The organism is Pseudomonas sp. H3_E07 (genome assembly GCF_054668895.1).
The window spans coordinates 3,112,491-4,025,153 of record NZ_CP162795.1 but is presented as its reverse complement, the minus strand read 5'-3'; the positions used below and the strand labels follow the sequence as shown (position 1 = coordinate 4,025,153).

Sequence of the window (912,663 nt, the reverse complement as noted above, 5' to 3'; positions counted from 1 at the left end):
GCGATCGCAATCTGGTGTGTGCGTGCCCGTCGATCGAGAGCTACGCGTAACCTGAGGATGTACTCGGTGTAAATGTGGGAGCGGGCTTGCTCGCGAATGCGGTGGATCAGTCAGCAGGTGTATCAACTGAGAGACCGCTTTCGCGAGCAAGCCCGCTCCCACCTTTGGCCGAGTACACCTGATAAATAATAAGAAACCGGAGAACAACCATGTCTTTAAGCGTGTTCGACCTGTTCAAGATTGGCATCGGCCCCTCCAGCTCCCATACCGTCGGCCCGATGCGCGCCGCCGCTCGATTCGTCGAGGGCCTCAAGCGTGACAACCTGTTGGGCACCACCCTCAGCCTCAAGGTGGAACTCTACGGATCGCTGGGCGCCACCGGCAAAGGCCACGGCAGCGACAAAGCCGTGTTGCTGGGCCTGGAAGGTGAACACCCGGACACCGTAAATACCGAAACCGTGGCTACCCGCCTGGCGCAGATGCGCAAGGATGGCCGCTTGAACCTGCTCGGCGAACACAGCATTGCGTTCAACGAGAAAGAACACTTGGCGATGATTCGCAAACCCCTCGCCTACCACCCCAATGGCATGATTTTCCGTGCCTTCGACGCCGCCAATATCCAGATCCGCAGCCGCGAGTACTACTCGGTGGGGGGTGGATTTGTGGTGGATGAAGACGCCGCCGGCGCCGACCGGATTGTCGAGGACGCCACACCGCTGACCTTCCCCTTCAAGCATGCCAAAGACCTTCTCGGCCATTGCACCACCTACGGGCTGTCCATCAGCCAGGTGATGATGACCAATGAGAGTGCCTGGCGCCCTGAAGCGGAAACCCGCGCCGGGCTACTGAGAATCTGGCAGGTGATGCAGGACTGTGTGGACGCGGGCTGCCGCAACGAAGGGATTCTGCCTGGAGGTTTGAAGGTCAAGCGTCGCGCCGCCGCCCTGCATCGCCAGCTGTGCAAACACCCGGAGTCGGCGTTGCGCGACCCGCTGTCGGTACTCGATTGGGTCAACCTTTACGCCTTGGCGGTCAATGAAGAAAACGCCAACGGCGGCCGCGTGGTCACGGCGCCTACCAACGGAGCGGCGGGAATCGTGCCGGCGGTACTGCATTACTACATGCGCTTTATCCCCGGCGCTAACGAAGACGGTGTGGTGCGCTTTCTGCTCACCGCCGCCGCCATCGGCATTCTGTACAAGGAGAACGCATCGATCTCCGGCGCCGAAGTCGGCTGCCAGGGCGAAGTCGGCGTGGCCTGCTCCATGGCCGCCGGCGCACTGTGCGAAGTCTTGGGCGGCAGTGTTTCCCAGGTGGAAAACGCTGCCGAGATCGGTATGGAACACAACCTCGGCCTGACCTGCGACCCGATTGGCGGATTGGTCCAGGTGCCCTGCATCGAGCGCAATGCGATGGGCTCGGTCAAGGCGATCAACGCGGTGCGCATGGCCTTGCGCGGCGATGGGCAGCACTTCGTCTCGCTGGATAAAGTCATCCGCACCATGCGCCAGACCGGCGCCGACATGAAAAGCAAATACAAGGAAACCGCCCGTGGCGGTTTGGCGGTCAACATTATCGAGTGCTGACGCCTAACGGCGCGCCAGCACGTTTTTCAGGAGCTGAATATGTCCACCGAAACCCTGTTGAAAACCCCTCTGCATGCCCTGCACATCGAGCTGGGCGCGCGCATGGTGCCCTTCGCCGGCTACGACATGCCGGTGCAATACCCACTGGGCGTGATGAAGGAACACCTGCACACCCGTGATCAAGCCGGGCTGTTCGACGTGTCCCACATGGGCCAGATCCGCCTCACCGGCGCCAATGCCGCCAAGGCCCTGGAAACCCTGGTACCGGTCGACATCCTCGACCTGCCAGTCGGCATGCAGCGCTACGCGATGTTCACCAACGACCAGGGCGGCATCCTCGATGACCTGATGGTGGCCAACCTGGGTAACGACGAACTGTTCCTGGTGGTCAACGCCGCCTGCAAGGACCAGGACCTGGCGCACCTGCGCCAGCATATCGGCGACCAGTGCACCATCGAGCCGTTGTTCGAGGAGCGTGCATTGCTGGCCCTGCAGGGCCCGGCGGCGGTGAAAGTACTGGCGCGCCTGGCTCCTGAAGTCACCAAGATGACCTTCATGCAGTTCGCCACGCTGCGCCTGCTGGGCGTGGACTGCTATGTCAGCCGTTCGGGCTACACCGGTGAAGACGGCTTTGAAATTTCCGTACCCGCCGCCAATGCCGAAAGCCTCGCGCGAAGCCTGCTGGCCGAGACCGAAGTGCAGGCCATCGGCCTGGGCGCCCGCGATTCGTTGCGCCTGGAAGCCGGCCTGTGCCTGTACGGCCACGACATGAACTCCGATACCACCCCGATCGAAGCCAGCCTGCTGTGGGCGATCTCCAAGGCGCGCCGTGCCGACGGTGCTCGTGCCGGTGGTTTCCCGGGTGCCGACACGATCTTCACCCAACAGCAAGCCGGTGTGAGCCGCAAACGTGTAGGCCTGTTGCCACAAGAGCGCACGCCGGTGCGCGAAGGTGCACAAATCGTCGACGCAGACGGCACCGTGATCGGCAGCGTGTGCAGCGGCGGCTTCGGCCCGACCCTGGGCGGCCCGCTGGCCATGGGTTACCTGGACAGCGCCTTTATCGCACTGGATACCGAAGTCTCTGCGCTGGTGCGTGGGAAAAAGGTGCCACTTCGTGTAAGTAAAATGCCATTTGTGCCGCAGCGTTACTACCGGGGCTGACTGACTGTTTCCATAAGTAACGCGATTGCGTTAACACGCACTAATTTGTAACGCAATCGCCATAAAACAGTGCACTCCCGATAGTCTTTTTTATAGGGGTCAACCTATAACAAGTGATCAACTCTATCGAATAAGTGGAATTCACAATATTCAACCAAGTGTCATAAGCCCAAGCAAAACCTGGGCTTTTGGCAGGGCTTGTTTTTTCTCCATTAGTTGGCGTAGAGTTTGCCCACTGTGTTTGCATGGGTCGCTTGGAACCTGGACCTGGGCAGTAGCTGAAGTAGTTGTGCTACAACCCGTTCGACGTCTCTTACTTTCCTGCAACCCAGCCCAGTACTCTTTCATGCGAAAGGGGCTGTCATTAATTTTTAGCGTCAAGGAAATAAGAAAATGGCTGAACGTCAGAGCGGTACCGTCAAGTGGTTTAACGACGAGAAAGGGTTTGGTTTTATCACTCCAGAAAGCGGTCCGGATCTGTTCGTGCATTTCCGCGCTATTCAGGGCAACGGCTTCAAGAGCCTGAAAGAAGGCCAGAAAGTGACATTCGTTGCTGTGCAAGGCCAAAAAGGCATGCAGGCTGACGAAGTACAAGCAGAAGGCTGATCCCTGCTGCGACAAAAAGCCCCTGATGGTGACATCAGGGGCTTTTTTATGTGCGTTTGCTCGTAAAATGGCTTTTTTCAGAAGAGAGCCCTGCCATGTCGAAACCCCTGCTGAGCCCCCAAGGCGAGTTCCCCGCCGTTGGCCTGGGCCGTCGTCTGGCAGCGATGTTCTATGACTTCCTGTTGTGCACCGCCCTGCTGATCGTCACGGCGTTCATCTACAAGCTGATCTGGATCGCGTTTGTAGGCGAGGCGAAGATGCGCACACTCACAGAATCCGGCGCGCTGGACGGCGACCCGCTGCTGTCGACGATTCTGTTGTTTGTGCTGTTTGGCTTCTTCGCCAAGTTCTGGACCCATTCCGGGCAGACCCTGGGCATGCAGGTGTGGGGCGTGCGCGTACAGAATGCCGATGGCTCAAGGATCAGCCTGTGGCAGGCGCTGTTGCGCTTTGTGGTGTCGATTGCGTCGTGGTTGTGCGTAGGGCTGGGGTTTATCTGGTCGCTGGTTGATAAGCGCAAACGCAGCTGGCATGACATCTATTCGGATACGCAACTGGTGCGGATCCCCAAGCAGAAAAAGTAATTGCCGACGACACAGATCAACTGTGGGCGCTGGCTTGCCAACTCCCACAGTTTGACCGTGTTCACAACGGGGTCAGGCGTTGCCGGCGAGCTTGAGACGTGCGGCCTGGGTGAAATCGAGCATTCGTTTGAGCGGGCGCACTGCATGCGGGATTACCGACGGCTCGACGAAGATCTCATTACTACCCTCGCGCAGGCACTGCAGCGTGCGTTCCAGCGTGTTCATCGCCATCCATGGGCAATGCGCGCAACTGCGGCACGCCGCGCCATTGCCAGCAGTAGGCGCTTCGACAAAGACCTTGTCCGGGCACAGCTGCTGCATCTTGTAGAAAATGCCGCGGTCGGTGGCGACGATGAAAGTCTTGTTCGGCAGGCGCTGAGCGGCGGCAATCAATTGGCTGGTCGAACCTACAGCGTCTGCCAATTCGATCACCGATGTCGGCGACTCGGGGTGCACCAGGATCGCGGCATCCGGGTACAGCGCCTTCATGTCTTCAAGCTGCTTGGACTTGAACTCTTCGTGGACGATGCAGGCACCGTCCCACAGCAGCATATCGGCACCGGTCTGACGCTGGATGTAGGTCCCCAGGTGCTTGTCAGGGCCCCAGATAATCGTCTCGCCGTTGTCCATCAGGCTTTCGACGATTTCCAGCGCGCAACTCGACGTCACCACCCAATCCGCCCGGGCTTTGACCGCCGCCGAGGTGTTGGCATACACCACCACGGTGCGCTCGGGATGCTGGTCGCAGAACGCCGAAAACTCCTCCACCGGGCAACCCAGGTCCAGGGAACACGTGGCTTCCAGGGTGGGCATGAGGATGCGTTTTTCGGGGGTGAGGATCTTGGCGGTCTCGCCCATGAAACGCACGCCAGCGACCAGGACGGTCTTGGCCGGGTGAGCGGCGCCGAAACGGGCCATTTCCAGGGAGTCGGAAACGCAGCCGCCGGTTTCTTCGGCCAGGGCCTGAATCACCGGATCACAGTAGAAGTGGGCAACCAGCACCGCGTCTTGAGCCTTGAGCTCGGCGGCGATGGCGGTACGCAGGCTCGCCTCTTCCTCGGCGCTGAGGGCCTTGGGCTGCTTGGCGTCGAGATGGGCTTGAACCAGAAGGCGTTCGGAAATTTGCGTCATGTTCGCAAGACCTGCAGGCGCAGTTGCGCGAAAGTCGAGTGTACCACCGGCTCTGGAGCCCTTCGGGCGCCGCCGGACGAAGTGATGGTGTTCATCAAGCACGGGTTAAGGTGAAGCTGCGCAAGGCTACAGAATATCCAAGGGTTTCAAAAGCCTAATCTGGTATTCGCCCGCCTGTTTGCCGGGCAAAAAAAGGGAGACCCCGGGGCTGGGGTCTCCCTTTTTCGCTCCCGGTATCAGCGCACCAATGCGGACGGCTCTTGCTGAAGCATCACCGAATCATGCATGTTCGCCAACGCATCCTTCAACGTGGACTCTTCCAACGCGTCCTTGGACTTCTTGCTGGCGTTGGCCGCGTATTCAAGCAGCACCAGGTAGTCGCGCTTGACCGCAGCCTGCGTCGGCACGTAGGTCTCGTCCACCAGCTTGCCCATCACATACTTTTGCGTACGGGTGTTCTGGCTGGCCTCTTGCGATACCGAGGCATGGGTCAGCAGGCCATCCTTGTACGACAGATTGGCAGAACTGCTGGCCTTGTCCTGCACCTGCACGTAGAGATAGTTCTGTGACTCGGCGGTGCCGTCCAAAGCAGGCGCCTTACCGCCCTTGAGGCTCTTGTGGAAGCTCGCGGAGAGGCTCGACTGCTGGTCCTGGCTGACACTGCGGTCCAGCGCGGTACTTCCACCAACACGGGTCTTTTGCGACACCTCATAGGCAAAGCTGTCGACCTCGGAGGGGCGCATCGGGTTGGGCGAATCAGACGCCTGCTTGATCGACGCCTTGAAGTCAGCCAGGCCAGTGAGCAACCCCTGGTCGGTCGGGTTGCGCGTCAGCGCCTCTGGCAAAGAAACGCCCTGTGGATAATGACTGTTCATGGCGCTGAAGGCGTTCTTGAACATCGCCATCAACTCCGGCTTGGCGCTGCCGCGCGCCTGTGCCCGATCGAACTGGGTGAGGTAGCTTTGCAGGGCCTTGGCCTGCTGCTTGGCGTTGCCGAGGATAGCGGTGTTTTTCAGGTCGACCGCCAGGTTCAACTCACCGAGCGGACCACTCATGCGGGTGGTCCGGCTTTGACTGTCGGCGTGAAAGGCCAGGCTCAGGTCCTGACCGTCCAGGGATTTGAGCTTGGCGCTGAGGTCGACCGAGGCCAGCAACGTGGAATCAAACTGCGTCAGCTGACTCAGGTCGAGCTTCGGCGGCGTTGCGGTCAACCCATCCACGGCGGCCTGGAAAGCGCTGCCCAGCTTGCCAACAGCCGTGAGCTCCTCATCGCTCAAGGTGCCCCCCTCCACTGTCGCCTTCACCCCCAGGCCGTCGGTCTGGCTAGAGAGGCTGAAGGTCACGGTCTTGCCGCTGGCGGTCTTGATGCTGAGGCTGATCAGGTTGTCGGCCTTGGAGTGCAGCAGGCTCTGATCAACCTTGATTTCACCCGCGTTCGCCGCGCGGTCGGCACTCGCGAACATCACCGACTGGGAAATCCCTCCACCGCCCTTGGCGAACTGCGCAACCAGACCGGCGCCCAGGCCACTGAAACGGTTGGCCGTCGATTGCGAATTGAAGTTGGCGTTGAGGGACTTGCTGAGCGCATCCTGACGGTCGCTTTCCCAGGCGCGGACGGTCTCTTGACCCGGCAACTGCCCGCGACGGGAATAGGTGTCGGACAGCGTATCGGAGACGACGTTGCCCAGGCTGACGACTGAAGATGGCCTCTTCAGGCTGACTTCAACGTTGTGCGTCAGGGTTGCCGCCGGCGTTTCCGTCGGCCGGGCGATAAGCGTGTTGGCGGTGCTGATAGGCGAAAGCATAGTCATGACGATCCCTGTCTTGAACTGGATAATGTTCAATTTAACCAAGACTTCGATCGATTGACAGCACGCTGACAACAAAGAGCCATGCCAGAAGTTGCGTGGTGAGCCGATACCCCGCGCCGATGGCGGGGGGACCAGGTGTCATGCGAGTGCTGTTGCTCGGTGATCGAGCCCAGTCCACCACGTTGAGCGGTGAGATCGGACACGCCATCGTGGCGCCTGGCTATGGATCGGCTACAAAAAAGCCCCAGGCACTAGGTATGCCTGGGGCTTTCTCTGTATTCAAACAGGCAAAAAAAAACCCGGAAATCCTCACTTGCGTGGGCCTTCCGGATTTTCTAAACCGCCAAAAATGGTGGGTCGTGTGGGATTCGAACCTACGACCAATTGGTTAAAAGCCAACTGCTCTACCAACTGAGCTAACGACCCGCTGTGTGGTGGCGCGTATAATACTGATTTCTAAGGATTATTCAACACCTTATTTTAAATAAATCAGAAATAACGCGTTGGGTCAGTAATTCCGGCGGCTTGGAAGCCTTCTGCACGCAGTCGGCAGCTGTCGCATTTCCCACAAGCACGGCCGTCATCGTCTGCCTGATAGCAGGAAACAGTCAGCGAATAATCGACGCCAAGTCCTACACCAGCCTTCACGATATCGGCCTTGCTCAGGTTTTGCAGCGGCGCCAGGATGCGGAAGCCCTGCCCTTCTACACCGGCCTTGGTCGCCAGGTTGGCCATGCGTTCGAACGACTCGACGAACTCGGGGCGGCAGTCTGGGTAACCGGAGTAGTCCACCGCGTTGACGCCGATAAAGATGTCGCGAGCATTGAGCACTTCCGCCCAGCCCAGGGCCAGGGACAGGAACACCGTGTTACGGGCCGGCACGTAAGTCACCGGAATGCCTTCGCCGGGCGTTTCCGGTACATCGATGCTGCTGTCGGTCAGCGCGGAGCCGCCGATGCCGTTGAGGTTAAGGCCAATCACTTTATGCTCGACCACGCCCATCTCACGGGCGACACGGGCAGCGGCGTTCAGCTCGGCGCGGTGACGCTGGCCGTAGTCGAAGCTCATGGTGTAGCAGCTGTAGCCTTGCGCCTGGGCCATAGCCACCACGGTGGCGGAGTCGAGGCCGCCGGACAGCAGGATTACCGCGCGTTTTTGATCCAGTGTTTGTTCAGTCATGTCAGCGTCCTGGCTCGTCGTTCCAAAGGTATTTATGCAACTGCAATTGCAGGCGCACCGGTAGATTGTCCGCAACCACCCAATCGGCGAGGTCACGTGCGTTCAAGTCATGGTGACTTGGCGAGAACAGTACTTCGCCTGCGCGGCGGTCCAGCCCGTATTGAATCAGCTTGGAGTTCGCCCAGTCGTAGTCGTCGCGGGAACAGATGACGAACTTGACCTGGTCGTTGGCCGTGAGCAGCTCGATGTTCTCGTAGCGGTTACGATGCGCTTCCTTGGAGTCGGGGGTCTTGAGGTCGACCACGCGGCTTACGCGGGGGTCAACGGCAGAGATGTCCAGGGCGCCACTGGTCTCCAGGGAAACCTCGTAGCCGGCATCACACAGCTGCTTGAGCAACGGGATGGCATTGGGCTGGGCCAGCGGTTCGCCGCCGGTCACGCAGACGTAACGCGGCTTGTAGCCGGCAACCTGCTCCAGGATGTCATCGAGAGTACGCACCGTGCCGCCACTGAAGGCGTAGGCGCTGTCGCAGTATTGGCAACGCAGGGGGCAACCGGTCAGGCGCACAAAGACTGTGGGCAGGCCGGCCGTTCGCGTTTCACCCTGCAACGAGTAAAAGACTTCGGTAATACGTAATGTGTCTTGCATAGTCGCCACGGGCGTAACAGCTAAACAGGCTGTCCGCCTCCGTCAGGCACTTTAAGGGACCCCGCCAACGCGTAGACCCCGAAAAGCGTGTTTCATAAAAGGGCGTGGATTCTAACGAAAAAACCCGCGCCAGGCGCGGGTTTCTTCTCAACGGGCTGCATCGCTTACAAGCGCTGCAAATCCCGTTGGGCCAACTGGGCAGCGGAAGTCCCCGGATACTGGGCCACAACCTGCTGCAGAATGCCTTTGACCTTGTCGGTATGACCCAGGCGGCGTTCTACGTCAGCGAGTTTGTACAGCGAGTCCGGCACCTTGGCGTGCTTGGGATACAGCTGGCTGACCTTGGCAAATGCCTGGCCCGCGCCCTGCAGATCACCCTTGGCCAGGTTCACTTCGCCCAACCAGTATTGGGCGTTGCCCGCGTACTGGCTGTTTGGGTATTTGCGCAGGAAAGCGGTAAATGCCTGGCTGGCCTTATCGAAATCCTTGGCTTTGATCAGGTCGAAGGCTGCATCGTAATACAGCTTTTCTTTCGCCGGATCACCCGGTTCGCTGCTCGCGGCAGGGGCTTGGCTGGCAGCCGCCCCTGCTGCTGCACCACCGGCAGCAGCGCTTGGCACGCCACCGGCAGAAGAATTATCAGGAGTTGCGGCAGGTTGAACGCCGGCTCCAATGCGTCGATCAAGATCCTGGTAACGCTCCAGGCCTTCTTGCTTCAGCTGGTTCACTTGGTTCTGCAGTACTTCAATGGCGCCTTGTTGCTGCGCGATTTGATCCTGCATGCGTTGCAGCTGGTTGAACAGTTCGCCCTGTGCCGAGGGAGCGGACGTAGCCGCTCCCCCCGCATAGGCGCCGTTCGTGCCATAACCCGCTGGCGGATAACTGCTCCCGCTATTGTTATAGCCAGAGTTGCTATCTTCCACAGGAACCGCAGCCCACACCGCAAGCGGCGCGAGGCTGAGAGCCAATACAGTTAGAGCACGACGGCACGTTCGCATGACGAATTACTTACGCAGTTCGACGCGACGGTTTTGAGCCCAGGACTGCTCGTCGTGGCCAGTAGCAACTGGACGCTCTTTACCGTAGGAAACCAGTTCCAGTTGGCCTGGAGCAACACCTTGCAGTACCAGGTAGCGCTGAACGGCTTTCGCACGACGCTCGCCCAGTGCCATGTTGTACTCACGAGTACCACGTTCGTCAGTGTTACCTTCCAGAACAACGCGAGCGCCGTTAGCTTTCAGGTCCTTCGCGTGAACGTCCAGAGCGCGCATGGCTTCTGGCTTCAGGTCCGAACTGTCGTATTCGAAGTAGAAAGTGGTGATAGCGCGCAGAGCAGCTTCTTCGCTCAGGGAGCCGTCAACCGCACCAGTGTTAGCGCCGTAACCAGCGTTTGGATCAACAGCTGCGCCTTCACCGGCATTGTCGCCGCCTTTAGACGAGCAACCAACGGCTACGGACAGAGCCAGAGCCAGAGCAGCAAACTTACCAAACTTCAGCATTTCCATCGTGAAACTCCTAATGAACCCCAGTGTGTTAAGCAAATCTTTTTGTAGCGCCGCGTCAGTTCAGGTAAGGGGACCAGGATGGTTCTCTGACTTCGCCTTGTGCGGTAGGAAGTGGGAGCCTTACGCGTCCATTAATGGACACGAGCATCAAGACTCCCCGGCCCTGCTGGCGGGTGGCGTAGATTACCATGGTGCCGTTGGGCGCAACAGTGGCTGACTCATCAAGGTTGGTATCTGTGAGGATTTTTACGGTGCCACGCTGCAAATCCTGGGCCGCAACCCGGAAATTAGTGAAACCATCCTGACGGTGAATCATCACCAACGTCTTTTCATCTGCCGACAGTTTAGGGTTGGCGTTGTAGTTACCGATGAAAGTAACGCGCTCTGCACCACCACCATTCACATTCGCCTTGTAGACCTGAGGCTTGCCGCCCCGATCAGAGGTGAAGTAGATGGTCGAACCATCCTTGCCCCAGAACGGCTCGGTGTTGATGCCAGGGCCACTGGTTACGCGGGAGATCTGGCGCGAAGCCATGTTCATCACGTAGATGTCCGGGTTGCCATCCTTGGACAGCACGAATGCCAGGCGCGAGCCATCCGGCGACCAGGCCGGTGCACCGTTGAGGCCTTCGAAGTTGGTGATCTGCTCACGACGGCCAGTATCGATGTGCTGGACGAAGATACGCGGACGCTTCTGTTCGAAGGACACATAGGCAATACGCTTGCCGTCCGGCGCGAAGCGCGGCGACAGGATGGGCTCACGGGATTGCAGCAAGGTCACAGCCCGTGCACCGTCGTAGTCCGAACGCTGCAAAGTGTAACGAGTGTTGTCTACGGAGAAACGTTCAGCCGTTACGTACAGCAGACGCGTCGAGAAAGCACCCTTGATACCGGTGAGCTTCTCAAACGACTGGTCCGAAATGTAGTGGGCCATGTCGCGGATCTGCTCGGCAGTACCCGACACGCTACCGGTCAGCACTTGCTGCTCGGTCGCCACGTTGAACAAGGTGTAGGTGATTTGCAGACGACCACCGGCCGGCGTGATGTTGCCGACCATCAGGTACTGTGCGCCCACCGCTTTCCAGTCACGGAACACGACTTCGCTGGCCTGGTTCGGCTGGCTGATCATGTTGCCTTTTGGAATCGGTGCGTAGTAGCCGGAGTTGCGCAGGTCGTCGCTGACGATCTGGGCCATGTCGTCCGGCAGCACGCTGCCGCCCTGCCAGCCGAACGGTACTACCGCGATCGGGGTGGCCCGATCGCTACCGCTGGTAACCAGAATGTTCTTTTCATCCGCCGCCGCTATCCCTGCCATACAGCAAATAACGACAAGCATTCCTCGAAGAAGGTTTCTCACAAGGCTAGATCCTCAGGTGTGAATGTCATCTTGAATGAACGATAGGGAGCGAAGTCGCTTGGTTTCATTCCCTGCATCTCGGTCAACCGGCCAATGTTCTTGACCGCGGCAACCGCCGAACTGTCGAACGAACCGTCACCACTGGACTTGGACACGCTGACCGAAGTCACCGTACCGTCCGGCAACATGCCGATCTGCAGCACTACTGTCATGCCTTTGCGTGCCGAAGGTGGACGTGTCCAACCCTCTGCTGCGCGCGCCCGAATCAGGTCGTCGAAACTGCCCGCGACTTCATCGCCACGTTCATCGGCCAAGGCTTGCTGACGCTGCGGCGTGTCGGAGAGCAAGTCTGCCAAGGCCTGGGCCTTTTTCTCTTCGGCGGATTTGCGCGCTGCTTCCTGGGCCTTTTTCTTGCTGGCATCGGCGGCAGCTTTCTTCTTCGCGTCGTCGGCGACTTTTTTCTTCGCCTCGTCTGCTTCAGCTTTTTTCTTGGCGTCTTCGGCGGCTTTCTTCTTCGCGTCTTCGACTATTTTCTTCTTGGCGTCTTCAGCGGCCTTTTTCTTGGCCTCTTCTTCAGCCGCTTTTTTGGCTTCTTCTTCAGACTTCTTCTTGGCTATATCAGCCAATTGTTTCTCTTCGGCCTTTTTGGCTTCGGCAGCTTTCTCGGCTTTCTTGGCTTCATCGGCCTTTTTCGCCTCGTCCGCTTTCTTAGCTTCATCAGCCTTTTTCGATTCCTCGGCCTTTTGAGCCGCCTCTTCTTTCTTTTGTTCCGCAGCAGCCTTCACCGCTTCCTGCTCGACCTTCTTCTGTTCCATCTGTTCGACTTCAGTCTGGCGCGCGGCCGACTTCTGGGCCTCACCCGCAATCTTCTGATTGGTCTGGGTGGTGGCCTGACTTTTCGATTTCAGCTGATACAGGGTCGCCTGCACGATCGGCTTGGCTGGCGGCAGGTCCGGGGTCATGGCAAAGCTGACGAACAGCATGCCAAACACCAGGACGTGCAGGGCAATTGCCCAGACGCTAGGCCAGAAGTAGCTTTCCGAGGCGGACGGCTCTCGCTGTTGCTGCATCAGGGCGCCTCGGTAATCAAGCCAACGTTGCCCACGCCGGCCTTTTGCAGCCCGCCCATGGCGCCCATGACGGAGCCGTAGTCGACCGCCTTGTCACCGCGGATGAAGACCTGGGTGTGCTTGCCGCCTTCATTGCCGGAGCGAATGATCTTGGTCACCGCGTCGGTCATCGCCGGCAAGGTCAAGGCCTTGTCCTGTTGCTTCTGCGTGTCGACTTCGCTGCCAAGGTTCCAGTAATAGGTCTTGTCGGACTTGATCGAAATGGTCAGCACCTGGGTGTTGTTGTCCTGTGGCAAGGCTTCGCTGGAAACCTTGGGCAGGTCAACCTTCACACCCTGATTGAGCATCGGCGCGGTCACCATGAAGATAACCAGCAGCACCAGCATCACGTCGATGTAAGGCACTACGTTCATCTCGGCGACCGGCTTGCGCTTGGTTCGAGCTCGAGTGATTAAAGCCATCGTGAGATACCTGCTTATTCTTCGCTGGTGTGCACTTTACGGTGCAGGATCGCCTGGAATTCATCGGCGAAGGTGTAGTAACGGCCAATCAGGTTCTCGCCGCGAGCAGCAAAACGGTTGTAGGCGATGACGGCCGGGATCGCAGCGAACAGGCCGATCGCGGTGGCGATCAGGGCTTCGGCGATACCCGGGGCCACGGTGGCCAGCGTCGCTTGCTGGGCCTGGGCGAGGCCGCGGAAGGAGTTCATGATGCCCCATACGGTACCGAACAGGCCGATGTACGGGCTGACTGAACCCACGGTGGCGAGGAACGGCAAGCTTTGCTCAAGCTTCTCTTCTTCACGGGAAATGGCGACGCGCATGGCACGGGCCACGCCTTCCATCACGGCTTCCGGGTCAACGCCTGGCTGCTGGCGCAGACGGGAGAATTCCTTGAAGCCGGCGCGGAAGATCTGCTCGACGCCCGAATCCGGGTCCGGGTTGCTGCCCGCCTGACGGTACAGCTTGGACAGGTCGATACCCGACCAGAAGCGCTCTTCAAAGCTCTCCAGGGCACGTCGACCAGCACGCAGCAGGTTGCTGCGCTGAAAAATCATGACCCAAGAGGTAACCGATGCGGCTACCAGGGTCAGCATGACCAGTTGAACCACGACACTGGCATTGCTGACCAGGCTCCACATGGAGGAATGGTCGACGACGGTAGGTTCCACGCTAAATCTCCTGCTTTGATTGTTTACCCGCGCCGCTTACGTCGGCAAAGGCCGAACGTAAAGCTTCGGGAATGGCCCGGGGTTTCAAACTATTGGTGCGCACACAGGCCACCAGGAACTGCCCCTCACAGAGCAGCGTTGCATCCGTTGCCCGCCTGACCTGCTGCTTGAAACGCAGGCTGACACGGTTCAATTCGATTACTTCAGCGCTGACCAACAACTCGTCGTCCAGCCGCGCCGGCGCGTGATACCGCGCCTCGCTGGAATGCACGACGAATAACAGGTCCTCCCCTGCCAGCTGGGATTGGGCAAAGCCCAGCTCCCGTAGCCGCTCGGTTCGAGCCCGCTCCATGAACTTGAGGTAGTTGACGTAATACACGATGCCGCCGGCATCGGTGTCCTCGTAATAAACGCGACAGCGATGTGCGAACGACTGATCCCCGTTTTGCGCGCGCATACTCTAGTGCTTACTCCTCAGGTTGCCAATCCGGCTGGGCAACTGTTTTTTCGTTGTCTGAAACTTTTCTACTGACTGAATGACGACACCAGCCACTAGGACAGCACAAACCTAGGATAAATCGTCTGGCGTGAAGCTTTTAATCGTCCACTGCATCGAGGAATTCGTCTACTACAGGCATTTCGCCCAATCGTGACGGAATGTTTAACCCGAAGTGCAGATAGGCGTGGCGCGTGACGACTCGCCCCCTCGGGGTACGCATGATGTAACCCTGCTGGATCAGATACGGTTCCAGCACATCCTCGATGGTATGGCGCTCCTCACTGATGGCCGCCGCCAGGCTATCGACCCCCACCGGCCCTCCGTCGAACTTCTCGATCATGGTCAAGAGTAGACGCCGATCCTGGTGATCGAAGCCATGCTCATCCACATCCAAAAGGTTCAAGGCCAGGTCGGCCACGGCCTTGGTGATATGTCCCTTGGCCCGCACCTCGGCAAAGTCGCGCACGCGACGCAGCAAACGGTTGGCAATACGTGGCGTACCGCGGGCCCGGCGGGCGATTTCAAACGCGCCCTCAGGGTCCAGCGGCAAACCGAGAATACTGGCCGAACGGCTGACGATGGTCGCAAGGTCCGCAGTGCTATAGAACTCTAGACGTTGAACAATGCCGAAACGGTCTCGCAGCGGGTTGGTCAACATGCCCGCGCGGGTGGTGGCGCCCACCAGCGTGAACGGTGGCAGGTCGAGCTTGATAGACCGGGCCGCAGGCCCTTCACCGATCATGATGTCGAGCTGGAAGTCCTCCATTGCCGGGTACAACACTTCCTCGACGATCGGCGAGAGTCGGTGGATCTCGTCAATAAACAGCACATCGTGGGGTTCAAGGTTGGTCAGCAACGCCGCCAGATCACCCGGACGCTCCAGCACCGGGCCGGAGGTGGACTTGATCGACACGCCCATTTCCTGGGCGATGATATTGGCCAGTGTCGTTTTGCCCAAGCCCGGCGGACCGAAGATCAGCGTGTGGTCCAGGGACTCACTGCGCCCGCGCGCAGCCTGGATGAACAACTCCATCTGCTCGCGCACGGTGGGCTGGCCGATGTATTCGGCCAGGCTCAGGGGGCGGATAGCGCGGTCCTGGACCTCTTCACGGTCGCGCGGGCCAGTGGCTGCAATCAGACGATCAGCTTCAATCACTTAAATCATTCCCTTCAGGGCGCGGCGGATCATGTCTTCGGCACTCAGGTTCTTGTCCTTGATGGCCGACACCGCCTTGCTGGCTTCCTGCGGCTTGTAGCCCAAGGAAATCAGCGCGTTGACGGCATCGCTTTCGGCGCTGGCGACCTGCGCCGCCGGCATATCCGGCTGGTTTGGCACCAGGGCAAACATGCTCGGCACCACTTCCCAAGCCTTGAAGCGGTCCTTGAGCTCCACCAGCAGGCGCTCAGCGGTCTTCTTGCCGACGCCCGGCACCTTGGTCAGCGCGGAGGTGTCCTGGGCCGAAACGGCGCGCACCAGTTCATCCACTTCCAGGCTCGACATCAAGGCCAGGGCCAGTTTCGGGCCCACCCCGTTGAGGCGGATCAGTTCACGGAAGAAGTCGCGGTCGCGCTTGCCGATGAAACCATAGAGTAGTTGTGCGTCTTCGCGCACCACCAAGTGGGTGTGCAGGGTAATCGGCTCACCGACCGACGGTAGGCGATACAGGGTGGTCATGGGCACTTCCAGCTCATACCCCAGCCCATTCACATCCAGAATCAGGTGCGGCGGCTGTTTCTCAGCCAGGGTGCCGCGCAAGCGTCCAATCACGGTTCAGATCCTTAAAGCTTGGGGTCAGATCAAGGCCTGACCGGAAATTACGATTGCGCTGATGCTATCAGAGACGCAGGCGCCCGCCACGACTGCGTGCTGTACCCAGGCCATGGGGCAGCAGACTGGAGCGGGTGTGGGCATGGCAAATGGCGATGGCCAGGGCGTCGGAGGCGTCGATCTGCGGTTTTGAGGTGAGCTTGAGCATGTGCATGACCATCATCTGCACCTGCTCCTTATTGGCTGCGCCGGTACCGACAACCGCCTGTTTGACCTGGGTCGCGGTGTACTCGGCGATCTCCATGCCCTCCTCGGCACCCGCCACGATCGCAGCACCACGGGCCTGGCCAAGCTTCAATGCCGAGTCGGCATTCTTGGCCATGAACACCTTTTCGATGCCCATGGTAACCGGGCCATAGGTCTGGATGACTTCGCGTACGCCGCGATAGACGATCTGCAAGCGGTCGGCCAATTCACCCGCGCCGGTGCGGATGCAGCCCGAGGCGACGTAGACACAGCCGCGCGGGGTCTGTTGCACCACGCCAAAACCGGTAATGCGCGAACCGGGGTCGATACCTAGGATTAAAGTCATAACGCCTGCAGTTCTGTGGATACACATAGATCCAATGCGGGAGCGGGCTTGCTCGCGAATACGGTGTGTCAGTCACCTGATGCATCGACTGAAAGTCCGCTTTCGCGAGCAAGCCCGCTCCCACACTGGATTTTCATCGTTCTTAGGTGAGCTGTTCGGCCACTTCTTCCGGGATGTCGGCGTTGGAATACACGTTTTGCACATCATCCAGGTCTTCAAGCATATCCAGCATCTTCAGCACTTTCTGCGCACCGTCCAGGTCGAGTTCGGCACTGGTGGTCGGCAGCATCACGATTTCCGCGTCGGTGCCTTTGAAACCCGCCGCTTCCAGCGCGTTGCGCACGGCATAGAAACCAGCAAACGAAGTGAACACGTCAATGGAGCCATCTTCGTTAGTCACTACGTCGTCGGCATCCGCCTCCATGGCGGCTTCCATCAGCGCGTCTTCATCGGTGCCTGGGGCGAAGGTGATCTGCCCTTTGCGCTCGAACAGGTAAGCCACCGAACCGTCGGTGCCGAGGTTGCCACCGCACTTGCTGAACGCATGGCGCACGGCTGCCGCGGTGCGGTTGCGGTTGTCGGTCATGCACTCGACCATCACCGCCACGCCGCCCGGGCCGTAGCCTTCGTAGCTCAGCTCGACCATGTCGTCGGTATCGGCAGCACCGGCGCCACGGGCCACGGCGCGATCGATGATGTCGCGGCTCATGTTGGCGCCAAGGGCCTTGTCCAGCGCCAGACGCAGACGCGGGTTGGAGCCTGGATCACCCCCGCCCTGCCGGGCGGCGACGGTCAGCTCGCGGATCCACTTGGTGAAGATCTTGCCTTTCTTGGCATCCTGACGCTCTTTGCGGTGCTTGATGTTCGCCCACTTGGAATGGCCAGCCATAACACAACTCCGAAATTCTGTAGAAACCTTGATCAACCCCGCCCTGGGCGGGAGGTAGTCCTTTAACGCAAAGGCGCATCCGAAGATGCGCCTTTTTAGACTGCGTAAACCTCAGTGCGCTTTCACGCAGCAGCCTTACTCAGCCTTCGGCGTCTCGCGCAGGCGGATGTGCAGCTCGCGCAGTGCCTTGGCATCCACCACACCTGGAGCCTGGGTCATGACGTCCGCAGCGCTCTGGGTTTTCGGGAAGGCGATCACTTCACGGATCGACTGGGCGCCGGTCATCAGCATCACCAGACGGTCCAGGCCGAACGCCAGGCCACCGTGCGGCGGCGCGCCGTATTTCAGGGCGTCGAGCAGGAAGCCGAACTTCTCTTCCTGTTCCGCTTCGTTGATGCCCAACAGGCGGAATACCGCTTGTTGCATCTCCTTGCGGTGGATACGGATCGAACCGCCACCCAACTCGGTGCCGTTGAGCACCATGTCGTAGGCGCGGGACAGAGCGCCAGCCGGGTTGGCTTCCAGCTCAGCCGGGGAGCACTTCGGCGCGGTGAACGGGTGGTGCAAGGCGCTGAAGCTGCCGTCGTCGTTCTCTTCGAACATCGGGAAGTCAACGACCCACATCGGGGCCCACTCACAGGTCAGCAGGTTCAGGTCGTGACCCAGCTTGATCCGCAGCGCGCCCAGGGCCTCGCTGACGATCTTGGCCTTGTCGGCGCCGAAGAACACGATGTCGCCGTCGACTGCACCGACGCGGTCGAGGATCGCGTTCAGGTTGTCGAGTGGAATGTTTTTAACGATCGGTGATTGCAGGCCATCAACACCGTTGGCGCGCTCGTTGACCTTGATGTACGCCAGGCCTTTGGCACCGTAGATACCGACGAACTTGGTGTAGTCGTCGATCTGCTTGCGCGGCATGCTCGCGCCGCCAGGCACGCGCAGGGCGGCGATGCGGCATTTCGGATCGTTGGCCGGGCCGCTGAATACCTTGAAGTCGACTTCTTTGAGCTGGTCGGCCACGTCCACCAGTTCCAGCGGGTTACGCAGGTCGGGTTTGTCGGAACCGTAGCGGCGCATGGCTTCTTCGAAGGTCATGTGCGGGAAGTCGCCGAACTCCAGGTCCAGCACTTCCTTGAACAGGTTGCGGATCATCTGCTCGGTCAGGCCCATGATCTCTTTTTCATCGAGGAAGCTGGTCTCGATGTCGATCTGGGTGAATTCCGGCTGGCGGTCGGCGCGCAGGTCTTCGTCACGGAAGCATTTGGCGATCTGGTAGTAACGGTCGAAGCCGGCCACCATCAGCAGTTGCTTGAACAGCTGCGGCGATTGTGGCAGGGCGAAGAACGAACCGGCGTGGGTACGGCTCGGCACCAGGTAGTCACGCGCGCCTTCAGGGGTGGCCCGGGTCAGGATCGGCGTTTCAACGTCCAGGAAGCCGTTTTCGTCGAGGAAGCGGCGGATGCTGGTGGTCATGCGCGAGCGCAGGCGCAGCTTTTCGGCCATTTCCGGACGACGCAGGTCCAGAAAGCGGTAGCGCAGGCGGGTTTCTTCGCCCACGTCGGAGTATTCGTTGAGTGGGAACGGCGGGGTTTCCGATTCGTTCAGCACTTCCAACTCATAGCCCAGCACTTCGATGCCGCCGGACGCCATGTTCTTGTTCACGGCACCGGCCGGACGCAGGCGTACCTTGCCGGTGATCTTCACGACGTATTCGCTGCGCACGCGGTCGGCAGCGGCGAAGCTTTCGGCACGATCCGGGTCGAACACCACCTGGGCCAGACCATCACGATCACGGATGTCGAGGAAGATCACCCCGCCGTGGTCGCGGCGACGGTGAACCCATCCGCAAAGGGTGATTTCCTGACCTTCCAGGGTCTCGTTCAGTTGGCCGCAATAGTGGCTGCGCATCATGGTAGTGGTTTCACTTCTCGTAATTCGAAATTCGGTGGAGGCTTGCCTCGTCACCGTACATTAAAGCAGGGGACGGATAATGCAGGAGCCTGCGCGTAGAGTTCAACTCAGTCTGCTTTGTCGCCGCCCGCCAGGTTCTTCTTCGAGCCGGTCTTGAAATCGGTCTCGTACCAGCCGCTGCCGCTCAGGCGGAAGCCTGGCATGGACAACATTTTCTTGAGCTCCGGCGCTTGGCAGGCCGGGCAATCGACCAGCGGCGCGGCGCTGATCTTCTGAATGGCTTCCAACTGATGACCACAGGAAGCACATTGATAGTCGTACATGGGCATGGCGATGTCTCGGCGATCAGAACGTTACTGCGCCACGCCTGCTACGAGATAACCCCGGCACGCGCAGCAAAGCGCGGGATTATATCTGGTAAATCGAGGCAGCGCAGCCGGCTTTCTGCCCAGGGGCCACCCCCACCTTGAAGAAGGGCCGACCCCGAAGCCGGGTGATTACGACGCTTCAACACGCTCTTTCAGGGCGTGAACCACACACACCACCCTGACCAACCCACTGAAGTTCTTCACGCCGCCATGACGCAAGTGCACTTCCCGATCCACATAGGACAGCAACGCACTGACCGAGCAGGCGTTGATCCTGGCGATTTCCGTGAGGATATTCCAATAGATCTGCTCCAGCCGCAGGCACGTGGAAAACCCATTGAGCCTCACCGACCGGGACAGTGGCTTGGCCAATCCCATGTCGAACCCTTTTACAAAGGGGTCGACCTTTACCTTATGAAAACCACCGTTTTCCATGACTCCATTACCCACTCCGCGTGACATACACCTGACACTCCATTGCCAAACAGCCGCCCATGGGTTGTCCCATTGGGCAATGGCCTTATCAAACAGCAGGCAGAGTGCAGCAGCCAGAAGACGCGACGTTGATAGGCGTAGGACAACGCCAGGAAATGCGTGGAAACAAGCGAGCGGCGCCGGGAAGGCGCCGCCCAGGGCAGTGGTTTACTGACTTTCGAGGAGGGAACGCAGCATCCACGCCGTTTTCTCGTGAACCTGCATGCGCTGGGTCAACAGGTCGGCCGTCGGCTCGTCGCTGACCTTGTCGAGCAGCGGGAAGATGCCGCGCGCAGTCCGAGTGACCGCCTCCTGGCCTTCTACCAGTTGCTTGATCATGTCTTCAGCACTCGGCACGCCTTCTTCTTCCTTGATGGAAGAAAGACGGGCGTAGATGGAGTAGGCACCTGGTGCCGGGAAACCCAACGCACGGATACGCTCGGCAATGGAGTCCACAGCCAACGCCAGCTCGTTGTACTGCTCTTCGAACATCAAGTGCAGCGTGCGGAACATCGGCCCCGTGACGTTCCAATGGAAGTTATGGGTCTTCAGGTACAGTACATAGGTATCGGAAAGCAGTCGCGAAAGCCCATCGACGATGGATTTACGATCTTCTTCACTGATACCGATATCGATTGCCATGTTTATCCCCTTCAATTGACAAGCATTCATTGATCAGGTGCAGGACCACTCTAGCAAGTGTGCCGTGGATCCGCAGCCCGGCGCGGCAATTCGCCCCGCCTTGGCCTGCCAACACGACACAATCCAAGCCTTCGGTCCACGCGAAAAATGTCCGAACAGGCCGTTTGAAAAGCCCCCACGTGTCTAGGACAAGCGTTTGACGCAGAAATGCCGTCGTCCTTGCAACAGCCCGAAATGCTTGATTTGAGTAGGCACAGCCTTTGCTGTTAAATAGGCTGCGTGTCGTCGCCGTTACTTTCTGCGGCAGCGACATAGGCTGATACCCCGCGCACGTGCCCAACGCCTCCCATTGTTCAGAAGCGAACCGTGCCAGTCAGCTCTTCCTTGTGATCCGTCTTAACGTGAGTTAATCAAAATGTTGAAAATCGTCCACCTGCTAACGGGCGTTGCAGCTTTGCTGCTGTCCTTTATCCCGAGCCTGCAGCCTGAAAGCCTGCCGTATCTGGAACAAAACGACGCTCTGTACCTGGCCTTGTTCGGCCTTCTTAACCTGACGCTGGCACCGGTGATCCCTTACTGGAACAAAGGCACGCGTCATCAACTGCAAAACCTGGTCAGCGCGCTGCTGGTGCTGACTGTTGTCGTACAAACCCTCACCCTCCTGGCACCTATGCCTGAAGTCGGTGGCCACCCGGCCATCCTGCTCAGCCTGGTGATTGCTGTGGTCGCCATTGTTCTTCACCTGGCCATCAGCTTCTACCGTTCGTCCCCTGCGGCCTCGTCGCAAACCTACGACATGACCAATCGGGATACCGGTACCGTCAAGTGGTTCAACACGTCCAAAGGCTTCGGCTTTATTTCCCGCGATTCGGGCGACGATATCTTCGTCCACTTCCGGGCTATTCGCGGCGAAGGCCATCGTGTCCTGGTGGAAGGCCAGCGCGTGGAGTTCTCCGTCATGAATCGCGACAAAGGCCTGCAGGCTGAAGACGTGATCGCTGCACTGCCGCGTCGCTGATACCCGCCTTCGCAGCAAAAAAAACCGCGATCCAGCTCAGCTGGGTCGCGGTTTTTTTATGCATGCCTATTAATAGTGAGGCGGCGGCGCTTCTTCTTCGGACGTTTCGAACTGACCGCCCATTTCTTCCTGGCGCTTGAGCAGCGCGGTCATCTGCAGTTGCAGGCGCTCGACGGCCCGCTGCTGGGTGACAAGGATGTCATTGAGGGTCTCGATGGTGTCGTCCTGGAAAGCCAGGCGGCTTTCCAGATCGTTGACGCGGTCTAGCAGATCCATGATTCAACCCTGGGTAAAGACGAAGTCGGCGGGCAACAGCGCGCGCAGGCGAGCACGGACAGTTGCCACTTGCTCATCGGTATACGGCAGCGCCGGATGTTTGCCCCATACCGGCGCCGGCCAGGCGGCATCATCACGTTTGCGCACGATCACGTGCACGTGCAACTGGCTGACCACATTGCCCAGGGCACCGATGTTCATTTTGTCGGCGCAAAAGCCTTCATTCAGCATCTGGGCCAAGGTAGTGGTTTCTTGCCACAAGCGCTGCTGGTCCGCGACATCCAGTTGAAACACTTCACTGATACCGTTGATTCGCGGCACCAGAATGAACCAGGGGTAGTTCGAGTCATTGGACAGCAGCAGGCGGCACAGGGGGAAATCCCCGATGACCAGTGTGTCTTGTTGAAGGCGTTGATCTAAAGCGAACACTGCAGGCACTCCGTTCGGCAGGTCAGGTTCAAGGTCCCCAGCATACCCGCGAATCGCTATCGCTTCACGCCGACCAATGCGCCCCCAGCCAAGGCGTGGAGAAAAAAAGCGCACCATTTCGAGCCAAACGGATTTTTCGACTACGCTCAATCACCAATCCCGCGGCGATTGACCCACCGTTGAACAACGCTTTGCGACGAGAGCCCCCGATGCAGAGGCTTCACAAAACAAGGCATTGAGCCATCATCCAACAACTGAGGCATCAGAGGGCATGCACCAAAATGACCCAACCACGCCTCAAAGAGATCCGCCGACTACCCACTGATTGGGGTGAACGGGTAACGTTTTTCGCAGATACGGAATTTAGGCTCCCCTTGAGCAAGGCAGAGCACGCGCGTCAAGGCCAAACCATTCGGCGTAAAAACCCCGTGTTTATGCGGTTTTCACGAAGCGGTAACGTTTTTCACGAAAAAATGACATTCGATTTACGGTTTGGGCACGCTTGCTGCATTCATCCGCCTATCGTCGGCAACGGCACCGGAACGGAAGCAGGTGTTTCGCGATGAAAACAGCAGCGGTTCAATGCGCACCAAGGAAGATTCCAAACCCTGGAAAAAATCCTGGAAAGTAACGTTTTTTGCGTTCTTTTAACGGCTTGGAAACAGTATTGAAGTTGTCAGCCTCGTTACAGTGAGGCTGTGAATTTGCGACATGGATCTAGCAATCTACGACAAGCTCGTAAAGAAGCTGAAAGGAAAGTTGGGCAAGTATCGCCAATATTGTCAGCGTGATATAACTTTGCGCCGACACAAAAAGAAAGAGCCGCCCAGACAAAAATATAGGTGGGACGGCAGTACTCTTCCTAAAACCAAAGGAGCAAATCACGATGCGCGTGATGAAGTGGAGCATGATCGCCCTGGCTGTTTCAGCAGGCACTACGCAGTTCGCAATGGCGTCCGCCCAAAGCGATTCCAAAGGCTTTGTTGAAGACAGCACTTTCAGCATTAATACTCGCGCTCTGTACTTCAGCCGCGACTTCCGTAACAACCCGTCGGGCCCAGGCTCCCAGAGCCGTGCCGAAGAAACCGGCCTGGGCTTCAACGCCCTCTACCAATCGGGCTTCACCCAAGGCACCATCGGTGTCGGTGTTGACGTGATCGGCCTACTGGGCGTCAAGCTCGACAGTGGCAAGGGTCGTGCCGGTACCGGTCTGTTCCCAACCGGTTCCGACGGTCGTTCGCAAGATGACTACTCCAAAGGCGGCGGCGCGGTTAAATTCCGTATCTCCGATACTGTGCTGAAAGTGGGTGACCAATACACCACAGCCCCAGTATTCGCCTCCGACGACAGCCGTTTGCTGCCAGAGCTGCCGCAGGGTATCTCGATCACCAGCAACGAGATCAAGGGCCTGAAGCTCGAAGGCGGTCACTTCACTTCCAGCGTCGCGCAGAACCAGACCTACCATGACAGCCTGGGCCTGACCAAAACCGACTTCGTCGGCGGTGTCTACTCCTTCACCCCCGAGTTCACCGGTAGCCTGTACTACGCAAAAACTGAAGATTATTTCCGTAAGTACTACAGCAACCTGAACTGGACCCACGCGCTGAGTGACGACCAGTCGTTTGCCTTGGACTTCAACATCTACGACACCAAGAGCGACGGCGAAGGCCTGCAACGTGCTTACAAAGACAACGGTCTGCCGTTCGCAGAACGCACCAAGCTCGACAACCGTGCGTTCAGCTTGCAGGGTGCCTACACCATCGGCGCTCACACCTTCACCCTGGCAGCCCAGAAAGTTACCGGTGACGGCGACTACGGCTACGGCGTAGACGGCGGCGGCACAGTGTTCCTGGCCAACTCCATCGCCCGTTCCGACTTCAACGCCGAAGGCGAGAAGTCTTACCAGGCGCGTTATGACATCAACATGGCTACCTTCGGCATTCCTGGTCTGAGCTTCATGACTCGTTACGTGACCGGTAGCGGCGCCAACACCGCCACCACCTCGAACGGTAAAGAGTGGGAACGCGACATCGAAGCCAAGTACGTGATCCAGAGCGGCCCGGCTAAAGACCTGAGCCTGCGTATACGTCAAGCGACCTATCGTTCGTCTGATGGCGTGTACTACGGTTCTTCGTCCATCGACGAACTGCGTCTGATCGCGAACTACCCGCTGAACATCCTGTAATTGACAGTTTTATTACAGCGATGACTTAAGGCTACGGCCTTAAACAAAAAGCCGCTCCCTTGTTTAACAACGGAGCGGCTTTTTAATGGCTGTAATGTTTCAGCAGGAAATAACTAGCAAGCTAACTAACGAGATTAACGCTTGCGTCCTGAACCTGACCTAACGGCCAAGTTCACGACCAATACTTCACATTACTTGGCAACTGTTTCCTGCATCACACGAATAACCCGCTGCGGAAACGGAATATCAATCCCCGCCGCTTTCAAACGGTCACGTGCCAGTTCGTTCAGCATGAACACTACATCCCAATAATCCGCGGTCTTTGTCCAGCAACGCAGGGAAACAGTGATCGAACTGTCACCCAAGGTCGAAACCACCGCCACTGCGGCCGGGTCTGCCAACACACGTGGGTCTTTGGCCAGCTCCAACAGCACTTCACGGGCTTTCTGCAGGTCGGCTTCATAGTCGACACCCACATCAAACACCACCTTGCGGGTCGGCTGACGATTGGTGTTGGTGATGAGCCCGTTGGACAGGCTGCCATTAGGGATGATCACGGTCTTGTTGTCACCGGTGCGCAGCACGGTGTGGAAGATCTGGATGCTGTCGACGGTGCCGGATGTGCCCTGGGCTTCGATCCAGTCACCAATACGGAACGGGCGGAACAACAGAATCAGCACGCCGCCGGCGAAGTTCGCCAGGCTGCCTTGCAGTGCCAAGCCGATGGCCAGGGTGGCGGCACCGATCGCGGCCACGAACGAGGTGGTGGCTACGCCGATCATGGAGGCCACGTTGACCACCAGCATGACCTTGAGCGCAATGTTCGCCAGGCTGGTAATGAAGTGTTGCAGCGCCAGGTCGGCGTTACGCAGGGCCAGCAAACGTCCCACTCGGTGGGTCAATACGTTGATCAGCCACCAACCGATGGCCAGGGTGACCACTGCCAGCAAAAACCGGCTGCCGTATTCCATGATCATCGGCAACCACGATTCTGAGGTCTTGATCAGGTGATCCACTTCAGCGTTCAAATCCATCTACATTCTCCTGTTTACCGGATGCTCGGCGTATTGAATGGCCATAAATGCAATTGAGCCCCGTAGGGCTCAATAGTCGGCGCTGGTTCTGGGGCGTGGGACGTCAAAAACGCCCACAGGTTCCCCAATGTGCCATCAGTCGCGGAAGTTATTGAACTGCAGCGGCATGTCGAAGGTCTTGGCGCGCAGGGCCGCGATGGCCTCTTGCAGGTCGTCACGCTTCTTGCCGGTCACGCGAACCTGCTCACCCTGGATGGCAGCCTGGACTTTCAGCTTGGCGTCCTTGATGTGAGCAACGATCTTCTTTGCCAGCTCCTTGTCGATGCCTTCCTTGAGGATGGCTTCTTGCTTCATCAGCTTGCCGGAGGCGTAGGCGTCCTTGATTTCAAGGCATTGCGCGTCGATCTTGCGCTTGACCAGGGACAGCTTGAGGATCTCGATCATCGCTTCCAGTTGGAAATCGGCTTCAGCGGTCAGGTTGACGGTCAGCTCTTTTTCCTTGAATTCGAAGTTGCCCTTGCCTTTCAAGTCATAGCGACGGTCCAGCTCTTTGACGGCGTTCTCGACGGCGTTGGTGACTTCGTGTTTGTCCAGTTCGGATACCACGTCGAACGAAGGCATGTCATTTCTCCAATATAAGGGGCGGGCTCAGTAGAGATGGAGCGCGCCCAAGCTAAAATGCCGAGGCATTATAGCGGTTCTTTCGTCCCGTTCGCTGCGGGCGACCCTACGGAGCAAAAACTGATGTCGACCACCTGGCATATTCTCGGCGCCGGCAGCCTGGGTACACTCTGGGCCACACGTCTGGCGCGCGCGGGCGTGCCCGTCAGGTTGATCCTGCGTGATGAGGCGCGCCTGGCCAGCTATCAGGCAGCCCAGGGGCTGACCTTGGTGGAACATGGCGTAGAACACAGCTACCCAGTGATAGGCGAAACACCCGACAGCCCTGGGCCGATTCATCGCCTGCTGGTGGCATGCAAAGCCTATGACGCCCAAAGCGCAGTCGCCCAGCTGCACCATCGACTGGCGCCCGACGCCGAACTGATCCTGCTGCAAAACGGCCTGGGCAGCCAGGATGCTGTCGCCGCGCAGTTGCCCCAGGCGCGTTGCATCTTTGCCTCCAGTACCGAAGGCGCCTTTCGCGATGGCGACTGGCGCGTGGTGTTTGCCGGCCATGGATACACCTGGCTGGGCGACGCGAGCCACCCTACCCCGCCCGTGTGGCTGGACGACTTGCACGCCGCCGGTATCCCCCACGACTGGAGCACCGATATCCTCACCCGGCTATGGCGCAAGCTGGGGCTCAATTGCGCCATCAATCCGCTGACCGTGCTGTATCAGTGCCGCAATGGAGAACTGCAGGCCCATCAATGCGAAGTCGCCACCTTGTGCGCTGAACTCGTCGAACTGCTGGAATGCTGTGGCCAACCCGCTGCCGCGCTGGATCTGCAACACGAAGTGGAACGGGTGATCCAGGCCACTGCCGCGAATTACTCCTCCATGTACCAGGACGTGGCCGCCGGCCGTCGCACCGAAATCAGCTACCTATTGGGCTATGCTTGCCAGGCGGCCGCCCGTCACCAACTGAACCTGCCGCACCTTCAACAGTTGCAAGTGCGCCTGGTCGAGCAGTTGCTTGCACGCGGATTGCCCCGCGACTGAGCCACGCGCTACCCTGCCCGCCTGTCTATCTCCTGGGAAAACCCTGATGCCGCTGCGCCAGCGTCTTGAAAACCTACCGGTCGGGCAGAAACTGCTGGCCGCCTTGCTGGTGCTGTTGACCACGGTATTGCTGGTGGCCAACCTGACCTTTATCAGCGCCGCCTACTGGATCTCCCAGGAAAGCATGGCGCCCCAGGCCTTGCAGGCCATTGGCCGCCTGGTGTCCAACCCGGCGCTCGCCGCCGAAGCCCTCGAATCGCCTGCCAAGGCTGACGCGCTGCTCAACGAGCTGACCAGTTATTCGCCGTTGCGCGCCGCGGCCCTGTACGACGGCGACGGCAACCGCCTGGCTCAGATGCAACACGGCGACCGCCTGCACCTGCCAGACAACTATCGGCATATCGAAGCCTGGCGCGTGACCGAGTTTCGCAGTAACCAGATCATCACCCTGCCCCGGGCCGGCCAGCCGTCCGGGCATCTACTGCTGGTCGCCAGTAGCGAGCTGCCGGTGGCGTTTTATACCGGCACGTTGACGGCCAGCCTGGGCATCCTGATTTTCAGCGTGCTGCTGTGGCTGGTCATCGCCCGTCAGATCAAACGCCTGATCACCCGGCCGATCCACGAGCTGGAAGAACTCTCGCGTCAGGTCACCCGCGAAGAGAACTACGCCCTGCGCGCCGGCCGTGGCAATCACGATGAGATCGGCAGCCTGGCCGAAGCCTTCAACACCATGCTGTCGCGCATTGAAGCCCGTGAGCAGCAGCTCAAACGCGCGCGCGACGACTCCCAGGCGGCGTATGACCAGGCGCAAGGCTTGGCGGAAGAAACGCGCCACACCAACCGCAAGCTGGAACTGGAAGTGCAGGTTCGCAGCAAGATCGAGAAGAAACTCACCGGTTTCCAGAATTACCTGAACAGCATCATCGACTCGATGCCCTCGGCGCTGATCGCCCTGGATGAACAGCTTTACGTCACCCAATGGAACCAGGAGGCCAGCGCGCTCTCCGGCACACGCCTGGACGAAGCCTTGAACCAGCCGATCTACCTGGCGTTCCAACCGCTCAAGCCGTACCTGCCGCAGATTCGTGCAGCGGTAGAACAACACACCGTGGAACGCATCGAACGCGTCACCTGGTTCAAGGACGACGAAGCCAAGCATTACGCCCTGACCTTCTACCCGCTGATGGGTGGGGCCGGGCGCGGCGTGGTGATCCGTATCGATGACATCACTCAGCGTCTGTCTCTGGAAGAAATGATGGTGCAGTCGGAGAAAATGCTCTCCGTGGGTGGCCTGGCTGCCGGCATGGCCCATGAGATCAACAACCCGCTGGGAGCAATCCTGCACAACGTGCAGAACATCCGCCGCCGCCTGTCCCCCGACCTGCCCAAGAACCTGGAGCATGCGCAGCAGGCGGGCATCGAGCTGGAAACGGTCAACCGCTACCTGCAAAGCCGCGAAGTGCCGCAATTGCTTGATGGCATCCAGCAGGCTGGGGCGCGGGCGGCGAAGATCGTCACCCACATGCTCAGTTTCAGCCGTCGCAGCAATCGACAAATGGCGCCCTGCGACCTACCGGCGCTGATCGACCAGGCTGTGGAAATCGCCGGCAACGATTTCGACCTGGCCATCGGCTTCGACTTCAAGGGCCAGGCGATCATTCGCCAGTTCGACCCTCAACTCGGCCCGGTGCCCGGCACTGCCAACGAGTTGGAACAGGTGCTGCTCAACCTGCTTAAAAACGCGGCCCAGGCCATCCATCTGCGGGAAGACGACAGCGAACCGGGGCGCATCATCCTACGCACGCGCCTCAACCCGCCCTGGGCGGAAATCCAGGTGGAAGACAACGGCATCGGCATGAGCGAAAACGTGCGCAAGCGCACCTTCGAGCCGTTCTTCACCACCAAGGAAATCGGCCAGGGCACCGGGCTTGGGCTATCGGTGTCGTATTTCATCATCACCAACAACCATAAGGGCCAGATGGAAGTGCATTCAACCCTCGGCCAAGGTACGTGCTTCACGCTACGCCTGCCCTTGGCTGGCAGCCAACTGCCACCTCACGAACTCACCCAACTGGAGCAATGACCATGGGCTTTCGCCTGTCGAAGATCTACACACGCACCGGCGACAAGGGCGAAACCGGCCTGGGCGATGGCCGCCGTGTGCCCAAGGACCACCCACGGGTGGAAGCGATTGGTGAAGTTGATACGCTGAACAGCCAGCTGGGTTTATTGCTGGCCAGCCTGGAGGAACAGAGTGGCAAACATCCGGAACTTAAGGATGTGATCGAGGTGCTTACGCCATGCCAGCATCGTTTGTTCGACCTGGGGGGTGAATTGGCAATGCCGGTGTACAAAGCCTTGAACGCTGCGGAGGTCGACCGACTGGAAGCAGCGATTGACCGCTGGAATGAGGACGTGGGACCGCTGGAGAACTTCATCCTGCCAGGTGGCTCGGCGCTGATCGCCCAGGCCCATGTATGCCGCAGCCTGGCGCGCAGTGCGGAGCGGCGGTGTCAGCAGTTGAATGCGGTTGAGCCGTTGGAAGGCGAGGGGTTGGCGTACATCAATCGGTTGTCGGATTTGCTGTTCGTGGCGGCCAGGGTCATCGCCAAGCGCCAGGGTGTGGCCGAGGTGTTGTGGCAGGCGGCGGCCAAGCCACATTAATGATGAGGCGTCTGGCCTGACGCCTTCGCGAGCAAGCCCGCTCCCATATTTGACTGCATTCCAAAGGTGGAACTCCGTCAAATGTGGGAGCGGGCCTGCTCGCGAAGAGGCCTGTCAAAACAGCATCAAACTTCCGGCCAAAACGCCCTAATCCCAGCCACACCCTGAGCCCCAGCCTCCCAAGCTTTTTCCCGCTCGGCAGGCCCAACCCCACCCAACAGAAACACCGGCTTGCTGAACCCTCGGATCAACGCCACCGCCTCCTCCCAACCCAACGGCTGCGCATCAGGATGCGTCTGGGTCGGCTGCACCGGCGACAGCGTGACAAAATCCACGTCCATCATTTCCGCCAATGCCAGCTCTTCTGCGTTGTGGCACGACGCCGCCAGCCAGCGATCCTTCGGCAGCGGGCGACCCTTGCTGGCGTATTTACGCAGTTGCGCCGCCGTCATGTGCCAGCCGGCTGCAGGAAAATCGCCCAACCATTCAAACGGCCCCTTGAGCATCAGTTGAGCCTTACCCGCGCACAAGCCCACCGCATCCACCGCAAGGTCGCGGTATTTTGGGTCGTAGCCGTTGGGCGCACGCAGTTGCACCAGTTTGATACCGCCCGCAATGGCTTTCTGGATACCCCGCAGTAACGTCGGGGTTTCCAGTTCGCCTGGGGTGATCAGGTACTCGGCAGGCAAGCGCGCCGCCGCAACGATCGGCGCATTGGCGGCCGGAAACGCATAGTTGAGCAGGTCTCGGGGGGCCACCCACTCCAGCGGCTGCCCTTCAACACCATGAGGCTCGCCGGTAAAGGCCGAGACTTCCCAGACATCCAGCAACACCTGCTTGTCCGGGTAGTCGTGCTGCACCTTGATCAGCGGCCGCGCGGTAGTGACCTGAATGCCCAGCTCTTCCTGCAATTCGCGGGACAGCGCGTTGGCGACCGATTCATCGGCTTCCACCTTGCCGCCGGGGAATTCCCAGAGGCCGCCCTGGTGCTGGGTATCGGCGCGGCGCGCCAGCAGGATTTTGCCGTCGACACCGCGGATCACCGCTGCTGCTACATGCACTCGTTTCACCGCGCTTATCCTCTTAGGTCCGGTATTCCGCGTTGATCTTCACGTACTCGTGGGACAGGTCGGTGGTCCAGATGGTTTCGCTGCACTCGCCGCGACCCAGTTCGATGCGGATGGTGATTTCTTCCTGCTGCATCACCGCCGAGCCCTGGGCCTCGGTGTAGGTTTCGGCACGGGCGCCACGGCTGGCGATGCACACGTCGCCGAGGAACACGTCGATCTTGCTCACGTCCAGGTCCGGCACGCCGGCACGGCCCACAGCCGCCAGGATACGGCCCCAGTTCGGGTCAGAGGCGAACAGCGCCGTCTTGATCAGCGGCGAATGCGCGACGGTGTAGCCTACATCCAGGCATTCCTGGTGATTGCCGCCGCCATTCACTTCAACGGTGACGAACTTGGTCGCACCCTCGCCGTCACGCACGATGGCCTGTGCCACTTCCATGCACACTTCGAACACAGCCTGCTTCAACGCCGCGAACAACGGGCCGCTGGCCTCGGTGATTTCCGGCAGGTTGGCCTGGCCGGTGGCGATCAGCATGCAGCAGTCGTTGGTCGAGGTGTCGCCATCGATGGTGATGCGGTTGAATGACTTGTTGGCGCCATCGAGGATCAGCCTGTGCAACACGTCGCGGGAGACCTTGGCGTCGGTGGCGATGTAGCCGAGCATGGTGGCCATGTTCGGGCGGATCATGCCCGCGCCCTTGCTGATGCCGGTCACGGTGACGGTCACGCCGTCGTGCACGAACTGGCGGCTCGCGCCCTTCGGCAGGGTGTCGGTGGTCATGATGCCGGTCGCGGCGGCGGCCCAGTTATCCACAGACAGGTCGTCCAGCGCGGCTTGCAATGCACCTTCGATTTTCTCGACAGGCAGCGGTTCACCGATCACACCAGTGGAGTAAGGCAGCACTTGGCTGGCGTCCACGCCGGTCAACTGGGCCAGCTTGGCGCAGGTGCGCGCAGCTGCCACCAGGCCTGGCTCGCCGGTGCCGGCGTTGGCGTTGCCGGTGTTGGTCAGCAGGTAACGGATCGTGCCGGCAACGCGTTGCTTGGCCAGGATCACCGGCGCGGCGCAGAACGCGTTGAGGGTGAACACACCGGCGACGGTCGAGCCTTCGGCACAGCGCATCACCACCACATCCTTGCGCCCCGGGCGCTTGATGCCGGCCGAAGCGATACCGAGTTCAAAACCGGCAACCGGGTGCAATGTGGGCAAAGGACCAAGACCAACAGCCATGAATGCGCTCCTTAAAAATCAGATGATGTCTGTACCGTCGTGAGCAACGGCAAAATTAATGGCAAAACGCCGCGACGGCAGAGGCCGGTCGCGGCGCAGGATGTAGCAGCGTCAGGCAGAAAGCTTATTCGATCTGGCCGTGGCAGTGTTTGAACTTCTTGCCCGAACCGCAGTAGCACAGCTCGTTGCGGCCCAGCTTCTGGTCATTGCGAACCGGGGTTTGAGCCAGGGCCACGTCGACCTCTTCGCCCAATACCTCAGGCGCTTCCAGGCCCGGTGCTTCGTCATGCTGGAACTGCATGCGCGCAGCCAGCGCCTCGGCTTCCTGACGCAGGCGCGCTTCTTCCTCGATCGGGTCTTCACGACGCACCTGAACGTGGGAGAGCACACGAATCGAATCGCGCTTGATCGAATCCAGCAGTTCGGAGAACAGCGTGAACGACTCGCGCTTGTACTCCTGCTTCGGGTTCTTCTGGGCGTAACCACGCAGGTGGATGCCGTGACGCAGGTGGTCCATGGTCGACAGGTGGTCTTTCCACAGATCGTCAAGCACGCGCAGTACGATTTGTTTCTCGAAGGTGCGCAGTGCTTCGGCACTCGCCTGCTCTTCTTTCTCGTTGTACGCGGCCAACAGCTCGGCCATCAGTTTTTCGCGCAGGGTTTCTTCGTACAGGTGATCGTCTTCATCCAGCCACTGCTGAACCGGCAGGTCGACACCGAAATCGCTCTTCAACGCGGCTTCCAGACCGGCAACATCCCACTGCTCCGGCAGGGACTGTGGCGGGATGTGGGCGCTGACGGTGGCGTTGAGCACGTCCTGACGGAAGTCAGCGATGGTCTCGCCAATATTGTCGGCGGCCAGCAACGTGTTACGCATGTGATAAATCACTTTACGTTGTTCGTTGTTGACGTCATCGAACTCAAGCAGTTGCTTACGAATATCGAAGTTGCGACCTTCGACCTTGCGCTGGGCCTTCTCGATGGCATTGGTCACCATGCGGTGCTCAATCGCTTCGCCGGACTGCATACCCAGGGCCTTCATGAAGTTCTTCACGCGGTCCGAGGCGAAGATGCGCATCAGACTGTCTTCCAAGGACAGGTAGAAACGGCTGGAACCGGCGTCACCTTGGCGACCGGCACGACCACGCAGCTGGTTGTCGATACGGCGCGATTCATGACGCTCGGACGCGATCACCTGCAAGCCACCCGACTCCAGAACAGCCTGGTGGCGTTTCTGCCAGTCGGCCTTGATCTGGGCGATCTGCTCGGGACTCGGGTTTTCGAGCGCCGCAACTTCCACTTCCCAGTTACCGCCCAACAGGATGTCGGTACCGCGACCGGCCATGTTGGTCGCGATGGTCAGTGCGCCTGGGCGACCGGCCTGGGCGATGATCTCGGCTTCTTTTTCGTGGAACTTGGCGTTCAGGACCTTGTGCTCGATGCCTTCCTTATTGAGCAGGTTCGATACGTGCTCGGAAGTCTCGATGGTGGCGGTACCCACCAGGATCGGGCGACCCTGGGCCATGCCGTCCTTGATGTCGTTGATGATTGCCGCGTATTTCTCTTCGGCAGTCAGGAACACCAGGTCGTTGAAGTCTTTACGCGCCAACGGTTTGTTCGGCGGAATGACCATCACGGCCAGGTTGTAGATCTGGTGGAATTCGAACGCTTCGGTGTCTGCGGTACCGGTCATGCCGGACAGCTTGTTGTACAGACGGAAGTAGTTCTGGAACGTGGTGGACGCCAACGTCTGGCTTTCAGCCTGGATGTTGAGGTTTTCCTTGGCTTCGATGGCCTGGTGCAGGCCTTCGGACAGACGGCGACCCGGCATGGTGCGGCCGGTATGTTCGTCAACCAGCACGACCTGGCCGTCCTGCACGATGTATTCGACGTTGCGATGGAACAGCTTGTGGGCGCGCAGGCCGGCATACACGTGGGTCAACAGGCCCAGGTTATGTGCCGAGTACAGGCTTTCACCCTCGGCCAGCTCTCCGATCTGGGTCAGCATCTCTTCGACGAACTGGTGACCGGCTTCGTTGAGTTCGACCTGGCGGGTCTTCTCGTCGATGCTGAAGTGACCTTCTTTGGTCACCACGCCTTCCACTTCCTCGATGTGCTGCTCCAGACGCGGAATCAACTTGTTGATTTCGGTGTACAGGCGCGAGCTGTCTTCGGCCTGGCCGGAGATGATCAGAGGGGTACGGGCTTCGTCGATGAGGATGGAGTCGACTTCGTCGATGACGGCAAAATTGAGTTCGCGCTGGAATTTTTCTTCCATGCTGAACGCCATGTTGTCGCGCAGGTAGTCGAAACCGAATTCGTTGTTGGTGCCGTAGGTGATGTCGGCAGCGTAGGCGGCACGCTTCTCTTCCGGCGGCTGGAACGGCGTTACCACGCCGACGGTCAGGCCGAGGAATTCATACAGCGGGCGCATCCAGTTGGCGTCCCGGCGCGCCAGGTAGTCGTTCACCGTCACAACGTGCACGCCCTTGCCGGACAGCGCGTTGAGGTAAACGCCCAGGGTTGCTACCAGGGTCTTGCCTTCACCGGTACGCATTTCGGCAATCATGCCTTCATGCAAGGTCATGCCGCCGATCAACTGGACGTCGAAGTGGCGCATGCCCATGACACGCTTACCGGCTTCACGGGCGACCGCAAAGGCTTCGGGAAGCAGCTTGTCGAGGGTTTCACCTTTGGCTATGCGGGCCTTGAACTCTTGGGTCTTGGCGCGCAATTGCTCGTCCGAAAGGGCAACCATCTGCTCTTCGAAGGCATTGACCAGCTGCACCGTCTTGAGCATGCGTTTGACTTCGCGCTCATTCTTGCTTCCAAAAAGTTTCTTTAACAAAGGCGCAAACATATCGGCAGGTTCTTCCACACATAGGGATGGAGGGCGCACCGTGAGTGGCCCGAGCAGCCCTCACGGCCGCATGCGAACGCGCATTCTACCCGGATTCGTGGGTGAGGAAAGTGGCGTTGTTCCCCGAGGCTGGCATGGTGCTGTGAGAGGGCTTGTTTAAAATAAGGGCTTTTGCTGGAACTTCAACCCATGGAGCGCATAAGTTACCAATTGATTTCATGAATAAAACCTCGGAGATGCATTGCCTGGGGGCACACAGGCGGGTTCTGCTAAGATGGCGGCTCTGTTACTTAAGGTGTCCAATAATGGCATTTCGCCCCTTATCAGCCCGTGCTCCCGCCGTGTTGCTTCGCGATGCCAAGCCGCTGAAAGCCATCTTTGGCCATGCCCAACGCTTGGGCCGTCTGCAACGCCTGCTCGAAACCCAGCTGCAACCGGCCGCACGCGAACATTGCCGCGTGGCGTCCTGGCGTGAAGGCAACCTGCTGCTTATTGTCACAGATGGCCACTGGGCGACCCGTTTGCGCTATCAGCAAAAACGCCTGCAGCGTCAATTGATGGCCTTTGAGGAATTCGCTGGCCTGACGCGCATCCAGTTCAAGGTGCAACCCCCCACCACCCAACCTGGCGTGGTGGAGCATATTCATGATCTGTCGCCCAATGCCGCCGAAACCATCCAGGCAACGGCCGAAGGGATCAGCAACCCAGGCTTGCGCGCGGCGCTTGAGCGGCTGGCGGCCCACGCCAAGCCCAAGCCCTGAATCGCTACTTGCGCTTGCTGCCGCCCAACAACGACCCCAACAAGCCACGCACCAGTTGCCGCCCCATCTGATTGGCAGCTTGCTGCATCGCGGACTTCAGCGCCTTGCCTGCGGTTGTGCCGAGAAACGCCCCGGCCTTATCGGTGAAGCTGGGTTCCTCGGCAGCCGGCTTGGCCTCCTCGTTTGGCCCAAGCTCTTTGCGTGCCATCAACACTTCATAAGCCGATTCCCGATCAATCGGCTTGTCATACCGGCCTAGCAACGGCGAACTGGCGACCATTGCAGCACGCTCGGCTTCGCTGAGCGGCCCGATCCGTGACTGCGGCGGTGCGACCAGGACGCGCTGGACGACTTCCGGCGTACCCTTTTCCTGCAGTGTCCCCACCAAAGCCTCACCCGTGCCCAGCTCGGTCAATACCGAAAGCGCATCAAAGGCCGGGTTCGGCCGAAAACCGTCGGCGACGGCGCGCAAGGACTTCTGTTCCTTGGTAGTAAACGCACGCAGGCCGTGCTGAATGCGCAGGCCGAGCTGGGCCAGCACACTGTCCGGCAAGTCGCCCGGGGATTGGGTGACGAAATACACGCCCACCCCTTTGGAGCGGATCAACCGCACCACCTGCTCCAGACGTTCCTGCAACGCCTTCGGCGTGTCGGCGAACAGTAAATGCGCCTCATCGAAAAACAGTGCGAGCAGCGGTTTGTCGGCGTCTCCGCGCTCGGGCAGTTGCTCGAACAACTCCGCCAACAGCCACAGCAGGAAGGTCGCGTACACCTTTGGCGCCTCGTGCACCAACCGGCTGGCATCCAGCAGGTGGATGCGCCCACGACCGTCGCTGGTGGGTTGCAGGATATCTTCCAACTGCAGGGCCGGCTCGCCAAACAAGGCTTCGGCGCCCTGCTGCTCCAGCACCGCCAGACGTCGCAACAGTGCCTGGCTGGAACCGGTGGTCATCAGCGCCGCGTCTTCGCCCAGGAGTTCGGGGTGATAGCGCAGGTGGTTAAGCAGCGCCTTGAGATCCTTGAGGTCCAGCAACAACAGGCCTTCGCGGTCCGCAACCTTGAACGCGGCGTAAAGCGCCGACTGCTGGCTGTCGGTGAGTTCCAACAGGCTACCGAGCAGCAAGGGACCCATTTCGCTGATGGTGGTACGCAATGGATGACCGGACAGCCCGTGGATATCCCACAGCGTGACCGGATAAGCCTTGGCCGCGTAATTGAGGAACGGCATGCCGGCGATGCGCTCGGCGACCTTGCCCTGCGGGTTCGCCGCGGCGCCCAGGCCGCACAGGTCACCCTTGATATCCGCGGCAAACACCGCCACGCCGGCATCACTGAAGGCTTCGGCCAGGCGTTGCAGCGTGACGGTTTTGCCCGTGCCGGTAGCACCGGCGATCAACCCGTGACGGTTGGCCAGGCGCATGGCCTGGGCGATAGGCTGACCGTCGAGGCCGGCGCCGATTAGGAGTTGCGTGGAGTCAGGCATTTCGTCACCCATGGTTAATCTTTAGTGTCGCCAGGTCGATACAGATCAGTGTGAGACCCACAAAGTCTAAAAATAGGACAGATAGTTCCCACAGGGACCACCGGAACCATCACAAGAAGTATCACACCTTTTTTGACACTGCCATTTTGCGCCTCCCACGAGGACGCGCTTCGGATATTAAGACCTTAGCGGACCCTACAAGCCATGAATAAAAATCTGCGCTTCAGCCACAAAATCCTGCTTGCAGCCTCCCTTATCGTCATAGCCGCATTTGCGCTGTTTACCCTCTACAACGACTACCTGCAACGCAACGCAATTCGCGACGATCTCAACAATTACCTGCAGGAAATGGGCGATGTCACCGCCAGCAACATTCAAACCTGGCTTGGCGGGCGTATAGCCCTGGTGGAAAACGCCGCGCAAAACATCGCCATCAACCCCGAGCCGTCCGCGGTTGCCAGCCTGCTGGAACAGAAAACCCTGACGTCCTCATTCATGGCGACCTACGTCGGTGACAGCAAGGGCGCCTTCACCATCCGCCCCGACACCAAGATGCCGGACGGTTTCGACCCACGCGTCCGCCCGTGGTACAAGGGCGCCCAGAGCAGTAACGGCTCAACCCTGACCGAGCCTTATATCGATGCGGCCACTGGCAAGCTGATCATTTCCGTTGCCACGCCCAGCACTCAAGGCACCCAGAGCATCGGTGTAGTCGGTGGCGACCTGAGCCTGCAAACCCTGGTGGACAACATCGGCGCGCTGAACTTCGGCGGCATGGGCTACGCGTTTCTGGTCAGCGCCGACGGCAAAGTACTGGTACACCCGGACAAAAACCTGGTGATGAAGACCTTGGCCGACGTATATCCGAAAAATACGCCGAAGATCAGTGCGGACTTCAGCGAAGTCGAGGCCAACGGCAAAGACAATATCGTGACCTTTATACCGATCAAGGGCCTGCCCTCGGTGAACTGGTACCTCGGTATTTCAGTCGATAAAGACAAATCCTTCGCAATGCTCAGCGAATTTCGCACCTCGGCAGTCATCGCCACATTCATCGCCGTGGTGATTATCATCGCCCTGCTCGGCATGCTGATCCGTATCCTGTTGCAACCGCTGCATCTGATGACGCGCGCCATGCAGGACATCGCCGATGGCGAGGGAGATCTGACTCGACGCCTTACCATCCAGAATCACGATGAGTTCGGCATGCTGGGTAACGCCTTCAACCGCTTCGTGGAACGCATTCATACGTCGATTCGCGAAGTGTCCTCGGCCACCGAGCACGTCAATGAGGTGGCACTTCGGGTCGTCAGCGCCTCCAACTCATCGATGGTCAACTCCGATGAGCAAGCCAACCGCACCAACAGCGTCGCCGCTGCCATCAATCAGTTGGGCGCTGCCGCCCAGGAAATTGCACGCAATGCGGCGCAAGCCTCCCACCAAGCCAGCGATGCACGGCATTTGGCTGAGGATGGCCAACAGGTGGTGGAGCGCAACATCAAGGCGATGAATCAGTTGTCGTCGATGATCAGCGCTTCCAGCAGCAACATCGAAGCGCTCAATAGCAAGACGGTGAATATCGGGCAGATCCTCGAAGTGATCACCAGCATTTCCCAGCAAACCAACCTATTGGCATTGAACGCTGCCATCGAAGCGGCCCGTGCCGGGGAAGCCGGGCGTGGGTTTGCGGTCGTCGCGGACGAGGTGCGCAACCTGGCGCATCGCACTCAGGAGTCTGCGCAACAGGTGCAGAAGATGATCGAAGAACTGCAAGTCGGCGCCCGGGAATCGGTCAGCACCATGGGTGAAAGCCAGCGCCATAGCCTTGAAAGTGTCGACATCGCCAACCTGGCTGGCGAACGCCTGAACAGTGTGACCCAGCGCATCGGCGAAATTGATGGCATGAACCAGTCAGTCGCCACCGCCACTGAAGAACAGACCTCGGTGGTGGAGTCGATCAACATGGATATTACCGAGATCAACACCCTCAATCAGGAAGGTGTGGAAAACCTGCAATCCACGCTGCGAGCGTGTGCCGACCTTGAGCAACAAGCCGCTCGATTGAAGCAATTGGTGGGCAGTTTCCGGATCTGACTAATCGTCCTTGGGGTCGGACGTGTTTTGTTCCTGCTTCCACAACTCGGCGGCACCGGGAAATTCGGTGCCGTCCTCACTGCTCAGGTCATCCGGGTCATATCGACTCAAACACCCCTCCCCCAATGTGGCGGGGGCTTTTGACGTGGCTTTGTCCAGCGGATCACTCATTACTCAATCCTCGGCAGCGTACACAGAAAAAGGGCCTGGAACGATTTAACGCCCAGGCCCTTCATTCTTCAATCACAACAGATCGATCAGAACACTACGGTCTTGTTGCCATGCACCAGCACGCGGTCTTCCAGGTGGTAACGCAGGCCACGGGCCAGCACCATCTTCTCGACGTCACGGCCGAAACGCACCATGTCTTCAATGCTGTCGCTGTGGCTGACACGCACCACGTCCTGCTCGATGATCGGGCCGGCGTCCAGTTCCTCGGTGACGTAGTGGCAAGTCGCACCGATCAACTTCACGCCACGCAGGGACGCCTGGTGGTACGGCTTGGCACCGACGAACGAAGGCAGGAAGCTGTGGTGAATATTGATCACCTTGCCGGCATATTCGCGGCACAGTTCCGGCGGCAGGATCTGCATGTAGCGCGCCAGCACGACCACGTCGGCTTCGTGCTGCTTGACCAGGCGCGAGACCTCGGCAAACGCCGGCTCCTTGTCCTGCGGGTTGACCGGCACGTGGTAATACGGAATGCCATGCCACTCGACCATGCTGCGCAGGTCATCATGGTTGGAAATCACGCAGGCGATCTCGCAGTCCAATTCATCGCTGTGCCAGCGATGCAGCAAATCGGCCAGGCAGTGGGATTCACGGCTGGCCATCAACACCACGCGCTTTTTCTGCTCGGTGTCGGTGATATGCCAGGTCATCGAAAACTCTTCGGCGATCGGCGCAAACGCGTCGCGGAAGGCATCAAGACCAAAGGGCAGCGAATCGGCACGAATCTCGTGACGCATGAAGAACCAACCGCTGAGATTGTCCGAGTGATGACTCGCCTCGGTGATCCAACCGTTGTGGGAGGCCAGAAAGTTACTGACTTTGGCAACGATGCCGACCCGGTCCGGGCAAGCAATCACCAGCCGAAAAGTGCGCATTAGGGGGAAACTCCAGAACTTCGCAAAGGCCGCCATTCTAGCGATTGCGCAGGAAAACTGCAGTATTCGTTGACGCTTATTCTGATCGCCTGCCGACGCTTTGCCCCTTAATAGCCTATGGTTTTACCACCTTTATATGAGTCTAGTACGTGACCCTACGGCTGTTCCGCGTATTTCAAGGAGATTACTTTAAGGCCTACGCCCTAGTAATTAACTCAAATGCATAGCAAGGCTACAAACATTCAAAGTAATTCACATAAATACGAGCTTAAATGTTTACTTGGGCAAACTGCCTGACTATTATTGGGCCACTCGCCCTGTCAATCAGCGCTCTACATAAGGTAGTCCACATGTCTCTGATCAACGAATACCGTGCCACCGAAGAAGCTATCAAAGAGCTGCAAGCCCGTTTGAAGAATCTGTCTCAAGACGACAAACTGCAAACCGAGCTGGAATTCGAAGGCAAACTGCGCGCCCTGATGGGTGAATACTCCAAATCCCTGCGTGACATCATCGCGCTGCTGGATCCAGAGTCGAAAATTAAAGCACCGCGTGGCGCTGTGAAAACTACCGGCACCAAGCGTGCCCGCAAAGTCAAACAGTACAAAAACCCACACAACGGCGAAGTGATTGAAACCAAAGGTGGCAACCACAAAACCCTGAAAGAGTGGAAAGCCAAGTGGGGCGGTGACGTGGTTGAAGGCTGGGCTACCCTGCTGGGCTAAGCCTCGCCGGGCTTGCGCCTGATACGCGACACATTAAAAACGCCAGCCTGCTGGCGTTTTTTATTGCCTGTCTGTTGAGTGAAGACCGACTACAGATTTACCTTATGGGCCAGCGAGTCTGCATATTCCTGCCACCGCTCAAGCACCTCGGTCTGAAAAGGTGTCGCACTAACTGCAAATTCTTGTTTAGCCTGCTTAAATGCCGCAAGGGTATTCGGCGCGCCCCACTCCGGGTCCGACAAACGTTGCTGACAGAAAAGCTGCCAGCGTTGTTGCTCCTCACTGTTCAAGGTATCGGGGAAGTTGCGCGCGCGATAACGAAACAATAATTCAGGCAAGCGATGATCATCAAAAGGCCATTGCTGGCGAGCTAATTGCGCTGGCTCGGCCGTCCGGACTTGTTCACATAAACGTCGATCACGATCGCCGATAAAGCCATCGTAAAGCTGTTGCTCCGGGTCTGAACTCGACGCGAAACCTTCTTCGGCATAAATGGCCGCCAACTTGTCGCGCCAAACTTCCTGTGCGTCAGTTAGCCGCAGGGCGCGCTCCTGATAAATATTCATGTCCAAGTGCAGACGCTCACGATCTTCGGTCCGAAGCACGTTCAAGGGAGCAACCACAGGGCAACGATTGATGTACACCAGCTTGAGCGGGACCGGCAACTCGCCCTCGGCAAGATCTTCACGACGGGTGTAGAGGCGCTGGCGCAAGGTATCTGCATCCAGGTCCAGCAACCCTTGGGGATCGAGCCCGAGATCGCAGACGATCAGCGCATTGCGATTGCGGGGGTGCCACGCCAGCGGTAGCACGACCCCCAGGTAATGACGCTCGGCGGAAAAACGCCCAGAGATATGCACCATGGGTTGCAGTAAACGCACCTGGTCCATCACCCGCTGCTTGCTGCGTAGCTGAAACAGCCATTCGTACAGCTTGGGCTGTTTCTCACGTACCCGTCGCGCCAAGGCAATCGTGGCACGCACATCGGACAACGCATCGTGTGCCTGGCCATGGTCGATACCGTTGGCTTCGGTCAGGCGCTCCAACTTGAGCGTGACGCGCCCATCCTGTTGCGGCCACTCAATGCCTTCCGGGCGCAGCGCGTAGGCGGTGCGAATCACGTCGATCAGATCCCAACGACTGTTACCACCCTGCCACTCACGCGCGTAAGGGTCGAAAAAATTGCGATACAGGCTGTAGCGCGTCATCTCATCGTCAAATCGCAAGGTGTTGTAACCTGCGCCACACGTACCCGGAGCAGCCAGTTGGGCATGCACCCGGGTCATGAAGTCGGCCTCGGCCAGGCCTTTTTCCGCGAGGATTGCGGGAGTGATACCGGTAATCGCGCACGCAACGGGATGGGGCAGGATATCGTCGCTGGGCTGACAATAAAGATTGACCGGCTCGCCGATCTCATTGAGCTCTAAGTCCGTCCGAATTCCAGCTACCTGGAGCGGGCGATCGCTGCGCGGATTAATGCCGGTGGTTTCATAGTCGTACCAGAAAATGGAGGTCACGGGCTATTCCTGTACTGAAGAGCGACAAAGTCTAGGCGCTGGACGGCGTCCACGGCCAGCACCAAATAAACTGTACAAACATCCAGCAAAACCTTGAATGGTTGCTTCCACCGCCGACACTGCTAGCATCCGTGTCTCCCCAGCCACTCTGCACTGCCAAGGATCGCGATGCCGTCAGCCCCGTTGGACACCCGCTACCAGATCGAGACCCCGGAGGGCATTGACCTGCCGCTGCGCCCCGCCGGCCTGGTACCGCGCGTGCTGGCCTTTGCCTTCGACCTGGGGTTGCGCGCGGTGGTGATGGGCATTCTGCTGGTGCCATTGGCCTTGCTTGGCAACGTTGGCATCGGCCTGGGCTCACTGCTGCTGTTCCTGATCAGTTGGTGGTACATGGTGCTGTTCGAGGTACTCAACCAGGGGTGCTCGCCTGGCAAACAGGTCATGGGGCTGCGGGTGATACACGATGACGGCACGCCGATTGGCTGGTCCGCGTCACTGATCCGCAATTTACTGCGGTTTGTCGACATGCTGCCATTCGGTTACTTCCTCGGCGCAATCAGCTGCCTGCACCATCCTCACTTCAAGCGCCTGGGCGACCTGGCCGCCGGCACACTGGTGATCTACCGGGAGCAGCCGCTGGTGCGCCCCCGTATTCCTCAAGCTGCGGCCTTGCGCCTGCCCTTCGCCCTGAACCTGAACGAGCAACGGGCCATCCTCGGCTTCGCAGAGCGCCAAGGTGAGCTGTCCGCCGAACGCGTTCACGAGCTGGCCTCGATACTCGCCACCCCCTTGCAAGTATCCCCGGCTCGCGCCGTGGAACAACTCAACGGCGTGGCCCGTGGCCTGTTGGGGCCGACATGAAGCAGAGTCTTTTCGAAAGCCGTCACCAGCTTCAATGGCAAGCCTTCGCCAACCACCTGCAACAGTTGGAGCAAGGCAAGGCGACGGCCAGTGAGTTGGCCGGCTTCCCCCAGCAGTATCGACGTCTGTGCCAGCACCTGGCCCTGGCCCAGGAACGCGGCTACAGCAGCTATTTGGTAGACCCGTTGCAACAACTGGCCCTGCGCGGTCATCAACAGCTCTACCTTCATCGCAGCCAACTGACGGCAAATGTGCTGGGGTTCGTACTTGCCGATTTCCCTCGGTTGGTACGGGAACAGTGGCGTTTCGTACTGATCGCCAGCCTGCTGTTCTTTGGCAGCCTGGTGGGTATCGCGTTGTTGGTGTACCTGTTTCCCGACCTGATCTACAGCATCGTCAGTCCCCAGCAGGTTGCCGAGATGCAAGGTATGTATGACCCGGATGCCAGCCGCCTGGGCCGCACCGCCGAGCGTGCATCGAGCGAAAACTGGATGATGTTCGGCTACTACGTGATGCACAACATCGGTATCGCGTTCCAGACGTTTGCCGCCGGTTTGCTGTTCGGCCTGGGCAGCGTGTTCTTTCTGATATTCAACGGCCTGGTCATCGGTGCGGTCTCCGGCCACCTGACCGAAATCGGCTACGGCCAGACCTTCTGGTCATTCGTCATCGGACATGGCGCGTTCGAACTGACCGCAATCGCCCTCGCTGGCGCCGCCGGCTTGCAACTGGGCTGGGCGCTGATCGCTCCCGGGCAGTTGACCCGAGGCGAATCATTGCGGCTGGCGGCACGCAAGAGCGTGCAGATGTTGTGTGGTGTGATGATCTTCCTGTTGATCGCGGCCTTCATCGAGGCGTATTGGTCATCCACCACCCTGATAGCGCCCTGGGTCAAATACCTGGTTGGCGCGGCGCTGTGGATGCTGGTAACTGCTTACCTGGGCCTTGCCGGAAGGACTCGCCATGCGCCTGAGTGATGCCAGTGTGGTAATCCGCCCGCGTACTGCCTGGGAAGCGATGGATCTTGGCGTGTTGATGGCCCGTGAGCATTGCCTGCTCTTGATGGGCAGTTGGGCGTTGGTGACTCTGCCAGTGTTCGCCGTGCTCACGGCACTGCTGTGGAAGTACCCGACCACCGCGATACTCGTGTTCTGGTGGCTCAAACCAGCCTTTGATCGCTTGCCACTGTATATCCTGTCCAAGGCGTTATTTGGCGAAACGCCCAGCATCAAGCAGGCCGTTCGCCAGTGGCCACGGCTGCTAAAAGGCCAACTGTTGGCCAGCCTGACCTGGCGGCGACTCAGCCTGAGCCGCAGCTTTGTGATGCCGGTGAGCCAACTCGAAGGCCTGGATGGCCCCACCCGTCAAAAACGCCTGGGTGTGCTGCAGCAACGCAGTGCTGGCGCCGCACGCTGGTTGACCACCATCGGGGTGCATCTGGAGATCGGTTTGTGGTTCGGCTGCATGACTCTTTTCTATCTATTTATTCCCCAGAACATCGAGTTGGATTGGGATTGGCAGCGCCTGATACTGGCGACAAGTTCGGAAGGCTTGTGGCTGGAGCACTTGAGCAACGTCTTCTACGCCTTGATCCTGGTGTTTTGGGAACCTATCTATGTGGCCTGCGGTTTCAGCCTCTACCTGAATCGCCGCACTGTATTAGAGGCCTGGGACCTGGAGTTGGTCTTTCGCCGTCTTCGTCAGCGCCTGAGCAACGTGGCGCCGTTGCTAGTGCTGATGATCGGGCTGACGCTGCTCCCCTTCAGCCCGCCCGTCATGGCAGCGTCATCCCCCCCCAAAAAACCACTCACCACCCAGGGCGCGAGCCAATCCATCAAGTCGCTGCTGGAAAAGCCGCCCTTCAAAAATCCGGAAACCGTCACGCGCTATCGCTTTGGCGAAGACAAGCCGTCGGTTAAAAACAAGACTCACCGTGACGGTAAGCTTCCGGACTGGCTGAAGGCGTTGCTGGACAACCTCAACAGCAATACCTTCAAACACATCGCACAAGGGCTGGAGGTGCTGTTGTGGGGACTTATGGTCGGTGCATTGATCATGCTGGTGTGGCGTTATCGTGAGTGGTTGCGCACCTTTGTCAGCCGACGCGGGCCACGCAAGCCCCAAAACGTCAAACCGGCACCCACGCAATTGTTCGGCCTTGAACTGGGTTCCGAGACTTTGCCCGACGATATTGCCAGCGCCGCCGAGCGCCTGTGGCCCACCCAGCCAAGGGAAGCCCTTGGCCTGTTGTATCGCGGTCTGCTCAGCCGGCTGTTGCATGACTTCAATGTGCCGCTGAAAAGTGCTGACACCGAAGGGCAGATCCTGGAACGGGTCAACCAGTTGCAACAACCACGACTGCTGGCGTTCAGCAACGAATTGACCCACCACTGGCAGAACCTCGCCTACGGCCATTGCCTGCCTCCCCCTTCAGCACAGCAACAACTGTGCAGTGATTGGCGCACCCTGTTCAACGTGGGGAGCAACCCATGAACCGGCCTTTACTGTGGGTGGGATTATTGCTGGCGTGCCTGCTTGGAGCCGCTGGTTACTATGCATGGAGCAAGGCAATTCCCTACGACGAGGTAGTGGATCGTGGTCCGTCTCCAGAAGCCCTGGCCAACCCGTACTTGGCGGCGGAACACTTTCTACGCGAACAAGGCCTGGCCGTGGAGCAGGCCAATAGCCTGGAGCGGCTGACGACCTTGCCGGGCAAGGGCAACAGCCTGCTGCTGCTCGGCGAACGCAGCAACATGTCACCACGCCAGGTAGAGCAACTGCTGGACTGGACCCAATCCGGCGGCCATCTGTTGCTGGTGGCCGAGGCGTTATGGGATGAAGAGACCGGCAGAAGTGGCGACCTGCTGCTCGATCGCTTGCAGATCCACCAGGCATTGAGCGACGAGCCTGAGGAGCCTGCGCCTTCCAGCAAAAAGTCTCTGGAAAAGAAAGCGCCCGACCTCACCAAACTCTACGTCGACAATGAAAACCCATCGGCTTACTTCAGTTTCGACACAGACTTCAATCTTACCGACCCGAAGCACCTCGCCCAATTTTCTGCCAACAGCTCAAGGTCGAGCCACCTGATGCAACTCGACCTCGGGAAAGGCCACGTCACGGTGATCACCGACAGCGACCTGTGGAAAACGCCGAACATCGGCAAGCACGACAATGCCTGGCTGCTGTGGTACCTGAACCAGGGCACGGCCGTAACCTTGTTGTTCAACAGTGACTTCGACGACCTGCTCAGCTTGCTGATGCGGTACTTCCCCCAGGCCCTGGTCGCACTCATTTCGCTGATCGCCCTGGCATTGTGGCGGGCAGGCATGCGTCAAGGCCCAACCCGACCTCCAGCCTCCAACGCTCGCCGCCAATTGCAGGAACACCTGAAGGCCAGCGCCGATTTCCTGCTCCGCCGCAGTGGCCAGGGCACGCTGCTGCATGCCTTGCAGCGCGACATCCTGCGCGCGGTCCGGCATCGTCACCCCGGCTTTGAGCACCTCGACAACGCAGAACAGTGGCGGGTGCTCGAACACCTGACGCGCCAACCCTCTCACGTCATCAGCCAGGCCCTTGGCCCACTCCCGGCAAAACGGCTTTCCAGCGCCGATTTCAGCCGGCAGGTGGCATGCCTGCAAACCCTCAGGAATGCCCTATGAGTGAACTTCCAAGCGCCACTGCCTTGAACCGCGATACCTTGCAACGTGCCAGCGAACAGGCCCAAGCCCTGCGCACGGAATTGCGCAAAGCGGTGATTGGCCAGGATGCGGTGATCGACGATGTCCTGACCGCCCTGATCGCCGGTGGGCATGTGTTGCTCGAAGGTGTGCCGGGGCTGGGCAAGACCTTGCTGGTGCGTGCGCTGGCACGCTGCTTCGAGGGCGACTTCGCGCGCATCCAGTTCACCCCGGACCTGATGCCCAGCGATGTCACCGGCCACGCCGTATACGATCGGCACACCGAACAGTTCAAGCTGCGCAAGGGGCCTGTATTCACCCACTTGTTGCTGGCCGACGAAATCAACCGTGCTCCGGCCAAGACCCAGGCCGCGTTGCTCGAAGCCATGCAGGAACGGCAAGTCACCCTCGAAGGCGAGGCGCTGCCCATCGGCCAACCGTTCATGGTGCTGGCAACCCAGAACCCTATCGAACAGGAAGGTACTTACCTCCTGCCGGAAGCGGAGTTGGATCGCTTCATGCTCAAGGTGCGTATGGATTACCCCGATGCGCAGCAGGAAGTGGACATGGTGCGTGAGGTCACGCGCTCGTCTCGGGCCGACATGCTGGATGTACATCCCTTACACACGGTGCTGCAAGCCGAAGGTGTGCTGCAGCTTCAACAGATCGCCAGTGAACTGGCACTCGACGAACACGTGCTCGACTATGCCGTACGCCTGGCACGCGCTACGCGCAGTTGGCCGGGATTAGCCATCGGCGCCGGCCCACGGGCGTCCATTGACCTGGTACGCGGGGCGCGTGCCCGCGCCTTGTTGCGCGGGGGTGAGTTCGTCACCCCGGACGACATCAAGGGTTGCGCCCTGGCAGTACTGCGCCATCGGGTACGTATCGCGCCAGAGTTGGATATCGATGGGCTGGAGGTCGACCAGGTGCTCAAGCAATTGCTCGATCAGATCCCGGCACCTCGGCAATGAGTTACCCATGAAACCGACCCGTCTGTTGTTGAACTGGCTTGGCGTATTGCTGGGTGTGGGCATCCTGCTGGGTACTGCGTCAGCGTTGCAGTTCAAGGTGCCCGACACCTTGCACTCAATCGCGTGGGGGCTGCTACTGGCACTGTTACTGCTCGCCTTGCTGGATGCGATGCGCCTGCGTAGCCGCCCTTCCCCCCGCGTGCAACGGCAGATGCCTGGGAGCCTGGCACTGGGCCGCTGGGGAGACATACGCCTGGCTATCGAACATGACTTCCCACAGCCGCTGAGCGTACAGGTATTCGATCATGTCCCTGACGGGTTGTCCGTAGAACACATGCCCCAATCCATAGCGCTGCGGCCCGGTGAACGCAGTGAACTGGGTTATCGCCTTCGCCCCATGCGGCGTGGGCATTTCAGTTTCAGCCGCTGCGAACTTCACCTGCCCAGCCCCATGGGCCTATGGTCAGCACGACGACTGATCGAGGTGAGCGATACCACCCGCGTCTACCCGGATTTCGCCCGCCTATACGGCGCCCAACTTCTGGGGGTGGACAATTGGCTGAACCAACTGGGTGTGCGCCAACACCAGCGGCGCGGCTTGGGACTGGAATTTCATCAGTTGCGAGAGTTTCGCGAGGGAGACAGCCTGCGACAGATCGACTGGAAGGCCACCGCCCGACAACGCACACCCATCGCTCGTGAATATCAGGATGAGCGTGACCAGCAGATCGTGTTCATGCTCGATTGCGGCCGCCGCATGCGCAGCCAGGACGATGAGCTGTCCCACTTTGACCATGCCCTGAATGCCTGCCTGTTGCTCAGCTATGTCGCTTTGCGCCAGGGTGATGCGGTTGGGCTGTGCACCTTTGCCGCTGACCTTCCACGCTATCTGGCGCCCGTCAAAGGCAGTAGCCAGCTGAACCTGTTGCTCAACGCGGTATATGACCTCGATACCACCCGACGGGCTGCCGATTATCAGGCTGCGGCTAGCCAACTGCTGGCCCGGCAGAAACGGCGCGCATTGGTGATCGTGGTAACCAACCTGCGAGATGAGGATGATGAAACACTGCTGGCTGCCGTCAAGCGTATCAGTCGTCAACACAGGGTGCTCGTGGTCAGCCTGCGCGAGGAAGCCCTCGACCGACTGCGCCAAGCCCCCGTACAAACCTTGCCCGAAGCCTTGGCCTACAGCGGCACCATCGACTACCTGAATGCCCGCAACGAACTGCATGACCGCCTCAGCGCCCAAGGCCTGTCCCTATTGGACAGCTTGCCGTCTGAGCTCGGACCGGCGTTGGTCACCCGCTACCTGGGATGGAAGAAAGCCGGGGTGCTCTGAAGATGCCCGCCAACGCGCGTTACCTAAGCTGAAGCCTGCAAGGGATCAAAGCTGAAGTAATGCAACAAGACGTTGATCAACTGCCCATATTCCTCGGGTGCCTGGAGCACCCTGAACCCGGAGTCATACTGTTGCGGGTTGATATCCTCATGACTCCATAGGCAGCTCGCCGTGAGATCAATGGGATGGAAGGTGCCGTCAGCCGCCGGAATCTTCAAACGCAGCTCAAAGTCCACGTCGACCATCATGGGCAGTTGGCTGATTAACATCAGCCCATCTTCCGAGACATTGCCCAAAAACCCGATGGGCTTGTCGGTAAGACGATTAAACACTTGCAGAAAATAAGGTAACTGATGCCGCTCGATCCGCCGGTCAGTAAACATGGTGAGATCGCCATCCAATGGCCATGAGTGCGGCCGTGCCAGTGATTCGGAACGGGCAAGATCACCCGCTCTCCCTGAAATTCGGTGCGACAACAGTCAATCGCTTGCTGCTGGACAACCACCAAATCCGGGCCCCGCATGCGTTTGCACAGAAAGTTGTACAAACGAACACTCAAAGGATAGCCCATGACTGGCGATAGGCCAGTTATTAAATGACGAATACCATCACAATGAAGCCGGGCGCGGTTGCGCGATGCTTGCACCTGGGTAATGCCCCAGTTGTTGCAGGGTGTCGAGCCTCGCGCGGGCGCGGTAGGCGTACTCGCTCGACGGATACTGATTGATGATGAATTGATAGGTCTGTACCGCGTCGACGAAGAGTTTCTGCCGTTCCAGGCACTGCCCGCGCAACATCGAGACTTCCGGCTGCACATAACGTCGGCTGCGACTTTCACGGTCGACCTGGGACAACTCCAGGGTAACGCGCTCGCAGTCACCGACCTTGTAGGCGCGGTAGGCATTGTTCAGATGGTGGTCCATCGACCAACGAGTGCAGCCGACAACACTGACGGCCAGGGCAGCAATGAGCAAAATTCGCATGAGGGTTCTCCTGTCTTGTGCAGTGTATCGACCCCTCGTCGAAAATCTTCAAGGATGTTCGTATTCAGCCGCAACGAAAACAAGTCAATCATCGATAAGTAGTGCAAACGAACAATGACTACAACGAAAGAGCATAGTAGCCTTCCTCAGCGCTTGAACTCAGGAGTCTGTGCATGTCCGTCCGTCGTACCAAAATCGTCGCCACCCTTGGCCCGGCCAGCAACTCGCCGGAAGTCCTCGAACAGCTGATTCTGGCTGGTTTGGACGTTGCCCGTCTGAACTTCTCCCACGGCACCCCGGACGAGCACAAGGCTCGCGCCAAGTTGGTGCGTGACCTGGCCGCCAAGCACGGCCGCTTCGTCGCACTGCTGGGTGACCTGCAAGGCCCGAAGATCCGTATCGCCAAGTTCGCCAACAAGCGGATCGAGCTGAAGATCGGTGACCAATTCACCTTCTCCACCAGCCACCCGTTGACCGAAGGCAACCAGCAAGTCGTGGGTATCGACTACCCGGACCTGGTCAAGGACTGCGGCGTCGGTGACGAACTGTTGTTGGATGACGGTCGCGTGGTGATGCGCGTCGAAACCGCGACCCCGACTGAACTGCATTGCGTCGTACTGATCGGTGGTCCGCTGTCCGACCACAAAGGCATCAACCGTCGTGGTGGTGGCTTGACCGCACCGGCCCTGACGGAAAAAGACAAGGCCGACATCAAGCTCGCCGCCGAAATGGAAGTGGACTACCTCGCCGTGTCCTTCCCACGCGACGCCGCCGACATGGAATATGCCCGTAAACTGCGCGACGAAGCCGGCGGTACCGCCTGGCTGGTGGCGAAGATCGAACGCGCCGAAGCCGTAGCCGATGACGAAACCCTCGACGGCCTGATCAAGGCTTCCGACGCCGTGATGGTTGCCCGTGGCGACCTGGGCGTGGAAATCGGTGACGCCGAGCTGATCGGTATCCAGAAGAAGATCATCCTGCACGCACGCCGTCACAACAAAGCGGTGATCGTGGCGACCCAGATGATGGAGTCGATGATCCAGAACCCGATGCCGACTCGTGCCGAAGTGTCCGACGTGGCCAACGCCGTGCTCGACTACACCGATGCCGTGATGCTCTCGGCTGAAAGTGCCGCCGGCCCGTACCCGCTGGAAGCCGTGCAAGCCATGGCGCGTATCTGCCTCGGCGCTGAAAAGCACCCGACCAGCAAGACCTCCAGTCACCGCATCGGCAAAGAGTTCGAAAGCTGCGACCAGAGCATCGCCCTGGCGGCCATGTACACTGCGAACCACTTCCCCGGTGTGAAGGCGATCATCGCGCTGACCGAGAGTGGCTACACGCCGTTGATCATGTCGCGCATCCGTTCCTCGGTGCCGATCTACGCGTTCACCCCGCACCGTGAAGCCCAGGCGCGCACCGCGCTGTTCCGTGGCGTGTACACCGTTCCGTTCGATCCGGCTTCGCTGGCACCGAACGAAGTCAGCCAGAAAGCTATCGACGAGCTGGTCAAACGTGGCGTCGTAGAGAAAGGCGACTGGGTCATCCTGACCAAGGGCGACAGCTACCACACCACCGGTGGCACCAATGGCATGAAGATCCTGCACGTGGGCGACCCGCAGGTCTGAGTGACAGGCTGAAAAATCAAAGCCCCGCCCTTTAAATGGCGGGGCTTTTTGCTTTCTCAGGACCGGTTGATAAACCCCGACAACGCCGCAATCGCCTCCGGCGACCTCAACCGCTGGGTAAATAAAGCGCCCTCTTCCTCGATCACCTGGCGCAATTGCTCGCGGTCCACACTCTTCATAAGTTGCTTAGTCACTTGCACCGCGCCCGGCGCCAGGGTCTCAAAGCGCTCGGCCATTTCCCGCGCCATGGCCAGTGCCGCCTCGCCGCTGCCCAACGCCTCGGTAGCAATCCCCCACGCCGCCGCCTGTTCGCCGCTGAAGCCCTCGCCCAGCAGCAATAACTCAGCCGCCTTGGCGTGCCCCAACAGCCTCGGCAGGATCAGGCTCGAACCAAACTCCGGACACAGCCCCAGGTTGACGAACGGCATGCGCAGCCGCGCATCCCGACTGATGTACACCAGATCGCAGTGCAGCAACAGCGTTGTACCAATACCCACCGCAACGCCGGCCACGGCGGCAATCACCGGTTTGCGACAGTTGAGCAGGCTTTTCATGAAATAAAACGGTGGGCTGTCGAGCGTGCTGGGCGGTTGTTCGAGAAAATCGCCAATGTCGTTGCCGGCGGTAAAGCAGTCACTGCTGCCCTGGATCAGCACGCAGCGGATATCCACATCCGCATCGGCCTGCTCGAGCGCCTCGGCCAATTGGGTATACATGGCCCGAGTCAGCGCATTTTTCTTCTCGGGACGATTGAGCTGCAGGATCAGCAGCCCGCGTTCACGGTGCTGCAGGATGGCGTCAGTCATGGCAGATCTCGCGGCTGTAGAGTTCAGCGCTCAACCACGGGGCAGGAACACATCGGCCAGCAGTTGATTGCGCGGCAATCCCGCCAGGAACAGACGCTTGGAAAACGCCTCGACACTGGCCGGGTGCCCGCAGAGTAAAGCCAGAGTTTGCCGCGAAACAAGCCGCAGTTGCGCCAATGCCTGGGTCGCCTGCGCCGCTGTCCACAGCTCCACCGTCACATTGGGATGCTGTGCAGCGAGCTGCGCCAGGGGTTCGGCCAAGTAATGCCCGTCAGCATCATGGGCCAGGTGAATCACGCGGATGTCGCCCTGATGATCCTGGCGCAAAGCCTCACGCAACACCCCCCAGAGCGGCCCCAGGCCCGTGCCGGACGCCAGCAGCCACAGCGGTCGACGTTGCCAGTCGGGGTCGTACTGCAGCGCGCCGCCGCGCAGCTCGCCCAGGCGCAGACGGTCGCCCACCTGCAATTGACGGGCAAGATCACTGAATTCGCCGGGCAGACGGCAATCGAGATGAAACTCCAGGAACGCATCCTCCTGGGGCAAGCTCGCCAAGGAGTAGGGCCGCGCCACCTGACCTGCCCATAGCACCAGATGCTGCCCGGCCCGGTAGCGCAGGCCACGCTCGGGTTGCAGGCGTAGGCGCAGCACGTTCGGGCTCAACCAATCCACACCCACCACCTGGGCCGGCAACCCGTCACGTGTCGGATCAAAGGTTTCGACGCGCAAATCCCCGCGAACCTGGCACTGACATGCCAAGCGCCAGCCGTCCTGGCGTTGCGCCGGGCTCAAAGCCTCGGGTTGCTTGTCCTCGACCTCCCCCTCGCATCGCACCAGGCACGCATGGCAACTGCCGGCGCGGCAACTGTAAGGCACGGCCGCACCGGCCTGGTTCAAGGCATCCAGCAAGTTGCTGCCGGAAGAGACCGACCAATGGCGTTCGCCGACGTAGAGTTCAGGCATATAAGGACTCAATCACAAGGGAGCGCGCACAGGGAATCATGCCTGCGACAGTTTGACCATAGTCGGGTGTATCGGCCACCGAGCCGGGTTATACTGCCGCGCCTTTTTAGCGTCGCGCCTGCACCAGTGGCGTGCCTTGGAAAGGTGGTTTCAGCCGACCGATGCACCCCACTGAAGCCACCTTATTGAATGTTCCCTTATAGAGGAGCGCGACTCATGACCGTGATCAAGCAAGACGACCTGATTCAGAGCGTTGCCGACGCCCTGCAATTCATTTCCTACTACCACCCCGTTGATTTCATCCAGGCCATGCACGAAGCCTACCTGCGCGAAGAATCGCCAGCGGCCCGTGACTCCATTGCCCAGATCCTGATCAACTCGCGCATGTGCGCCACCGGCCATCGCCCGATCTGCCAGGACACCGGTATCGTCACCGTGTTCGTGCGCGTGGGCATGGACGTACGTTGGGATGGCGCCACCATGGGCCTGGACGACATGATCAACGAAGGCGTGCGTCGCGCCTACAACCTGCCGGAAAACGTCCTGCGTGCCTCTATCCTGGCCGACCCGGCCGGTGCGCGTAAGAACACCAAGGACAACACCCCTGCGGTCATCCACTACTCCATCGTCCCGGGCAACACCGTGGAAGTGGACGTGGCGGCCAAGGGCGGCGGTTCCGAGAACAAATCGAAAATGGCCATGCTCAACCCGTCCGACTCGATCGTCGACTGGGTGCTGAAGACCGTTCCGACCATGGGCGCCGGCTGGTGCCCACCGGGCATGCTCGGCATCGGCATCGGCGGCACCGCCGAGAAAGCCGCGGTGATGGCCAAGGAAGTGTTGATGGAATCCATCGACATCCACGAGCTGAAAAAGCGCGGCCCGCAAAACCGTATCGAAGAGATGCGCCTGGAGCTGTTCGAGAAGGTCAACCAACTGGGCATCGGCGCCCAGGGCCTGGGTGGCCTGACCACCGTGCTCGACGTGAAGATCATGGACTACCCGACCCACGCCGCGTCGCTGCCGGTGTGCATGATCCCCAACTGCGCCGCCACCCGTCACGCCCATTTCGTGCTCGACGGTTCGGGCCCAGCGTCGCTGGAAGCGCCACCGCTGGACGCCTACCCGGAAATCGTCTGGGAAGCCGGCCCGTCGGCCCGCCGCGTCAACCTCGACACCCTGACCCCGGAAGAAGTGCAGAGCTGGAAGCCGGGAGAAACCGTGTTGCTCAACGGCAAGATGCTCACCGGCCGCGACGCCGCGCACAAGCGCATGGTCGAGATGCTGAACAAGGGCGAAACCCTGCCGGTGGACCTCAAGGGTCGCTTCATCTACTACGTCGGTCCGGTTGATCCGGTGCGCGAAGAAGTGGTTGGCCCAGCGGGCCCGACCACCGCGACGCGGATGGACAAGTTCACCCGTCAGATCCTCGAACAAACGGGCCTGTTGGGCATGATCGGCAAATCCGAGCGCGGCCCGACCGCCATCGAAGCGATCAAGGACCACAAGGCCGTGTACCTGATGGCCGTGGGCGGCGCCGCTTACCTGGTGGCGCAAGCCATCAAGAAGTCGCGCGTTGTCGCGTTCGCCGAACTGGGTATGGAAGCGATCTACGAGTTCGACGTGAAAGACATGCCGGTGACCGTTGCTGTCGACAGCAAGGGCGAATCCGTGCACATCACCGGTCCTGCCATCTGGCAGAAAAAGATCAGTGAAAGCCTGGCGGTAGAAGTGCAGTAACTGCTTCTGTGGTGAGGGGCCAGCCCCCTCACCACAACTGCTTGCCCCTCATGGTATGGTGCACTCCCTTACCGTGCCTGCCCATCACCGTATGATCGTAATCCCTCGCCCCCTGCGCCTGACTTTCTACTCCCTGCTGATCATCGCCGGTGCGCTGCTGGCCGCGGCCTTGGCGACGCGCCATGCCGAACGCCAAGCCCTGGTAGACGATGCCGCTCGTGCCAATCAGCAACTTGCGCTGTATGCCAATTCGTTGCACACCCTGATTGAACGCTACCGAGCCCTGCCCGCCGTGCTGGCGCTGGACTCGGAGATGATCAATGCCTTGAAGGGCCCGCTGGATACCGCCACCCAGGACCTGCTCAACCGCAAACTGGAACGCATCAACGGCGCGGCGCAGTCGTCCACCCTGGAATTGATGGACCGCACTGGCCTGGCCGTGGCCGCCAGTAACTGGAACCTGCCCAGCAGTTATGTGGGACACAACTACGCGTTCCGCCCCTATTTCAGCCAAACCCTGAGCCAAGGCACCGGGCGTTTTTACGCGGTGGGCGTGACCACTGGCATTCCCGGTTACTTCCTCTCCAGCGCGGTGGTCGATGAACACGAACAGTTCCTCGGCGCCATGGTGGTCAAGCTGGAGTTCCCCGAACTTGAACGCGAATGGGCCCAAGGCAATGACCTGCTGCTGGTCAGCGACGCCCGTGGCATCGTGTTCATCGCCAACCAGCCCGGCTGGCGCTATCGCAACCTGCGGCCGTTAACGGCCAGCGACCTTGCCGAACTCAAGGCCACTCGCCAATACGACAAGAAACACCTGCAGGCGCTGGAAACCAGCACCCTGCAACGCTTCGACGAAAACAGCCATCTGATGCGCGTCAACGGTCCGGATGGCAGTGCCAATTACATTTGGGAATCGCTGCCGCTGAAGGCCGAAGGCTGGACCCTGCACTTGCTGCGCAAGCCGCAATTCGCGTTTGAAGATCAGCGCAACGCCGGGTTGGCCGCCGCCGGCTCCTGGCTGGCGCTGGTGTTCCTGGTGCTGTTCCTGACCCAACGCTGGCGCCTGGCCCGCTTGCGCCAGCGCAGCCGCGAGGAACTTGAGCAACTGGTGGAAGAACGCACCCAGGCGCTGCGCACCGCTCAGGATGGCCTGGTGCAGTCGGCCAAACTGGCGGCATTGGGGCAGATGTCCGCCGCCCTCGCCCATGAAATCAATCAGCCGCTGACCGCCCAACGCATGCAATTGGCCACCTTGCGCCTGCTGCTGGACCATGGCCGTGTCGACGACGCCTACCAGGCGCTCACCCCACTGGACGACATGCTCACGCGCATGGCCGCGCTCACCGGCCATCTCAAGACCTTCGCGCGCAAAAGCCCCAGTGGCCTGCGTGAACGCCTGGACTTGGCCACCGTGGTCGACCAATCCCTGCACTTGCTCGATGCGCGCCTGCGCGACGAATCCATCGGCGTGGTGCTGGACCTGACCCGCCCCGCCTGGGTGCGTGGCGATGCGATCCGCCTGGAACAGGTATTGATCAACCTGCTGCGCAACGCCCTTGACGCCATGGTCGACAAGCCACGCAAACGCCTGGAAATCCGCCTGCATGCCGATGAGCAGTTGTGGCAACTCACCGTCAGCGACAGCGGCGGCGGGATTGCCGAAGAACACCTGAACAGCGTGTTCGACCCGTTCTTCACCACCAAACCTGTGGGTGATGGCCTCGGCTTGGGGCTGGCGGTGTCCTACGCTATCGTGCACGAATTGGGTGGCCGCCTGATCGCCAGCAACCGTGGCGACGGCGCGGTTTTCACCCTGACCCTGCCTATCGCGCTGGAGACGCCCGACCTATGTTGAACGCGGTGATTGTGGTCGACGACGAAGCCAGCATCCGCACGGCCGTCGAGCAGTGGTTGAGCCTGTCGGGCTTTGAGGTACAGCTATTCAGCCGCGCCGAAGAATGCCTGACGCAATTGCCCAAGGATTTTCCCGGAGTGATCCTGAGCGACGTGCGCATGCCAGGTCTCAGCGGCCTGGAACTGTTGGCCGAAGTGCAGCGCCGTGATGGGGATTTGCCGGTGATATTGCTGACGGGCCACGGCGATGTGCCAATGGCCGTTGAAGCCATGCGCGACGGCGCCTACGACTTCCTGGAAAAACCCTTCAGCCCCGACGCCCTGCTCAACAGCCTGCGCCGCGCCTTGGACAAGCGTGGATTGATCCTGGAAAACCGTCGCCTGCATCAACAGGCCGATCATCGCGCACAGTTGGAGTCGACCCTTTTAGGCGTGTCTCGAGGTTTGCAGACCCTACGCCGCCAGGTGCTGGATTTGGCAAGCCTGCCGGTCAATGTGCTGATCCGTGGCGAGACCGGCAGTGGCAAGGAACTGGTTGCCCGTTGCCTGCATGACTTCGGCCCACGGGCGAAAAAACCCTTTGTGGCCCTCAACTGCGCGGCGATCCCCGAGCAGTTGTTCGAGGCCGAGCTGTTCGGCCACGAAAGCGGCGCGTTTACCGGCGCCCAGGGCAAGCGCATCGGCAAACTGGAATATGCCCACGGCGGCACGCTGTTCCTCGACGAAATCGAAAGCATGCCCCTGGCCCAACAAGTGAAACTGCTGCGCGTGTTGCAGGAACAGAAACTGGAACGCCTGGGCTCCAACCAAAGTATCCACGTGGACCTGCGCATCATCGCCGCCACCAAACCAGACCTGTTGGAAGAGGCCCGCGCCGGACGCTTTCGCGAAGACCTGGCTTATCGTTTGAACGTCGCGCAATTGCGCCTGCCGCCTTTGCGTGAACGCCGCGAAGATATTCCGCTGCTGTTCGACCACTTTGCACAGAGCGCCGCCGAGCGCCTGGGCCGTAGCGTCGAGCCGCTGAGCGGTGCGCAACTGGGGCGTCTGCTCAGCCATGACTGGCCAGGCAACGTGCGCGAATTGGCCAACGTCGCCGAACGCCAGGTGCTGGGGCTTGGCGAGCCGGAGCCGGAAGGCGTCGAGGCCGGGCAATCGTTGGCGGCGCAGCAGGAGGCGTTTGAAGCGCATTGCCTCAAAGCTGCACTGACGCGGCACAAGGGCGATATCAAGGCGGTGCTGGCCGAGCTGCAACTGCCTCGGCGAACCTTGAATGAAAAGATGCAGCGCCATGGGTTGGTGCGGGAGATGTTTCTCTAGCGACCTTCAGACCGCCATCGCAGGCAAGCCAGCGCCCACATTTTGAACTGTGAATACATTTCCAATGTGGGCGCTGGCTTGCCTGCGAAGAGGCCGGTGGCTATAAGCGGATTTCCGCTCATTACCTAAAAATCATCAGCGACTTTCCGCTCAAAAAAATCCTCTGACCCTTCTATTCCGGGCCTTCATCTACCTGGCACAGCTCCTGCTATAGCCCAAACCAGGCAGTGCTCAAGCACGCTCCACAAAAACAATTAGATGAAGGATCCTTCAATGGATAACTCCAACTCCCTGCCTCTGGGGTCGGCGGCTGCGCCGGCAAAAGCACGCACCACTTCCAGCCGGATCAAATCGATCTTCAGCGGATCGGTCGGCAACATGGTCGAGTGGTACGACTGGTACGTCTACGCCGCCTTCTCGCTGTACTTCGCCAAAGCCTTTTTCCCGAAAGGCGACACCACCGCCCAACTGCTCAACACCGCCGCGATCTTCGCTGTGGGTTTCCTGATGCGCCCGATCGGTGGCTGGTTGATGGGCCTGTACGCCGACAAAGTCGGGCGTAAAAAAGCCCTGATGGCCTCGGTCTACCTGATGTGCTTCGGCTCGCTGCTGATTGCCCTGAGCCCAGGCTATGAAATAATCGGTATCGGTGCACCGATCCTGCTGGTGTTCGCCCGTTTGCTGCAGGGACTGTCGGTCGGCGGCGAATACGGCACCTCCGCCACTTATCTCAGCGAGATGGCGACCAAGGAACGTCGTGGTTTCTACTCCAGCTTCCAGTATGTGACCCTGATCTCGGGCCAGCTCATCGCCCTGGCCGTACTGATCGTGCTGCAACAAGTGCTGACCACCGAGCAGCTGTATGCGTGGGGCTGGCGTATCCCATTCGCCATCGGCGCGCTGTGCGCAGTCGTCGCGCTGTACCTGCGTCGCGGCATGGAAGAAACCGAGTCGTTCACCAAGAAAGAAAAAGCCAAGGAAAGCGCGATGCGCACCTTGATGCGTCACCCCAAGGAACTGCTGACCGTAGTCGGCCTGACCATGGGCGGCACGCTGGCCTTCTACACCTACACCACCTACATGCAGAAATACCTGGTGAACACGGTCGGCATGAGCATTTCCGACTCCACCACCATTTCGGCGGCGACGCTGTTCCTGTTCATGTGCCTGCAACCCATCGTCGGCGGGCTGTCGGATAAAGTCGGCCGCCGGCCAATCCTGATTGCCTTCGGCATCCTCGGCACCCTGTTCACCGTGCCGATCCTCACCACCCTGCACACCATCCAAAGCTGGTGGGGCGCGTTCTTCCTGATCATGGCGGCGCTGATCATCGTCAGTGGCTACACCTCGATCAACGCGGTAGTGAAGGCCGAGCTGTTCCCGACCGAAATCCGCGCCCTCGGCGTGGGCCTGCCGTACGCCCTGACCGTATCGATCTTCGGCGGCACCGCTGAATACATCGCGCTGTGGTTCAAGAGCATCGGCATGGAGACCGGCTACTACTGGTACGTGACCGCGTGCATCGCGGTGTCGCTGGTGGTCTACGTGACCATGAAGGACACCCGTAAACACTCGCGCATTACCACGGACTAAAGGTCTGTCTCGGTAAAACATGTGGGAGCGGCGAAGCGACGATTCGACTTGCTCCCACATTGGGTATGATGCATGCCCCAGAACCGAGTAGGGAACAGGCCATGTCCGACGCTATCCATTTCTACGAACCCGCCAACGGCCACGGCCTGCCCCATGACCCGTTCAATGCCATCGTTGGTCCACGGCCGATCGGCTGGATTTCGTCACACGACCGTGAAGGTCGCCTGAACCTGGCGCCCTACAGCTTCTTCAATGCGTTCAACTACATTCCGCCGATCATTGGGTTTTCCAGTGTCGGGCGCAAAGACAGCCTGAACAACATCGAACAAACCGGCGAGTTTGTGTGGAACCTGGCGACCCGCCCGCTGGCCGAGCAGATGAACCAGAGTTGCGCCGCCGTTTCCCCCGAAGTCAACGAGTTCGAGTTGTCCGGCCTGACGCCGGTGGCGTCGAAGATTGTTGGCGTGCCACGGGTGGGCGAGAGCCCGGTGTCGTTCGAATGCAAGGTGACGCAAATCATCCAGCTGCAACGTGCGGACAAGGCGTTGGTGCCGAGCTGGCTGGTGCTAGGCGAGGTGGTCGCGGTGCACATTGCCAAGTGGCTGCTCAAGGACGGGGTCTACGACACCGCCGCCGCCGAGCCGATCTTGCGCGGTGGTGGCCCGGCGGATTACTTCCAGTTGGGGCCGGAGGCGCTGTTCAAGATGTACCGGCCTGGTGCCACAAAAGCCTGATTGGCATGCTGTCTAAATGTGGGAGCGGGCTTGCTCGCGAATGAGGTGGGGTCAGCCACTGAATTCGGTGACTGACACGCCGCATTCGCGAGCAAGCCCGCTCCCACATCATTCATCGACGGTGTGTCCTAGTTCCCGGCGCTGGCCCAGGCCAGTTGACCTTCTTCATCCACTCCGATCAACCGCTCAAGCTGCACGGTGGCGGCATCATCCGCATCAGAAGCCGTCTTGAACGTCTGTCCATCAAGGATCTTGTGAAACTGCGGTGCGCCCATGCCATCCAGTGCCTTGACGGCGACGGCGGCGCTGTAGCCACCCTCCCCCGGTACTACGGCGGAAACGGCTTCGTGGTGGGCAAATTGTTTACGTGCCATGTTGCAGGTCCTGGCCAATGGAAAAGTTGGCCATTCTAAACCTGATCAGCCGGCGAGTTGCAGGTACTCGCCGTAGGCGTGTGCAGCGGATGCATCGGTAAAGGTTTGGAAGTCCATGCTGCGCACGACCATGTCGTTCAACAGTTCGGTGAAGATCATCAGGGCCGGAGAGTTGAAGTAGGCGCTCATCGCCTGCTCGCTGCTCCAGAAACCGGAGATCAACCAGACATCGGGATCGACTTGGGAATGCTGCAACGAGAATTGCAGGCAACCCTGAGCCTGACGACCCGGTTCGATCAAACTGCTCAAGCGTGCACCGAGTTCGGTGCTGCACCCGGTGCGGGCGCGGATAAAGGCCATATGGCTCGCGGGAATGGGGGTGGACATGTTCGACTCTCCCGTTGAGAAGTGATGCTCGGCAAGCACTGTGAGGGCGTGTTGCCACAGGATCAAAGATAATGGCGCGGGTGCGGGCGCGGTTAGTCGATTCCTGCTGGCTTATTGCACAATCCTGCGAGAAGCGCAGATAGGACGTTTGGCGCCGGCAATTATTCCAAGGGCAACCGCCTTGTTTCAGGGAGATGACAGCCCCCACGATTGCCTGATTCACGATGCGTCGCAGGATCAGGCAAGGATTGTGCAGAATCGACGTAACACTTTTTAGAAAGCCGCCGCTAAGCTGAGCCCATCGAAGTAGCCAGTAGAGGACGCTCCATGTCGTCGCCCGAACATACAGCCATCCCCCTCGATGCCGAGATGGAAAAGCAGCGCGCCGAGCTGGCCAGCATCGTGCACCGGCATACCTGGGAGGACGGCTCCTACGGTACAGCCATCACAACCTTGTTCCTGAACCGCCACAACACGCCGCGCGACTTCATGCCGGTGCTGGTGGAGCCTGCCCTGTGCATCCTGGCCAGCGGCAGCAAGGAAGTGCGCCTGGCCGACGAGATCTTTGCCTACGACCCGCTCAACTACCTGGTGTTCTCGGTGGCGATGCCGGTGGCCGGACGGATCATCGATGCCACCCCGGAAGACCCGAACCTGTCGGTGCGCATCAATATCGACCCGGCGCAACTGACGGCCTTGATCGCAGAAGCAGGCCCGATGGGCGTGCCGTCGCGCCCGACGTCCCGCGGCATGTACGTCGACCGCATCGACAACCAGTTACTCGACGCAGTGCTGCGCCTGGCGCGGTTGCTGGATACACCCAAAGACATCGCCATGCTTGCGCCATTGATCAACCGGGAAATCCTCTACCGTCTGTTGCGGGGGCCGCAGGGTTATCGGCTGTATGAAATCGCCGTGGCCAACAGTCAGAGCCATCGGGTCAGCCAGGCGATCACCTGGTTGAACGGCAACTACGAGCAACCGCTGCGCATCGATGACCTGGCCAAGGCAGTGAACCTCAGCGTCTCGACCCTGCACCACCGCTTCAAGGCGATCACCGCCATGAGCCCGTTGCAGTATCAGAAGCAGTTGCGCTTGCAGGAAGCGCGACGGTTGATGATTGCCGAAGGGTTGGAAGCGTCGGCAGCGGGGTATCGCGTGGGGTATGAAAGCCCGTCGCAGTTCAGTCGGGAGTACAGCCGGTTGTTTGGGGCGCCGCCCCTTAGAGACTTGGCCCGACTGCGCCAAAGCATCTGACCTAATGAAGATCAACATGTGGGAGCTGGCTTGCCTGCGATAGCGGTCTGTCTGTGCCAGATGAGTTGGCTGATACACCGCTATCGCAGGCAAGCCAGCTCCCACATTGGGGCCGCATACATTCAGTCTAATCCGCGAGGGAGTTGCAAGGTCACGCGCAAGCCACCCTCGCGCAGATTCTGCAGACTCACTTCGCCGCCATGGCTGTGCGCAATGTTGCGCGCAATTCCCAGGCCCAGGCCGTAGCCCTGTTGCTGCCCAGCCAGGCGGAAGTGCGGTTCAAACACCTGCTCCAACCGCTGCTCCGGCACGCCGGGGCCTTCGTCATCCACGTGCAGAACGAACTCCGCGCCGTCGTCCTCGATGTACAGGTGGGCGTTCTGGCCATACTTCAACGCGTTGTCGATCAAGTTGCCGATGCAGCGCTTGAGCGCCAGCGGTTTGCCCGGATAAGTCGTCAACGCCCGGCCATGCTGGGTAACGCGGCCATTGCCGTTCGGCGCCAGGTACGGTTCCACCAGGCAGTCGAGCACGTGGTTCAGGTCGACCGGTTCGATGTTTTCGTGGATATCGGTGTCTTTCACGCATTGCAGCGCGCCTTTCACCAGCAACTCCAACTCATCCAGGTCGCGGCCGAACTTGGTTTGCAGGTTCTCGTCTTCAAGCAATTCCACGCGCAGGCGCAGGCGAGTAATCGGGGTGCGCAAGTCGTGGGAAATCGCGCTGAACAACTGGCTGCGCTCGGTCAGGTAACGGCTGATGCGCTCACGCATGGCGTTGAACGCACGGCCCACTTCCACCACTTCACTGCCGCCGCCTTCGGCCACCGGCTCTACGTCGGCCCCCAGGGACATGTCCCGCGCCGCCCGCGCCAGGCGCTTGAGAGGCCGGCTCTGCCAGTGCACCAGCAAGCCGATGAACAGCAGCAGGAAACCACTGGTCAGCACGATAAACCACACCTGCTGGGACGGCAGGCCCTGTTCTTCCAGGCTGGTGTAGGGCTCGGGCAACAGCGAGGCGATGTACAGCCATTCGCCGGGCGCGAGCTGGATCTGGGTAACCAGTACCGGTGGGTTAACCGGTTCCAGGGTCAACGCGTAATGGGCCCAGGAGCGTGGCAGTTCGTCGAGTTTCAGGCCGGCATTGAAGATACGCAGGTCTTCGGCGCTGACGAACTCCACGGAGATATGCACATCGGCGCCGAGGGTTTGTTTCAACACTTCGTTGACCGCTTCAAGCACTGCCTGCTTGCGCGGTGTCTGCGGCAGGATGGCCATGTCCAACGGGCGATCATTGAGGGTCACGACGAAACGGGTGCCGCCCATGCTGCGCAATTGGTCCAGCACCAACGGTCGATATGCCACCGGCAACGAACGGAAATAACTCACGCTGGCGGTCATCGAATGCGCCAGGCTGCGGGCGCTGGTGACCAGGCCTTCGAGCTGAGTGGCGCGTAATTGCGAGACCCAGATCACACTGGACAGCGCCTGGGCAAACAGCACCGCCAGCAGTGTCAGCAGCAGCATGCGCCCCAGCAACGAGCGTGGCACCGGGAAGCGGCGACGGCGCTCGGTCAAATGGTCAGTGGGCATTGCCGGCAACCACGCTGGCTGCCAGTTGATAACCGCTGCCGCGCACCGTGCGGATCAGCCTCGGGGGTTTTTCGGTATCGCGCAGGCGTTGGCGCAGACGGCTGACAGCCATGTCGACGATACGGTCCAGCGGCATCAGGTCGCGGCCACGGGTGGCGTTGCCAATGGTGTCACGGTCGAGGATCTGCTGCGGGTGGTCGAGAAACAATTTGAGCAGGGCAAAGTCGGCACCGGAGAGGATCACTTCTTCGCCGTCCACATGGAACAGGCGGTGGCTGATCATATCCAGGCGCCATTCATCAAACACCAACACCTCGCCACCACTGCTGCGTTCCTGGCCAAACTGGCAGCGACGCAACAGGGCTTTGATCCGCGCCTGCAACTCGCGGGGGCTGAAGGGTTTGCCGATGTAATCGTCGGCGCCCAGCTCCAGGCCGATCACGCGGTCGGCCTCGTCGGAGCTGGCGGTGAGCATGATGATCGGCACCTGCGCTTGGCGCGGGTGCTGGCGGATCCAGCGGCAAAGGCTGAAACCGTCTTCGTCTGGCAACATCACATCAAGGATGACCAGATCGCACGGCGCCTCGTTCATCGCTTGGCGGAACCCCGTGCCATCCGGCACGCCACGCACCTGAAAACCGGCGCGACTGAGGTAGGTCTGCAGCAATTCGCGGATTTCCTGGTCATCGTCGACGAGGAGAATCGATTTACTGATTACGCTCACGGGGTCCTCCTTGTTGTTATGGCCAAGCTTACGTCATTTGTTGCTCTTGAGGCCCTCATCGCAGGCACGCCAGCTCCCACAGGAGAATGCATTGCAAATGTGGGAGCTGGCTTGCCTGCGATGAGGCTATCACGACCTACGCAAACGCCTGCTCCAAAGCCACGCCAGCCCCGGTCAATCCAGAATACGGGGCGGTCACCAACCACACCGGAATGCCTTTGAAGTAGTCGCTCATGCAGCCTTTGTCAGCGAAGCTCTTGGCAAAACCACTGTTGATAAAGAAGTCGGCAAACCTCGGTATCACCCCACCCACGATGTACACACCACCGCGTCCACCGGTGGTCAACACATTGTTGCCTGCTACCCGGCCCAGCCAGATGCTGAACTGGTCCAATACTTCCATGGCCACCGGGTCGCCGGCCAGGCCTGCGGCCGTGATCGCCTCAGGGGTTTCCAGCACCGGCGTGTGGCCGTCGACCGCGCAAATGGCACGGTAAAGACGCGGCAAGCCACCACCGCTCAAGGCGGTTTCGGCGCTGACATGGCCGATCTCAGTATAAATGTGCTGCCACAGCTGGGTTTCACGCGGGCTGCTCAGGGGCAAGTCGACATGCCCGCCCTCCCCCGGCAACGCCGCAAAGCGGCCAGCGCCCAGATCCAGCAGCGTCCCGACACCCAGGCCAGTGCCCGGACCAATCACGACCGCCGGGCGCAACGGCTCCGGCGTGCCCTCGCAGACCACACGGAATTCGTCGGGCTTGAGTCGGGTCATGCCCAGGGCCATGGCCGAAAAATCATTGACCAGCAACAGTTCATCCACCTGCAAGGTTTTGCAGAAGGCAGTCTTGCTCAGGCGCCAGTGATTGTTGGTGAATTTAAATTCATCCCCGCTCACAGGCCCGGCGACCGACAGGCACACCGCACCGATGTCACCGATTTCCAGGCCTTCCTCTTTGAGGTAAACCTTGATCGCGTCTTCAGGGCTGGAGTGATCCGCCGTGGCATGCACGCGGATCGAATGCAACTCCTGATCGCGCCACAACGCGAAACGGGCGTTGGTGCCCCCGATATCACCGACCAGCGCAAGTTTCACTTAAGCGTCTCCAAGGCAGAGGTAAAGGCGCTGGCGCCCTGCTCTGCGGAGCTTGCGGCCAAGCGCATAAATGCAAACAGCTCGCGACCGGCCCCCACGTTATTGCCCAACAGACCCGTGGCAGGCGCGCGCGCTGCAAATTCTTCGGCGTCCACCTTAAGCTCCAGGGTGCCCTTCACGCCATCCACGCGAATGATATCGCCATCGCGCACCCGCGCCAGTGGCCCGCCGCTCTGGGCTTCGGGGTTGACGTGAATCGCGGCGGGGATCTTACCCGACGCGCCGGACATACGCCCGTCTGTTACCAGTGCGACCTTGAAGCCACGGTCCTGCAACACACCGAGGAACGGCGTCATCTTGTGCAATTCGGGCATGCCATTGGAGCGCGGGCCCTGGAAACGCATGACGGCGACGAAGTCTTTTTCCAGCTGGCCGGCCTTGAACGCATCGGCCAGATCTTGCTGGTCCTGGAACACCACCGCCGGAGCTTCAACAATCTGATGTTCAGGTGCTACGGCAGACACTTTCATCACACCACGACCGAGGTTGCCTTCCATCACGCGCAAGCCGCCTTCCGGCGAGAACGCGCGGGCCACGGGGCGCAGGATGGTTTCGTCGAGGCTTTCGATAGGGCCTTCGCGCCAGATCAGCTCGCCGTCGACCAGGAAGGGTTCCTGGGTGTAGCGGCTCAGGCCCTTGCCGGCCACGGTGTTGACGTCTTCGTGGAGCAGGCCGGCTTCCAGCAGTTCGCGGATCAGGAACGACATCCCGCCCGCCGCCTGGAAGTGGTTGATGTCGGCCTTGCCGTTTGGATACACGTGGGACAGGGTCGGCACCACCTCGGAGAGGTCGGCCATGTCGTCCCAGGTGAGGATGATGCCCGCCGACATGGCGATGGCGGGCATGTGCAGGGTGTGGTTGGTGGACCCGCCGGTGGCATTGAGGGCAATGATCGAGTTGACGATGGATTTCTCGTCGACGATCTCGCCGATCGGCATGAAGCTGCCGTTGGCCTTGGTCAGACGGGTGACCTGGTGTGCGGCTTCGCGGGTCAACGCATCGCGCAGCGGGGTGTAGGGGTTGACGAACGAGGCGCCCGGCAAGTGCAGGCCCATCACTTCCATCAGCAGCTGGTTGGTGTTGGCGGTGCCGTAGAAGGTGCAGGTGCCGGGGCTGTGGTAGGACTTCATCTCCGATTCCAGCAGCTCTTCGCGCGTGGCCTTGCCTTCGGCGTAGCGCTGGCGCACGTCGGCTTTCTGCTTGTTGGAGATGCCCGACGGCATCGGGCCGCCCGGCACGAAGATCATCGGCAGGTGGCCATAGCGCAGCGCGCCCATCATCAGGCCGGGGACGATTTTGTCGCAGATGCCCAACATCAGCGCGGCATCGAACATGTTGTGGGACAGCGCTACCGCCGTGGACATGGCAATGACTTCACGACTGAGCAGGCTCAGTTCCATGCCCGGCTCGCCCTGGGTCACGCCGTCGCACATCGCAGGGGTGCCGCCGGCGAACTGCCCGACCGAGCCGACTTCGCGCAGGGCCTTCTTGATCTGTTCAGGGAAGTGTTCGTACGGCTGGTGTGCCGAGAGCATGTCGTTATATGACGAAACAATTGCCACGTTGGCGGCATTCATCATGCGCAGACTATTTTTATCTTCAGTGCCGCAACCGGCCACGCCGTGGGCGAAGTTGGCGCATTGCAGCTTGCCGCGCATCGGACCTTCGATGGCTGCACCGCGAATGAGCGCAAGGTAGGCCTCGCGGGTGGCGCGGCTGCGGGCGATAAGCCGTTCGGTGACCTCAAGAACGCGGGGATGCATGTGTAGAACTCCAGGCTAACGGATGTGGCGACCTGAGTGTCTATGCTGATCAAACGCCCACAGCTCATGGGATGGCAGGGAGTCGTTTGGATCATCGGACCAGTTGATTCAGGTCACTCGTTGTAGATTGAACAAAATATTGCCACTAAAAAGGCTTGTTTTCTATTTTTATGCGAATAATCTTGTAATTCTTACAACAAATCGACGACAGGCACTTTCCAATGACTCTTCGTATCGCAATCAATGGTTTTGGCCGTATCGGCCGTAATGTCCTGCGCGCACTGTATACCCAAGGCTACCGCCAGGATTTGCAGATCGTCGCCATCAACGATCTGGGCGACAGTTCGATCAATGCCCACCTGCTCAAATACGACACCGTACATGGCACTTTCGAAGCAGAGGTCGCCCACGATCAGGAAAGCCTGACCGTCAATGGCGACCGGATTGCCGTCAGCGCCATTCGCAACCCGGCCGACCTGCCGTGGGCCGCGCACAAGATCGACGTCGTGTTCGAATGCACCGGCCTGTTCACCGACCGTGACAAGGCTGCCGCCCATATTACCGCCGGCGCGCGCAAGGTGATCATCTCTGCACCGGCCAAAGGGGCGGACGCTACCGTGGTCTACGGTGTAAACCATGACATTCTGCGTCAATCCCACCAGATCATCTCCAACGCGTCGTGCACCACCAACTGCCTGGCGCCGGTCGCCCAAGTGCTGCATCGCGAACTGGGTATCGAAAGCGGCCTGATGACCACGATTCACGCCTACACCAACGACCAGAACCTGACCGACGTCTACCACACCGACCCGTACCGCGCGCGTTCGGCTACCCAGAACATGATCCCGAGCAAGACCGGTGCCGCTGAAGCCGTCGGCCTGGTGCTGCCGGAACTGGCGGGCAAGCTGACCGGCATGGCGGTGCGTGTGCCGGTGATAAACGTATCGCTGGTGGACCTCACCGTGCAGTTGAAAAAAGACGCCACGGCGGAAGAAGTCAACGCACTCCTCAAGGAAGCCAGCCAGCACTCGAAGATCCTCGGCTATAACACCCTGCCGCTGGTTTCCAGTGACTTCAACCACAACCCGCTGTCGTCGATCTTCGATGCCAATCACACCAAGGTCAGCGGTAAGTTGCTGAAAGTTTTGGCTTGGTATGACAACGAGTGGGGCTTCTCCAACCGTATGCTGGATAACTGCCTGGCGCTCTGCAACGCCGAGTAATCCACACAGAGTGGGCTTGTGTGGGAGCGGGCTTGCTCGCGAATGCAAGCACCTCGGTTCGTCTGAATGACGAGGTGATGCATTCGCGAGCAAGCCCGCTCCCACATTTGGCCTGCGCAAACCCGCAGAAAGTGTTCCTTGCCATTTGAGTTGATGATAAGCATTATCATTAACTGCAAATCGGTCTGGTATCACTGTGAGCCAATCTCGCTTCAACCACGTCTTTCTCACCCAACGGGTAATGCTGCTTCGCACCTTGCAGCGGATGGTGAATAACCACAGCACCGCCGAGGACCTGTTGCAGGAAACCTACCTGCGCGTCACCCGGGCCCTGAGCGAGCGACCGATCGATCACCTTGAACCTTTCGTCTATCAGACGGCGCGCAACCTGGCGTTGGATCACCTGCGTGCGCGCAGGATCCAGGCCCGCACACTGCAGGAAAACGTCCCGCTGGATGTCCTGCAAAGCGTCGCCGCCCCCATCAGCACACCCGAAGATGCCACCCAGGCCGAGCAAATGCTTGAAGCCCTGAGCGTCAGCCTGGGCCAGTTGAGCGCCCGCCAACAGCGGATTTTCATCCTCAGCCGCTTGCATGGTTGCAGTTACCAGGAGATCGCCGATCAGTTGGGCGTGTCCTTGAGCACCGTGCAAAAGGAACTCAAATTGATCATGGCTATCTGCGTAGGTGTGGCCGAACGATTGGATCGGCCTTAAGCTCCATCCGACAGAAGCGTCGACCCAAGCTGTAGGAAAGTTGAATAGAACGTGGCGAAGACCCGAGGAACACCGTGACGGACCCGAATAAACTGCGCCCCCATGAGCTGGCTCATGAGGTGTTGCAAGACACGGCTATGGATCAAGCCCTCGACTGGCTGATCGCCTTGCAGTGCCCGCAAGCCGGACAGCAGGCCGAATTCGAAACCTGGTTGGCCAGCGATCCCGCCCACGTCCACGCCTTCGCCAAGGCCCAGGCCGCGTGGGGCGGTGCGCCGGTACACAGTGCTGCCGTCGCACTGGCCGCGCCGCGCAAGCCGAGCGCCTGGCGCCGGCTCAAGCCACATTGGAAACCGCTGGCCACCGCCGCCGTGCTGCTGATCGGCCTGTTCAGTTTCAGCAACCTGCCGGTACGCCTGCAGGCCGACCACCTCACCGTGGTAGGCGAACGCCAGCGCCTGCAACTGGACGACGGCTCCAAGGTATTGCTGAACACCAACTCGGCGTTTTCCAGCAGCATCAAGGACCACCAGCGCATCGCTCGCCTGTATCAGGGCGAGGCGTTTTTCGACATCGTGCCCAGTCACGGCTTGCCCTTGGAAATCGACGCCGGCCCCGTACGCGCCAGCGTGCGCGACACCGCCTTCGCCGTGCGTTACCTCAATGGCGAAGCCCAGGTGCAGGTGCAGCGTGGCGATGTCGACCTGAGCAACACCTTCGACGATGCCCGCGTGCGCCTGAGTGCCGGTGAAAGTATCCGCATCGGGCCCAAGGGGTTCGGCCAACCGGCCAAGCTGGATGCCAACAAGGACCTGGCCTGGGTGCAAGGTCGGCTGATCTTCGAAAACTGCCCGATGAGCGAAGTGCTCGCCGAGCTGCGCCGCTATTACCCGGGCTGGATCGTCAACACCAACGACCAACTGGCCAGCGTCGCCGTCACCGGCAATTACCGCCTCGACCAGCCCTTGGACGTGGTGCGCTCCCTGGCTCACATCACCTCGGCCAAGCTGTCGGAATACCCATCGCTGGTGATTTTGAACTAAATGAGAATTATTTTTACTCGATAGCTGAGGGTGGTACGTCTCGTCTTAGCCAATGCAACTGATTCCTATTTGTCTCAGTTCGCAACTATAAGATTCGTACTCCGGAGCGCTCTCGATGTCCTCTCGTTTCAACCGCCGGTCCTCTTCGCCCGCCCTGTCCTTGCTGACCGCGGCCATCCTGCTGGCCGCTGCGCCGGTGATGACCGCCACCGCCGCCGAACCTGCTGCGCGTAGCCACGGCAACTACAGCTTCAGCATTGAGCAGCAACCGCTGGTCTCGGCACTCAACGCCTTTACCGCCGTGACCGGCTGGCAAGTCGGCCTACCGGCCGAACTGGGCCAGGGCGTGTCGTCCCCAGGCGTACGCGGCCCGTTGTCGCCGGAAAAAGCCCTGGACCGGCTGTTGGTGGGGACCAACCTGAGCTACCGCAAACTGGGCAATAACAACATCGTGCTGGAAAAGCGCGCGCCGGGCGGCGCCCTCAACCTGCAACAGGTGACCATCAGCGCCACGCGTAACGAGCAGAACATCAGCAGCGTACCGAGCACCGTGACCGTGCAGGAACGCGAGGCGCTCGACCGCCAGAACGTGAATACCATTCGTGAACTGGTGCGTTACGAACCCAACGTCTCGGTCGGCGGTGCCGGTGGCCGCTCAAGCAATTCGGGCTACAACATTCGCGGCATCGACGGCGACCGCATCCTCACCCAGGTCGATGGCGTCGAAGTGCCGGACAACTTCTTCAACGGTCCCTACGCCAAGACCCGCCGCAACTATGTCGACCCGGAAATCGTCAAGCGCGTGGAGATCCTGCGCGGCCCGGCCTCGGCCCTGTACGGCAGCAGCGCGATTGGCGGCGCCGTGAGCTACTTCACCCTCGACCCGGATGACATCATCAAGCCCGGCCAGGACGTCGGCGCTCGCCTGAAGACCGGCTACAGCTCCGCCGACGAAAGCTGGCTGACCTCCGGCACCGTTGCCGGCCGTGTGCAGGATGTCGACGGCCTGTTGCACCTGAGCCAGCGCAACGGCCATGAAATGGAGTCCTACGATGGCAACAACGCCACGGGCCTGGCGCGCACCGGCGCCAACCCCGAGGATGCACGCACCACCAACGTGCTGGCCAAGCTGGGCTGGAACTATGGCGATGACAATCGACTGGGCCTGACCTACGAGAAATACAAGGATGATCGCGACGTCAACTTGAAAAACGCCGTGGGCGGACCGTTCACCGGCGGGCGCGGCTTCAACTTCTACCGTGCACGGTCGGGCAACGACACCATCACCCGTGAGCGTTTCGCTATCGAAAACCGCTTCGCCCTGGACTCGCCGATTGCCGATCAGATCAAGACCAGCCTCAACTATCAGATCGCCAAGACCGACCAGTCCACCGCCGAAATCTACCAGCCATCCCGCCGCGTATTGCGCACCCGCGAAACCCTCTACGAAGAAAAGCAGTGGGTGTTCGACGCACAGCTGGACAAGGCTTTCAGCTGGGGCGACACCGATCACCAGGTCACCTACGGCACCACCCTCAAACAACAGAAAGTCACCGGCTCCCGCGAAGGCGCCGCCACCTGCCTGGCGGTCGGCGGCGGTTGCACAGCCATCGGCGCACCCAGCCCGACAGCCAGCGACAGCGTGAAGAAGGCCAGTGATTTCCCGGACCCGACCATCAACACCTACTCGCTGTTCGCGCAGGACCAAATCACCTGGGACAAGTGGACCTTCCTGCCCGCCGTTCGCTACGACTACACCCAACTCAAGCCCAAGTTGACTGAAGAGTTCCTCAACACCGTCGACCCGACACGGATCTATGCCCACAGTGACAAGGAAAAAACCTGGCACCGCGTCACGCCGAAATTCGGCCTGACCTATGCGCTGACCGACCAGTACACTTGGTTCGGCCAATACGCCGAAGGCTTCCGCACACCGTCGGCCAAAGCCTTGTACGGCCGCTTTGAAAACCTGCAGCAGGGCTACACCGTCGAACCCAACCCGGACCTCAAGCCGGAAAGCAGCAAGGGCGTGGAAACCGGGATTCGCGGCCACTTCGACTCCGGTTCGTTTGATATCGCCGTGTTCTACAACAAATACCGCAACTTCATCGACGAGGACGCTTCCGTCGCCGGCGGTACCGCACAGCAATTCGAAGCCAACAACATCAAGCACGCCACCATCAAGGGGATCGAAGCCAAAGGGCGCCTGAACCTCGACGCGTTCGGCGCCCCCCAAGGCCTGTACACCCAGGGTTCGGTTGGCTACACCTACGGTCGCAACGACGACAATGGCGAGCCGCTCAACAGTGTCAACCCGCTCAAGGGCGTATTCGGCCTGGGCTACGACCAGGACAACTACGGTGGCCTGCTGAGCTGGACCCTGGTGAAAAAGCAGGATCGCGTCGACAGCACCACCTTCCACGCGCCTGATGGCAGCACCACGGCCCCCTTCAAGACCCCAGGCTTCGGCGTCCTCGACCTGACCGCCTTCTACAAGGTCACCAACGACGTGACCGTCAACGGCGGCCTCTACAACCTCACCGACAAGAAGTACTGGAACTGGGATGACGTGCGCAGCTACGACGGCGTCGGCGAAGCCGGTGTGACCTCCCCGGCCAACCTCGACCGCCTGACCCAGCCGGGTCGCAACGTTGCGATCAACGTGATCTGGGACATCTGATCACGACCTTTAACCGAGGCCCCACTCACCTCGTCGAAATTTTACCGACGAGGTGAGGATTTTTTACTGTGCCGCGTCTTCTTGTTCGTCTAGTTGATAACGGCTCTCTTTAGAGCACCCAGGCGCTCTTCTTCTCAAGGACTTTTTCATGACCGCTTCTCCTACCGCTGAACGCCCAAGCCTACGCTCCCAGCGCCTGAACCAGATTACCCACTCGCCGCACGCCAAGCTCGACGCCCTGGTCAAAGCCCACGCGCCGTTTGAAACCCAGGCCAACTTCGCGCGCTTCGTGGTGGCGCAGTACCTGTTCCAGTCGGAACTGGTGGCGCTGTACAACGATGCCGAGCTGATCAAGATCGTGCCGGACCTGCCCGAACGCTGCCGCGCCGAAGCGGCCAAGCTGGACCTGGGTGACCTGGACACCGAAGTGCCAGCCCCGGTTGCCGGCGCGGTGAACAACCCGAGCAAGGCTGAAGCGCTGGGCTGGCTGTTCGTTTCCGAAGGCTCCAAGCTGGGCGCCGCGTTCCTGATCAAGCGCGCCGTAGGCCTGGGCCTGAGCGAAACCTTCGGTGCCCGTCACCTGGGTGAGCCAGCCGGTGGCCGTGCCGAGGGTTGGAAGCGCTTCACCCGCACCCTGGACGCGCTGGAATTCAGCGCCGAAGAAGAAGCCGCGGTGGAAAAAGGTGCGATTGACGCCTTCGTACGCTTCACCGTATTGCTGGAACAGGCGTACGCTAGCGCCCCTGAACTGGCCTGATACCCACGATTGGAATGCGGTAGCACTGTGGGAGCGGGCTTGCTTGCGAATGCGGAGTATCAGTCACCTGATACTGGACTGACGCACCGCATTCGCGAGCAAGCCCGCTCCCACATTTAAACCCCATTCCAAGCTGATTTTTTATCGACTCTGCATGCTCCCATGACCGGCAAAACCCAATCCACCTCGAAAATCGCCCGGATCCTCTTCGGCTTGCTGGCCTACGTCAGCCTGGGCATCGGGCTGGTGGCGATTGTCGTGCCGGGCTTGCCTACCACCGAATTCATTCTGCTCGCCGCCTGGGCCGCCACCAAAAGCTCACCGCGCCTCAGCGCCTGGCTGGAAAACCACCGGCTGTTCGGGCCGATCCTGTTCAACTGGCGCAACGGCAAGATCATCGCCCGCCGGGCCAAAGTCAGTGCCACCGCGAGCATGCTGCTCTGCGCGATTCTGATGCTGGTGATGCTCGACCACGGCTGGCCGATCTACCTGGCCATTGCCGGGATGAGCCTGGGCAACCTGTGGATCTGGTCTCGACCGGAACGGCTTGCGGCGCCCGTATAACGCTGCGTGTAGGGTTTATCCTACCGCTCATCGCCTGTTTCTCATGAATTGATGTGTGACGCCGATGTTTCAGACATAGCGCTGAATGGACTTGGCCTGCACTACGTGCCTTCCAGCCCGTCCATTCGCGAGTGAACCTATGTTCGACACCCTCTCCATCCGCTTGAAAATAGTGCTGCTGTCGGGCCTTTGCCTCTTGGGGGTGATCGCGCTGATCATCAGCATCAACCTCTACGAAACCAATCAGAACGATCAGTTGATCAGCGATTCGAGCTCGCGAATGCTCACCAGCAGTGTGCAGAGCCTGCTGCAATCCAAAGCCGGCGAACAGGCCGTACTGTTGCAGAAAACCTTTGGCGAAAACCTGTTGGTAGTGACCGCCCTTGCCGATCAGGTCAAGGACCTGCGCGCCCTCGCGGCCAAGCGCGCGCTGGAACCCGGCGCCTTGCGTGAAGAACTCAACCAGAGCCTCAAGACCACGTTCGAGCGCAACAGCAAAGTGCTGGGTATCTGGCTCTCGTTCGAACCCAACGGACTGGATGGCAAGGACAGCGAGTTCGTCGACGACAAGGCTCGCGTGTCCAACGAGAAAGGCCGTTTCTCCAGCTACTGGAGCCGCGCCGGCGGCGAAGGCCTGAACACCATCATGGTCGAAGATGACCTGACCAAGACCACCCCCAACCTCAGCGGCACGCCCTACAACATTTGGTACACCTGCCCACGGGACACGCGCAAAGTGTGCCTGCTAGACCCCTACGCCGATGAAGTGGCTGGCAAGCAGATGCTGATGACCACCATCTCCCTGCCGCTGATGGTGGACGGCAACGTCATCGGCGTGGTCGGTATCGACATCGCCCTCAACACCCTGCAAGCCGTGACGGACGCGGCGCAAAAAGAACTGTTCAATGGCGCGGCGCACCTGGACATTCTTTCCAGCACCGGTCTGATTGCCGCCTCCAGCGGTCAGCCGGAGATAGTCGGCAAAACCCTCATGGATACCGTCGGCGCCGAAGGCAAGGAAATCGTGCAACTACTGGCCAGCGACTCGCCCATGATCCGCGAGCAGGACCACACCATCCGCGCCGTCTACCCGGTCAAGCCGATTGCAGACGCAAAATCCTGGGGCGTCGTGGTCACACTGCCCAGGAACGTGATGCTGGCTGACACCTTGAAGCTGCAGGACGTGCTCGACAAAGCCCAGGCCGCCGGTACGCTCAAGGCTTTGCTGGTCGGCGCCGCCGCCGCGCTGCTGGGCCTGCTGCTGATCTGGCTGACCGCCACCGGCGTGACCCGCCCGATCAACAACGTGGCCGCCATGCTCAAGGACATCGCCAGCGGCGACGGCGACCTGACTCAACGCCTGGCCTACGCCAAGAAGGACGAATTGGGCGAACTGGCCAACTGGTTCAACCGCTTCCTCGACAAGCTGCAACCGACCATCGCCCAGATCAAGCAAAGCATTACCGAAGCCCGTGGCACGGCCGATCAGTCATCGGCCATCGCGCGCCAGACCAGCGAAGGCATGCAGGTGCAGTTCCGCGAAATCGACCAGGTGGCCACCGCCTCCAATGAAATGAGCGCCACCGCCCACGATGTCGCCAACAGCGCGTCCAACGCCGCCAGCGCGGCGCGTGGGGCCGATCAGTCGGCGCGCGAAGGCATGTCGATCATCGAGCAGAGCACCCGAGATATCACCTCATTGGCCGAAGAAGTCAGCAAGGCCGTAGGCGAAGTCGAAGCCTTGGCGGTCAACAGCGAACAGATCGGTTCGGTGCTGGAAGTGATCCGCAGCATTGCTGAGCAGACCAACCTGCTGGCGCTGAACGCGGCAATCGAAGCGGCACGCGCCGGCGAAAGTGGCCGTGGCTTTGCGGTGGTGGCCGACGAAGTGCGCAATCTTGCCAAGCGCACCCAGGACTCCGTGGAGGAAATCCGCCTGGTGATCGAACGCATCCAGAGCGGCACCCGTGGCGTGGTGGCGACCATGCATTCGAGCCAGAGCCAGGCTCAAAGCAATGCCGGGCAGATCCATCAGGCGGCGCAGGCCTTGGGCAAGATCAGTGATGCCGTCACCGTGATCAGCGACATGAACCTGCAGATCGCCAGCGCCGCCGAACAACAGAGCGCCGTGGCCGAAGAGGTCAACCGCAACGTCTCGGCGATCCGCACTGTGACCGAAACCCTCACCGGCCAGGCCACCGAGTCGGCGGCCATCAGCAGCCAACTCAATGCGTTGGCCAGCCAGCAGATGAAGTTGATGGATCAGTTCAGGGTCTGACTCGGTTCCGCAACCACTGAGATCCATGTGGGAGCCGGGCTTGCCCGCGATGCAGGCAACTCGGTGTCCCTAAAGAACCGAGTCGATGCTATCGCAGGCAAGCCAGCTCCCACATAGAGCAGATCGGCGGTGGTTCAGAGACCGGTCCAGGCGCTGACAAACTGCGTCAGGTCTTCTTTAGCTGCGGTACGCGGCGGGTTCTGCGGTGTGCCCAGGTAGAGGAAGCCAATCACTTCCTCGTCTGCCGTGAGCCCCAGGCCTTTGGCGACGTGGGCCGAGTAGGACAATTCACCAGTGCGCCACACGGCACCAATCCCCTGGGCATACGCTGCCAGCAGGATGCCGTGGGCTGCACAGGCCGCCGCCAGCAATTGCTCGGATTTCGGCACCTTGAAGTGCTCCTGCAGACGGGCAATCACCACCACTACCAAGGGGGCGCGCAATGGGCCGTTCTGGGCCTTGTCGATGGCAGCTTGTGGCGCATCGGCGTCTTGCAGGCGGGCAGCTTCGGCCAGCAGCGTGCCCATCTGTTCGCGGGCGGCCCCTTCGACAGTGAGGAAACGCCACGGACGCAGTTGGCCGTGGTCGGGCGCGCGCATGGCGGCGGCGAACAGCACGTCGCGCTGCTCCTGGGTCGGTGCCGGTTCCAGCAAACGCGGCACGGAAACACGGTTGAGCAAAGCGTCGAGAGCCTGCATTGGCCACCTCCAGAGAAAAATGTGCGGCCATTCTAGCGGGAATGAATCGAATTCGACCAAACGATAATTGCTCTTATTCATTGCGCCCCGCCCTGTTAGACTTTGCGACCTTATTTTCTGCCTTGGTTCAGGAAACTCGATGCTCCGCTCGCTTTTTCGCCTGTCCGCAGCCTTGCTGGCCTTGAGCCTGACCGCCTGCGATGACTCGCCCAGGTTTACCAAGGCCGAGCCGGGTGAAGCACGGGCGGGCGGTGCGGCGACCGTGAACAAGCGCGACCAGAACGCGTTTTCGCTGCCATCGGCCAACCTGTCGCCCACTCGTCGGCTGGATTTCAGCGTCGGCAATAGCTTCTTTCGCAGCCCCTGGGTGATCGCGCCGTCCACCACCACCGCGCGTGATGGCCTGGGCCCGCTGTTCAACACCAATGCCTGCCAGAATTGCCATATCAAAGACGGTCGCGGGCATCCGCCGTTACCTGACGCACCTAATGCCGTGTCGATGCTGGTGCGCCTGTCCATTCCGGATGCAGCGCCGTATGCCAAGCTCATCGAACAGGTCGGTGTGGTGCCCGAGCCGGTCTACGGCGGGCAACTGCAGGACATGGCCGTGCCGGGGGTAACGCCGGAAGGCAAGGTGCGCGTCGACTACACACCGGTCAACGTGACATTCAAAGACGGCACAGTGGTCGAGTTGCGCAAGCCGGACCTGCAAATCACCCAGCTTGGCTACGGCCCGATGCATCCGGACACTCGTTTCTCCGCACGCATCGCCCCGCCGATGATTGGCCTGGGCCTGCTCGAAGCCATCAGCGACGCTGATATCTTGCGCAACACCGACCCGAAAACCGCCGACAAAGCAGCCATCATCGGCCGCGCCAACTGGGTCTGGGACGATGCCCAGCAAAAAACCGTGCTCGGGCGTTTTGGCTGGAAGGCCGGGCAACCCAACCTCAATCAACAAAATGTTCACGCGTTCTCTGGTGATATGGGCCTTACCACCACCCTGAGACCGTTCGATGACTGCACCGACGCCCAAGTCGCCTGCAAACAGGCCCCCAACGGCAATGGCCCCGATGGCGAGCCGGAAGTCAGTGACAATATCCTGCGCCTGGTGCTGTTCTACACCCGCAACCTCGCCGTGCCGGCACGCCGTGGCGTCAACACGCCGCAGGTGCTGGCCGGTAAAACCCTGTTCTATCAAGCGGGCTGCCAGGGTTGCCACACGCCAGCCTTCACCACGGCCGCGAATGCCGCCGAACCCGAGCTGGCCAACCAGGTGATCCGCCCCTACAGCGACCTGCTGTTGCACGACATGGGCGACGGCCTGGCCGACAACCGCAGCGAATTCAAGGCCGGTGGCCGCGACTGGCGCACGCCGCCGTTGTGGGGCATCGGCCTGACGCAGACCGTGAGTGGCCACACCCAGTTCTTGCATGACGGCCGCGCCCGCAACCTGCTGGAAGCCGTGCTGTGGCACGGCGGTGAAGCACAAGCGGCGCAGCAGCAGGTGTTGTCCTTTAATGCCGAGCAGCGCGCTGCGTTGCTGGCGTTCCTGAATTCTTTATAAGCTTCGCCCCAATTACAGAAGGGAGCTCGACATGTTCCGTCCCAAGTTGTTGTTCACCAGCCTGGCCGCCCTCGCACTCGGCGCCTGCTCGCCGCAAGACCCGCAAGCAGTGACCTCGGCGGCCATCGCCAAGCAAGTGATCCTGCCGACCTACAGCCGCTGGGTCGAAGCCGACCGCCAACTGGCCGTCAGCGCCCTGGCCTATTGCCAGGGCAAAGAGAGCCTGGACACCGCCCGTGCCGACTTCCTGCACGCGCAAAAGGCCTGGGCCGAGCTGCAACCGCTGTTGATCGGCCCGCTGGCGGAAGGCAACCGTTCGTGGCAGGTACAGTTCTGGCCAGACAAGAAGAACCTGGTCGGCCGGCAGGTCGAGCAACTGGTCGCCAGCCAGCCGCAGATCGACGGCGCCGCCCTCGCCAAGTCCAGTGTGGTGGTGCAAGGCCTGTCGGCCTACGAATACATCCTCTACGACACCAAGACCGACATCGCTGACGAAGCGCAAAAGGCCCGTTACTGCCCGCTGCTGGTGGCGATCGGCGACCGTCAGAAGGCGCTGGCCGAAGAGATCCTGGCCAGCTGGAACAGCACCGACGGCATGCTGGCGCAGATGACCAAGTTTCCGAACCAGCGCTACGCCGATTCCCACGAAGCCATCGCCGATCTACTGCGCGTCCAGGTGACCGCGCTGGACACCCTGAAAAAGAAACTCGGTACGCCGATGGGTCGCCAGACCAAAGGCATCCCGCAGCCCTTCCAGGCCGATGCCTGGCGCAGCCAGTCGTCCCTGCAAAGCCTCGAAGCCAGCCTCGCGGCGGCCCAGACCGTGTGGGTCGGCGTCGACAACAAGGGCCTGCGTGGCCTGCTGCCGTCCGAGCAGAAGCCGTTGGCCGACAAGATCGACGCCGCCTATGCTGCGTCGCTGAAACTGTTTGCCAGCAACCAGCGCACCCTCAATGAACTGCTGGCCGACGACGCCGGACGCCAGCAGCTTAACGATATCTACGACAGCCTCAACGTCGTCCACCGCCTGCACGAAGGCGAGTTGGCCAAGGCGCTGGGCATTCAACTGGGCTTTAACGCCAACGACGGTGACTGATGATGCTCAGGCGACAGGCTTTGGCGGTTGGCAGCGTATTGCTCAGTGCTCTCACGCTGGGTGGCTGGACGCTGTTCAAGGGGAAAGACAAGGGCCCGCTGCTGCTCTCGGCGCGGGATGATGCAGACGGCAAGCACTACGCCGTGGGCTATCGCCTGGACGGCAAGCCGGTGTTTACCACCCAGGTCGGCCAGCGTTGCCACGACATCATCAACCACCCGACGCTGCCGATTGCTCTGTTTGTCGCCCGTCGCCCGGGCACCGAGAGTTACCTGATTGACCTGCGTAATGGCGCGCTGCTGCAAACCATCACCTCGAAAGCCAATCGCCACTTCTACGGCCACGCGGTCATCCATCAGAGCGGCGACTGGCTGTACGCCACCGAAAACGACACAAGCGACCCCGGCCGTGGCCTGCTCGGTGTGTATAAGTTCGAAGGCGAACGGCTGGTGCATACCGGCGAGATCTCCACCCATGGCATCGGCCCGCATCAGGTGTCGTGGATGCCCGACGGTGAGACGCTGGTGGTGGCCAACGGCGGCATTCGTACCGAAGCCGAAAGTCGCGTGGAAATGAACCTCAACGCCATGGAGCCAAGCCTGGTGCTGATGCACCGCGACGGCCGCCTGATCAGCAAGGAAACCCTGGGCCAGCAGATGAACAGCGTGCGCCATATGGGGATCGCCAGCGATGGCACCATCCTCACCGGGCAGCAGTTCATGGGACCGTCCCAGGAGCGTTCCGAGCTGTTGGCAATCAAACGTCCGGGCCAGCCGTTCGTGGCGTTTCCGGTGGCCGATGAGCAGTTGCAGGCCATGGGGCACTACACCGCCAGCGTCGCCGTGCACAGCGAATTACGCCTGGTGGCGTTGACCGCGCCACGGGGCAATCGCTTCTTTATCTGGGACATGGACAGCGGCGAGCTGCGCCTGGATGGGCCGCTGCCCGACTGTGCCGGTGTGGGTGCAGTCGAGGATGGCTTTGTCGTGACCTCGGGCCAAGGCCGCTGCCGGTTCTACGATTGCCGCCAGAAACAGTTGGTAGCAAAACCGTTGGAATTACCGGCAGGGCTCTGGGATAACCATCTGCATCTGATCTGACCCCGCCGCGCTTAACAGGGCCCATCCTGGCCCTGTTACCTGTCAAAAATACCGTCTGAAATCCCCACTACACTTTGTAAGCGCGAGCTTGCTCGCGAAAAACCTCAACGATAATGCGTGAAGCCTGGATGAACGCGGTGCGTACACGTTCATTGCGAGCAAGCTCGCGCCTACAAAACGCTTACCTGCCTTCAAGGTTCTCCAAGGAATCGGAATATGCTGCGTCGTCGCATGCTGATCATGTTGGGTGTGGTCCTGTTAATCGTCCTGCTGCTGGCGGGCTATAAAGCCTTTTCCATCTATCAGCAGATCCAAGTCTTCTCCAAGCCCAAGCCGGCAGTGAGTGTGGCCGTGGCGACGGCGACCGAGCAGCCCTGGCAGCTGCGCGTATCCTCGGTGGGCACGCTCAAGGCGTTGCAAGGAGTCAACCTGAGCCTGGAGATTGCCGGCACCGTCAAGGACGTGCAGTTCGAGTCCGGACAGAAGGTCAAGACCGGGCAACCCTTGGTGCAACTCGACAGCGCGGTGGAAAGCGCGCTGCTGGAAACTGCCCAGGCCGACTTAGGCCTGGCGCAGCTGGATTACGGTCGCGGCAGCCAACTGGTGGGCAGCCAAGCCATCTCAAAAGGCGAGTTCGACCGCCTTTCCGCGCAACTGCAAAAGAACAAGGCCACCGTCAATCAGCTCAAGGCCTCCCTGGCGAAGAAGCACATCGTCGCGCCGTTCGGCGGCACCATCGGCATTCGCCAGGTGGACGTGGGCGACTACCTGGCCAGCGGCACGGTGATCGCTACCTTGCAAGACCTCAGCAGCCTCTACGTCGACTTCTATATCCCCGAACACGCCGTGCCCAAGGTCGCCCCCGGGCAGCCGGTGCAGGTGGAGGTCTCGGCTTATCCCGGCGAACAATTCCCCGGCAGCATCAGTGCGATCAACCCCAAGGTCGAGAACAGCACGCGCAACGTGCTGGTACGCGCCACCCTGGCCAACCCGGAGGGCAAGCTGCTGCCCGGTATGTTCACCCGCCTGGACGTGCTACTGCCCAATCCCGCCCCGCAGATTGTGGTGCCGGAAGGCGCGATCACCTACACCCTCTACGGCAATTCGGTGTACGCCGTGGCCGAGAAAAAAACCGAGGGCGGCGAGGTAGAAAAGGACGCCGATGGCAAGCCGCTGCTGATCGCCGAGCGACGCTTCGTCGAGACCGGTGAGCGACGCGGCGGCCTGGTGCTGGTGAGCAAGGGCCTCAAGGCCGGTGAACAGGTGGTCAGCGCCGGCCAGCTGAAACTGGACAACGGCACGCCCATTGCCATCAGCCCGGACAAAAACCTACCGGCAGGGCATTGAGCCATGAAGTTCACAGACGTCTTTATCCGCCGTCCGGTGCTGGCCATGGTGGTCAGCCTGCTGATCGTGCTGCTGGGTTTCCAGGCCTACAGCACGTTGCCGCTGCGCCAATACCCGAGCATGGAAAACGCCCTGATCACGGTGACCACCGCCTACCCCGGCGCGAATGCCGAGACCATTCAGGGCTACATCACCCAGCCCTTGCAGCAAAGCCTGGCCAGTGCCGAAGGCATCGACTACATGACCTCGGTGAGCCGCCAGAACTTTTCGGTGATCTCGATCTACGCACGCATCGGCTCCAACAGCGACCGCCTGTTTACCGAACTGCTGGCCAAGGCCAACGAGGTCAAGAACAAGCTGCCGCAAGACGCCGAAGACCCGGTGCTGAGCAAAGAGGCTGCCGATGCCTCGGCGCTGATGTACATCAGCTTTTCAAGCGGGCAGTTGAGCAACCCACAGATCACCGATTACTTGTCGCGGGTCATCCAACCCAAGCTCGCCACCCTGCCGGGCATGGCCGAAGCGGAGATCCTCGGCAACCAGGTGTTCGCCATGCGCATCTGGCTCGACCCGGTGAAATTGGCCGGTTTCGGCCTCAGTGCCAGCGACATCACCGACGCCGTGCGCCGCTACAACTTCCTCTCCGCTGCCGGCGAGGTGAAGGGCGAGTTCGTGGTGACCAGCATCAATGCCAACACCGACCTCAAGTCCGCCGAAGCGTTCGGCGCCATCAGCGTGAAAACCGACGGCGACAGCCGCGTGCTGCTGCGGGACGTGGCCCGGGTGGAAATGGGCGCGGAAAACTACAACGCCATCAGCTCGTTTGGCGGCACGCCGTCGGTGTACATCGGCATCAAGGCCACGCCCAGCGCCAACCCGCTGGATGTGATCAAGGAAGTGCGCAAGATCCTGCCGGAGCTGGAGTCCCAGCTGCCACCCAACCTCAAGGCGGAAATTGCCTACGACGCCACGCTGTTTATCCAGGCGTCCATCAACGAAGTGGTCAAGACGCTGTTTGAAGCCGTGCTGATCGTGATCGTGGTGGTGTTCCTGTTCCTTGGGGCCCTGCGTTCGGTGGTGATCCCGGTGATCACCATTCCGCTGTCGATGATCGGCGTGCTGTTTTTCATGCAGTTGATGGGCTACTCGATCAACCTGCTGACCTTGCTGGCGATGGTGCTGGCTATCGGCCTGGTGGTGGACGACGCCATCGTGGTGGTGGAAAACATCCACCGGCACATCGAGGAAGGCAAGACGCCGCTGGATGCGGCATTGGAAGGTGCACGGGAGATCGCCCTCCCGGTGGTGTCGATGACCATCACCTTGGCGGCGGTGTATGCGCCGATCGGCTTTCTCGAAGGACTTACCGGCGCCTTGTTCAAGGAGTTCGCCCTGACCCTGGCCGGGGCGGTGATCATTTCCGGCATTGTCGCCCTGACCCTGTCGCCGATGATGTGCGCGCTGCTGTTGCGCCATGATGAAAACCCGTCGGGTCTGGCCCACCGCCTCGACCGAATGTTCGATGGCCTCAAGCGCCGCTACCAACGCATGTTGCACGGCACCCTGAACACGCGGCCGGTGGTAATCGTGTTTGCCTTGATCGTGCTGTGCCTGATTCCGGTGTTCCTCAAGTTCACCCAGTCGCAACTGGCCCCCGACGAAGACCAAGGCATCATCTTCATGATTGCCAGCGCACCGCAGCCGACCAACCTGGAATACCTCAACACCTACACCGACGAGTTCATCAACATCTTCAAGGCGTTTCCGGAGTACTACTCGTCGTTCCAGATCAACGGTTTCAACGGCGTGCAATCAGGCATCGGCGGCTTCCTGCTCAAGCCGTGGAACGAGCGCGACCGCACCCAGATGCAGATCCTGCCCGAGGTGCAAAAACGCCTTGAGCAGATTCCCGGCCTGCAGGTGTTCGGCTTCAACCTGCCGTCCCTGCCGGGCACGGGCGAAGGGCTGCCGTTCGGCTTTGTGATCAACACGGCCAACGATTATGAGTCGTTGCTCGAAGTGGCCAATCGCGTGAAGAAGCGCGCGATGGAGTCGGGCAAGTTCGCCTTTGTCGATATCGACCTGGCGTTCGACAAACCCGAAGTGGTGGTGGACATCGACCGCGCCAAGGCGGCGCAGATGGGCGTATCGATGCAGGACCTCGGCGGTACCCTGGCGACCTTGCTGGCCGAGGCGGAAATCAACCGATTCACCCTGGACGGGCGCAGTTACAAGGTGATCGCCCAGGTCGAGCGCACCTACCGCGACAACCCCGAGTGGCTGAACAACTACTACGTGAAGAACGCCCAGGGTGAAGTGCTGCCACTCTCGACCCTGATCACCGTGACGGACCGCGCCCGCCCCCGGCAGTTGAACCAGTTCCAGCAACTCAACTCGGCGCTGATCTCAGGCTTCCCCATCGTCAGCATGGGCGAGGCCATCGACACCGTGCGCCAGATCGCTATTGAAGAGACTCCGCCCGGTTACGCGTTCGACTACAGCGGCGCGTCCCGGCAATTCATCCAGGAAGGCACGGCGCTGTGGGCGACCTTTGGCCTGGCCCTGGCGATCATCTTCCTGGTACTGGCGGCGCAGTTCGAGAGTTTCCGTGACCCCTTGGTGATCCTGGTAACGGTGCCGCTGTCGATCTGCGGGGCGCTGATTCCGCTGTTCCTTGGTTGGTCGAGCATGAACATCTACACCCAGGTTGGCCTGGTGACGCTGATCGGCCTGATCAGCAAACACGGGATCCTGATCGTCGAGTTCGCCAACCAATTGCGCAAAGACAAGGGCCTGACGCCCAGGCAGGCGGTGGAGGAAGCCGCGGCAATTCGCCTGCGACCGGTGTTGATGACCACCGCGGCAATGGTGTTCGGCATGGTGCCGCTGATCTTGGCGACGGGTGCCGGTGCGGTGAGCCGGTTTGATATCGGCATGGTGATTGCCACGGGGATGTCGATCGGTACGCTGTTTACCTTGTTTGTGCTGCCGTGCGTGTACACCTTGCTCGCCAAACCGGACAAGGCCTGACACACATCCCAAAAAAAGGGCCTCGCATCGCAAGGCCCTTTTCTGGGGGTTTGAATCGTTTCAACTCTGTGGCCTCATCCCTTGAGACATGCCGAACATGAACAGCAACAACTCATGATCAGGCTTGGCCGCCGTGCTCGCCTTGGCGACGCGCGGCAACAGGCATTGCGCGCCACCCTGCGTTGCACTGAGCACCTGTGTGCGAGGCTGTTCCCAGGCCGCCAGCGCCAAGGCTGCAACGCCCAACGCCCCGACCAAGAAAAAACCTCGTGCTATTTCTAGCTTCATCTGGTTAAACCCTTGATAGCGCTGCCAAACGCCGTCTCGTAAAAGTAGCTGAGTTTCTTCCAGTCGGTATCGTTCCACGACGAATGGCGGCGCAGTTGCAGCATGTCATGGGAAGCGGCCCGATAAGCGGTCAAGCGCTGGCGGCATTTTTCGAAATCCAACAATGCCACTTCGACGTTGGCCGAATCGCCTGCGCCCGTCACCCGCACGAAAATATGCTTGATGTACAGGCAGCCATGCTGCCAACGGCCCTTGTGCATACGCGCAAGCGTGCCAGCCAGTTCCTTGAGCACACGCTCATGCACCACCTCGCCGTACTGCTCACGACCACCCGCGGCGTACCAGTTTTCAATTTCGTCGAAGCCTTCGAGGGCTGCGGTCACCAACAGGGCCTTCCAGCCGTGCTCGGGGTCGCGGCGCGCCTCACAAAAGACCATTTCCGGCACGCGTACATCCAACAGGCGCAGGCCCTTGATCGCATCCCGCTCACGCAACACGGTGGGACGGCCAAACGGGTGCAGCCAACTGCGGTAGATATGCCCGGTCTGGCGCTTGCTGTAGAGCAGGCGGCCATTGGTGCTCATCACGCGTTGTACGCCACTTTCACCGCCACGCCGACGGTTGGGCTCCTCGACCCACTCACCCTGCTGACGCCAGAAATAATCGAATCGTTCTTCGGGCGCTACATGACTGCCTGCTACGCACTCAACTGCCATCCTGTTACCTCTTGCGCAATACATACACTCGCCACATGGCGTACAGCGGTATGAAGTCCAGGGATTCCTGGACCCGAAAACCGGCCTCCTCAAATTCTGCTTCAACAGTAGCAGCCGGTAACACAAACCGGTTTTGGTAACCGTCCTGCTCACCCTTCTTGCGACGTTTCACTTCGGCGCGCTTGCGCTTCCAGGCCTTGAAATTGCCGTCTACCCACAGCGAAAGGATCACGCTGTCACGCGTAACACGCTGAAACTCCCGCAGTATCGCCAACCGATGCGCGGGATCACCAATGTGGTGCATCAGGCGCATACAGAAAATACTGTCGACAGCGTTATCTGGCAGATCAATATCAAAGGCAGATGTCTGCAAAGGCCGTACCCGTTTCACGACGTCAGCGGGCTGAGCGACCGTTGCGACCTTCAACATGGAGGCCGAATTGTCCGCGCCGATGATCACGCGATTGGGTTTTTCCGCCAACAGTGGCCAGAAACGCCCCGCACCGCACGGCAGGTCCAACACCAGCCCCGGCTCGCCAGCCATCGCCAACGCGCCACGGGCCAACTGCTCGTCGCGTTTGTGTGACAGCCGACGGGCCAGATTGTCCTGATGTTTGAGCAAATAATTCTGGGCGTGCTCGTCGTCGTACTTTTCGGAAAATTCGAGCTTGATCGGGTTAGACATCAACGGATCTCCAGTGACTGATGCCTACAACCTTAAGCACCGAACTGTGATCAACAGGTCAACCCGTTGTGAAAAACTTGTCCTGTCCAATCCCATACATTTCAAGACTTTACAGATACAAGCAATAGCATGGGGCCATCTTCGCCGATTTACCGGGATGTCTGGCAGGATAACGGCAGGGGGGTGGAGTCAGGCGTTGACCTGACTCAATTGCACATGAAAGCGGCAACCGTTGGGCTCCATGGTGCTGAGGCTCACGGTCCAGCCCTGGTTCTCGCAGATGCGCTGCACCAGCGACAACCCCAGGCCCAGGCCTTCTCCGCGCTTCTCGCTGCCGCGTACAAACGGCTCGAACATCGCTTCACGCTTGTCTTCGGGAATGCCGACCCCGCTGTCTTCCACTACAAAGCCCGCGGGCTCCAGAGTCAGACGGATAAACCCTTTCTCGGTGTAATGCAGGGCGTTGCGCAGCAGGTTGCCCATGACGGCGTGCAGGAAGGTAGTGTTATAGCGCGTATCCAGGGGATGACCGGGTTGGTAGATCAGCTCCAGGCCTTTTTGCTCGATGGGCTCGCGCCAGATGCCGAGCAGATCCTCCGCCACCTGCCCAAGGCTCACCTGCAGCGACATGGCCGATTCATCGTGCTGGGCACGGGCCAGCATCAGGAAGGTCTGCACCAGTTCGCGCATTTCTTCGCAGGCCCTGGCGATACGCAGCACCTGGTTACGCCCACGCTGATCGATGGCCGGGTTTTCCAACAGCAGTTCGCAGGAGCTGGCCAGCACCATCAACGGCGTGCGCAATTCGTGGCTGACATCACTCGTGAACAACTGCTCGCGGGACAATGCCTGACGCAGACGCCCCAGGGTGGCATCGAAGGCTACCGCCAGCTCCCCCACTTCGTCGGCCGCGTAGTCCGGCGCCAGCGGCGGTGCCAGGCCCAGCAGTTGGTCACGGTGACGCACCTGGCGGGCCAGGCGCACGACCGGCGCCATCACTTTGCGCGCCAATACCCAACCCAGGAATACCGCCAGCGCCAGGCTGAGTACGAAGCCCACCAGCACCACGGCAAACAGCACGCGCTCGCGCTCTTCGAAATCGCTTTGGTCTTGCAGCAACACGTAGCGCCGGCCGTCGACCACTTCGACCATGGCGTGGTACGACAGCGCTTCGCGGAACACTTCATGGAAACCGGGTTCAAGGTGGCGTAAATCCTTAGGCAACTCGAAGTCGCCAGGGCCGCCGCTGAAGTAGAACAGCTGATCCGGCTCGGGCCGGTGCCGCCAGTCTTCGACCGTGTCCATCAACAACAAGCGTTGCAGGTCACCGCCCAGGCCCGCCGAGATCAGCTTCTCTTCCACCAGGTGCACCGTCGCGACGATACCCATGGCGAAGGCCCCCGCCACCAACGCACTCATCAAGGCAAAGGCGATGATGATCCGTTGGGCAAGGCTTTGCTTAAACTCCATCACGACCCTCAGCCAGGCGATAACCCACGCCGTGCACCGTTTGCAGCAACGGCTTGGCGAACGGTTTGTCGATCACTTGGCGCAATTGGTGAACGTGGCTGCGCAGGCTGTCGCTGTCCGGGCAATCATCACCCCACAGGGCTTCTTCAAGGATCTCGCGGCGCAGCACGTGCGGGCTCTTCTGCATCAGCACCGCCAGCAGTTTCAGGCCGACCGGGTTGAGCTTGAGCAGGCGCCCTTCGCGGGTCACTTCCAGGGTATCGAGGTCGTAGCTCAAGTCGCCTACCTGCAAGGCGCGGCGCCCGCCCCCCTGGGCGCGACGCAATACGGCTTCGATACGCGCGGCCAGTTCCGACAGGGCAAACGGCTTGAGCAGGTAGTCATCGGCGCCGGACTTGAAGCCCTGCAACCGGTCATCCAGCTGGTCGCGGGCAGTGAGCATGATCACTGGCGTGTCGCGGCGCGCATCTTCACGCAGGCGTTTGCACAGGGTGTAGCCATCAATGCCGGGCAGCATGATGTCGAGCACAATCAGGTCGTAATGCTCGGTCGCGGCCAGGTGCAGCCCCGACAAACCGTCCTGCGCACAGTCCACGGTATAACCTTTTAGCCCCAGGTAATCAGCCAGGTTGGCCAGAATATCGCGGTTGTCTTCAACCAATAGAATTCGCATGGGCAGTGTCTCCGTACGCGGTAACGGCCGTGTTGGCTCGCGCAGCTTAAGGCCAAGTGTGGCTCAGGGATAGAGCTGAAAGGCACGCAGATATAGGTTTTCAACTGATTGTAGTGTTGAACGAGATTTTCACTATAGCTTCACAAGCTGACTACAGTGTCGGGGCGAAAATCGCCGCGAACTGGTCTGCCTGGGCTTGTACTGCCTGCTGCTCTATCGTCCCTCAAAGGTTGAGGCGCAGGCGATAAGCACCTAGGCAGGCAAACGCGCTCAGCCACCGGCGCTTTCCACGCACGCATAAAAAAGCCCCGCTTGCATCACTGCAAGCGGGGCTTTTTCAGTACAGGGGTAAGGCTGGCTTACATCATGCCGCCCATGCCACCCATGCCGCCCATGTCTGGCATACCGCCGCCAGCCGAGCCTTCAGCCTTAGGCTTGTCAGCGATAGCCGCTTCGGTGGTCAGGATCAGGCCACCGATGGAGGCTGCGGCTTGCAGCGCGGAACGAGTCACCTTGGTAGGGTCCAGGATGCCCATTTCGATCATGTCGCCGTACACGCCAGTCGCAGCGTTGTAACCGTAGTTACCTTTGCCGTTCTTGACTTCGTTGACCACAACGCTTGGCTCGTCGCCGGAGTTGGCAGCGATCTGGCGCAGCGGCGCTTCAACAGCACGACGCAGCACAGCGATACCGACGTTCTGGTCAGCGTTATCGCCGGCCAGGTTGGTCAGGGCTTCCAGTGCACGGATCAGCGCAACGCCACCGCCAGGTACCACGCCTTCTTCAACGGCTGCGCGGGTAGCGTGCAGGGCGTCTTCAACGCGGGCTTTCTTCTCTTTCATTTCTACTTCGGAACCAGCGCCAACCTTGATCACTGCTACGCCGCCGGACAGCTTGGCCAGACGCTCTTGCAGTTTTTCACGGTCGTAGTCGGACGAAGTTTCGGCAACCTGGGCACGGATCTGAGTGATGCGAGCCTGAATGTCCTGCTCAACGCCAGCACCGTCAACGATGATGGTGTTTTCTTTGGAGATGGTCACGCGCTTGGCACTGCCCAGGTTTTCCAGGGTAGCGCTTTCCAGGCTCAGGCCGATCTCTTCGGAGATAACGGTACCGCCGGTCAGGACGGCGATGTCCTGCAGCATAGCCTTGCGACGGTCGCCGAAGCCTGGAGCCTTGACGGCTGCGACTTTGACGATGCCACGCATGTTGTTCACAACCAGAGTGGCCAGGGCTTCGCCTTCAACGTCTTCGGAAACGATCAGCAGTGGGCGGCCGGCTTTGGCAACGGCTTCCAGCACTGGCAGCATTTCGCGGATGTTGGAGATCTTTTTGTCGACCAGCAGGATCAGCGGGTTGTCCAGCTCGGCAACCATGGTTTCTGGCTTGTTGACGAAGTACGGGGACAGGTAGCCACGGTCGAACTGCATGCCTTCTACAACCGACAGTTCGTTTTCCAGGCCAGTGCCTTCTTCAACAGTGATCACGCCTTCTTTACCGACTTTTTCCATGGCTTCAGCGATGATGTCGCCGATGGAGCTGTCGGAGTTGGCGGAGATGGTGCCTACCTGAGCGATAGCCTTGGTGTCAGCGCATGGCTTGGACAGGTTTTTCAGCTCGGCGACGATGGCGATGGTCGCCTTGTCGATGCCGCGCTTCAGATCCATCGGGTTCATGCCGGCAGCGACGGCTTTGTAGCCTTCGTTGACGATCGCCTGGGCCAGGACGGTAGCGGTGGTGGTGCCGTCGCCTGCGTCATCGTTGGCACGGGAGGCAACGTCTTTGACCAGCTGCGCGCCCATGTTTTCGAAACGGTCTTCCAGTTCGATTTCTTTTGCTACGGAAACGCCGTCCTTGGTGATGGTCGGAGCGCCGAAGCTTTTCTCGATGATCACGTTACGGCCTTTCGGGCCCAGGGTCGCTTTTACTGCGTCAGCCAGGATGTTGACACCAGTGAGCATTTTCTTGCGGGCGGAATCGCCGAATTTAACTTCTTTAGCAGCCATGATCGATATTCCTTAAATACTGTGTAGTAACGGGAAAATGAGCGGGAAAATCAGTCTTCCAGAACAGCGAGAATCTCGTTCTCAGCCATAACCAGCAGGTCTTCGCCGTCGACTTTCACCGTGTTGCTGCCGGAGTAAGGGCCGAATACAACCTTGTCACCGACTTTAACGGCCAGCGCACGCACATCACCGTTTTCCAGGGTCTTGCCTGGGCCCGCAGCGACGATCACACCGTGGTTGGCTTTTTCAGCAGCCGAACCTGGCAGAACGATACCGCCAGCGGTTTTCTTTTCTTCTTCGCTGCGACGGATTACGACGCGGTCGTGCAGAGGACGAAGCTTGCTCATTGTCGATCTCTCCTAATTGTGTTTTTCATCGGCCGGTGTCTGTACCGGCGGGTTGTATTCCGGCAGTGCCGGTCGCGCCTCGCCAAGCAAGACGCGGAAGTCTGTCTGGTGTCGCCACCAGAAACCTTGCGGTGACCGTTACATAAGGGCGCATAAGCTGATTACAAGGGGCCGGGGATGAAATTTTTTGCGCGTGCCGGCCCGTAAATGCAACACGGCACCCGAAGGTGCCGTGCCGTGAAACGGTTATTTGCTGTCGCGGTGTTCGAACTCGCCTTCGATCACATCACCTTCACGCCCCAACGGCTGGCGCGGGGCCGGGCCGCCACGGGGTTGCAGGTCGTCGGCGAACGCACGCTGGCGAATCGCGGCTTCCTCGGCGCGCTGGCGCATCTTGCCGGCCAGCAACTTGCGGGTGAACGGCAGCAACATCACCAGGCCGACTACGTCGCTGATGAAACCCGGCAGGATCAACAAGCCGCCAGCCAGGGCCATCATCAGGCCTTCCAGCATGGTCTGGGCGGGCAGTTCGCCACGGTTCAGGCTTTCACGGGCACGCAGCGCGGTGGCCAGGCCAGCGACGCGCAGCACCAGAACGCCGAGCATGGAGCCTAGAATGATCAGCAACAGGGCCGGAAAAAACCCGATCGCACTGCTGACTTGAACGAATACGAACAGCTCCAACACCGGGAACAGCAGAAAGAGCAATAAAAAAGGGCGCATCAAATGGTTCCTCAACGCAAGAATGCCTTGCCAGTCCACCTTAGATGACGTCGCCACTTCGTGAATTCAAGCGTCGGCTGTGGCTTTTTTCGGCCAGACCTCGGCGTGGGCCAATGAAACCAGGGCTTCGCGTACTTGTGTCGGCGTATTGCAAGACTCCGCAAACGGCAACCAATATAAGGATTGGCCTATACGCAAGTGCAGGCCTTCGCTGTCGATACCGGCCAACTGTGCAGGCTCGGAGGTCGGCAAACCGGCCAGGTCGACGTAATGGGCAATGGCCTTGGTGTGATCGCTGTTCATGTGTTCGATCATGCTGCGTTCGGCTTTGCCCGCAAACGGGTTGGCCAGGGTCAACTGGTCGATCCAGTGAATTGCGCCAAAACCGCCGATGTAACGGTGACGTACGGGCTTGAGCACCCAGAAATCGAAGTCGTGGGCCTTGTGATAGTTGGCTGACTCGGGGAAGTAGCGGTAATAACGCTCGGCCGCCGCCTCAATGGCAGCGCCCTCCTCTAGTTTTTCGGCTTCAGCCAGGTAGGTCAGGCGCCCGACGGCTTGCACGTCATCCGCTTCGCGCTCACCCACCAGCAGCGAGCACTTGGGATCTTTCTGCAGGTTGTGGGTGTGCTGGGCAATGCGGCTGATCAGGATCAGCGGGCGGCCCAGCTCATCCAGGCAATAGGGCACGACCGAGCCGAAAGGAAAGCCGGGCATGGCCTTGGACAGTGTGGAGAGAGCCCCACGGTATTCCTTGAGCAACAGCTCTCGGGCGTTCTTGGCAACCTGTGCGCTCAACGTATGACTCCTCGGATAATCAGCCGCCCATGGCATATGGGAATGGATCTCAACGCAAGGTAATCATTATCGGCAAAGGTTGCCAAGCAGGTTTTGTTCGCCCGTGTTACCAGGCCACGCCGAAGCCTGCGGTGTAGCGGGTTTTGCTCAGGCTGCTGTCGGAATCGCCACTGATGATGTCGCGCTCGGCCTTGAGGTTGAGCGACGCCCACTCGGTGACTTTGTAGCGCAGGCCCATTTCTGCATCCAGCGAGTATTCCGCCGGACCGCCGATGGGCTTGCCCACTTCGCCGTTGGTGAAGAATTCGACGGTCTTGCCCACCAGGTAGCGGTTGTAGTTCCACTTCATGGCCAGGGAATAGAAGTTGTCCTTGCCGCCGTCGGCGTATTCATAGTCGGTGCGGTTGACCAGCGAGCCCAGGGAGAAGGCACCCAGCTCATCGTCCCAGAACTGATAGCCCGGGCCCGTGCCGACGGTGCGCTGGCGGGACAGGTCTTCAACCTTGTCGCGCTTGTAGGTCAGGCGACCCTGCCAGAACCAATGCTCGGTCAGGAAGCGGTCGAGGTCGTATTCCAAAGCCCAATTGTCGGTGGTGGTGACATCGTCCTGGAATTCGCGGTTGTACTCGCCCTCTCCGGTATGGCGCCATTGGCCGTGGCGGGCGGTGGTCTTGAAGTCGATGTCGTAGTCGTTGGTGTCTTTGTCGGCGCGCTTGTAGTCCAGCGCCATGTCCACATTACCCTTCCACACCAGATCCTCGACCACCGGCTTGGGCTTGATGATTTGTTGGATGCTGGCCAGTTCGACGGTCTTGGGCGCTTCGCCGTTGGCCAGCACTACCTTGCCGTCATCCGCCGCTTTCAGCGACTTGGCTTTCTCGCCGGTGTAGGCGTCCTGTTTGACCAGCAACTCCTGGTCGCTTTCCAGGGTCTTGACCTGTTTCCAGTCCACAGGGATGGCGCCTGCGTAGTCGGTTTGGATCAGCAGCTTGCCACCGTCGAAGACCTTGATCTTGCCGGTCAGGCGGTCACCGTTCTTCAACCAGACAGTATCGGCCAGCAAGGGCGTGGAGGCGCTGAAAACAGCGAGGCACAGCAGGGTTCTGGACAACATAAGCAGATTCGAGGCTCGGGCTTGGCGAAAAAAGGGCATTATCGTGTTAGATAAGTTCTTAGCAAGGACTGACTCAAGTATCTGGGTTCAGTTCAATGCTCATCGTCATGGTTACAGACGTTTCTTACAAAAATGCCGACGATTTCAACGGACAGCCTCACAGTGAATCAATCTGCCGAATCCCCCCAAAGCCCCGCCGAAATGCGCCGTACCGCGCTGTACCTGACCCTGGCCAAAGTGCCCGCAGGCTGCGTGGTGAGTTACGGCGAGCTGGCCCACCTGGCCGGTCTCGGTCGTGCGGCACGCTGGGTCGGCCGCACCCTGAGCCAGCTTCCCGAAGACACCAAGCTGCCCTGGCACCGCGTGTTGGGTGCCGGTGGTCGGATAAGTCTGCCGGTGGGCAGTGTCTCGGGTGACGAGCAACGCGCGCGTTTACGCGATGAAGGCGTTACGGTCCGCAACAATCGCGTGGATATTCAGCGCCATGGCTGGCGCCCGGTAGAGCACAGCGGTTAGAGTGCGCGCTTTGTTTCCGCAAATCTGAGGCAGACTCCAGCCCATGCCCCGTAAAACCTGGCGCGCCGCGCTCGCTGCCTATGCCAGCCCCTCGACGTTGGTCCTGTTGTTGCTCGGCTTTGCCGCCGGCCTGCCTTACATGTTGGTGTTCTCGACGCTTTCAGTGTGGTTGCGTGAAGCCGGTGTGGCGCGCGAGACCATCGGCTATGCGAGTCTGATCGGTTTGGCGTATGCCTTTAAGTGGGTATGGTCACCGCTGCTCGACCAATGGCGCCTGCCGTTGCTCGGCAAGCTCGGGCGCCGCCGTTCCTGGCTGGTGCTGGCCCAGTCGCTGGTGATTCTCGGCTTGATCGGCATGGGTTTTTGCGACCCGCAGAAGCATTTGTCTTGGCTGATCGCTATCGCTGTCATCGTCGCCTTTGCGTCCGCTACCCAGGACATCGCGGTCGACGCCTATCGCCTGGAAATCGCCGACGACAGCCGCCAGGCTGCGTTGGCCGCCAGCTACATGTCCGGTTATCGCATCGCCGCCCTGCTGGCCACGGCGGGCGCACTGTTTTTTGCCGAGGGTTTCGGTTCCACCGGTTTCAACTATAAACACTCGGCCTGGACCGGCACCTATGTGCTGTTCGGCGTGTTAATGGTCCCGGCGCTGCTGACCACCCTGTTCATGCGCGAACCCAATGTGCCACTGCGCACTCAACTGCAAGCCGGGCGCTACAGCTTCGCGCACCAACTGGTGTCCGTCTTTGTGCTGATCGTGTTGCTGGTGTCGGTACCGGCCATGTTCACCCAACTGTTCAACACCGATTTCGAAAGTGTGCTGTTCCAGGGCGTCAGCCTGTGGGACTTGTTGATGGAAGACCGCGCGTTCCTGCGCGCCATCCTCTATATCACCCTCACCTCCTTGTGCCTCTCGGCCATGGGGCGCCGTGGCCTGGCGCCGGTGCTGACGCCGGTCAACGACTTCATCCTGCGCTACCGCTGGCAGGCGCTACTGCTGCTTGGGCTGATCGCCACGTATCGCATGTCGGACACGGTGATGGGCGTGATGGCCAACGTGTTTTACATCGACCAGGGCTTCACCAAGGACCAGATCGCCGGGGTCAGCAAGATCTTCGGCTTGATCATGACCTTGCTCGGCGCCGGCATGGGCGGCTTGCTGATCGTGCGCTTCGGCATCCTGCCGATCCTGTTCATCGGCGGTGTGGCCTCGGCCGGTACCAACCTGCTGTTCGTGATGCTCGCCGACATGGGCCCGGACCTGCAGATGCTGATTTTCACCATTTCCCTGGACAACTTCAGCTCAGGGCTGGCGACCTCGGCATTCGTGGCCTACCTGTCGAGCCTGACCAACCTGAAGTTCTCCGCGACCCAATATGCCCTGCTCAGCTCGATCATGCTGTTGCTGCCGCGCCTGATCGGCGGCTATTCGGGGGTGATGGTGGAGAAGTTCGGCTATCACAATTTCTTCCTGATCACCTGCATGCTGGGTGTGCCGACGCTGGTGCTGATTGCGCTGCATTGGTTTCAGGAAAATCGGCGGGCGAAGTTGGCCCCCAAAACAGAAGACTGACCTGGGGGAGCGGGCTTGCCCGCGAATGCAGTGTGTCAGTCGCAGGATAGGTGGACTGATCCTGCGCATTCGCGAGCAAGCCCGCTCCCACAGACCCCTCTGCATTCTGATGCCTGTACTCCAGCAGCCGGCGCCCGTACAATCCAGAGTCATTTCAAGTCCAAGCAACCGACAACGGCCTACCATGCGTACCAGTCAATATTTGCTCGCCACACAGAAAGAAACGCCTTCCGACGCGGTCGTGATCAGCCACCAGCTGATGCTGCGTGCCGGCATGATCCGCAAACTGGCCTCCGGCCTGTACACCTGGCTGCCCATGGGCTTGAAGGTGATGCGCAAAGTCGAAGCCATCGTTCGTGACGAAATGAACGCTGCCGGCTCTCTGGAAGTGTTGATGCCGAGCACCCAACCGGCTGAACTGTGGCAGGAATCCGGGCGCTGGGAAGAGTACGGCCCTGAGTTGCTGCGCTTCAAGGACCGTCATGGCCGCGATTTCTGCGCCGGCCCGACCCACGAAGAAGTGATCACCGACCTGATGCGCAACGAGCTGAGCAGCTACAAGCAGCTGCCGCTGAACCTGTATCAGATCCAGACCAAATTCCGTGACGAAATCCGCCCACGCTTCGGTTTGATGCGCGGCCGCGAATTCATCATGAAGGATGCGTATTCGTTCCACGCCGACCAGGCGTCGCTGCAGGCCACCTATGACCGCATGCACACTGCCTACTGCAACGTGTTCACGCGCCTGGGCCTGAAGTTCCGCCCGGTTGAAGCGGACAACGGTTCCATCGGCGGTGCCGGCTCCCATGAGTTCCATGTGCTGGCCGAGTCCGGCGAAGACGATATCGTCTTCAGCAACGGTTCCGACTACGCGGCGAACATCGAGAAAGCCGAAGCGGTGCCGCGGGAAACCTCCCGCCCTGCGCCGACTGAAGAACTGCGCCTGGTGGACACGCCAGAGACCAAGACCATCGCGGCCCTGGTGGAAAAATTCAATCTGCCGATTGAAAAGACCATCAAGACCCTGATCGTGCGCGCCGAGGAAGAAGGCAAGCTGATCGCCCTGGTGATCCGTGGCGACCACGAACTCAACGAAATCAAGGCTGCCCAGCAACCTGGCGTGGCCAGCCCGCTGGTCATGGCCACCGACGCCGAACTGCGCGACGCCATTGGCGCCGGTGCCGGTTCGCTCGGCCCACTGAACCTGCCGCTGCCGATCATCATCGACCGTTCGGTCGAGCTGATGAGCGACTTCGGTATCGGTGCCAACATCGACGACAAGCACTACTTCGGCGTGAACTGGGAGCGTGACCTGCCCGTTCCGACCGTGGCCGACCTGCGTAACGTGGTCGCCGGTGACCCAAGCCCGGATGGCAAGGGCACCCTGGAAATCAAGCGCGGCATCGAAGTCGGGCACATCTTCCAGCTGGGCAACAAGTACAGCAAGGCGATGAAGTGCGAAGTGCTGGGCGAGAACGGCAAGCCGATCACCCTGGAAATGGGTTGCTACGGCATTGGCGTATCGCGCGTGGTTGCGGCTGCCATCGAGCAGAACAACGACGACAAAGGCATCATCTGGAGTGACGCCCTGGCGCCGTTCCAGGTCGCCCTGGTACCGCTGCGCTATGAAACCGAGCAAGTACGCGAAGCCACCGACAAGCTGTACGCCGAACTGACGGCTGCTGGTTTTGAAGTGCTGCTGGATGACCGGGACAAGAAAACCAGCCCGGGCATCAAGTTCGCCGACATGGAACTGATTGGCATCCCGCACCGGATCGTGGTCAGTGACCGCGGCCTGGCCGATGGCAATCTGGAATACAAGAGCCGGACCGAAGCCGAAGCCCAACCGTTGCCGGTGGCTGACGTGCTGTCTTTCCTTCAGGCGCGTATTCGTCGCTGAAAACCAGATCAAGAGAAGTCATGTTCAAGCGAAACACCAGAGCCCTGGGGGGCGCCGCCTTGTGCGGCGCCCTGCTGGTCAGCGGCTGCGCCAACCAAATGTCGCAACGCAGTGAGCACGAGGAGCGGGTCGAGCGTAAGTTGCTCGACCACAGCCTGCAGATCGATGTAGGCGAGCCCAAAGTGCTGGAGCTGCCGCAACGCCGGGTACGGATTCACGAACAGAAGACCTTCGAGGTCACCGAGTTCGAAGTCACCCGTCGTTACGACCGCTACACCCCCTACCAACCCTGGCGCAAACTCTATGAGATGCCTTTGGGTGCCGTAGCCCTGGTGGCCGGCGCGGGCGCCAATGTGGTGAACGTATTCGCCCTTGGCAACCTGCCGACCAGCGTGACGCGCGACTGGCTGACCTATGGCGTGGACGGCCTCAATCCGTTCATGAACGTGCAGTCCCACGGCCGTGCGCAACAGAACCTGGCGGGTATCGATGAAGTCCAGCGCGACAAGCGTGTGGAGTATTCGAGCCTGCCCTGGAGCGAACGACCGGTGCAAGTCACTGCCGGCAAGCAAGTCCATGAGCTGACCACCGACCGTAACGGCGTCTTGCGCCTGAACCTGTTGGACAGCCCGTTTGCCGAGCAAGACCTGAACCGCATCACCACGCTGAAGATCAGCGTGGAAGACGGCCAGGACGACGTGCATTCGGATTCCACGCTGGCTGTCAGCAGCACCTTGCGCAACAAGCTGCTGGAAGCCCACGGCCTGATCTACGACGACTTGGAAGACGACGAAGTCAGCCAGTGGGTACATCGGGTCAAACGCTTGTCTGAACTGGGCCTGGAAGAAGAAGCCAGCGAACTGGAACAAAGCCTGATCGAACTGACCCGCAATGATCCCGAGTTGCAGCAGGAATTCCTGCAGGCGCTGACCAAGGATGCGGGGCGTCTCGTTGCCGATCCAGGCGCTCGCTAGGGCTTCAAGAACGTTGTAGATCTACATGTGGGAGCGGGCTTGCTCGCGAATGCGGTGGGTCAGTCACGACAACATTGACTGACACGCCGTATTCGCGAGCAAGCCCGCTCCCACATTTGGTTTTCGGTTTTTACCAGGAGAATTCAAGTTGCTCGTTGCCGTTGCTTAAATCCAGCAACCGCACGCCAATACCCAGCAACCGCACCGGCTTCCCACCCCGGTTGAACGCCTGCGTCAGCAACTGTTGATAACTCTCCAAGTCCCGCCCCGCCCCCGCCTGTTCCAGTGTCGTCTGGGTAAAGTCATGAAACTTCACCTTCACGAACGGCTTGCCCGCACGATAACTGCTGTCGATACGCGCCATACGTCCAGCCAGGGTTTCCATCAGCTCAGGTAGCTTGGCCAGACAGCTTGAAAGATCTGGCAGGTCCACGTCGTAGGTATTCTCCACACTGATCGATTGCCGGCGACTGTCGTTCTGCACCACACGATCATCGATCCCACGGGCCAGACTCCACAACCGCTCGCCAAAACTGCCGAACTCGCGCACCAGCGCCAGCTTGTTCCACTCGCGCAACTGCAGGCAGTCTTCGATCCCCAGGCGCGCCAGTTTGTCAGCCGTCACCTTGCCCACACCGTGCAACTTACTCACACGCAATTGCGAGACGAAGTCTTCGACCTGGTCCGGAGTGATCACGAAGAGTCCGTTGGGCTTCTTCCAATCGCTGGCAATCTTGGCCAGGAATTTGTTCGGCGCCACGCCGGCGGACACGGTGATGTGCAATTGGTTGGAAACACGGCGGCGAATATCCTGGGCAATGCGCGTGGCACTGCCGCCGAAATGCGAACTGTCGGACACGTCCAGATAGGCTTCATCCAGCGACAACGGTTCGATCAGGTCGGTGTAGTCGCGAAAGATCGTCTGGATTTCCTTCGACGCTTCCTTATAAGCCTCCATGCGCGGCTTGACGATGGTCAGGTCCGGGCACAGCTTCAAGGCATGGCGTGACGACATGGCCGAGCGCACGCCATAGGCACGTGCCTCGTAGTTGCAGGTCGCGATCACCCCGCGCCGGTCCGCCGAACCGCCCACCGCCAGTGGCTTTTGCGCCAGGCTCGGGTCATCGCGCATCTCGATGGCGGCGTAGAAGCAATCACAGTCGACGTGGATGATTTTGCGCTGTGTCATATAAACGGGGTGTGTACCTACGGGTAGCCAGTATCGCATTCGCACCTGTATATAGCACCAGTAGTTTGAATCTTCCGCTTGAGCGGTAGGAAAACTCCCAGATGAATTTATTTTCTCAATCGAGTTTGGCCCGCTGATAGAGCTGAAACCCTCGGCCAGCCTGGGCCCGAGAGGTATCGAGGGGCCACTGTGGAGAGCTAACCGATTGAACCACAAGCGCTTTTCTTCAATTCACAGGTTGACACATCGGCGTTCCTCTGTAGAATGCCGACACACAGACGCGGGATGGAGCAGTCTGGTAGCTCGTCGGGCTCATAACCCGAAGGTCGTCGGTTCAAATCCGGCTCCCGCAACCAAACATCAAAAAAGGCTACTCGAAAGAGTGGCCTTTTTTGTGCGCGCCTGTTTTGTACCTGTACAAAAATTGTAAGACAAAAAACCTTTACCCATCGCGCACTTACCCTTCGCAGTCGACCTTCACCGCTCATTTCACACTTATTTGACCCATCGACTCATTAACGGTTGACACCCCGCCGCTGGGCTGTAGAATGCCGCCCACAGACGCGGGATGGAGCAGTCTGGTAGCTCGTCGGGCTCATAACCCGAAGGTCGTCGGTTCAAATCCGGCTCCCGCAACCAAACATCAAAAAAGGCTACTCGAAAGAGTGGCCTTTTTTGTATCCGGTGAAAAAGTTCTTCTGAAACAATGGCATGGCATCTTTCATGAAACCGCACGCGGTTTGTAGAGTCCATCTCATCGCACGCTATGCTGAATGTTCAGCGCTACCCTCTACGACCAATGGCCGCTGTCGCCGCCCCCGGTGATACGCGTTAATATTTGTAATTATTTTGTCCATAGGGATTGGTAACTTGGCTGGATACCTCCATCCTGTCGCGCACAATCCACGAGGTGATTGATGCGCGCCAACTCGTCTGAACCAAAAGACACTGTCACAGCAGAACAACCGATCACACCCACCCGTCTGCGCTGGCTGGATCTGGTGAGCAAATACCGGCAACCCATCGGGCTGGCGGTCACCCTATTGTTGTTCGCCATCGCTCTGATCGCCTGTCGACACCTTCTGTTGGAGCTGGACCTCTACGCTCTCCACGACTCGATCCTGGAAGTGCCCAAACCGGCCTTGCTCGGCGCGTTTGCGGCGGCCGTCGCCGGTTTCGTCATTCTATTGGGCTACGAATTTTCCGGGGCGCGCTACGCGGGCGTGAACTTGCCCGCCAAGACCCTCGCCCTGGGCGGCTTTACGGCGTTTGCCATCGGCAATGCGATTGGCCTGTCGATGCTCTCCGGCGGTTCGGTGCGTTACCGTTTATATGCACGCCATGGCATCGGGGCTTCGGAAGTCGCCCGCATGACGGTGTTCGCCAGTCTGGCTCTCGGCACCGCACTGCCGCCACTGGCTGCATTGGCGACACTGAGCAACCTGCCCGCCGCATCGACTTACCTGCATTTGCCGCAGGCTGTGCTGGGCGGTATTGCTGGCGCGGTGCTGTTGTTATCGGCCGCGTTGTGCATCGGCATTTATCGCCGTCGCCTACCGGAACAACCCTACCCGGATAACCTGCTGGTCAAAGCCGGCCGGCGCACCTTGCGCCTGCCGGGTCGCCGCCTGACGTTCCTGCAACTGATCATTACCGCGCTGGACGTGGCCGCCGCAGCGACCGTCCTATATATGTTGTTGCCGGAAGCGCCGCCGTTCGGTCCCTTCCTGCTGGTGTACCTGCTGGCCCTGGCCGCCGGCGTGCTCAGCCATGTGCCCGGCGGTGTGGGGGTATTCGAAGCGATCCTGCTGGCCGCCTTCGCCGACAAATTGGGCGCCGCGCCATTGGCCGCCGCCCTGCTGCTGTATCGCATGATTTACGTGGTGCTGCCGCTGCTGATCGCCTGCGTGTTCCTGTTGGTCAACGAAGCGCAGCGCCTGTTCCAGACCCAGCAAAGCCTGCGGGTCGCCTCGGGGCTGGCAGCGCCAGTACTGGCCGTCCTGGTTTTTTTGTCCGGCGTGGTCCTGCTGTTCTCTGGCGCCACGCCCGAAATCGACTCACGCCTGGAAAACATCGGCTTCCTGATTCCCCACCGCCTGATTGATGCTTCGCACTTTGGCGCCAGCCTGATCGGTGTGCTGTGCCTGTTGCTGGCCCAGGGTCTGCGCCGACGCTTGTCGGCTGCCTGGATGCTGACCATGGTGTTGCTGCTGGTGGGCGCCCTGCTCTCGCTGCTCAAGGGTTTCGACTGGGAAGAAGCCAGCCTGATGACCATGACCGCGATCCTGCTGGCCATCTTCCGGCGCTCTTTCTATCGTGCCAGCCGCCTCACCGAACTGCCCTTCTCGCCGCTGTACCTGGTGGCCAGTGTCTGCGTGCTGGGGGCATCGATCTGGTTGCTCCTGTTCGCTTATCAAGACGTGCCTTACAGCCATCAGCTGTGGTGGCAGTTCACCCTGGACGCCAACGCCCCACGCGGCCTGCGTTCGCTGCTGGGCGCCGCCGTGGTGCTGGTGATCGTGTCGCTGACCTGGCTGCTGCGTACCGCGCGGCCGGTGATCCACTTGCCGACACCGGACGAACTGGAGCGCGCCAGCAAGATCCTGATGGCCTCGTCCCAGCCCGACGGCGGCCTGGCGCTCACCGGCGACAAAGCGCTGCTGTTCCATCCCAATGATGAAGCTTTCCTCATGTACGCCCGTCGCGGCCGTAGCCTGGTAGCCTTGTACGACCCGATCGGCCCGACCCAGCAACGGGCGGAGATGATCTGGCAGTTCCGCGACCTGTGTGACATCCACCACGCGCGCCCGGTGTTCTATCAGGTACGAGCGGAAAACCTGCCCTACTATATGGACATCGGCCTCACCGCGATCAAGCTGGGCGAAGAAGCCCGCGTCGACCTGAAACGCTTTGACCTGGAAGCCAAGGGCAAAGAGATGAAGGACCTGCGTTACACCTGGAACCGTGGCTCGCGGGACGGCCTGTCCCTGGAGATCTGCGAACCGGGCACCGCGCCAATGGACGAGCTGAAGGTGATCTCCGACGCTTGGCTGACCGGCAAGAACGTACGAGAAAAGGGCTTTTCCCTGGGACGCTTCAGCGACGACTACCTCAAGCACTTTCGTATCGCGATCATTCGCTTCGAAGGGCGCCCGGTGGCCTTCGCCAACCTGCTCGAGACCTACAACCACGACCTGGCCAGTCTCGATCTGATGCGCGCTCACCCGGACGCGCCCAAGCTGACCATGGAATTCATGATGGTCGGCCTGATTCAACACTATAAGAGTCACGGCTACGCCCGCTTCAGCCTCGGCATGGTGCCGTTGTCGGGCCTGCAACCACGACGCGGCGCCCCACTGACCCAGCGCCTGGGTTCGATGGTGTTCCGTCGTGGCGAGCAACTGTATAACTTCCAAGGTTTGCGCCGCTTCAAAGACAAGTTCCAGCCTGACTGGGAACCCCGTTACATGGCCGTGCCCGCAGGACTTGATCCGCTGGTGGCACTGGCCGATACCGCCGCCCTGATCGCGGGCGGCTTGACTGGATTGGTGAAACGCTGATGATTCGACGCTCCTGGCGGTATGTATTGGCCTTCGTAGTGCTGCTCGCCCTGGTCCTGGGTGGCGGCTATTGGTACTGGAACCGTCCTGCCCCGCAGCCGACCCTGGAGCAACTGCCCCAGGCCGACGGTTCGGTGATGACCCGCGTCACCCCGTACGGCACGCCGAAAGCCCGCGTCGCGGTGGCCGTGATGCCTGATGAAATGCTGACCGACAGCCAACTGATTGCCTTGAGCCAAGGCGGCAAGGCGCAGATTGTCCAGGTGATCCTGCCCAAGGACGACTGCAAGCTGCAGGAACAAGCGCTGCAAGGCGCCCTGAGCCAACTCAAGGGCCCTGCCACCCTGGTCAGCGGCATCGGCCCTGGCGCCGCTCTCGCTTGGCGCTGGCTGGCCACCCAGAACGACGATAAGGCCAACGCCATCTCCGTTGGCTTCGCTCTGGTCCAGGAAGGCTGCAAAGACCCACTGCCAAAGACAGCCGCACACGGCAATTGGCTGGTGGCCTGGAACGACAACCCTGACGATGAAAGCGCCAGTTTCGTACGCGATACGCCGCGCGCCACCACCAGCATCAGCGACTACGACATTCACTACCCGCAAGTGCTGAACAACGAGCTGCGCAAGCAATTGGTAGGTTCGGACAACGGCGGCCTGGCGATTCCGGTGGTGGAAGTCCCGGCCGGCCAAGCGAAAGATACCGTCACCCTGTTCCTCTCCGGCGATGGCGGTTGGCGCGACCTGGACCGCGACGTGGCCGGCGAAATGGCCAAGATCGGCTACCCAGTGGTGGGTATCGATACCCTGCGCTACTACTGGCAGCACAAGACGCCGGAACAAAGCGCCAAGGACCTCACCGAACTGATGCAGCACTACCGTCAGAAATGGGGCACCAAGCGCTTCGTGCTGACCGGTTATTCGTTCGGTGCCGATGTGTTGCCAGCCATCTACAACCGTCTGCCGGAAAACGAGCAGCAGCGTGTCGATGCGATTATCTTGCTGGCCTTCGCGCGCACGGGCAGCTTCGAAATTGAAGTGGAAGGTTGGCTGGGTAACGCCGGCAAAGAAGCCGCCACGGGCCCGGAAATGGCCAAGCTGCCGCCCGAGAAAGTGGTGTGCATCTACGGGGCGGAAGAAGTCGACGAGAGCGGCTGCACGGACAAGACTGCGGTGGGTGAAGCGTTGAAGTTACCCGGTGGGCATCACTTTGATGAGAACTATCCGGCGCTGGCCAAGCGCTTGGTGGATATCATCGTGAAGCACCAAGCCAAGTAGTTTAAGACCGTACGCAGATAAAAATGTGGGAGCGGGCTTGCCCGCGAAAGCGGTGGATCAGTCACAGGAACATTGACTGACACGCCGTATTCGCGGGCAAGCCCGCTCCCACAGTTGTCTGGTGGTGCCGCTGAACGCTAGCGCGGTTCGATGTGGGCAATCATCAGTTGCACGGTTTCATTCCCACGAAACTCGTTCACATCCAGCTTGTACGCCAACTCCACCCACCGCACGGTCGGATTCGGCCAGACCTCTCGGTCCACCCCAAACGCAATGCCATCGAGCTTTACGGACCCGCATTCGCTCTTGAGCACCACCTTCAGGTGCCGCTCCCCCACCACGCGCTGTTCGACCAGTTGAAACACGCCGTGAAACAATGGCTCGGGGAAGTGCTGCCCCCACGGTCCGGCATGCCGCAACGCGCGGGCCAGCTCCAGATGAAACTCTTCCACCGCCAGGGTGCCGTCGGACAACAAGCGTCCGGTCAGGTCTTCTTCACGCAGTTGGCGACGCACTTCAGCATCAAAAGCTTCGGCAAAGAGTGGGAAGTTTTCCTCAGGCAACGTCAGCCCCGCCGCCATGGCGTGGCCGCCGTATTTGGTGATCAGGTTGGGATGCTGACTCGCGACCACCGCCAGGGCATCGCGGATATGAAACCCCTGCACAGAGCGCCCTGAGCCCTTGAGCAAGCCATCACCGGCGTCGGCGAAGGCGATGGTCGGGCGGAAGTAACGTTCTTTCATACGCGACGCGAGAATCCCGATCACGCCTTGATGCCATTCCGGATCGAACAGGCACAAGCCGTAAGGCATGGACTCCACCGGCAAGTCCTTGAGCTGGGCCAGGGCCTCGCGCTGCATACCCTGCTCGATCGACTTGCGGTCCTGGTTCATGCCGTCCAGTTGCGCGGCCATTTCCCGCGCTGCGGCGAAGTCGGTGGTGAGCAGGCATTCGATACCCAGGCTCATGTCATCCAGGCGCCCGGCGGCGTTCAAGCGCGGGCCAAGGATAAAACCCAGGTCGGTGGAGGTGATACGCGCAGCATCACGCTTGGCCACTTCCAAAATCGCCTTGATCCCCGGCCGCGCGCGACCGGCGCGGATACGCTCCAGGCCTTGATGCACCAGGATGCGGTTGTTGGCGTCCAGGGGCACTACGTCGGCGACGCTGCCCAGGGCAACCAGGTCGAGCAATTCACCGATGTTGGGTTGTGGCGTGTTGTCGTACCAGCCCAAGCTGCGCAGGCGCGCACGCAGCGCCATCAGCACATAGAAAATCACGCCCACGCCGGCCAAGGCTTTGCTCGGGAATTCACAGCCAGGCTGGTTCGGGTTGACGATGGCATCCGCCGCTGGCAACTCATCGCCGGGCAAGTGGTGGTCCGTCACCAGCACCTGCAACCCCGCCGCCTTCGCCGCCGCCACGCCTTCGACGCTGGAGATGCCGTTGTCCACCGTGATCAGCAACTGCGGCGCGCGCTGCAGCGCCACGGCGACGATTTCCGGGGTGAGGCCGTAGCCGTATTCGAAACGGTTGGGCACCAGGTAGTCGACATGGGCCGCACCGAGCAAACGCAAGCCCAGGGTGCCCACGGTGCTGGCGGTGGCGCCATCGGCGTCAAAGTCGCCGACGATAAGGATGCGCTGGCGCTGCTCCAACGCCGTCACCAGCAGGTCCACCGCCGCGTCGATGCCCTTGAGCTGCTGGTAGGGGATCAACCGCGCCAGGCTTTTGTCCAGCTCGGCTTCGGACTGCACTCCGCGTGCGGCGTAGAGACGGGTCAGCAGTGGCGGCAATTCACCGAGAAACGGCAGGACGGCGGGCAACGGGCGAGGATCGATACGCATGGGGTGACGGAGACTTCTCTTCTGAAACGGAAATAAAACAGGTGACCGGCGGCGATCCAATCAACCGCGGTCGCCGACCAACCACTGCAACTGCACTTCATGCTGGCCACGATCGTCAGTAACGAACAGGGTGCCTTCGCTGATCATTACGTCCCACTTGATGACGCGGGGCATGTCCTTGGCCAGGGTCTCCAAGACCTCCTGGGGCACGGCGGCGATGTGTACGTTTTTCAGGTTATTCGCCACCGGCACCACCTTGCCTTCCCACACGCGCAAGCTGCCGTAGGCCAGCAGGCTGGTACGTTCGGTGCGACGCGAGCACCAGGTGAGGCGGTCGGCATCAGGCTGGCCGACTTCGATCCAGTGCAGAACCCGGTCATCCAGGCTTTTTTCCCACAGGGCTGGCTCGTCTACATCTGACAGGCCACGGCCAAACGACAATTGCTCGTTGTACCAGAGGGCGTAGGCCAGCAGACGCACGGTCATGCGCTCTTCGGTTTCCGACGGGTGGCGGGCGATGGTCTGTTTGACACTCTCGTACACCGAGCGATCAAGGTCGGTGAGGTTGAGTTCGAATTTGTAGGTCGTGGACGGCTGGGCCATGAACGGGCTTCTAGAGACAGGGAAAGGCGGTCAGTCTAACCGATGGCGAGGCGATTCAACGAATCCTGCGCTGCCCTGGTCTACTCGCCTATGTTAAAAGGCATCACACCAACACCCTGCGCAGACAAGGATCCTCATGTCGTTCAACGCCAAACCGCTTGCCGGCCTCAAAGTCATCGAACTCGGTACCCTGATCGCCGGCCCGTTTGCCTCACGCATCTGTGCGGAATTCGGCGCCGAGGTGATCAAGGTCGAATCGCCTGACGGCGGCGACCCGCTGCGCAAATGGCGCAAGCTGTATGAAGGCACCTCGCTGTGGTGGTTCGTGCAGGCGCGCAACAAAAAGTCGCTGACCCTCAACCTCAAGCACCCGGACGGCCTGGCGATCCTCAAGCAGTTACTGGCGGACGCCGACATCCTCATCGAAAACTTCCGCCCTGGCGTACTGGAAAAGCTCGGCCTGAGCTGGGAGACCCTGCATGCCCTTAACCCCAAGCTGGTGATGGTACGTCTCTCTGGCTTTGGCCAAACCGGACCGATGAAAGATCAGCCGGGGTTCGGTGCGGTGGGTGAGTCCATGGGCGGGCTGCGCTATATCACCGGTTTTGAAGACCGCCCGCCAGTGCGTACCGGGATTTCCATCGGCGACTCGATTGCCGCGTTGTGGGCGGTGATCGGCGCACTGATGGCGCTGCGTCATCGCGAAGTCAACGGAGGCCAGGGCCAGGTGGTGGATGTGGCGCTGTATGAAGCCATATTCGCCATGATGGAAAGCATGATCCCGGAGTTTGACGTGTTCGGCTTTATTCGCGAACGCACCGGCAACATCATGCCCGGCATCACACCGTCATCGATCCACACCAGCGCCGACGGCAAGCATGTGCAGATCGGCGCCAATGGCGATGCGATCTTCAAGCGCTTCATGCTTGCCATCGGTCGTGAGGATTTGGCCAATGATCCAGAGCTTGCCAGCAATGACGGGCGTGATGGTCGCCGCGATGAGCTGTACGGGGTGATTGATCGATGGGTCAACTCGCTGTCGCTGGATCAGGTGGTCGAGCAGCTGAACCAGGCCGAGGTCCCCGCCAGCCGCATCTACAGCGCCGAGGACATGCTGGGAGACCCGCAATTTCTTGCGCGGGAGATGTTCCTCAAGGCCAAGCTGCCCGGTGGAAAGGATTTCAAGATGCCGGGCATCGTGCCCAAGCTGTCGGACACACCGGGCAGCTGCGAGTGGGTCGGGCCGCAACTGGGTGAGCACAACAACGTGCTGCTCAATGAGTTGGGCTACGACGAAGCAGCGATCACGCGCCTGCGTGAACAAGGCGCGATCTGATGGCGTGTCCACGCTAATGCTGCGTCGCTGGCTCCTGGGCCTGTGCGGCCCTTGCCTGGTGTGTTTGCCGCTGGCATCCCAGGCGGCCGAAACCTTGACCTGGCTGATCCGCGACCTGCCGCCGCTGACCATCTTCGACGGCCCGCAAAAAGGCCAGGGCGCCATCGACGAATTGCTGCCGATGCTGATGGAACGCCTGCCCGAGTACCGGCACAAGGTGCTGCACGTCAACCGCGCACGCGGCTTGCAGATGCTCCAGGCACCCGCCTTCACCTGCGACCCCACCATGCTGTGGACCGCAGAGCGGGCCAAGTGGGTGGTGTATTCGCGCCCGGCGTTTTCCATCGTCAGCAACGGCGTGGTGGTGCGCCAGGATCGCCGTGAGGTGCTGGCGCCGCTGGTCGCCCAGGAACGGGTCGACCTGACGGCGATCCTGCAGGATGACCACACCCGGCTGGGCGTTGTCGCCGAGCGCAGCTACGGTGCGTTCATCGATGGCGTGCTGGAACACACCGACGCCCACAAACGCGTGATGCACTACGGCAACGATGCGTTGGGCAGCCTGCTGCAAATGCAACGCCTGGGGCGGTTGGAGGCAGTGCTGGGCTATTGGACCGAAATCCGCTATCACGCCCTGCACCAGGGTATCGACCCGCAGGCCTTGGCGTTCTATCCGATTGCCGGTGCCACGCCCTATCAGCGTATCCATATCGGTTGCTCGGACACGCCCCAGGGTCACCAGGCGATCCAGCGCATCAACCAGGTAGTGGGTGAACTACCGCAGGCTCAGCTACTGCACGCCTACGCCGCCTGGCTGGATCCGGCACTGCGTGCGCAGTATTTGCACGACCATCCGCTGTTCTACCAGGACGCGCCTTGACAAATCCCGGGCAAAAAGAAACCCCGGAGCGTGGGGAGACACTTCGGGGTTAAACGTGATCAGTAAAGACCAGTACAACAAGCCACAAACACCGGAGCACAATGCTTGCTCTTGCTGTTACGAAATCTGACCGACCACAGTGTAGGAAGTTTCCACAGCTAAACAATTCTTCATGCGGCAGTGGCGCTGCGGGTCTGGGCTGCGTTGCGCAAGGCTGCAATGACCGAGGGTTCCAGACGCCCTTCAGCAATTTTGATGTCGCGCAGCAGGCAATCCACGACATCCACCAGCATGCGTTTGTCCATCAATTGGGCGCGGTCGACTTCACGCTCGACCACGATGGCGCCGGCAGGATTCTTCACGGATACCAGGCACTCGTCCTGCACACCAGAGGCGGTCAGCGTAACCTGATAGGGGCTCAGTGCTTCTTCGAGCAATAGGCTGATACTTTCCATCTCGATCACCACTCAATAGTTCGGGAACAATCGTTTCAACGGGAGCTGCATCTATCCTAAGTGACTGTTTGTGACGTAGGAAAGTTCGCTTTATCGTCTTTATGGGGCCGTCAGGGGGTGACGGATTCCAGCATGCGCTTGCAACATGACAGGGAAAAAACGGCTGCCCATAAACAAAAAACGCCGCGGCCCAAAGGAAGGGCAAGCGGCGTTTTTGTTTGCGCGATTCGCCTTACAAAGGCTTACCACGGTTGCCGTGCTGGCTCACAAACGCCTGCACCGCCTTCAAGTCGTTCGGCAACACCGTGCAACGCTCTTCACGCTCGAACAAGTCAGCCAGGTGCACCGGCAACTCCAGCGCCTTGCCAACGCCGGCCTTCTCCACCGCTTCCGGGAATTTGACCGGGTGTGCAGTACCGAGGACCACCATCGGGATGTCCAGGCTGCGACGGCACTCACGGGCGGCCTTTACGCCGATGGCGGTGTGTGGGTCAAGCAGCTCGCCGGTCTGGGCGTAGACTTCTGCGATGGTTTCGCAGGTCTGGGCGTCATCCACGGCCAGGGAGTCGAACAGCTTGCGGGTTTCGGTCCAGCGCTCTTCGTCAACGCTGAAACCGCCGCCGCTCTTGAAGTTATCCATCAGGCCGGCAATGGCCGCGCCGTTGCGACCGTGCATGTCGAACAGCAGGCGTTCGAAGTTCGACGAGACCATGATGTCCATGGACGGCGACAGGGTCGCGTGCAGGGTTTCCTTGACGTACTGGTTGCCACTCATGAAGCGGTGCAGGATGTCGTTGCGGTTGGTAGCAACGATCAACTGGTTGATCGGCAGGCCCATGTTGCGCGCCAGGTAACCGGCGAAGATGTCGCCGAAGTTGCCGGTCGGCACCGAGAACGATACCGAACGCGCCGGACCGCCCAACTGCAGGGACGCGTGGAAGTAGTAAACGATCTGGGCCATGATCCGCGCCCAGTTGATCGAGTTCACCGCCACCAGGCGCGTCCCCTTCAGGAAGCTCTGGTCAGCGAAGCTGTTCTTGACCATTTCCTGGCAGTCATCGAAATTGCCTTCGATCGCGATGTTGTGGATGTTTTCACCAAAGATGGTGGTCATCTGGCGACGCTGCACTTCCGACACGCGCTTGTGCGGGTGCAGGATGAAGATGTCGACGTTTTCGCAGTGCTTGCACCCTTCGATGGCCGCCGAGCCGGTGTCACCGGAGGTGGCGCCGATGATCACCACGCGCTCGCCGCGCTTCTCCAGCACGTAGTCGAGCAGGCGACCCAGCAGTTGCAGGGCAAAATCCTTGAACGCCAGGGTCGGGCCGTGGAACAGCTCCAGGACCCACTCATTGCCATTCAGTTGACGCAGCGGTGCGATGGCGTTGTGGGAAAACACGCCATAGGTTTCTTCCAGAATCTTTTTAAAGTCCGCATCCGGAATGCTACCGGTGACGAACGGGCGCATCACCCGGAACGCCAGTTCGTGGTACGGCAGGCCGGCCCACGAAGCGATTTCTTCCTGGGTGAAGCGTGGCAGGTTTTCCGGCACGTACAGGCCGCCGTCAGTGGCAAGGCCTGCCAGCAGAACGTCTTCGAAATTCAGGGCCGGTGCCTGGCCGCGGGTGCTGATATAACGCATGACTGGCTCCTCTAGAGCATTCTTGAACAAGGGCCGCCGAACCTGCGGGGCCCTTGCAGCAAAACCATTAGTTCAGGTGTTCGACGCGGATCCGCACCACCGGGCCGACCACGCCTTGCAGGGCTTCCAGGGCGGCGATGGCATCGTTGATGTGTTGCTCGAGCACGCGGTGGGTCAGCAGGATCATCGGCACCTGGCCGTTTTGCTCCTCGACTTCCTTCTGCATGATCGACTCGATGTTGATACCGCGCTCCGACAGGATGCTCGCCACCTGGGCCAACACGCCCGGGTGATCCTGGGCCTGGATGCGCAGGTAGTAAGCGCTTTCGCAGGCTTCGATCGGCAGGATCGGGTGGGCCGACAACGAATCCGGCTGGAAGGCCAGGTGCGGCACGCGGTTTTCCGGGTCGCTGGTCATGGCGCGAACCACGTCGACCAGGTCGGCGATCACCGACGAAGCGGTGGGCTCCATGCCGGCGCCGGCGCCGTAGAACAACGTCGAACCTGCCGCATCACCGTTGACCATCACGGCGTTCATCACGCCATTGACGTTGGCGATCAGGCGGTCGGCCGGGATCAGGGTCGGGTGCACACGCAGCTCGATACCCGCCGGGGTACTACGCGCCACGCCCAGGTGCTTGATGCGGTAGCCCAGGGCTTCGGCGTAGTTCACGTCGGCGGTGGTCAGCTTGGTGATGCCTTCGGTGTAGGCCTTGTCGAACTGCAGCGGGATACCAAAGGCAATGGACGCCAGGATGGTCAGCTTGTGCGCCGCGTCAATCCCTTCCACGTCGAAGGTCGGGTCGGCTTCGGCGTAACCCAGGGCCTGGGCTTCGGCCAGCACGTCTTCGAAGGTACGGCCCTTCTCGCGCATTTCGGTGAGGATGAAGTTGCCGGTGCCGTTGATGATGCCGGCCACCCAGTTGATGCGGTTGGCGGACAGGCCTTCACGGATCGCCTTGATCACCGGGATGCCACCGGCCACGGCGGCTTCGAACGCAACAATCACGCCCTTCTCACGCGCCTTGGCGAAGATCTCGTTGCCGTGCACGGCAATCAGCGCCTTGTTGGCGGTGACCACGTGCTTGCCGTTCTCGATGGCCTTGAGCACCAGCTCACGGGCCACGGTGTAACCGCCGACCAGTTCGATGACGATATCGATTTCAGGGTTGGTGGCAACGGCGAAGACATCGTTGGTAATCGCAATACCGGTCGTTTCGAACTGAGGCTTTGGCGAACGCGTGGCAATCTGCGCCACTTCAATCCCGCGACCTGCACGGCGGGAAATTTCCTCAGCGTTACGCTGAAGTACGTTGAAGGTGCCGCCACCGACGGTCCCTAACCCACAGATGCCTACTTTGACCGGTTTCACTGAAGAACTCCCCATGAAACGGCCGACGCTAGGTCGGCCGTGGAAAACAGCCGCACGACTGCGGCTTTCAATTAATGGCCCGCCGACTTATCCGCGAGCCATGATCGTCAAAGGTTCGACGATGCTGGTTTATTTGGCACTCAGCGCCAGTTTGGCAACTTGTGGCGCTGGCTGGTAGCCCGGAATCACTTGGCCGTCCGCCAAAACGATAGCCGGCGTACCGTTCACGCCGATGGACTGGCCCAGGGCGAACTGCTTGGAAACCGGGTTGGCACATTTGGCCGCCTTGATTTCCTTGCCGTCGACCATCTTGTCCATGGCCGCTTTCTTGTCGGCCGAGCACCACACCGCTTGCAACTGCTCGTCACCCGGCGAGCCCAGGCCCTGGCGCGGGAACGCGACGTAGCGGACTTCCACGCCCAGCTTGTTCAGCGCAGGCACTTCGGCGTGCAGCTTGTGGCAGTACGGGCAGGTGGTGTCGGTGAACACGGTGATATGGGTCTTGGTCTCGCCGATGGCCGGGTAAACCACGGTTTCCGCTACCGGAATGCCGTTGATCAGCTTGGACACGCCCAGGCGCTCGGCTTTCTCGGTCAGGTTGACCGGCTTGCCGTCCTTCAGCTGGAACAGGTAGCCCTGGACGATGTACTGGCCGTCGGCACTGGCGTACAGCACGCGGCTGCCCTTGAGCTTGACTTCATACAGGCCGGCCATCGGGCTGGCGCTGATGCTTTCGATCGGGGTATCGAGTTGCAGGTTGGCCAGGCTCTTGCGGATGGTCTGCTCGGCAGCGTCATCGGCGAACGCAAAGGTGGAAACCAACGCAATGGCTGCGGCGGCAATAATCTGGGTCAAGCGCATGGGAACTCCTGAAGGCAGATGCAGGGACGGGAAGGAATACTGTTTGGAAAAACACAGCGCTGGGCCGTCCCCTTTGCTAACCGGCAAAGCCTACCACAGTTGGGCCGCAGGGCAGCCCGTGGCGGGACAAATTGGCGGTTTTCAGCCTCGCGGGTGGTGCTTGGCGTGCATATCCTGCAAGCGTGCACGCGCCACGTGGGTGTAGATCTGGGTTGTGGATAAGTCGCTGTGCCCAAGCAGCATTTGCACCACGCGCAAATCCGCCCCGTGGTTGAGCAAATGCGTGGCGAACGCATGGCGCAACGTGTGGGGCGACAAGGCCTTGCCGATGCCGGCGACCTTGGCCTGGTGCTTGATGCGGTGCCAGAAGGTCTGCCGGGTCATCTGCTCGCCGCGCAGGCTGGGAAACAACACGTCGCTGGGGCGTCCGCCAAGCAGCTCACTGCGGGCATCACGCATGTAGCGCTCGACCCACACAATCGCCTCCTCGCCCATGGGCACCAGCCGCTCCTTGCTGCCCTTGCCCATCACCCGCAGCACGCCCTGACGCAGGTTGACTTGCTCCAGCGTCAGGCTGATCAACTCGGTCACCCGTAGGCCGCAGGCGTACAGCACTTCGAGCATCGCGCGGTCGCGCTGGCCGATGGCTTCGCTCAGGTCCGGGGCCGCCAACAAGGCTTCCACGTCGGCTTCTGACAGAGATTTAGGAAGAGGCCTACCTAGTTGAGGCATGTCGACTTGGAGAGTCGGATCGACTGCTATCAGTTTTTCACGCAACAGATAGCGATAAAAGCCACGCACCCCAGAGAGAAATCTTGCGGTGGAACGGGGCTTGTAGTTTTGAAGGCGCCAGGCCAGGTGGTCGAGAATCAGCTCGCGGCCAGCGTTGACCAACTCAAGGTTTTTTTCCTGCAGCCAACCGTTGAACAGGGCCAGGTCGCTGCGGTAAGCCTGACGCGTGTTGTCCGACAGGCCTTTTTCCAGCCACAGGGCGTCGAGGAAGCGGTCGATCAGGGGGTGGTCAATGGCGGGCATATGGGCTCAAGCTGATGACTGGAGTGTCGGGTAGATCCTATCGCAGGCACGCCAGCTCCCACATGGGTTTTGTGTCTTGCCTGATCGATTGAACAACACTGATTCAATGTGGGAGCTGGCTTGCCTTCGACAGCGGTTCAGGATCAGTCAACAAACCCAGGCAATACCGGGACAGGCCGCTTGTCGGCATCAATCGCGACAAAGCTGAACACGCCCTGGATCGCCTTTTCGCGACCATCAGCACTCATGCTCTCGACGAATACTTCCACCTCGACCTTGAGGCTGGTGTTACCGACTTTGATCACACGGCCAATCAGCTCAACGATGGAGCCTGCCGGGATCGCGTGATTGAAGTCGATACGGTCAGTAGACACCGTTACCAGCGGCAAGCGGCAAAAGCGCGTGGCGGTAATGAACGACACTTCATCCATCCACGCCAAGGCGGTGCCGCCAAACAAGGTGTTGTGGTGGTTGGTGGTCGGCGGAAAAACGGCCTTGGTCACGTGAGTCACGGAAAGGTCGGTACGGCGCTGGATTTCTTCGAAGCGGGTGGTCATGCATAAATACCGGTAAATAGACAAATTTCAGGCACAAAAAAGCAGCCCGTAGGCTGCTTTTTTCTGCATCGGGAAGCTGGACTTAAGCCAGTTTTTCCTTGATGCGAGCTGCTTTACCGGACAGGTCACGCAGGTAGTACAGCTTGGCTTTACGTACGTCACCGCGACGCTTGACGGCCATGCTGTCGATTTGCGGGCTGTAGGTCTGGAAAGTACGCTCTACGCCAACACCGTTGGAGATTTTACGAACAGTGAAAGCACTGTTCACACCACGGTTACGCTTGGCGATTACCACGCCTTCGAACGCTTGCAGACGCGAACGGTCGCCTTCCTTCACTTTCACCTGAACGACAATGGTGTCGCCCGGGGCAAAGGTAGGGATCTCTTTGGTCATCTGCTCTGCTTCGAGTGCAAGGATGATTTTGTTAGTCATGCTGTGCTCCTAAGGTAAGTCAATGGACCTACCATCGATACGTTGTTAACTATCGTCCCGCGCGAGGATGTATTCCTCGAGCAGCTTCTTCTCTTCTCCAGAAAGCGAGCGGCTTTCCAGAAGATCGGCGCGTCGTTCATAGGTCCGACCAAGGGACTGCTGTAAACGCCAACGCCGGATGTGTGCGTGATTGCCACTTAGCAATACGTCGGGAACACGCTGATCCGCATACACCTCCGGTCGGGTGTAGTGCGGGCAATCCAGCAAACCATCCGTGAAGGAGTCTTCCTCCGCGGAGTCCGCATGCCCTAAAGCTCCAGGCAGCAGTCGTGTAACCGCATCTATCAGGACCATCGCCGGCAGCTCGCCGCCAGACAGAACATAGTCCCCAATCGACCACTCTTCATCGACATGAGCTTCAATAAACCGCTCGTCAATGCCTTCATAGCGACCGGCAATCAGGATCAGTGCTTCCTCATTCGCCAGTTCGCGGACCCCAGCCTGTTTCAGCTGACGGCCTTGAGGGGACAGGTAAATTACCTTCGCCTTCTCCCCGGCGGCGGCCTTGGCCTGAACCAATGCGTCTTCCAGGGGCTTGATCTTCATCACCATGCCCGGGCCACCGCCAAATGGGCGATCGTCCACAGTGTGATGTCGATCCGTCGTGTAGTCTCGCGGGTTCCAACAGGTGAGCTGCAACAGCCCCTGTTTCACCGCCCGACTGGTGATGCCGTACTCGCTGATGGCGGAAAACATCTCGGGAAACAAACTGATCACTTCAATGCGCAAATTAGCCACGCTTAGAAGTCCGCGTCCCATTCCACCTTCATCTCGCCCGCGGCCAGGTCGACGGCCAACACGCATTGCGCCGTATAGGGCAACAGACGTTCGCGATCATCCAGGCTGCCAGCGCAAGGCTTGACCACCATTACATCATTGGCGCCGGTTTCCAGAAGATGATCGATTTTCCCGAACAATTGCCCGAGTTGATCAATAACCTTCAGACCTTCCAGCTGGTACCAGTAGTACTCGCCGTCGGTCAATTCAGGGAACAGGTTGCGCGGCACGCAGATCTCATAACCGGCCAGAAGACGAGCTTCCTCACGATCATCAAGACCCTTGAGCTTTGCGACCAGGAACTTATCGCTCCCGCGTCCACTGACCAGCTCAACCTGCTTCACACTACCCTCGCGCTTGAGCGTCCAGGTCTTGTACTGCAACAGGTTTTCAGTCGGATCAGTAAAGGAATACACCTTCACTTCGCCGCGAACGCCATGAACAGAGTAAATCTTGCCGATAACGATCAAATCATCAGCAACAGCTGGCGTCGCGTTCATATTGCTCAGGCTGCGGCCTTAGCCGAGTCCTTCAACAGTTTTGCTACGCGCTCGGATGGCTGTGCACCCACGCTCAGCCAGTAGGCTACGCGCTCTTGGTTCACGGACAGACGAACTTCTTGACCACGAGCAACAGGGTTGAAGAAACCAACCTGTTCCTTGTGCGAACCGTCGCGCGGGTTGCGGCTGTCGGTTACGGTCAAGTGGTAAAACGGGCGCTTTTTGGAGCCGCCAAGGGCAAGACGGATTGTTAGCATGTGAACATCGTTCCTGTAGTCGGTGCTGCAAATCTAAATGCACAGCGGGCATAGGTGCCCGAAAGGCCGCATATTCTAAGGAATATCCGGACTTTTGCAAATGTCTTTTTCTGGCGCCTATCAGCGTGCCACTCAGATCTGCTATAGAGCCGTCGGTTAAAACGGCGAGTCAGCGCCCGCCAACGGCGGGTTTGCTGGAGATCCCACGTCCCTGTGGGTCGGAGCGCAAGCGTGCTTGCGCGCGAATACTTTACATTTTCGGCATGCCACCGCCGGGCAACATACCGCCCATGCCGCGCATCATCTTGGCCATTCCGCCCTTGGCAGAGAATTTCTTCATCATCTTCTGCATCTGCTTGTGCTGCTTGATCAAGCGACCGATGTCCTGCACCTGGGTGCCGGAACCCATGGCGATCCGACGTTTGCGCGAACCGCTGATCAGCTCAGGGTCACGGCGCTCGGCCGGGGTCATGGAGTTGATGATGGCTTCCATCTGCTTGAATTGCTTCTCTGCCGCGCCCTGGGCATTGCCCATCTGCGCCAGGTTCACACCGCCGATGTTCGGCAGTTTGTCCATCAGGCCGCCGAGGCCGCCCATGTTCTTCATCTGCTGCAGCTGGTCGCGGAAGTCTTCGAGGTCGAAGCCCTTGCCCTTCTTCAGCTTCTTGGCCAGTTTGTCGGCCTTGTCCTTATCGAGCGTGGCTTCGGCCTGCTCGATCAGGCTGAGCACGTCGCCCATACCGAGGATGCGCGAAGCAATACGCTCAGGATGGAACGGTTCGAGCGCGTCGCTCTTCTCGCCCATACCGATGAACTTGATCGGTTTGCCGGTGATGGCACGCACCGACAGCGCAGCACCGCCACGGGCGTCACCGTCGACCTTGGTGAGGATCACACCGGTCAGCGGCAACGCGTCGCCGAAGGCCTTGGCGGTGTTGGCCGCATCCTGGCCGGTCATGGCGTCGACCACGAACAGCGTCTCGACCGGGTTGATCGCGGCATGCAACGCCTTGATCTCGCCCATCATCTCTTCGTCGATGTGCAGGCGACCGGCGGTATCGACGATGACCACGTCGATGAACTTGAGCTTGGCCTCTTTAATAGCCGCGTTGGCGATGTCGACCGGCTTCTGGCTCAGGTCGGACGGGAAGAAGGTCACCCCTACTTCGCCAGCGAGCATTTCCAGCTGTTTAATAGCAGCCGGACGGTATACGTCGGCCGACACCACCATCACGGACTTCTTCTTGCGCTCTTTAAGGAAGCGCGCCAGCTTGCCGGCGGTGGTGGTCTTACCCGCACCTTGCAGACCGGCCATCAGCACAACGGCAGGTGGCACGGCACTGAGGTTCAGGTCTTCGTTGGCCGCGCCCATCAGGCTTTCGAGTTCGGCCTGGACGATCTTCACAAACGCCTGGCCCGGGGTCAGGCTGCGGGACACTTCGGTGCCCACCGCGCGCTCTTTGACCGAGTTGACGAAGTCCTTCACCACCGGCAAGGCCACGTCGGCTTCCAGCAACGCCATGCGCACTTCACGCAGGGTGTCTTTAATATTGTCCTCGGTCAGCTTGGCCTTGCCGGTTACATGGCGCAGCGTCTGCGAGAGACGGTCAGTCAGATTTTCAAACATGCGCGATCCTTTCAGGCCCTATTCATAGACCGAGGTAATGGCGGCCCAGGCTGTGGTAAATCGCTATTAAAAACAGCGCTCGGCGAGCCTGCGGCGTGGGCAGGTCGCGGATTATAGCGAAGACTGCCGCCATGCACACCCGCTGTCTGGCCTGAGAGTCTTTCGTGTTACGCGGGGGTATGCCAAACTCAGCGCCTTTCGGGCTTGCCTAACAGGATTTATGCTCCCTTTGTCACCCAGTTTGCTACCCAGCCTCGCCGCCGCCATCTTGTATGCCGCTGCGACTCTCTATCAGGGCACTCGTCTGGCCCAAGGCGCCAAGGCGGACAAACGCCTGCTCGTAGGCCTTGGCGTTCTCGCCCTGCTGGCCCATGCTGCCAGCCTGTTTACCCATTTGATGACACCCGTCGGCCTGGGCCTGGATTTTTTCAGCGCCGCCAGCCTGATCGCGGCCGCTGTCATCGCGCTGACCTTGCTGGCCTGCTACCGGATTCCCGTCGAGAATCTGCTGGTGCTGTTATTCCCGCTGGGAATGCTGACCGTGTTGATGGCGCAATTCGCCCCTACCGGCACGGTGCAGGTCATTGATGAAGAGCCGGGCATCCTCGCGCACATCCTGCTGTCGATCCTGGCGTACGGCATGTTCACCATCGCGGTGTTCCAGGCCCTGCTCCTGCTGCTGCAGGACCACCAGCTCAAGCACAAGCATCCCTCGGGGCTGATCAAGAACTTCCCGCCGCTGCAAACCATGGAAAGCCTGCTGTTCGGCTTCCTGTGGGCGGGTTGGACCCTGCTGTCACTGTCGCTGATCTCCGGCTGGCTGTTCGTCGAAAACCTGTTCGCCCAGCACTTGGTGCATAAGACCCTGCTGGCGTGTCTGGCCTGGGTGGTGTTCAGTGTGTTGCTGTGGGGCCGCAACCGGCTCGGCTGGCGCGGGCACAAGGCAATTCGCTGGACCCTGGCGGGCTTCTGCCTGCTGATGCTGGCCTATTTCGGCAGCAAGCTGGTCCGCGAATATATCCTGCACATCTGACGGGCAGCGATCATGGACAACTTGCCCCTGGAGCCGATGCTCGCGGTAATCGCCCTGCTGGTCTTATGGGCCGCACTGTTCACCGCCATCGAAGCCGCGCAACAACACCTGCTGGCCCTGCGCCCCGGTACACGCCAGGGTGACAAGGCAGCCGCCCGGCTAAGCTTCCCACGCCACAGCCTGATCCTGTGCAACAGCCTGTGTCGCGCCGCCGTGGTGATCCTCTGCACGCTACTGGCGATCTACGCCTGGGCGCAGAACGGGCCCTGGCTCGGCTGGATGATTTCCTGCGCAATCCTGTTGATTCTGGCCGATTACCTGCCCCGTGCCCTCGCCGTCCGCCATCCGCAAGCCGTGCTGGGCTTTGGCAACACGCTGCTGGGCGTGCCGCTGAAAATCCTCTACCCGCTGGCCTGGCTGCTCAATGGCATCAGCCTGTTGCTGCTGCGCCCATTCGCACGTAAATCCGGCGTGGTGAAAAAGAGCGACGAACCGCTGCCCGACCATGACGATGAGCCAGAGCCCGAGTCCGACGAAAGCCGCACCCCAGGCATGCCCGGCATCCACGCCCTGGACAACATCACCGTCAACGACATCCTGGTGCCACGCAGTGAAGTGGACGGCATCAACCTGGATGACTCGATCGAAGAGATCATCGAGCAATTGCGCACCTCCCAACGTACGCGCCTGCCGGTGTTCCACAGCGACATCAACCAGGTCCAGGCGGTGCTCAACACCCGGCAGATCCAGCACCTGCTGCCCGACGCCAGCCTGACCAAGGAAGCGTTGCTCGCCGCCTGCCACGAACCCTACTTCGTCCCGGAAAGCACACCCCTGCAACTGCAGTTGCTGAACTTTCACAAGCAACAACGCCGCCTGGGCATGGTGGTGGATGAATACGGCGAAGTGCTGGGTATCGTGACCCTGGAAGACATCCTCGAAGAAATCGTCGGTGAATTCGAAAGCGAGCAGAGTGCTGACAACCCGCATATCGAGCCCCAGCCGGACGGCCGCTACATCATCGATGGCGCCGCCTCGATCCGCGAGCTGAACAAAAGCCTGAACTGGCACCTGCCCAGCGACGGCCCCAAGACCCTCAACGGCCTGGTCACCGAAGCACTGGAGACCATCCCGGATTGCGCGGTCTGCCTGAAAATCGGTCGCTACCGCCTGGAAATCCTCGAGACCGAGGACAACCGCGTGAGCAAGGTGCTGATCTGGCACACCAGCCGGATGCCGGTCGCTGCCTGAATCAACTCGGTCCATGTGGGAGATGGCTTGCCTGCGATGCAAACACCTCAGTCATGAAAGCGAGGTGATCTTATCGCAGGCAAGCCAGCTCCCACATACACCCCACTCCAAACCGTAGATCCTCGCCAGCCCCCCTTGTTGTATGTTCAACCCCCTTCCTATAATCGGGGCGGCTTACCAGAGCCGCGCCTGACCGCGTGCTACCCGCACCCCGCGTGTCCAAGCACCGCTTTATCGTGTCTGACCGGCGTTCGCTCCCATCCCGAGCCTTCCCGCGCACAACCCTGATCCATGGGTGATCGACCAATAATAATCCGCGTCCAAACGCGCAATGACCATCAGGGACACTACCATGAGCACCACCTACAACGAGGCCGCGCCCGCCGCCGCCCCGACCAACTCGACCGCACGGGTCGCCACGGCGAGCATCGTCGGCACCGCCATCGAGTTCTACGACTTCTATATCTACGCCACGGCAGCTGCGCTGGTGATCGGGCCGGTGTTCTTCCCGCAGACCTCCGGTACCGCGCAGATGCTGGCGTCGTTCCTGACCTTCGGTATCGCCTTCATCGCCCGTCCGCTGGGCTCGGCACTGTTCGGCCACTTTGGCGACCGCATCGGGCGTAAATCGACCCTGGTGGCTTCGCTGTTGCTGATGGGCATCTGTACGACGCTGATTGGCTTGCTGCCCGGCTATGACAGCATCGGGGCCTGGGCGCCGATCCTGTTGTGTGTGCTGCGCTTCGGCCAGGGCCTGGGCTTGGGCGGGGAATGGGGCGGCGCGGCGCTGCTGGCGACCGAGAACGCGCCCAAGGGCAAACGCGCCTGGTTCGGCATGTTTCCGCAACTGGGCCCATCGATCGGCTTCCTGGCAGCCAACGGCTTGTTCCTGATCCTGGCCATGAGCCTGAGCGACGAACAGTTCCGCAGCTGGGGCTGGCGCATCCCGTTCATCCTCAGCGCTGCGCTGGTGATGGTTGGCCTGTACGCGCGGCTGAAGCTGCATGAGACGCCGGTGTTCGCCAACGCCGTCGCCAAGGAAGCCCCGGTCAAGGTGCCGCTGGTGGAATTATTCAGCCAGCATTGGCTGCCGGTGTTGCTGGGCGCTGCGTCGATGGTGGTGTGTTATGCACTGTTCTACATCACCACTGCGTTTTCCCTGAGTTATGGCGTCTCCACCTTGGGCTACAGCCGTGAGACCTTCCTCGGCCTGTTGTGCTTTGCAGTCTTGTTCATGGGCCTGGCGACGCCGTTGGCAGCCTTGGCCAGTGACCGTTTCGGACGCAAGCCGGTGCTCATCGTCGGCGCGCTCCTGGCAATCCTGTCGGGCTTCACCATGGAGCCGCTGCTGACTCACGGTTCGACTTGGGCGGTGGCTTTGTTCCTGGCCTTGGAGCTGTTCCTGATGGGCGTGACCTTCGCGCCGATGGGCGCCATGCTGCCGGAACTGTTCCCGACCCGTGTGCGTTATACCGGTGCTTCGGCGGCGTATAACCTGGGTGGGATCGTGGGCGCGTCGGCCGCACCGTTCTTCGCGACCAAGCTGGTGGCGATGGGTGGGCTGAGTTATGTCGGTGGGTATGTATCGGCGGCAGCGTTGCTCAGCTTGATTGCTGTGCTGTGCCTGAAAGAGACGCGGGATAACGATTTGAACAAGGTTGCCTGATAGACCGCTTTCGCGAGCAAGCCCGCGCCCACATTGTGATCAGTGCCAGACTTGGCAATGCGATCGAATGTGGAGCGGGCTTGCTCGCGAAGGGCGCGACGCGGTTACAGCTCTACAACAACCGCCTTCGAAGCACGGGTCGCCTTCGCCCGAGCCGCTTCAATCGACTCATCCCGCGCCAACGCCACACCCATCCGACGCTGCCCATTCACTTCCGGTTTGCCAAACAGACGCAACGCCGTGTCCGGCTCGCTCAGCGCAGCGCCCAGGTTGGCGAACGCCGTCTGGGTCGACTGCCCTTCCACCAGGATCACCGCCGAGGCCGACGGCCCGAACTGACGGATCAACGGGATCGGCAAGCCCAGAATGGCGCGCGCATGCAGCGCAAACTGCGACAGGTCCTGAGAAATCAAGGTCACCAAACCGGTGTCATGCGGACGCGGCGAAACTTCGCTGAACCACACCTGATCACCCTTGATGAACAATTCCACACCAAACAGGCCACGACCACCCAGGGCCTCGGTCACGGCTTTGGCAACGCGCTCGGATTCTGCCAGGGCAATCGGGCTCATGGCTTGCGGCTGCCAGGATTCCTGATAGTCGCCCTTCTCCTGACGGTGACCCACCGGCGCACAGAACGTGGTGCCGCCGATGTGGCGCACGGTCAGCAGGGTGATTTCGTAGTCGAAGTCGATAAAGCCTTCGATGATCACGCGGCCTTTACCGGCACGGCCACCTTCCTGGGCGTAATCCCAGGCTTTCTGCACGTCGTCGGGGCTGCGCAGCAGGCTCTGGCCCTTGCCCGACGAACTCATCACCGGCTTGACCACGCACGGGAAGCCCAGGTCCTGGACGGCCTTGCTGTAATCTTCGAAGGTATCGGCGAAGTGGTACGGCGAGGTCGGCAGGTCCAGCTCTTCGGCGGCAAGACGGCGGATGCCTTCGCGGTTCATGGTCAGCGAGGTCGCGCGCGCGGTCGGAATCACAGTGAAGCCTTCGGCTTCCAGTTCCACCAGGGTGGCAGTGGCGATGGCTTCGATTTCCGGAACGATGAAATGCGGCTTCTCGGCCTCGATCACCGCACGCAGGGCGGCGCCGTCGAGCATGTTGATCACGTGGCTACGGTGCGCAACCTGCATGGCCGGCGCATTGGCGTAGCGATCCACGGCAATCACTTCAACGCCCAGGCGTTGCAGTTCGATTACCACTTCCTTGCCCAGCTCACCGCAGCCACACAACAAAACGCGGGTCGCGGTTGGCGACAATGGAGTTCCGATTCGGGTCATCTCAGGTCCTCAGGGGAGCGGATCATTGGGAGAAAGGCCGGCATTTTACATGAACTGCAGGAATTGGCCTCAGTTGACGACGGCCCGCTTGCGGATACGCCAGGCCATGATCAGCCACACGACCGTGACCCCGGCGAACTTCGACACCAGCGCGGTGCCCGCCACTGCCGGCGTGAGCGCGCCGATAAGGCCGAAGAAGATAAAGGTGTCGAGGGGAATGCTCAGCGCCGAACTTATCCACAGGCGATCGTGCAGCGGGCGTTTGGTGATGCTGAACACGAGCCAGTCGATGCACTCGGATACCGCAAACGCCGTGGCGCTGGCCAGGGCGATGGCCGGGTCGGACGTGACATACGACAGCACCAACGCCGCCAGCATGGCGATGATCGCTCCGTGACCGAAGCGGGTTTGCACCATGTCGCGCAGGATGAAGACCAGGCCACCCCAGGCCGACCAGATGACGTCCAGGTGCGGGGCGGTGGAAAAGGCAAAGTTGATCAGCACGACGCTGCTGATGTAGGCGATCAGGAAGAGCATGGGGCGAGGGACCTGTGAACAAGGGCCACAGGTTACTTCACATTCAGAAATATGTCGTCTGGGAGGGCCTCATCGCAGGCAAGCCGGCTCCCACATTTTGAATGCATTCATGTGGGAGCTGGCTTGCCTGCAATAGCGGTCTATCCGCCGCCAGTTTTCCCGGAAGCCATAAACACCAACCCACTCGCCACCGCCCGCTCATGGCACAACCCCAACACGACCCGGCGCTCGGCGTTGTCCATGCGGCTCCAGCGCGTAATTTCATCCACGGTACGCTGGCAGCCGGTGCAAATATCGTCATCGTCCAACGCGCAGATACTCACGCACGGCGAGGCGACGGGGCGTTCAATCGGGTTCATTCTTCCTGCTCTACCAAATCCCGCGCATAACGCTGAGAGTTATGCACATAGTGCGCAGCGCTGGCTTCGAGCATGCGTTTCTGCGCGTCGGTCAATTCACGCACCACTTTGCCCGGCGAGCCCATCACCAGTGAACCGTCGGGGATTTCCTTGCCTTCGCCGATCAGTGAATTGGCGCCGATGATGCAGTGCTTGCCGATCTTGGCGCCGTTGAGGATCACCGCGTTGATACCGATCAGGCTGTAATCATCCACCGTGCAACCATGCAGCATCGCGTTATGACCGATGGTCACACCGGTGCCCAGGGTCAGCGGGTAGCCCATGTCGGTGTGCATCACACTGCCATCCTGCACGTTGCTGTTCTTACCGATCAGGATCAGTTCGTTATCGCCACGCAACACCGCGTTGAACCAGACGTTGGCGCCCTCCTCCAGCTTGACCTTGCCCACCAGCGTGGCATTCGGTGCCACCCAGCTCTGAGGGTGAGTCTCGACGCGGGCGTCGCCCAGGCGGTATTTCATGGTGTTTCCTCACGGCATTGCCATTCAAGCGATGGCTTAGATGTTGATGAAACTCTTGGGGGGCTGGTGCAGGCTGATCTGGGCGTCGTCATAGAGCAGATTGATCAACTCGACGATCATGATCGCCGTCAGCCCCCAGATCTTGTATTCGCCGAACCGATAACTGGGCACGTACCAACTACGTCCCTGGTAATCGATCCTGTGGGTATGTTCGCGCGGGTCCTGTCGGAAGAAGTCCAACGGCACGCTGAAAACGGCGGCGATCTCGGCATCGTTGGCCAGGTATTCGACGTAGTCGGGGATGACGCCGACATACGGCGTAACCCGAATACCGTGCAGGGAGATCAACGGGCTCAACGGGCCAATGACCTCCACAAGGCCGGGTGGAAGGCCTATCTCTTCTTCGGCTTCACGTAGCGCGGTGAAAATCAGGTCCGGGTCTTCGGGGTCGCGGCGCCCGCCGGGAAAGGCCACTTCACCGCCGTGGGTCGACAGGCCGCTGGCACGCAGGGTCAGGATCAGCTCAGGTTCGTCACTGCGGGTAATCGGCACCAGCACCGCGGCCTCGGGGAAACGCCCATCGGTTTCCAGCGTGTGGGGGGTGTGATTGGTTACCCGGCGAAGTAGCTCGTCCAGCATGAGTCATCTCGGTCTGTTGGCTACCTTGCATCATGCACCAAAGCGTGCGGGTGCCCAACCCCAAAACCCGTGCGGTGTCGCTAAACGACAACTTGCAGCGCCTTGCCTGTCACGCCAAGATAGACGCACTTTCCAGGAACCCCAGCATGAATTTCTGCAGCCAGTGCGGTAAACCGGTTACCCAACGCATCCCCGAAGGCGACGGCCGCCTGCGCTTTGTGTGTGATCACTGCTCGACCATCCACTACCAGAACCCCAATATCGTCGCCGGCACCGTGCCGATGTGGGGTGACAAAGTGCTGCTGTGCCGCCGCGCCATCGAGCCGCGCCTGGGTTACTGGACCCTGCCCGCGGGCTTCATGGAAAACGGCGAGACGGTGGAACAGGCCGCCATGCGCGAAACCCTGGAAGAAGCCTGCGCCCGCGTGCATAACCTGAGCCTCTACACCCTGATCGACGTGCCGCATATCAACCAGGTGCATATCTTTTACCGCGCCGACCTGCTCGACCCGGACTTCGCCGCCGGCCCCGAAAGCCTGGAAGTGCAACTGTTCGACGAAGCCGACATCCCTTGGTCCGAGCTGGCTTTCCGCACGGTCGGGCGTACCCTGGAATACTTTTTCGCTGACCGCAGGCTGCAGTCGTTCCCGGTGCGCAGCGAGGCCGTGCCGCCAATGGGCAAGCCTGCGCCATGACACAAGGGATACCCGTTTTGATGCGTTGGCTGCTGGTGCTGCTCTGCCTTTCATTCGCCACACTGGCGCCAGCCTCCACGGTGCAAACCCTGGGCGGTAAAACCGTCGAAAAAGTCCTGGTGCTCAAGTCCGCGCACCAGTTGCAGTTGATCAACGACGGCAAGCCGTTCAAGACCTACCGTATTTCCCTGGGTAAAAACCCCAAGGGCCACAAGTTGATCGAGGGTGACCGCCGCACGCCAGAGGGGCTCTACTGGATCGACTGGCGCAAGACCAGCGACCGCTTCAACCTGGCCATGCACATCTCCTACCCGAACATCAGCGACGCCGCCCGCGCGCGCCGCGAAGGGGTCAAGCCCGGCAGCATGATCATGATCCACGGCACGCCCGACACCGAGGATTACCCGGAGCAGTGGTTCCACACCCTGGACTGGACCGACGGCTGCATCGGCATGCGCAATGTGGATATGCGCGAAGTCTGGAACCTGGTCAAGGACGGCACCCTCATCGAGATTCGGCCGTAGTCGCGTACCGTTCGTAAAATAATCTGAAAATAATTCCTGCCCCTGGCAGCGCTTGCCGGTGAATACCAGTTCACCCCCGCGCGCTGCACACTTCTGCGCGCAATAAAGACCTCTCTAATACCACTTGATACCAGGCACCAATAGAGCGCCCTAAAACCGGCACTTGCACCGTTTTGGCAGCATTGACATGGTATTTAAGTGGTATTAATTTCCGGCCCACACCGGGCGACAACACTCCAATAACCGCATCGGAAACCTCACAGATGAATCCCATCCTGACGCTGCGTCCCGACGACAAGCAATCCACGCCGCTGTACCTGCAATTGGCGCGCAACCTCGAAGCGGCCATCCACGCCGGCCAATGGAAATCCGAGCAGGCACTGCCCTCGGAACGCGCCCTCAGCGAGCAATTGAGTATTTCGCGAGTGACCGCGCGTAAAGCGCTGGAAGTGTTGTTTGCCCAAGGCCTGATCCGCCGCAGCCAGGGTTCCGGCACCTTTATCACGCCGCGCCTGGAACAACCGCTGTCGCGCCTGTCGGGCTTCAGCGAGATGCTGCGGCTGAAGGGGTTTGTCCCCACTTCCCAGTGGCTGGAACGCGACATCACCCCACCGACCCACGAAGAGCTGATCCGCCTGGGCCTGTCGCCCACCGACAAAGTGGCGCGCCTCAAACGCTTGCGCAAAGCCGATGACACCGTCATGGCGATTGAAATGACTGCCATGCCCGCCTCCGTGCTGCCGCACCCGCAAGCCATCGGCAATTCGCTGTACGAGTACCTGGAAGGCATCGGCAAACCCGTGGTGCGCGCCCTGCAGCATATCCAGGCAATCAACGCCTCGGACGAGTTCGCCAAGCTGGTGGGCATCGCCCCCGGCACCGCCATGCTGCTGATGACCCGGGTTGGCTACACCGCCGACAACACGCCCATCGAAATCACCGACACCTACTGCCGCAACGACTACTACGACTTCGTCGCAGAACTGCGCCGCCACGACTATTCCGCTGAACTGCGAATTTAGAGAACTGCCCATGTCCGAAGACAACATCCTCACGCCCGACGGCTGGATTCGCGGCCGCCTGGTGCACGAGCACGGTAAGGTGATTGCGATTGAAGGCACACCGTGCGACCCGGCTGAAAACGACTTGCCCTACCTGCTGCCGGGCTTTATCGACCTGCACGTGCATGGCGGTGGCGGCGCAGACATCATGGAAGGCGGCGCGGCTTTCGAAACCATCACCCGCACCCACGTGCGCTTTGGCACCACGTCGTTGCTGGCCACCACCATGACCGCACCGGTGGAGGAAATCTCCCGCGTGCTCGGTCAGCTCGGCACGTTCTGCGAGCGGCGCCCTGCAGGCAGCGCCCGTGTACTCGGCGTACACCTGGAAGGGCCCTACATCAATCCCGGAAAACTCGGCGCCCAACCTAACTTCGCCCACACCGCACTGATGGCCGAAGTCGAAGCCTACCTGCGCCTGGCACCGATCCGCGTGATCACCATCGCGCCGGAGATCGCCGGCCATGACGGTCTGATCCGCGCCCTCAGCGAACGCGGCGTGCGCATGCAGATCGGCCACACCCTGGGCAGCTACGAAGAAGGCGTCGCCGCCCTCGCCGCCGGCGCCACCAGCTTTACCCATTTGTATAACGCGATGAGCCCGTTGCATCACCGCGAACCGGGCATCGTCGGCGCCGCCCTGGCTCATGCCAAATTTGCCGAACTGATCCCGGATCTGCTCCACGTTCACCCCGGTGCCATGCGTGTGGCCCTGCGCTCGATCCCGTGCCTGTACTGCGTCACCGACTCCACTGCCGCCGCCGGCATGCCCGACGGCGAATACAAGCTGGGCAGCCACACCGTGACCAAATGCCTGGGCGGCGTACGCCTGGCCGACGGCACCCTGGCCGGCAGCACCCTGACCATGGACCAGGCGCTGCGCAACCTGGTGAAAATCGGCCTGCCCATCAGCGAAGCCTCACAACGCCTGTCGCAATTTCCTGCGGACTACCTGGGCCTGGAAGAACGCGGCCGCCTGCAACCCGGCAGCTTTGCCGACTGCGTGCGCTTGGACCGCTCCCTGACACTCACCGACGTAATGGTCGAAGGAGAAACCATTGACTTCAAAAATGCTTGAAGAGGCCCTGGCCTCCTGCGACGCCGTCGCCGCTCAACTGCAACGCCTGGACCCGCTGCTGGAAGAAGTCGCCGGCCGCCTGCGCCGCCAGCCGCCGCAAGTGGCGATGACCATCGCCCGTGGCAGCTCGGACCACGCCGCGAGTTACTTCGCCTACCTGGCCATGCAGCATGTAGGCATTCCGGTGGCGTCGTTGCCGATGTCGGTGGTGACCTTGTTGCAAGCGCCGATGAAAGTCAGCGGCCAAGTCGCGTTTGGCTTCTCCCAGTCGGGCCAGAGCCCGGACCTGGTCAACAGCCTGCGCCTGCTGCGCAAGCGCGGTGCCCTGAGCATTTCGCTGGTCAACGCCGAAGACTCGCCGCTGGAAGCCGCCTGCGAATTCCATGTGCCGCTGTGCGCCGGGCCGGAACAGAGCGTGGCCGCCACCAAAAGCTTTATCGCCACCCTCAGCGCCAGCGCGCAGTTGATCGGCCACTGGAATCAGGAAACCGAGTTGCTGCAAGCGTGCCGCGCCCTGCCCGATGACCTGCGTGCCGCTGCCAAGCAGGATTGGACGGTTGCCATCGAGGCCCTGCGCGACTGCCAGCAACTGATGGTCATCGGCCGTGGCGCCGGTTTTGCCATTGCCCAGGAAGCCGCACTCAAGCTCAAGGAAACCTCGGCGATCCAGGCCGAAGCCTTCAGCAGCGCCGAAGTGCGTCACGGCCCGATGGCCCTGATTGGCGACAACTACCCCCTGCTGGTCTTCGCCCCGCGCGGCGCCGAGCAAGCCGGCCTGCTGAGCCTGGCCGCCGACATGCGTCAACGCGGCGCCCGCGTGCTGCTCGCCGCACCGGATGATATCGCCGAGCGCGACCTGACCCTGAGCCGCGCCGAACACCCGACCCTGGACCCGATCCTGGCGATTCAGAGTTTCTACATCATGGCTGCAGGCCTGGCGGTCGCTCGGGGCATGGACCCTGACCAGCCGCGCCACCTGAGCAAAGTTACCCGCACTCACTGAGTGGCGTTTTCCTGATGAGTACCGTGCCCATGTCCTACAACAATAATGAATTGACCCTCAGCGCACCGTTAAGCGGGCCAGTGCTGACCCTGGGCAACGTTCCCGACGAAGTGTTCGCCAGCGGCGCGATGGGCGATGGTATTGCTATCGACCCCTTGAACGATTGCCTGTACGCGCCCTGTGACGGCGTGATCATCCATGTCGCGCGTACCGGGCACGCCCTGACGATTCGCGCCGAGAACGGTGCCGAGGTGCTGATGCATGTGGGCATCGACACGGTGGAACTGAATGGCGAAGGCTTTGCCTTGCTGGTCAAGGACGGCGCACGGGTGAGCAAGGGCCAGGCGTTGGTGCAGTTTGACCTGGACCGCATTGCGCGTCAGTGCAAGAGCCTGGTCAGCCTGATCATCCTGACCAATGGCGAGCGCTTTGAATTGCGTGCGGTGGCCGGGCAAAAGGTCAAGGTCGGCGAGCCGTTGTTGCAGGTCGTGGCGCGTTCGGCGGCAGCGGTTCAAACCGCTGTGGATAACTCGGAAGCTGACGTCAGCGCCAGCGTACGCATCACGCATCGTGGCGGTTTGCACGCGCGTCCGGCGGCGTTGATTCGCAAGACCGCCCAGGACTTCAGCAGCCAGGCACAGCTGCATTTCGGTGATAAATCGGCGTCCTGTGACAGCCTGATCGGCCTGATGGGCCTGGGTATTGGCGAAGGGGACGAAGTACGCGTGACCTGTCGCGGCAAAGACGCCGAAGCCGCATTGCAGGCATTGGTCGCGGCGTTGTCAGCCGTCATCAAGGAAGAACACCACGTCCCTGTCGTTGCCCCCCCACGCCGAGCGCATACCGAAGCCGGCGTGCTGCAAGGTGTGTGTGCTGCGCCGGGCCTGGTCTGCGGGCCGTTGTTCCGCCTGACCGGCATCGAATTGCCGGCAGACGTCGGCAACCACTCTGCCGACGAACAGCTGCAACACCTGGACACCGCCCTGGAGCAAGTACGCAGCGAAATTCGCAGTACTCTGGCGCATGCCCGCCAGCGCAAGAACGTCGAGGAAGAGGACATCTTCGCCGCCCACCTCGCTCTGTTGGAAGACCCGAATCTGCTGGAAGCCGCGACCCGTTCAATTGAACAAGGCAGCGCAGCCACCCATGCCTGGCGCGATGCAATCCAGGCGCAATGCGCGGTGTTGCTGGCCCTGGGCAAACCGTTGTTTGCCGAACGTGCCAACGATCTGCGGGATTTGCAGCAACGCGTATTGCGCGCGCTGCTCGGTGAAGCCTGGCATTTCGAATTGCCCGCCGGATCGATTGTCAGCGCCCATGAACTGACCCCGTCTGACCTGCTGCAACTGAGTGCGCAACACGCCGTCGGCATTTGCATGGCCGAAGGCGGCGCCACATCCCACGTGGCGATTCTGGCCCGCGGTAAAGGCTTGCCCTGTGTGGTGGCGTTGGGCGCCGAAGTTCTCGACGTGCCCCAAGGCCAACGCGTGGTACTCGACGCCGTCAACGGCCGTCTGGAATTGGAGCCCACCGAAGCGCGTCACGCCGAAGTGCACCAGATTCGCGACGCGCAGAAACTGCGGCGCCAGCAGCAACAGGCCCAAGCCCAGGAGCCGGCGCGCACAACGGATGGCGTGAGTATCGAGGTCGCCGCGAATGTCGCCTCCAGCGCCGAAGCCCAGGTGGCGTTTGAAAACGGTGCCGATGGGGTCGGCCTGCTGCGCACCGAGTTTCTCTTCGTCGACCGCCGCACCGCACCGGATGAGCACGAACAACGTCACGCCTACCAAGCCGTGCTGGATGCCATGGGCGACAAGTCAGTGATCATCCGCACCATCGACGTGGGCGGCGACAAGCAACTCGACTACCTGTCGCTGCCGGTCGAGGCCAACCCGGTGCTGGGCCTGCGCGGTATCCGCATGGCCCAGGTTCGCCCGGAGCTGCTAGACCAGCAACTGCGCGCACTGCTGCAAGTGTCTCCACTGGAGCGTTGCCGCATCCTATTGCCGATGGTCAGCGAAGTGGATGAGCTGCTGCAGATCCGCCAGCGCCTGGATGAGCTGTGCGTGGAGTTGGAGCTGACCCAGCGCCCCGAACTGGGGGTGATGATCGAAGTGCCCGCCGCTGCGCTGATGGCCGAACACTTGGCCAAGCATGCGGACTTCCTGTCCATCGGCACCAATGACCTGTCCCAGTACACCTTGGCCATGGACCGTGACCACGCCGGCCTCGCCGCTCGGGTCGATGCCCTGCACCCGGCGCTGCTGCGGCTGATCGCCCAGACCTGTGCAGGCGCGGCGAAACACGGGCGTTGGGTCGGCGTATGTGGCGCCCTCGCCTCCGACCCGTTGGCTACGCCGGTACTGGTGGGACTGGGGGTCAGCGAGCTGTCGGTGAGCCCGCCGCAGATCGCAGAAATCAAGGACCGCGTCCGCCACCTGGACGCGGCGCAATGCCGGCAACTGAGCCAAGGCCTGCTCGACCTGAGCAATGCCAAGGCCGTTCGCCAAGCCTGTCAACACCACTGGCCGCTGAGCTGACAACAACAAGAAAAAAGGAGTCTCGCCATGTACCAACATTTCATCGAAGGCCTGCAACGCCTGGGCCGTGCACTGATGCTGCCGATCGCGATCCTGCCGATCGCCGGCCTCCTGCTGCGCCTGGGCGACACCGATCTTTTGAACATCGCGGTGATGCACGACGCGGGGCAGGCGATCTTCGCCAACCTGGCGCTGATCTTCGCCATCGGCATCGCGGTGGGTTTTGCCCGTGACAACAACGGCACGGCCGGTTTGGCCGGTGCGATTGGTTACCTGGTGATGGTCTCCACGCTCAAGGTCATGGACACGTCCATCAACATGGGGATGCTCGCCGGTATCGCCAGCGGCCTGATGGCGGGTGGGCTGTACAACCGCTTCAAGGACATCAAGCTGCCGGAGTATCTGGCGTTCTTTGGCGGGCGACGGTTTGTGCCGATTGTCACCGGCTTTTCGGCAGTTGGGCTGGGCGTGATCTTTGGTTTGATCTGGCCGCCGATCCAGCACGGCATCAATAGCTTTGGCGTGTTGCTGATGGAAAGCGGCAGCCTGGGCGCCTTTGTGTTTGGCGTGTTCAACCGCCTGCTGATCGTTACCGGGCTGCACCATATCCTCAACAATATGGCCTGGTTTGTATTCGGCAGCTTCACAGACCCAGTGACCGGCGCGGTAGTGACCGGCGACCTGACCCGCTACTTCGCCGGCGACCCCAAAGGCGGCCAATTCATGACCGGCATGTTCCCGGTGATGCTGTTCGGCCTGCCCGCCGCGTGCCTGGCGATGTACCGCAACGCCTTGCCCGAGCGCCGTAAAGTGATGGGCGGGATTTTCCTGTCCATGGCGTTGACCTCGTTCTTGACCGGGGTGACCGAGCCGATTGAATTTGCGTTCATGTTCCTCGCACCGTTCCTGTACCTGATCCACGCGGTGCTGACGGGCCTGTCGATGGCAGTCACCAATATGTTGAATATCCACCTCGGGTTTACCTTCTCCGGTGGGTTTATCGACATGGTGCTGGGTTGGGGCAAGTCCACCAATGGCTGGCTGGTATTCCCGGTCGGCCTGGCCTATGCGCTGATCTACTACAGCGTGTTCAACTACTGCATCCGTCGTTTCAACCTGAAGACACCGGGCCGGGAAGATACCCAGGTGGTGCAGGCTGAAGCGATGAGTGATAACCAGCGGGCCACGGCTTACATTCAGGCGCTGGGTGGTGCGCAGAATCTGCTGAGCGTCGGCGCCTGCACCACGCGCCTACGGTTGGACATGGTTGATCGTAACAAAGCGGTGGATGCGGAGCTGAAAGCGCTGGGTGCCATGGCAGTCGTTCGACCAGGTAACGGCGGCAGCTTGCAGGTGGTGGTCGGGCCGATGGCGGACAGTATTGCTGATGAGATTCGCTTGGCGATGCCAGGGTTTGTTGCAGCAGCGCCTGTAGTGGTTGCGCCTGTGGAAAAGCCAGTTGCAGTGAATGTTCAGGAGGCCGAGAAATGGCTGAATGCGCTGGGTGGCCGAGAGAATGTGCGCCAGCTGGAAGCGGTGGCGATGACCCGGTTGCGGGTGGAGTTGGGAGATGATTCGGGGTTGTCTGAAGCTGATCTCACCGCACTGGGTTGCCAAGGTGTGAGCCAGCTGGAAAGCGGTGTTTGGCACTTGTTGGTTGGTGACAAGGCCTCTGGCTTGGGTGAGGCGTTGGAGCGGTTGGTCAGTGGCCGTGAGGTCGGCGCCAGGGTTTAGAGAGGTAGTGACTGTTCTGGCCTCATCGGGAGCAAGTCGAATCGTCGCACCACCCCTCCCACATTTTGAATTGTGAATACCTTCAAATGTGGGAGGGGGCTTGCTCCCGATTGGCCCTCACAGGCGCCTGATCACTTCTGCTCAGGCACCTCAACTAAATCCAGCACCCGATCCACCATCAACTGGATGCCCTCAACCATCCGATGAATCCCCAGCACGGCATCACGCTGGGGGCCATCGACATCAAAAGCCAGATTACCCGCCAGTGCCTGTACGGATGCCAGGTCTTGGGAAGCATTGGCGAGCAGGGTTTCGCTGTTCAGGTTGGTTAGGACGGTGAAGATTTGGTCGGTGGGCTGGGAATCAGATGGGGGATTGGGGCTGTCTTTGATCATGGTAAAACTCCTGAAAAATAGGAGCTGCCAGCATCACTTGCAGATGATGGGTGGCAGCTGTGCGGGGGCCTGCAAGACCGAGTCAGAAGCACCTCAGCAGACCCAAAGGTCTCCCGCGCACAGCCACCAGAAAACGATGACCATGAAAAGCGCCACGATTATAGCGGCGCTTCCGAGCTTCTAACACTATTTCGGCGGGCTTGCAGTCCCGGTCACTGAATTGGCAGCGACTCGAGAAGGTTAATTGTGCGAGTTCCGACAGACAACCTGAAAGGCTTGTCGGAAATCTCCGAGAGCTGTAGACATCGCTGACAGCAAAAACCCGGCTAAGCCGGACTCCCCCGATAGCTGTCGATACCTAGGCAGCCGCCGCCCGCTGTTCGGCTGCGTAGTAGCGGGTCTGAAACGGCATTAAGGTCTGAACCTTCAAACCCAGTCCCTCACTCAACCCCCAGGACATTGCCAGTTCGTCACGCCGACTACGCAACGCAACAGAACCTTGTGGTTTCACCTACTGCTTGGACGCTGAAAACAGTTCAAGCGCCTTCAACGCTTCCTTTACCCGACTATCTGTCGCACACGAAAAGCACGTGAATCGCTCAAGCAAATAGCCTGCTCGACGCACTTCCAATTCACTGGAGTACCCTTTCAGAAATATTTTCACTGCACCCACAAGATTCTCGTCGGAGTACCACACCGCTTTCGCCGCACTGATCAGGGCAATGTCGTCCGCATGGTCCAGGGGCTTTTTGACCAAAACCCTCAAGGCGGAGTGAAGGCAGGGAGAGCTATTGAGAAACTTCGCCATTGCCTTTCTCGACTTTAAGATGAGGCAACGAGACTATTGAACTGATTTCCTAACCGCAATCCCGCCATTTAGTCGGAAGACTCGGGAACGATCGCAATCGGACGACCGTGGGTAGGCCAGATTTGATTGATGGACTAGAATGCCAACCAGAACCAGTAGCCCATCGTCCAGACAGGGAAGGCGCTCCAATGGCTACGGCCCAACAAATCATTGCTCTGCTAAGCAGCCATAATCAAGGTGACGAGGAGCAATTCCTATCTATCGCTCTACAGGTTGCTGCTGCAGAGGCGCGCCGTGGACGAAAAGACGTCGCGGACGAGTTGAAAACACTTGTTGATACGGCTCGAAAGCGCAGCCCCGCTAAGGCTGCTCAGTCATTGCAAAACCAGAAGGTAGCGATTCCTATCTCCAAACCGAGGGGAGATCTGGAAAACTTACTGTCAGTAGCTTATCCCAAAGCACAAATTCAGGATTTGATTCTGGATGATCCGAAACGAGCACGCCTCGACCGGCTTATACACCAGCAGCGTCAACGGGACAAACTTCGAAGTCACGGCTTAGTCCCTAGTTCAAAACTACTGCTAGTTGGGCCTCCGGGCTCAGGTAAAACGCTTACTGCATCCGTTTTAGCGGGAGAGTTACGTTTACCATTGTTCACTATCAGATTAGAGTCGGTAATCACCCGATTCATGGGTGAAACCGCGTCAAAGCTTCGGTTGATCTTCGATCATATTGCAACAGTGCGTGCCGTTTACTTATTTGACGAATTTGATGCAATCGGCGGTCGTCGAAATGCTGATAACGATGTTGGAGAGATGCGCAGAGTACTAAACTCTTTTCTACAGTTTCTAGAAGAGTCAAATAGCACTGATAGTTTAGTATTAGCCACAACCAATCACCCAGAGCTACTCGACAAAGCTCTATTTCGTAGATTTGATGACATTATCGAGTATGCGCTACCCAATTCAGATGGTGTTAAAGCAGTTCTCGAAATGCGTATGCACGCTTTTCTACCAAAAAGAATATCATGGACAAAAATCGCATCCGCTGCAGCGGGGCTCAGTCAGGCTGAGTTAAGCCAAGCGGCAGCAGAAGTCATTAAAGATTTGGTTCTTCATGACGCTAAAAATGCGTCTACCGAACAAATATCGAACGCACTACAACAACGCCACACACTTAAGAATACTTTGTCAGGCTTGAGCTCTAGCTAGCAGAAGTAAGCGAGCAGAGCCATGGATTTATGGAAAATTCCAAATGGCGTCGTACGAGCTTCCGCATTTCCGATTTGAAAAATTCCAAAGTGGTCGTCCTTATCAGCGCCCACAGAAAGATATGAGTGGCCTATCTTCAGAGCGCGGGGAGGGTCATGGGAGCCGTCTCAGGGAAAAATTCGAATTAGCAATAACTGCGTTTTCTGGGCAGAACGGGTATTTCAGTTCCGAGATTTGTGAGGGCTCGCCTGGATTGTACCTTGAAGTTTTCTTTGAGTCGGGTAGCGTACCTTCAGACCTTAATTGGAAAACTCAAAACATTAGACTTTCCGCGCTAAGAGTTTCCGAAGATGGCGGCGCCATAGGTGCCTTATACGTCCCAATAGATGCAGTTGATTTCCTAGGTGAAAAACTAAGAGAATATGCAGAGGAAAAGACACCTAAAGGAAACGCAAAAAACGATAGCAAATTCTCATCAGTAAACGAATTTACCCTTGGAAATCTTGAAACTTTATGGACAGACTCGCGCCCCTTTCCAGCCGGGCTTTCTAAACAATTGTGGTGGGAGTGCTGGTGCATCCCTACAAGAGTCGACCAGTTGCGTCGCATCTGCCAAATTCTCAAATTACGCGTAAGTGAAAACCATCTCAGCTTTCCAGACACAGAAGTACTACTTATTTACGCAAACACATTAGAGATGTCACTTCTTACAAATAACTCTGATGGAGTTGAGGAGCTTAGAAGAGCTACTGACAACCCATATTTTTTTACTCGATTACCTCCCAAAGATAAATTTCATTGGACCTCCGATCTCTCAGAACGCATTAAACCTCCAGCAGCTAACAGTCCTTCTGTCTGCATTCTCGATAACGGAGTAAATCACGCACATCCTCTTTTACAACCAGCGATCTCACTTGAAGATTGTCAGTCTGTTAATCTTGACTGGGGCAGCGATGATCACCATGGTCATGGAACCAACATGGCAGGAGCGGTGCTATTTGGGGATCTGACTTACTCGCTTGCGGACCAGAGAAGCATTGACCTAAACGCAAAGATCGAGTCTGTTAAGTTTCTACCTCCACGAGGGTGGGAGCGAAATAGTCCCTCAAGCTACGGAGTGATTACCCAGTCCGCAGTAAGCCTTGCTGAAACCAGAGCACCGACACGGAATCGCGTTTACTGTATGGCAGTATCCAACGAGCATGTTTCAGGTATAAGGCCTACTACATGGAGCTCTTCAATCGACCAAATTTGCTCCGGTTCTATGGTTGGCGATTTTGATGATGATGGAGAATTGGGACCTAGGCGTCTGTTCATTCTCTCGGCAGGAAACATTCCTGACTCTTCAAATCCTGAGGATGTATCAGACCTATACGAATTTCCAATTGAAGATCCCGCGCAAGCTTGGAATGCTTTGGCTGTAGGCGGATTCACAGACAAGGTAGATTTGCAAAGCCAACCCGGATATGAAGATTGGCACCCAGTAGCTAACGTTGGCGACCACAGCCCATATAGCCGTGCCTCAATTGACTGGGAGCACTCCAAAACGCCAATCAAACCGGAAGTAGTTTTTGAAGCGGGAAACAAAGCTATAAGTCCAGATGGACGACAAATAATTTCAGGCATACCTTCCTTATCTATCCTTACTACAGGAAAGGATTTTACTAATAATCCTGTAGAAGAGTTTTGGGCGACTAGCTCAGCTACTGCCCAAGCAGCGGGTCTGGCTGCTGCCATAATGGCCCATCATCCAAAACTCTGGCCGGAGACTATACGAGCGCTAATTATTCACAGCGCTCAATGGACTCCTGTAATGCTTAGCCGACTGAAGGGAAAGAGCAAAAAGGATCGAGTGTTACTCGCCAGGCACTTTGGATACGGCGTTCCACAATTGCAACGCGCCCTTGCCTCTGCGCAAAATGATCTAGCACTAATTTCCGAAACATATATACAACCTTTTATCAGGGATTGTGATGATAATGGTCGAGAAAAGGGTGAGCCACACTTTAACGAAGTCCATTATTACGATCTTCCCTGGCCAAGGGCTGAACTGGAGCGTTTAGAGAATAATGAGGTTCAGCTTAAAATTACATTATCTTACTTTGTAGAGCCGAGCCCAGGAGAGATGGCGCAAGTTGTTCCTGCCAGATATCAATCGTTCGGGCTACGATTCGACTTAAAAAGAAAATCTGAAACCGAGGCAGCCTTCAGGCACCGCATAAATAAGCTGGAGCGCCTAGAGAAAAATCCTCCGCCTGCCGAATCAGACAATAATTGGACCTTTGGTTCAAAACATGTCGCTGCTGGATCGATACATAGCGACGTTTGGACTGGCCCGGCTATTGATTTAGCCGCACGAGACAAAATTGCTATATTTCCCGTAGCTGGCTGGTGGCGTTATAGACCTCATTTAGGGAGGTGTAACAGTCGTAGTCGCTATAGCCTTGTAGTTTCGATTTCATCAACTGAAGAAGACGTACAACTATATACAGAGATTGCCAATCTAATATCCCTCTCCGTCGAACCAGAGGTATCTATTAGTACGGACCAGTAAAAAATCTCACAAAATGAGGCATCTAGAAGCAACAAAAAACCCGCCGGCCAAACTGGCCCAGCGGGTTTCTTGTTTATGCAGCGAGCGAATTAAAAATCCGCCAACTGCCACACCTCATACGCCGGTGTCTCATACGGATGGCTAAGCTTGAGTGCAGCCACGACAGCCACGATCAACTCATCCGCCACCACCAGCTCAACCTTCCACTCTTCAACCCCTTCAACCTGGCCCACCTGCCCGATAAACGGCTGACTGCCGTCCAACGCGCGAAATTGGCCCTGACCCAGCACTTGCCAGGCGCAGCTGTCATAGTTGCCGATGCGCCCGCCGCCAGCGGCGAAGACGGCGGTTTTCACCGTCTCCACATGGCTGTCGGGCACGAAGAAGCTGAGCTTGTACACGGCCTTAGTTCACCCAGACGCGGGCGTTGCGGAACATGCGCATCCAGGCGCCGTCTTCGTTCCACTCTTCCGGACGCCACGAGTTCTGCACAGCGCGGAATACACGCTCCGGGTGCGGCATCATGATGGTCACGCGACCGTCGCGGCTGGTAAGGCCGGTGATCCCGCGCGGCGAGCCGTTCGGGTTGGCCGGGTAGGTCTCAGTGACCTTGCCGTGGTTGTCGACGAAGCGCAGGGCCACGGTGCCGGACAAGTCAGCTTCGAGCAGTGCTTCTTCGCTGGCGAACTCGGCATGGCCTTCGCCGTGGGCGATGGCGATTGGCATGCGCGAACCGGCCATGCCTTGCAGGAAGATCGAGTTGGACTCCTGCACCTGCACCATGGCGACACGGGCTTCGAACTGCTCGGACCGGTTGCGCACAAAGTGCGGCCAGAACTCGCTGCCCGGGATCAGTTCGCTGAGGTTGGACATCATCTGGCAACCGTTGCACACACCCAGGGTGAAGCTGTCGTTGCGCTCGAAGAAGCCCTGGAACGCGTCGCGGGCACGGCTGTTGAACAGGGCCGACTTGGCCCAGCCTTCGCCGGCACCCAGCACGTCGCCGTAGGAGAAACCACCGCAGGCCACCAGGCCTTTGAACGCATTGAGGTCAACGCGACCGGCGAGGATGTCGCTCATGTGCACGTCGATCGCATTGAAGCCGGCACGGTCGAACGCGGCCGCCATTTCCACCTGGCCGTTGACGCCCTGCTCACGCAGTACGGCAACCTGTGGACGAATGCCTTTCTTGATGTAAGGCGCGGCGATGTCCTGATTGACGTCGAAGCTGAGCTTGGTGCTCAGGCCCGGGTTGTCTTCTTCCAGGATCACGTCGAATTCCTGCTCGGCGCAGTCGGCGTTATCACGCAGGCGTTGGATCTGGTAGCTGGTCTCGGCCCACTGGCGTTGCAGCAAGCGGCGCTGGCCGGCAAACACGGTGTCGCCATTGAACGAGATGTTGATCTCGCCGTTGTTGATCGGCTGGCCGATCACCGCCACGCAGTCGTCCAGGCCAGCGGCGCTGAATTGGGCGAGTACGTCCGGGGTAGCGTCCTGGCGAACCTGGATCACGGCGCCCAACTCTTCGTTGAACAGGATACCGTTGATTTCGGAGGCATCCTCGGCAACGCTGTCGAGCACGATGTTCAGGCCGCAGTGACCGGCGAAGGCCATCTCGACAACGCTGGTCAGCAAGCCGCCATCGGAACGGTCGTGGTAAGCCAACAGGTGACCGTCGGCATTCAGGCCCTGGATCACGGCGAAGAAGGCTTTCAGGTCTTCGGCGTCATCGACGTCCGGTGCCTGCTTGCCGAGCTTGCCATGGGTCTGTGCCAGGATCGACGCGCCCATGCGGTTCTGGCCACGGCCCAGGTCGATCAGGATCAGATCGGTGGTGCCCTTGTCCATGCGCAATTGCGGGGTCAGGGTCTGACGGATGTCGGTGACCGGTGCGAAACCGGTGACGATCAGCGACAGCGGCGAAGTGACCGTCTTGTCGACGCCGTCTTCGTTCCAACGGGTGGCCATGGACATGGAGTCCTTGCCCACCGGAATGGTGATACCCAGCTCAGGGCACAGCTCCATGCCGACAGCCTTGACGGTGTCGTAGAGGCGCGCGTCTTCACCCGGGTGACCGGCAGCGGACATCCAGTTGGCCGACAGTTTGATGTCGGACAATTTACCGATGCGCGAAGCCGCGATGTTGGTGAGGGTTTCACCAATGGCCATGCGGCCCGACGCCGGAGCGTCGAGCAGGGCCAGCGGCGTACGCTCGCCCATGGCCATGGCTTCACCGGTGTAAACGTCGAAGCTGGTGGCGGTGACGGCAACGTCTGCCACCGGAACCTGCCAAGGGCCAACCATTTGGTCACGGGCCACCAGGCCGGTGATGGTGCGGTCGCCGATGGTGATCAGGAAGCTTTTGCTCGCCACAGCCGGGTGGTGCAGCACGCGTTCGATGCTGTCGGCCAGTTCCAGTTGGCTTGGGTCGAAATCATCGCCCAGCTCGGCTTCACGAACCGCGGAGCGGTGCATGCGCGGGGCTTTGCCCAGCAGCACTTCGAGCGGCATGTCCACTGGGCTGTTGCCGAAGTGGCTATCCGTCACAGTCAGCTGCGGCTCGGCAGTGGCTTCGCCAACCACGGCGAACGGGCAGCGCTCGCGCTCGCAGATGGCCTGGAAGCGCGCGAAGTCTTCTGCACCAACCGCCAGAACGTAACGCTCCTGGGATTCGTTGCTCCAGATTTCGTGCGGGGCCATGCCCGGCTCGTCGTTTGGAATGTTGCGCAGTTCGAAACGGCCACCCCGGTCGCCATCGTTGACCAGTTCCGGGAAGGCGTTGGACAAACCACCGGCACCGACGTCGTGGATGAAGCTGATCGGGTTCTTGTCACCCAACTGCCAGCAACGGTCGATGACTTCCTGGCAGCGGCGTTCCATTTCTGGGTTTTCGCGCTGTACGGAAGCGAAGTCCAGGTCCGCCGAGCTGGTACCCGTGGCCATGGAGGAAGCCGCGCCGCCGCCCAGGCCGATCAGCATCGCCGGGCCGCCGAGGACGATCAGCTTGGAGCCGACCAGGATCTCGCCTTTCTTGACGTGTTCTTCACGGATGTTGCCCATGCCGCCAGCCAACATGATTGGCTTGTGGTAACCGCGCACTTCATCGCCACGTGGGGTGGTGATCGATTGTTCGAAGGTACGGAAATAACCCGTCAGGGCAGGACGGCCGAATTCGTTGTTGAACGCAGCACCGCCCAGCGGGCCTTCGATCATGATGTCCAGCGCGGTGACGATGCGCTCGGGCTTGCCGTACGGCACTTCCCATGGCTGTTCGAAGCCTGGGATCTGCAGGTTGGACACGGTGAAACCGGTCAGGCCAGCTTTCGGCTTGGCGCCACGGCCGGTGGCACCTTCGTCGCGGATCTCGCCGCCGGAACCGGTGGCTGCACCCGGGAACGGAGCAATTGCGGTCGGGTGGTTGTGGGTTTCAACCTTCATGAGGATATGCACCGGCTCCTGCACCGCGCCGTATTGGCGGGTCTCAGGGTCCGGGAAGAAACGGCCGGCGACGGAGCCGACGATCACCGAAGCGTTGTCCTTATAAGCCGACAGAACGCCTTCGCTGTGCATCACGTAGGTGTTCTTGATCATGCCGAACAGGCTTTTTTCCTGGCTTTCGCCGTCGATGTCCCAACTGGCGTTGAAGATCTTGTGACGGCAGTGCTCGGAGTTGGCCTGGGCGAACATCATCAGTTCGATGTCGTGTGGGTTGCGCTTCAAGCCGTTGAAGGCGTTGACCAGGTAGTCGATCTCGTCTTCGGCCAGGGCCAGGCCCAGCTCGGTGTTGGCCTTCTCGAGGGCGGCGCGGCCACCGCCAAGCACGTCAATCGCGGTCAGCGGCTTGGGCTCGGCGTGGCTGAACAGACCGCCAGCCTGTTCCAGCTGGCTGACGATGATCTGGGTCATGCGGTCGTGCAGGCTGCTGGCGATCAGCTCGGCTTCGGCATCGCTGAATTGGCCGGCGACGTAGAAAGCGATACCCCGCTCCAGGCGCTGGATTTTCTCCAGGCCGCAGTTGCGGGCGATGTCGCTGGCCTTGCTCGACCAGGGCGAGATGGTGCCGAACCGCGGCAGAACCAGGAACAAGCGGCCGTTAGGCTCTTGAACCGGAACGCTTGGGCCGTACTTCAGAAGGCGTGCCAGCACTTGCTGTTCGTCGGCGGTCAATACGCCGGTAACGTCGGCGAAGTGAGCAAATTCAGCGTACAGGCCTGTAACAGCTGGAACCTTTTGGCTCAGTTGCTCAAGGAGTTTGCTGTGGCGAAAGGCAGAAAGGGCAGGAGCGCCGCGCAGGATCAACATCTTCGGGACAGCCTCGGGAAGGGGGTGTGCTTTGAGGCCGTGCATTCTAGCGTAAACCGCCGCCAACGGCACCCGAAACGCTACCGGTGGCTGCTGCCGGACGTCAGTTGGCTGGATTACACCCCTTTCGAGGGGCCAGGCCGGGCATTCGGCGCAGTTATTTTAACCGTCACAATCCCTCGCCAAGCCCCGTTTCTGCGGGCTGCAGCACAGTTTTGCCGGCGCTAGCAGACAAGACCCGCGCTGTCGAGATATGGCGCCGTGGGCCGTTTGCGTATACTGCGCAGATGTTCTCCCCAACTGCTTTGCGCCCGCGATGCGCCAAATGGCTCATCGCCACCGGACTCTTCCTGATGCTCAGCGCCTGTGTTGATAAACCCAGCACGCTCGAGCGAATCAAGGAGGATGGCGTATTGCGGGTGGTCACCCGGAACAGTCCGGCGACCTATTTCCAGGACCGCAACGGTGAAACCGGTTTCGAATACGAACTGGTCAAGCGCTTCGCCGATGACCTGGGCGTGAAACTGGAGATCGAGACCGCCGACAACCTCGACGACCTGTTCGGCCAACTGGGCAAACCCAATGGCCCGGTTCTCGCGGCGGCCGGCCTGGTCAGCAGCGAACAGCGCCAGACCCAGGTACGTTTCTCCCATCCTTACCTGGAAGTTACCCCGCAGATCATCTACCGCAACGGCCAGTCGCGCCCGACCAACGCGGCAGACCTGGTGGGCAAGAAGATCATGGTGCTCAAGGGCAGCACCCACGCCGAACAACTGGCAGAGCTTAAAAAACAGAACCCTGCGATTGAATACGAAGAATCCGACGCCGTTGAAGTCGTCGACCTGTTGCGCATGGTGGACGAAGGGCAAATCGACCTGACCCTGGTGGACTCCAACGAAGTGGCGATGAACCAGGTGTACTTCCCCAACGTGCGCGTGGCGTTCGACCTGGGCAACGCCAGCAACCAGAGCTGGGCCGTGGCCGCGGGGGAAGACAACAGCCTGCTCAACGAAATCAACAGCTACCTGGATAAAGTCGAAAAGAACGGCACGTTGCAGCGTCTGAAAGACCGCTACTACGGGCACGTCGATGTTCTCGGCTATGTGGGTGCCTACACCTTCGCCCAGCATCTGCAGCAGCGCTTGCCCAAATACGAGAAACACTTCCGCGCCTATGCCAAGGCAGAAAAGGTCGATTGGCGCCTGCTGGCCGCCATCGGTTATCAGGAATCGCTGTGGCAGCCGGCCGTCACCTCCAAGACCGGCGTACGCGGTTTGATGATGCTGACCCAGAACACCGCCCAGGCGATGGGCGTGTCCAACCGCCTGGACCCCAAGCAAAGCATTATGGGCGGCGCCAAGTACCTGGCCAAGATCAAGGACGAGCTGGACGACAGCATTGCCGAACCGGATCGCACCTGGTTCGCCCTTGCCGCCTACAACGTCGGCACCGGCCACCTGGAAGATGCCCGCACGCTGGCCAAGCGCGAAGGCTTGAACCCGAACAAGTGGCTGGACGTGAAGAAGATGCTGCCGCGCCTGTCGCAGAAGCAGTGGTACAGCAAGACCCGCTACGGTTATGCGCGCGGCGGTGAGCCGGTGCATTTTGTGGCGAACATCCGGCGGTATTACGACATTCTTACCTGGGTGACGCAGCCACAGTTAGAGGGTAACCAGGTGGTTGAGGGCAACCTGCACGTGCCGGGTGTGGATAAGACCAAGCCGCCGGAAGATAACCCGCAGTTGTAAGACGCACTCCCAAACACCCTAAGACTAATGTGGGAGCGGGCTTGCTCGCGAAAGCGGTGAGTCAGTCGCTACACAGGCTGACTGATACACCGCATTCGCGAGCAAGCCCGCTCCCACATTTGGATCTCCACTAGGCTTAGAGGCCGGTGATCAGATGCACCACCCCATCTGCCAACACCATACCCCCCGGAACACCCGCAGCCTTTAACGCCGCAGCATCCATCTTCGCCACATCCTGCAACTGCACCCTCACCCGCGTCAGCGCCACGCGCTGCTGCGACTTGAGGTTATCCGCCCCACCCAACGCGTTCAGCACCTCGGCCGACAACAGACTTTGCTTCGGCGCAGTGACGGTCTCGGCAATCAAATCCGGCGTCAGGGCTTTCCAGAATGCCCTCTGTAATTTCTCGAACATGTTCAGTGCTCCACGACAGGTGAGGATTCAACAGTAGCCGCGTGATATTGGCGCAGGGCCTCACGCACTTCGGCGGCTTCTTCCAAGCCCAACACCTGGCGGGCGATGATCTGGCAGTCAGCCAGATCCAGCTCGCGCACAGTGGCCTTGATGGTGGGGATCAACGGCACGCTGACTGACAACTCGTCGACGCCCAGCCCGATCAACACCGGCACGGCCAGCGCTTCGGAGGCCAATGCGCCGCATACGCCTACCCACTTGCCGTGGGCATGGGCGGCCTTGACCGTGGTGGCGATCAGGCGCAACACCGCCGGGTGGAAGCTGTCGGCCTGGTTGGCCAGGCGCGGGTGGTCGCGGTCCATGGCCAGGGTGTATTGGGTCAGGTCGTTGGTGCCGATGGAGAAGAAATCCACATGGGGCGCGAACACGTCCGCCATCAGCGCCGCCGAGGGCACTTCAATCATGATGCCCAGCTTCGGCAACTCAGTGAGCCCCAGTGCCAGCGCTTCCTCCTCCAGGATCTTGCGTGCCAGGTGCAGCTCCGACAGCAGGCTGACCATCGGCAACATGATGTGCAGCCGCGCAAAACCGGCACTGGCGAGGATCGCGCGGAATTGTTCGCGCAGCAGTTGCGGACGCTCCAGGCATAAACGGATACCGCGCAGGCCGAGAAAGGGGTTGGTCTCGGCGTCCATCGGCACATAGGCCAAAGGTTTGTCGCCACCGACGTCGAGGGTGCGCACCACCAGGTTGCGCTCGGTGCCCAGGGCACGGGCGATCGCGGTGTAGGTGCCGGCTTGCTCCTCGGGGCTTGGCGCGCGGTTGCGGTCCAGGTAGAGAAACTCCGAACGCAACAGGCCAACGCCTTCGCCGCCGAGGGTCAGGGCGTGCTCGACTTCCTGCAACGAGGCCACGTTGGCGGTCACTTCGACGTGATGGCCGTCGCGGGTGGTGGCCGGTAGAGATGCCTGCGCCACGTCGCGCTGATGGCGCAGCACCTGGTGTTTGCGGGCGGCCTCCAACTGTTCGATCTCGGCCAGGTTCGGCTCCAGGTGCAACTCGCCTTTGTCGGCGTCGAGCAGCACCTGCTTGCCATTGGCCAACGCCAACACCTGGGCCGGAACACCGCAAATAGCCGGCAGGCCCAGGGCGCGGGCGAGGATCGCGACGTGGCTGGTCGCACCACCCGCGACAGTGACAAAACCCAGCACCTTGCGTGTATCCAGGCTGGCCGTCTGCGAAGGCGTCAGTTGCTCGGCGATCAGGATCGCGCGCTCCGGCAAATCCCAGGCACTGTCCTGAATACCCAGGATCAGTTTAAGCACGCGCTGGCCGACGTCCGCCAGGTCTGCCGCACGCTCGGCGATCAGTGCATTGCCCACCCCCTGGAAGAGCGTGACGGTGGCGAGCGTTGCACTGTTCCAGGCAAAGGCGGCACTCTTGCCTTCCCCCAGCAGGCGGTGGGCGTGTTCCAGTAAGGTCGGGTCTTCGAGCAGCTCCTGATGTGCGCGAAAAATCTCTGCCTGGGCGCTGCCGGCAGCCTTGTCCTGCAACACCTGCAACGCTTTATTGGCGGCGAGCAGGCCACGCGTCAAAGCAGCACGTTCCGTTGCTCCGCCGGTGCCTTGCTCCGTGATGACCAGCTCCGGATCAGTCACTTGAACGACTTGCCCAAACGCCGAGCCCGGCGATGCACACACGCCCCGCAGCAAGGTCGCCGACGACTGCGTTGCGACCGGCTCGGCAACGTTCACCACCGCCTCGCCACACCCTTCAGCCAACAAGGCCACCAACGCCTTGATCGCCGCCTCGGCGTCCTCCCCCGCCGCGCTCACTTGCAAGGTATCGCCCTGCACGGTTTGCAACGCCATGATCGCCACCAGCGATTTAGCGTTGGCGCTCTGGGTTTGCTTGTGCAGGTAAATGCTTGCGTTGAACCCCTTCGCCGCCTGGGCGAACACCGCTGCCGGGCGCGCGTGCAGACCGTTGGCGTTGGGCAAGGTCAGCGGCTTGGAGAACAGCGCATCGCCCTCCTCCTCGTCCACTGCTTCGACGGCTCCACTTGGGGATAACTGCAACAGCGGCTGGCCCGTTTCCACCAGGCCGTCTGCCAACAGGCTGAATGGCTCGCCGCTGACCACCAGCATCAACGTCAGCAAACTGCGTGCATTGAGCGCCACGTAGTCGGCATCGAATTCGATCAGCGGCTGCCCGGCCTCCACCCGCTGGCCTTCCTGCACCAGCCGGGTGAAGCCTTGGCCCGCGAGGTTCACGGTGTCCAGGCCGATATGCATCAACACCTGGACGCCGTTGTCGTCAGTGACACTGACCGCATGCCCACTGTCCTGGATATTGCTGATCACCCCGGCCAGCGGCGCGCAAAGCGTCTGTGACGTAGGGTCGATGCACAGGCCATCGCCGATCAGGCGGCTGGAAAAAACCGGATCAGGCACTTTGTCCAGCGCCAGCAGTACACCCGATAAGGGCGCCAGCAATTCCAGGGGTTGAGTTGTGGTCATGACTTCACCTGCTGTTTTGTTCTGTAAAAATCATTGGGTGGATGTGAGTCCTGGGATGACGAAGATCAAATGTGGGAGCGGGCTTGCTCGCGAAAGCGGTGGGTCATCCAATACATGTGTCGCCTGATACACCGCATTCGCGAGCAAGCCCGCTCCCACATTTAGTCCGCGTACATTTACAGATTTACTTCCACCAGTATTCGACTTGCACGCCAACATTCGCCCCATGCCGCGCCGTGCCATAGGAACCGGTGTCGGACAACGCCGAGCCCGCCGCCAATTCATTCGCCGCGCGCTTGGCCGCTTTGTTCCAGGTGGCATAGGTGTAGTACAAACGCACTTCCGGCCTGGCCCAGAACTCCGGGCCTTTGGGCGACCAGGTCGGGGCGAAGGTAAATTTGCTCAGTTTGCGCGTGCCACCGGTGGCGTCGACTTGGTCATGCCCAAGTTCGGTGACCAGTTTGAACTGCTCGCTGATCGCGTAAGCCGGGCGCACACCGAGGGACATCCAGGTCTGATCCTGGCTGCCGGGACGAATATCCTTCTGGTACACCGCCTCGATCTGCCCACCAAAACGCGGGGTTACCTGCCAGTCGAAAAACTCCACGGCGCGGTAACTTTTGCTGCTCTTATCCAGGAAGGTATTGCCGGTATAGCCCAGGCCGGTGCCGGGGCCTTCGCCGTACTGCAGGGCGAACTTGTTCTTGCCACCGAGGAAAGGCTTTTGCACGTGCTGCGCGGTGAGCGCCCAACCACTGTTGGTGTCACGCCCGCCGGCTTTTTCGATGTAGCTTAGACCCAGCTCCAGCTCGCCGCCGGGGTTGGTCTTGAAGCCCGCGACGTTGAAGTCGTGACGGGTAGCGTATTCCTTCTGGTACAGGTTGTCCTTGCGCGAAATAGCGTAGCTGTATTTGAGATCACCGATCAGCACGTCCTCGATACCCCCGCCCGTGGCGCTCTGGTTCCAGTAGTAGAAGTCGGAGATATGGATGTCGTTACGTTTGTAGTAACGCCGGCCGGCCCACAGCGAACCGCCATTGAGGCTGGGCAGGTTGGACCACTGCGCATACATCTGCGGCATGCGCGCCGAGCCGTTGTTTTCGCCCTGGAACTTCAGCGCGCGGTCGTACTTGTTGTAGAGCGATGCCATGGCATCGACGCTGAGCACTGAGCCGTCATCGAGGGTGAGCAGGTCCTGGCGCAATTCCAGCTCGGCGTACTGTTCGCATTCGTTACCCAGACGGTACTTGGTTTGCGCCCCTGGCAGCTGGAAGCATTGCTGTGGGCCGCTGCCCGTCGAAGTACCCGCGCCGCTGCGCAGGTAACCGGCAAATTCCAGGGCTTGAGCGCCAAACGGCAGGCCCAGACAAGACGCAACAAGGCCCAGCTTTATTGTTGTTTTCATGAAGCACTCCGATATTTTTATTATGGTTTTTGAAGCGCCCCGTGCTCCCACACGGGGTTGCAGCGGGTCTCAATCCGTGAGGTGCAGCACAAACGATTCGTAAGGACGCAGCGTGACCGTGGCGGTACGTTGCGGGCAGTCGGGGTAGTTGCTGATCAGCACGCGCTGTTCGCGGGCCGGGTTGATCACGTTGTCCGGCAGTTGGATCTCGCAGGGCGTGCCGTAGAAGTTGTTCAGCACCAGCAGGCGCTCGCCATGGCCTTCACGCAGGTACGCCCAGACCCGCAAGTGGTCTTGCAGCAGTGGGCGGTAAACACCTTCCTGGATCAGCGGTTCGTGACGACGCAAGGCAATCAGCGCGCGGTAGTGATGCAGCACCGAGTCCGGGTCATCCAGTTGGCTTTCGACGTTGATCTGCGCCGCGTTGGCCGGAATGCCAATCCAGGGCTCACCGGTGCTGAAACCGGCGTTTTCCCCGGCATTCCACTGCATTGGCGTACGCCCGTTATCCCGCGACTTCTGCATGATCGCCGCCATGCTTGACGCCTCGGGCTCACCGGCATCGCGCTTGAGGCGGAAGATGTTCAGCGACTCCACGTCACGGTATTGCTCGATCCTGTCAAAGCCCGGATTGGTCATGCCCAGCTCTTCGCCCTGGTACACATACGGCGTGCCCTGGAGGAAGTGCAGCGCAGTCGCCAGCATCTTCGCCGAGACCACACGATGCTCGCCGTCATTGCCGAAACGCGAGACCACCCGTGGCTGGTCGTGGTTACACCAGAACAACGCGTTCCATCCACCGCCGGCCTGCATGCCCAGTTGCCAGTCGGTGAAGATCTGCTTGAGTTGCAGGAAGTCGAAATCCGCCTTCACCCACTTTTGCAGGTTCGGGTAGTCGACTTTCAGGTGATGAAAGTTGAAGGTCATCGACAGCTCTTTCGACTCCGGCCGCGAGTAGCGGATGCAGTGCTCCAGGCTGGTGGACGACATTTCGCCGACGTTGATCAGGTCATGCCCTTCGAAGACTTCGCGGTGCATTTCCTGCAGGTATTCGTGCACGTTCGGGCCGTCGGTGTAGAAACGGCGGCCGTCAGTGTTGTCCTCGGGAAAATCGGCGGGCTTGGAGATCAGGTTGATCACGTCCAGGCGGAAACCACCCACACCCTTGTCGCGCCAGAAGCGCATCAGCTTGAACACCTCGGCGCGCACCTTGGGGTTGTCCCAATTGAGGTCGGCCTGGGTGTGATCGAACAGGTGCAGGAAGTACTGGCCGGTCTGCGCCTCGTATTCCCAGGCCGAGCCGCCGAACTTGGATTCCCAGTTGTTCGGCTGGTCGCGCCAGATGTAGAAGTCGCGGTAGGGGTTGTCGAGGCTGCTGCGCGCCTGCTGGAACCACTCGTGCTCGATGGACGTGTGGTTGACCACGATGTCGAGCATCAGCTTGATGCCACGCTTGGCCGCTTCGCTGATCAGCAGATCGCAGTCAGCCATGGTCCCGTAGCTGGGGTCGATGGCGTAGTAGTCGCTGATGTCGTAGCCGTTATCCCGTTGCGGCGAGCGCAGGAATGGCGTGATCCAGAGGCAGTCGACACCGAGCCATTTGAGGTAGTCGAGTTTGTCCACGATGCCCAGCAGGTCACCGGTGGCGTTACCCGCGTGGCTGTGGAAGCTTTTGGGGTAGATCTGGTAGATCACCGAGTGTTGCCAGTCTTGCATGGTGGGTTCCTTCAGTAGAGTTGTGTGCTGGCCTTCAGGGCCCCTTCGCGAGCGAGTCGAGTCGTCGCACCGCCGCGCCCACAGGTTGGAATGCATTTCAAATGTGGGAGCTGGCTTGCCTGCGATAGCAATCGATCAAGCGACGCGATACCCCGGCCGAACAATTTTCATGCTCAACCCACAGGTCAAAACAAACGGCACCACCATCGCGATGACCATGCCGATCACAAACACCGCAATGGATTGCGGCACGATCGAGATAAACCCAGGCAAGCCCCCCACCCCAATGGCCGACGCCTGCACCTTGTTCAGCGCGAGGAAAATGCTGCCCAACGCCGAGCCCACGAGGGCCGCATAAAAGGGAAATTTGAAGCGCAGGTTCACCCCGAACATCGCCGGTTCAGTGATGCCGAAGTACGCGGAAATCGCTGAGGTGGACGCCATGCTTTTGTCCCGCGCATTGCGGGTGGTGTAGAACACCGCGAGCGCGGCGCTGCCCTGGGCCAGGTTGGACATGACGATCATCGGCCAGATGAAGGTGCCGCCCTGGGTGGAGATCAGTTGCAGGTCCACGGCGAGGAACATGTGGTGCATGCCGGTGATCACCAGCGGGGCGTACAGCAGGCCGAAAATCGCCCCGCCCACCATCGGCGCCAGGTCAAACAGGGTGACCACGCCTTCGGTGATCAGGATGCCGAGGTGACGGGTCACCGGACCGATAATGGCCAGGGCGAGCACGCCAGTGACGACGATGGTGGTAATCGGCACGACCAGCAGTTGAATCGCATTGGGCACTCGCGCCCGCAGCCATTTCTCAATCACGCTCATCACATAGGCGGCCATCAGGATCGGCAGGATCTGCCCCTGATAACCCACTTTCTCAATCTTGAACCAACCGAAAATATCGAAGTACGGCAGGCTCTGGCCGTCCAGCCCGGCGACCGCCTTGCCGTAGTTCCAGGCGTTGAGCAAATCCGGATGCACCAGCATCAGGCCAAGCACGATGCCGAGGATTTCACTGCCGCCAAAACGTTTGGCCGCCGACCAGCCCACCAGCGCCGGGAGGAACACGAACGAGGTGTTGGCCATCAGGTTGATCAGGCTCCACAGGCCATCCAGGTTCGGATAGGCCTCCAGCAGCGTCTTGCCCTCGATGAACATGCCCTGGGCGCCCATCAGGTTGTTCACACCCATCAACAGGCCGGCAATGATCAGCGCAGGCAGGATCGGCATGAACACGTCGGAGAACACCCGCACCAGACGCTGCATCGCGTTGGTCTTGTCGGCGCCCTTCTTCTTCACGTCGGCGATGGTGGCGGCGGCGAGGCCGGTCTGTTCGCGCAGGGCGGCGTAGACCTTCTCCACTTCGCCGGGGCCGATCACCACCTGGAACAACCCACCGGTGAAGAACGACCCCTTGACCAGGTCGACCTGGTTCAGTGCGCTGCTGTTGACCAGGCTCGGGTCCTTGAGTGCCAGGCGCAGGCGGGTAACACAATGGGCAGCTTGCTCAAGATTGTCGCTGCCCCCGAGGTTCTCGAGAATCTCGCGGGCGATGGTCGAATAGTCGTGGCTCATGCTTGGTTTCCACTTTGATTTTTTTATTGGGGGACAGTCATTGGCAGCACGCCGAGGCCAAAAGTACTCGTCTGTACGAGTTAAAGCAACAACTCGTCTGTACGAGTTACACTTTGTTTATTTTTTGTAGGACAGCGCATCGCTGCAAGCCGCATAAAGCCAAGGGTCTAATGGACAAACACCCTCTCTGCCACTAAGGTTCCTGCCTTGACCGCAACCCCGGCAAAGAGCCATCCCCATGAGCAAATACAACCAGATCTATACGGATCTGCTTGCCAGCATCACCACCGAACGCCTGCAGCGCGGCACACGCCTTCCCTCCGAAACCGAACTGATGGACAGCTACCAGGCCAGCCGAGGCACCGTGCGTCGGGCCATCGAGCAGTTGCAGGAGCGAGGGTTTGCGCAAAAGATCCACGGCAAGGGTACTTTCGTGTTGTCGCCCAACCCGATCGAGTTCCAACTGGGCGGTATCGTCAGCTTCCACGAAACCCACGCCGACCTGGGCGATGACGTGCACACAGAAGTGGTCGAATTCACTCAATTCCCGCTGGAAGGTTCACTGCTGCAACACATCGAAGCAGAACCCGGCACCCTGATCACCCGTATCAAACGGGTACGGCGCATCGGCGGCAAACGGGTGATCCTCGACATCAACCACTTCGTGGCCGACGTGATCCCCGGCCTGGACCGCTCGATTGCCGAACAGTCGATCTACGCCTTTATCGAACAGACATTGCAGCTGCAAATTGCCTACGCCCAACGCACCATCGAAGCCCTGCCACGCGGCAAGGACGACCAGACCCACCTGGACCTCGAAGGGCAGAGCCATGTGATCGTGGTGAGTAACCAGACGTTTTTGCAGGACGGGCGGCAGTTCGAGTACACCGAGTCGCGGCATACGTTGGATAAGTTTTATTTTTCGGACATTGCGCGTCGGTAAGCCGGAAACATCCATGAAAATTCCAAACAAATGGCGTGAACAATACCCTGATGCGCTCATTGAGCAGCAAGTCATCGGCGAATCGCGCGCAGATGTCTTTCGCCTGCGCCAGGACGACGGCCCGGACCTGTTCCTGAAGTCCGAACCCCTTGAGGAACACGGTGAGCTGGCAGACGAAATCGAGCGGCTTCGGTGGCTGCGGCAAGTTGATCTGCCTGCGCCTGGGGTCCTGGATGAAGTGAAAGAAGACCATCGCCATTGGCTGCTGATGACCACCGTGCCCGGACAGAACCTGGCCAGCGCCAACGAGCTTTCTGCCGCGCAGGTCATCCACATACTGGCGACAGCGCTGCGTACGTTGCATCAGCTTCCTGTCGCACTTTGCCCCTTCGATCACTCACTTGATCAACGTATCACCCGCGCCCGGGAACACGTCAGCGCGGGGCTGGTGGACGCGTCGGACTTTGACGACGAGCGACTGGGGCGAAGTGCCGAGGACGTGTTTGCCGAACTGTTGTCGACCCAGCCAAAGACCCATGATCGGGTCGTCACCCACGGCGACGCCTGCCTGCCGAACTTCATGACAGCCGATGGTCGCTTCAGCGGTTTCATCGACTGCGGTCGCCTGGGGATCAGTGACCGTTATCAAGACCTGGCCCTGGCAGCGCGAAGTATTGAACGCAACCTGGGCCAGGCATGGGTGAAGCCCTTTTTTCAGGTGTATGGTGTGGAGCCCGATGAGCAGCGTCTGAAGTTCTATTGTTTGCTGGACGAGTTTTTTTGACTTGGCCTGCAGCCTGAAACACAAAACCCCGGCACCTGGCCGGGGTTTTGTTATTCAACGCTCGCCTGAGTACTGCATCACTCTCGCGGCGTGGTCATCGACGGTAGCGCGTCGATAACACCCCATCACGCTCAGCCTTTGCCTCTCAAGGATCTCTGCGCAGTCAGTTTGCGCCGGCATCTTTTTTCGGAACGCCAATGGTCTTGCGCTCACCCGTTGCGGAGACTTCGTACACGTTCATGACCCACGTGTCGGCGATCACGGTTTCAACCACGTAATTTTTCTTCGCTTGCGGGGTGAATTGCTGCGCAACAGGCTGCTCTTTGTCGAACGGCGTAGGCATGGGAATACCGTTAAAGGTAAACGGTTTGTCCTTGACCTCCCCTTTCACGAACAACGTTTTGTCCGCCTCGACCAGCTTACTGACGCTGTCAGTACCACCGCCGATTTTCTTCAGATAAGCCGGTATGCGCTTGAAGTAAGCAGAGTCGTAAACCCGCTCCCCCACGCTCACAAATCCAGTATTGGCATACCCGTACGTGTAACTGACAGGACGATCACCCTCACCGCCTATGGTACGGAAAGTCACGCTGGCTTGATGGTCATTCATGGCCAGTGGAACGACCGGCTCTGAAGTAAGATCACCCGCCTGACGGCTGCTGCAGCCAGTCATGATAAGAGCGAAAGTGATCGCGAGCGGAAACGCCAAAGAAGTTTTCATTCGATCCCTGAATAGTCTAAAAGAAGGCCTTTGTAGAGCCATCTGCAGAGTGAAAGTTCCACATACGCCCGAGCTGACCGAGCCTACGGAATCCAGCCTGACGACGATGCAAAACGCCCTCAAGCTCGGTTTCGCTGGGTGACGTGGGCTTCGTCAGCGGCACTGAAAAAATCTCAGTCCCGATGAGCGGCGCAGCGGCTGCCAATGAGACAGCACATCTATATAAAAATGTGCCTTGAAGGAACCGGGCTGGCGCAGCTGGCGGAGATAATGTTTAACGCCTGTACCGACAAAAACAAAAGCCCGCTTTACGCGGGCCTTTGTGTAGTGCGATGAGGGATCACTCCCACTCAATCGTCGCCGGCGGCTTGCTCGACACGTCATAGGTCACGCGCGAAATGCCTTCGATTTCATTGATGATACGGCCGCTGACAGTTTCCAGCAGTTCGTACGGCAGGTGTGCCCAGCGGGCGGTCATGAAGTCGATGGTTTCCACGGCACGCAGGGCCACGACCCAGGCGTAACGACGGCCATCGCCGACAACGCCAACGGACTTGACCGGCTGGAACACCACGAAAGCCTGGCTGACTTTGTGGTACCAGTCGGCTTTGCGCAGTTCTTCGATGAAGATGTGGTCGGCGCGACGCAGCAGGTCGGCGTATTCCTTCTTCACTTCACCGAGGATCCGCACGCCCAGGCCTGGGCCTGGGAATGGGTGGCGGTAGACCATGTCGTACGGCAGGCCCAGCTCCAGGCCCAGACGGCGGACTTCGTCCTTGAACAGTTCGCGCAGCGGCTCTACCAGCTTGAGGTTCATTTCCTCAGGCAGGCCACCCACGTTGTGGTGGGACTTGATCACGTGGGCCTTGCCGCTCTTGGCGCCGGCCGACTCGATCACGTCGGGGTAGATGGTGCCTTGGGCGAGGTATTTGATGTTGTCCAGTTTGCTGGACTGGGCATCGAACACGTCAATGAAGGTACGGCCGATGATCTTGCGCTTCTTCTCCGGGTCGGACTCGCCGGCCAGGTTGTTGAGGAACTGGTCCTCGGCGTTGGCGCGGATCACCTTGACGCCCATGTTCTCGGCAAACATAGCCATCACTTGCTCGCCTTCGTGCAGGCGCAGCAGGCCGTTGTCGACGAACACGCAGGTCAGTTGATCGCCAATGGCTTTGTGCAGCAGGGCGGCTACCACGGAGGAGTCAACGCCGCCGGACAGGCCGAGCAATACGTTGTCGGTGCCGACCTGGGCGCGCACCTGGGCGATGGCGTCTTCAGCGATTTTCGACGGGGTCCACAGGGCTTCACACTCGCAGATGTCGAGGATGAAGCGCGACAGGATGCGGCCGCCTTGCTTGGTGTGGGTCACTTCCGGGTGGAACTGCACGCCGTAGTAACGACGTTCGTCGCTGAACATGCCGGCGATCGGGCAGCTTGGGGTGCTGGCCAGGATGTGGAAGTCTTCCGGCATCTTGGTGACTTTGTCACCGTGGCTCATCCACACGTCGAGGCCGAACAGGCCGTCGGCGTCGATGTGGTCTTCGATGCCGTCCAACAGACGGCTCTTGCCGACCACGTCCACACGGGCATAACCGAATTCACGCAGCTCGGAGCCTTCCACCTTGCCGCCCAGTTGCTCGGCCATGGTCTGCATGCCGTAGCAGATGCCGAACACCGGTACGCCCAGGTCGAAGACCGCTTGCGGGCAGCGCGGGCTGTTGGCTTCGTGCACGGATTCTGGACCACCGGCGAGGATGACGCCTTTCGGTGCGAATTCGCGGATCGCTTCGTCGTCCATGTCGAACGGATGCAGTTCGCAGTACACGCCGATTTCACGCACGCGGCGGGCGATCAGCTGGGTGTACTGGGAACCGAAATCGAGGATCAGGATGCGGTGGGCGTGAATGTCGAGGGCCATGAAGTCAGTCTCGTCTAATGAATCAGAAACAACTCGGGGCTGAAGAACAGCCCCGGTTACTTAACATTTTGCTGGAAGCTTCAACCTACGCGGTAGTTTGGCGCTTCCTTGGTGATCTGCACGTCGTGGACATGGGATTCAGCCATGCCGGCGCCGGTGATCCGTACGAACTCTGGCTTGGTGCGCATTTCTTCGATGTCGGCGCTGCCGGTGTAGCCCATCGAGGAACGCAGGCCGCCCATCAGTTGATGGATGATCGCGCTCAGGGTGCCTTTGTACGGCACACGGCCTTCGATGCCTTCCGGTACGAGCTTCTCGGCGCCTGCCGAGGAGTCCTGGAAGTAACGGTCGGAAGAACCTTGCGCCTGGGACATGGCGCCCAGCGAACCCATGCCACGGTAAGCCTTGTAGGAACGGCCCTGGAACAGTTCGATCTCGCCTGGCGCTTCTTCAGTACCGGCGAACATCGAGCCCATCATCACGCAGGAAGCGCCGGCCACGATGGCCTTGGACAGGTCACCGGAGAAACGGATGCCGCCGTCGGCGATCAACGGAACGCCAGTGCCTTCAAGGGCGGCGGCGACGTTGGCGATGGCGCTGATTTGCGGCACGCCCACACCCGCAACGATACGCGTGGTGCAGATCGACCCTGGGCCGATACCGACCTTGACGGCGTCCGCGCCCGCTTCGGCCAGGGCCTTGGCAGCAGCGCCGGTGGCGATGTTGCCGCCGATCACTTGCACTTCAGGGAAGTTCTGTTTGACCCAACGCACGCGGTCGATCACGCCTTTGGAGTGACCGTGGGCAGTGTCGACCACCACCACGTCAACACCGGCAGCGACCAGGGCCGAAACACGGTCACCGGTGTCTTTACCAGTGCCGACCGCCGCGCCGACGCGCAGACGACCTTGGTCATCCTTGCTGGCCAGTGGGTAAGCCTTGGCTTTTTCGATGTCGTTGACGGTCATCATGCCTTTGAGGGCGAACTTGTCGTCGACGATCAGCACGCGCTCGATGCGGTGCTTGTGCAGCAGTTCGCGCACATCGTTCTTGTCGGCGCCTTCCTTGACAGTGACCAGACGCTCTTTCGGCGTCATCACTTCACGGACAGTGACTTCAAGACGGTTCTCGAAACGCACGTCACGGGAAGTGACGATGCCGACCAGGTCCCCATCGTGCAGCACCGGAACGCCGGAGATGTTGTGCAGACGGGTCAGGTCGAACAGGTCACGCACGGTGGCGTCGGCTTCGATGGTGATTGGATCTTTCACCACACCGGCTTCGTAACGCTTGACCTTGCGCACTTCGGCAGCTTGCTGCTCGATGGTCATGTTCTTGTGGATGATGCCGATGCCGCCTTCCTGAGCCATGGCGATGGCCAGACGGGCTTCAGTGACGGTGTCCATGGCAGCGGAAACAAGAGGAATATTCAGCTCGATGCCACGGGTTAGGCGGGTCTTGAGACTGACTTCGTTAGGAAGCACCTCGGAATAACCGGGCACTAGGAGAATGTCGTCGAATGTCAGAGCTTCTTGGCTGATACGCAGCATCGCGGGGGCTCCCGAGCGGGAAAATGGAAGCGCGCCATTATATACATGCACCCTGTCGGGCTCAATGTAAAACTCTGACAAACTTGGTAATACTGATAGATGGAGAAAATCTACTGCCTTTCTGTCGGCGCGAGCTCGCACCTACAGACAGATTAAAGCTCGACTTTGACCCAACTCATCTTCTGGTCCAACCAATCGGCAAATTCGTCGATAAAGCTCTGCTTGAACCCCGCTTCTGCCCAGTTATTGAAGATGAATCCCAAGTTGGAAAACCCGCATTCCTGCAGGAAAAGAAACCCGTTGATGTCGTCTTCATGCCCACACAGCGGGCACGTGAAGTTGTCGGTGTGGCCGGGCATCCAGTCTTCCAGGCTTTCGAACAGCGCTTCGCCGACTTCCTTGCGGCATTCCGGGCAACCGGCTTCTTCGAGAAAGCCCTTGGCCGGCGTGTAGATGCAACGCTTGTAGATGATCTCCAGGCCGTTGATCGGCTCGTTGAACGGCAACGCCTCGGGGTACAACACCACAGCGCGGGCGCCGTCGGCCAAGGCATAGCCCATGCGGTTGCCGGTGCGGCCACAGGTGGTCAGCTCTTCCTTGATGATGTTCTTGCGCACCAGCCAGCGCACGATCGCCCGGGCGCGGGGTTCGTGGACGGGCAAGGTGGAGATTTTCGGAACAAGGATGCTTTGGGAATTCATGGGAGTCCTGCGGTGTGGCGTCTGACGCCATCGCGGGCAAGCCCGGCTCCCACGGTTGATCGCATTCCAGTGTGGGAGCCGGGCTTGCCCGCGATGGGGCCCTGAAGGCTGGCAGCTTAATCCCTGCTCCACACAGGTCAAGTACTCAAATACCGTCCAATCAATGCTATGCCACTGGCAAGCACCAGCCAGGTCACCAACCGCACAAACGCCTCGCGCGACATGCGCATCGTCAGCCTGCGCCCACACCACAGCCCCAGGGCCATCGCCGGCAACAGGCACAGCGCCAACATCAGCAGCGGCAGATCCGCATACACCCCGGCAACCAGGAACAGGCTCAGGCGCACCACCGTGCTGCAGCTGATCAGCGCGCTTTGCGTGGCACGCGCCGCGTCCTTGGGCAGGCGGCTGTTCAGGTAGATCGCATATAAAAAGCCACCACTGCCAAACAGTGCCCCAAACAACCCGCCAACCGTACCCATGGGAATCGACCAAGCGCTCGCGAGCTGCGTCGGTCGCGCTTTCACCGCCAAGCTGTAAATCGCGTAGGCACTGATAAACAGCCCCATCAATAGCAGCAATAGATCCGAGTGCAGATTGAGCAAAAACACCACGCCGAGTGTGCAACCGATAGCCATGCACGGCAGCAAGCGCAGCAATTCCGGTTTGTTCACATCCCGCCGCGATTGCAGCAGGTTGCCAAACGCCGCGACAAAATCCAGCAGCACCAGCAGTGGGATGATCTTCGACAGCGGCATAAACAGTATCAGGATCGGCCCCGCGACCAGTGCTGTGCCGAAACCGGCGATGCCAAACACGATGTAGGCCACCACCACACCCACGCCGATCACCAACCAATCCGCACCACCAAACGACCACTGACTCATCAGCTCAACCGGGCTCATGGGTAATTCCTTATTAGAGATGGCCTTCACTTTAGCCAGCGGCCAGGGATGCGACTAATATCTTCAAAGCCCTCCACCCATCTCGAAAAGGCATGACGCGTGATATCCACCCGCCAACTGCGTTACTTCGTCGAAATCGCCGACAGCGGCAGCTTCAGCGCCGCCGCCGAGCGCCTGTTTGTGGCGCAGTCAGCCTTGAGCCGGCAGATCAAAGAGCTGGAAACACAGTTGCAAACGCCACTGTTCGAGCGCACTGCACGCCAACCACGACTCACTGCGGCAGGTGAAGCGTTCTACCCGCGAGCACGCAATCTGCTGAGCGAACTGCTCAAGGCCAGCGAGATGGCGACGCAGGTAGGTAATGGCGAACGGGGGACGCTGCGCCTGAGCCATTCGAGCACGGTGCCGATGAGCGGTCCATTGCTGCAGGGTATCAGCACCTGGCTGGAACGCTGCCCAGGGGTGTCGATGGATATCGTCAAACTGTCCTCCGAAGCGCAGCTGGAACAGATCGCTGATGGTCGCATGGACGTTGGGCTGTTGCGCCTGCCCGTGTTGCGCCAGCGCGAAGGCGTACGCGTCGTGCCTTTATATAGCGAGCAGCTGTTGCTGGCGGTGCCGCCGAATCACGCACTCGCGCGCAGCCATTCGCCTATCGCACTGGAGCAGTTGAAGGACGAAGCGTTCATCTCGATTCCCCATCCCCAGCGCGGCGGCTTGAGTTATCTGTCAGCCGAATTGTGCATGCGTGCAGGATTCTTCCCCAAGGCCGCACGGGTGATGTCACGCAAGACCACCCAATTGCAGTTGATCCAGGCCGGCTTCGGTATTGCCTTGTTACCAAAATCCATGCAGAACATCGCCCCCACCAACCTGCACTTTTTGCCCCTGGCCGACCCGGACTGCCTCAGCACCGTGGCCCTGGCCTGCGTACAGACCCCAAGCGCGCTGGTGGAGCAATTCTGCCAAACCTTGCACGAATGCCTATAAACTGCCGCCCATGATTAAAGATCCTTTTGCCCGCCTGGGCCTGGACCGCGAAGTCCTGACTGTCAGCCAGCTCAACGGCCGTGCGCGGGTGTTGCTGGAAGACGTGTTCACCAATATCTGGGTCGAAGGCGAGATCTCCAACCTTGCCCGCCCGGCCTCTGGTCATGTGTATTTCACCCTCAAGGACAGCGGCGCGCAGGTGCGTTGCGCGCTGTTTCGCAACAACGCCGCGCGGGTGCGTCAGGCGTTGAAAGATGGCCTGGCAGTGAAGGTGCGCGGCAAGGTTTCGCTGTTCGAGGGCCGGGGTGATTACCAGCTGATCCTGGATACCGTGGAGCCCGCCGGTGATGGAGCATTGCGCCTGGCGTTCGATGCACTGAAGGAAAAACTCAGCGCCGAAGGCTTGTTCAGCGCCGAACGCAAAGTGCCGTTGCCGGCGCACCCTCGGCGCATTGGCATCATCAGTTCGCCGACTGGCGCGGTAATCCGCGACATCATCAGTGTGTTCCGGCGTCGCGCACCCAACATTGAACTGACGCTGATCCCGACCGCCGTGCAAGGCCGCGAAGCGATCCCGCAAATTGTGCGCGCATTGAAACTGGCAGATGCGCGTGGCTTCGATGCGCTGATCCTGGCCCGGGGCGGTGGTTCGCTGGAAGACCTCTGGTGTTTCAACGAAGAAGCTGTGGCCCGTGCGGTGGACGCTTGCGTCACGCCAATCGTCAGCGCTGTCGGGCATGAGACCGATGTGTCCATCAGCGATTTCGTGGCCGACGTCCGCGCCCCGACGCCCTCCGCTGCAGCGGAATTGCTCGCGCCGGACGCCAGCCATCTGGTGCGCCAGGTCGAGAACCTGCATCGCCGCCTGGTGATGCTGATGCGCAACCGCCTGAGCCACGACCGCCTGCGCCTGGAGGGCATGGCGCGACGTCTGCGTCACCCTGGCGAGCGCCTGCGCCAGCAAGCCCAGCGCCTGGATGATCTGGACATGCGCCTGCGCCGAGCTTTCGAGCGCAGCCTCAATACCCGCCGTGAGCGCCTGATCCGCCTGGAAACCCGCCTCGCCGGCCAACACCCTGGCAGGCAACTGGCGTTGCTGCGCCAACGCCTGGACAGCCTCGCCGAACGCCTGCCCCGCGCCATGCGCGAAGGCCTCAAGTCGCGGCGCCTGCAGCTGCAAAGCCAGATGCAGACGCTGCACGTGGTCAGCCCGCTGGCGACCCTGGGCCGTGGTTACAGCATCCTGCTGGACGAACGCGGCCAGGCCATTCGCAATGCCGCCCAAACCCACACCGGCCAGCGCCTCACCGCACGTCTCGGTGAGGGCCAATTGCAAGTGCGGGTGGAAGACAACCACCTGACACCCGTCACCCTTTCGTTATTGGACTAACTGATGCCACGTCTCTTTAGTGTGTTGATGCTGCTGTGCCTTGCCTTTAATGCTCATGCCGATAGCTACATCATCCGCACCTTGAACAAGCCGGTGCCGGGTGGGGTTGCCGTGGTCGAACTGGGCCCTTCCGCCGCTGCGCCCAAAGCCACGTACCAGGGCAAGCCGGTGTTGGTGGTGAAGGAGGCGGACAACTGGCTGGCGATTGTCGGCATTCCGTTGACGGTCAAGCCCGGCAATGAACGTATCACCAGCGGCGGGCGCAACCTGCCGTTTATCGTCGGCTACAAGAAGTACCCCGAACAGCGCATCACCCTGAAAAACAAAAGCCAGGTGAATCCCGACCCGGCGCAGCTCAAGCGCATCGAGGCGGAACTGGCGGTGCAGATCAAGGCTTACCGCAGTTTCAGCCCGAACTTGCCGAGCAACCTGGTGTTGGACAAACCCGTAAACGGGCCACTGTCGAGCAAGTTTGGCGTGCGGCGGTTCTTCAACGGTGAGGAGCGCAACCCCCATTCAGGCCTGGACTTTGCCGTGCCGGCCGGTACACCGATCAAGACGCCGGCCAACGGTAAAGTGATTCTGGTGGGCAACTACTTCTTCAACGGCAATACCGTGTTCGTCGACCACGGACAGGGCTTTATCAGCATGTTCTGCCACATGTCGAAGATCGACGTGAAAGTCGGTGATCAGCTCACGCGTGGCACGGTGGTTGGCAAAGTCGGCGCCACGGGCCGCGCGACCGGGCCGCATATGCACTGGAACATCAGCCTGAACGATGCACGGGTCGACCCGGCGATCTTTATCGGCGCGTTCCAGCCCTGAAATGCTCGATTGCGCGCCTGATAATGGGCGCGCAATTAAAACCAGCCCTCGACACATCCTCAGGCACAAAATCTCGTTTCCTACGTAGATAGCAGAACTTCTCTCAATTTTTCGCGACTGCTTGCCATCTTTCACCCCGGCGGTTAGGGTTGAGCTTATGAAAACCTCTCACACCCTCATTCAGCTCCGCCAGCACCGCAGTTTGTGCCTCGTCAGCGCACGACTGCCAGGCTGAATCGATCTGCCTCGCCTCTAAAAAGCATCCCAAAAACAGTTCCACGGCAGGCCGCCTTTTCTCGGCCCCTACAACAAAGGATTTCCCGATGAGCATGCTCAAAGACCCGTCTTCGAAGTACCGCGCGTTCCCGACCATCGACATCCCGGACCGCACCTGGCCGTCGAAGACCATCACTGAAGCGCCGATCTGGTGCAGCTCCGACCTGCGTGATGGCAACCAGTCACTGATCGAGCCAATGGATGCGGTGAAAAAGCTGCGTTTCTGGAAGACCCTGGTCGCCGTCGGCGTGAAGGAAATCGAAGCCTCGTTCCCGGCCGCCTCGCAAACCGACTTCGACTTCGTACGCACCCTGATCGAAGATAACCACATCCCCGAGGACACCACCATTCAGGTGCTGACCCAGGGCCGTGAAGACTTGATCGCACGTACCTTCGAATCCCTGCGCGGTGCCAAGAAAGCCATCGTGCACTTGTACAACGCCACGTCGCCGTCCTTCCGCCGCATCGTGTTCAACCAGGACAAGGAAGGCATCAAGGCCATCGCGGTCAACGCCGCCAAGCTGTTCGTCAAGTACGCCGCCCAGCAGCCGGAAACCCAGTGGACCTTCGAATACTCCCCGGAGACCTTCAGCGCTACCGAGCTGGAGTTCGCCAAGGAAGTGTGTGACGCGGTGATCGAGGTGTGGAACCCGACGCCTGAGCACAAGATGATCCTCAACCTGCCGGCCACCGTGGAATGCGCCACGCCGAACATCTATGCCGACCAGATCGAGTGGTTCGGTCGTCATATCAACCGTCGTGACAGCGTGATCATCAGCCTGCACACCCACAACGACCGTGGCACCGGCGTGGCCGCCACCGAGCTGGGCCTGATGGCCGGCGCCGACCGAGTCGAAGGCTGCCTGTTCGGCAACGGCGAGCGTACCGGTAACGTCGACCTGGTCACCGTGGCCCTGAACATGTACACCCAGGGCCTCGACCCGCAACTGGACTTCTCCGACATCGACGGCGTGCGCAAGGTCGTCGAGGAGTGCAATCAGATTCAGGTGCACCCACGTCACCCCTACGTCGGTGATCTGGTGCACACCGCCTTCTCCGGCTCTCACCAGGACGCGATCCGCAAGGGCTTCTCCCAGCAGAAAGACGATGCGCTGTGGGAAGTGCCGTACTTGCCGATCGACCCAGCCGACATTGGCCGCAGCTACGAGGCGGTGATTCGTGTGAACAGCCAGTCGGGCAAAGGCGGCATCGCCTACCTGCTGGAGCAGGAATACGACATCAGCTTGCCGCGTCGCATGCAGATCGAGTTCAGCCAAGTGGTACAGGCCGAAACCGACCGCGTGGGCCTGGAGATGACAGCGCCGCAGATCTACGCCTTGCTGCAGCGTGAGTACCTGCAAGCCAATACGCCGTACGCGCTGGTCAGCCATCGCCTGCAGGAAGAAAACGGCAACAGCTTTGTCGAGGTGGAAGTCTCCGGCAAGGGCCAGGGCGAAACCAACCTGCACTGGAAAGGCAAAGGCAATGGCGCGCTGGAAGCACTCGTGGCGGGCCTGCCGATTGGTGTGGAGATCATGGATTACAACGAACATGCGATCGGTGCGGGCACCAATGCTAAAGCGGCGGCCTACATCGAGCTGCGCGTGAACGGTGAGCGTCCGGTGCATGGTGTGGGTATTGATGAGAACATCACCACCGCCAGCTTCAAGGCGCTGTTCAGTGCGCTGAATCGCTCGTTGAGCCAGCAGGAAGCCAAGGCGGCGTAACTGGCTGCTGAAATATGAAAGGCCTCTGGGTGAGAATCCAGGGGCCTTTTTTGCTTTAGGTTGTGGGTGATGCTGATGGCCTCTTCGCGAGCAAGCCCGCTCCCACATTTTGACCGTATTCCTACAGGATAAACGCGGTCGAGTGTGGGAGCGGGCTTGCTCGCGAAGGCGGTGCTTCAGACAAACTGAAAAGTATCGGCGTCCAAGTTCGCGGGAAACCGCGTGCGGTAAGCCGCCAATTCCGCCGCATCCAGGTTCACTTGGAACACCCCGTCCGCCTCCCCCGCACTGAGCAAGGTCTCACCCTGGAAGTCGAGCACCTGACTGTCCCCGGTGTAGGCAAAGCCTTTGCCATCCGTGCCCACACGGTTCACCGCCGCCACGTAGCACAGGTTCTCGATGGCCCGCGCCGGCAGCAGCCGGTTCCAGTGTGAACGCCGCGCACCCGGCCAGTTGGCGGTGTACAGCAGCAGGTCAGTGTCCTGAGCGTCGCGACTCCACACCGGAAAGCGCAGGTCGTAGCAGATCAACGGGCGAATACGCCAGCCCTTCAATTCGAACTGCACCTGGCGTTCGCCGGGGGTGTAATGATTGTGTTCACCGGCCATGCGGAACAGATGGCGCTTGTCGTAATGCAGCACCTCGCCATCCGGACGCGCCCATAACAAGCGGTTGCGGTGGCTGCCGTCCGCGGCCTGGATGATCACACTGCCGGTGATCACCGCGTTGTACTTCGCCGCCTGGGCCTGGAGCCAATGATGGGTCGGGCCGTACTCAGGCTCCGCGAGGGTTTGTGACTCCATCGAGAAGCCGGTGGTGAACATCTCCGGCAGCACAATCAGGTCGGCGCCTTGGGCTTGTTCAAGCAGCAGCTCGAAGTGTTCAAGGTTGGCTTGGCGGTCATGCCAGGCCAGGTTGGTCTGGACCAGGGCGATGTTCAGGTTCGGCAGTGCACTCAGATCACGCATAGTTTTTCCGCCGCTTGGCGCAGCGTTTCCTCGCGTTTGGCAAAGCACAGGCGCACCAGGCGCTGGCCTTGGGGTGGGGTCTGGTATAACACCGAGACCGGGATCGTCGCCACGCCGTGTTCGCGGGTCATCCACAGGGACATGGCGACGTCATCCAGGTCCGGGCGGATCTGTGAGTAATCCACCAGTTGGAAGTAGGTTCCTGTCACTCGGGTAAAGCTGAAACGGGACGCTGCCAACAGGTCGCAGAACAGGTCACGCTTGGCCTGGTAGAAAGCCGGGAGTTCCTCGACATGTTCAGGGTGTTCAGCCATGAAGTCGGCCAGCGCGTATTGCAGGGGGGTCACACCGCAGAAATTGACGTATTGGTGCACCTTGCGCAGTTCGGCGGTGAGGGCTGGCGGCGCGACCACATAGCCGGTTTTCCAACCGGTGACGTGGTAAGTCTTGCCGAAAGAGCTGACCACGAACGCACGTGGGTAGAGTTCTTCGTGCGCCAACACGCTGACATGAGCCACGCCGTCAAATACCAGGTGTTCGTAGACTTCATCGCTGACCAGGTAGATGTCGCGGTCACGGATCAATTCGGCCAACTGGTCCAGCTCAGCGCGGCTGATCAAGGCACCTGTCGGGTTGTGAGGGGTATTGAGAATGATCATGCGCGTGCGCGGAGACAGCGCCGCCTTTATTTTCTCGAAGTCGAGGGCAAAGCCGCTCAGGCTCAGTTGCACATGCACGCAGCGACCACCGGCCAGCTCCACTGAAGGCTCATAGCTGTCGTAGCTGGGGTCGAACACGATCACTTCATCGCCATTACGAATCACCGCCTGGATCGCGCAGAAGATTGCCTCGGTGGCGCCAGGGGTGATGGTCACTTCACTGTCGGCATCGACCGTGGCCCCGTAACTGCGGGCGATCTTGGCGGCCACTTGCTGCCGCAGCACCGGCAGGCCGGTCATTGGCGCATATTGGTTATGCCCAAGGGCGATATGCTTGCCCACCGCGTCGAGCAAACCCTGGGGGCCATTGAAGTCCGGGAAGCCTTGGGACAGGTTGAGCGCGCCGGTTTCGGCAGCGAGTTGCGACATGGTGGTGAAAATGGTCGTGCCGACATTCGGCAGCTTGCTGGTGATCATCGGAAGCCCCTGCAGGTGAGCCCCAAGTTTTAAGCTGCCGACCGCATCGGGTCAAGGCACAAACCGTCGCGCACAAAAAAGGGCTCATCAAGAGCCCTTTTTGCGAGGTCGGAATCAGCGCTTGTCGCGGCGCTTCTTGTCGGCCTTTTTGTGGTGAGTCATCAAACGACGCTTCTTGTTCACCTGACGGTCAGTCAGTGTGTTCTTGTTGCCTTCGTATGGGTTCTCGCCACCCTTGAACTCGATACGGATCGGCGTACCGACCAGTTTCAAGACACGGCGGTAGGTGTTTTCCAGGTAACGCACATAGGACTTCGGCACCTTCTCGATCTGGTTACCGTGGATCACGATAATCGGCGGGTTGGCACCACCCAAGTGGGCGTAACGCAGTTTGATCCGGCGGTTGTTGACCATCGGCGGCGCGTGCTCGCCAACGGCATCTTCCAGGATCTGGGTCAGGCGGTTGGTCGGCCAGCGGGTGACGGCAGACTTGAACGAGTTCTGTACGGACGCGTAGAGGTTGCCCACACCGGTGCCATGCAGTGCCGAGATAAAGTGGATATCGGCGAACTCGACGAAGAACAACCGACGCTGCAGCTCAATCTTGACGAAATCGCGCTCGCTCGGCGTCATGCCGTCCCACTTGTTGATCGCGATCACCAGTGCCCGACCGGCCTCCAGGGCGAAGCCCAGCAGGTTGAGGTCGTGGTCCACCACGCCTTCGCGGGCGTCCATCACGAAGATCACCACGTTGGCGTCTTTGATCGCTTGCAGGGTTTTCACCACCGAGAACTTTTCAACTTCCTCGTGGATCTTGCCGCGCTTGCGCACACCGGCGGTGTCGATCAGCGTGTACTTTTCCTCGTTACGTTCGAACGGGATGTAGATGCTGTCGCGGGTGGTGCCGGGTTGGTCGTAGACGATGACCCGGTCTTCACCGAGCATACGGTTGACCAGCGTGGACTTACCAACGTTTGGACGGCCGATGATGGCGATCTTGATACCGTCTTTTTCACTCGGGCCTGGAATGCGCTTGGCTTCCTCACCTTCGGCGACGATCTCTTCCTCACCCTCTTCTTCCTCGGCGTTATCCTTCGGGAAGCTGCTGAGGGCAATTTCCAACATCTGGGTAATGCCACGACCGTGGGCACCGGCGATCGGGATCGCATCGCCCAGGCCCATCGGGCTGAATTCGGCACGGGCCAGTTCAGGATCGATGTTGTCGATCTTGTTGGCGACCACGTAGGAACGCTTGTTGCGCTTGCGCAGGTGCTCGCCAATCATCTGGTCGGCGGCGGTATAGCCTGCACGAGCGTCCACCAGGAACAACACGACATCGGCTTCTTCAATGGCCAGCAGCGACTGCTCGGCCATCTTCTCGTCCATGCCATGCTCATCACCGGAGATACCACCGGTGTCGACAATAATGTAGGAGCGCCCTTGCCACTTTGCCTCACCGTATTGGCGATCACGGGTCAGACCGGACAAGTCGCCGACGATGGCGTCGCGAGTCCTGGTCAGGCGGTTGAACAAGGTGGACTTGCCGACGTTAGGTCGGCCCACCAGGGCGATTACGGGAACCATGCGGCTCTCCACTTCGTTATTTCAGAAAATACAAAAGCCGCTGCAAGGCAGCGGCTGGTGCTCGGGGCAGCATCGTCAGATGCCGCATGCCCCGCCGAAGCGGGGCCGCCTGGGTGTTACCCCAAGCATAGTTCTTACTTGATGGTCAGGGCTTCCAGCTTGCCGCTGTTGCCATACACATAAAGCATGTTACCCACGACCAGCGGACGCGCACGCAGGCCGTCGCTGTCGATACGCTCGCGACCCACGAAGCGACCGTCTACCTGGCTCAACAGGTGCAGGTAGCCTTCAAAGTCACCCACGGCGACGTAGCTGGAGAACACTTCCGGTGCCGACAGTTGACGGCGGGCCAGGGAGTCGTTGCTCCACAGCGCGGTCGTGGAACGTTCGTCGACACTTTCAACGGTACCGGACGCCAGGCTGACGTAGACGCTGCCAAACCCTTGGGCGACACCGGCGTAGCTGGAAGCATCACGCTGCCAGTTCACACGGCCGCTCTGCAGGTCCAGTGCCGCAACACGGCCCTGGTAAGTGGCGACGTAGAGGGTTTCACCGGACAGCAGCAAGCCACCGTCGATGTCCACTACGCGGTCCAGTTCGGAACGGCCTTGCGGGATGGCCACACGGGTTTCCCAGGCCGGCACGCCGTTCTGGGTATCCAGCGCAACCACTTTACCGGTCGACAGGCCTGCAACGGCCAGATTGTTGGTCACAATCGGACCACTGGTACCGCGCAGCGTCAGCACCGCTGGGGTGCTGTCATACAACCAGCGCTGTTCGCCAGTGCTGGCGTCGAGGCCGATCACACGGTCGTCCTGTGTTTGCACCACGACGATATCGCCGTTGGTGGCAGGCGGTGCGAGTACTTCACTGGTCACGCGGGCGCGCCATTTCTCTTCACCGGTGCTGGAATCCAGGGCTACGACTTCGCCTTTCAGCGTGCCGAGCATGACCATGCCGTAACCCACGCCTACGGCGCCGGAAACTGGCAATTCGAGGTCTTTCTTCCACTTGACGTCGCCGTTCATGCGATCCATGGAGATCACCACGCCGGTGACATCAGCGGCCACAATGTTGTCACCGTCGATTGCCGGTACCAGCATGTTGTAGGTTTCGCCCTGACCGTCACCGATGGAGCGGCTCCACTGCTTTTGCAGGACCACTTCTTCCTTGAAGCTGGTCAGCTCCGCAGGCGGCAGTTCTTTTTTACTGTTGCTGCTGCAACCCGCGGCCAGAACGGCCAGAGCCAGCAATGCTGCATGTTTCCAACGGATCACGTCACGCATCCCCTTTGGCCAAGTCGTCCAGCTTGATTTGTAAGCCACCGACCGCCGCTTCATCAGACAGCGCCGCCTTGGCTTTTTGGTACGCAGCATTGGCTTCGTCGGTACGACCCAATTGGACCAACAGGTCGCCCTTGAGCTCTTCGCGAGTGGCTACAAATGCCTTGTCAGCATCGCCGTCGAGCAGTTTGAGTGCTTCGTCAGCCTTGTTCTGTGCCGCCAGGACCTGAGCCAGGCGCTGACGTGCGATTTCACCCAGGGTTGGGTTGGTCGGTTTGTCGGCGATGGCCTTCAGCTCTGCGGCGGCGTCATCCAGCTTGCCGGTGTCTACCGCGACTTTCGCGACGAACAGGCTGCCGTATTGGGCGTAGGTGCTACCGCCGAATTCGTTCTTCAGCTTGCCGGCCAGGTCTGCAACCTGCGCAGGATCAGGCTTGCCGTCCGGCGTCAGGGTGGTTTCCAGCAATTGCTGATAGACGATCGAGGCGCCTTGGGACTGGTTGGCCTGATACTTGGTCCAGGCTTGCCAGCCGAACACCACCACTAAAGCCAGCAGGCCGCCAGTAACCAGGGGCTTGCCGTTACGCTGCCACCAGTCCTTGAACTCGGCCAGTTGCTCATCATCAGTACTCGACACCCCAATACTCCTTAATCGCTAAATTCGGCTGTTCGACAGCTTCAACCCTGCACGACGCAGGTGGCCAAGTGCGCAGCGAGCGCATCAAAGGCAATGTTCTGTTGCTCGCCCTGGCCACGCAGGGGTTTGAAACCTATCACTTGCTGGGCCAGCTCGTCATCGCCAAGGATCAATGCATACAGCGCACCGCTCTTGTCGGCCTTCTTGAACTGGCTCTTGAAGCTGCCGGCGCCGGCATTGACTTGCAGGCGCAGGTTTGGCAGTTGGTCGCGGACCTTTTCGCTCAGGGCCAGGGCAGCCAGTTCGGCGGCCTCGCCAAAGGCGCACAGGTACACGTCCACCTGACGGGAGATCTCTTCCGGGACCTTCTCCAGGGTTTCCAGCAGCAGGATCAGCCGCTCGATGCCCATAGCGAAGCCCACACCGGTGGTCGGTTTGCCGCCCATCTGCTCGACCAGGCCGTCGTAACGACCACCGGCACACACGGTGCCCTGGGCGCCGAGTTTGTCGGTGACCCACTCGAACACGGTCTTGCTGTAATAATCGAGGCCGCGCACCAGTTTGGTGTTGATTTCGAACGGAATACCGGCCGCCTCCAGACGAGCCTTGAGGCCCTCGAAGTGGATACGGGACTCGTCGTCCAGGTAATCGGCCATTTTCGGCGCATTGACCAGCACGGCCTGGGTGTCGGCGTTCTTGGTATCGAGGACGCGCAACGGGTTGGTCTTCAGACGGCGCTGGCTGTCTTCGTCCAACTTGTCCAGGTGGGCCGACAGGTACTCGACCAGGGCCACTTTATAGCGGCCGCGGGATTCGCTGGTACCCAGGCTGTTGAGTTCAAGCTTGACCGCGTCGCGGATACCCAGCAGGCCCCACAGGCGCCAGGTCAGCACGATCAGCTCGGCGTCGATGTCCGGGCCGTCGATGTTGAACACTTCCAGGCCGATCTGGTGAAACTGGCGATAACGGCCTTTCTGGGGGCGTTCGTGACGAAACATCGGGCCGATGTACCACAACTTTTGCGGCTGGCCAGCACCGGTGAGGCCATGCTCAAGCACGGCGCGCACGCACGCGGCAGTGCCTTCCGGACGCAGGGTCAGGGAGTCGCCGTTGCGATCTTCAAAGGTGTACATCTCTTTTTCGACGATGTCAGTCACTTCACCGATGGAGCGTTTGAACAGCTCGGTGAACTCGACAATCGGCATGCGGATCTGCTTATAACCGTAGTTATCCAGCAGGCGCGCGACAGTGCCCTCGAAATAGCGCCACAGCGGCGTCTGTTCCGGCAGGATGTCGTTCATGCCACGAATGGCTTGCAAAGACTTGCTCACATCAAATCCTTAAATTCGTTCTTAGCCGCGCGCGATCAGCGCTGCGTCAGCCGCGACCTTCTCGGCCGCTTTCTCGCGGATCAGCTTTTCCAGCTCATCCACCAGATTGTCATTCGTCAACTTCTGCGACGGCTTGCCGTCGATGTAGATCAGGTTCGGCGTACCACCGGTCAGGCCCACATGGGCTTCTTTGGCTTCGCCCGGCCCGTTGACCACACAACCGATAACCGCAACATCCAGCGGCACCAGCAGGTCTTCAAGGCGCAACTCCAAGTCGTTCATGGTTTTCACCACGTCGAAGTTCTGCCGCGAGCAGCTCGGGCAGGCAATGAAATTGATGCCACGGGAACGCAAACGCAGGGACTTGAGGATGTCGTAACCGACTTTCACTTCCTCTACAGGGTCTGCCGCCAGCGAGATGCGGATAGTATCGCCAATTCCTTCGGCGAGCAGCATACCGAGACCCACCGCAGATTTCACTGTGCCTGAGCGTAAACCGCCCGCTTCAGTGATACCCAGGTGCAACGGCTGCACGATTTCCTTGGCCAGCAGGCGGTAGGCTTCTACTGCCATGAACACGTCGGAGGCCTTTACGCTAACCTTGAAGTCCTGGAAATTCAGGCGTTCAAGGTGTTCAACGTGGCGCAGCGCCGATTCAACCAGCGCTGCCGGCGTCGGCTCGCCGTATTTCTTTTGCAGGTCTTTTTCCAGCGAGCCGGCGTTGACGCCGATACGGATTGGAATGCCACGGTCGCGGGCCGCGTCCACCACCGCACGCACACGGTCTTCACGACCGATGTTGCCCGGGTTGATACGCAGGCAGTCCACACCCAGTTCGGCCACACGCAACGCGATCTTGTAGTCGAAGTGAATGTCGGCAACCAACGGCACCTTGACCAGTTGCTTGATGCGACCAAAAGCTTCGGCAGCGTCCATGTCCGGCACGGACACGCGCACGATGTCCACGCCCGCAGCTTCCAGACGGTTGATCTGGGCAACGGTGGCGGCCACGTCATTGGTGTCGCTGTTGGTCATGCTCTGGACCGCGATGGGGGCATCGCCACCCACCGGCACCGAGCCGACCCAGATCTTGCGCGATACGCGACGTTTGATTGGAGATTCGCCGTGCATGACTATTGTCCCAACTTCAGGCGAGCAGTTTCGCCGGTGGTGAACGGCGCTACGTCCACAGGCTGGCCGTTGTAGGCCACTTGCGCGCCACGGGCAAAACCCAGACGCAGCGTCAAAGGAGGCTTGCCGCCCTGGTCAAGCGTATCTCCCTTACGCTTCAGACCGCTAAACAGCACTTTGCCATTGCCATCGGTGACCTGCGTCCAGCAGTCAGCGATGAAGGTGATCTGTACACGACCATCACCGGCGATCAACGCTGGTGCGGTGGGCGGCGAAATAGCAGGCGCTACCGGAGCGGCGGGAGCCGGCGTCGCTGGCGTCTGCACGGGAGCTGCCGGTGTCTGGGCAACCGGAGCAGCCGGCGTCGCGGGAGTCGGTGCGGCAGCGGTCGCGGCTGGCGCGGTTTCCGGTGCTGCTGGCTGCTCGGTGGCAACCGGTGCTTCAGGCAAGGCCTGGCCTTCGGCAACGGCCTGGTCTTCCGGCTCGTCCAGCGGATGAATCTGAGTGGTGCCGTCGGCGCTTTCGACTTCGACGTGCTCCATGGCGTTGCTGGTCAGGTCCTTGGTACGTTGGGAGGCCTGGTCTTGCCACCAGACGAAACCGCCACCGATGACCGCGATCAGCAGCAACAGGCTGACAATACGCAAAATCGTGTGGGAAACCCGTACAGGCTCTTCGATGCGACCCAGGCCGTGCACGTTGCTGCCCTGGGAGTCGGTGCCGGTGAACTGGTCGAATTCCTGGACCAGTATGGCCTGGTCGATACCCAGCAATTTGGCATAGGCGCGGATATAGCCACGGGCAAAGGTGTGCCCAGGCAGCTTATCGAACGCGCCAGCTTCCAGATTGCCCAGGGACGTCGTGGTCAGATTGAGCTTGAGGGCCACTTCCGCCAGCGACCAACCATTGCTTTCACGGGCCTGACGCAAGGTGTCGCCTGGGTTTACGCGATTAGCTGCTACAACTTCCGGGTGCGCCGCTTTCATCATTGCTCCGACAGGTATTGCTGATATTCCGGCGTACCGGGATAGAGTCGTTCGAGTTGCTGGCCAAAACGTGCGGCCGTGTCGCGTTCTTCATGAACCGTCGCCAAGCGCACGCCGAGCAATAGACTACGTGCATTTTGCCCGCTGAGCAGGCTAAAGCGCTCGTAATAGTCACGTGCCGGCACATAATGCCTGTCTTCGTAGGACAACTCAGCCATTTCAAGCAATGCCCGAGGCTGGCGACCGTTCAAATGCAGGGCTTTTTCCAGGTGCTGGCGAGCGCTGTCACGCTGGCCGAGGCGCATCGAGGTAACCCCAAGGTTCTCGAACACCCTCGAACGCTCAGGATAGAGGGTATCAGTGCTGGCTTGCTGGAAATAAAGGGCGGCCTGGTCATAACGTGTCTGCTCGAACAGGAAGCTGCCGTAATTGTTCAGCAGCCGTGGGTCGGCAGGACGGGCAGCCAGGGCCTTATGGAAATACTGTTCGGCCAGTTCCGGCTCGGCCTGGGCCTGAAACACCAGGGCCAGTGCGCCATTGGCATCGGGATCGTCGCTGTCCAGCTCAAGCGCTTTCTTCAACGGCACCTTGGCGTGCTCGCTCATGCCTTGTTGCAGGTAACCCAAGCCCAGCTGCACATAGGCAACCCGCGCCTCCTCACGGCCTTTACCGGTTTGCAAAGGGCTCTCATGACCCGATGAAACACAACCGGCCGCGAGACCGGTAACAAGCAAAAGCAGCGCAAGGCGCAATGGCATAGAGATCCTCTCTCAGATTCGATTCACAGCGATCAGCGGTAAATCGTCGGCGGCGCTCACTTCGCGTCCGGCGATATAACGTTCGCTGCGGCGGGTACGGTCCATCACCTGCCCTACCAATTGGCCACAGGCGGCGTCGATGTCTTCACCACGGGTGGTGCGCACGGTCACGTTGTAGCCAGCCTGGTGCAGTTGATCCTGGAAACGGCGGATGGCGTTGTTGCTCGGCCGCTCGTAGCCAGAATGTGGAAACGGGTTAAACGGGATCAGGTTGATCTTGCACGGCGTGTCCTTGAGCAACTCGATCATCTCGACCGCGTGCTCGACCTTGTCGTTGATGTCCTTGAGCAAGGTGTACTCAATGGTCAACACACGTTTTTCGCCCAAGGTCGCCATGTAACGCTGGCAAGATTCGAGCAGCATCTTAAGCGGATACTTCTTGTTGATTGGCACCAATTGGTTACGCAATGCGTCATTGGGTGCGTGCAGCGACAACGCCAGGGAGACGTCGATATGCTTGGCCAGCTCATCGATCATCGGTACCACGCCGGAGGTCGACAGGGTCACGCGGCGCTTGGAAATGCCGTAGCCCAGGTCGTCCATCATCAGGTGCATGGCCGAAATGACGTTGTCGAAGTTCAGCAGCGGCTCACCCATGCCCATCATCACCACGTTGGTGATGGCACGGTCGACGGTCGCCGGGACGCTGCCAAAGGATTTGTTGGCAATCCACACCTGGCCGATCACTTCAGCGGCGGTGAGGTTGCTATTGAAGCCTTGCTTGCCGGTGGAGCAGAAACTGCAGTCCAGGGCACAGCCTGCCTGGGACGAAACGCACAAGGTACCGCGCTTGCCCTGGGGAATGTACACGGTCTCGACGCAGCTGCCGGACGCCACGCGCACCACCCATTTGCGGGTGCCGTCGCTGGAGATGTCCTCGCTGACCACTTCGGGACCACGGACCTCAGCAATGGCCTTGAGCTTGTCGCGCAGGGCCTTGCTGACGTTCGTCATGGCGTCGAAATCGTCGACGCCAAAGTGGTGAATCCATTTCATTACCTGACCGGCACGGAAACGCTTCTCCCCGATTGAGTCGAAGAATTTCTCCATTTCCGGCTGGGTCAGACCCAGCAGGTTGGTTTTTACAGTCGATGTCGTCATGGATTCACCCTCACTCTTTAAGCCGATGCTTAGCGAGCGGTTACTTCAGTAGCTGCGAAGAAGTACGAGATTTCGCGAGCAGCAGCGGCTTCGGAGTCCGAACCGTGTACAGCGTTGGCGTCGATGGACTCAGCGAAGTCAGCACGGATGGTGCCGGCAGCAGCTTCTTTAGGGTTGGTAGCGCCCATCAGCTCACGGTTCAGAGCGATAGCGTTTTCACCTTCCAGAACCTGAACAACAACAGGACCGGAGATCATGAAGGCAACCAGGTCGCCGAAGAAGCCACGAGCGCTGTGCTCAGCGTAGAAGCCTTCAGCTTCAGCCTTGGACAGTTGCTTGAGTTTCGAAGCTACAACCTTCAGGCCGGCTTTTTCGAAACGAGTGGTGATCTCGCCGATGACGTTTTTTGCAACAGCGTCAGGCTTGATGATGGAGAAAGTACGTTGAACAGCCATGGTGTAACTCCAGAAACGGTAATTTACGAAAAATTAAACCCGCGAATTATACGCGGGTTATTGGGTATTGCCTAACTGCGTAAAGGGAGGCGTCAGTCCTGTTCTTCTTTCCAGGCAGTCTGGATAGCTTCCAGAACCTTCTCACCGCCGCGATCACGCTCATCTTCGAACCCCGGCAGTGCCATGACCATGTCACGCAAAGCTACAAAGTTCAGGGAGTACGGATCCAGATCGGGGTTGGCATCGGCCAACAGGATAGCGATCTCTTGTACATCAACCCATTTAAGACTCATGACACTTCCTTGAATCAATGCGGCGCTTCGGCAGCATGGTTGAGGGAATACTTCGGAATTTCGACGGTGATGTCTTCAGTCCCGACGATAGCCTGGCAGGTCAGGCGCGAAGTCGCTTCCAGGCCCCAGGCTCTATCAAGATAGTCTTCTTCCAGCTCATCGGCTTCGTTGAGCGAGTTGAAGCCCTCACGAATCACGCAGTGGCACGTGGTGCAAGCGCACACACCGCCGCAGGCGCTTTCGATCTCGATATGGTTGTCATGGGCAACTTCGAGGATGGACTTGCCGGTCTCAGCCTCCACGACCATACCGTCCGGGCAGTGCTCGGCGTGTGGCAGAAAAATGACCTGCGGCATTGATTATTCCTCGATTTCATTCAGGTTGCGCCCGGCCAGTGCGGCTTTCACCGTCTGATCCATGCGGCGGGCGGCAAAGGCATCAGTCACCTGCGACAAGCGCTTGGTCTGTTGCTCGATGGCATAGCCATCATTGCCTTTCATCAGTTCGGCCAGTTCCTGCATCTGCAGGTCGATGACCATGCGCTCTTCGGCGTCCAGCAGGCGTTCGCCGTCAGCATCCAAGGCGCCCTGCACCGCTTCGAGCAGGCGCTGGGCATCCACTTGCTGCTCACGCAACACGCGGGCGACCTTGTCGTCACTGGCATACTGGAACGAGTCCTTGAGCATCTTGGCGATTTCGCCGTCGGTCAGCCCGTACGACGGCTTGACCTGGATGCTGGCTTCTACGCCGGACGCCAATTCACGGGCGGCCACGCTGAGCAGGCCATCGGCATCCACCTGGTACGTCACACGAATCTTCGCCGCACCCGCCACCATCGCCGGAATGCCGCGCAATTCGAAGCGCGCCAGGGAGCGGCAATCGCTGATCAGCTCACGCTCGCCTTGCAGCACATGAATCATCATGGCCGTCTGGCCATCTTTATACGTGGTGAAATCCTGGGCGCGGGCGACGGGGATGGTGGTGTTGCGTGGAATCACCTTCTCCATCAGGCCGCCCATGGTTTCCAGGCCCAGGGACAGTGGAATCACGTCGAGTAGCAGTAATTCGCCACCATCACGCTTGTTACCGGCCAGGGTATCGGCCTGGATCGCGGCGCCGATGGCAACCACCTGGTCCGGGTCGATTTCAGTCAGTGGCTGGCGGCCAAAGGCTTCGGCGACAGCCTCACGCACGCGTGGCACGCGAGTGGAACCACCGACCATGACCACGGCACCGACGTCTTCCAGCTCGATACCAGAATCACGCACGGCACGGCGGCAGGCTTTCAGGCTGCGGGCGACCATCGGTTCGATCAACGCATCGAAGGCTTCACGGGTCAGCTGAGCTGACCAGGTGCCGTAGGACACTTCAACAGTTGCAGCATCTGTCAGCGCCTCTTTGGCGGCGCACGCGGTTTGCAGCAGGTTGCGCTGCTCGCCCGGGTCCAGGTCGGCGGACAAACCGGCGCTGCTGATGATCCAGCCCGCAATGGCGTGATCGAAGTCATCGCCACCCAGGGCGCTGTCGCCACCGGTCGCGAGCACTTCAAAGACACCGCCAGTCAGGCGCAGTATCGAAATATCAAAGGTACCGCCGCCCAGGTCGTAAATAGCGACCAGGCCTTCTGCGTGCTGATCGAGGCCATAAGCCACGGCCGCCGCAGTGGGCTCGTTGAGCAGGCGCAGCACATTCAGGCCGGCGAGTTTCGCCGCGTCCTTGGTGGCCTGGCGCTGAGCGTCATCGAAATAAGCCGGAACGGTGATGACTGCACCCACCAGTTCGCCGCCCAGGGTTTTTTCCGCGCGCTGGCGCAGCACCTTGAGGATATCGGCCGACACTTCCACCGGGCTTTTCGGGCCCTGGACGGTGTCGATGAACGGCATATGGGACTCACCGCCGACGAAGCGGTACGGCAGTTGGTCGCCCAATTGCTTGACGTCGGACAAACCACGACCCATCAAGCGCTTGACCGACAGCACGGTGTTCAACGGATCGGTAGACGCCGCCAACTTGGCCGACTCACCGACTTCGGTGCGATCGGCGTGATAACGCACGGCAGACGGCAGGATGACCTGGCCATCGGCATCGGGCAACGGCTCGGACAGGCCGCTGCGCAAGGCAGCAACCAGGGAATTGGTGGTGCCCAGGTCAATCCCGACCGCCAGGCGACGCTGGTGCGGTTGAGGGCTTTGGCCGGGTTCGGCGATTTGCAGTAGGGCCATGGTAATCAGGTCTTATCTGTCTATCAGGCGTGCATCACGGGCAGCACACTGGGTTAATCGTCGAGGCGCTCTTCTAGCTGGCGCACTTCGTAGGTGAGCTTGTCGAGGAACTGCATGCGCCGCATCAGGCGTTCGGCCTGTTCACGTTGCGCTGCATCATCCCAACAGGCTGCGAAGCTTTCGTTGAGCTCATCCTGGGCCGTTTTCAGGCGACGCTTGAAGACAGCGACGCCCGCAAGATCAGCTTCGTCCTGCAACTCTTCAAGCTCTTCGCGCCACTGCATCTGCTGCATCAGGAAATCCGGGTCGTGCACCGTGACTTCAAGGGGCAGATCGCCACCGTTCATCGCGAGCAGGTAACGCGCGCGCTTCGGGGGACTTTTGAGGGTCTGATAGGCTTCGTTGAGGCTGGCCGATTGCTCCAGCGCCCGGCGTTGCTCACGCTCGGAAGCGTCAGCGAAGCGGTCTGGATGCACGCCACGCGCCAGTTCTCGGTAACGCGTGGCAAGCTGCTCAAGGTCCAGCCGAAAGCTCGGCTGCAGCTCGAATAAAGCGAAATGACAAGGAGTACCCACGAATAGCCTCAGATGTTGAAGCTTTCGCCGCAGCCACATTCACCGCGCACGTTGGGGTTGTTGAACTTGAAGCCTTCGTTCAACCCTTCCTTGACGAAATCGAGTTCGGTGCCGTCCAGGTAGGTCAGGCTCTTAGGGTCGATGATCACTTTCTCGCCGTGACTTTCGAACACCTGGTCTTCCGCAACCACCTCGTCGACAAACTCCAGCACGTAGGCAAGGCCGGAACAGCCTGTGGTGCGAACACCCAGACGAATCCCCTCACCTTTACCGCGCCCATTCAGGGAGCGGCGAATGTGCTGTGCAGCCGCTTCTGTCATGCTGATAGCCATCGTTGACTCCTTACTCGTCGCCAAATGCTTAGATCAAGCCTTTCTTCTGCTTGTAGTCGCGAACGGCCGCCTTGATGGCGTCTTCAGCGAGTACCGAGCAGTGGATTTTCACTGGCGGCAGGGCCAGCTCTTCGGCCAGCTGGGTGTTGCTGATGGTGACAGCCTCATCCAGGGTCTTGCCTTTCATCCATTCGGTCGCCAGGGAGCTGGAGGCGATAGCGGAACCGCAGCCGTAGGTCTTGAACTTGGCATCTTCGATAACGCCGTTGTCGTTGACCTTGATCTGCAGGCGCATCACATCGCCGCACGCCGGAGCGCCAACCATGCCGGTGCCGACATCTGGGTCTTCCGCGTCCATCTTGCCGACGTTACGCGGGTTTTCGTAGTGGTCGATGACCTTTTCGCTGTAAGCCATGGTACTGAATCCTCACTCATCAGGGCCGCTCTGGGACCCTGTAGAAACGCCTGCGTTTTCCGCCACGTTCCTACAGAGCTGGGGTGGCGGCTTCTATAGTTAGTGTGCCGCCCACTCGATCTTGGAAATATCGACGCCGTCTTTGTACATGTCCCACAGCGGCGACAGAACGCGCAGCTTGTTGACGGCTTCGCAGACTTTCTGCGCGGCGTAGTCGACTTGTTCTTCGGTGGTGAAGCGGCCGAACGTAAAGCGGATCGAGCTGTGTGCCAATTCGTCGTTGCGGCCCAGGGCGCGCAGCACATACGAAGGCTCAAGGGACGCCGAGGTACAGGCCGAACCGGACGAAACCGCCAGGTCCTTGAGTGCCATGATCAGCGACTCGCCTTCGACGTAGTTGAAGCTCAAATTAAGGTTGTGCGGTACACGGGCGGTCATGCTGCCGTTGATGTACAGCTCCTCAAGGTTCTCGACCTGCTTGTAGAAGCGATCACTCAGGGCCTTGATGCGCACGTTTTCGGCAGCCATGTCTTCCTTGGCTACACGGAAGGCTTCGCCCATGCCGACGATCTGGTGGGTCGCCAGGGTGCCCGAACGCATGCCGCGCTCGTGACCACCGCCGTGCATGGTGGCTTCGATGCGCACGCGTGGCTTGCGGCTCACGTACAGGGCGCCGATGCCTTTAGGGCCGTAGGTCTTGTGGGCAGAGAACGACATCAGGTCGACCTTCAGTTTCGACAGGTCGATATCGACCTTGCCGGTGGACTGAGCAGCGTCGACGTGCAGCAGGATACCCTTCGAGCGAGTCAGCTCGCCGATGGCCGCGATGTCGTTGATGGTGCCGATTTCGTTGTTCACGTGGATCACGGAAACCAGGATGGTGTCTTCACGCAGCGCGGCTTCGATCATGGCCGGGGTGACGATACCGTCGGTGGTTGGCTCGAGGTAGGTGACCTCGAAACCTTCACGCTCCAGTTGGCGCATGGTGTCGAGGACAGCCTTGTGCTCAATCTTGGTGGTGATCAGGTGTTTGCCTTTGGTCGCGTAGAAATGCGCCGCGCCCTTGATAGCCAGGTTGTCGGACTCGGTGGCACCGGAGGTCCAGACGATTTCACGCGGATCGGCATTGACCAGATCAGCGACTTGGCGACGCGCGTTCTCGACCGCTTCCTCGGCTTTCCAGCCGAATACGTGGGAACGGGAGGCTGGGTTGCCGAAGTTTCCGTCAACCAGCAGGCATTCGCTCATCTTTTGCGCGACACGCGGATCAACCGGGGTGGTCGCTGAGTAATCAAGGTAAATCGGCAATTTCATGGACTTTCTCCTAAATCAGGCTGGCTGGCGTGCCGTTAGCTCTGCGGCTGTTACTCGACGGCGGACGCTTCGATCTTGTCCAGACGCGGCGCCTTGGTATTGCAACGGCGCTGGTCCTGACGCTGGGCTACTTCTTGCACCTCACGGCGAGTCACAAGATCAGCCAAGCTGATACCACTCAAAAACTCATGGATCTGCAGGCTCAAGTCACACCACAGGTGGTGTGTCAGGCAGGTGTCGCCGGCGTGGCAATCACCCAGGCCCTGGCATTTGGTGGCGTCGACGGATTCGTTGACCGCGTCGATCACCTGAGCGACCTGGATACCCTGCATGTCGCGGGACAACTGGTAACCACCGCCTGGCCCGCGCACACTGGAAACCAGGTTGCTACGGCGCAATTTGGCGAACAGCTGTTCGAGGTAGGACAGGGAAATGCCTTGGCGCTCAGAGATATCGGCCAGGGACACCGGCCCAGTTTGCGCATGCAAAGCCAGGTCGAGCATGGCAGTCACCGCGTATCGGCCTTTTGTAGTCAGTCTCATGGACAAGTACCAAGGTGTTTCAGAATGGGAGCAAGTATGCGATTCCCGAGTATTTAAGTCAACTATAAGACCTAGTACTTTAGTCAGGATTACCCGTAAAAAGGGCGCGCGAATCATAGCAGGATGGGGTGAGCACGAACAGCAGGAACAGGGCCAGGCAGAAATCGAGAGCAAAATGTGGGAGGGGGCTTGCCCCCCCGATGACAGCAGGTCAGCCAACAAATCCATGGCTGACAGACCGCTATCGGGGGCAAGCCCCCTCCCACAGGGAATCTCGGGTGATCCTCAGACCTCAGCCAGCCTTGGTGGCAGTTTCGCTCTTGATCTCGGCGAAGTCTTCTTCGCGCAACTCAGGCAGATCTTTCGCACAGTAGCTGCTGCCCAGCTCCTTCAGCGCGCCGCACATGCCGTCCAACTTGCCATCCACCGCCTGCAGATGGTCGAGCAATTGGCCAATGGCGCGTGCCACAGGGTCGGGCATGTCTTCGCTGACGCCGTAGGCATCGAAGCCGATCTTCTCGGCCATGGCCTTGCGCTTGGCTTCCTGCTCATCGCCGACATCCGGCTTGACGATGATTCGGCCAGGAATACCCACCACAGTTGCGCCAGGCGGCACCGCCTTGGTCACCACGGCATTGGAGCCGACCTTGGCGCCCGCGCCGACGGTGAACGGGCCAAGCACCTTCGCGCCCGCCCCCACCACCACGCCATCACCCAAGGTTGGGTGGCGCTTACCTTTGTTCCAGCTGGTACCACCAAGCGTCACGCCCTGGTAGAGGGTCACGTCATCGCCGATTTCAGCGGTCTCGCCAATCACGATGCCCATACCATGATCAATGAAGAAGCGGCGCCCCACCTTGGCCCCCGGATGAATCTCGATCCCGGTCAGCCACCGACCAAAGTTCGACACCAACCGAGCCAGCCATTTCCAACCCATGCCCCACAAGGCACCGGACAGCCGGTGAATCCAGATGGCGTGCATGCCCGGGTAGCACGTCAGCACTTCAAAGGCGTTGCGCGCCGCCGGGTCACGGTGGAAAACACTCTGGATATCTTCTCGCAAACGCTCGAACATTTTTAATCCTTCCGCTTAAGAAGCTCGCCACGGGCCGCTTTCTGGGTCTCCGTGAGGATGCCACGCAATATATTCATTTCCGCCCGGCTGACCGAGCTGCGTCCGTAAAGGCGACGCAGGCGCGCCATCAAGTGCCGTGGCTTTTCCGGATCGAGGAATTCGATGGCCACCAGGGTTTGCTCCAGGTGCTCATAGAACCGCTCCAGCTCGTCCATGGTGGCCAACTCGCCACTTTTGGTCGACGCAACCTCTTCCTTCTCTACCTTGCTCGGCTGACCAGCAGCGGCCAGCCAGGCCATGCGCACTTCGTAAGTCAACACCTGCACCGCGGCCCCGAGGTTCAACGAACTGAACTCAGGGTCTGATGGGATGTGCACGTGGTAATGACATCGCTGCAGCTCTTCATTGGTAAGGCCGGAATCTTCACGGCCAAAGACCAAGGCGATTTCAGCGCCGCCCGCGGCCTCCTCGACCACTTTGGTTCCGCATTCACGCGGATCGAGCAGCGGCCAGGGGATGCGACGGTCGCGGGCGCTGGTGCCGAGCACCAGATTGCAGCCGACCAAGGCGTCCTCCAAGGTGGCGACGACCTGGGCCTTTTCGAGGAGGTCATTGGCGCCGGACGCACGGGCATCGGCCTCGTGGTGCGGGAACACGCGCGGTTCGACCAGCACCAGGCGCGTCAGCCCCATGTTTTTCATGGCTCGCGCCACCCCGCCGATGTTGCCGGGATGACTGGTATTGACCAAGACGACACGAATGTTTTGCAGCAAGGGAGGCGCTCTCGGACACGGGAAAGGGGAGCAAATCTTACAGAACAGCCTAAGGTTATGCCATGAAAGCTAACGTCGTCCTTCACCTGAAGAAAGTTTCTGCTAGAATGCCCGGCTTTCTTTAACAACCTTAGGTGACACATCCATGCAGCCCATGCTGAATATCGCGCTGCGCGCCGCCCGCAGCGCCAGTGAATTGATCTTCCGCTCCATCGAGCGCCTGGATACCATCAAGGTCGACGAAAAAGACGCCAAGGATTATGTATCCGAGGTGGATCGCGCCGCCGAACAGAAAATCATCGACGCTCTGCGCAAGGCCTACCCTACCCACGGCATCCTCGGCGAAGAAACCGGCCTGCACAAAGGCAGCGGCGAAGGCGAAGACTACCTGTGGATCATCGACCCACTGGATGGCACCACCAACTTCCTGCGCGGCATCCCGCACTTTGCCGTGAGCATCGCGTGCAAATACCGTGGTCGCCTGGAACACGCCGTTGTTCTCGACCCAGTCCGCCAGGAAGAATTCACCGCCAGCCGTGGCCGTGGCGCACAGCTCAATGGTCGTCGCCTGCGCGTAAGTGGCCGCACCAGCCTGGACGGCGCCCTGCTGGGTACTGGCTTCCCGTTCCGTGATGACCAGATGGACAACCTGGAAAACTACCTGGGCATGTTCCGCGCCCTGGTTGGCCAGACCGCCGGCATCCGCCGCGCTGGCGCAGCAAGCCTGGACCTGGCTTACGTTGCCGCCGGTCGCTTTGATGCCTTCTGGGAGTCGGGCCTGTCCGAGTGGGACATGGCTGCAGGCGCCCTGCTGATCCAGGAAGCAGGCGGCCTGGTGAGCGACTTCACCGGCGGTCACGACTTCCTTGAGAAAGGCCACGTGGTTGCCGGCAACACCAAATGCTTCAAGGCAGTCCTGACGGCGATCCAGCCGCACCTGCCGGCCTCGCTGAAGCGCTAAGCGGGCGAGCACAAAAAAAGCACCCCTCGGGGTGCTTTTTTTATGCCTGCAGAACCGGTTATTGCTGGTTCTGACCCAGGATCAGACGACCTTCTTTGTCGACTGGAATCTGGCTGCCAGGGTCGCGCTCCATACGCACGGAACCTTCCTTACCGTCCAGGTTGTAACGCACGTCGTACCCAACAACCTTGTCGCTGATGTCATTGACGGTGTTACAACGGGTTTGCGTAGTGGTGTAGGTATCGCGGTTCTGCATACCCTCTTGAACCTTGTTACCGGCGTAGCCACCACCGACCGCACCGGCCACGGTGGCCAATTTCTTACCATTACCACCACCGATCTGATTACCCAGCAAGCCACCCGCCAGGGCGCCTACAACGGTACCGGCGATTTGATGCTGATCCTGCACCGGACGCTGCCGGGTCACGGTGACGTCCTTGCAGACTTCACGGGGAGTCTTTATCTGGGTTTTAACCGGCTGCACCGCCAACACTTGCGCATACTCAGGGCCGCTTTTTACCAGGCTGTAGGTGGCAACAGCACCCCCGGCAGTTACACCGACAGCACCCAATACCGCACCAACCAGCAACGACTTGTTCACGTTGAACCTCCTGACCATCACAAGCGGACCGAAACGTCCGCGCTATACCCAGCCTTGGAGCAAAAAAAAGGCGCGAGTTCAATTCTCGCGCCTTTCTTGTCACAGCGATCAACAAGCGCCCATCAAGGGCGGTCGTCGACCTCCTTGCCAGTGCTGGCCGGAGGGATAAGGTCTTCGCTGTTGAGGTTCAGCCAGATCAGCACCACGTTGGCGATGTAGATCGACGAGTAGGTGCCTGCCAGAACGCCGATGAACAGCGCCAGGGAGAAGCCCCACAGGTTGTCGCCGCCGAAGATCATCAGCGCAGCGATCGCCAGCAAGGTGGAGATCGACGTCGCCATGGTCCGCAGCAGGGTCTGGGTGGTCGAAATGTTGATGTTCTCGATCAACGTCGCCTTGCGCAGCACGCGGAAGTTCTCACGAACCCGGTCGAATACCACGATGGTGTCGTTGAGGGAGTAACCAATGATCGCCAGCACCGCCGCCAACACCGTCAGGTCGAAGGTAATCTGGAAGTACGCCAGGATGCCTACGGTCACGATCACGTCGTGGATCAGCGACACAATGGCGCCGACACCGAACTTCCACTGAAAGCGGAACGCCAGGTAGATCATGATGCCGACCAGCGCCATCAGCATGCCGAGGCCGCCCTGGTCGCGCAGTTCTTCACCGACCTGCGGGCCTACGAACTCGACGCGCTTGACCGACGCAGGGTTGTCACCGCCGACCTTTTGCAAGGCCTCGGCTACCTGGTGACCCAGTTGCGGGTCTTCGCCCGGCATACGCACCAGCAGGTCGGTCGTTGCACCAAAGCTCTGCACGATGGCTTCGTGATAGCCGGCCTTGACCAGCTCGCTGCGCACCAGGGTGACGTCGGCCGGCTTCTCGTAGGTCAGCTCGATGAGCGTACCGCCGGTGAAGTCCAGACCGTAGTTCAGGCCCTTATGGAACCAGCTGAACAACGCCAGAACGGTAAGGAGCACGGTGACGCCGAACGCAACGTTGCGAACGCCCATGAAGTTGATTGTACGTAACATGGCAGCCCCTTAAATCCACAACTTCTTGAAGTCACGCCCGCCAAAGATCAGGTTGACCATTGCGCGGGTCACCATGATGGCCGTGAACATCGAGGTAAAGATACCGAGGGACATGGTCACCGCAAAACCTTTGACCGGGCCGGTACCCATGGCAAAGAGAATCCCGCCGACCAACAGAGTGGTCAGGTTGGAGTCGAGAATCGCGGTAAATGCCCGGCCGAAGCCTTCGTTGATTGCACGCTGCACGGTCATGCCCGCCGCGATCTCTTCACGAATCCGCGAGAAGATCAGTACGTTGGCGTCAACCGCCATACCCATGGTGAGTACGATACCGGCGATACCTGGCAGGGTCAGTGTAGCGCCCAGCAGCGACATCAAGGCCAGCAGCATCACCATGTTGCCCGCCAGGGCCACGGTGGCGATGACGCCGAAGAAGCGGTAGATGGCGATGATGAACAGCGACACGAACAACATGCCCCACAGCGCCGCATCGACGCCCTTGGTAATGTTGTCGGCACCCAGGCTCGGGCCGATGGTACGTTCTTCAGCGAAGTACATCGGTGCCGCCAGGCCACCGGCACGCAGCAGCAGCGCCAGTTCCGAGGACTCGCCCTGGCCATTCAGGCCAGTGATACGGAATTGCGCACCCAGTGGCGACTGAATGGTCGCCAGGCTGATGATTTTCTTCTCTTCCTTGAAGGTCTGAACCGGTACGTCTTTCTCGACGCCGTTGACCATCTGCTTGGTGTAGGTGGTGATCGGGCGTTGCTCGATGAAGATCACCGCCATGCTGCGACCGACGTTGCTGCGCGTGGCGCGGCTCATCAGTTCACCACCATGACCATCCAGGCGGATGTTCACTTCAGGGGTGCCGTGCTCACCAAAACCAGCCTTGGCATCCGTCACCTGGTCACCGGTGATGATCAAGCCACGCTCGATCAACGCTGGAGGACGGTTGCCTTCGCGGAATTCGAACTCTTCGGCGGTGGCGCGGGTAGCACCCGGCTCAGCCGCCAGGCGGAACTCCAGGTTGGCGGTCTTGCCCAGGATACGCTTGGCTTCAGCGGTGTCCTGCACACCCGGCAGCTCAACCACGATGCGGTTGGCGCCCTGGCGCTGCACGATAGGCTCGGCCACACCCAGCTCGTTGACGCGGTTACGCACCGTGGTCAGGTTCTGCTTGATCGAGTATTCGCGGATTTCCGCGATCTTGGCCGGGCTCATCGCCAGACGCAGCACAGCCTGACCATTCAAGTCGGCCGGTACGATATCGAAATCGTTGAAGTTTTTGCGGATCAGTGCACGGGCCTGTTCGCGGGACGCTTCGTCAGAGAAGCCCAGCTGGATGGCACCATTGAGCTGCGGCAGGCTGCGATAACGCAGGCGCTCTTTACGCAGCAGGCTCTTCACGTCGCCTTCGTAGACTTTAAGACGTGCATCGAGCGCCTTGTCCATGTCGACTTCCAGCAGGAAGTGCACACCACCGGACAAGTCCAGACCCAGCTTCATCGGGTGCGCGCCAATGCTGCGCAACCATTGCGGCGTGGTCTGTGCCAGGTTGAGTGCGACAACGTAGTCGTCACCCATGACCTTGCGCACGACGTCTTTGGCCGGCAATTGGTCTTCTTGCTTGGTCAGGCGTAACAAGCCGCCCTTCGCACCAGCTGCCAATGTTGCCGCTTTAACCTGGATGCCCGCGTCGTTGAGCGCTTTGCTCGCGCGTTCCAGATCAGCCTGATTGACCTGCAGCGTAGTGCTGGCGCCAGAGATCTGGATCGCCGGGTCATCAGGATAGAGATTGGGAGCGGAATAAATAAAACCGATCGCCAGCACCGCCAGGATCAGTACGTATTTCCACAGAGGGTATTTGTTCAGCATCACGCCGCCCGCTTATAACGCGGGGCGCCTTGCGCGCCCCGTCGATTGGTAAAGGTTGTTACTTAGATCGCTTTGAGCGTGCCTTTAGGCAGCGTGGCGGCGATGGCGCCCTTCTGGAACTTCATTTCTACGGTGTCGGACACTTCCAGAACCACGAAAGCGTCGGAAACCTTGGTGATCTTGCCAGCGATGCCGCCGGTGGTCACAACTTCGTCACCTTTCTGCAGGCTGCCCAGCAGGTTCTTCTGCTCTTTGGCGCGCTTGGCCTGTGGACGCCAGATCATCAGGTAGAAGATGACCAGGAAACCGACCAGGAAAATCCACTCGAAACCACCACCCATAGGGCCGGCAGCAGCAGGCGCAGCGGCATCCGCCATGGCGTTAGAGATAAAAAAGCTCATTTAGCACTCCAGTTGCAAATAGTGAATCTTAGGGTCGGAAAACTCAGTCCAAGGGCGGCACAGGGAGCCCGCGCTTGGCATAGAAGGCATCGACGAAGGCGGCCAATGTACCCTGTTGAATAGCCTCGCGCAAACCAGCCATCAGGACTTGGTAGTGACGCAAATTGTGGATGGTATTCAACATGCTACCCAGCATTTCCCCACACTTGTCCAGATGGTGCAGATAAGCACGGGAGAAGTTCTGGCAGGTATAGCAATCACAGGTGGGATCCAGCGGCGAATCATCATGGCGATGAAACGCGTTACGGATCTTCAGCACGCCTGTATCGATGAACAGATGCCCATTGCGGGCATTACGGGTTGGCATCACGCAATCGAACATGTCCACACCGCGGCGCACACCCTCTACGAGATCTTCGGGTTTGCCAACGCCCATAAGGTAACGAGGTTTGTCAGCAGGCATCAGGCCCGGTAGGTAATCCAGCACCTTGATCATTTCATGTTTGGGCTCGCCAACCGACAAACCGCCGATGGCCAGGCCGTCAAAACCGATCTTGTCCAAGCCTTCCAGCGAGCGTTTGCGCAGGCTTTCATGCATGCCGCCCTGAACGATACCGAACAGCGCAGCGGTGTTGTCACCGTGGGCATTCTTCGAGCGCTGGGCCCAACGCAGGGACAACTCCATGGAAATTCGCGCGACGTCTTCGTCAGCCGGGTACGGTGTGCACTCGTCAAAGATCATCACGATGTCGGAGCCCAGGTCACGCTGCACCTGCATTGACTCTTCCGGGCCCATGAACACTTTGGAACCGTCCACCGGCGAGGCGAAGGTCACGCCCTCTTCCTTGATCTTGCGCATGGCGCCCAAGCTGAACACCTGGAAACCGCCCGAGTCAGTCAGGATAGGGCCTTGCCATTTCATGAAGTCATGCAGGTCACCGTGCTTCTTGATCACTTCCGTGCCTGGGCGCAGCCACAGGTGGAAGGTGTTGCCGAGGATGATCTCGGCACCGGTGGCGACGATGTCACGCGGCAGCATGCCCTTGACGGTGCCGTAAGTGCCCACGGGCATGAACGCCGGGGTCTCGACGGTGCCGCGCGGGAAGGTCAGGCGACCGCGACGGGCCTTGCCGTCGGTGGCCAATAATTCAAACGACATACGACTCATAGTTATTCCTCTGGGCCGCGTGGCGCCGGATTACGGGTGATAAACATCGCATCACCGTAGCTGAAAAAACGGTACTCGTTGGCGATGGCGGCTTGATAAGCGGCCATGGTTTCCGGGTAACCGGCAAATGCCGACACCAGCATCAACAGTGTGGATTCCGGCAAATGGAAGTTAGTCACCAGGCAATCGACCACATGGAATGGCCGGCCTGGGTAGATAAAGATATCGGTGTCGCCACTGAACGGCTTGAGTACGCCATCACGGGCTGCACTTTCCAACGAGCGGACGCTGGTGGTCCCTACCGCCACGACTCGCCCGCCACGCGCCTTGCACGCCGCAACAGCGTCCACGACGTCCTGGCTGACTTCCAACCACTCGCTGTGCATATGGTGGTCTTCGATGTTATCCACACGCACCGGCTGAAACGTGCCGGCCCCCACGTGCAGGGTCACATAGGCGGTTTCGACGCCTTTGGCAGCAATCGCATCCAGCAGCGGCTGATCGAAATGCAGGCCCGCGGTCGGTGCGGCAACAGCGCCGAGGCGTTGGGAGTACACCGTCTGATAGCGCTCGCGGTCCGAATCTTCGTCGGGACGATCTATATAAGGAGGCAACGGCATATGGCCGACGCGCTCCAGCAGCGGCAATACTTCTTCGGCAAACCTGAGCTCGAACAACGCGTCGTGGCGCGCCACCATCTCGGCTTCGCCACCGCCATCGATCAGGATTGAGGAACCCGGTTTCGGCGACTTGCTGGAGCGCACATGGGCCAGTACGCGATGACTGTCCAGTACCCGCTCCACCAGAATTTCCAGCTTGCCGCCGGACGCTTTCTGGCCAAACAGCCGCGCCGGAATCACCCGGGTATTGTTGAATACCATCAGATCGCCAGGGCGCAAATGCTCAAGCAAATCAGTGAATTGACGGTGTGCGAGGGCACCACTCACCCCGTCCAGGGTCAGCAGTCGACTGGCGCGACGCTCCGCCAAAGGATGGCGAGCGATCAGCGAATCAGGGAGTTCAAAAGTAAAGTCAGCAACGCGCATGATGGGGTTCGTCTAGCAGGGCCGGGAAGTTTAGCGGAAATAGTGAAAATTGACCATGAAACGTGATTGACCAACGGTAATCTCATCTCTATACTTCGCCGCCATTGAGCCCTGATGGCGGAATTGGTAGACGCGGCGGATTCAAAATCCGTTTTCGAAAGGAGTGGGAGTTCGAGTCTCCCTCGGGGCACCATCTTAAAAAAAGACCTTGAAATTCAAGGTCTTTTTTTTCGCCCATAGAAAAGTGCATGACTCGCACAGTCATTCTTTTGAGAGCGACTCAGTGCTTCAAGCACCTCCTCCAGGCGCGCCTGCGACACGCCTGACCAGCACAATTCGCCCTACCACTCATCGCGCGCTCACAAGCCTCTGACAGGCACTGGAGAGCGCTCAGCGGCCGAATGCATTCGAGGCCACTACCAGAATGTCCAAACCGCGCTCAGCACTGACGCAGCGGGCGTGTCAGAAAGGTGCGCAGCTTCAGGCACCGATCGACGCGCAGCGCGAAACGGCGCTGACCCAGCGCGGGGTTCACACCGATGAAACGTTGGCACAGAGGGGCGCTCCAGGTGAAGGATACTTTCTCTATGTGGCGTGCGCTGTTAGCGTCGACCCCACCAAGAATTCGTTCGCGCGAACGATCAGGCTTAAATCGCCCAAGCCGCTCAAGGCTCTCGCGCATGGCCTGAATCCGGATGACTACCAGATCTTCCAGGTCGTTTTCGACCGCCCAAAACAAAACCCCATCTGCTTTCGCAGATGGGGTTTCGGAATTTAATCTTGACGATGACCTACTCTCACATGGGGAAACCCCACACTACCATCGGCGATGCATCGTTTCACTGCTGAGTTCGGGATGGGATCAGGTGGTTCCAATGCTCTATGGTCGTCAAGAAATTCGGGTACTGAGTCGTGACCTAATGGCCTCACTTCAGCAAATTGGGTATGTGACAGATCGGTGTTTTGTGAGATATCGAACTTTCGGTTCGTATCATCTTCACACACCGCAATCTGATGCTCGTTAGAGTAGTCAAATTGCTTGGGTGTTATATGGTCAAGCCTCACGGGCAATTAGTATTGGTTAGCTCAACGCCTCACAGCGCTTACACACCCAACCTATCAACGTCGTAGTCTTCGACGGCCCTTCAGGGAACTCAAGGTTCCAGTGAGATCTCATCTTGAGGCTAGTTTCCCGCTTAGATGCTTTCAGCGGTTATCTATTCCGAACATAGCTACCCGGCAATGCCACTGGCGTGACAACCGGAACACCAGAGGTTCGTCCACTCCGGTCCTCTCGTACTAGGAGCAGCCCCTCTCAAATCTCAAACGTCCACGGCAGATAGGGACCGAACTGTCTCACGACGTTCTAAACCCAGCTCGCGTACCACTTTAAATGGCGAACAGCCATACCCTTGGGACCGGCTTCAGCCCCAGGATGTGATGAGCCGACATCGAGGTGCCAAACACCGCCGTCGATATGAACTCTTGGGCGGTATCAGCCTGTTATCCCCGGAGTACCTTTTATCCGTTGAGCGATGGCCCTTCCATACAGAACCACCGGATCACTAAGACCTACTTTCGTACCTGCTCGACGTGTCTGTCTCGCAGTCAAGCGCGCTTTTGCCTTTATACTCTACGACCGATTTCCGACCGGTCTGAGCGCACCTTCGTACTCCTCCGTTACTCTTTAGGAGGAGACCGCCCCAGTCAAACTACCCACCATACACTGTCCTCGATCCGGATAACGGACCTGAGTTAGAACCTCAAAGTTGCCAGGGTGGTATTTCAAGGATGGCTCCACGCGAACTGGCGTCCACGCTTCAAAGCCTCCCACCTATCCTACACAAGCAAATTCAAAGTCCAGTGCAAAGCTATAGTAAAGGTTCACGGGGTCTTTCCGTCTAGCCGCGGATACACTGCATCTTCACAGCGATTTCAATTTCACTGAGTCTCGGGTGGAGACAGCGCCGCCATCGTTACGCCATTCGTGCAGGTCGGAACTTACCCGACAAGGAATTTCGCTACCTTAGGACCGTTATAGTTACGGCCGCCGTTTACCGGGGCTTCGATCAAGAGCTTCGCGTTAGCTAACCCCATCAATTAACCTTCCGGCACCGGGCAGGCGTCACACCCTATACGTCCACTTTCGTGTTTGCAGAGTGCTGTGTTTTTAATAAACAGTCGCAGCGGCCTGGTATCTTCGACCGGCATGAGCTTACGGAGCAAGTCCTTCACCCTCACCGGCGCACCTTCTCCCGAAGTTACGGTGCCATTTTGCCTAGTTCCTTCACCCGAGTTCTCTCAAGCGCCTTGGTATTCTCTACCCAACCACCTGTGTCGGTTTGGGGTACGGTTCCTGGTTACCTGAAGCTTAGAAGCTTTTCTTGGAAGCATGGCATCAACCACTTCGCTAACTAAAAGTTAGCTCGTCATCAGCTCTCGGCCTTAAGATCCCGGATTTACCTAAGATCTCAGCCTACCACCTTAAACTTGGACAACCAACGCCAAGCTGGCCTAGCCTTCTCCGTCCCTCCATCGCAATAACCAGAAGTACAGGAATATTAACCTGTTTTCCATCGACTACGCTTTTCAGCCTCGCCTTAGGGACCGACTAACCCTGCGTCGATTAACGTTGCGCAGGAAACCTTGGTCTTTCGGCGTGGGTGTTTTTCACACCCATTGTCGTTACTCATGTCAGCATTCGCACTTCTGATACCTCCAGCAAGCTTCTCAACTCACCTTCACAGGCTTACAGAACGCTCCTCTACCGCATCACTTACGTGATACCCGTAGCTTCGGTGTATGGTTTGAGCCCCGTTACATCTTCCGCGCAGGCCGACTCGACTAGTGAGCTATTACGCTTTCTTTAAAGGGTGGCTGCTTCTAAGCCAACCTCCTAGCTGTCTAAGCCTTCCCACATCGTTTCCCACTTAACCATAACTTTGGGACCTTAGCTGACGGTCTGGGTTGTTTCCCTTTTCACGACGGACGTTAGCACCCGCCGTGTGTCTCCCATGCTCGGCACTTGTAGGTATTCGGAGTTTGCATCGGTTTGGTAAGTCGGGATGACCCCCTAGCCGAAACAGTGCTCTACCCCCTACAGTGATACATGAGGCGCTACCTAAATAGCTTTCGAGGAGAACCAGCTATCTCCGAGCTTGATTAGCCTTTCACTCCGATCCACAGGTCATCCGCTAACTTTTCAACGGTAGTCGGTTCGGTCCTCCAGTTAGTGTTACCCAACCTTCAACCTGCCCATGGATAGATCGCCCGGTTTCGGGTCTATTCCCAGCGACTAGACGCCCTATTAAGACTCGCTTTCGCTACGCCTCCCCTATTCGGTTAAGCTCGCCACTGAAAATAAGTCGCTGACCCATTATACAAAAGGTACGCAGTCACCTAACAAAGTAGGCTCCCACTGCTTGTACGCATACGGTTTCAGGATCTATTTCACTCCCCTCTCCGGGGTTCTTTTCGCCTTTCCCTCACGGTACTAGTTCACTATCGGTCAGTCAGTAGTATTTAGCCTTGGAGGATGGTCCCCCCATATTCAGACAAAGTTTCTCGTGCTCCGTCCTACTCGATTTCATGACTAAGAGATTTTCGCGTACAGGGCTATCACCCACTATGGCCGCACTTTCCAGAGCGTTCCGCTAATCTCAAAGCCACTTAAGGGCTAGTCCCCGTTCGCTCGCCACTACTAAGGGAATCTCGGTTGATTTCTTTTCCTCAGGGTACTTAGATGTTTCAGTTCCCCTGGTTCGCCTCTTGCACCTATGTATTCAGTACAAGATAACCATCTTATGATGGCTGGGTTCCCCCATTCAGACATCTCCGGATCAAAGTCTGTTTGCCGACTCCCCGAAGCTTTTCGCAGGCTACCACGTCTTTCATCGCCTCTGACTGCCAAGGCATCCACCGTATGCGCTTCTTCACTTGACCATATAACCCCAAGCAATCTGGTTATACTGTGAAGACAACATTCGCCGAAAATTCGAATTTCTCAACTAAGAGAACTCACAAATTTTACCTTAGCCTGATCCGTTACCAGTGAAAGTAACGTTCAGTCTATCTTTCTATCACATACCCAAATTTTTAAAGAACGATCTAATCAAAGACTAGAAATCAACATTCACACTGGAATATTCATTTCTAAACTCTAACGAAACAGATCACCTGCAAGGTGGATCTCTCGTCTTCTTCAATGAATCAAGCAATTCGTGTGGGAACTTATGGAGCAGCTGATGTCGTCGATTAAGGAGGTGATCCAGCCGCAGGTTCCCCTACGGCTACCTTGTTACGACTTCACCCCAGTCATGAATCACACCGTGGTAACCGTCCCCCCGAAGGTTAGACTAGCTACTTCTGGTGCAACCCACTCCCATGGTGTGACGGGCGGTGTGTACAAGGCCCGGGAACGTATTCACCGCGACATTCTGATTCGCGATTACTAGCGATTCCGACTTCACGCAGTCGAGTTGCAGACTGCGATCCGGACTACGATCGGTTTTATGGGATTAGCTCCACCTCGCGGCTTGGCAACCCTCTGTACCGACCATTGTAGCACGTGTGTAGCCCAGGCCGTAAGGGCCATGATGACTTGACGTCATCCCCACCTTCCTCCGGTTTGTCACCGGCAGTCTCCTTAGAGTGCCCACCATTACGTGCTGGTAACTAAGGACAAGGGTTGCGCTCGTTACGGGACTTAACCCAACATCTCACGACACGAGCTGACGACAGCCATGCAGCACCTGTCTCAATGTTCCCGAAGGCACCAATCTATCTCTAGAAAGTTCATTGGATGTCAAGGCCTGGTAAGGTTCTTCGCGTTGCTTCGAATTAAACCACATGCTCCACCGCTTGTGCGGGCCCCCGTCAATTCATTTGAGTTTTAACCTTGCGGCCGTACTCCCCAGGCGGTCAACTTAATGCGTTAGCTGCGCCACTAAAAGCTCAAGGCTTCCAACGGCTAGTTGACATCGTTTACGGCGTGGACTACCAGGGTATCTAATCCTGTTTGCTCCCCACGCTTTCGCACCTCAGTGTCAGTATTAGTCCAGGTGGTCGCCTTCGCCACTGGTGTTCCTTCCTATATCTACGCATTTCACCGCTACACAGGAAATTCCACCACCCTCTACCATACTCTAGTCAGTCAGTTTTGAATGCAGTTCCCAGGTTGAGCCCGGGGATTTCACATCCAACTTAACAAACCACCTACGCGCGCTTTACGCCCAGTAATTCCGATTAACGCTTGCACCCTCTGTATTACCGCGGCTGCTGGCACAGAGTTAGCCGGTGCTTATTCTGTCGGTAACGTCAAAACAATCACGTATTAGGTAACTGCCCTTCCTCCCAACTTAAAGTGCTTTACAATCCGAAGACCTTCTTCACACACGCGGCATGGCTGGATCAGGCTTTCGCCCATTGTCCAATATTCCCCACTGCTGCCTCCCGTAGGAGTCTGGACCGTGTCTCAGTTCCAGTGTGACTGATCATCCTCTCAGACCAGTTACGGATCGTCGCCTTGGTGAGCCATTACCTCACCAACTAGCTAATCCGACCTAGGCTCATCTGATAGCGCAAGGCCCGAAGGTCCCCTGCTTTCTCCCGTAGGACGTATGCGGTATTAGCGTTCGTTTCCGAACGTTATCCCCCACTACCAGGCAGATTCCTAGGCATTACTCACCCGTCCGCCGCTCTCAAGAGAAGCAAGCTTCTCTCTACCGCTCGACTTGCATGTGTTAGGCCTGCCGCCAGCGTTCAATCTGAGCCATGATCAAACTCTTCAGTTCAAACATCTTTGGGTTTTTAAGAAACCCTAAACTTGGCTCAGCAATCGTTGGTTACATCTTTGATTTCTCGCGGAGTAACTTGTGATGCTGATAATCTTGTTGACTATCAGTCTGACTCCACAAGCACCCACACGAATTGCTTGATTCAGTTGTTAAAGAGCGGTTGGTTAAGATCTTTCGTCTCAACCGAGGCGTGCACTCTACAGCACATCTCTCAAGAAAAACACCCCTAAGGCTTATGATTTTACTAATAAAATCAACTACCTGAGCCAGATTCAGTATCGAACTGCTCGTTAGCGGGAGGCGAATAGTACAGCATTAAAATACGGGGTCAACCCCTGCATTGAAATTCTTTTTCCTTACCGAAGACCCCCTCCGAGCAGCATCACTGAGATTACCGAGCGTTCTGGCCAGCCAGCGTTGTGTCCAGCCGTGGTGGATCGAATACAGGCTGTCCACGCTTAAAGCGTACGGCGACACGCTCGGGAAGTAGAGGCGTCCTAAGCCCTGCGCATAAGAATTGCCCCCAACAGCCCTACTCCAACGCGCAAAAACGACCACACAGCAGCAGATGACGTGTCGCACCAGGTCTTTTTTTCCGCCAAAGAACAGGGATCATCGCCCTCCCCCCACCATCCCCAAAGACGCCGAGGAACCGAGAGCATGGAATTGACGCTGGAAGCGGTGGCGCTTTTTGCACTGAAGCTGGTGCACGAGACTGACGGCGGCAGCCCGGTTCTACGGGATGATCCGGTGATGGAGAGGTATGACCGCGAGGTGTTTGGGTTGTTGGTGCGGCAGGGGGATCTGGTGGGGATTCAGTCGAAGCTCGATGAATGCCTGACGCTGGCGCTCGACGCCCTGGGCGGCGCCGGCACTGTAATGGGGCGCGAGCTGCATCGGCTTGCGGTGGACGCGCACCAAGCGTCGACACTGGATGAACTCAATGCCCCGCTCGGCGCCCTCAAGGATTATCTGAAAGCCATCCTATAAGGAACGACTTAGCGCCGCCCCTCCACCGCCATCCGCACCGCCAACCCCATCAGTACCGACCCCATCAACCAACGCTGCACCACCTGCCATCCCGGCCGGGTGACGAAAAACACTGCGATGGAACCCGCCATCGTGGCAATCACTGCGTTAACGCTCACGCTGATCAAAATCTGCGTGAAGCCCAGCACCAGCGATTGCGCCAACACACTGCCGTGGCCATTCGGGTCGATGAACTGCGGCAACAACGACAAATACATCACCGCCACCTTGGGGTTCAGCAAATTGGTCACCAAGCCCATGGTGAACAGCTTGCGCGGGGTGTCCTTGGGCAGGTCCCGCACCTGGAACGGTGAACGCCCACCCGGCCGAATTGCCTGCCAAGCCATGTACGCCAGGTACAACGCCCCGCCGAAGCGCAGTGCGTCATAGGCAAACGGCACCGCCATCACCAAAGCGGTGATTCCCAACGCCGCGCAGAGCATATAAACCAGAAACCCCAACGCTACACCGCCCAGGGACACATACCCGGCAGTGCGGCCCTGGCAGATCGAGCGGGAAATGAGGTAAATCATGTTTGGGCCGGGCGTCAGCACCATGCCGAGGGAGATCAGCGCATAAGCCAGCCAGTTGGACAGTTCAGGCATGGTCGGGCTCCGTTTTTTGAAACATCTGGCCAAGGTTGTAAGGTTGGCCGCCATGGTAGGGCGTTCAAAATGCCCGCGTTAGATACAGATCCGCGAGCAAAACGGCATACACCCAGGAGGCAGGCCCATGATCGACTTCAGCAACAAAGGCTTTTTCAAACTCAAGCAGAACAACGAATACGCCGAACGCGTCGCCGACCTGCTGCTGGACGGTGAAGAAGTGGTGGATGCGTACAAGGCCATGCGTGATGGGGTGGTGTTTACCACCAAGCGGATTATTGCGGTGAATGTGCAGGGGATAACGGGTAGCAAGAAGGATTTCACATCGCTGCCGTACAAGAACATCGTGGCGTATTCAGTGGAGACGTCCGGGACGTTTGATCTGGATTCCGAGTTGGAAATCTACTTTTCGTCGTTGGGGAAGGTGAGGTTTGAATTCACCGGCAAGACCTCGATCGTCGAAATCTCCCGGCTCATTTCCCGGCATCTTCTGACCTGATCAACAGGCAAAAAAAGACCTTGGCGTCCCAGGGTCTTTTTACTGCCTACGCGGCTCAACAGGTGCAAAGCGAAACACACCAGAATCACCGACCGAAGCCTGGCTTGTGAATGGGGGTTGGTCATTCCGCCAGACTTCCACGACGCTGGCTTTCACTTCACTCACGAGAACGAAGAAGGAATCGTCTTCGAGTCAGGGCATTGGTACTTCGGCGAAGTCAGCGCGAACGATGAAGACCCTGGCGGAGAGCGCTGGAAATATCACGCTCTCAGGTCCTTCCCGGCGCAACAGTCACTTGGGCTGAAAGGTCTCAAGGTACGCCAGAATGTTGTCTATCTTCTCTTGATCGCTGATGCCCCAGAAGATCATCCGCGTGCCACTCACTACCTTCTTCGGTGCTTCGATGTAAGCGGCGAGCTTGTCCCGGGTCCAGACCACACCGGAGTTTTTCATCGCATCGGAATACTGATAGTCCGCGGTGGTCCCAGCAGGCCTGCCGATGATGCCATTGAGCTGCGGCCCGAACCCACCACGCGCACCTTCGCCGATGCTGTGGCAGCCGCCGCAGGTCTTAGTGAATAGCTTGCCGCCCGCCTCGGCGTCGCCGGCCGCGAAGGCAGGGCCCGCGGTGAATACCAGGGCGAGGGTGATCAAAGTACGGTACTTCACGGAGACTCCATTTCAAGCGTTGCTGCGACGAAAGCCGGAGCAATTATGCCGGTATAAACGACCTTTCCCCCAACCGTTCAACCAAGCGCACCAGGTAACCGTCCGGGTCTTGCACGATGAACTGCCGCTGCCCCGCCTCTACGTCGCCGGCACGATACCAGGCATCTTCAACCCCCTTGAACAGCGGCCAGCCAATAGAGGCCAAGCGTTGCAGGATGGGGGTAACGCCGGGTACGTCGATTTGCAGATTGATACCGCGCCCGAAGGGTTGGTCCAATGGTGCGGTCAGCCATTGCCCCGCGTCGGGATCGTATTGCTCCAGCATGATTTGCGCGCCCTCCAGATCGAGGTAAGCGAAACCGTCTTCGACGCGCTGGTAAGCGAGGGAAAAACCCAGCTGTTCAACCCAAAAATCCAGACTGTTGCCGAGGTTGGTCACTATGAGTTCTGGAACCAAGGGGTTATGGGCAAACATACAATTCCTTTTGCGATAGCGTTAAGAGCGCATGCCCATCCAGATCATGGTTTTTTGGTCCACGCAGAATACCGCGCGATGTCGTTGAGGTGGCGCAGTATCCTGCAACGACATTGTTATGACCACCCATCGCCTCGAACACATCCAATCGAACCTATCCAGACGAGTTCTACTCCACCTGTATGAACCCTGATGGTGGAGTAAGAATCATGGCTCAGCCATCGATTTTGGTGTTGGAAGACGACGAAATCATTCGGGCGTTGATGGTGGATGTGCTGGAAGAATTCGGCGCAGTGGTGACATCGTTTCCTTCTGCAGATGAAGGAATGATTTACCTGGAACAGGGCGATGAGCCCGTGGACTTGATTGTCAGCGATATTCAGATGCCAGGTCTGCTTAACGGCTATGACTTGAGCAAGGTGGTCGCGCATCGCTGGCCCACGGTGCCGGTGGTGTTGACGTCCGGCAATAGCAAGCTGGCCTCGCAATTGGGGGCGTCGGTGCGGTTCCTGCCCAAGCCGTGGAGTACCGGTCATTTGATTGAGTGTGTGCAGACGGCGCTGAATCAACAGGGTCTTTCCCTGCATTGATAGCGTCGCGATATCACTGAAGCCGAACTTCGCGCAATGCTCTGTGGTCATTAATGATGCAAGGAGCGACTTTTCTGATCCGTCGGTCAGCCTTCTCGCCTTGTGCGTATAGAATAAGGCTTTGAGATGTGTAGAATCGCCGCCCATTTCCACGCGTCATTCATGGCCGAGAGGCCCACAGTTCGAGCTTACTGAATGCATTCACAGGCCCATGACGTTGGTGCGCCCTCTTTGCTGGAAGCGTTGCGCACAGGCACGGCCCTGTTGCACGTGGCATTGGAAAAGCGCCTGCCGTTTTTCTCCGAGGGCCTGGATGCCGATTGGTATCAGCGCTTGCTCCAGGCGTATTACGGTTTTTATCGGCCGTTGGAATCAGCACTGTACGAAAGTGGCTTGATTCCTGATGGATACGACGCAGTCTTGCGTGTGAAAACACCGACGCTCGTCTGCGACCTCGCTGCCTTGGGTTTGGATGACCAAGCTGTCAGCACCCTGCCGCGCTGTCTCGAACTCCCAATCCTTGATACCCCCGCCGCTTGCCTTGGCGCCCTTTATGTCTTGGAAGGCGCGACGCTGGGCGGCCAAGTGCTGCGTCGGGAAATGACCCAGCGCCTGAACGTGAATGCCCACAACGGCGGTGCGTTCCTCAATATCTACGGCGTCGAAACCGGTCGGCGCTGGAAAGACTTTCTCGACTACCTCGGCGACCAACCACTGGACGCGCCGGCCAGACAGAGCGCGGTGAACGCTGCCCGTTCAACATTCAGCTGCTTTGAGCAATGGCTCGACAGCCAGGAGGTACTGCTGTGAAACCCGAAGACTTTGAAGAGCTGCTTGCCAACTGTGCCGACGAGCCCATCCGCTTTCCCGGAGCGATCCAACCCCACGGTGTGCTGCTGACGTTGTCGGAGCCGGACCTGAACATCATCCAGGTCAGTGCCAACGTCGGCAGCCTGTTCGGCCATGCTCCCGAGGCGCTGCTGGGCCAGCCGCTGCACACGCTGGTAGGCGCCGAACACGCCAAGGCGGTTGCCGTCATGGCCGATCACAATACGTTCTTCGATGCGCCACCTTTGCACGTCACGTTTAACGGCGCGGAATTCGAAGGCCTGCTGCATCGCCATCAGAATGTGCTGGTGCTCGAATTCGAACCGCTGCTCAAAGATTTCCGCCCCCGGGCGCTGAAGGGGCGCACCAGTGACTTGGGCAAAATGCTGCAGCGTTTGCAGTCGGCGAAAACCCTGCAAGCGCTGTACGAAATCAGCGTGAACGAAATCCAAGCCATGACCGGTTACGACCGTGTGCTCATCTACCGCTTCGAAGACGAAGGTCATGGCCAGGTGATTGCCGAAGCGTCGGCACCGTCCATGGAGCTGTTCAACGGGCTGTTCTTCCCCGCATCCGACATCCCCGAGCAAGCGCGCGAGCTGTATCGCACCAATTGGCTACGCATCATCCCAAATGCGGCCTACGAGCCCGTGCCACTGCTGCCCAAGCTGCGCCCAGACACTGGCCAGCCACTGGATTTGAGCTTCGCTACCCTGCGCAGCGTGTCGCCGATTCATTGCCAGTACATGCAGAACATGGGCGTGTTGTCGTCCATGAGCATCTCGCTGATGAAGGGCGACACGCTGTGGGGCCTGATCAGTTGCGGCAACCGTGAACCGTTGCTGGTGCCCAACGACCTGCGTACGGCCTGCCAGACCATCGGCCAGGTGCTGTCGTTGCAGATCAGCGCCATGGAAGCCCTGGACCTGAGCCGCCAGCGTGAAGAGAAAGTCGAGGCCCTGGCTTTGCTGGATCAAGCGATGAAGCGCTCGGAAGAGAACGTGTTCGACGGCCTGGCACAGCAGGGTCAGCTGCTGATGGACCTGACGCTGTCCGGCGGCGTGGCGATCATCGAAGACAAGCAACTGCACCGTTACGGCAACTGCCCGGAACCGGCGCAGATCCGTGCCTTGCACAAGTGGCTGCAAGAGGGCGGCGAGCCGGTGTTCTCCAGCCATAAACTGTCGTCGGTGTACCCGCCGGCGGCCGAGTTCCAGCAGGTGGCCAGTGGTGTGCTGGCAATGAGTCTGCCCAAGCCTGTGGATAACGGCGTGCTGTGGTTCCGCCCGGAAGTCAAAGAGAACATCAACTGGAGCGGCGACCCGAGAAAACCGCTGGACCTGGAAAACTCCGACTCAGGCTTGCGACTTCGCCCACGCACTTCGTTTGAAATCTGGAAGGTGGAAATGGCTGGCATCTCCACCAAGTGGAGCCATGGCGACCGCTTTGCTGCCAACGATCTGCGCCGCTCGGCTCTCGAAAACGACCTGGCCCGCCAGGTGCTGCGCGAACAACAAGCCGTGCGCGCCCGCGATGAGCTGGTGGCGGTGGTGTCCCACGACCTGCGCAACCCGATGACAGTGATCTCCATGCTGTGCGGCATGATGCAGCAAGCCTTCAGCTCCGATGGCCCCCACACTTCGCGGCGGATTTCCTCGGCCATCGACACCATGCAACAGGCCGCCGGACGCATGAATGTGCTGCTGGAGGACTTGCTCGACACCTCAAAAATCGAGGCTGGGCGTTACGTGGTGCGACCGGTGAGCCTGGATGTGAGCCAGATGTTCGATGAGGCCTACTCGTTGCTGGCCCCCCTGGCAATGGAGAAAGGCATCGACCTGTCGTTCAACGCCGAGCCGGGCCTGCAGATCAACGCCGACCCGGAGCGTCTGTTCCAGGTGTTGTCGAACTTGATTGGCAACGCCATCAAATTCACCCCGCGCCAAGGCAACATCGGTATCAGCGCCATGAGCAGTGGCGAAGAAATCGTGTTCTCGGTGCGCGATTCCGGCGAAGGTATTGCACCGGAACAACTGCCACACGTGTTCGATCGCTACTGGACCCAAACAGAAAACAACCCGACCGGCAGCGGGCTGGGGCTGTACATTACGCAAGGTATTGTCCAAGCCCATGGCGGCAAGATCGTTGCAGAGAGTGAAGTGGGTCGGGGCAGTGAATTCCGTTTCACGGTGCCGAAGGTGATTGACGATTCGCACACCTGAGTGCCCCTTGCTTGCCACGTTTTAAACAGGCAATACCCCCCGCCTCCAACCCTCGTGGTGGCGGGAAATCCCGTGGCGTTTGTGCGAAAGCGCAAGCAAGGCGCTACATCTCCTGGGCTAGAGAATTGCACGAACAGCCCCTCAGATGACGTCTGAAAGCGCCAACCCCCCTGGTCATATCTTGCAGCAGCGCGTTTATAGCTGACCCGTTTCGTCCCCTATAAGGTTGGCCTCACTTCGCCCCAACAGGCGAAGTAAGCCACTACTCAATAGAAGGAAACATCCATGCTTAGCGCTATCAATCACACACTGGGCAGCGTTCAATTCCCCCCCCTGCAGCAGGATGATGCAGAGCCCCAGCGCAGGAAGCGCAGCACTGATGCAACAGACCTGAACGCCGCCGACCCTAATCGTACGACGAACAACGGTCGCCGCAGAAGCGGCAGTGGACTGGACAGCCTCGGCCAAGGCCGATTGCTCTAACCGCTGCATACGAAGGGCAGTGCACGGCCCTTCGTACTCTTCCTTAACAAAACCATGACATTCACTGGATTAACCTTGCCGGTTCAAACCATCCTGGAAACCTCATCTGCATGCCGAACACCGACACACTGCCCGCCGTACTGGCTGGCCCACTGCTGCGACGCCTCGAACCACGGCGCCTGGTGTTGTGGTTGGTGGGGAGTCGCGCACTGGAATTGACGCTGACGTTGCCTGCACAAACACGGGTTATCTCGCCAGACCAATGCCAGGTCGTACGCGTGGGGCGCAATGCCTTTATCCACCTGATCGATGTGACGCTGGACGACGCGCTGCCCCTGGACGTGGCGATCAGCTACGACCTGTCGTTCGACAACACCGGCATCGCCGACTGGGCACCGCACCTGCTGTACGCCAACGCCTGCCTCCCAAGTTTCGTTTTGCACAGCCGCATCCATCAGTTGGTACACGGCTCATGCCGCAAACCCCATCACAGCGCCGACGAGGGTCTGCTGTGTGTCGACCGCCTGCTGGCCGATGCCCAAAGCCCGGCCGACCGCCCGGCGCTGCTGATGATGAGCGGCGACCAAGTCTACGCCGACGATGTAGCTGGGCCGATGCTACGGGCGATACATGCCTTGATTGCACGTCTGGGTTTGTTCGATGAATACCTGGAGGGCGCGGTGGTAGATGACAGCGCCAGCCTCTATGGACACAGCGCCAGCTATTACCATCGCGCCGACTTGCTGCCGGCGCTGGACAGCAACGAAACCCTGCGCGAACGCTTCTTCGGGGGCGTGAAAAAGCCGATCTTTACCAGCAGCACTGCCGACAATCACCTGGTGACCTTCGCCGAAGTCATCGCGATGTATTTGCTGGTGTGGTCGCCGACGCCCTGGACGCTGATCGCGCCTCAACCTCCGCAGCTCAATGCAGAACGACAGCAGCGTTACGCCCGTGAACAGGTCCAGATAGAACGATTCCGCGATGGCCTGCCAGGCGTCGCGCGGGTCTTCGCTCACCTGTCCACCCTGATGATCTTTGATGATCACGACATCACCGATGACTGGAACCTCAGCGCCCAATGGGAAGAGACTGCGTACGGCCACCCCTTTTCCAAGCGCATCATCGGCAACGCGCTGTTGGCCTACCTGCTGTGCCAAGGTTGGGGCAACCAACCGGATGTATTTGGCGAACTGATCAACCAGACCCAAGCGCTCACTGCTCAGCCGCACGCCAACCATCTGGACGCCACTGCACAGGATGAACTGCTCGAGGCACTGCTGAAATTTCAACGCTGGCACTACGTACTGCCCACCACCCCTGCCCTGGTGGTGCTCGATACTCGCACGCGCCGCTGGCGCAGCGAGTTCACCCTCAAGCAACCCTCCGGCCTGCTGGACTGGGAAGCCTTGAGCGAACTGCAACAGGAACTGCTGGACCACCCCTCGGCCATCATCGTCTCGCCCGCGCCAATCTTTGGCGTCAAGCTGATCGAGACCTTACAGAAAGTCTTCAGCTGGTGCGGCTACCCCTTGCTCGTCGATGCGGAAAACTGGATGGCCCATCGCGGCGCTGCCCAGGTGATCCTCAATATCTTCCGCCACTCGCGCACGCCGGGTAACTACGTGATCCTCTCCGGTGACGTGCACTACTCGTTTGTTTACGAAGTACTGATTCGTTATCGCAATGCTGGTCCCAGGATCTGGCAGATCACCAGCAGCGGTATCAAGAACGAATTCCCACCACGCTTACTGGAGTGGTTCGATCGCCTCAACCGTTGGCTCTACTCGCCGCGTTCGCCCCTCAATTGGTTCACGCGCCGACGCACCATGCAGGTGGTGCCGCATATTCCGGAGCATGCCGAAGCCGGCGAGCGGCTGTGGAATTCGGCGGGCATTGGCCAGGTGTTTTTCAATGAGCTGGGCCGGCCTGAGGCGATTTACCAGCACAACGCGGATGGGCGGGCGCAGACAAGGATGGTGGCGCCGAATAAATAGCCAATAGCCATCAATCGTAAGCCGCACATCTGCCCTATTCAAAGGCCTCCAGTCCCGTTGTACAGTAGCGCCAGCCACGGAGTATCGGCGTAAACATCGGCAGGCCTTATGCGCCTGCCCAGGCAAGGAATGCGCAGATGACCAATATCTCCGGCAATAATCCGTTAGAGCAAGATTTCTCTCACTTCAACGCCGACATGCTGCACACCGTTCTGGAACTGGTCAGCGACGGGATCTGGGATTGGAACGCCAACACCGGGTTCGTCTACCGCAACCCAGGCTGGTACGAAATGCTGGGCTATCACCGCCACGCGCTGGAGAACAACGTGTTCACGTGGGAAAACGTGATACACCCAGACGACTACTCCCAGGTGATGAAGCTGTTTGACGACTACATCCACCGCCGCGCGCCCCACTACCAAGCCGAATACCGTTGCCGCAAAAAAGATGGCAGCTACCTGTGGATTGAAGACCGCGGCTACGTGATTGCGCGCAATGCTGACGGCTCGGTGGCGCGTATGGTGGGTGCCCACCGCGATATAGACCTGCGCAAAAGCTCAGTCGAACAGCTGGAACGGCGCAACCAATCCCTTGAAGCACTGGTGGCCGAACGCACCCGCGAGCTGTCACGGGTCAATCAACAGTTGCAACTGCAGTTGGATGAAAATCGCTTCCTGGCCGAACGGGACGCCCTGACCCTCGTCGCCAATCGCTACCGTCTGGAAAAAGTGCTGCTGCAAGAGTGCGACCGCGCTCAGCGCTTTCGCCTGCCACTGGCACTGATTGCGATGGATATCGACGACTTCAAGTCGATCAATGACCGATGCGGTCACGGTGTGGGCGATCAGACGCTGGTGCAGGTGGCTGAATGCCTGCAACGCTGTATCCGCCCTGATGACCTGTTAGCCCGATGGGGTGGCGATGAGTTTGTGCTGATCCTGCCCAAAACCTCGTTGGAGATCGCAAAAACAATGGCGGCGAATATCCGTCTGAAGTTGAAGAACAGCCCGCACAGGGACGACTTCAAGGTCACCCTGAGCCTGGGTGTGGCCGAGCGTCAAACGGATGAGCCCCCCGCCGCCCTGATGGTGCGCGCCGACCAGGCTGTATCGCGCCAAGGCAGCGGGGAAGGATGGGGTGTCCGAATAACACCCCGGCGTGTCAGCGAACCGGCGGCGCGTACTGGATACCGCCGTTGTTCCACAGCGCATTAAGCCCGCGCTTGATCTTCAGCACGCTGCCCTGGCCGATGTTGCGCTCGAACACTTCGCCGTAGTTGCCCACCTGCTTGACGATCTGCACCACCCAATCCTTGCGCAGCTTCAGGTCCTTGCCGTATTCGCCGTCCGCCCCCAGTAATCGCGCGACATCCGGGTTCTTGGTGGTCTTGGCCTGCTCTTCGACGTTCTGCGAGGTGATGCCCATTTCCTCGGCATTGAGCATCGCGAACAAGGTCCATTTAACGATGCTGAACCATTCGTCATCACCCTTGCGCACCAACGGCCCCAGCGGTTCCTTGGAGATCACTTCCGGCAACACCACGAACTCGTCTGGCTGGGCCATCTTGATGCGCTGGGCGTACAGGCCCGACTGATCGGTGGTCAGCACGTCGCAACGCCCGGCTTCCAGCCCCTTGGCGCTTTCGTCGGCCGTGTCGAAGGTGATCGGCGTGTACTTCATGCCGTGGGTGCGGAAGTAGTCCGAGACGTTCAACTCAGTCGTGGTGCCGGCTTGGATGCACACGGTGGCGCCGTCCAGTTGCTTGGCAGCGGTGACGCCCAGCTTGTTGTTCACCAGGAAGCCGATACCGTCGTAATAAGTCACGCCGGTGAAGACCAAGCCCATGCCCGAATCACGGGAGCTGGTCCAGGTGGTGTTGCGCGAAATCAGGTCGATTTCACCGGACTGCAACGCAGTGAAACGTTCCTTGGCGGTCAACTGGGTGAACTTCACTTTCGACGCATCGCCGAAAACTGCCGCCGCCACCGCGTGGCACACGTCCACATCGATACCGGTCATCTTGCCCTTGCTGTCCGGTACGCCAAAGCCCGGCAGCCCGTCACTGACGCCGCATTGGATAAAGCCTTTTTTCTGGATGGCGTCCAGTGTCGTGCCTGCCTCGGCGGTGCTCGCCAGGCCCAGCACGGCGGTTGCCCCGATAGCGGCCAAGGTGGTTTTGAATGGGTTCATGCAAGGCTCTCCCTGTCATTCCTTATTATTCGGCGCCCCACAGCCCGCGCCGGTTTATAGTGCTGCCGGGCAGTATCAACGGCTTTGCGCTACTGCCACAAACGACCTTTAGGCAAAGGCTCCTTCCGATTTGGAATGAAGTGCATGATTTCTAAACGTTTGACCCCTTCGATGACAGCCCTGCAATGCTTCGAAGCTGCCGCTCGCCATTTGAGTTTCACTCGCGCTGCCGAAGAGCTGCACCTGACCCAAAGTGCGGTGAGCAAACAGGTGGCGCAGCTGGAAGAGATGCTTTGCCACAACTTGTTCGAACGGGTGCGCCAGCGTTTGTACCTGTCGCCGGCCGGGTCGTTGTACCTGGCCGAAGTGCATAAGATCCTCACCCAGGTGGACATCTCCAGCCGCTATATCCTCACCTACGGCGGCGAGACCGAAGTGCTGCGCATCGCCACCCAGCCAACCTTCGGCGACCGCTGGCTGGTGCCCAAGCTCAAGGACTTTGCAGCGCTACATCCAAACATCCACCTGGATGTGCGCAACGAGCTGGAGCCTTTCGACGTGTTGCAAGCCAAGGCCGATATCGCGTTTTTCTTCGGCCAGGGCTCGTGGCCGGGGGCGACCTGCATTGAGCTTTTCCGTGAGGCAGTGGTGCCGGTGTGCGCACCAGGTTTCGTCGCCGAAGGCAGCCATGCATCGTCGCGCCACACGTTGCTGCAATGCACCTCGCGCCCGGAAGCCTGGCACGAATGGTTCCTGGAACAGGGCCTGCACTCGCAGAACAGCTACCACGGCCCGCGCTTCGACACGTTCTACATGTGCATCCGCGCGGCACAATCGGGCTATGGCGTGGCGTTGGTGCCGCAGTATCTGGTGGCTGATGAACTCGCACAGGGCAGCCTGATGATTCCCTGGGACTATGCGATGCCCAGCAGCGGCGCGCACTTCATCGCCCACGCCGAACATGCCGGCGAGATTCCCAAAGTGAAAGCCTTCCTCAATTGGATGGTGGACTATGTCGGCGCACATCCCGACTTTCAGTCATGACCCGGCGACTTTATTTCGTTTGCGACAAGGGCGGGCGCCCGGCTTAGATAAAAACACGCCCGCCACTGCCGAGTCCCCGATTCATGAGCCACGAAACCATTAGCCAGTCGATTTCCATCGTTCACCCCATCAGCCTCAGCCACGGTAAAAACGCTGAGGTCTGGGACACCTCGGGCAAACGCTATATCGATTTTGTCGGCGGCATTGGTGTGCTCAACCTCGGCCACTGCCATCCCGGTGTGGTCGACGCGATTCGCGACCAGGCGACCAGGCTGACCCACTATGCGTTTAATGCCGCACCTCACGCGCCCTACGTCGAGCTGATGGATCGTCTTACCGCATTTATCCCTGTGGACTACCCGATCAGCGGCATGCTCACCAACAGCGGCGCGGAAGCGGCGGAAAATGCGCTGAAGATCGTGCGCGGCGCCACCGGCCGCACGGCAGTGATCGCGTTTGACGGCGCCTTCCACGGCCGTACCCTGGCCACGCTCAACCTCAACGGTAAGGTGGCGCCCTATAAGCAGAAGGTCGGTGTACTACCGGGGCCTGTGTATCACCTGCCCTACCCTAGCGCCGATAATGGCGTGACTTGCGCCGAGGCGCTGAAAGCCATGGACCGCCTGTTCAGCGTGGAAATCGACGTCAGCGATGTGGCCTGTTTCATCATCGAGCCGGTGCAAGGCGAAGGCGGGTTTCTCGCGCTGGATATCGAATTCGCCCAGGCGCTGCGACGCTTTTGCAACGAGAACAACATTCTGCTGATTGCCGATGAAATCCAATCGGGCTTTGGCCGTACCGGCGAGCGTTTTGCTTTCTCGCGCCTGGGAATCGAGCCCGACTTGATCCTGCTGGGTAAAAGCATCGCTGGCGGTGTGCCGCTGGGCGCAGTCGTAGGGCGCAAGGCGCTGATGGACAACCTGCCCAAAGGTGGCCTGGGCGGCACCTATTCCGGCAACCCCATTGCGTGCGCGGCAGCATTGGCCACCCTCGACGCCATGACCGATGAACACCTGAGCGCCTGGGGCTCACAACAGGAAGAAGCCATCGTCAGCCGTTATCAAACCTGGCGCGCACACGGCCTGACACCTTACCTCGGCCGCCTGACCGGCGTGGGCTCCATGCGCGGCATCGAACTGACCAACGCTGACGGCACACCCGCGCCGAAACAGCTCACCCAGTTGCTCGGCCTGGCGCGGGACGCCGGTTTGTTGCTGATGCCCAGCGGCAAGTCGCGGCATATCATCCGCCTGCTGGCACCGCTGACCATCGAGCCCGCGGTGCTGGAGGAAGGCCTGACTATGCTCGAAGCCTGCCTCAAGCAGTTGGATTAATCACGCGCATCGACCGGTTTCCACCGTGCCGGCGTTGAGATGGCAGTCGCTGCAGAACTGCATGTAACCCAGGCCACCATGGCGGGTGAACAGGTCGGCGGGCGGCGCGGCGGGGGCTCTGGACACAGCCGGCATGGTCAGGTCTGCAATTGTTTTTATGCGTCATCAGGCGAATCGCTGGGGCGGGCTAAGTCCCAGCGTTGTTGTAGCGAGTGTCCCCAAGGCGCCTGTTGATATGGATCAGCAGAACCTGAGGGCATTGTGCTGCCTTGACCTGACCTCCCTCCCCCCTGAAAATGCCCGACGCTTTTTTGTCCTCGTTTACTGAAGTAGTGAAATTTCAATGTCCGATTCTTACACCGAAAAATCCGCCCCCGAAGAATCCGTAGTCGCCTTGCCTTCCAAAGCCGAGTACGAAAACGCCATCAATCTTTCACAGCATCTGCCAGCGGCCAAGATCATCAGCGAGATGGTGCTGGACGCTTTTCACACGTCCAAGGAAAGCGATCAGATCCGCGAACTGCGCGTGGCCATCCGTCAGGCCCACGATGCTTTTGACGACGACAAGGCCTACGACCTGATGGGCCAGCTCAAGCAACTCAAGGACGCCGAAGCCGCCGATAACGCTGCGCTGGAAAACTTGAGCAGCCAGTTTTCGATCAGCCGCATTCTGTCCTGCTTCAAGGACGACCCCGAGTTCCAGGAGTTGGTCTACGGCCTGGCATTGAAAGTGCTGAACCAGAGCCACCAGGCCATCAGCAACCCGAGCGCCGGCAAGAGCAAGGCATCACGGCCGAAGAAAGAAGCCGAAGTGTTTGTGATCAGCAAGGATGGCATCAGCGTCACCCTGCCGCTGCGCACGCCGCGTTCGAAGCTGAACGTCGACCGCGAGGCGTTCGAATTCCTGGGTTTCAGCTTTGTGGGTGAAGGCGATGAAGCGGAGCTGGAGGTGGAGAGCTTTGTGGATAACGCAGGCGCTGAACAGCCGCTGAGCCGCAAGAGCGTGATTACTGCATTGCAGCAGCAGACGGCGTTTGAGGGTTACAGCATCGCGCAGCAGTAACCCGAAGCAAGCTGCACCGCAGAATCAAATGTGGGAGCTGGCTTGCCTGTGATGCAGCCCCTCGGTCAATCAGTGAAACCGAGGTGATGCGATCGCAGGCAAGCCAGCTCCTACATTTGTTTTGCAGGGGGTTAACCCGCGCGTTCGACCTGCGCTGCAAACACCTCGCGAAACCGCGCCATCTCCCGCTTATCGCCCACCGTCACCCGCACCCACTGCGGCCAGCTTTCAAACACCCGGCCGATCATCACGCCCTGCGTCGCCAGCTTCTCGATCACCTGCTCCGCCGGTTGTTTCACATCGATCATGAAACAGTTCGCCTGTGACGCCGTGCAAGTGAAACCACGCCCCTTCAACCACGCCACGGTCTCATCACGCAGTTGATTATTGAGGGCCTTGCGTTGCGGCAACAGCTTCACGTCTTCCAGGCTGGCAAGGCCGCCGAGCAAGCTGGTGCCCGCCGGCACGTTGTCGCCGCCAAACACGGCCAGCCGCTCCAGCAGCGCCGGGTGGCCGATCGCCAAACCCAGGCGGGCACCGGCCATGCCGTAGATTTTCGAGAACGTGCGCAGTACCAGCAGGTCGTCGTGGTCCTTCACCCAACTGACCACGCTGGGCACGTCGGCGAAGTCGATGTAAGCCTCGTCCACCACCAGCACGCTGCCTTTGGGCTTGTTCGCCAACGCGTGGCGGATGGCCTCGGTCGGTGTGATGGTGCCAGTAGGATTGTTGGGGTTGCACACGTAGAGCATGCCGGCCTGTGGATCGGCGGCAAGCATGGCCGGGATGTCGTGGGCGTGGTCGGCCCCCAGGCTGACTTCCTTCACAGGTGCCTTGTTCGACCGCGCCGCTTGGCGCGGCACCTCGTAGGACGGCATGGCCATCACCAGGCCGCGGCTCTCAGTGGTGAACGCCAGCACCGCATAGCGCAAGGCCGCCATCGAACCCGCAAAGACCGCCACCTGCTCTTCGGCAATCCCCTGCTGCTGGGCGAACAGTCCTGCCAACGCATACATAGAGTCGTAAGGATAAAACCCAGCGGTAGCGATACCCCGCTGCATCGCCTCACGCGCAGCGCCTGAGGGGCCGTAAGGGCTTTCGTTGTAATTGAGCCGCACCTTGTCAGGCTTTTCCGGCGGCGGCGCTGCAACCGCCCAATCGAGGCGCCCCAGCAATGGCAGGGCTGCACCCAGGGCGAGAAGGGACCGACGACTGACGCTGACCATAGGGCTAATCCTGGTAGATGGGTGATGGATTCGCACAACTCGTACAGAGGGGTATGACGAGAAAACCCTGCGCAGATTTAAAACCACACCCAAGAAAAAGCCCCGCGCGTCTCTCGACGGCGGGGCTTTTTCACTGCGGGACCACTCAGTGAGCGTAGGTCAGCAACAGCTCTTTCGGCACTTGGAAATCCAGGGACATCATCACGCTGAGCGCGGTGATGGTGAAGATCGAGAACACGAACAGCTTGCGTGCCCAGACGGTGTCATCCACCGCCTTGTAGCCGGTCCAGGCCATGTACAACCAGTACATGCCCATGGCGGCGGCGACGGCAAGGTAGCTCATGCCGGCGTAGCCACTGAAGGTCAACATCAAGGTCGCCACAAGGAAGGCCAGGATGTACAGCAGGATGTGTTTCTTGGCGACCTGGATGCCGCGTTTTACCGGCAAGACCGGAATCGAAGCAGCCAGGTAGTCATTGAAGCGGAAAATCGCGATGGCGTACGAATGCGGCATCTGCCACAGGCTGAACATCACCAGTAGCGTCAGCGCGGCCATGTCGAAGCTATTGGTCACAGCCACATAACCAATCACCGGCGGCATCGCCCCCGACAGACTGCCCACCAGCGTGCCGTGAACCGACTTGCGCTTGAGGTACAGGCTGTAGAGGCCGACGTAGATGACAAAGCCGATCACGGCAAACAGCGCCGCCAGCGGATTGGCCACCTTGTACAACAACGCCACACCGGCAACACCGAGGACGGTCGCGTAGATCAGTGCCAGCTTCAGGGAGATGAGGCCCTGGACCAGCACGCGATTCTTGGTGCGCTCCATCTTGATATCGATGTCACGGTCGATGCAGTTGTTGAACACACATCCGGAAGCTACCACCAGGGAAGTGCCGATCATTGCAGCCAGGAAGATGGCCAGATCGACATGTCCCTTGGAGGCCAGGAAGAAACCGCCCGCCACAGAAAGCACGTTACCGAAAATGATCCCCGGTTTGGTGATTTGGATAAAGTGCTTAAGCGACATCGGGTCTTACCTCACTTCGCCATCATGAACGTATGGATGCTGAACATGATCCATATCGACAGGCCAACCAGCAGCAGGATTACCAACCCTGCAAACACGAACGCAATCACGTTGTCGCGCTGCTCTTTGGAACGGTCCAGGTGCAGGAAGTACACCAGGTGAACCAGAACCTGAATCACCGCGAACGCCAGTACGATCATCAAAGTGATCGACTTCGGCAGAGTCGGGTACATCACCAGACCGAACGGGATGAGCGTCAGGATTACCGACAGGATGAAGCCGATGGCGTACGACTTAACGCTGCCGTGGCTCGCATCATGGCTGTCATGGTCATGGGAGTGTGCATTAGCCATTACAGAGTCCCCATCAGGTAAACAACGGTGAAGACGCAGATCCAGACCACGTCCAGGAAGTGCCAGAACAGGCTCAGGCAGCTCAGGCGAGTCTTGTTGGTGTTGGTCAGGCCGTGTTTATTGACCTGATACATCATCACCGCCATCCACAGCAGGCCGGCCGTTACGTGCAGACCGTGGGTGCCTACCAGCGTGAAGAACGCGGACAGGAAGCCGGAACGGTGCGGGCCGTAGCCTTCGGAGATCAGCAGGTGGAACTCGTTGATCTCCATGCCGATGAAGCCCAGACCGAACAGGAAGGTCAGGGCCAACCAGCTCAGTACGCCTTTCTTGTTGCCCTTGTAGAAGGCCAACATGGCGAAGCCGTAGGTGATCGAACTGAACAACAGCAAGGCGGTTTCGCCGAGCACGTAAGGCAGTTCGAAGATGTCGTGGCCCGACGGGCCACCCGCTACGTTGTTTACCAGTACCGCGTACACCGCGAAGATCGACGCAAACAAAATGCAGTCGGTCATCAGGTAGAGCCAGAAACCGAAAACGGTCATCGGCCCCGAGTCGTGGTGATGGTCATCGTGCCCATGGTCATCGACATGGGCGTGTCCAGCATTGGTCACTAAGTTCGACATGGTTTAAGCCTGTTCCAACGAGGTTTCTACACGGTTGGCCGGAATCTTCTTCTCGGCTACCAGGCGAGCGTGCTGCTCGGCTTCGATGCGTTCGATCGTTTCGACCGGCACCATGTAGCCTTGATCATCACGGGCAGCGTGAATGATGAAGTAACCGATAGTGCCCACCAGGCTCGCGATTGCCAGCCACCAGATGTGCCAGATCATCGCGAAACCAAACACGGTCAACAGCGCACCCATCACCACGCCAGTGGCGGTGTTGCTTGGCATGTGGATCGGTTCGTAGTGCTTAGGACGCTGGTACGCAGTACCGTCTTCCTTGGCTTCGGTGAACGCATCAATGGTGTTCGCAGTCGGGATCACGGCGAAGTTGTAGAACGGCGGTGGCGACGAAGTCGACCATTCCAGGGTGTGGCCATTCCATGGGTCACCCGATTCGCAAGCGTTCTGCTTACGGTCACGGACACTCACGTACAGCTGGATCAGCTGGCAAGCGATACCCACAGCGATCATCACCGCACCGAACATGGCGACGTACAGGTACGGCACCCACTCAGGGTTGGTAGTAGCGTTCAGACGACGGGTCATGCCCATGAAGCCCAGAGCATAGAGCGGCATGAACGCGACGAAGAAGCCCGAGATCCAGAACCAGAATGCAGCCTTGCCCCAACCTTCGTGCAGCTTGAAGCCGAACGCTTTCGGGAAGTAGAAGCTGAAGCCAGCGATGTAACCGAATACCGCACCACCGATGATCACGTTGTGGAAGTGAGCGATCACGAACAGGCTGTTGTGCAGGACGAAGTCAGCACCCGGGATGGCCAGCAGTACACCGGTCATGCCGCCGATGGCGAAGGTCACCATGAAGCCCAGGGTCCACAGGACCTGGCTGGTCATGCGCAGACGACCGTGGTAGATGGTGAACAGCCAGTTGAATAGCTTCACCCCCGTCGGGATGGAAATCAGCATCGTCGCCAGGCCGAAGAAGGCGTTGACGCTGGCGCCCGAACCCATGGTGAAGAAGTGGTGCAGCCAAACCATGAAGCCCAGTACGGAGATTGCGCCCGATGCATAGACCATCGAGTGGTGACCGAACAGGCGCTTGCCGGTAAAGGTCGAGATCACTTCGGAGAAGATACCGAACGCTGGCAGGATCAGGATGTACACCTCAGGGTGACCCCATGCCCAGAACAGGTTCACGTACATCATTGGATTGCCACCAAGTTCGTTGGTGAAAATGTGGAAATCCAGGTAACGGTCAAGCGACAGCAGCGCCATGGTAGCGGCCAGGATCGGGAACGAAGCCACGATCAGGACGTTGGCCCAGGTGCAGGTCCAGGTGAAGATCGGCATGTCCATCAGTTTCATGCCAGGGGCGCGCATTTTCAGGACGGTGGCCAGGAAGTTGACCCCCGTCAATGTCGTCCCGAGTCCTGATAACTGTAGCGCCCAGATGTAGTAGTCCACACCCACGCCAGGGCTGTATTGCAGGCCCGACAATGGCGGATACGCAACCCAACCGGTCTTGGCGAACTCGCCGACGCCCAGGGACACGTTGATCAGCACCACGCCGGAAACCAGCAGCCAGAAGCTCAGGGAGTTCAGGAACGGGTAGGCAACGTCACGGGCACCAATCTGCAGCGGCAAGGCAAGGTTCATCAGGCCGGTGAAGAATGGCATCGCCATGAAGATGATCATGATCACACCGTGAGCGGTGAAGATCTGGTCATAGTGTTCAGGTGGCAGGTAGCCAGGCGAACCCTCGGTGGCCATGGCCAACTGGGTACGCATCATGATGGCGTCGGCAAAACCACGCAGCAACATGACCATGGCAACGATGACGTACATGACGCCGATTTTCTTGTGGTCGACCGACGTCAACCACTCGGTCCACAGGTAGGTCCACTTCTTGAAGTACGTGATACCTGCAAACAGTGCCAGACCACCCAGCGCGATCATGGCGATGGTCACCATTACGATCGGCTCGTGGAACGGGACCGCATCCCAACTTAATTTACCAAACATCGTTTACTCCTCTGCCCCAGCAGTTGAATGCGAGCCCGTCTCAGAACCTTCAACCGCGGCCACTTCTTTCTTCTCGTGCTTGACCGGCTTGCCTGGCTTCATACCTTCGTACTTGTCGACGATTTTCTGAAACAGGTTCGGCTCATACGCGGAGTACAGAGCGACTGGGTTGTTCTGGCTCGGTTTGGTCAGGGCATCGTATTCAGCTTGATCAAGCTGTTTAGGTGCGGCCTTGACTTCGGCTACCCAGGCGTTGAAACCTTCCTGGCTCGTCGAGATCGCTTTGAATTTCATGCCGGTGAAGCCAGCGCCGCTGTAGTTTGCGGAGATGCCTTCCATTTCAGCTTTTTCGTTGGCGATCAGGTGCAGTCGGGTCTGCATGCCTGCCATCGCGTAGATCTGACCGCCCAGGGCTGGGATGAAGAACGAGTTCATCACGGCGTCGGAGGTGATCCGGAAATTAAGCGGAGTGTTCTCCGGGAACTGGATCTCGTTGACCGTGGCGATACCCAGGTCCGGGTAGATGAACAGCCACTTCCAGTCCAGCGCGACCACTTCGATATTGATCGGCTTGACGTCGGACTCCAGCGGACGGTACGGGTCCAGCTCATGGGTCGACTTATAGGTGATGTAACCCAGGGCGATGATGATGAGGATCGGTACCAGCCACACCGCGATTTCGATCTTGGTGGAGTGCGACCACTTCGGCGCGTAGGTCGCGTTGGTGTTCGACGCGCGGTATTTCCAGGCGAAGGCGAAGGTCATGATGATCACAGGCACCACGACCAACAGCATCAGCAGGGTGGCGGTGATGATCAGGTTTCGTTGATCCAGACCGATCTGTCCTTTTGGGTCCATCAAGGTCCACTTGCAGCCTCCCAGCATTAACATCATGCCAAGCAGCGGCAAAAAGCCTAGTAATCGGGGGTACCTGTTTTTACTCATCTCACGACCTCTAAAGCAGCTTGCGCAATGCAGTTGGGTTTTGATCGCCAACACTTCACCCTGCCAAGGGTTGGCATTTCTCTTCGATTGAATAAGAGCCTGCCCGGTACGCCATAAGGGGGCGTTTCACGGACCTGCGGTGAGTTCTTATTCGATTTCGTGGTTAAAGGCCTTGTTACAGACCAATTCCATTTGGTGCGGATAGTTGAAAGGCTGCCGGAACCTTGGGGTCGCACAGAGCCATCCATCTGCCCCTCGACCGCTCCTGTGCTCAAATATTGAACAGCGCAGGACATTCAGTGCGGGCGATTGTAGTTAGCTAGCGATGTATAAACCATGTCTTATAAAGAAATAATTTTTATCGATTACAGCAATAATCCTTCACCAATATTGCAAAGGTGCGCGATCTTATCGCGTTAGATTCTCAACAAAAACCACAAAAATTGCCGTGTTATAGGCCCATCCGCCGCAGCCCTTACGGGCTGTAAGGGCAAGCCAAACCGATGCAAGCCCCCATAAAACAAGGCATTCGGACATCACGCAATTGCTGGCGCGGCGTGAGGTTCGCGGCCCTGTCGCCACCACGAACTGACAGCACATCTTGGCGGTTTGATGCAAATTTTGGCGGCGGTTCGGCGGGTCAGAAACGTCCTGCGGACGCTTCCGTGTGACAACATGTCGCACACTGCGCACACCTAAAATTGTCCGGTGTCACGTTCTGTTCACAAATCCCTACAAGCAAAAACGCCCCGGTCTTCCCTCAAGAAGGACCGGGGCGTTTCAGGGACGGGCTCAGGCTTTGCGCTGGCGATTCCGGTAAATGCCCAACGGCACCAGGATCACGGTCAGCACGAACGCGACCAGCGCCCACTGCGCCAGGGACAGACCCAGCACCGGCGGATACGGGGTGCTGCAGAAGCCATCGACCTGGAAGCCCAGGGGGAACACCTTGGCGAGCGGCAGGTCGTCGACGATCGGTTGCAGCACATCAATGCCGCAGCTGACCTGCGGGAAGAACTGGGTGTACACGTGGTGACCGGCTGCGGCCACACCGCCGAGGGCGCTGAGTATCACCAGCCCTTCGAAAAACGTGAGAGCCCCTTTGGTGCGCATGGCCGCGCCAATGAACGCAAAAATCGCGATCAGCAATAAGGCGTAGCGCTGCAGGATGCACAGCGGGCATGGCGCCTCGCCCAACACCACCTGCATATAAAGCGCACCGCCAATCAGCGCCAGGCAGATGATGCCCAGCAACACCAGAAAGCGCCGCTCCCTGCCTAAACGCAATTCGTCACTCATATCCGCTTCCCTTTGTTTGGTTGTGCCAATGGCCGCAAGTTTACACACAGGGAGTGGTTTAAACAGAGAGGGGTTAACGGGGGATTAATCTGGAGAAATGTTGTGGCAGTACGGACGCCATCGCGGGCAAGCCCAGCGCCCACAGGGGGGGCGCATTTCCCCGTGGGAGCCGGGCTTGCCCGCGATGATGCCGACTCGGTTTAACGCCGAACCTTATTCCAGTGCCGCAGCCGGGCCGAAGAACTCGTAGCGGCTTTGTTTCTCGGGTACACCCAGGGCCTGGAGGTGGCGTTTGATCGTGGCCATGAAGCCTTTGGGGCCCAGGAAATAAGCGTCAATGTCACGCTGCTCTGGCAACCAGGCGGCCAGTTGGTCCTGGCTTAGCAGGCCGACCTTGTCCGCCGCGGGGCTTACACCGTCATCTTCGGCGTAGCAGTAGTAGCGCTTGAGCTGCGGGTGTTTGGCCGCCAGGGCATCCACCCAGTCACGGAACGCATGCACCCCGCCGTTACGTGCGCAGTGGATAAAGTGCACCGGACGCTCGGAGGCCAGGGCCGCTTCGAGCATCGGCAAGGTCGGCGTGATGCCCACCCCACCGCTGATCAACACCAGCGGTTTGTCGCTGGCCGCCAAGGTGAACTCACCCGAAGGCGGGAACAGGTCAATGGTCGCCCCCACCTGCATCTGGTCATGCAGGTAGTTGGACACCCGCCCGCCGGCTTCGCGCTTGACGCTGATGCGGTACACGCCGGCGTCGGTCAGGGCCGACAGGGAATAGTTGCGGCGCACTTCCTCACCATCGAGCAGCAGTTTCATGCCGATGTATTGGCCTGGCGCGGCAGCGAGGATCGGGCCGTTGTCAGCCGGGGCAAAGTAGAAGGAGATGATCTCGTCACTCTCCTCCACACGCTTGACCAACAGGAATGGCCGCGCCCCTCGCCAGCCACCGGGCGCCTGGGCTTTCTCTTCATAGATCGCCGCCTCGGCGCCGATCAGGATATCCGCCAGCTGGCCATAGGCCGCGCCCCAGGCACTCATGACCTCGGGGGTCGCAATCTCGCTGCCCAATACTTCGGAAATCGCGCGCAGCAGACAGGCACCGACGATCGGGTAATGCTCCGGCAGGATCTGCAAGGCCACGTGCTTGTTGATGATCTTGGCCACCAGGTCGCCCAGTTGGTCGAGCTGGTCGATGTGCCGCGCGTACATCAACACGCCGTTGGCCAGGGCACGGGGCTGGTCGCCGCTGGCCTGGTGGGCCTGGTTGAACAGCGGGCGAACTTGCGGGTACTCAGACAGCATCATGCGGTAGAAATGGGTGATCAGCGCTTCGCCGCCGCTTTCCAGCAGGGGCACGGTGGATTTGACGATGGCACGGTCTTGGGCACTAAGCATGAGAGCCTCCTGGGCTTTTTTACTGATTGCCTTTACCTACTCAGTATTCGTGCCAACTAATAAATCCAATTTTTTCAACAACTTAATTAATATGTAGTCAATATAACCTCCTAGACCTTATAGTCATAAGGACTACAAGGAGTCATTATGACTGCGCAATCGCTGCTCACCACCCTGCTGCCCCTGGTCGCCGACCTGTCCCGTGAACTGCCCGAAGGCGAGCGTTATCGCCGTCTATTACAGGCCATGCGCGCCCTGCTCCCTTGTGACGCCGCCGCGCTGTTGCGCCTGGACGGCGAATGGCTGGTGCCGCTGGCGGTCGACGGTTTAAGCGCCGACACCCTGGGCAGACGCTTCAAGGTCAGCGAACACCCGCGTTTTGCCGTGTTACTGAGCAGCCCAGGTCCCACGCGGTTCGACAGTGACAGCGAATTGCCCGACCCCTACGACGGCTTGGTCGATGGATTGCATGGACACCTGGAAGTCCACGATTGCATGGGTTGCCCACTGTTCGTCGACGATCAGCCCTGGGGTCTGCTGACATTGGACGCCCTCGACACCGAGCGCTTTGAACGCGTTGAACTGGATGCCCTGCAAGCCTTCGCCAGCCTCGCCGCCGCCACCGTCAACGTCGCCGAACGTATCGAGCGCCTGACCCTGCGCGCCGAAATCTACCGCGAGGCGAGCGGCCAGCAGCACAAGGAAATGATCGGCCAAAGCAAACCCCACAAGCGCCTGGTGGAGGAGATCAAGCTGGTGGGTGGCAGTGACCTCACCGTGCTGATCACCGGCGAAACCGGGGTGGGCAAAGAACTGGTGGCTCAGGCCATCCACGCCGCCTCGACGCGCGCCGATAAACCGCTGATCAGCCTGAACTGCGCCGCCCTGCCGGAAACCCTGGTGGAGAGCGAGCTGTTCGGCCATGTGCGCGGCGCCTTTACCGGCGCGTTGAACGAACGCCGCGGCAAGTTCGAACTGGCCAATGGCGGCACGCTGTTCCTCGATGAGGTGGGCGAGCTGTCACTCACCGTGCAAGCGAAGCTGCTGCGAGTGCTGCAAAGCGGCCAATTGCAACGCCTGGGCTCGGACAAGGAGCACCAGGTGGATGTGCGCCTGATCGCCGCCACCAACCGCGACCTCGCCGATGAAGTGCGCAATGGCCGCTACCGCGCCGACTTCTATCACCGCCTCAGCGTGTACCCGCTGCAAGTACCGGCGCTGCGTGAACGCGGGCGCGATGTGTTGCTGCTGGCCGGTTTCTTCCTCGAACAGAACCGCTCACGCATGGGCCTGGGCAGCCTGCGCCTGACCAGCGACGCCCAGGCGGCACTGCTGGCCTATAACTGGCCGGGCAACGTGAGGGAACTGGAGCATTTGATCGGACGTAGCGCGCTGAAAGCCCTGGGCAACTGTCGCGAGCGTCCGAAGATTCTCAGTTTGAATGCCCAGGACCTGGACCTGCCCGATGTCAGCGCACCGTTGATCGAAGAGCAAACCGGCAGCGCACCCGTCGTGACCGGCGACCTGCGCCAGGCCACCGAGCAGTATCAGCGCCAGGTGATCAGCGCCTGCCTGGAACGCCACCAGCACAACTGGGCCAGCGCCGCCCGCGAACTCGGCCTGGACCGCGCCAACCTCGGCCGAATGGCCAAACGCCTAGGCCTCAAATAACCCAAACAACCCTGGTCAAATGCAGGAGACAACACTATTCGAATGTGGGCGCTGGCTTGCCTGCTCCCACATTAAATTTGTTTTGCCTGGAGGACCGGATTCACAGCCTGAACCACCCTCACCCTCCGAAACACCAACACATTCCCCACCATCACCAACACCAACCCCGCCAATGCCGGCGCCGTCCACTGATACCCCTCGGCATACGCCGACACATTCAGCGCCACCACCGGGAACAGCACGGTGCAATAAGCGGCGCGCTCCGGTCCCATGCGCCCGACCAGGGTCAGGTACGCGGTAAAGCCGATGACCGAACCTGGGATCACCAGGTACCACAGCGCGCCGATGTAGCGTGCACTCCAGTCCATTTCGAAGGGAATCCCGCGTACCACACAATAGGTCGCAAGCATCGCCGCGCCATACGCCATACCCCAGGCATTGGTGGTCAGCGGCCTGAGCCCGGCCTTCTGTTGCAGGCTCGACAACAGGTTGCCCGCCGAGAAACACAGGGTCCCGAGCAACGCCAACCCCAAACCGAGCAAGGTCTGCGGGCTGGCGGCATGCCCCACCAGTTCCGGCCAGAACAGCAGGCCCAAGCCCATCAAGCCGAGCCCGCCGCCCATCAACACATTACGCGCCACCCGCTGGCCGAAAAACACCCGGGCATTCAGCGCGTTCCACAGCGTGGCCGTGGAAAACACCACCGCCACCAACCCACTGGGAATCCACTGGCTGGCCGTCAGAAAACATATGAAGTTGACGCAGAATAGGCACAGCCCCTGGGCCAGGCAGATCAAGTGCCCACGCCGGTTCATCACCTGCAACTTACGGCTGAGCAACAACAGCGCAAACAACACCAGCGCCGCCAAGCCAAAGCGATAAACGATGGACACGGGGATTGCCACCACGCCCAGTTGCCACTTGAGGGCAATCCAGGTGGTGCCCCAGATCAACACGGTGAGTAAATACAGGGAAAGGTTCATAGCGGGCTCCATCGATTGAGCCACAGTGTGGCCTGCGACCCATCGCGCGCTCTTGCACAATCTTGCGCTTTTGTCGGGCGGTGGGCGCACAGCGTCCGCCGCGCGGAGTAGGATGCAAGGCGTCGGAGAGTACGAACCATGCCTGATCTGGAATCCCTGCAAGTCTTTCAAGCCCTTAACCGCTCGCCCAATGCACGCCTTGAAGCCTGCGCCGAGCTCGGTGACGGCTTGTCTGCGGCCTTGTGGAGCAACCATCACGATGCCCAGGATTACCAGGCGCCCAGTCATCACACCTTGTCGTGCTACATCGGCGGCGGCACCGGCACGTTTCGGCGCGACCAGCCAGGCACCAAGGGCGGGCCGGACAAGTTGTGCATCCTGCCCGCCGAGCATCAGTCAGCCTGGGTGATCAACGGCGAAATCCGCCTGGCCCATGTGTACTTCAGCCCGGAGCAATTCGCCCTGGGCTGCGTCACCTTGCTCGACCGCGAACCGCGCACCCTGCAACTGCGCGAAAGCACCTTTCTGGAAGATGCCAGCCAGGCCCGGCGCTTTCACCAGTTGATCGCACTGAACTGGCACGAGCCCGCCGAGCGCCTGCTGACCAGCAGCCTGGCCCATGAAATGCTCAGCCACACCCTGCTCAGCCAGGTCGGCGCCCGCGAAGGGCTGAGGTTGAAAGGCGGGCTGGCGGCACATCAGCGACGGCGGTTGGCGGAGTACATTGACCAGCATCTGGAAGACCCGATCAGCCTGGGTCAATTGGCCGGGATGTGCGCGCTGTCGGAATACCATTTCGCACGGATGTTCCGCCAAAGCTTCGGCCTGCCGCCCCATCAATACCTGTTGGCGCGCCGCCTCACCCGCGCCCAGGCACTGCTGCGCAGTGGCGCCCTGCCCTTGGGTGAAATCGCCTTGATGTGCGGGTTCTCCAGCGCCAGCCACTTTACCCATCGCTTTCGCCAGGCCATGGGTGCCACCCCCGGCGAATACCGCCAGGCGTTCTGCGCCTAGGCCATCAACCCCAGGGTCTTGGCCTTGGCCACTGCTTGCGTGCGTCGCTCCACACCGAGCTTGCTGTGGATACGCCGCGCGTGGGTCTTGACCGTATGCAGGGAGATAAACAGGCGGTCGGCGATTTCCAGGTTGGAGTTGCCCAGCGCGATCAACTGCAGCACCTCCAGCTCGCGCTGACTGAGTGGACTCTCTACCGCACCCGAGACGGGCGCTTGCGGCTCCATGCCCAGTTCACTCAACAACCCCGGCGATCGCAACCGCAGTTCGCGAATCGCCTGTTGCACCTGGCAACGCGCGGCCAACTCCAGCCCGGTTTGCAGCGAGCGGCGCGCCAGCGCACAGTCGCCGACTTGCCAGGCCACTTCGCCCAGCACCAGGCGCAGTTCGGTTTCCAGGCAGAGCATGCCGCGCTGATGGGCGGTTTCCAGCAAGGCCGTGAGCCGTGCCACGGGTTGATCGGCACCCCCCAGCTTCACTTCAGCCAGCACCAGCAGATACTCCAGGCGCGGCACCAATTCCAGGGTGGCGGGCGGGGCCTGTTTGGCCTGGGGCCCACGAAAGTGGCGAAGCACGCGGCGCACCGCTTCCACCGTCAGTTCGGCACGGCCCTGCTGCAACCAGAAATGCCCACTGACCAGCAGCAACACCGCGCGATACACCGTGTCCGGCACCTGACGTTGTTGCATCAACCGTTCGGCGTCGCGCAGCTGCACAAAGGCCTGGGCGTAGTCACCGCGGTTGGCGGCCAGCAATGCCAGGCCGAGAAACCCATAGAGCACGCGCTTGTCCTGGCTGTGCAGGCACATCTTCAAGCCCGCCTCGAAACACTCGGCGGCCAGGCTGTCCTGCCCCTGGCGCAACGCCAGATGCCCCCGCCTCAAGGCGATGCGCCCGACCAAGGGCCCGGCCTTGAGGCGCTGCTTGAGCAACATCGCCTGCACATTTTCCAACAGGCTCTGGGCCCGGTAGGGGGCACCACGCTGTTCCAGCAGTTGCGCGTGGTCCAGCTCCAACAAGGCTTCGAGCAGCAACGAGCCATGGGCGCGGGCCAGGCACAAGGCTTCGCGGCTCAGGCCTTGGGCCACGTCCAGCTCACCGCGCAGCAAGGCTTGCTGGGTCAGGCCCGAGAGGCACATCAGCCGCGACGTCCAGGCGCTGTCGGGCAAGGCGTGTAGCGCTTCGAGGAAATGCTCCCGCGAGCGCTCGGCATCACCGCCCAGATGCAGCAACCAGCCCCACTGCGCCTGCCAGCGGGCCAGCAGATAACGCTGTTTCGCCGCCGTCGGCTGCGGCGCGAACCGCGCCAGTTGGTGGATGCATTGCGCGGCTTGCTCGAAGCGCCCGGCGAACAGCAACGCCGCCGTCAGCAACCCGACCAACTGCGCCGAGCCGAGCATCAGTTCATCGCCATGCTGTTCATGCAGGCGCAACAGCAGCATCGCGTTCTGCTGGCGGAACAGGTCCTCGAAACTGAAGTGCTGCAACAGGCTCACCGCCACTTCATATTCTTCGGCGAGCAGTGCGTGTTCAAACGCAGCCTGCCAGTCCTGTTCGGCGGTGAACCATTGGCAGGCGCGACGGTGCCATGAACGTTTGGCCGGCCAAGGCTCATCACGCAGCAAATCGGCGAGTGGTGGAAAGACCTGCAGCCACTCGGTGTCTTCCCAGGGCTGGATAAACGCGCCGAGGGCCTGCAGATCGTGCAGATATTGATTACCGTCGCCAAAGCCGAACAGGTGCTCGCACAATCCCGCATTGAAGCGCGGCAGATGGGCCAGTACGCGCCAGGCTTCGGCCAGTTCGGGTGGCAAGGTACTGAACAGTTCGTGTTGCAAGTAATCGAGCAAGGTCTTTTCCGGGTGGCCGTCACCCAGCAAGGCAATGCGTGCACCGGCACACCAGCCGGCGCTGAACTGCAGCACCTGGTCGACGGACTGCCCTGGCGCATGAGTGAGCAGCTGCTGGATCTCGACCGGGCTGAACGCCAGGTCTGCGCCGCACTCCAGCAATTCATCGTCAAGCAGCAGCCGTGGCCAGTTGCACAGCGGGCGCCGCCGCGTGCCCAGCCACCAAGTCAGCGCCGGGCTGCTGGCGGTGAACAGGCGATCGAGCAAGGCGTCGGTGTCCGGCGCGGGCAAACGGCAGAAGTCATCAAGGAACACCCACGCCGGGGCCTGCCAACGCGCAAGGTCCGACAGCAGTGTCGCTTCATCGATGAACGGCAGGTCGAGGTTCTGCGCCAGGCGCTGGCAAAGATCGAGGGGGCTCAGGGCAATACCGTTGAGCGGCAACCAGTGCACCGGGCAATCCTTGGGTGCCTGTAGCGCGCATTCGGCGAACAACGCACTTTTGCCACTGCCAGCGGGCGCGCACAACAACTTGACCCTCACCTGCGCCGCCAGCAAAGGCTCGGCCAAGCGTGGGCGCAACAGATGGTGGGCGGACAGCCGAGGCATGAATCCAGGACGGTCCAGGCAGCGGGTCATGGCGGTCATTGCTGCATCCTGCTTTTTATTGTTATGCAACCTGGCGCCTACCCTAGTCCTGTGGTCGGCGGTTGTTGAAGAAGTATTCAGCAGGGTGATTGGCGGGCATAAAATTCAAGGCATACACCCCCCACTGTGCGAACACGCTCGCACAGTGGGGGGGCATTTCACATCGGGATCAGCGCACGCCTTCGGCCCTCAATGCCGCTGGCGTGTAGTCCGCCGCCTTGGCATTGAAACCGAACACAAAACTGCTCTTCTCCTCGTTCTTCATGCCCAGCGCGATATAGCGCCCGGCGATGATGTCGTACAGCGTTTCCACGGTATACGCCGGGGTCTGGTGGTTGTAGTAGAACTGCGCATGCCCCTCGGCGACACGCCACAGTTGGCCACGGCCGTCGTAGTGATCCACCAGCGCCACCTGCCAGCTGTCTTCATCGATGTACATGTGGCGCTTGGCGTAGATATGCCGCTCACTCGGCTTGACCGTGCCCACCACCTCCCACACGCGGTGCAGCTCATAGCGAGTCAGGTCCTGATTGATGTGGCCGGCCTTGATGATGTCGTCGTACTTGAGTGTCGGCTGGTCGAGCTTGTAGCTGTTGTAGGGAATGTACATCTCCTTCTTGCCGACCAGCTTCCAGTCGTAGCGGTCCGGGGCACCGGAAAACATGTCGAAGTTGTCCGAGGTGCGCAGACCGTCGGAGGCCGTGCCCGGACCGTCATACGCCACTTGCGGTGCGCGGCGTACGCGACGCTGGCCGGCGTTGTAGATCCACGCCAGGCGCGGCTCCTTTACCTGGTCGAGGGTTTCATGCACCAGCAGCACGTTGCCCGCCAGGCGCGCCGGGGCCGTCACCGACTGCTTGAAGAAGGTCAGCACGTTGGCCGCCTTGGCCGGGTCCATGTCCGGGATCAACTGCGGCACCGCCACTTCCTCTTCGAAGCGGATCGGCGTGTAGCTGCCGTTGGTCTGCGGCGTGGCCTGGGTAATGATGCGCCGCAAGTTGCCGCCGTGGTAACGGGTGATGTGGTTCCACAGCACTTCCACGCCATTCTTGGGAATCGGGAAGGCGTAGTAGCGATTGCCGGTGAAGTTTTCCAGGCCGTTGCCATCGTTGATCGGCTTGACGTTCAGCGCACTGCGCTTGATCGACTCGTAAATCTCCGGCGGCAGGTTGACCGTGCGGTGACTTGGGTACACCGGGATCTTATAGGTCTCGGGATAGCGCTTGAACATCGCCACCTGGCCGTCGGAGAGTTTGTCCTTGTACTTGTCGACGGTGGCTGCGGTAATCACAAACAGCGGTTTTTCACTGGCGAACGGGTCGGCCAGGAAGCCCTTGCTGTCCACCGCACCGGCATTTTTCGGAATGCCGCCGGTCCACGCCGGAATCGAGCCGTCGGCGTTGCCGGCTTTTTCGGCGCCCACCGGGGTCAGGGTGGTGCCCAGCTTGGCCGCCTCTTCCGGCGACACCGCTGCCATCACGTTGGCGGCCAACAGGCTCAGGGCCAACACTGCAATTGTCTTACGCATGGATGTTTGTCCTTGTTTAAGCCAGATCAGAAGTTCACGCCGAAGCTGAGGGCGAGGAAGTCGCGGTCGGTCAGGGTGTTGTAGTCGCCGCCAAAGAAGTCGGTGTAACTGAGGCTGGCGGTGTAGGTGTTGCGGTAGTCCGCGTCGACCCCTGCGCTGATGGCCTTGGCGCCCTTGTTGAACAGGCCATTGGGGCCATAACCGGCGACGTCATGGGACCAAGACAGGTTGGGCTTGAGGTTGATCCCGGCAATCACGTTGTTGTAGTCGAGGATCGCCCGCGCGCGATAACCCCAGGAAGTGGAGGTGACAAAACCGTCGGTGTCACCCTGGAAACCGTAGGCGCCGTACACCGAGTCCCGGCCGTAACGCAGTTTGCTTTTATCTTCCAGGCCTGCGACGTGCACGATGGCCGCTTCACCGACCACCGTAAGGCGCTCGGCGCCCAGGACCTGGTCGAAGAACTGGGTCATGGAGCTTTGGATCTGGGTGATCTCTTTACGGCGATAGCCTTTGTTGTCGTCGCCGAAGTTGCTGCGGATGGGTGAGGCCAACTGGCCGGCGACGGGGTTGATCAGGGCCAGGGTCAGATCGGTAGTATTGAGTTGCACCGGGGCATTGGGCCGGTAGCTGATCTCACCGGTCCACGCGGTGCCGGTGGGCAAGGTGGTGGAGAAGCTGGCGCCGAACAAGCGGATGTCTTCCGGGTAATCCAAGTAGTACTGGCCACGGCCGAGCATGAGGCTCTGGACCAAGCCCGCGCCGGAGCCGGGCACGATGCCGTTGGCGGTGCCGGAAATAGCACCCAGGGTGGCCAGGCTGGTGTTGTTGGTGATGGTCCCCACCGTTGGCGTGCGGCTGTGGTAGTTCATGAAGTACAGGCCGTACTCGGTGTCGTCCCCCAGCCAGCGCAGGGCGGCGCCGAACTGGCCGGAATCCCGTGCATCACGGTCCCCGGCGCGACGTACGATGACCCCTTCACTGGTCGCGCCAAATCCTTGGCCGAACGCCGCCGCCACAGGCTGCAATGGCCTGATTGCCGGGTTCCCGACGGTGTAGTTGTTGGTGCAGCCGTCCGCTGCCACGTCGCCACCAAAGAAGGTGCCGCAGTTATCCAGCACCGTCTGGTCCCACTCCAACTGGTAGAAACCTTCGACCGTCAGCTGATTGGTCAGGCTCTGGGACGCGAACAGCATGTTGACCGGAATCAGCCCTTCCTTGATCTCGGCCCCCGGACGGCGGAACGCCGACACATCAATCGGGTTGATGCTGTTGATGGAGTTACCGATGAAGGTACTTTCGCCCCAGCTCACCACCTGCTTGCCCGCTCGCACGGTGCCCGGCAGATCACCCAGCGAATAGTTGTGATAGACGAAGGCATCCAGAATCTGCGCACCGCTGGACTTGGCGCCTTCCTTGCGGTTGTGGTCACTGATCGGTTTGAACTCGCGGTCTTCATCCTTCAGTTCAAAGTCGTACCAGTACTTGCCGCGCACGAATACACCCGTGTCGCCGTACTTCAACTCAAGGTCATGCAGGCCCTTGAAGATCTTGGAGAAGGTTTCGCCCTTCTTGAAGTTCAAGCGCCCGTCATCACCGGTAGACGCCTGGCCGGTACCGCCGTTGACGGTGCCCACCAGCTTTTTATCGGCGTCGCGCATGCCCCAGCTCGCACCCACCGACAGCGAAGAATCGAATTGCCCTTCGATCTCGCCAATGTTGAATGAAACAGCCTGTGCCTGAGCACAGCAACCCAACGCAACCGCAGCGGCCAGCGCCTGTGGCCTGAAGATGGCGCGCATTGTTGTTCTTGTCATGCGTCTTCCCCGGTGAGTGACAGAAGGCCCCACCCTACTGCCGCCCATCAGGAGCGATAAGCGCACCAAGGAGGGATTCGTGTTGTCACTCAAAAGGATGACTGAGCGCTCTGGCCGGGGCTCCGGGCGCAGGCATGCATTGGATGGATGGCGGGTTATCAGGGGAATGTATGGAGAACGTCGAAACTGTTGCTGATTCAGCAACAGTCCTTGTCACGAATCGGCATTACTCATTTTGTTACAAGCGGCTATTCTTACCGGGCTTTCAGGGCAAACGGCCCGCTTCCTCAACCGGAAGGAAAGCCAGATTTACATAGATTGATGACTGTTTTCAGTCTATTACCGGTGTTCACTGACGTTGATTTGTCGCTCCTTGATCCAACGTCTTACTTCGGCCGCTGCCTATGCAGCGGCCTTTTTTATGCCTGGAATAAAACGGGGCGCTATCAGCGCCCCGTAGGATTCAAGCTTTTTCAAGCAACGATCACAGGCTGTATTTCTGCAAATTGGCCATCATCTCCTTCAGCGCTTCGATATTGTCCTTGGGGTGCGCTGCCCCCTCGAAGTCGCAGATCTGTTGCCAATGCGCCGCCACGTCATCGGGCGAGAAGCCCGCCTCCGGATCAAAGCCCACGCCCAGGCTGCGCTCCCAGCGGGTCTTGCCAATCCAGCCGCCGCCGACTTCAAACAACCCCGAGGTTTCCTGGCAGGCTTCGCTGCCCAGGTACACCACCAATGGGCTGACCAGCTCCGGCTTGAGGCGCTCGAACACCTGCGGCGGGATCAGGCCTTCGGTCATGCGCGTGCCGCCGGTGGGAGCAATGGCGTTGACCAGGATGTTGTTCTTGCGGCCTTCCAGCGCCAGGGTGCGCGTCAGCCCATACAGACCCAGCTTGGCCATGCCGTAGTTGGACTGGCCGAAGTTGCCATAGATGCCCGAGGTGGACGCGGTGAAGATCACCCGGCCGTAACCCTGCTCACGCAGATGGGGCCAGGCGGCACGGGTGACTTTGTAGGCGCCTTCGACGTGCACCCGGTAAACCAGGTCCCAGTCGCTGTCGTCCATTTTGTGGAAGGTCTTGTCGCGCAGAATGCCAGCGTTGTTGACCACCACATCGATACGGCCAAAGGCGTCGAGGGCATTCTGCACAATCCTGTCACCGTCGGTGACAGAGTCATGATTGGCTTCGGCGATGCCGCCGGCTTCGCGAATCTCAGCCACCACGCGGTCGGCGGCCGAGGCACTGGCGCCTTCGCCCTGGGTGGAACCGCCCAGGTCGTTGACCAGCACTTTTGCGCCATGTTTGGCGAACAGCAGCGCATGGGCACGGCCCAACCCGCCGCCGGCACCGGTGACGATCACGACCTTATCCTGAAACTGCACTGACTCACTCATACCGAACTCCAATGGCGACAATGGGAATGGGTCGAGTGTCAGGCACGGGGGCCATGGTCACAATAACCACGGCTGAGCCTGAATGGTGCTCGATAAGGCAGAGGGATGATCATGTGGGAACGGGCATGCCGACGATGCAAGCGCCTCGGCCTTTGAGTTGAATCGCCGCGACGCTATCGCAGGTACGCCAGCTCCCTCACCGGGCCAGCAATGCGTTCGCGAAACGCCAGGTAATGCTTGAGCACCTGCACCGGCGCCTCGATCTGCGGGTAGTGCCCGATATTGGCCAACAGCACCGTGTCGGCGTGGGGCACCAACTCGCAGTAACGCGCCACCATATGAGCGCCCGAGATCGGGTCCATCTCGCCATCGATCACTCGCAGCGGCACTTCCTCGCGTTGCATCGCCGCCACCCAACGCTCACGCATACGCCCGCGCTGAGGGATATACGCAATGAGTTTGTGCAGGATGCGTGTGCCGTCATGGCAGTCGATCAGGCTCCAGAAATCATCCAGGGCGCTTTCGCTGGGGCGGGTGTTGGGGCCGAAGATCTGGTTGAAACTGTTCGCCAAGGCATTGCGCCCGAAGGCGCGGCCGATCATCCAGCCCAACGGGCTGAGCAAGAGTTTTTGCACCAGTGCCGGGCGATGGGTTTCGGGAAATAGCCCACCGTTGAGAAACACGCAACTGGCCATGTGAAAGCGCCCTTCGTAATGCCGGGCCAGCAGTTCCTGAGCGACGCTGTCACCGTAGTCGTGTGCCAGCACATGCACCGGCTGCTCTACGCGCAAATGTGCCAGCAGTGCCTGCTGCAAATCTGCCTGTTCCAGCAGGCAATAACCGTGATCCAGTGGCTTGGCCGAGTCGCCGAAACCGAGCATGTCGCAGGCAATCACCAGATTGCGCTGGGCCAGGGGCTGCCACAGGTAGTGCCAGTCCCAGCTGGCGGTGGGAAAGCCATGGATCAGCAGCAACGGTTCGCCCTGCCCCGCCACCCAGTAACGAAGGGTGCGGCCGTGGAAGTCGAACGTCTGGCTGCGTTTGCGCCAGGCGCTGAGCGGGATCTCGGTGAGTGGCATCAGGTTTTATACCCGGGATCGAGGCTGTCCAGTTTGCGCAGCAACGCCGGCCAGGCCAGCGCGCCCCCCATGCCTTGTGCGCTCTTTGTGACCGCCGCCACCATTGCCTTGGCGCCGGCGAGAATCTGCGGCCCGATGTTGATCAGTTCAACGCCACCGCTTTGCGCCAACACCTGGATGTCGCAGGCGCGCTGGAAGGTGAACATCATCAAGAAGGTGTCGGCGATGGTGCTGCCGCAGGTCAGCAAGCCGTGGTTGTGCAGCATCAGGAAATTGTTTTCGCCCAGGTCGGCCTGCAAGCGGGCCTTCTCTTCGTGGTTCAGCGCCACGCCTTCGTAGGCGTGATAGGCCAGACTCGACAGCACGAATATCGACTGCTGGCTGATCGGCAACACGCCTTGTTTCTGCGCCGCCACTGCGACCCCTGCGGCGGTGTGGGTGTGCAGCACACAGGTTACATCGTGGCGCACTTCATGGATGGCGCTGTGGATGGTATAGCCCGCCGGGTTGATCTCGTAGGGGCTGTCCATCAGCTTGTTGCCGGCCTGATCGACCTTGACCAGGCTCGATGCGGTGATCTCATGGAACATCAGCCCATAAGGATTGATCAGGAAGTCATCGGTGCCCGGCACTTTGGCCGAGATATGGGTGAAGATCAGGTCGTCCCAACCGTGCATCGCCACCAGGCGATAACAGGCTGCCAGGTCGACGCGGGTTTGCCACTCGGCGGCGCTGACCTGATCTTTGACATTCTGTGGCGATAGAACGGGGGCTAGGCTCACGGCAACGACCTCCTTGGCGCATTTTCTTATTGTTTTTTGAGTGATGGGCCAGTCTAGTCAGACCTTGAGGCTGCCGGAGTTGCCTTGGCAGCCAGCTTGATGACCGTGCGAGTCAGGGTTGAGGATAGTTCAATCTCGTACTCGCAACGTCAGAGAAGTGCCGCCAATAAAGGCGCGGCGAACAGGTTGAGCAGGCCCGTCAGCACCATCACCAAGCCTGCGACGGAGCCCTCTTCGCCGCCCACCTCATGGGCACGGCTCACGCCCGCGCCGTGGGCGCCCACGCCGAATAACGCACCGCGCGCCAAGGGTGTGCGCAGCGGCAACCACTTCAGCAGCACACCGCCGAGCATGGCGCCGAACACGCCGGTGAACATCACAAACACAGCCGTCAGTTCCGGCACGCCGCCAAGGTCGGAGGACACCGGCATGGCGAACGGTGTCGTGATGGAGCGTGGCACTAGGGACAGGGCTACCGAGGGATCCAACGCCAGGGCCTTGGCCAAACCGAACGAGGTGGCAATGGACGCTGCGCTGCCCGCGATCATGCCCAGCAACAAGGCCGACCAGTAACGCGCCAGCAACTTGCGCTGTTGCCAGATCGGCACCGCGAACGCCACTGTCACCGGGCCAAGCACAAGCATCAGCCAATGGGTGTCGGCAGAGTATTCGGCGTAGGCGGTGTTCATCGGCACGGCCACGGCCAGCAATAGCACCGGTACCAGGATCAGTGGCGACAATAGGTAACGCCCGGTGCAGCGGTAGATCCAGCGACTGAAGATATAAGCACTCAAGGTCAAGGCGAGCCAGAACACCGGCATCAGTTCAAACTTCATGGCGTAGCTTCCAACGGCACACCAGTTCGACGGTGAACGCGGTCACCAGCATGACTGCCAGGGTGCTGAGGCCAATCACCAGCAGGATGCGCCAGCCGTCATTGCGCAACAGGCCGCCATAGTCCAGCAGGCTCATCAGCGCGGGAATGAAGAACAGCAGCATCTCAGCCATCAACACACCGGCCCCCAATTGCAGGGCAGCCGGCTTGATCAGTCCGCTGGCGAAGGTTGCCAGCAGCAGTCCCAAACCCACCACGCCACCGGGGATCGGCAGCGTCAGCCATACGGCCAGCTGGCAACCGAGCAGGTAAATGGCCAGCAGCGCGATCAGTTCAATCAACAAACGGGTGAAACGTTTCATGGGCTTTGGGTCCTCGCAGGCCTTCATTTTAGAGAGACCTGCCCCATCCCCACAGCGAATTTTTAGACTGTCAGCTATTCCACTTTGGAATTGAAGGCATGGAATTCAAACAACTGCGCAGCTTTGTCGAAGTGATCCACCGGGGCGGCTTCACTCAGGCCGGGAAAACCCTGCACATCAGTCAATCCGCCGTCAGTAAACAAGTCGCGCAACTGGAACAAAGCCTGGGCACGCCGCTGTTGGAACGTACCGGTTCGCACATCCGCCTGACCGCCGCCGGGGAGGTGGTGCTGCAACGGGCTGAAGCCATGCTGCGTTTGCAGACGGAATTGCTCAGTGAGCTGGATGATATGCAGCAACTGACCCGTGGCGAGTTGCGCCTGGGTTTGCCGCTACTGGCGGGCGATACCTTGTTCGCCGGGCTGTTTGCCGAGTACCGCAGGCGCTACCCGAACGTCACCATCCAGTTGCTGGAAGGTGGCAGTCGCACGATCGAACAGGCGATTCTCAATGGTGAACTGGATGTCGGCGGCTGCCTGAACTCAAGTGATCCGGCCTTCGCCCGACAAGCCTTCTGCGATGAACCGCTCGACGCCCTGCTGCCGATGGATCATCCCCTGGCGCAGAATGCCCAAGTGCGCCTGGAGGAACTGGCGGACACCCCGTTTCTGATGTACCAGCGCAGCTTTGTGCTCAATGATCGGTTGATCCAGGCCTGCCAGCAGGTGGGCTTCACCCCGAGGGAAATCGGCCGCAGCGGCCAGGCTGACTTCCTCGCCGCCCTGGTCGCAGCCGGCCAGGGCGTGGTGCTGCTGCCCAGCGTGGTCGCCCGTGGACTGTTGCGACCGGGCGTGGTGCGCCTCACCTTGAAGGCGCCCGACTACCTGCGCTGGGACATTGCGTTTACCTGGCGTGAGGGCGCGTATCTGTCAAAAGCCGCCCAGGCCTGGCTGGCGTTGTTGCGCGAGTTTCCGGTCAGCCGCGCAGTGCAGTGACCAGCTCGGCCAGCCACGGTTCGGCATCGGCTTCCGGGGTGACGCTTTCGCTGGCGTCCAGGCGCAGCATCGGCAGCACTTCGCGCACGCCCAGTTCGCTAAACAGCTCGCGCATTTGCTCGCCGCCGCCGCAGAAGGTATCGCCATAGCTGGCGTCGCCCAGGCCGATCACCGCACCCGGCAGGCCGCGCCAGGCGGCGGGCAGTTGGTCGCGAATGCTGGAGTACAGAGGTTGCAGATTGTCGGGTAACTCGCCCATGCCCGTGGTGGAGGTCACCGCCAGAAATGCGTCCGGCGCAAACGCCTGTACATCCGCCAGGCTGGCGCGAGCGTTATGCCAGGCCTCGAAACCGGCAGCATTGAGGATATCGGCAGCGTGGCGGGCGACTTCTTCAGCAGTGCCGTAGACCGAGCCGGAAAGGATGGCGACTTTCATCAATCTGATCCTGTGGTTGAGCGAAAGCGTGGGATATTAGCAGCTCGACCGCCCCCTACAAAAAAACGTCACGCCCGCTGGAAAGATTGCCACGCTGTCTTAAACTTGCGACTCCTCAAATGGATGGATCCACCTGAATGATTAATGCCCAATTGATGCAAATGGTCATTGATGCCTCGAATGACGGCATCGTTATCGCCGAACGGGAAGGCAAGGACCTGCCGCTGATCTACGTCAATCCGGCCTTCGAGCGCCTCACCGGCTACACCCGCGACGAGATCCTCTACCAGGATTGCCGTTTCCTGCAGTCCGGTGACCGCGACCAGCCCGCTCTGATCGCCATTCGCGAGGCCCTCAGCGCCGGCGAAAGCTGCCGCGAAACCTTGCGCAACTACCGCAAGGACGGCACGCACTTCTGGAATGAGCTGTCGCTGTCCACCACTTACAACCCGGCGGACAAACAAACGTATTTCGTCGGCGTGCAAAAAGACGTGACGGTTCAGGTCAAAGCCCAGCAGCGCGTGGCTCAACTGGAGGCGCAAGTCGCAGAACTCAAGGCTGAACTGGCGGCACTCAAAGCGACGAGTGGATCTAACAAAAATTAGAAAAAACGCTCATTAAGAGGATAATGGCGTTTTAGCACCTCCCGCCCCCCCGTTGAGCAAGCCCCATGCGACGCGATGCACTCCTGACGCAGGACGAGTTGGATTTCATCCAGACCCTGCAGCACAATCCGCAATTGAACCTGCGTGATGCATCGTCGAGCTTGACGGTCAACGGCGGTGCGCAGATTCGCGACCTCCTCACTCGCCTGGCGGCCCACGACCACGTCACCATCCAGGCGCAGTTCGACAACCAGCAGCTCACCTTCCCACTGCACTTGGTGGAAGATGAGTTTCATGCCGTTCACCTGCGCCTGGGCGTGCCGAGTATTTTCGAGGACGGGCCAATGATCCGGCCGTGGCGCCTCGCACTCGAGACCCCGGTGGCGTTGGAAAATGTCAGGGGCAACCCGGGCGCGCTGTGGGTACATGAGGTGTCATTCAAGGGTGTGCTGGTAGAAATTCGCGGCCGGATCAAGCCGCCGAAAACCTTTTCCCTATGGTTCAGCCCTTCGGGTTACGAACGCATCGCGGTGCGCGGAACGTTCGAACGGGAAACCGCACGCGGCCTGTTCGCTTATCGGCTCAGCCAAGACGTCGCCGATGAAACCGAGCGCCTGCGCCAGTTCATCCTGCACCAGCACCGCCTCGCTCATCCTGAAGTGCACGCTTGATATCAGGTATCCAGGCTACCGCTCAGGAATTGCTGCAAGCGCCGCTGCATCAGCGGGCCATCATTGCCCAGGCAGCCGATTGACGAGCCAGCGAGGCGCTCCTGCACCAAGTCCGCGGCGTCACCGGCCAGCAGCAATGGACAATCGATGGTCAGCGCCAGCCGCTTGAGCCGCGACGGCAGTTCATTGCTGGGGGCGCGATTGGAAAACAGCACCAAGGCTTGCGGATGGGTCTTCTCACAGACCAGTGTCAGTTCGTCGAATGGCTGGCCCACCCCCAGGATCTTTACAGCGAGCTTTTCACCGGTCAGCAGCAGGCCTGCCACCAACACCTCCAGCTCGCGGCATTCCCCGGCAATGGCTGCCAGCAGAACCCGAGGCAGCGGCGCGGCGGCTAACACCTGCAGACGTTGCGCGGTGCGTGAACGCAAGAAATTATCGAAGAACAGCCACTCGCTGGCCTGGCCGAAGCGCCCTTGATGACGCAACAATTCCTGCCAGAGCGGCATGAGAATGTCTTGAAAGACCACGGCGAGCGGGTAGGCGGAAAAAATCTGGCCGTACAGCCGATCCAGTTGGCAGTCATCGAACGCGCTGATTGCGTTGCGCAATTGCCCGTGCCACTGAGCCCACTCCACGCTATCTTCAGAAACCGTACCGGGTTCGCGGAGCGGCTCGCCGCGCGCGAGGATCCTGCCCACTTTGCTCACCGCGACGCCGCGTTCGATCCAGTCGAGAATGCGGTGCACCGTGTCGATATCGGTGCGCGAGTACAAACGATGCCCACTTTCGGTGCGGATCGGCTGGATGAGGCCGTACCGTCTCTCCCACGCCCGCAGGGTGACCGGGTTGACGCCCGTTAGCCGAGCGACTTCGCGAATCGGCAAAAGATCATCGGAAACAGCGGTGCGGTCAGTGGTTGTTTCGCGCTGCGGAGCAATAGTTTCGGGCATCAGAGGTCAAGAACATCCATGTCGATATGGGCCCCATTTAACGCTTTTTCGGTTGAACGATTCAAGCTGCGCGGCGAACCGACAGAAGTGTCTGGCGTATTTCACTAAAACAGGAATAATCCTTGCCTGCTTTTTCAAGGCGCAGCCGCATCACCCCGCGACTGCACCTGGTGCCGTACCTACCCGGTCACGTGCCCCCTTATTTGGAGATACACAATGTCTACCTCTCCCGTCACCTTGATGGTTGCGCGCCGCGTGGCCAAAGGGCGCTACGAAGAACTGATGGCCTGGCTGCGCGAAGGCGAGCAATTGGCCACGGACTTTCCCGGCTACCTGGGCTCGGGTGTCCTTGCACCGCCGCCCAACGATGATGAATTCCAGATCATTTTCCGCTTCGCCGATGAACAGACTCTGCATGCCTGGGAGTTTTCGGCTTCCCGCAGCGCCTGGTTGAGCCGTGGCAGCGAGCTGTTTGCAGACCCGTCCGAGCACCGCGTACGTGGTATCGATGGCTGGTTTGGCGCAGTCGGCGCCCGCCCTCCACGCTGGAAGCAGGCAGTGGCGATCTGGCTGGCGTTTTTCCCGGTGTCGCTGCTGTTCAACTTTGTCCTGGGGCCCTTGCTCAACGAACTCGACCTGGCGCCGCGCGTACTGGTCAGCACCATGGCCCTGACGCCGCTGATGGTGTACTGGTTCATCCCGCTGTCGACGCATCTGTTAGCCAATTGGCTGCATCCCTCCCCGCCACGCAAGGTCGCTGAAGCCGCCGCGTGAGTACAGGGGCGCCCGGTCGCTGGTATAGTTTCAATCTGCCAGCGACTCGAGCCTCCCATGACTGCAACGAACGCCCCGATCCTGATCACCGGCGCCGGCCAGCGTGTCGGCCTGCATTGCGCCCAGCGCCTGCTGGATGAAGGCCACCCGGTGATTTTCAGCTACCGCAGCGAGAGACCCGGCGTGCAAGCCCTGCGCGCACGTGGTGCGGTGGGGGTGTTTGCCGATTTCTCCAGTGAGGCCGGTATCCTGGCGTTTATCGCTGAATTGAACACCCATACCCAGAGCCTGCGCGCGATCATTCACAACGCCTCGGCCTGGATCGCCGAAACGCCCGACGACGAAAGCCGCGCCTTTACCGACATGTTCAGCGTGCACATGCTTGCGCCGTACCTGATCAACCTGCATTGTTCACCCTTGTTGCAACGCTCTTCCCCCGCCGACATTGTGCACATCAGCGATGACGTGGTGCGCAAGGGCAGCCGCCAGCACATCGCGTATTGCGCCACCAAAGCCGGGCTCGACAGCCTCACGTTGTCGTTTGCCGCGCAGTTCGCGCCGCTGATCAAGGTCAACGGCATCGCGCCGGCGATGGTGATGTTCAACGACGGCGACGACGCAGACTATCGCGCCAAGGTGCTGGCCAAGTCGGCACTGGGCATCGAGCCCGGGCCCGAGGTGATCTACCAGAGCATGCGTTACCTGCTGGATAACCCTTATGTCACCGGTACCACCCTGACCGTCAACGGCGGGCGGCATATCAAGTAAGCCGTTTGTGAGGATGTTGTATGACCCTGCCCCACCACTACCGCGAAATCCTCAAAGGCCTGGGCGAAGACCCGGAGCGCGAAGGCTTGCTCGATACGCCCAAGCGCGCTGCCAAGGCCATGCAGTACCTGTGTCACGGCTACGAGCAGAGCCTTGAAGACATCGTCAACGGCGCGCTGTTCACCTCTGACAATGACGAGATGGTGATCCTCAAGGACATCGAGTTGTACTCGCTGTGCGAACACCACCTGCTGCCCTTCATCGGCAAGGCCCACGTGGCCTACATCCCCACCGGCAAGGTGTTGGGCCTGTCGAAGCTGGCGCGCATCGTCGACATGTACGCTCGGCGCCTGCAGATCCAGGAAAACCTCACGCGGCAAATCGCCGACGCAATCCAGGACGTGACCCAGGCCGCCGGCGTGGCCGTGGTGATCGAAGCCCAGCACATGTGCATGATGATGCGCGGTGTGGAAAAACAGAATTCAACCATGAACACCTCGGTGATGCTCGGCGCGTTCCGCGAGTCGAACACCACGCGCATGGAGTTCCTGCAACTGATCGGACGGAGCAAGTAGCAATGCCACAACTTCAACCAGGCATGGCGCGCATCCGGGTCAAGGACCTGTGCCTGCGCACTTACATCGGCATCAACGAGGACGAGATCCTCAACAAGCAGGATGTGCTGATCAACCTGACCATCCTGTATGCCGCCCAGGAAGCCGTGCGCGACAATGACATTGACCACGCCTTGAATTACCGCACCATCACCAAGGCGATCATTGCCCACGTCGAGGGCAACCGCTTTGCCTTGCTGGAGCGCCTGACCCAGGAGCTGCTGGACCTGGTGATGAGCAATGAGTCGGTGCTGTACGCCGAAGTCGAAGTGGACAAGCCCCATGCGCTGCGCTTTGCCGAGTCGGTGTCGATTACCCTGGCGGCCAGCCGCTAACCCCTGAATTGTCAGTGAGCCCTATGAACGACCAACAACGCCTCGAACTCGAAGCCGCTGCCTTCCGCAGGCTGGTGGCGCACCTGGACAGCCGAAAGGATGTGCAGAATATCGACCTGATGAACCTCTCGGGCTTCTGCCGTAACTGCTTGTCCAAGTGGTACAAGGCCGAGGCCGACGAGCGCCAGATCGAGCTGAGCCTCGATGACGCCCGTGAAGTGGTGTACGGCATGCCGTACGCCGAGTGGAAAGCCCAATACCAGAAAGAAGCCAGCGCCGACCAACAGGCGGCGTTCGCCAAAGGAAAAACCCATGACTGATTTGAACACCCTGCGCGCCAGCCTCGACAGCGGCGAACATGTTTTTGCCGATACGCTGGCCTTTGTCGCCGCAGGTTATGACTACCAGCCACAAGCCTTTACCAATGGCGACGTGGAAAACGCCGCTGGGCAGAACGAAGGCTCGTGCAAGACCTTGGGTTTGGCCCTGTTGGAAGGCCTGAGCGACCAGGAAGCGCTGCTGGCGTTTGGCGAGCATTACCGTTCGGTGCTGGCGACGCCTGAGGGCAGCGACCATGGCAATATCCGGGCGCTGATCAAGCATGGGCTGGCTGGGGTGAAGTTTGCCGCGCAGCCACTGACCCGCCGCTGATTCAATTTGATAACCCGGTTAATGTGGGAGCCGGGCTTGCCCGCGATGGCCGTGGTGGCTGACACGACGCTATCGCAGGCAAGCCAGCTCCCACAGTGATTGGGTTGACACATCGAAACTGTGGTGCGACTTGAATTGCGCGCATAAAAAAACCGGCCTCTCAGCCGGTTTTTTCGTTTCAACGGTTTAGAACGAAGCGTCCTTCAAACCGTCGAGGTAACGCTCGGCATCCAGTGCCGCCATGCAACCGGCGCCGGCCGAGGTGATGGCCTGGCGGTAGACGTGGTCGGCCACGTCACCGGCAGCGAAGATACCTTCGATGTTGGTGGCAGTGGCATTGCCTTCGCGGCCGCCCTGAACGACCAGGTAACCGTCTTTGGCTTCCAGCACGCCCTCGAACAGCGAAGTGTTCGGAGTGTGGCCGATGGCGATAAACACGCCGTCGACTTTCAGCTCGTCGAAGCTGCCGTCGTTGTTCTTCAGGCGGGCACCGGTCACGCCCATGTTGTCGCCCAGGACTTCGTCCAGGGTGGCGTTGAGCTTGAGGATGATCTTGCCTTCAGCCACACGGGCGTGCAGCTTGTCGATCAGGATCTTCTCGGCGCGGAAGGTCTCGCGGCGGTGAACCAGGGTCACGGTGCTGGCGATGTTGGCCAGGTACAGTGCTTCTTCCACGGCAGTGTTGCCACCACCGACCACGGCGACTGGCTTGTTGCGGTAGAAGAAACCGTCGCAGGTCGCGCAGGCGGAAACGCCCTTGCCCATGAACGCTTCTTCCGACGGCAGTCCCAGGTAACGGGCGCTGGCGCCAGTAGCGATGATCAACGCGTCACAGGTGTACACGCCGCTGTCGCCGGTCAGGCTGTAAGGCTTCTTGGAGAAATCGACCTGGTTGATGTGATCAAACACGATCTCGGTTTCGAAGCGCTCGGCGTGTTCTTTCATACGCTCCATGAGCACCGGGCCGGTGAGGCCGTGGACGTCGCCCGGCCAGTTGTCGACTTCGGTGGTGGTGGTCAGCTGACCACCCGCCTGCATGCCGGTGATCAGCAGTGGCTTGAGGTTGGCCCGGGCAGCGTAAACGGCAGCGCTGTAACCGGCAGGGCCGGAACCGAGAATAATCACTCGCGAATGACGGGTATCAGACATGACTCACTCCTATCGACCACCTGGACTACAAGGCGGCTGGAATAAAAAAGGGACCACGAAGCACTTGGGGAAGGCTTGAACTCGCAGGCCCTGAAAAATAATGGGTGCAGCGTATCGAGGGGGGCAAGATTAAGGAAATACGGAATAACAATCCAGCTCATAGGTGGTCTCTATGCAGTCGGCTAGATTGATCGATGCCTTTGTTACTGCTGATGTCGCCGCTTTCGCCCAAGATGCAAAGCCGGTAAGGTCGGCGCGTTCGTCCCCTTGTTCGGAGTTCTCCATGCCCGCCCCCGCTCTTTCCGGCCCGCAATACCTGCGCGAAGGCCTCAAACTGGTGTTGAGTCCCAGCTTGCGCCTATTTGTGCTGCTGCCGCTGGCGATCAACCTGGTGTTGTTCGTCGGCTTGATCTATTTCGCCGGCCATCAGTTCAGTTTGTGGGTCGACCATCTGATGCCGACGCTGCCGAGCTGGTTGGGTTTTCTGAATTACCTGCTCTGGCCCCTGTTCGTCGTGCTGGTGGTGCTGATGGTGTTTTTCACCTTCACCATGCTCGCCAACATCATCGCAGCGCCCTTCAACGGCTTTCTCTCGGAGAAGGTAGAAGTGGTGGTGCGCGGCACCGATGACTTCCCGGCCTTCAGCTGGGGCGAGTTGATCGCCATGGTCCCGCGCACCCTGGCTCGCGAGATGCGCAAGCTGGGCTATTTCCTGCCCCGGGCCATCGGCCTGTTTATCCTGTCGTTCATTCCGGTGGTCAACCTGATCGCCGCCCCCCTGTGGTTGCTGTTCGGCGTGTGGATGATGGCGATCCAATACATCGACTACCCGGCGGACAACCACAAACTGGGCTGGAACGAAATGCTCGCCTGGTTGCGGCAGAAACGCTGGCAGAGCATGAGCTTCGGCGGGATCGTCTACCTGGTGCTGCTGGTGCCGGTGGTCAACCTGTTGATGATGCCGGCCGCGGTGGCGGGAGCCACGTTGTTCTGGGTACGTGAACAAGGGGCCGAGGCGATGGCACAGCAGCAGAAAGTGACCCAGTCATAAATCCATCATCTCGATGACACAATGACGACATGGCCCACGGCGAGACTGTGGGTCATGACGACAGCTTCGCTTCACATCACCCTTATTACCGAAACCTTCCCGCCAGAGATCAACGGGGTGGCCAATACCCTTGGTCGCCTGTGCGAGGGTTTGCGTGCCCGTGGCCATCAAGTCGAACTGGTGCGCCCGCGCCAAGGCGTCGACCAGAGCCGCCCCAGCGACGATGCGTTGCTGCTGTGCCGTGGCTGGCCGCTGCCGGGTTATCCAGGCCTGCAATGGGGGCAGTCGTCGATGCACAAGTTGCTGCGGCGCTGGACCCGTCAGCGCCCGGACGTGCTGTACATCGCCACGGAGGGGCCACTGGGCCTGTCCGCCCTGCGCGCCGCACGTCGCCTGGGGATCAGCGTGGTCAGCGGTTTTCACACCAACTTCCAGCAGTACTCCAACCAATACGGCTTGAGCCTGCTGAGCCGGATGGTCACCCACTACCTGCGCTGGTTTCATAACCGCTCGACCCTGACCCTGGTGCCCAGCGCCAGCCAGCGCCTGGAGCTGGAACGCCGGCATTTCGAGCGCCTGGGCATGTTGTCACGCGGCGTGGACAGCCAGCTGTTCCATCCCGCCAAACGCGATAACGCGCTGCGGAAAAGCTGGGCATTAAACAGCGAGCAAACCGCCGTGCTCTATGTGGGCCGGCTGGCCCAGGAAAAAAACCTGGGGCTGCTCAAGCGCTGCTTCGAGACGTTGCAGGACACCTATCCACTGCGCCAGATGAAACTGATCATCGTCGGTGATGGCCCGCAACGCGCGACGATGGAGAAGGAGCTGCCAGAGGCGATCTTCTGCGGGACCTTGCGCGGTGAGGAACTGGCGCGGCATTACGCGTCAGGCGATGTGTTTCTGTTCCCCAGTCTGACCGAAACCTTCGGCAACGTTGTGCTGGAAGCAATGGCGTCGGGGCTGGGTGTGGTGGCCTACGACCAAGCCGCCGCGACCCAGCATATTCGCCATGGCTACAACGGTGTATTGGCGATGCCGGGGGACGAGAACGCGTTTTGCGAGGCGGCCAACTGGCTGCTGGAGGACGCTGAAAGTCTGCGCCGCATGCGCCTGAATGCGCGTCAACATGCGAGCCGCCAGGGTTGGCCGGCGATTATCGAGCAGTTTGAGCGACAACTGCGCGGGGTCTGCAAGGACGGGCACCCGGTGCCCGCCCTGTCGCCGCTTACACCAGGGTCGTCAACACCTCACGACTGAACGGCAGAATGTCGCCCTCACGGCCTTCACGCACCTTCACCGCCCAATCCGGATCGACCAGAAGCGCACGGCCTACAGCGACCAGGTCGAACTCATCGTTGTTCAAGCGCTCCAGCAGTTTCTCCAGGCTGGCCGGTTGCGCGACCTTGTCGGTGTTGACCATGAACTGCAGGAACTCGCCGTCCAGGCCGACGCTGCCCACGGTGATGGTCGGCTTGCCGGTGAGCAGACGTGTCCAGCCGGCCAGGTTAAGGTCGGAACCTTCGAACTCCGGCTCCCAGAAACGACGCGTGGAGCAGTGGAAAATATCCACGCCCGCGTCGGCCAGTGGCTTGAGGAATTCGCCCAGGGCTTCTGGGGTTTGCACCAGGCGCGCGGTGTAGTCCTGCTGCTTCCATTGGGAGAAACGGAAGATGATCGGAAATTGCGGGCCGACCGCGGCGCGGGTGGCCTGGATCAGCTCAATGGCAAAACGCGAACGGTTGGCCAGGCTGCCGCCGTATTCGTCAGTCCGCTGGTTGCTGCCTTCCCAGAAGAACTGATCGACCAAATAGCCATGGGCGCCGTGGATTTCAACGCCGTCCATGCCGATGCTCTGGGCATCCTTGGCGGCTTGGGCGAAGGCATTGATCACCTCCTTGATGTCTTGATGGGTCATGCCGTGCACGACCACATTGCCATCCTTGAGTTTTTCCATCGGGCCATAGGCCGGCACGCTGGCATCCGGCTCGGTGCCGATGCGACGCACGCTGCCCACATGCCACAGCTGCGGGACGATCTTGCCGCCTTCGGCGTGTACCGCGTCGACGACGTTCTTCCAGCCAGCCAGAGCAGCTTCACCGTAGAAGTGCGGCACGTTGGGGTAACCATTCGAGGCTTGATGGCCGACCACGGTGCCTTCGGTGATGATCAGGCCCACGCCGGCAGCGGCGCGTCGGCGGTAGTACTCGATCACGCTGGAATTGGGTACGCCGCCAGGCGAGAACGAACGGGTCATCGGCGCCATGACGACACGGGTCGCCAGTTGCAATGCACCGAGCTGGAAGGGTTTGAACAAGGCTTGGACGGGCATGGGGCACTCCACGGAAGACGGGGTTTATGATGTGGATAATATTGACCGTGGGCGAACCTGAACAGCACTATTGATCTGAGTGATTAAAGGGTAAAAGCGCCTTGATCACGGTAGGCGCGAGCTTGCTCGCGAAAATCGCCAACGATAACCCGGGACATTCTGGGTGAACGTAGCGCGCTCAGGCTTTTCGCGAGCAAGCTCGATGCTACAAGGGGAAGTATTCAGGTCAGGGCTTTTTCGATGGCCTGGACGATCGTCGGATCATCCGGCGCGGTGCGCGGGGAGAATCGTGCAAGCACTCGCCCATCCTTGCCCAGCAAGAACTTCTCGAAGTTCCAGGTGATATCCCCAGGAAACTCGGCCCCCTCGCCTGCCAGCAAGCGGTACAGCTGATGACGATCATGCCCATTGACTTCAAGCTTGCTGCCCAACGGGAAGGTCACCCCGTAATTCAGGCTGCAGAATTCCTGGATTTCTTCCTCGGTGCCCGGTTCCTGGCCTGCAAATTGATTGCACGGCAGGCCAAGCACGATAAAGCCTTGGTCCTTGTATTGCTGGTAGAGGTTTTCCAGCGCGGCGTATTGCGGGGTCAAGCCACATTTGGAGGCCACGTTGACCACCAGTACCACCCGCCCCTTGAAGGGCGCCAGCGGCAGCTCTTGTCCGTCCAAAGCTTTGAGTTTCAGGTCGTGGAAAGCACTCATGACGAACTCCAGATATCCCATGTTCTTCGCATTACGGCACGTCGAGATTACAACCCGCAAGCCTGCAATCATAGACGCCCGTTGCAAAACTCGCCTGCAGGTTACTGAGCGGTCGGCCAGGGCAAAATCGGAATCGCTGTCACGGCGTTCTGCGGGCTGCCTTCGATCAGGCGGTCGCTGTATACCAGGTAAACCAGGGTGTTGCGCTTCTTGTCGAGGAAGCGCACCACCTGCATGGTCTTGAACACCAGGGAGGTGCGCTCCTTGAACACTTCGTCGCCATCCTTGAGCTCGCCCTTGAAGCGGATCGGGCCAACCTGACGGCAGGCGATCGAGGCTTCAGCGCGGTCTTCGGCCAGGCCCAGGCCGCCTTTGACGCCGCCGGTCTTGGCGCGAGACAGGTAGCACGTCACGCCGTCGACCTTGGGGTCATCAAAGGCTTCAACGACGATCCGGTCGTTGGGGCCGACAAACTTGAACACCGTAGACACCTGGCCGACTTCTTCGGCGCAGGCCAACAACGGCATGGCCAGCAGCAGGCCGAACAATCCTTTCATGACACGCATTGTGTATTCCTTTGTTTAGACCAGGATCAGGTTATCGCGGTGAACCAGTTCTGGTTCGGCCATGTAACCCAAGAGTCCGACAATCGCATCAGAGGATTGTCCAATGATTTTCTGTGCTTCGAGGGCGCTGTAATTGGCCAGGCCGCGGGCAATCTCACGACCATCCGGCGCCACGCATACCACCATCTCGCCACGACGGAAACTGCCCTGCACCAACTTGACGCCGACCGGCAGCAGGCTTTTGTTGCCTTGGGACAGTGCAGACACTGCGCCATCGTCCAGCACCAGGGTGCCACGGGTTTGCAGATGACCGGCCAGCCACTGTTTGCGCGCCGCCAACATGCCGCGCTCTGGCGACAACAGCGTACCGATGCGCTCACCGGCCTTCAGGCGGTCCAGCACGCGCTCGATGCGCCCGCCGACGATGATGGTGTGCGCACCGGAACGTGCCGCCAGGCGCGCCGCGCGCAGCTTGGTCTGCATGCCGCCACGGCCCAGAGCGCCGCCAACGCTGCCGGCCACGGCGTCCAGTGCCGGGTCATCGGCGCGGGCTTCGTAGATCAACTGCGCGTCGGGGTTGTTGCGTGGGTCGGCGTCGAACATGCCGTCGCGGTCGGTAAGGATCACCAGCAGATCGGCTTCCACCAGGTTGGCCACCAGGGCGGCCAGGGTGTCGTTGTCGCCGAAACGGATTTCGTCGGTGACCACGGTGTCGTTCTCGTTGATCACCGGAATGACCTTGAGCTCCACCAGGGCGCGCAAGGTGCTGCGGGCGTTGAGGTAGCGCTTGCGGTCGGACAGGTCGTCGTGGGTCAGCAGGATCTGAGCCGTGTGGCGGCCGTGATCGGCGAAGCTGGATTCCCAGGCTTGCACCAGGCCCATCTGGCCGATGGCGGCGGCGGCTTGCAGTTCGTGCATCGCGCTGGGTCGCGCGGTCCAACCGAGGCGGCTCATCCCGGCGGCAACCGCTCCGGACGACACCAGCACCAACTCCACACCGGCCTCATGCAAGGCCACCATCTGCTCGACCCAGACGCTCATGGCTGCACGATCCAGCCCCTTGCCATCCGCCGTCAGCAACGCACTGCCGATCTTTACGACCCAGCGCTGCGCACCTGTCACTTTGCTCCGCATCATCTTCAACCTTAGATTGAGGGCTGCGCGACCCAGCGCGGCCCATAACGTTAAACCCGGATACTAAAACGCCGCTCCAGGGAGCGGCGTTCAAGTTTATCGCAACGGATCAATCACGCACGTAAATGATTTCCGGACCGTCTTCATCATCCACATCTTCCTCGTCCCAATCATCGTCGCCGATGTCATGGACCGACTTCACGCCGCTGCGGCGCAAGGCACGCTGGTCGTCCAGGGCTTGCAACTGGGCACGGGCTTCGTCTTCGATGCGCTGGTCGAGTTCGGCCAGTTCGGCCTTGAACACCGGGTCGGCCGCCAGGCGGTCGGCGCGGTCTTCGAGGTAACGCATGATGTCGCGGGTCAGGCGCTCGGTGCCTTCTTTGGCGATAGCCGAGATCACGTAGACCGGACCTTCCCACTCCAGGCGGTCAACGATTTCCTTGACGCGCTCTTCGTGCTCTTCTTCAAGAATCTGGTCGCACTTGTTCAGCACCAGCCAGCGATCACGCTCAGCCAGGGACGGGCTGAACTTGGTCAGCTCGCTGACAATCACTTCGGCGGCGTCCGGCGCGCTGGTGTCATCCAACGGGGCCATGTCGACGAGGTGCAGCAGCAGACGGGTACGCGACAAGTGCTTGAGGAAGCGAATCCCCAAACCTGCGCCATCGGAAGCGCCTTCGATCAGGCCGGGAATGTCGGCGATCACAAAGCTTTTCCAGCGGTCGACGCTGACCACACCCAGGTTTGGCACCAGGGTAGTGAACGGGTAGTCGGCGACTTTCGGCTTGGCGGCCGAGACCGAACGGATGAAGGTACTTTTACCAGCGTTCGGCAGACCCAACAGGCCCACGTCAGCGAGTACTTTCATTTCCAGCTTGAGGTCACGCTGCTCGCCCGGCTTGCCTGGCGTGGTCTGGCGTGGCGCACGGTTGGTACTGGACTTGAATCGGGTGTTACCCAGACCGTGCCAGCCGCCCTGCACTACCATCAGTTTCTGGCCGGCCTTGGTCAGGTCGCCGATCACTTCCTGGGTGGCAGAGTCGATGATCGTGGTGCCGACCGGTACGCGCAGTACCAGGTCTTCGCCTTTTTTACCGGTGCAGTCGGTGCTGCCACCGTTGGAGCCACGCTCGGCATCGAAGTGCCGGGTGTAACGGTAGTCGACCAGGGTGTTGAGGTTTTCGTCGGCCATCATGTAGATGGAACCGCCGTCACCGCCGTCACCGCCGTTGGGGCCACCGTTTTCGATGAATTTTTCGCGACGGAAACTCATGCAACCGTTACCGCCGTCGCCTGCTTTTACTCGGATGGAAACTTCATCAACGAACTTCATAACAAAACGCCTCTCGTCGCATGGACGAGCTTAAGAAACCAAGACATAAGACTCTTGCAAAAATGAGCGCAGCGACCTCAATCAGCGACCGCAAACCAGCGCCTGAGCCCATTACAAACAGCTTTGCAAGAGACTCACTCCACAAACGAAAAAGCCCCGTCGCAAGACAGGGCTTTTCCAGCGATCTCGCAATTAAGCTGCGACAACGCTCACGTAACGGCGGTTGAACGCGCCTTTTACTTCAAACTTGATCACGCCTTCGATTTTCGCGAAGAGGGTGTGATCTTTACCCATGCCTACACCGTAACCGGCGTGGAATTGGGTGCCGCGCTGACGCACGATGATGTTGCCCGGAATGATTTTCTGGCCGCCATACATCTTAACGCCAAGGCGTTTGGCTTCTGAGTCGCGACCGTTACGGGTACTACCACCAGCTTTTTTGTGTGCCATGAGTCAATTCTCCTAGTGAGGAATTAGGCTGAAATTAAGCCTGAATACCGGTGATTTTGATCTCGGTGTACCACTGGCGGTGGCCCATACGCTTCATGTGGTGCTTACGACGACGGAACTTGATGATGCGGACTTTATCGTGACGACCTTGGGAGATCACTTCAGCCACAACGGTAGCGCCAGCAACAACTGGAGCGCCGATGTTCACGTCATCGCCATTGGCGACCAACAGAACGCGATCAAAAGTAACGGATTCGCCGGTAGCGACTTCCAGTTTTTCGATCTTCAGGTATTCACCTGGGGCGACTTTGTATTGCTTGCCACCAGTAACAATTACTGCGTACGACATGGTATTTCTCCGATAATCCTGCTCACCCAGCGCTTTATAAGAAGAGGTATTGGCTGGCATGGCTGCATGGGATGGACGTCCCAAATGCAATTGCGTAAGGCAGGTGCTGCCCAGGAAGTTCAGGGTGCGCGATTGTACGCAAGGTAAATGGGTGTTGCAAGGGGCCGTCTATCGCGCCTTGACACTGGGGGGCCTGGGTCCTAGCATGCCGCGCAACCCTTCTGGAGCGACTGTCGCTGATGCAACCCCAAGCTTTCTACCGCGCGGTCGCGGACGATTTTAGCGCCGTCGACGGCATCATCAAGAAGCAGCTGACTTCTAAAGTGCCGCTGGTCTCCAAAATTGGCGACTATATTACGTCGGCGGGCGGTAAGCGCCTGCGTCCTTTATTAGTGCTGCTGTGCGGCAAGGCCCTGGGTCGCGAAGGCGATGACCTGCGCCTGCTGGCCGCCACTATCGAATTCCTGCATACCGCCACCCTGCTGCATGACGACGTGGTCGACATGTCCGGCATGCGCCGTGGCCGCGAGACCGCCAATGCGATGTGGGGCAACGCTCCAAGCGTGCTGGTGGGTGACTTCCTGTACTCGCGCTCGTTCGAAATGATGGTTGAACTCGGCTCGATGCCGGTGATGAAGATTCTTTCGCAGGCCACACGCATCATCGCCGAAGGCGAAGTGTTGCAACTGTCGAAGGTCCGCGACGCCAGTACCACCGAAGAAACCTACATGGAAGTGATTCGCGGCAAAACCGCGATGCTCTTCGAAGCCTCCACCCACAGCGCCGCTGCGTTGTGCGGCGCAACGGCCGAGCAGGCCGAAGCCCTGCGTACCTTTGGCGACCACCTGGGCGTGGCGTTCCAACTGGTGGACGACCTGCTCGACTACAAGGGCGACGCCGAAACCCTGGGCAAGAACGTCGGTGACGACCTGGCTGAAGGCAAGCCAACCCTGCCATTGATCTACACCATGCGCGAAGGCACGCCGGAACAGGCCGCCCTGGTGCGCAAGGCGATCCAGAAAGGCGGGATCGAAGACCTGGAGGCCATCCGCGCCGCCGTGGAAGCATCGGGTTCCCTGGAGTACACCGCTCAACTGGCGCGTGACTACGTGGCCCGTGCCATTCAGTGCCTGGAAGCCCTTCCCGCCAGCGAATACCGGGACGCCCTGGTCGAGCTGAGTGAGTTTGCGGTCGCGCGTACGCACTAGAAATACCAAATGTGGGAGGGGGCTTGCCCCCGATAGCGGAGTATCAGTCGCCAACTGTATCGACTGGAATACCGCCATCGGGGGCAAGCCCCCTCCCACATTTAGTTTGTATTACCCATCCAAGACCGTGCCCTGCCTCCCTACAATTCCCTATATAATGTGCGACTTTAGCCATCCTGACCTTTAAGGAGCTTTAGTGAGCACGTTGCCACCCTGCCCGAAATGCAATTCCGAATACACCTACGAAGACGGCGCCCAGCTGATCTGCCCGGAATGCGCCCATGAGTGGTCCGCCAATAGCGAGGCCGAAGCGGCCAGCGACGAAACCGTGAAGAAAGACTCCGTCGGCAATGTACTGCAGGACGGCGACACCATCACCGTGATCAAAGACCTCAAGGTCAAGGGCACTTCCCTGGTCGTGAAGGTCGGCACCAAGGTCAAGAACATCCGCCTGTGCGATGGCGACCACGATATCGACTGCAAAATCGACGGTATCGGTCCGATGAAGCTCAAGTCCGAGTTCGTGCGCAAAGTCTGAACGTATTGCCTCCATCCCGCGCCCGCCGCGGGATGGCGTTTCGCCCTCCCGTTTGATCCCGCGCAATATCCACACAGAAAAAACCAGAAACCGCCAATAGGCACTTGCTATTCTACGAATAAGAATTATTCTCATTGAAACCCATCAAGGAGATGAGACCCATGACTTATTTGATAGACGCCTGGCTGGACCGACCACACCCTTACCTGCGGATCCTGCATCGGGAAACCGGTGAAGTCTGTGCGGTGCTGGAAGAAGAAGCGCTGAACGAACTGCAGGACCAGGGTGACCTGGACGTCAACGGGCTGAGTTCGAGCGAACCCGGTGTGTTGAAGGAAGTGGTGCGCAATCTGTTTCTGTTCTGCTATGCCCGAGCGTTGCGCCCGGCGACGGAGCTGAATGGCAAGTTCCATCCATGAGCGACCGCGCAAAACACTGTAGGAGCGAGCTTGCCCGCGAAGAACTTGAAACCGCCGCGCTACACCAGACGCGCGGCGTTATCGTTAACGTTTTTCGCGAGCAAGCTCGCTCCTACAGGTAATCAACAACAGGTCTTACAGAACGTCGAGCAGTTCGACGTCGAACACCAGAACGCTGTGCGGCGGGATGCTGCCAACGCCTTGAGCGCCGTAAGCCAGTTCGCTCGGCACGTACAGGCGCCATTTGCTGCCAGCATTCATCAGTTGCAGGGCTTCGGTCCAGCCGGCGATCACGCCGCCCACCGGGAATTCTGCAGGCTGGCCGCGCTCGTAGGAGCTGTCGAACACAGTGCCGTCGATCAAGGTGCCGTGGTAATGAGTGCGCACTTGGTCTTCACGGGTCGGCTTGGCGCCGTCACCTGCGGTCAACACTTCGAATTGCAGGCCGGAAGCCAGGGTGGTGATGCCATCACGCTTGGCATTTTCAGCCAGGAACGCCAGGCCAGCGCCCGCTGCAGCTTCAGCCTTGGCGGCCGCTTCGGCTTGCATGACTTCACGGATTACTTTGAAGCTGGCGGCCATTTGCTCTTGGTCCACACGGCTTGGCTTGCCGCCGAAGGCGTCGGTCAGGCCAGCCAGGATGGCGTCCAGGCTCACACCTGGTGGCGGGTTGTCACGCAGTTGGTCGCCCAACTGACGGCCGATACCGTAGCTGACGCGGGTTTCGTCGGTGGACAGATTAACTTCGGACATGAAGAGGCTCCGCTGTAGGACAACACTGGTTTTCCCAGGCTACCCAGAACTAAAAGGGCCCGCAGACTAGCACACAAGATCGCCCCATGATCAGCCCCCCTCCCCGCGCCACGACTGCAGTGCGCCTCTTCGTCGCACCCGGCAAATTAGCATTTCAGATTCAACGCCCGCCGCCGATACAGCCCTACACAGCAGCTGGCTCCAAAATCAATAACCGTCCAGCACACCCCATCATTCTTGCGGAGCATTCGATGAATAGCTGGTTCGGCAACATCAGCGTCAACCTCAAACTGGGCCTGGGCTTCGGCCTGGTGCTTGTCCTCACGTCGATTCTGGCATTGACCGGCTGGACCAGCCTGGGCGGCCTGATCGACCGCAGTAACTGGATGAGCGATATCACCCAGCTCAACGCGTCGTTGACCAAGCTGCGTATCGTGCGCCTGCAATACATGCTCGCCAACGGCGACGAAGCGGTGGCCCAGAACGTACAGACCAACCTGGACGCTTTCGCTGCCCAGCAGCAGAAGCTGATCGACAGCTTCAAGAGCCCGGAAAACCTCAAGCTGCTCAACGAGCAGAAAGCCATCATCACCGCTTACCAGCAGTCGCTGAACAAAATGCGCGAGGCCTACCGCAACGGCAACGCCTCACGCCAAGTGATGGGCGACAAGGCGGATATTGCCAATGCACAGATCAACGCATTGGAAACCAGCGTGAAGCAAATGCCTGACAGTTCGGAACACCTGGCGCAGTTCCAGGCGGTGGCCGACGCCAAGATGCAATTCCAGTTGGCTCGCTACGAAGTACGCGGCTACACCGGTAACGTCAGCCCGGAGACCGAAGCGCGCGCAGCCGCACAGATTGAAAAAGCCATCGCCGGCTTGAAAGACCTCAACGCCGCCTTTGGCGCCAGCCAGCAAAGCGCGCTGACCGCATTGGAAACCGCCCTGGGTGCCTACCGCAGCGCGGTGCAGAACTACAAGGCAGCCAACGCCAACATCGTGACTGCCCGTGCCGAAATGACCACCCAAGGCGCTGATATCGTCACAATCAGCGACAAGCTGTACGAAATCCAGCTCACTCGTCGCGACGCAGAAAGCGCCCAGGCTCGCAGCCTACAGTTGATCAGCACCTTGTTGGCCTTGCTGGTTGGCGTGATCGCCGCACTGGTCATCACCCGTCAGATCACCCGCCCGATCCAGGAAACCCTGGCGGTAGTGGAACGCATTGCCTCCGGCGACTTGAGCCACAACATCCAGGTCACTCGCCGGGATGAACTGGGCGTGCTGCAACAAGGCATCCAGCGCATGGGCACCACCTTGCGTGAATTGATCAGCGGTATTCGCGACGGCGTGACCCAGATCGCCAGCGCTGCCGAAGAACTGTCGGCCGTCACCGAGCAGACCAGCGCCGGCGTGAACAGCCAGAAGATCGAGACCGATCAGGTCGCCACGGCGATGCACGAAATGACCGCCACCGTGCAGGAAGTGGCGCGCAACGCGGAGCAAGCTTCCCTGGCCGCCGCCGATGCCGATGGCCAAGCCCGCGCAGGCGACAAGGTGGTGGCCGAGGCCATCGCCCAGATCGAGCGCCTGGCCGCTGAAGTGGCGCGTTCCACCGACGCCATGACCCATCTGCAACAAGAGAGCAACAAGATCGGCAGCGTGATGGACGTGATCAAGGCCGTCGCCGAACAGACCAACCTGCTGGCCCTCAACGCGGCGATCGAAGCAGCGCGGGCGGGTGAAGCCGGGCGTGGGTTTGCCGTGGTGGCTGATGAAGTGCGCGGCCTGGCCCAGCGCACGCAGAAGTCCACCGAGGAAATCGAAGGCCTGGTCGCCGGGTTGCAGAATGGCACCCAGCAAGTGGCCAATGTGATGAACAACAGCCGCAGCCTCACCGACAGCAGTGTCGAGCTGACCCGCAAGGCCGGCGTGTCGCTGGAGAACATCACGCGTACGGTGTCGAATATCCAGTCGATGAACCAGCAGATCGCCGCCGCCGCCGAGCAGCAAAGCGCCGTGGCTGAAGAGATCAGCCGCAGCATTGTGAATGTGCGTGATGTATCGGAACAGACCGCTACGGCGAGTGACGAGACGGCCAAGTCGAGTGTGGAACTGGCGCGGCTGGGCAGCCAGTTGCAACAGATGGTCAGTCATTTCCGGGTGTAAGCAACCAAAAAGCCGCCTCGGCCTAAACCCAGGCGGCTCCACTTCTCAGACCTTAGCGGTCATCGAAGCTGTCTCGCAGGAACTTCCAGACGTGATAAGCACGCAGGCAGTTCACGACGAGGTTCCACGTACGTCGTGCAAACTTAGACATACTCGGCCCTCCGTGAGTTAGGCCTTACCTCCAGCGCACTTACCGGAACACGTGAGCCTTTGGACGCGGGTCATCGCATCTTTGAGGCGGCCGGGCTAATGGGCTTCCCGCATGAATCCGGCACGGATTACTAGCCCGTGGCGATCAGTCCAAAATTCGCGCGCGTACCCGGCTCACCTAATAGCAACCAACGCAGAACGGGGTGAAGCCTAACCAAAACCCGCCATGAAGGTGTGACAGAAAGTGGTTAAATATCCAGTATTTGTTTCGAAGATTTACTGCAAGCTAGTGCAGCGGAAATCGACATAATGAAACGCTCAAGATTATCGGTGCCGACCATCGCCTAACCTTGCGCGATAAAATGACCGACGGTACTATCCTCCCGCGGGTCATCGCATCTTTGAGACAGCAACCCCAGCCACTAACTGGGATTGCAAAAAAAACCGCCCTACCAAGGCGGTTTTTTATTGCCTGCGATTTGCCCTTCAGCCCTCGCCTTCCTCGACAAACACCACGCGATTCCCGAACGGGTCCTTGATGCTCATCTCCCGCGATCCCCAAGGTGTTTCCTCAACCCCAGGCTTGGCATACCGATAATCCTTGCCCGCCAACTGCTGCTGATAGGCGTCCACCCCTTGCGCCTGGATCCGCACCGCAGCACCCGGCGAGGCATCGCCATGATGCTCAGTCAAATGCAGCACACATTCACCCAACGACACCTGCAAATACAGCGGGAAATTCGCCTCGAAACGATGCTGCCAATCCACCTTGAACCCCAGGAAATCGACGTAGAATTCCAACGCCTTGGCCTCGTCGAAAATCCGCAGGATGGGGGTGACTTTTCCTAAGTGCATGGCGACCGCTCCGTTTAAAAGAGCCCCCACTATAGAGACGAAAAACCCCGACGCAAATCCCCGCTGCGTGCCAGGAAGCGACCCGGCCGCTGACCGTTCGCCTGCCCCTCGCTGTAGCTCAGCACGCCGTTGATCCACACCCCATCAATACCTTCCGCCGCCTGCTGCGGCGCCTTGAAATCTGCCACGTCGCGCACACGCAACGGGTCGAACAGCACCAGGTCAGCCCAGTGCCCTTCGCGAATCTCCCCGCGCTCAGCCAAGCCAAACCGCGCCGCCGACAACCCGGTCATTTTGTGCACGGCAGTGTGCAACGGAAACAATCCGATATCCCGGCTGAAATGCCCCAATACCCGTGGAAACGCGCCCCACAAACGCGGATGCGGGAACGGATCCTCGGGCAACCCATCCGACCCGACCATGGACAGCGGGTGCGCCAGGATGCGCCGCACATCCGCTTCATCCATCCCGTAATACACCGCGCCTGCCGGTTGTAGCCGGCGCGCTGCATCCATCAATGAAACGTCCCACTCTGCGGCAATATCCTGCAAGTCACGCCCGCTCACTTCCGGATGCGGCGTCGACCAGGTGATGGTGATACGAAACGCGTCGGTCACCTGCTTGAGGTCCAGGGTCGAGGAACTCGCCGCATAGGGGTAGCAATCACAGCCCACCGCATGGGTTTTCGCCGCCAGTTCCAGCGAAGCCAGCAGTTGCGGACTACGTCCCCAATTACCGGCGCCGGCACATTTGAGGTGGGAAATAATCACCGGCACCTTGGCATGCCGGCCGATCAGGAAGGCTTCGTCCATCGCCTCCAGCACCGGCTCGAACTCACTGCGCAAGTGGGTGGTGTACACCGCACCGAACGCGGTGAGCTCTTCACTCAGTTGCAACACCTCATCGGTCTCGGCATTGAACGCACTGGCGTAGGCCAGGCCTGTGGATAAACCGAGGGCGCCGGCTTCGAGACTCTCGTGCAACTGCACGCGCATGGCGGCGATTTCATCCGCTGAAGCGGTACGGTGCAGGTCGTCCATATGATTGCTGCGCAGCGCTGTATGACCGATCAGCGCCGCGACGTTGACCGCCGGATGAGCCTTTTCGACCGCCGCTCGATAGTCGCTGAAACGCGGATAAACAAACGCCGAAGCGCTGCCCAACAGGTTCATCGGGTCCGGCGGATCGCTGCGCAACGTCACTGGCGACGCACTGATGCCACAGTTGCCGACAATCACCGTGGTCACACCCTGGCTGAGCTTGGGCAGCATCTGCGGCTGGCGGATCACCACCGTGTCATCGTGGGTGTGCACGTCGATGAAACCCGGTGCCAAGACGCGGCCACTCGCATCGATCTCATGCTCAGCCTGGGCGTTCGACAGGTCGCCAATCGTCTCGATGCGCCCGTCGCGCAGCCCCACATCGGCTACATAGCCGGGGGTGTTGCTGCCATCAATGATCAGCGCCTGGCGGATCAACGTGTCGTACTTCATATCAGTCTCCAAGCGGCAGGCTGTCGGGGCCGCCGCGATAATCGTCCAGAGCCAGCTTGATCCGGCGCAGGCGCTCTTGGTTGTCGTCTGGCAGGGCCAACGCCAGTTCGGTGGCGAGCAGGTCGATGGCCAGCAGCAGTCCGTAGCGCGCCGCGGTGGGCTTATAGATAAAACTGGTTTCGGCCGGTTGCAGCGGCAGCAAGACATCCGCCAACTGCGCCAAGGGGGAATCGGCCAGGGTGATGGCGACGATGCGCGCGTCGTAGTTGCGTGCCAGGGTCACCACGTCGAGCAACTCAGGGGTAAGGCCAGTCAGGGAGCACACAATCAACGCATGCTCGGGCCCTAGCGTCGCCGCCGTGACGCGCATCATGACCGGGTCATGGCAGGCGGCAATCGGATAACCCAGGCGCACCAGGCGCACCTGCAACTCATCACTGCACAGACTCGACGGACCGCCCATGCCGAACGCATGGATCATCCGCGCCTTGCCGAGCAAACTCACCGCATCGACGAAACTCGCCTGGTTGAACCCCGACAAGTGCTGACGCAACGTCGCCTCGATATCCCCCAGGATCTGCCGGTGAAATGCCGACTGTTCCGGCAACCCCGCAGGGTCGAGGAAGCGGCTGCCGACTCCACTGGCCTGGGCCAATTGCAGGCGCAAATCCCGCAGATCCCGACACCCCACGCTGCGCGCGAACCGCGACAAGGTGGCTGTGCTGACCTCGGCGCGCTGGGACAACTCTTCCAGGCTGGCCGATGCGGCAAACCCCACGTCATTGAGCATCAGCTTGGCGATACGCCCTTCGCCGGCGCTGAAGGCGTCCTGGCGGGCGCGGATCTGGTAGAGGATGTCCATGGGGTCTCCGGGTTACAAGATGCAGGACAGGCCATAAGTCAGACCGAAGGCGACCACGGAAATCAGAGTCTCCAGCACGGTCCAGGTCTTGAAGGTCTGGATCACCGTCATATTGAAGTATTCCTTGATCAGCCAGAAGCCGCCGTCGTTCACGTGGGAAAAGATCACCGAACCCGCGCCAGTGGCCAGCACCAGCAATTCGGGGTGTGGATAACCCAGGCCCATGGCAACCGGTGCCACCACGCCGGACGCGGTGGTCATGGCGACGGTGGCCGAGCCCGTGGCAATTCGCATCAACGCGGCAAACAGCCAGCCCATCACCAGCGGCGACAGCTGAAAAGCGTGGGCCAGGCCGAGAATTTCGTTGGTAACGCCCGCATCCACCAGGATGCGATTCAAACCGCCGCCCGCGCCCACCAGCAACGTAATGCTAGCCGTCGGCGCCAGGCATTCGTTGGTGAACTTGAGGATCGATTCCCGATTGAAACCCTGCGCAATACCCAAGGTCCAGAAACTCACCAATGTCGCCACCAGCAGCGCAATCACCGAGTTGCCAATGAACAGCAGGAATTGGTTGAAAGCGCTGCCCGGGGAGGAAATCACGTTGGCCCAGCCACCGATCATCATCAGCACCACCGGCAACAGGATGGTGCCCATGGTCAGGGTAAAACTCGGCAAGCGGGTACGCGGTTCGCGGTCAATGAACTGACGTTCCAGCGGGTTTTCCGCTGGCAGATGGATACGCGGCACGATGAATTTGGCGTAGACAGGGCCTGCAATGATTGCCGTCGGGATACCGATCAGGATTGCGTACAGCACGGTCTGCCCCACCGACGCGTTATAGGCCAGCACCGCCATCATCGCCGCCGGGTGCGGCGGCACCAGTGCATGCACCACCGACAGACCGGCAACCATCGGCAAACCGACCATCAGGATCGATACGCCGACCCGCCGCGCCACGGTAAAGGCGATCGGCACCAACAACACAAAGCCCACTTCGAAAAACAGCGGCAACCCCACCAGAAACGCGATGCAGACCATCGCCCAATGCGCGTTGCGCTCGCCAAACCGGTTGATCAGCGTGCGCGCCACCTGCTCGGCACCGCCGGACTCGGCCATCATCTTGCCGAGCATGGTGCCCAGCGCCACCACCAGGGCGATATGCCCCAGGGTCTTGCCGACGCCCGCTTCGTAGGACCCCATGATGGTGTCCGCCGGCATCCCGGCCATCAGTGCCAGGCCGATGGACACCAGGGTGATGACGATAAACGGGTTGAGTCGGTAACGTGCGATCAGCACGATCAAAGCAATGATGGCGATGGCAGCGTATGCCAACAGCCCGAAGCCCGGTGATGCGGCCATGCGGTACTCCTCGGAAAGGGTCACGTCGAATTGGTTGTGAAACTCATAAATCATTACCGAGGAGTATTTTCAATTTTTATGAAAGTAATTTTCGCCCATGGATAAGCGCTGTCGCGTTGGGATATGCCCGACGTTCGCCGATGAAAATTCGGGGGGTGTTCTTACATGAAGATCAGAGGATGCCGGAAACTCAAGCGCCGCCATCGAGTCATAGAATGCGCCTCCACTCATGCCCAGGAAAACCGACCATGATTCGCACCTCCCTCGCTGCCAGCGCTATGTTTCTCGCCCTGTGCGGCACCGCCTCGGCGGCCGATAACGCAGCGTTGAAAAAATGCATGGACAGCGCCAACACGACCGCAGACATGGTCAATTGCAACGCCAAGGAAGCCAAGGTGCAGGACACGCGTCTGAACAAGGCCTACAAAACCGCCCTCGCCGCCCAGGAAGGCGCGCGCAAGCAGCAACTGCAGGACGTGCAGCGCCTGTGGATAAAATACCGTGATGCCAATTGCGGCTTCGCAGGCTCCGCGACCGGCGGCACCATCGACCAGGTCAACGGCTCCGCCTGCCTGCTGGACATGACCCAGACCCGCGCCCAAGAGCTGGAAGACCTGGTCGGGCCATAAGGAATGGCCCCCCTGTAGGAGCGAGTTTGCTCGCGAAAATCGTCAACGATAACGCGGATAACCTGAGTGCAGGTGGCGCACTCAAGTCTTTCGCGAGCAAGCTCGCGCCTACACGTTGGTGTTCAGTCGTGGTGAACCTTCGCGCGCTTGAGCAGCTTCTTGCACCGCTCCGACAGATGCAGCACCCGCAGATGCTTGCCGGCCTTGGTGTAACGCTCACGCAGGGTCATCAACGCGGCAATCGCTGAGTAGTCGACAAAGCTCAGGTGACGGCAATCCAGCGTCACCTGGGCCGGGTCGTTGGCCGGGTCGAACTGGTTCAGGAACGGCGTGGTCGAGGCGAAGAACAACGTGCCATGCAGGCGATAAAGCTTGCTGCCATCGGCTTCCAGGTGCTCATCCGCATACAGCTCTCGCGCTTGTTGCCAGGCGAAATTCAACGCCGCAATCACAATCCCGCACAACACCGCCGTGGCCAGATCGGTGAACACGGTGATGACCGTCACCGCGAGAATCACCAGCACATCATTGACCGGCACCTTGTTGATCACCCGCAAGGAGGCCCAGGCGAAGGTCTGCTGGGACACCACGAACATCACGCCCACCAGCGCCGCCAACGGAATGCGCTCGATAAACGGCGACAGAAACAGAATGAACAACAGGATCATCACCCCGGCAAACACGCCGGACAAACGCCCGCGTCCGCCGGAGCTGAGGTTGATCACAGTTTGCCCGATCATTGCGCAGCCGCCCATGCCGCCGAACAGGCCGGAGACCATATTCGCCGCGCCGAGGGCCACGCTTTCGCGGTCGGGGTAGCCGCGGCTCTCGGTGATTTCGTCGGTGAGGTTGAGGGTGAGCAGGGTTTCCAGCAAGCCGACCATGGCCATCAGGAACGCATAGGGCGCGATGATGCCGAGGGTTTCCAGGGTCCAGGGAATCTGCGGCAGGGAGAAGGTCGGCAGGCCGCCGGCGATGTGGGCCATGTCGCCCAACGTGCGGGTCGGCAAGCCCAGCAGGTACACCGCCAGGCCCACGCCAAGGATCGCCACCAACGCGGGCGGCACGGCGCGGGTGATGCGCGGCAGCAGGTAGACAATGGCCATGGTCACCAGCACCAGGCCGATCATCACGTACAGCGGCGTGCTGCTGAGCCACTGTTCACCGCTCTTGAAATGTTCCAACTGCGCCAAGGCAATGATGATCGCCAGGCCGTTGACGAACCCCAGCATCACCGGATGCGGCACCATGCGCACCAGCTTGCCCAGGCGCAGCAGGCCGAAGGCGACCATGATCAGACCGCCCAGCAACACCGTCGCCAACAGGTATTCCACACCGTGCTGCACCACCAGCGCCACGATTACCACTGCCATCGAGCCCGCCGCACCGGACACCATGCCGGGGCGGCCGCCGAACAACGCGGTCAGTGTGCAGATGATAAAGGCGCCGTAGAGCCCCATCAGCGGGTTGAGGTGGGCCACCAGGGCAAAGGCGATGCATTCGGGCAGCAATGCAAAAGACGTGGTGAGGCCGGCCAGGGCATCGGCGCGCAGACGGGTGAGGTTCATGAAGTACCAGGGTAATGCGGAAGATAAGGCGGGGAATGGTACGGAATTGAGGGAGGTGGGGCTAGTAATGTGTAACATCAGGTAAACCGAATCGCCGCCATCGCGGCAAGCCCGGCTCCCACATTTGATGTGTGAACACAGTCCAATGTGGGAGCTGGCTTGCCTGCGAAGGCAGCACCGCGGTCTTAAGCGAACATCACACCATCTCGTTGCGAATCCACTCCACGACCGACGTACGTTTCGGCGCCCAGCCCAGCCGTTCACGGGCGTGCTTGCCACGCACTCGGCTGTTGGAACCCAAACCATAGTTGGCCATTTCATAACCCCACTCGGCTTCGGCGTCGGCCAATGGCCAATCCTGGGGTTTGCCCAGGTTCAGGGCTTCGGCAATGGCGGTGGTCATGTCGATAAACGCCGCTTCGCTGCTTTCCACGAAGTAGAACGTGCCCGGCACATTCTTGGTCAGCGCCAGCAAATACAACGCCACCACATCTTCAATGTGCACGTTGGACCAGATGTTCTGCCCGCTGCCCACATGGCGCACCACCCCACTCTTGCGCGCCTGCTTGAGCAGACGCGGCAATTGCACGCTGTCGCGCTTCACGCCCAGGCTGTGGCCGTAGATCAATGTGTTGCAGATCACCGCCGAGTTCACGCCTTCTTTGGCTGCGGCCAGGATCAGGTTGTCGATGGCCACGCGGGCGGCCTTGTCGACGGTCGGCTCAGGCAGGTTGTCCTCGAAGTAGATGACCTCGCTGGACTTGCCGCCCGACGCATCACCCACAATGCTTGAACCGCTCGTGTGCAGGAGCGGCTTGTTCGAGCCCTTCAACGCTGCCAACAGCGTTTCCACGGCGGCGCGATGGTCGCTGCTTGCGGCATTGATCACCGCATCGGCCTTCTGCGCTTGTTCGGTCAGTACGGCGGTGTCGTCCAGGCTGCCGATCACCGGAGTGATGCCCAGGGCGGTCATCTCAGCGGCTTGTTCGACACTGCGCACCAGGCCGGTAACGCTGTGGCCAGCCTTGACCAGGCCAGTTGCGATGGATCCGCCGATAAAACCTGCGGCGCCGGTTACAAATACCTTCATGGAGAGTGCTCCTGAGTGAGTCAGTGATGGGGCCAGTATCAAGGGCCGATCCCTGACGAATAAGCCCCTGTTGCCCAATTCACTCTTGCGCGAAGGTCACGAATCAGCAGGCATACCGCGCCAGCTTGGCCTGGATAAAGTCCAGGAAACACTGGATACGCAACGCCAACTGCGAGTTCCGGTAGAACACCGCGTGGATCGGCTGGCGATAACCGCTGTTGAACGCCTCAAGCACCGGCACCAGACGCCCGGCCTCGATGTCGTCGATGGTCATGAAATTAGACAGGCAGCAAATACCCTGCCCCGCCAACGCCAACTGGCGCACGGTTTCACCACTGGACGCTGCCACGCCGGGCTGGATCAGCCAACGGTCACCTTCCACATGGCGCAGCGGCCAGTGGTTGAGGGTTTCGGTCTGGGTAAACCCCAGCAAGGTGTGGTCCGCCAATGCGGCAACCGTGGTCGGCGTGCCGTACTGCTTGAGGTAGTCGGGGCTGGCGAGGATATGCAGTGGCGTACACCCCAGCGAGCGTGCATGCAGGGTGGAGTCGGCCAACGCACCGATGCGAATGGCGATGTCAGTGCTCTGTTCCAGCAGGTCGATGATCAAGTCATCGCTGTTCAGCTCCAGTTGGATGTCCGGGTAGAGGCTACGAAACTCCGCGATATACGGCACGATTCCATGCAGCATGAACGGCACCGCAGCGTTGATGCGCAGGCGCCCCGCCGGCTTTTTCTGACGCGACGACAGGCGTTCTTCCAGCTCATCCATCTGCGCCAGGATCACCTTGGCCTGCTCGAAGAAGTATTTACCCTCCTCGGTCAAGTCCATCCGCCGTGTGGTGCGGTTGATCAGCGTGGTGTCGAGCTTGGCTTCCAGGCGTGACAAGGTGCGGCTGACCGCCGAGGGCGTCTGCCCGACCTGTTCGGCGGCAGCGGAAATCGAACCGCATTCAATGACGCTGACGAAGATCTGTAGCTCATCGGATCGGGCTTTCACAGGCGCTCCTCGTTATCGGTTCCCAGCAGCTTACACTGAGAAATTGAAGACCTGCGCCAGATGCTGCTCGTAGCGCGCTACGTCAGCCTCGATCGCCGGGCGCTTCATCACGTCCACGCACAGGAAGGTCGGCAGGCCGGTCATGCCAAGGAATTCGTTGGCCTTGTGAAATGGGAAGTACACCGCATCCACGCCCTTGGCTTCGAAGAAGTCGGTCGGGTCGTCAAAGGCTTGCTGGGGTGCGTTCCAAGTCAGCGAGAGCATGTACTGCTTGCCCTGGATCAGGCCGCCGCTGCCGTATTTCTGCGAGGCATCGGAGCGCGTGCGGCCGTCGCTGGCGTAGAGGCTGCCGTGGCCTTCGGTGAAGACTTCGTCGATGTATTTCTTGACGATCCACGGTGCGCCCATCCACCAGCCGGGCATCTGGTAGATGATCACGTCAGCCCAGAGGAATTTCGCCACTTCTTCTGCCACGTCGTAGCCTGCGTCGATGTGCGTGACGTTGACGTCGATGCCGGCGCGGTCCAACACCGCCACGGCGGCGTCATGCAGGGTGGCGTTGTAGCGACCATCGGAGTGAGCGAATTTCTTGCCGCCGTTGAGCAGGAGGATTTTTTTCATGGGAAGGCATCCTGAGGGGTTAACACTGTCGGCCGGCAGGCTATCGACATTGTCCCCTTGGAATAAGCGGCGGCACGGCAAAATACATTTGATCGGAAAGCACGAATAAACCCTTCATTGTTAACCGCTGATCAGCAGATGCGCGCCCAGCAAGGCCATGCCAACGAAAAATACGCGCTTGAACAACACTGCACTGATGCGCTGGCGTAGCGCCTGGCCCAGCCACATGCCCAGCAGTGCCGGCACCAGCGCCAGCAGCGACGCATTGACCTCCCCGCCACCGAGCTCGCCTCGCCACACCAGCCCGGCGGCCAATGCCAAGGTGGAAACAGTGAACGACAACCCCAGCGCCTGCACCAACTGATCACGGTGCAATCCCAGGGCTTGCAGATAGGGCACGGAGGGAATCACGAACACGCCGGTCGCCGAGGTGATGATGCCGGTGATCACGCCGCACACAGGGCCCAGCCAACGCTCGGTCTCAGGCTTTACCTTGAACGTCGGTAGGAACAATCCGCTCAGTGCATACACCAGCAATGCCCCACCCAACGCATGGCCCACCCAGCTTCCCCCGCTCATACCCAGCCACAGCGTGCCAAGCCCGGTGCCGAGGAAGATCAGCAGCAACATCGGCCACAGGCGTTTGACCAATGCGCTCAGATGGCCGCCGAACGCCAGTTGCCACAGGTTGGTGATCGTCGACGGGATGATCAGCAAGGCCGCAGCCTGCGCCGGTAACATAGCCAGGCCGAGCAAGCCCATGGAGACTGTGGGCAAGCCCAGGCCGATCACGCCCTTGACGGTGCCGGCCAGGATGAAGGTGCCGATCACCAGCAGGGTCAGGGCGGGGCCGATATTTTGGTAGAACGTCAGGTAGGTATTCATGGGCGCAGTGTGAGGGTTTCCGATGACGCGGGAAATTCGCCATATACTGAGGCAGCCTCTTGTTTTGTGTGAGGCTGATAGACTCTTCGCGAGCAAGCCCGTCCAATCACTGGCCCCCCAACCATGCATTTTGATTTGATTGACCTGCGCCTTTATCTGCACATCCTCGACACCGGCAACATTACTGCCGGCGCCGGGCGCAGCCACTTATCCCTGGCCGCGGCGAGTGCGCGTATCCGGGCGATGGAAGCTTCGCTGGGCATTGAGTGCCTGGAACGCGGTCGCCGAGGCGTCACACCCACTCCCGCAGGCAAAGCCCTGGCCCGCCATGCCCGCTTGCTGCTGCAACAGGCCGAACATCTGCAACTGGACCTGGCGGAATACGCCAACGGCGTCAAAGGCCAGGTGCGCCTGTTGTGCAACACCACCGCCCTCAGCGAATACCTGCCGGAACTGCTGGCGGACTTTCTATGCGAGCACCCCAATCTCGATATCGATCTGCAGGAGTTGCCGAGCCTGCGTATCACCCAGGCCTTACGCCAGGGCACGGCAGATCTTGGGATCGTCTCCGACGCGGTGGACACCCACGGCCTGCAGACTCTGCCCTTTCGCGATGACCCGTTGGTGCTGATCACACCGCAGGATCATCCGTTCAGCGCAGGGAGTTTTGTCGATAGCCTGCAATACGACTTTGTCGGCCTCGCCCCCCACAGCGCATTGACGGTTTACCTCGAAGAACAGGCGCTGCACGCCGGTTTTCGCTTGCAGACGCGCATACGTGCCGAGGGTTTTGATGGGGTGATTCGCATGGTCGCCCGCGGCGCTGGCCTGGGCATCGTGCCCCAAGCCGCGCTGGAGCGCTGGCCACTGGAGCGCAGCGTCAGGGCCTACCCCCTGCAGGAAGCGTGGGCCCGCCGGAAACTGCAGTTATGCGCGCGCTCGTTCGAACACCTGCCCGGCTATGCCAAGGCCTTGTTCGACGCCTTGGCCCTGCCCTTGCGGAAGAATCCGTAATACACCGCCGACAGAATCAGCAGGAACGGCACGCCAAACACCAGGGTCATCTTGAACGCCTCGGTGAAATACGTGGTGACCATCACCGCGCCCATCAGCACCAGCCCCAGCAGCGTGCTGTAGGGAAACAGCCGGAGTTGGAACGACAATGTCGGCCCACCGTGACGCTTGCGATAACGCCGGAAAAACAGGTGGGTAAGGAAGATCATGAACCAGGTGAAGATCGCGCCAAACATCGAGATCGCCATCATCAGCGTGAACGAGCTTTCCGGGTACACCACGTTCAACAAAGTCGCCAGCGCAATGCCCGAGCTGGACAGCAGCAATGCATTCAGCGGAATGCCGTTCTTGCTCAACGCGCCCATGGACTTGGGGGCAAAGCCGGCACGGGATAGGCTGAACATCATGCGGGTGGTGATGTAGAGCTGGCTGTTCATGGCCGAGAGCGCCGCAATCAGGATCACGAAATTCATCACCCCGGTGGCGCCGGGTATGCCGATGGTCTGCATCACCGTGACAAACGGACTCTGGGCCTGCCCGGCCTGGTTCCACGGCACGATGGCCAGCATCAGCGCCAGGGTCAGCAAGTAAAACACCACCAGGCGCACGATGGTGGCGCGGAAGGCTTTCTTCACCGCCTGTTCCGGGTCGGCGGCTTCACCGGCAGCCACAGCGATCATCTCCACACTCAAATAGCTGAAGATCGACACGATCACCGCGATCCACATGCCGCTCAGGCCATGGGGGAAAAAGCCGTCGTGGGCGGTGTAATTCTGCACACCGTACTGCGGGTTGCCGGAGCCGAACACCACGTACACGGCGAGGATAATGAAGCCGACGATGGCGCTGATCTTGATCGTCGAGAACCAGTACTCGAAGTTGCCAAAGGTCTTCACGCTGATGGCATTGAGCAGGATCAGCGCACTGGAAAACGACACGATCCACACCCACTCCGGCACGTTGGCGAACCAGTACTTCATGTACATCGCCACCGCCGTGACCTCGGCGCCCACCGCCAGCACGATCGCCGCCCAGTAGGCATAGCGCACCAGGAACCCGGCGAGCGGGCTGATGTAAAACTCGGCGTAGGCGCCAAACGACCCCGAGGTGGAATGGGCCACCGTCATCTCCGCCAGGCAGCCCATCAACAGCAAGGTGATCAACGCGCCGATGGCGTAGCTCACCAATACGCTGGGCCCTGCATAACCAATGGCGTAGGCGCTGCCCATGAACAGCCCGGTGCCAATGGCGCCGCCGATGGCGATCATGCTCATCTGGCCGGAAGTGAGCTGGCGCCGCAGGCCCAGTTCGCGGTGGGTGATCTCTGCAAAGCCGTTGTCTGGCGTGGTCACGTGGCGTGCCCCTTTATTATTGTGATGGTTGTTGCTGACGCGGAACCCCGTGGGAGCTGGCTTGCCTGCGATAGCGTCGGTGCATTCACCACCGTCATCGCAGGCAAGCCAGCTCCCACCTTTGATCGGCGGTGGATCAGGTGACGCTGTTGCGGACTTTGAATTGCGGTTGGTTCCAGGTGTGGTTGTCGAGAATGTCGCCGAGGGTTTCCACGGCTTCCCATACTTCGGTAAAGCGCGTGTACAACGGGGTAAAACCGAAACGCATGATGCGTGGTTCGCGGTAGTCACCGATCACACCACGGGCGATCAAGGCCTGGATCACCGCGTAGCCTTCAGGGTGTTCGAAGCTCACATGGCTACCGCGCTTGGCGTGTTCACGCGGGGTGATCAACTTCAAGTCGTGGGCAGCACAACGGGCTTCGACCAACGCGATAAACAGATCGGTCAACGCCAGGGACTTGCTGCGCAAACTCGCCATATCGGTCTGGGCAAAAATCTCCAGGCCACATTCAACCATTGCCAGTGAAGTAATCGGCTGGGTACCGCATAAATAACGAGCAATGCCGGCACTCGGCGCGTACGTCGACTCCATAGCGAACTGCCGGGTGTGCCCGAACCAGCCCGACAATGGCTGGCGCACCACATCCACCAGCGCTGGATTGACCCACACAAACGCCTGGGAACCCGGGCCACCGTTGAGGTACTTGTAGGTGCAGCCGATCGCATAGTCGGCACCGGCCTGATGCAGGTCGATGGGCACCGCGCCCGCCGAGTGCGCCAGGTCCCAGATGCTCAGCGCACCGCACTCGTGGCTCAGGGCGGTCAGCGCCTGCATGTCGTACATGTAGCCGGTCTTGTAGTTGACGTGGGTCAGCATCACCACCGCCACGTCCTGATCGATGGCCTGGGGCAGTTCGTCCGGGCTGTTCACCAGGCGCAGGGAATAGCCTTGCTGCAGCAACTCGGCCAGTCCCTCGGCGATGTACAGGTCGGTGGGGAAGTTACTCGCCTCACTGACGATCACCTTGCGCCCAGGCTGGCGTTGGCGCTGCACGGTCAACGCGGCGCTCAGCACCTTGAACAGGTTGATAGAGGTGGTATCGGTGATCGCCACTTCGTTGTCACGCGCGCCGATCAACGGTGCCAGGCGGTTACCCAGGCGCAGGGACAAATCCGCCCAGCCGGCGTTGTTCCAACTACGGATCAAACCGTTGCCCCACTCCTCGGCAATCACCGCTTGCGCCCGCGCCAACGCCGCCACCGGCCGTGCACCCAGGGAGTTACCGTCGAGGTAGATCACACCCTCCGGCAAGGCGAACTGGCTGCGCAAAGGTGCCAGCGGGTCCTGGGCGTCGAGGGCTTGGCAATGGCTTCGAGTGGTCATGGGTTGTCCTGGTTTTTATAAGTAAGAATGGACCAAATAATGAACGAAGTTTTAGAGAATTTTCGTGCAAAGTGAGTAGCAACAGGCTAATTAAGCTGTAGGAAATTCGAATTTAACCCCCAAACACGCGGATTTATTCTAACCATGATTCTCGACGCCACCGACCTGCGCCTCCTGCATTTCCTGCAACAGGATGGCCGCATCAGCAACCAGGAACTGGCGGAAAAGGTCGCGCTTTCGCCGTCCGCCTGCCTGCGCCGTCTGCGCCTGCTGGAAAGCGAGGGGATCATCAGCGGTTACCGCGCGGTGCTGAATGCGGAGCAATTGGGGATTGAGCTGGAGGCCATCGTCCACCTGTCCTTGCGCCAGGATGTGGAGGATTGGCACGAGACATTCATCAAGAAGGTGCAGGGCTGGCCGGAAGTGGCCAGCGCCTACGTGATCACCGGCGCCAGCAACTATGTGCTGCGGGTGCAGGCACGCAACCTCAAGCACTTCTCGGACTTTATCGTGAACCACCTGAACCGCACGGCGGGCGTGATGGATATACGCTCGGAGATTGTGTTGCAGAAGATCAAGGATCGGGATGAGGTGCTGGACCTGGTCGTCCGCAAATAGCGCCAACACCACAACCCCCTGTGGGAGCTGGCTTGCCTGCGATAGCTAGGGTGCATTCACCCTCGTCATCGCAGGCAAGCCAGCTCCCATATTTTTAACCGCGTTTAGTCTTCGAGGGCGCGCACTCGTTGCATGCGCTTCTGCTCTACCGGCGCATCCGCCACCTGCAATTCAAAGTCAAAATCAATCTGCGCAAACCGCCCTTCCACACCGAACTCCCGCGCCAGCTGTGGATCGTCACTGAAGCGGATCTGCGCAATCAACTCATCCCGCGTCGCATAGGCAAAATCATCATGCAGGTACGGGTCATCCGACAGGTTGATCTGCGTGGTCAGGTGTCGATGCCCCGGCGCCGAAATGAAGAAGTGGATATGCGCTGGCCGTTGCCCATGACGCCCCAGTTGATCCAACAGTTGCTGGGTCGGCCCGCTTGGCGGGCAGCCGTAGCCGGACGGCACGATACTGCGGAATCGGTAGTTGCCCTGTGCGTCGGTCTCGATGCGTCGGCGCAGGTTGAACTCGGACTGCGTCGGATCAAACCACGAGTAAGTACCCGCCGTGTTGGCCTGCCACACGTCCACAATCGCCCCCGCCAATGGTTTGCCCTCGGTGTCACGCACCTGCCCGCGCATGAACAGCGGCACCGCGTCGTCCTTGCCATCATCCAACCGTGCCTCGTACTTCGACAGCGGCGCACCGGCCACATACAACGGGCCTTCGATGGTGCGCGGAGTGCCACCGGATTTGCCGGCTTCCTCATCGGCAGCGTCCATCAACAAGTCCAGGTAATGTTCCAGGCCCAGCCCGGCGGCGAGCAGTCCGGCCTCCTGGTGCTTGCCTAACTCGTTCAAATAGTTGACCGCCTTCCAGAATTCTTCCGGGGTCACTTCCAGGTCTTCGATGATGTTCACGGTGTCACGCAGGATCCGGTAGATCAGCGCTTTGGTACGCGGATTGCCACCGTCGTTGAGGTTGCCGCTGGCTTCTTCAAGAAACTGTTGGGCATGGGCAGTCTGGGACAGGCGGATGGACATGGTGCATTCCTCATCTTGTAGTTATTAAGGTGAATACCGGCCTAGCGGTCATCCTCATGGATCGACGAAGGGTGACGGCACAGGGCGTTCACCTCGATGGCCATGTAGGGGTAAAGCGGCAGTTGCATCAGCAGGTCATGCAGTTCCTGCACGCTGTCGACATCGAACACGCTGTAGTTGGCGTAGTGCCCGGCGATGCGCCACAGGTGGCGCCATTTGCCTTCCTGTTGCAGGCGCTGCGCCAACGCTTTTTCTTCAGCCTTGAGGCCCGCTGCACGCTCGGGGTTCATGTCGAGGGGCAGGTTCACGGTCATTTTTACGTGGAACAACATGGCAGGCGCCTCTTAGTGTTTGTCACGACGGAAGAACGCCAGGCGCTCTTCATCGATGGCCAGGCCCAGGCCCGGTGCGGTGGAGACATGCAGCTGGAAATCGCGGTACACCGGCGGCTCGGTGAGGATGTCTTCGGTGAGCAGCAACGGGCCGAACAGTTCGGTGTCCCACGCCAGCTTGTTCAGCGTGAGGAAGGCATGCGCCGAGGCCAAGGTGCCAATGCCGCCTTCAAGCATGGTGCCGCCGTACAGGCCGATGCCGGCCGCTTCGGCAATCGCGGCGGTACGCAACACGGCACGCGGGCCGCCGTTCTTGGCGATCTTGAGGGCGAACACCGAGGCCGCGCCTTCGCGGGCCAGGTTAAAGGCATCCTCGACACACTCGATGGATTCATCTGCCATGATCGGCGCCGGGCTCGACAGGTTGAGCCGCGCCATGCCGCCGCGGTTGTTGCGTGAGATAGGCTGTTCGATCAGGTCGATTCCGTTGTCACCGAGCACTTTGCATGCACGCAGTGCCACCGCTTCATCCCAGGCCTGGTTGACATCGACGCGCACACTGGCGCGGTCGCCCAGGGCCTTTTTGATCGCGATCACGTGAGCCAGGTCGTGGCTGACCTCACCCGCGCCAATCTTCAACTTGAAGAGGCGGTGGCGGCGCAGGTCGAGCATCTTTTCCGCTTCGGCAATATCCTTTTCAGTGTTGCCGCTGGCCAGGGTCCAGGCCACCGGCAAGGCATCGCGCACACGGCCGCCGAGCAGTTCGCTGACCGGCAGGTTCAGGCGTTTACCCAGGGCATCGAGCAAGGCGCTTTCGATACCGGACTTGGCAAAGGTGTTGCCGCGAATACTGCGCTCCAGGCGCAACATGGCCGCGTTGATATTGCTGGCGTCCTGGCCGATCAACAGGGGCGCGAAGTGACGGTCAATGTTGACCTTGATGCTGTCAGGACTTTCGTTGCCGTAACTGAGGCCACCAATGGTGGTGGCTTCGCCGATGCCTTCGATACCGTCGGCGCAGCGCAGGCGGATGATCACCAGCGTCTGGTTTTGCATGATGTGCATCGCCAGCTTGTGCGGGCGAAGGGTGGGGAGGTCGACGATGATCGTGTCGATCGACTCGATGGCGCAAATCGGCATGGCAATACCCGTTGGGTTCTTTATAGATTTGAGCCGATTTTGTGCCCTATTTTTAAAGGCTTCCAATATAGAATGGGTCTCAAGCAATACCCTCAAGGTATGAAAGGAACCGTTATGGAACTGCGTCACCTGCGCTATTTCCAGGTGCTGGGGGAAACCCTCAACTTCACCCGCGCCGCCGAACGCCTGCACATCGCCCAGCCGCCATTGAGCCGGCAGATCCAGCAATTGGAGGACGAGTTGGGCGTGATCCTGCTTGAACGTAGCAGACCGCTGCGGCTGACCGAGGCCGGTCGGTTTTTCTATGAACACGCCACTGTGCTGCTGGAACAACTGAACAAGGTCTGCGACAACACGCGACGCATCGGCCAGGGTGAAAAGACCTGGCTGGGCATCGGTTTTGCACCGTCGACGCTGTACGGCGTGTTGCCGGAACTGATTCGACGGCTGCGCACGCATGAGGCACTGGAGCTGGAGTTGGGGCTGTCGGAAATGACCACCTTGCAACAGGTCGAAGCGCTCAAGGCCGGGCGGATTGATGTGGGATTCGGGCGGATACGCATCGACGACCCGGCCATCGTCCAGAGGGTGCTGGTGGAGGATCGGCTGGTGGCTGTGTTGCCCGCCGGACACCCCTTGCTGGACGCGCCCGCCACCCTCGCTCAACTGGCCGCCGAGCCCTTTGTGCTCTACCCCGGTAACCCACGGCCCAGCTATGCCGACCATGTAATTGCGCTGTTCGATGCCCACGGTTTGAGCCTCAAGGTGGCGCAGTGGACCAACGAGTTGCAAACCGCCATCGGCCTGGTCGGCGCCGGGATCGGCGTGACGCTGGTGCCTGCCTCGGTGCAGGTGTTGCACCGGGCGGACATCGGCTACACGCCGGTGGTGGAGGCCACCGCGACCTCGCCGATCATTCTCAGCCGGCGGGTAAATGATCAATCGCCGGGGCTCAGTCATTGCCTGCAACTGGTGGAAGAACTGATCTGATTTCTCCGAAACACCGCACATCCAATGTGGGAGCGGGCTTGCTCGCGAAAGCGGTGTATCAGTCGCCGAATAGGTTGACTGAGATACCGCATTCGCGAGCAAGCCCGCTCCCACAGTTTGACCTTCATTGTTTTCAGATACTGCGCATGCGTTTGCGCTGCTGGGTCTGGCTGGGGGATTCGTCGAACAGTTTTCGGTATTCGGCCGAAAATCGCCCCAGGTGGGTAAAGCCCCAGCCCAGGGCAATTTCGGAAATGGTGCGGGTAGAGCCGTGCTCGAGGATTTCCTGGCGCACCGCAGAAAGCCGATGCTTCTTCAAATAGGCCATCGGCGACAGGGCAAAGTACTTGCGAAAGGCATCGAACAACTTGAACCGCGACACCCCCGCAGCCGCTTCCAGATCTTCCAGGTGCACGGCTTCCCGAGCGTTGTCATGGATGTACTGGCGCGCACGGATCAGGTAATGCGGCAGTTTCACACCGAGCATATCGCGCAGTTCTTCGGAGTAATTGTTCGGCTGGGCCAGGATCAGGCCCTTGATCAGCGAGCTTTCCAGGTCGCGGGTAAACGCCGGCTGTTCATACAACTCGCTGCCGTGTTCCAGCTCCGCAATGAAGTAGCGCGCCATGCGCCACCACGCCGCCGAGGCGCCGTCCACCGCGTCCATCACCGACTCGAAGCGCAACGGCGCATCAATCGGCCGTTGCAGCAAACCTTCCAGTGACTCCCCCATCGCCGCCCGCGTGATCACCACCTGCAACTTGCGGCAGTCGCCGGAAATCGCCAGCACCTGATGTTCATTGGGTGAAATGATCACGCCTTGGTCGCGGTTGGAACTCAGGCGCTCGCCGTTCTTGCTCAACTCCTGCTCGCCCACCAGGGGCAGGCTCAGGCTGTAGCTGCTGAAGTGCTCGGCGTCTTCGATGTCGATGGTCACATCGGTGCCGTATTCGATCACGCCCAGGGTGGTGGCGCGGGACTTGAACACATTGGCGCTGTGGTGAAAGCGCAGGCGCTCGGGCGTGGCGGTGGCGAGGCGATGGGGCCCGCAGATCCCGGACATCCAGCTGCGGGCGCCTTCAAGGTCGAAGCGTTGAATCGTTTGGCTGCTCATCAGGATGCACCCACGGCGGTTAGGCTGTTGCGCGCTCTGGCGGCGCGTCGTTGTTGTTCGACAGCAAATAATGCGCCACGCCAGCGCAATGGCCAGCGGGTGGATAGCATTGGTCGACTAAATGGATAAGAAAGCGGTTTTTCCGGCCATTGCCCGACAAGACAGTAGCGCATCCCATCACCACACTGCACCGGGTTGGGTATTTGCTGCCCAATTATCCGGCGCAGGTTCCCCCACTAAGCGGATAGCCCGCACCCCGCCCCGCTGCCTCTAATGGACCACCGATTAGCCCCTATCAAAAAGGTGCCTCCCATGAGTGGTGCAAGAAGCGTCGAGCAGTGGAAAACATTTATCGAAGGTTGTCTGGATTTTCGCCCGGCGGATGAAGTGTTCCGTATCGCCCGCGACATGTTCACCGAGCCGCAGCTGTTCGATCTGGAGATGGAACTGATCTTCGAAAAGAACTGGATCTACGCCTGCCACGAAAGCGAACTGGCGAATAACCACGACTTCGTCACGATGCGCGCCGGGCGCCAGCCGATGATCATCACCCGCGACGGCGAAGGCCAACTCAATGCGCTGATCAACGCCTGCCAGCATCGCGGCACCACCCTGACGCGGGTCGGCAAGGGTAACCAGTCCACTTTCACCTGCCCGTTCCATGCCTGGTGTTACAAGAGCGACGGCCGGCTGGTAAAGGTCAAGGCGCCGGGGGAGTACCCGGATGGTTTCGACAAGGCCACGCGCGGGCTGAAAAAGGCGCGTATCGAGAGCTACAAAGGCTTCGTGTTCATCAGCCTGGATGTGGCTGGCACCGACAGCCTGGAAGACTTCCTGGGTGACGCCAAAGTGTTCTTCGACATGATGGTCGCCCAGTCCGCCACCGGCGAGCTGGAAGTGCTGCCAGGCAAATCCGCCTACACCTACGACGGCAACTGGAAGCTACAGAACGAAAACGGCCTGGACGGTTATCACGTCAGCACTGTGCACTACAACTACGTGGCCACGGTGCAGCATCGCCAGCAGGTGAACACGGAGAATGGCGCGGGCGCAGGCAGCACCCTGGACTACAGCAAACTCGGCGCGGGTGATGCAAACACCGACGACGGTTGGTTCGCCTTCAACAATGGCCACAGTGTGTTGTTCAGCGACATGCCCAACCCCAGCGTGCGTTCCGGCTACGCGACCATCATGCCGCGCCTGGTGGAAGAACACGGCCAACAAAAAGCCGAGTGGATGATGCACCGCCTGCGCAACTTGAATATCTACCCGAGCCTGTTCTTCCTCGACCAGATCAGCTCGCAACTGCGCATCATCCGCCCGGTGGCGTGGAACAAGACCGAGATCATCAGCCAATGCCTGGGGGTGAAGGGCGAATCCGACGCGGACCGCGAAAACCGTATTCGCCAGTTCGAGGACTTCTTCAACGTATCGGGCATGGGCACGCCGGACGACCTGGTGGAATTTCGCGAAGCCCAGCGCGGGTTCCAGGGCCGCCTGGAGCGCTGGAGCGACATCTCACGCGGCAGCCACCGCTGGGAAACCGGGCCCACGCCGAACAGCGAAGCCATCGGCATCCAGCCGGCCATGACCAGCACCGAATTCACCCATGAAGGCCTCTACGTGAACCAGCATCGCAACTGGCAGCAGTTCCTGCTCAATGGCCTGGACAGGCAAGCGCTGACACTGCGGGAGGTGAAGTGATGAATGCGCAATTGCAGTATCAGATCGAGCAGTTCTTCTACCGCAAATCCGAGCTGTGCGACGCCCAGGACTGGGACGCCTATGTGCAGTTGTTCGACCCGCAGAGCGAGTTCCACCTGCCGCAGTGGGACTCGGAGCACGTCTACACCCGCGACCCCAAGCGCGAGATGTCGTTGATCTATTACGCCAACCGCTCGGGCCTGGAAGACCGCGTGTTCCGCTTGCGCACCGGCAAAGCCGCGTCGGCTACACCAATGCCACGCACCTTGCACCTGATCAACAACGTGCGCATCGCCGAGCTGGCGGATGGCACGCTGGAGGTGCGACTGAACTGGCACACGCTGTTCTATCGCCTGGCCACGTCGGAGCAGTTCTATGGCCACGCCACCTATCGCCTGAAACCCGATGGCGACAGTTGGTTGATCACCCGCAAGCATGCGCTGCTGCTCAACGACACCATCAACTCGGTGCTGGATTTTTATCATCTTTAAACGCGCCTTTTTGGCCAGTCCGCTCGCCACAGGGTGCGCGCGTCATACATACGCGGAGAGCAACACATGAATCACAAAGTGGCCTTCAGTTTTGCCGACGGCAAGACCCTGTTCTTTCCGGTGGGTGCCAACGAAATCCTGCTGGATGCCGCGCTGCGCAACGGCATCAAGATCCCCCTGGATTGCCGCGAAGGCGTCTGCGGTACTTGCCAGGGTCGTTGCGAGTCTGGCGATTACAGCCAGGACTATGTGGACGAAGAAGCCCTGTCCAGCCTCGACCTGCAACAGCGCAAGATGCTCAGTTGCCAGACGCGGGTGAAGTCCGACGCTACGTTTTACTTCGACTTTGATTCGAGCCTGTGCAATGCGCCCGGCCCGGTTCAGGTAAAGGGCACCGTGAGCGCAGTGGAGCAGGTGTCAGCCAGCACGGCGATCCTGCAGGTGCAGTTGGATCAGGCGCTGGATTTTCTGCCCGGCCAATACGCGCGCCTGTCAGTGCCTGGCACGGACAGTTGGCGGTCCTATTCCTTCGCCAACCTGCCAGGCAATCACCTGCAATTCCTGGTGCGTCTGCTGCCCGAAGGGGTGATGAGCAATTACCTGCGCGAGCGCTGCCAGGTGGGTGACGAGCTGTTGATGGAAGCGCCACTCGGCGCCTTCTACCTGCGCCACGTCACGCAGCCACTGGTGCTGGTGGCGGGCGGCACCGGGTTATCGGCCTTGCTGGGTATGCTCGACCAACTGGCCGCCATTGGTTGCGAGCAACCGGTGCACCTCTACTACGGCGTGCGCGGTGCCGAGGACTTATGCGAAGCAGCGCGCATACGGGCCTATGCCGCGAAAATCCCAAACTTGCGCTACACCGAAGTGCTCAGCGCACCTTCAGAAGAGTGGTCTGGTAAACGCGGCTACCTCACCGAGCATTTCGACCTGGCCGAATTGCGGGACGGTTCGGCGGATATGTACCTGTGCGGCCCCCCGCCAATGGTCGAATCCATCCAGCAATGGCTGGCGGATCAGGCACTTGATGGCGTTCAGTTGTATTACGAAAAGTTTACGCAGAGTAATATCTGACCCCTCAGCACTTCTGAGGGGCTGATGCGGCGTGCACTCAACCCTGAGAAAAACAAGTAGAAGGGAATGTTAATGGCGGATGACATGGTTAACCCGGTAGGCCTCAAGCGTGGCCTGAAGAACCGGCACATTCAGCTGATCGCCTTGGGAGGGGCGATTGGCACGGGGTTGTTCCTCGGCTCGGCCGGGGTGCTCAAGTCGGCGGGGCCGTCGATGATCCTGGGTTACGCGATTGCCGGTTTCATTGCGTTCCTGATCATGCGCCAGCTCGGTGAGATGATCGTCGAAGAGCCGGTGGCCGGCTCGTTCAGCCACTTCGCCCACAAATACTGGGGCGGCTACGCAGGCTTCCTGGCGGGCTGGAACTACTGGGTCCTTTACGTCCTGGTGGGCATGGCTGAACTGACGGCCGTGGGCAAGTACATCCAGTTCTGGTGGCCGGACATTCCAACCTGGGTCAGTGCGCTGGTGTTCTTTGTCGCAGTGAACTTGATCAACACCCTGAACGTGAAGTTCTTCGGTGAAACCGAGTTCTGGTTTGCGATCATCAAAGTGGTAGCGATTGTCGGCATGATCGTGCTCGGCTGCTACCTGCTGTTCAGCGGCACCGGCGGCCCGCAAGCCTCGGTGAGCAACCTGTGGAGCCACGGCGGGTTCTTCCCGAATGGCGGCATGGGGCTGTTGATGTCCATGGCGTTCATCATGTTCTCGTTCGGTGGCCTGGAGCTGGTGGGCATCACTGCCGCCGAAGCCAGCGAGCCGCGTAAAGTGATCCCGAAAGCGATCAACCAAGTGGTCTACCGGATCCTGATTTTCTACGTCGGCGCCCTGACCGTGCTGCTGTCGCTGTACCCGTGGGACCAACTGCTGCAAACCCTCGGCGCGTCGGGCGATGCCTACAGCGGTAGCCCGTTCGTGCAGATCTTCTCGCTGATCGGTAACGACACCGCCGCACACATCCTCAACTTCGTGGTGCTGACCGCGGCGCTGTCGGTGTACAACAGCGGCGTGTACTGCAACAGCCGCATGTTGTTCGGCCTGGCCGAGCAAGGCGACGCCCCCAAATCGCTGATGAAGCTCAACAAGCAAGGCGTGCCAATCCGCGCCCTGGCGATTTCGGCGTTGGTGACGATGCTGTGCGTGGTGGTCAACTACGTGGCGCCGCAGAGTGCCCTGGAGTTGCTGTTTGCGCTGGTGGTTGCCTCGCTGATGATCAACTGGGCGCTGATCAGCATCACCCACATCAAGTTCCGCAAAGCCATGGGTGAACAAGGCGTGACGCCGTCGTTCAAAACCTTCTGGTTCCCGTTCAGCAACTACCTGTGCCTGGCGTTCATGGTGATGATCATCAGCGTGATGCTGGCGATTCCAGGCATCAGCGAGTCGGTGTATGCGATGCCGGTGTGGGTGGGGATTATCTACGTGGCGTATCGGTTGCGGGTCCGCAGAAGTCACGCGGTCGTCAACGCACAGTGATACCTGTGGGAGCCCGGCTTGTGTGGGAGCCGGGCTTGCCCGCGATACAGGCGACTCGGTTTACAGTAAGACCCAGAGGATGCCATCGCAGGCAAGCCAGCGCCCACAGTTGATTGCATGTCAAAACAACAAGCCCCGGTAATCCGGGGCTTTTTGCTTAGAGCGTGGAGCGGACTCGCCAGAGTTCGGGGAACAGCACGGTATCGAGCATCTTGCGCAAATACCCCACACCTTCCGTGCCGCCAGTGCCGGGCTGGAAGCCGATGATCCGCTCCACCGTCGTCACATGGCGGAAGCGCCACTGACGGAACGAGTCCTCCAGGTCGATAAACTTCTCGGCCAACTGATACAGGTCCCAATACCGGCTCGGATCGCGATACACCTCGCGCCACGCCGCCTCCACCGATTCATCGTGAACCGTCGCCGCCGTGGGGTCGCGCTCGGCGCGTTTCGGATCAATCGCCAGGCCGGCCTGGATCATCAGGTTGATCGCCTCGTCATACAGCGACGGCGTGGCAATCGCCACTTTCAACTCGTTCAACAGCTCCGGCCGATGGGCGTGGGGCCGCAACAGCGCCGCGCTCTTATTGCCGAGGATAAATTCAATCTCGCGGTACTGGAACGACTGAAACCCCGACGATTGCCCCAGGAACGGGCGGATCGACTTGTACTCCGACGGCGTCATCGTCGCCAGCACCGCCCAGGCGTGCACCAGTTGATCGAAGATCCGCGACACCCGCGCCAGCATCTTGAACGCCGGCGGCAGCTCGCCCAGGCGCACGTGTTCGCGGGCGGCCTTGAGCTCGTGGAGCATCAACTTCATCCACAGCTCGGACGTCTGGTGCTGGATGATGAAGAGCATTTCGTTGTGGTCCGGCGACAGCGGGTGCTGGGCGCTGAGGACTTTGCCCAGGTCCAGGTAATCGCCGTAGCTCATGGACTCGGAAAAATTCAGTTCGGCGTTGTGCCACTCTTCAGGCGGTTGGTAGTCGGCAGAGAAAGGACATTGGCTCATCGCGTGGGCTCCTTGAGCGGGCGCAGGATTGCGCGGACCGGGCTGGCATCGAGGTTGGCAAAACGCAGCGGCAGGGCGATCAGTTCGTAGTCGCCTTCCGGTACATCATCGAGCACGATGCCTTCGAGAATCGCCATGCCATGGCGCGCCACGGCGTTGTGGGAATCCATGGTCTTGGACTGCTGCGGGTCCAGGGATGGGGTGTCGATACCAATCAAGCGCACGCCCAGGCTCGCCAGCAGCTCAATGGTTTGCGGGGCGACGGCGGTGAAGTTCGAATCCCATTCAGTCAGTGGCGCTTGTGGATAAGTGCGCAGCAGCACACGCTCGGGCAACTTATCCACACGGCCTTCCAGCTGATGCGGCTGCACCAGCGCGCCGCTGTCCAGGCAATGCAACACCCGGCACGGGCCCATGTACACGTCCAACGACACCTCGCCAATCGGCGCGCCGTCCGCACTGTAGTGCAGCGGCGCATCCACGTGGGCGCCGGTATGTGGCGACAGCGTGATACGCCCGACATTCACCGGGCACTCCGGGCCGAACTGCCACACGCGCTCTTCCTGGAACGGCGTATCCCCCGGCCAGGTCGGGGTCGCCGTACTCAAGGGCGGGCTGATATCCCACCACGTTTTTATTGGGTTCATTTCAAGGCTCTTGGCGGTTACTGGAGTGAATGATACGAGGGCCGGCTGCGAATTTTCTTGCGAATTCTGGCGTGAAGCAGGAAATCTTTCGCACTTACTGCGAAGAATGGGCGTGTAGGCGCTTAGATATATCATTCCGGCACGGTGGCTCAGCCACTGAAGAACCAATGTGGGAGCGGGCTTGCTCGCGAATGCGATAAGTCAGTCAATGTATGTGTGGCTGACACACCGCATTCGCGAGCAAGCCCGCTCCCACATGGACTGCACGGTGCCCAAAGAGTCGCACTCCCCTGCGCTTCTGGGCATCCCGATGTCGAGTTCAGACCACTGGCGCAACGCCCGAGGCCTTAGGGTGGATCTTTCCATTCCCTGCCCTGGAGACATCATGTCCAAGCCCATTACCGTACTGCGCGACACCCACCCCCTGCCGGTCCTGGATGCCTGCAAGTGGGAAAAACTCGAAGGCGACCCGCACACCGTCAACCTTAACGCCTACACCAGCGAAGACGGCAGCAAGATCATGGGCACCTGGATCTGCACCCCGGGCAAGTGGTACGTGGACTATGTGAAGTGGGAATACTGCCACTTTCAGGAAGGCTACTGCATCATCACGCCGGAAGGCCTGGAGCCGATTCACTTGCGGGCTGGGGATATCTTCGTGGTGGAGCCGGGGATGAAGGGGACGTGGGAAGTGGTCGAAACAGTGCGTAAGTATTTTGTGTTTGCTTGAGCCGCAAAAAACCGGGAGCCCACCACAGGCGGGCCCCCGGAAAACGCCCTATTTGGGCTTGCGATAGCTGTTGATAATCGCCGAGAAGTCCTTGCCCCCTTCCCCACGCTGGCTCATCGATTGATACAACTGCTGGGCCACGGCGCCCAGGATCACCGGCTGCTTCACCTGGCGCGCCGCTTCAGTGGCCAGGCCCAAATCCTTGAGCATCAGGTCGGCACCGAACCCGCCGGTGTAGCCACGTGACGACGGCGCGGTTTCAATCACGCCCGGCCATGGGTTGTAGGTGTCGGAACTCCAGCAACGCCCGGTGGAGCTGTTGATAATTCCCGCCAGCACTTGCGTGTCGATACCCAGTGCATCGCCCAGGGCCATGGCTTCGCTGACGCCGACCATGCTGATGCCCAGCAACAGGTTGTTGCAGATCTTGGCGATTTGCCCGGTGCCCACCTCACCGCAGTGCACGATGTTGCGGCCCATTTGCGCCAGCACCGGTTGCAGGGTGGCGAACAGTTCCGGGTTGGCGCCGACCATGAAGGTCAACGTGCCGGCCTGGGCGCCGCCGGTGCCGCCGGAGACCGGCGCGTCGGCCACGGCCACGTCTTGCTTGGCCGCAGCAGCCGCTACGTCGCGGATGGTTTGCGGGTCGATGGTGCTGCAATCCACCGCCGGTACGCTTTTGCCGATGCCGGCCAAAACGCCGTCTTCATTCAGCCACACGCTGCGCACATGCGCCGCCGCCGGCAGCATGGTAATCACCAGCTCCGCGCCTTTCGCCGCATCACGCGGTGAGTCGCTGACAGTGCCGCCAAGCTCGGCCAGCTCCTTGAGTACCGTCTGGTTCAAGTCGAACAGGTTCAGCGCGTGGCCGGCCTTGATCAGGTTGCGGGCCATGGGTGCGCCCATGTTGCCCAAGCCGATAAATGCAATCTTCATGATCGTCTCCCGGTATCAGCGCAGGTTGATGGTGGTGTTGACGCCATCGTTGACCGTATCGTCATCGAACCAGCGGCTGGTGACGGTTTTGGTCTGGGTGTAGAACTGCACCACTTGCTTGCCGTACGGGCCGAGGTCGCCCAGCTTGGAACCGCGCGAACCGGTGAAGCTGAAGAACGGCACCGGCACCGGGATCGGGATGTTGATACCGACCTGACCCACGTCGATTTCGCTCTGGAACTTGCGCGCCGCCGCACCGCTCTGGGTGAACAGGCCGGTGCCGTTGCCGAAGGGGTTGGCGTTGACCAGCGCGATGGCTTCATCGAGGGTCGCCACTTCCAGCACCACCAGCACCGGGCCGAAGATTTCCTGGGTGTAGATCTGCATGGACGGGGTCACGCCCGAGAACAGGGTCGGGCCGACAAAGTTGCCTTGCTCGAAGCCCGGCACCTTGATGTCGCGGCCGTCCAGTTCCAGCTTGGCGCCTTCTTTCACGCCGCTTTCGATCAGCTCCAGGATACGTGCCTTGGCGCGTTTGGAGATCACCGGGCCCACATCGGTACCGGCTTCGCTGCCCGCGTTGACCTTGAGCTTCTGCGCCAGCGCCTTGAGGTCCGGCAGCCACTGCTTGGACGCGCCCACCAGCACCACCACCGAGGTGGCCATGCAACGCTGGCCCGCTGCGCCGAAACCAGCACCGACCAGAGCATTGAGGGTGTGTTCGCGGTTGGCATCGGGCAGTACCACCGCGTGGTTCTTGGCACCCATCATCGATTGCACACGCTTGCCGTGTTTGCCGGCCAGGTCGTAGACGTGAGTGCCCACAGCCGTCGAGCCAACAAAGGACACGGCCTTGATGTCTTTATGGGTGCACAGCGCATCCACCACATCCTTGCCACCGTGCACCACGTTGAGCACGCCGGCCGGCACACCGGCTTCAAGCGCCAGTTCCACCAGCAGCATGGTCGACAGCGGGTCCTGTTCGGACGGTTTGAGGACGAAGGTGTTACCGCAGGCGATGGCCATTGGGAACATCCACAGCGGAATCATCGCCGGGAAGTTGAACGGGGTGATGCCGGCGCACACGCCGATGGGTTGGCGCAGGGTGTAGGTATCGACGCCACCGGCAACGTTTTCAGCGAACTCGCCCATTTGCAGGGTGCCGATGGAACAAGCGTGTTCGACCACTTCCAGGCCACGGAAAATATCGCCCTCGGCATCGGCAATGGTCTTGCCCTGCTCATTGCTGAGCACCACGGCAATGCGCTTGGAATGTTCGCGGATCAAGGCTTGCAGCTTGAGCATGATGCGCATGCGCGCGCCGATCGGCGTCAGCTTCCAGGTCTGGAAGGCGCGATGGGCGGCGTCGATGGCAGCGTTGACTTCATCGGCAGTGGCGAACGGGACTTTGGCCAGCACCTCTTGAGTGGCCGGGTTAACGATGTCTTGCCATTCGGTGGTCTTGGACTCGACCCACTCGCCGTTGATCAGCAACTTGACCTGTTGCACGGAAATATCGGCAGATGCGTTCATGTGGTCTCCAGAATCTTGTAGTTATGCAGAGACAAGGCGCGTAAACCGCCTTGGGAATGAGGCGTTCGGACAGTTTTTGGAGTATAGATGTGCAAATCTCTAATAAGAACGCACATAAAAGCCGGACCAATATGCAAAAAAACATCACGTCGCTGGGCTCCCTGAACTGGGATGACCTAAAGTTTTTCCTCGAAGTGGCCCGCACCCGCAAGGCCAGCGTGGCCGCCAAGCGCCTGGCGGTGGACTACACCACGGTGTCGCGGCGTATCAGTTCCCTGGAAGTGTCCCTCGGCACCCTGCTGTTCGAAAAATCCCGGACCAACGGCTTCGTCCTCACCACCGAAGGCCAACGTTTGCTGGGCTATGCCGAGTCCATCGAAAGCACCCTGCACATGGCCTGCGAGCAAGTCTCCGGCTCCGGCGTGGCGCTGTCCGGCCACGTGCGCATGGGCTGCACCGAAGGATTCGGCAGCTTCTTCGTCACTCCGCAGTTGAGCCACTTCGTCGACACCTACCCGGCCATCTCGGTGGACATCCTGCCCCTGCCCCACTTCATCAGCCTGTCCAAGCGCGAAGCCGACATCGTCATCGCCTTGGAGCGCCCGGAACACGGGCCCTATGTGTGCTGCAAACTGTGCGACTACAAACTGCAGCTGTACGCGACCCAGGGCTATCTGGACCAACACCCGCCCATCCGCAAACCCGCCGATTTGGCCGAGCATCCGTTTATCAGCTATGTGGATGACCTGGCGTTCAGTTCGGAGCTGCTGTACCTGGCGAACGTGGTGCCCGGCGCCAGCGCCAGCCTACGCAGTACCAGCGTGATCGCGCAGTACGTGGCGGCGCAGCAAGGGCGGTCGATGGCGATATTGCCGTGTTTTCTCGCGGCGCAGGATCCACGGCTGCTGCCAGTGCTGGGGGAGCAGATTACGATTACGCGGCAGTTCTGGATGTATTGCCGAGAGGACTTGAGGAAGCTGAAACGGATTACGTTGTTGTGGGATTACATCCGCGAGGTGACTGAGCAGAATCAGGGGTTGTTGATGGGGGAGACGCGGGAGATACGGTTTGCGGATTAAAGGGCCATCAACGACGATTCGCTTTAAATTGCAGGACGTTTCCTAGAGACTCTCCACCCTATTGCGCCCTATCGTCTGGGTCACTAGCCTCCTGACTTCGCTGTACATCAGCGATCGGGTTTAGCGATCCGGGCTTCAGGCGTGTCACCGCTCCCAACACTATCAGCCGGCGTTTGCCCGCTTTTAACGTTTTATGGTGGCTGTGTGCTGGAGACCTTCGAGTCTACCCGGGGTGCTCCTGGCCCGGATCGCTAACCTGCACACAGCTGCCACCCTCTTCATGTTTAGCGATGTGATGTGGCGGCTCTACTTCAGCAGAGAGCAATCGTCATGACTAAAATCGTCCCCGACCCACCGATCTCCTCCATCTCCACCCTCGGCGTCGTCACCTTCGGAGACTACGGCGAAAACCAAAAACCCCTGTTCCGCGTCAACGCCGGCATGCCGATTGAGGAAGCTTTGGAACACGCCTCCACCCTACTTTTTTACTCCAAGAAACTCGCGATGGAAGCCGCCATGGATGTCCGCGGCGAGCAATACGCATGGGCTGCGCATTACCTGTGTGAAATGGGCAAGGCCGTGGTAGATGACCTGACGCAGGCGATGACTCCGGGCCGGTAAGCGAATACCGTTCGAATGCGGGAGGAGCCTTGCTCCTTCCTACATTTAAATCGCACCAGCCCCGGCAATTTGCGGATACCGAGCCCGAACTTCGCGCAAAAACTTATTCGCACTGGTCTTGAGCCATTCAATCAACCGAGCGATATCCGGCTCTAACTGCCGGCCGTTTTGACAGATGATGTAGTACGCCGCTGGCGACATCATCACGGGGCTTTTCAACGCAACCAACGCGCCGTCTGCCAATAGGTCATATACCAACGCAGTCCTGCCCAGTGCAATGCCTGTGCCCTTCACCGCCAGACTGATCGCCAGGCTCGAATCCGGAAATCGCGGCCCATGGTGATAAGGCGGCGCCGCCAACCCCTGAAACGCAAACCAGCTTTCCCACCCCGGACACACCTGATCGTCCACCCGATGAATCAGCGGGTACCGGGCGACATCCTCCAGTGAAATATCCCCCTTCAACCGCAGAAATTCTGGCGAGCAAACGGGAAATACCGCGTCGCACATCAGCAATTCAACATGGTGATCCGGATAATCGCCGTACCCCATCACCACCGCGACATCGTATTGATGAGCTTCCAGGCTGGTGCTGTTCATATCGGCGCTAGTCAACACCAGATCGAGGTTGAACGAGGCCTCTGTGTGCGACCCATGCATCCTGGGGATTAGCCACGTCGAGCAGAGAGAAGACGTGCACGAGAGGTACAACGGTCGGGATTTACCGGGGTTGAGCGATTGCAGTACCCCATCCAGCGCCTTGAAAAAGCCATCGGTAACCGGCAACAAGGCTTGCCCCGCTGGCGTCAGCTTGACGCCGCGTGAATGCCGCTCAAACAACTGCACGCCCCACCATTCCTCCAAGCCTGCAATTTGATGACTAATGGCGCTGGCAGTGAGGTTAAGGTCAGAAGCCGCACGCGCAAAACTACCGGTTTGCGCAGCGCTGACGAACGCTTGAAGCATCGGTGTGGGAGGCGGACGCTGAGCCATCAGGTGCTCACTTTGATCAAGATGATCCCGCTAACAATGACGAATGCCGACAGCATCCGTCGCCAACCGAACCGTTCATGAAAGAACAGCGCGGCAATAATGGCGCCGATAATAACACTGGTTTCCCGCAGCGCTGAGACCTTGGCCACCGCGTCCAGCGACAATGCAAACAACACCAATGCGTAGGACGCCAAGTAAAAAACGCCGCCTAATAGGCCGACTCGCCAGTGCCCACGTATCGCTTGAGCCAAAGCCGAGCGCTCTTTGGAAAACGCCAGCAGTGGGATCGGAATACTCTGGAACACCGTCAGGTAGACGATGTACTGCAACACCGTCTCACTGGTTCTTACACCTTTGGCGTCCACTACAGTGTAAGACGCGATAAACGCTCCAGCGCACACCGCCATCAGGATCGGCTTGAACATCTGCGCCGTCATCCGACGCACAAAGGTCAGGCTGATAATTCCCACACATATCAGCGACACACCCACCAGTGCCTGAACTGACAACTGTTCATGCAACAGAAAGTAGGAAAACAGCGCGACCAATACCGGCGGTACCCCACGCATCACCGGGTAAACCTGACCGAAGTCACCCGTTTCGTACGCTTTGATCAGAAATAATCGATAGACCGTATTGAGTACCACGGAGACGAGGATATAACCCCCTACTTCCAGGCTCGGTACACTGACAAGCGGCAACGCCAACAGGCATATCACCAGCGCGGTGCCATCCACCATGGCCAAGGTCATGAAGCGACTGCTACCGGCACGGACTACGGCGTTCCAAGTGGCGTGCATAAAGGCAGAGATCAGGACCAGCGTGATCGCGATATCGGAGTTTTCCATGGGGTTCGGCTTATGGCGGATAGAGGGGGGATGTAAGTTAGGCGCCTCGAGGCATCATTGTTTGCGTAACCACATCCGTAGCATGTAGCGATTTAGATCGTTCAAGGACTCGCCATCATCAATCACACAACGTGGAATATTCATATCTATAAAGTGCGTGCGGGTATGGAGAAACTTGTTATCGGCTGAAATGAGTACCTGCCCTGGTTCCAGCAACACTCGATGCTGAACCGATGACTGATCGAGAACGGTGTCCAGAAAGTCTAGCGCTTGGGATTGGGCCATGGTTAATGGCACTCCCGCCTTAAGGTGAGCGGACTCAATGTAGACGCGAAAGTATCTGACCAGTGGAATACCTTCATCGGAAAAACTCAGGATAGGCGCTTTGAACAACTGCTCCTCATCTGACATGCCGCGGTTTTCAAAAAAGAAGTCGCATTTAAGTTCTTCCAGTATTTCTGGAAACGCCATCAGCTCCGCGTATACCGCGCTTGCATCAATCAGAATGCTCTCACCTCCCAAAAGCGCTTTTTGTCCGCACGCCAGGATCAAGTAATCGATAGGCAACGGGTCGCTCACTCCATCGTTGTGCACATAGGCACCTTGGCGGGTTTGATGGTATCTCGCACCATCTTCAATGCTCTTACCGCCCCTGTCATAAACCTCAATCACCTTATGACCGAGATGGTTCTGCACCATTGGCACACCGAGTAGAGAACCAAATGTCCATATCAGCGATTTGAAACTCGAAAGTTTGTCGACCTTAAAGCCATCAAGAATCAAAACATGGCTTTCATGATCGATCATGGTTCGGATTCTATCTAGCTCCTTGCTCAGGACGGGTGATTGTAGAGGATTGATGTGCGCGGCTTTGGTATCGAATCGAATTCCCTGACTTTCAGACTCGAACAACGCTCTTGCGCTCAACAGCTCATTAAAAGCACTGTGTGAAAGCCTAGTTTTAAAAACCTCTTGGCGGAAGTTACTGACGTTTATGCTCATCGCAGTCCTTTACGGTGGTTACTTGGAGCGGCCATTTAACTAAGCCCACCCTTTGCGAAAAAGCGAAACTTCGTCAGCCTAGCCATCAAGATTCGTCATGGCAGACTTCTCCTACAGGAAACATGCTTGACGATCTTTGCTGAGATACGGTGATGGTGCGTCAACGCAGGCGATGACATCGGGCCGGTAAGCGAACGCTGTAGCCAGGCACCGCAAAACCCACTGTGGGAGCTGGCTTGCCGGCGATGGCAGTGTGTCAGTCAGTACATCCCGTACTGAGACACCGCTATCGCCGGCAAGCCAGCTCCCACAGTTGATTGGGTTTTACATTGAGGTCGGTAGGACGGGCTCAGTCCGCGATCACCACAATCGACACCCGCCGATTTTCGGTGCGTCCCGCCACTGTGTCGTTGGACGCCACTGGCTGGCTGCTGCCCAGCCCGCGCAGCTGGATGTTTTCTTCTTTCATGCCCACGCCGGTCAACACCGTCGCCACACTTTTGGCACGGCGCAGGGACAGTTGCTGGTTGTAGGTTTCCTTGCCCGACGCGTCGGTGTGGCCGTCGACGCGAACGCGTTCGATACCCACGCCCAGCAGGGCTTTGCCGATACGCTGGACGATCTCGGTACTGGGTTGGTTGAGCGTCTCGACGTCACTGCCGAACAGCACTTTGCCGGACAGGCCGAATGCCCAGCCGTCATCGGTCAGCTCGAAGCCCTGCTGCTTGAGGACGGCCACTTGCGCTGGGGTCAGGCCTTTGGGCGGCGGCGTCTGGCAGCCGCCAAGGGCGAGCAGTGCCACGAGCAGGGTGATAAACATGAAACGCGCGGTCGAGAACAAGGTGTCAGCTCCTGTGTTGAACGTTGGCGGCCGAGTGCTCCGACTCCGCCGTTTGCTGGCCGCCCGAAGACAAACGTTTGGCCTGGTACATCGCCGCGTCGGCGGCATTGAGCAAGGCACCTGGGGTGGCACCATGATCGGGGTAGATGGCGATGCCGATGCTAAGGGACGTCAGTACCTGGGTGTTGCCAGGCACGGGGATCGGCAGGTCCATGCTGGCGATGATCTTGTCGGCAATACGCTCGGCGTCTTGCGCCTTGTGCAACGGCGCCAGCAGGATGGCGAACTCATCGCCGCCCAAGCGCGCCACCAGGTCGTCTTCACGCAATTGCGCACGCACGCGCTCCGCGACGGCGACGAGGACTGCATCGCCGGCGGCGTGGCCAAAGCTGTCATTGATCTCTTTGAAGCGGTCGCTGTCGAGGTAAAGCACCGCCACCTGTTCTTTGGCCTTGGCCGCACTGCGCAGCGCCCGAATCAAACGGCCTTCGAAAAAAGCACGGTTGGGCAGGCCGGTGAGGCTGTCGTGGTTGGCCTGATGGGCGAGGGATTCGTTTTCGCTTTGCAGATGGCTTTGCCAGGCTTCCATCTCGCCGAGCAAGGCGTTGAAGTCACTGCCCAGGCTGTCGAGTTCGGCGATTTTTGCCGGGGGTACGCGGCGGTCGAAGTCGCGTTCACTGCGCGCGGCGTGGGCCACGGCGGCGAGGCTTTGCAGCGGGCCGGTGATGCCGCGCAACAGGCGCCGCGCCAGGTGCAGGGCGATCCACGCGCTGAGCGCAGTGCAGATGAGGATCCCGGCCAGGCCGCTGAGCAGGAAGCGCAGCAAGCTGCCGCCGTGACCGGTGAGGTGGGTGCTGCCGATGACTTGGCCTTGATGCAGGATCGGCTGGCTGATGGGTTGTTCGAGCAGGGTATGCGCCAGCTCCAGCTCGACCCGAGAAAGCATGCCGGTTTCCGGGCGTATCCACTTCGCCAACAACGTGCCGTTGACATCGAAGACTTCGGCCTCGGCCACTTCTTCGGTGGAGGCGATCAGGCTGAGGGCTTCGGTGGCCGCCGCGCTGTCGTTGAACACCACCGCCGCTTCCACGGTGTAATTGATGGAACGTGCGATCAGGTGCAGGTTGTGCTCGGCATAGACCCGCAACGCCAGCACCCCGAGCAAGGTCAGAGAGACACTCGCCAGGGTCACGGCCACCAGCGCCAGGATCAGGTGCCCTCGGCCGATGACGGAACCCAGGGTCGGCCGCACTTTGACAACGGTCATGACGCAGGCGCTCGGCGACGGGACAACTGCAGCACGCTCGGGTGAATGCGTACACCGCTGCGGGCGACGGAGTCGAGGTTGACCTCGAACGAAACCTGCTCATCGCTCACCCGCAGACAGAACAGACTGCCCACCGTGCATTGGTCGCCACCTTCGCTGATGCTCAGTACCGGATGGCCGATCAACGACGTGAACAGCTGGCTGCGCTCATCGGCACTGAGTTTGCCGATGTACACCGCGTCACAGGCATTGACGATATCCGGATGGTTGGCCAGCAGGCGCTGAACCACGACGGGACGGCCGGTGGCCTGGGTGGTGCCTTTGATCAAATCGTCGGTGTACTGGGTCGGGCCAACAATACACAGGCGCAATTGCGCAGGCTCTACCGGCCAGCGCGCATAACTGAGGATACCCAGTACCACTTGGGTGACCGCCTGGGCGCGGTGTGCGGCAAGGCCTGCAGGGTCGGATGCCTGGGCGCAGGCGTGTGGCGCGAGCACACACAGGACCGCCACCAGTAGCAGGCGTCTCCAGCTCAAACTGCGCTCTGTGGACGCGACAGCCACGTTCATGCAGCGATTCTCTCAGGTGTTTTTATAAATGATGCCGCAACGATAGCACAGCGGCGGAAAACCCCACGAAGACGGGCGTTGGCGGGGCTCGCTATTTTTTCAGAAAAATCAGACGCCTGAATAAGAAATATTGCATGAGCTGTCAGTCAGTTTTTTCTGATTCGTGACCCAACTCCAGCATCAACCCACTCAAACGCTTGACCTTACGCCTGACGGCTTCTTCAAACACGCCGCCTCGGGGCTCGATCAGGCTGAACCAACGCTTGGCCCGAGTGATGCCGGTATAGATCAGCTCTTTAGTGAGCACCGGGCTCAACGCATCCGGCAGGATCAGCGCGGTATGCGTGAATTCCGAGCCCTGGGACTTATGCACGGTCATGGCGTACACGGTTTCCACATCGTTCAGACGGCTGGGCAACACAAAACGCACGCCGCCCTGGCCGTCGTTACGCGGGAAAGCCACGCGCAGCACCTGGGGACCGCCGTCGCTTTCGGGCAATTTGAGGGCGATGCCGATGTCACCGTTCATCAAGCCCAGGCCGTAATCGTTACGGGTCATCAGCACCGGGCGCCCCTCGTACCATTGTTCGTCGCCGTCGATCAGCCGTACCTTGCGCAGGGCGGCGGTGATGCGCAGGTTCAGGCCTTCCACGCCCCAGGGGCCTTTGCGTACCGCGCAGAGCAGTTGGAACGCGTCGAAAGCTTGCAGCAGTTGTTGCGCCCAGTGGGTCCAGGCGTCGCTTTCGCGCGGTGTTTCCGGCGACGGACGCGCGCTTTGCAACAGGTTGAGGTAATAGCGATAGCCCTCGGCACCCTCGCCCTGCCCGTCCAGCACCAGGCGTTCCAGGGCGTGATCGTGTTCGCCCTTGAGACTGACGCAAAACAGATCATCGTGACTGCGCGCAGCAAACAGTTTGCGGGCTTCTTCAGGGTTTTGCTGGTTGACCCAGCGCGCCAGTTGGCCGATGCCACTGCCTTCGCCGAAACGTCGCGAGTAACGCAGCATCACCACTTGCTGGGCCAGGGGATGGCTGCCGTCGAGGTCTTCCTGCAGGCCGCTGGCGCTGAGGTCTTCACCGCTGACGGCCTGCAGCCATTGGCGCGTCTCGGCGCTGTAGAAACCGGCTTCGGCGTCGCGGCACAAATCACCGAGCACGGCGCCCGCTTCTACCGACGCCAGTTGGTCCTTGTCGCCCAACAGCACCAGGCGTGCATGGGGCGGCAAGGCGTCGAGCAGGTTGGCCATCATTTCCAGGTCGATCATTGAGGCTTCGTCCACCACCAGCACATCCAGCGGCAATGGGTTGCCGATGTGATGACGAAAATGCCGCGTGCCCGGACGACTGCCCAGCAGGCGGTGGACGGTGGTGACCTGGGTTGGGATTTTTTCCTTCACGCTGTCAGGCACTTTCAGCGACAGCACTTGTTGGCTGATGGACTCGGTGAGGCGTGCGGCGGCCTTACCGGTGGGCGCGGCCAGGCGAATGCGCAGTGGGCTGCCGACGTCCACAGCCGGCGCCTGCAACAGCGCGAGCAAGCGCACCACGGTGGTGGTCTTGCCAGTGCCGGGGCCGCCGGTGACGATGCTGAATGCGCCGCGAGTGGCCAACGCGCAGGCGAGTTTTTGCCAGTCGATCACGCCGTCGGGCGGTGGTTGGTCGAACAGGCTGTTGAGGCGCTGCGGCAAATCAGCGGCGACACTCTCCTGAGTAGCGAGACGCAGGCGCAGGGCGGTGTCGATGCGCCGTTCGTAGGTCCAGTAGCGGCGCAGGTACAGGCGCTTGCCGGAGAGTACCAAAGGGCGACTTTGGGCGGATTCGCGGCCATCGACTGCCAACGCCACCAAGTGACTGGCGGCCAGCGCGTGGCACCAGTGGGCGCCGTCCAGGCCGTCGAGCAACTGCGACGGCAGCAGCATGGCGCCGGTTTGCAGGTCGCCTTCAGGCGGCAACGACAGGGCGAAATCCGGCGCCTTGAGGGTTTCGAACAGGTCAAGGCAGACATGGCCGTGGCCCAATTGATGGCTGGTCAGCGCGGCGGCCAGTAGCACCAGCGGGTCCGCCTGTGGATCAAGCTCGTGCAGGAAACCGACAAAGGCTTTGTCCAAGGCACGCAACCAGCCACGGTCGACCCAACGTTCCAGTAATTGCACCAGGTCGGCGGCGCGGCTGAGGGGCGTCAGTTCCTCCAGCGGTAACGGCAACAGGCTCATAACAACACTCCTTGTTCCCAGGCGGGCTCAACCTTGGGCGGGATGGGCTTGCCCTGGAACAGCAGGTCCAGGCCTTCAATCAATTCCCGCGGCGGTCGGGTGAAATACGCACCCTGACTCGCGGACTGCGTACCCCGCAGGAAAATGTACAACGCACCGCCGACATGGCGGTCGTAGTCGTAGTCCGGCAGGCGCGCCTTGAGTTGGCGGTGCAGGGCCAACAGGTAAAGCACGTATTGCAGGTCGTACCGATGATCAAGGATCGACTGTTCCATGGCATCAAAGGTGTAGGCCGAATCGTCGGGGCCCAGCCAGTTGGATTTGTAGTCGGCCACGTAATAGCGGCCGTCATGTTCGAAGGTCAAATCGATGAAGCCCTTGAACATACCGTTGAGCAGCACCGGCTCTGCGGCGACGCGGGATACACCGTTGTGGGTGTATTGGCAGACCAGCTTGTCGAGGGCGAGTACGTCGACCTTGTGGCTGGCGAACCAGAATTCCATCTCGATCTGGTACTGCTGCAAACCACTGAGGGAGACGTGGCTGTTATTCACAGGCAATGGCGTTTGCAGCAGGTGGCCGAGCCAGCTGCTGAGGGTAATGATCCAGCCTTCCCAGTTGCGCCGGTTGCAGCGGGCGCCCACGGCCTTTTCGATCGCCTCGGGCGTGACGTTGAATCCGTCCTCCCCTGCCCATTCCAGCAGGCCGTGCAGGAAGGTCCCTGGGTTAGGGCCGCGTGGGAAACGGTGAATGTCGCCGCCGGATGCCGCCACTTCGCGCGGTGCGTCGGGATCGAGGCGTTCGTCATCAAACAGCTTTTGGGCCTGCGGGCTTTCCGGTGCTTCGAGGGTGGCGGCGCTCATGCTGTCGCCGATGCGCAAGGCGCTGTAGGAAGCAATCCACCAGTTTTCTGCAGCCTTGCGTTTGGGCAGGAGGGGCGCTCGCAGCGTGGCTTCGTTGCGGGGTGGGTGGAAGAGGTTGTCTTGCGCTTCGGGCACCTGGCCATAGTGGATTGCCGTGCACCCTTCTTGAAGGTCCAAGAGCCAGCGCGCCAAGCCGGCGGACTCACCCAGTGATGCTCCTGCGCCAAGCAAATAGCCCAGCGCCGACAGGTGCAGTACGGAGTTGTTGCTGTTGCCGCGCTTGAGGTCGGCGATACCCAGCCAGCACGCATGCTTGGCGCGGGTCAGGGCTACGTAGAACAGGCGCAGGTCTTCGGCCAGCCGTTCGTTGTCCGCCTGGGCGATCAGCTCAGGCGTAGGGCGCAGGCTGACGTGGGATTTGCCGTTTTCATCATGGTAATGAAGGGGCAATCGGCTACCGTCCACGGGTTTGGCTGAGCAGATGAAGGGCAGGAAAACCAGGTCGTATTCCAGGCCCTTGGATTTGTGGATGGTCACGACCTTGACCAGTTGTTCATCACTTTCCAGGCGCAGGATTTGTTCTTCGCCCGCCTGGCCGGAAAGTGCCAGGTGCTCGGCCAAATGGCGGATCAGTGCCTGCTCGCCATCAAGTTCAGAAGCTGCCTGTTGCAGCAGTTCACTGAGGTGCAGCAGGTTGGTCAGCACACGCTCACCGTCACTGCGTGCGATCAGGGTTTGCGGCAGCTTGAAGTCGTGCAGCAGGCGACGCAGCATCGGCAGCACGCCTTGGGTGCGCCAGATCGTGCGGTAGCCACGGAACTGCATGACGCGGCTTTCCCACGCCAGCTCGTCCTGGTTCAGGCGCTCCAGTTCTGCCAGTGACAGGTTGAGCGTGACGCAGGCCAGAGCGGCGCGCAGCGGGCGTTCGACATCCGGCTCGGCGCAAGCCTTGAGCCAAGCCAGCAGGTCGTGGGCCTCCTGTGCGGCGAAGACGGAGTCCTTGTCGGACAGGTAGACGCTGCGCACTCCACGGGCGGCCAATTCGCCGCGTACGGCTTGGGCTTCCTTGCCGTCGCGCACAAGGATCGCGATGTCTGACGGGCGTACACCTTTGAAGCTGCCGTCCGGTTGTAGGAAACCTGCGCTGCCTTGCTGCCCGCCGTTGAGCAACTCAACAATGTGCGTGGCACAGGCGGCCGCCAGCTGCTGACGATAAATTACGTTGGAAACCGGCTGGTCGGTGGGTAAATGCCAGAGGTTCATCGCGGGCAGCGTTTGCCCACCGACCTGCAATTGTTCCTTGCGCCCCTGGGACAGTACCGAGTGGAACGGCACCGGGTTTACACCATCGGGCTCGCGGAACAGGAATGCACCACGGCCCGTTTCCGCACGCTGAAACACATGGTTCACTGCCTCGACCATCGCGTGGCTGGAGCGGAAGTTGGTGCCCAACGTGTGGTGGCGGCCGGTGGTGGACTGACGGGCGCGCAGGTAGGTGTAGATATCGGCGCCACGGAAGGCGTAGATCGCTTGCTTGGGGTCGCCGATCAGGAACAGGCCACTGTCGAGGTGGTTTTCTTCAATGCGGTAGATGCTGTCGAAGATGCTGTATTGCACCGGGTCGGTGTCCTGGAACTCGTCGATCAGGGCCACCGGGAATTGCTCGCGGACCACACTGGCCAGGCGTTCGCCGCCGTCGGCTTGCAGCGCGGCGTTGAGGCGGATGAGCATGTCGTCGAACCCCATTTCGGCGCGACGGCGTTTTTCTTCTTCAAAGCGTTTGCCCACCCAGCCGGCGGCGTGTTGCAACACGGCAGCGTCGGGGGTCGGCAGCGCATCGAGAGCCGCCTTGAGACCGGCCATGGCGTCGATGCCAGGATGCTGCGGTGGCTCGCCTTTCCAGGCTTCGGCCATGCCGTCAGGCGTCAGGCGCGTGAAGCCGGTGCCGATGTCGAGTTGTTCGAGGGTTTCGTCAGCAGCCCAGGCACTGATTTTTTCGAACCAGGGTTCGAAGTAGCGCGCCTGCATCTTGCGCCCGTCGACGGCTTTGGCGGCCACGGCTTGCAGGCAGATGTCGCGCAGCTCAGTGGCCCATTGTTGCCAAGGCGCCTTGAGGGTTGTCAGCGCTTCGCGGCGCTCTTGCAGGCAAGCCGTGATCAGTTCTGCGGGCTCGCGGGTTTCATCCGTCGGCCGCTCGCTGCCGAACAACGCGCGTACCCGTGGCATCAACGCAGCAGGTCCACCCCAGTGACTGCGCACCCAGTTGAGTGCGTCGTCATGCATCGGGTAGCAGAACAGCCGCCAGTAATCGCGCAACACTTCGCCGAGCAAATCGCTGTGGTCGGTTTCCAGGGTCTGGGTGAACAGGCTGCCGCTGTCGAACGCATGTTCGCGCAGCATGCGCTGACACCAACTGTGGATGGTCGAGACGGCGGCTTCGTCCATCCACTGGGCGGCGATGTCCAGGCGGTTGGCGCAGGCAGGCCATTGTTCGGGTAGGTAATCCGCGCGCAGATCGGCGATCAGGGCGTCTGGCTGTTCAATCTCTTCGCGAAAAAAACGAGCGGCTTCGGCCAGGCGGATGCGGATGCGTTCGCGCAGTTCTTTGGTGGCGGCATCGGTGAAGGTCACCACCAGGATCTGCGGCGGCAGCAGTTCGCGGCCAAAGCTTGATTCATCGCCCCCGTGGCCGAGGACCAGGCGCAGGTAGAGGGCGGAGATGGTGAAGGTCTTTCCGGTACCGGCGCTGGCTTCAATCAGCTGGCTGCCTTTGAGCGGAAAGGCCAGGGCCAAGGGTCTGCTGGTCATGCGCTGGCCTCCTCGCCGGTGAGTGATCGCCACGGGGCGTTGAGCAGCGGGCGATACAGGGTTTCGCACCAACCTTCGAATTCTTCACTGGCGATGAGTGTGGCGTAATCGGGGAATTGCCGGGTGAGCGCCGGCGTTTCGCGGCGTTCGCCTTCGTTGTTGAGCCCATCACCTTCGTAGGTTTTAACTGCGGCTGCTTCGGCCTTGACGGGGTCGGTCTGGCTGAGCCACGCGAAAGCGGTTTTGACGGCCACGGGCAACGGTTTGCTCATTCCGGCATGCCAGGCCAGCAGCAAGTGGCCGAGGACTTCCTGGGCATTGGCTTTATCCAGAGGCGGCAGCAGCAGGGTGTCATCGCTGGCCACCAAGCCGGTGCTCAGCGGCAGACCGCACGCACAGGCAACCAGGTGATTGACCCAAGGGCGAATCAGGCGATGCCACTTGCGGGTCTTGATCGAGCCGATGCTGTTGGGAATGGTGGTAACGCTTAGCAACCCGCCATCACTGCGTCGATGCAGACCGCTGATCCAGCCTTCCAACTGCACGCCGTGATGCTCAAAACTGACCGGTTCGGCACCGGTGTGCGGGGTAGGCCAGAGGGCGAGCAATTGCTGATAGCGTCGCAACAGATCGGGTAAAGGCTCGATCAGTTCGTTGCGCAGGCATTCGCCGAAACCAACCATCGGCAACAGGCCACTGCCTTGCAGGCGCAGGGCCTGGGCGTTCAGGGTCTGGTCGAGCTGATCGGGTCGGGTGAGCGCGGCGTTCAGCAGGCTGTCACTCAGGCTGTAGCGTTGCAGTGCGTCAAGAACGAAGGGCTCTTCGTCGGCCAGCGGGACTTCGGCGGCTTCGAAGAATACTTTCAGGCGCTGGCTGAAGAAGTGTTTGACCGGGTTGCGCAGGAAGTCTTGGAGCTGGCCGAGACTCAGGGGTTCTTCCTGTTGGTGGGGAGCCAGGTCGTGTTCTGTCGGGAGGGCATCGGAGGCTTCATGAAGCAACTGCCATTCGCGCGCGTAGCTGAACAGCGCATCGCCTTCATGGAAGTAGCGGGCGCTGAACGGTTGCAGCGGATGCTCTTGGGTCATGGCTTCGATCAGCGGTATGTCACTGTTTGCCAGGTGCCAGCCACTGGCGAGATGGTCACGCAGTTGGCCGATGAGTACCGACGCTGGGCGGTCACTGTTGTCGCGGATGCTGCGGCCGACCCAACTGACGTAGAGCTGGTCACGTGCTGAAAGCAGGGCTTCGAGCAGCAGGTAGCGGTCGTCTTCACGGCGTGAGCGGTCGCCTGGGCGGTAGTCGCTGCCCATCAGGTCGAAGTCCAGCGGTGGTTGCGCGCGCGGGTAATCACCGTCGTTCATGCCGAGCAGGCAAACGAGCTTGAACGGGATCGCACGCATGGGCATCAGAGTGCAGAAATTGACAGCCCCGGCGAGGAAGCGTTGGGACAGGCGACCTTGGTCCAGCCCCGCAAGCCAGGCCTCGCGGACCACTGTGAGAGGTAATTCGTCTTGCAGGCCGACGGATTCGCAGGTTTCCAGCCAGGTTTCCCTGAGTTGTTCGAGTTGGCCCAGCAGGTAGTCATCGTGCTCGCTGCTGGGTAGGAAGAACAGTTGTATCAGGCGTTGCAAGCGCTCGCCCCATTGCGTCGGTGAAGCCGGCAGTGATAACGCTTGATGCGCATCGCTGAGTGCGTCGAGCAAAGCGACCAAAGGGCCGATGAGCGCCGCATCAAGGCCACCGATTTCGTCGTAGGGCTCGATACCATCACACGCGGCGCCGGTGCCGACGGCGTAACCGAGCAACATGCGGCGCAGGCCGAAACGCCAGCTGTTTTGTTCCAGTTCTTTTGGCAGGCCCAGACCGGCACGTTGTTCGGCGTTGAGCCCCCAGCGGATGCCGGCGCCTTCGATCCAGCGATGCAGCGTGGGCAGGTCGCGCTCCTTGATGGCGAAGCGTTCGCGCAGGGCCGGCACGTCGAGCAGATCGAGGATCTCGCTGACTGGGAAGCGGCTGTCGGGCAGTTTCAGCAGGTGTTCGACGGCGATGAGCAGCGGGTCACGGCCGCGTTGGCCTTGGTCGGTCAGGGTGAACGGGATGAAGCGTGGGTCATTGCGTTCGAGTTGGCCGAACACGGCGCGGATGTGCGGCGCATAGCTGTCGACATCCGGGACCATGACGATGACATCCCGCGGGCGCAGCGAGGGGTCGGCACTGAAGCGTTGGAGCAGTTGGTCGTGGAGAATTTCCACTTCGCGCTGCGCGCTGTGGGCGATGTGGAAGCGAATCGAGGTATCACGTTGCAGGTCGACAGCAGGCCATAGCTCGCGTGTTTCATTGAGTGGACGCAACTCCAGGATGTCGTCCTGGAGTTGATTGAGCAGTGTGGTGGGCTCGCTGTCGCTGAACAGGTCGATGCGGCCATCGCGGAATGCAGCGCGGTAGCTATTGGGGTCGTCGTAGCTGTCCAGCAGGCTGATGTAGTCACGGCCTTGTTTGCCCCAGGCGGCCAGTAGCGGGTGGGCGTGCTGGTGCAGGGTTTGTGGGTCGATGGTGACCGGCATACCGCCTTTGCGCGCCTGGCGTTTGTATTCGTTACGCAGGAGGTCTTTGTCGGCGACGATGTCAGACCAATGGTGGCGGCAAGGGTTGTGCACGCAGAGCAGAACTTGGCTGAATCGCGCGAGGCCGGCGAGGGCTTCCAGTGCCTGGGCGGGCAACGAGGAGATGCCGAAAACGATGACTCGGGATGGCAGGCCCCCGGGCGCTTTTTCCAGTGTATTGATGCGCTCGATAAAGCGCTGATGAACGCCGGCGCGGCTTTCGGCCATGCCTTCTTCACCAACATCCAGCAGCAGTGCTCGCCATAGTTCGGCTTGCCAGCAGTTGGCAGGGTTGAGTGGCTTGGATTCGCCTCGACCGTTGCGCAGCTGGTGGCGGCCGGCAGCCCAGTCTTCGAGCCAATCGGCACGGTAGACCTGATATTGGTCGAACAGGTCAGCCAGACGCTCGGCGAGTTGGTAGCGTTTGCGCAAATCGGTGTCGTGGGTGAGAAAGCGCTGGAGTGGTTCGAAGTGCGGTTGATCGATAAGCTCCGGAAGCAGGCGCATGAGGCGCCACGTCAGCGGGGCTTTATCGAGCAGGGATTTGGGCGGAATTTCATCTTTTCCCAAGACCATACGGTAGAGCTGCCACATAAAGCTGCCGGGTAGTTGAACATCGATGGCGGCGGCGATGCCGCAACCCCCCATGTCGTCGTCTTCCGGATCTTCCGCCAGGGCCAGCTTGAGCCACTGGGCGATACCGTTGCTTTGGACCAGGGCGATTTCGTTTTCCAGGGGAGCCAGGGGGTAGCGGCGCATCCAGCTGACCACCAGGCTGCGCAGTTCGTCCAGGCGATTGCCGTGAACCACCATGAATCCAGCGCTGAGGGACGTCGCATCCGGCATAACGGCTTCCTTGGGAAAAGCGAAAATCGAGGGTGCGACTTTAGCACTGTGGGCAGTTGTTGGCGGAATTGCGATGTGAGCTGTCTTTCCGACCGCCCAAAACAAAACCCCTGTCTGCGTTAGCAAACAGGGGTTCTGGAATTTAATCTTGACGATGACCTACTCTCACATGGGGAAACCCCACACTACCATCGGCGATGCATCGTTTCACTGCTGAGTTCGGGATGGGATCAGGTGGTTCCAATGCTCTATGGTCGTCAAGAAATTCGGGTACTGAGTCGTGACCTGATGGCCTCGCTTCAGCAAATTGGGTATGTGACAGATCGGTGTTTTGTGAGATATCAAACTTTCGGTTCGTATCATCTTCACACACCGCAATCTGATGCTCGTTAGAGTAGTCAAATTGCTTGGGTGTTATATGGTCAAGCCTCACGGGCAATTAGTATTGGTTAGCTCAACGCCTCACAGCGCTTACACACCCAACCTATCAACGTCGTAGTCTTCGACGGCCCTTCAGGGAACTCAAGGTTCCAGTGAGATCTCATCTTGAGGCTAGTTTCCCGCTTAGATGCTTTCAGCGGTTATCTATTCCGAACATAGCTACCCGGCAATGCCACTGGCGTGACAACCGGAACACCAGAGGTTCGTCCACTCCGGTCCTCTCGTACTAGGAGCAGCCCCTCTCAAATCTCAAACGTCCACGGCAGATAGGGACCGAACTGTCTCACGACGTTCTAAACCCAGCTCGCGTACCACTTTAAATGGCGAACAGCCATACCCTTGGGACCGGCTTCAGCCCCAGGATGTGATGAGCCGACATCGAGGTGCCAAACACCGCCGTCGATATGAACTCTTGGGCGGTATCAGCCTGTTATCCCCGGAGTACCTTTTATCCGTTGAGCGATGGCCCTTCCATACAGAACCACCGGATCACTAAGACCTACTTTCGTACCTGCTCGACGTGTCTGTCTCGCAGTCAAGCGCGCTTTTGCCTTTATACTCTACGACCGATTTCCGACCGGTCTGAGCGCACCTTCGTACTCCTCCGTTACTCTTTAGGAGGAGACCGCCCCAGTCAAACTACCCACCATACACTGTCCTCGATCCGGATAACGGACCTGAGTTAGAACCTCAAAGTTGCCAGGGTGGTATTTCAAGGATGGCTCCACGCGAACTGGCGTCCACGCTTCAAAGCCTCCCACCTATCCTACACAAGCAAATTCAAAGTCCAGTGCAAAGCTATAGTAAAGGTTCACGGGGTCTTTCCGTCTAGCCGCGGATACACTGCATCTTCACAGCGATTTCAATTTCACTGAGTCTCGGGTGGAGACAGCGCCGCCATCGTTACGCCATTCGTGCAGGTCGGAACTTACCCGACAAGGAATTTCGCTACCTTAGGACCGTTATAGTTACGGCCGCCGTTTACCGGGGCTTCGATCAAGAGCTTCGCGTTAGCTAACCCCATCAATTAACCTTCCGGCACCGGGCAGGCGTCACACCCTATACGTCCACTTTCGTGTTTGCAGAGTGCTGTGTTTTTAATAAACAGTCGCAGCGGCCTGGTATCTTCGACCGGCATGAGCTTACGGAGCAAGTCCTTCACCCTCACCGGCGCACCTTCTCCCGAAGTTACGGTGCCATTTTGCCTAGTTCCTTCACCCGAGTTCTCTCAAGCGCCTTGGTATTCTCTACCCAACCACCTGTGTCGGTTTGGGGTACGGTTCCTGGTTACCTGAAGCTTAGAAGCTTTTCTTGGAAGCATGGCATCAACCACTTCGTTAACTAAAAGTTAACTCGTCATCAGCTCTCGGCCTTAAGATCCCGGATTTACCTAAGATCTCAGCCTACCACCTTAAACTTGGACAACCAACGCCAAGCTGGCCTAGCCTTCTCCGTCCCTCCATCGCAATAACCAGAAGTACAGGAATATTAACCTGTTTTCCATCGACTACGCTTTTCAGCCTCGCCTTAGGGACCGACTAACCCTGCGTCGATTAACGTTGCGCAGGAAACCTTGGTCTTTCGGCGTGGGTGTTTTTCACACCCATTGTCGTTACTCATGTCAGCATTCGCACTTCTGATACCTCCAGCAAGCTTCTCAACTCACCTTCACAGGCTTACAGAACGCTCCTCTACCGCATCACTTACGTGATACCCGTAGCTTCGGTGTATGGTTTGAGCCCCGTTACATCTTCCGCGCAGGCCGACTCGACTAGTGAGCTATTACGCTTTCTTTAAAGGGTGGCTGCTTCTAAGCCAACCTCCTAGCTGTCTAAGCCTTCCCACATCGTTTCCCACTTAACCATAACTTTGGGACCTTAGCTGACGGTCTGGGTTGTTTCCCTTTTCACGACGGACGTTAGCACCCGCCGTGTGTCTCCCATGCTCGGCACTTGTAGGTATTCGGAGTTTGCATCGGTTTGGTAAGTCGGGATGACCCCCTAGCCGAAACAGTGCTCTACCCCCTACAGTGATACATGAGGCGCTACCTAAATAGCTTTCGAGGAGAACCAGCTATCTCCGAGCTTGATTAGCCTTTCACTCCGATCCACAGGTCATCCGCTAACTTTTCAACGGTAGTCGGTTCGGTCCTCCAGTTAGTGTTACCCAACCTTCAACCTGCCCATGGATAGATCGCCCGGTTTCGGGTCTATTCCCAGCGACTAGACGCCCTATTAAGACTCGCTTTCGCTACGCCTCCCCTATTCGGTTAAGCTCGCCACTGAAAATAAGTCGCTGACCCATTATACAAAAGGTACGCAGTCACCTAACAAGTAGGCTCCCACTGCTTGTACGCATACGGTTTCAGGATCTATTTCACTCCCCTCTCCGGGGTTCTTTTCGCCTTTCCCTCACGGTACTAGTTCACTATCGGTCAGTCAGTAGTATTTAGCCTTGGAGGATGGTCCCCCCATATTCAGACAAAGTTTCTCGTGCTCCGTCCTACTCGATTTCATGACTAAGAGATTTTCGCGTACAGGGCTATCACCCACTATGGCCGCACTTTCCAGAGCGTTCCGCTAATCTCAAAGCCACTTAAGGGCTAGTCCCCGTTCGCTCGCCACTACTAAGGGAATCTCGGTTGATTTCTTTTCCTCAGGGTACTTAGATGTTTCAGTTCCCCTGGTTCGCCTCTTGCACCTATGTATTCAGTACAAGATAACCATCTTATGATGGCTGGGTTCCCCCATTCAGACATCTCCGGATCAAAGTCTGTTTGCCGACTCCCCGAAGCTTTTCGCAGGCTACCACGTCTTTCATCGCCTCTGACTGCCAAGGCATCCACCGTATGCGCTTCTTCACTTGACCATATAACCCCAAGCAATCTGGTTATACTGTGAAGACAACATTCGCCGAAAATTCGAATTTCTCAATTAAGAGAACTCACAAATTTTACCTTAGCCTGATCCGTTACCAGTGAAAGTAACGTTCAGTCTATCTTTCTATCACATACCCAAATTTTTAAAGAACGATCTAATCAAAGACTAGAAATCAACATTCATCATCAACCCGATGGAATGCTCATTTCTAAGCTTTCAAAACTTTCAGAAGCAGTAGTGGTGGAGCCAAACGGGATCGAACCGTTGACCTCCTGCGTGCAAGGCAGGCGCTCTCCCAGCTGAGCTATGGCCCCGTATTTCTACAGGCGTTTCCCACACAAAATTGGTGGGTCTGGGCAGATTCGAACTGCCGACCTCACCCTTATCAGGGGTGCGCTCTAACCAACTGAGCTACAGACCCAATTTCGGGCTGCTTCTTATCGTCTTCTTCAATGAATCAAGCAATTCGTGTGGGAACTTATGGAGCAGCTGATGTCGTCGATTAAGGAGGTGATCCAGCCGCAGGTTCCCCTACGGCTACCTTGTTACGACTTCACCCCAGTCATGAATCACACCGTGGTAACCGTCCTCCCGAAGGTTAGACTAGCTACTTCTGGTGCAACCCACTCCCATGGTGTGACGGGCGGTGTGTACAAGGCCCGGGAACGTATTCACCGCGACATTCTGATTCGCGATTACTAGCGATTCCGACTTCACGCAGTCGAGTTGCAGACTGCGATCCGGACTACGATCGGTTTTATGGGATTAGCTCCACCTCGCGGCTTGGCAACCCTCTGTACCGACCATTGTAGCACGTGTGTAGCCCAGGCCGTAAGGGCCATGATGACTTGACGTCATCCCCACCTTCCTCCGGTTTGTCACCGGCAGTCTCCTTAGAGTGCCCACCATTACGTGCTGGTAACTAAGGACAAGGGTTGCGCTCGTTACGGGACTTAACCCAACATCTCACGACACGAGCTGACGACAGCCATGCAGCACCTGTCTCAATGTTCCCGAAGGCACCAATCTATCTCTAGAAAGTTCATTGGATGTCAAGGCCTGGTAAGGTTCTTCGCGTTGCTTCGAATTAAACCACATGCTCCACCGCTTGTGCGGGCCCCCGTCAATTCATTTGAGTTTTAACCTTGCGGCCGTACTCCCCAGGCGGTCAACTTAATGCGTTAGCTGCGCCACTAAAAGCTCAAGGCTTCCAACGGCTAGTTGACATCGTTTACGGCGTGGACTACCAGGGTATCTAATCCTGTTTGCTCCCCACGCTTTCGCACCTCAGTGTCAGTATTAGTCCAGGTGGTCGCCTTCGCCACTGGTGTTCCTTCCTATATCTACGCATTTCACCGCTACACAGGAAATTCCACCACCCTCTACCATACTCTAGTCAGTCAGTTTTGAATGCAGTTCCCAGGTTGAGCCCGGGGATTTCACATCCAACTTAACAAACCACCTACGCGCGCTTTACGCCCAGTAATTCCGATTAACGCTTGCACCCTCTGTATTACCGCGGCTGCTGGCACAGAGTTAGCCGGTGCTTATTCTGTCGGTAACGTCAAAACAATCACGTATTAGGTAACTGCCCTTCCTCCCAACTTAAAGTGCTTTACAATCCGAAGACCTTCTTCACACACGCGGCATGGCTGGATCAGGCTTTCGCCCATTGTCCAATATTCCCCACTGCTGCCTCCCGTAGGAGTCTGGACCGTGTCTCAGTTCCAGTGTGACTGATCATCCTCTCAGACCAGTTACGGATCGTCGCCTTGGTGAGCCATTACCTCACCAACTAGCTAATCCGACCTAGGCTCATCTGATAGCGCAAGGCCCGAAGGTCCCCTGCTTTCTCCCGTAGGACGTATGCGGTATTAGCGTTCGTTTCCGAACGTTATCCCCCACTACCAGGCAGATTCCTAGGCATTACTCACCCGTCCGCCGCTCTCAAGAGAAGCAAGCTTCTCTCTACCGCTCGACTTGCATGTGTTAGGCCTGCCGCCAGCGTTCAATCTGAGCCATGATCAAACTCTTCAGTTCAAACATCTTTGGGTTTTTAAGAAACCCTAAACTTGGCTCAGCAATCGTTGGTTACATCTTTGATTTCTCGCGGAGTAACTTGTGATGCTGATAATCTTGTTGACTATCAGTCTGACTCCACAAGCACCCACACGAATTGCTTGATTCAGTTGTTAAAGAGCGGTTGGTCAAGATCTTTCGTCTCAACCGAGGCGCGCATTCTACAGCAGCCTCATTTGCTGTCAAGTGATTATTTTCAGAAGTTTTCGAAGAATTCTTCAACAACTTCAACCACTTGCGCCTTCGATCTCTCGTTAGCGGGAGGCGAATTCTACAGCGTTACACGCTGCTGTCAACACCTCTTTTTCAACTCCCTTTTGGCTTCGATAAACTGAAGCAACCCGCTGCCGAAACCTACATAACTCATTGTTTACCAAGGAGTTTTCCGTTTCGACTGCGCCGGAAGTGGGGCGAATTATAGACGTCTGGAATCCGTCGTCAACCCTTAATTACGCTTTTGTTGCAGAAACTGGTTTTTTCGCAATAAGACGAGGGATTCGCCGCATGACCGGCGGTATCCGCAGCACCAAGAGAAGCGCACCTATAAAAGCATAGATAGCCCACTCCTTCAGATCCGCCCGCACGATCCACAGCATATGCAGCAACCCAAGCCCCAGAACCCCATACACCAGCCGGTGCAGTTTCTTCCAACGGCTGCCCAACCGGCGCTGACTGTAACGATTCGACGTCACCGCCAGCACCAACAGCGACAGGAAACCCAACGCCCCGACAATAATGTAAGGCCGCTTGCGCAACTCAACACCCAACTGCGACCAATCCAGCCCCAGCACAAACACACAATAAGCAGCCAGATGCAGCACAACATAAGCAAAGCACCACAACCCGAGTTGACGGCGTACCGCTATCCACCCCGCCCAGCCACTGAGCTTCTGCAACGGCGTCATTGTCAGGGTGATCAACAATAGAATCAGCGTGCCAAGACCCAGTCGATCAACCAACACCTTGCCCGGATCCGGCCCCAGGACAGAACTCCAAGCTTCATATAGCCAGAACAACGGCCATACCGCCGCCGCTATAAAGACGCCAATGCGCCAGATCGGGAAGCGCATCAGTAGTTCTTCCGCAGATCGAGATCGGTATAAAGAGACGCCACCTCATCCGAATAGCCATTGAACATCTGCGTCTCACGCACATTGGGACTGAACAGCCCACTCGGTAGACGACGCTCCCGCGCCTGAGTCCAACGCGGGTGGTCGACCGTAGGGTTCACATTCGCGTAAAAACCATACTCGTCCGCTGCAATGCTCTGCCAGGTGGTTTTCGGCTGCTCGCTTACAAGGCTGATACGGACAATGGACTTCACACTCTTGAAGCCATACTTCCACGGCACGACCAACCGCAGCGGCGCACCATTCTGGTTAGGCAATTCGCGCCCGTACATCCCCACCGCCAGGATCGCCAAAGGGTTCATCGCTTCATCCAGACGCAGCCCCTCTACATAAGGCCAATCGATCAAGCCAAAACTTGAACGCTGCCCCGGCATGCTCTTTGGATCCTGAAGCGTTTCAAAACGAATGTATTTGGCCTTGGAAGTCGGCTCAACCTGTTTGAGCAACGCCGAGATCGGAAAACCGATCCACGGAATAACCATCGACCACGCCTCGACACAGCGCAGACGGTAGATCCGCTCTTCCAATTGATAAGGCTTCATGAAGTCTTCCAGGGCATAACGGCCTGGCTTGGCGACCTCGCCATCAATCACAACGCTCCAAGGCTCGGTTTTGAGGGAGCCCGCATTCGTCGCCGGGTCGCCCTTGCCTGTACCGAACTCATAGAAGTTGTTGTAGTGGGTCGCATCCTTGAACGGCGTGATGGCTTCGTCCTTCACCGTGACCGCCTGCCATTTGGTGCCTGACAACTTCTCGGTAAACCAGCCCGGCGCCCTGCCCGCTTCGACATCGGCATAACGCGAGGCTTCGTCAGCACTCGCCCAACGCGGCAAGCTGCTGGCTGCGATACCGGCAAGCGCACCGCCGAGCAAGCTACGGCGAGAGAGATAGAAGGATTCAGGGGTGACATCCGATTCGTGGCAATCGGACGCTTTAGGCAATTTGATTAACATGGCAACTCCGCAGCATTGGAGAACTGATGCACCAATAGACTGCGGAGTATGGGGGAAATTACATTAAGGCAATGTTTTGTCGCGGCGCAGATGCAACAAGTATTGAACCGGCCCCGAAGCAGCGTAAACCAGGAACGCCAGCAACAGAATGCGAGGCGGATCGCTGAACACTACGGCGAACACCAGAACCACTGCCAGGATAGCCACAAAAGGTACACGCCCCTTCAGGTCCAGCTCCTTGAAGCTGTTGTACTTGATATTGCTGACCATCAGCATGCCGGCTGCTGCCACCATCAAGGCCACCAGGAACGACATCTTCGAACCCTGAATGCCGTAATCGCTGAATGCCCAGACAATACCTGCCACCACACCTGCCGCCGCAGGGCTGGCCAGCCCGATGAAGTAGCGCTTGTCGGCGGTCCCCACCTGGGTATTGAAGCGCGCCAGACGCAAAGCTGCACCTGCGACATAGATGAAGGCAACCATCCAACCGACCTTGCCCATATCACCCAACGCCCAGGCGAAAGCCAGTAATGCAGGCGCCACACCGAACGCAACCATGTCCGACAATGAGTCGTACTCGGCACCAAAGGCACTTTGCGTATTGGTCATGCGCGCGACACGACCGTCAAGGCCATCGAGCACCATGGCGACAAAGATGGCGATAGCAGCAAAACCGAAATACTTGCTGGCATTCGCCGCATCACCTGCCGCCAACGCGCTTTGGGCGCTCATGGAGTTGATGATGGAGTAGAACCCGGCAAACAGGTTCGCCGTGGTGAAAAGGTTGGGCAAAAGATAGATGCCACGATGCCGGACCTTGCGGCCTTCCGCGTCATGCCCTTCTTCGACATGTTCATCGATCGGCAGCAGGCTTTCGGCGTCAGGAGCCGGGCTTGGCTCTTCGGGACGTTCGCTCATGGACTTTACCTTGCAACTGTGTGAAAAAATTCGACAGATACTTGCGGCGAGTGTTCGCCAGCAAACGATGCAGCTTTATACCAGAACACGCCCCCCAAACGAAAAAACGCGGCCTAAGCCGCGTTTTCCCTTGATGCGTACGACTTAGTTCTTGGCTTTGTCGACGATCTTGTTGGCACCGATCCACGGCATCATGGAGCGCAGTTGCTCGCCGATGACTTCGATACCGTGAGCGGCGTTGTTACGACGCTTGGCGGTCATCGAAGGGTAGCCGGTAGCGCCTTCGCTGATGAACATTTTGGCGTATTCGCCGTCCTGAATACGTTTCAGGGCGTTGCGCATGGCCTGACGGGACTCGGCGTTGATGACTTCCGGGCCAGTCACGTACTCGCCGTACTCGGCGTTGTTGGAGATCGAGTAGTTCATGTTGGCGATACCGCCTTCGTACATGAGGTCAACGATCAGCTTCAGTTCGTGCAGGCATTCGAAGTAGGCCATTTCCGGCGCGTAGCCAGCTTCAACCAGGGTTTCGAAACCGGCTTTTACCAACTCAACGGTACCGCCGCACAGAACGGCTTGTTCGCCGAACAGGTCGGTTTCAGTCTCGTCCTTGAAGGTGGTTTCGATGATGCCGGTACGACCGCCACCAACGCCCGCGGCGTAGGACAATGCTACGTTCTTGGCGTTGCCCGATGCGTCCTGGTAGATCGCGATCAGGTCAGGGATACCGCCACCTTTGACGAACTCGGAACGCACGGTGTGGCCCGGTGCTTTCGGCGCGATCATGATCACGTCGAGGTCGGCGCGCGGCACAACCTGGTTGTAGTGAATCGCGAAGCCGTGGGAGAAGGCCAGGGTGGCGCCTTTTTTGATGTTCGGCTCGATTTCATTCTTGTACAGCGAAGACTGGAACTCGTCCGGGGTCAGGATCATGACCAGGTCGGCAGCAGCAACGGCGGAAGCGACGTCAGTCACTTTCAGGCCGTGGGCTTCAGCCTTGGCAACAGTGGCCGAGCCTTTACGCAGGCCAACAGTTACGTCAACGCCGGAATCTTTCAGGTTGCACGCTTGGGCGTGCCCCTGGGAGCCGTAGCCGATGATGGCGACTTTCTTGCCCTGGATGATCGACAGGTCACAATCTTTATCGTAATAAACTTTCATGAGGTTCCTCTATATATCCAGGCCGTGAGGCCATTCGCTAATTTGGGTTAGATGCTGAGTACTTTGTCGCCACGGGCAATCCCGGTGACACCACTGCGTACCGTTTCCAGAATCGAGGCCGTCCCGATCGACTGGATGAAGCTGTCCAGCTTGTCGCTCGTACCGGTCAGTTGAACGGTATAAACGCTGGCGCTCACATCGACGATCTGCCCGCGATAGATGTCGGTCGTGCGCTTGATCTCGGCACGTTGGGCACCCGTAGCCTTGACTTTAACCAGCATCAGCTCGCGCTCAATGTGGGCACTTTCCGACAGGTCGACCAGCTTGACCACTTCGATCAGCTTGTTGAGGTTCTTGGTGATCTGTTCGATCACCTCATCGTGGCCAACCGTAGTCAACGTCAGGCGCGACAGGGTCGGGTCTTCGGTCGGGGCCACCGTCAGGCTTTCGATGTTGTAGTTGCGTTGCGAAAACAAGCCGACAACACGAGACAGAGCGCCGGGCTCGTTCTCCAGAAGCAGGGAGATAATGTGCCGCATGATTAGGTACGCTCCGTCTTGTTCAGCCACATATCGCGCATAGAGCCGTCTTTGATCTGCATCGGGTAGACGTGCTCGCTGGTATCCACCTGAATATCGATGAACACCAGGCGGTCCTTCATGGCGAACGCCTCTTCCATCTTCGGCTTCAGATCTTTCAAATCAGTGATGCGAATGCCGACATGGCCATAGGCTTCAACCAATTTCACGAAATCCGGCAGCGATTCCATGTAGGAATGGGAGTGACGGCTGTTGTAGCTCATGTCCTGCCATTGACGAACCATGCCCAGCACGCCGTTGTTCAAGCAGACGATCTTCACCGGAAGACCGTACTGCAGGCACGTCGACAGTTCCTGGATGTTCATCTGGATGCTGCCCTCACCGGTGACGCACGCGACGTCGGTGTCCGGGAAGCTCAGTTTCACACCCATGGCTGCAGGGAAACCAAAGCCCATCGTGCCCAGGCCACCGGAGTTGATCCAGCGGTTAGGCTTATCAAACTTGTAGTACTGCGCGGCGAACATCTGGTGCTGGCCCACGTCTGAGGTCACAAAGGCGTCGCCCTTGGTCACTTCGCACAGGGTCTCGATTACGGTTTGTGGCTTGATGATGCTGCCGTCGCCCTTGTCATAAGGAAACAGGCCGCGGTCACCGCGCCATTCGTCGATCTGCTTCCACCAACTGGCAACGGATTCCTTGTTTGGGGTCTCGCCAATGTCCTTGAGCGCAGCAACCATTTCGGTCAACACGCTTTCCACAGGACCTACGATCGGCACATCGGCCTTGATGGTCTTGGAGATGGACGCCGGGTCGATGTCGATGTGAATGATCTTGGCATTCGGGCAGAACTTGCTCGCGCCATTGATTACCCGGTCGTCGAAACGCGCGCCCACTGCCAGGATCACGTCGGCGTGGTGCATCGCCAGGTTGGCGGTGTAGCTGCCGTGCATGCCGAGCATGCCCACGAACTGACGGTCTGTACCCGGGAAGGCACCGAGGCCCATCAAGGTGTTGGTCACCGGCAGATTGAGCAGCTTGGCCAGTTCGGTCAAAGGCGCAGAACCGCCGCCCAGAATGACGCCACCGCCCGAGTACAGCACAGGACGCTTGGCCGCCAGGAGCATTTCTGCCGCCTTGCGGATTTGCCCCGAGTGCCCACGAACGGCCGGGCTGTAGGAACGCAGCTTGGCCTTCTTCGGGAAGATGTATTCAAATTTTTCCGCCGGGTTGGTCATGTCTTTCGGCACGTCGACCACGACAGGACCCGGGCGACCGGACTGTGCGAGGTAGAACGCCTTTTTCATGACTTCCGGGATTTCCGACGGATGCTTGATCATGAAGCTGTGTTTCACGATCGGCCGGGAAATACCGATCATGTCGGTTTCCTGGAATGCATCGGTACCCACCATGGTGCTGGGCACCTGGCCGGAAATGATCACCATCGGGATGGAGTCCATATACGCAGTCGCGATGCCGGTAATGGCATTCGTTGCGCCTGGGCCGGACGTCACCAGTACCACGCCGGCTTTACCGGTGGCACGGGCATAACCGTCAGCCATATGGGTCGCAGCCTGTTCGTGGCGAACCAGGATGTGGGTAACAGCCGGTTCCTTGAACAGTGCGTCGTAGACATGCAGCAGAGCACCACCTGGGTACCCGTAGATATAGTCGACGCCTTCGTCACGCAAAAAGCGGACGAGCATCTCACCACCAGATAAAAGCTCCACGTTGTTCACCTCTAAAACGCCAGAATACCGTCCGTTGAAAACCGACGGGTCTTAATAGGTTTACTTCTCAACAGAGCATGAGCGACGGTGGTCGCCGACTACGTCAGCACTGACTGAGCAAGTATTGGGATCGTCCCAAGTGTTGCGGGCTTTTCCCACCCAGCGCGAGGTAACGCGTTGCGGGTGTAACAGGTCGGCGCGGATGTGCGCCTCATGATCTGCTGAGCGGGCCTGCTTCTGGCAGTCCCGATACAGCGGACTTTGGATTCTTCTGTTTCAGGCCCTTCAAGTCAAGCAATAATTGCGCTTTTTTCCAACTAAGCGCATGAGAACGTAGGAGAAAGGGCTTTGAGGAGGGATAAAACTCGCCTGAATGTCGTCAAGCGGTAGAAATATGCGCAAGACTGCCGGAAAAACCGGCAGTCAGGCAATTAACGAGCGTCGACGATCAATTGGTCGAACTTTTTCAGCGCGTTACGCAAGCCAAGGCTCTCTTGCGGGCGGTCGGCATAGACCATCTCGGCCATCTCCAGGATGCCTGACGCATTGGGCAATGGCAGGTCCTGTTCGAGGATCTGCTTCATGCGGACCAGGAATATCCATTGCAGCCACTGGTGAAAATCCAGGGTATCCACCGAAAACGGCTCGACACTGCTGAGCGCCTCGACGCTGGGGGACACGTCGTCCCACCAGCCCTGCACGCGCAATTCGCGCTCAATCAGCAATAATTGTTCGGCAATCGCAGGAAACCGTGCATCCATCAGAGGCTGACCTTGGCTTTTTGACGCGCCTGGGCTGCGCCGGCGGCATCACCTTGTGCGGCACGAGCGTCACCAATCAACGCCCACAGGCTGGCTTGCAGGTCGGGACGGCCGTTGGCGAGAGACAAGCCGCGACGGGCGAATTGTTCGGCCTGGGGAGCGTCACCTTGAGCCATGCGTACTTGAGCCAGGCGATACAGCACTTGCGGCTCACGCGGCGCAACGCGCTGGGCACGTTCGAGACTCGACGAGGCGCCGTTCAAATCACCGCCCGCCTGCTGTTGCTGGGCAGTGGTCAACAAAGCCAGCACCGGGCCATCCAGTTGCTCGTCAGCCGAAAGGCCGCCGCTGCTGGACGACGATGGAATGCCACTCGGCGTCGATGGCATGTTGTAGGTGCCCTGGTTGATCGGCGCGGTCTGGATCGGCGCGGTATCGATCGGGCCGGAGTTGCTTGGCCCAGGAGTCCACGGCTCGGCGCTGATCGGAGCTGATGTCGCAGCCCCACTGCCTGGCACCATTACCACCACGCCCGAATCCTGCGGCATGGCTTGTGGCTTGGCCTGGGCAGGACGATTGGTTACGGTCTGGCGGAAACCGCCATTGGCCGAGATCCGGTCGTTATTGGAGACGGCTGTACTCGAGTCCACCACGGGAATGGAACCGCGCTGCACGCTGGAGCAACCGCTGAGCAAAGCCAGAGCTGTAATAGCTGGAAACAACCACTTGTTCACTTGAAACCCTCTTTGCTTAATTCATCCAGCCCTTGACCCAATCCATCACCGATTCCGCGTCAGCGGGGGCACTGCCACCGCATGCGGCGCCGGGTGGCGGTTCGCTGCCGCGAATATACGGCATCTGCACCGCGCCCGGACAGTTGGCATCGGAGCCCTGGCCCGTGTGCGGATCAATCCAGGCCTGCACGATGTTGTCCGGCTGCGGCATGTTCAACGGCAGCGGGTCGGCTTTGCGCATGAAGCTGGTCCAGACCTGCAGCGCACCGGTAGCACCGGTGAATGGCGTCTTGCCGTTATCGTCGCGCCCCAGCCACACCACTGCCAGCACATCCTGGCCGAAACCAGCGAACCAGCTGTCACGCGAATCGTTACTGGTACCGGTCTTGCCTGCCAATGTCAGGTTCGCCGGCAGCACGCTGTAGACCGAGCGCCCGGTACCTTCACGCATAACGCGCTGCATGGCGTTCTGGATCAGGTAGATGGAGCCTGCGTCGAAACGCTGCTGAATCTGGAACGGGTAGCGCTTGAGCGGCTCGCCCTCGGCGGTCAACACGCTGCGAATCCCGCGCATCGGCGTATTGAAGCCACCGTTGGCGAGAGTCTGGTACATGGTCGCGACTTCCATGGGGGTCATCGCGCCAGCGCCCAGCAGAATCGATGGGAACGCCGGGAACTCACGAGTGACGCCCAGCCGCGCAATGGTCTTGAGGACATTCGGTACACCGACTTCAAGGCCGAGTCGCGACGTGGAAATGTTGTAGGAGTGGGCAATACCCTGATACAGGAACACTGTGCCGTGAGAACGCCGATCGAAGTTCTGCGGCGTCCACACCTGACCATCGCCACCTTTGACCGACAGCGGGTCATCCGACAACCAACTGGTCAGCGTGTACTTGCTCGGTTTTTCCAGGGCGGTCAGGTAAACCGCTGGCTTGACCAGTGAACCGATCGGCCGCACCGCATCCAGCGCGCGGTTGAAGCCGGCAAAGCTGGCTTGGCGACTGCCGATCATCGCCTGCACTTCACCGGTTTCCGGGTTGGTCACCACCATGGCCGCTTCGACTTCGTCCGAGCCTTTACGGCCTGTCAGACGTTTAAAGGTGTCGTTGACCGACGCTTCGGCCTTCATCTGCAGGATCGGGTCAAAACTGGTGAAAATCCGCAGGCCTTCTTCAGTCAAGTCTTCGTCGCGGTAGTCTTCACGCAACTGGCGTTTGACCAGGTCGATAAAGCCCGGGAAGGAGCTGTCTGCCAGCTTGCCGCGGGTTGTTACACCAAGTGGCATTTTCTTGGCTGCGGCGACTTGTTCAGCCGTGGCGACGCCTTGCTGCTCAAGCACATCGAGCACCAGGTTACGGCGCTCAAGCGCACGCTCAGGATTGCGGCGCGGATTGTAGTAGGAAGGTCCCTTGACCATGCCCACCAACAGTGCGACCTGGTGCAGCTTCAGTTCGGACAGCGGCTGACCAAAGAAGAACTGGCTGGCCAAGCCGAAACCATGTACCGCTCGCTGGCCATCCTGACCGACGAATACCTCGTTGAGGTACGCCTCAAGGATTTCCTGCTTGCTGTAGTGCAGCTCCAGCAGCATCGCCATCATAGCTTCGGTGAGCTTGCGGGTCAGGCTGCGCTCGTTGGTCAGGTAGAAGTTCTTGACCAATTGTTGCGTCAGCGTACTGCCCCCCTGGGTCATCTTGCCGCCGGAGGTATTCACCCAGACCGCGCGGGCAATCGACTTCGGCGAAACACCCCAGTGATGGTAGAAATCGCGGTCTTCAACAGCGACCAGCGTTTCCAGCAGATACGGTGGCACCTGATCAAGTTTGATCAGGATGCGATCTTCCAGGTTTTTTGGGTAAATGCCGCCAATCATCAGCGGTTCCAGGCGAACCACAGGCAACTTGGAGCCGTTGAGCGACGACAGTTCGGCGACGTAATCGCCGGAGAAACGCACGCGCACAGGCTGTGCTTTTTCCAGGCCTTCGTAGAACTGGAAGCCACGGGTGTTCAGGTCGACGGTGTTACCACTGACGGCGGCGGCACCGGGACCGTTACTCACGGGTTCGCGGCGGTAGCCCAAGGCGTCGAGTTCAGTGAGAAAATCATCCTTGCTCAGCTTCTGGCCGGTGAACAACTCCAGCGGGCGAGCGTACACCTTGGCCGGGATGGTCCAGCGCTTGCCGGAGAATTTCTCCTGCACCACAGCGTCGAGGTACACCGCAAAGCCAGCGAGTACCACCAGGCCTACCAGGCCGAGCTTGAGCGCCCAGCCCAGCCAAGGACGCAGGCCGCGGGAAGGAGGTTTTTTACGGGAACGGGGGGATCGAGTTCGAGTCATGGCGGCGGATTATACGCACTTTATCGATGATCAACATGAGCCGGACAGCGGTTTGCACGACCGCTCGTAGCGGCCATAATGCCCGCCATGTTTTTCCCCAGACTCTGAAGGATCGCCCGTGAGCCAGTCCCTGATCGCTGCCCTGCAAAACCCGGCTTTATACCCTCACCCGGTTGAAGCGTTTCAAGTCATCGAAACCCATATTTCCTGGGTCGTCCTGACCGGCCCGTATGCCTATAAGCTGAAGAAGCCGATGAACTTCGGGTTTCTGGATTTCACCGATCTGGAAAAGCGCGGGCACTTCTGCAACGAAGAACTGCGCCTCAACCAGCGCCTGACCGAAGATTTGTATCTTGAAGTGTTGCCGATTACCGGCAGTGCCGAAGCCCCGCAATTGGGCGGTGACGGCCCGGTCATCGAATACGCGCTGAAAATGCGCCAGTTCCCGCAGAGCCAGTTGCTCAGCACCTTGCAAGCCAACGGCGAACTGACCAGTGCGCACATCGATGAGATGGCCAAGCAAATCGCGCACTTCCATCTCACGGCGCCAAAAGTCCCGCAAGAACACCCGGCAGGTACCCCGGATGAAGTGATGGCGCCGGTTCGCCAGAATTTCGACCAGATCCGTCCGTTCCTGAGCGACAAGTCTGACCTGGCTCAGTTGGACGCTCTGCAAGCCTGGGCCGAGAGCAGCTTCGAGCGCCTCAAGCCGCTGTTCTCCCAGCGCAAAACAGACGGTTTCACCCGCGAATGCCACGGCGATATTCACTTAGGCAACGCCACGTTGATCAATGGCCATGTGGTGATCTTCGACTGCATCGAGTTCAATGAGCCATTCCGTTTCACCGATGTGTATGCCGATACCGGCTTCCTGGCCATGGACCTTGAAGACCGGGGCCTCAAGTCCCTGGCGCGCCGCTTTATCAGCCAGTACCTGGAACTGACCGGCGACTATCAGGGCCTGGAGGTGCTGAACTTCTATAAAGCCTATCGCGCCTTGGTCCGCGCCAAAATCGCGCTGTTCAGCATGCCAAGCGAAGCCAGCCCGGTGCAACGCGCCACGACCCTGCGCCAATACCGCAACTACGCCAACCTGGCGGAAAGCTATAGCACCATTCCTTCGCGTTTCCTGGCCATTACCCACGGTGTGTCGGCCGTCGGTAAAAGCCACGTGTCCATGCGTTTGGTTGAAGCCCTTGGCGCTGTACGCCTGCGCTCGGACGTGGAGCGCAAGCGCCTGTTCGGCGAGCAACACGTGGAGAACACGCCACAAGCCGGCATCTATGCCGCCGACGCCAGCGCAGCGACCTACGCACGGTTGAATGAAATTGCCGACACCGTGCTGCGCGCCGGTTACCCAGTGGTGCTGGACGCTACTTTCCTGAAACGCGAGCAACGCGATGCTGCTGCTAAAGTAGCTGAGGCCACAGGCGCGCCCTTCCTGATCCTGGATTGCAATGCGCCGCAAGCCGTTATCGCCAGCTGGTTGGCGCAACGTCAGGCGGACAAAAACGATCCTTCCGACGCGACACTGACGATTATCGAAGAACAGCAAGCCAATCGCGACCCGCTGACTGCCGAGGAATTGCGCCTCAGTAAACGCGTCGAAACGAACGAAAGTGGCACCCTCGACGCGTTGGTGGCGCATATTCGTCAGCGCCTGCCCGGCCTGTAAGAAAAATTTCTTGGTCGTGTCGCCTGCTTAGGGGGCACGGTCAAGCAATAGTGGCACTATAATGGCGTCATAAATCCAACAGGAGTCGCCTTCATGAGTCAGCCCAAGCTTCTTGATACTCCGCTTTACTCGCTCCTGCACAAAGACGATATCCGAGGCTTCAACCAAGAGCGCCCAAAAGACGGCGTCATCGACATGCGCGGTGGCGACTTCCGTGGATTGGACTTGCGTGAGCTGAATACCACCGGCGTGGATTTTACCGACGCCTATTTCCGCTCCGCCGACCTGCGCGGCCTGGACCTGCGCGACTGCCCAATGGAAGGCGCCAGCCTGGCCCACGCACAAATTTCCGGCACCTACTTCCCACCCGAACTGACCGCCGATGAGATCCTCATGTCGGTTAATTTCGGTACTCGCCTGCGCTACCGCACCCGCTGAAACCCTCTGCTCCAGCCCCGGTTTCGCGCAGGCGTACCGGGGACTTCCCACCTGACTGGTCTCGCCACGCCAATAAGCTTTAGGCCGTTTCCGACTAAAGAACTACGCTTTTCCTACTGAGCGCTACACTCCTGTTCAGGCTTGCCTGGTTTCGATACCCACCGCACCATTCGGCCGTCGCAAGGAGGCTTGATGAACGATGAGCTGCAACACCTGAAAAACCTCGGCAAGACGTCAGCGCAGTGGCTGCATGCGGTGGGCATCCACAGTGCGTCGGACTTGCGCCGCCTGGGTGCGGTCGATGCGTACCGGGCCGTCCGGACGCGGGGGTTTCGTGCCTCGAAAGTCCTGTTGTATGCCATCGAAGGGGCGTTGATGGATGTGCACTGGAATGACATTCCTGCCGAGCGCAAGGAAGCCTTGAACCGTCAATTGGACGCGCTATCGGCACGCCAGAAGAATTAGCGCGCCGACAATCCCCAACATTTACAGGCATTGCAAACAGGCGTTTGAGAAAACGCAGCGCACATGCAAAAACAAATGTTGACTCTCAAATGAGAATCGTTATGATTATCACAACTGGTCGCGAGATCAGCCGATAACTGAAAGGCCCTTGGTTCGGACTCTCAGATTATCTCCTCATCAGGCTAATCACGGTTATTTGACCCGGCTCTTGCCGGGTCTTTTTTTATCTATAAAAAGCGGCCTACGGACAATCAACGCGCAATGATCAGTGGATGCCCACGCTCCGGATGGGGCTGCACGAGCACATCCAGACCAAATACAGCCTTTAACGGTTCAGGTTGCATCACTTGCGCCGGCGTATCCAACGCGTGTGGCCGACCCGCCTCCAGCAGCAGAATCCGATCGCAGTAACGCGCCGCCAGGTTCAGGTCGTGAAGGATCACTAGCACCGCCGCCCCACGGTCGGCAAAGGTGCGAATGGCCTGCAAGGTGGTGTGTTGATGCAAAGGGTCCAGCATCGACGTCGGCTCATCCAACAGCAACGTCTGCCCTGCCTCGCCCGGCCATAACTGCGCCAGCACCCGCGCCAGATGCACCCGCTGACGCTCGCCACCGGACAGTGCCAGGTAGCTGCGGCCGCTCAAGTGGCCGACATCTGCCGCCTGCAAGGCGGCCTCGATGATCTCGTCATCGCGCACTCGCCCTGTCTGGTGCGGCAAGCGGCCCATGCCGACAACCTCTTCGACACGGAAAGCAAAGTCCAGCGTCGAGCTTTGCGGCAATACCGCCAGGCGTTGTGCCCGCTGCGCACCACTCCACTCGTTCAACGGGCGTTGATCCAACCACACCTTGCCTTGGTCGGGGTGCAGCTCACCGCACAATCCACCGAGCAACGTACTCTTGCCCGCACCGTTGGGGCCCAGCACCCCTAGCACTTCACCCGGCAACAGGTCGAGGGTGACATCTGCCAATACAGTTTTGTGACCGCGACGGATCTGCAGGTCTTCAACACGCAGCATCAGGCACGCCCCCGCAATAACAGGTAAAGAAAAAACGGCGCACCGATGAACGCAGTGACGATTCCGATCGGCAGCTCAGCCGGCGCCAAGGCAAGCCGCGCGACCAGATCGGCAAACAACAACAGGCTCGCACCCGCGAGGACCGACGCTGGTAACAGCACACGATGGTCCGGCCCCGCCAGCAAACGCACCAGATGCGGCACCACCAGCCCCACAAAACCGATCATGCCCGCGGCAGCCACCGCAGCCCCGACACCCAACGCCGTGCAGAAAACCAACTCGCGCTTAAGCCCTTCCACATCGATGCCGAGATGATTGGCCTCCGACTCACCCAGCAGCAAGGCATTCAACGCCTTGGCTCGGCGCGGCAACCACATTGCCACCCCCGCGCTCACCAGTAACAACGGCCATAACCGCGAATAGCTGGCGCCATTGAGGCTGCCCAGGTTCCAAAATGTCAGGGTGCGTAGGGTGGCGTCGTCGGCCAGGTAGGTAGACAGACCCACCGCCGAACTGGCGAGGGCTGTGAGGGCAATGCCGGCGAGCAGCATGGTCGCGACGTTGGTCTGGCCGTTACGCCGCCCCAGTCGATAGACCAGTGCAGTTACACCCAGCCCACCCAGGAATGCACAGAACGACAGCAGATAGGGCCCGAACGCATCCGGCAAACCGCCGAAAAACGAACCACCAACAATCGCCACCGCCGCCCCCAGCGCAGCGCCGCTGGAGACCCCGACCAAACCTGGATCAGCCAGCGGATTGCGGAACAACCCCTGCATTGCCACACCCGACAAGGCGAGTACACCGCCGACGGCTAAGCCCAGCAACGTGCGCGGCAAACGGATCTGCCCCAGGATCAGCTCAGCCTGCTCCAACCCCTGGGCCTCGATCGGCAGCCCCATCAAACGCAACGCGGCCTTAAGTGTGTCCAGCAGTGGCAAGCTGACGGGGCCCAGCGCCAGCGACAGCCAGATCGCCAAGACACACAACAGCGCCAGCCCAACAAACAGCGTCTTCGGCTTGACCAGCGTGGTCATGGGGCAGGCTTAGTCTGGGACGGATAGAACCCGGCAGACAGATCCGCCAGGCTTTGTGGCATACGCGGCCCAAGCCCGCCAACCAGCAGCGTGGGATCGACCTCAAACACTCGCCCGTTCTTGGCCGCCGGCGTGGAAGCCAGGATCGGATTCTCTTTGAACAGCGCAGCACGCGCCGCATCCCCGTTCAAAGCACGATCAGCAAACACCAACACATCCGGGCTCAACCCCGCCAACGACTCCACCGAAAACGGCTTGTAGCCAGTATGCGTCGCCAAATTGCGCCCGCCCGCCTGCTGCAACATCCAGTCAGCCGCCGTGTCTTTGCCCGCAATCAGTGGTTTACCGCCCGCATGCCCCAGCAACAGCAATACGCCGGGGGCCTTTTGGGTGGACTGAGCGTTGGCAACCCAGCGTTTCTGCTGATCCAGTGCCTGCTCATATCCGGTAAACAATTCGTTGGCCTTGGCATCAGTGCCCAGCAACTTGCCCAAGTGCTGAAGGTTGCCCTTCAACGTCGGCAAGTCAGGCTGCGCCGAGAACATCTCCACCTGCACACCCGCACTGCGAATCTGCGCCAGCACCGGCGGCGGGCCCATTTCTTCGGTGCCTACCAGCACTTGTGGGCGCAAGCTCAAGATGCCTTCAGCCGACAGCTGCCGCTGGTAGCCAATACTCGGTAACGCCTTGAGGGCGTCTGGATGCTGGCTGGTGGTATCCACCCCCACCAACTTCGACTCGCCGCCCAAGGCCATCACCCACTCCGACAGCGCGCCGCCGGCACTTACCCAGCGTTGTGGCAGTTCAGAGGCTTGAGCCCCAGGGTTGACCAGCAGTCCGACAACAAGCGCAATAGCGCTGGCACTCAGGCGCATAACAGGGTTTCCTTCCTAGGGCGGGGCCGCTCAAACGCTCATCAATGTGACAGATATGCCCTGCCCCGCATCGTATTGAGCGCCCGGTCAGCTAACGGGCGAAGCCGGCATTTGATAATTGTTTGCATTTGAACGTCAAGGCACTTAAGGATTGAAATGAAGTTTCTCTGCTCCTCCGATACCCTCGCGCCAGACAGCAGCCTGGGCTTTGAAATCGATGGTTGCAAATTGTTGGCCGTGCGCCGGGACGGTGTTGCCTACTTCTATATCAACCGTTGCCCCCATCGCGGCGTCCCACTGGAATGGCAGCCCAACCGGTTTCTCGACGACAGCGCCAGCCTGATCCAGTGTGCCACCCACGGCGCACTGTTCCTGATCGAGAGCGGCGAGTGCATCGCCGGCCCGTGTGCCGGGCAAAGCCTTACTGCCCTGCCCGGCCGCGAAGACGCCCAGGGGTTGTGGGTGGAACTCTAGTCGAGCAGTACGTCCAGTCGCCGGTCCACGTAGATCTCTTCGCAGGTCACCCGCACACCATAGGCCAGCACTTCCACGCCTGCCGCTTTGGCTTCGCGCAGCGCCGCAGCATAGGCCGCATCAATCTCCACCGCCGGGCGCACGGCATCAATCCCCGAGAGATTGACGCAATACAACTGCACCGCACGCACACCGTCACGCGCCAGGTGGGCCAGCTCGCGTAAATGCTTGGCGCCTCGCTGAGTCACTGCATCGGGGAAGGCGGCGATCGAAGTACCGTCAAAACCCAGGGTTACACTTTTGACTTCGACGTAGGCTGCACCGTCGGGATAGTCCAGGCGAAAGTCGATGCGGCTTTTCTCCTGACCGTAAGGCACTTCGCGCTTCAAAGCGGTAAAGCCATTGAGCTCGGTGATTACACCCGCACGCAACGCCTCCTCGACCAACTGATTCGCGCGTGCCGTATTGACGCACGCAAGTCGGCCCTGGGGCGTTTCGGCAATTTCCCACGTGCCGGGGAGCTTGCGCTTGGGGTCATTGGAGCGACTGAACCAGACCTGCCCACCTTCGACCATGCAATTAAGCATCGAGCCGGTGTTGGGGCAATGAATGGTCAGCAACTCGCCGGTGACGGTTTCGATATCGGTGAGAAAGCGCTTGTAGCGACGAATCAGCCGGGCTTCTTCAAGAGGAGGATGAAAGCGCATCAGCCTTGCCAGCTCCGTAAGCCACGGGCGATTCGCTCCACCGCCTCCTGCAGGCGGTCGAGGTTTTGCGTGTAGGCAAAGCGCACATGATGACCGGCTTTAAAGCGGCCAAAATCCAGGCCAGGGGTAAAGGCCACATGCTCGGTTTCGAGGAAGTGACGACAGAATGCGAAGGCATCACCGCCAAACGCGCTGATATCGGCATACAAATAGAACGCCCCTTCCGGCTCGACGGCGATGCCAAACCCCAACTCGCGCAAGGCAGGCAGCAGGAAGTCACGACGACGGCCGAATTCAGCGCGACGTTCTTCAAGAATGCTCAGGGTTTGCGGGGTAAAACACGCTAACGCCGCGTGCTGGGCCATGCTTGGCGCACTGATGTAAAGGTTTTGCGCCAGTTTCTCCAATTCCCCCACTGCGGCCGGGGGCGCCACCAGCCAACCCAGGCGCCAGCCGGTCATGCCGAAATACTTGGAAAAACTATTCAGGACAAATGCTTCGTCGTCGACTTCCAGCACGCTGGCCGCGTTCGTGCCGTAGGTGAGGCCATGGTAAATCTCGTCCACGACCAAGTGGCCGTTTCGCGCCTTGATGGCGGCGGAAAGCCCGGCCAATTCGTCACGTGTGAGGATCGTCCCGGTCGGGTTGGCCGGGGACGCCACGAGCGCGCCGACACTGTCTTGATTCCAGTGCTTGGCCACCAGGTCGGCGGTCAACTGGTAGCGCACTTCGGGGCCGACTGGCACCAGTTGGGCCGCGCCCTCCACCAACCGCAGGAAGTGACGATTGCACGGGTAACCGGGGTCTGCGAGCAACCAGTGCTTGCCCGGATCCACCAACAGGCTGCTGGCCAGCAGCAAAGCACCGGAACCGCCGGGGGTGATCAGGATACGCTCGGGGTCCACGTTAAGCCCGTAGCGCTGCTGGTAGAAACCGCTGATGGCCTCGCGCAGTTCCGGCAAGCCGCGGGCGGCGGTATAACGCGTCTTGCCGTTGGCCAAAGCCGCCTGGCCGGCCTTGATGATCGGCTCGGCGGTGGTGAAATCCGGCTCGCCGATTTCCAGGTGGATCACGTCATGACCAGCGGCTTGCAGCTCATTGGCCCGCGCCAGCAATGCCATGACATGAAAAGGTTCGATGGCGCGACTGCGCGCACTGTAGGGCTGAGCCATTAGCCTTCCTTAACGGTGAGGACAAAATCTGGATTCTACCGAACCCGCGCCGTAAAACATGTTCTATTGCCTGCCCGGCGGCATGTGGCGTTCCGGCAAGTGCCTGCAAAACGACTAAAATCTAAAGCTGAGGCAATACATACCCAGCAACGGCGGGCTGTCGTAGTTTGCAACCCCATTGCCGTGGGCCTCGACAACCGGGAGTGGCGCACCCCGAATCTATCTGGTAAGTTCGCCCGCTTGCAGCCGCAGGGCCGGCAGGTGTCGGTGACGTTGCAATCCTGCGCAATGGATTAGAAGAGTGAGAGGCGGTCTATTCATGTCCACCCAAGCAAAGCAACAGCAGACTCAAGGCCTCAACGGCTTCGAACCTTACGTAGAAAAGAAAGGTGAGGAGTACATGGGCGAGCCCATGCGCGACCACTTCACCAAAATCCTGAACAAGTGGAAACAGGACTTGATGCAGGAGGTCGACCGCACGGTTGACCATATGAAGGACGAAGCAGCCAACTTCCCTGATCCGGCCGATCGTGCCAGCCAGGAAGAAGAGTTCGCCCTTGAACTACGCGCCCGTGATCGCGAGCGCAAGTTGATCAAGAAGATCGACAAGACCCTGCAGCTGATCAAGGACGAAGAATACGGCTGGTGCGAATCCTGCGGTGTCGAGATCGGTATTCGTCGCCTGGAAGCCCGCCCAACCGCGGACCTCTGTGTAGACTGCAAGACCTTGGCCGAAATCAAGGAAAAACAGGTCGGCAAGTAACCCAGCCGAACTGAACGAATGGGGCGTGCGAACGCCCCATTTTTGTTGCTGGCGTTTACCGAATTTCCAGTAGTATCCGGCCCATGACAGCCTCTACCTATATCGGGCGCTTCGCCCCCACGCCCAGCGGCCATTTGCATTTCGGTTCTCTGGTCGCCGCCCTCGCCTCCTACCTCGACGCCCGCGCCAACCAAGGCCGCTGGCTGATGCGCATGGAAGACCTTGACCCGCCCCGCGAAGAGCCCGGTGCCCAGGCGGCAATCCTGCACGCACTGGAAAGCTATGGCTTTGAATGGGACGGCGAACTGGTCCGACAAAGCGAGCGGCACGATGCCTACGCCAACGTGCTGAACGGCCTGTTCAACCACGGCCTGGCCTACGCCTGCACCTGCTCACGCAAACAACTGGAGCCTTACAACGGCATCTACCCCGGCCTGTGCCGTAATGTTGGTCACGCCCAGCAAGACGCCGCCATCCGTCTGCGCGTTCCCGAACTTGAGTACCACTTTACCGACCGCGTCCAAGGCGAATTCCGACAGCACCTGGGCCGCGATGTAGGCGACTTCGTCATCCGTCGCCGCGACGGCCTTTATGCCTATCAATTGGCTGTGGTGCTCGACGATGCCTGGCAAGGTGTGACCGACATCGTGCGCGGTGCCGACCTGCTCGACTCCACGCCACGCCAGCTTTACCTGCAAGAACTACTGGGCCTGCGCCAACCACGCTACCTGCATGTGCCGCTGATTATTCAGCCGGACGGCAACAAGTTGGGCAAATCCTACCGCTCCCCGCCACTGACACCCGACCAGGCGACGCCTTTGCTATTGAGAGCACTGCGCGCCCTCGGCCAGCAACCCGGCGCTGAGCTGTTGCACGCCAGCCCACGGGAGCTGCTGGATTGGGGCATTGCGCACTGGGATGCCAGCCGGATCCCGCGCACACTCACGCTGGCCGAAGCGCAATTGAGCTGAAGGCGCTTGCAGCTTGCCCGGCATCCGTTACCATCGCCGCACGTTTTTACACAGAGGCCAACATGTACATCTATCGATTGGTCCTGCTGCTGGTCGTCGGGATCTACCTGTTCTCCCCCGCCATCATGGATTGGTGGATCGACGCCACGGGCGCCTGGTACCGCCCTTATCTGCTGTGGCTGATCCTGATCGTCGTGACTTTCATCCTGCAGAGCCAAAAAGATGCCGATGAGCTTTAGCCTCACCCAGATGCTGCTGATCAGCGCCGCCTACCTGGCCGCGCTGTTCGGGGTGGCCTGGATCAGTGAGCGCGGAATGATTCCGCGGGCGATCATTCGCCATCCGTTGACCTACACCCTGTCCCTCGGCGTATACGCCAGTGCCTGGGCGTTCTATGGCACTGTGGGCCTGGCCTATCAGTACGGCTATGGCTTTTTGTCCAGTTACCTAGGCGTGTCCGGCGCCTTTTTGCTGGCACCGGTGCTGCTGTACCCGATCCTGAAGATCACCCGTACTTACCAGCTGTCATCCCTCGCCGACCTGTTTGCCTTCCGCTTTCGCAGTACCTGGGCCGGCGCGCTGACCACCATTTTCATGCTGATCGGCGTATTGCCATTGCTGGCCCTGCAAATCCAGGCGGTGGCCGACTCCATCAGCATCCTGACCCGTGAGCCGGTGCAACACCGCGTCGCCCTGGCCTTCTGTGCGCTGATCACGCTGTTCACGATTTTCTTCGGCTCGCGCCATATCGCCACCCGTGAAAAACATGAAGGCCTGGTGTTTGCGATTGCCTTTGAGTCAGTGATCAAGCTGATCGCCATTGGCGGCGTCGGCCTGTATGCGCTTTACGGCGTATTCGATGGCCCGCAGCAGTTGGAACTGTGGCTGCTGCAAAACCAGACCGCCCTCGCCGCCCTGCACACCCCATTGCAGGAAGGCCCATGGCGCACGCTGCTGCTGGTGTTCTTCGCCTCAGCCATCGTGATGCCGCACATGTACCACATGACCTTCACCGAAAACCTCAACCCGCGCTCGCTGGTCAGTGCCAGTTGGGGCTTGCCGTTATTCCTGCTGTTGATGAGCCTGGCGGTGCCGCTGATCCTGTGGGCAGGCTTGAAGCTGGGCGCCACCACCAACCCTGAATACTTCACCCTCGGCATCGGCATCGCCGCCAACAGCCCGGCCTTGGCGCTGCTGGCTTATGTCGGTGGCTTGTCAGCGGCCAGCGGACTGATCATCGTCACAACCCTGGCACTTTCCGGCATGGCGCTCAATCATCTGGTGCTGCCGCTGTATCAGCCGCCGGCCGAAGGCAATATCTACCGCTGGCTGAAATGGACACGCCGCGCGCTGATCGTCGCAATCATCATGGCCGGCTACGGGTTCTACCTGTTGCTGGGCGCAGGCCAAGACCTGGCCAACCTCGGCATCGTCGCGTTTGTCGCGACCTTGCAGTTCCTGCCGGGCGTGCTGTCGGTGCTGTATTGGCCGACCGCCAATCGCCGCGGTTTCATCGCCGGGTTGCTGGCGGGGATCCTGGTGTGGGTCGTGACCATGCTGTTACCGCTGGTCGGCAACCTGCAAGGCTTCTACATCCCATTGCTGAACATGATCTACGTGCTGGATGACACCAGTTGGCACATGGCCGCGATTGCTTCCCTGGCCGCCAACGTCTTGATGTTCACCCTGATCTCGCTGTTCACCAACGCCAGTCCGGAAGAAACCAGCGCCGCCGAGGCCTGCGCGGTGGATAACGTACGCCGCCCACAGCGACGCGAATTGCATGCGGCTTCCCCCCAGGAATTCGCCACGCAACTGGCCAAGCCACTGGGCGCAAAAGCGGCGCAGAAGGAAGTCGAGCAGGCGCTGCGCGATCTCTATCTGCCGTTCGATGAACGGCGCCCGTACGCGCTGCGCCGTCTGCGTGACCGCATTGAAGCCAACCTGTCCGGGCTGATGGGACCGAGCGTGTCCCAGGACATGGTGGAAACCTTCCTGCCTTACAAGGCCGGCGGCGAAAACTACGTGACCGAAGACATCCATTTCATCGAAAGCCGACTGGAGGATTACCACTCACGCCTTACTGGCCTCGCCGCCGAACTCGATGCCTTGCGCCGCTACCACCGCCAGACCCTGCAGGAATTGCCGATGGGCGTGTGCTCCCTGGCCAAGGATCAGGAGATCCTGATGTGGAACAAGGCCATGGAAGAGCTCACCGGTATCGCCGCGCAGCGCGTGGTCGGTTCGCGCCTCAATACCTTGGGCGATCCCTGGAAAGAGTTGCTGCAAGGCTTCATCAACCTGCCCGACGAACACTTGCACAAACAGCACCTGGCGCTCGACGGCCAGACCCGTTGGCTCAACCTGCACAAAGCCGCTATCGACGAGCCTTTGGCACCCGGTAACAGCGGCTTGGTGTTGCTGGTGGAAGACCTGACCGACACCCAGATGCTCGAAGACAAGCTGGTGCACTCCGAGCGCCTGGCGAGCATCGGCCGACTGGCGGCGGGTGTGGCCCATGAAATCGGCAATCCGATCACCGGTATCGCTTGCCTGGCGCAGAACCTGCGGGAAGAGCGCGAAGAAGATGGCGAAATCACCGAGATCAGCGGGCAGATCCTCGAACAGACCAAGCGTGTTTCACGCATCGTGCAGTCGTTGATGAGCTTCGCCCACGCCGGCGCGCACCAGAACCAGGACGAAGCCGTCTGCCTGGCCGAAGTGGCGCAGGATGCCATTGGGCTGCTGGCCTTGAACCGGCGCAATTTCGAAGTACAGTTTTTCAACTTGTGCGACCCCGACCATTGGGTCGATGGCGACTCACAGCGCCTGGCACAAGTGCTGATCAACCTGTTGTCCAACGCCCGTGACGCCACCCCGGCCGGCGGCGCGGTACGCGTCAAGACCGAGGCTTTCGAACATACGGTCGATCTGATCGTCGAAGATGAAGGTAGCGGTATTCCACAGAACATCATGGACCGATTGTTCGAACCCTTCTTCACCACCAAGGACCCAGGTGAAGGTACCGGTCTGGGCCTTGCACTGGTCTATTCCATCGTTGAAGAGCATTATGGACAAATCACCATCGACAGCCCGGCTGACACCGAAAGCCAACGCGGCACCCGTATTCGGGTGACCTTGCCGCGTCATGTCGAAGCGACGTCCGCTGTGAACTGAGACCGTCGAGAGAATTGAATCAATGCCGCACATTTTGATCGTCGAAGACGAAACCATTATCCGCTCTGCCTTGCGTCGCCTGCTTGAACGTAATCAGTACCAAGTCAGCGAAGCCGGCTCGGTGCAGGAAGCCCAGGAGCGTTTCAGCATTCCCACGTTCGACCTGATTGTCAGTGACCTGCGCCTGCCTGGCGCGCCTGGCACCGAGTTGATCAAGCTTGGCCAGGGCACACCGGTGCTGATCATGACCAGCTACGCCAGCCTGCGCTCGGCAGTGGACTCCATGAAGATGGGCGCGGTGGACTACATCGCCAAGCCTTTCGACCATGACGAGATGCTTCAGGCCGTGGCCCGCATCCTGCGGGACCGCCAGTCGGCCAGCAGTGCGCCCGCCGAGCAACGTCCGGCGGGAAAAGCCGCCGACAAACCAGGCGTCGACAACAGCAACGGCGAGATCGGCATCATCGGCTCCTGCCCACCGATGCAGGACCTGTACGGCAAGATCCGCAAAGTCGCGCCGACTGACTCAAATGTCTTGATCCAGGGCGAGTCGGGCACCGGTAAAGAGCTGGTGGCCCGCGCGCTGCACAATCTGTCCAAACGCGCCAAGGCGCCGATGATCTCGGTGAACTGCGCGGCGATCCCCGAATCCCTGATCGAGTCCGAACTGTTCGGCCACGAGAAAGGCGCGTTTACCGGTGCAAGCGCCGGGCGTGCGGGCCTGGTGGAAGCGGCGGACGGCGGCACGCTGTTCCTCGATGAGATCGGCGAACTGCCGCTGGAAGCACAAGCGCGGTTGCTGCGCGTGCTTCAGGAAGGTGAAATCCGCCGGGTAGGCTCGGTTCAATCGCAAAAGGTCGATGTGCGCCTGATCGCGGCGACCCACCGCGACCTCAAGAGCCTGGCCAAGATCGGCCAGTTCCGTGAAGACCTGTATTACCGCCTGCACGTGATCGCCCTCAAGCTGCCGGCCCTGCGTGAACGTGGCGCCGACGTCAACGAGATCGCCCACGCCTTCCTGCTGCGCCAGAGCGCACGCATCAACCGTACCGACCTGAAGTTTGCGCCGGACGCTGAGCAGGCGATTCGGCATTATTCGTGGCCTGGTAACGTGCGCGAGCTGGAAAACGCGGTTGAACGTGCGGTGATCCTGTCCGAAAGCCCGGAAATTTCCGCCGAGCTGCTGGGCATCGATATCGAGCTGAGTGACCTGGAGGACGATGATTTCATCGGCCTGGCGCCCTCACAGGGCGGTAGCAATACCAGCCATGAGCCGACTGAGGATCTGTCACTGGAGGATTACTTCCAGCATTTTGTCCTTGAGCATCAGGACCATATGACCGAGACCGAGCTGGCGCGCAAACTGGGCGTGAGCCGTAAATGCCTGTGGGAACGCCGCCAGCGCCTGGGCATTCCTCGACGCAAGACCGGAGTCGCCAGCGAGAGTTGAGGGGGCGCCCCCACAGGTAACACCCACAGAGGTGAAAAAACTGTTACCGCGGATATTTCGCGTAACAAAAGCCGGGGCTTACGGTAACGAAGCCCCGGCTTTTTTTGGTCCGTCAAAAACCCGAAACCACCTCAAACCCCCGGTTTTACTGGGCGGCGCAAAAGTTGGCACGCACCCTGCTATATGCTTAGTACAAAAACAATAACAAGCTTTGTACAAGACAATAAAAATAAGACGAATCGACTCACGCATAACAAAAACAACACGGCGGAGGCGCAGCTAACTGATTCTTTTGGAGAGGCGTTGCATTTGGGGCTTGCCCCGCAACCAGGCCGAGAACAACAAAAACTGCCCTAAGGCAGAGCCTGAACTGGTTGGATCGTAGATCAGCAACACAGCGACCAAAGCAATCCGTTTGCTCTTGACTCCCGATTGGGAGTGTCATGAAGGTGAAACTTCATGGCGAGGGCGATCAACAAAAACAAGAAGCCCGAAACCAATAATAAAAATAGAGCACGCAACTACTTCTGGGGGAGCTTCGGCTCCCCTTGTAGTTTCTGCAATTTGACCTTTCAACGCTTACGGCGCAATGCCTGCAGCTTGTTCCTACACCATCCCCTGACTAAATGCTAGAATCCCCGCCCATCATGCGGTCATTCTTCGTTATGGCCGAACATTCCTTCAAACAGTGCATCCCATGCTGAAGAAGTTGTTCCAGTCATTCCGTTCTCCCTTGCGTCGTACGCAACACAAACGCAGCACGCCTGAAGTGCTCAACAGCAGCCAACATTCGCTGCAACGCGCTCAATTCAGCCGTTACGCCGTGAACATCGTCGAACGTTTGCAGAACGCCGGCTACCAGGCTTATCTGGTGGGCGGGTGCGTTCGCGACATGCTGCTCAATATCACACCCAAGGACTTCGACGTCGCCACCAGCGCCACGCCTGAGCAAGTGCGTGCCGAATTCCGCAATGCGCGGATCATCGGCCGACGCTTCAAGCTGGTGCATATTCACTTCGGTCGCGAAATCATCGAAGTCGCGACGTTCCGTGCCGGCCATCCGCAAAACGATGAAGAGGAAGACACCAATCAGTCCTCCCGCAACGAAAGCGGGCGCATCCTGCGCGACAACGTTTACGGCACCCTGGAAGAAGACGCGCAACGCCGCGACTTCACCATCAACGCCCTGTATTACGACCCGGTCAGCGAGCGCATCCTCGATTACGCCAATGGCGTACACGACATTCGCAACAACCTGATCCGCCTGATCGGTGACCCCGTCCAGCGCTACCAGGAAGACCCGGTACGCATGCTGCGGGCCGTGCGTTTTGCTGCCAAGCTGAACTTCGGCATCGAGCGCCATACCGCCGCGCCGATTCGCGAACTGGCCCCGATGCTGCGAGAGATCCCCTCGGCGCGCCTGTTCGAAGAAGTGCTCAAACTATTCCTCTCGGGTTATGCCGCCGACACCTTTGAAATGCTGGTGGATCTGCAGTTGTTCGACCCGCTGTTCCCGGCCAGCGCCGAGGCTTTGGAATACAACCCGACGTACACCCATACCCTGATCAGCGAAGCGCTGATCAACACCGACCTGCGCATCAAGCAGAACAAGCCGGTCACCCCGGCGTTCCTGTTTGCAGCGCTGTTGTGGCCAGCCTTGCCCAAACGCGTACTGCGCTTGCAGGAACGTGGCATGCCGCCGATCCCGGCCATGCAGGAAGCCGCCCATGAGTTGATCGCCGAGCAGTGCCAGCGCATCGCCATCCCGAAACGCTTCACCATGCCGATCCGCGAGATCTGGGACATGCAGGAGCGTCTGCCTCGCCGCAGCGGCAAGCGCGCTGACCTGTTGCTGGACAACCCACGCTTCCGCGCCGGCTACGACTTCCTGCTGCTGCGCGAAAGTGCCGGCGAGCAGACCGACGGCCTGGGCGAATGGTGGACCGATTACCAGGACGCCAATGACAGCGGGCGCCGCGACATGATTCGTGAGCTCGGCAGCAAAGGCGATGGCGAAGGCGCTGGCCCTAAGAAGCGTCGTCGCAGCGGCACCAAACGCAAGCGCAGTTCGGCTGACGCCTCGGGCGCTGCGGGCGAATAAACGTGGAACGCATCTACATCGGCATGGGCAGCAACCTGGCTGCCCCGGCTCAGCAATTGCGCAGCGCTGTCGAAGCACTGGCCCGATTGCCAGGCACCACCGTCGCCGGCGTCTCCGCCTTTTATCAAAGTGACTCCCTGCTCCCAGGCCAACCGCGCTATACCAATGCGGTTGCTGCCTTGGACAGCAACCTTGCGCCCCTGGCGCTGCTGGATGCGTTGCAAGCCATCGAGAACGACCAAGGCCGCGAACGCCTTGAGCGCTGGGGCCCACGCACGCTCGACCTGGACATCCTGTTGTTTGGCGATCGCCTGATCGACGAGCCGCGCCTCAAGGTGCCGCACTATCAAATGCACCTGCGGGCGTTTGTGCTGTATCCGCTGGCTGAACTGGCGCCCGTCGCGCTGCAACTGCCCAACGGTCAGACGCTCAGCGAACTGCTGGCCGCCTGCCCGTTTGTCGGCCTGGAACGCCTGCCCCAAGACTGACTCGCTCAATGTGGGAGCTGGCTTGCCTGCTCCCACATTTCGATCACCTGCGCACTCAAAATCGCTTTCCCACTTGCTGAATCGCGTCAGTAACAGCGGTAACACCGCCATCGTAACAATGCGGTAACACATCCAATTGACTTCCCGTGCCCTCCTCACGACTATAGGCGTCCCGCTGCCGCCAACCCGGCGCTAAAGGGCGCAATCCAGGCCTTATAAGCACTGCTCTCAAGACGGTGCGCCTGTATAAACGAAGACTCACGCGCGTTACTCGCTGTTTCCAAGCGCCTGAACGAGGACCCTTTTCATGCCAGACATTACCCTGACCACCTTGCAGAGCCTCAAGCTCAAAGGTGAAAAAATCACCATGCTGACCTGCTATGACGCCACCTTCGCCCACGCCAGTTGCCAGGCGGGTGTTGAAGTGCTGCTGGTGGGCGACTCCCTGGGCATGGTTCTTCAAGGGAATGACAGCACCCTGCCCGTCACCACCGATGAACTTGCGTACCACACCGCCAGCGTCAAGCGCGGCAACGATGGTGCCTTCATCATCGCCGACCTGCCGTTCATGGGTTACGCGACGCTCGAACAGACGTTTCAGAATGCCGGCAAGCTGATGCAAGCCGGTGCGCACATGATCAAAGTTGAAGGCGCAGTGTGGCTGGCCGAGTCGATCCGCCTGCTGGCGGAACGCGGCGTGCCGGTGTGTGCGCACATGGGCCTGATGCCACAGTCGGTGAACATCCTCGGCGGCTACAAGGTACAAGGCCGCAATGAGGCCCAGGCGCGGCAGATGCGCGCGGATGCCATCGCCCTGGAACAGGCGGGCGCGGCAATGATCCTGCTCGAATGCGTGCCGAGCGAGCTGGCGGCAGAAATTACTCAGGCGGTGAAGGTACCGGTGATCGGCATTGGCGCAGGCTCGGCCACCGATGGCCAGGTGCTGGTATTGCACGACATGCTCGGCCTGTCGATCAGCGGCCGTGTGCCGAAGTTCGTGAAGAACTTCATGGCCGGCCAGGACAGCATTCACGCCGCACTGAGTGCCTACGTCGCCGAAGTCAAAGCGGTGACCTTCCCTGGCGCCGAACACGGATTTTCTGCATGAACACCGTAAAAACCGTACGTGAACTGCGGGCCGCTGTGACCCACGCCCGCAATGCCGGCAAGCGCATTGGCTTTGTGCCGACCATGGGCAACCTGCACAGCGGCCATGCCACTTTGGTGACCAAGGCCGCCCAGCAGGCGGATTTCGTAGTCGCCAGCATCTTCGTCAACCCGTTGCAGTTTGGCGCCGGCGAAGACCTGGACAAGTATCCGCGCACGCTGGCAGCCGACCAGGAAAAGCTGCTGCAAGCCGGCTGCAACCTGTTATTCGCGCCCACCGTCGAGGAAATGTACCCCGGCGGCATGACCGGCCAGACCCGTGTCAGCGTGCCGCAACTGTCTGAAGGCCTGTGCGGCGCCAGCCGTCCGGGGCACTTCGAAGGCGTGGCGACGGTGGTCAGCAAGCTGTTCAATATGGTCCAGCCGGACATGGCGGTATTTGGCCAGAAGGATTACCAGCAACTGGCGGTGATCCGCGCCATGGTCCATGACCTGAACATGCCGATCCAAATCATTGGCGAGCCCACCGTACGCGCCGACGACGGTCTCGCGCTATCGTCGCGCAACGGCTACCTCTCCGACGAACAACGGGCCATTGCGCCGGTGCTGTACCGCTGCCTCAGCCAGATCGGTGCAGCGATCAAAGCCGGTGACCACGACTTTGCCAAGCTGCGTGCCGAACAGGTCCAGCAGATCGAAGCCGCCGGGCTGCGCCTGGACTACCTCGAAGTGCGCCAGGGCGTGCATTTGCGCCCGGCCACGGCCGAGGACCGGGATATCGTGATACTGGTAGCCGCTTATCTGGGCGCCACCCGACTCATCGACAATCTGCACCTGACCCTCGACTGACCCGCTCCAAATTGCCCTCCTCGTTGCGTAAATAAAAAGTGCCGGTATAAAAAAGTACCGGCCTGAGCGCAGACAAAGCCAAGACATATCGACACGCTAGGTTTAATGTAATCGCCCGGCGCTATGGTTAGCGCTGTCCGGAACCCATTGCTTGATGAAAGACTGGACGTTCCGGGCTTAGAAGTGTCCTAAAGGCAGTCCCCGTAATAAAAGGAAACCCGCAGCGATGGCGTACTACCGCACCCCTCATGACGTTACCGCTCTGCCCGCCTGGCAAGCGCTCAATCAACATCGCCAAGCCATGCAGGATTTCAGCATGCGCGAAGCGTTCAATGCCGATCCACAGCGTTTTTCCCAGTTCACCCTGAGCAGCTGCGGACTTTTCCTCGATTACTCGAAAAACCTGATCACCAGCGAAACCCGCGACCTGCTCGTGGGCCTCGCCGAAGAAGTCGGCCTCAAAGACGCGATCAACTCGCTGTATGCCGGTGAGCCGGTCAACTCCTCCGAAGGCCGCCCGGCCCTGCACACCGCCCTGCGCCGCCCGGTGGGCGACAAGCTGTCGGTGAACGGCGTGAACATCATGCCGGACGTGCACAAGGTGCTGAACCAGATCACTGACCTGGTCGGCCGCATCCACGACGGCCTGTGGCGTGGCTACACCGAGAAGCCGATAACCGACGTGGTGAACATCGGTATCGGTGGCTCGTTCCTCGGTCCGGAGCTGGTCTCCGAAGCGCTGTTGTCCTACGCCCACAAAGGCGTGCGCTGCCATTACCTGGCGAACATTGACGGCAGCGAGTTCCATGAGCTGACCATGAAGCTGCGCGCCGAGACCACGCTGTTCATCGTTTCGTCGAAATCCTTCAACACCCTGGAAACCCTGAAAAACGCCCAGGCCGCTCGCGCCTGGTACCTGGCCCAGGGTGGCTCGGAAGCCGAGCTGTACCGCCACTTCATCGCCGTATCGAGCAATAACGCGGCGGCGGTGGCCTTTGGTATCCGTGAAGAAAACATCTTCCCGATGTGGGACTGGGTTGGCGGACGGTACTCGCTGTGGTCGGCCATCGGCTTGCCAATCGCCCTGGCGATCGGCATGTCCAACTTCAAGGAACTGCTGTCCGGTGCCTACACCATGGACCAGCATTTCCAGAACGCGCCCTTCGAAGCCAACATGCCGGTGCTGCTGGGCCTGCTGGGTGTGTGGTACGGCAACTTCTGGGGTGCGCAGAGCCATGCGATCCTGCCGTACGACCACTACCTGCGTAACATTACCAAACACTTGCAACAGCTGGACATGGAATCCAACGGTAAGAGCGTGCGCCAGGATGGCACCCCAGTGGGGACCGATACCGGTCCAGTGATCTGGGGTGGCGTGGGTTGCAACGGTCAGCACGCCTATCACCAGTTGCTGCACCAGGGGACCCAACTGATCCCGGCCGACTTCATCGTGCCGATCGTCAGCTTCAACCCGGTGTCCGACCACCATCAGTGGCTCTACGCCAACTGCCTGTCCCAGAGCCAGGCATTGATGCTCGGCAAGACCCGCGCCGAAGCCGAAGCCGAGCTGCGTGACAAGGGCATCCCGGAAGAAGACGTGCAGAAGCTGGCACCGCACAAGGTGATTCCGGGCAACCGCCCGAGCAACACCATTGTGGTTGAGCGCATCAGCCCGCGTCGCTTGGGTGCGCTGGTCGCGATGTATGAGCACAAAGTGTTCGTGCAGAGCGTGATCTGGGGTATCAACGCGTTCGACCAATGGGGTGTGGAACTGGGTAAAGAGCTGGGCAAGGGCGTCTACAACCGCCTGACCGGCGCCGAAGAAACCTCGGCCGAGGATGCTTCGACCCAGGGCCTGATCAACTACTTCCGCGGTCGTCACCGCGGCTGATCCAGGTATCGCAAGGCCAACATCCGTTTGGACGTTGGCCTTGAACCCTCACCGTGCAGGGTGCATCTTTATGACTTGTCGCGAAAACAAGAATAAGGATTGCTCATGTTCGATATCAGCACGTTCCCCACCGCCGATGCCGTCCGTCGGGCTGCGCAACTCAGTCAAGAGGACTATAAGCGCCTCTATCGCCAATCCATCGAACAGCCGGATACCTTCTGGGCCGAACAGGCCAAAGGCTTTCTCGACTGGATAACCCCGTGGCACACCGTTCAACGCTCAGACATCAACACCGGCGCCGCCCATTGGTTTGCCGGCGGCCAACTGAACGTCAGCTACAACTGCATCGACCGCCACCTGGCGCAACGCGCCGAGCAGCCCGCCTTCATCTGGGAGGGCGATGATCCTGCAAAGTCTTGCAAAATCACCTACCGCCAACTGCACCAGAACGTCAGCCGCCTGGCCAATGTGCTGAAAAGCCGTGGCGTAAAGAAAGGCGACCGGGTGTGCATCTACATGCCGATGATCCCCGAAGCCGCCTACGCCATGCTCGCCTGTACGCGGATTGGCGCGGTGCATTCCGTGGTATTTGGTGGCTTCTCGCCGGACGCCCTGCGCGACCGTATTCAAGACGCCGACTGCCGCACCGTGATCACCGCTGATGAAGGCGTGCGCGGCGGCAAGCCGGTGGCACTTAAGCAGAACGTCGACAAAGCCCTGGCCAGTTGCCCGAACGTGAGCACGGTGCTGGTGGTGGAGCGTACCGGAGCGACCATCAACTGGAGCGAAGGCCGCGACCTCAAGTATCAACAGGCCCTGGATGCGGCAAGCGACAACTGCCCGCCCGAGCCCATGGATGCCGAAGACCCGTTGTTCATCCTCTACACCTCCGGCAGCACCGGCAAACCCAAAGGCGTGCTGCACACCACCGGCGGCTACCTGCTGCAAGCCGCGATGACCTTCAAATACGTGCTCGACTACCGCGATGGCGAAGTGTTCTGGTGCACTGCCGACGTGGGCTGGGTCACCGGCCACAGTTACATCGTGTACGGCCCGCTGGCCAATGGCGCAACCTCACTGATGTTCGAAGGCGTACCGAGCTACCCGGACAGCTCACGCTTCTGGCAGGTGATCGACAAGCACAAGGTCAATATTTTCTACACCGCGCCCACCGCCTTGCGGGCGTTGATGCGTGAAGGCCACGCGCCGTTGGAAAGCACGTCCCGCGCCAGCCTGCGCCTATTGGGCAGCGTCGGCGAACCGATCAACCCGGAAGCCTGGGACTGGTACTTCAACGCCGTCGGCGAACAGCGCTGCCCGATTGTGGATACCTGGTGGCAGACCGAGACCGGCGGCATCATGCTCAGCCCCTTGGTCAGCGCGCAGCGTATCAAGCCCGGCTGCGCGACTCAGCCAATGTTTGGCGTACAGCCCGTATTGCTGGACGAACAGGGTAAAGAATTCAGCGGCGCCGGCAGTGGCGTGCTGGCGATCAAAGCGAGCTGGCCAGGGCAGATCCGCAGTGTGTATGGTGACCCTCAGCGCATGATCGACACCTATTTCAAGCCCTACCCCGGCTACTACTTCACCGGTGACGGCGCACGGCGTGATGAAGACGGCGACTACTGGATCACCGGGCGCATCGACGATGTGATCAACGTGTCCGGCCACCGTATCGGCACCGCCGAAGTGGAAAGCGCCCTGGTGCTGCATGACCTGGTGGCAGAGGCCGCTGTGGTGGGCTACCCCCATGACGTCAAAGGCCAGGGCATCTATGCCTTTGTGACCCCCATGAATGGGGTGGAACCCGACGATGCGTTGAAAAGGCACCTGCTGGAGTTGGTCAGTAAGGAAATCGGCAGCTTTGCCAAGCCGGAACTGATCCAATGGGCCCCGGCCTTGCCGAAAACCCGCTCCGGCAAGATCATGCGCAGGATTTTGCGCAAGATCGCCTGCAACGAACTCGACAGCCTGGGTGATACCTCGACCCTCGCCGATCCTAGTGTCGTAGAGGGCTTGATCGACAAACGCTTGAACCGATAGGAAAACCTGAGTCGCCATGGAATTTATCCGCAGCCGCATCGAAACCCAGTTGATGAGCCTGACCGGCCTGTCGCTGGGCCAACTGGACCTGGAAAACCCCAAGGGCGACCCCGGCCTGTTCGGGCCCGATTCGGTGAGTTGGCAGGTCCATGGCGACTTCAGCAGCATGCTCATCGGCGGCATCAGCGCCTTGATGCTGCAAGCCTTGCATCCATTGGCCCTGGCGGGCGTGTGGGACCACTCGAACTTTCGTCAGGACATGCTCGGGCGCTTGCGGCGTACCTCGCAATTCATCTCGGGTACGACTTTTGGTTCGCGCAAAGACGCTGAATGGCTGATCGAAAAAGTCCGCACCATTCACCTGCAGGTCGTCGGCCATGCTCCGGATGGTCGGCCTTATGCGGCCAGCGACCCGGAATTGTTAACCTGGGTGCATGTGGCGGAGGTCAGTAATTTTCTCGCTGCTCACCTGCGCTATCGCAACCCGCGTCTTTCAGGTCGGGACCAGGACCGTTACTACAGTGAAATTGCCCTGGTTGCCGAACAGTTGGGCGCGCGGCATGTTCCGCGCTCTCGGCAGGAAGTTTCGGATTATCTGGCACGTATCCGCCCGCAATTACTGTGCGACGAGCGCAGCCGAGAAGTGCTGCGGTTGCTTTTGAATGCACCCTCCCCCAGCCTGCTGGCCAAACCCTTTGGCAGCCTGATGATGCAGGCCGGGATCGATCTGCTGCCGGATTGGGCCAGCACCATGCTCGACCAGCACCAGCACCCACTGCAACGCCAGATGATCCGTGCCGGGGTCAGGCGCAGTGCGCCGATGCTGCGCTGGGCGATGCGCAACGGTTCAGTGCAACGGGCCCATCGGCGGATGGGGTTGATGTAGGCGACGGCGCATAGCTGTTAAACTTCGCGCCCTCATTTCCCCAGCAAGGCGCGCTCCATGTCTCCTCTGCATCAGGCGCTGCGCGCCGCCCTCGATCATCGCCAAGACCTGATCAATGAGCTGCACGCCCAAGGCAGCGACTGCTACCGCCTGTTCCATGGCAGCCAGGAAGGCGCCGGCGGCCTGACCGTCGACCGCTACGGTCCGCAATTACTGGTCCAGAGCTTCCACCACCCCCTGGAAACCGCAGAACTGCTGGACCTGCATCAACAGGTCAACCAGTGCTTGGGCCTGGAGTTGTTGCTGGTCTACAACGACCGTTCCCGTGGCAACTCGCGCATTGACCGCGACGACACGGTTTATCGTGCCGAGCCCGCTGCACTGGAAGACCTGGTAGGCCACGAGTGGGGCCTCAATTACCGCGTGCGCGGGCGCCATGCCGGGCAAGACCCACTGCTGTTCCTTGATTTGCGTAACACCCGTGGCTGGGTCAAGGCCCACAGTGCCGGCAAAAGTGTGCTGAACCTGTTCGCCTATACCTGCGGCGTAGGCCTGAGCGCGGCCGCCGGGGGTGCGCGTGAGGTGTGCAACCTGGACTTTGCCGAGGGCAACCTGGCGGTCGGTCGTGAAAACGGCTTGCTGAACGCGCAGTTGCCGACCATGGAATTCGTACAGTCCGACTACTTCCCGGCAATTCGCCAACTGGCCGGCCTGCCGATCACCCAGCGCCGCGGGCAAAAGCTGCCCAGTTATCCGCGCCTGGAGCAACGTCAATACGATCTGGTGCTGCTCGATCCGCCAGCCTGGGCCAAGAGCGCGTTCGGCACCGTCGACCTGCTGCGCGACTACCAGAGCCTGCTCAAGCCCGCGCTGCTGGCAACAGCTGATAACGGTGTGCTGATCTGCTGCAACAACTTGGCAAAAGTCAGCATGGAAGACTGGCGTGAACACGTGTTGCGTTGCGCAGAAAAGGCCGGACGTCCCGTGCGTGACTGGAAAGTCATGACGCCAGGTGCGGACTTTCCCTCGCAGGATCAACAGCCACCGCTGAAAACCTTGATACTGCAGCTGTAAGACGTTTCCCAAAGGACCCGTTCTTCGGAACCGAAAACCCGTGCCATACTCCAAGGCACTCCTGATTGACATAGATGGCGCCGCCCCATGCCCAAAGGATTGATTCGCGCCGCTGGCGCCTTGTTGACCGCACTCGCCCTGTACAGCTTGCTGGGCTTCCTGATTCTCCCTGGTGTCGCGCTGCGCATTGCCAACCAGCAACTGGCCAATTACGCCACGGTGCCGGCGCGGATCGAGCGGATCGAGCTCAATCCGTTCAGCCTGGAAGTGACAGCATGGGGGTTGAAAATCGGTGACCCAGGCAAGGAACAGCTGGGATTCGAACGCCTCTACGCCAACCTGCAGATCGACAGCCTCTGGACCCGCGCCCTGCACCTGGCAGATATACAACTGGACAAACCCAAGACCGAGCTGCTCTTCGACAAGTCCGGCCAATTGAACCTCGCGCAGTTGTTCAAATTGCCGCCCAGCGAGCCGACCCCGACCGATCCGAATGCCAAGCCGTTTCCGCTGCGCATAGACAGCATCAAGCTGGCCGGCGGCTATGTGCATTTTGAAGACTTGCGCCCCAGCGAGCCCATCGAATTCCTCTACGACAAGCTCGACTTCGAGCTGAAGAACCTCAGTACCCTGCCTGAAGACAACGCCGATATGACGTTGGTGGCAGCCGGGCCTGAAGGCGGGCAGATCGACTGGAAAGGTAATTTCAGCCTGGTGCCGATGACTTCCGAGGGCACATTGAAAGTCACCGATGGCAAGATGAAAGCCTGGTGGCCCTACGTACGCGACGCACTGCCCTTGGTACTGGAAGACGGCGTGCTCAACTTCAGCACCGCGTACAAGTTCAGCCTGGCCAAAGAGACCGAACTGAACCTCACCAACACCGCCGCCAGCATCGCGCCGTTTGCCATCAAGGCGCCTGACGGCCGCCCCTTGGTGCGCCTGGAGCGCCTGGACATCAGCGAAACGACGGTAGACCTCGCCAAACAGCAGGTTATCGTTGGCAAGATCCGCAGCAACAAACTGGAAACCTGGGCCGCGCTCGAAGCGGATGGGCAATTGGACTGGCAGAAACTGTTCGCCAGCCAACCCAGCAAACCGGACTCGGCGTCCGAGCCCAAAAATGCACCCGCCACCGCCGGCTCGCCAAAAGCTGAACCCGTCGCGCCAGGCAAGCCTTGGCAAGTGCTGCTCAAGGACGTGCAACTGCGCAACTATCAGGTGCACCTGGCTGACCGTCAGGCCAAGCCGGCGGTCGCGTTGGAAGTCGGCCCGCTGAACGTCGATGTGCAGAACTTCGATAGCCTCAACCAGAGCCCATTCACGTTGAAAGTCGACACGGGCCTGGGCAAGCAGGGCAAGGTTCAGGCGACCGGCGAGGTCAACCTCAACCCGGTCAGCGCCAAGTTGAAAGTGAATACCCAGGACATCGACCTGCGGGTCGCCCAGTCCTATATCAGCCCGTTCATCCGCCTGGAACTGCGTAGCGGCATGCTCGGCAGCAATCTCGATGTGAACCTGAAAAGCACTGATCCCTTGAAGCTCCAGGTTACGGGCCGGGCACAGGTTGACCAGTTGCACACCCTGGATACCCTCAAGACCCGCGACTTCCTCAAATGGCAGCGCCTGGTGCTCGAAGGCGTGAACTATCAGCACGGCGACAGCCTGTCGATCGACAAGGTCAACCTGCTGCAGCCCTATGCACGTTTCATGATCAACGATGACCGCACCACCAACGTTGATGACCTGTTGATTCCACAACCCGCCGACAAAACGCCCAAGGCCGCCAGCAAGGAAAAGCCGTTGGGCATTCGTATCGGTCAGATTGCGATCAACGACGGTTCGGCCAACTTTGCCGACTTCAGCCTTACGCCTAACTTCGCGACGGCGATTCAACAGCTCAACGGGCAGATCGGCACCATCGACAGTCGCCAGGCCAAACCGGCCAGCGTCGATATCAAAGGCAAGGTTGACCGTTATGCGCCGGTGACCATCAAGGGCAGTGTGAACCCATTCGACCCGATGGCGTCGCTGGATATCGCAACAAGCTTCAAACGCGTAGAGCTGACCACCTTGACGCCCTACTCCGGCAAGTTCGCCGGTTTCCGTATCCGCAAGGGTCGACTGAACCTCGACCTGCACTACGTGATCACCAAGGGCCAACTGAAGGCCGAGAACAAAGTGGTGGTCGAACAATTGCAACTGGGTGAAAAAGTCGACAGCGCCGATGCCGTGGACTTGCCGATTCGCCTGGCAATCGCGTTGCTCAAGGACACTGACGGCAAAATCTCGATCGAACTGCCGGTGACGGGTGACCTGAATAACCCGCAGTTCAGCGTGATGCCAATTGTCTGGCAGACCCTGCGCAACCTGGTGGTGCGTGCAGCGACGGCGCCGTTCAAGTTTATTGGTGGTCTGGTGACGGGCGGCGGCTCGGAAGACCTTGGCAACGTATCGTTCGCCGCTGGCTCCAGCGAACTGAACAAGGATGCTGAAGGCGCCCTGAACACGTTGGCCAAAGCTCTGAAAGAACGCCCTACCCTGCGCCTGGAGATCGAAGGCACAGCGGCGGCCAGCAGCGATGGCCCAATCCTGGCGGCCCAACGACTGGAGCGTGAATACCAGTACAACTACTACAAGATTCTTCAGCGGCGTGGAGACAAGGTGCCGGCCCAGGCATCGTTGCTTGTCGTCCCCGAGAAGGAAAAAGCGCCATTGCTGGAAGGCATCTACCGCACTCGCCTGAAACAACAACCACCGGCCGAATGGAAAGACCTGAGCAGCGATGACCGTAGCACGAAGCTTCGTGACGGCGTGATCAAGTTCTGGAGTAGCAGTGACGTGCTGCTGCGCCAACTCGGCCAGGACCGTGCCAGCACCATCAAGGACTACCTGGTGGATAAAGGACAGTTGGAGGATGACCGGGTGTACTTCATCGATGCCAACCTGGGGCAGGCAGAGAAGGATGGGCGGGTGGTGACACCGATGCATCTGGATGCCGAGTAAACCGGCCCCCATACACATCTGAAAGTGAGAGCGGGCTTGCTCGCGAATACGGAGTGTCAGTCACAATATTGTCGACTGAAACGCTGTATTCGCGAGCAAGCCCGCTCCCACATTTGATCTTCATAAACCTACAAAATGTATCCGACCCACAATAGAACAGGCCCCAACACAAGTGCCGGGGCCTGTAATGACCACATCCGTGTGGTCGGTCGCATGAACTCCAGAGGTGCATCAGGTGGATATCTAACTCACCCTAAGCCGCCGCCGTCCAGTCCAGACGAAACGGGTGCGTTACTCTGCTTTCAGGCCATCGGCCGATACAGCTTTAACGCCTTTGATTTTCTTGGTGATGTTCACCGCGGTAGTTTTCTGAGCTTCAGTGACCGGAGCGGTCGAAGACAGGGACACTACGCCTTTGTTGGTTTCGACTTTGATGTCGGTACCAGGAATGCCTTTCTCAGTAACCAGGTCAGCTTTTACTTTGGTGGTGATCCAAGTGTCCGAAGTGGACTCTTTGGCACCCGCAGCTGCGCTTTTGGTTTTGTCGACGTTGTCAGCCTTGGTCGCGCCGCCAGCCAGCAGGCCATCAGCCGATACGGCAGTTACACCTTTGATTTTCTTGGTGATAGCTACGGCAGTCTCTTTTTGCGCGTCCGAGATAGCTACATCCGAAGAGAGGGAAACCACGCCTTTGTTGGTTTCAACCTTAATGTCAGAACCTGGAATGCCTTTTTCGGTCAACAGGTCGGCTTTAACTTTGGTGGTGATCCAAGTGTCAGAAGTAGCTTCCTTGGCCTTGGTAGCTTCACCAGCTGCAAGGGTCATTGGCGCTTGGGAAGTCTGAGCAAAGGCAACGTTAGCACCCATGGCCAGGGTCAGAGCGGTAGCAGTAGCGAGAGCGAACTTCTTCATACGAGTAACTCCTGTTTTATTAAAAATCTGCAGTGCGTAAACCTTGATGCTGCAGCGTTAACAGGGATATTGCAGGCAGTGTGCCAAGTCGTGAACGGCGATTAAATCCTTATAAAACAATGAGTTAAGAAAACAGCTAATTTTCGGAATCGTGCATCTTGCATGAAAGCCCCCGCCTCTGCATGCAAGTTGCGGCTTTTGGATTTTGCTAAGCGGCTGATTTCCCGACATTTTCCCCCAGGCATAAAAAAAGGACTCCGAAGAGTCCTCTTTTTCAGCTGAACGCTTGGGGCGATTAAACGCCCGAAGCCTTGGCTGCTGCTACGTCCTTGATGGACAGCTTGATACGGCCGCGGTTATCCACGTCCAGCACCAGCACTTCCACTTCCTGGCCTTCTTTCAGGATGTCGGTCACTTTCTCAACGCGAGCGTCGCTCAGCATGGAGATGTGAACCAGACCGTCCTTGCCCGGCAGGATGTTGACGAATGCACCGAAGTCGACGATGCGTTCAACCTTACCCACGTAGATCTTGCCGATCTCGGCTTCTGCGGTGATGCCCAGTACGCGCTGACGTGCTGCTTCAGCCGCTTCCTTGGTTTCGCCGAAGATCTTGATCGAGCCATCGTCTTCGATGTCGATCGAAGCCTTGGTCTCTTCGCAGATCGCACGGATAGTCGCGCCGCCTTTACCGATGACATCACGGATTTTGTCGGTGTCGATTTTCATCGCGATCATGGTCGGAGCATTTTCCGACAGCTCGGTACGCGACTGACCAATGATCTGGTTCATCTGGCCGAGGATGTTCAGGCGCGCTTCCAGGGCTTGGCCCAGGGCGATTTCCATGATCTCTTCGGTGATGCCCTTGATCTTGATGTCCATCTGCAGCGCGGTCACACCTTTGGCGGTACCGGCTACTTTGAAGTCCATGTCGCCCAGGTGGTCTTCGTCACCCAGGATGTCGGTCAGGATGGCGAACTTCTCGCCTTCTTTAACCAGGCCCATGGCGATACCGGCAACCGGTGCCTTCATCGGCACACCAGCATCCATCAGCGCCAGGGAAGCACCGCAAACGGACGCCATGGAGCTGGAACCGTTGGATTCGGTGATTTCCGATACCACACGGATGGTGTACGGGAACACGTCAGCGGCAGGCAGCATGGCCGCGATCGAACGACGGGCCAGACGGCCGTGACCGATTTCGCGACGACCAGCGCCCCCCATGCGACCACACTCACCTACCGAGAACGGTGGGAAGTTGTAGTGCAGCATGAACGGGTCTTTTTTCTCGCCTTCCAGGGTGTCCAGCAATTGTGCGTCACGGGCGGTGCCCAGGGTCGCGACGACCAGAGCCTGAGTCTCACCACGGGTGAACAGCGCCGAACCGTGAGTCTTTGGCAGAACGCCAACTTCGATGTTCAGCGGACGTACGGTGCGGGTGTCACGACCGTCGATACGTGGCTTGCCGTTAACGATGTTTTCGCGAACGGTACGGTATTCGATTTCACCGAAAGCCGCTTTAACGTCGCTGGCGGAAGGCTGGCCTTCTTCACCGGACAGCTTGGCAACAACCTGATCCTTCAGCTCGCCCAGACGAGCGTAACGGTCGGCCTTGACGGTGATGGTGTAGGCGTCGGAGATGGCAGCGCCGAACTCGGAGCGGATAGCGCCCAGCAGCTCGGTGGCTTCGGCTTGTGGAGCCCAGGTCCAGGTTGGCTTGGCAGCTTCTGCGGCCAGCTCGGTGACGGCCTTGATAACGGCCTGGAACTCGTCGTGCGCGAACAGTACGGCACCCAGCATCTGGTCTTCGGTCAGCTCTTTGGCTTCCGATTCAACCATCAACACGGCTTCCGAGGTACCGGCGACGACCATGTCCAGGCTCGAAGCTTTCTGTTGCTCGTAAGTCGGGTTCAGCAGGTAGCCGGTGCTTTCGTGGAAAGCAACGCGGGCTGCGCCGATCGGACCATCGAAAGGAATGCCGGAGATCGCCAGGGCAGCCGAAGTACCGATCATCGCAGCGATGTCCGGATCGGTCTTTTTGCTGGTGGAAACGACGGTGCAGACAACCTGCACTTCGTTCATGAAGCCTTCTGGGAACAGCGGACGGATCGGACGGTCGATCAGTCGGGAAGTCAGGGTTTCTTTCTCGGAAGGACGGCCTTCGCGCTTGAAGAAACCGCCAGGGATCTTACCGGCAGCGTAAGTCTTTTCCTGGTAGTGAACGGAAAGAGGGAAGAAGCCTTTGCTCGGGTCAGCGGTCTTGGCGCCAACAACGGTCACCAGAACGGTAACGTCGTCGTCAACGGTAACCAGCACTGCGCCGGAGGCTTGACGGGCGATACGGCCTGTCTCGAGGGTAACGGTCGACTGACCGAACTGGAATTTTTTGATAACCGGGTTCACGGTGTCCTACCTTCTTTGTGGCTCTTGGGGGAACTTGTCTTCTTGCGAAATTCTTGGGCAATGTCGGGAATCGGCCCGAACCTGGTCCAGGGTAAAACGTGTATCCAGATAAAACTTGAGGCTGGGAGCCTACCATGGGCCAGCGGGAATCCCACTGACACACGGCAGACAACCAACCTCTAGCGCAATCGCTTATTAGCGACGCAGACCCAGGCGACCGATCAGAGTCTGATAACGACCCAGATCCTTGCCTTTCAGGTAGTCCAGCAGCTTACGGCGCTGGTTTACCATGCGGATCAGACCACGACGGGAGTGGTGATCTTTACCGTTGGCCTTGAAGTGACCTTGCAGCTTGTTGATGTTGTGGGTCAGCAGTGCAACTTGCACTTCTGGCGAACCAGTGTCACCAACAGCTTGCTGATAGTCAGCAACGATTTGTGCTTTTTCTTGAACGTCGAGAGCCATGAGGCAATCCTTTTTTCAGGAAACCGCCCAAAGGGCAGTTTCAACAGGCCAGGGACAAATCCCTGTATCTAAAAATGAGTGTTGACCGTGCCTGTTAACAGCCACACTCGTTCGGTCATTCTGACCGAATCAGTCGACGTGGCGCTATACGCCCGTCTTCGCTCACTTCACCGATACCGATAAAGCGACCGTTATGATCCTGTACACGCACCATGCCGAACTTCGGGGCATCCGGGGCACGTACCGGCTGGCCGTTGAGCCAGTAGAACGCGCTATGCTCCGAGAAGTGCAACAACGGCCAATCGAGCAAACCGCTGTCCGATGGCATCAGGAAGCGATCAACCGCTTCGTTGCCGCCTTCGGCATGTACCGCTTCCAACTCTTCCAGCGTGACCGTCTGGGCCAGGCTGAAAGGACCGGCCTGGGTGCGTCGCAGTTCTGCAACGTACGCGCCGCAACCGAGCTTTTCACCGATATCTTCCACCAGGGTACGAATATAGGTGCCTTTGCTGCAGTCCACGGCCAACCGGGCGGTGTCGCCTTCACAGGCGAGTAATTCCAAGCGCGCAATAGTAACAGAACGCGGTTCGCGCTCCACTACTTCGCCCGCACGTGCCAGCTTGTAGAGAGGCTGGCCATCACGCTTGAGAGCCGAGTACATCGGCGGTATCTGACTGATTTCCCCACGAAAACCGGGTAAAACAGCTTCAATATCAGCACGACCAACGGTCACGTCGCGAACCTGCAGAACATCACCTTCGGCGTCGGCCGTGGTGGTGGTCTTGCCCAGTTGCATCAGGGTTTCGTAACCCTTGTCGGAATCGAGCAGGTACTGCGAAAACTTGGTGGCCTCGCCAAAGCACAACGGAAGTACGCCGGTGGCCAGGGGATCGAGGCTGCCGGTGTGCCCGGCCTTTTCGGCGTTGAGCAACCAGCGGACCTTCTGCAACGCGGCATTGGAGGTAAAGCCAATAGGCTTGTCGAGCAGAATGATGCCGCTGACGTTGCGACGGATACGTTTGACCTGAGCCACCGCTTACTCCTTGGCGTCTTCAGGTGTGGACGGGTGCTGGCTGTCTTCGGCCACGGCGCGCTCGATCAATGCCGACAGATGCGCACCCCGCACGACGCTTTCGTCGTAATGGAAGTGCAACTGCGGAACACTGCGCAGCTTCATTTCACGGGCCAACTGCATGCGCAGGAAACCTGCAGCGGAGTTGAGCACCTTGATGCTTTGTGCGATTTCTTCGCTGCTGTCCTGCCCCATCACGGTGATGAAGATCTTGGCGTGACCCACATCACGGCTCACTTCTACGGCGGTGATGGTGACCAGGCCAACGCGCGGGTCTTTGACTTCGCGACGGATCAGTTGGGCCAGCTCGCGCTGCATCTGATCGCCGATTCGCTGGGTACGGCTGTATTCTTTTGCCATGTCTTGTTACCTGTTACTGCCACACGGTGAAACCCGTGGGGTCTGAAAGCGGCAAACGCCCGGCCTGACAAAAGCCAGACCGGGCGTTGCGTTTAGAGTCCGTACGCTGCGCGAGGCATTTGCATGCCCACACGCGGCGTGGCTCCGGAAGTGCGCGAGTTAGAGGCTGCGAGCAACCTGAACCTTCTCGAAGACTTCGATCTTGTCGCCAACCTTGACGTCGTTGTAGCTCTTGACGCCGATACCGCATTCCATGCCGGCACGTACTTCGGAAGCGTCATCCTTGAAGCGGCGCAGGGATTCCAGCTCGCCTTCGAAAATAACGATGTCTTCACGCAGTACACGGATTGGACGGTTACGGTGCACAACACCTTCAACCACCATGCAACCGGCGATCGCGCCGAACTTCGGCGAGCGGAACACGTCACGGACTTCGGCAATACCCAGGATGTTCTCCCGGACGTCGCTGCCAAGCATGCCGGTGAGGGCTTTCTTGACGTCTTCGATGATGTCGTAGATGACGTTGTAGTAACGCATGTCCAGGCCTTCCTGCTCGACAATCTTGCGAGCGCCAGCATCGGCACGCACATTGAAGCCGAACAGTACAGCGTTGGAAGCCAGTGCCAGGTTGGCGTCGGATTCGGTGATACCACCCACACCGCCACCGACAACGCGCACTTGCACTTCGTCGTTACCCAGGCCGTTCAAGGCGCCGTTCAACGCTTCGAGGGAACCACGTACGTCAGATTTGAGGACGATGTTAAGCGTCTTCTTCTCTTCCTGGCCCATGTTCTCGAAGATGTTTTCCAGCTTGCCGGCGTGAGCACGGGCCAGTTTGACTTCGCGGAACTTGCCTTGACGGAACAGAGCCACTTCACGGGCTTTCTTCTCGTCGGCCACTACGCTCATCTCGTCGCCAGCGTCCGGGGTACCGTCCAGGCCGAGGATCTCGACCGGAATGGCTGGACCTGCTTCCTTGATTGGCTTGCCGTTCTCGTCGAGCATGGCACGTACACGGCCGTAGTTCGAACCGACGAGCACCATGTCGCCTTGGCGCAGGGTACCGTCTTGAACCAGCACGGTCGCAACCGGGCCACGGCCCTTGTCGAGACGGGACTCAACCACAACGCCACGGCCAGGAGCCGATGGAGTAGCGGTCAGTTCCAGAACCTCGGCTTGCAACAGAACGGCTTCGAGCAGTTCGTCAACGCCGGTACCCATCTTCGCGGAGACCGGTACGAATGGAGTGTCACCACCCCACTCTTCGGAAGTCACGCCGTGAACCGACAGTTCGCTACGGATGCGATCAAGATCGGCGCCCGGCTTGTCGATTTTGTTCACCGCAACAACCAGCGGAACGCCAGCTGCCTTGGCATGCTGAACGGCTTCGATGGTTTGTGGCATCACGCCGTCATCGGCTGCAACCACCAGGATCACGATATCGGTTGCCTTGGCACCACGGGCACGCATCGCGGTAAACGCGGCGTGACCAGGGGTGTCGAGGAACGTCACCATGCCACGGTCAGTTTCAACGTGGTACGCACCGATGTGCTGGGTGATACCGCCGGCTTCGCCCGCAGCTACCTTGGCACGACGGATGTAGTCGAGCAGGGAAGTCTTACCGTGGTCAACGTGGCCCATTACGGTCACAACCGGTGCACGGGAAACGGCTTCACCTTCAAACTTCAGGGACTCGGCCAGGGAATCTTCCAGGGCGGTGTCGCTGACCAGGGTCACTTTGTGGCCCAGCTCTTCAGCAACCAACTGGGCAGTTTCCTGATCCAGTACCTGGTTGATGGTGGCTGGCGTACCCAGCTTGAACATGAACTTGATGATTTCAGCTGCCTTGACCGACATCTGTTGGGCGAGATCGCCAACAGTGATGGTCTCGCCGATCTTCACTTCACGCACGACAGGGCCGGTTGGGCTCTGGAAACCGTGGGCGTTGCGTTTTTTCAGCTTGGCCTTGCCGCGACCACCACGACGGAAGCCATCGCTTTCTTCGTCGGTAGTACGTGGAGCAACGCGTGGAGCAGGCGCTTTCTCTTTGACCGAGGCACGATGTGGAGCGTTTTTACGCTCGCCATCGCCGCCACCACCACGACGATTGTTATCGTCGGCACGTGGTTTGTCCGGACGACGAGGTTCGTCGCGCTTGCGAGCGTCTGCTGCAGGAGCAGGTGCGGCGGCAACCGGAGCGGCCTCACGCACAGCTTCAACAGGCGCAGCAGGTGCGGCGACCGCTTCAGTACCAGCAGGTTGCGCAGCAGCAGGCTGGCGACGCGCTTCTTCTTCGGCGCGACGCTTGGCTTCTTCTTCAGCCTTCTGACGAGCAGCATTTTCTACTGCGCGACGTTCTTCCAGTTCGCGTTTGCGCTCGGCTTCGATTTCTTCCGGGCTGCGCTGTACGAAGACTTTCTTCTTGCGTACTTCAACGCTGATGCTCTTGCTACCAGCAACACGCAGGGTGCTGGTGGTTTTGCGCTGCAATGTAATCTTGCGCGGTTCTTCCACTTTCGCCTTGTGGCTGCTCTTCAAGTGAGTCAGCAAAGACTGCTTCTCACTGTCGCTCACACCTTCGTCGGCGGCGGTGTGCGGCAGACCTGCCTCACGCATCTGCTGCAACAGGCGCTCTACCGGTGTTTTGACCTCATCGGCCAGTTGTTTCACCGTGACTTGCGTCATGCACTTCTCTCCTCAGGCCGCGCCTAGTTACTCGAACCAATGGGCTCGGGCGGCCATGATCAACTTGCCGGCACGATCATCGTCAATGCCGTCGATGTCGAGCAGATCGTCAATAGACTGCTCGGCCAGGTCTTCGCGGGTAATTACGCCGCGCACCGCCAGTTCCATCGCCAAATCCTTGTCCATACCCTCAAGCGAGAGCAGGTCTTCGGCCGGATGGGCGTCTGCCAGCTTTTCCTCAGTAGCGATGGCTTTAGTCAACAAACGATCCTTGGCCCGAGCGCGAAGCTCGTTGACGGTGTCTTCGTCAAAGCCGTCGATGTTGAGCATTTCTTCCAACGGTACGTAGGCAATCTCTTCCAGGCTGGTGAAGCCTTCATCTACCAGCACCTGCGCCAGGTCTTCATCGACTTCCAGCTCTTCGATAAAGTTGCGCAGGATGTCACCGGTTTCAGCTTGCTGCTTAGCCTGGATGTCCGATTCGGTCATCACGTTCAGGGTCCAACCGGTCAGTTGGCTGGCCAGACGCACGTTCTGACCACCACGACCAATGGCCTGAGCCAGATTGTCTGCGCCAACGGCGATGTCCATTGCATGGGCATCCTCGTCAACGATAATTGCCGCCACTTCAGCCGGCGACATGGCGTTGATCACGAACTGCGCCGGGTTATCGTCCCACAGGACGATGTCCACACGCTCACCGCCCAACTCGCCCGACACTGCCTGGACGCGCGAACCGCGCATACCAATGCAAGCACCTTGCGGGTCGATGCGTTTGTCCTTGGAACGGACCGCGATCTTGGCGCGCGAACCCGGGTCGCGGGACGCAGCCATGACTTCGATCAGGCCTTCGGCGATTTCCGGCACTTCGATACGGAACAGCTCGATCAGCATTTCCGGCGCGGTACGCGACAGGATCAACTGAGGGCCGCGGTTCTCGGTGCGGATTTCCTTGAGCAGCGCACGCAGGCGCACGCCGACACGGAAGGTTTCGCGAGAAATGATGTCTTCGCGGGCCAGCAACGCTTCGGCGTTGTTGCCCAGGTCGACGATCACGTTGTCGCGGGTGACTTTTTTCACGGTGCCGGAGATGATTTCACCCAGGCGCTCGCGATAAGCGTCAACGACTTGAGCGCGCTCGGCTTCGCGAACCTTCTGCACAATGACCTGCTTGGCGGTCTGTGCAGCAATACGGCCGAATTCGATCGATTCGATCTTTTCTTCGACGACATCACCGACCTTGGCGCCAGGATGCGTTTGCGCAACCTTGCTTGGCCAGGTTTCGATCGCCGGATCATCAAGATCGGCTTCTTCGACGACCGTCCAGCGACGGAAAGTCTCATAGGCACCGGTGTGGCGGTTGATTTCCACACGCAGATCAACTTCGTCTTCAAAACGCTTTTTGGTAGCAGTGGCCAGGGCCAGCTCCAACGCTTCAAAAATCACGTTTGCCGGTACGCCCTTTTCATTGGATACCGACTCAACAACCAGCAGTACTTCTTTGCTCATCGTACGCCTCGCCTTTCGCAAGCCATTGGATCCGCGGGATCCGCGTCTCAGTCAAAACTGGGAATAATGTTGGCCTTGTCGATCATATCGATCGGCAACAGGAATTCATGGTCTTCTACCTGCACCACGACATCCTGTTCTTCTACACCGCGCAGAAGGCCCTGAAAGTTGCGTCGCCCTTCAAAGGGAGAACGCAGCTTGATCTTCACTTGTTCACCGGCAAATTTTGCAAACTGATCAATAGTGAACAGTGGGCGTTCCATGCCTGGCGAGGAAACTTCGAGGGTGTATTCAACGGAGATTGGATCTTCAACATCCAGGACACCGCTGATCTGACGGCTGACAATGGCACAATCGTCCACCAGCACGCCGCCCTCTTTATCGATATAAACGCGCAACATTGAGTGGCGACCTTGAGCCGAAAACTCAATACCCCAGCATTCATAGCCTAGGGCCACGACCACCGGGGCCAACAAGGCCTGCAACTCTTCTAGCTTGCTCGACACCTGAACCCCCTCGTGCATGTATGTGCATGCTGTGCAAAATAAAAAAATGGGCGAAACGCCCATCCTTGAAACGCCGTCGAACAGCGGCGTTGAAAGTGTCCAGCTAACAAAAAGCCCCTTAAAAGGGGCTCCGCTAAAACTGGTTGCGGGGGCCGGATTTGAACCGACGACCTTCGGGTTATGAGCCCGACGAGCTACCAGACTGCTCCACCCCGCGACAAAGCTGGGGCGGAAGTATACGACCGATCCCTTACAGGGTCAATGTAACCTTCCACCTACAAGAAAGCCCGCAACAGCGGGCTCTCCTGATAATTGGTACCGAGAAGGGGACTCGAACCCCTACACCCTATGGGCACAACCACCTCAAGGTTGCGTGTCTACCAATTCCACCACCTCGGCAATACAGCGCTTACAACCCTTCTTACTTCTGCTCTTGAGCTGGAGGTACGTCAGTCGCTGGAGTAGCCGACTTTTGCTCTTGAAGCACCGGGACATCATCAGAAGCCGGTTTTGCTTTTGGTACTTCCAACACTGCTGGGTTTGGGAGACCTACTTGAGTCAGCACATGAGCTTTCTCTTTAGCAAAGTAACCTAACCCCAAGCTGGTTATGAAGAAACCGGCGGCAAGTATAGCAGTAAACTTACTAAGAAAGGTAGAGGAACCTTGGCTTCCGAACACAGTATTTGAAGCACCTGCACCGAAAGACGCACCAGCATCCGCACCTTTACCCTGTTGCAACAAAACCAGGGCAACTACGCCCAGGGCAGCCAACAGATGAAAAACGACTACGACTGTTTCCAGCATTTTCTCAGTTTCCCGCGGCGCGACAGATCGCACCGAACTCATCTGCATTCAGGGAAGCTCCACCAATGAGCCCCCCATCGATATCCGGCATGCCGAACAGTTCGACCGCATTGGCCGCCTTCACGCTGCCGCCGTATAGAAGACGCACACCTTGTGCGACTTCAGAATTCTCTGCCGCCAACTGCGCGCGGATGGCTGCGTGCACATCCTGCGCCTGTTGCGGTGTAGCAGTCAGCCCGGTGCCAATGGCCCAGACCGGCTCGTAAGCAATCACTGCCTTTGCAAACGCACCAACACCCAGCTCTTCGATGATGCTGCCCAGCTGACGCGAGACAACTTCAAGAGTCTTGCCCGATTCGCGCTGCTCCAGGGTCTCCCCTATGCACAACACCGGAATCAAGCCACAAGCCTGTGCCGCTGCGAACTTGCGATTGAGTGTCCCATCACGCTCGCCCATCATCTGACGGCGCTCGGAGTGCCCGACAAGCACATAGGAACAACCCGCATCGACCAACTGACTCGGTGAAATCTCACCCGTCAACGCACCTTGCATCGGCTCCACCGCAGAGTTCTGCGCGCCGACCTGGATCGACTTGCCTTTCAAGCCATCAACCACTTGGTTGATATGCAAGCAAGGTGGGAACACCGCGACATCAACACCGCTCGGCAAGGCCAAGTGACGAAGGCCATTGATCAGCTCAGCGACACTGGCGCGGGTACCGTGCATCTTCCAGTTACCAGCTACCATAGTGCGACGCATGCTGTACCTCGTCGGTCAAAGTGGGCGCAGATGTTACCCAACCACATCACCACTGGCAAGCCGAATTCAGGCGCAAACTTCAGTTACCAGTTTTGCCAGGTCTTCAGCGTGTGCGCGAACCTGTGTTTCATCGTCACCTTCGACCATGACACGCACCAGAGGCTCTGTGCCGGACTTGCGCAACAACACCCGGCCACGCCCAGCCATAGCAAGGGTCACGCGCTCGCACGCCTCTTTGACAGCAGGGTGCTCGATCGGGTTTTCACCGCCGGAGAAGCGCACGTTGAGCAGAACTTGAGGACACTTACGCAACGCCTGACGCGATTGGGCCAAGCTTTCCCCGCGAGCCCGCAGAGCCATCAATACCTGCAGCGCTGCAATGATCGCATCGCCGGTAGTCGTGTGCTGGAAGCAAACCACATGCCCGGAGTTCTCACCACCGATCAGCCAGTTGCGCTCCAGCAGCTCAGCGATGACGTAACGGTCACCTACATTTGCGCGAACAAAAGGAATGCCCAGATCCGAAAGGGCCAGCTCCAACCCCAGGTTGCTCATCAAGGTCCCGACAACACCACCTTGCAGCCTGTCACGCTCATGCAAGTCACGAGCGATGATGAACAGCAGCTCATCACCATCAACGATTGCGCCGGTATGATCGACCATAAGCACCCGATCGCCATCGCCATCGAAAGCAATACCCAGATCAGCATGCTCAGCCAAGACAGCGGCCTGCAATTGCTCCATATGGGTTGAGCCGCATTTTTCGTTGATGTTCAAGCCATCAGGTTGAGCCGACAAAACAGTTACCTGCGCACCCAGCTCCTTGAACACGCTTGGCGCCACCTTATAGGTCGCCCCATGAGCGCAGTCGACAACAAGCTTCAGGCCGGCAAAACTGGTGCTGCTCGGCACACTGCTTTTGCAGAACTCGATATATCGGCCTGAGGCGTCATTGATACGCGACACCTTGCCCAGCTTGCTGGACTCAACCACCGTCATCGGTGCATCCAGCAACTCTTCGATCATCAACTCGATCTCGTCCGGCAGCTTGGTGCCCTGGCCCGAGAAAAATTTGATGCCGTTGTCATCATGCGGGTTGTGCGAGGCACTGATCACAATACCGGCCTCAGCGTGGAAGGTACGCGTCAGATAAGCGATCGCCGGCGTCGGCATTGGGCCCAGCAACAGGACATCAGCACCTGCAGCGGATAGACCCGCCTCGAGCGCAGACTCAAACATGTAGCCCGAGATGCGAGTGTCCTTACCCACCAGGATGCGGCACGCGCCCATGCTGCGGAACGCCATACCAGCTGCCCAACCCAGCTTAAGCATGAAATCAGGAGTGATCGGAAATTCGCCGACCCGACCACGGATGCCGTCGGTACCAAAGTATTTTTTAGTCATAAGTGCTCCATCATTCTTATTCGGCTGATTCTACCGCGGCAATCATACGCACTACATCCACCGTCTCGGCAACATCATGCACACGTAATATTCGCGCGCCCTTGGTCACTGCAAGCGCCGCCAGCGCAAGACCACCGTACAAGCGCTCCCCCACCGGTCGATTCAGGGCCAGGCCAATCATGCTCTTGCGTGAAACGCCGACCAACAGAGGGCGACCCAAGGCATGCAGGGATTCCATATGCTTGAACAGGCTTAGATTATGCTGCAGGGTCTTGGCGAAGCCGAAACCGGGATCAAGGATGATCTTTTCTGCGGCAATTCCCGCGACAGCGCATTGAGCGACTCGCTCAGCAAGAAAACCACTCACTTCACCAACAAGATCGTCGTAGTGAGGGTTGTCCTGCATATTGCCGGGCTCTCCCAGCATATGCATCAAGCACACCGGCAACCCGGTTGCCGCAGCGGCATCAAGGGCCCCGTCACGCTGAAGGGAGCGCACATCGTTGATCAACCCCGCCCCAAGGCGCGCAGTTTCGCGCATCACGGCCGGCGTCGACGTATCAACCGAGATGATCACATCCAGTTCACGCGCAATACGCTCGACAATCGGCGCGACCCTCTCCAGCTCTTCCAAGGGAGATACCACGCGAGCGCCAGGACGGGTCGATTCGCCCCCGACATCAATCAGGGTCGCCCCTGCCGCAACCATTGCTTCAGCATGACGCAATGCAGCATCGAGCTTGCTGAATCGGCCGCCATCGGAAAAGGAGTCGGGAGTTACATTAAGAATGCCCATGACATGCGTATGGGCCAAATCAAGAACCCGGTTGCCGCAAGGCAACCGGGTGGAGGACAACACAGAAGTCATTTCAAACCTTAGACGTCAGCTGCGGGGCCGCCGATCGGAGTTTCAGGGCGTTCATTCTGAACCACTGGCGGCGTGCCAGAGGTGCCTGAACCGCCTTCCCAATCGCGAGGCTCACGAGGTACGCGACCGGCCATGATGTCGTCAATCTGGTCGGCATCAATGGTCTCGTACTTCATCAGCGCATCCGCCATGGCATCCAGCTTGTCGCGGTTATCCGTGAGGATCTGCTTGGCCGTGCCGTAGCACTGGTCAATGATGCTGCGCACTTCGGAGTCGATCAGCTTGGCCGTCTCACCGGAGAAGCTAGCGTTTTGACCACCACCGCCGCGCCCCAGGAATACCTCACCTTCTTCTTCGGCATACATCAACGGGCCGAGTTTCTCCGACAAGCCCCACTTGGTCACCATGTTCCGTGCAATCTGGCTGGCACGCATGATGTCGTTGGAAGCACCGGTAGTGACACCGTCGAAGCCCAAGGTCATTTCTTCAGCAATCCGACCGCCGTACAACGAGCAGATCTGACTGATCAGGGCACGCTTGGAGAGGCTGTAACGATCCTCTTCCGGTAGGAACATCGTGACGCCCAGCGCCCGACCACGAGGAATGATCGACACCTTGTAGACCGGGTCGTGCTCGGGCACAACGCGACCGACAATGGCGTGACCGGCTTCGTGATAAGCGGTGTTCTGCTTCTCTTTCTCGGACATGACCATGGATTTGCGCTCGGCGCCCATCATGATCTTGTCTTTCGCCAGTTCGAACTCTTTCATTTCAACGATGCGCTTGCCGGTACGGGCCGCAAACAGCGAAGCCTCGTTGACCAGGTTGGCCAGGTCGGCACCGGAGAACCCAGGCGTACCACGCGCAATCACGGCCGGAGCCACATCGTCGCCCATTGGTACTTTGCGCATGTGTACTTTCAGGATCTGTTCGCGGCCACGGATATCCGGCAAGCCAACTACAACCTGACGGTCGAAACGGCCCGGACGCAGCAACGCAGGGTCCAGTACATCCGGACGGTTGGTTGCAGCGATAACGATGATGCCATCGTTCATTTCAAAGCCGTCCATCTCAACCAGCAACTGGTTAAGGGTCTGCTCACGCTCGTCATGACCGCCGCCCATGCCGGCACCACGATGGCGACCAACGGCGTCGATTTCATCGATAAAGATGATGCAGGGCGCGTGTTTCTTGGCCTGTTCGAACATATCGCGAACACGGCTGGCACCGACACCGACGAACATCTCAACGAAGTCAGAACCGGAAATGGTGAAGAAAGGCACCTTGGCTTCACCGGCAATCGCCTTGGCCAGCAAGGTTTTACCGGTACCCGGAGGACCGACCATCAGTACGCCGCGAGGAATGCGACCGCCCAGGCGCTGGAACTTGCCCGGATCACGCAGGAACTCGACCAGCTCGCCCACTTCTTCCTTCGCTTCGTCGCAACCGGCGACGTCAGCCAGGGTCGTTTTCACCTGATCTTCGGAAAGCAGGCGCGCCTTGCTCTTGCCGAAGCTCATCGGCCCACCCTTGCCTCCCGCACCGCCTTGCATCTGGCGCATGAAGAACATGAACACGGCGATGATCACCAGGATCGGGAAGCTGGCTACCAGCAACTGGGTCCAGATGCTCTGCTGCTCAGGCTGCTTGCCTTCGACAACCACGTGGTTATCGACCAGGTCGCCGATAAGACCGTTGTCCTGGATGGCCGGACGAATGGTCTTGAAGCTATCGCCATCATTGCGTTTGCCGGTGATCACATAGCCATCAACCGCTACGCGCTCGACCTTGCCATCCTTAACTTGCTGGATGAAGTCGGAATAGTTGAGGGTCTGCGGCTCGTTAGGGCTGGAGAAGTTGTTCATCACCGTCACCAGGACAGCCGCGATGATCAACCACAGGATCAGATTCTTTGCCATATCGTTCAATTAACTACCCTCTGAAGCAAGCTCCGCTACTGGCGCGCGCTTCGCATGATATTCACCGGCCTAACTTACTACATTACCTACAACTCTGGCAGGCGCCGTCTGTAACCCTTTGTGAAACTTTGACTACACAATATTCGTAAAGCTTCGTGACGAAAGCGATATAAAAAAACCTATCGACTCCCTTCAAACCTTCAAAGACGCTCATCACTGGCGGCGCCTTCAATGCCGCGGAACCCCCGCGCCAACAAATACTGCTCGCGAGACCGGTCCCGAGAAGAGTCCGGTTTGCGCATCTGCACCTTGTCGAACAGCTTGCGAATGTTCTTGTGGTACTCGTCGAAGCCTTCACCCTGGAAGACCTTGACCAGGAAATCACCCCCCGGACGCAATACCCGACCCGCCAGATCCAGTGCCAACTCGCACAGGAACATGGCTCGCGGCATATCAACAGCCGGTAATCCACTCATATTGGGGGCCATGTCGGAAATCACAAGGTCCACTTGCGAATTTCCTACAGCTTCCAGGATCTCGGCCAGGACCGCGTCCTGGGTAAAGTCGCCGTGCACGAAGGTCACGTCCGGGATGCTGTCCATCTCCAGGATATCGGAAGCAATCAAGCGGCCTTGCCCACCAATCAGACGACTGGCCACCTGGGACCAGCCCCCCGGGGCGGCGCCCAGGTCGATAACGCTCATGCCGGGGCGGAACAATTTGTCCTTGTCCTGGAGCTCCAGCAGCTTATAGCTGGCCCGGGAACGGTAGCCGTCCTTTTGCGCCTTTTTGACGTAAGGATCGTTGAAATGTTCTTGTAGCCACTTAAGGCTGGTTTTGGAACGGGCCACGGGCCACCTCGAAAAATAAAACGGGTCGTGATTAACTGGGCGGTCCCGGACTCGCTCGGGTAAACTGGCCGCCGCTTTTTACAAGATCAGACGCAGGGGTCAGATTATGCCGCTCACTCAAGAGCAGAAGAAACAGTACAAATCCATTGGCCACCATCTGAAACCAGTTCTGATTGTGGCAGATAACGGTTTGACTGAAGGTGTGTTAGCCGAATTCGAACGTGCGCTGAACGATCATGAACTGATCAAGATCAAGGTCAACATCCTTGACCGCGAAGCGCGCCTGGCTGCCATTGCGGAACTGTGCAAGGTAGGCAAAGCTGACCTGGTCCAGGTCATCGGCAAGATGGCGCTGCTGTATCGCAAGAACTTCAGCGTCAACAAGCAACTATCGAACGTACACCGCTTCAAGTAATAAAAAGGGTCACGGGCGTGCTTCGCGCGCCCCGCCACTCCATCCCGGTGCAGGCTGTAAAACCAGGACCAGGCCGGAAAACCCTAGCACAAGATAGCTGAATAGCTGCCAGCGCAACGCTTCCGGCAGCCAGACATGCACAATGCAATACATTGCACACGCATACAGCGCCATCAACAGCAGTTGCCCGCGAATATCCCGCCACAAACTCCCCAAGCCCTCGGTCTTGACCAGCACCAATACCTGGAGCGTCACGCACGCCGCCGCAAAACCCACCAGCAACGCACTGAGCAATCCATCGATCTCATCAATCAGCAACGGCGCCAGGCCAATCAAGCCCAGCGCAGGCAATACGCCGATGTGCAACAACCACAGGCCACCCACCCAAAGCATCTGAGAGAGCTGCCAAAGCATGGCGCCCGCACGAAGCGGGCGCCGCCTTTCAGACGTGACGAACTTCAACAATCTCGTACTCGGTCACGCCGCCAGGCGTTTTAACAGACACCACATCGCCCTCTTCCTTGGCAATCAAGGCGCGGGCGAGCGGAGAACCGACAGAGATTTTGCCGAGTTTGAAGTCAGCTTCATCTTCGCCAACGATGTGGTAGACCACGCTTTCGTCAGTCTCAACATTAGCGATTTCCACGGTAGTGCCGAAAATCACCTTGCCGGTCTTTGGAATGGTCGTCACGTCGATGACCACCGAGTTCTGCAGGCGGCCTTCGATATCACGGATCCGCGCCTCGACCATACCTTGCTGCTCACGAGCAGCGTGGTATTCAGCGTTTTCCTTCAAGTCACCCAGCTCACGGGCCGTACCGATGTCCTGGCTCAGCTTTGGACGTACGACCTTGGTCAGATGGGCGTGCTCCTCTTCCAGGGCCTTGAAGCCCTGGACAGTCATTGGGTATTTGGTCATGCCTTCAATCCTGCGTGTAGATCCTGCAAGCGACGCACGGTCTTTTCCGGACCGAATTTGAGCGCTTCGCAGATGGCTTCGCCAGCAGCAATGGTAGTGGTGCAGTAAATCTTGTGCTGCAAGGCGTTACGACGAATGGAGTAGGAATCCGCGATCGACTGGCGACCTTCGGTGGTGTTGATGATCAGGGTGACTTCGTCATTCTTGATCATGTCGACCACGTGTGGACGGCCTTCCGTCACCTTGTTCACGCGACGCACTTTCAGGCCGGCAGCTTCGATCAGCTTGGCGGTCCCGGCAGTGGCCACGACTTCGAAGCCCAAGTTGATCAGATCACGGGCCACGCCTGCAACCAGCGGTTTGTCATCATCACGCACGCTGATGAACGCAGTACCGCCGGTCGGCAACACTTCGCTGGCGCCCATCTGGGCCTTGGCGAAGGCTTCACCGAAGGTATCGCCAACGCCCATCACTTCACCGGTGGACTTCATCTCTGGGCCCAGGATCGGGTCCACGCCAGGGAATTTGGCGAATGGGAACACCGCCTCTTTCACGCTGTAGAAGTTAGGAATGATTTCCTTGGTGAAGCCGATTTCCTTCAGGGTCTTACCGGCCATCACGCGAGCAGCGATCATGGCCAGGGACACACCGATGCACTTGGAAACAAATGGCACGGTGCGCGAAGCGCGCGGGTTGACTTCAATGACGTAGATGTCTTCGCCTTGCAGCGCCAACTGTACGTTCATCAGGCCGACCACGCCCAGCTCCAGGGCCATTTTCTTGACCTGTTCGCGCATCTCGTCCTGGATGTGCGCCGGCAGCGAGTACGGCGGCAGGGAGCATGCGGAGTCACCCGAGTGAACACCCGCCTGCTCGATGTGCTGCATGATCGCGCCGATCACCACGTCGGTGCCGTCGCAAACAGCGTCCACGTCCATCTCGATTGCGCAGTTGAGGAAGTGGTCAAGCAGCACCGGGCTGTCATTGGACACTTTCACCGCATCGCGCAGGTAACGCTTGAGTTCTTCTTCTTCGTAGACGATTTCCATCGCACGGCCGCCCAGTACGTAGGACGGACGCACCACCAGTGGATAGCCAATCTTGCTGGCGGCACGGATGGCCTCGTCTTCGCTGCGCACGGTGGCGTTTGGCGGCTGACGCAGGTTCAGGCGCTCTACCATTTGCTGGAAACGCTCGCGGTCTTCGGCACGGTCGATGGCGTCAGGGCTGGTACCGATGATCGGCACGCCAGCGGCTTCCAGGGCGCGCGCCAGTTTCAGCGGAGTTTGACCGCCGTACTGCACGATCACGCCTTTGGGCTTCTCGACGCGCACGATTTCCAGCACGTCTTCCAGGGTCACTGGTTCGAAGTACAGGCGATCGGAGGTGTCGTAGTCGGTGGAAACGGTTTCCGGGTTGCAGTTGACCATGATGGTCTCGTAGCCATCTTCGCGCAGAGCGAGGGCGGCGTGGACGCAGCAGTAGTCGAACTCGATACCCTGGCCGATACGGTTTGGACCGCCACCCAGGATCATGATCTTGTCGCGACCCGACGGCGCGGCTTCGCACTCTTCCTCATAGGTGGAGTACAGGTAGGCGGTGTCGGTGGAGAACTCGGCCGCGCAGGTGTCAACGCGCTTGTAGACCGGGAAGATTTCCAGCTTGTGGCGATGCGTACGCAGGTTCTTCTCGGTCACACCCAGCAGCTTGGCTAGACGCTGATCGGAGAAGCCCTTGCGCTTGAGGCGGAACATCATGTCGCGGTCGATGCTGGCCAGACCCAGGGTCTTGACCTTCTCTTCTTCCTTGATCAGGTCTTCGATCTGTACCAGGAACCACGGGTCGATCATGTTCATGCCGAAGATGTCTTCGACGGTCATGCCGGCGCGGAAGGCGTCAGCCACGTACCAGATACGCTCGGCGCCCGGCACGGTCAGCTCGCGCTTGAGCACGCTCATGCTTTCCGGGTTGCTCAGGTCGAGCTTCTCGTCCAGACCGCAAACGCCCACTTCCAGGCCGCGCAGGGCTTTCTGCAGGGACTCTTGGAAGGTACGGCCGATGGCCATCACTTCACCCACCGACTTCATCTGGGTGGTCAGGCGTGCGTCAGCCTTGGCGAATTTCTCGAAGGCAAAACGTGGCAGCTTGGTCACGACGTAGTCGATGGACGGCTCGAAGGACGCCGGGGTCTTGCCGCCGGTGATGTCGTTCGACAATTCGTCCAGGGTGTAACCCACTGCCAGCTTGGCCGCGACCTTGGCGATCGGGAAGCCGGTGGCTTTCGAAGCCAGGGCCGACGAACGGGAAACGCGTGGGTTCATTTCGATCACGACCATGCGGCCGGTGTTCGGGCAGATGCCGAACTGAACGTTGGAACCGCCGGTTTCCACGCCAATCTCGCGCAGTACCGCCAGGGAGGCGTTACGCAGGATCTGGTATTCCTTGTCGGTCAGGGTCTGTGCAGGAGCAACAGTGATCGAGTCACCGGTGTGCACACCCATCGGGTCAAAGTTTTCGATGGAGCAGACGATGATGCAGTTGTCCTTCTTATCGCGGACAACCTCCATCTCATATTCTTTCCAGCCGATCAGGGATTCGTCGATCAGCAGCTCTTTGGTCGGCGACAGGTCCAGGCCACGGGCGCAGATTTCTTCGAACTCTTCACGGTTGTAAGCGATACCGCCACCGGTGCCGCCCATGGTGAAGGACGGACGGATGATGCACGGGAAGCCCAGGGTCTCAAGGACCGCGTTGGCTTCTTCCATGCTGTGGGCGATACCGGAACGCGGGCAGGCCAGGCCGATGGACTTCATGGCCTTGTCGAAACGCGAACGGTCTTCAGCCTTGTCGATGGTGTCGGCATTGGCGCCGATCATCTCTACGCCGAATTTTTCCAGGACGCCTTCGCGCTCCAGGTCCAGGGCGCAGTTCAGTGCAGTCTGGCCGCCCATGGTTGGCAGCAGCGCATCTGGACGCTCTTTCTCGATGATCTTGGCAACGGTCTGCCACTTGATCGGCTCGATGTAAGTGGCGTCGGCCATGGCCGGGTCGGTCATGATGGTGGCCGGGTTGGAGTTCACCAGAATGACGCGGTAGCCCTCTTCGCGCAGGGCTTTACAGGCCTGGGCGCCGGAGTAGTCGAATTCGCAGGCCTGGCCGATCACGATCGGGCCAGCGCCGAGAATCAGGATGCTTTTTATGTCTGTACGTTTTGGCATGGGTTTGTCACTCAAATCCGCAGGTCAGTCGGCAAGCCGTCTTGAACAATCTTTGATGAGCCAGCGGGGGCCACCGGTGTCCGGGGCCGCCCGCAGGCCGCTCAGTCAGCGTCGCTTGGCCATCTCATTGATGAAACGGTCGAACAGCGGCGCTACGTCGTTCGGGCCCGGGCTCGCTTCAGGGTGGCCCTGGAAGCTGAACGCGCTCTTGTCGGTGCGCTCGATGCCCTGCAGGGAACCGTCGAACAGCGACTTGTGAATGGCGCGCACGTTGCTCGGCAGGGTTGCTTCATCTACCGCAAAACCGTGGTTCTGGCTGGTGATCATCACAACGCCAGTGTCCAGGTCTTGAACCGGGTGGTTGGCACCGTGGTGGCCGTGACCCATTTTCAGGGTCTTGGCGCCGGAGGCCAGGGCCAGCAGCTGGTGACCAAGGCAGATACCGAAGACCGGAATCTCGGTTTCCAGTACGTCCTTGATCGCCTGGATGGCGTAGTCGCATGGCTCAGGGTCACCTGGGCCGTTGGACAGGAATACACCGTCCGGTTGCAGGGCGAGCACGTCGCTGGCCGGGGTTTGCGCCGGCACCACGGTCACGCGGCAGCCTCGCTCGACCAGCATGCGCAGGATGTTGTATTTAACGCCGTAGTCGTAGGCGACTACGTGGTAGGGCAGGTCAGCAGCGTCGATGGTTGCGTGGCTGTCGGTCTTCAAGTCCCAGACAGTGGAGCGCCACTCGTACTTCTCTTTAACGCTGACGACTTTCGCCAGGTCCATGCCTTTCAGGCCTGGGAAACCTTGCGCCGCGGCAATCGCCGCCTCTTCGGAGATATTGTCACCGACCATGATGCAGCCATTCTGCGAGCCTTTTTCACGCAGGATGCGCGTGAGGCGGCGCGTATCGATACCGGCGATCGCCACAACGTTGTTGGCTTTCAGGTAATCGGACAGCGACATCGTGTTACGCCAGTTGCTCGCAACCAGTGGCAGGTCACGAATCACCAGACCGGCCGACCAGACACGATCAGACTCGACATCTTCCGGTGTAGTACCGGTGTTGCCGATGTGCGGATAGGTCAGGGTAACGATCTGTTGGGCGTAGGAAGGATCGGTAAGGATTTCCTGATAGCCGGTCATGGCAGTGTTAAACACTACCTCTCCAACGGTCTGACCGTCGGCTCCAATGGCTTCGCCGCGAAAAATGCTGCCATCAGCAAGGGCGAGTATGGCTGGCTTAGTCAAGAAGACCTCCCGTAAATAAAGCCTGAAAGGGCGATCGCAGGTTGTAAAAAAGCGGAGTGACGTATGGACACGTCACCCCGCTTCTTCACTGAATTATTCTGCGCGCTTTTAGTGGACACACTAAAGCTGTAGCTTACAGAAAAAGGCTTTTTTGGTCCACCGCTAATGAGCCTTAAAGGCAGGGGAATGCGACAGGACGTCGCTTAGCGGGTAAAAACGGGGCCTAAGCATAAGCTTGAGGCCCTGTTTTAGCTACTGATTAGTGCAGATCCAGCACATCGCGCATGTCGTACAGGCCCGGCTCGCGCCCCTCCAACCAGAGCGCAGCACGTACCGCTCCCTTGGCAAAGGTCATGCGGCTGGAGGCCTTATGCGTGATTTCCAGACGCTCACCTTCAGTGGCGAACAATACGGTGTGATCACCCACCACGTCACCGCCGCGCACGGTCGCAAAACCAATGGTGTCGCGTGCACGCGCGCCGGTGTGGCCTTCGCGACCGTACACCGCGACTTTCGACAGGTCGCGACCCAGTGCATCGGCAATCGCTTCACCCATGCGCAGCGCGGTGCCCGAAGGCGCGTCGATCTTGTGACGATGGTGAGTCTCGATGATTTCGATATCCGCTTCATCACCCAGCACGCGCGCCGCCAGGTCCAACAGCTTGAGCGACAGATTCACACCGACGCTGAAGTTGGCGGCGAAGACGATAGGAATATCCTTGCCCGCCTCCTCCAACAATTGCTTCTGCTGAGCAGTCAAACCCGTGGTACCGATCACCATTGCCTTGCCCGCCTTACGGCAGAACGCCAGGTTTTTCAGCATCACGTCCGGCAGGGTGAAATCGATCAACACATCGAACTCATCCGCTACCTGCTCCAGGCTGCCGGACAACGACACACCGATGCGCCCCAACGAGGCCAACTCGCCCGCGTCCGCACCAATCAACGTGCTGCCCGGACGAACGATCGCCGCAGTCAGGCCGGAAGCCGGCGAGCGCTGCTGCACCGCTTCGACCAGCGTCTTGCCCATGCGCCCGGCAGCGCCCATTACGGCTATACGTCGCATACTCAATTCCTTACAGGTCGCCGAAGAAGCGCTTCACGCCATCGAAAAAGCCTGCAGTTTTCGGCGAGTGAGAGTCATCACCCTCCATCGAGCTGCGGAATTCTTCAAGCAGTTCGCGCTGACGGCGATTCAGGTTGACCGGCGTCTCTACCGCCACACGACACATCAAGTCCCCAGCACCGCCACCGCGCACCGGCGCAACGCCTTTGCCACGGATACGGAACTGCTTGCCGGTCTGAGTGCCTTCAGGAATCTTGAGCTTGACCCGACCATCAAGGGTAGGAATTTCGAGCTCGCCGCCCAAGGCTGCATCGACAAAGCTGATCGGCACTTCACAGAACAGGTGCTTGCCGTCGCGCTGGAAGATCGAGTGCTCGCGCACGTTGATCACTACGTACAGGTCGCCCGTCGGACCACCCTGAGTACCAGCCTCGCCCTCACCCGACAGGCGAATACGGTCTCCGGTGTCCACGCCCGCCGGCACTTTCACCGCCAGGGTTTTGTACTCTTCGACACGACCTTCGCCGTGGCAGGAATCGCACGGATCGGAAATGATCTTGCCCTGGCCATGGCAGCGCGGGCAGGTCTGCTGCACAGAGAAGAAGCCCTGCTGCATGCGAACTTGACCAATACCGCCACACGTTGGGCAGGTGATCGGCGAAGAGCCTTTCTTGGCACCCGAACCATCGCACGGCTTGCAGTTGACCAGCGTCGGCACACGGATGTTGACGCTGGTGCCGCGCACGGCTTCTTCCAGGTTCAATTCCAGGGTGTAGCGCAAATCACTACCACGCTGGGCGCCACCACGCTGACCACCTCGACCACCGCCGAAGAAGTCGCTGAATACGTCGCCGAAAATATCGGAGAAGTTCTGACCGCCAAACCCGGCACCGCCGCCACCCATGCTTGGGTCGACACCGGCATGGCCATACTGGTCGTAGGCCGCACGCTTATTGGGATCACACAGGCATTCGTAGGCCTCATTGGCCTCTTTGAACATCTCTTCGGATTCTTTGTTATCCGGATTACGGTCCGGGTGATGCTTCATCGCCAGGCGACGGTAGGCCTTCTTCAGGTCCGCCTCGCTGGAGCCGCGCTCCACACCCAATACTTCGTAATAGTCACGCTTTGCCATAAGTCTTTGCACTCTTAAGGACGTTCAGCCAGACCCTCCTGAGCCTGACTAAACTCGTTGAGCCCCAATACAGGCCCGGACCCAACTCACGTCAATTCAACGATCCTGGTCATAACTGCTTTCAGCCAGGGACCCGGCCAAAAACGCGGTGAATGCCATTCGGAAAGCAGGAGCATTCCCGATCACACCGCCAGCATCCGAACGCTGTCGCATACTGTAAAAATTCGCATACCCCAGACACGCCAACGCGGGAGCAAGCTCCCGCGCGGCGACATCCTACCAGTCACCGCTTGATAGCGGTCAACCGGGCGACCAAGTTACTTCTTCTGGTCTTCTTTGACTTCTTCGAACTCGGCATCGACAACGTCGTCGTGCTTGGCTTCAGGCTCTGCCTGTTGCGCAGCACCGTCAGCTGGCTGACCTTGTTCGGCGTACATTTTCTGAGCAACCGGCGCAGAGACTTTCGACAGCTCTTCGATCTTGGCTTCGATAGCAGCCTTGTCGTCGCCTTTGACGGCGGCTTCCAGGGCAACCACAGCAGCTTCGATTGCAGTCTTCTCTTCAGCAGTCACTTTATCGCCAGCATCAGCGACTATTTTGCGCGTCGAGTGAACCAGTGCATCACCCTGGTTACGGGCGCCAGCCAGTTCAGCAAACTTGGCATCCGCATCAGCGTTGGCTTCAGCATCACGAATCATCTGTTGAATTTCTTCATCAGACAGACCGGAGTTGGCCTTGATCGTGATCTTCTGCTCTTTGCCGGTAGCCTTGTCTTTCGCGCCGACGTGCAGGATGCCGTTGGCGTCGATGTCGAAGGTCACTTCGATTTGTGGCACGCCACGTGGTGCTGGTGGAATCTCGGACAGGTCGAACTTGCCCAGGGACTTGTTCTGAGCAGCCTGCTTACGCTCACCTTGCAGCACGTGAATGGTCACAGCGCCCTGGTTGTCATCGGCAGTCGAGAACACTTGGGATTTCTTGGTAGGAATCGTGGTGTTTTTCTCGATCAGCGCAGTCATCACGCCGCCCATGGTTTCGATACCCAGGGTCAGCGGGCTGACGTCCAGCAGCAGCACGTCTTTCACGTCGCCGGCCAATACCGCGCCCTGGATGGCAGCACCCATGGCAACCGCTTCGTCCGGGTTCACGTCTTTACGGGCTTCTTTACCGAAGAACTCGGTGACCTTCTGCTGAACCAGTGGCATACGGGTCTGACCGCCCACCAGGATCACGTCGTTGATGGAACCAACGTCGATACCGGCGTCTTTCAGCGCGATGCGGCAAGGTTCGATGGTGCGCTGAACCAGGTCTTCAACCAGCGCTTCCAACTTGGCGCGAGAAATCTTCACGTTCAAGTGCTTAGGACCAGTGGCGTCTGCAGTGATGTACGGCAGGTTCACGTCGGTCGACATGCTCGAGGACAGCTCGATCTTGGCTTTTTCGGCAGCTTCTTTCAGGCGCTGCATGGCCAGCGGGTCGCCCTTAAGGTTCATGCCGCTTTCTTTCTTGAATTCGTCAACGAGGTAGTCGATCAGACGAATATCAAAGTCTTCACCGCCGAGGAAGGTGTCACCGTTGGTGGCCAACACTTCGAACTGGTGCTCGCCGTCAACTTCAGCGATCTCGATGACGGAGACGTCGAAAGTACCACCGCCCAAGTCATAAACGATCACGGTGTGGTCGCCTTTGGCCTTGTCCATACCGTAAGCCAGAGCGGCTGCGGTTGGTTCGTTGATGATACGTTTTACGTCCAGACCCGCGATGCGGCCGGCGTCTTTGGTCGCCTGACGCTGACTGTCGTTGAAGTAGGCCGGAACAGTGATCACCGCTTCGGTCACGGTTTCACCCAGGTAGTCTTCGGCAGTCTTCTTCATCTTTTTCAAGACTTCAGCCGAGATCTGCGGGGCAGACATCTTGTTGCCATTTACTTCAACCCAGGCGTCACCGTTGTCAGCTTTGGCGATTTTGTAAGGCACCATCTTGATGTCTTTCTGTACGACTTCTTCGTCGAACTTACGACCGATCAGACGCTTTACCGCGTACAGGGTGTTGTGCGGGTTGGTGACAGCCTGGCGCTTGGCCGACTGACCTACCAGGATCTCGCCATCATTTGCGTATGCAATGATCGACGGCGTGGTACGCGCACCTTCGGCGTTTTCGATGACTTTGGCTTTGCCGTTTTCCATGACGGAGACACAGGAGTTGGTGGTCCCCAGGTCGATACCGATAATTTTGCCCATTATTTACTCTCCCGAAACTTGAATTTGGTTGCCGCAGCAGTGGTGGCTAACTGCGGTAGCACTTAAACGCTTGACTTATAGATGAGGGCTTTTCAGCGTATTTCAAGCCTGCTCATCAATAGAAGGTGAAACCGGTGCAGGGGCCTTGCTCACCACAACCATCGCCGGGCGCAGCAGGCGACCATTGAGCTGGTAACCTTTCTGGAACACTTTCAACACGCTGTTAGGCTCCAGGTCATGGCTTTCCTGCATGGCCATGGCTTGGTGGTGCTCAGCGTTGAACGGCTCACCGCCTGCTGGATCGATGGCTTCCAACTGATAACGCTTCAGGGTGTCCTGAAACATTTTCAGGGTCAGCTCGATCCCTTCGCGCATTGGGCGGATGTTTTCGTCGTCCGGGTTGGACAACTCAAGACCACGCTCCAGGCTGTCGATGATCGGCAGCAAGTCACCGGCAAATTTTTCCAGTGCGAACTTGTGAGCCTTTTCTACATCCTGCTCGGCACGGCGGCGGACGTTCTGCAGATCAGCGGCAACACGCAAAGACTGGTCCTGCGCAGCGGCCAGTTGCTCTTCGAGCACTTGCACACGAGTCGCCAGCTCATCGCCGACAGCCGAATTGGCGTCTGGAGTTTGCGTATCCTGCGTCTGTTCGTCAGCCATAGTTTTCTCCTTTCAAAATCATGCGCGAACTCAACTCGCGCTTCTGTTCCGGTATATGGGGCCACAATTTCCAGGTTCAAGGGTGCAGGCGTTACCAAAAGTCTTTCCAGTGATGTGGATCAATTCCTGCGCTTCCATTCCTCGTTGCGCTAAAAAATTCGCTCATTCAAGCAAATCGAGCTAAGCGCCAGGATTGTCAGCCTCGAACAAAACACTGTATAAATAACCAGACATAAAGCCTGGGAGCGGCCGTCATGCTCGTGCACTTGTCCGTACATAACTACGCCATCGTTGAACACCTGGATCTCGAACTGGATCGCGGTATGAGCGTAATCACAGGCGAAACCGGCGCCGGCAAGTCGATCATGCTCGACGCCTTGGGCCTGACCCTGGGTGATCGCGCCGACAGCGGCGTGGTGCGACCTGGGGCAGACAAGGCCGACATCCTGGCCACCTTCGACCTGGCGGACATTCCCGAGGCAGAAGCCTGGCTGTCCGAGCGCGACCTTAATAATGAAGGTCCGTGCATCCTGCGACGGGTCATCACGGCGGAAGGTCGCTCCCGTGGCTACATCAACGGCACACCCTGCCCGCTTGGCGACCTTAAAGCCTTGGGCGAGTTGCTGATCGACATCCACAGCCAGCATGAACACCAGTCCCTGCTGAAAACCGACACCCATCGTCGCCTGCTCGATGAGTACGCTGGTGCCACAGACCTTGCCCGCCAGGTGCAGCTTGCCGCCCAGCGCTGGCGCCAGACTCGCCAGGAACTGGAGCGACTCTCCAACTCCGGCGATGAGCAACGTGCTCGCCATCAATTGCTCAGCTATCAACTCGAAGAACTGGAAAGCCTGGGCCTGGGCGAGACCGAACTGGAGCAGCTTGAGCAGGAACACAAGAACCTCACCAACGCGGAAACCCTGCTGGGCATTTGCCGCCAGGTGGTGGAGCAGTGCAGTGAGAGCGACTCCGGGAACGTGCTCAATGCACTGACTGCCAGCCTCAATCGCCTATCGAGCGTGAACAGCGGCTCCGGCTCGTTGAGCGAGGCGACGACCCTGCTTACCAGCGCACAGATCCAGGTAGAGGAAGCCGTCGGCGAACTGAATCGGTTCCTGGATCACTTCGATGCCGACCCAGCACGGCTGCAGGAAATAGAAGAACGCCTGGATACCATCTACACGCTGGCACGCAAACATCGCATCCAGCCCACTGAAGTGGCGACGATGCAGCAAAAGCTGCTGGATGAAATCGAGACCCTGAACGCCAACGATGAATCTATCGAGCGCCTGAGCGGTGAGCTCGCCTCTTTCGCTCGTCATTACCAAGAGAAAGCGCGCGAGCTCAGCGACCTGCGCCAGCAAGCAGCGACGGGCCTGGCCAGCGCAGTGGAGCTGGAGATCCAGCGTCTGGGCATGCCTGGCGGTCGTTTCACCATCGAATTGCGCACCAGCGCCAGCAACGAACTACAACCCCACGGGCTGGAGCAGGTCGAGCTACTGGTCAGCGCCAACCCCGGACAACCGCTCAAAGCGCTGGCGAAAGTAGCCTCCGGCGGCGAGCTGTCGCGGATCAGCCTGGCAATCCAGGTGATTACTGCGCAAACCTCTCGGGTGCCGACACTGGTGTTCGATGAAGTCGATGTGGGAATTGGCGGGCCGACAGCAGAAATTGTTGGCCAGCTGTTGCGACGCCTTGGAGATAGAGGCCAGGTACTGACGGTAACTCACTTGCCACAAGTCGCGGCCCAGGGACATCAACACCTCTTTGTGCACAAGGTACGCGGCAGCGATGCAACACACACAGCCGTGTCCAAGCTGAACAAGTCGGAACGTGTGGAAGAAGTCGCACGCATGCTTGGCGGCATCGATCTAACCAAGGAGTCTTTGGCGCACGCGAAGAAAATGGTCGTAGCGGCAAAGGCCTAACCGAACTATTTTCTCTCTTATAGAAAGCACGAAGGCGACCCTAAGGTCGCCTTCGATCGTTTTGCAGAGAGAATCTGCAACGCTTGTTACTTTTTCTTACGGATGTACAGGACCAGATTGTGGTCAACCAGATCGAAGCCATGCTCCTCAGCAATCTTGTGCTGCAGCGCTTCGATTTCCGGACTGGTGAACTCGATAACCTCATTGGTATCCAGGTCAACCATGTGATCGTGATGACCACCGTCAGCCAGTTCGAACACCGCATGACCGCCGTCGAAATTATGACGAACCACCAGCCCTGCGGCTTCAAACTGGGTCAGCACACGGTAAACCGTGGCTAGGCCGACGTCCTCGTTAGACTCCATCAGTGCCTTGTAAACATCCTCGGCACTCATGTGGCGCTGCTCAGCAGAATCGAGCATTTGTAGAATCTTGACTCGTGGCAGAGTCACTTTGAGACCGGCTTTGCGTAGTTCGCTATTTTCAACCATGGTTAGCTTTCTCGCGGATGCTGCTTCGCAGCTTCTCTTAATACGGGTATGATCGGCGTTTACGTTGTCCCAGCCAAGATAGTGGAAGTCGCCCACCGATGCAAAACACCAAGCTCTTGCTAACCAGTTTCACCTTTGTGGGACTGCTCGCACTCGCCGGTTGTTCATTCCCCGGGGTTTACAAAATCGACATCCAGCAGGGCAATGTCGTCACGCAGGACATGATAGACCAGTTACGCCCCGGAATGACCCGACGGCAAGTACGGTTTATCATGGGTAACCCCCTGCTGACCGACACTTTCCATGCCGATCGCTGGGATTATCTCTACAGCCTTCAGCCAGGCGGCGGTGAACGCCAGCAGGAGCGCGTCAGCGTCATCTTCAATGGCAATGACCAGCTTGTCAGCCTGTCCGGCGACTTCATGCCCGGCGTGAGTCGTGATGAAGCCTTGCTCGGCAAGGACAACGGCACCAATGTCACTGCGCCTGCGCAGGAAGGCGAGAAGCCGAAGTCCGAAGTACCGGCCAAGCCAGGCTCGCTGCTCGACAAGATCCAGAAAGACGTCGACGGCGTGGAAACGGTGCCTGTGCCGACGCCACAACCTCTGGATACCAGTCCGCAGTAAATGTGCGTCGCTCAACAAAAAGCCCGGCATGCCGGGCTTTTTGCTGCTCGCCATTTGGCTGACCTATGAGTTCTGTTGCTTGGCCAGCGCCGCTTTGGCTGCGCGCAACCTGCGCACTTCTTTAGGGTCTGCCAGCAATGGACGGTAAATCTCGATACGATCACCCGCCTGCACACTGCGCACCTCAGCGTCCGCGACTACCTTGCCGAAAATACCCAAAGGGCAATCAGCCAGATCCAGCCCGGGGAATTGCGCTGCAATGCCTGACGCCTGCACCGCCGCGCGCAGGCTGGTGCCGGCCGGCACCGTCACCGCCAGCAGCACCTGGTGATCCACTGCGGCATACACCACTTCAATCTCAACCATGCAGTTGCTTGGCCCGCTGGCAAAATGCGTCCACCAGGGTATTTGCCGCCTGATTGAACAAAGGCCCCAAGGTCGCGCGCACGATAGGCCCAGCGTAATCAAAGCAAAGATCCAGGCTGATTTTGCAGGCCTTGTCCGTCAGCGCCTTGAATACCCACACCCCATGCAGCTGAGTAAACGGCCCTTCCTGCAAATTCATTTCGATGGATTTCCCAGGCACCAGCACATTACGCGTCACAAAGTGCTGGCTAAGACCGCCCTTCGCGACCCCGACACTGGCGACCATGTGCTCATCACTGCTTTCCAGCACCTCGGCGGTTGAGCACCACGGCAGGAATTCCGGGTAACGCGCCACGTCGTTGACCAGGTCATAGAGCGCCTGTGCCGGATAGGGCAGCAGCGCTGAACGTTGAATATGCGTCGTCATGTGTGCGTTATTTCCACAGCTGAGCGGCAAACATCGCGGAAGAACAGCCCGATCCGCGAAAGAAAAAAACCAGAGAACTGCCTGCATTGTCCGGGATTCGTCCAACACGCTCAAGCACGCAGGTTGACCGTAGCCGACAGGCTCGCAACTCCCTATAATGCCGCCCCTATGGCTAAACAAAAGAAACACCCCACAGGGACCATCGCGCAAAATAAAAAGGCGCGACACGATTACTTCATCGAACATCGGTTCGAGGCTGGTCTGGTCCTGGCCGGCTGGGAAGTAAAGAGTCTGCGTGCCAGCAAGCTGCAGCTGGTCGACAGTTATGTGCTGCTCAAGGATGGCGAGGCATGGCTGCTCGGCAGTCATATCACCCCGCTGACCACTGCGAGCACCCACGTGATTGCCGATCCGGTACGCACGCGCAAGCTGCTGCTCAATGCCCGCGAACTGGAAAAGCTCGCTGCTGCCGTGCAGCAGAAGGGCTATGCCTGCGTCTGCCTGTCCTGGTACTGGAGCAAGCACCTGGTCAAGTGCGAGATCGCCTTGGGCAAGGGCAAGAAGGAATACGACAAGCGCGATACCGAGCGCGAACGCGATTCCAATCGCGAGCTTCATCGTGCCGTACGCAACAAGGGCAAGGAAGACTGATCCTTGCAGTGATGCAGCCGCGGGAGCTTCCCTCGGCTACGTCCCCTTGCGCCGCTCCGCACGCGCCACACGCTGAACTTCCTGACGCACTTCTTCCAACACTTCCTGCACATACAGCAGGTGACGTGTTGAAACTTCCCGCGCCTGCTCGGCACGCCCCTCGATAATCGCCAGGTACAGATCCCGGTGCTGACTGATCAGCATGTCGCGGGTTTCCGTACGCTGTTGATACATGCCGCCAATGTTGGTTACCACGTTACGCTTGAGCAGGTCGAACAGGCCGCGAATCGTGTGCAGCAACACAGCGTTGTGGCTCGCCTCGGCGATAGCCAAGTGAAACCGCGCATCCGCCGCCCCCTCTTCGACCCGGCTCACCTCATCGGAACGGGTGTAGCAATCCTGAAGCGCTTCGAACGCAGCCGTGAGACGCTCGCGATCCACCTCTGTCGCGCGCAACGCGGCGTAATAAGCACACGAGGCCTCAAGGGTCTGACGAAACTCCAGCAGATCCCGCTGAGCCTCGGGGTTGTTCTCCAACAGGAGCAACAGCGGGTCACTGAACGTGGAACCCAAAGATTCAGCCACGTAGTTACCACCACCCTGGCGGCTGACGAGCAAACCTTTGGCTGCCAGCTTCTGGATCGCCTCTCGCAAAGAAGGTCGCGACACCCCGAATTGTTCAGCCAACGCGCGTTCGGCCGGCAAGCGCTCGCCCGACTTCAGCGTGCCCTCAAGGATCATGCCCTCAAGCTGCTCGACGATGTCATCAGACAAACGGCGCTGACGCACCTGATCAAACCCCATCACTCACTCTCCACCATCCCGACCACTCGCCGGGCCCTCTATTCTCGCCGATCACAACGAATGCAGCACCTATCAGAGCGCCCTCATTTCCACTGATCAGCGCACCCTTGCCACCCACCTACGACCAAAGTTTCGTAAGCGGCAAATTGACACGCCCCAACCAAGGCTTTTACTCTAGCCAACAGCGACTGTAAATTGGTATTACCAATTATCCAAGCTGACCAAACAACAACAATCAGGGGCCACCCCATCATGCAAACCTGGCAACAGCTCTACAGCCCGCTCGGCAGCCTCGGCCTGTCCGCAATGGCGGCCGTTATTCCGATCGTATTCTTCTTCCTGGCCCTGGCCGTGTTTCGCCTCAAAGGCCACGTGGCGGGCAGCATTACCTTGGCGCTGTCGATCCTGGTCGCGATCTTCGCCTTCCAGATGCCGGTAGACATGGCATTGGCCGCCGCCGGTTATGGCTTTGCCTACGGTCTGTGGCCCATCGCGTGGATCATCGTCGCGGCGGTGTTCCTCTACAAACTCACGGTCAAAAGCGGCCAGTTCGAAATCATCCGCAGCTCGGTCCTGTCGATCACTGACGACCAGCGCCTGCAAGTGCTATTGATCGGCTTCTGCTTCGGCGCCTTCCTGGAAGGTGCGGCCGGTTTCGGCGCCCCCGTGGCAATTACCGCTGCACTGCTGGTCGGCCTGGGCTTCAACCCGCTGTACGCCGCCGGCCTGTGCCTGATTGCAAACACCGCCCCCGTGGCCTTTGGGGCGCTGGGCATCCCGATCATCGTTGCAGGTCAGGTGACCGGCATTGACGCATTCAAGATCGGCGCCATGACTGGTCGCCAACTGCCGCTGCTGTCGTTGTTCGTACCGTTCTGGTTGGTGTTCATGATGGACGGCGTGCGCGGCGTGCGTGAAACCTGGCCAGCGGCACTGGTCGCCGGCTTGAGCTTTGCCATCACCCAGTACTTCACCTCCAACTTTATCGGCCCGGAACTGCCGGACATCACCTCGGCCCTGGCCAGCCTGATTTCCCTGACGCTGTTCCTGAAAGTCTGGCAACCCAAACGCACCGCAGGTGCCCAGATTGCCGGCGCCACCTCCAGCGCCGCAGTCACCGCCAGCGCAGGCGGTTTCGGTCTGCCGCGCAACACAATCGTTTCGCCCTACAGCCTCGGCCAGATTTTCAAGGCCTGGTCGCCGTTCCTGATTCTTACCGTACTGGTCACTATCTGGACCCTCAAGCCGTTCAAGGCGATGTTTGCTGCCGGGGGCTCGATGTACAGCTGGGTGTTCAACTTCGCTATCCCGCACTTGGACCAACTGGTGATCAAAGTCGCGCCGATCGTAACCAACCCCACTGCGATCCCGGCCGTGTTCAAACTGGACCCGATTTCAGCGACCGGCACTGCGATTTTCTTCTCGGCGTTGATCTCGATGCTGGTACTGAAAATTGACATCAAGACTGGTCTTACCACTTTAAAAGAGACCTTCTACGAACTGCGCTGGCCGATCCTGTCGATTGGGATGGTGTTGGCATTCGCATTCGTTACCAACTACTCCGGCATGTCTTCGACCATGGCGCTGGTACTGGCCGGCACGGGCGCAGCCTTCCCATTCTTCTCGCCTTTCCTTGGCTGGCTGGGTGTTTTCCTGACAGGCTCCGACACCTCGTCCAATGCCTTGTTCAGCTCCCTGCAAGCCACCACCGCGCATCAGATCGGCGTCAACGACACCTTGTTGGTCGCTGCCAACACCAGTGGCGGCGTTACCGGCAAGATGATCTCGCCACAATCCATCGCGGTGGCGTGCGCCGCTACCGGCCTGGTGGGCAAAGAATCCGACCTGTTCCGCTTTACTCTCAAGCACAGCCTGTTCTTTGCCACCATCGTCGGGCTGATCACCCTGGCCCAGGCTTACTGGTTCACCGGTATGCTGGTGCACTAAAAACCTGCACGTAATAGGGTAAGAATCGACGCCGGACACGATTCCGGCGTCAGCTATTTCTGGAGGACCGATGAGCCTGCCTGCTGCTTTCCTGAGCGACGTCGCACAACTGATCCCTAAAGATCGACGTTTCGACGACCCACTTTCCACCCTCGCTTTCGGCACTGACGCCAGCTTTTACCGATTGATCCCACAGCTGGTGATCCGCGTGGAGTCAGAAGACGAAGTCGTTGCCTTGTTGCAATGGGCTCAGCGCGATCACGTAGCCGTGACCTTCCGCGCCGCCGGCACCAGCCTGTCCGGGCAGGCCATCAGCGACTCGGTGCTGATCGTGCTGGGGGACAACTGGAATGGCCGCGAGATTCGCGGGCAAGGCACGCAAATCCGCCTGCAGCCCGGCGTGATCGGCGCCCAGGCCAATGCGTGGCTGGCGCCGTTCGGGCGCAAGATCGGGCCGGACCCAGCGTCGATAAACGCCTGCAAGATCGGCGGCATCGTCGCCAACAATGCCAGCGGCATGTGCTGCGGCACGGCGCAGAACACTTACCACACCCTGGCCGGCATACGCTTGGTATTGGCTGACGGCAGCCGCCTGGATACCGAAGACGCCACCAGCGTTAAGGCGTTCCGTGAACAACACGGTGCGCTGCTTGAGCGGCTGGCAACATTGGGTCGCGAGACACGGGCAAATGCCGAATTAGCCGCGAAAATTCGTCACAAATACCGTCTGAAAAACACCACCGGACTGTCGCTGAATGCCCTGGTGGACTTCGATGAGCCGCTGGATATCCTTAGCCATCTGCTGGTGGGTTCCGAGGGCACCCTGGGCTTTATCAGCGCGGTCACCTACGACACGGTGGTAGATCACCCGAATAAAGCGTCGGCGTTGATTGTGTTTCCAGATGTCGAGACCTGCTGCAACGCAGTCACCGTCCTCAAAACCCAGCCGGTCTCGGCCGTCGAGCTGTTGGACCGACGCAGCATGCGCTCGGTACAGAACAAGCCAGGCATGCCCGCTTTCGTACAGCAACTCTCGGAAAATGCCTGCGCCCTGTTGATCGAATCCCGTGCAGCGTCGTCGTCCTTACTGCATGAGCAGTTGGCGCTCATCATGGCCTCCCTGGCCCAATTCCCGGTGGAAAAACAGGTCGACTTCACCGAAGACCCCACAGAGAACGCCCGCCTGTGGGCAATCCGCAAGGACACCTTCCCAGCTGTCGGCGCCGTGCGCAAAACCGGTACCACCGTGATCATCGAAGACGTGACCTTCCCGGTGGAGCAACTGGCAATCGGCGTCAATCGCTTGATCGAGTTGTTCGACAAACATCACTACGACGAAGCGATACTTTTCGGACACGCGCTGGAAGGCAATCTGCACTTCGTCTTCACCCAAGGCTTCAACAGTGCGGAAGAAGTCACACGCTATCAGGCGTTCATGGACGACGTGGCGCAATTGGTGGCCGTGGAGTTTGGTGGCTCGCTAAAAGCCGAACACGGCACCGGACGCAATATGGCGCCGTTCGTGGAGCTGGAGTGGGGCAGTGATGCCTATCAATTGATGTGGCAACTCAAGCGCCTGCTTGACCCCAACGGCATTCTCAACCCGGACGTGGTGCTCAGCCAGGACCCGCAAATCCACCTCAAGCACCTCAAGCCGCTACCCGCCGCTGATGAGCTTGTGGATAAGTGCATCGAGTGCGGCTTCTGTGAACCGGTGTGCCCGTCGAAAGGCCTGACTTTGAGCCCGCGCCAACGCATCGTGATCTGGCGCGACATCCAGGCGAAAAAACGTGCCGGTGTCGACACCACTGAGTTGGAGGCGGCTTATCACTATCAAGGCATCGACACCTGCGCTGCCACCGGCCTCTGCGCTCAGCGCTGCCCGGTAGGAATCAATACCGGCGATCTGGTGAAAAAACTACGCAGCCGCGACGCTGACCGTACGAAAACCGCCGAATGGCTCGCCACCCATTTCTCCACCGCACTCCAAGGCGCGCGCTTCACCCTGCACGTGGCCAACGGCGCACGCATGCTGCTGGGCGCACCACGCCTGGCGAAGCTGTCGGCCAGCATGACCAAGCTGTCCAAGGGGCAAATCCCGCAGTGGACCGCCGCCATGCCACAGCCAGAAAAAGCCATTCGTTTCAGCCCGGCGGTAACGGACGAGCGGCCGCGAGTGGTCTACCTGGCCGCCTGCGTCTCACGCGCCATGGGGCCGGCAGCGGGGGATAAGGAACAGATGTCGCTGTATGACAAAACCCGCAGCCTGTTGGAAAAAGCCGGTTACCAAGTCGTGTTCCCCGACAATCAGGACAGCCTGTGCTGTGGCCAGCCCTTCGCCTCCAAAGGCTACGCCGAACAAGCCGAACACAAGCGCCAGGAGCTGATTGGCGCCCTGCTCCACGCCAGCCGTGGCGGGCTCGACCCGATCTACTGCGACACCAGCCCTTGCACCCTGCGCCTGGTGCAGGACCTGGGCGATACGCGCCTAGACCTGTATGACCCCGTGCGTTTCATCCGCACGCACCTGATGGACCGCCTCGACTTCACGCCCCAGGAAGCCCCCATCGCCGTTCACGTCACCTGCAGCACGCAGCACCTGGGCGAAAGCCAGGCCCTGATCGACCTGGCACGGCGCTGCTCCAACACCGTGGTCATCCCCGAAGGCATTCATTGCTGCGGGTTTGCCGGTGACAAAGGCTTCACCACGCCGGAACTCAACGCCCACTCACTGCGCACCCTCAAGGACGCGGTGCAATATTGCAGCGAAGGTATCTCCACCAGCCGCACTTGCGAGATCGGCCTGAGCCAGCATGGCGGCATCGATTATCACGGGCTGGTCTACTTGGTGGACCGTGTCACCCAGGCCCGCGCCCACTGATCCTGAAGAAATGATCCTGCAAAAAAAACAGAACCCCTGCGTGCCGGCGTAGTCATCTGCATAGGCCTCGACAAACGAGGCTCATCAGTGATGTCGCTGGCAGCCCCTGAACGCCAGCAGCGTCGAGCCCTTTTGCGCAAGGAGATACCCTATGAAGCGTTCCGCTCTTGCTGGCTTGTTCATTACCGCTGCGATGCTGGCTTCCCCTGTGTTCGCTGCGGGCGAGCCCGATCTGTGCAAAATCAATCTGGACAAAATCAACAACGGTAAAGCGCTGCTCGCCACTGACACCAGCGGCAAAAGCGGCGAAATAGACACTGCCGTCTCCCAAGCCAAAGCGGCCCACGCCGCCGGCGATGACAAAAAGTGCATCGAGATCACCTCGAAGGCGCTGCAAGACCTGCAGAACAGCGAAAAAGGCGGCCAATAGGCCGCTCAGTCACGGAAGGCAAACCTTCGGGTTGGCCTTCCGTGACGGTTTGGCGTACACTGCACAGGCTTGTCACTCACTATGAAACAACGAGTTACAAGCACGGGGCCGTTTAGGATTCGACGCCGGTTGCGAAACTTTAGGTGCATGCCGAGTTGGTAACAGAACTCGTAAATCCACTGTTGCAACTTCTTATAGTTGCCAATGACGAAAACTACGGCCAGGAATTCGCTCTCGCTGCGTAAGCAGCCTTAGCCCTGAGCTTCTGGTACCTTCGGGTCCAGCAATCACCAGGGGATGTCTGTAAACCCAAAGTGATTGTCATATAGAACAGAATCGCCGTGCAGTACGTTGTGGACGAAGCGGCTAAAACTTACACAACTCGCCCAAAGCACCCTGCCCTTCGGGTCGCTGAGGGTTAACTTAATAGAAACGGCTACGCATGTAGTACCGACAGCGGAGTACTGGCGGACGGGGGTTCAAATCCCCCCGGCTCCACCACTTCAACATCTAAAGACGTCCACGGACGTCTTTTTTTGTGCCTGAAATCCAGTAAAATCAAGGGGTTCAGCGCTTCTGAGGTTTTTGGGCATCCGCCAAGTTCTGACCGTTCAGGTATTCCAAGTGGTATTCCAGCCCCTCCGGGGCTAATCTCTGGAATACCAAAACAGCGCCTGAGGTAGATCTCATGCCTGCTCCAGCCCTCCGCCTCTCCGACCGACAACTCAAGGGAGTCAAACCGGCGTCCAAGGATTACGTCCTCACCGACGGGGGCGGTTTGCAGCTCCGCGTACGCAGCAACGGCTCGCTGCTGTGGAATTTCAACTACCGCGAACCGGTGACCAAAAAACGCATCAACATGGGCTTCGGGACCTACCCCGAGCTGTCACTAGCGAATGCACGAAAGAAGGCTGTCGAAGCGCGCGAACTGCTCGCACAAGGCATCGACCCCAAAGTGCAGCGCAACATGCTAAATGAAGCCAGGCGAGCCGAAACTGAACACACCTTTGAGAACGTCGCTCTCGCCTGGTTCGAGCTCAAGAAAGACTCGGTCACCCCGGCCTACGCCGAAGACATTTGGCGCTCGCTCACGCTGCACGTGCTGCCGAGTATGAAGAACACGCCACTGGTGAAGATCACTGCCCCGATGGTGATCGAGCTGCTTCGCCCGCTCGAAGCCAAAGGCAGCTTGGAAACGGTGAAACGCGTGACCCAGAGGCTCAACGAGATCATGACCTACGGCGTTAACTCCGGGCTGATCTTCGCCAACCCGCTCAGTGGCATTCGCGCAGTTTTCAAAAAGCCCAAGAAAGAAAACATGGCCGCGCTTCCGCCCGAAGAGCTTCCCGAGCTAATGATGGAAATCGCCAACGCCAGTATCAAGCGCATCACCCGCTGCCTGCTCGAATGGCAACTGCACACCATGACCCGCCCCGCCGAAGCGGCCACCACTCGATGGGCCGATATCGACTTCGATAAAGCGCTATGGGTGATCCCCGCCGAGCGCATGAAGAAGCGCCGCCCCCACGCAGTCCCACTCACCGAGCAGGCGCTCGCACTGCTTGCCACGGTTAGGCCTCACAGCGGCAATCGTGAATATGTGTTTCCCTCTGACCGCAATCCCCGTACCCACGCCAATAGCCAGACCGCGAATATGGCGCTCAAGAGGATGGGCTTCCAAGACCGCCTGGTCAGCCACGGTCTGCGCTCGATGGCCAGCACCATTCTCAACGAGCATGGCTGGGACCCCGAGTTGATCGAGGTCGCGCTGGCGCATGTGGACAAGGATGAAGTGCGCAGTGCGTACAACCGTGCGGACTATATCGAGCGCCGACGGCCAATGATGGCGTGGTGGAGTGAGTACATTCAGAAAGCGGCGACGGGCAACCTCTCGGCAACCGCGATCTACGTGACGCGTGATCGCATCGTGGTGCCGATCCGGTAGCGCTGCGGCATCGGTGGCAGAAAGCGCGCCGTCCGACTCACTGGCGGCAGTGGCCAACTCACTTTGCTCTAAGCATCTCCGGCCCAGCCCCTGGGTATGGGGAGGCTTCGCATCCCCATACCCAGGGGCTAACACTATAAAAGCGACGAGCGGCCGCGCCGCTACTGAATGCCACCGATTTCCACTCCACGCCAACGCTTTCAATTGGCGCAACTCCAGGCGCGTTTCACTATTGACCCATACCCCCAGCGGCCATTAGAACGAAGCTTCCAAACGCTGCCGTTGGCAGCACTCCAGATGGCCAGAGCCTTCAAGGTCATGCCGCTAACGCGGTGGCTCAACCTAAGTACGATTCGCGTCCGGCAGCTCGTACGGTCACTACCCATGTGATGGATGCCTACTTCACTTCGTTGCCCATGCCGCAACCACCCTCCCCTCTTGCTGCCTTGCGGCAACCTATTCGCATGGCCATTTTATATGCGCCATCCCTTTGCCCGTCTCTTTCTAAGGAAAGAGACGGGCGCACATACCACCGCTGCAGGCTAGGTAATACGTGGCTTTGCTGCAATCCTCCTCGTGACAATCGGCGCGACAAACGCCGAAGCCACCTGCAACAGCGATGTAGATGATGGTGCCGCAGACCTTAACTGGACTGCACCTGGCTGACAGCCAGGCACGCACCGGTCATCGCGTCGTTGCCTTCACCCGACTCAGGATCTCGCGGCGCTGGTTTCGTCAGCCAACGCAGCCTCCACCCGCCCACCGGTAACGATGCTCAGGGGGCCAGATCATGAGATGCCCAAGCTCTTGGCCGTAAGGAGCCGCCAGTCCCGCGTAAGTGGACATCCCCACAGGCCGCAGGGGCCTTGATCCCTGATAACACTCAGCATTCTTGGCGGGATGACGTGGGGCGAGAGCCTGGTGAATTAGGCGAGGAAACCGAAATGGTATTAGTGGGCAGGCGGCGAGAGGGCCGCAATTTTGGCTACGGCAGGCAATTGAGCTACGCAGGGCCGCAGGCGCTGAAAGACATGTTCGGCGGAGGCCACTACGGCACGGTCAGGGCGCACTGTGATCGGTGGTTGGCATTCGTGAAGTGGTGTCGATCTGAAGCGGGGCCCGGGGTCAATGATGCGCGGAAGATTGATCGCGAGGTGTTGTCGGACTATGCCGCATACCTTCGCGGACTGGTTGAGCAAGGCGACCTGGCAATCAGCACTGCACAAAACCGGCTATCCAGCGTTAACAGAACCATGGCAGCGCTTCGCGGTGATCAATATGTGAAATTGCCAAGTCCGAGCAAGGCGTTGGGTATGCAGCGCACCGGGGTTCGTCAATCGGTACCGCAAGGCCAAGACCGCGAACAGGTACAGCAGATCGTCGAGACGCTTTGTAGCCGCGATCAGATGCGGGCAGCAGCGATAGTTCAGTTGACGCGAGCCACTGGGATGCGTTTGCGCGAGGCCATTCTGGCTGACCTGCCACGTCTGAGCCGTGAAGCCGCGCTCTACGGCAAAATCAATATCCAGGATGGCACCAAAGGCGGCCGCGCCGGTGCATCTGCACCCCGCTGGATTAAGGTGGATGACCATATTCGTGGCGCACTTAGATTTGCATTGCAAGTATCCCCTGCGGATAGCCGCAACCTGATTGCTCCAAACGAGAGCTATCTGAACGTTCTGCATGAAATAGCCCGGCCAGCGAGAGAGGTCCTGAAAGCACACGACCTCAAAGGCTTTCACGAACTTCGGGCGGCGTTTGCATGTGAGCGCTATGCACAGATCACACATCACCGTGCGCCTGTAAATGGTGGCCAGTGCTACGCCATAGACCGGCGCCTAGATCTTGAGGCTCGCATGCAGATCAGCGATGAGCTGGGGCATGGACGGATTGAAGTGGTCGCTGCCTATATAGGGGGGAGGGTATGACTAAGGCGTTTGATATGGAGTTGTTCTTGAGCGCCGTGCTGACAGGGTCGCATGCGACGCGGCACCGGCATTTGCGGCAGGCGAAAATCATCCAATCTGAAATCGCAAAACGCTGGCAGCGATCAACTCCTTGGGCCTGGCAGCGAAAGCATTTAGTTTGGTTTCTTGAACACTTCCTCACCGGCCGCAGTGAGGCAACACATTATTACTATTTGCTTACTGTCCAACTGCTCGCACGACGCCTGGAAAGGCCATGGGTTTTTAAGCGTTGAGTGGAGCTCCCGCTCCTAACCATCGGTAATCGCCACCGCCTCGGAAAATCATGGCGTCGACGCACCTATTAGCAACCTCCTCAGTGCTGAGGAAATCATGACTTTTAAAGGTCAGCCCGGTTATGCGCAAATCGCGCCGCATACAAGCGTAACGTCTCGCCCTCGGCCAGTAGCTGGTCACGCTGGACCGACGGCATATGGTTATACACGCACCACGCTTCGTCTGGCATTATGCCCTTATAGCGCCACCATTCTCGGGATGGCTGGTGACGAACTCAAGGGATGGAACATGGCAGAGAACAGCAACTTCGCCTTTTTTAAAGAACACGATCCGGTTTTTTTCCAACTTGCCAATGCGGCCGAGCGAGTATTTTCCAGCGACCCCAACACGACGCTGATCAAACTGCGTCAGTTGGGCGAAGCGCTCGCCCAGGATCTGGCGGTAAGAGCAGGCATTGAGTTCGACGCCACCACTTCCCAGGCTGATCTGCTGTTCCGCCTGAGCCGTGAAATCCAGCTCGACGGCAACATCCGTAACCTCCTCCATACGCTGCGCATCGAAGGCAATAAGGCTACCCACGAATTCCGCACCCAGCATCGTGAGGCACTGGACGGGCTGAGGGTCGCCCGCGCCTTGGCGATCTGGTATCACCAGTCATTTGGCACGGGCGGCAACACCTTCAAGCCTGGGCCTTTCGTGGTTCCGGCCGATCCGAGTGAGCCTCTGCGTGAGCTGCAGGGGCAGATCGAAAAACTTCGCGCAGAGCTGGGCGACAGTCGCCAGCAATTGGAGAACAACCACCAATTAGCCGAGCTACTGGTGCAAGAAAAGCATGAGCAAGCCAGTCTTGTTGGGCAGATGAACGAGGAAGCCCGCGTCTACGAGCAGATTGCCCTTGAACGCGAGGCAGAACTATCGAAGGCCCGAATCGATTTCGAGGCGCGGCTGAAAGTGCTGCAACAACAGCTTGAAGATCAGCCGCAAGCTGCCCTGCAGGTCACGCGTAAAACTCAGCAGGCAAGCAGCCAGTTCGACCTCAATGAAGACCTCACCCGTATTCTCATTGATCAACAGTTGAACGATGCCGGCTGGGAAGCCGATTCGCTCGATCTTACTTACAGCAAGGGCGCTCGGCCCGAAAAGGGCAAGAACAAGGCCATCGCCGAATGGCCAACCAGCAAGCCGAAAGAAAACGCTGATTACGTGCTGTTCGCCGGCCTAATCCCAGTCGCCATCGTCGAAGCCAAGCGCAAGCGTGTCAACATAGCGGACCGCATTCCCCAAGCTGAGCGCTATTCACGTCAACTGATCGTTACCGACAATCTGCAACCGGCCGGCCATAACACGGACTGGGCCGATGGTCAGGGCAGCCACTTCAAAGTCCCGTTTGCCTTTGCCTGCAATGGCCGGCCCTTCATTAAGCAGCTCGCCGAGCTGTCTGGCATCTGGTTTCGTGACTTGCGCAGCCCGGCCAACCTGCGCCGACCGCTGCAGGACTTCCACACGCCGGGCGGCCTACTCGACCTGCTCAAACGCAGCCGTGAGGACGCCGAGGCGAAGCTACAGCAGGAAGGCTTCGCCTATCTCAAGCTGCGTGACTATCAGGAAAACGCCATCCGCGCCGTTGAGCAGGCCCTAGCCGCCAATCGCCGCAACTGTCTGCTGGCTATGGCGACCGGGACCGGCAAAACGCGCACTATCATTGGCTTGATGTACCGCCTACTGAAGGCCGAGCGCTTTCGCCGTATTCTTTTTCTGGTCGATCGCAGCGCCTTGGGGGAACAGGCCATCGAAGCCTTCAACGAGGCGACGCTGGAACAAAACCATACGCTGGCGCAGATATACGACGTCAAAGAACTAGGCGACATGGCTGCCGAAGCTGAAACACGGATTCAGGTCGCCACTGTGCAGGCCATGGTCAAGCGCATCTTCCAGTCGGACACCCCGCCGCCCATCGATGCCTTCGATTGCATCATCGTCGACGAAGCCCACCGCGGTTACACACTCGACCAGGAAATGACGGAAGGTGAGCTGGCGGTCCGCGACTTCAGCCAGTACCTGTCGCAATATCGCCGCGTGCTCGATTACTTCGACGCCTCCCGCATCGGACTGACCGCTACGCCAGCCAAGCACACCAGCGAAGTCTTCGGTGCGCCGATATACACCTATAGCTACCGTGAAGCCGTGGCTGACGACTGGCTGATCGATCACGAACCCCCAATCCGCTACCAGACCCTGCTGAGCCAGAATGGCATCCACTTTGCCAAGGGCGAGAGCGTCAGCGTCATCGATACGAGCACCGGCGAGGTGGATGTCGCCGAGCTCGAGGACGAACTCGACTTCGAAATCGAGTCCTTCAATCGCCGCGTGATTACGCCCGGTTTCGACAAGGTCATCTGCGAGCAACTGGCACAAGAGCTCGACCCGTCGGGCGACGAAAAAACGATGATCTTTTGCGTTAACCAAGCCCATGCCGAGCGGGTCAAAAACCTTCTCGACGAAGCCTTCAAGTACGTTCACGGCGAGGATTACAACCAGGCGGCTGTACAGATCATCACCGGGCAAAGTGACAAGGTCAAACAACTGATCCGCCAGTACAAGAACGAGCGCTACCCGAGCATTGCCATCACGGTCGACCTGTTGACCACCGGTATCGACGTACCGCGCATTTGCCACTTGGTGTTCATGCGCCGGGTGCGTTCGCGCATCCTCTACGAACAGATGAAGGGCCGCGCGACTCGCCGCTGCGATGAAATCGGCAAGACGGTATTCAGGATCTATGACCCAGTTGACCTGTACGCTGCCCTCGAACCAGTAGACACAATGAAGCCGCTGGTGAAAGACCCAAACATCAGCCTCGAACAGCTGGTCAGCGAGCTAACTAACCCAGCCAGCCTCGATGCTCCTGGTAACCAGCCGGACACTAGCCATGCCCACGACGTCCTGGACCAGTTTAGCCAGCGGGTCATGCGCATCCTGCGTAAGGCCAGCCATAAGGCCGAGCAAAAGCCAACCCTAAAGGCCAAGCTCGCCGAACTGGAAAACACCTGGGGCATTGCCCCGGACAAACTGCATCAGCACCTGCACCAGCTCGGCCCACAGCAAGCTGCCCAGTTCATCCAACAGCATGCCCAACTGCTCGATCAGCTCGCCACAGTTAATGCCCTGTTGGGATCGCTGAACTACCCGGTGATCTCCACTCACACGGACGAACTGATGGTCCGTGAGCAAAACTACGGCAGTTACCAAAAGCCTGCGGACTATCTGGAAAGCTTCAACGACTTCATCAAAAATCAGTTGAACCAGTCGGTGGCCCTCGGCGTAGTGATCAACCGCCCGCAAGACCTGACTCGTGAACAACTGCGCGAAGTGCGCCTGCTGCTCGACGGGCATGGCTACAGCGAGGTGAACCTGCAAAGCGCCTGGCGCAACCAGACGAACCAGGAAATCGCTGCCAGTATCGTCGGCTTCATCCGCCGCGCTGCCCTCGGAGAGGCTTTGCTGCCATTCGAGCAGCGCGTAACCAAGGCGATGGAGACGATTTACGCCCTGCAGCCTTGGACTCAAGTTCAGCGTAAGTGGCTGGACCGCCTGGCTAAGCAGCTGGTTCACGAGGTCGTTATTGACAAGAAGCAGATTGGTGAAGCGTTCAAGGGCGATGGCGGCAGCACGCGGCTGGACAAAATGCTCGGCGGCAACCTGGGCGTGGTGCTGGATGCCCTGAACGACAACCTCTGGGCACAAACGGGATGAGACCGATCTGGAACGCCGGATTGGCCAGCGTGTTCGTTCATAAGGGATAATGCCCCTGCTATATGACTTATCGGCCGCGATACCTAGAGACGCCTCATGACCCCTGCTGAGCTTCATCAGATCCTTGCCCGTGGTGAAGACAGTCGCCATCAATTCAAGCGCGATTTCAGCAATATCGATGCCTTGGCAGCCGAGTTGGTGGCGTTCGCCAATACATCCGGTGGATATCTGCTGATTGGCGTAGACGACTCCGGCACGGTTAGCGGGTTGAACAGCGCCGACGTTGCGCGGCTCAATCAGTTGCTCTCCAATGCGGCCTCGCAGAATGTCCGCCCAGCCATCAACCCACTGTCCAGCAACCTTCAGACCGAGCACGGGCTGGTCATGGTGGTGACAGTCGAACAAGGGCTGAATAAACCCTATGTCGACAACCAGGGTCGCATCTGGGTAAAGAACGGCGCCGACAAGCGTCGGGTCACGGCCCGTGAAGAACTGCAGCGTTTGTTCCAGCAGGCCGGGCTGGTGTGCGCCGATGCGGTACCGGTCGCGGGCAGCTGCGTGGCGGATATCGACGCCAAAGCGCTTGGCGAGTACTTCCAAAGACGCTTTCGGCAGAGCCCCGAACAGACAGGTTTGGAAACTACCCGCATCCTGGAAAATCTTGGCCTCGCCAGTGGCGACACACCCAATTTGGCCGGTTTGCTGCTCTTCGGCCAGGCGCCACAACGTCTGTGCCCGGCGTTCGATATCAAGGCCGTGGCGTTTCCGGGCACGGTTCTGCATGACCGCCACTATCTAGACAGCGAAGATATCGACGGCAATCTGCAGGAGCAGTACCGACGCAGCCTTGCCTTCATAAAGCGCAACCTACGCCACGTGCAGCGACAGCAGGGCTTCAATACCCTCGGCCAGCTGGAAGTGCCGGAGGAGGTGTTTGAAGAACTGTTGGTCAATGCCCTGATCCACCGCGACTACTTTGTCAGCGCCTCCATCCGGATCATGATCTTCGCCGATCGTATCGAACTGATTAGCCCCGGGCACCTGCCTGACGTGCTCGATACCGAGAAAATTCGATTCGGCCTGTCCAACCGTCGTAACCCGACGCTCACCTCCCATGCTGTACACATTCTCCCCTATCGCGGTTTGGGCACCGGCATCCCGCGCGCTATCGATGCTTGGCCAATGATCCGACTGGAGGACGACCGGCAGAGTAATCAGTTCAAGGTGGTGATTCAGCGCGCCGTTGAAAAAGGGCCTCTTTCGGGCCCAAGTGGGGACCAAGTAGGGACTAAGTCGGGACCAAGTAGGGACCAAGTAGGGACTGAGTCCGCTGTCGAAGAAGAACAAGCCGAAACTCGCCTGTCTTTGCAGCAAGAGCAGATAACGCTGCTGTGCAAGATGACAGGCGATCACACTGCGCCAGAGCTAATGACATTCGTCGGGCGCAGCAACCGCAGCAAGTTCCGCGAGCAGGTTTTGACCCCACTACTGAGGCTTGGCGTGGTCGAGATGACCATTCCAGACAAGCCCAACAGCAGCAAGCAACGCTATCGCCTGACTGCGACGGGCCGAGCGCTAAAGGCCGAACAACGCTCCTCAGAGGACTGAGCCCAAACAATCATTTCTTTGCGCCAGCGAAATCTGGTGCTTTACACACTTCGCCACAGGTACCCCATGACCAACTCCGATATCGTCCAGAAACTCTGGAACCTCTGCGACGTCCTGCGCGACGATGGCATCAACTACAGCGACTACGTCACCGAGCTCGTGCTTCTGCTGTTCATCAAGATGGAATACGAACAGGTGCAGAACAACGACAGCTTCGGCCACAAGCTGCCCGAAGGCGCGCGCTGGCCAGACCTGGCTGGCAAGTCCGGCGTTAACCTGCTCGATCACTACCGGCAGATGCTACTGGACCTTGGCAAAAACCCTGACCCGCTGATTGCCGCCATCTACGCCGACGCTCAGACTCGCCTCAAGGAACCGCGCCACCTCGAGCAGTTGATCAAGAGCCTCGACGGTATCGACTGGTTCAGCGCCCGCCAAGACGGCCTCGGCGATCTTTATGAAGGCCTGCTGGAAAAAAACGCCAGCGAGACCAAATCCGGGGCCGGTCAGTACTTCACCCCTCGGCCGCTGATCGACAGTATCATCCGCTGCATCAAGCCGCAGCCGGGCGAGACCATACAAGACCCGGCCGCCGGTACTGCGGGCTTTTTGATCGCTGCTGACGCCTATATCAAAAGTCAAACCGACGATTACTACGACCTCGACGCCAAAGCCCAGGCATTCCAGCGCAATCGCGCCTTTGTTGGCATAGAACTAGTGCCCGGCACTCGCCGCCTGGCGCTAATGAACACACTGCTGCATGGCATGGAAGGCGACGAAGAAGGCGTGGTGCACCTGGGCAACGCCCTAGGTCAGACCGGGGCCAACTTACCCAAGGTCGACGTCATCCTCTCCAACCCACCGTTCGGCACGGCCAAGGGTGGCGGTGGCCCGACTCGTGATGACCTCACGTACCGCACCAGTAACAAGCAGTTGGCCTTTCTCCAGCACATCTACCGTGGCCTCAAGCCGGGCGGCCGCGCCGCCGTGGTGCTGCCGGATAACGTGCTGTTCGAGGCCGGCGTTGGCACCGACGTGCGTCGCGACCTGATGGACAAGTGCAACCTGCACACCATCCTGCGCCTGCCTACTGGCATCTTCTACGCACAGGGTGTGAAGACCAACGTACTGTTCTTTCAGAAGGGCACCGTGGAAAACCCGCGCCAGGAGGAAGGTTGCACCAAGCGCGTGTGGATCTATGACCTGCGCAGCAACATGCCCAGCTTCGGCAAGCGCACGCCCTTCGGCCCCACGCACCTCAAACCGTTCGAGGACGCCTATGGCGACACCCCCGACGGCGCAAGCCCACGCGCCGAGAACGTCGAAGGTATCGGTGAAACCAGCCGCTTCCGCAGCTTTACCCGGGATTACATCCGCAACGAGCGGAGTGACTCGCTGGACATCAGTTGGCTAAAAGACAACAGCAGCCTAGATGCCGCCGACCTGCCCGCTCCGGAAGTACTGGCGGGTGAGGCCATGGCTGAACTGACCGAGGCTCTGCGTGAGCTGGAAGAGCTGATGAAGGCGCTGGGTGCTGGAGATGAGGCGGTGGCGCAGAAGCGATTAATGGCGGAAGTTATGGGACTTTCGATAGAACAGGAGGTTTCTGCAGATGAGTAATTTGATCCCAGGCACCTGGATTGAATGCAAGCTTGGGGATGTTGTTGCCATTGTCCGCGGAGTGACATTCCCTGCCTCATCTAAAGTCCATGAACCCACTGATGGCTATGTTGCTTGCCTCAGAACATCTCACATTCAAGAAAAACTTCTTTGGAATAATATCTACTACATCCCGAGCAGTTACGTAAAGGGGACTGATCGATTGGCCAAGCGAAACGACATTCTGATGTCAATGGCCAACAGCTCTAACCTTGTCGGCAAAGTTTGTATTAAGGAGACTGACCGAGAGGCGTGTTTCGGTGCATTTCTTTCTGCGATACGCAGCGAAGTAATTAGTCATGCCTATGTCTATTATTTTCTAAAAAGCAGCACAGCACAGCAGAGCTTAAGATCATCGGCAAGCCAAACCGTAAACATCGCGAATATATCTGTTGCTGCGCTAGAAAACTTACTGCTTCCGCTCGCACCACTTACTGAACAAACCCGTATCGCCGCGAAGCTCGACGAACTACTGGCCCAAGTCGATACCCTGAAAGCCCGTATCGATGGCATACCCGCACTACTCAAACGCTTCCGCCAGTCCGTCCTGGCCGCTGCCGTTTCCGGTCGGTTGACGGAGGAGTGGCGATCCCATAGCGTATGTAGTGAACCAAATAATCAGCCGACACCTCATCACAGCGAGACTAGTGATCCCCTACCTACTGGATGGGTCACAAAAACCGCAAGTGAAACCTGTGGATTCATTACTAAAGGAACCACCCCACCAAAAGAGAAGATGACTGCTGGGCACGGTGACGTTCCATACATCAAGGTCTACAACCTAACTTTTACGGGTGTATTGAACTTTTCCATCGACCCAACATTCGTGGATAACAACACGCATACTATTGACCTTAAAAGATCAATAGTAAGGCCGGGGGATGTGCTCATGAATATCGTCGGGCCGCCTTTGGGCAAGGTTTCCATCGTTCCGGCCTCTTATCCCGAGTGGAACATAAATCAAGCCATTGCTCGTTTTACCGCGAGCGATGGCGTTTCTCCGGGATACCTGGCCCTATGCCTCAGGAGTGATTCCGTTCTAAGCTATGCGATTTCTCGTGCAAAAGCCACGGCCGGCCAATTCAATCTAACCCTAGAGATTTGCCGGGAACTTCCAATACCACTACCGCCAACTCTAGAACAAACCGAAATAGTCCGCCGCGTCGAACAACTTTTCGCCTTCGCCGAACAAATCGAAGCCCGCGTCAAAGCCGCCCAGACACGCATCGACCATCTGACTCAAAGCGTCCTTGCCAAAGCCTTCCGTGGCGAACTGGTGCCGCAGGACCCGAACGACGAACCAGTTGGCGTGCTGCTGGATCGCATAAAGGCTCAACGCGCCACCGCGCCCAAGGCAAAGCGCGGTCGCCAAGCCGCTACGTTGGGCTAAGCCTTTATCAGGAATATAACGAACCATGCCAGTCCCGACATACGACCAGTTCATCGAACCCATCCTACGTTTTCTCGCCGCCCACCCGGAGGGTGCCACGGCGGGCGAGGCCCACGAAGCGGCCGCCGTGACGCTTGGTCTAAGCGAAGCGCAACGGCAGGAGACCATCGCCAGTGGCCAGGCCACCTACAAGAACCGTTCAGGCTGGGCACATGATCGGCTCAAGCGCGCCGGCTACTCCAGCAGCGCCAAGCGGGGCTACTGGCAGCTAACCGATACCGGCCGCGTATTCGCCCAGGCCAACCCGACCCAGTTGACTCCAGAGCAGGTCGAGCATCTAGCTGTGAACTTCATGAGCGTGAAGCTGAAGACAGCGCCGGATGCGGCCTCGCTGGATGAGAGCAACGACACACCAGCGCTTATTACCAAGACTGATCTCGCCACTAGCAGCCCGCAAGAGCGCTTGAACCAAGCCATCCACGAGTTGCGCACCAGCGTCGCGGGCGACCTGCTAGACAATCTGTTGCAAGCAAGCCCGACGCGCTTCGAGCACATCGTTCTCGACGTCCTGCACAGCTTGGGCTACGGCGCGAACCGTCAGGCGCTGCAGCAAGTCGGCGGTAGTGGCGACGGAGGCATTGACGGCGTGATCTCGCTCGACGCGCTGGGGCTGGAGAAAGTCTACGTGCAGGCCAAGCGCTGGCAGAACACCGTCGGCCGCCCCGATTTGCAGGCGTTCTATGGCGCCCTTGCCGGGCAGAAAGCCAAACGCGGTGTATTCATCACCACTTCCGGCTTCACTGCCCAGGCGGTTGAGTTCGCGCTGTCGGTCGAAGGGCTTGTGCTGGTCGACGGTAAACGCTTGGTCAATCTGATGTTGGATCACGAGGTCGGTGTCAGCTCGCAGCTTTACAAGGTGCCTAGGCTCGACAGCGATTACTTTGACGAGTCGCTCGGCTGAGTTCAAAAAGCACCATTCCATCGAAAGCCAGATCAACCAGCATTCCATCTGGTATTCCAAGCTATTTATTAGATTGATTATTAGCCAGCAAAAACAGACGGCTACGGTATATTTTCACCTCCCCCCGGCTCAACGAAAAAAGACGTCCAAGGACGTCTTTTTTGTACCTGTAACTCAGTAAGCTCATAGGCTTATTTGCCTTTTAGCCTCCGTAGGCGATCATTTACCGATCGGCTCAGCCAGTCTGAATTGCACACCTGAGCAGCGTGAAGAACCATGCATTTCGTCGCTCAATACCTTGCAATCACAGCCTTTCGCCTATAGCCGACCGCGCGAGGTGTTAACCTCAGATCCAAGTCTATTTTCACCCTTATGGGTACTTTCGCCATGATCAACGGCCACAAGCATTCAAAAGACCTTAGCCTTGCGGAAATGATGGGCCTTAAAAGCAGCTTACGTGACCGCCAGGTTGATGCTGTCTATGCAGCTGACCCTCAGGTGCTTGAAATGGCTGCTGTCCGTGCCAAAGCGGCCCTTCGCGGCAACTCTGCTGTAATCGCTCGCCCACTAAGATTCTCTGCGCTTAGCAACTGATGCCCGACGCGGTAAACGAAGACGCTCCGTTTCGTGTCTGGCCCACTCCAGATGGAGCGCAGTTCGTCTTCGTCTTTGAAGAAATCTGGAAGGACGCCAAACAGGCTTTCTAGAAACTGCGCAGCAGACATTGGCTTGCCATCGGCGCTGAGAAACAAGGTCGTCATCATGTTTTTGATCCGGCGCGCCGAGCCTTTGCTTAACCTGATCTCCCCCGCTCGAATACCGAATTTCCCGCGCGGCGGCCGAGGGGTTCAGGTACCAGATCGATAGCTCATGAGCCCCGTGGCAAGGGCACTCATGCCCTCGCCGCCCGGTGTCGGGATACGTCGGAGGTCCAACCGATCCAGCGCCCGATTCACCACCGCAGGTCACTCATGGCTCTCCTTCTCCCTCTTGTGCTTGCGATAATGGGAAAGTGAAATCCCCGTTTGGCGCTTGAAGTAGCGACACAAGTAAGAGGCGTCGGCGAAGTTCAGTTCGTCGGCCACACGGCCAATAGCCAAGTCACTGTATGAAAGGAGCGCCTTGATTTCCAAGGTTACCTGCCGATCGATCAGGCCCTTGGGAGTGTCATTGAAAAACGCTTTGGTCAACTGCGACAGGTAGAACGGCGTGATATTCAGTGCGTCAGCGTAGAACTTCACATCTCGGTTGCGGATGCAGTGTTTACCTATCAATTCCCAGAAGCGCCAACTGAGCATTTCCTTCCGGCTGAATCCACGGTTTTCTATTTGGTTGGCTGGAAGTTGCTCGGCTATTTTCAAAAAGAGGTTCTGCAGCTGATTGCGCAACATGATGCGTTGGTAAGAGGGACAGGTCTGCGCAATATTCCGCATCTGCGTCACCCACCCTTCTATCAGTGGCATGTCGTCCTTGGATGGAACGCAATGGGGATGGTCATGTAGAAAGACGAACAAACTATTTGGCAGCGGGTAGGCAACCTCCGCTGCAAAATCTTTCGGCATAAGGCAGAAAAAAACCTTGAAGCGGCGCGAGCGGCGTTTGAGCAAGACAATGGTGTCCTCAGCCAGCAACATCACTCCTCCGCGCCTGACCGCATGCTCTTTGAAGTTTAGAGTGAAGTGGGCACTACCGGAGAGGCATACCAGCAACGTCAAGTAAGCATGACCGAAAGAGAGCGGTAAACCTTGCCCTTGCGCTAGCGTGGTTTCTCCCATCCTCATCGAATCGTCAGGACCGGAAAGTTTCGGAATGTGATGCATAGTGCCCCAGCGCTATAACAAACAATAGCCATCATCGTATCAGCGCTTGGCGCGGTTGTTGCGAAAAGTACCGAAGAAGCCGAGGTACTGGCGTGTACCGATGGCCTGTCTGCCAATACTCTATCCCGAACGCACCCATCCACTCCGAGTACGGGATATGACACTTAAAACAGAACGACTCTTGCTACGCCCCTGGCAGGACACAGACGCCGCCGATCTATACGAGTATGCCAAAGACGCCCGAGTCGGTCCCATCGCTGGCTGGCCCCCGCACACCAGTGTGGAGAACAGTGCCGACATCATCCGCACAGTCTTCAATCACCCAGAGGTGTATGCGGTCGAATTGAAGGAAAATCGCCGTGCTGTTGGTTGTGTGGGCATTCTCATAGGCAGCAACAGCAATTTTGAAATCAGTGAGCAGGAAGGGGAAATAGCCTACTGGATCGGCGTGCCGTATTGGGGTAAAGGTCTGATTCCGGAAGCCGTGCGTGAAGTGATGCGACACGCTTTTGAAAACCTGAACCTCAAAGCACTGTGGTGTGGTTACTTCGCCGACAACATCCAATCCCATGCTGCCCAATCGAAGTGTGGGTTTCGCTTTCATCACACGGAAGAAAACAAATACAACCAGTTCCTCCAAGACTATCGCACAGAGCACATTAGCCGGATCACCTACCAGGAATGGCTGGAATATTCGAAAGTGTAAGAGCACAAACCGAAGAGGGACGCGAACCTTACCTGGGGTTGTACGAAGAACCAGCCTCCCTTGATACAGCGTTACCATTCAGGTGCGGTACACACCCATAAAACATTGATTCAGCTCGATCATCACCCTCATTCAGGCGACGCGATGGAAATCTCACTCACCCAAATAACGCAACAAAACTATGAGGCCATTTGTGAACTGGAGGTCACTGAAGAACAAGAGGACTACGTCGCTAGTAATACTTGGTCGCTCGTTGAGGCCGCGTACAACCCGGGCTACTTCACACGCGCCATCATTGCGGATGAAGAGGCCGTAGGCTTTTTAATGTGGGTGCAGGAATCAAAAGGAAAAGTCTCTATCTGGCGCTTTATGGTGGATAAGAAACATCAGCAGAAATCCATCGGTAGAGCAGCGCTGGGTCTCGCCCTGCATGAAATAAAACAGATCGAAGAGTTGAAAGAAATTGAGATTTGCTACAACCCCAACAACGTCGTCGCCAAAGGGTTTTATTCCAGTTTTGGTTTTATCGAGGTTGGCATGGATGCAGACGGCGAAGATATGCTGGCGAGGATCATCATGTGAACGTCGCCAAATACACGCCGAGTGGCACGATTTCCTTGCCAACGTATTGAGGACGAAATCCACGCGTTCCGGCAGGTAATGCTTCGGGTGGGAGTCCCTCTCTGGAATCCCACCGCACTTCCCATTACCCTGATCCCCTCTATCAGACAACCGGAAGTCCGATACCCGTGTTCAAGCCACTCGCCGCTTTCGCTCTCGCCTGCACCCCTCTGCTTGCAACCGCCGCCGACCTGGCCGGTGTCTGGACAGGCACTCTGGGGAAATCCGCGATTACTGTCTGTTTCAACGGGCCCCACGGCGCCAATGGCAGTTATTACTACCAACGGATCCTCACCCCCATTCAGCTGACCCAAGCCAACGCCAGCGAGCCTTGGGTGGAAGAAGGGCAAACCGGTTTCTGGCAGTTGGACGACCCACAGGGCGACCTATTGACCGGCACCTGGAGCAAAGCCTTGGGTGGCAAAAGCCTGGCGCTGATGCTGAAACGCGCGGACACGGACGGGTGCGCCAGCGACACTTACAACAACCCGCTTGAGGCCACGCCACCGGCGGTAAAGGTTGAGAGGAAGACGTTCGCCGAACATGCCTACCAGGTGAAAACCCAAGGCGGGCAGGTCATCCTCAAACTTGAAGGCGACACGGAGGCCATCGATAAGATCAACCGGGATCTCGCACGGATGGCCATCAACCCAGACGGACAGACCGATTTCTATAGGGAGCGGCGCAACTCACTGGACCAGGGCGGCAGCACCACGACCAGCGAGATCACGGTGGAACCGGTCTACTGGTCATCACAGTGGATCACCGTGCGTTTCTATCGCTGGTCGGCAGGCTACGGACGCGGGGGAATCAGCTGGGGCCTGCACAGTTGGAACCTGCAAACTGGTAAAAAGGTTGATCCCTGGACGTGGTTGGGAGGCGAGGAGCAATGGGACGGCCCCTATTCCGGCCAGGTCAAACTGCCCGCAGCGTTCAGCGCATGGCTTTCCAAGCAAACCACCGTCGACGAAGGCTGCCCGGCCGTGACCAGCTATTCCACCTTCGACTTGAGCTTCAACACCCAGGGCCTGCAACTTTCGACACCCGCCCAGGGCGATGGCTGTGATAACGAACTGAGCTTTACGTGGGAGCAATTGGAGCCGGTGCTGACAGCCCAAGGCAAAGCAGCTATACCCAGCTTGAAAGCGCCATAACGGCCTAATCAGCCTTACAAAAATCCATCACTCGTTCACGAAATATTCAGAAACGCCAACGGATACTAGCCCATTGCAATGACCGTTCCCCCGGACGGTCCTCCTGCCCTGGTAGCCACACTCCATGACGCGTCCTGCTTCCCTGCTGCTCCTGCTTGCTGGTCTGTTGTTCTTCTTTGCCCTGGGCAACCATGAGCTGCAAGGCTCCACCGAAGCCCGCGTCGCCGGGATCGCCATGGCCATGCACCTGGACAATAACTGGGTAGTGCCCCAGTTGTTTCGAGAGCCCTTTCTGGAAAAACCGCCCCTGAGCCTGTGGATCGACGCCGGGGCGATTCGCCTGTTCGGCGGCACCACCTGGGCCGTGCGCCTGGCCTCGGCGTTTGCTGGATTGTTCAGCGTGATGCTCCTTTACACCATGCTGCGCCGGTTCGGGCGACCGCAGACGCTGGCGTTCAGCGCGGCCTTGATCTTGGCGACCATGGCCAGCTATTGGAGCAATGCGCGCGGCGTCGGTGAGGATTCGCTGCTCACCCTCGGCGTGACCACTGCGCTGTTGGCGTTCTACCAGGCAGTGCGGCCCGATCGCCAAGGCTCCAGCGTGGGCGCATGGGCACTGTTTACCGCCGGGATGGTGATCGCCACCCTCAGCAAAGGCGTGCTGGGCCTGGCGATGCCGGGCATTGTGATTTTTGTGTACCTGGCCAGCACCAGCCTGATGGACAAACGGCTGCAGATTGGCAACTGGCTCAAGCCGGCACTGTTTACCTTATTGGCGCTGGTGCCACTGGTGATCTGGCTAGGCTTCCTGTTCCAACGCGGGGGTATGCAGGCCGTTGCCGAGGTCTTGCTGACCAACAGCGTCGGCCGCTTCAGCGGCTCGTTTGTCGAAGCCGGGCATTACGAGCCGTTCTACTACTACATTGCCAAGCTGCCCGAGGCGTTCCTGCCTTGGAACATCCTGGTGTACCTGGGCCTGTGGCACTTTCGCAAAAGCCTGGTGCGCAACCGCTACCACTTGTTCTTCAGCGTCTGGCTGGTGGCACAGTTCACCCTGCTGACCCTGGCGTCGAGCAAACGCACCGTTTACCTGATGGCGCTCGCACCGGCCGCCGCCGTCCTGGCCGCGGAATATGCAAGGGTGCTGCTGGACTGGCTGAAAACCCACAAGCCCGCGCTGTACAAGCATCACAGAACCATAGTGGGCGGCGTGTTCACCCTGGCCGTGAGTTGCTACCTGATCGCCGCCTTCTGGTTCGCGCCCAAAGCGGATGTGCGCCAGTCCTTCGTACCGGTGATCAGCCAGGTTCAGGCGTTGAAAGACGAAGGCCGGGAGGTGGTACTGTACCGGCCCAACGAGCGCATCGCCGGAGCCAGCGTGTTTTACCTGCAGGCCTATTTACCGATCCTGCAAACCGAGGCCGAGCTGCACAGCTATCTCGGCGCCAAGCCCGGCAACGTTGCGCTGCTGGACCACACCGATGACTTGACCCGTCCGGTGAAGGAGATCAAGCGGATGTCGATCAATCGCCAGCCTTACTACTTCGTGGAGCAGTAAGGCCGGCGCGGGGCATCAGTGCTTGGTGACTTTGTCCAGGTAGCCCATGGCAAATGCCGAGACCACGAAGGTCATGTGGATGATCACGTACCACATCAGGTGCTGTGGATCGACGTTCTTGGCGTCCATGAAGATGCGCAGCAAGTGGATCGACGAAATCGCCACGATGGAGGCCGCCACTTTCATCTTCAGGGACGAAGAGTCCATGGTGCCCAGCCAGTTGAGTTTCTCTTTGTTGTCATCGATATCCAGCTGCGAGACGAAGTTCTCGTAGCCGGAGATCATCACCATGACCAGCAAGCCGCCGACCAGGGCCATGTCGATCAACGACAGCAGCACCAGGATCAGCTCGGACTCGGCCATCGAGAACACGCTCGGCAGCAAGTGAATCACTTCCTGGAAGAATTTCAGCGCCAGCGCCAGCAACCCGAGGGACAAGCCGAAATAAATCGGCGCCAGCAGCCAGCGCGAGGCGTACATAGCATTTTCGATAAAGCGTTCCATTGGATCTCACACAGCTTGGCTAGAAATGGCGGCGAGTATACCAGCCGCTACAAGACACCTGTCATCACGAGAAAACTGACCTGTGCGGCATCTGTAAGAGAATTTTTCTGCTAGTGTCGAGCCCAATAACAACTCGGCTCGATGACGTCGGACAGGAAAAAACTCAGATGATGGATGTGCGATCCCCTTTGGCCAGTATCGGCCTGTGCGCGGCATTGCTGCTGGCTGGCGGCTGCTCCCCCAGCGACGAGCAGAAGCAGACCACCCTCGAAGAGAAAACCGCCAAATTCGAACAATCCCTCGACAGCATCCAGGACCCCAAGCTGCGCGACGCCGTCGCCGACCTGGGCGGTTCGCTGCTGTTACTGGAACGGGCGCGGGTCAAACTCGCCACCAAGCCCATCGAAGCCGAATACGGTGACGACACACTGGCCCTGCTCAAGCACTACCCCACTCCCCAGGCGCTGGTGGACACCTACATCAATGGCCTGTTCGTGCTGCGCAAGAACTCCCATTCCGACTACCTGACCGACTTGCAGCCGGTGTTTCCCTTCAACTTCAACATCCCCGACCAATTCCCTTTCCCCCACGGGCTGGAATGGCAGTCGGTGACCTTGAGCAACAACAAGGTCATCCCCTTCCAGCCAGAGTGGTCGGAAACCGATCCGGGCATCCAACTGAGCCCCAGCAGCTCCAACCTGACCAACCCTGACGATTTGACGGTGACCTACCCGTTCATCGACGGCATCGAGACGGAAAACAAGAGCCAGCCACAGCCCGTCAGCCTCAAGGGCACGGTTGAAGTGGTCGCGCCAGGCAAGGTGCTGACCTTTGACCTGTCGAAACAGGACGTCGGCCACAAGCGCACCGAAGGCAACATCACCCTCAACCTGATCCTGCTGGAAAAAAACTACGCCGAGATCGAGCTGACCAACAGCCAGCCACTGGCCCCGGAAGTCGGCGACGAATCGCCCAACCCGCTGCTGGTCCAGGCGCGCGACAGCACCGGGCAGTTCCTCACACGCTCGGGCTCGATCAATGAAAGCAGCGTCCAGGTTGCGTTTTATGAGAAACAACTGGCCGAGATGCAAAAACAGAAGACCTGGTCCGAGGCGTTCGAAAAGCAGTTGATCGATGAGCAGAAAGCCTTCGAACACAAGCAGAGCGGCCACTACGCCAAGGTGTACTTCAATGGCGTGATCGACAACCTGCAAGTCAACGTGCTGGATTTCTCCACCGCCACGCGCACCCGTAAAGACCTCGATCTGCCGGTGCTGCGTTTCGACAGGAACAGCTTGCAGAAAACCGTGCAGGCCCTGCCGATGCCGGTCACCGTGTACGACGACGGCGCCGCCAATTGGCTCAAAGACGCAAGCATGACCGAGGACCAGTTGAAAAACAGCGTCACCATCAGCCAGTCAGTCGAAGACGCCAGCGCGGCGCACATCGTGTTCGACCACCCGTTTACCTTCAATGACGATTTGGTGGGCAGCGAGCGCAACAGCAGCGATTCACCGGTGACCTTCTTCACCGCCGACGAAAAAGGCGAGCGCGGCGAGCCGATCGAGTTGCCGACCGAGGCCTTTGAGCTGAACCCGGCACGCGGCACCCTGACCTATGATCTCACCCTGTTCCCGGAAAACCCGGCCTTTGTGGTGGGCTCGATTCCGCTGTTCCTGGCAACCATCGATAAACACGAGATTGACGCGAACACGCTGCCCAAAGGGCTTGAACTCAAAGACAACGCGCTGATCGTCGACCAGAAGGCATTCCCCGCCGACAGCTGGCGTTTCTACGCCAAAGACGCCAGTGGCAACTACCTCAAGGAAATCCTCGGCGTCAGCCACCGCGCCGAGGAATACGGCACGGCGATGTTTGACGTGCATTACTTCTACGGCCAGCCAACCACCCTGGAAAGCTACCAGCGCACCGACCTGAGCACCGTGCAATATGGCTTCGAGGTCAAGTTGGACAAACCCGAGAGCAAATAGCGGTCAGTGCTGGGTCTCACCATTGAGCTGTCGCAGATGGGCCTGCATGTGCAGGCACCAGATCTGCGGGTCACCCGCCTGCTCGTAGCCGTGCTGGGTCAGGCTGTCCACGATGGACTCCAGAATATTTTCCGCAACGAAGGGCCCAGGGAACGGGCCTTGGGACTTGATGGTGGAGGGCTGTTCACCGGTCATTCCGGCGGCAAACAACAAGGTCCACATCCCGTTATCCCCCGCGAGAGGGCGAATGGAACATTCGATACGGGTGACCAGGCCAAAGCACTGGCGGGTAAGGCAAAGGTTGCGCGGCATGGCGGCGACCCTCGGTAGATCGGTGTTCAACCTGCGCCTGGGGCGAGGCTGTTTCTATCCCGCGACTCCTGTGGATATCCCTTGAGCAAAGAATAGAAGAAAACCACGACAAACCAAGGTTGTAGGGACCAACGGGCGTTGGCCCCCAAACCAAGTCAATTTAATGACGAGTCAGCCATCAGGTCGGTTTGGCTTCGGCCAGCGCCTGCTGTGCCAACTCCTTCTCCGCTTCCTTGAGGTCTTCCTCGCTGATCATCTCGGCAATCGCGCGCAACCGCTCTACCACGCGCGCGTTCACCGTGCCTTCCGGGAACTGCCCCTCGGCATCCGGCTCACCGGCATCCTCGCCCACCAGCAGGCTCAGCGCCTCGTCGGCCTGGCGCACCGCATAGATGTGGAACTGCCCGGCGCGCACGGCTTGCAGCACCTTCTCATCGAGCATCAACGTGGCGACGTTGGCCTGGGGAATGATTGCGCCCTGCTCACCGGTCAAACCGCGTGCTTCACACAGCCGGAAGAAGCCTTCGATCTTCTCGTTGACCCCACCCACTGCCTGCACTTCACCAAACTGGTTGATGGAGCCGGTGATGGCAAAGCACTGCTTGAGCGGCGTCTTCGACAACGCCGAGATCAAGGTGCACGCCTCGCCCAAGGACGCACTGTCGCCGTCCACGTAGCCGTAAGACTGCTCCAGCGCGATGCTCGCCGAGATCGCCAGCGGGAATTCCTGGGCATAGCGGCTGCCCAGGTAACCCGTGAGGATCATCACCCCCTTGGAGTGGATCGGCTGGCCGAGGTTGACCTCGCGCTCGATGTCGACAATGCCGCTGCCGCCCGGGTACACCGTGGCGGAAATCCGCGCCGGCACGCCGAAGGCCGAGTCACCGACCTCCAGCACCGTCAGCCCGTTGCACTTGCCTACCGCCGCACCCGCGGTGTCGATGAGGATGACTCCGGCGAGCATGTCGTCGAGGATCCGCGCCGACACCCGCCCGGTGCGCGTGGCCTTGGCCTTGAGGGCGCGCTCGATATGGCCCGCATCGGTCATCTCGTCGCCCGCCAGGTGACGAATGAAGTCCGCCTCACTGACCAGTTGGAACAAGTCGCCAATTCGCGCCGACAAACGCCCCTGATGCTCCGCCAACCGTGCGCTGTAAGTGGCCAGCCGCGCCACCGCGTCCGACGTCAGCGGCGCCATGCCTTCTTCCGACGTGCGGGTTTTGAGCAACTGGGCGAACTGCTCCAGGCTTTCGTCCACCATCGGGATGTCTTCGTCGAAGTCCACCAGTACGCGGAACATCTCCTGGAAATCCGGATCGGCGTCCTGCAATGCGTAGTACAGCTGGCGCGAACCGATGATGATCACTTTGACCTGCAACGGAATCATCTGCGGGTTGAGGGTCACGGTGGCCAGGCGACCCAGCTCGCCCAGGGGCGATTCCATTTTCAGCTTGCGCGATTGCAGGGAGCGTTTAAGAGCGTCCCAGACAAACGGCTCGCTGAGCATTTTCTCGGCTTCCAGGATCAGGAAACCACCGTTGGCACGGTGCAACGCGCCCGGACGCAACTGGCGATAAGTGGTGTAGAGCGCGCCCTGGTCGGTGCTGTATTCGATCCGCCCGAACAGGTTGTCGTAGGTCGGGTGCGGCTCAAACACCACGGGGGCGCCACCGTTGACCGGATGGCCCACCACCAGGCTCGGGCAGTACTGTTCTTCCAGCAGCTTGCGCGCCTGGGCGTCGGTCTTGGCGTCGTCCACCAATTGCTCGACCACGGTCTTGAGCAGGTACACCTGCATGGCTTGCAGGTAACCGCAGACCGCGGCGTTTTCGGCATACTTTTCCGACAACGGTGCAAGCAATGGTTGCAGGGCCAGGGTGATGGTTTCTTCGTTGAACTGGCGCAGTTGATTGTTCGACTCACGCTTCCACTGCGGCAGGCTGGCCAATTCTTCGTTGAGGCGTTCTTCCAGCTCGGAAATGTCCGTGTGGAAACGTTCGCGATCGGCTTCCGGCAACTGCGAAAACTCGGCCTCGTCCAGCGCCTTGCCGTCGAGCATCGGGGTGAAGGCGATATTGGTGCTGTCGCGGTACAGCGCCACGTCTTTTTCCAGGGCCAGGCGTTCGATAACGTCCAGGGCCTTGTCGTAACGCTGGTTGAAGGCGCGGTCGATGGCGCTTTTGCGCTGTTGATACGTCGGGTGTTCGAAGACGGCCGGGAAGGTGGCAACGAGGTTGTCGACCAAACCGTTGATGTCATTGATGAACGCCGCCGCAGCGCCGCCTGGCAACTCCAGGGCACGGGGTTCGCGGGGTTCATCGAAATTATTCACATAGACCCAATCCGCCGGGGTCTGCAGGCGCTTGCCTTCGGCTTTCAGGTAGCGTTTGACGAACGAAAAGCGGCCGGTACCGGGCTCGCCCATGACAAACACGTTGTAACCGGGGCGTGGCATGGCCACACCGAACTGCAAGGCTTCAACCGCACGTTCCTGGCCAAGCACACCGCGAAAGGGCTCCAAATCATTGGTGGTCGAGAAGCTGAACTGTTCAGCGGAGAAAGGGCGAGTCAGCGCTTCGGGCGCTAGACGCAAGCTGGCAGCAACAGGATCAGGCATCGGGCTTCCTTACATCAGGCGGGGCAGATGACGGCATTCTGGCTCTCGGTTGCGCGCTCTGGCAAGGCGCGCTTTCGGGAAAGCGTAGACGTGGGATGCGACCTGCAGAAATATCGCGACATCGCCAATTGTTTTATAAAAATGCACGGAACCCTTGGAACGTGCCTAAACTCCAAATTGCGCGGGTTGGACTAATAACTGGCCCCTAGGGCGCTGCGACGCGCCTGAACCCTTGTCCATTGGTTTGCACACAAAGAGAACAAAGCTATGAAACGGATCCTTCTCGGTACTCTCTTCACCGTCGTCTCCCTCAATGCAATGGCAGAAGCACCAGGCGGCCCGAACTGCGGTTGGGGCAACATGTTGTTCGAAGGCCAGCGCGGCACTCCAGCTCACTTCCTGGCTTCCACCACTAACGGTACTTCGGGTAACGCCACCTTCGGCATGACCTCAGGCACCAACGGTTGCAGCACCAACAGCGCCCTGTCCTACGGCGGCAAGTCCTGGATTGCCATGAATGGCATGATGAACGAGCTGTCCGAAGACATGGCCAAAGGCAACGGCGAGGCGCTGACCACCTACGCCGTGGTACTGGGCGTTGCACCGGAAGATCGCGAGCACTTCGCGGCTGTGACCCACGAGCACTTCCAGCAGATCTTCAGCAAGGCTGACGTGACCGCTGATGACGTGCACAACAACACCATTGCTGTACTGAAAAGTGATGCCCGTCTGGCGAAATACGCGACCCAGGCTTAAGCTCGACCAGCCCGCGCCTACCAAGGCGCGGGTTTTATTTTGGACCCGCCTCCCCTTTGGGTCTCTTTTATTTCCGACTTAAGTTGCCCCTATGCTCAAACGCTTTGCCTGGATGGCACTCTTCGCCTGCGCCCCGCTGTACGCGGCCCCGCACCTTGATGATCAACGTTTGCAGCAATTGGCCAATGATCCGTTTTGGCTGTCCCTCGGCCATTACGAAGCCGGGAAGGTCAGTGGCTGGCGCAGCTATGTCAGCGACAAGAAGTTCTTCCTCGCAGCCGACGGTGCCCACCACCCGGATGCCGAGCTCAAGGCCACCGTTGACGCGCTCTACGCGCCGGCCAGCCTGGGTGAAAAACACGCCCAATGCGTTTACCCCGCACGGACCCGCTGGCTCAAGGATCAGTTGCACCTCACTGACCTGCCTGCCGTGGACTGCACAGAATTCAAGCAATGGTTCAAGGACGTCGCCCCCCATAGCGCGGTGATGATCTTCCCGGCGGCCTACCTCAACAGCCCGTCGTCCATGTTCGGCCACACCCTGCTGCGCATCGACCAGGCCGACGTGCAAAGCAACAACACCGCCCTGCTCAGCTACGCGATCAACTTCGGCGCCTATATCGAGGGCTCCGACAACAGCATTCTCTACGCCTGGAAAGGCCTGATGGGCGGCTATCCCGGCCTGTTCGCCCTGGTGCCTTATCAGGAGAAGCTGTCGGAGTACCGTAGCCTTGAGAACCGCGACCTGTGGGAATATCGGCTTAACCTGACGCAAGTCGAGACCGAGCGCATGGTCGAGCACGTGTGGGAGCTCAAGCAGATCCAGTTCGACTACTTTTTCTTCGACGAAAACTGCTCGTATCGCCTGCTGGAACTGCTGCAAGTGGCCCGCCCCGGGCTGCGTCTGACCGAACAGTTCCCGCTGACCGCCATCCCGACCGACACGGTCAAGGCCGTAAAAGACGCAGGCCTGGTAGAAAAAATCGACTATCGCCCCTCCCGTGAACGCGAATTGCTGGAACGCGCCAAGCCGCTCGATAGCGACGAACAGCGCTGGGTATTAAAGATCAGCGACGACCAGAAGCAATTGCAGGAGCCCGCCTTCAAAGCCCTGCCCCGCGAGCGTCAGGCCCTGATCATCGACGCCGCCTACCGCCTTGGCCGCTACCGCGCCAACGGCCTGGAACGTGACACCGCCCGCTCCCAGCGCAGCTTCGAGCTGCTGCGCGCGATCAACCAGAACCCGGCGCCCGACCTGAAAATCACACCGCCCGGCCTACCGGAAAACGGCCATGAATCCCGCACCTGGCAAGCCGGCATCGGCACCCGTGGCGATAAGGCTTTCGGTGAATACGGCCTGCGCATGGCCTACCACGACCTCAATGACAACGCCGAAGGTTTCCCCCTGGGCGCGCAGATCGAAATCCTGCAGATGAAACTGCGCCAGTACGAAGGCAACCACTGGCAACTGCAGCAACTGGACCTGGCCACCATCCGCTCCCTGACCCCGCGCAACGCCCTGTTGCAACCGTGGTCATGGCAAGTCACCGGCGGCCTTGAACGTGTACCGGGCAAACACGACGACGAAACCCTGGTCGCCCACGTCAACGGCGGCGCCGGCGGCACCTGGCAGTTGAGCGACGACATGCTTGGCTTCGCCCTCGGCACCGTGCGCGTGGAGCACAACAACGACTTCAACGAAGCCATCTCCCCTGCCGCCGGCTTCAACACTGGCGTGCTGTGGAAAAACCCGCTGGGCAACCTGAGCCTGGAAGCCAAGGGTGACTTTTTCACCAACGGCGAAGTACGCCGCAGCATCAGCCTCAACCAGCAGTGGGAATTGTCGCGCAACCTGGGCCTGCGCCTGAGCGCACAGCGCGAGTACAGCCATTTGTCGACGCCCGTGAATGAAGTGATGCTGGAAGTGAAGTGGTATCACTACTGATCGAAACCTGGCGACGATCAACATGTGGGAGCGGGCTTGCTCGCGAATGCGGTGTATCAGCCCAAGTTTTCAGTGACTGACACTCCGCAATCGCGAGCAAGCCCGCTCCCACATGGATCACCCTGTATTCAACTACATCGCATTGCCTATCCAACCAGGAGCTCAACCAACATGGTCGTTAACTGCACCACCCTTGAACACGTCCGAGAAAACATCGACCGCCTCGACCAACAAATCGTCACCCTGCTGGCAGAGCGCGGCCGTTACGTGTCACAGGCGGCGCGCTTCAAGAAAGATGCTGATGGCGTCAAGGCGCCACAACGAGTTGAACAGGTGATTGCCAAAGTGCGGGGGTTGTCCGACGCGGCGGGCGCCAACCCCGACGTCACGGAGCAGGTGTATCGCGCGATGATTGCGGCGTTTATCCAGCAGGAATTGGCGGAGCATTCTGCACTGCCAGGCACTGCTTAACCTGCAGACGCCGGGGCCGGCGCCTACACATTTGGGATTTGCCCACGCCTTTCTCACCTCCCTTTCACACCGCCCCGACAAATCCCCTTCTAGACTCTCCCTATCAGCCGTGAAACGGCCAGGGAGTACGCCATGTGGCGGTCTGCGGTAATGCTGTGTGCGGTGCTGGGGTTGGCGGGTTGCCAGTCGACCCATCAGGAGTTGCTGGCCAAGGGTTATCCACCGGCGTTTGCCGACGGTTTTGACGATGGCTGCAGCAGTGGCCGCCAGGCGGCGGGGGTGATTACCGGGGCGTTTCGCAAGAACGTGCCTCGGTATCTGAAGGACCGGCAATACGCCGAGGGTTGGGAGGATGGCTTTCGCCAGTGCAAGGCCATGCGCGAAAACGATGAGTTGCGCGATTACAAGGAGCGGCACTGGGACGACCGGGATCGCGAATGGCAACAGGAGAAAGACCGCGACGCAGCCCGGACCTATCGCTCGCACTAGGTCGCTTTCAGACATCCATCGAAACTAAAGTGCGGCGACCATGGCCCAAACTCCATAGAGGGAGAATGTCATGAGCCGAGCTTTTGTTAACGAAGACAACGCTGCTGCCCAGGCCGACCAGCCGGTGGAGCGCCACGTCAGCGAGCAGCCCAACCGCCTCACCGCGCAGGGTTTGGCGCAGTTGCAGGCCAAGGTTGCGCAGTTGCAGCAGGCATACAGCGCCGAATCGCTAAAGGGCGAGCACGCCGATAAACAGCGCCAGGCCGACCTTGAACGGGATTTGCGTTACTTCAACCAGCGAGTGCAAAGCGCCCAGGTCGTGGCGCCGGCCACCTCCACCGACAAGGTACAGATCGGCAGTTGGGTGACCTTCGCCAATGAGCAGGACGAACAGCAGCGTATCCAGTTGGTCGGAGAAGACCAGGCCGATGCGAGCGCAGGCCTGATCAACTGGGGCTCGCCCCTGGGCCGCGCCTTGCTGGGCGCCCAGGTGGGTGACGAGGTGGTGTGGCAGCGCCCCGTCGGCGATCAGTTGATCGAAGTGCTGCGGATCGAACCCGAGGCTTAGACGATGCCTTGGGCCAGCATCGCGTCGGCGACCTTGACGAAGCCGGCGATGTTCGCGCCTTTCACGTAGTTGATCCGACCGTTTTCTTCGCCGTAATGCACGCAGGCATGGTGAATGGACTGCATGATGTTGTGCAGCTTGCTGTCCACTTCACCAGCGGTCCACAGCAGGCGCATGGCGTTCTGCGACATTTCCAGGCCACTCACGGCCACGCCACCGGCATTGGACGCTTTGCCCGGTGCGAACAGGATGCCCGCCTCGATAAAGATATCCACAGCCTCCAGCGTGGTCGGCATGTTGGCGCCTTCGGCGACGCAGATACAGCCATTGCGCAGCAACGTGCGGGCGGCGTCGGCATCCAGTTCGTTCTGGGTCGCGCAGGGCAGCGCGATGTCGCAGGCCAGTTCCCATGGGGCCTGGCCTTTGCGGAATTCCAGGCCAAAACGTTCGGCCAGTTCGCTGATGCGGCCGCGTTGTACGTTTTTCAGCTCCAGCAGGGCCGACCATTGTTCTTCGGTCAAACCGCTTTCGGCGTATAGGGTGCCTTCGGAATCGGACAGGGAGATCACCTTGCCGCCCAGGTCCATGACCTTGCGCGCAGCGTATTGCGCCACGTTACCGGAGCCAGACACCGCCACGCGCTTGCCTTCAACCCGCTGATTGTTGCGCTTGAGCATTTCTTCGGCGAAGTACACGCAGCCGAAACCGGTGGCTTCAGGACGGATCAGGCTGCCGCCATAGGTCATGCCCTTGCCGGTCAGCACCGACGTGAACTGGTTGCTCAGGCGCTTGTACTGACCGAACAAAAAGCCGATCTCACGGGCGCCCACGCCGATGTCGCCGGCCGGCACGTCTACGTCCGCGCCAATGTGGCGGTACAGCTCGCTCATGAACGCCTGGCAGAAGCGCATGACTTCGGCGTCGCTCTTGCCCTTGGGATCGAAGTCCGAGCCGCCCTTGCCGCCGCCCATGGGCAACGAGGTGAGGGAGTTCTTGAAGGTCTGTTCGAAGGCGAGGAACTTCAACACGCCCAGGTTCACCGAAGGGTGGAAGCGCAGGCCGCCTTTGTAGGGGCCAATCGCGCTATTCATCTGGATACGGAAACCGCGATTGACCTGGACCTTGCCGTGATCATCCACCCACGATACCCGGAAGGTAATCGCGCGTTCCGGCTCGCAGATGCGCTCCAGGATGCCTGAGGTCAGGTAGTGGGGGTTGGCTTCAAGAAACGGCCATAGACTGCGTAGGACTTCTTCTACGGCCTGGTGGAATTCTGGCTGGTCGGGGTCGCGTTTCTTGAGGCGGGCAAGGAAGGATTCGACGGATTCGATCATGAAAAGTCTCGGCAAATTGATTGTTTTTAAATGAGATTGAGCCGGACTTTAGCAATTCATATCGCACCGCGACAGGGCAAAATGTCGCCTTTGTGAATTTAAATGGTGCATTGGATATAAATTGCCCCGTTTTTTTGCCCCTTAACAGGGATTTCAACCCGAGCTATGCACCAATAGTTAAACCGCTATCGCAGGCAAGCCAGCTCCGACATTAGATCGAGTACCTCTGCTACGACACGGTCCAATGTGGGAGCTGGCTTGCCTGCGATGAAGTCGCCTCGGTCCACCTGAATAGCGCCCAAAAAAAACGGAGCCCGAAGGCTCCGCTTTTTTCAAACCAACCCGAATCAGGCCAGTTTTTTGTGCCGTACACGGTGCGGCTGGGCAGCTGCATCGCCCAGACGCTTTTTACGGTCCGCTTCGTACTCGGTGTAGTTACCTTCGAAGAACACCGCTTGCGAGTCGTCTTCGTACGCCAGGATGTGGGTCGCGACGCGGTCAAGGAACCACCGATCGTGAGAGATCACAATGGCGGCGCCCGGGAAGTCCAGCAGGGCTTCTTCCAGGGAACGCAGGGTTTCAACGTCAAGGTCGTTGGACGGTTCGTCGAGCAGCAGGACGTTGCCGCCCTCTTTCAGGGTCAGGGCCAGGTGCAAGCGACCGCGCTCACCACCGGACAGGTCCTTGACGAACTTCTGTTGGTCGCCGCCCTTGAAGTTGAAACGGCCTACATAGGTACGCGACGGGATCTCATAGTTGCCGATACGGATCTGGTCGGAGCCGTCGGAAATCTGCTGGAACACGGTTTTGCTGCCATCCAGGTCTTCACGGCTCTGGTCCACACAGGCCAGTTGCACGGTTTCGCCGACTTCGATGGTGCCCGAATCCGGTGTTTCCTTGCCCATCAGCATGCGGAACAGCGTGGATTTACCCGCACCGTTACCACCGATTACGCCGACGATCGCGCCTTTTGGCATGGAGAACGACAGGTTGTCGATCAGCACGCGGTCGCCATAGCCTTTGGAAACGTTCTTGAACTCGATGACCTTGTCACCCAGGCGCGGACCGGCCGGGATGTAGATCTCGTTGGTTTCGCTGCGCTTCTGGAATTCCTGGGACTGCATTTCTTCAAAGCGTTGCAGACGGGCCTTGGATTTGGACTGGCGGGCCTTGGCGCCTTTGCGCACCCACTCCAGTTCTTCCTTCATGGCTTTTTCATGGGCCGATTGCTGCTTGGATTCGGCGGCCAGTCGGTCGGACTTGGCTTCCAGCCAACCGGAATAGTTGCCCTCGTAAGGGATACCGGCGCCACGGTCGAGCTCAAGGATCCAGCCGGCCACGTTGTCCAGGAAGTAACGGTCGTGCGTGATCGCTACCACGGTGCCCGGGAAATCGTGCAGGAAGTGTTCCAGCCAAGCGACGGAATCGGCGTCCAAGTGGTTGGTCGGTTCGTCGAGCAGCAGCATGTCGGGGGCCGACAGCAGCAGACGGCACAGGGCCACACGACGTTTCTCACCACCGGACAGGTGCTCGACCTTGGCGTCCCACGCCGGAAGGCGCAGCGCGTCGGCGGCGACTTCCAGCTGGCGCTCCAGGTTGTGGCCGTCGCCGGCTTGCAGGATGGCTTCGAGCTTGGCCTGTTCGGCGGCCAGTTTGTCGAAATCGGCGTCTTCTTCAGCGTAAGCCGCGTAGACCTCGTCCAGGCGCGCCTGGGCGTTCTTGATCACACTGACGGCTTCTTCAACCACTTCACGCACGGTCTTGGTCGGGTCCAGGATCGGCTCTTGCGGCAGGTAGCCGATATTCAGGTCCGGCATCGGGCGGGCTTCGCCTTCGAACTCGGTGTCGACGCCAGCCATGATTTTCAACAGTGTGGATTTACCCGAACCGTTGAGGCCGAGTACGCCGATCTTGGCGCCGGGGAAGAAGGACAGCGAAATGTTTTTCAGGATTTCCCGCTTCGGCGGGACAACTTTGCCCAGCCGATGCATGGTGAAGACGTATTGAGCCAAAATGTGGACCTCATAAAAGTAAGAACAGGCCTACGTAGCGTCATGGCGCTGTACATAGTGTTGCGAATCCTCAAGGTTAACCTAAGTGACCGAGCGTATCGAAGCCTATCTGTTAGATTAGCCGGCCAAAGCCCTCAGGGGTTCCAGGAGAAACCTTCATGCTTGGCGTCCTATCCGCACTCGGGCTACTGCTGTTAATGCCGGGGCCTACCAACACGCTGCTACTGCGCTCGGGATTACTCACGGGATTCAGGCGCGCCTGGCCACTGAGCCTGCTGGAATGCCTGGCCTATCTGACGCAGATCTCCTTTTGGGGCTACCTGCTCAGCCATATCGGCGACAACGCGCCCTGGGGCCTGAAGCTCGTGCAGTTCGCCTCGGTCTGCTATTTGATCAGGACTTGCTACCTGTTGTGGCGCCATCCCGACGAAACACTCCACACCGAGCCCGAGGCACGGGTGTCCAAGCGGCATTTCTTCCTGCTGACGCTGATCAATCCCAAGGGGTTGCTGATCGTCTCGTTCATCGTGCCGATGCAGACGTTTATCGACTTGACCCTGTACCTGCCTTTCGTCGCACAATTCACTGCCGTGGTGATACCTGTGGGCTGCGCCTGGGTGCTGCTGGGTGCCCGCATCAAACGAGGCGGATACGCGTGGTTGACGCCGCACACCATCAACCGCACGGCGTCTGTGGTTATCAGCCTGTTCACCCTGGCGATCCTGACACGGCTGGCGGACAGCCTGATCCACCTCGGCGGCGCTCTTTAATGCCCGCCAGGCGGGGCTGGCACTTTGCCACAAGTCAAGGCATGCTAGCCGCCCTCCGGGCGTCCGGCTTATAGTGCACGTCGCGCGCCAGTCCAGCCAAACCGCAGGATCACAGCTTGTCCAAAGTCACGCCGCCAACTCCCCTGCGCGCCGCTCATATAGCGCCGAGAGCGCCCCTGCACGGCACCCTCAAAGGCGCATTGGCGACGCTTGTCCTTATGCTGCTCGCGTTATTGTTCTGGCAGTTGCTGGACCAGTTGCAGCAAAACCAGAAGAACCAGCAGCAGTACACCATCGACTACAGCGCCGACCTGGCTGAACAGATCAGCTTGAACATGGCCCTCAGCGCGAAAATCGCCCTGAACCTGCTGCCGATGGTCGAGCCGCCGCGTGACAGCGAACAGCAACAGGCCTTGATGCGCACCTTGCAACGCTCGCTGCCGGAGTTGCGCAGCATCGCCCTGCTCGCCCCCAGCGGCGCGATGATCAGTGACAGCGCCGCCGACAGCCAGGACGCTGCCTGGCTGGCAGAGCTGGTGCAACGCAGCCGTGCCCAGTCCTATTACCTGAGCAACAGCAACGACGGCACCATCATCTATCTCTTGCTGCACCAGCCCAGCGGTGGCTCCCGGATGTATTGGGCGCTGCGCCTGGCCCCCAACTACCTCGCCAACCTCACCCGCCAAGACATCCAGGGCCAGCGACCGCTGTGGGTCATCGAGAATCGCATCAACCACCGTGTTGTCAGCCGGGACAGCGGCATGCCGGCGCAGTGGGCGTCCGCGCTCACCCCGGACGAGCTGAATAAAAGCGTGTTGGTCACGCCCCTGAGCAAAAGCGACTGGCAACTGCGCGGGCTGTTCGACCGTACTGCGGTGCTGGAGCAACTGCTGCCGGCTTTCATCGGCAAATGCCTGTTGGGCCTGGCGTTCTCGCTGATCCCGGTGATCGTGCTGCTGAACATGCGCCGCCGCCAGCGCCAGGTGCATGAAGGCCGCCGACGCTACCAAGACATTTTCGAAGGCACCGGCGTCGCCCTGTGCGTGCTCGACCTGATGGGCCTGAACGCATTCTTCGACAAGACCCGGCTGGAAACCCGCGAGCAACTGCACGCCTGGCTGCAGGACCACCCCAACGAGCGCCAGCAACTGCTCAAGGAACTGCGCATCACCGAGGTCAACCAGGTGGCGGTGCGTCTGTTGAACGTGGGCTCCTGCGAAGAAGCCTGGGAACGTCTGATCGATGACTGCCCGCGAAATGTCACGTCTATCGGCCACCAGATTCTTGAGGCGGTGCTGACCCAACAGCACCAGCTGGAACTGGAAATCCAGCTCAAGGACGTGGCCGGCAACGAGCAGTACCTGTGGCTGGTGATGCGCCTGCCGGAGCAGCCGGACGATTTCAAGGCAGTGATCCTCAGCATCAGCGATATCACCAGCCGCAAGCTGATCGAGCTGTCGCTGGTGGAGCGCGAGAGCTTCTGGTCGGACGTGGTACGCACAGTGCCCGACCATCTGTATGTGCAGGACGTGATCAGCCAGCGCATGATTTTCAGCAACCACCATTTGGGCCACACCCTCGGCTACAACAAGGCCGAACTGCAGCAAATGGGCGAATATTTCTGGGAAATCCTGCTGCACCCCGAAGACGCCGAGCATTACCACGATTTGCGCCAGCAGCAGCGCCAGATCGGCTACACCACCCAATTGCAATGCCAGCTGCGCTTTCGTCACCGCAACAACCAATGGCGGCGCTTTGACATCCGCGAGCAAGCCTTAGCCCGCGACAAGACGACACAAATCAGCCGCATCATCGGCGTGGCCAAGGACATCACCGACCAGATCGAAGCCAGCGAATCCCTGCGTGACAGCGAACAGCGCTATCGCATGCTGGCCGAAAGCATCAGCGACGTGATCTGCTCCACCGACAGCCAATTGGCCCTCAACTACATCAGCCCTTCGGTCAACGCCGTGCTCGGTTATGACGTGGACTGGGTGTTCAAGAACGGCTGGCAGTCGATCATCGCCAACCCGCAGCAATTGACCGGCATTTACAGCCTGATGGAAGAGGTCAGCCGCGCGCTGGGCGATCCTGAGGCGCTGAACAAGCTGCGTGATGAGATCCAGACCCAGCTGTTCCTGTTCGACTGCCTGCGCGCAGACGGTCGCAAAGTGCCGATCGAACTGCGCATGGTGCTGGTGTGGGACGAACACGGCGCCTTTGAGGGCATCCTCGGTGTAGGCCGTGATATCAGCCAGCAACGCCGCGCCGAGAAAGACCTGCGCATGGCGGCCACGGTCTTCGAACATTCGACCTCGGCGATCCTGATCACTGATCCCGCCGGTTATATCGTGCAGGCCAACGAGGCGTTCAGCCGGGTCAGCGGCTACGCGGTCAGCGATGTGCTCGACCAGTTGCCGAACATGCTCACCGTCGACGAACAACAGGAAGCCCACCTGCGCTACGTGCTCAAGCAGCTGCATCAGCACAGCACCTGGGAAGGCGAAGTGTGGCTCAAGCGCCGCAACGGCGAGCATTACCCGGCATGGGTCGGCATTACCGCCGTGTTCGACGATGAAGGCGACCTGGCCAGCTATGTGTGTTTCTTCAGTGACATCAGTGAGCGCAAGGCCAGCGAACAACGCATCCACCGCCTGGCCTACTACGACGCCCTCACCCACCTGCCCAACCGCACACTGTTCCAGGACCGTCTGCACACCGCGCTGCAGGCCGCTGAACGGCAAAAGTCGTGGGTGGTGCTGATGTTCCTTGACCTCGACCGCTTCAAACCCATCAACGACTCCCTGGGCCACGCCGCCGGCGACCGTATGCTCAAGGAAATGGCCACACGCCTGCTGGGTTGCGTGGCCGAAGACGATACCGTGGCACGCATGGGGGGCGACGAGTTCACCTTGCTCCTGCAGCCACGGGTCAATCGCGAAATGGCGCTGAACCGCGCGATACATGTGGCCGAGCAGATCCTCGCCAGCCTGGTGAAGCCCTTCGTGCTGGAAGGCCGCGAGTTCTTTGTGACAGCCAGTATCGGTATCGCCCTGAGCCCTCAGGACGGCAACGAGCTGAGCCAATTGATGAAAAACGCCGACACGGCGATGTATCACGCCAAGGAGCGTGGCAAGAACAACTTCCAGTTCTACCAGGCCGATATGAATGCCAGCGCCCTGGAGCGCCTGGAGCTGGAAAGCGACCTGCGCCACGCCTTGGAGCAGAACGAATTCGTGCTCTATTACCAACCGCAGTTCAGTGGCGACGGCAAGCGCCTGACCGGCGCCGAAGCCCTGCTGCGCTGGCGTCATCCACGACGTGGCCTGGTGCCGCCGGGGGACTTCATCCCGGTGCTGGAAGAGTTGGGCCTGGTGGTAGACGTGGGCGACTGGGTGATCAGCGAAGCCTGTCGCCAGCTCAAGACCTGGCACCAGAACAAGGTGCGCGTGCCAAAGGTCTCGGTGAATATCTCCGCGCGGCAGTTCTCCGACGGCCAGTTGGGCACTCGCATCGCCACCATTCTCAAGGACACCGGCTTGCCGCCGGCGTGCCTGGAGCTGGAACTCACCGAAAGTATCCTGATGCGTGAAGTCAACGAGGCCATGCAGATCCTCGACAGCCTGAAAAACCTGGGCTTGAGCATTGCGGTTGACGACTTTGGTACCGGTTATTCCTCACTCAACTACCTCAAGCAATTCCCGATCGACGTGCTGAAGATCGACCGGACGTTCGTTGACGGCCTGCCATCCGGCGAGCAGGACGCACAGATTGCCCGCGCTATCATTGCCATGGCCCATAGCCTGAACCTGGCGGTGATCGCCGAGGGCGTGGAAACCCATGAGCAACTGGACTTCCTGCGTGAGCATGGCTGCGATGAAGTGCAGGGTTATCTGTTCGGGCGGCCGATGCCGGCAAATAGGTTCGAGGCGCAGTTCAGCAATGATGCGCTGTTCATGTTCGACTGACGTTCTGCGGTGGGGCAAATGGCCTCTTCGCGAGCAAGCCCGCTCCCACATTTCGACCGCATTCCCCTGAGGGAACTCGATTGAATGTGGGAGCGGGCTTGCTCGCGAAGGCGGCAGCACAGACACCGCCTATCCACAGATGAGCCCCACTTGTCCGCGACATGATGTCCTTTCATATGCCATCTAAAACCCATTGGGTTAGAATGCCCTCCTTTTCTGCCCCCGATCCTTGAGGACCGCCATGTTCAGCCGTGATTTGACTATTGCCAAGTACGACGCCGATCTCTTCGCCGCCATGGAGCAAGAAGCCGTGCGCCAGGAAGAGCACATTGAGCTGATCGCTTCGGAAAACTACACCAGCCCAGCGGTGATGGAGGCTCAAGGTTCGGTCTTGACCAACAAGTACGCCGAAGGTTACCCAGGCAAGCGCTACTACGGTGGTTGCGAGTACGTCGACGTGGTTGAGCAACTGGCCATCGACCGTGCCAAAGAGCTGTTCGGCGCCGATTACGCCAACGTCCAGCCGCACGCCGGTTCCCAAGCCAACAGCGCCGTGTACCTGGCCCTGCTGCAAGGCGGCGACACCATCCTGGGCATGAGCCTGGCCCACGGCGGTCACCTGACCCACGGCGCCAGCGTCTCTTCTTCCGGCAAGCTGTACAACGCCGTTCAATACGGCATCGATGCCAACGGCCTGATCGACTACGACGAAGTCGAGCGCCTGGCGGTTGAACACAAGCCAAAAATGATCGTGGCCGGTTTCTCTGCCTACTCGCAGATCCTGGACTTCCCACGTTTCCGCGCCATTGCCGACAAAGTCGGTGCTTACCTGTTCGTGGACATGGCCCACGTGGCCGGTCTGGTCGCCGCTGGCGTCTACCCGAACCCGGTGCCTTTCGCTGACGTGGTCACCACCACCACCCACAAGACCCTGCGCGGTCCACGTGGCGGCCTGATCCTGGCGCGCGCCAACGCCGACATCGAGAAGAAGCTGAACTCGGCCGTATTCCCAGGCGCCCAGGGCGGCCCACTGGAGCACGTGATCGCCGCCAAAGCGATCTGCTTCAAGGAAGCCCTGCAGCCTGAGTTCAAGACCTACCAGCAACAAGTGGTCAAGAACGCCCAGACCATGGCAAGCGTGTTCATCGAGCGCGGCTTTGACGTCGTGTCCGGCGGTACCGAGAACCACCTGTTCCTGCTGTCCCTGATCAAGCAGGACATTTCCGGTAAAGATGCTGATGCTGCCCTGGGCAAAGCCTTCATCACCGTGAACAAAAACTCCGTGCCGAACGACCCACGTTCGCCGTTCGTCACCTCGGGCCTGCGTTTCGGCACCCCGGCTGTGACCACTCGTGGCTTCAAGGAAGCTGAGTGCAAGGAACTGGCTGGCTGGATCTGCGACATCCTGGCTGACCTGAACAACGAAGCCGTGATCGACGCGGTGCGTGAGAAGGTCAAGGCCATCTGCAAAAAGCTGCCGGTGTACGGCGCTTGATAGCAGTTGCTTGACTAAGAAGCCCGGCTCTTGAGCCGGGCTTTTTTATGCCTGTTCCAACTTGAAGTGCGATCAAATGTGGGAGGGGGTTGCCCCCTCCCACATTTTTGATCAGCGTTGGTGGACCTTCGCAAAGCCCTCGCGAATCTTGTCTTCCGGCAATTCATCGGCAATAAACACAATCACACTCTCCCGCGCCTCGCCTTCGGCCCACTCGGTATCCCAATCGAAACCGTAGAGCTTCAGCACGCCCTGAAACACCATGCGCCGGTCCTCCCCGGCAATGTTCAGTACGCCCTTGTAGCGCAACAGCTGCTTGCCGTGGTCCTCCAGCAGTTCGTTCATGAACTCGCTGAGGCGGTCGATATCCAGCGGCTGGTCAGTGCGCAGCACCAGGCTTGAGATGCGGTCAATGGACGGCGCGGCGCTGACCGGGCGCAGGGTCATGCCGGCGTTGAGATTGAAGCCACGTACGTCGAGCAATTCAGCCAGGTCGATGTTGCCATGGTCCACCACGCGGATCGGCGCGCGGCGGTTGATGCGGGTGAGACGCTCGCTTAGCGCGTCGAAGGTGGCGTCATCCACCAGGTCGCGCTTGCTCACCAGCAGGCGGTCGGCAAAGCCGATCTGGGCCTGGGCGATGGTTTGGGTCAGGTGGTGCTCGGCGTGGGCCGCATCCACCAGGGTGATGATGCCGTCGAGGATGTAGCGCTCGCGCAATTCCTCGTCGATGAAAAAGGTCTGGGCCACGGGGGCCGGGTCGGCCAGGCCGGTGCACTCAATCACCAGACGATCGAAGGCGATCTCGCCGCTGTCCAGGCGTTCGAGCAGCAGGTACAGGGCCTTGGTCAGGTCGGTGTGGATGGTGCAGCACACGCAACCGTTGGACAGGGTCATGACTTGCACCGGCTCGGCGCCCAGCAGCTGGGTGTCGATACCGGCGTCACTGAATTCGTTTTCGATCACGGCGATCTTCAGGCCGTGCTCGGCTTTGAGCAGGTGGCGCAGCAAGGTGGTCTTGCCGGCGCCGAGGAAGCCACTGAGGACGGTCACTGGAATGGGAGAGGACAAAAGCAGTTCTCCTTATAACTGAAGGAACACAAAACAAATGTGGGAGCGGGCTTGCTCGCGAATGCGGTGTATCAGTCAGCACATACATCAACTGACAGACCGCATTCGCGAGCAAGCCCGCTCCCACAGTGGATCACCGCAAGCCCGAGTGCCGGGTTAGCAGCACTTAGGCCCACCCTTGCCGCCGTAACGGGCTTCCTGGCGTTCCCGGAAGAACGCCTTGTAGTCCATCACCGGCTTGTCCGGGTGTTTGGTTTGCATATGCTCGACGTACGTATCGTAGTCGGGCATGCCGACCATCAGGCGCGCGGCCTGACCGAGGTATTTACCGAGGCGACTGATGTCATTGAACATGGTTGCAATCCTCGGTTATGCGTCCGGTACTGCCTGGAACGGCGCTTCTTTATCCGTACGCTCTTTGTTGCCCCAGGCGGCGACGCCAACCTTGAGCGCATAGAACAGAATGCTGAAGACCACGAACAGGAACAGCGCCGTCAGCGTTGCGTTGGTGTAGGCGTTCCAGATCACATGTTGCATCTGGTCGATGTTCTTCGCCGGGGCGAGGATCTGGCCATTGGCCAATGCATCACTGTACTTCTTCGCCAGCGACAGGAAGCCAATCGCCGGGTTGGCGTCGAACAGCTTGATGAAGCCTGCGGTGGTGGTGCAGATCAGCAGCCAGACGGCCGGCAGCATGGTCACCCAGATATAGCGCTGGCGTTTCATTTTGATCAGCACAACGGTGGCCAGCATCAGCGCAATACCTGCCAGCATCTGGTTGGAGATACCGAACAGCGGCCACAAGGTGTTGATGCCGCCCAGTGGGTCGATCACGCCTTGGTACAGCAGGTAACCCCACATGGCCACACAACCGGCGGTCGCGATCAGGTTGGCGGTCCACGACTCGGTGCGTTTGAGCGCCGGTACGAAAGAGCCGAGCAAATCCTGCAACATGAAGCGACCGGCACGGGTGCCCGCATCCACCGCCGTCAGGATGAACAGCGCTTCGAACAGGATCGCAAAGTGGTACCAGAACGCCATGGTGTTTTCACCTGGCAGCACACTGTGCAGGATCTGCGCGATACCCACTGCCAACGTCGGTGCGCCACCGGCACGGGCCAGGATAGTGGTTTCACCGATGTCATGGGCCACCGCGGACAGCGCCTCAGGCGTGATCGCAAAGCCCCAGCTGCTGACGGTCTGCGCCACGGTGACCACGTCGGTGCCGACAATCGCGGCCGGGCTGTTCATGGCGAAGTACACACCCGGCTCGATCACCGACGCGGCAACCATCGCCATGATGGCCACGAAGGACTCCATCAACATGCCGCCATAACCGATGTAGCGGGCATGGCTTTCATTAGCCAGCAACTTTGGCGTGGTGCCGGAAGAAATCAGCGCGTGGAACCCCGAGACCGCGCCACAGGCGATTGTGATGAACAGGAACGGGAACAGGCCGCCCTTCCACACTGGGCCGGTGCCGTCGATGAATTGGGTCAGTGCCGGCATTTTAAGGTCGGGCATGGTCACCAGGATGCCGATTGCCAGCGCAATGATGGTGCCGATTTTCAGGAAAGTGGAGAGGTAGTCACGCGGCGCCAGGATCAGCCACACCGGCAGTACCGCGGCCACGAAGCCGTAGCCGATCAGCATCCAGGTGATCTGGATCCCGGTGAAGGTGAAAGCCTTGGCCCAGACCGGGTCAGCAGCGATCTGCCCGCCCAGCCAGATCGAACCCAGCAGCAACAGCACCCCGATGATCGAGATTTCGCCAATGCGGCCCGGGCGGATGTAGCGCATGTAGATGCCCATGAACATCGCGATCGGGATGGTCGCCATCACCGTGAAGATGCCCCACGGGCTCTCGGCCAACGCTTTGACCACGATCAGCGCCAGCACCGCGAGGATGATGATCATGATCAGGAAGCAGCCGAACAGCGCGATGGTGCCTGGGATACGGCCCATCTCTTCGCGCACCATGTCCCCCAGGGAACGGCCGTTACGACGGGTGGACAGGAACAGGATCATGAAGTCCTGAACCGCACCGGCCAGCACCACGCCGGCAATCAGCCAGAGCGTTCCAGGCAGGTAGCCCATTTGCGCCGCCAGCACCGGGCCGACCAACGGGCCTGCACCGGCAATCGCCGCAAAGTGGTGACCGAAAAGGATGTGTTTGTTGGTCGGCACATAGTCCAGACCGTCATTATTGAGCACTGCGGGGGTGGCCCGCCGTGGATCGAGTTGCATCACGTTGTTAGCGATGAACAGACTGTAGTAACGGTACGCAACCAGATAGATGGCCACAGCAGCGACCACAATCCACAAGGCGTTGATTGCCTCGCCGCGGCGCAAGGCCACTACGCCCAGGGCGCACGCTCCTACGATTGCCAGCACCAGCCAGGGTAGGTGGCGTAGCAGGCTATTATTATTTTTCATTTTTATATTCCAGCCAGGGTGGACAGAAAGGACAGCCATGCCGAGTTTAGCGCTGTTGGCCTTAAAGGCCACCCCCCTACGTTGGTCTAGAGCCTTCTGCGCGCAAAAAAAGCAGAAATACCGGGCCAATGATGGCGCAGGGCTACAATCCCCGTATCTCCAGAGGGTTTCACCATGACCGAACAACCGTCTGACCGCCGCCGTTTCCGTCGTATCGCTTTTGACGCCAAGACTGAATTTCGGCAAAACGGCCGCGAATGGCCGGCGCAACTAGTGGATTTGTCGTTAAAAGGCTTGTTGATACAAAAGCCCGAAGACTGGAAGGGCAACAAGGCGCTGCCGTTCGACGTGGACATACGCCTGGACCCAAAGGCCCATATAAAGATGCAAGTGCGGCTGGCTCATGAGGATCATGGGCAATTGGGCTTTGTGTGCCAGCACATCGACCTGGAATCGATCAGCCATTTGCGGCGGCTGATCGAGTTGAACCTGGGTGACGAGGAAGAGTTGGAGCGCGAGTTGGGCGCCTTGCTAGAGGTTTAACAGCCCACATGGGTTTGCGGTGTTGCCGGTTACTCGAACAACGCATCCAACGCCTGTTCCAACCGCGTCACGCCAATAATCGTGATCCCCGGCGGTGATTCCTTCGGCGCATTGCCCTTGGGCACGATGGCGCGCTTGAAGCCGTGCTTGGCCGCTTCCTTGAGGCGCTCCTGGCCGCTGGGCACCGGGCGCACTTCACCGGACAAACCGACTTCACCAAACACCAGCAAGTCATGGGGCAACGGCCGGTTACGCAGGCTGGACATCACCGCCGCCATCAACGCCAGGTCGGATGCCGTTTCCAGCACCTTGACCCCGCCGACCACGTTGAGGAACACGTCCTGATCGTGGGTCGGGATGCCACCGTGGCGATGCAATACCGCCAACAGCATCGCGAGGCGGTTCTGATCCAGGCCCAACGTCACGCGGCGGGGGTTGGCCAAGTGACTGTCATCCACCAGGGCCTGCACTTCCACCAGCATAGGACGGGTGCCTTCCCAGGTTGCCATCACCACACTGCCTGGGACTTCTTCTTGGGCGCGCGTGAGAAAAATCGCTGAAGGGTTGGAGACTTCTTTCAGCCCCCGGTCAGTCATGGCGAACACGCCCAATTCGTTGACCGCGCCGAAACGGTTCTTCACCGCCCGCAGCAAGCGCAGACGGCCGTCGGACTCACCTTCGAAATACAGCACGGTGTCTACCATGTGCTCCAACACCCGTGGCCCGGCCAGTGCGCCCTCTTTGGTCACATGCCCCACCAGGAAGATCGCTGTTCCGCTCTGCTTGGCATAGCGCACCAGCAGCGCCGCACTCTCACGCACCTGGGACACCCCCCCCCGGCGCCGACTGCAGTTGTTCGGTGAAAATCGTCTGGATCGAGTCGATCACCATGACCTTGGGCTTTTCGATACGCGCCGTGGCAATGATGCTTTCAATGCAGGTCTCGGTCATCACTCGCAACTGATCCTGGGGCAAGCCCAGGCGACGGGCGCGCATGGCCACTTGCTGCTGGGACTCTTCGCCGGTGACATACAGCGCCGGCATGCGGCTGGCGATGCTGCACAAGGTTTGTAGCAGGATCGTCGATTTGCCGATGCCCGGATCGCCACCAATCAGCACCACCGAACCGTCCACCAGGCCGCCGCCCAGCACCCGGTCCAATTCACCGGAGGCCGTGGAGAAACGCGGGATCTCTTCGACACTGACTTCGGCCAACGTCTTGATCTGCGCCTGTTGCCCGGTCCAGCCGGCACGGCCAGTGGGGGCCGCAGCGCCACCGCTCTCGATCATGGTTTCAGTCAGGGTGTTCCACGCACCGCATTCGGTACATTGGCCGGCCCACTTGGGAAAGGTCGCGCCGCACTCCGTGCAGCCGTACATGCGCTTGGCCTTTGCCATTTGAGAACCTCCAACCGAAAAACCGCGATGATAGCTCAGCGCGGCGCCGGGGTCCGGATTTCACCACTGGCCAATCGTGAAGCACTGTTGCCGATCGGGTCTTCGGCGTTGAGGTCCGCGCCCTTGGCCTTCAACGCTTCCAGCAACTCGACACGCTTGAACAGCCCGGCGTACATGGCCGCTTTCTGCCCGGCGCCGTTGCGTTGGTCGGGGTTGCAGTCAGTCGCCAGCAGGCGTTGGGCGATTTTCAGCTCACCCTTGAAGATCGCGCCCATCAGCGCGGTGTTACCGCGCCTGTCCTGCACACAGGCGTCGGCACCGGCATCGAGCAAGCGCTCCACGAACGGGCCCTGACCGTGGTAAGCGGCGAGGATCAGCGCGGTGTAACCCTTGTCGTCCTGGGTGTTGAGGCTGTAGCCGGAGTCGATGAAGGTGTTGAGCATGTCGAGGTCGCCACGGCGGGCGGCGTCGAAATAGTAGTCCTGCAGCTGGGCCTTGAGCGCGACCGGCTCGGGAGACTCGGCATGGGCGACAAAGGCCAGCATGGCCATCAGCAATCCGATAGAAACTCGCATGGGTGTTCTCCTGCCAAGGGTCGACGCCCGTCATTGGGCGCCGACCAGAACCAACGGATCAGTCAGTCAGTTTTTCCGCCAGCGCCTTCACGCGCGCCAGGTCCCCCTTGGCAACCTTGGCCACGCCGGTGCCATATTCCGGGTCGGCCTTGTAGAGGAACGACAGGATGATGTGCTTGCTCTCGTCATCGGTGGTCGCCAGCGAGCCGCCAAAGTTTTCGATCAAGTCCTGGCGCTCTTTCTTGGTGAAAGAGCGGTACAGATCACCGGCCTGCTTGAAGTTCTGCTCACGCTGGATCTTCGCCTGCTGGGTGCTGCCCACCAGGTTCGACTGGCTGTAGCGCGCGGTTTGCGGCTCGTCCCGTGGCAGCAGGCGGCTTGGCTGGTAGTTCACGCCGGTGGTGGTCTTGCCGACGTTCATCGCGCCGTCCTGGTTACCGTTGTTGACAGTCACCCGTGGAGCGTTGATCGGCAGTTGCAGGGCATTGGCGCCCAGGCGGTACATCTGGGTGTCGGCATAGGAGAACACCCGACCTTGCAGCAGGCGGTCCTCGGACGGCTCGATGCCTGGCACCAGGTTGGCCGGGGCCATGGCCACTTGCTCGGTTTCCTGGAACACATTGGCGGGGTTGCGGTTCAGCACCATCTGCCCGACTTTGCGTTCGGGTACATTCGGCCAGATCTTGGTGGCATCCAGCGGGTCGAAGTCGAACTTGGCCAGGTCTTCAGGCTTGAGCACCTGCACGTACAGATCCCACTTGGGGAAATCGCCCTTGTTGATATGGGTGACCAGGTCGTTGGTCATGTGGCTGTAGTCGCGGCCCTGCACTTCGGTGACCTGCTTGGGATCGAGGTTCTTGATGCCTTGCAGGCTCTTCCAGTGGAACTTGACGTAGTGCACTTCGCCCTTGGCGTTGATCAGTTTGTAGGCGTGCACGCCATTGCCGTCCATTTCCCGGTAGCTGGCCGGGGTGCCGGAATCGGAGTACAGCTCGGTCAGCGTGCGCGTGGACTCGGGCACGTGGGAGAAGAAGTCGAAGCGACGGGAATCGTCATCCAGGTTGGTGCGCGGGTCTGGCTTGAAGGCGTGGACCATGTCCGGGAACTTGATCGCATCGCGGATGAAGAACGTCGGGAAGTTGTTGCCCACCAGGTCCCAGTTACCGTCGGCGGTGTAGAACTTGGTGGCGAAACCACGCGGGTCGCGCAGGGTTTCCGGGGAGTGGTTACCGTGGACAACGGCGGAGAAGCGAACGAACACCGGCGTGGCTTCACCGGCCGCGAACACCTTGGCCTTGGTCAGGTCGCTGAGGTTGTCCGTGACGGTGAAGATGCCGTGGGCGCCGGTACCGCGGGCGTGTACCACGCGCTCGGGGATGCGCTCGCGATCGAAGCGCTGCAGTTTCTGGATCAACTGCACGTCTTGCAGCAGCACCGGACCATTGGCGCCGGCGGTCTGCGAGTTCTGGTTGTCGCCAACCGCAGCACCGTTGTCGCGGGTCAGGTTGGCGGCGTGTACGGACAGGGAAAGCAGGCTGGCGGTCGCCAGTACCAGCGCGTATCGCGCTGAAACCGGCCCGCGGCTCATTGGGGTCTTCATCGAGGTTTCCTCTGGTTTTTTTAGTGCACATTCAGTTGTGCTTGCCAGAGGCTAGTGACCCAAGCGTCAGAAGATAAATAGAAAAGCCACAACGACCCGATTAATAAAATAATCTGTTAAGTCACTGATATCAGGCGTATTTCGCGCGCGACTGGTGGCACTTTGCAAACTATTTGCGTTTTAATGTGTCGATAAAAATTAACAGTGTAAACGGTTGTGTCGGGCAAGCCCGCTATGACTGAATTACACTGAGTCCCACCCTTCTCATCTGTAACAAGGAATAACCTATGGGCGTGATCAGTGAGTTCAAGGCCTTCGCGGTCAAAGGTAATGTGGTCGACATGGCCGTCGGTATTATCATCGGCGCCGCCTTCGGCAAGATTGTTTCCTCGTTTGTAGGCGACGTGGTGATGCCCCCAATCGGTCTGTTGATCGGTGGTGTGGACTTCGGAGACTTGGCGATTACGCTCAAGGCGGCACAGGGCGATGTGCCTGCGGTGGTGCTCGCCTATGGCAAGTTCATCCAGAGCGTCATCGACTTTGTGATCGTCGCGTTTGCGATCTTCATGGGTGTGAAGGCGATCAACCGCCTGAAGCGGGAAGAGGCCGTGGCGCCAAGCCTGCCGCCGACGCCGACCAAGGAAGAAGTGTTGCTGGGTGAGATCCGGGATCTGCTCAAGGCACAGAACGACAAGCCGCGCCTGTAACGAACGGTTTGAGAAAAAAGGCGCCTGCTTGAGGCGCCTTTTTTATTACCAGTAGTTTTCCACCGCCACTTGGCCTGGGCGACGGCTCAAGCTCAGGTTCATGTCACGCTGCTTGAGCAACTGCCGCGTGTCATCGACCATCTGCGGGTTGCCGCAGATCAGCACGCGGGAATGTTCCGGGGTCAACTCAACGCCGGCTGCGCGCTCAAGCTCGCCATTTTCGATCAGTGTGGTGATGCGTCCATTCAACGCGCCAGGGTGTTGCTCACGGGTGACTGTGGGAATGTAGATAAGCTTGTGCGCGTATTCGGCGAGATACTCACGCTCGCCCAGTTCCTTGATCAGTGCCTGATAGGCCAGTTCTTTGGCTTCCCGTGCGCTGTACACGAGGATGATGCGTTCGAACTTCTCCCAGACTTCAAAATCCTGCAGGATCGACAGGAAAGGTGCTACCCCGGTGCCCGTCCCCAGCATCCACAAGTCGCGGCCATCGACGAAACGGTTCAAGGTCAGGAAGCCCGTGGCCTGGCGCTCCACCATCAAGGTATCGCCCACACGCAGGCGGCTCAGCTCACTGGTGAACTCCCCCCTGGGACAACGATCGAGAAGAAGTCCAGATGCTCGTCAAACGGTGAGGACACCAGGGAATAGGCGCGCCACACGGTGCTGCCGTCCGCCTTGGTCACCCCCACGCGCACGAACTGCCCCGCCGTGAAACGAAAGCCCGGATCGCGGGTGGTGCGCAGGGTAAACAGGCTGGGGGTCAGCGATTGCACATCGAGCAAGGTCTGGCGGGTAAATTTCTCAGCACTGGCCGTCATGGGGGGCTCCGTTCTACAGGTGCCCTAGTGTCCCTCAAAGTCGCGCGTGGGAACACCTACGGTTGGTAATGGCTTCTTGAGCTCATGGAGCAGTGGCTACGTAATATCACCGCCAATCAATTCGCTATTAGCCTTTCCAGTGGATTCAACAACGCGCTGTTAGTTGATCATTACAACCCTCTAATAAACCGCAATTTTCTCATGTGCCCCTTGCAAAGTTCATGAGCAGCCTTGCAGAAAATTATTAAACACGTGCTTACAAGATCAAATTTTTCCTACCGCCGCGTAGTCCCTGTCCTACACTTTTTTTCTGCAGCTTTGGGGTTCAGGACGTACCCAAATAGCTTAATCCATGGAGATTTACCGATGATCAACTGGCGCAATACAAAACTCCCCAAACTGGAAGGCGAGGACGAGATCACCAGTGTGTTTGAAATGCTTACCAACAAAACGTATGAGCTCGGCTTTCAATACTGTTCCTTCAAGATGAGTTCTCAAATACCCAAAAACAAAGCAAAACCGATCGATATCAACAACTATCCAAGCGAGTGGTCCACGCTGTATGACCAAGCACACTTTTTCGACATAGACCCCGTCGTCCAACACTGCAAGACCTCAGTGCTGCCGGTTGTCTGGGAGGAGAAGACCTTTCGGGACTCGCCCAACCTGTGGTCCCTGGCGCAGACACTGGGTGTGAACGTGGGATGGACGCAAGCCGTGCATGACTTCCGGGGCGTGTTCAGCATGCTGACCCTGGCGCGTAGCAGACACGAAGTCAGCCCGGAAGAGCTGTACGAAAAGGCCGGCCAGGTATTGTGGCTGTGTCACGCAATGCACGCCGTCGTGGCGCAGAAGTATGCGGCCTCCCCCGACGTCATAGCTGCCAGCACACTCACCGCTCGAGAAAGGGAGGTCCTCAAGTGGTCCGCAATGGGCAAGACCGCAGCGGACATAGCCGCCATCCTGTGCTTGTCCGAACGAACGATTGGCTATCATATTTGCAGCTGTTTCAAAAAACTGGGGGTCAATAACAAGATTGCCGCCGTGCTCTGCGCCGCCCGCAGCGGGATTATTTGACCGGCAAAGAAACACCGCATGTATTCCCGCTGAAAAAAACGTAACATTTACGGCCAATTCTGAGTGTTGAGCAGCCCCCTGGGCCGCCTGTTGTTCACTCAGACGGTTTGGTCGGCGACTGCCGAACACCCATCGTTTACCCAGAGCCTCCCCCGCCATGCCCCTGCTCGAAAGCCCCTTCGCCCAGCTCGATCTGATCCGCCAGCCAGAGCAACATAACGATCCGCTGCAAGCCTTCGATGCCGCCGACGAGTACCTGCTCAATCACCTGGCCGAGCAACAGCCGACGGTGACGACGCGCGTGCTGGTGCTCAATGACAGCTTCGGCGCCCTGGCGGCCAGCCTTCAAGGCCAGGTGCAGGTAACCTCCAGTGGTGATTCGTTCCTGGCCGCCCAGGGCCTGGAAAAAAACCTGGTGCGCAACGGCAAGGCTTTTGATGCGGTGGCATTCATCCCCGCCAGCCAGGTTCCGACAGGGCCGTACGACTGTGTGTTGATCCGCGTACCGAAAACCCTGGCCTTGCTGGAAGAACAACTGATCCGCTTGCAAGGCCAACTCGCGCCGGGAGCTCAAGTCATCGCCGGGGCAATGATCAAGCATCTGCCACGGGCGGCAGGCGAGTTGCTGGAGCGTTACATCGGCCCGATGCAGGCGTCGCTGGCAGTGAAAAAGGCGCGTTTGCTGATTGCCACTCCCGAAGACCGTCCTGCTGCAGTCTCGCCCTACCCGACCCGCTACACCCTGGACACGCCGGCCATCGAACTGCTGAACCACGCCAACGTGTTCTGCCGCGAAAGCCTGGACATCGGCACCCGCGCGTTCCTGCCCCACTTGCCGAAAAACCTGGGCAGTGCCTGCGTGGCAGACCTGGGTTGCGGCAACGGTGTGCTGGCGATTGCCAGCGCCCTGCAAAATCCCGAAGCGCACTACACCTTGGTAGATGAGTCCTACATGGCCGTGCAGTCGGCAGCCGAGAACTGGCACGCCGCACTTGGCGAACGCGATGTCGTCGTGCGCGCCGCCGACGGCCTGGCCGGGCAAGAGCCGCAATCGCTGGACGTGGTGCTGTGCAATCCGCCGTTTCACCAGCAGCAGGTGGTGGGCGACTTCCTCGCCTGGCGCATGTTCCAACAGGCGCGGGAAGCGCTGGTGGTCGGTGGCGCCCTCTATATAGTCGGCAACCGCCACCTGGGTTATCACACCAAACTGGCTCGCTTGTTCCGAGGTGTCGAGCAAGTCGCCACCACGCCAAAATTCGTGATCCTCAAAGCGCGCAAATAAAAAAACCCTGCCGATCTCGCGAGGGGCAGGGTTGAAAAGCCGGGCTGCAAAGCCCGGATCGGGATGTCAGTGGGTGGTCAGGCCCGCCGCATTCATGAACATGCGCATCAGGCTCGCCACGACAAACAAGGCCAGCACGCTGCCGGTCCAGATCATCGCCAGCCACCCCAGGCGCCGCCACAACGGCTGTTTCTCGGCCTGTTCGATCTCGTGCAACGAAGGTTTGCCGGACATGGAACGACCCTCCTAGTGATAACCGTCTTCGTGGGTGACCTTGCCGCGGAATACGTAGTAGCTCCAGAAGGTGTAGCCCAGGATGAACGGGATGATGAACAAGGTGCCCACCAGCATGAAGCCCTGGCTTTGCGGCGGCGCCGCGGCATCCCAGATCGACACGGAGGGCGGAATGATATTCGGCCACAGGCTGATGCCTAAACCACTGTAGCCCAGGAAAATCAGCACCAAGGTCAGCAGGAACGGCGTGTAGTGCGCATGACGTGCCACCGCGCGGAACAGTCCGTACATGGTCACCAACACCAGGATCGGCACCGGCAGGAACCAGAACAGGTTCGGCAGGGTGAACCAGCGCGAGGCGATTTCCGGGTGCGTCAATGGCGTCCAGATGCTCACAATGCCAATCACCGCCAGCACCACAAAGGCCAATGGCCGTGCCAGGTTGTGCATCTTTTCCTGCAGCGGGCCTTCGGTCTTCATGATCAGCCAAGTGCAGCCGAGCAACGCATAGGCCACGATCAACGCGACGCCGCAGAACATCGTGAACGGTGTGGCCCAGTCCAGTGAGCCGCCGGCGAACTGGCGATCCACTACCGGAATGCCGTCGATAAACGCCCCCAGCGCCACGCCCTGGAAGAACGTCGCCGCCAATGAGCCACCGATAAACGCCTTGTCCCACAGGTGACGCTTGTGGTCCTTGGCCTTGAAGCGGAACTCGAACGCCACGCCACGGAAGATCAGCCCGATCAGCATCAGGATCAGCGGCAGGTACAGCGCCGACAACACCACCGAATAGGCCAGCGGGAACGCGCCGAACAACGCTGCGCCGCCCAGGACTAACCAGGTTTCATTGCCGTCCCAGACCGGGGCCACGGTGTTCATCATGACGTCACGGTCGGTCTTGCCCGGGATAAACGGAAACAGGATGCCGATGCCCAGGTCGAAACCGTCCATGACCACATACATCATGATGCCGAAGATGATGATCACGGCCCAGATCAGCGGAAGATCAATACCCATCTCAATTCCCCTTGTGCTGGATGTCGACGTGGTCGTCGTCGCTGCCATCATCGGCAGCCGACAACGGACGGGCCGGTGTGCGTTTCTGGCCAGGGCCACCGTGGGTAGGTTCACTGCCCTCGTGGGTCTGAGGTCCTTTGCGTACCAGGCGCATCATGTAGCCCAGGCCCGCGCCGAACAGCGCGAAGTACACCACCACGAACAACACCAGGGTGATCGTCATCTGCGCCAGGCTATGCCCGGAGGAAGCATCCGCCGTGCGCATCAAGCCGTAGACCACCCACGGCTGACGACCGATCTCGGTGGTGAACCAGCCGGCGAGAATCGCGATCAGGCCGGACGGGCCCATCCACAACGCCAGGTACAGGAACGGTTTGGACGTGTACATCTTGTCGCCCCGGCGCAGCCAGAGGCTGAACAAACCGGTGAAGATCATCAGGAAGCCCAGGCCGACCATGACCCGGAACGACCAGAACACGATGGTCGAGTTAGGGCGGTCCTCGGGCGGGAATTCCTTGAGCGCCGGAACCTGCTTATCCAGTGAGTGAGTCAGGATCAAGCTGCCCAGGTACGGGATTTCCACCGCGTACTTGGTTTTCTCGGCCTTCATGTCGGGCCAGCCAAACAGGATCAGCGGCGTCGGCTCGTTGCCGATGTTTTCCCAGTGGCCTTCGATCGCGGCAATTTTTGCCGGCTGGTGCTTCAAGGTGTTGAGACCATGGAAGTCGCCGATCACCGCCTGAATAGGCGCGACGATCAGGGCCATCCACATGGCCATCGAGAGCATTTTGCGGATCGCCGGGTTGTCCTTGCCGCGCAGCAGGTGCCAGGCCGCCGAGGAACCGACGAAGAACGCGGTGGCCACGAAGGCTGCCGTGGCCATGTGCGCCAGGCGATACGGGAAAGACGGGTTGAAGACCACGGCGAACCAATCGGTCGGGATCACGCGGCCATCAATGATTTCAAAGCCCTGAGGCGTCTGCATCCAGCTATTGGACGAGAGGATCCAGAACGTGGAAATCAACGTGCCGACGGCCACCATTACGGTGGAGAAGAAGTGCAGGTTGCGCCCGACCTTGTTCCAGCCGAACAGCATCACGCCAAGGAAACCGGCTTCGAGGAAGAAGGCCGTGAGCACTTCGTAGGTCAGGAGCGGCCCGGTGACGGCGCCCGCGAAGTCCGAGAAGCGGCTCCAGTTGGTGCCGAACTGGTAAGCCATGACCAAACCGGAGACCACACCCATACCGAAGTTGACGGCAAAGATCTTCGACCAGAAATGATAGAGGTCACGGTAGGTGTCGTTGTGGGTCTTGAGCCACAAGCCTTCCAGCACCGCAAGGTAACTGGCCAGGCCGATGGTGATCGCCGGGAACAGGATGTGGAAAGAGATGGTGAACGCAAATTGAATTCGGGCGAGATCTAGCGCCTCCAAACCGAACATAAGTCTTCCTCTGTCAGGTAATACCGGCTGCTGGCGGGAGCCTGCACCCACTGCCCCCCACGGATATGGAGTCTGGCGAATTTCAATTCGTTTCTTTTTTTAACCCACCCCGTCGGGAATCTGGCCTTGCGGCCGCCAGGTCGATGCCCGGGCGGACATTGATCTGGATCAAGCATTGCTAAAAGAGTAGTCCCATTTTCGATGTAGGACGGCGTGGTCTTTTGCCGCGTGACAGACTGCCTCAGCTCAGTTGTTGCAACTATCTGTTACAACTTAGTGATAATCTCGGCGCTCCCTCCGGCTCTGACCTGAACTCCCGATGCCTAGTGAACCCGCGTTGCTGTTGCGTCATCACCGCCCTTTCATTGCCTTCTGGCTGGCGCGCATCTTTACCGCCAGCGGTTTCCAGATGCTCACCGTGGCCATCGGCTGGAACCTCTACCAACTGACCGGCAATGTGCTGGACCTGGGGTTGGTCGGCCTGGTGGAGTTTGTGCCGCGCGTACTCTTCATGTTGCACACCGGGCATGTGGCCGATCGTTATGAACGGCGCAAGGTCGCTGCCATCTGCCAGACCGTGCAGGCGCTGATTGCCCTGAGCCTGGCCATCGGCGGGCTGACCGGCAACGTGACCCGCGAGATGATTTTTATCCTCGCCTTCCTGCTTGGCGCCGCACGTTCGTTTGAAATGCCGACCACTCAGGCGATGCTGCCGAGCATCGTCCCCAGCACCTTGTTTCCGCGAGCCGTGGCCTCGTCGCAGTCGGCCCAGCAGTTGGCAACCATCGTCGCCCCAGCCCTCGGCGGTTTGCTTTACGCGTTTGGCAGCGTCTGGGTCTATGGTCCAACGGTGGCGCTGTACCTTATCGCCTGCGTGCTGACCCTCAACCTGCCCGCGCGCCAGACGCCACTCAACAAAGGCAAGGCCACCCTGGATTCTCTGCTCGCCGGCATCCGCTTCATTCGCAGCCGCCCGGACATTCTCGGTGCCATCTCCCTCGACCTGTTCGCCGTGCTGCTGGGGGGTGCCACCGCGTTGCTGCCGGTGTTCGCCAAAGACATCCTGCTGACGGGCGCCTGGGGCCTGGGCCTGCTGCGTTCGGCGCCGGCAGTGGGGGCGTTGTTGATGTCACTGTGGCTGGCGCGGTTTTCGGTGGACCGCCACGTGGGTCGTGTGATGTTTACCGCCGTCGGCGTGTTCGGTGTGGCGACCATTGCGTTCGGGCTGTCCACCTCGTTCTGGTTCTCCCTGGCGGTGCTGGTGGTGCTGGGCGCGGCGGACATGATCAGCATGGTGATCCGCGCCTCCTTCGTGCAGTTGGAAACGCCGGATGAAATGCGCGGGCGGGTCAGTGCCGTCAACGGCCTGTTTATCGGTGCGTCCAATCAGTTGGGCGAGTTTGAGTCCGGCATTACCGCCCACTGGTTCGGCACCGTGCCCGCCGTGGTCATGGGCGGGATCGGTACGCTGGTCGTGACCGGGGTCTGGATCAAGTTGTTCCCGACGTTGGCCAACCGGGATCGGATGCATGTGCCAGTGGAAGACGCCAAGGTTTAAGCCCCGCCACCTACCCTGATGCTGGAATGCACTAAGTGTGGGCGCGGGCTTGCTCGCGAATGCGGTGAATCAGCCAGCCCATCAGGTGACTGTCCCGCCGCATTCGCGAGCAAGCCCGCTCCCACATTTTGGATCTTCGGTGGGTGGAAGATTGGGGCTAGAGCACCTTGTCCAGGGTAATGGGGAACTCCCGCACCCGCTTGCCGGTGGCGTGATAAATCGCATTGGCCACCGCCGCCGCCACGCCGACGATACCGATTTCCCCGACGCCCTTGGACCCCAGGGCATTGACGATCTCGTCGTGCTCTTCGACAAACACCACGTCAATGTCGCCGATATCGGCGTTTACCGGAATGTGGTACTCCGCCAGACTGTGGTTCATGTAGCGCCCCAGCTGATGGTCGATCTGGGTTTCTTCATGCAGCGCCATGCCAATGCCCCACACCACACCCCCCAGGATCTGGCTGCGGGCCATCTTGGGGTTGACCACCCGCCCGGCAGCAATCGCGCTGACCACCCGACGCACCTTGATGGTGCCCAGGTCTTCATCCACCTGCACCTCGACGAAGACCGCCGAGTGGGTGGCGGTGCTGTAGCCCTCGCGTTTCTTGTCGGGCTCACTGTCGACCTGCACTTGCAGCGCGTCTTCGCCGCTGTCCTTGACCAACTGTGCCAGCGACACACTCACGTCGCCGGTATGCAGATGGCCATCTTCGAAGCGCACGGACTCGGCATCCTTGAACACCGGATACGTCTGCCGGGCAATGCTCAACAGTTTGCCGGTCAACGCTTCGCAGGCTTGCTGCACAGCGGTGCCGACGGAGGACACGGTAAACGACCCGCCCTGCAACGGCGCGGTGGGCAATGATGAATCCCCCAACACAAACGTCACGTCTTCGACCGCCACACCGCTGGCCTGCGCCGCGATCTGGGTCATCACCGTGTAAGTCCCGGTGCCGATATCAGTGGTGGCGCTGCTGACGGTCAGCTTGCCCTGCACGTCGATTCGCGCCTTGGCACTGGCCTTCATCTGCATGGCTTCCCATACCCCGCCGGCCATGCCCCAGCCGATCAACTGGCGACCGTCGCGCATGCTGCGCGGCTCCGGGTTGCGCTGGTTCCAGCCAAAACGCTCGGCGCCTTCGCTGTAACATTCGCGCAGGGCTTTGCTGGACCAGGGTTTGTCTTCGTTCTGGTTACGCTCGGCGTAATTGATCAGCCGCAGTTGCACCGGGTCCAACCCTAAGGCGCTGGCCAGTTCATCCATGGCGCATTCCAGGCCGATCACGCCGAGGGCGGCGCCAGGTGCGCGCATGTCCAGCGGCGTGAACACGTCCAGGGGCACCAGTTTGTAGGTCAGTTGCACGTTGTCGCAGTGGTAGAGCATGCCGCTCCATTCCACGACGTGTTCGCTGAAGTCTTCGAAGCGCGAGGTCTGGCCGATTGCGGTGTGCCCCAGCGCCAGCAGGCGCCCATTGGCGGCGGCGCCCAGTTGCAGGCGCTGCAAGGTGCGCGGGCGGTAACCGAACGTGAACATCTGCTGACGCGTCAGCGTGACCCGCACCGAACGCTTGAGTGCCAAAGAGGCCATCACTGCAAGCGGCAATTGGTACTGCGGACGCAGGCCGGAACCAAACGCACCGCCGACAAACGCGGCGAAGATACGCACCTGGCTTTTATCCAGGCCGAAGACTTCTTGCACATAGGCCTGGCAGTTCTGCGGGCCTTGGGTCTTGTCATGGATATGCAGGGTGCCGTCCGGCTGATACAGCACGGTGCTGGCGTGGGGCTCCATCGGATTATGGTGTTCGATAGGCGTGCTGTAGTGCACGTCCAGGCTGACGGCGGCGCCGGTCCATTCGGCCTGGAAGTTGCCACGCGGCGTGGGCGGGGTCTGCGGCGAGGCGTGGGCCTGGTCCTGCATGGCCAGCAAGTCGGTTTCGAAGGCTTCGGTCTCGTACTCGACCTGCACCAATGAACCGGCATGCCGCGCCAGCTCAAGGTTGTCGGCGATAACCAGGGCCAGGGGCTGGCCGCTGTACAGCACGCGGTCGTTGTAGAGCGGCCGAAACGGCGAGCCGTCGGCGGCGTCGGCGTCCTGGAAAGCATCGTCGTAGCTGGCGATTTTGGGGCGATTGAGGTGATGGATCACGTCCACCACGCCCGGCAGGGCCAGCGCTTTGGAAGCATCGATGCGCAGCACACGGCCCTTGGCGACGGTACTGGACACCACGCTGCCATGCAGCAAGCCGTCCTCGGGAAACTCACCGGCGTAGCGCGCCTGGCCAGTGACCTTGAACAGACCGTCAACCCGGTCCAAGGGTTTGCCGATAGCGGTCATGGGCGTTCTCCTGCGACAGCAGCGTCACTCAGGGCGCGAATAATCCCCCGGCGTGCCAGCTTGATCTTGAAGCCGTTGTGTTCCAGCGGTTCTGCGTCTTGCAGCAGAGCGTCGGCGGCGTGGCTGAAGGTTTCGCGGCTGACGACCTGGCCGATCAGCGCGGCTTCCACGGCGCGATCACGCCAGGGCTTGTGGGCCACGCCGCCAAGGGCCAGACGCGCATCGACGATAGTGTCACCGTCCAGTTCAAGCGCTGCGGCAACCGACACCAGGGCAAAGGCATAAGATGCGCGGTCGCGGATTTTCAAATAGTTGCTATGGCGCGCCAGGTTGTCGGCGGGCAGCTCGATGGCGGTGATCAGCTCATCGTCGGCCAGCTGGTTGTCCCGTTGCGGCGTATCACCGGGCAGGCGATGGAAATCGGCAAACTCGATGATCCGCGCACCGCCGCGCCCTTCGACATGCACCCGCGCCTCCAGCGCCGCCAAGGCGACGCACATATCGGAAGGATGGGTGGCGACGCACTGCTCACTGGCGCCGAGGATCGCGTGGATGCGGTTCAAGCCCGTTCGCGCCGGGCAGCCGGTGCCAGGCTCGCGCTTGTTGCAGGGCACGGTGGCGTCATAGAAGTAGTAGCAACGGGTGCGCTGCAACAGGTTGCCGCCGGTACTGGCCATGTTGCGCAATTGCGGCGAGGCGCCGGCAAGGATGGCCTGCGACAGCAGTGGGTAGCGCTGTTCGATCAGCGGGTGCCAGGCCAGGTCGGCATTGCTCACCAGGGCGCCGATCAACAGCCCTCCGTCGCTCGTCTCCTGAATGTCACGCAACGGCAGGCCGGTGATATCGATGAGGTGCTCGGGGCGGCTGATGTTTTCTTTCATCAGGTCCAGCAGGTTGGTGCCACCGGCGATAAAGCGCGAGGCGCCCGTGCTCAGGTGCACGGCCTCCTGTACATCGACGGGTTTGCTGTAATGGAAGGGGTTCACTGCTCACCTCCCACAACGTCCACGATGGCATCGCGAATATTGTTGTAGGCACCGCAGCGGCACAGGTTGCCGCTCATCAGTTCTTGGATTTGCGCGGTGTCGTGGGCACGGCCTTCATTGGCCAGGCCCACGGCGGAACAGATCTGGCCGGGGGTGCAGTAACCGCACTGGAAGGCGTCGTGCTTGATGAACGCCTGCTGCATCGGGTGCAACTGGTCGCCGTTGGCCAGACCTTCGATGGTGGTCAGCTCGGCGCCATCGCACATCACCGCCAGGGTCAGGCAGGCATTGATTCGCTTGCCGTCGCGCAACACTGTGCAGGCACCGCATTGGCCGTGGTCGCAGCCTTTTTTACTGCCGACCAGATCGAGTTGCTCGCGCAACAGGTCGAGCAGCGTGGTCCAGGGCAACACATCCAGCTGGCGTTCCTGGCCGTTGAGGCTCAGGCGTATGGAGTGGCTGACGAACGGTTGGGCCGCCGCGCCATTAGGGGTCGCGCTCATAAACACCTCACGGGTTGGTCTACATCCGCGGCGTTCAGGAAAATCGCCGTCTCAGGGGTACGACTTCCCGGGGTATTGAGCGTTCAAGCTGATTGATCAGCGGATATTGAGTTGCGTGGTCAGGGTGTTTTGCGGGGGGTTGATCGAGGAATTGCTGTACTGGAACCAGCCCTGGGCCTCGACATTCAGGTCAAACACATAGATGTAGCCCATCAGCGTGCCTGCGCCGTTGCACACTTCGCTGATGTTGCCGACCTGGCAGACCGGCGTGCGCTGCCCATTCAATTCGGCACCATCGAAGCGGCCCATGGGGTTATTGCCCAAGCCGACTTCCATCACAGAAACCTTGGTGGGACCGCGGTGCGTGCACATCTGCGTACTCTGCGCGCGCTCGGGAATGGTTTCGGTGCAAGCCGCCGATTCGACCTTGAACACGCGCACCTCGCTCAAGGGCGGTGCAGCCGCGCCCCACGCCGGTGCTGCGCCGAGCAACAGGCTGAGACAGGGGATCAGGGCTAGACTCCACGGGCTGGCGATTTTCATGCTGCAAGTGACCTTCGTTTAAACGTCGGCGCAGTATGCCTCAAGGCCTCGGCTGCTGGTATGATGCGCCGCTTTTTCCGATCCTCTCTGAAACCACAGGCGCTTGGCGCAGTTTGTGCTTTGACTTAGAGGTCAACAAATCACGACGCCACAGAGCGTCACAGGGAGCAGGCATGCTGGAAAAGCTGTTTCAACTCAAGGCACACAACACCAACGTGCGCACCGAGATTCTCGCGGGCATCACGACATTCCTGGCCATGGCCTACATCCTGTTCGTGAACCCGAGCATCCTCGGCGAGACCGGCATGGACAAGGGCGCGGTGTTTGTCGCGACCTGCCTGGCGGCGGCCATCGGTTCGACCGTGATGGGCCTGATCGCCAACTACCCGATCGCCCTCGCGCCGGGCATGGGCCTCAACGCCTTCTTTACCTACACCGTCGTCCTGCACATGGGCCATACCTGGCAGGTTGCGCTGGGTGCGGTGTTTATCTCGGCGGTGCTGTTCTTTCTGCTGTCGATCTTCCGTATTCGTGAATGGATCATCAACGCCATCCCCCTGCCGCTGCGCTCGGCGATTGCCGCCGGTATCGGTCTGTTCCTGGCGTTGATCGCCCTGCATAACGCCGGCATCGTGGTCAGCAACCCGGCCACCATGGTCGGCATGGGCGACTTGAAACAACCCGCGCCGATCCTCGCCACCCTCGGTTTCGTGCTGATCGTTGCACTGGAAGCCCTGGCCGTGCGCGGCGCGGTGCTGATCGGTATCCTGGCGGTGACCATCGTGTCGATCCTGCTTGGCGTCACCGCCTTCGGCGGCGTGACCTCGATGCCACCGTCCCTGGCTCCGACCTTTCTGCAGCTGGACATCAAAGGCGCGCTGGATATCGGCCTGGTCAGCGTGATCTTCGCCTTCCTGTTCGTCGACCTGTTCGACAACTCCGGCACCCTGATCGGCGTGGCCAAGCGTGCCGGCCTGATGGGCAAGGACGGCCACATGCCGAAAATGGGTCGTGCGTTGATTGCCGACAGTACTGCCGCCATGGCCGGCTCGCTGCTGGGCACATCGACCACCACCAGCTACATTGAATCAGCGGCTGGCGTGAGCGCCGGTGGCCGTACCGGTTTGACCGCCATCGTGGTCGCGATTTTGTTCCTGCTGGCGTTGTTCTTCTCGCCACTGGCCGCCAGCGTACCGGCCTTCGCCACTGCGCCGGCACTGCTGTTTGTGGCGGTGCTGATGACCCAGGGCCTGGCCGAAATCGACTGGGACGACATCACAGTTGCAGCGCCGGTGGTCATCACCGCCCTGGCGATGCCTTTCACCTACTCCATTGCCAACGGCATCGCCTTCGGTTTCATCGCCTGGACCGCCATCAAGCTGCTTTCGGGCCGCTACCGTGAGCTGAACCCCGCGCTGGTGATTCTGTCGATTCTGTTTGTGATCAAGCTGGGCTGGTTCAACGCATGACTTTTGACGCCGCACGCTACACCGCTCAACTGCAAGACAAGGTCACGCGCTTACGTGACCTGCTGGCTCCGTTCGACGCGCCAGAACCGCAGGTCTTCGACTCGCCGCTGCAGAACTTCCGCCTGCGCGCCGAGTTCCGCCTGTGGCGCGAGGGCGGTGAGCGCCACTACGCGATGTTCTCCCAGGACGACAAGCGCACGCCGATCCTGATCGAAGCGTTCCCCATCGCAAGCACACGCATCAACCAGTTGATGCCGCAACTCAAGGCCGCCTGGCAAGCCAGCGCCGCCCTGAGCCACAAGCTGTTCCAGGTGGAGTTCCTGACCACCCTGGCCGGCGACGCGATGATCACCCTGTGTTATCACCGCCCGCTGGATGAGCACTGGCACACCGCCGCACGCCAACTGGCGGCCGACTTGAATGTCAGCATCATCGGCCGCTCCAAGGGCAAGCGCGATGTGATCGGCCACGACTACGTGGTGGAGAAACTCGACGTCGGCGGCCGCACGTTCAGCTACCGCCAACCCGAAGGCGCCTTCACTCAGCCCAACGGCACGGTGAACCAGAAGATGCTCAACTGGGCCTATGAAGCCTTGGGTGATCGTCCGGATGACTTGCTGGAGCTGTATTGCGGCAACGGCAACTTCACCCTGCCCCTGGCTACGCGTGTACGCAAAGTGCTGGCCACCGAAATCAGCAAGACCTCGGTGAATGCGGCCCTGAGCAACCTCGATGAAAACGCGGTGGATAACGTCACCCTGGTGCGCCTCTCCGCCGAAGAACTCACCGAGGCACTGAATGAAGTGCGCCCGTTCCGCCGCTTGCACGGCATCGACCTGAAAAGCTACGAATTCGGCAGCGTCTTCGTCGACCCGCCTCGCGCAGGTATGGACCCGGACACCTGCGAGCTGACCCGGCGCTTCGATAACATCCTGTACATCTCCTGCAACCCGGAGACGCTGGCGGCGAACATTGCGCAACTGCATGACACGCACAAGATTACCCAATGCGCGATGTTTGACCAGTTCCCGTGGACGCACCATATGGAGTCCGGGGTGTTATTGACTCGGCGGTAACTCAAACGCCTCCGGTGCCTTCTTGCTCGGCCGTCCGCCCTTCTTGCCATTGGCGCGGGCGGCGGCTAAAGCCCGGCGAATGCCGGGTTATAACCACTTACGCCGAGGGCTGGAAATACCCCGCCAATGCCCGCAAGTCCTGCTCGCTCAGCAACCCCGCGTAATACTTCAACTGAATCCTCGCCAACAAATAGGCATGCCGCGCGTTCGCCAAATCGCGACGGGCGGTGAAGAGTTGTTGCTCGGCGTCGAGCACGTCGAGGTTGACTCGTTCACCGCCGGCCACACTCTTTTTCGTCGCAGCGACCAACGCTGTGGCGGAGCTGACCGCCATCTCATAGGCACGCACTTTCGCCGCGCCGCTGGTGTTGAGGTTGAACTGTTTGCGCAACTCCACCAGGGTGGCCGAGGTTTGCGCGTCAAGCTCGTATTGGGCCTGGGACAGCTGGTTCGCCGCCTGGCGGGTGGACGCCGATACGCCGCCGCCGGCAAACAGCGGCAGGCTGACCTGAATGCCGACGGTATTGGTGTCGTACTTCTGGTTGTAGCTGCTTTCCGAGTCGGAGTTGGTCTGGCGGCTGGTGGCATACAGGCTGACCTTGGGCAGGTGTCCAGCGCGTTTGCGCTCCACTTCATAGGACGCCACATCCAGGGCATGGTGCTGGGATTTAAGTTCCGGGTTGTTGGCCATGGCCATCTCGCGCCAGGTTTCGAAACGATTGGGCTCCAAGGGCGGTATCTCGAATTGACGCGTCAGCGGCGCCAGCTCTTCGATCTGCAGCGGTTGGCCAATGATGGCTTCCAGCTCACGCAATGCGCTGTCCTGAGCGTCCTGGGATTCGAGTTCTTCAGCCAGGGCCAAGCTCAAGCGCGCCTGGGTTTCCAGCACATCGGTGCGTGTGCCTTCACCACCTTTTAAGAGGCGATCATTGAGTTGCAAGCGCTCGGCATACGCGCGCTTCTGAGCGCGGCTCAGCTCGATGCGTTCCTGGGCCAGCAACGCCTGGCTGTAAGCGTTGAGCACCCGCACCGCCAGCTCCTGGCTCTTGCCGCGAAAGCGCTCGTCGGCCATGAGCGCCTGGGCGGTGCCCTGGCGAAAACGCGCGTAGGCTTCGTAATCCAGCAGCGGTTGCTGCAAGGTCAGGGTCGACGCATAGCTGCGGTAATCACGCTCACTGGTCACATCACCCGCCGTCACTTCGGATGCGTTGCGCGAGTTGTTATAGCTCCACGACAAATTCGGTAGTAACGCCGCACGGCCGATCGCGCGGTTTTCTTCACCGCCTTCACGCTCCTGGATAGCGGCCTGAAATGTCGGATCATTGCGTAGGGCCAAGTCGTAGGCATCCAGCAAACCCAAGGCCTGCACCGCCGAGGAACAACCAAAACACACGGTAAACAACAGCGCCTTCATTCTTCCACCAGGGCCATATGGGTGCGATCCATCAAAGGTTTAAACAGGTAGTTGAGCATCGAGCGCTCGCCAGTCTTGACGAAGGTTTCCACTGGCATGCCCGGACGGATCTGCACACCGTCCAGTTGCTGCATGCCGGCCGCGCTGACTTGGGCACGCAGCGTGTAATACGGCTCGTCGGAGCGTTCATCGACCTGGCGGTCCGCCGACACCAACGTCACCTCGCCGGCCACCCGTGGTGTGGTGGATTGGTTGAACGCCGAAAACATCAGTTCCACCGGCAGGCCGGGATGCACCTTGTCGACCATCTGCACCGGCACCCGCGCCTCCACCAGCAAGGGTTCGCCCTGGGGCACGATGTCCATCAACGCCTGGCCGGGCTTGATCACGCCGCCTTCGGTGTACACATCCAATCCCACCACCACGCCAGATGCGGGGGCGCGCACCAGGCTGTTAGCCAGTTCGAACTCGGCCGACGCCAGGCGATTACGCAGGTCGTCGCTGCGGGTGCGGGTCTCGGCCAACTGGCCACGCAGGTCCTTCTGAAAGTCTTCGCCGAGCTGTCGGATGCGCAGACGCAGTTCCATCACCTGGCGTTGCAGTTGGCCGATGCGGCCGTAGTCCTCGGCGATGGCGCCGTCTATTTGTGAGTACAACCGTTCGCTGTCGAGCAGGCGATTGCGTGGGATGTAGCCCTCACGCGCCAGCTCGCGCAGGCCCTGCAACTGCTCATTCAACGCGGCGCGTTGCTGGACTTTGCTCGCTTGCGAATCCCGCGTGCCCCGCAGTTGCGCCTCGGCCCCGGCGATGGTTTCGCGCAGGCCTTGTTGCTCGGTGGCCAATGCCTGGGCGCGGCTATTGAACAGCTGCCGTTGCAGGCTCAGCGTGCCCGCTGCCTCCGGGTCGTTGAGCAACTCAGGGCCGAAACGGATCGCCGACAACCCTTCACTTTCCGCACTCAAGCGCGCTTCGCTGGCCAGGGACGCCAGGTACTGGCTGCGCAGGGACTGCATCTGCGCGCGCAACGGGGTTTCCTTCAAGCGCAGTAACACCTGGCCGGCGCTGACCACGTCACCGTCGCGCACGTCGATACGCTCGACGATGCCACCGGCAGGATGCTGCACGGTCTTGCGATGACCCGAGACCATGACCTTACCCGGCACCGCCACGCCCTTGTCCAACGGCGCCAGCGCGGCCCAACCAAGGAACCCGGCAAAACCACCGAGCACCAACAACCAGCCCAGGCGTGAGTACTGTTTGTCATCCAGCGCCAGGACGTTGTTAGGCGCTTCGCTGACCAACACGGGTTTGCTCTGGTTCATGCCTGTTTTCCTTCACCGAGGCGGTAGCTCATGCTCATGGTCGATACCCGCTTGGCCGCTGCCGGTTTCTGCCGTGCCTCCAGCACGCGCGCCGTCGGCCCGAAGGCTTGCATCTGGCCGTCCTTGAGGATCAGCAGCTGGTCCGTCAGGCTTAGCACGTTGGGTTTGTGGGTGATCAGGATGATCGTACGACGCTGCTGCTTGAGCTGGGCGATGGCCCGGAGCAGGGCGTGTTCACCAACTTCATCAAGATTGGCATTGGGCTCATCCAGCACGATCAGCGCAGGCAAGCCGTACAGCGCACGGGCCAGGGCGACGCGTTGTTTCTGGCCGCCGGACAGCCCGGCGCCGCCCTCCCCCAAGTGCGTGTCGTAGCCCTGGGGCAGTTGCAGGATCAGCTCATGTACGCCGGCCAGTTGCGCGGCAGCAAAGACTTTGTCGGCGTCGACTTCAGCAAAGCGCGCGATGTTCTGCGCGATGCTGCCGGCGAACAACTGGATGTCTTGCGGCAGGTAACCGATGTGCGGGCCCAACTGCTGTTTGTCCCACAGCGCCAAGTCGGCACCGTCCAGCCGCACCTTGCCGGCCAGGGGGCCCCAGGCGCCCACCAGTATCCGAGCCAGGGTGGACTTGCCGCAGCCAGACGGCCCGATCACGCCCAGGACTTCGCCTGCTGCCAGGTTGAAGCCCAGATTAGCCAACGCCGGCCGACGGCTGCCAGGGGCACAGGCGCTGATCTGTTCGACGCTCAGTTGGCCTTTGGGCACCGGCAGCGTCATGCGCTCAGGGCGCGCGGGATTAGCCTCCAGCATCTGCGACAACCGATCGAAGGCCAGGCGTGCCGAGCCCCATTGTTTCCACACGCCGATCAATTGGTCGATAGGGCTCAGCACACGGCCCATCAGGATCGAACCGGCAATCATCATCCCGGGCGTGATATCGCCCTGCACTGCCAGCAAGGCGCCCAGGCCCAGTACCAGGGATTGCAACGCCAAGCGCACACCCTTGGACCAAGCGGTGACGGTCGCCGTCTTTTCACTGGCCAGGTTCTGCTGCGCCAAAAACGCCTGATGCTGACCGAACCATCGGGCACGCAAGGTGGCAAGCATGCCCATGGCTTCGATGGTGTCGGCATTGCGCAGGTTGGCCGTGGCTTGCTGGCTGGCGTTGATGGACAGTTGGCTGGCCAGGGCCATGGGCGCCTGGCTGACGTGATGGTTGACCCACGCCAGCACGATCAACAACACCGCCCCGACCAGGGCCAGCAGACCCAGCCAGGGATGGAACAGGAAAATCACCAGCAGGTACACCGGAAACCACGGCGCATCGAAGAACGCGAACAACGCCTGGCCGGTGGCGAACTGGCGCAGCGTGGTCAGGTCATGCAGCGCCTGGCCCGCCGCCTGGGTGCCGCCCTTGAGTTGCGCTTCGAACGCGGCGTCGTACACCCGCTGGTTCAAGCGCATGTCCATCTGCGTACCGAGTCGAATCACCACCTGGCTGCGCACCCATTCCAACGCGCCCATCAGGCCGAACAGGCCGAGGATCATCAGCGTCAGCATCAACAGGGTCATCTGGTTGCCCGAGGCCAGCACCCGGTCGTACACCTGCAGCATGTACAGCGCCGGCGCGAGCATCAGCAGGTTAATCACCGCCGAGAACAGGCCGATGTTGAAGAAGCCACTTTTATAGGCCTTGAGGGCGGCCAGGGTTTCGTTGCCGGCGTGGCGCATCTGGGGATTCTCATGGGGTTGAGCGGGCAGCGCCGCGTTGACAGGTAAAACGGCGCTGCGCAGAATTCGGCACCGCCGTCGCTGAAGAAGTAGAAGGCTTGGGCGACGGCGGTGTAATGCGGCGAATGGGAGAGCGATCTTCCATTCGCTTTTTTCTTCGCGTCAGGCGGCCAGGGCGAAGTCCTGAGGCACGTCTTGCACGCCCACGAGCGCCACGTCGGAAGCCGCGACCGAAGCCGAGTCCACATGGGCCACACCGGCGGCAGCCAGTTGGTCGAACGTCGAGTTGATCGACAGGTTTGGATCGATGTCCTTGAGCAGGGAGTCGATCGCCGAAGCCAGTGCCGAGCTGTCGCCGCTCATCAGGCCGTACACGATTTTGTGTACCTGGCCGTCACGGCCTTCGGACTGCAGGCTCGACAGGCCCAGGTTGGCGAAGCTGACTTCCTGCTCGCCGAGGGCGTAGCTACCGCCGGCAGCGCCGCCCGTCAGGACAGTGCCCAGGTCCAGGGAGTCGATCGAACCCCACAAGGTGTGCGACGGCGGATTGAACAAGGTGTAATGCAGGTCACCGTTAGCGACCACTGCTGCGTTGCTGACAGTGCTCGACACACCGTATTGGGTGCCGTCGAACGGGCCAGGATTGAAACCACCGGTGTTCGAACCCTCTTTGACCGAACCTTCACGGTGGTTCAGGTCACCAAAGTAAGCCGACCAGTCGCTCAGGTACTCGGCAACGGTGCTAGCGGCGTAGGTCGTGCTGTATGAAATAGAAATGCTCATGCAAAACTCCAAGTCATGGGGTGGTAACTCCACAGCAGGCCAGTGCCTGCTGTGGTTTTGCCCGTCACTGGGCAAAATCGGTCAGAATTGATATTCGACAGTGCCCTGCAACGTGCGCCCACGCCCCAGGGTAAAGGCCAACACGTCGCCCAGCGGCACCAGATAGGCACGGTCGGTGACGTTTTCCATGGCCAGGCGCAGGGTCAGCTGGTCAGTGGCGCGGTAGCTGCTGTAAAGGTCATAGACCGTGTAGGGCTTCCAGTCGGCCGGATAAACGCCGGTCTGCGAAGTGGTCACGCCGACGCCACCTTTTACGTAGTAACCGCCGCTGTAGCGGGCGCGAACGCCTACGTCCAGTTTTCGCTCGAAGAAGCGTGCCCCCAGCGTCGCGGTGCCACGGTCCATCGGCATGTGCTCGGAGGAGCCCAGGATTGCACTGCAGCCCTGCCCCGCATTGGCCACGTCGTCCGGCACCATCGCCGTGACTGGCGCCCGGCTACCCGGCCCTTTCTGGATCTTGGTGACACCCCCCAGCCACGCGGTCTTGCTGCAGAACCTGTTGCTGCCGAGCATCCGCGTGTAATTGAACTGGCCATAGGCAAAGCCGGCGTCGTAATCCAGTTGGTACTCGAGGCCGCGAAAACGCGTGGTCTCCAGGTTGTTCACATACGCCGCATTGCCGATATTGGCGATGCCATAACCGGGCGGCTGCACGCCCAGCGCCATATAGGAGAAGTCATCCACGCGGGTGTTGAAATACGACACCTTCATGCCCGCGCGATCATCGGCGAACAACAGGTCTTCCTTCAGCACATTGAAGCCCACCTCCCAGGCGGTGGACGTCTCCGGCTTCAAAAACGGGTTGGGGAAAATCGACTCCGAGCCCCCGCCATGGGGCCTGCCGCTCACCAGGGTTTCGGTGACGGCCGGCGGGCGCCAGCCCTTGCCGTAGGTGGCGAAGAGTTGCAACCAATCCACGCCTGGCTTGATCGACAGGCCGAAGGTCGGCGAGAAATGCCCCTCTTCCCGATCCACGTCATAAGTCATGGGCAAGCCGACTTGACGGGTAGTGCCAATAATAAACGTCCGGGTGTTCAAGCCCGTCTCGCCCCGCAGCCGATAGCGGTCGTAGCGCAACCCAGCGTTGAGGTTCAGCCAATTGTCATAGTCGTAATCCAGGCGCGTGAACAGGCTGCCCATCGCCCGATCACCTTTGGGCGTGACGCTCTCTGCCGCCGAGGCCGTCACCGCTGAATCGCTGGCGACCATCTGGTTCGAGTCCGGGCGGACCTTGTCGTAGAAAAACTCCAGGCCATAGTTGGCCTTGATCACGGACAGTTCACTCAAGGCAAAGGTCGACATGTTCTGTGCCTGGAAACCATAGGTGTTGGTCTGGTACGTGACCTCGTAACCCTTGCTGCTGCCACGGGTCAGCGTGGATTGATCGTTGCGGGTATCGACGTAATAGAGCTTGGCCTTGAAATCGATCAGCGGATTGTCCGGCGTGTAGCTGTAGTCCAATGCGACGTTCTGCGCCGTGACATCGCTGCTGCCGAGCTTCTCCCATAACTGGGCTTTTTCGGCGCTCATCATGTTCACGTCGTCGTAGCCGACTGCGGTCGTCAGGTAGCTCAGTTGCAAACGCTGGTCCACGGGCAAGTTGATACCGAGCTTGAGCAGGCGGGAGCGCATCACCGAGCCCGAATAGGCGACGGTGGTGTTCTTGATCCGTTCCTGACTGTTCGGCAGGAAGGACGTGCCGGTGCGCAGATCGCCGATACTGCCTTTGGTGCCAGGGTTGTAATCGCCGAGGTGACGCTCACTGGCGGCCAGCAGCATGTCCCAAACGTCGGTGCCCACGGCAAACGCCGAGCTGCCGATAAAGTGCGTACCGTTGCTGCGCCCGCCCAGCCCAGTGGTCACGCGGATGCGTCCGCCGATTTCCTTGCCGTCCTTGAGCAGATCGGCAGCTTCCACGGTGCGAAAATTCGCCACCCCGCCGATCACCCCAGCGCCGCCCATCGTGGAGGTGGCGCCCTTCTCTATCACCACCTCAGACAGCAACTCCGAGTCGACATACAGCGTGCCATTGCGTTGCTGGTGGCCGCTTTGTTGATAGTTCTGACGCATGCCGTCCACTGACATGTTGACCCGGCCGTAGTCCTGGATGCCGCGAATATTCACCGACAAGCCAGGGTCTTGCTGGCTGACCGCCGAGTAGACGCCCGGCGCCTCCTCCAGCATTTCAGCGGCATGCCGCGGTGGGTTGCGATCCAGTTGCTCGCGCCCGACCACACTCACCGAACGTGGCGTTGAATACACCCAGTCGTTGGGGTGCAGGCCGGTGATCGTGGTGGTGGCCAACGCCAGCGCAGCGCCACTCTGCTCGACGCGGGTCAGGGTGACTTGACGCTCGCCGTTGAAGCGATACTCCACCGGTGCATTGCCCAGCAACCGCGCCAACCCTTCCTGCACGCTGTACTGACCGTTCACCGTCGTACTCTGCAAACCTGCGAGCCGCTGGCTGTCGAACAGCACTTGCAGGCCGGCCTGATCGGCAAACGCCAGTACGGCGCTGCCCAGGGACTGCGCAGGGATATCAAGCATCAGCACGGCAGGTTGCGCAGCCTTCACCGCAGGTTGCGCGGCGTACACCGGGGCCGCTACAGCGAACAGCCCCACGTGGATGGCCAGGGCTAACCGGCTAACGGTGATACGCCCCTTGTTGAGTGCTGACATTTCTGAGGTTCCCTGCGCTAAGCGTTTTTTGTTTATGCGAATGATTCTCACCTAGCAAGACGTGCGACGCGCAGGAAGTCAGTAAGACTTTTTCGAAAGTTTTTTTCTGCAGGCAAATAAACCTGTAGGAGGGTCAATAGATCAGGCTGAGGCCTGCCAGGTCCAAGCGTTGCACTTGCAGTTCCTGGGTGAGGGTACCGAGGGCGGTGTCGAGCATGTCGAGTCGAAACACGCCACTGACTTCGCGATCGCCCAGTGCCGAATCGGTGAGCACCACGCGTCCGGGGCGGTAACGGTTGAGTTGCTCGATGACTTTGGCCAAGGGCTGGCGATCAAAGATCAGCACACCGCGTCGCCAACTGGTGGCGCGTTCTACATCGAGCTGTTCCAGGGGCACGATGCCTTCCTGGAGGTTGTAGCGCGCGGCCAGGCCGTCCTTGAGCACCCGGTCGGCCGGGCCCTTTTTCGGGATGGCCTGCAGGGAAACCTCGACACTGTGTTCGAGCACGCCGACCCACGCCTGGCTATCGCCTTCGCGTTCCACCACAAACCGCGTGCCCAGCGCCCGGGTCTGCCCCCCGGCGCTCTGCACCACGAACGGCCGGGTTTCCTCGCCCACCATCGGCGCCACATCAAAGATCGCCGAGCCCTGGAGCAGGCTGATACGACGCTGCACACCGTCGTAGTCCAGGCGGATGGCACTGCCGGAGTCCAATTCCACCTTGCTGCCATCGGCCAGGTGGACGGTGCGCACCTCGCCTTTTTCGGTCATGTAGTCGGCTTGCATACGCAGCAACACGTCCGGCCCACGCACCCAGCCGACGCCGGCCACCACCACGACCAATGCAATGGCCGCCACACGTTGCCACGGCCTTCGCCGTTTGGAGCGCCGCGCAGGCAGGGGCGCCGCCGACGGACGTTGACGGTGCACCGGTTCTTCCTTGTACACGTCGCCCAACGCCGCCCACGTCTGTTCGGCAAAGCGCAATGCCGCTTCATGGCGGCTGTCGCAGGCGATCCAATGCTGCAGCTCGGCCTGTTCCTGGTCGGTCAGGGCACCGGCGTGCAAGCGCACCGCCCACTCGGCGGCCGCCTCGGTAATGCTGTGCTGTTGCGGACCCTGGCTATTCACGTGTGAATCTCGAATTTTTCATTATGTAACGCTGTGACGACTGACCTGGCGTTTTTCGGTAATTCATTCGTCGGATGGCGCCACCTCGCCGTCCTGCAAGCGCTGCATCACGTAAGCCAACGCCTTGGCCAGGTGCTTTTGTACGGAGCTGTCAGAGATCTCCAAGTGCCGGGCGACCTGGGCGTGGGTCATGCCTTCGATACGGTTGAGGCGGAAAATCTGCTGGGTGCGTTCCGGCAACTCCGCCAGTGCCTGCTTCAATGCCTGTCGCTGTTGCTGCGCCATTGCCTGAGCCTCCAACCCGGCCACTTCATCTTCAATCTCGGCCAGCGCCTCATGGGGCACGGCGTCTGTCTTGCGCCGCGCTTCCTGACGAATATGGTCGATCAGCAGATTGCTCGCCGTCCGATAGAGATAGCCCTGGGAGTTGTCGATGCGCTCGCCGGCCGGCTTTTCCGCCAGGCGCAGGAAACTCTCCTGTACCAGGTCTGCGGCCAACTGCGGGTCCCGTACCTTGCGCGCCAGATACCCGCGCAGGGTATCGGCATGCTTGAGAAACAGGCCTTTGAGATCCACGTCCGACAAACCGACTCCCTGGAATGTTAAGGAAACAGGCGGGCATCTTAAGCGTTGTCGAGAATGATTTTCAATTGATATCTAATCTGATCCGCCCGTATGAAAGGCCTGATTAACAGTTCGATAATCGAACACATCCACCGCCACCGATTGACCAAATTAACCATCCAGTACATTTTATCTCCACAACGAACAATAATTGTGGAGACCCCCTAATGCCGCCTATCGTGCTGGTGCTCAACGGCCCCAACCTCAACCTGCTCGGTACCCGCGAGCCCGCCACCTACGGCCATGAAACCCTGGCCGATGTCGCCGCGCTGTGTGGCCGCAGTGCCGAACAGCTCGGGCTGAAAATCGAATTTCGCCAGACCAACCACGAAGGCGAACTGCTCGACTGGATCCACGGCGCCCGCGCCCGCTGCGCCGGTATCGTGATCAACCCGGCCGCCTGGACCCACACCTCGGTGGCGATTCGTGACGCGCTGGTCGCCAGCGAAGTGCCGGTGATCGAAGTGCATCTGTCCAACGTGCATGCCCGCGAAGCGTTCCGGCATCACTCGTTTGTGTCGCCCATCGCCAAGGCCGTCCTCGCAGGCTTCGGTAGCCATGGCTACCACCTGGCACTTGAACACTTCAGCCAGCTGTTAAAAGGGTCGGCCCGATGAAACCGCGCATTCTCGCCGGCCTGATCGGCGCCGGCATCCAGGCCTCCCGCACACCCGCCCTGCACGAACAGGAAGGTGATGCCCGGGGCCTGCGCTACCTGTATCGCCTGATAGACCTTGAGCCGCTGCACCTGGACACCAACGCCCTGCCCCACCTGCTGGACGCGGCCGAGTTGATGCACTTCACCGGCCTGAACATTACCTACCCGTGCAAGCAGGCCATCCTGCCGTTGCTCGATGAACTGTCTGACGAGGCTCGCGGCATTGGCGCGGTCAACACCGTGGTGTTCAAGGACGGCAAGCGCATCGGTCACAACACCGACTGCCTGGGGTTTGCCGAAGGCTTTCGGCGCAACTTGAAGGATGTGGCACGCCAGCGCGTGGTGCAGATGGGCGCCGGCGGTGCGGGCGCGGCGGTGGCGCATGCGCTGCTGGCCGAAGGTGTGCAGCAGTTGAGTATTTTCGACGTGGACATCAGCCGCGCCCGCGACCTTGTGGATAACCTCGCGCAGCGTTTCGGCACGGGTCGCGCTCAAGTGGGCAGCCAACTGGAAAATGCCATGGCCGAGGCCGATGGCCTGGTGAACACCACACCGATGGGCATGGCCAAGTTGCCGGGCACACCGGTTCCGGCCACCTTGCTACGCACAGAATTGTGGGTGGCGGAAATCGTGTATTTCCCACTGGAAACCGAACTGCTGCGTGATGCCCGTGCCTTGGGTTGCCGTACGCTGGATGGCGGCAACATGGCGGTGTTTCAGGCGGTGAAGGCGTTTGAGTTATTCAGTGGGGAAGTGCCGGATGCGCAGCGGATGCTGGCGCACTTCCAAAGCATGAATACCTGACAGAAGAAACCAAACCCAAAGGTGGGAGCGGGCTTGCTCGCGAATGCGGTGTTTCAGTCACGATTCAGTTGACTGACCCACCGCATTCGCGAGCAAGCCCGCTCCCACAGGGACTGCGCTGCGCCCTGCGTACTCAGGCCTGCAAGTAACGCATCACTGAATCACAAATCATGTCCCGATGCCGCTGTTTAACCGCCTCATCCGACAGCTCGATCTGAAAGATCTCACTGAACGTATGGCGGTTGGACACGCGGTAAAAGCTGAACGAGTTGATCAGCAGGTGCACGTCCAGCGGCTCCAGTCCCTCGCGAAACAACCCCAGCTCAGCCCCACGGCGCAACGTCGCACCCAGCGCTTCCAGGATGTTGCTGTTCATCGCCTTGATCGAATCCGAACGCTTCACGTACTCGGCATTGTGGATATTTTCGATGCTGACAATGCGCACGAAATCCACGTTCTGGTCGTGGTGATCAAAGGTGAATTCCACCAGCCGCCGGATCGCCTCACGGGGTTCCAGCGCGGTGAGGTTCATGCGGGTTTCGGTCGTGCGAATGTCGCCGTAGAGCTTCTCCAGCACCTCGACGTACAGCTGCTCCTTGCTGCCGAAGTAGTAATAGATCATGCGCTTGGAGGTGTGGATGCGCTCGGCGATCGCGTCCACCCGAGCGCCGGAAAGGCCCTGCTGGACAAACTCGACGATGGCTTCCTGGAGTATGTTTTCGCGGGTCTTTTCCGGATTGTTCTTACGACTCTTGCGGGGTGCCTCGGTGGTCATGGTGCGCTCACGGCCAGTGTTATGCAGGCCGTGATTATGGGCCGCGATGCTGCCTGAAAGAAAGCACCTGACCCAGCGTTATAAACGCGCCTGGCGTACCGCGCCGCTGCGGGATTTGGCCATCGCGGCCAGGCGCACCGCCACATTGGCCGCGCCATAGCCGGCATAGCCGTTCTTGCGCTGGATGATCTCGAAGAAAAACCGCCCTTCAAAGGGTTCGGTGTACACATGAAACAACTCGCCCCCCTGAGCGTCGCGGTCGTACAACACGTTGTAGTACGCCAACTCGCTGAGGAACTCGTCGTCGAAATCGAAACGCGCCGCCAGGTCGTCATAGTAGTTGAGCGGGATATCCAGCAGCGGCACACCCGCCTCTTTGGCGCGGCGCACTTCGGCGAAAATATCCGCGCAGTCGAAGGCAATGTGGTGCACGCCCGAGCCGCGATAGCTCGACAGCGCATGGGAAATCGCAGTGTTGCGGTTTTCGGAGATGTTCAGCGGCAGGCGGATCGAGCTGCAACGGCTACGCAGCGCACGGCTTTTCACCAAACCATACGGGTCGGGCAGCACCACTTCGTCGTCGGCTTCAAAGTCCAGCAGGCTCTTGTAGAACAGCACCCAACTGTCGAGGCTGTCGGCCGGCAAAGCCATGGCCATGTGGTCGATGCGCAGCAAGCCGCCGCTGGATGATGCGGCGGGCTGCAGGTTGAAGTCGGTGTCGTACAACCCGCCTTCGCTCGGATCCACCAGATAAATCAGGCTGCCATCCGGCGCGCGCACCGCCGCCAGTTCCAGCTCGTTAGGCCCGACCAGGCCGCGATACGGCTGGCCTTTGTAAGCCATCGCGCGCTCCAGGGCCTTGGCGCTGTCCTTGACCCGAATCGCGGTGGCGCACAACGACGGCCCGTGGGCCTCAAAAAAGTTGTGGGCAAACGAATAGGGCTCGCAATTGAGGATCAGGTTGATATCGCCCTGGCGCAACAGGCTCACGCTCTTGGAGCGATGCTGCCCGGCCTTGACGAAACCCAGGCGTTCCAGCCAGTAGGTGAGCTTGGCGCCGAGGCTTTCGTCCACGGCAAATTCGAGGAACTCGATGCCGTCGTATTCACTGGCCGCCGGGGTGTCGAACAGGATATCGAGCGGTTGTGCAGGAGCCTCCTGCTGCAGGCGCTCGCGGGTTTTCTCTTCCAGGTACAGCAAAGAGCGCAAGCCATCCGCCGCATTCGCACGGGTCGGCGCAGCGCGGAAGCCGTCGTTGAAAATTTCCAGGGACAGCGGCCCGGTGTAACCGCTCTTGATGATCGGCGCGAGGAACCCTGCCAGGTCGAACTCACCTTGGCCGGGGAAGCAGCGAAAATGTCGGCTCCACTCCAGCACGTCCATGGCCAGGATCGGCGCGTCGGCCATTTGCACGAAGAAAATCTTGTCGCCGGGAATCTCGGCGATAGCACTTGGGTCGCCTTTGAGGGAAAGGGTGTGGAAGCTGTCGAGCAATACGCCGAGGTTAGGGTGATCAACCTGACGCACCAGGTTCCACACCTGTTGCCAGGTATTCACATGCTTGCCCCAGGCCAACGCTTCATAGCCAATGCGCAGGCCACGACGGCCAGCGTGTTCGGCGAGCAGGCTCAGGTCATCGAGCAAGATACGCTCGTCCCCCACGCAGTCGGCCGAGGCATTGCTGCACACCAGCACCAGGTCGGTGCCCAGTTCCTGCATCAAGTCGAATTTGCGTTCGGCGCGTTCCAGGTTGCGTGCCAGGCGGTCACGGCGGCAGCCTTCAAAGTCGCGGAACGGCTGGAACAAGGTGATGGCGATGCCCAGATCGGCGCACATCTGCCTAACTTCGCGGGGGCTGCCCTCGTAATACAACAGATCGTTTTCGAAGATTTCTACACCGTCGAACCCGGCGGCCGCGATGGCTTCGAGTTTTTCCGGCAGGGTTCCGCTCAAGGAAACGGTGGCAATAGAGCGTTGCATGGGCGACTCCCGGCGTTTGAGGCTGGTCTTATTTACGGCAAATTATTGGCCGCTAAACTGTTCACAGCAATTAAAATGTACGAACCGGTTAGTTTTTGGTGCGATTATCGAACACTATGCCCCTTTGGCGAATTGACGATTTTTTAGCCGCTGCGCACCATCGATTCAGTAACAAGACCCAGAACACACCATAAAAATTTCAAAAAAACGGGTACGACCTCATGCCTCTGCAAAACTCCGCCCTGGCCGCGCGCCACGGCACCCCGCACGCCGGCATCGGCGACAAGATCCGCGGCGCCCTGGCCGTGGGTAAAACGCGCTGGGGCATGTTGGCCCTGGTGTTTTTCGCCACCACCCTCAACTACATCGACCGCGCCGCGCTGGGCGTCATGCAGCCGATCCTCGCCAAAGAGATGAGCTGGACGGCGATGGATTACGCCAACATCAACTTCTGGTTCCAGGTCGGCTACGCCATCGGTTTTGTGCTGCAGGGCCGCCTGATCGACCGGGTGGGCGTCAAACGTGTGTTCTTCTGCGCCGTGCTGTTGTGGAGCCTGGCCACCGGCGCCCACGGCCTGGCCACCTCAGCCGTTGGCTTCATGGTGTGCCGTTTTATCCTCGGGTTGACCGAGGCCGCCAACTACCCGGCGTGCGTCAAGACCACGCGCTTGTGGTTCCCGGCCGGTGAGCGTGCGGTGGCCACCGGTATCTTCAACGCCGGCACCAACGTCGGCGCGATGATGACGCCAATGCTGCTGCCGTTGATCCTGCATGTATGGGGCTGGCAGGCAGCGTTCCTGTGCATGTCGGCACTCGGCGGGATCTGGTTGGTGTTCTGGGGCCTGAAGTACTTCAACCCGGAAGACCATCCCAGCGTCAAACAATCCGAATTGGACTACGTGCTGCAGGAAGCCGAACCGGAACAACCGCGCGTGCCGTTCACCCGCATCCTGCGCATGCGCGGCACCTGGGCCTTCGCCCTCGCCTACTCGATGACCGCCCCCGTGTTTTGGTTCTACCTGTACTGGCTGCCGCCGTTCCTGAATCAGCAATACAACCTGGGCATCAACGTGACCCAGATGGGTATCCCGTTGATCATCATCTACCTGACTGCGGATTTCGGCAGCGTAGGCGGAGGGATTCTGTCGTCGTTCCTGATCGGTCGCGGCATGAACTCGATCAAGGCGCGGCTGCTGTCGATGCTGCTGTTTGCGTGCTGCATCGTCGGCGTGATCATGGCGGCCGGTTCCAGCCAACTGTGGGTCGCGGTGTTTGCCATCTCCCTGGCAATCGGCGCGCATCAGGCCTGGACCGCGAACATCTGGAGCCTGGTGATGGACTACACGCCCAAGCACATGATGAGCACGGTGTTCGGTTTCGGCGGCATGTGCGCGGCCATCGGCGGCATGTTCATGACCCAGATCGTCGGCCATATCCTCACCGTGACCAACAACAACTACACGGTGTTGTTCACGTTGATCCCGGCGATGTACTTCATTGCGCTGACCTGGATGTACTTCATGGCGCCGCGCAAGATTCCTACCGTCGACGTCTGAGCTATCGGCGCCGCTGCTGCCAGGCAGCGGCCAGCCCGCTCATGCAGATCACCCCGATGCCGACCACTGTGGTCACATCGGGGGTATGGTTGAACACCAGCCAGCCCAACAACCCCGCGAACACGATCTGGCAATAGCCGAACGGCGCCAGCAAGGCCGGCGCCGCAAAGCGGAACGCCTGGGTCAGCATCAAGTGCGCGGTCATGCCGCAAGTGCCCAGCGCCAGCATCAACGCGCCATGCCACAGCGTCGGAACCTGCCAGAAAAACGGCACCATTGCACTCATCACCAGGGTATTGCACAGGCCGGCAAAGAAGTTGCTGGTGGTGGGTGTGTCGTACTGGCTGAGGATGCGCGTGAGCAGTTGGTAGAAGCAGAAGAACAGCGCCGAACACAGCGGCAGCAACACCGCGGGGGTGAACAATTCACCGCCGGGGTGGATGATGATCAGCACGCCGACAAACCCACAGATCACCGCCAGCCATTGCCCTCGGGTCACGTGTTCACCAAGCAACGGCACCGAGAGCGCCGTCACCAGGATCGGCGCGAGAAAGTTCACCGCCGTGGCTTCCGCCAGTGGGATGTAGTGCAGCGCCGTCGTGAAAAACAGGCTGGTGCCCAACAGGCAGAGCGCCCGTACTACCTGCATCCCCGGACGCTTGCTGCGCAGCACGCGCAAGCCCGATTGCGGCAGGAAAATCCCGGCCATCAACAAGGTGTGCACCAGGTAACGCGCCCACACCACCATCACGATCGGGTAGAACCCGGCCAGGTATTTGGACAGGGCGTCGTGGCTGGAAAACAGAAACGTCGCCAGGACGATCAGCAAAATGCCCTTGAAGGGATGGTTGACGCCGGATAAAGGGGTACTGACGGTCATCGGATTCTCTTGTGTGGCGCGCGATCGGGCTCAACCCAGTAATCTAGCAGCCGGGCTGGAGCCTGCCCCAAGAGCATAACCAAACACCGTGCGAACAGCGCACTAAATCACGGGTTTCGAGTCCAACGCTGCACATCGTCCTTCCAGTTGCACATTTTTTAACCAAGGCCTTGCTGCTATGAAGAAAATCCTCTTTGCTCTTTCCGCCCTTGCCCTGCTCACCGCCTGCAAGCAGGAAACCCAGGAAGCGCCCAAACCTGCGCCCGCTTCCGTGCAAGCCACCCTGGTACCGCAAACCCCACCCACCGATAAATGGGTCGGCAAATGGATCGGCGTCGAAGGCCTCCACCTGACCATCGCCAAGGACGAGAGTATCGGTCGCGGTCATTACATCCTGACCATGCAATACGGCCTCGACGCCGATGACTCGGGCACGTTCAAGGGGGAAGCGGCCGAAGGCGGCATCGCCTTCACCCGTCCGGATGGCCCGCAACTGCTGCGCGCCGGCGACGGTGCTGCCACCGGGATGAAATGGCTGGCGGATAAAAAGGATTGCCTGGTGGTGGATACCGGCGAAGGTTACTGCCGAAATTAAGGTCCATACTCAGTCACTATCACTATTACTGTAGGCGCGAGCTTGCTCGCGCCTACACAGGGTTCATCGAGAGGATTGCCCCAATGCTATGGAAAAAAGGCCGACGCAGTGACAACGTGGTGGATGCCCGCGATGACAGTGGCGGCGGTGGTGGTGGCATGCGCTTTGGTGGCGGCAAAGGCCTGAGCCTCACGGCCATTGTGCTGATCGTCGGCATCGGCTGGATGACCGGCCAGGACCCGTTGCAGATCCTCGGCCAACTGACTGGCCAGATGGAACAGGCGCCGTCGGTAAGCACGCAGTCACGCCAGGCGCCGCCGGCCAACGATGAGCAAGCGGATTTTGTCCGTGCGGTACTGGGCGATACCGAAGACACCTGGGGCCAGGTGTTCAAGGAAAACGGGTTGGCCTATAAGAACCCGAAACTGATTCTGTTCCGCGGCCGGGTGAATTCCGCCTGCGGTGGCGCCACCTCGGCCAGCGGTCCGTTTTATTGCCCGGCTGACCAGCAGGTGTACCTGGACCTGGATTTCTTCCGGGAAATGTCGCAGCGCTTCCAGGCCGCCGGCGACTTTGCCCAAGCCTACGTGATCGCCCACGAAGTCGGGCACCACGTGCAGACGCTGCTGGGTATCTCGTCGAAGATCCAGGCGGCGCGCCAGCAGGGCCGGCAGATGCAGGGCGACGGCGGGTTGCTGGTCCGCCAGGAACTGCAAGCCGATTGCTTCGCCGGCGTGTGGGCCAACCGTGCGCAAAAGCGTCTGAACTGGCTGGAGCCTGGCGATATTGAAGAAGCACTGAATGCAGCCAACGCCATCGGCGATGACCGTTTGCAGCAACAGGGTCAAGGGCGCGTCGTGCCGGACTCGTTTACCCATGGCACCTCGGCACAGCGGGTTCGCTGGTTCAAGACCGGCTTCGCCCAGGGCCAGATCACTCAATGCGACACGTTTACCGCCAAGAGTCTCTAGATGAATAAACGATTGGGATTGCTGCTGGGTTTGTTAGTCACCTGTTCCGCCTTGGCCGCCGAACATGGCGTAAAAGAAGTCAGTCCCGATCGCTTTCACCTGGAGGCCGGCGACCTCAGTCTCGGATTAAGCCAGGACTGGCGCAAACCGCTGCCCCAGGTCACCCGCGCCTTGGTCATCGTGCATGGCCGCCTGCGCAATGCGCAGACTTACCTTCAAAGCGCTGAAGACGCCGCTGCGCATGCGGGCCAAGCCGCCAACACACTGGTGATTGCGCCGCAGTTTCTCAATGCGTCCGACGTAAAGCGCAACCACCTGGACAACCAGGTGCTGCGTTGGAAGGGCAATGACTGGATGGCCGGCGCCCCCTCCACCGCGCCAGGGCAAATCAGCGCCTACGGTGCCCTCGATCAGATCATCAAGCACCTGGGCAACCGCACGCTATTCCCGGCGCTCAAGGAAATCGTGGTGGCCGGTCACTCCGGCGGCGGCCAGGTGGTGCAGCGTTTCGCCCTCACCGGCCACGATCACCCAACCTTGCGAACCGAAGACATCCGCCTGCGTTATGTGGTGGCCAACCCGTCGTCCTACGCCTACTTCACCGCACAGCGCCCGGTGCAGTTCGACACGGCCAGTTGCCCAGGCTTCAACGACTGGAAATATGGCCTGCAACACCTGCCGGCCTACGCCAAGGGCCAGAGCGCCGAGCAGCTTGAGCAAGCCTATGTGTCACGCAACATCACCTACCTGCTGGGCCAGCAAGACACCGACCCGAACCACCCGGCACTGGACAAAAGCTGCGCCGCTGAAACCCAGGGCGCGTATCGCCTGATTCGTGGGCACAACTATTTTGACTACCTCAAGCAACGGCATCCGCAGTTGAGCCACACGTTGGTGGAAGTGCCGGGGGTGGGGCATAACGGCGATGGGATGTTTACGTCACCAGAGGGCCAGAAAGTACTTTTCCAATAACCCCCCCTGAAGAAACCCAATCAACATGTGGGAGCGCTATTGTCTGGGCTAGATCATCCGGCGCAGCACCGCGCAATCCTCGGCATGCCAATCCGCCAACTCCGGCCAGGGGTTTTCCGGCAGGTTAACCAACACCGTCCGCGTGCCCGCCGCCCGGCCACAATCCAGGTCGAAGCGGTAATCACCGACCATCACCATTTTGCTCGGCGCCACCTCCCAAGCAGCTGCCAGTTTCAGCAAGCCATCCGGATCGGGCTTCGGTTGCGCATCGTCACGCCCCAGCACGTCCTCAATGGCAAAGCAGTCCGCCAGGCCAATCGCCTCCAGCGTGACATGCGCCAACTCCCGCGCATTACGGGTCAGGATGCCCAAACGGTAACCGCGTCCAGCCAGCTCGCGCACCAACTCAACCGCGCCTTCGGCCGCGACTGAACCCAATGCCAACTCACGCTCATGCGCCAGCAACCAGGCATGCTTGGCCGCCGCGACATCCGCGGGCAATGCCGCCAAGTGTGTGAGGATGTCGTCCTCGGGTGGGATCTCCAGGGCCACGCGAATGGCCGCAAAGTCATGCACGGCCACCGTGAGGGTGCCGTCCATATCGAACACCCAGTGCTTTACGTCCGACAGGCTCATGCCCAATCCTTGCGATGGCGGATCAGGCCTTCCTGGGTCACCGAGGCCACCAGTTGCCCTGCGCGGTTGTACACGCTGCCACGGGAGAACCCACGGGAATTGCCGGCCCATGGGCTGTCCATGGCGTACAGCAACCAGTCGTCGGCGCGCAGGTCGGCGTGGAACCACAGCGCGTGGTCGAGGCTGGCGACCTGCATATCTTTCTGCCACACCGTCTTGCCATGGGGCAGCAAGGAGGTGGTCAGCAGGCCAAAGTCCGAGGCATAGGCCAGCAGGTATTTGTGCAGCGCCGGCGCATCAGCCAGGGCGCCGTCGGCGCGGAACCACACGTATTTGACCGGGTCGGACGGCTGCGGGTTGAACGGGTCTTTTTCCGTGACCGGGCGCACTTCAATAGGCTTGGGGCACAGCAGCTTGTCGCGCATGTGCTCGGGGATCAGGTGCGCACGTTGCTGGGTCAGTTCCAGCTCCGACGGCAGGTTTTCCGGCCCCACCACCACTGGCATGGTGGTCTGGTGATCGAAGCCTTGTTCGTCGTACTGGAACGAGGTGGTGCAGGTGAAGATCGGGTGGCCCTTCTGGATCGCCGTCACGCGGCGCGTGCTGAAACTGCCGCCATCACGCACACGGTCCACCGAATACACCACCGGCAACGCTGCATCGCCGGGACGCAGGAAATAACCATGCAGGGAATGCACGTGCCGCGCTTCTTCTACGGTCTGGCTGGCGGCCGACAGCGACTGGCCGAGCACCTGGCCGCCGAACAGTTGGCGAAAACCCAGGTCCTGGCTGCGGCCGCGAAAGAGGTTTTCCTCGATCGGTTCCAGGGTCAGCAAGTCCACCAGATCTTCCAATACTTGGCTCATAGAGCAACTCCTAAAATCTATGGGGCATTCCGGGCTGCCTATCCATGCAGCGTGTCCAACCATTGGGCGCGGGTGATGCGATACAAAACATGATGGCGCAGCGGGTCATCGGCTGCGACCTTGGGGTGTTCAAAATCTGCCTGCGGATCGTAATGCATACCGATGGCCTGCATGACTTTTTGTGATGGCAGATTGGCTTGCGTGGTGAAGGCGACAATCTCGTCCAGGCTCAAGCGATCAAATCCACAGCGCAACGCGGTCCACGCAGCCTCGCTGGCGTACCCCAGGCCCCAGTGTTCGCGAGCCAGGCGCCAGCCGATCTCCACCGCCGGGGCAAATTCCGCCTCAAAGCTGACATTCAGCAACCCGGTGAGGCCGATGAACTCACCGGTGTCCTTGCGCTGCAACGCCCACAGGCCAAAGCCGTATTCGGCGAAGTGCCCACGAATGCGGCCGATCAACGCGGCGCTTTCCAGGTGGCTCAGTGTGGCCGGGAAATAACGCATCACCTGCGGGTCGGCGCACATGCGCGCAAACTCCGGCAAGTCAGCGTCGCGCCATTGGCGCAGCACCAGGCGTGCACTTTCCAATTCCAGTATCGGCTCCATGGGTCCCCTCCCTTGCCATGTGCGTGAGTGTACAGCGCTGTTAAGATCCGTCGCAGGTTCCCGTCAGAAAATCCCATGCCTTTGCCATTGATCTACCACGATGACTACAGCCCCGAGTTCCCGGCGGACCACCGGTTCCCCATGGACAAGTTCCGCCTGCTGCGCGACCACCTGGTGGACAGCGGCCTGACCGAGGACAGCCAACTGCTGCGCCCGCAGTTGTGCCCACCAGAGATTCTGGCCCTGGCCCATGACGCTGGGTATATCGAACGCTACATGGGCGGCGAGCTGTCACGCGAAGACCAGCGCCGCCTCGGCTTGCCTTGGAACGAAGCCCTCGCCCGCCGTACCGTACGTGCGGTCGGCGGCTCGATTCTCGCGGCGGAGCAAGCCCTTGACCACGGTCTGGCCTGCCACCTGGCCGGCGGCACCCACCACGCCCACTACGATTACCCGGCAGGTTTCTGCATCTTCAATGACCTGGCGGTGATCAGCCATTACCTGCTGGCCAGCGGCCGGGTCAATCGTGTGCTGATCTTCGATTGCGACGTGCACCAGGGCGACGGCACCGCGCGCATCCTCCACGACACGCCGGACGCCATCACCGTGTCGCTGCACTGTGAAAAGAACTTCCCGGCGCGCAAAGCCCAGAGTGACTGGGACATTCCACTGCCCATGGGCATGGGCGACGCCGACTACCTCAAGGTGGTGGATGACGCCCTCAACTACCTGCTGCCGCTCTACCAACCCGATCTGGTGCTATACGACGCCGGCGTTGATGTACACAAGGACGACGCCCTCGGTTACCTCAAGCTGACAGACGAAGGCGTCGCCGCCCGCGATGAAAGCGTGATGCGCCACTGCCTGGGCCGCGACATTCCGGTCATGGGCGTGATCGGTGGCGGCTACAGCAAGGACCGCCCGGCCCTCGCCCGCCGCCACGGCATCCTGCACCACAGTGCGCAACGGGTGTGGACGTCATCAGGTTGTCATTGAACCGTGGGCGTTACCCACAATGCCTGTGGAACCACCTGTGGATAACTTGAGCGTAAGCACCTGAAAGCCAGAGGCAGTCTGGCCTGTAGGAAGTTGTACATTTTTTGATCAGGCAGTTGTGCCGTCCTCGGGTAGAATGCTCGGCCTATTCAGCGACCGTAGCCCGACCCATGCCTCAGACCCCTCCTCCTCATGTTGCCATTATCGGCGGCGGCCCTGCCGGGCTGATGGCCGCCGAAGTCCTGAGCCAGGCGGGCGTGCGGGTGGACCTGTACGACGGCATGCCGTCCGTGGGGCGCAAGTTCCTGCTGGCCGGCGTGGGCGGCATGAACATCACGCATTCCGAGGCGTACCCGTCGTTTCTGTCGCGCTACGCCGAACGTGCGCCACACATGGCGCCCTTGCTGCGCGCATTTGGGGCCGAGGCATTGTGCGAATGGATCCACGGCTTGGGGATCGAGACCTTTGTCGGCACCTCGGGCCGGGTGTTTCCTACCGACATGAAAGCCGCACCGCTGCTGCGTGCCTGGCTCAAGCGCCTGCGCGACCAGGGCGTGGTTATCCACACCCGCCATCGCTGGGTGGGCTGGAATGCCGAGGGCGACTTACTTATCCACAGCCCCGACGGCGAAAAAACTGTCCACAGCGACGCCGTGCTGCTGGCCCTTGGCGGCGGCAGCTGGTCGCGGCTGGGCTCTGACGGTGCCTGGCTCAAGTTGCTGGAGGACAAAGGCGTACCCTACGCCCCGCTGCAACCCAGCAATTGCGGTTTCGAGGTGTCGGCCTGGAGCGAACTGATGGTCAGTAAATTCGCTGGCGCGCCGTTGAAAAACGTCGCCATCGGGCTGGGAGATGACAAGCCTCGCCTGGGCGAATGTGTGGTCACGGCAATGGGTATCGAAGGCAGCTTGATCTACGCGTTGTCGGCACCGATCCGGGAAGTGATCAACCGCGACGGCTCGGCCACCGTGCATATCGACCTGTTGCCGAGCAAGCCGCTGGACAAGGTTCAGGCCGCGCTGGCCAAACCACGTGGCTCACGCTCGATGAGCAAGCATTTGCACAGTCAGTTGGGGCTGGACGGGCTGAAAGCGGCACTGCTGCGCGAGTTGGCACCGGCTGACCACTTCAACGATCCGGCGCAATTGGCGGTGGATATCAAGGCGCTGCCGTTGACCCTGGTGAAGACCCGGCCAATGGATGAGGCGATCAGCACAGCCGGCGGCGTGCCGTTTGAGGCGTTGGATGAGCGGTTGATGCTCAAACCGTTGCCGGGGGTGTTTTGTGCAGGGGAGATGCTCGACTGGGAAGCGCCGACGGGGGGCTATCTACTCACAGGATGCTTTGCCAGCGGACGGGCGGCTGGGCGCGGCATGTTGGAGTGGCTTAAGCGCTGAGACTGGTGGTGAATTCAAAGTCGCTTTCGCAAGCAAGCCCGCTCCCACATTTTTGATCTGTGAATACATTCAAAATGTGGGAGCGGGCTTGCTCGCGATGGGGCCATCAGCAACGCCGAAAAATCACTTCTTCTTGCGCGGCCCAGTGTTAAAAACAGGCACCTTGCGCACCGGTTTGATCGACGGCTCTGCCGGCGCCACTTCCCCGCTGTCCACCCACTTGCCCAGGTTGCGCTTACCGCCGCCACCAGAGCTTTTAGGTTTCTTCGGTTTTTTCGGCTTCTTCACCACCTGCCCGCTGGCATCGGTGTCCGGCACGCGGTGCTCCGGTTCGAAATCCTGTTCCATGTGACGGGTCAGGGTCTGACGGGTCAGCATCTCGATGGCCGACAGCATGTTCACTTCATCGGCACACACCAGGGAAATCGCCTCACCGGTGTTGCCCGCACGGCCGGTACGGCCGATACGGTGGATGTAGTCCTCGGCCACGATCGGCAGGTCGAAGTTGACCACCAGCGGCAGGTCTTCGATATCCAGGCCACGGGCCGCCACATCGGTGGCTACCAGGATCTGCACTTCACTGGACTTGAAGCGGTCCAGTGCGCGTTGGCGGGTAGCCTGAGGCTTGTCGCCATGGATGCCGTCGGCATTGATGCCCAGGCCCTGCAACTTATCCACCAGCGCATCCACACCGTTACGGGTCTTGGCGAACACCAGCACCTGCTTCCAGCGACCTTTGCGCATCAGGTGCACAAACAGCTCCGGCTTGCGCTTCTTGTCCACCGGCACGACCCACTGCTTGACCGTGTTGGCAGCGACGTTGCGCGGGCTGACTTCGATGCTCAGCGGATCGTTGAGCATCTGCCCGGCCAGCAGGCGGATGTCATCGGAGAAGGTCGCGGAGAACAGCAGCGTCTGGCGCTTTTTCGGCAGCATGCGGTAGATGTTCGCCAGCTCTTCGGAGAAGCCCAGGTCGAGCATGCGGTCGGCTTCGTCCAGCACCAGGGTTTGCAGCTGGTTGAGTTTCAGCGCGTTCTGGCGGAACAGGTCAATCAGGCGGCCAGGGGTGGCGACCAGGATGTCGACACCTTTGCGCAACTTCATCATCTGCGGGTTGATGCTCACGCCGCCGTACACCGCGTAAGTGGTCAGCGGCAGGTTTTGCGCGTATTCGGCGACGCTGGCGTGCACCTGTTCGGCGAGCTCGCGGGTCGGGCACAGGATCAGCGCACGGGCCGAGTTCGCGGCGACTTTCGGCCCTTCCATCGTCAACAGTTGCAACAACGGCACGGCGAAACCGGCGGTCTTGCCGGTGCCGGTCTGGGCCGCGGCCATCAGGTCGCGACCGGCCAGCACCGCCGGAATGGCTTGCGCCTGCACCGGCGTCGGGGTCTGGTAGCCAAGCGTCTCAAGGGCGCGCAGCAAGGGTTCGATCAGGCCAAGGGTGGCGAAAGTCATGTAGATACCGTAGGAAAAATTCAGCGCAAGGGCGTAATGCGCGGCAGTTTACCTTATTTCCGGCTTCGGCTTGCGCCACTGGGGCAGGCTGATCAACAGCACGGCGCTGATAATCACCAACATGGCCAGGGCTTCTTCCAGACCAATGGTCTCGCCCACGAACACAATCCCCAGCAACACCGCCACCGCCGGGTTCACATAGGCATAGCTGGTCGCGGCCGCCGGGCGGACATGCTTGAGCAGGTACATGTAGGCATTGAAGGCAATGATCGAGCCGAACACGGTCAGATACGCCAGGGCCAGCCAGCCTTCCAGCGGTGGCACAGCCTGCAGGCGTTCACCGGACAGCGCGCTGACCATCAGCAACGCCACACCGGCGACCAGCATTTCCGCAGCACTGGCCATGGCGCCTTGGGGCAACGGCAACTGTCGGCTCCACACCGAACCAAACGCCCAGGATGCCGCCGCCACCAACAGCAACACAGCCCCCATCGGGCTCGATTGCAACGTACTGCCCATGTTGAGCATGGCAATGCCGATGATCCCCAGGATCACCCCAGCCCATTCCAGACGGGTGTTACGCGCGCCCCAGAAATACCCACATAGCAAGGTGAACAACGGCACGGTCGCCACGGCCAACGCCGCCACGCCGGACGATACACCCATGTGTTCCGCCACACTGACCCCACCATTGCCCACGGTGAGCAACAAAAGACCGATCATCCCGGCCGCCTTCCACTGCGGCCAAGTCGGTGCCGGCACCCCGCGCCAGCGCAGGAAGCCGTACATCAATGCCCCCGCCGTGCAGAACCGAATCCCCGCCAGCAACAACGGCGGCCAGTACTCCACACCGATGCGAATCACCAGGTAGGTAGACCCCCAAATCACATACAACGCAAAAAAGGCGGCGATCAACGGTAAGGGAAAGCGACGTGGGCCAGGCATTGGGCGGCTCTATGGCAGGAGATGGGAGGCTTATTCTAAAAAGGCAGGTCGCTAAACATAAGTTACAAAACCTGTTTAAAACGCCAATACACTTTTCAAAGCATGGTTGTGAAGGCTATAAACCGTGCTTTCGAAAGTCACGCGCAACCGGAGCCTTATCATGGACAAATACGACCGCCTGCTCCTCAGCGCCCTGCTCGAAGACGGCCGCGCTTCCTACGCGCAATTGGCCCGCACGGTGAACCTCTCTGCCCCTGCCGTGGCCGAACGCGTGGCGAAGCTGGAGGCCAGTGGCGTGATCACCGGGTATCAGGCCAAGGTGGACCTGTCCAAAGTCGGTTTGCCGATTCAATGCGTGATGGAACTGCGGCTGACTAACCATGGCAGCCAAAAGACCTACGACGCCCTGGCGCAGATCCCTGAGTTGACCGAGTGCCATCGGGTGACGGGTGATCCGTGCGTGATCATGCAGGCGGCAGTGGGGTCTATGCCGGAGTTGGAGAACTTGATCAATCGCGTAGCGAAATTCGGCTTCAGCAAGACCTCGATCATTTTGTCGAGCGCGATAGAGCGGCGGGTACCGTTGGGGCAGTTGGAGGGGATCGGGAAGAGTGGTGGCTGACCCACCGCCATCGCGGGCAAGCCCGGCTCCCACCTTTGAAATGCATTCCAACTGTGGGAGCAGGCTTGCCTGCGATGACGTAAGTTGCATCAATGCACATTTGAGCGTTCAACAATCAAATCGATAATCTGCCTGATCGTGGTGATGTCATCCCAATCTGCCTGAGTGGCTTGCAGCTTGAACTGCCACTTGATCTGCATGACGAAGCAGGTCAAATCGTCATCAATGATCTTGAAGTCATGGATGAAATCCGTTTGCTCTGTCACTTGGCTGCGGTCGATGAAGCCGATGATGTCGACGAATAGCTGAATGACCTTTTCGCTGATCTGCGCAAAGACTGCCCCTCGATGACCGCCGCCTAGCTAATGTGGGAGCGGGCTTGCTCGCGAAAGCGGTGGATCAGTCAATACAGGTGCTGACTGACACTCCGCTTTCGCGAGCAAGCCCGCTCCCACCATTGGATCTTCGGTTGTTTTGGGATTGCGGCGGGTTTAGAACCCGCGATGTTTCTTCAGATGCTCATTGATCTTCGCCGCTGGCACTTTCTGCAAGGTGCACAGCAGGTCGTGGGACAGTTCACGCAAGCCGTGGGTACGCCGCAGTTCCTGGGCCAGGTGGGCCGTGAGGTTGGCCGCCATTTCCGCATCCGCCAGCGCTCGGTGAGCCTGGCCGGTGTGGGGCAGTTGGGCGTAGGCGTTGAGGGTGCCGAGCTTGTGGTTGGGCGCAGCCGGCATGAGGCGGCGGGCAAGCAGCAGAGAGCAGGCGAATTTCTGCAGGCGGGTGCGGCGGATCAGGCTCAGCTCGTAGTCCCAGAACTTCTGGTCGAACGCGGCGTTGTGCGCCATCAGCGGCGTGGTGCCGACGAACTCGTTGACCTCGTTCATTACCCGCTCGGCCGGCGGCGCGCTGCGCAGCATGGCGTTGCTGATGCCGGTGAGTTGTTCGATGAAAGCGGGCACATGCACGCCGGTTTTCATCAGGCTCTGATAGCGGTCCACGATCTGGCCACGCTCAAGGATGACCACCGCGATTTCCGTGGCCCGGCAGTGGCTGCTCGGGGTGATGCCGGTGGTTTCAAAGTCGATGACCGCTATACGTTCCAAACCTGTTCCAACTCCGTGAAAGAATCTATTTAAGCAGCAACGCGCCTTCGATCGGCACATAACGGCTGGCGGCGCGGATCAATGAGTTGGCCGTCAGCCCCGGCACGCCGTAGGCCACGGCTTCGACGCCATGCTTGTGGATAACCCGGTCAAGCAGCATGTCGAAATCACCGTCACCGGAGGCCAGGACGATTTCGTCGACGTGGTCGGCGGCGTCCATGATGTCGAGGGTGATGCCCACGTCCCAGTCGCCCTTGGCCGAGCCGTCGCTGCGCTGGATGTAGGGTTTGAGTTTCACCGTGAAACCCAGGTTGCGCAGGATCTGCTGGAACTGTTGCTGTTTGCTGTCACCACGGTCGATGGCATAAGCGTATGCCTCGACGATCTGCCCGCGCGAGCTGATGTCAGCCCACAGCGCGGCGTAGTTGAAGTGACAACCATAGGCCTGGCGGACGGTGTAATAGAGGTTTTGCACATCGGCGAACACTGCAATTTTTTTCACCGTACTTCCTCATGACAGCCAGGCGCCAGGGCCCGGAAAGGGTGCCAGTATGCCAGCCGCGAGAAGGTTTCCGGGAAAAATCAGACCGGGGCGACGCTCGCCCCGGGCCAAGGTGGGTCAGACGAAGGAATCATCGTCGCCAAAGGAGGAAGAGTCGTCGGAATAATCGCTGTCGGCAAAGCTGTCCGAATTGTTGCCACCCCAGCTGTCATTGCCGGCGTACTTCTGGTCGTCATTGCCCCAGCCGCCTTGATCACTGGCCGGTGCCGGTTGCTCGATGATTTCCTCCACCACCTGCGGTTGCTGGTTGTGATGGAACAGGCTGCTGATGCCTTCGGCCAGCAACACACCACCGGCCACGCCGGCGGCGGTCTTCATCGCGCCGCCAAGAAAACCGCTGCCCACCGGGGCGGCTGGAGCAGGTTGTTGATAGTTCTGCTGCGGCGCAGGCTGGCTGAACCCTGGCCGCGCCGGTTCGCGCCAGCCGCCACCGGAAGACGCCGGCGCGCTTTGGGCCGGTTGCGGATCACGGGAACCGCCACCACCAAAGATGCTCGACAGGAATCCGCCGCTGCTCGCCGGGGCTGGCTGCGCGGACTTGGCCCGTTGCAGCTCGTCCTGCAATTGCTGGATCTGTTGCGCTTGCTGCTTATTCTGCGCGTCGAGGCTCTTGAGCGCATGTTCCTGCACCAGGATCGACTGGGTCATGTAGTACCCGGCCGCCGGTTGGCGCGTCATGTGTTCCTTGATCCGCGCTTCGGCCTGGGCGTCGCGGGGGGCTGAGTCCGTTTCGGCTTGTTGCAACCGTGAAAACAGTCCATCGATCAGGGTTTGCTCTTCGCTGTTCATGGCGACCTCGTTAGATTGCCGGTAAAAATCGTGGTCTCGCCTTTATTCAGGCGCCGACCTAGTTATGGGGATGTTACGAGTTGTTTCAATGGTCTTTACTCAAGGTTTACGTTTGCTTACCTCCGGTAATGATCGGTTAAAGTGTTGCCCTTGCTTTCAGGCCTGCGATGAACTTGATGAATCCGTTAGACGTGCTGCGCGACTCCTTCCGTTTCACCCAACGCAACCTGGGCGCCATCGTCCAGCTGTGTCTGCCATTGGTGATTTTCGAAGCCCTGCTGCAACAGGTGCTCAACCATGTCGTCGGCCCGGATGCGTTTCCCGGCTACAGCGTGGTGGTGGGGTTGCTGGTGTACCCGCTGTACACCGGCGCATTGATCCTGTTTCTGGATGCTCGCACCCGTGGCGAGTCGCCGGGCACTAAAGATGTCTGGGCCATGGCCCTTACTCTGTGGCCGCGCTTTGCCCTGCTGACCGCGATGAGCACGCTGCTGATTCTGCTGGGGCTGTCGCTGTATTTCCTGCCGGGGCTGTGGCTGATGGTGGTGCTGGCATTTGCCGAATACCTGCTGGTGCTGCGTGGCATGCCGGCGTTGGAGGCGATGAAGGAAAGTTTCCGTCTGAGCCGTGGGCATTTCTGGCTGATCCTGGTGTGCCTGCTGTGCGTGATGACGCCACTGTGGTTGCTCAAAGGCGCCAGCGTTGCGGCCTATCCAACGCCTGCGCCGCTGCTGGGGCTGCTACTGGACAGCGCCCACAGCTTTCTGCAGCTGTTTACCAGCGTGGTGCTGTTCCGTTTATTCATGTTGATCGGTGGCGATGCCGACGCGCGGTGATATGCTCCGTGCCACCTCTGAAACGCTATAAGCCGAGCCAATGACCCGTTTATTGCGCATCACCTTGCTGGGCCTGCTGATCATCGCAGGCCTGCTGACCGCCCTGATCTACAGCCTGACCTGGCGCCCCGAGGCGAAGGAAACCCTGCCGGTGAGCTGCGTCGCGCCGCGTGCGCCCACGCTGTTGCCGGGGCAAGCGCTCAAGGTCATGACCTGGAACGTGCAATACCTGGCCGGCAAAAATTATGTGTTCTGGTACGACACCTTCGACGGCAGCGGCCCCGACGACCGCCCCACCGTAGAAGACATGGCCGCCAGCCTCGACGAAGTGGCGCGGGTCATCCGCGACGAACAGCCCGACATCCTGCTGCTGCAGGAGCTCGACGAAAACGCCAAGCCGTCCCACTACCAGGACCAACTGGCCCTGCTGCAAGAGCGCCTGGTCGATCTCTACCCGTGCAGCGCCCAGGCCTTCGACTGGAAAGCCGACTTCGTGCCAAACCTGCACATCTTCGGCAGCGTGGGCCGCAAACTGGCGACCCTCAGCCGTTACCAGATCGAACACGCCGAACGCCTGCAGCTGCCGGCGCCCGAGGCCAACATCCTGAGTCGCCAGTTTCAACCCAAGCCTGCCTTGCTGTTGACCTACCTGCCCCTGAGCGACGGCGGACAACTCGCGGTGCTCAACACTCGCATGGACGGTGATGCCCCTGGCCGCAGCGCGGTGATGGAGCAGGTCCAGACCACGGTCAAATTGCTGGATAAATTTGAAGGCCGTGGCACGCCCTGGCTGATCGGTGGGGACTTCAACCTGCTGCCACTGGGCCAATTCCTGCGCCTGGACGCCACCAAACGCGGGCAATATTCGCCGGACAGCGAGCTGCATCTGCTGTGGGACAAATACCCGATGATCCCGAGCAATAGCCAATCCAGCGGGATCGATCGTGAGAAATGGCTGACGAACTTCCCCAACGACCCGAGCGTGGACGGGCCGGACCGTACGCTGGATTACCTGTTCTACAGCCCGCGGATCAAACGGGTGGAGGCCAAGGTGCGCCAGGAGGATACGTTACGTATTTCCAACCACCTGCCGGTGATCGCCCGCTTCCTGCTGCCTGCCGCACAATAGCCCCTAGGGTTTCAAACCTAGGCCCGCAGCGGCTTAAGCCACTCAAGGCTTTCAACCGTGGTGCCGGATGGGCGGTATTCACAGCCGATCCATCCTCGGTAGCCACGCTGCTCAAGCGCCGCGAACAACGCGGCAAAGTCCATGGTTCCGGTGCCCGGCTCATGACGCCCCGGGTTGTCGGCGATTTGTACATGGACGGTCCTGTCGTAAAACTGCGCCAACACCCCGGCTGCGTCGCCGGTCAAAAGCTGGGCATGGTAAAGATCCAGAATCAGCCCGACACTCGTAAAGGTTTCCAGCACCTGTTGCGCCTTGCTGAAGTCAGACATGTAATAGCCTGGCATCGCCTGCGGGCAGATCACTTCAATAAGCGCGCGCAAACCCTGATCTTCGAGGTACTTGACCGCGTATTCCAGGTTACTTACGTAGGCAGGCGCGCTCTCATCCTGGGGTGTGGTCACGCCAGACATGATGTGCACATCCGAGCAGTTCAGCGCCTTCGCATAGCGGGCCGCCTCGCGCAGCCCATCGCGAAATTCCTGCTCCTTGCCCTGCAAGGCAGCGATGCCTTTGGTAACACCTGCCGGCGCTGCGAACTGAATCAACGGCAGGTTGTATTGAGCCAGGTGATCGGCGAGCAGGCTGGCGTCAAATTCATAGGGCGACGGGAACTCCACCGCCCTGAAACCGGCAGCGGCGGCGGCTTCGATGCGTTGCAGAAAAGGCAATTCGTTGAATTGGAAACCGAGGTGAGCATTGAATTTGAGCATGGGTAACTATCCATCCTGGGAATAAACAAATCATCAGCCTGGAGCCTCATTCGCGGCTCCAGCGCCACGCTATTGAAAGTGGTCAGTGCAAATACTCATGCTCTTCGTATGGTATTTTCCCACTCCAGTGCGGTGGGGGCATCTGCCCCGACGGAAACGGACTGAAGCTAACAATTCGGAATAAAACCTGTGATCAAGAAAGACCTCGCCCTGCAGTTGGCCCCACGCGTCATAGACATGGTTCGCGCCCGTTCGATGAAAGCCGGTGAGCCCTTGCGCGAGCAGACACGCGCATAAGCAATTTGACAGTGCGCTTGAAGCGCTTTAAGCCCTTCAAGACAACCTCCTTGCTCTGATTCAACGCGTTCAGGTAACCCCCCAGTCATCAAAACGACTGGGGGAGTTACTTACATTCAAGGCTTTCTGGGTTTGATTCGGGCCGTCGCTTCGGCCACCAACGGGTCGTCCGGCCAGTAGTGCTTGGGGTAGCGCCCTTTCAAATCCTTCTTCACCTCGGCATAGGTACTGCGCCAGAAGTTCGCCAGGTCCTGCGTGACCTGCACCGGCCGCCGCGCCGGGGACAACAGGTGCAACTTCACGGCCACGCGCCCGCTGGCAATGCGCGGGGTGTCGGCCAGCCCGAACAATTCCTGCAAGCGCACCGCCAGGATCGGCGGCTGTTCGCTGTAGTCCAAACGCACCGATGAGCCCGACGGCACTTTCACATGCTGTGGCGCCAGTTCGTCCAAACGTTGGGGCAGTGGCCAGGGCAGCAGGTTGTGCAGGAAGCTGGAGATATCCAGGTTGGCGAAATGGCTCAGACGCGAGACTTTGCCCAGGTAGGGCATCAGCCAGTGTTCAAGGCTTGCAAGCAACGCCTTGTCACTGAGGTCGGGCCATTCGCTGGTTTTGCCGGCGTCGAGCTGGCGCAACAACATGACCCGAGCCTGCCATTGCCGCAGTTCTGGCGTCCACGGCAGCAGTTCCAGGCCTTTGCGGCGTACCAGGTTGACCAGCGCCTGGCTGCGGGCGGATTCGTCGAGGCCAGTCAGCGGTTCGCGGCTGAGCACCAGTTCGCCGACTTTGCGTTGGCGTTCGGCGCGCAGTACGCCTTCGCGTTCGTCCCAATCGAGTTGGTCGACGTTGCGCACTTGCTCGGCCAGCACCGTGTCGAACAGCGCCGGGTCGAAATCCGCCGCCAAGTAGATACGTTCTTCACGCTGGCCCTGGCGGCTACCCAGGTCGGCGATCACCAGCCAAGCCTGTTTCATCAGGCTGTCAGCCTCCGCGAACAGCGCGGCGCGGCCGTTGGCCAGGCGGTACTCGGCACCGCCGGGGCGACGCTGCTGGGCGACGCGATCCGGGTAGGCCAGTGCCAGCAAGGCACCGAGCCAGCGCGGGTGATCGGGGTCGGCAACGGGTTGTGTGGCCTGGCCTCTTAGGTAGCCTCGGTATTGTCGCGCCAGTTGCTTGGCCCGCTGTACACCGCCTTGAGTGCCGCGTGCACGCTCTTCGCCGGACAACAGCGCCAATCGACTGTGCAAATCCGCACCGCCACCGCGCAAGATGTCGCGCTCTCCCAGCAGGGCCGCCACATCGCATGCCGTCGCCGCCAACCCAAGAGCCTGCCCGCGCAGCAGCAGATGGGCGATACGCGGATGGGCCGGCAACTCGGCCATCTTCTGCCCGTGAGCGGTGAGTTTTTCTTCATCCAACGCACCGAGGCGCCCCAGCAGATCCTGGGCCTGGGCATACGCCGCCGTCGGCGGCACATCCAGCCAGACCAACTGAGTGGGCGTGACGCCCCAGCGCGCCAGTTGCAAAGCCAGGCCGGCCAGGTCGGCGGCGAGGATTTCCGCACTGCCGTAGGCGGCCAGGCCTTCGTGTTGGTCTTCGGACCACAGGCGATAACACACGCCCGGCTCCAGGCGCCCTGCTCGACCGGCGCGCTGGGTGGCGCTGGCGCGGGAAATGCGCTGGGTGTCGAGGCGGGTCATGCCGCTTCCGGGGTCGAAACGCGGCACCCGCGCCAACCCGGCGTCGATCACGACGCGCACGCCGTTGATGGTGAGGCTGGTCTCGGCAATGTTGGTCGCCAGCACGACCTTGCGTTTGCCGACGGGCGCCGGGTCGATGGCGGCGCGTTGAGCGTTGAGGTCCAGTTCGCCATGCAGCGGGCACAACACCACATCCGCGCGCTCGCCGAGGGCGTCAGCCAGTTGCTGGTTGACCCGGCGAATCTCCGCCTGCCCCGGCAGGAACACCAGCACGCTGCCGGTTTCGTCTTGCAGGGCGTCGAGGACAGTCTGCACCACACGCGGTTCGATGAATTCACCGGGTTGGTAGGGGCGGCCCCAGCGCATCTGCACCGGGAACATGCGCCCTTCGCTGCGCAGGATTGGCGCGTTGTCCAGCAGCCCGGCCAGGCGTTCGCCTTCGAGGGTGGCAGACATCAACAGGATTTTCAGCGGTTGATCATCGCGAAAGAGTTCGCGGCCGTTCAGGCTCAAGGCCAGCGCCAGGTCGGCGTCGAGGCTGCGCTCGTGAAACTCATCGAAGATCAGCAGGCCCACGCCGTCCAGCGCCGGATCGTCCTGCAGGCGGCGGGTGAGGATGCCTTCGGTGACCACTTCGATGCGCGTATTGGGGCCGACCTTGCTGTCCAGACGAATGCGATAGCCGACGGTTTCACCGACTTTTTCACCCAACTCGCTGGCCAGACGCTCGGCCGCCGCGCGGGCTGCGAGACGACGGGGTTCGAGCATCAGGATGGTCTGCCCGGCCAGCCAGGGCTCGTTCAACAAGGCCAAGGGCACGCGGGTGGTTTTACCGGCGCCGGGGGGCGCTTCCAGCACGGCTTCATGGCGATTCGCCAAGGCGTCACGCAGTGCGGGTAAAACTTCATCAATCGGCAACGAATTCATACTGGCTCCAAAGCAGAGCGGCGAGTATAACGGCGAACTGCCGGATGCCGACGCTGGTCTGAAAAACACCACCAGCTGCGCCTGGCTACGCGGTCAAAGGTGGGAGCTGGCTTGCCTGCGATACTGACAACTCGGTCTTTCAAATAAGCCGAGGGGGTGCCATCGCAGGCAAGCCAGCCCCCACATTAGAGCGGTGTTGCTCGGCAGTATTGTCATATAGTCCCGTATCAATCGTGTTCAGGAGAATGTTATGCGTATCGCTTCCCGTGTCATTGGCGGTGTCCTCGCCGTCACCCTGCTGAGCCAATTGACGGCCTGCGGTTCGATCTTCTACCCGGACCGCCGTGGCCAGATCGACGGCAAGATCGACCCGACCATTGCCGTGCTCGATGCGGTGGGCCTGCTGTTCTATGTGATCCCCGGCCTGATCGCGTTCGGCGTGGACTTCGCCACTGGCGCTATCTACTTCGAACCGGGCAAGACCGCCCAGGTCGATCCGCAAAAACTCCACGAAGCCATTGGCGCCGACGGCAAGGTCGACAACGCCAAGCTGCAAAGCATCATCCAGAAAGAAACCGGCCGCAGCCTGCCGCTGGACGACCCGCGAATGATCCAGTTCAAGGGCAGCGTACAACAGCTCGCCAGCCTGGGCCTGCAACCCGCCGCCTAAGGATTCGACCCGCCTATGACCAGCAGTCCCGAACACGCCAGGCTCTTGCGCCTGGCCACTCGCGCTTCGGTGGGTGTGGCCTGTGCGTTGATCATCACCAAGTCCATCGCCTGGTGGTTCAGCGGCTCGGTGAGCATGCTCGCCGGGTTGACGGACTCGCTGCTGGACGGCGTGACCTCACTGCTGAACCTGCTCGCGGTGCATTACGCGCTGCGCCCGGCCGATGACGATCACCGTTATGGGCATGGCAAGGCCGAGTCGCTGGCAGGCATGGCACAGGCGCTGTTTATCGGCGGCAGTGCGGTGTTGATCGCGCTCCAGGCCTACGAGCGCTTGCAACACCCGGAACCCGTGGGCGCGCCGTGGTTGAGCATTGGTGTGATCGTGTTTTCCCTGGTGCTGACAGTAGCCTTATTGATGCTGCAGCACCGGGTGATCCGTGAAACCGGCTCCAACGCCGTGCGCGCGGACTCACTGCACTACCGCTCGGACCTGATGCTCAACGGCAGCATCCTGGTGGCGCTGGTGGTGGCAGGTTTTGGCTACCATCAGGTGGACGCTTGGTTCGGCCTGGGGATTGCCGCCTACATCTTGTGGAGCGCGATCCAGATCGCCCGGGAAAGCTTCGCGGTGTTGATGGATGAGGAACTGCCGCCGGACGTCAGCCAGCACATGCTGGAACTGGCCCGCGGCGTACCGGGCGTATTGGGTGCGCATGATTTGCGCACGCGGATTTCCGGCAGCCATTGGTTTGTGCAGCTGCACCTGGAATTGCCGGGGGAATTGACGCTGTCAGTGGCCCATGGCATCAGCGACCAGGCCGCCGATGCCATTCACAAGGCTTACCCGCGTGCCGAAGTGCTGGTGCACGCCGACCCGCGGGAAGTGGTCACGGGCAATAAAACCTAGTACTGCACCTGATAACCACGGCTGCTCAGGCAGTTGCCCTGGGCCTGGCGGTAGGTTTGTACCACCGCCGGGTCGGGGGCGTAGGTGACTTGCTGCGGGTCGAAGCCGCTCTGCTGAACGGCCCAGCGATAACAGTCATAACCGTCCTGTTGTACCTGCGCCGGTGACTGGCCGTTGGCCGGATACGCCACCACGTCATAGCCATTGCCTTGCGGCGCGGGCGGCGGTGCAGGCACGGCAACTGGCGGTTGCACCACCACATACTGCTGGGAGCTGCTTTCGTAGGTGTAATAGGCGCCAGCGGCGAGGAAGAACAGCGCGCCGCCCACCCACACTTCACGGGCGTAGTCCGGCAGGTAATGCACGCGGATGCCGTAAGGCGGCGTCACCACCACATAGCGCGGGCCTTGTGGACGGTACCAATAGCCGCCGGAGTAGAAGTAATCCTGGCCACGGTAAGGCACGCGGTAATTGCGGTCGGGGAAGCGGTCGATCACATAGCCGGGGCGATGTTGCGGGCCTGGGCCCCAGCCGTTGCCATGGCCGTCGGGACGACCGGGCCAGCGGTTGTCGCCGGGACGCGAGCCCGGGCCGCCGGCTTCCCAGTGCGGGTTGCCGTCATTGCGTCGAGGGATGTCGCGGTAGTAGCCCTGGCGCGGTTCCTGGGTCTGGCGCACGGTGTCGGGGCGACTCTGGATCGGCAGGTTATTCGAGGGTTGTGGTTGTGGCTGCGGCCGCCCCTGCTCGTTACCTTGGGGGTGCCCCTGCCATTGGCCGCCACTGTTCTGGCCACCTCGATCAAAATGCTGATTCTGCGGGCGTGGCTGATTGTTTTCCGGCCGAGGCTGGTTGTTCTGTGGACGCGAGGGGTTATTCTGCGGCCGCGGCTGTTCATTCCCCCCTGGCCGTCCGCCCTCCGGCCCTCTTTCGTGCTGTCCACCGCCGTCACCGCGCGGCCCGTTGTCACGCTCCTCGGCCACTGCCTGGGCGCCAACGGTGACCATCAGCAAACCTACACCTGCCATACGCCAGATGCGCTTCATGCTATTCCTCACTGCGGATTAGGGCCTGTCCATGAGACTGGAAAAGCCAGGCCCGGTTCGCGGACAGGTTATCAGCAGGCAAAAGAAAAGGGGTGACCCGTCGGCCACCCCTTGAGAATTTCGTCCTGGCTCAACGCTTTTGGCGTTGGCTCACCTCACGCCGTCTTGTGGACAGTGTGCAGCCTGGAGGCCGGCTCAACCCTGCTGGGGTGGCGGCCGCAGCGGACCTGATTGGGCTCGCTGCAAGTGGACTGTTGTCCAGGCGGTGATTCTGTTGATAAAGATACCCGTCAGCGCCCGGCAGATGATTGCGAAGATTGCGTCAATAAACAGTGCTTGCGCAATTTTTAACCCTTCATGGATAATTCGCCGCAATAGTTACGACAAAGGCTAACCCAATGAGCAAGCTTGACCGATACGACCTGAGTATTTTGGCGGAATTGCAACGTGATGCGAGGATCTCCAACCAGGAGTTGGCCGAACGCATCGGCTTGTCGCCGTCGCCGTGCTCGCGCCGGGTCAAGCAGTTGGAAGACGATGGCTACATCGCTCGCCAGGTCGCGTTACTCGACCGCAAGATGCTCGGCCTAAGCCTCACCGCCTATGTGCTGATCGGCATGGACCGCCACACCCCGGAGCGTTTCGAGAACTTTGAAGCGGCGATCCGCACCCTGCCCCAAGTGCTGGAATGCAGTTTGGTCACCGGGATGGACGCGGACTATCAGTTGAAAGTGGTGGTGCCGGACATGGATCACTACCAGAAGTTGCTGCTGGGGCATCTGACCCGCATTGAAGGTGTGACCAGTGTGCGGTCAAGCTTTGTGCTGAACCAGGTGCTTAACAGCACCGAATTGCCGCTGACGCACCTGCGCACCTGATTTCAAGAACACTGTAGATCCCCTGTGGGAGCGGGCTTGCTCGCGAATGCGGTCTGTCAGTTGATGAATAGGTGACTGACCCACCGCATTCGCGAGCAAACCCACTCTCACAGTTGGACGCACTTCGATCCAGGTCAATGTTGCGTCTGTAACGCTGCCGTATACTGCTCGCCTGCCCTGCTGGAACGCCCTAATGAACAACATCGACCCCGCCCTGTTTGAAGAATGGATGATGACCGGTCTGGTCACCCTGCTGATCATTTTCATGGGCTTTATCGTCTGGGACCTGGCGAAGAAGTCCAAGGCCGGGCGCTTTGGCTCTTTCATCCTGTTCTTCGTCTTGGGCCTGGGCGTGGCCGCGTTCATCATCAAGAGCGTGGTGATCGGCCTGATCGAGTCCGGCGCCTTATAAGCGCGCCGGCACTTCCTTCCACTGGCCTTGATCCAGGCCGTCGATCGTCCAATCGCCAATGCGCACGCGCACCAGACGCAAGGTGGGCAACCCCACGGCGGCGGTCATGCGCCGTACCTGGCGGTTACGTCCCTCGCGAATCACCAATTCAAGCCAATAAGTCGGTATGTTTTTGCGAAAGCGCACAGGTGGGTTGCGCGGCCATAACTGGGGCTCATCCAACTGCCGCGCTTGGGCAGGCAACGTCTTGCCGTCATTCAACTCGACACCATCGCGCAGGCGTTGCAGTTGCTCTTCCGTCGGTTCGCCTTCCACCTGCACCCAGTAGGTTTTCGCCAGCTTGTGCTTGGGGTCGGCAATGCGCGCCTGCAACTGGCCATCGTTGGTCAGCAGCAACAGACCTTCGCTGTCACGGTCCAGGCGGCCCGCCGGATAGATGCCGGGGATGGCGATGAAATCCTTGAGGGTCGCACGCCCGCCTTCGTCGCTGAACTGGGTCAGCACGTCAAAGGGTTTATTGAACAGGATCAATTTCGGCTCGGCCGGTGGCGCCTTGGCGACACGCCGCGTTGCGGAATACGGAGGTTTCACGCCGGGGCGGCGAGAATCGGGACGGGTGGGACGCGACATGGCAAAGGAACATCTAACGGTCAGGACCGACAATGCTAGTGGCCTGACCGTTAAATGACCATCCCAACCGCTTAGCGGAATGGCGGCTCGTCGAAGCTGCGCAGTTTGCGCGAGTGCAGCGAGTTGAGTTCGGTGCGCAGCAAATCCACCGCCTCGATGCCGATCTTCAAGTGCTGGCTCACCGCGCGCTCATAGAAGGCGTTGGCTGAACCTGGCAGCTTGATTTCGCTGTGCAGCGGCTTGTCCGATACGCACAGCAAAGTGCCGTATGGCACCCGCAGGCGATAACCCTGGGCGGCGATGGTGCCACTTTCCATGTCCACGGCCACGGCGCGGGACAGGTTGATCAGCGGCCGTTCCTGAGCCCAGCGCAGTTCCCAGTTGCGGTCGTCGTAGGTCAGCACGGTGCCCGTGCGCAGGCGTTTTTTCAGCTCTTCACCCTTTTCGCCGGTGACGTTGGCCGCCGCTTGCTGCAAGGCCATCTGTACTTCGGCCAGGGCCGGGATCGGGATGTTCGGCGGCACTACGCGGTCGAGAATCCCGTCGCGGCGCATGTAAGCGTGGGCCAGCACGTAATCGCCAATGGTCTGGGATTGGCGCAAGCCGCCGCAGTGGCCGATCATCAGCCAGCAATGTGGGCGCAGCACAGCCAGGTGGTCGGTGATGTTCTTCGCGTTGGAAGGGCCAACGCCAATGTTCACCAGGGTCACGCCGTGGCCGTCGGCCGCCTGCAGGTGGTAGGCCGGCATCTGGTAGCGGTGCCACACCACGCCTGCGGCAATGGCGGAGGCTTCGCCGTGGTCCATGCTCTTGTCGATCACCACGTTGCCCGGCAACACCATGCGGATAAAACGCGGATCGCTGCGCAGTTGCTCCAGACCATGCAGGATGAACTGGTCGACATAACGGTGGTAGTTGGTCAGCAGGATCCACGGCTGCACATGGCGCCAGTCGCTGCCGGTGTAGTGCACCAGGCGGCGCAGGGAAAAGTCCACGCGTGCCGCATCGAACAGCGCCAGAGGGAGCGGATCGGTGTTTTCCCAGTCATACAGGCCATCGGCGATGCCATCGGTGGCGGCCGACAGGTCGGTGCTCGGGAACACGCGAGCCAGGGTGGCCGCGGTCACGCCGGAGCCAGCCAGTTCATCGCCCTGCTCCACCACGTAGGGATACGGGATATTCTGCTGGCTGACACCGACTTCCACCGTCACGGTGAAGTCGTGCATCAGCGGCACCAGTTGCTCCAGCAGGTATTTACGGAACGCCGCAGGATGGGTGACGGTAACGCTGTAGGTCCCCGGCAGCTGAACCTTGGCATACGCCCGGGTGGTCTGTGGGACTTCGCCGTGGCAGTGGTAGGTCAGGCGCAGTTCCGGATAGCGAAACAGCGCACGTTGTTCGGCGTCGGGCTCGACGCGGTCCTTGAGGTATTGCTTGAGGGCCTGATTGAGCGCACCGGTGGCACGCTCATGCAGGGCCGCCAGCCGATCCACGGCTTCTTCGGCGGTTTGAACGACAACAAAAGCTTCGGTCACGGTAAGCATCCTGTGTTCTGACGTGCAGGCCTTTATCTTGCCCTTATCTCAGCTGGAATGCGATCAATGTGGGAGTCGGGCTTGCCCGCGAGGGCGGTGGGTCAGCTCCCACATTTGGACCGTGCTCGGTCAGAGGGATTGCGGGGTTGAGCGAGCCACAATGGCCTCCACCGCCACACCGCGCGGCAAGGTGCCATACACCCGACCGGACGATTCGCCCAATCGACTGGCGATAAACCCATCGCTGACTGCCGCATTGCCGGCTTCCAGTAACAGCTTGGCCTGCAACGCCACTGCGATATCTTCGGTGAGTTGCCGAGCGCGGTACTGGATATCCTGGGTGTCCATGAACGCCGTTTTCAGCTGCTCGATATGCCGCGCCAGCAACCGGTCGCCATGCCCATCACCCAACTCGACAAACAACGCTTCCAGTACGCCGGGTTCTTTCGACAATGCGCGCAGCACGTCCAGGCATTGCACGTTGCCGGAACCTTCCCACGTCGAATTCACCGGTGCCTCACGGTACAGGCGCGGCAGGATGCTGTCCTCGACATACCCGGCACCGCCCATGCACTCGGCGGCTTCGTTGATCATGGCCGGGGCACGCTTGCAGATCCAATACTTGCCCACCGCCGTCACCAGCCGGGCGAACTTGGCTTCCTGCTCATCCCCCAAATGGTCCAGCGCCCGGCCCATGCGCAGGCTCAAGGCCAGAGCGGACTCGCTTTCCAGCGCCAGGTCCGCCAACACATTTTGCATCAAGGGCTGTTCGCTGAGTACACGGCCGCCCACCGAACGATGGGCACAATGATGGCTGGCCTGGGTCAGCGCCTGGCGCATCAACGCGCTGGAGCCGACCATGCAATCGAAGCGGGTCATGGCGACCATCTCGATGATGGTCGGCACGCCACGACCTTCTTCGCCAATCATCCAGGCCAGGGCACCACGGAACTCCACCTCGCTGGAGGCGTTGGAGCAGTTGCCGAGCTTGTTTTTCAGGCGCTGGATGTAGAACTCGTTGCGCGTGTCATCTGGGCGGTGCCGGGGCAGCAGGAAACAGCTCAGGCCCTTGTCGGTTTGCGCCAGCGTCAGGAAGGCATCGCACATCGGTGCCGAGCAGAACCACTTGTGGCCCACCAGTTCATAGGCTTGCCCCGGCCCACCGGCGCCCACGGGGTAAGCGCGGGTGGTGTTGGCGCGCACGTCGGTGCCGCCCTGCTTCTCGGTCATGGCCATGCCGAGCGTGGCGCCAGCCTTGTGGGCGATGCCGACATTGCGCGGGTCGTATTGGGTAGTGAGGATTTTCGGCAGCCAGGTCTCGGCCAGGTCAGGTTGCAGGCGCAGGGCCGGTACGCAGGCGAACGTCATGGTCAGCGGGCAGCCGGTGCCGGCTTCGGCCTGGCTGTGCAGGTAGGTCATGGCGGCGCGGGCCACATGGGCGCCGGACTGCGGATGCGCCCAAGGCAGCGAAGGCAAACCGTGTTCGACGGCCGTGCGCATCAATTCGTGGTAAGCCGGGTGAAACTCCACCAGGTCGATGCGATGACCATAACGATCATGGCTGCTGAACACCGGTTTGTTTTGATTCGCCAGGAACCCGGCTTCCATCAGCGGCCCGCCGGCCAGCGCACCATAGGCATCGATGCGCGCTTGCGCCCAGCCGGCACCAAAGCGGCGCGACCATTCCTGCAGGGGCACATCGATACGGTACAGGTTGGTGCCGTCCAGGGACGGTGGCTGGTTGGTGACGTCGTGGGTTTCGGCAAACTGATGCAGGTTCATGACGGGCCTCCTGGAAAAAGGCCCATTTCGATCGAAGCTCGCTCCTGCACGGTGCCCGTCGATTGAGGCCGGTTTTTTCAGTTAAGCACTGCTACGACGCTTAAAAAAGTGGCATACCCGCCGAATACGCGGCGCTTTCACCCTCTGCCGGACACAACAACCGACGCTCCAACACCGCCTGCAAGGCCTCGAAACGCACAGGTTTGACCAGATGCTCAGAGACGCCGATGCCATGACAGCGCTCTCGCTCCGACACATTCAGCGACGTACTCAGGGCGATTACCGGCAACTCGCCGCAGCCCGGCAGTGCACGGATCTGACAGCACAACGAAAAACCCCCTTCGGGAATATCCAACAGTACGGCGTCGAAATCCCCCGCTTGCAAAGCCGCCAACGCGTTCGGGCCCGTGTCCACGGTTTTTACCCGGTAACCGAGCTTGAGCAGCATGCCGCGCACGACCAATTGGCCGACGCTGTTGTCATCCACCAACAACACCGAACACTCCTGCGGCGCGCGTTGCCGATCCGGCGCTGGCTTGGAGTCTGACGCTACCGGGCTGACTTCCAGTTCCAGCTGGAAGCGACTGCCTTTGCGCGGCTCGGAATGATGGGTGAGACGCCCGCCCAGCAACTCGATCAGTTGCCGACAGATCGCCAAGCCGATACCCAGGCCGCCATACTCGCGGGTGGTGGAGCCATCCAGCTGGAAGAAACGCTGGTACAGGGTCGCCTCGTCGAGGAAAGCAAAGCCGATACCGGTGTCGGTGACGATAAAGCTCAAACGCAGACCGCCGTCACTCTGGGGCACACCCACCACACGCAGGCGCACCGAGCCTTCGTGGGTAAATTTGAAGGCGTTGTCCAGCAGGCAATCCAGGCTCTGCAGCAGTTTGTCGGCGTCACCCAGTACGCGGTCCGGCAACTCGTCCGCCACGTCGATGGAAAACGCCAGGCCTTTACTCTGGGCGTTGGCGGTGAATTGCTGGCGCAAGGTGTCGAGCGTACCGCGCAGGCTGAATACCTGGGGCTGGGCACTCAGGCGACCAGCCTGCAGCTCGGTGAGGGTGAGGATGCCGTTGACCATGCGCATCATGTCCCGCGCCGAACCGGCGGCGGTTTGATGGTATTGCGCCAGGTCCGCATCCAGGGGCACGGTCTGCATCAGTTCGAGGGAGCCGATCACGCCGTTCATGGGCGTTCGCAGTTCGTGGGTCAGGGTGGCGAGGAATTCATCCTTGAGCCGATTACTGCGGGCCAACTGCTGGTTGAGCACTTCGAGTTTCTGGCTGGCATCGAAGAGGATCTGCGCCTGTTGCTCGCGCATGGAATTGATGCGATCGGCCAGAGCCAGGGACAGCAACGCCACTTCAATCGCCGAGCCGATCTGGCTGGCGTACATGGTCAGGAATACGTTGGGCAAGTAACCCAGCACCATCAACGTATTCACCACCCCGCCCAACAGGAACGCCGACCAGGCGATGATGAAATAGCGCGCCACCCGCTGCCCGCAGTACCAGGCCTTAATGGCGGCGACGAAGATGGTCACGGTAAACACCAGCGCCAAGCCGGTAGCCAGGCGCAGCGCCAGGGCGTAGCTGGTCATCAATGACAACAGCATCACCACACCGCCACAGGCCACCAGCGCCAGCAGCAGCCGGTTGATCCAGCGACTGTGCTGGGCCGTGTGCAAAAAGCTGCGCGCAAACAGGCTGCCAAACAACGCCGCCGAGCCAATCAGAAACGGCGTCGCGGCATTCGCCCACCAGGGGTTGTTCGGCCAGAAATACTCCACCGCCGCGCCGTTGACCGACAGCTGATACATGCCAAACGAGGCGATATAGAAGATGTAATAGAGGTAGCTGGTGTCGCGCACGCTGAGGTAGATGAACAAGTTGTAGACCAGCATCCCCAGCAGCACGCCATAGATCAGGCCCAGCACATACAGGCGCAGCGGCTGTTGCTCCAGGTAGGCGGTGCTGGACCAGAGCGTCAACGGCGCCTGGATCGAGCCTTCGCTTTGCAGGCGCAGGTAGACGGTCTTGGCCTGGCCCGGCGCGAAGTCGACCTTGAACAGGTAGTTGTTCTGGCGGATCTCACGCGCGGAAAACGGCAGCGCATCGCCCGTGCGCCCCGCCAGGCGATAGGTGCCGCTGCTGTCCGGCAAGTACAGGTCAAGATGGTCGAGCGGCGGGTAGGCCAGCTCCAGCAACCAGGTGCGCTGCGCTTCGGCCTGAGTCGGCAGGTAGTGCAAATTGACCTTGAGCCAGAACACCGAGCGCGAGTAGCCGGCATTCAGGGTGTCTTTATCGTGGGGTTTGAACTGCGGGGTGGCGGAAGGCGCACTGACGTCCGCGATGGTGAGGGCATCGGTCGGGTCTTCGAGCACTTGAATGGCTCGGCCCAACGGCAGGCTTCGCGTGTCCTGGTTGAACTCGATGGCGTTGGCGAACAGCGGCAGCCCGCTCAACAAAAAAATCAGCAAATAGCGCATAGAGCCCCAGCGTGGCCTGTCCGGTCATGTCAAAAAAGCCCCCCATTCCTTTTGAGAAGACGTACACCGGCAATACAGTCAGTAGTTTGGATCCACTCTAGCATAGCTGCCAAAGGCCACTAGACACCATTGAAATAATTTTTTGAAAGGCTCTAGATCGATGCTTTCAGCGATTTTTGTCGTCTAAAAAACCGCCAAAAAAGCGTCACTGCAGTGACAAAATTCAGCCATCGCCAGACGGCCCCGCCAAAAGCGTTTGGTGGTAAGCTCGCGCACCATGAATATCTACAGCTCTCGTCCCGTTGTCCTCTGTCTCTCCGGCCATGACCCCAGTGGTGGCGCCGGCTTGCAGGCAGATATCGAAGCCCTGCTCGCCCAGGGCTGCCATGCGGCTCCGACCGTTACCGCCTTGACCGTGCAAAACACCGTCAACGTCAGTGATTTCCGCGTGCTCGACCGCGAGTGGGTACTGGCCCAGGCGAATGCTGTACTCGGCGATTCCGAGGTGGCGGCGGTCAAGCTGGGCATGCTCGGTTCCACCGCGATGGTCGACACCGTGGTCGAACTGCTGCAGGCGCATCCGCACCTGCCCGTGGTGTGCGACCCGGTGCTGCGCGCCGGCGGCGGCGGCAGCCTGGGCAAGGACGACGTCGGTTATGCGATGCGTGAGCGGTTGCTGCCGCTGTCGCTGATCGCCACGCCGAACCTGCCGGAAGCGCGCATCCTTGCGGAGCTGCCTGAAGGCACGGCGGACGAATGCGCCGAGAAGCTGCTGCCGTACATCAAGCACCTGCTGATCACCGGCGGCCATGGCGACGAGCACGAAGTGCACAACCGCCTCTACAGCCGCGATGGCACGCGCCAGACCTTTACCTGCCAGCGCCTGCCCGGCAGCTATCACGGTTCGGGCTGTACGTTGGCCAGCGCGTTGTCCGGTCGGATTGCCCAGGGCGAAGGCTTAGTCAGCGCCGTGCAATCGGCCCTCAACTACACTTGGCGCACCCTGCGTGATGCCGAACAACTTGGCCAGGGCCAGTTTGTACCACGCCGGTTGCCGCTGGATTTCTGCTCGTAAGACTAAGAGGCCTGCCCGATGAAACTACGTGGCCTTTACGCCATTACCGACAGCCAACTGCTGGCCGGGAAATTCCTCGCCTACGTCGAAGCCGCGTTGGACGGTGGCGTGACCCTGCTGCAGTACCGCGACAAAAGCGGCGACGAAGCCCGGCGCCTGCGTGAAGCGGAAAAGCTGCGGGAGCTGTGCTCGCGCTATAAGACCCAACTGATCATCAACGACGACGCTGAACTGGCCGCGCGCCTCGGCGTCGGCGTGCACCTGGGCCAGACCGACGGCCCGCTGACCCCGGCCCGGGCCCTGCTCGGCTCCAAGGCGATCATCGGTTCCACCTGCCACAGCCAGATCGAACTGGCCGAGCAGGCGGCCAAGGAAGGCGCCAGTTATGTCGCCTTCGGCCGCTTCTTCAATTCCAACACCAAGCCTTGCGCGCCTGCCGCGACCGTGGAGATGCTGGCCCAGGCCCGCACACGTTTGCAGCTGCCAATCTGCGTGATCGGTGGCATCACCCTGGAGAACGCCGAGCCCTTGGTGGCCCATGGCGCCGACCTGCTGGCGGTGGTGCACGGCCTGTTTGGCGCCGACAGCACCCAGGAAGTCACGCGCCGCGCCCGTGCGTTCAACGCCCTTCTTAAGATTTGATTTCAGAGAGCCCGATCATGTCCCGTTCCGAAACGCTGTTTGCCAATGCCCAGAAACACATCCCCGGCGGTGTGAACTCCCCCGTGCGTGCGTTCAAGAGCGTGGGCGGCACGCCGCTGTTCTTCAAGCACGCCGAAGGCGCCTACGTCACCGACGAAGATGACAAACGCTACGTGGACTATGTCGGTTCCTGGGGCCCGATGATCCTCGGCCACAGCCACCCGGACGTGCTGGATGCGGTGCGCAAGCAGCTGGAACACGGCCTGTCCTACGGCGCGCCGACCGCCATGGAAACCGAGATGGCCGACCTGGTCTGCTCGATCGTACCGTCGATGGAAATGGTGCGTATGGTCAGTTCCGGCACCGAAGCCACCATGAGCGCGATCCGCCTGGCCCGTGGTTTCACCGGCCGCGACAGCATCATCAAGTTTGAAGGCTGCTACCACGGTCACTCCGACAGCCTGCTGGTGAAAGCCGGTTCCGGCCTGCTGACCCAAGGCGTGCCAAGCTCCGCCGGTGTGCCGGCGGCATTCGCCAAACACACGCTGACCCTGCCGTTCAACGACATCGCCGCCGTCGAGCAGATGCTCAATGAAGTGGGCAAGGACGTGGCGTGCATCATCGTCGAGCCGGTGGCCGGCAACATGAACTGCGTACCACCGGCACCAGGCTTCCTCGAAGGCCTGCGCGCGCAGTGCGACAAACACGGCGTGGTGCTGATTTTCGACGAAGTGATGACCGGTTTCCGCGTCGCGCTCGGCGGCGCCCAGGCTCACTATGGTGTCACGCCGGACCTGAGCACTTTCGGCAAGATCATCGGCGGCGGCATGCCGGTGGGCTGCTTCGGCGGCAAGCGCGAAATCATGCAACACATCGCGCCGTTGGGCCCGGTGTACCAGGCGGGCACTTTGTCGGGTAACCCGCTGGCCATGGCCGCCGGCCTGACCACCCTGCGCCTGATCAGCCGCCCGGGCTTCCACGCCGAGCTGACCGACTACACCACGCGCCTGCTGGACGGCCTGCAACAGCGCGCCGATGCCGCCGGCATCCCCTTTGTTACCACCCAGGCGGGCGGGATGTTCGGCCTGTATTTCAGCGGTGCCGACGACATCGTGACGTTTGATGACGTAATGGGCAGCGACGCCGATTTGTTCAAGCGTTTCTTCCACTTGATGCTGGAAGGCGGTGTGTACCTGGCGCCAAGCGCTTTCGAAGCCGGCTTCACCTCGATCGCCCATGGCGAAGCCGAGCTGAAGTTGACCCTCGATGCCGCCGAGCGCGCCTTTGCTGCACTGAAATAATTGGCCGAAAAAATCAGGCACCGCGCAAACGGTGTCTGATTTGCTACTTTGCTTACAGAGATTTCCGCGTTTTTTAGAGAAATCACCTGCAATCCGGCAGATAACTTGCCCAAGCAGCAGAAAAACGAGTAAAGACTTTGTAAGCAGAGGCCTGCTTATTTCATAATGCGCGCTTATTGGATCCCCCGAGGATCCGCGCGCCCCGTCAGAGGTAAGTCGATTCCCATGAAACGCACCGGCCGCACCCTGGTTCTGGGCTGCCTGTTGCTCCTTCAGCCGCTGCTGGCGCATGCACAAGCAGGCGGCAACTCGTTGTTAATCCCAGCGATGGGTCGTTGCACCCTCAATACCCAGCCAGACAGCCAGGCCGAAGCCTTGAGCGCGTGCCAGAAACAGGCCGACGGCGGGGATGCGCAGGCGCAATACGAGTTGGGCGAGTACTTCCACGACAGTAAAAACCCGGCCCGCGACCTCAACAAGGCGTTGAGCTACTTCGAGAAAGCCTCGTTGCAAGGTCACGCCCAGGCGCAATTCGAGCTGGGCAACATGTTCTTCAAAGGCGAAGGCGTGCCGGCCAATAACGTGCAGGCGTACATCGTGCTGAAAATGGCCGCGGTCAACGGCGCCGAAGACGCGCTGGACACGGCCGACGAAGTCGCCGAGCACATGCAGCGCGATGAACTGGAAGTCGCCACCCAGGTGTTGGGCCAGATTTTCCGCAATTACCTGCAGGAATTGCAGAGTGCCGATGGGCGCTCGCCGTTTTCACCCCTGCCCTGAGTCTTTGGTGCTTTTTAGGGCCTATTCGCGAGCAAGCCCGCTCCCACATTTGACTGCATTCCAAAGCTGGAACTCATCACGTGTGGGAGCGGGCTTGCTCGCGAATAGGGTCGACGCGGTCTAAAGCCCTACTTCTCCGGCATCGGCATCGGAAACGGCATGACATTGCTGGTGCCCCGCGCCTCGCTGATCTTCGGCGTACCCAGGCGCTCGACCTCATCGATGCGCACGATCGAATGCATCGGCACAAAACTGCGCACCACGCCTTCAAATTGAGCCTTGAGCTTCTCTTCGCCCGGATCGACGACCAACTGGGTGCGCTCGCCAAAGACGAACTCTTCCACTTCCAGGAAGCCCCACAGATCACTTTGATAGATCTGCTTGGCGTACATTTCGAACACCTGGCCCTGGTTGAGGAAAATCACCTTATAGATTGGAGCTTCACGTTTGGTCATGGTGGGCGAACAACACATCGGGGATATAAAAGAGGGCGCGAACTATAGCATGGCACCCGATGCACAACGCTAGGAACCAATGGGCATGCCCCCTATAATGCGCGGTTCTTTACCACCAGTTGACGATTCCCATGGCCAAGAAGCTTTATATCGAAACCCACGGTTGCCAGATGAACGAGTACGACAGCTCGCGCATGGTCGATCTGCTGGGCGAACACCAGGCCCTGGAAGTCACCGCCCGCGCCGAAGATGCCGACGTGATCCTGCTCAATACCTGCTCGATCCGCGAGCGGGCCCAGGACCGTGTTTACTCGCAGCTGGGCCGCTGGCGTGAATTGAAACTCGCCAACCCGGACATGGTGATCGCCGTCGGCGGTTGCGTGGCCAGCCAGGAAGGCGCGGCGATCCGCGACCGCGCGCCCTATGTCGATGTGGTCTTCGGCCCGCAGACCCTGCACCGCCTGCCGGAAATGATCGACGCCGCACGCTTCACCAAGCTGCCGCAGGTCGACGTGTCATTCCCTGAAATCGAAAAATTCGACCACTTGCCCGAGCCGCGCATCGATGGGCCAAGCGCCTACGTATCGGTCATGGAAGGTTGCAGCAAGTACTGCACCTTCTGTGTGGTGCCCTACACCCGTGGCGAAGAAGTCAGTCGGCCATTTGACGACGTGCTGTCGGAAATCATCCACCTGGCCGAAAACGGCGTGCGTGAAGTGACCTTGCTGGGCCAGAACGTCAATGGCTACCGCGGTTTGACCCACGACGGTCGCCTGGCCGACCTGGCGGAATTGATCCGCGTGGTCGCCGCCGTGGACGGTATCGAACGCATCCGCTACACCACCTCGCACCCGCTGGAGTTCTCCGACAGCCTGATCCAGGCCCACGCCGAAGTGCCGGAACTGGTCAAGCACCTGCATCTGCCGGTGCAATCGGGCTCGGACCGCATCCTCTCGGCCATGAAGCGCAACCACACGGCCCTGGAATACAAATCCAAACTGCGCAAACTGCGCGCGGCGGTGCCGGGTATCTGCATCAGCTCGGACTTCATCGTCGGTTTCCCTGGCGAAACCGAGAAAGACTTCCAGCAGACCATGAAGCTGATCGAAGACGTCGGTTTCGACTTTTCCTACTCGTTTGTGTACAGCCAGCGCCCGGGCACCCCGGCGGCGGACCTGCTGGACGAAACCCCGGAGGCGTTGAAAAAGGAGCGGTTGAACGCACTGCAACATCGCCTCAACCAACAGGGTTTCGAAATTAGCCGACAAATGGTCGGCTCGACCCAGCGCATCCTGGTCACCGATTACTCGAAGAAAGACCCGGGTGAGTTGCAGGGGCGCACCGAGAACAACCGCATCGTCAACTTCCGCTGCGACAACCCGACCCTGATCGGCCAATTTGCCGATGTGCACATCGATGCAGCGCAGCCACACTCGTTGCGCGGCTCGCTGATCAACTGATCTCGCGGACCGGATGAAGATCAAAATGTGGGAGCTGGCTTGCCTGCGATAGCGATGTATCAGTGCCCTATGTGCCAACTGACCCACCGCTATCGCAGGCAAGCCAGCTCCCACAGGAGTTCTTCATGGTTATCGAGAGTGGGGCCAGGCTATTTAAGTGCTTTCGCACACCGGCGCCTGGCGTTATTCTCTCTTTCACCTCAACAGCCAAAGGGCGGCTAAAAGCGACCTTGAACGCACCCATAGCAGAACCCCATCGTTTTATCCTCGAGCCATTTGAGGCTCGCCGTTTCGCCAATCTGTGCGGACAGTTCGACGAGCACCTGCGCCTGATCGAACAACGCCTGAGCATCGAGATCCGCAACCGCGGCAATCAGTTCGAGCTCATTGGTGAACCCCAACACACCACGTCTGCAGAAAACCTGCTGCGCCGTCTCTACCGCGAAACCAAGGGCAGTGAGCTGTCGCCGGAAACGGTGCACCTGTACCTGCAGGAATCGGCGGTTGAAGACCTGGCCAACAACCCTGTGGCCGAAGCCAGCGTGGCCCTGCGTACCAAAAAAGGCATGATTCGCCCCCGCGGCTTGAATCAGCAGAAGTACGTCAAGGAAATCCTCGGCAACGACATCAATTTCGGCATCGGCCCTGCCGGTACCGGCAAGACCTACCTGGCCGTGGCCTGCGCGGTCGACGCGTTGGAGCGTGAGCAAGTGCGCCGCATCCTGCTGGTGCGCCCAGCGGTCGAGGCCGGCGAAAAGCTCGGTTTCCTGCCCGGTGACCTGGCCCAGAAGATCGACCCGTACCTGCGCCCGCTCTATGACGCGCTGTACGAGATGCTCGGCTTCGAATACGTGGCCAAGCTGATCGAACGCCAGGTGATCGAGATCGCCCCGCTGGCCTACATGCGCGGTCGTACCTTGAACAACAGTTTCATCATCCTCGATGAAAGCCAGAACACCACTGTCGAGCAAATGAAGATGTTCCTCACCCGGATCGGCTTCGGCTCCACTGCGGTGATCACCGGCGACATCACCCAGGTCGACCTGCCCAAGGGCACCAAGTCGGGCCTGGGCCAGGTGATCGAGGTGCTCAAGGACGTGCCGGGCATCAGCTTCACGCACTTCATGCCCAAGGATGTGGTGCGCCACCCGCTGGTGCAGCGCATTGTCGAGGCCTACGAGCGCTTCGAACACCGCGACGATGGTTTGTCCAAGGATGTTCGCCGCGATGCTTGAGCTTGACCTGCAGCTGGCCACCGACGCGCCCGCCCCCAGCGAAGCACAGTTCCGCCAATGGTGCGCCCTGGCCCTGCGCCAGCGCACCGCCGACTCGGAACTGACCATTCGCCTGGTGGACGAGCCCGAGGGCCGCGAACTGAATCACACCTGGCGCCAGAAGGATTACGCGACCAACGTGCTGTCCTTCCCCGCCGACGTGCCGGATGAACTGCTGGATATCCCGTTGCTGGGCGATCTGGTCATCTGTGTCGCCGTGGTGGAGCGCGAGGCAAAAGAACAAGGCAAGGAACTAGAAGCCCATTGGGCCCATCTAGTCATCCACGGCTGCTTGCATCTCTTGGGTTACGACCATATAGACGATGACGAAGCCGAGGAAATGGAAACACTGGAACAAACGTTGCTTGCAGAATTGGGTCATCCGGACCCGTATGCCGACGACGAAGTTTAAAAACACTCAACTGTAACAATAAAGGATTCAGAGTAATCGCTATGAGCGAAGACCGATCGAGCAACGGGCAGAAGTCATGGCTGGGTAAACTGACCCAGGCTTTTGCCCACGAGCCGAAAAACCGCCAGGAGCTGCTTGAGCTGCTGCGCGAGGCCCATCAGAACAAGTTGCTGGACAGCGAAGCGCTGGCCATCGTCGAAGGCGCCATCCAGGTGGCTGACCTGCAAGTACGCGACATCATGGTCCCGCGCTCGCAGATGATCAGCATCAAGGCGACCCAGACCCCTCGGGAATTCCTCCCGGCCGTGATCGACTCGGCGCACTCGCGCTACCCGGTGATCGGTGAAAGCCATGACGACGTCATGGGCGTCCTGTTGGCCAAGGACCTGCTGCCGCTGATCCTCAAGGAGAACGGCGACAGCTTCAACATCAAGGACCTGCTGCGTCCGGCCACCTTCGTGCCCGAATCCAAGCGCCTGAATGTGTTGCTGCGCGAATTCCGCGCCAACCACAATCACATGGCAATCGTGATCGACGAATACGGCGGCGTAGCCGGCCTGGTGACGATTGAAGACGTGCTGGAACAGATCGTCGGCGACATCGAGGACGAGCACGACGTTGAAGAAGACAGCTACATCAAGCCACTGCCCAGCGGTGACTTCCTGATCAAGGCGCTGACGCCGATCGAGAACTTCAATGAGTTCTTCGACAGCGAATTCTCCGATGACGAGTTCGATACCGTCGGCGGGTTGGTGATGAGTGCGTTCGGGCATCTGCCCAAGCGTAACGAAACCACCGAGATCGGCGCGTATCGCTTCCGCATCCTGAATGCCGATAGTCGTCGAATCCACTTGATCCGCCTGACCCCTATTGCCCGCTAAGGAATGACATGCAGCGCCTAACCCGCCCCGGCTGGCCCGGTAATCTGCTGGCCGTGGTGGCCGGTGCCATCACCACCCTGGCGTTGGCGCCGTTCGACGTGTGGCCATTTGCGCTGCTGGCGGTCGGACTGTTCTATATCGGGCTGCGGGACCTGAGCCCGCGCCAGGCCCTGGGCCGTGGCTGGTGCTTCGGTTTCGGCTTGTTCGGCGCCGGCACCAGCTGGATCTACTACAGCATCCACCACTTCGGCGGCGCTTCGGTGCTGCTGGCGGGTTTCTTGATGCTGCTGTTTACCGCCGCCATCGCCTGGTTCTTCGCGCTGCCCGCGTGGTTGTGGGCGCGCTGGTTGCGTCGTAACGAGGCCCCATTGGCGGATGCATTGACGTTTGCTGCGTTGTGGGTGGGCCAGGAAGCGTTTCGCGGCTGGTTCCTGACGGGGTTTCCGTGGCTGTACTCCGGCTACAGCCAGCTTGACGGCCCGCTGACGGGTTTGGCGCCCGTGGGCGGTATGTGGCTGATTTCCTTTGCCCTGGCACTCACGGCGGCGCTGCTGTGCAACTTGCCGCGCCTGCTGGCTGGCAAGCGCAACGCATTCATTGGTGCAGGCCTTGTATTACTGGTCGCACCCTGGGCGATCGGCCTGGCGCTCAAGCATCACGCCTGGACCAGCCCGTCTGGCGCGCCGCTGAGCGTGGCCGCCATCCAGGGCAACGTCGAACAAAGCATGAAGTGGGACCCGGAGCAGCTCAACGCACAGCTCGCGCTGTACCGCGACATGAGCTTCACCTCCAAGCCCGTCGACCTGCTGGTGTGGCCGGAAACCGCCGTGCCGGTGCTCAAGGAGTCTGTCGAAGGCTACCTGGGCATGATGGGCAAGTTCGCTGCCGACCGGCACACCGCGCTGATCACCGGCGTACCGATCCGCCAGGAAGTGCATCACCAGAAGCGCTACTTCAACGGTATCACCGTGGTTGGCGAAGGTGACGGCACCTACCTCAAACAGAAGCTGGTGCCGTTTGGCGAGTACGTGCCGCTGCAGGACATGCTGCGCGGCCTGATTGCCTTCTTCGATTTGCCAATGTCCGACTTCGCTCGCGGCCCGTCAGACCAGGCAATGCTGCAGGCCAAGGGCTATCAGATTGCGCCGTTCATTTGCTACGAAGTGGTGTACCCGGAATTCGCTGCCGGCCTGTCGGCCCAGAGTGATCTGCTGCTCACCATCAGCAACGACACGTGGTTCGGCCGCTCCATCGGTCCGTTGCAGCACCTGCAAATGGCGCAGATGCGTGCGCTCGAAGCCGGTCGCTGGATGATCCGCGCCACCAACAATGGCGTGACCGGCCTGATCAACCCGTTCGGTCAGATCACCGCGCAGATCCCGCAATTCGAACGCGGCATCCTCTACGGTGAAGTCGTGCCGATGCACAACCTTACGCCGTACCTGCAATGGCGCTCATGGCCGTTGATCATTGTGTGCCTGGGGCTGTTTGGCTGGGCGCTGCTGGCCGGTCGCATGGCCAAAACCGTCTGACAGACAAACGCAGACACCCAATGTGGGAGCGGGCTTGCTCGCGAATGCGGTGGATCAGTCAATACATTTGGTGACTGACACACCGCATTCGCGAGCAAGCCCGCTCCCACATTTTGATTTGCGGTGTTATTGGTAGAACACCCGATACCCCACCTGCCCCACCGCTTCATTGATCAACTGCCCGCTCTGCCACACCGACTTGAACTCCGGCATCCAACCACCCAGCGGCCGGGCGTTGTCCACGCCCAGGAAACCCACGGGCGCCGGGACCACGGTGAAACCGGCCTTTTCAAAGCTCCAGACCGAACGCGACATGTGCCAGGCCTGGGTCACCACCACCACGCGCTTGATACCTTCCGGCAATAGAATCTCGGCACTCATCTGCGCATTTTCCCAGGTCGTACGGCTGCGCTCTTCCTTCCAGCGTACGGTTACACCGAAATCATCCTGCATCGACACGGCCATCAACTCCGCCTCGCTGGGCGGTGTGCCGTAATGCAGGCCACCGGAGGTCAGCACCGGCAAACCGGAAGCCTCGGCCAAGCGTGCGGCGTAGCGCTGGCGCCCCAGGCCGATACCGGTGGGCTGGTCGGTGCCCCAGGCCGGGTCACCGCGTTCACGCCCCGAACCCAACACCACAATGGCGTCGGCGCGCTGGGCCAGGGTGCTCCAGTCCTCACGGGCCAACGGTGGCTCGCTTTCCAGGGCCCGGGCACCCCACTCCACCATCACCGGCAAGCTGATCAGCCACAGGCCACCCAGCCCCAGGGCGAAGCAGCACGCCGCCAAGCGCGGACGGCTGCGACGAAACCACCAGGCAAGGGCCAGCAACAGCAAAAGAATGCCGGGCGGCAGGAGCAGTTGTTTGATGAAGTAACGAATAGGCATCGGGCATCTCCATAGATGCCCGAAGCCTAAGGTGTAACGGGGTTTAGCGACAATCTTTACGGTGACATAGAGCGATGATGCAGTTCAGGGGGAGTGAACTACTTGTGGCGGGCGGACCGGAGTTTTTCCGCGCCACGACCGGCCGACAAGTCCTTGAGCCACACCACCTTGGCTGAATGCGTAGGCTCCTTGATTGGCGGGGTTGCCACCCAAGGAGGCGCACTGCGCCCATTGCGGTCCAGATAAGCATTGATCAGTTCCAGCTCCGCGCGGCTAAGCCCACGCAGTTCCAACTCAACAGGCCGTTCATCACGCAATCGGCCCGCTGTCCTCGCTGCATCCAATGCACGACCCAATCGGTCGATCAGTCCTTCGTAGATATCCGGTGTCGTTACGATTCGCTGCGATTCAACCATCCCCTCACCTCATTGAAGATATGACTCATTCCCCAATAAACAGCGTAGCCCCCATGGCTGCACCTGCCTGGCGCCGCGACAGACGGCCCTGCCTGCGCAATCAGGGTTTCCCTCGATAGAGTGGGGTCATGTATGCTACGGCGCTTCCTGTAACTCCACTTCCCGCAGGGTTTGGGCACGGACGCGCCGCTTTTTGGTGTCGATCAACCTGAATGTTGCACCGAAGAGGATTAGGCCACCCCTATTCAGTTCAAAAGTAGCCATGCACGAACAATATCAGCCCCGTGAAATAGAAAATGCCGCCCAAACCTTCTGGGACGAGCAAAAGTCCTTTGAAGTCAGTGAACAGCCAGGCAAGGAGACTTACTACTGCCTATCGATGTTCCCTTACCCCAGCGGCAAGCTACACATGGGGCACGTGCGTAACTACACCATCGGCGACGTGATTTCCCGTTACCAGCGCATGCAAGGCAAGAACGTCCTGCAACCCATGGGTTGGGACGCCTTCGGCATGCCGGCGGAAAACGCCGCGATGAAAAACAACGTGGCGCCCGCCAAGTGGACCTACGAAAACATCGCCTACATGAAAACCCAGCTGCGCAGCCTGGGCCTGGCGGTGGATTGGTCCCGCGAGGTGACCACCTGCAAGCCGGATTACTACCGCTGGGAACAATGGCTGTTCACTCGCCTGTTCGAAAAAGGCGTGATCTACAAAAAAAGCGGCACCGTGAACTGGGACCCGATCGACCAGACCGTCCTGGCCAACGAACAGGTGATCGACGGTCGCGGCTGGCGCTCCGGCGCGCTGATCGAAAAGCGCGAAATCCCGATGTACTACTTCAAGATCACCGCCTATGCGGATGAACTCTTGTCGAGCCTCGACGACCTGCCGGGCTGGCCTGAACAGGTCAAGACCATGCAGCGCAACTGGATCGGCAAGTCGAAAGGCATGGAAGTGCAGTTCCCGTACAACGTCGACTCGATCGGCGAAGCGGGCGCACTCAAAGTCTTCACCACCCGTCCGGATACCCTGATGGGCGCGACTTACGTCGCCGTGGCCGCCGAACACCCGCTGGCCACCCAGGCCGCACAGAACAACCCTGAGCTGCAGGCGTTCATCGCCGAATGCAAAGGTGGCAGTGTGGCCGAAGCCGACGTTGCCACCCAGGAGAAAAAAGGCCTGCCCACCGGTCTGTTCGTCGAGCACCCACTGACGGGCGAGAAGCTGCCGGTCTGGGTCGCCAACTACGTGCTGATGCACTACGGCGATGGCGCAGTAATGGCTGTGCCGGCTCACGACGAGCGCGATTTCGAATTCGCCACCAAATACAACCTGCCGATCAAATCCGTGGTGCGCACCAGCTCGGGCGATACCAACCCGGCCCCGTGGCAAGACGCCTACGGCGAGCACGGTGAACTGATCAATTCCGGCGAGTTCGACGGCCTGGACTTCCAAGGCGCTTTCGATGCAATCGAAGTTGCACTGATCAAGAAAAACCTCGGTGCCTCGCGCACCCAGTTCCGTCTGCGTGACTGGGGCATCAGCCGCCAGCGCTACTGGGGCTGCCCGATCCCGATCATTCACTGCGAAAGCTGTGGCGACGTGCCAGTACCGGAAGACCAACTGCCGGTTGTCCTGCCGGAAGATGTGGTACCGGATGGCGCCGGTTCGCCATTGGCGCGCATGCCCGAGTTCTACGAATGCAGCTGCCCGAAATGCGGCCAGCCTGCCAAGCGTGAAACCGACACCATGGACACCTTCGTCGAGTCCTCGTGGTACTACGCCCGTTACGCCTCGCCGCACTACGAGGGTGGCCTGGTGGAAAAATCCGCGGCCGATCACTGGCTGCCGGTTGACCAGTACATCGGCGGTATCGAACACGCCATCCTTCACCTGCTGTATGCGCGCTTCTTCCACAAGCTGATGCGCGATGAAGGCCTGGTGAGCTCCGATGAGCCGTTCAAGAACCTGCTGACCCAGGGCATGGTGGTCGCCGAGACTTACTATCGCCGAGAAGCCAATGGCGCCTATACCTGGTTCAACCCGGCCGACGTTGAGCTTGAGCGCGACAGCAAAGCCAAGGTCATCAGCGCCAAGCTGATCGCCGATGGCCTGCCGGTGGAAATCGGCGGCACCGAGAAGATGGCCAAGTCAAAGAACAACGGCGTTGACCCACAGTCGATGATCGATCAGTTCGGCGCCGACACCTGCCGCCTGTTCATGATGTTCGCCTCGCCGCCCGACATGAGCGCCGAATGGTCCGACTCCGGCGTCGAAGGTTCGCACCGCTTCCTCAAGCGCGTCTGGCGCCTGGCGCACGCCCACATCAGCCAGGGCCTGCCGGGCAAACTGGACGTGAACGCCTTGAGCGACGAGCAGAAACTGATTCGCCGCAGCACCCACCTGGCCATCAAGCAAGCCAGCCAGGACGTGGGCCAGAACCACAAGTTCAACACCGCCATCGCCCAGGTGATGACACTGATGAACGTGCTGGAAAAAGCACCACAAGCGACCGAACAGGATCGTGCACTGGTACAGGAAGGCCTGGAAACGGTCACCCTGCTGCTGGCACCGATCACGCCGCACATCAGCCACGACCTGTGGAACCGCCTGGGCCACAGCGAAGCCGTCATCGATGCACGCTGGCCGGTGCAGGATGACAGCGCCCTGGTACAGGACACGCTGCAACTGGTGATCCAGGTCAACGGCAAACTGCGTGGCCAGATCGACATGCCGGCTACCGCCAGCCGCGAAGACGTTGAAGCGGCTGCCCGCGTCAACGAAAACGTGCTGCGCTTTACCGAAGGCCTGACGATCCGCAAAGTGATCGTGGTGCCTGGCAAACTGGTCAATATCGTCGCTAGCTAATCGGATCGGGCGCAGGGCTTGAGCCCTGCGTCGAACAAAGCCTTCAGGGCCTCGATAAGGCCCACATGGTTTCAAGGGGAGCAACAAAATGATCAAACGCAATTTGCTGGTAATGGGCCTTGCCGTGCTGCTGAGCGCTTGCGGCTTCCAGCTGCGCGGCACCGGCACCAACGACCTGGCGATCAAGGAACTGGACGTCAGCGCCCGCAATGCCTACGGCGACACCGTGATTCAGTTGCGCCAGGTTCTAGAAAACAGCGGCGTGCACGTTTACACCGGCGCGACCTACAAGCTGTTCCTGGCTGATGAGAGAGAAACCCAGCGCAACCTGAGCTACGCCAGCGCCGGCCGTGCGTCGGACATCGAGTTGAGCACCGAACTGAGCTTCCAAATCCAGGGCCGCGACCATCTGCCATTGATGGGTGACAAGATCCAGGTCCAGAAGGTCGTGAGCCACGATGGCAACAACCTGGTGGGCTCGGACTCGGAAATCGTCCAAGTGCGCAAGGAAATGCGTCGTGAGCTGGTCCAGCGCATGATCCTGCGTCTGCAACTGCTGACGCCAGTGCAATTGGAAGCCCTGCAGCAGGCCGCTGACAACAAGGCCAAAGCCGACGCTGACGCGCTGAAAGCCGCCAAAGAGTACGAAGACAACACGCCGAAACAATCGCCTGTTGAAGTACCTGTCGAGTAAGCCGGACGGGGCGCCCCAAACGCCCCGTTCGCCCTGCCTATGAAACTCGCTTCCGCCCAACTCGCCAAACACCTGCAAGGTGGCCTTGCGCCTGTCTATATCGTCAGCGGCGATGACCCGCTGCTGTGCCAGGAAGCCGCCGACGCCATCCGCACCGCGGCACGCCAGCAAGGCTTCGACGAACGCCAGGTCTTCAGCGCCGACGCCAGTTTCGACTGGGGCACGCTGCTGCAAGCTGGCGCAAGCATGTCGCTGTTTGCCGAAAAACGCCTGCTGGAACTGCGCCTGCCTTCGGGCAAGCCTGGCGACAAAGGCGCTGCCGCCTTGATGGAATACTGCTCACGCCCGGCCGAAGACACGGTGCTGCTGATTAGCCTGCCCAAGCTCGACGGCAGTGCGCAGAAAACCAAATGGGGCAAGGCCTTGGTGGAAGGGGCCCACACCCAGTTCATCCAGATCTGGCCAGTGGACAGCAACCAGCTACCGCAGTGGATTCGCCAGCGCCTGTCCCAATCGGGGCTGTCGGCGACCCAGGATGCGGTGGAGCTGATCGCCGCCCGGGTCGAAGGCAACTTGCTTGCCGCCGCCCAGGAGATCGAAAAGCTCAAGCTGATGGCCGAAGACGGGCAGATTACCGTCGAGACCGTCCAGGGCGCCGTGGCGGATAGCGCACGCTTTGATGTGTTCGGACTGGTGGACGCGATCCTTAATGGCGAACCCGCCCACGCCCTGCGCATGCTCGAAGGCCTGCGTGGCGAAGGGGTGGAACCACCGGTGATTCTCTGGGCCCTGGCCCGTGAACTGCGCGTACTGGCCAATATTGCCCTGCAATACAGCCAGGGCACGCCGCTGGACAAGGCCTTCAGCCAAGCCCGGCCGCCGGTATGGGACAAGCGCAAACCGCTGATGAGCAAAGCGCTGCAGCGGCACTCGGCGCAACGCTGGGCGCAACTCTTGCTGGAAGCGCAGCGCATCGACGCACAGATCAAGGGCCAGGCGGCCGGTTCGCCATGGATGAGCCTGAGCCGTTTGTCGCTGTTGATGGCCGGCCAGCGCCTGACCCTCCCCGCCGAATAACACCCTCTTGAAACACCACGTTCCCCTCTGGGAGCCGAGCTTGCCCGCGATGCAGGCACCTCGGTTTTTCAGAGGCATCGAGCTGATGCTATCGCAGGCAAGCCACCTCCCACATTCACCGCGCTTACTTCAGCTTACGAAAACACCTACACATCGCCGGGCTTTACAGCGGCCCGACTTCGGCAGATGATTTGCACCGCTCCATCCCACCTGACGAGAGTACCGACCATGAGCAAAAAGCCATCCAAGCATGGCCCCAACAAGGCCAAATCCATCATCGCCCAGCCACTGTTCCGCAGCCGTCAGGAACGCGCCGGCAAGGGCAAAGGCAGCTACCGCCGCGAAGCCTTCCAGTCTAATAGCTGGGAGGCTTCTTACTTTCTGGCTGCCTGAAGGCAAGCGCCCCTCTGACATGATAAGGTCTGCACCTGATTTGTAATCCCTGGACCTGTGCATGCCCTCTAGTCTTTCCCATCGTTGGCACCTTCGCCAATTGATCGCTGCCTCCAGCCTCATTCTGCTCGTCGCCTGCGCGGAAAAACCGACCGCCGCCGACGCTCAACCCCTGCCCAAACTCCAGACCGCCCCCGTGGTAGCGCCCGCTGTCGTGGCCCCGCTGGCCGTGGACAATCTGGACATCCAACCGACCCAGACCTTCGCCGAATGGCAGGCGGGCTTTCGTGTGCAAGCCCTGCAGGCCGGCATCACCGCTGCCGTGTTCGACAACGCCTTCGCCAATGTCACCCCGGACATGGCGGTGATCCGGGCCGATCGCAGCCAGCCTGAATTTTCCCGCCCGGTGTGGGAGTACCTCGATGGCGCCCTCTCGCCACTGCGCGTACGTAACGGCCAGTCGCTGTTGATCAAGTACGCCGACATCCTGCAAAGCATCGAACAACGCTATGGCGTCGACCGCCAGGCATTGGTGTCGGTATGGGGGATGGAGAGCAACTTCGGCCAGTTCCAGGGCAATAACTCAGTGATCCGCTCACTCGCGACCCTGGCCTATGAAGGCCGTCGCCCAGCATTCGCCCAGGCGCAATTGCTGGCCGCGTTGCAGATCATCCAGCATGGCGATATCCAGGCCGACCAGATGAAAGGCTCCTGGGCCGGCGCCATGGGCCAGACCCAATTCATCCCGACCACCTACAACACCCACGCCGTGGACTTCGATGGCGACGGTCGCCGCGATATCTGGAACAGCCCGGCCGACGCCCTCGCCTCCACCGCACACTACCTGCAAAGCTCCGGCTGGCAGAAGGGCCAGCCGTGGGGCTTCGAGGTGAAACAACTGCCGGCGAATTTCGATTACGCGCTGGCCGATGGCGGCATCCGCAAGACAGTTGCTGAATGGCTGAAACTGGGCATCCAACTGCCGCCGGGCGCAACCCTGCCGCCGAACGTTGACCAACTGTCCGCTGCCTTGCTATTGCCGGCCGGTTACCGTGGTCCGGCCTTCCTGGTGCTGGATAACTTCCGTGCAATCCTCAAGTACAACAACTCGTCGTCCTACGCATTGGCGGTTGGCCTGCTGTCGGAACGCTTCGCGGGCGGTGGCGTGATTCGTGGCGATTGGCCGAAGGATGAGCTGCCATTGAGCCGCTCGCAGCGTATCGACCTGCAGACGGCCTTGAGTGCCAATGGCTATGACGCGGGCAACCCGGACGGCATTATCGGCGCCAATACGCGCAAGGCGATCCGTGCAGCGCAGCAAGCGCTGGGCTGGCCGGCGGATGGCTATCCGACGGTGAAGCTGCTGGAATCGTTGCAGAACCGCTAGATCGGCTTATGGCTGCCACCGCTTTCGCGAGCAAGCCCGCTCCCACATTTGACCGAGTTCCAACTTTGGAATGCTGACAAATGTGGGAGCGGGCTTGCTCGCGAAGGCGGTTTGTTAGGCGACAACAAGCTCAGGCCTTGAACACCACATCCTGCTCCAACACCACCCTCTTCTCCCCCGCATCCAGCCTGACCAACGCGCCCATCGGCAGCGTCAGATTCGGATCACAATGCCCGCTGCGCCAGCCTGACAGCACCGGAATGCGCAAGGGTTCGAAGGTCTGCTTGAGTAGGCGCTCCAGCGCGGCACCGTCCACCCCCGCCACATCCCCGACCAGCACACCGGCAACCTGCGCCAGCTTGCCCGCCAAACGCAGGTGCGTCAGCAGGCGGTCAATGCGGTAGATCGGCTCGTTGACGTCCTCGATCAGCAGGATGATGCCTTCTGCGTCGATCTCGAAGGGCGTGCCCATGACCGCCGCGATCATCGACAGGTTGCCACCCAGCAAGCGCCCACAGGCAATGCCAGGTTCGAGGGTGGTCAGCGGGTAAGCTGCCGGGTGCGCCAGCACGCTGCCAGCGCCCAATTGGCCGCGCAGCATGCTGAACAATGAAGACTCGGTAGGTTGCTGCTTGTCACCCAACAGGTCGGCGTTGAGCATCGGCCCGTGGAAGGTCACAAAACCGGCGTAGCGGCTGATTGCCAGGTGCAGAGCGGTTATATCGCTGTAGCCTACGAATGGCTTGGGGTTGGCGCGCAACAGGTCGAAGTCCAGGCTGTCGAGCAAGCGTGGCGTGCCGTAACCGCCACGCAGGCAGAAGATGGCGTCGATATCGGGGTTGGCGAAGGCGTTGTGAAGGTCGTTGAGGCGGGTTTTATCGCTGCCGGCGAGGTAGCCATCGCGTTCATAGACGCCGGGGAAGATCCGCAGGTCGTAGCCGCGAGTACGCATCCATTGGCCGGCTTTTTCGACGTCCAGGGTGGCGGGGCCGGCGGGGGCGATCAGGGCGATGGTGCCTTCGCTACGAAGGGCAGGAACGGCGGCGGTCATACACAACTCTCCCTAACTAACGCGGAGCGAAATGTGGGAGGGGGCTTGCCCCCGATAGCGGTGGATCAGCCAGCACATGTAGCGACTGACATACCGCAATCGGGGGCAAGCCCCCTCCCACACAAGCCCCCTCCCACACTGGGCCTGAACCCCGATCAGGAAACCAGGCTAGCCTTGACCAGCTTGGCCTGTTCATCAGCGTGATACGAGGAACGTACCAACGGCCCCGACGCCACGTTCTTGAAGCCCATCTTGTAACCTTCCTCGGCGAACCAGGCGAAGGTGTCCGGGTGCACGAAACGCTGCACCGGCAAGTGGCTGCGGGACGGTTGCAGGTACTGGCCCAGGGTCAGCATGTCGATGTCGTGTTCGCGCATGCGCTTCATGACTTCGATGACTTCTTCGTCGGTCTCGCCCAGGCCCAGCATCAGGCCGGATTTGGTTGGGATGTGCGGCATCATCTGCTTGAATTTCTGCAGCAGGGTCAGCGACCACTGGTAGTCCGACCCCGGACGCGCCGCCTTGTAAAGGCGTGGCACGGTTTCCAGGTTGTGGTTGAACACATCCGGTGGCTCGGCGGCGGTGATTTCCAACGCTACCTCCATGCGACCACGGTAGTCCGGCACCAGGGTTTCGAGCATCACGTTCGGCGACAGCTTGCGAATCTCGCGGATGCAGTCGGCAAAGTGCTGGGCACCGCCGTCACGCAGGTCGTCGCGGTCAACCGAGGTGATTACCACGTACTTGAGTTTCAGGTCGGCGATGGCGATGGCCAGGCTTTCCGGCTCGTTGACGTCCAATGGCTTCGGACGGCCGTGGCCCACGTCGCAGAACGGGCAACGACGGGTGCAGATGTCACCCATGATCATGAAGGTGGCGGTGCCGCCGGAGAAGCACTCGCCCAGGTTCGGGCAGGACGCTTCTTCGCACACGCTGTGCAGCTTGTGTTTGCGCAGCAAGGCCTTGATACGGTCGACTTCCGGCGAAACCGGGATGCGCACGCGGATCCAGTCAGGCTTCTTCGGCAGTTCGGTGGTCGGAATGATCTTCACCGGGATGCGTGCAACCTTCTCGGCGCCGCGCAGCTTGACGCCGGCTTCCACCTTGGCACGCGGGGCCGGGGCCGGACGTTCGGTAACGTCCACCGTCGGGATCATGGTTTGCACTGCATCAGTAGTCATAATCAGTCGATTCCGCCCGTAAGGGTCGTCTGCTCAGCATAGTCGAGGTGTTTGACGAGCTGCGCACGCAGCCGGGCACTTACCTCGGCAAATTTAATCGGTGTGGCATGGTCGCTCAGTTGCGTCATCGCCAACCCGGCATAGCCACACGGGTTGATGCGCCGGAACGGTGCCAGGTCCATGTCCACATTCAGGGCCAGGCCATGAAAGGAACAACCGTGGCGAATGCGTAAACCGAGGGAGGCGATTTTCGCGCCGTCCACGTACACACCGGGTGCATCGGGCTTGGCCGCGGCGCTCACGCCGTAACTGGCCAACAGCTCGATCAGGCAAGCCTCCATGCGGCTTACCAAGTCACGTACGCCGAACCCAAGCTTGCGAACGTCCAGCAGCAGATACGCCACCAGTTGACCCGGACCATGGTAAGTCACTTGACCCCCTCGGTCGACCTGCACCACCGGAATATCACCCGGCAGCAACAGATGCTCGGCCTTGCCGGCCTGCCCCTGGGTGAAGACCGGCGGGTGTTCCACCAACCAGATTTCATCGGGTGCCGACGTGCCGCGCTCGTTGGTGAACCGCTGCATGGCGTGCCAGACGGGCTCGTAGTCCATCCGGCCGAGCTCGCGAAAGCCCAGGACGTGAGACATCACAACACCATGTGCACGAAGCCCGTGGCCCGCAGTTCGCTGTTGATGTTGTAGAGCTGGTCTTGATCGATCGCAACGATGTGCAACTGGATCGTGGTGTATTTGCCGGTTGAACTGGATCGTTCGTCCACGCGCTGATCGTTGATCGTTGCGTGTTTACGCACGATCTCAAGGATCAGGTCTTTACGGCCGACACCGGTATCGCTGATCACCTTGATGGGATAGTCCACCACCGGGAATTCGATCTTTGGCGCCTTTACTTCTTTATCGGTCATGGCGTAACGGCCTCGTAAGCGTAAGCCGTGGCGACGGGCAAAGCCCCGCGTCGGATCAACGCGGGGCTTTGCAGGTGCACACTATCAGTTGAACAAGCTGTAGAAGAATAGACGGATGCTATCCCAGACGCGGCGGAAGATACCACCTTCGTCGACGGCGTCCAGGGCGATCAGGTCGGCGCTGTGCACCACTTTGTCGTCCAGCTTGACTTCGACCTTGCCGATCACATCACCCTTGGCGATTGGGGCAACCAATTGCGGGTTCATGGTCATGCTGGCCGCAAGCTTTTTCAGCTGGCCTTTAGGCATGGTCAGGGTCAGGTCGTCGGCCAGGCCGGCTTTGACCTGGGAGGTCGCGCCTTTCCACACTGGCGCGGTCGCCAGCTCAGCACCCTTCTGGTAGAAAGTCTGGGTTTCGAAGAAACGGAAACCGTAGGTCAGCAGCTTTTGCGTCTCGGCCGCACGGGCCTGCTCGCTGTTGGTGCCGAAGACCACGGCGATCAAGCGTTGGCCGTCACGGACAGCAGACGACACCATGCAGTAGCCGGCTTCGTCGGTGTGGCCGGTTTTCAGGCCATCGACGGTCTTGTCGCGCCACAGCAACAGGTTGCGGTTAGGCTGCTTGATGTTGTTCCAGAAGAATTCCTTCTGGGAGTAGATCGCGTAGTGCACCGGGTCGACGCGGATGATCGCGCGCGCCAGGATCGCCATGTCGTGAGCCGACGAGTAGTGCTCTGGGTTCGGCAGGCCGGTCGGGTTCATGAAGTGGCTGTTGGTCATGCCCAGGTCGGCCACGGTTTTGTTCATCATGTCGGCGAACGCGTCTTCGCTGCCGGCGATGTGCTCGGCCAGGGCGACGCTGGCGTCGTTACCGGACTGGATGATGATGCCGTGCAGCAGGTCGCTCACGGTGACCTGCGAGCCGACCTTGATGAACATCCGCGAACCGCCGGTACGCCAGGCGTTTTCGCTGACGGTGACCGGGTCGTTCTCGCCGATCTGGCCGCGACGGATTTCCAGGGTCGCGATGTAGGCGGTCATCAGTTTGGTCAGGCTGGCCGGCGGCAGGCGCTGGTCACCGTTGCTCTCGACCAGCACGTTGCCACTGGCGGCATCCATGAGGACCCAGGACTTGGCGGCCAGTTGCGGGGAAGCCGGCACCATTTCAACGGCCCAGGCGGCCGGGGTGATGATCAGCGAAAGAAGCAGGCACGTGCGTTTGGCTAAGGTGGTGATGTTCATCCGTCTCTCGAAATTGCTTATGGAAACTTGCCCTCGCGGGCAAAACTTATTCAGACAGCCCGTTGCCAGACTGTCGCGTGTTCGGTTGCCCGCTCACCCCTTGCCCCTGGGTTTTTATTGTTCAACGAGCCAACAACCAGGGTTCGAGCCCGCGCACGAGCCTGAACCATCAATGCTTACTTATTCTGAAGTGACCACGCTGGGTTGCCCCAGGTTGGCCATGCGTACGCTGTTCTGTACGTGAGCGACTTCGCTCGGCGAGCCGATCGGGCCCATGCGTACACGGTGCAATGTCTGCTGGTTACGCACGATGGAGCTGATAAACACCGGCGCGTTGACCATACCACTGAGCTTGGACCTTAACAGTTCTGCCGCATCCGGGTTGGCGAAAGCACCCACCTGCAGGTATTGCCCGCCGGCCATGGATGCGCCAGGCGCCGCATGGGGCACGACCACCGTATCAGGCGCGTGCTGTGCCGGCGGCGGCGTCCACTGCTCGATCTTGCCCGTGGAGGCCGTCACTTGCGGCTGTTGGGTTTGCGGCTCGTTGAGCATCAACGGCGCCGGCTTGCCACGCTGGGCCCAGTACTGGGCCGGGTCAATGCCTTCGACCTTGACGCGCGCGGTGCCGGTTTCGGCGTAACCGAGTTTCTTCGCGGCGGCGTAGGACAAGTCGATGATGCGGTCCGAGTAGAACGGCCCACGGTCGTTGACCCGCAGGATCACCGTGCGGTTGTTGTCCAGGTTGGTCACCCGCACATAGCTGGGCAGCGGCAACGTCTTGTGGGCCGCGCTCATGCCATACAGGTCATACACTTCGCCGTTGGCGGTGTTCTGGCCGTGGAATTTGGTGCCATACCAGGACGCCGTGCCCGATTGCACGTAGGTCTTGGACTCCTGCAGCGGGAAGTAGCTCTTGCCCAGCACGGTATAGGGGTTGGCCTTGTACGGGCCAGTGTGCAGGGTTGGCGTGGCATCCGGGATCTTTGACACGTCGACGTCCCACCACGGCGCGCCGTCTTTGTGCGCGCGGTTGATGTCCAGGCCTGGCTGGGCACGGACGACTGCGCCGCCGGACTTCTGCGCCGGCGCGCGGCTGTTGGTGGTGGAGCAACTGACGACCAGCAGGGACAACGCGGCGAACGCCACCAGCTTGAGCGGTTGATAGAACGGCGATGCCCGCATTACTTGTTGCCCCGTGCTTGGACCAGCATGTCTGACAGCTGATGCACGGCCATGGCGTACATCACACTGCGGTTATAACGCGTGATTGCGTAGAAATTCTTCAGGCCCATCCAGTATTCCGGACCGTTTTCGCCTTCGAGGCGGAACGCGGTGACCGGCATATCATCAGGCAGCGCATTCTGACTCGACCAGCCCAGCGCCCGCAACTCCCCGACCGTCTTGGCGGGCTCGATGCCCTGGGTCAGGCCTTCATCGGCACGGTCCCCGGTGACGTCGGCGCGGATCACCACCGGCTCGCCAGCGACCCAGCCATGGCGCTTGAAGTAGCTGGCCACGCTGCCGATGGCGTCGTCGGGGTTGCTCCAGATATTGATATGCCCGTCGCCGTCAAAATCCACCGCATAGGCGCGGAAACTGCTCGGCATGAACTGCGGCAAGCCCATCGCCCCGGCGTAGGAACCCTTGAGGGTCAGCGGGTCGACCTGTTCTTCGCGCGCCAGCAGCAGGAATTCACGCAGCTCCTTGCGGAAGAAGTCAGCGCGCGGCGGGTAATCAAAGCCCAGGGTCGACAAGGCGTCGATCACCCGGTAACTGCCGGTATTGCGCCCGTAAAAGGTTTCGATACCAATGATCGAGACAATCACCTGGGCCGGCACGCCGTATTCCTGCTCGGCGCGGGCCAGTACCGCCTCGTGCTGGCGCCAGAAGTCCACACCCCGCGCCACGCGGGCGTCGGTGAGGAACATCGGGCGGTATTCCTTCCACTGTTTCACGCGTTCGGCTGGGCGAGAGATGGCGTCGAGGATCGCCTGCTTCTTCTGGGCTTCGCGGAACACGCCCATCAGTTGTTCACCGGCGAAACCATAGTCGCGGGTCATTTCACCGACAAACTCGGCGACCTGGGGTGAACCATCGTAGTCACCGGCCTGCGCCTCTTGCGTTGCGCCCAGCAGCCCAATCAGGCCCATCCAGGACGCGTGCCGAGTCGCCCAGCCGCGCATTACTTGCATTGACATCTTCACCTTATTCAAACCTGCGCGATCCATTTACGATGCGTATGAATCGACATCAAAACCCCAAACGCTGACAGCAATGTCACCAGCGAAGTTCCGCCGTAGCTAATGAACGGCAACGGCACCCCAACCACCGGCAACAGGCCACTGACCATACCGATGTTGACGAAAACGTAAACAAAAAAAGTCATGGTCAAGGCACCGGCCAGCAATTTGCCGAACAGCGTCTGCGCCTGCGCGGTGATCACCAGGCCGCGACCAATCAACAGCAAATAGATCAGCAACAGCGCGCATATGCCCACCAGGCCGAACTCTTCGCCCATCACCGCAATGATGAAGTCCGTATGGCTCTCGGGCAAAAAGTCCAGGTGCGACTGGGTGCCCAGTAACCAACCCTTGCCAAATACTCCGCCGGAACCGATGGCGGCCTTCGACTGAATAATGTTCCAGCCCGTGCCCAACGGGTCGCTTTCGGGGTCGAGGAACGTCAGGATCCGCTGCTTCTGGTAGTCGTGCATAAAAAAGAACCACATGGCCACGGCCACGGGCACGGCGGCGGCCAGCACGCTGAGGATCCAGCGCCAGCGCAATCCGCCCATGAACAGCACGAACGCACCGCCCGCCAGGATCAGCAGCGAGGTGCCAAGGTCGGGCTGGCGCACGATCAGGATGAACGGCACCCCGATCAGAATCAGGCTGATCCCCACGTGCTTGAGCTGCGGCGGCAAGGTGCGCTTGGACAAGTACCAGGCGATGGTCGCCGGCATCAGAATCTTCATGAATTCCGACGGCTGGAAGCGAATCACCCCCGGGATGTTGATCCAGCGGGTCGCCCCCATGGCGTTGTGGCCCATCACGTCCACCACCACCAGCAGCAGCACGCCAGCGACATAACCGAGCGGCACCCATCGCGCCATGAAGCGCGGCTCAAGCTGGGCGATCACCACCATCGACAACAACCCCAGGCCGAACGACGACGCCTGTTTGATCAGCAGGTCCCAGTTCTTGCCACTGGCCGAATACAGCACGAACAGGCTCCCGGCCGCCAGGGTCAGCAGCAGGATCAGCAACGGGCCATCAATGTGCATGCGCTGCAGCAACGTCGCACGGCGACGCATCACATCCTCACTGGAGAGGATGCGGTCAAAATTACTCTTCACGGGCCGTAACCTCGGTGCTTGAAGGGGGGCCGCCATATTCGGGCTTGAGCCTGCCGTCGTCGGCCAACAGCCAGGCGTCCATCACTTGGCGCACCACGGGGGCTGCGACGCCGGAACCGGACTCGCCGTTCTCGACCATCACCGCCACCACGATTTTCGGGTCGTCCGCCGGGGCAAAGCCGACAAACAAGGCGTGGTCACGGTGGCGCTCCTGGACCTTGGTGCGGTCGTATTTTTCACCCTGCTTGATCGCCACCACCTGAGCGGTACCGCTCTTGCCGGCGATGCGGTATTGCGCGCCAACCGCCGCCTTGCGTGCGGTGCCACGGGCGCCGTGCATGACTTGCTGCATGCCGTGGTTGACCTTGGTCCAGTCCGACGCATCGCGCAGCACAATGTCCGGGATCGGGTTGTCATCCACCGGCTTTTCGCCTTCGATGGTCTTGGCCAGGTGCGGACGGTTCCAGATACCTTTGTTCGCCACCAGTGCCGTGGCCTGGGCCAGTTGCAGCGGCGTGGCCTGCATATAGCCCTGGCCAATGCCAAGAATCAGGGTTTCACCCGGAAACCACGCCTGGCGACGGGTCGCTCGTTTCCACTCCCGCGACGGCATCAAGCCGGGGGATTCCTCGAACATGTCCAGGGAGACCTTCTGGCCGAGGCCGAACTTGCCCATGTAGGCGGACAAGCGGTCGATGCCCAGCTTATGCGCCAGGTCGTAAAAATAGGTGTCGTTGGAGCGCATGATCGCGGTGTCCAAGTCGACATAGCCGTCACCGGTGCGGTTCCAGTTACGGTATTTATGATCGTAGTTGGGCAGCATGTAGTAGCCCGGGTCGAACACCCGGCTGGAGGCCGTGACCACCCCCGCGTCCAGACCGGCAATCGCCACCGCCGGCTTGATCGTCGACCCCGGCGGGTACAGACCGCGCAGTACGCGGTTGAACAGTGGCCGGTCAATGGAGTCACGCAACTCGGCGTAAGCCTTGAAGCTGATGCCGGTCACGAACAGGTTGGGGTCAAAGCTTGGCTGGCTGACCATCGCCAGCACTTCGCCGGTCTTCGGATCCAGGGCAACCACCGCGCCGCGACGACCGCCCAAGGCCATCTCCGCCGCTTCCTGCAATTTGATGTCCAGGCTCAGCACGATGTCCTTGCCGGGCACCGGATCGGTGCGTTTGAGCACCCGCAGCACGCGGCCACGAGCGTTGGTCTCGACTTCTTCGTAACCCACCTGGCCGTGCAGCTCGGGCTCGTAGAAACGCTCGATGCCGGTCTTGCCGATATGGTGGGTGCCGCTGTAATTGACCGGATCGAGGGTTTTCAGCTCTTTTTCGTTGATTCGCCCCATGTAACCGACAGAGTGAGCAAAGTGCGGCCCTTGCGGGTAATGCCGCACCAACTGCGCCACCACTTCCACACCCGGCAAACGGAACTGGTTCACCGCGATCCGTGCGATCTGCTCTTCGGTCAGCTCAAACAGGATCGGTACCGGCTCGAAAGGCCGGCGCCCCTGTTTCATGCGTTTCTCGAAGATCGCCCGGTCTTCCGGCGTCAGCTGCAGCACCTCGACGATCACATCGAGGATCTGCTGCCAGTCACCGGAGCGCTCACGGGTCATGCTCAGACTGAAGCTGGGCCGGTTATCCGCCACTACCACGCCATTGCGGTCGAAGATCAGCCCGCGGGTCGGCGGGATCGGCTGCACATGCACCCGGTTGTTTTCCGACAAGGTGGAGTGATAGTCGTACTGGATCACCTGCAGGAAATACAGGCGTGCGATCAGCACACCCAACAACGCCACCACCATGATTGCGCCAAACACCACACGCGAGCGTACAAGACGTGCGTCTTTCTCGTGGTCCTTGATGCGGATCGGCTGGGTCATCGGGAGGGGCGCAGATTATTTGTGGTAAGGGTGCCCGGACAGAACTGTCCAGGCGCGATACAGCTGTTCACCGATCAGAATCCGTACCAACGGGTGCGGCAGCGTCAGCGCCGACAGCGACCAACGCTGATCCGCCCGCGCACAGACTTCCGGCGCCAGCCCTTCGGGGCCGCCGACCATGAAGTTGACCGTACGCGAATCCAGGCGCCAGCGATCCAGTTCCACCGCCAACTGCTCGGTGCTCCAGGGTTTGCCGTGGACTTCGAGGGTGACGATGCGCTCATTGGGGCCGACCTTGGCCAACATGGCTTCGCCTTCCTGACGGATGAAGCGCGCCACGTCGGCATTCTTGCCCCGGGTATTGAGCGGTATCTCGACCAATTCCAGCGACAGCTCAGCGGGCAGACGCTTGGCATACTCATGCCAGCCTTCTTCCACCCACTTGGGCATGCGTGAACCGACAGCAATCAGACGCAGGCGCACAGCCGTTCCTTATTCCTGGTCTTTGTTCAGCTTGTCGAAGTGCGCGTGACCCACTTCCGGGCTGTGGTGCTTGCCATCGGCGGCACGGCTCTGCTCGGCGCCTTTCCACAGACGCTCCAGGTCGTAGAACTGACGGGCGTTGGAGGTCATCATGTGAACGATCACGTCGTCCATGTCCAGCAGCACCCAGTCACTGTCGCCCTTGCCTTCTTCACCCAGCGGCTTCACGCCTTGGGCTTTGACGGCTTCGCGGACCTTGTCGAGCATCGCGCCGATCTGGCGGTTCGAGGTACCGGTGGCGATGATCATGTAGTCGGTGATGCTCTGCTTGTCGCGCACGTCCAGTACCTGGATGTCCTGGGCCTTGACGTCTTCAAGGGCCGCCACGGCGACTTTTACCAGTTCTTCGCCAGCCAGCTCAGGGCCGGTGTGGGCTTCTACTGGCAGCGGAGCGCTTTTGAAGGTGCCTTTGCGCTTAACTTTGCTTACGTCTTTGTTCGTCATATAAAACTCGTTTTGCTCGTATGTTCGGGCGCCCGCTCTACGACTGTGCGTAGGTTCGAGCGCGCCTTTTCAGTTCGACGCACGGTAAAGCCCGTGCGCATCGATGTAGGCCAGGACCGCGTCAGGCACCAGGAAACGTACCGACTTCCCGCTGGCCAGCAGTTGACGGATCTGGGTGGCGGACACCGCAAGCGGGGTCTGCCAGACGAATGCAATATTCCCGTTCGGCCCGGTCAGGGCCAAGGGGTCACTTACCGACCGCGCGGCCAGCAGGTTGCGCAAGGCATCCGGCGGTTCGCTGTCGGCATCCGGGCGTTGCAAAACCAGGATGTGGCAATGCTGGAGGAGTTCCTCCCAGCGATGCCAAGAGGGCAGGCCGCAAAATGCGTCCCAGCCCAAAAGCAGAAACAACTGGTCATCCACGGCCAACTCGGCGCGTATCAGTTCCAGGGTGTCCACAGTGTAGGACGGTTTATCGCGCTTGAGCTCGCGGTCGTCCACCACCAGCGGCGTTATGCCGTCCACCGCCAGGCGCACCATTTCCAGGCGCTGCTGTGGCGACACTTGCGGCGTATCGCGATGGGGCGGCCGAGCGTTGGGCATCATGCGCAGCTCGTCCAGCGCGAGGGCATCCGCGACTTCCAGGGCACTGCGCAAATGGCCGATGTGCACGGGGTCGAAGGTACCGCCGAGCAGCCCGATGCGTTTACCCATCAAGTGCGCACATGACCATCGCCGAACACCACGTACTTCTCACTGGTCAGGCCTTCCAGGCCAACCGGGCCGCGGGCGTGGAGTTTGTCGGTGGAAATACCGATCTCCGCCCCCAGGCCGTACTCGAAGCCGTCGGCAAAACGCGTCGAGGCGTTGATCATCACCGAAGCGGAGTCCACTTCGGTGAGGAAACGCCGGGCATCGCTGAAATGCTCGGAAACAATCGCGTCGGTGTGCTTGGAGCCGTAGGTGTTGATGTGTTCGATGGCCTCGTCGAGGTCGTCGACAATCTTGATCGACAGGATCGGCGCGGTGTATTCGGTGTACCAGTCAAGCTCGGTCGCGTCGATCACGTCCGCGCCCAGCAGCGCACGGGTACGCCCGCAGCCCCGCAGTTCCACGCCCTTGTCGCGGTAGATGGCAGCCAGCGGCGGCAGCACGCGATCGGCAATGCCGACGTGCACCAGCAGCGTCTCCATGGTGTTGCAAGGGGCGTAGCGGTGGGTCTTGGCGTTGTCGGCGATGCGGATCGCCTTGTCGATGTCGGCGGCGATGTCGATGTACACATGGCACACGCCGTCCAGGTGCTTGATGACGGGCACTTTTGCATCACGGCTGACACGTTCGATCAGGCTCTTGCCACCACGCGGCACGATCACGTCGACGAATTCGGGCATGGTGATCAGCGCGCCTACGGCGGCGCGGTCGGTGGTTTCCACCACTTGCACCACTTCGGCAGGCAACTCGGCCACGGCCAGGCCCTGCTGGATGCACGCGGCGATGGCACGGTTGGAATTGATCGCCTCGGAACCGCCACGCAGGATAGTGGCGTTGCCGGATTTGAGGCACAGGCTCGCGGCGTCGATGGTCACGTTTGGACGCGACTCATAAATGATGCCGATCACGCCCAGCGGCACGCGCATCTTGCCGACCTGAATACCGGATGGCAGGTAACGCATATCGCGGATTTCACCGATGGGGTCAGGCAGCTTGGCCACCTGACGCAGGCCTTCGATCATGTCGTCGATACGTGCCGGGGTCAGCGCCAGGCGGTCCAGCAGGGCCGGTTCCAAGCCATTGGCGCGGCCGTTGGCCAGGTCTTGCTCGTTGGCGGCGGTCAGCTCGGAGCGCGAGGCATCCAGAGCGTCGGCGGCGGCCAGCAGGGCACGGTTCTTCTGCGCAGTGCTCGCACGGGCGATCAGCCGCGAGGCCTGACGGGCAGCGCGACCCAGGCGGGTCATGTAGTCAAGAACGGACTCAGTCATAGTCAGGGAGTCTTGGCAGGGAGGAAAGCGGCAGATTATAGCTGTGACGCCGCCCGACTGACAGCGGTGAGGGGCGGATGGTCGAAATGAACTGTAAAAACCTGGGGTTCAGCGGTAATTAAGGTGGGAGTTGTTATGATTCCGTCACATTTAGCCGTATTTACCCTGACCGCCATGCCCAGTTCATCGCCCCAACTCCCCGCCAGCGCCCTGCCCGACAGCTTCTTCGACCGTGACGCGCAAATTCTTGCGCAAGCATTGCTCGGAAAAGTCATCCGCCATCGCGTCGGCGAAACCTGGCTTTCTGCGCGAATTATTGAAACCGAAGCCTATTACGTGGCCGAAAAAGGCAGCCACGCCTCATTGGGCTACACAGAAAAGCGTAAGGCTTTGTTTCTGGACGGTGGCCATATCTACATGTACTACGCCCGTGGCGGCGACTCCCTGAACTTCAGCGCCCATGGGCCGGGCAATGCCGTATTGATCAAATCAGCCTATCCATGGGTCGATGAATTATCCGGCCCGGCGAGCCTGGCGCAGATGCTGCTGAACAACCCGAATGCCGATGGCAGCCCACGCACCTTGCAAAAACTCTGCGCCGGTCAGACCCTGCTGTGCAAAGCCCTGGGGTTGAAGGTGCCGATGTGGGACGCCAAGCGTTTCGATCAGGAACAGCTCTATGTTGAAGACGTGGGCCAGACCCCGATCCAGATCATCCAGACCACGCGCCTGGGCATCCCCAGCGGGCGTGATGAACACCTGATGTACCGCTTCGTCGATGCGGGCTACGCGCCTTATTGCACGCGGAACCCGCTGCGCCGGGGCCAGGTCGAAGACCGCGATTATTTTTTGATTTGATAAGTAATGACCGCTGTCCCTGCTGGAAATCGATACCTGCCACACCGCAGATCCAATGTGGGAGCAAGCCCACTCCCACAGTTGGCCGGCGGTGTGGCCGGCTATGAGTTCGAGAGGAAATGGCCGCACAAATGGAGAGGACTGTATGAGCCAATGGCTCGATAGCATTACCGGCTGGTTAACACTGAACCCCGAATGGCTGGCGGTCGCGGTGTTTATCGTCGCCTGCGTGGAATGCCTGGCCATCGCCGGGCTTATCGTGCCGGGCACGGTATTGTTGTTTGCCATTGCGGCGCTGGCCGGTAGCGGCGCGCTGTCCTTGAGCGAAACCCTGCTGCTGGGTTTCCTCGGCGGCTTGCTGGGTGACGGGGTGTCCTACTTCCTCGGACGACATTTCCATCAGAACATCCGGCGTCTGCCCGGCCTGCGCCATCATCCCGAATGGATGAACGGCGCCGAAACTTACTTCCACAAGTACGGCATTGCCAGCCTGCTGGTCGGACGCTTCATCGGCCCATTGCGCCCTATGCTGCCGATGGTGGCCGGTATGTGCGACATGCCATTCCCGCGTTTCGCCATGGTGAGCATTGTGGCAGCAGCGGGTTGGACGGTGGCTTACCTGCTGCCCGGCTGGGCGACCGGCGCTGCGTTCCGCCTGCCCTTGCCCGAAGGGTTCTGGCCCGAGGCGGCAGTGGTTGCGGGTTGCCTGGCGGCGTTGATTGGACTGAGCCTGAACAGCAGCCTGCGCGGCCATCGGCGCGCCACGTTATGGATTGGGTGTGCCAGCCTGGTGCTATTGATCGCGCTGTTTATTGGCTACCACTCGCTGGACAACTTCGACCACGGCCTGAGCGCCCTGGTGCAGGAACACCGCAGCCCCTGGCTGGACGAAGTGATGGTGCGTATCACCCAACTGGGTGAGTTCAAGAAGATGTTCGTTGCCAGCGCGGTGTTCACCGGCCTGCTGCTATTGGCGCGGCAATGGCGCCACGCAGTGTTCGTTGGCGCAACGCTGGCCGGGGCTGCGGTGATCAACACCGGGACCAAGCTGTTTTTCGCCCGTGGCCGCCCGGAAATCCTCACCGACCCGCTGACCAGCTTCAGCATGCCCAGCGGCCACGCGTCGGGCGCGTTCGCGTTTTTCCTGGCGCTGGCGATCCTGGCCGGTCGCGGACAACCCGTGCGGTTGCGCCTGACCTGGATGTTGTTGGGCTGCATTCCCGCCGCTTTCATTGCGCTATCGCGCGTCTACCTCGGCGCCCACTGGCCCACGGACATCCTGGCCGGCACGCTGCTGGCGATGACGGTGTGTGCGTTCAGCCTGGGCATCAGCCAGTATCGAAGCCCGCTGCCGGCCATGTCGCAAAAAACCTGGTGGCTGTTGCTGCCGGCGTTGGTCGCGGTGCTCAGCTTCATCGCACTCACTGGCACGCCCCACGCCCTGCTGCGCTATGCCTATTAAGTGAACAGTTCGCCCTGCAACTCGTCGAGCAGCATCTGGATTGCATCCAGGCGTTGCTGCGGGTCATCGAGTTGCAGCAGGTCGATCTTGTCGGCCTCGGTGAACGGCAGCAGATACGCCAACTGATTGCCCAAGGCTTGCTGGCCGTCGGCGTGGGCGTCCATGTCCAACGACGCCACCATGGGGTGCTCGGCCAATGCCTGGAGCAGCGCCAGCAGGTCGGCATCTTCTTCTTCCAACGGCTGGTCCGGCAGTTCTTCGAGCCACTGCACGTCGGCCACCAGCAGTTGGTCTTTCTGCACACCGGCATCCCGTACGCGAAACCTGCGCCCGCCTTCGACGCGAATCCCCAGCAGGCCGTTGTCCTGTTGCTTGAAGTCGCGGATCAGCGCTTCACAGCCGATCAGCGCGTAACCGTCCGGCGCCGTGCCCACCTCCTGGCCGTCGAGAATGCACACCACACCGAAGCTTTCGCCCTTTTTCATGCAGCGGGCGACCATATCCAGGTAGCGCGCCTCGAACAGTTGCAGGTCGAGGGTGCAGCCAGGGAACAGCACGGTATTGAGCGGGAACAGCGCCAGACTCATAAAGGTTTCCTTAAACCCGGTTTAAACGATCACCGACACAGCCAGCGGCAGGAACACCGCCGTGGCCACGCCCATCAGACTCATCGCCAGCGCTGCAAAAGCGCCGCATTCTTCGCTTTCCTGCAGGGCCACCGAGGTGCCGACGGCATGAGCAGTCATGCCCAGCGCCATGCCGCGCGCCTCGGGGCTGTGCACCCCCAGGCGAGACAAATACGCCGGGCCGATCATCGCACCGATCACCCCGGTGATCAGCACAAATACCGCCGCCAAAGCCGCCACGCCGCCGATCTGCTCGGCCACCAGCATGGCGATCGGTGAAGTCACCGACTTGGGCGCCATGGTCATCAACATCCTGTGCTCGGCGCCAAACCACCAGCCCAGCAGCACACACAGGCCGGTGGCGAGCACACCGCCTATCACCAGCGTAGTAAAAATCGGCCAGAACAATTGGCGAATGCGCCGCAGGTTCAAGTAAAGCGGCACCGCCAGGGCCACGGTCGCCGGACCCAGCAGGATGCCCATGATCTCGGTGCTCTTGCGGTACTCGGCGTAGCTCAGGCCACAACTGATCAGCACGCCGATCACCAGCAACATGGACACCAGCACCGGCTGCAGGAAGATCCAACGGGTTTTCTCGAACCCTGCCAGTACCAACTGATAAGCGCCGAGGGTGATGCCAATGCCGAACAACGGGTGATGAATCACCGCTGTCCACGCGCCCTGCCAGTCGAAGATCATTGATCCTTCTCCTTGCGCTTGACCATCTGCTGCATCAGCACGCCCACGAAGCCCATGGCGATCACCAGCGACAGCACCAGCGCACCGACAATGGCCCAGAAATCAGCGGCAATATCCTTGGCATACACCATCACCCCCACCGCCGGTGGCACCAGCAGCAACGGCAAGTAACGCAACAGGCTGCTGGCCGCCAGGCTCAAGGGCTCGCCGACATCGCCCTTCCAGATCAGAAAACCCAGCATCAACAGCAGCCCGATGATCGGGCCCGGCAGTACCGGCAACAGCAAATGATTAATCGCCGTGCCGATCAGTTGAAACAGCACCAGCCAGGTCAGGCCACGTAACAGCATCCGTTCTTCCCCCTCAATACTCGCCCGCATTATAAGCACGCCCGCCCTATGCACCGGCATTCGCCAAAAGCATGGTGGGTTGACCGAGTCTATCGGCCATGATGATCTACATTGGTTCTCTGTAATCCATAAAAAACCAGACGTTGTACACAGCGTGATGAACCAAGGAGAGACGCAATGCCCTATGTACCCGTAGCGCAGCTCAAAGATTATGTCGGCAAGGAGCTGGGACGTTCCGAATGGCTCACCATCGACCAGGCGCGTATCAACCTGTTCGCCGAGGCCACTGGCGATCATCAGTTCATCCACGTCGACCCGGTCAAGGCCGCGCAAACCCCGTTCGGCAGCACCATCGCCCACGGTTTCCTGTCGCTGTCGCTGATGCCCAAACTGATGGAGGACCTGCTGATCGTGCCCGAGGGCCTGAAGATGGCCGTCAACTATGGCTTGGACAGCGTGCGCTTCATCCAGCCGGTGAAGGTCAACTCCAAGGTGCGCCTGAACGTGACGCTCAATGACGTCACCGAGAAAAAACCCGGCCAATGGCTGCTCAAGGCCACCGCCACCCTGGAAATCGAAGGCCAGGAAAAACCAGCTTACATTGCTGAGTCGCTGTCCCTCTACTTCGTGTAAGTCCGCGCCTGTGGTGGGGACATAAACCTCACCACAGCGTATGTAAATTTATGTATGAAACTCGCAGCTGCGGCATACTCGGCGCTCAATTATCCGGATCCCGCTATGCGCCCACTCGCTCCCCTCGCCCTTGCCCTGTTGCTCACCGCTTGCGGAGACGGCGAATCGCTGTTGCCGCCCGATGCGCGCCTGCCCGACGGCGGCCGCTACCGGGGCGATGTGGTCGATGGTTTGCTGCAAGGTCAGGGCCGCGTGGACTACCCCAACGGCAGCTGGTATGCCGGCCAGTTCGACAAAGGCCAGTGGCACGGCCAGGGCGAGTGGCATGGCAGCAATGGCGAAGTCTATAAAGGCCAGTTCCAGCAGGGGCTGTTCGACGGCCAGGGCAGCCTGACCACGGCGGGCAGCCACTATGTGGGTGGCTTTAAGAACGGTCGACGCAACGGCGAAGGCACCCTCAAAGAGGGGCAGATGACCTATCGCGGCGAATTCAAGGACGACCAGTATTCCGGCCTCGGTCGCCTGGAGCTGGCGGACGGCAGCCAATACCAGGGCCAGTTCGCCCACGGCAAACCGAATGGCGAAGGCCAGCGCAACGACGACAGCGGCAACCAGTTCAGCGGCCATTTCGTCGATGGTCAACTGGAAGGCAACGGCACTTTCAACAGCGCCGATGGCGACATTTATGTTGGCCAATTCAAGCAGAACCAGCTCAATGGCAAGGGCCGCTACGAGAACGCCGACGGCGACGTGTGGATCGGCCAGTTCAAGGAAGGCGCGCTCAGCGGCAAGGGCGAGTTGATCGGTGTCGACGGCAGCCACTATGTCGGCCAGTTCAGCGATTGGCGCTTCAGCGGTGAAGGCCGCCTGAACCTCACCGACGGCAGCTTCTATATCGGCGGGTTCGACAGCGACAGCTATCAAGGCAAAGGCACCCTGGTCCTCACCGACGGCACCGTGCAGGCCGGCACGTGGGTCAATGGCATGCGCGTGCGTGACGCCGATGGCAAACTGCTGCCCGACCCGTTGGAGATCGGCATACTGGCCCAAGGTGGTTTGCTCAACGCAGCCCTCGCCGCCGTGCCCGCCTCGACCCCGGCCGTCGAGCTGTACACCCTGGCCGTGGCCGGCGACGGTAAACAAAGCGTGTTCCTGCGCGAAGCCGATTACGTCAGCAACATGCTCGCCACCCGTTTTGGTGCACGCGGGCAGATTCGCCTGGTCAACCACCGCGACCACATCGCCGACCGCCCGCTGGCCACGCGCGAAAGCCTGCGCCGCGCCGTGCAAACCCTGGCCGACCGCACCGGGCCGGAAGACCTGGTGTTTATCTACATGACCAGCCACGGTACCCACGAACACGAACTGGTGCTGGACCAACCGCGTATGGAGCTGGCCGACCTGCCCGCCGATGAGCTCGCCGCCGTGCTGGCACCGCTGAAGAGCCGCGACAAGATCGTGGTGATTTCCGCCTGCTACTCCGGTGGCTTCATACCGGCGCTAAAGGACGATCGCACCCTGATCATGACCGCCTCGCGCGCCGATCGCGTGTCTTTCGGTTGCTCCGAGGAAGCCGACTTCACCTACTTCGGCGACGCCCTCTTCGCCCAAGCCTTCAACCAGACCGACGACTTGCAGCAAGCCTTCAAGCTGGCACAACTGCATGTGGCCGAACGCGAACAGGCGGACAACTTCGAAGCCTCCGAGCCGCAGATCTGGGCCCCCAAGGGTGTGATCGCCCATTGGCAATTATTACGCAAACAGCAGGCACGAAAGGCGCTCGAAAGCGTCTCAATGAATAGCAAGGAAGCCAAAGGCAACTAAGCTGTAACGTGTAACAAGGGGGAAACACCATGTACCTGACGCCTCAGCATATCTTGCTCGCCGGAGCCTCCGGCCTTACCGGCGAACACCTGCTCGATCGCCTGCTCAACGAACCCACCGTGACCCGCGTGCTCGCACCCAGCCGCAAGCCATTGGCGGAACACCCGCACCTGGAAAACCCGGTGGGCGACCCGGCGGTGTTCCTGCCGCAGCTGAGTGGCCGGGTGGATCTGGCCTTCTGCTGCCTGGGCACCACCCTCAAACAGGCGGGCTCCGAAGCGGCTTTTCGCGCCGTCGATCTGGACATGGTGGTGGCCTTCGCCAAACGCGCGCGGGAAATGGGCGCACGGCACTTGGTCGTGATCAGCGCCATTGGCGCCGACCCGAAATCGTCGGTCTTCTACAACCGCGTCAAAGGGGAAATGGAAGAGGCGCTGAAAGCCCAGGACTGGCCTCAGCTGACCATCGTGCGGCCGTCGTTGCTGTTGGGGGAACGGCTGGAGCCGCGCCTGACCGAACAGTTGGCCGGCCCGTTATCACGACTGATTCCAGGCAAATACCGTGGTATCGAAGTGTGTGAACTGGCCCGGGCCATGTGGCGCCTGGCGCTGGAAGAACAGGATGGGGTGCGGGTGGTGGAGTCGGATGAGTTGCGCAAGCTGGGCAAGTAATCCGATTTAACTATCCGGCAGAGATTCAAATGTGGGAGCGGGCTTGCTCGCGAAGGCAGTGTGTCAGTCGACGAGTAATATGACTGATCCACCGCATTCGCGCTCCCACATGGGTTTTGTGCCGCCTTCCAGACAGGGTTAGAGACCACCGGTAGCGTTGAAGCCAACCCCAAGAACCGTCAACACCGACAGCGGCAACAACAGCGTATCGAGCAACGCACTGGCCGGCAGATCCACCCCAGGGTAGCTCGGCGCCTCGGCACCAAACCTGTCCTTGGCGCAGCAACCCCCCTTCATCGCATACAGGTCCAGGCGCGTACCGGCATACACCACCGGCGCGCCAGGTTTTGCCGCATCCAGTGTGCGCGCGGTGGCGCAGCCGGCCAGTTGCAGCGCCAGCAGGATCAGCAGCGCCTTACTCATCACTGCTCAAATGGTGCTCACCCCAACGCGGCAGCATGTCCTGAGGGATGTTCAGCAGGTTGAGGATGCGCGCCACCACAAAGTCCACCAGGTCATCGATGGTCTGCGGCTGGTGATAGAAGCCCGGCGAGGCCGGCAAAATGGTGACGCCCATGTTCGACAGCTTGAGCATGTGTTCCAGGTGAATGCTCGAATATGGCGCTTCACGGGGCACCAGGATCAACTGGCGACGCTCCTTCAAGGTCACATCCGCCGCGCGCTCGATCAGGTTGTTGCAGGCACCGGTAGCAATCGCCGACAAGGTCCCGGTGGAACATGGCACCACCACCATCGCCGCCGGCGCGCCGGAGCCGGAAGCCACGGGCGACATCCAATCCTCTTTACCGTAGACCTTGATCTGCCCCGCCGCCGCACCGGTGTATTCGGTGAGGAAGGCCTGCATCATCTGCACCTTGGGCGGCAGCGCCACGTCGGTCTCGGTGGCCATCACCAACTGCGCGGCCTTGGAGATCAGGAAGTGCACCTCGCGCTCTTCACGTACCAGGCAATCCAGCAGGCGCAAACCATAAGGCGCACCAGAAGCGCCGGTCATCGCCAGGGTAACGCGTTCCGGGCCACTCATTTCAGCGCCTCAGCCAATTTGCCGTGCAGGCCGCCAAAGCCGCCGTTGCTCATGACCACGACATGGGTGCCCGGTTTGGCCAGGCGCTTGACGTGTTCGATGATGCCTTCGATGGAGTCGCAGACGAGGGAAGGCACGGTGCACAGGACTGCAATCGCCGGCAGATCCCAGCCGAGGTTGGCCGGTGCGTACCAGACCACCTGGTCGGCGTCGTTGACGCTTTCCGGCAGGCCATCCCGGTGGGCACCGAGCTTCATGGAATTGGAGCGCGGCTCGACAATCGCAATGATCGGCGCATCGCCGACACGTTTGCGCAGGCCATCCAACGTAGTAGCAATTGCCGTCGGGTGGTGGGCAAAGTCGTCGTAGATGGTAACGCCATTCACGTCGGCAACTTTTTCCATACGGCGCTTCACGCTTTTGAACGCGCTCAACGCGGCAATGCCCATGGAAGGCACCACGCCCACGTGCCGCGCAGCCGCCAGGGTGACCAAGGCATTGGCGACGTTGTGCTGGCCGGTCATGTCCCACTCGACGATGCCTTGGGTCTGGCCTTCGAACAGCACTTCAAATGTGGAACCGTCGTCGCTGAGCAGCTTGACCTGCCACTGCCCGCCCTCGCCAGTGGTTTGCACCGGGGTCCAGCAGCCCATCTCGATCACACGCTGCAAGGCCGGCTCGGTGGTCGGGTGGATCACCAGGCCTTCGCTCGGAATGGTGCGCACCAGGTGATGGAACTGACGCTCGATGGCCGCCAGATCGGGGAAGATGTCGGCGTGGTCGAACTCCAGGTTGTTCAGGATTGCCGTGCGCGGGCGGTAGTGGACGAATTTGGAGCGCTTGTCGAAGAAGGCGCTGTCATATTCATCCGCCTCGATCACGAAGAACGGCGTATCGCCCAGGCGCGCCGACACCGAGAAATTCTGCGGCACACCACCGATCAGGAAGCCCGGGCTCATGCCTGCATGCTCCAGCACCCAGGCGAGCATGCTGCTGGTGGTGGTTTTGCCGTGGGTGCCAGCGACCGCGAGTACCCAACGGCCTTGCAACACATGGTCGGCCAGCCATTGCGGGCCGGACACATAAGGCAAACCTTTATTGAGTACGTATTCGACCGCCGGGTTGCCACGGGACATGGCATTGCCGATCACCACCAAGTCCGGGACCGGGTCGAATTGCGACGGGTCGTAACCTTGGGTCAACTCGATACCCTGGGCCTCGAGTTGCGTGCTCATGGGCGGATAGACGTTGGCGTCGGAGCCTGTCACGTGATGGCCCAGCTCTTTGGCCAGTACTGCCATCGAGCCCATGAATGTGCCGCAAATACCGAGAATATGAATGTGCATAGTCGACCTCGTAAAACATCGAGGCAGGTTAGCGCAGGGGGGCGAAAATCGCACCCTTTAGCTGAGGGCGTGACGCGCGATGCCATGCCGGCGCAGCTTTCTATACAGCGTGTTGCGGCTGACGCCCAGTTGCTCCGCCGTGTGCGTCATGTGCCAGCGCTGCTGCTGCAACGCCGTGAGCAACGCCAGGCGCTCGGCGTCTTCCAGCGGCGACTCCAGCGGTTTGGTCTGCGCGACTGCCACGGGCCTGGCCTGACGAATCTGCGCAGGCAAATCTTCCAGGCCAACACGCCCCTCATCACACAGCGCCACCAAGGTGCGCAGCACCGTGCGCAGCTGGCGGACGTTCCCCGGCCAGGCAAACGCCAACAACGCTCCCCGCGCCGACGGGTCGAGGGCAACCGGCTCACCATTGGCCTCCTGGGTCAGCAGGAAATCCAGCAACTGGGCTTTATCACTGCGCTCGCGCAAAGGCGGCAAACCGACTTCCAGGCCATTGAGCCGGTAATACAGGTCCTCGCGAAAGCTACCGTCCTGCACACGCTCCAGCAAATTCCGGTGAGTCGCGCTGATAATTCGTACGTTCACCGCCTGGGGCTCACCGCCGAGCGGCACCACCAGCCGATCTTCCAGAACCCTTAACAGGCGGGTTTGCAGCGCCAGGGGCATATCACCGATTTCATCGAGGAACAGGGTGCCGCCATCGGCTTGCTGCAATTTGCCTTGCATGCCCTCTTTGCGCGCACCGGTGAAGCTGCCGCCGCGATAGCCGAACAGTTCGCTTTCGATCAGGCTTTCCGGGATGGCGGCGCAATTGAGTGCGACGAACGCCTTGTCGGCACGCTGGCTCGCCAGGTGCACCGCCTTGGCGAAGGCCTCTTTGCCGGAGCCGGTTTCGCCATTGATCAACAGCGGCACATCACGCTCGAATACCCGCAGCGCCTTGCGAAAGTCCTGTTGCAGCGTCGGATCGCCCAGGCAAATACCGGGCAACGGAGCGGGCTCAGGCTTGACGAAAGGGGTCGATGCGCTGCGCACTTGACCACGCAGCGCGGCAAATAACTGTCGCCCATCACGGGTCCGCAGCGGCCAACTGGCCGTGGCATTGGCGCTGGCGCGGACAAGCAGTTGATCCAGTGAGCAATCAAAAAACGCTTCCACCGGGTGCCCCAACAAGCCGCCACGCACCTGGCCCAACAGGTTCAGCGCGCTCTGGTTGACCGCACAGATGCGCCCGTCTCCGTCGAATGCCAGCAACCCTTCACTGAACAACCCCACCGACTCCGCCTGCAAGTGAAAACGCAGCAACCAGTGGTGTTCAAAGTGACGCAGGAAGTAGCAACTCTCGATCATCTTCGCCGACAGGTTCACCAACGCCATGGTGTGGAACTGGCTCTGGCGCGACACGGCCTCCCGCGCGGAGGACACATCCAGCACGGCCAGCAGATCACCCTGCGGATCGAACACCGGGCTCGCCGAGCAGGTCAGCCCGGTGTGCCGGCCCCGGAAGTGTTCGTCACGATGAATGGTCAGGGATTGGCGCTCCACCAGGCAGGTGCCGATGCCGTTGGTGCCTTCGCAGGCCTCGCTCCAATCGGCACCCAGCCACAACCCGGCGCGCTCGAAGATCTTGCGCTCGGACGGCGCGGTGACACAGTTGAGGATCACGCCGCGCGCATCGGTCAGCAACACAGCATGCCCCGCACCGGAGAGCTGCTGATGCAGGCTGTTCATCTCGCTGCCGGCAATGTGCAGCACTTGCTGCAGGCGCTCGCGGCTTTCCAGCAAGCGACCATGTTCGAGCACAGTGGGTGCAATGGTTTGCGCAGGATCGAGGTGATAGTCCTCCAGGCAACGCAGCCAGGAGCGGGCGATGGACGGATCGCTGGACGGGTCGCGGCCATGCGCCACGGTGAGGACTTGCTGGGCATGGCGGCTGAAATGATCGTTGTGCATTTCTTATTATTCTCCCTGCGTGAGAACCCCCAGCATCCCCCAGCGAACCAGGCAATGCAATCCCAGGCCGACCCACTGGTCACAGGCTGTACCGTTTGTGGCACAAACTGTCACATCGCCCGTATCGACCCTGCCACAGCCACGCCTTGCAACAATGTCCAACCCCTTGATTTCGCTGGTCCACGAAACGGTGGCCCAACCTTTGCTCTACGCTTTATCAAGCGCTTGTCGCGCTGCGCTCCCAATAAACATAAAAGCCAGGAGATACCCACCATGCGTTACGCACACCCCGGTACTGAAGGCGCCATCGTTTCGTTCAAGGCCAAGTACGGCAACTACATCGGTGGCGAGTTCGTTGCGCCGGTCGATGGCAACTATTTCACCAACACCTCGCCGGTCAACGGCAAGGCAATCGCCGAATTCCCGCGCTCCACGGCCAAAGACATCGACAAGGCTCTGGACGCCGCCCATGCCGCCGCCGACGCCTGGGGCAAGACCTCGGCCCAGGACCGCGCGCTGGTCCTGCTGAAAATCGCCGACCGCATTGAACAGAACCTCGAACTGCTGGCCATCACCGAAACCTGGGACAACGGCAAAGCCGTGCGTGAAACCCTCAACGCTGACATCCCGCTGGCCGCCGACCACTTCCGTTACTTCGCCGGCTGCATCCGCGCCCAGGAAGGCACCAGCGCCGAGATCAACGAGCACACCGCGTCGTACCACTTCCATGAGCCACTGGGCGTGGTTGGCCAAATCATTCCGTGGAACTTCCCGCTGCTGATGGCCGCGTGGAAACTCGCCCCAGCCCTGGCCGCTGGTAACTGCGTGGTGCTCAAACCCGCCGAGCAAACCCCGCTGGGCATCAACGTGCTGATGGAACTGATCGGCGACCTGCTGCCGCCGGGCGTCCTGAACGTGGTGCACGGCTACGGCAAAGAGGCCGGCGAAGCGCTGGCCACCAGCAAGCGTATCGCTAAAATCGCCTTCACCGGCTCCACGCCCGTGGGCTCGCACATCATGAAATGTGCTGCGGAAAACATCATTCCGTCGACGGTTGAACTGGGCGGCAAGTCGCCGAACATCTTCTTTGCCGACATCATGAAAGCCGAACCTTCCTTTATTGAAAAGGCCGCTGAAGGCCTGGTGCTCGCGTTCTTCAACCAGGGCGAAGTGTGCACCTGCCCTTCCCGCGCGCTGGTGGAAGAGTCGATCTACGACGACTTCATGAAAGTGGTCATGAAGAAAGTCGAGCAGATCAAACGCGGCGACCCGCTGGACACCGACACCATGGTCGGCGCCCAGGCGTCCGAGCAGCAGTTCGACAAGATCCTGTCCTACCTGGAAATCGCCAAGGGCGAAGGCGCACAACTGCTGACGGGCGGCAAAGTAGAGCAGCTCAGCGGTGATATGGCTGGGGGTTATTACATCCAGCCGACCCTGCTCAAGGGCACCAACGAAATGCGTGTGTTCCAGGAAGAAATCTTCGGCCCGGTGGTGAGCATCACCACCTTCAAGGACGAAGCCGAAGCCCTGGCAATTGCCAACGACACCGAGTTCGGCCTGGGCGCCGGCGTGTGGACTCGCGACATCAACCGCGCCTACCGCATGGGCCGCGCGATCAAAGCGGGCCGCGTGTGGACCAACTGCTACCACCTGTACCCGGCGCATGCGGCATTCGGCGGTTACAAGAAGTCCGGCGTGGGGCGTGAGACGCACAAGATGATGTTGGATCACTACCAGCAGACCAAGAACTTGCTGGTGAGTTACGACATTAATCCACTTGGCTTCTTCTAAAGTTGCCTTCTAGCAGGCGACCCGCTCTCAACTTGAAATGAGATCAAGTGTGGGAGCTGGCTTGCCTGCTCCCACATTTGAACTTCGCAAGTAGCTGCTACCTCATTCGGCACACAGAGGCCGAGTTAAAAACAATAAGAATGGAAGGTACTTTCCAATGCCTAGCGAACCTACTGGATCCTCCGTCGACTTCGAAAAAGTCGACTCCCAATACTTCCAGCAACGCGAACTGAAAAAAGGCGCCGCCGGCTGGGTGCTGCTGGTTGGCCTCGGCGTTGCCTACGTCATCTCCGGCGACTACGCCGGCTGGAACTTCGGCCTGGCCCAGGGTGGCTGGGGCGGGATGTTCCTCGCGACATTGCTGATGGCCACCATGTACCTATGCATGTGCTTTTCCCTGGCCGAACTGTCTTCCATGATTCCTACCGCCGGTGGCGGCTACGGCTTTGCCCGCAGTGCATTCGGGCCTTGGGGCGGGTTCCTAACGGGCACCGCGATCCTGATCGAATACGCCATCGCCCCCGCCGCCATCGCGGTGTTTATCGGCGCGTATTGCGAGTCGCTGTTTGGCATCGGCGGCTGGATGATCTACCTGGCGTTCTACATCATCTTTATCGCCATCCACATCTTTGGTGTCGGTGAAGCGCTGAAGTTGATGTTTGTGATCACCGCCGTGGCCGCGATTGCCCTGGGAGTGTTCCTGGTGGCGATGGTGCCGCACTTCAATGTCGCCAACCTGCTGGACATTCCAGTGACCGAGGCAAAGGGCGCCAGCACCTTCCTGCCATTCGGCTACGTGGGTGTGTGGGCGGCGATTCCCTATGCCATCTGGTTTTTCCTCGCGGTAGAAGGTGTGCCCCTGGCGGCCGAAGAAACCAAAAACCCGAAACGCGACCTGCCGCGCGGCTTGATTGGCGCCATCGTGGTGCTGACCAGCTTTGCCCTGCTTATCCTCGTTATTGCACCGGGCGGCGCTGGCACTTACGCGCTGGTCAAATCCGGCAACCCGCTGGTTGAAGCGTTGGCGTTGTCCTACGGCGGTTCCACCTGGATGGGCAGCTTCGTCAACCTGGTCGGCCTGGCGGGTCTGATCGCGAGCTTTTTCTCGATCATCTATGCCTATTCGCGGCAGATTTTCGCACTGTCACGCGCCGGCTACCTGCCGCGCAAACTGTCCCAGACCAACAAAAGCAAGGCGCCGGTCCTGGCACTGGTGATCCCCGGCATCATCGGTTTTGGCCTGTCGCTGACCGGCCAGGGTGACCTGCTGATTCTGGTGGCGGTGTTCGGCGCGACGATTTCCTACGTGCTGATGATGGCCGCGCACATCACCCTGCGCATCCGTCGCCCCAAAATGGACCGTCCGTACCGCACGCCGGGTGGCATCTTCACTTCAGGCGTTGCGCTGGTACTGGCCTGCGTGGCCGTGGTGGCGGGCTTTCTGGTAGATCCACGGGTGGTGATTGGCGCCGCGATCATCTATGGAGTATTAATTGCTTACTTTGCTTTCTACAGCCGGCATCACTTGGTAGCAGGCACGCCCGAAGAGGAATTCGCGGCGATCCAGGCCGCAGAGGCCGCCTTGCACTAACTGCCGTAAACCTCGGCGCGAGCAATTGCCCGCGCCGCCAAGGAGACACTGTATGGCAAGCTTTTCCCACGCGGTGGGTGCACAAACCTACCGCTTCGACAGCCTCAAGGACGTGATGGCCAAGGCCAGCCCCGCGCGTTCCGGAGACTTCCTGGCCGGCGTCGCCGCACAGAATGACGGTGAGCGGGTGGCGGCGCAGATGGCGCTGGCGAATATCCCGCTGAAACACTTTCTGCAGGAAGTGTTGATCCCCTATGAAAGTGATGAAGTCACCCGGCTGATCATCGACACCCACGACACCCAGGCGTTTGCACCGGTCAGCCACCTGACCGTGGGCGGCCTGCGCGACTGGCTGCTCAGCGACGCGGCCGACGAACATTCCCTGCGCGCCTTGGCGCCAGGTCTGACGCCAGAGATGGCCGCCGCCGTGTCCAAAATCATGCGCGTGCAGGACCTGGTACTGGTGGCGCAGAAGATCCGCGTGGTCACGCAATTTCGCGGCACCATGGGCCTGCGCGGGCGTTTATCCACCCGCCTGCAACCCAACCATCCTACAGACGAACCGGCGGGCATCGCCGCGAGCATTCTGGATGGTCTGCTGTACGGCAACGGCGACGCCATGATCGGCATCAACCCGGCCACCGATAGCATCGCCTCGATCTGCGCCATGCTGGAAATGCTCGACGCGATCATCCAGCGCTACGAAATCCCGACCCAGGCCTGCGTGCTCACTCATGTCACCACCTCCATCGAGGCGATCAACCGTGGCGTACCGCTGGACCTGGTGTTCCAGTCGATCGCCGGCACCGAGGCGGCCAATGCCAGTTTCGGCATCAGCCTGAGCGTGCTGCAGGAAGGGTACGAAGCAGGGTTGAGCCTCAATCGCGGCATCTTGGGCCAGAACTTGATGTACTTCGAGACAGGTCAAGGCAGCGCCTTATCGGCCAACGCGCACTTTGGCGTCGACCAACAAACCTGCGAGACGCGCGCCTACGCGGTAGCCCGACATTTCAAACCGTTTCTGGTAAATACAGTCGTAGGATTTATCGGCCCGGAGTACCTGTACAACGGCAAGCAGATCATCCGCGCCGGCCTGGAAGACCACTTCTGCGGCAAGCTACTCGGCGTGCCCATGGGGTGCGACATCTGTTACACCAACCACGCCGAAGCCGACCAGGACGACATGGATACCCTGCTGACCCTGCTGGGCGTGGCCGGGATCAATTTCATCATGGGCATCCCCGGTTCCGACGACATTATGCTCAACTACCAGACCACTTCGTTCCACGACGCGCTCTACGCCCGGCAAACATTGGGTTTAAAACCGGCGCCGGAGTTTGAGCAGTGGCTGGCAAAAATGGGCATCTTCACGCAAGCCGACGGCAAGGTGCACTTCGGCAACAGCCTGCCACCGGCGTTTCGCCAAGCCCTGGCGCAACTGGGATGAAGGAGCCGCCTGTGCAACTCGACCTGCCTGACAACCCCTGGCTGGAGCTACGCCGCCTGACCCCGGCGCGCATTGCCCTGGGCCGAACCGGCACCAGCATTCCCACCCACGCGCAGCTGGATTTTCAGTTTGCCCACGCCCAGGCGCGGGACGCGGTGCATTTGCCCTTTGACCATGCGGGCCTCAGCAGCCAGCTGGCCGAACGCGGGCGTCACAGCCTGCTGCTGCACAGCGCCGCTGCAGACCGCCACAGCTACCTGCAACGCCCGGACTTGGGGCGGCGCTTGAGCGATGAATCCGCCCAAGCGCTGCGCGACCACGCGTCGGCCAACCCCGGCGGCGTGGATTTGGCCGTTGTAGTGGCCGATGGTTTATCCGCGCTGGCCGTGCATAAACACACCTTGCCGTTTCTGACGCGCATGGAAGAACAAACCCACGCCGAAGGCTGGTCGTTGTCGCCGGTCATCCTGGTGGAACAAGGCCGCGTGGCGGTGGCGGATGAAATCGGGCAATTGCTCGGCGCCAAGATGGTGGTGATCCTGATCGGCGAACGGCCGGGGCTCAGTTCACCGGACAGTCTGGGGCTGTATTTCACCTACAACCCCAAGGTCGGCCTCACCGACGCCTATCGCAATTGCATCTCCAATGTACGCCTGGAGGGCCTGAGCTATGGCATGGCGGCTCATCGCTTGCTGTATTTGATGCGAGAAGCGTGTCGTCGGCAGCTGTCGGGGGTCAACCTCAAGGACGAAGCGCAGGTTCAGACCATTGAATCCGATGATCCGGACCTGATGAAAGGCAATTTCCTGCTCAGTTCACCGGATGACTGATCGCGGTACGATTGCGCTTTTTCGCGCCATTAGGCAGCATCGAGTCACGGCCGCTTGTGTGGTCATACCCCATTTGGAAGTTGAGGCCTGGCATGCGGATTACTCAAGCGACCCCGGAACACCTGGACCTGCTGACCCCGTTGTTCGTCAAATACCGCGAGTTCTACGGGGCCTTGCCCTTCCCGGATTCATCGCGGGCCTTTCTGGAAAAACGCCTGCGCCGCAAGGAATCGGTGATTTACCTGGCCCTGGCGGATGATGACGACAAGAAACTGCTGGGCTTTTGCCAGCTGTACCCGAGCTTTTCGTCGCTATCACTCAAGCGCGTGTGGATCCTCAACGACATCTACGTGGCTGAAGACGCGCGCCGACAACTGGTGGCGGACAACCTGATGCGCACGGCGAAGAAAATGGCCAAGGAGACCCACGCGGTACGGTTGCGGGTCTCGACCAGCAGTGACAATGAAGTGGCGCAGAAGACCTATGAGTCGATCGGGTTTCGCGAGGACACCGAGTTCAAGAACTACACCTTGCCAATCAACGAAGACTGACCCCAATAGCCAAAACGCCACAAATCCCCTGTGGGAGCGGGCTTGCTCGCGAAAGCGGCGGGGCAGTCACCGGATTAGTCGACTGATACGCCGCATTCGCGAGCAAGCCCGCTCCCACATTTTGATCGATGTATGCCTGGAACACCCACGACATCCCCCGCTACAAAACCAACACGCTTTTCACGCCTCAATCCGTATAATGCGGACCTTTCAGGGTTGTAAGAATTGCGGCATACACTTGTAGCCTTATTACCCGAGCTTCCGCACAGGCCTGCTGAGCCGGGCCATCCACACAGGTGCCATCCATGGATTTCAACCCGCTCGACCTTATCCTGCATCTCGACGTCTACCTCGACCTGCTGGTAACCAATTACGGTCCGTGGATCTACGCCATTCTGTTTCTGGTCATTTTTTGCGAAACCGGCCTGGTGGTGATGCCATTCCTGCCGGGTGATTCGTTGCTGTTCATCGCAGGCGCCGTGGCGGCTGGCGGCGGCATGGACCCGGTGTTACTCGCCGGCCTGTTGATGCTGGCGGCAATCCTGGGCGACAGCACCAACTATGTGATCGGGCGAACAGCCGGAGAACGCCTGTTCAGCAACCCGAACTCGAAAATCTTCCGCCGCGACTACCTGCAGAAGACCCACGACTTCTACGACAAGCACGGCGGCAAGACCGTGACCCTGGCGCGCTTCCTGCCGATCCTGCGCACCTTCGCGCCGTTCGTGGCCGGTATCGCCAAAATGCCTTATCCGCGCTTCTTCGGCTTCAGCGTATTCGGCACCATCCTGTGGGTCGGCGGCCTGGTGACCTTGGGTTACTTCTTCGGCAACGTGCCGTTCATCAAGAAAAACCTGTCGCTGCTGGTGGTGTTCATCATTCTGCTGTCGCTGGTGCCGATGATCATTGGCGTGTTCCGCAGCCGTTTTGGCCGCGCGTCCTCCGAAGTCAAGTCGCAGTAAGCGCCGATGTGGTCGCTCAGCGCCTGGCGTCGCCAGCGCTTGCTGGCCAAGCACCCGATTGCCGATGACACCTGGCAGCGGGTGCGCCACCACTTGACCTTCCTCGACGGTATCAGCGCCGAGCAGGACCAATGGCTGCGCGAAGCCTGCGTGGTGTTCCTCGCCGAAAAGCACCTGACCGCCCTGCCCGGCGTCGAGCTGCACCAGGAACAACGCCTGCTGCTCGCCGCTCAGGCGCAATTGCCGTTGATGAACCTGGGCGACCTCGACTGGTACCAGGGCTTCCATGAAATCGTGCTGTACCCCGACGACTTCGTCAGCCCCCAGCGCCATCGCGACAGCAGTGGCATCGAACACGAATGGGACGGCGAACACAGCGGCGAAGCCTGGCAACAGGGCCCGGTGATCCTCGCCTGGCCCGGGGTGCTGGCCAGTGGCAACTGGGAAGGCTACAACCTGGTCATCCACGAACTGGCGCACAAACTCGACATGCTCAACGGCGACGCCAACGGCCTGCCGCCACTGCACAACGACATGCGCGTGCAGGAATGGGCCAGCGTGATGCAGAGCGCCTACGACGACCTCAATCGCCAACTGGACGCCAACCCGGACGCCGACACCGAGATCGACCCCTACGCCGCCGAAAACCCGGCTGAATTCTTCGCCGTCACCAGCGAATATTTTTTCAGCGCTCCGGATTTGCTGGTCAACCGTTATCCACAGGTGTACGCCCAACTCAGCCGCTTTTATCGCCAGGATCCCTTGGCCCGCCTGACCCAGCTGCAAGCCAGCGACCCGCGTTATCAGCCACAGGACGAATGACCGTACGACGTCTGGCGCATGGCATCGGCGTCAGAATGTGCCTATAATCGCCGCCACTTTTAGGCCAATCCGGCCAAGTTTCTTGGCCAATTAACGGGGGCAACGCCCAATGAGCTACAGCAAGATTCCGGCTGGCAAAGACCTGCCGAACGACATCTACGTCGCCATCGAGATTCCGGCCAACCACGCGCCGATCAAATACGAAATCGACAAAGACAGCGACTGCCTGTTCGTTGACCGTTTCATGGCCACCCCGATGTTCTACCCGGCCAACTACGGTTTCATCCCTAACACCCTGGCTGACGACGGTGACCCCCTCGACGTGCTGGTCGTAACCCCTTACCCGGTTACCCCAGGTTCGGTTATCCGCGCGCGTCCAGTCGGCATCCTGAACATGACCGACGACGGCGGCGGCGATGCCAAAGTGATCGCGGTTCCACACGACAAGCTGTCCCAGCTGTACGTGGACGTGAAGGAATACACCGACCTGCCGCCCCTGTTGCTGGAGCAGATCAAACACTTCTTCGAGAACTACAAAGACCTCGAAAAAGGCAAATGGGTGAAGATCGACGGTTGGGGCAACGCAGATGCCGCCCGCGCCGAGATCCTGAAGTCGGTCGCTGCCTACAAAGGCTGATACCCGCTCCTCATTGCCCCGGCAATTGAAAAAGCCCCGATCATTCGGGGCTTTTTTTGTGGGAAAAATTAAACGACAAGTTCATTAACTTATATAAAAGGTTTAACCAGCACCTGAATCCGAAGTATCAGGCTACAACTAAGCAACGACCTACACACGCAACTCAACGCATGGTTTATTTGATCTGTAATTCCGGCCAGTAAACTCTGCGTTCATGAATACATCAGGTGATCGTTTAAAAGCGCTATTACGGGAAGTCCACCTTTCCGCCTCCGACTTCGCCAAGAACCGCGGCGTCACGCCCCAACACGTGAACAACTGGTTCAAGCGCGGCGTCCCCATGGGTCGACTCAACGAAATCGCAGAACTGCTGTGCATCTCCAGCCGCTGGCTGCGCACCGGCGAAGGCCCCAAACACCCACCGGCCAACTTCCTGCTGGAAGGCCCGAACACCCGAAAAGGACTGCCCACCACCCGCGAAGGAAGCGGCCAATACCTCACAGGCCCCGCCTGTCTCCCGGAAAAAATCGACGTGGAGATCGACCTCCACCCCTCATTTACCTCTATCGAACGCATCCGCGTCACCCTGCACACCCTCCAAGCCCTTAACGTGCACCCCGACCGTGCCCTGGGCGCCTACATGGTCGACAACAGCATGATCGACATCATCCAGCAAGGCGCCACCCTCGCTATCGACCGAGGCCGCACGCAAATCATCGACGGCGAAATTTATGCGGTAGAGCACGACGGGATGCTGCGCATCAAATACCTCTACAACCGACCTGGCGGTGGGTTGCGGATGCGCAGCCACAACGCCGGTGAACATCCGGACGAATACCTGACGTACGAGCAACGGTTTGAGCAGAACGTCCAGATTGTGGGGTGGGTGTTCTGGTGGTCCACCCTCAACAACCGCCGTCCACCGGTGCCGCTGGATGAGCACCTATTGGGCTGGGAAGGCTCTAAATCGGATCCGGAGGTGGGCAACTGAGGGGAATGTGGGTATCATGCGCCGCACATTTGGCAGGGGGTGGCTTAAGGCTATTCACCTTGCTGGCGATGCGGAGGAGTTCCCGCTGATGCCCCTACTATTCAGCCCGACGCAACGTGGGCTGAGCGATTTGAAGGCTGGTGAGGCTTGTCAAAAACAAGCTGAAGCAGTCCCCGAGAAGCCGGCCACAAGCCGGCTTTTTAATGCCCGCATAAACCCCAAGTCAATTGTCCGACAAGCCGTTGGACATTTGAATGAGCAAAAGCGGGCAGCTTATAGCCCGCCCTGCCTCTAAGGCTGAATACACGCCATAGCCCGCTCCGCCACTGTCTTCGCCATCCCCACCAAGTCACTGCTGCAACCCAGCCACACGCCCCCAGGCATCCTAAAAGCTCAGTTCTTCATTGTCACGCCTGAGTTGACGGTATTACCGTTTTCACCTGCTTTATCCCCCGACAGCCACCCATTAATCTGTGCCCATGTTGAACGCAACGCCCAACCAACCTAAACAAAAAAGGATTCAACCATGAGCGCTCCAACCTACAACCGCCTCAACAAAGACGACGCCATTGTTCTGTTGGTCGATCACCAGACCGGCCTGATCTCTCTGGTGCAGGACTTCTCGCCCAACGAGTTCAAGAACAACGTGTTGGCCCTGGCCGACCTGGCCAAGTTCTTCAACCTGCCGACCATCCTTACCACCAGTTTCGAGCAAGGCCCGAATGGCCCGCTGGTGCCGGAGTTGCAAGAGATGTTCCCGGACGCGCCGTACATCGCCCGCCCTGGCCAGATCAACGCGTGGGACAACGAAGACTTCGTCAAGGCGATCAAGGCGACCGGCCGTAAGCAGATCATCATTGCCGGTGTAGTGACGGATGTGTGCGTAGCGTTCCCGACCTTGTCGGCGCTGGCGGAAGGGTTTGAGGTGTTTGTGGTGACCGATGCGTCGGGCACGTTCAATACCACGGTGCAGCAGGCGGCGTGGAGCCGGATGACGCAAGCCGGTGCGCAGTTGATGAACTGGTTCTCGGTGGCGTGTGAGCTGCACCGCGACTGGCGCAACGATATCGAAGGCCTGGGGAATCTGTTGTCCCAGCGTATTCCCAACTATCGCAACTTGATGAATGGTTATGCGGCGCTGACGGCTCGCAAAGACTAAGTCAAATCGCCACACACCATAAGCCTGCCTTGAAACGCAGGCTTTTTGCGTCGTTACCTAGCCATTCGCCATTAGTACACTCGCCCTAATTGTGGCTGCACCGCCTCACCACTAAAGTCCTTCGCTTATTTCGAGCCTCAAGGAAGGACGCTATTGAATACTTTAACCAAGGTCGGTCGCTGCCTGGCACTTCTGCCCCTATTGTTGACCAGCGCAACATCGGTATTGGCCGATGAACAAACACCGATTGGCGACTGGTCGATCATCTACGGCAGCGGCCGGGCCCATCAAAATGTGATGTATGTGGCCGACCGTACCTCGGTGGTGCCCTCGAACCACAACAAGGGCGCCAAATTGGTGGCCGTCACGGTGGTGTATGAAGAACCGGGCAAACCAATGATCGATGTGTACAACATCGAAGTGCAGTGCTCCACGCGCAAGGTGCGCTTTCTCAACGGCCAGTCGGTCGCGCCATTTTCCTACACCCTCACGCACTTGAAGGTCTCCAACACGTGGCAGACGCCAAAGGAGTTCTGGCTCGACCGCACGCTCGCGTATGTCTGCGAACCGGGCAAGAGCAAGGACACCATCGCCATGGGCAAGATGACCCATCTGCAGATGATCCAGACCACCAAGGCCATGTTCGAGCAGTTGGGCCCGACTCAGGAGAAGAGCCAGATGATTGATGACCTCGACGACATGCTGGGCAACAAGCGCTGAGCAACCCCTGCCGACAAGAAGGATTCACGATGCCTACATGGACAAGGCTGTTGCTGGCAGGACTTTTGTTGCCGGCCGTGCTGTTTATCAACGGGTGCCACCTGATTGCACAATCGCGTTGGGAAGGCCGTGACGTGCAAGAGGCGCTGGATTTATTCGGCAAGCCCGACTCGATGAAGAAGCAGAATGCACCCAATGGCGACACCCAGGTGGTGATGACCTGGCACAAGTCCTCATCCTGGACGACCACCGAAGCCGCTGGGACTTCAATGAACCACACCGGGAACGGGATGGTGTATACGGAGTATTACCAGCAAGTCGGGCACAGTTCGGATTGCAAGCTGGAAGCCACGGTGGATAAGGCGAAGAAGATCGTGCTGTTCAGGATTGAGGATGGCCGGATCCTGCATGGCAAGTGCCTGAACGTGCCATTTGTGCCGGGGTATATTCCGCCGGGGTTTTGAGGCTGGGATCGTTTGTGCAACAGCGTGTTGCACGAACGAGAACCGAGGCTAGATGCTTGACTCTCGCCGCTACAGCATCCCCTCCCCTGAAACCCCAGCGAACTGGACGTGCAGCTCACTGCGCTGGAAAAGATGCAGACAGGGCTGACTGCCTGGTCCGGCTGCCCGGTGGCGGTCGCAGCACCCGGTATCAGGCCAAGACAGCGGGCAAGTGACACCCCCGCTCATTTGCCCCAATCCCCCATGTCTGCTAGTGTCGCGCCGGTTTACCGTCTACCGGAATAGCCGCCATGGCCCGCAAAAAAGTTGCACTCGATTTCGAACAATCCCTCGCCGACCTGCAAGCCCTGGTCGAGCGTCTGGAGAACGGCGAGTTGTCGCTGGAAGACTCGTTGACGGCGTTTGAGCAAGGCATCGGCCTTACCCGCGACTGCCAGAGCGCGCTCGCGCAGGCGGAGCAGAAGGTGCAAGTGCTGCTGGAGCGTGACGGGGAGTTGGCCGAAGAACCTTTCGATGCGGAACAGCCGGAATGATCGACGCGTATCAGGCCAGTAGCCAAGCCCGGGTCAATGCGGCGCTGGAGCCCTTGTTTGTTGCGCCAAGCCCTGAACTCAAGCGTCTTTACGAAGCCATGCGCTACAGCGTGATGAATGGCGGCAAGCGCGTGCGTCCGTTGCTGGCGTATGCGGCGTGTGAAGCCTTGGGCGCAGCCGCTGAGCAGGCCAATGGCGCGGCCTGTGCGGTGGAGTTGATCCACGCCTATTCCCTGGTGCATGACGACTTGCCGGCGATGGACGACGACGATTTGCGTCGCGGCCAGCCGACCACTCACAAAGCCTTTGATGAAGCCTGCGCGATCCTCGCCGGCGATGGCCTGCAAAGCCTGGCGTTCAGCGCACTGCTGGACCCGGCGCTGAGCAGCGTCAATGCCGAGATCCGTTTACGCATGGTCACGGCGCTGGCCGTGGCAGCGGGCCCGGCCGGGATGGTCGGTGGCCAGGCCATCGACTTGGGGTCGGTGGGCCGGAAGCTTGATCAACAGGCGCTGGAATACATGCACCGCCACAAGACCGGTGCCTTGATCGAAGCCGCCGTACACCTGGGCGCCCTGGCCAGTGGGCGTGCGCAAGCCGCTCAATTGGCGGCGCTGAAGACCTACGCGCTGGCCATCGGCCTGGCGTTCCAGGTGCAGGACGATATTCTCGACGTAGAAAGTGACACTGCCACTCTGGGCAAACGCCAAGGTGCCGATATCGCACGGGATAAACCGACATATCCTGCGCTGCTCGGGCTGGAAGCCGCCAAGGCCTATGCCCTGGAGCTGCGTGACCAGGCCCTGGACGCCCTGCGACCTTTCGACGCGGCGGCCGAGCCACTGCGTGACTTGGCGCGGTATATCGTCGAACGCCGGCACTGATAACGGCGGCCTTTGCGGCCGCATATCGGCCAAGTTGGGCGCTCTGCGTGGGCAGTTCGCGATGCTTGAGGTAAACTGCCGCCTCTTCTATACCTATAACGATTCGCCTGATGCCCACGACGTTTCAAGAGATTCCCCGCAAGCGCCCGTCCACGCCCCTGCTTGACCGTGCTGTCACGCCGGCCGGCCTGCGTCGATTGGGTGAAGCCGAGCTGGAAACCCTGGCCGATGAGTTGCGCCTGGAATTGCTCTACACGGTCGGCCAGACCGGTGGGCATTTTGGCGCCGGCCTGGGCGTCATCGAGCTGACCATCGCCCTGCATTACGTGTTCGACACCCCGGATGACCGGCTGGTCTGGGACGTGGGCCATCAGGCGTATCCGCACAAGATCCTCACGGGTCGCCGCGAGCGCATGGGCAGCCTGCGCCAGAAGGACGGCATTGCCGCCTTCCCGCGCCGCGCCGAGAGCGAGTACGACACCTTTGGCGTCGGCCACTCCAGTACCTCGATCAGCGCCGCGCTGGGCATGGCGATTGCCGCCCGCCTGCAAGGCAGTGATCGCAAGGCGATTGCGGTGATTGGTGATGGCGCGCTGACCGCCGGCATGGCCTTCGAAGCGCTCAACCATGCGCCGGAAGTGGACGCCAACATGCTGGTGATCCTCAACGACAACGACATGTCGATCTCACGCAATGTCGGCGGCCTGTCCAACTACCTGGCCAAGATCCTCTCCAGCCGCACGTATGCCAGCATGCGCGAAGGCAGCAAGAAGGTCCTCTCGCGTCTGCCTGGCGCGTGGGAAATTGCCCGTCGTACCGAAGAATACGCCAAGGGCATGCTGGTGCCCGGCACCCTGTTCGAAGAGCTGGGCTGGAACTACATCGGCCCGATCGACGGCCACGACCTGCCGACCCTGATCGCCACGCTGCGTAACATGCGTGACCTCAAGGGGCCGCAGTTCCTGCACATCGTCACCAAGAAAGGCAAAGGCTTCGCCCCGGCGGAAGTCGACCCGATCGGCTACCACGCCATCACCAAGCTGGAGCCGGTGGACGCGCCTGCCGCTGCGCCGAAAAAGGCCAGCGGGCCGAAGTATTCCGGTGTGTTCGGCGAATGGCTGTGTGACATGGCCGCCGCCGATCCGCGCTTGGTGGGCATTACCCCGGCGATGAAGGAAGGCTCCGACCTGGTCGCGTTCAGCGAGCGCTTCCCACTGCGTTATTTCGACGTGGCGATTGCCGAGCAGCACGCGGTGACGTTCGCTGCCGGCATGGCCTGTGAAGGCGCCAAGCCGGTGGTAGCGATCTATTCCACTTTCCTGCAACGCGGTTATGACCAGCTTGTTCACGATGTGGCGGTGCAGAACCTCGACGTGCTGTTTGCCATCGACCGCGCAGGCTTAGTGGGCGAAGACGGCCCGACTCACGCCGGCAGCTTCGACCTGTCCTACCTGCGCTGCATCCCCGGCATGCTGGTAATGACGCCAAGCGACGAGAACGAACTGCGCAAGATGCTCAGCACCGGCCACCTGTACAACGGCCCGGCGGCCGTGCGTTACCCGCGCGGTAATGGCCCGAATGCAGTGATCGAGAAGGATCTTGAGCCCATCGAGATCGGCAAGGGCATCGTGCGTCGCCAAGGCAGCAAGACCGCATTCCTGGTGTTTGGCGTGCAACTGGCCGAAGCCTTGAAAGTCGCCGAGAAGATCGACGCCACCGTGGTCGACATGCGCTTCGTCAAACCCCTGGATGAAGCCTTGGTACGTGAGATTGCCGGCAGCCACGAATTGCTGGTGACCGTCGAAGAAAACGCCATCATGGGCGGCGCCGGTGCGGCAGTCAGCGAGTTCCTGGCGCGGGAGAACATCCTCAAGTCGGTGCTGCACCTGGGCTTGCCGGATGTGTACGTCGAACACGCCAAGCCGGCGCAGATGCTGGCGGAATGCGGGTTGGATGAAGCCGGCATTGAGGCATCGGTGCGCGAGCGCATGGCGCTGCTGGGCCTGTAACCCAATCTCCCGGCTGAAACGGGGACTAAAATGTGGGAGCGGGCTTGCTCGCGAAAGCGGTGTATCAGTCACTACTTATGTGGCTGCCTCACCCCTATCGCGAGCAAGCCCGCTCCCACATTGGTTTTGTGTCAATTTTAACAGCCGTGGACCGCCCATGAATCGCCTCTGCTTCGCCCTGCCGTTGCTGCTGCTAACCTCTCCGGACCTGCTCGCCGACACACGCGACGACGCCCTGAAACTTCCCAACGTGGTCATCAGCGCGAACCGCCAGGTGCAGGCACGCAACGACAGCAGCGCCGCCAACACAGTGTTCACCCGTGACGACATCGACCGCCTGCAACCCACCAGCGTCACCGACCTGCTCAGTCGCGTGCCTGGCGTGCAGGTCGCGCCTACCGGTGGACGTGGCAGCCTGCCGGGGATCTACATTCGCGGCACCAAATCCGCGCAAAGCCTGGTATTGGTGGACGGCCAACGTATCGCCAATACCACCTCCGGCGACAGCGGCTTGCAATACCTGAACGTCGACCAGATTGAACGAGTGGAAGTGCTGCGCGGCTCACGCTCGGTGATCTACGGCAGCGATGCGATTGGCGGGGTGATCCAGGTATTTACCCGCCGGAATACCGAGCAAGGCCTGCAACCACGCCTGAAGTTGGGCTTTGGCAGCAACCAGACCTGGGAGCGCAGCCTTGGCCTGTCCGGCGGCGATGAACACACCCGTTTCAACCTCGGCGCGAGCCTGGATGACACCGCGGGTATCAACTCGACGCATACATCATTCCCCAGCGATGGCGACCATGACGCCTACCGCAATCAGTCCCTCAGCCTGAACCTCAGCCATTCCTTCAGCGATGAGCTGGAGACCGGTTTCAACCTGTTGGATAACCGCGGCAAGTCAGAGTACGACAACAGTTTCGGCCGCTACGACGCCACTACCGGGCGAACGCTAGGGCAAAAGCCCTACACCAACTACACCGTCAGCAGTGCCAGCGGCTATGTCGATGCCAAGCTCAACGAGCGCTGGCAATCACGCCTGGAGTTAGGCCACAGCGAAAACCGCGATACCAAGCGCGACACCCTCAGTGACGATTTCAGCGTGTTCAACACTTACCGCGACTCGGTCAACTGGCAGAACGACCTGACGCTGAACGACCGGAACAGCCTGATTCTCGGCGGCGACTGGTATGAAGACCGCTTCCACGGCTCCACCCTCTTTACCGAAAACAGTCGCTGGAACCGCGCGGCCTTTGTGCAGCATCGGTTCAAGGGTGATTGGTTTTCCACGGAACTGGGCCTGCGACGTGACCAGAACCAGCAGTTCGGTGGACAGAATAGCTGGAGCGGCACCCTGACCTTGCCGGTCAACCCGGACAACGATGTGTTGCTGAGCTACAGCGAAGGTTTCCGTGCGCCGACCTTCAACGACTTGTATTACCCGGATACGAAGTACAGCAACCCCAACCTGCAGCCCGAAACCTCAAAGAGCTACGAACTGCAATGGCGCAGCCAGTTGAGCGACAGCACACGCCTGGAAGCCTCGCTGTACCGCACCGACTTGAGCGATGCGATCATCCTCGACCGCTCCGGCAAGCCGCAGAACGTGGCGTCGGCGCGCATCAACGGCTTTGAAGCCGCGCTCAAGCAGGAGCTGTTCGGCTGGCAAGGCAACCTGGGGCTGTCGATCATCGACCCACGCGACCGCGACAGCGGACACACCTTGGCCCGCCGGGCGCGGCGTACGTTGAATCTGGATCTGGATCGGCAGTTCGACAAACTGGGGGTGGGCGCCAGTTGGCAGGCCATCAGCAGCAGTTATGACGATGAAGACAACACCCACCGCCTGGGCGGATATGCCTTACTGGGATTGCGCAGCAGTTGGGCGCTGAATCGGGAAGTGGCGTTGTCGTTGAAGGTCGACAACTTGCTGGATAAGACTTATGCACGGGCGCGCTATAGCTATAACGACCCGACATACGCCAATAATCAGGATTACCGAGAGGAAGGCCGGGTGTGGATGGTTGGGGTGACTTGGACACCGGACATTTGATCGTCGCCTGTACAGGCCTCTTCGCGAGCAAGCCCGCTCCCACAGGGCAAACGCATTCCAAATGTGGGAGCGGGCTTGCTCGCGAAAGCGGTATCACTTGTTAGGTGCAATCACCTGACACAGCCGCGCCACCGCCTCCAGCATCTGCCCGCTGGGCCGCTCCAGGCCTTTGTCTGGCACCAACCGCACCCGTTCCGCCATCGCTGGCCAGACCCTCCAGGCCTCCCTCTGCGCTTGATCCCCGACCAGAATCAACTCGGGGTCACGCTGCAACACCGACTCGATGCTCACCTGCGGCGCCGGCAGCTTGAGATCGTCGAACACATTGCGCGCCCCGCACACACTCAACGCATCGCTGATGATTTGCCCGCCGCCCACGGTATACAGCGGCTGGTTCCATACCTGGTAAAACACGCGCAATGGTTCGACACGCTGATAGCGCTGACGCAGGTCGGCCAAGCGTTGGCGCAAGTGCGCGGCCAATTGACGACCGGACTCAGGTCGCCCCAATTGCTCGGCGATCGCCTGGACTTGGGTGGTGAGCTGTTCAAGGCTATGGGGTTCGGCGACATAAATCGGGATGTTCAGGCGCTGCAATTGCTCACGCTGGGCCGGGCCGACGCTGCCGGGCCACAGCAGGATCAGGTCGGGCTTGAGGCTTAGCAGGCGCTCCATGTCCAATTGGCCGTAATGCCCCACCGACGGCACTTGCGCCAGGGCGACCGGACGATCGCCGCCGTCGAGCACACCCACCAGCAAGTCGGCGGCGCCCAGTTCGACGACGATTTCAGACAGGGACGGCGCCAGGCTGACCACCCGCTCGGCCGCCAAAGCCTGAGCACAGAACGCCAGCAGCAGGACCGCCAGCCAGTGACGCCTCATCCTAATTGACGGGGGATGCGGTAAAGGTAAAACAGCACCAGCGTCGACAGCGCCAGCAGGAACAGCGGCACGGCTTCCAAGCCAACGAACACGGCCAGCGCGCCGATCCAGGCCGGCACGGCCGCCACCAGCAACGCCGTGCGCCGACGGGCCGCCAGGGTGATCCAGGCAGCCGGCTCTTCGGGGGTATCGAGGGCTTTGGAGGTGGCGATCAACGCGTGTTTATAGCCGTTGAAGTAACGCAGGCTAAGAAACATCGAGGCCACGCCGGCAATGAAGAACGGCATGGCCAACACTGGCAGCAAGGACTCAGCCTGACCAAACACCAGGTTGATCACGAACAGGGGGAACAACGCCAGGGCCAGGTACTGCCACCAGTTGAAGGACAGTCGCCGTTTCACCTGGCCACGGGTCACGCGCGGTCGACCTCGCCCTGATGCTCGTTGCCCATCATGTGGTCGAGCTTGCTGGCCTTGGTGGCCAGGTAAAGCTTGTTGTGCGGGTTGTGCCCGGTGTGCAGCGGCACACGCTCGGCCACGGTGATGCCCATCTCGGTCAACGCTTTGACCTTGCGCGGGTTGTTGGTCATCAGGCGCAGGGATTTCACGCCCAGATGCTCCAGCATCGGCAGGCAGATCGCGTAGTCACGCTGGTCGGCGGCAAAGCCCAGGCGCTCGTTAGCCTCGACGGTATCGGCGCCGCCATCTTGCAGCTCGTAGGCGCGGATCTTGTTCATCAGGCCAATGCCACGACCTTCCTGACGCAGGTACAGCAACACGCCGCGACCTTCACGGGCGATGGCGCGCATAGCGGCTTCCAGTTGCGAACCGCAGTCGCAACGCTGGCTGAACAACGCGTCGCCGGTCAGGCATTCGGAATGCACACGACCCAGCACCGGCGCGCCATCAGCGATATCGCCCAGGCTCAGCACAACGTGCTCGCGCCCGGTGGCGTCTTCGAGGAAGCCGTTAATGGTGAACGTGGCAAAAGGGGTAGGCAGCTTGGAAGCGGCGACGAAAACGACGGGCACCGTGTGCTCCTGATTTCAGTTTTTACGATGGCGGCCATTGTAACAGCAGCTTCCTACGGACGCTTAAGCTGAATTATCGCTGATAAAGATCAATCGGTTCGATTGGCCTTCTTATTGATTCTATGTAGACGTGCGCTTGCTCGCGCCTACTTAGAACGGATATGGCTGTTTCCAGCGTTCAAAAATCGCCTTCAACGCGCCGCTTTTCACCAGAACAGCCATGCGTTTGTCGAATACAGCCATCAAGGCGCGACCTCGTTCGTTATCGGCAAACCCGATATAAAGCGGGATTTCGACGATGTGGGTCAGTCTGAATCTGGACGGGTCATCCGCCTGATTGAGCACGTACTGGGCCTCGGTCAGCGCATCGATGTAGAAGTCGGCTCGCGCGTGTTCCAGCATCGGCAAAATGCCGTCTCGGCGCTCGATTTGGTTGAAACGCTGCACAGTGGGCAAGTACTCCTCGTACTTGTAGCCACGCACCCAGGCCAGGCGGTAATTACCCAGCGTAGCCAGCGTCGGCGCCGGCGTGCCGGCCAGGCCGAGGGCGTAGATGTGGTCGGAATCGAAATTCCAATGGGGGTACAGCACCCCGGTGGCTTCCTCACAATAGGAACCGACCCAGCCATCCACTTCGCCGCGCTGGGCCAGGCCGACCGAGCGGGTGTAGGGCACTGAACGCGTCTGCAGCGTTATTCCGGCGGGTTCAAACACCTGGCGCAGTACGTCCCAGGCCAGGCCGCTGCCATTTTTGTTGGTGTAGTCGTTCCACTCCTCACTGGCCAACACGACCTTGCCGGGCGCGTCCTGCGCCTGGACGACCGCCGTAAAGACACACAGCACTATCAGCAGCCAACGGCGCACATCCATGGTGGCGACCTCCTACAGGGCCTTGCATCCGTGATTACGCGATAAAGGGTAGCGCAGTGCACCGACTCAGGGGGTCTGCTGAAAGTGTTGATAACCATGGATGGCTGGCGTGATGTCGTGCCCGTTGCCGTCGAGCAGCGTCACGCCCTGCCCCGCCTCGACCCGGCCGATCACATGGACCGGCCAGCCGTCGGCCAGCAACGATGCCAACTCGTCGGATGGCAAGGTGAACACCAGCACGTAGTCGTCGCCCCCGCTCAGGGCCGCGACGCGCGCCGCATCCTCGCCGACAAACGCCAACAACGCCTGGGACAAGGGCAAGCGCTGGCGTTCGATCAACAGGCTGACAGCCGAGGCCGTGGCGATATGCCCGCAATCGGCCAAGAGACCGTCGGAAATATCCATGGCAGCCGTGGCCTTGCCGCGCAGTGCCAGCCCCAGGGCCAACTGCGGCTGCGGCGACCAGTAGTGGGCCAGTAGCGGATCGGCAACGGCCGCGTCAGCATTGCGCTGGCCCAATACCAACGACAACGCGCCGGCGGCATTGCCCAATTCACCGCCGACACACAGCAGGTCACCCGGCCGCGCACCGCTGCGGGTCAAGGCTTGCCCGGCGGGTACGCGACCAAACACGGTCAGGGTCAGGCTCAAGGGGCCACGGGTGGTATCGCCGCCCACCAGGCCCACGCCGCAGCGCTGCGCCATGAGGTTCAAACCCTCGGCATAGCGTTGCAGCCAATCGGCATTGACGGTCGGCGTGGTCAGGGCAAGGGTAAACGCGAGGGGATGGGCGCCCATGGCGGCCAGGTCGCTGACTGCCACGGCCAACGAGCGCTGGCCCAGCAGGAACGGGTCGCAGGGGTCGGCAAAATGCACCCCGGCCACCAATGTATCGGTGGAGACTGCCAGCTGCTCCCCGGCAGGGAGCGCCAGCAAGGCGCAGTCGTCACCGATCCCCAAGGCAATGCCCTCGCCGCCCTGCGCACAAGGCGCGGCGGCGAAGTAGTTGCGGATCAGCTCAAACTCGCCCATTCAGGTCCCAAGCGCGGTTTAGCGCTTGTACGCCTTCACTTCGGCTTCACGCAGGCGCGGAGCCAGCTTGTCGAGCACGCCGTTGACGAACTTGTGGCCGTCGGTCGAACCGTAGACTTTCGCCAACTCGATACCTTCGTTGATTACCACGCGGTACGGCACGTCGACGCGATACAGCAGTTCCCAGGCAGACAGCCGCATCACGCACAGCTCAACCGGGTCCAGCTCTTCGATGGTCAGGTCCAGGCAAGGTGCCAGGGCTGTATCGATCTCGGTCAGGTGGGCATGTACACCGTGCAGAATGTCGTGGAAGTACGGCAGGTCGGCGAAGGTAAAATCGTTGTCGACGCGAAACTGTGCTTCGATCTCGTTCAACGAAGCGCCCGCCAGGTGACGCTGATACAGCGCCTGGGTCGCCAACTGACGAGCAGCGCGACGCTTCTCGTTCTTGGATGGCTTGCCAGCATCGGCTGGACGTGGCTCGCGCGGGTTGAAGTTGTCGCTCTCGTCGGAAATCACTTGGCCTCCAACTGCGACAGCAGGCTGACCATTTCCAGGGCGGACAGGGCAGCTTCAGCGCCTTTGTTGCCGGCCTTGGTGCCGGAACGCTCGATGGCTTGCTCGATGGAATCCACGGTCAGCACGCCGAAAGCGACGGGTACGCCGAACTCCATGGACACCTGGGCCAGGCCCTTGGTGCATTCACCTGCCACGTATTCGAAGTGCGGAGTACCGCCACGAATGACCGCGCCCAGGGCGATGATCGCCGCGTATTCACCCTGCTGAGCAACTTTTTGCGCAACCAGTGGAATTTCGAAGGCGCCAGGGGCGCGGATGAGGGTGATATCGCTCTCGCTCACACCGTGGCGAACCAAGGCGTCCACGGCACCGCTTACCAGGCTTTCAACCACGAAGCTGTTGAAGCGGCCAACCACCAGGGCGTAGCGGCCTTTGGGGGCGATGAAGGTACCTTCGATGGTCTTCAGGGTCATTCGACAAATCTCTTAAAGAGCCGGGACGCGTGTATGACGCGTCCCTTAGTGATATTTGAACCACGAACAAGGGGCGAAAATCGCCAGCCTTTATTCGGAGGGCACGTATTCTACTACTTCCAGGTCGAAACCGGATATCGCATTAAATTTCATTGGCGCACTCATCAGGCGCATTTTGCGCACGCCCAGGTCACGCAGGATCTGCGAACCGGCACCGACGATGCTGTAGGTGGTCGGTTTTTTCACTGGCGCGTGATCAGCCGTTTCGCGGATATGCGCCAGCAAGACATCGCCATCCAACGGGTGACCGAGCAACAGCACCACACCACTGCCGGCCTCGGAAACCGCAGTCATGGCGGCGCGCAGGCTCCAGCGGCCGGGCTGCTTGACCATCAACAGGTCGCGCAATGGGTCCATGTTGTGCACGCGCACCAAGGTCGGCTCTTCGGCGCAAATGGTGCCCAGAGTCAGGGCCATGTGCACGTCACCTTCCACTGAATCACGGTAGGTCACCAGATTGAATTGGCCCAATTCGCTGTCCAGTGGCTGCTCGGCAATCCGCTGAACGGTACGTTCGTGGATCATGCGGTAGTGAATCAGGTCGGCGATGGTGCCGATCTTGAGGTTGTGCTCGGCGGCAAACGCCTCGAGTTCGGTGCGACGGGCCATGGTGCCGTCGTCGTTCATCACTTCGCAGATCACCCCGCTCGGCTCGAAACCGGCCATGCGCGCCAGGTCGCAGGCGGCTTCGGTGTGGCCGGCGCGGGCCAGGGTTCCGCCGGGCTGGGCCATCAGTGGGAAGATGTGGCCGGGGCTGACGATGTCTTCGGCCTTGGCGTCTTTCGCGGCGGCGGCCTGCACGGTGCGTGCACGGTCAGCAGCAGAGATACCGGTGGTGACGCCGGTGGTGGCCTCAATCGATACGGTGAACTTGGTGCCAAAACCCGAGCCATTGCGAGGTGCCATCAACGGCAGCTTGAGCAATTCACAACGCTCACGGCTCATGGGCATGCAGATCAACCCGCGCGCGTGCTTGGCCATGAAGTTGATGTGCTCAGGCAGGCAGGCCTCGGCGGCCATGATGATGTCGCCTTCGTTCTCGCGGTCTTCGTCATCCATCAGGATGACCATCTTGCCTTGGCGGATGTCTTCAACCAGTTCTTCGATGCTATTGAGCGCCACGCGGCACCCCCTTGGTCAGGATTTCAGGTAGCCGTTAGCGGCCAGAAAACTTTCGGTGATGTTACCGGTGGCGGGCTCTGCGGCCTTATCGCCCAGCAACAGGCGCTCCAGGTAACGGGCAAGCAAGTCCACTTCCAGGTTCACCCGGCGACCCGGCTGGTAAGACGCCATGATGGTTTCGCTGAGGGTGTGGGGAATGATGGTCAGTTCAAACTCGGCGCCATTCACGGCGTTCACGGTCAGGCTGGTGCCGTCGACGGTGATCGAGCCTTTGTGGGCGATGTACTTGGCCAATTCTTTCGGCGCGCGGATGCGAAACTCCACGGCACGCGCGTTTTCGCTGCGGGCAACCACTTCGCCGACGCCGTCGACGTGGCCGCTGACCAGGTGACCACCGAGACGGGTGGTGGGGGTCAGGGCTTTTTCCAGGTTGACCGGGCTGCCGGCCTTGAGGTCGTTCATCGCGGTGCAATCCAGGGTTTCCCGGCTGACATCAGCGGCAAAACCATTGCCCGGCAGTTCGATGACGGTCAGGCAGACGCCGCTGACGGCAATACTGTCGCCCAGCTTGACGTCACCCAGGTCGAGCTTGCCGGTTTCAACCAGCAGGCGTACGTCGCCGCCTTTTGGGGTCATTGCACGGATGCTGCCGATGGATTCGATAATGCCGGTGAACATTTCGTTCTCCTGAAAACGAGGGGCTGACGCGCAAGCGCAGGCCGGGAATTATACGCTCGCTGCTGGCACAGGGATGGCAGTGACTCGCCAGTCGTCGCCTACAGCGCGCATTTCAGTGATCTTGAGTTGGGGGGCGTTGGCCAGTTTCTCAAGCGGCCAGTCCAACAAAGGCCGGGCGGCGGAGCCGAGGAACTTGCCGGCGATGAAAATCACGTATTCATCCACCAGGCCTTGCTGGGCAAACGCACCGGCCAGGCTTGGGCCGGCCTCCACCAACACTTCATTGACGCCACGGGCTGCCAGCGCGACCAGCGCCGAGCGCAGGTCGACCTGACCATCGACGCCCGGTACCACCAGGCACTCGGGGCCACGGGGAAACTGGTTTTCCGGGGTTACGCAGGTGATGACCAGCGCCGGCCCGGCCTTGAAGAACGGCGCATTGAGCGGCACGCGCAGGCGGCCGTCGATCAACACCCGCAACGGCGGACGTGACATGGCCAGGGCGGTGGTGGCTTCGTCCAGGCCGAGTTCGGCGGCGCGCACGGTCAGGCGTGCCCCGTCGGCCAGCACCGTATCGGCGCCGGTCAGCACCACGCTGGCCTCGGCGCGCAGGCGCTGCACGGCGGCGCGAGCGGCGGGGCCGGTGATCCATTGGCTTTCGCCGTTGGCCATCGCGGTGCGGCCGTCCAGGCTCATCGCCAGCTTGACCCGCACGAAGGGCAGGCCGTGTTCCATGCGCTTGAGGAAACCTGGATTCAGCGCGCGCGCTTCAGCTTCCAGCACCCCGCTACGGACCTCAATACCGGCCTGAGCCAAGCGCTGCATGCCGCGCCCCGCCACTTCGGGGTTCGGGTCCTGCATGCCAGCCACAACGCGAGCGACACCCGCAGTGACCAACGCATCAGCGCAGGGCGGCGTATGCCCGTGGTGGCTGCACGGTTCGAGGGTCACATACACCGTGGCGCCACGGGCCCTGGCACCAGCGGCGCGCAGGGCATTGGGCTCGGCATGGGGTTCGCCGGTTCGCTCATGCCAGCCTTCGCCGACAATCTGCCCGTCACGTACAATCACGCACCCCACACGCGGGTTGGGATGGGTGGTGTACAGGCCCTTGCGCGCCAGTTCCAGGGCACGGGCCATGTAATGGGCGTCGAGCACAGCTTGTTCGGCAGGCAGTGGGTTCATTCTTTGGCAGGCTCACGGGCCAGGCGGTCGATCTCTTCGCGGAACTCGTTGAGGTCCTGGAAGCGTCGATACACCGAGGCGAAACGGATATAGGCAACTTCGTCGAGCTTTTGCAGCTCGCCCATCACCAGTTCTCCAACCACCAGGCTCTTGACCTCGCGCTCACCGGTCGCACGCAACTTGTGCTTGATATGCACCAGCGCCGCCTCCAGCCGCTCGACACTCACCGGGCGTTTTTCCAGGGCGCGCTGCATACCGGCGCGCAGTTTTTCTTCGTCGAAAGGCTGGCGGCTACCGTCGGATTTGATCAGACGTGGCAATACCAGTTCGGCGGTTTCAAAGGTGGTGAAACGTTCACCGCAGGCCAGGCATTCGCGCCGGCGACGCACTTGATCGCCCTCGGCGACCAGACGCGAGTCAATGACCTTGGTGTCGTTGGCACCGCAGAAGGGACAGTGCATGGTGGGCAGGCAACAAATAAAGGGAGGGCCATGGTAGCGCATCCCCGTGGCAAGACAAGCCATAGCCTTTACGGTATATAGGCTGACTATTATGTTTCATATTTTTTTAGCCACGGATTTTGTCCTTTCTGGAGCCGTACATGCAGTTACGACCACTTGTTTTGCTCACCGTGTTCAGTTTCCTGGTCGCCTGCAGCAGCGAAGCCCCCAAGCCGGCCGCACCTCAACCCACTCCCGCGCAAGAGAAAAAAGTACCTGGCATTGAAGACCTGGGTCCCCTGCCCGCCTATCAACGGGAAATCAGCGGCAGCCTGACCAACATTCCGGCGGGTGCCGAAGTCGAGATGGCGCTGCTGGTGATCGACGACCGTTCGCGCCCGCAACAATTGCTGGCCAGCAGCGTATTGAGCGGCAACGGCAAGCCCCTGGCCTTTCGCCTGCGCTTCAACCCCGAAGCGTTCCCGGCCGGCGCGCGGGTTGAACTACGTGGCCGCGCCAGCCAATCCGGCCAGTTGATCCTGCACCTGCCCGCCGTGCGTGTGACCCAGGCAATCAACCAGTCCACCGGCCCCCTGCAACTCGTCAAGGCACCATGACGCCACCGCTGGACCTGCAAGCCGCGCTGAGCGGGCTGATCGGCGACGCGCAACTGGTGCCCTGCCCGCTGCCGGGCACCGCGTTGTCGTTATGGCTGCTGGATGCGGACAACATGGACCGTGCCTTCAGCCCCGAGGAAACCCGGCGCATCCTGCATGAACCGCCCTACTGGAGTTTTTGCTGGGCCAGCGGCCTGGCGCTGGCGCGGTACCTGGCGGCGAACCCTGAGTGGGTCGCGGGCAAGCGCGTGCTGGATTTTGGCGCGGGTTCAGGTGTTGCAGGGATTGCGGCAGCCAAGGCCGGCGCACGGGAAGTGGTGGCCTGCGACCTGGACCCACTGGCGTTGGCGTCCTGTCGAGCGAATGCCGAACTCAACGGCGTAGCGCTGGGTTATTCGGCGGACTTCTTCGCCGAAGCCGACCGCTTCGACCTGATCCTGGTCGCCGATGTGCTCTACGACCGGGCGAACCTGCCGTTGCTGGATCAATTCTTGACCCGTGGCCGTGAAGCGTTGGTGGCGGATTCGCGGGTGAGGGATTTTCAGCACCCGGATTATCAGCGGCTGGAGATCCTTGATGCATTGACGTTGCCGGACTTGGCGGAGCCTTGGGAATTTCGCAAGGTAAGCCTGTACCATTCGCGGCGCGCATGAGACCTTCGCGAGCAAGCCCGCTCCCACACTTGGGCCCGTTCCCCCTGTGGGAGCGGCCTTGCTCGCGAAAGCGGTGCCAACTCCACCGCACTTTCAGCCAACCGCGCCAGCCCTTATAGTTGCCCCATTCCCGCTTTATTCGAGACGCCCGATGAGTGAACCCACGCCGTACATCTTCGATGTCACCACTGCCACCTTCGACCAGGCGGTAATCCAGAACTCCTTCGAGAAACCCGTGCTGGTGGATTTCTGGGCCGAGTGGTGCGCGCCCTGCAAGGCGTTGATGCCGATGCTCGCGAAGATTGCCGAGAGTTATCAGGGCGAGTTGCTGTTGGCCAAGGTCGATTGCGAGGCCGAGCAGGACATCGTCGCGCGTTTTGGCATTCAAAGCCTGCCGACGGTGGTGCTGTTCAAGGATGGCCAGCCGGTGGACGGGTTTGCCGGGGCGCAGCCGGAGTCGGCGGTGCGGGCGCTGTTGGAGCCCCATGTACAGATGCCACCACCGGCGGCGGCGAATCCGTTGGAGCAGGCCCAGGCCTTGTTTGCCGAAGGTCGCATCAGCGATGCCGAAGCGGTGTTGGTGGCGCTGTTGGGCGAGGACAATACCAACGCTGCGGCGCTGATCCTGTACGCACGCTGCCTGGCCGAACGCGGTGAATTGGGCGAAGCCCAGACCGTGCTGGACGCGGTTAAAAGCGACGACCACAAAGCCGCCCTCGCCGGTGCGAAGGCACAGATCACCTTCCTGCGTCAGGCTGCCGACCTGCCGGACGCCGCCGACCTGAAAAGCCGCCTGGCGCAAAACCCGCAGGACGACGAAGCCGCCTATCAACTGGCGATCCAGCAACTGGCGCGTCAGCAGTACGACGCGGCGCTGGAAGGTTTGCTCAAGCTGTTCATCCGCAACCGCAGCTACAGCGAAGGCCTGCCGCACAAGGCCTTGCTGCAGGTGTTCGAACTGCTGGGCAACGATCACCCACTGGTGACCGTGTACCGCCGCAAGTTGTTTGCCGCGCTGTACTAATCGCCGACCCAGCTGTACAGCGGCGTATCCCCGCCGCTGGCAACCTTCACCTGGGCGCTATGGCGCAGGCGCACCAACAGACGCTTGCCCGCCGAAGCGTCGCCGGCCAAGCCTTCCAACTGGTCAAGCAGCTCCAGGCCACTGAGTTGCCCTGCCTCGCGCAACAGGTCCTGGGCACTCTGCCATAGATCATCATTGTGTTTGACCGGAGCCACCGGCGCAGCCGTCGCGCTGGCCACGGGCGTCGCCTGCAACTGTGCGCCCAGCCGCGCCCAGTCGCCGTCGTCCAGCTCCAGGGTCAAGTCCACCGGCAGGTCGCCGACGGTTCCACGAATTCGCAACATCGTCCTTACTCCTGCAGTTTTCTGACAGGCATGCTCCCATGCGGCTTGCGCAACGCCAAGCGGGCGGTCAAACTCTGGGCACATTGTTATAAGATCACATAACAAAACTTTCATGTTCTGGAGCCTTCTCATGCGCCGTCTGTTGCTTGCTTTGCCGTTTGCCCTGCTGCCATTGGCGGTTGCCCACGCTCATGATGATCACGACCATGAACACGCTAGCCTTGGTGCCCATGAACACGGCGTGGGCCGTCTCAACGCGGTGCTCGACGGCCAGGCCCTGGAGCTGGAGCTGGATAGCCCGGCAATGAATCTGGTGGGTTTCGAACACCTGGCCACCACCCCGGCAGACAAAGCCAAGGTCGCCGCCGTGCGCAAACAGCTGGAAAACCCTGTCGCCCTGTTCAACCTGCCTAAGGCCGCCGGTTGTGTGGTCAGCAGCCAGGCACTCAACAGCCCGCTGTTCGGCGACAAGCCCGAGGCCGACCATGATGACGATGATGACCACGCCACCGACGGCAAAGGCGCGGCCGCCCACGAACACCATCACGACCACAGCGAAATCCACGCCCACTACCAATTCACCTGCGCCACGCCGACAGCCTTGAGCAACCTCGACCTGACCCAGGTGTTCAAGACCTTCCCCGCCACCCAGAAAATTCAGGTACAACTGATCGGCCCGAGCGGCCAGCAAGGGGTTGACGCAACGGCCACAGCAGCCACCCTGAAGTTCTGATTTGGCCGTGGGAGCTGGCTTGCCTGCGAAGGGATCGCCTCGGTCTGTCTGCAAAAACCGAGTCGCCCGCATCGCAGGCAAGCCAGCTCCCACAATGGATCGGCGTCATTTTCCACCACCAGGCAATACTGATTTCCCATGACCCACGCATTGATCGAACTGTCTGACCTGGGCTTCAACTGGCCCAATCACCCACAGTTGCTGGACATCCCTGCGTTCCGCCTGGAAGCAGGAGAAACCCTGTTTCTCAAGGGCCCGAGCGGCAGTGGCAAAACCACATTGCTGGGCCTGCTTGGCGGGGTGCAGAAACCCAGCCGGGGCAGTATCCGCCTGCTCGGCCAGGAACTGACCGAGCTTTCGGCTGGCGCGCGCGATCGTTTTCGCGTCGACCACACCGGCTACATTTTCCAGCAGTTCAACCTGCTGCCGTTCTTGTCGGTACGCGAGAACGTCGAGTTGCCCTGCCACTTTTCCACACTGCGTGCGCAACGGGCGAAACAGCGCCACGGCAGTGTCGACCAGGCCGCCGCCGCTTTACTCGCGCACCTGGGATTGAAAGACAAATCCCTGCTGGAGCGCCGCGCCGACTCACTTTCCATCGGCCAGCAGCAGCGGGTGGCCGCCGCCCGTGCGTTGATCGGCCAACCGGAACTGGTGATCGCCGACGAACCCACCTCGGCCCTGGACCACGACGCCCGCGAAGCCTTCCTACAGCTGTTGTTTGCCGAATGCCGTGAGGCCGGCGCCAGCCTGTTGTTTGTCAGCCATGACCAGAGCCTGGCTTCGTTGTTCGACCGCAACCTGTCGCTGGCCGAACTCAATCGCGCCGCCACGCCCGCAGAGGTTTGAGATGTATCTGTTCCGTCTAGCCATGGCCAGCCTGGCTAACCGCCGCTTTACCGCGATCCTCACCGCATTCGCCATCGCCCTGTCGGTGTGCCTGTTGCTGGCGGTGGAGCGCGTGCGCGTTGAGGCGCGCAACAGTTTCGCCAGCACCATCAGCGGCACCGACCTGATCGTCGGTGCGCGCTCAGGTTCGGTGAACCTGCTGCTGTACTCGGTGTTCCGCATTGGCAATGCCACCAACAACATCCGCTGGGACAGCTTCGAGCATTTCGCCGCCAGCCCTCAGGTGAAATGGGCGATCCCGATTTCCCTCGGCGACTCCCATCGCGGCTACCGTGTGATGGGCACCAATGAATCCTACTTCGAACATTACCAATACGGCCGCAAGCAAAACCTCGAACTGGCCAGCGGACGCGCCTTCGCCACCGACCCGTTTGAAGTGGTGCTCGGTGCAGAAGTCGCCGACGCGTTGCATTACAAACTCGGCGACAAACTGGTGCTGGCCCACGGCGTAGCCGTGGTCAGCCTGGTGAAGCACGATGACAAGCCCTTCACCGTAGTCGGCATCCTCAAGCGCACCGGCACACCGGTGGATCGCACGTTGCACATCAGCCTCGGCGGCATGGAGGCGATCCACATCGACTGGCACAACGGCGTGCCGGCCCAGGGCAAAGGCCGCATCAGTGCCGACCAGGCGCGCAACATGGACCTCACGCCGCAGGCCATCACCGCGTTCATGCTGGGCCTGAACAACAAGATTTCCACCTTCGCCCTGCAACGGGAAATCAACGAGTTCCGTGGCGAGCCGATGCTGGCGATCCTGCCCGGCGTGGCGCTGCAAGAGTTATGGAGCATGATGGGCACCGCCGAAAAAGCGCTGTTCGTGATCTCGCTGTTCGTGGTGCTCACCGGCTTGATCGGCATGCTCACAGCGATCCTCACCAGCCTCAACGAACGCCGCCGCGAAATGGCGATTTTGCGCTCTGTAGGTGCGCGCCCTTGGCATATCGCGACGTTGCTGATCTTCGAAGCCTTCGCCCTGGCGCTGTCCGGCGTGGTAGCCGGCGTTGGTTTGCTTTACGTGTGCATCGCCGCCTCACGCGGGTATCTGCAGGCCAATTACGGCCTGGACCTGCCGATGTCCTGGCCGAGCGAATATGAATGGACGCTGCTCGCCGGTATCCTGGCCGCCGCACTGTTGATGGGCAGCGTGCCCGCGTGGCGTGCCTATCGGCAATCCCTGGCCGATGGCCTGTCCATACGTTTATGAGGAAGGCCTTGATGCGTCGCGTCCTGTTTGCATTGTTTCTGCTGATCGCGCTGCCCGCCTGGGCCGCCGAGCCCAAAGAGCTGACCTGGTCGGAACTGATCCCACCGGATGCCGAGCCGGAAGTGCCGAACATGCAACCGCTGCACAATCTCTCCGGCATGGCGGATGCCCTGGAGTCGGCACCGGCTGCCAAGCAGGAAATGCCCAACGCGCCAGTGGTGCCAGGGCTCAATGGCCAGCACATTCGTTTGCCCGGCTACATCGTGCCACTGGAGGTCAGCGAAAACGGGCGCACCACCGAGTTCTTGCTGGTGCCGTATTTCGGCGCGTGCATCCATGTCCCGCCGCCGCCCTCGAACCAGATCGTGCATGTCAAAAGCGAAATCGGCGTGAAACTCGATGAGCTGTACCAGCCGTACTGGATCGAAGGCGCGATGCAGGTCAAGCCATCCACCAGCGAGCTGGCCGATGCCGGTTACCAGATGGAAGCCGAGAAGATTTACATGTACGAACTGCCGGAATAGCGCTGATCGCCCTTTCATTGAGCTGAGTCAAAAGACCGGGCGGAACGATCTTTACCATTGGACGTACAACTTTTAAACGTCCTTTGGAGCTCCCATGAACAAGTCTCTGCTCGGCGCGTCCCTCTTCGCGCTCGCCCTCGTCGCCCCCGTCGTACACGCTCATGAAGCGGGTGACATTCTGGTGCGTGCCGGTGCAATCACCGTGAACCCGAAGGCGGACAGCGGTCACGTCAAAGTTGACCAGGGTCCATTGGCGGGCGCCAACCTGGGCGGCAAGGCGACCATGAGCAGCGATACCCAACTGGGTCTGAACTTCGCCTACATGCTGACCAACCACGTCGGTATCGAACTGCTGGCCGCGACGCCGTTCGAGCATGATGTGAAGATCAAGAACACCGCCCTTGGCGCCGCCAACGGCAAGCTCGGTACCCTGAAACACCTGCCGCCGACCCTGAGCATCGTGTACTACCCACTGGACAACAAGTCGGCCTTCCAGCCGTACGTGGGCGCCGGTATCAACTACACCTGGATCTACGACGAACACGTCGGCAGCCGTGCTCAAGGCGCCGGCTTCAGCAACTTCAAGGCTGAAAACTCCTGGGGCTGGGCCGCGCAGATTGGCGCGGACTACATGATCAACGACAAGTGGATGATCAACGCCCAGGCGCGCTATATCGACATCAGCACCAAGGCGACCGTGGACAACAATGCCCTAGGCCAAGGCACCCGCGCCAAGGTCAATGTGGACGTGGATCCGATGGTTTACATGGTGGGTATCGGCTACAAGTTCTAAGCAACACTGCATAACCAATGTGGGAGCGGCGCACCGCCGCTCCCACATTTGGTTTTGCGTGTATTCAGCTGTGGCGGTAGAAACGATCCAGCAACGCCGGCAGCCCGGCCCGCCATGCCCGTGGCTTGATGCCGAAGGTGTGGAGGATTTTCTTGCAGGCGAGTACCGCGTGTTGCGGTTCTTCGCTCGCATCCGGCCGGGCCGCGTGGGCCTGGGCGGTGGGGGATTCGATCGCCAGCAGATGGTAGCTGCGCGCTTCGGTGAGGATCGCCTGGCCCAGCGCCAACGGCGTGGTCGCCTCTTGGCCGGCATAGTGATAGGTGCCCCACAGCGGCGCCGCACAATCGAGCTGCTTGAGCACCGAGATGATCACCCGCGCGGCATCGTCCACCGGCGTCGGATTGCCGCGACGGTCGTCCGCCATCAGCAATTCATCCGGTTTCTCCGCCCGGGCCAGGAAGCGCCCGAGGGTGCCGTCAGCGCTGTCATCCAGCAGCCAGCCAAACCGTAGCAACACATGTTGCGGGCAGGTGGCGCGCACACTTTGCTCGATGCGCCACAACGCCTGGCCGCGCAGGCCCAGGGGCACCGGCTCGTCCTTTTCGCTGTAGGCGGTAGCGCGGGAGCCATCGAACACGCGGTAGCTGGACGGTTGCAGCAGGGTGATGTTGTGGTGCTGGCACAGCTCGGCCAGGCGCTCGATGGCGAACTCTTGGCCAGCCAGGCGGGTTTCGCTGACCGCTTCGGCCTGGAACCAGTCGAAATAGTAGGCGAGGTTGATCAACGCATCGGGACGGGTGTCGTCGAGCAATTGGGTGAGGCTCGCGGCATCCCAGCCGTCTTGGGGCGGTTTGGGGGCGAGGAAACCGATGTCTTCCTCTGCACCGAGGCGAATCAGCGCCTGCCCGAGGGCATTCCCGCCGCCCAGTAACATAAGGCGCATTCGCATAGATTGAGCAGGCCCGGTCAGTATGGAACGATGGTTATTAGGTATTTATCAGAATCGTTGCATTTTGCGGGTTTGTAGCGCAACCGTCACGGATTAACTATCTTCGCGCCAGCCTCGGTAGGTTCATGCTCAAGGGCCGTCCGCGCAGGCACCAGGACCTGCTGTGGATAAGTCTGCGCGAAATGCACCTCGCCACAGTTATCCACAAGCTTTTTCAAGCGCTGGTTGAACGCGCGACTCACCGCATATTGCCCGCCCGACACCGTGCGAAACTGCGCAGTGAGCACCACGCCATTAAGGTCCATCTTGTCGACGCCAAACACCTCCAGCGGCCCTTGCAGGTTGTACTTGAGGAACACGTCATCACGGATCGACTGCCCCGCCTCGCGGATCAGCTCCACCGCCTTGTCCACGTCCGTGTCGTAAGTGAACTGCACCGAGAAGAACGCATACGCAAATTGCCGCGACTGGTTGGTGACTGCCTTGATTTGCCCGAACGGCACCGAGTGCACAAAGCCCTTGCCATCGCGCAGGCGCAGTGTGCGAATCGTCAGGCCTTCGACGGTGCCGGCGTGGCCCGAGTCGAGCACCACCCAGTCGCCAATGGACAGGGTGTCTTCGATGATGATGAACAGCCCGGTGATCACGTCCTGCACCAGTTGTTGCGAGCCGAAACCAATGGCCAGGCCGACCACCCCGGCACCGGCCAGCAGCGGCGCGACGTTGATCCCGAGATTGGCCATGGTAGTGATCGCGCAGATCACCACCAGAATGATCTTCACCGCATTGCGCAGCAGCGGCAGGATGGTTTTCACCCGTGTGCTGGGCTGGCGACTGGAGCGTTTGTTGACCGGCGGTTTCAACGCTTCCTGGATAGCCGTGTCGAGCACCACCCAGAACAGCCAGGTCATCAGCAGGATCAGGCCGATGCTGCTGAGAGAATCACTGATCGCCCGACCCACCGAATTGCGTTGGGCGAATTCGAACAGCGACACCCCCCAGATCCGCCCGAGGATCTCGATAAACGCGATGGCCATGACAATACGCAGGATCGCGTGCAACAGGCTGAGGAAGCGTTCCTTGTAGGCACTGCTGCGCTGGATCGCCACCTGGCTGCGCGACTTGAACAGGTGTTGCAACACCGTGCTGAGAAACACCGTGCCGATCAGCAGGATCGTGGTGAACAGCGCGCAACGCAGGGTCTTCTGATTATCGTCGCCGGCGCCGATCAGGTTGATTGCCGAGACCAGCACCATCAGCAGAATCGGCCAATACCACAACCCGGAAAACACCCGCAGTGATTGCTGCAACGCCGGATGTTTGAGGCGTTGGGCCAACGGCCGGTTACGAATCAGATGAGCCACCGGCCGATGCAGTCGTACCACCAGCACGCCGAAGATCACCGCCGCGAACAAACCGGTAAACACCGCGATACTGCTGGTGATATTGCCACCGAGCTGGCGAGCGATCTGGGGGCTGGTCAACGCATCGCTGAGGGCCGCGAGAAAGCCGATCAGGAACAGCGGTTTGGGGCAGTAGCTGCGAATAATCCGAACCGCCGGGCGCTTGTGTCCGACATTGAACATGACAATGACGCACAACAGCATCGAGGTGGAAAAAATGCCGCTGCTGGTGGCGTAGGCAAAACACAGCGCCAGCGCGCGACCTATGGAGGTGGGTAAAAAGTGGCTGACATACAGGGTCAGCGGCAGGCAAATCAGCGCAGGAATCGTATAGGGAATCACGTACCCGAGCACTGCCAGCAGGCGCTCGCGCCGCTCGAAGAAAGTGCGACGGCCCAAGCGCTGCACGATAAACCGCCCCAGGAGCGTCAGCACCACAAAAGCCCCGCACCACACGCCGGACAGCAACAGGAAATCCCCCGCCACGCTCCAGGGTGAGCGCGCAGCCGTCTGATTGACCAACCGCCCGACCTCATCGGCCGCTCGGTCCGCCCGCAGGCGCCACTCATCGATCAGGTTCTGATTGAGATCGAGCTTTTGCTGTACGTCATCAATGCTGGAACTGATCGCCCCCAGCAAACCGCCCTCCACCAGCAATTCCGGCTTCGCCGGCGCTTCAGGTTCAGGCGCCGTGGCCGCAGCCTGTAGCGCGCCACTGCCGCAGAACAGCAGCGCGCCGAGCAGTAATGCAGTCTTTAGATTCAGCAAAACACCGGGCTCCTTCAGAAGGGTCTGTAAGGAACTGACGGGTTTGGGCGTTGATCGTTCCCCTTCAGCGACATCTTTATGCCGTCTGTAGGACGCTGGAAACTTTCAGCCAAAAATCACAGTCAGCCATAAACAGGGGGCCAGGCCCCCACTTCTTCCACAGGAGCAATCATGGCTGCGATCCCCGACTGGGTGCCCATCACCCCCAGCGTCGCCATCACTCGCTTCACGGTGCTGACGGTCAATATCCACAAGGGCTTCACTGCCCTGAACCGACGTTTCATCCTGCCCGAGCTGCGTGAAGCGGTGCGCAGCGTGGGCGCCGACATGGTGTTCCTCCAGGAAATCCACGGCACCCACGAACGCCACCCCAAGCGCTTCAGTGACTGGCCGAACATGCCGCAGTACGAGTTCCTCGCCGACAGCATCTGGCCGCAGTTCGCCTACGGGCGCAATGCCGTCTATCCCCATGGCGACCACGGCAATGCGCTGCTGTCGAAATTCCAGATCGTGCGCCATGACAACCTCGATATCTCCCAAAGCGGCCATGAAAACCGTGGCCTGCTGCATTGCGTGCTGCGTATGCCAGGTACCGGCCAGGAGATACATGCGATTTGCATCCACCTGGGCTTGCGCGAGGTACACCGCCAGCAGCAATTACGCCTGATCGAACAGCGCATCAGCGAGATCCCGGCCGACGCGCCGCTGGTGGTCGCCGGTGATTTCAACGATTGGCGACAAAAGGCCGACCTGAGCAAGGCCGGCTTGAAGGAGGTGTTTATTGAATCCATGGGCAAACCTGCGCGCACCTTCCCGGCGCGCCTGCCGTTGCTGGCGCTGGACCGGATTTATGTGCGCAATCTGAAGGTGCATAACCCTAGGGTGCTGACGACTCGGCCTTGGTCCCACCTGTCCGACCATGTACCGCTCTCGGTGGAGATCGAGCTATGAACGTGGCCGTGGAACATATCTCCACCGACCAGCCGCCGGACGAAGCCAAGGCTCGCGACCTGGATTACGGCTGGCAGAGTGGCAACCAGATTGAGTTGCTGGAGAACGGCGAGGCCTATTTTCCCAAGGTGTTCGAAGCCCTGCGCGCGGCCCGACGGGAGATTCTGCTGGAGACCTTCATCCTCTTCGAAGACAAGGTAGGCCATGAGCTGCAGGGCATCTTGATCGAGGCCGCAGAGCGTGGGGTCAAGGTAGTGGTCAGCCTGGACGGTTTTGGTTGTGGCGAACTGAGCCCAACGTTTCTCGGCGAACTGGCGGCCGCCGGGGTCACGGTGCAAATGTTTGACCCGGCATCCAAGACCCTGGGTTTTCGCACCAATTGGTTTCGCCGCCTGCACCGCAAGATTGTGGTGGTGGACGCTGAAGTGGCGTTTATCGGCGGGATCAATTTCTCCGCCGATCATCTGGGGGATTTCGGCCCCGAAGCCAAGCAGGATTACGCGGTGCAGGTAATAGGCCCCGCCGTGGCTGACCTGCATCACTTCGCCCTGGCGCAAAGCGGTCGCCAGGTCCGCACGCGACGTGGCTGGCGGCGGCGCCAGCAGCGGCCTTCGTTGTGGTCCACCGACAAGGGCGATGGCCTGGTGCGCCTGATTTATCGGGACAACGTACAGCATCGCGATGACATCGAAGAGGCGTATATCCACGCGCTGAGCAAGGCACAAAAACGCGCGGTGATTGCCAACGCCTACTTCTTCCCAGGCTATCGCCTGCTGCGCGAAATCCGCAACGCCGCGCGCCGGGGCGTGCACGTGCAACTGATCATGCAGGGCCAGCCAGACGTCCTGCTGGCCAAACTGGCGGCGCGGATGCTCTACGACTACCTGCTCAAGGATGGCGTGGTGATCCACGAATATTGCCAGCGCCCGCTGCACGGCAAAGTCGCGTTGGTGGATGACGAATGGAGCACCGTGGGGTCGAGCAATCTGGACCCGTTGAGCCTGTCGCTGAACCTGGAAGCCAACGTATTGATTCGCGACCGCGGATTCAATCAACAGCTCTACAAACGCCTGGAGATACTCGCCCGCGACCACTGCCAGACCATGCCGGAAAACCGCAAGCCGCGCCTGTGGCTCTGGCGATTGACGGTGGGTTTTCTGGTGTTTCATGTGATGCGCCATTTCCCTGCGTTGACGGGTTGGCTGCCGGCGCACAAGCCACGTTTGAAACCGATTGAGAGCCAGGCCAATGACCACTGAATCCAGGTTCAAACGCTGGAAGAAACCGCTGACCATCGCCTTCTTCCTGGTGCTGATCGTGTTGTTCACCCTGCTCGCGCGGCGTATCGATTGGAGCGAAGTGGTGCAAACCCTGGGCGACTTCAAGGTGCGCACACTGGTGATTGCAGGTGCACTGACACTGTGCAGTTTTCTGGTGTACGCCAGCTTCGACTTGATCGGCCGCACCTACATCCGTCAGAACCTGGTGTGGAAGCAGATCCTGCCGGTGGGCATCATCAGCTACGCCTTCAACCTCAATCTGAGCGCGTGGGTCGGCGGCATTGCCATGCGTTATCGGCTGTATTCGCGACTAGGGGTGAGCACCAGCAATATCGCCAAGATCCTCGGTCTGAGCCTGGCCACCAATTGGTTTGGCTACATGGCGATTGCCGGGGTGGTGTTCAGCAGCGGCCTGGTGACCATGCCGCCGGGATGGAAAGTCAGCACCACGGCATTGCAAGGCATTGGCGCATTGTTGGTACTGGCCAGCCTCGGCTATCTACTGGCCTGCCAGTTTTCGAAGAAACGCGCGTGGACAATTCGCGGCATGGAAATCAATTTGCCATCGGTGCGCATGGCGTGCCTGCAGTTGATGCTGGGCGCGTTGAATTGGTCGCTGATGGCCGCGGTGATCTTCACCCTGTTGCCGGCCAAGCTGGACTATCCGCTGGTGCTGGGCGTGTTGTTGATCAGCGCGATTGCCGGGGTGCTCACCCATATTCCGGCCGGGCTGGGTGTACTCGAAGCGGTCTTTATTGCGCTGTTGCAGCATGAAGCGTCGCGGGGCAGCTTACTGGCCGGGTTGATTGCGTATCGGGCCATCTACTTTATTGTGCCGCTGCTGATTGCGCTGGTGATGTATCTGGGCGTGGAGGCGAAGGCAAAGGCGTTGCGGGTGAAAAAAACACCCGCCTGAACGCTTACTGGGATTGGATGATGCTCAACCGCTCGCCCACCACCATCTCGGTGATCCAGTCCACCAGGATTGAGGTGTACGCTTGCTGGGACACCGGATCGCTGAGGGAATGGTCGGCGCCGTCGATGATGCGATGGGTCAGGGAGTGAGTCTGCTGGCACGCCGCGCGGTAACTCATGATGGTGGCGTGGGGCACGTGGTCATCGGTTTCCGACTCAACGATCAAGACATCCCCGGTAAACGCCGAACACGCGTGCAAGGCGCGATTGGTTTCGGCGTGGACCAAGGTGCTGCGGTAATCCATCAGGTCGGCCTTGTCCAGATCACGCTTGGGCTTGAGCCACTCATGATCGCGGTACAGCGCCGGCACGCGCAGCGCCAGCCAGCGCACCGGGCGCAGTGAGGTGAGAATCGCCGCGAGGTAGCCACCGTAACTGGTGCCCACCACCGCGACCGCCGAGGTGTCGATGGCCGGGTGCGCCAACAGCCGGTCATAGGCCGCCAGCAGGTCGCGCAGGTTGTCTTCGCGGGTGACGCGCGACAATGGAATGCCCGTGCCAGCGTGCCCGCGCAGGTCGAAGGTCAGGCAGACACAGCCCAAGCCGGCGATGCCTTTGGCGCGCTCAAGGTCTCGCTCCTGGCTACCGCCCCAACCGTGCACAAACAACACGCCGGGCACTTTGGATTTGGGGCTCAGGAAGGTGCCGCTCATCTGTTCGTCGTCAATATCGATCGCAATGCTTTCGCTTCTAGCCGTCATAAGATTTAACCGTCACGTACTTGAGAAGAAACTCGCTGTTTTCCGCCGGGCCGCGATACACCTCGATGGCATCGGCCGGCAACGGTTGGTCCACATAGGTTTCCACGGAGGACACATGGATCGCACGCAGGCCAGGGTTGTTGATAAAACTTTGTAGCGCCGCGACTTCCGCGCTGCTGGCCCCACCCATCCGCCAGGATTGTTCGAGCACACCACTGCGGCGCTGGCCGTCGCTGTCGAGACCCTGGGCAATGTCATAGTTGCGCCGCGATGCATAGAAGCCAGGGTAGGCTTCATCGGCAGCCGTATCGAAGACCTGGGCTTGTTCGATGGCTTCGCGTACGTCGTCGGGCAGTTGGAGCTGTAACAGGTCTTCGTAGTAACCCGGCACCACCAGCAGGTTGGAGCCACCGTAAACGTCTTCGCCCTGCCCGTCTTGCGTCAGGTATTGCTCGCCGCAGTAGCTGAACACGTAATCACCGATAAAGCTCTGGCCGACGCTGTGGGTGACCACGTCGTGCAGGTCTTGCTCCAGCACCACGCCTTCGCTAAAGCGTTTCGCGGCATCAGGTCGCGCCAGCACCGCTTCGAATTCATCCAGGCTGTGGATAACTTCCTGCCCTCGGCCCGCGCAGGCGTGCACGGGTTTCAAACGGATGGGTCCACTGTAGAGCAAGCGCGTGGCGGCTGGGCGCGCGTCTTCCAGTGCGAAAACGCTCAAGCCGTCCAGCACGACTTTTCGGACACGCTCGCAGAACAGTGCCGACCAACCTTCGGGCGCTTTGGCTTCAGGGCCGAGCAAACCATGGCTGATAGCTTTGGTGCAGATGAAATCGTGGTCAACGTACCCGCCCCACAAATCCTGCGGCCCCTTGATATTGAGCGCTCGCGCCTGAGCCGGGCCAACCAGGGTTTGTGTGGGCAGCAGGTACAGCGCCAGCCCCGCGTGCAGATCAGCGTCATAACTGCCACCGAACTTGAGCCCGAGGATCTGCGCCAGCCAGCGCGCCAAAGCGCGGTTGGTTTCGACCTCATGCATCGGTGCGCCCTCACGTGTGGAGTGAGCGACTACCAGCTTCTTGCGTTGAATCGGGGTCATGCGTCCCCCTTGGCCATCCCGCCATGTGTGTATACAGAACGTTGCAGAGATCAGGCCAAGGCGCTCTCGGGCAGGAATACTTTCAAATCAACCAGTTGCTGAAAAACCGATGGCAGTTGGCCTGCTCTTTTCTGCACGACGCCCTTCTGATGCGGCGGCGTTCTGCACGATTCACACGCCGAAACGGCTGCGGTAATCGCTGGGCGCCAAGCCGGTGATCTTCTTGAAGGTGGCGCGAAAGGCACTCGGATCCTGGTAACCCACAGTCCAGGCGATATGGTCGATGGTACCGTTAGTGAATTCCAGCATCTGCCGCGCCTTGCCCACGCGCAAGTGCTGACAGTATTCGGTGGGTTTCAAACCCGTGGCGTTGCGAAAGCGCCGTAGGAAGGTGCGCTCTTCCAAACCGGCTTCCCGGGCCATCGCGGCCAGGGAAACATCCACCGCGCCGCTGGCCTGCAACCAGTGCTGAACCTTGAGGATGGCCGTGTCGCCGTGGCCGAGAATCGGCGCAAAGTTACTGCCGCATTGGCTGGCACTGTCGCTGTGTTCGATCACCAGGAAACGCGCGGTATCGGCCGCGATACTTGGGCCCATCAGGCGGTCGACCAGGCGCAGGCCGAGTTCGGACCAGGCCATCAAGCCGGCAGTGGTGATCAGGTCGCCGTCATCGACGATGGGCTTATCCGCCTCCAGGCGCACCGCCGGGTAACGGGCGGCGAAAGATTTGGCAGAAGACCAATGGGTGGTGGCACTACGTCCGTCAAGCAACCCACTGCGCGCCAGCATGATCGAGCCAATGCACACACCGCCCAACACCGTACCCGCCGCGTGTTGCTGGCGAATCCACTCCAACAGCGCGAGGGGCGCCTGGTCTTCGGTGAATTCACCAATCGACGGCGGCACCAGCACGGCCATCATCGGTTGCTCGGGGCCAGGGTGACTGCTGAATACGCGCGCCGGTTTACCGGTAACATCCACCTGCCAATGGCTGACCCGCAGCAAGGGCAATTGCGCGGATTGATGTTCGGCGGCGATGCGGTTGGCCACGCCGAACAGGTCGGTCAAGCCATGCACGGCGGCCAACTGCGCACCTTGGTAGATCAACACGCCCAGCTCGACGACCACCATTGTCAGTTTTCCCCCTGTTATTGTCGGCGCAGCCAATCCCCGGTGCGGGCGCCAGCTATGATACTGGGCCCATCAACCCATCACGAGGCAACACAACATGGCCAAGCAAGCGCTCATCCTAATCGATATCCAGAACGACTACTTCCCCCAAGGCAAGTGGCCACTCGACGGCGTGGACGCCGCGGCAGACAAGGCCGCGCAAGTACTGCAGGCGTTTCGCCAGGCAGGCGATGCGGTGATTCATGTGCGCCATGAGTTCACGTCCGATGACGCGCCGTTCTTCACGCCAGGCTCCGAAGGGGCGCATCTGCATTCCAAGGTGCTGAACGAAGGCAGTGAGCCGGTGGTGCTTAAACACTTTGTGAATGCGTTTCGCGAAACCAACCTGCGCGCACTGCTGGAACAACGCACCATCACAGACCTGGTAGTGGTTGGCAGCATGAGCCACATGTGCATCGACGGCGTGGTACGGGCGGCGGCGGACCTGGGCTACAAGGTCACGGTGATTCATGACGCGTGCGCGACACGGGACCTGGAGTTCAATGGCCAGGTGATTCCGGCGGCGCAGGTGCATGGGGCGTACATGGCGTCGCTGGCCTTTGGTTATGCGGGTGTGGTGTCGGCAGATGAGTACTTGAAAGCGCAAGCGGCGGCGGCTTGACCGCCACTTGTCGTCTTAGCGTCAGCGGGTCGCGATGATGAACAGGCGCGGAAACGGCAGCAACACGGTGCCATCCGCCAGGGCTGGATAGGCCTGGGTAATCCGCGCCTGGTATTCCTGCAGGAAGGCGGCTTTCTCGCCGTCGGTCAAAGGCGCAAGGAACGGTCTGAGCGCCGATGCTTTGAACCACTCCACCACCGCCGCGTGGTCCGCCAACGGGTGCTGATACGTGGTGCGCCACACATCGACGGTACTGCAATGCTTGCTCATCAGTTCGTAGTAGTAGCTCGCGGTATGACGCTGGTTGTGTTTGACCGCGCCGATCTTGGCCGACCAAGGACCATCGGCCGCGACGTCGCGGGCAAGCCGGTGGGCAGGCTCATCGAGGTTGTCCGGGGTTTGCACCGCCAGCGTGCCACCGGGCGTCAGTTGGCGGGCCAGGTGCGGGTAAAGCATGGCGTGATCCGGTAACCATTGCAGGGACGCGTTGGCCAGGATCACATCGAAGGCTTGCACAGGTTTCCAGTCACCTATATCCGCCAGTTCGAAGCTCAGTGCCGGCAGCCGTTTGCGGGCGTCCACCAGCATGTCGTCGGAGCTGTCCATGCCGGTGACATGGGCTTGCGGAAAACGCTCGGCCAGCACTTCGGTGGAGTTACCGGGGCCGCAGCCCAGATCCACGGCGTTGCGCACCTCGGCATTCGGAATGGCCGCGACCAAGTCACGGACGGGACGGGTGCGCTGTTGTTCGAACAGTGTGTATTGCTTGGCAGACCAGGTCATCGCGGCTTTCCATCTTGTTGACGTTGGCGCCAGCCTAAATCGTGTGAGCCTCGAGGACAAATACCGAGTGCTGCACGCCTGGTCCGCTTTGCCGAAAACAGCCTCCCCGGTACAAAGCGTTTATAGTCACGACACGTTGAAGATGACATACCTCGTTTTTTGCCTAGGGATGGGAGGCCTATATGACACTCGGAGAATTTCTCTCCCCGGTTACTGCACTTGTTCGTTTGATCACCACGCTGTTCGGCCGAAAGCCCAGCCTCCCCCATAAACGCCTGGAGGCGCGCCTGCTGCTCAGGGGCATCGTGGCTGAGATACCGAAAGAACTGCCGTTTCGCATATGTGATGAAGAAGGCAATCAGCACAGAGGCGTGTACGTGATCGGCATGCTGATCTGGAACAAAGGCAATCAACCGGTCGTGCAATCGGACCTGACGCCATCGGCGCCACTCCAGATACAGGTCGGCGATGACTGCACCCTGGTGAGCGCCAAGACCGTCCCTTTCGAAGACCAGACCGACTGTGCGGCAACGATTACAAGCCCGACGACAATACGCATCGACTTTGACTGCATAAACCCCGGTGAGTACCTGATTGTGCCCATCTTCGTGACGGGCAACGCCATGACCGAAGTCAAGGTTATAGGGCGAATCATCGGGCAGGACAGTCCGATTGATCATACGGCGGAGGAAGTCAGGGCACCGTTCCTCGAACGCTTATCGATGTTGACCTGCTTGCTGCTCATCTTCAATACGTTGCCGGGGTTCTTCATCGCGGGCGCGCTTCTGCTACGGGACTACGGCCTGGACGTCATCTGGAACAAGCCCGAGAGCCTCCCGCCGTACTTGACGCTGCCGTTCACGATGGGCGCGATGATGCTCTCCCTGTTCATCACTTCTCGCATCGTGTATTGGGTCGAACGGCGAAACTACCCGCAGGGCTACCCCCTTCAGGCGGACCTTGAACCTCCCTTGCTGGAGAATATCCGGGCCATGCTCAGCACCGTGTTCAAAGGCAAGAAACATCGGATATCCACATCATTGTTCGACTGGGGAAAACCCATCTTGCTGACAGGCAAGAAAGCCAAACGACGCTCCGTGGATGATTGGATTCGATAGCCTCATGGCCAAGGCCTGTATCCCACCCAATAAAAAACCCCTGAGTCATGGGCCCCAGGGGTTTGATGGATACTGACGCGAAGTCGTCCGTCAGAACGGAATATCGTCATCAAAGCTGTCGAAATCCGGAGCCGGTTGCGGGGCAGCCTGTTGTGGCGCTGGGCGCGACTCACGCTGTGGCTGCTGGCTTGGCTGCGGACGGGACTGCTGTGGACGCGGTGCCGAGTTGGACATGCCGCCCTGGCCTTGTTGGTCGCCCTGCGGACGGCCGCCCAGCAGTTGCATGGTGCCTTGCATGTCGACCACGATTTCAGTGGTGTAACGCTTGATGCCGTCTTTTTCCCACTCGCGGGTCTGCAGTTTGCCTTCGATGTAGACCTGCGAACCTTTGCGCAGGTACTCACCAGCGATCTCGGCAACCTTGCCGAACATCGACACGCGGTGCCATTCGGTTTTCTCGACCTTCTGGCCAGTCTGCTTGTCGGTCCACTGTTCGCTGGTCGCCAGACTCAGGTTGGTCACGGCGTTACCGTTAGGCAAGTAGCGAACTTCGGGATCCTGGCCGCATGTACCGACCAATATGACTTTGTTAACCCCACGGGCCATAACGTTCTCCTAGGCTGGGCGCGCTGTCGGCACTGGGTTGACCAGTTGCTCGAGCGTCGCGCGATCCAATAATTCGGTGTCCAATTTGATGTAAATGGCCGCCTCTTCCGCGACCACGACTGCATCTGTTACCCCTACGACGGCCTTAAGGCGCTCTACCAGGCCGCTTTCACGGATCGCCTCAGGCGATAGCGGCAAACGCAAACTTGTGACGTAGGGAGGTTCGCGCATGGTAACAGCAAAGGCCAGCCAAAGTGCAGCCAGCCCGGCGCATCCGAGGAAGACAACCGACAAACCGCCATGCTGGAACATCCAGCCCCCCATGATGCCGCCCAGTGCAGAACCGAGGAACTGGCTGGTGGAATACACCCCCATCGCCGTGCCCTTGCCACCGGCCGGTGAAACTTTACTGATCAGCGAAGGCAGTGACGCCTCCAGCAGGTTGAACGCAGTGAAGAACACCACCGTGCCGATTACCAGCGCCCGCAGGCTGTCGCCGAACTGCCAGAAGAATAGCTCAGTGAGCATCAGCGTCGTGACGGCACCGAGCAGGATTAGTTTCATTTTGCGTTTTTTCTCGCCATAAATGATGAACGGAATCATGGCGAAGAATGAAATCAGCAGCGCTGTCAGGTAGACCCACCAGTGCTGTTCCTTGGGCAGACCGGCTTTTTCCACCAGTGCCAGGGGCAAGGCAACGAAGCTGCACATCAGCATGGCGTGTAATACGAAGATACCTAAATCCAGGCGCAGCAGGTCGGGGTGCTTGAGTGTCGGCAAGAGTGCCTTGCGCGCGACACCCGATTCGCGATGCTGCAACGTGCCGGTGGAGCGCGGCACCATAAAGGCCACGATCACGATGCCGAACAGCGCCATGCCGCCGGTGGCGAGGAACAGTCCGTGCAGGCCGAACGCGCGGGTCAGCAAAGGGCCGACGACCATGGCCACGGCAAACGACAGACCGATGGTCATGCCGATCATGGCCATGGCCTTGGTGCGGTGTTGTTCGCGGGTCAGGTCCGACAGCAAGGCCATCACGGCCGCGGAAATCGCGCCGGCGCCTTGCAGGATACGCCCGGCAATCACGCCCCATATGGAGTCGGACTGGGCCGCCAGCACACTGCCGAGGGCAAACACGATCAGCCCGAGGTAGATCACCGGGCGACGGCCAATACGGTCGGAAATGATCCCGAACGGGATCTGGAAAATGGCCTGGGTCAGGCCATACGCGCCAATGGCCAGGCCAATCAATGCGGGGGTCGCGCCGGCGAGATCCATTCCATAGGTCGCCAGCACCGGCAACACCATAAACATGCCCAGCATACGGAAGGCGAACACCAGGGCCAGACCGCTTGCCGCTCGGGTCTCGCCGCTACTCATGCGCTCGCTGTGGGGATCGTGCATGGAAAAACCTCATGTGAACCGGCGGCGATTCTACCAGTCCCATCGATTGAGAGGGTATATGCGGCGCTTTGCCGCGCAGCTTTCATCTAAGGCTGCAAGCGGCCTTTTGACAGTGTATATTCATCCAGTCTTTAGCCGTATACTCCGGCATTATTTACGCCCGCCGTGCGAGGCCATCTTGGACAAGATCCTGATTCGTGGGGCTAGAACCCACAACCTGAAGAACATCGACCTGACCCTGCCCCGGGACAAACTGATCGTCATCACCGGTTTGTCCGGGTCCGGCAAATCGTCCCTGGCGTTCGACACGCTGTATGCCGAAGGCCAGCGTCGCTATGTGGAATCGCTGTCGGCCTATGCCCGCCAGTTCCTGTCGATGATGGAAAAGCCCGACGTCGACACCATTGAAGGCCTGTCGCCGGCGATCTCCATCGAACAGAAGTCGACCTCCCATAACCCGCGCTCCACCGTGGGCACCATCACCGAAATCTACGACTACCTGCGCCTGCTGTATGCACGTGTGGGTATTCCGCGTTGCCCGGACCACGACATTCCCCTGGAAGCCCAGACAGTCAGCCAGATGGTCGACCTGGTGCTGGCCCAGCCGGAAGGCGCCAAGCTGATGCTGCTGGCACCGGTGATCCGTGAGCGCAAGGGTGAACACCTTTCCGTCTTCGAAGAGCTGCGGGCGCAAGGTTTTGTACGTGCACGCATCAACGGCAAGCTCTATGAGCTGGACGAGGCGCCGAAGCTCGACAAGCAGAAGAAGCACTCGATCGATGTGGTCGTTGACCGTTTCAAAGTGCGCGCCGATCTGCAGCAGCGCCTGGCGGAATCCTTCGAAACCGCGTTGAAGCTGGCCGACGGCATTGCACTCGTGGCGCCGATGGACGACGAGCCGGGCGAAGAGATCATCTTCTCCGCGCGCTTTGCCTGCCCGATCTGCGGCCACGCCATCAGCGAGCTTGAACCCAAGCTGTTCTCCTTCAACAACCCGGCCGGCGCCTGCCCGACCTGTGATGGCCTGGGGGTGAAGCAGTTCTTCGACATCAAGCGCCTGGTCAACGGTGACATGACGCTGGCGGAGGGGGCGATACGCGGCTGGGATCGGCGCAACGTTTACTACTTCCAGATGCTGGGGTCGTTGGCGTCGCATTACAAATTCAGCCTGGAGGTACCGTTCAACCAACTGCCGGCGGACCAGCAGAAGGTCATCTTGCACGGCAGTGGTTCGCAGAACGTCGACTTCAAGTACCTGAACGACCGTGGCGATATCGTCAAGCGCTCGCACCCGTTCGAAGGCATCGTGCCGAACCTGGAGCGTCGCTACCGCGAGACAGAATCGGCCAGCGTGCGCGAAGAACTGGCGAAATTCCTCAGCACACAACCTTGCCCGGATTGCCGCGGCACTCGCCTGCGTCGTGAGGCGCGGCATGTGTGGGTGGGCGAGAAAACATTGCCGGCGGTGACCAACCTGCCGATCGGTGATGCCTGCGAATACTTTGGCGTACTCAAGCTGACCGGCCGCCGTGGAGAAATCGCCGACAAGATCCTCAAGGAGATTCGCGAGCGGTTGCAGTTCCTGGTCAACGTTGGCCTGGATTACCTCTCTCTGGACCGCAGCGCCGATACCTTGTCCGGCGGTGAAGCACAGCGCATCCGCCTGGCCAGCCAGATCGGCGCCGGCCTTGTGGGTGTGTTGTACATCCTCGACGAACCGTCGATTGGCCTGCACCAGCGCGACAACGATCGCCTGCTGGGTACGTTGAAACACCTGCGGGATATCGGCAACACGGTGATTGTGGTCGAACACGATGAAGACGCGATTCGCCTGGCGGATTACGTGGTTGATATCGGCCCGGGCGCCGGTGTGCATGGCGGACATATTGTCGCTGAAGGCACCCCGGCCGAAGTCATGGCTCACCCGGACTCGCTGACCGGCAAATACTTGTCTGGCCGCGTCAAGATCGAAGTGCCGGCCAAACGCACACCGCGTAACAAGAAGCTGGCGCTGCACCTCAAGGGCGCACGCGGTAACAACTTGCGCAATGTCGACTTGGAAATTCCAATTGGTTTGCTGACATGCGTGACCGGTGTTTCCGGCTCAGGTAAATCGACGCTCATAAACAACACGTTGTTTCCCTTGAGTGCCACTGCCCTGAACGGCGCGACCACCTTGGAAGCGGCGGCGCACGACAGCATCAAAGGCCTGGAACACCTGGATAAGGTGGTCGACATCGACCAAAGCCCGATTGGCCGGACGCCACGTTCCAACCCGGCGACCTACACCGGTTTGTTCACGCCCATTCGTGAACTGTTTGCCGGTGTTCCGGAATCCCGCTCACGGGGTTACGGGCCGGGTCGGTTCTCGTTCAACGTCAAGGGCGGACGCTGCGAAGCGTGCCAGGGCGACGGCTTGATCAAGGTGGAAATGCACTTCCTGCCGGACATCTACGTGCCGTGCGATGTGTGCAAAAGCAAGCGCTACAACCGCGAGACCCTGGAGATCAAGTACAAGGGCAAGAGCATCCACGAAACCCTGGAGATGACCATCGAGGAAGCGCGGGTGTTCTTCGACGCAGTTCCGGCGTTGGCGCGCAAACTGCAGACGCTGATGGACGTGGGTTTGTCGTATATCAAGCTGGGTCAGTCGGCGACCACGCTGTCAGGTGGTGAGGCGCAGCGGGTGAAGTTGTCTCGCGAGCTGTCAAAACGCGATACCGGCAAGACCCTGTATATCCTCGATGAGCCGACCACGGGCCTGCACTTCGCGGATATACAGCAATTGCTGGACGTGCTGCACCGCCTGCGCGACCACGGCAACACCGTGGTGGTAATCGAGCACAACCTTGATGTGATCAAGACGGCCGATTGGCTGGTGGACCTGGGGCCGGAAGGCGGTTCCAAGGGTGGCCAGATCATTGCCGTAGGCACGCCGGAGCAGGTCTCCGAAATGCCGCAGTCGCATACCGGTTACTACCTGAAGCCGTTGCTGGAACGCGACCGGGCCTGACCTTTTCAGGCCCAATGAAAAGCCCCTGTCACCTTGCGGTGACAGGGGCTTTTTTGTAGCCGGAAATCAGAACTGCGATTGCAGGTAATTCTCCAGGCCGATCAGCTTGATCAGGCCCAACTGCTTTTCAAGCCAGTAGGTGTGATCTTCTTCGGTGTCATTCAACTGCACCCGCAGGATTTCCCGGGTGACATAGTCGTTGTGCTGCTCGCAGAGTTCGATGCCTTTGCAGAGCGCGGCACGGACCTTGTACTCGAGGCGCAGGTCGGCAGCGAGCATGTCAGGTACGGTTGTGCCCACGTCCAGATCATCGGGACGCATACGCGGCGTGCCTTCGAGCATGAGGATACGGCGCATCAGTGCGTCGGCGTGCTGTGCCTCTTCTTCCATCTCATGGTTGATACGCTCGTAGAGCTCGGTAAAGCCCCAGTCTTCGTACATACGCGAGTGGATGAAATATTGGTCACGAGCCGCCAGTTCGCCCGTCAGCAACGTGTTGAGGTAATCGATTACGTCGGGGTGACCTTGCATCGCCCTACATCTCCCTGCTTGAAAGTCTGTAGTTTGAACCATGATGACCTGAAGGTCACGGGACCAACGGCAGAAAAGTGAAGATTTCCGGAGAAAAGTAGCTGAAATAACGCAAAAACCGCCCAAATGAGGGCGGTTCTGCTTATCGTTTAGAGTTAGTTAAGCGATACACCCAGTGCCTTTGCGATTGCTTCTCCATAAGCAGGATCTGCCTTGTAGAAGTGCTGCAATTGACGCTGGACCACATCACTGGAAACGCCGCCCATTGCTCCGGCGATATTGCTGGTGAGCAAGGCTTTCTGCTCATCGTTCATCAGGCGGAACAGCGCACCGGCGTGGCTGTAGTAGTCAGTGTCTTCCCGGTGATCGTAACGATCTGCCGCACCGCTCAAGGCCAAAGCAGGCTCAGCGTATTGAGGGGCTTGTTTCGGCGCATCGGCGTAGCTGTTCGGCTCGTAGTTGGGCGCTGCGCCACCGTTGCTGCCGAATGCCATCGAACCATCGCGCTGGTAGCTGTTCACCGGGCTACGTGGGGCGTTCACCGGCAGTTGCTGGTGGTTGGTGCCAACACGGTAGCGGTGGGCATCTGCATACGCGAACACACGGCCTTGCAACATACGGTCTGGCGACAGGCCTACACCTGGAACCATGTTGCTAGGCCCGAACGCAGCCTGTTCCACTTCAGCGAAGTAGTTTTGTGGGTTGCGATTAAGCTCCAGTTCTCCGACTTCGATCAGCGGAAACTCCTTCTGCGACCAGGTTTTGGTCACATCAAAAGGATTTTCGTAATGAGCGTTGGCCTGAGCCTCGGTCATGATCTGGATGCAGACACGCCATTTCGGGAAGTCACCCCGTTCGATCGCACCGAACAGATCGCGCTGGGCGTAATCAGGGTCGGTACCCGCCAGGCGTGCCGCTTCGGCCGGCGCCAGGTTCTTGATGCCTTGCTTGGTTTTGTAGTGCCACTTAACCCAGTGACGCTCACCCTTGGCGTTGATCAGGCTATAGGTGTGGCTGCCGAAGCCGTGCATGTGGCGGTAGCCGTCAGGAATACCACGGTCCGAAAACAGGATGGTGACCTGGTGCAGTGCCTCTGGGGAGTGCGACCAGAAATCCCACATCATCTGCGCGCTTTTCAGGTTGCTTTGCGGCAGGCGTTTTTGGGTGTGGATGAAGTCCGGGAACTTCAACGGATCGCGGATGAAAAACACGGGGGTGTTGTTACCCACGATGTCCCAGTTGCCTTCTTCAGTGTAGAACTTCAAGGCGAAACCACGTGGGTCGCGCTCGGTATCAGCCGAACCGCGCTCCCCCCCTACGGTGGAAAACCGCAGGAAGGTAGGGGTTTGCTTGCCAACCGACTCGAACAGCTTGGCGCTGGTGTACTGAGTGATGTCTTGGGTGACCGTGAAAGTACCGTAGGCACCCGACCCCTTCGCATGCACACGACGCTCAGGAATGTTTTCACGGTTGAAGTGAGCGAGCTTCTCGATCAGGTGAAAATCGTCGAGCAGCAGCGGACCGCGCGGGCCGGCGGATCGGGAATTCTGGTTATCCGCAACGGGCGCGCCGCTGGCGGTAGTAAGGATTTTGTTCTGGCTCATGCTCAATTTCCCTCAGGTCGGACTTGGAACTGCCGGCTAATCGGCTTGGAGGAAGTATTGATCATCAATATGACGTCTACAAATTCATTAAATTGTAGGCATCGATAGAGAATAACTACCAAACTCCCTAAACGTCATAGTGCCAAGCCAAACCCCCGGAAGCTTGTACGCATCGCGCTTTTATTACGCGCACAAAAAACCGGGCACTAGGCCCGGTTCTTCGTTACAGCTTGTCGTCTTACTCGGCGCTTACAGCTTCGCCGGCAGTAGCACGATCAACCAACTCGACGTACGCCATAGGCGCGTTGTCGCCAGCGCGGAAACCGCACTTGAGGATGCGCAGGTAGCCACCCTCACGGGTAGCGTAACGCTTGCCCAGGTCGTTGAAGAGCTTACCAACGATAGCTTTCGAACGAGTACGGTCGAAAGCCAGACGGCGGTTAGCCAGGCTGTCTGTCTTGGCCAAAGTGATCAGCGGCTCAGCAACGCGACGCAGTTCTTTAGCTTTCGGCAGTGTAGTTTTGATCAGCTCGTGCTCGAACAGCGACACCGCCATGTTTTGGAACATGGCCTTGCGGTGCGAGCTGGTACGGCTCAGGTGACGACCACTTTTACGATGACGCATGGTTCATTCCTTACCAAACTCACGTTCGGTGATTACGACGATCAGGCAGTCGCCTTGTCGTCCTTCTTAAGACTTGCAGGCGGCCAGTTGTCGAGGCGCATGCCGAGGGACAGACCGCGGGAGGCCAGAACGTCCTTGATTTCAGTCAAGGATTTCTTGCCCAGGTTCGGAGTCTTCAACAGTTCTACTTCGGTACGCTGAATCAGGTCGCCGATGTAGTAAATGTTTTCCGCCTTAAGGCAGTTAGCCGAACGTACAGTCAGTTCCAGATCGTCAACCGGGCGAAGCAGGATCGGATCGATCTCGTCTTCCTGCTCGATTACCACTGGTTCGCTGTCACCTTTGAGGTCGACGAACGCAGCCAACTGCTGTTGCAGAATGGTTGCAGCGCGGCGGATAGCCTCTTCAGGATCCAGAGTACCGTTGGTTTCCAGATCAATAACCAGCTTGTCCAGGTTAGTACGCTGTTCGACACGGGCGTTTTCAACCACGTATGCGATACGGCGAACCGGGCTGAACGAAGAGTCAAGCTGCAAGCGACCAATGCTGCGGCTTTCGTCTTCATCGCTCTGACGCGAGTCGGCCGGTTCATAACCACGACCACGAGCTACGGTGAGCTTCATGTTCAGGGCGCCGTTAGACGCCAGGTTAGCGATTACGTGATCGGGGTTAACGATCTCGACATCATGATCCAGCTGAATATCGGCAGCGGTAACCACCCCCGAACCCTTCTTCGACAAGGTCAGCGTAACTTCGTCACGGCCGTGCAGCTTGATAGCCAGACCTTTAAGGTTCAACAGGATTTCAATTACGTCTTCCTGTACACCTTCGATGGCGCTGTACTCGTGGAGCACACCGTCAATCTCGGCCTCGACTACTGCACAGCCGGGCATTGAGGACAACAGGATGCGGCGCAGCGCGTTGCCCAGGGTGTGGCCAAAACCACGCTCGAGAGGCTCGAGAGTAATTTTGGCGCGGGTTGGACTGACAACCTGCACATCAATGTGGCGGGGTGTCAGGAACTCATTTACCGAAATCTGCATGGATGCACCTATTTTCTAGCCCTTACTTGGAGTAGAGCTCGACAATCAGGCTTTCGTTGATGTCGGCGGACAGATCACTGCGAGCAGGAACGTTCTTGAAAACGCCCGACTTCTTCTCAGTGTCTACTTCTACCCATTCTACGCGGCCACGTTGGGCACACAGATCGAGAGCTTGGACAATGCGAAGTTGGTTTTTTGCTTTCTCGCGAACTGCGACCACGTCACCAGCACGAACCTGGTAGGACGGAACGTTTACGGTCTGACCGTTAACGCTGATCGACTTGTGCGATACCAGCTGACGGGATTCGGCACGAGTAGAACCAAAGCCCATACGGTATACAACGTTGTCCAGACGGCATTCGAGCAGTTGCAGCAGGTTTTCACCGGTTGCACCTTTCTTGCCAGCAGCTTCTTTGTAGTAGCCGCTGAACTGACGCTCGAGAACGCCGTAGATACGACGGACCTTCTGCTTTTCACGCAGTTGGGTGCCGTAATCGGACTGGCGACCGCGGCGTTGGCCGTGGATACCAGGTGCTGCTTCAATGTTGCACTTCGATTCGATCGCGCGCACGCCGCTCTTCAGGAAGAGATCGGTGCCTTCGCGACGAGCGAGTTTGCATTTTGGACCAATGTAACGAGCCATTCTTTACAATCTCCTGGATTACACGCGGCGCTTCTTCGGCGGACGGCACCCGTTGTGCGGGATTGGCGTCACGTCGGTGATGCTGGCGATCTTATAGCCACAGCCGTTCAAAGCACGGACAGCAGACTCACGACCTGGACCTGGACCTTTGACGTTAACGTCGAGGTTTTTCAGGCCGTATTCCAGCGCAGCTTGACCAGCACGTTCAGCAGCTACTTGAGCAGCAAACGGGGTGGACTTGCGGGAACCGCGGAAACCCGAACCACCGGAGGTAGCCCAAGAAAGCGCGTTACCTTGACGGTCGGTGATGGTCACGATGGTGTTGTTAAAAGAAGCATGGATGTGGGCGATGCCATCAACCACTGTCTTTTTAACTTTTTTACGAGGACGAGCAGCAGGTTTTGCCATGATAATTTTCCTGTCGATTCGCTGGGGCGATTACTTGCGGATCGGCTTACGCGGACCTTTACGGGTACGCGCGTTAGTCTTGGTACGCTGACCGCGTACTGGAAGACCACGACGATGACGCAGACCGCGATAGCAACCGAGGTCCATCAAACGCTTGATTTTCATGTTGATTTCGCGACGCAGGTCACCTTCAGTGGTGAACTTCGCCACTTCGCCACGCAGCTGTTCAATCTGCTCGTCGCTCAGATCCTTGATCTTAGCGGCTGGGTTTACCCCAGCAACTGCGCAAATTTTCTGCGCAGTAGTGCGACCAACACCATAGATGTAGGTCAGCGAGATAACAGTGTGCTTGTTATCTGGAATGTTAACGCCTGCAATACGGGCCATTCAGTGGGACTCCAATTGACAGCTACCTACGCCCCGGAAGCCAAGAAATAGGGCGCGAGATAATATCGCTGTAATAACAAATAATCAACCCGGCAGCGCACTAGCTGCCGGGCTTCAAGCGGATCACACTCAGCCTTGGCGCTGTTTGTGACGCGGTTCCGCGCTGCAAATTACTCGAACAACACCTTCGCGGCGAATAATCTTGCAGTTACGGCACAGCTTTTTCACCGATGCACGAACTTTCATCACCAACTCCTCGAACCTTATGGGGTACTCAGCGCAACATGCCGCTGCCGTAGCCCTTCAGGTTGGCTTTCTTCATCAGGGATTCGTACTGGTGCGAAACGAGGTGCGATTGTACTTGGGACATGAAGTCCATCACAACCACGACCACGATCAGCAACGAGGTCCCGCCAAGGTAGAACGGAACGTTTGCTGCAACCACCAGGAACTGGGGCAACAAGCACACGGCCGTCATATATAGAGCACCGAACAGGGTCAAACGAGTCAGAACACCATCAATGTAGCGTGCAGACTGCTCACCTGGACGGATGCCCGGAATAAAGGCACCGGACTTCTTCAGGTTTTCCGCTACGTCTTTCGGATTGAACATCAACGCCGTATAGAAGAAGCAGAAGAAAATAATCCCTGCACTAAACAGCAGAATATTCAACGGCTGACCAGGAGCGATCGACTGAGAGAGGTCCTGCAGCCAGCCCATATTTTCGGACTGACCAAACCAGGTACCCAACGAAGCCGGAAACAGCAAAATGCTGCTCGCGAAAATTGCCGGAATTACACCGGCCATATTCACTTTCAGCGGCAAGTGGCTGGTCTGCGCAGCAAAAACCTTGCGGCCCTGCTGACGCTTGGCGTAGTGAACAGCAATACGACGCTGGCCACGCTCAATGAACACCACAAAACCGATAATCGCTACTGCCAGCAAACCGATGGCAACCAAGGCGAAAATGTTGATATCACCCTGACGTGCAGACTCGAAAGACTGCCCAATCGCTCTCGGAAGACCGGCGACGATACCTGCGAAAATCAACATCGAGATACCGTTGCCAACACCACGCTCAGTAATCTGCTCACCCAGCCACATCATGAACATCGCACCAGCCACAAATGTGGATACCGCGACGAAATGGAAGCCAAAGTCACCAGTGAACGCAACGCCCTGCCCGGCCAGACCAACGGACATGCCGATAGCTTGGACCAAGGCGAGAACGACAGTGCCGTAGCGGGTGTACTGGCTAATCTTGCGACGGCCAGCTTCACCTTCCTTCTTCAACTGCTCCAGCTGCGGGCTGACGGCGGTCATCAGTTGCATGATGATCGATGCCGAAATGTACGGCATGATCCCCAATGCAAAAATGCTCATCCGTTCCAGCGCGCCGCCGGAAAACATGTTGAACAAGCTAAGAATGGTCCCCTCATTCTGTCGAAACAGGTCTGCGAGTCGGTCCGGGTTGATACCTGGAACCGGGATGTGTGCGCCTATTCGGTAGACGATAATCGCCAGGAACAGAAAACGCAGACGAGCCCAAAGTTCAGACATACCGCCTTTGCCGAGCGCTGAGAGAGCACCTTGCTTAGCCATTTATTCCTCGAACTTGCCGCCAGCTGCTTCGATAGCCGAACGCGCACCTTTGGTGGCGCCGATTCCCTTGCCGATAGTGACAGCGCGAGTCACTTCACCGGACAGCATGATTTTCACACGCTGTACGTTGACGTTGATCACGTTGGCATCTTTCAGGGTCTGCACAGTAACGATGTCGCCTTCCACTTTAGCCAGCTCGGACAGACGCACTTCTGCGCGGTCCATGGCCTTCAGGGATACGAAACCGAACTTAGGCAGGCGACGATGCAGCGGCTGTTGACCGCCTTCAAAGCCTGGAGCGATGGTGCCACCGGAGCGGGAGGTTTGACCTTTGTGGCCACGGCCACCAGTCTTACCCAAACCGCTACCGATACCACGGCCCGGACGATGCTTTTCGCGACGGGAACCCGGCGCTGGACTCAGATCATTGAGTTTCATCGATTAACCCTCTACACGCAGCATGTAGTAAGCCTTGTTGATCATCCCGCGATTCTCGGGAGTATCCTGGACTTCTACAGTGTGACCGATGCGACGCAGACCCAGACCTTTAACACACAGTTTGTGGTTAGGGATGCGGCCGGTCATGCTTTTGATCAGCGTTACTTTAACGGTAGCCATGATCAGAAGATCTCCTTGACAGTCAGGCCACGCTTGGCAGCGATGGACTCAGGAGATTGCATAGCTTTCAAACCTTTGAAAGTGGCGTGAACCACGTTTACCGGGTTAGTCGAGCCGTAGCACTTGGCCAGAACGTTCTGAACGCCAGCAACTTCGAGAACAGCACGCATAGCGCCGCCAGCGATGATACCGGTACCTTCAGAAGCAGGCTGCATGTACACCTTCGAAGCGCCATGCGCGGACTTCATTGCGTACTGCAGAGTGGTGCCGTTCAGATCAACTTGGATCATGTTGCGACGAGCAGCTTCCATTGCCTTCTGGATCGCAGCAGGCACTTCACGCGACTTGCCACGGCCGAAGCCAACACGGCCCTTACCATCACCAACCACGGTCAACGCGGTGAAAGTGAAGATACGGCCGCCTTTAACGGTTTTGGCTACGCGGTTAACTTGAACCAGCTTCTCAATGTAGCCTTCGTCGCGCTTTTGGTCGTTATTTGACATAACTTAGAACTCCAGCCCAGCTTCACGAGCAGCATCAGCCAGCGCTTTCACGCGACCGTGGTACTTGAAGCCAGAGCGGTCGAAAGCCACTTGCGAGACGCCAGCGGCCTTAGCACGCGTAGCGACCAGCTGGCCAACCTTTGTGGCCGCGTCGATGTTGCCGGTGGCACCATCACGCAGTTCTTTATCCAAAGTCGAGGCGCTTGCCAGGACTTTGTTGCCGTCGGCCGAGATGACCTGGGCGTAGATGTGCTGCGACGAGCGGAACACGCAGAGACGCACGACTTCGAGTTCGTGCATTTTCAGGCGTGCTTTGCGAGCGCGACGCAGTCGAGTAACTTTTTTGTCGGTCATTTGCTATGCCCTACTTCTTCTTGGCTTCTTTACGACGGACGACTTCGTCCGCGTAGCGCACACCTTTGCCTTTGTACGGCTCTGGTGGACGGAAGTCGCGGATCTCAGCGGCCACTTGACCTACCAGCTGCTTATCGATGCCCTTGATCAGGATATCGGTCTGGCTAGGGGTCTCAGCAGTGATGCCCGCTGGCAGTTCGTAATCCACAGGGTGCGAGAAGCCAAGGGCCAGGTTCAAAACCGTGCCTTTTGCTTGCGCTTTGTAACCAACACCGACCAGCTGGAGCTTACGCTCGAAGCCTTGGCTTACGCCTTGGACCATGTTGTTTACCAACGCACGCGTGGTACCGGCCATTGCGCGAGTTTGTTGATCGCCATTGCGAGCAGCGAAACGCAGCTCACCAGCTTCTTCAACGATCTCAACGGACGAATGGATGTTCAGTTCAAGAGTACCCTTGGCACCCTTCACCGAAAGCTGTTGGCCTGCGAATTTGACTTCGACACCGGCTGGCAGCTTAACGGGGTTCTTAGCGACGCGAGACATGCTTATCCCCCCTTAGAACACAGTGCAAAGAACTTCGCCGCCGACACCGGCAGCGCGCGCAGCACGATCCGTCATCACACCTTTGTTGGTGGAGACGATAGACACGCCCAGACCGCCACGAACTTTCGGCAGATCTTCAGCGGACTTGTACTGACGCAGGCCTGGACGGCTAACGCGCTTCACTTCCTCGATGACCGAACGGCCTTCGAAGTACTTCAGCTCGATGGACAGCAGAGCTTTAACATCGCTGCTGATCTGATAACCCGCAATGTAGCCTTCGTCTTTCAGGACTTTGGCAACAGCTACCTTCAACTTGGAAGATGGCATGCTTACGACGGACTTTTCAGCCATCTGGGCATTACGGATACGAGTTAGCATGTCCGCTAACGGGTCCTGCATACTCATGGGCTAGACGCTCCTAATACAAAAAAATTAGCCTTGCGGCTACATATGTCGCCGAGAATCTCCGGGTAAAAAACACGGGCTCAGGCGAGCCGCGTATTTTAGACACACTCCAGAAATGAAACAAGCCCCAAAAGGGGCTTGTTCCAGATTCAAGGTCACCGGCGGTCAGTATCTTGCGACATTGACCCCCTGGACGTTGAAAGTACTTACCAGCTGGCTTTAACCAGACCTGGTACGTCACCACGCATTGCCGCTTCACGCAGTTTGTTACGGCCGAGGCCGAACTTGCGGTAAACGCCGTGTGGACGACCGGTCAGGCGGCAGCGGTTACGCATGCGCGAAGCGCTTGCGTCACGTGGCTGCTTCTGCAGAGCAACTGTAGCTTCCCAACGCGCTTCTGGACTTGCGTTCAGATCAACGATGATTGCTTTCAGTGCTGCACGCTTCTTGGCGTACTTGGCAACCGTGAGCTGACGCTTCAGCTCGCGGTTTTTCATGCTCATCTTGGCCATGGTCCTACTCCAATCAGTTGCGGAACGGGAATTTGAAAGCACGCAACAGGGCGCGACCTTCATCATCGTTCTTGGCAGTGGTGGTCAGGGTGATGTCCAGACCGCGGAGAGCATCGATCTTGTCGTAGTCGATTTCCGGGAAGATGATCTGCTCTTTCACGCCCATGCTGTAGTTACCACGACCATCGAAGGACTTGGCATTCAGGCCGCGGAAGTCGCGGACCCGAGGCAGGGAGATCGACAGCAGACGATCCAGGAATTCGTACATACGCTCACGGCGCAGGGTCACTTTGACGCCGATCGGCCAACCTTCACGGACTTTAAAGCCAGCGATGGATTTCCGAGCGTAGGTCACAACGACTTTCTGGCCGGTGATCTTTTCCAGGTCAGCAACAGCGTGCTCGATGACTTTTTTGTCACCGATCGCTTCGCCCAGACCCATGTTCAGGGTGATTTTGGTAACGCGCGGAACTTCCATCACGTTCCCAAGCTTAAGTTCTTCCTTAAGCTTAGGGGCGATTTCCTTCCGGTAAATCTCTTGTAGTCGTGCCATGGTCTAATCTACCTAGCAGTGTTCAAGCATCAACCGCTTTTTGGGTCGACTTGAAGACACGAATTTTCTTACCGTCTTCTACTTTGAAACCAACGCGGTCAGCCTTGTTGGTTTCGCCGTTGAAGATGGCGACGTTAGAAGCGTCCAGCGGAGCTTCTTTCTCGACGATACCGCCCTGCACGCCCGACATCGGGTTAGGCTTGGTATGACGCTTGACCAGGTTCAGACCACCGATAACCAGACGGTTATTAGCGAGAACCTTAAGCACCTTACCGCGCTTACCTTTGTCTTTGCCGGCGATCACGATGATCTCGTCGTCACGACGAATCTTTTGCATGTCGGATCTCCTTACAGCACTTCTGGGGCGAGCGAGACGATCTTCATGAACTTCTCAGTACGAAGTTCACGGGTCACTGGCCCAAAGATACGGGTGCCGATCGGCTCTTGCTTGTTGTTCAGAAGAACAGCAGCGTTGCCATCAAAGCGGATAATGGAGCCATCAGCACGACGTACGCCGTGACGAGTGCGGACTACAACAGCAGTCATCACTTGGCCTTTTTTCACTTTACCGCGAGGAATTGCTTCCTTGACGGTAACTTTGATGATGTCACCGATACCAGCGTAACGACGATGGGAGCCACCCAGCACCTTGATGCACATAACACGGCGAGCGCCGCTGTTATCGGCCACATCGAGCATGGATTGAGTCTGAATCATATAATTTCTCCGACCCCTAGTCCTTAGACTTCCACAGCGCGTTCGAGAACATCAACCAGTGCCCAAGACTTGGTCTTGGCCAGCGGACGAGTTTCACGAATAGTGACTTTGTCGCCGATGTGGCACTGATTGGTTTCGTCGTGCGCGTGCAGCTTAGTCGAACGCTTAACGTATTTACCGTAGATCGGGTGCTTAACGCGACGCTCGATCAAAACGGTGATGGTTTTGTCCATCTTGTCGCTGACAACACGGCCAGTCAGCGTACGGACAGTCTTTTCGGCTTCAGCCATGATCACTTACCTGCCTGCTGGTTGAGCACAGTCTTCACGCGAGCGATGTCACGCTTAACTTGCGAGAGCAGATGAGACTGCCCCAACTGGCCAGTTGCTTTCTGCATACGCAGATTGAACTGGTCGCGCAGCAGGCCGAGCAGTTGCTCGTTCAGCTGCTGTGCGGATTTTTCACGAAGTTCATTCGCTTTCATCACATCACCGTCCGTTTAACAAAGGAGGTGGCGAGCGGCAGCTTTGCAGCAGCCAGGGCGAAAGCCTCACGCGCCAGCTCTTCAGAAACACCCTCGATTTCATACAGGACTTTGCCTGGCTGAATCTGGGCTACCCAGTATTCCACGTTACCCTTACCTTTACCCATCCGAACCTCGAGAGGTTTTTTGGAGATCGGCTTGTCCGGGAATACACGGATCCAGATCTTGCCGCCACGTTTTACGTGACGGGTCAGAGCACGACGCGCTGACTCGATCTGACGAGCGGTGAGACGACCACGAGCTACAGACTTCAGCGCGAACTCGCCGAAGCTGACTTTGCTACCGCGCTGAGCCAGACCACGGTTGTGGCCTGTCATCTGCTTGCGGAACTTCGTACGCTTAGGTTGCAACATTTGGCGTACCCCTTACTTAGCAGCTTTTTTACGAGGCGCTGGTGCTTGTGGTTTCAGTTCTTCTTGGCGACCACCAATTACTTCGCCTTTGAAGATCCAAACCTTTACACCGATCACACCGTAAGTGGTGTGAGCTTCGTAGTTGGCATAGTCGATGTCGGCACGCAGGGTGTGCAGTGGCACACGACCTTCGCGATACCATTCAGTACGTGCGATTTCAGCACCGCCGAGACGACCGCTCACTTGGATTTTGATGCCTTTGGCACCAATGCGCATGGCGTTCTGTACAGCGCGCTTCATAGCGCGACGGAACATTACGCGACGCTCCAGCTGCTGAGCTACGCTCTGCGCAACCAGCATACCGTCGAGCTCCGGCTTGCGGATCTCTTCGATATTGATGTGCACAGGCACACCCATTTGCTTGGTCAGGTCCTGACGCAGTTTCTCAACATCTTCACCTTTCTTCCCGATAACGATACCTGGACGAGCGGTGTGGATGGTGATACGTGCAGTTTGGGCCGGACGATGGATATCGATACGGCTTACGGACGCGCTTTTTAGTTTGTCTTGGAGATACTCACGCACCTTCAGATCAGCGAACAAATAGTCCGCATAAGTCCGACCGTCTGCGTACCAGACGGAGGTGTGCTCCTTGACGATTCCCAGGCGAATGCCAATGGGATGTACTTTCTGACCCATCTCTTCGACTCCGTTACTTGTCAGCAACCTTGACAGTGATATGGCAAGACCGCTTGACGATGCGATCAGCACGGCCTTTGGCACGTGGCATGATGCGCTTCAGCGAACGCCCTTCGTTGACGAAAACGGTACTGACCTTCAGGTCATCAACGTCTGCGCCTTCGTTATGCTCGGCGTTGGCTACGGCCGACTCCAGCACTTTCTTCATGATCTCGGCGGCTTTCTTACTGCTGAAAGCCAACAGGTTGAGCGCTTCGCCCACCTTCTTCCCGCGGATCTGGTCGGCGACCAAGCGGGCTTTCTGGGCGGAGATTCGAGCGCCCGACAACTTAGCGGCTACTTCCATTTCCTTACCCCTTAACGCTTGGCTTTCTTGTCTGCCACGTGCCCACGATAAGTGCGGGTACCGGCAAACTCGCCTAGTTTGTGGCCGACCATGTCTTCGTTCACGAGAACTGGGACGTGCAAGCGACCGTTGTGTACAGCGATGGTCAGACCGACCATTTGTGGCAGGATCATCGAACGACGCGACCAGGTCTTAACTGGTTTGCGATCGTTCTTTTCCGCCGCCACTTCGATCTTCTTCAGTAGGTGAAGATCAATAAAAGGACCTTTTTTCAGAGAACGTGGCACTGTCGTATCCCTCTATTTACTTGCGACGACGGACGATCATTTTGTCGGTACGCTTATTACCACGAGTCTTCGCGCCCTTAGTCGGGAAGCCCCATGGCGATACCGGATGACGACCACCAGAGGTACGACCTTCACCACCACCGTGTGGGTGGTCAACCGGGTTCATGGCAACACCACGAACGGTTGGGCGAACGCCACGCCAGCGTTTGGCACCAGCTTTACCCAACGAACGCAGGCTGTGCTCGGAGTTCGAGACTTCGCCCAGGGTCGCACGGCATTCAGCCAGCACTTTACGCATCTCACCAGAACGCAGACGCAGGGTCACGTAGACACCTTCACGAGCGATCAGCTGAGCCGAAGCACCAGCGGAACGAGCGATTTGCGCGCCTTTACCTGGCTTCAATTCGATGCCGTGTACGGTGCTACCAACTGGAATGTTGCGCAGTTGCAGAGCGTTGCCCGGCTTGATCGGTGCCAAGGCACCTGCGATCAGCTGGTCGCCAGCGCTCACGCCTTTAGGGGCGATGATGTAGCGACGCTCGCCATCTGCGTACAGCAGCAGAGCGATGTGAGCAGTACGGTTTGGATCGTATTCGATACGCTCGACAGTGGCAGCGATGCCATCTTTGTCGTTGCGACGGAAATCAACCAGACGATAATGCTGCTTATGGCCACCACCGATGTGACGAGTGGTAATACGACCATTGTTGTTACGACCACCAGACTTCGATTTTTTCTCGAGCAGCGGTGCGTGAGGAGCGCCTTTATGCAGCTCCTGGTTGACCACCTTGACCACAAAACGGCGGCCAGGGGAAGTCGGTTTGCATTTAACGATTGCCATGATGCACCCCTTCCTTACTCAGCACTGCTGCTGAAATCGAGATCTTGGCCTGGCTGAAGGGAGATAACTGCCTTCTTCCAGTCATTACGCTTGCCCAGACCGCGAGCAGTGCGCTTGCTCTTACCCAGAACATTCAGGGTAGTAACACGCTCTACTTTCACGCTGAACAGGCTTTCGACGGCCTTCTTGATTTCCAGCTTGGTTGCGTCAGTTGCAACCTTGAAAACGAACTGGCCTTTCTTGTCAGCCAGAACCGTAGCCTTTTCGGAAACGTGCGGGCCAAGCAGAACTTTAAATACGCGTTCCTGGTTCATCCCAGCAGCTCCTCGAATTTCTTCACGGCCGACACGGTGATCAACACCTTGTCGTATGCGATCAGACTAACTGGATCGGAACCTTGCACGTCACGTACATCAACGTGTGGCAGGTTACGAGCAGCCAGGTACAGGTTCTGATCAACAGCTTCAGACACGATCAAAACATCGGTCAGGCTCATGTTGTTCAGTTTGCCCAGCAGATCTTTGGTTTTCGGGCTTTCAACAGCGAAGTCCTGAACCACGACCAGACGGTCAGTACGCACCAGTTCAGCAAGGATGGAGCGCAGAGCTGCGCGGTACATCTTCTTGTTGAGCTTCTGCGAGTGATCCTGCGGACGAGCTGCGAAAGTGGTACCACCGCCACGCCAGATTGGGCTACGGATAGTACCGGCACGAGCACGGCCAGTACCTTTCTGACGCCAAGGGCGCTTACCGCCACCACGTACGTCGGAACGGGTCTTTTGCTGCTTGCTACCTTGACGGCCGCCGGCCATGTAGGCCACGACTGCTTGGTGAACCAGCGTCTCGTTGAATTCGCCGCCAAATGTCAGTTCGGAAACTTCGATCGCTTGAGCGTCATTTACATTTAATTGCATGTCAGCTTCCCCTTAACCGCGAGCCTTGGCCGCTGGACGTACAACCAGGTTGCCGCCAGTAGCGCCAGGAACAGCACCCTTGACCAACAACAGATTGCGTTCAGCGTCGACGCGCACTACTTCGAGGGACTGCACGGTCACGCGCTCAGCGCCCATATGACCGGACATTTTTTTGCCCTTGAATACACGACCAGGAGTCTGGCACTGGCCAATAGAGCCCGGGACGCGGTGGGAGACGGAGTTACCGTGAGTGTTGTCTTGGCCACGGAAATTCCAACGCTTGATCGTACCCTGGAAGCCTTTACCTTTGGACTGACCGGTTACATCAACCAGTTGACCAGCAGCGAAGATTTCAGCGTTGATCAGATCGCCAGCCTGGTAGTCGCCGTCTTCGAGACGGAACTCCATAACAGTGCGACCAGCTGCAACGTTTGCTTTAGCGAAGTGACCTGCTTGAGCAGCAGTCACACGCGAAGCACGACGCTCGCCGACAGTGACTTGCACTGCACGATAGCCATCGGTTTCTTCAGTTTTGAACTGGGTGACGCGATTCGGCTCGATCTCAATGACCGTGACCGGAATGGAGACACCTTCTTCGGTGAAAATACGGGTCATACCGCATTTACGACCGACTACACCAATAGTCATGTTGTAAACCTCATGAGTGTACGGGGCTTTCACCCGCTATGGCCGCCCATTTCAGAGCGTTACACGACTAAGACCCAAGTCTTAGCCGAGGCTGATCTGTACTTCCACACCGGCCGCCAGATCGAGCTTCATAAGTGCATCAACGGTTTTATCCGTTGGCTGGACGATGTCCAGCACGCGCTTATGAGTACGGATCTCGTACTGGTCACGCGCGTCTTTGTTGACGTGCGGGGAGACCAGAACGGTGAACCGCTCTTTACGGGTAGGCAGTGGAATTGGACCACGCACTTGAGCACCAGTACGTTTCGCGGTTTCCACGATTTCCTGGGTGGATTGGTCGATCAGGCGATGGTCAAAAGCCTTCAACCTGATACGGATTTGCTGATTTTGCATTGGATTTCAGACTCCGGCTGCTATTCCCAGCGAGCGCAATACGCCCGTTAAAAGGAGGCGCAATTCTATAGACGGCCCTGATAGGTGTCAACCCAATAAAAAAGGCCCCCGCTGAGCGGGGGCCTTTTCAAAACATCAGAGCTATCTCAGAAGAGATAATTACTCGATGATTTTAGCTACAACGCCAGCACCAACGGTACGGCCGCCTTCACGGATAGCGAAGCGCAGGCCGTCTTCCATAGCGATGGTTTTGATCAGGGTAACAGTCATTTGAATGTTATCGCCTGGCATTACCATTTCTACGCCTTCTGGCAATTCGCAGTTACCGGTCACGTCAGTAGTACGGAAGTAGAACTGTGGACGGTAGCCTTTGAAGAACGGAGTGTGACGACCGCCTTCTTCCTTGCTCAGAACGTAAACTTCTGCGGTGAACTTGGTGTGCGGCTTAACCGAACCTGGCTTAACCAGAACCTGGCCACGCTCAACGTCGTCACGCTTGGTACCACGCAGCAGAACGCCGCAGTTCTCGCCAGCACGACCTTCGTCGAGCAGTTTACGGAACATTTCAACACCGGTGCAGGTGGTGACGGTGGTGTCACGCAGACCAACGATTTCCAGTGGATCCTGAACGCGAACGATACCGCGCTCGATACGACCAGTCACAACAGTACCACGACCGGAGATCGAGAATACGTCTTCGATTGGCATCAGGAACGGCTTGTCGGTCAGACGAACTGGCTCTGGGATGTAGGAATCCAGAGTTTCAACCAGCTTACGAACGGCAGTGGTGCCCATTTCGTTGTCGTCTTTGCCTTCCAGAGCCATACGAGCAGAACCGATGATGATCGGAGTGTCGTCGCCTGGGAAGTCGTAAGTGCTCAGCAGATCGCGCACTTCCATCTCAACCAGTTCCAGCAGCTCAGCGTCGTCTACCAGGTCAGCCTTGTTCAGGAAGACCACGATGTACGGAACGCCTACCTGACGGGACAGCAGGATGTGCTCACGGGTTTGTGGCATCGGACCATCAGCGGCCGAGCAAACCAGGATAGCGCCGTCCATCTGGGCAGCACCAGTGATCATGTTCTTCACATAGTCAGCGTGACCTGGGCAGTCAACGTGAGCGTAGTGACGAATAGTCGAGTTGTACTCAACGTGCGCGGTGTTGATGGTGATACCACGAGCTTTTTCTTCTGGTGCGCTGTCGATCTTGTCGAAGTCAACACGAGCCGAACCGAAAACTTCGGAGCAAACGCGAGTCAGAGCAGCAGTCAGAGTGGTTTTACCGTGGTCAACGTGACCGATGGTGCCAACGTTGACGTGCGGTAGGGAACGATCAAATTTTTCTTTAGCCACGACAATTAACTCCTTGCCTAAAGGACTGAATCAGCCTTGTTTTTTGGATACAGTTTCAGCGATGTGCGCCGGAGCTGTGTTGTATTTTTTGAATTCCATAGAGTAGCTTGCGCGACCCTGGGACATGGAGCGAACGTCGGTCGCATAACCGAACATCTCACCCAACGGAACCTCGGCGCGAATCACTTTGCCGGAAACCGTGTCTTCCATACCCAAGATCATGCCGCGACGACGGTTAAGGTCGCCCATGACATCACCCATATAGTCTTCAGGTGTAACAACTTCTACCGCCATGATTGGCTCAAGCAACTCACCACCGCCCTTCTGGGCCAGTTGCTTGGTTGCCATGGAAGCAGCCACCTTAAACGCCATCTCGTTGGAGTCGACGTCGTGGTAAGAACCGTCAAAAACGGTTGCTTTCAGGCCGATCAGCGGATAGCCGGCAACAACACCGTTCTTCATCTGCTCTTCGATACCCTTCTGGATAGCAGGGATGTATTCCTTAGGAACAACACCACCTACTACTTCGTTCACGAATTGCAGACCTTCCTGACCTTCGTCAGCAGGAGCAAAACGGATCCAGCAGTGACCGAACTGACCACGACCGCCGGACTGACGAACGAACTTGCCTTCGATTTCGCAATTCTTCGTGATGCGCTCACGATAGGAAACCTGAGGCTTACCGATGTTGGCTTCGACGTTGAACTCACGGCGCATCCGGTCAACCAGGATGTCCAGGTGAAGCTCGCCCATGCCAGAGATGATCGTTTGACCAGTCTCTTCATCAGTCTTGACGCGGAAAGATGGATCTTCCTGAGCAAGTTTGCCCAGAGCGATACCCATTTTTTCCTGGTCATCCTTGGTCTTAGGCTCTACGGCAACCGAAATAACCGGCTCCGGGAAGTCCATGCGAACCAGGATGATTGGCTTGGCAGCGTCGCACAAAGTCTCACCAGTGGTGACGTCCTTCATGCCGATCAGGGCCGCGATGTCACCAGCGCGCACTTCCTTGATCTCTTCACGGGCGTTTGCGTGCATTTGCACCATACGACCCACGCGCTCTTTCTTGCCTTTAACCGAGTTGATCACGCCGTCGCCGGAGGCCAACACGCCCGAGTAAACGCGGACGAAGGTCAAAGTACCCACGAATGGGTCGGTTGCGATCTTGAACGCCAAAGCCGAGAACGGCTCGCTATCATCGGCGTGACGCTCCATCTCTTCTTCCTCGTTATCCGGGTTGGTACCCTTGATAGCAGGAATGTCGGTTGGAGCCGGCAGGTAGTCGATAACGGCGTCGAGAACCAGGGGAACACCCTTGTTCTTGAAGGAAGAACCACAAACAGCCAAGACGATCTCACCAGCGATAGTACGCTGACGCAGAGCAGCCTTGATTTCCACGTTGGTGAGTTCTTCACCTTCGAGGTACTTGTTCATCAGCTCTTCGTTGGCTTCGGCAGCAGCCTCAACCATGTTGTTACGCCACTCGTCAGCCAGTTCCTGCAGCTCTGCAGGGATAGGCTTGCGAACAGGAACCATACCTTTGTCGGAATCATTCCAGTAGACCGCTTCCATGTTGATCAGATCGATCTGACCCTGGAAGTTGTCTTCGGAACCGATAGCCAATTGGATTGGCACCGGGGTGTGACCCAGACGCTGCTTGATCTGACCGATCACGCGCAGGAAGTTGGCGCCAGCACGGTCCATCTTGTTTACGTAAACAAGACGTGGAACACCGTACTTGTTGGCTTGACGCCATACGGTTTCCGACTGCGGCTCAACACCCGAGGTACCGCAGAACACAACGACAGCGCCGTCGAGTACGCGCAGGGAACGTTCAACTTCAATGGTGAAGTCTACGTGGCCCGGGGTATCGATTACGTTGAAACGGTGCTCGTCTTTGTACTGCTTCTCGGAACCTTTCCAGAAGGCGGTAATAGCAGCAGAAGTAATGGTAATACCACGCTCCTGCTCCTGAACCATCCAGTCTGTGGTCGCGGCGCCGTCATGCACCTCGCCCATTTTGTGACTTTTGCCGGTGTAAAACAGTACGCGCTCAGTGGTGGTGGTTTTACCAGCATCCACGTGAGCAACGATACCGATGTTACGGTAGCGGCTAATCGGAGTAGTACGAGCCATAAAGCCCTCGCAAAATTAGTGAAGCTAAGATTAGAAGCGGTAGTGCGAGAAAGCTTTGTTAGCTTCAGCCATACGGTGCACGTCTTCACGCTTCTTAACAGCAGCACCTTTACCTTCAGCAGCGTCCAACAGCTCGCCGGCCAAACGCAGAGCCATAGACTTCTCGCCGCGCTTACGGGCGAAGTCTACCAACCAGCGCATTGCCAGAGCGTTACGACGGGACGGGCGAACTTCGACCGGAACCTGGTAAGTAGCACCGCCTACACGGCGCGACTTCACTTCGACCAGCGGAGCGATGGCGTCGAGAGCTTTCTCGAAGATTTCCAGGGGATCGCTGTTCTTGCGTTCTTTAACCTTTTCCAGCGCGCCATAAACGATACGCTCGGCAACGGCTTTCTTGCCGCTTTCCATCACGTGGTTCATGAACTTGGCCAGGATTTGGCTTCCGTATTTTGGATCGTCAAGCACTTCGCGCTTGGCTGCTACGCGTCTTCTTGGCATGGATAAGCCCTCAAACGGTCTTCAGGTTCGCTCGGAATCGGTGCCCTTTCGGGACGCCTCCGACCTTACTCTTATCGACTCAGAAAATAAGATGATTCAGTGTTACAAAAAGCCGCTACTACTTAGGCTTCTTGGTACCGTACTTCGAACGACCCTGGTTACGACCTTTAACGCCGGAAGTATCCAAGGAGCCGCGTACGGTGTGGTAACGAACACCTGGCAAGTCTTTTACACGACCGCCGCGGATCAGTACCACGCTGTGCTCTTGCAGGTTGTGACCTTCACCACCGATGTACGAGGAAACCTCGAAACCGTTGGTCAGGCGCACACGGCATACTTTACGCAGTGCCGAGTTAGGTTTTTTCGGCGTAGTGGTATACACGCGAGTGCATACGCCACGACGTTGCGGGCAGTTCTGCAGCGCAGGTACGTCGGATTTCTCGACGATACGCTTACGCGGCTGACGTACCAGCTGGTTGATAGTTGCCATCTACTAGCTCCACTGTTGTCTTGCGACGCTATTGTCTTGCAAGAAAAGCAAAATGGCAGGAACGAATTCCCGCCAAATTTAGGGGTACAAGAGTCTAAAGAGGATCTTGTCCCCAGTCAAGGCAAGGCCCCGACCTCCCCTCTCATCGAACCGGGACAAAACTGCCTCGATCCGACGAATGGGGGCTGCCAGGGCCCGGTCTTATTTATCGCAGAACTCAGTTACCGCTAGAGTTCAGCGCTTCGGTCAGTGCAGCTTCCACTTCACTGGCGCTTACGCGCAACGGTTTGTCAGCATCACGGCGACGCTTACGCTCGCTGTGGTAAGCCAAACCGGTACCGGCTGGGATCAGACGACCCACAACCACGTTTTCTTTCAGGCCGCGCAGGTAATCGCGCTTGCCGGTTACCGCTGCTTCGGTCAGTACGCGAGTGGTCTCCTGGAAGGAGGCCGCCGAGATGAACGACTCAGTGGACAACGACGCCTTGGTGATACCCAGCAACACGCGAGTGAACTTGGAGACAAATTTGTCTTCCGCGGCCAGACGCTCGTTTTCCACCAGTACGTGAGTCAGTTCCATCTGGTCGCCCTTGATGAAACTGGAATCGCCGGATTCAGCGATTTCAACTTTACGCAGCATCTGACGCAGGATCGTCTCGATGTGCTTATCGTTGATCTTCACGCCTTGCAGGCGGTAAACGTCCTGGATCTCGTTAACGATGTACTTGGCCAGCGCACTCACACCCAGCAGACGCAGGATGTCGTGTGGATCGCTTGGGCCGTCGGAGATAACTTCGCCGCGGTTTACCTGTTCGCCTTCGAAGACGTTGAGGTGACGCCACTTCGGAATCAGCTCTTCGTACGGATCGCTACCGTCGTTCGGCGTAATAACCAGACGGCGCTTGCCTTTGGTTTCCTTACCGAATGCGATGGTACCGCTGACTTCAGCCAGAATCGACGCTTCTTTCGGACGACGCGCTTCGAACAAGTCGGCAACACGCGGCAGACCACCGGTGATGTCACGGGTCTTCGAAGTTTCTTGCGGGATACGCGCGATAACATCACCGATCGCGATCTTCGCACCATCCGCTACACCGACCAGGGCGTTGGCTGGCAGGAAGTACTGAGCGATTACGTCAGTGCCTGGCAGCAACAAGTCCTTGCCGTTGTCATCGACCATCTTCACGGCAGGACGGATGTCTTTACCGGCAGCTGGACGATCTTTCGCATCGAGTACTTCAATGTTGGTCATACCGGTCAATTCGTCAGTCTGACGCTTGATCGTGATGCCTTCTTCCATGCCCACGTAGGTCACGGTACCTTTCATTTCGGTAACGATTGGGTGAGTGTGCGGATCCCACTTGGCCACGATTGCGCCAGCGTCGACCTTGTCACCTTCTTTAACCGAAATCACAGCACCGTACGGCAGCTTGTAACGCTCGCGCTCACGACCGTAGTCATCAGCGATTGCCAGCTCACCGGAACGGGACACAGCAACCAGGTGGCCATCCACTCGCTCAACGTGTTTCAGGTTGTGCAGACGGACAGTACCGCCATTCTTCACCTGAACGCTGTCAGCTGCGGAGGTACGGCTTGCCGCACCACCGATGTGGAACGTACGCATGGTCAGCTGGGTACCCGGCTCACCGATGGACTGGGCAGCGATAACGCCGACCGCTTCACCGATGTTCACCTGGTGACCACGAGCCAAGTCACGGCCGTAGCACTTGGCACAAATGCCGTAGCGGGTTTCGCAGCTGATCGGCGAGCGAACGATCACTTCGTCGATGCTGTTGAGTTCGATGAACTCGACCCACTTCTCGTCTACCAGAGTACCGGCAGGAACGATAACTTCCTCGGTGCCTGGCTTGAATACGTCACGGGCAATCACACGACCCAATACGCGCTCACCCAGCGGCTCTACAACGTCACCGCCTTCAATGTGCGGAGTCATCAGCAGGCCGTGCTCGGTGCCGCAATCGATCTCGGTGACAACCAGATCTTGTGCAACGTCTACCAGACGACGAGTCAGGTAACCGGAGTTAGCGGTTTTCAACGCGGTATCCGCAAGACCCTTACGAGCACCGTGAGTGGAGATGAAGTACTGAAGTACGCTCAAACCTTCACGGAAGTTCGCAGTAATCGGCGTTTCGATGATGGAACCGTCCGGCTTGGCCATCAGGCCACGCATACCGGCGAGCTGACGGATCTGCGCAGCAGAACCCCGTGCGCCCGAGTCGGCCATCATGTACATCGAGTTGAAGGACTCTTGGTCAACTTCGTCGCCGTGACGGTCGATGACTTTCTCTTTCGAGAGGTTGGCCATCATCGCCTTGGAAACTTCGTCGTTCGCCTTCGACCAAAGGTCGATTACCTTGTTGTACTTCTCGCCCTGGGTTACCAGGCCGGAGGCGTACTGGCTTTCGATCTCTTTCACTTCGTCGGTGGCAGCACCGATGATGCGGGCTTTTTCATCCGGGATAACGAAGTCGTTAACACCGATGGAAACGCCGGAAATGGTCGAGTAAGCAAAACCGGTGTACATCAACTGGTCAGCGAAGATCACGGTCTCTTTCAAACCAACCACGCGGTAGCACTGGTTGATCAGCTTGGAGATCGCCTTTTTCTTCATCGGCAGGTTGACGACGTCGTACGACAGGCCTTTTGGTACAACCTGATACAACAGCGCACGGCCGACGGTGGTGTCGACAATACGGGTGTTGGTCACGCTGCCGCCATCACGGTCGTTGACGGTTTCGTTGATCCGCACTTTGACCTTGGCGTGCAGTGCGGCTTCGCCGGCACGGAACACACGGTCAACTTCTTGCAGGTCAGCGAACACACGACCTTCGCCCTTGGCGTTGATCGCTTCACGGGTCATGTAGTACAGACCCAATACAACGTCCTGCGACGGAACGATGATTGGCTCACCGTTGGCTGGCGACAGAATGTTGTTGGTCGACATCATCAACGCGCGCGCTTCCAACTGGGCTTCCAGTGTCAGCGGTACGTGCACGGCCATTTGGTCACCGTCGAAGTCGGCGTTGTACGCAGCACAGACCAGCGGGTGCAGCTGGATAGCCTTACCTTCGATCAGTACCGGTTCAAACGCCTGGATACCCAGACGGTGAAGGGTCGGTGCACGGTTGAGGAGAACCGGGTGTTCGCGGATCACTTCAGCGAGAACGTCCCAAACCTCTGGCAGTTCGCGCTCGACCATTTTCTTGGCCGCTTTGATGGTGGTCGCGAGACCGCGCATTTCCAGCTTGCCGAAGATGAACGGCTTGAACAGCTCCAGAGCCATCTTCTTAGGCAGACCGCACTGGTGCAGACGCAGGGTCGGGCCTACGGTAATTACCGAACGACCGGAGTAGTCAACACGCTTACCGAGCAAGTTCTGACGGAAACGACCTTGCTTACCCTTGATCATGTCAGCCAGGGATTTCAGAGGACGCTTGTTGGAACCAGTGATAGCGCGGCCACGACGACCGTTGTCGAGCAAGGCGTCGACCGCTTCTTGCAACATACGCTTTTCGTTGCGCACGATGATGTCCGGCGCGGACAGATCGAGCAGGCGCTTCAAGCGGTTGTTACGGTTGATCACGCGGCGGTACAGGTCGTTGAGGTCGGACGTCGCGAAACGACCACCGTCCAACGGTACCAGCGGACGCAGGTCTGGCGGCAGAACCGGCAGAACGGTCAGCACCATCCACTCTGGCAAGTTGCCGGAACCCTGGAAGGCTTCCATCAACTTCAGACGCTTGGACAGCTTCTTGATCTTGGTTTCGGAGTTGGTTTGCGGAATTTCTTCACGCAGACGGCCAATCTCGTGCTCCAGGTCGATAGCGTGCAGCAGTTCGCGGACAGCTTCGGCACCCATGCGGGCATCGAAATCGTCGCCGAACTCTTCCAGCGCTTCGAAATACTGCTCGTCGTTCAGCAGCTGACCTTTTTCAAGGGTGGTCATGCCTGGATCGATAACGACATAGCTCTCGAAGTAGAGAACGCGTTCGATATCACGCAGAGTCATGTCCATCAGCAAGCCGATACGGGACGGCAGCGATTTCAGGAACCAGATATGGGCAACTGGCGAAGCCAGTTCGATGTGCGCCATGCGCTCACGACGAACCTTGGCCAGTGCAACTTCAACGCCGCACTTCTCGCAGATCACACCACGGTGCTTCAAGCGCTTGTACTTACCGCACAGGCACTCGTAATCCTTTACCGGGCCAAAGATCTTGGCGCAGAACAGGCCGTCACGCTCAGGTTTGAACGTACGGTAGTTGATGGTTTCCGGCTTTTTAACTTCACCGAACGACCACGAACGGATCATCTCAGGCGATGCCAATCCAATACGGATGGCGTCGAACTCTTCGACTTGACCCTGGTTTTTCAGCAAATTCAGTAGGTCTTTCAAGGCCTTTCCTCCTGGCGGAGCAGAGAGCGGGCTAAACGGCCCCGCTCTCGATTCGCGTCACGTGTTATTCGGTTTCCAGATCGATATCGATGCCGAGGGAACGAATTTCTTTGATCAACACGTTGAAGGACTCGGGCATGCCCGGCTCCATACGGTGATCGCCGTCCACGATGTTTTTGTACATCTTGGTCCGGCCGTTCACATCGTCCGACTTCACTGTGAGCATTTCTTGCAGAGTGTAAGCAGCACCGTATGCTTCCAGTGCCCAGACCTCCATCTCCCCGAAACGCTGACCACCGAACTGAGCCTTACCACCCAGCGGCTGCTGGGTAACGAGGCTGTACGAACCGGTAGAACGAGCGTGCATCTTGTCGTCTACCAAGTGGTTCAGCTTCAGCATGTACATGTAGCCAACAGTAACCGGGCGCTCGAACTTGTTGCCGGTACGGCCGTCGAACAGCTGCATCTGGCCGCTTTCTGGCAGGTCTGCCAGTTTCAGCATGGCCTTGATTTCGCTTTCCTTGGCACCGTCGAACACCGGGGTAGCCATTGGAACGCCGCCGCGCAGGTTCTTCGCCAGATCCAGGATTTCCTGGTCGGAGAAGGTGTCCAGCTCTTCGTTGCGACCGCCGATCTCGTTGTAGATCTCGTGCAGGAACTTACGCAGGTCTGCGACCTTGCGCTGCTCTTCGATCATACGGTTGATCTTCTCGCCCAGACCTTTGGCCGCGAGGCCCAGGTGGGTTTCAAGGATCTGACCAACGTTCATACGCGAAGGTACGCCCAACGGGTTGAGGACGACGTCGACCGGGGTGCCATTGGCATCGTGCGGCATGTCTTCAACCGGCATGATCACGGAGACCACACCCTTGTTACCGTGACGACCAGCCATCTTGTCGCCCGGCTGGATGCGGCGACGGATTGCCAGGTAAACCTTGACGATTTTCAGCACGCCTGGAGCCAGGTCATCGCCCTGCTGCAGTTTGCGCTTCTTGTCTTCAAACTTGTCGTCCAGCAGACGGCGACGATCAACGATGTAGGCCTGAGCCTTCTCGAGCTGCTCGTTCAGAGCATCTTCAGCCATGCGCAGTTTGAACCACTGGCCGTGCTCAAGACCGTCGAGGATTTCGTCGGTGATGTCCTGACCTTTCTTCAGACCTGCGCCGCCTTCAGCCTTGTGGCCTACCAGGGCGGAACGCAGACGTTCGAAGGTCGCGCCTTCAACGATACGGAACTCTTCGTTCAGGTCCTTGCGGATCTCGTCGAGCTGGGTCTTCTCGATGGACAGTGCACGAGCATCACGCTCAACGCCGTCACGGGTGAAGACCTGTACGTCGATGACAGTACCCTTGGTACCGGTAGGCACACGCAGGGAGGTGTCTTTAACGTCGCTGGCTTTTTCACCGAAGATGGCACGCAGCAGTTTTTCTTCCGGAGTCAGTTGAGTCTCGCCTTTCGGGGTGACCTTACCTACCAGGATGTCGCCTGCGCCTACTTCAGCACCTACGTAAACGATACCGGCTTCGTCCAGCTTGTTCAGTGCAGCTTCACCCACGTTCGGGATGTCTGCAGTGATTTCCTCAGGCCCAAGCTTGGTGTCACGTGCCACACAGGTCAGTTCCTGAATGTGGATCGTGGTGAAGCGGTCTTCTTGAACAACACGCTCGGACAGGCAGATGGAGTCTTCGAAGTTGAAGCCGTTCCATGCCATGAACGCGATACGCATGTTCTGGCCCAGAGCCAGCTCACCCATATCGGTGGACGGGCCATCAGCCATGATGTCGCTGCGCTGAACGCGATCACCCTTGCTCACCAGCGGACGCTGGTTGATGCAGGTGTTCTGGTTCGAGCGGGTGTATTTGGTCAGGTTGTAGATGTCGACACCGGCTTCGCCAGTTTCTACTTCGTCATCGGCAACACGAACCACGATACGGCTGGCATCAACGGAATCGATCACGCCGCCACGACGAGCCACGACGCAAACGCCGGAGTCACGAGCTACGTTACGCTCCATGCCGGTACCTACCAGCGGCTTGTCGGCGCGCAGGGTCGGTACAGCTTGACGCTGCATGTTGGAACCCATCAACGCACGGTTGGCGTCATCGTGCTCCAGGAACGGGATCAGCGACGCTGCAACCGACACTACCTGCTTCGGCGACACGTCCATCAAGGTGACGTCTTCCGGCGCCTTGACGGTGAACTCGTTCAAGTGACGAACAGCTACCAGCTCGTCGACCAGGACTTTCTTGTCGTTCATCGTGGCCGAAGCCTGAGCGATCACGTGATCAGCTTCTTCGATGGCGGACAGGAACACGATCTCGTCGGTGACCAGAGCGTCTTTCACCACGCGGTACGGGCTCTCGAGGAAGCCGTACTGGTTGGTGCGCGCATAAGCGGCCAGGGAGTTGATCAGACCGATGTTCGGACCTTCCGGCGTTTCGATCGGGCAAACACGGCCGTAGTGCGTCGGGTGTACGTCACGAACTTCAAAGCCAGCACGCTCACGGGTCAGACCGCCCGGGCCCAGTGCAGATACACGGCGCTTGTGGGTGATCTCGGAGAGCGGGTTGTTCTGGTCCATGAACTGGGAAAGCTGGCTGGAACCGAAGAACTCTTTCACCGCCGCAGCCACTGGCTTGGCGTTGATCAGGTCTTGCGGCATCAGGCCTTCGCTTTCAGCCATCGACAGACGCTCTTTGACCGCACGCTCAACACGTACCAGGCCAACGCGGAACTGGTTCTCGGCCATTTCGCCTACACAGCGAACACGACGGTTACCCAGGTGGTCGATGTCATCGACGATGCCTTTGCCGTTACGGATGTCGACCAGGGTCTTCAGTACCGCGACGATGTCTTCCTTGCACAGCACGCCCGAACCTTCGATCTCGGTACGACCGATACGACGGTTGAACTTCATCCGGCCGACCGCAGACAGGTCATAGCGCTCAGGGCTGAAGAACAGGTTGTTGAACAGGGTTTCGGCAGCGTCTTTGGTTGGTGGCTCACCAGGACGCATCATGCGATAGATCTCGACCAGCGCTTCCAATTGGTTGCTGGTGGAGTCGATCTTCAGCGTGTCGGAAATGAACGGACCGCAGTCGATGTCGTTGGTATACAGGGTCTCGATGCGAACAACCTGAGCCTTGGCGATTTTGGCCAGGATTTCGGTGTTCAGCTCGGTGTTGCACTCAGCCAGGATTTCGCCTGTAGCTGGGTGAACGATGACCTTGGCGGTCGTGCGGCCCAGGACGTAGTCCAGAGGCACTTCCAGCTCTTTGATACCGGCTTTTTCGATCTGGTTGATGTGGCGCGCAGTGATACGACGGCCAGCTTCAACAATGACCTTGCCCTTTTCATCCTGAATGTCCAGGACAGCAATTTCACCACGCAGACGCGAAGCAATCAGCTCCAGCTTGAGGGTTTCATCCTTCAGGCTGAATACGTTGGTGGTGTAGAAGGCGTCCAGCACTTGCTCAGTGGTGTAGCCGAGCGCGCGCAGCAGTACCGAGGCCGGCAGCTTGCGACGACGGTCGATACGCACGAACACGCAGTCTTTCGGATCGAACTCGAAGTCCAACCACGAACCACGGTACGGAATGATCCGCGCGGAGTACAGGAGCTTACCAGAGCTGTGCGTCTTGCCGCGGTCGTGGTCGAAGAACACGCCCGGGGAACGGTGCAGCTGGGAAACGATCACACGCTCGGTACCGTTGATAACGAAGGTACCGTTCTCAGTCATCAGTGGGATTTCGCCCATGTAGACTTCTTGCTCTTTGATGTCCTTGATCGCTTTGTTCGACGATTCTTTGTCGAAAATGATCAGACGGACTTTTACCCGCAAAGGTACGGCGTACGTAACACCGCGCAACACGCATTCTTTGACATCAAATGCCGGTTCGCCCAGGCGATAACCGACGTACTCCAGCGCAGCATTGCCGGAGTAGCTGATGATCGGGAAAACGGATTTGAAGGCCGCATGCAGGCCCACGTCGCGGAACTGATCTTTGGTCGCTCCCGCCTGCAAGAATTCACGATACGAATCCAGCTGGATAGCCAGAAGGTACGGGACATCCATGACGTCCGGCAACTTGCTAAAGTCCTTGCGGATACGTTTTTTCTCAGTATATGAGTAAGCCATCAGCGTTCCCCAGCTTGGTCACCTGCTTGTTTGGCCCCCCCGACGGGAGCAGCCAGAAAATCTCGCAAACCCCATGGTTTGCACCACCGCATCGGGTGGCTACAGCGCGTTAATGGCGGCGACCGAGTCGTCAGCCAAGAACGGAAAAAGGCCGGTGGCAAGAGCCACCAGCCATCAGCCTTCAGCTTAACGCTTGGGCTGGAGACGCAAGGTCGATGCTTACTTCAGCTCGACTTTAGCGCCTGCTTCTTCCAGTGCTGCTTTGGCTTTGTCAGCTGCGTCTTTGGTAACAGCTTCCAGAACCTGGGCAGGAGCGCCGTCAACTACAGCCTTGGCTTCTTTCAGGCCCAGACCGGTCAGTTCACGTACTGCCTTGATCACGTTTACTTTCTTCTCGCCAGCTTCCAGCAGCATGACGTTGAATTCGGTTTGCTCTTCAGCAGCAACAGCAGCAACAGCTGGGCCAGCGGAAGCAGCGGCAGCGGAAACGCCGAATTTTTCTTCGAAAGCTTTGATCAGCTCAACAACCTGCAGAACCGACATTTCAGCTACGGCGTTGAGGATATCGTCTTGGGAGATAGACATTGCTGTATTTCCTGAATTGGGGGACGGCCTACTCGGCCATCGAAATAAACAAAAATACGCGAGAGAAGTCGCTCAGCCTTAGGCTGCGGCAGCTTCTTTTTGCTCGCGAACTGCGGCCAGAGTACGAGCCAGCTTGCTGGTAGCGCCTTGAATCACGCTCATCAGCTGCGAAATGGCTTCGTCGCGGGTCGGCAGTGTTGCCAGTACGTCGATTTGGTTAGCTGCGAGGAACTTGCCCTCGAACGCAGCTGCCTTGATCTCGAACTTTTCCTGACTCTTGGCGAATTCTTTGAACAAACGGGCAGCAGCGCCTGGATGTTCTTTGGAGAACGCGATCAGAGTCGGGCCGGTGAACACGTCGTTGAGGACACTGTATTCAGTGTCAGCAACAGCGCGCTTGAGCAGGGTGTTACGTACAACACGTACGTATACGCCAGCTTCACGAGCCTCTTTACGGAGTCCGGTCATAGCGCCTACTGTCACACCACGGGCATCAGCCACGACAGCGGACAGAGCAGCTTTGGCAGCCTCGTTGACTTCAGCGACGATGGCCTTCTTGTCTTCGAGATTAATTGCCACGGGTTTAACTCCTGCTTGTTACCGTTTCATCTGGCCGGAGCCGGATGTCGTTTTGGTGTCTGATTCGGTAAGGAACCGGGAGCACCATCTGCGTAGGCTTGTGGTTTAAGACTTGCGCCGCCTACGGTCTTGGATAGCCCCCGCCAGGCAGGGACCCCAATTTTTTCAATTGGCGCGATCGCTCGCGCCAATCTGTGTCTTATACGTCCAGCGAACCTTGGTCGATGACCAGACCTGGGCCCATAGTGGTGCTCAGGGTAACGCGCTTGACGTAGATACCTTTCGAGGAAGCTGGCTTGATACGCTTCAGATCAGCGATCAGGGCTTCAACGTTTTCCTTCAGCTTGACGGCGTCGAAGCCGACCTTGCCAACGGAGGTGTGAATGATGCCGTTTTTGTCGGTGCGATAACGAACCTGACCAGCCTTGGCGTTTTTAACCGCGGTGGCTACGTCTGGCGTTACAGTGCCGACTTTAGGGTTAGGCATCAGACCACGTGGACCGAGGATCTGACCCAACTGACCCACAACGCGCATTGCATCCGGGGAAGCAATAACGACGTCGTAGTTCAGGTCGCCGCCTTTCATTTCGGCAGCCAGGTCGTCCATGCCAACGCGATCAGCGCCGGCGGCCAGAGCAGCTTCAGCTGCCGGGCCTTGGGTGAAGACAGCTACACGTACAGTCTTGCCAGTACCGTGTGGCAGCACAGTTGCGCTACGAACGACCTGGTCGGATTTACGTGGGTCAACGCCCAGGTTTACAGCAACGTCAACGGACTCGCTGAACTTGACAGTCGACAGCTCGGTCAGCAGAGCAGCAGCGTCTACAAAATTGTAGGACTTGCCCGCTTCGATTTTGCCGGCGATAGCCTTTTGACGCTTGGTCAGCTTAGCCATTACACACCCTCCACGTTAAGGCCCATGCTACGAGCAGAACCGGCGATGGTACGCACGGCTGCATCCATATCAGCTGCAGTCAGATCCGCGTTTTTGGTTTTCGCGATTTCTTCCAGCTGAGCACGAGTTACGGTGCCAACCTTAACGGTGTTAGGACGAGCGGAACCGCTAGTCAGACCAGCAGCTTTCTTCAGCAGAACCGAAGCCGGGGTCGACTTGGTTTCGAAAGTGAAGCTACGGTCGCTGTATACAGTGATGATCACTGGAGTCGGCAGACCTGGCTCAAGACCCTGAGTACGGGCGTTGAAGGCCTTGCAGAATTCCATGATGTTCACGCCGTGCTGACCCAGAGCTGGACCAACAGGTGGACTTGGGTTGGCCTGAGCGGCCTTCACTTGCAGCTTGATGTAAGCGGTAATCTTCTTGGCCATGAGGCACTCCAATTACGGGTTCAAGCGCCTCGAAAGGCTCCCCGGTTACTTGCGCGTTTATCCCAGTGACGACAAAACCCCACAGCCTAAGGCTGCGGGGTTGGGATGCTTGCTCAGCTAGACCTTCTCGACCTGGCTGAACTCCAGCTCTACCGGAGTAGAGCGACCGAAAATGAGCACCGCCACTTGGATCCGGCTCTTTTCGTAGTTAACTTCTTCGACAGTACCGTTGAAATCAGCAAACGGACCATCTGTGACACGAACAACCTCACCCGGCTCGAACAACGTCTTCGGCTTAGGCTTGTCGCTACCATCAGCAACGCGGCGCAGAATCGCTTCTGCTTCTTTGTCGGTGATAGGAGCAGGCTTATCAGCGGTACCGCCAATGAAACCCATGACACGAGGGGTATCCTTGACCAAGTGCCAAGTACCTTCATTCATGTCCATCTGAACCAGCACATAGCCTGGGAAGAACTTGCGTTCACTCTTGCGCTTCTGGCCATTCCGCATTTCAACCACTTCTTCAGTGGGAACCAGAATTTCGCCGAAACCATCTTCCATGCCTGCCAGCTTTACGCGCTCTAGCAAAGAGCGCATAACATGCTTCTCGTAACCCGAGTAAGCATGCACAACGTACCAACGCTTAGCCACGGGACACCCTTAGCCAACAATCAAGGAAACAAGCCAGCCGAGCAGGGAATCAAGCCCCCACAACAGCAACGCCATAACCAGAACAACAGCCACAACGATCAACGTGGTCTGCGTGGTTTCTTGGCGAGTCGGCCAAACGACTTTACGAATTTCGGTGCGAGCTTCCTTTACCAGGACCGCGAAAGACTTGCCTTTGGCAGTCTGCAGGCCTACAAAGGCAGCAACAGCAGCAAGAGCAAGCAAAGCGAGCACGCGGTACAGGATCGGCGAAGCAGAATAGTACTGATTGCCAACAACGCCTACGACCACCAAGGCGACTACAGCGAGCCACTTGACCAGATCGAAACGAGAGCTTTGAGCTTCAGCCTTAGGAGTCATCTATGAAGATCCTGTGAAAAGAAAGCCAGATACACCACGTGAATCTGGCAGGTCAGGAGGGAATCGAACCCCCAACCTACGGTTTTGGAGACCGTCGCTCTGCCAATTGAGCTACTGACCTAAAACAAAATCAGGCCGACCATTATGCAGGCCTGAAAAAGACTTTACAACAACCAACCCCACTAGACTTGAAATCACCTAACCATAAGAGCCAGATACACACCAACAAGCCGAGGCAGCTGTTAAAACAAAGGCAGATATTTTCATATCTGCCTTGTCATATGGAGCTCTTGAGCGGATTTGAACCGCTGACCTCACCCTTACCAAGGGTGTGCTCTACCAACTGAGCTACAAGAGCGAAACACCTTGCACAACCTGCAAACTTGGAGCGGGTAGCGGGAATCGAACCCGCATCATCAGCTTGGAAGGCTGAGGTTCTACCACTAAACTATACCCGCGGAGCTTGCAGCTCACGCTAAAAATGGTGGAGGGGGAAGGATTCGAACCTTCGAAGTCGTAGACGTCAGATTTACAGTCTGATCCCTTTGGCCGCTCGGGAACCCCTCCTAAGCGAGCCGGCATTTTACATCACGCCGGCCTTCTGTCAAGCATTTTCTCATTTAAAAATATGAGGTTAGCTGCGTTGACCTTCGCTTCACGCTGTAGGCCTTAAAGGTCTTCACTGCGAAGCGGGCGCCATTCTATGCAAACTATTCGAGAGATGCAACGCCTTCGCACAACATTATTTTATGTTTTAACTCATTGAATTCCTTAGCAAGGTTTTCAAATGGCAGATCTTCAGCCAGGCGTCGGCTTTCAGGGGCTACACGCAGCCAATAGCCGGAAGCATCGACAGTATTCAGCAATTGAACCTTGACCTTTATATCCAGGCTCGTGAGCCGCTGCTCAACGGCCTGCGCCTGTCGCTGGTCCGCAAAGCCACCAATGTACAAACACGTATTTTGCGCATCAGCTGCCTTTGCACGCTCTTTGCGCGCTACAACGTCAGAGGATTCGCTGAGCAGTCGGATGTCCTGTTGCGACCCCTTGTAAAGGCTCAGGGGCGTGACATCTTTGGCGCGCAACGGTGCTTCTTGTTGATGCCAAATATAATAGAAGGCGTTGAGGACGAGTAAAAGCAAAAACAACCAACGCATAATCACCTCAGGACAAAGGGCAAGCCATCGCCAAACCGACAAAAACCAGATCTGGAACGAGTCTGGCCTGCGGGACTGCATCTACCACCAAATCGGCGTCCCCTCCGGTGAGAAAAACAGTGAAATCATCACCCCAGTAGCTTCGCGCCAACTCCAACTGAGTCAGTACGAACCCTCTCAGCATAAGCGTACAACCTCGTTCCACGGCCTCAGCAGTCGTACGACCTGGAGAGAGTCGTTCCATCGCCCTTTCAGCAGCAGCGTCGTCGTAGCGTATCTTGCGTGTATGAGTTCGCAACTGGTTGCGCATGAGCGGCATACCCGGGCAAATGAAACCGCCAAGGTGCTCACCGTCCGCGGCAATAAAATCCGCCGTGGCTGCCGTACCAAAATCAAGCACCAAGCAAGCGCCGCGTGCCAGCTTGAATCCACCGAGCATTGCCAACCAGCGATCAAGGCCCAGACGCTCAAAATCTTCGTAGCCGTTGCGCACTCCTGCCATCTCACGCGCAGGCACAGCACAGGAAACAGCAACCCCGAAAGCCTCATGCAGTGCCTCGACCAGTTTGCTTGTTTCTTCCAGGGCACGAACACTCACCAATCGGCAACGCGTTAGCAACAGTCCGGGAAGCGCCACAAGGCTGTCAATCAATGCCAGGTCTGAACCGACAACCCCTTCCGCCGACGCACGCGTATCACCGACATCAAGCACACGCCACTTGATAAAGCTATTCCCGCAGTCGAGCTCAAGAATCATCACGCAACCTCAGGCTTAGCTCACCACCACTGTATATTTTCTCAACACCATCAACACTCAAGCGCAATGCCCCCTGGTGATCGACCCCCAGTACAACTCCATCAATTTGGTGGACACCCGCAATAAGGGATACCGGACGCCCCTGCCAAGCGTGATTCTGCTCCCACTCTTCTTGAAGCGCGATAAAACCGCCCAGGCGGTGCCGCTCAAGGTAGTCTTGCAACTGCAACCCCAATCGCGCCACCAAAGCGTTACGATCCACCGGAGAGCCTGTCTGTAACTGAAGTGAAGTCCATTGCTGGTCCACATCGTCGGCTCTCTGCATATTCACGTTGATGCCTATTCCAAGGACAACGTGACAGATATCCGCAGGGTCACCGACCAACTCCAGCAAAATGCCGGCAATCTTCTTCTGACCCACCAGAACATCGTTAGGCCATTTCAGCGCTGCCCCCTGCACACCAGACTCGCGCAAGGCCTGCATGACCGCCAAGCCCACAACCAGGCTCAGCCCCTCCAACTGCCGAAGCCCCGACTCGATGCGCAATACGAGGCTGTAATACACATTCTGCGCAAATGGACTCACCCACTTCCGCCCCCTCCGCCCCCGGCCGGCCGTTTGCTGCTCCGCAAGCACTAGAAACGGCGCCTCGCACCCGGCACCAACAAGACGCAAGGCTTCAGCATTTGTGGAGTCAATGGAGTCAGATATATGAATGGGCCACACCAAGGAGGGCGCATTCAGCGCAATATCTTCAGCAGTCAAGAACACCAGCGGTGACGCCAACTGGTACCCCTTCCCTCGCACCTTATGTATGGGCAGATTCAATTCTGCTTCCAGGTGCTGGAGTTGCTTCCAGACAGCACTGCGGCTAACACCAAGGGCGGCGCCCAGCGCTTCCCCCGAGTGGAATCGGCCATCTTTCAGAAGTTTTAACAGCGTCAGCATGCAAATATCGCCTCACAATGAGGCACGCATGATAGCCATGCGCAGGGTCATTGCATAGAAACGCAGGACTTTAGCACTGAAGGTCGCCGAAAAATGGACATTTCCATGCTTTTCGACCGCCCAAAACAAAACCCCATCTGCTTTCGCAAATGGGGTTTCGGAATTTAATCTTGACGATGACCTACTCTCACATGGGGAAACCCCACACTACCATCGGCGATGCATCGTTTCACTGCTGAGTTCGGGATGGGATCAGGTGGTTCCAATGCTCTATGGTCGTCAAGAAATTCGGGTACTGAGTCGTGACCTGGTGGCCTCGCTTCAGCAAATTGGGTATGTGACAGATCGGTGTTTTGTGAGATATCGAACTTTCGGTTCGTATCATCTTCACACACCGCAATCTGATGCTCGTTAGAGTAGTCAAATTGCTTGGGTGTTATATGGTCAAGCCTCACGGGCAATTAGTATTGGTTAGCTCAACGCCTCACAGCGCTTACACACCCAACCTATCAACGTCGTAGTCTTCGACGGCCCTTCAGGGAACTCAAGGTTCCAGTGAGATCTCATCTTGAGGCTAGTTTCCCGCTTAGATGCTTTCAGCGGTTATCTATTCCGAACATAGCTACCCGGCAATGCCACTGGCGTGACAACCGGAACACCAGAGGTTCGTCCACTCCGGTCCTCTCGTACTAGGAGCAGCCCCTCTCAAATCTCAAACGTCCACGGCAGATAGGGACCGAACTGTCTCACGACGTTCTAAACCCAGCTCGCGTACCACTTTAAATGGCGAACAGCCATACCCTTGGGACCGGCTTCAGCCCCAGGATGTGATGAGCCGACATCGAGGTGCCAAACACCGCCGTCGATATGAACTCTTGGGCGGTATCAGCCTGTTATCCCCGGAGTACCTTTTATCCGTTGAGCGATGGCCCTTCCATACAGAACCACCGGATCACTAAGACCTACTTTCGTACCTGCTCGACGTGTCTGTCTCGCAGTCAAGCGCGCTTTTGCCTTTATACTCTACGACCGATTTCCGACCGGTCTGAGCGCACCTTCGTACTCCTCCGTTACTCTTTAGGAGGAGACCGCCCCAGTCAAACTACCCACCATACACTGTCCTCGATCCGGATAACGGACCTGAGTTAGAACCTCAAAGTTGCCAGGGTGGTATTTCAAGGATGGCTCCACGCGAACTGGCGTCCACGCTTCAAAGCCTCCCACCTATCCTACACAAGCAAATTCAAAGTCCAGTGCAAAGCTATAGTAAAGGTTCACGGGGTCTTTCCGTCTAGCCGCGGATACACTGCATCTTCACAGCGATTTCAATTTCACTGAGTCTCGGGTGGAGACAGCGCCGCCATCGTTACGCCATTCGTGCAGGTCGGAACTTACCCGACAAGGAATTTCGCTACCTTAGGACCGTTATAGTTACGGCCGCCGTTTACCGGGGCTTCGATCAAGAGCTTCGCGTTAGCTAACCCCATCAATTAACCTTCCGGCACCGGGCAGGCGTCACACCCTATACGTCCACTTTCGTGTTTGCAGAGTGCTGTGTTTTTAATAAACAGTCGCAGCGGCCTGGTATCTTCGACCGGCATGAGCTTACGGAGCAAGTCCTTCACCCTCACCGGCGCACCTTCTCCCGAAGTTACGGTGCCATTTTGCCTAGTTCCTTCACCCGAGTTCTCTCAAGCGCCTTGGTATTCTCTACCCAACCACCTGTGTCGGTTTGGGGTACGGTTCCTGGTTACCTGAAGCTTAGAAGCTTTTCTTGGAAGCATGGCATCAACCACTTCGTTAACTAAAAGTTAACTCGTCATCAGCTCTCGGCCTTAAGATCCCGGATTTACCTAAGATCTCAGCCTACCACCTTAAACTTGGACAACCAACGCCAAGCTGGCCTAGCCTTCTCCGTCCCTCCATCGCAATAACCAGAAGTACAGGAATATTAACCTGTTTTCCATCGACTACGCTTTTCAGCCTCGCCTTAGGGACCGACTAACCCTGCGTCGATTAACGTTGCGCAGGAAACCTTGGTCTTTCGGCGTGGGTGTTTTTCACACCCATTGTCGTTACTCATGTCAGCATTCGCACTTCTGATACCTCCAGCAAGCTTCTCAACTCACCTTCACAGGCTTACAGAACGCTCCTCTACCGCATCACTTACGTGATACCCGTAGCTTCGGTGTATGGTTTGAGCCCCGTTACATCTTCCGCGCAGGCCGACTCGACTAGTGAGCTATTACGCTTTCTTTAAAGGGTGGCTGCTTCTAAGCCAACCTCCTAGCTGTCTAAGCCTTCCCACATCGTTTCCCACTTAACCATAACTTTGGGACCTTAGCTGACGGTCTGGGTTGTTTCCCTTTTCACGACGGACGTTAGCACCCGCCGTGTGTCTCCCATGCTCGGCACTTGTAGGTATTCGGAGTTTGCATCGGTTTGGTAAGTCGGGATGACCCCCTAGCCGAAACAGTGCTCTACCCCCTACAGTGATACATGAGGCGCTACCTAAATAGCTTTCGAGGAGAACCAGCTATCTCCGAGCTTGATTAGCCTTTCACTCCGATCCACAGGTCATCCGCTAACTTTTCAACGGTAGTCGGTTCGGTCCTCCAGTTAGTGTTACCCAACCTTCAACCTGCCCATGGATAGATCGCCCGGTTTCGGGTCTATTCCCAGCGACTAGACGCCCTATTAAGACTCGCTTTCGCTACGCCTCCCCTATTCGGTTAAGCTCGCCACTGAAAATAAGTCGCTGACCCATTATACAAAAGGTACGCAGTCACCTAACAAAGTAGGCTCCCACTGCTTGTACGCATACGGTTTCAGGATCTATTTCACTCCCCTCTCCGGGGTTCTTTTCGCCTTTCCCTCACGGTACTAGTTCACTATCGGTCAGTCAGTAGTATTTAGCCTTGGAGGATGGTCCCCCCATATTCAGACAAAGTTTCTCGTGCTCCGTCCTACTCGATTTCATGACTAAGAGATTTTCGCGTACAGGGCTATCACCCACTATGGCCGCACTTTCCAGAGCGTTCCGCTAATCTCAAAGCCACTTAAGGGCTAGTCCCCGTTCGCTCGCCACTACTAAGGGAATCTCGGTTGATTTCTTTTCCTCAGGGTACTTAGATGTTTCAGTTCCCCTGGTTCGCCTCTTGCACCTATGTATTCAGTACAAGATAACCATCTTATGATGGCTGGGTTCCCCCATTCAGACATCTCCGGATCAAAGTCTGTTTGCCGACTCCCCGAAGCTTTTCGCAGGCTACCACGTCTTTCATCGCCTCTGACTGCCAAGGCATCCACCGTATGCGCTTCTTCACTTGACCATATAACCCCAAGCAATCTGGTTATACTGTGAAGACAACATTCGCCGAAAATTCGAATTTCTCAACTAAGAGAACTCACAAATTTTACCTTAGCCTGATCCGTTACCAGTGAAAGTAACGTTCAGTCTATCTTTCTATCACATACCCAAATTTTTAAAGAACGATCTAATCAAAGACTAGAAATCAACATTCATCATCAACCTGATGGAATGCTCATTTCTAAGCTTTCAAAACTTTCAGAAGCAGTAGTGGTGGAGCCAAACGGGATCGAACCGTTGACCTCCTGCGTGCAAGGCAGGCGCTCTCCCAGCTGAGCTATGGCCCCGTATTTCTACAGGCGTTTCCCACACAAAATTGGTGGGTCTGGGCAGATTCGAACTGCCGACCTCACCCTTATCAGGGGTGCGCTCTAACCAACTGAGCTACAGACCCAATTTCGGGCTGCTTCTTATCGTCTTCTTCAATGAATCAAGCAATTCGTGTGGGAACTTATGGAGCAGCTGATGTCGTCGATTAAGGAGGTGATCCAGCCGCAGGTTCCCCTACGGCTACCTTGTTACGACTTCACCCCAGTCATGAATCACACCGTGGTAACCGTCCCCCCCGAAGGTTAGACTAGCTACTTCTGGTGCAACCCACTCCCATGGTGTGACGGGCGGTGTGTACAAGGCCCGGGAACGTATTCACCGCGACATTCTGATTCGCGATTACTAGCGATTCCGACTTCACGCAGTCGAGTTGCAGACTGCGATCCGGACTACGATCGGTTTTATGGGATTAGCTCCACCTCGCGGCTTGGCAACCCTCTGTACCGACCATTGTAGCACGTGTGTAGCCCAGGCCGTAAGGGCCATGATGACTTGACGTCATCCCCACCTTCCTCCGGTTTGTCACCGGCAGTCTCCTTAGAGTGCCCACCATTACGTGCTGGTAACTAAGGACAAGGGTTGCGCTCGTTACGGGACTTAACCCAACATCTCACGACACGAGCTGACGACAGCCATGCAGCACCTGTCTCAATGTTCCCGAAGGCACCAATCTATCTCTAGAAAGTTCATTGGATGTCAAGGCCTGGTAAGGTTCTTCGCGTTGCTTCGAATTAAACCACATGCTCCACCGCTTGTGCGGGCCCCCGTCAATTCATTTGAGTTTTAACCTTGCGGCCGTACTCCCCAGGCGGTCAACTTAATGCGTTAGCTGCGCCACTAAAAGCTCAAGGCTTCCAACGGCTAGTTGACATCGTTTACGGCGTGGACTACCAGGGTATCTAATCCTGTTTGCTCCCCACGCTTTCGCACCTCAGTGTCAGTATTAGTCCAGGTGGTCGCATTCGCCACTGGTGTTCCTTCCTATATCTACGCATTTCACCGCTACACAGGAAATTCCACCACCCTCTACCATACTCTAGTCAGTCAGTTTTGAATGCAGTTCCCAGGTTGAGCCCGGGGATTTCACATCCAACTTAACAAACCACCTACGCGCGCTTTACGCCCAGTAATTCCGATTAACGCTTGCACCCTCTGTATTACCGCGGCTGCTGGCACAGAGTTAGCCGGTGCTTATTCTGTCGGTAACGTCAAAACAATCACGTATTAGGTAACTGCCCTTCCTCCCAACTTAAAGTGCTTTACAATCCGAAGACCTTCTTCACACACGCGGCATGGCTGGATCAGGCTTTCGCCCATTGTCCAATATTCCCCACTGCTGCCTCCCGTAGGAGTCTGGACCGTGTCTCAGTTCCAGTGTGACTGATCATCCTCTCAGACCAGTTACGGATCGTCGCCTTGGTGAGCCATTACCTCACCAACTAGCTAATCCGACCTAGGCTCATCTGATAGCGCAAGGCCCGAAGGTCCCCTGCTTTCTCCCGTAGGACGTATGCGGTATTAGCGTTCGTTTCCGAACGTTATCCCCCACTACCAGGCAGATTCCTAGGCATTACTCACCCGTCCGCCGCTCTCAAGAGAAGCAAGCTTCTCTCTACCGCTCGACTTGCATGTGTTAGGCCTGCCGCCAGCGTTCAATCTGAGCCATGATCAAACTCTTCAGTTCAAACATCTTTGGGTTTTTAAGAAACCCTAAACTTGGCTCAGCAATCGTTGGTTACATCTTTGATTTCTCGCGGAGTAACTTGTGATGCTGATAATCTTGTTGACTATCAGTCTGACTCCACAAGCACCCACACGAATTGCTTGATTCAGTTGTTAAAGAGCGGTTGGCTAAGATCTTTCGTCCCAACCGAGGCGCGCATTCTACAGCAGCCTCATTTGCTGTCAAGTGATTATTTTCAGAAGCTTTCGAAGAATTCTTCAACAACTTCAACCACTTGCGCCTTCGATCTCTCGTTAGCGGGAGGCGAATTCTACAGCGTTACACGCTGCTGTCAACACCTCTTTTTCAACTTCCTTTTGGCTTCGATGAACTGAAGCAACTTGCTGCCGAAACTTACATAACTCATTGTTTACCAAGGAGTTTTTCGTTTCGACTGCACCGGAAGTGGGGCGAATTATAGACAGATACAATTCGCCGTCAACACCTAATTCCAGTTTTATTCGGATTTGAGCGTAATACGCGCAAATGCCTTCTTACCAGCCTGGCAAACATGGGTGGCACCCAGCTCGTATATAAAGGTGCGATCCACGACCTCACCATCAATACGCACACCACCGGAACCCAGAAGATCACGCGCAACCGCCGAATTCTTGACCAGACCCGCTTTATTAAGGACAGCAGCAATCGGCATCGCCTCAGCTGCAGACAGCTCAATCTCCGGCAGATCATCCGGCAGCTCGCCATCCTTCATGCGATTGCCCGCTGCACGGTGAGCACTGGCCGCAGCCTCTTCACCATGGAAGCGCGCAACAATCTCTTCGGCCAGCTTGATCTTCACATCTCGCGGATTGGCGCCTGCCTCAACATCAGCACGCAGCGCATTGATTTCATCCATCGAGCGGAAACTCAGCAACTCGAAGTAACGCCACATCAGCGCATCAGGAATCGAAACCAGCTTGCCGTACATCACGCCCGGCGCTTCTTGGATACCGACATAGTTGCCCAGAGACTTGGACATCTTCTTGACGCCATCCAAGCCCTCCAGCAAAGGCATGGTCAGAATGCACTGGGCCTCTTGCCCGTATGCGCGCTGCAACTCACGCCCCATCAACAGGTTGAACTTCTGGTCGGTACCGCCCAGCTCAACATCCGCGCGCAAGGCTACCGAGTCGTACCCCTGAACCAGCGGGTAGAGGAACTCATGAATGGCGATCGGCTGATTGGTGGAGTAGCGCTTGTCGAAGTCATCACGCTCAAGCATGCGCGCAACGGTGTACTGGGAAGTCAGGCGGATGAAATCCGCCGGCCCCATCTGATCCATCCAGGTGGAGTTGAATGCCACTTCGGTCTTGGCCGGATCGAGAATCTTGAACACCTGAGTCTTGTAGGTCTCGGCATTATCGAGAACCTGCTCACGCGTCAGTGGCGGGCGCGTGGCGCTCTTGCCGCTCGGATCACCGATCATCCCGGTGAAGTCACCTATAAGGAAGATGACCTGATGCCCCAATTCCTGGAACTGGCGCAGCTTATTAATAAGCACGGTATGACCCAGGTGCAGATCCGGCGCAGTCGGATCAAAGCCAGCCTTAATACGCAGGGGCTGACCACGCTTGAGCTTTTCGATCAGCTCAGCTTCGACCAACAGTTCTTCCGCACCACGTTTTATCAGCGCTAGCTGCTCTTCAACCGACTTCATAACAGACCCGCAAGGCTCAGATTCAAAAGGGAACCAACCATACAAGATCAGGGACTAATTACAAGTTTTGCCCTGCGAACAGACACCGTTCAGCAAGCCCAGCGTTCGCGAGCTTGCGCCACAGATGATTTGGTTATATTTTATACAGTTATTTCATCTTCATCATGTCATTCATCTTTTCCATTTCATCTTCAAAGTCAAAATTACCTATGACCACTGAACCGTCTAAAGCGCCGCCGCTTTACCCGAAGACCCACCTGCTCGCCGCAAGTGGTATCGCCGCCCTTCTCAGCCTGGCACTCCTGGTATTCCCTTCCAGTGACGTAGAAGCCAAACGAACATCCCTGAGCCTTGACCTGGAAAGTCCAGTTGAACAACTGACACAAGATCAAGACGCTTCCGACGCGCAACAAGCCACAAATGCACCCACCGAATCACCGTTCGCGCAGATAGAAAGCGGCCCTGAAGATACCCAGCAAGCCGCCCAAGAGCCGCCCGCGCCGGCCGCCGAAGCCGCCAAAAATCCACAACACCGAGAAGTGGTCGTGGCCAGGGGCGACACATTGTCGACCCTGTTCGAGAAAGTCGGTCTCCCTGCAGCCACCGTCAATGAAGTGCTGGCCAGCGACAAGCAGGCCAAGCAATTCACCCAGCTCAAACACGGCCAGAAACTTGAGTTCGAACTGACGCCCGACGGCCAGTTGCACAACCTGCACAGCAATGTCAGCGATCTCGAGAGCATCACCCTGACCAAAGGCGCCAAGGGTTTTGCCTTCAACCGCATCACCACCAAACCCGTGATGCGCTCCGCCTATGTCCACGGCGTCATCAATAGCTCTCTGTCGCAGTCGGCTGCCCGCGCCGGCCTGTCCCACAGCTTGACCATGGACATGGCCAGCGTGTTTGGCTACGACATCGACTTCGCCCAGGACATCCGCCAAGGCGACGAATTCGACGTGATCTACGAGCAGAAAGTCGCCAACGGCAAGGTCGTCGGCACCGGCAACATTCTCTCTGCGCGCTTTACCAACCGCGGCAAGACCTACACCGCCGTGCGTTACACCAACAAACAAGGCAACAGCAGCTACTACACCGCCGATGGCAATAGCATGCGCAAGGCCTTCATCCGCACCCCGGTGGACTTCGCTCGTATTAGCTCGCGTTTCTCCATGGGTCGCAAGCATCCAATTCTGAACAAAATCCGCGCCCACAAAGGCGTGGACTATGCGGCTCCGCGTGGTACACCGATCAAAGCGGCAGGTGACGGCAAAGTCTTACTGGCCGGGCGTCGTGGTGGCTACGGCAACACCGTGATCATCCAGCACGGCAACACCTACCGTACGCTATACGGCCACATGCAAGGCTTCGCCAAGGGCGTGAAAACCGGCGGCACTGTGAAGCAAGGCCAGGTGATTGGCTATATCGGCACTACCGGCCTGTCCACTGGCCCGCATTTGCACTATGAGTTCCAGGTCAATGGCGTGCACGTTGACCCGCTGGGTCAAAAGCTGCCAATGGCCGACCCGATCGCCAAGGCTGAACGCGCCCGCTTCATGCAACAGAGCCAGCCATTGATGGCACGCATGGATCAGGAACGCTCCACCTTGCTGGCTTCGGCGAAGCGTTAAGGCATGCCTCTCTATGTAGGTGTGATGTCCGGGACCAGCCTCGATGGCCTGGATATCGCCGTGATCGAGCAAGGCCCGGCGATCAAGTTGATCGCCTCGCACTACATCCCCATGCCAGATACCTTACGTGCCGAACTGCTTGCCTTGTGCGCCAGCGGGCCGGATGAAATCGCCCGCTCTGCCATGGCCCAGCAGAACTGGGTGAAGCTGGCCGCACACGGTATTCACACGCTGCTCGATCAGCAAAACCTCAAGCCCCAGGACATTCGTGCGATCGGCAGCCATGGCCAGACCATCCGCCATGAGCCCGCCCGAGGCTTTACCGTGCAAATCGGTAACCCGGCCTTGCTCACCGAGCTGACAAATATCACCGTGGTCAGCGATTTCCGCAGCCGTGATGTGGCCGCCGGTGGTCAGGGCGCGCCGCTGGTGCCCGCCTTCCACGAAGCGCTGTTTGGCGAGCACACCGGTAACCGTGCGGTATTGAATGTAGGAGGTTTCAGTAACCTCAGCCTGATTGAAACCGGCAAGCCTGTAGCCGGCTTCGATTGCGGCCCGGGCAACGTCCTATTGGATGCATGGATTCATCAACTACACGGCGAACGTTTTGATCGCGATGGTCAGTGGGCCGCCAGCGGAAAGGTCGAGCCTCAGTTGCTCAACGCCCTGCTCAGCGACCCCTTCTTCGTGACCAAAGGCCCCAAGAGCACTGGGCGCGAAGTGTTCAACCTGGAATGGCTGCACCAACACCTTGGCCTCTTGCCTGCATTTGAGCCCCAGAATGTGCAGGCAACGCTGCTTGAGCTGACCGCCCTGACGATCGTTGAGTCCTTACAGTCAGCCCAACCCCAGACAGAAACATTGCTGGTCTGCGGCGGCGGCGCTCACAATTCCACGCTCATGAGTCGTCTGGCCGCTCTGCTACCGTCAACCCACGTCAGCAGCACCGCCACCTACGGCGTGCACCCCGACTGGGTCGAAGCCATGGCCTTCGCCTGGCTGGCCCACTGCTGCCTTGAGGGCATTGCCGCCAACCGGCCGAGCGTCACCGGCGCACGTGGGCTTCGGGTATTGGGCGCCATCTACCCCGCCTGACTCGCCCCGCAATCAGCAGACAGCAAAACGCCGCTTGGCCTATCACAGCCAAGCGGCGTTTTTGTATGCTCTGCAGATCAGATCGAGAACGAAGACCCGCAACCACAGGTAGTGGTGGCATTAGGGTTCTTGATCACGAAACGCGACCCTTCCAAACCTTCCTGATAATCCACCTCGGCACCTGCCAGGTATTGGAAGCTCATCGGGTCCACGACCAGGCTCACGCCTTCGCGCTCAACGATGGTGTCATCATCGGCCACATCTTCATCGAAGGTAAAACCGTACTGAAACCCTGAACAACCGCCGCCCGTAACGAATACGCGCAGCTTCAAGCGATCATTACCCTCTTCATCGACCAGGCTCTTCACCTTGTGCGCAGCACCGTGGGTGAATTGCAAAGCCGTGGGGGTGAAGGATTCAACGCTCATGCTGATAATCTCCCGGCGTAGCGCCGCCATATGCGTAATGGCCGGTATTATCCGCTTCTCCTAGAAAAGCGGTCAACTATTGTTACGGTATATCAATCTCCATAGCAGCCATTAAAAACACAAAAGGCCCGTTCAACGGGCCTTTTGCGCAACCACCTGAGCGTCTTAAGGCAGCATGCCCGCGTGGGACAAGCCCAGCTTCTCATCCAGGCCAAACAGGATGTTCATGTTCTGTACCGCCTGGCCCGACGCGCCCTTGACCAGGTTATCGATCACCGACAACACCACGACGAGGTCGCCATCCTGAGGGCGGTGCACGGCAATCCGGCACACATTGGCGCCGCGCACGCTGCGGGTTTCTGGATGGCTGCCGGCTGGCATCACGTCGACGAACGGTTCGTTGGCATAACGCTTTTCGAACAGCGCCTGCAGGTCAACCGAACGGTCAACCACAGTGGCGTAGAGCGTGGAGTGAATGCCGCGAATCATCGGGGTCAGGTGTGGTACGAAGGTCAGGCCCACGTCTTTACCGGCTGCACGACGCAGGCCCTGGCGGATTTCCGGCAAGTGACGATGCCCTTTTACCGCGTAGGCCTTCATGCTTTCCGATGTCTCGGAGTACAGCGAACCCACCGCCGCACCACGACCGGCGCCACTCACACCCGACTTGCAGTCTGCGATCAGGCGCGACGCATCAGCCAACCCGGCTTCCAGCAATGGCAGGAAACCCAGTTGTGTTGCCGTTGGATAGCAACCTGGCACCGCGATCAGGCGCGCTTGCTTGATCTGCTCACGATTGACTTCCGGCAGGCCGTACACCGCCTCTTCCAGCAACTCTGGCGCACCGTGCGGCTGGCCGTACCACTTGGCCCACTCATCGGCGTCCTGCAGACGGAAGTCCGCGGACAAGTCGATCACCTTGGTGCCAGCGGCCAGCAGCTCACCAGCCAATGCGTGGGCAACACCGTGAGGCGTGGCGAAGAACACCACATCGCACGCGCCCAGGGTCTTGATGTCCGGAACGCTGAACGCCAGGCCGTCATAGTGGCCTCGCAGGTTCGGGTACATATCGGCCACGGCCAGCCCGGCCTCGGATCGGGAAGTGATGACCACCACCTCAGCTTGCGGATGCTGTGCCAACAGACGCAGCAATTCGACACCGGTGTAACCCGTGCCGCCGACGATACCGACCTTGACCATAAACCTGCCCTCAACGAACCCACTGGAAAGCCGTCGATAATAGGGGCCGTATCGTCCTGCGACAACCGTCAACGTGACGTACGGGCGCATGAGCCACTACTATCTTCAGTTACCGTGAACCTGGGAATAACTAGAAATGCTCTATCTATGGATCAAAGCCTTCCACATCGTCAGCATCGTCTGCTGGTTTGCCGGGCTGTTCTACCTGCCACGCCTGTTCGTCTACCACGCCCAAAGCGAGGATACCGTCAGCAAGGAGCGCTTCAGCGTCATGGAGCGCAAGTTGTACCGCGGCATCATGGGGCCGGCGATGGTTGCCACGCTGATTTTCGGCGGCTGGCTGATCTACCTGAACCCGAGCATCTTTCATTCGGGCGCCTGGATCCACGCCAAACTGACCCTCGTCGTACTGCTCATCGGTTACCACCATATGTGCGGCGCGCAGGTAAAACGCTTCGCCCGTGGCGAAAACACCCGCAGCCATGTCTTTTATCGCTGGTTCAATGAAGTACCCGTTCTGATATTGCTGGCTATCGTAATTTTGGTCGTGGTCAAACCGTTCTAACTTCAATTACTCGGGGTACCTCCAATGTCACTGCCCGCTCTGCTTGAACAACGTCTGCGCCTGCCCGTCGTGGCGGCACCGATGTTCCTGATTTCCAACCCGCAACTGGTCCTGGCGTGCTGCCGCAATGGGGTCGTCGGAAGCTTCCCGGCGCTCAACCAACGCGAAAGCAGCGGGTTCAAGGCCTGGCTGGAGGAAATCGAAGCGGGCCTGGCGCAGTTGGACAACCCTGCGCCTTACGCCGTCAATCTGATCGTGCACAACAGCAACCCGCGACTGGAGGCGGACCTGGCGATTTGCGTCGAACACAAAGTGCCGATCGTCATTACCAGCCTGGGCGCTGTGAAGGAATTGGTAGACGCCGTACACAGCTACGGCGGCCTGGTGTTCCATGACGTCACCACCCGACGTCATGCCGAGAAGGCTGCCGAAGCCGGCGTGGATGGCTTGATCGCCGTGGCGGCCGGCGCTGGCGGCCACGCCGGCACCTGGAGCCCGTTCTCGCTGATTGCCGAAATCCGCCAGTTCTTCGACAAAACCCTGCTGCTGGCCGGCTGCCTCAACCACGGGCACGAGATTCTCGCCGCCCAGTTACTGGGGGCCGACCTGGCCTATTTCGGCACACGCTTTATTGCCACCACCGAAAGCCATGCCCCGGATGCGTATAAAGAGATGCTGCTCACATCGCGCGCCGCCGACATCGTGCACACTCCCGCTGTCTCCGGCGTGCCCGCCAGCTTTATGCGCCAGAGCCTGGAAAACGCCGGTTTCGACCTGGCCGCCCTGCAAGGCAAAGGCGAAGTGAACTTCGGTTCCAAGCTCAAGCCGTTGAGCGACGAGGCCAAGGCATGGAAAACTGTATGGTCGGCCGGCCAAGGTGTCGGTGAAATTGATGATTTGCCCAGCGTCGATGAACTGGTTGCCCGTCTGGATGCCGAATATCGCAAAGCCCGCGAACAGGCAGCTCAGTTGCGCTGGCCGCGCTGACCCCACCGCAAGGCCTGCCACTTGAGCCGGCCTGCACTACCTCCCTGAATCAAGTGACAAGGAAGCCCGCATGAGCGACAACCGTTTCAAGATTGTGTTTGATGGAGCCTTGCTCCCGGGTGTCGAAAGCACCACGGCCAAGCTGAACCTGGCCGAGCTGTTCAAGAGCGACGTCGAAGCCATCGAGAAGCTCTTCACCGGTCGCCCGGTCGCGCTCAAGCGTGACCTGTCGCGCCCGGATGCAGAAACCTACCTCACCGCACTGAAAAACGCCGGGGTCGATGCACGCATCGAAGCTGAACAGCCTGTCGCCTTCAGCCTCGCCGAGACCCACGAAACGGATTCCGGCAGCTTCTCGCGCACTGCGGCCTCACCTTACGCACCACCGCGCTCCGCTGTGGGTGATGACCTGCCGGAATACGCCACCCTCAAGGTGTTCACCATCCACGGGCGCATCGGGCGCTTGCGGTACCTCGCCTGGACCCTGGTGTTGACTCTGGCGCTGTTGGTGGCGGGTGGCATCATCAGCACCGTTAGCTTTGCCGTAGCGACCGCTTCGCCAACCGCGGGCACTATCCTCGGCGTATTGCTGGGCCTCGCGTTGTTTGTCGCGCTGGTCTGGGTCAGTGTACAAATCGGTGTGCAGCGCCTGCACGACCTGGGTTGGTCGGGCTGGTTGTACTTTCTCAACCTGGTGCCGCTGGTGAACAGCGTCTTCCCGATCCTGCTGCTGGTATTGCCGGGTAATGCAGGCGCCAACCAGTACGGTGCGCCACCACCACGCAACTCCACGGCGGTAAAAGTCCTGGCCACCCTGTGGCTGGCGTTTATCCCGGTCATGCTTGCCATCGTGGTGACCTTGGGTATGAACGGTTACCTGAACCAGCTCGAAGCCAACATGGACAGCGGCTACGAAAGCAGCTCCATCACCTCCGATGAAGATGCCGACCAAGCCGCGACCGTCGAAGAAGACGAAGCGCAGAGTGCTGACGAAGCGGACGAACCTGTAGACTCTCCAGAACAGTGAAGAAACGCCCCCGGCCTGTGATGCCTTTGTCACAGGCGCGGTGGCGTTGCGATGGAGAAAGGCATGACCCGTTACGCTCTGATCACCGGCGCCTCCAGCGGCATCGGCCTGGCCTTGGCCGAAGCGCTGGCCCGTCGCGGCCGCAGCTTGATTCTGGTGGCCCGCCAGCGTGACCAGTTGGAAAACATTGCAATCGAATTGACCCAACGCTTTGGCGTCGAGGTGCTGTTCCGGGCCTGCGATCTGGGCGAGCCGCTGCGCTTATCCGGGTTCCTGCTGGAGCTTGAAGAAGGCGAACGGCAGATCGACCTGCTGGTGAACTGCGCCGGCATCGGCACCAGCGGGCCATTCCTGGCCCAGGACTGGATGACCGAACAAGACCTCATGGAGGTCAACATCCTCGCCCTGACCCGCATGTGCCACGCCCTTGGCAACACCATGGCGCTGCACGGCGGCGGCCAGATTCTCAATGTGGCCTCCGTCGCGGCATTCCAGCCTGGCCCGTGGATGAGCACCTATTACGCCAGCAAGGCCTATGTGCTGCACTTCTCCGAAGGCCTGCGCGAAGAACTGAAAACCTGCGGCATCAAGGTCTCGGTGCTCTGCCCCGGCCCGACACGTACCGCATTCTTCGGCACGGCACAAATGGACACCGCCAAACTCGACCGCAGCCAACAACTGATGAGCCCCGAAGAGGTGGCGCTCTATACCGTGCGCGCCCTGGAAAAGAACAAGGCCATCATCATTCCCGGCCGACGCAACCGCTGGCTCGCCTTCAGCCCGCGTTTCAGCCCACGCTGGCTGACCCGCAAGATCGCCGGCGCCATCAACAAGGCCTATTGCCCGCGCTGACTGGCTGAGTACACTCACCCTGCACATTCATAATGGAGAAACAGCTGTGGATACTCTGTTCACCAAGATCATCAACAGAGAAATACCTGCGGATATCATCTACGAAGATGATCAAGTCCTAGCGTTCAAGGACATCCACCCAGCGGCGCCAGTGCACTTCCTGGTCATTCCCAAGAAACACATCCCCACCCTCAACGACCTGACCGAAGAAGATAAAGCCCTGGCCGGTCATATTCTGTTCACCGCCCAGCGTTTGGCCGTGGAACAGGGGTGTGAAGAGGGTTTCCGGGTGGTCATGAACTGCAACCCGAAAGGTGGGCAGACCGTTTATCACATCCATATGCATGTGCTGGGTCAGCGCCAGATGAACTGGCCACCGGGCTGATCAGCCCTTAGGCACAGGGCGCGGCCCAGGCTGCGACCCCATGCCCTTGACGCAGCGCAAACGCTTCCCCCTCTCTTGCGGTAAACTGGCCGCCGAGATTCTTCCCGGAGGTCAGCATGACTACCCAACGTCACTACTCGCCGATTGACCGTCTGTTGCTGCAAGCCGACATGGCCATGCGCACGCTGCTGCCGTTCAGCGGCCAGCCGTATCGCCCCTCGCCCGCCATCGTGCAGCCCGACGCCCAGATGAGCGAGACCGAGACCCGTCACGTCGCCGGCCTGATGCGCATCAACCATACCGGCGAAGTTTGTGCCCAGGCGCTGTACCAGGGCCAGGCCTTGACCGCCAAGCTGCCCCAGGTACGCGCGGCCATGGAACATGCCGCCGAAGAAGAAATCGATCACCTGGCCTGGTGCGAGCAACGCATTCGCCAATTGGGCAGTCACCCAAGCGTGCTGAACCCGCTGTTTTATGGTTTGTCGTTCGGGATTGGCGCCGCTGCCGGCCTGATCAGCGATAAAGTCAGCCTGGGGTTTGTCGCGGCGACCGAACATCAGGTGTGCAAACACCTGGATGAACATTTGGAGCAACTGCCGGCCGAAGACGAAAAATCCCGGGCCATTCTGGAGCAGATGCGTGTTGATGAAGAGCATCACGCGGAAAGCGCACTGGATGCTGGCGGCTTCCGCTTCCCTGCGCCGGTAAGGTTTGGCATGAGCCTGTTGGCCAAGGTCATGACCAAAAGCACCTACCGTATCTGAAGCGTCACCCCGCAGGAGCGAGCTCGCGGTGGCGAGCTCACTCATGGGGGCTGCGGTCGATCAACCCAACTCGATGATTTCGTAATCGTGGGTGATGGCCACACCGGCCGCGCCGAGCATGATCGACGCCGAGCAGTACTTCTCAGCCGACAACTCAATCGCACGCTTGACCTGGGCTTCTTTAAGCGCCCGCCCCTTCACCACGAAATGCATGTGGATCTTGGTGAATACCTTGGGGTCTTCAGTGGCTCGCTCAGCCTCCAGAAAAGCTTCACAGCTTTCCACTGCCTGGCGGGATTTCTTGAGGATGCTGACCACGTCGAAATTGCTGCAACCGCCCACGCCCAGCAGGAGCATTTCCATCGGACGTACGCCCAGGTTACGGCCACCCGCTTCCGGCGGACCGTCCATGACCACCACATGGCCACTGCCCGACTCACCGAGGAACATGGCTTCGCCCGCCCATTGGATGCGTGCCTTCATCGCCCAGACTCCACTGCTAAAAAAGGGTCGCCAGCTTAGCACAGGGCCCGCCTGCGTCAGTGTTTCCAACAAAAGCGATCAATAGCAGGGTTTGCGCAGAAAATTGGCTAATCGAGTCAGAATGTGTCTGTTAAGCTGACGCCAAATCGATGGCGTAATGCCACCCTTTATGCAGTGCGTATCAGTGCCGATACCCGATGAATACAACAACTCAAACTATTTAGCGCAGTCTTTTCGGGATACAACCATGGTTGCCCTTACTCCCATACCCAAAATCAAGAATCTCGACAAACTGTTGATGCATTGCCAGCGCCGTCGTCACCCGGCCAAGCACAACATCATCTGCGCCGGCGAACGCTCCGAAACACTGTTCTTCATCATCAAAGGCTCGGTCACCATCCTGATCGAGGATGACGACGGTCGCGAAATGATCATTGCTTACCTGAACACCGGGGATTTCTTTGGGGAGTTGGGGCTGTTCGAACAAGCCGGCAAGGAACAGGAACGCAGCGCCTGGGTGCGCACCAAGGTCGAATGCGAAGTGGCCGAGATCAGCTACGCCAAGTTCCGCGAACTGTCCCAGCACGATCCCGACATTCTCTACGCCCTGAGCGGCCAGATTGCCCAGCGCCTGCGGGACACCACCCGCAAGGTCGGCGACCTCGCGTTCTTTGACGTCACCGGCCGAGTCGCGCGTTGCCTGCTGGACCTGTGCAAGCAGCCCGACGCCATGACGCACCCCGACGGCATGCAGATCAAGGTCACGCGTCAGGAAATCGGGCGCATTGTCGGCTGTTCACGGGAGATGGTCGGTCGCGTGCTCAAGGATCTGGAAGAGCGCAACCTGGTGCATGTCAAAGGCAAGACGATGGTGGTGTTCGGTACCCGTTAAACCGGCAGGAAGCTGGCCAACATTTGACGGTACAAGGTATCCAGCCGGCTGATCGCATCCGGCGCGGGGAAAGCTTCGTGCAAGGCGATATGGCTGTCTGCACGAACCCGCTGGTCGAGACCACACGCTTCATTGAACCGATTGACCGCCGCGATCAACGCCTCGCGATCGTTCTCCAGCAACAAGGCACCGTGCACCAACCCTACCGGGCGGCCACCACTTTGGCGCCAGCGCTGGGCAGTGCCGACCATTTTTCGACCGTTGAGGTTGACGTTGTAACGGCCATCGCAAAACGCCCCATCGATTTCACCAACCGAGGCATCACCGCCCAACTCGATCAGCAAATCGCAGATCGGTTGGCATAAGCGCAGGTAACCGGTTTCGATACGATTCTGGTCACCTTCACTGCGCGGTGGGGCGTAGACCAGGGCGATATTGACCGTGGCATTTGACTGCGGCACCGGCTCTCCGCCGGTTTCACGCAGCAATACCGGCCAACCGGCGTCAGCCGAGACTTGGCTGGCGGTTTCGAACGCCGGCAGCCGACTCAAACGGCGGGGCATCACCAAGGCTTGATCGTTGGGTTGCCAGAACAGCAGGCCAAACGCCTGATCACCCGCGCAGACGGCTGCCAGCAAGGCTTGCTCGGCGGCCAGCCCAGCTTCAACCGTCATCGACACCGGCTTAGCCATCAAACACCTACCTATCTGAATAGACACAAACCCAGATGTGGGAGCGGGCTTGCTCGCGAATGCGGTCTGTCAGTAAAAAGCGCAATGACTGATACACCGCATTCGCGAGCAAGCCCGCTCTTACATTTAGACTGTATTTTAAATGTTGACCGGGTTTTACGTCAGTCTAGTGTCGAACCGCTGACCGCCACGCCCCGCTCCGGGAAGAACAGGCGCTGCAATTCAGCCCCTGGGTTCTCGGCCCGCATGAAGGTCTCGCCCACCAGGAACGAATACACCCCACTGATCTCCATCAGCTCCACATCGGCACGGTTGACGATGCCGCTCTCGGTGATCACCAGACGGTCACGCGGAATGCGCGGCAGCAGGTCGAGGGTGTTTTCCAGGCTGACCTCGAAGGTGTGCAGGTTACGGTTGTTGACCCCCACCAGCGGTGTGTCGAGGGTTTTCAGTGCGCGTTCCAGCTCATCGCCGTCGTGCACTTCCACCAGCACGTCCAGACCGACGCTTTTGGCCACGGCTGCCAGCTCGGCCATCTTCACGTCATCCAGCGCGGAAACGATCAACAGCACACAGTCGGCGCCCAGGGCACGGGCTTCGACGATCTGATACGGATCGACCATGAAATCCTTGCGGATCACCGGCAACTTGCACGCGGCGCGGGCTTGCTGCAGGAACAGGTCGGAACCCTGGAAATAGTCGATATCGGTCAGCACGGACAGGCACGTGGCCCCGCCCTTCTCATAACTGACGGCGATTTCCGACGGCACGAAGTTCTCGCGGATCACACCCTTGCTAGGCGAGGCCTTCTTGATTTCCGCAATGACGGCAGGCTGCTTTTCCTTGGCCTGCTTGATCAGCGCATTGGCAAAGCCACGCGGTGCATCGGCGGTTTTCGCCTGGGCTTCCAGCTCAGCGAGACTGACGCGGGCACGGCGCTCAGCCACTTCTTCAGCCTTGCGAGCCAGGATCTTTTCCAGAACGGTCGGCACACTCATCCTTCATTCTCCATCTTGAACACCGCAGTAAAGGCACCCAGTTCTTCAAGCTTCTCGCGCGCGAGCCCGGTGTGCAACGCATCATGAGCAAGGGCTACGCCCTCTTTAAGACTGTAGGCGTGATCGGCGGCATACAGCGCCGCACCGGCATTCAGAACAATCATTTCTGCCGCTTTTTGACCATTCTCGGTCTTGCGACGCCCCAAGGCATCGCGAATCAGTTCCAGGGACGCCGCCGGGCTTTCCACCGCCAGGCCGTGCAGGCTCTGGCTCTTCATGCCCAAATCTTCCGGCTCGACCCAATATTCGGTGACCTGGTCGTTCTTCAGTTCCGCCACGAAGGTCGGAGCCGCCAGGCTGAATTCGTCCAGGCCGTCCTTGGAATGCACCACCAGCACATGCTTGCTGCCCAGACGCTGCAGCACTTCGGCTAATGGCCGGCACAGTGCCTGGCTGAATACGCCCACCACCTGGTGTTTCACACCGGCCGGATTCGTAAGCGGGCCGAGCATGTTGAACAGGGTGCGCAGGCCGAGGTCCTTGCGCGGACCCGCGGCGTGCTTCATCGCGCCATGGTGGGATTGGGCAAACATGAAGCCGATGCCGACGTTGTCGATGCAGCGCGCCACTTGTACCGGCGTCAGGTTCAGGTAGATCCCGGCCGCTTCCAGCAAATCGGCGCTGCCGCTCTTGCCGGACACCGCACGGTTACCGTGCTTGGCCACGGTGCAACCTGCAGCCGCGACCACAAACGAAGAAGCCGTCGACACGTTGAAGATGTTCGCACCGTCACCACCGGTGCCGACCACATCCACCACGCCATCGAGGGTCTTGAGCTCGACCTTGTCCGCCAGCTCGCGCATCACCGATACGGCGCCGACGATCTCGTCAATGCTTTCGCTCTTCATGCGCATGGCCATCATGAACGCGCCGATCTGCGCGTCCGTGCATTGGCCGGTCATGATTTCGCGCATCACATCGCTCATTTCAGCGGTGCTCAGGTCCAGGTGGCCGACGATACGGCTCAGGGCAGTCTTGATATCCATGGAAAGTCCTTAGCGCGTGCCGCCGCTCTGCTTGAGAAAGTTGGCGAACAGCTCGTAGCCCTGCTCGGTCAGGATCGACTCGGGGTGAAATTGCACCCCTTCGATATTCAGTGTCTTGTGGCGCAGGCCCATGATCTCGTCGACCGAGCCGTCTTCCAGTTGGGTCCAGGCGGTCAGCTCCAGGCATTCCGGCAGGGTTTCGCGCTTGACCACCAGCGAGTGGTAGCGGGTCACCGTCACCGGAAGGTTGAGGCCATGAAACACGCCTACATCTTTATGGAACACCGGGCTGGTCTTGCCGTGCATCACCTGGCGCGCGCGCACTACGTCGCCGCCAAAAGCCTGGCCAATGGATTGGTGGCCCAGGCACACGCCCAGGATCGGCAGCTTGCCGGCGAAATACTGGATCGCTTCCAGGGAAATACCCGCCTCGGTCGGCGTGCACGGGCCTGGCGAAACCACGATGCGCTCCGGGTTCAGGGCTGCGATCTCGGCCACGGTCAGTTCGTCGTTGCGCACCACCTTGACCTCGGCACCCAACTCGCCCAGGTACTGCACAACGTTGTAGGTAAAGGAGTCGTAGTTATCAATCATCAGCAACATGGGGGAAACCTCAAGAATTAGGGGTCTGTTCAGCCAGCGCAACGGCGCGGAACATCGCGCGGCGCTTGTTCAGGGTTTCTTCCCACTCGAGGGCCGGCACCGAGTCGGCGACAATCCCGCCACCGGCCTGCACGTGCAGCTCTCCGTCCTTGATCACGGCCGTACGAATCGCAATGGCCGTGTCCATGTTGCCGTTCCAGGCGAAATAACCCACGGCGCCGCCGTAGACACCACGTTTCACCGGTTCCAGCTCGTCGATGATTTCCATCGCGCGGATCTTCGGCGCACCCGACAAGGTGCCCGCCGGCAGAATCGCGCGCAGTGCGTCCATCGCAGTCAAGCCGGCTTTCAGCTCGCCGGTGACGTTGGACACAATGTGCATCACATTCGAATAACGCTCGATCACCATCTTCTCGGTGAGTTTCACCGAACCGATTTCCGAGACACGCCCGGTGTCATTGCGACCCAAGTCAATCAGCATCAGGTGTTCGGCGATTTCCTTGTCGTCGCTCAGCAGGTCTTCTTCCAGCGCCAGGTCGGCCTCTTCGGTCGCACCACGCGGGCGCGTACCGGCGATCGGGCGCACGGTGATCAAGTTGTCTTCGACACGCACAAGCACTTCCGGCGAACTGCCCACCACGTGGAAGTCACCAAAGTTGAAGAAGTACATGTACGGCGTCGGATTGAAGCAGCGCAATGCGCGATACAGATCGATCGGCGCGGCCTTGAAGTCGATGGACATGCGTTGCGATGGCACCACCTGCATGCAGTCACCGGCGAGGATATATTCCTTGATGGTGTCGACGGCACGCTCGTAGTCATCCTGGGTAAAGCTGGAGCGGAACACCGGGTCGGCGGCCGGTGGACGGCTGAGGTCCAGGCCGCGACGCGGGGTGATCGGCTGACGCAGTTTTTCCAGCAGGGCTTCGAGGCTGGCCTGGCCTTGTTCGAAAGCGTCGGCCTGGGACGGGTCGGCGAGCACGATCGCGTGCATCTTGCCGGCCAGGTTGTCGAATACGACGACCGCATCGGAAACCATCAGCAGAATGTCCGGCACACCCAGCGGGTCCGGGTTCGGGCATTTGCCCAAGCGTTTTTCCACATAACGCACGCAGTCATAACCGAAGTAACCCACCAGACCGCCGTTGAAACGCGGCAGGCCGGCAATGGTCGGCACGTTGTAGCGCGCCTTGAACGCTTCGACGAACGCCAGCGGGTCGTCGACATCGTGGCTTTCGATCTCGACGCCATCCTGGGTAATGCTCACGTGATGGTCGTGTACCCGCAGTACCGTGCGGCACGGCAAGCCGATGATCGAGTAACGCCCCCACTTCTCGCCGCCCTGTACGGACTCAAGCAGGTAGGAGTTAGGCTCGTCGGCCAGTTTCAGGTAGATCGACAGCGGCGTGTCGAAGTCGGCCAGGGTTTCGCAGGCCAGGGGGATGCGGTTATAGCCGGCAGCAGCCAAACGCAGGAATTCTTCGCGGGTCATGATATGCCTCGTGGCTTGAGGGTCTAACAGTCAGGTATGCAAACGTGCCGCAGAGCGCGGCCAGGAACAGTCAGGCGCGCCAACGCCAGCGGGCCAGGGCCTTGATGACTTTCATCCAGAGTTTGCGAGTGACCACCACGATGGAATTTCCAGAAGGGGACGGATCGGTATCGGGCAACGTTATCTCAGCGCCAGCTCCCAAGCAACCGGGGATTAACAGGCGCAGGTCATCAATCACCAGTGAAGGCGACTCTTCGGCGATCGGCCGACCATGGTTATAGCCGTAACTGAGAGCTACGCACTGCACACCCGCCGCCTTTGCCGCCTGCACATCACTGCGCGAATCGCCGACAAACAACGACTGCGAGGCCGGGATATTGGCCATTTTCATCACGAAAAACAGCGCCGCCGGGTCGGGTTTTTTCTGCGGCAGGGTATCGCCACCGATGATCCAGCGGAAATACCGGCCGATTTTCATCTGGTCCAACAGCGGCGCGACGAAGCGCTCCGGCTTGTTGGTGATCAGGGCCATTTCCACGCCCTGCTTGCTCAGCCACTTGAGGGTGTCGCGCACGCCGGGGTAAACCACGGTCAATTCGTGGCCGTCTTCATAGGCGGCGTTGAACAATTCCAGGGCGTGCTCGGCTTCGACTTCATCGACACCTTCAGCATCGATGTTGTTGGCCAAGGCCCGGCGCACCAGCATCTGCACGCCGTTGCCGACCCATTCGCGCACCGACTCGATCCCGGCCGGCTTACGCCCTAGCTTGAGCAGCATTTCGTCCACCGCCGCCGCCAGGTCGGGCACCGAGTCGATCAAGGTGCCGTCCAGATCGAACATCACCAGCCGTGGCAATTTGCCGGGGAACAGCTGCTCAAAGCCGCTCATGGACGCGCCAGCGCCAGCTCGGCACGCATCTTATCGATGACTTCCTGGTAGTCCGGCGCGTTGAAGATCGCCGAGCCGGCCACAAAGGTGTCGGCGCCAGCGGCGGCGATTTCGCGGATGTTGTTGACGTTGACCCCACCGTCGATTTCCAGGCGGATATCGCGGCCGGACGCATCGATCAACGCACGGGCTTCGCGCAGCTTGTTCAGCGTGCCAGGGATGAACTTCTGGCCGCCGAAACCGGGGTTGACGCTCATCAACAGGATCATGTCGACCTTGTCCATCACGTACTCAAGCACGCTCAACGGAGTGGCCGGGTTGAACACCAGGCCCGCCTTGCAGCCACCTTCGTGGATCAGCTGCAGCGTGCGGTCGACGTGCAGCGAAGCTTCCGGGTGGAAGGTGATGTAGGTTGCGCCAGCTTCCACGAAGTCGCCAATGATGCGATCCACGGGGCTGACCATCAGGTGTGCATCGATCGGCGCAGTGATGCCGTACTTACGCAGCGCGGCGCAGACCATCGGGCCGATGGTCAGATTGGGTACGTAGTGGTTGTCCATGACATCGAAGTGCACGAAGTCGGCACCGGCGGCCAACACTTTGTCCACTTCCTCACCCAGGCGGGCGAAGTCGGCAGAGAGAATCGATGGAGCAATGACGAAGGGCTGCATGACGCACCTTTTTTGAGCTAAATCACGATGGCGCGCATTGTATACCTCATGCTTTGCCGCGCGCACCGTGACCTAACTCAACGGTTAGTAAGCGGCCCGGTAGATTTTCTCGATATCGGCCGCGCTGAGCTTGCGCGGATTGTTGCGCATCAGCCGCTCAATGCCCGCCGCCTCCACCGCCATCGCGGGGATCGCGTCCTCGGGCACCCCGAAACTGTGCAGCCCTGCCGGGATCTCCACCGCAGCGCACAGTCGCGTCATCGCCTCCACCGCCTGGTCGGCGGCATCGTTGACGCTCAGGCCGGTGACATTCACCCCCATGGCCTGCGCAATGTCCTGCATGCGCTCGACGCAGGCCAATTTGTTCCAGTGCATCACATAGGGCAGCAACAGCGCATTGCTCACGCCATGGGCGATATTGAAACGCCCCCCCAGTGGATACGCCAACGCGTGCACCGCGCCGACTCCCGCATTCCCGAACGCCATGCCGGCCATCAGGCTGGCGGTGGCCATGTCGTCACGGGCCTGCAGGTTGGCTGGGTTGGCGTAGGCCTTGGGCAATGCATGGGCGATCAGCTTGATCGCGCCAATCGCCAGGGCGTCGGTGATCGGCGAGGCGTTCAGCGACAGGTAGGATTCGATGGCATGCACCAACGCATCCACGCCACTGGCGGCGGTGACGCTGCGCGGGCAGGTCAGGGTCATTTGCGGGCTGATCAGTGCGACGTCCGGCAGCAGGTAGTCGCTGACGATGCCTTTTTTCAGCTGCGCGGCCTTGTCGGAGAGGATCGCCACATTGGTCACCTCCGAACCAGTACCCGCCGTGGTGGGAATGGCGATCAGCGGCGGGCCCTTGCGCGGCACCTGGTCGACGCCGAACAAGTCCGCCAGGGCGCCGTGGTAACCGGCATAGGCGGCAACGCTTTTGGCAATGTCGATGGCGCTGCCGCCGCCCAGGCCGATCAAACCGTCATGCCCACCCTCGCGGTAGACGCGCATGCAGTCTTCGACAATGGCGATTTCGGGGTCAGGCAGTACGCGGTCGAAAATTTCGTAGCTGCGTTCGCCCAGGTGTTCGAGGGCCAGCGCCACGGTACCGGACTTGACCAGCGCGGCGTCGGTGACGATCAGCGGGTTATCCACATCCAGGCGCGTCAGCTCGGCGGCCAGTTGTTCGATGGCGCCCGCGCCGGTCAGCAGTTTATGGGCGATCTTGAATGAGGAAGTACTCATGTGCGCGGCCTCTTATTCGGAGATGGGCTGGCACAAGAATAGCTGGGGAATTTGGGTTGCCTAGCATTCAGCGGCTGAATGGCAATTTCTGGTTCAACACAGGCCCCATGTGGGAGCGGGCTTGCTCGCGAAGGCGGTGGGTCAGCCAGTGCACGTGTTACTGATAGACCGCATTCGCGAGCAAGCCCGCTCCCACATTGTGATCTTCATCTGATAGTTAAACCTGTGCGGTGCGCAGTTTCTCGCTACGCCCGCGCAACCACTCCAGGGTCAGCAACAACAACACCGAGAAGGCAATCAGCAAGGTCGCGGCGGCGGCAATCGTCGGGCTGAGGTTTTCGCGGATGCCGCTGAACATCTGACGCGGCAGGGTCGCTTGCTCGGGGCCGGCGAGAAACAGCGTTACCACCACCTCATCAAACGACGTGGAGAAGGCAAACAGCGCCCCGGAAATCACGCCTGGTGCAATCAACGGCAAGGTCACCCGGCGAAACGCAGTGAGTGGCGAAGCACCCAGGCTGGCCGCCGCCCGCACCAGGTTGTGGTTGAAACCCTGCAACGTCGCCGACACGGTGATGATCACAAACGGCACGCCCAGCACCGCATGCACCACGATCAGCGAGAAAAAACTGTTGCCCAGGCCCAGTGGCGCGAAGAACAGATAACTGGCCACGCCAATGATCACCACCGGCACCACCATCGGCGAAATCACCAGCGCCATGACCAGCGCCTTGCCAGGGAAGTTGCCGCGAGTCAGACCAATCGCCGCCAAGGTACCGAACACCATGGCCAGCACCGTGGCCGCCGGGGCGACAATGACGCTGTTCTTGAGAGCACGCATCCATTCGGCGGAGGCGAAGAAATCCTGGTACCAGTGCAGCGAGAAACCCTGCAACGGGTACACCAGAAAACTGCCACTGTTGAATGACAGCGGGATGATCACCAGCACCGGCAGAATCAAAAACAACAGGATCAAGCCGCAGAGGATCCGCAAGCTGTAGAACCACACCCGCTCGACGGGCGACATATAAGGGCTCAGCATCGAAAGGTCTCCTCAGCTCAGGCGCAGGCGGCTGGCGCCTACCAGCCGGTTATAGATCAAATACAGCACCACGGTGGCCAGCAGCAGCAAGCCGCCCAACGCCGTTGCCATGCCCCAGTTGATGCTGGTGTTGGTGTAGAACGCCACGAAGTAACTGACCATCTGGTCGTTCGGGCTGCCCAGCAACGCCGGGGTGATGTAGTAACCAATCGCCAGAATGAACACCAACAGGCAACCGGCGCCGACACCGGCGTAGGTCTGCGGGAAGTACACCCGCCAGAAGCTGGTGAACGGATGGCAGCCCAGGGAAATGGCCGCACGCATATAGGTGGGCGAAATGCCCTTCATCACGCTGTAGATCGGCAGGATCATGAACGGCAGCAAGATGTGCACCATGGAGATGTAGACGCCGGTACGGTTGAACACCAGCTCCAACGGCTTATCGATCAGCCCCATACCCATCAGTGCGCTGTTGATCAGGCCGCCGGACTGCAGCAGTACGATCCAGGCCGCCACGCGCACCAGGATCGAGGTCCAGAATGGCAGCAACACCAGGATCATCAACAAGTTGCTTTGGCGTGCAGGCAGATTGGCCAGCAGGTACGCCAGGGGATAAGCCAACAGCAGGCAGACCGCCGTGATCACCAGGCCCATCCAGAAAGTACGGGCGAAGATGTCCAGGTAAATCGCCTGGTCCGGCGTGGCCGGTGCCACTTCACCGAGGTCGTCGATGCGGTGATCGACAGCCGCCAGCAGATAGAACGGCGTCAGGCTACTGGTATTGCGCCGGATCGCCTGCCAGTACGCCGGGTCACCCCAGCGTTCATCGAGGCTTTCCAGCGCTTCTTTATAGGAGGCCGGCGCTTCACTGAACGGCAGCGCCCGCGCGGTTTTGGTCAGCAGGCTGCGGTAGCCGGCCAGTTCCATGTTCAAGCGCTTGGACAGATCGCCCAGGGTCTGGTTTTTACGCGCCTCGCCCAGGTCTTCACTTAGGGCCTGGTACACCGGCTCACCCGGCAGACCACGACCGTCCCAGGCCGTCACCGCCACCACGGTACGCGGCAAACCGCCCACCACTTCCGGGTTGCCGACGCTTTTAAACAGCAGCGCAACAATCGGCACCAGGAACACCAGCAGCAAAAACAGCACCAGCGGCGCAATCAAGGCCTGGGCCTTCCAGCGATTGAGCCGCTCGGCACGCGCCAGGCGCTGCTTGAGGGTGGGGCTGTTGACCTCGTTCGAGGGAACGGCGATGGCCATGGCTGACTCCGAATCTTGAAAATGAATGCAACCTTTCACACACAAGAAATCCCTTGTGGGAGGGGGCTTGCCCCCGATGGCAGACTTTCAGTCAACACATATATCGACTGGACCGCCGTCATCGGGGGCAAGCCCCCTCCCACAGGGAAATGCAGTGTTACTTGGCAGCCCAGGAATTGAAGCGCTGCTCCAGCTGCTCGCCGTTATCCGCCCAGAAGCTCACATCGATCTGCACCTGGTTGGCGATGTTTTCCGGAGTGGTCGGCATGTCCTTCAGCACGTCCTTGGCCAGCAACGGTACGGCTTGGGTATTGGCCGGGCCGTAGGCGATGTTTTCCGAGTAGGTCTTCTGTTGCTGTGGCTGCACCGAGAAGGCGATGAATTTTTTCGCAGCTTCGGCACGATCCTTGGCCAGGCCTTTAGGGATGGCCCAGGCGTCGAAGTCGTAGATGCCGCCGTTCCACACCACTTTCAGGTTGCTTTCTTTCTGCACGGCGGCAATGCGGCCGTTGTACGCCGAGCTCATCACCACGTCCCCCGAGGCCAGGTACTGCGGCGGTTGTGCGCCGGCTTCCCACCACTGGATCGACGGCTTGAGCTCGTCGAGTTTCTTGAACGCGCGGTCCTGGCCGTCTTTGCCGGCCAGCACTTTGTACACGTCTTTCGGTGCAACGCCGTCAGCCATCAAGGCGAATTCCAGGGTGTACTTGGCGCCTTTGCGCAGGCCACGCTTGCCAGGGAATTTCTTGGTGTCCCAGAAATCCGCCCAGCTGGTTGGCGCGGATGCCAGCTTGTCGGCGTTGTAGGCGAGCACCGTCGACCACACGAAGAAGCCCACGCCACACGGCTGGATCGCACCCTTCACGTAGTCAGCCGTGTTGCCGAACAGTTTCGGGTCCAGGGGCTCGAACATGTCTTCATCGCAGCCACGGGACAGTTCCGGCGACTCCACTTCCACCAAGTCCCAGGACACGCTCTTGGTGTCGACCATGGCTTTGACCTTGGCCATTTCACCGTTGTACTCGCCGGCGACGATCTTGCCGTTGCCCGCGCTTTCCCACGGTGCATAGAAGGCCTTGACCTGGGCCGCCTTGTTCGCGCCGCCAAAGGACACGACCGTCAGATCCGGGCCTGCCATGGCCTGTGTCGCACCCATCAAGCTCAATGCCAAAACGGAATACTTCAAGGAACTCAACATTGTTGTTCTCTCCACGTGCAGGGTTGGTGAAGCCAGGGGGCGATCAATTCGCCTCTAAAAGTGGGTCGAGTGCGCGAACGTGCTCGACTTGCCAGCCAATCGGTACCACGTCGCCGACCGCCAGGGCTGGATCCAACTCGGCAATCGGTTGTTTCACAAAAAAATCGGCCTTGCCGCAGACTTCCAGGCGCACGCGTACGTGGTCGCCCAGGTAGATGAATTCCGCCACCCGCCCGGAAAAGCGGTTGACGCAAGATTCGCTGGAGCCATTGAGGCTGACGCGTTCAGGGCGTACCGACAGCGTCACCGGGCCACCCACCTGGCCGACGTTGACCGCCAGCGCCTCGACCTTCTCGCCACGCGCCAGCTCCACCACGCAGCGCTCGCCGCTATGGCTGTGCAGGCGGCCATTGAGGCGGTTGTTCTCGCCGATAAAGTTGGCGACAAAGGTGTTCTTCGGTTCTTCATACAAGGTGCGCGGTGCAGCGATCTGCTGGATCTCGCCCTGGTGGAACACGGCCACCCGATCAGACATGGTCAAGGCTTCGCCCTGGTCGTGGGTCACGTACACCACCGTCACGCCGAGGCGCTGGTGCAGGTGCTTGATCTCCATCTGCATGTGTTCGCGCAGTTGCTTGTCGAGGGCGCCGAGGGGTTCGTCCATCAGCACCAATTGCGGTTCGAACACCAGCGCTCGGGCCAAGGCCACGCGCTGTTGCTGGCCACCGGAGAGTTGCGCGGGATAGCGCTGGGCGAACGCGTCGAGTTGGACCATGCTCAGCACGCGTTTGACCCGCTCGCTGATATCGGTCTTGCTTAAAGCTCGCACCGACAGCGGGAACGCCAGGTTCTCGGCGACCGTCATGTGCGGAAACAGCGCGTAGTTCTGAAACACCATGCCGATGTCGCGCTTATGCGGCGGCACATTGTTGATGGAGCGCCCGGCCAGCTGGATTTCGCCGGCGGTCGGCGTTTCAAAACCGGCGAGCATCATCAGGCTGGTGGTCTTGCCCGAACCGGAAGGCCCGAGCAGGGTGAGGAACTCGCCCTTGCGAATCTCCAGGTTGAGGTCTTTGACGATCAGGTTCTCGCCGTCGTAGCTCTTCTGCACGCCACGAAAGCTGACCAGCACATCATTTGAATCCACCTCGCTCATACCAACACCTTTTTGTTTTGGACTGCTGTGAGACAAGCGTAGTCCAGGCGCGAGCCCCCGAAAATCGGGGGCCAGGAGAGAATCACATCAGCCGGATGGAAGGTTTGGGGTAGGGATCGCCCTACACGGATGGCGGGGATGGGACAGTGCCACGCTGCCGTGCACCGGGAATGGGATCAGCGCGGCTTACAGGTGGTCGTAAACAGGCATGTTGTTACAGCAACTTGTGTTCCATAGCGTACTTCACCAGTTCCGCCAGGGAGGTGATATTGAGCTTTTGCATCAGCCGCGCCTTGTGGGTGCTGATAGTCTTGCTGCTCAACGCCAGTTGTTGGGCGATGTCGTTGACGTTCGCGCCCTGGGCCAGGCGCTCGAACACCGAGAACTCACGCTCCGACAGGAGTGAATGCAACGGGCGGGCATCGGTGAGGCCGACTTCGAAGACCATCCGGTCGGCCAGGTCCGGGTCGATATAACGCCCACCCGCCGCCACTTTGCGAATTGCCGTGAGCAACAGCGCCGGGTCGCTGTCCTTGGTGGCGTAACCGGCCGCGCCCACCTTCAAGGCGCGGGCGGCCATTTGCGCTTCGTCGTGCATCGACAGCACTAGGATTGCCGGCGGATTGTTCAGCGCACGGATGCGCGCAATCGCTTCCAGGCCATTGACGCCGGGCATCGAGATGTCCAGCAACACCACCTCGCAAGGCACGTGGCGCAGCGCCTCCAGCAATTGCTCGCCATTGCTGGCTTCTCCAACCACCAACAGGTCTTTGGCCAGGCCGATCAATTGCTTGATGCCTTCACGAACGATGGTGTGGTCTTCGGCTACCAATACGCGGATCACAAGGGCTTCCTCTTGGTGTTATGCATCCAACGGCACCGTGACGCTCAGGGTGGTGCCCTCCCCCAACTCGCTGTCCAGGCTCAATTGCCCACCCATGATCAGCACGCGCTCGCGCATGCCCACCAGGCCAAACGACACCGGGCGGCCCTGGGCCTGGACGAAACCGACGCCATCGTCGCTGATGGTCAAGCGCAAATCCGTGCCCTCCAGGGCCAGGGTCAGTTCAACAGTATGCGCCTGGGCATGGCGCATCACATTGGTCAGCGCCTCCTGCAGGATCCGAAACAAGCCAATGGCCTTGGCATCACTGAGTGTCGGCAGGTTATCCGGCACCTGCACCAAACAGGGAATTTGCGTACGCGCTTCAAAGCGCCGCGCCTGCCACTCGATGGCTGACGCGATACCCGCATCCAGAATCGGCGGGCGCAGCGCCGTCGCTACGTCCCGCACCAACTGGAATAGCTGGGCGATCAAGCGCTTCATGCTGTTCAAGCGCTCGTGCAAACCGGGGTCAAGTTGCGCGTAGGCCAACTCACACATTGAGGTCTCGAGCTTGAGCACCGTGAGCATTTGCCCGAGTTCGTCGTGCACCTCACGGGCGATGCGTGCCTTCTCTTCTTCGCGAACGGTTTCCAGGTGAGCGGACAGTTCGCGCAGCTGTGCTTCACTTTGCAGCAATGCCGCCAGGGTGCGGCGCAGCTCGGTGACGTCATTGAGGTAAACCACCAGGTATTCAGCCTCGGCAAACCGCAGAAAGCTCAAGGACACATTGGTCGGCAGGATGCTGCCGTCTGCACGCCGGCAATCGGTGGCGAAGTTCTGCGGCCCGTCTTCGCTGGCCCGCGCGCGTTTCCATAGGTTGAGCCAGCGGTCCATGTCCAGGCTCGGATCAAGGTCGACCAGTGGCCGCTCGATCAGTGCGCCGGGGCCGTAGCCAAGCATGCTTTCGGCCGCACGGTTGGCGTAGCGCACGTGGCTGTCCCAGTTGACCCAAAGGATGCCGACGGTGCTTTGGTCGATGGAAAACTGAGTCAGCCGCAAGGCTTCGGCACCAGCGGCGCGGGCGGCGCTTTCTTCGCGCGCAGCCAAAAGGTTGTGCTCCAGCACCCGTTGTTGGCGGCGCAGCCAGAATACGGTGGCCAGGCTGGCGAGCAGCAACAGGCCGAGCAACAGGCTGAGGTTTTGCCACAGGCCCGGGGATTCCGTCAGGCGTGGGTATTTGGGTTGCAGCCAGCGGCTGTGCAGTTGGTCCAGATCGCGGGCGGGAATGGCGCGCAGGGCGCTTTCCATGATGCTGGCCAGTTCCGGCCATTCCCGGCGCGTGGCCACCCGCAGCAATTGCGGCAGGCCGATATCGCCCACCACCGCCAGCCCGGCGAACTCCGCCTCGCCGGACAAACGGCTCAATTGCGCTTCATCCACCACCGCATAACGCGCTTGCTGGCTTACCAGTAATTGCAGGGCCTGTCGCTCCATGGGCACGCCTTGCAGGTTCAGGCCGGGATAGGTGCTGCGCAGGTAATCGGCCACGGCGCTGGGCATGCGCACGGCGACGCGGGATTGCTCATCGAGTTTCTCCAACTCCACCGCCCCGCCGCCATCACGGATGCCAACGATGTGTTGCGGCACGCGCATATAGGGGTCGCTGAACAACCACAGGCGCAAACCGGCCGGCGTTTGTTGCAGGCCGGGAGCGATATCCACCTCGCCGTCGCTCAGGGCCGCTTCCAACTGCTCCTGGTTTGGGAAGTTGCGCCAGGTCAATTCGATGTTCAACGCTTTGGCCAACCACTGCATCAGCTCGACGTTGGCCCCGGACAGCCGCTGCAAACGCCGGTCGTATTGCGCGAACGGCGCCTGTAACACCAGGCCCACCCGCAGTTCCGGGTGCTGGGCCAGCCATTCGCGTTGTTGCGCATTGAGCTGCGCCTGGGGCGCGACGGGCGCAGGGGCGGCATTTGCCATCAAGGCAAGGCACAAACAGCCGATAACCAGCAGACAGCGAAAACCCATGATCCACGTCTCACATCACTGACAAATACTGACCAACCCATTAGGCTGCTGGAATCACTTCTGGCCGGGAATTTACGATGCCCTTTTTTCACCGTTCAGCACTGCCAGCATTGTGCCTGTCGCTGCTTTTTACCAGCGCCTTTTCTGTACGAGCCGCAGACGCGCCCGAACCTGCCGCGGAAAAACCGGTCGAGCGCCAACCCTTGCCCGAGCGCAGCCAGGCAGAAGCCAGCGCCCTGGAGCGCAAGATCCCGCAGCAGGAACAGCAACAATTGCAGGCCGGCAGCGATTCCTTCCTCGCCCTGTGGAAACCGGCCAACAGCGCCGAGCCCGAAGGCGTGGTGATTATCGTACCGGGTGCCGGCGAAAATGCTGACTGGCCGCAAGCAATCAGCCCGTTGCGGCACAAATTCCCGGACGCCAATTGGGGCAGCCTCAGCCTGTCGTTGCCGGACGTGAGCGTGGATACGCTGCCACCACGTGTAATGGAAGCGCCCAAGGCGACTGTCGACACCAGCAGCAAGGAAGCGAGCACCGCCGACAAACCCATCGAGCAAGCCGCCAGCGCCGAAGCCGAAGGCACCGACCCGGCGGTGGTGCCCGGTGCCGATGAGCAGGACAAGCCCGACGCCTCGCGCATCTTCGACCGCATCGACGCCGCCGTGGCGTTCGCCCAGACACAAAGCGCGCGCAGTGTGGTACTGCTCGGCCATGGCACCGGTGCCTGGTGGGCCGCACGTTATTTGAGCGAGAAACAACCGTCCCAAGTGCAGAAGTTTGTGATGGTGGCGGCACAGACGCCCCACGGACGTCATCCGGATGTACAACAACTGGCCCCTGGCCTGAAGTTGCCGACCGCCGATGTCTTCTATCAAGACAACGCCCAATCACGCAAAAACGCCCTGGCCCGCGCGCAGGCGGCCAAGCGTTTGAAAAATGAAGGTTACAAACAGGTGTCCTTGACAGCCTTGCCCGGCAACAGCGCTGCCGAGCAGGAGCAGTTGTATCGCAGGATCCGCGGCTGGTTGAGCCCGCAGGCGACGGCTGACTGATCGCTGACTGTGAACCCGATCAAACTGTAGGCGCTGGCTTGCCAGCTCCTACAGGGGGTGGGCACACTAACGGAAATCCCGACGCTCGCGAATCAACGCATAGGCGTTATGCAACTCGCGAGTACGCTCGGTTGCCTCACGCACTTGTGCAGGGCTGGCGCCGGTGCCGGCGATCTTGTCCGGGTGGTGGCGGCTGAGCAGTCGGCGATAAGCCCGCTTGATCACAGATGGCTCGGTGGTGGCCGTCACACCCAGCAAGCGCAACGCGTCCTGATAGGTAACACCGCGACTGACCAGCGGTTTGCGCTCCGGCTTGTAGTCGGCTGCCAGCGCCTGCATCTGCTGCGGCGTCCACCCCAGCCATTTGCCCCACAGGTCAATCAAGTCACGTTCGGCGTCATCCGCCCGTCCGTCCGCCCAGACCATGCGCCAGCATGCGCGCAATAAGCCTTCCGCGGCATGGGGTTGGGCCTTGAGCACACGTAGATAACTGCGCACCCGGTCGGAGCCGGACTTGCCGCGATTGAAGGCCGCAATCGCGCGACGTTGGGCCGAGTCGGTCATCTCCAGCGAGCGCATTTCCTGGCGCGCTTGTTGGATATGACCATCGGCGACCCGACCGTTGCTCTTGGCCAAACGCCCCAGCAACACGAATAACAGCTCGTCATTGCGCAACGCCGGGCGCCCGCCCAGGCGCTCGCGCAACTGCGCCCAACTGTGCAGTTGCAGGCGGCGGTCGAGTGCCTGCCCCAACAGTGCGCCCAGCATGGCCCCCGGAATACTGGCAATGGCAAAGCCAGCCCCGGCGCCGATCAGCGTCCCTGGCCACAGCATGTTACTGCCCCGCTGTCAGCAGGGTTTCGACCTGCGCCAGGCGCTCCAGCGTACCGACATCAATCCAGCGTCCTATCATGTGCTCCCCCGTCACCAGTCCCTTGGCCATCGCCGCCCGCAGCAGCGGTGCCAGCTTGAAGGCACCCGCGCTGCACCCCTCGAACAACTTGGGGTCGAGCACGGAAATGCCACTGAAGGTCAGGTTATCGGCACCGGGCGCGGCATCATGAAGCAAACCTTGATCAAGGTAGAAATCACCGCCCGAAGGGTGATGGGCCGGGTTATCGACCATCACCAGATGAGCCAGGCCCTTGAGCGGCCGTTTGAGTTGGGTGAAGTCGTAGTCGGTCCAGATATCGCCATTGACCACCAGGAAAGGTTCGTCCCCCAGCAAGGGCAATGCCTGGAAGATCCCGCCGCCGGTTTCCAGCGGCTCGCCCTCGGGGGAGTAACGGATGCGCAAGCCAAATTGCGCGCCATCCCCCAGGTAGTTTTCGATCTGCTGGCCGAGCCAGGCATGGTTGATCACGATATCGGTGAAGCCGGCCTTGGCCAGCGCTCCCAGGTGATACTCGATCAGACGCTTGCCGCCGGCCTGCACCAGTGGCTTGGGCGTGTGCAAGGTGAGTGGGCGCATCCGCTCGCCCTTGCCGGCGGCCAGGATCATCGCCTTCATACATTGGCCTCGGCGGGTTGGCGCAGGCTGGCGAGCAATTCACCCAACTCGCTCAACTCCGGACGGTCGGCCAGCACGGCTTCTATATAAGCAAAGAAGCGCGGCACGTCGGCCAGATAGCGTGGCTTGCCGTCACGATGGCAAATGCGCGCGAAGATACCGATGACCTTGAGGTGGCGCTGCACGCCCATCAGTTCGCTGGCGCGCAGGAAATCGTCGAAATCCGCCTGCACCGGAATGTTCAGTTGCCGCGCACGCTCCCAATACCCACGCAGCCATTCCTGCACGCGGGCCTTGGGCCAGCTGAGGAAGGCGTCCTTGAACAGGCAGGTGATGTCATAGGTAACCGGCCCGTAGACCGCATCCTGGAAATCCAGCACGCCAGGGTTGGGTTCGCTGATCATCAGGTTGCGCGGCATATAGTCGCGATGCACCAGCACTTTCGGCTGCGCCAGGGCACTGTCGATCAGGTGGTCACTGACGCGCTGCCATAGCGCTTGCTGCTGCGCATCCAGTTCGATACCCAGGTGACGGCGCACGTACCACTCCGGAAACAATTCCAGCTCGCGGCGCAGCAAGGCGAGGTCATAGCTGGGCAGCGGCGCGTCCATCGGCAATTGCTGGAAAGCCAGCAAGGTGTCGATGGCATCGGCAAACAATGGGTCGGCATTTTTGTCGTCAATCACGTCCAGATAGGTTTTTCTGCCCAGGTCATTGAGCAAAAGAAAGCCGCGCGGCAAATCTTCTGCGTAAATTTTTGGAACATTTATCCCTGACTTCGCCAGCAAATGCGCGATATCGACGAATGGTTTGCAGTTTTCCTGGGGGGGTGGAGCGTCCATGACCACGAAGGTACGGCCACCGCCTTCCCAACGGAAATAGCGCCTGAAACTCGCGTCGCTGCTGGCCGCGGTCAATGTGGCCGGGGGTACGACACCCCAGCCTTGAGCGTTGAAAAGGATCGGCAACTGCTCATCCAGCCAGACTTCCAGCTGTTGTAAACGTAGATCTTGCTCGGGCATTACAAGGGTCTCCGACGGCGCTAGCCGTCAAGCGGGGCATGCTTTATTATCACGCATCTTTTTCAGACCATCGAGAGGCGTGCGGCCCAAACCGCGGGCAGATGGCACGCAGGAAGCCCGGACTAATAAGATGGCATTGAAATCCCCCGCGTTTCGTAGAAAATTTCCGTTGCTGGTAACCGGCAGTCTGCTGGCCTTGCAACCCTTCGCCACCTCATTCGTGGTCGCCGCGGAACAGTATGACTGCTCAGTCTCTGCTTCGGGTGCCTGGGATTGCGCGCCGAAAACCGCCGCAGCCCCTCTACCACCGCGCCCGGTGCATGATGGCGCAGCCATCAGCTCCGCCAACAGCACGGCGCAGACCGATGCTGGCGGCAAAGCCGAGGCCGAGCCCAAGACCGCACTGGTCACCGAATCCAAAGGCCGTGGCCTGCGCTCGCGCAGCGCCGACTACAGCCACCTGGACTGGGTACCACGCGAGAAGCTGACCGCCGCGCAGCTGGCCGAAACCGGCCCGTACTGCGGGGGTGCGTACATCGAGCCGACTCGTCCTGGCATGAACGACAAGACGAACAAGAGCGATGCGCCCACCTTCATCGGCGCCAAGGCTTCGCGTTACGAGCAGGAACAACAAATCGCTACCCTGGCCGGTGACGTCGTCATGCGCCAGGGCAGCATGCAGTTGGAATCTGAAGAAGCCAGCCTGTACCAGGCCGAGAACCGTGGCGAGCTGAACGGCAAAGTCCGTCTGCGCGACAACGGTGCACTGATCGTGGGCGACCATGCCGAAGTGCAACTCGATACCGGCGCGGCCCAGATCGACAACGCCGAATACGTGCTGCACAAGTCGCGCATCCGCGGTAACGCGCTGTACGCCAAGCGTGCTGAAAACGCGATCATCCGTCTCAAGGACGGTACGTACACCACCTGCGAGCCAGACAGCAACGCCTGGCAGCTCAGGGGCAACAACATCACGTTGAACCCGGCTACCGGTTTCGGTACGGCGACCAACGCGACGTTGCGGATCAAGAACATCCCGATCCTCTATACCCCTTACATCTATTTCCCGATCGACGACCGTCGTCAATCCGGCTTCCTGCCGCCGAGCTTCAGCACCGGCAGCGAAACCGGCTTCACCCTGGTTACGCCGTACTATTTCAACCTGGCGCCCAACTACGACGCCACGTTGTACCCGCAATACATGACCAAGCGCGGTTTGTTGATGGAAGGCGAATTCCGCTACCTCACCAAATCCAGCGAAGGCCAGTTCGGCGGCGCGTACCTGAACGACGACAACGACGAGCGCAGCAAGCAGACCGACTACGAAAAAACCCGTTACATGCTCAATTGGCAGCATCGCGGCGGGTTGGATTCGCGTCTGGCGACCCAGGTGGATTACACCCGGATCAGCGATCCTTACTACTTCCAGGATCTGAAGTCGTTCCAGGAAGGCGTTGAAAGCCGGGATGCCCTCAATCAACAGGGTTCCGTGACCTACCGGGGCGACTCTTACCAGGCGCGCCTGAACGTCCAGGCTTACCAGTTGGCGACGATCTCCCAGATCACGCCGTATGACCGGTTGCCGCAAATCACCTTCAATGGTGCGCTGCCGTACCATCCGGGCGGGCTGAACTTTACCTATGAGACCGAAGCTGTTCGCTTTGAACGCAGCCTTGAAAAAGGCACGTTCACCGATCAGGACGGACTTGTATCGCCTCGCCTGGACACCTACGTCACCGGCCTCACCCGCGCCAACGGCACACGTTTGAACGTTGCGCCAGCCGTCGACTACCCGATGAACTGGACCTACGGGTTTATCACGCCGAAGCTCAAGTACGTTTACACCAAGTACGATCTTGACCTCGACAGCACCGGCAAGAACCAGATCATTGCGAGTCAAAATGCGGCAGCCGCAGCCGGCACTCAATATGCCGGTGGCACCTTCAAAAGCTCGCAAGACCGCGCAGTTCCTATCGCCAGCGTCGACAGCGGCCTCTATTTCGACCGCAACACCAACTGGTTCGGCAAAGACTATCGCCAGACTCTCGAGCCGCGTGCGTTTTACCTGTATGTGCCAAACAAGGACCAGAGCGACATCCCGGTCTTTGATACCAGCGAATACTCGTTCAGCTACGCCTCGCTGTTCCGCGACAACCGCTTCAGCGGCTCTGACCGGATCGGCGACGAGAACAAACTGTCCCTGGGCTTGACCAGCCGCTGGATCGAAGAAAACGGCTTCGAGCGTCAGCGCGTATCCGTGGGCCAGGCGGTGTACTTCAAGGATCGTGAAGTGCAACTGCCAGGCATCCTCGCGGCTGACCGTGCCGATGCACAGTCCGATGTTTCGCCGGTAGCTCTGGACTACGAGTTCCGCTTCAACCGTGACTGGCGCGCCACTGCCGACTACAACTGGGACACCGAGGAACACAGCCCTCGTTCCGGCAGCGCGATGCTTCACTACCAGCCGGAAGACAACCCGAACAAGATCATCAACGTCGGCTATCGCTATCGTAACGACCAGGTCGTCTACAACCAGCTGACCGGCAAATGGCAGTTCGGTGGCGACTACGGTACGCCTGGTCAAGAGAACTACGTGAAGGATTACTACAAAATCCAACAACACGACTTCTCGATGATGTGGCCGATCATTCCACAATGGAACCTGATCACCCGCTGGCAGTATGACTACGCTCGCAACCGTACCCTGGAAGCCTTCGGTGGTTTCGAGTACGACAACTGCTGCTGGAAACTGCGCGTCATCAACCGTTACTGGGTTTCCAACGACGAATACAGCCAGATCGCCCCGCTTAACGAAAAGGGTGACCACGGGCTCTTCTTCCAGATCGTCCTCAAAGGACTCGGCGGCCTGACTGGCGCCAAGGTAGAGAGCTTCCTCGACAAAGGCATTGAAGGTTATCGTGAACGTGAAGACCAAGCTTTCTGATTGTCTGCGCCCGCTAGTGCTGGGCGCGCTGTTCCTGGGTACCGCATCGGCGCACGCTGCGGTTCAAGAACTGGATAAGGTCGTGGCCATCGTCGATAACGACGTGATCATGCAGAGCCAACTGGACCAGCGCGTCAAGGAAGTCCAGCAAACCATCGCCAAGCGTGGCGGTGGGGTGCCACCGACCAGCGTTCTGGACCAGCAGGTACTGGAGCGCTTGATCGTCGAGAACCTGCAACTGCAGATCGGCGATCGTTCCGGCATCCGTATTTCGGACGAGGAACTGAACCAGGCCGTGGGCACCATTGCCCAGCGCAACAACATGAGCATCGACCAGTTCCGCGCAGCCCTGGCCCACGACGGTTTGTCCTATGAGGACGCCCGTGACCAGATCCGCCGTGAAATGATCATCAGCCGTGTACGTCAGCGCCGTGTGGCCGAGCGGGTTCAGGTGTCCGAGCAGGAAGTGAAGAATTTCCTGGCGTCGGACCTGGGCAAGATGCAGCTTTCCGAAGAGCTGCACCTGGCCAACATCCTCATCCCGACACCGGACAGCGCCAACTCCGAGCAGCTCAATGCAGCCGCCGCCAAGACCCAGGCTATCTACGAGCGCCTGAAGGCAGGTGCCGACTTCGCGCAAATGGCGATCGCCCAGTCCGGCAGCGACAACGCACTGGAAGGCGGCGACATGGGCTGGCGTAAAGCGGCTCAATTGCCTCCGCCGTTCGACCGCGAGCTGAGCGCAATGGAAGTGGGTGGCATCACCCAACCTGCGCGTACACCGGGTGGTTTCATCATCCTGAAGCTCCTGGAAAAACGCGGCGGCGAAACGTCGCTCAAGGATGAGGTGCACGTTCGCCACATCCTGGTCAAACCAAGCGAAATCCGCACCGAAGCCCAGACCAAGGAACTGGCCCAGAAGATCTATGACCGCATCGAAAGCGGTGAAGACTTCGCCACCTTGGCCAAGAGCTTCTCGGAAGACCCGGGATCGGCCCTCAACGGCGGCGACCTGAACTGGATCGACCCGAAAGCCTTGGTGCCGGAGTTCCAGCAAGTCATGGCCGACACCCCGCAAGGCGTACTGTCCAAGCCATTCAAGACCCAATATGGCTGGCATGTGCTGGAAGTCCTTGGCCGTCGCGCCACCGACAACACCAATCAAGCACGCGAGCAACAAGCACTGAACGTACTGCGTAACCGCAAATACGACGAAGAGCTGCAAACCTGGCTGCGTCAGATCCGCGACGAAGCCTACGTTGAGAACAAGCTGCCAGGCGCCCAGACAGGCACCGACCAGGCAGTTCAGTGAAACCCCAGCGTTTCGCGGTGACACCCGGCGAGCCGGCCGGCATTGGTCCTGACCTGTGCCTGCTGCTCGCCTCGCAACCCCAGCCACACCCCCTGATTGCCATTACCAGCCGCGACCTGCTCCTTGAGCGGGCCGCGCAGCTGGGTGTGGCTGTCAACTTGCTGGAGGTGGAGCCAGGCAGCTGGCCCGACCTGCCCGCCCCCGCCGGCAGCCTGTACGTGTGGGACACCCCGTTGCAGGCCAAGGTGGTTGCCGGCCAACTGGACAAGGCCAACGCCGCGTTCGTGCTGGAAACCCTGACGCGCGCCGGGCAAGGCTGCATCGACGGTGACTTCGCCGGCATGATCACCGCGCCAGTACACAAAGGCGTGATCAACGAATCCGGCATCGCCTTTTCCGGCCACACCGAATTTCTCGCCGACCTGACCCACACCGAACAAGTGGTGATGATGCTGGCGACGCGCGGCCTGCGGGTCGCGCTGGTGACCACGCACCTACCGCTGCGTGAGATTGCCGACGCCATCACCGTCGAGCGACTGGAGCGCGTGACGCGCATCCTGCATGCCGACCTGCAACAGAAGTTCGGCATCGCCCGACCGCGCATCCTGGTCTGTGGGCTCAACCCCCACGCCGGCGAAGGCGGCCACTTGGGCCATGAAGAAATCGACATCATCGAACCCACCCTGGAGCGTCTGCGCCAAGAAGGCATGGACCTGCGCGGCCCACTGCCTGCGGACACTCTGTTTACCCCCAAATATCTGGAGCACTGCGACGCAGTGCTGGCGATGTACCACGACCAGGGGCTGCCGGTGCTTAAATACAAAGGCTTCGGCGCCGCCGTCAACGTGACACTGGGCCTGCCGATCATCCGCACCTCCGTCGACCATGGCACCGCCCTGGACCTGGCGGGCAGCGGCAAGATCGATACCGGCAGCCTGCACGTGGCCCTGGAAACCGCCTATCAGATGGCCGAGACCCGTATATGACCGAGCATTACCAACACCGGGCGCGCAAGCGCTTCGGGCAAAACTTCCTGCATGACGCTGGCGTGATCGACCGCATCCTGCGCTCCATCCATGCCAAGCCTGAAGACCGCCTGCTGGAAATCGGCCCGGGCCAGGGCGCATTGACCCAAGGCCTGCTAGCCAGTGGCGGCCAACTGGACGTGGTTGAGTTGGACAAGGACCTGATCCCGATCCTCAACCAGCAGTTCGCCGGCAAGCCCAACTTCAACCTGCATCAGGGCGATGCACTGAAGTTCGACTTCAACACCCTCGACGCCGCGCCTAACAGCCTGCGCGTGGTGGGCAACCTGCCGTACAACATCTCCACGCCGCTGATTTTCCACCTGCTGAACAACGCCGGGATCATCCGCGACATGCACTTCATGCTGCAAAAGGAAGTGGTAGAACGTCTGGCCGCAGGTCCTGGGGGTGGTGATTGGGGCCGCCTGTCGATCATGGTTCAGTACCACTGCCGCGTCGAACACCTGTTCAACGTGGGCCCTGGCGCGTTCAATCCGCCGCCAAAGGTCGACTCGGCCATCGTACGCCTGGTGCCCCACGCCGTGTTGCCACACCCGGCCAAGGACCACAAACTGCTGGAGCGTGTCGTACGCGAAGCGTTCAACCAGCGTCGCAAGACCCTGCGCAACACGCTCAAGGCACTGTTGAGCAATGCCGAGATCGAAGCTGCCGGCGTCGATGGCGGCCTGCGCCCGGAGCAACTGGACCTGGCCGCATTCGTGCGCCTGGCCGACCAACTGGCCATTCAGCCTGCACCAGCCGCGAACTGACAGCACCGAGCTAGGCTAGACACATGTCTGGCCTAGTGCCCTCCTCTTGGCCTAGACTGAACCGCATCTGCTGTCTTCCGCTTTTAAGGCCTCTTGCATGTCCGATCCTCGCTACCAGATCGACGTCAGCGTCGTCACCCGCTTCCTGGCGGACCAATCCCAACCTGAACAGAACCGCTTTGCCTTTGCCTACACCATCACGGTGAAAAACAACGGGCTGGTGCCGGCCAAGCTGCTGTCGCGCCACTGGGTGATCACCGACGGTGACGGTCAGGTCGAAGAAGTTCGCGGCGCCGGCGTGGTTGGCCAGCAACCGTTGATCGACAGCGGCGCCAGCCATACCTATAGCAGCGGCACGGTGATGACCTCCAAAGTCGGCACCATGCAGGGCTCGTATCAGATGAAAGCCACCGACGGCCAATTGTTCGACGCCATCATCGCGCCCTTCCGCCTCGCCGTGCCGGGAGCCCTGCACTGATGGCGACGTACGCGGTCGGTGATCTGCAAGGCTGCCTGGAACCCCTCAAGTGCCTGCTTGAGCGCGTGGCCTTCGACCCAGCCAACGATCGCCTGTGGCTGGTCGGTGATCTGGTCAACCGCGGCCCGCAATCCCTGGAGACGCTGCGCTATTTATATCGCCTGCGCGACTCCCTGGTGTGCGTATTGGGTAATCACGACCTGCATCTGCTGGCAGCCGGCAATAACATTGAGCGCCTGAAAAAGGGCGACACCCTGCGGGAAATCCTCGAAGCACCGGATCGCGCCGAACTACTCGACTGGCTGCGCCGGCAAAAAATCATGCATTACGACGAAGGCCGCAACATGGCCCTTGTCCATGCTGGCATCCCGCCCCAGTGGACGCTGAAGAAAGCCCTCAAGTGCGCCGCCGAAGTCGAAAGCGCCCTGGCCGATGACACCCTCTATACCGCCTACCTTGACGGCATGTACGGCAACGAGCCAGTGAAGTGGGACAACGACCTCACCGGCGTCACGCGCCTGCGGGTCATCACCAACTACTTCACGCGCATGCGCTTCTGTACTGCCGAGGGCAAGCTCGACCTCAAGAGCAAGGAAGGCGCGGACACCGCGCTGCCGGGCTACAAGCCCTGGTTTGCTCACAAGGAGCGCAAGACCCGCGACACCCCGATCATTTTCGGCCACTGGGCGGCCCTTGAGGGCAAGTGCAATGAGCCCGGCGTATTCGCCCTCGACACCGGCTGCGTGTGGGGCGGCGCCATGACCCTGATGAACATCGACACCGGCGAGCGTCATAGCTGCCAGTGCGAATCCCCTCTTCCCGTTACACTGCCGGCTACTGCCAAGCCATAGGAGCCCGCCATGAGCGAATTCAAACGTATCCCCCCCGAACAAGCCCAGGCACTGCGCGAGCAAGGTGCCGTGGTGGTCGACATCCGTGACCAGCCAACGTATGCGGCTGGCCACATCACTGGCGCCCAGCACCTGGACAACGTCAACATCGCCGATTTCATCCGCGCCGCCGACCTCGATGCACCTGTGATCGTGGCCTGCTATCACGGCAATTCCAGCCAGAGTGCAGCGGCTTATCTGATCAGCCAGGGTTTCTCCGACGTCTATAGCCTGGATGGCGGCTTTGAACTGTGGCGTACGACTTATCCTGCGGAAATTTCTTCCGGCAATTCGCAATAATTTTTTTCACACCCCGCTACCCCGCGTGACGCTTGGGCTCGCGCCGTTTCTGACGAACGGCGCAGCCAAACTAATTGCGCATCGCGCCTTGACCTCTCCGATTCCGAACTATCCTTAAGCGCAGGCCATCCGAATCAGGGGAGAGCCGGTACACCGGCGTGCGGGTCATCGGTAGCGTTTCAGGGTGTTTGGGGGGAAAACAGCCATTGGCGCCTGCCAATGTCTGCCAGCATCGACTGATTGATCCGGCGTCGGCTCCACGTATCGAGCGAGGTGACGACGTCATGAGTATCTTTAGCCACTTCCAACAACGCTTCGCATCCACACAGCAGGAAGAACTCACGCTGCAAGAGTATCTCGAGCTGTGCAAACAGGATCGCAGCACCTACGCGTCTGCCGCCGAACGTCTGCTGCTGGCGATTGGCGAGCCGGAGCTGATAGACACCTCGAACAATTCGCGGCTGTCGCGAATATTCTCCAACAAGGTGATCCGTCGTTATCCGGCCTTTGAAGACTTCCACGGCATGGAAGAATGCATTGACCAGATCGTCTCCTACTTCCGCCATGCCGCCCAAGGCCTGGAAGAGAAGAAACAGATCCTCTACCTGCTCGGCCCCGTCGGTGGCGGTAAATCGTCGCTGGCCGAAAAGCTCAAACAACTGATCGAAAAAGTGCCCTTCTACGCCATCAAGGGCTCACCGGTCTTCGAGTCGCCCCTGGGCCTGTTCAACGCCACGGAAGATGGCGCGATCCTCGAAGAAGACTTCGGCATCCCGCGCCGCTACCTCAACACCATCATGTCGCCCTGGGCCACCAAGCGCCTGGCCGAGTTCGGCGGTGACATCAGCCAGTTCCGCGTGGTGAAGCTCTACCCGTCCATCCTCAACCAGATCGGCGTGGCCAAGACCGAACCAGGCGACGAGAACAACCAGGACATCTCGGCGCTGGTGGGCAAGGTCGATATTCGCAAACTTGAAGAATTCCCACAGAACGACGCCGACGCCTACAGCTACTCGGGCGCGCTGTGCCGGGCCAACCAGGGCCTGATGGAGTTCGTGGAAATGTTCAAGGCACCGATCAAGGTGCTGCACCCACTGCTCACCGCGACCCAGGAAGGCAACTACAACAGTACCGAAGGCCTGGGCGCGATTCCGTTCACCGGGATCCTGCTGGCCCACTCCAACGAATCGGAGTGGCACACCTTCCGCAACAACAAGAACAACGAAGCCTTCATCGACCGGATCTACATCGTCAAGGTGCCGTACTGCCTGCGAGTCAGTGATGAGATCAAGATCTACGACAAGCTGCTGTTCAACAGCTCGCTGTCCAAGGCTCATTGCGCACCCGACACCCTGAAGATGCTCGCCCAGTTCACCGTGCTGTCGCGCCTCAAAGAGCCGGAAAACTCGAACATCTATTCGAAGATGCGCGTGTACGACGGCGAAAACCTCAAGGACACCGACCCCAAGGCCAAGTCAATCCAGGAGTACCGCGACACCGCTGGTGTGGATGAAGGCATGAACGGCCTCTCGACGCGCTTCGCGTTCAAGATCCTGTCCAAGGTCTTCAACTTCGACCCGCACGAAATTGCGGCCAACCCGGTGCACCTGCTCTACGTGCTGGAGCAACAGATCGAACAGGAGCAGTTCCAGGCGGAAACCCGCGAACGCTACCTGCGTTTCCTCAAGGAATACCTGGCGCCGCGCTACATCGAATTCATCGGCAAGGAAATCCAGACCGCGTACCTCGAGTCCTACAGCGAGTACGGCCAGAACATCTTCGACCGCTACGTGCTGTACGCCGACTTCTGGATCCAGGACCAGGAGTACCGCGACCCGGAAACCGGCGAGATCCTCAACCGCGTGGCCCTCAACGAGGAGCTGGAAAAAATCGAGAAACCGGCCGGCATCAGCAATCCGAAGGATTTCCGCAACGAAATCGTCAACTTCGTGCTGCGCGCCCGCGCCAACAACAACGGCAAGAACCCTACCTGGCTCAGCTACGAGAAGCTGCGGGTGGTCATCGAGAAGAAAATGTTCTCCAACACCGAGGACCTGCTGCCCGTCATCAGCTTCAACGCCAAGGCCAGCAAGGAGGATCAGCAAAAACACAACGACTTCGTCACACGAATGGTCGAGCGCGGCTACACCGACAAACAGGTACGGCTGCTCTCCGAGTGGTATCTGCGGGTTCGTAAATCGCAGTAAGGCAGCGACAGGCGTGAACTGCCGGGCCACTGGCCTGGCAGCTGACCGCTTGTCTCTAAGCTTCCAGCTCGCGGCTTGAAGCTTGTAACGTGAAGCTGCCCGGAGGGCTCCCCATGAGCTATGTGATCGACCGACGCCTCAATGGCAAGAACAAGAGTACGGTAAACCGTCAGCGTTTCCTGCGGCGTTACCGTGACCACATCAAAAAGGCCGTCGAAGAGGCCGTCAGCCGCCGTTCCATCACGGACATGGAACATGGCGAGCAAATCAGCATTCCCGGACGGGACATCGACGAGCCGGTGCTGCACCACGGCCGGGGCGGCAAACAGACTGTTGTGCACCCCGGCAACAAGGAATTCACGACCGGGGAACATATCCAACGCCCTCAAGGGGGTGGCGGCGGTAGAGGGCCGGGCAAGGCGGGCAATTCCGGCGAAGGCATGGATGAGTTCGTATTCCAGATCACCCAGGAAGAATTCCTCGAATTCATGTTCGAAGACCTGGAGCTGCCCAACCTGGTCAAGCGTAACCTGACCGGCACCGACACCTTCAAGACGGTGCGCGCCGGGATCAGCAACGAGGGCAACCCGTCCCGTATCAACATCATCCGCACCCTGCGCTCGGCCCATGCCCGACGTATTGCCCTGTCGGGCAGCAGTCGCGCCAAGTTGAGGGAAGCCAAGGAAGAGTTGGCGCGCCTGAAGCGTGAAGAGCCGGACAACTTCGGCGATATCCAGGAAATGGAGGCGGAAATCGAGAAACTCAGCGCGCGAATCCACCGCGTACCCTTTCTCGATACCTTTGACTTGAAATACAACCTGCTGGTCAAACAACCCAACCCCAGCTCCAAGGCGGTGATGTTCTGCCTGATGGACGTGTCGGGCTCCATGACCCAAGCGACCAAGGACATCGCCAAGCGCTTCTTCATCCTCTTGTACCTGTTCCTGAAGCGGAACTACGACAAGATTGACGTCGTCTTCATCCGCCATCACACCAGCGCTCGCGAAGTCGACGAAGAGGAATTCTTCTACTCGCGGGAAACCGGCGGCACCATCGTTTCCAGCGCCTTGAAGCTGATGCAGGAGATCATGGCCGAGCGTTACCCGGCCAACGAATGGAACATCTACGCCGCCCAGGCCTCGGACGGCGACAACTGGAACGATGACTCGCCGATCTGCCGCGACATCCTCATCAACCAGATCATGCCTTTCGTGCAGTACTACACTTACGTTGAAATCACCCCCCGTGAGCACCAAGCCCTGTGGTTCGAATACGAGCGCATCGGCGAAGCCTTTGCCGACACGTTCGCACAGCAGCAACTGGTCTCGGCCGGCGATATTTACCCGGTCTTCCGTGAACTCTTCCAGCGCAGGTTAGTGACATGACCGCCAAAAAAGAGCAAAAACGCCAACCGATTTCCACGGGTTCCGAGTGGACCTTTGAACTGATCCAGGCCTATGACCGGGAAATCAGCCGCATTGCGGCGGGTTATGCCCTGGACACCTATCCCAACCAGATCGAAGTGATCACCGCCGAACAAATGATGGACGCCTACGCCTCGGTGGGCATGCCGCTGGGTTATCACCATTGGTCCTACGGCAAACACTTCCTTAGCACCGAAAAGTCCTACACCCGAGGTCAGATGGGCCTGGCCTACGAAATCGTGATCAACTCCGACCCGTGCATCGCCTACCTGATGGAAGAGAACACCATCTGCATGCAGGCGTTGGTGGTGGCGCATGCCTGCTATGGGCATAACAGTTTCTTCAAGGGCAACTACCTGTTCCGCACGTGGACCGACGCCAGTTCGATCATCGATTACCTGGTGTTCGCCAAGCAGTACATCATGCAATGCGAGGAGCGCCACGGCATCGATGCGGTGGAAGACCTGCTCGACTCCTGCCATGCGCTGATGAACTACGGCGTCGACCGCTACAAACGCCCGTATCCGATTTCCGCCGAGGAGGAACGCCTGCGCCAGAAGGAACGTGAGGAGCACCTGCAGAAACAGATCAACGACCTGTGGCGCACCATCCCCAAACGCGCCGGCAAGAACAGCGACAAGGACAATGCACGCTTCCCCGCCGAACCGCAGGAAAACATCCTCTATTTCCTGGAGAAACACGCGCCGCTGCTGGAACCCTGGCAACGGGAAATCGTGCGTATCGTGCGCAAGATCGCCCAGTACTTTTATCCACAGCGCCAGACCCAGGTCATGAACGAAGGCTGGGCCACGTTCTGGCACTACACCCTGATGAACGACCTGTACGACGAGGGCCTGGTCACCGACGGTTTCATGATGGAATTCCTCACCTCCCACACCAGCGTGGTGTTCCAGCCAGGCTTCGACAGCCCGTACTACAACGGCATCAACCCCTACGCGCTGGGCTTTGCCATGTACCGCGACATCCGGCGCATGTGTGAACACCCCACCGAGGAGGACCGCCGCTGGTTCCCGGAAATCGCCGGCAGCGATTGGCTGTCCACCATCAAGTTCGCCATGAGCAGCTTCAAGGATGAGAGTTTTATCCTGCAGTACCTGTCGCCGCAGGTCATTCGGGACCTGAAACTGTTCAGCATTCTCGATGACGATCTCAAGGATGACCTGGTGGTGCCGGCCATCCACGATGAGCCCGGCTACCGCACCATCCGCGAAACACTGGCAGCGCAGTACAACCTGGGCAACCGCGAGCCCAACGTGCAGATCTACAGTATCGATGTGCGCGGCGACCGCTCGCTGACCTTGCGTCACCAGCAACACGACCGCAAACCCCTGGGTGAATCCACCGAGGAAGTGCTCAAGCACCTGCATCGGCTGTGGGGCTTCGATATTCACCTCGAAACCCTGCAGGGCGACCAGGTGATGAAAACCCACCACGTGCCACCGCGCACTGATCACAACGACAACGACTACGGCCGCCTGGACCTGGCCGTCGTGCATCTCTGAAACAGCAAAGCCTCCATTGGCCAGGCACAGGCGGTATCCTGTGCCGCTAATGGAGGCTTTTTCATGAAAATCTACAAAGTCGGCGGTGCGGTGCGGGATCGCCTTTTGGGTATCCCGGTCACCGATATCGACCGCGTTGTCGTGGGCGCGTCTGCCGAAGAGATGCTCGCCAAGGGCTACAAGCCGGTGGGTGCTGACTTCCCAGTGTTCCTCGACCCCAGGAACGGCGACGAGTACGCCCTGGCCCGTACGGAACGCAAAAGCGGTCGGGGTTATGGCGGCTTTGTGTTTCACGCCAGCCCCGAGGTGACGCTGGAAGAAGACCTGATCCGCCGTGACCTGACGATCAACGCCATGGCGGAAGACGATGACGGCAACTTGACCGACCCTTACCACGGCCAGCGTGATCTTGAAGGTCGCATTCTACGCCATGTTTCTCCGGCGTTCGCCGAAGATCCTCTGCGAGTGCTGCGCGTTGCGCGCTTTGCTGCACGTTATGCGCACCTGGGTTTTACCGTTGCGCCAGAAACACTTGAACTGATGCGCCAACTCAGCGAATCCGGCGAACTGGAGGCCCTGACACCTGAGCGCAGCTGGAAAGAAATCTCCCGCGCGCTGATGGAAGACCAACCCCAAGTGTTTATTCAGGTACTGCGCGAATGCGATGCGCTGAAAACCTTGATGCCTGAGGTCGATGCACTCTTCGGCGTGCCGCAACCCGCAGCCCATCACCCGGAAATCGACACCGGCGTGCACACCTTGAGCGTGTTGGAGCAGGCCGCTCTGCACCAGCAGCCGCTGACTGTGCGCTGGGCCTGCCTGCTTCATGACCTGGGCAAGGGCACGACGCCTGTGGATAAGTTGCCGCAGCACATCGCCCATGAACACCGGGGCTTGAAACTGATCAAGGCCGTCAATGAACGCTTCAAAGTACCCAGGGATTGCCAGGAGCTGGCGTTGCTGGTGGGCGAATATCACACCCACGGTCATCGTGCGCTGGAGTTGAAAGCCTCGACATTGCTGGAGTTGCTGCACAATTTCGACGTTTACCGTCGACCGCAGCGCTTTGAAGAGTTCGTGGTTGCCTGCGAGATGGATGCACGAGGCCGCAAGGGCCTGGAGCAGAGAAGTTACCCACAGGCGGCCTACTTGCGCGGCGCAGCGAAGGCCGCGCGCGAAGTCGCCGTTGCGCCACTGCTGGAGAAAGGCTTCAAAGGCCCGGAGCTGGGCGAGGCACTTAAGCGCGAACGGCTCAAGGCATTAAAAATCTACAAGGAACATCACGTCCTCTAGGCGTCCGGCTTGTCGAGCCGTCGCCTACAGGAGATGGTTCGGCGTGAGTTGCTGGCCCTGCCACTCGAACGCGACAGGCGCCAGAAGCTGGTCAATCTGCGCGTCGCGCCACAGCTCGGCCAGGGTCTTGCCCACTTCAGGGTGGACCCGCGCCGGCGCCATCAACGACAGTGGCCACAGCACAAACGCGTTCTTCAGGATTTCCGCTCGCGGCAGAACCAATCCATCGAAATTGCCCACCAGGTCGCCATACAGCAGCACGTCGATGTCCAACGGCAGCCCCTTGCGATCCGGCGCGTAGCGGCCATTGTCGGCCTCGATGAGCTTCAATCGGCGATCCAGCTCCATCAACGGCAGATCGGTGTAAGCCGACACCACCAGGTTGAAGAACGGCCCGCTCTTGATACCCACCGGCTGGCTTTCAAACACCGCCGAGCAACGCACATCCGTCAGGAAACTCGCCAACGCGTCCAGACCGGCGCGTAGATGCCGCTCGCGCTCGATATTGCTGCCTAGGCCTAGGTAAACCTGAGTTAGCGGCATCCGCGCTCGATCTCCACACCCACACCCTTGGCAGCCGGAACGGCGCCTGGCTTGGTCAATTTGAGGTGCAACCAGGGAATCTGGAATTCACTCATCAGCACTTCGGCCAGGCGTTCGGCAAAGGTTTCCACCAACTGGTACTGGGATTTTTCGGCAAAGGCCTGGATACGCGCGGACACACTGGCGTAATCCAGCGCCAATGTCAGGTCGTCACCGGCCGCAGCCGGGCGGTTATCCCAGGCAAAGCTCAGGTCCAAGCGCAGGCACTGACGGATTCCGCGCTCCCAGTCGTAGGCCCCGATAACGGTGTCGACTTCCAGGCCTTCGATAAACACTCTGTCCAAGCACTTTTCTCCGCAGCACGACAAGGGCGCGATGCCCCGTTAGAATCAGGGCGTCCTCGCCCGGAATAGTTAGCATGTTTTGGTCACTGGCGATTTTCGCCTACCTGCTCGGCTCACTGTCCTTCGCCATTTTGCTCAGCCGCCTGACGGGAAATCCCGACCCGCGAATGAGTGGCTCAGGCAATGCCGGCGCCACCAATATGTTGCGCCTGGCCGGCAAGAAACTCGCCGTACTGACGCTGCTGGGCGACCTGTGCAAGGGTTTATTGCCCGTGCTGATCGCCAGCCTCGCCGGCCTGACCCTGCAACAGCAGGCCTGGATCGGCGTATGTGCCGTTCTCGGCCATCTGTTTCCCCTGTACTTCCGCTTTCGCGGCGGCAAAGGCGTCGCCACGGCAGCCGGAATGTTGCTGGGGATCTACCCGCCGGCGGCTTTGCTGGCCGTGCTCGCCTGGCTGCTGACGTTCTACCTGACTCGCACCAGCTCACTCGCCGCGCTGATCGCCACCCCACTCACCCTGCCGCTACTGGCCTGGCAAGAACCGGCGGCACTGCTGCCGATGAGCGTGCTGACACTGCTGATCGTCTGGCGCCACCGGGGCAATTTACGCGACCTGTTTGCCGGGCGCGAACGGCATTTTTAAATACCGTCGATGAGCCCGGCCCACCTGCGTCGTTACAGCGGCGACAACTGCTCCATCGGCCAGCGCGCCTGCACGCTGATAGCCAGGCTTTCGTGCTGCCCCGCCTGCAAGCGCTGGCAACCGGCATAGGCGATCATCGCGCCGTTGTCGGTGCAGAACTCGGGGCGCGCGTAGAACACGTCGCCCTTCATGTCGCCGAGCATTTTTTCCAGCGAACTGCGCAAGGCCTTGTTGGCGCTGACGCCGCCTGCGATCACCAGGCGCTTCATGCCCGCCTGTTTCAGAGCGCGCTTGCACTTGATGGTCAAAGTCTCCACCACGGCCTGCTGGAACGCCAGAGCGATGTCGCAACGGGCTTGCTCACTGTCGTCTCCGGCGCTGACGCTTTGCTGCCAGGTGTTCAGCGCAGAGGTTTTCAAGCCGCTGAAGCTGAACATCAGGCCCGGGCGATCGCACATCGGCCGCGGGAAGGTGTAGCGACCGGCAACGCCTTTTTCGGCGAGACGGGCGATTTCCGGGCCACCGGGATAATTGAGGCCCATCATCTTCGCGGTCTTGTCGAAGGCTTCACCGGCAGCGTCGTCCAGGGATTCACCCAAAAGGGTGTATTGGCCGATTCCGTCCACCTGAACCAACTGCGTATGACCACCGGAAACCAACAATGCGACGAACGGGAACTCTGGCGGTGTTTTTTCCAGCATCGGCGCCAATAAATGGCCTTCCATATGGTGCACGCCGAGGGCTGGAATGCCCCAGGCAAACGCCAGCGCCTGGGCGCAAGAGGCCCCAACCAGCAGGGCTCCGACCAATCCGGGGCCAGCGGTGTAGGCGATGGCGTCGATCTCGGTCGGCACGCAGCCGGCCTCATCCAACACCTGACGGATCAGGGGTAGCATGCGTTTGACGTGATCACGGCTGGCCAGCTCCGGCACCACGCCACCGTAGGCGCGGTGCAGGTCGATCTGACTGAACAGCGCATCGGCCAAGAGCCCGCGTTCACTGTCGTAAAGTGCGACACCGGTTTCGTCGCAGGAGGTTTCAAGTCCCAGTACTAGCATGGGTTTGCGCCTTGTAGAGGCTGAATTCGAAGGCGCGCATAATAGTCGCCACTCCCCCTCCCGACTAGCGGTTTTCGATCAGAGGCTTTGCATTCCGGGCAATGAGGGGTTAACATCCGCAACCCTTAAAAACCGACGACCTCAGCCGCGAATTTTTTGCGACGAGAACGTTGATCCCGGTAATGAAAGAAGGTAGCTCTGGATGCCAGCCGTCAAAGTTAAAGAGAACGAACCCTTCGACGTAGCTCTGCGTCGTTTCAAGCGCTCCTGCGAAAAAGCCGGTGTACTGGCTGAAGTTCGTAGCCGCGAATTTTACGAGAAGCCAACTTCTGAGCGTAAGCGTAAAGCAGCAGCCGCTGTTAAGCGTCACGCCAAGAAAGTTCAGCGCGAACAGCGCCGCGCCGTTCGTCTGTACTAATACACAGACGTTCGTAGCAAGCTTCTGCCAAGCCCGGCCCTCAGCCGGGCTAATGGCATTTGCGGATATCGCTTGATGCTTCACTGTTGACGTCGCACACGCGACCGATACAACTGCTTCACACGTCAGGACTGGCTCTTTTGCCAGCGGTGCACGTCTCTTCTGACGAGCCTATCAAGGCTACTGACGAGCACACTTATTTTTCAAGCAGACGATCAACTGTATCGACTGTGCCCGACAATGAGCTTCCGAGGCCGCCATTGGCCAAGACCGGATGCCGGGGCAACATTTCCATGCCAAAAACCTGATTGAAACTAACGTCAGTGAATGAACGGCAGATACACTTCCTGAATGCCCAAGCAGACACCTGATGATCGAGCCGCGCAATGCGTGCGCTTGAGCAATCAATGGGCCCTCATTGACACGCAGTGATGACGAGAACGCCATGGCCGGGCTGATTCCCCAGAGCTTTATTGACGACCTTCTGAACCGCACCGACATCGTCGATGTTGTCAGCTCGCGCGTGCAACTGAAAAAAGCTGGCAAGAACTACACCGCCTGCTGCCCGTTCCATAAAGAGAAGACCCCGTCGTTCAGTGTCAGCCCCGACAAGCAGTTCTATTACTGCTTCGGCTGCGGCGCAGGCGGCAACGCCTTGGGTTTTCTCATGGACCACGACAACCTGGACTTCCCCCAGGCTATCGAGGACCTGGCCAAAGCCGCTGGCATGGAAGTCCCACGCGAGGAAAGCGGCCGTCCGCACAAGCCGCGCCAACCCACCGATTCGCCGCTGTACCCGCTGCTGACGGCCGCTGCCGACTTTTACCGTCAGGCGCTTAAAAGCCATCCGCAACGCAAGGCCGCCGTCGACTACTTGAAAGGTCGCGGCCTCACGGGTGAGATCGCCCGCGACTTCGGCCTGGGGTTCGCGCCGCCCGGCTGGGACAACCTGTACAAGCACTTGAGCAGCGACACTCTCCAACAAAAGGCCATGATCGACGCCGGCCTGCTGGTGGAGAACGCCGAGACCGGCAAACGCTATGACCGCTTCCGCGATCGCGTCATGTTCCCGATCCGCGACAGCCGGGGTCGGATCATCGCCTTTGGCGGCCGCGTGCTGGGGGACGACAAGCCCAAGTACCTGAACTCCCCGGAAACCCCGGTTTTCCATAAGGGCCAGGAACTCTATGGCCTGTTCGAAGCGCGCAAGCACAACCGCAACCTCGACGAGATTATCGTGGTTGAAGGCTACATGGACGTCATCGCGCTCGCCCAACAAGGCTTGCGCAACGCGGTCGCCACCCTGGGCACCGCCACCAGCGAAGAACACATGAAACGCCTGTTTCGCGTGGTGCCCAGCGTGTTGTTCTGCTTCGACGGCGACCAGGCCGGCCGCAATGCAGCCTGGCGCGCACTCGAAGCCACGCTGTCGAGCCTGCAGGACGGGCGTCGCGCACGCTTCCTGTTCCTGCCCGAAGGCGAAGACCCGGACACCCTGGTGCGCTCCGAAGGCACCGACGCGTTCCGCGCGCGCATCAACCAGCATGCACAGCCACTGGCGGACTACTTCTTCCAGCAACTGACCGAAGAAGCCGACCCACGCTCCCTCGAAGGCAAGGCCCACATGGCCACCCTTGCGGCGCCGCTGATCGACAAAGTCCCCGGCGCCAACCTGAAGTCATTGATGCGCATGCGCCTGCAGGAAATCACCGGGTTAAGCGGCGAAGCCGTCAGCCAGCTGGTGCACAACACGCCGCATGATGCGCCGCCACCGGCCTATGACCCAGGCATGGATTACGACGCCATGCCGGACTATTCCGACTTCCATCAACCTCAGGAGGCCTACGCCCCCCAGCAGGAGTGGACACCGAAAAAGTCCGGCAACGACGGCAAGAAATGGGAAAAGAAACCCTGGAGCAAGAACGGCAAGCGCGGTGATCGCGATGAGGCGTATGCCCCGCGGACGCCTGTCGCCGTAGAAGCGCCAACGCTCATTGCCCTGCGCACGCTCATCCACCATCCGCAACTGGCGGAAAAGGTCGAGAGCGCCGATCACTTTGCCAACGCGAGCAACACTTACGCCCAGGTACTGATCGCCTTGATCGAGGCGGTACAGAAAAATCCTAAGCTAAACTCAATTCAGTTGATGGCGCGCTGGCACGGCACCGAACAGGGCCGACTGTTGAAAGCCCTTGCGGAAAAGGAGTGGCTAATTGACGGCGATAACCTTGAACAACAGTTTTTAGACACCATTACTAGGTTATCCGCGGGCCAGCATACGCAGACCCTCGATGAACTGATCAAGAAAGCAAGGCAGCCGGGATTATCGGCTGAAGAGCAAATTCAGATAGCAAAACAGATGCGCGACCTCTTAAAACAGAATGTTTCCGCATCAAACCCGACCTCAGCTGGCGTGTGAGGTCATAGCTCGGGTATAATCCTCGGCTTGTTTTTTGCCCGCCAAGACCTTCAGTGGATAGGGTGTTATGTCCGGAAAAGCGCAACAGCAGTCTCGTATCAAAGAGTTGATCGTTCTCGGTCGTGAGCAGGGTTACCTGACTTACGCGGAGGTCAACGACCACCTGCCTGAGGATATTTCAGATCCAGAGCAGGTGGAAGACATCATCCGCATGATTAACGACATGGGGATCAACGTATTCGAAGCTGCGCCAGATAAGGATTCCCTTATGCTGGCGGACGCCGATACCGACGAGGCTGCCGCTGAAGAAGCTGCTGCCGCGCTGGCCGCTGTGGAGACCGATATCGGTCGTACCACCGACCCTGTGCGCATGTATATGCGTGAAATGGGTACCGTCGAGCTGCTGACACGCGAAGGCGAAATCGAAATCGCCAAGCGTATCGAAGAGGGTATCCGTGAAGTGATGGGCGCAATTGCGCACTTCCCTGGCACGGTTGACCACATTCTCTCCGAGTACACCCGCGTCACCACCGAAGGTGGCCGCCTGTCTGACGTCCTGAGTGGCTACATCGATCCGGACGACGGCATCGCGCCGCCTGCCGCCGAAGTGCCGCCGCCTGTTGATGCCAAGGCTGCGAAAGCGGACGACGACACCGAAGACGACGACGCTGAAGCCAGCGGCGACGATGAAGATGAAGTTGAAAGCGGTCCAGACCCGATCATCGCTGCCCAGCGTTTCGGTGCGGTTTCCGATCAAATGGAAATCACCCGCAAGGCCCTGAAAAAGCACGGTCGTGCCAACAAGCAGGCGATTGCCGAGCTGGTGGCCCTGGCTGAGCTGTTCATGCCGATCAAGCTGGTGCCGAAGCAATTCGAAGGCCTGGTTGAGCGTGTCCGCAGCGCCCTGGAGCGTCTGCGTGCCCAAGAACGCGCAATCATGCAGCTGTGTGTGCGTGATGCCCGTATGCCGCGTGCCGACTTCCTGCGCCAGTTCCCGGGCAACGAAGTAGATGAAAGCTGGACCGACGCACTGGCCAAGGGCAAGGCGAAATACGCCGAAGCCATTGGTCGCCTGCAACCGGACATCATCCGTTGCCAGCAGAAGCTGACCGCGCTTGAGACCGAAACCGGTCTGACGATTGCCGAGATCAAGGACATCAACCGTCGCATGTCGATCGGTGAGGCCAAGGCCCGCCGCGCGAAGAAAGAGATGGTTGAAGCGAACTTGCGTCTGGTGATCTCCATCGCCAAGAAGTACACCAACCGTGGCCTGCAATTCCTCGACCTGATCCAGGAAGGCAACATCGGCTTGATGAAGGCTGTGGACAAGTTCGAATACCGTCGCGGCTACAAGTTCTCGACTTATGCCACCTGGTGGATCCGTCAGGCGATCACTCGCTCGATCGCCGACCAGGCCCGCACCATCCGTATTCCGGTGCACATGATCGAGACGATCAACAAGCTCAACCGTATTTCCCGGCAGATGTTGCAGGAAATGGGTCGCGAACCGACCCCGGAAGAGCTGGGCGAACGCATGGAAATGCCTGAGGATAAAATCCGCAAGGTGTTGAAGATCGCTAAAGAGCCGATCTCCATGGAAACCCCGATTGGTGATGACGAAGACTCCCATCTGGGTGACTTCATCGAAGACTCGACCATGCAGTCGCCAATCGATGTCGCCACCGTTGAGAGCTTGAAAGAAGCGACTCGCGACGTACTGTCCGGCCTCACTGCCCGTGAAGCCAAGGTACTGCGCATGCGTTTCGGCATCGACATGAATACCGACCACACCCTTGAGGAAGTCGGTAAGCAGTTTGACGTGACGCGTGAGCGGATCCGTCAGATCGAAGCCAAGGCGTTGCGCAAGTTGCGCCACCCGACGCGAAGCGAGCATCTGCGCTCCTTCCTCGACGAGTGATACCAGAACCCCCGGCCCAGGCCGGGGGTTTTGCTTTCTACAGATAAAATCCCAAGCAACACCCCTCCCTCGCAATGCCCGTCTACACTCGAAATATTCCCCGTGCCATAACGAGACCGTTATGCCCAGACTGCCGGCCGTGTTACTGCTGTCGCTGCTGACCTGGACCGCAACGGCTGGCGCGTTGACTCTTAGCGATGATGAGCGTGGCTGGCTGGCGGACCATCAGGAGTTGCGCTTGGGGGTGGATGCGTCGTGGCCACCCTTTGAATACCGTGACGACGAGGGCCGCTACCAAGGTTTGGCGGCCGACTACGTGCGCCTGATCCAGGACCGCCTGGGCGTGCGCGTCAAGCTGATCGAGCCGGAGAACTGGAGCGCCGTGCTGGAGCAGGCCCGCAACAACCAGCTCGACCTGCTGCCCGGCATCATGTCCACACCCGAGCGCCAGGGCTACATGGCATTCACTCGCCCGTACCTGGACTTCCCCATCGTCATCCTGGCCCATGAAGGCGGCGCCAAACCGCGCACCCTGAAGGATCTCTACGGCTTGAAGATTGCCGTGGTAGAAAACTACGCCCCCCATGAACTGCTGCGCACCCATCATCCCGACCTCAACCTGGTGGCCATGCCGAACGTCAGCTCGACGCTGCAGGCCCTGGCCACCGATGAAGTGGATGCGGTGGTCGGCGACCTCGCCTCAAGCGTCTGGAGCCTTCGCCAACTCAAGCTCGACGGCTTGTACGTCAGCGGCGAAACCCCCTACCGTTACCAATTGGCGATGGGCGTACCGCGCGACAACAAAATGCTCGTGGGCATCCTCGACAAGGTGCTGGCTGACCTCAGCCCGGAAGAAACCGACGCGATCCAGCAACATTGGGTCGGCAGCTTTACCGACCATCGCACGTTCTGGAAGGACCTGCTGATCTATGGCCTGCCCGCCGTGCTGTTATTGAGCACCGTATTGGCCGTGGTGATTCGGATCAATCGCCGGCTCAGTTCGGAAATTGCCCGCCGCGTCGCCCTCGAACAGGAACTGCGCAGCAGCGAATACCACTATCGCGGCCTGGTGGAGAGCCTGTCCGCCATCGCCTGGGAAGCCAGTGTCGCCGACTTCACCTACAGCTACGTGTCACCGCATGCCGAGGAATTACTCGGTTATCCCCGCGCGCACTGGCTGATTCCGGGCTTCTGGCGCAACATCATTCACCCCGCCGACCTGACGCGCGCCGAAGCCTATTGCTACCGTGAAACCCGCGCTAACCGCGATCACAGCATCGATTACCGCGTGATCACCGCCGACGGCCGTTGCCTGTGGGTGCGTGACATCGTCAGCCTGATAGAACACGGGCATGAGCCGGTACTGCGCGGCCTGATGATCGATATCAGCGAGGCCAAGCGCACCGAGGAAGCCTTGCAGCTGTCCGAGCAGAAATTCGCCTCGGTGTTCCAGCAATGCCCGGACATGTTGGTGATTGCTCGTCTCTCCGATGGCTGCCTGCTGGAGGTCAACAAGGCATTCGAAGACCAAATAGGCCTGAAGGCCGAACACGTGGTGGGTAAAACCGCCACCGAACTGAATATCTGGGGCATTCAGGGCGTGGGGCCGGACCTGCTGCAACGGGTGCAGACCACCAGCATTCGCAACCTGGAAATGCCCTTTCTGCGCAGCAATGGCCAAGCCTTCACCGGGTTGATCTCCGCCGAACCGTTTCAACTCGACACCATTGAAGCCATTGTGGTGGTGGTGCGCGACATCACCCAGCTCAAGGAAACCCAGCAACAACTGCAGACCTCCGAAGAGAAATTCGCCAAGGCCTTTCACGCCTCCCCTGACGGTTTGCTGCTGAGCCGACAGCGCGATGGTCTGCTGATTGAAGTGAACGACGGTTTCAGCCGAATCACTGGTTTCACCAGCGCCACGTCCCTCGACCAATCGACCTTGGACCTGGGCATCTGGGTCGACCTCAACGAACGCAAACACATGCTGGAGCTGATGCAGCGCGATGGCTTTGTGCGCGACTTCATCTGCCATATACGCCGCAGCGATGGCCAGATCCGCCTGTGTGAGTTATCCAGCCGCCCGCTGCCTATCGGCGACGACGATTGCATGCTGACCATCGCGCGAGACATCACCGAACGCCAACTGATGCAGGAAAAACTGCAACAAGCTGCCACCGTGTTCGAGAGCACGGCCGAAGGAGTATTGATCACCGACACCCGGCAGAACATCAGTGCCGTCAACCGTGCCTTCAGTGAAATCACCGGCTACAGCGAGGCCGAAGCCCTCGGCAACACCCCCCGCTTACTCGCTTCCGGGCTGCATGACAGCGCATTTTATGCGGCGATGTGGCACCAATTGACCGCCCAAGGGCACTGGCAGGGCGAGATCTCCAACCGTCGCAAGAACGGTGAGCTTTACCCCAGTTGGCTGACCATCAGCGCCGTGCGCAACCGCGAGCAGTTGATCACACACTTCGTCGCGGTGTTTGCCGACATCTCCAGCCTCAAACTGGCCCAGGCGCGCCTCGACTACCAGGCGCATCACGACCCCTTGACCGGCCTGCCCAACCGCACACTCTTCGAAAGCCGGCTGCAAGCGGCCCTCAACGGCCATCAGGAAACCGGTCAACAAGGCGCCGTACTGTTTCTCGACCTGGACCGCTTCAAACACATCAACGACAGCCTCGGCCACCCGATCGGCGACCTGCTGCTCAAAGACATCGCCGTGCGCCTCAAGGAGCAGTTGCGAGACATCGACACCGTCGCCCGCCTGGGCGGCGACGAGTTCATCATCCTGCTCCCCGGCTTGCAGCACGCCAGCGACGCCCAGTACCTGGCCAACAAACTGCTGGCCTGCTTCACACCACCGTTCCAGGCGGGTGAGCATGAGTTCTTTATCAGCGCCAGCATCGGCACCAGCCTATACCCGGAGGACGGCACCGACGTCGCCACGCTGGTCAAGAACGCCGACGCCGCGATGTACCGCTCCAAGGCCAAGGGGCGCAACCGGGTTGAAAGCTATACTCGCGACCTTACCGCCCAGGCCAACGAACGCGTGGCACTCGAACACGAACTGCGCCGCGCCATCGAGCGCGATGAGCTGAGTCTTTACTACCAGCCCAAACTGAGCCTCGCGACCCGCGAACTGATCGGTGCCGAAGCGCTGATCCGCTGGCATCACCCCACGTTTGGCGACGTACCGCCCGAACACTTTATTGCCCTCGCCGAAGAGAATGGCATGATCCTGCAGATTGGCGACTGGGTGCTGGAACAGGCCTGCCGGCAAATGCACGCCTGGCAAGGCCACTTCGACGATTTCGGCCCGCTGTCGGTCAACCTGGCCGGCGCACAATTGCGCCACCCCGGCTTATTGGGCCGTATCAAACAGCTGCTGCATGACTACCAGCTCGATCCCGGCCGCCTGCAACTGGAAATCACCGAAAACTTCATCATGAGCCAGGCCGAAGAAGCGCTGGATGTCCTGCACCAGCTCAAAGACCTCGGCGTACAGCTCGCCATTGACGACTTTGGCACCGGCTATTCATCCCTCAGCTACCTCAAACGCCTGCCGCTGGACTTCCTCAAGATCGACCAATCCTTCGTCCGCGGCCTGCCCGACGACCCCCACGACGCCGCCATCGTGCGCGCCATCATCGCCTTGGGCCACAGCATGCAATTCACCATCATCGCCGAAGGCGTGGAGAACCCCGCACAGCAAGCCTTCCTGGCTGCCGAAGGCTGCGAACAGATGCAAGGCTACATCGTCAGCCTGCCGCTACCGCCGGCGCTTTTTGCCGCGACGTTTCTTCGTATGAGGATTGAGGACTTTTCGGATGGCACAGCGGAGAAACCATCGTTATAATCCGCGACCTGTTACAGGGCCTATAGCTCAGTTGGTCAGAGCAGAGGACTCATAATCCTTTGGTCCACGGTTCAAGTCCGTGTGGGCCCACCAACTTGAAAGCCACGTATTACGTGGCTTTCGCCTTTCCGGCCGGCTGAAACTGCATATTTCACAAGCCACGAAGTCCACAAAACGTCCACATCAGTACAGCTACTGCAGCAAACGGTGGGTGTATTTTCGGGATATCCACCCTTCCAGTCCTTCCTCCCCGATGACCGAGACGTGCAGCCAGTCACGGTTTGAACCATCCAAAACTTCCAGCAGCGCTCTATCTTCGAGTGTCACCTGTACCTCAGCAGCCTTCATGGACGGGTCAACTCTAAGTCGAACACCTGTGCCTTTAACCGTCCTGTAACTGCGCAGGATTTCTAGTGGCGCATCGCGCTCACACATGAAGTTCCTGACCGCCTTCCCCACCTGTGAAGCGCTAAGCGCCGACGACAACTTCGGCTGAAAGAAACAGAGTTCTTCCCGCACGCCATTTTGTGTTGCAAGCCAGATGACCAGCATCTGAATAAGCTGCATCACTAACCATAGGCGAGCCTTCTGGGTGGCAGACAACGAGTCCACGGCTTTGCCGTTTTCCAGGTGCTCTACAACCTGGCGCTCAAGCTCTAACTGCTCACCAGTGACCACCCGCGCTTCGCAGGTGGCCGCAACCACTACAGAAGCATCGCCAGCCCCTGCAACGATTTTCTCAAGGTCAGGCCCACGCCCTGACATTAGATACTCGGCAAGCGGCGAGCCCGCAAACCGCTCCATTGCGGCAGACAACTCCGCCACGGATCTGACTACCTGGTGGAACTGTGGCGAAGCCGCAAACCCCTCAATGGCCTTTAGCCCAGACTGCATCTCAGGAGTTTGAAGAAATTTGATGACGCCGCTGGCAAACCGCTGTTGGAAAGCGAACACTTCCTTCATCGCAGGGGATGCCAAGAACCCAGAGATGGCCTCAAGGGCTTGCGGTGTAATCAGTTGTTTCACAAACTCGCGCTGCAACTCGCCGTTTTCAAACATGGCCTTGCGTTGTTCCAATACAGTCAGACTCATATCAGTTCCCTTCACGATCTACCCCTCCTTTGCGACTTGCCAGCGGATTGAGATTCACGACATCACTTACCTGGCCCCGGGCCGAACCCAAGCGATGCTGCGGCATTTACCGCGAACGCGGCAACTGCTGCCACGCTCAATCAGAGATTGAAAAACATCACGCTGTAAACCTTCACGCGGAAAAATTTGCTTTCCTGTCCATGGCAGATGTAAAACCTATGAAGGCTTCGGGCCAGCGTTTCCGCACCCAGCGACTGGATTTTTTATAGGGATTTCTTGTGATTACAGATTGGATTGATGTTGGTGAGGTATCCGCTGAGCGCGATTTGAATTTGACTCACTATTTTTTTGACGCTGGAGTGTCAGCAGAACTCGTCAAAAACAAAAAACAATACCTTCTTTTAGGCCGCAAAGGAGCTGGGAAAACTGCGGTATTCCTGCACCTTCTACAGAAGCCAGCAACAATTTTTAAAGATAGCGACATAGTAATTGGCATGTCGCTGCAAAGTTATAACTGGCAGGCACACCAGCTGCTTTGTAATCAATTGCGCTCTGGAGGTTTTCAACATCGAGACTCTTGGCGCTTCGTACTATGCGTCGAGAGTATCCGAGCAGCAGTAAGCTATTTCGAACAAAAAGGAATTAATGTCCCGAAGGATATTCTGAGCGCCTCAAAAGTTCTTCGAAAATTATTCAATGGACCAATTCCAACTTGGGTCGATTTGTTAGGGGAGAAACTGTTCACCCTTGCCAACGCAAAGCTTCCTGAGTTTGGCGCAGGAGAAGACGGGCTAACTGTCTCCGGCGGAGAAGTCAGCTTTGAACAACTAAGAGACGACTCATCCCTAAAAGGCAAGCTGAACCAGAATATTGAGAATCTAACCAATTGGCTCGAAAGCTCTTTGAAGTCCTTGCCGGACGACATCAGAATTTTCTTGATTTTTGATCGGTTGGATGAAGCGTGGGTTGCAAACTTCGTCGAGCAGTCAAAATCCATTATCTCAGGGCTGCTCCATGCATCTGAGCACGTTCTGCAGAACTTTAATGGCCGAATCCGGCCACTTGTCTTTCTGCGCGAAGATATTTTTTCCACCTTCGATATCAATGACAGAAACAAGCTTAGAGAAGACTGCAGCAAAAGCCTGCGCTGGACACAGGAAGCGATTGAAAAATTGGTATTGGCCCGCATTAACTTTTATGCAAAAGAAGCAGGGCAAGCAGAGATTGTTTCCTTGCATGATATCTTCCATGAAAAGGAAATGCGAAGCAGGACCCCGCCAGCCAAACATATTTACAACCGAACGATGGGTCGGCCTCGAGACATGGTCGCATTTCTCAGTCGTTCGTTTCACACTGCAAAGGAGGACAATCTAGTAGATAGCGACACTGACAAAATTCAAGCAAAGGCAATCTACCTTGCAGAGCCTGGATATAGTGAGTACCTCTATGAGGAGCTTAGCGACGAGTGGCGAAATCAAAACGCCCACTTCCACGATTACTTGGGCACATTGGAAAACCTACGGTACGCAGCAATTACGACCGTAGAACTTGAAGAAGCGCTATCAAACAAACATATTGTTTCCGACCGCGCCGGCTTTAGGAACATTGTGAGATTTTTGTTTGAAAACTCTATCATAGGCGTCACAGTGGGCAACTCTTACCAGTGGCGGTACCGCTGCTTCTACCCCACCCAAGCTTTTGTCGATACTGACACCATTAAGGTGCATCCGGGGCTAATCAAAAGACTAGGACTGCTTGAAGGTAGCTCTGAAAAGGCGGCGGTTTCGAATAACGGCGACGGGGAAGTTTAATTTTCAGCCCCTAATGTGTATGAAGCCCTCTAATTGACAAAGTTAGAGGGCTTCATAATTTTTGCACAATTGAAATACTTGCTTACCCTTCTCGGCACTACCACGACTGTCCAGCAAAAATGACTCCATCACCCGCCGACAGCTCTATCAACTCTTTAGCAAACCGCTGAGCCCTAAAGTTCCTCGAGCCGGGCGGAGTTCCGTAAGTGCAGCGGCAGACGCTCCTGAGCAGCAAGGCGCTTATACTCAGCTTCGACCATTGGAGTAAGCGCTTTTCGCAGGATATCGGCGAGCTTGTTAGCCACACTCTCGTTTAGCGATTTGATGGTCCCTACCCTTCCCGCCGAGCACACCCTCTGTTCCTCGCTGATATCCAAAGCATCCAAGACCCCTTTTAGGTATGCCCACAGATAATCGCTCTCACGATGCAAGGCATTACTTTCGGGCGCCTCCTGATAATCCCAGTCGACCCTAAACAACTTACCGACCTTCGTTACCTCAATTTTTGGCAGCGCTGGCTGTCGCGACATTTGTCCTCCTTAAGAACACTTCGTACGTGGATTCGTCTATACCAGCCGGCCATAGGGTGAGATCCGTTAATGGCAAGCGCATTGTAGAAAAACATCTCGCCAAGAAAAAAACACCTGAAAAAGCACTTATCCCCCTCCCGCCGACGGGGTTTGCGTCCTTTTTTTGTGCAAACCATCAAGACCGTGTAATCAGGGCTCCAGGCCAAGCCGGCCGGGGGACTTCATAGGGGGATGGTGATTGCACGAGGTGAGAGGTTTTGCAAAAGAGTGCAATGGATGCTGCAGAACACCGTCCACAAAGCGTCCACACTAGCCGTAGATCTATTCGGCACATATGAACAAAATAGCAATAAAATCTATGATTTACGGGGTTTCCCCAATGGGCCATGATCTTTTATTCGGACTCATAATCCTTTGGTCCACGGTTCAAGTCCGTGTGGGCCCACCAAACAAGAAAGCCGCGCATTGCGCGGCTTTTGTGTGTCTGGCAGCCTCACTTCGCAAACAACTGCCCGATATCCCTGAATGCCTTGAACTCCAGTGCGTTCCCGCAGGGGTCAAACAGAAACAACGTCGCCTGCTCCCCCACTTGGCCCTTGAAACGAATGTGCGGTTCCAGCACGAACGGGGTTTGCTGCGCCTGCAGGCGCTCCGCCAACGCATGCCACTCTTCCCAGCCCAGTACCACGCCGAAATGCGGCACGGGCACGTTGTGGCCGTCGACTGCGTTGGTGTGGGCGGATTCCTGTGAGGCGGTTTTCGAGTGTTCGTGAATGACCAACTGATGCCCGAAGAAGTTGAAGTCGACCCAGTGTTCGCTGGAACGCCCCTCTTCAAGGCCAAAGACTTGACCGTAGAAATGCCGCGCAGCGGCGAGGTCATAGACCGGAATTGCCAGGTGAAAAGGTGCGAGTGTCATCAGGTCAAACCTCTGTGGGTATTAAGTGCCCCGAGTTTAGCCTTGCTCCTGACGATGAAAAGACGATAGTTTTTGCGCCGAGCTCAAATTATTTTGATCAATCGAGACGCCCATGTTGCGCGAATTGAAGACCTTTATTGCGGTAACCCGTCACGGCACGTTCGCGGCGGCAGGCATGCATATCGGGCTGACGCAGTCGGCGGTCAGTGCGCAGATTCGTCAACTGGAACAGACGCTCGGCGTGCAGTTGTTCGACCGTACCGGGCGCCAGGCCACGTTGAATGCGGCCGGTTTGCGCGCCTTGCCGTTGGCCAGGGAGATCCTGGAAACCTTCAATCGCATGGCCGTGCCGGTGGGTGCCAACGAGTACCGAGGCGAGCTGAAAGTGGGCGCCATCACCACCGCGCAAACCGGTCTGCTGCCCCAGGCACTGGTGCGTTTGCGCCAGGCAGCGCCGACGGTGGAGTGCAAACTGATACCCGGTGTGTCCCTGGAGCTGTTGAGTCGGGTGGACGCCGGCGAATTGGATTCGGCCATCATCATTCGTCCGCCCTTTGACTTGCCCAAGGAGTTGCACGTACAGGTCCTGCGCAAGGAGCCGTTTGCACTGGTCGTGCCTCATGCGCTGACGGGCGATGACCCTTTGCACGTGCTCGCGACACAGCCCCATGTACGTTACGACCGTGCTTCGTTTGGCGGACGGTTGGTCAGCCGCTTCCTGCGTGAACAGAAGCTGGATGTACAGATGGCGCTGGAGTTGGATGAGCTGGAAGCCATCGTCAAGATGGTCGAGTGTGGCCTGGGCGTGTCGTTGATTCCTCAGGCGGGGTTGTGGCTGGAGCGCTCGCCCAAGGTGCGAATCATCCCATTGGGCGGCCTGACGTTTTACCGCGAAATCATCCTGCTCAGTCGCCACAGCCAACAGCATCTCCCCGTACCGCAACTGTTTACCCGCTGCCTCCTCGCCGACGCCAGCCTGTAAGATGCCAGCACATCGCCCCCCTAACGGAGCCCTCGCCTTGCCCGCCCTAGACGAAATTGATCGCCAACTGATCGCCGCCCTGCAGATCAACGCCCGCGAAAGTGTGGCCATGCTCGCCCGGCAGTTGGGCATTGCACGCACCACGGTGACGTCGCGCCTGGCACGCCTGGAGAAAACCCAGGTGATCACCGGTTATGGCGTGCGCCTCGGTCAACGTGTCGTCGACGGTGGTTTGCAGGCTTACGTCGGGATCACCGTGCAAGCGCGCTCGGGCAAGGAAGTGCTGCGTAGGTTGAGTGCGATGGCCCAGGTGCAACAGTTGTGCGCGGTGAGTGGTGAGTTCGATTACGTCGCTTGGCTGCGCACGGATTCGCCCGAGCAGTTGGACCAATTGCTGGACCAGATCGGCAGTGTGGATGGGGTGGAGAAAACCACAACGTCGATCATCCTCAGTAACAAATTGGATCGCGGACAGCCAATCTGATCAACAGGTTCGTCATTCTGACTAAAAACAGATCAATCCGACGACACTTTGCGCCTTATTAACGAACGCCACGCTCCCTAAACTGGCTGCCATCTTTTCCTATACTCAGCGGGTCACGCCCGCCAGGTCGCCAGTAAGGGTCAGCCATGAGCATTCCGTCCAGCACCATCAGCAAGACCAATCGCCACCCCGCCGACGGCAAGAAACCCATCACCATCTTTGGTCCGGACTTTCCGTTTGCCTTTGATGACTGGATCGAACACCCCGCAGGCCTGGGCAGCATCCCCACCGCCAACCACGGTGCCGAAGTGGCGATTGTCGGCGCCGGGATCGCGGGCCTGGTGGCCGCCTACGAGCTGATGAAACTGGGCCTCAAGCCGGTGGTGTACGAAGCCTCTAAAATGGGCGGTCGCCTGCGCTCCCAAGCCTTCGAAGGGGCCGAAGGCATCATCGCCGAGCTGGGTGGCATGCGCTTTCCGGTGTCGTCCACCGCGTTCTATCACTATGTCGACAAGCTGGGGCTGGAAACCAAACCCTTCCCCAACCCACTGACCCCGGCGTCCGGCAGTACGGTCATTGACCTTGAAGGCCAGACCCACTACGCACAAAAACTCTCCGACTTGCCGGTCCTGTTTCAGGAAGTGGCGGACGCCTGGGCCGACGCCCTGGAAGCGGGTTCGCAGTTCGGCGATATCCAGCAAGCCATCCGCGACCGCGACGTACCGCGCCTCAAGGAGCTGTGGAACAAGCTGGTGCCACTGTGGGATGACCGCACCTTCTACGACTTTGTCGCCACCTCCAAGGCCTTCGCCAAGTTGTCCTTCCATCACCGCGAAGTGTTCGGCCAGGTCGGCTTCGGCACCGGCGGCTGGGACTCGGACTTCCCCAACTCGATGCTGGAAATCTTCCGCGTGGTAATGACCAACTGCGATGACCACCAACACCTGGTGGTCGGCGGCGTGGCACAGGTGCCGATGGGCATCTGGCGCCATGTACCGGAGCGTTGCGCCCACTGGCCGGCGGGCACCAGCCTGAGTTCGCTGCACCGCGGTGCGCCAAGGGCAGGGGTGAAACGCATTGCCCATGCCGCGGATGGTCGTTTCGCCGTCACCGACAACTATGGCGACACTCGCGAATACGCTGCGGTACTGACCACCTGCCAAAGCTGGCTGCTGACCACCCAGATCGAATGCGACGAAACCCTGTTCTCGCAAAAGATGTGGATGGCCCTGGACCGCACGCGCTACATGCAATCGTCGAAAACCTTCGTGATGGTCGACCGCCCGTTCTGGAAAGACAAAGACCCGGAGACCGGCCGTGACCTGATGAGCATGACCCTCACCGATCGCCTGACCCGTGGCACGTATCTGTTCGATAACGGCGACGACAAGCCGGGTGTGATCTGCCTGTCGTACTCGTGGATGAGCGACGCCCTGAAAATGCTGCCGCAGCCCATCGACAAGCGCGTAAAACTGGCCCTCGACGCCCTGAAAAAGATCTACCCGAAAGTCGATATCAAGGCGCGCATCATCGGCGACCCGATCACCGTGTCATGGGAAGCCGACCCGCATTTCCTCGGCGCCTTCAAAGGCGCGCTGCCGGGCCACTATCGCTACAACCAACGCATGTATGCACACTTCATGCAGAAGGACATGCCCGCCGAGCAACGTGGGATCTTTATAGCCGGTGATGATGTGTCCTGGACGCCTGCCTGGGTCGAAGGCGCCGTGCAAACCTCGCTGAACGCGGTGTGGGGCATCATGACCCACTTCGGTGGCAGCACTCACCCGGAGAACCCAGGACCGGGTGACGTATTCGATGAAATCGGGCCGATCGCCCTGGCCGATTAAGGAGTTGAACATGCGCGTCGCCCTGTACCAATGCCCACCGCAGCCGCTGGATGTAAGCGGCAACCTCAAGCGCCTGCACGCTTTGGCGCATGAGGCCTCCAGTGCCGATGTGCTGGTGCTGCCGGAGATGTTTCTCACCGGCTACAACATCGGCGCCGAGGCCGTTGGCGCGCTGGCCGAGGCGCAGGATGGGCCGTCGGCACAGGCGATTGCCGAACTGGCCAAAAGCGCCGGGCTGGCAATTCTGTACGGTTACCCGGAACGGGCCGAGGATGGCCAGATCTACAACGCCGTGCAGTTGATCGACGCCCACGGCCAGCGCCGGTGCAACTACCGCAAGACCCATCTGTTTGGCGACCTGGACCACTCGATGTTCAGCGCCGGCGAGGATGATTTCCCTCTGGTGGAGCTCAACGGCTGGACGCTTGGTTTTCTGATCTGTTACGACCTGGAGTTCCCGGAAAACACCCGGCGCCTGGCCCTGGCCGGTGCCGAACTGATCCTGGTGCCCACCGCCAACATGGTGCCGTTCGACTTTGTCGCCGACGTCACCGTGCGGGCGCGGGCCTTCGAAAACCAGTGTTATGTGGCCTACGCCAATTACTGTGGGCGTGAAGGCGAGATCCAGTACTGCGGGCAAAGCAGCATCGCCGCACCGAATGGCCAGCGCATTGCCCAGGCGGGCCTGGATGAAGCCTTGATCGTCGGGGAGCTGGATCGCCAGTCGATCCTCGACGCCCGCGCCGCCAATCACTACTTGCAGGACCGTCGCCCCGAGTTGTACGGGGCGCTGCACAAGCCCTGATCCAGTCGGTTTGCTAACATGGGCACATTCTACGTTTCGGAAGTGCCCATGCCTGCGCCGGCCCACCCTCATCCCCTTCAACTGACCCTGGCCAATGGCCTGCGAGTTTCCTTGCAGCATGCGCCGCGTTTGAAACGTTGCGCCGCCGTTTTGCGCGTAGCGGCAGGCAGCCATGATGTGCCACTGGCTTGGCCGGGGTTGGCGCATTTCATGGAGCATTTGCTGTTCCTCGGCACAGAGCGCTTTCCCACGAGTGAAGGGTTGATGGCCTACGTGCAACGCCATGGCGGTCAGGTCAATGCCAGCACCCGCGAGCGCACCACGGATTTTTTCTTTGAATTGCCGGTTGCAACATTTGCCGATGGGTTGGAGCGCTTGGGTGACATGCTCACCCACCCACGCCTGGCCCTGGAGGATCAATTGCGCGAGCGCGAGGTAGTGCACGCGGAGTTCGTCGCCTGGTCCCAGGATGCCAAGGCTCAGCAGCAGGTCGCGTTGCTTGAAGGACTGGCGGCGGATCATCCACTGCGGGGTTTCCATGCAGGCAACCGCGACAGCTTGCCGGTAGAACGTGAGGCATTTCAGCAGGCGTTGCGCGAATTTCACGCGCAGTTCTATCAGAGCGGACAGATGACCTTGAGCCTGGCGGGCCCGCAATCACTGGAGGCGCTGCAAGTCCTGGCACAGTCGTTCAGTGAACAGCTGACTTCTGGGCCTCTGCGCCCACAATCCGCCCCACCGGCATTGATGCCGGGCCAGGCGCGGGGCTATCAGCACATCGCCAATCATCACCTGCATCACGTCATTACCTGCGACGCGCCCCGGCCAGCGCTGGAGTTTCTTTGCACCTGGCTTAACACCTCGGCGCCCGGCGGATTGCTGGCTGAACTGAAGACGCGACAACTGGCCAGTGCACTGCAGGCGTCAGTGCTTTATGACTACGCTGGGCAGGCTGTGCTGGATATCGACTTCACCACCCAAGGCGAATCGGCTACGCAAATAGAGGCATTGCTGCTCGACTGGCTGAGCTTTTTCGCACACAGCGACTGGACTTCACTGCGGGAAGAATTCGCACTGTTGGCCGCTCGGCAACGGCAGGTCCAAGGCGCCCTGGCATTGGCAAAAAACCACAGCCAGGATCTCTCGGAACAGAGTGTGGCCGCCCTCAAGACCCTACTGGATTCACTGCACCTACCGCCCTCCGGACACACGTGGCAACTGCCACCGAACAACCCATTCCTGCGCCCTCCGATCAAGGAAGAACGCGCCGGCCTGATTCGCGGCCAGACCAGCGCCCACCGAGGCTTACGCACCTTTGCCCAGGATCGTTCCCGTGGCCGCAAGGAAGTGTCGGCGCTGACATTCAGTCAAGCATTGGCAGACGACGGCGATGAAGGCGCGCTGTATCTGCAATGGCGGTCAGCGCCTTGCGGCCTTGAAAGTGCTTTGCAGCCGTTGCGTGAGAATGCCCGTCAGGCAGGCGTCGAATTGTCATTCGAAAACCTGGGGCAGGACGGGCTGGTGAAGATGGTCGGGCTGCAGGAGCCCATGCCAGCCGTGTTGGACCGGTTGGCGCAAAGCCTGAATCAACCGCAGGAAGCTCAACCCGTCTTGCCACAGATGATTGCCATCCGTGAATTGCTCAAGGCGCTGCCCGCTTGCTGCAACGGTCACAACGCTGAATCGACAGCCTGGGCCACCGCACGTTGGCAAGGCCTGGGCCTGGGCTTTTCCGCCGCCCATGAAGCCGCGATCAAAACCGCAGCGGCCCGGCTGCCAGGGCAACCCGCGCGGCTTGATCAAGCACGTCCTTCCCTCAGCGGTCAGCGCCTATGGCACACGCTAAAAACCGACTCGGACGAAGCCGCACTGCTGCTGTTTTGCCAGGCGCCAAGCCAGTCCCTGGCGGATGAAGCCGCATGGCGACTGCTGGGCCATCTGGTCCAAGGGCCGTTCTACCAGCGCCTGCGCGTCGAGCTGCAAATCGGCTACGCCGTGTTCAGCGGCATCCGACAGATAAGCGGCCAGACCGGCCTGCTATTCGGCGTGCAATCCCCCAGCGTGTCCCTGGAGGGCATCGCTGATCACCTGCAAGCCTTCCTCCAACAACTGCCGGCACTGATCGATAGCAGCGACGACCTGGGCAACCTGGCCCTGGCACAGCAGTTCTCAGCACAGACACTGCCCAACGCCCAAGCCGCCGAACTGCTGTGGCACGCCCATCTGGCAGGTCATCCGTCGGGTTATCTGGATCAACTGCAATCCCACATCCAAGCCTGTACCCGCGAAGCGTTGCAGCTCGCCGCCCAGCAATTGAACGACGCCACAGGCGGCTGGCGCTGCGTGGCCAACGGCCCGTGCAGCTCGGCTGGCTGGCAAGCGGCAGGCTGATCATTGCCGCCCCTGCAAAAGCCTTTTTCCATCAAGACAGCGCTAACTTGAAAAGAATTGCGTAACATTCCCACGCACACATCTGAACATCTCCGATTGGAGGTGGACTATATGTATTACTTGGTAGTAAACGTCCCATCCCTTCGTAGGAGTAAGAATATGACCTGGTCCAAACCTGCTTACACTGATCTGCGCATCGGTTTCGAAGTCACCATGTACTTCGCCAGCCGTTAATCCGCTGGGTAATACAACGCCTCGGTTCGCCCGGGGCGTTTTTGTTTTGAGCTTGATGGAGCTGCCATGTTTGTCCAGATTCTAGGTTCCGCCGCCGGCGGTGGTTTCCCGCAGTGGAACTGCAACTGCGTGAACTGCGCGGGTTTTCGTGATGGCAGCCTGCGGGCCCAGGCGCGTACCCAGTCGTCCATCGCGATCTCCGACGATGGTGTGAACTGGGTGCTGTGCAATGCCTCGCCGGATATCCGTGCGCAACTCCAGGGCTTTGCACCGATGCAACCTGGCCGCGCCCTGCGCGACACCGGCATCAGCGCGATCATCCTGATGGACAGCCAGATCGACCACACCACCGGCCTGCTGAGCCTGCGTGAAGGTTGCCCGCACCAGGTGTGGTGCACCGACATGGTCCATGAAGACCTGAGCACCGGCTTCCCGCTGTTCACTATGCTCACCCACTGGAACGGCGGCCTGGCCTGGAACCGCATCGAGCTGGACGCCAGCTTCACCATCCCGGCCTGCCCGAACCTGCGCTTCACCCCGCTGCCACTGCGCAGTGCCGCGCCGCCCTACTCGCCGCACCGCTTCGACCCGCACCCCGGCGACAACATCGGCCTGATCGTCGAAGACCTGCGCACCGGCGGCAAACTGTTCTACGCGCCAGGGCTGGGCAAGGTCGACGCGCCGTTGCTGGAGATCATGGCCGGCAGCGACTGCCTGCTGGTGGACGGCACAATGTGGGATGACGACGAAATGCAGCGCCGTGGCGTCGGCACCCGCACCGGCCGCGAGATGGGCCACCTGGCGCAGAACGGCCCCGGCGGCATGCTGGAAGTGCTGGAGCAATTGCCAAAACAGCGCAAAGTGCTTATTCACATCAACAACACCAACCCGATCCTTGATGAAGACTCCCCCGAGCGAGCGGAGCTGGTGCGGCGCAATGTCGAAGTGGCTTACGACGGCATGAGCATTGAACTGTAGGAGCGATCGAAATGACCGACACGCCATTGACCACCGCTGAATTCGAAGCCGCCCTGCGTGCCAAAGGCGCCTTCTACCATATCCACCACCCGTACCACGTGGCGATGTACGAAGGCCGCGCGACCCGCGAGCAGATCCAGGGCTGGGTCGCCAACCGCTTCTACTATCAGGTGAACATCCCCCTGAAAGACGCCGCGATCCTGGCAAATTGCCCAGACCGTGAGATCCGCCGCGAGTGGATCCAGCGCTTGCTCGACCACGATGGCGCCCCCGGTGAGGACGGCGGCATCGAAGCCTGGCTGCGCCTCGGCCAGGCCGTTGGACTGGACCCCGACCAACTGCGCTCTCAGGAACTGGTGTTGCCAGGCGTGCGGTTTGCGGTGGATGCCTACGTCAACTTCGCCCGCCGCGCCAGTTGGCAGGAAGCCGCCAGCAGCTCGCTGACCGAGCTGTTCGCGCCACAGATCCACCAATCGCGCCTCGACAGCTGGCCGCAGCATTACCCGTGGATCGACCCGGCCGGGTATGAATACTTCCGCACCCGTCTCGGCCAGGCCCGGCGCGATGTGGAACATGGTTTGGCGATCACCCTGCAGCACTACACCACCCGTGAAGGCCAGGAGCGCATGCTGGAAATTCTCCAGTTCAAACTGGATATCCTGTGGAGCATGCTGGATGCCATGAGCATGGCCTACGAACTCAACCGCCCGCCGTATCACAGCGTGACCGAGCAGCGTGTGTGGCATAAAGGGATCACCCTATGAGCTTTGATCGCAGCAAGAAACCCACCTGGCGCCAAGGCTATCGCTACCAGTACGAGCCCGCGCAAAAGGGCCATGTGTTGCTCTACCCCGAAGGCATGATCAAGCTCAATGACAGCGCTGCGCTGATCGGCGGATTGATCGACGGTGAGCGCGACGTGGCGACGATCATCGCCGAGCTGGATAAACAGTTCCCCGGCGTGCCTGAGCTCGGCGAAGACATCGAGCAATTCATGGAGGTCGCCCGTGCAGAGCACTGGATCACCCTTGCCTGAAAAACCGCCGATTGGCTTGCCGCTATGGTTGCTGGCCGAGCTGACCTATCGCTGCCCGCTGCAGTGCCCGTACTGCTCCAACCCGCTGGATTTTGCCGAGCAGGGCAAAGAGCTGAGCACCGAGCAGTGGTTCAAGGTGTTTCGCGAAGCCCGCGAGATGGGCGCGGCACAGCTGGGGTTTTCCGGCGGCGAGCCGTTGGTCCGTCAAGACCTCGCCGACCTGATCGCCGAGGCGCGCAGGCTGGGGTTCTATACCAACCTGATCACCTCCGGCATCGGCCTGACCGAACAGAAGATCAGCGATTTCAAGAAAGCCGGCCTGGACCATATCCAGATCAGCTTCCAGGCCAGCGACGAACAGGTGAACAACCTGCTGGCCGGCTCGAAAAAAGCCTTCGCGCAAAAGCTGGAAATGGCCCGCGCGGTGAAGGCCCACGGTTACCCGATGGTGCTGAACTTCGTGACCCATCGGCACAATATCGACAAGATCGATCGCATCATCGAGCTGTGTATTGCGTTGGAGGCGGACTTCGTCGAACTCGCCACCTGCCAGTTCTACGGTTGGGCGCAGCTCAATCGGGTGGGGTTGTTGCCGACCCGGGAACAGCTGGTGCGCGCCGAACGCATCACCAACGAATACCGCGCCAAGCTTGAGGCCGAAGGGCACCCGTGCAAGCTGATCTTCGTAACGCCGGATTACTACGAGGAGCGCCCTAAAGCCTGCATGAACGGCTGGGGCAGTATCTTTCTAACAGTAACGCCAGACGGCACCGCCCTGCCCTGTCACGGCGCCCGACAGATGCCGGTGCAATTTCCCAACGTGCGCGACCACAGCATGCAGCACATCTGGTACGACTCATTCGGCTTCAACCGCTTTCGCGGTTACGACTGGATGCCCGAGCCATGCCGTTCCTGCGACGAGAAGGAAAAGGACTTCGGCGGCTGCCGGTGCCAGGCCTTCATGCTCACGGGAGACGCGAGCAATGCCGACCCGGTGTGCAGCAAGTCCGAGCAGCACGGCATCATCCTGCAAGCGCGGGAAGAAGCCGAACACGCGACCCAGACCATCGAGCAATTGGCCTTTCGCAACGAGCGCAACTCACGGCTCATCGCAAAAGGCTGACGGCCTCAGCGCTTGGCGATGATGTACACCGCGTGGATGATGCCGGGGAAGTAACCGCACAGGGTCAGCAGGATGTTAAGCCAGAACGCACCGGCGAAACCCACTTGCAGGAACACACCCAGTGGCGGCAGCAGAATGGCGATGATGATACGAATGATGTCCATGGGTAAGCTCCAAAAATCGGCTCGTGTGAGCCGTGTAGCTAATCGACCTTGGCCATTCGTGAGGGTTCAGTGGGATCTGGCGTTGGGCCATCCAGGCAAAAAAACGCCCCCAACCAAAAGAATCAGGCCGGAGGCGCCGCGTAGACCGCGAGACGGTTCAGGAAGAGGTTAAACGGCGACGCCCTTGCGGCATTGCAGTTGTGCGGTGCGCACGCGGGAGAAGGCACGGGCCAGGCGCAGGAGCATTTCGTCGATGTTGCTTTTGCTCACGGTCAGGGCCGGGGTGAAGCGCAAGCAGTTTGGTTGCGGGGCGTTGATGATCAGGCCTTCGTGCAGGGCAGCTTTTACAACAGCATCCGCAGAATCATCCGACAACGTCAGGCCCCACATCAGGCCGTGACCACGCAATTGACCGTGGTCGTAGCGGTAGGCCAGACGGGCCAGCCCCTCGCCCAGGTACAAGCCGGACTCACGCACGTGGTCCATAAAGCCGTGCTCCAGCACCGCCTCGAGTACCGCCAGGCCGGCCGACGCCATCAGCGCATTACCGTGGTGAGTACCTTCCAACTCGCCCACCTCGAAACAACAGGCTTTACCACGCGCCAGTAGTGCTGCGAGGGGCACACCGCCGCCCAGGCCTTTGCCGAGGGTGATGATGTCGGCACGCACGCCGTATTGCTGCTCGGCGAGCAAGGTACCGCAGCGGCCGATGCCGGTTTGCACTTCGTCGAGAATCAGCAGGATCCCCAATTCACGGCACAAGCGCTCAACGCCTTTGAGGTAATGCTCGGTCGCAGGAATGACGCCCGCTTCGCCCTGGATCGGTTCGAGCAGGATGGCGACGGTTTGCGCGTCGACTGCCGCATGCAGCGCTGACAGGTCGTTGAAGGGCACATGGCTGAAGCCGGGCAACTGCGGTTCAAAACGGTTTTCCGGGCCACCCGCCGATGCCGACATCGCGGCGAAACTGCGACCATGGCTACCCGCGCTGGCACTGATAATGCGGTAGGCCCCGCCGCGATGCAGCTGGCCCCATTTGCGCGCCAACTTGATCGCGGCTTCGACGGCTTCCGCGCCGCTGTTGAGCAGGTAAGCCTGATCGCTACCGGTGCGATGGCACAGGCGCTCAGCGAGGTTGAGTTGAGCGCGGTTGTGCAGGCCGTTGCCGGGGTTGATCAGCGCCTGGGTCTGGTCAGCCAGCGCCTTGATCAACACCTGGGGGCTGTGGCCGAGGCTGTTGGCTGCGTTGCCCTGACTGAAATCCAGGTAGGCACGGTCGTCGCTGTCCCACAGCCACGAGCCCTGGCCGCGCACGAAAACGTGCGGCGGGCGGGCGACGCAGGGCATCAGGGACTCGCTGGAAGACGTCTCGCTGGGCGCCTCGAGAAGCAAATCGTCCAGGCTCGGCGCAGCGCGACGGAACAGATTCATAGCTCACCCCCAATAGCAACCGGACCTTGGTCGGTGCGGCACGCCAGAACGGCCCTGAGGTTTTTTGCCTTGCCTATGTAAACCCTATCAACATAAACACTGTTCATTGCTCGATTCGGCCCTGTAAGCCCTGCGAATAGGCGCTAGACTAGGCGCCTCAGCGGCCAACAGCCATTTCGTTTTTCCAGCTTTTTCGATAAGTAAGCCTTATGGATTTCAAGCAACTGCGTTATTTCGTCGCGGTGTATGAGGAAGGCCACGTAGGCCGTGCCGCCGAGCGCCTGTCGATCTCCCAACCGGCGCTGTCTCAGCAGATCCGCCAGTTGGAACAGAACCTGGATGTGAGCCTGTTCGAGCGCAGCAGCAAGCGCCTGCTGCCGACACTGGCGGCGCACACGCTGTACAACCATGCCCTGCCGCTGATCGATGGCATGCAACAGGCGGTTGAAGCACTGCGTAACTTCAAGGGGCAGGCGATGCGCACCTTGGCCATCGGTGTCCTGCAAACCGTGCACACCAGCCTGGTGCCGCAGATGCTGGAGCGTGTGCGCAAGGCCCAGCCACATCTGGTGGTGCAGATTTACGAATTGACGGGGCTTGAGATCGAGCGACGACTGCTCAACGGCTCGCTGGATATTGGCATCAGCTACCTGCCGCCACGCCAGCCGGGGCTGCACGGTGTGTTGTTGTATGAAGATGAGTTAAAGGTGGTCATCCCCGAGGACCATCCCTTGCGGGCATTCAAGAAAGTCTCGCTGAAGCAGGCGGCCGAGTTGCCCATGTTGCTGTTGGGGGAAGAGTTTCAAGTCAGGCAGATCTGGCAGGGCCAATTGTCCAACCTCGGACGACGCCCGCAAGTACAGGCGGAGCTGAACACCATGGTGGGGATTCTCGACAGCTTGCCCCACACGAAGTTGGCGACGGTGCTGCCGGGGCGTTCCCAGGACGAACACAACAGCCAGTCACTGTTATGGAAACCGCTGAGTGAACCCAGGGTGCCGCTGAAAGTCGGCTTGGTGTGCCGCGATGTGCAGCGTCAGCAGGCGACGATGGCGTTGCTGCGCACCTTGCTGGAAGACGTGATGAATGCCCCGCAGGCACCGGCCTGACTTTTTCACGGGCAAAAGAAAACCCCGCCGAAGCGGGGCTTTGCAGACTGTTTCCCTGACATCCATTTCACTCCGCCTTCCTGGCAGAATCCTACGTGTCCGTGTTGTTGCTTTGCGCTTCCTGCGCGACGTCCATGTGAAGTAGATTATCCGTGGATCCAATCTGGCGATAGAGGACGAATAGCAGCACGTCATGTAAGAGAATGCTTACACACTCTCCAATCCCTTAAAACAGTGCTTCATCCAGCAAGAACAGCGATTCGCTGCCGGCTTTTACCGACGCACTCAACGAATGAATACGCGGCAATAGACGCGCAAAGTAGAAGCGTGCAGTACCCAGCTTGCTGGCGTAGAAGTCTTCTTCCGATTCCTTGCCCAGCGCAGCCTTGGCCATGCGTGCCCACATGTAGGCATAAGCCATGTAGCCAAAGGCATGCAGGTATTCCACCGACGCCGCGCCGATTTCGTTCGGGTTGGTCTTGGCGCGGTCCAGCACCCAGGCGGTCAACTCATCCAGGTTATCCACCGCCGCGCTCAGCGGTTTGGTGAATTCGGCCAGCTCGGTCCCCGACGAGGCAATGAACCCACGGATTTCGTCAGCGAACAAGGTATAGAACGCCCCGCCACTGCCGACGATCTTGCGTCCCATCAGGTCCAGGGCCTGGATGCCGTTGGTGCCTTCGTAGATCTGGGTGATGCGCACATCGCGCACCAGTTGCTCCTGGCCCCACTCGCGAATGTAACCGTGGCCGCCAAATACTTGCTGGCCCAGCACAGTGGTTTCCAGCCCCAGGTCGCTCAGGAAAGCCTTGGCCACCGGCGTCAGCAATGCCACCAGGTTATCCGCACGCTCGCGGGCAGCGGCGTCGTCGCTGAATTTGGCGATGTCCAGCTGCGTCGCCACGTAGGTGGAGAACGCCCGGCCACCTTCGTTCGCGGCTTTCATGGTCAGCAGCATGCGCCGCACGTCCGGGTGCACGATGATCGGGTCGGCCATTTTGTCTTGCGCCTGAGCGCCCGTCGGTGCACGGCTTTGCAGGCGGTCGCGGGCATATTCGATCGCGTTCTGGTAGGAACGCTCGCCGGACGCCAGTCCCTGGATACCGACACCCAGACGCTCGTAGTTCATCATGGTGAACATTGCCGCCAGACCGCGGTTCGGCTCGCCTACCAGGTAACCCACGGCGTCGTCGAAGTTCATCACGCAGGTCGCCGACGCCTGGATCCCCATCTTGTGCTCGATGGACCCACAGCTCACCGTGTTACGCGCGCCCAGGCTGCCATCGGCATTGACCATGAACTTCGGCACCAGGAACAGCGAAATCCCCTTGGGACCGGCCGGTGCATCCGGCAGTTTGGCCAGCACCAGGTGGATGATGTTGTCGGTGAGGTCGTGTTCGCCACCGGTGATAAAGATCTTGGTGCCGCTGACTTTGTAGGAACCGTCCGCCTGTGGCTCGGCCTTGGTGCGGATAATCCCCAGGTCGGTACCGGCATGGGCCTCGGTCAGGCACATGGAGCCGGCCCATTCACCGGAATACATCTTCGGCAGATAAGTCGCCTTGAGTGCTTCGCTGGCGTGGGTGTTGATTGACACGCAGGCGCCGGATGTCAGCATCGGGTACAAACCGAACGCCAGGCTCGATGAGTTGATCATCTCTTCAACCTGGGCGGACACCGCCTTGGGCATCCCCATGCCGCCGAAGATCGGATCACCGCCAACCCCCACCCAGCCGCCTTGCGCATAGGTCGCGTAGGCCTGTGGAAAGCCATCCGGCGTGAACACCGCGGTGTTGTCCCAGCGGCAACCCTGTTCATCGCCACCGCGGCTGAGCGGGGCGATGGATTTGGCGGTGACCTTGCCGGCTTCTTCGAGGATGGCCTCTACGGTTTCGGCGTCAACGGTGTCTGCCAATGCCGGCAATTGGGCCCAAGTGGTGGCGACCTCAAAGACTTCGTTGAGGACGAAGCGCATATCACGCAGCGGCGCTTTGTAATCAGCCATGGCAAACCTCGTGAGAACGTGAAAAGTGATTCGGTGAGAGTCGGTTTTACAGGCTCAGAGTGTACCCGAACAACTTTTCAGACACATAGGGTCCACTTGTGACTGATCGGTATTTTTAAGTCATCACAACGCAAAGGCCTCCGCAGGCAGACTCATCAGGCATTCGCTGCCCGCTTCCACCGCAGCGCGGTGGGTGGCGGTACGTGGCAGCAGACGTTTGAAGTAGAAGTCGCAGGTCGCGAGCTTGGCTTTGGCAAAATCAGTATCCGGTTGTTCAGCGGCAGCGATCGCCATGCGCAGCCACAGGTAAGCGAGCACCACGTAGCCGCTGTACATCAAGTAATCCACCGCCGCCGCGCCCACTTCATCGGGATTCTTCATTGCGGCCATGCCGACCTTGGTGGTCAACTCGCCCCACTCCCCATTCAACTGATTGAGCTGCGCCACATAGGCCTTGAGTTGCGGATGCTCGGCATGCGCTGCGCAGAACTTATGCACGATCTTGGTAAACCCACGCAGCAACTTGCCTTGGCTGCCTAGCACCTTGCGCCCCAGCAGGTCGAGAGCCTGGATGCCGTTGGTACCTTCATAAATCGGCGCAATCCGTGCGTCGCGGGCCAGCTGCTCCATGCCCCATTCGCGGATGTAACCGTGACCGCCGAAAACCTGCATGCCGTGGTTGGTCACCTCAAGGCCGGTGTCGGTCATGAAGGCTTTGCAGATCGGGGTGAGGAACGCCAGCAGGTCTTCGGCGTCCTGGCGCTGGGTGGCATCGCTGCTCAGGTGTGCGGTGTCGAGCAACTGTGCGGTGAAGTAGGTCAGTGCGCGGTTGCCTTCGTTGAAGGCCTTCATGGTCAGCAGCATCCGGCGCACATCGGGGTGCACGATGATCGGGTCGGCGGCTTTATCCGGAGCCTTGGCGCCGGTCAGTGAGCGCATCTGCAGGCGGTCGTTGGCGTATTTGATCGCGCCCTGAAAACTTGCCTCGCCGTTGCACAGGCCCTGCATGCCGGTGCCCAGCCGCGCATGGTTCATCATGGTGAACATGCAGTTGAGGCCTTTGTTCGCCTCACCGATCAGGAAACCCTTGGCACCATCGAAGTTCAGCACGCACGTGGCGGAGCCCTTGATGCCCATCTTGTGTTCGATCGAGCCGCAGTGCACCGCGTTACGCTCGCCGGAGTCCGCATGGAACTTGGGCACGATAAACAATGAAATACCCTTGGTGCCTGCCGGTGCGTCCGGCAGTTTGGCCAATACCAAGTGGATGATGTTGGCGCTCATGTCGTGTTCGCCGGCCGAGATGAAGATTTTGCTGCCGGTGACCGCATAACTGCCGTCCGCCTGGGGCACGGCGCGGGTTTTGATCAGGCCCAGGTCGGTGCCGCAGTGGGCTTCCGTGAGGCACATGGTGCCGGTCCATTCGCCGGCAGTGAGTTTGCTGAGAAACGTGTCTTTCTGCTCGGCGGTGCCGTGGGCGTGGATCGCCGACATCGCGCCGTGGGTCAGCCCTGGGTACATGCCCCAGGATGTGTTGCTGGAGCCGATCATCTCGCTGAGCACCAGGCCCAGTGACTGCGGCAGGCCCTGGCCACCATAGGCCGGGTCCGCGGCCACACCGTGCCAGCCGCCTTCCACGTATTGGGCGAAGGCCTCCTTGAAGCCTTTGGGTGTAGTGACCACGCCATTTTCGAAATGGCAGCCTTCTTCGTCGCCGCTGCGGTTAAGCGGTGCGAGTACGTTTTCGCAGAATTTTGCGCCTTCTTCAAGAATCGCGCTGACCATGTCCGGGCTGGCGTCAGTCGCGCCCAAGGCGGCGTAATGGCCGTGGAAGTCAAACACGTTGTCGATCAGAAAACGCATGTCGCGTAGGGGCGCTTTGTATTCAGGCATGGCAATGTCTCCGTCAGCAGATGGTTTCAACCTACTGCCGGGCATTGCCGCGGACAATCACTGTAGCGCTGCTGAATACAGCGCCATCACTCAACCGGCAGCGCTCTCCATACGCACTGCGCCACGCCGGGTTTGCCCGGCGGCCACCACGCAGTTGCGCCCGGCGCCCTTCGCGGCGTACAGCGCCTGGTCCGCGGATTTAAGCACTTCTTCCGGCGTGCGCTGCTCGGCCTGGCGCTCAGCCACGCCAATGCTGATGGTCACCGAAACACTCGATGCGCCACTGCCGGAACGGCGCTGACGGCCTTGATGATCGTCCTGAGGGCGGTCCGAATTACGCAGCTTGATATCGTAATCGGCGATGATCCCGCGGATTTCCTCCAGGTGCGGCAAGCATTCTTCCACCGTCTTGCCGGCGAACACCACGGCGAACTCTTCACCCCCATAGCGATAAGCGCGCCCGCCGCCGTTGACCTTGGATAACTTGCTCGCCACCAGGCGCAGCACCTGGTCGCCGACGTCATGACCATGGGTGTCGTTGAAACGCTTGAAATGGTCGACGTCGCTCATCGCCAGCACGTAGTTGCGTCCCAGCCGCTGCATGCGCTCGTTCAGTGCGCGGCGCCCCGGCAAGCCGGTCAGCTCATCGCGAAAGGCCATTTGATAAGCCTCATGGGCCACACCGGCGGCAATCATCAGCATCACCTGGCTGCACATGATGTTCAGGGTGAACGGCAGGATGAACGTCTGCGGCAACATCCAGAACATGCCCAGCAGCCCCACCAGTTGCGCCGCATGCAGCGGGCGCGGCTGGTACCCGTACTGCGCCGCCAGGGTCAGGAAGCCGATCAGGAACATCGGGTACGACAGTTGGATCAGGCTCATCCAACTGCCATGCAGCGCCGGCCAGCGAATCTCCGCCAACCAGTTCAGCACCGCCTGGGGATAACTCTGCTCGAGCGCCAAGGCCACGCTGCCGATCGCCAGCAACACCGCGCCACGCGCGACGAAGTCACGGAACAGGTGGGTTTTCTCCTGCCACAGCGCGTAGATGCTGAACAACAACGGCAGCAGCAGGCAGCACAGGTGAAACACCACGGCTGCGTCTTCACGCACGCGACCGTGATCGCGATAGAAGTCTGTCTGGGTATCCAGCAGGAAGTAGGCGATGTACACCGTGATCATCAGAAACAGTTCACGCTGACGACGGTACACCGCGCAATACGAACCGCCGAGCAGCAACACCAGGGTCGGCAACACATTGAACAGTGAGGTGAAGAAGACGTTGAGCTCCTTGACGTACGCAGCCGAGAGCCCGGCCAGCAAGAGCAGCAACGAAGGTAGGAAATGACTGAAACGCACAGCGGACACGCGTGACAAGGGTAAAACTCCGACCCGCAGAAAAATGATGGCACTGTGCCTTTGCGCTGACAGTTAAGCACAAACTGGCACGCATATATCACATTGCCATCACTGTAACGGCAGCCACTGCCATTCCCTGAGCTTTTTGTTGCAATGCTTTCTGTCGGGGCTGGCGTGCCCGCTGTGTTTTTTCGCGAGCGGGCTCGCTCCGACGCAGAAACGAAAAAAGCCGCCGCTCCCGGGAGGGAGCAGCGGCTCTTGAAGTGAACCCGGTAAGGCTTAGTAAGCCAGGCCGAAGTCTTCTTCTTTCATGTCCATCAGGTTGTTGGCGCCCGACAGCATGGTGGCCACGTGAGTGCGAGTACGCGGCAGGATACGCTGGAAGTAGAAGCGCGCGGTCTGCAACTTGGCGGTGTAGAACGCCTCTTCGGTGGTGCCGGCAGCCAGTTTCTCGGCAGCCAGGCGCGCCATGTCGGCCCAGAAGTAAGCCAGGCACGCGTAACCGGAATACATCAGGTAGTCCACCGAGGCGGCCCCCACTTCTTCACGGTCTTTCATCGCGGCCATGCCGACCTTCATGGTCAACTCGCCCCACTCTTTGTTCAGCGCAGCCAGCGGTGCAACGAACTCTTTGACCGCTTCGTTGCCTTCGTTGGCCTGGCAGAACTTGTGCACGATCTTGGTGAAGCCCTTGAGCGCTTCGCCTTGGGTCATCAGCACCTTACGACCCAGCAGGTCCAGCGCCTGGATGCCGGTGGTGCCTTCGTACAGCATCGAAATGCGGCTGTCGCGAACGTTCTGCTCCATGCCCCACTCAGCGATGAAGCCGTGACCGCCGTAGATCTGCACGCCGTGGTTGGCGGATTCAAAACCGACTTCGGTCATGAACGCCTTGGCGATCGGGGTCATGAATGCCAGCAGGCCATCGGCCTGTTTCTTGGCTTCGTCGTCGGTGCCGTACTTGACGATGTCCACTTGCTTGGCGGTGAAGTACACCATCGCACGGTTGCCTTCGGCGAAGGCTTTCATGGTCAGCAGCATGCGGCGCACATCAGGGTGCACGATGATCGGGTCGGCGGCCTTATCCGGCGCTTTCGGGCCGGTCAGGGAACGCATTTGCAGGCGGTCACGCGCATATTTCAGGCCGCCCTGGAAGCCGATTTCAGCGTGGGCCAGGCCTTGCAGCGCGGTGCCCAGGCGAGCGGTGTTCATAAAGGTGAACATGCAGTTCAGGCCTTTGTTCGCCGGGCCGATCAGGAAACCGGTGGCCGCGTCGAAGTTCATCACGCAGGTGGCGTTACCGTGGATGCCCATCTTGTGTTCCAGGGAACCACAGGTCACCGCGTTGCGCGCACCGATGGAACCGTCGGCGTTCGGCAGGAACTTCGGCACGATAAACAGCGAAATACCTTTGGTGCCAGCCGGTGCGTCCGGCAGGCGAGCCAGTACGATGTGGACGATGTTATCGGCCATGTCGTGTTCGCCGGCCGAGATGAAGATCTTGGTGCCGGAAACTTTATAGGTACCGTCGGCCTGAGGTTCGGCCTTGGTGCGCAGCATGCCCAGGTCGGTGCCGCAGTGTGGCTCGGTCAAGCACATGGTGCCGGTCCACTCGCCCGACACCAGCTTGGTCAGGTAGGCCTCTTGCTGCTCGGGGGTGCCGTGCTCGGAGATGGTGTTCATCGCGCCATGGGACAGGCCTGGGTACATGCCCCACGACCAGTTGGCTTCGCCGACCATTTCGCTGACAGCCAGGCCCAAGGATTCCGGCAGGCCTTGGCCACCGTGCTCCACGTCGTGGGCCAGGCTTGGCCAGCCACCTTCGACGAATTGTTTGTAGGCTTCTTTGAAACCGGTTGGGGTTTTAACGCCCGACTCACTCCAGGTGCAGCCTTCGATGTCACCCACGCGGTTCAGCGGTGCCAGCACTTGCTCACAGAACTTGGCGCCTTCTTCAAGGATGGCGTCAACCATGTCCGGGGTAGCGTCCTGGCAAGCCGGCAGGCTCTGATAGTGCGCTTCATAGCCAAGCAGTTCGTCACGAACGAAGCGAATATCACGCAAGGGGGCCTTGTAGTCAGGCATAGCGATAAACCTCTGCTGATGTATCTGGAATGAACAACCGCGTGGATGTGTTGTGGCGGTCAAACAGGTGTTTGAAACATACGTTTACCACCTGGGGATGTCAAGCGCCGTCCGGATGCCGTTTGTCATGACATGAATCAAAGGCGCGCACGGCGAAGCCTGCGGCGGGTCGCCACACATGACTTTAGGAGAGATGGGGAGTTTTTGTAGGAGCGAGCAAGCTCGCTCCTGCAGTGACCGGATAAGACAGAAGGGGGTTAAGCGTAGGTGTCGATCAGGGTGCCGAGCATTTCATCCGAAGCCTTGGCGACTTTTGCACCGAGCTCCACTTGGAATTTGCCTTGGGCCATTTCGACCATGTTGCTGGCCGAGTTGGACGGCTGGGCGCGGTCATTGGCTTGCAGACGGTCACTTTGCGCATCCGAGGGCTGGGTCGTCGCGGCGCTGGCAATTTTACCGGCGGCCTGGTCGACACGGTTTTGCCCGGCCTGAATGCTGCTCAGGCCCGAATAAAACGCGCTGCTTCCAGAGATTTCCATGGCGTAAGCCTGCCTTTAGAGAATCGTGAACCTTGATTGAAGCAGAGTCGCCCGCAAAACACCCGTCAAAAACACTAATGGCATAATGCCTTATCGATAGCCAAAATCAGTCAAGCAGGTCCAATTGCAGGTACTCCGCCACGGCCTCAGCCCCGGCGTGCTTGAGTTTCGGCACACGGCCCAGGCACGGCGCGGGCAGGCGTTCGGCCAGGGTGGCGAGGTTTTCTTCCAGACGGGAGGTCTTGGGGTCGATGATATTTGCCACCCACCCGGCCAACTGCAAACCGTCGCGGGCGATGGCTTCGGCGGTCAGCAAGGCATGGCTGATGCAACCCAGGCGCACGCCCACCACCAGGATCACCGGCAGCTTGAGCGCCATGGCCAAATCCGACAGGTTCGCCTGATCAGCCAGTGGCACCCGCCAACCGCCTGCGCCTTCGATCAAGGTGAAATCCGCTTCTCGCGCCAGCATCTGCTGCATGGGCTTGAGCAAGGATTGCACCGTCAGCGACACACCCGCCTCCCGCGCCGCCAGATGCGGTGCAATGGCCGGTTCGAAGGCCACCGGGTTGACCTCGGCATAACTCAAGGGCAACGAACATTCGGCCAACAACGCCAATGCATCGGCGTTGCGCAAGCCTTTGGGCGTAACCTGGCAGCCGGACGCCACGGGCTTGCCGGCGGCGGTGCTTCTGCCGGCTTGTCGCGCTGCGTGGAGCAGGCCGGCAGCGACAGTCGTTTTGCCGACATCGGTGTCGGTACCGGTAATAAAGTAGGCAGCGGTCATAGAGGTTTCTCCAGTACGGCATACACCACTTGGTAAGTCGCCGGCAGGCCCGGGGCCTGGCGGAACCGCTCATACGCCTGCACCAGTGCAACAATCCGCGCGCGCCCCGTCAACCCTCCCGGGCGGCCGGGGTTGAGGTTATGGGCGCCCAAAGCCTTCAACTCATGGGTAAGGCTGCGCACATCCGGGTAATGCAGTACATGGGGACGCTGCTCCAGGCTCACCACCCGCAGGCCGCTGGCTGCGCACAGTTGCTGATAAGCCTCGAAAGTACGGAAGCGGTTGACGTGAACCAAGCCATCCGCCGCGCGCCAGCTTTCGCGCAGTTCTTCCAGGGTGCCCACGCAGAGGCTGGTAAAGGCAAGCACACCACCCGGTTGCAACACGCGATAGGCCTCGCTGAGCACCGCTTCGAAGTTCGCGCACCACTGCACCGCGAGAGAGGAGAAGATCAGCTCCACGCTGTCCGCTTTAAGCGGCAAACGCTCTGCATCACCCGCGATGAACTGCTCGGCGCCACCCAAAGGGCGCGCGTGGTTGAGCATTCCTTCGGCGATATCCAGTGCGATGCCTTGGCTGGCAGGCAGCCGCTCACCCAGCATGCGGCTGAAATAGCCCGTGCCGCAGCCCATATCCAGCCAGCGTTGCGGGGTGATATCGGCCGGCAGGCGCATCAGCAATTGGCTGCCCACTGCCCGCTGCAACTCAGCAACGCTGTCGTAACTGGCGGCTGCACGGGAAAAGGATGCCGCCACCTGGCGCTTGTCCGGCAAGGCCCCCGGCAGCGGGGCGTGGGATAAATCAGTCATCGATGCACTCATGCAAAAAAGCCTGGATGGCCCCCGCTACACCGTGGGGGTCTTCCAGAAGAAAAGCGTGGCCGGCCTGTTCAATCAGGCCGATTTCAACATCGGGCAGCAGCGCCAGCAGATCGCTGGCGGCTTCGGCGGGCACCAACCCATCCAGTCCAGCGAACAGGTGCAACTGTGGGCCGCGATACGCCAGCAAAGCGTCGCGGGTGTCGAGTTGGGCGAGCAGTTCAAGACCGGGCATCAGCACACTGGAAGGCGTATTCGGTGCGCCACTGACCAGCAAGCGTGACAACCCACGCGGGTCTTCGGCACCTTTGGCGCACAGCAAACCAAAACGTTTGAGGGTGACCTGGGAGTCGGCATGGCAACCGGCGAGAAACGCGTCGAACGTCTCGGCGGGCATCGCGCTCGGCCAGCCGTCATGGGCGACAAAACACGGATTGCTCGCCAGTGTGAGCAAGCCGCAACAGCGTTCGCCGCGCCGCGCCGCCAATTCCGAGGCAAGCATGCCGCCCAACGACCAACCGCCCAACCATGCGTTGTCCGGCAGCGTGGCATCGAGTTCGTCGAGCCATTCATTCAGGTCGCTGGAAGCCAGCGCGGGCAAGGGCTCGATCTGCACCTGCAGGTGTTCGTCCAGGCCTTGCAGTGCGGCAGCCAAAGGCTCCAGCGGTGATACGCCGAGGCCCCAGCCGGGCAGCAATATCAGTCGGTCACGCATGGTCGGGCTCCGAACTGCTTGATACGCGCAAACACGCTTCCAATGCGTTTAACAATAGCCGCACCTGCGCCTCGGTGTGGGCCGCCGTCAAGGTCACGCGCAAGCGGGCACTGCCAGCCGGCACGGTGGGTGGGCGAATGGCGGTGACCATCAGGCCGCGCTCGCGCAGCATCTGCGACAGGCGCATGGCCTTGGCGCTGTCACCGATCAGGATCGGCTGGATCGGCGTGAAGCTGTCCATCAGGTCCAGCCCAAGCTGCTCGGCGCCCTGGCGGAACTGGTGAATCAGGCTGTTGAGGTGCTCGCGCCGCCAATGTTCGGTGCGCAGCAGCTCCAGGCTTTTCAAGGTGGCGCAGGCCAGGGCCGGCGGTTGGCTGGTGGTGTAGATGTACGGGCGTGCGAACTGGATCAGGCTTTCGATCAGCGCTTCACTGCCCGCCACAAAAGCCCCAGCCGTGCCAAACGCCTTGCCAAGGGTGCCGACCAATACCGGCACGTCCTCCTGGCTAAGGCCGAAATGCTCGACGATGCCTCCGCCGTTGGCACCCAATGGCCCGAAGCCGTGGGCATCATCCACCATCAGCCAGGCACCTTTGGCTTTGGTTTCACGGGCCAGCGCTGGCAGGTCCGCCAGATCGCCGTCCATGCTGAACACGCCATCGGTGACCACCAGCGTATTGCCGGTGGCTTTCTCCAGGCGCTTGGCCAGGCTTTCGGCGTCGTTATGCAAGTAGCGATTGAAACGCGCACCCGATAGCAGGCCCGCATCCAGCAACGAGGCATGGTTGAGTCGGTCTTCCAGCACCGTATCGCCCTGCCCCACCAACGCCGTGACCGCGCCGAGGTTGGCCATGTAGCCGGTGGTAAACAGCAGCGCGCGCGGGCGACCGGTGAAGTCGGCCAGCGCTTGTTCCAGTTCATGGTGCGGTGTCGCATGCCCGACCACCAGGTGCGAAGCACCACCGCCCACGCCCCAGCGGGACGCACCGGCGCGCCAGGCTTCGATCACTTGAGGGTGATTGGCCAGGCCCAGGTAATCGTTATTACAGAACGCCAGCAACGGCTGGCCGTCCACCACCACTTCCGGACCTTGGGGGCTGTCCAGTAGCGGGCGTTGGCGATAAAGGTGTTCGGCACGGCGGGCAGCGAGGCGCGCGGCGAGATCAAAAGACATGCTGGCCTCGATACATCAGGTGAACAATGTGGGAGCTGGCTTGCCACCCCTACAGGGATGGCATTTCAATCAAACAACGGCGTTATAGAACTGCTCGCTGCTCTTTTGCTCCACCAGCGCCTGTTCGATCGCGGCCTGATGCACTTCATCGGCATGCTCTTCGCGCGCTTCCGGCAGAATCCCCAGGCGCGAAAACAGTTGCATATCCTTGTCGGCCTGCGGGTTGGCAGTGGTCAGCAACTTATCGCCGTAGAAGATCGAGTTGGCACCGGCAAAAAACGCCAGGGCCTGCATCTGCTCGTTCATCGCCTCGCGACCAGCCGACAGCCGTACATGGGACTGCGGCATCAGGATGCGCGCCACGGCGAGCATGCGGATGAAGTCGAACGGGTCGATGTCTTCGGCGTTTTCCAGCGGCGTACCGGCAACCTTCACCAACATGTTGATTGGCACCGATTCCGGATGCTCCGGCAGGTTGGCCAGCTGGATCAGCAAATTGGCGCGGTCATCAAGGGACTCGCCCATGCCGAGGATGCCACCCGAGCAGATCTTCATCCCCGACTCCCGCACGTAAGCCAGGGTTTGCAGACGCTCGCTGTAGGTGCGGGTGGTGATGATCGAGCCGTAAAACTCCGGCGACGTATCAAGGTTGTGGTTGTAGTAGTCCAGGCCAGCCTGGGCCAGGGCCTCGGTCTGGTCCTGATCGAGGCGGCCGAGGGTCATGCAGGTTTCCAGGCCCATGGCCTTCACGCCTTTGACCATCTGCAGCACGTAAGGCATGTCTTTGGCCGACGGGTGCTTCCAGGCGGCGCCCATGCAGAAACGGGTCGAACCGATGGCCTTGGCGCGGGCAGCCTCTTCGAGGACCTTCTGCACTTCCATCAGCTTCTCTTTTTCCAGGCCAGTGTTGTAGTGGCCCGACTGCGGACAATATTTGCAATCTTCCGGGCAGGCCCCGGTCTTGATCGAGAGCAGCGTCGACACTTGCACACGGTTAGCGTCGAAATGCGCGCGGTGCACGGTCTGCGCCTGGAACAACAGGTCATTGAACGGCTGCACGAACAGCGCTTTGACTTCGGCGAGGGACCAATCGTGACGCAAGGTGGCGGTGGTGCTGGCGCTCATGGGCGATTCCTTGATTATGCTTTGGCAAGCGCTGTGGGCAGGGCAATACCCACAGGCACGACACGGATGCTCGGCATATTTAAGGAAGATTCATGCACTGTCAACCAGACTACAAACACCAGGTTTACATCTGGTCAAAAAACACACAAACCTGTTTGATCTGCGATGAGGCCACGGACTCTTGCGATGCTGTGTGCAACGCCTGCGAAACCGAGCTGCCTTGGTTGATGGAGCACTGCAACCTGTGCGCCCTGCCCTTGCCGATGGAGGGTTTGATCTGCGGTCAATGCCAACAGCATCCACCGGCTTTCAAACAGGTGATCGCACCCTGGACTTACAGCTTTCCGATCGACTGTCTGATCAGCCGCTTCAAGCACCAGGCGCGCTGGCCCCTCGGACAAATGCTTGCACAGTTGTTGACGCAGCACCTGCAACACCGCTTCGACAACACCGAACTCACGCGCCCCGACTGCCTGCTACCGGTGCCCCTGGCGCGCAAGCGCCTGCGTGAACGCGGCTATAACCAGGCCTTGATGCTGGCGCGCTGGCTCAGCAGCTCCTTAAACATCGCCTACGATGAACACTTGTTATTACGCCCCCATGAAACCGTCGCCCAACAAGCCCTCGATGCCAAGACCCGCAAACGCAACCTGCTCGGCGCTTTCGCCCTGGCGCCCGATGCCCAGGTGCAAGGCCGTCACTTTGCACTGGTGGACGACGTACTCACCACGGGTGCCACCGCCCACAGCCTGGCGCGGTTGTTGATGAACGCCGGGGCGCGGCAGGTCGATGTGTACTGCCTGGCGCGCACGCCCAAACCAGGCAGCTGACTTGACTCCGTCCCACCTTGCCCGCAACGTTCGGCCCACCACATCGAAGCGTATTGCCATGTCTCTGCCAACGCCCCTCAGCCAACACATCATCCGCCGCCCCCAGCGCATTGCCCTGCTGGCGCATATCGCCGAGCAGGGTTCTATCACCCGCGCGGCGAAAAGCGCGGGGTTGAGTTACAAGGCGGCGTGGGATGCCATTGATGAGCTGAACAACCTGGCGCAAAAGCCGCTGGTGGAACGCAGCGTCGGCGGGAAAGGTGGCGGCGGCGCCAAGCTGACGGCGGAAGGTGAGCGCGTGCTGCGTCTTTATCAGCGCCTGCAAGTATTGCAGGCCCAAGTGCTGGGCTCTGACGAAGCCGCCAGTGACTTCAACCTGCTGGGCCGCTTGATGCTGCGCACCAGCGCGCGTAATCAACTGCATGGTCAGGTCGTCGCTATCGAGCAGCATGGCCGCAATGATCTGATCCGTCTGCAACTGGCTGGCGGGCTGACCCTGGCTGCGCAGATCACCCACGACAGCACGCAGCGACTAGAGCTGGAGATCGGCGTGGAAGTGGTCGCACTGATCAAGGCCGGCTGGCTGGAATTGCTGGCGCCCGAGGCCTTAGCAACAACTGGAAACAATTGCATGAGCGGCATCGTCGACGCCATTCTCGACGCCGAGGACGGCCCCAGCGAAGTGCGTGTCATCCTGCCCAACGGCCAGGTTTTATGCGCCCTGGCGCAGCCCGACACGCTCAAGGCTCTGTGCGTGGCCGAAGGTAAAGCGATCCAGGTTCAATGTGCACCGAGCAATGTGCTGCTCGGCACACCGGTGTAAGCGGCCCGCTATTTAAACTGCAACAATTTCGTCACGCCCGCTCCTTATGGTGTTTGCAAAAACCGCAGGGAGCCTGAGATGAGCCTATTAGAAGAAAACCAAGCCACCGACCTTGAGCAGATGGTCGGCCTCACCCGCCGCCGCTTCATCGGTGCCGGTGCCCTGTGCGGCGCCGCGATGTTCCTCGGCGGCAACCTGCTGACCCGCAGCGCTCTCGCCGTCAACGCCGCCAGCGCCAGCCCGTTGCTGGGTTTCACCAGCATCGCCGCTGCCACCAGCGACGCCATTACCTTGCCGCCGGGCTACAGCGCTTCGGTGCTGATCAGCTGGGGCCAGCCGCTGAGCAAGAGCGCGCCGGCCTTCGACCCGTCCGGCAACGGCACGGCCAAGGCCCAGGAGCAACAGTTCGGCGACAACAACGACGGCATGAGCCTGTTTGCCTTCCCCGGTGACGACAACCGCGCGCTGATGGCGATCAACAACGAATACACCAACTATCGCTACCTTTTCGCCCACGGCGGTGCGCCGCAGTCGGCCGAAGACGTGCACAAGGCCCAGGCCAGCGAAGGTGTGTCAGTGATCGAAGTACGCCGCAAGGGCGACACCTGGCAATTCGTGCAGGACTCGCGCTACAACCGCCGCATCCATGGCAACTCGCCGATCCGCCTCAGCGGCCCCGCCGCCGGCCACGACTGGCTGAAAACCAGCGCCGACAAGTCCGGTAAAAAAGCCCTGGGTACCTTCCAGAACTGCGCCAACGGCAAGACACCGTGGGGCACTTATCTGACGTGCGAAGAGAACTTCACCGACTGCTTCGGCAGCAGCAACCCACAACAGACCTTCGACGCCGGGCAGAAACGCTATGGCGTGGTCGCCGCCAGCAAAGACATCAACTGGCACCAACACGACCCACGCTTCGACATCGCCAAGAACCCCAACGAACTCAACCGCCACGGTTGGGTCGTGGAAATCGACCCGTTCGACCCACAATCCACCCCGGCCAAACGCACCGCCCTGGGCCGCTTCAAGCACGAAAACGCTGCCTTGGCGGAAACCCGCGACGGCCGCGCCGTGGTGTACATGGGCGACGATGAGCGCGGCGAGTTCATCTACAAGTTCGTCAGCCGCGACAAGATCAACCACAAGAACCCCAAGGCCAACAAAGACTTGCTCGACCACGGCACCTTGTATGTGGCGATCTTCGACGCGGGCGACGGCAACACCGACCACCCCAAGGGCAAGGGCCAATGGGTCGAGCTGACCCACGGCAAAAACGGCATCGACGCCAGCACCGGTTTTGCCAGCCAGGCCGAAGTGCTGATCCACGCCCGCCTGGCCGCCAGCGTGGTGAAAGCCACACGCATGGACCGCCCGGAATGGATCGTGGTCAGCCCCACCGATGGCCAGGTCTATTGCACCCTGACCAATAACGCCAAGCGGGGTGAAGAGGGCCAGCCAGTGGGCGGCCCCAACCCACGTGAGAAAAACGTCTACGGCCAGATCCTGCGTTGGAAGGCCGACGCCGATAACCACGGTGCCTCGACATTCACCTGGGACCTGTTTGTGGTGGCCGGCAACCCGGGTGTGCACGCCGGCACGCCAAAAGGTGGCTCGTCGAACATCAACCCGCAGAACATGTTCAACAGCCCCGATGGCTTGGGCTTCGACAAGGCCGGGCGTTTGTGGATCCTCACAGACGGGGACTACAGCAACGCCGGAGATTTCGCAGGCATGGGCAATAACCAGATGCTGTGTGCAGACCCCGCCACCGGGGAAATCCGCCGTTTCATGGTCGGGCCGGTGGCCTGTGAAGTGACAGGCATCAGCTTCTCGCCGGATCAGAAGACGCTCTTTGTGGGGATTCAGCATCCGGGGGAGACCGGCGGTTCGACCTGGCCGGAGCATCTGCCGAATGGCAAGCCGCGCTCGTCGGTGATGGCGATTCGACGGGATGACGGCGGTATCGTCGGCGCCTGATAGACCGCTTTCGCGAGCAAGTCGAAGCGTCGAACCGCCGCTCCCACATTCCACCGTATTCCTACAGGATATACGCGGTGAAATATGGGAGCGCGCTTGCTCGCGAAGGCGTCCCCACAGCCACCACCTATCTATGCTCGTGTGCGTTACCATACCCGGCCGGACGCGGCGCCCTGCTGCGCGCAGGAGTTCGCATGGCCCACCCGTTTGAAACACTCACGCCCGATCTGGTACTCGACGCGGTCGAAAGCATCGGCTTCCTCAGCGATGCTCGCGTTCTGGCGCTCAACAGCTACGAAAACCGTGTCTATCAAGTGGGTATCGAAGACTCGGAACCGCTGATCGCCAAGTTCTATCGTCCACAGCGTTGGACCAACGAAGCAATCCTCGAAGAACACCGCTTTACTTTCGAACTGGCCGAATGCGAAGTCCCGGTGGTCGCGCCACTGATCCACAACGGCGAAAGCCTGTTCGAACACGCCGGCTTCCGCTTCACCTTGTTCCCGCGCCGCGGCGGCCGCGCGCCGGAGCCGGGCAATCTCGATCAACTGTATCGCCTCGGGCAATTGCTCGGCCGTTTGCATGCGGTGGGTTCCACCCGCCCGTTCGAACACCGGGAAGCCCTGGGCGTGAAGAACTTCGGTCACGACTCCCTGACCACGTTGCTCGAAGGCAATTTCATTCCCAAGAGCCTGCTGCCGGCCTACGAGTCCGTGGCCCGCGACCTGCTCAAGCGTGTGGAAGAGGTGTACAAGGCCACGCCGCACAAGAACATCCGCATGCACGGCGATTGCCACCCCGGCAACATGATGTGTCGCGACGAGATGTTCCACATCGTCGACCTGGACGACTGCCGCATGGGCCCGGCAGTGCAGGACCTGTGGATGATGCTCGCCGGAGATCGTCAGGAATGTCTGGGCCAGCTCTCGGAATTGATGGACGGCTACCAGGAATTCCATGACTTCGACCCGCGTGAACTGGCGCTGATCGAACCCCTGCGCGCCTTGCGTCTGATGCACTACAGCGCCTGGCTGGCGCGGCGCTGGGACGACCCGGCGTTCCCTCACAGCTTCCCGTGGTTTGGCAGCGAGCGTTATTGGGGCGATCAGGTGCTGGCGTTGCGCGAGCAACTCTCGGCCTTGAACGAAGAACCCCTGAAACTGTTTTAACGGCTGTTCTGTGGGAGACCGGCTCCCACAGAAAGCAGATCCCATTGCCTGAGAAATATCCTTACAATTGCGCTTTGTTAGCTGCCTAAGCAAGGATTCCGCATGCAAGCCGCCAACCCCCGCAAGGGGTACATCCTGGGCCTGAGCGCCTATGTCATCTGGGGTCTGTTCCCGCTCTACTTCAAAGCCATCGCCAGCGTACCCGCTGCCGAGATCATCGTACACCGCGTGCTGTGGTCGGCGCTGTTCGGCGGTTTGCTGTTGATGGTGTGGAAGCATCCCGGCTGGTTCCGCGAATTGCGCGACAACCCCAAGCGCCTGGCGATCCTGGCCCTCAGTGGTTCGTTGATTGCGGGCAACTGGCTGACTTACGTGTGGTCGGTGAATACCGGACGCATGCTGGAAGCGAGCCTGGGTTACTACATCAACCCACTGGTGAATGTGGTGCTGGGCATGCTGATCCTGGGCGAACGCCTGCGGCGCTTGCAGTGGGTGGCCGTCGGGCTGGCCGCCGTGGGTGTGGCGCAACAGGTGTGGCAAGTCGGCAGCTTGCCGTGGGTATCGCTGGTGCTGGCGTTGACCTTTGGCTTCTACGGGCTGATTCGCAAGCAGGCGCCCGTTAAAGCGCTGCCGGGGCTGGTGGTGGAAACCTGGATGCTGGTGCCGATTGCAGTGGCCTGGTTGCTGTTCAACCCGACCGCCCATAGTGCCCAGATGGCGTTCTGGAGTACGTCCGAAGCCTGGTGGCTGGTGGCCGCCGGCCCGGTGACGCTGATCCCGTTGGTGTGTTTCAACGCCGCCGCACGGCATTTGCCCTACACCGCATTGGGCTTTTTGCAGTACGTCGCACCGACGCTGGTGTTGCTGGAAGCCGTGCTGCTGTTCGGTGAACACCTGGCACCGAGCACACTGACCGCCTTCGCCTTCATCTGGGCAGGCCTGGTGGTGTACAGCGTTGATATCTGGCTCAGCGCACGCAAACGCTGATCAAATAACGTACAAACCTCTGCAAGCCACAGCGGGCGTGGCTTGCAGGCATCCACCCCAAGGTTATCCACAACCTGATCCCCGCCATTTGTGCACAAGCTTTTGAAATTGCTCGTTTTTTGCTCAAATGACGGAGGCGCCCGGCGGGCGTGGCCTGGCGCCGGGTCTCTACAGGTTATCCACAGGCCCATGCAAGATTTCCATGCATAACCCTGTGGGCAGATTATTCCTCGTGATGCAGTTCCACCATCAAGTCATCGGCCAGGGTTTCCAGAGATAACTGCAAGGTATCGAGGGACAACGCCGCTGGCACCTGCAACAACGCCTCGGCGGTAAACAATGGATCGCCGCTCATGGGTGCCGGGCGCACATCGGTACTCAGGCTCTCCAGGTTCACACTCTGCTTGCTCAGCAGCGCCGTAATCTCGCGCACAATGCCCGCACGGTCATTGCCCACCAGCGTCATCATGATCGATCTGGAGGCCGAGGCCTGTCCGCTACTGCCCTCGCCCACCAGCACGCGAATGCCATGTGTGGATAAATCCTCCAGCGCCCCGACCAACGCCTGACGGTGCTCTGCAGGAACGCTGACCCGCAGGATCCCGGCAAACTGCCCGGCCATGTGCGCCATGCGGCTTTCCAGCCAGTTGCCGCCGTGGGCGGCGATGTTCTGCGCAATGCGTTCAACCAGCCCGGGTTTGTCGGCGGCGATAATTGTGAGTACAAGATGGTCCATGGCCAAGCCCTCTGGAATTCAATCTACAAGGTGGACCCGCAAGCCCTTGAAAACAAATCGTGTACCATTTTTATATTTATCTGGAACAATCCATTAGTTTTTTGAGAACATCCGGTTCTCCGCTGTGACCGTACGACCAAAGTGGGTCGCTAAACGACGTATTTAGTCTAATTTTCACAACCGCAAGTCATCATGTAGTATGCCCAATCGTGCACTACATAATGAAAATCTGAAACAGCGCATAAGCTCCGCAGAGTGAGGCAAGCAATGACTGAACACGTTCAAGTCGGTGGCCTGCAGGTCGCCAAAGTCCTGTTCGACTTCGTGAACAACGAAGCCATTCCCGGCACCGGCATTACTGCCGACCAGTTCTGGGCCGGCGCCGACAAGGTCATCCACGACCTGGCACCGAAGAACAAAGCCCTACTCGCCAAACGCGACGATTTCCAAACGCGGATCGATACCTGGCACCAGACCCACGCCGGCCAGGCGCATGACCCGGTGGCTTACAAAGCCTTCCTGCAAGACATTGGATACCTGCTGCCAGAAGCCGCAGACTTCCAGGCCACGACCCAAAACGTCGATGACGAGATCGCCCGCATGGCCGGCCCGCAGCTGGTAGTGCCGGTGATGAACGCCCGCTTCGCCCTCAACGCCTCCAATGCGCGCTGGGGCTCTCTGTATGACGCGCTGTATGGCACCGATGCCATCAGCGAAGCCGACGGCGCCGAAAAGGGCCAGGGCTACAACAAGGTACGTGGCGACAAGGTCATCGCCTTCGCCCGCGCCTTCCTCGATGAGGCCGCACCGCTCAGCGCCGGCAGCCACGTGGATTCGACCGGCTACAAGATCGTCGACGGCAAGCTGATCGTCAGCCTCAAGGGCGGCAGCAACAGCGGCCTGCGCGATGACGCACAGTTGATCGGTTTCCAGGGCCCTGCTGCGCAGCCGATTGCGATCCTGCTGAAACACAACGGCCTGCACTTCGAAATCCAGATCGACGCCAGCACCCCTGTCGGCCAGACCGACGCCGCCGGCATCAAAGATGTGCTGATGGAAGCCGCGCTGACCACCATCATGGACTGCGAAGACTCCGTCGCCGCCGTCGATGCCGACGACAAAGTGGTGATCTACCGCAACTGGCTCGGCCTGATGAAGGGCGACCTGGCCGAAGAAGTCGCCAAGGGCGGCAAGACCTTCACCCGCACCATGAATGCCGACCGTGTCTACACCGGCGTGAATGGCCAGGACGTGACCCTGCATGGCCGTTCGCTGCTGTTCGTGCGTAACGTTGGCCACCTGATGACCATCGACGCGATCCTCGACAAAGACGGCAACGAAGTGCCGGAAGGTATTCTCGACGGGCTGATCACCAGCCTGGCGGCGATCCACAGCCTCAACGGCAACAGCAGCCGCAAAAACAGCCGCACGGGTTCCGTGTACATCGTGAAACCGAAGATGCACGGCCCGGAAGAAGCGGCGTTCACCAATGAGCTGTTCGGGCGCATCGAAGACGTGCTGAACCTGCCGCGCAACACCCTCAAAGTCGGGATCATGGACGAGGAGCGCCGCACCACGGTCAACCTCAAGGCCTGCATCAAGGCGGCCAGTGAGCGCGTGGTATTCATCAACACCGGCTTCCTCGACCGTACCGGCGACGAGATCCACACCTCCATGGAAGCCGGCGCGATGGTGCGCAAGGCCGCCATGAAGGCGGAAAAATGGATCAGCGCCTACGAGAACTGGAACGTGGATATCGGCCTGAGCACCGGCCTGCAAGGTCGCGCGCAGATCGGTAAAGGCATGTGGGCCATGCCCGACCTGATGGCCGCAATGCTCGAGCAGAAGATCGCCCACCCACTGGCCGGCGCCAACACCGCCTGGGTACCGTCGCCCACGGCGGCTGCCCTGCACGTGTTGCACTATCACAAGGTCGACGTATTCGCCCGCCAGGCCGAACTGGCCAAGCGCGAGCGCGCGTCGGTGGACGACATCCTGACCATTCCCTTGGCCAGTAACACCAATTGGTCCGACGAAGAAATCCGCAACGAGCTGGACAACAACGCCCAGGGCATCCTCGGATATGTGGTGCGCTGGATCGACCAGGGTGTTGGCTGCTCGAAAGTGCCGGACATCAACGATGTGGGCCTGATGGAAGACCGCGCCACCCTGCGTATCTCCAGCCAGCACATCGCCAACTGGCTGCGCCACGGCATCGTCAATGAAGTCCAGGTGATGGAAAGCCTCAAGCGCATGGCGCCAGTGGTGGACCGTCAAAATGCCGGGGACAAGCTGTATCGCCCACTGGCACCGGATTTCGACAGCAATATCGCGTTCCAGGCGGCGGTGGAGTTGGTGATTGAAGGTACCAAACAGCCGAATGGGTATACCGAACCGGTGTTGCACCGCAGGCGTCGGGAGTTCAAGGCTAAAAACGGCCTGTAAATGAAAAAGCCCTGATCGTGAGATCAGGGCTTTTTATTAACGCTTTAGAGGCACACTAAACCCGTAGTTGAATGTACCGCTGAACGTAAGTACATCACCCGTTTTATTACTGACTTTGCCGTCTCGCACAAAGCCCGAGAGCTCGACTCTATCTACTGTAGGTTCGGGGATGATTTGATATTTGACCTCTATCGTTCCTGAGGGGGCTCGGTCGTATTCCTCAAACGGACTGAGCATAAATATTACTTTCGAGATCTCCGACAAGTTGAATTCGTTATTCCCCTCTTCGACTCTTTTCGGAGAATAGGTCAAGCTAATACCTAAGCCGTTGACTTCGTCTGTGGGTATTATCAGTCGTTGAATGTCCCTGATGATCCTCCGCGAGGTTAATTTGAGACGATTGCCTTTGAGGGTGTATTCAAACTCCGCTAACGCGTGGTCAGCGTCAGCCTGAGGGCTGTTATCTTCTGCAGTGGGCATAAATTAGATTCCTGTTCAGGTCATGGGCCAAAAGCTCGTCAAGAGCACCCAAACCATTGAACATGCGATCGCCCACTGCAACGACTGTCAGAGTTGACAGTGTGGTGTAACTCCAGACAAACGGCCCCTACTGCGCCATCCCCAACTCCCGCTTGACCATCTTCGCCAACTTCACGCTATCAATCGGTTTCAGCAAAAAATCCACCACGCTCAAGTGCATCGCATCAATCACATCTGGCGCTTCGGCGTCCCCCGACATGATGATAATGGGCAATGCAGCGCGAGTGGAATCTCGCACTAGCTTGATCAACTCCAGCCCGTTGCCGGGGTTCATGCGCAAATCGGTGATCAGCAAACCGATGGAGCTGCTCGACTTCAACAAATCCCACGCCGCCTCACCACTGTCAGCCGTCATGCAGCGAATACCGTCCAGTCCCAGGATTTCCGCCAGCAATTCGCGTGCGTCCTTGTCGTCGTCGACGATCAGCACGCGTTGTGGCGGTAAATCAGGCTCCAGCATCACGGCGCTCAGCGCCTCGCGCTCAGCGTCACTCAAAATATCGTGGTCGGACATACGGTTCTCAGCAGTTCTAATCAATCTCCCAGCACACTCGTCAGACATCTGCGGAAGGGCGTTCAATGTGCACTTCGTCGGAAAGTTTGCCTAGTGGGCGTTCTACGGGTTTTGGACGATAGTCATGTAAGGTTTTTCCCTAGGTGTGTGCCGTTTGTATCGACCTAGACTTACGTCCAATGGGCACCCGCCGCGCGGGAGTCGACCATGCAGGACGATAACGACAAAAAAATGCGGTCACTGTTATGAGTAAAGCTGATGCTTTCGCGCAAGCGGGAAAAACTGCTGTTTTGCAGAATATTCACGGCACCCTGCAGTTCCTGCAGCGTTTCCCGCCGTTCAACCAGATGGAAAACGCCCACCTGGCGTTTTTGGTGGAACAGTGCCAGTTACGCTTTTACGGCTCCGGCGACAGCATCCTCAAACCGTCGGGTGGGCCGGTTGAACACTTTTATATCGTCAAGCAGGGCCGGGTTGTGGGTGAACGACCGGACAGCGCCGAAACCACCTTCGAAATCACCACTGGCGAGTGCTTCCCCCTGGCCGCGTTGCTGGGCGAACGGGCGACCCGCACCGAGCACAAGGCCGCCGAAGACACCTTCTGCCTGCAACTGAACAAACCGGCATTCATCAAGCTCTTCGCGCTGTCCAGCCCGTTTCGCGATTTTGCCCTGCGTGGCGTCAGCAGCCTGTTGGACCAGGTCAATCAGCAAGTGCAGCAAAAAGCCGTGGAAACCCTCGGCACTCAGTACTCGCTGAACACGCGCCTCGGCGAATTGGCCATGCGCCATCCGGTCACGTGCAGCCCAGCCACACCGCTGCGCGAAGCCGTCACGCTGATGCATGAGCAACAGGTGGGCAGCATCGTCATCGTCGATGAGCTCAAGGCGCCCCTGGGGATTTTCACCCTGCGCGACCTGCGCCAGGTGGTGGCCGATGGCACCAGCGATTTCAGCCAACTCATCGAAGGGCATATGACCCAGGCGCCCTTCTTCCTGACCCCTGACCACAGCGCCTTCGACGCTGCAATCGCCATGACCGAACGGCATATCGCCCACGTCTGCCTGGTCAAGGACCAGCGCCTGTGCGGTGTAGTGTCCGAACGCGACCTGTTTTCACTGCAACGGGTGGACCTGGTGCATCTGGCGCGCACCATCCGCAACGCACCGCGGGTGGACAACCTGGTGGCGATTCGCGGCGAGATCGGCCAGTTGGTCGAACGCATGCTGGCCCATGGGGCCTCGTCCACTCAGATCACCCACATCATTACGCTGCTCAACGATCACACCGTGTGCCGGGTGATCGAGCTGACCCTGGCCGAAAAAGGCGACCCCGGCGTACCGTTCAGTTGGTTGTGCTTCGGCAGCGAAGGCCGTCGCGAGCAGACGCTTTACACCGATCAGGACAACGGCATTCTGTTCGATGCCAAGGACGCCGCCGAAGCAGCAGCGATCCGTGGCCGGCTGCTGCCACTCGCCCAGCAAATCAATCAGAGTCTTGCCCTGTGCGGGTTCAGCCTGTGCAAAGGCAACATCATGGCCGGCAACCCGGAGCTGTGCCTGTCGCGCGCGGAGTGGGCGCGGCGGTTTGCAGCTTTTATCCGCGAGGCGACGCCGGAGAATCTGCTGGGTTCCAGCATCTATTTCGATCTGCGTGTGGTGTGGGGCGATGAACGTGGCTGCGAGCAATTGCGCCAAACCATTCTCGACCAAGTGGCGGACAACCGGTTGTTCCAACGCATGCTGGCCGAAAACGCGTTGCGCCAGCGGCCGCCCGTAGGACGTTTCCGTGAATTTGTACTGACCCGTAAAGGTGGCGAAAAAGCCACCCTCGACCTCAAGGTGCAGGGCCTGACCCCTTTCGTCGACGGCGCGCGCCTGCTGGCCCTGGCCAATGGTATCCACGCCAACAACACCTTGGAGCGTCTGCGCCAACTGGTGGTGAAGGAGGTGATTGAGCCCCTGGACGGCGCCGCGTATGAAGAGGCCTACCACTTTATCCAGCAGACCCGCATGCAGCAGCACCAGTTGCAATCCCGCGAGAACCAGCCGTACTCCAACCGTGTCGACCCTGACAGCCTCAACCATCTGGACCGTCGGATCCTGCGTGAATCCCTGCGCCAGGCACAACGTCTGCAAAGCAGCCTGACGCTGCGGTATCAGCTGTGAGTTTGTTCAACTGGCTGCGTAAGAAAAAGCCGGGGCTCGACAGTGCGCAACAACAGCGCCTGGCGCAACTGCGCAGTCCCACGCCACTGGGCAACAACACCCTGCGCAACCAGCGCTGGGTGGTGGTGGACCTGGAAACCAGCGGCCTCAACCTCAATCGTGATCAGGTACTGTCCATCGGCGCGGTCGTGATCGAAGACGGTGCGGTGGATTTCTCGCAACTGTTCGAACGCACCCTGCAACGGGCTGAAACCAAACTCAGCCCCAGCGTGTTGATCCACGGCCTCGGCCCCAGTGCGATCGCGGCCGGCAGCGATCCGGTGGACGCGTTGTTGGACTTCATGGACTTTGTCGGTGACAGCCCATTACTCGCCTTCCATGCGCCGTTCGATCAACACATGCTGTGCCGGGCACTCAAGGACAGCCTGGGTTACCGCCTGACCCATCCGTTTCTCGACGTTGCAGACATCGCTCCCCTATTGTGCCCCGAGGCGCATATCCGCGAAGCCGGGCTGGACGATTGGATCAATCACTTCAACCTGCACGTGGGCGAGCGTCATCACGCCAGCGCCGATGCCCTGGCCACGGCGGAGCTGATGCTCATCCTGTTCAGCCGCGCGCGCCAGCAGCACATCGATACGCCACAGGTATTGCAAGAGCGTTTGAGCCAATGGAAACGGCGTCAACACGCGCCATCGTTTTAATGTCATCTCCCGACAAACGCCAATTGCGCCGACACCACGGCTCTGCCACAATCGCGAATAATTCTCGTTAGTTTAAACATCCCGTTTACCAGGTGATGCCTTGTCGTCGATTCAGAACCCACACAGTGAGCTTGTTGGCGCGTTGTATCGCGACCATCGTGGCTGGCTGCTGGCCTGGCTTCGACGCAACGTGGCCTGCCCGAGCCGCGCCGAAGACCTGAGCCAGGACACCTTCATGCGTCTGCTGGGCCGTGACGAGTTGCGCGCGCCCCGCGAACCCCGTGCGTTCCTGATGGCGATCGCCAAGGGCTTGCTGTTCGATTACTTCCGTCGCGCCGCCCTGGAACAGGCCTACCTCACCGAACTGATGCTGATCCCGGAAAGTGAACACCCTTCGCCGGAAGAACAGCACCTGATCCTCGAAGACCTCAAGGCTATCGACCGCCTGCTCGGCAAGCTGTCGAGCAAGGCCCGCGCCGCCTTCCTTTATAACCGTCTCGACGGCATCGGCCACGCCGAAATCGCCCAGCGCCTCGGCGTGTCGGTGCCCCGCGTGCGCCAGTACCTGGCCCAAGGCATTCGCCAGTGCTACATCGCGCTGTATGGCGAGCCGCAGTGACGGTGATCAGTTCCAGACCGGTGTCGGCCCGCGTGCTGGATGCGGCGATCGCCTGGCAGTTGTCCCTTGATTCGGGTGACGGCAGTGCAATCGAGCGTGAAGAGTTCGATAAATGGCTGGCCAGCGATGAAGAACATGCCCGCGCCTGGCGTCAGTTGGGCATGCTCGACCAGCGTTTCAGCGTAGCCTCAGGCCCGGCGCGGGCAGCATTGCTGCAATCGCGTGAAGGTATTCGCCAGCGTGTGCGCAAGCTGGGCAGTGGCCTGGCAAGTGTCGCGTTGGTCATTGGCCTGGCGCTGTTTGCCGGTGAGCGCTATGTGCCGATCCACTATTGGCTGGCCGACCAACGTACCGCCACGGGTGAGCAGCGCACGCTGAAGCTGTCGGACGGTACGCTGATCAACCTCAATACCCACAGCGCCATCGACGTGCGTTTCGATGAAAAACGCCGGCTGGTTGTGTTGCAGGAAGGTGAAATCCTGGTCGAAACCGGCCACAACGATGAACGCCCGTTCTATGTACAAACCCGCGATGGCAGCCTGCGGGCGCTGGGCACACGGTTTATCGTCAAGCGCGAAGACGACGCCACACGCTTGAGCGTGCTGCAATCGGCCGTGGCGGCCCAACCCGAGGCGCTGCACCAGGAACAGGTCTTCAAGGAAGGCCAACAAGTGCTGATGCGCAGCGACGGCCTCGGCCCGCTGCTTGCCGTCACTCCCGCCACCGATGCCTGGACCCGCGGCATGCTGGTGGTCGACAACGCGCGCCTGGGCGAGGTGGTCGAGGAGCTCAGCCGTTACCGCACCGGTTACCTGGGGGTGGATAAAAACGTGGCTGACCTGCGCATCACCGGCAGCTTCCCACTGCACGACACCACGCTGGCGCTCAACGCGCTGCTGCCGACACTGCCGGTGCACATCGAGCAGCACACTCCCTGGTGGGTGACGGTGAAAGCCACGGCGAAAAACACCGAATCACTTAGCGAGAAATGAACAAACCCTCATTTCAAACGCGTCTAAAAAACTGTCATGCCTGACAGGTTTCAGCCTTACCGTCGTGTCCTTCAATAGACATCTCAATTGTTCTATTAAGGATGAAACGATGTCGACGCTCCCAAACATCACCCGCCACACGTTTACCTTCTGCTTCCCCGGTCAGGGCAACGACCCCTGCGGTGCCTTGGCCGACCTGCACCAACACGCCGAGGAGTTGCGTGGCTCGATAGAGTCCACCCTGGCGCTCATCGAACACGAGGCGGCGCAGCACGAGCCCGGCCTGCAGCCCGGCCTGGTCACTCAAGTGTTGCTGACCCATCAGCATGCCCTGCCGCTGCCTTCCGGAGTCATGCAACTGGCCCTGTATGGCGCTGCGGTTGTGCTCAACCAGTTGCTGCACGACGCAGGCGTGCGTCCGGCACTGATTCTCGCGCAGAGTTTTGGTGAGATTGCCGCTCGGGTATGCGCCGGCGTACTGAGCATTGAGCAGGGCGTGGCTGCAGTCTGCGCCCTCAATGCGGCCTACCGCAGTGAGGAGGGCCGCGGCGGCATGCTGCTGATCAACCTGGCGCCGCAAAAGACGCAAGCGTTGCTCGACAGGTGGCCAGAACTGAAGCTGGAGTTGGGCTCGGTCAATGCCCCTGAGCAATGCATCATCAGCGGCGAAATGAGCGGCCTGAACGGTCTGCTTGAACGCTACGGCGACAACACGCCGCCATTGCGCTGGGTGCCGATCGCCTACGCCTCCCATTACTCGGCGCACCGGCATGTCGCAGAAGTGATGAACGCACGGCTACAGCCCCTGAAGCAACAGCCGTTCAGAATGCCCATCTATTCGACCGTGCTGAGACGCTGCTACCGGCACGGGGAAGACCTGCACGAGTTGTTCACGCGGGGCGTGACCCACCCCACCGACCTGCCCAAGACACTCACCACATTAGCGCCCGACCACCGCCGCCTATTTATCGACATGGGCGTGAACCGAGGCATGTCGATGTGCATCCTCAAAAGCCTGCGCGATGCCAAAACCTACACACCCCTGGCCGCGCCGCCCAATGCCCTTCGCCAACTGCTGGTCGACTCACAGACGCTCAACGTCCTGCGCCCTCTGGTCAACGGGCCCGTCTCTGCCCAAACCCACGCGCACATGGCCTATACGTTCAGCGATCCGCAGTTGCATCCGCAAACCAACCAGAGCGCCCACGACGGCCACCGCCATACCTATTGGCGCTTGCAGCATCTGCTCAAGCAACTGCCCGACGGCATCCACGGGTTCAAACAACCGGAATGGTTGATGGCCGTGGCCACTCATGCGGCGATCAATGATCCATCGCTGTTCATGGGATGCGTGATTCAGCAGGGTTTGTGCATCGGCACACTGCTGGCGTTCGAGCAGGACCACCCGCATGCCGCCCGGTGGCGGCGCGAACTGGAAACGGGCGAAAGCCTGGGGGTCTACGCGCTGACTGAAATAGGCCGCAGCAACTCGCATATGGCCCCCTGCCTGGAGGCGGTATTCGATACCGACACGCGTACGTTTGTGTTGAACACACCGAACAACGCCGCGCTGAAATTCGCCAATGTCGGTATCAATAACCTGAATAAGATGGGCGTAGTGTTTGCTGAGTTGACGGTTCAGGACCAACGCTGTGGTGTCTTCGCCTTTGTCTTGCCATTAAGTGATGCACAGGGCCCGTGCCCCGGCATTGAAATGTCGTCGCCAGCGGAAATTCGCGCAGTGCCATTGGATTACGGCGTGTTGCGTTTTAATCAGGTACGCATCTCTTTTGACGCATGGCTGTGTGACGGGGCGCACATTGATGACTCCAACCGCTTCCACGACCCACTGGGCAACACCGATCGGCGTCTGATCCGCTCACTCTTCGCCCCCAAGAACGTGTGGGCGATGGTTGGCACCGGTTTGAGCTCCGTCATGCTGGCCTGTGCAACACTGGCCCTGACGCATGCCAACCGGCGCACCACCCAGGCACGCATCGGCAACGGTACAAGCCTGCTGGATTTTCGCACCCAACGCCGCGCACTGTTCGGCTGCCTGGCCACCGCGTACGTGATGAAAAGCTTCGCCAATGACTGCGCGTGTCTCTGGATCGAGGGCACGGCCAGTCAGTCATCACTGGACAACACCGGCGCGGGAGAGGTGACGTGGACACCGTGGGCCGCCATTTCCCAGAGATTGGCGTTGCTCAAAGCCCTTTGCGCCCCCGCCGCCGAGGCGGTGGCCACCGAATGCCGATTGCGCTGCGGCGTGGCCGGGGCGCTCAACCTCAATCGTTTCGCCGACTACGAAGGCATGGCCAAGATCTACCAGGACGCGGGCGGCAATAACCGCATGATCCTGCTGGATGCCGCCAAGGTCCTGATCGGCCAACCCTTGAGCAAACCCACACCACCCGACCCGCAGGCTGAACTGGACGATCCCGAGTACAGCCTGAGCATGGCCCGCACCCTGGAATACCGTTTGCTCAAGGAGGTGGCCGACCATGTCGCCGCACGCCGGACGTTGGGTGAGGACGACATGCAGGTCTGGAATTCAAAGCTGATGGTGGTTGCACGGGCAGGCGAAGCGCATGCCCAACGCCTCGCCATCGAGAGCGCAGTAAAGGCCGGCGACTCCCTGCCGCCGGGGCTTGCAAAGGATCTGGTGAACGCACTGTGCGGCCTTTACGTACTCGACTACCTGCACAAACACGCGGCCTGGTATATCAGCGAGGGCCTCATGGACAGCACTCGCTACCGTGCGCTGGAGGAACAACTCAATCGACTGAGCGACTTCCTGGCCCCCCACGCCCTGCTGTTGATCGATGCCTTCGGCCACGGTGAAGCGACGCGTGCGGCCATCGCCCGTGCAGAACCTTACGCAGACGCTTTGACCGCGAAACTGCAATGGGCACAAGGCTGAAACGCATCGCAAGCCTGAACTTTCAGGGCCATGCAGTGCGAAGAGTTGTGAACGCTCACAGATTTATTTTCACTTGGCCCTATCACTTTTCGTTTTTCGTTCGGCACCTAGGCAATTGCGAAATATTTCCATTCAGGAGCCGCCCTATGTCCCGCACGCTAGACACCTTGTTGCGCCCCAGCCTGTTAGCCATGGCGATTGCCCTCAGCGCCCCGCTGGCCAGCACCTCGCTGATTGCCGCCGAGCAGGCGTCCAGCGTGCGCACCTACAACCTGCCGGCGGCACCACTGGCCACGACCCTGAACCAGATCGCCAGCCAGGGCGGCCTGGCACTGACCCTCAGCCCGGCATTGGCGTCAGGCAAGACCTCGGCGCCGGTCCAGGGCCAGTTCGATGCGCCGGCTGCGCTGCGTGAAGCGTTGAGGGGGACTGGGTTGCAGTTGGAGCAGAGCAGTGCCGGGACGTACTCGTTGGTGCCGGTGCCGGAGGGGGTACTCGCATTGCCTACCACCAACATCACGGGCCAGGACAGCTATGAAAGCGCCTGGGGGCCGGTCGACGGCTACCTGGCCAAGCGCACTGCCGCCGGCACCAAGACGGACACTGCACTGGTCGAGGCACCCCGTTCGATTTCCGTCGCCACCCGCGAGCAGATGCAGGACCGCAACGTCCAGAACCTGGATGACGCGGTCAAGTACATGCCCGGCATCGTCTCCGCCAGCTATGGCAGCGACACCCGCTACGACTGGATGCGTGTGCGCGGCTTCGAACCGACCCAGTTCCTCGACGGTCTGCCACTGCCGCGTGGCGTGTACGCCAACCCGAAAGCCGAAACCTGGAACCTTGACCGCCTCGCCCTGCTGCGTGGCCCGGCCTCGTCGGTGTACGGCCAGACCCCGCCGGGCGGTCTGCTGGATATGGTCAGCCGCCGCCCCAGCGCTGAATCGAGCAATGCCGTGCAGGTGCAATACGGCAGCGACAACTATCGCCAGATCAACTTCGCCAGCACCGGCAAGATCGATGATGAAGGCCAGTTCCTCTATGGCCTCAGCGGCGTGGTGCGCGATGCCGGCACCCAGGTCGACCACATCGACAACAAGCGCTACAACATTGCGCCAAGCCTGACATGGAATATCGATAACGATACCAAGCTGACCTTCCTGTCGCAGTTCACCCGCGACGATACGGGCGCGACCAGTCAGTTCCTGCCAATCGTGGGCACCAAGATCAAATCGCCGCTGGGCGATGTGTCCCACCACAAGAACCTGGGCGATCCGGACTACGAGTTCTACGACCGTACCTATTACGCGCTGGGTTATGCCTTCGAGCATCGCTTCAACGATACCTGGCAGTTCAGGCAGAACCTGCGTTACACCAAGTCGGAGTTGTCGTTCCAGCAACTGACTGTCGGTGCCTATGCCTATTATCCGGTTGACGCGGCAGGCAATATCGACCGCACCTCAACAAACGTTGACGAAAACATCGGCCAATTCGCGGTCGACAACAACTTCCAGGCCGACTTCTCGACCGGTGATGTCACCCATACCCTGCTATTGGGTCTGGACCACCAGCGCACAGACACTTCTTACCTGTCTATCTACGGCAGCGCCGGGCGTGTGAACATTTTCAACCCCGTCAACACGACACCAGTCGTGCGCCCCGCACGCGCCGACGCCTACTACGACTACAACCAGAAAACTGTACAAACCGGCCTCTATGTTCAAGACCAAATGGCTCTGGACAACTGGCGCCTGACCCTCGGCGGACGGGAAGACTGGGTGCATCAAGGCACTACCTACTTCAATAAAAAAGACGTGACCAACACTGACCGAAGCAAAAACTTCAGTGGCAACGCAGCGTTGAGCTATGTGTTCGACTCAGGCTTTGTGCCGTACTTGTCCTACGCTGAATCTTTCCAGCCAGCGAGCAACGCCAGCGTGGACCCGCTCAAGTCGTACAAACCAACCGAAGGCAAGCAATGGGAGCTGGGGATCAAATACCAGCCACCTGGCTCCAACACTTTACTGAGTGCGGCGGTATACGACCTGACTCAGAAAAACGTACTCGTTACCAGCACCGGCGCAGGCGGCCAATCTGTCACCGACCAAACCGGCGAAGTGAAAGTTAAAGGCCTGGAATTGGAAGCGGTGTCCGACGTCACCGAGAATCTCAAGGTGATCGCCGCTTACACCCTGGCCAAATCCGAAGTGCAGAAAGGCGAATTCAAGGGCAACCGCCTGCAACTGATGCCCAACCAGCAAGCTTCCCTGTGGACCGACTACACCTGGCACACAGGCGTACTGGACGGTTTCGGCATCGGCTTCGGTGCCCGCTACACCGGCAACACCTACGGCGACCAGGGCAACACCTGGCTCGGCAAAGCCAACGCATACACCGTATTCGACGGTGCGGTGCATTACGACTTGGGCCGACTCGACAACACCCTCAAAGGCGCCTCGATCAAACTCAACGCCACCAACCTGTTCAACAAGGACTACATTTCCACCTGTGACGGTTCCTACTGCTACTTCGGCGACCAACGCAGCGTCGTCGCCAGCGCCACCTATCAGTGGTAATCGGCTGAGTTAACCACCAGGCCGCCCCCGTGGGCGGCTTTGGTGTGTCTGAAGGTTGAACAAATGAAAAGCAAAACCATCCGCCGCTGGTCCTTCATCCACACATGGACCAGCCTGATCTGCACGGTATTCCTGCTGCTGCTCGCCCTTACCGGCTTGCCGTTGGTGTTTCACCATGAGATCGACCATCTGCTGGGCAACGAGCCGGAATTGGCGTACATGCCTGCCGACACGCCGCAGCTCAACCTGGAGCAACTGGTCAGCGCCGCACAGGCTCATCGCCCTGGCGACGCCATGCAATACCTGGCCTGGGACGAAGACGACAAAAACGGCGTGATCGCGATCATGGCCGCCACCGCTGGCACCGAACCCAACTCGTCGCACACCTTCATGCTCGATGCGCGCACCGGTGAAGCCGTGGAGATGCCATCGGCCAACGGCGGGTTCACGATGGTTCTGCTGCGCCTGCACGTGGACATGTTTGCCGGTCTGCCGGGCAAGTTGTTGCTGGCATTCATGGGCATTCTGTTTGTGGTCGCGATTATCTCGGGCACCGTGCTGTACCTGCCATTCATGCGTCGCTTGAAGTTCGCCACCGTACGCCAGGACAAATCCACCCGCCTGCGCTGGCTCGACCTGCATAACCTGATCGGCGTGGTCACTCTGACCTGGGCACTGGTCGTCGGCGTGACCGGTGTGATCAGCGCCTGCGCCGACCTGATCATCGCCGCCTGGCGCCAGGACAGCCTCAGCGCGATGATCGAACCGTACAAACATGCTCCACCCCTGAGCCAGCGCGCTCCGGCCACCGAACTCCTGAGTATCGCCGCCAAAGCCGCACCTGGCATGCAGCCGGACTTTATCGCCTTCCCCGGCACGCGCTTTTCCAGTGAGCACCATTACGCGGTCTTCATGAAGGGCAGCACCCACCTGACCTCGCACTTGCTCACACCCGTGCTGATTGACGCCAGCACCCTCGCCGTCACCGCCATCGCTGAACGACCGTGGTACATGGACGCCATGGGCATGTCCCAGCCGCTGCACTTTGGTGACTACGGCGGCATGCCGATGAAGATCCTGTGGGCGACGCTGGATGTGCTGACCATCATCGTGCTCGGCAGCGGGGTTTATTTGTGGATCGTGCGGCGCAAGGCGGGCAAGGCATGAAGCCTAGGCAATCGAATTTCTGGAAGGTATTTGGTATTCCGCTGGGGATCGGCCTGTTCACGGCGGCAGGGTTGTTCGCGGCGTTGCTGGGAGACGGGTTGTGGGATTCGCTGAGTTGGCTGGGGCTTGGGATCCCGGCAGCCATTGCGCTGTGGGGAGTACTGCGCCGATGAGCGGTGAGCGTTGTAAATCGTGCCCAGCAATAATTAGACATTAATAATAAATTACACAAACAGTCCAAGCAGGCTTAATCTCGCCCCAAGGTCACACATCCTGTGCCGCCGACCTGCGGGGCAACACCCATGACTCTCCCCATCTATAGCCTTACCGAGTTGCGCACGGTGCTGAAGCGCGACGACATGCTGCGCGTGGTACGCGACGCCTGCATTCAGCATGCCCAAGACAACATCATCAGCGCCAAGTCCGGCGAATTGATGTTCCAGGAGCCTCCGGGGGACTGCCATATCCGGCTTGGCTATTTTCGGGGAGGGCAAACCTTCGTGGTCAAACTGGCCATGGGGTTCTATGAGAACCCCTCCAAGGGGCTGGAAACCAATAACGGGCTAATGCTGGTCTTCAGCTCACAAACCGGCAAGATCGTTGCCCTTCTCAACGACCAAGGCTGGTTGACCAGTTGGCGCACCGCCGCGGCCGGGGCTTTGGCGGCGAAGGCCGGGGCACCGTCACACATCACCGCACTGGGTATTCTCGGCACCGGCCATCAGGCCGAACACCAGGCGCAGTGGGCTGCACACCTGCTGGGGACCGATCGAGTATTCATCTGGGGACGAGACCCGACCAGAGCCACCCGACTGGCAGAGAAACTGGAGCATCACGGTTTGACGGTTTACGTGGCGGCAACGGTGGAGAAGGTGTTCGAGCACTGCAATGTCGTCATTACCTGCACGCCGTCCACTCAGCCGATCGTGCCAGTGTCTGCGGTAAAACCCGGAACCCACATCGTCGCCCTGGGCTCGGACAGCCTGGGCAAACAGGAACTTGACCCGCAAATCCTCTCCTTGGCTCGGGTCATCATGACCGACGACCACCGCCAATGCGCCGAACGCGGTGAACTGGCCCATGCCCTTCGCGCCGGGTTGATCGCCAACACCGCCGACATCTCGCTGGGGCAAGTGCTGGCCGGCAACCTCCCGGGGCGCCTCGGTGCTGACGACATCACCGTCGCCGACCTGACCGGCCTTGCCGCACAGGACATTGCCATCGCCACCCTGGCGGTCGGGTTGGTCCAGGCCATGAAGCCTGGCGATGCGAGCACCGCTACCTGCAACCAGTCCGAATCAACGCCTGAACAAACAATAACAATAGGGTAGGTATTCACATGAAAAAGCTGACGAGCACGATCACCACAGCCACGCTCTGGCTGCTCTGCACTGTCGCGGGCGCGGCACACGCAGAAACACTGCGCATTGCCAGTGAAGGGGCTTATCCGCCGTTCAATTACGTGGATTCAAACAACAGGCTGCACGGCTTCGATATCGACATTGCCAACGCCCTGTGTGAGCGAATGAAGGTCAACTGCACCTTTGTCACCCAGGACTGGGAGGGCATGATTCCCGCCCTGCTGGCGAAAAAATACGATGCGATCGTTGCCTCGATGAATGTCACCGAAGAGCGCAAAAAGAAGATCGCCTTCACCAACCGCTACTACCGCACACCGCTGTCGGTCGCCGTGGCCCATGACTCAGGCATCAGCGACGCCCAGACCAACTTCAAAGGCCTGACAGTGGGTGCCCAGTCTTATTCGACACAAGCCATCTACGCCGAAGAACATTACGCCGAGGCCGGCGCCACGGTGAAGCTCTACCCCTCCCAGGACGAGGCCGCCAGTGACTTGGCAGCCGGGCGCCTGGACGGCGTCATCGCCGACAAATATCCCTTGCTCGCCTGGGTCGCAGGCGCAGGCAAGGACTGCTGCACATTTCTCGGGGACATCGACGGTACCAATACTGACGCGGCCATCGCGGTGCGCCAGGGCGACGTCGAGTTGCGTGAGCGGCTAAACAAGGCGCTGGACGAAATCGTCGCCGATGGCACCTATAAGAACATCTCCAGACGCTACTTCGCCTTCGATATCTATTGACCTGCGGGGCCCGGGCGCTGGCTTCGGGCTCACGTGCAGGCCAAATTTCGCGAGAGGGTTCTGGCATGCTCGAACAACTGTCACTGTTATCTTTCGCCAACGGCGGCTGGGGCTCGGCGCTTCTGGCCGGAGCCTTGGTCACCATCACCCTGGCACTCGCCTGCATCCCGCTCGGTTTACCATTGGGCCTGTTAGTAGCCCTGGCGGCGAGGTCCAAGCGACGCTGGCTACGGACGGGGGCGACGGTATTTTCCACAGTGTTCCGTGGGCTGCCCGAACTACTGACCTTGTTGATCATTTATTACGGCTGCCAGATTGCCGCACAAAGCATGCTCGCAGCCATGGGCTACCAAGGCGAAGTCACGATCAACACCTTCGTCGCGGCCATGATTGCCTTCAGCCTGGTGTTTGCCGCGTTTTCCAGCGAGGTATGGTTGAGTGCCTTCAAGTCCCTGTCCAAGGGGCAATTCGAGGCCGCGACAATGCTGGGCTTGCCCAAGGGTACGACCCTTCGCAAGGTGGTCCTGCCACAACTGACGCGCATTGCCTTGCCCGGCCTGTCGAATAACTGGCTGTCGCTGCTCAAGGACACGTCCCTGGTTTCAACCATCTCCCTGGTCGACCTTATGCGTCAGACCAGCCTGGCGGTCAGCGTGACCAAAGAACCGATGCTGTTCTACGCCGTGGCCTGTTTCGGCTATCTGTTTTTCTCGGCGTTGTCCGGCCGCGTGTTCAATTTTCTCGAACGATATTTCAGCCGCCACCAACTGAGTGCCAAGCCATGAATATCGAGAGCCTGTTGAGTGCGCTGCTCAACCTGGAACTGTTCGAACGTTACGCCCCGCGTTTTATCGACGGCTTGCTGGTCACCGCAAAACTGGTGGCCATCTCCTTTAGCCTCGGCGCACTCCTGGGCCTGCTGCTTGCCCTGGGACGATTGTCGAGCAACCGTTGGCTGCGCGGCATCACTGGCACCTATATGTACTTCTTTCGCGGCTCCCCGCTGCTCGCACAACTGTTCATGCTGTATTACGGCCTGGGGTCATTCAAAAGCTTCTGGCAAGACGTAGGCCTCTGGTGGTTCTTCCGGGACGCCTGGCTCTGCACGCTGCTGGCCTTCACCCTCAATACCGCAGCCTATCAAGCCGAGATCATGCGCGGCGCCCTGACAGCCGTCGCACCAGGCCAACGCGAAGCGGCGCAAATGCTTGGCCTTTCGCGTTGGGCCACCTTGCAAAAGGTCATCCTGCCGCAGTCGTTACTGGTGGCCGTCGGGCCGCTGGGCAACGAGCTGATCCTGATGATCAAGGCCAGTTCCATTGCCTCGCTGGTGACCCTCTACGACCTGATGGGCGTGGCCAAACTGGCGTTCTCACGCAGCTTCGACTTCCAGATCTACCTTTGGGCGGCGGTGTTGTACCTGGCGATCGTCGAGGTCGTCAGACGCACGCTTAGACGCCTTGAACGGTCACTGAGCAAGCACATCGGGTAGTCAGGCTTCAACATTCCCAACACTGCGGTCCAGAGGGTAAGCCAATGAATTCGAGCATCACCGCTCCAGACAGTCTCTGCCTTCCAGCCCTGCCAACGCGAGAGTCCGTGGTGCAAATCAGTGGATTGAACAAATGGTATGGCAACTTCCAGGTACTTCACGCCATTGACCTCACCGTCAGCCAAGGTGAACGCATCGTCCTGTGCGGGCCATCCGGCTCAGGAAAATCGACCTTGATTCGCTGCATCAGCCGCCTTGAAGTCGCAGATAGCGGGGTTATCCGCGCCTTGGATGCCGACCTCGGAAAACCATCGCCAGCCCGACATAAAGCGCTGCGCGAGATTGGCATGGTGTTTCAGAACTTCAACCTGTTCCCCCACATGACGGTCCTGCAAAACTGCACACTGGCCCCGATGTCGGTTCGCGGTTTCTCACGCAAGCGTGCTGAAGCGCACGCACGGCACTTTCTGGACAAGGTCGGTATCGAAAACCAGGCGAACAAGTACCCCAGTCAACTTTCAGGCGGGCAGCAGCAGCGCGTGGCCATCGCCCGGGCGTTGTGCATGGAGCCGAAAATCATGCTGTTCGACGAACCCACCTCGGCACTCGATCCGGAAATGGTCAAGGAAGTGCTGGACGTCATCGTCACATTGGCCGACACCGGCATGACAATGCTGTGCGTTACCCACGAAATGGGCTTCGCGCGCCAGGTTGCCGAGCGAGTGTTGTTCCTCGATGCGGGACGTATTGTCGAAGACCTGCCCCCGGAGCAATTCTTTACCGCCCCCAAGAGCGACAGGGCTCAAGCTTTCCTGGCGCAGATCCACCACTGAGGGCCGCGCCAACGCACCTGTCAAAGGTGTGGCCGACTCCGTACAATCGTTGCCTCCACCTACCTGTGCTTGGATCGCCATGGCCAGTATCGCCTTCATGAACGCAGCGGCAGACGGCATCGCTGCTCTGCTTTTCCCCGACCTGGAAGCGGTGGTTCACGATGTCCGCAGCGGCTTGATCGTGCACATCGCCAATGGTTTCTCCAAGCGCAAGGTCGGTGACGCATCGCTGATTTGTGACCTTCCGGACCTGGCCCCAGGGCTGGATGTCCTCGGGCCGTATGAGAAAGCCGGCCCCAACAACCGTACGCTACGTTCGATTTCTATCGTTGCCCGCTCGGAGAGCGGCGAAATCGTTGCACTCCTGTGCCTGAACTTCGATGTCACGGCGTTATCGCAGGTGCAAAAGCTACTGAGTGGTTTCGCTGTGGGCCTGCAGCCCCAGGCGCGCCCCGCCCCCTTGTTTAGCGCTGACTGGCGGGAAACACTCAACGACATCGTCGAAAAGATCTCCGTCGAACACTGCGTGCGGCGAGGTGATTTCGGGCGCACCGAAATCATGCTTGTCCTCATACAAGCGCGAGCCAATGGGCTGCTGGACATCCGCAACTTCGTCGATTATTTCGGCGAGTACTTCGAGATCTCCCGAGCGACGGTTTACAACTACTTGAAAGCCATCCCGCAAGAAAACAACTGAACACAGGCCCTACAGCCTTTTCCGAGGAATGCCCATGTCCGCTCCCAGCATGACCTTGTTTCACAACCCCGCTTCACCGTTCGTTCGTAAGGTTCGCGTGCTGCTGGCTGAAACCGGCCAGCAGGGCCGCGTAGCCCTGCATGGCTGCATGCCGACCCCGGTCAACCCGGATGCGCAGGTGGTGCAAGGCAACCCCGTGGGCAAGATCCCGGCCCTGCGCCTGGCCGATGGCACGGTGTTGCACGACAGCCGGGTGATCCTCGATTACTTCGACCACCAGCACGTCGGCAACCCGCTGATCCCTCGCGACGGCTCAGCCCGCTGGCGCCGCCTGACCCTGGCTTCGATGGCCGACGGCATCATGGATGCCGCCGTATTGGTGCGCTACGAAACCGCCCTGCGCCCAGTCGAAAAACAGTGGGACCAGTGGCTCGACGAACAGCGCAAAAAGATCCGCCGCAGCCTGGCTGAATTAGAGACTGACGCGATTGCCGAGCTGACCAGCCACTTCGACATCGCCGCCATCAGCGTGGCCTGCGCCTTGGGTTACCTCGACTTCCGTCATCCGGATCTGCAATGGCGCGTGGATAATCCGCAGCTTGCCGCCTGGTACGCCGACGTCAGCCAGCGCCCTTCGATGCTGGAAACACAACCACCGGCTTGACTGGCTGTAACACGGTCCCCTATGGAGAGCGGGAACAGTTGGTTAATCCTTGCCACCAACCGCGCCTTGATCTGCTGATCCTCACGCAACCCGATCATTGCACCGCCTCCAGGTCAAATGCCAAAGGCTCGGCCGCCTTGCGCTTGCCCACGCCATACCAGTCCAACTTACGTGTCAGCACCATCACCGTGCCCAACAGTCCAAACAGCAGCAACGAGCCCATCAGCAACGCGTAATCCTCGGCACTCAACAGCCCGTACAACAAGCCATACAATGCTGCCAACCCCGCCGAGAAGCCCAGGCCGTGGATGATGCTGCGCAGCACATGGCACACATAGAAGCCAATCAACAACACACAGGCACTGGCAGAGATGAGGTAAGCCAGGGCGAAGCCTATGTGCTCGGACAACGACAGCAACAACAGGTAGAAAAACGCCAGCGCAAACCCCACCAACGCGTATTGGATCGGGTGCACCGCCAGACTCTTGAGCACCTCGAACAGGAAAAAGCCGGCAAAGGTCAGGGCAATGAACAGCAGTGCGTATTTGATCGCACGGTCGCTCTTGAGGTACTGGTCCACCGGGTCGATGAAGTTCACCCCGAAGCTGCGGTTGTTGAAATCATCACAGCCCTGTTTGTCCAGGCAGGTTTGCAGGGCTTGTTCGAGGTTGGTGGAGAAGAACGACGTCTGCCAGTTGGCGGTAAAACCCGTGTCGGTAATCTCGCGTTGTGCCGGCAGGAAGTTGCCAATGAAGCTGGGGTGTGGCCAGTTGGAAGCCAGCGATACCTGGCTGGTCTTGCCCACCGGCACCACTTGCAGTTGCTCGGTGCCTTGCAGACGCAGGTCGAAAGCGAAGTCCACAACGTTGGGCTTTTTGCTGTCCTGCTCCGGCAGTGTCACGTGCACGCCTTCACCCAGCCAGTCCACCTGGGAGCCCGGTTCGAACTCCAGTTGTTGGCTGCCCAGCTCCAGTTTCAGCGCGTTTTCGATACCGCGAATATCGCTGATGCCCACCGCCAGAAACGCCGGCTCAAAACGGTAATCGGCAAAGTTCTCAGCAATGCCCAATTGCGCAGGTAACTCGAAACGCCCGCTGATGCGGTTGTCGGCGTGGAACAACCGCGCCTGGTAAATGCCCCGTGCGCGCAGTTCGGTCTGCACCTTACCGTCGAGCTCAAATCGATCCGGCAGGAAATACAGACGACCGCGCTCTTCACGGGTGACTTCGTAACGTTTGTTGAGCTTTTCATTGAGCTTCCACTCGCGGACGGTCTTGCGATACGGCACCACCATCACCGGGCCGGTGAGGCGCTGGCTGTAGCTGGAACTGCGAGCAATGTCGTCCAGGACGTTATCGCGAGTGAACTGGCGATCGGCAATGATGCCGTTGATCATCAGCAACGGAATGAGCAATAACAGCATCAGCAGCGCAATCGCGCCAAGTTTGAAAAGCAGGCTGCGGTTCATGGGTCTCTCCCTGTTTTGATGGGAAGAGTCTGGGCAGCCTGTGTGGGGGATTTATGTGGGCAATGTGGAGACTGTGTGGAGATGCAGCACCACCAGCACGCCGCCGTCGACATTGCCGATCTGCAACGCGCCGCCGTGCAACTTCACAACCTCCTCGACAAAGTTGAGGCCCAGGCCGGTGCTTTTGCGCCCACTGGCCGGACGTGGCAGCGAGTAAAAGCGCTCACTCAGGCGTGGCAGGGCGTAGTCGGGAATCGGTGCGGCCTGGTTGAACAGGCATACTTGCACATCGTTGTGTCGCGTCTGCGCGCTGAACCTCAACAGGCCGCCAGGCGGCGTGAAGTCCAGGGCGTTCTCCAGCAGGTTGCCCAGGGCCTGACGCAACAGGAAGGGTTCACCGTACACCTTCACCTGCGCCGCAATCGACTGCTCGACCTGCAACCCGGCGCCTTCGATCCGCGCGCATTGGGCCTTGAGTACCTCATCGACCATGGCCGCCAACGAGATACTCGCCTGCTCTTCCAGGCCCTGGCGCTGTTCGACCTGCGCCAGGTTCAGCAGGCGTTCGATCAACTGCTGCAGGCGCGCACTTTCGCTGTCGATATTGCCGACGAAGCGCTGCTGTTGCTCGCGGCTCATATCACCCTGCAACAGCTCCGCCGCGCCGCGAATCGCGGCCAATGGGCTTTTCAGTTCGTGGGTCAGGGTGTGTACGTAATGTTCGACGTAGGCCTTGCCTTCCAACTGCGTGCGCATGTGCTCCACGGCGGTGGACAGTTGCTTGAGTTCACCCCCGCGGTAATGGGGCAACTCGGCACGCCGCCCCTCGCTGACGGCCTCGGCGTAGGCGGTCAGCCGGCGCAGCGCAACGCTCAGCCACCACGACAGCAGCGCACCCAGCAGCAGGCCCAGAATCACCAAGCCCGCGCCGTACCACAGCAGGCGGCGCTCGGTGCGGTCGACGTACGGTTGCAATGAACTGTTCGGCTTGGCCACGGTGACCACGCCGATGATCTGGCCGTTGTCACGGATCGGCGCGCCCACGTGCATCACCGACGAAGTCGGGTCATCCAGCTCGCTGCGGGTGGAACGCGCACCGTATTCACCGCGCAGGGTCAGGTACACGTCATTCCATTTGGAATAGTCTTGCCCCACCGCCTCGCCCGTGGAGTCGAGCAGCACGGTGCCCTTGGCATCAGTCACGTAGATGCGGTGGTTGACCTGATTCTTCGGCAACCCCCAAATGGTCGCCCCCGGCTGACGGTTGCCGTAGGCCTTGAGCAGTTCCGGCCAGTGGCTTTGGCCGAGGGTGCCGTTCTTCACGTCATTACGCACGATCTCGGCCAGCAGGTTGGCGGTGTCTACCAGGGTTTCTTCGGTGGATTGACGCACACCGGGACGGATTTCCTTCATGACCGTGCTGAGCACAAAGTAGCCGGTCAGGCCGATGAACAGCGCATACACCAGGAAGATCCGCAGCCCCAGGCGCATCAGCTGTTGCCCGGGCTGTAGCTGTAGCCGAGGCCGCGATGGGTCTGGATCGGCTCGGCATCGGCGGCCACGCTGCGCAACTTGCTGCGCAGGCTTTTAATGTGGCTATCGATATTGCGCTCGTAGCCGGCATCCGCCGCCACACCGACGGCATCCAGCAATTGCTCGCGACTGAACACACGCTCGGGTTGTTCCAGCAGGCTTTGCAGCAGGCGGAACTCATGGCGCGTCAGGCTCAAGGGCTGGCCGCGATATGCAATTTGCATGCGCTCCAGATCAACCTGAAACACTGCCGGCGCAGCACCTGGGCCAATGCGTTTAAGGATCGCCCGGACCCGCGCCGTCACTTCCCGTGGGCTGAAGGGCTTGACCACATAATCGTCGGCGCCGATCTCCAGCCCCACCACGCGGTCGATCTCGCCATCCCGCGCACTGAGGAACATCACCGGCACTTCACTGAACCTGCGCAATTGCTTGCAGGTTTCAAAACCCGTGATATCGGGCAGGCCGATGTCGAGGATGATCAGGTCGGCGGGCGTCTGGCGCTGATGCTCCAGCGCCGCCTGACCGAGGGTCAGCCAGGTGGTGGTGAAGCCCTCCCCTTGCAGGGCGAAGATCAGCGTGTCGGCTATCGCCGCTTCGTCTTCGACAATCAGGATATGCGGCATGGTGGTCCGTCAGCAGTCCGGTTTGTCGGCAGTGTAACGACGCGCCGGGTTCACCGCTGCACCGAATTCACGCAAGGCCTTGGCGCCGATCAGCAGCGGGTAGTTAAAGCTGCTGCGGTCGGTGAGGTTGACCTCGACGGTGCGCTTGACGTTACCCAGGCACATTTCCAGGTCGATCACCGGGCGCTTGGCCACGGAGGCTTCATCCTTGTCGTCGTCTTCGTCGGCGCGACTTTTGATCTTGCTGATGCGCGACACCTTGTGTTCGTAGACTTTGTTGGAGGCATCCTTGCCGCCAAGGCGGAAGCGCACCCAGTCGTCGCCGTCACGGGTAAAGGTCTCGATGTCACGGGCCGACAGCGAAGCCGTCAGCGCACCGGTGTCCATCTTGGCCTTGAAGGTTTCACCGATCTCCGGCAACTGGATGTATTCGTAGCGACCGTAGAGGGTCGGTTCGGCGGCCATGACAGGCAGGGCAGCCAGGGCGAGAGAGGCAAGGAGCAGTTTCACGAAGTGATTTCCTCGGAAAGAAGTAGGCGGATTCTAGACCGCAAAAGCCGTCTTTAGTTAGCGTTCAACCCTAGCAGGCACATTGTGAAACATTCGTCCGACGCTTTGCGATTTGGCCTCTAGACTCAGCTTGCTTATCATGGCCCGCCCACCAGATCCCAAGAGTTGCTTATGCGCCGCCTGCTCACCGGCTGTTTTGTTTCACTGCTGCTATTGCTCAATACGCTGATTCTGATCGGCCCGTTGATGGTGTTCGCGCTGCTCAAGCTGGCGGCGCCGGGCCGCTTGCGTGACTACATGTCGTGGGCGGTGATGTGGATCGCCGAGACCTGGGCCGAGATCGACAAGCTGATCTTCTCGCTGTGCATCCCAACCCGGTGGGACATTCGCGGCGGTGAAGACCTGCGCAGCGATACGTCCTACCTGGTGATCAGCAATCACCAATCCTGGGTGGATATCCCGGCGCTGATCCAGGCCCTCAACCGCCGCACACCGTTCTTCAAATTCTTCCTGAAAAAAGAGCTGATCTGGGTGCCCTTCCTCGGCCTGGCCTGGTGGGCACTGGATTACCCCTTCATGAAGCGCTACACCAAGGCCTTCTTGGCCAAGCACCCGGAACTTGCGGGGCAGGACTTGAAGATCACCAAGGAAGCCTGCGAGCTGTTCAAGCGCCAGCCGGTGACGGTGGTCAATTACCTGGAAGGCACGCGGTTCAACGAGACCAAGCGCAAGCAGCAGGATTCACCCTTTACCCGCTTGCTCAAGCCCAAAGCGGGCGGCGTGGCGTTCGTGCTGGCAGCGATGGGTGAACAGCTGGATGCCGTGCTCGACGTGACCGTGGTCTATCCGCAGCAGCAGATTCCAGGGTTCTGGGATTTGATCAGTGGCGCGGTGCCAGAGGTGATCATTGATATCCGCACCCGTGAGCTGGATCCGGCGTTGTGGCAAGGGGATTACGAGAATGATCCGGCGTTTCGCCAGACCGTCCAGAGCTGGGTGAACCAGCTCTGGACGGAGAAGGACGCACGCATCGAGCAACTGCGCGCAGAGCGTTCTTAACTGCCGGTGCCCCAGGCCTGGGCCAGCTTGCCCAGCACCGAGCTGCTGGCGCCCTGGCCGCCCAGGTATTGCAGGATCACCGGGGCAAATTGGCCAATCATGCCACTGTCCATGCCCAAAGCGCTGAAGGCAGTGTTCAGGTCGTTGGTGTTCTTCACGTTGCCCAAAAGGCCGTCCAGGCCGCTGGTCTTGCTGCCACCGGTCTGGCCGAGCATCCCGCTCAAGGCCCCGAGGCTGCCCAATGCGTTGTTGCCCGACAATTGGTCGAGGCCCGGCACGCTATTGCCCAGTTGCGAATAATCGTTACCGCTCAGCTTGTTCTTGGCCAGGCCCAGCATCGCGCCCGTGCCGCCGACGGCTTGTTCAGGGGTGATGTTCAGTTGTGAGGTCAGTGCGCTCAACAAGCCAGCCGTCTCGGACGACGGTGCGGCAGCTGCGGCCTTGTTGTTGCCACCCTGCATGCCGGAAATGGCATTGGCCGCGTCACCAAGGCTGAAGCCTGCGGCAAACACCGGGCCGGCTGCCAGGGTCATCAGGCAGGAAAGGGCGAAACCGCGTGAAATCTTCATCGAAACAACCTCTGGGTATAGGGGTGAAAGCAGGCGTTTGACTGGGCATCCGGCACATTGTTCCGGGTCGGTCGAGGAACCCAATCGGCATACCAGGGTCCATGAAATGACTTCAAGACTTGCCAGGAACAGCCTTATGAGTGCCAGCCGCCCCCAAGTAATTGAACAAAAAACCCTATTCTGGAGCCGCCCGCGCGTGTTCATCGGCGTCTGCGTGGCCATCGTCGCCGGGCTCGGCGGTGCGCTTTATACCCAGGACAACGTCAAATCCGCCGCGACCCTGGTGACCACCACCCAGCAGCCGGCAGCGCAGATCATGGCGCACAAGGATTACCTCGAAGTCGACCCCATTGCCACGGCGGCACCTGAACCCGACCGCAGCCTGGAACTGTGGGCCATGCCAGAAGGCAGCGCGCCGGTTTCCCTGGGGCTGTTACCGGAGGATGGCAAGGGCATCATTGGATTGAACCCGCGCCAGCAGGCCAGCATTCGCAAGCCGGTGGAATTGATGGTGAGTTCGGAAACTAAGGGTGGGTCGTTGAGCAAGCAGCCCACCGGCCCGACGGTGTATCAAGGCGCACTGGCCTACCGCTGATACTTCAAATACCACAAAACCCTGCGGGAGAGAGCTTGCCCCCCTCCCGCAGGTGGATCTTCGATAGCCTGGGGTTTATGCCGCGCTGAACAACTTATGCGGATCGATCACAAATTTCTTCGGCACACCCGCATCAAACTCGCCATACCCACGTGGCGCGTCATCCAGGCTGATCACCTGCACGCCGACGATCTCGGCAATGTTGATACGGTCCCACATGATCGCCTGCATCAGCTGGCGGTTGTACTTCATCACTGGCGTCTGCCCAGTGTGGAAGCTGTGGGATTTGGCCCAGCCCAGGCCGAAACGAATGCTCAGGCTGCCCATTTTCGCGGCGGCATCGACAGCACCTGGATCTTCGGTGACGTACAAGCCAGGGATACCGATCTTGCCGGCCACGCGCACCACGCCCATCAATGAATTGAGCACGGTGGCCGGTGCTTCGGCCTTGACGCCGTCGTGGCCGTGGCCGCGGGCTTCAAAACCTACGCAGTCGACGGCGCAGTCCACTTCCGGCTCGCCGAGCAACGCGGCGATCTGTTCGTGCAGCGGGGTATCGGTGGACAAGTCGACCACTTCAAAGCCCTGCCCCTTGGCGTGCGCCAGGCGGATAGAGTTGACGTCGCCGATGATCACCACCGCTGCGCCCAACAGGCGGGCTGAAGCCGCAGCGGCCAAGCCCACAGGGCCGGCACCGGCAATGTAAACGGTGCTGCCTGGGCCCACGCCCGCTGTGACGGCGCCGTGGTAGCCCGTCGGGAGAATGTCGGACAGGCACGTCAGGTCGCGGATTTTCTCCATGGCCTTGTCGCGGTCCGGCAGTTTCAGCAGGTTGAAGTCGGCATAGGGCACCAGCACGTATTCGGCCTGGCCGCCGGTCCAGTCGCCCATGTCGACATAGCCGTAGGCGCCGCCGGCACGGGCCGGGTTGACGGTCAGGCACACGCCGGTGTGTTGTTCTTTGCAGGAGCGGCAGCGGCCGCAGGCTACGTTGAACGGTACGGAAACCAGGTCGCCGATTTTCAGGTTCTCGACGTCGCTGCCCTTCTCGATCACTTCACCGGTAATTTCATGACCGAGCACCAGGCCGGTCTGGGCAGTGGTGCGGCCGCGTACCATGTGTTGGTCGGAGCCGCAGATGTTGGTGGAAACCACGCGCAGGATGACGCCGTGCTCAATCTTCCTGCCACGGGGGTCCTGCATTTTGGGATAGTCGATTTTCTGTACTTCGACCTTGCCGCTGCCGAGATACACGACACCACGATTACCAGACATGCTTTCACCTCGCTGTTGTTTTTATGGAACTGCGTTGCCCGTTGGGTGGGCAGCGCGTTTAAGTGCTCGGGTACAGATGCTGTTTTTGCGTTGTTAGTAAGGACCTCATCACGGGCAAGCCCGCTCCCACATTTGATCGGGTTCCAACCTTGAAATGCGGTCGAATGTGGGAGCTGACGTGCCTGCGATAGCGATCTAAAGAACGACCGTGCGATTGGCGTTGAGAAACACCCTTCGCTCAATGTGATACCCCACCGCCCGGGCCAGTGTCAGCCCTTCAATATCCCGTCCCTTGGCAATCAAATCCTCGGGATAGTGGCTGTGATCCACCACTTCCACGCCCTGGGCAATGATCGGGCCTTCGTCCAGGTCGTTGTTGATGTAATGCGCCGTGGCGCCGACCAACTTCACGCCCTTGTTGTACGCCTGGTGATACGGCTTGGCGCCCTTGAACCCCGGCAGCAACGAGTGATGAATGTTGATGGCCTTGCCATCCAGCTTGCGGCACAGCTCCGGCGACAACACTTGCATGTAGCGCGCAAGGATCACCAGTTCCGCGCCGGTGTCTTCCACCACCTGCCACACTTGACGCTCCTGGGACGGTTTGTCGTTGGGGTCGAGGGGGAAATGGTAGTAGGGAATCTGGTGCCAGTCGGCCAAAGGTTTGAGATCGGGGTGGTTGGACACCACCGCCACCACGTCCATCGACAGTTGGCCGATGCGCTGGCGGTACAGCAGGTCGTTCAGGCAGTGATCGGCCTTGGAGACCATGATCACCACTTTTGGCCGGTAGTTCGGCGCCGTCAGCTCGAAGATCATGCCGAAGGCTTCACCCCGGGTGGCCAGGCCATCACGAAAGGCCTGCTCGTCAAAACCGTCGGGCTGGCGGAACTCCACGCGGATGAAGAACCGGCCCGACAGCCGGTCATCGAACGAGTGGTGCTCAGTAACGTAGCAACCCTGCTCGAACAGGTAGCGGGTGACCGCGTCCACCGTGCCGAGCACGCTGGGGCAGTCGGCGGTCAAAATCCATGTATCGGGTGCGCGGCTCATGGGGTATTCCTCAGGCTTGGACGCTCAGGCCAAATTCGGCAGATGCATCCTGCAACCACAACCACCAGTAATCCGAGAAGCTGCGACGGATCAGCAGTTCCCAGGTATCTTCAGCCGTGTGGCGGATCACCAGTTGCGACTTGGCGAACACCGTGCCCACCGCCTTGCCCACCGGGAAGTTGTTGGGGTGCACGTCGTAGCTGGTGGACTTCATCAGCACGTCACGCACGTTCGGGCCGCTGAGTTCAAGAATCTGCTGGCCGCCGCTGACGTTGACGATCTGGATATGCAAATCACCCAGGGCGGCACGCAGGTTTTGCTCGGCGGCAAATTCTTCACCGCTTGGCACGATCAGCAGCCACTCATCCGGGCCGAGCCATTGCAGGCTGGTTTCGCCTTTGACGATGACTTGCAGGGCCCCTGGAAGCTCAATGCCGAGAGCTTTGTGCACGCCGGCGGCGAAGGCTGCATCGTGGCCATCACCGCGAAGGGTCAGGTGGCCCAGAAGCTTTTTCTCGCGCACGGTCACACCGGCGTTCTTGCGACCTTTGCCGACCAGGCTGGCGAGGTCGGCATGGTGCAGCGACGACTCGGCCTTGGCGCCGGTGGTGGGGCGTTGTTGGTATACGTTGGCTGCTGTCATAAAGCACCTGTTCTGAATGCTGTGGTGATTGTTCTGGCCTCATCGGGGGCAAGCCCCCTCCCACATTTGCAACGCATTGCGCTGTGGGAGCTGGCTTGCCTGCGATGCAGGCGACTCGGTGCATCAGATGTTCTGGCGATCGCCTTTCGGGTCGAAGAACACCGAAGACACAATCTCCGCCTCGATCACGCTGCCATCCGCTTGCGGTGAGAACACCCGCTCGCCAATGCGCTTCAAGCCGCCCTTCACCACTGCCATCGCGAACGAATAGCCGAGGGAGTTGTGGGCATAACTTGAGGTGACGTGACCCACCATCTTCATCGGAATCGACTGCTTCGGATCAAACACCAGCTGCGCGCCTTCTGGCAGCCACACGGTCGGGTCGATCGGTTTCAGGCCCACCAGTTGCTTACGCTCTTCACGCACGCAGTCTTCACGGTTCATGCCGCGCCAGCCGATCCACGAGAACGGCTTGGTACGACCGACGCACCAGCCCATGTTCAGGTCGTCCGGAGTCATCGAGCCGTCGGTGTCCTGGCCGACGATGATGAAGCCCTTCTCGGCCCGCAGTACGTGCATGGTTTCGGTGCCGTACGGGGTCAGGTTGTACTTTTTGCCGGCCTCGACGATTTTTTCCAGTACGCCCATGGCGTAGTCAGCCTGCACGTTGACTTCGTACGACAGCTCACCGGTAAACGAGATCCGGAATACGCGAGCCGGTACGCCGCCGACCAAACCTTCTTTCCAGGTCATGAACGGGAAGCCGTCCTTGTCCAGGTCGATATCCGTCACTTCCGCCAGCAGCTTGCGGCTGTTGGGGCCGGACAGGGTCATGGTCGCCCAGTGGTCGGTGACCGAAGTGAAGTACACCTTGAGGTCTGGCCATTCGGTCTGCTGGTAGATTTCCAGCCACTGCAGCACACGGGCGGCGCCGCCGGTGGTGGTGGTCATCAGGAAGTGGTTGTCGGCGAGGCAGGCAGTGACGCCGTCGTCGAAGACCATGCCGTCTTCCTTGCACATCAGGCCGTAGCGCGCCTTGCCCACGTCGAGCTTGGTCCAGGCGTTGGTGTAGATGCGGTTGAGGAACTCACGCGCATCCGGGCCTTGAATGTCGATCTTGCCGAGGGTCGACGCGTCCAGCAGGCCGACGCTGTCGCGCACAGCCAGGCATTCACGCTTCACCGCGGCGTGCAGGTCTTCACCGTTGCGTGGGAAGTACCAAGGGCGTTTCCACTGGCCGACATCTTCAAACTCGGCGCCGTTCTTCACGTGCCAGGCGTGCAGCGCGGTGTAGCGCACCGGCTCGAAGATGTGCCCACAGTGCCGGCCCGCCACTGCGCCAAACGTAACCGGCGTGTAGTTCGGGCGGAACATGGTGGTGCCCATCTGCGGGATGGTCACGTTCAGCGAGCGCGCGGCAATGGCCAGGCCGTTGACGTTGCCCAGCTTGCCCTGGTCGGTGCCGAAGCCCAGCGCGGTGTAGCGTTTGACGTGCTCGACCGACTCGAACCCTTCGCGGGTCGCCAGTTCGATGGCGGCAGCGGTCACGTCGTTTTGCAGGTCGACAAATTGCTTCGGTGCCCGTGCCGTCGGCTTGTCATGCGGCACTTGGTACACCGCCAGCGTCGGTTCTTCCAGCCGGCTCAAGGCCTTTGGCAGGGTGCCTTCCACCGGGGCAAAACCGGCTTCGCTGGCCGCGCGCACGCCGCCTTCAAAACCATCCGCCAGCGAATCGCCAAGGCCATAAACGCCGTTGATACCGCCGACACACACGCGTTTCTGCGGTGCTTCGCCCGGCACGAAACCGAGAATGTCTTCACGCCAGATCGGCTTGCCGCCCAGGTGCGAAGCCAGGTGGACTACCGGGCTGTAGCCGCCGGAGCTGGCGACCAGGTCACAGTCCAGCCATTCGCCGGGGCTGGTGACTTTATGCGCTTTCACATCGATCGCGGCCACGCGGGCGGCGGTGACGTGCTTGCTGCCACGGGCTTCGATCACGGCGCTGCCGGTGAGGATACGAATGCCTTTGGCGCGGGCTTCTTCAACCAGTGCGCCACGTGGGTTGTGGCGCACATCGGCGACGGCCACCACTTGCAAGCCTGCATCGAGCCAGTCGAGCGCTACGCGGTAGGCGTGATCGTTGTTGGTGGACAACACCAGTTTCTTGCCCGGTGCCACGCCGTAGCGGCGCACGTAAGTGGACACCGCGCCAGCCAGCATGTTGCCCGGCACGTCATTGTTGCCGTAGACGAGTGGACGCTCGCACGCACCGGTCGCCAACACCACGCGCTTGGCGCGCACACGGTGGATACGCTGACGCACCACGCCAATCGGCGCACGGTCACCAAGGTGATCGGTGAGGCGCTCGTGAATAGTCAGGAAGTTATGGTCGTGGTAGCCGTTGACGGTGGCGCGAGGCAGCAGCACCACGTCCGGCAGGGCTTTCAGTTCGGCAATGACACTGGCAACCCATTCAGCCGCCGGCTTGCCGTCGAGGCTTTCACGCGAGTCCAGCAGCGAACCGCCGAACTCTTCCTGTTCATCGGCGAGGATCACACGGGCACCGCTGCGCGCAGCGGCAAGTGCAGCCGCCAAACCGGCAGGGCCTGCGCCCACCACCAGCACGTCGCAATGACGGTTGAAGTTGTCATAGGTGTCCGGATCGTTCTCGGTCGGCGAGCGGCCCAGGCCAGCGGCCTTGCGGATGTACTTCTCGTAGGTCATCCAGAACGATTGCGGGTACATGAAGGTTTTGTAGTAGAAGCCCGGCGGCATCAGCTTGCCGCCAACCTTGCCGAGAATGCCCATCACGTCATTGTTGACGTTCGGCCAGCCATTGGTGCTGGTGGCGACCAAGCCCTGGTACAGCGCCTGTTGCGTAGCGCGCACGTTAGGGATTTGCGTGGCTTCGGTGGCGCCGATCTGCAGCACCGCGTTCGGCTCTTCAGCGCCTGCCGCGAAGATGCCGCGAGGACGCGAGTACTTGAAGCTGCGGCCGATGATGTCGACGCCGTTGGCCAGCAAGGCTGCGGCCAGTGTGTCGCCCTCAAAGCCTTTGTAGCTCTGGCCGTTGAAGGTAAACGTCAGGACTTTATTACGGTCGATCCGGCCACCGTTGGACAGGCGATTGGTCTGGCTCATACCTTCTCTCCAGAGGCCTTGGCGGTGAATTGTGGCTTCTCACCGATCTTGTAGGTTTCAAGAATTTCGTAGGTCAGGGTGTCGCGGGTCGCGTTGAAGTACTGACGGCAACCCGCCGCGTGGATCCACAGTTCGTGGTGCAGGCCACGGGGGTTGTCGCGGAAGAACATGTAGTCGCCCCACTCTTCATCGGTGCAGGCGTTCGGGTCCAGCGGGCGCGGGATGTGCGCTTGGCCGGACGCGTGGAATTCCTCTTCGGAGCGCAGTTCGCCACAGTGAGGACAGAAGATATGCAACATAGGGAATTTCTCCTGTTAGTGGGCGACGGCCGCAGCGCCGTGTTCGTCGATCAACGCACCGTTGTGGAAACGGTCGATGGAAAAAGGCGCGGCCAGCGGGTGCATTTCACCCTTGGCGAGGCTGGCGGCAAACACGTTGCCTGAGCCCGGTGTGGCCTTGAAGCCACCGGTGCCCCAACCGCAGTTGAAGAACATGTTCGGCACCGGCGTCTTGGAGATGATCGGGCAAGCGTCGGGCGTGGTGTCGACGATGCCGCCCCACTGACGGTTCATGCGCACGCGCGACAGCACGGGGAACATCTCGACGATGGCCTGGATGGTGTGCTCGATCACCGGGTACGAACCACGCTGGCCGTAGCCGTTGTAGCCGTCGATACCGGCACCGATCACCAGGTCGCCTTTGTCGGACTGGCTGATGTAGCCGTGCACGGCGTTGGACATGATCACGCTGTCGATAATCGGCTTGATCGGCTCCGACACCAGGGCTTGCAGCGGGTGGGATTCGATCGGCAGGCGGAACCCGGCGAGCGAAGCCATGTGCCCGGAGTTACCGGCAGTGACCACACCGACGCGCTTGGCGCCGATAAAGCCCTTGTTGGTTTCCACACCGATGCACACGCCGTTTTCCTTGCGGAAACCGATCACTTCGGTCTGCTGGATCAGGTCCACGCCGAGTGCGTCGGCGGCACGCGCAAAGCCCCAGGCCACGGCATCGTGACGGGCCACGCCGCCACGACGTTGCACAGTGGCGCCGAGGACCGGGTAGCGGGTGTTCTTGGAGCAGTCGAGGTACGGAATCTCGTCGGCCACTTGCTTGGCGTTGAGCAGTTCGCCGTCCACACCGTTGAGGCGGTTGGCGCTGACGCGGCGCTCGGAATCACGGATGTCCTGCAGGGTGTGGCACAGGTTGTAGACGCCGCGCTGGGAGAACATCACGTTGTAGTTCAGGTCCTGAGACAGGCCTTCCCACAGTTTCATCGCGTGTTCGTACAGGTGGGCCGACTCGTCCCACAGGTAGTTGGAACGCACGATGGTGGTGTTGCGCGCGGTGTTACCGCCGCCCAGCCAGCCTTTCTCGACCACGGCCACGTTGGTGATGCCGTGCTCCTTGGCCAGGTAGTAGGCGGTCGCCAGACCATGCCCGCCGCCGCCGACGATGACCACGTCGTAGACCTTCTTAGGGGTCGGCGTGCGCCACATCTTCTGCCAGTTTTCGTGGTGGCTGAGTGAGTGCTTGAAGAGGCCGAAGCCCGAGTAGCGTTGCATAGTCATTACTCCAAAACCGCGCTCAGCGATAAACCGGGAAATCAGCGCACAGGGCAGACACGTGCTTGGCCACGTTGGCCTCGACATCGGCGTCGCCGAGGTTGTCGAGGATGTCGCAGATCCAGCCGGCCAGTTCGATGCACTGCGGCACTTTGAAACCACGCGTGGTCACCGCCGGGGTGCCGATACGCAGGCCCGAGGTCACGAACGGCGACTGCGGGTCATTCGGCACGGCGTTCTTGTTGACGGTGATGTGGGCGCGGCCCAGGGCGGCGTCCGCCTCTTTGCCGGTGAGGCCCTGGCGAATCAGGCTGACCAGGAACAGGTGGTTGTCGGTGCCGCCGGATACCACATCGTAGCCGCGCTTGATAAACACATCGGCCATGGCCTGGGCGTTATCGATCACTTGCTGCTGATAGGCCTTGAAGCCTGGCTCCAGCGCTTCCTTGAAGCACACGGCCTTGCCGGCGATGACGTGCATCAGCGGGCCGCCCTGGGCGCCGGGGAATACCGCGGCGTTGAGTTTCTTTTCGATTTCTTCGTTGGACTTGGCCAGGATCAGACCGCCCCGTGGACCGCGCAGGGTCTTGTGGGTGGTGGTGGTGACCACATCCGCATACGGCAGCGGGTTCGGGTACAGGCCGGCGGCAACCAGGCCAGCGACGTGGGCCATGTCAACGAACAGCAGTGCGCCCACCTTGTCGGCAATCTGACGGAAACGTGGGAAATCCAGCGTCTTGGAGTAGGCAGAGAAACCGGCCACCACCATTTTCGGCTTATGCTCGACGGCCAGACGCTCGACTTCGTCGTAGTCGATCAGGCCGGTGTCGGTGTTGATGCCGTATTGCACGGCGTTGTACAGCTTGCCCGAAGACGACACTTTGGCGCCGTGGGTCAGGTGACCGCCGTGCGCCAGACTCATGCCGAGGATGGTGTCGCCGGCTTGCAGCAGGGCCAGGTACACCGCACTGTTGGCGGACGAACCGGAGTGCGGCTGCACGTTGGCGTAATCGGCGCCGAACAGTTGCTTGGCGCGTTCAATGGCCAGGGCTTCAACTTTGTCCACGTGCTCGCAGCCACCGTAGTAGCGCTTGCCCGGATAACCTTCCGCGTATTTGTTGGTGAGGCCGCTGCCTTGGGCTTCCATCACGCGTTTGCTGGTGTAGTTCTCTGACGCGATCAGCTCGATATGATCTTCCTGACGCTGCTCCTCGGCATTCATGGCCGCCAGCAGTGCGTCGTCATATCCCTGGATCTGGTCTTGTTTGCTGAACATCGCGTCTCTCCCAGCCTTTCGTATTGTTGAGGCCCGTTCAGGGGCCCTTTGATGCGATGGTAGGGCTGACGCCTCTAGATCAAATGCCTACGGACGCCACGCAAAGGTGCGTTTACGACATGGCGTGAACAACACCGAAACAAATGTGGGAATGGGCTTGTGTGGGAGCTGGCTTGCCTGCGATGCAGACACCTCGGTCTATAAGCAGAACCGAGGTGATGCCATCGCAGGCAAGCCAGCTCCCACAAGGGTTAAGCGATGATCTTGCGAACGAGCAGCAGCAGAAGGAAATGCAGGGGGTAGAGGGCGTAAGCCCAACGGCGCATGGCCGGCGGCGTGACATCTTTGGCATGTCGCAACAGGACTAATCCCGCCAACGGCGCGATCAGGCATGCGGCCAATCCCGACAACGCGACAGGCGTGCCGCTGTTAAGCAGAATCTGCCATTGATTGGCGGCCACACACACCAACCCCGGCAACACGCTGAAATACCAGGGACGACGGAACACCAGCAGCATCGCCAGCGGCAGTAATACACCAAACAAACCGAACATCAGCTGCGTGGAAAACACGGCGGCGATCGTGACGGCAATCAGCGCCAATACGCGATCAAAAAGCGCCTTCTGCTGCCATCCTCGGGCAACCAGCAGGCCCAGTGCCAAGGTCGGCAAGACGTTCAACGTATCGGCATCCTCGATAAACAGCCGATAGGGCACTTCGCTGATCAGGCTGAACACCAACAGCCAGCCCAGGTAGCGCCATTGGCCTGTCACGGGTGCGTGCCTGACCCGATGCAGATTCGCCGCAATCGCCAGGCAAAACCACGGGAACGCCAAGCGTCCCGGCACATACAGGCCGTCCAGGCTCAGCCCGACATAGCGCAGGTGGTCGAGCACCATGCTCAACAGCGCCAGCCACTTGAGCAGATCCAAAGCGCCATCACGGACATGTCCGACAGGCAGGGTTCCAGTACCGTGCATAATTCCCCAGTGACTTTGCATTTACAGTGCGTGCGCACCCGCGACAATCTTGGTTACAGTGCGCACCAACATCGACCACAGGAATGGGCCATGACCGACAAGAGCCAACAATTCGCCAGTGACAACTATTCGGGCATTTGCCCGGAAGCCTGGGCCGCCATGGAACAAGCCAATCAGGGCCATCAGCGCGCCTACGGCGATGATGAATGGACCCACCGTGCCGCCGACGGTTTCCGCAACCTGTTCGAAACCGACTGCGAAGTGTTCTTCGCCTTCAACGGCACCGCCGCCAACTCCCTGGCGCTGTCCTCGTTGTGCCAGAGTTACCATAGCGTGATTTGCTCGGAAACCGCCCACGTCGAAACCGACGAATGCGGCGCACCGGAGTTTTTCTCCAACGGTTCCAAGCTGCTCACCGCGCGCACCGAAAACGGCAAACTGACCCCGGAATCGATCCGCGAGATCGCCCTCAAGCGCCAGGATATTCACTACCCCAAGCCGCGCGTGGTCACCCTGACACAGGCCACCGAAGTCGGCAGCGTGTATACCCCGGATGAAATCCGCGCCATCAGCGCCACCTGCAAAGAGTTGGGCCTGAACCTGCACATGGACGGCGCACGCTTCTCCAACGCCTGCGCATTCCTTGGCTGCTCACCGGCGGACCTGACCTGGAAGGCCGGCGTGGACGTGCTGTGCTTTGGCGGCACCAAAAACGGCATGGCCGTGGGCGAAGCGATCCTGTTCTTCAACCATAAGCTGGCCGAAGACTTCGACTACCGCTGCAAACAGGCCGGCCAGTTGGCGTCGAAAATGCGCTTCCTCTCCGCCCCGTGGGTGGGCCTGCTGGAAAACGATGCCTGGCTCAAGCATGCACGCCACGCTAACCACTGTGCACAACTGCTAAGCAGCCTGGTGGCCGACATTCCCGGCGTGGAACTGATGTTCCCGGTGCAAGCCAATGGCGTGTTCCTGCAGCTCTCGGAACCGGCGATTGCGGCGTTGACCGCCAAGGGCTGGCGCTTCTACACGTTCATCGGCAAAGGCGGCGCACGCTTCATGTGTGCGTGGGATACCGAGGAAGAACGTGTAAGAGAATTGGCGGCGGATATTCGGAAAGTAATGGAAGCCTGAAACGACGGGCCCTTCAGGGCGTTTTCAGAGACTGTTTGTAGGTATTTCTGACAGTATCTATCTACCCCCTGCCTTGGTTAGGATTTCGTCACCCCGAACAAACGGACGCGTTTTTTCGGGGCTGACTGCCTGCCGAATATTCGGCTGGAAAGGGAAATCCTATAGAGGGCAACATCATGGAAATTCAACGCTACACGATTGACTCGCAACGCCGAGACGCCACCAGCGCCACACTCGTCAGCCTCGACGACCTGAGGAAGCTGGCGAATGTCGGCGACACCATCGTCGAGCCTTCCAGGCTCTTTACGGTCACCGGCAAAGAGTTCGAAATGACAGCATCCGGCGCGTACACCATCAACCTTTTCGTCCGCTAACCACTAAGGCTCGCGCCGCAGACTCATGACCTGCGACGCGGCACTGATGTGATTTCGCTCACAAGGCCTTCGGCTCTTGATGCTCTATTTCCCGGTGCCCTGGACGGCGGTCAACTGCATGTTCATCGCGGCCTGCGACCGCCACGGCGGAGCGCGCGGCGTCAACCGGGTCGGCGGCCAGCACTCTACTGAGGGTCAGAACTCGATGCGCACATCACCCTTCGGCACACTGCAGCACGACAGGATATAACCTTCGGCTTCGTCTTCCTCGGTGATGCCACCGTTGTGTTCCATCTCCACCTCACCGCCCAGCTTCATCACCTTGCAGGTGCCGCAGATGCCCATGCCGCAGGCTTTGGGGATCAACAGGCCAAGCTTGGCGGCTGCGGCATGCACGGTTTCGCCGGGGGCGACGCGAATGCTTTTGCCCGACGCAATGAACTCCACCTGGTGCAGATCCGCCAGGTCGATTTCCGGCGCGTCGGCGGCTTGTTCGGCTTGCTCCACCGCGTCCGCACGGGCTTCCGGCGGCGTGGCGCCAAACGATTCCTCGTGGTACCGCGTCATGTCGAACCCTGCCACTTCCAGCAGGCGTTTTACCGCGTTCATGTAAGGCGTAGGGCCGCAGCAGAACACTTCGCGCTCCAGGAAGTCCGGCACCATCAGTTCCAGCATCTTGTGGTTCAGGTAACCGCGATAACCCGCCCAAGGCTCACCCAAACCATGTTTCTCGCAGATCAGGTGCAGGCTGAAGTTGTCGATCCGCGACGCCATATGCTCCAGCTCGCGGTGGTAGATGATGTCCTTGGGCGAACGGGCGCTGTGGATAAACGTCATGTCGACGTTGGCGTTGGTGTCGTAGAACCAGCGCGCCATCGACATCACCGGCGTGATGCCCACGCCGCCGCTGAGGTACAGCACTTTCGGACTCGGGAAGTCGATGGCGTTGAACAAGCCCACCGGCCCGTGCACCGCCAACTCTTGCCCTTCATGAAGGGTATCGTGCAACCAGTTGGAAACCTTGCCGCCCGGCACGCGCTTGATGGTCACCGAGAAGCTGTAAGGCACCGAGGGCGAGCTGGAAATGGTGTAGGAGCGCATGATCGGCTGGCCGTCGATTTCCAGCTCCAGGGTGACGAATTGCCCTGGCTTGAAAAAGAACAGGATCGGCTGGTCGGCCATGAAACAGAAGGTGCGCACGTCCCAGGTTTCCTGGATGACTTTGACGCAACGGACAATGTGTCGACCATTGGCCCAGGTCTGGGTGGTTACCGGATTCAGGAAATTATTGGACATGTTGTTCTCCACCGCCGACATCGGCCTTATGGTGGCGATTCTGCGTAACGTCAGAACCACCCATTTACCTATCTGCGACATTCACATACTTATCGCGACCAGCCCCCAACGACCTAGGGTTGCGCGTCGGGAACAGATTGGGCCATGTCGCCCATGGATAAGGTTCGCCACATCGCCGGCCCCACACTCGCTCCCAACAACGACGCTTTCTTTACGCCTTGCAAAGCACCAACCGTAGCCACTATTCGCCGGCCACACAGAATGGCCATGAGGACACACACGATGGACGTCACCGCAACCTTAAGCTTGGGCGATCCGCTGGAACCCGCACGCAAGGCCACCGCGCAAATGCTGCAAGAGCGCGAGCGCACTTTCTCGCTGCCGCAGCCGTTTTACTCTGATGAGCGGTTGTTTGATATCGACATGCAGGAGATCTTCCAGAAAGAGTGGTTGATCGCCGGCATGACCTGCGAGATCCCGGCCAAGGGCAACTACCTGACCCTGCAAGTGGGCAAGAACCCGATCATCGTGATCCGTGGCGCCGAAGGCGTGGTGCATGCCTTCCACAACGTGTGCCGTCACCGTGGCTCGCGCTTGTGCACCAGCGACAAGGGCAAGGTCGCCAAACTGGTCTGCCACTACCACCAGTGGACCTACGAACTGGATGGCCGCCTGCTGTTCGCCGGCACCGAGATGGGCGCCGACTTCGACATGAAGCAGTACGGCCTCAAGCCAGTCAACGTGAAGACCGCCGGTGGCTACATCTTCATCAGCCTGTCGGAGAACCCGCCAGCCATCGATGACTTCCTGTCGACACTGAACCACTACATGGAACCCTACGACATGGAGAACACCAAGGTGGCGATTACCACCACCTTGATGGAGAAAGCCAACTGGAAGCTGGTGCTGGAAAACAACCGCGAGTGCTATCACTGCAACGCGTCGCACCCGGAACTGCTGAAAACCCTGCTGGAATGGGACGACGTCACCGACCCGCGCGCCGACCAGGCGTTCAAGGACCACGTGGCCGCCTCCGCCGCCGCCTGGGATGCCGAGAAGATCCCTTACGCCCACGCCAGCTTCGGCCTGCGTAACCGCATCGTGCGCATGCCGCTGCTCAAGGGCACCGTGTCGATGACTCTGGACGGCAAGCAGGGCTGCGCCAAACTCATGGGCCGCATCAAGAACCCGGACCTGGGCTCGATGCGCATCCTGCACCTGCCCCACTCCTGGAACCACTGCATGGGCGATCACATCATCGTGTTCACCGTGTGGCCGATCAGCGCTCAGGAAACCATGGTCACCACCAAGTGGCTGGTGCACAAGGACGCCGTGGAAGGCGTGGACTACGACGTGGACCGCATGCGCCAAGTGTGGGACGCCACCAACGACCAGGACCGTCGCCTGGCCGAAGAGAACCAGCGCGGGATCAACTCCACCGCTTACCAGCCAGGCCCGTATTCCAAGACCTATGAATTCGGCGTGGTGAACTTCGTGGACTGGTACAGCGAGCGCATGTTGAGCAACCTGGGGGCCGCTCCGGCGCCTTACCTCAAAGGCGTTGCGGCTCACGAGTAACCTTCCCCTCTGTAGGAGCCGGCAAGCCGGCTCCTATGTAGTGTTCAAATTTTAATCAAAACCTCTGAACCCCTCTCCTGACGTACCCTCCAGCCTTTACCCAACAACTTATCCACAGAGCCACCCACAGCAATTGTGGGCAAGTGCGCCTTCCACCCTAAATTAAATGAAGAAAATCCGTGACTTATTTGAGTACCGGGGTTTTGTCAGCGGTTGATCACTTATTGATCAAACCCCTGAAAGCGTTGTATTACGTGACGTGTAGAGGTACGCAAACACCTTATCCACAGAAGCACCAACAGACTTTGGGGGCAACTTGCACGACGCTGTGGAAAACCCCTTCAAAGCTTCATAAATCGCGGTTTCCAGAGATTCCGGTGAGTAAATACCCCTAATTGATCATATTTTGATCAGTCGATTGAAAGCCTTGATTAATAAGGGCTGCAGCCGATAGCGAACACGTTATCCACAGAAGCGCCAACAGAGTATGGGGGCAACTCTGTGCGGAAAAATGCTCGGACAGCGCAAAAAAACCGAGTAAAAACCGTCAGTTAGCCTGGTTGTTTTTCGTACAAAGGGCTGGAGGGCTTGATTGTAACGGGCTGTGGACAACCGCGAACAGGTTATCCACAGACGGGTCAACAGGGATTGTGGGTAATCCCACGGACAGTGCAAAACCAAGGTGGGAGCGGGCTTGCTCGCGAAGGCAGGTGTCAGCCAACACAGGCACTGGCACACCGCATTCGCGAGCAAGCCCGCTCCCACATTCGATCAGCGTACGACGCCTTCCTCGATCAACAGCTTGAGAATGGCCTCGGCGCCCGCTTCCGGGCTGAGCCCCTTGAGCACTTGACCACCGCCACCACTGGCCTTGGCCGTGGCGGCTTTCATGCGGTCAGCACCGCTCTTGGCTTTGATTACCTTGAGGCGCTTGGGGCGTGGCTTGGCCGGCTGCAGCACGGCGTCTGTGAATAACTCGTCTTGTTCGATTTCGACTTCGTGGGCCGCCAGCTCACCGCGCTGCGCCGGGCCGAAGGCACTCTGCCGAGGCTTGGGCGCGGCGTTATCCACCGTCGCCAGAAACGGTAGGCGTACCTTCAGGCGTCGTCGTTGCCCACGTGGCAGAGCTTGCAGCACATGGGCCACACCGCCGTCGATGGACTCGACCTGCGCCAGCCCGACAATCAAAGGCCAACCCAATTGCTCGGCGAGCAAAAACGGCAACATGCCCGAGCCTTCACCGGTTTCCGCCTGGCTGCCGGCGAGCACCACCTGGGCACCGGCGTCACGCAGGTATTCACTGAGCACCGGCAAGGCATCACTGCCCGCTGGCTGCTCCAGCACATGCAACTGCGGCAACCCCATGCCCAGGTAGCTGCGCAGGGTCGGCTCGCTGATGTCGCCCGCGTGTAGCACCTGCAACTTATCCCCAGCCATTTGCAGGCCAAGCTCCACCGCGCGCGCGTCTTGCTCGGCACGGCGTGGTCGCCCGGAGGTCGGGTGGGCGCCGATGGACACCAAGCTGATAACATTTGTGTTCATGCTCATATCCTCAAGCCGCGTCGCGCTTGGCGCCGTTGCGGTGGGCCTCGACCGCGACGATCAAGGCTTGCAGAATCGCGGCGCTTTCGCCGATCACCGACAGGTCGGCACGCTTGATCATGTCGCAACCGGGGTCGAGGTTGATCGCCACCACCTTGTCGCAGGCGCCGATGCCCTGCAGGTGCTGGATCGCCCCGGAAATGCCCACGGCCACATAGACCCGTGCCGTGACCCAGGTGCCGCTGGCGCCGACCTGGCGATCACGCGCCATATAGCCATCGTCCACCGCTACCCGCGACGCGCCTTCAGTGGCGCCCAGAGCCGCAGCGGTCTGGTGGAACAGGGCCCAGTCCTTCACGCCGTTACCGCCGGAGAAAATGAATTCCGCTTCGGCCATGGGAATCGCCGCCGGGTCTACCGCCACGGCACCTAGATCTTCGATCCGTGGCAGGCTGCGCGCCAGGGTTGTGGATAACTCCACGGGCAGTACTTCATGACGTGTCTCGCTGACCGGATCGGCACACTCGGCGGCCGCAAGGATCAGGCGTGGCAGCGGCCGGGCCAAATCTTCCTGGCCCGCACCGGCGCGACCGATACACGACTCGCCTTTGATCTGCCACACCCGCGTGGCCGGACGCTCCTTGAGGCTGGCAGCAAAACGCCGGCCCAGCTCGCCGCCACCGCTGCGGCTGTCCGGCAGCAGCCAATGGCGGGGGTTGAGCTGGTTATCCACAGCGCGCAAGCCCTGGACGCGTTGCTCCGGTGAATAACCGTCGAACTCATGGCCCTCCAGCACCAGCAGGCGATCAACGCCCGCTGTGGCAAAGGTGGTTTCTTTATGCTCGCCAAATACCACTGCCAACACTGCGCCGTCGTTGCCGGCGAGCTGCCGCGCCAGGCCGAGCAAGTCGCGGTCGTGACTGCTCAGGCGGCCGCCGACCATGTCCGGCACCACGTTGATGTAGAACGCCGGCGCCGGAACCTGGTGCAGCGGCAACTGCACCTCGACCGCCGCCGTACGCTTCGCCGCGCCGCCCTGCTGGGCGCCGCTGCGGTCGATACGCTTGATCCCGTTGGGGCCGATAAAACCAACGCCATGCACGTTCTTGCGGACAACGCCGTTGGGCCCCATCCAGCTGTGTTGCACGGGCTGCATCGCCGCATGCAGGGGATGAAGACGGTTACGGGCGATCCATTCGGCCCGTGGGTCGCGGCGGATAATGTCGCTCATCAATGCACCTCCGCAGGTTCGCGCTTGGATGGAACGTTGGCTGGCGCCTCTTCAAGCAATGCATCCGCCACCAGCTCGGCGATGTCTTTGATCAACGGGCGCGGCTCAACCACACCCTCGAGCATCGCGGTGCATTGCGGGCAACCCACGGCCACCAGTTCGGCGCCGGTTTCGCGGATGTCTTCCATGCGCATGTCGGGGATACGTTGCTTGCCGGGAATGTCGGTAATCGGCGCCCCGCCACCGCCGCCGCAGCAGCGTGAGCGGAAGCCCGAACGTTGCATCTCCTTGACCTCGATGCCCAGGGCTCGCAGCACCTGACGCGGCGCTTCGTACTCACCGTTGTAACGGCCCAGATAGCAAGGGTCGTGATAGGTCACGCTGCTGCCCTTGTGCTGGCCCAGGTTCAACGCGCCCTCATCGATCAGTTGCGCCATGAAGGTGCTGTGGTGCTGTACGCGATAATGACCGTTGAAGGCGCCGTACTCGTTCTTCAGTACATGAAAGCTGTGCGGGTCGCAGGTCACGATGCGCTTGAAGCTGTACTTGGCCAGGGTCTGGATGTTGCGTGTGGCCAACAACTGGAAAGTCGCTTCATCACCCAGGCGCCGCGCAACATCGCCGCTGTCGCGCTCCTCCAGGCCGAGTACCGCGAAGTCGACCTGGGCCGCTTTCAGCACTTTGACGAAGGCGCGCAGGGTACGTTGGTTACGCATGTCGAAGGCACCGTCACCGACCCAGAACAGTAGGTCGCAACTGCCTTTTTCGCTGAGCAGCGGCAGGTTCAAATCTGCCGCCCAGTTCAGGCGACCGCCCGGTGCGAAGCCGCCGGGGTTGTCGGTGGCGATCAGGTTTTCCAGGACTTCGGCGCCTTTGTTCGGGGTGGCGCCCTTTTCCAGGGTGAGGTGGCGGCGCATGTCGACGATGGCGTCCACGTGCTCGATCATCATCGGGCACTCTTCCACGCAGGCGCGGCAGGTGGTGCATGACCACAGGGTTTCGGCGTCCACCAGGCCGTTGACGATCGGCTGATGTGGGTTGCCGCTGTGCTCACCGATGGGTTTGCCAGGATAGGGGCTGCCGGCGAACTTGGCATCGGTGCCGCCCGCCAGGCCGACCACCATGTCCTGAATCAGCTTTTTTGGGTTCAGCGGCTGGCCGGCGGCGAAGGCTGGGCAGGCGGCTTCGCATTTACCGCACTGCACGCAGGCGTCGAAACCGAGCAGTTGGTTCCAGGTGAAGTCCTTGGGTTTTTCCACGCCCAGGGGCGCGCTTTTATCACTGAGGTCCAGCGGCTTCAAACCGGTGGAGCGGCCACCTCCGAAGCGCTCGGCACGGCGGTGCCAGGCCAGGTGCAGCGCACCGGCAAAGGCGTGTTTCATCGGGCCGCCCCAGGTCATGCCGAAGAACATTTCGGACACGCCCCACAGCACACCGACGCTGAGCAACGCCGCCAGCAGCCAGCCGCCAAAGTCCACCGGCAGAATTCCGGCCACCGGCAGCGTTACCAGGAAGAAGCTTACCGAGAACGCCATCAGGCTTTTCGGCAGGCGCATCCAGGGGCCCTTCGAAAGGCGTGAAGGCGGATTACGGCGACGCAGGTAAACAAAGGTGGCGCCGACAAACATCAGCACCGACGCCAGCAGCAAGGCATAGCCGAGGATGCGGTTCTGCAGGCCGAAACCATGGACCAGAATGGCGAGCAACGCCGACAGCACAAAACCCAGCGCGGTGGCGACGTGGGTATTGGCGATGTATTTGTCGCGAGCGACCACGTGGTGCAGGTCGACCATGTAGCGCTTTGGCATAGCCAACAGGCCGCCCAGCAGGTTGACCTTGGACGCGCGGCCACGGCGCCACATGTTCACTCGGCGCAGGGCACCGAGGACGGCAAGGCCCAGGGCGGCAAACAAGAGAATCGGAAGAAGGGTGTTCAACATGGTGAAGCTCCCAAAGACCACGCGGGTCCAGCATGGAAGCCGGATCATTGTGGGAGCTGGCTTGCCTGCGATGGCATCGCCTCGGTTTCACTCAAGACCGAGTCGCCTGCATCGCGGGCAAGCCCGGCTCCCACATTGATCAGCTCCCACATTTAGATCGAGTACACAGTGGTTCGGTGGTTTCTAGAAATCCTTGCACAAGCGCAGGGCGTCATAGATCGCAGCATGGGTGTTGCGCTGCGCCACACAGTCGCCAATGCGGAACAGCAAGTACCCATCACCCGCCTCGCTCAGGCAAGGCTGCGGCTTGATCGCGAACAAGGCTTCAACGTCGATCTGGCCTTTGTTGCGCGAGCCTTCCTTGAGCGCGTAGTAAATGGCTTCGTCCGGACGCACGCCGTTCTCCACCACCACCTGATCCACCACCCGCTCCTCTTTGGCGCCGGTGTATTCGTTCTCCAGTACCGCCACCAGCTTGTCGCCCTCGCGGTAGACCTTCTCCAGCATCATGTCGCCGGTCATGATCACTTCCTTGGGGTACATGCTGCGGTAGTAGGTCGGGAACGACGTACCGCCGATGGCCACGCCCGGCTTGATGTCATCGGTGACGATTTCCACCTGGCAGCCTTTGTCGGCCAGGAAGTCGGCCACCGACATGCCGGTGAACTCGCAGATGGTGTCGTAGACCAGCACGTTCTTGCCCGGCGCGACCTTGCCATCGAGCACATCCCAACTGCTGACCACCAAACCTTCGGCGGCGCCCCAGTGTTCGTTCTGCTCGATAAACGGATGCCCGCCGACGGCCAGCACCACCACGTCCGGACGCAGGTCCAGGATGGTCTCTGCATCGGCCGCGACACCCAGGCGCAGGTCGACTTTCAAACGCGCCAGCTCCAACTGGAACCAACGGGTGATGCCGGCAATCTGGTCACGCTGCGGCGCCTTGGACGCCGTGGTGATCTGCCCACCAATAAACTCTTTCTTCTCGAACAAGGTCACGTCATGGCCACGCTCGGCGGCCACGCGTGCAGCCTCCATCCCGGCCGGGCCGGCACCGACCACCACGACTTTGCGTTTCGCCCCGGTGGACTTCTCGATGATGTGCGGCACGCCCATGTATTCACGAGAGGTCGCGGCGTTCTGGATGCACAACACATCCAGGCCCTGGTACTGGCGGTCGATGCAGTAGTTGGCACCGACGCACTGCTTGATCTGGTCGATCTGGCCCATCTTGATCTTGGCGATCAAGTGCGGGTCGGCGATGTGTGCACGGGTCATGCCGACCATGTCCACATAACCGCCTTCCAGAATGCGCGTGGCCTGGTTCGGGTCCTTGATGTTCTGCGCGTGCAGCACCGGGACCTTGACCACTTCCTTGATACCGGCGGCCAAGTGCAGGAACGGCTCCGGTGGATAACTCATGTTGGGGATCACGTTGGCCAGGGTGTTGTGCGTATCGCAACCCGAGCCCACCACGCCGATGAAATCGAGCATGCCGGTGTCGTCGTAATACTTGGCGATCTGTTTCATGTCCTCGTGGGACAAGCCGTCCGGGTGGAACTCGTCACCGCACAGGCGCATGCCCACGCAGAAATCATCACCAACTTCGGCGCGTACGGCTTTCAGCACTTCCAGGCCGAACTTCATGCGGCCTTCAAAGGTGCCGCCCCACTCGTCGGTACGTTTGTTGACCCGCGGGCTCCAGAACTGGTCAATCATGTGCTGGTGCACGGCAGACAGTTCCACACCGTCCAGGCCACCGGCCTTGGCGCGGCGCGCGGCCTGGGCGTAGTTGCCGATCACACGCCAGATTTCTTCCGGCTCGATGGTCTTGCAGGTGGCACGGTGCACCGGCTCACGCACGCCCGACGGCGACATCAGCGTCGGCCAGTTAAAGCCGTCCCAGCGCGAGCGACGGCCCATGTGGGTAATCTGGATCATGATCTTGGCGCCATGCTTGTGCATGGCGTCGGCCAGGTTCTGGAAGTGCGGAATGATGCGGTCGGTGGACAGGTTGACCGAACTCCACCACTCCTGCGGGCTGTCGATGGCGACCACCGAGGAACCGCCGCAGATCGCCAGGCCGATACCGCCCTTGGCTTTCTCTTCGTAGTACTTCACATAGCGGTCGGTGGTCATCCCGCCGTCGGTCGCATACACCTCGGCGTGGGCGGTGCTGAGCACGCGGTTGCGGATGGTCAGTTTGCCGATCTGGATCGGCTGGAACATTGCTTCGAAAGCCATGGCACGGTCCTCGGCTTACAACGGCTTGACGGTGAACAGGCCGTCATCGTGGCCCTCTTCGGAGCCTCCGTAGACTTGTTCGGCGACAGTGCGGATCTGGCTGCCGCGTGCTTGCAGAATCTGGTCCATGGCACCGGCAAACCAGCCGGTGAACATGTAGTCCACTTTGCGCCCGACCTTGCCGTACACGTAGACGAACGCCGAGTGTTCCAGCTTGACGCTGGCGGTGCCTTTATCGAGGTCGATGTCCTGAATCTTGAACAGGCCCCAACCGCGCTGCGACAGGCGCTTCATGTAGTGCTCAAACACTGCGACGCCTTCCAGGCCATGGCATTCAGCTTCTTTCTCGCACCAGTGCCAGGCGGATTTGTAGCCGGCCTTGTAGAGGATCTCGGCATAGGCGTCGGCGCCCAGGACTTCTTCGATGCCGATGTGGTTATTGACGAAGAAATGGCGTGGCACGTACAGCATCGGCAAGGCGTCGGAGGTCCAGACACCGGTTTCGCTGTCGACTTCGATAGGCAATTGCGGGGCGATCTTGGCCATGGAAACTTAACTCCAGAAAAATTCTTGTTAATGCCCCCGGCGCGAACAACCGGGGGAAGAAGAGGCGTTGGCGGTGGGTTATTCGCCCCAGACGTCCTTGAGGACGTTGACCCAGTTCTCGCCCATGATCTTGCGTACCACGCGCTCGGGGTGGCCGCGCTTGAGCAGGGTCTCGGTGAGGTTGGGGAATTCGCCCACGGTGCGGATGCCCAGCGGGTTGATGATCTTGCCGAAGCTGGTCAGACGGCGGGCGTAGCCTTTGTCATGGGTCAGCATTTCGAAGAAATCCTGGCCATGGCCTTGGGTGAAGTCAGTGCCGATGCCGATGGCGTCTTCGCCGACGATGTTCATGGTGTACTCAATGGCTTCGGCGTAGTCGTCGATGGTCGAATCGATGCCCTTGGCCAGGAACGGCGCGAACATGGTCACACCGACAAAGCCGCCGTGGTCGGCGATGAACTTGAGTTCTTCATCGGACTTGTTGCGCGGGTGCTCTTTAAGCCCGGACGGCAGGCAGTGGGAGTAGCACACCGGCTTTTTCGATTCGAGGATGACTTCTTCGGAAGTCTTGGAACCTACGTGGGACAGGTCGCACATGATGCCGACGCGGTTCATCTCAGCAACGATTTCACGGCCGAAACCCGACAGGCCGCCATCGCGCTCGTAGCAACCGGTGCCAACCAGGTTCTGGGTGTTGTAGCACATCTGCACCACACCGACGCCGAGCTGCTTGAAGATCTCGACATAGCCCAGTTGGTCTTCGAAGGCATGGGCGTTCTGGAAACCGAAAATGATGCCGGTCTTGCCTTGTTCCTTGGCCTTGCGGATGTCAGCGGTGGTTTTCACCGGGATCACCAGGTCGCTGTTTTCACGGATCAGGGTCTGGCTGGCCACGATGTTATTGATAGTGGCCTGAAACCCTTCCCACACCGACACGGTGCAGTTGGCGGCGGTGAGGCCCCCTTTGCGCATGTCCTCGAACAGGTCGCGGTTCCACTTGGCAATAATCAGCCCGTCGATAACGATGCTGTCGGCGTGCAATTCGGCTGGGCTCATCAGGCGTCCCCTTATTGGCGATTCATGCGCCGAATCGTCTGCCGGCGCTTTGGGGCCAGCATATGCCCAGGGGCCGACAGAGCCGGGTGCAAAAACGACAGGGGAATTGCCGAAAGCGTCAATCCGCGACAAAGGCTGTTGTGAGAGGCCTGACTGGCGACTGTTCTTTGTCTTACGCTTGAGCCAGAATTCCCGCATCACCTGATATGAGACGGCGCAATGAAATCGATTTTCCTGGCTTTGGCACTCATCGCAACCGGCGTTCACGCAGCCGAAGACACCGACAGCACGCCGTGCGACGGCATCGAAAACGACAAGCAAACCCTGGAATGCGCCTCTTACAACAAAACCACCGCTGAACAACTGCTCAAGGATAACTATCAGGGCCTGCTGGAACGCATGGCTTCGACCTATGGCAGCGACAAGACCAAGCTGGCGGACATTACCGCTCGTCTGAAGGATGCCCAGCAGAAGTGGGAAAAATTGCGCGACGCTGATTGCGCGGTGGACACCTTCCCAGCGGTAAACGGCACCAAGGCGTACGCGATTGCGCACAATGATTGTTTGGCACGGATGAGTGATGAGCGGTCGGAGTTTTTGGAGTCGATTGGCCAGGAATAAGCGACAATCCTCGCCACTTTCTCTCCGAACCAAGGCTATTCATGAAGACTTGCGGCATCGAAATCAAAGGCAGCGAAGCCATCATCGCCGTCGCCTCCCTGGACAACCAGGTGTTGACCCACGTCGCTCTGGCCACGAAAAAAATCGCCCTTGAAGACGACGATGAAGCGGCCAACGTCAAAGCCTTCGCCGCTCAGGTGAGGGCGTTTGTGCAGGCAAACGCCATCGAACGTATCGCGATCAAGAAGCGCAGCAAGAAAGGTGAATTCGCCGGTGGCCCGACCACGTTCAAGATTGAAGGGGTGTTTCAGTTGCTGGAGGGTGTTGAGGTGACGCTGTTGTCGCCACAGACCCTCAATGCGCAGAACAAGAAGCACAACTTTGATCTGCCGGCGACGCTGAACAAGTATCAGCATGAGGCGTATAAAGCAGCGTGTTCGGCGCTGGTCAAGAAGTAAGCCACGCATCAATCAGGGTGGGAGCGGGCCGCGCGAAGGCAGTGTGTCGGTATCAGAAGTGCTGACTGACACGCCGCCTTCACGAGCAAGCCCGCTCCCACATTTGATCTCTGTGTTCTTCAGGCCGCTGCACGCTGGGGAATGGTGAGGGCGTTCCAGGCACTTTCGAATTCGGTCCACACGCCGGCGCGCAGCAGTTGGCCCAGATTGCTCGTTTCCCCCAGCTCCAATGCCACCTCACCAAGGAGGGTGCGCAACATTTCCGGGCGACGGCCCACCAGATTATGAAAAGAACTGTAAATCATAGTCGCGAATACAATTAACTATAATCAGCCGTCAAACCACCTCCCGCCGCCGATCCTCCCTTGGGCATTTTGCAAACCGTGCCCGATAACTGCGGGTGAAATACGACGGCGATTCAAACCCGCACGCAATACTCACTTCCAGCACGCTCATGTCGCTCTGACGCAGCAGTTGCCGGGCTTTTTCCAGGCGCAGGCCGAGGTAGAAGTTACTCGGCGTGTCGTTCAGGTGCAGGCGAAACAGGCGCTCCAGCTGACGGCGCGTCACTTTGATCGCCTCGGCCAGGGCCAATGTGCTCAGGGGCGGCTCGGTGTGCTGCTCCATCTCGCCGATCACTTGCACCAGCTTTTTGTTGTTGATGCCATAACGCGTGGCGATCTGCATGCGTTGGTGGTCTTTGCGTGGGCGGATGCGGCCGAGCACAAATTGCTCGGAGACCTGGATCGCCAGCTCAGGGCCGTGGGCCTGGGCGATCAGGTCGAGCATCAGGTCGATGGAGGCCGTACCGCCGGCGCAGGTGATGCGGCGGCGGTCGATCTCGAACAGTTCCTGGGTCACGGTGAGCTGTGGATAAGCTTCCTTGAAGGCGTCGATGGCTTCCCAGTGCAGGGTCAGGCGATGACCGTCGAGCAGGCCCGCTTCAGCCAGCACACAGGCGCCAGTGTCGATGGCACCGAGGGTCACGCCCTCGTGGTCGAGGCGGCGCAGCCAATGTTCCAGCGCAGGGGTCGCGAACTGCAGCGGTTCGAAACCCGCCACCACCAGCAATGTGGCGCCTTTCTTCAACGGTTCCAGCGCCGCATCGGCGTTGACTGACATGCCATTGCTCGCCAGCACCGCGCCGCCATCGGCACTCAACACATGCCAACGGTACAGCTCGCCGCGAAAGCGGTTGGCCACCCGCAGGGGTTCCAGCGCGGAGATAAAGCCGATGGCCGAGAAGCCTGGCATCAGCAGAAAGTAGAAATCCTGGGACATGGTGGCGCTCTCGTCGGACGGGCAGCGTGGCACTGTGATACTCCCGTTCTCGGGTGGATTCAAGGGGGCAGGTCGCTGCAGTGCAAGAGCTGGTCGCCGCCGTGCGCTTTGTCCCCTCCAAAGCTACGTAACTTAAACCCGCAACATCAGCCTCACGGCGCATAAAGACGCCGGCCCCCACAATAACGACCTGCCGAGGGATCCACCATGAACCGACTGATCAGCCGCTGTGTGCTTGCACTCAGCGCCAGCGCCATCTTGAGCACGAACGTACTGGCTGCCGACGCGGCATCCTGCCAGAACGTGCGCATGGGCGTGGTGAACTGGACCGACGTAATCGCCACCAGCGCCATGACCCAAGTGTTGCTCGACGGCCTCGGCTACAAGACCAAACAGACCAGCGCCTCCCAGCAAATCATCTTCGCTGGCATCCGCGACCAGCGCCTGGACTTGTTCCTGGGTTACTGGAACCCGCTGATGACCCAGACCATCACACCGTTCGTCGACGCCAAGCAAGTCAAGGTCCTCGACAAACCCAGCCTGGAAGACGCCCGCGCCACCCTCGCCGTGCCGACTTATCTGGCAGACAAGGGCCTGAAAACCTTCGCCGACATCGCCAAGTTCGAGAAAGAACTGGGCGGCAAGATTTACGGCATCGAGCCAGGCTCAGGCGCCAACACCCAGATCAAGGCAATGATCGCCAAGAACCAGTTCGGCCTGGGCAAGTTCCAACTGGTGGAGTCCAGTGAAGCCGGCATGCTCGCCGCCGTCGACCGTGCGGTCCGCCGCAAGGAAGCCGTGGTGTTCTTCGGCTGGGCGCCGCACCCGATGAACGTCAACGTCGCCATGACCTACCTCACCGGCAGCGACGACGCCCTCGGCCCGAACGAAGGCATGGCTACCGTGTGGAGCGTCACCGCGCCGAACTACGCCGAGCAGTGCCCCAACGTGCACAAACTGCTGACCAATCTCACCTTCACCGCCGCCGACGAGAGCCGGATGATGCAGCCACTGCTGGATCACAAGGACGCCATCGAGTCTGCCAAGCAGTGGCTCAAGGATCACCCGCAAGACCAGGCGCGCTGGCTGGAAGGGGTGACCACCTTCGACGGCAAGCCGGCAGCGGCCAACCTGAAATTGACCAGCAAGTAAGCCCATTTCAATCACCGTTTCGCGGCCACTTTCGACCGCGAACGGCACCACTATGCCTGTAAGGAACCGCCTCATGAACCACGACGTCATCATCACCTGCGCACTCACCGGTGCTGGCGACACGACCAGCCGAAGCCCACACGTGCCGGTCACCCCCAAACAAATCGCCGCCGCCGCGGTGGAAGCCGCCAAGGCAGGCGCCACGGTTGTGCACTGCCATGTGCGTGACCCTGAAACCGGCAAGTTCAGCCGCGACGTCGCCTTGTACCGCGAGGTGATGGAGCGCATCCGTGAGGCCGACATCGACATCATCGTCAACCTCACCGCCGGCATGGGCGGCGACCTGGAGATCGGCGGCGGCGAGAACCCGATGGCGTTCGGCCCCAACACTGACCTGGTCGGCCCCTTGACTCGACTGGCCCACGTCGAAGAGCTGCTGCCGGAAATCTGCACGCTGGACTGCGGCACCCTGAACTTCGGCGATGGCGACACCATTTACGTTTCTACCCCGGCACAACTGCGGGCCGGCGCCAAGCGCATCCAGGAACTGGGCGTGAAAGCCGAGCTGGAAATCTTCGACACCGGTCACCTGTGGTTCGCCAAGCAGATGATCAAGGAAGGCCTGCTGGACGACCCACTGTTCCAACTGTGCCTGGGCATCCCATGGGGCGCGCCGGCCGACACCACCACCATGAAAGCCATGGTCGACAACCTGCCCGCCGACGCCGTGTGGGCCGGCTTCGGCATCGGTCGCATGCAAATGCCAATGGCGGCGCAAGCGGTGCTGCTGGGCGGCAACGTGCGGGTCGGTCTGGAAGACAACCTGTGGCTGGACAAAGGCGTGCTCGCCACCAACGGCCAGTTGGTGGAGCGGGCAAGTGAAATTCTCAGCCGCCTGGGCGCACGGGTCATGACCCCGGCCGAGGGCCGCGTGAAGATGGGCCTGACCAAACGCGGCTGACTTCCAAACACCCCACAACCCTGTGGGAGCCGGGCTTGCCCGCGATTGCGGTACGTCAGCCACCAAATGCACCAACTGACACACCGCTATCGCAGGCAAGCCAGCTCCCACCGGTGATCACCGAACTCTTTAGGAATTTGCCATGCGCTTTATCACTGAAATCAAAACCTTCGCCGCCCTCGGCAGCGGTGTTATCGGCAGCGGCTGGGTGTCCCGCGCCCTGGCCCATGGCCTGGATGTGATCGCCTGGGACCCGGCGCCCGGTGCCGAAGCCGCGCTGCGCAAACGTGTTGCCAACGCCTGGGGCGCCTTGGAAAAACAAGGCCTGGCGCCGGGTGCATCCCAGGACCGCTTGCGCTTTGTCGCCACCATTGAAGAGTGTGTGAAAGACGCTGACTTCATCCAGGAAAGCGCCCCGGAACGCCTGGAACTGAAACTCGACCTGCACAGCAAGATCAGCGCCGCCGCCAAGCCGAATGCGTTGATTGGGTCGAGCACGTCCGGCCTGTTGCCAAGCGAGTTCTACGAGGGCTCGACCCATCCTGAGCGGTGCGTGGTCGGCCATCCGTTCAACCCGGTTTACCTGCTGCCGCTGGTGGAAGTGGTCGGCGGCAAGAACACTGCGCCGGAGGCCGTTCAAGCGGCGATCAAGGTGTACGAATCCCTCGGCATGCGCCCACTGCATGTGCGCAAGGAAGTCCCGGGCTTTATCGCCGATCGCCTGCTCGAAGCCCTCTGGCGTGAGGCCCTGCACCTGGTCAATGACGGCGTCGCCACCACCGGCGAAATTGACGACGCCATCCGCTTTGGCGCGGGCCTGCGCTGGTCGTTCATGGGCACTTTCCTGACCTACACCCTGGCAGGCGGCGACGCAGGCATGCGCCACTTCATGGCGCAATTCGGCCCGGCGCTGCAATTGCCGTGGACCTACCTGCCAGCGCCGGAGTTGACCGACAAGCTGATCGACGATGTGGTCGACGGCACCAGCGATCAACTGGGCAAACACAGCATTTCGGCGCTGGAGCGCTATCGTGATGACTGCCTGCTGGCGGTGCTGGAGGCGGTGAAAACCACCAAAGCCAAGCACGGCATGACCTTCGCCGAATAAGGGAAAATCCTGACATGCCCGCACTGACCACCTACACCACCCAGGTCCACCCCGACTGGGTGGACTACAACGGCCATCTGCGCGACGCGTTCTATCTGCTGATCTTCAGCTACGCCACCGACGCGCTGATGGACACCCTGGGGCTGGACAGTGAAAACCGCGAAACCAGCGGCCACTCACTGTTCACCCTGGAGTTGCACCTCAACTACCTGCACGAAGTGAAGCTGGGTGCCGACGTGGAGGTGCATACCCAACTCATCGCCCACGACGCCAAGCGCCTGCACCTCTATCACAGCCTGCACCTGGTTGGGGATGAAAAGGAACTGGCGGGCAACGAGCAGATGTTGTTGCACGTTGATCTGGCCGGTCCACATTCGGCGCCGTTCACCGAGTCCACACTGGAAAAACTCAAGGCTATCAGCGCGGAGCAGGCTGACCTGCCGCGCCCCGCCCTGCTTGGCCGAGTGATTGGACTACCGCTGAAAAAATAGCCACTGAAAATACCCTTAGGAGCCACCATGCAAACCGCCGCCGCTGTCGCCGATTTCCGTACTTACCCGAAGATCTGCGACATCGCGGATGTACGGGTGCTGGAGGATCAGATCCTTGTGCAGTGGGCCGATGGACGGGTCAGTCCGTTTCATCATCAATGGCTGCGAGACAACTGCCCGTGCACCCAATGCGTGTACAGCGTGACGCGCGAGCAAGTGCTGGAGATTGTGGATGTGGACGCCCATCTCAGGCCGGCCTCGGCCCGTATTGATCAAGGCAACCTGAGCCTGGAATGGAGCGGCGGCCACCGCAGTCAGTACGATCCGGGTTGGCTGCGGGCGCATGCCTACGACGATGAATCCCGTGCCGAACGCCGTGCGACAACGCCCAAATCGCGGCTGTGGGACAGTCGGTTCCAGCTACCGGTCTTTGAGTATTCGGCCGTCATGGAAGACCCGAGCGCGCTGCTGCAATGGTTGCTGGCGCTGCGCGATTCTGGCCTGACGCAAGTCCGAGGCGTCCCCACCGAGCGCGACTCCCTGGCGCTGGTGGCCAAGCGCATTTCCTTCATCCGCGAGAGCAACTTCGGCGTGCTGTTCAATGTGCAATCCAAGGCCGATGCCGACAGCAATGCCTACACCGCTTTCAACCTGCCCTTGCACAGTGATTTGCCCACACGAGAGCTGCAACCGGGCCTGCAATTCCTGCATTGCCTGGTGAACGATGCCAACGGCGGCGAAAGCATTTTTGTCGACGGGTTTGCCATCGCCAACGCCCTGCGCACGGAAGATCCCGAAGCATTCAGGGCGCTGTGTGAAATCCCGGTGGAGTTTCGCAACAAGGACCGTCACAGCGACTATCGCCGCCTGGCGCCGATCATTGCACTGGATGCCTTGGGCGACGTGGCGGAGATTCGCATGGCCAACTTTCTACGCGGGCCCTTCGAGACCAGCGTGGCGCAGATGCCGCTGCTGTATCGGGCGTATCGGCGGTTTATTGCGATGACGCGGGAGGATCGTTTTCGGCTGGTCAAGCGCCTGAACCCGGGCGAATTGTGGTGCTTCGACAACCGTCGCACCCTGCATGCGCGCAATGCGTTCGATCCGGCCTCCGGGGCACGGCATTTCCAGGGCTGCTACATCGACCGCGATGAATTACTGTCGCGCATCCGGGTGTTGCAGCGCTAGACCGCGGTGCTGCCATCGCAGGCAAGCCAGCTCCCACAGGGAAATGCACTCCAAATGTGGGAGCTGGCGTGCCTGCGATGAGGCCGGTACTCACGCCACAAATCCCAGGCTAAAAAAAGCCCCGATCCAGCCGTGACTGGATCGGGGCAGAGTGCCTTGTGTGAGCGTTACATCCTGAGGGTGACCAAACCTTCAAGCTGAGTGCTTGAGTTCAGTGTGCCCATTAATACGGTCGGTAAATGGCCCGAAAACGACCTGCTCATAGCCATCTGAGGCATTCGTGCAATCTGCCCTTGCCGACCCTTTGGACGGCAACCAGAATCCAGGTCAAACCCCGTTCCCTTCACCAGGATAAACGTCATGATGCACGCGGATTTGATTGACCAGGATGACCTGCTGGGCCAACTGCGCTCACTGGGTTTCGAAGTGTCCAGCGGCGCCACCGCCGAGCAGGCCTGCGAGTGTGCGGTGCGTGGTTTGAGCGAGGCTCGGGCCAAGGCGCTCAAGGGGATGGTTGAGCAGATGTACACCGGCAGCGCGACGATCTTGCCGGCGGTGCGGCAGGCGATCGATAAGCAGTTGCTGCCGGCCTTAGTGCAGTTCAAGCAGAACTCGGGCGCCTGATAGTCCGCATTCGCGAGCACGCCCGCTCCCACATTCGACCGCATTTCAAAGGTGGAACTCGGTCACCTGTGGGGGCGGGCTTGCTCGCGAACGCAGGCGACTCGGTCTAGAGCCTTACGCTGGCGAAAGTCGACTCGTTCCTGGCCTGGCTCAACGCCGACATCGGCCCCGACAACGGTGACAATACCAGCGCCTGCGGGATCGGCATCATCGCCACCTGCTGGGTGGTGTTGGAACCTACGCGCTCATCCCGTGGCGGAATGCCAAAGTATTCGCGGTAGCACTTGGAGAAGTGCGGCGTAGACACGAACCCGCACACCGACGCCACTTCGATGATCGACATCGGCGTCTGCTTGAGCAACTGCCGTGCGCGGATCAAGCGCAGCTTGAGGTAGTAGCGCGATGGCGAACAGTGCAGGTATTTCTGGAACAGGCGCTCCAACTGGCGACGAGACACCGCGACGTACACCGCCAGTTCGTCCAGGTCGATCGGCTCTTCCAGATTGGCCTCCATCAGCGCGACGATTTCCTGCAGCTTCGGCTGGTTGGTGCCGAGCATGTGCTTGAGCGGCACACGCTGGTGATCCTGTTCGTTGCGAATACGCTCGTAGACGAACATTTCGGAAATGGCGGCCGAGAGTTCACGGCCGTGGTCGCGGCTGATCAGGTGCAGCATCATGTCCAGCGGCGCGGTGCCGCCGGAGCTGGTGAAGCGGTTGCGGTCGAGGGTGAACAGGCGTGTGCTCATGGCCACGCGGGGGAAAGCTTCCTGCATCGAGGCCAGGCATTCCCAGTGCACGCTGCAATCAAATCCATCAAGCAAACCCGCGCAGGCCAGGGCCCAGCTGCCGGTGCACACCGCGCCGAGGCGACGGGACTGGCGTGCCTGGCTTTGCAGCCACGACACATGTTCACGGGTAACGGTGCGCTGGATGCCCACGCCGCCGCACACGATCACCGTGTCCAGGGCCGGGGCTTTGTGCATGGAAGCATCGGGGGTGATTTGCAGACCGTCGCTGGCCCACACCTGGTTTCCGTCGACGCTCAAGGTCGTCCAGCGATACAGCTCGCGGCCGGAGAGCTGATTGGCCATGCGCAGCGGTTCGACTGCGGACGCCAGGGAAATCAGCGTGAAATTGTCCAGCAGCAAAAAGCCGATGGATTGAGGCGCACGGTTCTGGGGTTGGGCCCCGGAGTTGAACGACGTCATCGCAGTATCTCCTCACACAAAAGCGGGTGATGGCCTCAGGCGAGGCTCTTGTTATTGCGCTCTACATCCAGCGAGGAGAGAGGCTTTGAATTGATAGAGCAAATGCCATGCCTAAAATTGAATGGCCGTCCAATAACTCCTAAAAACGACCTGATGACGTGTCTAGATAAGCCCGCGCCGCACGTACGGATATAGCCGAAATCAGCCGTAGGAATGAGCCTATCCACAGGGGATGAGCAGATCGGTAGCACTTGTGGGAAGGCGCTTTGCGGGCGTGGGAGAAGTCTGTCACCCAAAGCACGGGTGACAGCGGGTCGGGCGGGAAATCGTTCGGTAGCTACTTATCTGTTTGCGACGCGCTAAAAGGTGGCGCTTTTGGATCCGGTGTTCACTTTATGAGCAGTGTTGCTTGAACTGCCGCTATCGCGGGCAAGCCCGGCTCCCACAGGGGAATGTATTCCAAATGTGGGAGCTGGCTTGCCTGCGATAGCGGCGTCACTGGCTCAACACTCCACAGCACTCACCGCCAACCCGCCCCGCGATGTCTCTTTGTATTTGTCATGCATATCCGCCCCGGTATCGCGCATGGTGCGGATCACTCGGTCCAGGGAGATAAAGTGCTGGCCGTCGCCCCGCAGCGCCATTTGCGCTGCGTTGATTGCCTTCACCGCCGCAATTGCATTGCGCTCGATGCACGGTACTTGCACCAGCCCGCCCACCGGGTCGCAAGTGAGGCCCAGGTTATGTTCCAGGCCGATTTCAGCGGCGTTGCACAGTTGTTCCGGCGTGGCGCCAAGAATCTCGGCCAAGCCGGCGGCGGCCATGGCGCAGGCCGAGCCTACCTCCCCTTGGCAGCCGACTTCGGCACCCGAGATCGAGGCGTTTTTCTTGCACAGGATGCCTACCGCCGCCGCACCAAGCAGGTAGTCGACCACGTTGGCTTCGGTGACTTCCTCGCTGAATTTCATGAAGTAGTGCAACACCGCCGGGATGATCCCCGCCGCGCCGTTGGTAGGGGCCGTCACCATGCGCCCACCGGCGGCGTTTTCCTCGTTCACCGCCAGGGCGAACAGGTTGACCCATTCCATCGCGCTCAACGTCGAGCCGATCACATTGGGCTTGTTCAATTCCTGCAGGCTGCGGTGCAACTTGGCGGCACGCCGGCGCACGTTCAGGCCGCCGGGCAGGATGCCTTCGTGCTTGAGCCCCTGCTCCACGCAATCCTGCATGGCGCGCCAGAGCTTCATCAGTCCGCTGCGGATTTCTTCCTCGGAGCGCCAGGTTTTCTCGTTGGCCAGCATCAACTCGGCGACACGCAGGTTGTGAGTCTTGCACAGCTGCAACAGCTCGACTGCGCTGGAAAAATCATACGGCAGCTCGGTGCGGTCCATATCGGCCACGCCGCTCTGCGCCTGGGCTTCATCCACCACAAAGCCGCCGCCCACCGAATAGTAGGTGTCACGGTGCAGCTCACCGTGATCGCCCGTCACCACCAGGGTCATCGCATTGGGGTGGAACGGCAGGTTTTCGTCGAGCAGACGCATGTCCCGCGCCCATACGAAGGGCACCGGCAAACGGCCGTCCAGCAGCAACGTATCGGTCTCGCGCAGGGTGTGGATGCGCTGGCCGATTTGCGATGGGTCGATCGCATCTGGCCATTCGCCCATCAGGCCCATGATGGTCGCGGTGTCGCTCCCGTGACCAATGCCGGTGGCCGACAATGAGCCGTAGAGCTGAACTTCGACGCGCCGCACTTGTTCCAACAGTTCACGTTCACGCAAAGCCTGAACGAACAACGCCGCGGCGCGCATGGGGCCGACGGTGTGAGAACTAGAAGGCCCGATGCCGATCTTGAACAGGTCGAAAACACTGATAGCCATTAACGTGGAACTCCGCAGGTGAACAGGCCGGACACCAAGGAGCTGCTACGCTCAGATCGCCCAGATGGCGGCATCATCAAGCTTTTACTTGCCGTCACGGCGTCTCACACCGACGCACTCATGCTCACCAGCGTCGCTCCCGTGCGATCGCCTGTTTTGGCCGTTTTTAACGGTGCAGATGGGCAAAAACTGCAGTTTTGCCTGTGGAAAAATCTGTAAGCGACGTCACCGACACTGGATACGACCATCCCTGTACTGGATACGACGCCCCCTGTAGGCGTCAGATTTTCACTGGTACATGATCAGTCTCGACTCGTTTGCAAGGCACCGTGCCAGAGCTGTTGTCGCACGCACCAACCGCAACACTTATAAAGCGCGGCGAATGCCGCCAGAAAAAACACAGGAGTCTACCCAGATGAAAGGTTCACCCTCGTTGTTGTTGGCCGCCATGCTGAGTCTGCCAGTCATGGCGCACGCCGCAGAACCGGCACAATGTCAGACCGTCAACTTCTCCGATGTCGGCTGGACCGACATCACCGTCACCACCGCGACTACCAGCGAGATCCTCAAGGGCCTGGGCTACAAGCCGCGCACCACGATGATTTCGGTACCAGTGACCTACAAGTCGCTGGCCGACGGCAAGAACATGGACGTCTTCCTCGGCAACTGGATGCCGACCATGGAAAACGACATCAAGCAGTACCGTGATGCCGGCACCGTGGAAACCGTGCGCGCCAACCTGGAGAACGCCAAGTACACCCTGGCCGTCCCGGAAGCGCTGTACAACAAAGGCCTCAAGGACTTCGCCGATATCGCCAAATTCAAGGATGAACTGGGCGGCAAGATCTACGGCATCGAGCCGGGTAACGACGGCAACCGCACCATCCAGACGCTGATCGACAAAGACGCCTTCGGCCTGAAAACCGCAGGGTTCAAAGTCGTCGAGTCCAGCGAAGCCGGCATGCTCTCCCAGGTCGAACGCGCCACCAAACGCGACCAGGCCATCGTGTTCCTCGGCTGGGAACCGCACCCGATGAACACCCGTTTCAAGATGAAGTACCTGACCGGGGGTGACGATTCGTTCGGCCCCAACTACGGCCAGGCCACCATCTACACCAATACCCGCAAGGGCTACACCGAGGAATGCAGCAACGTGGGCCAGTTGCTGAAAAACCTGGTGTTCACCCTGAACATGGAAAGCACCCTGATGGGTAATGTCTTGGACGACAAGATGAAACCCGACGCCGCGGCGAAAGCCTGGCTGAAGAAGAACCCGCAAGTCCTCGACACCTGGCTCGCCGGTGTCACCACCATAGATGGCAAACCAGGACTCGACGCCGTTAAAGCCTACCTCGCCAAGTAATCCGCTATCCCCGGGGCGGTGCGCTGTCCCGGGATGTTTTCCCTCTTCGCATGTGGACATTCACTACCATGCTGACTGAACAGAAAATCCCACTAGGCCAGTACATCGCTGCCTTCGTCGAATGGTTGACCCAACACGGCGCCAACTACTTCGACGCAATCGCATCGACACTGGAAACGATGATCCACGGCGTGACGTTCGCGCTGACCTGGTTCAATCCGCTGGCATTGATCGGTCTGATTGCGCTGCTGGCTCACTTTATCCAACGTAAATGGGGACTGACTGTTTTTGTCATCGCCTCCTTCCTGCTGATCCTGAACCTGGGGTACTGGCAGGAAACCATGGAGACCCTGGCGCAAGTGCTGTTCGCCACCCTGGTCTGCGTGGTCATCGGTGTGCCGCTGGGCATTGTTGCCGCGCATAAACCGATGTTTTACACCATGATGCGGCCGGTACTCGATCTGATGCAGACCGTGCCGACCTTCGTCTACCTCATCCCAACCCTGACCCTCTTCGGGCTGGGTGTGGTGCCTGGGCTGATTTCTACGGTGGTGTTCGCGATTGCCGCGCCGATCCGCCTGACCTACCTGGGTATCCGTGATGTACCCCAAGAGTTGATGGACGCCGGCAAGGCCTTTGGCTGCTCGCGCCGTCAGTTGCTCTCGCGCATTGAACTGCCCCACGCCATGCCGAGCATTGCCGCCGGCATTACCCAATGCATCATGCTGTCGTTGTCGATGGTGGTGATCGCTGCCCTGGTGGGCGCCGATGGCCTCGGCAAACCCGTGGTCAACGCACTGAACACCGCCGATATCGCCCTGGGCTTTGAAGCGGGCCTGGCGATCGTGCTGCTGGCCATCATGCTCGACCGCATCTGCAAACAACCCGACGCTAAAGTAGGGGGTGATGCATGAGCATTATCCGATTCGACAAAGTCGACGTGATCTTCTCCAAAGACCCACGCGAAGCGCTCAAGCTGCTGGACCAAGGCATGAGCCGTAACGAGATCCTGAAAAAAACCGGGCAGATTGTTGGCGTGGAAAAAGCCAGCCTGGACATCGAGAAAGGCGAGATCTGTGTGTTGATGGGCCTGTCGGGCTCCGGCAAATCCAGTCTGTTGCGCTGCATCAACGGCCTCAACACCGTGAGCCGTGGCCAGCTGTTCGTCGAGCATGAAGGTCGCCAGATCGACATCGCCTCCTGCACACCCGCCGAGCTGAAAATGATGCGCACCAAGCGCATCGCCATGGTGTTCCAGAAGTTCGCCCTGATGCCTTGGCTGACGGTGCGCGAAAACATCAGCTTCGGCCTGGAAATGCAGGGCCGCCCGGAGAAAGACCGACGCAAGCTGGTGGATGAAAAACTTGAGCTGGTGGGCCTGACCCAATGGCGTAACAAGAAGCCGGACGAACTCTCCGGCGGCATGCAGCAGCGCGTCGGCCTGGCCCGTGCGCTGGCGATGGACGCCGATATCCTGCTGATGGACGAACCCTTCTCCGCCCTCGACCCGCTGATCCGCCAGGGCCTGCAGGACGAGTTGCTGGAACTGCAACGCAAGCTGAGCAAGACCATCGTGTTCGTGAGCCACGACCTCGACGAAGCACTCAAATTGGGTAGCCGTATCGCGATCATGAAAGACGGCAAGATCATCCAGTACAGCGTGCCGGAAGAGATCGTCCTGAACCCGGCGGATGACTATGTGCGTACCTTCGTCGCGCATACCAACCCACTGAACGTGTTGTGCGGCCGCAGCCTGATGCGCACCCTGGACAACTGCAAGCGCGTCAACGGTTCAGTCTGCCTGGACCCGGGCGGCGACTCGTGGCTGGACCTGGCCGAGGGCAACACCATCAAGGGCGCTCGCCAGAATGGCGCGGTGATGAACCTGCAGAACTGGGTACCGGGGCAAGCGGTGGAAGGTCTGGGCCGGGTGCCGACGCTGGTGGACTCGAATATCGGCATGCGTGATGCGTTGCAGATTCGTTATCACACCGGAAACAAGCTGGTGCTGCATGACAACAACCAGGTAGTGGGGATTCTGGGGGACAGTGAGCTTTACCATGCCCTGCTGGGCAAGAACCTGGGCTGACAAACACTGCACATCTCAATGTAGAAACTGGGTCAATGTGGGAGGGGGCTTGCCCCCGATTGCGGTGTATCAGTAACAGAAGTACTGACTGACACACTGCTATCGGGGGCAAGCCCCCTCCCACATTTAGTTCTGTTTACACATTTGGACCCAGTGGTATCAGTGAGGACGCCACCCGTCTTCAACTATCAGCTATAGACACGGCCAAGGAGCTGCCGATGGCTTTCAAACTGATCGAGCACGTCCCGGGTGATCTGCTCCTGGGTGAAGCCCATCAGGTCGTATTCCTGAGGTCCATTGTGCAGGTAGACCTCCGCGCGGTAGTAACGCGTGCGCTCTTCCTCGGGAAGGTCGCTCGGTGCCGACGAGTAAGCATCCAGGCTCACTTCGTAGACAAACGGGTTGCCCTCTGCCATCTCGATGCGCACACCGATGCAGCGCTTGGATTTACCCAGCAGGGTCTGCACTTCCAGCCCCTGTTCACGCAACGCCGTCGCCGCTTCTTCCAGCGCTGGCGTCACGTGCTTGTCCATGAAGCGTTGCACGGTGCCTTGGCTCGGTTGCAGGTCCAGCGCGGTCAAGCGCTCGCTGAAACCACGACGGCCCCGCTCGGCCAATTGCGCCTGCTCCTGTTCGATGGCCACATCCTGGCGCATGGCTTTGTGCAAGCCGAACATAAAGAAGATCAACACTACCGAGAATGGCAACCCCGCCAGCACCACCATGGTCTGCATGGCTTCGAAGTTGCCCGCGAACAGCAAGCCGATGGTCACCAGGGTGATCACCGCCGACCAGAAGATCCGCAGCCAGTGCGGCGCATCTTCATCCACGTTGCCGCCTTTGCAGGAAAGGTTGGCCATCATCACCGCGCCGGAATCCGCCGGGGTCAGGAACAGCACGAAGCCCACAAAGATCGACACGCCGATCACGATTTTCGACGCCGGGTAATGCTCAAGCAGTTGGTAGATGGCCATGGAAGGCTGTTCCAACGCAGTCTTGCCCAACGCCACCGCACCCTGGTTCAGCACCAGGTCCAATGCCGAGTTACCGAAGATCGACAGCCACGCCAAGGTGAAGCCCAACGGGATCAGCAGCACGCCGGCCACCAGTTCACGCACCGTGCGACCACGGGAAATACGCGCGATGAACATGCCCACGAATGGCGCCCAGGAAATCCACCAGGCCCAGTAGAACAGTGTCCACAGGCCCATCCAGCGTTCGGTCTTGTCGGCGTCGCCTTCGTACACGTAGAGGTCGAAGGTTTTCAGGATGATGCCGTTGAGGTAGTCACCGGTGTTTTGCACCAGACCGTTGAGCAAGTGCAGGGTCGGGCCGAACAACAGTACGAAAATCAACAGGCCGCTGAACAACACGATGTTGAGGTTGGACAGGCGCCGAATGCCGTTCTCAACACCCGACACGGCGGCGATGGTCGCCACGGTGCTCATCACGATGATCACGATCAACAGGTTGGTGTTGCTGTGCTCCATGCCGAACAGGTTTTCCAACCCGGACGACACCTGCATCGAACCAATCCCCAGGTTCGTCACCAGGCCCAGCAGGGTCACGAACATGCCGAAGCCGTCCACCGCGTGGCCGGCCGCGCCTTTCACCCAACGCTCGCCCACCAGTGGGTACAGCGCCGAACGCAAGGCCAGCGGCTGGTTATGGCGATACGCGAAGTACGCCACGGCCAGGCCGACCAAGGCATAGATCGCCCAGCCGTGCAGGCCCCAATGCAGGAACGTCAGTTGCAGCGCCTGGCGTGCGGCGCCATTGCTGGCGGCTGCGCCTTCGGGCGGGTTGAAGTAGTGGTCCAGCGGCTCGGAAGCACCGAAGTACAACAGCGAAATGCCGATGCCCGACGAGAACAACATGCCGGCCCAGGCGCCGTAGCTGAAGTCCGGGGTGTCGTCCTTGCTGCCCAGTTTCAACTTGCCGTAGGACGAAAACGCCAGGCCCACCACGAACACCAGGTAGGCGGCGATGACCACCATGTAGTACCAGCCAAAGCTTTTCGACAGCCACGCCTGTGCTACGCCGAGCATGCGCCCGGCCTCCTGCGGGGCGATGATCAGGATGGCAGTCAACAACAGAATCAACGCGGTGGAGGTGTAGAACACCCAACCGTTGACCCGCACCTTTTCCGGCGGGGTCTTTATAAGAGAGGCAGAACTCATGGCGCAGATGCTCCGGGCAGTGCGAGAGAGAAACACAAGGCAACGGTTATCCCGGGACATCGATTTTTCGGCAGTCGACGGACGGGTGTTATAAAGACACCCCTAAAATTCTTGAGCCTCGCCGAAGCGACGCCCAGGCCCTGATACGGCCTGTTTCAAGGTTTTTTACAGGTGTCAGATGTCGCGGCTCACAAGTAGGAAATATCTGTAGGCAGCGACCATTTGTCGCAGATCTTATTCTTTGTTGATTGAACGTTCAATCAAAACAAAATAGACTGGCCCTCAAGCCGACGGACGTGGATCGTCCATCGGCAGGCCTAAGGAGAGGTGCTACATGCCCAAGGTCGGTATGCAACCCATACGCCGCCAGCAGTTGATCGAAGCCACACTGACGGCGATCGATCAGGTCGGAATGGGAGATGCCAGCATTGCGCTGATCGCCCGTTTGGCCGGCGTCTCGAACGGCATCATCAGTCACTACTTTCAGGACAAGAACGGCCTGATCGCCGCAACGATGCGGTACTTGATGAATGTGCTGATCGAGAACGTCCACGAACGCAGGCTTGCGCTGAAGGACGACAGCCCACGGGCGCACCTTCGGGTGATCATCGAGGGCAACTTCGACGCCAGCCAGGTCAATGGCCCGGCAATGAAAACCTGGCTGGCCTTCTGGGCCACCAGCATGCATCACCCGTCATTGCACAGGTTGCAGCGGATCAACGATCAACGTCTGTATTCCAACCTGTGCTGCCAGTTCCGCCGAGTGCTGCCGCTGCCGCACGCACGCAAAGCAGCCAGAGGCCTGGCGGCCCTGATCGACGGTTTGTGGTTGCGCGGCGCCCTGTCGGGAGACGCTTTCGACACGGAGCAGGCGCAACGGATCGCTTACGAATACATGGATTTCCAATTGGCCAAGCAGGTGAGTTAGAGCATCTATAACCGCTCAACCCCTGAACGGCTGTTGATCAGTGTTGCCAGACCCTTATGGCCCACTTTTCGGCGGTTAACGCCAACCACTTATGCACTTGCGAGGACTTTATGGCCCGTTTCGACCTGCAAAAACTCTACATTGACGGCGGCTACACCGACGCTGGCAGCGATGCCACCTTCGAAGCCATCAACCCGGCTAACGGTGAAGTTCTCGCCCAAGTGCAACGCGCAACGAAAGAAGACGTTGAACGTGCCGTGGTCAGCGCCGAAAAAGGCCAGAAAATCTGGGCTGCGATGACCGCCATGGAGCGTTCGCGCATCCTGCGTCGTGCCGTCGACATCCTGCGCGAGCGCAACGACGAGTTGGCCGCCCTGGAAACCCTGGACACCGGTAAAGCCTTCTCCGAAACCAAGTACGTCGACATCGTTACCGGCGCTGACGTGCTCGAATACTACGCAGGCCTGGTGCCGGCCATCGAAGGCGAGCAGATCCCACTGCGCGACACTTCCTTCGTCTACACCCGCCGCGAGCCGCTGGGCGTGGTCGCCGGTATCGGCGCGTGGAACTACCCGATCCAGATCGCCCTGTGGAAATCCGCACCGGCCCTGGCCGCGGGTAACGCGATGATCTTCAAACCTAGCGAAGTCACTTCGCTGACCACCCTGAAACTGGCCGAGATCTACACCGAAGCCGGTGTTCCGGCTGGCGTGTTCAACGTCCTGACCGGCAGCGGCCGTGAAGTCGGCACCTGGTTGACCGAGCACCCGCGCATCGAAAAAGTCTCGTTCACCGGCGGCACCGACACCGGCAAGAAAGTCATGGCCAGCGCTTCGAGCTCGTCGCTCAAGGAAGTGACCATGGAACTGGGCGGCAAATCGCCGCTGATCGTGTTCGAAGATGCCGACCTGGATCGTGCCGCCGACATCGCGATGATGGCCAACTTCTACAGCTCCGGCCAGGTCTGCACCAACGGCACTCGCGTGTTCGTGCCCAAGCACCTGCAAGCGGCGTTCGAAGCCAAGATCGTTGAGCGCGTTGCACGCATCCGCGTCGGCAACCCGCAAGACGACAACACCAACTTCGGCCCGCTGGTCAGCTTCGCCCACATGGAAAGCGTGCTGGGCTACATCGCCAAAGGTAAGGAAGAAGGCGCACGCGTGCTGTGCGGCGGCGACCGTCTGACCGACGGCGAATTCGCCAAAGGCGCTTTCGTGGCCCCGACCGTGTTCACCGACTGCACTGACGAAATGACCATCGCCCGTGAAGAAATCTTCGGCCCAGTGATGAGTATCCTCACCTACGAAACCGAAGAAGAAGTGATCCGCCGCGCCAACGAAACCGACTTCGGCCTGGCCGCCGGCCTGGTGACCAAAGACCTGAACCGCGCCCACCGCGTGATTCATCAGCTGGAAGCGGGTATCTGCTGGATCAACGCCTGGGGCGAATCCGACGCGAAGATGCCGGTGGGTGGCTACAAGCAATCCGGTGTGGGTCGTGAGAACGGTATCAGCTCGCTGAACAACTTCACCCGCATCAAATCGGTACAGGTTGAGTTGGGCGACTACGCCTCGGTGTTCTAAGAACCGAGCCTTGTATTGCCTATAAGGCCGCCATCGGGGGCAAGCCCCCTCCCACACTGACTGTGTTCACAAGTTCAGATGTGTAAATACAGTCAAAGGTGGGAGGGGGCTTGCCCCCCGATGAGGCCCGACCTGACTAGACTTCAAAGAGGGTGCATCCAATGTCCCAAGAATACGACTACATCATTGTGGGTGCCGGCTCCGCCGGTAACACCCTGGCGACCCGTCTGACCGAAGACGAAGGCGTCACCGTCCTGCTGCTGGAAGCCGGCGGCCCCGACTACCGCTTAGACTTCCGTACCCAGATGCCAGCCGCCCTGGCGTTCCCGTTGCAAGGCCGCCGCTACAACTGGGCCTACGAGACCGATCCAGAGCCACACATGGACGGCCGTCGCATGGAATGCGGTCGCGGCAAGGGCCTGGGTGGCTCTTCCTTGATCAACGGCATGTGCTACATCCGTGGCAACGCCATGGACTACGACAACTGGGCGAAATTGCCAGGCCTGGAAAACTGGACGTACCTGGACTGCCTGCCCTATTTCAGAAAAGCTGAAACTCGGGACATCGGCCCGAACGACTGGCACGGCGGCGATGGCCCGGTCAGCGTGACCACGCCGAAAGCCGGCAACAACCCACTGTTCCACGCCATGGTTGAAGCCGGCGTACAGGCCGGGTACCCACGCACCGAAGACTTGAACGGCTACCAGCAGGAAGGCTTCGGCCCGATGGACCGTACCGTCACGCCAAACGGCCGTCGTGCCAGCACCGCGCGCGGTTACCTGGACACGGCCAAGAAGCGTTCGACACTGACCATCGTCACCCACGCCCTCACCGACAAAGTGTTGTTCGAAGGCAAGCGTGCCGTGGGCGTGCGTTACCTGATCGGCGCCGCCGAAGAACGCGTTGAAGCCCGCGCCCGTAAAGAAGTACTGGTGTGCAGCGGCGCAATCGCTTCGCCGCAATTGCTGCAACGCTCCGGTGTCGGCCCGGCCAAACTGCTGGAAAGCCTCGACATCCCGGTGGTCCATGACCTGCCAGGCGTCGGCGAAAACCTGCAGGACCACCTTGAGCTGTACCTGCAATACGCGTGCACCCAACCCGTGTCGCTGTACCCGTCGCTGCTCTGGTACAACCAGCCGGCCATCGGCGCCGAGTGGCTGTTCAACGGCACCGGCATCGGCGCCAGCAACCAGTTCGAAGCGGGCGGTTTCATCCGCACCCGTGAAGAGTTCGAGTGGCCGAACATCCAGTACCACTTCCTGCCGGTAGCGATTAACTACAACGGCAGCAACGGTGTGAAAGAGCACGGTTTCCAGGCGCACATGGGCTCCATGCGTTCGCCGAGCCGTGGCCGCATCCAGCTGAAGTCGAAGAACCCACGGGACTACCCGAGCATCCTCTTCAACTACATGGCCACCGAACAGGACTGGCAGGAATTCCGCGACGGCATCCGCCTGACCCGTGAAATCATGCAGCAGCCGGCACTGGACCCCTACCGTGGCCGCGAAATCAGCCCAGGTATTGACGTGCAAACCGATGAACAGCTCGACAAGTTCATCCGCGAACACGCTGAAACCGCGTTCCACCCGTCCTGCTCGTGCAAGATGGGCACCGACGAGATGGCGGTAGTGGACGGCGAAGGCCGCGTGCATGGCATGCAGGGTCTGCGCGTTGTGGATGCGTCGATCATGCCGATCATCACCACCGGTAACCTGAACGCACCGACGATCATGATCGCCGAGAAAATCGCCGACAAGATCCGTGGCCGCCAGCCACTGCCGCGCAGCACCGCCGACTACTACGTGGCCGGCGATGCGCCGGTGCGTGGCAAGCCGATGCGTGAAGTGGGCCCGCTGGCGCAGTAACTGATACACCGCGGTGCTGCCTTCACAAGCAAGCCCGCTCCCACCTTTGATCGGGTTCACACGGTCAAAATGTGGGAGCGGGCTTGCTCGTCAAGGGGCCTAACCATTCACTGCAAAACCTCTCCTTGATCGGCTACTCTGTTTGCCTGCCCGCGCCGAGCCGCCCACAAGGAAGGCCCCATGTTCGACCACCACGCCACACTCAAACAGCATTTCAGTGCCCTGCGCACTCGCGCCGAATTCTTCTCCCTGCGCTACGTACGCGAATCCGGCCAATACCTGGCCGTGCGCAAAAACGTCGCCGAACCACCGCACCTGAACCACGACGAGGGCGCCATGCTCACCGTGCGCCTCAACGGTGTGGAAGCCTACGCAGCGACCAACGACATTTCCCTGCCTGGCCTGCAAGCCGCCCTTGAGCGTGCCGAACAGCAAGCCCGGTTGATCAAGCCCCACGCGCTACTCGACCTGCGTGACCAGCACGTCTCCAGCGATGTGGCGGACTATCTGTCCCCCGAACTCAACCAGCCCTTCCCGTCCCTGAGCGACTGCTACCAATTGCTGGGTGACGAATCCGCCGCGGTGCCCAAGGACGAGCGCCTGGTGAGCTGGGAAGTCAGCCTCGGCCTGACCCACGTCGAGCAAATCTACCTCAACAACGCCGGCGCCGAACTGCGCCAGGCCCAGCGCTTTGTATTCCCCGGCGTCAATGTCACCGCCTACGACGGCAACGACAGCCAGAGCCGCACCCTCGGCGGCAGCAATTTCGGCCAGCAAGGCGGGTTTGATGTGATCAGCCGCTTCGGCCTGGTCGGAGCCGCGCCACGCATTGCCGACGAAGCCGTGCAATTGCTGCTTGCACCCAACACCCCCAACGGCCCGCGTGACCTGTTGCTGATGCCCGACGAGATGATCCTGCAGATCCATGAGTCCATCGGTCACCCACTGGAGCTGGATCGCATCCTGGGTGACGAGCGCAATTACGCCGGCACCAGTTTTGTGAAGGCCAGCGACTTCGGTCACCTGCAATATGGCTCCAAGTTGCTCAACGTGACGTTCGACCCGGACATCCCCGAACAACTCGCCAGCTACAGCCATGACGACGACGGCACTCCCGCCAGCAAGCAGTTCCTGATCCGCGAAGGGCTGCTGCTCAAACCGCTGGGCGGTGCGCTGTCGCAATACCGTTCGGGCATGAGCGGCGTGGCGAACAGCCGGGCCAGCAGTTGGAACCGCGCCCCCATCGACCGCATGGCCAACCTGAACATCGAAGCGGGCGACAAGCGCCTTGCGCAACTGATCGGTGGCATCGAAAACGGCATCTTGATGTCGACCAACCGTTCATGGTCCATCGACGATGCGCGCAATAAATTCCAGTTCGGCTGTGAATGGGGCCAACTGATCGAGAACGGTGAGCTGAAAGGCGTGGTGAAAAACCCCAACTACCGGGCTATTTCCGCGAATTTCTGGCGCAACCTCAGCGCGGTCGGTGACGCCAGTACCTTCAAGGTGCTGGGCACGCCGAACTGTGGCAAAGGCGAACCCAACCAGGTGATCCGCGTCGGCCATGCGTCGCCCGCCTGTGTATTCAGTGATGTCGACGTATTTGGGGGAGACGCCTGATGAACACCTTCAAGGCATTGGTGGACTGGCTCAAGCACGCCATCACCGACAGCGAACAATTCCACCTCGGGTATGCGGATGAAGCGTCCGAGTTCGTGCGCTTCAACCACGCCAAGGTACGCCAGGCCGGCCAGGTGCAACAGGCCAGCCTCAGCTTGAAACTGATCAACAACGGCCGCCACGCGGACCTCGGCATCACCCTGGCCGGCGAGCTGGAACTGGACCGCCAACGCTTGGCCGATGGCCTGCAACAGTTGCGTGAAACCCTGCCGTTGCTGCCGCAGGATCCGTACCTGCTGCTGAACCACAACGCCTGGCAAAGCAGCAACGAACAAACCCGGCCGTTGCCGGAACTGGCGCAGGTACTGGAAGACATCAAGGCGGCCGCCCACGGCGTCGACCTGGTCGGTTTCTATGCAGCCGGCCCCATCACCCGAGGCTTTGCCAGTTCGTCGGGCGCCTTCGGCTGGCACCAGGCCAATAGCTTCAATTTCGATTTCAGCCTGTTCCACGCCAATGGCGAAGCGGTGAAAGCCAGCTACGCCGGACACACCTGGGACAGCGCCGAATTTGCCGCGCGCTTCCAGCAGGCCCGCGAACAGCTTGAGTTCCTCGGCCGCCCACTGCACACACTGGCGCCCGGACACTACCGCGCCTACCTCGCCCCGGCGGCGATTGAAGAAATCATCAGCATCATCACCTGGGGCGGGTTTTCCGCCCAGGCGATCGCCAGCAAGGGCAGCTCGCTGCAAAAGCTGTATGCCGGCGAACAGTCCCTGAGCCCGCAGGTGACGCTGACTGAACAGATCAGCGGCTCCCTGAGCCAGGCGTTTTCCACCGAGGGTTATCCACGCGGCGACGTCACACTGATCAAGGCGGGGAAAGCCGATGGCCAATTGATCAATTCGCGCAGCGCTGCCGAATACGGCTTGAGCACCAACGGCGCGAGCAGTGATGAATCGCCCAGCGCCTTGCAGATGGCCGCCGGCAGCCTGGCCCAAGCCGATATCCTCAAGCAGTTGGGCACCGGGTTGTACATCAGCAACCTGTGGTACCTGAACTATTCGGACCTTCCGGCGGCACGCCTGACCGGCATGACGCGTTTCGCCACCTTTTGGGTGGAAGACGGCGAGATCAAGGCGCCGGTCAGCACCATGCGCTTTGATGACAGCGTCTACCACCTGCTCGGCACGCAGTTGGAAGCCCTGACCGCTGAACGGGAACTGCTGCTGTCGGCCAGCACTTACAGCCAGCGCAACACCGCCTCCAACCTGCTGCCGGGGGCTTTGGTAAAACGCCTGACGCTAACCCTTTAACCACCACTATCCCCTGTGGGAGCGGGCTTGCTCGCGAATACGGTGCATCAGTCACACATGTACTGACTGACACTGCGCATTCGCGAGCAAGCCCGCTCCCACAGGGGCTGTGTCAGCTTCTGACACCTCGGTTCCATCCCCTCCTACGGTCAATTCTCTTCTTCCCATTCCGTGGGGCAGCCTGTTGTCGCCTGTAAAAAACCTCGATATAACGGTTAGTGGCATCCCGCCACCCGACAGGTAGTACTGCATGCACTTGCCCGGGAAGGGCAAGCTGGAGCGTTGACATGAACCATGGAAGTTTTGTCATTGAAAAGCTGTTCAAGCACTACAACGTTCATGTTGAGCAGCTAGGAAACGATTCTGCAAAAAAGACCGTCTTGATGGTCAACGGCGCGCTGTCCACCACGCGCTCGTTCGCTCGCACCAGTAAATGCCTGGCAGAGCATTTCAATGTGCTGCTCTTCGACCTGCCGTTCTCCGGCTATTCCCGCGAACACAACACTGACCTCGACCTGGTAACCAAGGACGACGAGGTGCACATGCTGCGCGCCCTGGTCGAGCGTTTCCAGGTCAACCACCTGGTGTCGGCCTCCTGGGGTGGTATCTCGACGCTGCTGACCCTGGCGCACAACCCTCCCTCCATCGAAAGCTCGGTGGTGATGGCCCTGGCACCCAACCTCAATCAAGCCATGCTCGACTACGTGGAACGTGTGCGCGTGCTGATCGAAGCGGATGACAAGTCTGCCGTCGGCCACTTGCTCAATGAAACCGTGGGCAAATACTTGTCGCCCCGGCTCAAACGCAACAACCACCGTCACCTGTCGACCATGGCCACCACCGAGTACCGCCAGGCGCGTTTCCATATCCACCAGGTACTGGCCTTGGGCGATGGCAACTACCTGCCGGCACTGCGGCAGATTGAAACACCAGTGCACTTCCTCAACGGCGCGCTGGACGAATACACCCCCGCCGCCGAGGCCCAGTTATTCAAGCAGTACGTGGGGCGCAGCAGCTTTGCCGTGGCCGAGCAGACGGGCCACTTGCTCGACCTTGAATCCAACGAAGCCGCCGTAGCGGTGCACCGTGAGCTGCTGGATTTCCTGGTGGGAAAACACGCGACGGTTGGCGCATAATCGCAAACACATAGCCTGCTATCAAAAAGGTATTCCATGCCGAACCGCGTCCCGCTTGATGCCAAGACCGCCCGCTGGCTCCCCTGGGTGGTCGCGATTGCCTTCTTCATGCAGTCGCTGGACGGGACGATCCTCAATACGGCACTGCCGGCAATGGCACGGGACCTCGCAGAGAACCCATTGCGCATGCAAGGGGTGGTGATCGCCTACATGCTCACCGTCGCCTTGCTGATCCCGGCGTCGGGCTGGATCGCTGACCGCTTCGGCACCAAGAAAATCTTCTTTGGCGCCATCATGCTGTTCAGCATTGGCTCGCTGCTGTGCGCCCTGTCCAGCAGCCTGACCATGCTGGTGGGCGCACGGGTGATCCAAGGCCTGGGCGGTGCGCTGATGCTGCCCGTCGGGCGACTGGTGGTGCTGCGCGCCTACCCCCGCTCCGAACTGGTGCGCATCATGGGCTTCATCACCATCCCCGGCTTGCTTGGCCCGTTGCTCGGCCCGACCATGGGCGGCTGGATGGTGCAGTACCTGACATGGCACTGGATCTTTCTGATCAATTTGCCGGTGGGCATGATCGGCTGCTACGCCGTGTGGAAATTCATCCCCGACCTGCGCGGCACTGAGCGCACGCGATTCGACGGAATCGGCTTCCTGCTGTTTGGCGCCGCGATGATCCTGATTACCATCGCCATGGAAGGCCTGGGCGAGCTGCACCTGCCGCACTTGCGGGTGATGTTGCTGCTGTTCGGCGGGCTCGCGTGCCTGGCGGCGTATTGGCTGCGGGCCGGGCATATCGATAACCCGTTGTTCTCACCGGTGCTGTTCAAGACCCGCACCTTCGCCGTGGGCATCCTCGGCAACCTGTTCGCGCGGTTGGGCAGCGGTGCCCTGCCGTTCCTGGTGCCGTTGCTGTTGCAGGTGGCACTGGGTTATTCACCGTCGGAAGCCGGCATGAGCATGTTGCCCCTGGCGGCGGCAGCGATGTTTGCCAAGTCCGTGGCACGCCCGCTGATCGAACACCTGGGCTACCGCATCGTCCTGACCGGCAACACCCTGGCGCTGGGCATCATGCTGGCGAGCATGGGACTGGTCACGGAGCACACGCCCTACCCGCTGCTACTGGGTATGCTGGCGGTACTGGGGGCGATCAATTCGCTGCAATTTACCGCCATGAACACCGTCACCCTGATCGACCTCGATGATGCCCAGGCCAGCAGCGGCAACAGCCTGCTGTCGGTGGTGGCGCAGTTGTCGCTGAGCCTCGGGGTCGCGTGCGCCGGTGCACTGCTCGGCGGATTTACCGCCGAAACCGGCAACGACGGTGTGGAAAGCGTCCTCGGCGCGTTCCAACTGACCTTCCTCACCGTGGGCATCATGGCGATGCTGGCGGCGGCGATCTTCCTGCAACTGTCGCCAAAAGACGGCAAGCGTGCAGCCAGCCCGGAGCAGCATATCGAGCATTAACAGGCTTCTCGTCTAGAACTTGCAGGGAAATTCCCACGAGGCTGGTACACTGCGCGACATTTTGTTTTGCAGAGCCAGTCCCGTGACTACCATCGCCACCGCTTTTAATACTTTGCCCCTGTCCGCCGCCATGCTGGCTAACCTCGACTCGCTGGGTTATGTCGAGATGACGCAGATCCAGGCGCAAAGCTTGCCGGTGATCCTCAAGGGGCTGGACTTGATTGCCCAGGCCAAGACCGGCAGCGGCAAGACCGCCGCCTTCGGCATCGGCCTGTTGAACCCGATCAACCCGCGTTACTTCGGCTGCCAGGCCCTGGTGATGTGCCCGACCCGTGAGCTGGCCGACCAGGTCGCCAAGGAAATCCGTCGCCTGGCCCGTGCCGAAGACAACATCAAGGTACTGACCCTGTGCGGCGGCGTGTCCCTCGGCCCACAAATCGCCTCCCTGGAACACGGCGCCCACGTCATCGTCGGCACACCGGGTCGTATCCAGCAGCACTTGCGCAAAGGTTCGCTGGTACTCGACGGCCTGAACACGCTGATCCTCGATGAAGCCGACCGCATGCTCGACATGGGCTTCTACGACGCCATCGAAGACATCATCAGCAAGACCCCACCGCGCCGCCAAACCCTGCTGTTCTCGGCCACTTACCCGGTGAGCATCAAGCAGCTGGCCTCGAAGTTCATGCGCGCGCCGCAGCAAGTGAAAGCCGAAGCGTTCCACTCCGACGATCAGATCGAACAGCGTTTCTACGAGATCTCGCCGGAAGAGCGCATGGACGCCGTGACCAAAGTACTGGCGCACTTCCGTCCAGCCTCCTGCGTGGCCTTCTGCTTTACCAAGCAGCAAGTGCAGGAAACCGTGGATCACCTGACATCCAAGGGCATTTCCGCCGTCGGCCTGCATGGTGACCTGGAACAGCGCGACCGTGACCAAGTGCTGGCGATGTTCGCCAACCGCAGCACGTCGGTGCTCGTTGCTACGGACGTTGCCGCACGCGGTCTGGACATCGACTCGCTGGACATGGTGATCAACGTCGAACTGGCCCGCGACTCGGAAATCCACATTCACCGCGTCGGCCGTACCGGTCGTGCTGGCGAAACCGGCATCGCCATCAGCCTGGTGGCACCGTCCGAAGCGCACCGCGCCCAGGCCATCGAGCAACTGCAGAAGTCGCCACTGAACTGGGATCAACTGGACAACCTCAAGCCACAAAGCGGTGGTCCGTTGCTGCCGCAGATGAGCACCCTGTGCATCGCTGCCGGCCGTAAAGACAAGGTTCGCCCTGGCGACATCCTCGGCGCGCTGACCGGTGAAGCCGGCATCCCGGGTGCCCAGGTCGGCAAGATCGCGATCTTTGACTTCCAGGCCTTCGTGGCCGTGGAGCGCGGGATCGCCAAGCAGGCGTTGCAGCGTTTGAACGACGGCAAGATCAAAGGCCGTTCGTTGCGCGTGCGCATCCTGTAAAGATCTCCAACTTAAGGGAGATCCACATTTGACTGTATTCCAAATCAGAAAATGTATGAGGACACCGTTTTGCGCTCGACCGAAGTTGTGATCATTGGCGCCGGCGCCGCGGGCTTGATGTGCGCACTGACCGCCGCCGGGCGTGGGCGCAAAGTGATGTTGATCGACCATGCGAACAAGGCCGGCAAGAAGATCCTGATGTCCGGCGGGGGCCGCTGCAATTTCACCAATATGTACACCGAGCCGGCCAACTTCCTGTCGCACAACGCGCATTTCTGCAAGTCCGCCCTGGCGCGCTACACCCAGTGGGACTTTATCGGGCTGGTGGCCAAGCACGGCGTGCCCTATCACGAGAAGAAGCTCGGCCAGTTGTTCTGCGATAACAAGTCCAGCGACATTCTCGGCATGCTGCTCGATGAGTGCATCCAGGTCGGTGTGAGCCTGCACCTGGACACGTCGGTCCAGGAGATTGCCAAACTGGAAGCCGGTTATCAGTTGCAAACCACCTTGGGTGAGCTGCGCTGCGAATCCCTGGTGATCGCCACGGGCGGCCTGTCGATTCCGACCCTGGGCGCCACTGGGTTCGGTTACCAAGTGGCCAAGCAATTCGGCCATGAATTGCTGCCGACCCGCGCCGGGCTGGTGCCGTTCACCATCACCGACCAGCTCAAGGATCTGTGCGGCGAGTTGTCCGGCACCTCGGTGGACTGCCTGGTCAGCTGCAACGGCCAGAGCTTTCGCGAGAACATCCTGTTTACCCACCGTGGCCTGAGCGGGCCGGCGATCTTGCAGATATCCTCGTACTGGGAGCCCGGCGACACGGTGGAAATCAACCTCCTGCCCGACCACGACGCCCACACCTGGCTGCAACAGCAACAGGTCGAGCGCCCCAACAGCGAGCTGAAAACCCTGCTGGGCGAGATCTTCACCAAGAAGATGGCGAACCTGCTGGCGGAGACCTGGTTTGTGTCCAAGCCAATGAAGCAGTACACCCATGCCGAGATTGCCGATATCGCGCAAAAGCTCGGCAGCTGGCAACTGGTGCCGGCGGGCACCGAGGGTTATCGCACGGCGGAAGTGACGTTGGGTGGGGTGGATACGCGGGAAGTGTCGTCCAAGACCATGGAGTCGCTGAAAAGCCCTGGCCTGTACTTTATCGGCGAAGTGCTGGATGTGACCGGCCACCTGGGCGGCTTCAACTTCCAGTGGGCGTGGGCGTCGGGTTACGCCGCCGCACAGTACGCCTGACTAAAGGATGTACTCGATCAAACTGTGGGAGCTGGCTTGCCTGCGATGACGGTGAGCCAGGCAACGCTAATGCTGAATGTGCCGACGCCATCGCAGGCAAGCCAGCTCCCACATTCGATTTGTGGTGTGGCCGGAATAAATTTTGCTGTTGGATGTGATCGTCACGCTTGCCGTGGCGTCCTTGATAGCTCAATTTAGCGGCATCGTCCCGGAAGACTCCAGACTTCATGTCATCAACCTCGTTCAAGCAGTCCATGCGGCGCCTGTGGGCGCTGGATAAATTCAGCTACAGCATTCGGGTGTTCATCGCCCTCACCGGCAGCATGGCGCTGTGCTGGTATCAGGATGAAATGACACTGCTGATCCCGCTGTTCCTGGGGATTATCGCCAGCGCCTTGGCCGAGACCGATGACAGTTGGCAAGGCCGTCTCAATGCCCTGGCGGTGACGCTGGTGTGTTTCAGCATCGCCGCGCTGTCGGTGGAGCTGCTGTTCCCTTATCCCTGGATCTTCGCGATCTCCCTGGCCCTGGCCACCTTCTGCCTGACCATGCTCGGCGCCTTGGGCGAACGGTATGGCGCGATTGCATCGGCGACGCTGATCCTGTCGGTGTACACCATGATCGGCGTGGACCAGCGCGGTGGCGCCGTCTCCGATTTCTGGCACGAGCCGTTGCTGCTGGTGGCTGGCGCCGCCTGGTATGGCGCGCTGTCGGTGCTGTGGCAAGCGTTGTTTTCCAACCAGCCGGTGCAGCAGAGCCTGGCGCGGCTGTTTCGCGAATTGGGGCGTTACCTCAAGCTCAAGTCATCGTTGTTCGAACCGATCCGCCAACTGGATGTTGAGGCGCGTCGCCTGGAACTGGCCCAGCAAAATGGGCGAGTCGTTGCCGCGCTGAATGCGGCGAAGGAGATCATCCTGCACCGCGTCGGCAATGGCCGCCCTGGTTCGAAAGTCAGCCGCTACCTCAAGCTGTACTTCCTGGCCCAAGACATCCACGAACGCGCCAGCTCGTCCCACTACCCCTACAACGCCCTGGCCGACGCCTTCTTCCACAGCGACGTGCTGTTCCGTTGCCAGCGCCTGCTGCGCCAACAGGGCAAGGCCTGCCAGACCCTGGCCGAATCGATCCAACTGCGCCAGCCATTCATCTATGACGACAGCTTCGCCGAAGCCTTGGGCGATCTGAACGCCTCCCTGGAACACCTGCGCATCCAGAGCAACCCGGCCTGGCGCGGCCTGCTGCGCTCGCTGCGCGCCCTGGCGGCCAACCTGTCCACCCTGGACCGCCTGCTGGGCGACGCCAGCAACCCCGACAGCCTGGCGGATGCTACCGACAGCAACCTGCTGGACCGCGCCCCGCGCAACCTCAAGGAAATGTGGACACGCCTGCGTACGCAGATGACCCCCACCTCCTTGCTGTTCCGCCATGCCTTGCGCCTGTCCCTGGCGCTGACCGTGGGCTACGGCATGCTGCATGCAATTCACGCCTCCCAAGGCTACTGGATCATCCTGACCACGCTGTTCGTGTGCCAGCCCAACTACGGCGCCACCCGCCGCAAACTCGGCCAGCGGATCATCGGTACCGCCATCGGGCTAACCGTGGCTTGGGCGCTGTTCGATCTGTTCCCAAGCCCACTGGTGCAGTCGATGTTCGCCATCGCGGCCGGCCTGGTGTTCTTTATCAACCGTACCACCCGCTACACCCTGGCCACCGCCGCGATCACCTTGATGGTGTTGTTCTGCTTCAACCAAGTGGGTGACGGCTACGGCCTGTTCCTGCCGCGCCTGTTCGATACCTTGCTGGGCAGCTTGATTGCGGGCCTGGCGGTGTTCCTGTTCCTGCCGGACTGGCAGGGCCGCCGATTGAACAAAGTGCTGGCCAACACCCTGACCTGCAACAGCATCTACCTGCGCCAGATCATGCAGCAATACGCCGCCGGCAAAAGCGATGACCTGGCCTACCGCCTGGCCCGACGCAATGCGCACAACGCGGATGCGGCGCTGTCGACCACCCTGGCGAATATGCTGATGGAACCGGGGCACTTTCGTAAGGAGGCGGACGTGGGCTTCCGCTTCCTGGTGCTGTCGCACACTTTGCTCAGCTACTTGTCAGGGCTGGGGGCACACCGCGAGACCCAATTGCCAGCCGAGGTGCGGGAACACCTGATCGAAGGCGCAGGGAACACCTTGGCGGCGAGCATCGATGAAATCGCCACGGGGCTGGCGAACAAGCAGCCGATTGCGATTCAGAGCGATGCCGAGGAAGCGCTGGCGGTGGAGCTGGAGCAGATGCCGGATGAGATTGATGAGGGGCAACGGCTGGTGCAGACACAGTTGGCGTTGATTTGCCGGCAGTTGGGGCCACTGAGGACATTGGCTGCGCATCTGATCAAGGACACCCGTGCGGCTTAGACCGCTTTCGCGAGCAAGCCCGCTCCCACATTTAACCGCGCCCATCCTTTGGAATGTGGTCGAATGTGGGAGCGGGCTTGCTCGCGAAGAGGCCCGCAAGAACCCTACATCCCATGCTGCTTCATCAACCGCGCATAACTGCCATCGGCCTTCATCTTGGCAATCTCCCGGTCAAAGCTGGCGACGATCTGCGCATGCTCGGGGTTCTTCAAGCTCACCAGGATATGCAGGCTGTTTTCGCTCAAGGGCTTGGGTAAGAACTCCACTGTATTGCGCACCCGCGTCGATTCGCGGGACAAGTAATACCGCGCCACATATTCATCCTCCACCGTCAGCCGCACCCGCTGCGCCGCGAGCATGCGCACGGCCATGGCGAAGTTATGCACCGGCACTTTCTGTAACTGCGCATCGTCATCGAACGCCGCCGAATAGGCATACCCGCGCACCACGGCAATGGGGTAGTCGTGCAGTTGCTCAAGGTTCTGGAATTCGATGGGATCGTCACGTCGCTTGATGAAACGCACGCGGTTGAGCAAGTACTCACCGGAGAACTGCCCCAGCTGTGTGCGCGCATCGTCGTACCAGGCGTTCACCAATACGTCATAACGACCGTCGCCAACGCCCATCAACGCGCGAGCCCAGGGCACCTGTTCGAAATCACTGGCATAACCCGCGCGGGCCAGGGCGGTGCTGACGATGTCGGTGGCCAGCCCGCCATTGATCAAGGTGGCGTCGGTAAAGGGTGGCCAGGCATCCGCTACCAGGCGCAGACGCTGTGCGAAGGCCGGCTGAGCCAGCAATAACACTCCAATCAAAGCAACGGCACGAGAGAATCGCGGCATGCTCAAAGTCCTTGGCAGGCTAGCTCAGGCGAGACCTGAGGTTCTAACAGTAGCTCAGATTACACAAAGAAAGCGGCGCCGCACGCACTCAATGATGGCAAATTGATTTCACTCACAAAAATAGTCGATTTAGACACAAATGGCTGTCGCGCTTACTATCCGCAGCAGACATTTAATAAGAGAACATGCCATGACAATTGAATGGGTCTGCAAGCACCACGATGACCTGGGCAAGGAGCAGCTTTACGCCATCCTGCGCCTGCGCAACGAGGTCTTCGTTGTCGAGCAGAAATGTGCTTACCAGGACCTCGACGGGCAGGACTTGTCGGGCGACACCCACCACCTGATGGCCTGGCAGGATGACCAGCTGGTGGCCTACCTGCGCCTGCTGGACCCGGAATCACAGGGCGGTGATGTGGTCATCGGTCGCGTGATCGTGGCGTCGGTAGCGCGCGGCACTGGGCTGGGGCATCAAATGATGGAAGAGACACTCAAGCGGATCGGCGATATCTGGCCGCAGACGCCGATTTTCCTGTCAGCCCAAGCGCATTTGCAGGGGTATTACGGGCGATACGGATTTGTGGTGGCCGGAGAGGAATACCTTGAGGACGATATTCCGCACATTGGCATGAGAAAGGACTAGGGATAACCCAGCACCTGCTTGATCAGCCCAAGGTTCGCCTCGATCCAGCGCCGATCAATGGCCCCCCAACTGCGAATCCGATAGTGTCCGGCATGGTTGCGGGCACCGTCTTCCTGCTCGAATTCACACAGGATATCCAGGTCAGCCAACGCCGCAATCGTATCCTGGGCCGTGCGCCGGGGCATGCCGGTGACGTCGGTCAGCGCCGGGACATTGCTGGCTTGCCCGCTGTCGATCAGGTAAGCCACGTACAGGCGGCGGTAGAAGCTGCTCTTGGTCTTGCTCACATCCATGGTCGGTCGCCTTGTGCGGTCAGGGTTTGCCCTGCAGGTCGCGGTACGTGAGGTAGACGCGCAGGTCGAATTCCACCTGATGGTAGCCCGGCATCATGTACTCACAGAGTTTGTAGAACGCTTTGTTGTGGTCCGATTCCTTGAAGTGCGCCAGTTCATGCACCACGATCATGCGCAGGAACTCCGGCGCGGCCTCCTTGAACAGGGCCGCAATGCGGATCTCTTTCTTGGATTTAAGGTTGCCGCCCTGCACCCGCGAGATGGTGGTGTGCAGGCCGAGGGCACGGTGGGTCAGGTCCAGACGGTTATCGAACAACACCTTATCGATGGCCGGGGCATTGCGCAGGTGTTCCTGCTTCAGGGCCAGGGCGTAGGCGTACAACGCCTTGTCGCTCTGCACGGCGTGGCGTTCGGGGTAACGTTGTTCCAGGTAGGCACCCAATTGGTCCTTGGCGATCAATTGGCGCACTTGCTCTTGCAGAGCGGCGGGATAGGCCTGGAGGTATTTCAGCGCGGTCATGGGGTCTGCAACAGGGTTCGAATGGGCGCCAGTGTAGCGAATTCAGCACGCGCGAGCGCGCGACCAATCAGCCACTTCCTCAGCCATCAACGGCGACGACGCTATCGGGCCCTGTATAAACGGGCAACCATTGGCCTTGAGCCATCGGGCTTGCTCTTGGGTTTCCACCCCTTCAGCCACGACCACAACATCAAAATGCCCGCACAGCTCGATGATACTGCGCGCCATCACCGCGTCCCGCGCCGAGTCGGGTAGGCGCGCGACCAGTTGTGGGTCGAGCTTGAGGGTGTCGAAGGCCAGATCACGCAGATGCGCCAGGGAACAATTGCCCAAGCCAAAATCATCCAGGGCGGTGCGCACACCAATCTGGCGCAACAACTTAAGCTGTTTGGTCGACTCCTCCAGGTTACTCATCAGGCAGTCTTCACTGATTTCCACCTCCAGCTGTCGACCCTGCAACCCATGTCGCTCAATGACCTGCTGCAACTGGGCCGCCAGATTAGGCATATTGAACTGGCTGCTGCTCAGGCTCACGCTCAGCACCAGCTCCTCATCGAACGCCGATTGCCAGGCCTGACGCTGGGCGGCGACCTGCTGGTAGATCCAGGTACTCAACTGGCTGATCAGCCGCGCTTCTTCCAGCAACGGCAGGAACAAACCCGGCGGCACATCGCCGACGCTCGGATGCTGCCAGCGCAACAGCGCCTCGACACCGCGTAGACGCCCGCCTTCCAGGGACACCTGAGGCTGGTAAACCAGAGTGAAATCCTTGTTTTGAATCGCCGTGCGCACGCTGTCTTCGAGCATCAGCCGAGAGCGGGCGCGCCCGTTCATTTCCTGATCGTAATAACGGTATTGCTGACGCCCGGCGCGCTTGGCCTCGTACATGGCAATGTCAGCCGCACGCAACAGACCGCTCAAGTCCGAACCACACTCCGGGAACATCGCAATGCCGATACTGACGCCCAGCATCACATCCAGGCCGTCGATCTGCTGGCACACCGATACTCGTTCGATCAGTTTTTCCGCAATCTTCGCGGCTTGCTCTGGAAATTCCAGCTCCAGCAACGCCGTGAATTCATCCCCGCCCATCCGCCCGAGCATGTCGCCGGATCGCAAACAGGCCTGCATCTGTTCCGAGACCCAGCGCAACACCCGGTCTCCTGCGTCGTGCCCCAACGAGTCATTGACCCGTTTGAAGCCATCCAGGTCCAGGTACAGCAACACCAGGGACTGCTCGCTACGCTCACTGCGCAGCAGCATGTTCTCCACCGCCTGATGAAAGCCACGCCGGTTCAACAACCCGGTCAACGGATCGGTCACCGCCTGGAACTCCAACTGCTGATGCAAATGGCGCACTTCAGACATGTCCAGCACCGTCACCACCATGGCCTTCTGCTCGGCGGGCAACGGCGCGCATGACAGCGCCACCGGTACCTGCTGACCGCGACCGGTGCGTAAAATAGCGTCGTGCTGACGCCAGGTTTCGCCTTTGCGATAAGCCTCGAACATCGGGAACCCCAGCCAGGCCGGTACATGGGGTTTTTGCAGGAAACTCAGGAAGCTCTCACCCTGCAATTCGTTCATGGTGGCATTCAGAAGCCGCGAAATAGCCGGGTTGGCGTACTCGATCACACTCCCTTCACCCACCACCAGAATGCCCTCGGCGGCGTTATCCAGCACCGATGCATTAAAGGCGCGGGCGGACTCTAGGTCATGGCTCAAGCGCTGCAAGGCACGGCGATTGCGCTGATGCTCCAACAGAGCCTGGACCTTGGGCTTGAGGATGTTCGGATCAAACGGCTTGAACAGATAATCGACGGCGCCACTGGCATAACCCTCCAGCACCGCCGCGGGGGACTGGGCGTTAGCCGTAAGAAAGATGATAGGCGTCATGCACGTGCGTTGGCTGCCGCGCATCAGCCGCGCCACCTCAAAGCCATCCATGCCTGGCATGCGCACGTCCAGCAAGACCAGATCGACGTCGTGGGCGAGCAACAATTCCAAAGCTTCCAGGCCAGAACCTGCGGTGATCACCCGCCAGTCTTCACGCTGCAAGAGCGCACGCATACTGACTAGGTTTTCGGGGTAGTCATCGACCACCAAAAGAACTGAACTGCCATCGGCGTGGTGTGGAGCGCATTCCATGCTACGTCTCTTCCTAGGGAGCCACTCCGGTCAATTCTGACAGAAAACCCGGACAAACTCTGAGGCCTCACTCTAGCCCCGCTTCCAAAAAAGCAGAAGTAACGACGGTGCCATCATTGCGCCAATTTTCAGGAAGCCGACTAACGGTAACCCGCTACAGCCCGCGACTCCTGGGAAACATGGCTTTTTGGCATTCCCTTGACGCCAATAATTTGCCATCGACCATTTAACAAGATGGTTAACACCACCTATAAAGAACCTGTCTGGCCCACGGGCCAAAGCCTTCACCTTCTGTAAAAAGGCAAATGCCATGATCGACCTTTCCACCTGGAACCTGAGCATTCCGGTCGGCTCCCCGCCCGCCACCATCGACACTCCGAAACTGATGAATGGTTTCAACGACCAGTATTTCCAGGCCGAAGGCAGCAACGTGCAATTCTGGACCCCTGTCACCGGCACCCGCACCGAAAATGCCGTTTACCCGCGCAGCGAATTGCGTGAGACCTACGCCGATGGACGGCTGCGTAACTGGACCTATCCGGATGCGGACAACTTCCTGCGCGCGACCTTGGCAGTCAACCAAGTGCCCTCCACCGGCAAAATCGTGATTGGGCAGATTCATGCCTATGACAGCCAAAAGCCGCTGATCAAACTGGAGTATCAATTCAAGGAAAAAACCCAGACAGGCAACATCGTCGCCAAAGTCCGCATGCGCCCGGATGAGGATGAAGGGCGGGTAATCATCGTGGCGTCGAACGTGCCACTGGAGAAGAGCTTCACTTACGTGATCAACCTCAACAAAGCCGGGCTGCTCAGTGTGTATGCCGCCGATGGTGAGTGGAATGAGCGCATTGGCGCTGCGTGGGGGGCGAAGCCGTTGTACTTCAAGGCAGGAGCGTATGTGCAGGACAACAGTGGGGATAGCAAGGAAGGTGCACGGGTGACGTTTGCGAAGCTGGATATCGATCACGACTGAATACCAACCACAAAAAAGCCCGCATCACTGCGGGCTCCTTTTAAACGCTGAGGCTTAATTCACCTTGGCGTTCAACTCACCTTTCAAATAACGCTGATACATCGCTTCCAACGAGATCGGCTTGATCTTCGAAGCGTTACCGGCAGTGCCAAACGCTTCGTAACGCGCAATACACACGTCACGCATCGCGGTCACGGTGGCGCCGAAGAATTTACGCGGGTCGAACTCGCTCGGGTTGGTGGCCATCAAGCGACGCATCGCACCGGTGGACGCCAGGCGCAGGTCGGTGTCGATGTTGACCTTGCGCACGCCGTACTTGATGCCTTCGACGATTTCTTCAACCGGTACGCCGTAGGTTTCTTTGATGTCGCCGCCGTACTGGTTGATGATCGCCAGCCACTCTTGCGGCACCGAGGAAGAACCGTGCATCACCAGGTGGGTGTTAGGGATGCGTTTGTGGATTTCCTTGATGCGGTCGATGGCCAGCACGTCGCCGGTAGGTGGCTTGGTGAACTTGTAGGCGCCGTGGCTGGTGCCGATGGCGATCGCCAGGGCGTCAACTTGGGTCTTCTTCACGAAGTCAGCAGCTTCTTCCGGGTCAGTCAGCATCTGGCTGTGATCCAGCACGCCTTCGGCGCCGATGCCGTCTTCTTCGCCGGCCATACCGGTTTCCAGGGAACCCAGGCAGCCCAGCTCGCCTTCAACCGACACGCCGCAGGCGTGGGCCATGGCGACGGTTTGTTGAGTGACGCGCACGTTGTACTCGTAATCGGTCGGGGTCTTGCCGTCTTCGCCAAGGGAGCCGTCCATCATGACCGAGCTGAAGCCCAGTTGGATGGAGCGCTGGCACACGTCCGGGCTGGTGCCGTGGTCCTGGTGCATGCACACCGGGATGTGCGGGAATTCTTCGATCGCGGCGAGGATCAGGTGACGCAGGAACGGAGCACCGGCGTATTTGCGGGCACCGGCCGAAGCCTGGACGATCACGGGGGAGTCGGTCTTGTCAGCGGCTTCCATGATGGCGCGCATCTGCTCAAGGTTGTTGACGTTAAAGGCTGGGACGCCGTAGCCGAACTCGGCTGCGTGGTCCAGCATTTGACGCATGCTGATAAGTGCCATTGTGTTGTCTCTCCCGGTCGAGGGTCGTTAATCGTGCAAGCCTGCCGTAGCGGCGGCTGCTATTCAAGTTATTGCCGGTCAGGTTTTGCATGCCTGGCCTGCTGAATCGTTTTTTCAGGCGGGCTCAACACCTATCTCACTTTGAAACCGGCTCAATGTGGGAGCGGGCTTGCTCGCGAAAGCGGTGAAAAGCAGCTAGCGGATTCGGTGACTGATACACCGCATTCGCGAGCAAGCCCGCTCCCACACTTGGGCCTCATCAACTTTGAGATCGTGATCTCTCTATTGAGCCTTGCAGCCGCGGCCGATCAAATCATCGGTGGCGACCCAGTAAACCAGGCCTTCCTCACCTTTTGTGTGAAACGCCAATTGGTCGTTGGCATACAGCACGCCCGAGGCAGCGACGTCCTGTTTAAGACGGTAGATCTGGTCGGAACCGCCGAGGCGCAACTCCACCTCGGATTTAGCCTGGTTGACGAAACGCCAGTTGACCTCGGCCTTGCTGTCGCAGGTCCAAGTGGTCCACTTGTCGGCAGTTTCTGCCTTGCTGTCGAACATGTTCATGCTGCTGCAGCCGGCCAACAAGGCCAGGGCTGCCAGGGCGAAAACGCCTTTCATTGCCAATCCTCACAGCGCGACCCGGAGGCCGCCGCTGCTGTCGGTTAGTTGATCAGACCCGTCAAGGGCAACCCTGTTCCTGACCGTTGGGCGCGGAGTCGTATTTCTCCAGCCGTTCGTTGCCGATGCGTTTGTTGATCACCGGCATGGTCTCGGCTTGCCAGTCCGCCTGGTAGCAGCTTTTTTTCTGCTGCGCCGCAGGCTTTCCAGCTTCCGGCTCCGCATGTGGCGTGCTGCCGCAGCCAGCCAGCAGGCCCGCTGCGATCACCATTGCCAACGATTTGGTCATAGGAACACTCCTTTTCCGGATCACGAGCCTCAGCCTTTGGCTCGGGTTTCCAACACTTCAACGGCGGGCAGTACTTTGCCTTCGACGAATTCGAGGAAGGCGCCACCACCGGTAGAAATGTAGGAGATCTGGTCAGCAACGCCATATTTATCGATGGCCGCCAGGGTGTCGCCGCCGCCGGCGATGGAGAATGCCGAGCTTTCAGCGATGGCCTTGGCCAGCACCTTGGTGCCGTTACCGAACTGGTCAAACTCGAAGACACCCACCGGACCGTTCCACAGGATGGTCTGGGAGGCTTTCAGCAGTTCAGCGAAGTTGGCTGCGGTGTGTGGGCCGATATCCAGGATCATGTCGTCGGCGGCCACATCCGCGATCAGCTTGACGGTGGCTTCGGCGCTTTCGGCAAATTCCTTGGCGACCACTACGTCCACCGGCAGTGGCACGCTGACTTTCGCGGCGATGGCACGGGCAGTGTCGAGCAAATCCGGCTCGTACAGGGACTTGCCCACGGGATGCCCGGCTGCGGCCAGGAAGGTGTTGGCGATACCGCCGCCAACGATCAGCTGGTTGCAGATCTGGCTCAGGCTGTTGAGCACGTCCAGCTTGGTGGACACCTTGGAACCGGCCACGATGGCGGCCATTGGTTGGGCCGGAGCCCCCAGGGCCTTGCCCAGTGCGTCCAGTTCAGCGGCCAGCAGCGGGCCAGCGGCAGCAACTTTGGCGAACTTGGCCACGCCATGGGTCGAGCCTTCAGCGCGGTGGGCGGTGCCGAACGCGTCCATCACGAACACGTCGCACAGCGCCGCATATTGCTGGGCCAGTTCGTCGCTGTTCTTTTTCTCGCCTTTGTTGAAGCGCACGTTTTCGAACAGCACGATGTCGCCAGCCTTCACGTCAACGCCGCCCAGGTAGTCAGCCACCAGCGGCACGTCGCGGCCAAGGGCTTTGCTGAGGTAATCGGCGACGGGCTTGAGGCTGTTTTCGGCGGAGAACTCACCTTCGGTCGGACGACCCAGGTGGGAGCAGACCATCACGGCCGCGCCTTTTTCCAGGGCCAGCTTGATGGTCGGCAGCGAGGCCAGGATTCGCGCATCGCTGGCGACAACACCGTCCTTGACTGGGACGTTGAGGTCTTCGCGGATCAGTACGCGCTTACCTTGCAGATCGAGGTCGGTCATCTTCAACACGGTCATGGGTCGCAGTTCCTGAATTACTGTTGAGGTTGTTTAGAGGCGATGTGCAGATAATGTTCCGCAACATCCAGCATTCGGTTGGCAAAACCCCATTCGTTGTCGAACCAGGCCAGGATATTCACCAGCCTTGGGCCGGAAACGCGGGTCTGGCTGGCGTCGACAATCGCCGAATGCGGGTCATGGTTGAAATCGCAACTGGCGTGGGGCAACTCGGTATAGGCCAACAGGCCTTTGAGCGGGCCGCTGGTGGCGGCGTCGCGCAGGATCCGGTTGACCTCCGTCGCATCGGTGTCGCTGACGGTTTGCATGGTGATGTCCAGGCAGGACACGTTCACCGTCGGCACCCGTACGGCTTTGGCCTGGATTCGCCCGGCAAGTTCCGGCAACAGTCGCTCAATGCCGCGCGCCAGGCCGGTGGATACCGGAATCACCGACTGGAACGCCGAGCGCGTACGGCGCAGGTCTTCGTGGTGATAGGCATCGATGACCGGCTGGTCGTTCATCGCTGAGTGAATCGTGGTGATCGACACGTAGTCCAGGCCGATCGCCTGATCCAACAGACGCAACAGCGGCACGCTGCAGTTGGTGGTGCAGGAGGCGTTGGACACCAGCAGCTCATCGCCGGTCAGGCAGTCCTGGTTGATGCCGTAGACGATGGTGGCGTCGACATCTGCCTCGCTGGCCATCGGCTGGGAAAACAGCACACGGGGTGCGCCGGCGTCGAGAAAACGCTGGCCATCGGCACGGGTGTGGTAGACACCGGAACATTCCAGCACCAGGTCAACGCCCAATGCCGTCCAGTCGATGCCTTCGGGGGTGGCACTGCGCAAGACCTGCACGCAGTTGCCATTAATGTGCAGACAATCGCCTTCGACCCGCACTTCGCCGGGAAAGCGGCCGTGGGTGGAGTCAAAGCGTGTCAGGTATTCGATGCTCGCCATGTCGGCAAGATCATTGATCGCAACAATTTCAAACCCGGCATCCGCCCCTCGCTCGAACAGAGCACGCAAGACGCAACGACCAATGCGGCCGTAGCCGTTGAGTGCAACTTTGTAGCGACGCGGTTGAGGCATGGGGTTCTCGATTACCTTGGGTGAAGGGGTGGCTGTTAGACCGCTTTCGCGAGCAAGCCCGCTCCCACAGTTGAAATGCATTCCAATGTGGGAGCGGGCTTGCTCGCGAAGAGGCCAGTACAGCCACCTCAATCGACAGCTTAGTCTTCCAGCAGCTCTTCAGCCTGACCCAGGATGTTTTCCAGGGTGAAACCGAACTCTTCGAACAATGCTGGCGCCGGCGCCGACTCACCGTAAGTGGTCATGCCGATCACACGGCCTTCCAGGCCCACGTACTTGTACCAGTAGTCGGCGTGAGCCGCTTCGATGGCGATACGCGCACTGACCTGCAATGGCAGCACCGATTGCTTATAGCCGGCGTCCTGGGCTTCGAACACGCTGGTGCACGGCATGGACACAACGCGTACGTTGCGGCCCTGGGCGGTCAGCTTGTCGTACGCCTGGACGGTCAGGCCCACCTCGGAACCCGTGGAGATCAGGATCAACTCCGGCTCGCCGATGCAGTCCTTGAGCACGTAGCCGCCACGGCTGATGTCGGCGATCTGTGCGTCGGTACGCACTTGGTGCTGCAGGTTCTGACGCGAGAAGATCAGCGCCGAAGGGCCGTCCTTGCGCTGGATGGCGTGTTTCCAGGCCACGGCGGATTCCACCGCGTCGGCTGGGCGCCAGGTGTCCAGGTTTGGCGTGGTACGCAGGCTGGTCAATTGCTCGACCGGCTGGTGCGTAGGGCCGTCTTCGCCCAGGCCAATGGAGTCGTGGGTATACACGTGGATCACGCGCTTCTTCATCAGCGCAGCCATGCGCACGGCGTTACGGGCGTATTCCATGAACATCAGGAAGGTCGCGCCGTAAGGCACCAGGCCGCCGTGCAGGGACACGCCGTTCATGATGGCGCTCATGCCGAACTCACGTACGCCGTAGTACATGTAGTTGCCGCTGGCGTCTTCAGCCGAAACACCTTTGCAGCCCTTCCACAGTGTCAGGTTGGAGCCGGCCAGGTCGGCCGAACCGCCGAGGATCTCAGGCAGCAATGGGCCAAACGCGTTCAGGGTGTTCTGGCTGGCTTTACGGCTGGCGATGGTCTCGCCCTTGGCCGCGACTTCGGCGATGTAGGCCGAGGCTTTTTCCGAGAAGTCGGCAGGCAGGTCGCCGGCGAGGCGGCGGACCAGCTCGTTGGCCAGCTCAGGGAATTCGGCGGAGTAGGCTGCGAAACGCTGGTCCCACTCGGCTTCGGTGGCCAGGCCTTTTTCCTTGGCATCCCATTCGGCGTAGATGTCGGCCGGAATTTCGAACGGGCCGTGGTTCCACTTCAATGCTTCACGGGTCAGGGCGATTTCCGCGTCACCCAGTGGGGCGCCATGGCAGTCTTCTTTGCCCTGCTTGTTCGGCGAACCGAAACCGATGGTGGTCTTGCAGCAGATCAGGGTTGGCTGCGCGCTCTTGCGGGCGGTGTCGATGGCGGTCTTGATTTCTTCCGGATCGTGGCCGTCGACGTTGCGGATCACCTGCCAGTTGTAGGCTTCGAAACGCTTAGGGGTGTCATCGGTGAACCAGCCTTCGACTTCGCCGTCGATGGAGATGCCGTTGTCATCGTAGAAGGCAATCAGCTTGCCCAGGCCCAGGGTGCCGGCCAGGGAAGCGACTTCGTGGGAAATGCCTTCCATCATGCAGCCATCACCCAGGAATACGTAGGTGTGGTGGTCGACGATGTTGTGGCCTGTACGGTTGAACTGCGCGCCCAGGACTTTCTCGGCCAGCGCAAAACCAACGGCATTGGCCAGGCCTTGGCCCAGGGGACCGGTGGTGGTCTCGACGCCTGGGGTATAGCCGAATTCAGGGTGACCCGGAGTGCGGCTGTGCAGCTGGCGGAAGCTTTTGAGATCGTCGATAGTGACGTCGTAGCCGGTCAGGTGCAGCAGCGAGTAGATCAGCATCGAGCCATGGCCGTTGGACAGCACGAAGCGGTCACGGTCGGCGAACGAAGGGTTGCTCGGGTTGTGTTTCAGGTAGTCACGCCAAAGCACCTCGGCGATATCCGCCATGCCCATCGGGGCACCGGGATGGCCGCTGTTGGCTTTTTGCACGGCATCCATGCTGAGTGCACGAATGGCGTTGGCACGCTCACGACGGCTGGGCATCGCTGATCTCCTGGGTTTGCTGAAAAGAAACGGAAAAAAGGACCGGCATTTTCCCTCAGCCACCGCCTGCGGGCAATGACAGATAGTCACTTGAGGACGTTTTTCCTGTGCTTTGGGCATCAATCCCTTGCAGAAACCTTTAACCGGTTCGTCTAACAGTTATAGCGGCGGCTTATAACCACCACTTATCGATCAATATCAAAACTTTTTGATATTGACCTTGCGATGCCCTCCACCCGTCACTAGACTGCTGGCCTTATGAATCTACCTATGCCCTCACTGCGCCCCGACGACGGCGATGAACTGGCAGCCTTGTGCAAGGCCGCTGGCGATCCGTTGCGTCTGAACGTGTTGCGCGCACTGGCCAACGATTCCTTCGGCGTACTGGAACTGGCACAGATCTTCGCCATCGGCCAATCGGGCATGAGTCACCACTTGAAGGTACTGGCCCAGGCCGACCTGGTAGCCACCCGCCGTGAAGGCAATGCGATTTTCTACCGCCGTGCGCTGCCCCATACCGAACTGCTGGGCGGCAAACTGCACGCTGCCCTGCTCGAAGAAGTGGACAACCTCAGCCTGCCAGGCGACGTACAGTCGCGCATCGGCCAGGTCCATGGGCAGCGCGCTGCCGCGAGTCAGGATTTTTTCGCACGGGTTGCCGAGAAGTTTCGCGCCCAGCAAGACCTGATTGCCGGTCTTGCCCAATACCGCGACAGCGTATTGGCGTTGCTCGACAAGCTGAGCTTCAGTGAAGAGGCCACGGCACTGGAAGTCGGCCCCGGCGATGGCGGTTTCCTGCCGGAGCTGGCGCGGCGCTTTCAGCAAGTCACAGCCTTGGACAACAGCCCGGCGATGCTGGAACTGGCGCGTCAGCTTTGTGAGCGCGAGTCACTGGGCAATGTCAGCCTGCAACTGGCCGACGCATTGAACAGCACGGCGTTAAAGGCCGACTGCGTGGTGCTGAACATGGTCTTGCACCATTTCGCCGCACCCGCCGACGCCCTCAAGCAAATGGCCGGGCTGCTGCACCCCGGCGGTAGCCTGTTGGTTACGGATTTATGCAGCCACAACCAGAATTGGGCCAGGGAGGCCTGCGGTGATCTCTGGTTGGGTTTTGAACAGGATGATCTGGCCCGTTGGGCCACCGCTGCGGGACTCGTTCCCGGGGAAAGCCTCTATGTAGGTTTACGTAATGGTTTCCAGATCCAGGTCCGCCATTTTCAGCGACCGGCTGGCGACACTCACCATCGGTAAATATCAGGAAAACATCGAGATGAGCGAATACTCCCTTTTCACCTCCGAGTCCGTGTCTGAAGGGCATCCGGACAAAATCGCCGACCAGATTTCTGACGCGGTGCTGGACGCCATCATTGCTGAAGACAAGTTCGCCCGTGTGGCGTGCGAGACCCTGGTGAAAACCGGCGTAGCGATCATCGCCGGCGAAGTGACCACTTCCGCCTGGGTTGACCTGGAACAGCTGGTGCGTGACGTGATCACCGACATTGGCTACAACAGCTCCGACGTCGGCTTCGACGGCGCGACCTGCGGCGTGATGAACATCATCGGCAAGCAATCGCCTGACATCAACCAGGGTGTCGACCGTGCCAAGCCTGAAGATCAAGGCGCCGGCGACCAAGGCCTGATGTTCGGCTACGCCAGCAACGAAACCGACGTGCTGATGCCTGCGCCGATCACTTTCTCGCACCAATTGGTACAGCGCCAGGCCGAAGCCCGTAAATCCGGCCTGCTGCCGTGGCTGCGTCCGGACGCCAAGTCCCAGGTGACCTGCCGTTACGAAGGCGGCAAGGTGGTGGGTATCGACGCGGTCGTGCTGTCGACCCAGCACAACCCGGACGTGTCCTACGCCGACCTGCGCGAAGGCGTCATGGAGCTTATCGTCAAGCACGTGCTGCCGGCCGAACTGCTGAGCAAGGACACCCAGTTCCACATCAACCCGACCGGCCAGTTCATCATCGGTGGCCCAGTGGGCGATTGCGGCCTGACCGGTCGCAAGATCATCGTCGACAGCTACGGTGGCATGGCCCGCCACGGCGGTGGTGCGTTTTCGGGTAAAGACCCGTCCAAGGTTGACCGTTCGGCGGCCTACGCCGGTCGCTACGTGGCCAAGAACATCGTCGCGGCCGGTCTGGCCGAGCGTTGTGAGATCCAGGTTTCCTACGCAATCGGCGTAGCCCAGCCTACGTCGATCTCGCTGAATACCTTCGGCACCGGCAAGATCAGCGATGACAAGATCGTCAAGCTGGTGCGTGAGATCTTCGACCTGCGCCCTTACGCGATCACCACCATGCTCGACCTGCTGCACCCGATGTACCAGGAAACCGCAGCCTACGGCCACTTCGGTCGTACCCCAGCGCAGAAGACCGTCGGCGACGACACCTTCACCACCTTCACCTGGGAAAAAACCGACCGCGCCAACGACCTGCGGATTGCCGCCGGCCTGTAATCGCTCTCGATGCACAAAAGCCCCGCCGGATTATTCCGGCGGGGCTTTTTATTGCGCGATGATCTTCACGTTTTTTGGATCCAAACCTTGCAGGCCTAATGATGGCCCTCTAGAATCCGCGCCCTCTCGGGCCCTTTACCTTATTTGGATATTGCCCTGCGCCAGCCCGAGACAGACAAACGCGCAGGCAATCGAACATTGAGGTTTTTCATGCGCATCTCCACGCTCGCCCCTGCCGCCCTTCTCTTCAGCCTGTTCGCCCTGCCGGTAAACGCCGCCGACCTGAGCGCATTGAGTGGTGCCCTGAGCGCCCAACTGGGTGGCGGCAACGCTGGCGATTGCCAGAAACAAGCAGCCGATCTGCAAGCCAAGATCGATGCAGCTGAAGCCCAGAAGGACACCTTGAAGGTGAAGGCCTTCAAAGCCGCGCAAGACCAGATCAACAAAGGTTGCAACAAACTTTCTGAAGCCCAGGCAAAAGCCGACGCGAAGCAGCAAACTCAAGAGGCGAAGGCCGATAAACCAGACGCCGTGAAGGCCCTGGGCGGTCTGTTCAAGTAAATAGAAATACCCAGTAAAAAGCCCCGCAGCGTCGGGGCTTTTTTGTGGCCGATCGGATCATTTAGGCTGGGCACCCTTTCCGAGCAAGGATGCTCATGATGCCTTTACTGCTAGCACTTTTACTCAGCATTTTACCCTTCAGGGGGTGGGCCGAAGAGTGTCCCGACACAGCCCGGGCACAGGTCAACACACTGACCGAACAGATACGCCTCTGGGACGACAGCTACCACCGTCTCAACCAATCCCCCGTCAGCGACGAACTCTATGACCAGGCGCACCAACGTCTGACCCACTGGCGCCGGTGCTTCCCTGAGTCCCCCCCGAAACCCGACAACCCCCTGGCGAGCTCACGCGGCACCCTACGCCACCCCATTGCCCATACGGGCCTTGAGAAACTGCTGGATGAACAGGCAGTCGGCGCCTGGCTGAGCACACGCCAGGATGTCTGGATTCAACCCAAGGTGGACGGTGTGGCGGTGACCCTGGTGTATCGACAAGGTCGCCTGCGCCAAGTCATCAGCCGGGGCGATGGCCTGATGGGCCACGACTGGTCGGCGTCCGCGCGCAGGATCCCCGGCATTGTCCAGCAGTTGCCGGAGCCCATCGACCTGGTGCTGCAAGGCGAACTCTATTGGCACCTCGACGACCACGTGCAATCGGCAAACGGAGGGCTCAATGCCCGCAGCAAGGTGGCCGGGCTGATGAACCGCCTCGAATTGAGCGACGCCGACGCCGCCGGCATCGGTCTGTTCGTATGGGCATGGCCCGAGGGTCCGGGGTCGTTTACCGAGCGTTTGGCCGCATTGGCACGCTGGGGTTTTACCGACAGCCGACGCTACAGTCAGCCCATTCGGGATATCGCCGAAGCCACGCACTGGCGCGCCTATTGGTACAACCATCCACTGCCATTCGCCAGCGATGGGGTGGTGTTGCACCAGGCACAGCGTCCGCCCGCCAGACGATGGAAGGCCAGCGAACCTTATTGGGCGGTCGCCTGGAAGTATCCGGCGGCCAAGGCCCTGGCGCTGGTGCGCAACGTACGATTCAAGATCGGTCGCACCGGACGCATCACACCCATGCTTGAGCTGGAACCGGTGCAGTTGGATGACCGCCAGATCAGTCGTGTGAGCGCCGGGTCATTGAAGCGTTGGCAAACGCTGGATATCCGCCCTGGCGACCAGGTCTCCATCAGCCTTGCGGGCCAGGTGATCCCCCGACTGGACGAGGTCATCCTGCGAAATGCTCACAGGGCCGACTTGGCGGCACCTGACCCTCGGGACTTTCATGCCTTGAGTTGCTGGCAACTGGACCCAGGCTGCGAAGAGCAACTGCTGGCGCGCCTCACCTGGTTGAGCGGCAATCAGGGCCTGGCGTTACCGCACATAGGTCGCGAGACTTGGAACGTATTGATCCAGGCCGGTCTAATCGCAAGCTTTCTCGATTGGTTAACCCTGGATGTGGCAGAGCTTGCTAACATTGAGGGCTTCGGTGATAGCAGCCGTACGCGAGTGCTCGAAAGCCTCAACAGCGCACGACAGCGGTCCTTTGCACAATGGCTCAAAGCCTTGGGCGTACCACCCGCGGCACGCAACAACCTGGAAGGCGACTGGCAGACGCTGGTCGCCAGAGACACCCAGGCCTGGCTGGCCATCGATGGCATCGGCCCGGGCCGCGCGGCGCAACTGAGCGCCTTTTTCCGCGACCCGCAAGTACAGGCCTTGGCAGACACATTACGCGTGGCCGGCATCGATGGGTTTTGAACCCGAGCCGACCATCAGATTGCGACCTTGGAGTCCCACATGAAATTTCTAGCCCCCTTTGCCCTGTTGACCGTCGCAAGCTTCATGGCCACCCCCCTGCTGGCCGCCGACGAAGCCCCGCAGCTCACCGGTTGCGCCGCCAAGCGCCAAGCCATCAGCACCCAGATCGAACAGGCCAAGGCGCACGGCAACAGCGCCCAGCAAGCCGGTCTGGAAAAAGCCTTGAGCGAAGTCACCGCCAACTGCACCGAGGCGTCCTTGAAGAAGGAACGGGAAAACAAGGTGCTTGATGCCAAGCATGAAGTCAGCCGCCGTCAGGCCGACCTCGACAAGGCCATGAAAAAAGGTGACGCGGACAAGATCAACAAACGTAAGGACAAACTCGCCGAGTCCCGCAAAGAACTGCAGGACGCGGTGGAAGAGCTCGACCAGTAAAACCGGTCAGTGGTCTCGGAACTGCTTATGGCATGCGCTGCAGGCATCTTCGACTATCTGCACTGCCGGCCCCAGGTTGCTCGCTTTGTATGGCTGAACCTGGCTGGCGATCACCAATTCACCAGTGGCCGCTTCAAGGTCGCGGGCCAGTTGCTGGAACTGCGCCTGCTTTTGCCAGACATCATCCTTGGCACTGGTGTGATCTTCTTCGCGCACGCTCGGAAAATGCTTCCAAGGCTCATGGGACAACGCGTCCAGCCTGACTGCGCCTTCGGCAAATTTAGCGCCGTCGAATGGGATCCGCCCGCGCAACATGCCGCCCAGGTCTTCGCCGGTTTTGAGCATCTGCTTGAAGATCGCCTTGCGCTGGCCCAGCGGCGAATTCGGATCCACGCCGCCACAGGCGGACAGTGTCAGGCAGGCCAGCAATACAACGGTCAGTTTTTTAAAAGTCATGGTGGCTTCGAGGTCACGGGAAACGGCGGCCAGTATCCTCGCCCCGCCCGTAAAGACCAATAGCCCTATTAATAATAAGGGTTGCCAAACAGCGCTGTGGCGCGGGCAATCGCTTCAGGAATTGTTTGTATGAATGTCACGTTGAAACCCTGGGGCCGCCGCCTGGCGTGGGCCCTGCCGATGATCGCGCTGCTGGCTGGCTGCGACGCGGGCAAAGAAACAGCCAAAGACGAAACGTCGAAACCCCACGCTGTCGCCACCTATGTGAGTGCGCCATGGGAAGCCTTGCCGGCAGTGTCCGACAGCGACCTGCTGGCGGGTTTTGAGTCCTGGCGCAGCGCCTGCCAGCGCCTCAAGGCCGACCCGGTGTGGGGCGCGACCTGTGCGGCAGCCGCGACAGTGCCGAGCAATGCCGTGGCGGTGCGCGGGTTTCTCAAGGAACGCCTGGATGTGTTCGGCCTACGCTCGGCTGACAACACCCCGAACGGCTTGATCACCGGCTACTACGAACCGGTCTACCCCGGGAGCCTGACCAAGACCGCCAAAGCCAACGTGCCGGTATACGGCGTGCCGGACGACCTGATTATCGTCAACCTGGAAAGTATCTACCCCGAACTCAAGGGCAAGCGCCTGCGCGGTCGCCTGGAAGGTCGCGTGCTCAAGCCTTACGACGATGCCAGCGTCATCAACGGCCAGGGCTCCACAGCCAAACCAATCGCCTGGCTGACTGACCCGATGGACCTGCAATTCCTGCAAATCCAGGGCTCTGGCCGCATCCAACTGGCCGGAGGGCGCCAACTGCGCATCGGTTATGGTGACCAGAACGGCTACCCCTATCGCCCGATCGGCCGTTGGCTGGTGGAACAAGGCGAGTTGAACAAAGAAGACGTCACCATGGGTACCATCAGCGCCTGGGCCAAGTCGCACCCGCAGCGTATCCCGGAACTGCTGGCGAGCAATCCCAGCTATGTGTTCTTCAGCGCGCGTCCCGACAGCAACGAAGGCCCGCGCGGCTCCTTGAACGTGCCGCTGACCGCCGGCTACAGCGTGGCGGTGGATCGCAAGGTGATTCCTTTGGGCAGCCTGCTGTGGCTGTCGACTACCAAGCCAGACGGTTCACCGATCATACGGCCCGTCGCCGCACAGGACACCGGTGGTGCGATCACGGGTGAAGTGCGTGCGGATTTGTTCTGGGGTACCGGTGATACGGCCGGCGAACTGGCGGGGAACATGAAGCAGCAGGGGCAGATCTGGATGTTGTGGCCCAAGGGAACAGCATTGCCGCACGTGCCGGATGCACCTGTCGGGAGCTGAAAGCGCTCTGCCAAACTCGGTTTATTGTGGTGAGCGGGCTTGCCCCGCTCGCCACAATAGCCCGCGCCCATAGGGGCTCCGCTCGACCTTTAGATCGATACGAAGAAGAAACTCGCAATCAACGCCATCCCCACGAACCACACCAGCGACCGCAGCATCGCCCAGTCCGCCAGGTAGCAGATGATGTACAGCAGGCGGCTGGTGATAAACAGCACGGCCAGCACATTGATGGTCACCAATTCGGCCGTACCGGCTAGGTGCGCAATGATCACTGCGGCCGCGAAGGCCGGTGTGACTTCAAAACTGTTGAGCTGGGCACTGTGGGCACGCTTGGCAAACCCTTCAAGGGTGTCCAGGAACGCGCGGGGGTCGTGGTTCTGCCGTGGACCGAACTTGCCACCGCTGAACTTGGCCACACCCGTGCACAGGTAAGGTAGAAAAATTGCGATCAACACACACCAGAAAGCCACCGTCATCACACATTCCTTTTGTAGTTTTAAACAGCGATTAGAGTTTTAGCACTAAAAATACCAAACCGCACTCACCGCTATGAGCCCTGGCTCGCCCAAAGGTTCTATGGCGTTTTAGCCAATGCCTTGCAACATCGCGCCACAGGTGCGGTCCATCCACCCAATAACGCACTGCCACCCAACTCCAAGGACCCCGGATGCTTGAACTTGTCGCCGCCTTTATCTGCCTCACCACCCTGCTCACCTATGTGAACTTCCGCTTTATCGGCCTGCCGCCCACTATCGGTGTGATGGTCACAGCTTTGGTGTTTTCGCTGATCCTGCAAGGGTTGAGCGTTCTCGGCTACCCTGGCCTGGAAGAGCGCATCCAGCAGTTGATCGGCCAGATCGACTTCGGCGACCTGCTGATGAACTGGATGCTGTCGTTCCTGCTGTTCGCCGGCGCCTTGCACGTAAACCTTAACGACCTGCGCAGCTATCGCTGGCCCATCGGCCTGCTGGCAACCTTTGGCGTACTGATCGCGACGGTGGTGATCGGTAGCCTGGCGTACTACATCTTTGCCCTGTTCGGCTGGCACGTGAGCTTCCTTTACTGCCTGCTGTTCGGCGCGCTGATTTCACCTACCGATCCGATTGCCGTGCTGGGTGTATTGCGTACGGCCAATGCTTCGAAACCACTGAAAACCACCATCGTGGGTGAATCACTTTTCAACGACGGTACCGCAGTCGTGGTCTTCACCGTACTGCTGGGCATCGCACAACTGGGCGAAACCCCCACCGTCGGCGCCACCGCCATGCTATTCGCCCATGAAGCCATCGGCGGCGTGGCGTTCGGCGGCCTGATCGGCTACCTGGTCTACCTGATGATCAAGAGCATCGAGCAGCACCAGATCGAAGTGATGCTGACCCTCGCCCTGGTGATCGGCGGCTCGGCGATGGCCACCGAACTGCACGTCTCGGCACCGATTGCGATGGTGGTAGCCGGCCTGATCATCGGCAACCTGGGCCGCAAGCTGGCGATGAACGACATGACCCGTCGCTACCTCGACGGTTTCTGGGAGTTGCTCGATGACATGCTCAACGCCCTACTGTTCGCCCTGATCGGCATGGAACTGCTGTTGTTGCCGTTCAATTGGCTGCACGTGCTCGCCGCCAGCTTGCTGGCCGTGGCGATCCTGCTGTCGCGCCTGTTGACGGTGGCCCCGGCGATCCTGCTGCTACGGCGCTGGCGCACGGTGCCACGCGGCACCATCCGCATCCTCACTTGGGGCGGCTTGCGCGGTGGTGTGTCGGTAGCGTTGGCCCTGGCACTGCCGCTGGGCCCGGAGCGTGACCTGCTGCTGAGCATCACCTACATCGTGGTGCTCTCGTCGATCCTGTTGCAGGGGTTGAGCATCGGCAAACTGGTCAAGCGCGTGACCCGGGACGAGCCCCAGGCCGCGCCGGACACTCACTGATCCTTGCTGATCTGCTGCGGATGCCTCGGGTCCGCAGCTTTCTTGTCCGGCAGGCTGCCTTCACTGCGAATTTGCGCATGACTGATCAACGCAAAGATAAAGCTGCCGCCAATGATATTGCCTGCCAAGGTCGGGCCGGCGAACACCAGCCAGAAGTCCTTCCATGCCAGCTCGCCGGCAAACACCAGGTACGACACCTCCGCCGAACCCACCACGATATGCGTGAAATCCCCCAGGGCCATCAGGTAAGTGATCAAGATGATGATAAACATCTTGGCGCTTTCCATCGACGGGATCATCCACACCATGGTCGCGATCATCCAGCCGGAGATGATGCCTTTGGCGAACATCTGGCCAGTATCGTTCTCCATGATCTTGCGACCGATTTCGAGGAAGGCCAGGTCGGTCTTGGTATCGAAGATCGGCAGGTGCAACATCACATAGGCTACCAGCAGGGTGCCGCACAGGTTGCCGACCAGCACCACCGTCCATAGCCGCAATAGTCGCCCCGCGTTGCCCAGCGTGGGTTTGCTCATCACCGGCAACACGGCGGTCAGGGTATTTTCAGTGAACAATTGCTGGCGTGCGAGGATCACTGCCAGGAAGCCTGCGCAGTAACCGAAGCTGGCGATCACCTTGAAAGCTTCGCCCTCCGGCAAACGGGAATTGAGCAAGCCCATCGCCATCAGCGACAACCCCATGGTCAGCCCGGCAGCCAATGCCGACCACCACAACGCGGCGACACTGCGCTCCAGCTCTTGGTCGCCTTGGGTGCGGATGATTTCATGCAACACCGCCGCACGGGGCGGCTGGTTTTTGTCCACGTCGTGCTGCTCTTCCTGCGACAGGTTGGGGGTTTTGCCTGCTTCGTCGGTGGTCATGATCATCCAGAGTCCAAGGGGTGCCTGTAGCTACGACACGCCGCCGCAATGGCTGTTCAGTGGCCAGGCAACTAAACCTGCACACGCCAGGCCTTGGCCTGCTCCACGGTGGTGGCACTGGACATCCGGTCCCAGGGTTTGTTGCGCGCCTTGTAGCGGTCGCTGATGGTATCGAGCACTCGGTTGAATTCAGTGGGCGTGGAAGACCACGCCAAATCCTGGGCCGCACGGTGTAACAGCTCTACATTGGCGTCGGGCTGGCCCGGCCGAAACAGCGAAGGGTAGATCACTTCCCGCGTGAAGCTTTCAGCTTTCATCGCAATATCACGCACGCTCATCTCAGCGACAGCGCTGCCAATGACCTTGGACATTGGCAAGGCGCCCGACGCGATCTGCTTGGTTGCCACTTGCAACAACTGCTGGAAATTGCGCTGACTGGCGACATTGAGACGCCGCCCCAACCAATCGATTTGCTCGGGACGCCGGGCCAGAGCGTCGAGGTTACGCAGGGCCGATAAGATTTTCGGCGTGAACACCAGCGCGCCCTTCGCCTGGTTGGCTTCGATAATCGCGCCATCCAGGGCGTGCAACGCCTGTTGGGCGTTCTTGCGAAACGTCAGCACATCCGCGGCGGCGGGATCTTTTTGCAGCGCTGGTTGCACACTGGCGAGCATTGCATCGTCCATGGCCAACACGGCGTCATCCAGCGATTGGAACGAGTGGCGCTCAAGCGCGGTGCTGCGACGCTCCAGATGCGCGTCTACCGCCTGGCGCGCCTTCGCCTGCAGATGTTGCTTATGCTCATCCTGCATCGTGAAGTTGACCGTGCCCGTGAGCAGGCCTCGAAAATCACCTTTTTCCGTCTTCAGGGGCAATGTCACGATCTGCTCGGCGAACGCCTCAAGCTTTTTGTCCTGAAAGGCTCCCGCAGCCGAATGCGGAACACCGGTGATGCGGTCTGCCAAGCTGCTGAAAAAACTGCCACTGCGCGTTCGCGCATCAGCCGCGTCGGACTCGAACTTGACGATCAAGGACTCAGACTTGGTCAGGGGACTCTCGGGAAATGCCCGATCCACCACACCTGGCGCCGGTGTATTGAGCAGCATGCCGCCGTCCTTGAACGCGGTGGTTTCAGTTGAGGTTTGGAAACCATGCCCCCGCTCCTCCGGGCTTTTGAACACCAGCGGCAACGAGCCGGAAATATGCGCCGCCCGGGCGATATCCATCTGCGGGGTCAGGCTGGCATTGAACACCACCAACTGCGGACGGCCAGCAAACATGCCGGTGCCGGTGATGTTGAGCTGCTTGATCGCAGGAATATGCCGGCTCAACACGTCAAGATCGCCAAACGTAGGGGCGGCACCGGCACTCAATTTGTCAGCAATGTGCATGACTTCGCCCGGCCGGGTTTCCCGAGGGGTTTGCGCGATATGCTCCAGAATCGACTGGCGCGACTCGTTGCGGATCACTTCTTCAAGCGGTAATGCCTCGGTCTGCAGGCGCGGCAGCAAGGTCATCAGCAACTGAGAAATATTGCCGGCAGCGCCGGGCAAGCGGCCGACCAGTTTGCCCAGTGTCGAACTGGCATCCTGCATCCAGGCCGTCACGACGTCCTTGCTGTTCAGCAGGCTGGGCAAATCGATGCTGTCCGACAACCTGTCGAACGCTTGCGCCCCCATACCACTGGCAATCAGTGCCGCTGAAATCGCACCGGCAGATGAACCGGAGATCGATTGGATACCTTGCAGCTTCTGAGCATCCTCAAGTGCCCGCACCACCCCCGAGAAAGCAATGCCCTTGGCGCCACCCCCACTGAGTACAAGGCTGGTAACGGGTGGCGCCGACAAAAATACGTCTACCCGTCCCTGGTGATCACGCAGAAGCGTCATATTGCGCGCACCAACCCCCTCCACCAGAGGCGTCTCCACCGCTTGATGGGTCGGGGAGAAGGCCTCTTCGTTCAATGAGGGTTGGATTGTCGCGATCGCATTAAACACTTTCATGCACGGGCTCTCTCTACGGGATGTGGCCCTGAGTGATGAGAGCGCCTGCGAAAGATCCGTACGGAATGATTTGGTAAAGCAAATCACCCCACTGCGGGGTTACTCGGGAAGGCTATCGTCCTTGAACTGATCCTTCACGTACCGGATCTCGGTGCGACCATGGGGTGCCGGCAAACCGTCTTCACCCAGGTTGACGAACACCATTTTCTCTACTGTGAGGATGCTTTTACGGGTGATCTTATTGCGCACTTCGCAGGTCAACGTGATAGAGGTGCGACCGAACTCAGTGGCGGTGATGCCCAGCTCGATGATGTCGCCCTGGCGCGAGGCGCTGACAAAGTTGATTTCGGAGATGTACTTGGTCACCACGCGCTGGTTGCCCAGTTGCACAATGGCGTAGATCGCCGCTTCTTCGTCGATCCAGCGCAGCAGACTGCCGCCGAACAGGGTGCCGTTGGGGTTGAGGTCTTCAGGTTTTACCCATTTGCGGGTGTGGAAGTTCATGGTCACTCCAAAGCGTCTTGCCGAATGATGGGCAACATCATGGCAGAGCGTGGGCCCAAGCTCTATGTGCCATTACCTATCAACCCCATCAGCGATCTTCATATGGCCGACGGAAAGGCTTGGGAAGTCTGGCGCACAAGGCTATAATCGGCGCCGTTTCAAAACGGTCATCTCTGGTTGATACCGTTCTCCCGCCACCTGTCCGAGGGGCGCTGCAGCAGGTTCAACCTGTCAGGCTCGGATGGGGCGTTGTCCGGCCTGGTCCACCTGGCCTGATACTAAACGCACAACGGCGCCCATTCGCACACTACGAATGGAGGCTCTTCATGAGCGCAGTAAACACGCCTGCAGATTTCAACGACTACAAAGTCGCCGACATGTCCCTCGCCGCCTGGGGCCGTCGCGAAACATTCATCGCCGAATCCGAAATGCCTGCCCTGATGGGTCTGCGTCGCAAGTACGCCGCTGAGCAGCCGCTCAAAGGCGCCAAGATCCTCGGTTGCATCCACATGACCATTCAGACTGCCGTGCTGATCGAAACCCTGGTTGCCCTGGGTGCCGAAGTACGCTGGTCGTCCTGCAACATTTTCTCGACTCAAGACCAGGCCGCTGCCGCTATCGCTGCTGCCGGTATCGCCGTGTTCGCCTGGAAAGGCGAGACCGAAGAAGAGTACGAGTGGTGCCTGGAGCAAACCATCCTCAAAGATGGCAAGCCATGGGACGCCAACATGATCCTCGACGACGGCGGCGACCTGACCGAGCTGCTGCACAAGAAGTACCCGCAGATCCTCGACCGCGTCCACGGTGTGACCGAAGAAACCACCACTGGCGTGCACCGCCTGCTGGACATGCTGGCCAAGGGCGAGCTGAAAATCCCGGCCATCAACGTCAACGACTCGGTGACCAAGAGCAAGAACGACAACAAGTACGGCTGCCGTCACAGCCTCAACGACGCCATCAAGCGCGGCACCGACCACCTGCTGTCGGGCAAGCAAGCCCTGGTGATCGGCTACGGTGACGTGGGCAAGGGTTCGTCCCAGTCCCTGCGTCAGGAAGGCATGATCGTCAAGGTCTCCGAAGTGGACCCGATCTGCGCCATGCAAGCCTGCATGGACGGTTTCGAAGTGGTTTCGCCGTTCATCAACGGCCAGAACGACGGCACCGAAGCCAGCATCGACAAGGCCCTGCTGGGCAAGATCGACCTGATCGTGACCACTACCGGCAACGTGAATGTTTGCGACGCGAACATGCTCAAAGCCCTGAAGAAGCGCGCCGTTGTCTGCAACATCGGTCACTTCGACAACGAAATCGACACCGCTTTCATGCGCAAGAACTGGGCATGGGAAGAAGTGAAGCCACAGGTGCACAAGGTTCACCGCACCGGCGCTGGTGATTTCGACCCACAGAACGACGACTACCTGATCCTGCTGGCCGAAGGCCGTCTGGTTAACCTGGGCAACGCCACCGGCCACCCAAGCCGCATCATGGACGGCTCCTTCGCCAACCAGGTACTGGCGCAGATCTTCCTGTTCGGCCAGAAGTACGCCGACCTGTCGCCGGCCCAGAAAGCCGAGCGCCTGACCGTGGAAGTACTGCCGAAGAAACTCGACGAAGAAGTGGCCCTGGAAATGGTCCGCGGCTTCGGCGGCGTGGTGACTCAACTGACCAAGACCCAGGCCGACTACATCGGCGTGACGGTTGAAGGTCCGTTCAAGCCGCACGCTTACCGCTACTAAGTAACCGGCTCTCTCCCTATCGGAGCGGGCTTGTGTGAGAGCGGGCTTGCTCGCGAATACGGAGTGTCAGTCGGAGCAATCATGACTGACCCACTGCATTCGCGAGCAAGCCCGCTCCCACATTGACGGTGTAAGCCTTCCAGTTTTGAGTTTCCAAGGATACGACCATGTCCCAAGACCGTCGCTACAGCTTCGAGTTCTTCCCGACCAAGACCGATGCTGGGCATGAAAAACTGATGGCGACTGCCACGCAGTTGGCCAGCTACAACCCCGACTTCTTCTCCTGCACCTACGGCGCCGGCGGCTCGACCCGTGACCGCACGATCAACACCGTGTTGCAACTGGAAAGCCAAGTCAAAGTTCCCGCCGCTCCGCACTTGTCGTGCGTGGGCGACAGCAAGGACGACCTGCGCGGCCTGCTGACCCAATACAAGGCCGCCGGCATCAAGCGCATCGTCGCCCTGCGCGGTGACCTGCCCTCCGGCATGGGCATGGCCAGCGGTGAGCTGCGCTACGCCAATGACCTTGTGAGCTTCATCCGTGAAGAAACCGGCGATCACTTCCATATCGAAGTGGCGGCCTACCCGGAGATGCACCCCCAGGCCCGCAACTTCGAAGACGATCTGCAAAACTTCGTGCGCAAGGCCAACGCCGGCGCTGACAGCGCGATCACCCAGTACTTCTTCAACGCCGACAGCTACTTCTATTTTGTCGAGCGTGTACGGGCCATGGGTGTGAACATCCCGATCGTGCCAGGCATCATGCCGATCACCAACTACAGCAAGCTGGCACGCTTCTCCGACGCCTGCGGTGCCGAGATCCCACGCTGGGTGCGTAAACAACTGGAAGCCTATGGCGACGACGTCAAGAGCATCCAGGCGTTCGGCGAACAGGTCATCAGCACTATGTGTGAAGATTTGTTGCAAGGTGGCGCGCCAGGGTTGCACTTCTATACCCTGAACCAGGCTGAACCCAGCCTTGCCATCTGGAACAACCTCAAGCTGCCACGCTGAAGTTTGTCCGGCTGTGCCAAGGCCCTCGTCTCTACGAGGGCCTTCGTCGTTTTACATGCCACGGAACCTAGCAGTCCATGAATACAGTGCCCACGACTTCCCGCCCACAACTGGTCTACCTGGTCTTCGGCTCCGAGACCTACCACCAGGAAGCGGTGTTCAGCATCGCCAGTGCGCTGGCCTTCCTGCAGGACACCCCGGAAGCCGCCGTGGACATCCAGGTATTCAGCGACAACCCGGAGCCCTATCGCCTTTTGCCAGTGCGCGTACGCCCGCTGGACGAAGCCACCCGTAAACGCTGGAGCGAGCCCCACGGCTATCACTTCCGCACCAAGCATGTGGTATTGCGCCAAGTGCTGGAAGAATCGCCGGTGGCCATGCTGATCGACACCGACACTTTTTTCCATCACTCACCGATGGACCTGTTCGAGCGCGTGCAGCCTGGCACCCTGCTGTGCAACGCCTTCTACACCAAGTACGGCGACAACCACGAAAGCCTTCTCTACACCGCCCTGCGCCAGCGCCTGCTGGACATGGGCGTGGCCGACGATGACATGATGACCCTCAACTCCGGGGTCATGGGCCTGACGCAACAGGACGCGCATATCCTCGATCGCTCCATCGAGTTGATGGACGAACTGTTCCCCCATGCCCAGGGCGCCTACACCCTGGAAGAATTCTGCCTGTCGATCGCCGCCTATCGCACCGTCAACGTGCGCGAATGCCCGGACCTGATCCACCATTACTGGAGCCGCAAGCAGCTGTTTCGCGCCAAGGTCAAGGCGTGGATCGCCAAGCATGGGGCGGCCCCGACCAGCGCACTGGCACTGGCCGACACTCGCCAGGTCTCCTCACACCTGCCGCGCCCTCCCCGCCTGCAGCGCCTGTTGTACAAACTGATCACCCTGGTATTGCCCAAGCACCAGCAGCAGTTCATCCGCGAAATTCTCTATGGCTGCTACGAGCACGAGAATGAATTCGACCAGGCGTGTGGCCCGGTGTGGTGGGACAAGGCCCGACAGAACCAGGAAGAACGCCAGAAACGCCCGATCGATGCCCACCAGCTGGAACACTGGTTCGCCAACCCCGTGGTGCGCCTGATTCTCGGCAAGCGCCGCGTGGCGATCTATGAGCATTTGATGACGTCGCCGGCCAAATAGCGCCACCTAGCCCCGCCTGCGGATGCGCGTGCCAGAGCTTCTCTTTAGGGCGGGAGCATCGTAACCTCAGGCCATGCCCGTCATTCTCAAGTTGTTGACCGCCACCCTCTTTACTTGCCTGAGCCTGGCCGCTTATGGCGAGAAACTGCGCATTGTCACCGAGCCATGGGCGCCTTATGTGTACGACGACAATGGCACCATGCGCGGCCTGGACTACGAAACCACGGCGATCGTGTTCCAACGCCTGGGCGTCGAGGTGCAATGGCAGTTCCTGCCCTGGAAGCGCTGCCTGGCCATGCTCGACCAGGGCCAGGCCGACGGGGCACTGGACATTTTCCACAGCCATGAGCGCGACGCCTTGCTGCTGTATCCCAGCGAACCGCTGTCGGATGTGGAGTTCGTGCTGTTCTACGCCAATGAGCGCCCACACCCCGTACAAGGGCTCGAAGACCTGCGCGGCCTTACGGTCGGCACGTCGCCGGGCTACCTGTACGGCGCCGACTTCAGCGATTCAGCGCTGTTCAACCACGAACCGGCTCCCAGCCATGAGGCCAACTTCGGCAAATTGATGCTCGGGCGCATCGACTTGGTGATCACGGACCGCAGGGTGGGCCAGCATGTGATCAAGGCATTGGGCCTGGAAGGCAAGGTCAGCCAGGCGCCGGCGGTGGTCAGCCGCCAGCAGCAGTTCCTTGCGGTGCGCCGTGGCGCGGGCATGGATCTGTTGGTACAACGCTTTGCCGCCGAGCTCAAACGCTTCAAACAAGAACCGGCATATAGCGCATTGAGCGCCAAATATGGTGGAATCCAAGCGATTACGGGCGCTGGACACACCGTTGAGCAGCAGGAAAGCAGCGCGCCGTGATTGCTCTGTTATACTCCGGCCTTTCCGCCAGGCTCACGCCCGGCCGCTGAGGTCTTGAAAAAGGCACCCAACCCCGCTACAGCGCAGCTTTCAGCCCGCGCGAGCCGGTGGAGTGCCCGCCAGACGCAGCAGGACCGGACGGGGTTGCGCTCCCCTAAGCGCCATTCACGCCCGGCAAGATTATCCCTTTGGGCCAAGCCCTAACTAAAACAGGATTACTCATGTCCTTTGCTTCCCTCGGTCTCTCCGAGGCTTTAGTCCGCGCCATCGAGGCAGCGGGCTATACCGAGCCTACTCCGGTGCAACAGCGGGCCATTCCCGCCGTGTTGCAAGGTCGCGACTTGATGGTTGCGGCTCAGACAGGTACTGGTAAAACCGGCGGCTTCGCCCTCCCGATTCTGGAGCGGTTGTTTCCCAATGGTCACCCGGACAAATCCCAGCGTCACGGCCCGCGCCAACCGCGTGTTCTGGTCCTGACCCCCACCCGCGAACTCGCCGCCCAGGTGCACGACAGCTTCAAGCTGTATGCCCGCGATTTGAAGTTCGTCAGCGCCTGCATCTTCGGCGGCGTCGGCATGAACCCACAGGTTCAGGCCATGTCCCGTGGTGTGGACGTGCTGGTCGCGTGCCCAGGTCGTTTGCTCGACCTGTGCGGCCAAGGCAGCGTCGACCTGTCCCACGTGGAAATCCTCGTGCTGGACGAAGCCGACCGCATGCTCGACATGGGCTTTGTCCATGACGTGAAAAAGGTGCTCGCCCGCCTGCCGGCCAAACGTCAGAACCTGCTGTTCTCGGCAACGTTCTCCCAGGACATCACTGCCCTGGCTGGCAAGCTGCTGCACAACCCGGAACGCATCGAAGTCACGCCGCCGAACACCACGGTCGAGCGTATCGAGCAACGCGTATTCCGCCTGGCCGCCAGCCACAAGCGTGCGCTGCTGGCCCACCTGATCACCGCCGGCGCGTGGGAACAGGTGCTGGTCTTCACTCGCACCAAGCACGGCGCCAACCGCCTGGCCGAGTACCTGGACAAGCACGGCCTCACCGCCGTCGCCATTCACGGCAACAAGAGCCAGAACGCGCGCACCAAGGCCCTGGCCGACTTCAAGGCCGGCTCCGTACGCATCCTGGTTGCCACCGATATCGCCGCCCGCGGCCTGGATATCGACCAATTGCCACACGTGGTCAACTTCGAGCTGCCAAACGTCGATGAAGACTACGTGCACCGTATCGGCCGTACCGGCCGTGCCGGTCGTTCGGGTGAAGCCATCTCCCTGGTTGCACCGGACGAAGAAAAACTGCTGAAAAGCATCGAACGCATGACCAAGCAGAAAATCGCCGACGGCGACCTGATGGGCTTCGATGCCAGCGCCGTGGAGGCCGAGAAGCCTGAAGCGCGCGAGCGTCCGGACGTGCGCAACCCGCGCAACCCACGCGGTCCGAAGGGCGATGGCCCGAACGGCGGCGGGGGTGGCGGTGGCCGTCGCGACAAGGGCAAAGACAAGGGCAAGGAAAAATCTGCCAGCGGCCGTGGCGAACGCCCGGCCCGTGAGCAGAAGCCCCGCGAAGGCACTCCGGCCCGCGAACAGCGCCAGCCGAGCCAGCCGCCACGCGCTGCTGCCGACCGTGCTCCGGACGAGTTCCTGGACGACGATGTGGATAACTTCGGTAACCGCGTCGACTACGTGCCCCAGGCCAAGCCGGCCCAAGGCCGTGGCCGTCGCCCAGGCGCCCCGGCACAGGGCGCTGGCGCAGGTGCTCCCCGTGGCGGCCAGCCACAAGGTGGTCGTCAGAATGGTCCACGCAACAGCAGCGGCGGCACTACCGGTACGCCGCCAGCCAAGCGCAATGGCCCGCGTAACGGCGCGCCGCGTGATGGCCAGGCTCGCCGCGAAGACTCGCGCAGCAACAACCGCCGCCCGGCCCGTGACGACCAGCAACGTTCGTCCGAGCCAGCCGTGCAGAACCCACGTGGTGGTCCGGCGCCAAAGATCATCCACAAGGAGTCGAAGGCTGATCGCTTCCCGACACCCGAGCAGTTGGATCAACTGCCAGGCCGTCCTCGTGGTGAAAAACCAGCGCTGCTGACGCGCAATCGCTGAGTTTCAAAGCGCCATAAAAAAGCCCCGCCTCTTTCGAGACGGGGCTTTTTTTTGACTCAACACAGATCAGCGGTGGGAGCTGCCTTGCCTGCGATGCGGGCACCTCGGCGCGTCAGGCCCACCGAGTCGATGCAATCGCAGGCAAGCCAGCTCCCGCGTTGATTGCATTCCTGGCATAAAAAAACCGGATCGCAGGATCCGGTTTTTTGGGTAAAAACAGAAATTACTTCTGCTTCACACCTTCCAGCGAGATGTCCAGGTCCACAGTCTGCGAGGACGGGCCTGGGCCTTTGATGCCGAAGTCGTTCAGGTTGACAGTGGTCTTGGCGTTGAAGCCGGCACGCTCGCCGCCCCACGGGTCTTTGCCCTCACCGTTGAAGGTGGCCTTGAAGGTCACAGGCTTGGTCACGCCGTGGAAGGTCAGGTCGCCGGTCACATCAGCGGTTTTGTCGCCGGTGGACTTGACTGCGGTGGAAACGAACTTGGCGTCAGCGAACTTGGCAACGTCCAGGAAGTCTTTGCTGGCGATGTGCTTGTCACGCTCGGCGTGGTTGGACCACAAGCTGGCGGTTTTCACGTCGACTGCGATTTTGCTGGCTTCTGGCTTGGCGGCATCCCAGCTGAAGGTACCGTCCCAATCCTTGAAGGTACCGTGGATGAAGCTGTAGCCCAGGTGGCTGATTTTCCAGTCGATGAAGGCGTGCTGGCCTTCTTTGTCGATCTTGTAGTCAGCAGCCATCACCTGGCCTGCGGAGAGCAGAGCAGTACCGATTGCCAGAGCAGCGAGGGTCTTTTTCAACATGCTTTCTATTCCTTGTGAGTCGAGGTTGAACATCAGGCTTTGCGCCCCAGCATTCTCGTAAGGGTCGCATCACGATCGATAAAGTGGTGTTTCAACGCAGCCACGCCGTGCAAGCCGGCGAAGACCACCAACACCCAGGCCAGGTACAGATGCACCAAGCCGGCGTTATCTGCCTGGTCCGGTAATCCGGAAACCACGGCAGGAATCTCAAACAGGCCAAACACCGGAATACCGACACCGTCTGCGGTGGAAATCAGGTAACCGGCGATCATCAAGGCGAACAGCCCGAGATACAGGAACGCGTGGCCAAACGCAGCACCGATACGGGTCATGCGGCTGTAGCTGGCCAGCGGTGGTGGCGGTGGGCTGACCAGGCGCCAGACAATACGCACCAGCATGATGGCGAACAGCGTGATGCCAATGCTCTTGTGCAAGTCGGGCGCGTCTTTGCGCCAGGCACTGTAGTAGTCGAGACCGACCATCCACAGGCCCAGCGCGAACAACCCGAACACCACCAAGGCTACGCCCCAGTGCAAAACCATACTGACCCAACCATAGCGGGCCGACGAATTACGTAGCTGCATGTCCCAAATCCCGTAAGAGCTGTGCCCAAGACTAGCGATTTACCTATCGAATTAAAGCCGAAAATTTCGCTTTGAAATATCGAGAAATACGATCTTGAGATTATGCACAGTACGTTAACGATGGATTAAGGACTATTCCTAAGAAACGTGACAGATCGTCCTACGTTTACTGCGAATTATCTCTAATAGGTTGTGACACAGCCGTCCATTGCATAGGCTTGCGCGATTGATTTACCTGCGCCGGCCGCGGGACCGCTTCGAGGAGATAACCGATGGGCTTGAACAACCAGTGGATGCAACGCGACCTCGCAGTGCTGTGGCATCCCTGCACCCAGATGAAAGACCACCAGCAACTGCCGCTGATCCCGATCAAGCGCGGTGAAGGCGTGTGGCTGGAAGACTTCGAAGGCAAGCGCTACCTCGATGCTGTCAGCTCCTGGTGGGTCAACGTATTTGGCCACGCCAACCCGCGCATCAACCAGCGCATCAAGGACCAGGTCGATCAGCTGGAACATGTGATCCTGGCCGGCTTCAGCCACCAGCCGGTGATCGAACTGTCCGAGCGCCTGGTGCAAATGACCCCCGAGGGCCTGACCCGCTGCTTCTACGCTGACAACGGCTCGTCCTGCATCGAAGTCGCGCTGAAGATGAGCTACCACTATTGGCTCAACCGCGGCCTGCCGAACAAAAAACGCTTCGTCACCCTGACCAACAGTTACCACGGCGAAACCATCGCCGCGATGTCGGTGGGCGACGTCCCGCTGTTCACCGAAACCTACAAGGCGCTGCTGCTCGACACCATCAAAGTACCGAGCCCGGATTGCTACCTGCGCCCCGAGGGCATGAGCTGGGAAGAACACTCGCGCAATATGTTCCTGGTCATGGAACAGACCCTGGCGGACAACCACGACACCGTCGCCGCCGTGATCGTCGAACCGCTGATCCAGGGCGCCGGCGGCATGCGCATGTACCACCCGGTGTACCTCACGCTGCTGCGCGAAGCCTGCGACCGCTATGGCGTGCACCTGATCCACGATGAAATCGCTGTAGGTTTCGGCCGCACCGGCAGCATGTTCGCCTGTGAACAGGCCGGCATCCGTCCGGACTTCCTGTGCCTGTCCAAGGCCCTCACCGGCGGTTACCTGCCGCTGGCGGCCGTGGTCACCACCGATGACGTGTACGACGCGTTCTACGACGACTATCCGACCCTGCGCGCCTTCCTGCACTCCCACAGCTACACCGGCAACCCGCTGGCGTGCGCGGCGGCGCTGGCGACCTTGGATATTTTCGAAGAAGACAACGTCATCGAAAACAACAAGGCCCTGGCCCAGCGGATGGCCACCGCCACGGCGCACCTGGTGGACCACCCGCACGTGTCGGAAGTGCGTCAGACCGGTATGGTGCTGGCCATCGAGATGGTCCAGGACAAAGCCACCAAGACCGCCTACCCCTGGCAGGAGCGTCGTGGCCTGAAGGTGTTCGAGCACGCCTTGGAACGCGGTGCGCTGTTGCGGCCATTGGGCAGCGTGGTGTATTTCCTGCCGCCCTATGTGATCACGCCCGAGCAGATCGACTTCCTCGCCGAAGTGGCCAGCGAAGGCATCGACATTGCCACCCACAGCAACGTCAGCGTTGCAGTGCCGAAGGACTTCCACCCAGGCTTCCGCGATCCGGGTTGATCAACGAACCCCTACGTAAACCTCTTCAGAGAACAGAAATGAGATTGTCCCGCTTCTTCACTGACACCCCGCTGAGCCTCGGCGATCACGAATTGCCGGAAGCCCAGGCGCACTACATCAGCCGCGTATTGCGTATGGGCGAAGGCGATGCCGTGCAATTGTTCGACGGTTCCGGCCTGGAGTTCCGGGGCAGCCTGCTGGAGGTCGGCAAAAAGCGCGTCACCGTGCAGCTTACGGAAAGCTTCAGCGGCCAGACCGAATCGCCACTGCGCATTCACCTGGGCCAGGGCCTGTCCCGTGGCGAACGGATGGATTGGGCGATCCAGAAAGCCACCGAGTTGGGCGTCAGCGAAATCACCCCGATTTTCAGCGACCGCTGCGAAGTGCGCCTCAAGGACGAACGCGCCGACAAACGCCTGCAGCACTGGCGCCAGGTGGCAATCAGCGCATGTGAACAATGCGGGCGCTCCACGGTGCCGGTGATTCATCCGCCGCTGCTGTTGGCGGACTGGTTGAAACAGACCCAAGCGGACTTGAAGCTGGTGCTGCACCCCGTGGCCGAGCCGATGGTCAGCCATGCCAAGCCATCGAGCCTGGCCTTCCTGATCGGCCCTGAGGGTGGGCTGACCGACCTGGAAGTCGACACTGCGCAAGCCGCCGGCTACCACGCCGCCCGCCTCGGCCCGCGTGTATTGCGCACCGAGACGGCACCGGTGGTGGCGTTGGCCGTCGCCCAACAGTTGTGGGGCGACTTCTAGGGCTTACTCCACCGGATCACTGATGGGCTTGGCGATAATCGCCTTCAACTCACGGGTCATCGGGAATTCCAGGTTCAAGCCCTTGGGCGGAATGGGGGATTCGAACCAGCGTTGGTAAATCCCGTTGATCTCCCCACTGCGGTAAAGGTCGCCAAGTGTCTCGTTTACCACCGCAAGAAACTGCGGGTCGTCCTTGCGCAACATGCAGCTGTAGATTTCCCGCGATTGCTCCTCGCCCACCACCACCCAGTTATGCGGGTCCTTGGCCTTGGCCCGCTCGCCATAGAGCAACGCGTCATCCATGTAAAAGGCCGCAGCGCGACCGGTCTCCAGCATCTTGAACGCCTCACCGTGATCCTTGGCGCTGATCACGAACATGTTGGTCTTGTGCTCGGCGTTGTAGCTTTTGAGGAAGCGCTCGTTGGTGGTGCCGGCGGTGGTCACCACGTTCTTGCCTGCCAGGTCGGGAAAGCCTTTGATACCGCTGTCCTTGGCCGTGAGCAATTGCCCCTTCACGTAGATGAACCCGTAGGAAAACGCCACCTGCTTCTGCCGCTCGGCGGTTACGCCGGTGGAACCGCATTCCAGGTCGACGGTACCGTTCTGCACCAAGGGGATGCGGGTCTGGGACGTCACCAGGTTGTATTTCACATTAAGCGTGGCCACGCCGGTTTTCTGCTGGATGCGCTCGACAATCTTGCTCGCCAGCTCCACCGAATAGCCCATGGGCTTGCCACTGTTATCCCCCACGTAGGAAAACGGCACCGACGCATCGCGATAGCCCAAGGTAATGGACTTGGCGCTGGCGATCTTGCCCAGCGTGCCGTCCAGCGGTGCTTGATTCGCATGGGCTTGTGCGCCCAGCAAGAGTCCCAGGGTGCAGCCGGTCAACAGGATCTTTTTCATTGTTATTCTCCGTTGGTCTTTGAAGTCATTTACGTACAGCGATCACACTGATTTCCACCCATACACTCGGTCGCGCCAGTTCTGCCTGCACCGTGGTGCGCGTCGGCGCTAAACCCGGTGACAGCCAGGCTGACCACACTTCATTCATCGGTGCGAAACCTTCACTGATGTCTTTCAGGTAAATCGTGGCGTTGAGCAGATGATCCTTGTCGCTGCCCGCCTGGGCCAGCAACGCATCGATCCTGGCCAGCACTTCACGGGTTTGTGTCGCCACGTCCAGACCATCGCCGGGCACCTGGCCCGAGAGGAACACCAAGTCGTTGAACGTCACTGCGCCCGAGAGGCGCTCGTTACTGCTGATGCGGGTGATAGTCATGCAGACATCCTCATGCGGCGCGGGGTGCCAGGCCCTGCATATCAATAGAAGGCGCGTGTTGGCCAATCAACTCGGCCAGCAGCTGGCCGCTGCCACAGGCCAGGGTAAAACCGAGGGCTCCGTGGCCCAGGTTCAGCCACAGGTTACGATAGACACTGGCGCCGATCAGCGGCACGCCGGTCGGGGTGGCCGGGCGCATACCGGCCCACTCCACCGCCTGGTCGTAGTCGCCCGCCAGTGGAAAGGTCTCCAAGGCCTGACGTTTCATCAGCGCCAGGCGTTTGGGCTCAAGACGGGCGTCGAAGCCGACGATATCCACCATGGCCGCCACCCGCAGTTGTTCGCCAATGCGCGCGTAGACGATCTTGCGGTCGTAATCGGTGATGCTCACGTTCGGTGCCTGGTGTTGCGCGCCAATCGGTACGCTCAGGCTGTAACCCTTGAGCGGGTAAAGCGGCAACGGCACGCCCAACTCCGCGCTGCGATACCCAGCCGCCAGCACCAGGTGTTCGACTGGCATAACCTCATCGCCCAATTCGATGGCCTGCACCCTACCCTTGGCGTGGCGAATGCCGGTGACCTTTCGGCCCAGCATAAAGCGGCAACGTCCCGACGCTTCCAATCGCGCCGCCAGCCGCTGGCAGAAGGCATGACAATCAGCGACTTCCTCATTCGGCGTATAAATCCCACCGACAAAACCACCGTCCGCCAGCGCAGGCTCCAGGCGAGCGCAATCGGCGGTCGACAGCACCTGCTGTTGCAGGATATCGGTGACCTTGCCACGCGCGCGCTCAAAAGCGTTGGCATTGCGAAAGGTCACCAGCTTGCCGTTGCGCCGCCAGTCGAAGCCATCCAGGCGATCGAGATCGCGCCACACTTGCAAGGTGTCCTGGCTCAGGGACGCCAGGCGCAACAAGTGGGCGGCATTGCGTTTGTTCACCGAGCCACGGCAAGCGCCGAGGAACGCGGCCATCCAGCGCCATTGCTGGGGGTCGAGGCGCGGCCGCAGTTTCAATGGTGAGTCACCGCGCAACAACCAACCGATGGCTTGCAGCGGCACCCCTGCATCGGCCAGTGGCGCCACGTAGCGATAGGACAACTGCCCGCCATTGGCAAAGCTGGTCTCGCTGCCCAGGGTCTCGCGTGCATCGATCAGCGTCACCTCATGACCTGCACGCACCAACGCATAGGCGCTGGCCAGACCAATCACTCCCCCCCCAATGATGCACACCATTTCCGCCGCCCACCGTTAAATCCAGAGGCCTCAAGCCTAGGGGCAGGTGACAGGCTGCCGACAATGAATAAAGATAGATCACCTATAAACAAAGGTTATGGACTTGCCATGCGCTTGCGTCATATCGAAATCTTCCAGGCCATCCGCCAGACCGGCTCCGTTAGCGCCGCCGCGCAATTGCTGCATGTGTCGCAACCGGCGGTGACCAAGGTGCTGCAGCACGCCGAATTGCAACTGGGCTTCCCCCTTTTCCTGCGGGTGCGCGGCAAATTGCAGCCCACACCGGAAGCCCTGGCGCTGGAAAGCGAAGTGGAGAAAGTCACCGAAAGCCTGCAAGGCGTGCGGCGCCTGGCCAAAAGTCTGCGCCGAGCACCGGGCCAGAGTGTGCGCATCGGCGCGATCCCGGCGCTGGCGTTGTCTCTGCTGCCGCCGGCGATCCTGGAATGGAAGCGCGATTACCCGGAGATGGCGTGCGAGCTGTCCAGCGACCATAGCCGCGAGTTGGTGCAGAAGCTGCTGATGCGCGAGATTGACCTGGCGTTGACGCTCAACTTCTCCGGCCATCCAGGGCTGACCACGCAAGTGCTGGCCAATGGTGTGCTGGTGGCACTGGCGTCTAAAGGCTATTGGTCCGACGCCGAACTGAGCCAGCCATTGCCCCTGGCGGACCTGGCAGGCACGGCGCTGATTGGCCTTTCCAGCGCCGACCCGCTGGCAGCGAAACTCGATAGCTACCTGGAAAACGTCGACCCACCCCCCAAGGTCACGATCTCGGTGCAAACCTATTCCCTGGCCCGCGCGATGGTGGAGTCCGGGGCCGGCTTGACGGTGATCGATCCGTTCACCGCGTTGGGTGCGTCGACGGCCACCACCTGCATCCGCCCGCTCACGCCGCCGCTGCCGATCACCCTGTACGCCCTGACCCGCGCCGATGAGCCTCCGCCGCATATGCTGGCGAATTTGCTGGAGATCTTCGGCCACCGCGCCCGGGAGTTATTGGAGCGGCTGTAGAGACCGTTCTGTCGAAGCAACGAGGATCACAGGTATTGTCCGTCAGAGCACGTAATGCATGATCGCCACAAAGTGCAGCAGGCTCCCGCCAATCACAAACAAATGCCAGATACCATGGGAGTGGCGCAGGCGGTCCTCCAGGGCAAAGAAGATAATCCCGACGGTATACAGCACCCCGCCCGACGCCAACCAGATAAACCCCGCCGTGCCCAGCGCGGCGAGCAGCGGCTTGACCGCCACCAGCACGATCCACCCCATCACCGCGTAAATCACGATCGACAGGATGCGCGCCTCTGAGCGCGGCTTGATCTCCTGCAGGATGCCAATCACCGCCAGCCCCCACACGATGCCAAACAGCGTCCAGCCCCACGGCCCTCTCAGGGTCACCAGGCAGAACGGCGTGTAGCTGCCGGCGATCAGCAGGTAGATCGAAAAGTGATCGACCTTCTGCATGATTTCTTTCCGCCGCCCGCGCACGCTGTGGTACACGGTGGAAGCGCTGTACAGCACCATCAAGGTAAAGCCATAGATCGCCACGCTGACGATCTTCCAAGGGCTGCCGTCGAGGCTTGCCACCACCAACATCCACACGGCGCCAATGCACGCCGCGACAGCACCGAGCAAATGGCTCCAGGCGTTGAATCGTTCCCCGTGGTACATCGTTCTCCGACCTCCTGTAACCGTCATGGGCTGGCTGCCAAGCGTCCAGCCTTGCGCATAAGAGTGCAAGCGGCTTATGACGTTCCGAGGACGCGAGAGGGTTTTGCGGGCACAATCAACAGCATTCGAACAAGAGCCCACGGCCATGCTGATCGACGAAGAATTCACCCTCAAGAAACTGGAAATCTTCCTGGCGTTCATGCGCACCGGCAACCTGGCCCGCGCCGCCGCCGAGCTGCAAACCAGCAATGTCAGCGTGCACCGCGCCATCCACTCCCTGGAAAACGCCCTGCGCTGCCCGCTGTTCAAACACGAAGGGCGCAACCTCACGCCGCTGGAAAGCGCCTACGTATTGGAAGAACGCGCGCAGAAACTGGTGGCCGATGTGGTCGACAGCGTACGCCTGACCCGCGAAGCGGCCGGCTTCTCCGCCGAACGTTTCAAGCTTGGCTCGTTGTATTCGCTGACGGTGAAAACCGTGCCGCAACTGATCATGGGCCTGAAGATCCGCCGCAGCGAACTCAATATCGACCTGATCCTGGGCTCCAACTTCGACCTGCTCTACAAGCTCAAGAACATGGAAGTGGACGCGATCCTGATCTCCCTCGACGAGCACGCCAACGACCCGGACTGCGAACAAATCGCGCTGTTCTCCGACGATATCTTCCTCGCCACTCCCGCCGACTCGCCCTTCGACCGTGAGCGGGAGATCGACCTCGCCGACGTGCGTGACGCAACCTTCATCACCCTCACCCAAGGCTTCGCCACCCACCAGGATGGCAACCGCGTGTTCAAGCAGGCAGGGTTCGAGCCGAAGGTGGCGATGCAGGTGAATGACATCTTCACGCTGTTGAGCATGGTCAGCTCAGGCGTAGGTTATGCGCTGCTGCCGGGGCGGATTGCAGCCGTATATGAGAACCGCGTGAAACTGATACCGCTGCAACCCAGGTATCGGTTGCAGCAGCATATTGGCGTGGTGTTTCTGAAGGCCAAGGAGCGTGATCCGAATTTGCTGGCATTGTTGGCGGAGTGTCGGATGTATGCCAATCGACAGGTGACAGCCTGACACACCGCTTTCGCGAGCAAGCCCGCTCCCACACTTGAAATGCATTCCAAATGTGGGAGCGGGCTTGCTCGCGAAGACGCCCGGCCCGACAACACACATTCCGAAGTTAGCCGACCAGCCCGCGTACGATGAAATACAGCAACGAAGGCCCAAGCAGGCAACCCAGCCCGGTGTGGAATGTCGCCGTCAGCGCGCCATACGGCACCAACCGCCGATCCGTCGCCGCCAGGCCCGCCGTCACCCCACTCACCGTGCCGGCCAACCCACCAAACACCATCGCCGAACGCGGGTTATCCAACCCCATCCAGCGTGCCGCGACCGGCGTTCCCACCATGACCAGAATTGCCTTGATCAACCCGGTGGCAATCGACAGCGCCATCACATCCGAGGTCGCGCCAATCGCCGCCCCCGTCACTGGGCCGACGATATAAGTCACGGCGCCAGCACCGATGGTGGTCATGCTGATTGCATCGCGATAACCAAACGCCCAGGCCATGCTCGCACCGACGATAAACGGCAGGATCGTGCCCAATAGCAGCGCAATCACGCCGATCATCCCGGCCTTGCGCGCCTCGGTGGCTTGCACTTCAAACGCCGTTGCGACGATGGCGAAGTCGCGCAACATCGCGCCACCCATCAACCCGATGCCGGAGAACAGCGCCAGGTCAGCCAGGCCTTTCTGGCCGCCCGTGATCGTGCCGCCGACCCACGCCAGGACCAGGCCGATGACGATAGCAATCGCCGAGCCGTGGATGCGCCCGAACGTCAGGCGCTTGGACAGCACCACGGAAATCCACATCACCACGCCGACAAAGGCAAATGCGGTGATCAGGCCGTTATGTTCCAACCCTTTTTCGATGAGATCCCACATATCAACGACCTCCCACTGGCGCGATCAGTGGCTCTTCATCGGGCAAGGGTTCGCCCTTGTGGGTACGGCTGATCAGCGCGATGGTGCAACCACACAGCACCACTGAACCAATCGCTGCCAACACCGCAACGGGGCCACCATGCAAAGCGGTCACTACGTTTTGTTGTGCGGCCATCGCCACCACCACCGGGATGTACATCGCGCCCCAGAAGCCAACGCCCATTTCGCAGTCCTTGGTCATGCCGCCGTGTTTGTGCATCCACAGGCGGGCGCAGATCAGCAGGATCATCGCGATGCCTACCCCGCCCACATTGGATTTGACGCCGAGCAACACGCCAAGCATGTCGCCCATGATCACGCCCGCAAGCGTGCAGATCGCCAGCAATGCCACACCGTAGATAATCATTGTTGTTGTCCTCAAAGTGCTCGATCGAAATTGTTGTTTTTGTGCTTCGAAAGCCTTGGGTAGTGCTTTATCGGTGGCGTAGCCCCTCCTCTTCCAGCAAGGCCTGCAAGGTATCCAGGCGCGCACCTTCGCAGGCGATCACCGTGCCCTGTTCAAACACCCGGCGTGACAGGCCAGTGAGCACGGCGCCCGGTGGCAATTCGATTTGCAGGCGCACGCCGCGCTCGTAGGCGCTTTGTACGGTGCCGCGCCAGTCGACGATGCGGCACATGTTGAAGGCCAGGTCGTCGCGCAATTGCTCGGGGTTGTGGATAGGCCGCGCGCGGGTGCTGCTCAGGTAGGTGATACGCGGCGCCTTGAGCGGCACAAAGGCTTGCGCCAGGACCTGGGCCGGTTGCTCCAGCAACGCGCAATGGGACGGCACGCTGACGGCCAGGCGCTTGGCGACGCCGTTGCCTTTGATGCGGTCGGCGACACGCTTCATCGCTGCGTTGCTGCCGGCGATAACGGTCTGGTTGTCGGCGTTGATATTGGCCAGGTACACCGGGCTGTCGGGGCTGTGGATATCGGCCAGCAGGTGTTCGACAGTGGATAACTCGGGGCCGATGATCGCCGTCATGCCGTAGCCCTGTGGATAAGCGTTCTGCATCAGCTCGCCGCGCAGGCTGACGAGCCTGATCGCATCGGCAAAGTCCAGCGCACCCGCGATCACCGCCGCAGGGTAAGCCCCGATGGACAGTCCCGCGACGTAATCCGGCGTGCGTTGCAGCTGGCGGGCGTGGGCTACGCCGACAATCAGTAGGCAAAGCTGCACCGCGCGGGTGTTCGCCAGGGCTTGCGCCGAATCCAATGCGCGAACGTCTTCACCCAAGGCATCGCTGGCCTGTTCCAATACATCGGCCGGCAACGCCTGGAGCATGCCGGGGCGCTGGGCGCCCTGGCCGGGAAAGACCAGAAGGCTGCTCATGCCACGGCCTGCCAGGGATCGATGACGAGGTGCGCACCGCCGGCGGTTTTCAATAGCACCCGCCGCGATGGACTCGCCCATTCGCGCAAGGCGACAGCACCGAACGGTGTTTGCAGTTGCAGGTCCACGGTACACGCGGCCTTGTCCAACGTTGCCAGCAGGTCGCGCGCATCGTTGCGATCCAGCGGCGCGGGCGTGCGCAGAATCAAGTCCAGATCGCTCTGGGCATGCATTGCTTCAATGCCCGTTGCCAGCTCAAAACCTGCGCTGCCGGTGATGCCCCAATTCAAGGGTGCCAGCACCGGTCGCAGCTGTTCGAGTGCCTGCAAAGCCGGTAAGTCGCGTGTCGAGACAACGTCACGCAGCGCTTCCGGCACGACTCGCCGCTGCACAGCAGCAATCGGCAGTTCAGCGGCAAAACGCTGCTCACGCAGACGCCCGCGCACGCCCACCGCGACCAGGCCCGGCGCGACAATTGCGCGACGCACCACCACCGTGCCAACCGCCTCCACCGCCCACGCCGCAGCGTCAGCGGGCAGGTGCGCCGGGGTCATGCCCCAGAGCAGGTCGTGAGCGTTCACCATTGCTCCCGCAGCAGTTGGCGCACGTGGCTGGAGGCGGCGCGGTTGGTCGCGCCGAGGCGCCCGCTCAAGTCGGTGCTGGCAATATCCTTGATCGCACTCACCAGGCAATCGCTGACCTGCGCCACATCCTCCGGCGTGGGCTGCTCAATGTGGCTGACCGACAAGGTTCCCCACAGCAAACCCAGGCTGGCATAACTGTCGATGTCATAGGCCATGGGCGGCACGCTGGCGGCCAGGGCTTCCAACTCTTCGACGCTGCGCAGCGTCACGCGCGCGGCCGAGGCCTTGCCCATCGCGTGCACCATCACACCGGGATCACGCAGGGCGATCAGGCGGTTGGCTTGATACCCATGGGCGAGAAACGCGCCGGACATGGCCTTGCCCACCAGCAGCGCGATCACCGGGTGCCCGGCGAGGCGAGCACGGGCGTAGCTGTCGGCGGCGGCCGCCAGGGCCTGGTGGATGCCGAGGGCTTCTTCGCGACGCCCGTAGGCTTGGCTCGGTACATCGACGATGGCGATGATGGGGCGCTTGTCGCCACGGGCGATGGCTTCATCGACGGCCTTCGCCAGACCCCAGCCTTCCAGCAGACCGACCTCACCCTTGCGTGCGCGGGGAAAGTGGTTTTGCGCGTCGGTAACCACGGCGATATAGCGCACGGGCTGTTCGCCCAGTACACCATCGGCGACTTTCAGCGAATTTGGCAAACCTTCAACGGCTGTCGCTCCGACGCTCAATGCGTTGAACCACTGCAAACCTCTCATGAGCGTTCTCCTTGATACAACTCGCGCACCGTCACCGGGTCGATCTGCGCCGTGGCGTCCAGTTCGGCCAGGCGTGCCAGGTAATACTCGGCCTGGCGGCTGCGTTGCTGGGTGGGCAGGCCTTGTTGCAGCAATGCGCTGACGGTCTGTTGAAGCTCGACCACATCATCAGCCACATATCGGTCGGCCAAGCCGCTGTTGAAACGTTGCTCGCCGCCGGTGAGGCTCCAGATGAAAGGCCGGTCGCGGGAGTCGTACTCGTCAAGCCCCGCTTCCTGTTCGATCACTTGCGGGCCATTCAAGCCCAGGCGGGCTTCGCGGGTGACGACAAGGTAACTGCACAACCCGGCCGCGATGGACATGCCGCCGAAGCAGCCGACACTGCCGGCCACCACGCCGATCACTGGCTGGTACTGGCGCAGGTCGACAATCGCCGCGTGGATATCCGCAATGGCTGCCAGGCCGAGGTTGGCTTCCTGCAGGCGCACACCACCGGTTTCCAGCAGCAACACGGCGCGAGTGGGAATGCCCTTGCGATTGTCTTCGGCTGCCAGCTCCAAGGCGCCGGCGATTTTCGCGCCACCCACTTCACCGAGGCTACCGCCCTGGAAGTTGCCTTCGATGGCAGCAATGACGACAGGCTTGCCATCGACGCTGCCCTTGGCGATCACCACGCCGTCATCGGCCTGGGGCACCACGCCTTGGCGGCCGAGCCACGGTGACATGACGCGCTGGAACGGGTCGATCAATTCGCGGTAGGAGCCGGCGTCCAGCAGAGCCTTGGCCCGCTGCCGAGCGCCCAACTCAACGAAGCTGTGTTTGGCGAGTAAGTCAGTCATGGCCGATCTCCTCGAAACCCTGCTCCAGGCGCAAACGCACCACGCCGGGGGTGGCACCGAAATCGTGGATATCAATCTTCAAGGCCGGTGGCGTCTGTTCCTGGAAGATGCGTTCGAACAGATGCTGCCAGCGTTGTTCGGCGCCATTCACCGAGGTCTGCACCTGGATGGTCAGCCTGCCCGGGGTACCCGGTTCCAGCAGCACCTCCAGGTCGCCCGAGCCAACGCAACCTACCAGCGCTCGGCCTGTTGGCGGCTGCCCGGCGGGGAATTCAAAGGATAAGGTTTCCATCACAACGCTCCGTCGAGGCGGTCGATAAACAGGCAGGCGGCCAGCAGGTCGGCGGCGCCGCCGGGGGAGGCATTCAGGGCCAGCAGGTGTTGATCGAGTTCATGTAATTGACGACGACCGGCCAGAGTGGCGCTGCCCCCCGCGTCCAGCACGGCGCGCGCACCGCGTTGCATGGTGCTGATCCCTTCGGGACCGGCGCGGTAGAGCACGCAGGTGTCGGCCAGCTCGGTCATGATCGCCAGCAGGGCATCCAGGCGTGCGTTCTGTTCGCCTGCATTTTGCTGGCGGCTTTTATACAGTTGCGGCAAGCCGCGTTGCACAACCGAGGGGAAGCCGAGCTGGGCTTCTTCACGGGCACCGCGAGCGCCGTAGCGTTGCGCGACCTGGGCACCGTGGCTCATGGGTTGTGGGGCGTAGCGGTCGTTGAGCAGGGCTAATCTGGCTGCGTTCAGGGTGACGGCGCGGGGTTCCAGCGCCGCCGCTGCGGTCAGCAAGCCCAGGGCCCAGATCGCGCCGCGATGGGTATTCACGCCGTTGGTGGTGACGAGCATTGCTTGCTCACCTTCACGGCCGATACGACCGAGAGCTTCGCGCAAGGGCACGCCAACTTCACCCCATTCAATCGCCGCTTCAGCCATCTCCTTGAACATCGGCCACAGCGACAGCGCCGAGGCGTGCATCAGGCCCAGATGCAGATCGTGGTGGGCGCCGTTTCCACGACGGTCCACCAGAGCGGGTTTGGGCGACAAGTCAGCTTCATCGATCAGCGCATCGACGGCCATGTCCGCCAGGCGTTCAGCAAGGGTCAGTTCATGCAGTTTGAGTGCGCGCATTTACCAGCTCCTGAATTTGGCGGGCGGGTTGTACAAACCACCGGACCAGTCCACCAGGTCGGCCACACTTTTGGCGGCCAACAGCTCGCGGGTGGCGTCGGTACGGCGGATACCCAAGTCTTCGGGCAAGGCGATCAGGCCTTCGCGGCGCATGCGCGCGGTGTCCTTGGGGTTGTGGCGCATGCCGATGGCCGTGACACCTGCGACAGCGGCGATCATCGCCTGGCGCTCTTCGAGGGAACGCGCCTTATACAGGTAGGCGATGCCCTCTTCGGTAAGCAGGTGGGTAACGTCATCGCCGTAGATCATGATCGGCGCCAAGGGCATGCCGCTTTTGCGGGCAACTTCCACGGCGTCGAGGGTGTCGACGAAAGTGGGTTTGCCGCCTTCCTGGAAGGTCTCGACCATTTGCACCACGAGTTTCTTGCCGCGTTCCAGCAGGGCTTCCGGGGCATCGTCGTGGCGCATGTCCAGCCAGGCGGGCGTGCCATGGCGACGGCCGCGCGGGTCGTGGCCCATGTTGGGTGCGCCGCCAAACCCGGCGAGGCGGCCACGGGTCACGGTGGAGGAATGGCCGTCGCCATCGACCTGCAGGGTGGCGCCGATAAACAGGTCCACCGCATATTGGCCGGCGAGTTGGCAGAACATCCGGTTGGAGCGCATCGAGCCATCACGGCCCGTGAAGAACACATCCGGCCGGGCGGCAATGTAGTTCTCCATGCCCAGTTCGGTGCCGAAGCAGTGCACACTTTCCACCCAACCGCTTTCAATCGCGGGGATCAGCGTGGGGTGCGGGTTGAGGGTCCAGTTGCGGCAGATCTTGCCCTTGAGGCCCAGGGATTCGCCGTAGGTGGGCAGGATTAACTCGATGGCGGCGGTATTGAAGCCAATGCCATGGTTGAGCGACTGCACATTGTGTTTTTCGTAGATGCCACGGATCGCCATCATCGCCATCAACACGTGCACCGGCTTGATATGGCGCGGGTCGCGAGTGAACAGCGGCTCGATGTAGAACGGCTTGTCAGCCACCACCACAAAATCCACCCAGCTCGCCGGAATATCCACACGGGGCAGATCGGTGACGTCATCCACCAGTTGATTGACCTGCACGATGACGATGCCATCGCTGAACGCGGCGGGTTCGATCAGCGCCGGGGTGTCTTCGGTGCTGGCGCCGGTGTAGATATTGCCGGCGCGGTCAGCCATGAAACCGGCGGAAAGCACGACGTTGGGGATCAGGTCCACCACCAGCCGTGCATAGAGTTCGATATAGGTATGAATCGCGCCGATTTCCAGCAGGCCGTCCTCCAGCAACTGACTGATGCGCAGGGACTGGGTGCCGGCGAAGGAGAAGTCGAGTTTGCGGGCGATCCCCTTTTCAAACAGGTCCAAGTGCTCGGAACGGCCGACACTGGGCATGATCATGTGCAAGTCGTGAAGCTTGGCGGGGTCGGCTTTTGCGAGGGAGCGCGAGAGGAAATCGGCCTGTTTCTGGTTGTTGCCTTCCAGTACAACACGGTCGCCGGGGAGGATCAGCGCCTCAAGCGCCTCGACGATCTTGTCACTGGGCAACACCGCCCCGTCCGCATACTGCTTGACCAGCGCGAGCCGCCGCTGCTTCTCGTCGCGCCGCCGCGTCCAGCGCGAGTCGGGGGTGATTGTTGTTGTCATGGTCGCTCCACGGGTTTGCTGTCGTGGGGCTTACCTTAGGAGTGATTGAGGGGGCCATCAATCAAGCTCGGCGGCGGATCGTTACGGTTGGAGTAACAGAGCACCAACAAACATGCAGCCTCCTGTAGGGGCTAGCTCGCCAACTCCTACAGTTGACCGGTGATTCATTCCCACCTATGACCAGCAAGCAATGCTTCCATATTGCTCATTAATGTCTTAGCACTTTCCATTAACTGGCCCAGCAGCGCCTCATCTTCATCCATGTACCCTTCATATTCCGCCAGGTTCCGACGTTCATGACACAACGCCAACAACCTCACCTGCACCTTGCCGGCGTCTGCGGTATGAACCAGGCATTGAAAGACCAGATAGCGTTTGTCCGAGCGATACCCTTGCAGGCGCAAAGCCGTAAGAGCGATGGCATGGGCGGCGTTGTAAGCCAGGTCGAAACGACTGGCGAATGATAACTGTGGATTGCCAGCATCCCTCAACCGATCCCTGGCTGAACGCACCAGCCCATCACACTCCTTGCGATCCGGCGGCTCAGCCTTCAAGCCGCCGCTACGTTGCAGGTTCTCCAGATTTACCTTGTTGTCCATCCGTGGAATCCAGGGGGTTGCTCCCCATAAGATTGATCTTGTCCTGCTGCACGACCCGCTGCACAAAACTGTTCCCGGCATTCCATTTGCCGATCCAGTCTTCGGGGGTGTAAAGCGTCGGGTTGAGGGTGCGGCCCAGTTGCTCTTCCAGCGGCATGAGCTGCTCCATGACTTCACTGTAGTTGAGGCTTTCGCCGATCAACATGAGATCTATGTCACTGGATGAGTGCGCCTCGCCTTTGGCGATGGAGCCGTAGATAAACGCCCAGGTTATCTGCTTGGCGAACGGCGCCAGTACAGTGCGCAATGGTTCATCCAGACTCAGGGTCTTGCGCACGATGGCCAACAATTCCGAATAAATCGGGCATTGGGGGTTGGCTTGATAATGGGTCTGGTTGCCTTGGCGCGTCATGCTCAAGATGCCCGCCAACTGCAGACGTTCAAGCTCGCGGGTGAGGCTGCCCTTGCCCACCTGGGCCCATCGCGCAATTTCATTGGTGAAGAAGCTTTGGTCGGGTTTGCCGAACAGCAAGCCCAGTACTTTTTGTTGGGTGACGGTGAAGAGTGCAGTGCTGAGCGGCAAGGTGTGCATGGCAGCGGCCAAAGAGTCCCAAAAAGGGAACGATAGGTCCCTTTTTGGGAACGATCAAGTTTTAAGCGACTGAAGAAGGGGAAATCTGTTCCAGGGCACGGTCCACTAATAGCTGCCCCAACGCGGCCATTTGCTGGATGCCGAGCATGATTGCGCGCTGGGAGGTGTCCAGGTCGAAGGCCAGGTTGCAGGTGAGTGCGTTGAGGGAAGACAGGGTTTCGCTGGCGTTGACCAGCAGGGTTTCGGTGTTTTCGTGCGGGTTTACGGTGAAGAGCGGCGGATTGGGGGTAGGTTTGACCATGATGAAGCTCCTAAACAGTGACTAAGGAGCGCCACCGTTCGCTTGCACGCGAATGAGGGTGGCGACCGTGCGCAGGTGTGCAAGACCGGGCCTGTTTAGGACACCCAGCAGGTCCGAAGACCTCCTGCGCGCAGCCGCCATAAAGCAGCGAGCACAAAAAACGCCCGTTGGATGGCTGGGCGTTTGTACGCCTAAACAGTTTCGTCGGACTTGCACGTCCGTGTCACCGTTTTTAGCGATGACAGAACGAAGACTAGGCGCGCTGACGGCACGCGACAAGTTCATGCACAGCCCAAAATCTTGCAGGAAAAATCCGAGAGCCCATTCGGCCTACAACTTCATATCTATGGTCACAGCGCCCAACCCTTCCAGCGGGTAGCTGCGGTATTCATAAACCTCCCCACGAACAGGTGACGTGGATGAGCCCAGCCACCCGGCTCACCCAGGTGAAATCCTGCTTGAAGATGTAATCCCTACCCTGGACATCACCATCACCGAAATGGCCCGGCGCCTGGGATTCGCCCGTGAGACGTTTTCGAGAATTTTGCATGGGCGTGCGCCTGTCAGTCCTGACTTGGCGGTGCGGCTTGAGCGGGCAGGTGTGAGCACTGGGCAGTTATGGCTGTCGATGCAAAGCGCCTATGACTTGTGGCAGGCCGAGCATCGGGAGCAGCCAGTGATTGAGCGGTTTGCGCGGATTGATTGAGGCCTAAAGGCACGCACAATCCCCTGTAGGAGCTGGCTTGCCAGCGATAGCGGTGGGTCAGTTGTTAATGAGTGGGCTGGCAGACCGTCATCGCCGGCAAGCCGGCTCCTACAGGGATCTATGCCAAACCGGATTCGACCAGCAGGGCCTCAAGCCCCATGAGATCCGGCACCCTCGCCACATGCTCCCCCACCTGCACCGCCGCCAACTCCAGCGAGCACAGCGGCACGTCCACGTAACTCAACTCACTGTCGAGCTTGTACGAGCGTGGAATGCCCTGGATCACCAGCGCAATAAACTTCAACGTCGGCCGCCCACCCAACGCATTCAACACCACGATCCGCGAGCGTTCGCCGGTTACGCTCGCTTCGCCGCACACCGCTTCAAAGCTGATCAGTGGTATTTGCCGATCGCGCCAGGTCACTTGCCGCAAATACCACGGGGGGGCATCGCTGGCCGGTTCGCCGCGCTGGAAGTCGATCAATTCGGCAATGGCGACGTTAGGCAACACCAGGTGGCGGTCGGCCAGGGGCAGCAGCAGGCCGGTGAGTTGGCTGGTGCGGTGGTCAAGCATGGGACTTGCTCCAGTAGGCGATGCTTTCGAGCAGCACCGACTCTTGGTACGGCTTGCCGAGGTAGTCGTTGACGCCGATGGCCATGGCGCGGTCGCGGTGTTTCTGGCCGGTGCGCGAGGTGATCATGATGATCGGCAGGCGCATCAACCGGGGGTCGTTGCGCACTTGGGTGGCGACTTCAAAACCGTCCATGCGTGGCATTTCGATGTCGAGCAGCATCAGGTCCGGGGTGTGTTCTTCGAGCACAGCGAGCGCGTCGATGCCGTCTTTGGCGGTGAGGACGTTCATGCCGTTGCGCTCCAGCAGACGGCTGGTGACTTTGCGCACGGTGACGGAATCATCCACTACCAGCACCAGCAACGGGCGCTTTTTCAGCGGGTCGTTGAGGATCAATGGCAGGTCAGCCGTTTGCGCCGGCAACGCGGGTTGCCGCGCACGGATATGCGCCAGCAAGTCGATAATCAGCACCACGCGGCCATCACCCAGGATCGTCGCACCCGACAAACCCTGCACACCGGCAAACTGCGGGCCCAGGCCTTTGACCACAATCTCCCGCGTACCGGCCATGGCGTCCACATGGATGGCCACGCGCCGCTCGTTGCACTGCACCAATAGCACCGGGACCGGTTGATAGTGGCCCAGCAGTTTCGGGCGGCTGACGGTGTGCAGCAGGTCGCCCAAGTAAAACAGCTCGTAGCGCTGCCCGGCGTATTCATATCGCGGCGGGTCTTGCTGATAGTGCCCGGCCAGCTCATGGGGCAGCACGCGCACCAGGCCTTCGATGGTGTTGAGCGGAATCGCGTATTGGTCGTCTGCACACTGCACCATCAATGCGCGGTTGACCGACACGGTGAACGGCAAGCGAATGCGAAAGTGCACGCCTTCGCCCGGCGTCGAATCGATGACCATCGAGCCGCCCAACTGACGCACTTCCTCATGCACCACGTCCATGCCCACGCCGCGACCGGAAATCTGCGTGATCTTTTCCGCCGTGGAAAACCCCGGTTGCAGGATGAACTGCAACACGTCGCGGTCGCTGATGTCTTGATTCGGGTCGAGCAACCCACGCTTGATCGCCTTGCGCCGTACGGCCTCCAGCGGAACACCGGCGCCGTCGTCACGCATGTCGAAGACGATGTCGCCGCCTTCGTGGGTCAGGTCCAGGGTGATGCGACCTTTTTCCGGTTTACCAGCCAACAGCCTTGCGTCGCGGGATTCCAAGCCATGGTCCACGGCGTTGCGCAGCATGTGTTCCAGCGGCGCGGCCATGCGCTCCAGCACGTTGCGGTCCATCTCGCCCTCGGCGTTGCCGACGATAAACTCCACGTCTTTGCCCAACTCCTCCGCCACCTGACGCACGATGCGCTTGAGGCGCGGCAACATGCGTTCGAACGGCACCATGCGCGTGCGCATCAGGCCTTCCTGCAACTCGGTGTTGATGCGCGCCTGTTGCTGCAACAGGTCGTGGGCGTCCTCGTTGCGGCGCTCAAGGGTGTCCTTGAGGTCGAGCAGGTCGGAGGCGGACTCGGACAGCGCGCGAGACAGTTGCTGCAACTGCGAATGACGGTCCATTTCCAGCGGATCAAAGTCTTCATAGCCCAGGCGCTCGGCTTCGGCTTGCTGGCGGCTGAGGATGCGGCCCTGGGTTTCAGTGTCGAGGCGTCGCAGTTGGTCGCGCATGCGCTCGATGGTGGTTTCCACTTCGGTGAGGGCGATGCGTGCGTCGTTGACTTGTTGTTCGATGCGGCCACGGAAGATCGAGGTTTCACCGGCCAGGTTGACCAGGTCGTCGAGCAGCTCGGCAGAGATCTTCACCATATCGGCCATCGGGTCGACGACGGCCTCCGCCTTGCCTGCAGGCAGCGCCACCGGCGTCACCGGTTCGTCGCTCGGATGTACCAGGGTTTTGATGCGCTCGATGAGCTTGTCCACCGAACCGACCGGCAAACCATCCGCCACCGCGTCGATCATCTGCGCCAAACGGTCGTGGCAGCCTTGCAGCAACGCGAACAGCTCCGGGGACGGCGCGAGCAAACCAGCGGACAGGCCTTCGTAGAGAAACTCCAGCTCATGGGCCAGGTCGCCGATGGGCGCGATCTCGACCATACGTGCGCCGCCCTTGAGGGTATGCAGGTCGCGCAGCAGGGTTTCCACTTCTTGGCGATTGCCCGGCTCTGCCTGCCAGCGCGACAGCGCAGCACTGGAACTGTCGAGGATGTCGGCGGCTTCTTCGAGGAAGATATCCAGCAGCTCAGGGTCGGCGCCGGACGCTGGCGGTGCGGCGGCCGGTGCCGCTGGCGCGCTGCCCTGGCGCAACGCCCGCACCCTGGCGATCAGCTCGACACTGTCGCTCAGCGGCTGGTGATGGTGCAGTTCTTCAAGCTGCAAGGCGAGGCGTTCATGGCTCGCCATCAGCACGTGGGACAGTTCGGCAGTGTAGCTGTAGCGGCGGTCCACCAGCCCTTCGTACAGGCATTCCAACTCATGGGCCAGATCGCCAATGGCCTCGATTTCAGCCATGCGCGCACCGCCCTTGAGGGTGTGCAGGTCGCGTTGCAGCGACGACAGCGGTGCGGCGTTGTCGGGCTCCAGCAACCAGCGCTTGAGCGACTGCCCGGCGCTGTCGAGGATGTCCACGGCTTCTTCGAGGAAGATCTCGACGATCTCGTCGTCCCTCTCCGTTTCGTGATCCAACTGCTGTGTGGCGGCGCCCAGTTCGGAAACACTCAACACCCGGCTGCCGTCGCTTTTGATCAGGCCGGTGGCGGACGGGTCGAGGGCTTCATCCAGCAGCTCGCGCAGGGCTTCGACGCGGGCTGGCGCCGGGCTGATTTCCTGGCCGGCGGCCAGTTGGTCGAGCATGCTGATCAGCGCTTCATGGGCCTGTTCGGCCTCATGGAAAAACCGCTCACTGACGGCCAGGCTGCTTTCCTCAACAGCGCCATACAGGTCGAGCAAGGCTTCACACAGTGCATCGATGGCGTGCAGGTCAGCGACGTGTGCGCCCTCCCCCAAGGTGGTCAGTTCGTCCAGCAGCGCGGTGAGTTCCTGGCGCTCGCCGGGGTGTTGCTGCCAGCGACGCAGCAGGTTTTCGGCATCGAGCAGGATGTCCATGCCCTGCGCGAGGAAGTTGGCGATCAGCTGAGGGTCGCGCTTGATGCGCACGTCGAGCAGCGCTTCAAGCTGATGATCCAGTAGGCTTTGGGTACGGTTGATCAAGTCCTCTGCACCTTTGATCGGCGCCAGGGGATCGCTGTCCAGATCGCGTAAACCCCGTTGAAACAGACCTTCGGCTTCCAACAGCAACTCCACCTCGTCCAGGTCCAGCGGCAGGCGGTGGGCCTTGTATTCGCGGGTCAGGTGGTCGAGCGGGCGGGCCAGCTCGGCGATCGGCAACACGCCCGCCATGTAGGCGCTGCCCTTGAGGGTATGCAGGGCGCGTTGCAGTTCATCGCTGACTTGCAATGGCACGTGCTCGGCGGCCTGGTGCAGGAAGTGATTGAGGCTGTCCAGATGGCTCTGGGCTTCGTTGCGGAAGATCTCCAGCAGCATCGGGTCATGAGGCTCGGCGGCCGGCACCGGCATGCCGCTGGCCAAGGCGTGGGCGCGGGCGGCCAGGGCGTCGACCTCATCCCTTTGGCGCTGGTCGTCGATGGCAAAGTCAGCGATCAACTCCGGCAGCAAGGCCACCGCTTCATCCAGTACCTGCTGCACGTCGGGGCCAAGGGTCACGCTACGCTCGAGCACACGGTTCAGCAGGTTCTCCACCGCCCAGGCCAGCTCGGCCAAGACCAGGGCGCGGACCATGCGGCCGCTGCCCTTGAGCGTGTGGAAGGCACGGCGCATTTCGCCCTGGGCGATTTTGTCCGCGCTGTTGGGTAGATTGCGGTGCAGCACCTCAAGCACTTCGTCGGTCTCTTCAAGGAAGACCTCGCGCAGTTCATCGTCGATGGGTTCTTCATCGGCCGGCGGCGGCAGCAGGCTGCCGGGGCGCTGGAGGGCGGGCGGGTTAAGGCGCGACGTGGGACTGGCCAGCGCGTCGAACTGCGACTGGCTCGGCGTAACCTCCACCGCACGTGCTCCGTCCGGTGCAACCAGGGCTTGGCGCCAGGGTTTCTCAGCAGGCAGGTAACCCAGCGCCGCCAGGCCGTGCGTGGCCAGCTCCAGCACCCGTTCCCCTGCGGCATCGGGGTCTTGGAGCATCCGTTCGAGGTAGTATTCCAGGCTGCTGATCACATCGGCGAAATGCGCCAGTTGCCCCTCGGAGGGTGGTGCGTCGTTACCCATCAACTGTTCATCAACATAATCCGTGCAGCCGCGCATCAGGCTTGCCGCGCGGGGCAACGGAATCATCGCCAAAGCGCCGCGCACCTGGCTCAGCAGCTCCGGCAGGGACTCCAGGCGTTGGCGGTCCCAGTCGGCTTCAATGCAGTCGATCACCAGCTCCTTGGCTTGCTTGAGGCACTGGCAGGATTCACGGATCACCAACTGATGGATCTGGGTCAGGTCGGTGGTGGGCAGGCGGTTTTCTTCGCGGCTTTCCGGCTCGACGGTACCGACCATGCCTGCCAGTGTGGCTTCGACGTAGAGCAACGCGCCGGCGACGTCCATCAGCACTGCGTCGTTGGGTTCGCGTTGGCCTTGAACCAGGCTCAACACCACGGCGAGTTGGTCGATGATGACTTTACGCGGCTGGCCGAAGCCCAGCACCGCCAGGGTATCGGCGATCTGCCGCAGCGGCGCGAGCAACGCATCGAGGTCGCTGGTGTGCTGGCGGTCACTGCGTACGAACAAATCGAGGCGTTCCTTGACCCGCACCAGCTCTTCACACAAGGCCCCCAGCACCGAGCCCATGGCGTTGCGGTCCGGCCCGGCCAGGCGGGCGCGTTCGGCGTCGACTAACGCACTGTCGGGCAAGGCTTCATCCAGGCCGTAGCGCTCTTTCAGGCTTTGCATGCGCGGCGTCGGCCGGGTGACCTTGGCGACATAGAACAGCAGGCTCTTGAGCAGCTCATCCGGTGCCGGCTGGTTGATCCCGCCGATGCCCTGGGCCAGCAGGCGCTTGAGTTGTTTGTCGCTGGCCTTGAGCAGGCTGCGCAGCGCCGGGCTGTTGGCGATCACGCCAGTGAGCATGCCTTCGACCAGGGCCGAGGTGACTTGCCACAGCGGCAACAGCGGCGCGCCTTGGCACAGCGTTTCAAGGCGCGCGAACACCCGCGCCATGTCTTCCAGGTTGCTGGGCCCATGATCTTCGCGCAGCAGCCCGGCAAGGGCCTGTTGCAGCAGTTGATGCCACTGGCGCAGTTGCTCTTTCAGGTCGGGCACCGCGCGTTGGGCCAGGGCCTCGTCGGGCAGCGGCGCTATCGCCAGCAGTTGCGGGCTGAACAGGCTGGTCTCCGACAGCAGGCTTTCGCCGCGCGCGCTGCGCAGGTCATTGAGCAGCGGCAACACCACCAGCGGCAGGTCGCGGCGGGCGCTGTGCACACGGTCCAGGTACAGCGGCAACTGGTTGAGGGCCTGTTGCAGCAGGCGGATGCTTTCATCGCGCTGGCTCACGCCTGCGGCTTGCAGGGCCAGGGCCAGCGCTTCGATTTCCTCGGCGAGCAAGGCTGCGCCGTAGAACTCGACCATTTGCAACGCGCCATGCACTTGGTGGACAGCGGCCAGGCACTCGCTGATGGCGTCGCCGTCGCTGGTTTCGACATACGCGTCCAGCGCCGAACGGGCCTGTTTCAGGGTTTCGGCAATGTCGCCCTTGACCCATTCGAGGGCCACGTAGTCGTGCCGATCAACCATAACTGCTCCGCTTAGAATTCGTGGGTTGCTGATGTTGCCAAGATCTCCCGACTGGTGGAGATCAAATGTGGGAGCTGGCTTGCCTGCGATAGCGGTGGGTCAGCAACACATCTGTATCTGACAGACCGCTATCGCAGGCAAGCCAGCTCCCACAGTTGGACTGTGGTGTTCTTCAGATAGCATTTCAATCATTGACCTGCTTGGGCGGCGGGAGGGTGAACCCCGACACCGACCGGCGCAACTGGCTAGCCATTTTCGCCAGGTTGCCAATGCTTTCAGCCGTCGCCGTGGAGCCCGACGAGGTCTGGGTGGTGATCTGCTGGATCACATTCATCGTCAGGGAAATCTGCCCCGCCGACGAGGTCTGTTGCTGCGCCGCGTTGGAGATGCTCTGGATCAGCGCCGCCAGGGTTTTCGACACGCCTTCGATCTCTTCCAGCGCCACCCCGGCGTCCTGGGCCAGCCGCGCACCGCGCACCACCTCGGTAGTGGTCTGCTCCATGGAAATAACCGCTTCGTTGGTGTCGGCCTGGATCGCCCGTACCAGGGTTTCGATCTGCCGGGTGGCCGCCGATGAGCGCTCGGCCAGGCGCTGCACTTCATCGGCGACCACCGCAAAACCGCGCCCGGCATCCCCCGCCATGCTCGCCTGGATCGCGGCGTTGAGGGCGAGGATGTTGGTCTGGTCGGCAATGTCGTCGATCAGGCTGACGATGTCGCCAATCTCCTGGGACGACTCGCCCAAGCGTTTGATGCGCTTGGCGGTGTCCTGGATCTGCTCGCGAATGTTGTCCATGCCGTGGATGGTGTTGTGCACCACCTCGTTGCCCTTGTTGGCGATTTCCACCGAGCGCTCCGCTACCGCCGAGGACTCGGCGGCGTTGGCCGAAACCTGATCGATGGACTGGGCCATCTGGTTGATTGCGGTGGAAGCTTCAGCGATCTGCTGGGCCTGATGCTCCGACGCCTGGGCCAGGTGCATGGCGGTGGCCTGGGTGTCCTGCACCGCACCAGCGACTTGCCCGGCGGTCAGGTTGATGGTGGCGACCAGGTCGCGCAGTTGGTCGACGGAATAGTTGATGGAGTCGGCGATGGTGCCGGTGAAGTCTTCGGTCACCGAGGCGGTCACCGTGAGGTCGCCGTCGGCCAGGTCTTCGATTTCATCCAACAGACGCATGATCGCGTTCTGGTTGCGTTCGTTCTTCTCGGCAGTTTCGTGCAATTGGCGGTTGGTCTCGCGCACCATCACCAGGCCGATCAGGATGATCGAGGTCAGCGCCAGAAGGCCCAGCACATAGCCGCCGATGGTGTCGAAGCTGCGCCCGCTGGCGAGGTTTTCAAACCCGGTGGCCAGGTGCGAGGCTTCCTCAAGCAGCGTTTGCGACAGGTTGAAGATATTGCTCGCCGAGGCTCGCACCTGGAACAACTGCGGCGAGGTTTCGAGGATTTCATCCACGGAGCCGGAGACAAACTCGAACAGCTCGGCGATTTCCGTCAGGCGTGCGCGGGCGTCGCGGTCTTCGACCTGGGTGATGCGCAGGCCGGGGTTGCCCTGGAGCATGCCGCTGAGCACCTGGCCAAAGCGGTTGGCATCACGGCCAAAGGCGTCGGCGGCCTGCACGGCGGTTTCGTCGCCGGCCAGCACGGTGTTCACCGCGCCAAGGATGCGTTCGGCCAGCAGTGATTGGCGCTGGGCCAACGCTACTTGGCTGGCCGGCGCGCCACGCTGCAGGAGGATGTCAACGACCTTTTCCGACTCCATCTGCAGTTGCGGCACGGTTTCGGCAAGGGTCGCCGCCACCTGATGCAACGACAGCACGGTCTGCTCACTGGCGAGGATCGCATCGGTGTTCTTCAGCAGCGCTTCCCAGTCGGTCTGTACCGCGCGCATCTCGGCGCGTACGGCGCTGGGTGCGGCAGGCAGGCCGGTTTGCGGATCACCTTTTTTCAGGTAACCCCAGCGCTGGGCGAAGTCGTTGCGCGCCTCCCCCAGCAACTTGAACGCAGCCGCCTTGCCGGCGGCGGCTTCGGTGGCGTTCTTGGCAATGCGCTGGGACAGCACGCGCAACTCACCGGCGTGGCCAATGTACTGCTTGTCATAGGTGGACTGGGTGTTGAGGTAGGCGAAATTGGCGAACAGCAACATGATGAACACGATCAGTGCAATGAATAGCACGACGATCTGCGAGCGACTGCGCGAGCCGGCCTGGGGTTTTGGCGTGGTAGCGGTGGTCATGCGGCAACATCCATGAAGCCAGGGGCCTGGGCCAGAGCGAAGGGGCTGAAGACCTGCCACAGCGGGTCGCCATCGAACCGGCCCTGGATAAACGGAGCGGCGGGGGCGTCGTTGGCCAGCCATGCGTCTTGTGCGAAATGCTGCATCCCCATCACCTCGTCCACCAGCAGCCCCACAAACAGGTCGTTATATTCCACCACCAACACCCGCCGCTGTTTGCCCGCCTTGGACAGCTCAAGGCCGAGAAAGCCGCCCAGGTCCATTACCGGCAGCAAGCGCCCACGCAGGTTGGCCACGCCCTTGACCCAGGCCTTGACCCCGGGCATCAGCGTGCAACGCGGTTCATGCAGGACTTCGGCGACTTCGCCCATGGGCGCAACATACCAATGCTGGCCCAGGCGAAAGCCGATCCCGCTCCAGCGTTGCAGGCGGGTTTCCTGGGACGGCAGGTCAGCCGCCAGCAGACGGCAACGTTGGTCGATGCCCAACAGCAGCTCGAAGGCGGTTTGCGACTCGGTCATGATGGCGGACCGTCAGCCGGCCAATACCTTGTTCAGGGTGGCGATCAGGGTTTCTTCGTCCACCGGCTTGGTCAGGTAATCCTTGGCGCCCTGGCGCGCGCCCCAGATCTTGTCGGTTTCCTGGTCCTTGGTGGTGATGATGATGATCGGGATGCCGTTGGTTTCCGGCTCCTTGGACAGCTGGCGGGTGGCCTGGAAGCCATTCAGGCCAGGCATCACGATGTCCATCAATACGGCGTCGGGCAGTTCCAGGCGGGCCAGGGCCACGCCATCCGCGCCGTTTTCGGCCTTGAGGACTTGATGACCATGCTTTTCCAGCATGCCCGTCAGTTTGTACATTTCGGTCGGCGAGTCGTCGACGATCAGAACACGTGCCATGGTTTTCCCCACTACATAGGTGGACGCCGGCCCTTGTGAGGCGGCGTCAGTGTGCTTGTTCTACTGCGGCGAACCCCGGCACGTAGGCCTTGATCGCACCCAGCAGTTCGTCCTTGCTGAAAGGCTTGGTCAAAAACTGATCGACACCGACAATGCGCCCCTTGGCCTTGTCGAACAGGCCGTCCTTGGAGGACAACATGATCACCGGGATCGACTTGAACGCCGGGTTGTTCTTCACCAGTGCGCAGGTCTGATAGCCATCCAGGCGCGGCATCATGATGTCGACAAAAATAATGTGCGGGTGATGATCGACAATCCGGGCCAGGGCATCGAAACCGTCGATGGCCGTGATGACATCGCATCCCACATTCTTCAACAAAGTTTCAGCGGTGCGGCGGATCGTCTTCGAATCGTCGATCACCATCACTCTCAAGGCGTTGGAATGCTGTTCCATATCTGCTCTGCCATCGCCACAGCGAATCGGTTTTCGGTGTGTACTGCCTGATGTTGCACAGGATGAGCGCCACAAGCCTTGGAATTCAAGGGCTGCTGCGCCGTGGCAGTCTTTTTAGCACAGTCTCCGGACGCAATCTATCGAGCAACCGGCCAGGTGGTTTTTCCTTGACCCACAACAGCCACAGCGCCACTCTGACGCCACTTTTATGCGCCCTAATTTGCTAGAGGAAATCCCCCATGAGCGTTCGCGTCGGCATTGTCATGGACCCTATCGCCAGCATTTCCTATAAAAAGGACAGCTCGCTGGCCATGCTCCTGGCCGCCCAGGCCCGCGGCTGGACCCTGTTCTATATGGAACAGCGCGATCTTTACCAGGGCGACGGCGAGGCCCGTGCACGCATGCGCCCGCTGCAGGTGTTTGCCAACCCGCAGAAGTGGTTCGAGCTTGCGGATGAAATCGACAGCCCGCTGAGCGATCTGGACGTGATCCTGATGCGCAAGGACCCGCCGTTCGACATGGAATTCGTCTACTCCACCTACTTGCTGGAGCAGGCGGAGCGCGCCGGGGTGCTGATCGTCAACAAGCCGCAGAGCCTGCGCGACTGCAATGAAAAGCTGTTCGCCACCCTGTTCCCACAATGCACGCCGCCGACCGTGGTCAGCCGCCGCGCCGACGTGCTGCGTGAGTTCGCCGCCAAACATGGCGATGTGATCCTCAAGCCGCTGGACGGCATGGGTGGCACCTCGATCTTCCGTCACCGCGCGGGCGACCCGAACCTGTCAGTGATCCTGGAGACCCTGACCGCCCTGGGCACCCAGCAGATCATGGGGCAGGCCTACCTGCCGGCGATCAAGGACGGCGACAAGCGCATCCTGATGATCGACGGCGAGCCGGTGGATTACTGCCTGGCGCGCATCCCGGCGGCCGGCGAGACCCGCGGCAACCTGGCGGCCGGTGGTCGTGGTGAAGCACGCCCTCTGTCGGACAAGGACCGTTGGATTGCAGCCCAGGTCGGCCCGACCTTGCGTGAAAAGGGCTTGCTGTTTGTCGGCCTGGACGTGATCGGTGAGCACCTGACTGAAATCAACGTCACCAGCCCGACCTGCATCCGCGAGATCGACAATGCGTTTGGCACCAACATCGGCGAAATGCTGATGGCCGCCATTGAGCGCAAGCTGCAAGCCAAGTGATATAGAACAGCCGGACACGCACCAACATTGCGCTATCATGCCCCACCTGTGAAACGCGCGATGTTGGTTTTTTTGTCATGACACTCCCGTCCGAGCTGCCCCCCGAACTCTCCCACAGCGGCGTGCGCCCGGCTGATCGGCTCGGTTTTACCCTGTTTCTGGCAGCGTTGATTCATCTGGCCCTGATCCTCGGCGTGGGTTTCACCATGGTCGAGCCCAAACAGATCAGCAAAACCCTGGAAATCACCCTCGCCACGTTCAAGAGCGAAAAAAAGCCCGAGAAAGCTGATTTCCTCGCCCAAGACAACCAGCAGGGCAGCGGCACCCTCGATAAAAAGGCGGTACCCAAGACCACCGAGGTCGCACCGTTCCAGGACAACAAGGTGAATAAAGTCACCCCGCCGCCGGTGCCCAAGCCGGAGGTCAAGCAGGCCGCGCCCAAGGCTGCGGTGACCACCGTCGCGCCCAAGCCGCAGAAAGCCCCGACCCAGCGCGAAAAGACCAAGACCGAACCCACGCCCGAGCCCGTAAAGCCGGCACCGACATTCGACAGCTCGACGTTGTCCGACGAGATCTCCAGCCTCGAAGCCGAACTGGCCAATGAACAACAGCTGTACGCCAAGCGCCCGCGCATCTACCGGTTGAACGCGGCCTCGACCATGCGCGACAAAGGCGCCTGGTATAAGGACGAATGGCGCAAGAAGGTCGAGCGCATCGGCAACCTCAACTACCCGGAAGAAGCCCGGCGTCAGCAGATTTACGGCAATTTGCGTCTATTGGTTTCAATCAACCGCGACGGCACGTTATATGAAGTGCAGGTGCTGGAATCGTCCGGCCAACCGCTGCTGGACCAGGCCGCCCAGCGCATCGTGCGCCTGGCCGCGCCCTTCGCGCCGTTCAGCGGCGATTTGAACGACGTCGACCGCCTGGAAATTATCCGCACTTGGAAGTTCGCCAAGGGCGATCGGTTGTCGAGCAATTGATGACAATTGCCACCTGCGGCCCATCACCAGCTTGTCAGTTCGCCCCTCCACCGCCACACTATCGAACATGAAAAACGTCAGCCCGACCTACCTCAAGCATCAATTCCTGATCGCCATGCCCCATATGGCCGACCCGAACTTTGCGCAGACCTTGACCTACATCGTCGAGCACACGGCCAATGGTGCCATGGGGCTGGTGGTCAACCGCCCGCAGGAGCTGAACCTGGCGGACATCCTTGAACAACTGCGCCCGGAAGTCGACACACCGGCCCGTTGCCAGGGTGTGCCGATCTACATCGGCGGGCCAGTGCAGACCGATCGTGGTTTTGTGCTGCACCCGACGGGGCCGAAGTTCCAGGCCACGGTCGATCTGGACGGTGTGTCGCTGTCCACCTCCCAGGACGTGTTATTCGCCATCGCGGACGGTGTAGGCCCCGAGCAAAGTGTGATCACCCTCGGATACGCAGGCTGGGAAGCCGGCCAATTGGAAGCCGAGCTGGCCAGCAATGCCTGGCTGACGTGCCCCTTCGACGCGGAAATCCTGTTCAACACCCCCAGCGAACTGCGCCTGGAAGCGGCTGCCGCCAAGCTGCGGGTCAACCTCAGTTTGTTGACCAGCCAGGCGGGGCACGCCTGATGGCTTTACGTCTGATCCTCGGCTTTGACTACGGCACCAAACAGATCGGCGTCGCGGTCGGCCAGGTGATCACCGGCCAGGCCCGCGAGCTGTGCACCTTGAAAGCCCAGAACGGCGTGCCGGACTGGAACCAGGTCGAGGCCCTCATTAAAGAGTGGAAACCCGATGCGGTCGTGGTCGGGCTGCCGTTGAACATGGACGGCACCCCCAGCGACATGTGCCTGCGCGCCGAAAAGTTCGCCCGCCGCCTCAATGGCCGCTACAACCTGCCCTTCTATACCCATGACGAACGCCTCACCACCTTTGAAGCCAAAGGCGAGCGCCGTGACCGTGGCGGACAGAAAGGCAGCTACCGCGACAATCCCGTGGACGCCATCGCCGCCGCCCTGTTGTTGCAGGGATGGTTGGATGAAAACACTGCTTTATTTGAATCCTGACTGACGCGGCTTGCCGCGTCTTTTTACGTTTGAGCCCGGACCTTGCAGGCCCCCGCCGCGCAAGGCCTTGAAGGAGCCACCATGAGCCTGCCGAACCCCGCCGAACTGATCAGCCAGATGGCCACTAGCCTCACGGCCCATCTGCAACACCGCTCTATCAGCGAACCGCGCTTCATCGGCATTCGCACCGGCGGTGTGTGGGTGGCCCAGGCGCTGCTGGAAGCACTGGGCAGCGACTCGCCCCTCGGCACCCTCGATGTATCCTTTTACCGTGACGATTTCAGCCAGAACGGCCTGCACCCGCAAGTGCGCCCGTCGGCCCTGCCGTTCGAGATCGAGGGCCAGCATCTGGTGCTGATCGACGACGTGCTGATGAGCGGCCGCACGATCCGCGCCGCCATGAACGAACTGTTCGACTACGGCCGCCCGGCCAGCGTGACCCTGGTGTGCCTGCTGGACCTGGATGCCGGCGAACTGCCGATCAGCCCGGATGTGGTCGGCGCCACACTGTCGCTGCAAGCCCACCAGCGGGTAAAATTGTCCGGTCCCACGCCGCTCGAACTCGAACTGCAAGACCTCGCCCTTTAAACCGCCTTGTAAAGAGTCCCCGCGATGACGCCTCTAGATGCCAAGCGCCCGCTGCAGCTCAATGCTCAGGGCCAGTTGCAACACTTCTTGTCCCTCGACGGTTTGCCCCGCGAACTGCTCACCGAAATCCTCGACACCGCCGACTCGTTTCTCGAAGTCGGTGGCCGCGCGGTGAAGAAGGTCCCGCTGCTACGCGGCAAGACCATCTGCAATGTGTTCTTCGAGAACTCCACGCGCACCCGCACCACGTTTGAACTGGCGGCCCAGCGGCTGTCGGCCGACGTGATCACGCTGAACGTGTCCACCTCGTCGGCGAGCAAGGGCGAAACCCTGCTCGACACCCTGCGCAATCTGGAAGCCATGGCCGCCGACATGTTCGTGGTCCGCCACGGCGATTCCGGTGCCGCGCACTTCATTGCCGAACACGTGTGCCCGCAGGTGGCGATCATCAACGGCGGCGATGGCCGTCACGCTCACCCGACCCAGGGCATGCTCGACATGCTGACCATCCGTCGGCACAAGGGCAGCTTTGAAAACCTCTCGGTGGCCATCGTCGGCGACATCCTGCACTCGCGGGTTGCGCGCTCGAACATGCTGGCCCTCAAGGCCCTGGGTTGCCCGGATATCCGCGTGATCGCACCCAAAACCCTGCTGCCGATCGGCATCGAGCAGTACGGTGTGAAGGTCTACACCGACATGGCCGAAGGCCTCAAGGATGTGGACGTGGTGATCATGCTGCGCCTGCAGCGCGAGCGCATGGCCGGTGGCCTGTTGCCGAGCGAAGGCGAGTTTTACCGCCTGTTCGGCCTGACCACCGCGCGCCTGGCCGGCGCCAAGCCGGATGCCATCGTGATGCACCCGGGCCCGATCAACCGTGGGGTGGAGATTGAGTCGGCAGTGGCCGACGGCCCTCAATCGGTGATCTTGAACCAAGTCACCTACGGCATCGCCGTCCGCATGGCCGTGCTGTCCATGGCCATGAGCGGGCAAACCGCGCAACGTCAATTCGAGCAGGAGAACGCCCAGTGAAGCTCAGCATCCTCGGCGCCCGCGTCATCGATCCGGCCAGCGGCCTGGATCACGTCACCGATCTGCATCTGGAAGCCGGCAAGCTCATCGCCATCGGCGCCGCCCCCGCGGGTTTCAGCGCGACTGAAACCATTGACGCCAACGGCTTGGTGGCCGCGCCTGGGCTGGTCGACCTGAACGTTGCCCTGCGCGAGCCGGGCTACAGCCGCAAGGGCAACATCACCAGCGAAACCCGCGCCGCGGCAGCCGGCGGCGTGACCAGCCTGTGCTGCCCGCCGCACACCAGACCGGTTCTCGACACCTCAGCCGTGACCGAGCTGATCCTCGACCGCGCCCGCGAAGCCGGCAATTGCAAGGTGTTCCCCATCGGCGCCCTGAGCAAAGGCCTGGAAGGCGAACAACTCGCTGAACTGATCGCCCTGCGTGACGCCGGTTGCGTGGCCTTCGGCAATGGCCTGGAAAGCTTTCGCAGCACCCGCACGCTGTTACGCGCCCTGGAATACGCAGCGACCTTCGACCTGACGGTGATCTTCCATTCCCAGGACCGCGACCTGGCCGAAGGCGGCCTGGCCCATGAAGGCGCCGTGGCCAGCTTCCTCGGCCTGCCGGGCATTCCGGAAACCGCCGAGACCGTGGCCCTGGCCCGTGACCTGCTGCTGGTGGAGCAAAGCGGTGTGCGCGCGCACTTCAGTCAATTGACCAGCGCTCGCGGCGTCGCCCTGATCGCCCAGGCCCAGGCCCGTGGTTTGCCGGTCACAGCGGATGTGGCGCTGTATCAGCTGATTTTGACGGATGAGGCGCTGATCGATTTCTCCAGCCTGTACCACGTGCAACCGCCGCTGCGCACCCTGGCCGACCGTGAAGGTTTGCGGGCGGCGGTCAAGTCCGGTGTGGTCTCGGCGATTTCCAGCCATCACCAGCCCCATGAGCGAGATGCCAAGCTGGCACCGTTTGGCGCGACAGAGCCTGGCATCAGCAGTGTCGAACTGTTGCTGCCACTGGCGATGACGTTAGTGGAAGATGGACTGCTGGACTTGCCGACACTGCTGGCGCGCCTGAGCGCCGGCCCGGCCGAGGCCTTGCGCCTGCCGGCCGGTAAGTTGGCGGTGGGTTCGGCGGCGGATCTGGTGCTGTTTGATCCGGCCAGCTCGACGATTGCCGGGGAACAGTGGCTGTCCAAGGGTGAGAACTGCCCGTTCATCGGGCATAGCCTGCCGGCGACGGTGCGTTACACCTTGGTGGATGGGCGGATCAGCTACCAGGCCTGATAGAACACATCCAATGTGGGCACGGCCCATGTAGGAGCTGGCTTGCCTGCGATAGCATCACCTCGGTTTGGCTCAAAGACCGAGGTGATGCTATCGCAGGCAAGCCAGCTCCTACACAAGCCAGCTCCCACATTTGATTGTGTGCAGACTTACCGTCCGGCGTTGCGCTCGGCATTGCGGATCGAAATCTGCGTATTCAACGTCCAGAAGTCATACAGCACTCCCACCAGGAACAAACCGCCGGTCAGCAGGTAGATCAGGCCGGTGATCCATTTGCCCTGGTACATGCGGTGCACGCCAAACACGCCTAGAAACGCCAACAGGATCCAGGCCACGTTGTATTCGATGGGTCCGGCGGTAAAGCGCAGGTCCGCTTCACGGTCCATGGCCGGGATCAGGAACAGGTCGATCAGCCAGCCGATACCCAGCAAGCCCAAGGTGAAAAACCAGATCGTGCCGGTCACCGGCTTGCCGTAATAGAAGCGATGCGCCCCGGTAAAACCGAAAATCCACAGCAGGTAGCCGATCACCTTACTGTGGGTATCTTGCTGCGGACCAATCTGCTGATAGGTGTTCATCGCGTACCTCTTTTGCTTCGATAGATAAATTTTTTCACTTTCTTTGTGACTTTTTTACAGGCGCCCGACGTACGGCAAATGGTATCTTCCCTGCCCTGAAAGCCTTATGCCACCTGACTTGTGTAGGACAATTGCGGCGAATCGTCGCGTTTTTCCTGATTTTGACGTCAAGGTTCAGTCGACAAACGGCCTGAGAACGACACAAAAAGCTGTTATAAAGTTGCGCGCAAACCCATAAGAGCCACGCCTAATGCGACCATTTTTCAAGACATGGCTAACCATTTGCCTATTAATGCCACTGGCCGCCCACGCCACCAATCGTGAGCAACGACTTCCTAACGTTAACGGTTTCACCCCTAAAGTCCACAGCACGCCAAGCACCGCCAAATCGGTAAAGCTGACCGTGAACCGCCCGACTCAAGTGAGCAAGGCCCATAACGGCAAAGCAGTTCCAGGCCTGGTCGGCGTCAACACCAAGCAGAGCAGCACCGTCCTCAGCCGCGCCGTCAACGTGCTCGGTACTCCTTATCGTTGGGGCGGCAGCAGCCCAAGTAAAGGGTTCGACTGCAGCGGCTTGGTGAAATACGCGTTCAACGACGTAGCCGCCGTGGACCTGCCGCGTACTTCCAATGCCATGGCCGCTGGCCACGGGCAGAAGGTTGATCGCAAGGACTTGAAACCAGGTGACCTGCTGTTCTTCAAACTCAAGAGCCGCCAGGTGAACCACGTTGCCATTTATCTGGGCAATGATCGTTTCATCCACGCACCCCGCCGTGGCAAATCGGTCAGCATCGACACGCTGAAGAAGCCGTTCTGGAACAAGAACTACGTGATTGCCAAGCGGGTGCTGCCGAAAGAGCAGAATAACCTGCGGATCGTTCAGCGCTGATTTCAGGCTGAAATGCAGTACCCAATGTGGGAGCGGGCTTGCTCGCGAAAGCGGAGTGTCAGTCAACAGATTAATCGACTGATCTAACGCTTTCGCGAGCAAGCCCGCTCCCACATTTGATTTACATCGTTCTAAAGACCTCATATGTCTGTCGGTACCCTCGCCTTCTCCCGCGCGTCTTCCCGGCTGACCAGCCCCTCCCCGACCAGCACCTTCAAGCTCATATCCAACGTCTTCATCCCCAACGCCCCACCCGTCTGGATCGCTGAGACCATCTGCGCCACCTTGTCCTCGCGGATCAAATTCCGAATGGCCGGCGTGCCCAGCATGATCTCGTGAGCCGCCACCCGCCCGCCGCCGATCTTCTTCACCAGCACCTGGGACACCACCGCTTGCAACGACTCCGACAACATCGAGCGGACCATGACCTTTTCCCCGGCCGGGAACACATCCACCAGCCGGTCTACGGTCTTTGCGGCCGAACTGGTGTGCAGGGTGCCAAATACCAGGTGCCCGGTCTCGGCCGCCGTCAGCGCCAGGCGGATGGTCTCCAAGTCACGCAGTTCGCCCACCAGGATCACGTCCGGGTCTTCCCTCAGGGCCGAGCGCAGGGCAACCGAAAAGCCATGGGTGTCGCGATGCACCTGGCGTTGGTTGATCAACGCCATTTTCGGCGTGTGAATAAATTCGATGGGGTCTTCAAGGGTGAGGATGTGATGGCGCCGATGCTGATTGAGAAAATCAATCATCGCCGCCAGGGTGGTGGACTTGCCTGAACCGGTCGGGCCGGTGACCAACACGAGGCCCCGGGGCAGTTGGGCGATACGCTGGAATACTTCACCGAGACCAAGGCTTTCCAAGCTCCGGACTTCGGACGGTATGGTACGAAACACCGCGCTCAGCCCGCGATCCTGCCGGAACACATTGGCCCGGAAACGCGCCACGTCGGGCAACTCGAACGCAAAATCCGTTTCAAGAGATGTTTCGAAATCCTTTTGTTGATGCTGATTGAGCAAAGGGCTCAATAAGTCCGCTACTTGCGTAGGTGAAAGCACCGGCCCCTCCAGCGGCCAGACCTCGCCATCAACCCGCAGCATCGGCGCCAGGCCAGCGGACAAATGCAGGTCGGAGGCGCCACGGCGCACGCTGGCCGTGAGTAGTTCAGTGATATCCATAGGGCTTTCCATTTCCAGTAGAATGCCGCGGACTCCATATCCACGGGCGCATCTTGAATGTCGACGATAGCAGACAACATCGGCCAGGTTAGCCAGCGCATCCGCGCCGCAGCCGACGCCGTGCAACGTGACGCAAGCAGCATCCACCTGCTGGCCGTGAGCAAGACCAAACCCGCGCAAGCCGTGCGCGAAGCCTATGCCGCCGGGATGCACGACTTTGGCGAGAACTACCTGCAGGAAGCGCTGGGCAAACAGGCCGAATTAACTGACCTGCCCTTGAGTTGGCACTTCATCGGCCCCATTCAATCGAACAAGACGCGCGCTATCGCCGAGAACTTCGCTTGGGTGCATTCCGTGGATCGCCTGAAAATCGCTCAACGTTTGTCCGAACAACGCCCGGCCGACCTGCCACCGCTGAATATCTGCATCCAGGTCAATGTCAGCGGCGAAGCCAGCAAGTCCGGCTGTACGCCCGCCGACCTGCCGGCCCTGGCCCATGCAATCAGTGCCCTGCCGCGCCTGAAGCTGCGTGGCTTGATGGCGATTCCTGAGCCGACTGAAGATCGGACCGCGCAAGACGCAGCGTTCGCCGCGGTACGCGACCTGCAAAACAGCCTGAACCTGCCGCTGGACACACTTTCCATGGGAATGAGCCACGACCTTGAGTCGGCCATCGCCCAAGGCGCCACCTGGGTGCGGATCGGTACCGCCCTGTTTGGCGCCCGCGACTACGGCCAGCCATGAACATGGCTGACTTCCCTCTGAGTAAGGACCTGTCATGAGCAACACGCGTATTGCCTTTATCGGCGCCGGTAACATGGCGGCCAGCCTGATCGGTGGCCTGCGGGCCAAGGGCCTGGACGCCGCGCAGATCCGCGCCAGCGACCCAGGCGCCGACACCCGCGCCCGCGTCAACACCGAGCACGGCATTGAAACCTTTGCCGACAACGCCGAGGCCATCCAGGGCGTCGATGTCATCGTACTGGCCGTGAAGCCGCAGGCCATGAAAGCCGTGTGCGAGAGCCTGCGTCCGAGCCTGCAGCCGCACCAGCTGGTGGTGTCCATCGCCGCCGGCATCACCTGCGCCAGCATGAACACCTGGCTCGGTGCCCAGCCGATCGTGCGCTGCATGCCTAACACCCCGGCACTGGTCAGCCAAGGCGTGAGCGGGCTGTACGCCACCGCCGAGGTGACCGCCGAACAACGTGACCAGGCGCACGAGTTGTTGTCCGCCGTGGGCATCGCCCTGTGGCTGGAGCAGGAACAGCAACTGGATGCGGTCACCGCCGTGTCCGGCAGCGGCCCGGCGTACTTCTTCCTGCTGATCGAGGCCATGACCGCCGCCGGCGTGAAGCTGGGCCTGTCCAAGGACGTTGCCGAGCAACTGGCCGAGCAGACTGCCCTGGGCGCCGCGCATATGGCGGTTGCCAGCGATGTGGACGCCGCCGAGTTGCGCCGTCGCGTAACCTCGCCTGGCGGCACCACACAGGCGGCCATCGAGTCGTTCCAGGCCGGGGGCTTTGAAGCCCTGGTGGAAAAAGCATTGGGTGCCGCTGCGCACCGCTCGGCGGAACTCGCCGAACAACTGGGCAAATAAGGAGCCAACATGATTGGTTTGAACACCGCGGCCGTCTACGTGCTGCAAACCCTCGGCAGCCTGTACCTGTTGATCGTGCTGTTGCGCTTCGTGCTGCAACTGGTGCGTGCGAACTTCTACAACCCGCTCTGCCAGTTCATCGTGAAGGCCACCCAGCCGCTGCTCAAGCCGTTGCGCCGGGTGATCCCGAGCCTGTTCGGCCTGGACATGTCGTCGCTGGTCCTGGCGATCCTGGTACAGCTGGCCTTGATGGCGCTGACCCTGTTGCTGACCTACGGCACCACCGGTAATTTCCTCCAGTTGCTGGTCTGGGCCATCATCGGCGTGACCGCGCTGTTCCTGAAGATCTTCTTCTTCGCCCTGATCATCAGCGTGATCCTGTCCTGGGTCGCACCGGGCAGCCACAACCCTGGCGCCGAGCTGGTGAACCAGATCTGCGAACCGGCCCTGGCGCCATTCCGCCGCCTGCTGCCGAACCTGGGCGGCCTGGATATTTCGCCGATCCTGGCGTTCATGGTGCTCAAATTGCTGGACATGCTGGTAATCAACAACCTGGCGGCCATGACCGGAATGCCAGAAATCCTGCGACTGCTGATCTAACGATCGGCGCGATAACGTGTGGGAGCTGGCTTGCCTGCGACAGCGATGTATCAGTCAACGGATTGGCTGACTGGCACGCCGCTATCACAGGCAAGCCAGCTCCCACATTTTGTATCTGCATATTGAATTCAATCCTGGCCGGCCTTTGCTTGCCGCTGGGTGCAGCGGTCTTTAGACTTACGCCTCATTTAAACGAGAGCAGGGTCGATGCCAACTGCCTTCCCCCCCGATTCTGTTGGACTGGTCGTGCCCCAAGTGGCGCACTTCAGCGAACCGCTGGCCCTGGCCTGCGGGCGTGCGCTGCCTGCCTATGACTTGATCTATGAAACCTACGGCCAACTGAACGCCACGGCGAGCAACGCCGTGCTGATCTGCCACGCCTTGTCCGGCCATCATCACGCCGCCGGTTTCCATTCGGTCGACGAGCGCAAGCCCGGCTGGTGGGACAGTTGCATCGGCCCCGGCAAGCCCATCGACACCAACAAGTTCTTCGTGGTCAGCCTGAACAACCTCGGCGGCTGCAACGGTTCCACCGGCCCTAGCAGTATCAATCCGGAAACCGGCAAGCCGTTCGGCGCCGATTTCCCGGTACTGACCGTGGAAGACTGGGTGCACAGCCAGGCCCGCCTCGCCGACCTGCTCGGCATCAACCAGTGGGCCGCCGTGATCGGTGGCAGCCTGGGCGGCATGCAGGCGCTGCAATGGACCATCACCTACCCGGATCGCGTGCGCCATTGCCTGGCCATCGCCTCGGCCCCCAAGTTGTCGGCGCAGAACATCGCCTTCAACGAAGTGGCGCGCCAGGCGATCCTGACCGACCCGGAGTTCCACGGCGGTTCGTTCCAGGAAGCCGGTGTGATTCCCAAGCGCGGCCTGATGCTGGCGCGGATGGTCGGGCATATCACCTACCTGTCCGATGACTCCATGGGCGAGAAATTCGGCCGTGGCCTCAAGAGCGAGAAGCTCAACTACGACTTCCACAGCGTCGAGTTCCAAGTGGAAAGCTACCTGCGTTATCAGGGCGAGGAGTTCTCCGGGCGTTTCGACGCCAACACCTACCTGCTGATGACCAAGGCGTTGGACTACTTCGACCCGGCGGCCAACTTTGATGACGACCTGGCGAAAACCTTCGAAGGCGCCACCGCCAAGTTCTGCGTGATGTCGTTCACCACCGACTGGCGCTTCTCGCCGGCCCGCTCCCGCGAGCTGGTGGATGCGCTGATGGCCGCGCGCAAGGACGTCTGCTACCTGGAAATCAATGCGCCGCAAGGCCACGACGCCTTCCTGATTCCGATCCCGCGTTATTTGCAGGCGTTCGGCAATTACATGAACCGGATTACTGTGTGAGAACGCCATGAGAGCCGACCTGGAAATCATCCAAGAATGGATCCCCGCCGGCAGCCGCGTGCTCGACCTGGGCTGCGGCGATGGCGAACTGCTGAGCTGGCTGCGCGACAACAAGCAAGTCACCGGCTACGGCCTGGAAAACGACCCGGACAACATCGCCCAGTGCGTGGCCAAGGGCATCAACGTAATCGAGCAGGACCTGGACAAGGGCCTCGGCAACTTTGCCAGCAACAGCTTCGACATCGTGGTGATGACCCAGGCCCTGCAGGCGGTGCACTATCCGGACCGGATCCTCGACGAAATGCTGCGCGTCGGCCGCCAGTGCATCATCACCTTCCCCAACTTCGGCCACTGGCGCTGCCGCTGGTACCTGGCCACCAAGGGCCGCATGCCGGTGTCGGATTTCCTGCCCTACACCTGGTACAACACGCCGAACATCCACTTCTGCACCTTCGAAGACTTCGAAGCCTTGTGTGGCGAGCGTGAAGCCAAGGTGATCAACCGCCTTGCCGTCGATCAACAGCACCGCCACGGCTGGGCGAGTAAGCTATGGCCCAACTTGTTGGGTGAAATTGGTATTTACCGGGTCAGCAGTCCTGGCCTGACCGACCACAAGATTGCCGTCTAATCATCTTCAAGAGGGACGCTCATGAGTCGTTTGGCTATTTTTCTATTGACCGCCTGCCTGGGCGCCAGCGCCATGGCCGCGGACGCTATAGACGCTAACCGCAAGAAAGACTTCGGTGATATCACCGTGCACTACAACACCTTCACCTCCAGCTTCCTGCAACCGGAAACCGCCCAGGCTGTGGGCGTGGTACGCAGCAAGGAAAAGGGCTTGATCAACGTGACCGTGATCAAGGGCGTGACCCCGGTGGCCGCGCAGGTCACAGGCACCATCAAGGACCTGGGCGGCAAGAGCGAGATCCTTACCTTCAAGCAAATCAACGAAAAAGGCGGCGTCAACTATCTCGCGCCCTACTCCGTGACCCAGCGGGAATACAAGACGTTTACCATCAACGTTGAAACCGGCGGCAAAGCCCATAGCTTCCAATTCAACCAAGAACTGTTCCCGGCCGAATGATGAACCTTACTCAACTCGTACTGGCCAGCCATAACGCCGGCAAACTCAAAGAGCTGCAGGCGATGCTCGGCGACGCCGTGCAACTGCGCTCCATTGGCGAATTCAGCCAGGTGGAGCCGGAAGAGACCGGCTTGTCCTTCGTCGAGAACGCCATCCTCAAGGCACGCAACGCTGCACGCATTTCCGGCCTGCCGGCGCTGGCGGATGACTCGGGCCTGGCGGTGGACTTCCTCGGCGGCGCCCCTGGCATCTACTCGGCGCGTTATGCCGACGGCAAGGGCGACGCCGCCAACAACGCCAAATTGCTGGATGCGCTCAAGGACGTGCCGGACGCCGAGCGTGGCGCGCAGTTCGTCTGTGTGCTGGCTTTGGTGCGCCACGCCGATGACCCGCTGCCTATCCTGTGCGAAGGCCTGTGGCACGGGCGCATCCTGCATGCGGCCAGCGGTGAACAGGGTTTTGGTTATGACCCGCTGTTCTGGGTGCCGGAGCGCAATGTCTCCAGCGCCGAACTGAGCCCGGCCGACAAGAACCAGATCAGCCACCGTGCTCGCGCAATGGATTTGCTGCGCCAACGCCTGAGCCTGAAATGACCCAGAACACCTCTGCGCAGCCGCTGATCCACGGCGGCGCGCAAACACCTCGGGCGGCCTTGCCGGTACTGCCGCCCCTGTCGCTGTATATCCACATTCCGTGGTGCGTGCGCAAATGCCCTTATTGCGACTTCAACTCCCACACCGCCAGTAAAGTGCTGCCGGAAGAAGAGTATGTGGACGCACTGCTGGCCGACCTCGATCAGGACCTGCACGCCGTGTACGGTCGCGAGCTGAGTTCGATCTTCTTTGGCGGCGGTACGCCAAGCCTGTTCAGCGCCGCCGCATTGGGCCGCCTGCTCAAGGGTGTGCAAGCGCGTATCCCGTTTGCCAGTGATATCGAAATCACCCTGGAAGCCAACCCAGGGACGTTCGAGCAAGAAAAGTTCGTGGCCTATCGCACGCTGGGGATCAACCGCCTGTCCATTGGCATCCAGAGCTTCCAGCAGGAAAAACTCCAGGCCCTCGGCCGCATCCACAATGGCGACGAAGCCGTGCGCGCCGCCGGCATGGCGCGTCAGGCCGGATTCGACAACTTCAACCTGGACCTGATGCACGGTTTGCCCGATCAGTCCCTGGACGACGCCCTGAGCGACCTGCGCCAGGCAGTCGCGCTGAGGCCGACGCACCTGTCCTGGTATCAACTGACCCTGGAGCCCAACACCGTATTCTGGAACCAGCCGCCTGCGCTGCCGGAAGACGACACATTGTGGGACATCCAGGAGGCCGGCCAGGCGCTGCTCGCCGAACACGGTTACGCGCAATATGAAGTGTCGGCCTACGCACAACCGGGTCGCCCGGCGCGGCACAACCTGAATTACTGGAGCTTCGGCGACTTTATCGGCATCGGCGCCGGTGCCCACGGCAAGCTTAGCCACCCCGACGGGCGCATCGTGCGCACCTGGAAGACCCGAGCACCGAAGGACTACCTCAACCCGGCCAAAAGCTTCCAGGCCGGCGCGAAAGAACTGACCAACGAAGAACTGCCGTTCGAATTCCTGATGAACGCCTTGCGCCTCACCGACGGCGTCGAGGCCAAGCTCTACGCCGAGCGTACCGGCCTGGAGCTGGCCAGCCTGGATGAAGGCCGTCGCGAGGCAGAACAAAGTGGCTTAATGCAGGTCGAACCGTCACGCCTGGCGGCGACCGACCGTGGGCAACTCTTTCTCAATGACCTGTTGCAGAAGTTTTTGAGCTGATCGCTCTTAAGGAAATCGAATGGATTTGGTACTCGACCTGCTCGCCACCGTATCCCGCTGGAGCCGTAGCAACCTGTCGGAAATCTCCCTGGCCCTTGTGGGCTGCCTGCTGGTGCTGTTTGGCGCCGATATCAAGGGTTGGGTGGAAGCGCGTTTGGGCAGCGTCGCAGGCGCATTGCGCGTCCCGTTAATGGCGTTGCTGTGCATGATCGGCAGCGGCGCGGCGCTGATCTACGCCACGCCGTGGATTGTGCGGGGGTTGAGCCAGTTCAATAACTACAGCCTGGCGCCGGTGTTGGTGGTGGTGCTGGTGTTGATTGGCGTAGTCGCTGACCGCCGCTGACCTCCGCTACAACACAGAAGCAAATGTGAGAGCGGGCTTGCTCGCGAATACGGTGGATCAGTCGACATTTTCAGTGACTGACACACCGCATTCGCGAGCAAGCCCGCTCCCACATTGTTGACTGCATTCCAAGCGAGTGGCCTGTCAGTCAACCTTTTCGAATTTCAGATCCCACACCCCATGCCCCAACCGCTCGCCGCGGCGTTCGAACTTGGTGATCGGGCGCTCAGCCGGGCGTGGCACGCATTTGCCGTCTTCGGCGATGTTGCGGTAGCCAGGGGCGACGTTCATCACTTCCAGCATGTATTCCGCGTAGGGTTCCCAGTCGGTGGCCATGTGCAGAATGCCGCCGACCTTGAGCTTGCTGCGTACCAGCTCCGCGAAGGAGGCCTGGACGATACGGCGCTTGTGGTGACGGGCTTTGTGCCATGGGTCGGGGAAGAACAGCATCAGGCGGTCGAGGCTGTTGTCGGCGATGCAGCGGTTGAGCACTTCGATCGCGTCGCAGTCGTAGACCCGCAAGTTAGTCAGGCCTTGGGTCAGCACGCCGTTGAGCAGCGCGCCAACACCTGGACGGTGCACTTCCACACCAATGAAGTCCTGGTCCGGCGCAGCGGCGGCCATTTCCAGCAGGGAGTGGCCCATGCCGAAGCCGATTTCCAGGGAACGCGGGGCCGAACGGCCGAACACCTGATCGTAGTCCACCGGCGCGTCGGCCAGGGGCAACACGTACAGCGGCGCACCTTGCTCCAGGCCTTTTTGCTGGCCTTCGGTCATGCGACCAGCACGCATCACAAAACTCTTGATGCGGCGGTGCTTGGACTCGTCACCGGTTTCCAGGGTGTTCGGCGTTTCGTTTGATTCAGTCATCAATGGCTCTTACTTGATCAGACCATCCAGCGGCGAGGAGGCGCTGGCGTAGAGTTTTTTCGGCATGCGACCGGCGAGGTAGGCCAGGCGGCCCGCGACGATGGCGTGATTCATGGCTTCGGCCATCATGACCGGTTGCTGGGCATGGGCGATGGCGGAGTTCATCAGCACCGCGTCGCAGCCCAGTTCCATGGCGATGGTTGCGTCGGAGGCCGTGCCCACGCCCGCATCCACCAGCACCGGGATCTTGGCTTCTTCGAGGATGATCTGCAGGTTGTAGGGATTGCAGATACCCAGGCCCGAGCCGATCAGACCGGCCAGCGGCATCACGGCAATGCAGCCGATTTCCGCCAACTGGCGCGCGATGATGGGGTCATCGCTGGTGTAGACCATCACGTCGAAACCTTCCTTGACCAGGGTTTCAGCGGCCTTGAGGGTTTCGATGACGTTGGGGAACAGGGTTTTCTGGTCGGCCAGCACTTCCAGCTTCACCAGGTTGTGGCCGTCGAGCAGCTCTCGGGCCAGGCGACAGGTGCGCACGGCTTCGATGGCGTCGTAGCAACCGGCGGTGTTCGGCAAAAAGGTGTAGCGATCCGGCGACAGCACTTCGAGCAGGTTTGGCTCGCCTTCGATCTGGCCGAGGTTGGTGCGGCGCACGGCGAAGGTCACGATCTCGGCGCCCGAGGCTTCGATGGCCAGACGGGTTTCTTCCATGTCGCGGTACTTGCCGGTGCCGACCAGCAGACGGGACTGGTAGGTACGACCGGCCAGGACGAAAGGCTTGTCGCTACGAACGATGCTCATGGGAAATCCTCGAAATGGGGTGAGGTTCTGCAGAATTCAGGAAGCTGCGCGATTAGCCGCCGCCGATGGCGTGGACCACTTCGACCTGGTCACCCTCGGTGAGCGCAGTGTCGGCGTGCAGGCTACGCGGGACGATATCCAGGTTGAGTTCCACTGCGACGCGACGCCCGGTCAGGTCCAGGCGGGTCAGCAGGGCCGCAACGGTTTCGCCGTCGGGCAGTTCAAAGGATTCGCCGTTCAACTGAATGCGCATGCCACGGGCCGCCATCGTTTTAAGGGGCCCGCATTCTAGCCCGATTGGGGTTGCTGGCCCAAGCCCCTTGGTCAGGCGGCCTGTAGACGCCACGCTGCCAAACCGAGGAAAAACCAGCCCAGCAGGAAGGCCAGCCCGCCAAACGGGGTGATGATCCCGAGTTTGCTGATTCCGGTCAGGGTCAGCACGTACAGGCTGCCGGAGAACAGCAGGATGCCAAGGGTAAACGAGATGCCTGCCCAGCTGACCAATCGGCCAGGAATATGTGCCGCCAGCAACGCCACGCCGAACAATGCCAGGGTGTGCACCAACTGGTAGGTCACGCCGGTGTGGAAGATCGCCAGGTACTCGGCGCTCAGGCGGTTTTTCAGGCCATGGGCGGCGAACGCGCCGAGAGCGACACCCGTGAAGCCGAAAAAGGCAGCCAACATCAGAAAGCCACGCAACATGAGGAACTCCAGTCAGACTCAAAGGGCCGGGTCTGTATAATGGCCCGCTCAACGGGTTCGGCCAAGCCATCTCTATGCTGCGTCTCCTTTTCAAACGCTTTCTCAACGTCGTGAAATGGTTTGCCATCGGCAGTGTGCTGCTGGTGCTGCTGTTTCGTGTCGTCCCGCCGCCCTTCACCGCGCTGATGGTAGAGCGCAAGGTCGAATCCTGGTTCGACGGCGAGCCCATTGACCTGCAGCGCAGCTGGGTGCCGTGGGATGAGATCTCCGATGACCTCAAAGTGGCGGTGATGGCCGGTGAAGACCAGCGTTTCCCGCAGCATTGGGGTTTTGATTTCGGCGCGATCCAGGCGGCCATCCTGCACAACGAGCGCGGTGGCTCGATCCGCGGCGCCAGTACGTTGAGCCAGCAGGTGTCGAAGAACCTGTTCCTGTGGGCCGGCCGCAGTTATCTGCGCAAAGGGCTGGAAGCCTGGTTTACCGGGTTGATCGAGGTGTTGTGGCCCAAGCAACGGATCCTTGAGGTCTACCTCAACAGCGTTGAATGGGATGAAGGGGTGTTTGGTGCGGAAGCGGCTGCACGGCATCACTTTGGGGTCAGCGCCAAGGGTCTTTCACGGCAGCAGGCCAGCTATCTGGCTGCCGTATTGCCTAACCCGCGGGTCTGGAGTGCCAGTCATCCGACGGCGTATGTGGCAAGGCGCGCGGCGTGGATTCGGCAGCAGATGAGCCAGTTGGGTGGGGATGGATATCTGGTTGAGTTGAATAACGCCCGCAAGGCCCCTTGGTCCGACTGACCCAACCTCTCTCGCCAGGGCTCGACAGCTGTTACGGTCAGTAAATAGATGCAAACAAAAATGCCCCGATCTTTTGATCGGGGCATTTTTTTGGCTTTTCGCAGCGTTTTAGGCGGCGATCGACAACTTCAGCTTGTTCATCGCGCTTTTCTCAAGCTGACGAATCCGCTCGGCCGACACGTTGTACTTCTGCGCCAGGTCGTGCAGCGTGGCTTTTTCTTCCGCCAGCCAACGCTGGTAGAGGATGTCACGGCTGCGGTCGTCCAGCACTTCCAGCGCTTCGTGCAGGTTGTGATTGGAGTTGTCGCTCCAGTCGGCGTCTTCCAGTTGACGCGCCGGGTCGTACCGGTGGTCTTCCAGGTAGTTGGCCGGCGATTGGAAGGCGCTGTCGTCGTCCGCTTCGGCGGCCGGGTCGAAGGCCATGTCATGGCCGGTCAGGCGGCTTTCCATCTCACGCACTTCACGGGGTTCCACACCGAGGCTTTCGGCCACGCGGTGGACTTCCTCGTTGTTCAGCCACGCCAGACGTTTCTTCTGGCTGCGCAGATTGAAGAACAGCTTGCGCTGGGCCTTGGTGGTCGCGACTTTCACAATGCGCCAGTTGCGCAGGATGAACTCGTGGATTTCCGCCTTGATCCAGTGCACAGCAAACGACACCAGACGCACACCCATTTCAGGGTTGAAACGTTTCACGGCCTTCATCAGGCCGACGTTGCCTTCCTGGATCAGGTCAGCCTGGGCCAGGCCGTAGCCACTGTAGCTACGGGCGATATGTACGACAAAACGCAGGTGGGCGAGCACCATCTGCCGAGCCGCCCCCAAATCCTGCTCATAGTAGAGACTCTCGGCCAGTTCACGCTCCTGCTCAGGCGTCAGCAATGGAATGCTGTTGACCGTGTGCACGTAGGCTTCCAGGTTCGCACCCGGGACCAAGGCATAGGCAGGTTGCAAAGAAGTGGTCATACGAAAAAACCTCCGACTCACATAACTCGTGCAGTGAAGCACTGCGAAAATTGACCGGGAACCGTAGGACAAGTTCCCTAAACCACCAATACGGTCAATACAAACGAAACCACATTAATCTGACATTAACTACTTCGGTGCCAACTCGCGTAAATGACGAGCGACCGCAATCCACGCACCGATATACCCCAACAATACCGCGCCAAGCAAGAGACTCAGACCATCGGCTACCGGCACACCGGCCAGTGCGAAATCACTGCCGTAGAGTCCGGCAAGCCCGACAACCGCGTCGTTCAGCCAGTCCAGGCCAAATGCCAGCACGCACCAGGACAAAATCCCGGCGCCGAAGCCATAAAGCGCGCCCATGTACAGAAAAGGACGACGCACATAGCTGTCCGTGCCGCCGACCAGTTTAATCACTTCTATCTCGGTGCGACGGTTTTCAATATGAAGACGAATGGTATTACCTATCACCAAAAGTAATGCAGACACCAACAGCACCGTCAGGCCGAACACAAAGCGGTCGCCCAGCTTGAGGATGGCCGCCAGGCGCTCTACCCAGACTAGATCAAGTTGCGCCTGTTGCACCTTGGGCATCTCTGCGAGTTTTTGTCGCAGGGCTTCCAGCGCCGGCTTGTCGACTTCATTCGGCGTTACCAGCACCACACCCGGCAGCGGGTTCTGCGGCAGCTCCTTGAGCGCCTCGCCCAGGCCGGATTGTTGCTGGAACTCCTCAAGGGCCTGATCGCGGCTGATGTACTCGGCATCCGCCACGCCTGGAATGTTCTTGATGTCGTCGCGCAACGCTTCGCCATCTTTGGCGCTGGCATCGATGTTCAGGTACAGGGAAATCTGCGCTGCGCGCTGCCATGAACCGCCCAGGCGCTCCACATTATTGAGCAGCAGCGACAGGCCCATCGGCAGGCTCAGGGCCACCGCCATTACCAGGCAGGTGAAAAAGCTGCCGATCGGCTGCTTGCCCAGGCGGCGCAGACTGTCGACCAGGCTGGCGCGATGGCTTTCGATCCAGGCGCGCAGCAAGGTGCTGAAGTCCGGGCCGTCATCGTCGTGATCGTGTTTTTTCTTCGGCGGTTGCGGGTCGGCCGGTTTCGGCGCCACGCGCTCGGAAACTTTAGGGCTGCGTGTCGCACTCATACGCCGGCCTCCCCGTCACCGATCAAGCGGCCGCGTTGCAAGGTGAGCATGCGATGGCGCATGCGCGCGATCAGCGCCAGGTCGTGACTGGCGATCAGCACGCTGGTGCCCAGGCGGTTGATGTCTTCGAACACGCCCATGATCTCGGCCGCCAGGCGCGGGTCGAGGTTACCGGTGGGTTCGTCCGCCAGCAGCAGGGCCGGGCGGTGGACGATGGCGCGGGCGATGCCGACGCGCTGTTGCTGGCCGGTGGACAGGTCGCCAGGGTAGAGATCGGTTTTGTCCGACAGCGCCACGCGCTCCAGGGCCGAATCCACACGTTTGACGATCTCGGCCTTGGACAGCCCGAGGATCTGCAACGGCAGTGCCACGTTGTTGAACACGGTGCGATCGAACAGCAATTGGTGATTCTGGAACACCACGCCGATCTGGCGGCGCAGGAACGGAATCTGTGCATTGCTGATGGTGGCCAAGTCCTGGCCCGCCAGCAGCAACTTGCCGGTGGTCGGGCGTTCCATGGCCAGCAGCAGGCGCAACAAGGTACTTTTGCCGGCGCCTGAGTGGCCGGTTACAAACAGAAACTCGCCGCGACGCACCCGAAAGCTCAGCTCATGCAAGCCCACATGCCCGTTGGCATAGCGTTTACCGACCTGCTCGAATCGAATCATGAACGCTCCCGCTCGGCAAACAGTGCCTGTACAAAGGGTTCGGCTTCAAAGGTGCGCAGGTCGTCGATGCCTTCACCGACACCGATATAACGAATCGGCAACCCGAACTGTTTGGCCAGGGCGAAGATCACGCCGCCCTTGGCTGTGCCGTCGAGCTTAGTCAATGCCAGGCCGGTCAGTTGTACCGTCTGGTTGAATTGTTTGGCCTGGCTGATGGCGTTCTGGCCGGTGCCCGCGTCAAGCACCAACAGCACCTCATGCGGCGCGTCTGCATCCAGCTTGCCGATCACGCGGCGGACCTTTTTCAGTTCTTCCATCAAATTGTCTTTGGTGTGCAGGCGTCCGGCGGTATCGGCGATCAGCACGTCGATGTTACGGGCCTTGGCGGCTTGCACGGCGTCGAAGATCACCGAGGCGGAATCGGCGCCAGTATGCTGGGCGATCACCGGGATCTTGTTGCGCTCGCCCCAGACCTGCAGCTGTTCAACCGCTGCGGCACGGAAGGTGTCGCCCGCCGCCAGCATGACTTTCTTGCCTTCGGACTGCAGTTTTTTGGCCAGCTTGCCAATGGTGGTGGTCTTGCCGGCGCCATTGACGCCGACTACCAGGATTACAAAGGGTTTTTTCGGGGTGATCACCAGCGGTGCTTCCACCGGCTTGAGCATGGCGGCCAACTCAGCCTGCAGGGATTTGTACAGGGCGTCAGCGTCGGTCAGCTGCTTGCGCGCGACCTTCTGGGTGAGGCTCTGGATGATCACGGCGGTGGCTTCTACGCCTACGTCGGCAGTGAGCAGACGGGTTTCGATGTCTTCAAGCAGTTCGTCATCAATGACCTTTTTGCCGAGAAACAGGCTGGCCATGCCTTCGCCGATGCTGGCGCTGGTCTTGCTCAGGCCTTGCTTGAGACGGGCGAAGAAGCCGGTCTTGCTGGTTTCAGCAGGAGCGGCAGGTTCTTCGACAATGACGGGAGCCGCAATCGCTGGCTCGACCGTCACGGGTGCGGGTGCTTCAGCGACAACCGGCTGAGGCTCAATGACTACCGGAATCGGCGGAACCACATGCTCGGCCTGCACATCTTCAACCAGCGCCACGGGCTCTTCCGCTACCGGCAGTTCCGGCCACGGCTTGTGCGCGGGTTCCGGCTCAGGTTCAGGCTCCGCCTCGGCGAGCGGCTGCAGAACCGGCTCAGCCATCGGCAACACCACCGGCGCAGGCGTTTCGGCGACCGGTTCGGCTTCTACTATAGGCTCAGGGACCGGTTCAGTTTGAACCTGTGGCTGTTCGTCGACGGTTTCCTGCGGCTTTTTGCGCAGCCATCCGAACAGGCCTTTTTTCTCGCCAGCCGCAGCTGGGGTCTTCTTGTCGTCGTTGGAACCAAACATGGAGACGGCTATCTCAAGGTAGCGACGCGCCACGGGGCGCGTCGGTAAATAAAATTCGATGCGTAACAGACTGTTTTTTAGCCAGCTCGTTCATGCGCAACATTTTGTAAGGCCAAAATGGGGCCTTAACAGGACAGCCGCAGTGGCCGTCCCTAAGTCGGATCAGTATCCTAGCACCTCCTCGCCCGCCGACGCTAAGACCAAGCGGGCAGCCCAACAGGTTTAAAAACGAATGAATGCTCTAGCCCGCTGCGCCGCAGGCCTGCTGTTCAGCACAGTTTGTCTGCCTCTTTCAGCCTTGGCTGCCGACCCACAACCCACCCATGAATTCACCCTGGATAACGGCCTGAAGGTGGTCGTGCGCGAAGATCATCGCGCGCCTGTGGTGGTTTCCCAGGTCTGGTACAAGGTGGGTTCGAGCTACGAAACCCCGGGCCAGACGGGTTTGTCCCACGCCCTGGAACACATGATGTTCAAAGGCAGCGCCAAGGTCGGCCCTGGCGAAGCCTCGCTGATCCTGCGCGACCTGGGTGCCGAAGAGAACGCCTTCACCAGCGACGACTACACCGCCTACTACCAGGTACTGGCCCGTGACCGCCTGGGCGTCGCCTTCGAGCTGGAAGCCGACCGCATGGCCAGCCTGCGCCTGCCGGCCGACGAATTCAGTCGCGAAATCGAGGTAATCAAGGAGGAGCGCCGCCTGCGCACCGACGATAACCCGATGTCCAAGGCCTACGAGCGTTTCAAGGCCATGGCATTTCCGGCCAGCGGCTACCACACGCCGACCATCGGCTGGATGGCCGACCTGGATCGCATGAAGGTCGAAGAACTGCGCCACTGGTACCAATCCTGGTACGTGCCGAACAATGCCACGTTGGTGGTGGTCGGCGACGTCACCCCGGACGAGGTGAAGAACCTGGCCCAGCGCTACTTCGGCCCGATCCCCAAGCGTGACGTGCCACCGGCCAAGATCCCGATGGAATTGGCCGAGCCTGGCGAGCGCCTGCTGACCATGAAGGTGCAGACCCAACTGCCCAGCGTGATCCTGGGCTTCAACGTGCCAGGCCTGGCCACCGCCGAAGACAAACGCTCGGTACAGGCCCTGCGCCTGATCTCGGCCTTGCTGGACGGCGGCTACAGCGCACGGATCTCCGAACAGTTGGAGCGCGGTGAAGAGCTGGTCTCCGCGGCCTCCACCAACTACGACGCCTACACCCGTGGCGACACCCTGTTCATGTTGACCGCCACCCCCAATCAGCAGAAGAAAAAGACCGTCGCCCAAGCTGAAGCCGGCCTGTGGCGCCTTCTGGAAGAACTGAAGGCCAAGCCTCCGACCGCCGAAGAACTGGAACGTATCCGCGCCCAGGTCATTGCCGGCCTGGTCTACCAACGTGACTCCATTACCAGCCAGGCTACGGCCATTGGCTCCCTGGAGACCGTCGGCCTGTCCTGGAAGCTGATGGACACGGAGCTTGCCGACCTGCAAAGCGTGACCCCGGAAGACATCCAGAAAGCCGCGCGTACCTATTTCATCCGCGAACGTCTCAGCGTCGCCCATGTCTTGCCTCTGGAGACCGCTCATGAGTGATCGCAAAAGCAGCCGCCTGATCTTCCCCGGCCTGATCGTTGTCACCCTGATCGCCGCCAGTGCCGTGTATTTCCTGCGTCCGAGCGACTCCGTCGCCAGCCCCGCGCTGGAAAAAGCCCAATCGAGCAACACGCTGCAATCGCTGGCGGAACTGGACGACAAGGCACCGACCAACCGCAAGCTCGACGTGCAAACCTGGACCACCGCCGAAGGCGCCAAGGTGCTGTTCGTGGAAGCCCATGAACTGCCGATGTTCGACGTGCGCATCCTGTTCGCCGCCGGCAGCAGCCAGGACGGCAACGTGCCAGGCCTGGCGCTGATGACCAACGCCATGCTCAACGAAGGCGTGCCGGGCAAGGATGTAAGCCAGATCGCCCGTGACTTCGAAGGCCTGGGCGCAGATTTTGGCAATGGCGCTTATCGCGACATGGCCCTGGTGTCCCTGCGCAGCCTCAGCGCCAGCGATAAACGTGACGCAGCCCTTACCCTGTTTGACCAGGTAATCGGCAAGCCGACCTTCCCGGCCGACTCTCTGGCGCGGATCAAGAACCAGATCCTCGCCGGCTTCGAGTACCAGAAACAGAACCCCGGCAAGCTGGCGAGCCTTGAGTTGTTCAAGCGGCTGTACGGCGACCACCCTTACGCGCACCCGAGCGAAGGTACGCCGCAGAGCGTTCCGAAGATCACCCTGGCACAGTTGCAGGCGTTTCACGCCAAGGCCTATGCGGCCGGCAACGCAGTGATCGCGGTGGTGGGTGACCTGACCCGCGCCGAGGCCGAAGCCATGACGGGCAAGATTTCCGCCTCGCTGCCTAAAGGCCCGGCGTTGCCGAAAATCGCCCAGCCGACCGACCCCAAGCCGGGTCTGAACCGCATCGAATTCCCCTCCAAGCAGACGCACCTGCTGTTCGCCCAACTGGGTATCGACCGTGCCGACCCGGACTATGCAGCCCTGTCCCTGGGCAACCAGATCCTCGGCGGCGGTGGTTTCGGCACCCGCTTGATGAGCGAAGTGCGCGAGAAACGCGGCCTGACCTACGGTGTGTACTCCGGCTTCTCGCCGATGCAGGTGCGTGGCCCGTTCATGATCAACCTGCAAACCCGTGCAGAAATGAGCGGCGGCACCCTGCGCCTGGTGGAGGACGTGGTAGCCGACTACCTCAAGACCGGCCCGACGCAAAAGGAACTCGATGACGCCAAGCGCGAACTGGCCGGCAGCTTCCCGCTGTCGACTGCGAGCAACGCCGATATCGCCGGGCAGCTGGGTGCCATGGGTTTCTATAACCTGCCGCTGACCTATCTGGAAGATTTCATGAAACAATCCCAGGCCCTGACCGTAGAGCAGGTCAAGGCTGCAATGAACAAACACTTGAGCGCCGACAAGATGGTCATCGTGACCGCCGGCCCGACGATTGCGCAAAAGCCACTACCGCCCCCCACTGACAAAATCGCCGAGCAGCCGCTCGGGGTTCCGGAGCATTAATGGCCAGTTCATCTCGCCCGAAAAAACCCGTCCACAACGTGCATAACGGTGTGGGCCAGCTGCGCATCATTGGCGGCGAATGGCGCAGCCGCAAGCTGAGCTTCCCCGACGTGGTGGGCCTGCGCCCGACGCCGGACCGTGTGCGTGAAACCCTGTTCAACTGGCTCGCGCCGTACATTGCCGGGGCCAAGGTGCTCGACCCCTTCGCCGGCAGCGGCGCGCTGTTCCTGGAGGCACTGTCCCGTGGGGCCGCCCTGGGCCAGGCGCTGGACGCCAGCAACGTGGCGGTCTCCAGCCTCAAGGAACACTTGGGCACGCTGCGCTGCACCACCGGTCAGGTCCAGACCGCCGACGCCCTGCGCTACCTGGAAACCCAGCCGGCCAGCGAATACGACGTGGTATTCCTCGACCCGCCGTTCAACCAGAACCTGCTGCCAACCGTGTGCGCACTGCTGGAAGAACGTCAGTGGCTGGCACCGGATGCGTGGATCTACACTGAAAGCGAGACCGCGCCCTCTACCCTGGGCCTGCCGGCAGCGTGGCGCCTGCACCGGGAACAGAAATCCGGGCGGGTGTACTACGCGCTGTGGCACCGCAGCGCCGCCTGACCTCCGGGCGAGCGAGCTTTTGTGGTGAGCGGGCTTGTCGAATCGTCGCACCGCTCACTACAGAGATCGGCATGAACCCTTGCGCTAACACATTCACCCCCGCCTTCGGCCTCGGCAACCCCCACTTGCAAACGCTGTGGGGGCCGCTGTGGCGCCCCACTACTCATATCGAACGCCAACGCGAACGCCTGTGGCTGGAAGACGGCGACTTCCTCGACCTCGACTGGCATGGCCCCCACGACGCGCAAGCGCCGTTGGTGCTGGTGCTGCACGGGCTGACCGGTTCCTCCAACTCGCCCTACGTGGCCGGCCTGCAGAAAGCCCTGGCCGCGCAAGGCTGGGCCAGCGCTGCATTGAATTGGCGTGGTTGTTCGGGCGAACCGAATCTGTTGGCGCGCAGCTATCACTCGGGTGCCAGCGAAGACCTGGCGGCGGCGATTGCCCATCTGCGGGCCAAACGGCCGTTGGCGCCGTTGTACGCCGTGGGTTATTCACTGGGCGGCAATGTGCTGCTCAAGCATCTGGGCGAAACCGGCTCGGCATCAGGGCTGCAAGGCGCGGCGGCGGTGTCGGTGCCGTTTCGTCTGGACCAGTGTGCGGATCGCATCGGCCTGGGCTTTTCGCGGGTTTATCAAAAGCATTTCATGCGTGAAATGCTGGCGTATATCCGCGTCAAGCAGAGCCGTTTCCTGCTGGACGGCCGGACAGACGGGCTCAAGGCATTGGAAGACCTGGGCCCACTGGAAAAGATGCGCACGTTCTGGGATTTCGACGGCCGGGTCACCGCGCCTCTGCACGGGTTTTTGAGTGCCGAGGACTATTACCGCCGTGCATCGAGCCGCTATTACCTGGGCGATATCCGCACCCCAAGCCTGATCATCCAGGCCGCCGATGACCCCTTTGTGTTCGCCCACAGCCTACCTGAAGCGAGCGAACTGTCGGCGTGCACGGAGTTTGAGCTGCTGGCCAAGGGTGGGCATGTCGGATTTGTCGATGGCACCCTGAAACGCCCGGGTTACTACCTGGAGCGGCGTATTCCTCAATGGCTGCTGGCACAACACGGTTAACCCTGTGGGCGCTGGCTTGGGTTTACATCTCAACTGACTGAGTCGCCTGTAGCGATTTCGCGCTTTGGATCGGTAATCCATTCGCTCCATGAACCTGCGTACAACTTACCCAACGAGTAACCCGCCAGGCTCAGGGCGAACAGGTTGTGGCACGCCGTCACGCCCGAACCGCAATACGCCACCAGCTCGTCCGGCGAGCGTCCCTGCAATTGGGCAGCGAAGCGCTGCTTGAGCTGTGCAGCCGGCAGGAAGCGGCCGTCGGTGTCCAGGTTTTCATTGAACGCCGCACATTGCGCGCCAGGGATATGCCCTGCGATGGGGTCGATGGGCTCCACGTCACCGCGAAAGCGTGGTTGAGCGCGGGCATCGATCAGTGTCAGTTCCGGCTGGCCCAAGCGTTTTTCCAGCTGTTCGGCGTCCAGCAACAGTCGGTTGTCCGGCGTACCGGCGAATGTCCCAGGCGCCACCAGCGGCGCGTCCAGACTCAGTGGGAAACCTGCGCCGTGCCAGGCCTTGAGGCCGCCATCCAGGATAAACACGCCATCACGCTTACCCAGCCAGGCCAGCAGCCACCAGGCGCGGGCGGCATAGGCGCCGGGGCCGTCGTCATACAACACGATATCGGTGTCAGCGCTGATGCCCCACGCCCGCAATCGCTGAACCAACGTCTCTGCCGCCGGCAATGGATGACGCCCGGTCACGCCCTTGATCACCGTGCCACTGAGGTGTCGGTTCAGGTCGGCGTATTGCGCGCCCTCGATATGCCCTTCGGCATAGCTGCAACGCCCGTAGTCCGGGTCTTCCAGGGCAAAACGGCAATCCAGGATCACCACCGAGGCGGCCTTCTGGCGCTCGGCCAGTTGCTGGGGGCTGATCAATTGGGCAAGCGGCATGACGGACTCCTATGAACAGATTCGGGAAAGGTCCTACTTCACTTCTTCCAATGCCTGATTCAACGGCACGTAAAACTCTTTGAATAATGCATCCACGGCGTCCTTGGCCTGAGGCGTGACAAACCCAGCCTCCAGCACCAACACCTGATAGACCCCGCGCTTGATCGCCTCAGCACTCAAGTGGGCAGAGTTTTCGTTGGTGGTGCACAAGAAACGCACCCAGGAGGTGAGGATGATCCAGGCATTGAGGGTCAGGGCTTCGGTTTGCACCGGGTCCATATTGAGGATGCCGGCGTCGACAAACCCTTGGTAAATAGCGCCCCCCTGGGTCAGGCAGCGCTGGGAGAAGCGCCGATAGCCGGTCGCCAGCTCCGGGTCGCTTTCCAGCAGGTGCTCGAGGTCGCGGTGCAGGAAACGGTAGCGCCACATGCCGGCCAACACGGCCTGCAGGTAGAAACGTTTGTCTTCGACGGTGACGGCGCGACCTTGGGGCGGGCGCAGGAAACTGTCCACCAGAGCTTCGTATTCGCGAAACAGCACGGCGATGATCGCCTGCTTGTTGGGGAAGTGGTAGTACAGGTTGCCCGGCGAAATTTCCATATGGGCGGCAATGTGGTTGGTGCTCACACTGCGCTCGCCCTGCTGGTTAAAAAGCTCCAGGCTGGTTTGCACAATGCGCTCGCTGGTCTTTACTCGTGGTGCCATAGGGGATCAGCTTCTGTACACGTGATAGGGCATCTTACGGCCTATTCTTACAGGGATAAATCCGCATCTGGGCGTAATGACATTTGACAATTTAGAGTAATGACTCTAAAAACCCAGGCAGACCTATAACAATCGGGAACGCCGCCATGTCTGCCAACGTTGCCTATCTGCAAGATACCCAGGTGCTGGACCAGCTCCAGGCGCTGTTCGACACCCAACGCCGTGCCTACGCCGCCAACCCGATGCCGCCAGCCGCACAGCGCCAGCAATGGCTCAAGGCCCTGCGTGACCTGCTCAGCGACGAGCGCCAGGCGCTGATCAATGCGATCAGCCAGGATTTCAGCCACCGCAGTGCTGACGAAACCCTGTTCGCCGAACTGATGCCCAGCCTGCATGGCATTCACTATGCCAGCAAACACCTCAAGGGCTGGATGAAACCTTCCCGCCGCGCCGTAGGCATTGCCTTCCAGCCCGCGTCAGCCAAAGTCATCTATCAACCCTTGGGCGTGGTCGGTGTGATCGTGCCCTGGAACTACCCGCTGTACCTGGCCATCGGTCCGTTGGTCGGTGCATTGGCGGCGGGTAACCGGGTGATGCTCAAGCTGAGCGAATCCACGCCTGCCACCGGCGAGCTGCTCAAGGCGCTGCTGGCGAAGATCTTCCCCGAGGACCTGGTGTGCGTGGTGCTGGGTGAGGCCGAAGTCGGCATGGCGTTCTCCAAGCTGCCCTTCGATCACTTGTTGTTTACCGGGGCCACCAGCATTGGCAAGCATGTGATGCGTGCGGCGGCCGAACACCTCACGCCGGTCACGCTGGAACTGGGCGGCAAGTCGCCCGCCATTGTGTCTGCCGATGTACCGCTCAAGGACGCCGCCGAGCGCATCGCCTTCGGTAAAGCGCTGAACGCCGGCCAAACTTGCGTGGCCCCGGACTACGTGCTGGTGCCGGAAGATCGCGTCGAGGGATTTGTCGAGGCCTACACTCAGGCCGTTCGTGGGTTTTATCCGACCCTGGCCGACAACCCGGACTACACCGCCATCATTAACGAGCGACAGCTCGCGCGGCTCAACGCCTACGTCAAGGACGCCACCGACAAAGGCGCCACCTTGATTCCACTGTACGACCAAGGCCAGGCGCGGCGCATGGCCCACAGCCTATTGTTGAACGTCAGCGATGACATGACCGTGATGCAGGACGAAATCTTCGGCCCGGTGCTGCCGATCGTGCCGTATCGCGGCATCGACCAGGCCTTTGCCTACATCAACCAGCGCCCTCGCCCGCTGGCCCTGTATTACTTCGGCTACAACAAGGGCGAGCAAAACCGCGTGCTCCACGAAACCCATTCCGGCGGTGTGTGCCTGAACGACACCCTGCTGCACGTGGCCCAGGACGACATGCCGTTTGGCGGTATCGGCCCGTCGGGCATGGGCCACTACCACGGCCATGAAGGCTTCCTCACGTTCAGCAAAGCCAAGGGTGTGCTGGTGAAACAGCGCCTGAACGCAGCGAAGTTGATCTACCCGCCCTACGGCAAATCGATCCAGACGTTGATCCAAAAGCTGTTCATCCGCTGACACCGCCACTCACGGGATAACAACAACAATGAACCCTAGCCTGACTGATTCACCCGCGTTGACGCGGCGCGGCGTCCTGAAAATCGGCCTGTGTGCCAGCGCCTTCCTGGCTACCGCCGGGCTGGGCGCCAGTCTCACGGGTTGTTCCAGCAGCACGCCGGCCAGCGGTTTCGTGATGTTGCGTAGCAGTGATCTGCCGTTCCTGCGCGCGGTGATCCCTGTGTTGCTGGAAGGCGTGGCCAGCGCCCAGGCGGTTGCGAGCGGCATTGAGGGCACCCTCAAAAAACTCGACTTCAGCCTGCAGCATCTGTCGCCAGAGATGTTCAAGCTCACCCAGCAACTGTTCGACGTGTTGGGCATGGCCATCACCCGTGGGCCCTTGACCGGGATCTGGGGCAGTTGGGAAAACGCCAGCAGCGAGCAGATCCGCAACTTCCTGCACCGTTGGGAAAACAGCTATCTGAACCTGCTGCGCATGGGCCAGGGCTCGCTGCTCAAGCTGGTGATCATGGCCTGGTACTTCCAGCCGACGTCATGGGCGCACTGCGGTTATCCGGGCCCGCCGAAGATTTAGCCTTGATAACCCAATCAAATGTGGGAGCTGGCTTGCCAGCGCCCACATTGACCGCAACTCCGTACAAAAATAAGAGTGCATTCCTATGCCCGTACCTGATCTGTTCCGCGACGGCATGGCCCGTGGCTGGAAAACCCACAATGGCGCCGCCCTCGACAACGACCTGACCTTGGAAGCCGACGTCGTGATCATCGGCAGCGGCGCCGGTGGCGGCACCACCGCCGAAATCCTCAGTGCCGCCGGCTACAAGGTGCTGCTGATCGAAGAAGGCCCGCTCAAGACCAGCAGCGACTTCAAGCTGCTGGAAGACGAGGCCTACACCAGCCTCTATCAGGAAGGCATCGGCCGCATGAGCAAGGATGGCGCGATCACGATCCTGCAAGGTCGCGCGGTAGGCGGCACGACGCTGATCAACTGGACGTCGAGCTTCCGTACGCCGGACGCCACCCTCAGCCACTGGGCCAGCGAATACGCGGTGAAGGGCCATAGCAGCGCCGAAATGGCGCCATGGTTCGAAAAAATGGAGCAACGCCTGGGCATCGCGCCCTGGGCTCTGCCGCCCAACCCCAACAACGACGTAATCCGCAAAGGATGCGAACAGCTCGGTTACAGCTGGCATGTCATCCCACGTAACGTGCGCGGCTGCTTCAACCTGGGGTATTGCGGTATGGGTTGCCCGGTCAATGCCAAGCAATCGATGCTGGTGACCACGATTCCATCCACCCTGGAAAAGGGTGGCGAACTGCTCTACCTGGCACGCGCCGAACGGCTCGTCTACAGCGGTGACACGATTAGCAGCCTGGAATGTGTGGCCATGGATAGCCTGTGCGTGGCGCCGACTGGCCGCAAGATCACCGTGAAGGCCAAGCACTACGTGCTCTCCGGCGGCGGCATCAACAGCCCGGCGCTGCTGATGCGCTCGGACGCGCCTGACCCGCATACGCGGCTGGGCAAACGCACCTTCCTGCACCTGGTGAATTTCTCCGCCGGGTTGTTCGACGAGGTGATCAATCCGTTCTACGGCGCGCCGCAATCGATCTATTCCGATCACTTCCAGTGGCAGGACGGCACCACTGGCAAAATGTCATACAAGCTGGAGGCACCGCCTTTGCACCCGGCGTTGGCCAGCACCCTGCTCGGCGGCTATGGCGCCCAGAACGCCCTGGACATGAGTCAGTTGCCCAACACCCACGCGATGCTGGCGCTCCTGCGCGACGGCTTCCACCCCGACAGCCCGGGCGGCAGTGTGGAGTTGCGCGGCGATGGCACGCCGGTGCTCGACTACCAGGTGTCGGCCTACGCCTGGGATGGCTTGCGCCGTGCGTTCCACAGCATGGCCGAGATCCAGTTCGCGGCCGGCGCCAAGTCGGTCAAGCCGCTGCATCACGATGCGCGCTACGTCAAAACCCTCGGCGAAGCTCGCACGATGATTGACGACCTGAACCTGGAGTTGCACCGCACCTGCCTGGGCAGCGCTCATGTGATGGGCGGTTGCGCCATGGGTGAAGACCCGAAAAACGCAGTGGCCGACAGCCTCGGGCGCCATCACCAACTGCGCAACCTGTCGATCCATGACGGCTCTTTATTCCCCACCAGTATTGGGGCCAACCCACAATTATCGGTGTACGGTTTGACCGCCCAACTGGCGACAGCATTGGCCGAACGTCTGAAAACAGCGTGAAAAAACACGGTATTCGTCATGTCTATAGTGCTTTCTTCTGCATAAGTTGACTTTCCCGACCGGGATGGCTGCGATACCATCCGGTTCCCCAACGGACTCCGCCAGGACGACGCGATGAACCGAGTGTTGTACCCAGGAACCTTCGACCCGATTACCAAAGGCCATGGCGATCTGGTCGAACGTGCCTCACGCTTGTTCGACCATGTGATCATCGCGGTCGCAGCCAGCCCCAAGAAAAACCCGCTGTTTCCCCTGGAACAGCGCGTGGAGCTGGCGCGCGAGGTCACCAAGCACCTGCCCAACGTGGAAGTGGTGGGCTTTTCGACGCTGCTGGCGCATTTTGCCAAAGAGCAGAACGCCAATGTGTTCCTGCGCGGCCTGCGTGCGGTGTCGGACTTCGAATACGAGTTCCAGTTGGCCAACATGAACCGCCAACTGGCGCCGGATGTGGAAAGCCTTTTCCTCACGCCGTCGGAGCGTTATTCGTTCATTTCCTCGACGTTAGTCCGTGAAATTGCCGCTTTGGGCGGAGATATCACCAAGTTCGTGCACCCGGCCGTGGCCGATGCGCTGACCCTGCGCTTCAAGAAGTAAGACCGCTGAATCGGCGCCTGCTCGCACTGCGGGCGCCAATGCGGCACAATTGCGCGCATTAGTTTTTCAGATGCCTTGGCTGACTGCCGCGGCAGGAGTTTCCATGTCCTTGATCATCACCGACGATTGCATCAACTGCGACGTCTGCGAACCCGAGTGCCCGAACGCCGCGATTTCCCAAGGCGAAGAGATCTACGTGATCGACCCTAACCTGTGCACCCAGTGTGTCGGCCACTATGACGAACCTCAGTGCCAGCAGGTGTGCCCGGTGGATTGCATTCCGCTGGATGAAGCCCATCCGGAGACGGAAGAGCAGTTAATGGAGAAGTACCGGAAGATTACCGGTAAGGCTTGAGCTTTTTCAGTGCCTGTTGGTGCCTCATCGCAGGCAAGCCAGCTCCCACACTTGACCGCATTCAACCTGAAGAAACTCGGTCAATGTGGGAGCGGGCTTGCTCGCGAAGGCTGCATCAGCCATCACTCATCAATCAGCGCTGGCACTTAGGGCAAAACACACTCGCCCGCTGCCCCAGCACCACATTGCGCAATTCGCTCCCGCAGACCTTGCACGCCTCACCGCCCCGGCCATAGACGAACAGTTCCTGCTGGAAATACCCCGGCTGCCCGTCGCCGCCGATAAAGTCACGCAACGTGGTACCGCCGCGCTCGATGGCAGCAGCCAGCACACGTTTGATCTCTATGGCCAGCTTCAAGTAACGCCCGCGCGAAATGCCGCCAGCGGCCCGACGCGGATCAATCCCTGCCGCAAACAGCGCTTCCGTCGCATAGATATTGCCCACGCCCACCACCACCGCGTTATCCATGATGAAGGGCTTCACCGCCATCGACTTGCCACGGGACAGTTGGAACAGGCGCTCGCCGTCAAACAGGTCAGTCAGCGGCTCGGGCCCCAGGCGGATCAGCAGTTCGTGGTTGTGCGGGTCCTGGCTCCAGAGCATCGCGCCGAAACGCCGAGGGTCGGTGTAGCGCAGAGCCAGGCCCGACTCCAATTCGATATCCACATGCTCATGCTTGGCCGCCGGCATGCCGACCTCCACCAGGCGCAAGTTGCCGGACATGCCCAAGTGGCTGATCAAGGTGCCCACTTCGGCATTGATCAGCAGGTACTTGGCCCGCCGCTCCACCAGCACGATGCGCTGCCCGGACAGGCGCACATCGAGGTCTTCCGGGATCGGCCAGCGCAAGCGCCGTTCACGCACCACCACGCGGCTGACCCGCTGGCCTTCCAGGTGCGGCGCGATTCCACGCCGGGTGGTTTCGACTTCGGGTAACTCGGGCATGTGTACCTCGTGAAAAAAGGGTCAGTGGGCACCCAGTTCGCGGATCGACAACTTCATGCTTTCGAAGTCGTAGTCCGATAGGCCCACGTAGTCCAGCACCAAATGGCCGATGGCATTCCACTCATGGTCCACCGCCTGGTTGCCCAGCACCCGATAGGACGAGCAGATGTGCTCGGCCATCTTCAGGATCGCCAGCAGGTTTTTCAGTTGCGAATTGCGCGATGACTCATCGCTGAACACCGCCAAGGCGTTGTGGTGATTGGCGATGGCGTCGGTCACATGCTCCGGCAGACGCCAGGACTTGGCGGTGTAGTAGCCGACCACGGCATGGTTGGTGTTGAACGCGTTGTTTTCGGTGTCGACCACGCGGCTGTCGGGGCCGGCATTGGCATAAGCCTGCTCCAGTACCGACATGTAATTGGGGAAACGCTTAAGCATCAGCGGCACGCCGCAATCGTGGAACAGGCCCAGGGCATAGGCTTCGTCCACCGCCTGGGCGCCGGTACGCTTGGCCAGGGTGAGGCAGGTCATCGCCACATCCTGAGCGGTGTCCCAGAAGCGGTTGAGGGTAACGATGGTGTCGTCGCTCATTTCGCCCTTGATCGACAGCGCGTTGATCAGGTTGATGATCGAACGGCTGCCCAGCAGGTTCACCGCACGCTGGATCGAGGCGATCTTGTTGCTCAGGCCGAAATACGACGAGTTGACGATCTTCAGCAGTGCACCGGACAGGCCCGGGTCTTGAGAGATCAACCGCGCGATCACTTCCAGGTCCGGGTCGGGCATGTACTGCTCCATCTGCAAATCCACCATGATTTGCGGTTGGGGCGGCACGCTGATGCCTTGCAGGGCCTGTTGGATCTGTTCGGCGGAAAGCTCTTGGGACATAAGTACACACTCTGGGCTAGGCGGGGATTCTAACCTCTATAGGAACCTGACTGACACCTCAAAAACCGATGGGAACCGGACCAAATGTGGGCGCTGGCTTGCCTGCGATGCAGGCGCCTCGATATAGCGGTCATACCGAGGTGATGCCATCGCAGGCAAGCCAGCTCCCACATGTCCGGCGGCGTCACAGAGTCCTATACAACAAGGTATACTCCCGCTCTTTTTTCCGGAGCGACGTCATGTCCCTGCCAAGCCTGCGTCTCAAAGCTAACGCCGATCGTCGTTTGCGCAACGGCCACCTGTGGGTCTACAGCAACGAAATCGACGTGGCCGCCACCCCACTCCACGGCTTCCAGGCGGGCGACCAGGCCATCCTCGAAGCGGCCGGCGGCAAGACCCTGGGCATCGTGGCCATGAGCCCGAACAACCTGATCTGCGCCCGCCTGCTGTCGCGCGACATCAAGTTGCCGCTGGACAAGTCGCTGCTGGTGCACCGTCTGAATGTCGCCCTGTCCTTGCGTGACCGCCTGTTCGACAAGCCGTTCTACCGCCTGGTCTACGGCGACTCCGACCTGCTGCCGGGCCTGGTGGTCGACCGTTTCGGCGACATCCTGGTGGTGCAGATCGCCTCGGCGACCATGGAAGCCCATAAAGAAGACGTGATTGCTGCACTGACCCAAGTGCTTAAGCCGAGCGGCATCCTGTTCAAGAACGACTCCGCCGCGCGCGACGCCGAAGGCCTCAACCGCTACGTCGAAACCGTGTTCGGCCTGGTACCGGAGTGGGTCGCGCTGGAAGAAAACGGCGTGAAATTCGAAGCCCCGGTGATCCAGGGCCAGAAGACCGGCTGGTTCTACGACCACCGCATGAACCGCGCGCGCCTGGCCCCGTATGCCAAAGGCAAACGCGTGCTGGACCTGTACAGCTACATCGGCGGCTGGGGCGTGCAAGCCGCGGCCTTCGGCGCCAGCGAAGTGTTCTGCGTCGACGCCTCCGCCTTCGCCCTCGACGGCGTGGAGCGCAATGCCGCACTGAACGGCTTTGCCGAGAAAATGACCTGCATCGAAGGCGACGTCTTTGAAGCGTTGAAAGAACTGAAAGCCAGCGAAGAACGCTTCGACGTGATCGTCGCTGACCCACCGGCCTTCATCAAACGCAAGAAAGACATGAAAAATGGCGAAGGCGCCTACCGCCGCCTGAACGAGCAAGCCATGCGCCTGCTCAGCAAGGACGGCATCCTGGTCAGCGCGTCGTGCTCCATGCACCTGCCGGAAGACGACCTGCAAAACATCCTGCTGACCAGCGCCCGTCACCTGGACCGCAATATCCAGATGCTCGAACGCGGCGGCCAGGGCCCTGATCACCCGGTGCACCCGGCGATTGCAGAGACGCGTTACATCAAGAGCATTACTTGCCGGTTGTTGCCAAATAGCTAACTAACACCGCCCCCTGTAGGAGCCAGCTTGCCGGCGATGGCATTATGCCTGGCGCTGCATCAGCGCCTGACCCACCGCTATCGCCGGCGAGCCGGCTCCTACAGTGGGTTGTGGATCTCCCACACGTCCTGTAGCCGCTATCTTCACGGTTCCGGCCATTCCCTCCAGCCGCCAGCGGTGTAGAATCGGCCTTATTCATCGCCAGTCATCCCCCGGCGGGTTTATGAGCTCGAGGCCCAAGCACGCGGCGATCCCGCGACGCGAGTGGCAACTTCCGGACACACGGCCATTTTTCGAGTGTTCCAGTCGTCAATTAGAAGCTCACTCCCCTTTGCACCTGATTAATAAGTGATTAGCCGCCCGGAGTGCTCCATGCCAGATTACCGCTCGAAAACATCCACCCACGGCCGCAACATGGCCGGCGCCCGCGCACTGTGGCGTGCCACGGGGATGAAAGATGACGACTTCAAGAAGCCGATCATCGCGATTGCCAACTCGTTCACCCAGTTCGTACCGGGCCACGTCCACCTCAAGGACCTGGGACAACTGGTCGCCCGCGAGATCGAACGCGCTGGCGGCGTAGCAAAAGAATTCAACACCATCGCCGTGGACGACGGCATCGCCATGGGCCATGACGGCATGCTGTATTCCCTGCCGAGCCGCGAGATCATCGCCGACTCCGTGGAGTACATGGTCAACGCCCACTGCGCCGACGCCATCGTGTGCATCTCCAACTGCGACAAGATCACCCCTGGCATGCTGATGGCCGCCCTGCGCCTGAACATCCCGGTGATCTTCGTCTCCGGCGGCCCGATGGAAGCCGGCAAGACCAAGCTCGCGTCCCACGGTCTCGACCTGGTCGACGCCATGGTCATCGCCGCCGATTCCAGCGCTTCTGACGAGAAAGTCGCGGAATACGAGCGCAGCGCTTGCCCTACCTGTGGTTCGTGCTCCGGCATGTTCACCGCCAACTCGATGAACTGCCTGGTGGAAGCCCTGGGCCTGGCCTTGCCGGGCAACGGTTCGACCCTTGCCACCCACAGCGACCGCGAGCAGCTGTTCCTGCAGGCCGGCCGTACCATTGTCGAGCTGTGCAAGCGTTACTACGGCGAGAACGATGAGTCGGTGTTGCCGCGCAACATCGCCAACTTCAAGGCGTTCGAAAACGCCATGACCCTGGACATCGCCATGGGCGGTTCCACCAACACCATCCTGCACTTGCTGGCCGCCGCCCAGGAAGCCGAGATCGATTTCGACCTGCGCGACATCGACCGCCTGTCCCGCCACGTGCCGCAACTGTGCAAAGTCGCGCCGAACATCCAGAAGTACCACATGGAAGACGTGCATCGCGCCGGCGGGATCTTCTCGATCCTCGGCTCGCTGGCCCGCGGCGGCCTGCTGCACACCGACCTGCCGACCGTGCACAGCAAGTCCATCGCCGAAGGCATCGCCAAGTGGGACATCACCCAGACCGACGACGAAGCCGTGCACACCTTCTTCAAGGCTGGCCCAGCCGGTATCCCGACGCAAACGGCGTTCAGCCAGTCCACCCGCTGGGACACCCTGGACGACGACCGTGAAAACGGCTGCATCCGCAGTGTCGAGCACGCCTATTCGAAAGAAGGCGGCCTGGCCGTGCTGTACGGCAACATCGCCCTCGACGGCTGCGTGGTGAAAACCGCCGGTGTGGATGAATCCATCCACGTGTTCGAAGGCAACGCGAAGATCTTCGAAAGCCAGGACAGCGCCGTACGCGGCATCCTCGCTGACGAAGTGAAGGCCGGCGACATCGTGATCATCCGCTACGAAGGCCCGAAAGGCGGCCCGGGTATGCAGGAGATGCTGTACCCGACCTCCTACCTGAAATCCAAAGGCCTGGGCAAAGCCTGCGCGCTGCTGACCGACGGTCGTTTCTCCGGCGGCACCTCAGGCCTGTCCATCGGCCACGCTTCGCCGGAAGCCGCTGCGGGTGGCGCCATTGGTCTGGTGCAGGATGGCGACAAGGTACTGATCGACATTCCAAACCGTTCGATCAACCTGTTGATCAGCGATGAAGAACTGGCCGCACGCCGGGTCGAGCAGGACAAGAAAGGCTGGAAACCGGTGGAGAAGCGTCCGCGCAAAGTCACCACGGCGTTGAAGGCTTACGCCCTGCTGGCCACCAGTGCCGACAAAGGCGCAGTGCGTAACAAAGCGATGCTCGACGGTCTGTAAGCTTCGCCCAAAAAAATGCCCCGCCATGTGCGGGGCATTTTTTTGCCTGGAGATAATCTTCCCAAACAAAGGAGATCAACAGTGGGAGCTGGCTTGCCTGCGATGCTGACACCTCGCTATGCCTGATACACCGCGTCGATGCAATCGCAGGCAAGCCAGCTCCCACACTGATCGTGTTACTGGATTTCGTCAGGCTTGACGATCACCCAATTCTTGTCCGCCGTTACCGGCAACCCTTCCTTGGCCTGCGCCGCCGCATGCTTGGCGATCATGCCATTCAGTTGGGTCATGTATTTGTCCTTGCGGTTGATCCACAGGTGGATGCCACCCTTGGCCACGTCCACATCGTGGAACAGCATGTAGCCATCGCTGGTCGGCGTGTCGCCACCTACCAAGACCGGTTTTTTCCACTCGTCGATGTAGGTGAGGATCGCCGCGTGCTTGCCGGCCATCCAGGTCGCCGGGGTCCACAGGTAAGGGGTGAGTTCCAGGCCGAGGTTGGCCTTCTCATCATACTTGCCGGCCGTGATCTGTTTGCGCGCGGTGGTCAGCTCGCCGGTCTTGCGGTCCTTGAGCAGGGTGGTCACGCCGATGACGTTCTCGGGTTTGACGTTGTAGCCGTACTTCGGATCGGCAGCGACCATGCGCACCAGCTCTTCCGAAGCGGCGGTCATTACATACACCTCGATGCCGTTTTCCATCAGCTTGTTGTACAACTCTGCCTGGCCGGTAAAGACTTTCGGCGGTTGCACCTCAGACTTCTTCACCACGTCGCCTTCGAAATAGCTGACGGGCACGGGTTTGCCGGAGGCCATCAGCTCATCGACCTGCACCTTGAGTTCCTTGAGGGTGAAGCCCGAGAACACCTGAGCGACCCACGGGTAGCAGACCATGTCGTCCACTTCGCAGAGGCGATAGTAGTAACTGAACAGACTTTCCTTATGGTCGGCGGTGTCTTTGAACGGCATAAGCTTGAGCGACGGATCAAGGCTGTCACGGGTGATCAAGCCCTTGTTTTCCATGTAGGGCAGCAGGGATTCTTCAAGGTCGTAGCGGTAGCTGGTGTTGTCCATGTCAAACACCGCGTAATTACCCTTGTTGGCGTTGGCGGTGATCATTTTGCTCAGTTGCTCGGCGGCCGGGGCCGGCCAGTGTTTCAACTCGGTGGCGGCCATGGTTTGTCCGGCAAGGCCCAGACACAGCGCTGCGGCAAACAATCTCGAAGCAAGCTTCATATGCGTTTTCTCCCTGAGTTAAAAACATCGACGCTAACAAATCCCTGTGACAGTTACCGCCCGAGCGCGACCGCTTGCGTCGTGATAGCGCCAACGGCATGTGCCTGAGCGTCAAATGCTTATTCCAAAAACGACGGTCACCATTCCATATCGGTATTAAATCATTATATTTCAAGCTGTTAGGATTTTCGGTTCGCAATCGCAGGCTCACGCGATTGGCTGCCTTCTGAACGGAGCTTCAATGAATCTGCCCCTGATTCTCAACTTATTGGTGTTCGTAGCCCTGCTGCTGGGCCTGGCACAAACCCGTCGCACAACCTGGAGCCTCGCCAAGAAGGTGTTATGTGCCCTCGTACTTGGCGTGGTGTTCGGCACTGTCTTGCACACGATCTACGGCGACGGTAACCCGGTGCTCAGGGCCTCCATCGGCTGGTTCGACCTGGTCGGTAACGGCTATGTGCAACTGCTGCAAATGATCGTGATCCCGCTGGTATTTGCCTCGATCCTGAGTGCAGTGGCGCGTCTTCACAACGCATCGTCCCTGGGCAAGATCAGCTTCCTGACCATCGGTACCTTGCTGTTCACCACGGCCATTGCGGCGCTGATCGGTATCGGTCTGACCAACCTATTCGGCCTCACCGCGGAAGGCCTGGTAGCCGGCACCCAGGAAATGGCGCGCCTGCAAGTGATCCAGAGTGATTACGCAGGCAAGGTCGCCGACCTGAATATCCCGCAACTGCTGCTGTCGTTCGTGCCGGCCAACCCGTTCGCCGACCTGGCCCGGGCCAAGCCAACCTCGATCATCAGCGTGGTGATCTTCGCCGCCTTCCTGGGGGTTGCCGCACTGCAACTGCTCAAGGATGACGTGGAAAAAGGCCAGAAAGTCCTCAACGCCATCGACACCCTGCAAGCCTGGGTGATGCGCCTGGTGCGCTTGGTGATGAAGCTCACGCCTTACGGCGTATTGGCACTGATGACCAAAGTGGTGGCCGGTTCCAACTTGCAGGACATCATCAAGCTCGGCAGTTTTGTGGTGGTGTCGTACCTGGCCCTGGGCCTGATGTTTGTGGTGCACGGCCTGCTGCTGTCCTTGGCCGGGATCAACCCGCTGCGCTTCTTCCGCAAGGTGTGGCCGGTGCTGACCTTCGCCTTCACCAGCCGCTCCAGCGCGGCGGCGATCCCGCTGAGCATCGAAGCGCAGACCCGTCGCCTGGGTATCCCGCAATCCATCGCCGGTTTCGCCGCGTCGTTTGGCGCGACCATTGGCCAGAACGGCTGCGCCGGCCTCTACCCTGCGATGTTGGCGGTGATGGTCGCGCCGACCGTAGGCATCAACCCGCTGGACCCGTTGTGGATCGCGACCCTGGTGGCGATTGTGACCTTGAGTTCCGCAGGCGTTGCCGGCGTGGGCGGCGGTGCGACCTTCGCCGCGTTGATCGTGCTGCCGGCCATGGGGTTGCCGGTGTCACTGGTGGCGCTGCTGATTTCCGTAGAGCCGCTGATCGACATGGGCCGTACGGCGCTGAACGTGAATGGTTCGATGACGGCGGGTGCGATCACCAGCCAGGTCATGGGCCAGACGGATAAGGCGTTGCTGGGTGCGGATGAGCACGCCGAGTTGGCGCAGGCCTGATAGGCCGTATTCGCTAGCAAGCCCGCTCCCACCTTTTGACCGCATTCTCATGTTGGAACTCGGTCAAATGGGGGAGCGGGCTTGCTCGCGAAGCTCTTAGGCTTTCTCCCAGACCTCGAAGTTGTACGCCGGCTTATCCCCTTGCGCCGCATTCTCCAGATTGGACACCAGCTTCCACTGGCCCACATCAAACTCCGGAAACCAAGCATCCCCTTCCGGGCTCAGCGCCACACGCGTCAAATACAGGCGATCCGCCTGCTCCAGCCCCTGCGCATACAACTGCGCACCGCCGATCAACATCAGCTCGTCAACGCCTTGCGCCTTGGCCCATTCCTCAGCGCGCTCTACTGCCGCGTCCAGTGACGGAAAAACTTCCGCACCTTCCAGCACCAGATCGGTCTGACGGCTAACCACAAGGTTCAAGCGTCCCGGCAGCGGTCGGCCCAGGGAATCCCAGGTCTTGCGCCCCATGATGATCGGCTTGCCCAAGGTGGTGGCCTTGAAATATTTGAAATCCCCCGGCAAGTGCCAGGGCATGCTGTTGTCGACGCCGATCACACGGTTTTCACCGAGGGCCGCGATCAGGCTTAAAGGGAGAGTTTTTTTCATGGCGACGAGAATACCAGAGCCCCGAGTCAGAGGTTATGCTCCAGGCTCACAAACACAACAGGACAACGCGTGACTCCTCTGCACACACTTTGGCTGACAGAAACCGTGCGCCTGCGCGAAGAACACGCGGGCCCGCTGGAAGACCTGGAAGCCAACCGTCTGGCCCGCACGGCCGGTGGCGACCTGCCGACGCGCATTCAGCAGCGTGCCCTGCACTTGGCCGAGCGCGATGGGCTCACGGTTGCTCTCACCCGCTGGTTGCAGGGCGCACGTCTGGCGCTGTTGCTGCTGGCGATTGTCGCCGTGATCAGCGGCGCAGGGCTGGCGTTTGCAGCATTGGGCAACGGCATCAACCCGGTAAACGTGTTCTGGGCTCTCGGCAGCCTGCTCGGGTTGAATCTCATCCTGTTGATCAGTTGGGCCCTGGGCCTGCTGTTTGCCGGTGAACACAGTGCCAGCCTTGGGCGACTGTGGTTATGGCTCAGCGAGAAACTCGCCCGTGATGCCAAAGCCGCACAACTGGCCCCAGCACTGTTACTGCTACTGCAACGGCAGAAGCTCAATCGCTGGGCCGTGGGCGTGCTGGTCAACAGCCTGTGGTTGCTGGCGTTGCTCAGCGCCATGGTGATTCTTCTTACGCTGCTCGCCACCCGTCGCTACGGCTTCGTGTGGGAAACCACCATTCTCGGCGCTGATACTTTCGTCGCTGTGACCCAGGCCCTCGGCACGCTGCCCGCTCTGCTGGGCTTCAACGTGCCGACCGTCGAGATGATCCGCGCCAGCGGCGACTCCGCCCTGAATATCGAAAGCGCCCGCCAAGCCTGGGCCGCCTGGCTGGTGGGTGTGTTGCTGGTCTATGGCCTGCTGCCCCGCCTGATCCTCGCCCTGCTGTGCCTGTGGCGCTGGAAACGTGGGCGCGCCGCCCTGCGCCTGGACCTCAACCTGCCCGGCTACAGCCAATTGCGCGAACGCCTGATGCCGAGCAGCGAACGTCTTGGCGTCAACGATGCCGCGCCCGAACAGCTGCACCACGTCAGCGGCGGCGTCAATGAACTGGAAAGCGATGGCGCCCTGCTCGTCGCCATCGAACTGGACGACCAACATCCCTGGCCCCCCAAACTGCCCGCCAGCGTGAAGAACGCCGGCATCCTCGACAGCCGAGAGTCGCGCAACAAACTGCTGGAACAACTCACACGCTTCCCACCCGCGCGCCTGGCTATCGCCTGCGACCCACGGCGTTCGCCGGATCGCGGCAGCCTGGCGCTGATCGCCGAACTCGCCCGCAGCGCCACCGCCACCCGCGTCTGGCTGCTGCAAGCGCCGCCCGGCCAGGCGCTGGACGCCGAGCGCCTGGGTGACTGGCACACCGCGTTGCAGCAACTTGAGTTGCCTTTCGCCGACTGCGCGCCGTTGAACTGGTTGGAGACTGGCCATGACTAAGCCCCTGAAACTCGCCGTGGTCGGCCACACCAATGTCGGCAAGACCTCGCTGCTGCGCACGCTCACACGCGACGTGGGTTTCGGCGAAGTCTCCCATCGCCCCAGCACCACGCGGCATGTGGAAGGTGCGCGGTTGTCGGTGGACGGCGAGGCCTTGCTGGAACTGTACGACACGCCCGGCCTGGAAGACGCCATCGCCCTGCTCGATTACCTGGAGCGCCTGGACCGCCCCGGCGAACGCCTCGACGGCCCGGCCCGCCTGGCGCGCTTCCTGGAAGGCAGCGAAGCCCGCCAGCGTTTCGAACAGGAAGCCAAGGTGCTGCGCCAACTGCTGGCCTCCGACGCCGGCCTTTATGTGATCGACGCCCGCGAGCCGGTGTTGGCCAAGTATCGCGACGAGCTGCAGGTACTGGCCAGTTGCGGCAAGCCGTTGCTGCCCGTGCTCAATTTCGTCAGCAGCAGCGACCACCGCGAGCCGGACTGGCGCGAAGCCCTCGCCCGCCTTGGCCTGCATGCATTGGTGCGGTTCGACAGCGTGGCACCGCCGGAAGACGGCGAACGGCGCCTGTATGAAAGCCTCGCCCTGCTGCTGGAAAACGCGCGGCCGCAGCTGGAGCGGTTGATTCTTGATCAGGAAGCTCAACGCAAGGCCCGCCAGCAAAGCGCTGCGCGACTGATCGCGGAGTTGCTGATCGACTGCGCCGCCTGTCGCCGCAGTGTGGTCACTGAAGATGAGCAACAAGCCATCGGCGACCTGCGTAAAGCCGTGCGGCAACGCGAACAAAAATGCGTGGAGGCGCTGCTCAAACTGTTCGGCTTCCGCCCGCAAGATGCCGCTGCCAGCGACTTGCCGCTGCTGGACGGGCGGTGGGGCGATGACCTGTTCAACCCGGAAACCCTCAAGCAACTCGGCGTGCGCGTCGGCGGTGGAATCGCCGCAGGCGCGGCGGCCGGTGCCGGGGTAGATCTGCTGGTCGGCGGCCTGACCCTGGGCGCCGCCGCCCTGGCCGGCGCGATTGCCGGTGGCGCGCTGCAAACTGCCCGCAGCTATGGCAGTCGGTTGCTGGGCAAGATCAAAGGCCAGCGCGAACTGACCGTCGACGACAGCGTGTTGCGCCTGCTCGCCCTGCGTCAGCGACAGCTGCTCAAGGCCCTTAACCTGCGCGGCCATGCGGCGATGCACAGCATCAAGGTCGACACGCCCCAAGACAAGACGTGGCGCGAAGGCAAGTTGCCGGACGCACTGCACAAAGCCCGCGCCCACCCGCAATGGTCGTCCCTCAACCCTCACGCCAGGTTGAGTCAGGCCGAACGGCAGGATCAGGTCGAAGCCCTGGCCGCTCGGCTTGATGAGACCTGATCGGGTTATTGCTTAAACCACCCAAACGCCAGGAAGGCCGTGCAGAGCGAGCGAATCAGCTCTTTATCGGCTGTATTGGCTATTCCGTTGCGGTCGATGTCGCTATTGGTGAAAGACTCCAACACCCCGTCACTGTCGCCGTCATAAGCAGCCGCTTGGTAAACCAGCGACGACGTGCACCCAGACGTCGTGCGCTCATGGAAGTCGAGTTTGATCGCGTTGGGCATCCCGGTTTTACCGAAGTGATCGACGTACATCGTCAACGTACGCTGCCAATGGCTGCGCTGATTGAACCAGCCCAGTTTCAAGAAAGTGTCGGCAAAGCTATCCACCCGCTCGGTATCCAGCATGCGCGGCCGGCTGGCGAGGTTCAGATCCTCAGCCCAATGCAGATCGACACGGCCATCGGCACTCATGTCCACCGCGAAGATCTCGTGAACCAGTTCATCCGGGCAACCCACCTGATGCTCATAAAAATGCAGGATGACCGTATCGGCGCGGCCATTACCACTCATGTCCTGAGCATTGGCTTTCAAGTAACGCATCAGTGTTGCTCCTTAAGATAAGAAACAAACACCTTAATGACGCGATGCACCCGCCTCCAGACGGCGAGTCTGCGTTAGGTGTAAGGCCTGTCTACGCAGCCAGTAGCCGCGCAGCCATTGCCTTGAGCACCTGCAGGTCAAGCACCGGCACATGCATCTGCTTGGCCTGTTCGTCCCAATGACGCATGCGCAAACTGACAGCACACAACGGGTCCTGCTCGAAGGCATGAGCCTCATCGGCGCTCATCGCCCCGCCCTGGTACGCCAGGGTACGGCGACTGGCTTCGCTCAGGCAGGCGTAGTAGTCCGGCTGACTGAAGGTCAGATAACGCTTGGCCTGCACGTGATACTCCACCAACTTGGCCATGCGCTCGCTGAACCCTGCGCGACGCAGATAATCAGCCCCCAGCCGTTCGTGGCTGACCACGCCAAAACCGCCCATGTTTTCCCCACCCTGGCCACAGATATGCCCGATGTCGTGGAAAAACGCCGCCAGCACCACTTCGTCGTCAAAGCCTTCGGCCATGGCCAGCTGCGCAGCCTGGGACATGTGCTCGATCTGCGACACCGGCTCGCCGATGTAATCCGCCGTGCCGTGTTGCTCATACAAGCCGAAGATTTCGGCGAGGGTCTGTTGCGGGTTCATCACGCAGCGCCCCACAGTGTTGTGATATTCCGCTCGGCCATCGCCGGCCCCACGCTCATGCCCACGCCGGTGTGCATCAACGCCGCGCTCAGCCCCGGCGCAGCCCGCAGGAATGAAAACGGCCCCGGCCCCCGCGAGCCGTACACCCCCTGCCAACGCTCCACCACCTGGATCTTGCAGCCCAAGGTCTGTTCAGCCAGTTCGATCATCCAGTCATCCACCTGCTCGGCATTGAAGGGCGACGCGTCGCTGCCGTAGTCATGGGAGTCGCCGATGATCAGCTCCCCATGAGGCGTCGGGCTGATCAGCAGGTGAATGCCGTGTTCGTGCAGGTGCGGTGCCTCCTGCAGGATGTGCGCCTGCACCGGCGCCGCTTCCGGCAGATCGGCGAAGGCACCGTAATGCACGCAGCTCAAGCCGGTGAGCAATGCGTGTTGCAGGTTCAGATTGACCGCGGGCCGGGCACGCAACATTTGCAGGCGGCAGATGCTCGGGTTGAGTGCGGCCATCGCGTCGGCCAGCAGGGTTTGGTAGTCATGGCCGGAGCACACGATGATCTGCTCGCCGCGAAAGGTCCCCGCAGTACTGTGCAACTGCCCCGGCTCGACGTCGCGCACCAAGGTGGAGAAGTAAAACTCCACGTTCAGCTCTTGCGCCAGGTAGTTGATCAGCGCCGGGATCGCTTCACGGGAATACAGTTGCTGATCTTCCTTGCCGTGCAGCGCGGCACGGTGATGGCGGAACTGGCCACCGTACAGCGCCTTCATCGCCGTGCCCTGCAGCAGCTCGACATTGTAGCCGTGCTCTTTTGCACGCCCTTCACAGAAGGCTTCCAGCAAGTGTTCTTCTGCTTCGGTACGGGCGAACAGGTACGAGCCGTTGCGCTTGAGTTGCAGCCCGGCGACCTGCGCCCAATGGCCCCAGATTTCACGGCTTTCCCGTGCGAGCTCCAGCATCGACCCCGGCGGTTGGCCGGTGACCAGGGCCTGGCCGAAATTGCGTACCGAGGCGCCCAAGGGGGTGGCGCTGCGTTCGAACACCTTGACCTTGAGGCCGCGCTTGGCGGCGGCGAAGGCGTGGGACAGGCCGAGGATACCGGCGCCAATAATCAGTAGATCACTGTGCTTCGTCATGGATTTCGCAGTCCTCTGCAGGAGCGAGCCCGCGCCTGCAGGTAGAGGTGAACATTATTGTTTTTCCGACTTGCCGTCATAGCGCTTGCGCCACTCGGTCAGGATACTGTCGCGGTTTTTCGAAGCCCAGGCGAAGTCATTTTTGATCAGGCGCTGCTCGTAGTCGGCCGGTAATTCGGTCTGCGGCTTGGCAATGCCCGGCTGGGCGAGGACGGCGAAGTTGTCCTTGTACAGGTCCATGGCGGCCGAACTGGCGGAGAAATCAGCGAGTTTTTTTGCGGCGTCGGCGTGAGGCGTGCCTTTCATGACGGCAGTGGCTTCGATGTCCCAACCCAGGCCCTCTTTCGGCAGGATGATATCCAGTGGCGCCCCCTGGCGCTTCAACTGCACAGCCGGGTATTCGAAGGAAATGCCGATCGGGAATTCACCCGAAGCCGCCAGCTTGCAGGGCTTGGAGCCGGAGTGAACGTACTGGCCGATGTTCTGATGCAGGTCGTCCATGTACTGCCAGCCTTGCTTCTCCCCGTAGGTCTGCAACCAGGCGCTGACATCCAGGAAACCGGTGCCGGACGAGGCCGGGTTGGGCATGACGATCTTGCCCTTGTACTCAGGCTTGGTCAGGTCCTGCCAGCTCACCGGCTTGGTCAGGCCCTGCTTTTCGGCTTCGACGGTGTTGAAGCAGATGGTCGCGGCCCACACGTCCATGCCGACCCACGCCGGCGGGTTGGCGGCATCGCGGTAGTTCTTGCCGATCTTCTCCAGGTCCTTCGGCGCGTAATTGTCCAGCATGCCCTGCTGGTCGAGGATCGCCAGGCTGGAAGCTGCCAGGCCCCAGACTGCGTCGGCCTGCGGGCGATCTTTCTCAGCCAGCAGCTTGGCGGTGATGATGCCGGTAGAGTCACGCACCCACTTGATCTCAATGTCGGGGTTAGCCTGTTCGAAAGCCTTTTTGTAGGTCTTCAACTGCTCGGCTTCGAGGGCCGTGTAGACGGTCAACTCGGTCTTGGCGAAGGCATTCAGGCTGAATGCAGTCAGTACGGCAGCGACCAGCGCCAGGGGCTTGAACATGGAGCACCTCCTTCAGGGATGTTTATTGGCCGGGTGCGCTCTGGCGCCAGGCTTGGGAGCGACGCAACGCGCCACGTGAAGCCCACGCCAGCAGCAGCGAGACGCTGGCCGAGGTGAACAGGATCAGGGTCGACATGGCCGCCGCGCCGCCCACGTTGCCGGCATCGTCCATGTTCAACACGGCGACGGCGGCGAGGAGGGTGTCGGGGCTGTAAAGGAAGATTGCGGCGGACACGGTGGTCATCGCCGACACAAACAGGTAGCGCACGATGTCCAGCAGCGCCGGCAGGCAGATCGGCACCGTCACTTTCAGGTAATGGCGGTACAACGGCGCCTTGAGCGACAACGCGGCGGCTTCGAACTCGGCGTCCAGTTGACGCAGCGCCGTGGTCGCGGTCATCTGCGCGGTGGTCAAATAGTGAGCAATGGTGCACACCACCAGCAACGTCATGGTGCCGTAGAACACATGCAGCGGGTTGCCATTAAGATTGAAAAAGAACACATAGCCCAGGCCCAGCACCAAGCCCGGTACAGCCATTGGCACGAAGCTGAGCATGCGCAGGGCCAGGTTGAGGCCCTTCTGGCCCTTGGTCTTTTCCATCAGGTACGCGCCGGTGAAGATCAACACGCTGCCGATCAACGCCGTGCACAACGCCATGGTCAGGCTGTTGCGATAGGCCAGCCAGCCGCCGCCGGCCGTGTCTTCGAACTGGTAATGGTTGAGCGACAACGACAGGTTGTAGGGCCAGAACTTCACCAGCGACGAATACACCGCCATGCCGAACACCAGCAGCAACACCGCGCAGATCAGCAGGACGATGGCCAGGTAGCAGGCATCCCTCAAGCGCGACGGCGCCGGCTGGAACACTTGGGCACGACCGCTCATGGCGTCGCCGTGACGGCGGCGCAGCCAGGCATCCACAGCAAAGCTGAACAGCGCCGGCAGCAGCAACACCATGCCGATCAACGCGCCGCGACCAAACTGTTGCTGGCCGACCACCGCCTTGTAGGCTTCCAGCGCCAGCACTTGATAGTCCCCGCCCACCACCACGGGCACACCGAAGTCGGTAATGGTCAGTGTGAATACCAGGCAGAACGCAGCGAACACCGCCTGACGCGTGGCCGGCCAGGTAATACTGCGAAACGCCCGCGCCGGACTGGCGCCCATGCTGGATGCGGCATCAAACAAGCGCGCATCCGCCAGGGACAGCGCCGACAGCAGAATCATCAAGGCGTGTGGGAAGGTGTAGATCACTTCGCCCAGCACAATGCCCCAGAAGCCGTAGATATTGTCCGAGAGCAACCCGCGCAGCATGCCTTGGTTGCCGAACAGATAAACCAGTGCAATGCCCGGTAACATCGACGGCGCCATCAGCGGCAGCAGCGACATGCCGCGCCAGATCGCCTTGCCGGGGATCAACGTGCGCTGCAGAGCGTAGGCAAACAGGTAAGCCAGCGGTACGACAATGGCCGCGACGCTGAGCGAGACTTTCAGGCTATTGCCCAGCAGCCAGTGGAAGTTGTCACTGGTGAGCAGTTCCCGCGCCGCCACCAGACCACCGCCCTGCCCGGCTTCGCTGCTGAAGCCGCGCCAGAAGATCGCCAGCAATGGCAGCAGTACGGCAATCCCTAGCAGCAACAGCCACACCAGTTTGCCGCCGACCACGAAAATGCGGTCGCCCCTTTCAGCGCGGGAAACTTCACGCGGCATGGGCAGTGTCATCTCGCTGGCCATCTCAGGCAAACACCTGCAGGCTGCGCGGCGGTAAGGCGACCCAAATATCCTGGGCACCCAGACGTGGCATGGCTTCCGGAGCCACTTCGGCCAGCAGCGGATGGCCGGGCAATTGCTCCAGCTCGAAGCTCATGCGGCAGCGGTTGCCGAGAAAGGTGATTTCGCGGACCTTGGCCGGGAAAAGGTTTTCTTCGTGCACCGCCGGGTTGACGCTGATCGCTTCCGGGCGGCAGAACAGACGGCCGGACTTGGCGATGCCAGCATCGTCGGCCAAGCGCATGTTCATCCCGCCGACCTGGGCATGGCTGGCACTGTTGCGACTGAACGGCAGCCAATTACCCTGGCCGACAAACTCCGCCACGAACGGAGTGGCCGGACGGTCGTAGATCGCCTGGGGCGTGGCGTATTGCTCGACCTTGCCATTGTTCATTACGGCGATGCGGTCGGCCATCAGCATGGCTTCGTCCTGGTTGTGGGTGACCATCAACGTGGTGATGCCCAGGCGGCGTTGCAGTTGGCGCAGCTCGGTGCACAGATGCTCACGGACGCGGGCGTCGAGGGCAGACATCGGTTCGTCCAGCAACAACAACGAAGGTGCAGGCGCCAACGCGCGGGCCAAGGCGACGCGCTGTTGCTGGCCGCCGGAGAGTTGACCGGGGTATTTCTTCTCACTGCCGACCAGGCCGACCAGTTCAAGCATCTGCCCGACGCGCAGGCGTACTTCCTCACGGCCGCTGCCGGTGAGACCGTAGCCGATGTTCGCTTCGACGGTGAGATTGGGAAACAACGCGTAGGACTGGAAAAGAATGCCGTAGTCCCGCGCCTGGGGCGGCAGCAGAGAAACATCACGACTGCCCAGGTACAGTTCGCCGCTGTCCTGGCGCTCAAGGCCGGCGATGCAGCGCAGCAAGGTGGTCTTGCCGCAACCGGACGGGCCCAGCAGGCACACCAGCTCGCCGGCGGCGACGTCCAGGGAGACGTTGTCCAGCGCGGTAAAGGCGCCGAAGCGTTTCTGGATACCGCGCACCTTCATAGGCGCGCCGGGTTGGGTCAGGGCTGTGTTCATGCAAGGCACCTCATCAAACTGATGAAGCCCATGCTAGGCAGGCAATGCGTCCCTCATGTGGCAGAAAGGCAAAACGCAGTGATAGTGGTATTGGTGGATTTGGGTAGGACGGGTGGGGATTTGCTGCCTGGCCTAACCTCATCGCGGGCAAGCCCGGCTCCCACAGTGTTGATCTGTGAACACATTCAACGGTGGGAGCTGGCTTGCCTGCGATGGCGATTCAAAGGCCACCGCACAACCTTAAATAGGTGACATTTCCTGCGCCAACCCCAGAAACGCCGCCGGCAACCGCGCGCCTTTACGCTCCTTGAGGCAGTACAAATACTCGGGAATCTGCGGCGCATTCTCGATGGTCAACACCCGCAACTGTGGATCATGCGGCACTTCCTGGCGGGCGATGATGCTGATGCCGATATTGCGCAACACCGCCTCGCGAATCGATTCCCGGCTGCCGATTTCCAGCAGCGGGCCGTAGCTCACGCCTGCATCCTGTAGCATTTTTTCGGTCAGGCGCCGCGTGGTGGAACCGGCTTCACGCATCAACAAGGTATGCCCGACCAATGCAGTGAGCGGTACATGATCGAGCTTGGCCAACGGATGGTGACGATGCACCGCGAGCACCAAAGGGTCGGTGCCCAGCACACGGCGAATCAGGCGCGGGTCTTCCAGCAGTTGAGAGGAGGCGGCGAGATCGACGCGGTAATCATCCAGCGCTTCGAGCACCTGTTGAGAGTTGCCGATTTCTACCGACACTTCCACGTGGGGCAAGCGTTCGCGAAAGGCTTTGACCAGGTCGAGGATGTAGTAAGGCGCCGTGGCGGCAATCCTCAATGCGCCCTGGACCTGCCCACTGTTGCGCAGGAAAAACTCGATGTCCGCTTCCTGCTGCAACAGCGCCTTGACCATAGGCAGCAGGCGCGCGCCCTCGTCGCTGACGGTGAGGCGGCGGCCGCCGCGGTAGAACAGCTCGACGCCGTATTGGCTTTCCAGGTTACGGACCTGGGTGGTGACCGTGGGTTGACTCAGGCCGAGTTTTTTTGCCGCCTGGGTGATACTGCCCAGGCGGGCGACCATGAAAAACGCCTTTAACTCGGCACTCAGCACACCACCCTCTCATCGTCTATTTGCGCAACAGGCGCAAGCCATTGAACACCACCAGCAGGCTGACGCCCATGTCGGCGAAGACCGCCATCCACATGGTGGCCATGCCCAGGAAGGTGACCGCAAGGAAGATCGCCTTGATCACCAACGCCAGGGCGATGTTCTGCTTGAGGATACTCGACGTTTGCCGCGACAGACGAATGAATGCCGGAATCTTGCGCAAATCATCGTCCATCAACGCCACGTCCGCGGTCTCGATGGCGGTGTCGGTGCCTGCTGCGGCCATGGCAAAGCCGATCTCGGCACGGGCCAACGCCGGGGCGTCGTTGATGCCGTCACCCACCATGCCCACGCGGTGGCTTTGGCCGTAGAGGGTTTCGATGGCTTGCAGTTTGTCGGTCGGCAACAGGTCGCCCTGGGCTTGGTCGATGCCGACCTGGGCGGCAATCGCCTGGGCGGTGTGGGTGTTGTCGCCGGTGAGCATCAGGGTCTTGATGCCCAGATCGTGCAGTTGCTGGATGGCTTCGCGGCTACTGTCCTTGACCGTGTCGGCCACGGCGAACAGTGCCAGCGGGCCGGACTTGTCGAGCAACAGCACCACGGACTTGCCCTGTTTTTCCAGGGCGAAGAGTTTTTCTTCCAGCTCAGGCGAGCACAGGCCCAGGTCTTCTACCAGGCGGTGGTTGCCCAAGTGATAGGTTTCGCCGTTGATGTCGCCACGCACGCCACGCCCGGCCAGGGCCTCGAAGTTATCCACAGCGTGGCTCGGCAGGTTTTTATCCACCGCGGCGTTGGCGATCGCCAGCGACACCGGGTGATCGGAACGCCCGGCCAAACTGGCGGCCAAGGCCGGCGCGCTGTCTGCGACATTGGGGAACAGTGCCAGGTAATCGGTTTGCACCGGCTTGCCATGGGTGATGGTGCCGGTCTTGTCGAGGGCCAGGTAGTCGAGCTTGTATCCGCCTTCCAGGTACACGCCGCCCTTGATCAGGATGCCTTTGCGCGCAGCCGCCGCGAGGCCGCTGACGATGGTCACCGGAGTGGAAATCACCAGGGCACACGGGCACGCCACCACCAGCAGGACCAGGGCGCGGTACACCCAGTCGAACCAGACACCGGCCATGAACAGCGGCGGAATCAGCGCTACGCCCAAGGCGAACAGGAACACGGCTGGGGTGTAGATTTTCGAGAAGCTGTCGACAAACCGCTGAGTCGGCGCACGCGCGCCTTGGGCCTGTTCCACCGCGTGAATGATGCGCGCCAGGGTGGAGTTGTTGGCCGCTGCGGTGACTGTGTACTCCAGGGAACCTGCCTGGTTGATGGTGCCGGCGAAGACTTTGTCGCCCACGGTCTTCTCGATCGGCAGGCTTTCACCGGTGATCGGCGCCTGGTCGATGGTGGACTGTCCAGCCGTGACCTCACCGTCCAAGCCGATGCGCTCGCCGGGTTTTACCCGCACGATCGCCCCTAACTCAATGCTTTTGACTTCCTGTTCAGCCCACGAACCGTCGCTTTGCTGCACGGTGGCCTGCTCCGGCGTCATCTGCATCAAGCCACTGATGGCATTGCGCGCACGGTCCAGGGACTTGGCTTCGATCAACTCGGCCACGGTGAACAGGAACATCACCATGGCCGCTTCCGGCCATTGCCCGATCAGGATCGCACCGGTGACGGCGATGCTCATCAAGGCATTGATGTTCAGGTTGAGGTTTTTCAGGGCAATCCAGCCCTTTTTGTAAGTCGTGAGGCCGCCGCTGAGGATCGACACCAAGGCCACCAACGCGATCACCCACGTCGGCGCAGCATTGGCGAAATGCAGCACTTCGGCCCCCAACGCGCCAACGCCGGACAATGCCAGCGGCCACCAGTGTTTCTTGGCAGGCGGTTCAGCAGCCGGAGTGCCTTCCTCGAGAGGATCAGCCTGCATCCCCAAGGATTTGATCGCGTCGATGATCGGCGCGGTGCTCGGCAAGTCGTGGGTGACGCCGAGGATACGGTTGATCAGGTTGAATTCCAGTTGCTGCACGCCGGCCAGCTTGCCCAGTTTGTTCTGGATCAGCGTCTGCTCGGTGGGGCAGTCCATGGCTTCAATGCGAAAGGTGCTCAGCCGCGAACCGGCGGTGGGCGCTTCGCTCAGTTGCACCAACGCAGGGGCTGGGGTGCCGGAACAGCAGGAGCCGTCGTGGCCGTGGTCATGCACGGGGGTCAGTTTTTTCGGACCATGGTCGTGATCATGGTCGTGATCGTGTTTATGCGGGGTGTGGATGGAGTCGCTCATTCTGTCGCGTCCGTAAAGGTGCCTGTTGCCAAGTAAAGACCCTGTAGCCACTATAGGGTCAAGCACCCATTTGGAGATTGCTGCGATGAAGATCGGCGAACTGGCCAAACTGACCGACTGCCCGGTGGAAACCATCCGTTACTACGAAAAGGAAGGCCTGCTGCCGCCCCCGGCGCGCACTGACGCCAACTACCGCGTGTACACCCAGGCACACACCGAGCGGCTGATCTTTATCCGCAACTGCCGCAGCCTCGACATGACCCTGGAAGAAATCCGCAGCCTGCTGGGCTTGCGCGACAGCCCCCAGGACCAGTGCGAAAACGTGAATGCGTTGATCGACGAGCATATCCACCACGTGAAAGCGCGCATCGATGGGCTGCTGGCATTGCAGGAACAGTTGCTGGACCTGCGCCAACGCTGTGGCGGCGGGGATCAGTGCGGGATTTTGCA

The 912,663-nt window shown here is 60.0% G+C and carries 833 protein-coding genes, 15 tRNA genes, 9 rRNA genes, 1 other RNA gene, 7 pseudogenes and 1 riboswitch (2 of these 866 running past the window's edge); of the genes and pseudogenes, 369 read left to right on the top strand and 496 right to left on the bottom strand.

All coding sequences use genetic code 11. The features are described from left to right. The 5 genes from gcvP to AB4O08_RS18425 form a co-directional block, all read left to right on the top strand. A protein-coding gene (gene gcvP, locus AB4O08_RS18445; RefSeq protein WP_069672750.1) for an aminomethyl-transferring glycine dehydrogenase crosses the window boundary here: on the top strand, window positions 1-50 show its 3' end. The gene continues 2,791 nt to the left of window position 1, outside the view; only the last 50 of its 2,841 coding nucleotides appear in the window; its start codon lies off the left edge, out of view; it ends in the stop codon at window positions 48-50. Window positions 51-209: 159 nt separating this feature from the next. Beyond that, window positions 210-1,586 carry an L-serine ammonia-lyase gene (locus AB4O08_RS18440; protein WP_044287770.1) on the top strand — a complete coding sequence of 459 codons (1,377 nt, stop codon included), beginning with the start codon at window positions 210-212 and terminating at the stop codon, window positions 1,584-1,586. Between the two features lie 39 nt (window positions 1,587-1,625). Beyond that, window positions 1,626-2,750: a glycine cleavage system aminomethyltransferase GcvT gene (gene gcvT, locus AB4O08_RS18435; RefSeq protein ID WP_198729659.1), complete on the top strand. Its 1,125-nt coding sequence runs from the start codon at window positions 1,626-1,628 to the stop codon at window positions 2,748-2,750. A 393-nt stretch (window positions 2,751-3,143) separates the two neighbouring features. Beyond that, a complete protein-coding gene (locus tag AB4O08_RS18430; RefSeq protein WP_003365337.1) occupies window positions 3,144-3,356 on the top strand; it encodes a cold-shock protein in 213 nt (70 codons plus the stop codon). 95 nt (window positions 3,357-3,451) lie between these two features. Then, a complete protein-coding gene (locus AB4O08_RS18425) occupies window positions 3,452-3,940 on the top strand; it encodes an RDD family protein (protein ID WP_010208122.1) in 489 nt (162 codons plus the stop codon). Window positions 3,941-4,012: 72 nt separating this feature from the next. On the opposite strand, the gene nadA is transcribed toward AB4O08_RS18425, so the two are convergent. From nadA to AB4O08_RS18325, 20 genes are all read right to left on the bottom strand, one after another. Then, a complete protein-coding gene (gene nadA / locus AB4O08_RS18420; RefSeq protein WP_021491239.1) occupies window positions 4,013-5,071 on the bottom strand; it encodes a quinolinate synthase NadA in 1,059 nt (352 codons plus the stop codon). A 236-nt stretch (window positions 5,072-5,307) separates the two neighbouring features. Then, a complete protein-coding gene (locus tag AB4O08_RS18415; protein WP_460114260.1) occupies window positions 5,308-6,882 on the bottom strand; it encodes a lactate dehydrogenase in 1,575 nt (524 codons plus the stop codon). Between the two features lie 350 nt (window positions 6,883-7,232). After that, window positions 7,233-7,308 (bottom strand) — tRNA-Lys (locus AB4O08_RS18410). A gap of 63 nt (window positions 7,309-7,371) precedes the next feature. Then, window positions 7,372-8,046, bottom strand: a complete 675-nt coding sequence (queC, locus tag AB4O08_RS18405) for a 7-cyano-7-deazaguanine synthase QueC (protein ID WP_029529046.1) — start codon at window positions 8,044-8,046, stop codon at window positions 7,372-7,374. A 16-nt stretch (window positions 8,047-8,062) separates the two neighbouring features. Beyond that, window positions 8,063-8,710, bottom strand: coding sequence for a 7-carboxy-7-deazaguanine synthase QueE (gene queE / locus AB4O08_RS18400; RefSeq protein WP_010208116.1), 648 nt, complete (start codon window positions 8,708-8,710; stop codon window positions 8,063-8,065). A gap of 164 nt (window positions 8,711-8,874) precedes the next feature. Further along, the gene (ybgF, locus tag AB4O08_RS18395; protein WP_460114259.1) at window positions 8,875-9,708 is read right to left on the bottom strand and encodes a tol-pal system protein YbgF; all 834 of its coding nucleotides are present in this window, start codon (window positions 9,706-9,708) and stop codon (window positions 8,875-8,877) included. Window positions 9,709-9,714: 6 nt separating this feature from the next. After that, window positions 9,715-10,215, bottom strand: a complete 501-nt coding sequence (pal, locus tag AB4O08_RS18390; protein ID WP_003209827.1) for a peptidoglycan-associated lipoprotein Pal — start codon at window positions 10,213-10,215, stop codon at window positions 9,715-9,717. Between the two features lie 55 nt (window positions 10,216-10,270). Further along, complete coding sequence (tolB, locus tag AB4O08_RS18385) at window positions 10,271-11,551, bottom strand: Tol-Pal system beta propeller repeat protein TolB (RefSeq protein ID WP_032864323.1); 1,281 nt, start codon at window positions 11,549-11,551, stop codon at window positions 10,271-10,273. A 17-nt stretch (window positions 11,552-11,568) separates the two neighbouring features. Next, the gene (tolA, locus tag AB4O08_RS18380; RefSeq protein ID WP_010208113.1) at window positions 11,569-12,642 is read right to left on the bottom strand and encodes a cell envelope integrity protein TolA; all 1,074 of its coding nucleotides are present in this window, start codon (window positions 12,640-12,642) and stop codon (window positions 11,569-11,571) included. Further along, the gene (tolR, locus tag AB4O08_RS18375) at window positions 12,642-13,094 is read right to left on the bottom strand and encodes a protein TolR (RefSeq protein ID WP_161634127.1); all 453 of its coding nucleotides are present in this window, start codon (window positions 13,092-13,094) and stop codon (window positions 12,642-12,644) included. The genes tolA and tolR overlap by 1 nt, the downstream gene beginning before the upstream one ends. Before the next feature lie 23 nt (window positions 13,095-13,117). Then, window positions 13,118-13,813, bottom strand: coding sequence for a protein TolQ (tolQ, locus tag AB4O08_RS18370; RefSeq protein WP_010208111.1), 696 nt, complete (start codon window positions 13,811-13,813; stop codon window positions 13,118-13,120). A gap of 1 nt (window position 13,814) precedes the next feature. Beyond that, the gene (gene ybgC, locus AB4O08_RS18365) at window positions 13,815-14,270 is read right to left on the bottom strand and encodes a tol-pal system-associated acyl-CoA thioesterase (RefSeq protein ID WP_010208110.1); all 456 of its coding nucleotides are present in this window, start codon (window positions 14,268-14,270) and stop codon (window positions 13,815-13,817) included. A gap of 139 nt (window positions 14,271-14,409) precedes the next feature. Then, the gene (ruvB, locus tag AB4O08_RS18360; RefSeq protein WP_003193867.1) at window positions 14,410-15,468 is read right to left on the bottom strand and encodes a Holliday junction branch migration DNA helicase RuvB; all 1,059 of its coding nucleotides are present in this window, start codon (window positions 15,466-15,468) and stop codon (window positions 14,410-14,412) included. Then, on the bottom strand, window positions 15,469-16,080 hold the full coding sequence (gene ruvA / locus AB4O08_RS18355) for a Holliday junction branch migration protein RuvA (RefSeq protein ID WP_003193868.1): 612 nt from the start codon (window positions 16,078-16,080) through the stop codon (window positions 15,469-15,471). A gap of 67 nt (window positions 16,081-16,147) precedes the next feature. Beyond that, on the bottom strand, window positions 16,148-16,672 hold the full coding sequence (ruvC, locus tag AB4O08_RS18350; protein ID WP_010208108.1) for a crossover junction endodeoxyribonuclease RuvC: 525 nt from the start codon (window positions 16,670-16,672) through the stop codon (window positions 16,148-16,150). A gap of 142 nt (window positions 16,673-16,814) precedes the next feature. After that, window positions 16,815-17,561, bottom strand: a complete 747-nt coding sequence (locus tag AB4O08_RS18345; RefSeq protein WP_010208107.1) for a YebC/PmpR family DNA-binding transcriptional regulator — start codon at window positions 17,559-17,561, stop codon at window positions 16,815-16,817. Between the two features lie 135 nt (window positions 17,562-17,696). Then, window positions 17,697-19,472 (bottom strand): aspartate--tRNA ligase, encoded by a 1,776-nt coding sequence (gene aspS, locus AB4O08_RS18340; protein ID WP_021491234.1) that lies wholly within the window; start codon window positions 19,470-19,472, stop codon window positions 17,697-17,699. A 107-nt stretch (window positions 19,473-19,579) separates the two neighbouring features. Next, entirely contained in the window at window positions 19,580-19,801 is a 222-nt protein-coding gene (locus AB4O08_RS18335) for an FmdB family zinc ribbon protein (protein WP_010208103.1), read from the bottom strand. 168 nt (window positions 19,802-19,969) lie between these two features. After that, window positions 19,970-20,302: a ribbon-helix-helix domain-containing protein gene (locus AB4O08_RS18330; protein WP_010208100.1), complete on the bottom strand. Its 333-nt coding sequence runs from the start codon at window positions 20,300-20,302 to the stop codon at window positions 19,970-19,972. 180 nt (window positions 20,303-20,482) lie between these two features. After that, window positions 20,483-20,956 carry a Dps family protein gene (locus AB4O08_RS18325; protein WP_010208097.1) on the bottom strand — a complete coding sequence of 158 codons (474 nt, stop codon included), beginning with the start codon at window positions 20,954-20,956 and terminating at the stop codon, window positions 20,483-20,485. Window positions 20,957-21,371: 415 nt separating this feature from the next. Here AB4O08_RS18325 and AB4O08_RS18320 point away from each other — a divergent pair, with 415 nt between their 5' ends. Further along, window positions 21,372-21,974, top strand: a complete 603-nt coding sequence (locus AB4O08_RS18320) for a cold-shock protein (RefSeq protein ID WP_010208095.1) — start codon at window positions 21,372-21,374, stop codon at window positions 21,972-21,974. A 69-nt stretch (window positions 21,975-22,043) separates the two neighbouring features. On the opposite strand, the gene AB4O08_RS18315 is transcribed toward AB4O08_RS18320, so the two are convergent. Both AB4O08_RS18315 and AB4O08_RS18310 read right to left on the bottom strand, forming a co-directional pair. Then, on the bottom strand, window positions 22,044-22,250 hold the full coding sequence (locus AB4O08_RS18315; protein WP_042571238.1) for a SlyX family protein: 207 nt from the start codon (window positions 22,248-22,250) through the stop codon (window positions 22,044-22,046). A gap of 3 nt (window positions 22,251-22,253) precedes the next feature. Further along, a complete protein-coding gene (locus AB4O08_RS18310; RefSeq protein ID WP_010208092.1) occupies window positions 22,254-22,679 on the bottom strand; it encodes an HIT domain-containing protein in 426 nt (141 codons plus the stop codon). 886 nt (window positions 22,680-23,565) lie between these two features. Between AB4O08_RS18310 and AB4O08_RS18305 the strand changes: the two genes are divergently transcribed. Continuing rightward, window positions 23,566-24,864: an OprD family porin gene (locus AB4O08_RS18305; protein WP_010208091.1), complete on the top strand. Its 1,299-nt coding sequence runs from the start codon at window positions 23,566-23,568 to the stop codon at window positions 24,862-24,864. A 191-nt stretch (window positions 24,865-25,055) separates the two neighbouring features. On the opposite strand, the gene AB4O08_RS18300 is transcribed toward AB4O08_RS18305, so the two are convergent. Together AB4O08_RS18300 and AB4O08_RS18295 are read right to left on the bottom strand one after the other, a co-directional pair. Beyond that, the gene (locus AB4O08_RS18300) at window positions 25,056-25,898 is read right to left on the bottom strand and encodes a mechanosensitive ion channel family protein (protein WP_010208089.1); all 843 of its coding nucleotides are present in this window, start codon (window positions 25,896-25,898) and stop codon (window positions 25,056-25,058) included. Window positions 25,899-26,033: 135 nt separating this feature from the next. Further along, on the bottom strand, window positions 26,034-26,519 hold the full coding sequence (locus AB4O08_RS18295) for a YajQ family cyclic di-GMP-binding protein (protein WP_047542984.1): 486 nt from the start codon (window positions 26,517-26,519) through the stop codon (window positions 26,034-26,036). Between the two features lie 123 nt (window positions 26,520-26,642). Between AB4O08_RS18295 and AB4O08_RS18290 the strand changes: the two genes are divergently transcribed. Genes AB4O08_RS18290 through AB4O08_RS18280 form a run of 3 tightly spaced genes read left to right on the top strand, consistent with a single transcriptional unit; the run spans window position 26,643 to window position 30,224 of the window. Then, window positions 26,643-27,560, top strand: a complete 918-nt coding sequence (locus tag AB4O08_RS18290; RefSeq protein WP_021491231.1) for a putative 2-dehydropantoate 2-reductase — start codon at window positions 26,643-26,645, stop codon at window positions 27,558-27,560. Between the two features lie 46 nt (window positions 27,561-27,606). Next, entirely contained in the window at window positions 27,607-29,643 is a 2,037-nt protein-coding gene (locus tag AB4O08_RS18285) for a sensor histidine kinase (RefSeq protein WP_038453742.1), read from the top strand. A 2-nt stretch (window positions 29,644-29,645) separates the two neighbouring features. After that, window positions 29,646-30,224 (top strand): cob(I)yrinic acid a,c-diamide adenosyltransferase, encoded by a 579-nt coding sequence (locus AB4O08_RS18280; protein ID WP_021491229.1) that lies wholly within the window; start codon window positions 29,646-29,648, stop codon window positions 30,222-30,224. A gap of 125 nt (window positions 30,225-30,349) precedes the next feature. On the opposite strand, the gene AB4O08_RS18275 is transcribed toward AB4O08_RS18280, so the two are convergent. The 3 genes from AB4O08_RS18275 to secA form a co-directional block, all read right to left on the bottom strand. Further along, a complete protein-coding gene (locus AB4O08_RS18275) occupies window positions 30,350-31,294 on the bottom strand; it encodes a Nudix family hydrolase (protein ID WP_021491228.1) in 945 nt (314 codons plus the stop codon). Between the two features lie 13 nt (window positions 31,295-31,307). After that, window positions 31,308-32,525 carry a bifunctional glutamate N-acetyltransferase/amino-acid acetyltransferase ArgJ gene (gene argJ, locus AB4O08_RS18270; protein ID WP_010208078.1) on the bottom strand — a complete coding sequence of 406 codons (1,218 nt, stop codon included), beginning with the start codon at window positions 32,523-32,525 and terminating at the stop codon, window positions 31,308-31,310. Between the two features lie 124 nt (window positions 32,526-32,649). Then, the gene (secA, locus tag AB4O08_RS18265; RefSeq protein WP_021491226.1) at window positions 32,650-35,385 is read right to left on the bottom strand and encodes a preprotein translocase subunit SecA; all 2,736 of its coding nucleotides are present in this window, start codon (window positions 35,383-35,385) and stop codon (window positions 32,650-32,652) included. A 305-nt stretch (window positions 35,386-35,690) separates the two neighbouring features. Here secA and AB4O08_RS18260 point away from each other — a divergent pair, with 305 nt between their 5' ends. Beyond that, window positions 35,691-36,146, top strand: a complete 456-nt coding sequence (locus tag AB4O08_RS18260; protein ID WP_044287789.1) for a DUF721 domain-containing protein — start codon at window positions 35,691-35,693, stop codon at window positions 36,144-36,146. Window positions 36,147-36,150: 4 nt separating this feature from the next. On the opposite strand, the gene AB4O08_RS18255 is transcribed toward AB4O08_RS18260, so the two are convergent. Next, complete coding sequence (locus AB4O08_RS18255; RefSeq protein WP_031290541.1) at window positions 36,151-37,629, bottom strand: helicase HerA-like domain-containing protein; 1,479 nt, start codon at window positions 37,627-37,629, stop codon at window positions 36,151-36,153. A 204-nt stretch (window positions 37,630-37,833) separates the two neighbouring features. Between AB4O08_RS18255 and AB4O08_RS18250 the strand changes: the two are divergent. Both AB4O08_RS18250 and AB4O08_RS18245 read left to right on the top strand, forming a co-directional pair. Then, a pseudogene (locus AB4O08_RS18250) lies at window positions 37,834-38,817 on the top strand (HAMP domain-containing protein); the annotation flags it as partial. Between the two features lie 18 nt (window positions 38,818-38,835). Then, window positions 38,836-39,723, top strand: a complete 888-nt coding sequence (locus AB4O08_RS18245; RefSeq protein WP_420865027.1) for a methyl-accepting chemotaxis protein — start codon at window positions 38,836-38,838, stop codon at window positions 39,721-39,723. Here AB4O08_RS18245 and AB4O08_RS18240 read toward each other — a convergent pair whose 3' ends face one another. Further along, window positions 39,724-39,894 carry a hypothetical protein gene (locus tag AB4O08_RS18240; RefSeq protein ID WP_010208068.1) on the bottom strand — a complete coding sequence of 57 codons (171 nt, stop codon included), beginning with the start codon at window positions 39,892-39,894 and terminating at the stop codon, window positions 39,724-39,726. Window positions 39,895-39,980: 86 nt separating this feature from the next. Continuing rightward, window positions 39,981-40,829, bottom strand: coding sequence for a formyltetrahydrofolate deformylase (purU, locus tag AB4O08_RS18235; protein WP_010208067.1), 849 nt, complete (start codon window positions 40,827-40,829; stop codon window positions 39,981-39,983). Window positions 40,830-41,179: 350 nt separating this feature from the next. Between purU (AB4O08_RS18235) and mvaT the strand changes: the two genes are divergently transcribed. Beyond that, complete coding sequence (gene mvaT, locus AB4O08_RS18230; protein WP_010208066.1) at window positions 41,180-41,554, top strand: histone-like nucleoid-structuring protein MvaT; 375 nt, start codon at window positions 41,180-41,182, stop codon at window positions 41,552-41,554. 89 nt (window positions 41,555-41,643) lie between these two features. Here mvaT and sbcB read toward each other — a convergent pair whose 3' ends face one another. Beyond that, window positions 41,644-43,071 carry an exodeoxyribonuclease I gene (gene sbcB / locus AB4O08_RS18225; protein WP_047542982.1) on the bottom strand — a complete coding sequence of 476 codons (1,428 nt, stop codon included), beginning with the start codon at window positions 43,069-43,071 and terminating at the stop codon, window positions 41,644-41,646. Window positions 43,072-43,239: 168 nt separating this feature from the next. On the opposite strand from sbcB, the gene AB4O08_RS18220 reads away from it, so the two are divergent. From AB4O08_RS18220 to AB4O08_RS18195, 6 genes are read left to right on the top strand one after another with little or no spacing between them, the layout of a single operon-like run. After that, entirely contained in the window at window positions 43,240-43,932 is a 693-nt protein-coding gene (locus AB4O08_RS18220) for an RDD family protein (protein WP_010208062.1), read from the top strand. Then, the gene (locus AB4O08_RS18215; protein ID WP_460114258.1) at window positions 43,929-44,909 is read left to right on the top strand and encodes a stage II sporulation protein M; all 981 of its coding nucleotides are present in this window, start codon (window positions 43,929-43,931) and stop codon (window positions 44,907-44,909) included. The genes AB4O08_RS18220 and AB4O08_RS18215 overlap by 4 nt, the downstream gene beginning before the upstream one ends. Beyond that, window positions 44,896-46,425: a DUF4129 domain-containing protein gene (locus AB4O08_RS18210; RefSeq protein WP_021491221.1), complete on the top strand. Its 1,530-nt coding sequence runs from the start codon at window positions 44,896-44,898 to the stop codon at window positions 46,423-46,425. Before AB4O08_RS18215 ends, AB4O08_RS18210 begins: the two co-directional genes overlap by 14 nt. Then, window positions 46,422-47,591, top strand: a complete 1,170-nt coding sequence (locus AB4O08_RS18205) for a DUF4350 domain-containing protein (protein WP_010208060.1) — start codon at window positions 46,422-46,424, stop codon at window positions 47,589-47,591. The genes AB4O08_RS18210 and AB4O08_RS18205 overlap by 4 nt, the downstream gene beginning before the upstream one ends. After that, entirely contained in the window at window positions 47,588-48,583 is a 996-nt protein-coding gene (locus AB4O08_RS18200; protein ID WP_460114257.1) for an AAA family ATPase, read from the top strand. Before AB4O08_RS18205 ends, AB4O08_RS18200 begins: the two co-directional genes overlap by 4 nt. A gap of 7 nt (window positions 48,584-48,590) precedes the next feature. Continuing rightward, window positions 48,591-49,922 carry a DUF58 domain-containing protein gene (locus AB4O08_RS18195; RefSeq protein WP_460114256.1) on the top strand — a complete coding sequence of 444 codons (1,332 nt, stop codon included), beginning with the start codon at window positions 48,591-48,593 and terminating at the stop codon, window positions 49,920-49,922. Window positions 49,923-49,945: 23 nt separating this feature from the next. Here the strand turns inward: AB4O08_RS18195 and AB4O08_RS18190 are convergent, their stop codons facing one another. Continuing rightward, complete coding sequence (locus AB4O08_RS18190; RefSeq protein WP_010208057.1) at window positions 49,946-50,305, bottom strand: PilZ domain-containing protein; 360 nt, start codon at window positions 50,303-50,305, stop codon at window positions 49,946-49,948. A gap of 225 nt (window positions 50,306-50,530) precedes the next feature. Next, window positions 50,531-50,905 (bottom strand): tol-pal system YbgF family protein, encoded by a 375-nt coding sequence (locus AB4O08_RS18185; protein ID WP_010208056.1) that lies wholly within the window; start codon window positions 50,903-50,905, stop codon window positions 50,531-50,533. 173 nt (window positions 50,906-51,078) lie between these two features. Between AB4O08_RS18185 and pyk the strand changes: the two genes are divergently transcribed. Continuing rightward, the gene (gene pyk / locus AB4O08_RS18180) at window positions 51,079-52,530 is read left to right on the top strand and encodes a pyruvate kinase (RefSeq protein ID WP_010208055.1); all 1,452 of its coding nucleotides are present in this window, start codon (window positions 51,079-51,081) and stop codon (window positions 52,528-52,530) included. A gap of 56 nt (window positions 52,531-52,586) precedes the next feature. On the opposite strand, the gene AB4O08_RS18175 is transcribed toward pyk, so the two are convergent. Then, the gene (locus AB4O08_RS18175; protein WP_010208054.1) at window positions 52,587-53,336 is read right to left on the bottom strand and encodes an enoyl-CoA hydratase-related protein; all 750 of its coding nucleotides are present in this window, start codon (window positions 53,334-53,336) and stop codon (window positions 52,587-52,589) included. A gap of 30 nt (window positions 53,337-53,366) precedes the next feature. Then, window positions 53,367-54,299, bottom strand: a complete 933-nt coding sequence (locus AB4O08_RS18170) for an iron-sulfur-binding ferredoxin reductase (RefSeq protein ID WP_021491219.1) — start codon at window positions 54,297-54,299, stop codon at window positions 53,367-53,369. 216 nt (window positions 54,300-54,515) lie between these two features. On the opposite strand from AB4O08_RS18170, the gene AB4O08_RS18165 reads away from it, so the two are divergent. The 5 genes from AB4O08_RS18165 (at window position 54,516) to AB4O08_RS18145 (ending at window position 61,543) form a co-directional block, all read left to right on the top strand. Continuing rightward, window positions 54,516-56,039, top strand: coding sequence for a fumarate hydratase (locus AB4O08_RS18165; protein WP_010208051.1), 1,524 nt, complete (start codon window positions 54,516-54,518; stop codon window positions 56,037-56,039). A gap of 91 nt (window positions 56,040-56,130) precedes the next feature. Beyond that, on the top strand, window positions 56,131-57,897 hold the full coding sequence (locus AB4O08_RS18160) for an ATP-binding protein (protein ID WP_010208050.1): 1,767 nt from the start codon (window positions 56,131-56,133) through the stop codon (window positions 57,895-57,897). Continuing rightward, window positions 57,891-59,216: a sigma-54-dependent transcriptional regulator gene (locus tag AB4O08_RS18155; protein WP_183702537.1), complete on the top strand. Its 1,326-nt coding sequence runs from the start codon at window positions 57,891-57,893 to the stop codon at window positions 59,214-59,216. Before AB4O08_RS18160 ends, AB4O08_RS18155 begins: the two co-directional genes overlap by 7 nt. Window positions 59,217-59,489: 273 nt before the next feature. Next, window positions 59,490-60,809, top strand: coding sequence for an MFS transporter (locus AB4O08_RS18150; RefSeq protein WP_021491217.1), 1,320 nt, complete (start codon window positions 59,490-59,492; stop codon window positions 60,807-60,809). Window positions 60,810-60,910: 101 nt separating this feature from the next. Then, entirely contained in the window at window positions 60,911-61,543 is a 633-nt protein-coding gene (locus AB4O08_RS18145) for a flavin reductase family protein (RefSeq protein WP_042571226.1), read from the top strand. Between the two features lie 128 nt (window positions 61,544-61,671). On the opposite strand, the gene AB4O08_RS18140 is transcribed toward AB4O08_RS18145, so the two are convergent. Then, entirely contained in the window at window positions 61,672-61,917 is a 246-nt protein-coding gene (locus AB4O08_RS18140; RefSeq protein WP_042571225.1) for a hypothetical protein, read from the bottom strand. A 45-nt stretch (window positions 61,918-61,962) separates the two neighbouring features. Continuing rightward, window positions 61,963-62,304 carry an antibiotic biosynthesis monooxygenase family protein gene (locus AB4O08_RS18135; RefSeq protein ID WP_010208042.1) on the bottom strand — a complete coding sequence of 114 codons (342 nt, stop codon included), beginning with the start codon at window positions 62,302-62,304 and terminating at the stop codon, window positions 61,963-61,965. A 327-nt stretch (window positions 62,305-62,631) separates the two neighbouring features. On the opposite strand from AB4O08_RS18135, the gene AB4O08_RS18130 reads away from it, so the two are divergent. After that, on the top strand, window positions 62,632-63,561 hold the full coding sequence (locus AB4O08_RS18130; protein WP_010208041.1) for an AraC family transcriptional regulator: 930 nt from the start codon (window positions 62,632-62,634) through the stop codon (window positions 63,559-63,561). Between the two features lie 122 nt (window positions 63,562-63,683). Here AB4O08_RS18130 and AB4O08_RS18125 read toward each other — a convergent pair whose 3' ends face one another. From AB4O08_RS18125 to edd, 4 genes are all read right to left on the bottom strand, one after another. Further along, window positions 63,684-65,111, bottom strand: a complete 1,428-nt coding sequence (locus AB4O08_RS18125) for an ATP-binding protein (RefSeq protein WP_010208040.1) — start codon at window positions 65,109-65,111, stop codon at window positions 63,684-63,686. Between the two features lie 31 nt (window positions 65,112-65,142). Further along, on the bottom strand, window positions 65,143-65,877 hold the full coding sequence (locus AB4O08_RS18120; RefSeq protein WP_010208039.1) for a response regulator: 735 nt from the start codon (window positions 65,875-65,877) through the stop codon (window positions 65,143-65,145). A gap of 136 nt (window positions 65,878-66,013) precedes the next feature. Further along, the gene (locus AB4O08_RS18115; RefSeq protein WP_010208037.1) at window positions 66,014-66,970 is read right to left on the bottom strand and encodes a glucokinase; all 957 of its coding nucleotides are present in this window, start codon (window positions 66,968-66,970) and stop codon (window positions 66,014-66,016) included. Beyond that, entirely contained in the window at window positions 66,967-68,793 is a 1,827-nt protein-coding gene (edd, locus tag AB4O08_RS18110; protein WP_183704074.1) for a phosphogluconate dehydratase, read from the bottom strand. Before edd ends, AB4O08_RS18115 begins: the two co-directional genes overlap by 4 nt. 221 nt (window positions 68,794-69,014) lie before the next feature. Between edd and gap the strand changes: the two genes are divergently transcribed. The 8 genes and pseudogenes from gap to AB4O08_RS18070 all read left to right on the top strand — a co-directional run bounded on the left by gap (window position 69,015) and on the right by AB4O08_RS18070 (window position 78,053). After that, window positions 69,015-70,016, top strand: coding sequence for a type I glyceraldehyde-3-phosphate dehydrogenase (gene gap, locus AB4O08_RS18105; protein WP_010208035.1), 1,002 nt, complete (start codon window positions 69,015-69,017; stop codon window positions 70,014-70,016). Window positions 70,017-70,212: 196 nt separating this feature from the next. Continuing rightward, window positions 70,213-70,731, top strand: a complete 519-nt coding sequence (locus AB4O08_RS18100) for an RNA polymerase sigma factor (protein ID WP_021491213.1) — start codon at window positions 70,213-70,215, stop codon at window positions 70,729-70,731. A gap of 74 nt (window positions 70,732-70,805) precedes the next feature. After that, complete coding sequence (locus AB4O08_RS18095) at window positions 70,806-71,774, top strand: FecR family protein (protein ID WP_021491212.1); 969 nt, start codon at window positions 70,806-70,808, stop codon at window positions 71,772-71,774. A 115-nt stretch (window positions 71,775-71,889) separates the two neighbouring features. Next, on the top strand, window positions 71,890-74,454 hold the full coding sequence (locus tag AB4O08_RS18090; RefSeq protein WP_021491211.1) for a TonB-dependent receptor: 2,565 nt from the start codon (window positions 71,890-71,892) through the stop codon (window positions 74,452-74,454). Window positions 74,455-74,602: 148 nt separating this feature from the next. After that, window positions 74,603-75,211, top strand: coding sequence for a biliverdin-producing heme oxygenase (locus AB4O08_RS18085; protein ID WP_010208029.1), 609 nt, complete (start codon window positions 74,603-74,605; stop codon window positions 75,209-75,211). Window positions 75,212-75,373: 162 nt separating this feature from the next. Next, complete coding sequence (locus AB4O08_RS18080; protein WP_010208028.1) at window positions 75,374-75,775, top strand: YbaN family protein; 402 nt, start codon at window positions 75,374-75,376, stop codon at window positions 75,773-75,775. An 85-nt stretch (window positions 75,776-75,860) separates the two neighbouring features. Beyond that, a pseudogene (locus AB4O08_RS18075) lies at window positions 75,861-77,147 on the top strand (cache domain-containing protein); the annotation flags it as partial. A 150-nt stretch (window positions 77,148-77,297) separates the two neighbouring features. Beyond that, window positions 77,298-78,053 carry a methyl-accepting chemotaxis protein gene (locus AB4O08_RS18070; RefSeq protein ID WP_370737427.1) on the top strand — a complete coding sequence of 252 codons (756 nt, stop codon included), beginning with the start codon at window positions 77,298-77,300 and terminating at the stop codon, window positions 78,051-78,053. Window positions 78,054-78,187: 134 nt separating this feature from the next. Here the strand turns inward: AB4O08_RS18070 and AB4O08_RS18065 are convergent, their stop codons facing one another. Then, window positions 78,188-78,751: an NAD(P)H nitroreductase gene (locus tag AB4O08_RS18065; protein ID WP_010208025.1), complete on the bottom strand. Its 564-nt coding sequence runs from the start codon at window positions 78,749-78,751 to the stop codon at window positions 78,188-78,190. A 139-nt stretch (window positions 78,752-78,890) separates the two neighbouring features. On the opposite strand from AB4O08_RS18065, the gene AB4O08_RS18060 reads away from it, so the two are divergent. The 5 genes from AB4O08_RS18060 (at window position 78,891) to AB4O08_RS18040 (ending at window position 86,891) form a co-directional block, all read left to right on the top strand. After that, the gene (locus tag AB4O08_RS18060; RefSeq protein ID WP_305377840.1) at window positions 78,891-80,318 is read left to right on the top strand and encodes a di-heme oxidoreductase family protein; all 1,428 of its coding nucleotides are present in this window, start codon (window positions 78,891-78,893) and stop codon (window positions 80,316-80,318) included. Between the two features lie 31 nt (window positions 80,319-80,349). Then, complete coding sequence (locus tag AB4O08_RS18055) at window positions 80,350-81,414, top strand: imelysin family protein (RefSeq protein ID WP_460114255.1); 1,065 nt, start codon at window positions 80,350-80,352, stop codon at window positions 81,412-81,414. Between the two features lie 2 nt (window positions 81,415-81,416). Beyond that, a complete protein-coding gene (locus AB4O08_RS18050) occupies window positions 81,417-82,514 on the top strand; it encodes a DUF1513 domain-containing protein (protein WP_010208022.1) in 1,098 nt (365 codons plus the stop codon). Window positions 82,515-82,730: 216 nt separating this feature from the next. Next, a complete protein-coding gene (locus AB4O08_RS18045) occupies window positions 82,731-83,861 on the top strand; it encodes an efflux RND transporter periplasmic adaptor subunit (protein WP_010208021.1) in 1,131 nt (376 codons plus the stop codon). Window positions 83,862-83,864: 3 nt separating this feature from the next. Continuing rightward, window positions 83,865-86,891 carry a multidrug efflux RND transporter permease subunit gene (locus AB4O08_RS18040; RefSeq protein WP_010208020.1) on the top strand — a complete coding sequence of 1,009 codons (3,027 nt, stop codon included), beginning with the start codon at window positions 83,865-83,867 and terminating at the stop codon, window positions 86,889-86,891. A 60-nt stretch (window positions 86,892-86,951) separates the two neighbouring features. Here AB4O08_RS18040 and AB4O08_RS18035 read toward each other — a convergent pair whose 3' ends face one another. The 10 genes from AB4O08_RS18035 to AB4O08_RS17990 form a co-directional block, all read right to left on the bottom strand. Next, window positions 86,952-87,179: a hypothetical protein gene (locus AB4O08_RS18035; RefSeq protein ID WP_010208018.1), complete on the bottom strand. Its 228-nt coding sequence runs from the start codon at window positions 87,177-87,179 to the stop codon at window positions 86,952-86,954. After that, a complete protein-coding gene (locus tag AB4O08_RS18030; RefSeq protein ID WP_010208016.1) occupies window positions 87,176-87,895 on the bottom strand; it encodes a lipopolysaccharide kinase InaA family protein in 720 nt (239 codons plus the stop codon). The genes AB4O08_RS18035 and AB4O08_RS18030 overlap by 4 nt, the downstream gene beginning before the upstream one ends. Window positions 87,896-87,899: 4 nt before the next feature. Continuing rightward, window positions 87,900-88,580 (bottom strand): class I SAM-dependent methyltransferase, encoded by a 681-nt coding sequence (locus AB4O08_RS18025; RefSeq protein WP_010208014.1) that lies wholly within the window; start codon window positions 88,578-88,580, stop codon window positions 87,900-87,902. A gap of 189 nt (window positions 88,581-88,769) precedes the next feature. Further along, window positions 88,770-90,050 carry a sensor histidine kinase gene (locus tag AB4O08_RS18020; RefSeq protein ID WP_010208012.1) on the bottom strand — a complete coding sequence of 427 codons (1,281 nt, stop codon included), beginning with the start codon at window positions 90,048-90,050 and terminating at the stop codon, window positions 88,770-88,772. Then, window positions 90,040-90,723 (bottom strand): two-component system response regulator ColR, encoded by a 684-nt coding sequence (gene colR / locus AB4O08_RS18015; protein WP_003175870.1) that lies wholly within the window; start codon window positions 90,721-90,723, stop codon window positions 90,040-90,042. The genes AB4O08_RS18020 and colR overlap by 11 nt, the downstream gene beginning before the upstream one ends. Before the next feature lie 359 nt (window positions 90,724-91,082). Further along, window positions 91,083-92,729 (bottom strand): chaperonin GroEL, encoded by a 1,647-nt coding sequence (gene groL, locus AB4O08_RS18010; protein WP_010208010.1) that lies wholly within the window; start codon window positions 92,727-92,729, stop codon window positions 91,083-91,085. A gap of 50 nt (window positions 92,730-92,779) precedes the next feature. Further along, on the bottom strand, window positions 92,780-93,076 hold the full coding sequence (locus tag AB4O08_RS18005; protein ID WP_003175874.1) for a co-chaperone GroES: 297 nt from the start codon (window positions 93,074-93,076) through the stop codon (window positions 92,780-92,782). Window positions 93,077-93,322: 246 nt separating this feature from the next. After that, entirely contained in the window at window positions 93,323-93,799 is a 477-nt protein-coding gene (locus AB4O08_RS18000; protein WP_016975517.1) for an FxsA family protein, read from the bottom strand. A 66-nt stretch (window positions 93,800-93,865) separates the two neighbouring features. After that, window positions 93,866-94,597 carry a HugZ family pyridoxamine 5'-phosphate oxidase gene (locus AB4O08_RS17995; protein WP_137206212.1) on the bottom strand — a complete coding sequence of 244 codons (732 nt, stop codon included), beginning with the start codon at window positions 94,595-94,597 and terminating at the stop codon, window positions 93,866-93,868. Window positions 94,598-94,703: 106 nt separating this feature from the next. Continuing rightward, on the bottom strand, window positions 94,704-95,711 hold the full coding sequence (locus AB4O08_RS17990; protein ID WP_010208003.1) for a DUF481 domain-containing protein: 1,008 nt from the start codon (window positions 95,709-95,711) through the stop codon (window positions 94,704-94,706). Between the two features lie 201 nt (window positions 95,712-95,912). Between AB4O08_RS17990 and AB4O08_RS17985 the strand changes: the two genes are divergently transcribed. The 4 genes from AB4O08_RS17985 (at window position 95,913) to AB4O08_RS17970 (ending at window position 100,677) form a co-directional block, all read left to right on the top strand. Beyond that, window positions 95,913-96,227 carry an MGMT family protein gene (locus AB4O08_RS17985; RefSeq protein ID WP_460114870.1) on the top strand — a complete coding sequence of 105 codons (315 nt, stop codon included), beginning with the start codon at window positions 95,913-95,915 and terminating at the stop codon, window positions 96,225-96,227. 43 nt (window positions 96,228-96,270) lie between these two features. Beyond that, window positions 96,271-97,803, top strand: coding sequence for an AmpG family muropeptide MFS transporter (locus AB4O08_RS17980; RefSeq protein ID WP_010208001.1), 1,533 nt, complete (start codon window positions 96,271-96,273; stop codon window positions 97,801-97,803). Between the two features lie 184 nt (window positions 97,804-97,987). Then, a complete protein-coding gene (locus AB4O08_RS17975; RefSeq protein ID WP_460114254.1) occupies window positions 97,988-99,703 on the top strand; it encodes a proline--tRNA ligase in 1,716 nt (571 codons plus the stop codon). Window positions 99,704-99,723: 20 nt separating this feature from the next. Further along, complete coding sequence (locus AB4O08_RS17970; protein WP_010207999.1) at window positions 99,724-100,677, top strand: hypothetical protein; 954 nt, start codon at window positions 99,724-99,726, stop codon at window positions 100,675-100,677. A 130-nt stretch (window positions 100,678-100,807) separates the two neighbouring features. Here AB4O08_RS17970 and dinB read toward each other — a convergent pair whose 3' ends face one another. After that, on the bottom strand, window positions 100,808-101,866 hold the full coding sequence (dinB, locus tag AB4O08_RS17965; protein WP_010207998.1) for a DNA polymerase IV: 1,059 nt from the start codon (window positions 101,864-101,866) through the stop codon (window positions 100,808-100,810). 279 nt (window positions 101,867-102,145) lie between these two features. On the opposite strand from dinB, the gene AB4O08_RS17960 reads away from it, so the two are divergent. The 4 genes from AB4O08_RS17960 to AB4O08_RS17945 all read left to right on the top strand — a co-directional run bounded on the left by AB4O08_RS17960 (window position 102,146) and on the right by AB4O08_RS17945 (window position 106,700). Then, window positions 102,146-102,222 (top strand) — tRNA-Met (locus AB4O08_RS17960). Window positions 102,223-102,428: 206 nt separating this feature from the next. Continuing rightward, window positions 102,429-102,505 (top strand) — tRNA-Met (locus AB4O08_RS17955). Between the two features lie 278 nt (window positions 102,506-102,783). Further along, window positions 102,784-105,426, top strand: a complete 2,643-nt coding sequence (mprF, locus tag AB4O08_RS17950; protein ID WP_021492257.1) for a bifunctional lysylphosphatidylglycerol flippase/synthetase MprF — start codon at window positions 102,784-102,786, stop codon at window positions 105,424-105,426. Further along, window positions 105,426-106,700 (top strand): virulence factor family protein, encoded by a 1,275-nt coding sequence (locus AB4O08_RS17945; RefSeq protein WP_010207995.1) that lies wholly within the window; start codon window positions 105,426-105,428, stop codon window positions 106,698-106,700. Before mprF ends, AB4O08_RS17945 begins: the two co-directional genes overlap by 1 nt. Window positions 106,701-106,837: 137 nt before the next feature. Here AB4O08_RS17945 and recJ read toward each other — a convergent pair whose 3' ends face one another. Further along, entirely contained in the window at window positions 106,838-108,547 is a 1,710-nt protein-coding gene (gene recJ, locus AB4O08_RS17940) for a single-stranded-DNA-specific exonuclease RecJ (RefSeq protein ID WP_010207994.1), read from the bottom strand. A gap of 60 nt (window positions 108,548-108,607) precedes the next feature. After that, complete coding sequence (locus AB4O08_RS17935) at window positions 108,608-109,150, bottom strand: YaeQ family protein (RefSeq protein WP_460114253.1); 543 nt, start codon at window positions 109,148-109,150, stop codon at window positions 108,608-108,610. Between the two features lie 136 nt (window positions 109,151-109,286). On the opposite strand from AB4O08_RS17935, the gene AB4O08_RS17930 reads away from it, so the two are divergent. Together AB4O08_RS17930 and AB4O08_RS17925 are read left to right on the top strand one after the other, a co-directional pair. After that, window positions 109,287-110,486 carry a CaiB/BaiF CoA transferase family protein gene (locus tag AB4O08_RS17930; protein ID WP_021492258.1) on the top strand — a complete coding sequence of 400 codons (1,200 nt, stop codon included), beginning with the start codon at window positions 109,287-109,289 and terminating at the stop codon, window positions 110,484-110,486. 16 nt (window positions 110,487-110,502) lie between these two features. Then, window positions 110,503-111,366: a TIGR02285 family protein gene (locus AB4O08_RS17925; RefSeq protein WP_198831749.1), complete on the top strand. Its 864-nt coding sequence runs from the start codon at window positions 110,503-110,505 to the stop codon at window positions 111,364-111,366. A 170-nt stretch (window positions 111,367-111,536) separates the two neighbouring features. Here AB4O08_RS17925 and AB4O08_RS17920 read toward each other — a convergent pair whose 3' ends face one another. The 11 genes from AB4O08_RS17920 to ffh all read right to left on the bottom strand — a co-directional run bounded on the left by AB4O08_RS17920 (window position 111,537) and on the right by ffh (window position 120,942). After that, window positions 111,537-111,821: a DUF3509 domain-containing protein gene (locus tag AB4O08_RS17920; protein WP_021492260.1), complete on the bottom strand. Its 285-nt coding sequence runs from the start codon at window positions 111,819-111,821 to the stop codon at window positions 111,537-111,539. Between the two features lie 232 nt (window positions 111,822-112,053). Then, the gene (thrC, locus tag AB4O08_RS17915) at window positions 112,054-113,463 is read right to left on the bottom strand and encodes a threonine synthase (RefSeq protein ID WP_021492261.1); all 1,410 of its coding nucleotides are present in this window, start codon (window positions 113,461-113,463) and stop codon (window positions 112,054-112,056) included. 67 nt (window positions 113,464-113,530) lie between these two features. Next, entirely contained in the window at window positions 113,531-114,835 is a 1,305-nt protein-coding gene (locus AB4O08_RS17910) for a homoserine dehydrogenase (RefSeq protein WP_010207988.1), read from the bottom strand. A 129-nt stretch (window positions 114,836-114,964) separates the two neighbouring features. Continuing rightward, the gene (locus AB4O08_RS17905) at window positions 114,965-115,696 is read right to left on the bottom strand and encodes a thioredoxin fold domain-containing protein (protein ID WP_010207987.1); all 732 of its coding nucleotides are present in this window, start codon (window positions 115,694-115,696) and stop codon (window positions 114,965-114,967) included. Between the two features lie 141 nt (window positions 115,697-115,837). Continuing rightward, window positions 115,838-116,731, bottom strand: coding sequence for a site-specific tyrosine recombinase XerD (xerD, locus tag AB4O08_RS17900; protein ID WP_460114252.1), 894 nt, complete (start codon window positions 116,729-116,731; stop codon window positions 115,838-115,840). Window positions 116,732-116,874: 143 nt separating this feature from the next. Next, complete coding sequence (locus AB4O08_RS17895) at window positions 116,875-117,288, bottom strand: acyl-CoA thioesterase (protein ID WP_010207985.1); 414 nt, start codon at window positions 117,286-117,288, stop codon at window positions 116,875-116,877. An 82-nt stretch (window positions 117,289-117,370) separates the two neighbouring features. Next, the gene (rplS, locus tag AB4O08_RS17890; protein WP_003175895.1) at window positions 117,371-117,721 is read right to left on the bottom strand and encodes a 50S ribosomal protein L19; all 351 of its coding nucleotides are present in this window, start codon (window positions 117,719-117,721) and stop codon (window positions 117,371-117,373) included. A 45-nt stretch (window positions 117,722-117,766) separates the two neighbouring features. After that, complete coding sequence (gene trmD, locus AB4O08_RS17885; RefSeq protein ID WP_016977714.1) at window positions 117,767-118,540, bottom strand: tRNA (guanosine(37)-N1)-methyltransferase TrmD; 774 nt, start codon at window positions 118,538-118,540, stop codon at window positions 117,767-117,769. Continuing rightward, window positions 118,522-119,058, bottom strand: coding sequence for a ribosome maturation factor RimM (rimM, locus tag AB4O08_RS17880; RefSeq protein ID WP_010207983.1), 537 nt, complete (start codon window positions 119,056-119,058; stop codon window positions 118,522-118,524). Before rimM ends, trmD begins: the two co-directional genes overlap by 19 nt. Before the next feature lie 5 nt (window positions 119,059-119,063). Then, the gene (gene rpsP / locus AB4O08_RS17875; RefSeq protein ID WP_003175899.1) at window positions 119,064-119,315 is read right to left on the bottom strand and encodes a 30S ribosomal protein S16; all 252 of its coding nucleotides are present in this window, start codon (window positions 119,313-119,315) and stop codon (window positions 119,064-119,066) included. 250 nt (window positions 119,316-119,565) lie between these two features. After that, window positions 119,566-120,942, bottom strand: coding sequence for a signal recognition particle protein (ffh, locus tag AB4O08_RS17870; RefSeq protein WP_010207982.1), 1,377 nt, complete (start codon window positions 120,940-120,942; stop codon window positions 119,566-119,568). A gap of 220 nt (window positions 120,943-121,162) precedes the next feature. Between ffh and AB4O08_RS17865 the strand changes: the two genes are divergently transcribed. From AB4O08_RS17865 to AB4O08_RS17855, 3 genes are all read left to right on the top strand, one after another. After that, on the top strand, window positions 121,163-121,975 hold the full coding sequence (locus AB4O08_RS17865; protein ID WP_016977712.1) for a cytochrome C assembly family protein: 813 nt from the start codon (window positions 121,163-121,165) through the stop codon (window positions 121,973-121,975). A gap of 12 nt (window positions 121,976-121,987) precedes the next feature. Beyond that, complete coding sequence (locus AB4O08_RS17860) at window positions 121,988-123,226, top strand: transporter associated domain-containing protein (protein WP_010207980.1); 1,239 nt, start codon at window positions 121,988-121,990, stop codon at window positions 123,224-123,226. A 352-nt stretch (window positions 123,227-123,578) separates the two neighbouring features. Continuing rightward, on the top strand, window positions 123,579-124,892 hold the full coding sequence (locus AB4O08_RS17855) for an MFS transporter (RefSeq protein WP_176332415.1): 1,314 nt from the start codon (window positions 123,579-123,581) through the stop codon (window positions 124,890-124,892). Between the two features lie 104 nt (window positions 124,893-124,996). Here the strand turns inward: AB4O08_RS17855 and purT are convergent, their stop codons facing one another. From purT to AB4O08_RS17830, 5 genes are all read right to left on the bottom strand, one after another. Next, entirely contained in the window at window positions 124,997-126,178 is a 1,182-nt protein-coding gene (purT, locus tag AB4O08_RS17850; RefSeq protein WP_010207976.1) for a formate-dependent phosphoribosylglycinamide formyltransferase, read from the bottom strand. 69 nt (window positions 126,179-126,247) lie between these two features. Next, window positions 126,248-126,715 (bottom strand): VUT family protein, encoded by a 468-nt coding sequence (locus AB4O08_RS17845; protein ID WP_010207975.1) that lies wholly within the window; start codon window positions 126,713-126,715, stop codon window positions 126,248-126,250. Window positions 126,716-126,855: 140 nt separating this feature from the next. Then, window positions 126,856-127,074, bottom strand: a complete 219-nt coding sequence (locus AB4O08_RS17840; protein ID WP_042571212.1) for a DUF1289 domain-containing protein — start codon at window positions 127,072-127,074, stop codon at window positions 126,856-126,858. Then, on the bottom strand, window positions 127,071-127,595 hold the full coding sequence (locus AB4O08_RS17835) for a gamma carbonic anhydrase family protein (RefSeq protein WP_010207972.1): 525 nt from the start codon (window positions 127,593-127,595) through the stop codon (window positions 127,071-127,073). Before AB4O08_RS17835 ends, AB4O08_RS17840 begins: the two co-directional genes overlap by 4 nt. Before the next feature lie 36 nt (window positions 127,596-127,631). Continuing rightward, the gene (locus AB4O08_RS17830; RefSeq protein ID WP_010207970.1) at window positions 127,632-128,234 is read right to left on the bottom strand and encodes a CoA pyrophosphatase; all 603 of its coding nucleotides are present in this window, start codon (window positions 128,232-128,234) and stop codon (window positions 127,632-127,634) included. A gap of 146 nt (window positions 128,235-128,380) precedes the next feature. On the opposite strand from AB4O08_RS17830, the gene AB4O08_RS17825 reads away from it, so the two are divergent. From AB4O08_RS17825 to nagE, 7 genes are all read left to right on the top strand, one after another. Further along, window positions 128,381-128,929 carry an NUDIX hydrolase gene (locus AB4O08_RS17825; protein WP_034109227.1) on the top strand — a complete coding sequence of 183 codons (549 nt, stop codon included), beginning with the start codon at window positions 128,381-128,383 and terminating at the stop codon, window positions 128,927-128,929. A gap of 20 nt (window positions 128,930-128,949) precedes the next feature. Continuing rightward, entirely contained in the window at window positions 128,950-129,453 is a 504-nt protein-coding gene (locus AB4O08_RS17820; RefSeq protein WP_034109228.1) for a L,D-transpeptidase family protein, read from the top strand. 263 nt (window positions 129,454-129,716) lie between these two features. Next, window positions 129,717-130,475, top strand: coding sequence for a GntR family transcriptional regulator (locus AB4O08_RS17815; protein WP_460114251.1), 759 nt, complete (start codon window positions 129,717-129,719; stop codon window positions 130,473-130,475). 10 nt (window positions 130,476-130,485) lie between these two features. Beyond that, window positions 130,486-131,592 (top strand): N-acetylglucosamine-6-phosphate deacetylase, encoded by a 1,107-nt coding sequence (gene nagA, locus AB4O08_RS17810; RefSeq protein ID WP_010207962.1) that lies wholly within the window; start codon window positions 130,486-130,488, stop codon window positions 131,590-131,592. After that, a complete protein-coding gene (locus tag AB4O08_RS17805) occupies window positions 131,573-132,595 on the top strand; it encodes an SIS domain-containing protein (RefSeq protein ID WP_029529045.1) in 1,023 nt (340 codons plus the stop codon). Before nagA ends, AB4O08_RS17805 begins: the two co-directional genes overlap by 20 nt. Before the next feature lie 29 nt (window positions 132,596-132,624). Then, complete coding sequence (gene ptsP, locus AB4O08_RS17800) at window positions 132,625-135,135, top strand: phosphoenolpyruvate--protein phosphotransferase (protein WP_460114869.1); 2,511 nt, start codon at window positions 132,625-132,627, stop codon at window positions 135,133-135,135. 27 nt (window positions 135,136-135,162) lie between these two features. Beyond that, window positions 135,163-136,869, top strand: coding sequence for an N-acetylglucosamine-specific PTS transporter subunit IIBC (nagE, locus tag AB4O08_RS17795; RefSeq protein ID WP_047542933.1), 1,707 nt, complete (start codon window positions 135,163-135,165; stop codon window positions 136,867-136,869). Window positions 136,870-137,000: 131 nt separating this feature from the next. Here the strand turns inward: nagE and AB4O08_RS17790 are convergent, their stop codons facing one another. Next, entirely contained in the window at window positions 137,001-137,264 is a 264-nt protein-coding gene (locus AB4O08_RS17790; RefSeq protein ID WP_047542930.1) for a DUF6124 family protein, read from the bottom strand. A 996-nt stretch (window positions 137,265-138,260) separates the two neighbouring features. Between AB4O08_RS17790 and AB4O08_RS17785 the strand changes: the two genes are divergently transcribed. Both AB4O08_RS17785 and AB4O08_RS17780 read left to right on the top strand, forming a co-directional pair. Then, window positions 138,261-139,283: an AAA family ATPase gene (locus AB4O08_RS17785; protein ID WP_047542925.1), complete on the top strand. Its 1,023-nt coding sequence runs from the start codon at window positions 138,261-138,263 to the stop codon at window positions 139,281-139,283. A 43-nt stretch (window positions 139,284-139,326) separates the two neighbouring features. Continuing rightward, a complete protein-coding gene (locus tag AB4O08_RS17780) occupies window positions 139,327-141,837 on the top strand; it encodes a S8 family peptidase (RefSeq protein ID WP_082001425.1) in 2,511 nt (836 codons plus the stop codon). 89 nt (window positions 141,838-141,926) lie between these two features. On the opposite strand, the gene AB4O08_RS17775 is transcribed toward AB4O08_RS17780, so the two are convergent. Then, the gene (locus AB4O08_RS17775) at window positions 141,927-142,238 is read right to left on the bottom strand and encodes a YqfO family protein (RefSeq protein WP_010207954.1); all 312 of its coding nucleotides are present in this window, start codon (window positions 142,236-142,238) and stop codon (window positions 141,927-141,929) included. Window positions 142,239-142,242: 4 nt separating this feature from the next. Continuing rightward, window positions 142,243-146,139 carry a phosphoribosylformylglycinamidine synthase gene (gene purL, locus AB4O08_RS17770; protein WP_045791655.1) on the bottom strand — a complete coding sequence of 1,299 codons (3,897 nt, stop codon included), beginning with the start codon at window positions 146,137-146,139 and terminating at the stop codon, window positions 142,243-142,245. A gap of 287 nt (window positions 146,140-146,426) precedes the next feature. On the opposite strand from purL, the gene mltF reads away from it, so the two are divergent. Next, complete coding sequence (gene mltF, locus AB4O08_RS17765; protein WP_010207950.1) at window positions 146,427-147,887, top strand: membrane-bound lytic murein transglycosylase MltF; 1,461 nt, start codon at window positions 146,427-146,429, stop codon at window positions 147,885-147,887. Window positions 147,888-148,023: 136 nt separating this feature from the next. Here the strand turns inward: mltF and AB4O08_RS17760 are convergent, their stop codons facing one another. The 5 genes from AB4O08_RS17760 to treP form a co-directional block, all read right to left on the bottom strand. After that, on the bottom strand, window positions 148,024-148,302 hold the full coding sequence (locus AB4O08_RS17760) for a PTS transporter subunit EIIB (RefSeq protein WP_010207949.1): 279 nt from the start codon (window positions 148,300-148,302) through the stop codon (window positions 148,024-148,026). 2 nt (window positions 148,303-148,304) lie between these two features. Continuing rightward, complete coding sequence (gene ptsP / locus AB4O08_RS17755; protein WP_460114250.1) at window positions 148,305-150,821, bottom strand: phosphoenolpyruvate--protein phosphotransferase; 2,517 nt, start codon at window positions 150,819-150,821, stop codon at window positions 148,305-148,307. Between the two features lie 184 nt (window positions 150,822-151,005). Beyond that, a complete protein-coding gene (locus AB4O08_RS17750; RefSeq protein ID WP_460114249.1) occupies window positions 151,006-152,226 on the bottom strand; it encodes a carbohydrate porin in 1,221 nt (406 codons plus the stop codon). A 69-nt stretch (window positions 152,227-152,295) separates the two neighbouring features. After that, window positions 152,296-153,942, bottom strand: a complete 1,647-nt coding sequence (gene treC / locus AB4O08_RS17745; RefSeq protein ID WP_010207945.1) for an alpha,alpha-phosphotrehalase — start codon at window positions 153,940-153,942, stop codon at window positions 152,296-152,298. 135 nt (window positions 153,943-154,077) lie between these two features. Further along, complete coding sequence (gene treP / locus AB4O08_RS17740; RefSeq protein WP_106119588.1) at window positions 154,078-155,520, bottom strand: PTS system trehalose-specific EIIBC component; 1,443 nt, start codon at window positions 155,518-155,520, stop codon at window positions 154,078-154,080. Between the two features lie 238 nt (window positions 155,521-155,758). Here treP and treR point away from each other — a divergent pair, with 238 nt between their 5' ends. Beyond that, complete coding sequence (treR, locus tag AB4O08_RS17735) at window positions 155,759-156,463, top strand: trehalose operon repressor (RefSeq protein WP_010207942.1); 705 nt, start codon at window positions 155,759-155,761, stop codon at window positions 156,461-156,463. Between the two features lie 13 nt (window positions 156,464-156,476). After that, window positions 156,477-157,247 carry an APH(3')-II family aminoglycoside O-phosphotransferase gene (locus tag AB4O08_RS17730; protein WP_460114248.1) on the top strand — a complete coding sequence of 257 codons (771 nt, stop codon included), beginning with the start codon at window positions 156,477-156,479 and terminating at the stop codon, window positions 157,245-157,247. 163 nt (window positions 157,248-157,410) lie between these two features. Here the strand turns inward: AB4O08_RS17730 and AB4O08_RS17725 are convergent, their stop codons facing one another. The 5 genes from AB4O08_RS17725 to AB4O08_RS17705 form a co-directional block, all read right to left on the bottom strand. Beyond that, the gene (locus tag AB4O08_RS17725) at window positions 157,411-157,968 is read right to left on the bottom strand and encodes a hypothetical protein (protein ID WP_010207940.1); all 558 of its coding nucleotides are present in this window, start codon (window positions 157,966-157,968) and stop codon (window positions 157,411-157,413) included. A 340-nt stretch (window positions 157,969-158,308) separates the two neighbouring features. Beyond that, entirely contained in the window at window positions 158,309-159,886 is a 1,578-nt protein-coding gene (guaA, locus tag AB4O08_RS17720) for a glutamine-hydrolyzing GMP synthase (RefSeq protein WP_010207938.1), read from the bottom strand. Window positions 159,887-159,966: 80 nt separating this feature from the next. Further along, window positions 159,967-161,436, bottom strand: coding sequence for an IMP dehydrogenase (gene guaB / locus AB4O08_RS17715; RefSeq protein ID WP_010207937.1), 1,470 nt, complete (start codon window positions 161,434-161,436; stop codon window positions 159,967-159,969). Between the two features lie 152 nt (window positions 161,437-161,588). Beyond that, complete coding sequence (locus AB4O08_RS17710; protein ID WP_021492272.1) at window positions 161,589-162,137, bottom strand: hypothetical protein; 549 nt, start codon at window positions 162,135-162,137, stop codon at window positions 161,589-161,591. A gap of 137 nt (window positions 162,138-162,274) precedes the next feature. Continuing rightward, a complete protein-coding gene (locus AB4O08_RS17705; RefSeq protein ID WP_010207934.1) occupies window positions 162,275-163,042 on the bottom strand; it encodes a sulfite exporter TauE/SafE family protein in 768 nt (255 codons plus the stop codon). Window positions 163,043-163,141: 99 nt separating this feature from the next. On the opposite strand from AB4O08_RS17705, the gene AB4O08_RS17700 reads away from it, so the two are divergent. The 4 genes from AB4O08_RS17700 (at window position 163,142) to leuA (ending at window position 168,250) form a co-directional block, all read left to right on the top strand. Further along, complete coding sequence (locus AB4O08_RS17700; RefSeq protein WP_045791650.1) at window positions 163,142-164,032, top strand: LysR family transcriptional regulator; 891 nt, start codon at window positions 163,142-163,144, stop codon at window positions 164,030-164,032. Window positions 164,033-164,042: 10 nt separating this feature from the next. After that, a complete protein-coding gene (gene xseA / locus AB4O08_RS17695) occupies window positions 164,043-165,422 on the top strand; it encodes an exodeoxyribonuclease VII large subunit (protein WP_010207928.1) in 1,380 nt (459 codons plus the stop codon). 3 nt (window positions 165,423-165,425) lie between these two features. After that, complete coding sequence (locus AB4O08_RS17690; protein ID WP_010207926.1) at window positions 165,426-166,247, top strand: M23 family metallopeptidase; 822 nt, start codon at window positions 165,426-165,428, stop codon at window positions 166,245-166,247. A 323-nt stretch (window positions 166,248-166,570) separates the two neighbouring features. Continuing rightward, window positions 166,571-168,250 (top strand): 2-isopropylmalate synthase, encoded by a 1,680-nt coding sequence (leuA, locus tag AB4O08_RS17685; RefSeq protein WP_010207924.1) that lies wholly within the window; start codon window positions 166,571-166,573, stop codon window positions 168,248-168,250. 176 nt (window positions 168,251-168,426) lie between these two features. Here leuA and AB4O08_RS17680 read toward each other — a convergent pair whose 3' ends face one another. From AB4O08_RS17680 to trmJ, 21 genes are all read right to left on the bottom strand, one after another. After that, window positions 168,427-169,218, bottom strand: coding sequence for an amidohydrolase (locus tag AB4O08_RS17680; RefSeq protein WP_021492274.1), 792 nt, complete (start codon window positions 169,216-169,218; stop codon window positions 168,427-168,429). Continuing rightward, complete coding sequence (locus AB4O08_RS17675; RefSeq protein WP_460114247.1) at window positions 169,206-170,354, bottom strand: pyridoxal phosphate-dependent aminotransferase; 1,149 nt, start codon at window positions 170,352-170,354, stop codon at window positions 169,206-169,208. Before AB4O08_RS17675 ends, AB4O08_RS17680 begins: the two co-directional genes overlap by 13 nt. Window positions 170,355-170,468: 114 nt before the next feature. After that, complete coding sequence (gene der / locus AB4O08_RS17670) at window positions 170,469-171,938, bottom strand: ribosome biogenesis GTPase Der (protein WP_010207919.1); 1,470 nt, start codon at window positions 171,936-171,938, stop codon at window positions 170,469-170,471. A gap of 134 nt (window positions 171,939-172,072) precedes the next feature. Then, complete coding sequence (bamB, locus tag AB4O08_RS17665) at window positions 172,073-173,224, bottom strand: outer membrane protein assembly factor BamB (RefSeq protein ID WP_021492276.1); 1,152 nt, start codon at window positions 173,222-173,224, stop codon at window positions 172,073-172,075. Then, window positions 173,217-173,858, bottom strand: a complete 642-nt coding sequence (locus AB4O08_RS17660; RefSeq protein WP_010207915.1) for a YfgM family protein — start codon at window positions 173,856-173,858, stop codon at window positions 173,217-173,219. Before AB4O08_RS17660 ends, bamB begins: the two co-directional genes overlap by 8 nt. Before the next feature lie 41 nt (window positions 173,859-173,899). After that, window positions 173,900-175,189 (bottom strand): histidine--tRNA ligase, encoded by a 1,290-nt coding sequence (gene hisS / locus AB4O08_RS17655; RefSeq protein ID WP_010207913.1) that lies wholly within the window; start codon window positions 175,187-175,189, stop codon window positions 173,900-173,902. 21 nt (window positions 175,190-175,210) lie between these two features. Further along, window positions 175,211-176,320 carry a flavodoxin-dependent (E)-4-hydroxy-3-methylbut-2-enyl-diphosphate synthase gene (gene ispG / locus AB4O08_RS17650; RefSeq protein WP_003175952.1) on the bottom strand — a complete coding sequence of 370 codons (1,110 nt, stop codon included), beginning with the start codon at window positions 176,318-176,320 and terminating at the stop codon, window positions 175,211-175,213. Window positions 176,321-176,322: 2 nt separating this feature from the next. Beyond that, entirely contained in the window at window positions 176,323-177,306 is a 984-nt protein-coding gene (locus AB4O08_RS17645) for a RodZ domain-containing protein (protein WP_021492277.1), read from the bottom strand. Beyond that, on the bottom strand, window positions 177,306-178,064 hold the full coding sequence (pilW, locus tag AB4O08_RS17640; RefSeq protein ID WP_010207908.1) for a type IV pilus biogenesis/stability protein PilW: 759 nt from the start codon (window positions 178,062-178,064) through the stop codon (window positions 177,306-177,308). Before pilW ends, AB4O08_RS17645 begins: the two co-directional genes overlap by 1 nt. A 12-nt stretch (window positions 178,065-178,076) precedes the next feature. Beyond that, window positions 178,077-179,225 (bottom strand): dual-specificity RNA methyltransferase RlmN, encoded by a 1,149-nt coding sequence (gene rlmN / locus AB4O08_RS17635; protein ID WP_010207907.1) that lies wholly within the window; start codon window positions 179,223-179,225, stop codon window positions 178,077-178,079. Window positions 179,226-179,254: 29 nt separating this feature from the next. Further along, window positions 179,255-179,680: a nucleoside-diphosphate kinase gene (gene ndk, locus AB4O08_RS17630; RefSeq protein WP_003175956.1), complete on the bottom strand. Its 426-nt coding sequence runs from the start codon at window positions 179,678-179,680 to the stop codon at window positions 179,255-179,257. Window positions 179,681-179,772: 92 nt separating this feature from the next. After that, entirely contained in the window at window positions 179,773-179,973 is a 201-nt protein-coding gene (gene iscX, locus AB4O08_RS17625; RefSeq protein WP_016977667.1) for a Fe-S cluster assembly protein IscX, read from the bottom strand. A 14-nt stretch (window positions 179,974-179,987) separates the two neighbouring features. Next, window positions 179,988-180,329, bottom strand: coding sequence for an ISC system 2Fe-2S type ferredoxin (fdx, locus tag AB4O08_RS17620; RefSeq protein WP_010207904.1), 342 nt, complete (start codon window positions 180,327-180,329; stop codon window positions 179,988-179,990). Window positions 180,330-180,332: 3 nt separating this feature from the next. Continuing rightward, window positions 180,333-182,195: a Fe-S protein assembly chaperone HscA gene (gene hscA / locus AB4O08_RS17615; protein ID WP_010207902.1), complete on the bottom strand. Its 1,863-nt coding sequence runs from the start codon at window positions 182,193-182,195 to the stop codon at window positions 180,333-180,335. Between the two features lie 53 nt (window positions 182,196-182,248). Then, window positions 182,249-182,770 (bottom strand): co-chaperone HscB, encoded by a 522-nt coding sequence (hscB, locus tag AB4O08_RS17610; protein ID WP_460114246.1) that lies wholly within the window; start codon window positions 182,768-182,770, stop codon window positions 182,249-182,251. A gap of 8 nt (window positions 182,771-182,778) precedes the next feature. Beyond that, entirely contained in the window at window positions 182,779-183,102 is a 324-nt protein-coding gene (iscA, locus tag AB4O08_RS17605; RefSeq protein WP_003175963.1) for an iron-sulfur cluster assembly protein IscA, read from the bottom strand. 28 nt (window positions 183,103-183,130) lie between these two features. Next, complete coding sequence (gene iscU, locus AB4O08_RS17600; protein ID WP_010207899.1) at window positions 183,131-183,517, bottom strand: Fe-S cluster assembly scaffold IscU; 387 nt, start codon at window positions 183,515-183,517, stop codon at window positions 183,131-183,133. A 99-nt stretch (window positions 183,518-183,616) separates the two neighbouring features. After that, window positions 183,617-184,831, bottom strand: coding sequence for an IscS subfamily cysteine desulfurase (locus AB4O08_RS17595; RefSeq protein WP_010207898.1), 1,215 nt, complete (start codon window positions 184,829-184,831; stop codon window positions 183,617-183,619). Between the two features lie 50 nt (window positions 184,832-184,881). After that, window positions 184,882-185,373: a Fe-S cluster assembly transcriptional regulator IscR gene (iscR, locus tag AB4O08_RS17590; protein ID WP_003194020.1), complete on the bottom strand. Its 492-nt coding sequence runs from the start codon at window positions 185,371-185,373 to the stop codon at window positions 184,882-184,884. Between the two features lie 292 nt (window positions 185,374-185,665). Continuing rightward, on the bottom strand, window positions 185,666-186,448 hold the full coding sequence (gene cysE, locus AB4O08_RS17585; protein ID WP_021492279.1) for a serine O-acetyltransferase: 783 nt from the start codon (window positions 186,446-186,448) through the stop codon (window positions 185,666-185,668). Window positions 186,449-186,450: 2 nt separating this feature from the next. Beyond that, on the bottom strand, window positions 186,451-187,221 hold the full coding sequence (trmJ, locus tag AB4O08_RS17580; protein ID WP_010207895.1) for a tRNA (cytosine(32)/uridine(32)-2'-O)-methyltransferase TrmJ: 771 nt from the start codon (window positions 187,219-187,221) through the stop codon (window positions 186,451-186,453). 145 nt (window positions 187,222-187,366) lie between these two features. Between trmJ and suhB the strand changes: the two genes are divergently transcribed. Then, window positions 187,367-188,182 (top strand): type III secretion system regulator SuhB, encoded by an 816-nt coding sequence (gene suhB, locus AB4O08_RS17575; protein ID WP_003175971.1) that lies wholly within the window; start codon window positions 187,367-187,369, stop codon window positions 188,180-188,182. 58 nt (window positions 188,183-188,240) lie between these two features. Here suhB and AB4O08_RS17570 read toward each other — a convergent pair whose 3' ends face one another. The 6 genes from AB4O08_RS17570 to queA form a co-directional block, all read right to left on the bottom strand. Further along, a complete protein-coding gene (locus tag AB4O08_RS17570; protein WP_010207894.1) occupies window positions 188,241-188,783 on the bottom strand; it encodes a glycine zipper 2TM domain-containing protein in 543 nt (180 codons plus the stop codon). 122 nt (window positions 188,784-188,905) lie between these two features. Further along, window positions 188,906-189,820, bottom strand: coding sequence for a protein translocase subunit SecF (secF, locus tag AB4O08_RS17565; protein ID WP_010207892.1), 915 nt, complete (start codon window positions 189,818-189,820; stop codon window positions 188,906-188,908). Between the two features lie 9 nt (window positions 189,821-189,829). Next, window positions 189,830-191,698 carry a protein translocase subunit SecD gene (secD, locus tag AB4O08_RS17560; RefSeq protein WP_010207890.1) on the bottom strand — a complete coding sequence of 623 codons (1,869 nt, stop codon included), beginning with the start codon at window positions 191,696-191,698 and terminating at the stop codon, window positions 189,830-189,832. Window positions 191,699-191,760: 62 nt separating this feature from the next. Further along, a complete protein-coding gene (yajC, locus tag AB4O08_RS17555) occupies window positions 191,761-192,099 on the bottom strand; it encodes a preprotein translocase subunit YajC (RefSeq protein ID WP_003175975.1) in 339 nt (112 codons plus the stop codon). A 43-nt stretch (window positions 192,100-192,142) separates the two neighbouring features. Continuing rightward, window positions 192,143-193,258 carry a tRNA guanosine(34) transglycosylase Tgt gene (gene tgt, locus AB4O08_RS17550; protein ID WP_003175976.1) on the bottom strand — a complete coding sequence of 372 codons (1,116 nt, stop codon included), beginning with the start codon at window positions 193,256-193,258 and terminating at the stop codon, window positions 192,143-192,145. A gap of 11 nt (window positions 193,259-193,269) precedes the next feature. After that, window positions 193,270-194,313, bottom strand: a complete 1,044-nt coding sequence (gene queA / locus AB4O08_RS17545) for a tRNA preQ1(34) S-adenosylmethionine ribosyltransferase-isomerase QueA (protein ID WP_010207886.1) — start codon at window positions 194,311-194,313, stop codon at window positions 193,270-193,272. A gap of 108 nt (window positions 194,314-194,421) precedes the next feature. Here queA and AB4O08_RS17540 point away from each other — a divergent pair. Further along, window positions 194,422-194,506, top strand: a tRNA-Leu gene (locus tag AB4O08_RS17540). Between the two features lie 231 nt (window positions 194,507-194,737). Beyond that, window positions 194,738-195,091: a hypothetical protein gene (locus tag AB4O08_RS17535; protein ID WP_047542901.1), complete on the top strand. Its 354-nt coding sequence runs from the start codon at window positions 194,738-194,740 to the stop codon at window positions 195,089-195,091. On the opposite strand, the gene rrf (AB4O08_RS17530) is transcribed toward AB4O08_RS17535, so the two are convergent. The 3 genes from rrf (AB4O08_RS17530) to AB4O08_RS17520 form a co-directional block, all read right to left on the bottom strand. Further along, window positions 195,092-195,207 (bottom strand): 5S ribosomal RNA (gene rrf / locus AB4O08_RS17530). A gap of 156 nt (window positions 195,208-195,363) precedes the next feature. Beyond that, window positions 195,364-198,255, bottom strand: a 23S ribosomal RNA gene (locus AB4O08_RS17525). Window positions 198,256-198,568: 313 nt separating this feature from the next. Beyond that, a 16S ribosomal RNA gene (locus AB4O08_RS17520) occupies window positions 198,569-200,105 on the bottom strand. Together the 16S, 23S and 5S rRNA genes form the textbook arrangement of a ribosomal RNA operon. Before the next feature lie 663 nt (window positions 200,106-200,768). Between AB4O08_RS17520 and AB4O08_RS17515 the strand changes: the two genes are divergently transcribed. After that, window positions 200,769-201,098, top strand: a complete 330-nt coding sequence (locus AB4O08_RS17515; RefSeq protein ID WP_010206410.1) for a hypothetical protein — start codon at window positions 200,769-200,771, stop codon at window positions 201,096-201,098. Between the two features lie 8 nt (window positions 201,099-201,106). On the opposite strand, the gene AB4O08_RS17510 is transcribed toward AB4O08_RS17515, so the two are convergent. Continuing rightward, complete coding sequence (locus tag AB4O08_RS17510; protein WP_047543873.1) at window positions 201,107-201,742, bottom strand: LysE family translocator; 636 nt, start codon at window positions 201,740-201,742, stop codon at window positions 201,107-201,109. Between the two features lie 127 nt (window positions 201,743-201,869). On the opposite strand from AB4O08_RS17510, the gene AB4O08_RS17505 reads away from it, so the two are divergent. Continuing rightward, entirely contained in the window at window positions 201,870-202,241 is a 372-nt protein-coding gene (locus AB4O08_RS17505; RefSeq protein ID WP_010206413.1) for a PH domain-containing protein, read from the top strand. Window positions 202,242-202,532: 291 nt separating this feature from the next. Here the strand turns inward: AB4O08_RS17505 and AB4O08_RS17500 are convergent, their stop codons facing one another. Both AB4O08_RS17500 and AB4O08_RS17495 read right to left on the bottom strand, forming a co-directional pair. Continuing rightward, on the bottom strand, window positions 202,533-202,910 hold the full coding sequence (locus AB4O08_RS17500; RefSeq protein ID WP_010206414.1) for a c-type cytochrome: 378 nt from the start codon (window positions 202,908-202,910) through the stop codon (window positions 202,533-202,535). Window positions 202,911-202,953: 43 nt separating this feature from the next. Then, on the bottom strand, window positions 202,954-203,385 hold the full coding sequence (locus AB4O08_RS17495; protein WP_460114245.1) for a bleomycin resistance protein: 432 nt from the start codon (window positions 203,383-203,385) through the stop codon (window positions 202,954-202,956). A 209-nt stretch (window positions 203,386-203,594) separates the two neighbouring features. Between AB4O08_RS17495 and AB4O08_RS17490 the strand changes: the two genes are divergently transcribed. The 5 genes and pseudogenes from AB4O08_RS17490 to AB4O08_RS17470 all read left to right on the top strand — a co-directional run bounded on the left by AB4O08_RS17490 (window position 203,595) and on the right by AB4O08_RS17470 (window position 210,654). Continuing rightward, window positions 203,595-203,975, top strand: coding sequence for a response regulator (locus AB4O08_RS17490; RefSeq protein WP_010206417.1), 381 nt, complete (start codon window positions 203,595-203,597; stop codon window positions 203,973-203,975). Window positions 203,976-204,170: 195 nt separating this feature from the next. Further along, window positions 204,171-204,785 carry a biliverdin-producing heme oxygenase gene (locus tag AB4O08_RS17485; RefSeq protein ID WP_010206418.1) on the top strand — a complete coding sequence of 205 codons (615 nt, stop codon included), beginning with the start codon at window positions 204,171-204,173 and terminating at the stop codon, window positions 204,783-204,785. Further along, window positions 204,782-207,025, top strand: coding sequence for an ATP-binding protein (locus AB4O08_RS17480; RefSeq protein WP_010206421.1), 2,244 nt, complete (start codon window positions 204,782-204,784; stop codon window positions 207,023-207,025). Before AB4O08_RS17485 ends, AB4O08_RS17480 begins: the two co-directional genes overlap by 4 nt. 593 nt (window positions 207,026-207,618) lie before the next feature. Then, on the top strand, window positions 207,619-209,505 hold the full coding sequence (locus tag AB4O08_RS17475) for an alkaline phosphatase D family protein (protein WP_154974792.1): 1,887 nt from the start codon (window positions 207,619-207,621) through the stop codon (window positions 209,503-209,505). 137 nt (window positions 209,506-209,642) lie between these two features. Further along, a pseudogene (locus tag AB4O08_RS17470) lies at window positions 209,643-210,654 on the top strand (sensor domain-containing diguanylate cyclase). Between the two features lie 12 nt (window positions 210,655-210,666). On the opposite strand, the gene AB4O08_RS17465 reads toward AB4O08_RS17470, so the two are convergent. After that, complete coding sequence (locus tag AB4O08_RS17465) at window positions 210,667-211,695, bottom strand: amino acid ABC transporter substrate-binding protein (protein WP_010206426.1); 1,029 nt, start codon at window positions 211,693-211,695, stop codon at window positions 210,667-210,669. Between the two features lie 144 nt (window positions 211,696-211,839). On the opposite strand from AB4O08_RS17465, the gene AB4O08_RS17460 reads away from it, so the two are divergent. Beyond that, entirely contained in the window at window positions 211,840-212,739 is a 900-nt protein-coding gene (locus AB4O08_RS17460) for a LysR substrate-binding domain-containing protein (protein WP_010206430.1), read from the top strand. Between the two features lie 83 nt (window positions 212,740-212,822). Then, window positions 212,823-214,073 carry a 2-aminoadipate transaminase gene (locus AB4O08_RS17455; RefSeq protein WP_044287847.1) on the top strand — a complete coding sequence of 417 codons (1,251 nt, stop codon included), beginning with the start codon at window positions 212,823-212,825 and terminating at the stop codon, window positions 214,071-214,073. On the opposite strand, the gene AB4O08_RS17450 is transcribed toward AB4O08_RS17455, so the two are convergent. Beyond that, window positions 214,074-214,208 carry a hypothetical protein gene (locus AB4O08_RS17450; RefSeq protein WP_305469465.1) on the bottom strand — a complete coding sequence of 45 codons (135 nt, stop codon included), beginning with the start codon at window positions 214,206-214,208 and terminating at the stop codon, window positions 214,074-214,076. It lies immediately after the preceding gene. A 208-nt stretch (window positions 214,209-214,416) separates the two neighbouring features. Between AB4O08_RS17450 and AB4O08_RS17445 the strand changes: the two genes are divergently transcribed. Further along, window positions 214,417-215,136 (top strand): hypothetical protein, encoded by a 720-nt coding sequence (locus AB4O08_RS17445; RefSeq protein ID WP_010206432.1) that lies wholly within the window; start codon window positions 214,417-214,419, stop codon window positions 215,134-215,136. A gap of 131 nt (window positions 215,137-215,267) precedes the next feature. On the opposite strand, the gene ptaA is transcribed toward AB4O08_RS17445, so the two are convergent. The 8 genes from ptaA to hmpA all read right to left on the bottom strand — a co-directional run bounded on the left by ptaA (window position 215,268) and on the right by hmpA (window position 224,035). Beyond that, on the bottom strand, window positions 215,268-216,362 hold the full coding sequence (gene ptaA / locus AB4O08_RS17440) for a pyoverdine biosynthesis transaminase PtaA (RefSeq protein ID WP_010206433.1): 1,095 nt from the start codon (window positions 216,360-216,362) through the stop codon (window positions 215,268-215,270). Between the two features lie 145 nt (window positions 216,363-216,507). Next, the gene (gene cyoE, locus AB4O08_RS17435; RefSeq protein WP_003194050.1) at window positions 216,508-217,395 is read right to left on the bottom strand and encodes a heme o synthase; all 888 of its coding nucleotides are present in this window, start codon (window positions 217,393-217,395) and stop codon (window positions 216,508-216,510) included. 11 nt (window positions 217,396-217,406) lie between these two features. After that, window positions 217,407-217,748 (bottom strand): cytochrome o ubiquinol oxidase subunit IV, encoded by a 342-nt coding sequence (cyoD, locus tag AB4O08_RS17430; protein WP_010206434.1) that lies wholly within the window; start codon window positions 217,746-217,748, stop codon window positions 217,407-217,409. Next, window positions 217,748-218,374 (bottom strand): cytochrome o ubiquinol oxidase subunit III, encoded by a 627-nt coding sequence (locus AB4O08_RS17425; RefSeq protein ID WP_010206435.1) that lies wholly within the window; start codon window positions 218,372-218,374, stop codon window positions 217,748-217,750. Before AB4O08_RS17425 ends, cyoD begins: the two co-directional genes overlap by 1 nt. 3 nt (window positions 218,375-218,377) lie before the next feature. Next, window positions 218,378-220,396 (bottom strand): cytochrome o ubiquinol oxidase subunit I, encoded by a 2,019-nt coding sequence (cyoB, locus tag AB4O08_RS17420; protein WP_010206436.1) that lies wholly within the window; start codon window positions 220,394-220,396, stop codon window positions 218,378-218,380. A 3-nt stretch (window positions 220,397-220,399) separates the two neighbouring features. Then, entirely contained in the window at window positions 220,400-221,341 is a 942-nt protein-coding gene (gene cyoA / locus AB4O08_RS17415; RefSeq protein WP_183704112.1) for a ubiquinol oxidase subunit II, read from the bottom strand. A gap of 792 nt (window positions 221,342-222,133) precedes the next feature. Further along, entirely contained in the window at window positions 222,134-222,640 is a 507-nt protein-coding gene (locus tag AB4O08_RS17410; RefSeq protein ID WP_010206438.1) for a disulfide bond formation protein B, read from the bottom strand. Window positions 222,641-222,853: 213 nt separating this feature from the next. Continuing rightward, complete coding sequence (gene hmpA, locus AB4O08_RS17405) at window positions 222,854-224,035, bottom strand: NO-inducible flavohemoprotein (RefSeq protein WP_460114244.1); 1,182 nt, start codon at window positions 224,033-224,035, stop codon at window positions 222,854-222,856. Between the two features lie 147 nt (window positions 224,036-224,182). Between hmpA and norR the strand changes: the two genes are divergently transcribed. After that, window positions 224,183-225,706, top strand: a complete 1,524-nt coding sequence (norR, locus tag AB4O08_RS17400; RefSeq protein WP_010206441.1) for a nitric oxide reductase transcriptional regulator NorR — start codon at window positions 224,183-224,185, stop codon at window positions 225,704-225,706. Window positions 225,707-225,777: 71 nt separating this feature from the next. Here the strand turns inward: norR and AB4O08_RS17395 are convergent, their stop codons facing one another. Continuing rightward, the gene (locus AB4O08_RS17395) at window positions 225,778-226,689 is read right to left on the bottom strand and encodes a DMT family transporter (RefSeq protein WP_010206442.1); all 912 of its coding nucleotides are present in this window, start codon (window positions 226,687-226,689) and stop codon (window positions 225,778-225,780) included. A gap of 138 nt (window positions 226,690-226,827) precedes the next feature. On the opposite strand from AB4O08_RS17395, the gene AB4O08_RS17390 reads away from it, so the two are divergent. Continuing rightward, entirely contained in the window at window positions 226,828-227,703 is an 876-nt protein-coding gene (locus tag AB4O08_RS17390) for a helix-turn-helix domain-containing protein (protein ID WP_045791642.1), read from the top strand. On the opposite strand, the gene AB4O08_RS17385 is transcribed toward AB4O08_RS17390, so the two are convergent. The 8 genes from AB4O08_RS17385 to AB4O08_RS17350 all read right to left on the bottom strand — a co-directional run bounded on the left by AB4O08_RS17385 (window position 227,700) and on the right by AB4O08_RS17350 (window position 238,000). Beyond that, window positions 227,700-230,201, bottom strand: coding sequence for a LuxR C-terminal-related transcriptional regulator (locus AB4O08_RS17385; protein WP_460114243.1), 2,502 nt, complete (start codon window positions 230,199-230,201; stop codon window positions 227,700-227,702). The genes AB4O08_RS17390 and AB4O08_RS17385 overlap by 4 nt on opposite strands. Before the next feature lie 169 nt (window positions 230,202-230,370). Further along, the gene (locus tag AB4O08_RS17380) at window positions 230,371-231,729 is read right to left on the bottom strand and encodes a DUF1329 domain-containing protein (RefSeq protein WP_042571625.1); all 1,359 of its coding nucleotides are present in this window, start codon (window positions 231,727-231,729) and stop codon (window positions 230,371-230,373) included. A gap of 26 nt (window positions 231,730-231,755) precedes the next feature. Next, on the bottom strand, window positions 231,756-233,546 hold the full coding sequence (locus AB4O08_RS17375; protein ID WP_080662775.1) for a DUF1302 domain-containing protein: 1,791 nt from the start codon (window positions 233,544-233,546) through the stop codon (window positions 231,756-231,758). 484 nt (window positions 233,547-234,030) lie between these two features. Then, the gene (locus AB4O08_RS17370) at window positions 234,031-234,942 is read right to left on the bottom strand and encodes an SDR family oxidoreductase (protein ID WP_042571626.1); all 912 of its coding nucleotides are present in this window, start codon (window positions 234,940-234,942) and stop codon (window positions 234,031-234,033) included. A gap of 173 nt (window positions 234,943-235,115) precedes the next feature. Then, window positions 235,116-236,021, bottom strand: coding sequence for an alpha/beta fold hydrolase (locus AB4O08_RS17365; RefSeq protein ID WP_460114242.1), 906 nt, complete (start codon window positions 236,019-236,021; stop codon window positions 235,116-235,118). Beyond that, window positions 236,021-236,803 (bottom strand): class II aldolase/adducin family protein, encoded by a 783-nt coding sequence (locus AB4O08_RS17360; protein WP_010206451.1) that lies wholly within the window; start codon window positions 236,801-236,803, stop codon window positions 236,021-236,023. The genes AB4O08_RS17365 and AB4O08_RS17360 overlap by 1 nt, the downstream gene beginning before the upstream one ends. A gap of 149 nt (window positions 236,804-236,952) precedes the next feature. After that, on the bottom strand, window positions 236,953-237,639 hold the full coding sequence (locus AB4O08_RS17355; RefSeq protein ID WP_460114241.1) for an LrgB family protein: 687 nt from the start codon (window positions 237,637-237,639) through the stop codon (window positions 236,953-236,955). Continuing rightward, the gene (locus AB4O08_RS17350) at window positions 237,629-238,000 is read right to left on the bottom strand and encodes a CidA/LrgA family protein (RefSeq protein WP_010206454.1); all 372 of its coding nucleotides are present in this window, start codon (window positions 237,998-238,000) and stop codon (window positions 237,629-237,631) included. Before AB4O08_RS17350 ends, AB4O08_RS17355 begins: the two co-directional genes overlap by 11 nt. Window positions 238,001-238,098: 98 nt before the next feature. Between AB4O08_RS17350 and AB4O08_RS17345 the strand changes: the two genes are divergently transcribed. Next, on the top strand, window positions 238,099-238,995 hold the full coding sequence (locus AB4O08_RS17345) for a LysR family transcriptional regulator (protein WP_010206455.1): 897 nt from the start codon (window positions 238,099-238,101) through the stop codon (window positions 238,993-238,995). Here AB4O08_RS17345 and AB4O08_RS17340 read toward each other — a convergent pair. After that, window positions 238,976-239,431 (bottom strand): flavodoxin, encoded by a 456-nt coding sequence (locus tag AB4O08_RS17340; RefSeq protein ID WP_021492149.1) that lies wholly within the window; start codon window positions 239,429-239,431, stop codon window positions 238,976-238,978. The two genes, AB4O08_RS17345 and AB4O08_RS17340, sit on opposite strands and share 20 nt — an antisense overlap. 137 nt (window positions 239,432-239,568) lie before the next feature. On the opposite strand from AB4O08_RS17340, the gene AB4O08_RS17335 reads away from it, so the two are divergent. Both AB4O08_RS17335 and AB4O08_RS17330 read left to right on the top strand, forming a co-directional pair. After that, window positions 239,569-240,036, top strand: coding sequence for a PAS domain-containing protein (locus tag AB4O08_RS17335; protein ID WP_010206458.1), 468 nt, complete (start codon window positions 239,569-239,571; stop codon window positions 240,034-240,036). 65 nt (window positions 240,037-240,101) lie between these two features. Further along, window positions 240,102-240,707 (top strand): hypothetical protein, encoded by a 606-nt coding sequence (locus tag AB4O08_RS17330; protein WP_010206462.1) that lies wholly within the window; start codon window positions 240,102-240,104, stop codon window positions 240,705-240,707. A 2-nt stretch (window positions 240,708-240,709) separates the two neighbouring features. Here the strand turns inward: AB4O08_RS17330 and AB4O08_RS17325 are convergent, their stop codons facing one another. Continuing rightward, on the bottom strand, window positions 240,710-241,660 hold the full coding sequence (locus tag AB4O08_RS17325; protein WP_460114240.1) for a MerR family transcriptional regulator: 951 nt from the start codon (window positions 241,658-241,660) through the stop codon (window positions 240,710-240,712). Between the two features lie 216 nt (window positions 241,661-241,876). Here AB4O08_RS17325 and AB4O08_RS17320 point away from each other — a divergent pair, with 216 nt between their 5' ends. From AB4O08_RS17320 to AB4O08_RS17295, 6 genes are read left to right on the top strand one after another with little or no spacing between them, the layout of a single operon-like run. Beyond that, window positions 241,877-242,434: an antibiotic biosynthesis monooxygenase gene (locus tag AB4O08_RS17320; protein WP_021492151.1), complete on the top strand. Its 558-nt coding sequence runs from the start codon at window positions 241,877-241,879 to the stop codon at window positions 242,432-242,434. 57 nt (window positions 242,435-242,491) lie between these two features. Beyond that, a complete protein-coding gene (gene folM / locus AB4O08_RS17315; protein ID WP_069673199.1) occupies window positions 242,492-243,202 on the top strand; it encodes a dihydromonapterin reductase in 711 nt (236 codons plus the stop codon). A 20-nt stretch (window positions 243,203-243,222) separates the two neighbouring features. Further along, window positions 243,223-243,777 (top strand): GTP cyclohydrolase I FolE, encoded by a 555-nt coding sequence (folE, locus tag AB4O08_RS17310; protein ID WP_010206467.1) that lies wholly within the window; start codon window positions 243,223-243,225, stop codon window positions 243,775-243,777. A gap of 2 nt (window positions 243,778-243,779) precedes the next feature. Further along, window positions 243,780-244,151: a dihydroneopterin triphosphate 2'-epimerase gene (gene folX, locus AB4O08_RS17305; protein WP_003176029.1), complete on the top strand. Its 372-nt coding sequence runs from the start codon at window positions 243,780-243,782 to the stop codon at window positions 244,149-244,151. A 23-nt stretch (window positions 244,152-244,174) separates the two neighbouring features. Then, the gene (locus tag AB4O08_RS17300; protein WP_010206472.1) at window positions 244,175-244,471 is read left to right on the top strand and encodes a DUF1244 domain-containing protein; all 297 of its coding nucleotides are present in this window, start codon (window positions 244,175-244,177) and stop codon (window positions 244,469-244,471) included. Beyond that, window positions 244,464-244,802, top strand: coding sequence for a HopJ type III effector protein (locus AB4O08_RS17295; protein ID WP_010206473.1), 339 nt, complete (start codon window positions 244,464-244,466; stop codon window positions 244,800-244,802). The genes AB4O08_RS17300 and AB4O08_RS17295 overlap by 8 nt, the downstream gene beginning before the upstream one ends. Window positions 244,803-244,988: 186 nt before the next feature. Here the strand turns inward: AB4O08_RS17295 and trxB are convergent, their stop codons facing one another. After that, the gene (gene trxB, locus AB4O08_RS17290) at window positions 244,989-245,951 is read right to left on the bottom strand and encodes a thioredoxin-disulfide reductase (RefSeq protein WP_010206474.1); all 963 of its coding nucleotides are present in this window, start codon (window positions 245,949-245,951) and stop codon (window positions 244,989-244,991) included. A 283-nt stretch (window positions 245,952-246,234) separates the two neighbouring features. On the opposite strand from trxB, the gene cysZ reads away from it, so the two are divergent. Both cysZ and AB4O08_RS17280 read left to right on the top strand, forming a co-directional pair. Then, the gene (gene cysZ / locus AB4O08_RS17285; protein WP_010206475.1) at window positions 246,235-247,002 is read left to right on the top strand and encodes a sulfate transporter CysZ; all 768 of its coding nucleotides are present in this window, start codon (window positions 246,235-246,237) and stop codon (window positions 247,000-247,002) included. Between the two features lie 54 nt (window positions 247,003-247,056). Further along, complete coding sequence (locus AB4O08_RS17280) at window positions 247,057-248,259, top strand: glycosyltransferase family 4 protein (RefSeq protein WP_010206476.1); 1,203 nt, start codon at window positions 247,057-247,059, stop codon at window positions 248,257-248,259. Here AB4O08_RS17280 and AB4O08_RS17275 read toward each other — a convergent pair. The 7 genes from AB4O08_RS17275 to rplU all read right to left on the bottom strand — a co-directional run bounded on the left by AB4O08_RS17275 (window position 248,228) and on the right by rplU (window position 253,867). After that, entirely contained in the window at window positions 248,228-249,331 is a 1,104-nt protein-coding gene (locus tag AB4O08_RS17275) for an NADH:flavin oxidoreductase (RefSeq protein ID WP_460114239.1), read from the bottom strand. The genes AB4O08_RS17280 and AB4O08_RS17275 overlap by 32 nt on opposite strands. A 221-nt stretch (window positions 249,332-249,552) precedes the next feature. Continuing rightward, window positions 249,553-250,035 carry a glutathione peroxidase gene (locus tag AB4O08_RS17270; protein ID WP_137206599.1) on the bottom strand — a complete coding sequence of 161 codons (483 nt, stop codon included), beginning with the start codon at window positions 250,033-250,035 and terminating at the stop codon, window positions 249,553-249,555. Window positions 250,036-250,136: 101 nt separating this feature from the next. Beyond that, window positions 250,137-250,601, bottom strand: coding sequence for a CreA family protein (locus AB4O08_RS17265; protein ID WP_045791638.1), 465 nt, complete (start codon window positions 250,599-250,601; stop codon window positions 250,137-250,139). A 15-nt stretch (window positions 250,602-250,616) separates the two neighbouring features. Continuing rightward, a complete protein-coding gene (gene proB / locus AB4O08_RS17260; protein WP_031290869.1) occupies window positions 250,617-251,735 on the bottom strand; it encodes a glutamate 5-kinase in 1,119 nt (372 codons plus the stop codon). 109 nt (window positions 251,736-251,844) lie between these two features. Further along, entirely contained in the window at window positions 251,845-253,068 is a 1,224-nt protein-coding gene (cgtA, locus tag AB4O08_RS17255; protein WP_010206489.1) for an Obg family GTPase CgtA, read from the bottom strand. Between the two features lie 192 nt (window positions 253,069-253,260). Continuing rightward, the gene (gene rpmA / locus AB4O08_RS17250; RefSeq protein WP_003176049.1) at window positions 253,261-253,518 is read right to left on the bottom strand and encodes a 50S ribosomal protein L27; all 258 of its coding nucleotides are present in this window, start codon (window positions 253,516-253,518) and stop codon (window positions 253,261-253,263) included. Window positions 253,519-253,552: 34 nt separating this feature from the next. Beyond that, complete coding sequence (gene rplU / locus AB4O08_RS17245; RefSeq protein ID WP_007950961.1) at window positions 253,553-253,867, bottom strand: 50S ribosomal protein L21; 315 nt, start codon at window positions 253,865-253,867, stop codon at window positions 253,553-253,555. 239 nt (window positions 253,868-254,106) lie between these two features. On the opposite strand from rplU, the gene AB4O08_RS17240 reads away from it, so the two are divergent. The 3 genes from AB4O08_RS17240 (at window position 254,107) to AB4O08_RS17230 (ending at window position 256,032) form a co-directional block, all read left to right on the top strand. After that, window positions 254,107-255,075: a polyprenyl synthetase family protein gene (locus AB4O08_RS17240; protein WP_010206495.1), complete on the top strand. Its 969-nt coding sequence runs from the start codon at window positions 254,107-254,109 to the stop codon at window positions 255,073-255,075. Between the two features lie 196 nt (window positions 255,076-255,271). Continuing rightward, a complete protein-coding gene (locus AB4O08_RS17235) occupies window positions 255,272-255,613 on the top strand; it encodes a zinc ribbon domain-containing protein YjdM (protein WP_010206496.1) in 342 nt (113 codons plus the stop codon). Between the two features lie 161 nt (window positions 255,614-255,774). Next, entirely contained in the window at window positions 255,775-256,032 is a 258-nt protein-coding gene (locus AB4O08_RS17230) for a PA4570 family protein (RefSeq protein ID WP_003194088.1), read from the top strand. A gap of 135 nt (window positions 256,033-256,167) precedes the next feature. On the opposite strand, the gene AB4O08_RS17225 is transcribed toward AB4O08_RS17230, so the two are convergent. Next, window positions 256,168-256,785, bottom strand: coding sequence for an FKBP-type peptidyl-prolyl cis-trans isomerase (locus AB4O08_RS17225; RefSeq protein ID WP_010206497.1), 618 nt, complete (start codon window positions 256,783-256,785; stop codon window positions 256,168-256,170). 86 nt (window positions 256,786-256,871) lie between these two features. Between AB4O08_RS17225 and AB4O08_RS17220 the strand changes: the two are divergent. Continuing rightward, window positions 256,872-258,053, top strand: a pseudogene (locus AB4O08_RS17220) (methyl-accepting chemotaxis protein); the annotation flags it as partial. A gap of 39 nt (window positions 258,054-258,092) precedes the next feature. Next, window positions 258,093-258,956, top strand: a complete 864-nt coding sequence (locus tag AB4O08_RS17215) for a methyl-accepting chemotaxis protein (RefSeq protein ID WP_370636473.1) — start codon at window positions 258,093-258,095, stop codon at window positions 258,954-258,956. Between the two features lie 636 nt (window positions 258,957-259,592). Here the strand turns inward: AB4O08_RS17215 and AB4O08_RS17210 are convergent. Genes AB4O08_RS17210 through AB4O08_RS17195 form a run of 4 tightly spaced genes read right to left on the bottom strand, consistent with a single transcriptional unit; the run spans window position 259,593 to window position 263,678 of the window. Continuing rightward, window positions 259,593-259,961: a glyoxalase superfamily protein gene (locus tag AB4O08_RS17210; protein WP_010206499.1), complete on the bottom strand. Its 369-nt coding sequence runs from the start codon at window positions 259,959-259,961 to the stop codon at window positions 259,593-259,595. 29 nt (window positions 259,962-259,990) lie between these two features. Next, window positions 259,991-261,454, bottom strand: a complete 1,464-nt coding sequence (locus AB4O08_RS17205) for an N-acyl-D-amino-acid deacylase family protein (protein WP_460114238.1) — start codon at window positions 261,452-261,454, stop codon at window positions 259,991-259,993. 1 nt (window position 261,455) lies between these two features. Further along, window positions 261,456-262,316 carry a MurR/RpiR family transcriptional regulator gene (locus tag AB4O08_RS17200; RefSeq protein WP_010206501.1) on the bottom strand — a complete coding sequence of 287 codons (861 nt, stop codon included), beginning with the start codon at window positions 262,314-262,316 and terminating at the stop codon, window positions 261,456-261,458. Window positions 262,317-262,328: 12 nt separating this feature from the next. Continuing rightward, complete coding sequence (locus tag AB4O08_RS17195; RefSeq protein ID WP_010206503.1) at window positions 262,329-263,678, bottom strand: GntT/GntP/DsdX family permease; 1,350 nt, start codon at window positions 263,676-263,678, stop codon at window positions 262,329-262,331. 248 nt (window positions 263,679-263,926) lie between these two features. Here AB4O08_RS17195 and AB4O08_RS17190 point away from each other — a divergent pair, with 248 nt between their 5' ends. After that, the gene (locus AB4O08_RS17190; RefSeq protein ID WP_010206504.1) at window positions 263,927-264,307 is read left to right on the top strand and encodes a lysozyme inhibitor LprI family protein; all 381 of its coding nucleotides are present in this window, start codon (window positions 263,927-263,929) and stop codon (window positions 264,305-264,307) included. Window positions 264,308-264,429: 122 nt separating this feature from the next. Here the strand turns inward: AB4O08_RS17190 and AB4O08_RS17185 are convergent, their stop codons facing one another. The 5 genes from AB4O08_RS17185 to AB4O08_RS17165 form a co-directional block, all read right to left on the bottom strand. Further along, on the bottom strand, window positions 264,430-265,875 hold the full coding sequence (locus AB4O08_RS17185) for a SulP family inorganic anion transporter (protein ID WP_154847704.1): 1,446 nt from the start codon (window positions 265,873-265,875) through the stop codon (window positions 264,430-264,432). A 196-nt stretch (window positions 265,876-266,071) separates the two neighbouring features. Beyond that, entirely contained in the window at window positions 266,072-266,965 is an 894-nt protein-coding gene (locus AB4O08_RS17180) for an NAD-dependent epimerase/dehydratase family protein (protein ID WP_460114237.1), read from the bottom strand. A 103-nt stretch (window positions 266,966-267,068) separates the two neighbouring features. Then, window positions 267,069-267,965 (bottom strand): LysR family transcriptional regulator, encoded by an 897-nt coding sequence (locus AB4O08_RS17175; protein ID WP_045791637.1) that lies wholly within the window; start codon window positions 267,963-267,965, stop codon window positions 267,069-267,071. A 30-nt stretch (window positions 267,966-267,995) separates the two neighbouring features. After that, a complete protein-coding gene (locus AB4O08_RS17170) occupies window positions 267,996-268,586 on the bottom strand; it encodes an NADPH:quinone oxidoreductase MdaB (protein WP_010206516.1) in 591 nt (196 codons plus the stop codon). Window positions 268,587-268,706: 120 nt separating this feature from the next. Continuing rightward, window positions 268,707-269,471: a sulfite exporter TauE/SafE family protein gene (locus tag AB4O08_RS17165; protein WP_010206517.1), complete on the bottom strand. Its 765-nt coding sequence runs from the start codon at window positions 269,469-269,471 to the stop codon at window positions 268,707-268,709. Between the two features lie 123 nt (window positions 269,472-269,594). Between AB4O08_RS17165 and AB4O08_RS17160 the strand changes: the two genes are divergently transcribed. Then, on the top strand, window positions 269,595-270,485 hold the full coding sequence (locus tag AB4O08_RS17160) for a LysR family transcriptional regulator (RefSeq protein ID WP_010206518.1): 891 nt from the start codon (window positions 269,595-269,597) through the stop codon (window positions 270,483-270,485). Here the strand turns inward: AB4O08_RS17160 and AB4O08_RS17155 are convergent. Both AB4O08_RS17155 and kynU read right to left on the bottom strand, forming a co-directional pair. Beyond that, window positions 270,431-271,837, bottom strand: coding sequence for an amino acid permease (locus AB4O08_RS17155; protein ID WP_047543841.1), 1,407 nt, complete (start codon window positions 271,835-271,837; stop codon window positions 270,431-270,433). The genes AB4O08_RS17160 and AB4O08_RS17155 overlap by 55 nt on opposite strands. Before the next feature lie 136 nt (window positions 271,838-271,973). Next, window positions 271,974-273,224 (bottom strand): kynureninase, encoded by a 1,251-nt coding sequence (gene kynU, locus AB4O08_RS17150; RefSeq protein ID WP_047543838.1) that lies wholly within the window; start codon window positions 273,222-273,224, stop codon window positions 271,974-271,976. A gap of 144 nt (window positions 273,225-273,368) precedes the next feature. On the opposite strand from kynU, the gene AB4O08_RS17145 reads away from it, so the two are divergent. After that, complete coding sequence (locus AB4O08_RS17145; protein WP_003176072.1) at window positions 273,369-273,842, top strand: Lrp/AsnC family transcriptional regulator; 474 nt, start codon at window positions 273,369-273,371, stop codon at window positions 273,840-273,842. A 104-nt stretch (window positions 273,843-273,946) separates the two neighbouring features. On the opposite strand, the gene catA is transcribed toward AB4O08_RS17145, so the two are convergent. Genes catA through AB4O08_RS17130 form a run of 3 tightly spaced genes read right to left on the bottom strand, consistent with a single transcriptional unit; the run spans window position 273,947 to window position 276,348 of the window. Then, window positions 273,947-274,876, bottom strand: a complete 930-nt coding sequence (gene catA, locus AB4O08_RS17140; protein ID WP_044287873.1) for a catechol 1,2-dioxygenase — start codon at window positions 274,874-274,876, stop codon at window positions 273,947-273,949. A 41-nt stretch (window positions 274,877-274,917) separates the two neighbouring features. Further along, window positions 274,918-275,208, bottom strand: coding sequence for a muconolactone Delta-isomerase (catC, locus tag AB4O08_RS17135; RefSeq protein ID WP_010206522.1), 291 nt, complete (start codon window positions 275,206-275,208; stop codon window positions 274,918-274,920). 12 nt (window positions 275,209-275,220) lie between these two features. Beyond that, window positions 275,221-276,348, bottom strand: coding sequence for a muconate cycloisomerase family protein (locus tag AB4O08_RS17130; protein ID WP_045791635.1), 1,128 nt, complete (start codon window positions 276,346-276,348; stop codon window positions 275,221-275,223). A gap of 114 nt (window positions 276,349-276,462) precedes the next feature. On the opposite strand from AB4O08_RS17130, the gene AB4O08_RS17125 reads away from it, so the two are divergent. Continuing rightward, a complete protein-coding gene (locus tag AB4O08_RS17125; RefSeq protein ID WP_010206524.1) occupies window positions 276,463-277,338 on the top strand; it encodes a LysR family transcriptional regulator in 876 nt (291 codons plus the stop codon). 133 nt (window positions 277,339-277,471) lie between these two features. On the opposite strand, the gene AB4O08_RS17120 is transcribed toward AB4O08_RS17125, so the two are convergent. After that, window positions 277,472-278,452: an AraC family transcriptional regulator gene (locus tag AB4O08_RS17120; protein ID WP_010206525.1), complete on the bottom strand. Its 981-nt coding sequence runs from the start codon at window positions 278,450-278,452 to the stop codon at window positions 277,472-277,474. Window positions 278,453-278,764: 312 nt separating this feature from the next. Between AB4O08_RS17120 and antA the strand changes: the two genes are divergently transcribed. The 4 genes from antA (at window position 278,765) to AB4O08_RS17100 (ending at window position 283,197) form a co-directional block, all read left to right on the top strand. After that, on the top strand, window positions 278,765-280,156 hold the full coding sequence (antA, locus tag AB4O08_RS17115) for an anthranilate 1,2-dioxygenase large subunit (protein WP_460114236.1): 1,392 nt from the start codon (window positions 278,765-278,767) through the stop codon (window positions 280,154-280,156). After that, a complete protein-coding gene (gene antB, locus AB4O08_RS17110; RefSeq protein ID WP_042571637.1) occupies window positions 280,156-280,647 on the top strand; it encodes an anthranilate 1,2-dioxygenase small subunit in 492 nt (163 codons plus the stop codon). The genes antA and antB overlap by 1 nt, the downstream gene beginning before the upstream one ends. Window positions 280,648-280,713: 66 nt before the next feature. Next, the gene (gene antC / locus AB4O08_RS17105) at window positions 280,714-281,721 is read left to right on the top strand and encodes an anthranilate 1,2-dioxygenase electron transfer component AntC (RefSeq protein ID WP_460114235.1); all 1,008 of its coding nucleotides are present in this window, start codon (window positions 280,714-280,716) and stop codon (window positions 281,719-281,721) included. A 72-nt stretch (window positions 281,722-281,793) separates the two neighbouring features. Next, window positions 281,794-283,197, top strand: a complete 1,404-nt coding sequence (locus tag AB4O08_RS17100) for an amino acid permease (RefSeq protein WP_010206530.1) — start codon at window positions 281,794-281,796, stop codon at window positions 283,195-283,197. A gap of 157 nt (window positions 283,198-283,354) precedes the next feature. Here AB4O08_RS17100 and kynA read toward each other — a convergent pair whose 3' ends face one another. Continuing rightward, window positions 283,355-284,212, bottom strand: coding sequence for a tryptophan 2,3-dioxygenase (gene kynA / locus AB4O08_RS17095; RefSeq protein WP_010206531.1), 858 nt, complete (start codon window positions 284,210-284,212; stop codon window positions 283,355-283,357). Next, a complete protein-coding gene (gene kynB, locus AB4O08_RS17090) occupies window positions 284,209-284,859 on the bottom strand; it encodes an arylformamidase (protein ID WP_010206532.1) in 651 nt (216 codons plus the stop codon). The genes kynA and kynB overlap by 4 nt, the downstream gene beginning before the upstream one ends. 385 nt (window positions 284,860-285,244) lie before the next feature. Between kynB and AB4O08_RS17085 the strand changes: the two genes are divergently transcribed. Further along, entirely contained in the window at window positions 285,245-285,589 is a 345-nt protein-coding gene (locus AB4O08_RS17085) for a cupin domain-containing protein (protein ID WP_010206533.1), read from the top strand. 48 nt (window positions 285,590-285,637) lie between these two features. Here AB4O08_RS17085 and mmsB read toward each other — a convergent pair whose 3' ends face one another. Both mmsB and AB4O08_RS17075 read right to left on the bottom strand, forming a co-directional pair. Beyond that, entirely contained in the window at window positions 285,638-286,525 is an 888-nt protein-coding gene (gene mmsB, locus AB4O08_RS17080) for a 3-hydroxyisobutyrate dehydrogenase (protein ID WP_042571639.1), read from the bottom strand. Between the two features lie 15 nt (window positions 286,526-286,540). Then, window positions 286,541-288,058, bottom strand: coding sequence for a CoA-acylating methylmalonate-semialdehyde dehydrogenase (locus AB4O08_RS17075; RefSeq protein ID WP_015885874.1), 1,518 nt, complete (start codon window positions 288,056-288,058; stop codon window positions 286,541-286,543). Window positions 288,059-288,189: 131 nt separating this feature from the next. Here AB4O08_RS17075 and AB4O08_RS17070 point away from each other — a divergent pair, with 131 nt between their 5' ends. Together AB4O08_RS17070 and AB4O08_RS17065 are read left to right on the top strand one after the other, a co-directional pair. Further along, window positions 288,190-289,137 carry a LysR family transcriptional regulator gene (locus tag AB4O08_RS17070; RefSeq protein WP_460114234.1) on the top strand — a complete coding sequence of 316 codons (948 nt, stop codon included), beginning with the start codon at window positions 288,190-288,192 and terminating at the stop codon, window positions 289,135-289,137. 330 nt (window positions 289,138-289,467) lie between these two features. Next, window positions 289,468-289,758, top strand: coding sequence for a DUF3077 domain-containing protein (locus AB4O08_RS17065; protein ID WP_010206539.1), 291 nt, complete (start codon window positions 289,468-289,470; stop codon window positions 289,756-289,758). Window positions 289,759-289,803: 45 nt separating this feature from the next. Here the strand turns inward: AB4O08_RS17065 and AB4O08_RS17060 are convergent, their stop codons facing one another. The 23 genes from AB4O08_RS17060 to mrcB form a co-directional block, all read right to left on the bottom strand. Next, window positions 289,804-290,751, bottom strand: coding sequence for a LysR substrate-binding domain-containing protein (locus tag AB4O08_RS17060; RefSeq protein ID WP_044287879.1), 948 nt, complete (start codon window positions 290,749-290,751; stop codon window positions 289,804-289,806). After that, window positions 290,751-291,599 (bottom strand): EamA family transporter, encoded by an 849-nt coding sequence (locus AB4O08_RS17055; RefSeq protein ID WP_010206542.1) that lies wholly within the window; start codon window positions 291,597-291,599, stop codon window positions 290,751-290,753. Before AB4O08_RS17055 ends, AB4O08_RS17060 begins: the two co-directional genes overlap by 1 nt. A gap of 54 nt (window positions 291,600-291,653) precedes the next feature. Continuing rightward, window positions 291,654-292,601, bottom strand: a complete 948-nt coding sequence (locus AB4O08_RS17050) for a TauD/TfdA family dioxygenase (RefSeq protein ID WP_198832235.1) — start codon at window positions 292,599-292,601, stop codon at window positions 291,654-291,656. 349 nt (window positions 292,602-292,950) lie between these two features. Then, window positions 292,951-293,442: an OmpA family protein gene (locus AB4O08_RS17045; protein WP_010206544.1), complete on the bottom strand. Its 492-nt coding sequence runs from the start codon at window positions 293,440-293,442 to the stop codon at window positions 292,951-292,953. 4 nt (window positions 293,443-293,446) lie between these two features. Further along, window positions 293,447-294,709 (bottom strand): diguanylate cyclase domain-containing protein, encoded by a 1,263-nt coding sequence (locus AB4O08_RS17040; RefSeq protein WP_010206545.1) that lies wholly within the window; start codon window positions 294,707-294,709, stop codon window positions 293,447-293,449. Further along, window positions 294,706-295,281 carry a YfiR family protein gene (locus AB4O08_RS17035; protein ID WP_010206546.1) on the bottom strand — a complete coding sequence of 192 codons (576 nt, stop codon included), beginning with the start codon at window positions 295,279-295,281 and terminating at the stop codon, window positions 294,706-294,708. The genes AB4O08_RS17040 and AB4O08_RS17035 overlap by 4 nt, the downstream gene beginning before the upstream one ends. A gap of 142 nt (window positions 295,282-295,423) precedes the next feature. Then, window positions 295,424-297,493 (bottom strand): exodeoxyribonuclease V subunit alpha, encoded by a 2,070-nt coding sequence (gene recD / locus AB4O08_RS17030; RefSeq protein WP_106120068.1) that lies wholly within the window; start codon window positions 297,491-297,493, stop codon window positions 295,424-295,426. Beyond that, window positions 297,490-301,164, bottom strand: coding sequence for an exodeoxyribonuclease V subunit beta (recB, locus tag AB4O08_RS17025; protein ID WP_198832233.1), 3,675 nt, complete (start codon window positions 301,162-301,164; stop codon window positions 297,490-297,492). Before recB ends, recD begins: the two co-directional genes overlap by 4 nt. After that, window positions 301,161-304,613, bottom strand: coding sequence for an exodeoxyribonuclease V subunit gamma (gene recC, locus AB4O08_RS17020; protein WP_460114233.1), 3,453 nt, complete (start codon window positions 304,611-304,613; stop codon window positions 301,161-301,163). The genes recB and recC overlap by 4 nt, the downstream gene beginning before the upstream one ends. 146 nt (window positions 304,614-304,759) lie before the next feature. Continuing rightward, window positions 304,760-304,875 (bottom strand): 5S ribosomal RNA (rrf, locus tag AB4O08_RS17015). A gap of 156 nt (window positions 304,876-305,031) precedes the next feature. Then, window positions 305,032-307,922, bottom strand: a 23S ribosomal RNA gene (locus AB4O08_RS17010). A gap of 249 nt (window positions 307,923-308,171) precedes the next feature. Next, a tRNA-Ala gene (locus AB4O08_RS17005) sits at window positions 308,172-308,247 on the bottom strand. A gap of 30 nt (window positions 308,248-308,277) precedes the next feature. After that, window positions 308,278-308,354: transfer RNA gene (locus tag AB4O08_RS17000), tRNA-Ile, on the bottom strand. 82 nt (window positions 308,355-308,436) lie between these two features. Beyond that, window positions 308,437-309,973: ribosomal RNA gene (locus AB4O08_RS16995) — 16S ribosomal RNA — on the bottom strand. 488 nt (window positions 309,974-310,461) lie between these two features. After that, window positions 310,462-311,082, bottom strand: coding sequence for a protein-methionine-sulfoxide reductase heme-binding subunit MsrQ (gene msrQ / locus AB4O08_RS16990; RefSeq protein WP_010206552.1), 621 nt, complete (start codon window positions 311,080-311,082; stop codon window positions 310,462-310,464). Continuing rightward, window positions 311,082-312,095 (bottom strand): protein-methionine-sulfoxide reductase catalytic subunit MsrP, encoded by a 1,014-nt coding sequence (msrP, locus tag AB4O08_RS16985; RefSeq protein WP_010206553.1) that lies wholly within the window; start codon window positions 312,093-312,095, stop codon window positions 311,082-311,084. Before msrP ends, msrQ begins: the two co-directional genes overlap by 1 nt. A gap of 63 nt (window positions 312,096-312,158) precedes the next feature. After that, entirely contained in the window at window positions 312,159-313,016 is an 858-nt protein-coding gene (gene pssA / locus AB4O08_RS16980) for a CDP-diacylglycerol--serine O-phosphatidyltransferase (protein WP_042570830.1), read from the bottom strand. 144 nt (window positions 313,017-313,160) lie between these two features. Next, the gene (gene ilvC / locus AB4O08_RS16975; RefSeq protein ID WP_003194132.1) at window positions 313,161-314,177 is read right to left on the bottom strand and encodes a ketol-acid reductoisomerase; all 1,017 of its coding nucleotides are present in this window, start codon (window positions 314,175-314,177) and stop codon (window positions 313,161-313,163) included. 47 nt (window positions 314,178-314,224) lie between these two features. Further along, window positions 314,225-314,716 carry an acetolactate synthase small subunit gene (gene ilvN, locus AB4O08_RS16970; RefSeq protein WP_003176102.1) on the bottom strand — a complete coding sequence of 164 codons (492 nt, stop codon included), beginning with the start codon at window positions 314,714-314,716 and terminating at the stop codon, window positions 314,225-314,227. Window positions 314,717-314,718: 2 nt separating this feature from the next. Continuing rightward, window positions 314,719-316,443 (bottom strand): acetolactate synthase 3 large subunit, encoded by a 1,725-nt coding sequence (locus tag AB4O08_RS16965; protein ID WP_010206555.1) that lies wholly within the window; start codon window positions 316,441-316,443, stop codon window positions 314,719-314,721. A 431-nt stretch (window positions 316,444-316,874) separates the two neighbouring features. Further along, window positions 316,875-317,204 (bottom strand): YqcC family protein, encoded by a 330-nt coding sequence (locus AB4O08_RS16960; protein WP_021492878.1) that lies wholly within the window; start codon window positions 317,202-317,204, stop codon window positions 316,875-316,877. Continuing rightward, complete coding sequence (locus AB4O08_RS16955; protein WP_042570832.1) at window positions 317,204-317,938, bottom strand: tetratricopeptide repeat protein; 735 nt, start codon at window positions 317,936-317,938, stop codon at window positions 317,204-317,206. The genes AB4O08_RS16960 and AB4O08_RS16955 overlap by 1 nt, the downstream gene beginning before the upstream one ends. Before the next feature lie 16 nt (window positions 317,939-317,954). Next, window positions 317,955-320,279, bottom strand: coding sequence for a penicillin-binding protein 1B (mrcB, locus tag AB4O08_RS16950; protein ID WP_010206558.1), 2,325 nt, complete (start codon window positions 320,277-320,279; stop codon window positions 317,955-317,957). 118 nt (window positions 320,280-320,397) lie between these two features. Between mrcB and AB4O08_RS16945 the strand changes: the two genes are divergently transcribed. The 3 genes from AB4O08_RS16945 to AB4O08_RS16935 all read left to right on the top strand — a co-directional run bounded on the left by AB4O08_RS16945 (window position 320,398) and on the right by AB4O08_RS16935 (window position 322,857). Then, window positions 320,398-321,954 (top strand): bifunctional aminoglycoside phosphotransferase/ATP-binding protein, encoded by a 1,557-nt coding sequence (locus AB4O08_RS16945; RefSeq protein ID WP_044287888.1) that lies wholly within the window; start codon window positions 320,398-320,400, stop codon window positions 321,952-321,954. 93 nt (window positions 321,955-322,047) lie between these two features. Then, window positions 322,048-322,392, top strand: a complete 345-nt coding sequence (locus tag AB4O08_RS16940) for a pentapeptide repeat-containing protein (RefSeq protein WP_010206561.1) — start codon at window positions 322,048-322,050, stop codon at window positions 322,390-322,392. Window positions 322,393-322,584: 192 nt separating this feature from the next. Next, window positions 322,585-322,857 carry a TfoX/Sxy family protein gene (locus AB4O08_RS16935; protein WP_010206563.1) on the top strand — a complete coding sequence of 91 codons (273 nt, stop codon included), beginning with the start codon at window positions 322,585-322,587 and terminating at the stop codon, window positions 322,855-322,857. A 251-nt stretch (window positions 322,858-323,108) separates the two neighbouring features. Here the strand turns inward: AB4O08_RS16935 and AB4O08_RS16930 are convergent, their stop codons facing one another. From AB4O08_RS16930 to AB4O08_RS16920, 3 genes are read right to left on the bottom strand one after another with little or no spacing between them, the layout of a single operon-like run. Then, complete coding sequence (locus tag AB4O08_RS16930) at window positions 323,109-323,876, bottom strand: heme ABC transporter ATP-binding protein (RefSeq protein WP_010206564.1); 768 nt, start codon at window positions 323,874-323,876, stop codon at window positions 323,109-323,111. Further along, window positions 323,876-324,913 carry a FecCD family ABC transporter permease gene (locus AB4O08_RS16925; RefSeq protein WP_460114232.1) on the bottom strand — a complete coding sequence of 346 codons (1,038 nt, stop codon included), beginning with the start codon at window positions 324,911-324,913 and terminating at the stop codon, window positions 323,876-323,878. The genes AB4O08_RS16930 and AB4O08_RS16925 overlap by 1 nt, the downstream gene beginning before the upstream one ends. Next, window positions 324,910-325,788, bottom strand: coding sequence for a heme/hemin ABC transporter substrate-binding protein (locus tag AB4O08_RS16920; protein WP_010206566.1), 879 nt, complete (start codon window positions 325,786-325,788; stop codon window positions 324,910-324,912). Before AB4O08_RS16920 ends, AB4O08_RS16925 begins: the two co-directional genes overlap by 4 nt. Before the next feature lie 156 nt (window positions 325,789-325,944). Between AB4O08_RS16920 and AB4O08_RS16915 the strand changes: the two genes are divergently transcribed. Continuing rightward, complete coding sequence (locus tag AB4O08_RS16915; RefSeq protein ID WP_010206567.1) at window positions 325,945-326,262, top strand: Rieske (2Fe-2S) protein; 318 nt, start codon at window positions 325,945-325,947, stop codon at window positions 326,260-326,262. Here the strand turns inward: AB4O08_RS16915 and sfsA are convergent. After that, the gene (gene sfsA, locus AB4O08_RS16910; RefSeq protein WP_069673168.1) at window positions 326,259-326,969 is read right to left on the bottom strand and encodes a DNA/RNA nuclease SfsA; all 711 of its coding nucleotides are present in this window, start codon (window positions 326,967-326,969) and stop codon (window positions 326,259-326,261) included. The genes AB4O08_RS16915 and sfsA overlap by 4 nt on opposite strands. After that, on the bottom strand, window positions 326,969-328,141 hold the full coding sequence (locus AB4O08_RS16905; protein ID WP_460114231.1) for a pyridoxal phosphate-dependent aminotransferase: 1,173 nt from the start codon (window positions 328,139-328,141) through the stop codon (window positions 326,969-326,971). Before AB4O08_RS16905 ends, sfsA begins: the two co-directional genes overlap by 1 nt. 319 nt (window positions 328,142-328,460) lie before the next feature. Between AB4O08_RS16905 and dksA the strand changes: the two genes are divergently transcribed. From dksA to AB4O08_RS16835, 14 genes are all read left to right on the top strand, one after another. Beyond that, a complete protein-coding gene (dksA, locus tag AB4O08_RS16900) occupies window positions 328,461-328,904 on the top strand; it encodes an RNA polymerase-binding protein DksA (protein ID WP_010206570.1) in 444 nt (147 codons plus the stop codon). 83 nt (window positions 328,905-328,987) lie between these two features. Further along, on the top strand, window positions 328,988-329,875 hold the full coding sequence (gluQRS, locus tag AB4O08_RS16895; RefSeq protein ID WP_010206571.1) for a tRNA glutamyl-Q(34) synthetase GluQRS: 888 nt from the start codon (window positions 328,988-328,990) through the stop codon (window positions 329,873-329,875). A gap of 62 nt (window positions 329,876-329,937) precedes the next feature. After that, entirely contained in the window at window positions 329,938-330,114 is a 177-nt protein-coding gene (locus tag AB4O08_RS16890) for a hypothetical protein (protein ID WP_003176118.1), read from the top strand. Then, on the top strand, window positions 330,098-333,052 hold the full coding sequence (locus AB4O08_RS16885) for a sensor histidine kinase (RefSeq protein WP_021492885.1): 2,955 nt from the start codon (window positions 330,098-330,100) through the stop codon (window positions 333,050-333,052). Before AB4O08_RS16890 ends, AB4O08_RS16885 begins: the two co-directional genes overlap by 17 nt. A gap of 22 nt (window positions 333,053-333,074) precedes the next feature. Then, window positions 333,075-334,502, top strand: coding sequence for a sigma-54-dependent transcriptional regulator (locus AB4O08_RS16880; RefSeq protein ID WP_021492886.1), 1,428 nt, complete (start codon window positions 333,075-333,077; stop codon window positions 334,500-334,502). A 697-nt stretch (window positions 334,503-335,199) separates the two neighbouring features. Further along, window positions 335,200-336,603 (top strand): polynucleotide adenylyltransferase PcnB, encoded by a 1,404-nt coding sequence (locus tag AB4O08_RS16875; protein ID WP_010206578.1) that lies wholly within the window; start codon window positions 335,200-335,202, stop codon window positions 336,601-336,603. A gap of 2 nt (window positions 336,604-336,605) precedes the next feature. Further along, entirely contained in the window at window positions 336,606-337,091 is a 486-nt protein-coding gene (gene folK / locus AB4O08_RS16870; protein WP_010206580.1) for a 2-amino-4-hydroxy-6-hydroxymethyldihydropteridine diphosphokinase, read from the top strand. 307 nt (window positions 337,092-337,398) lie between these two features. Further along, a complete protein-coding gene (gene panB, locus AB4O08_RS16865) occupies window positions 337,399-338,199 on the top strand; it encodes a 3-methyl-2-oxobutanoate hydroxymethyltransferase (RefSeq protein WP_460114230.1) in 801 nt (266 codons plus the stop codon). Then, window positions 338,196-339,047, top strand: coding sequence for a pantoate--beta-alanine ligase (gene panC, locus AB4O08_RS16860; RefSeq protein WP_021492887.1), 852 nt, complete (start codon window positions 338,196-338,198; stop codon window positions 339,045-339,047). The genes panB and panC overlap by 4 nt, the downstream gene beginning before the upstream one ends. A gap of 226 nt (window positions 339,048-339,273) precedes the next feature. Next, a complete protein-coding gene (gene pgi, locus AB4O08_RS16855; protein ID WP_010206584.1) occupies window positions 339,274-340,938 on the top strand; it encodes a glucose-6-phosphate isomerase in 1,665 nt (554 codons plus the stop codon). A 105-nt stretch (window positions 340,939-341,043) separates the two neighbouring features. Continuing rightward, the gene (acs, locus tag AB4O08_RS16850; RefSeq protein WP_045791627.1) at window positions 341,044-342,981 is read left to right on the top strand and encodes an acetate--CoA ligase; all 1,938 of its coding nucleotides are present in this window, start codon (window positions 341,044-341,046) and stop codon (window positions 342,979-342,981) included. A 16-nt stretch (window positions 342,982-342,997) separates the two neighbouring features. Next, window positions 342,998-343,867, top strand: a complete 870-nt coding sequence (locus AB4O08_RS16845; protein WP_010206586.1) for an oxygenase MpaB family protein — start codon at window positions 342,998-343,000, stop codon at window positions 343,865-343,867. A gap of 57 nt (window positions 343,868-343,924) precedes the next feature. Continuing rightward, entirely contained in the window at window positions 343,925-344,941 is a 1,017-nt protein-coding gene (locus AB4O08_RS16840) for a class I SAM-dependent rRNA methyltransferase (protein ID WP_460114229.1), read from the top strand. Window positions 344,942-345,028: 87 nt separating this feature from the next. Further along, window positions 345,029-347,947: a DUF748 domain-containing protein gene (locus AB4O08_RS16835; RefSeq protein ID WP_021492889.1), complete on the top strand. Its 2,919-nt coding sequence runs from the start codon at window positions 345,029-345,031 to the stop codon at window positions 347,945-347,947. A 291-nt stretch (window positions 347,948-348,238) separates the two neighbouring features. Here AB4O08_RS16835 and AB4O08_RS16830 read toward each other — a convergent pair whose 3' ends face one another. The 16 genes from AB4O08_RS16830 to rlmE form a co-directional block, all read right to left on the bottom strand. Beyond that, entirely contained in the window at window positions 348,239-348,859 is a 621-nt protein-coding gene (locus tag AB4O08_RS16830) for a BON domain-containing protein (RefSeq protein WP_010206591.1), read from the bottom strand. Window positions 348,860-349,154: 295 nt separating this feature from the next. Then, the gene (gene pnp, locus AB4O08_RS16825; protein ID WP_010206593.1) at window positions 349,155-351,260 is read right to left on the bottom strand and encodes a polyribonucleotide nucleotidyltransferase; all 2,106 of its coding nucleotides are present in this window, start codon (window positions 351,258-351,260) and stop codon (window positions 349,155-349,157) included. A gap of 195 nt (window positions 351,261-351,455) precedes the next feature. After that, window positions 351,456-351,725, bottom strand: a complete 270-nt coding sequence (gene rpsO, locus AB4O08_RS16820) for a 30S ribosomal protein S15 (protein WP_003177875.1) — start codon at window positions 351,723-351,725, stop codon at window positions 351,456-351,458. Between the two features lie 115 nt (window positions 351,726-351,840). Then, window positions 351,841-352,758 (bottom strand): tRNA pseudouridine(55) synthase TruB, encoded by a 918-nt coding sequence (gene truB / locus AB4O08_RS16815; protein ID WP_010206595.1) that lies wholly within the window; start codon window positions 352,756-352,758, stop codon window positions 351,841-351,843. 3 nt (window positions 352,759-352,761) lie between these two features. Further along, window positions 352,762-353,157 (bottom strand): 30S ribosome-binding factor RbfA, encoded by a 396-nt coding sequence (rbfA, locus tag AB4O08_RS16810; RefSeq protein WP_016973761.1) that lies wholly within the window; start codon window positions 353,155-353,157, stop codon window positions 352,762-352,764. Window positions 353,158-353,316: 159 nt separating this feature from the next. Continuing rightward, a complete protein-coding gene (gene infB / locus AB4O08_RS16805; protein ID WP_010206598.1) occupies window positions 353,317-355,842 on the bottom strand; it encodes a translation initiation factor IF-2 in 2,526 nt (841 codons plus the stop codon). 27 nt (window positions 355,843-355,869) lie between these two features. Continuing rightward, window positions 355,870-357,351, bottom strand: coding sequence for a transcription termination factor NusA (gene nusA, locus AB4O08_RS16800; RefSeq protein ID WP_010206599.1), 1,482 nt, complete (start codon window positions 357,349-357,351; stop codon window positions 355,870-355,872). A 47-nt stretch (window positions 357,352-357,398) separates the two neighbouring features. After that, window positions 357,399-357,857 (bottom strand): ribosome maturation factor RimP, encoded by a 459-nt coding sequence (gene rimP, locus AB4O08_RS16795; RefSeq protein ID WP_003235029.1) that lies wholly within the window; start codon window positions 357,855-357,857, stop codon window positions 357,399-357,401. Window positions 357,858-357,997: 140 nt separating this feature from the next. Beyond that, window positions 357,998-358,074, bottom strand: a tRNA-Met gene (locus AB4O08_RS16790). 96 nt (window positions 358,075-358,170) lie between these two features. Further along, window positions 358,171-358,256, bottom strand: a tRNA-Leu gene (locus tag AB4O08_RS16785). A gap of 22 nt (window positions 358,257-358,278) precedes the next feature. After that, on the bottom strand, window positions 358,279-358,662 hold the full coding sequence (gene secG, locus AB4O08_RS16780; RefSeq protein WP_010206600.1) for a preprotein translocase subunit SecG: 384 nt from the start codon (window positions 358,660-358,662) through the stop codon (window positions 358,279-358,281). 4 nt (window positions 358,663-358,666) lie between these two features. Next, window positions 358,667-359,422 carry a triose-phosphate isomerase gene (gene tpiA / locus AB4O08_RS16775; protein ID WP_003194193.1) on the bottom strand — a complete coding sequence of 252 codons (756 nt, stop codon included), beginning with the start codon at window positions 359,420-359,422 and terminating at the stop codon, window positions 358,667-358,669. 66 nt (window positions 359,423-359,488) lie between these two features. Next, window positions 359,489-360,826, bottom strand: a complete 1,338-nt coding sequence (gene glmM / locus AB4O08_RS16770; protein ID WP_460114228.1) for a phosphoglucosamine mutase — start codon at window positions 360,824-360,826, stop codon at window positions 359,489-359,491. A gap of 16 nt (window positions 360,827-360,842) precedes the next feature. After that, window positions 360,843-361,694: a dihydropteroate synthase gene (folP, locus tag AB4O08_RS16765; protein WP_460114227.1), complete on the bottom strand. Its 852-nt coding sequence runs from the start codon at window positions 361,692-361,694 to the stop codon at window positions 360,843-360,845. Between the two features lie 8 nt (window positions 361,695-361,702). Then, window positions 361,703-363,613: an ATP-dependent zinc metalloprotease FtsH gene (gene ftsH / locus AB4O08_RS16760; protein ID WP_010206605.1), complete on the bottom strand. Its 1,911-nt coding sequence runs from the start codon at window positions 363,611-363,613 to the stop codon at window positions 361,703-361,705. Between the two features lie 200 nt (window positions 363,614-363,813). After that, window positions 363,814-364,464 (bottom strand): 23S rRNA (uridine(2552)-2'-O)-methyltransferase RlmE, encoded by a 651-nt coding sequence (rlmE, locus tag AB4O08_RS16755; protein WP_010206606.1) that lies wholly within the window; start codon window positions 364,462-364,464, stop codon window positions 363,814-363,816. 106 nt (window positions 364,465-364,570) lie between these two features. On the opposite strand from rlmE, the gene AB4O08_RS16750 reads away from it, so the two are divergent. Further along, window positions 364,571-364,879, top strand: coding sequence for a YhbY family RNA-binding protein (locus tag AB4O08_RS16750; RefSeq protein WP_010206607.1), 309 nt, complete (start codon window positions 364,571-364,573; stop codon window positions 364,877-364,879). A gap of 9 nt (window positions 364,880-364,888) precedes the next feature. Here the strand turns inward: AB4O08_RS16750 and AB4O08_RS16745 are convergent, their stop codons facing one another. The 8 genes from AB4O08_RS16745 to grpE form a co-directional block, all read right to left on the bottom strand. Continuing rightward, on the bottom strand, window positions 364,889-365,293 hold the full coding sequence (locus AB4O08_RS16745) for a hypothetical protein (RefSeq protein ID WP_031291218.1): 405 nt from the start codon (window positions 365,291-365,293) through the stop codon (window positions 364,889-364,891). Between the two features lie 28 nt (window positions 365,294-365,321). Then, entirely contained in the window at window positions 365,322-365,798 is a 477-nt protein-coding gene (gene greA, locus AB4O08_RS16740) for a transcription elongation factor GreA (RefSeq protein ID WP_010206609.1), read from the bottom strand. Further along, a complete protein-coding gene (gene carB / locus AB4O08_RS16735; protein WP_010206612.1) occupies window positions 365,795-369,016 on the bottom strand; it encodes a carbamoyl-phosphate synthase large subunit in 3,222 nt (1,073 codons plus the stop codon). Before carB ends, greA begins: the two co-directional genes overlap by 4 nt. Window positions 369,017-369,121: 105 nt before the next feature. Then, complete coding sequence (carA, locus tag AB4O08_RS16730; protein WP_010206613.1) at window positions 369,122-370,258, bottom strand: glutamine-hydrolyzing carbamoyl-phosphate synthase small subunit; 1,137 nt, start codon at window positions 370,256-370,258, stop codon at window positions 369,122-369,124. Between the two features lie 259 nt (window positions 370,259-370,517). After that, window positions 370,518-371,324: a 4-hydroxy-tetrahydrodipicolinate reductase gene (gene dapB / locus AB4O08_RS16725; protein ID WP_010206614.1), complete on the bottom strand. Its 807-nt coding sequence runs from the start codon at window positions 371,322-371,324 to the stop codon at window positions 370,518-370,520. A 10-nt stretch (window positions 371,325-371,334) separates the two neighbouring features. Continuing rightward, window positions 371,335-372,459 (bottom strand): molecular chaperone DnaJ, encoded by a 1,125-nt coding sequence (gene dnaJ, locus AB4O08_RS16720; protein WP_010206615.1) that lies wholly within the window; start codon window positions 372,457-372,459, stop codon window positions 371,335-371,337. Between the two features lie 317 nt (window positions 372,460-372,776). Continuing rightward, window positions 372,777-374,699 carry a molecular chaperone DnaK gene (gene dnaK / locus AB4O08_RS16715; RefSeq protein WP_460114226.1) on the bottom strand — a complete coding sequence of 641 codons (1,923 nt, stop codon included), beginning with the start codon at window positions 374,697-374,699 and terminating at the stop codon, window positions 372,777-372,779. A gap of 102 nt (window positions 374,700-374,801) precedes the next feature. Beyond that, entirely contained in the window at window positions 374,802-375,362 is a 561-nt protein-coding gene (gene grpE / locus AB4O08_RS16710; RefSeq protein WP_021492893.1) for a nucleotide exchange factor GrpE, read from the bottom strand. Window positions 375,363-375,616: 254 nt separating this feature from the next. Between grpE and recN the strand changes: the two genes are divergently transcribed. Continuing rightward, window positions 375,617-377,290 carry a DNA repair protein RecN gene (gene recN, locus AB4O08_RS16705; RefSeq protein WP_010206622.1) on the top strand — a complete coding sequence of 558 codons (1,674 nt, stop codon included), beginning with the start codon at window positions 375,617-375,619 and terminating at the stop codon, window positions 377,288-377,290. Window positions 377,291-377,376: 86 nt separating this feature from the next. Here the strand turns inward: recN and fur are convergent, their stop codons facing one another. Then, window positions 377,377-377,781, bottom strand: coding sequence for a ferric iron uptake transcriptional regulator (gene fur, locus AB4O08_RS16700; protein ID WP_003194220.1), 405 nt, complete (start codon window positions 377,779-377,781; stop codon window positions 377,377-377,379). A 98-nt stretch (window positions 377,782-377,879) separates the two neighbouring features. On the opposite strand from fur, the gene AB4O08_RS16695 reads away from it, so the two are divergent. Then, complete coding sequence (locus tag AB4O08_RS16695; protein WP_016976810.1) at window positions 377,880-378,407, top strand: outer membrane protein assembly factor BamE; 528 nt, start codon at window positions 377,880-377,882, stop codon at window positions 378,405-378,407. Window positions 378,408-378,470: 63 nt separating this feature from the next. Here AB4O08_RS16695 and AB4O08_RS16690 read toward each other — a convergent pair whose 3' ends face one another. Together AB4O08_RS16690 and AB4O08_RS16685 are read right to left on the bottom strand one after the other, a co-directional pair. Continuing rightward, the gene (locus AB4O08_RS16690) at window positions 378,471-378,773 is read right to left on the bottom strand and encodes an RnfH family protein (protein WP_010206629.1); all 303 of its coding nucleotides are present in this window, start codon (window positions 378,771-378,773) and stop codon (window positions 378,471-378,473) included. Next, window positions 378,766-379,200 carry a type II toxin-antitoxin system RatA family toxin gene (locus AB4O08_RS16685; RefSeq protein WP_460114225.1) on the bottom strand — a complete coding sequence of 145 codons (435 nt, stop codon included), beginning with the start codon at window positions 379,198-379,200 and terminating at the stop codon, window positions 378,766-378,768. Before AB4O08_RS16685 ends, AB4O08_RS16690 begins: the two co-directional genes overlap by 8 nt. A 168-nt stretch (window positions 379,201-379,368) precedes the next feature. Between AB4O08_RS16685 and smpB the strand changes: the two genes are divergently transcribed. After that, window positions 379,369-379,851, top strand: a complete 483-nt coding sequence (gene smpB / locus AB4O08_RS16680) for an SsrA-binding protein SmpB (RefSeq protein WP_005791513.1) — start codon at window positions 379,369-379,371, stop codon at window positions 379,849-379,851. A 36-nt stretch (window positions 379,852-379,887) separates the two neighbouring features. On the opposite strand, the gene AB4O08_RS16675 is transcribed toward smpB, so the two are convergent. Continuing rightward, on the bottom strand, window positions 379,888-380,655 hold the full coding sequence (locus tag AB4O08_RS16675) for an FCD domain-containing protein (RefSeq protein ID WP_010206631.1): 768 nt from the start codon (window positions 380,653-380,655) through the stop codon (window positions 379,888-379,890). A 252-nt stretch (window positions 380,656-380,907) separates the two neighbouring features. Between AB4O08_RS16675 and AB4O08_RS16670 the strand changes: the two genes are divergently transcribed. From AB4O08_RS16670 to AB4O08_RS16615, 12 genes are all read left to right on the top strand, one after another. Beyond that, on the top strand, window positions 380,908-382,602 hold the full coding sequence (locus tag AB4O08_RS16670) for a lactate permease LctP family transporter (protein ID WP_010206633.1): 1,695 nt from the start codon (window positions 380,908-380,910) through the stop codon (window positions 382,600-382,602). A gap of 70 nt (window positions 382,603-382,672) precedes the next feature. Then, window positions 382,673-385,483 carry an FAD-binding and (Fe-S)-binding domain-containing protein gene (locus AB4O08_RS16665; protein WP_044287903.1) on the top strand — a complete coding sequence of 937 codons (2,811 nt, stop codon included), beginning with the start codon at window positions 382,673-382,675 and terminating at the stop codon, window positions 385,481-385,483. Window positions 385,484-385,634: 151 nt separating this feature from the next. Beyond that, a complete protein-coding gene (locus AB4O08_RS16660) occupies window positions 385,635-385,913 on the top strand; it encodes a hypothetical protein (RefSeq protein ID WP_010206635.1) in 279 nt (92 codons plus the stop codon). A gap of 104 nt (window positions 385,914-386,017) precedes the next feature. Next, window positions 386,018-386,414: a transfer-messenger RNA gene (gene ssrA / locus AB4O08_RS16655) on the top strand. Between the two features lie 187 nt (window positions 386,415-386,601). After that, window positions 386,602-387,858 (top strand): integrase domain-containing protein, encoded by a 1,257-nt coding sequence (locus AB4O08_RS16650; RefSeq protein ID WP_198831842.1) that lies wholly within the window; start codon window positions 386,602-386,604, stop codon window positions 387,856-387,858. A gap of 944 nt (window positions 387,859-388,802) precedes the next feature. Next, window positions 388,803-389,786 (top strand): integrase domain-containing protein, encoded by a 984-nt coding sequence (locus AB4O08_RS16645; protein ID WP_198831841.1) that lies wholly within the window; start codon window positions 388,803-388,805, stop codon window positions 389,784-389,786. Continuing rightward, the gene (locus AB4O08_RS16640; RefSeq protein ID WP_198831840.1) at window positions 389,783-390,058 is read left to right on the top strand and encodes a hypothetical protein; all 276 of its coding nucleotides are present in this window, start codon (window positions 389,783-389,785) and stop codon (window positions 390,056-390,058) included. The genes AB4O08_RS16645 and AB4O08_RS16640 overlap by 4 nt, the downstream gene beginning before the upstream one ends. Window positions 390,059-390,347: 289 nt before the next feature. Continuing rightward, window positions 390,348-393,812 (top strand): type I restriction-modification system endonuclease, encoded by a 3,465-nt coding sequence (hsdR, locus tag AB4O08_RS16635; protein ID WP_198831849.1) that lies wholly within the window; start codon window positions 390,348-390,350, stop codon window positions 393,810-393,812. Between the two features lie 96 nt (window positions 393,813-393,908). Further along, a complete protein-coding gene (locus AB4O08_RS16630) occupies window positions 393,909-395,420 on the top strand; it encodes an RNA-binding domain-containing protein (protein ID WP_233094776.1) in 1,512 nt (503 codons plus the stop codon). A 66-nt stretch (window positions 395,421-395,486) separates the two neighbouring features. Beyond that, on the top strand, window positions 395,487-397,040 hold the full coding sequence (locus tag AB4O08_RS16625) for a class I SAM-dependent DNA methyltransferase (protein WP_198831839.1): 1,554 nt from the start codon (window positions 395,487-395,489) through the stop codon (window positions 397,038-397,040). Next, the gene (locus AB4O08_RS16620) at window positions 397,033-398,469 is read left to right on the top strand and encodes a restriction endonuclease subunit S (protein ID WP_198831838.1); all 1,437 of its coding nucleotides are present in this window, start codon (window positions 397,033-397,035) and stop codon (window positions 398,467-398,469) included. Before AB4O08_RS16625 ends, AB4O08_RS16620 begins: the two co-directional genes overlap by 8 nt. 25 nt (window positions 398,470-398,494) lie before the next feature. Continuing rightward, on the top strand, window positions 398,495-399,430 hold the full coding sequence (locus AB4O08_RS16615; RefSeq protein WP_198831837.1) for a restriction endonuclease: 936 nt from the start codon (window positions 398,495-398,497) through the stop codon (window positions 399,428-399,430). A 494-nt stretch (window positions 399,431-399,924) separates the two neighbouring features. Here the strand turns inward: AB4O08_RS16615 and AB4O08_RS16610 are convergent, their stop codons facing one another. Then, window positions 399,925-400,194 (bottom strand): hypothetical protein, encoded by a 270-nt coding sequence (locus tag AB4O08_RS16610; RefSeq protein ID WP_457244024.1) that lies wholly within the window; start codon window positions 400,192-400,194, stop codon window positions 399,925-399,927. A 201-nt stretch (window positions 400,195-400,395) separates the two neighbouring features. Then, window positions 400,396-401,250: a helix-turn-helix domain-containing protein gene (locus tag AB4O08_RS16605; protein ID WP_031291228.1), complete on the bottom strand. Its 855-nt coding sequence runs from the start codon at window positions 401,248-401,250 to the stop codon at window positions 400,396-400,398. Between the two features lie 157 nt (window positions 401,251-401,407). Between AB4O08_RS16605 and AB4O08_RS16600 the strand changes: the two genes are divergently transcribed. The 4 genes from AB4O08_RS16600 to AB4O08_RS16585 all read left to right on the top strand — a co-directional run bounded on the left by AB4O08_RS16600 (window position 401,408) and on the right by AB4O08_RS16585 (window position 405,289). Further along, the gene (locus AB4O08_RS16600; protein WP_021492923.1) at window positions 401,408-401,956 is read left to right on the top strand and encodes a GNAT family N-acetyltransferase; all 549 of its coding nucleotides are present in this window, start codon (window positions 401,408-401,410) and stop codon (window positions 401,954-401,956) included. A gap of 144 nt (window positions 401,957-402,100) precedes the next feature. Continuing rightward, a complete protein-coding gene (locus AB4O08_RS16595; RefSeq protein WP_021492924.1) occupies window positions 402,101-402,538 on the top strand; it encodes a GNAT family N-acetyltransferase in 438 nt (145 codons plus the stop codon). Window positions 402,539-402,705: 167 nt separating this feature from the next. Then, complete coding sequence (locus AB4O08_RS16590; protein WP_010206658.1) at window positions 402,706-403,731, top strand: hypothetical protein; 1,026 nt, start codon at window positions 402,706-402,708, stop codon at window positions 403,729-403,731. Window positions 403,732-403,855: 124 nt separating this feature from the next. Continuing rightward, a complete protein-coding gene (locus AB4O08_RS16585; protein ID WP_021492926.1) occupies window positions 403,856-405,289 on the top strand; it encodes an ArnT family glycosyltransferase in 1,434 nt (477 codons plus the stop codon). 15 nt (window positions 405,290-405,304) lie between these two features. Here AB4O08_RS16585 and AB4O08_RS16580 read toward each other — a convergent pair whose 3' ends face one another. After that, window positions 405,305-405,793: a TIGR00645 family protein gene (locus AB4O08_RS16580; RefSeq protein ID WP_010206662.1), complete on the bottom strand. Its 489-nt coding sequence runs from the start codon at window positions 405,791-405,793 to the stop codon at window positions 405,305-405,307. A gap of 167 nt (window positions 405,794-405,960) precedes the next feature. On the opposite strand from AB4O08_RS16580, the gene AB4O08_RS16575 reads away from it, so the two are divergent. Beyond that, window positions 405,961-407,784 (top strand): hypothetical protein, encoded by a 1,824-nt coding sequence (locus tag AB4O08_RS16575; protein WP_010206663.1) that lies wholly within the window; start codon window positions 405,961-405,963, stop codon window positions 407,782-407,784. Window positions 407,785-407,787: 3 nt separating this feature from the next. On the opposite strand, the gene AB4O08_RS16570 is transcribed toward AB4O08_RS16575, so the two are convergent. Further along, a complete protein-coding gene (locus AB4O08_RS16570; RefSeq protein ID WP_010206664.1) occupies window positions 407,788-408,096 on the bottom strand; it encodes a PA4575 family protein in 309 nt (102 codons plus the stop codon). Between the two features lie 178 nt (window positions 408,097-408,274). Beyond that, complete coding sequence (locus AB4O08_RS16565; protein ID WP_010206665.1) at window positions 408,275-410,713, bottom strand: Lon protease family protein; 2,439 nt, start codon at window positions 410,711-410,713, stop codon at window positions 408,275-408,277. Between the two features lie 267 nt (window positions 410,714-410,980). Between AB4O08_RS16565 and AB4O08_RS16560 the strand changes: the two genes are divergently transcribed. The 5 genes from AB4O08_RS16560 (at window position 410,981) to AB4O08_RS16540 (ending at window position 414,942) form a co-directional block, all read left to right on the top strand. Beyond that, complete coding sequence (locus AB4O08_RS16560) at window positions 410,981-411,469, top strand: DUF3015 domain-containing protein (RefSeq protein ID WP_010206666.1); 489 nt, start codon at window positions 410,981-410,983, stop codon at window positions 411,467-411,469. A 91-nt stretch (window positions 411,470-411,560) separates the two neighbouring features. After that, window positions 411,561-413,414 carry an Lnb N-terminal periplasmic domain-containing protein gene (locus AB4O08_RS16555; RefSeq protein WP_021492927.1) on the top strand — a complete coding sequence of 618 codons (1,854 nt, stop codon included), beginning with the start codon at window positions 411,561-411,563 and terminating at the stop codon, window positions 413,412-413,414. A 171-nt stretch (window positions 413,415-413,585) separates the two neighbouring features. Further along, window positions 413,586-413,885, top strand: a complete 300-nt coding sequence (locus tag AB4O08_RS16550) for a chorismate mutase (RefSeq protein WP_021492928.1) — start codon at window positions 413,586-413,588, stop codon at window positions 413,883-413,885. Between the two features lie 132 nt (window positions 413,886-414,017). Continuing rightward, window positions 414,018-414,374, top strand: coding sequence for a hypothetical protein (locus tag AB4O08_RS16545; RefSeq protein WP_044287918.1), 357 nt, complete (start codon window positions 414,018-414,020; stop codon window positions 414,372-414,374). Between the two features lie 70 nt (window positions 414,375-414,444). Next, window positions 414,445-414,942, top strand: coding sequence for a GreA/GreB family elongation factor (locus AB4O08_RS16540; protein ID WP_021492930.1), 498 nt, complete (start codon window positions 414,445-414,447; stop codon window positions 414,940-414,942). On the opposite strand, the gene gdhA is transcribed toward AB4O08_RS16540, so the two are convergent. Continuing rightward, on the bottom strand, window positions 414,939-416,276 hold the full coding sequence (gdhA, locus tag AB4O08_RS16535; RefSeq protein ID WP_021492931.1) for an NADP-specific glutamate dehydrogenase: 1,338 nt from the start codon (window positions 416,274-416,276) through the stop codon (window positions 414,939-414,941). The two genes, AB4O08_RS16540 and gdhA, sit on opposite strands and share 4 nt — an antisense overlap. A 347-nt stretch (window positions 416,277-416,623) precedes the next feature. Next, entirely contained in the window at window positions 416,624-418,288 is a 1,665-nt protein-coding gene (gene ettA, locus AB4O08_RS16530) for an energy-dependent translational throttle protein EttA (RefSeq protein ID WP_010206673.1), read from the bottom strand. Between the two features lie 158 nt (window positions 418,289-418,446). On the opposite strand from ettA, the gene AB4O08_RS16525 reads away from it, so the two are divergent. The 3 genes from AB4O08_RS16525 to glyA (AB4O08_RS16515) all read left to right on the top strand — a co-directional run bounded on the left by AB4O08_RS16525 (window position 418,447) and on the right by glyA (AB4O08_RS16515) (window position 424,521). Continuing rightward, window positions 418,447-419,058 carry a LysE family translocator gene (locus tag AB4O08_RS16525; RefSeq protein WP_010206674.1) on the top strand — a complete coding sequence of 204 codons (612 nt, stop codon included), beginning with the start codon at window positions 418,447-418,449 and terminating at the stop codon, window positions 419,056-419,058. Window positions 419,059-419,174: 116 nt separating this feature from the next. Further along, window positions 419,175-423,026: a bifunctional diguanylate cyclase/phosphodiesterase gene (locus AB4O08_RS16520; protein ID WP_305469545.1), complete on the top strand. Its 3,852-nt coding sequence runs from the start codon at window positions 419,175-419,177 to the stop codon at window positions 423,024-423,026. 241 nt (window positions 423,027-423,267) lie between these two features. Next, window positions 423,268-424,521, top strand: coding sequence for a serine hydroxymethyltransferase (glyA, locus tag AB4O08_RS16515; protein WP_010206677.1), 1,254 nt, complete (start codon window positions 423,268-423,270; stop codon window positions 424,519-424,521). Window positions 424,522-424,632: 111 nt separating this feature from the next. Here glyA (AB4O08_RS16515) and yjiA read toward each other — a convergent pair whose 3' ends face one another. The 3 genes from yjiA to AB4O08_RS16500 all read right to left on the bottom strand — a co-directional run bounded on the left by yjiA (window position 424,633) and on the right by AB4O08_RS16500 (window position 428,028). Next, window positions 424,633-425,592 carry a GTPase gene (gene yjiA, locus AB4O08_RS16510; protein WP_010206678.1) on the bottom strand — a complete coding sequence of 320 codons (960 nt, stop codon included), beginning with the start codon at window positions 425,590-425,592 and terminating at the stop codon, window positions 424,633-424,635. A 156-nt stretch (window positions 425,593-425,748) separates the two neighbouring features. Beyond that, complete coding sequence (locus AB4O08_RS16505; protein WP_003194308.1) at window positions 425,749-425,946, bottom strand: YbdD/YjiX family protein; 198 nt, start codon at window positions 425,944-425,946, stop codon at window positions 425,749-425,751. A 15-nt stretch (window positions 425,947-425,961) separates the two neighbouring features. Beyond that, a complete protein-coding gene (locus AB4O08_RS16500) occupies window positions 425,962-428,028 on the bottom strand; it encodes a carbon starvation CstA family protein (RefSeq protein ID WP_010206680.1) in 2,067 nt (688 codons plus the stop codon). Window positions 428,029-428,202: 174 nt separating this feature from the next. Between AB4O08_RS16500 and AB4O08_RS16495 the strand changes: the two genes are divergently transcribed. Further along, window positions 428,203-428,571 (top strand): PilZ domain-containing protein, encoded by a 369-nt coding sequence (locus AB4O08_RS16495; RefSeq protein ID WP_010206681.1) that lies wholly within the window; start codon window positions 428,203-428,205, stop codon window positions 428,569-428,571. 29 nt (window positions 428,572-428,600) lie between these two features. On the opposite strand, the pseudogene radA reads toward AB4O08_RS16495, so the two are convergent. The 3 genes and pseudogenes from radA to katB form a co-directional block, all read right to left on the bottom strand. After that, window positions 428,601-429,969, bottom strand: a pseudogene (gene radA / locus AB4O08_RS16490) (DNA repair protein RadA). A 35-nt stretch (window positions 429,970-430,004) separates the two neighbouring features. Further along, window positions 430,005-430,544, bottom strand: a complete 540-nt coding sequence (locus AB4O08_RS16485) for an ankyrin repeat domain-containing protein (protein ID WP_460114224.1) — start codon at window positions 430,542-430,544, stop codon at window positions 430,005-430,007. A gap of 58 nt (window positions 430,545-430,602) precedes the next feature. Continuing rightward, the gene (katB, locus tag AB4O08_RS16480) at window positions 430,603-432,144 is read right to left on the bottom strand and encodes a catalase KatB (protein ID WP_010206684.1); all 1,542 of its coding nucleotides are present in this window, start codon (window positions 432,142-432,144) and stop codon (window positions 430,603-430,605) included. Between the two features lie 287 nt (window positions 432,145-432,431). On the opposite strand from katB, the gene mscL reads away from it, so the two are divergent. Further along, window positions 432,432-432,851, top strand: a complete 420-nt coding sequence (mscL, locus tag AB4O08_RS16475; RefSeq protein ID WP_010206685.1) for a large-conductance mechanosensitive channel protein MscL — start codon at window positions 432,432-432,434, stop codon at window positions 432,849-432,851. Window positions 432,852-432,896: 45 nt separating this feature from the next. Here the strand turns inward: mscL and AB4O08_RS16470 are convergent. Then, window positions 432,897-433,672, bottom strand: a pseudogene (locus AB4O08_RS16470) (ferredoxin--NADP reductase). Window positions 433,673-434,038: 366 nt separating this feature from the next. Between AB4O08_RS16470 and AB4O08_RS16465 the strand changes: the two are divergent. Further along, complete coding sequence (locus tag AB4O08_RS16465) at window positions 434,039-434,749, top strand: helix-turn-helix transcriptional regulator (protein WP_021492936.1); 711 nt, start codon at window positions 434,039-434,041, stop codon at window positions 434,747-434,749. 157 nt (window positions 434,750-434,906) lie between these two features. Beyond that, complete coding sequence (locus tag AB4O08_RS16460) at window positions 434,907-436,031, top strand: methyltransferase (protein ID WP_044287920.1); 1,125 nt, start codon at window positions 434,907-434,909, stop codon at window positions 436,029-436,031. 66 nt (window positions 436,032-436,097) lie between these two features. Here AB4O08_RS16460 and AB4O08_RS16455 read toward each other — a convergent pair whose 3' ends face one another. The 3 genes from AB4O08_RS16455 to AB4O08_RS16445 are packed head-to-tail and all read right to left on the bottom strand — an operon-like array spanning window position 436,098 to window position 438,726. Beyond that, window positions 436,098-436,265: a DUF2474 domain-containing protein gene (locus tag AB4O08_RS16455; protein WP_010206690.1), complete on the bottom strand. Its 168-nt coding sequence runs from the start codon at window positions 436,263-436,265 to the stop codon at window positions 436,098-436,100. Between the two features lie 12 nt (window positions 436,266-436,277). Further along, window positions 436,278-437,285, bottom strand: a complete 1,008-nt coding sequence (gene cydB, locus AB4O08_RS16450; RefSeq protein WP_010206692.1) for a cytochrome d ubiquinol oxidase subunit II — start codon at window positions 437,283-437,285, stop codon at window positions 436,278-436,280. Window position 437,286: 1 nt separating this feature from the next. Further along, the gene (locus AB4O08_RS16445) at window positions 437,287-438,726 is read right to left on the bottom strand and encodes a cytochrome ubiquinol oxidase subunit I (RefSeq protein WP_010206693.1); all 1,440 of its coding nucleotides are present in this window, start codon (window positions 438,724-438,726) and stop codon (window positions 437,287-437,289) included. A 319-nt stretch (window positions 438,727-439,045) separates the two neighbouring features. Between AB4O08_RS16445 and AB4O08_RS16440 the strand changes: the two genes are divergently transcribed. Continuing rightward, window positions 439,046-440,284 carry an MFS transporter gene (locus AB4O08_RS16440; RefSeq protein ID WP_021492938.1) on the top strand — a complete coding sequence of 413 codons (1,239 nt, stop codon included), beginning with the start codon at window positions 439,046-439,048 and terminating at the stop codon, window positions 440,282-440,284. 157 nt (window positions 440,285-440,441) lie between these two features. Here the strand turns inward: AB4O08_RS16440 and AB4O08_RS16435 are convergent, their stop codons facing one another. The 4 genes from AB4O08_RS16435 to AB4O08_RS16420 all read right to left on the bottom strand — a co-directional run bounded on the left by AB4O08_RS16435 (window position 440,442) and on the right by AB4O08_RS16420 (window position 444,657). Further along, window positions 440,442-442,625, bottom strand: coding sequence for a xanthine dehydrogenase family protein molybdopterin-binding subunit (locus AB4O08_RS16435; protein ID WP_010206695.1), 2,184 nt, complete (start codon window positions 442,623-442,625; stop codon window positions 440,442-440,444). Further along, on the bottom strand, window positions 442,622-443,611 hold the full coding sequence (locus AB4O08_RS16430) for an FAD binding domain-containing protein (protein ID WP_010206697.1): 990 nt from the start codon (window positions 443,609-443,611) through the stop codon (window positions 442,622-442,624). The genes AB4O08_RS16435 and AB4O08_RS16430 overlap by 4 nt, the downstream gene beginning before the upstream one ends. Beyond that, complete coding sequence (locus tag AB4O08_RS16425; protein ID WP_010206699.1) at window positions 443,608-444,114, bottom strand: (2Fe-2S)-binding protein; 507 nt, start codon at window positions 444,112-444,114, stop codon at window positions 443,608-443,610. Before AB4O08_RS16425 ends, AB4O08_RS16430 begins: the two co-directional genes overlap by 4 nt. A 96-nt stretch (window positions 444,115-444,210) precedes the next feature. After that, window positions 444,211-444,657, bottom strand: coding sequence for a DUF4879 domain-containing protein (locus AB4O08_RS16420; protein WP_010206701.1), 447 nt, complete (start codon window positions 444,655-444,657; stop codon window positions 444,211-444,213). Between the two features lie 173 nt (window positions 444,658-444,830). Between AB4O08_RS16420 and AB4O08_RS16415 the strand changes: the two genes are divergently transcribed. Further along, window positions 444,831-446,126, top strand: a complete 1,296-nt coding sequence (locus AB4O08_RS16415) for an NCS2 family permease (protein WP_021492943.1) — start codon at window positions 444,831-444,833, stop codon at window positions 446,124-446,126. Next, window positions 446,123-447,202 carry a tRNA (uridine(54)-C5)-methyltransferase TrmA gene (gene trmA, locus AB4O08_RS16410; RefSeq protein ID WP_010206703.1) on the top strand — a complete coding sequence of 360 codons (1,080 nt, stop codon included), beginning with the start codon at window positions 446,123-446,125 and terminating at the stop codon, window positions 447,200-447,202. Before AB4O08_RS16415 ends, trmA begins: the two co-directional genes overlap by 4 nt. 97 nt (window positions 447,203-447,299) lie before the next feature. Here the strand turns inward: trmA and AB4O08_RS16405 are convergent, their stop codons facing one another. The 7 genes from AB4O08_RS16405 to AB4O08_RS16375 all read right to left on the bottom strand — a co-directional run bounded on the left by AB4O08_RS16405 (window position 447,300) and on the right by AB4O08_RS16375 (window position 456,910). Continuing rightward, window positions 447,300-448,616, bottom strand: coding sequence for a TolC family outer membrane protein (locus AB4O08_RS16405; protein ID WP_021492944.1), 1,317 nt, complete (start codon window positions 448,614-448,616; stop codon window positions 447,300-447,302). After that, a complete protein-coding gene (locus AB4O08_RS16400; protein ID WP_042570857.1) occupies window positions 448,613-449,938 on the bottom strand; it encodes an HlyD family type I secretion periplasmic adaptor subunit in 1,326 nt (441 codons plus the stop codon). Before AB4O08_RS16400 ends, AB4O08_RS16405 begins: the two co-directional genes overlap by 4 nt. Then, window positions 449,935-451,671, bottom strand: coding sequence for a type I secretion system permease/ATPase (locus tag AB4O08_RS16395; RefSeq protein WP_305469550.1), 1,737 nt, complete (start codon window positions 451,669-451,671; stop codon window positions 449,935-449,937). Before AB4O08_RS16395 ends, AB4O08_RS16400 begins: the two co-directional genes overlap by 4 nt. Window positions 451,672-451,833: 162 nt before the next feature. Next, on the bottom strand, window positions 451,834-452,454 hold the full coding sequence (locus AB4O08_RS16390) for a heme acquisition protein HasA (RefSeq protein ID WP_021492947.1): 621 nt from the start codon (window positions 452,452-452,454) through the stop codon (window positions 451,834-451,836). An 81-nt stretch (window positions 452,455-452,535) separates the two neighbouring features. Beyond that, on the bottom strand, window positions 452,536-455,193 hold the full coding sequence (locus tag AB4O08_RS16385; protein ID WP_460114223.1) for a TonB-dependent receptor: 2,658 nt from the start codon (window positions 455,191-455,193) through the stop codon (window positions 452,536-452,538). Window positions 455,194-455,326: 133 nt separating this feature from the next. Next, window positions 455,327-456,325: a FecR family protein gene (locus tag AB4O08_RS16380; RefSeq protein WP_305469552.1), complete on the bottom strand. Its 999-nt coding sequence runs from the start codon at window positions 456,323-456,325 to the stop codon at window positions 455,327-455,329. Window positions 456,326-456,388: 63 nt separating this feature from the next. Next, on the bottom strand, window positions 456,389-456,910 hold the full coding sequence (locus AB4O08_RS16375; RefSeq protein WP_045791604.1) for an RNA polymerase sigma factor: 522 nt from the start codon (window positions 456,908-456,910) through the stop codon (window positions 456,389-456,391). Window positions 456,911-457,116: 206 nt separating this feature from the next. Here AB4O08_RS16375 and aroQ point away from each other — a divergent pair, with 206 nt between their 5' ends. Next, a complete protein-coding gene (aroQ, locus tag AB4O08_RS16370) occupies window positions 457,117-457,566 on the top strand; it encodes a type II 3-dehydroquinate dehydratase (protein ID WP_010206717.1) in 450 nt (149 codons plus the stop codon). After that, window positions 457,563-458,411 (top strand): shikimate dehydrogenase, encoded by an 849-nt coding sequence (locus tag AB4O08_RS16365; RefSeq protein WP_010206718.1) that lies wholly within the window; start codon window positions 457,563-457,565, stop codon window positions 458,409-458,411. Before aroQ ends, AB4O08_RS16365 begins: the two co-directional genes overlap by 4 nt. Before the next feature lie 133 nt (window positions 458,412-458,544). Here the strand turns inward: AB4O08_RS16365 and AB4O08_RS16360 are convergent, their stop codons facing one another. Further along, window positions 458,545-459,186 carry a TetR/AcrR family transcriptional regulator gene (locus tag AB4O08_RS16360; protein ID WP_010206720.1) on the bottom strand — a complete coding sequence of 214 codons (642 nt, stop codon included), beginning with the start codon at window positions 459,184-459,186 and terminating at the stop codon, window positions 458,545-458,547. Between the two features lie 78 nt (window positions 459,187-459,264). Further along, the gene (quiC, locus tag AB4O08_RS16355) at window positions 459,265-461,166 is read right to left on the bottom strand and encodes a 3-dehydroshikimate dehydratase QuiC (protein ID WP_460114222.1); all 1,902 of its coding nucleotides are present in this window, start codon (window positions 461,164-461,166) and stop codon (window positions 459,265-459,267) included. Between the two features lie 221 nt (window positions 461,167-461,387). Here quiC and AB4O08_RS16350 point away from each other — a divergent pair, with 221 nt between their 5' ends. Beyond that, the gene (locus tag AB4O08_RS16350) at window positions 461,388-462,722 is read left to right on the top strand and encodes an MFS transporter (RefSeq protein ID WP_010206724.1); all 1,335 of its coding nucleotides are present in this window, start codon (window positions 461,388-461,390) and stop codon (window positions 462,720-462,722) included. Window position 462,723: 1 nt separating this feature from the next. Here the strand turns inward: AB4O08_RS16350 and AB4O08_RS16345 are convergent, their stop codons facing one another. Next, window positions 462,724-463,602 carry a DMT family transporter gene (locus AB4O08_RS16345; RefSeq protein WP_010206725.1) on the bottom strand — a complete coding sequence of 293 codons (879 nt, stop codon included), beginning with the start codon at window positions 463,600-463,602 and terminating at the stop codon, window positions 462,724-462,726. A 178-nt stretch (window positions 463,603-463,780) separates the two neighbouring features. Here AB4O08_RS16345 and AB4O08_RS16340 point away from each other — a divergent pair, with 178 nt between their 5' ends. The 3 genes from AB4O08_RS16340 (at window position 463,781) to AB4O08_RS16330 (ending at window position 466,140) form a co-directional block, all read left to right on the top strand. After that, the gene (locus AB4O08_RS16340; RefSeq protein WP_010206726.1) at window positions 463,781-464,197 is read left to right on the top strand and encodes a lipoprotein; all 417 of its coding nucleotides are present in this window, start codon (window positions 463,781-463,783) and stop codon (window positions 464,195-464,197) included. An 83-nt stretch (window positions 464,198-464,280) separates the two neighbouring features. Continuing rightward, entirely contained in the window at window positions 464,281-465,168 is an 888-nt protein-coding gene (ypfJ, locus tag AB4O08_RS16335) for a KPN_02809 family neutral zinc metallopeptidase (RefSeq protein ID WP_010206727.1), read from the top strand. Then, window positions 465,169-466,140, top strand: coding sequence for an alpha/beta hydrolase (locus AB4O08_RS16330; RefSeq protein ID WP_460114221.1), 972 nt, complete (start codon window positions 465,169-465,171; stop codon window positions 466,138-466,140). It begins immediately after the preceding gene. Between the two features lie 48 nt (window positions 466,141-466,188). Here AB4O08_RS16330 and AB4O08_RS16325 read toward each other — a convergent pair whose 3' ends face one another. From AB4O08_RS16325 to AB4O08_RS16315, 3 genes are read right to left on the bottom strand one after another with little or no spacing between them, the layout of a single operon-like run. After that, complete coding sequence (locus AB4O08_RS16325; protein ID WP_010206729.1) at window positions 466,189-466,776, bottom strand: HAD family hydrolase; 588 nt, start codon at window positions 466,774-466,776, stop codon at window positions 466,189-466,191. Continuing rightward, window positions 466,773-467,642, bottom strand: a complete 870-nt coding sequence (gene tesB, locus AB4O08_RS16320; protein ID WP_010206730.1) for an acyl-CoA thioesterase II — start codon at window positions 467,640-467,642, stop codon at window positions 466,773-466,775. Before tesB ends, AB4O08_RS16325 begins: the two co-directional genes overlap by 4 nt. A gap of 38 nt (window positions 467,643-467,680) precedes the next feature. Further along, complete coding sequence (locus tag AB4O08_RS16315) at window positions 467,681-468,250, bottom strand: GNAT family N-acetyltransferase (protein WP_021492953.1); 570 nt, start codon at window positions 468,248-468,250, stop codon at window positions 467,681-467,683. Between the two features lie 75 nt (window positions 468,251-468,325). On the opposite strand from AB4O08_RS16315, the gene AB4O08_RS16310 reads away from it, so the two are divergent. Together AB4O08_RS16310 and AB4O08_RS16305 are read left to right on the top strand one after the other, a co-directional pair. Then, window positions 468,326-469,246, top strand: coding sequence for a histone deacetylase family protein (locus AB4O08_RS16310; protein ID WP_010206733.1), 921 nt, complete (start codon window positions 468,326-468,328; stop codon window positions 469,244-469,246). A gap of 170 nt (window positions 469,247-469,416) precedes the next feature. Continuing rightward, complete coding sequence (locus AB4O08_RS16305; RefSeq protein ID WP_460114220.1) at window positions 469,417-470,643, top strand: TIGR03862 family flavoprotein; 1,227 nt, start codon at window positions 469,417-469,419, stop codon at window positions 470,641-470,643. Between the two features lie 123 nt (window positions 470,644-470,766). Here AB4O08_RS16305 and AB4O08_RS16300 read toward each other — a convergent pair whose 3' ends face one another. Further along, complete coding sequence (locus AB4O08_RS16300) at window positions 470,767-472,101, bottom strand: DEAD/DEAH box helicase (protein ID WP_010206735.1); 1,335 nt, start codon at window positions 472,099-472,101, stop codon at window positions 470,767-470,769. 48 nt (window positions 472,102-472,149) lie between these two features. Continuing rightward, window positions 472,150-473,046, bottom strand: coding sequence for a drug/metabolite exporter YedA (yedA, locus tag AB4O08_RS16295; protein WP_010206736.1), 897 nt, complete (start codon window positions 473,044-473,046; stop codon window positions 472,150-472,152). A 160-nt stretch (window positions 473,047-473,206) separates the two neighbouring features. On the opposite strand from yedA, the gene AB4O08_RS16290 reads away from it, so the two are divergent. After that, window positions 473,207-473,668: an Lrp/AsnC family transcriptional regulator gene (locus AB4O08_RS16290; protein ID WP_042570861.1), complete on the top strand. Its 462-nt coding sequence runs from the start codon at window positions 473,207-473,209 to the stop codon at window positions 473,666-473,668. A gap of 89 nt (window positions 473,669-473,757) precedes the next feature. Here the strand turns inward: AB4O08_RS16290 and AB4O08_RS16285 are convergent, their stop codons facing one another. From AB4O08_RS16285 to AB4O08_RS16270, 4 genes are all read right to left on the bottom strand, one after another. After that, on the bottom strand, window positions 473,758-473,994 hold the full coding sequence (locus AB4O08_RS16285) for an acyl carrier protein (RefSeq protein ID WP_047543368.1): 237 nt from the start codon (window positions 473,992-473,994) through the stop codon (window positions 473,758-473,760). Window positions 473,995-474,159: 165 nt separating this feature from the next. Next, window positions 474,160-474,771 (bottom strand): 3'-5' exonuclease, encoded by a 612-nt coding sequence (locus AB4O08_RS16280; RefSeq protein ID WP_042571613.1) that lies wholly within the window; start codon window positions 474,769-474,771, stop codon window positions 474,160-474,162. A 25-nt stretch (window positions 474,772-474,796) separates the two neighbouring features. Further along, window positions 474,797-475,273: a LabA-like NYN domain-containing protein gene (locus AB4O08_RS16275; protein WP_010206743.1), complete on the bottom strand. Its 477-nt coding sequence runs from the start codon at window positions 475,271-475,273 to the stop codon at window positions 474,797-474,799. Window positions 475,274-475,390: 117 nt separating this feature from the next. After that, on the bottom strand, window positions 475,391-476,122 hold the full coding sequence (locus tag AB4O08_RS16270; RefSeq protein ID WP_010206744.1) for a DUF2076 domain-containing protein: 732 nt from the start codon (window positions 476,120-476,122) through the stop codon (window positions 475,391-475,393). Between the two features lie 176 nt (window positions 476,123-476,298). On the opposite strand from AB4O08_RS16270, the gene AB4O08_RS16265 reads away from it, so the two are divergent. Next, the gene (locus AB4O08_RS16265; RefSeq protein WP_010206746.1) at window positions 476,299-476,958 is read left to right on the top strand and encodes a YciC family protein; all 660 of its coding nucleotides are present in this window, start codon (window positions 476,299-476,301) and stop codon (window positions 476,956-476,958) included. 40 nt (window positions 476,959-476,998) lie between these two features. Beyond that, a complete protein-coding gene (locus AB4O08_RS16260) occupies window positions 476,999-478,087 on the top strand; it encodes an endonuclease/exonuclease/phosphatase family protein (protein ID WP_021492960.1) in 1,089 nt (362 codons plus the stop codon). Window positions 478,088-478,104: 17 nt separating this feature from the next. Here AB4O08_RS16260 and AB4O08_RS16255 read toward each other — a convergent pair whose 3' ends face one another. After that, entirely contained in the window at window positions 478,105-478,857 is a 753-nt protein-coding gene (locus AB4O08_RS16255; protein ID WP_010206749.1) for a hydroxypyruvate isomerase family protein, read from the bottom strand. A 189-nt stretch (window positions 478,858-479,046) separates the two neighbouring features. Between AB4O08_RS16255 and AB4O08_RS16250 the strand changes: the two are divergent. Continuing rightward, window positions 479,047-479,151 (top strand): annotated as a pseudogene (locus AB4O08_RS16250) (GntR family transcriptional regulator); the annotation flags it as partial. Window positions 479,152-479,270: 119 nt separating this feature from the next. Here AB4O08_RS16250 and hrpB read toward each other — a convergent pair. After that, window positions 479,271-481,781, bottom strand: coding sequence for an ATP-dependent helicase HrpB (gene hrpB, locus AB4O08_RS16245; protein ID WP_010206750.1), 2,511 nt, complete (start codon window positions 481,779-481,781; stop codon window positions 479,271-479,273). 250 nt (window positions 481,782-482,031) lie between these two features. On the opposite strand from hrpB, the gene AB4O08_RS16240 reads away from it, so the two are divergent. Both AB4O08_RS16240 and AB4O08_RS16235 read left to right on the top strand, forming a co-directional pair. Next, on the top strand, window positions 482,032-482,451 hold the full coding sequence (locus tag AB4O08_RS16240) for a hypothetical protein (RefSeq protein ID WP_010206751.1): 420 nt from the start codon (window positions 482,032-482,034) through the stop codon (window positions 482,449-482,451). 15 nt (window positions 482,452-482,466) lie between these two features. After that, window positions 482,467-483,360, top strand: coding sequence for a cation diffusion facilitator family transporter (locus AB4O08_RS16235; protein WP_010206752.1), 894 nt, complete (start codon window positions 482,467-482,469; stop codon window positions 483,358-483,360). Here the strand turns inward: AB4O08_RS16235 and AB4O08_RS16230 are convergent. Further along, window positions 483,357-484,403 (bottom strand): DUF6515 family protein, encoded by a 1,047-nt coding sequence (locus AB4O08_RS16230; protein WP_010206753.1) that lies wholly within the window; start codon window positions 484,401-484,403, stop codon window positions 483,357-483,359. The two genes, AB4O08_RS16235 and AB4O08_RS16230, sit on opposite strands and share 4 nt — an antisense overlap. Before the next feature lie 398 nt (window positions 484,404-484,801). Here AB4O08_RS16230 and AB4O08_RS16225 point away from each other — a divergent pair, with 398 nt between their 5' ends. Continuing rightward, window positions 484,802-485,281 carry an Lrp/AsnC family transcriptional regulator gene (locus AB4O08_RS16225; RefSeq protein ID WP_003194418.1) on the top strand — a complete coding sequence of 160 codons (480 nt, stop codon included), beginning with the start codon at window positions 484,802-484,804 and terminating at the stop codon, window positions 485,279-485,281. Window positions 485,282-485,483: 202 nt separating this feature from the next. After that, window positions 485,484-485,693: a DUF2788 domain-containing protein gene (locus tag AB4O08_RS16220; RefSeq protein WP_025858220.1), complete on the top strand. Its 210-nt coding sequence runs from the start codon at window positions 485,484-485,486 to the stop codon at window positions 485,691-485,693. Here AB4O08_RS16220 and AB4O08_RS16215 read toward each other — a convergent pair. From AB4O08_RS16215 to AB4O08_RS16200, 4 genes are all read right to left on the bottom strand, one after another. Continuing rightward, window positions 485,688-486,323: a pseudouridine synthase gene (locus AB4O08_RS16215; protein ID WP_021492963.1), complete on the bottom strand. Its 636-nt coding sequence runs from the start codon at window positions 486,321-486,323 to the stop codon at window positions 485,688-485,690. The genes AB4O08_RS16220 and AB4O08_RS16215 overlap by 6 nt on opposite strands. 71 nt (window positions 486,324-486,394) lie before the next feature. Next, complete coding sequence (amn, locus tag AB4O08_RS16210; RefSeq protein ID WP_162098509.1) at window positions 486,395-487,867, bottom strand: AMP nucleosidase; 1,473 nt, start codon at window positions 487,865-487,867, stop codon at window positions 486,395-486,397. A gap of 120 nt (window positions 487,868-487,987) precedes the next feature. Further along, window positions 487,988-489,640 carry an acyl-CoA dehydrogenase family protein gene (locus AB4O08_RS16205; protein ID WP_010206761.1) on the bottom strand — a complete coding sequence of 551 codons (1,653 nt, stop codon included), beginning with the start codon at window positions 489,638-489,640 and terminating at the stop codon, window positions 487,988-487,990. 100 nt (window positions 489,641-489,740) lie between these two features. Beyond that, window positions 489,741-492,131, bottom strand: coding sequence for a hybrid sensor histidine kinase/response regulator (locus AB4O08_RS16200; RefSeq protein ID WP_045791593.1), 2,391 nt, complete (start codon window positions 492,129-492,131; stop codon window positions 489,741-489,743). 277 nt (window positions 492,132-492,408) lie between these two features. On the opposite strand from AB4O08_RS16200, the gene AB4O08_RS16195 reads away from it, so the two are divergent. The 4 genes from AB4O08_RS16195 (at window position 492,409) to AB4O08_RS16180 (ending at window position 495,929) form a co-directional block, all read left to right on the top strand. After that, entirely contained in the window at window positions 492,409-493,206 is a 798-nt protein-coding gene (locus AB4O08_RS16195; RefSeq protein ID WP_021492965.1) for a hydroxymethylpyrimidine/phosphomethylpyrimidine kinase, read from the top strand. Window positions 493,207-493,224: 18 nt separating this feature from the next. Then, window positions 493,225-493,848: a thiamine phosphate synthase gene (gene thiE / locus AB4O08_RS16190; RefSeq protein ID WP_198581172.1), complete on the top strand. Its 624-nt coding sequence runs from the start codon at window positions 493,225-493,227 to the stop codon at window positions 493,846-493,848. A gap of 17 nt (window positions 493,849-493,865) precedes the next feature. After that, entirely contained in the window at window positions 493,866-495,149 is a 1,284-nt protein-coding gene (gene hemL, locus AB4O08_RS16185; protein WP_010206765.1) for a glutamate-1-semialdehyde 2,1-aminomutase, read from the top strand. A 225-nt stretch (window positions 495,150-495,374) separates the two neighbouring features. Further along, the gene (locus tag AB4O08_RS16180; RefSeq protein WP_010206766.1) at window positions 495,375-495,929 is read left to right on the top strand and encodes a tetratricopeptide repeat protein; all 555 of its coding nucleotides are present in this window, start codon (window positions 495,375-495,377) and stop codon (window positions 495,927-495,929) included. A gap of 128 nt (window positions 495,930-496,057) precedes the next feature. Here AB4O08_RS16180 and AB4O08_RS16175 read toward each other — a convergent pair whose 3' ends face one another. Continuing rightward, complete coding sequence (locus AB4O08_RS16175) at window positions 496,058-496,384, bottom strand: DUF1820 family protein (RefSeq protein ID WP_003194436.1); 327 nt, start codon at window positions 496,382-496,384, stop codon at window positions 496,058-496,060. A 131-nt stretch (window positions 496,385-496,515) separates the two neighbouring features. Here AB4O08_RS16175 and miaB point away from each other — a divergent pair, with 131 nt between their 5' ends. From miaB to lnt, 5 genes are all read left to right on the top strand, one after another. After that, the gene (miaB, locus tag AB4O08_RS16170; protein WP_021492966.1) at window positions 496,516-497,844 is read left to right on the top strand and encodes a tRNA (N6-isopentenyl adenosine(37)-C2)-methylthiotransferase MiaB; all 1,329 of its coding nucleotides are present in this window, start codon (window positions 496,516-496,518) and stop codon (window positions 497,842-497,844) included. A gap of 230 nt (window positions 497,845-498,074) precedes the next feature. Further along, on the top strand, window positions 498,075-499,079 hold the full coding sequence (locus AB4O08_RS16165; RefSeq protein ID WP_010206770.1) for a PhoH family protein: 1,005 nt from the start codon (window positions 498,075-498,077) through the stop codon (window positions 499,077-499,079). Next, on the top strand, window positions 499,072-499,530 hold the full coding sequence (gene ybeY / locus AB4O08_RS16160; protein ID WP_010206771.1) for an rRNA maturation RNase YbeY: 459 nt from the start codon (window positions 499,072-499,074) through the stop codon (window positions 499,528-499,530). The genes AB4O08_RS16165 and ybeY overlap by 8 nt, the downstream gene beginning before the upstream one ends. Before the next feature lie 41 nt (window positions 499,531-499,571). Beyond that, on the top strand, window positions 499,572-500,411 hold the full coding sequence (locus AB4O08_RS16155) for an HlyC/CorC family transporter (protein WP_010206772.1): 840 nt from the start codon (window positions 499,572-499,574) through the stop codon (window positions 500,409-500,411). 8 nt (window positions 500,412-500,419) lie between these two features. Continuing rightward, window positions 500,420-501,943: an apolipoprotein N-acyltransferase gene (lnt, locus tag AB4O08_RS16150; RefSeq protein WP_010206773.1), complete on the top strand. Its 1,524-nt coding sequence runs from the start codon at window positions 500,420-500,422 to the stop codon at window positions 501,941-501,943. 126 nt (window positions 501,944-502,069) lie between these two features. Here lnt and AB4O08_RS16145 read toward each other — a convergent pair whose 3' ends face one another. Both AB4O08_RS16145 and AB4O08_RS16140 read right to left on the bottom strand, forming a co-directional pair. Next, window positions 502,070-502,831, bottom strand: a complete 762-nt coding sequence (locus tag AB4O08_RS16145; RefSeq protein ID WP_010206774.1) for a YdcF family protein — start codon at window positions 502,829-502,831, stop codon at window positions 502,070-502,072. Window positions 502,832-502,929: 98 nt separating this feature from the next. After that, complete coding sequence (locus AB4O08_RS16140) at window positions 502,930-503,247, bottom strand: hypothetical protein (protein WP_021492967.1); 318 nt, start codon at window positions 503,245-503,247, stop codon at window positions 502,930-502,932. A 262-nt stretch (window positions 503,248-503,509) separates the two neighbouring features. Between AB4O08_RS16140 and leuS the strand changes: the two genes are divergently transcribed. The 5 genes from leuS (at window position 503,510) to AB4O08_RS16115 (ending at window position 509,667) form a co-directional block, all read left to right on the top strand. Continuing rightward, a complete protein-coding gene (gene leuS / locus AB4O08_RS16135; RefSeq protein WP_010206776.1) occupies window positions 503,510-506,116 on the top strand; it encodes a leucine--tRNA ligase in 2,607 nt (868 codons plus the stop codon). An 88-nt stretch (window positions 506,117-506,204) separates the two neighbouring features. Then, window positions 506,205-506,810: an LPS-assembly lipoprotein LptE gene (locus AB4O08_RS16130; protein ID WP_010206777.1), complete on the top strand. Its 606-nt coding sequence runs from the start codon at window positions 506,205-506,207 to the stop codon at window positions 506,808-506,810. A gap of 39 nt (window positions 506,811-506,849) precedes the next feature. Next, window positions 506,850-507,887, top strand: a complete 1,038-nt coding sequence (gene holA, locus AB4O08_RS16125; protein ID WP_460114219.1) for a DNA polymerase III subunit delta — start codon at window positions 506,850-506,852, stop codon at window positions 507,885-507,887. Window positions 507,888-508,115: 228 nt separating this feature from the next. Then, a complete protein-coding gene (gene arfA / locus AB4O08_RS16120; protein ID WP_003176285.1) occupies window positions 508,116-508,280 on the top strand; it encodes an alternative ribosome rescue factor ArfA in 165 nt (54 codons plus the stop codon). Between the two features lie 61 nt (window positions 508,281-508,341). Next, on the top strand, window positions 508,342-509,667 hold the full coding sequence (locus AB4O08_RS16115; RefSeq protein ID WP_010206779.1) for a lytic murein transglycosylase: 1,326 nt from the start codon (window positions 508,342-508,344) through the stop codon (window positions 509,665-509,667). Between the two features lie 130 nt (window positions 509,668-509,797). Here AB4O08_RS16115 and AB4O08_RS16110 read toward each other — a convergent pair whose 3' ends face one another. The 13 genes from AB4O08_RS16110 to AB4O08_RS16050 form a co-directional block, all read right to left on the bottom strand. After that, the gene (locus tag AB4O08_RS16110; protein ID WP_044287938.1) at window positions 509,798-510,718 is read right to left on the bottom strand and encodes a S66 peptidase family protein; all 921 of its coding nucleotides are present in this window, start codon (window positions 510,716-510,718) and stop codon (window positions 509,798-509,800) included. 155 nt (window positions 510,719-510,873) lie between these two features. After that, window positions 510,874-511,875 carry a lipoyl synthase gene (gene lipA / locus AB4O08_RS16105; protein ID WP_162098517.1) on the bottom strand — a complete coding sequence of 334 codons (1,002 nt, stop codon included), beginning with the start codon at window positions 511,873-511,875 and terminating at the stop codon, window positions 510,874-510,876. A gap of 26 nt (window positions 511,876-511,901) precedes the next feature. Continuing rightward, the gene (gene lipB / locus AB4O08_RS16100; protein ID WP_010206783.1) at window positions 511,902-512,549 is read right to left on the bottom strand and encodes a lipoyl(octanoyl) transferase LipB; all 648 of its coding nucleotides are present in this window, start codon (window positions 512,547-512,549) and stop codon (window positions 511,902-511,904) included. Then, on the bottom strand, window positions 512,549-512,824 hold the full coding sequence (locus tag AB4O08_RS16095; protein WP_010206784.1) for a DUF493 domain-containing protein: 276 nt from the start codon (window positions 512,822-512,824) through the stop codon (window positions 512,549-512,551). The genes lipB and AB4O08_RS16095 overlap by 1 nt, the downstream gene beginning before the upstream one ends. Window positions 512,825-512,908: 84 nt before the next feature. Further along, window positions 512,909-514,066 carry a D-alanyl-D-alanine carboxypeptidase family protein gene (locus tag AB4O08_RS16090; RefSeq protein ID WP_010206786.1) on the bottom strand — a complete coding sequence of 386 codons (1,158 nt, stop codon included), beginning with the start codon at window positions 514,064-514,066 and terminating at the stop codon, window positions 512,909-512,911. 180 nt (window positions 514,067-514,246) lie between these two features. Next, a complete protein-coding gene (locus tag AB4O08_RS16085; protein ID WP_010206787.1) occupies window positions 514,247-515,251 on the bottom strand; it encodes a septal ring lytic transglycosylase RlpA family protein in 1,005 nt (334 codons plus the stop codon). Next, the gene (mltB, locus tag AB4O08_RS16080) at window positions 515,251-516,261 is read right to left on the bottom strand and encodes a lytic murein transglycosylase B (RefSeq protein WP_010206788.1); all 1,011 of its coding nucleotides are present in this window, start codon (window positions 516,259-516,261) and stop codon (window positions 515,251-515,253) included. Before mltB ends, AB4O08_RS16085 begins: the two co-directional genes overlap by 1 nt. Before the next feature lie 17 nt (window positions 516,262-516,278). Beyond that, window positions 516,279-517,382 carry a rod shape-determining protein RodA gene (gene rodA / locus AB4O08_RS16075; protein ID WP_042570827.1) on the bottom strand — a complete coding sequence of 368 codons (1,104 nt, stop codon included), beginning with the start codon at window positions 517,380-517,382 and terminating at the stop codon, window positions 516,279-516,281. A gap of 31 nt (window positions 517,383-517,413) precedes the next feature. Further along, window positions 517,414-519,312, bottom strand: a complete 1,899-nt coding sequence (mrdA, locus tag AB4O08_RS16070; RefSeq protein WP_021492969.1) for a penicillin-binding protein 2 — start codon at window positions 519,310-519,312, stop codon at window positions 517,414-517,416. Window positions 519,313-519,327: 15 nt separating this feature from the next. Next, entirely contained in the window at window positions 519,328-519,795 is a 468-nt protein-coding gene (gene rlmH / locus AB4O08_RS16065; RefSeq protein WP_003176297.1) for a 23S rRNA (pseudouridine(1915)-N(3))-methyltransferase RlmH, read from the bottom strand. Window positions 519,796-519,804: 9 nt separating this feature from the next. Then, window positions 519,805-520,299 (bottom strand): ribosome silencing factor, encoded by a 495-nt coding sequence (gene rsfS, locus AB4O08_RS16060; protein WP_010206793.1) that lies wholly within the window; start codon window positions 520,297-520,299, stop codon window positions 519,805-519,807. Between the two features lie 69 nt (window positions 520,300-520,368). Beyond that, window positions 520,369-521,013 carry a nicotinate-nucleotide adenylyltransferase gene (gene nadD, locus AB4O08_RS16055; RefSeq protein WP_010206794.1) on the bottom strand — a complete coding sequence of 215 codons (645 nt, stop codon included), beginning with the start codon at window positions 521,011-521,013 and terminating at the stop codon, window positions 520,369-520,371. Further along, a complete protein-coding gene (locus tag AB4O08_RS16050) occupies window positions 521,013-522,278 on the bottom strand; it encodes a glutamate-5-semialdehyde dehydrogenase (protein ID WP_010206795.1) in 1,266 nt (421 codons plus the stop codon). The genes nadD and AB4O08_RS16050 overlap by 1 nt, the downstream gene beginning before the upstream one ends. A gap of 174 nt (window positions 522,279-522,452) precedes the next feature. Between AB4O08_RS16050 and AB4O08_RS16045 the strand changes: the two genes are divergently transcribed. Then, window positions 522,453-523,136: a DNA-3-methyladenine glycosylase gene (locus tag AB4O08_RS16045; RefSeq protein WP_029529011.1), complete on the top strand. Its 684-nt coding sequence runs from the start codon at window positions 522,453-522,455 to the stop codon at window positions 523,134-523,136. 145 nt (window positions 523,137-523,281) lie between these two features. Continuing rightward, window positions 523,282-524,598 carry a bifunctional DedA family/phosphatase PAP2 family protein gene (locus AB4O08_RS16040; protein ID WP_010206797.1) on the top strand — a complete coding sequence of 439 codons (1,317 nt, stop codon included), beginning with the start codon at window positions 523,282-523,284 and terminating at the stop codon, window positions 524,596-524,598. Here the strand turns inward: AB4O08_RS16040 and AB4O08_RS16035 are convergent. Genes AB4O08_RS16035 through AB4O08_RS16025 form a run of 3 tightly spaced genes read right to left on the bottom strand, consistent with a single transcriptional unit; the run spans window position 524,595 to window position 526,273 of the window. Beyond that, on the bottom strand, window positions 524,595-525,185 hold the full coding sequence (locus AB4O08_RS16035; protein ID WP_010206798.1) for an LON peptidase substrate-binding domain-containing protein: 591 nt from the start codon (window positions 525,183-525,185) through the stop codon (window positions 524,595-524,597). The two genes, AB4O08_RS16040 and AB4O08_RS16035, sit on opposite strands and share 4 nt — an antisense overlap. A gap of 21 nt (window positions 525,186-525,206) precedes the next feature. Next, window positions 525,207-525,923 (bottom strand): LrgB family protein, encoded by a 717-nt coding sequence (locus tag AB4O08_RS16030; RefSeq protein ID WP_010206800.1) that lies wholly within the window; start codon window positions 525,921-525,923, stop codon window positions 525,207-525,209. Next, window positions 525,920-526,273 (bottom strand): CidA/LrgA family protein, encoded by a 354-nt coding sequence (locus tag AB4O08_RS16025; protein ID WP_010206802.1) that lies wholly within the window; start codon window positions 526,271-526,273, stop codon window positions 525,920-525,922. Before AB4O08_RS16025 ends, AB4O08_RS16030 begins: the two co-directional genes overlap by 4 nt. Before the next feature lie 177 nt (window positions 526,274-526,450). On the opposite strand from AB4O08_RS16025, the gene AB4O08_RS16020 reads away from it, so the two are divergent. The 3 genes from AB4O08_RS16020 to AB4O08_RS16010 all read left to right on the top strand — a co-directional run bounded on the left by AB4O08_RS16020 (window position 526,451) and on the right by AB4O08_RS16010 (window position 529,401). After that, a complete protein-coding gene (locus AB4O08_RS16020) occupies window positions 526,451-526,906 on the top strand; it encodes a MaoC family dehydratase (protein ID WP_010206803.1) in 456 nt (151 codons plus the stop codon). A gap of 105 nt (window positions 526,907-527,011) precedes the next feature. After that, window positions 527,012-528,730: a C13 family peptidase gene (locus AB4O08_RS16015; protein ID WP_047543341.1), complete on the top strand. Its 1,719-nt coding sequence runs from the start codon at window positions 527,012-527,014 to the stop codon at window positions 528,728-528,730. A 29-nt stretch (window positions 528,731-528,759) separates the two neighbouring features. Further along, window positions 528,760-529,401, top strand: a complete 642-nt coding sequence (locus AB4O08_RS16010; protein WP_010206805.1) for an oxidoreductase — start codon at window positions 528,760-528,762, stop codon at window positions 529,399-529,401. 138 nt (window positions 529,402-529,539) lie between these two features. On the opposite strand, the gene AB4O08_RS16005 is transcribed toward AB4O08_RS16010, so the two are convergent. The 4 genes from AB4O08_RS16005 to AB4O08_RS15990 are packed head-to-tail and all read right to left on the bottom strand — an operon-like array spanning window position 529,540 to window position 533,748. Then, window positions 529,540-529,824, bottom strand: a complete 285-nt coding sequence (locus AB4O08_RS16005) for a YceK/YidQ family lipoprotein (RefSeq protein ID WP_021492973.1) — start codon at window positions 529,822-529,824, stop codon at window positions 529,540-529,542. After that, window positions 529,817-530,446, bottom strand: a complete 630-nt coding sequence (gene ubiX, locus AB4O08_RS16000; RefSeq protein ID WP_010206807.1) for a flavin prenyltransferase UbiX — start codon at window positions 530,444-530,446, stop codon at window positions 529,817-529,819. The genes AB4O08_RS16005 and ubiX overlap by 8 nt, the downstream gene beginning before the upstream one ends. Then, complete coding sequence (mpl, locus tag AB4O08_RS15995) at window positions 530,443-531,792, bottom strand: UDP-N-acetylmuramate:L-alanyl-gamma-D-glutamyl-meso-diaminopimelate ligase (RefSeq protein ID WP_460114217.1); 1,350 nt, start codon at window positions 531,790-531,792, stop codon at window positions 530,443-530,445. The genes ubiX and mpl overlap by 4 nt, the downstream gene beginning before the upstream one ends. Window positions 531,793-531,849: 57 nt before the next feature. Then, the gene (locus AB4O08_RS15990; protein ID WP_460114216.1) at window positions 531,850-533,748 is read right to left on the bottom strand and encodes a sigma-54-dependent Fis family transcriptional regulator; all 1,899 of its coding nucleotides are present in this window, start codon (window positions 533,746-533,748) and stop codon (window positions 531,850-531,852) included. Between the two features lie 273 nt (window positions 533,749-534,021). On the opposite strand from AB4O08_RS15990, the gene exaC reads away from it, so the two are divergent. From exaC to AB4O08_RS15910, 16 genes are all read left to right on the top strand, one after another. Further along, on the top strand, window positions 534,022-535,542 hold the full coding sequence (exaC, locus tag AB4O08_RS15985; RefSeq protein ID WP_010206811.1) for an acetaldehyde dehydrogenase ExaC: 1,521 nt from the start codon (window positions 534,022-534,024) through the stop codon (window positions 535,540-535,542). Between the two features lie 157 nt (window positions 535,543-535,699). Beyond that, window positions 535,700-537,133 carry an ethanolamine permease gene (eat, locus tag AB4O08_RS15980; RefSeq protein ID WP_198831825.1) on the top strand — a complete coding sequence of 478 codons (1,434 nt, stop codon included), beginning with the start codon at window positions 535,700-535,702 and terminating at the stop codon, window positions 537,131-537,133. A 52-nt stretch (window positions 537,134-537,185) separates the two neighbouring features. After that, the gene (locus AB4O08_RS15975) at window positions 537,186-538,580 is read left to right on the top strand and encodes an ethanolamine ammonia-lyase subunit EutB (protein WP_044287942.1); all 1,395 of its coding nucleotides are present in this window, start codon (window positions 537,186-537,188) and stop codon (window positions 538,578-538,580) included. Continuing rightward, window positions 538,577-539,410, top strand: coding sequence for an ethanolamine ammonia-lyase subunit EutC (gene eutC / locus AB4O08_RS15970; protein WP_460114215.1), 834 nt, complete (start codon window positions 538,577-538,579; stop codon window positions 539,408-539,410). The genes AB4O08_RS15975 and eutC overlap by 4 nt, the downstream gene beginning before the upstream one ends. Window positions 539,411-539,502: 92 nt before the next feature. Next, a complete protein-coding gene (locus tag AB4O08_RS15965; protein ID WP_021492977.1) occupies window positions 539,503-539,961 on the top strand; it encodes a GNAT family N-acetyltransferase in 459 nt (152 codons plus the stop codon). Between the two features lie 305 nt (window positions 539,962-540,266). Continuing rightward, a complete protein-coding gene (locus tag AB4O08_RS15960) occupies window positions 540,267-540,923 on the top strand; it encodes a DedA family protein (RefSeq protein ID WP_010206817.1) in 657 nt (218 codons plus the stop codon). Between the two features lie 6 nt (window positions 540,924-540,929). Then, complete coding sequence (locus tag AB4O08_RS15955) at window positions 540,930-541,745, top strand: M90 family metallopeptidase (protein ID WP_021492978.1); 816 nt, start codon at window positions 540,930-540,932, stop codon at window positions 541,743-541,745. Between the two features lie 109 nt (window positions 541,746-541,854). Beyond that, window positions 541,855-542,382 carry an inorganic diphosphatase gene (gene ppa / locus AB4O08_RS15950; RefSeq protein WP_003219382.1) on the top strand — a complete coding sequence of 176 codons (528 nt, stop codon included), beginning with the start codon at window positions 541,855-541,857 and terminating at the stop codon, window positions 542,380-542,382. Between the two features lie 214 nt (window positions 542,383-542,596). Continuing rightward, window positions 542,597-543,373, top strand: a complete 777-nt coding sequence (locus tag AB4O08_RS15945) for a LexA family transcriptional regulator (RefSeq protein WP_029529012.1) — start codon at window positions 542,597-542,599, stop codon at window positions 543,371-543,373. A 526-nt stretch (window positions 543,374-543,899) separates the two neighbouring features. Then, a complete protein-coding gene (gene ycaC / locus AB4O08_RS15940) occupies window positions 543,900-544,532 on the top strand; it encodes an isochorismate family cysteine hydrolase YcaC (RefSeq protein WP_460114214.1) in 633 nt (210 codons plus the stop codon). A 153-nt stretch (window positions 544,533-544,685) separates the two neighbouring features. Next, a complete protein-coding gene (locus AB4O08_RS15935) occupies window positions 544,686-545,252 on the top strand; it encodes a hypothetical protein (RefSeq protein WP_010206821.1) in 567 nt (188 codons plus the stop codon). 29 nt (window positions 545,253-545,281) lie between these two features. Further along, window positions 545,282-545,716, top strand: a complete 435-nt coding sequence (locus AB4O08_RS15930) for a hypothetical protein (protein ID WP_028618099.1) — start codon at window positions 545,282-545,284, stop codon at window positions 545,714-545,716. 290 nt (window positions 545,717-546,006) lie between these two features. Next, window positions 546,007-546,249: an exodeoxyribonuclease VII small subunit gene (locus tag AB4O08_RS15925; protein WP_003194556.1), complete on the top strand. Its 243-nt coding sequence runs from the start codon at window positions 546,007-546,009 to the stop codon at window positions 546,247-546,249. Then, window positions 546,246-547,133, top strand: a complete 888-nt coding sequence (gene ispA / locus AB4O08_RS15920; protein ID WP_010206824.1) for a (2E,6E)-farnesyl diphosphate synthase — start codon at window positions 546,246-546,248, stop codon at window positions 547,131-547,133. Before AB4O08_RS15925 ends, ispA begins: the two co-directional genes overlap by 4 nt. Window positions 547,134-547,243: 110 nt before the next feature. Further along, window positions 547,244-549,142: a 1-deoxy-D-xylulose-5-phosphate synthase gene (dxs, locus tag AB4O08_RS15915; RefSeq protein ID WP_010206825.1), complete on the top strand. Its 1,899-nt coding sequence runs from the start codon at window positions 547,244-547,246 to the stop codon at window positions 549,140-549,142. Window positions 549,143-549,299: 157 nt separating this feature from the next. Continuing rightward, window positions 549,300-551,195 carry a TonB-dependent receptor domain-containing protein gene (locus AB4O08_RS15910; RefSeq protein ID WP_460114213.1) on the top strand — a complete coding sequence of 632 codons (1,896 nt, stop codon included), beginning with the start codon at window positions 549,300-549,302 and terminating at the stop codon, window positions 551,193-551,195. 93 nt (window positions 551,196-551,288) lie between these two features. Here the strand turns inward: AB4O08_RS15910 and AB4O08_RS15905 are convergent, their stop codons facing one another. The 11 genes from AB4O08_RS15905 to nrdR all read right to left on the bottom strand — a co-directional run bounded on the left by AB4O08_RS15905 (window position 551,289) and on the right by nrdR (window position 559,507). Next, complete coding sequence (locus AB4O08_RS15905) at window positions 551,289-552,077, bottom strand: cobalamin-binding protein (protein ID WP_021492980.1); 789 nt, start codon at window positions 552,075-552,077, stop codon at window positions 551,289-551,291. Further along, entirely contained in the window at window positions 552,074-552,493 is a 420-nt protein-coding gene (locus AB4O08_RS15900; protein WP_010206829.1) for a nuclear FMR1 interacting 1 family protein, read from the bottom strand. The genes AB4O08_RS15905 and AB4O08_RS15900 overlap by 4 nt, the downstream gene beginning before the upstream one ends. Continuing rightward, window positions 552,490-553,107, bottom strand: a complete 618-nt coding sequence (gene ribA / locus AB4O08_RS15895; protein WP_010206831.1) for a GTP cyclohydrolase II — start codon at window positions 553,105-553,107, stop codon at window positions 552,490-552,492. The genes AB4O08_RS15900 and ribA overlap by 4 nt, the downstream gene beginning before the upstream one ends. A 150-nt stretch (window positions 553,108-553,257) precedes the next feature. Continuing rightward, window positions 553,258-553,977 (bottom strand): substrate-binding periplasmic protein, encoded by a 720-nt coding sequence (locus AB4O08_RS15890; protein WP_460114212.1) that lies wholly within the window; start codon window positions 553,975-553,977, stop codon window positions 553,258-553,260. Between the two features lie 66 nt (window positions 553,978-554,043). After that, window positions 554,044-555,009, bottom strand: a complete 966-nt coding sequence (thiL, locus tag AB4O08_RS15885) for a thiamine-phosphate kinase (protein WP_010206834.1) — start codon at window positions 555,007-555,009, stop codon at window positions 554,044-554,046. Window positions 555,010-555,027: 18 nt separating this feature from the next. Beyond that, window positions 555,028-555,528, bottom strand: coding sequence for a transcription antitermination factor NusB (nusB, locus tag AB4O08_RS15880; protein ID WP_010206836.1), 501 nt, complete (start codon window positions 555,526-555,528; stop codon window positions 555,028-555,030). Next, entirely contained in the window at window positions 555,525-556,001 is a 477-nt protein-coding gene (ribH, locus tag AB4O08_RS15875) for a 6,7-dimethyl-8-ribityllumazine synthase (protein WP_003194576.1), read from the bottom strand. The genes nusB and ribH overlap by 4 nt, the downstream gene beginning before the upstream one ends. 90 nt (window positions 556,002-556,091) lie before the next feature. After that, the gene (gene ribBA / locus AB4O08_RS15870; RefSeq protein WP_010206838.1) at window positions 556,092-557,183 is read right to left on the bottom strand and encodes a bifunctional 3,4-dihydroxy-2-butanone-4-phosphate synthase/GTP cyclohydrolase II; all 1,092 of its coding nucleotides are present in this window, start codon (window positions 557,181-557,183) and stop codon (window positions 556,092-556,094) included. Window positions 557,184-557,198: 15 nt separating this feature from the next. After that, the gene (locus AB4O08_RS15865) at window positions 557,199-557,861 is read right to left on the bottom strand and encodes a riboflavin synthase (protein WP_010206841.1); all 663 of its coding nucleotides are present in this window, start codon (window positions 557,859-557,861) and stop codon (window positions 557,199-557,201) included. 48 nt (window positions 557,862-557,909) lie between these two features. Continuing rightward, on the bottom strand, window positions 557,910-559,046 hold the full coding sequence (ribD, locus tag AB4O08_RS15860; protein ID WP_010206842.1) for a bifunctional diaminohydroxyphosphoribosylaminopyrimidine deaminase/5-amino-6-(5-phosphoribosylamino)uracil reductase RibD: 1,137 nt from the start codon (window positions 559,044-559,046) through the stop codon (window positions 557,910-557,912). Further along, the gene (nrdR, locus tag AB4O08_RS15855; protein ID WP_010206843.1) at window positions 559,043-559,507 is read right to left on the bottom strand and encodes a transcriptional regulator NrdR; all 465 of its coding nucleotides are present in this window, start codon (window positions 559,505-559,507) and stop codon (window positions 559,043-559,045) included. The genes ribD and nrdR overlap by 4 nt, the downstream gene beginning before the upstream one ends. Before the next feature lie 140 nt (window positions 559,508-559,647). Between nrdR and AB4O08_RS15850 the strand changes: the two genes are divergently transcribed. The 3 genes from AB4O08_RS15850 (at window position 559,648) to trxA (ending at window position 561,780) form a co-directional block, all read left to right on the top strand. Continuing rightward, window positions 559,648-560,103, top strand: coding sequence for a YbaY family lipoprotein (locus AB4O08_RS15850; RefSeq protein WP_187517165.1), 456 nt, complete (start codon window positions 559,648-559,650; stop codon window positions 560,101-560,103). After that, window positions 560,100-560,756: a class I SAM-dependent methyltransferase gene (locus AB4O08_RS15845; protein ID WP_010206845.1), complete on the top strand. Its 657-nt coding sequence runs from the start codon at window positions 560,100-560,102 to the stop codon at window positions 560,754-560,756. Before AB4O08_RS15850 ends, AB4O08_RS15845 begins: the two co-directional genes overlap by 4 nt. Window positions 560,757-560,907: 151 nt before the next feature. Then, entirely contained in the window at window positions 560,908-561,780 is an 873-nt protein-coding gene (gene trxA / locus AB4O08_RS15840; RefSeq protein ID WP_010206846.1) for a thioredoxin, read from the top strand. Here trxA and AB4O08_RS15835 read toward each other — a convergent pair. After that, window positions 561,777-562,124, bottom strand: coding sequence for a hypothetical protein (locus AB4O08_RS15835; protein ID WP_010206848.1), 348 nt, complete (start codon window positions 562,122-562,124; stop codon window positions 561,777-561,779). The genes trxA and AB4O08_RS15835 overlap by 4 nt on opposite strands. Before the next feature lie 130 nt (window positions 562,125-562,254). Here AB4O08_RS15835 and AB4O08_RS15830 point away from each other — a divergent pair, with 130 nt between their 5' ends. The 5 genes from AB4O08_RS15830 to AB4O08_RS15810 all read left to right on the top strand — a co-directional run bounded on the left by AB4O08_RS15830 (window position 562,255) and on the right by AB4O08_RS15810 (window position 566,290). After that, a complete protein-coding gene (locus AB4O08_RS15830; RefSeq protein WP_021492984.1) occupies window positions 562,255-562,857 on the top strand; it encodes a DUF2796 domain-containing protein in 603 nt (200 codons plus the stop codon). A 138-nt stretch (window positions 562,858-562,995) separates the two neighbouring features. After that, window positions 562,996-563,706 carry an ABC transporter ATP-binding protein gene (locus AB4O08_RS15825; RefSeq protein ID WP_021492985.1) on the top strand — a complete coding sequence of 237 codons (711 nt, stop codon included), beginning with the start codon at window positions 562,996-562,998 and terminating at the stop codon, window positions 563,704-563,706. Between the two features lies 1 nt (window position 563,707). Next, a complete protein-coding gene (locus tag AB4O08_RS15820) occupies window positions 563,708-564,973 on the top strand; it encodes an ABC transporter permease (protein ID WP_010206853.1) in 1,266 nt (421 codons plus the stop codon). Window positions 564,974-564,984: 11 nt separating this feature from the next. After that, complete coding sequence (locus AB4O08_RS15815; protein WP_010206854.1) at window positions 564,985-565,497, top strand: DUF3299 domain-containing protein; 513 nt, start codon at window positions 564,985-564,987, stop codon at window positions 565,495-565,497. Window positions 565,498-565,591: 94 nt separating this feature from the next. Continuing rightward, a complete protein-coding gene (locus tag AB4O08_RS15810; RefSeq protein ID WP_010206855.1) occupies window positions 565,592-566,290 on the top strand; it encodes an OmpW/AlkL family protein in 699 nt (232 codons plus the stop codon). Between the two features lie 64 nt (window positions 566,291-566,354). On the opposite strand, the gene AB4O08_RS15805 is transcribed toward AB4O08_RS15810, so the two are convergent. Beyond that, window positions 566,355-567,239, bottom strand: a complete 885-nt coding sequence (locus AB4O08_RS15805; protein WP_010206856.1) for a sugar nucleotide-binding protein — start codon at window positions 567,237-567,239, stop codon at window positions 566,355-566,357. Window positions 567,240-567,325: 86 nt separating this feature from the next. Further along, on the bottom strand, window positions 567,326-569,410 hold the full coding sequence (locus AB4O08_RS15800) for a mechanosensitive ion channel family protein (protein ID WP_460114210.1): 2,085 nt from the start codon (window positions 569,408-569,410) through the stop codon (window positions 567,326-567,328). 171 nt (window positions 569,411-569,581) lie between these two features. Between AB4O08_RS15800 and AB4O08_RS15795 the strand changes: the two genes are divergently transcribed. The 3 genes from AB4O08_RS15795 to AB4O08_RS15785 are packed head-to-tail and all read left to right on the top strand — an operon-like array spanning window position 569,582 to window position 572,557. Continuing rightward, window positions 569,582-570,361 (top strand): endonuclease/exonuclease/phosphatase family protein, encoded by a 780-nt coding sequence (locus tag AB4O08_RS15795; RefSeq protein ID WP_460114209.1) that lies wholly within the window; start codon window positions 569,582-569,584, stop codon window positions 570,359-570,361. After that, window positions 570,358-571,620 carry a cardiolipin synthase ClsB gene (gene clsB / locus AB4O08_RS15790; protein ID WP_010206860.1) on the top strand — a complete coding sequence of 421 codons (1,263 nt, stop codon included), beginning with the start codon at window positions 570,358-570,360 and terminating at the stop codon, window positions 571,618-571,620. The genes AB4O08_RS15795 and clsB overlap by 4 nt, the downstream gene beginning before the upstream one ends. After that, on the top strand, window positions 571,610-572,557 hold the full coding sequence (locus tag AB4O08_RS15785; RefSeq protein WP_010206861.1) for a lysylphosphatidylglycerol synthase domain-containing protein: 948 nt from the start codon (window positions 571,610-571,612) through the stop codon (window positions 572,555-572,557). Before clsB ends, AB4O08_RS15785 begins: the two co-directional genes overlap by 11 nt. 4 nt (window positions 572,558-572,561) lie before the next feature. Here AB4O08_RS15785 and AB4O08_RS15780 read toward each other — a convergent pair whose 3' ends face one another. The 3 genes from AB4O08_RS15780 to AB4O08_RS15770 form a co-directional block, all read right to left on the bottom strand. Then, a complete protein-coding gene (locus tag AB4O08_RS15780) occupies window positions 572,562-573,317 on the bottom strand; it encodes an alpha/beta hydrolase family protein (RefSeq protein WP_010206862.1) in 756 nt (251 codons plus the stop codon). Then, a complete protein-coding gene (locus AB4O08_RS15775; protein WP_198581181.1) occupies window positions 573,307-574,416 on the bottom strand; it encodes a DUF3182 family protein in 1,110 nt (369 codons plus the stop codon). Before AB4O08_RS15775 ends, AB4O08_RS15780 begins: the two co-directional genes overlap by 11 nt. A 171-nt stretch (window positions 574,417-574,587) precedes the next feature. Continuing rightward, window positions 574,588-575,547, bottom strand: coding sequence for a GlxA family transcriptional regulator (locus AB4O08_RS15770; protein WP_137206169.1), 960 nt, complete (start codon window positions 575,545-575,547; stop codon window positions 574,588-574,590). A gap of 97 nt (window positions 575,548-575,644) precedes the next feature. On the opposite strand from AB4O08_RS15770, the gene AB4O08_RS15765 reads away from it, so the two are divergent. Continuing rightward, a complete protein-coding gene (locus AB4O08_RS15765; protein ID WP_042570818.1) occupies window positions 575,645-576,208 on the top strand; it encodes a cysteine hydrolase family protein in 564 nt (187 codons plus the stop codon). Window positions 576,209-576,229: 21 nt separating this feature from the next. Here the strand turns inward: AB4O08_RS15765 and tam are convergent, their stop codons facing one another. Further along, complete coding sequence (tam, locus tag AB4O08_RS15760) at window positions 576,230-576,991, bottom strand: trans-aconitate 2-methyltransferase (protein ID WP_460114208.1); 762 nt, start codon at window positions 576,989-576,991, stop codon at window positions 576,230-576,232. Window positions 576,992-577,173: 182 nt separating this feature from the next. Between tam and AB4O08_RS15755 the strand changes: the two genes are divergently transcribed. Further along, the gene (locus tag AB4O08_RS15755; RefSeq protein WP_042570816.1) at window positions 577,174-578,109 is read left to right on the top strand and encodes a hypothetical protein; all 936 of its coding nucleotides are present in this window, start codon (window positions 577,174-577,176) and stop codon (window positions 578,107-578,109) included. A gap of 90 nt (window positions 578,110-578,199) precedes the next feature. On the opposite strand, the gene AB4O08_RS15750 is transcribed toward AB4O08_RS15755, so the two are convergent. Both AB4O08_RS15750 and AB4O08_RS15745 read right to left on the bottom strand, forming a co-directional pair. Continuing rightward, window positions 578,200-578,715: a single-stranded DNA-binding protein gene (locus tag AB4O08_RS15750; RefSeq protein ID WP_003232445.1), complete on the bottom strand. Its 516-nt coding sequence runs from the start codon at window positions 578,713-578,715 to the stop codon at window positions 578,200-578,202. Between the two features lie 9 nt (window positions 578,716-578,724). Further along, window positions 578,725-580,119: an MFS transporter gene (locus AB4O08_RS15745; protein WP_350488008.1), complete on the bottom strand. Its 1,395-nt coding sequence runs from the start codon at window positions 580,117-580,119 to the stop codon at window positions 578,725-578,727. A 178-nt stretch (window positions 580,120-580,297) separates the two neighbouring features. On the opposite strand from AB4O08_RS15745, the gene uvrA reads away from it, so the two are divergent. Continuing rightward, a complete protein-coding gene (gene uvrA, locus AB4O08_RS15740) occupies window positions 580,298-583,132 on the top strand; it encodes an excinuclease ABC subunit UvrA (RefSeq protein WP_010206877.1) in 2,835 nt (944 codons plus the stop codon). A 66-nt stretch (window positions 583,133-583,198) separates the two neighbouring features. Here uvrA and bfr read toward each other — a convergent pair whose 3' ends face one another. The 55 genes from bfr to tyrS all read right to left on the bottom strand — a co-directional run bounded on the left by bfr (window position 583,199) and on the right by tyrS (window position 625,703). Next, the gene (bfr, locus tag AB4O08_RS15735; protein ID WP_003176400.1) at window positions 583,199-583,663 is read right to left on the bottom strand and encodes a bacterioferritin; all 465 of its coding nucleotides are present in this window, start codon (window positions 583,661-583,663) and stop codon (window positions 583,199-583,201) included. A 155-nt stretch (window positions 583,664-583,818) separates the two neighbouring features. Next, a complete protein-coding gene (locus AB4O08_RS15730; protein ID WP_010206879.1) occupies window positions 583,819-585,267 on the bottom strand; it encodes a catalase in 1,449 nt (482 codons plus the stop codon). 238 nt (window positions 585,268-585,505) lie between these two features. Further along, window positions 585,506-585,892 (bottom strand): 50S ribosomal protein L17, encoded by a 387-nt coding sequence (gene rplQ, locus AB4O08_RS15725; RefSeq protein ID WP_003176402.1) that lies wholly within the window; start codon window positions 585,890-585,892, stop codon window positions 585,506-585,508. Window positions 585,893-585,933: 41 nt separating this feature from the next. Next, window positions 585,934-586,935, bottom strand: a complete 1,002-nt coding sequence (locus tag AB4O08_RS15720; protein ID WP_003176403.1) for a DNA-directed RNA polymerase subunit alpha — start codon at window positions 586,933-586,935, stop codon at window positions 585,934-585,936. A 22-nt stretch (window positions 586,936-586,957) separates the two neighbouring features. Then, window positions 586,958-587,578, bottom strand: coding sequence for a 30S ribosomal protein S4 (gene rpsD, locus AB4O08_RS15715; protein ID WP_003176404.1), 621 nt, complete (start codon window positions 587,576-587,578; stop codon window positions 586,958-586,960). Window positions 587,579-587,596: 18 nt separating this feature from the next. Further along, the gene (gene rpsK, locus AB4O08_RS15710; protein ID WP_002555466.1) at window positions 587,597-587,986 is read right to left on the bottom strand and encodes a 30S ribosomal protein S11; all 390 of its coding nucleotides are present in this window, start codon (window positions 587,984-587,986) and stop codon (window positions 587,597-587,599) included. Between the two features lie 30 nt (window positions 587,987-588,016). After that, a complete protein-coding gene (rpsM, locus tag AB4O08_RS15705; protein ID WP_003194635.1) occupies window positions 588,017-588,373 on the bottom strand; it encodes a 30S ribosomal protein S13 in 357 nt (118 codons plus the stop codon). Window positions 588,374-588,502: 129 nt separating this feature from the next. After that, the gene (gene rpmJ, locus AB4O08_RS15700) at window positions 588,503-588,619 is read right to left on the bottom strand and encodes a 50S ribosomal protein L36 (protein ID WP_002555468.1); all 117 of its coding nucleotides are present in this window, start codon (window positions 588,617-588,619) and stop codon (window positions 588,503-588,505) included. 28 nt (window positions 588,620-588,647) lie between these two features. Continuing rightward, window positions 588,648-589,976 (bottom strand): preprotein translocase subunit SecY, encoded by a 1,329-nt coding sequence (gene secY, locus AB4O08_RS15695; RefSeq protein WP_003194637.1) that lies wholly within the window; start codon window positions 589,974-589,976, stop codon window positions 588,648-588,650. Next, window positions 589,977-590,414: a 50S ribosomal protein L15 gene (gene rplO, locus AB4O08_RS15690; protein WP_003176407.1), complete on the bottom strand. Its 438-nt coding sequence runs from the start codon at window positions 590,412-590,414 to the stop codon at window positions 589,977-589,979. A 3-nt stretch (window positions 590,415-590,417) separates the two neighbouring features. Continuing rightward, entirely contained in the window at window positions 590,418-590,594 is a 177-nt protein-coding gene (rpmD, locus tag AB4O08_RS15685; protein WP_003176408.1) for a 50S ribosomal protein L30, read from the bottom strand. A 2-nt stretch (window positions 590,595-590,596) separates the two neighbouring features. Next, the gene (gene rpsE, locus AB4O08_RS15680) at window positions 590,597-591,097 is read right to left on the bottom strand and encodes a 30S ribosomal protein S5 (RefSeq protein WP_003176409.1); all 501 of its coding nucleotides are present in this window, start codon (window positions 591,095-591,097) and stop codon (window positions 590,597-590,599) included. 3 nt (window positions 591,098-591,100) lie between these two features. Beyond that, window positions 591,101-591,451 (bottom strand): 50S ribosomal protein L18, encoded by a 351-nt coding sequence (gene rplR / locus AB4O08_RS15675; protein WP_003186037.1) that lies wholly within the window; start codon window positions 591,449-591,451, stop codon window positions 591,101-591,103. A gap of 10 nt (window positions 591,452-591,461) precedes the next feature. After that, complete coding sequence (gene rplF / locus AB4O08_RS15670; RefSeq protein ID WP_003194640.1) at window positions 591,462-591,995, bottom strand: 50S ribosomal protein L6; 534 nt, start codon at window positions 591,993-591,995, stop codon at window positions 591,462-591,464. Between the two features lie 12 nt (window positions 591,996-592,007). After that, window positions 592,008-592,400, bottom strand: a complete 393-nt coding sequence (gene rpsH, locus AB4O08_RS15665) for a 30S ribosomal protein S8 (protein ID WP_010206883.1) — start codon at window positions 592,398-592,400, stop codon at window positions 592,008-592,010. Window positions 592,401-592,606: 206 nt separating this feature from the next. Then, entirely contained in the window at window positions 592,607-592,912 is a 306-nt protein-coding gene (gene rpsN, locus AB4O08_RS15660) for a 30S ribosomal protein S14 (RefSeq protein ID WP_003176414.1), read from the bottom strand. 13 nt (window positions 592,913-592,925) lie between these two features. Further along, window positions 592,926-593,465: a 50S ribosomal protein L5 gene (gene rplE / locus AB4O08_RS15655; protein ID WP_003194642.1), complete on the bottom strand. Its 540-nt coding sequence runs from the start codon at window positions 593,463-593,465 to the stop codon at window positions 592,926-592,928. Window positions 593,466-593,487: 22 nt separating this feature from the next. Next, entirely contained in the window at window positions 593,488-593,802 is a 315-nt protein-coding gene (gene rplX / locus AB4O08_RS15650) for a 50S ribosomal protein L24 (RefSeq protein WP_003176416.1), read from the bottom strand. 11 nt (window positions 593,803-593,813) lie between these two features. Next, entirely contained in the window at window positions 593,814-594,182 is a 369-nt protein-coding gene (gene rplN, locus AB4O08_RS15645; RefSeq protein WP_002555479.1) for a 50S ribosomal protein L14, read from the bottom strand. 23 nt (window positions 594,183-594,205) lie between these two features. Beyond that, on the bottom strand, window positions 594,206-594,472 hold the full coding sequence (gene rpsQ, locus AB4O08_RS15640; RefSeq protein ID WP_003176419.1) for a 30S ribosomal protein S17: 267 nt from the start codon (window positions 594,470-594,472) through the stop codon (window positions 594,206-594,208). Window positions 594,473-594,474: 2 nt separating this feature from the next. Next, complete coding sequence (rpmC, locus tag AB4O08_RS15635) at window positions 594,475-594,666, bottom strand: 50S ribosomal protein L29 (RefSeq protein WP_002555481.1); 192 nt, start codon at window positions 594,664-594,666, stop codon at window positions 594,475-594,477. After that, window positions 594,666-595,079 (bottom strand): 50S ribosomal protein L16, encoded by a 414-nt coding sequence (gene rplP / locus AB4O08_RS15630; protein ID WP_003176421.1) that lies wholly within the window; start codon window positions 595,077-595,079, stop codon window positions 594,666-594,668. The genes rpmC and rplP overlap by 1 nt, the downstream gene beginning before the upstream one ends. Window positions 595,080-595,091: 12 nt before the next feature. Continuing rightward, window positions 595,092-595,778 carry a 30S ribosomal protein S3 gene (rpsC, locus tag AB4O08_RS15625; RefSeq protein ID WP_003176422.1) on the bottom strand — a complete coding sequence of 229 codons (687 nt, stop codon included), beginning with the start codon at window positions 595,776-595,778 and terminating at the stop codon, window positions 595,092-595,094. 13 nt (window positions 595,779-595,791) lie between these two features. After that, window positions 595,792-596,124, bottom strand: a complete 333-nt coding sequence (gene rplV / locus AB4O08_RS15620) for a 50S ribosomal protein L22 (protein ID WP_003103908.1) — start codon at window positions 596,122-596,124, stop codon at window positions 595,792-595,794. 11 nt (window positions 596,125-596,135) lie between these two features. Continuing rightward, window positions 596,136-596,411, bottom strand: a complete 276-nt coding sequence (gene rpsS, locus AB4O08_RS15615) for a 30S ribosomal protein S19 (RefSeq protein ID WP_003232420.1) — start codon at window positions 596,409-596,411, stop codon at window positions 596,136-596,138. Between the two features lie 16 nt (window positions 596,412-596,427). Next, the gene (rplB, locus tag AB4O08_RS15610) at window positions 596,428-597,252 is read right to left on the bottom strand and encodes a 50S ribosomal protein L2 (protein WP_003186055.1); all 825 of its coding nucleotides are present in this window, start codon (window positions 597,250-597,252) and stop codon (window positions 596,428-596,430) included. A 14-nt stretch (window positions 597,253-597,266) separates the two neighbouring features. After that, window positions 597,267-597,566 (bottom strand): 50S ribosomal protein L23, encoded by a 300-nt coding sequence (gene rplW / locus AB4O08_RS15605; protein ID WP_002555488.1) that lies wholly within the window; start codon window positions 597,564-597,566, stop codon window positions 597,267-597,269. Then, complete coding sequence (gene rplD, locus AB4O08_RS15600; RefSeq protein WP_003176424.1) at window positions 597,563-598,165, bottom strand: 50S ribosomal protein L4; 603 nt, start codon at window positions 598,163-598,165, stop codon at window positions 597,563-597,565. Before rplD ends, rplW begins: the two co-directional genes overlap by 4 nt. A 12-nt stretch (window positions 598,166-598,177) precedes the next feature. Further along, window positions 598,178-598,813 carry a 50S ribosomal protein L3 gene (gene rplC, locus AB4O08_RS15595; protein ID WP_003194649.1) on the bottom strand — a complete coding sequence of 212 codons (636 nt, stop codon included), beginning with the start codon at window positions 598,811-598,813 and terminating at the stop codon, window positions 598,178-598,180. An 81-nt stretch (window positions 598,814-598,894) separates the two neighbouring features. Further along, window positions 598,895-599,206 (bottom strand): 30S ribosomal protein S10, encoded by a 312-nt coding sequence (rpsJ, locus tag AB4O08_RS15590; protein WP_003186070.1) that lies wholly within the window; start codon window positions 599,204-599,206, stop codon window positions 598,895-598,897. A 159-nt stretch (window positions 599,207-599,365) separates the two neighbouring features. Then, on the bottom strand, window positions 599,366-600,559 hold the full coding sequence (gene tuf, locus AB4O08_RS15585; protein WP_010206920.1) for an elongation factor Tu: 1,194 nt from the start codon (window positions 600,557-600,559) through the stop codon (window positions 599,366-599,368). 30 nt (window positions 600,560-600,589) lie between these two features. Then, a complete protein-coding gene (gene fusA, locus AB4O08_RS15580) occupies window positions 600,590-602,695 on the bottom strand; it encodes an elongation factor G (protein ID WP_033900034.1) in 2,106 nt (701 codons plus the stop codon). A gap of 30 nt (window positions 602,696-602,725) precedes the next feature. Next, window positions 602,726-603,196: a 30S ribosomal protein S7 gene (gene rpsG / locus AB4O08_RS15575; protein WP_002555493.1), complete on the bottom strand. Its 471-nt coding sequence runs from the start codon at window positions 603,194-603,196 to the stop codon at window positions 602,726-602,728. Between the two features lie 118 nt (window positions 603,197-603,314). Beyond that, a complete protein-coding gene (gene rpsL / locus AB4O08_RS15570; protein ID WP_002555494.1) occupies window positions 603,315-603,686 on the bottom strand; it encodes a 30S ribosomal protein S12 in 372 nt (123 codons plus the stop codon). A gap of 217 nt (window positions 603,687-603,903) precedes the next feature. Next, entirely contained in the window at window positions 603,904-608,103 is a 4,200-nt protein-coding gene (gene rpoC, locus AB4O08_RS15565; RefSeq protein WP_010206924.1) for a DNA-directed RNA polymerase subunit beta', read from the bottom strand. Between the two features lie 64 nt (window positions 608,104-608,167). After that, window positions 608,168-612,241 (bottom strand): DNA-directed RNA polymerase subunit beta, encoded by a 4,074-nt coding sequence (gene rpoB / locus AB4O08_RS15560; RefSeq protein ID WP_010206926.1) that lies wholly within the window; start codon window positions 612,239-612,241, stop codon window positions 608,168-608,170. 219 nt (window positions 612,242-612,460) lie between these two features. Next, complete coding sequence (gene rplL, locus AB4O08_RS15555) at window positions 612,461-612,826, bottom strand: 50S ribosomal protein L7/L12 (protein ID WP_021492993.1); 366 nt, start codon at window positions 612,824-612,826, stop codon at window positions 612,461-612,463. Window positions 612,827-612,904: 78 nt separating this feature from the next. Next, entirely contained in the window at window positions 612,905-613,405 is a 501-nt protein-coding gene (rplJ, locus tag AB4O08_RS15550) for a 50S ribosomal protein L10 (RefSeq protein WP_010206364.1), read from the bottom strand. Window positions 613,406-613,604: 199 nt separating this feature from the next. Continuing rightward, on the bottom strand, window positions 613,605-614,300 hold the full coding sequence (gene rplA / locus AB4O08_RS15545; RefSeq protein ID WP_003176434.1) for a 50S ribosomal protein L1: 696 nt from the start codon (window positions 614,298-614,300) through the stop codon (window positions 613,605-613,607). Continuing rightward, the gene (gene rplK / locus AB4O08_RS15540; protein ID WP_003176435.1) at window positions 614,300-614,731 is read right to left on the bottom strand and encodes a 50S ribosomal protein L11; all 432 of its coding nucleotides are present in this window, start codon (window positions 614,729-614,731) and stop codon (window positions 614,300-614,302) included. Before rplK ends, rplA begins: the two co-directional genes overlap by 1 nt. A 117-nt stretch (window positions 614,732-614,848) precedes the next feature. Beyond that, window positions 614,849-615,382, bottom strand: coding sequence for a transcription termination/antitermination protein NusG (gene nusG / locus AB4O08_RS15535; protein ID WP_003176436.1), 534 nt, complete (start codon window positions 615,380-615,382; stop codon window positions 614,849-614,851). Between the two features lie 9 nt (window positions 615,383-615,391). Then, window positions 615,392-615,760 carry a preprotein translocase subunit SecE gene (secE, locus tag AB4O08_RS15530; protein ID WP_003194658.1) on the bottom strand — a complete coding sequence of 123 codons (369 nt, stop codon included), beginning with the start codon at window positions 615,758-615,760 and terminating at the stop codon, window positions 615,392-615,394. A gap of 45 nt (window positions 615,761-615,805) precedes the next feature. Next, window positions 615,806-615,881, bottom strand: a tRNA-Trp gene (locus AB4O08_RS15525). Window positions 615,882-616,042: 161 nt separating this feature from the next. After that, a tRNA-Thr gene (locus tag AB4O08_RS15520) sits at window positions 616,043-616,118 on the bottom strand. Between the two features lie 26 nt (window positions 616,119-616,144). Then, window positions 616,145-616,218 (bottom strand) — tRNA-Gly (locus AB4O08_RS15515). Between the two features lie 24 nt (window positions 616,219-616,242). Next, window positions 616,243-616,327 (bottom strand) — tRNA-Tyr (locus AB4O08_RS15510). A 143-nt stretch (window positions 616,328-616,470) separates the two neighbouring features. Then, window positions 616,471-616,917 carry a hypothetical protein gene (locus tag AB4O08_RS15505; RefSeq protein WP_010206929.1) on the bottom strand — a complete coding sequence of 149 codons (447 nt, stop codon included), beginning with the start codon at window positions 616,915-616,917 and terminating at the stop codon, window positions 616,471-616,473. A gap of 7 nt (window positions 616,918-616,924) precedes the next feature. Further along, complete coding sequence (locus AB4O08_RS15500; RefSeq protein ID WP_010206930.1) at window positions 616,925-617,674, bottom strand: pantothenate kinase; 750 nt, start codon at window positions 617,672-617,674, stop codon at window positions 616,925-616,927. Continuing rightward, entirely contained in the window at window positions 617,664-618,623 is a 960-nt protein-coding gene (gene birA, locus AB4O08_RS15495) for a bifunctional biotin--[acetyl-CoA-carboxylase] ligase/biotin operon repressor BirA (protein WP_010206931.1), read from the bottom strand. Before birA ends, AB4O08_RS15500 begins: the two co-directional genes overlap by 11 nt. Before the next feature lie 168 nt (window positions 618,624-618,791). After that, window positions 618,792-618,907: ribosomal RNA gene (gene rrf, locus AB4O08_RS15490) — 5S ribosomal RNA — on the bottom strand. A 156-nt stretch (window positions 618,908-619,063) separates the two neighbouring features. Further along, window positions 619,064-621,955: ribosomal RNA gene (locus AB4O08_RS15485) — 23S ribosomal RNA — on the bottom strand. 249 nt (window positions 621,956-622,204) lie between these two features. After that, a tRNA-Ala gene (locus tag AB4O08_RS15480) sits at window positions 622,205-622,280 on the bottom strand. Between the two features lie 30 nt (window positions 622,281-622,310). Continuing rightward, a tRNA-Ile gene (locus AB4O08_RS15475) sits at window positions 622,311-622,387 on the bottom strand. Window positions 622,388-622,469: 82 nt separating this feature from the next. Next, a 16S ribosomal RNA gene (locus AB4O08_RS15470) occupies window positions 622,470-624,007 on the bottom strand. 496 nt (window positions 624,008-624,503) lie between these two features. Beyond that, window positions 624,504-625,703 (bottom strand): tyrosine--tRNA ligase, encoded by a 1,200-nt coding sequence (gene tyrS / locus AB4O08_RS15465; RefSeq protein WP_010206932.1) that lies wholly within the window; start codon window positions 625,701-625,703, stop codon window positions 624,504-624,506. A gap of 209 nt (window positions 625,704-625,912) precedes the next feature. On the opposite strand from tyrS, the gene AB4O08_RS15460 reads away from it, so the two are divergent. After that, window positions 625,913-627,331, top strand: coding sequence for a peptidoglycan DD-metalloendopeptidase family protein (locus tag AB4O08_RS15460; RefSeq protein ID WP_010206933.1), 1,419 nt, complete (start codon window positions 625,913-625,915; stop codon window positions 627,329-627,331). A gap of 3 nt (window positions 627,332-627,334) precedes the next feature. Then, window positions 627,335-628,426 carry an anhydro-N-acetylmuramic acid kinase gene (locus tag AB4O08_RS15455; protein WP_010206934.1) on the top strand — a complete coding sequence of 364 codons (1,092 nt, stop codon included), beginning with the start codon at window positions 627,335-627,337 and terminating at the stop codon, window positions 628,424-628,426. A gap of 77 nt (window positions 628,427-628,503) precedes the next feature. Here the strand turns inward: AB4O08_RS15455 and erpA are convergent, their stop codons facing one another. Both erpA and argC read right to left on the bottom strand, forming a co-directional pair. Next, a complete protein-coding gene (gene erpA, locus AB4O08_RS15450) occupies window positions 628,504-628,854 on the bottom strand; it encodes an iron-sulfur cluster insertion protein ErpA (RefSeq protein WP_003176443.1) in 351 nt (116 codons plus the stop codon). Between the two features lie 165 nt (window positions 628,855-629,019). Next, window positions 629,020-630,054: an N-acetyl-gamma-glutamyl-phosphate reductase gene (gene argC, locus AB4O08_RS15445; RefSeq protein WP_010206935.1), complete on the bottom strand. Its 1,035-nt coding sequence runs from the start codon at window positions 630,052-630,054 to the stop codon at window positions 629,020-629,022. A 136-nt stretch (window positions 630,055-630,190) separates the two neighbouring features. On the opposite strand from argC, the gene hemJ reads away from it, so the two are divergent. From hemJ to coq7, 6 genes are all read left to right on the top strand, one after another. Further along, entirely contained in the window at window positions 630,191-630,619 is a 429-nt protein-coding gene (gene hemJ / locus AB4O08_RS15440; RefSeq protein ID WP_042571475.1) for a protoporphyrinogen oxidase HemJ, read from the top strand. A gap of 24 nt (window positions 630,620-630,643) precedes the next feature. After that, window positions 630,644-631,606: an NAD(P)H-dependent flavin oxidoreductase gene (locus tag AB4O08_RS15435; protein WP_010206937.1), complete on the top strand. Its 963-nt coding sequence runs from the start codon at window positions 630,644-630,646 to the stop codon at window positions 631,604-631,606. A gap of 70 nt (window positions 631,607-631,676) precedes the next feature. Continuing rightward, window positions 631,677-632,633, top strand: coding sequence for a DUF805 domain-containing protein (locus AB4O08_RS15430; protein WP_021491381.1), 957 nt, complete (start codon window positions 631,677-631,679; stop codon window positions 632,631-632,633). 63 nt (window positions 632,634-632,696) lie between these two features. After that, complete coding sequence (locus AB4O08_RS15425) at window positions 632,697-633,485, top strand: SDR family NAD(P)-dependent oxidoreductase (RefSeq protein WP_010206939.1); 789 nt, start codon at window positions 632,697-632,699, stop codon at window positions 633,483-633,485. Between the two features lie 46 nt (window positions 633,486-633,531). Further along, window positions 633,532-633,870, top strand: a complete 339-nt coding sequence (locus AB4O08_RS15420; protein ID WP_010206940.1) for a histidine triad nucleotide-binding protein — start codon at window positions 633,532-633,534, stop codon at window positions 633,868-633,870. 116 nt (window positions 633,871-633,986) lie between these two features. Next, complete coding sequence (coq7, locus tag AB4O08_RS15415) at window positions 633,987-634,634, top strand: 2-polyprenyl-3-methyl-6-methoxy-1,4-benzoquinone monooxygenase (protein ID WP_021491380.1); 648 nt, start codon at window positions 633,987-633,989, stop codon at window positions 634,632-634,634. Window positions 634,635-634,694: 60 nt separating this feature from the next. Here the strand turns inward: coq7 and AB4O08_RS15410 are convergent, their stop codons facing one another. Then, window positions 634,695-635,117 (bottom strand): OsmC family protein, encoded by a 423-nt coding sequence (locus AB4O08_RS15410; RefSeq protein WP_005792019.1) that lies wholly within the window; start codon window positions 635,115-635,117, stop codon window positions 634,695-634,697. Window positions 635,118-635,364: 247 nt separating this feature from the next. Between AB4O08_RS15410 and crp the strand changes: the two genes are divergently transcribed. Continuing rightward, window positions 635,365-636,009 (top strand): cAMP-activated global transcriptional regulator CRP, encoded by a 645-nt coding sequence (gene crp, locus AB4O08_RS15405; protein WP_010206944.1) that lies wholly within the window; start codon window positions 635,365-635,367, stop codon window positions 636,007-636,009. Here crp and AB4O08_RS15400 read toward each other — a convergent pair. From AB4O08_RS15400 to AB4O08_RS15335, 14 genes are all read right to left on the bottom strand, one after another. Next, complete coding sequence (locus AB4O08_RS15400; protein WP_010206946.1) at window positions 636,006-636,701, bottom strand: lipoate--protein ligase family protein; 696 nt, start codon at window positions 636,699-636,701, stop codon at window positions 636,006-636,008. The two genes, crp and AB4O08_RS15400, sit on opposite strands and share 4 nt — an antisense overlap. 161 nt (window positions 636,702-636,862) lie before the next feature. Next, on the bottom strand, window positions 636,863-637,699 hold the full coding sequence (trpC, locus tag AB4O08_RS15395) for an indole-3-glycerol phosphate synthase TrpC (RefSeq protein WP_010206947.1): 837 nt from the start codon (window positions 637,697-637,699) through the stop codon (window positions 636,863-636,865). Next, entirely contained in the window at window positions 637,696-638,745 is a 1,050-nt protein-coding gene (gene trpD / locus AB4O08_RS15390) for an anthranilate phosphoribosyltransferase (RefSeq protein ID WP_029296763.1), read from the bottom strand. The genes trpC and trpD overlap by 4 nt, the downstream gene beginning before the upstream one ends. A gap of 9 nt (window positions 638,746-638,754) precedes the next feature. After that, window positions 638,755-639,348: an aminodeoxychorismate/anthranilate synthase component II gene (locus AB4O08_RS15385; protein ID WP_010206949.1), complete on the bottom strand. Its 594-nt coding sequence runs from the start codon at window positions 639,346-639,348 to the stop codon at window positions 638,755-638,757. 10 nt (window positions 639,349-639,358) lie between these two features. Beyond that, window positions 639,359-640,840, bottom strand: coding sequence for an anthranilate synthase component I (gene trpE / locus AB4O08_RS15380; protein ID WP_010206950.1), 1,482 nt, complete (start codon window positions 640,838-640,840; stop codon window positions 639,359-639,361). A 70-nt stretch (window positions 640,841-640,910) separates the two neighbouring features. Then, window positions 640,911-641,729: a phosphoglycolate phosphatase gene (locus tag AB4O08_RS15375; RefSeq protein WP_042571474.1), complete on the bottom strand. Its 819-nt coding sequence runs from the start codon at window positions 641,727-641,729 to the stop codon at window positions 640,911-640,913. Continuing rightward, entirely contained in the window at window positions 641,726-642,400 is a 675-nt protein-coding gene (rpe, locus tag AB4O08_RS15370; RefSeq protein ID WP_010206952.1) for a ribulose-phosphate 3-epimerase, read from the bottom strand. Before rpe ends, AB4O08_RS15375 begins: the two co-directional genes overlap by 4 nt. A gap of 84 nt (window positions 642,401-642,484) precedes the next feature. Further along, on the bottom strand, window positions 642,485-643,633 hold the full coding sequence (locus tag AB4O08_RS15365) for an iron-containing alcohol dehydrogenase (RefSeq protein WP_021491377.1): 1,149 nt from the start codon (window positions 643,631-643,633) through the stop codon (window positions 642,485-642,487). A 217-nt stretch (window positions 643,634-643,850) separates the two neighbouring features. Continuing rightward, on the bottom strand, window positions 643,851-644,675 hold the full coding sequence (locus AB4O08_RS15360; protein WP_010206955.1) for an ABC transporter permease: 825 nt from the start codon (window positions 644,673-644,675) through the stop codon (window positions 643,851-643,853). Window positions 644,676-644,687: 12 nt separating this feature from the next. Next, entirely contained in the window at window positions 644,688-645,935 is a 1,248-nt protein-coding gene (locus AB4O08_RS15355; RefSeq protein ID WP_137205757.1) for an ABC transporter permease, read from the bottom strand. A gap of 157 nt (window positions 645,936-646,092) precedes the next feature. Then, complete coding sequence (locus AB4O08_RS15350) at window positions 646,093-647,133, bottom strand: ABC transporter substrate-binding protein (protein ID WP_010206957.1); 1,041 nt, start codon at window positions 647,131-647,133, stop codon at window positions 646,093-646,095. Between the two features lie 43 nt (window positions 647,134-647,176). Further along, complete coding sequence (locus AB4O08_RS15345; RefSeq protein WP_010206958.1) at window positions 647,177-648,289, bottom strand: ABC transporter ATP-binding protein; 1,113 nt, start codon at window positions 648,287-648,289, stop codon at window positions 647,177-647,179. Between the two features lie 214 nt (window positions 648,290-648,503). Beyond that, the gene (locus AB4O08_RS15340; protein ID WP_010206959.1) at window positions 648,504-649,133 is read right to left on the bottom strand and encodes a response regulator; all 630 of its coding nucleotides are present in this window, start codon (window positions 649,131-649,133) and stop codon (window positions 648,504-648,506) included. Between the two features lie 18 nt (window positions 649,134-649,151). Continuing rightward, on the bottom strand, window positions 649,152-651,146 hold the full coding sequence (locus tag AB4O08_RS15335) for a PAS domain-containing sensor histidine kinase (RefSeq protein WP_045791576.1): 1,995 nt from the start codon (window positions 651,144-651,146) through the stop codon (window positions 649,152-649,154). Window positions 651,147-651,223: 77 nt separating this feature from the next. Here AB4O08_RS15335 and AB4O08_RS15330 point away from each other — a divergent pair, with 77 nt between their 5' ends. Then, window positions 651,224-652,198 (top strand): alpha/beta hydrolase family protein, encoded by a 975-nt coding sequence (locus AB4O08_RS15330; RefSeq protein ID WP_460114207.1) that lies wholly within the window; start codon window positions 651,224-651,226, stop codon window positions 652,196-652,198. A gap of 66 nt (window positions 652,199-652,264) precedes the next feature. On the opposite strand, the gene AB4O08_RS15325 is transcribed toward AB4O08_RS15330, so the two are convergent. The 3 genes from AB4O08_RS15325 to AB4O08_RS15315 are packed head-to-tail and all read right to left on the bottom strand — an operon-like array spanning window position 652,265 to window position 654,730. Further along, the gene (locus AB4O08_RS15325) at window positions 652,265-653,032 is read right to left on the bottom strand and encodes a TerB family tellurite resistance protein (RefSeq protein WP_154847372.1); all 768 of its coding nucleotides are present in this window, start codon (window positions 653,030-653,032) and stop codon (window positions 652,265-652,267) included. Window position 653,033: 1 nt separating this feature from the next. Beyond that, entirely contained in the window at window positions 653,034-653,708 is a 675-nt protein-coding gene (gene murU / locus AB4O08_RS15320) for an N-acetylmuramate alpha-1-phosphate uridylyltransferase MurU (RefSeq protein ID WP_198831488.1), read from the bottom strand. Continuing rightward, complete coding sequence (locus AB4O08_RS15315) at window positions 653,705-654,730, bottom strand: aminoglycoside phosphotransferase family protein (RefSeq protein WP_047542627.1); 1,026 nt, start codon at window positions 654,728-654,730, stop codon at window positions 653,705-653,707. Before AB4O08_RS15315 ends, murU begins: the two co-directional genes overlap by 4 nt. Window positions 654,731-654,860: 130 nt before the next feature. Between AB4O08_RS15315 and AB4O08_RS15310 the strand changes: the two genes are divergently transcribed. The 11 genes from AB4O08_RS15310 (at window position 654,861) to AB4O08_RS15260 (ending at window position 668,896) form a co-directional block, all read left to right on the top strand. Next, the gene (locus AB4O08_RS15310) at window positions 654,861-657,674 is read left to right on the top strand and encodes an LPS-assembly protein LptD (RefSeq protein ID WP_198831489.1); all 2,814 of its coding nucleotides are present in this window, start codon (window positions 654,861-654,863) and stop codon (window positions 657,672-657,674) included. Beyond that, complete coding sequence (locus AB4O08_RS15305; RefSeq protein ID WP_021491372.1) at window positions 657,649-658,986, top strand: peptidylprolyl isomerase; 1,338 nt, start codon at window positions 657,649-657,651, stop codon at window positions 658,984-658,986. Before AB4O08_RS15310 ends, AB4O08_RS15305 begins: the two co-directional genes overlap by 26 nt. Continuing rightward, the gene (gene pdxA, locus AB4O08_RS15300) at window positions 658,983-659,972 is read left to right on the top strand and encodes a 4-hydroxythreonine-4-phosphate dehydrogenase PdxA (RefSeq protein ID WP_042571472.1); all 990 of its coding nucleotides are present in this window, start codon (window positions 658,983-658,985) and stop codon (window positions 659,970-659,972) included. Before AB4O08_RS15305 ends, pdxA begins: the two co-directional genes overlap by 4 nt. After that, window positions 659,969-660,781 (top strand): 16S rRNA (adenine(1518)-N(6)/adenine(1519)-N(6))-dimethyltransferase RsmA, encoded by an 813-nt coding sequence (gene rsmA / locus AB4O08_RS15295; protein WP_460114206.1) that lies wholly within the window; start codon window positions 659,969-659,971, stop codon window positions 660,779-660,781. Before pdxA ends, rsmA begins: the two co-directional genes overlap by 4 nt. Before the next feature lie 97 nt (window positions 660,782-660,878). Next, window positions 660,879-661,259, top strand: a complete 381-nt coding sequence (apaG, locus tag AB4O08_RS15290; protein WP_010206973.1) for a Co2+/Mg2+ efflux protein ApaG — start codon at window positions 660,879-660,881, stop codon at window positions 661,257-661,259. Next, on the top strand, window positions 661,259-662,110 hold the full coding sequence (locus AB4O08_RS15285; protein ID WP_021491369.1) for a symmetrical bis(5'-nucleosyl)-tetraphosphatase: 852 nt from the start codon (window positions 661,259-661,261) through the stop codon (window positions 662,108-662,110). Before apaG ends, AB4O08_RS15285 begins: the two co-directional genes overlap by 1 nt. 9 nt (window positions 662,111-662,119) lie before the next feature. Further along, window positions 662,120-662,449: a thiosulfate sulfurtransferase GlpE gene (gene glpE, locus AB4O08_RS15280; RefSeq protein ID WP_010206975.1), complete on the top strand. Its 330-nt coding sequence runs from the start codon at window positions 662,120-662,122 to the stop codon at window positions 662,447-662,449. Window positions 662,450-662,733: 284 nt separating this feature from the next. After that, window positions 662,734-664,656 (top strand): PrkA family serine protein kinase, encoded by a 1,923-nt coding sequence (locus AB4O08_RS15275; protein ID WP_010206976.1) that lies wholly within the window; start codon window positions 662,734-662,736, stop codon window positions 664,654-664,656. A 113-nt stretch (window positions 664,657-664,769) separates the two neighbouring features. Beyond that, window positions 664,770-666,041, top strand: a complete 1,272-nt coding sequence (locus tag AB4O08_RS15270; protein WP_021491368.1) for a YeaH/YhbH family protein — start codon at window positions 664,770-664,772, stop codon at window positions 666,039-666,041. Continuing rightward, on the top strand, window positions 666,038-667,603 hold the full coding sequence (locus tag AB4O08_RS15265; RefSeq protein WP_010206982.1) for a SpoVR family protein: 1,566 nt from the start codon (window positions 666,038-666,040) through the stop codon (window positions 667,601-667,603). The genes AB4O08_RS15270 and AB4O08_RS15265 overlap by 4 nt, the downstream gene beginning before the upstream one ends. A 63-nt stretch (window positions 667,604-667,666) precedes the next feature. Beyond that, window positions 667,667-668,896, top strand: coding sequence for a multifunctional CCA addition/repair protein (locus AB4O08_RS15260; RefSeq protein ID WP_236266830.1), 1,230 nt, complete (start codon window positions 667,667-667,669; stop codon window positions 668,894-668,896). Between the two features lie 24 nt (window positions 668,897-668,920). On the opposite strand, the gene folK (AB4O08_RS15255) is transcribed toward AB4O08_RS15260, so the two are convergent. Then, window positions 668,921-669,439 carry a 2-amino-4-hydroxy-6-hydroxymethyldihydropteridine diphosphokinase gene (folK, locus tag AB4O08_RS15255; protein WP_010206986.1) on the bottom strand — a complete coding sequence of 173 codons (519 nt, stop codon included), beginning with the start codon at window positions 669,437-669,439 and terminating at the stop codon, window positions 668,921-668,923. Then, complete coding sequence (gene folB / locus AB4O08_RS15250; RefSeq protein WP_010206987.1) at window positions 669,430-669,783, bottom strand: dihydroneopterin aldolase; 354 nt, start codon at window positions 669,781-669,783, stop codon at window positions 669,430-669,432. The genes folK (AB4O08_RS15255) and folB overlap by 10 nt, the downstream gene beginning before the upstream one ends. A 74-nt stretch (window positions 669,784-669,857) precedes the next feature. On the opposite strand from folB, the gene plsY reads away from it, so the two are divergent. Then, window positions 669,858-670,427: a glycerol-3-phosphate 1-O-acyltransferase PlsY gene (gene plsY / locus AB4O08_RS15245; protein ID WP_010206988.1), complete on the top strand. Its 570-nt coding sequence runs from the start codon at window positions 669,858-669,860 to the stop codon at window positions 670,425-670,427. Window positions 670,428-670,459: 32 nt separating this feature from the next. Here plsY and tsaD read toward each other — a convergent pair whose 3' ends face one another. Then, window positions 670,460-671,485 carry a tRNA (adenosine(37)-N6)-threonylcarbamoyltransferase complex transferase subunit TsaD gene (gene tsaD / locus AB4O08_RS15240; RefSeq protein ID WP_010206989.1) on the bottom strand — a complete coding sequence of 342 codons (1,026 nt, stop codon included), beginning with the start codon at window positions 671,483-671,485 and terminating at the stop codon, window positions 670,460-670,462. 202 nt (window positions 671,486-671,687) lie between these two features. On the opposite strand from tsaD, the gene rpsU reads away from it, so the two are divergent. The 5 genes from rpsU to AB4O08_RS15215 all read left to right on the top strand — a co-directional run bounded on the left by rpsU (window position 671,688) and on the right by AB4O08_RS15215 (window position 680,198). Next, on the top strand, window positions 671,688-671,903 hold the full coding sequence (gene rpsU / locus AB4O08_RS15235) for a 30S ribosomal protein S21 (protein WP_002551877.1): 216 nt from the start codon (window positions 671,688-671,690) through the stop codon (window positions 671,901-671,903). Between the two features lie 445 nt (window positions 671,904-672,348). Continuing rightward, the gene (gene dnaG / locus AB4O08_RS15230; protein ID WP_010206991.1) at window positions 672,349-674,322 is read left to right on the top strand and encodes a DNA primase; all 1,974 of its coding nucleotides are present in this window, start codon (window positions 672,349-672,351) and stop codon (window positions 674,320-674,322) included. Window positions 674,323-674,389: 67 nt separating this feature from the next. Next, window positions 674,390-676,240, top strand: a complete 1,851-nt coding sequence (gene rpoD / locus AB4O08_RS15225) for an RNA polymerase sigma factor RpoD (RefSeq protein ID WP_010206992.1) — start codon at window positions 674,390-674,392, stop codon at window positions 676,238-676,240. A 121-nt stretch (window positions 676,241-676,361) separates the two neighbouring features. Then, window positions 676,362-680,105 (top strand): EAL domain-containing protein, encoded by a 3,744-nt coding sequence (locus tag AB4O08_RS15220; RefSeq protein WP_047542596.1) that lies wholly within the window; start codon window positions 676,362-676,364, stop codon window positions 680,103-680,105. Window positions 680,106-680,121: 16 nt separating this feature from the next. Further along, window positions 680,122-680,198: transfer RNA gene (locus tag AB4O08_RS15215), tRNA-Ile, on the top strand. A gap of 99 nt (window positions 680,199-680,297) precedes the next feature. Here the strand turns inward: AB4O08_RS15215 and AB4O08_RS15210 are convergent. Next, the gene (locus AB4O08_RS15210; RefSeq protein ID WP_460114205.1) at window positions 680,298-681,197 is read right to left on the bottom strand and encodes an SH3 domain-containing protein; all 900 of its coding nucleotides are present in this window, start codon (window positions 681,195-681,197) and stop codon (window positions 680,298-680,300) included. 278 nt (window positions 681,198-681,475) lie between these two features. Here AB4O08_RS15210 and AB4O08_RS15205 point away from each other — a divergent pair, with 278 nt between their 5' ends. Then, complete coding sequence (locus AB4O08_RS15205) at window positions 681,476-683,008, top strand: P-loop ATPase, Sll1717 family (RefSeq protein WP_460114204.1); 1,533 nt, start codon at window positions 681,476-681,478, stop codon at window positions 683,006-683,008. 173 nt (window positions 683,009-683,181) lie between these two features. On the opposite strand, the gene AB4O08_RS15200 is transcribed toward AB4O08_RS15205, so the two are convergent. Both AB4O08_RS15200 and AB4O08_RS15195 read right to left on the bottom strand, forming a co-directional pair. Further along, window positions 683,182-683,538 carry a hypothetical protein gene (locus AB4O08_RS15200; RefSeq protein ID WP_460114203.1) on the bottom strand — a complete coding sequence of 119 codons (357 nt, stop codon included), beginning with the start codon at window positions 683,536-683,538 and terminating at the stop codon, window positions 683,182-683,184. Window positions 683,539-684,031: 493 nt separating this feature from the next. Then, window positions 684,032-684,457, bottom strand: a complete 426-nt coding sequence (locus AB4O08_RS15195; protein WP_460114202.1) for a VOC family protein — start codon at window positions 684,455-684,457, stop codon at window positions 684,032-684,034. 112 nt (window positions 684,458-684,569) lie between these two features. On the opposite strand from AB4O08_RS15195, the gene AB4O08_RS15190 reads away from it, so the two are divergent. From AB4O08_RS15190 to pqqE, 10 genes are all read left to right on the top strand, one after another. After that, window positions 684,570-685,439 (top strand): LysR family transcriptional regulator, encoded by an 870-nt coding sequence (locus AB4O08_RS15190; protein ID WP_021491323.1) that lies wholly within the window; start codon window positions 684,570-684,572, stop codon window positions 685,437-685,439. Between the two features lie 37 nt (window positions 685,440-685,476). Then, window positions 685,477-685,923 (top strand): Lrp/AsnC family transcriptional regulator, encoded by a 447-nt coding sequence (locus tag AB4O08_RS15185; protein WP_010206997.1) that lies wholly within the window; start codon window positions 685,477-685,479, stop codon window positions 685,921-685,923. Between the two features lie 167 nt (window positions 685,924-686,090). Continuing rightward, on the top strand, window positions 686,091-687,773 hold the full coding sequence (locus AB4O08_RS15180; protein ID WP_029529016.1) for a flavin monoamine oxidase family protein: 1,683 nt from the start codon (window positions 686,091-686,093) through the stop codon (window positions 687,771-687,773). 10 nt (window positions 687,774-687,783) lie between these two features. Further along, on the top strand, window positions 687,784-688,578 hold the full coding sequence (locus tag AB4O08_RS15175; protein ID WP_069672911.1) for a carbon-nitrogen hydrolase family protein: 795 nt from the start codon (window positions 687,784-687,786) through the stop codon (window positions 688,576-688,578). Window positions 688,579-688,626: 48 nt separating this feature from the next. Then, the gene (gene pqqF / locus AB4O08_RS15170; RefSeq protein ID WP_460114868.1) at window positions 688,627-690,969 is read left to right on the top strand and encodes a pyrroloquinoline quinone biosynthesis protein PqqF; all 2,343 of its coding nucleotides are present in this window, start codon (window positions 688,627-688,629) and stop codon (window positions 690,967-690,969) included. A 159-nt stretch (window positions 690,970-691,128) separates the two neighbouring features. Further along, a complete protein-coding gene (gene pqqA / locus AB4O08_RS15165; protein WP_003194766.1) occupies window positions 691,129-691,203 on the top strand; it encodes a pyrroloquinoline quinone precursor peptide PqqA in 75 nt (24 codons plus the stop codon). A 66-nt stretch (window positions 691,204-691,269) separates the two neighbouring features. Continuing rightward, entirely contained in the window at window positions 691,270-692,181 is a 912-nt protein-coding gene (pqqB, locus tag AB4O08_RS15160) for a pyrroloquinoline quinone biosynthesis protein PqqB (protein WP_010207003.1), read from the top strand. An 11-nt stretch (window positions 692,182-692,192) separates the two neighbouring features. Beyond that, window positions 692,193-692,945, top strand: coding sequence for a pyrroloquinoline-quinone synthase PqqC (pqqC, locus tag AB4O08_RS15155; protein ID WP_010207005.1), 753 nt, complete (start codon window positions 692,193-692,195; stop codon window positions 692,943-692,945). Then, window positions 692,942-693,217 (top strand): pyrroloquinoline quinone biosynthesis peptide chaperone PqqD, encoded by a 276-nt coding sequence (pqqD, locus tag AB4O08_RS15150; protein ID WP_042571467.1) that lies wholly within the window; start codon window positions 692,942-692,944, stop codon window positions 693,215-693,217. The genes pqqC and pqqD overlap by 4 nt, the downstream gene beginning before the upstream one ends. After that, window positions 693,210-694,340: a pyrroloquinoline quinone biosynthesis protein PqqE gene (gene pqqE, locus AB4O08_RS15145; protein ID WP_460114867.1), complete on the top strand. Its 1,131-nt coding sequence runs from the start codon at window positions 693,210-693,212 to the stop codon at window positions 694,338-694,340. The genes pqqD and pqqE overlap by 8 nt, the downstream gene beginning before the upstream one ends. A gap of 5 nt (window positions 694,341-694,345) precedes the next feature. On the opposite strand, the gene AB4O08_RS15140 is transcribed toward pqqE, so the two are convergent. Beyond that, the gene (locus AB4O08_RS15140) at window positions 694,346-694,504 is read right to left on the bottom strand and encodes a YqaE/Pmp3 family membrane protein (RefSeq protein WP_010207008.1); all 159 of its coding nucleotides are present in this window, start codon (window positions 694,502-694,504) and stop codon (window positions 694,346-694,348) included. A 168-nt stretch (window positions 694,505-694,672) separates the two neighbouring features. Beyond that, entirely contained in the window at window positions 694,673-695,935 is a 1,263-nt protein-coding gene (locus tag AB4O08_RS15135; protein ID WP_038453977.1) for an aspartate aminotransferase family protein, read from the bottom strand. A gap of 209 nt (window positions 695,936-696,144) precedes the next feature. On the opposite strand from AB4O08_RS15135, the gene AB4O08_RS15130 reads away from it, so the two are divergent. Further along, window positions 696,145-697,044, top strand: a complete 900-nt coding sequence (locus AB4O08_RS15130) for a LysR family transcriptional regulator (RefSeq protein WP_010207012.1) — start codon at window positions 696,145-696,147, stop codon at window positions 697,042-697,044. Window positions 697,045-697,270: 226 nt separating this feature from the next. Here the strand turns inward: AB4O08_RS15130 and AB4O08_RS15125 are convergent, their stop codons facing one another. From AB4O08_RS15125 to bioB, 10 genes are all read right to left on the bottom strand, one after another. Continuing rightward, window positions 697,271-699,049, bottom strand: a complete 1,779-nt coding sequence (locus AB4O08_RS15125; RefSeq protein ID WP_042571466.1) for an acyl-CoA dehydrogenase C-terminal domain-containing protein — start codon at window positions 699,047-699,049, stop codon at window positions 697,271-697,273. A gap of 123 nt (window positions 699,050-699,172) precedes the next feature. After that, complete coding sequence (locus tag AB4O08_RS15120; RefSeq protein WP_010207014.1) at window positions 699,173-700,942, bottom strand: acyl-CoA dehydrogenase C-terminal domain-containing protein; 1,770 nt, start codon at window positions 700,940-700,942, stop codon at window positions 699,173-699,175. Between the two features lie 90 nt (window positions 700,943-701,032). Beyond that, the gene (locus AB4O08_RS15115) at window positions 701,033-702,322 is read right to left on the bottom strand and encodes a GGDEF domain-containing protein (protein ID WP_460114201.1); all 1,290 of its coding nucleotides are present in this window, start codon (window positions 702,320-702,322) and stop codon (window positions 701,033-701,035) included. Window positions 702,323-702,583: 261 nt separating this feature from the next. Further along, window positions 702,584-704,389 carry a phenylacyl-CoA dehydrogenase gene (locus AB4O08_RS15110; protein WP_010207016.1) on the bottom strand — a complete coding sequence of 602 codons (1,806 nt, stop codon included), beginning with the start codon at window positions 704,387-704,389 and terminating at the stop codon, window positions 702,584-702,586. A gap of 257 nt (window positions 704,390-704,646) precedes the next feature. Then, the gene (locus AB4O08_RS15105) at window positions 704,647-704,928 is read right to left on the bottom strand and encodes a hypothetical protein (protein WP_010207017.1); all 282 of its coding nucleotides are present in this window, start codon (window positions 704,926-704,928) and stop codon (window positions 704,647-704,649) included. A 106-nt stretch (window positions 704,929-705,034) separates the two neighbouring features. Further along, on the bottom strand, window positions 705,035-705,715 hold the full coding sequence (bioD, locus tag AB4O08_RS15100; protein ID WP_010207018.1) for a dethiobiotin synthase: 681 nt from the start codon (window positions 705,713-705,715) through the stop codon (window positions 705,035-705,037). Further along, window positions 705,712-706,524, bottom strand: coding sequence for a malonyl-ACP O-methyltransferase BioC (gene bioC, locus AB4O08_RS15095; protein WP_021491316.1), 813 nt, complete (start codon window positions 706,522-706,524; stop codon window positions 705,712-705,714). The genes bioD and bioC overlap by 4 nt, the downstream gene beginning before the upstream one ends. Continuing rightward, window positions 706,517-707,248, bottom strand: a complete 732-nt coding sequence (locus AB4O08_RS15090) for an alpha/beta fold hydrolase (RefSeq protein ID WP_021491315.1) — start codon at window positions 707,246-707,248, stop codon at window positions 706,517-706,519. The genes bioC and AB4O08_RS15090 overlap by 8 nt, the downstream gene beginning before the upstream one ends. Next, window positions 707,241-708,422 carry an 8-amino-7-oxononanoate synthase gene (gene bioF / locus AB4O08_RS15085; protein ID WP_044287984.1) on the bottom strand — a complete coding sequence of 394 codons (1,182 nt, stop codon included), beginning with the start codon at window positions 708,420-708,422 and terminating at the stop codon, window positions 707,241-707,243. Before bioF ends, AB4O08_RS15090 begins: the two co-directional genes overlap by 8 nt. Before the next feature lie 69 nt (window positions 708,423-708,491). Beyond that, window positions 708,492-709,547 (bottom strand): biotin synthase BioB, encoded by a 1,056-nt coding sequence (bioB, locus tag AB4O08_RS15080; RefSeq protein ID WP_010207025.1) that lies wholly within the window; start codon window positions 709,545-709,547, stop codon window positions 708,492-708,494. A gap of 92 nt (window positions 709,548-709,639) precedes the next feature. Here bioB and AB4O08_RS15075 point away from each other — a divergent pair, with 92 nt between their 5' ends. The 5 genes from AB4O08_RS15075 to rarD all read left to right on the top strand — a co-directional run bounded on the left by AB4O08_RS15075 (window position 709,640) and on the right by rarD (window position 715,333). Next, window positions 709,640-710,377 carry a ComF family protein gene (locus AB4O08_RS15075; RefSeq protein ID WP_045791564.1) on the top strand — a complete coding sequence of 246 codons (738 nt, stop codon included), beginning with the start codon at window positions 709,640-709,642 and terminating at the stop codon, window positions 710,375-710,377. Window positions 710,378-710,435: 58 nt separating this feature from the next. Then, window positions 710,436-711,200 carry a TOBE domain-containing protein gene (locus AB4O08_RS15070; RefSeq protein WP_010207028.1) on the top strand — a complete coding sequence of 255 codons (765 nt, stop codon included), beginning with the start codon at window positions 710,436-710,438 and terminating at the stop codon, window positions 711,198-711,200. 78 nt (window positions 711,201-711,278) lie between these two features. Then, window positions 711,279-713,177 (top strand): PhoX family protein, encoded by a 1,899-nt coding sequence (locus AB4O08_RS15065; protein WP_010207029.1) that lies wholly within the window; start codon window positions 711,279-711,281, stop codon window positions 713,175-713,177. 194 nt (window positions 713,178-713,371) lie between these two features. Continuing rightward, window positions 713,372-714,346: a serine/threonine protein kinase gene (locus tag AB4O08_RS15060; protein ID WP_010207031.1), complete on the top strand. Its 975-nt coding sequence runs from the start codon at window positions 713,372-713,374 to the stop codon at window positions 714,344-714,346. Between the two features lie 102 nt (window positions 714,347-714,448). Then, window positions 714,449-715,333 (top strand): EamA family transporter RarD, encoded by an 885-nt coding sequence (rarD, locus tag AB4O08_RS15055; RefSeq protein ID WP_010207032.1) that lies wholly within the window; start codon window positions 714,449-714,451, stop codon window positions 715,331-715,333. Between the two features lie 223 nt (window positions 715,334-715,556). Here rarD and AB4O08_RS15050 read toward each other — a convergent pair whose 3' ends face one another. Continuing rightward, window positions 715,557-716,069: a glycine cleavage system transcriptional repressor gene (locus AB4O08_RS15050; protein WP_045791562.1), complete on the bottom strand. Its 513-nt coding sequence runs from the start codon at window positions 716,067-716,069 to the stop codon at window positions 715,557-715,559. Between the two features lie 267 nt (window positions 716,070-716,336). Here AB4O08_RS15050 and AB4O08_RS15045 point away from each other — a divergent pair, with 267 nt between their 5' ends. Then, window positions 716,337-718,514, top strand: coding sequence for a malate synthase G (locus AB4O08_RS15045; protein WP_187517193.1), 2,178 nt, complete (start codon window positions 716,337-716,339; stop codon window positions 718,512-718,514). Between the two features lie 36 nt (window positions 718,515-718,550). On the opposite strand, the gene AB4O08_RS15040 is transcribed toward AB4O08_RS15045, so the two are convergent. Together AB4O08_RS15040 and AB4O08_RS15035 are read right to left on the bottom strand one after the other, a co-directional pair. Further along, window positions 718,551-718,994 carry a hypothetical protein gene (locus tag AB4O08_RS15040; RefSeq protein WP_047542584.1) on the bottom strand — a complete coding sequence of 148 codons (444 nt, stop codon included), beginning with the start codon at window positions 718,992-718,994 and terminating at the stop codon, window positions 718,551-718,553. A gap of 127 nt (window positions 718,995-719,121) precedes the next feature. Continuing rightward, window positions 719,122-719,568: a response regulator gene (locus AB4O08_RS15035; protein ID WP_010207040.1), complete on the bottom strand. Its 447-nt coding sequence runs from the start codon at window positions 719,566-719,568 to the stop codon at window positions 719,122-719,124. 245 nt (window positions 719,569-719,813) lie between these two features. Here AB4O08_RS15035 and AB4O08_RS15030 point away from each other — a divergent pair, with 245 nt between their 5' ends. The 15 genes from AB4O08_RS15030 to AB4O08_RS14960 all read left to right on the top strand — a co-directional run bounded on the left by AB4O08_RS15030 (window position 719,814) and on the right by AB4O08_RS14960 (window position 736,504). Continuing rightward, window positions 719,814-721,736: a putative nucleotidyltransferase substrate binding domain-containing protein gene (locus AB4O08_RS15030; RefSeq protein WP_460114200.1), complete on the top strand. Its 1,923-nt coding sequence runs from the start codon at window positions 719,814-719,816 to the stop codon at window positions 721,734-721,736. Continuing rightward, window positions 721,733-722,440, top strand: a complete 708-nt coding sequence (locus AB4O08_RS15025; RefSeq protein WP_010207044.1) for a 3'-5' exonuclease — start codon at window positions 721,733-721,735, stop codon at window positions 722,438-722,440. The genes AB4O08_RS15030 and AB4O08_RS15025 overlap by 4 nt, the downstream gene beginning before the upstream one ends. Window positions 722,441-722,540: 100 nt before the next feature. Further along, complete coding sequence (locus tag AB4O08_RS15020) at window positions 722,541-723,059, top strand: RNA polymerase sigma factor (RefSeq protein WP_010207046.1); 519 nt, start codon at window positions 722,541-722,543, stop codon at window positions 723,057-723,059. Next, entirely contained in the window at window positions 723,056-724,051 is a 996-nt protein-coding gene (locus AB4O08_RS15015) for a FecR domain-containing protein (protein ID WP_010207048.1), read from the top strand. The genes AB4O08_RS15020 and AB4O08_RS15015 overlap by 4 nt, the downstream gene beginning before the upstream one ends. 109 nt (window positions 724,052-724,160) lie before the next feature. Continuing rightward, the gene (locus AB4O08_RS15010; RefSeq protein ID WP_021491311.1) at window positions 724,161-726,974 is read left to right on the top strand and encodes an acyltransferase domain-containing protein; all 2,814 of its coding nucleotides are present in this window, start codon (window positions 724,161-724,163) and stop codon (window positions 726,972-726,974) included. A 146-nt stretch (window positions 726,975-727,120) separates the two neighbouring features. Next, window positions 727,121-729,550, top strand: coding sequence for a TonB-dependent siderophore receptor (locus AB4O08_RS15005; protein ID WP_010207051.1), 2,430 nt, complete (start codon window positions 727,121-727,123; stop codon window positions 729,548-729,550). 63 nt (window positions 729,551-729,613) lie between these two features. Continuing rightward, a complete protein-coding gene (locus AB4O08_RS15000) occupies window positions 729,614-730,717 on the top strand; it encodes a PepSY-associated TM helix domain-containing protein (protein ID WP_042571455.1) in 1,104 nt (367 codons plus the stop codon). Then, on the top strand, window positions 730,714-730,890 hold the full coding sequence (locus AB4O08_RS14995) for a hypothetical protein (RefSeq protein WP_010207054.1): 177 nt from the start codon (window positions 730,714-730,716) through the stop codon (window positions 730,888-730,890). The genes AB4O08_RS15000 and AB4O08_RS14995 overlap by 4 nt, the downstream gene beginning before the upstream one ends. 129 nt (window positions 730,891-731,019) lie before the next feature. Then, window positions 731,020-732,048, top strand: a complete 1,029-nt coding sequence (locus AB4O08_RS14990) for a Rossmann-fold NAD(P)-binding domain-containing protein (protein WP_042571454.1) — start codon at window positions 731,020-731,022, stop codon at window positions 732,046-732,048. Window positions 732,049-732,056: 8 nt separating this feature from the next. Further along, window positions 732,057-732,818, top strand: coding sequence for a transporter substrate-binding domain-containing protein (locus tag AB4O08_RS14985; protein WP_010207056.1), 762 nt, complete (start codon window positions 732,057-732,059; stop codon window positions 732,816-732,818). A 65-nt stretch (window positions 732,819-732,883) separates the two neighbouring features. Continuing rightward, entirely contained in the window at window positions 732,884-733,603 is a 720-nt protein-coding gene (locus AB4O08_RS14980; RefSeq protein WP_106119472.1) for an ABC transporter permease, read from the top strand. After that, a complete protein-coding gene (locus AB4O08_RS14975) occupies window positions 733,600-734,310 on the top strand; it encodes an ABC transporter permease (protein ID WP_010207058.1) in 711 nt (236 codons plus the stop codon). The genes AB4O08_RS14980 and AB4O08_RS14975 overlap by 4 nt, the downstream gene beginning before the upstream one ends. A 107-nt stretch (window positions 734,311-734,417) precedes the next feature. Continuing rightward, complete coding sequence (locus AB4O08_RS14970) at window positions 734,418-735,143, top strand: amino acid ABC transporter ATP-binding protein (protein WP_010207059.1); 726 nt, start codon at window positions 734,418-734,420, stop codon at window positions 735,141-735,143. 79 nt (window positions 735,144-735,222) lie between these two features. After that, the gene (locus AB4O08_RS14965; protein WP_010207061.1) at window positions 735,223-735,840 is read left to right on the top strand and encodes a helix-turn-helix transcriptional regulator; all 618 of its coding nucleotides are present in this window, start codon (window positions 735,223-735,225) and stop codon (window positions 735,838-735,840) included. A 34-nt stretch (window positions 735,841-735,874) separates the two neighbouring features. Continuing rightward, entirely contained in the window at window positions 735,875-736,504 is a 630-nt protein-coding gene (locus AB4O08_RS14960; RefSeq protein WP_010207062.1) for a glutathione S-transferase N-terminal domain-containing protein, read from the top strand. A gap of 94 nt (window positions 736,505-736,598) precedes the next feature. On the opposite strand, the gene creD is transcribed toward AB4O08_RS14960, so the two are convergent. From creD to rloA2, 4 genes are read right to left on the bottom strand one after another with little or no spacing between them, the layout of a single operon-like run. Further along, window positions 736,599-737,972, bottom strand: coding sequence for a cell envelope integrity protein CreD (gene creD / locus AB4O08_RS14955; RefSeq protein ID WP_010207064.1), 1,374 nt, complete (start codon window positions 737,970-737,972; stop codon window positions 736,599-736,601). 51 nt (window positions 737,973-738,023) lie between these two features. Further along, window positions 738,024-739,463: a two-component system sensor histidine kinase CreC gene (gene creC / locus AB4O08_RS14950; RefSeq protein WP_010207066.1), complete on the bottom strand. Its 1,440-nt coding sequence runs from the start codon at window positions 739,461-739,463 to the stop codon at window positions 738,024-738,026. After that, the gene (gene creB / locus AB4O08_RS14945) at window positions 739,463-740,131 is read right to left on the bottom strand and encodes a two-component system response regulator CreB (protein ID WP_010207068.1); all 669 of its coding nucleotides are present in this window, start codon (window positions 740,129-740,131) and stop codon (window positions 739,463-739,465) included. Before creB ends, creC begins: the two co-directional genes overlap by 1 nt. Window positions 740,132-740,140: 9 nt before the next feature. Beyond that, window positions 740,141-740,641, bottom strand: a complete 501-nt coding sequence (rloA2, locus tag AB4O08_RS14940) for a retropepsin-like aspartic peptidase RloA2 (protein ID WP_010207070.1) — start codon at window positions 740,639-740,641, stop codon at window positions 740,141-740,143. Between the two features lie 171 nt (window positions 740,642-740,812). Here rloA2 and AB4O08_RS14935 point away from each other — a divergent pair, with 171 nt between their 5' ends. Continuing rightward, window positions 740,813-741,700, top strand: a complete 888-nt coding sequence (locus AB4O08_RS14935) for an acyltransferase (RefSeq protein WP_010207071.1) — start codon at window positions 740,813-740,815, stop codon at window positions 741,698-741,700. Here the strand turns inward: AB4O08_RS14935 and AB4O08_RS14930 are convergent. After that, window positions 741,697-742,269, bottom strand: coding sequence for a DUF2780 domain-containing protein (locus AB4O08_RS14930; RefSeq protein WP_010207073.1), 573 nt, complete (start codon window positions 742,267-742,269; stop codon window positions 741,697-741,699). The two genes, AB4O08_RS14935 and AB4O08_RS14930, sit on opposite strands and share 4 nt — an antisense overlap. 136 nt (window positions 742,270-742,405) lie before the next feature. Here AB4O08_RS14930 and AB4O08_RS14925 point away from each other — a divergent pair, with 136 nt between their 5' ends. Next, entirely contained in the window at window positions 742,406-742,864 is a 459-nt protein-coding gene (locus tag AB4O08_RS14925; RefSeq protein ID WP_338423616.1) for an anti-sigma factor domain-containing protein, read from the top strand. Window positions 742,865-742,939: 75 nt separating this feature from the next. Here the strand turns inward: AB4O08_RS14925 and fdhA are convergent, their stop codons facing one another. The 8 genes from fdhA to AB4O08_RS14885 all read right to left on the bottom strand — a co-directional run bounded on the left by fdhA (window position 742,940) and on the right by AB4O08_RS14885 (window position 752,797). Continuing rightward, the gene (gene fdhA, locus AB4O08_RS14920) at window positions 742,940-744,139 is read right to left on the bottom strand and encodes a formaldehyde dehydrogenase, glutathione-independent (RefSeq protein WP_010207077.1); all 1,200 of its coding nucleotides are present in this window, start codon (window positions 744,137-744,139) and stop codon (window positions 742,940-742,942) included. A 195-nt stretch (window positions 744,140-744,334) separates the two neighbouring features. Next, on the bottom strand, window positions 744,335-745,192 hold the full coding sequence (gene purU, locus AB4O08_RS14915) for a formyltetrahydrofolate deformylase (RefSeq protein WP_005792124.1): 858 nt from the start codon (window positions 745,190-745,192) through the stop codon (window positions 744,335-744,337). 10 nt (window positions 745,193-745,202) lie between these two features. Next, on the bottom strand, window positions 745,203-745,835 hold the full coding sequence (locus AB4O08_RS14910) for a sarcosine oxidase subunit gamma (protein WP_010207081.1): 633 nt from the start codon (window positions 745,833-745,835) through the stop codon (window positions 745,203-745,205). A gap of 123 nt (window positions 745,836-745,958) precedes the next feature. Continuing rightward, on the bottom strand, window positions 745,959-748,976 hold the full coding sequence (locus AB4O08_RS14905) for a sarcosine oxidase subunit alpha (protein WP_010207082.1): 3,018 nt from the start codon (window positions 748,974-748,976) through the stop codon (window positions 745,959-745,961). Then, window positions 748,973-749,275: a sarcosine oxidase subunit delta gene (locus AB4O08_RS14900; protein WP_010207083.1), complete on the bottom strand. Its 303-nt coding sequence runs from the start codon at window positions 749,273-749,275 to the stop codon at window positions 748,973-748,975. The genes AB4O08_RS14905 and AB4O08_RS14900 overlap by 4 nt, the downstream gene beginning before the upstream one ends. A 15-nt stretch (window positions 749,276-749,290) precedes the next feature. Beyond that, window positions 749,291-750,541, bottom strand: a complete 1,251-nt coding sequence (locus tag AB4O08_RS14895; RefSeq protein WP_010207084.1) for a sarcosine oxidase subunit beta — start codon at window positions 750,539-750,541, stop codon at window positions 749,291-749,293. A gap of 22 nt (window positions 750,542-750,563) precedes the next feature. Beyond that, window positions 750,564-751,817 carry a serine hydroxymethyltransferase gene (gene glyA, locus AB4O08_RS14890; protein ID WP_010207085.1) on the bottom strand — a complete coding sequence of 418 codons (1,254 nt, stop codon included), beginning with the start codon at window positions 751,815-751,817 and terminating at the stop codon, window positions 750,564-750,566. Between the two features lie 251 nt (window positions 751,818-752,068). Continuing rightward, a complete protein-coding gene (locus AB4O08_RS14885) occupies window positions 752,069-752,797 on the bottom strand; it encodes a TraX family protein (protein WP_252958967.1) in 729 nt (242 codons plus the stop codon). Between the two features lie 90 nt (window positions 752,798-752,887). Between AB4O08_RS14885 and AB4O08_RS14880 the strand changes: the two genes are divergently transcribed. Next, on the top strand, window positions 752,888-753,928 hold the full coding sequence (locus tag AB4O08_RS14880; RefSeq protein WP_010207092.1) for a threonine aldolase family protein: 1,041 nt from the start codon (window positions 752,888-752,890) through the stop codon (window positions 753,926-753,928). A 176-nt stretch (window positions 753,929-754,104) separates the two neighbouring features. After that, window positions 754,105-754,302 carry a hypothetical protein gene (locus AB4O08_RS14875; RefSeq protein ID WP_010207094.1) on the top strand — a complete coding sequence of 66 codons (198 nt, stop codon included), beginning with the start codon at window positions 754,105-754,107 and terminating at the stop codon, window positions 754,300-754,302. Between the two features lie 195 nt (window positions 754,303-754,497). On the opposite strand, the gene gbcB is transcribed toward AB4O08_RS14875, so the two are convergent. Next, a complete protein-coding gene (gene gbcB, locus AB4O08_RS14870) occupies window positions 754,498-755,598 on the bottom strand; it encodes a glycine-betaine demethylase subunit GbcB (protein ID WP_010207095.1) in 1,101 nt (366 codons plus the stop codon). 282 nt (window positions 755,599-755,880) lie between these two features. On the opposite strand from gbcB, the gene gbcA reads away from it, so the two are divergent. Further along, window positions 755,881-757,176 carry a glycine-betaine demethylase subunit GbcA gene (gbcA, locus tag AB4O08_RS14865; RefSeq protein WP_010207096.1) on the top strand — a complete coding sequence of 432 codons (1,296 nt, stop codon included), beginning with the start codon at window positions 755,881-755,883 and terminating at the stop codon, window positions 757,174-757,176. A 771-nt stretch (window positions 757,177-757,947) separates the two neighbouring features. Here gbcA and etfB read toward each other — a convergent pair. The 6 genes from etfB to AB4O08_RS14835 form a co-directional block, all read right to left on the bottom strand. Beyond that, on the bottom strand, window positions 757,948-758,718 hold the full coding sequence (gene etfB, locus AB4O08_RS14860) for an electron transfer flavoprotein subunit beta (protein WP_010207097.1): 771 nt from the start codon (window positions 758,716-758,718) through the stop codon (window positions 757,948-757,950). A 10-nt stretch (window positions 758,719-758,728) separates the two neighbouring features. Beyond that, window positions 758,729-759,949, bottom strand: a complete 1,221-nt coding sequence (gene etfA, locus AB4O08_RS14855) for an electron transfer flavoprotein subunit alpha (protein ID WP_021491301.1) — start codon at window positions 759,947-759,949, stop codon at window positions 758,729-758,731. Then, the gene (dgcB, locus tag AB4O08_RS14850) at window positions 759,949-761,889 is read right to left on the bottom strand and encodes a dimethylglycine demethylation protein DgcB (protein WP_042571446.1); all 1,941 of its coding nucleotides are present in this window, start codon (window positions 761,887-761,889) and stop codon (window positions 759,949-759,951) included. Before dgcB ends, etfA begins: the two co-directional genes overlap by 1 nt. A 183-nt stretch (window positions 761,890-762,072) precedes the next feature. Further along, on the bottom strand, window positions 762,073-764,133 hold the full coding sequence (gene dgcA / locus AB4O08_RS14845; RefSeq protein WP_010207100.1) for a dimethylglycine demethylation protein DgcA: 2,061 nt from the start codon (window positions 764,131-764,133) through the stop codon (window positions 762,073-762,075). Between the two features lie 15 nt (window positions 764,134-764,148). Further along, window positions 764,149-764,679 (bottom strand): DUF5943 domain-containing protein, encoded by a 531-nt coding sequence (locus tag AB4O08_RS14840; protein WP_016977793.1) that lies wholly within the window; start codon window positions 764,677-764,679, stop codon window positions 764,149-764,151. Between the two features lie 78 nt (window positions 764,680-764,757). Further along, window positions 764,758-765,735 carry a dipeptidase gene (locus AB4O08_RS14835; protein WP_010207105.1) on the bottom strand — a complete coding sequence of 326 codons (978 nt, stop codon included), beginning with the start codon at window positions 765,733-765,735 and terminating at the stop codon, window positions 764,758-764,760. A 219-nt stretch (window positions 765,736-765,954) separates the two neighbouring features. On the opposite strand from AB4O08_RS14835, the gene AB4O08_RS14830 reads away from it, so the two are divergent. Both AB4O08_RS14830 and AB4O08_RS14825 read left to right on the top strand, forming a co-directional pair. After that, on the top strand, window positions 765,955-766,356 hold the full coding sequence (locus AB4O08_RS14830) for a lysozyme inhibitor LprI family protein (RefSeq protein ID WP_305469597.1): 402 nt from the start codon (window positions 765,955-765,957) through the stop codon (window positions 766,354-766,356). A gap of 41 nt (window positions 766,357-766,397) precedes the next feature. Beyond that, entirely contained in the window at window positions 766,398-766,814 is a 417-nt protein-coding gene (locus AB4O08_RS14825) for a DUF3010 family protein (RefSeq protein WP_010207109.1), read from the top strand. Window positions 766,815-766,933: 119 nt separating this feature from the next. Here AB4O08_RS14825 and AB4O08_RS14820 read toward each other — a convergent pair whose 3' ends face one another. Together AB4O08_RS14820 and AB4O08_RS14815 are read right to left on the bottom strand one after the other, a co-directional pair. Further along, entirely contained in the window at window positions 766,934-767,119 is a 186-nt protein-coding gene (locus AB4O08_RS14820; RefSeq protein ID WP_044287996.1) for a hypothetical protein, read from the bottom strand. A gap of 31 nt (window positions 767,120-767,150) precedes the next feature. Beyond that, a complete protein-coding gene (locus tag AB4O08_RS14815; RefSeq protein ID WP_010207111.1) occupies window positions 767,151-768,095 on the bottom strand; it encodes a GlxA family transcriptional regulator in 945 nt (314 codons plus the stop codon). Between the two features lie 207 nt (window positions 768,096-768,302). Here AB4O08_RS14815 and AB4O08_RS14810 point away from each other — a divergent pair, with 207 nt between their 5' ends. The 6 genes from AB4O08_RS14810 to AB4O08_RS14785 all read left to right on the top strand — a co-directional run bounded on the left by AB4O08_RS14810 (window position 768,303) and on the right by AB4O08_RS14785 (window position 773,619). Further along, window positions 768,303-769,247 (top strand): choline ABC transporter substrate-binding protein, encoded by a 945-nt coding sequence (locus AB4O08_RS14810; protein ID WP_010207112.1) that lies wholly within the window; start codon window positions 768,303-768,305, stop codon window positions 769,245-769,247. A gap of 73 nt (window positions 769,248-769,320) precedes the next feature. Beyond that, the gene (locus tag AB4O08_RS14805) at window positions 769,321-770,208 is read left to right on the top strand and encodes a beta-keto acid cleavage family enzyme (RefSeq protein WP_010207113.1); all 888 of its coding nucleotides are present in this window, start codon (window positions 769,321-769,323) and stop codon (window positions 770,206-770,208) included. A 142-nt stretch (window positions 770,209-770,350) separates the two neighbouring features. Further along, the gene (locus AB4O08_RS14800; RefSeq protein ID WP_044287998.1) at window positions 770,351-771,316 is read left to right on the top strand and encodes an L-carnitine dehydrogenase; all 966 of its coding nucleotides are present in this window, start codon (window positions 770,351-770,353) and stop codon (window positions 771,314-771,316) included. A 14-nt stretch (window positions 771,317-771,330) separates the two neighbouring features. Then, entirely contained in the window at window positions 771,331-771,807 is a 477-nt protein-coding gene (locus AB4O08_RS14795; protein WP_446238796.1) for a thioesterase family protein, read from the top strand. A 27-nt stretch (window positions 771,808-771,834) separates the two neighbouring features. Further along, window positions 771,835-772,995: a gamma-butyrobetaine dioxygenase gene (locus AB4O08_RS14790; protein ID WP_460114199.1), complete on the top strand. Its 1,161-nt coding sequence runs from the start codon at window positions 771,835-771,837 to the stop codon at window positions 772,993-772,995. A 360-nt stretch (window positions 772,996-773,355) separates the two neighbouring features. After that, a complete protein-coding gene (locus tag AB4O08_RS14785) occupies window positions 773,356-773,619 on the top strand; it encodes a hypothetical protein (protein WP_010207120.1) in 264 nt (87 codons plus the stop codon). Window positions 773,620-773,725: 106 nt separating this feature from the next. On the opposite strand, the gene gbdR is transcribed toward AB4O08_RS14785, so the two are convergent. Continuing rightward, complete coding sequence (gbdR, locus tag AB4O08_RS14780) at window positions 773,726-774,829, bottom strand: choline metabolism transcriptional regulator GbdR (protein ID WP_005792167.1); 1,104 nt, start codon at window positions 774,827-774,829, stop codon at window positions 773,726-773,728. A gap of 503 nt (window positions 774,830-775,332) precedes the next feature. Further along, window positions 775,333-776,709 carry an L-serine ammonia-lyase gene (locus tag AB4O08_RS14775; RefSeq protein WP_045791547.1) on the bottom strand — a complete coding sequence of 459 codons (1,377 nt, stop codon included), beginning with the start codon at window positions 776,707-776,709 and terminating at the stop codon, window positions 775,333-775,335. Between the two features lie 18 nt (window positions 776,710-776,727). Between AB4O08_RS14775 and AB4O08_RS14770 the strand changes: the two genes are divergently transcribed. The 4 genes from AB4O08_RS14770 (at window position 776,728) to choV (ending at window position 780,161) form a co-directional block, all read left to right on the top strand. Beyond that, window positions 776,728-776,928, top strand: coding sequence for a hypothetical protein (locus AB4O08_RS14770; RefSeq protein ID WP_146136234.1), 201 nt, complete (start codon window positions 776,728-776,730; stop codon window positions 776,926-776,928). Window positions 776,929-777,124: 196 nt separating this feature from the next. Next, window positions 777,125-778,072, top strand: a complete 948-nt coding sequence (locus AB4O08_RS14765) for a choline ABC transporter substrate-binding protein (RefSeq protein ID WP_010207122.1) — start codon at window positions 777,125-777,127, stop codon at window positions 778,070-778,072. 68 nt (window positions 778,073-778,140) lie between these two features. Further along, window positions 778,141-778,986, top strand: a complete 846-nt coding sequence (gene choW / locus AB4O08_RS14760) for a choline ABC transporter permease subunit (protein ID WP_010207125.1) — start codon at window positions 778,141-778,143, stop codon at window positions 778,984-778,986. After that, the gene (gene choV / locus AB4O08_RS14755) at window positions 778,983-780,161 is read left to right on the top strand and encodes a choline ABC transporter ATP-binding protein (RefSeq protein WP_010207126.1); all 1,179 of its coding nucleotides are present in this window, start codon (window positions 778,983-778,985) and stop codon (window positions 780,159-780,161) included. The genes choW and choV overlap by 4 nt, the downstream gene beginning before the upstream one ends. A 188-nt stretch (window positions 780,162-780,349) precedes the next feature. Here choV and AB4O08_RS14750 read toward each other — a convergent pair whose 3' ends face one another. Further along, window positions 780,350-782,284, bottom strand: a complete 1,935-nt coding sequence (locus AB4O08_RS14750; RefSeq protein WP_226994565.1) for a BCCT family transporter — start codon at window positions 782,282-782,284, stop codon at window positions 780,350-780,352. Between the two features lie 391 nt (window positions 782,285-782,675). Between AB4O08_RS14750 and betI the strand changes: the two genes are divergently transcribed. From betI to yccS, 10 genes are all read left to right on the top strand, one after another. After that, window positions 782,676-783,269, top strand: a complete 594-nt coding sequence (betI, locus tag AB4O08_RS14745; RefSeq protein ID WP_010207128.1) for a transcriptional regulator BetI — start codon at window positions 782,676-782,678, stop codon at window positions 783,267-783,269. 110 nt (window positions 783,270-783,379) lie between these two features. Then, complete coding sequence (betB, locus tag AB4O08_RS14740) at window positions 783,380-784,852, top strand: betaine-aldehyde dehydrogenase (protein ID WP_460114198.1); 1,473 nt, start codon at window positions 783,380-783,382, stop codon at window positions 784,850-784,852. A 161-nt stretch (window positions 784,853-785,013) separates the two neighbouring features. Further along, entirely contained in the window at window positions 785,014-786,717 is a 1,704-nt protein-coding gene (gene betA / locus AB4O08_RS14735; protein ID WP_010207131.1) for a choline dehydrogenase, read from the top strand. Window positions 786,718-786,897: 180 nt separating this feature from the next. Further along, window positions 786,898-788,340, top strand: coding sequence for a TldD/PmbA family protein (locus tag AB4O08_RS14730; RefSeq protein ID WP_460114197.1), 1,443 nt, complete (start codon window positions 786,898-786,900; stop codon window positions 788,338-788,340). After that, complete coding sequence (locus AB4O08_RS14725; protein WP_154973592.1) at window positions 788,340-789,656, top strand: TldD/PmbA family protein; 1,317 nt, start codon at window positions 788,340-788,342, stop codon at window positions 789,654-789,656. The genes AB4O08_RS14730 and AB4O08_RS14725 overlap by 1 nt, the downstream gene beginning before the upstream one ends. A gap of 287 nt (window positions 789,657-789,943) precedes the next feature. Next, window positions 789,944-790,792: an alpha/beta fold hydrolase gene (locus tag AB4O08_RS14720; RefSeq protein ID WP_010207135.1), complete on the top strand. Its 849-nt coding sequence runs from the start codon at window positions 789,944-789,946 to the stop codon at window positions 790,790-790,792. 36 nt (window positions 790,793-790,828) lie between these two features. Then, a complete protein-coding gene (gene mdtD / locus AB4O08_RS14715; RefSeq protein WP_010207136.1) occupies window positions 790,829-792,256 on the top strand; it encodes a multidrug transporter subunit MdtD in 1,428 nt (475 codons plus the stop codon). A gap of 130 nt (window positions 792,257-792,386) precedes the next feature. Next, entirely contained in the window at window positions 792,387-793,724 is a 1,338-nt protein-coding gene (gene dbpA / locus AB4O08_RS14710; RefSeq protein ID WP_231501119.1) for an ATP-dependent RNA helicase DbpA, read from the top strand. A gap of 69 nt (window positions 793,725-793,793) precedes the next feature. Beyond that, window positions 793,794-794,972 (top strand): BaiN/RdsA family NAD(P)/FAD-dependent oxidoreductase, encoded by a 1,179-nt coding sequence (locus tag AB4O08_RS14705; RefSeq protein ID WP_010207139.1) that lies wholly within the window; start codon window positions 793,794-793,796, stop codon window positions 794,970-794,972. Window positions 794,973-795,199: 227 nt separating this feature from the next. Further along, complete coding sequence (yccS, locus tag AB4O08_RS14700) at window positions 795,200-797,383, top strand: YccS family putative transporter (protein WP_010207141.1); 2,184 nt, start codon at window positions 795,200-795,202, stop codon at window positions 797,381-797,383. Window positions 797,384-797,487: 104 nt separating this feature from the next. Here yccS and AB4O08_RS14695 read toward each other — a convergent pair whose 3' ends face one another. Next, the gene (locus tag AB4O08_RS14695; protein ID WP_042571439.1) at window positions 797,488-798,225 is read right to left on the bottom strand and encodes a substrate-binding periplasmic protein; all 738 of its coding nucleotides are present in this window, start codon (window positions 798,223-798,225) and stop codon (window positions 797,488-797,490) included. Between the two features lie 190 nt (window positions 798,226-798,415). On the opposite strand from AB4O08_RS14695, the gene AB4O08_RS14690 reads away from it, so the two are divergent. Continuing rightward, window positions 798,416-798,868, top strand: coding sequence for a GNAT family N-acetyltransferase (locus AB4O08_RS14690; protein ID WP_010207146.1), 453 nt, complete (start codon window positions 798,416-798,418; stop codon window positions 798,866-798,868). On the opposite strand, the gene AB4O08_RS14685 is transcribed toward AB4O08_RS14690, so the two are convergent. Genes AB4O08_RS14685 through AB4O08_RS14675 form a run of 3 tightly spaced genes read right to left on the bottom strand, consistent with a single transcriptional unit; the run spans window position 798,865 to window position 801,829 of the window. Further along, a complete protein-coding gene (locus tag AB4O08_RS14685) occupies window positions 798,865-799,161 on the bottom strand; it encodes a winged helix-turn-helix domain-containing protein (protein WP_010207147.1) in 297 nt (98 codons plus the stop codon). The genes AB4O08_RS14690 and AB4O08_RS14685 overlap by 4 nt on opposite strands. Window positions 799,162-799,180: 19 nt before the next feature. After that, the gene (locus tag AB4O08_RS14680; protein WP_010207148.1) at window positions 799,181-799,681 is read right to left on the bottom strand and encodes a M48 metallopeptidase family protein; all 501 of its coding nucleotides are present in this window, start codon (window positions 799,679-799,681) and stop codon (window positions 799,181-799,183) included. A 42-nt stretch (window positions 799,682-799,723) separates the two neighbouring features. Beyond that, on the bottom strand, window positions 799,724-801,829 hold the full coding sequence (locus AB4O08_RS14675) for an EAL domain-containing protein (RefSeq protein ID WP_183702395.1): 2,106 nt from the start codon (window positions 801,827-801,829) through the stop codon (window positions 799,724-799,726). A gap of 310 nt (window positions 801,830-802,139) precedes the next feature. Here AB4O08_RS14675 and AB4O08_RS14670 point away from each other — a divergent pair, with 310 nt between their 5' ends. Further along, window positions 802,140-802,805 (top strand): polysaccharide lyase family 7 protein, encoded by a 666-nt coding sequence (locus tag AB4O08_RS14670; RefSeq protein WP_010207150.1) that lies wholly within the window; start codon window positions 802,140-802,142, stop codon window positions 802,803-802,805. A gap of 54 nt (window positions 802,806-802,859) precedes the next feature. Here the strand turns inward: AB4O08_RS14670 and fba are convergent, their stop codons facing one another. The 6 genes from fba to tkt form a co-directional block, all read right to left on the bottom strand. Beyond that, complete coding sequence (fba, locus tag AB4O08_RS14665) at window positions 802,860-803,924, bottom strand: class II fructose-bisphosphate aldolase (RefSeq protein WP_003177554.1); 1,065 nt, start codon at window positions 803,922-803,924, stop codon at window positions 802,860-802,862. A 282-nt stretch (window positions 803,925-804,206) separates the two neighbouring features. Beyond that, window positions 804,207-804,542 carry an MliC family protein gene (locus tag AB4O08_RS14660; protein WP_010207151.1) on the bottom strand — a complete coding sequence of 112 codons (336 nt, stop codon included), beginning with the start codon at window positions 804,540-804,542 and terminating at the stop codon, window positions 804,207-804,209. A gap of 61 nt (window positions 804,543-804,603) precedes the next feature. Further along, a complete protein-coding gene (locus tag AB4O08_RS14655; protein WP_010207154.1) occupies window positions 804,604-804,831 on the bottom strand; it encodes a hypothetical protein in 228 nt (75 codons plus the stop codon). A gap of 29 nt (window positions 804,832-804,860) precedes the next feature. Continuing rightward, window positions 804,861-806,024, bottom strand: a complete 1,164-nt coding sequence (locus tag AB4O08_RS14650; protein WP_460114196.1) for a phosphoglycerate kinase — start codon at window positions 806,022-806,024, stop codon at window positions 804,861-804,863. Window positions 806,025-806,041: 17 nt separating this feature from the next. After that, the gene (gene epd / locus AB4O08_RS14645) at window positions 806,042-807,097 is read right to left on the bottom strand and encodes an erythrose-4-phosphate dehydrogenase (protein WP_010207156.1); all 1,056 of its coding nucleotides are present in this window, start codon (window positions 807,095-807,097) and stop codon (window positions 806,042-806,044) included. A gap of 140 nt (window positions 807,098-807,237) precedes the next feature. Then, on the bottom strand, window positions 807,238-809,235 hold the full coding sequence (tkt, locus tag AB4O08_RS14640; RefSeq protein ID WP_010207157.1) for a transketolase: 1,998 nt from the start codon (window positions 809,233-809,235) through the stop codon (window positions 807,238-807,240). A 258-nt stretch (window positions 809,236-809,493) separates the two neighbouring features. Here tkt and AB4O08_RS14635 point away from each other — a divergent pair, with 258 nt between their 5' ends. The 5 genes from AB4O08_RS14635 to AB4O08_RS14615 all read left to right on the top strand — a co-directional run bounded on the left by AB4O08_RS14635 (window position 809,494) and on the right by AB4O08_RS14615 (window position 814,455). Then, on the top strand, window positions 809,494-810,489 hold the full coding sequence (locus AB4O08_RS14635; RefSeq protein WP_010207158.1) for an ArsR/SmtB family transcription factor: 996 nt from the start codon (window positions 809,494-809,496) through the stop codon (window positions 810,487-810,489). A 19-nt stretch (window positions 810,490-810,508) separates the two neighbouring features. Next, complete coding sequence (gene metK, locus AB4O08_RS14630) at window positions 810,509-811,699, top strand: methionine adenosyltransferase (protein WP_010207159.1); 1,191 nt, start codon at window positions 810,509-810,511, stop codon at window positions 811,697-811,699. A gap of 210 nt (window positions 811,700-811,909) precedes the next feature. After that, entirely contained in the window at window positions 811,910-812,260 is a 351-nt protein-coding gene (locus tag AB4O08_RS14625) for a hypothetical protein (protein ID WP_047542543.1), read from the top strand. A 95-nt stretch (window positions 812,261-812,355) separates the two neighbouring features. Beyond that, on the top strand, window positions 812,356-814,020 hold the full coding sequence (ligB, locus tag AB4O08_RS14620; RefSeq protein WP_010207161.1) for an NAD-dependent DNA ligase LigB: 1,665 nt from the start codon (window positions 812,356-812,358) through the stop codon (window positions 814,018-814,020). Window positions 814,021-814,059: 39 nt separating this feature from the next. Continuing rightward, window positions 814,060-814,455: a DUF1090 domain-containing protein gene (locus AB4O08_RS14615; protein ID WP_460114195.1), complete on the top strand. Its 396-nt coding sequence runs from the start codon at window positions 814,060-814,062 to the stop codon at window positions 814,453-814,455. Window positions 814,456-814,461: 6 nt separating this feature from the next. On the opposite strand, the gene AB4O08_RS14610 is transcribed toward AB4O08_RS14615, so the two are convergent. Next, complete coding sequence (locus AB4O08_RS14610; protein WP_460114194.1) at window positions 814,462-814,911, bottom strand: c-type cytochrome; 450 nt, start codon at window positions 814,909-814,911, stop codon at window positions 814,462-814,464. 129 nt (window positions 814,912-815,040) lie between these two features. Between AB4O08_RS14610 and mltA the strand changes: the two genes are divergently transcribed. Then, a complete protein-coding gene (mltA, locus tag AB4O08_RS14605; protein WP_045791543.1) occupies window positions 815,041-816,225 on the top strand; it encodes a murein transglycosylase A in 1,185 nt (394 codons plus the stop codon). Window positions 816,226-816,314: 89 nt separating this feature from the next. On the opposite strand, the gene AB4O08_RS14600 is transcribed toward mltA, so the two are convergent. Continuing rightward, complete coding sequence (locus AB4O08_RS14600; RefSeq protein WP_010207167.1) at window positions 816,315-816,701, bottom strand: MAPEG family protein; 387 nt, start codon at window positions 816,699-816,701, stop codon at window positions 816,315-816,317. A 191-nt stretch (window positions 816,702-816,892) separates the two neighbouring features. Between AB4O08_RS14600 and AB4O08_RS14595 the strand changes: the two genes are divergently transcribed. Continuing rightward, window positions 816,893-818,152: a cation:proton antiporter gene (locus tag AB4O08_RS14595; RefSeq protein ID WP_010207169.1), complete on the top strand. Its 1,260-nt coding sequence runs from the start codon at window positions 816,893-816,895 to the stop codon at window positions 818,150-818,152. On the opposite strand, the gene AB4O08_RS14590 is transcribed toward AB4O08_RS14595, so the two are convergent. The 3 genes from AB4O08_RS14590 to AB4O08_RS14580 all read right to left on the bottom strand — a co-directional run bounded on the left by AB4O08_RS14590 (window position 818,146) and on the right by AB4O08_RS14580 (window position 821,540). Continuing rightward, complete coding sequence (locus AB4O08_RS14590; RefSeq protein ID WP_031291098.1) at window positions 818,146-819,033, bottom strand: formate/nitrite transporter family protein; 888 nt, start codon at window positions 819,031-819,033, stop codon at window positions 818,146-818,148. The two genes, AB4O08_RS14595 and AB4O08_RS14590, sit on opposite strands and share 7 nt — an antisense overlap. A gap of 71 nt (window positions 819,034-819,104) precedes the next feature. After that, the gene (locus tag AB4O08_RS14585; RefSeq protein WP_460114193.1) at window positions 819,105-821,036 is read right to left on the bottom strand and encodes a patatin-like phospholipase family protein; all 1,932 of its coding nucleotides are present in this window, start codon (window positions 821,034-821,036) and stop codon (window positions 819,105-819,107) included. A gap of 99 nt (window positions 821,037-821,135) precedes the next feature. Continuing rightward, window positions 821,136-821,540, bottom strand: a complete 405-nt coding sequence (locus tag AB4O08_RS14580) for an acyl-CoA thioesterase (protein WP_010207175.1) — start codon at window positions 821,538-821,540, stop codon at window positions 821,136-821,138. A 198-nt stretch (window positions 821,541-821,738) separates the two neighbouring features. Beyond that, window positions 821,739-821,845, top strand: a riboswitch (S-adenosyl-L-homocysteine riboswitch). Between the two features lie 21 nt (window positions 821,846-821,866). Here AB4O08_RS14580 and ahcY point away from each other — a divergent pair. The 5 genes from ahcY (at window position 821,867) to AB4O08_RS14555 (ending at window position 828,416) form a co-directional block, all read left to right on the top strand. Next, window positions 821,867-823,276, top strand: a complete 1,410-nt coding sequence (gene ahcY / locus AB4O08_RS14575) for an adenosylhomocysteinase (RefSeq protein ID WP_010207176.1) — start codon at window positions 821,867-821,869, stop codon at window positions 823,274-823,276. Window positions 823,277-823,443: 167 nt separating this feature from the next. Then, the gene (gene metF, locus AB4O08_RS14570; protein ID WP_010207177.1) at window positions 823,444-824,289 is read left to right on the top strand and encodes a methylenetetrahydrofolate reductase [NAD(P)H]; all 846 of its coding nucleotides are present in this window, start codon (window positions 823,444-823,446) and stop codon (window positions 824,287-824,289) included. A 77-nt stretch (window positions 824,290-824,366) separates the two neighbouring features. Continuing rightward, window positions 824,367-825,449, top strand: coding sequence for a hypothetical protein (locus AB4O08_RS14565; RefSeq protein WP_010207178.1), 1,083 nt, complete (start codon window positions 824,367-824,369; stop codon window positions 825,447-825,449). A 73-nt stretch (window positions 825,450-825,522) separates the two neighbouring features. Further along, window positions 825,523-826,314, top strand: coding sequence for a substrate-binding periplasmic protein (locus AB4O08_RS14560; protein WP_010207179.1), 792 nt, complete (start codon window positions 825,523-825,525; stop codon window positions 826,312-826,314). A gap of 221 nt (window positions 826,315-826,535) precedes the next feature. After that, complete coding sequence (locus tag AB4O08_RS14555) at window positions 826,536-828,416, top strand: DEAD/DEAH box helicase (RefSeq protein ID WP_010207180.1); 1,881 nt, start codon at window positions 826,536-826,538, stop codon at window positions 828,414-828,416. 223 nt (window positions 828,417-828,639) lie between these two features. Here AB4O08_RS14555 and AB4O08_RS14550 read toward each other — a convergent pair whose 3' ends face one another. Beyond that, window positions 828,640-829,218 carry a YceI family protein gene (locus AB4O08_RS14550; RefSeq protein ID WP_021492687.1) on the bottom strand — a complete coding sequence of 193 codons (579 nt, stop codon included), beginning with the start codon at window positions 829,216-829,218 and terminating at the stop codon, window positions 828,640-828,642. Between the two features lie 32 nt (window positions 829,219-829,250). Beyond that, window positions 829,251-829,802 (bottom strand): cytochrome b, encoded by a 552-nt coding sequence (locus AB4O08_RS14545; protein WP_460114192.1) that lies wholly within the window; start codon window positions 829,800-829,802, stop codon window positions 829,251-829,253. Between the two features lie 272 nt (window positions 829,803-830,074). Here AB4O08_RS14545 and AB4O08_RS14540 point away from each other — a divergent pair, with 272 nt between their 5' ends. Together AB4O08_RS14540 and AB4O08_RS14535 are read left to right on the top strand one after the other, a co-directional pair. Further along, window positions 830,075-831,481, top strand: coding sequence for an adenosylmethionine--8-amino-7-oxononanoate transaminase (locus tag AB4O08_RS14540; RefSeq protein WP_460114191.1), 1,407 nt, complete (start codon window positions 830,075-830,077; stop codon window positions 831,479-831,481). A 38-nt stretch (window positions 831,482-831,519) separates the two neighbouring features. Next, window positions 831,520-832,239, top strand: coding sequence for a 16S rRNA (uracil(1498)-N(3))-methyltransferase (locus AB4O08_RS14535; RefSeq protein WP_021492685.1), 720 nt, complete (start codon window positions 831,520-831,522; stop codon window positions 832,237-832,239). 3 nt (window positions 832,240-832,242) lie between these two features. On the opposite strand, the gene AB4O08_RS14530 is transcribed toward AB4O08_RS14535, so the two are convergent. Genes AB4O08_RS14530 through AB4O08_RS14520 form a run of 3 tightly spaced genes read right to left on the bottom strand, consistent with a single transcriptional unit; the run spans window position 832,243 to window position 834,755 of the window. Further along, the gene (locus AB4O08_RS14530; RefSeq protein WP_010207187.1) at window positions 832,243-833,145 is read right to left on the bottom strand and encodes a transporter substrate-binding domain-containing protein; all 903 of its coding nucleotides are present in this window, start codon (window positions 833,143-833,145) and stop codon (window positions 832,243-832,245) included. Between the two features lie 25 nt (window positions 833,146-833,170). Continuing rightward, on the bottom strand, window positions 833,171-833,521 hold the full coding sequence (locus AB4O08_RS14525) for a RidA family protein (RefSeq protein ID WP_010207188.1): 351 nt from the start codon (window positions 833,519-833,521) through the stop codon (window positions 833,171-833,173). A gap of 10 nt (window positions 833,522-833,531) precedes the next feature. Next, window positions 833,532-834,755, bottom strand: coding sequence for a D-amino acid dehydrogenase (locus tag AB4O08_RS14520; protein ID WP_047542537.1), 1,224 nt, complete (start codon window positions 834,753-834,755; stop codon window positions 833,532-833,534). 108 nt (window positions 834,756-834,863) lie between these two features. Between AB4O08_RS14520 and AB4O08_RS14515 the strand changes: the two genes are divergently transcribed. Continuing rightward, window positions 834,864-835,766 carry a LysR family transcriptional regulator gene (locus tag AB4O08_RS14515; protein ID WP_021492682.1) on the top strand — a complete coding sequence of 301 codons (903 nt, stop codon included), beginning with the start codon at window positions 834,864-834,866 and terminating at the stop codon, window positions 835,764-835,766. A 42-nt stretch (window positions 835,767-835,808) separates the two neighbouring features. Here the strand turns inward: AB4O08_RS14515 and trhA are convergent, their stop codons facing one another. Next, window positions 835,809-836,426, bottom strand: a complete 618-nt coding sequence (trhA, locus tag AB4O08_RS14510) for a PAQR family membrane homeostasis protein TrhA (protein WP_010207192.1) — start codon at window positions 836,424-836,426, stop codon at window positions 835,809-835,811. Window positions 836,427-836,571: 145 nt separating this feature from the next. Here trhA and AB4O08_RS14505 point away from each other — a divergent pair, with 145 nt between their 5' ends. Further along, window positions 836,572-837,492 carry a LysR family transcriptional regulator gene (locus AB4O08_RS14505; protein WP_010207193.1) on the top strand — a complete coding sequence of 307 codons (921 nt, stop codon included), beginning with the start codon at window positions 836,572-836,574 and terminating at the stop codon, window positions 837,490-837,492. A gap of 106 nt (window positions 837,493-837,598) precedes the next feature. Here the strand turns inward: AB4O08_RS14505 and madM are convergent, their stop codons facing one another. The 12 genes from madM to AB4O08_RS14445 all read right to left on the bottom strand — a co-directional run bounded on the left by madM (window position 837,599) and on the right by AB4O08_RS14445 (window position 846,211). After that, window positions 837,599-838,363 carry a malonate transporter subunit MadM gene (gene madM, locus AB4O08_RS14500; protein ID WP_010207194.1) on the bottom strand — a complete coding sequence of 255 codons (765 nt, stop codon included), beginning with the start codon at window positions 838,361-838,363 and terminating at the stop codon, window positions 837,599-837,601. 1 nt (window position 838,364) lies between these two features. After that, on the bottom strand, window positions 838,365-838,769 hold the full coding sequence (madL, locus tag AB4O08_RS14495) for a malonate transporter subunit MadL (RefSeq protein WP_010207195.1): 405 nt from the start codon (window positions 838,767-838,769) through the stop codon (window positions 838,365-838,367). A 67-nt stretch (window positions 838,770-838,836) separates the two neighbouring features. Further along, on the bottom strand, window positions 838,837-839,736 hold the full coding sequence (gene mdcH / locus AB4O08_RS14490) for a malonate decarboxylase subunit epsilon (protein WP_047542533.1): 900 nt from the start codon (window positions 839,734-839,736) through the stop codon (window positions 838,837-838,839). Next, window positions 839,733-840,320 (bottom strand): malonate decarboxylase holo-ACP synthase, encoded by a 588-nt coding sequence (locus AB4O08_RS14485; RefSeq protein WP_042571427.1) that lies wholly within the window; start codon window positions 840,318-840,320, stop codon window positions 839,733-839,735. The genes mdcH and AB4O08_RS14485 overlap by 4 nt, the downstream gene beginning before the upstream one ends. Next, window positions 840,314-841,084, bottom strand: coding sequence for a biotin-independent malonate decarboxylase subunit gamma (mdcE, locus tag AB4O08_RS14480; protein ID WP_236266809.1), 771 nt, complete (start codon window positions 841,082-841,084; stop codon window positions 840,314-840,316). Before mdcE ends, AB4O08_RS14485 begins: the two co-directional genes overlap by 7 nt. Further along, window positions 841,081-841,923 (bottom strand): biotin-independent malonate decarboxylase subunit beta, encoded by an 843-nt coding sequence (locus tag AB4O08_RS14475; protein ID WP_010207201.1) that lies wholly within the window; start codon window positions 841,921-841,923, stop codon window positions 841,081-841,083. Before AB4O08_RS14475 ends, mdcE begins: the two co-directional genes overlap by 4 nt. Continuing rightward, window positions 841,916-842,215 carry a malonate decarboxylase subunit delta gene (locus AB4O08_RS14470; RefSeq protein ID WP_010207202.1) on the bottom strand — a complete coding sequence of 100 codons (300 nt, stop codon included), beginning with the start codon at window positions 842,213-842,215 and terminating at the stop codon, window positions 841,916-841,918. Before AB4O08_RS14470 ends, AB4O08_RS14475 begins: the two co-directional genes overlap by 8 nt. Beyond that, on the bottom strand, window positions 842,215-843,048 hold the full coding sequence (locus AB4O08_RS14465; protein WP_010207204.1) for a triphosphoribosyl-dephospho-CoA synthase: 834 nt from the start codon (window positions 843,046-843,048) through the stop codon (window positions 842,215-842,217). Before AB4O08_RS14465 ends, AB4O08_RS14470 begins: the two co-directional genes overlap by 1 nt. After that, window positions 843,049-844,719: a malonate decarboxylase subunit alpha gene (gene mdcA / locus AB4O08_RS14460; protein ID WP_021492675.1), complete on the bottom strand. Its 1,671-nt coding sequence runs from the start codon at window positions 844,717-844,719 to the stop codon at window positions 843,049-843,051. Between the two features lie 164 nt (window positions 844,720-844,883). Continuing rightward, window positions 844,884-845,318 (bottom strand): hypothetical protein, encoded by a 435-nt coding sequence (locus tag AB4O08_RS14455; protein ID WP_010207206.1) that lies wholly within the window; start codon window positions 845,316-845,318, stop codon window positions 844,884-844,886. Next, entirely contained in the window at window positions 845,281-845,910 is a 630-nt protein-coding gene (locus AB4O08_RS14450) for a nucleotidyltransferase domain-containing protein (RefSeq protein ID WP_305436667.1), read from the bottom strand. The genes AB4O08_RS14455 and AB4O08_RS14450 overlap by 38 nt, the downstream gene beginning before the upstream one ends. Before the next feature lie 61 nt (window positions 845,911-845,971). Next, the gene (locus tag AB4O08_RS14445; RefSeq protein ID WP_045791537.1) at window positions 845,972-846,211 is read right to left on the bottom strand and encodes a DUF6124 family protein; all 240 of its coding nucleotides are present in this window, start codon (window positions 846,209-846,211) and stop codon (window positions 845,972-845,974) included. A gap of 415 nt (window positions 846,212-846,626) precedes the next feature. Here AB4O08_RS14445 and AB4O08_RS14440 point away from each other — a divergent pair, with 415 nt between their 5' ends. Further along, complete coding sequence (locus AB4O08_RS14440) at window positions 846,627-846,917, top strand: HigA family addiction module antitoxin (protein WP_045791536.1); 291 nt, start codon at window positions 846,627-846,629, stop codon at window positions 846,915-846,917. 118 nt (window positions 846,918-847,035) lie between these two features. On the opposite strand, the gene AB4O08_RS14435 is transcribed toward AB4O08_RS14440, so the two are convergent. The 6 genes from AB4O08_RS14435 to pilG form a co-directional block, all read right to left on the bottom strand. After that, window positions 847,036-847,491, bottom strand: a complete 456-nt coding sequence (locus tag AB4O08_RS14435) for a chemotaxis protein CheW (RefSeq protein ID WP_069672930.1) — start codon at window positions 847,489-847,491, stop codon at window positions 847,036-847,038. Next, a complete protein-coding gene (locus AB4O08_RS14430; protein ID WP_460114190.1) occupies window positions 847,484-853,288 on the bottom strand; it encodes an Hpt domain-containing protein in 5,805 nt (1,934 codons plus the stop codon). The genes AB4O08_RS14435 and AB4O08_RS14430 overlap by 8 nt, the downstream gene beginning before the upstream one ends. Window positions 853,289-853,472: 184 nt before the next feature. Beyond that, a complete protein-coding gene (locus tag AB4O08_RS14425) occupies window positions 853,473-855,524 on the bottom strand; it encodes a methyl-accepting chemotaxis protein (RefSeq protein ID WP_010207214.1) in 2,052 nt (683 codons plus the stop codon). Further along, entirely contained in the window at window positions 855,521-856,045 is a 525-nt protein-coding gene (locus AB4O08_RS14420) for a chemotaxis protein CheW (RefSeq protein ID WP_010207215.1), read from the bottom strand. The genes AB4O08_RS14425 and AB4O08_RS14420 overlap by 4 nt, the downstream gene beginning before the upstream one ends. A 12-nt stretch (window positions 856,046-856,057) precedes the next feature. Next, window positions 856,058-856,423 carry a twitching motility response regulator PilH gene (pilH, locus tag AB4O08_RS14415; RefSeq protein ID WP_010207216.1) on the bottom strand — a complete coding sequence of 122 codons (366 nt, stop codon included), beginning with the start codon at window positions 856,421-856,423 and terminating at the stop codon, window positions 856,058-856,060. Window positions 856,424-856,469: 46 nt separating this feature from the next. Beyond that, window positions 856,470-856,877, bottom strand: a complete 408-nt coding sequence (gene pilG, locus AB4O08_RS14410; RefSeq protein ID WP_010207217.1) for a twitching motility response regulator PilG — start codon at window positions 856,875-856,877, stop codon at window positions 856,470-856,472. A gap of 239 nt (window positions 856,878-857,116) precedes the next feature. Here pilG and gshB point away from each other — a divergent pair, with 239 nt between their 5' ends. The 7 genes from gshB to AB4O08_RS14375 all read left to right on the top strand — a co-directional run bounded on the left by gshB (window position 857,117) and on the right by AB4O08_RS14375 (window position 863,012). Further along, a complete protein-coding gene (gene gshB, locus AB4O08_RS14405) occupies window positions 857,117-858,070 on the top strand; it encodes a glutathione synthase (protein WP_010207218.1) in 954 nt (317 codons plus the stop codon). A gap of 77 nt (window positions 858,071-858,147) precedes the next feature. Further along, complete coding sequence (locus tag AB4O08_RS14400; protein ID WP_010207219.1) at window positions 858,148-859,053, top strand: energy transducer TonB; 906 nt, start codon at window positions 858,148-858,150, stop codon at window positions 859,051-859,053. A gap of 67 nt (window positions 859,054-859,120) precedes the next feature. Beyond that, a complete protein-coding gene (locus tag AB4O08_RS14395) occupies window positions 859,121-859,690 on the top strand; it encodes a YqgE/AlgH family protein (protein WP_010207221.1) in 570 nt (189 codons plus the stop codon). Continuing rightward, on the top strand, window positions 859,690-860,127 hold the full coding sequence (gene ruvX / locus AB4O08_RS14390) for a Holliday junction resolvase RuvX (protein ID WP_003195067.1): 438 nt from the start codon (window positions 859,690-859,692) through the stop codon (window positions 860,125-860,127). The genes AB4O08_RS14395 and ruvX overlap by 1 nt, the downstream gene beginning before the upstream one ends. A gap of 81 nt (window positions 860,128-860,208) precedes the next feature. Then, entirely contained in the window at window positions 860,209-860,715 is a 507-nt protein-coding gene (pyrR, locus tag AB4O08_RS14385) for a bifunctional pyr operon transcriptional regulator/uracil phosphoribosyltransferase PyrR (protein ID WP_010207223.1), read from the top strand. A gap of 24 nt (window positions 860,716-860,739) precedes the next feature. Next, window positions 860,740-861,744, top strand: coding sequence for an aspartate carbamoyltransferase catalytic subunit (locus tag AB4O08_RS14380; RefSeq protein WP_010207224.1), 1,005 nt, complete (start codon window positions 860,740-860,742; stop codon window positions 861,742-861,744). After that, on the top strand, window positions 861,741-863,012 hold the full coding sequence (locus AB4O08_RS14375) for a dihydroorotase (RefSeq protein WP_047542519.1): 1,272 nt from the start codon (window positions 861,741-861,743) through the stop codon (window positions 863,010-863,012). Before AB4O08_RS14380 ends, AB4O08_RS14375 begins: the two co-directional genes overlap by 4 nt. A 149-nt stretch (window positions 863,013-863,161) precedes the next feature. Here AB4O08_RS14375 and AB4O08_RS14370 read toward each other — a convergent pair whose 3' ends face one another. Further along, complete coding sequence (locus AB4O08_RS14370; protein ID WP_164673138.1) at window positions 863,162-863,572, bottom strand: NINE protein; 411 nt, start codon at window positions 863,570-863,572, stop codon at window positions 863,162-863,164. A gap of 268 nt (window positions 863,573-863,840) precedes the next feature. Here AB4O08_RS14370 and AB4O08_RS14365 point away from each other — a divergent pair, with 268 nt between their 5' ends. Beyond that, window positions 863,841-864,479, top strand: coding sequence for a C40 family peptidase (locus tag AB4O08_RS14365; RefSeq protein WP_021492670.1), 639 nt, complete (start codon window positions 863,841-863,843; stop codon window positions 864,477-864,479). A 140-nt stretch (window positions 864,480-864,619) separates the two neighbouring features. On the opposite strand, the gene AB4O08_RS14360 is transcribed toward AB4O08_RS14365, so the two are convergent. After that, window positions 864,620-865,654 (bottom strand): type IV pilus twitching motility protein PilT, encoded by a 1,035-nt coding sequence (locus tag AB4O08_RS14360; RefSeq protein WP_069672933.1) that lies wholly within the window; start codon window positions 865,652-865,654, stop codon window positions 864,620-864,622. 57 nt (window positions 865,655-865,711) lie between these two features. Here AB4O08_RS14360 and AB4O08_RS14355 point away from each other — a divergent pair, with 57 nt between their 5' ends. The 9 genes from AB4O08_RS14355 (at window position 865,712) to AB4O08_RS14315 (ending at window position 872,417) form a co-directional block, all read left to right on the top strand. Next, window positions 865,712-866,398: a YggS family pyridoxal phosphate-dependent enzyme gene (locus tag AB4O08_RS14355; RefSeq protein ID WP_047542517.1), complete on the top strand. Its 687-nt coding sequence runs from the start codon at window positions 865,712-865,714 to the stop codon at window positions 866,396-866,398. A 34-nt stretch (window positions 866,399-866,432) separates the two neighbouring features. Further along, entirely contained in the window at window positions 866,433-867,251 is an 819-nt protein-coding gene (gene proC, locus AB4O08_RS14350; RefSeq protein ID WP_010207233.1) for a pyrroline-5-carboxylate reductase, read from the top strand. Between the two features lie 9 nt (window positions 867,252-867,260). Further along, window positions 867,261-867,851, top strand: coding sequence for a YggT family protein (locus tag AB4O08_RS14345; RefSeq protein WP_010207234.1), 591 nt, complete (start codon window positions 867,261-867,263; stop codon window positions 867,849-867,851). Window positions 867,852-868,058: 207 nt separating this feature from the next. Beyond that, complete coding sequence (gene metX / locus AB4O08_RS14340; protein ID WP_045791531.1) at window positions 868,059-869,198, top strand: homoserine O-succinyltransferase MetX; 1,140 nt, start codon at window positions 868,059-868,061, stop codon at window positions 869,196-869,198. Between the two features lie 7 nt (window positions 869,199-869,205). Beyond that, window positions 869,206-869,826 carry a methionine biosynthesis protein MetW gene (gene metW / locus AB4O08_RS14335; protein ID WP_010207236.1) on the top strand — a complete coding sequence of 207 codons (621 nt, stop codon included), beginning with the start codon at window positions 869,206-869,208 and terminating at the stop codon, window positions 869,824-869,826. A 21-nt stretch (window positions 869,827-869,847) separates the two neighbouring features. Continuing rightward, the gene (locus AB4O08_RS14330) at window positions 869,848-870,282 is read left to right on the top strand and encodes a DUF4426 domain-containing protein (protein ID WP_010207238.1); all 435 of its coding nucleotides are present in this window, start codon (window positions 869,848-869,850) and stop codon (window positions 870,280-870,282) included. Then, window positions 870,279-870,875 (top strand): RdgB/HAM1 family non-canonical purine NTP pyrophosphatase, encoded by a 597-nt coding sequence (gene rdgB / locus AB4O08_RS14325; protein ID WP_021492667.1) that lies wholly within the window; start codon window positions 870,279-870,281, stop codon window positions 870,873-870,875. The genes AB4O08_RS14330 and rdgB overlap by 4 nt, the downstream gene beginning before the upstream one ends. Further along, window positions 870,872-872,074 carry a radical SAM family heme chaperone HemW gene (gene hemW, locus AB4O08_RS14320; protein WP_010207240.1) on the top strand — a complete coding sequence of 401 codons (1,203 nt, stop codon included), beginning with the start codon at window positions 870,872-870,874 and terminating at the stop codon, window positions 872,072-872,074. Before rdgB ends, hemW begins: the two co-directional genes overlap by 4 nt. 19 nt (window positions 872,075-872,093) lie before the next feature. After that, the gene (locus AB4O08_RS14315; RefSeq protein WP_010207241.1) at window positions 872,094-872,417 is read left to right on the top strand and encodes a DUF3392 domain-containing protein; all 324 of its coding nucleotides are present in this window, start codon (window positions 872,094-872,096) and stop codon (window positions 872,415-872,417) included. Between the two features lie 144 nt (window positions 872,418-872,561). Here AB4O08_RS14315 and trmB read toward each other — a convergent pair whose 3' ends face one another. From trmB to AB4O08_RS14295, 4 genes are all read right to left on the bottom strand, one after another. Further along, window positions 872,562-873,287, bottom strand: coding sequence for a tRNA (guanosine(46)-N7)-methyltransferase TrmB (gene trmB, locus AB4O08_RS14310; RefSeq protein WP_010207243.1), 726 nt, complete (start codon window positions 873,285-873,287; stop codon window positions 872,562-872,564). Between the two features lie 9 nt (window positions 873,288-873,296). After that, on the bottom strand, window positions 873,297-874,091 hold the full coding sequence (locus AB4O08_RS14305) for a thiazole synthase (RefSeq protein ID WP_021492666.1): 795 nt from the start codon (window positions 874,089-874,091) through the stop codon (window positions 873,297-873,299). 52 nt (window positions 874,092-874,143) lie between these two features. After that, on the bottom strand, window positions 874,144-874,344 hold the full coding sequence (thiS, locus tag AB4O08_RS14300; RefSeq protein WP_010207247.1) for a sulfur carrier protein ThiS: 201 nt from the start codon (window positions 874,342-874,344) through the stop codon (window positions 874,144-874,146). A gap of 71 nt (window positions 874,345-874,415) precedes the next feature. Then, on the bottom strand, window positions 874,416-874,793 hold the full coding sequence (locus AB4O08_RS14295) for a DUF423 domain-containing protein (protein ID WP_010207248.1): 378 nt from the start codon (window positions 874,791-874,793) through the stop codon (window positions 874,416-874,418). 74 nt (window positions 874,794-874,867) lie between these two features. On the opposite strand from AB4O08_RS14295, the gene mtgA reads away from it, so the two are divergent. Then, the gene (mtgA, locus tag AB4O08_RS14290) at window positions 874,868-875,590 is read left to right on the top strand and encodes a monofunctional biosynthetic peptidoglycan transglycosylase (protein WP_069672935.1); all 723 of its coding nucleotides are present in this window, start codon (window positions 874,868-874,870) and stop codon (window positions 875,588-875,590) included. A gap of 108 nt (window positions 875,591-875,698) precedes the next feature. On the opposite strand, the gene rpoH is transcribed toward mtgA, so the two are convergent. From rpoH to ftsY, 4 genes are all read right to left on the bottom strand, one after another. Continuing rightward, window positions 875,699-876,553: an RNA polymerase sigma factor RpoH gene (gene rpoH / locus AB4O08_RS14285; protein ID WP_003176698.1), complete on the bottom strand. Its 855-nt coding sequence runs from the start codon at window positions 876,551-876,553 to the stop codon at window positions 875,699-875,701. A gap of 129 nt (window positions 876,554-876,682) precedes the next feature. Continuing rightward, on the bottom strand, window positions 876,683-877,708 hold the full coding sequence (gene ftsX, locus AB4O08_RS14280; protein WP_010207250.1) for a permease-like cell division protein FtsX: 1,026 nt from the start codon (window positions 877,706-877,708) through the stop codon (window positions 876,683-876,685). Beyond that, window positions 877,705-878,376 (bottom strand): cell division ATP-binding protein FtsE, encoded by a 672-nt coding sequence (gene ftsE / locus AB4O08_RS14275; RefSeq protein ID WP_003234627.1) that lies wholly within the window; start codon window positions 878,374-878,376, stop codon window positions 877,705-877,707. Before ftsE ends, ftsX begins: the two co-directional genes overlap by 4 nt. Further along, complete coding sequence (gene ftsY, locus AB4O08_RS14270) at window positions 878,373-879,758, bottom strand: signal recognition particle-docking protein FtsY (RefSeq protein WP_010207253.1); 1,386 nt, start codon at window positions 879,756-879,758, stop codon at window positions 878,373-878,375. The genes ftsE and ftsY overlap by 4 nt, the downstream gene beginning before the upstream one ends. A 232-nt stretch (window positions 879,759-879,990) precedes the next feature. Here ftsY and AB4O08_RS14265 point away from each other — a divergent pair, with 232 nt between their 5' ends. The 4 genes from AB4O08_RS14265 (at window position 879,991) to AB4O08_RS14250 (ending at window position 884,504) form a co-directional block, all read left to right on the top strand. Continuing rightward, complete coding sequence (locus AB4O08_RS14265) at window positions 879,991-881,346, top strand: M16 family metallopeptidase (protein ID WP_010207255.1); 1,356 nt, start codon at window positions 879,991-879,993, stop codon at window positions 881,344-881,346. Continuing rightward, complete coding sequence (locus AB4O08_RS14260; RefSeq protein ID WP_010207257.1) at window positions 881,339-882,829, top strand: M16 family metallopeptidase; 1,491 nt, start codon at window positions 881,339-881,341, stop codon at window positions 882,827-882,829. Before AB4O08_RS14265 ends, AB4O08_RS14260 begins: the two co-directional genes overlap by 8 nt. Further along, window positions 882,829-883,437 carry a 16S rRNA (guanine(966)-N(2))-methyltransferase RsmD gene (rsmD, locus tag AB4O08_RS14255; RefSeq protein ID WP_010207259.1) on the top strand — a complete coding sequence of 203 codons (609 nt, stop codon included), beginning with the start codon at window positions 882,829-882,831 and terminating at the stop codon, window positions 883,435-883,437. Before AB4O08_RS14260 ends, rsmD begins: the two co-directional genes overlap by 1 nt. Before the next feature lie 71 nt (window positions 883,438-883,508). Continuing rightward, window positions 883,509-884,504: a hydrolase gene (locus tag AB4O08_RS14250; protein WP_010207260.1), complete on the top strand. Its 996-nt coding sequence runs from the start codon at window positions 883,509-883,511 to the stop codon at window positions 884,502-884,504. Between the two features lie 29 nt (window positions 884,505-884,533). Here AB4O08_RS14250 and AB4O08_RS14245 read toward each other — a convergent pair whose 3' ends face one another. Next, a complete protein-coding gene (locus AB4O08_RS14245; protein WP_460114189.1) occupies window positions 884,534-885,397 on the bottom strand; it encodes a sulfurtransferase in 864 nt (287 codons plus the stop codon). A gap of 33 nt (window positions 885,398-885,430) precedes the next feature. After that, complete coding sequence (locus AB4O08_RS14240; RefSeq protein WP_010207263.1) at window positions 885,431-886,102, bottom strand: TetR/AcrR family transcriptional regulator; 672 nt, start codon at window positions 886,100-886,102, stop codon at window positions 885,431-885,433. A 146-nt stretch (window positions 886,103-886,248) separates the two neighbouring features. Between AB4O08_RS14240 and AB4O08_RS14235 the strand changes: the two genes are divergently transcribed. From AB4O08_RS14235 to AB4O08_RS14215, 5 genes are all read left to right on the top strand, one after another. Further along, complete coding sequence (locus AB4O08_RS14235) at window positions 886,249-887,676, top strand: coniferyl aldehyde dehydrogenase (protein ID WP_010207264.1); 1,428 nt, start codon at window positions 886,249-886,251, stop codon at window positions 887,674-887,676. A 28-nt stretch (window positions 887,677-887,704) separates the two neighbouring features. Then, window positions 887,705-888,250, top strand: coding sequence for a hypothetical protein (locus tag AB4O08_RS14230; protein WP_010207265.1), 546 nt, complete (start codon window positions 887,705-887,707; stop codon window positions 888,248-888,250). A gap of 85 nt (window positions 888,251-888,335) precedes the next feature. Further along, window positions 888,336-889,931, top strand: a complete 1,596-nt coding sequence (locus AB4O08_RS14225; RefSeq protein ID WP_021492662.1) for a GMC family oxidoreductase — start codon at window positions 888,336-888,338, stop codon at window positions 889,929-889,931. Window positions 889,932-890,045: 114 nt separating this feature from the next. Beyond that, window positions 890,046-890,525, top strand: a complete 480-nt coding sequence (coaD, locus tag AB4O08_RS14220; RefSeq protein WP_003176711.1) for a pantetheine-phosphate adenylyltransferase — start codon at window positions 890,046-890,048, stop codon at window positions 890,523-890,525. 103 nt (window positions 890,526-890,628) lie between these two features. Continuing rightward, the gene (locus AB4O08_RS14215; protein ID WP_003195146.1) at window positions 890,629-890,880 is read left to right on the top strand and encodes a YfhL family 4Fe-4S dicluster ferredoxin; all 252 of its coding nucleotides are present in this window, start codon (window positions 890,629-890,631) and stop codon (window positions 890,878-890,880) included. Window positions 890,881-891,013: 133 nt separating this feature from the next. Here the strand turns inward: AB4O08_RS14215 and mutM are convergent, their stop codons facing one another. Together mutM and AB4O08_RS14205 are read right to left on the bottom strand one after the other, a co-directional pair. Further along, window positions 891,014-891,826 (bottom strand): bifunctional DNA-formamidopyrimidine glycosylase/DNA-(apurinic or apyrimidinic site) lyase, encoded by an 813-nt coding sequence (gene mutM / locus AB4O08_RS14210; protein ID WP_010207270.1) that lies wholly within the window; start codon window positions 891,824-891,826, stop codon window positions 891,014-891,016. A 21-nt stretch (window positions 891,827-891,847) separates the two neighbouring features. Further along, complete coding sequence (locus AB4O08_RS14205) at window positions 891,848-892,660, bottom strand: HDOD domain-containing protein (protein WP_175439655.1); 813 nt, start codon at window positions 892,658-892,660, stop codon at window positions 891,848-891,850. Window positions 892,661-892,953: 293 nt separating this feature from the next. Between AB4O08_RS14205 and AB4O08_RS14200 the strand changes: the two genes are divergently transcribed. Both AB4O08_RS14200 and ilvD read left to right on the top strand, forming a co-directional pair. Next, window positions 892,954-894,150 (top strand): class I SAM-dependent rRNA methyltransferase, encoded by a 1,197-nt coding sequence (locus AB4O08_RS14200; RefSeq protein ID WP_003195152.1) that lies wholly within the window; start codon window positions 892,954-892,956, stop codon window positions 894,148-894,150. A 372-nt stretch (window positions 894,151-894,522) separates the two neighbouring features. After that, on the top strand, window positions 894,523-896,364 hold the full coding sequence (ilvD, locus tag AB4O08_RS14195; RefSeq protein ID WP_021492661.1) for a dihydroxy-acid dehydratase: 1,842 nt from the start codon (window positions 894,523-894,525) through the stop codon (window positions 896,362-896,364). Between the two features lie 176 nt (window positions 896,365-896,540). Here the strand turns inward: ilvD and AB4O08_RS14190 are convergent, their stop codons facing one another. Continuing rightward, on the bottom strand, window positions 896,541-897,599 hold the full coding sequence (locus AB4O08_RS14190; protein ID WP_137205791.1) for an HAD family hydrolase: 1,059 nt from the start codon (window positions 897,597-897,599) through the stop codon (window positions 896,541-896,543). Window positions 897,600-897,840: 241 nt separating this feature from the next. Between AB4O08_RS14190 and AB4O08_RS14185 the strand changes: the two genes are divergently transcribed. Next, window positions 897,841-899,232, top strand: coding sequence for an L-cystine transporter (locus AB4O08_RS14185; RefSeq protein WP_021492659.1), 1,392 nt, complete (start codon window positions 897,841-897,843; stop codon window positions 899,230-899,232). 96 nt (window positions 899,233-899,328) lie between these two features. Here the strand turns inward: AB4O08_RS14185 and AB4O08_RS14180 are convergent, their stop codons facing one another. Next, the gene (locus tag AB4O08_RS14180) at window positions 899,329-899,841 is read right to left on the bottom strand and encodes a dihydrofolate reductase (protein ID WP_010207277.1); all 513 of its coding nucleotides are present in this window, start codon (window positions 899,839-899,841) and stop codon (window positions 899,329-899,331) included. A gap of 69 nt (window positions 899,842-899,910) precedes the next feature. On the opposite strand from AB4O08_RS14180, the gene AB4O08_RS14175 reads away from it, so the two are divergent. Continuing rightward, window positions 899,911-901,281 (top strand): DUF2868 domain-containing protein, encoded by a 1,371-nt coding sequence (locus tag AB4O08_RS14175; RefSeq protein WP_198831506.1) that lies wholly within the window; start codon window positions 899,911-899,913, stop codon window positions 901,279-901,281. After that, window positions 901,274-902,641: a DUF3482 domain-containing protein gene (locus AB4O08_RS14170; RefSeq protein ID WP_044288027.1), complete on the top strand. Its 1,368-nt coding sequence runs from the start codon at window positions 901,274-901,276 to the stop codon at window positions 902,639-902,641. The genes AB4O08_RS14175 and AB4O08_RS14170 overlap by 8 nt, the downstream gene beginning before the upstream one ends. Before the next feature lie 5 nt (window positions 902,642-902,646). Here the strand turns inward: AB4O08_RS14170 and AB4O08_RS14165 are convergent, their stop codons facing one another. The 8 genes from AB4O08_RS14165 to AB4O08_RS14130 all read right to left on the bottom strand — a co-directional run bounded on the left by AB4O08_RS14165 (window position 902,647) and on the right by AB4O08_RS14130 (window position 912,213). After that, window positions 902,647-903,186: a hypothetical protein gene (locus tag AB4O08_RS14165; RefSeq protein ID WP_042571409.1), complete on the bottom strand. Its 540-nt coding sequence runs from the start codon at window positions 903,184-903,186 to the stop codon at window positions 902,647-902,649. Window positions 903,187-903,277: 91 nt separating this feature from the next. Next, window positions 903,278-903,832: a phosphonate degradation HD-domain oxygenase gene (locus tag AB4O08_RS14160; protein ID WP_010207283.1), complete on the bottom strand. Its 555-nt coding sequence runs from the start codon at window positions 903,830-903,832 to the stop codon at window positions 903,278-903,280. Next, complete coding sequence (locus tag AB4O08_RS14155) at window positions 903,832-904,965, bottom strand: TIGR03364 family FAD-dependent oxidoreductase (protein ID WP_042571408.1); 1,134 nt, start codon at window positions 904,963-904,965, stop codon at window positions 903,832-903,834. The genes AB4O08_RS14160 and AB4O08_RS14155 overlap by 1 nt, the downstream gene beginning before the upstream one ends. 54 nt (window positions 904,966-905,019) lie before the next feature. Further along, window positions 905,020-906,033, bottom strand: coding sequence for a putative 2-aminoethylphosphonate ABC transporter substrate-binding protein (locus AB4O08_RS14150; protein ID WP_010207286.1), 1,014 nt, complete (start codon window positions 906,031-906,033; stop codon window positions 905,020-905,022). 22 nt (window positions 906,034-906,055) lie between these two features. Continuing rightward, window positions 906,056-907,768, bottom strand: a complete 1,713-nt coding sequence (locus tag AB4O08_RS14145) for a putative 2-aminoethylphosphonate ABC transporter permease subunit (protein WP_031291088.1) — start codon at window positions 907,766-907,768, stop codon at window positions 906,056-906,058. 1 nt (window position 907,769) lies between these two features. Continuing rightward, window positions 907,770-908,834, bottom strand: a complete 1,065-nt coding sequence (locus AB4O08_RS14140; protein WP_010207289.1) for a putative 2-aminoethylphosphonate ABC transporter ATP-binding protein — start codon at window positions 908,832-908,834, stop codon at window positions 907,770-907,772. Window positions 908,835-909,074: 240 nt separating this feature from the next. After that, a complete protein-coding gene (locus AB4O08_RS14135) occupies window positions 909,075-909,938 on the bottom strand; it encodes a LysR family transcriptional regulator (RefSeq protein ID WP_010207291.1) in 864 nt (287 codons plus the stop codon). A 16-nt stretch (window positions 909,939-909,954) separates the two neighbouring features. Further along, the gene (locus AB4O08_RS14130; RefSeq protein ID WP_460114188.1) at window positions 909,955-912,213 is read right to left on the bottom strand and encodes a heavy metal translocating P-type ATPase; all 2,259 of its coding nucleotides are present in this window, start codon (window positions 912,211-912,213) and stop codon (window positions 909,955-909,957) included. A gap of 85 nt (window positions 912,214-912,298) precedes the next feature. Here AB4O08_RS14130 and cadR point away from each other — a divergent pair, with 85 nt between their 5' ends. Next, window positions 912,299-912,663: the 5' portion of a Cd(II)/Pb(II)-responsive transcriptional regulator gene (cadR, locus tag AB4O08_RS14125; RefSeq protein ID WP_010207294.1), read on the top strand. 76 nt of this gene lie beyond the right edge of the window; the window shows 365 of its 441 coding nt (coding positions 1-365); the start codon lies at window positions 912,299-912,301; the stop codon falls past the right edge of the window.

What these genes read in the sequence shown, in the direction of transcription:
- AB4O08_RS15120 (WP_010207014.1), bottom strand. Translation starts at nt 700,942, where the DNA reads ATGCCTGAATACAAAGCGCCCCTACGCGACATGCGTTTTCTGATCGAC.
- aspS (WP_021491234.1), bottom strand. Translation starts at nt 19,472, where the DNA reads ATGATGCGCAGCCACTATTGCGGCCAACTGAACGAGACCCTGGAAGGT.
- ycaC (WP_460114214.1), top strand. Translation starts at nt 543,900, where the DNA reads ATGAGCGCTCCAACCTACAACCGCCTCAACAAAGACGACGCCATTGTT.
- AB4O08_RS17460 (WP_010206430.1), top strand. Translation starts at nt 211,840, where the DNA reads ATGATTTCTAAACGTTTGACCCCTTCGATGACAGCCCTGCAATGCTTC.
- AB4O08_RS17710 (WP_021492272.1), bottom strand. Translation starts at nt 162,137, where the DNA reads ATGAATTCCCAAAGCATCCTTGTTCCGAAAATCTCCACCTTGCCCGTC.
- AB4O08_RS15385 (WP_010206949.1), bottom strand. Translation starts at nt 639,348, where the DNA reads ATGTTGCTGATGATTGATAACTACGACTCCTTTACCTACAACGTTGTG.
- AB4O08_RS15310 (WP_198831489.1), top strand. Translation starts at nt 654,861, where the DNA reads ATGGCATTGAAATCCCCCGCGTTTCGTAGAAAATTTCCGTTGCTGGTA.
- AB4O08_RS15775 (WP_198581181.1), bottom strand. Translation starts at nt 574,416, where the DNA reads ATGACCCCGATTCAACGCAAGAAGCTGGTAGTCGCTCACTCCACACGT.
- rplX (WP_003176416.1), bottom strand. Translation starts at nt 593,802, where the DNA reads ATGCAAAAGATTCGTCGTGACGACGAGATCATCGTGATCGCCGGCAAA.
- AB4O08_RS16605 (WP_031291228.1), bottom strand. Translation starts at nt 401,250, where the DNA reads ATGCATCACATTCCGAAACTTTCCGGTCCTGACGATTCGATGAGGATG.
- AB4O08_RS18080 (WP_010208028.1), top strand. Translation starts at nt 75,374, where the DNA reads ATGACCGGCAAAACCCAATCCACCTCGAAAATCGCCCGGATCCTCTTC.
- choW (WP_010207125.1), top strand. Translation starts at nt 778,141, where the DNA reads ATGCTGACTGAACAGAAAATCCCACTAGGCCAGTACATCGCTGCCTTC.
- mvaT (WP_010208066.1), top strand. Translation starts at nt 41,180, where the DNA reads ATGTCTCTGATCAACGAATACCGTGCCACCGAAGAAGCTATCAAAGAG.
- apaG (WP_010206973.1), top strand. Translation starts at nt 660,879, where the DNA reads ATGTCCGATCCTCGCTACCAGATCGACGTCAGCGTCGTCACCCGCTTC.
- ribD (WP_010206842.1), bottom strand. Translation starts at nt 559,046, where the DNA reads ATGAACCCACTGCCTGCCGAACAAGCTGTGCTCGACGCCCATTACATG.
- AB4O08_RS15805 (WP_010206856.1), bottom strand. Translation starts at nt 567,239, where the DNA reads ATGCGAATGCGCCTTATGTTACTGGGCGGCGGGAATGCCCTCGGGCAG.
- pyrR (WP_010207223.1), top strand. Translation starts at nt 860,209, where the DNA reads ATGAGCCTGCCGAACCCCGCCGAACTGATCAGCCAGATGGCCACTAGC.
- AB4O08_RS15135 (WP_038453977.1), bottom strand. Translation starts at nt 695,935, where the DNA reads ATGAATCTGTTCCGTCGCGCTGCGCCGAGCCTGGACGATTTGCTTCTC.
- AB4O08_RS16650 (WP_198831842.1), top strand. Translation starts at nt 386,602, where the DNA reads ATGCCTGCTCCAGCCCTCCGCCTCTCCGACCGACAACTCAAGGGAGTC.
- lnt (WP_010206773.1), top strand. Translation starts at nt 500,420, where the DNA reads ATGCAGCGCCTAACCCGCCCCGGCTGGCCCGGTAATCTGCTGGCCGTG.
- secF (WP_010207892.1), bottom strand. Translation starts at nt 189,820, where the DNA reads ATGTTACGTACAATCAACTTCATGGGCGTTCGCAACGTTGCGTTCGGC.
- rpsP (WP_003175899.1), bottom strand. Translation starts at nt 119,315, where the DNA reads ATGCTAACAATCCGTCTTGCCCTTGGCGGCTCCAAAAAGCGCCCGTTT.
- AB4O08_RS15830 (WP_021492984.1), top strand. Translation starts at nt 562,255, where the DNA reads ATGCGCCGTCTGTTGCTTGCTTTGCCGTTTGCCCTGCTGCCATTGGCG.
- AB4O08_RS15820 (WP_010206853.1), top strand. Translation starts at nt 563,708, where the DNA reads ATGTATCTGTTCCGTCTAGCCATGGCCAGCCTGGCTAACCGCCGCTTT.
- folX (WP_003176029.1), top strand. Translation starts at nt 243,780, where the DNA reads ATGCCACAACTTCAACCAGGCATGGCGCGCATCCGGGTCAAGGACCTG.
- AB4O08_RS18045 (WP_010208021.1), top strand. Translation starts at nt 82,731, where the DNA reads ATGCTGCGTCGTCGCATGCTGATCATGTTGGGTGTGGTCCTGTTAATC.
- proC (WP_010207233.1), top strand. Translation starts at nt 866,433, where the DNA reads ATGAGCAACACGCGTATTGCCTTTATCGGCGCCGGTAACATGGCGGCC.
- AB4O08_RS15500 (WP_010206930.1), bottom strand. Translation starts at nt 617,674, where the DNA reads ATGATTCTTGAGCTCGACTGCGGGAATAGCTTTATCAAGTGGCGTGTG.
- AB4O08_RS15850 (WP_187517165.1), top strand. Translation starts at nt 559,648, where the DNA reads ATGCAGTTACGACCACTTGTTTTGCTCACCGTGTTCAGTTTCCTGGTC.
- AB4O08_RS16930 (WP_010206564.1), bottom strand. Translation starts at nt 323,876, where the DNA reads ATGCTGCGTGTTGAAGACCTGCAGATCCGTCGCGGTCACAAAACTGTA.
- glyA (WP_010206677.1), top strand. Translation starts at nt 423,268, where the DNA reads ATGTTCAGCCGTGATTTGACTATTGCCAAGTACGACGCCGATCTCTTC.
- AB4O08_RS14835 (WP_010207105.1), bottom strand. Translation starts at nt 765,735, where the DNA reads ATGAGCCCAGCCGAATTGCACGCCGACAGCATCGTTATCGACGGGCTG.
- AB4O08_RS17275 (WP_460114239.1), bottom strand. Translation starts at nt 249,331, where the DNA reads ATGCCCGTCCAAGCCTTGTTCAAACCCTTCCAGCTCGGTGCATTGCAA.
- lipA (WP_162098517.1), bottom strand. Translation starts at nt 511,875, where the DNA reads ATGATCCCGACGGTGGACGTTACCGAACGTCCGGCCCCGGCCCCGCGT.
- AB4O08_RS14260 (WP_010207257.1), top strand. Translation starts at nt 881,339, where the DNA reads ATGAGTGATCGCAAAAGCAGCCGCCTGATCTTCCCCGGCCTGATCGTT.
- rpmJ (WP_002555468.1), bottom strand. Translation starts at nt 588,619, where the DNA reads ATGAAAGTTCGTGCATCGGTGAAAAAGCTGTGCCGTAACTGCAAGATT.
- catC (WP_010206522.1), bottom strand. Translation starts at nt 275,208, where the DNA reads ATGTTGTTCCACGTAAAAATGACCGTGAACCTGCCCCTCGACATGAAC.
- AB4O08_RS16090 (WP_010206786.1), bottom strand. Translation starts at nt 514,066, where the DNA reads ATGAACATCACCACCTTAGCCAAACGCACGTGCCTGCTTCTTTCGCTG.
- AB4O08_RS16885 (WP_021492885.1), top strand. Translation starts at nt 330,098, where the DNA reads ATGCCGATGAGCTTTAGCCTCACCCAGATGCTGCTGATCAGCGCCGCC.
- panC (WP_021492887.1), top strand. Translation starts at nt 338,196, where the DNA reads ATGAACACCGTAAAAACCGTACGTGAACTGCGGGCCGCTGTGACCCAC.
- AB4O08_RS16685 (WP_460114225.1), bottom strand. Translation starts at nt 379,200, where the DNA reads ATGACGACGCATATTCAACGTTCAGCGCTGCTGCCCTATCCGGCACAG.
- AB4O08_RS18140 (WP_042571225.1), bottom strand. Translation starts at nt 61,917, where the DNA reads ATGGCACGTAAACAATTTGCCCACCACGAAGCCGTTTCCGCCGTAGTA.
- AB4O08_RS17085 (WP_010206533.1), top strand. Translation starts at nt 285,245, where the DNA reads ATGTCCAAGCCCATTACCGTACTGCGCGACACCCACCCCCTGCCGGTC.
- AB4O08_RS16675 (WP_010206631.1), bottom strand. Translation starts at nt 380,655, where the DNA reads ATGGGGTTTGATCAGGTGCGTCAGCGCCGTTTGTCTGATGACATCGTC.
- AB4O08_RS14465 (WP_010207204.1), bottom strand. Translation starts at nt 843,048, where the DNA reads ATGCGCGCACTCAAACTGCATGAACTGACCCTTGCTGAACGCCTGGCG.
- ptsP (WP_460114869.1), top strand. Translation starts at nt 132,625, where the DNA reads ATGTCCTACAACAATAATGAATTGACCCTCAGCGCACCGTTAAGCGGG.
- AB4O08_RS16660 (WP_010206635.1), top strand. Translation starts at nt 385,635, where the DNA reads ATGAAGCGTTCCGCTCTTGCTGGCTTGTTCATTACCGCTGCGATGCTG.
- AB4O08_RS14360 (WP_069672933.1), bottom strand. Translation starts at nt 865,654, where the DNA reads ATGGATATCACTGAACTACTCACGGCCAGCGTGCGCCGTGGCGCCTCC.
- AB4O08_RS15075 (WP_045791564.1), top strand. Translation starts at nt 709,640, where the DNA reads ATGCACTGTCAACCAGACTACAAACACCAGGTTTACATCTGGTCAAAA.
- xseA (WP_010207928.1), top strand. Translation starts at nt 164,043, where the DNA reads ATGATTAAAGATCCTTTTGCCCGCCTGGGCCTGGACCGCGAAGTCCTG.
- AB4O08_RS18000 (WP_016975517.1), bottom strand. Translation starts at nt 93,799, where the DNA reads ATGCGCCCTTTTTTATTGCTCTTTCTGCTGTTCCCGGTGTTGGAGCTG.
- AB4O08_RS16225 (WP_003194418.1), top strand. Translation starts at nt 484,802, where the DNA reads ATGAGCAAGCTTGACCGATACGACCTGAGTATTTTGGCGGAATTGCAA.
- AB4O08_RS16175 (WP_003194436.1), bottom strand. Translation starts at nt 496,384, where the DNA reads ATGACCAAACGTGAAGCTCCAATCTATAAGGTGATTTTCCTCAACCAG.
- recD (WP_106120068.1), bottom strand. Translation starts at nt 297,493, where the DNA reads ATGAGCCTGTTGCCGTTACCGCTGGAGGAACTGACGCCCCTCAGCCGC.
- AB4O08_RS15930 (WP_028618099.1), top strand. Translation starts at nt 545,282, where the DNA reads ATGCCTACATGGACAAGGCTGTTGCTGGCAGGACTTTTGTTGCCGGCC.
- AB4O08_RS18330 (WP_010208100.1), bottom strand. Translation starts at nt 20,302, where the DNA reads ATGTCACGCGGAGTGGGTAATGGAGTCATGGAAAACGGTGGTTTTCAT.
- AB4O08_RS17490 (WP_010206417.1), top strand. Translation starts at nt 203,595, where the DNA reads ATGGCTCAGCCATCGATTTTGGTGTTGGAAGACGACGAAATCATTCGG.
- AB4O08_RS14265 (WP_010207255.1), top strand. Translation starts at nt 879,991, where the DNA reads ATGAATGCTCTAGCCCGCTGCGCCGCAGGCCTGCTGTTCAGCACAGTT.
- AB4O08_RS14725 (WP_154973592.1), top strand. Translation starts at nt 788,340, where the DNA reads ATGAACACCTTCAAGGCATTGGTGGACTGGCTCAAGCACGCCATCACC.
- AB4O08_RS15955 (WP_021492978.1), top strand. Translation starts at nt 540,930, where the DNA reads ATGTGGTCGCTCAGCGCCTGGCGTCGCCAGCGCTTGCTGGCCAAGCAC.
- rpsE (WP_003176409.1), bottom strand. Translation starts at nt 591,097, where the DNA reads ATGTCAAATAACGACCAAAAGCGCGACGAAGGCTACATTGAGAAGCTG.
- rplS (WP_003175895.1), bottom strand. Translation starts at nt 117,721, where the DNA reads ATGACTAACAAAATCATCCTTGCACTCGAAGCAGAGCAGATGACCAAA.
- AB4O08_RS16010 (WP_010206805.1), top strand. Translation starts at nt 528,760, where the DNA reads ATGTACCTGACGCCTCAGCATATCTTGCTCGCCGGAGCCTCCGGCCTT.
- murU (WP_198831488.1), bottom strand. Translation starts at nt 653,708, where the DNA reads ATGAAGGCGATGATCCTGGCCGCCGGCAAGGGCGAGCGGATGCGCCCA.
- AB4O08_RS14555 (WP_010207180.1), top strand. Translation starts at nt 826,536, where the DNA reads ATGTCCTTTGCTTCCCTCGGTCTCTCCGAGGCTTTAGTCCGCGCCATC.
- AB4O08_RS16835 (WP_021492889.1), top strand. Translation starts at nt 345,029, where the DNA reads ATGCCCAAAGGATTGATTCGCGCCGCTGGCGCCTTGTTGACCGCACTC.
- hrpB (WP_010206750.1), bottom strand. Translation starts at nt 481,781, where the DNA reads ATGAATTCGTTGCCGATTGATGAAGTTTTACCCGCACTGCGTGACGCC.
- AB4O08_RS17070 (WP_460114234.1), top strand. Translation starts at nt 288,190, where the DNA reads ATGCAAAAAAACATCACGTCGCTGGGCTCCCTGAACTGGGATGACCTA.
- hmpA (WP_460114244.1), bottom strand. Translation starts at nt 224,035, where the DNA reads ATGCTTAGTGCCCAAGACCGTGCCATCGTCAAATCCACCGTGCCCCTG.
- rplQ (WP_003176402.1), bottom strand. Translation starts at nt 585,892, where the DNA reads ATGCGTCATCGTAAAAGTGGTCGTCACCTGAGCCGTACCAGCTCGCAC.
- dnaJ (WP_010206615.1), bottom strand. Translation starts at nt 372,459, where the DNA reads ATGGCAAAGCGTGACTATTACGAAGTATTGGGTGTGGAGCGCGGCTCC.
- ftsY (WP_010207253.1), bottom strand. Translation starts at nt 879,758, where the DNA reads ATGTTTGGTTCCAACGACGACAAGAAGACCCCAGCTGCGGCTGGCGAG.
- mltA (WP_045791543.1), top strand. Translation starts at nt 815,041, where the DNA reads ATGAATGTCACGTTGAAACCCTGGGGCCGCCGCCTGGCGTGGGCCCTG.
- AB4O08_RS14455 (WP_010207206.1), bottom strand. Translation starts at nt 845,318, where the DNA reads ATGGACAACAAGGTAAATCTGGAGAACCTGCAACGTAGCGGCGGCTTG.
- AB4O08_RS17345 (WP_010206455.1), top strand. Translation starts at nt 238,099, where the DNA reads ATGGAATTCAAACAACTGCGCAGCTTTGTCGAAGTGATCCACCGGGGC.
- kynA (WP_010206531.1), bottom strand. Translation starts at nt 284,212, where the DNA reads ATGAGCCAATGTCCTTTCTCTGCCGACTACCAACCGCCTGAAGAGTGG.
- AB4O08_RS16935 (WP_010206563.1), top strand. Translation starts at nt 322,585, where the DNA reads ATGAACGATGAGCTGCAACACCTGAAAAACCTCGGCAAGACGTCAGCG.
- rplC (WP_003194649.1), bottom strand. Translation starts at nt 598,813, where the DNA reads ATGACTATTGGTGTAGTCGGTCGTAAATGCGGTATGACCCGTATTTTC.
- AB4O08_RS14995 (WP_010207054.1), top strand. Translation starts at nt 730,714, where the DNA reads ATGAAGCCTAGGCAATCGAATTTCTGGAAGGTATTTGGTATTCCGCTG.
- iscX (WP_016977667.1), bottom strand. Translation starts at nt 179,973, where the DNA reads ATGAGTCTTAAATGGGTTGATGTACAAGAGATCGCTATCCTGTTGGCC.
- AB4O08_RS17100 (WP_010206530.1), top strand. Translation starts at nt 281,794, where the DNA reads ATGGCGGATGACATGGTTAACCCGGTAGGCCTCAAGCGTGGCCTGAAG.
- AB4O08_RS15030 (WP_460114200.1), top strand. Translation starts at nt 719,814, where the DNA reads ATGAGTAAAGCTGATGCTTTCGCGCAAGCGGGAAAAACTGCTGTTTTG.
- pilG (WP_010207217.1), bottom strand. Translation starts at nt 856,877, where the DNA reads ATGGAACAGCATTCCAACGCCTTGAGAGTGATGGTGATCGACGATTCG.
- metF (WP_010207177.1), top strand. Translation starts at nt 823,444, where the DNA reads ATGTCCCAAGACCGTCGCTACAGCTTCGAGTTCTTCCCGACCAAGACC.
- AB4O08_RS14550 (WP_021492687.1), bottom strand. Translation starts at nt 829,218, where the DNA reads ATGTTGAAAAAGACCCTCGCTGCTCTGGCAATCGGTACTGCTCTGCTC.
- yajC (WP_003175975.1), bottom strand. Translation starts at nt 192,099, where the DNA reads ATGAGCTTTTTTATCTCTAACGCCATGGCGGATGCCGCTGCGCCTGCT.
- gcvT (WP_198729659.1), top strand. Translation starts at nt 1,626, where the DNA reads ATGTCCACCGAAACCCTGTTGAAAACCCCTCTGCATGCCCTGCACATC.
- AB4O08_RS18050 (WP_010208022.1), top strand. Translation starts at nt 81,417, where the DNA reads ATGCTCAGGCGACAGGCTTTGGCGGTTGGCAGCGTATTGCTCAGTGCT.
- madL (WP_010207195.1), bottom strand. Translation starts at nt 838,769, where the DNA reads ATGATTATCTACGGTGTGGCATTGCTGGCGATCTGCACGCTTGCGGGC.
- rpmC (WP_002555481.1), bottom strand. Translation starts at nt 594,666, where the DNA reads ATGAAAGCGAATGAACTTCGTGAAAAATCCGCACAGCAGCTGAACGAG.
- treC (WP_010207945.1), bottom strand. Translation starts at nt 153,942, where the DNA reads ATGCAAGACTGGCAACACTCGGTGATCTACCAGATCTACCCCAAAAGC.
- AB4O08_RS14400 (WP_010207219.1), top strand. Translation starts at nt 858,148, where the DNA reads ATGACACTCCCGTCCGAGCTGCCCCCCGAACTCTCCCACAGCGGCGTG.
- AB4O08_RS14680 (WP_010207148.1), bottom strand. Translation starts at nt 799,681, where the DNA reads ATGACCGCGCTGAAATACCTCCAGGCCTATCCCGCCGCTCTGCAAGAG.
- AB4O08_RS16310 (WP_010206733.1), top strand. Translation starts at nt 468,326, where the DNA reads ATGCCTTTGCCATTGATCTACCACGATGACTACAGCCCCGAGTTCCCG.
- AB4O08_RS15325 (WP_154847372.1), bottom strand. Translation starts at nt 653,032, where the DNA reads ATGCTGTGGCCAGGGACGCTGATCGGCGCCGGGGCTGGCTTTGCCATT.
- guaA (WP_010207938.1), bottom strand. Translation starts at nt 159,886, where the DNA reads ATGGCCCTCGACATTCACGCCCACCGCATCCTGATCCTCGATTTCGGT.
- AB4O08_RS15785 (WP_010206861.1), top strand. Translation starts at nt 571,610, where the DNA reads ATGACCACTGAATCCAGGTTCAAACGCTGGAAGAAACCGCTGACCATC.
- AB4O08_RS16500 (WP_010206680.1), bottom strand. Translation starts at nt 428,028, where the DNA reads ATGAAAAATAATAATAGCCTGCTACGCCACCTACCCTGGCTGGTGCTG.
- plsY (WP_010206988.1), top strand. Translation starts at nt 669,858, where the DNA reads ATGTTTTGGTCACTGGCGATTTTCGCCTACCTGCTCGGCTCACTGTCC.
- AB4O08_RS17825 (WP_034109227.1), top strand. Translation starts at nt 128,381, where the DNA reads ATGAATTTCTGCAGCCAGTGCGGTAAACCGGTTACCCAACGCATCCCC.
- AB4O08_RS15260 (WP_236266830.1), top strand. Translation starts at nt 667,667, where the DNA reads ATGAAAATCTACAAAGTCGGCGGTGCGGTGCGGGATCGCCTTTTGGGT.
- AB4O08_RS16020 (WP_010206803.1), top strand. Translation starts at nt 526,451, where the DNA reads ATGCCCTATGTACCCGTAGCGCAGCTCAAAGATTATGTCGGCAAGGAG.
- nrdR (WP_010206843.1), bottom strand. Translation starts at nt 559,507, where the DNA reads ATGCACTGTCCCTTCTGCGGTGCCAACGACACCAAGGTCATTGACTCG.
- AB4O08_RS17225 (WP_010206497.1), bottom strand. Translation starts at nt 256,785, where the DNA reads ATGTCCGAAGTTAATCTGTCCACCGACGAAACCCGCGTCAGCTACGGT.
- AB4O08_RS14215 (WP_003195146.1), top strand. Translation starts at nt 890,629, where the DNA reads ATGTCCTTGATCATCACCGACGATTGCATCAACTGCGACGTCTGCGAA.
- ypfJ (WP_010206727.1), top strand. Translation starts at nt 464,281, where the DNA reads ATGCTATGGAAAAAAGGCCGACGCAGTGACAACGTGGTGGATGCCCGC.
- cyoE (WP_003194050.1), bottom strand. Translation starts at nt 217,395, where the DNA reads ATGTCGCTTAAGCACTTTATCCAAATCACCAAACCGGGGATCATTTTC.
- AB4O08_RS14545 (WP_460114192.1), bottom strand. Translation starts at nt 829,802, where the DNA reads ATGCAGCTACGTAATTCGTCGGCCCGCTATGGTTGGGTCAGTATGGTT.
- AB4O08_RS17265 (WP_045791638.1), bottom strand. Translation starts at nt 250,601, where the DNA reads ATGCGTGTCATGAAAGGATTGTTCGGCCTGCTGCTGGCCATGCCGTTG.
- etfB (WP_010207097.1), bottom strand. Translation starts at nt 758,718, where the DNA reads ATGAACACAAATGTTATCAGCTTGGTGTCCATCGGCGCCCACCCGACC.
- ligB (WP_010207161.1), top strand. Translation starts at nt 812,356, where the DNA reads ATGATGCCTTTACTGCTAGCACTTTTACTCAGCATTTTACCCTTCAGG.
- AB4O08_RS14690 (WP_010207146.1), top strand. Translation starts at nt 798,416, where the DNA reads ATGACAATTGAATGGGTCTGCAAGCACCACGATGACCTGGGCAAGGAG.
- AB4O08_RS18290 (WP_021491231.1), top strand. Translation starts at nt 26,643, where the DNA reads ATGTCGACCACCTGGCATATTCTCGGCGCCGGCAGCCTGGGTACACTC.
- AB4O08_RS17160 (WP_010206518.1), top strand. Translation starts at nt 269,595, where the DNA reads ATGCATTTTGATTTGATTGACCTGCGCCTTTATCTGCACATCCTCGAC.
- AB4O08_RS17925 (WP_198831749.1), top strand. Translation starts at nt 110,503, where the DNA reads ATGCTGCGTCGCTGGCTCCTGGGCCTGTGCGGCCCTTGCCTGGTGTGT.
- iscR (WP_003194020.1), bottom strand. Translation starts at nt 185,373, where the DNA reads ATGAGACTGACTACAAAAGGCCGATACGCGGTGACTGCCATGCTCGAC.
- AB4O08_RS17050 (WP_198832235.1), bottom strand. Translation starts at nt 292,601, where the DNA reads ATGAGCATAAACGTCAGTAACTTCCGCCAAGAGGTTTTTAAAACTAGG.
- trpC (WP_010206947.1), bottom strand. Translation starts at nt 637,699, where the DNA reads ATGAGTGTGCCGACCGTTCTGGAAAAGATCCTGGCTCGCAAGGCTGAA.
- rpsQ (WP_003176419.1), bottom strand. Translation starts at nt 594,472, where the DNA reads ATGGCTGAAGCCGAAAAGACTGTCCGTACGCTGACTGGCCGTGTTGTC.
- tkt (WP_010207157.1), bottom strand. Translation starts at nt 809,235, where the DNA reads ATGCCCAGCCGTCGTGAGCGTGCCAACGCCATTCGTGCACTCAGCATG.
- coq7 (WP_021491380.1), top strand. Translation starts at nt 633,987, where the DNA reads ATGACTACCCAACGTCACTACTCGCCGATTGACCGTCTGTTGCTGCAA.
- AB4O08_RS18185 (WP_010208056.1), bottom strand. Translation starts at nt 50,905, where the DNA reads ATGCGAATTTTGCTCATTGCTGCCCTGGCCGTCAGTGTTGTCGGCTGC.
- AB4O08_RS16385 (WP_460114223.1), bottom strand. Translation starts at nt 455,193, where the DNA reads ATGTCAGCACTCAACAAGGGGCGTATCACCGTTAGCCGGTTAGCCCTG.
- smpB (WP_005791513.1), top strand. Translation starts at nt 379,369, where the DNA reads ATGGCTAAACAAAAGAAACACCCCACAGGGACCATCGCGCAAAATAAA.
- AB4O08_RS17930 (WP_021492258.1), top strand. Translation starts at nt 109,287, where the DNA reads ATGTCGTTCAACGCCAAACCGCTTGCCGGCCTCAAAGTCATCGAACTC.
- AB4O08_RS14910 (WP_010207081.1), bottom strand. Translation starts at nt 745,835, where the DNA reads ATGACAGCAGCCAACGTATACCAACAACGCCCCACCACCGGCGCCAAG.
- rplF (WP_003194640.1), bottom strand. Translation starts at nt 591,995, where the DNA reads ATGTCTCGCGTCGCTAAGAACCCCGTTAAGCTGCCAGCCGGTGTCGAA.
- AB4O08_RS16645 (WP_198831841.1), top strand. Translation starts at nt 388,803, where the DNA reads ATGGTATTAGTGGGCAGGCGGCGAGAGGGCCGCAATTTTGGCTACGGC.
- AB4O08_RS15200 (WP_460114203.1), bottom strand. Translation starts at nt 683,538, where the DNA reads ATGTCGCGACAGCCAGCGCTGCCAAAAATTGAGGTAACGAAGGTCGGT.
- betI (WP_010207128.1), top strand. Translation starts at nt 782,676, where the DNA reads ATGCCCAAGGTCGGTATGCAACCCATACGCCGCCAGCAGTTGATCGAA.
- dbpA (WP_231501119.1), top strand. Translation starts at nt 792,387, where the DNA reads ATGCTGGCTAACCTCGACTCGCTGGGTTATGTCGAGATGACGCAGATC.
- AB4O08_RS16580 (WP_010206662.1), bottom strand. Translation starts at nt 405,793, where the DNA reads ATGGAACGCTTTATCGAAAATGCTATGTACGCCTCGCGCTGGCTGCTG.
- AB4O08_RS15125 (WP_042571466.1), bottom strand. Translation starts at nt 699,049, where the DNA reads ATGGCTGATTACAAAGCGCCGCTGCGTGATATGCGCTTCGTCCTCAAC.
- creB (WP_010207068.1), bottom strand. Translation starts at nt 740,131, where the DNA reads ATGCCGCATATCCTGATTGTCGAAGACGAAGCGGCGATAGCCGACACG.
- AB4O08_RS18090 (WP_021491211.1), top strand. Translation starts at nt 71,890, where the DNA reads ATGTCCTCTCGTTTCAACCGCCGGTCCTCTTCGCCCGCCCTGTCCTTG.
- AB4O08_RS14825 (WP_010207109.1), top strand. Translation starts at nt 766,398, where the DNA reads ATGAAGACTTGCGGCATCGAAATCAAAGGCAGCGAAGCCATCATCGCC.
- pal (WP_003209827.1), bottom strand. Translation starts at nt 10,215, where the DNA reads ATGGAAATGCTGAAGTTTGGTAAGTTTGCTGCTCTGGCTCTGGCTCTG.
- nagA (WP_010207962.1), top strand. Translation starts at nt 130,486, where the DNA reads ATGTCCGAAGACAACATCCTCACGCCCGACGGCTGGATTCGCGGCCGC.
- sfsA (WP_069673168.1), bottom strand. Translation starts at nt 326,969, where the DNA reads ATGCGCTTTCATCCTCCTCTTGAAGAAGCCCGGCTGATTCGTCGCTAC.
- AB4O08_RS16915 (WP_010206567.1), top strand. Translation starts at nt 325,945, where the DNA reads ATGAAGTTTCTCTGCTCCTCCGATACCCTCGCGCCAGACAGCAGCCTG.
- betA (WP_010207131.1), top strand. Translation starts at nt 785,014, where the DNA reads ATGTCCCAAGAATACGACTACATCATTGTGGGTGCCGGCTCCGCCGGT.
- AB4O08_RS14365 (WP_021492670.1), top strand. Translation starts at nt 863,841, where the DNA reads ATGCGACCATTTTTCAAGACATGGCTAACCATTTGCCTATTAATGCCA.
- queA (WP_010207886.1), bottom strand. Translation starts at nt 194,313, where the DNA reads ATGCGCGTTGCTGACTTTACTTTTGAACTCCCTGATTCGCTGATCGCT.
- AB4O08_RS16625 (WP_198831839.1), top strand. Translation starts at nt 395,487, where the DNA reads ATGACCAACTCCGATATCGTCCAGAAACTCTGGAACCTCTGCGACGTC.
- AB4O08_RS17065 (WP_010206539.1), top strand. Translation starts at nt 289,468, where the DNA reads ATGACTAAAATCGTCCCCGACCCACCGATCTCCTCCATCTCCACCCTC.
- AB4O08_RS17465 (WP_010206426.1), bottom strand. Translation starts at nt 211,695, where the DNA reads ATGAACCCATTCAAAACCACCTTGGCCGCTATCGGGGCAACCGCCGTG.
- cysE (WP_021492279.1), bottom strand. Translation starts at nt 186,448, where the DNA reads ATGTTCGAGCGTTTGCGAGAAGATATCCAGAGTGTTTTCCACCGTGAC.
- AB4O08_RS14355 (WP_047542517.1), top strand. Translation starts at nt 865,712, where the DNA reads ATGTCGACGATAGCAGACAACATCGGCCAGGTTAGCCAGCGCATCCGC.
- AB4O08_RS14475 (WP_010207201.1), bottom strand. Translation starts at nt 841,923, where the DNA reads ATGACTGACTTACTCGCCAAACACAGCTTCGTTGAGTTGGGCGCTCGG.
- AB4O08_RS17725 (WP_010207940.1), bottom strand. Translation starts at nt 157,968, where the DNA reads ATGAAAACTTCTTTGGCGTTTCCGCTCGCGATCACTTTCGCTCTTATC.
- AB4O08_RS18085 (WP_010208029.1), top strand. Translation starts at nt 74,603, where the DNA reads ATGACCGCTTCTCCTACCGCTGAACGCCCAAGCCTACGCTCCCAGCGC.
- erpA (WP_003176443.1), bottom strand. Translation starts at nt 628,854, where the DNA reads ATGAGCGTTGAATCCTTCACCCCCACGGCTTTGCAATTCACCCACGGT.
- trxA (WP_010206846.1), top strand. Translation starts at nt 560,908, where the DNA reads ATGAGTGAACCCACGCCGTACATCTTCGATGTCACCACTGCCACCTTC.
- msrP (WP_010206553.1), bottom strand. Translation starts at nt 312,095, where the DNA reads ATGTTAATCAAATTGCCTAAAGCGTCCGATTGCCACGAATCGGATGTC.
- quiC (WP_460114222.1), bottom strand. Translation starts at nt 461,166, where the DNA reads ATGCAACGCTCTATTGCCACCGTTTCCTTGAGCGGAACCCTGCCGGAA.
- AB4O08_RS15000 (WP_042571455.1), top strand. Translation starts at nt 729,614, where the DNA reads ATGAAAAGCAAAACCATCCGCCGCTGGTCCTTCATCCACACATGGACC.
- AB4O08_RS14975 (WP_010207058.1), top strand. Translation starts at nt 733,600, where the DNA reads ATGAATATCGAGAGCCTGTTGAGTGCGCTGCTCAACCTGGAACTGTTC.
- AB4O08_RS17750 (WP_460114249.1), bottom strand. Translation starts at nt 152,226, where the DNA reads ATGAAAACAACAATAAAGCTGGGCCTTGTTGCGTCTTGTCTGGGCCTG.
- rplK (WP_003176435.1), bottom strand. Translation starts at nt 614,731, where the DNA reads ATGGCCAAGAAGATTACCGCTTACATCAAGCTGCAAGTGAAGGCCGCT.
- AB4O08_RS16595 (WP_021492924.1), top strand. Translation starts at nt 402,101, where the DNA reads ATGGAAATCTCACTCACCCAAATAACGCAACAAAACTATGAGGCCATT.
- AB4O08_RS16610 (WP_457244024.1), bottom strand. Translation starts at nt 400,194, where the DNA reads ATGATGACGACCTTGTTTCTCAGCGCCGATGGCAAGCCAATGTCTGCT.
- AB4O08_RS16265 (WP_010206746.1), top strand. Translation starts at nt 476,299, where the DNA reads ATGAATCCGTTAGACGTGCTGCGCGACTCCTTCCGTTTCACCCAACGC.
- hemW (WP_010207240.1), top strand. Translation starts at nt 870,872, where the DNA reads ATGACCCAGAACACCTCTGCGCAGCCGCTGATCCACGGCGGCGCGCAA.
- AB4O08_RS15035 (WP_010207040.1), bottom strand. Translation starts at nt 719,568, where the DNA reads ATGTCCGACCACGATATTTTGAGTGACGCTGAGCGCGAGGCGCTGAGC.
- AB4O08_RS14315 (WP_010207241.1), top strand. Translation starts at nt 872,094, where the DNA reads ATGGATTTGGTACTCGACCTGCTCGCCACCGTATCCCGCTGGAGCCGT.
- AB4O08_RS18150 (WP_021491217.1), top strand. Translation starts at nt 59,490, where the DNA reads ATGGATAACTCCAACTCCCTGCCTCTGGGGTCGGCGGCTGCGCCGGCA.
- AB4O08_RS15435 (WP_010206937.1), top strand. Translation starts at nt 630,644, where the DNA reads ATGTCACTGCCCGCTCTGCTTGAACAACGTCTGCGCCTGCCCGTCGTG.
- xerD (WP_460114252.1), bottom strand. Translation starts at nt 116,731, where the DNA reads ATGCCCGCCATTGACCACCCCCTGATCGACCGCTTCCTCGACGCCCTG.
- mprF (WP_021492257.1), top strand. Translation starts at nt 102,784, where the DNA reads ATGCGCGCCAACTCGTCTGAACCAAAAGACACTGTCACAGCAGAACAA.
- AB4O08_RS14785 (WP_010207120.1), top strand. Translation starts at nt 773,356, where the DNA reads ATGATGCACGCGGATTTGATTGACCAGGATGACCTGCTGGGCCAACTG.
- mltF (WP_010207950.1), top strand. Translation starts at nt 146,427, where the DNA reads ATGTTCTCCCCAACTGCTTTGCGCCCGCGATGCGCCAAATGGCTCATC.
- AB4O08_RS14610 (WP_460114194.1), bottom strand. Translation starts at nt 814,911, where the DNA reads ATGACTTTTAAAAAACTGACCGTTGTATTGCTGGCCTGCCTGACACTG.
- gbcA (WP_010207096.1), top strand. Translation starts at nt 755,881, where the DNA reads ATGGACGTCACCGCAACCTTAAGCTTGGGCGATCCGCTGGAACCCGCA.
- tpiA (WP_003194193.1), bottom strand. Translation starts at nt 359,422, where the DNA reads ATGCGTCGCACTATGGTAGCTGGTAACTGGAAGATGCACGGTACCCGC.
- pqqC (WP_010207005.1), top strand. Translation starts at nt 692,193, where the DNA reads ATGACCGACACGCCATTGACCACCGCTGAATTCGAAGCCGCCCTGCGT.
- catA (WP_044287873.1), bottom strand. Translation starts at nt 274,876, where the DNA reads ATGTCCATCCGCCTGTCCCAGACTGCCCATGCCCAACAGTTTCTTGAA.
- AB4O08_RS14160 (WP_010207283.1), bottom strand. Translation starts at nt 903,832, where the DNA reads ATGAACCCGCAACAGACCCTCGCCGAAATCTTCGGCTTGTATGAGCAA.
- AB4O08_RS14990 (WP_042571454.1), top strand. Translation starts at nt 731,020, where the DNA reads ATGACTCTCCCCATCTATAGCCTTACCGAGTTGCGCACGGTGCTGAAG.
- AB4O08_RS17215 (WP_370636473.1), top strand. Translation starts at nt 258,093, where the DNA reads ATGGGCACCACCTTGCGTGAATTGATCAGCGGTATTCGCGACGGCGTG.
- AB4O08_RS14330 (WP_010207238.1), top strand. Translation starts at nt 869,848, where the DNA reads ATGAGTCGTTTGGCTATTTTTCTATTGACCGCCTGCCTGGGCGCCAGC.
- AB4O08_RS18060 (WP_305377840.1), top strand. Translation starts at nt 78,891, where the DNA reads ATGCTCCGCTCGCTTTTTCGCCTGTCCGCAGCCTTGCTGGCCTTGAGC.
- acs (WP_045791627.1), top strand. Translation starts at nt 341,044, where the DNA reads ATGTTCGATATCAGCACGTTCCCCACCGCCGATGCCGTCCGTCGGGCT.
- trmB (WP_010207243.1), bottom strand. Translation starts at nt 873,287, where the DNA reads ATGACTGAATCAAACGAAACGCCGAACACCCTGGAAACCGGTGACGAG.
- AB4O08_RS18025 (WP_010208014.1), bottom strand. Translation starts at nt 88,580, where the DNA reads ATGTCTAACCCGATCAAGCTCGAATTTTCCGAAAAGTACGACGACGAG.
- cysZ (WP_010206475.1), top strand. Translation starts at nt 246,235, where the DNA reads ATGCCCGCCCCCGCTCTTTCCGGCCCGCAATACCTGCGCGAAGGCCTC.
- AB4O08_RS14880 (WP_010207092.1), top strand. Translation starts at nt 752,888, where the DNA reads ATGACCGACAAGAGCCAACAATTCGCCAGTGACAACTATTCGGGCATT.
- AB4O08_RS14885 (WP_252958967.1), bottom strand. Translation starts at nt 752,797, where the DNA reads ATGCACGGTACTGGAACCCTGCCTGTCGGACATGTCCGTGATGGCGCT.
- AB4O08_RS14660 (WP_010207151.1), bottom strand. Translation starts at nt 804,542, where the DNA reads ATGAAAGGCGTTTTCGCCCTGGCAGCCCTGGCCTTGTTGGCCGGCTGC.
- bioF (WP_044287984.1), bottom strand. Translation starts at nt 708,422, where the DNA reads ATGTCTTTTGATCTCGCCGCGCGCCTCGCTGCCCGCCGTGCCGAACAC.
- AB4O08_RS14420 (WP_010207215.1), bottom strand. Translation starts at nt 856,045, where the DNA reads ATGACCGAGTCGCAAACCGCCTTCGAGCTGCTGTTGGGCATCGACCAA.
- AB4O08_RS17970 (WP_010207999.1), top strand. Translation starts at nt 99,724, where the DNA reads ATGTTCAAGCGAAACACCAGAGCCCTGGGGGGCGCCGCCTTGTGCGGC.
- AB4O08_RS17355 (WP_460114241.1), bottom strand. Translation starts at nt 237,639, where the DNA reads ATGAAGTTTGAACTGATGCCGGTGTTCTGGCTCGCCTTGACCTTGAGT.
- rpmD (WP_003176408.1), bottom strand. Translation starts at nt 590,594, where the DNA reads ATGGCTACCGTTAAAGTAACGCTGATCAAAAGCATGACCGGCCGCATC.
- AB4O08_RS16615 (WP_198831837.1), top strand. Translation starts at nt 398,495, where the DNA reads ATGCCAGTCCCGACATACGACCAGTTCATCGAACCCATCCTACGTTTT.
- rarD (WP_010207032.1), top strand. Translation starts at nt 714,449, where the DNA reads ATGCAAGCCGCCAACCCCCGCAAGGGGTACATCCTGGGCCTGAGCGCC.
- AB4O08_RS14240 (WP_010207263.1), bottom strand. Translation starts at nt 886,102, where the DNA reads ATGGCACCACGAGTAAAGACCAGCGAGCGCATTGTGCAAACCAGCCTG.
- AB4O08_RS15890 (WP_460114212.1), bottom strand. Translation starts at nt 553,977, where the DNA reads ATGGATGTGCGCCGTTGGCTGCTGATAGTGCTGTGTGTCTTTACGGCG.
- AB4O08_RS17860 (WP_010207980.1), top strand. Translation starts at nt 121,988, where the DNA reads ATGGACAACTTGCCCCTGGAGCCGATGCTCGCGGTAATCGCCCTGCTG.
- AB4O08_RS14165 (WP_042571409.1), bottom strand. Translation starts at nt 903,186, where the DNA reads ATGCGTTACTTGAAAGCCAATGCTCAGGACATGAGTGGTAATGGCCGC.
- AB4O08_RS18190 (WP_010208057.1), bottom strand. Translation starts at nt 50,305, where the DNA reads ATGTTTACTGACCGGCGGATCGAGCGGCATCAGTTACCTTATTTTCTG.
- ilvD (WP_021492661.1), top strand. Translation starts at nt 894,523, where the DNA reads ATGCCAGATTACCGCTCGAAAACATCCACCCACGGCCGCAACATGGCC.
- mdtD (WP_010207136.1), top strand. Translation starts at nt 790,829, where the DNA reads ATGCCGAACCGCGTCCCGCTTGATGCCAAGACCGCCCGCTGGCTCCCC.
- AB4O08_RS16465 (WP_021492936.1), top strand. Translation starts at nt 434,039, where the DNA reads ATGATCAACTGGCGCAATACAAAACTCCCCAAACTGGAAGGCGAGGAC.
- AB4O08_RS18155 (WP_183702537.1), top strand. Translation starts at nt 57,891, where the DNA reads ATGTTGAACGCGGTGATTGTGGTCGACGACGAAGCCAGCATCCGCACG.
- trxB (WP_010206474.1), bottom strand. Translation starts at nt 245,951, where the DNA reads ATGTCTGATACCCGTCATTCGCGAGTGATTATTCTCGGTTCCGGCCCT.
- AB4O08_RS16940 (WP_010206561.1), top strand. Translation starts at nt 322,048, where the DNA reads ATGAGTCAGCCCAAGCTTCTTGATACTCCGCTTTACTCGCTCCTGCAC.
- birA (WP_010206931.1), bottom strand. Translation starts at nt 618,623, where the DNA reads ATGCTGACGCTGTTAAAACTTCTGAAAGATGGCCGATTCCACTCGGGG.
- AB4O08_RS17845 (WP_010207975.1), bottom strand. Translation starts at nt 126,715, where the DNA reads ATGCTCTTCCTGATCGCCTACATCAGCAGCGTCGTGCTGATCAACTTT.
- grpE (WP_021492893.1), bottom strand. Translation starts at nt 375,362, where the DNA reads ATGGCTGACGAACAGACGCAGGATACGCAAACTCCAGACGCCAATTCG.
- AB4O08_RS14900 (WP_010207083.1), bottom strand. Translation starts at nt 749,275, where the DNA reads ATGTTGCATATCTTCTGTCCTCACTGTGGCGAACTGCGCTCCGAAGAG.
- mrcB (WP_010206558.1), bottom strand. Translation starts at nt 320,279, where the DNA reads ATGACTCGAACTCGATCCCCCCGTTCCCGTAAAAAACCTCCTTCCCGC.
- panB (WP_460114230.1), top strand. Translation starts at nt 337,399, where the DNA reads ATGCCAGACATTACCCTGACCACCTTGCAGAGCCTCAAGCTCAAAGGT.
- AB4O08_RS16640 (WP_198831840.1), top strand. Translation starts at nt 389,783, where the DNA reads ATGACTAAGGCGTTTGATATGGAGTTGTTCTTGAGCGCCGTGCTGACA.
- AB4O08_RS16600 (WP_021492923.1), top strand. Translation starts at nt 401,408, where the DNA reads ATGACACTTAAAACAGAACGACTCTTGCTACGCCCCTGGCAGGACACA.
- recC (WP_460114233.1), bottom strand. Translation starts at nt 304,613, where the DNA reads ATGCCGGATGCGACGTCCCTCAGCGCTGGATTCATGGTGGTTCACGGC.
- ndk (WP_003175956.1), bottom strand. Translation starts at nt 179,680, where the DNA reads ATGGCTGTTCAACGTACTTTCTCCATCATCAAGCCTGACGCTGTTGCA.
- AB4O08_RS17180 (WP_460114237.1), bottom strand. Translation starts at nt 266,965, where the DNA reads ATGAAGGTATTTGTAACCGGCGCCGCAGGTTTTATCGGCGGATCCATC.
- AB4O08_RS15090 (WP_021491315.1), bottom strand. Translation starts at nt 707,248, where the DNA reads ATGCGTGACCGACTGATATTGCTGCCCGGCTGGGGCCTCGGCGTATCA.
- AB4O08_RS14930 (WP_010207073.1), bottom strand. Translation starts at nt 742,269, where the DNA reads ATGAAGATTTCACGCGGTTTCGCCCTTTCCTGCCTGATGACCCTGGCA.
- glyA (WP_010207085.1), bottom strand. Translation starts at nt 751,817, where the DNA reads ATGTTCAGCAAACAAGACCAGATCCAGGGATATGACGACGCACTGCTG.
- AB4O08_RS16570 (WP_010206664.1), bottom strand. Translation starts at nt 408,096, where the DNA reads ATGCCGCGCAACCTTTGCCTTACCCGCCAGTGCTTTGGCCTGGTCACC.
- suhB (WP_003175971.1), top strand. Translation starts at nt 187,367, where the DNA reads ATGCAGCCCATGCTGAATATCGCGCTGCGCGCCGCCCGCAGCGCCAGT.
- thrC (WP_021492261.1), bottom strand. Translation starts at nt 113,463, where the DNA reads ATGCGTTATATCAGCACCCGCGGCCAGGCACCGGCCCTGAATTTCGAA.
- rplP (WP_003176421.1), bottom strand. Translation starts at nt 595,079, where the DNA reads ATGTTGCAACCTAAGCGTACGAAGTTCCGCAAGCAGATGACAGGCCAC.
- AB4O08_RS15110 (WP_010207016.1), bottom strand. Translation starts at nt 704,389, where the DNA reads ATGCCTGACTACAAGGCCCCCTTGCGTGATATTCGCTTCGTTCGTGAC.
- AB4O08_RS14800 (WP_044287998.1), top strand. Translation starts at nt 770,351, where the DNA reads ATGCGCTTTATCACTGAAATCAAAACCTTCGCCGCCCTCGGCAGCGGT.
- AB4O08_RS15330 (WP_460114207.1), top strand. Translation starts at nt 651,224, where the DNA reads ATGCCCTTTTTTCACCGTTCAGCACTGCCAGCATTGTGCCTGTCGCTG.
- AB4O08_RS15005 (WP_010207051.1), top strand. Translation starts at nt 727,121, where the DNA reads ATGTCCCGCACGCTAGACACCTTGTTGCGCCCCAGCCTGTTAGCCATG.
- rsmA (WP_460114206.1), top strand. Translation starts at nt 659,969, where the DNA reads ATGACCGAGCATTACCAACACCGGGCGCGCAAGCGCTTCGGGCAAAAC.
- AB4O08_RS15810 (WP_010206855.1), top strand. Translation starts at nt 565,592, where the DNA reads ATGAACAAGTCTCTGCTCGGCGCGTCCCTCTTCGCGCTCGCCCTCGTC.
- trpE (WP_010206950.1), bottom strand. Translation starts at nt 640,840, where the DNA reads ATGACCCGCGAAGAATTCCTGCGTTTGGCTGCTGCCGGCTATAACCGC.
- dgcA (WP_010207100.1), bottom strand. Translation starts at nt 764,133, where the DNA reads ATGGCTTTCGAAGCAATGTTCCAGCCGATCCAGATCGGCAAACTGACC.
- rpsC (WP_003176422.1), bottom strand. Translation starts at nt 595,778, where the DNA reads ATGGGTCAGAAAGTACATCCCATTGGCATTCGCCTGGGAATCGTCAAG.
- AB4O08_RS14795 (WP_446238796.1), top strand. Translation starts at nt 771,331, where the DNA reads ATGCCCGCACTGACCACCTACACCACCCAGGTCCACCCCGACTGGGTG.
- AB4O08_RS15410 (WP_005792019.1), bottom strand. Translation starts at nt 635,117, where the DNA reads ATGAAGGCACGCATCCAATGGGCGGGCGAAGCCATGTTCCTCGGTGAG.
- AB4O08_RS17170 (WP_010206516.1), bottom strand. Translation starts at nt 268,586, where the DNA reads ATGAAAAAAATCCTCCTGCTCAACGGCGGCAAGAAATTCGCTCACTCC.
- AB4O08_RS14345 (WP_010207234.1), top strand. Translation starts at nt 867,261, where the DNA reads ATGATTGGTTTGAACACCGCGGCCGTCTACGTGCTGCAAACCCTCGGC.
- AB4O08_RS15010 (WP_021491311.1), top strand. Translation starts at nt 724,161, where the DNA reads ATGTCGACGCTCCCAAACATCACCCGCCACACGTTTACCTTCTGCTTC.
- AB4O08_RS15315 (WP_047542627.1), bottom strand. Translation starts at nt 654,730, where the DNA reads ATGCCCGAGCAAGATCTACGTTTACAACAGCTGGAAGTCTGGCTGGAT.
- AB4O08_RS14980 (WP_106119472.1), top strand. Translation starts at nt 732,884, where the DNA reads ATGCTCGAACAACTGTCACTGTTATCTTTCGCCAACGGCGGCTGGGGC.
- nagE (WP_047542933.1), top strand. Translation starts at nt 135,163, where the DNA reads ATGTACCAACATTTCATCGAAGGCCTGCAACGCCTGGGCCGTGCACTG.
- rsmD (WP_010207259.1), top strand. Translation starts at nt 882,829, where the DNA reads ATGGCCAGTTCATCTCGCCCGAAAAAACCCGTCCACAACGTGCATAAC.
- secG (WP_010206600.1), bottom strand. Translation starts at nt 358,662, where the DNA reads ATGCTGGAAACAGTCGTAGTCGTTTTTCATCTGTTGGCTGCCCTGGGC.
- rplL (WP_021492993.1), bottom strand. Translation starts at nt 612,826, where the DNA reads ATGTCTATCTCCCAAGACGATATCCTCAACGCCGTAGCTGAAATGTCG.
- AB4O08_RS15335 (WP_045791576.1), bottom strand. Translation starts at nt 651,146, where the DNA reads ATGGGTTTTCGCTGTCTGCTGGTTATCGGCTGTTTGTGCCTTGCCTTG.
- AB4O08_RS16195 (WP_021492965.1), top strand. Translation starts at nt 492,409, where the DNA reads ATGAATATCTACAGCTCTCGTCCCGTTGTCCTCTGTCTCTCCGGCCAT.
- AB4O08_RS18165 (WP_010208051.1), top strand. Translation starts at nt 54,516, where the DNA reads ATGACCGTGATCAAGCAAGACGACCTGATTCAGAGCGTTGCCGACGCC.
- rbfA (WP_016973761.1), bottom strand. Translation starts at nt 353,157, where the DNA reads ATGGCAAAAGAATACAGCCGTACCCAGCGAATCGGCGATCAGATGCAG.
- AB4O08_RS14775 (WP_045791547.1), bottom strand. Translation starts at nt 776,709, where the DNA reads ATGGCTATCAGTGTTTTCGACCTGTTCAAGATCGGCATCGGGCCTTCT.
- AB4O08_RS16230 (WP_010206753.1), bottom strand. Translation starts at nt 484,403, where the DNA reads ATGAAGCGCATCTGGCGTATGGCAGGTGTAGGTTTGCTGATGGTCACC.
- AB4O08_RS14635 (WP_010207158.1), top strand. Translation starts at nt 809,494, where the DNA reads ATGAATCTACCTATGCCCTCACTGCGCCCCGACGACGGCGATGAACTG.
- folE (WP_010206467.1), top strand. Translation starts at nt 243,223, where the DNA reads ATGACCCTGCCCCACCACTACCGCGAAATCCTCAAAGGCCTGGGCGAA.
- rpsU (WP_002551877.1), top strand. Translation starts at nt 671,688, where the DNA reads ATGCCAGCCGTCAAAGTTAAAGAGAACGAACCCTTCGACGTAGCTCTG.
- creD (WP_010207064.1), bottom strand. Translation starts at nt 737,972, where the DNA reads ATGAACCGCAGCCTGCTTTTCAAACTTGGCGCGATTGCGCTGCTGATG.
- AB4O08_RS14190 (WP_137205791.1), bottom strand. Translation starts at nt 897,599, where the DNA reads ATGAAGCTTGCTTCGAGATTGTTTGCCGCAGCGCTGTGTCTGGGCCTT.
- AB4O08_RS17075 (WP_015885874.1), bottom strand. Translation starts at nt 288,058, where the DNA reads ATGAACGCATCTGCCGATATTTCCGTGCAACAGGTCAAGTTGCTGATC.
- AB4O08_RS16495 (WP_010206681.1), top strand. Translation starts at nt 428,203, where the DNA reads ATGACCGAACAACCGTCTGACCGCCGCCGTTTCCGTCGTATCGCTTTT.
- AB4O08_RS17120 (WP_010206525.1), bottom strand. Translation starts at nt 278,452, where the DNA reads ATGAGCAGCCAAACGATTCAACGCTTCGACCTTGAAGGCGCCCGCAGC.
- AB4O08_RS17295 (WP_010206473.1), top strand. Translation starts at nt 244,464, where the DNA reads ATGACTGATTTGAACACCCTGCGCGCCAGCCTCGACAGCGGCGAACAT.
- AB4O08_RS17200 (WP_010206501.1), bottom strand. Translation starts at nt 262,316, where the DNA reads ATGGACATCCTCTACCAGATCCGCGCCCGCCAGGACGCCTTCAGCGCC.
- AB4O08_RS14625 (WP_047542543.1), top strand. Translation starts at nt 811,910, where the DNA reads ATGCGCATCTCCACGCTCGCCCCTGCCGCCCTTCTCTTCAGCCTGTTC.
- glmM (WP_460114228.1), bottom strand. Translation starts at nt 360,826, where the DNA reads ATGACTAAAAAATACTTTGGTACCGACGGCATCCGTGGTCGGGTCGGC.
- AB4O08_RS15400 (WP_010206946.1), bottom strand. Translation starts at nt 636,701, where the DNA reads ATGGCTAAGCCGGTGTCGATGACGGTTGAAGCTGGGCTGGCCGCCGAG.
- AB4O08_RS17690 (WP_010207926.1), top strand. Translation starts at nt 165,426, where the DNA reads ATGCCACGTCTCTTTAGTGTGTTGATGCTGCTGTGCCTTGCCTTTAAT.
- ribH (WP_003194576.1), bottom strand. Translation starts at nt 556,001, where the DNA reads ATGACCCTGAAGACCATCGAAGGTACCTTCATCGCCCCCAAAGGCCGC.
- AB4O08_RS15960 (WP_010206817.1), top strand. Translation starts at nt 540,267, where the DNA reads ATGGATTTCAACCCGCTCGACCTTATCCTGCATCTCGACGTCTACCTC.
- AB4O08_RS18220 (WP_010208062.1), top strand. Translation starts at nt 43,240, where the DNA reads ATGCCGTCAGCCCCGTTGGACACCCGCTACCAGATCGAGACCCCGGAG.
- proB (WP_031290869.1), bottom strand. Translation starts at nt 251,735, where the DNA reads ATGCGGAGCAAAGTGACAGGTGCGCAGCGCTGGGTCGTAAAGATCGGC.
- rplO (WP_003176407.1), bottom strand. Translation starts at nt 590,414, where the DNA reads ATGAAACTCAATGATCTGAGTCCAGCGCCGGGTTCCCGTCGCGAAAAG.
- tsaD (WP_010206989.1), bottom strand. Translation starts at nt 671,485, where the DNA reads ATGCTAGTACTGGGACTTGAAACCTCCTGCGACGAAACCGGTGTCGCA.
- AB4O08_RS15720 (WP_003176403.1), bottom strand. Translation starts at nt 586,935, where the DNA reads ATGCAGATTTCGGTAAATGAGTTCCTGACACCCCGCCACATTGATGTG.
- secE (WP_003194658.1), bottom strand. Translation starts at nt 615,760, where the DNA reads ATGACTCCTAAGGCTGAAGCTCAAAGCTCTCGTTTCGATCTGGTCAAG.
- AB4O08_RS14235 (WP_010207264.1), top strand. Translation starts at nt 886,249, where the DNA reads ATGTCTGCCAACGTTGCCTATCTGCAAGATACCCAGGTGCTGGACCAG.
- tyrS (WP_010206932.1), bottom strand. Translation starts at nt 625,703, where the DNA reads ATGAAGTCGGTTGAAGAGCAGCTAGCGCTGATAAAACGTGGTGCGGAA.
- pgi (WP_010206584.1), top strand. Translation starts at nt 339,274, where the DNA reads ATGGCGTACTACCGCACCCCTCATGACGTTACCGCTCTGCCCGCCTGG.
- tam (WP_460114208.1), bottom strand. Translation starts at nt 576,991, where the DNA reads ATGACCTGGTCTGCCAAGCAATACACACTGTTCGAACAACAGCGCACC.
- AB4O08_RS17985 (WP_460114870.1), top strand. Translation starts at nt 95,913, where the DNA reads ATGCGCCGTACCGCGCTGTACCTGACCCTGGCCAAAGTGCCCGCAGGC.
- AB4O08_RS14830 (WP_305469597.1), top strand. Translation starts at nt 765,955, where the DNA reads ATGAAATCGATTTTCCTGGCTTTGGCACTCATCGCAACCGGCGTTCAC.
- AB4O08_RS18255 (WP_031290541.1), bottom strand. Translation starts at nt 37,629, where the DNA reads ATGCCTGACTCCACGCAACTCCTAATCGGCGCCGGCCTCGACGGTCAG.
- AB4O08_RS17340 (WP_021492149.1), bottom strand. Translation starts at nt 239,431, where the DNA reads ATGAAAGTCGCCATCCTTTCCGGCTCGGTCTACGGCACTGCTGAAGAA.
- AB4O08_RS14230 (WP_010207265.1), top strand. Translation starts at nt 887,705, where the DNA reads ATGAACCCTAGCCTGACTGATTCACCCGCGTTGACGCGGCGCGGCGTC.
- AB4O08_RS16350 (WP_010206724.1), top strand. Translation starts at nt 461,388, where the DNA reads ATGCCTCTGCAAAACTCCGCCCTGGCCGCGCGCCACGGCACCCCGCAC.
- rsfS (WP_010206793.1), bottom strand. Translation starts at nt 520,299, where the DNA reads ATGACGAACAAAGACGTAAGCAAAGTTAAGCGCAAAGGCACCTTCAAA.
- thiE (WP_198581172.1), top strand. Translation starts at nt 493,225, where the DNA reads ATGAAACTACGTGGCCTTTACGCCATTACCGACAGCCAACTGCTGGCC.
- AB4O08_RS17790 (WP_047542930.1), bottom strand. Translation starts at nt 137,264, where the DNA reads ATGATCAAAGACAGCCCCAATCCCCCATCTGATTCCCAGCCCACCGAC.
- AB4O08_RS17240 (WP_010206495.1), top strand. Translation starts at nt 254,107, where the DNA reads ATGCAACCCCAAGCTTTCTACCGCGCGGTCGCGGACGATTTTAGCGCC.
- AB4O08_RS16140 (WP_021492967.1), bottom strand. Translation starts at nt 503,247, where the DNA reads ATGGTTGAATCGCAGCGAATCGTAACGACACCGGATATCTACGAAGGA.
- rpsH (WP_010206883.1), bottom strand. Translation starts at nt 592,400, where the DNA reads ATGAGTATGCAGGACCCGTTAGCGGACATGCTAACTCGTATCCGTAAT.
- AB4O08_RS14685 (WP_010207147.1), bottom strand. Translation starts at nt 799,161, where the DNA reads ATGGATGTGAGCAAGACCAAGAGCAGCTTCTACCGCCGCCTGTACGTG.
- AB4O08_RS18280 (WP_021491229.1), top strand. Translation starts at nt 29,646, where the DNA reads ATGGGCTTTCGCCTGTCGAAGATCTACACACGCACCGGCGACAAGGGC.
- rplW (WP_002555488.1), bottom strand. Translation starts at nt 597,566, where the DNA reads ATGAACCAGGAACGCGTATTTAAAGTTCTGCTTGGCCCGCACGTTTCC.
- cgtA (WP_010206489.1), bottom strand. Translation starts at nt 253,068, where the DNA reads ATGAAGTTCGTTGATGAAGTTTCCATCCGAGTAAAAGCAGGCGACGGC.
- AB4O08_RS18020 (WP_010208012.1), bottom strand. Translation starts at nt 90,050, where the DNA reads ATGGAGTTTAAGCAAAGCCTTGCCCAACGGATCATCATCGCCTTTGCC.
- der (WP_010207919.1), bottom strand. Translation starts at nt 171,938, where the DNA reads ATGGTTCCCGTAATCGCCCTGGTGGGCCGACCTAACGTCGGCAAGTCC.
- AB4O08_RS15195 (WP_460114202.1), bottom strand. Translation starts at nt 684,457, where the DNA reads ATGACACTCGCACCTTTTCACCTGGCAATTCCGGTCTATGACCTCGCC.
- nusA (WP_010206599.1), bottom strand. Translation starts at nt 357,351, where the DNA reads ATGAGCAAAGAAGTACTGCTGGTTGTTGAGTCGGTATCCAATGAAAAG.
- AB4O08_RS14600 (WP_010207167.1), bottom strand. Translation starts at nt 816,701, where the DNA reads ATGACGGTGGCTTTCTGGTGTGTGTTGATCGCAATTTTTCTACCTTAC.
- AB4O08_RS16290 (WP_042570861.1), top strand. Translation starts at nt 473,207, where the DNA reads ATGGACAAATACGACCGCCTGCTCCTCAGCGCCCTGCTCGAAGACGGC.
- AB4O08_RS15975 (WP_044287942.1), top strand. Translation starts at nt 537,186, where the DNA reads ATGGCAAGCTTTTCCCACGCGGTGGGTGCACAAACCTACCGCTTCGAC.
- AB4O08_RS17515 (WP_010206410.1), top strand. Translation starts at nt 200,769, where the DNA reads ATGGAATTGACGCTGGAAGCGGTGGCGCTTTTTGCACTGAAGCTGGTG.
- trpD (WP_029296763.1), bottom strand. Translation starts at nt 638,745, where the DNA reads ATGGATATCAAGACTGCCCTGAGCCGTATCGTCGGCCACCTGGACCTG.
- AB4O08_RS14590 (WP_031291098.1), bottom strand. Translation starts at nt 819,033, where the DNA reads ATGACCACCGACGAAGCAGGCAAAACCCCCAACCTGTCGCAGGAAGAG.
- AB4O08_RS16425 (WP_010206699.1), bottom strand. Translation starts at nt 444,114, where the DNA reads ATGAGCGCGACCCCTAATGGCGCGGCGGCCCAACCGTTCGTCAGCCAC.
- purU (WP_010208067.1), bottom strand. Translation starts at nt 40,829, where the DNA reads ATGCGCACTTTTCGGCTGGTGATTGCTTGCCCGGACCGGGTCGGCATC.
- trhA (WP_010207192.1), bottom strand. Translation starts at nt 836,426, where the DNA reads ATGTACCACGGGGAACGATTCAACGCCTGGAGCCATTTGCTCGGTGCT.
- mdcA (WP_021492675.1), bottom strand. Translation starts at nt 844,719, where the DNA reads ATGACAACAACAATCACCCCCGACTCGCGCTGGACGCGGCGGCGCGAC.
- rpmA (WP_003176049.1), bottom strand. Translation starts at nt 253,518, where the DNA reads ATGGCACACAAAAAAGCTGGTGGTAGTACCCGTAACGGTCGCGACTCA.
- AB4O08_RS14790 (WP_460114199.1), top strand. Translation starts at nt 771,835, where the DNA reads ATGCAAACCGCCGCCGCTGTCGCCGATTTCCGTACTTACCCGAAGATC.
- AB4O08_RS18205 (WP_010208060.1), top strand. Translation starts at nt 46,422, where the DNA reads ATGAACCGGCCTTTACTGTGGGTGGGATTATTGCTGGCGTGCCTGCTT.
- rpsL (WP_002555494.1), bottom strand. Translation starts at nt 603,686, where the DNA reads ATGGCAACTATCAACCAGCTGGTACGTCAGCCGCGTAAGCGTATCGTC.
- ffh (WP_010207982.1), bottom strand. Translation starts at nt 120,942, where the DNA reads ATGTTTGAAAATCTGACTGACCGTCTCTCGCAGACGCTGCGCCATGTA.
- AB4O08_RS15815 (WP_010206854.1), top strand. Translation starts at nt 564,985, where the DNA reads ATGCGTCGCGTCCTGTTTGCATTGTTTCTGCTGATCGCGCTGCCCGCC.
- AB4O08_RS17330 (WP_010206462.1), top strand. Translation starts at nt 240,102, where the DNA reads ATGCGACGCGATGCACTCCTGACGCAGGACGAGTTGGATTTCATCCAG.
- antB (WP_042571637.1), top strand. Translation starts at nt 280,156, where the DNA reads ATGAATGCGCAATTGCAGTATCAGATCGAGCAGTTCTTCTACCGCAAA.
- AB4O08_RS16305 (WP_460114220.1), top strand. Translation starts at nt 469,417, where the DNA reads ATGCCTCAGACCCCTCCTCCTCATGTTGCCATTATCGGCGGCGGCCCT.
- AB4O08_RS17035 (WP_010206546.1), bottom strand. Translation starts at nt 295,281, where the DNA reads ATGAACGTGGCTGTCGCGTCCACAGAGCGCAGTTTGAGCTGGAGACGC.
- AB4O08_RS15965 (WP_021492977.1), top strand. Translation starts at nt 539,503, where the DNA reads ATGCGGATTACTCAAGCGACCCCGGAACACCTGGACCTGCTGACCCCG.
- AB4O08_RS17675 (WP_460114247.1), bottom strand. Translation starts at nt 170,354, where the DNA reads ATGATCACCAGCAAGCTGCCGAATGTCGGCACGACCATTTTCACCACC.
- AB4O08_RS16420 (WP_010206701.1), bottom strand. Translation starts at nt 444,657, where the DNA reads ATGAAAATCGCCAGCCCGTGGAGTCTAGCCCTGATCCCCTGTCTCAGC.
- AB4O08_RS16630 (WP_233094776.1), top strand. Translation starts at nt 393,909, where the DNA reads ATGACCCCTGCTGAGCTTCATCAGATCCTTGCCCGTGGTGAAGACAGT.
- ybeY (WP_010206771.1), top strand. Translation starts at nt 499,072, where the DNA reads ATGCTTGAGCTTGACCTGCAGCTGGCCACCGACGCGCCCGCCCCCAGC.
- AB4O08_RS17270 (WP_137206599.1), bottom strand. Translation starts at nt 250,035, where the DNA reads ATGAGTGCTTTCCACGACCTGAAACTCAAAGCTTTGGACGGACAAGAG.
- AB4O08_RS18170 (WP_021491219.1), bottom strand. Translation starts at nt 54,299, where the DNA reads ATGCCTGAACTCTACGTCGGCGAACGCCATTGGTCGGTCTCTTCCGGC.
- AB4O08_RS18315 (WP_042571238.1), bottom strand. Translation starts at nt 22,250, where the DNA reads ATGGATCTGCTAGACCGCGTCAACGATCTGGAAAGCCGCCTGGCTTTC.
- AB4O08_RS14560 (WP_010207179.1), top strand. Translation starts at nt 825,523, where the DNA reads ATGCCCGTCATTCTCAAGTTGTTGACCGCCACCCTCTTTACTTGCCTG.
- AB4O08_RS14580 (WP_010207175.1), bottom strand. Translation starts at nt 821,540, where the DNA reads ATGAACTTCCACACCCGCAAATGGGTAAAACCTGAAGACCTCAACCCC.
- AB4O08_RS14145 (WP_031291088.1), bottom strand. Translation starts at nt 907,768, where the DNA reads ATGGCCAGCGAGATGACACTGCCCATGCCGCGTGAAGTTTCCCGCGCT.
- AB4O08_RS17760 (WP_010207949.1), bottom strand. Translation starts at nt 148,302, where the DNA reads ATGTTCGAGAAATTACAGAGGGCATTCTGGAAAGCCCTGACGCCGGAT.
- gbcB (WP_010207095.1), bottom strand. Translation starts at nt 755,598, where the DNA reads ATGTCCAATAATTTCCTGAATCCGGTAACCACCCAGACCTGGGCCAAT.
- AB4O08_RS14470 (WP_010207202.1), bottom strand. Translation starts at nt 842,215, where the DNA reads ATGGAAACCTTATCCTTTGAATTCCCCGCCGGGCAGCCGCCAACAGGC.
- glpE (WP_010206975.1), top strand. Translation starts at nt 662,120, where the DNA reads ATGAGCGAATTCAAACGTATCCCCCCCGAACAAGCCCAGGCACTGCGC.
- AB4O08_RS16585 (WP_021492926.1), top strand. Translation starts at nt 403,856, where the DNA reads ATGACGCGTCCTGCTTCCCTGCTGCTCCTGCTTGCTGGTCTGTTGTTC.
- AB4O08_RS17840 (WP_042571212.1), bottom strand. Translation starts at nt 127,074, where the DNA reads ATGAACCCGATTGAACGCCCCGTCGCCTCGCCGTGCGTGAGTATCTGC.
- gap (WP_010208035.1), top strand. Translation starts at nt 69,015, where the DNA reads ATGACTCTTCGTATCGCAATCAATGGTTTTGGCCGTATCGGCCGTAAT.
- tesB (WP_010206730.1), bottom strand. Translation starts at nt 467,642, where the DNA reads ATGAGCCAAGTATTGGAAGATCTGGTGGACTTGCTGACCCTGGAACCG.
- AB4O08_RS14450 (WP_305436667.1), bottom strand. Translation starts at nt 845,910, where the DNA reads ATGCACACCTTGCCGCTCAGCACTGCACTCTTCACCGTCACCCAACAA.
- treP (WP_106119588.1), bottom strand. Translation starts at nt 155,520, where the DNA reads ATGAGCCACGACTATTCGACCATCGCCCGCGAGATTCTCGAGAACCTC.
- AB4O08_RS15275 (WP_010206976.1), top strand. Translation starts at nt 662,734, where the DNA reads ATGAGTATCTTTAGCCACTTCCAACAACGCTTCGCATCCACACAGCAG.
- rplN (WP_002555479.1), bottom strand. Translation starts at nt 594,182, where the DNA reads ATGATTCAGACTCAATCCATGCTCGATGTGGCCGATAACAGCGGCGCT.
- tgt (WP_003175976.1), bottom strand. Translation starts at nt 193,258, where the DNA reads ATGTCGTTTGAATTATTGGCCACCGACGGCAAGGCCCGTCGCGGTCGC.
- ahcY (WP_010207176.1), top strand. Translation starts at nt 821,867, where the DNA reads ATGAGCGCAGTAAACACGCCTGCAGATTTCAACGACTACAAAGTCGCC.
- rpsJ (WP_003186070.1), bottom strand. Translation starts at nt 599,206, where the DNA reads ATGCAAAATCAGCAAATCCGTATCAGGTTGAAGGCTTTTGACCATCGC.
- arfA (WP_003176285.1), top strand. Translation starts at nt 508,116, where the DNA reads ATGAGCAAAAAGCCATCCAAGCATGGCCCCAACAAGGCCAAATCCATC.
- etfA (WP_021491301.1), bottom strand. Translation starts at nt 759,949, where the DNA reads ATGAGCGACATTATCCGCCGCGACCCACGGGCCGAATGGATCGCCCGT.
- AB4O08_RS16445 (WP_010206693.1), bottom strand. Translation starts at nt 438,726, where the DNA reads ATGTTCGGTTTGGAGGCGCTAGATCTCGCCCGAATTCAATTTGCGTTC.
- AB4O08_RS16040 (WP_010206797.1), top strand. Translation starts at nt 523,282, where the DNA reads ATGAGCCAATGGCTCGATAGCATTACCGGCTGGTTAACACTGAACCCC.
- ptaA (WP_010206433.1), bottom strand. Translation starts at nt 216,362, where the DNA reads ATGGTCAGCGTCAGTCGTCGGTCCCTTCTCGCCCTGGGTGCAGCCCTG.
- mdcH (WP_047542533.1), bottom strand. Translation starts at nt 839,736, where the DNA reads ATGAGCAGCCTTCTGGTCTTTCCCGGCCAGGGCGCCCAGCGCCCCGGC.
- nadD (WP_010206794.1), bottom strand. Translation starts at nt 521,013, where the DNA reads ATGGGTAAACGCATCGGGCTGCTCGGCGGTACCTTCGACCCCGTGCAC.
- AB4O08_RS15905 (WP_021492980.1), bottom strand. Translation starts at nt 552,077, where the DNA reads ATGAGGCGTCACTGGCTGGCGGTCCTGCTGCTGGCGTTCTGTGCTCAG.
- AB4O08_RS16565 (WP_010206665.1), bottom strand. Translation starts at nt 410,713, where the DNA reads ATGCCTGATCCTGTTGCTGCCAGCTTGCGTCTAGCGCCCGAAGCGCTG.
- AB4O08_RS17595 (WP_010207898.1), bottom strand. Translation starts at nt 184,831, where the DNA reads ATGAAATTGCCGATTTACCTTGATTACTCAGCGACCACCCCGGTTGAT.
- AB4O08_RS17905 (WP_010207987.1), bottom strand. Translation starts at nt 115,696, where the DNA reads ATGCGCTTGACCCAGATTATTGCCGCCGCAGCCATTGCGTTGGTTTCC.
- AB4O08_RS15060 (WP_010207031.1), top strand. Translation starts at nt 713,372, where the DNA reads ATGGCCCACCCGTTTGAAACACTCACGCCCGATCTGGTACTCGACGCG.
- AB4O08_RS17820 (WP_034109228.1), top strand. Translation starts at nt 128,950, where the DNA reads ATGCGTTGGCTGCTGGTGCTGCTCTGCCTTTCATTCGCCACACTGGCG.
- AB4O08_RS18285 (WP_038453742.1), top strand. Translation starts at nt 27,607, where the DNA reads ATGCCGCTGCGCCAGCGTCTTGAAAACCTACCGGTCGGGCAGAAACTG.
- AB4O08_RS17055 (WP_010206542.1), bottom strand. Translation starts at nt 291,599, where the DNA reads ATGGAAAACTCCGATATCGCGATCACGCTGGTCCTGATCTCTGCCTTT.
- argJ (WP_010208078.1), bottom strand. Translation starts at nt 32,525, where the DNA reads ATGGCTGTTGGTCTTGGTCCTTTGCCCACATTGCACCCGGTTGCCGGT.
- AB4O08_RS15190 (WP_021491323.1), top strand. Translation starts at nt 684,570, where the DNA reads ATGTTGCGCGAATTGAAGACCTTTATTGCGGTAACCCGTCACGGCACG.
- AB4O08_RS17945 (WP_010207995.1), top strand. Translation starts at nt 105,426, where the DNA reads ATGATTCGACGCTCCTGGCGGTATGTATTGGCCTTCGTAGTGCTGCTC.
- AB4O08_RS17060 (WP_044287879.1), bottom strand. Translation starts at nt 290,751, where the DNA reads ATGGCTCAGCGTCCGCCTCCCACACCGATGCTTCAAGCGTTCGTCAGC.
- AB4O08_RS18415 (WP_460114260.1), bottom strand. Translation starts at nt 6,882, where the DNA reads ATGACTATGCTTTCGCCTATCAGCACCGCCAACACGCTTATCGCCCGG.
- ispG (WP_003175952.1), bottom strand. Translation starts at nt 176,320, where the DNA reads ATGCACGGCGAATCTCCAATCAAACGTCGCGTATCGCGCAAGATCTGG.
- lipB (WP_010206783.1), bottom strand. Translation starts at nt 512,549, where the DNA reads ATGTCTCACGTCCTGGGCTTTCGCGAGCTCGGCCGGATGGACTACGAG.
- AB4O08_RS16015 (WP_047543341.1), top strand. Translation starts at nt 527,012, where the DNA reads ATGCGCCCACTCGCTCCCCTCGCCCTTGCCCTGTTGCTCACCGCTTGC.
- AB4O08_RS18160 (WP_010208050.1), top strand. Translation starts at nt 56,131, where the DNA reads ATGATCGTAATCCCTCGCCCCCTGCGCCTGACTTTCTACTCCCTGCTG.
- secA (WP_021491226.1), bottom strand. Translation starts at nt 35,385, where the DNA reads ATGTTTGCGCCTTTGTTAAAGAAACTTTTTGGAAGCAAGAATGAGCGC.
- mdcE (WP_236266809.1), bottom strand. Translation starts at nt 841,084, where the DNA reads ATGAGAGGTTTGCAGTGGTTCAACGCATTGAGCGTCGGAGCGACAGCC.
- AB4O08_RS18430 (WP_003365337.1), top strand. Translation starts at nt 3,144, where the DNA reads ATGGCTGAACGTCAGAGCGGTACCGTCAAGTGGTTTAACGACGAGAAA.
- AB4O08_RS16395 (WP_305469550.1), bottom strand. Translation starts at nt 451,671, where the DNA reads ATGCGCCACGCCGGCAACGAAACCCTGGCCGCCCTCAAGGCCTATAAA.
- AB4O08_RS15360 (WP_010206955.1), bottom strand. Translation starts at nt 644,675, where the DNA reads ATGCTGAGCCCTTATATGTCGCCCGTCGAGCGGGTGTGGTTCTACAGC.
- AB4O08_RS16095 (WP_010206784.1), bottom strand. Translation starts at nt 512,824, where the DNA reads ATGACCGATAAAGAAGTAAAGGCGCCAAAGATCGAATTCCCGGTGGTG.
- AB4O08_RS15430 (WP_021491381.1), top strand. Translation starts at nt 631,677, where the DNA reads ATGAGCGACAACCGTTTCAAGATTGTGTTTGATGGAGCCTTGCTCCCG.
- rplV (WP_003103908.1), bottom strand. Translation starts at nt 596,124, where the DNA reads ATGGAAGTAGCCGCTAAGTTGTCGGGCGCTCGAATCTCCGCCCAGAAA.
- AB4O08_RS15175 (WP_069672911.1), top strand. Translation starts at nt 687,784, where the DNA reads ATGCGCGTCGCCCTGTACCAATGCCCACCGCAGCCGCTGGATGTAAGC.
- AB4O08_RS15425 (WP_010206939.1), top strand. Translation starts at nt 632,697, where the DNA reads ATGACCCGTTACGCTCTGATCACCGGCGCCTCCAGCGGCATCGGCCTG.
- gbdR (WP_005792167.1), bottom strand. Translation starts at nt 774,829, where the DNA reads ATGACGTCGTTCAACTCCGGGGCCCAACCCCAGAACCGTGCGCCTCAA.
- AB4O08_RS15925 (WP_003194556.1), top strand. Translation starts at nt 546,007, where the DNA reads ATGGCCCGCAAAAAAGTTGCACTCGATTTCGAACAATCCCTCGCCGAC.
- AB4O08_RS14530 (WP_010207187.1), bottom strand. Translation starts at nt 833,145, where the DNA reads ATGAAAAAGATCCTGTTGACCGGCTGCACCCTGGGACTCTTGCTGGGC.
- AB4O08_RS16025 (WP_010206802.1), bottom strand. Translation starts at nt 526,273, where the DNA reads ATGCTGTTACGTGGCCTGACCTGGCTGGTGCTGTTTCAACTGATCGGC.
- AB4O08_RS17325 (WP_460114240.1), bottom strand. Translation starts at nt 241,660, where the DNA reads ATGCCCGAAACTATTGCTCCGCAGCGCGAAACAACCACTGACCGCACC.
- metX (WP_045791531.1), top strand. Translation starts at nt 868,059, where the DNA reads ATGCCAACTGCCTTCCCCCCCGATTCTGTTGGACTGGTCGTGCCCCAA.
- rpe (WP_010206952.1), bottom strand. Translation starts at nt 642,400, where the DNA reads ATGCAGCCCTTCGTCATTGCTCCATCGATTCTCTCTGCCGACTTCGCC.
- AB4O08_RS15910 (WP_460114213.1), top strand. Translation starts at nt 549,300, where the DNA reads ATGAATCGCCTCTGCTTCGCCCTGCCGTTGCTGCTGCTAACCTCTCCG.
- rpsG (WP_002555493.1), bottom strand. Translation starts at nt 603,196, where the DNA reads ATGCCAAGAAGACGCGTAGCAGCCAAGCGCGAAGTGCTTGACGATCCA.
- AB4O08_RS17370 (WP_042571626.1), bottom strand. Translation starts at nt 234,942, where the DNA reads ATGAGTGAGTCAGTGCAGTTTCAGGATAAGGTCGTGATCGTCACCGGT.
- AB4O08_RS16390 (WP_021492947.1), bottom strand. Translation starts at nt 452,454, where the DNA reads ATGAGCATTTCTATTTCATACAGCACGACCTACGCCGCTAGCACCGTT.
- AB4O08_RS15770 (WP_137206169.1), bottom strand. Translation starts at nt 575,547, where the DNA reads ATGGTGGTCGTCGAGCTGGGCGTGTTGATCTACCAAGGTGCGCAGTTG.
- AB4O08_RS16045 (WP_029529011.1), top strand. Translation starts at nt 522,453, where the DNA reads ATGCCCAGTTCATCGCCCCAACTCCCCGCCAGCGCCCTGCCCGACAGC.
- bioB (WP_010207025.1), bottom strand. Translation starts at nt 709,547, where the DNA reads ATGAGCGCCAGCACCACCGCCACCTTGCGTCACGATTGGTCCCTCGCC.
- leuS (WP_010206776.1), top strand. Translation starts at nt 503,510, where the DNA reads ATGCACGAACAATATCAGCCCCGTGAAATAGAAAATGCCGCCCAAACC.
- ptsP (WP_460114250.1), bottom strand. Translation starts at nt 150,821, where the DNA reads ATGACCACAACTCAACCCCTGGAATTGCTGGCGCCCTTATCGGGTGTA.
- AB4O08_RS17165 (WP_010206517.1), bottom strand. Translation starts at nt 269,471, where the DNA reads ATGAATACCTACCTGACGTTCTACCAAAATATCGGCCCCGCCCTGACC.
- AB4O08_RS16260 (WP_021492960.1), top strand. Translation starts at nt 476,999, where the DNA reads ATGACCCGTTTATTGCGCATCACCTTGCTGGGCCTGCTGATCATCGCA.
- fba (WP_003177554.1), bottom strand. Translation starts at nt 803,924, where the DNA reads ATGGCACTTATCAGCATGCGTCAAATGCTGGACCACGCAGCCGAGTTC.
- edd (WP_183704074.1), bottom strand. Translation starts at nt 68,793, where the DNA reads ATGCATCCCCGCGTTCTTGAGGTCACCGAACGGCTTATCGCCCGCAGC.
- AB4O08_RS16890 (WP_003176118.1), top strand. Translation starts at nt 329,938, where the DNA reads ATGTACATCTATCGATTGGTCCTGCTGCTGGTCGTCGGGATCTACCTG.
- AB4O08_RS15065 (WP_010207029.1), top strand. Translation starts at nt 711,279, where the DNA reads ATGAGCCTATTAGAAGAAAACCAAGCCACCGACCTTGAGCAGATGGTC.
- AB4O08_RS16030 (WP_010206800.1), bottom strand. Translation starts at nt 525,923, where the DNA reads ATGATCTTCGACTGGCAGGGCGCGTGGACAGCGGTGATTCATCACCCG.
- rplB (WP_003186055.1), bottom strand. Translation starts at nt 597,252, where the DNA reads ATGGCAATCGTTAAATGCAAACCGACTTCCCCTGGCCGCCGTTTTGTG.
- AB4O08_RS17425 (WP_010206435.1), bottom strand. Translation starts at nt 218,374, where the DNA reads ATGTCGAACTTAGTGACCAATGCTGGACACGCCCATGTCGATGACCAT.
- AB4O08_RS15345 (WP_010206958.1), bottom strand. Translation starts at nt 648,289, where the DNA reads ATGAGCGAGGTGGATTCAAATGATGTGCTGGTCAGCTTTCGTGGCGTG.
- AB4O08_RS15845 (WP_010206845.1), top strand. Translation starts at nt 560,100, where the DNA reads ATGACGCCACCGCTGGACCTGCAAGCCGCGCTGAGCGGGCTGATCGGC.
- AB4O08_RS15285 (WP_021491369.1), top strand. Translation starts at nt 661,259, where the DNA reads ATGGCGACGTACGCGGTCGGTGATCTGCAAGGCTGCCTGGAACCCCTC.
- AB4O08_RS17385 (WP_460114243.1), bottom strand. Translation starts at nt 230,201, where the DNA reads ATGACCGCCATGACCCGCTGCCTGGACCGTCCTGGATTCATGCCTCGG.
- bfr (WP_003176400.1), bottom strand. Translation starts at nt 583,663, where the DNA reads ATGCAAGGTCACCCCGACGTAATCGATTACCTCAACACGTTGCTGACG.
- thiL (WP_010206834.1), bottom strand. Translation starts at nt 555,009, where the DNA reads ATGGGCGAGTTTGAGCTGATCCGCAACTACTTCGCCGCCGCGCCTTGT.
- AB4O08_RS16690 (WP_010206629.1), bottom strand. Translation starts at nt 378,773, where the DNA reads ATGGTTGAGATTGAAGTGGTGTATGCCGCAGTGGATCACCAGGTGCTG.
- rpoH (WP_003176698.1), bottom strand. Translation starts at nt 876,553, where the DNA reads ATGACCACTTCTTTGCAACCTGCCTATGCCTTGGTCCCGGGTGCGAAC.
- AB4O08_RS16405 (WP_021492944.1), bottom strand. Translation starts at nt 448,616, where the DNA reads ATGAAGGCGCTGTTGTTTACCGTGTGTTTTGGTTGTTCCTCGGCGGTG.
- rpsM (WP_003194635.1), bottom strand. Translation starts at nt 588,373, where the DNA reads ATGGCCCGTATTGCAGGCGTTAACATTCCAGATAACAAGCACACTGTT.
- AB4O08_RS15825 (WP_021492985.1), top strand. Translation starts at nt 562,996, where the DNA reads ATGACCCACGCATTGATCGAACTGTCTGACCTGGGCTTCAACTGGCCC.
- ruvX (WP_003195067.1), top strand. Translation starts at nt 859,690, where the DNA reads ATGGCTTTACGTCTGATCCTCGGCTTTGACTACGGCACCAAACAGATC.
- AB4O08_RS15730 (WP_010206879.1), bottom strand. Translation starts at nt 585,267, where the DNA reads ATGAGCCAGAACAAAATCCTTACTACCGCCAGCGGCGCGCCCGTTGCG.
- rplD (WP_003176424.1), bottom strand. Translation starts at nt 598,165, where the DNA reads ATGCAATTAAATGTAAATGACGCTCAAGCGATCGAAGTTTCCGAACTG.
- AB4O08_RS17320 (WP_021492151.1), top strand. Translation starts at nt 241,877, where the DNA reads ATGTCTACCTCTCCCGTCACCTTGATGGTTGCGCGCCGCGTGGCCAAA.
- treR (WP_010207942.1), top strand. Translation starts at nt 155,759, where the DNA reads ATGAGCAAATACAACCAGATCTATACGGATCTGCTTGCCAGCATCACC.
- AB4O08_RS14180 (WP_010207277.1), bottom strand. Translation starts at nt 899,841, where the DNA reads ATGAAAAAAACTCTCCCTTTAAGCCTGATCGCGGCCCTCGGTGAAAAC.
- antA (WP_460114236.1), top strand. Translation starts at nt 278,765, where the DNA reads ATGAGTGGTGCAAGAAGCGTCGAGCAGTGGAAAACATTTATCGAAGGT.
- AB4O08_RS14765 (WP_010207122.1), top strand. Translation starts at nt 777,125, where the DNA reads ATGAAAGGTTCACCCTCGTTGTTGTTGGCCGCCATGCTGAGTCTGCCA.
- AB4O08_RS16670 (WP_010206633.1), top strand. Translation starts at nt 380,908, where the DNA reads ATGCAAACCTGGCAACAGCTCTACAGCCCGCTCGGCAGCCTCGGCCTG.
- AB4O08_RS15355 (WP_137205757.1), bottom strand. Translation starts at nt 645,935, where the DNA reads ATGGCCATCGCCGTTCCCTCGAACGAGGTCAACAGCCCCACCCTCAAG.
- hscA (WP_010207902.1), bottom strand. Translation starts at nt 182,195, where the DNA reads ATGGCCCTACTGCAAATCGCCGAACCCGGCCAAAGCCCTCAACCGCAC.
- cyoA (WP_183704112.1), bottom strand. Translation starts at nt 221,341, where the DNA reads ATGAGTAAAAACAGGTACCCCCGATTACTAGGCTTTTTGCCGCTGCTT.
- AB4O08_RS14140 (WP_010207289.1), bottom strand. Translation starts at nt 908,834, where the DNA reads ATGAACACAGCCCTGACCCAACCCGGCGCGCCTATGAAGGTGCGCGGT.
- AB4O08_RS15350 (WP_010206957.1), bottom strand. Translation starts at nt 647,133, where the DNA reads ATGTTGAGTTCCTTGAAGTATTCCGTTTTGGCATTGAGCTTGATGGGT.
- AB4O08_RS16200 (WP_045791593.1), bottom strand. Translation starts at nt 492,131, where the DNA reads ATGCGCTATTTGCTGATTTTTTTGTTGAGCGGGCTGCCGCTGTTCGCC.
- creC (WP_010207066.1), bottom strand. Translation starts at nt 739,463, where the DNA reads ATGCGCCTGGGGCTGCGGATCTTCCTGGTGTATGCGCTGTTCATCGGC.
- mrdA (WP_021492969.1), bottom strand. Translation starts at nt 519,312, where the DNA reads ATGACCCAGCCGATCCGCATCAAGGACCACGAGAAAGACGCACGTCTT.
- AB4O08_RS14810 (WP_010207112.1), top strand. Translation starts at nt 768,303, where the DNA reads ATGAACCGACTGATCAGCCGCTGTGTGCTTGCACTCAGCGCCAGCGCC.
- AB4O08_RS15210 (WP_460114205.1), bottom strand. Translation starts at nt 681,197, where the DNA reads ATGAGTCTGACTGTATTGGAACAACGCAAGGCCATGTTTGAAAACGGC.
- mtgA (WP_069672935.1), top strand. Translation starts at nt 874,868, where the DNA reads ATGCTGCGTCTCCTTTTCAAACGCTTTCTCAACGTCGTGAAATGGTTT.
- AB4O08_RS18345 (WP_010208107.1), bottom strand. Translation starts at nt 17,561, where the DNA reads ATGGCTGGCCATTCCAAGTGGGCGAACATCAAGCACCGCAAAGAGCGT.
- AB4O08_RS17130 (WP_045791635.1), bottom strand. Translation starts at nt 276,348, where the DNA reads ATGCCGATTTGCGCCATCGAGTCGATCGACACGATCATCGTCGACCTC.
- AB4O08_RS17980 (WP_010208001.1), top strand. Translation starts at nt 96,271, where the DNA reads ATGCCCCGTAAAACCTGGCGCGCCGCGCTCGCTGCCTATGCCAGCCCC.
- AB4O08_RS16205 (WP_010206761.1), bottom strand. Translation starts at nt 489,640, where the DNA reads ATGAACCTGCATCAGTTTGCCGAAACCCACGACGTCACCAACCAGCCA.
- AB4O08_RS17855 (WP_176332415.1), top strand. Translation starts at nt 123,579, where the DNA reads ATGAGCACCACCTACAACGAGGCCGCGCCCGCCGCCGCCCCGACCAAC.
- gdhA (WP_021492931.1), bottom strand. Translation starts at nt 416,276, where the DNA reads ATGATCGAATCCGTCGAATCCTTCCTTGCCCGCCTCAAGAAACGCGAC.
- AB4O08_RS17185 (WP_154847704.1), bottom strand. Translation starts at nt 265,875, where the DNA reads ATGAACCTCACCCGTCTGCGCGCCGATGCCCTGGCCGGCCTCACCACG.
- AB4O08_RS16840 (WP_460114229.1), top strand. Translation starts at nt 343,925, where the DNA reads ATGTCTCCTCTGCATCAGGCGCTGCGCGCCGCCCTCGATCATCGCCAA.
- ftsH (WP_010206605.1), bottom strand. Translation starts at nt 363,613, where the DNA reads ATGGCAAAGAATCTGATCCTGTGGTTGATCATCGCGGCTGTCCTGGTG.
- AB4O08_RS15375 (WP_042571474.1), bottom strand. Translation starts at nt 641,729, where the DNA reads ATGAGCGGCTTTGAGCAGCTGTTCCCCGGCAAATTGCCACGGCTGGTG.
- coaD (WP_003176711.1), top strand. Translation starts at nt 890,046, where the DNA reads ATGAACCGAGTGTTGTACCCAGGAACCTTCGACCCGATTACCAAAGGC.
- pyk (WP_010208055.1), top strand. Translation starts at nt 51,079, where the DNA reads ATGTCCGTCCGTCGTACCAAAATCGTCGCCACCCTTGGCCCGGCCAGC.
- AB4O08_RS18440 (WP_044287770.1), top strand. Translation starts at nt 210, where the DNA reads ATGTCTTTAAGCGTGTTCGACCTGTTCAAGATTGGCATCGGCCCCTCC.
- AB4O08_RS16750 (WP_010206607.1), top strand. Translation starts at nt 364,571, where the DNA reads ATGCCGCTCACTCAAGAGCAGAAGAAACAGTACAAATCCATTGGCCAC.
- AB4O08_RS15795 (WP_460114209.1), top strand. Translation starts at nt 569,582, where the DNA reads ATGGCTGCGATCCCCGACTGGGTGCCCATCACCCCCAGCGTCGCCATC.
- tolA (WP_010208113.1), bottom strand. Translation starts at nt 12,642, where the DNA reads ATGCAGCAACAGCGAGAGCCGTCCGCCTCGGAAAGCTACTTCTGGCCT.
- AB4O08_RS18030 (WP_010208016.1), bottom strand. Translation starts at nt 87,895, where the DNA reads ATGGCAGTTGAGTGCGTAGCAGGCAGTCATGTAGCGCCCGAAGAACGA.
- AB4O08_RS17680 (WP_021492274.1), bottom strand. Translation starts at nt 169,218, where the DNA reads ATGCGTGATCTGAGTGCACTGCCGAACCTGAACATCGCCCTGGTCCAG.
- iscA (WP_003175963.1), bottom strand. Translation starts at nt 183,102, where the DNA reads ATGGCTATCAGCATGACAGAAGCGGCTGCACAGCACATTCGCCGCTCC.
- betB (WP_460114198.1), top strand. Translation starts at nt 783,380, where the DNA reads ATGGCCCGTTTCGACCTGCAAAAACTCTACATTGACGGCGGCTACACC.
- ppa (WP_003219382.1), top strand. Translation starts at nt 541,855, where the DNA reads ATGAGCTACAGCAAGATTCCGGCTGGCAAAGACCTGCCGAACGACATC.
- pqqB (WP_010207003.1), top strand. Translation starts at nt 691,270, where the DNA reads ATGTTTGTCCAGATTCTAGGTTCCGCCGCCGGCGGTGGTTTCCCGCAG.
- rplA (WP_003176434.1), bottom strand. Translation starts at nt 614,300, where the DNA reads ATGGCTAAGCTGACCAAGCGTCAAAAGGCTATCGCCGGCAAAATCGAA.
- AB4O08_RS17040 (WP_010206545.1), bottom strand. Translation starts at nt 294,709, where the DNA reads ATGACCGTTGTCAAAGTGCGGCCGACCCTGGGTTCCGTCATCGGCCGA.
- cyoB (WP_010206436.1), bottom strand. Translation starts at nt 220,396, where the DNA reads ATGTTTGGTAAATTAAGTTGGGATGCGGTCCCGTTCCACGAGCCGATC.
- AB4O08_RS16180 (WP_010206766.1), top strand. Translation starts at nt 495,375, where the DNA reads ATGAAACGCACCGGCCGCACCCTGGTTCTGGGCTGCCTGTTGCTCCTT.
- AB4O08_RS14595 (WP_010207169.1), top strand. Translation starts at nt 816,893, where the DNA reads ATGCTTGAACTTGTCGCCGCCTTTATCTGCCTCACCACCCTGCTCACC.
- AB4O08_RS15505 (WP_010206929.1), bottom strand. Translation starts at nt 616,917, where the DNA reads ATGCGTTGGTTGTTTTTGCTTTTACTCGTCCTCAACGCCTTCTATTAT.
- pilH (WP_010207216.1), bottom strand. Translation starts at nt 856,423, where the DNA reads ATGGCACGTGTTCTGATCGTCGACGACTCGCCGACCGAAATGTACAAA.
- AB4O08_RS17365 (WP_460114242.1), bottom strand. Translation starts at nt 236,021, where the DNA reads ATGCCACTCACCGAGATCCCGCTCAGCGCCTGGCGCAAACGCAGCCAG.
- bamB (WP_021492276.1), bottom strand. Translation starts at nt 173,224, where the DNA reads ATGCGTGACGTGATCCGTTGGAAACATGCAGCATTGCTGGCTCTGGCC.
- AB4O08_RS16235 (WP_010206752.1), top strand. Translation starts at nt 482,467, where the DNA reads ATGACCAGCAGTCCCGAACACGCCAGGCTCTTGCGCCTGGCCACTCGC.
- AB4O08_RS17335 (WP_010206458.1), top strand. Translation starts at nt 239,569, where the DNA reads ATGATTAATGCCCAATTGATGCAAATGGTCATTGATGCCTCGAATGAC.
- bioD (WP_010207018.1), bottom strand. Translation starts at nt 705,715, where the DNA reads ATGACCGCTGCCTACTTTATTACCGGTACCGACACCGATGTCGGCAAA.
- AB4O08_RS14675 (WP_183702395.1), bottom strand. Translation starts at nt 801,829, where the DNA reads ATGGAATGCGCTCCACACCACGCCGATGGCAGTTCAGTTCTTTTGGTG.
- AB4O08_RS16115 (WP_010206779.1), top strand. Translation starts at nt 508,342, where the DNA reads ATGCCCTCTAGTCTTTCCCATCGTTGGCACCTTCGCCAATTGATCGCT.
- AB4O08_RS17785 (WP_047542925.1), top strand. Translation starts at nt 138,261, where the DNA reads ATGGCTACGGCCCAACAAATCATTGCTCTGCTAAGCAGCCATAATCAA.
- recB (WP_198832233.1), bottom strand. Translation starts at nt 301,164, where the DNA reads ATGACCAGCAGACCCTTGGCCCTGGCCTTTCCGCTCAAAGGCAGCCAG.
- AB4O08_RS17455 (WP_044287847.1), top strand. Translation starts at nt 212,823, where the DNA reads ATGAGCCACGAAACCATTAGCCAGTCGATTTCCATCGTTCACCCCATC.
- AB4O08_RS16485 (WP_460114224.1), bottom strand. Translation starts at nt 430,544, where the DNA reads ATGCGAGTTTCTATCGGATTGCTGATGGCCATGCTGGCCTTTGTCGCC.
- AB4O08_RS18175 (WP_010208054.1), bottom strand. Translation starts at nt 53,336, where the DNA reads ATGACTGACGCCATCCTGCAGCACCGTGAACGCGGGCTGCTGATCCTG.
- AB4O08_RS16270 (WP_010206744.1), bottom strand. Translation starts at nt 476,122, where the DNA reads ATGAACAGCGAAGAGCAAACCCTGATCGATGGACTGTTTTCACGGTTG.
- AB4O08_RS14435 (WP_069672930.1), bottom strand. Translation starts at nt 847,491, where the DNA reads ATGCTTGACCACCGCACCAGCCAACTCACCGGCCTGCTGCTGCCCCTG.
- AB4O08_RS16325 (WP_010206729.1), bottom strand. Translation starts at nt 466,776, where the DNA reads ATGAGCCTGTCGGACGTAAAGCACTGGGTGTTCGATATGGACGGCACC.
- AB4O08_RS18065 (WP_010208025.1), bottom strand. Translation starts at nt 78,751, where the DNA reads ATGCAGGCTCTCGACGCTTTGCTCAACCGTGTTTCCGTGCCGCGTTTG.
- dksA (WP_010206570.1), top strand. Translation starts at nt 328,461, where the DNA reads ATGTCCACCCAAGCAAAGCAACAGCAGACTCAAGGCCTCAACGGCTTC.
- AB4O08_RS16905 (WP_460114231.1), bottom strand. Translation starts at nt 328,141, where the DNA reads ATGGCTCAGCCCTACAGTGCGCGCAGTCGCGCCATCGAACCTTTTCAT.
- rpoB (WP_010206926.1), bottom strand. Translation starts at nt 612,241, where the DNA reads ATGGCTTACTCATATACTGAGAAAAAACGTATCCGCAAGGACTTTAGC.
- AB4O08_RS16365 (WP_010206718.1), top strand. Translation starts at nt 457,563, where the DNA reads ATGAAACCGCGCATTCTCGCCGGCCTGATCGGCGCCGGCATCCAGGCC.
- AB4O08_RS16830 (WP_010206591.1), bottom strand. Translation starts at nt 348,859, where the DNA reads ATGAAGAAGTTCGCTCTCGCTACTGCTACCGCTCTGACCCTGGCCATG.
- AB4O08_RS17730 (WP_460114248.1), top strand. Translation starts at nt 156,477, where the DNA reads ATGAAAATTCCAAACAAATGGCGTGAACAATACCCTGATGCGCTCATT.
- guaB (WP_010207937.1), bottom strand. Translation starts at nt 161,436, where the DNA reads ATGCTGCGTATCAGCCAAGAAGCTCTGACATTCGACGACATTCTCCTA.
- AB4O08_RS17505 (WP_010206413.1), top strand. Translation starts at nt 201,870, where the DNA reads ATGATCGACTTCAGCAACAAAGGCTTTTTCAAACTCAAGCAGAACAAC.
- AB4O08_RS18295 (WP_047542984.1), bottom strand. Translation starts at nt 26,519, where the DNA reads ATGCCTTCGTTCGACGTGGTATCCGAACTGGACAAACACGAAGTCACC.
- AB4O08_RS15140 (WP_010207008.1), bottom strand. Translation starts at nt 694,504, where the DNA reads ATGGACATCATTCGTATCATCATCGCCATTCTGCTGCCGCCACTGGGT.
- AB4O08_RS17990 (WP_010208003.1), bottom strand. Translation starts at nt 95,711, where the DNA reads ATGTTGTCCAGAACCCTGCTGTGCCTCGCTGTTTTCAGCGCCTCCACG.
- AB4O08_RS14170 (WP_044288027.1), top strand. Translation starts at nt 901,274, where the DNA reads ATGACTAAGCCCCTGAAACTCGCCGTGGTCGGCCACACCAATGTCGGC.
- trmD (WP_016977714.1), bottom strand. Translation starts at nt 118,540, where the DNA reads ATGGGACGCGGACTTCTAAGCGTGGCTAATTTGCGCATTGAAGTGATC.
- AB4O08_RS14720 (WP_010207135.1), top strand. Translation starts at nt 789,944, where the DNA reads ATGAACCATGGAAGTTTTGTCATTGAAAAGCTGTTCAAGCACTACAAC.
- AB4O08_RS14535 (WP_021492685.1), top strand. Translation starts at nt 831,520, where the DNA reads ATGAGATTGTCCCGCTTCTTCACTGACACCCCGCTGAGCCTCGGCGAT.
- pilW (WP_010207908.1), bottom strand. Translation starts at nt 178,064, where the DNA reads ATGCCATTGCGCCTTGCGCTGCTTTTGCTTGTTACCGGTCTCGCGGCC.
- purU (WP_005792124.1), bottom strand. Translation starts at nt 745,192, where the DNA reads ATGAGCCGCGCACCCGATACATGGATTTTGACCGCCGACTGCCCCAGC.
- ruvC (WP_010208108.1), bottom strand. Translation starts at nt 16,672, where the DNA reads ATGACTTTAATCCTAGGTATCGACCCCGGTTCGCGCATTACCGGTTTT.
- rimM (WP_010207983.1), bottom strand. Translation starts at nt 119,058, where the DNA reads ATGAACGCGACGCCAGCTGTTGCTGATGATTTGATCGTTATCGGCAAG.
- AB4O08_RS14540 (WP_460114191.1), top strand. Translation starts at nt 830,075, where the DNA reads ATGGGCTTGAACAACCAGTGGATGCAACGCGACCTCGCAGTGCTGTGG.
- pqqF (WP_460114868.1), top strand. Translation starts at nt 688,627, where the DNA reads ATGCCTGCGCCGGCCCACCCTCATCCCCTTCAACTGACCCTGGCCAAT.
- AB4O08_RS14155 (WP_042571408.1), bottom strand. Translation starts at nt 904,965, where the DNA reads ATGACGAAGCACAGTGATCTACTGATTATTGGCGCCGGTATCCTCGGC.
- AB4O08_RS17280 (WP_010206476.1), top strand. Translation starts at nt 247,057, where the DNA reads ATGACGACAGCTTCGCTTCACATCACCCTTATTACCGAAACCTTCCCG.
- AB4O08_RS15865 (WP_010206841.1), bottom strand. Translation starts at nt 557,861, where the DNA reads ATGTTCACCGGCATTATCGAATCCATCGGCAGCATCCGTGCAATGACC.
- AB4O08_RS18070 (WP_370737427.1), top strand. Translation starts at nt 77,298, where the DNA reads ATGCAGGTGCAGTTCCGCGAAATCGACCAGGTGGCCACCGCCTCCAAT.
- rpsK (WP_002555466.1), bottom strand. Translation starts at nt 587,986, where the DNA reads ATGGCAAAACCTGCTGCTCGTCCTCGTAAAAAAGTTAAAAAGACAGTG.
- argC (WP_010206935.1), bottom strand. Translation starts at nt 630,054, where the DNA reads ATGGTCAAGGTCGGTATCGTCGGCGGCACGGGTTACACCGGTGTCGAA.
- amn (WP_162098509.1), bottom strand. Translation starts at nt 487,867, where the DNA reads ATGCTTACCGTGACCGAAGCTTTTGTTGTCGTTCAAACCGCCGAAGAA.
- eutC (WP_460114215.1), top strand. Translation starts at nt 538,577, where the DNA reads ATGAAGGAGCCGCCTGTGCAACTCGACCTGCCTGACAACCCCTGGCTG.
- hemL (WP_010206765.1), top strand. Translation starts at nt 493,866, where the DNA reads ATGTCCCGTTCCGAAACGCTGTTTGCCAATGCCCAGAAACACATCCCC.
- AB4O08_RS17210 (WP_010206499.1), bottom strand. Translation starts at nt 259,961, where the DNA reads ATGCACTTAGGAAAAGTCACCCCCATCCTGCGGATTTTCGACGAGGCC.
- AB4O08_RS16255 (WP_010206749.1), bottom strand. Translation starts at nt 478,857, where the DNA reads ATGCTCAAATTCAATGCTCACCTCGGTTTCCAATTCAACGAATTGCCT.
- AB4O08_RS15045 (WP_187517193.1), top strand. Translation starts at nt 716,337, where the DNA reads ATGACTGAACACGTTCAAGTCGGTGGCCTGCAGGTCGCCAAAGTCCTG.
- AB4O08_RS15040 (WP_047542584.1), bottom strand. Translation starts at nt 718,994, where the DNA reads ATGCCCACTGCAGAAGATAACAGCCCTCAGGCTGACGCTGACCACGCG.
- secY (WP_003194637.1), bottom strand. Translation starts at nt 589,976, where the DNA reads ATGGCTAAGCAAGGTGCTCTCTCAGCGCTCGGCAAAGGCGGTATGTCT.
- AB4O08_RS18245 (WP_420865027.1), top strand. Translation starts at nt 38,836, where the DNA reads ATGCTGGGTAACGCCTTCAACCGCTTCGTGGAACGCATTCATACGTCG.
- fdhA (WP_010207077.1), bottom strand. Translation starts at nt 744,139, where the DNA reads ATGTCTGGTAATCGTGGTGTCGTGTATCTCGGCAGCGGCAAGGTCGAA.
- dinB (WP_010207998.1), bottom strand. Translation starts at nt 101,866, where the DNA reads ATGACACAGCGCAAAATCATCCACGTCGACTGTGATTGCTTCTACGCC.
- eat (WP_198831825.1), top strand. Translation starts at nt 535,700, where the DNA reads ATGCCTAGCGAACCTACTGGATCCTCCGTCGACTTCGAAAAAGTCGAC.
- AB4O08_RS17835 (WP_010207972.1), bottom strand. Translation starts at nt 127,595, where the DNA reads ATGAAATACCGCCTGGGCGACGCCCGCGTCGAGACTCACCCTCAGAGC.
- AB4O08_RS16345 (WP_010206725.1), bottom strand. Translation starts at nt 463,602, where the DNA reads ATGACCGTCAGTACCCCTTTATCCGGCGTCAACCATCCCTTCAAGGGC.
- leuA (WP_010207924.1), top strand. Translation starts at nt 166,571, where the DNA reads ATGAGCATGCTCAAAGACCCGTCTTCGAAGTACCGCGCGTTCCCGACC.
- mltB (WP_010206788.1), bottom strand. Translation starts at nt 516,261, where the DNA reads ATGCAAGTAATGCGCGGCTGGGCGACTCGGCACGCGTCCTGGATGGGC.
- kynB (WP_010206532.1), bottom strand. Translation starts at nt 284,859, where the DNA reads ATGAACCCAATAAAAACGTGGTGGGATATCAGCCCGCCCTTGAGTACG.
- rpsO (WP_003177875.1), bottom strand. Translation starts at nt 351,725, where the DNA reads ATGGCTCTCGACGTTCAAGAAAAAGCACAAATCGTTGCTGACTATCAG.
- folK (WP_010206986.1), bottom strand. Translation starts at nt 669,439, where the DNA reads ATGCCGCTAACTCAGGTTTACCTAGGCCTAGGCAGCAATATCGAGCGC.
- AB4O08_RS16085 (WP_010206787.1), bottom strand. Translation starts at nt 515,251, where the DNA reads ATGCGGGCATCGCCGTTCTATCAACCGCTCAAGCTGGTGGCGTTCGCC.
- AB4O08_RS16920 (WP_010206566.1), bottom strand. Translation starts at nt 325,788, where the DNA reads ATGCGCCTGAGTGCCAGCGCTATTGCGCTTGTTGTCGGACTGCTGGTC.
- AB4O08_RS17935 (WP_460114253.1), bottom strand. Translation starts at nt 109,150, where the DNA reads ATGGCCCAGCCGTCCACGACCTACAAATTCGAACTCAACCTCACCGAC.
- dgcB (WP_042571446.1), bottom strand. Translation starts at nt 761,889, where the DNA reads ATGTTGAACACCCTTCTTCCGATTCTCTTGTTTGCCGCCCTGGGCCTT.
- AB4O08_RS17535 (WP_047542901.1), top strand. Translation starts at nt 194,738, where the DNA reads ATGTCCAAACCGCGCTCAGCACTGACGCAGCGGGCGTGTCAGAAAGGT.
- AB4O08_RS16540 (WP_021492930.1), top strand. Translation starts at nt 414,445, where the DNA reads ATGAGCCGAGCTTTTGTTAACGAAGACAACGCTGCTGCCCAGGCCGAC.
- bioC (WP_021491316.1), bottom strand. Translation starts at nt 706,524, where the DNA reads ATGACTGATTTATCCCACGCCCCGCTGCCGGGGGCCTTGCCGGACAAG.
- AB4O08_RS16360 (WP_010206720.1), bottom strand. Translation starts at nt 459,186, where the DNA reads ATGACCACCGAGGCACCCCGCAAGAGTCGTAAGAACAATCCGGAAAAG.
- ilvN (WP_003176102.1), bottom strand. Translation starts at nt 314,716, where the DNA reads ATGCGGCACATTATCTCCCTGCTTCTGGAGAACGAGCCCGGCGCTCTG.
- AB4O08_RS14150 (WP_010207286.1), bottom strand. Translation starts at nt 906,033, where the DNA reads ATGTTCAAGCCCCTGGCGCTGGTCGCTGCCGTACTGACTGCATTCAGC.
- AB4O08_RS18005 (WP_003175874.1), bottom strand. Translation starts at nt 93,076, where the DNA reads ATGAGCAAGCTTCGTCCTCTGCACGACCGCGTCGTAATCCGTCGCAGC.
- cydB (WP_010206692.1), bottom strand. Translation starts at nt 437,285, where the DNA reads ATGGGTATTGATCTTCCGCTGATCTGGGCCGTGATCATCATCTTCGGC.
- AB4O08_RS14305 (WP_021492666.1), bottom strand. Translation starts at nt 874,091, where the DNA reads ATGAGCATCGTTCGTAGCGACAAGCCTTTCGTCCTGGCCGGTCGTACC.
- AB4O08_RS14395 (WP_010207221.1), top strand. Translation starts at nt 859,121, where the DNA reads ATGAAAAACGTCAGCCCGACCTACCTCAAGCATCAATTCCTGATCGCC.
- miaB (WP_021492966.1), top strand. Translation starts at nt 496,516, where the DNA reads ATGGCCAAGAAGCTTTATATCGAAACCCACGGTTGCCAGATGAACGAG.
- nadA (WP_021491239.1), bottom strand. Translation starts at nt 5,071, where the DNA reads ATGACGCAAATTTCCGAACGCCTTCTGGTTCAAGCCCATCTCGACGCC.
- trmA (WP_010206703.1), top strand. Translation starts at nt 446,123, where the DNA reads ATGACTTTTGACGCCGCACGCTACACCGCTCAACTGCAAGACAAGGTC.
- AB4O08_RS14485 (WP_042571427.1), bottom strand. Translation starts at nt 840,320, where the DNA reads ATGGTGAACGCTCACGACCTGCTCTGGGGCATGACCCCGGCGCACCTG.
- AB4O08_RS14525 (WP_010207188.1), bottom strand. Translation starts at nt 833,521, where the DNA reads ATGACTATCACCCGCATCAGCAGTAACGAGCGCCTCTCGGGCGCAGTG.
- rplU (WP_007950961.1), bottom strand. Translation starts at nt 253,867, where the DNA reads ATGTCGTACGCAGTAATTGTTACTGGTGGCAAGCAATACAAAGTCGCC.
- ispA (WP_010206824.1), top strand. Translation starts at nt 546,246, where the DNA reads ATGATCGACGCGTATCAGGCCAGTAGCCAAGCCCGGGTCAATGCGGCG.
- pssA (WP_042570830.1), bottom strand. Translation starts at nt 313,016, where the DNA reads ATGAGCGAACGTCCCGAAGAGCCAAGCCCGGCTCCTGACGCCGAAAGC.
- metK (WP_010207159.1), top strand. Translation starts at nt 810,509, where the DNA reads ATGAGCGAATACTCCCTTTTCACCTCCGAGTCCGTGTCTGAAGGGCAT.
- fur (WP_003194220.1), bottom strand. Translation starts at nt 377,781, where the DNA reads ATGGTTGAAAATAGCGAACTACGCAAAGCCGGTCTCAAAGTGACTCTG.
- AB4O08_RS17205 (WP_460114238.1), bottom strand. Translation starts at nt 261,454, where the DNA reads ATGAAGTACGACACGTTGATCCGCCAGGCGCTGATCATTGATGGCAGC.
- AB4O08_RS15835 (WP_010206848.1), bottom strand. Translation starts at nt 562,124, where the DNA reads ATGTTGCGAATTCGTGGAACCGTCGGCGACCTGCCGGTGGACTTGACC.
- AB4O08_RS17510 (WP_047543873.1), bottom strand. Translation starts at nt 201,742, where the DNA reads ATGCCTGAACTGTCCAACTGGCTGGCTTATGCGCTGATCTCCCTCGGC.
- ybgF (WP_460114259.1), bottom strand. Translation starts at nt 9,708, where the DNA reads ATGCGAACGTGCCGTCGTGCTCTAACTGTATTGGCTCTCAGCCTCGCG.
- AB4O08_RS14430 (WP_460114190.1), bottom strand. Translation starts at nt 853,288, where the DNA reads ATGGTTGATCGGCACGACTACGTGGCCCTCGAATGGGTCAAGGGCGAC.
- AB4O08_RS17920 (WP_021492260.1), bottom strand. Translation starts at nt 111,821, where the DNA reads ATGGAAAGTATCAGCCTATTGCTCGAAGAAGCACTGAGCCCCTATCAG.
- AB4O08_RS16300 (WP_010206735.1), bottom strand. Translation starts at nt 472,101, where the DNA reads ATGACTTTCGCCACCCTTGGCCTGATCGAACCCTTGCTGCGCGCCCTT.
- mutM (WP_010207270.1), bottom strand. Translation starts at nt 891,826, where the DNA reads ATGCCCGAGTTACCCGAAGTCGAAACCACCCGGCGTGGAATCGCGCCG.
- choV (WP_010207126.1), top strand. Translation starts at nt 778,983, where the DNA reads ATGAGCATTATCCGATTCGACAAAGTCGACGTGATCTTCTCCAAAGAC.
- AB4O08_RS14295 (WP_010207248.1), bottom strand. Translation starts at nt 874,793, where the DNA reads ATGTTGCGTGGCTTTCTGATGTTGGCTGCCTTTTTCGGCTTCACGGGT.
- AB4O08_RS14895 (WP_010207084.1), bottom strand. Translation starts at nt 750,541, where the DNA reads ATGCAACGCTACTCGGGCTTCGGCCTCTTCAAGCACTCACTCAGCCAC.
- AB4O08_RS14905 (WP_010207082.1), bottom strand. Translation starts at nt 748,976, where the DNA reads ATGAGCCAGACCAATCGCCTGTCCAACGGTGGCCGGATCGACCGTAAT.
- rpsD (WP_003176404.1), bottom strand. Translation starts at nt 587,578, where the DNA reads ATGGCTCGTTACATTGGTCCAAAATGCAAACTCGCTCGTCGCGAAGGC.
- katB (WP_010206684.1), bottom strand. Translation starts at nt 432,144, where the DNA reads ATGAAGACCCCAATGAGCCGCGGGCCGGTTTCAGCGCGATACGCGCTG.
- pqqD (WP_042571467.1), top strand. Translation starts at nt 692,942, where the DNA reads ATGAGCTTTGATCGCAGCAAGAAACCCACCTGGCGCCAAGGCTATCGC.
- colR (WP_003175870.1), bottom strand. Translation starts at nt 90,723, where the DNA reads ATGCGAATTCTATTGGTTGAAGACAACCGCGATATTCTGGCCAACCTG.
- dxs (WP_010206825.1), top strand. Translation starts at nt 547,244, where the DNA reads ATGCCCACGACGTTTCAAGAGATTCCCCGCAAGCGCCCGTCCACGCCC.
- AB4O08_RS17300 (WP_010206472.1), top strand. Translation starts at nt 244,175, where the DNA reads ATGAACGACCAACAACGCCTCGAACTCGAAGCCGCTGCCTTCCGCAGG.
- carB (WP_010206612.1), bottom strand. Translation starts at nt 369,016, where the DNA reads ATGCCAAAACGTACAGACATAAAAAGCATCCTGATTCTCGGCGCTGGC.
- AB4O08_RS16525 (WP_010206674.1), top strand. Translation starts at nt 418,447, where the DNA reads ATGCTTGGCGTCCTATCCGCACTCGGGCTACTGCTGTTAATGCCGGGG.
- AB4O08_RS15460 (WP_010206933.1), top strand. Translation starts at nt 625,913, where the DNA reads ATGACCACTGAACCGTCTAAAGCGCCGCCGCTTTACCCGAAGACCCAC.
- AB4O08_RS15050 (WP_045791562.1), bottom strand. Translation starts at nt 716,069, where the DNA reads ATGGACCATCTTGTACTCACAATTATCGCCGCCGACAAACCCGGGCTG.
- rlmN (WP_010207907.1), bottom strand. Translation starts at nt 179,225, where the DNA reads ATGACGACATCGACTGTAAAAACCAACCTGCTGGGTCTGACCCAGCCG.
- AB4O08_RS16330 (WP_460114221.1), top strand. Translation starts at nt 465,169, where the DNA reads ATGAATAAACGATTGGGATTGCTGCTGGGTTTGTTAGTCACCTGTTCC.
- AB4O08_RS15265 (WP_010206982.1), top strand. Translation starts at nt 666,038, where the DNA reads ATGACCGCCAAAAAAGAGCAAAAACGCCAACCGATTTCCACGGGTTCC.
- purT (WP_010207976.1), bottom strand. Translation starts at nt 126,178, where the DNA reads ATGACCCGAATCGGAACTCCATTGTCGCCAACCGCGACCCGCGTTTTG.
- AB4O08_RS16505 (WP_003194308.1), bottom strand. Translation starts at nt 425,946, where the DNA reads ATGTTCAATGACATCAGTCGCCTCGGTAAATACCTCGGTCAGGCCGCG.
- AB4O08_RS16415 (WP_021492943.1), top strand. Translation starts at nt 444,831, where the DNA reads ATGCTGGAAAAGCTGTTTCAACTCAAGGCACACAACACCAACGTGCGC.
- AB4O08_RS18145 (WP_042571226.1), top strand. Translation starts at nt 60,911, where the DNA reads ATGTCCGACGCTATCCATTTCTACGAACCCGCCAACGGCCACGGCCTG.
- AB4O08_RS14985 (WP_010207056.1), top strand. Translation starts at nt 732,057, where the DNA reads ATGAAAAAGCTGACGAGCACGATCACCACAGCCACGCTCTGGCTGCTC.
- AB4O08_RS16845 (WP_010206586.1), top strand. Translation starts at nt 342,998, where the DNA reads ATGGAATTTATCCGCAGCCGCATCGAAACCCAGTTGATGAGCCTGACC.
- rplE (WP_003194642.1), bottom strand. Translation starts at nt 593,465, where the DNA reads ATGGCACGACTACAAGAGATTTACCGGAAGGAAATCGCCCCTAAGCTT.
- gluQRS (WP_010206571.1), top strand. Translation starts at nt 328,988, where the DNA reads ATGACAGCCTCTACCTATATCGGGCGCTTCGCCCCCACGCCCAGCGGC.
- AB4O08_RS18335 (WP_010208103.1), bottom strand. Translation starts at nt 19,801, where the DNA reads ATGCCCATGTACGACTATCAATGTGCTTCCTGTGGTCATCAGTTGGAA.
- AB4O08_RS16575 (WP_010206663.1), top strand. Translation starts at nt 405,961, where the DNA reads ATGATGGATGTGCGATCCCCTTTGGCCAGTATCGGCCTGTGCGCGGCA.
- AB4O08_RS16145 (WP_010206774.1), bottom strand. Translation starts at nt 502,831, where the DNA reads ATGCCTATTCGTTACTTCATCAAACAACTGCTCCTGCCGCCCGGCATT.
- AB4O08_RS14650 (WP_460114196.1), bottom strand. Translation starts at nt 806,024, where the DNA reads ATGACCGTGTTGAAGATGACCGACCTCGATCTGCAAGGTAAGCGCGTA.
- AB4O08_RS16460 (WP_044287920.1), top strand. Translation starts at nt 434,907, where the DNA reads ATGCCCCTGCTCGAAAGCCCCTTCGCCCAGCTCGATCTGATCCGCCAG.
- ftsX (WP_010207250.1), bottom strand. Translation starts at nt 877,708, where the DNA reads ATGAGTGCGACACGCAGCCCTAAAGTTTCCGAGCGCGTGGCGCCGAAA.
- tolB (WP_032864323.1), bottom strand. Translation starts at nt 11,551, where the DNA reads ATGCTTGTCGTTATTTGCTGTATGGCAGGGATAGCGGCGGCGGATGAA.
- AB4O08_RS18035 (WP_010208018.1), bottom strand. Translation starts at nt 87,179, where the DNA reads ATGAAGCTAGAAATAGCACGAGGTTTTTTCTTGGTCGGGGCGTTGGGC.
- AB4O08_RS15765 (WP_042570818.1), top strand. Translation starts at nt 575,645, where the DNA reads ATGGCCAAGCAAGCGCTCATCCTAATCGATATCCAGAACGACTACTTC.
- fdx (WP_010207904.1), bottom strand. Translation starts at nt 180,329, where the DNA reads ATGCCGCAGGTCATTTTTCTGCCACACGCCGAGCACTGCCCGGACGGT.
- AB4O08_RS16545 (WP_044287918.1), top strand. Translation starts at nt 414,018, where the DNA reads ATGTGGCGGTCTGCGGTAATGCTGTGTGCGGTGCTGGGGTTGGCGGGT.
- AB4O08_RS16550 (WP_021492928.1), top strand. Translation starts at nt 413,586, where the DNA reads ATGGTCGTTAACTGCACCACCCTTGAACACGTCCGAGAAAACATCGAC.
- rpoD (WP_010206992.1), top strand. Translation starts at nt 674,390, where the DNA reads ATGTCCGGAAAAGCGCAACAGCAGTCTCGTATCAAAGAGTTGATCGTT.
- AB4O08_RS17445 (WP_010206432.1), top strand. Translation starts at nt 214,417, where the DNA reads ATGTCCGATTCTTACACCGAAAAATCCGCCCCCGAAGAATCCGTAGTC.
- msrQ (WP_010206552.1), bottom strand. Translation starts at nt 311,082, where the DNA reads ATGCGCTTCCCGATCTGGCGCATTGGCGTCTTTATAGCGGCGGCGGTA.
- AB4O08_RS16875 (WP_010206578.1), top strand. Translation starts at nt 335,200, where the DNA reads ATGCTGAAGAAGTTGTTCCAGTCATTCCGTTCTCCCTTGCGTCGTACG.
- AB4O08_RS18325 (WP_010208097.1), bottom strand. Translation starts at nt 20,956, where the DNA reads ATGGCAATCGATATCGGTATCAGTGAAGAAGATCGTAAATCCATCGTC.
- AB4O08_RS14565 (WP_010207178.1), top strand. Translation starts at nt 824,367, where the DNA reads ATGAATACAGTGCCCACGACTTCCCGCCCACAACTGGTCTACCTGGTC.
- AB4O08_RS16880 (WP_021492886.1), top strand. Translation starts at nt 333,075, where the DNA reads ATGCCGCACATTTTGATCGTCGAAGACGAAACCATTATCCGCTCTGCC.
- AB4O08_RS16130 (WP_010206777.1), top strand. Translation starts at nt 506,205, where the DNA reads ATGATCAAACGCAATTTGCTGGTAATGGGCCTTGCCGTGCTGCTGAGC.
- AB4O08_RS18240 (WP_010208068.1), bottom strand. Translation starts at nt 39,894, where the DNA reads ATGAGTGATCCGCTGGACAAAGCCACGTCAAAAGCCCCCGCCACATTG.
- AB4O08_RS17645 (WP_021492277.1), bottom strand. Translation starts at nt 177,306, where the DNA reads ATGAAAGCGGCGCACCCGGAAGTTGTAGCAGCTAATCGCGTAAACCCA.
- AB4O08_RS14655 (WP_010207154.1), bottom strand. Translation starts at nt 804,831, where the DNA reads ATGACCAAATCGTTGGCAATGGTGATCGCAGCGGGCCTGCTGGCTGGC.
- holA (WP_460114219.1), top strand. Translation starts at nt 506,850, where the DNA reads ATGAAACTCGCTTCCGCCCAACTCGCCAAACACCTGCAAGGTGGCCTT.
- AB4O08_RS18130 (WP_010208041.1), top strand. Translation starts at nt 62,632, where the DNA reads ATGTCGTCGCCCGAACATACAGCCATCCCCCTCGATGCCGAGATGGAA.
- AB4O08_RS16440 (WP_021492938.1), top strand. Translation starts at nt 439,046, where the DNA reads ATGCCTAGTGAACCCGCGTTGCTGTTGCGTCATCACCGCCCTTTCATT.
- AB4O08_RS17350 (WP_010206454.1), bottom strand. Translation starts at nt 238,000, where the DNA reads ATGAAACGTTTCACCCGTTTGTTGATTGAACTGATCGCGCTGCTGGCC.
- AB4O08_RS14670 (WP_010207150.1), top strand. Translation starts at nt 802,140, where the DNA reads ATGATCGACCTTTCCACCTGGAACCTGAGCATTCCGGTCGGCTCCCCG.
- AB4O08_RS14730 (WP_460114197.1), top strand. Translation starts at nt 786,898, where the DNA reads ATGTTCGACCACCACGCCACACTCAAACAGCATTTCAGTGCCCTGCGC.
- ybgC (WP_010208110.1), bottom strand. Translation starts at nt 14,270, where the DNA reads ATGCGCGCGCAAAACGGGGATCAGTCGTTCGCACATCGCTGTCGCGTT.
- AB4O08_RS17865 (WP_016977712.1), top strand. Translation starts at nt 121,163, where the DNA reads ATGCTCCCTTTGTCACCCAGTTTGCTACCCAGCCTCGCCGCCGCCATC.
- epd (WP_010207156.1), bottom strand. Translation starts at nt 807,097, where the DNA reads ATGCCTCAACCGCGTCGCTACAAAGTTGCACTCAACGGCTACGGCCGC.
- rdgB (WP_021492667.1), top strand. Translation starts at nt 870,279, where the DNA reads ATGATGAACCTTACTCAACTCGTACTGGCCAGCCATAACGCCGGCAAA.
- AB4O08_RS15945 (WP_029529012.1), top strand. Translation starts at nt 542,597, where the DNA reads ATGAATACATCAGGTGATCGTTTAAAAGCGCTATTACGGGAAGTCCAC.
- AB4O08_RS15750 (WP_003232445.1), bottom strand. Translation starts at nt 578,715, where the DNA reads ATGGCCCGTGGGGTTAACAAAGTCATATTGGTCGGTACATGCGGCCAG.
- AB4O08_RS14695 (WP_042571439.1), bottom strand. Translation starts at nt 798,225, where the DNA reads ATGCCGCGATTCTCTCGTGCCGTTGCTTTGATTGGAGTGTTATTGCTG.
- AB4O08_RS16035 (WP_010206798.1), bottom strand. Translation starts at nt 525,185, where the DNA reads ATGAGTCTGGCGCTGTTCCCGCTCAATACCGTGCTGTTCCCTGGCTGC.
- AB4O08_RS14820 (WP_044287996.1), bottom strand. Translation starts at nt 767,119, where the DNA reads ATGATTTACAGTTCTTTTCATAATCTGGTGGGCCGTCGCCCGGAAATG.
- AB4O08_RS16665 (WP_044287903.1), top strand. Translation starts at nt 382,673, where the DNA reads ATGAGCCTGCCTGCTGCTTTCCTGAGCGACGTCGCACAACTGATCCCT.
- dnaG (WP_010206991.1), top strand. Translation starts at nt 672,349, where the DNA reads ATGGCCGGGCTGATTCCCCAGAGCTTTATTGACGACCTTCTGAACCGC.
- aroQ (WP_010206717.1), top strand. Translation starts at nt 457,117, where the DNA reads ATGCCGCCTATCGTGCTGGTGCTCAACGGCCCCAACCTCAACCTGCTC.
- AB4O08_RS16110 (WP_044287938.1), bottom strand. Translation starts at nt 510,718, where the DNA reads ATGACCGCCGCCGTTCCTGCCCTTCGTAGCGAAGGCACCATCGCCCTG.
- infB (WP_010206598.1), bottom strand. Translation starts at nt 355,842, where the DNA reads ATGACGCAAGTCACGGTGAAACAACTGGCCGATGAGGTCAAAACACCG.
- AB4O08_RS17410 (WP_010206438.1), bottom strand. Translation starts at nt 222,640, where the DNA reads ATGAGTGACGAATTGCGTTTAGGCAGGGAGCGGCGCTTTCTGGTGTTG.
- AB4O08_RS17190 (WP_010206504.1), top strand. Translation starts at nt 263,927, where the DNA reads ATGATTCGCACCTCCCTCGCTGCCAGCGCTATGTTTCTCGCCCTGTGC.
- AB4O08_RS16240 (WP_010206751.1), top strand. Translation starts at nt 482,032, where the DNA reads ATGCGTATCGCTTCCCGTGTCATTGGCGGTGTCCTCGCCGTCACCCTG.
- AB4O08_RS18300 (WP_010208089.1), bottom strand. Translation starts at nt 25,898, where the DNA reads ATGGATTTGAACGCTGAAGTGGATCACCTGATCAAGACCTCAGAATCG.
- AB4O08_RS14840 (WP_016977793.1), bottom strand. Translation starts at nt 764,679, where the DNA reads ATGGCCAAGATCGCCCCGCAATTGCCTATCGAAGTCGACAGCGAAACC.
- AB4O08_RS17475 (WP_154974792.1), top strand. Translation starts at nt 207,619, where the DNA reads ATGCCGAACACCGACACACTGCCCGCCGTACTGGCTGGCCCACTGCTG.
- AB4O08_RS14185 (WP_021492659.1), top strand. Translation starts at nt 897,841, where the DNA reads ATGAATCTGCCCCTGATTCTCAACTTATTGGTGTTCGTAGCCCTGCTG.
- hsdR (WP_198831849.1), top strand. Translation starts at nt 390,348, where the DNA reads ATGGCAGAGAACAGCAACTTCGCCTTTTTTAAAGAACACGATCCGGTT.
- ilvC (WP_003194132.1), bottom strand. Translation starts at nt 314,177, where the DNA reads ATGAAAGTTTATTACGATAAAGATTGTGACCTGTCGATCATCCAGGGC.
- AB4O08_RS14805 (WP_010207113.1), top strand. Translation starts at nt 769,321, where the DNA reads ATGAACCACGACGTCATCATCACCTGCGCACTCACCGGTGCTGGCGAC.
- AB4O08_RS15780 (WP_010206862.1), bottom strand. Translation starts at nt 573,317, where the DNA reads ATGACGGCTAGAAGCGAAAGCATTGCGATCGATATTGACGACGAACAG.
- AB4O08_RS16555 (WP_021492927.1), top strand. Translation starts at nt 411,561, where the DNA reads ATGCTCAAACGCTTTGCCTGGATGGCACTCTTCGCCTGCGCCCCGCTG.
- AB4O08_RS14615 (WP_460114195.1), top strand. Translation starts at nt 814,060, where the DNA reads ATGAAATTTCTAGCCCCCTTTGCCCTGTTGACCGTCGCAAGCTTCATG.
- AB4O08_RS17390 (WP_045791642.1), top strand. Translation starts at nt 226,828, where the DNA reads ATGCCTGATCTGGAATCCCTGCAAGTCTTTCAAGCCCTTAACCGCTCG.
- AB4O08_RS17830 (WP_010207970.1), bottom strand. Translation starts at nt 128,234, where the DNA reads ATGCTGGACGAGCTACTTCGCCGGGTAACCAATCACACCCCCCACACG.
- AB4O08_RS14515 (WP_021492682.1), top strand. Translation starts at nt 834,864, where the DNA reads ATGCGCTTGCGTCATATCGAAATCTTCCAGGCCATCCGCCAGACCGGC.
- rplR (WP_003186037.1), bottom strand. Translation starts at nt 591,451, where the DNA reads ATGACCGACAAAAAAGTTACTCGACTGCGTCGCGCTCGCAAAGCACGC.
- AB4O08_RS17145 (WP_003176072.1), top strand. Translation starts at nt 273,369, where the DNA reads ATGATTCTCGACGCCACCGACCTGCGCCTCCTGCATTTCCTGCAACAG.
- AB4O08_RS18200 (WP_460114257.1), top strand. Translation starts at nt 47,588, where the DNA reads ATGAGTGAACTTCCAAGCGCCACTGCCTTGAACCGCGATACCTTGCAA.
- ubiX (WP_010206807.1), bottom strand. Translation starts at nt 530,446, where the DNA reads ATGAGTGGCCCGGAACGCGTTACCCTGGCGATGACCGGCGCTTCTGGT.
- purL (WP_045791655.1), bottom strand. Translation starts at nt 146,139, where the DNA reads ATGTTGATCCTGCGCGGCGCTCCTGCCCTTTCTGCCTTTCGCCACAGC.
- madM (WP_010207194.1), bottom strand. Translation starts at nt 838,363, where the DNA reads ATGTGGGATCTCATCGAAAAAGGGTTGGAACATAACGGCCTGATCACC.
- mscL (WP_010206685.1), top strand. Translation starts at nt 432,432, where the DNA reads ATGGGCGTGATCAGTGAGTTCAAGGCCTTCGCGGTCAAAGGTAATGTG.
- AB4O08_RS14130 (WP_460114188.1), bottom strand. Translation starts at nt 912,213, where the DNA reads ATGAGCGACTCCATCCACACCCCGCATAAACACGATCACGACCATGAT.
- AB4O08_RS16745 (WP_031291218.1), bottom strand. Translation starts at nt 365,293, where the DNA reads ATGCTTTGGCAGCTCTCTCAGATGCTTTGGGTGGGTGGCCTGTGGTTG.
- AB4O08_RS14815 (WP_010207111.1), bottom strand. Translation starts at nt 768,095, where the DNA reads ATGTCCCAGGATTTCTACTTTCTGCTGATGCCAGGCTTCTCGGCCATC.
- rpsN (WP_003176414.1), bottom strand. Translation starts at nt 592,912, where the DNA reads ATGGCCAAGATGAGCATGAAAAACCGCGAGCTGAAGCGTCAGCTCACG.
- norR (WP_010206441.1), top strand. Translation starts at nt 224,183, where the DNA reads ATGACTGCGCAATCGCTGCTCACCACCCTGCTGCCCCTGGTCGCCGAC.
- mmsB (WP_042571639.1), bottom strand. Translation starts at nt 286,525, where the DNA reads ATGAAGATTGCATTTATCGGCTTGGGCAACATGGGCGCACCCATGGCC.
- AB4O08_RS18320 (WP_010208095.1), top strand. Translation starts at nt 21,372, where the DNA reads ATGTTGAAAATCGTCCACCTGCTAACGGGCGTTGCAGCTTTGCTGCTG.
- AB4O08_RS14225 (WP_021492662.1), top strand. Translation starts at nt 888,336, where the DNA reads ATGCCCGTACCTGATCTGTTCCGCGACGGCATGGCCCGTGGCTGGAAA.
- yedA (WP_010206736.1), bottom strand. Translation starts at nt 473,046, where the DNA reads ATGCCTGGCCCACGTCGCTTTCCCTTACCGTTGATCGCCGCCTTTTTT.
- rodA (WP_042570827.1), bottom strand. Translation starts at nt 517,382, where the DNA reads ATGCGTCGCCGTGCGACGTTGCTGCAGCGCATGCACATTGATGGCCCG.
- AB4O08_RS16215 (WP_021492963.1), bottom strand. Translation starts at nt 486,323, where the DNA reads ATGTCGCGTCCCACCCGTCCCGATTCTCGCCGCCCCGGCGTGAAACCT.
- AB4O08_RS15755 (WP_042570816.1), top strand. Translation starts at nt 577,174, where the DNA reads ATGACACTCGGAGAATTTCTCTCCCCGGTTACTGCACTTGTTCGTTTG.
- mpl (WP_460114217.1), bottom strand. Translation starts at nt 531,792, where the DNA reads ATGCACATTCATATTCTCGGTATTTGCGGCACATTCATGGGCTCGATG.
- AB4O08_RS18040 (WP_010208020.1), top strand. Translation starts at nt 83,865, where the DNA reads ATGAAGTTCACAGACGTCTTTATCCGCCGTCCGGTGCTGGCCATGGTG.
- AB4O08_RS16340 (WP_010206726.1), top strand. Translation starts at nt 463,781, where the DNA reads ATGAAGAAAATCCTCTTTGCTCTTTCCGCCCTTGCCCTGCTCACCGCC.
- AB4O08_RS17705 (WP_010207934.1), bottom strand. Translation starts at nt 163,042, where the DNA reads ATGAGCCCGGTTGAGCTGATGAGTCAGTGGTCGTTTGGTGGTGCGGAT.
- AB4O08_RS17495 (WP_460114245.1), bottom strand. Translation starts at nt 203,385, where the DNA reads ATGTTTGCCCATAACCCCTTGGTTCCAGAACTCATAGTGACCAACCTC.
- AB4O08_RS15220 (WP_047542596.1), top strand. Translation starts at nt 676,362, where the DNA reads ATGCCCAGACTGCCGGCCGTGTTACTGCTGTCGCTGCTGACCTGGACC.
- fusA (WP_033900034.1), bottom strand. Translation starts at nt 602,695, where the DNA reads ATGGCTCGTACTACTCCGATTAGCCGCTACCGTAACATCGGTATCGTT.
- AB4O08_RS16560 (WP_010206666.1), top strand. Translation starts at nt 410,981, where the DNA reads ATGAAACGGATCCTTCTCGGTACTCTCTTCACCGTCGTCTCCCTCAAT.
- AB4O08_RS16455 (WP_010206690.1), bottom strand. Translation starts at nt 436,265, where the DNA reads ATGTCCGGCAAACCTTCGTTGCACGAGATCGAACAGGCCGAGAAACAG.
- crp (WP_010206944.1), top strand. Translation starts at nt 635,365, where the DNA reads ATGGTTGCCCTTACTCCCATACCCAAAATCAAGAATCTCGACAAACTG.
- AB4O08_RS18215 (WP_460114258.1), top strand. Translation starts at nt 43,929, where the DNA reads ATGAAGCAGAGTCTTTTCGAAAGCCGTCACCAGCTTCAATGGCAAGCC.
- metW (WP_010207236.1), top strand. Translation starts at nt 869,206, where the DNA reads ATGAGAGCCGACCTGGAAATCATCCAAGAATGGATCCCCGCCGGCAGC.
- AB4O08_RS14380 (WP_010207224.1), top strand. Translation starts at nt 860,740, where the DNA reads ATGACGCCTCTAGATGCCAAGCGCCCGCTGCAGCTCAATGCTCAGGGC.
- AB4O08_RS14585 (WP_460114193.1), bottom strand. Translation starts at nt 821,036, where the DNA reads ATGAAAGTGTTTAATGCGATCGCGACAATCCAACCCTCATTGAACGAA.
- kynU (WP_047543838.1), bottom strand. Translation starts at nt 273,224, where the DNA reads ATGACCACTCGAAGCCATTGCCAAGCCCTCGACGCCCAGGACCCGCTG.
- AB4O08_RS18055 (WP_460114255.1), top strand. Translation starts at nt 80,350, where the DNA reads ATGTTCCGTCCCAAGTTGTTGTTCACCAGCCTGGCCGCCCTCGCACTC.
- ftsE (WP_003234627.1), bottom strand. Translation starts at nt 878,376, where the DNA reads ATGATTCGATTCGAGCAGGTCGGTAAACGCTATGCCAACGGGCATGTG.
- hemJ (WP_042571475.1), top strand. Translation starts at nt 630,191, where the DNA reads ATGCTCTATCTATGGATCAAAGCCTTCCACATCGTCAGCATCGTCTGC.
- AB4O08_RS14505 (WP_010207193.1), top strand. Translation starts at nt 836,572, where the DNA reads ATGCTGATCGACGAAGAATTCACCCTCAAGAAACTGGAAATCTTCCTG.
- AB4O08_RS14875 (WP_010207094.1), top strand. Translation starts at nt 754,105, where the DNA reads ATGGAAATTCAACGCTACACGATTGACTCGCAACGCCGAGACGCCACC.
- AB4O08_RS18210 (WP_021491221.1), top strand. Translation starts at nt 44,896, where the DNA reads ATGCGCCTGAGTGATGCCAGTGTGGTAATCCGCCCGCGTACTGCCTGG.
- dapB (WP_010206614.1), bottom strand. Translation starts at nt 371,324, where the DNA reads ATGCGACGTATAGCCGTAATGGGCGCTGCCGGGCGCATGGGCAAGACG.
- AB4O08_RS16695 (WP_016976810.1), top strand. Translation starts at nt 377,880, where the DNA reads ATGCAAAACACCAAGCTCTTGCTAACCAGTTTCACCTTTGTGGGACTG.
- AB4O08_RS14250 (WP_010207260.1), top strand. Translation starts at nt 883,509, where the DNA reads ATGAACCCTTGCGCTAACACATTCACCCCCGCCTTCGGCCTCGGCAAC.
- thiS (WP_010207247.1), bottom strand. Translation starts at nt 874,344, where the DNA reads ATGCGCATTCAGTTGAACGGCGAATCCTTTGAACTGCCCGACGGCGAA.
- AB4O08_RS17195 (WP_010206503.1), bottom strand. Translation starts at nt 263,678, where the DNA reads ATGGCCGCATCACCGGGCTTCGGGCTGTTGGCATACGCTGCCATCGCC.
- greA (WP_010206609.1), bottom strand. Translation starts at nt 365,798, where the DNA reads ATGACCAAATACCCAATGACTGTCCAGGGCTTCAAGGCCCTGGAAGAG.
- AB4O08_RS14520 (WP_047542537.1), bottom strand. Translation starts at nt 834,755, where the DNA reads ATGGTGTGCATCATTGGGGGGGGAGTGATTGGTCTGGCCAGCGCCTAT.
- AB4O08_RS16435 (WP_010206695.1), bottom strand. Translation starts at nt 442,625, where the DNA reads ATGACCGCTATCGGCAAACCCTTGGACCGGGTTGACGGTCTGTTCAAG.
- AB4O08_RS17375 (WP_080662775.1), bottom strand. Translation starts at nt 233,546, where the DNA reads ATGACAAGAACAACAATGCGCGCCATCTTCAGGCCACAGGCGCTGGCC.
- cyoD (WP_010206434.1), bottom strand. Translation starts at nt 217,748, where the DNA reads ATGGCTAATGCACACTCCCATGACCATGACAGCCATGATGCGAGCCAC.
- AB4O08_RS17895 (WP_010207985.1), bottom strand. Translation starts at nt 117,288, where the DNA reads ATGACCACCCGCTTCGAAGAAATCCAGCGCCGTACCGACCTTTCCGTG.
- AB4O08_RS14200 (WP_003195152.1), top strand. Translation starts at nt 892,954, where the DNA reads ATGTCCCTGCCAAGCCTGCGTCTCAAAGCTAACGCCGATCGTCGTTTG.
- AB4O08_RS15270 (WP_021491368.1), top strand. Translation starts at nt 664,770, where the DNA reads ATGAGCTATGTGATCGACCGACGCCTCAATGGCAAGAACAAGAGTACG.
- AB4O08_RS18425 (WP_010208122.1), top strand. Translation starts at nt 3,452, where the DNA reads ATGTCGAAACCCCTGCTGAGCCCCCAAGGCGAGTTCCCCGCCGTTGGC.
- secD (WP_010207890.1), bottom strand. Translation starts at nt 191,698, where the DNA reads ATGCTGAACAAATACCCTCTGTGGAAATACGTACTGATCCTGGCGGTG.
- AB4O08_RS17450 (WP_305469465.1), bottom strand. Translation starts at nt 214,208, where the DNA reads ATGCCGGCTGTGTCCAGAGCCCCCGCCGCGCCGCCCGCCGACCTGTTC.
- AB4O08_RS16050 (WP_010206795.1), bottom strand. Translation starts at nt 522,278, where the DNA reads ATGACTGAGTCCGTTCTTGACTACATGACCCGCCTGGGTCGCGCTGCC.
- AB4O08_RS18305 (WP_010208091.1), top strand. Translation starts at nt 23,566, where the DNA reads ATGCGCGTGATGAAGTGGAGCATGATCGCCCTGGCTGTTTCAGCAGGC.
- AB4O08_RS16960 (WP_021492878.1), bottom strand. Translation starts at nt 317,204, where the DNA reads ATGGATGCACGGTTTCCTGCGATTGCCGAACAATTATTGCTGATTGAG.
- AB4O08_RS14245 (WP_460114189.1), bottom strand. Translation starts at nt 885,397, where the DNA reads ATGCCGCTTGCCCAATTGATCAGCCCCCAGCAACTGGCCGAGCGCCAG.
- AB4O08_RS17975 (WP_460114254.1), top strand. Translation starts at nt 97,988, where the DNA reads ATGCGTACCAGTCAATATTTGCTCGCCACACAGAAAGAAACGCCTTCC.
- AB4O08_RS18135 (WP_010208042.1), bottom strand. Translation starts at nt 62,304, where the DNA reads ATGTCCACCCCCATTCCCGCGAGCCATATGGCCTTTATCCGCGCCCGC.
- recJ (WP_010207994.1), bottom strand. Translation starts at nt 108,547, where the DNA reads ATGCGTATCGATCCTCGCCCGTTGCCCGCCGTCCTGCCGTTTCTCGGT.
- AB4O08_RS17125 (WP_010206524.1), top strand. Translation starts at nt 276,463, where the DNA reads ATGGAACTGCGTCACCTGCGCTATTTCCAGGTGCTGGGGGAAACCCTC.
- folM (WP_069673199.1), top strand. Translation starts at nt 242,492, where the DNA reads ATGACTGCAACGAACGCCCCGATCCTGATCACCGGCGCCGGCCAGCGT.
- AB4O08_RS14925 (WP_338423616.1), top strand. Translation starts at nt 742,406, where the DNA reads ATGAGTGCCAGCCGCCCCCAAGTAATTGAACAAAAAACCCTATTCTGG.
- AB4O08_RS16315 (WP_021492953.1), bottom strand. Translation starts at nt 468,250, where the DNA reads ATGGAGCCGATACTGGAATTGGAAAGTGCACGCCTGGTGCTGCGCCAA.
- groL (WP_010208010.1), bottom strand. Translation starts at nt 92,729, where the DNA reads ATGGCTGCTAAAGAAGTTAAATTCGGCGATTCCGCCCGCAAGAAAATG.
- AB4O08_RS16925 (WP_460114232.1), bottom strand. Translation starts at nt 324,913, where the DNA reads ATGACCACGCTGGTCAAGCCGAAGACGCTGTTTGTTGGGCTGGCGCTG.
- queE (WP_010208116.1), bottom strand. Translation starts at nt 8,710, where the DNA reads ATGCAAGACACATTACGTATTACCGAAGTCTTTTACTCGTTGCAGGGT.
- clsB (WP_010206860.1), top strand. Translation starts at nt 570,358, where the DNA reads ATGAACGTGGCCGTGGAACATATCTCCACCGACCAGCCGCCGGACGAA.
- AB4O08_RS14935 (WP_010207071.1), top strand. Translation starts at nt 740,813, where the DNA reads ATGCGCCGCCTGCTCACCGGCTGTTTTGTTTCACTGCTGCTATTGCTC.
- AB4O08_RS14960 (WP_010207062.1), top strand. Translation starts at nt 735,875, where the DNA reads ATGTCCGCTCCCAGCATGACCTTGTTTCACAACCCCGCTTCACCGTTC.
- AB4O08_RS17230 (WP_003194088.1), top strand. Translation starts at nt 255,775, where the DNA reads ATGACTTATTTGATAGACGCCTGGCTGGACCGACCACACCCTTACCTG.
- AB4O08_RS18195 (WP_460114256.1), top strand. Translation starts at nt 48,591, where the DNA reads ATGAAACCGACCCGTCTGTTGTTGAACTGGCTTGGCGTATTGCTGGGT.
- AB4O08_RS14445 (WP_045791537.1), bottom strand. Translation starts at nt 846,211, where the DNA reads ATGGTCAAACCTACCCCCAATCCGCCGCTCTTCACCGTAAACCCGCAC.
- AB4O08_RS18260 (WP_044287789.1), top strand. Translation starts at nt 35,691, where the DNA reads ATGGCATTTCGCCCCTTATCAGCCCGTGCTCCCGCCGTGTTGCTTCGC.
- folP (WP_460114227.1), bottom strand. Translation starts at nt 361,694, where the DNA reads ATGACTTCTGTGTTGTCCTCCACCCGGTTGCCTTGCGGCAACCGGGTT.
- iscU (WP_010207899.1), bottom strand. Translation starts at nt 183,517, where the DNA reads ATGGCTTACAGCGAAAAGGTCATCGACCACTACGAAAACCCGCGTAAC.
- AB4O08_RS17485 (WP_010206418.1), top strand. Translation starts at nt 204,171, where the DNA reads ATGCATTCACAGGCCCATGACGTTGGTGCGCCCTCTTTGCTGGAAGCG.
- AB4O08_RS17395 (WP_010206442.1), bottom strand. Translation starts at nt 226,689, where the DNA reads ATGAACCTTTCCCTGTATTTACTCACCGTGTTGATCTGGGGCACCACC.
- antC (WP_460114235.1), top strand. Translation starts at nt 280,714, where the DNA reads ATGAATCACAAAGTGGCCTTCAGTTTTGCCGACGGCAAGACCCTGTTC.
- exaC (WP_010206811.1), top strand. Translation starts at nt 534,022, where the DNA reads ATGCGTTACGCACACCCCGGTACTGAAGGCGCCATCGTTTCGTTCAAG.
- yccS (WP_010207141.1), top strand. Translation starts at nt 795,200, where the DNA reads ATGTCATCAACCTCGTTCAAGCAGTCCATGCGGCGCCTGTGGGCGCTG.
- AB4O08_RS15455 (WP_010206934.1), top strand. Translation starts at nt 627,335, where the DNA reads ATGCCTCTCTATGTAGGTGTGATGTCCGGGACCAGCCTCGATGGCCTG.
- AB4O08_RS15365 (WP_021491377.1), bottom strand. Translation starts at nt 643,633, where the DNA reads ATGAGTACTTCCTCATTCAAGATCGCCCATAAACTGCTGACCGGCGCG.
- recN (WP_010206622.1), top strand. Translation starts at nt 375,617, where the DNA reads ATGCTCGTGCACTTGTCCGTACATAACTACGCCATCGTTGAACACCTG.
- dnaK (WP_460114226.1), bottom strand. Translation starts at nt 374,699, where the DNA reads ATGGGCAAAATTATCGGTATCGACCTGGGGACCACCAACTCCTGTGTC.
- AB4O08_RS15130 (WP_010207012.1), top strand. Translation starts at nt 696,145, where the DNA reads ATGGATTTCAAGCAACTGCGTTATTTCGTCGCGGTGTATGAGGAAGGC.
- AB4O08_RS16155 (WP_010206772.1), top strand. Translation starts at nt 499,572, where the DNA reads ATGAGCGAAGACCGATCGAGCAACGGGCAGAAGTCATGGCTGGGTAAA.
- AB4O08_RS16005 (WP_021492973.1), bottom strand. Translation starts at nt 529,824, where the DNA reads ATGAGTAAGGCGCTGCTGATCCTGCTGGCGCTGCAACTGGCCGGCTGC.
- AB4O08_RS14425 (WP_010207214.1), bottom strand. Translation starts at nt 855,524, where the DNA reads ATGACCACCGCTACCACGCCAAAACCCCAGGCCGGCTCGCGCAGTCGC.
- AB4O08_RS15070 (WP_010207028.1), top strand. Translation starts at nt 710,436, where the DNA reads ATGTCTCTGCCAACGCCCCTCAGCCAACACATCATCCGCCGCCCCCAG.
- AB4O08_RS16400 (WP_042570857.1), bottom strand. Translation starts at nt 449,938, where the DNA reads ATGAACCAGAGCAAACCCGTGTTGGTCAGCGAAGCGCCTAACAACGTC.
- AB4O08_RS15990 (WP_460114216.1), bottom strand. Translation starts at nt 533,748, where the DNA reads ATGCACAACGATCATTTCAGCCGCCATGCCCAGCAAGTCCTCACCGTG.
- AB4O08_RS17380 (WP_042571625.1), bottom strand. Translation starts at nt 231,729, where the DNA reads ATGCGTAAGACAATTGCAGTGTTGGCCCTGAGCCTGTTGGCCGCCAAC.
- gshB (WP_010207218.1), top strand. Translation starts at nt 857,117, where the DNA reads ATGAGCGTTCGCGTCGGCATTGTCATGGACCCTATCGCCAGCATTTCC.
- AB4O08_RS15745 (WP_350488008.1), bottom strand. Translation starts at nt 580,119, where the DNA reads ATGCACGATCCCCACAGCGAGCGCATGAGTAGCGGCGAGACCCGAGCG.
- AB4O08_RS17815 (WP_460114251.1), top strand. Translation starts at nt 129,717, where the DNA reads ATGAATCCCATCCTGACGCTGCGTCCCGACGACAAGCAATCCACGCCG.
- AB4O08_RS17780 (WP_082001425.1), top strand. Translation starts at nt 139,327, where the DNA reads ATGGCGTCGTACGAGCTTCCGCATTTCCGATTTGAAAAATTCCAAAGT.
- AB4O08_RS16620 (WP_198831838.1), top strand. Translation starts at nt 397,033, where the DNA reads ATGAGTAATTTGATCCCAGGCACCTGGATTGAATGCAAGCTTGGGGAT.
- AB4O08_RS14965 (WP_010207061.1), top strand. Translation starts at nt 735,223, where the DNA reads ATGGCCAGTATCGCCTTCATGAACGCAGCGGCAGACGGCATCGCTGCT.
- AB4O08_RS15105 (WP_010207017.1), bottom strand. Translation starts at nt 704,928, where the DNA reads ATGGAAATCTCTGGAAGCAGCGCGTTTTATTCGGGCCTGAGCAGCATT.